628 protein-coding genes, 17 tRNA genes, 1 other RNA gene, 3 pseudogenes, 3 riboswitches and 2 other annotated features (1 of these 654 cut by a window edge) are annotated in these 679,040 nt (G+C 57.0%); of the genes and pseudogenes, 251 read left to right on the top strand and 398 right to left on the bottom strand.

What is annotated here, in order from left to right; genetic code table 11:
* The first annotated feature begins 188 nt into the window (after positions 1-188).
* The 3 genes from H8695_RS03510 to rplL all read left to right on the top strand — a co-directional run bounded on the left by H8695_RS03510 (position 189) and on the right by rplL (position 2,798).
* On the top strand, positions 189-1,607 hold the full coding sequence (locus H8695_RS03510) for an MATE family efflux transporter (protein ID WP_249299488.1): 1,419 nt from the start codon (positions 189-191) through the stop codon (positions 1,605-1,607).
* 22 nt (positions 1,608-1,629) lie between these two features.
* Positions 1,630-1,765: a sequence feature (ribosomal protein L10 leader region), on the top strand.
* 43 nt (positions 1,766-1,808) lie between these two features.
* The gene (gene rplJ / locus H8695_RS03505) at positions 1,809-2,387 is read left to right on the top strand and encodes a 50S ribosomal protein L10 (RefSeq protein WP_249299487.1); all 579 of its coding nucleotides are present in this window, start codon (positions 1,809-1,811) and stop codon (positions 2,385-2,387) included.
* A gap of 36 nt (positions 2,388-2,423) precedes the next feature.
* Entirely contained in the window at positions 2,424-2,798 is a 375-nt protein-coding gene (gene rplL, locus H8695_RS03500; RefSeq protein WP_249299486.1) for a 50S ribosomal protein L7/L12, read from the top strand.
* Positions 2,799-2,948: 150 nt separating this feature from the next.
* Here rplL and H8695_RS03495 read toward each other — a convergent pair whose 3' ends face one another.
* The 4 genes from H8695_RS03495 to H8695_RS03480 form a co-directional block, all read right to left on the bottom strand.
* The gene (locus tag H8695_RS03495; protein ID WP_249299485.1) at positions 2,949-3,461 is read right to left on the bottom strand and encodes a 4Fe-4S binding protein; all 513 of its coding nucleotides are present in this window, start codon (positions 3,459-3,461) and stop codon (positions 2,949-2,951) included.
* Entirely contained in the window at positions 3,458-4,102 is a 645-nt protein-coding gene (locus H8695_RS03490) for a rubredoxin-like domain-containing protein (RefSeq protein ID WP_249299484.1), read from the bottom strand. Before H8695_RS03490 ends, H8695_RS03495 begins: the two co-directional genes overlap by 4 nt.
* 66 nt (positions 4,103-4,168) lie before the next feature.
* Entirely contained in the window at positions 4,169-4,564 is a 396-nt protein-coding gene (locus tag H8695_RS03485) for a Fur family transcriptional regulator (protein WP_249299483.1), read from the bottom strand.
* Positions 4,565-4,736: 172 nt separating this feature from the next.
* Positions 4,737-6,089 (bottom strand): D-alanyl-D-alanine carboxypeptidase family protein, encoded by a 1,353-nt coding sequence (locus tag H8695_RS03480; RefSeq protein WP_249299482.1) that lies wholly within the window; start codon positions 6,087-6,089, stop codon positions 4,737-4,739.
* A gap of 127 nt (positions 6,090-6,216) precedes the next feature.
* Between H8695_RS03480 and H8695_RS03475 the strand changes: the two genes are divergently transcribed.
* The 4 genes from H8695_RS03475 to H8695_RS03460 all read left to right on the top strand — a co-directional run bounded on the left by H8695_RS03475 (position 6,217) and on the right by H8695_RS03460 (position 9,995).
* On the top strand, positions 6,217-7,089 hold the full coding sequence (locus H8695_RS03475) for a helix-hairpin-helix domain-containing protein (RefSeq protein WP_249299481.1): 873 nt from the start codon (positions 6,217-6,219) through the stop codon (positions 7,087-7,089).
* A 69-nt stretch (positions 7,090-7,158) separates the two neighbouring features.
* Complete coding sequence (locus H8695_RS03470) at positions 7,159-8,349, top strand: coenzyme F420-0:L-glutamate ligase (protein WP_249299480.1); 1,191 nt, start codon at positions 7,159-7,161, stop codon at positions 8,347-8,349.
* Positions 8,350-8,392: 43 nt separating this feature from the next.
* A complete protein-coding gene (locus H8695_RS03465) occupies positions 8,393-9,562 on the top strand; it encodes an iron-containing alcohol dehydrogenase (RefSeq protein ID WP_249299479.1) in 1,170 nt (389 codons plus the stop codon).
* A 49-nt stretch (positions 9,563-9,611) separates the two neighbouring features.
* Complete coding sequence (locus H8695_RS03460; protein ID WP_249299478.1) at positions 9,612-9,995, top strand: GNAT family N-acetyltransferase; 384 nt, start codon at positions 9,612-9,614, stop codon at positions 9,993-9,995.
* A gap of 46 nt (positions 9,996-10,041) precedes the next feature.
* Here H8695_RS03460 and ftsH read toward each other — a convergent pair whose 3' ends face one another.
* Both ftsH and murC read right to left on the bottom strand, forming a co-directional pair.
* Positions 10,042-11,877, bottom strand: a complete 1,836-nt coding sequence (ftsH, locus tag H8695_RS03455; protein ID WP_249299477.1) for an ATP-dependent zinc metalloprotease FtsH — start codon at positions 11,875-11,877, stop codon at positions 10,042-10,044.
* Positions 11,878-11,943: 66 nt separating this feature from the next.
* A complete protein-coding gene (gene murC / locus H8695_RS03450) occupies positions 11,944-13,314 on the bottom strand; it encodes a UDP-N-acetylmuramate--L-alanine ligase (RefSeq protein ID WP_249299476.1) in 1,371 nt (456 codons plus the stop codon).
* 289 nt (positions 13,315-13,603) lie between these two features.
* On the opposite strand from murC, the gene H8695_RS03445 reads away from it, so the two are divergent.
* The 19 genes from H8695_RS03445 (at position 13,604) to H8695_RS03355 (ending at position 40,450) form a co-directional block, all read left to right on the top strand.
* Positions 13,604-14,002, top strand: a complete 399-nt coding sequence (locus H8695_RS03445) for an RrF2 family transcriptional regulator (protein WP_249299475.1) — start codon at positions 13,604-13,606, stop codon at positions 14,000-14,002.
* 305 nt (positions 14,003-14,307) lie between these two features.
* Complete coding sequence (rpoB, locus tag H8695_RS03440; protein ID WP_249299474.1) at positions 14,308-18,018, top strand: DNA-directed RNA polymerase subunit beta; 3,711 nt, start codon at positions 14,308-14,310, stop codon at positions 18,016-18,018.
* A 17-nt stretch (positions 18,019-18,035) separates the two neighbouring features.
* Positions 18,036-21,575 (top strand): DNA-directed RNA polymerase subunit beta', encoded by a 3,540-nt coding sequence (gene rpoC, locus H8695_RS03435; RefSeq protein WP_249299473.1) that lies wholly within the window; start codon positions 18,036-18,038, stop codon positions 21,573-21,575.
* 45 nt (positions 21,576-21,620) lie between these two features.
* On the top strand, positions 21,621-21,866 hold the full coding sequence (locus H8695_RS03430; RefSeq protein WP_249299472.1) for a ribosomal L7Ae/L30e/S12e/Gadd45 family protein: 246 nt from the start codon (positions 21,621-21,623) through the stop codon (positions 21,864-21,866).
* A 63-nt stretch (positions 21,867-21,929) separates the two neighbouring features.
* Positions 21,930-22,352 (top strand): 30S ribosomal protein S12, encoded by a 423-nt coding sequence (gene rpsL, locus H8695_RS03425; RefSeq protein ID WP_249299471.1) that lies wholly within the window; start codon positions 21,930-21,932, stop codon positions 22,350-22,352.
* 161 nt (positions 22,353-22,513) lie between these two features.
* The gene (gene rpsG, locus H8695_RS03420) at positions 22,514-22,984 is read left to right on the top strand and encodes a 30S ribosomal protein S7 (RefSeq protein WP_249299470.1); all 471 of its coding nucleotides are present in this window, start codon (positions 22,514-22,516) and stop codon (positions 22,982-22,984) included.
* A gap of 21 nt (positions 22,985-23,005) precedes the next feature.
* The gene (gene fusA / locus H8695_RS03415; protein WP_249299469.1) at positions 23,006-25,087 is read left to right on the top strand and encodes an elongation factor G; all 2,082 of its coding nucleotides are present in this window, start codon (positions 23,006-23,008) and stop codon (positions 25,085-25,087) included.
* A 94-nt stretch (positions 25,088-25,181) separates the two neighbouring features.
* Positions 25,182-26,387: an elongation factor Tu gene (gene tuf, locus H8695_RS03410; protein WP_249299468.1), complete on the top strand. Its 1,206-nt coding sequence runs from the start codon at positions 25,182-25,184 to the stop codon at positions 26,385-26,387.
* A 95-nt stretch (positions 26,388-26,482) separates the two neighbouring features.
* Positions 26,483-27,460: an NAD(P)-dependent oxidoreductase gene (locus H8695_RS03405; protein WP_249299467.1), complete on the top strand. Its 978-nt coding sequence runs from the start codon at positions 26,483-26,485 to the stop codon at positions 27,458-27,460.
* Between the two features lie 17 nt (positions 27,461-27,477).
* Complete coding sequence (hflX, locus tag H8695_RS03400) at positions 27,478-28,737, top strand: GTPase HflX (protein ID WP_249299466.1); 1,260 nt, start codon at positions 27,478-27,480, stop codon at positions 28,735-28,737.
* Positions 28,738-29,352: a YigZ family protein gene (locus H8695_RS03395; RefSeq protein WP_249299465.1), complete on the top strand. Its 615-nt coding sequence runs from the start codon at positions 28,738-28,740 to the stop codon at positions 29,350-29,352.
* Between the two features lie 102 nt (positions 29,353-29,454).
* Positions 29,455-30,567 carry an ADP-ribosylglycohydrolase family protein gene (locus H8695_RS03390; RefSeq protein ID WP_249299464.1) on the top strand — a complete coding sequence of 371 codons (1,113 nt, stop codon included), beginning with the start codon at positions 29,455-29,457 and terminating at the stop codon, positions 30,565-30,567.
* Between the two features lie 382 nt (positions 30,568-30,949).
* Positions 30,950-32,488 carry a sodium:solute symporter family protein gene (locus H8695_RS03385; protein WP_249299463.1) on the top strand — a complete coding sequence of 513 codons (1,539 nt, stop codon included), beginning with the start codon at positions 30,950-30,952 and terminating at the stop codon, positions 32,486-32,488.
* Positions 32,489-32,636: 148 nt separating this feature from the next.
* A complete protein-coding gene (locus H8695_RS03380; protein WP_283243552.1) occupies positions 32,637-33,629 on the top strand; it encodes a deoxyguanosinetriphosphate triphosphohydrolase in 993 nt (330 codons plus the stop codon).
* Positions 33,630-33,651: 22 nt separating this feature from the next.
* Positions 33,652-35,421 carry a DNA primase gene (gene dnaG / locus H8695_RS03375; RefSeq protein ID WP_249299462.1) on the top strand — a complete coding sequence of 590 codons (1,770 nt, stop codon included), beginning with the start codon at positions 33,652-33,654 and terminating at the stop codon, positions 35,419-35,421.
* Between the two features lie 4 nt (positions 35,422-35,425).
* A complete protein-coding gene (gene rpoD / locus H8695_RS03370; protein ID WP_249299461.1) occupies positions 35,426-36,526 on the top strand; it encodes an RNA polymerase sigma factor RpoD in 1,101 nt (366 codons plus the stop codon).
* Positions 36,527-36,753: 227 nt separating this feature from the next.
* The gene (locus H8695_RS03365; RefSeq protein ID WP_249299460.1) at positions 36,754-37,320 is read left to right on the top strand and encodes a LemA family protein; all 567 of its coding nucleotides are present in this window, start codon (positions 36,754-36,756) and stop codon (positions 37,318-37,320) included.
* A 16-nt stretch (positions 37,321-37,336) separates the two neighbouring features.
* Positions 37,337-39,169: a DUF2207 domain-containing protein gene (locus H8695_RS03360; RefSeq protein WP_249299459.1), complete on the top strand. Its 1,833-nt coding sequence runs from the start codon at positions 37,337-37,339 to the stop codon at positions 39,167-39,169.
* 90 nt (positions 39,170-39,259) lie between these two features.
* Positions 39,260-40,450 carry a MalY/PatB family protein gene (locus H8695_RS03355; RefSeq protein ID WP_249299458.1) on the top strand — a complete coding sequence of 397 codons (1,191 nt, stop codon included), beginning with the start codon at positions 39,260-39,262 and terminating at the stop codon, positions 40,448-40,450.
* 87 nt (positions 40,451-40,537) lie between these two features.
* Here the strand turns inward: H8695_RS03355 and H8695_RS03350 are convergent, their stop codons facing one another.
* Positions 40,538-41,695 (bottom strand): iron-containing alcohol dehydrogenase, encoded by a 1,158-nt coding sequence (locus tag H8695_RS03350; protein WP_249299503.1) that lies wholly within the window; start codon positions 41,693-41,695, stop codon positions 40,538-40,540.
* A 154-nt stretch (positions 41,696-41,849) separates the two neighbouring features.
* Entirely contained in the window at positions 41,850-42,803 is a 954-nt protein-coding gene (locus H8695_RS03345) for a LysR family transcriptional regulator (RefSeq protein WP_249299457.1), read from the bottom strand.
* A 205-nt stretch (positions 42,804-43,008) separates the two neighbouring features.
* Between H8695_RS03345 and H8695_RS03340 the strand changes: the two genes are divergently transcribed.
* Genes H8695_RS03340 through H8695_RS03330 form a run of 3 tightly spaced genes read left to right on the top strand, consistent with a single transcriptional unit; the run spans position 43,009 to position 46,503 of the window.
* Positions 43,009-43,995 (top strand): uroporphyrinogen decarboxylase family protein, encoded by a 987-nt coding sequence (locus H8695_RS03340; RefSeq protein WP_249299456.1) that lies wholly within the window; start codon positions 43,009-43,011, stop codon positions 43,993-43,995.
* Positions 43,996-44,007: 12 nt separating this feature from the next.
* Complete coding sequence (locus H8695_RS03335) at positions 44,008-45,276, top strand: L-cysteine desulfidase family protein (RefSeq protein ID WP_249299455.1); 1,269 nt, start codon at positions 44,008-44,010, stop codon at positions 45,274-45,276.
* A 42-nt stretch (positions 45,277-45,318) separates the two neighbouring features.
* Positions 45,319-46,503: a hypothetical protein gene (locus H8695_RS03330; RefSeq protein ID WP_249299454.1), complete on the top strand. Its 1,185-nt coding sequence runs from the start codon at positions 45,319-45,321 to the stop codon at positions 46,501-46,503.
* Between the two features lie 176 nt (positions 46,504-46,679).
* Here H8695_RS03330 and H8695_RS03325 read toward each other — a convergent pair whose 3' ends face one another.
* The 4 genes from H8695_RS03325 to H8695_RS03310 form a co-directional block, all read right to left on the bottom strand.
* Positions 46,680-50,342, bottom strand: a complete 3,663-nt coding sequence (locus H8695_RS03325) for an S-layer homology domain-containing protein (protein ID WP_249299453.1) — start codon at positions 50,340-50,342, stop codon at positions 46,680-46,682.
* Between the two features lie 346 nt (positions 50,343-50,688).
* Positions 50,689-51,417: a DUF4358 domain-containing protein gene (locus tag H8695_RS03320; protein ID WP_249299452.1), complete on the bottom strand. Its 729-nt coding sequence runs from the start codon at positions 51,415-51,417 to the stop codon at positions 50,689-50,691.
* Between the two features lie 64 nt (positions 51,418-51,481).
* Complete coding sequence (locus H8695_RS03315; protein ID WP_249299450.1) at positions 51,482-51,988, bottom strand: AAA family ATPase; 507 nt, start codon at positions 51,986-51,988, stop codon at positions 51,482-51,484.
* Between the two features lie 53 nt (positions 51,989-52,041).
* Positions 52,042-54,399 carry a M13-type metalloendopeptidase gene (locus H8695_RS03310; RefSeq protein ID WP_249299449.1) on the bottom strand — a complete coding sequence of 786 codons (2,358 nt, stop codon included), beginning with the start codon at positions 54,397-54,399 and terminating at the stop codon, positions 52,042-52,044.
* A gap of 283 nt (positions 54,400-54,682) precedes the next feature.
* Between H8695_RS03310 and H8695_RS11690 the strand changes: the two genes are divergently transcribed.
* Together H8695_RS11690 and H8695_RS03300 are read left to right on the top strand one after the other, a co-directional pair.
* On the top strand, positions 54,683-54,943 hold the full coding sequence (locus H8695_RS11690) for a hypothetical protein (RefSeq protein ID WP_430413283.1): 261 nt from the start codon (positions 54,683-54,685) through the stop codon (positions 54,941-54,943).
* A 928-nt stretch (positions 54,944-55,871) separates the two neighbouring features.
* Positions 55,872-56,231: a hypothetical protein gene (locus tag H8695_RS03300; protein ID WP_249299505.1), complete on the top strand. Its 360-nt coding sequence runs from the start codon at positions 55,872-55,874 to the stop codon at positions 56,229-56,231.
* A gap of 169 nt (positions 56,232-56,400) precedes the next feature.
* On the opposite strand, the gene H8695_RS03295 is transcribed toward H8695_RS03300, so the two are convergent.
* Positions 56,401-56,477: transfer RNA gene (locus H8695_RS03295), tRNA-Pro, on the bottom strand.
* 182 nt (positions 56,478-56,659) lie between these two features.
* Here H8695_RS03295 and pyk point away from each other — a divergent pair.
* From pyk to H8695_RS03280, 3 genes are all read left to right on the top strand, one after another.
* On the top strand, positions 56,660-58,078 hold the full coding sequence (pyk, locus tag H8695_RS03290) for a pyruvate kinase (protein ID WP_346726790.1): 1,419 nt from the start codon (positions 56,660-56,662) through the stop codon (positions 58,076-58,078).
* A gap of 125 nt (positions 58,079-58,203) precedes the next feature.
* Positions 58,204-59,595, top strand: coding sequence for an oligosaccharide flippase family protein (locus H8695_RS03285; protein WP_249299448.1), 1,392 nt, complete (start codon positions 58,204-58,206; stop codon positions 59,593-59,595).
* A 13-nt stretch (positions 59,596-59,608) separates the two neighbouring features.
* The gene (locus H8695_RS03280) at positions 59,609-59,869 is read left to right on the top strand and encodes a TfoX/Sxy family protein (RefSeq protein WP_249299447.1); all 261 of its coding nucleotides are present in this window, start codon (positions 59,609-59,611) and stop codon (positions 59,867-59,869) included.
* A 36-nt stretch (positions 59,870-59,905) separates the two neighbouring features.
* Here the strand turns inward: H8695_RS03280 and H8695_RS03275 are convergent, their stop codons facing one another.
* The 3 genes from H8695_RS03275 to H8695_RS03265 form a co-directional block, all read right to left on the bottom strand.
* Entirely contained in the window at positions 59,906-60,496 is a 591-nt protein-coding gene (locus H8695_RS03275; protein WP_249299446.1) for a rubrerythrin family protein, read from the bottom strand.
* A 116-nt stretch (positions 60,497-60,612) separates the two neighbouring features.
* Positions 60,613-61,077, bottom strand: a complete 465-nt coding sequence (locus H8695_RS03270; RefSeq protein WP_249299444.1) for a peptidoglycan recognition protein family protein — start codon at positions 61,075-61,077, stop codon at positions 60,613-60,615.
* Positions 61,078-61,145: 68 nt separating this feature from the next.
* Entirely contained in the window at positions 61,146-61,322 is a 177-nt protein-coding gene (locus tag H8695_RS03265) for a hypothetical protein (protein WP_249299443.1), read from the bottom strand.
* A gap of 267 nt (positions 61,323-61,589) precedes the next feature.
* On the opposite strand from H8695_RS03265, the gene H8695_RS03260 reads away from it, so the two are divergent.
* From H8695_RS03260 to H8695_RS03080, 38 genes and pseudogenes are all read left to right on the top strand, one after another.
* Positions 61,590-62,489: a DMT family transporter gene (locus H8695_RS03260; RefSeq protein ID WP_249299442.1), complete on the top strand. Its 900-nt coding sequence runs from the start codon at positions 61,590-61,592 to the stop codon at positions 62,487-62,489.
* Positions 62,489-63,430, top strand: coding sequence for an AEC family transporter (locus H8695_RS03255; protein ID WP_249299441.1), 942 nt, complete (start codon positions 62,489-62,491; stop codon positions 63,428-63,430). Before H8695_RS03260 ends, H8695_RS03255 begins: the two co-directional genes overlap by 1 nt.
* 9 nt (positions 63,431-63,439) lie before the next feature.
* Positions 63,440-63,958 (top strand): DNA-deoxyinosine glycosylase, encoded by a 519-nt coding sequence (locus tag H8695_RS03250; protein WP_249299439.1) that lies wholly within the window; start codon positions 63,440-63,442, stop codon positions 63,956-63,958.
* A gap of 163 nt (positions 63,959-64,121) precedes the next feature.
* Positions 64,122-67,694 (top strand): chromosome segregation protein SMC, encoded by a 3,573-nt coding sequence (gene smc / locus H8695_RS03245; protein ID WP_249299438.1) that lies wholly within the window; start codon positions 64,122-64,124, stop codon positions 67,692-67,694.
* Positions 67,695-67,710: 16 nt separating this feature from the next.
* The gene (gene ftsY, locus H8695_RS03240; protein ID WP_249299437.1) at positions 67,711-68,565 is read left to right on the top strand and encodes a signal recognition particle-docking protein FtsY; all 855 of its coding nucleotides are present in this window, start codon (positions 67,711-67,713) and stop codon (positions 68,563-68,565) included.
* 11 nt (positions 68,566-68,576) lie between these two features.
* Positions 68,577-69,287: pseudogene (gene rph, locus H8695_RS11655) on the top strand (ribonuclease PH); the annotation flags it as partial.
* A 48-nt stretch (positions 69,288-69,335) separates the two neighbouring features.
* The gene (locus tag H8695_RS11650; RefSeq protein WP_346726793.1) at positions 69,336-69,938 is read left to right on the top strand and encodes an XTP/dITP diphosphatase; all 603 of its coding nucleotides are present in this window, start codon (positions 69,336-69,338) and stop codon (positions 69,936-69,938) included.
* Entirely contained in the window at positions 69,925-70,212 is a 288-nt protein-coding gene (yhbY, locus tag H8695_RS03230; RefSeq protein WP_249299435.1) for a ribosome assembly RNA-binding protein YhbY, read from the top strand. Before H8695_RS11650 ends, yhbY begins: the two co-directional genes overlap by 14 nt.
* A gap of 21 nt (positions 70,213-70,233) precedes the next feature.
* Positions 70,234-70,836: a nicotinate (nicotinamide) nucleotide adenylyltransferase gene (nadD, locus tag H8695_RS03225; RefSeq protein WP_249299434.1), complete on the top strand. Its 603-nt coding sequence runs from the start codon at positions 70,234-70,236 to the stop codon at positions 70,834-70,836.
* A complete protein-coding gene (gene yqeK, locus H8695_RS03220) occupies positions 70,833-71,408 on the top strand; it encodes a bis(5'-nucleosyl)-tetraphosphatase (symmetrical) YqeK (RefSeq protein WP_249299433.1) in 576 nt (191 codons plus the stop codon). Before nadD ends, yqeK begins: the two co-directional genes overlap by 4 nt.
* 42 nt (positions 71,409-71,450) lie before the next feature.
* A complete protein-coding gene (locus H8695_RS03215; RefSeq protein WP_249299432.1) occupies positions 71,451-72,800 on the top strand; it encodes an LCP family protein in 1,350 nt (449 codons plus the stop codon).
* A gap of 44 nt (positions 72,801-72,844) precedes the next feature.
* Entirely contained in the window at positions 72,845-73,186 is a 342-nt protein-coding gene (gene rsfS, locus H8695_RS03210) for a ribosome silencing factor (RefSeq protein WP_249299431.1), read from the top strand.
* Between the two features lie 24 nt (positions 73,187-73,210).
* Positions 73,211-75,619 (top strand): leucine--tRNA ligase, encoded by a 2,409-nt coding sequence (gene leuS / locus H8695_RS03205; protein ID WP_249299430.1) that lies wholly within the window; start codon positions 73,211-73,213, stop codon positions 75,617-75,619.
* A 90-nt stretch (positions 75,620-75,709) separates the two neighbouring features.
* The gene (gene rpsU, locus H8695_RS03200) at positions 75,710-75,886 is read left to right on the top strand and encodes a 30S ribosomal protein S21 (RefSeq protein ID WP_249299429.1); all 177 of its coding nucleotides are present in this window, start codon (positions 75,710-75,712) and stop codon (positions 75,884-75,886) included.
* Positions 75,887-76,006: 120 nt separating this feature from the next.
* Positions 76,007-76,507 (top strand): YqeG family HAD IIIA-type phosphatase, encoded by a 501-nt coding sequence (locus tag H8695_RS03195; RefSeq protein WP_249299428.1) that lies wholly within the window; start codon positions 76,007-76,009, stop codon positions 76,505-76,507.
* The gene (locus H8695_RS03190) at positions 76,507-77,373 is read left to right on the top strand and encodes a TIM barrel protein (RefSeq protein ID WP_249299427.1); all 867 of its coding nucleotides are present in this window, start codon (positions 76,507-76,509) and stop codon (positions 77,371-77,373) included. Before H8695_RS03195 ends, H8695_RS03190 begins: the two co-directional genes overlap by 1 nt.
* Positions 77,370-77,801 carry a type II 3-dehydroquinate dehydratase gene (gene aroQ, locus H8695_RS03185; RefSeq protein WP_249299426.1) on the top strand — a complete coding sequence of 144 codons (432 nt, stop codon included), beginning with the start codon at positions 77,370-77,372 and terminating at the stop codon, positions 77,799-77,801. Before H8695_RS03190 ends, aroQ begins: the two co-directional genes overlap by 4 nt.
* A gap of 1 nt (position 77,802) precedes the next feature.
* Positions 77,803-78,864, top strand: a complete 1,062-nt coding sequence (locus H8695_RS03180; protein ID WP_249299425.1) for a M24 family metallopeptidase — start codon at positions 77,803-77,805, stop codon at positions 78,862-78,864.
* Between the two features lie 92 nt (positions 78,865-78,956).
* Positions 78,957-79,514 (top strand): elongation factor P, encoded by a 558-nt coding sequence (gene efp, locus H8695_RS03175; RefSeq protein WP_249299424.1) that lies wholly within the window; start codon positions 78,957-78,959, stop codon positions 79,512-79,514.
* 240 nt (positions 79,515-79,754) lie between these two features.
* Positions 79,755-80,204 carry a CD1247 N-terminal domain-containing protein gene (locus tag H8695_RS03170; protein ID WP_249299423.1) on the top strand — a complete coding sequence of 150 codons (450 nt, stop codon included), beginning with the start codon at positions 79,755-79,757 and terminating at the stop codon, positions 80,202-80,204.
* A 62-nt stretch (positions 80,205-80,266) separates the two neighbouring features.
* The gene (locus H8695_RS03165; RefSeq protein WP_249299422.1) at positions 80,267-82,042 is read left to right on the top strand and encodes an ABC-F family ATP-binding cassette domain-containing protein; all 1,776 of its coding nucleotides are present in this window, start codon (positions 80,267-80,269) and stop codon (positions 82,040-82,042) included.
* Positions 82,043-82,125: 83 nt separating this feature from the next.
* Positions 82,126-83,547 (top strand): MocR-like pyridoxine biosynthesis transcription factor PdxR, encoded by a 1,422-nt coding sequence (gene pdxR / locus H8695_RS03160; RefSeq protein ID WP_249299421.1) that lies wholly within the window; start codon positions 82,126-82,128, stop codon positions 83,545-83,547.
* Between the two features lie 34 nt (positions 83,548-83,581).
* Positions 83,582-83,833, top strand: a binding site (T-box leader).
* A gap of 59 nt (positions 83,834-83,892) precedes the next feature.
* A complete protein-coding gene (locus H8695_RS03155) occupies positions 83,893-85,398 on the top strand; it encodes a 2-isopropylmalate synthase (RefSeq protein ID WP_249299420.1) in 1,506 nt (501 codons plus the stop codon).
* A gap of 12 nt (positions 85,399-85,410) precedes the next feature.
* Positions 85,411-86,685 carry a 3-isopropylmalate dehydratase large subunit gene (gene leuC / locus H8695_RS03150; RefSeq protein ID WP_249299419.1) on the top strand — a complete coding sequence of 425 codons (1,275 nt, stop codon included), beginning with the start codon at positions 85,411-85,413 and terminating at the stop codon, positions 86,683-86,685.
* Entirely contained in the window at positions 86,685-87,185 is a 501-nt protein-coding gene (gene leuD, locus H8695_RS03145) for a 3-isopropylmalate dehydratase small subunit (RefSeq protein ID WP_249299418.1), read from the top strand. Before leuC ends, leuD begins: the two co-directional genes overlap by 1 nt.
* Positions 87,182-88,255, top strand: a complete 1,074-nt coding sequence (gene leuB / locus H8695_RS03140; RefSeq protein ID WP_249299417.1) for a 3-isopropylmalate dehydrogenase — start codon at positions 87,182-87,184, stop codon at positions 88,253-88,255. The genes leuD and leuB overlap by 4 nt, the downstream gene beginning before the upstream one ends.
* A gap of 75 nt (positions 88,256-88,330) precedes the next feature.
* Positions 88,331-89,392, top strand: a complete 1,062-nt coding sequence (locus H8695_RS03135) for an aminopeptidase (protein WP_249299416.1) — start codon at positions 88,331-88,333, stop codon at positions 89,390-89,392.
* A 178-nt stretch (positions 89,393-89,570) separates the two neighbouring features.
* Positions 89,571-90,641, top strand: a complete 1,071-nt coding sequence (locus H8695_RS03130) for an aminopeptidase (protein ID WP_249299415.1) — start codon at positions 89,571-89,573, stop codon at positions 90,639-90,641.
* A 46-nt stretch (positions 90,642-90,687) separates the two neighbouring features.
* Complete coding sequence (locus tag H8695_RS03125) at positions 90,688-91,752, top strand: aminopeptidase (protein ID WP_249299414.1); 1,065 nt, start codon at positions 90,688-90,690, stop codon at positions 91,750-91,752.
* 139 nt (positions 91,753-91,891) lie between these two features.
* Positions 91,892-93,622 (top strand): RND family efflux transporter, encoded by a 1,731-nt coding sequence (locus H8695_RS03120; protein ID WP_249299413.1) that lies wholly within the window; start codon positions 91,892-91,894, stop codon positions 93,620-93,622.
* A complete protein-coding gene (locus H8695_RS03115) occupies positions 93,622-94,320 on the top strand; it encodes an ABC transporter ATP-binding protein (RefSeq protein ID WP_249299412.1) in 699 nt (232 codons plus the stop codon). Before H8695_RS03120 ends, H8695_RS03115 begins: the two co-directional genes overlap by 1 nt.
* Entirely contained in the window at positions 94,317-95,492 is a 1,176-nt protein-coding gene (locus tag H8695_RS03110) for an ABC transporter permease (RefSeq protein ID WP_249299411.1), read from the top strand. The genes H8695_RS03115 and H8695_RS03110 overlap by 4 nt, the downstream gene beginning before the upstream one ends.
* Positions 95,493-95,510: 18 nt before the next feature.
* Complete coding sequence (locus H8695_RS03105; protein ID WP_249299410.1) at positions 95,511-97,376, top strand: S-layer homology domain-containing protein; 1,866 nt, start codon at positions 95,511-95,513, stop codon at positions 97,374-97,376.
* A gap of 59 nt (positions 97,377-97,435) precedes the next feature.
* Entirely contained in the window at positions 97,436-98,122 is a 687-nt protein-coding gene (locus tag H8695_RS03100; RefSeq protein WP_249299409.1) for a response regulator transcription factor, read from the top strand.
* Positions 98,119-99,660 (top strand): sensor histidine kinase, encoded by a 1,542-nt coding sequence (locus H8695_RS03095; RefSeq protein WP_249299408.1) that lies wholly within the window; start codon positions 98,119-98,121, stop codon positions 99,658-99,660. Before H8695_RS03100 ends, H8695_RS03095 begins: the two co-directional genes overlap by 4 nt.
* 94 nt (positions 99,661-99,754) lie before the next feature.
* On the top strand, positions 99,755-100,657 hold the full coding sequence (gene metF / locus H8695_RS03090) for a methylenetetrahydrofolate reductase [NAD(P)H] (protein ID WP_249299407.1): 903 nt from the start codon (positions 99,755-99,757) through the stop codon (positions 100,655-100,657).
* Positions 100,654-101,310 carry a vitamin B12 dependent-methionine synthase activation domain-containing protein gene (locus H8695_RS03085; protein ID WP_249299406.1) on the top strand — a complete coding sequence of 219 codons (657 nt, stop codon included), beginning with the start codon at positions 100,654-100,656 and terminating at the stop codon, positions 101,308-101,310. Before metF ends, H8695_RS03085 begins: the two co-directional genes overlap by 4 nt.
* Positions 101,307-103,691 (top strand): homocysteine S-methyltransferase family protein, encoded by a 2,385-nt coding sequence (locus tag H8695_RS03080; RefSeq protein ID WP_249299405.1) that lies wholly within the window; start codon positions 101,307-101,309, stop codon positions 103,689-103,691. Before H8695_RS03085 ends, H8695_RS03080 begins: the two co-directional genes overlap by 4 nt.
* A gap of 42 nt (positions 103,692-103,733) precedes the next feature.
* Here H8695_RS03080 and H8695_RS03075 read toward each other — a convergent pair whose 3' ends face one another.
* The 4 genes from H8695_RS03075 to rnpB form a co-directional block, all read right to left on the bottom strand.
* Positions 103,734-104,816: a hypothetical protein gene (locus H8695_RS03075; protein ID WP_249299404.1), complete on the bottom strand. Its 1,083-nt coding sequence runs from the start codon at positions 104,814-104,816 to the stop codon at positions 103,734-103,736.
* 201 nt (positions 104,817-105,017) lie between these two features.
* Positions 105,018-106,013: a Gfo/Idh/MocA family protein gene (locus H8695_RS03070; RefSeq protein ID WP_249299403.1), complete on the bottom strand. Its 996-nt coding sequence runs from the start codon at positions 106,011-106,013 to the stop codon at positions 105,018-105,020.
* A gap of 4 nt (positions 106,014-106,017) precedes the next feature.
* The gene (locus H8695_RS03065; RefSeq protein ID WP_249299402.1) at positions 106,018-106,584 is read right to left on the bottom strand and encodes a uracil-DNA glycosylase; all 567 of its coding nucleotides are present in this window, start codon (positions 106,582-106,584) and stop codon (positions 106,018-106,020) included.
* 110 nt (positions 106,585-106,694) lie between these two features.
* An RNA gene (gene rnpB, locus H8695_RS03060) (RNase P RNA component class A) lies at positions 106,695-107,036 on the bottom strand.
* A 115-nt stretch (positions 107,037-107,151) separates the two neighbouring features.
* On the opposite strand from rnpB, the gene murD reads away from it, so the two are divergent.
* From murD to H8695_RS02985, 15 genes are all read left to right on the top strand, one after another.
* The gene (gene murD, locus H8695_RS03055) at positions 107,152-108,540 is read left to right on the top strand and encodes a UDP-N-acetylmuramoyl-L-alanine--D-glutamate ligase (RefSeq protein ID WP_249299401.1); all 1,389 of its coding nucleotides are present in this window, start codon (positions 107,152-107,154) and stop codon (positions 108,538-108,540) included.
* A 12-nt stretch (positions 108,541-108,552) separates the two neighbouring features.
* Positions 108,553-109,587, top strand: a complete 1,035-nt coding sequence (locus H8695_RS03050) for a M42 family metallopeptidase (protein WP_249299400.1) — start codon at positions 108,553-108,555, stop codon at positions 109,585-109,587.
* Positions 109,587-110,627, top strand: coding sequence for a M42 family metallopeptidase (locus tag H8695_RS03045; RefSeq protein WP_249299399.1), 1,041 nt, complete (start codon positions 109,587-109,589; stop codon positions 110,625-110,627). Before H8695_RS03050 ends, H8695_RS03045 begins: the two co-directional genes overlap by 1 nt.
* 1 nt (position 110,628) lies before the next feature.
* Positions 110,629-111,639 carry a M42 family metallopeptidase gene (locus H8695_RS03040; RefSeq protein ID WP_249299398.1) on the top strand — a complete coding sequence of 337 codons (1,011 nt, stop codon included), beginning with the start codon at positions 110,629-110,631 and terminating at the stop codon, positions 111,637-111,639.
* A 5-nt stretch (positions 111,640-111,644) separates the two neighbouring features.
* Positions 111,645-112,427, top strand: a complete 783-nt coding sequence (locus tag H8695_RS03035) for a GNAT family N-acetyltransferase (protein ID WP_249299397.1) — start codon at positions 111,645-111,647, stop codon at positions 112,425-112,427.
* 212 nt (positions 112,428-112,639) lie between these two features.
* Positions 112,640-113,938 carry a phenylacetate--CoA ligase family protein gene (locus H8695_RS03030; RefSeq protein WP_249299396.1) on the top strand — a complete coding sequence of 433 codons (1,299 nt, stop codon included), beginning with the start codon at positions 112,640-112,642 and terminating at the stop codon, positions 113,936-113,938.
* 33 nt (positions 113,939-113,971) lie between these two features.
* Positions 113,972-115,705, top strand: a complete 1,734-nt coding sequence (gene iorA, locus H8695_RS03025) for an indolepyruvate ferredoxin oxidoreductase subunit alpha (RefSeq protein ID WP_249299395.1) — start codon at positions 113,972-113,974, stop codon at positions 115,703-115,705.
* 1 nt (position 115,706) lies between these two features.
* Entirely contained in the window at positions 115,707-116,282 is a 576-nt protein-coding gene (locus tag H8695_RS03020) for an indolepyruvate oxidoreductase subunit beta (RefSeq protein ID WP_249299394.1), read from the top strand.
* Between the two features lie 72 nt (positions 116,283-116,354).
* A complete protein-coding gene (locus tag H8695_RS03015; RefSeq protein ID WP_249299393.1) occupies positions 116,355-116,771 on the top strand; it encodes an ACT domain-containing protein in 417 nt (138 codons plus the stop codon).
* 78 nt (positions 116,772-116,849) lie between these two features.
* Positions 116,850-118,127 (top strand): methionine gamma-lyase family protein, encoded by a 1,278-nt coding sequence (locus tag H8695_RS03010; RefSeq protein ID WP_249299392.1) that lies wholly within the window; start codon positions 116,850-116,852, stop codon positions 118,125-118,127.
* A 104-nt stretch (positions 118,128-118,231) separates the two neighbouring features.
* Positions 118,232-118,723 carry a crossover junction endodeoxyribonuclease RuvC gene (gene ruvC / locus H8695_RS03005; RefSeq protein WP_249299391.1) on the top strand — a complete coding sequence of 164 codons (492 nt, stop codon included), beginning with the start codon at positions 118,232-118,234 and terminating at the stop codon, positions 118,721-118,723.
* Between the two features lie 10 nt (positions 118,724-118,733).
* A complete protein-coding gene (gene ruvA, locus H8695_RS03000; protein WP_249299390.1) occupies positions 118,734-119,336 on the top strand; it encodes a Holliday junction branch migration protein RuvA in 603 nt (200 codons plus the stop codon).
* A gap of 10 nt (positions 119,337-119,346) precedes the next feature.
* Positions 119,347-120,381 (top strand): Holliday junction branch migration DNA helicase RuvB, encoded by a 1,035-nt coding sequence (gene ruvB / locus H8695_RS02995; RefSeq protein ID WP_249299389.1) that lies wholly within the window; start codon positions 119,347-119,349, stop codon positions 120,379-120,381.
* Between the two features lie 18 nt (positions 120,382-120,399).
* A complete protein-coding gene (gene glmM, locus H8695_RS02990) occupies positions 120,400-121,749 on the top strand; it encodes a phosphoglucosamine mutase (protein WP_249299388.1) in 1,350 nt (449 codons plus the stop codon).
* Positions 121,750-121,795: 46 nt separating this feature from the next.
* Positions 121,796-121,882 (top strand) — tRNA-Leu (locus H8695_RS02985).
* 227 nt (positions 121,883-122,109) lie between these two features.
* Here the strand turns inward: H8695_RS02985 and H8695_RS02980 are convergent.
* Complete coding sequence (locus H8695_RS02980; RefSeq protein ID WP_249299387.1) at positions 122,110-123,420, bottom strand: hemolysin family protein; 1,311 nt, start codon at positions 123,418-123,420, stop codon at positions 122,110-122,112.
* A gap of 222 nt (positions 123,421-123,642) precedes the next feature.
* Here H8695_RS02980 and H8695_RS02975 point away from each other — a divergent pair, with 222 nt between their 5' ends.
* The 4 genes from H8695_RS02975 (at position 123,643) to larAH6 (ending at position 128,596) form a co-directional block, all read left to right on the top strand.
* A complete protein-coding gene (locus H8695_RS02975; protein ID WP_249299502.1) occupies positions 123,643-124,842 on the top strand; it encodes a YibE/F family protein in 1,200 nt (399 codons plus the stop codon).
* A gap of 195 nt (positions 124,843-125,037) precedes the next feature.
* Entirely contained in the window at positions 125,038-126,057 is a 1,020-nt protein-coding gene (locus H8695_RS02970) for a type II glyceraldehyde-3-phosphate dehydrogenase (protein WP_249299386.1), read from the top strand.
* 11 nt (positions 126,058-126,068) lie between these two features.
* Entirely contained in the window at positions 126,069-127,349 is a 1,281-nt protein-coding gene (locus H8695_RS02965) for a phosphoglycerate kinase (protein ID WP_249299385.1), read from the top strand.
* Positions 127,346-128,596, top strand: a complete 1,251-nt coding sequence (gene larAH6 / locus H8695_RS02960; protein WP_249299384.1) for a nickel-dependent malate racemase, LarAH6 family — start codon at positions 127,346-127,348, stop codon at positions 128,594-128,596. Before H8695_RS02965 ends, larAH6 begins: the two co-directional genes overlap by 4 nt.
* 67 nt (positions 128,597-128,663) lie before the next feature.
* Here larAH6 and tsf read toward each other — a convergent pair whose 3' ends face one another.
* From tsf to H8695_RS02945, 3 genes are all read right to left on the bottom strand, one after another.
* Positions 128,664-129,578, bottom strand: coding sequence for a translation elongation factor Ts (tsf, locus tag H8695_RS02955; RefSeq protein ID WP_249299383.1), 915 nt, complete (start codon positions 129,576-129,578; stop codon positions 128,664-128,666).
* Between the two features lie 33 nt (positions 129,579-129,611).
* Entirely contained in the window at positions 129,612-130,346 is a 735-nt protein-coding gene (gene rpsB, locus H8695_RS02950) for a 30S ribosomal protein S2 (RefSeq protein WP_249299382.1), read from the bottom strand.
* A 209-nt stretch (positions 130,347-130,555) separates the two neighbouring features.
* Positions 130,556-131,425, bottom strand: coding sequence for a hypothetical protein (locus H8695_RS02945; protein WP_249299381.1), 870 nt, complete (start codon positions 131,423-131,425; stop codon positions 130,556-130,558).
* Positions 131,426-131,599: 174 nt separating this feature from the next.
* On the opposite strand from H8695_RS02945, the gene pyrH reads away from it, so the two are divergent.
* The 16 genes from pyrH to H8695_RS02865 all read left to right on the top strand — a co-directional run bounded on the left by pyrH (position 131,600) and on the right by H8695_RS02865 (position 149,582).
* Positions 131,600-132,307 (top strand): UMP kinase, encoded by a 708-nt coding sequence (gene pyrH, locus H8695_RS02940; protein WP_249299380.1) that lies wholly within the window; start codon positions 131,600-131,602, stop codon positions 132,305-132,307.
* A 13-nt stretch (positions 132,308-132,320) separates the two neighbouring features.
* Complete coding sequence (frr, locus tag H8695_RS02935; protein WP_249299379.1) at positions 132,321-132,875, top strand: ribosome recycling factor; 555 nt, start codon at positions 132,321-132,323, stop codon at positions 132,873-132,875.
* Between the two features lie 85 nt (positions 132,876-132,960).
* A complete protein-coding gene (gene uppS, locus H8695_RS02930; protein ID WP_249299378.1) occupies positions 132,961-133,698 on the top strand; it encodes an undecaprenyl pyrophosphate synthase in 738 nt (245 codons plus the stop codon).
* Entirely contained in the window at positions 133,699-134,505 is an 807-nt protein-coding gene (locus tag H8695_RS02925; protein WP_249299377.1) for a phosphatidate cytidylyltransferase, read from the top strand.
* A 9-nt stretch (positions 134,506-134,514) separates the two neighbouring features.
* Entirely contained in the window at positions 134,515-135,675 is a 1,161-nt protein-coding gene (locus tag H8695_RS02920) for a 1-deoxy-D-xylulose-5-phosphate reductoisomerase (RefSeq protein WP_249299376.1), read from the top strand.
* Between the two features lie 30 nt (positions 135,676-135,705).
* Positions 135,706-136,716: an RIP metalloprotease RseP gene (gene rseP / locus H8695_RS02915; protein ID WP_249299375.1), complete on the top strand. Its 1,011-nt coding sequence runs from the start codon at positions 135,706-135,708 to the stop codon at positions 136,714-136,716.
* Positions 136,717-136,726: 10 nt separating this feature from the next.
* Entirely contained in the window at positions 136,727-137,815 is a 1,089-nt protein-coding gene (gene ispG / locus H8695_RS02910; protein ID WP_249299374.1) for a flavodoxin-dependent (E)-4-hydroxy-3-methylbut-2-enyl-diphosphate synthase, read from the top strand.
* Positions 137,805-142,082, top strand: a complete 4,278-nt coding sequence (locus H8695_RS02905; protein ID WP_249299373.1) for a PolC-type DNA polymerase III — start codon at positions 137,805-137,807, stop codon at positions 142,080-142,082. The genes ispG and H8695_RS02905 overlap by 11 nt, the downstream gene beginning before the upstream one ends.
* A 93-nt stretch (positions 142,083-142,175) precedes the next feature.
* Positions 142,176-142,817 (top strand): sigma-70 family RNA polymerase sigma factor, encoded by a 642-nt coding sequence (locus H8695_RS02900; RefSeq protein WP_249299372.1) that lies wholly within the window; start codon positions 142,176-142,178, stop codon positions 142,815-142,817.
* 97 nt (positions 142,818-142,914) lie between these two features.
* A complete protein-coding gene (locus H8695_RS02895; RefSeq protein WP_249299371.1) occupies positions 142,915-143,199 on the top strand; it encodes a zinc-ribbon domain containing protein in 285 nt (94 codons plus the stop codon).
* Between the two features lie 192 nt (positions 143,200-143,391).
* Positions 143,392-143,595, top strand: coding sequence for a DUF1858 domain-containing protein (locus H8695_RS02890; protein ID WP_249299370.1), 204 nt, complete (start codon positions 143,392-143,394; stop codon positions 143,593-143,595).
* 107 nt (positions 143,596-143,702) lie between these two features.
* A complete protein-coding gene (locus tag H8695_RS02885) occupies positions 143,703-145,238 on the top strand; it encodes a DUF4435 domain-containing protein (RefSeq protein WP_249299369.1) in 1,536 nt (511 codons plus the stop codon).
* 11 nt (positions 145,239-145,249) lie between these two features.
* Positions 145,250-145,951 (top strand): class I SAM-dependent methyltransferase, encoded by a 702-nt coding sequence (locus H8695_RS02880; RefSeq protein ID WP_249299368.1) that lies wholly within the window; start codon positions 145,250-145,252, stop codon positions 145,949-145,951.
* On the top strand, positions 145,938-146,699 hold the full coding sequence (locus H8695_RS02875; RefSeq protein ID WP_249299367.1) for a Nif3-like dinuclear metal center hexameric protein: 762 nt from the start codon (positions 145,938-145,940) through the stop codon (positions 146,697-146,699). The genes H8695_RS02880 and H8695_RS02875 overlap by 14 nt, the downstream gene beginning before the upstream one ends.
* Positions 146,700-146,718: 19 nt before the next feature.
* Positions 146,719-148,503 (top strand): Rqc2 family fibronectin-binding protein, encoded by a 1,785-nt coding sequence (locus tag H8695_RS02870; RefSeq protein WP_249299366.1) that lies wholly within the window; start codon positions 146,719-146,721, stop codon positions 148,501-148,503.
* A complete protein-coding gene (locus H8695_RS02865; RefSeq protein ID WP_283243582.1) occupies positions 148,500-149,582 on the top strand; it encodes an FAD-binding protein in 1,083 nt (360 codons plus the stop codon). Before H8695_RS02870 ends, H8695_RS02865 begins: the two co-directional genes overlap by 4 nt.
* A gap of 44 nt (positions 149,583-149,626) precedes the next feature.
* On the opposite strand, the gene H8695_RS02860 is transcribed toward H8695_RS02865, so the two are convergent.
* Entirely contained in the window at positions 149,627-150,964 is a 1,338-nt protein-coding gene (locus tag H8695_RS02860) for an S-layer homology domain-containing protein (protein WP_249299364.1), read from the bottom strand.
* A 134-nt stretch (positions 150,965-151,098) separates the two neighbouring features.
* On the opposite strand from H8695_RS02860, the gene H8695_RS02855 reads away from it, so the two are divergent.
* Together H8695_RS02855 and guaA (H8695_RS02850) are read left to right on the top strand one after the other, a co-directional pair.
* On the top strand, positions 151,099-152,784 hold the full coding sequence (locus H8695_RS02855) for a B12-binding domain-containing radical SAM protein (protein ID WP_283243549.1): 1,686 nt from the start codon (positions 151,099-151,101) through the stop codon (positions 152,782-152,784).
* 20 nt (positions 152,785-152,804) lie between these two features.
* Complete coding sequence (gene guaA / locus H8695_RS02850) at positions 152,805-154,337, top strand: glutamine-hydrolyzing GMP synthase (RefSeq protein ID WP_249299362.1); 1,533 nt, start codon at positions 152,805-152,807, stop codon at positions 154,335-154,337.
* A gap of 171 nt (positions 154,338-154,508) precedes the next feature.
* Here guaA (H8695_RS02850) and H8695_RS02845 read toward each other — a convergent pair whose 3' ends face one another.
* A complete protein-coding gene (locus H8695_RS02845) occupies positions 154,509-155,066 on the bottom strand; it encodes a helix-turn-helix domain-containing protein (RefSeq protein ID WP_026385515.1) in 558 nt (185 codons plus the stop codon).
* Between the two features lie 164 nt (positions 155,067-155,230).
* Between H8695_RS02845 and H8695_RS02840 the strand changes: the two genes are divergently transcribed.
* From H8695_RS02840 to tet, 6 genes are all read left to right on the top strand, one after another.
* The gene (locus H8695_RS02840) at positions 155,231-155,419 is read left to right on the top strand and encodes a transcriptional regulator (protein ID WP_024724606.1); all 189 of its coding nucleotides are present in this window, start codon (positions 155,231-155,233) and stop codon (positions 155,417-155,419) included.
* A 12-nt stretch (positions 155,420-155,431) separates the two neighbouring features.
* Positions 155,432-156,508, top strand: coding sequence for a site-specific integrase (locus H8695_RS02835; RefSeq protein WP_024724607.1), 1,077 nt, complete (start codon positions 155,432-155,434; stop codon positions 156,506-156,508).
* A gap of 3 nt (positions 156,509-156,511) precedes the next feature.
* Complete coding sequence (locus H8695_RS02830) at positions 156,512-156,832, top strand: plasmid mobilization protein (RefSeq protein ID WP_024724608.1); 321 nt, start codon at positions 156,512-156,514, stop codon at positions 156,830-156,832.
* A gap of 7 nt (positions 156,833-156,839) precedes the next feature.
* Complete coding sequence (locus H8695_RS02825; protein WP_024724609.1) at positions 156,840-157,994, top strand: helicase RepA family protein; 1,155 nt, start codon at positions 156,840-156,842, stop codon at positions 157,992-157,994.
* Positions 157,995-158,450: 456 nt separating this feature from the next.
* A complete protein-coding gene (locus H8695_RS02820) occupies positions 158,451-159,617 on the top strand; it encodes a plasmid recombination protein (RefSeq protein ID WP_024724610.1) in 1,167 nt (388 codons plus the stop codon).
* A 372-nt stretch (positions 159,618-159,989) separates the two neighbouring features.
* Complete coding sequence (gene tet, locus H8695_RS02815; RefSeq protein WP_026385517.1) at positions 159,990-161,909, top strand: TetM/TetW/TetO/TetS family tetracycline resistance ribosomal protection protein; 1,920 nt, start codon at positions 159,990-159,992, stop codon at positions 161,907-161,909.
* A 427-nt stretch (positions 161,910-162,336) separates the two neighbouring features.
* Here the strand turns inward: tet and H8695_RS02810 are convergent.
* A pseudogene (locus tag H8695_RS02810) lies at positions 162,337-162,866 on the bottom strand (helix-turn-helix domain-containing protein).
* A gap of 66 nt (positions 162,867-162,932) precedes the next feature.
* Here H8695_RS02810 and H8695_RS02805 point away from each other — a divergent pair.
* The 5 genes from H8695_RS02805 to H8695_RS02785 all read left to right on the top strand — a co-directional run bounded on the left by H8695_RS02805 (position 162,933) and on the right by H8695_RS02785 (position 166,937).
* Entirely contained in the window at positions 162,933-163,469 is a 537-nt protein-coding gene (locus H8695_RS02805; RefSeq protein ID WP_249299361.1) for a BsuBI/PstI family type II restriction endonuclease, read from the top strand.
* 422 nt (positions 163,470-163,891) lie between these two features.
* Positions 163,892-164,278, top strand: a complete 387-nt coding sequence (locus H8695_RS02800) for a hypothetical protein (protein WP_249299360.1) — start codon at positions 163,892-163,894, stop codon at positions 164,276-164,278.
* A gap of 394 nt (positions 164,279-164,672) precedes the next feature.
* Complete coding sequence (locus H8695_RS02795) at positions 164,673-164,903, top strand: DUF2188 domain-containing protein (protein WP_249299359.1); 231 nt, start codon at positions 164,673-164,675, stop codon at positions 164,901-164,903.
* A 201-nt stretch (positions 164,904-165,104) separates the two neighbouring features.
* A complete protein-coding gene (locus tag H8695_RS02790) occupies positions 165,105-165,473 on the top strand; it encodes a hypothetical protein (RefSeq protein ID WP_249299358.1) in 369 nt (122 codons plus the stop codon).
* A gap of 273 nt (positions 165,474-165,746) precedes the next feature.
* Entirely contained in the window at positions 165,747-166,937 is a 1,191-nt protein-coding gene (locus tag H8695_RS02785) for a mandelate racemase/muconate lactonizing enzyme family protein (protein WP_249299357.1), read from the top strand.
* Between the two features lie 153 nt (positions 166,938-167,090).
* On the opposite strand, the gene H8695_RS02780 is transcribed toward H8695_RS02785, so the two are convergent.
* The gene (locus tag H8695_RS02780) at positions 167,091-167,333 is read right to left on the bottom strand and encodes a helix-turn-helix transcriptional regulator (RefSeq protein WP_249299356.1); all 243 of its coding nucleotides are present in this window, start codon (positions 167,331-167,333) and stop codon (positions 167,091-167,093) included.
* Positions 167,330-167,965 (bottom strand): cupin domain-containing protein, encoded by a 636-nt coding sequence (locus H8695_RS02775; protein ID WP_249299355.1) that lies wholly within the window; start codon positions 167,963-167,965, stop codon positions 167,330-167,332. Before H8695_RS02775 ends, H8695_RS02780 begins: the two co-directional genes overlap by 4 nt.
* 97 nt (positions 167,966-168,062) lie before the next feature.
* Here H8695_RS02775 and H8695_RS02770 point away from each other — a divergent pair, with 97 nt between their 5' ends.
* Positions 168,063-168,983 (top strand): DMT family transporter, encoded by a 921-nt coding sequence (locus H8695_RS02770; RefSeq protein WP_249299354.1) that lies wholly within the window; start codon positions 168,063-168,065, stop codon positions 168,981-168,983.
* A 107-nt stretch (positions 168,984-169,090) separates the two neighbouring features.
* Entirely contained in the window at positions 169,091-170,389 is a 1,299-nt protein-coding gene (gene guaA, locus H8695_RS02765; protein ID WP_249299353.1) for a glutamine-hydrolyzing GMP synthase, read from the top strand.
* Positions 170,390-170,778: 389 nt separating this feature from the next.
* On the opposite strand, the gene H8695_RS02760 is transcribed toward guaA (H8695_RS02765), so the two are convergent.
* From H8695_RS02760 to H8695_RS02745, 4 genes are read right to left on the bottom strand one after another with little or no spacing between them, the layout of a single operon-like run.
* Positions 170,779-171,858 carry a restriction endonuclease subunit S gene (locus H8695_RS02760; RefSeq protein WP_249299352.1) on the bottom strand — a complete coding sequence of 360 codons (1,080 nt, stop codon included), beginning with the start codon at positions 171,856-171,858 and terminating at the stop codon, positions 170,779-170,781.
* A gap of 1 nt (position 171,859) precedes the next feature.
* Positions 171,860-174,229: an N-6 DNA methylase gene (locus H8695_RS02755; RefSeq protein WP_249299351.1), complete on the bottom strand. Its 2,370-nt coding sequence runs from the start codon at positions 174,227-174,229 to the stop codon at positions 171,860-171,862.
* Positions 174,226-175,137, bottom strand: coding sequence for a nucleotidyl transferase AbiEii/AbiGii toxin family protein (locus H8695_RS02750; protein ID WP_249299350.1), 912 nt, complete (start codon positions 175,135-175,137; stop codon positions 174,226-174,228). Before H8695_RS02750 ends, H8695_RS02755 begins: the two co-directional genes overlap by 4 nt.
* Positions 175,130-175,735, bottom strand: coding sequence for a type IV toxin-antitoxin system AbiEi family antitoxin domain-containing protein (locus H8695_RS02745; protein WP_249299349.1), 606 nt, complete (start codon positions 175,733-175,735; stop codon positions 175,130-175,132). Before H8695_RS02745 ends, H8695_RS02750 begins: the two co-directional genes overlap by 8 nt.
* A gap of 652 nt (positions 175,736-176,387) precedes the next feature.
* Between H8695_RS02745 and H8695_RS02740 the strand changes: the two genes are divergently transcribed.
* Positions 176,388-177,761, top strand: coding sequence for an NCS2 family permease (locus H8695_RS02740; RefSeq protein WP_346726788.1), 1,374 nt, complete (start codon positions 176,388-176,390; stop codon positions 177,759-177,761).
* A gap of 41 nt (positions 177,762-177,802) precedes the next feature.
* On the opposite strand, the gene H8695_RS02735 is transcribed toward H8695_RS02740, so the two are convergent.
* Together H8695_RS02735 and H8695_RS02730 are read right to left on the bottom strand one after the other, a co-directional pair.
* Entirely contained in the window at positions 177,803-178,183 is a 381-nt protein-coding gene (locus H8695_RS02735) for a DUF4363 family protein (RefSeq protein WP_249299348.1), read from the bottom strand.
* Complete coding sequence (locus tag H8695_RS02730; RefSeq protein WP_249299347.1) at positions 178,180-178,842, bottom strand: DUF421 domain-containing protein; 663 nt, start codon at positions 178,840-178,842, stop codon at positions 178,180-178,182. Before H8695_RS02730 ends, H8695_RS02735 begins: the two co-directional genes overlap by 4 nt.
* 190 nt (positions 178,843-179,032) lie before the next feature.
* On the opposite strand from H8695_RS02730, the gene rplS reads away from it, so the two are divergent.
* The 7 genes from rplS (at position 179,033) to thrC (ending at position 184,324) form a co-directional block, all read left to right on the top strand.
* Positions 179,033-179,374: a 50S ribosomal protein L19 gene (gene rplS, locus H8695_RS02725; RefSeq protein ID WP_249299346.1), complete on the top strand. Its 342-nt coding sequence runs from the start codon at positions 179,033-179,035 to the stop codon at positions 179,372-179,374.
* Positions 179,375-179,440: 66 nt separating this feature from the next.
* Complete coding sequence (gene lepB / locus H8695_RS02720) at positions 179,441-179,989, top strand: signal peptidase I (RefSeq protein ID WP_249299344.1); 549 nt, start codon at positions 179,441-179,443, stop codon at positions 179,987-179,989.
* Complete coding sequence (gene ylqF, locus H8695_RS02715) at positions 179,989-180,882, top strand: ribosome biogenesis GTPase YlqF (RefSeq protein ID WP_249299341.1); 894 nt, start codon at positions 179,989-179,991, stop codon at positions 180,880-180,882. Before lepB ends, ylqF begins: the two co-directional genes overlap by 1 nt.
* Before the next feature lie 3 nt (positions 180,883-180,885).
* Complete coding sequence (rnhB, locus tag H8695_RS02710; RefSeq protein ID WP_249299339.1) at positions 180,886-181,491, top strand: ribonuclease HII; 606 nt, start codon at positions 180,886-180,888, stop codon at positions 181,489-181,491.
* Positions 181,491-181,853, top strand: a complete 363-nt coding sequence (locus H8695_RS02705) for a YraN family protein (RefSeq protein WP_249299338.1) — start codon at positions 181,491-181,493, stop codon at positions 181,851-181,853. The genes rnhB and H8695_RS02705 overlap by 1 nt, the downstream gene beginning before the upstream one ends.
* Positions 181,854-181,886: 33 nt before the next feature.
* On the top strand, positions 181,887-182,816 hold the full coding sequence (locus H8695_RS02700; RefSeq protein ID WP_249299337.1) for a dipeptidase: 930 nt from the start codon (positions 181,887-181,889) through the stop codon (positions 182,814-182,816).
* A gap of 14 nt (positions 182,817-182,830) precedes the next feature.
* Positions 182,831-184,324 carry a threonine synthase gene (gene thrC, locus H8695_RS02695; protein WP_249299335.1) on the top strand — a complete coding sequence of 498 codons (1,494 nt, stop codon included), beginning with the start codon at positions 182,831-182,833 and terminating at the stop codon, positions 184,322-184,324.
* A gap of 36 nt (positions 184,325-184,360) precedes the next feature.
* Here thrC and H8695_RS02690 read toward each other — a convergent pair whose 3' ends face one another.
* The gene (locus tag H8695_RS02690) at positions 184,361-184,513 is read right to left on the bottom strand and encodes a DUF1540 domain-containing protein (RefSeq protein ID WP_249299334.1); all 153 of its coding nucleotides are present in this window, start codon (positions 184,511-184,513) and stop codon (positions 184,361-184,363) included.
* Between the two features lie 65 nt (positions 184,514-184,578).
* Here H8695_RS02690 and H8695_RS02685 point away from each other — a divergent pair, with 65 nt between their 5' ends.
* From H8695_RS02685 to radA, 14 genes are all read left to right on the top strand, one after another.
* On the top strand, positions 184,579-185,283 hold the full coding sequence (locus H8695_RS02685; RefSeq protein WP_346726787.1) for a metallophosphoesterase: 705 nt from the start codon (positions 184,579-184,581) through the stop codon (positions 185,281-185,283).
* A gap of 90 nt (positions 185,284-185,373) precedes the next feature.
* Positions 185,374-186,876, top strand: coding sequence for a trigger factor (gene tig, locus H8695_RS02680; protein ID WP_249299332.1), 1,503 nt, complete (start codon positions 185,374-185,376; stop codon positions 186,874-186,876).
* Positions 186,877-186,905: 29 nt separating this feature from the next.
* Positions 186,906-187,493 carry an ATP-dependent Clp endopeptidase proteolytic subunit ClpP gene (gene clpP / locus H8695_RS02675; RefSeq protein WP_249299331.1) on the top strand — a complete coding sequence of 196 codons (588 nt, stop codon included), beginning with the start codon at positions 186,906-186,908 and terminating at the stop codon, positions 187,491-187,493.
* A gap of 27 nt (positions 187,494-187,520) precedes the next feature.
* Positions 187,521-188,828, top strand: a complete 1,308-nt coding sequence (clpX, locus tag H8695_RS02670; protein ID WP_249299329.1) for an ATP-dependent Clp protease ATP-binding subunit ClpX — start codon at positions 187,521-187,523, stop codon at positions 188,826-188,828.
* Positions 188,829-189,022: 194 nt separating this feature from the next.
* Positions 189,023-191,470: an endopeptidase La gene (lon, locus tag H8695_RS02665; protein WP_249299328.1), complete on the top strand. Its 2,448-nt coding sequence runs from the start codon at positions 189,023-189,025 to the stop codon at positions 191,468-191,470.
* 28 nt (positions 191,471-191,498) lie between these two features.
* Positions 191,499-192,800, top strand: coding sequence for a diaminopimelate decarboxylase (gene lysA / locus H8695_RS02660; RefSeq protein ID WP_249299326.1), 1,302 nt, complete (start codon positions 191,499-191,501; stop codon positions 192,798-192,800).
* 180 nt (positions 192,801-192,980) lie between these two features.
* Positions 192,981-194,132 carry a PucR family transcriptional regulator gene (locus tag H8695_RS02655; RefSeq protein WP_249299324.1) on the top strand — a complete coding sequence of 384 codons (1,152 nt, stop codon included), beginning with the start codon at positions 192,981-192,983 and terminating at the stop codon, positions 194,130-194,132.
* 29 nt (positions 194,133-194,161) lie between these two features.
* Complete coding sequence (gene ftsE / locus H8695_RS02650; RefSeq protein WP_249299500.1) at positions 194,162-194,839, top strand: cell division ATP-binding protein FtsE; 678 nt, start codon at positions 194,162-194,164, stop codon at positions 194,837-194,839.
* Entirely contained in the window at positions 194,836-195,732 is an 897-nt protein-coding gene (ftsX, locus tag H8695_RS02645; RefSeq protein ID WP_249299322.1) for a permease-like cell division protein FtsX, read from the top strand. Before ftsE ends, ftsX begins: the two co-directional genes overlap by 4 nt.
* A 55-nt stretch (positions 195,733-195,787) precedes the next feature.
* Complete coding sequence (locus tag H8695_RS02640; RefSeq protein ID WP_249299320.1) at positions 195,788-196,954, top strand: murein hydrolase activator EnvC family protein; 1,167 nt, start codon at positions 195,788-195,790, stop codon at positions 196,952-196,954.
* Positions 196,951-198,141, top strand: coding sequence for a S41 family peptidase (locus tag H8695_RS02635; protein ID WP_249299319.1), 1,191 nt, complete (start codon positions 196,951-196,953; stop codon positions 198,139-198,141). Before H8695_RS02640 ends, H8695_RS02635 begins: the two co-directional genes overlap by 4 nt.
* 135 nt (positions 198,142-198,276) lie before the next feature.
* A complete protein-coding gene (locus H8695_RS02630) occupies positions 198,277-199,143 on the top strand; it encodes a DegV family protein (RefSeq protein ID WP_249299318.1) in 867 nt (288 codons plus the stop codon).
* A gap of 122 nt (positions 199,144-199,265) precedes the next feature.
* Complete coding sequence (locus H8695_RS02625) at positions 199,266-200,003, top strand: N-acetylmuramoyl-L-alanine amidase (RefSeq protein WP_249299317.1); 738 nt, start codon at positions 199,266-199,268, stop codon at positions 200,001-200,003.
* Complete coding sequence (radA, locus tag H8695_RS02620; protein WP_346726785.1) at positions 199,978-201,366, top strand: DNA repair protein RadA; 1,389 nt, start codon at positions 199,978-199,980, stop codon at positions 201,364-201,366. Before H8695_RS02625 ends, radA begins: the two co-directional genes overlap by 26 nt.
* 49 nt (positions 201,367-201,415) lie before the next feature.
* Here radA and H8695_RS02615 read toward each other — a convergent pair whose 3' ends face one another.
* The gene (locus H8695_RS02615; protein ID WP_249299316.1) at positions 201,416-201,601 is read right to left on the bottom strand and encodes a hypothetical protein; all 186 of its coding nucleotides are present in this window, start codon (positions 201,599-201,601) and stop codon (positions 201,416-201,418) included.
* 148 nt (positions 201,602-201,749) lie between these two features.
* Here H8695_RS02615 and H8695_RS02610 point away from each other — a divergent pair, with 148 nt between their 5' ends.
* From H8695_RS02610 to H8695_RS02600, 3 genes are all read left to right on the top strand, one after another.
* Complete coding sequence (locus H8695_RS02610) at positions 201,750-202,835, top strand: efflux RND transporter periplasmic adaptor subunit (RefSeq protein WP_249299313.1); 1,086 nt, start codon at positions 201,750-201,752, stop codon at positions 202,833-202,835.
* A gap of 3 nt (positions 202,836-202,838) precedes the next feature.
* A complete protein-coding gene (locus H8695_RS02605) occupies positions 202,839-204,038 on the top strand; it encodes an ABC transporter permease (protein WP_249299312.1) in 1,200 nt (399 codons plus the stop codon).
* Positions 204,039-204,276: 238 nt separating this feature from the next.
* The gene (locus H8695_RS02600) at positions 204,277-205,290 is read left to right on the top strand and encodes a tyrosine recombinase XerC (protein WP_249299311.1); all 1,014 of its coding nucleotides are present in this window, start codon (positions 204,277-204,279) and stop codon (positions 205,288-205,290) included.
* Positions 205,291-205,362: 72 nt separating this feature from the next.
* On the opposite strand, the gene H8695_RS02595 is transcribed toward H8695_RS02600, so the two are convergent.
* From H8695_RS02595 to yajC, 8 genes are all read right to left on the bottom strand, one after another.
* Positions 205,363-205,881: a cob(I)yrinic acid a,c-diamide adenosyltransferase gene (locus H8695_RS02595; protein ID WP_249299309.1), complete on the bottom strand. Its 519-nt coding sequence runs from the start codon at positions 205,879-205,881 to the stop codon at positions 205,363-205,365.
* Positions 205,882-205,901: 20 nt separating this feature from the next.
* Positions 205,902-206,792 carry a site-specific tyrosine recombinase XerD gene (gene xerD / locus H8695_RS02590; RefSeq protein ID WP_249299308.1) on the bottom strand — a complete coding sequence of 297 codons (891 nt, stop codon included), beginning with the start codon at positions 206,790-206,792 and terminating at the stop codon, positions 205,902-205,904.
* 27 nt (positions 206,793-206,819) lie between these two features.
* A complete protein-coding gene (locus H8695_RS02585; protein ID WP_249299307.1) occupies positions 206,820-207,437 on the bottom strand; it encodes a stage II sporulation protein M in 618 nt (205 codons plus the stop codon).
* A gap of 94 nt (positions 207,438-207,531) precedes the next feature.
* Positions 207,532-208,329, bottom strand: a complete 798-nt coding sequence (proC, locus tag H8695_RS02580; RefSeq protein ID WP_283243546.1) for a pyrroline-5-carboxylate reductase — start codon at positions 208,327-208,329, stop codon at positions 207,532-207,534.
* A 320-nt stretch (positions 208,330-208,649) separates the two neighbouring features.
* Positions 208,650-210,020, bottom strand: coding sequence for a thioether cross-link-forming SCIFF peptide maturase (gene scfB, locus H8695_RS02575; protein WP_249299305.1), 1,371 nt, complete (start codon positions 210,018-210,020; stop codon positions 208,650-208,652).
* 82 nt (positions 210,021-210,102) lie between these two features.
* Positions 210,103-210,240: a six-cysteine ranthipeptide SCIFF gene (gene scfA / locus H8695_RS02570; protein WP_249299304.1), complete on the bottom strand. Its 138-nt coding sequence runs from the start codon at positions 210,238-210,240 to the stop codon at positions 210,103-210,105.
* 56 nt (positions 210,241-210,296) lie between these two features.
* The gene (locus H8695_RS02565; protein ID WP_249299303.1) at positions 210,297-210,716 is read right to left on the bottom strand and encodes a TIGR04086 family membrane protein; all 420 of its coding nucleotides are present in this window, start codon (positions 210,714-210,716) and stop codon (positions 210,297-210,299) included.
* 379 nt (positions 210,717-211,095) lie between these two features.
* On the bottom strand, positions 211,096-211,503 hold the full coding sequence (gene yajC / locus H8695_RS02560; RefSeq protein WP_249299302.1) for a preprotein translocase subunit YajC: 408 nt from the start codon (positions 211,501-211,503) through the stop codon (positions 211,096-211,098).
* 173 nt (positions 211,504-211,676) lie between these two features.
* Here yajC and H8695_RS02555 point away from each other — a divergent pair, with 173 nt between their 5' ends.
* From H8695_RS02555 to H8695_RS02545, 3 genes are read left to right on the top strand one after another with little or no spacing between them, the layout of a single operon-like run.
* Positions 211,677-212,543 (top strand): patatin-like phospholipase family protein, encoded by an 867-nt coding sequence (locus tag H8695_RS02555; RefSeq protein WP_249299301.1) that lies wholly within the window; start codon positions 211,677-211,679, stop codon positions 212,541-212,543.
* 38 nt (positions 212,544-212,581) lie between these two features.
* Complete coding sequence (locus H8695_RS02550; protein WP_249299300.1) at positions 212,582-213,037, top strand: hypothetical protein; 456 nt, start codon at positions 212,582-212,584, stop codon at positions 213,035-213,037.
* Positions 213,038-213,058: 21 nt separating this feature from the next.
* Complete coding sequence (locus tag H8695_RS02545) at positions 213,059-214,819, top strand: DUF6056 family protein (RefSeq protein ID WP_283243579.1); 1,761 nt, start codon at positions 213,059-213,061, stop codon at positions 214,817-214,819.
* An 18-nt stretch (positions 214,820-214,837) separates the two neighbouring features.
* On the opposite strand, the gene H8695_RS02540 is transcribed toward H8695_RS02545, so the two are convergent.
* Positions 214,838-215,272, bottom strand: coding sequence for a metal-dependent transcriptional regulator (locus tag H8695_RS02540; RefSeq protein ID WP_249299298.1), 435 nt, complete (start codon positions 215,270-215,272; stop codon positions 214,838-214,840).
* A 103-nt stretch (positions 215,273-215,375) separates the two neighbouring features.
* On the opposite strand from H8695_RS02540, the gene H8695_RS02535 reads away from it, so the two are divergent.
* Positions 215,376-215,603 (top strand): FeoA family protein, encoded by a 228-nt coding sequence (locus H8695_RS02535; protein ID WP_249299297.1) that lies wholly within the window; start codon positions 215,376-215,378, stop codon positions 215,601-215,603.
* Positions 215,604-215,628: 25 nt separating this feature from the next.
* Entirely contained in the window at positions 215,629-217,779 is a 2,151-nt protein-coding gene (gene feoB / locus H8695_RS02530) for a ferrous iron transport protein B (protein WP_249299296.1), read from the top strand.
* 45 nt (positions 217,780-217,824) lie between these two features.
* Here the strand turns inward: feoB and H8695_RS02525 are convergent.
* The 9 genes from H8695_RS02525 to tgt all read right to left on the bottom strand — a co-directional run bounded on the left by H8695_RS02525 (position 217,825) and on the right by tgt (position 221,526).
* Positions 217,825-217,898, bottom strand: a tRNA-Cys gene (locus H8695_RS02525).
* A 55-nt stretch (positions 217,899-217,953) separates the two neighbouring features.
* Positions 217,954-218,029, bottom strand: a tRNA-Gly gene (locus H8695_RS02520).
* Between the two features lie 3 nt (positions 218,030-218,032).
* Positions 218,033-218,108: transfer RNA gene (locus H8695_RS02515), tRNA-Phe, on the bottom strand.
* 39 nt (positions 218,109-218,147) lie between these two features.
* Positions 218,148-218,224 (bottom strand) — tRNA-Asp (locus H8695_RS02510).
* A gap of 7 nt (positions 218,225-218,231) precedes the next feature.
* Positions 218,232-218,307 (bottom strand) — tRNA-Val (locus H8695_RS02505).
* Positions 218,308-218,412: 105 nt separating this feature from the next.
* The gene (gene hslO, locus H8695_RS02500) at positions 218,413-219,288 is read right to left on the bottom strand and encodes an Hsp33 family molecular chaperone HslO (RefSeq protein ID WP_249299295.1); all 876 of its coding nucleotides are present in this window, start codon (positions 219,286-219,288) and stop codon (positions 218,413-218,415) included.
* Positions 219,281-220,045: a class I SAM-dependent DNA methyltransferase gene (locus H8695_RS02495; protein WP_249299294.1), complete on the bottom strand. Its 765-nt coding sequence runs from the start codon at positions 220,043-220,045 to the stop codon at positions 219,281-219,283. The genes hslO and H8695_RS02495 overlap by 8 nt, the downstream gene beginning before the upstream one ends.
* Complete coding sequence (locus H8695_RS02490) at positions 220,035-220,346, bottom strand: YerC/YecD family TrpR-related protein (protein WP_249299293.1); 312 nt, start codon at positions 220,344-220,346, stop codon at positions 220,035-220,037. The genes H8695_RS02495 and H8695_RS02490 overlap by 11 nt, the downstream gene beginning before the upstream one ends.
* Positions 220,347-220,395: 49 nt before the next feature.
* Positions 220,396-221,526: a tRNA guanosine(34) transglycosylase Tgt gene (tgt, locus tag H8695_RS02485; protein ID WP_249299292.1), complete on the bottom strand. Its 1,131-nt coding sequence runs from the start codon at positions 221,524-221,526 to the stop codon at positions 220,396-220,398.
* 160 nt (positions 221,527-221,686) lie between these two features.
* Here tgt and H8695_RS02480 point away from each other — a divergent pair, with 160 nt between their 5' ends.
* On the top strand, positions 221,687-222,223 hold the full coding sequence (locus H8695_RS02480; RefSeq protein ID WP_249299291.1) for an HdeD family acid-resistance protein: 537 nt from the start codon (positions 221,687-221,689) through the stop codon (positions 222,221-222,223).
* Positions 222,224-222,518: 295 nt separating this feature from the next.
* Here H8695_RS02480 and queA read toward each other — a convergent pair whose 3' ends face one another.
* Both queA and H8695_RS02470 read right to left on the bottom strand, forming a co-directional pair.
* Positions 222,519-223,541 carry a tRNA preQ1(34) S-adenosylmethionine ribosyltransferase-isomerase QueA gene (gene queA / locus H8695_RS02475; RefSeq protein WP_249299290.1) on the bottom strand — a complete coding sequence of 341 codons (1,023 nt, stop codon included), beginning with the start codon at positions 223,539-223,541 and terminating at the stop codon, positions 222,519-222,521.
* A 78-nt stretch (positions 223,542-223,619) separates the two neighbouring features.
* The gene (locus H8695_RS02470) at positions 223,620-225,275 is read right to left on the bottom strand and encodes a SpoIID/LytB domain-containing protein (protein WP_249299289.1); all 1,656 of its coding nucleotides are present in this window, start codon (positions 225,273-225,275) and stop codon (positions 223,620-223,622) included.
* A 69-nt stretch (positions 225,276-225,344) separates the two neighbouring features.
* Positions 225,345-225,529: riboswitch (Lysine riboswitch) on the top strand.
* Positions 225,530-225,702: 173 nt separating this feature from the next.
* On the opposite strand from H8695_RS02470, the gene asd reads away from it, so the two are divergent.
* From asd to H8695_RS02450, 4 genes are read left to right on the top strand one after another with little or no spacing between them, the layout of a single operon-like run.
* Positions 225,703-226,791 (top strand): aspartate-semialdehyde dehydrogenase, encoded by a 1,089-nt coding sequence (gene asd / locus H8695_RS02465; protein WP_249299288.1) that lies wholly within the window; start codon positions 225,703-225,705, stop codon positions 226,789-226,791.
* A gap of 39 nt (positions 226,792-226,830) precedes the next feature.
* Positions 226,831-227,709 carry a 4-hydroxy-tetrahydrodipicolinate synthase gene (dapA, locus tag H8695_RS02460; protein ID WP_249299498.1) on the top strand — a complete coding sequence of 293 codons (879 nt, stop codon included), beginning with the start codon at positions 226,831-226,833 and terminating at the stop codon, positions 227,707-227,709.
* Positions 227,710-227,719: 10 nt separating this feature from the next.
* Complete coding sequence (dapB, locus tag H8695_RS02455) at positions 227,720-228,478, top strand: 4-hydroxy-tetrahydrodipicolinate reductase (protein ID WP_249299287.1); 759 nt, start codon at positions 227,720-227,722, stop codon at positions 228,476-228,478.
* 2 nt (positions 228,479-228,480) lie between these two features.
* Positions 228,481-228,963, top strand: coding sequence for an ACT domain-containing protein (locus tag H8695_RS02450; protein WP_249299286.1), 483 nt, complete (start codon positions 228,481-228,483; stop codon positions 228,961-228,963).
* A 42-nt stretch (positions 228,964-229,005) separates the two neighbouring features.
* On the opposite strand, the gene H8695_RS02445 is transcribed toward H8695_RS02450, so the two are convergent.
* The 52 genes from H8695_RS02445 to pyrE all read right to left on the bottom strand — a co-directional run bounded on the left by H8695_RS02445 (position 229,006) and on the right by pyrE (position 277,014).
* The gene (locus tag H8695_RS02445) at positions 229,006-230,472 is read right to left on the bottom strand and encodes a M23/M56 family metallopeptidase (protein ID WP_249299285.1); all 1,467 of its coding nucleotides are present in this window, start codon (positions 230,470-230,472) and stop codon (positions 229,006-229,008) included.
* On the bottom strand, positions 230,469-230,840 hold the full coding sequence (locus tag H8695_RS02440) for a BlaI/MecI/CopY family transcriptional regulator (RefSeq protein ID WP_249299284.1): 372 nt from the start codon (positions 230,838-230,840) through the stop codon (positions 230,469-230,471). The genes H8695_RS02445 and H8695_RS02440 overlap by 4 nt, the downstream gene beginning before the upstream one ends.
* A 138-nt stretch (positions 230,841-230,978) precedes the next feature.
* The gene (gene tyrS, locus H8695_RS02435; RefSeq protein ID WP_249299283.1) at positions 230,979-232,205 is read right to left on the bottom strand and encodes a tyrosine--tRNA ligase; all 1,227 of its coding nucleotides are present in this window, start codon (positions 232,203-232,205) and stop codon (positions 230,979-230,981) included.
* Positions 232,206-232,209: 4 nt separating this feature from the next.
* The gene (recN, locus tag H8695_RS02430) at positions 232,210-233,907 is read right to left on the bottom strand and encodes a DNA repair protein RecN (RefSeq protein WP_249299282.1); all 1,698 of its coding nucleotides are present in this window, start codon (positions 233,905-233,907) and stop codon (positions 232,210-232,212) included.
* A 24-nt stretch (positions 233,908-233,931) separates the two neighbouring features.
* On the bottom strand, positions 233,932-234,384 hold the full coding sequence (gene argR / locus H8695_RS02425) for an arginine repressor (RefSeq protein ID WP_249299281.1): 453 nt from the start codon (positions 234,382-234,384) through the stop codon (positions 233,932-233,934).
* Complete coding sequence (locus H8695_RS02420) at positions 234,381-235,241, bottom strand: NAD(+)/NADH kinase (RefSeq protein WP_249299280.1); 861 nt, start codon at positions 235,239-235,241, stop codon at positions 234,381-234,383. The genes argR and H8695_RS02420 overlap by 4 nt, the downstream gene beginning before the upstream one ends.
* 1 nt (position 235,242) lies before the next feature.
* Positions 235,243-236,052: a TlyA family rRNA (cytidine-2'-O)-methyltransferase gene (locus H8695_RS02415; protein ID WP_249299279.1), complete on the bottom strand. Its 810-nt coding sequence runs from the start codon at positions 236,050-236,052 to the stop codon at positions 235,243-235,245.
* Complete coding sequence (gene dxs, locus H8695_RS02410) at positions 236,030-237,910, bottom strand: 1-deoxy-D-xylulose-5-phosphate synthase (RefSeq protein ID WP_249299278.1); 1,881 nt, start codon at positions 237,908-237,910, stop codon at positions 236,030-236,032. The genes H8695_RS02415 and dxs overlap by 23 nt, the downstream gene beginning before the upstream one ends.
* 5 nt (positions 237,911-237,915) lie before the next feature.
* Entirely contained in the window at positions 237,916-238,449 is a 534-nt protein-coding gene (locus tag H8695_RS02405) for a CNNM domain-containing protein (RefSeq protein WP_249299277.1), read from the bottom strand.
* Between the two features lie 817 nt (positions 238,450-239,266).
* On the bottom strand, positions 239,267-239,713 hold the full coding sequence (locus H8695_RS02400; RefSeq protein ID WP_249299276.1) for a divergent PAP2 family protein: 447 nt from the start codon (positions 239,711-239,713) through the stop codon (positions 239,267-239,269).
* A gap of 12 nt (positions 239,714-239,725) precedes the next feature.
* A complete protein-coding gene (locus H8695_RS02395; protein WP_249299275.1) occupies positions 239,726-240,613 on the bottom strand; it encodes a polyprenyl synthetase family protein in 888 nt (295 codons plus the stop codon).
* Positions 240,614-240,621: 8 nt separating this feature from the next.
* Positions 240,622-240,855 (bottom strand): exodeoxyribonuclease VII small subunit, encoded by a 234-nt coding sequence (gene xseB, locus H8695_RS02390; protein ID WP_249299274.1) that lies wholly within the window; start codon positions 240,853-240,855, stop codon positions 240,622-240,624.
* Positions 240,852-242,078, bottom strand: a complete 1,227-nt coding sequence (gene xseA, locus H8695_RS02385) for an exodeoxyribonuclease VII large subunit (RefSeq protein WP_249299273.1) — start codon at positions 242,076-242,078, stop codon at positions 240,852-240,854. The genes xseB and xseA overlap by 4 nt, the downstream gene beginning before the upstream one ends.
* The gene (locus tag H8695_RS02380; protein WP_249299272.1) at positions 242,054-243,016 is read right to left on the bottom strand and encodes a tRNA (adenosine(37)-N6)-threonylcarbamoyltransferase complex transferase subunit TsaD; all 963 of its coding nucleotides are present in this window, start codon (positions 243,014-243,016) and stop codon (positions 242,054-242,056) included. Before H8695_RS02380 ends, xseA begins: the two co-directional genes overlap by 25 nt.
* A complete protein-coding gene (gene nusB, locus H8695_RS02375) occupies positions 243,016-243,477 on the bottom strand; it encodes a transcription antitermination factor NusB (RefSeq protein WP_249299271.1) in 462 nt (153 codons plus the stop codon). Before nusB ends, H8695_RS02380 begins: the two co-directional genes overlap by 1 nt.
* A gap of 112 nt (positions 243,478-243,589) precedes the next feature.
* On the bottom strand, positions 243,590-243,973 hold the full coding sequence (locus tag H8695_RS02370; protein ID WP_249299270.1) for an Asp23/Gls24 family envelope stress response protein: 384 nt from the start codon (positions 243,971-243,973) through the stop codon (positions 243,590-243,592).
* Between the two features lie 110 nt (positions 243,974-244,083).
* Entirely contained in the window at positions 244,084-244,644 is a 561-nt protein-coding gene (locus H8695_RS02365) for a SpoIIIAH-like family protein (protein ID WP_249299269.1), read from the bottom strand.
* Between the two features lie 13 nt (positions 244,645-244,657).
* Positions 244,658-245,203: a hypothetical protein gene (locus H8695_RS02360; RefSeq protein WP_249299268.1), complete on the bottom strand. Its 546-nt coding sequence runs from the start codon at positions 245,201-245,203 to the stop codon at positions 244,658-244,660.
* Positions 245,204-245,214: 11 nt separating this feature from the next.
* Positions 245,215-245,697: a stage III sporulation protein AF gene (locus H8695_RS02355; protein WP_249299267.1), complete on the bottom strand. Its 483-nt coding sequence runs from the start codon at positions 245,695-245,697 to the stop codon at positions 245,215-245,217.
* Positions 245,697-246,830 (bottom strand): stage III sporulation protein AE, encoded by a 1,134-nt coding sequence (locus H8695_RS02350; protein ID WP_249299266.1) that lies wholly within the window; start codon positions 246,828-246,830, stop codon positions 245,697-245,699. Before H8695_RS02350 ends, H8695_RS02355 begins: the two co-directional genes overlap by 1 nt.
* 13 nt (positions 246,831-246,843) lie before the next feature.
* Positions 246,844-247,227, bottom strand: coding sequence for a SpoIIIAC/SpoIIIAD family protein (locus H8695_RS02345; RefSeq protein WP_249299265.1), 384 nt, complete (start codon positions 247,225-247,227; stop codon positions 246,844-246,846).
* Between the two features lie 9 nt (positions 247,228-247,236).
* Entirely contained in the window at positions 247,237-247,431 is a 195-nt protein-coding gene (gene spoIIIAC / locus H8695_RS02340) for a stage III sporulation protein AC (RefSeq protein WP_249299264.1), read from the bottom strand.
* Positions 247,432-247,456: 25 nt separating this feature from the next.
* Positions 247,457-247,951: a stage III sporulation protein AB gene (locus H8695_RS02335; RefSeq protein ID WP_249299263.1), complete on the bottom strand. Its 495-nt coding sequence runs from the start codon at positions 247,949-247,951 to the stop codon at positions 247,457-247,459.
* Positions 247,881-248,879: a stage III sporulation protein AA gene (locus tag H8695_RS02330; protein WP_249299262.1), complete on the bottom strand. Its 999-nt coding sequence runs from the start codon at positions 248,877-248,879 to the stop codon at positions 247,881-247,883. The genes H8695_RS02335 and H8695_RS02330 overlap by 71 nt, the downstream gene beginning before the upstream one ends.
* 143 nt (positions 248,880-249,022) lie before the next feature.
* On the bottom strand, positions 249,023-249,472 hold the full coding sequence (locus H8695_RS02325) for an HD domain-containing protein (protein WP_249299261.1): 450 nt from the start codon (positions 249,470-249,472) through the stop codon (positions 249,023-249,025).
* A 120-nt stretch (positions 249,473-249,592) separates the two neighbouring features.
* Positions 249,593-251,023 carry an Asp-tRNA(Asn)/Glu-tRNA(Gln) amidotransferase subunit GatB gene (gatB, locus tag H8695_RS02320; protein ID WP_249299260.1) on the bottom strand — a complete coding sequence of 477 codons (1,431 nt, stop codon included), beginning with the start codon at positions 251,021-251,023 and terminating at the stop codon, positions 249,593-249,595.
* Positions 251,024-251,036: 13 nt separating this feature from the next.
* Positions 251,037-252,488 carry an Asp-tRNA(Asn)/Glu-tRNA(Gln) amidotransferase subunit GatA gene (gene gatA, locus H8695_RS02315; RefSeq protein ID WP_249299259.1) on the bottom strand — a complete coding sequence of 484 codons (1,452 nt, stop codon included), beginning with the start codon at positions 252,486-252,488 and terminating at the stop codon, positions 251,037-251,039.
* 1 nt (position 252,489) lies between these two features.
* Positions 252,490-252,777: an Asp-tRNA(Asn)/Glu-tRNA(Gln) amidotransferase subunit GatC gene (gene gatC / locus H8695_RS02310; RefSeq protein WP_249299258.1), complete on the bottom strand. Its 288-nt coding sequence runs from the start codon at positions 252,775-252,777 to the stop codon at positions 252,490-252,492.
* Between the two features lie 2 nt (positions 252,778-252,779).
* Positions 252,780-254,768, bottom strand: a complete 1,989-nt coding sequence (gene ligA, locus H8695_RS02305; RefSeq protein WP_249299257.1) for an NAD-dependent DNA ligase LigA — start codon at positions 254,766-254,768, stop codon at positions 252,780-252,782.
* Positions 254,769-255,194: 426 nt separating this feature from the next.
* Positions 255,195-255,938: a sporulation protein YunB gene (gene yunB, locus H8695_RS02300; RefSeq protein ID WP_249299256.1), complete on the bottom strand. Its 744-nt coding sequence runs from the start codon at positions 255,936-255,938 to the stop codon at positions 255,195-255,197.
* A 195-nt stretch (positions 255,939-256,133) separates the two neighbouring features.
* Complete coding sequence (locus H8695_RS02295) at positions 256,134-258,131, bottom strand: bifunctional 4-hydroxy-3-methylbut-2-enyl diphosphate reductase/30S ribosomal protein S1 (protein WP_249299255.1); 1,998 nt, start codon at positions 258,129-258,131, stop codon at positions 256,134-256,136.
* Positions 258,109-258,726, bottom strand: coding sequence for a lysophospholipid acyltransferase family protein (locus tag H8695_RS02290; protein WP_249299254.1), 618 nt, complete (start codon positions 258,724-258,726; stop codon positions 258,109-258,111). The genes H8695_RS02295 and H8695_RS02290 overlap by 23 nt, the downstream gene beginning before the upstream one ends.
* Before the next feature lie 2 nt (positions 258,727-258,728).
* Positions 258,729-259,394, bottom strand: coding sequence for a (d)CMP kinase (cmk, locus tag H8695_RS02285; RefSeq protein ID WP_249299253.1), 666 nt, complete (start codon positions 259,392-259,394; stop codon positions 258,729-258,731).
* Between the two features lie 17 nt (positions 259,395-259,411).
* Positions 259,412-259,825, bottom strand: coding sequence for a HutP family protein (locus tag H8695_RS02280; RefSeq protein WP_249299252.1), 414 nt, complete (start codon positions 259,823-259,825; stop codon positions 259,412-259,414).
* Positions 259,818-261,056 carry a BaiN/RdsA family NAD(P)/FAD-dependent oxidoreductase gene (locus tag H8695_RS02275; protein WP_488154041.1) on the bottom strand — a complete coding sequence of 413 codons (1,239 nt, stop codon included), beginning with the start codon at positions 261,054-261,056 and terminating at the stop codon, positions 259,818-259,820. The genes H8695_RS02280 and H8695_RS02275 overlap by 8 nt, the downstream gene beginning before the upstream one ends.
* 20 nt (positions 261,057-261,076) lie before the next feature.
* Entirely contained in the window at positions 261,077-261,946 is an 870-nt protein-coding gene (locus H8695_RS02270; RefSeq protein ID WP_249299250.1) for a MurR/RpiR family transcriptional regulator, read from the bottom strand.
* A complete protein-coding gene (locus H8695_RS02265) occupies positions 261,936-262,289 on the bottom strand; it encodes a hypothetical protein (RefSeq protein WP_249299249.1) in 354 nt (117 codons plus the stop codon). The genes H8695_RS02270 and H8695_RS02265 overlap by 11 nt, the downstream gene beginning before the upstream one ends.
* Positions 262,290-262,303: 14 nt before the next feature.
* Positions 262,304-263,023: a pseudouridine synthase gene (locus tag H8695_RS02260; protein WP_249299248.1), complete on the bottom strand. Its 720-nt coding sequence runs from the start codon at positions 263,021-263,023 to the stop codon at positions 262,304-262,306.
* Between the two features lie 26 nt (positions 263,024-263,049).
* On the bottom strand, positions 263,050-264,192 hold the full coding sequence (locus tag H8695_RS02255; RefSeq protein WP_249299247.1) for a D-alanyl-D-alanine carboxypeptidase family protein: 1,143 nt from the start codon (positions 264,190-264,192) through the stop codon (positions 263,050-263,052).
* A gap of 109 nt (positions 264,193-264,301) precedes the next feature.
* Entirely contained in the window at positions 264,302-264,703 is a 402-nt protein-coding gene (ytfJ, locus tag H8695_RS02250) for a GerW family sporulation protein (protein ID WP_249299246.1), read from the bottom strand.
* Positions 264,704-264,706: 3 nt separating this feature from the next.
* Positions 264,707-265,315: a DUF2953 domain-containing protein gene (locus H8695_RS02245; protein WP_249299245.1), complete on the bottom strand. Its 609-nt coding sequence runs from the start codon at positions 265,313-265,315 to the stop codon at positions 264,707-264,709.
* 21 nt (positions 265,316-265,336) lie between these two features.
* Positions 265,337-265,999, bottom strand: coding sequence for an SMC-Scp complex subunit ScpB (gene scpB / locus H8695_RS02240; RefSeq protein WP_249299244.1), 663 nt, complete (start codon positions 265,997-265,999; stop codon positions 265,337-265,339).
* Complete coding sequence (locus H8695_RS02235) at positions 265,986-266,732, bottom strand: segregation and condensation protein A (protein ID WP_249299243.1); 747 nt, start codon at positions 266,730-266,732, stop codon at positions 265,986-265,988. Before H8695_RS02235 ends, scpB begins: the two co-directional genes overlap by 14 nt.
* Positions 266,733-266,736: 4 nt before the next feature.
* Positions 266,737-267,378 (bottom strand): site-2 protease family protein, encoded by a 642-nt coding sequence (locus H8695_RS02230; RefSeq protein WP_249299242.1) that lies wholly within the window; start codon positions 267,376-267,378, stop codon positions 266,737-266,739.
* A 23-nt stretch (positions 267,379-267,401) separates the two neighbouring features.
* The gene (locus H8695_RS02225; RefSeq protein WP_249299241.1) at positions 267,402-268,808 is read right to left on the bottom strand and encodes an aminopeptidase; all 1,407 of its coding nucleotides are present in this window, start codon (positions 268,806-268,808) and stop codon (positions 267,402-267,404) included.
* A gap of 11 nt (positions 268,809-268,819) precedes the next feature.
* On the bottom strand, positions 268,820-269,344 hold the full coding sequence (locus tag H8695_RS02220; protein WP_249299240.1) for a hypothetical protein: 525 nt from the start codon (positions 269,342-269,344) through the stop codon (positions 268,820-268,822).
* Positions 269,345-269,351: 7 nt separating this feature from the next.
* On the bottom strand, positions 269,352-269,999 hold the full coding sequence (locus H8695_RS02215; RefSeq protein WP_249299239.1) for a DnaJ domain-containing protein: 648 nt from the start codon (positions 269,997-269,999) through the stop codon (positions 269,352-269,354).
* The gene (locus H8695_RS02210; protein WP_249299238.1) at positions 269,996-270,877 is read right to left on the bottom strand and encodes a DUF5685 family protein; all 882 of its coding nucleotides are present in this window, start codon (positions 270,875-270,877) and stop codon (positions 269,996-269,998) included. The genes H8695_RS02215 and H8695_RS02210 overlap by 4 nt, the downstream gene beginning before the upstream one ends.
* Positions 270,878-270,900: 23 nt before the next feature.
* Positions 270,901-273,759 (bottom strand): excinuclease ABC subunit UvrA, encoded by a 2,859-nt coding sequence (gene uvrA, locus H8695_RS02205; protein ID WP_249299237.1) that lies wholly within the window; start codon positions 273,757-273,759, stop codon positions 270,901-270,903.
* Between the two features lies 1 nt (position 273,760).
* On the bottom strand, positions 273,761-275,737 hold the full coding sequence (gene uvrB, locus H8695_RS02200; RefSeq protein ID WP_249299236.1) for an excinuclease ABC subunit UvrB: 1,977 nt from the start codon (positions 275,735-275,737) through the stop codon (positions 273,761-273,763).
* Positions 275,738-275,750: 13 nt separating this feature from the next.
* On the bottom strand, positions 275,751-276,428 hold the full coding sequence (locus tag H8695_RS02195) for a JAB domain-containing protein (RefSeq protein ID WP_249299235.1): 678 nt from the start codon (positions 276,426-276,428) through the stop codon (positions 275,751-275,753).
* Position 276,429: 1 nt separating this feature from the next.
* Positions 276,430-277,014, bottom strand: coding sequence for an orotate phosphoribosyltransferase (pyrE, locus tag H8695_RS02190; protein WP_249299234.1), 585 nt, complete (start codon positions 277,012-277,014; stop codon positions 276,430-276,432).
* Positions 277,015-277,176: 162 nt separating this feature from the next.
* On the opposite strand from pyrE, the gene H8695_RS02185 reads away from it, so the two are divergent.
* From H8695_RS02185 to H8695_RS02160, 6 genes are all read left to right on the top strand, one after another.
* On the top strand, positions 277,177-278,127 hold the full coding sequence (locus H8695_RS02185; protein ID WP_249299233.1) for an RluA family pseudouridine synthase: 951 nt from the start codon (positions 277,177-277,179) through the stop codon (positions 278,125-278,127).
* Positions 278,128-278,226: 99 nt separating this feature from the next.
* Positions 278,227-279,279: a spermidine/putrescine ABC transporter ATP-binding protein gene (gene potA / locus H8695_RS02180; RefSeq protein ID WP_249299232.1), complete on the top strand. Its 1,053-nt coding sequence runs from the start codon at positions 278,227-278,229 to the stop codon at positions 279,277-279,279.
* On the top strand, positions 279,276-280,115 hold the full coding sequence (locus H8695_RS02175) for an ABC transporter permease (RefSeq protein WP_249299231.1): 840 nt from the start codon (positions 279,276-279,278) through the stop codon (positions 280,113-280,115). Before potA ends, H8695_RS02175 begins: the two co-directional genes overlap by 4 nt.
* Positions 280,112-280,921 (top strand): ABC transporter permease, encoded by an 810-nt coding sequence (locus tag H8695_RS02170; RefSeq protein WP_249299230.1) that lies wholly within the window; start codon positions 280,112-280,114, stop codon positions 280,919-280,921. Before H8695_RS02175 ends, H8695_RS02170 begins: the two co-directional genes overlap by 4 nt.
* A 33-nt stretch (positions 280,922-280,954) precedes the next feature.
* Positions 280,955-282,022 (top strand): ABC transporter substrate-binding protein, encoded by a 1,068-nt coding sequence (locus H8695_RS02165; protein WP_249299229.1) that lies wholly within the window; start codon positions 280,955-280,957, stop codon positions 282,020-282,022.
* A 99-nt stretch (positions 282,023-282,121) separates the two neighbouring features.
* Positions 282,122-282,646: a DUF4364 family protein gene (locus H8695_RS02160; RefSeq protein WP_249299228.1), complete on the top strand. Its 525-nt coding sequence runs from the start codon at positions 282,122-282,124 to the stop codon at positions 282,644-282,646.
* Between the two features lie 62 nt (positions 282,647-282,708).
* On the opposite strand, the gene H8695_RS02155 is transcribed toward H8695_RS02160, so the two are convergent.
* The 10 genes from H8695_RS02155 to H8695_RS02110 all read right to left on the bottom strand — a co-directional run bounded on the left by H8695_RS02155 (position 282,709) and on the right by H8695_RS02110 (position 291,871).
* Complete coding sequence (locus H8695_RS02155) at positions 282,709-283,128, bottom strand: DUF3021 family protein (protein ID WP_249299227.1); 420 nt, start codon at positions 283,126-283,128, stop codon at positions 282,709-282,711.
* Complete coding sequence (locus H8695_RS02150) at positions 283,125-283,577, bottom strand: LytTR family DNA-binding domain-containing protein (RefSeq protein ID WP_249299226.1); 453 nt, start codon at positions 283,575-283,577, stop codon at positions 283,125-283,127. Before H8695_RS02150 ends, H8695_RS02155 begins: the two co-directional genes overlap by 4 nt.
* Positions 283,578-283,715: 138 nt before the next feature.
* Positions 283,716-285,206, bottom strand: a complete 1,491-nt coding sequence (glpK, locus tag H8695_RS02145) for a glycerol kinase GlpK (protein ID WP_249299225.1) — start codon at positions 285,204-285,206, stop codon at positions 283,716-283,718.
* Between the two features lie 3 nt (positions 285,207-285,209).
* On the bottom strand, positions 285,210-285,569 hold the full coding sequence (locus tag H8695_RS02140; RefSeq protein ID WP_249299224.1) for a DUF1667 domain-containing protein: 360 nt from the start codon (positions 285,567-285,569) through the stop codon (positions 285,210-285,212).
* Positions 285,566-286,825, bottom strand: a complete 1,260-nt coding sequence (locus tag H8695_RS02135) for an NAD(P)/FAD-dependent oxidoreductase (protein WP_249299223.1) — start codon at positions 286,823-286,825, stop codon at positions 285,566-285,568. Before H8695_RS02135 ends, H8695_RS02140 begins: the two co-directional genes overlap by 4 nt.
* Positions 286,822-288,255, bottom strand: coding sequence for an NAD(P)/FAD-dependent oxidoreductase (locus H8695_RS02130; RefSeq protein WP_249299222.1), 1,434 nt, complete (start codon positions 288,253-288,255; stop codon positions 286,822-286,824). The genes H8695_RS02135 and H8695_RS02130 overlap by 4 nt, the downstream gene beginning before the upstream one ends.
* A 111-nt stretch (positions 288,256-288,366) precedes the next feature.
* Positions 288,367-288,933, bottom strand: coding sequence for a glycerol-3-phosphate responsive antiterminator (locus tag H8695_RS02125; protein WP_249299221.1), 567 nt, complete (start codon positions 288,931-288,933; stop codon positions 288,367-288,369).
* A gap of 121 nt (positions 288,934-289,054) precedes the next feature.
* Entirely contained in the window at positions 289,055-290,023 is a 969-nt protein-coding gene (locus tag H8695_RS02120) for a sugar phosphate isomerase/epimerase family protein (RefSeq protein ID WP_249299220.1), read from the bottom strand.
* 20 nt (positions 290,024-290,043) lie between these two features.
* Positions 290,044-291,411, bottom strand: a complete 1,368-nt coding sequence (locus tag H8695_RS02115; protein ID WP_249299219.1) for an MFS transporter — start codon at positions 291,409-291,411, stop codon at positions 290,044-290,046.
* Positions 291,412-291,658: 247 nt separating this feature from the next.
* Positions 291,659-291,871 carry a cold-shock protein gene (locus H8695_RS02110; RefSeq protein WP_249299218.1) on the bottom strand — a complete coding sequence of 71 codons (213 nt, stop codon included), beginning with the start codon at positions 291,869-291,871 and terminating at the stop codon, positions 291,659-291,661.
* Between the two features lie 277 nt (positions 291,872-292,148).
* On the opposite strand from H8695_RS02110, the gene H8695_RS02105 reads away from it, so the two are divergent.
* On the top strand, positions 292,149-292,901 hold the full coding sequence (locus H8695_RS02105) for a class I SAM-dependent methyltransferase (protein ID WP_249299217.1): 753 nt from the start codon (positions 292,149-292,151) through the stop codon (positions 292,899-292,901).
* A 32-nt stretch (positions 292,902-292,933) separates the two neighbouring features.
* Here H8695_RS02105 and H8695_RS02100 read toward each other — a convergent pair whose 3' ends face one another.
* The 11 genes from H8695_RS02100 to H8695_RS02050 all read right to left on the bottom strand — a co-directional run bounded on the left by H8695_RS02100 (position 292,934) and on the right by H8695_RS02050 (position 304,332).
* Positions 292,934-293,443, bottom strand: coding sequence for a helix-turn-helix domain-containing protein (locus H8695_RS02100; RefSeq protein WP_249299497.1), 510 nt, complete (start codon positions 293,441-293,443; stop codon positions 292,934-292,936).
* A 184-nt stretch (positions 293,444-293,627) separates the two neighbouring features.
* Positions 293,628-295,580, bottom strand: coding sequence for a lysine--tRNA ligase (lysS, locus tag H8695_RS02095; RefSeq protein ID WP_249299216.1), 1,953 nt, complete (start codon positions 295,578-295,580; stop codon positions 293,628-293,630).
* Between the two features lie 65 nt (positions 295,581-295,645).
* A complete protein-coding gene (gene greA, locus H8695_RS02090) occupies positions 295,646-296,119 on the bottom strand; it encodes a transcription elongation factor GreA (RefSeq protein ID WP_249299215.1) in 474 nt (157 codons plus the stop codon).
* A gap of 105 nt (positions 296,120-296,224) precedes the next feature.
* The gene (locus H8695_RS02085; protein WP_249299214.1) at positions 296,225-297,067 is read right to left on the bottom strand and encodes a hypothetical protein; all 843 of its coding nucleotides are present in this window, start codon (positions 297,065-297,067) and stop codon (positions 296,225-296,227) included.
* A gap of 94 nt (positions 297,068-297,161) precedes the next feature.
* Positions 297,162-299,594 (bottom strand): endonuclease MutS2, encoded by a 2,433-nt coding sequence (locus H8695_RS02080; RefSeq protein ID WP_283243542.1) that lies wholly within the window; start codon positions 299,592-299,594, stop codon positions 297,162-297,164.
* A 15-nt stretch (positions 299,595-299,609) separates the two neighbouring features.
* A complete protein-coding gene (recO, locus tag H8695_RS02075) occupies positions 299,610-300,380 on the bottom strand; it encodes a DNA repair protein RecO (protein WP_249299213.1) in 771 nt (256 codons plus the stop codon).
* Entirely contained in the window at positions 300,358-301,260 is a 903-nt protein-coding gene (gene era / locus H8695_RS02070; RefSeq protein WP_249299212.1) for a GTPase Era, read from the bottom strand. The genes recO and era overlap by 23 nt, the downstream gene beginning before the upstream one ends.
* Positions 301,250-301,756: an rRNA maturation RNase YbeY gene (gene ybeY / locus H8695_RS02065; protein WP_249299211.1), complete on the bottom strand. Its 507-nt coding sequence runs from the start codon at positions 301,754-301,756 to the stop codon at positions 301,250-301,252. Before ybeY ends, era begins: the two co-directional genes overlap by 11 nt.
* A complete protein-coding gene (locus H8695_RS02060; RefSeq protein ID WP_249299210.1) occupies positions 301,734-302,720 on the bottom strand; it encodes a PhoH family protein in 987 nt (328 codons plus the stop codon). The genes ybeY and H8695_RS02060 overlap by 23 nt, the downstream gene beginning before the upstream one ends.
* A gap of 68 nt (positions 302,721-302,788) precedes the next feature.
* The gene (gene yqfD, locus H8695_RS02055) at positions 302,789-304,003 is read right to left on the bottom strand and encodes a sporulation protein YqfD (protein ID WP_249299209.1); all 1,215 of its coding nucleotides are present in this window, start codon (positions 304,001-304,003) and stop codon (positions 302,789-302,791) included.
* Between the two features lie 26 nt (positions 304,004-304,029).
* On the bottom strand, positions 304,030-304,332 hold the full coding sequence (locus tag H8695_RS02050) for a YabP/YqfC family sporulation protein (protein WP_249299208.1): 303 nt from the start codon (positions 304,330-304,332) through the stop codon (positions 304,030-304,032).
* A gap of 127 nt (positions 304,333-304,459) precedes the next feature.
* On the opposite strand from H8695_RS02050, the gene H8695_RS02045 reads away from it, so the two are divergent.
* The 4 genes from H8695_RS02045 (at position 304,460) to H8695_RS02030 (ending at position 308,090) form a co-directional block, all read left to right on the top strand.
* Positions 304,460-305,680, top strand: coding sequence for a nucleoside recognition domain-containing protein (locus H8695_RS02045; RefSeq protein ID WP_249299207.1), 1,221 nt, complete (start codon positions 304,460-304,462; stop codon positions 305,678-305,680).
* Complete coding sequence (locus H8695_RS02040; protein WP_249299206.1) at positions 305,677-305,886, top strand: hypothetical protein; 210 nt, start codon at positions 305,677-305,679, stop codon at positions 305,884-305,886. Before H8695_RS02045 ends, H8695_RS02040 begins: the two co-directional genes overlap by 4 nt.
* A 102-nt stretch (positions 305,887-305,988) precedes the next feature.
* Positions 305,989-306,957, top strand: a complete 969-nt coding sequence (locus tag H8695_RS02035) for an L-lactate dehydrogenase (protein ID WP_249299205.1) — start codon at positions 305,989-305,991, stop codon at positions 306,955-306,957.
* The gene (locus H8695_RS02030; protein WP_249299204.1) at positions 306,954-308,090 is read left to right on the top strand and encodes a glycerate kinase family protein; all 1,137 of its coding nucleotides are present in this window, start codon (positions 306,954-306,956) and stop codon (positions 308,088-308,090) included. Before H8695_RS02035 ends, H8695_RS02030 begins: the two co-directional genes overlap by 4 nt.
* 51 nt (positions 308,091-308,141) lie before the next feature.
* Here H8695_RS02030 and H8695_RS02025 read toward each other — a convergent pair whose 3' ends face one another.
* Entirely contained in the window at positions 308,142-309,542 is a 1,401-nt protein-coding gene (locus H8695_RS02025; RefSeq protein ID WP_346726782.1) for an MATE family efflux transporter, read from the bottom strand.
* Positions 309,543-309,722: 180 nt separating this feature from the next.
* Between H8695_RS02025 and H8695_RS02020 the strand changes: the two genes are divergently transcribed.
* Positions 309,723-310,526, top strand: a complete 804-nt coding sequence (locus tag H8695_RS02020; RefSeq protein ID WP_249299202.1) for a Cof-type HAD-IIB family hydrolase — start codon at positions 309,723-309,725, stop codon at positions 310,524-310,526.
* Positions 310,527-310,596: 70 nt separating this feature from the next.
* On the opposite strand, the gene H8695_RS02015 is transcribed toward H8695_RS02020, so the two are convergent.
* From H8695_RS02015 to H8695_RS01975, 9 genes are all read right to left on the bottom strand, one after another.
* Complete coding sequence (locus H8695_RS02015) at positions 310,597-313,089, bottom strand: excinuclease ABC subunit UvrA (protein WP_249299201.1); 2,493 nt, start codon at positions 313,087-313,089, stop codon at positions 310,597-310,599.
* Between the two features lie 112 nt (positions 313,090-313,201).
* The gene (locus H8695_RS02010; protein WP_249299200.1) at positions 313,202-313,714 is read right to left on the bottom strand and encodes a GNAT family N-acetyltransferase; all 513 of its coding nucleotides are present in this window, start codon (positions 313,712-313,714) and stop codon (positions 313,202-313,204) included.
* Between the two features lie 139 nt (positions 313,715-313,853).
* Positions 313,854-315,362, bottom strand: a complete 1,509-nt coding sequence (locus tag H8695_RS02005) for an IMP dehydrogenase (RefSeq protein WP_249299199.1) — start codon at positions 315,360-315,362, stop codon at positions 313,854-313,856.
* Positions 315,363-315,522: 160 nt separating this feature from the next.
* Positions 315,523-316,545, bottom strand: coding sequence for a rod shape-determining protein (mreB, locus tag H8695_RS02000; RefSeq protein ID WP_249299198.1), 1,023 nt, complete (start codon positions 316,543-316,545; stop codon positions 315,523-315,525).
* 74 nt (positions 316,546-316,619) lie between these two features.
* Positions 316,620-317,375, bottom strand: coding sequence for a ComFC family protein (locus H8695_RS01995; protein ID WP_249299197.1), 756 nt, complete (start codon positions 317,373-317,375; stop codon positions 316,620-316,622).
* 33 nt (positions 317,376-317,408) lie between these two features.
* The gene (locus H8695_RS01990) at positions 317,409-317,747 is read right to left on the bottom strand and encodes a hypothetical protein (protein ID WP_249299196.1); all 339 of its coding nucleotides are present in this window, start codon (positions 317,745-317,747) and stop codon (positions 317,409-317,411) included.
* 66 nt (positions 317,748-317,813) lie between these two features.
* Positions 317,814-319,004 carry a methionine adenosyltransferase gene (metK, locus tag H8695_RS01985; protein ID WP_249299195.1) on the bottom strand — a complete coding sequence of 397 codons (1,191 nt, stop codon included), beginning with the start codon at positions 319,002-319,004 and terminating at the stop codon, positions 317,814-317,816.
* Positions 319,005-319,062: 58 nt separating this feature from the next.
* Positions 319,063-319,158: riboswitch (SAM riboswitch) on the bottom strand.
* A 44-nt stretch (positions 319,159-319,202) separates the two neighbouring features.
* The gene (locus tag H8695_RS01980) at positions 319,203-319,682 is read right to left on the bottom strand and encodes a COG2426 family protein (RefSeq protein ID WP_249299194.1); all 480 of its coding nucleotides are present in this window, start codon (positions 319,680-319,682) and stop codon (positions 319,203-319,205) included.
* 109 nt (positions 319,683-319,791) lie between these two features.
* On the bottom strand, positions 319,792-320,328 hold the full coding sequence (locus H8695_RS01975; RefSeq protein WP_249299193.1) for an ECF transporter S component: 537 nt from the start codon (positions 320,326-320,328) through the stop codon (positions 319,792-319,794).
* A 67-nt stretch (positions 320,329-320,395) separates the two neighbouring features.
* Positions 320,396-320,525: riboswitch (FMN riboswitch) on the bottom strand.
* Between the two features lie 148 nt (positions 320,526-320,673).
* On the opposite strand from H8695_RS01975, the gene H8695_RS01970 reads away from it, so the two are divergent.
* A complete protein-coding gene (locus H8695_RS01970) occupies positions 320,674-321,498 on the top strand; it encodes a sugar phosphate isomerase/epimerase family protein (RefSeq protein WP_249299192.1) in 825 nt (274 codons plus the stop codon).
* Positions 321,499-321,918: 420 nt separating this feature from the next.
* Here H8695_RS01970 and H8695_RS01965 read toward each other — a convergent pair.
* From H8695_RS01965 to H8695_RS01870, 20 genes are all read right to left on the bottom strand, one after another.
* A tRNA-Gln gene (locus tag H8695_RS01965) sits at positions 321,919-321,995 on the bottom strand.
* 14 nt (positions 321,996-322,009) lie between these two features.
* Positions 322,010-322,086, bottom strand: a tRNA-His gene (locus H8695_RS01960).
* Between the two features lie 8 nt (positions 322,087-322,094).
* Positions 322,095-322,171 (bottom strand) — tRNA-Arg (locus tag H8695_RS01955).
* A gap of 6 nt (positions 322,172-322,177) precedes the next feature.
* Positions 322,178-322,251 (bottom strand) — tRNA-Gly (locus tag H8695_RS01950).
* Positions 322,252-322,335: 84 nt separating this feature from the next.
* Positions 322,336-324,606 carry an ATP-dependent Clp protease ATP-binding subunit gene (locus H8695_RS01945; protein ID WP_430413282.1) on the bottom strand — a complete coding sequence of 757 codons (2,271 nt, stop codon included), beginning with the start codon at positions 324,604-324,606 and terminating at the stop codon, positions 322,336-322,338.
* A gap of 55 nt (positions 324,607-324,661) precedes the next feature.
* Positions 324,662-325,237 carry a CDP-diacylglycerol--glycerol-3-phosphate 3-phosphatidyltransferase gene (gene pgsA, locus H8695_RS01940; RefSeq protein ID WP_249299190.1) on the bottom strand — a complete coding sequence of 192 codons (576 nt, stop codon included), beginning with the start codon at positions 325,235-325,237 and terminating at the stop codon, positions 324,662-324,664.
* A 25-nt stretch (positions 325,238-325,262) separates the two neighbouring features.
* Positions 325,263-325,982, bottom strand: a complete 720-nt coding sequence (locus H8695_RS01935; protein ID WP_249299189.1) for a CvpA family protein — start codon at positions 325,980-325,982, stop codon at positions 325,263-325,265.
* A gap of 32 nt (positions 325,983-326,014) precedes the next feature.
* Positions 326,015-327,364: a DUF5711 family protein gene (locus H8695_RS01930; protein WP_249299188.1), complete on the bottom strand. Its 1,350-nt coding sequence runs from the start codon at positions 327,362-327,364 to the stop codon at positions 326,015-326,017.
* The gene (gene truA / locus H8695_RS01925; protein WP_249299187.1) at positions 327,361-328,113 is read right to left on the bottom strand and encodes a tRNA pseudouridine(38-40) synthase TruA; all 753 of its coding nucleotides are present in this window, start codon (positions 328,111-328,113) and stop codon (positions 327,361-327,363) included. Before truA ends, H8695_RS01930 begins: the two co-directional genes overlap by 4 nt.
* A 17-nt stretch (positions 328,114-328,130) precedes the next feature.
* On the bottom strand, positions 328,131-328,934 hold the full coding sequence (locus H8695_RS01920) for a CbiQ family ECF transporter T component (RefSeq protein ID WP_249299186.1): 804 nt from the start codon (positions 328,932-328,934) through the stop codon (positions 328,131-328,133).
* The gene (locus tag H8695_RS01915; protein WP_249299185.1) at positions 328,928-329,794 is read right to left on the bottom strand and encodes an energy-coupling factor transporter ATPase; all 867 of its coding nucleotides are present in this window, start codon (positions 329,792-329,794) and stop codon (positions 328,928-328,930) included. Before H8695_RS01915 ends, H8695_RS01920 begins: the two co-directional genes overlap by 7 nt.
* Entirely contained in the window at positions 329,791-330,654 is an 864-nt protein-coding gene (locus H8695_RS01910; protein WP_249299184.1) for an energy-coupling factor transporter ATPase, read from the bottom strand. The genes H8695_RS01915 and H8695_RS01910 overlap by 4 nt, the downstream gene beginning before the upstream one ends.
* 2 nt (positions 330,655-330,656) lie before the next feature.
* Positions 330,657-331,520, bottom strand: a complete 864-nt coding sequence (locus tag H8695_RS01905; protein WP_249299183.1) for a class I SAM-dependent methyltransferase — start codon at positions 331,518-331,520, stop codon at positions 330,657-330,659.
* A 58-nt stretch (positions 331,521-331,578) separates the two neighbouring features.
* Entirely contained in the window at positions 331,579-333,972 is a 2,394-nt protein-coding gene (locus tag H8695_RS01900; protein ID WP_249299182.1) for an ATP-dependent helicase, read from the bottom strand.
* Between the two features lie 132 nt (positions 333,973-334,104).
* On the bottom strand, positions 334,105-334,908 hold the full coding sequence (locus H8695_RS01895) for a hypothetical protein (protein WP_249299181.1): 804 nt from the start codon (positions 334,906-334,908) through the stop codon (positions 334,105-334,107).
* Positions 334,909-335,002: 94 nt separating this feature from the next.
* Positions 335,003-335,737, bottom strand: a complete 735-nt coding sequence (locus H8695_RS01890; protein ID WP_249299180.1) for a SigB/SigF/SigG family RNA polymerase sigma factor — start codon at positions 335,735-335,737, stop codon at positions 335,003-335,005.
* A 1-nt stretch (position 335,738) separates the two neighbouring features.
* Positions 335,739-336,176: an anti-sigma F factor gene (spoIIAB, locus tag H8695_RS01885; RefSeq protein ID WP_249299179.1), complete on the bottom strand. Its 438-nt coding sequence runs from the start codon at positions 336,174-336,176 to the stop codon at positions 335,739-335,741.
* 14 nt (positions 336,177-336,190) lie between these two features.
* A complete protein-coding gene (locus tag H8695_RS01880) occupies positions 336,191-336,496 on the bottom strand; it encodes an STAS domain-containing protein (protein WP_249299178.1) in 306 nt (101 codons plus the stop codon).
* Between the two features lie 130 nt (positions 336,497-336,626).
* The gene (locus H8695_RS01875) at positions 336,627-337,937 is read right to left on the bottom strand and encodes a bifunctional folylpolyglutamate synthase/dihydrofolate synthase (protein WP_249299177.1); all 1,311 of its coding nucleotides are present in this window, start codon (positions 337,935-337,937) and stop codon (positions 336,627-336,629) included.
* 53 nt (positions 337,938-337,990) lie between these two features.
* Complete coding sequence (locus tag H8695_RS01870) at positions 337,991-340,621, bottom strand: valine--tRNA ligase (protein WP_249299176.1); 2,631 nt, start codon at positions 340,619-340,621, stop codon at positions 337,991-337,993.
* A 246-nt stretch (positions 340,622-340,867) separates the two neighbouring features.
* Between H8695_RS01870 and H8695_RS01865 the strand changes: the two genes are divergently transcribed.
* Together H8695_RS01865 and H8695_RS01860 are read left to right on the top strand one after the other, a co-directional pair.
* On the top strand, positions 340,868-343,555 hold the full coding sequence (locus H8695_RS01865) for a sensor histidine kinase (RefSeq protein WP_249299175.1): 2,688 nt from the start codon (positions 340,868-340,870) through the stop codon (positions 343,553-343,555).
* Positions 343,548-344,264: a response regulator gene (locus H8695_RS01860; protein WP_249299174.1), complete on the top strand. Its 717-nt coding sequence runs from the start codon at positions 343,548-343,550 to the stop codon at positions 344,262-344,264. The genes H8695_RS01865 and H8695_RS01860 overlap by 8 nt, the downstream gene beginning before the upstream one ends.
* 106 nt (positions 344,265-344,370) lie before the next feature.
* On the opposite strand, the gene H8695_RS01855 is transcribed toward H8695_RS01860, so the two are convergent.
* The 5 genes from H8695_RS01855 to H8695_RS01835 form a co-directional block, all read right to left on the bottom strand.
* Positions 344,371-344,964 carry a manganese catalase family protein gene (locus tag H8695_RS01855; protein WP_249299495.1) on the bottom strand — a complete coding sequence of 198 codons (594 nt, stop codon included), beginning with the start codon at positions 344,962-344,964 and terminating at the stop codon, positions 344,371-344,373.
* A 2-nt stretch (positions 344,965-344,966) separates the two neighbouring features.
* The gene (locus tag H8695_RS01850; RefSeq protein WP_249299173.1) at positions 344,967-345,212 is read right to left on the bottom strand and encodes a spore coat protein CotJB; all 246 of its coding nucleotides are present in this window, start codon (positions 345,210-345,212) and stop codon (positions 344,967-344,969) included.
* Entirely contained in the window at positions 345,209-345,397 is a 189-nt protein-coding gene (locus tag H8695_RS01845; protein WP_249299172.1) for a spore coat associated protein CotJA, read from the bottom strand. Before H8695_RS01845 ends, H8695_RS01850 begins: the two co-directional genes overlap by 4 nt.
* A gap of 347 nt (positions 345,398-345,744) precedes the next feature.
* Positions 345,745-349,407 carry an S-layer homology domain-containing protein gene (locus tag H8695_RS01840; protein WP_249299171.1) on the bottom strand — a complete coding sequence of 1,221 codons (3,663 nt, stop codon included), beginning with the start codon at positions 349,405-349,407 and terminating at the stop codon, positions 345,745-345,747.
* A gap of 458 nt (positions 349,408-349,865) precedes the next feature.
* Entirely contained in the window at positions 349,866-350,711 is an 846-nt protein-coding gene (locus H8695_RS01835; RefSeq protein ID WP_249299170.1) for a tyrosine-type recombinase/integrase, read from the bottom strand.
* 245 nt (positions 350,712-350,956) lie between these two features.
* On the opposite strand from H8695_RS01835, the gene H8695_RS01830 reads away from it, so the two are divergent.
* Complete coding sequence (locus H8695_RS01830) at positions 350,957-351,544, top strand: TVP38/TMEM64 family protein (protein WP_249299169.1); 588 nt, start codon at positions 350,957-350,959, stop codon at positions 351,542-351,544.
* A gap of 172 nt (positions 351,545-351,716) precedes the next feature.
* A complete protein-coding gene (locus tag H8695_RS01825; protein ID WP_249299168.1) occupies positions 351,717-352,505 on the top strand; it encodes an HAD-IIB family hydrolase in 789 nt (262 codons plus the stop codon).
* A gap of 43 nt (positions 352,506-352,548) precedes the next feature.
* Here the strand turns inward: H8695_RS01825 and H8695_RS01820 are convergent, their stop codons facing one another.
* The 5 genes from H8695_RS01820 to H8695_RS01800 all read right to left on the bottom strand — a co-directional run bounded on the left by H8695_RS01820 (position 352,549) and on the right by H8695_RS01800 (position 356,001).
* Positions 352,549-353,262 carry a hypothetical protein gene (locus tag H8695_RS01820; RefSeq protein WP_249299167.1) on the bottom strand — a complete coding sequence of 238 codons (714 nt, stop codon included), beginning with the start codon at positions 353,260-353,262 and terminating at the stop codon, positions 352,549-352,551.
* On the bottom strand, positions 353,259-354,125 hold the full coding sequence (locus H8695_RS01815) for an ABC transporter ATP-binding protein (protein ID WP_249299166.1): 867 nt from the start codon (positions 354,123-354,125) through the stop codon (positions 353,259-353,261). Before H8695_RS01815 ends, H8695_RS01820 begins: the two co-directional genes overlap by 4 nt.
* Complete coding sequence (locus H8695_RS01810) at positions 354,112-354,489, bottom strand: GntR family transcriptional regulator (RefSeq protein WP_249299165.1); 378 nt, start codon at positions 354,487-354,489, stop codon at positions 354,112-354,114. Before H8695_RS01810 ends, H8695_RS01815 begins: the two co-directional genes overlap by 14 nt.
* Positions 354,490-354,614: 125 nt before the next feature.
* Entirely contained in the window at positions 354,615-355,088 is a 474-nt protein-coding gene (locus H8695_RS01805) for a pyridoxamine 5'-phosphate oxidase family protein (RefSeq protein ID WP_249299164.1), read from the bottom strand.
* Between the two features lies 1 nt (position 355,089).
* Complete coding sequence (locus H8695_RS01800; RefSeq protein WP_249299163.1) at positions 355,090-356,001, bottom strand: LysR family transcriptional regulator; 912 nt, start codon at positions 355,999-356,001, stop codon at positions 355,090-355,092.
* 169 nt (positions 356,002-356,170) lie between these two features.
* Between H8695_RS01800 and H8695_RS01795 the strand changes: the two genes are divergently transcribed.
* Positions 356,171-357,478 carry a cation:proton antiporter gene (locus H8695_RS01795; protein ID WP_249299162.1) on the top strand — a complete coding sequence of 436 codons (1,308 nt, stop codon included), beginning with the start codon at positions 356,171-356,173 and terminating at the stop codon, positions 357,476-357,478.
* 86 nt (positions 357,479-357,564) lie between these two features.
* Here the strand turns inward: H8695_RS01795 and H8695_RS01790 are convergent, their stop codons facing one another.
* From H8695_RS01790 to H8695_RS01730, 13 genes are all read right to left on the bottom strand, one after another.
* Positions 357,565-360,024, bottom strand: a complete 2,460-nt coding sequence (locus H8695_RS01790) for an excinuclease ABC subunit UvrA (RefSeq protein ID WP_249299161.1) — start codon at positions 360,022-360,024, stop codon at positions 357,565-357,567.
* A gap of 128 nt (positions 360,025-360,152) precedes the next feature.
* On the bottom strand, positions 360,153-361,850 hold the full coding sequence (gene ptsP, locus H8695_RS01785; protein ID WP_249299160.1) for a phosphoenolpyruvate--protein phosphotransferase: 1,698 nt from the start codon (positions 361,848-361,850) through the stop codon (positions 360,153-360,155).
* A gap of 26 nt (positions 361,851-361,876) precedes the next feature.
* Positions 361,877-362,146, bottom strand: coding sequence for an HPr family phosphocarrier protein (locus H8695_RS01780; RefSeq protein WP_249299159.1), 270 nt, complete (start codon positions 362,144-362,146; stop codon positions 361,877-361,879).
* Positions 362,147-362,413: 267 nt separating this feature from the next.
* The gene (mutM, locus tag H8695_RS01775; RefSeq protein WP_249299158.1) at positions 362,414-363,244 is read right to left on the bottom strand and encodes a bifunctional DNA-formamidopyrimidine glycosylase/DNA-(apurinic or apyrimidinic site) lyase; all 831 of its coding nucleotides are present in this window, start codon (positions 363,242-363,244) and stop codon (positions 362,414-362,416) included.
* On the bottom strand, positions 363,237-364,127 hold the full coding sequence (locus tag H8695_RS01770; RefSeq protein WP_249299157.1) for a radical SAM mobile pair protein B: 891 nt from the start codon (positions 364,125-364,127) through the stop codon (positions 363,237-363,239). The genes mutM and H8695_RS01770 overlap by 8 nt, the downstream gene beginning before the upstream one ends.
* Entirely contained in the window at positions 364,124-365,050 is a 927-nt protein-coding gene (locus tag H8695_RS01765; protein WP_249299156.1) for a DUF1848 domain-containing protein, read from the bottom strand. Before H8695_RS01765 ends, H8695_RS01770 begins: the two co-directional genes overlap by 4 nt.
* Positions 365,047-365,508: a MarR family winged helix-turn-helix transcriptional regulator gene (locus tag H8695_RS01760; RefSeq protein ID WP_249299155.1), complete on the bottom strand. Its 462-nt coding sequence runs from the start codon at positions 365,506-365,508 to the stop codon at positions 365,047-365,049. The genes H8695_RS01765 and H8695_RS01760 overlap by 4 nt, the downstream gene beginning before the upstream one ends.
* A 224-nt stretch (positions 365,509-365,732) precedes the next feature.
* Entirely contained in the window at positions 365,733-366,389 is a 657-nt protein-coding gene (gene rpe / locus H8695_RS01755; RefSeq protein WP_249299154.1) for a ribulose-phosphate 3-epimerase, read from the bottom strand.
* A gap of 293 nt (positions 366,390-366,682) precedes the next feature.
* On the bottom strand, positions 366,683-367,453 hold the full coding sequence (locus tag H8695_RS01750; protein ID WP_249299153.1) for a YlmH family RNA-binding protein: 771 nt from the start codon (positions 367,451-367,453) through the stop codon (positions 366,683-366,685).
* A gap of 102 nt (positions 367,454-367,555) precedes the next feature.
* The gene (locus tag H8695_RS01745; RefSeq protein WP_249299152.1) at positions 367,556-368,875 is read right to left on the bottom strand and encodes an MFS transporter; all 1,320 of its coding nucleotides are present in this window, start codon (positions 368,873-368,875) and stop codon (positions 367,556-367,558) included.
* Between the two features lie 114 nt (positions 368,876-368,989).
* Complete coding sequence (locus H8695_RS01740) at positions 368,990-369,682, bottom strand: SanA/YdcF family protein (RefSeq protein WP_249299151.1); 693 nt, start codon at positions 369,680-369,682, stop codon at positions 368,990-368,992.
* A gap of 71 nt (positions 369,683-369,753) precedes the next feature.
* Positions 369,754-369,999, bottom strand: a complete 246-nt coding sequence (locus H8695_RS01735; protein WP_430413281.1) for a hypothetical protein — start codon at positions 369,997-369,999, stop codon at positions 369,754-369,756.
* Positions 369,996-371,240, bottom strand: a complete 1,245-nt coding sequence (locus tag H8695_RS01730; protein ID WP_249299149.1) for a DNA polymerase Y family protein — start codon at positions 371,238-371,240, stop codon at positions 369,996-369,998. The genes H8695_RS01735 and H8695_RS01730 overlap by 4 nt, the downstream gene beginning before the upstream one ends.
* Before the next feature lie 213 nt (positions 371,241-371,453).
* On the opposite strand from H8695_RS01730, the gene aroF reads away from it, so the two are divergent.
* From aroF to H8695_RS01695, 7 genes are read left to right on the top strand one after another with little or no spacing between them, the layout of a single operon-like run.
* Positions 371,454-372,473 carry a 3-deoxy-7-phosphoheptulonate synthase gene (aroF, locus tag H8695_RS01725; protein ID WP_249299148.1) on the top strand — a complete coding sequence of 340 codons (1,020 nt, stop codon included), beginning with the start codon at positions 371,454-371,456 and terminating at the stop codon, positions 372,471-372,473.
* Between the two features lie 11 nt (positions 372,474-372,484).
* Complete coding sequence (gene aroB, locus H8695_RS01720) at positions 372,485-373,543, top strand: 3-dehydroquinate synthase (protein WP_249299144.1); 1,059 nt, start codon at positions 372,485-372,487, stop codon at positions 373,541-373,543.
* A 27-nt stretch (positions 373,544-373,570) separates the two neighbouring features.
* Positions 373,571-374,677, top strand: coding sequence for a chorismate synthase (gene aroC / locus H8695_RS01715; protein ID WP_249299143.1), 1,107 nt, complete (start codon positions 373,571-373,573; stop codon positions 374,675-374,677).
* Positions 374,670-375,788, top strand: coding sequence for a bifunctional chorismate mutase/prephenate dehydratase (locus H8695_RS01710; protein ID WP_249299141.1), 1,119 nt, complete (start codon positions 374,670-374,672; stop codon positions 375,786-375,788). Before aroC ends, H8695_RS01710 begins: the two co-directional genes overlap by 8 nt.
* A gap of 42 nt (positions 375,789-375,830) precedes the next feature.
* Positions 375,831-377,108: a 3-phosphoshikimate 1-carboxyvinyltransferase gene (gene aroA, locus H8695_RS01705; protein ID WP_249299136.1), complete on the top strand. Its 1,278-nt coding sequence runs from the start codon at positions 375,831-375,833 to the stop codon at positions 377,106-377,108.
* On the top strand, positions 377,105-378,460 hold the full coding sequence (gene aroE, locus H8695_RS01700; RefSeq protein WP_249299134.1) for a shikimate dehydrogenase: 1,356 nt from the start codon (positions 377,105-377,107) through the stop codon (positions 378,458-378,460). Before aroA ends, aroE begins: the two co-directional genes overlap by 4 nt.
* A gap of 55 nt (positions 378,461-378,515) precedes the next feature.
* Positions 378,516-379,907 (top strand): alanine/glycine:cation symporter family protein, encoded by a 1,392-nt coding sequence (locus H8695_RS01695; RefSeq protein ID WP_488154040.1) that lies wholly within the window; start codon positions 378,516-378,518, stop codon positions 379,905-379,907.
* Between the two features lie 104 nt (positions 379,908-380,011).
* Here H8695_RS01695 and H8695_RS01690 read toward each other — a convergent pair whose 3' ends face one another.
* From H8695_RS01690 to H8695_RS01665, 6 genes are all read right to left on the bottom strand, one after another.
* Positions 380,012-380,779 (bottom strand): DUF5131 family protein, encoded by a 768-nt coding sequence (locus H8695_RS01690; protein WP_249299130.1) that lies wholly within the window; start codon positions 380,777-380,779, stop codon positions 380,012-380,014.
* A 3-nt stretch (positions 380,780-380,782) separates the two neighbouring features.
* On the bottom strand, positions 380,783-381,523 hold the full coding sequence (locus tag H8695_RS01685) for a YaaA family protein (protein ID WP_249299129.1): 741 nt from the start codon (positions 381,521-381,523) through the stop codon (positions 380,783-380,785).
* Positions 381,524-381,537: 14 nt separating this feature from the next.
* Positions 381,538-382,428 carry a tocopherol cyclase family protein gene (locus H8695_RS01680; protein ID WP_249299128.1) on the bottom strand — a complete coding sequence of 297 codons (891 nt, stop codon included), beginning with the start codon at positions 382,426-382,428 and terminating at the stop codon, positions 381,538-381,540.
* Between the two features lie 96 nt (positions 382,429-382,524).
* Positions 382,525-382,845 carry a rhodanese-like domain-containing protein gene (locus H8695_RS01675; RefSeq protein WP_249299127.1) on the bottom strand — a complete coding sequence of 107 codons (321 nt, stop codon included), beginning with the start codon at positions 382,843-382,845 and terminating at the stop codon, positions 382,525-382,527.
* 12 nt (positions 382,846-382,857) lie between these two features.
* Positions 382,858-383,337, bottom strand: coding sequence for a YbaK/EbsC family protein (locus H8695_RS01670; RefSeq protein WP_249299125.1), 480 nt, complete (start codon positions 383,335-383,337; stop codon positions 382,858-382,860).
* Positions 383,338-383,407: 70 nt separating this feature from the next.
* Complete coding sequence (locus H8695_RS01665) at positions 383,408-384,325, bottom strand: AEC family transporter (RefSeq protein ID WP_249299123.1); 918 nt, start codon at positions 384,323-384,325, stop codon at positions 383,408-383,410.
* A 267-nt stretch (positions 384,326-384,592) separates the two neighbouring features.
* Here H8695_RS01665 and H8695_RS01660 point away from each other — a divergent pair, with 267 nt between their 5' ends.
* From H8695_RS01660 to H8695_RS01650, 3 genes are read left to right on the top strand one after another with little or no spacing between them, the layout of a single operon-like run.
* Complete coding sequence (locus tag H8695_RS01660; protein WP_249299121.1) at positions 384,593-386,095, top strand: spore germination protein; 1,503 nt, start codon at positions 384,593-384,595, stop codon at positions 386,093-386,095.
* Positions 386,088-387,284 (top strand): Ger(x)C family spore germination protein, encoded by a 1,197-nt coding sequence (locus H8695_RS01655; RefSeq protein ID WP_249299118.1) that lies wholly within the window; start codon positions 386,088-386,090, stop codon positions 387,282-387,284. The genes H8695_RS01660 and H8695_RS01655 overlap by 8 nt, the downstream gene beginning before the upstream one ends.
* Positions 387,281-388,366 carry a GerAB/ArcD/ProY family transporter gene (locus H8695_RS01650; RefSeq protein WP_249299116.1) on the top strand — a complete coding sequence of 362 codons (1,086 nt, stop codon included), beginning with the start codon at positions 387,281-387,283 and terminating at the stop codon, positions 388,364-388,366. Before H8695_RS01655 ends, H8695_RS01650 begins: the two co-directional genes overlap by 4 nt.
* Positions 388,367-388,419: 53 nt before the next feature.
* Here H8695_RS01650 and H8695_RS01645 read toward each other — a convergent pair whose 3' ends face one another.
* From H8695_RS01645 to H8695_RS01625, 5 genes are all read right to left on the bottom strand, one after another.
* Positions 388,420-389,331, bottom strand: coding sequence for a glycine betaine ABC transporter substrate-binding protein (locus H8695_RS01645; protein ID WP_249299114.1), 912 nt, complete (start codon positions 389,329-389,331; stop codon positions 388,420-388,422).
* Positions 389,332-389,347: 16 nt separating this feature from the next.
* On the bottom strand, positions 389,348-389,941 hold the full coding sequence (locus H8695_RS01640) for an ABC transporter permease (protein WP_249299112.1): 594 nt from the start codon (positions 389,939-389,941) through the stop codon (positions 389,348-389,350).
* Positions 389,941-390,588, bottom strand: coding sequence for an ABC transporter permease (locus H8695_RS01635; RefSeq protein WP_249299110.1), 648 nt, complete (start codon positions 390,586-390,588; stop codon positions 389,941-389,943). Before H8695_RS01635 ends, H8695_RS01640 begins: the two co-directional genes overlap by 1 nt.
* Complete coding sequence (locus H8695_RS01630) at positions 390,585-391,709, bottom strand: ABC transporter ATP-binding protein (RefSeq protein WP_249299107.1); 1,125 nt, start codon at positions 391,707-391,709, stop codon at positions 390,585-390,587. Before H8695_RS01630 ends, H8695_RS01635 begins: the two co-directional genes overlap by 4 nt.
* Positions 391,710-391,934: 225 nt before the next feature.
* The gene (locus H8695_RS01625; protein WP_249299105.1) at positions 391,935-392,600 is read right to left on the bottom strand and encodes a DUF4097 family beta strand repeat-containing protein; all 666 of its coding nucleotides are present in this window, start codon (positions 392,598-392,600) and stop codon (positions 391,935-391,937) included.
* Between the two features lie 106 nt (positions 392,601-392,706).
* Between H8695_RS01625 and H8695_RS01620 the strand changes: the two genes are divergently transcribed.
* Complete coding sequence (locus H8695_RS01620; RefSeq protein ID WP_249299103.1) at positions 392,707-393,531, top strand: MerR family transcriptional regulator; 825 nt, start codon at positions 392,707-392,709, stop codon at positions 393,529-393,531.
* Positions 393,532-393,559: 28 nt separating this feature from the next.
* Here the strand turns inward: H8695_RS01620 and H8695_RS01615 are convergent, their stop codons facing one another.
* Entirely contained in the window at positions 393,560-395,866 is a 2,307-nt protein-coding gene (locus H8695_RS01615; protein WP_249299101.1) for a vitamin B12-dependent ribonucleotide reductase, read from the bottom strand.
* Positions 395,867-396,109: 243 nt separating this feature from the next.
* Between H8695_RS01615 and H8695_RS11570 the strand changes: the two genes are divergently transcribed.
* Entirely contained in the window at positions 396,110-396,235 is a 126-nt protein-coding gene (locus H8695_RS11570) for a hypothetical protein (RefSeq protein WP_283243540.1), read from the top strand.
* Between the two features lie 122 nt (positions 396,236-396,357).
* Here H8695_RS11570 and H8695_RS01610 read toward each other — a convergent pair whose 3' ends face one another.
* From H8695_RS01610 to H8695_RS01600, 3 genes are all read right to left on the bottom strand, one after another.
* Positions 396,358-397,530, bottom strand: a complete 1,173-nt coding sequence (locus H8695_RS01610; protein WP_249299099.1) for a cation diffusion facilitator family transporter — start codon at positions 397,528-397,530, stop codon at positions 396,358-396,360.
* A 109-nt stretch (positions 397,531-397,639) separates the two neighbouring features.
* Positions 397,640-397,891, bottom strand: coding sequence for a TIGR03905 family TSCPD domain-containing protein (locus H8695_RS01605; RefSeq protein WP_249299097.1), 252 nt, complete (start codon positions 397,889-397,891; stop codon positions 397,640-397,642).
* A gap of 14 nt (positions 397,892-397,905) precedes the next feature.
* Positions 397,906-399,624: a class I adenylate-forming enzyme family protein gene (locus tag H8695_RS01600; RefSeq protein ID WP_249299095.1), complete on the bottom strand. Its 1,719-nt coding sequence runs from the start codon at positions 399,622-399,624 to the stop codon at positions 397,906-397,908.
* A 311-nt stretch (positions 399,625-399,935) separates the two neighbouring features.
* Here H8695_RS01600 and H8695_RS01595 point away from each other — a divergent pair, with 311 nt between their 5' ends.
* Entirely contained in the window at positions 399,936-400,778 is an 843-nt protein-coding gene (locus H8695_RS01595) for a pyridoxamine kinase (protein ID WP_249299094.1), read from the top strand.
* A 46-nt stretch (positions 400,779-400,824) separates the two neighbouring features.
* On the opposite strand, the gene H8695_RS01590 is transcribed toward H8695_RS01595, so the two are convergent.
* From H8695_RS01590 to H8695_RS01520, 15 genes are all read right to left on the bottom strand, one after another.
* The gene (locus H8695_RS01590) at positions 400,825-401,439 is read right to left on the bottom strand and encodes a DUF2812 domain-containing protein (protein WP_249299093.1); all 615 of its coding nucleotides are present in this window, start codon (positions 401,437-401,439) and stop codon (positions 400,825-400,827) included.
* A complete protein-coding gene (locus H8695_RS01585) occupies positions 401,436-401,762 on the bottom strand; it encodes a helix-turn-helix transcriptional regulator (RefSeq protein WP_249299092.1) in 327 nt (108 codons plus the stop codon). The genes H8695_RS01590 and H8695_RS01585 overlap by 4 nt, the downstream gene beginning before the upstream one ends.
* Before the next feature lie 90 nt (positions 401,763-401,852).
* The gene (locus H8695_RS01580) at positions 401,853-403,061 is read right to left on the bottom strand and encodes a DHHW family protein (protein ID WP_249299091.1); all 1,209 of its coding nucleotides are present in this window, start codon (positions 403,059-403,061) and stop codon (positions 401,853-401,855) included.
* A gap of 9 nt (positions 403,062-403,070) precedes the next feature.
* Entirely contained in the window at positions 403,071-404,483 is a 1,413-nt protein-coding gene (locus H8695_RS01575) for an MBOAT family O-acyltransferase (protein ID WP_249299090.1), read from the bottom strand.
* A 139-nt stretch (positions 404,484-404,622) separates the two neighbouring features.
* Entirely contained in the window at positions 404,623-405,456 is an 834-nt protein-coding gene (locus tag H8695_RS01570) for a class II fructose-bisphosphate aldolase (RefSeq protein ID WP_249299088.1), read from the bottom strand.
* Positions 405,457-405,459: 3 nt separating this feature from the next.
* Positions 405,460-406,200, bottom strand: a complete 741-nt coding sequence (gene fabG, locus H8695_RS01565) for a 3-oxoacyl-ACP reductase FabG (protein WP_430413280.1) — start codon at positions 406,198-406,200, stop codon at positions 405,460-405,462.
* Positions 406,201-406,202: 2 nt separating this feature from the next.
* Positions 406,203-407,654 carry a four-carbon acid sugar kinase family protein gene (locus H8695_RS01560; RefSeq protein WP_249299084.1) on the bottom strand — a complete coding sequence of 484 codons (1,452 nt, stop codon included), beginning with the start codon at positions 407,652-407,654 and terminating at the stop codon, positions 406,203-406,205.
* A 12-nt stretch (positions 407,655-407,666) separates the two neighbouring features.
* Complete coding sequence (locus tag H8695_RS01555) at positions 407,667-408,842, bottom strand: thiolase family protein (RefSeq protein WP_249299082.1); 1,176 nt, start codon at positions 408,840-408,842, stop codon at positions 407,667-407,669.
* 12 nt (positions 408,843-408,854) lie between these two features.
* A complete protein-coding gene (locus H8695_RS01550) occupies positions 408,855-409,703 on the bottom strand; it encodes an MBL fold metallo-hydrolase (RefSeq protein WP_249299080.1) in 849 nt (282 codons plus the stop codon).
* Between the two features lie 12 nt (positions 409,704-409,715).
* Entirely contained in the window at positions 409,716-410,717 is a 1,002-nt protein-coding gene (locus tag H8695_RS01545; RefSeq protein ID WP_249299079.1) for an ABC transporter permease, read from the bottom strand.
* A 14-nt stretch (positions 410,718-410,731) separates the two neighbouring features.
* Complete coding sequence (locus H8695_RS01540; RefSeq protein ID WP_249299077.1) at positions 410,732-412,261, bottom strand: sugar ABC transporter ATP-binding protein; 1,530 nt, start codon at positions 412,259-412,261, stop codon at positions 410,732-410,734.
* Positions 412,262-412,272: 11 nt separating this feature from the next.
* Entirely contained in the window at positions 412,273-413,289 is a 1,017-nt protein-coding gene (locus H8695_RS01535; protein WP_249299075.1) for an ABC transporter permease, read from the bottom strand.
* A 91-nt stretch (positions 413,290-413,380) separates the two neighbouring features.
* Entirely contained in the window at positions 413,381-414,460 is a 1,080-nt protein-coding gene (locus H8695_RS01530; RefSeq protein WP_249299073.1) for a sugar ABC transporter substrate-binding protein, read from the bottom strand.
* Positions 414,461-414,564: 104 nt separating this feature from the next.
* On the bottom strand, positions 414,565-415,506 hold the full coding sequence (locus H8695_RS01525; RefSeq protein WP_249299071.1) for a 3-keto-5-aminohexanoate cleavage protein: 942 nt from the start codon (positions 415,504-415,506) through the stop codon (positions 414,565-414,567).
* 15 nt (positions 415,507-415,521) lie between these two features.
* Positions 415,522-416,589 (bottom strand): MBL fold metallo-hydrolase, encoded by a 1,068-nt coding sequence (locus H8695_RS01520; RefSeq protein WP_249299069.1) that lies wholly within the window; start codon positions 416,587-416,589, stop codon positions 415,522-415,524.
* A gap of 375 nt (positions 416,590-416,964) precedes the next feature.
* Here H8695_RS01520 and H8695_RS01515 point away from each other — a divergent pair, with 375 nt between their 5' ends.
* Entirely contained in the window at positions 416,965-417,717 is a 753-nt protein-coding gene (locus H8695_RS01515; RefSeq protein WP_249299067.1) for a FadR/GntR family transcriptional regulator, read from the top strand.
* Between the two features lie 242 nt (positions 417,718-417,959).
* Here H8695_RS01515 and H8695_RS01510 read toward each other — a convergent pair.
* The 6 genes from H8695_RS01510 to H8695_RS01485 form a co-directional block, all read right to left on the bottom strand.
* Positions 417,960-418,035 (bottom strand) — tRNA-Gly (locus tag H8695_RS01510).
* Positions 418,036-418,202: 167 nt separating this feature from the next.
* On the bottom strand, positions 418,203-418,877 hold the full coding sequence (gene trmB / locus H8695_RS01505) for a tRNA (guanosine(46)-N7)-methyltransferase TrmB (RefSeq protein ID WP_249299066.1): 675 nt from the start codon (positions 418,875-418,877) through the stop codon (positions 418,203-418,205).
* Positions 418,878-418,987: 110 nt separating this feature from the next.
* Positions 418,988-419,260 carry a PTS sugar transporter subunit IIB gene (locus H8695_RS01500; protein WP_249299064.1) on the bottom strand — a complete coding sequence of 91 codons (273 nt, stop codon included), beginning with the start codon at positions 419,258-419,260 and terminating at the stop codon, positions 418,988-418,990.
* A gap of 276 nt (positions 419,261-419,536) precedes the next feature.
* Complete coding sequence (locus tag H8695_RS01495) at positions 419,537-419,992, bottom strand: PTS sugar transporter subunit IIA (RefSeq protein WP_249299062.1); 456 nt, start codon at positions 419,990-419,992, stop codon at positions 419,537-419,539.
* Positions 419,993-420,317: 325 nt separating this feature from the next.
* Positions 420,318-420,533, bottom strand: coding sequence for a helix-turn-helix domain-containing protein (locus H8695_RS01490; protein ID WP_249299061.1), 216 nt, complete (start codon positions 420,531-420,533; stop codon positions 420,318-420,320).
* A 143-nt stretch (positions 420,534-420,676) separates the two neighbouring features.
* Positions 420,677-420,907, bottom strand: coding sequence for a helix-turn-helix domain-containing protein (locus H8695_RS01485; RefSeq protein WP_249299060.1), 231 nt, complete (start codon positions 420,905-420,907; stop codon positions 420,677-420,679).
* 255 nt (positions 420,908-421,162) lie between these two features.
* On the opposite strand from H8695_RS01485, the gene H8695_RS01480 reads away from it, so the two are divergent.
* Positions 421,163-421,238 (top strand) — tRNA-Ala (locus H8695_RS01480).
* A 193-nt stretch (positions 421,239-421,431) separates the two neighbouring features.
* Here the strand turns inward: H8695_RS01480 and H8695_RS01475 are convergent.
* Positions 421,432-421,662: a helix-turn-helix domain-containing protein gene (locus H8695_RS01475; protein WP_249299059.1), complete on the bottom strand. Its 231-nt coding sequence runs from the start codon at positions 421,660-421,662 to the stop codon at positions 421,432-421,434.
* A 317-nt stretch (positions 421,663-421,979) separates the two neighbouring features.
* The gene (locus H8695_RS01470; RefSeq protein ID WP_249299058.1) at positions 421,980-423,350 is read right to left on the bottom strand and encodes an S-layer homology domain-containing protein; all 1,371 of its coding nucleotides are present in this window, start codon (positions 423,348-423,350) and stop codon (positions 421,980-421,982) included.
* 209 nt (positions 423,351-423,559) lie between these two features.
* Between H8695_RS01470 and H8695_RS01465 the strand changes: the two genes are divergently transcribed.
* Together H8695_RS01465 and H8695_RS01460 are read left to right on the top strand one after the other, a co-directional pair.
* Positions 423,560-424,006 (top strand): 8-oxo-dGTP diphosphatase, encoded by a 447-nt coding sequence (locus tag H8695_RS01465; protein ID WP_249299056.1) that lies wholly within the window; start codon positions 423,560-423,562, stop codon positions 424,004-424,006.
* Positions 424,007-424,017: 11 nt separating this feature from the next.
* Positions 424,018-424,449 (top strand): DUF1893 domain-containing protein, encoded by a 432-nt coding sequence (locus H8695_RS01460; protein WP_249299054.1) that lies wholly within the window; start codon positions 424,018-424,020, stop codon positions 424,447-424,449.
* Positions 424,450-424,551: 102 nt separating this feature from the next.
* On the opposite strand, the gene H8695_RS01455 is transcribed toward H8695_RS01460, so the two are convergent.
* From H8695_RS01455 to H8695_RS01435, 5 genes are all read right to left on the bottom strand, one after another.
* Positions 424,552-425,454, bottom strand: a complete 903-nt coding sequence (locus H8695_RS01455; protein WP_249299052.1) for a shikimate dehydrogenase family protein — start codon at positions 425,452-425,454, stop codon at positions 424,552-424,554.
* A gap of 108 nt (positions 425,455-425,562) precedes the next feature.
* Entirely contained in the window at positions 425,563-425,979 is a 417-nt protein-coding gene (locus tag H8695_RS01450; RefSeq protein WP_249299050.1) for a secondary thiamine-phosphate synthase enzyme YjbQ, read from the bottom strand.
* 151 nt (positions 425,980-426,130) lie between these two features.
* Positions 426,131-427,132 (bottom strand): ABC transporter permease, encoded by a 1,002-nt coding sequence (locus tag H8695_RS01445; RefSeq protein WP_249299048.1) that lies wholly within the window; start codon positions 427,130-427,132, stop codon positions 426,131-426,133.
* Positions 427,129-428,670, bottom strand: coding sequence for a sugar ABC transporter ATP-binding protein (locus H8695_RS01440; RefSeq protein ID WP_249299046.1), 1,542 nt, complete (start codon positions 428,668-428,670; stop codon positions 427,129-427,131). Before H8695_RS01440 ends, H8695_RS01445 begins: the two co-directional genes overlap by 4 nt.
* Before the next feature lie 118 nt (positions 428,671-428,788).
* Positions 428,789-429,913: a substrate-binding domain-containing protein gene (locus H8695_RS01435; protein ID WP_249299044.1), complete on the bottom strand. Its 1,125-nt coding sequence runs from the start codon at positions 429,911-429,913 to the stop codon at positions 428,789-428,791.
* Positions 429,914-430,300: 387 nt separating this feature from the next.
* Between H8695_RS01435 and H8695_RS01430 the strand changes: the two genes are divergently transcribed.
* Positions 430,301-431,206 carry a dihydrodipicolinate synthase family protein gene (locus H8695_RS01430; RefSeq protein ID WP_249299043.1) on the top strand — a complete coding sequence of 302 codons (906 nt, stop codon included), beginning with the start codon at positions 430,301-430,303 and terminating at the stop codon, positions 431,204-431,206.
* Positions 431,207-431,210: 4 nt separating this feature from the next.
* Positions 431,211-432,146, top strand: a complete 936-nt coding sequence (locus H8695_RS01425) for a PfkB family carbohydrate kinase (RefSeq protein WP_249299042.1) — start codon at positions 431,211-431,213, stop codon at positions 432,144-432,146.
* Between the two features lie 312 nt (positions 432,147-432,458).
* Here H8695_RS01425 and H8695_RS01420 read toward each other — a convergent pair whose 3' ends face one another.
* A complete protein-coding gene (locus H8695_RS01420; protein WP_249299041.1) occupies positions 432,459-433,238 on the bottom strand; it encodes a DeoR/GlpR family DNA-binding transcription regulator in 780 nt (259 codons plus the stop codon).
* 329 nt (positions 433,239-433,567) lie between these two features.
* On the opposite strand from H8695_RS01420, the gene deoC reads away from it, so the two are divergent.
* The 9 genes from deoC to H8695_RS01375 all read left to right on the top strand — a co-directional run bounded on the left by deoC (position 433,568) and on the right by H8695_RS01375 (position 444,105).
* Positions 433,568-434,230, top strand: coding sequence for a deoxyribose-phosphate aldolase (gene deoC, locus H8695_RS01415; protein ID WP_249299040.1), 663 nt, complete (start codon positions 433,568-433,570; stop codon positions 434,228-434,230).
* Between the two features lies 1 nt (position 434,231).
* On the top strand, positions 434,232-435,125 hold the full coding sequence (locus tag H8695_RS01410) for a dihydrodipicolinate synthase family protein (RefSeq protein ID WP_249299038.1): 894 nt from the start codon (positions 434,232-434,234) through the stop codon (positions 435,123-435,125).
* Positions 435,126-435,350: 225 nt separating this feature from the next.
* Entirely contained in the window at positions 435,351-435,935 is a 585-nt protein-coding gene (locus H8695_RS01405) for a HutD/Ves family protein (protein ID WP_249299036.1), read from the top strand.
* Positions 435,936-436,016: 81 nt separating this feature from the next.
* Positions 436,017-437,552: a histidine ammonia-lyase gene (hutH, locus tag H8695_RS01400; RefSeq protein ID WP_249299034.1), complete on the top strand. Its 1,536-nt coding sequence runs from the start codon at positions 436,017-436,019 to the stop codon at positions 437,550-437,552.
* Positions 437,553-437,580: 28 nt separating this feature from the next.
* Positions 437,581-439,605: a urocanate hydratase gene (gene hutU / locus H8695_RS01395; RefSeq protein WP_249299032.1), complete on the top strand. Its 2,025-nt coding sequence runs from the start codon at positions 437,581-437,583 to the stop codon at positions 439,603-439,605.
* A 14-nt stretch (positions 439,606-439,619) separates the two neighbouring features.
* The gene (gene ftcD, locus H8695_RS01390) at positions 439,620-440,516 is read left to right on the top strand and encodes a glutamate formimidoyltransferase (RefSeq protein ID WP_249299026.1); all 897 of its coding nucleotides are present in this window, start codon (positions 439,620-439,622) and stop codon (positions 440,514-440,516) included.
* A 13-nt stretch (positions 440,517-440,529) separates the two neighbouring features.
* Entirely contained in the window at positions 440,530-441,786 is a 1,257-nt protein-coding gene (hutI, locus tag H8695_RS01385; protein WP_249299024.1) for an imidazolonepropionase, read from the top strand.
* 6 nt (positions 441,787-441,792) lie between these two features.
* Entirely contained in the window at positions 441,793-443,463 is a 1,671-nt protein-coding gene (locus H8695_RS01380; RefSeq protein WP_249299022.1) for a formate--tetrahydrofolate ligase, read from the top strand.
* 15 nt (positions 443,464-443,478) lie between these two features.
* Complete coding sequence (locus tag H8695_RS01375; RefSeq protein WP_249299020.1) at positions 443,479-444,105, top strand: cyclodeaminase/cyclohydrolase family protein; 627 nt, start codon at positions 443,479-443,481, stop codon at positions 444,103-444,105.
* 55 nt (positions 444,106-444,160) lie between these two features.
* Here H8695_RS01375 and H8695_RS01370 read toward each other — a convergent pair whose 3' ends face one another.
* From H8695_RS01370 to H8695_RS01360, 3 genes are read right to left on the bottom strand one after another with little or no spacing between them, the layout of a single operon-like run.
* Complete coding sequence (locus tag H8695_RS01370; RefSeq protein WP_249299018.1) at positions 444,161-444,754, bottom strand: ECF transporter S component; 594 nt, start codon at positions 444,752-444,754, stop codon at positions 444,161-444,163.
* 26 nt (positions 444,755-444,780) lie between these two features.
* A complete protein-coding gene (locus tag H8695_RS01365; RefSeq protein WP_249299016.1) occupies positions 444,781-446,646 on the bottom strand; it encodes an ABC transporter ATP-binding protein in 1,866 nt (621 codons plus the stop codon).
* On the bottom strand, positions 446,643-448,472 hold the full coding sequence (locus H8695_RS01360) for an ABC transporter ATP-binding protein (RefSeq protein ID WP_249299015.1): 1,830 nt from the start codon (positions 448,470-448,472) through the stop codon (positions 446,643-446,645). The genes H8695_RS01365 and H8695_RS01360 overlap by 4 nt, the downstream gene beginning before the upstream one ends.
* A gap of 199 nt (positions 448,473-448,671) precedes the next feature.
* On the opposite strand from H8695_RS01360, the gene H8695_RS01355 reads away from it, so the two are divergent.
* The gene (locus H8695_RS01355) at positions 448,672-451,311 is read left to right on the top strand and encodes a calcium-translocating P-type ATPase, PMCA-type (RefSeq protein ID WP_249299014.1); all 2,640 of its coding nucleotides are present in this window, start codon (positions 448,672-448,674) and stop codon (positions 451,309-451,311) included.
* A 91-nt stretch (positions 451,312-451,402) separates the two neighbouring features.
* On the opposite strand, the gene H8695_RS01350 is transcribed toward H8695_RS01355, so the two are convergent.
* Entirely contained in the window at positions 451,403-454,045 is a 2,643-nt protein-coding gene (locus H8695_RS01350; protein ID WP_249299013.1) for a transglycosylase domain-containing protein, read from the bottom strand.
* Positions 454,046-454,359: 314 nt separating this feature from the next.
* On the opposite strand from H8695_RS01350, the gene sigK reads away from it, so the two are divergent.
* The 4 genes from sigK to H8695_RS01330 all read left to right on the top strand — a co-directional run bounded on the left by sigK (position 454,360) and on the right by H8695_RS01330 (position 459,353).
* Positions 454,360-455,043 (top strand): RNA polymerase sporulation sigma factor SigK, encoded by a 684-nt coding sequence (gene sigK / locus H8695_RS01345; protein WP_249299012.1) that lies wholly within the window; start codon positions 454,360-454,362, stop codon positions 455,041-455,043.
* 179 nt (positions 455,044-455,222) lie between these two features.
* A complete protein-coding gene (locus H8695_RS01340) occupies positions 455,223-456,161 on the top strand; it encodes an AAA family ATPase (RefSeq protein ID WP_249299011.1) in 939 nt (312 codons plus the stop codon).
* 1 nt (position 456,162) lies between these two features.
* Complete coding sequence (locus tag H8695_RS01335) at positions 456,163-457,149, top strand: DUF58 domain-containing protein (RefSeq protein ID WP_249299010.1); 987 nt, start codon at positions 456,163-456,165, stop codon at positions 457,147-457,149.
* The gene (locus H8695_RS01330; RefSeq protein WP_249299009.1) at positions 457,146-459,353 is read left to right on the top strand and encodes a transglutaminase-like domain-containing protein; all 2,208 of its coding nucleotides are present in this window, start codon (positions 457,146-457,148) and stop codon (positions 459,351-459,353) included. Before H8695_RS01335 ends, H8695_RS01330 begins: the two co-directional genes overlap by 4 nt.
* A gap of 144 nt (positions 459,354-459,497) precedes the next feature.
* Here H8695_RS01330 and H8695_RS01325 read toward each other — a convergent pair.
* The 6 genes and pseudogenes from H8695_RS01325 to H8695_RS01305 all read right to left on the bottom strand — a co-directional run.
* Positions 459,498-460,115 (bottom strand): annotated as a pseudogene (locus H8695_RS01325) (collagen-like triple helix repeat-containing protein); the annotation flags it as partial.
* Between the two features lie 255 nt (positions 460,116-460,370).
* On the bottom strand, positions 460,371-461,690 hold the full coding sequence (locus H8695_RS11565) for a 2-hydroxyacyl-CoA dehydratase (protein WP_283243538.1): 1,320 nt from the start codon (positions 461,688-461,690) through the stop codon (positions 460,371-460,373).
* The gene (locus H8695_RS01320; protein ID WP_283243537.1) at positions 461,687-464,641 is read right to left on the bottom strand and encodes an acyl-CoA dehydratase activase; all 2,955 of its coding nucleotides are present in this window, start codon (positions 464,639-464,641) and stop codon (positions 461,687-461,689) included. Before H8695_RS01320 ends, H8695_RS11565 begins: the two co-directional genes overlap by 4 nt.
* Before the next feature lie 165 nt (positions 464,642-464,806).
* Complete coding sequence (locus tag H8695_RS01315; RefSeq protein ID WP_249299007.1) at positions 464,807-465,358, bottom strand: Fe-S-containing hydro-lyase; 552 nt, start codon at positions 465,356-465,358, stop codon at positions 464,807-464,809.
* Between the two features lie 20 nt (positions 465,359-465,378).
* Positions 465,379-466,071, bottom strand: coding sequence for a hypothetical protein (locus tag H8695_RS01310; RefSeq protein ID WP_249299006.1), 693 nt, complete (start codon positions 466,069-466,071; stop codon positions 465,379-465,381).
* Positions 466,072-466,110: 39 nt separating this feature from the next.
* Complete coding sequence (locus H8695_RS01305) at positions 466,111-466,728, bottom strand: NUDIX hydrolase (RefSeq protein ID WP_249299004.1); 618 nt, start codon at positions 466,726-466,728, stop codon at positions 466,111-466,113.
* A gap of 123 nt (positions 466,729-466,851) precedes the next feature.
* Between H8695_RS01305 and H8695_RS01300 the strand changes: the two genes are divergently transcribed.
* Positions 466,852-466,928: transfer RNA gene (locus H8695_RS01300), tRNA-Arg, on the top strand.
* Positions 466,929-467,418: 490 nt separating this feature from the next.
* On the opposite strand, the gene H8695_RS01295 is transcribed toward H8695_RS01300, so the two are convergent.
* The 19 genes from H8695_RS01295 to H8695_RS01205 all read right to left on the bottom strand — a co-directional run bounded on the left by H8695_RS01295 (position 467,419) and on the right by H8695_RS01205 (position 485,773).
* The gene (locus H8695_RS01295; protein WP_249299002.1) at positions 467,419-468,258 is read right to left on the bottom strand and encodes a phosphoenolpyruvate hydrolase family protein; all 840 of its coding nucleotides are present in this window, start codon (positions 468,256-468,258) and stop codon (positions 467,419-467,421) included.
* A gap of 5 nt (positions 468,259-468,263) precedes the next feature.
* A complete protein-coding gene (locus H8695_RS01290; RefSeq protein ID WP_249299000.1) occupies positions 468,264-469,103 on the bottom strand; it encodes a phosphoenolpyruvate hydrolase family protein in 840 nt (279 codons plus the stop codon).
* A 20-nt stretch (positions 469,104-469,123) separates the two neighbouring features.
* Positions 469,124-470,338, bottom strand: coding sequence for a Tm-1-like ATP-binding domain-containing protein (locus H8695_RS01285; RefSeq protein ID WP_249298998.1), 1,215 nt, complete (start codon positions 470,336-470,338; stop codon positions 469,124-469,126).
* Complete coding sequence (locus H8695_RS01280) at positions 470,335-471,327, bottom strand: branched-chain amino acid ABC transporter permease (protein WP_249298996.1); 993 nt, start codon at positions 471,325-471,327, stop codon at positions 470,335-470,337. Before H8695_RS01280 ends, H8695_RS01285 begins: the two co-directional genes overlap by 4 nt.
* The gene (locus tag H8695_RS01275) at positions 471,324-472,193 is read right to left on the bottom strand and encodes a branched-chain amino acid ABC transporter permease (protein ID WP_249298993.1); all 870 of its coding nucleotides are present in this window, start codon (positions 472,191-472,193) and stop codon (positions 471,324-471,326) included. The genes H8695_RS01280 and H8695_RS01275 overlap by 4 nt, the downstream gene beginning before the upstream one ends.
* 18 nt (positions 472,194-472,211) lie before the next feature.
* Positions 472,212-472,919: an ABC transporter ATP-binding protein gene (locus tag H8695_RS01270; protein WP_249298991.1), complete on the bottom strand. Its 708-nt coding sequence runs from the start codon at positions 472,917-472,919 to the stop codon at positions 472,212-472,214.
* Positions 472,916-473,680, bottom strand: a complete 765-nt coding sequence (locus H8695_RS01265; RefSeq protein WP_249298989.1) for an ABC transporter ATP-binding protein — start codon at positions 473,678-473,680, stop codon at positions 472,916-472,918. Before H8695_RS01265 ends, H8695_RS01270 begins: the two co-directional genes overlap by 4 nt.
* A 34-nt stretch (positions 473,681-473,714) precedes the next feature.
* Positions 473,715-475,016: an ABC transporter substrate-binding protein gene (locus tag H8695_RS01260; protein ID WP_249298987.1), complete on the bottom strand. Its 1,302-nt coding sequence runs from the start codon at positions 475,014-475,016 to the stop codon at positions 473,715-473,717.
* A 59-nt stretch (positions 475,017-475,075) separates the two neighbouring features.
* Positions 475,076-476,002: an AEC family transporter gene (locus H8695_RS01255; RefSeq protein WP_249298985.1), complete on the bottom strand. Its 927-nt coding sequence runs from the start codon at positions 476,000-476,002 to the stop codon at positions 475,076-475,078.
* A 318-nt stretch (positions 476,003-476,320) separates the two neighbouring features.
* On the bottom strand, positions 476,321-477,208 hold the full coding sequence (locus tag H8695_RS01250; RefSeq protein WP_249298984.1) for a LysR family transcriptional regulator: 888 nt from the start codon (positions 477,206-477,208) through the stop codon (positions 476,321-476,323).
* Positions 477,209-477,221: 13 nt separating this feature from the next.
* A complete protein-coding gene (locus H8695_RS01245; protein ID WP_249298983.1) occupies positions 477,222-478,556 on the bottom strand; it encodes an immunity protein Imm33 domain-containing protein in 1,335 nt (444 codons plus the stop codon).
* 23 nt (positions 478,557-478,579) lie between these two features.
* Positions 478,580-479,113, bottom strand: coding sequence for a DUF5662 family protein (locus H8695_RS01240; protein WP_249298981.1), 534 nt, complete (start codon positions 479,111-479,113; stop codon positions 478,580-478,582).
* Positions 479,114-479,197: 84 nt separating this feature from the next.
* Positions 479,198-479,464, bottom strand: a complete 267-nt coding sequence (locus tag H8695_RS01235; protein ID WP_249298979.1) for a permease of phosphate ABC transporter — start codon at positions 479,462-479,464, stop codon at positions 479,198-479,200.
* Positions 479,465-479,599: 135 nt separating this feature from the next.
* Positions 479,600-480,508 carry an SPL family radical SAM protein gene (locus H8695_RS01230; protein ID WP_249298977.1) on the bottom strand — a complete coding sequence of 303 codons (909 nt, stop codon included), beginning with the start codon at positions 480,506-480,508 and terminating at the stop codon, positions 479,600-479,602.
* A complete protein-coding gene (locus H8695_RS01225; RefSeq protein ID WP_249298975.1) occupies positions 480,505-481,149 on the bottom strand; it encodes a GyrI-like domain-containing protein in 645 nt (214 codons plus the stop codon). The genes H8695_RS01230 and H8695_RS01225 overlap by 4 nt, the downstream gene beginning before the upstream one ends.
* Complete coding sequence (locus tag H8695_RS01220; protein ID WP_249298973.1) at positions 481,136-482,071, bottom strand: helix-turn-helix transcriptional regulator; 936 nt, start codon at positions 482,069-482,071, stop codon at positions 481,136-481,138. The genes H8695_RS01225 and H8695_RS01220 overlap by 14 nt, the downstream gene beginning before the upstream one ends.
* Positions 482,072-482,199: 128 nt before the next feature.
* Entirely contained in the window at positions 482,200-483,600 is a 1,401-nt protein-coding gene (gltA, locus tag H8695_RS01215; RefSeq protein ID WP_249298971.1) for an NADPH-dependent glutamate synthase, read from the bottom strand.
* 1 nt (position 483,601) lies between these two features.
* Positions 483,602-484,444 (bottom strand): sulfide/dihydroorotate dehydrogenase-like FAD/NAD-binding protein, encoded by an 843-nt coding sequence (locus H8695_RS01210; protein ID WP_249298969.1) that lies wholly within the window; start codon positions 484,442-484,444, stop codon positions 483,602-483,604.
* 138 nt (positions 484,445-484,582) lie between these two features.
* On the bottom strand, positions 484,583-485,773 hold the full coding sequence (locus H8695_RS01205) for an iron-containing alcohol dehydrogenase (RefSeq protein WP_249298968.1): 1,191 nt from the start codon (positions 485,771-485,773) through the stop codon (positions 484,583-484,585).
* A gap of 314 nt (positions 485,774-486,087) precedes the next feature.
* Between H8695_RS01205 and H8695_RS01200 the strand changes: the two genes are divergently transcribed.
* Positions 486,088-486,163, top strand: a tRNA-Lys gene (locus H8695_RS01200).
* 421 nt (positions 486,164-486,584) lie between these two features.
* On the opposite strand, the gene H8695_RS01195 is transcribed toward H8695_RS01200, so the two are convergent.
* Positions 486,585-487,448, bottom strand: a complete 864-nt coding sequence (locus H8695_RS01195; RefSeq protein WP_249298966.1) for a peptidoglycan recognition protein family protein — start codon at positions 487,446-487,448, stop codon at positions 486,585-486,587.
* A gap of 91 nt (positions 487,449-487,539) precedes the next feature.
* Between H8695_RS01195 and H8695_RS01190 the strand changes: the two genes are divergently transcribed.
* The 4 genes from H8695_RS01190 (at position 487,540) to H8695_RS01175 (ending at position 492,736) form a co-directional block, all read left to right on the top strand.
* Positions 487,540-488,940 carry an MATE family efflux transporter gene (locus tag H8695_RS01190; RefSeq protein WP_249298965.1) on the top strand — a complete coding sequence of 467 codons (1,401 nt, stop codon included), beginning with the start codon at positions 487,540-487,542 and terminating at the stop codon, positions 488,938-488,940.
* A 149-nt stretch (positions 488,941-489,089) separates the two neighbouring features.
* Positions 489,090-490,814, top strand: a complete 1,725-nt coding sequence (locus H8695_RS01185) for a phospho-sugar mutase (RefSeq protein WP_249298963.1) — start codon at positions 489,090-489,092, stop codon at positions 490,812-490,814.
* A gap of 14 nt (positions 490,815-490,828) precedes the next feature.
* Positions 490,829-492,172 (top strand): glucose-6-phosphate isomerase, encoded by a 1,344-nt coding sequence (locus H8695_RS01180; protein ID WP_249298961.1) that lies wholly within the window; start codon positions 490,829-490,831, stop codon positions 492,170-492,172.
* A 21-nt stretch (positions 492,173-492,193) separates the two neighbouring features.
* The gene (locus H8695_RS01175; protein ID WP_249298959.1) at positions 492,194-492,736 is read left to right on the top strand and encodes a hypothetical protein; all 543 of its coding nucleotides are present in this window, start codon (positions 492,194-492,196) and stop codon (positions 492,734-492,736) included.
* Between the two features lie 113 nt (positions 492,737-492,849).
* Here the strand turns inward: H8695_RS01175 and H8695_RS01170 are convergent, their stop codons facing one another.
* The 10 genes from H8695_RS01170 to H8695_RS01125 all read right to left on the bottom strand — a co-directional run bounded on the left by H8695_RS01170 (position 492,850) and on the right by H8695_RS01125 (position 505,645).
* Positions 492,850-493,452, bottom strand: coding sequence for a GNAT family N-acetyltransferase (locus H8695_RS01170; RefSeq protein ID WP_249298957.1), 603 nt, complete (start codon positions 493,450-493,452; stop codon positions 492,850-492,852).
* 44 nt (positions 493,453-493,496) lie between these two features.
* Entirely contained in the window at positions 493,497-494,315 is an 819-nt protein-coding gene (locus tag H8695_RS01165) for a VanW family protein (protein WP_249298955.1), read from the bottom strand.
* Positions 494,316-494,330: 15 nt separating this feature from the next.
* Positions 494,331-494,720: a DUF5655 domain-containing protein gene (locus tag H8695_RS01160; protein ID WP_249298953.1), complete on the bottom strand. Its 390-nt coding sequence runs from the start codon at positions 494,718-494,720 to the stop codon at positions 494,331-494,333.
* A 59-nt stretch (positions 494,721-494,779) separates the two neighbouring features.
* The gene (gene rpmE, locus H8695_RS01155) at positions 494,780-494,983 is read right to left on the bottom strand and encodes a 50S ribosomal protein L31 (protein WP_249298952.1); all 204 of its coding nucleotides are present in this window, start codon (positions 494,981-494,983) and stop codon (positions 494,780-494,782) included.
* Positions 494,984-495,090: 107 nt separating this feature from the next.
* Positions 495,091-498,606 (bottom strand): helicase-exonuclease AddAB subunit AddA, encoded by a 3,516-nt coding sequence (gene addA / locus H8695_RS01150; protein WP_249298950.1) that lies wholly within the window; start codon positions 498,604-498,606, stop codon positions 495,091-495,093.
* The gene (locus tag H8695_RS01145) at positions 498,603-502,007 is read right to left on the bottom strand and encodes a PD-(D/E)XK nuclease family protein (RefSeq protein WP_249298948.1); all 3,405 of its coding nucleotides are present in this window, start codon (positions 502,005-502,007) and stop codon (positions 498,603-498,605) included. The genes addA and H8695_RS01145 overlap by 4 nt, the downstream gene beginning before the upstream one ends.
* A gap of 126 nt (positions 502,008-502,133) precedes the next feature.
* Positions 502,134-502,763, bottom strand: a complete 630-nt coding sequence (gene spoIIR / locus H8695_RS01140; protein ID WP_249298947.1) for a stage II sporulation protein R — start codon at positions 502,761-502,763, stop codon at positions 502,134-502,136.
* A 59-nt stretch (positions 502,764-502,822) separates the two neighbouring features.
* The gene (gene ispE, locus H8695_RS01135; RefSeq protein WP_249298946.1) at positions 502,823-503,719 is read right to left on the bottom strand and encodes a 4-(cytidine 5'-diphospho)-2-C-methyl-D-erythritol kinase; all 897 of its coding nucleotides are present in this window, start codon (positions 503,717-503,719) and stop codon (positions 502,823-502,825) included.
* On the bottom strand, positions 503,716-504,858 hold the full coding sequence (locus H8695_RS01130) for a DUF362 domain-containing protein (RefSeq protein WP_249298945.1): 1,143 nt from the start codon (positions 504,856-504,858) through the stop codon (positions 503,716-503,718). Before H8695_RS01130 ends, ispE begins: the two co-directional genes overlap by 4 nt.
* A 1-nt stretch (position 504,859) precedes the next feature.
* Positions 504,860-505,645 (bottom strand): histidinol-phosphatase HisJ family protein, encoded by a 786-nt coding sequence (locus H8695_RS01125; protein ID WP_249298944.1) that lies wholly within the window; start codon positions 505,643-505,645, stop codon positions 504,860-504,862.
* A gap of 131 nt (positions 505,646-505,776) precedes the next feature.
* Here H8695_RS01125 and H8695_RS01120 point away from each other — a divergent pair, with 131 nt between their 5' ends.
* The 7 genes from H8695_RS01120 (at position 505,777) to H8695_RS01090 (ending at position 511,035) form a co-directional block, all read left to right on the top strand.
* The gene (locus tag H8695_RS01120) at positions 505,777-506,046 is read left to right on the top strand and encodes an ACT domain-containing protein (RefSeq protein ID WP_249298943.1); all 270 of its coding nucleotides are present in this window, start codon (positions 505,777-505,779) and stop codon (positions 506,044-506,046) included.
* Between the two features lie 15 nt (positions 506,047-506,061).
* A complete protein-coding gene (locus H8695_RS01115) occupies positions 506,062-507,420 on the top strand; it encodes a PFL family protein (protein WP_249298941.1) in 1,359 nt (452 codons plus the stop codon).
* Between the two features lie 16 nt (positions 507,421-507,436).
* Positions 507,437-508,324, top strand: coding sequence for a VIT1/CCC1 transporter family protein (locus tag H8695_RS01110; protein ID WP_249298939.1), 888 nt, complete (start codon positions 507,437-507,439; stop codon positions 508,322-508,324).
* Between the two features lie 64 nt (positions 508,325-508,388).
* Positions 508,389-509,462 (top strand): branched-chain amino acid aminotransferase, encoded by a 1,074-nt coding sequence (locus H8695_RS01105; protein ID WP_249298938.1) that lies wholly within the window; start codon positions 508,389-508,391, stop codon positions 509,460-509,462.
* A 225-nt stretch (positions 509,463-509,687) separates the two neighbouring features.
* Positions 509,688-509,909, top strand: a complete 222-nt coding sequence (locus H8695_RS01100) for a DUF378 domain-containing protein (protein ID WP_249298936.1) — start codon at positions 509,688-509,690, stop codon at positions 509,907-509,909.
* A 127-nt stretch (positions 509,910-510,036) separates the two neighbouring features.
* The gene (locus tag H8695_RS01095) at positions 510,037-510,420 is read left to right on the top strand and encodes a Fur family transcriptional regulator (RefSeq protein ID WP_249298934.1); all 384 of its coding nucleotides are present in this window, start codon (positions 510,037-510,039) and stop codon (positions 510,418-510,420) included.
* Positions 510,421-510,468: 48 nt separating this feature from the next.
* On the top strand, positions 510,469-511,035 hold the full coding sequence (locus H8695_RS01090; RefSeq protein ID WP_249298932.1) for a 6-carboxytetrahydropterin synthase: 567 nt from the start codon (positions 510,469-510,471) through the stop codon (positions 511,033-511,035).
* A gap of 108 nt (positions 511,036-511,143) precedes the next feature.
* Here H8695_RS01090 and H8695_RS01085 read toward each other — a convergent pair whose 3' ends face one another.
* The 6 genes from H8695_RS01085 to H8695_RS01060 form a co-directional block, all read right to left on the bottom strand.
* Positions 511,144-512,112 (bottom strand): D-2-hydroxyacid dehydrogenase, encoded by a 969-nt coding sequence (locus H8695_RS01085; RefSeq protein ID WP_249298931.1) that lies wholly within the window; start codon positions 512,110-512,112, stop codon positions 511,144-511,146.
* Position 512,113: 1 nt separating this feature from the next.
* Positions 512,114-512,509: a DUF4430 domain-containing protein gene (locus tag H8695_RS01080; RefSeq protein ID WP_249298929.1), complete on the bottom strand. Its 396-nt coding sequence runs from the start codon at positions 512,507-512,509 to the stop codon at positions 512,114-512,116.
* Complete coding sequence (locus H8695_RS01075; protein WP_249298928.1) at positions 512,496-513,365, bottom strand: prenyltransferase/squalene oxidase repeat-containing protein; 870 nt, start codon at positions 513,363-513,365, stop codon at positions 512,496-512,498. Before H8695_RS01075 ends, H8695_RS01080 begins: the two co-directional genes overlap by 14 nt.
* Positions 513,366-513,417: 52 nt before the next feature.
* Complete coding sequence (locus H8695_RS01070; RefSeq protein WP_249298926.1) at positions 513,418-514,044, bottom strand: KpsF/GutQ family sugar-phosphate isomerase; 627 nt, start codon at positions 514,042-514,044, stop codon at positions 513,418-513,420.
* Positions 514,045-514,054: 10 nt separating this feature from the next.
* Complete coding sequence (locus H8695_RS01065; protein ID WP_249298924.1) at positions 514,055-515,740, bottom strand: ribulokinase; 1,686 nt, start codon at positions 515,738-515,740, stop codon at positions 514,055-514,057.
* Between the two features lie 75 nt (positions 515,741-515,815).
* Positions 515,816-517,009 carry an acetate/propionate family kinase gene (locus tag H8695_RS01060; RefSeq protein WP_249298922.1) on the bottom strand — a complete coding sequence of 398 codons (1,194 nt, stop codon included), beginning with the start codon at positions 517,007-517,009 and terminating at the stop codon, positions 515,816-515,818.
* A gap of 286 nt (positions 517,010-517,295) precedes the next feature.
* Between H8695_RS01060 and H8695_RS01055 the strand changes: the two genes are divergently transcribed.
* Together H8695_RS01055 and H8695_RS01050 are read left to right on the top strand one after the other, a co-directional pair.
* On the top strand, positions 517,296-518,489 hold the full coding sequence (locus H8695_RS01055) for a tRNA(Met) cytidine acetate ligase (protein ID WP_249298921.1): 1,194 nt from the start codon (positions 517,296-517,298) through the stop codon (positions 518,487-518,489).
* 9 nt (positions 518,490-518,498) lie between these two features.
* Positions 518,499-520,226 (top strand): hypothetical protein, encoded by a 1,728-nt coding sequence (locus H8695_RS01050; RefSeq protein WP_249298920.1) that lies wholly within the window; start codon positions 518,499-518,501, stop codon positions 520,224-520,226.
* Between the two features lie 88 nt (positions 520,227-520,314).
* Here the strand turns inward: H8695_RS01050 and H8695_RS01045 are convergent, their stop codons facing one another.
* Both H8695_RS01045 and H8695_RS01040 read right to left on the bottom strand, forming a co-directional pair.
* A complete protein-coding gene (locus tag H8695_RS01045; RefSeq protein WP_249298919.1) occupies positions 520,315-521,304 on the bottom strand; it encodes a diaminopimelate dehydrogenase in 990 nt (329 codons plus the stop codon).
* 120 nt (positions 521,305-521,424) lie between these two features.
* Positions 521,425-522,051 carry a flavin reductase gene (locus H8695_RS01040; protein WP_249298918.1) on the bottom strand — a complete coding sequence of 209 codons (627 nt, stop codon included), beginning with the start codon at positions 522,049-522,051 and terminating at the stop codon, positions 521,425-521,427.
* Positions 522,052-522,208: 157 nt separating this feature from the next.
* On the opposite strand from H8695_RS01040, the gene H8695_RS01035 reads away from it, so the two are divergent.
* Together H8695_RS01035 and H8695_RS01030 are read left to right on the top strand one after the other, a co-directional pair.
* A complete protein-coding gene (locus H8695_RS01035; protein ID WP_249298917.1) occupies positions 522,209-522,664 on the top strand; it encodes a GtrA family protein in 456 nt (151 codons plus the stop codon).
* Positions 522,665-522,793: 129 nt separating this feature from the next.
* Positions 522,794-523,351: a DUF6512 family protein gene (locus H8695_RS01030; protein ID WP_249298916.1), complete on the top strand. Its 558-nt coding sequence runs from the start codon at positions 522,794-522,796 to the stop codon at positions 523,349-523,351.
* 30 nt (positions 523,352-523,381) lie between these two features.
* Here H8695_RS01030 and H8695_RS01025 read toward each other — a convergent pair whose 3' ends face one another.
* From H8695_RS01025 to H8695_RS00980, 10 genes are all read right to left on the bottom strand, one after another.
* Complete coding sequence (locus H8695_RS01025; protein ID WP_249298915.1) at positions 523,382-523,861, bottom strand: DUF6530 family protein; 480 nt, start codon at positions 523,859-523,861, stop codon at positions 523,382-523,384.
* 131 nt (positions 523,862-523,992) lie between these two features.
* On the bottom strand, positions 523,993-525,171 hold the full coding sequence (locus H8695_RS01020; RefSeq protein ID WP_249298914.1) for an alginate O-acetyltransferase AlgX-related protein: 1,179 nt from the start codon (positions 525,169-525,171) through the stop codon (positions 523,993-523,995).
* An 11-nt stretch (positions 525,172-525,182) separates the two neighbouring features.
* Positions 525,183-526,607 carry an MBOAT family O-acyltransferase gene (locus tag H8695_RS01015; RefSeq protein ID WP_249298913.1) on the bottom strand — a complete coding sequence of 475 codons (1,425 nt, stop codon included), beginning with the start codon at positions 526,605-526,607 and terminating at the stop codon, positions 525,183-525,185.
* 43 nt (positions 526,608-526,650) lie between these two features.
* Positions 526,651-527,799 (bottom strand): AI-2E family transporter, encoded by a 1,149-nt coding sequence (locus H8695_RS01010; RefSeq protein WP_249298912.1) that lies wholly within the window; start codon positions 527,797-527,799, stop codon positions 526,651-526,653.
* 56 nt (positions 527,800-527,855) lie between these two features.
* Positions 527,856-528,995 carry an MGDG synthase family glycosyltransferase gene (locus H8695_RS01005; protein WP_249298911.1) on the bottom strand — a complete coding sequence of 380 codons (1,140 nt, stop codon included), beginning with the start codon at positions 528,993-528,995 and terminating at the stop codon, positions 527,856-527,858.
* Positions 528,996-529,144: 149 nt separating this feature from the next.
* Positions 529,145-529,432 (bottom strand): septation regulator SpoVG, encoded by a 288-nt coding sequence (spoVG, locus tag H8695_RS01000; protein WP_249298910.1) that lies wholly within the window; start codon positions 529,430-529,432, stop codon positions 529,145-529,147.
* A gap of 113 nt (positions 529,433-529,545) precedes the next feature.
* Positions 529,546-530,913, bottom strand: coding sequence for a TrpB-like pyridoxal phosphate-dependent enzyme (locus H8695_RS00995; RefSeq protein WP_249298909.1), 1,368 nt, complete (start codon positions 530,911-530,913; stop codon positions 529,546-529,548).
* 356 nt (positions 530,914-531,269) lie between these two features.
* On the bottom strand, positions 531,270-531,869 hold the full coding sequence (locus H8695_RS00990) for a hypothetical protein (RefSeq protein WP_249298908.1): 600 nt from the start codon (positions 531,867-531,869) through the stop codon (positions 531,270-531,272).
* On the bottom strand, positions 531,856-532,341 hold the full coding sequence (locus H8695_RS00985) for a sigma-70 family RNA polymerase sigma factor (RefSeq protein ID WP_249298907.1): 486 nt from the start codon (positions 532,339-532,341) through the stop codon (positions 531,856-531,858). Before H8695_RS00985 ends, H8695_RS00990 begins: the two co-directional genes overlap by 14 nt.
* A 46-nt stretch (positions 532,342-532,387) precedes the next feature.
* On the bottom strand, positions 532,388-533,257 hold the full coding sequence (locus H8695_RS00980; RefSeq protein WP_249298906.1) for a copper amine oxidase N-terminal domain-containing protein: 870 nt from the start codon (positions 533,255-533,257) through the stop codon (positions 532,388-532,390).
* Positions 533,258-533,428: 171 nt separating this feature from the next.
* Here H8695_RS00980 and H8695_RS00975 point away from each other — a divergent pair, with 171 nt between their 5' ends.
* Positions 533,429-534,391, top strand: a complete 963-nt coding sequence (locus H8695_RS00975; RefSeq protein ID WP_249298905.1) for an aldo/keto reductase — start codon at positions 533,429-533,431, stop codon at positions 534,389-534,391.
* Positions 534,392-534,699: 308 nt separating this feature from the next.
* Here H8695_RS00975 and H8695_RS00970 read toward each other — a convergent pair whose 3' ends face one another.
* Positions 534,700-535,095, bottom strand: coding sequence for an Rrf2 family transcriptional regulator (locus tag H8695_RS00970; RefSeq protein WP_249298904.1), 396 nt, complete (start codon positions 535,093-535,095; stop codon positions 534,700-534,702).
* A gap of 414 nt (positions 535,096-535,509) precedes the next feature.
* Between H8695_RS00970 and H8695_RS00965 the strand changes: the two genes are divergently transcribed.
* Together H8695_RS00965 and cysK are read left to right on the top strand one after the other, a co-directional pair.
* Positions 535,510-536,793, top strand: a complete 1,284-nt coding sequence (locus H8695_RS00965) for an O-acetylhomoserine aminocarboxypropyltransferase/cysteine synthase family protein (protein WP_249298903.1) — start codon at positions 535,510-535,512, stop codon at positions 536,791-536,793.
* Between the two features lie 13 nt (positions 536,794-536,806).
* Positions 536,807-537,739 carry a cysteine synthase A gene (cysK, locus tag H8695_RS00960; protein WP_249298902.1) on the top strand — a complete coding sequence of 311 codons (933 nt, stop codon included), beginning with the start codon at positions 536,807-536,809 and terminating at the stop codon, positions 537,737-537,739.
* Between the two features lie 302 nt (positions 537,740-538,041).
* Here cysK and H8695_RS00955 read toward each other — a convergent pair.
* The 4 genes from H8695_RS00955 to H8695_RS00940 all read right to left on the bottom strand — a co-directional run bounded on the left by H8695_RS00955 (position 538,042) and on the right by H8695_RS00940 (position 541,035).
* A tRNA-Leu gene (locus tag H8695_RS00955) sits at positions 538,042-538,128 on the bottom strand.
* Between the two features lie 3 nt (positions 538,129-538,131).
* A tRNA-Leu gene (locus tag H8695_RS00950) sits at positions 538,132-538,216 on the bottom strand.
* Positions 538,217-538,318: 102 nt separating this feature from the next.
* Positions 538,319-539,896: an ABC transporter permease/substrate-binding protein gene (locus H8695_RS00945; RefSeq protein WP_249298901.1), complete on the bottom strand. Its 1,578-nt coding sequence runs from the start codon at positions 539,894-539,896 to the stop codon at positions 538,319-538,321.
* Positions 539,893-541,035, bottom strand: coding sequence for an ABC transporter ATP-binding protein (locus H8695_RS00940; protein WP_249298900.1), 1,143 nt, complete (start codon positions 541,033-541,035; stop codon positions 539,893-539,895). The genes H8695_RS00945 and H8695_RS00940 overlap by 4 nt, the downstream gene beginning before the upstream one ends.
* 157 nt (positions 541,036-541,192) lie before the next feature.
* On the opposite strand from H8695_RS00940, the gene H8695_RS00935 reads away from it, so the two are divergent.
* The 3 genes from H8695_RS00935 to H8695_RS00925 all read left to right on the top strand — a co-directional run bounded on the left by H8695_RS00935 (position 541,193) and on the right by H8695_RS00925 (position 543,574).
* A complete protein-coding gene (locus H8695_RS00935; protein WP_249298899.1) occupies positions 541,193-542,206 on the top strand; it encodes a GH25 family lysozyme in 1,014 nt (337 codons plus the stop codon).
* Positions 542,207-542,346: 140 nt separating this feature from the next.
* Entirely contained in the window at positions 542,347-543,297 is a 951-nt protein-coding gene (locus H8695_RS00930; protein ID WP_249298898.1) for an alpha/beta hydrolase, read from the top strand.
* A complete protein-coding gene (locus H8695_RS00925; protein WP_249298897.1) occupies positions 543,284-543,574 on the top strand; it encodes an MGMT family protein in 291 nt (96 codons plus the stop codon). The genes H8695_RS00930 and H8695_RS00925 overlap by 14 nt, the downstream gene beginning before the upstream one ends.
* A 34-nt stretch (positions 543,575-543,608) precedes the next feature.
* Here H8695_RS00925 and H8695_RS00920 read toward each other — a convergent pair whose 3' ends face one another.
* Positions 543,609-544,184 (bottom strand): N-acetylmuramoyl-L-alanine amidase, encoded by a 576-nt coding sequence (locus H8695_RS00920; protein ID WP_249298896.1) that lies wholly within the window; start codon positions 544,182-544,184, stop codon positions 543,609-543,611.
* A 133-nt stretch (positions 544,185-544,317) separates the two neighbouring features.
* On the opposite strand from H8695_RS00920, the gene H8695_RS00915 reads away from it, so the two are divergent.
* From H8695_RS00915 to H8695_RS00900, 4 genes are all read left to right on the top strand, one after another.
* Positions 544,318-544,638 (top strand): PadR family transcriptional regulator, encoded by a 321-nt coding sequence (locus H8695_RS00915; RefSeq protein ID WP_249298895.1) that lies wholly within the window; start codon positions 544,318-544,320, stop codon positions 544,636-544,638.
* Positions 544,631-545,221, top strand: coding sequence for a DUF1700 domain-containing protein (locus H8695_RS00910; protein WP_249298894.1), 591 nt, complete (start codon positions 544,631-544,633; stop codon positions 545,219-545,221). Before H8695_RS00915 ends, H8695_RS00910 begins: the two co-directional genes overlap by 8 nt.
* Positions 545,218-546,228, top strand: coding sequence for a DUF4097 family beta strand repeat-containing protein (locus H8695_RS00905; protein WP_249298893.1), 1,011 nt, complete (start codon positions 545,218-545,220; stop codon positions 546,226-546,228). The genes H8695_RS00910 and H8695_RS00905 overlap by 4 nt, the downstream gene beginning before the upstream one ends.
* Before the next feature lie 61 nt (positions 546,229-546,289).
* Entirely contained in the window at positions 546,290-547,237 is a 948-nt protein-coding gene (locus tag H8695_RS00900; RefSeq protein ID WP_249298892.1) for an L-lactate dehydrogenase, read from the top strand.
* 38 nt (positions 547,238-547,275) lie between these two features.
* Here the strand turns inward: H8695_RS00900 and H8695_RS00895 are convergent, their stop codons facing one another.
* The 6 genes from H8695_RS00895 to H8695_RS00870 all read right to left on the bottom strand — a co-directional run bounded on the left by H8695_RS00895 (position 547,276) and on the right by H8695_RS00870 (position 560,538).
* Complete coding sequence (locus tag H8695_RS00895; RefSeq protein ID WP_249298891.1) at positions 547,276-551,895, bottom strand: hybrid sensor histidine kinase/response regulator; 4,620 nt, start codon at positions 551,893-551,895, stop codon at positions 547,276-547,278.
* Positions 551,885-552,259 carry an Hpt domain-containing protein gene (locus tag H8695_RS00890; protein WP_249298890.1) on the bottom strand — a complete coding sequence of 125 codons (375 nt, stop codon included), beginning with the start codon at positions 552,257-552,259 and terminating at the stop codon, positions 551,885-551,887. Before H8695_RS00890 ends, H8695_RS00895 begins: the two co-directional genes overlap by 11 nt.
* Positions 552,260-552,262: 3 nt before the next feature.
* Positions 552,263-555,868: a response regulator gene (locus H8695_RS00885; protein ID WP_430413279.1), complete on the bottom strand. Its 3,606-nt coding sequence runs from the start codon at positions 555,866-555,868 to the stop codon at positions 552,263-552,265.
* A complete protein-coding gene (locus tag H8695_RS00880) occupies positions 555,856-558,444 on the bottom strand; it encodes an EAL domain-containing protein (protein WP_249298889.1) in 2,589 nt (862 codons plus the stop codon). The genes H8695_RS00885 and H8695_RS00880 overlap by 13 nt, the downstream gene beginning before the upstream one ends.
* Positions 558,445-558,624: 180 nt before the next feature.
* Positions 558,625-559,452 carry an undecaprenyl-diphosphate phosphatase gene (locus H8695_RS00875; RefSeq protein ID WP_249298888.1) on the bottom strand — a complete coding sequence of 276 codons (828 nt, stop codon included), beginning with the start codon at positions 559,450-559,452 and terminating at the stop codon, positions 558,625-558,627.
* Positions 559,453-559,596: 144 nt separating this feature from the next.
* Complete coding sequence (locus tag H8695_RS00870; protein WP_249298887.1) at positions 559,597-560,538, bottom strand: AEC family transporter; 942 nt, start codon at positions 560,536-560,538, stop codon at positions 559,597-559,599.
* Positions 560,539-560,839: 301 nt separating this feature from the next.
* Here H8695_RS00870 and H8695_RS00865 point away from each other — a divergent pair, with 301 nt between their 5' ends.
* The gene (locus H8695_RS00865; protein ID WP_249298886.1) at positions 560,840-561,370 is read left to right on the top strand and encodes a DUF2383 domain-containing protein; all 531 of its coding nucleotides are present in this window, start codon (positions 560,840-560,842) and stop codon (positions 561,368-561,370) included.
* A 12-nt stretch (positions 561,371-561,382) separates the two neighbouring features.
* Here H8695_RS00865 and H8695_RS00860 read toward each other — a convergent pair whose 3' ends face one another.
* The 11 genes from H8695_RS00860 to H8695_RS00810 form a co-directional block, all read right to left on the bottom strand.
* Positions 561,383-562,621 carry a peptidase U32 family protein gene (locus tag H8695_RS00860; RefSeq protein WP_249298885.1) on the bottom strand — a complete coding sequence of 413 codons (1,239 nt, stop codon included), beginning with the start codon at positions 562,619-562,621 and terminating at the stop codon, positions 561,383-561,385.
* Entirely contained in the window at positions 562,621-563,757 is a 1,137-nt protein-coding gene (gene mltG, locus H8695_RS00855; RefSeq protein ID WP_249298884.1) for an endolytic transglycosylase MltG, read from the bottom strand. Before mltG ends, H8695_RS00860 begins: the two co-directional genes overlap by 1 nt.
* On the bottom strand, positions 563,741-564,328 hold the full coding sequence (locus tag H8695_RS00850) for a 5-formyltetrahydrofolate cyclo-ligase (protein ID WP_249298883.1): 588 nt from the start codon (positions 564,326-564,328) through the stop codon (positions 563,741-563,743). The genes mltG and H8695_RS00850 overlap by 17 nt, the downstream gene beginning before the upstream one ends.
* Positions 564,325-564,855 (bottom strand): DJ-1 family glyoxalase III, encoded by a 531-nt coding sequence (locus H8695_RS00845; RefSeq protein ID WP_249298882.1) that lies wholly within the window; start codon positions 564,853-564,855, stop codon positions 564,325-564,327. Before H8695_RS00845 ends, H8695_RS00850 begins: the two co-directional genes overlap by 4 nt.
* A gap of 15 nt (positions 564,856-564,870) precedes the next feature.
* On the bottom strand, positions 564,871-565,668 hold the full coding sequence (locus H8695_RS00840; protein ID WP_249298881.1) for a GNAT family N-acetyltransferase: 798 nt from the start codon (positions 565,666-565,668) through the stop codon (positions 564,871-564,873).
* Positions 565,658-566,548: a DUF2156 domain-containing protein gene (locus tag H8695_RS00835; RefSeq protein ID WP_249298880.1), complete on the bottom strand. Its 891-nt coding sequence runs from the start codon at positions 566,546-566,548 to the stop codon at positions 565,658-565,660. Before H8695_RS00835 ends, H8695_RS00840 begins: the two co-directional genes overlap by 11 nt.
* Positions 566,545-567,219 carry a dTMP kinase gene (locus tag H8695_RS00830; protein ID WP_249298879.1) on the bottom strand — a complete coding sequence of 225 codons (675 nt, stop codon included), beginning with the start codon at positions 567,217-567,219 and terminating at the stop codon, positions 566,545-566,547. Before H8695_RS00830 ends, H8695_RS00835 begins: the two co-directional genes overlap by 4 nt.
* Positions 567,220-567,224: 5 nt before the next feature.
* A complete protein-coding gene (gene thyX, locus H8695_RS00825; RefSeq protein WP_249298878.1) occupies positions 567,225-567,983 on the bottom strand; it encodes an FAD-dependent thymidylate synthase in 759 nt (252 codons plus the stop codon).
* Positions 567,980-568,729: a WecB/TagA/CpsF family glycosyltransferase gene (locus H8695_RS00820; RefSeq protein WP_346726776.1), complete on the bottom strand. Its 750-nt coding sequence runs from the start codon at positions 568,727-568,729 to the stop codon at positions 567,980-567,982. Before H8695_RS00820 ends, thyX begins: the two co-directional genes overlap by 4 nt.
* A 96-nt stretch (positions 568,730-568,825) precedes the next feature.
* Positions 568,826-570,025, bottom strand: coding sequence for a deoxyguanosinetriphosphate triphosphohydrolase family protein (locus tag H8695_RS00815; protein WP_249298877.1), 1,200 nt, complete (start codon positions 570,023-570,025; stop codon positions 568,826-568,828).
* 50 nt (positions 570,026-570,075) lie between these two features.
* The gene (locus tag H8695_RS00810) at positions 570,076-570,594 is read right to left on the bottom strand and encodes a peptidylprolyl isomerase (protein WP_249298876.1); all 519 of its coding nucleotides are present in this window, start codon (positions 570,592-570,594) and stop codon (positions 570,076-570,078) included.
* 121 nt (positions 570,595-570,715) lie between these two features.
* Between H8695_RS00810 and mscL the strand changes: the two genes are divergently transcribed.
* Complete coding sequence (gene mscL, locus H8695_RS00805; protein WP_346726775.1) at positions 570,716-571,138, top strand: large-conductance mechanosensitive channel protein MscL; 423 nt, start codon at positions 570,716-570,718, stop codon at positions 571,136-571,138.
* 34 nt (positions 571,139-571,172) lie between these two features.
* On the opposite strand, the gene H8695_RS00800 is transcribed toward mscL, so the two are convergent.
* Positions 571,173-572,615, bottom strand: a complete 1,443-nt coding sequence (locus H8695_RS00800; protein ID WP_249298874.1) for a TrkH family potassium uptake protein — start codon at positions 572,613-572,615, stop codon at positions 571,173-571,175.
* An 18-nt stretch (positions 572,616-572,633) separates the two neighbouring features.
* Positions 572,634-573,989, bottom strand: coding sequence for a Trk system potassium transporter TrkA (gene trkA, locus H8695_RS00795; RefSeq protein WP_249298873.1), 1,356 nt, complete (start codon positions 573,987-573,989; stop codon positions 572,634-572,636).
* 376 nt (positions 573,990-574,365) lie between these two features.
* Between trkA and H8695_RS00790 the strand changes: the two genes are divergently transcribed.
* Positions 574,366-575,139, top strand: a complete 774-nt coding sequence (locus H8695_RS00790) for a hypothetical protein (RefSeq protein WP_249298872.1) — start codon at positions 574,366-574,368, stop codon at positions 575,137-575,139.
* A 95-nt stretch (positions 575,140-575,234) separates the two neighbouring features.
* Positions 575,235-575,927 (top strand): YjjG family noncanonical pyrimidine nucleotidase, encoded by a 693-nt coding sequence (locus tag H8695_RS00785; protein ID WP_249298871.1) that lies wholly within the window; start codon positions 575,235-575,237, stop codon positions 575,925-575,927.
* 117 nt (positions 575,928-576,044) lie between these two features.
* Here H8695_RS00785 and upp read toward each other — a convergent pair whose 3' ends face one another.
* Genes upp through tsaE form a run of 4 tightly spaced genes read right to left on the bottom strand, consistent with a single transcriptional unit; the run spans position 576,045 to position 578,277 of the window.
* Entirely contained in the window at positions 576,045-576,674 is a 630-nt protein-coding gene (gene upp / locus H8695_RS00780; protein WP_249298870.1) for a uracil phosphoribosyltransferase, read from the bottom strand.
* 27 nt (positions 576,675-576,701) lie between these two features.
* Positions 576,702-577,139, bottom strand: a complete 438-nt coding sequence (gene rpiB, locus H8695_RS00775) for a ribose 5-phosphate isomerase B (protein WP_249298869.1) — start codon at positions 577,137-577,139, stop codon at positions 576,702-576,704.
* A complete protein-coding gene (gene tsaB, locus H8695_RS00770; protein ID WP_249298868.1) occupies positions 577,136-577,849 on the bottom strand; it encodes a tRNA (adenosine(37)-N6)-threonylcarbamoyltransferase complex dimerization subunit type 1 TsaB in 714 nt (237 codons plus the stop codon). Before tsaB ends, rpiB begins: the two co-directional genes overlap by 4 nt.
* Positions 577,846-578,277, bottom strand: a complete 432-nt coding sequence (gene tsaE / locus H8695_RS00765; protein ID WP_249298867.1) for a tRNA (adenosine(37)-N6)-threonylcarbamoyltransferase complex ATPase subunit type 1 TsaE — start codon at positions 578,275-578,277, stop codon at positions 577,846-577,848. The genes tsaB and tsaE overlap by 4 nt, the downstream gene beginning before the upstream one ends.
* Before the next feature lie 225 nt (positions 578,278-578,502).
* On the opposite strand from tsaE, the gene H8695_RS00760 reads away from it, so the two are divergent.
* Positions 578,503-579,630 carry an FtsW/RodA/SpoVE family cell cycle protein gene (locus H8695_RS00760; RefSeq protein WP_249298866.1) on the top strand — a complete coding sequence of 376 codons (1,128 nt, stop codon included), beginning with the start codon at positions 578,503-578,505 and terminating at the stop codon, positions 579,628-579,630.
* A 36-nt stretch (positions 579,631-579,666) separates the two neighbouring features.
* Here H8695_RS00760 and nrdR read toward each other — a convergent pair whose 3' ends face one another.
* Together nrdR and H8695_RS00750 are read right to left on the bottom strand one after the other, a co-directional pair.
* Positions 579,667-580,122, bottom strand: a complete 456-nt coding sequence (gene nrdR, locus H8695_RS00755; RefSeq protein WP_249298865.1) for a transcriptional regulator NrdR — start codon at positions 580,120-580,122, stop codon at positions 579,667-579,669.
* 92 nt (positions 580,123-580,214) lie between these two features.
* Positions 580,215-580,526, bottom strand: coding sequence for a DUF6514 family protein (locus tag H8695_RS00750; RefSeq protein WP_249298864.1), 312 nt, complete (start codon positions 580,524-580,526; stop codon positions 580,215-580,217).
* Positions 580,527-580,813: 287 nt separating this feature from the next.
* Between H8695_RS00750 and H8695_RS00745 the strand changes: the two genes are divergently transcribed.
* Positions 580,814-581,089, top strand: coding sequence for a hypothetical protein (locus H8695_RS00745; protein ID WP_249298863.1), 276 nt, complete (start codon positions 580,814-580,816; stop codon positions 581,087-581,089).
* A 60-nt stretch (positions 581,090-581,149) separates the two neighbouring features.
* Here the strand turns inward: H8695_RS00745 and secF are convergent, their stop codons facing one another.
* From secF to H8695_RS00385, 72 genes are all read right to left on the bottom strand, one after another.
* Positions 581,150-582,049: a protein translocase subunit SecF gene (gene secF / locus H8695_RS00740; RefSeq protein ID WP_249298862.1), complete on the bottom strand. Its 900-nt coding sequence runs from the start codon at positions 582,047-582,049 to the stop codon at positions 581,150-581,152.
* A 14-nt stretch (positions 582,050-582,063) separates the two neighbouring features.
* On the bottom strand, positions 582,064-583,341 hold the full coding sequence (secD, locus tag H8695_RS00735; RefSeq protein ID WP_249298861.1) for a protein translocase subunit SecD: 1,278 nt from the start codon (positions 583,339-583,341) through the stop codon (positions 582,064-582,066).
* A gap of 130 nt (positions 583,342-583,471) precedes the next feature.
* Complete coding sequence (gene purB, locus H8695_RS00730; RefSeq protein ID WP_249298860.1) at positions 583,472-584,908, bottom strand: adenylosuccinate lyase; 1,437 nt, start codon at positions 584,906-584,908, stop codon at positions 583,472-583,474.
* Positions 584,909-584,911: 3 nt separating this feature from the next.
* Positions 584,912-586,195, bottom strand: coding sequence for an aspartate aminotransferase type Ic (locus H8695_RS00725; protein ID WP_249298859.1), 1,284 nt, complete (start codon positions 586,193-586,195; stop codon positions 584,912-584,914).
* A gap of 35 nt (positions 586,196-586,230) precedes the next feature.
* The gene (coaW, locus tag H8695_RS00720) at positions 586,231-587,073 is read right to left on the bottom strand and encodes a type II pantothenate kinase (RefSeq protein ID WP_249298858.1); all 843 of its coding nucleotides are present in this window, start codon (positions 587,071-587,073) and stop codon (positions 586,231-586,233) included.
* 19 nt (positions 587,074-587,092) lie between these two features.
* Complete coding sequence (asnS, locus tag H8695_RS00715; RefSeq protein ID WP_249298857.1) at positions 587,093-588,487, bottom strand: asparagine--tRNA ligase; 1,395 nt, start codon at positions 588,485-588,487, stop codon at positions 587,093-587,095.
* A gap of 41 nt (positions 588,488-588,528) precedes the next feature.
* Positions 588,529-589,542 carry an aspartate--ammonia ligase gene (asnA, locus tag H8695_RS00710; RefSeq protein ID WP_249298856.1) on the bottom strand — a complete coding sequence of 338 codons (1,014 nt, stop codon included), beginning with the start codon at positions 589,540-589,542 and terminating at the stop codon, positions 588,529-588,531.
* A gap of 282 nt (positions 589,543-589,824) precedes the next feature.
* A complete protein-coding gene (locus H8695_RS00705) occupies positions 589,825-591,495 on the bottom strand; it encodes a ribulokinase (RefSeq protein ID WP_249298855.1) in 1,671 nt (556 codons plus the stop codon).
* A 135-nt stretch (positions 591,496-591,630) separates the two neighbouring features.
* Positions 591,631-592,314 (bottom strand): ribonuclease III, encoded by a 684-nt coding sequence (rnc, locus tag H8695_RS00700; RefSeq protein ID WP_249298854.1) that lies wholly within the window; start codon positions 592,312-592,314, stop codon positions 591,631-591,633.
* Between the two features lie 65 nt (positions 592,315-592,379).
* The gene (gene acpP, locus H8695_RS00695) at positions 592,380-592,604 is read right to left on the bottom strand and encodes an acyl carrier protein (RefSeq protein ID WP_249298853.1); all 225 of its coding nucleotides are present in this window, start codon (positions 592,602-592,604) and stop codon (positions 592,380-592,382) included.
* Positions 592,605-592,729: 125 nt separating this feature from the next.
* A complete protein-coding gene (gene plsX, locus H8695_RS00690; protein WP_249298852.1) occupies positions 592,730-593,731 on the bottom strand; it encodes a phosphate acyltransferase PlsX in 1,002 nt (333 codons plus the stop codon).
* Positions 593,728-595,047 (bottom strand): methylenetetrahydrofolate--tRNA-(uracil(54)-C(5))-methyltransferase (FADH(2)-oxidizing) TrmFO, encoded by a 1,320-nt coding sequence (gene trmFO, locus H8695_RS00685; protein ID WP_249298851.1) that lies wholly within the window; start codon positions 595,045-595,047, stop codon positions 593,728-593,730. The genes plsX and trmFO overlap by 4 nt, the downstream gene beginning before the upstream one ends.
* Positions 595,040-597,196 (bottom strand): type I DNA topoisomerase, encoded by a 2,157-nt coding sequence (gene topA, locus H8695_RS00680; protein ID WP_249298850.1) that lies wholly within the window; start codon positions 597,194-597,196, stop codon positions 595,040-595,042. Before topA ends, trmFO begins: the two co-directional genes overlap by 8 nt.
* 54 nt (positions 597,197-597,250) lie before the next feature.
* Entirely contained in the window at positions 597,251-598,435 is a 1,185-nt protein-coding gene (gene dprA / locus H8695_RS00675; protein ID WP_249298849.1) for a DNA-processing protein DprA, read from the bottom strand.
* The gene (locus tag H8695_RS00670; protein ID WP_249298848.1) at positions 598,432-599,223 is read right to left on the bottom strand and encodes a TrmH family RNA methyltransferase; all 792 of its coding nucleotides are present in this window, start codon (positions 599,221-599,223) and stop codon (positions 598,432-598,434) included. The genes dprA and H8695_RS00670 overlap by 4 nt, the downstream gene beginning before the upstream one ends.
* Entirely contained in the window at positions 599,223-599,876 is a 654-nt protein-coding gene (locus H8695_RS00665) for a potassium channel family protein (RefSeq protein WP_249298847.1), read from the bottom strand. The genes H8695_RS00670 and H8695_RS00665 overlap by 1 nt, the downstream gene beginning before the upstream one ends.
* A 15-nt stretch (positions 599,877-599,891) precedes the next feature.
* Positions 599,892-601,202: a TrkH family potassium uptake protein gene (locus H8695_RS00660; RefSeq protein WP_249298846.1), complete on the bottom strand. Its 1,311-nt coding sequence runs from the start codon at positions 601,200-601,202 to the stop codon at positions 599,892-599,894.
* A gap of 184 nt (positions 601,203-601,386) precedes the next feature.
* Positions 601,387-601,746 (bottom strand): 50S ribosomal protein L20, encoded by a 360-nt coding sequence (gene rplT / locus H8695_RS00655; RefSeq protein WP_249298845.1) that lies wholly within the window; start codon positions 601,744-601,746, stop codon positions 601,387-601,389.
* A 32-nt stretch (positions 601,747-601,778) separates the two neighbouring features.
* On the bottom strand, positions 601,779-601,976 hold the full coding sequence (gene rpmI, locus H8695_RS00650; RefSeq protein ID WP_249298844.1) for a 50S ribosomal protein L35: 198 nt from the start codon (positions 601,974-601,976) through the stop codon (positions 601,779-601,781).
* A gap of 25 nt (positions 601,977-602,001) precedes the next feature.
* Positions 602,002-602,505, bottom strand: a complete 504-nt coding sequence (infC, locus tag H8695_RS00645; protein WP_249298843.1) for a translation initiation factor IF-3 — start codon at positions 602,503-602,505, stop codon at positions 602,002-602,004.
* 358 nt (positions 602,506-602,863) lie between these two features.
* Positions 602,864-604,135 (bottom strand): GTPase ObgE, encoded by a 1,272-nt coding sequence (gene obgE, locus H8695_RS00640; RefSeq protein ID WP_249298842.1) that lies wholly within the window; start codon positions 604,133-604,135, stop codon positions 602,864-602,866.
* A gap of 90 nt (positions 604,136-604,225) precedes the next feature.
* Positions 604,226-604,513, bottom strand: coding sequence for a 50S ribosomal protein L27 (gene rpmA / locus H8695_RS00635; RefSeq protein ID WP_249298841.1), 288 nt, complete (start codon positions 604,511-604,513; stop codon positions 604,226-604,228).
* 5 nt (positions 604,514-604,518) lie between these two features.
* Positions 604,519-604,854 (bottom strand): ribosomal-processing cysteine protease Prp, encoded by a 336-nt coding sequence (locus H8695_RS00630; protein WP_249298840.1) that lies wholly within the window; start codon positions 604,852-604,854, stop codon positions 604,519-604,521.
* Positions 604,855-604,860: 6 nt separating this feature from the next.
* Positions 604,861-605,172, bottom strand: coding sequence for a 50S ribosomal protein L21 (gene rplU / locus H8695_RS00625; protein WP_249298839.1), 312 nt, complete (start codon positions 605,170-605,172; stop codon positions 604,861-604,863).
* 117 nt (positions 605,173-605,289) lie between these two features.
* Positions 605,290-606,159, bottom strand: coding sequence for a bifunctional 5,10-methylenetetrahydrofolate dehydrogenase/5,10-methenyltetrahydrofolate cyclohydrolase (locus H8695_RS00620; protein ID WP_249298838.1), 870 nt, complete (start codon positions 606,157-606,159; stop codon positions 605,290-605,292).
* The gene (gene lgt, locus H8695_RS00615) at positions 606,140-607,093 is read right to left on the bottom strand and encodes a prolipoprotein diacylglyceryl transferase (protein ID WP_249298837.1); all 954 of its coding nucleotides are present in this window, start codon (positions 607,091-607,093) and stop codon (positions 606,140-606,142) included. Before lgt ends, H8695_RS00620 begins: the two co-directional genes overlap by 20 nt.
* A gap of 89 nt (positions 607,094-607,182) precedes the next feature.
* Positions 607,183-608,460: an EF-P 5-aminopentanol modification-associated protein YfmH gene (yfmH, locus tag H8695_RS00610; RefSeq protein ID WP_249298836.1), complete on the bottom strand. Its 1,278-nt coding sequence runs from the start codon at positions 608,458-608,460 to the stop codon at positions 607,183-607,185.
* A complete protein-coding gene (yfmF, locus tag H8695_RS00605) occupies positions 608,460-609,740 on the bottom strand; it encodes an EF-P 5-aminopentanol modification-associated protein YfmF (RefSeq protein ID WP_249298835.1) in 1,281 nt (426 codons plus the stop codon). The genes yfmH and yfmF overlap by 1 nt, the downstream gene beginning before the upstream one ends.
* A 100-nt stretch (positions 609,741-609,840) precedes the next feature.
* Positions 609,841-617,289, bottom strand: coding sequence for a GH36-type glycosyl hydrolase domain-containing protein (locus tag H8695_RS11645; RefSeq protein WP_249298834.1), 7,449 nt, complete (start codon positions 617,287-617,289; stop codon positions 609,841-609,843).
* A 45-nt stretch (positions 617,290-617,334) separates the two neighbouring features.
* Positions 617,335-618,480, bottom strand: a complete 1,146-nt coding sequence (locus H8695_RS00595; protein WP_249298833.1) for a lysylphosphatidylglycerol synthase transmembrane domain-containing protein — start codon at positions 618,478-618,480, stop codon at positions 617,335-617,337.
* Positions 618,464-619,597: an MGDG synthase family glycosyltransferase gene (locus H8695_RS00590; protein WP_249298832.1), complete on the bottom strand. Its 1,134-nt coding sequence runs from the start codon at positions 619,595-619,597 to the stop codon at positions 618,464-618,466. Before H8695_RS00590 ends, H8695_RS00595 begins: the two co-directional genes overlap by 17 nt.
* Before the next feature lie 148 nt (positions 619,598-619,745).
* Entirely contained in the window at positions 619,746-621,332 is a 1,587-nt protein-coding gene (locus H8695_RS00585) for a peptide chain release factor 3 (RefSeq protein WP_249298831.1), read from the bottom strand.
* Between the two features lie 104 nt (positions 621,333-621,436).
* A complete protein-coding gene (locus tag H8695_RS00580; protein ID WP_249298830.1) occupies positions 621,437-622,360 on the bottom strand; it encodes a magnesium transporter CorA family protein in 924 nt (307 codons plus the stop codon).
* 205 nt (positions 622,361-622,565) lie between these two features.
* Positions 622,566-623,822 carry a cell division protein FtsZ gene (gene ftsZ, locus H8695_RS00575; RefSeq protein WP_249298829.1) on the bottom strand — a complete coding sequence of 419 codons (1,257 nt, stop codon included), beginning with the start codon at positions 623,820-623,822 and terminating at the stop codon, positions 622,566-622,568.
* A gap of 97 nt (positions 623,823-623,919) precedes the next feature.
* Positions 623,920-624,261, bottom strand: coding sequence for a small basic family protein (locus H8695_RS00570; RefSeq protein ID WP_249298828.1), 342 nt, complete (start codon positions 624,259-624,261; stop codon positions 623,920-623,922).
* Positions 624,262-624,288: 27 nt separating this feature from the next.
* The gene (locus H8695_RS00565; RefSeq protein WP_249298827.1) at positions 624,289-625,029 is read right to left on the bottom strand and encodes a DUF881 domain-containing protein; all 741 of its coding nucleotides are present in this window, start codon (positions 625,027-625,029) and stop codon (positions 624,289-624,291) included.
* A gap of 26 nt (positions 625,030-625,055) precedes the next feature.
* On the bottom strand, positions 625,056-625,847 hold the full coding sequence (locus H8695_RS00560; RefSeq protein WP_249298826.1) for a cell division protein FtsQ/DivIB: 792 nt from the start codon (positions 625,845-625,847) through the stop codon (positions 625,056-625,058).
* 2 nt (positions 625,848-625,849) lie between these two features.
* On the bottom strand, positions 625,850-627,100 hold the full coding sequence (gene murA, locus H8695_RS00555; protein WP_249298825.1) for a UDP-N-acetylglucosamine 1-carboxyvinyltransferase: 1,251 nt from the start codon (positions 627,098-627,100) through the stop codon (positions 625,850-625,852).
* Positions 627,101-627,173: 73 nt separating this feature from the next.
* Positions 627,174-628,289, bottom strand: a complete 1,116-nt coding sequence (gene murG / locus H8695_RS00550; RefSeq protein ID WP_249298824.1) for an undecaprenyldiphospho-muramoylpentapeptide beta-N-acetylglucosaminyltransferase — start codon at positions 628,287-628,289, stop codon at positions 627,174-627,176.
* Positions 628,290-628,443: 154 nt separating this feature from the next.
* The gene (gene ftsW, locus H8695_RS00545) at positions 628,444-629,595 is read right to left on the bottom strand and encodes a putative lipid II flippase FtsW (protein ID WP_249298823.1); all 1,152 of its coding nucleotides are present in this window, start codon (positions 629,593-629,595) and stop codon (positions 628,444-628,446) included.
* 27 nt (positions 629,596-629,622) lie between these two features.
* Complete coding sequence (gene mraY, locus H8695_RS00540) at positions 629,623-630,555, bottom strand: phospho-N-acetylmuramoyl-pentapeptide-transferase (protein WP_249299492.1); 933 nt, start codon at positions 630,553-630,555, stop codon at positions 629,623-629,625.
* A gap of 81 nt (positions 630,556-630,636) precedes the next feature.
* On the bottom strand, positions 630,637-632,094 hold the full coding sequence (locus H8695_RS00535; protein ID WP_249298822.1) for a UDP-N-acetylmuramoyl-L-alanyl-D-glutamate--2,6-diaminopimelate ligase: 1,458 nt from the start codon (positions 632,092-632,094) through the stop codon (positions 630,637-630,639).
* A 22-nt stretch (positions 632,095-632,116) separates the two neighbouring features.
* Positions 632,117-634,336 (bottom strand): penicillin-binding transpeptidase domain-containing protein, encoded by a 2,220-nt coding sequence (locus H8695_RS00530; protein ID WP_249298821.1) that lies wholly within the window; start codon positions 634,334-634,336, stop codon positions 632,117-632,119.
* 123 nt (positions 634,337-634,459) lie between these two features.
* Positions 634,460-634,969 (bottom strand): hypothetical protein, encoded by a 510-nt coding sequence (locus tag H8695_RS00525; RefSeq protein ID WP_249298820.1) that lies wholly within the window; start codon positions 634,967-634,969, stop codon positions 634,460-634,462.
* A complete protein-coding gene (rsmH, locus tag H8695_RS00520; RefSeq protein WP_249298819.1) occupies positions 634,957-635,919 on the bottom strand; it encodes a 16S rRNA (cytosine(1402)-N(4))-methyltransferase RsmH in 963 nt (320 codons plus the stop codon). The genes H8695_RS00525 and rsmH overlap by 13 nt, the downstream gene beginning before the upstream one ends.
* Positions 635,920-635,931: 12 nt before the next feature.
* Entirely contained in the window at positions 635,932-636,351 is a 420-nt protein-coding gene (gene mraZ / locus H8695_RS00515) for a division/cell wall cluster transcriptional repressor MraZ (RefSeq protein WP_249298818.1), read from the bottom strand.
* Between the two features lie 267 nt (positions 636,352-636,618).
* Positions 636,619-637,170: an ATP synthase subunit B family protein gene (locus tag H8695_RS00510; RefSeq protein ID WP_249298817.1), complete on the bottom strand. Its 552-nt coding sequence runs from the start codon at positions 637,168-637,170 to the stop codon at positions 636,619-636,621.
* Positions 637,167-637,664, bottom strand: a complete 498-nt coding sequence (coaD, locus tag H8695_RS00505; protein ID WP_249298816.1) for a pantetheine-phosphate adenylyltransferase — start codon at positions 637,662-637,664, stop codon at positions 637,167-637,169. Before coaD ends, H8695_RS00510 begins: the two co-directional genes overlap by 4 nt.
* 4 nt (positions 637,665-637,668) lie before the next feature.
* Complete coding sequence (gene rsmD, locus H8695_RS00500) at positions 637,669-638,223, bottom strand: 16S rRNA (guanine(966)-N(2))-methyltransferase RsmD (protein ID WP_249298815.1); 555 nt, start codon at positions 638,221-638,223, stop codon at positions 637,669-637,671.
* Positions 638,224-638,279: 56 nt separating this feature from the next.
* Positions 638,280-640,109: an excinuclease ABC subunit UvrC gene (gene uvrC, locus H8695_RS00495; RefSeq protein WP_249298814.1), complete on the bottom strand. Its 1,830-nt coding sequence runs from the start codon at positions 640,107-640,109 to the stop codon at positions 638,280-638,282.
* A 73-nt stretch (positions 640,110-640,182) separates the two neighbouring features.
* A complete protein-coding gene (locus tag H8695_RS00490; RefSeq protein ID WP_249298813.1) occupies positions 640,183-640,446 on the bottom strand; it encodes an HPr family phosphocarrier protein in 264 nt (87 codons plus the stop codon).
* Positions 640,447-640,529: 83 nt separating this feature from the next.
* A complete protein-coding gene (locus H8695_RS00485) occupies positions 640,530-641,021 on the bottom strand; it encodes a DUF4330 domain-containing protein (protein WP_249298812.1) in 492 nt (163 codons plus the stop codon).
* A 12-nt stretch (positions 641,022-641,033) separates the two neighbouring features.
* The gene (locus H8695_RS00480) at positions 641,034-641,522 is read right to left on the bottom strand and encodes a DUF4330 family protein (protein WP_249298811.1); all 489 of its coding nucleotides are present in this window, start codon (positions 641,520-641,522) and stop codon (positions 641,034-641,036) included.
* Positions 641,522-642,622, bottom strand: coding sequence for a glycosyltransferase (locus H8695_RS00475; protein WP_249298810.1), 1,101 nt, complete (start codon positions 642,620-642,622; stop codon positions 641,522-641,524). Before H8695_RS00475 ends, H8695_RS00480 begins: the two co-directional genes overlap by 1 nt.
* Positions 642,619-644,526 (bottom strand): O-antigen ligase family protein, encoded by a 1,908-nt coding sequence (locus H8695_RS00470; protein WP_249298809.1) that lies wholly within the window; start codon positions 644,524-644,526, stop codon positions 642,619-642,621. Before H8695_RS00470 ends, H8695_RS00475 begins: the two co-directional genes overlap by 4 nt.
* Positions 644,527-644,591: 65 nt before the next feature.
* Positions 644,592-645,362, bottom strand: a complete 771-nt coding sequence (gene trmD / locus H8695_RS00465; protein WP_249298808.1) for a tRNA (guanosine(37)-N1)-methyltransferase TrmD — start codon at positions 645,360-645,362, stop codon at positions 644,592-644,594.
* Complete coding sequence (gene rimM, locus H8695_RS00460) at positions 645,359-645,862, bottom strand: ribosome maturation factor RimM (RefSeq protein ID WP_249298807.1); 504 nt, start codon at positions 645,860-645,862, stop codon at positions 645,359-645,361. Before rimM ends, trmD begins: the two co-directional genes overlap by 4 nt.
* Positions 645,863-645,932: 70 nt before the next feature.
* Positions 645,933-646,169, bottom strand: a complete 237-nt coding sequence (locus H8695_RS00455) for a KH domain-containing protein (RefSeq protein WP_249298806.1) — start codon at positions 646,167-646,169, stop codon at positions 645,933-645,935.
* 17 nt (positions 646,170-646,186) lie between these two features.
* A complete protein-coding gene (rpsP, locus tag H8695_RS00450) occupies positions 646,187-646,429 on the bottom strand; it encodes a 30S ribosomal protein S16 (protein ID WP_249298805.1) in 243 nt (80 codons plus the stop codon).
* A 56-nt stretch (positions 646,430-646,485) separates the two neighbouring features.
* Positions 646,486-647,823 (bottom strand): signal recognition particle protein, encoded by a 1,338-nt coding sequence (ffh, locus tag H8695_RS00445; protein ID WP_249298804.1) that lies wholly within the window; start codon positions 647,821-647,823, stop codon positions 646,486-646,488.
* A 12-nt stretch (positions 647,824-647,835) separates the two neighbouring features.
* Positions 647,836-648,159 (bottom strand): sigma factor-like helix-turn-helix DNA-binding protein, encoded by a 324-nt coding sequence (locus tag H8695_RS00440; protein WP_249299491.1) that lies wholly within the window; start codon positions 648,157-648,159, stop codon positions 647,836-647,838.
* 194 nt (positions 648,160-648,353) lie between these two features.
* Entirely contained in the window at positions 648,354-649,730 is a 1,377-nt protein-coding gene (locus H8695_RS00435; RefSeq protein WP_249298803.1) for an NAD(P)/FAD-dependent oxidoreductase, read from the bottom strand.
* 11 nt (positions 649,731-649,741) lie between these two features.
* Positions 649,742-650,395 (bottom strand): cysteine hydrolase family protein, encoded by a 654-nt coding sequence (locus H8695_RS00430; RefSeq protein ID WP_249298802.1) that lies wholly within the window; start codon positions 650,393-650,395, stop codon positions 649,742-649,744.
* Positions 650,396-650,400: 5 nt separating this feature from the next.
* Positions 650,401-650,808: a SoxR reducing system RseC family protein gene (locus tag H8695_RS00425; RefSeq protein ID WP_249298801.1), complete on the bottom strand. Its 408-nt coding sequence runs from the start codon at positions 650,806-650,808 to the stop codon at positions 650,401-650,403.
* Positions 650,808-651,680, bottom strand: coding sequence for a patatin-like phospholipase family protein (locus tag H8695_RS00420; protein WP_249298800.1), 873 nt, complete (start codon positions 651,678-651,680; stop codon positions 650,808-650,810). Before H8695_RS00420 ends, H8695_RS00425 begins: the two co-directional genes overlap by 1 nt.
* Positions 651,681-651,732: 52 nt before the next feature.
* Positions 651,733-652,962 (bottom strand): CdaR family protein, encoded by a 1,230-nt coding sequence (locus H8695_RS00415; protein WP_249298799.1) that lies wholly within the window; start codon positions 652,960-652,962, stop codon positions 651,733-651,735.
* A complete protein-coding gene (cdaA, locus tag H8695_RS00410) occupies positions 652,959-653,846 on the bottom strand; it encodes a diadenylate cyclase CdaA (RefSeq protein WP_249298798.1) in 888 nt (295 codons plus the stop codon). Before cdaA ends, H8695_RS00415 begins: the two co-directional genes overlap by 4 nt.
* 170 nt (positions 653,847-654,016) lie before the next feature.
* Positions 654,017-654,937: an SPFH domain-containing protein gene (locus tag H8695_RS00405; protein WP_249298797.1), complete on the bottom strand. Its 921-nt coding sequence runs from the start codon at positions 654,935-654,937 to the stop codon at positions 654,017-654,019.
* Between the two features lie 37 nt (positions 654,938-654,974).
* Positions 654,975-655,406 (bottom strand): NfeD family protein, encoded by a 432-nt coding sequence (locus H8695_RS00400; protein WP_249298796.1) that lies wholly within the window; start codon positions 655,404-655,406, stop codon positions 654,975-654,977.
* Positions 655,407-655,656: 250 nt separating this feature from the next.
* A complete protein-coding gene (gene ispF, locus H8695_RS00395) occupies positions 655,657-656,148 on the bottom strand; it encodes a 2-C-methyl-D-erythritol 2,4-cyclodiphosphate synthase (protein WP_249298795.1) in 492 nt (163 codons plus the stop codon).
* Positions 656,126-656,941, bottom strand: a complete 816-nt coding sequence (ispD, locus tag H8695_RS00390; RefSeq protein ID WP_249298794.1) for a 2-C-methyl-D-erythritol 4-phosphate cytidylyltransferase — start codon at positions 656,939-656,941, stop codon at positions 656,126-656,128. The genes ispF and ispD overlap by 23 nt, the downstream gene beginning before the upstream one ends.
* A gap of 135 nt (positions 656,942-657,076) precedes the next feature.
* Positions 657,077-657,562, bottom strand: a complete 486-nt coding sequence (locus H8695_RS00385; RefSeq protein WP_249298793.1) for a CarD family transcriptional regulator — start codon at positions 657,560-657,562, stop codon at positions 657,077-657,079.
* Between the two features lie 188 nt (positions 657,563-657,750).
* On the opposite strand from H8695_RS00385, the gene H8695_RS00380 reads away from it, so the two are divergent.
* The 3 genes from H8695_RS00380 (at position 657,751) to H8695_RS11640 (ending at position 660,366) form a co-directional block, all read left to right on the top strand.
* Positions 657,751-659,010, top strand: a complete 1,260-nt coding sequence (locus H8695_RS00380; RefSeq protein ID WP_249298792.1) for an ATP-binding protein — start codon at positions 657,751-657,753, stop codon at positions 659,008-659,010.
* A gap of 190 nt (positions 659,011-659,200) precedes the next feature.
* Positions 659,201-659,857: a hypothetical protein gene (locus tag H8695_RS00375; protein ID WP_249298791.1), complete on the top strand. Its 657-nt coding sequence runs from the start codon at positions 659,201-659,203 to the stop codon at positions 659,855-659,857.
* A 35-nt stretch (positions 659,858-659,892) separates the two neighbouring features.
* The gene (locus H8695_RS11640) at positions 659,893-660,366 is read left to right on the top strand and encodes an S-layer homology domain-containing protein (RefSeq protein ID WP_249298790.1); all 474 of its coding nucleotides are present in this window, start codon (positions 659,893-659,895) and stop codon (positions 660,364-660,366) included.
* A 149-nt stretch (positions 660,367-660,515) separates the two neighbouring features.
* Here the strand turns inward: H8695_RS11640 and spo0A are convergent, their stop codons facing one another.
* Both spo0A and spoIVB read right to left on the bottom strand, forming a co-directional pair.
* Positions 660,516-661,301 carry a sporulation transcription factor Spo0A gene (spo0A, locus tag H8695_RS00365; RefSeq protein ID WP_249298789.1) on the bottom strand — a complete coding sequence of 262 codons (786 nt, stop codon included), beginning with the start codon at positions 661,299-661,301 and terminating at the stop codon, positions 660,516-660,518.
* A gap of 142 nt (positions 661,302-661,443) precedes the next feature.
* On the bottom strand, positions 661,444-662,655 hold the full coding sequence (gene spoIVB / locus H8695_RS00360) for a SpoIVB peptidase (protein ID WP_249298788.1): 1,212 nt from the start codon (positions 662,653-662,655) through the stop codon (positions 661,444-661,446).
* Between the two features lie 179 nt (positions 662,656-662,834).
* On the opposite strand from spoIVB, the gene H8695_RS00355 reads away from it, so the two are divergent.
* From H8695_RS00355 to H8695_RS00335, 5 genes are all read left to right on the top strand, one after another.
* Positions 662,835-663,173 (top strand): DNA-processing protein DprA, encoded by a 339-nt coding sequence (locus H8695_RS00355; protein ID WP_249298787.1) that lies wholly within the window; start codon positions 662,835-662,837, stop codon positions 663,171-663,173.
* Positions 663,174-663,314: 141 nt separating this feature from the next.
* A complete protein-coding gene (locus H8695_RS00350) occupies positions 663,315-664,703 on the top strand; it encodes a Sapep family Mn(2+)-dependent dipeptidase (RefSeq protein WP_249298786.1) in 1,389 nt (462 codons plus the stop codon).
* Between the two features lie 293 nt (positions 664,704-664,996).
* Positions 664,997-666,043 (top strand): zinc-dependent alcohol dehydrogenase, encoded by a 1,047-nt coding sequence (locus tag H8695_RS00345; RefSeq protein ID WP_249298785.1) that lies wholly within the window; start codon positions 664,997-664,999, stop codon positions 666,041-666,043.
* A 26-nt stretch (positions 666,044-666,069) separates the two neighbouring features.
* Entirely contained in the window at positions 666,070-667,116 is a 1,047-nt protein-coding gene (locus H8695_RS00340; protein ID WP_249298784.1) for a zinc-dependent alcohol dehydrogenase, read from the top strand.
* Between the two features lie 185 nt (positions 667,117-667,301).
* Positions 667,302-668,174: a helix-turn-helix domain-containing protein gene (locus tag H8695_RS00335; RefSeq protein ID WP_249298783.1), complete on the top strand. Its 873-nt coding sequence runs from the start codon at positions 667,302-667,304 to the stop codon at positions 668,172-668,174.
* A 60-nt stretch (positions 668,175-668,234) separates the two neighbouring features.
* On the opposite strand, the gene H8695_RS00330 is transcribed toward H8695_RS00335, so the two are convergent.
* The 5 genes from H8695_RS00330 to H8695_RS00310 form a co-directional block, all read right to left on the bottom strand.
* Positions 668,235-668,978, bottom strand: a complete 744-nt coding sequence (locus H8695_RS00330; protein WP_249298782.1) for an ABC transporter ATP-binding protein — start codon at positions 668,976-668,978, stop codon at positions 668,235-668,237.
* Complete coding sequence (locus H8695_RS00325) at positions 668,965-669,741, bottom strand: ABC transporter ATP-binding protein (RefSeq protein WP_249298781.1); 777 nt, start codon at positions 669,739-669,741, stop codon at positions 668,965-668,967. The genes H8695_RS00330 and H8695_RS00325 overlap by 14 nt, the downstream gene beginning before the upstream one ends.
* Positions 669,704-670,729 (bottom strand): branched-chain amino acid ABC transporter permease, encoded by a 1,026-nt coding sequence (locus tag H8695_RS00320; protein ID WP_249298780.1) that lies wholly within the window; start codon positions 670,727-670,729, stop codon positions 669,704-669,706. The genes H8695_RS00325 and H8695_RS00320 overlap by 38 nt, the downstream gene beginning before the upstream one ends.
* Before the next feature lie 10 nt (positions 670,730-670,739).
* Positions 670,740-671,612, bottom strand: coding sequence for a branched-chain amino acid ABC transporter permease (locus H8695_RS00315; protein WP_249298779.1), 873 nt, complete (start codon positions 671,610-671,612; stop codon positions 670,740-670,742).
* Between the two features lie 96 nt (positions 671,613-671,708).
* Positions 671,709-672,923, bottom strand: a complete 1,215-nt coding sequence (locus H8695_RS00310; RefSeq protein WP_249298778.1) for an ABC transporter substrate-binding protein — start codon at positions 672,921-672,923, stop codon at positions 671,709-671,711.
* Between the two features lie 523 nt (positions 672,924-673,446).
* On the opposite strand from H8695_RS00310, the gene H8695_RS00305 reads away from it, so the two are divergent.
* Together H8695_RS00305 and H8695_RS00300 are read left to right on the top strand one after the other, a co-directional pair.
* Positions 673,447-674,631, top strand: coding sequence for a Gfo/Idh/MocA family protein (locus H8695_RS00305; protein ID WP_249298777.1), 1,185 nt, complete (start codon positions 673,447-673,449; stop codon positions 674,629-674,631).
* Between the two features lie 77 nt (positions 674,632-674,708).
* Entirely contained in the window at positions 674,709-675,758 is a 1,050-nt protein-coding gene (locus H8695_RS00300) for a zinc-dependent alcohol dehydrogenase (RefSeq protein WP_249298776.1), read from the top strand.
* A 95-nt stretch (positions 675,759-675,853) separates the two neighbouring features.
* Here the strand turns inward: H8695_RS00300 and H8695_RS00295 are convergent, their stop codons facing one another.
* The 3 genes in view from H8695_RS00295 to H8695_RS00285 are tightly spaced (at most 16 nt apart) and all read right to left on the bottom strand, a layout consistent with a single transcriptional unit that may run on beyond the window.
* A complete protein-coding gene (locus H8695_RS00295) occupies positions 675,854-677,137 on the bottom strand; it encodes a nickel-dependent putative hexonate epimerase (RefSeq protein WP_249298775.1) in 1,284 nt (427 codons plus the stop codon).
* A 16-nt stretch (positions 677,138-677,153) separates the two neighbouring features.
* Positions 677,154-678,611, bottom strand: a complete 1,458-nt coding sequence (gene gnd / locus H8695_RS00290) for a decarboxylating NADP(+)-dependent phosphogluconate dehydrogenase (protein ID WP_249298774.1) — start codon at positions 678,609-678,611, stop codon at positions 677,154-677,156.
* Positions 678,612-678,616: 5 nt separating this feature from the next.
* Positions 678,617-679,040: the final stretch of a PfkB family carbohydrate kinase gene (locus H8695_RS00285; RefSeq protein ID WP_249298773.1), read on the bottom strand. The gene runs 662 nt beyond the window's last position; 424 of the gene's 1,086 nt are visible here — the last part of the coding sequence; the start codon falls outside the window, past its right edge; the stop codon is at positions 678,617-678,619.

Here is a 679,040-nt window from a genome sequence, read left to right as displayed (position 1 = left end):
GTATTAATGTCAGTGCGATTTTTAAAGTGCTTTCTTCCTTAGAAAAACAAGGGTTTTTGTGAAGCGGAGGGTAGACTCTGACTCTGCTTGTGAGGGTTCGAATCCTTCTCTCGCAACCAAAAAGCCCACAAACGCTGATTGTTCAAGCTTTGTGGGTTTTTTATTTGAAGTGAACAGGATCGTGACATATGAAATTCAAACGAAAGACCATGGATACCGGAATGGGAGTCGACATCACACAGGGCGTCATCTGGCGCCAGCTACTGTCGCTCTTTTTTCCGGTTTTGTTTGGTACGTTCTTTCAACAGCTCTACAACACAGCCGACGCCATGATCGTCGGCCGCTTTGTCGGAAAGCAGGCGCTCGGCGCGGTCGGCGGAGCGACGGGTGTGCTGGTGAGCATCATCACCAATCTATTCGTCGGGCTCTCCTCGGGGACAACAGTGGTTGTCGCGCAGATCTACGGCGCAGGGAAGCATGAGGAGGTCGACTCCGCCGTGCATACCTCTATGCTTTTGGCGCTCATCGGTGGTGCCGGTCTGAGCGTGGTGGGGCTGCTCTGTGCCCCTGCAGCGCTGCGGGCTATGGATACGCCGGCAGATGTGCTGCCCTATGCGCTGACTTATATTCGGGTAATTTTACTTGGAATGGTGCCGTCTTTCATCTACAATATGGGGGCGGGCGTTCTGCGGGCCGTGGGGGATACCAGACGGCCGGTCAACTTCCTCATTGCGGCGTGCCTGACCAATGTGGTGTTGGACATTCTCTTTGTGGCGGGTTTTCACATGGGTGTGTTTGGAGCGGCACTGGCCACCATCATCTCTCAGACACTCAGCGCCGTATTGATCGTCCTGTCACTTTGCAACACAAATGCCTGTTACCGCCTCGTGCCGAAAAAGCTCCGAATGGTTCGCGGCATGCTCTGGCGCGTTGTCCGCGTGGGACTTCCGGCGGGCCTGCAGTCAAATATGTATGCCATTTCAAACGTACTCATCCAGTCCCGTATCAACTCCTTTGGAACAGACACCGTTGCGGCGTGGACGGCGCACGGAAAGATAGACGGCTTCTTCTGGATGATTCTGAGCGCCTATGGAATTGCCATGACAACCTTTGTCGGACAGAATTTCGGAGCCCGGAAATACGACCGGATGAAAGAGAGTGTAAAAATCGGTCTCGGTCTCGCTGCGGGAACGGCGGTGGTCACAAGCCTGTTCTACTGCACCCTGTCAGGGCCGCTGCTCGGCATTTTTACCGATGATGCGACTGTCATTGAAATCGGCCGGCAGATTGTCTTTGGGATGGTGCCATATTACGTCACCTACGTCTGCATTGAGATTTTGGCCAGCACCATACGCGGCTGCGGAGATGCGCTGATGCCCATGCTCATGACGGGAGGCGGTGTGTGCGTGTTGAGAATTGTGTGGATTTTCACACTGCTGCCCATCCGACCCGAGCTCTCCACCGTCCTTGCGAGTTACCCGATCAGCTGGGTTGTGACAAGCGTACTGTTTTGTCTCTACTACCGGTTTGGCGGCTGGCTGCGGCGCTGTGTAGGCCGGGCGGGCTTACCGGCCCATGGGGAACAGGAACTTTGCAAAAAGAATTGACAAATGATGTGGATATGGTATACTAATAAAGTCATTTGATCCATAGACAGTAGGTGCGTAAGCTGAAAAGATTTTTCTGCCTGCCGAGGAGAGATGCTGAAAACAAGATTGTTTGGCGCTCTTTTGCTGTCTGCAGAGGAGCGCTTCTCTTTTGTCTCGTTATGGCGAATGACAGATTCATTCGCAATGGAGGTGAAATGTATGCCAAGCGCAAAAATTCTGGAACAGAAGAAACAGGCTGTTGTTGAACTGACCGAGAAGATGAAAAAGGCCGCTTCCGGCGTCTTTGTTGATTACAAGGGCATTACGGTAGAAGCGGATACCAAACTTCGCGCTGAGTTCAGAAAAGCCGGCGTCGAGTATGCGGTCGTCAAGAACACACTGACCCGCTTTGCAACCAAGGAGCTCGGCTATGAACTCGATGAGGTTCTCAACGGTACGACGGCTCTTGCTCTCTGCGAGGAGGATCCGATCGCTCCGGCCAAGATCATCCATGAGTTCTCTTCCAAAAATGGTGACTGCCTGAAAGTGAAGGCGGGCTTCGTTGACGGCAAGGTGGTCTCCGTGGAGGAGATCGATCGTCTCGCAAAACTGCCCTCGAGAGAGACTCTGGTTGCACAGGTTCTGTATGGATTCAATTCTCCGATCGTTGGTCTTGCCGTTGTGCTCAACGCGATCAAAGAGAAGCTGGAGGCGGGCGAGCCCGTCGCAGCGAGCGCCGAGGCGCCTGAGGCTGCCGCGGTGAATGCCGAAGCAGAGGCACCTGCCGAGGCTGAATAGTAAGTATAGTAGAAAGAGTAAATAGGAGGTACTACCATGTCTAAAGTTACTGAGATTATGGAAGCCGTCAAAGAACTGAAAGTTCTTGAGCTGGCTGAGCTTGTCAAAGCCCTGGAAGAAGAATTCGGCGTCTCCGCTGCCCCGGTTGCGGTTGCTGCCGCTCCTGCCGCTGGCGGCGCTGCCCCGGCTGCTGAGGAGAAGAGCGATTTCGACGTCGTGCTTGCGGAAGCCGGCGCCAGCAAGATCAATGTCATCAAGATCGTGCGCGAGATCACCGGCCTTGGCCTGAAAGAGGCGAAAGAGCTGGTCGACGGCGCTCCGAAGACCGTCAAAGAGGGTGTCGGCAAGGACGATGCCGAGGCCATGAAGAAGAAGCTCGAGGAAGCCGGCGCGAAAGTCGAGCTGAAATAAGAGTTGCTTTGCCTTTGTCTTCAGTCGGAACCGGCGCTTTGCGAGTTTGGCTGAAGATATTGCGATTCATAGATATAGAGAACCCGGGGCTGCTTTCGCTGCCCCGGGTTCTTTTGTTTCGTAAAATGGCTTCCTACACGACAGCCTGTGTTATTTCACCAGCGCTTCTTCGTTGCAGGCAAGCTGTTCCAAAAGCTTTTTCGCCGCGTCGGCCGGAAAATCGGGCGAGGGGGGATTGGCAACCCATTCGCGCAGCAGCGTATGTGTGTTCTGACTCTGAGGCAGCATGTATCCGGCCTCGCGCAGGAGGTCCTCATTGACCAGGCGCACCGATTTCGCAATCGCACTCATGAGACGATAGAGGCTGTCGCTGTGCGCGTGCTGCGCCAGCTGCAGAGCGATCTTCTCCTGCTGCGCTTTGCTGTGGGCGAGACGGTTGGCGTGCGCGACCACACCGTCAGCTTTTTTCTGCTGCGGGGGATACTCCACCGGAACCATCGAGATCGCCCCGCTGGGACAGGCGTCGGCACAGACTCCACAGCCCAGACATTTGTCGGTGTCAATGATGCTGTTCTCCGTGTCGGTCGCGCCGGTGGGGCAGACGTACAGGCACAGACAATCCTTGGTGCATAGACGCAGATTTCTCACGGCAAGCTTTTTCATGCGGTTGCCCTCCTCTCAATTTTTTCAAATTTCCAATCGGGCACTTTGCACACCGGGCAGAGCTCCGGCGGAACATCGCCCACATAGACAAAACCGCACACCGAACAGACCCAGACCTCAGTGTCTTCGAGAAGCGCGTCGCCCTCAGAGCGATAGCGCGCCAGGAGGGAATGGAGGATGTTGGTGACCTTTTCGCCCCAGACACAGATGCGCTGTGTGCCGCGGTCACCGTTTTCGACGGCGGCGGAACGAAGCGCCGGATAGCCCTCGCTCAGATCGCTTTGCAGTTTTTCCGCCAAAAGCGCCATGTCGGCATTGTCAACGGCAGGCGTTGCCGCGGCAAAGTAATCGGCAAGCTGCCGAAACAGCTGCGACTGCTCCGGCTTGTACTGCTTCTCACAGCCGCGCGCAAGGTTGGAGCAAAGGGCGGAGAGCTCCCCGGCGGAGAGCTTTCTCATATCCTCGTCAAAGGGGAGAGAGACGACCGGGGCTTTCACAGACTCCTCTTTCTTTTCGGGAGCGAACATGGATTTGGGGGCACCGCACAGCGGGCATTTCCATGACTCGGCAAGGGCGGAAAAGGGCGCGCTCTCTTTTGCCTCATCGTAGACATATCCGCAGATGGAACAGACGTACTTCATAAAGCAAACTCCTCTCTAAGATATTTTTATGCCGTATTCGGCTACGGCAGGGTGATCCGGTTGGCATCAGATCTTGTCGCCCGGCGTTTTGGAGGCGCCGGACTCCTGCGCCCGGCACTGCGGACACAGATAGTACACCCGCAGATCATAGGACAAAAGCGCACCGTCCATCTGCTTTTGCAAATGAGCGGTCAAATCGTCAAAACAGATGTCGGCGAGCTTGCCGCAGCGTTTGCAGACGAGGTGGTCGTGTTTGCTGATGCGGTCGTATCGGTCCGGCTCGCCGTCGGTGGCAATACGACGGATCAGCCCGGCATCGCAAAGTTTGTTGAGGTTGTTGTACACCGTGGCGAGCACGACGCGCGGACAGCTCTTTTTCAATTCGTGAAAAACCTGTTCGGCCCGCATGTGGTTGCGGCTGTTGTTGACGATCTCATAGATTTTCTGCGCGTATCCGGTCATAAGGCTCATCCCTAAATTTAGAATCATTCTAATTTTATACTCTTTTCTGAAATTGTCAAGAGTGGCGCCGCAGGAGGAGCAGAGCTCGTACAATGGCGCCCGGAAAACGACGATAAAAAGGCCCTGTGAGACTGGTCTCACAGGGCCTTTCTGCTGCTCTTCGGGGAAATCGCTAATTGCGCGGCCGGCGGTAGCGCTGGCGACTGCGCCGCTTGGCCGCCCGAATGCGGCGTGTGCGCCGCCGGCGATTGATGTAAATGGTCAGCACAAAATACAAAACGACGAGAAGTACCAGCGCAATGATTCCAACGCGAAACCATGTGCTGGTCAGAAAGCGTCCGATGCCGTCTATGATGTAGAGGACGGTGCTGCGTTCCACCGACTTCTGGGCGACAAGAGCCATGCGCCCATATTCGACGCCGTCGTAGCGAAACACCACTTCGCCGAGCTGTGTGTCCTTTTCAATGGGAGCGACCAGGTCCTGCTCATGGGTGACCACTCTCTCGAGATCGGAGGGCTCTATTTCCGAGGGAATGAGAGAGTAGAGATTTTCCTTTGCCGTCAGGACAATGGTGTCGGTGGTGCTGGCGAGTTCGACCGGCGCCTCGGCGACCGACTCTTTTTCCTTGATGATACACTCGTAGCTGTAATTATCATAGGCGTACTCCAAAAGGGCCTTTGCATCAATGAAAGAGTAGCGCTGTTTGGTCTCTGCGTCCCGCTCGGAGTTCATCACGATACAGACATAGCCGACCTCGTTTTTCTGGGCGCTTGCGATGACACAATAGCCGGAGTTCGGCGTGCTGCCCGAAAGGATGCCGTTGGCGTAGCGGTAGTAGTATTCGTCGACCTTGGCGGCACTTGAGGAGACGATCATATAGTTGTTGTGATAGTAGTAGCGCGTGCCGGTCAGATTGGTCTTGGGAATCTGCTTGTACTGAGTGTCGGCGATCTCCATAAAACCGGGAGTCTTCATCGCGTAACGGGCGATTTTGTAGAGATCCTCGGCCGTGGTGTACTGCTGGTCGTCGTCGAGACCGTGGGTGTTGGTGTACTGGGTGTTTGTACAGCCGATCTGCGCGGCTTTCTGATTCATGAGCTTGACAAATTCCTCTGTGGAGCCGGAGACTTGTTCGGCCAAAACATTACAGGCGTCTGCCCCCGAGCGCAGGAGCATGCAGTAGAGCAGATTGCGAATGCTGATGACCTCGCCCTTTTTCAGGCCCGCCGTGGTAAGACCGCTGATGCCCTGCAGGGCGCTGTCGTAGACCGTGATCTCGAGATCCAAATCCGGGATGTTTTCCAACACCAGGATGGCAGTCATGATTTTGACCATTCCACCGGGGTAGATCTTCTCATCGGCATTTTTCGAGTAGACGACCCGGTCGGTATTGGTGTTGACAAGAAGAATGTTTTCCCCACGCACCGACGGAACAGCCTCAAGTGCCGTCGCCTCTGTGGAAAAGCAGGAGAGCAGAAGAAGCGCAACAAGGAAAAAAACGGTCAACCGTCTGCCATTGTGCATGGAAAATCACCTCGCTTTGTGCTATACTGTGGATGGAAAAATCTGTCGAATTATCTGCACGGCTGGATAATCATCTATATTATAGCATAGAGTGCGGCTTAGAAAAAGGAAGGAGTGGAGCAATCGCGTGAAAAAATTTACCGTTTTTGTTGTTTTGGTCACGCTGCTCTTCGCGGCGGCAATTCTGTTTGTCAACGAACTTCCCAATCCGGCGCCCACTGCAGCTGTCGGGGCAACGCAGTCGCTGACCGAAGAGGCTGGAACGGTTCTCATCGACACGAATGCAGAGCCCAAGGACGGCCGCATTGATCTCAACACCGCAACGAAAGAGGAACTGATGACTCTGCCGGGAGTTGGAGAGACCACGGCGCTGCGGATTATCGAGTATCGTGAAGCCACGCCCTTTACCAGCGTCGACGACCTGCTGCAGGTCAAGGGCATCGGGGAGAAGACACTGGAAAAATTCCGCTCTCTTATCAAAGTTCAGCTTCCGCATGAAGACGCGCCGGCGCAGTCGACCGCAACAGAGGCATCGGTGCAGCCGACAGGGCAGCAGGGACCTGTAAAGCTCGATCCCAATACAGCCTCAAAGAGCCAGCTGATGCTGCTGCCGGGCGTTGGCGAAACCATTGCGCAGCGGATTGTGGAGAGCCGGGAGGGGCAGTCCTTTCGCTATGCCGACGATTTGATGCGGGTCAAGGGCATCGGCGAGAAGACCATGGAGAAGCTGCGCCCCTGGATTTTGCTGGACGATCGACCGGTTGACGCAGACAGAACGGCGCCCACGCAGAGCGTCGGGCAGACAGCCGGGGTGGTCAACGTCAACACGGCGACAGTGGAGCAGTTGATGTCGGTGCCGGGGATTGGCGAGGTTCTCGCCTCGCGCATTGTGGAGTACCGGGCAGCCGCGCCCTTTACCGATCTTTCGCAGCTTGTAAAAGTCAGGGGCATCGGCGAGAAGACGCTTGAAAAGATGCGCCCCTATCTCTCGGTCTCATAGTTTACAAGAGAGAAAAAATCGTTTACAATAAGAGCTGTTGATTAAATTTCGATAAAGGCGGTATGTCTGATGGCAAGAACGGTAGGCACAGTTTCCAGGGGAATTCGCGCCCCCATCATCCGCGAGGGCGACGACCTCGCGGCCATTGTTGTAGATTCCGTACTCGAAGCTTCCCGAGAGGAGCATTTTGATATTCAGGACCGTGACGTCATCGGCGTCACAGAGGCGGTCGTTGCGCGAGCCCAGGGAAACTACGCGACGGTCGACCAGATCGCGGGTGACGTCAGGGCGAAATTCGGCGGCGGCACGCTCGGCGTTGTGTTTCCCATACTCAGCCGCAACCGGTTTGCAATCTGCCTGAGGGGAATCGCACGCGGCGCGAGCAAAATCGTTCTGATGCTGAGCTTTCCGTCGGATGAGGTGGGCAATCACCTCATTGATCTCGACGCTCTCGACGAGAAAGGGGTCAATCCCTGGACGGATGTTCTGACCGAGAGCCGCTACCGCGAGCTCTTCGGCGAGAACCGGCACCCGTTTACCGGGGTCGACTATGTCTCCTACTACAGTGATCTGATTCGTGAGGAGGGGGCGGAGGTCGAAATCGTGCTGGCGAACGACGCGCGCGTCATACTCGACTACACAAAGAACGTGCTCAACTGTGACATTCACACCCGCGAGCGGACAAAGCGTCTGCTCCGGTCGGCGGGGGCTGAGAAAGTGTTTGGCCTCGATGAGATTCTGCGCGCTCCCTTTGAGGGAAGCGGCTACAATGCAAACTACGGTCTGCTCGGCTCCAACAAGGCAACCGAGCACACAGTCAAGCTCTTTCCGCGTGACAGTGAGGCGTTTGCCCACAAAGTGGCCGATATGATGTTGGAAAAGACCGGCAAACATGTTGAAGTGCTCGTCTATGGCGACGGCGCATTCAAGGATCCGGTCGGCAAGATCTGGGAGCTGGCGGATCCGGTGGTGTCGCCCGGCCACACCGAGGGTCTGGTCGGAACGCCCAATGAGCTCAAGCTCAAGTACCTGGCGGACAATCAGTTTGCCGATCTCAAGGGCGAGGAGCTCAGAAGCGCGATTTCGCACTACATTGAGAAAAAGAGCAGCGATCTCAAAGGCTCGATGGAATCACAGGGTACGACACCGCGCCGGCTGACCGATCTGATCGGCTCACTGTGCGATCTGACCTCGGGCAGCGGAGACAAGGGGACGCCCATCATCTACATTCAGGGCTATTTTGACAACTACGCAGACTGATTTTTGGGGCGGGAGCAAATCCCGCCCCTTTTTGGGAGGACATATGGACAATTTTACTTTTTGCAGCCCGACGCTGTTTGCGTTTGGCCGGGGAGAAGAGCGGCGCACCGGCGAGCTGGTGCGAAAGTCCGGAGGCTCGCGGGTGCTACTGCATTACGGCGGCGGCAGCATCAAGCGCAGCGGTCTCTACGACCGCGTCATGGCCGCACTTCACGAGCAGGGCCTTTCGGTCTGCGAGCTCGGCGGCGTGCGGCCGAATCCGCGCAGCGGCCTTGTCTATGAGGGGATTGCGCTGGCGCGGCGCGAACGGGTGGACTTTGTTCTGGCGGTCGGCGGCGGCTCGGTGATCGACTCGGCCAAGGCCATTGCGGCAGGGGCTGTCTACGAGGGTGACTTTCTCGATTTTTACAAGGGCAAGATTGTCACAAGCAGCCTGCCGGTCGGCGTGGTGCTGACCATTCCGGCGGCAGGCAGCGAGGGGTCGCCGAACACCGTCATCACCAACGAGAAGACTGGCGTCAAAAAGGGGGGCAGAGGTGAGGTGCTGCGCCCACGCTTTGCGGTTCTCAACCCGGAGCTCTGCTTCACGCTGCCACCCTACCAGAGCGCGAGCGGCGCGACCGATATGATGGCGCATGTGCTCGAGCGCTATTTTACCACAACGCAAAATGTCGAGCTGACCGACCGGCTCTGCGAGGCGGTGCTGCTCACGGTGATGAGCGAGCTGCCGAAAGTGCTGCGGGACCCGACCGACTACGACGCGCAGGCAAACCTGATGTGGGCGGGAACCGTGGCGCACAACAACTCCTGCGGCGTCGGCCGAACGCAGGACTGGGGTTCTCACGCGCTGGAACATCAACTCTCGGCGCTCTATGATGTGGCGCACGGAGCGGGACTCGCGGTGATGTTCCCGGCGTGGATGCGCTATGTTTGCCACCGGGATACGGCGCGCTTTGTCAAGCTCGCGACGCGGGTGTTCGGCTGCGAGGAGAACACTGCCGACCCGATGAGCACCGCGCTCGAGGGAATCGACCGGTTCGTCGCCTTTCTGCGCAGCGTCGGTATGCCGACAACCTTTGGCGAGATCGGCGCAAGGGAGCAGGACATCCCGCGCATGGTGGAGCTCATGGGCGTGAGCGAGGAGAAAAAAGTGGGCGTGTTCTTCCCGATGGGGCCGAGAGACGTTGAGGCGATCTATCGCCTGGCGCTGTAGGGATTACGCCGTGATTCGGGATTTTTTGCCGCGGGACCTGGAGAATGTCATGCAAATCTGGCTCGAAGCCAATCAGCAGGCGCACGATTTTGTCCCGCCGGACTACTGGCGCAATCACTATGCCGAGGTGTCGCGGCTGCTGCCGCAGGCAGAGGTGCATGTCCTGGAAGAGGGAGGCGAGATCCTCGGTTTTATCGGCCTTGACGGCGAGTATGTTGCGGGGCTCTTTGTACGCCGTGACGCGCGCGGCAGGGGAGTCGGCCGCGCGCTTCTCGCCCACGCCCGGCGCACGCACCGCTGCCTGACGCTTCAGGTGTACCGGGAAAACAGCCGGGCGGTTGCCTTTTATGAGCGCGAGGGCTTTCACATCCAATCGGAGCAGACGGACGAGAGCACGGGCTGCACGGAGCTTCTCATGGAGTGGAGAGCATAGAAGAGGAGCACCCAAAGGGGTGCTCCTCTTTCTGTTTGGTATCGGGCTATTTGCCCGCGTTTAAAATGCCCATAAACTCCTCGCCGGTGATGGTCTCTTTCTCGAGAAGATACGAGGCGAGCTCGTGCATTTTATCGAGATTGGCCTCGATGATCTGCGTCGCTTTTTTGTGGGCTTCCTTGATCAGGGCGAGCACTTCGGCGTCCACTTTTGCCGCCGTCTGCTCGGAACAGGCGAGCGTACTGTCACCGCCGAGATAGGCGTTTTGCTGGGTTTCGAGAGCCATCATGTCAAAGGTCTCGGACATGCCGAGCCGTGCCACCATGGCGCGTGCGAGCTTGGTCGCCTGTTCGATGTCGTTTGACGCCCCGGAGGTGTAGCTGCCGAAGATGATCTCTTCGGCGGCGCGGCCGCCGGTGAGCGTGGCGATTTTGTCAAAAGCCTCCTGCCGGCTCATGAGCAGACGCTCGGTCTCATCGACCTGCATGGTGTAGCCGAGCGCACCCGAGGTGCGCGGTACGATGGTGATTTTGTGCACGGGCGCCGAGTGCTTCTGCATGGCGGCGACCATTGCATGGCCGATTTCGTGGTAGGCGACAATTTTCTTCTCCCTGGGAGAGATGACCGCGCTCTTTCTCTGGTAGCCCGCGATGACAGTCTCGACCGCCTCCTCCAGATCGCGCTGGAGGACCTTGGACCGCCCGGCTTTGACTGCGGCGAGCGCAGCTTCGTTGATGATGTTTGCAAGTTCTGCGCCGGACGCGCCGGAGGTGGCGCGGGCGATGGCGTTATAGTCGATGCTCTCATCCATGCTCACGCGCTTTGCATGAACTTTCAAAATGGCCTCGCGGCCCGCGAGATCCGGCAGCTCCACGGGGACGCGCCGGTCAAACCGACCGGGGCGCAGCAGAGCGGGGTCGAGCGATTCCGGGCGGTTGGTGGCGGCGAGGATGACAACACCCTTTCCGGCGTCGAAGCCGTCCATCTCGGTGAGGAGCTGATTTAAGGTCTGCTCGCGCTCGTCGTTTCCGCCTACGCCAGCGCCGTCGCGCTTTTTGCCGATGGTGTCGATCTCATCAATGAAGACGATGCAGGGGGCCTTTTCAGAGGCCTGCTTGAACAGGTCGCGCACACGCGCAGCGCCCATGCCGACGAACATCTCGACAAACTCGGAGCCGGAGATTGAGAAGAAAGGAACCTGCGCCTCGCCGGCCACGGCTTGCGCGAGAAGCGTTTTGCCGGTTCCGGGAGGACCTACGAGAAGCGCGCCCTTTGGCAGCTTCGCGCCAATGGCGCGAAACTTTTCGGGATTGTGTAAAAACTCGACGATTTCTCTGAGAGCTTCCTTGGCCTCATCCTGTCCGGCGACATCCTGAAAGGTCTTGCCGGTCTGAGCGGCAACGTAAACCTTGGCGTTGCTCTTGCCAAACTGCATGGCGCCGGTCCCGCCGCCCATCTTGTTCATCAGGGATTTTGAGAGCATCCGCCCGAGGAACCCGAAAATGACAAGCGGCAGCACCCAGCTCAGCAGAAAGCTTGCAAGCGGCGACATCTCTGTCGGATAGATCTTGTTGAACTCCACATCGGCGTCAATCAGGCGGTCGACAATCTGCCAGTCCTGCATGATGGCGCTCGTTATGTAGATGTTCTTGTCGTTTTCATCCTTGGGCAGAAAGACGATCTGCTGCTCCTGCAGTTCCACCGTCTTGACCTCGCCGGCTTCAATCATTTTGACAAACTTTCCATAGTCAACTTCCACCGTCTGAGGATGCACCAGAAGAGGGTAGATAAAGGCATTGAACAGAAGAATGACAATCAGAACGATGACGTAGTAGTATATCAGGGAGCGCTTGGGAGATTTTACTTCTTTCAATTTACTCATTCCTTTCCTTGAAATGGGGAGCCTGTCCCATTTTATCCACCGACAAGGGGCGCGCGGTGGCCCCCGTTAGTCCAAAAACAGATGACCGACCCTGTAAACGTCGCCCGCGCCCATGGTGAGAATCAGATCTCCTGGGCAGGCGATGCGCCGCAGATTGGCAGCGGCGGTCTCAAAGTCACCGCAGTAGACCGCGCCGGGAATGTCTCGGGCGAGGTCCTGCGAGGAGATGTTGTAGGTGTTCTTCTCGCGTGCGGCGTAGATGTCGCACAGAAATGTGACATCGGGTATGCGCAGAGCGGCGGCAAAGTCGTCGAAGAGCGCGCGGGTGCGCGAGTAGGTATGCGGCTGAAAGACGCAGATGATGCGGTTAAAGTGAAGATTCTTTGCCGCGAGCAGCGTTGCGCGGATTTCGGAGGGGTGGTGGGCATAGTCGTCCACCACCACGATCTCATTGCGCTTGCCGATGAGCTGAAAGCGGCGATTTGCACCGGTGAATTTCTCAAGCTGCTGCCGGATGACAGAAAAGTCGAGCTTCAGCAGCCGGGCGGCGGCGATGGAGGCAAGGGCATTGAGCACATTGTGCCGCCCCGGTACAGACAAAATGACTTCGCCCAGGGGCTCGCCGTGCTCGGTGACATGGAACTCGGGAAAGCCGCGTTTGAGGCCGTCATAGTGGGCGTAGTAATCGCAGGACGGATCGGTGGTGGAAAAGGTGATGACACGGCCACAGTAGCCCTTTGTCGTCTCAAGCGCGTTGGGGTCGTCGGCATTGACAATAACGGTTCCATCGGGCCCACAGAGCGACTCAAATTTGGCAAACGACGTCTTGATCGCCTCAAGATCCTTGAAGTAGTCGAGGTGGTCGGCCTCAACATTGAGAACGATTGCCACCTTGGGACAGAAGTTGAGAAAGCTGTCGACATACTCGCAGGCCTCAAAGACCATCAGCTCATGGGAGCCGATGTGGTAGTTGCCGCCGATGAGCGGAAGCGTCCCGCCGACGAGAACGGTGGGGTCGAGCCCTGCACCGAGCAGAATCTGAGAGAGCATGGAAGTGGTGGTCGTCTTGCCATGGGTACCCGCGACGCCGATGGGGCAGGCATAGTCGCGCATGATCGCGCCGAGAAAGACCGCGCGCTCCATAATGGGAATGCCGTGCTCCTCGGCGTAGACATACTCCGGATTTTCCTTTTTGATGGCTGCGGTATAGACAAAGAGATCTGCGCCGGCAACATTTTCGGCCCGGTGGCCGATGGCGACCTTGGCGCCCCTCTCGCGCAGATGGGCCACCGTCTCGCTGTCGTTTATATCGCTGCCGGTGACGGTGTAGCCGCGGTGGAGCATGATCTCCGCCAGCGCACTCATGCTGACGCCGCCGATGCCGGCAAAGTGGATGCTATGTATTTTTGTAAAGTCACAGTCTGTGTGATTGCTCATGAAAAACACTCCCAATAAAGTGATGCCGCGCGTTGGCGCCGCATTTGTCTACTATTATATGAGATTTTGCGCCAGATATAAATAGGGTTTTAAAAAATAGCGACACAATGGCCGCAAAAAGCTCCCTCATTCCAGATCATTTTCTGTGAAAAAAGCCGTACAGAAATGCCGGGCCACCGTATCCGGGGCCGATTTTTCAACCGAATGGAGAGGGCAAAATCGGATTTGACAGACGGGTGCAATCCGCTTATACTATAAAAGCAAACAGTCGAAATTCGGAGGCGAAAAAATGAGGATTACACAGGAAGCCGATTATGCGGTGCGCATCATCTACTTTCTGTCGCGCGACGGAAAGAAGAGCGACGCGAAGAGCATTTCGGAGGCGATTGGCGTCACGACGCGGTTTTCTCTGAAAATCCTGAGAAAGCTCACCCAGGCAGGGTACATCAAATCGTTTAAGGGGGCAAGCGGCGGCTATATGCTGCAGAAGCCGGCCAATGAGATAACGCTTCACGATGTGATCACACTGATTGACGGCCCGATTGAAATCAACAAGTGCCTGCGCGCTGATTTCGACTGCACCCGTATGGACGATAAGAACTGCTGCCCGTTTCACATTTTCTTTGAGCAGCTCTCCGCCGACATAGCGGGGCGCCTGTCCGAAGTCACCTTTGCCGACGTCGACTGAGAAACTCACTGTGAAAAATAGAAACCATGGAAAAAGAGAAGCGATTCTCTTTTTTTCTTTTGCCGAAATGTTGACATGCCTGGTGCTATATGGTATCATATTACACTAGTCATAATGGATACCTTTGCGCCTTTTTTTAGGAATGCACGGTGTCAAGATGCAAAGTTTATAAATTTTTCATGAGATTGTTGTACAATAACGCCAAGGACATTCTATTCTTGGAACCTATTGAACAACTTCGTTTCGCCGCCTGAGGGCGGCAGGCTCTGCGGGAGCAAAAAAAATGAAGATGGAGTGATTGTTTAATGGTGAAGCCCGTAAGACTTGGCAATAACACCCGGATGAGTTTTTCAAAGATCGACGAGATTTTGGAGATGCCGAATCTGCTCGAGGTCCAGAAGAAGTCCTACCGGTGGTTTTTGGAGGAGGGGCTCCGGGAAGTTTTCAACGACGTATCGTCCATCACCGATTACACGGGCAATCTGGTACTCGATTTTATTGACTACAATCTCGAAGAGAAGAGCAAATACAACGTCGAGGAGTGCAAGGAGCGCGACGCCACTTATGCGGCGCCGCTGAAAGTGCGTGTGCGCCTGGTCAACAAGGAGACGGGCGAGGTCAAAGAGCAGGAGATCTTCATGGGCGATTTCCCGCTGATGACCGACAGCGGCACCTTTGTGATCAACGGCGCGGAGCGCGTCATCGTCTCGCAGCTCGTGCGCTCGCCCGGCATCTACTACGGCATTAAAATGGATAAGACGGGAACGCGGCTGTTTGACACCACGGTTATCCCGAATCGCGGCGCCTGGCTCGAGTACGAGACCGACGCCAACAACGTCTTCTATGTGCGCATCGACAAAAACCGCAAAACGCCTGTGACCACTCTTATCCGCGCGCTCGGCGCGGGCAGCGACGAGGAGATTCTCGAGATCTTCGGCGAAGATGAGCGCATCGGCGCCACCATTGAAAAAGATCCGACCAAGAACACGGAGGACGCGCTCATCGAGATCTACAAAAAGCTGCGTCCGGGCGAGCCGCCAACACTCGACAGCGCGCAGACGCTGTTCCACAACATGTTCTTCGATGTGCGCCGCTATGACCTCTCAAAGGTCGGCCGCTACAAATACAACAAGAAGCTCGCGCTCGGCTCGCGCATCATGGGCAAGCAGCTTGCCCAGCCGGTTGTCAGTCCCATGACCGGTGAGATTCTCGCCGAGGAGGGCGAGGTGCTCAGCAAGCAGAAAGCTTTTGCCATTCAGGACTCCGGCGTGTCGACCGTGTATCTCAAAGTGGAAGATCGAATTGTCAAGGTCTTCTCCAACGGCATGGTAGACGCGGCAAAGTTCCTGCCCTTTGACCCGCATGAGGCGGGTATCCGTGAGAGAGTCAAATTCGACGTTCTGCGCGAGATCATGGAGAGCGCGAAAGATGAGCAGGAGCTCAAGAAGACCCTGCGTGAGAGAAACGACGATCTGATTCCCAAGCACATCACCGTCGACGACATCTATGCGTCGATCAACTATCTCAACTGTCTCGCTTCCGACATTGGTACCGACGACGACATCGACCATCTCGGCAACCGCCGCATCCGCTCGGTCGGCGAGCTGCTGCAGAACCAGTTCCGCATCGGCCTTGCCCGTATGGAGCGCGTCATCCGCGAGAGAATGACCATTCAGGATCTCGACATTGTGACGCCGCAGGCGCTGATCAACATCCGCCCGGTCGTCGCAGCCATCAAGGAGTTTTTCGGCTCCTCGCCGCTTTCGCAGTTCATGGATCAGACGAACCCCCTCGCGGAGCTGACCCACAAGAGAAGACTCTCGGCGCTCGGTCCCGGCGGCCTCTCGCGTGACCGTGCCGGATTTGAGGTTCGCGACGTGCACCACAGCCACTACGGCAGAATGTGCCCGATTGAGACTCCTGAGGGACCGAACATCGGCCTGATTTCCTATCTGTCCTCCTTTGCGCGCATCAACGAGTACGGCTTCATTGAGGCCCCCTACCGTCGCGTGGACAAGGAGACCGGCGTCGTGACAAACGAGATCACCTACATGACCGCCGATATGGAGGACGATTTCATCGTCGCGCAGGCATCCGAGCCGCTCGACGAGAACAACAAATTCAAAAACAGAAAGGTCGCCGCGCGTTACCGCGATGAGATCCTCGAAATCGAGCGTGAGCAGATCGACTATATGGACGTGTCGCCGAAGATGGTCGTCTCGGTCGCGACCGCGATGATTCCCTTCCTTGAGAACGACGACGCGAACCGCGCGCTGATGGGCTCGAACATGCAGCGCCAGGCTGTGCCGCTGCTGCGCACCGAGTCGCCGATTGTCGGCACCGGTATGGAGTACAAGGCGGCCGTCGACTCGGGAGTTGTCACGGTGGCAAAGCAGGCGGGTATCGTGGAGAGTGTCGCGGCGAATGAGATTGTCATCCGCGGCGACAACGGCGAGACCGACCGCTACCACCTGATCAAATTCCTGCGCTCCAACCAGGGTACCTGTATCAACCAGCGTGCCATTGTCAACAATGGTCAGAGAGTGGAAAAAGGCGAGGTCATCGCCGATGGCCCCTCGACGGACAACGGTGAAATTGCCCTTGGGCGCAACATGCTCATCGGCTTTATGACCTGGGAGGGCTACAACTACGAGGACGCCGTTTTGATCAACGAGCGTCTTGTGCGCGACGATCTGTTCACCTCGATTCACATTGAGGAGTATGAGACCGAGGCCCGCGACACCAAGCTCGGACCGGAGGAGATCACAAGAGAGATTCCAAACGTCGGCGAGGACGCGCTCAAGGACCTTGACGAGCGCGGCATCATCCGCGTCGGCGCCGAGGTTCGCTCGGGCGACATTCTCGTCGGCAAGGTCACCCCGAAAGGCGAGACCGAGCTGACCGCCGAGGAGCGCCTGCTGCGCGCCATCTTCGGCGAAAAGGCCCGTGAGGTGCGCGACACCTCGCTGCGCGTTCCGCACGGTGAGAGCGGCATCATTGTCGACGTCAAGGTCTTCACCCGCCAGAACGGCGATGAGATGTCGCCGGGCATCAACATGGTGGTGCGCTGCTACATCGCGCAGAAGAGAAAGATCTCCGTCGGCGACAAAATGGCCGGCCGCCACGGCAACAAGGGCGTCGTCTCGCGGATTCTCCCGCAGGAGGATATGCCTTTCATGCCCGACGGAACTCCGCTTGACATTGTGCTCAACCCCCTCGGCGTCCCGTCCCGAATGAACATCGGGCAGGTGCTGGAGGTCCACCTCGGCATGGCCGCAAAGAAGCTGGGCTGGAAGATCATGACCCAGGTCTTCGACGGCGCGAACGACGACGACATCGCCGAGTGCATTGAAAAGGCCGGCATGAGAGCCGACGGCAAGACCATTCTCTACGATGGACGCACCGGCGAGGAGTTTGACAATCCCGTCACCGTCGGTTATATGTACTATCTCAAGCTCCACCATCTGGTTGACGACAAGATTCACGCCCGCTCGACCGGTCCCTACTCGCTGGTTACACAGCAGCCGCTCGGTGGCAAGGCGCAGTTCGGCGGCCAGCGCTTCGGCGAGATGGAGGTCTGGGCCCTTGAGGCTTACGGCGCTGCCTACACGCTGCAGGAGATTCTCACCGTCAAGTCGGACGACGTGGTCGGCCGCGTGAAGACGTATGAGGCGATTGTGAAAGGGCAGAACGTACCGAAGCCCGGCATTCCGGAGTCTTTCAAGGTGCTCATCAAGGAGCTGCAGTCCCTGGGTCTTGACATGAAAGTGCTCGACAGCGACAACAACGAGATCGAACTCAAGGAGTCGATTGACGACGACATGGAGGAGATCGGATTTGCCGTCGCGCCGACGGAGGACATCGGAGAGGATGTCGTTGTCAGCTCTGAGATCGAAGACGGCTTTGACATCGCGGAGGCGGAGGACACCGAGGAGTCCGACTTCGCGCAGGATCTTCTCTTTGAAGAGGAGGAGTCCGCCGCGGAGGTCTACGAGCAAGAAGAGGATTTTGAATAAGAAGGGGGATTGCAGAGATGGAATTTAACACATTTGAGAGCATTAAGATCGGTTTGGCATCACCCGAAAAAATACTCGAATGGTCCCACGGCGAGGTCAAAAAGCCTGAGACCATCAACTATAGAACCTTAAAACCGGAGCGCGACGGCCTGTTCTGCGAGCGCATCTTTGGACCGACCAAGGACTGGGAGTGCCACTGCGGCAAGTACAAGAGAATCCGCTATAAGGGCAAGATCTGCGACCGCTGCGGCGTCGAGGTCACCCGCGCGAAAGTGCGCCGCGAGCGTATGGGCCATATCGAGCTCGCGGCTCCGGTGAGCCACATCTGGTACTTCAAGGGAATTCCCTCGCGCATGGGCCTGATTCTCGACATCTCGCCGAGAGTTCTCGAAAAGGTGCTCTACTTTGCGTCCTACATTGTGCTCGACCCGGGCCCCACGCCCCTGACAAAGAAGCAGGTGCTCACCGAGCGTGAGTACCGCGATTTCTATGAGAAATATGAGGATGAGTTCCGCGCCGAGATGGGCGCCGAGGCCATCAAGGAGCTGCTCGCCGAGATTGATCTCGACAAGCTCTCCCAGGAGCTCAAGGACGAACTGGACGACGCGACCGGCCAGAAGCGCGCGCGCATCATCAAGCGCCTCGAGGTGGTGGAGAGCTTCCGCCTCTCGCACAACCGGCCAGAGTGGATGATTCTTGATGTGATCCCGGTCATTCCGCCGGAGATCCGCCCGATGGTCCAGCTCGACGGCGGCCGCTTCGCGACCTCCGACTTAAATGACCTGTACCGCCGGGTCATCAACCGCAACAACCGCTTAAAGCGTCTTCTCGAGCTCGGCGCGCCCGACATCATCGTGCGCAACGAGAAGAGAATGCTCCAGGAGGCGGTCGACGCCCTGATTGACAACGGCCGCCGCGGCCGCCCGGTCACGGGCCCGAACAACCGCCCGCTCAAGTCCCTGTCCGACATGCTCAAGGGCAAGCAGGGCCGCTTCCGTCAGAACCTGCTCGGCAAGCGCGTCGACTACTCGGGCCGTTCGGTCATCGTGGTCGGGCCGGAGCTCAAGATCTACCAGTGCGGTCTGCCGAAGGAGATGGCCATCGAGCTGTTCAAGCCCTTTGTCATGAAGAAGCTTGTCGAGGACGGCCTCGCCTCCAACATCAAGTCCGCAAAGAAGATGGTCGAGCGCCTGCGCGAAGAGGTGTGGGATGCGCTCGAGGTCGTCATCAAGGAGCACCCGGTGCTTCTCAACCGCGCTCCGACGCTGCACCGCCTCGGCATTCAGGCCTTTGAGCCGGTGCTGGTCGACGGCCGCGCCATCAAGCTGCATCCGCTCGTGTGCACCGCCTACAACGCCGACTTCGACGGCGACCAGATGGCAGTTCACGTTCCGCTCTCCGCCGAGGCGCAGGCCGAGGCGAGATTCCTCATGTTGTCCGCGAACAATCTCTTAAAGCCGCAGGACGGCCACCCGGTCACAGTGCCGACGCAGGATATGATCCTCGGCTCCTACTATCTGACCATCATCCGTCCGGGGGAAAAGGGCGAGGGCATGATCTTCTCGAGTCCCGCCGAGGCGCGGCTCGCATACGACAACGGCGAAGTGGGTCTCCACGCGCCGGTCAAGGTTCGCATGACCAAGGAGATTGACGGCAGACCGGTGCGCAAGATCATTGACTGCACCGTCGGCCAGCTGATTTTCAACGAGCCGATTCCGCAGGATCTCGGCTTTGTGGACCGCACAAATCCCGACAACCTGTTTGATCTCGAGGTCACCTTTACCACGGACAAGAAAGCGCTTGGCAAGATCATTGACCGCTCCATCCGCGTACACGGTTTCAACGAGACGGCGACGCTTCTCGACCAGATCAAGGCGATGGGCTTCAAGTACTCAACCAAGGGCGCCATCACCATCTCGGTGTCCGACATGGTCATCCCGCCGCAGAAAGCGCAGCTGATTGCCGAGGCAGAGCAGCAGGTCGATGAGATCACCAAGCAGTTCAAGCGCGGCATCATCAGCGAGGACGAGCGCTATCATCTCGTCATCGACACCTGGAATGAGACCACCAAGAAAGTCACCGATGCGCTGACCGAGAACTTTGACCGCTTCAACCCGATTTTCATGATGGCCAACTCCGGCGCCCGCGGAAGCATCAGCCAGATCCGCCAGCTCACCGGCATGCGCGGCCTGATGGCGAACACTTCCGGGCGCACCATTGAGATTCCGATCCGCGCGAACTTCCGCGAGGGCCTGTCGGTGCTCGAGTACTTCATCTCCTCGAGAGGTGCGAGAAAGGGCCTTGCCGACACGGCGCTGCGTACCGCAGACTCGGGCTATCTGACCCGCCGCCTTGTTGACGTCGCGCAGGACGTCATCATCCGCTCGGAGGACTGCGGCACCGAGGAGGGCATCTGGGTCACCGACATCAAGGACGGCAACGAGCTCATCGAGCCGCTGTCCGACCGTCTGCTGGGACGGTTCCCGGCTGTGCCGATCGTCCATCCTGAGACGGGCGAGGTCATTGTCGACACCGACAAGCTCATGGATGAGCAGGATGCGAAAAACGTCATTGCGGCGGGTATCAAAAAGGTGCTCATCCGCTCGGTGCTCACCTGTAAGGCCAAACACGGCGTCTGCGCCAAGTGCTACGGCAGCAACCTCGCGCACGGCGTGCTTGTCAATGTCGGCGAAGCGGTCGGCATCATTGCCGCCCAGTCCATCGGCGAGCCCGGCACCCAGCTCACCATGAGAACGTTCCACACCGGCGGCGTCGCCGGCGACGATATCACACAGGGTCTTCCCCGCGTCGAGGAGCTCTTCGAGGCGAGAAAGCCGAAGCACCAGGCCATCATCTCTCAGATCGGCGGCAAGATTGAGCTCGCCGAGGAGAAAAAGATGCGCAAGGTCATTGTCACCGACGATCAGGCCGGCGACCGCAAGGAGTATGTCATTCCCTACGGCGCACGTCTGAAAGTTGCCGAGGGTGATGTCATCGAGGCGGGCGATCCGATCACAGAGGGAGCCATCAACCCGCACGACATCATGGCCGTCAAGGGCAGCCTCGCCGTGCAGAACTACCTGATTCAGGAGGTTCAGCGCGTCTACCGCATTCAGGGTGTTGACATCAACGACCGCCACATCGAGGTCATTGTCCGCCAGATGATGAGAAAGGTCCGCATCGAGGACTACGGCAGCACAGATCTGCTGCTCAACACGCTGTGCGACAAGATCGAGTTTGAGGAGATCAACGCCGACATCCGCCGCCGCATGGAGGCAGGCGAGGAGGGTCTGCGTGAGGCCGTTGCGACCGATGTGCTGCAGGGCATCACAAAGGCGTCGCTCGCCACCGATTCGTTCCTGTCGGCTGCGTCTTTCCAGGAGACGACGCGCGTGCTGACCGACGCTGCAATCAAGGGCAAGGTCGATCCGCTGCTCGGTCTCAAGGAGAACGTCATCATCGGCAAGCTGGTTCCGGCCGGAACGGGAATGCAGCGCTACCGCGACGTCGACATCGAAGTCGCCGGCTCCCAGTACGCTTATCTTGACAACAAATAATCACTGGTGATATACTATTCAAGTCTGTGAATGCAGGAGAAATCCATGTTATCTGAAGTACAGTCGTCTGATAAAGTAGTTGGCATTAAGCAGACGAAAAGAGCCATAAAAGAGAATACGGCCCGGCTTGTGATTGTGGCGAAAGACGCTGATGAGCACATGACGGGACCGATCATTGAAGCCTGCGGCTCGGCCGGGATTCCGGTCGAGTTCGCAGATTCCATGCGCGATTTGGGCCACGCCTGCGGCATTGAGGTCGGGGCGGCCGTCGTCGCGCTGCTCAAGGGCTGATTAGAAAGGTGCAAACCGCTTTGCGGTAGCATAGAAAACAAACAATAAGAGAGGAGGAAAAAAATGACACTCAATCAGTTGGTCAGCAAAGGCAGAGAGACCCATGCGAAAAAGTCCACTGCGCCTGCGCTTCAGAAAGGGCTCAACACCCTGAAGAAACAGCAGACCGATCGCTCCGCCCCCCAGAAGAGAGGCGTGTGCACGGTTGTCAAGACCATGACCCCGAAAAAGCCGAACTCCGCGCTTCGTAAAGTGGCCCGTGTTCGTCTGTCAAATGGAATCGAGGTCTCGGCCTACATTCCGGGCGTCGGTCACAATCTGCAGGAGCACAGTGTGGTTCTCATCCGCGGCGGAAGAGTCAAGGATCTGCCTGGTGTGCGTTACCACATCATCCGCGGCACTCTGGATACCCAGGGCGTGAGCGGCAGAATGCAGGCCCGCTCCAAGTACGGCGCGAAGCGCCCGAAAGCCGGCGCGGCGAAGTAAGACTGCGAAACATTTGATTTGCTGATACTTGTTCGGCAAAGCAACGCGCTTTGCTGAGGAGTTTCCGATAGATTCGGAAGAGCCTCGTGCAAAGGGCAAAACGGAAGCGTACAGGCTTTCGAGTACCTATGAGTTCAGACTTTATGAAGGAGGGAAGAGACATGCCTAGAAGAGGTTCTGTTCCGAGAAGAGACGTGCTGCCGGATCCGCTGTACGGGTCGAAGCTTGTGACACGGCTCATCAACAACATCATGCTCGACGGCAAGAAGGGCGTCGCTCAGAAGATTGTCTATGAGGCGTTCGACATTGTCAAAGAGAAAACCGGCAAAGATCCGCTGGAGGTCTTTGAGCAGGCGATGGAAGCCATTATGCCTGTTCTCGAAGTCAAAGCCCGCCGTGTTGGCGGCGCCACCTACCAGGTGCCGATGGAGGTCAGACCGGAGAGAAGACAGACTTTGGGTCTTCGCTGGATGACCACCTATTCCCGCGCAAGAGGCGAGCGCACGATGTCCGAGAGACTGGCCGGCGAGATTCTGGATGCCATCAATGGAGCGGGCGGCGCTTTCAAGAAGAAAGAAGACACCCACAAGATGGCCGAGTCGAACAAGGCTTTTGCGCATTACAGATGGTAAACGGGCCAAAAGGAGTTAGAAATGGGAAGAGATTGTCCGCTTGAACTGACAAGAAACATTGGAATAATGGCGCACATCGACGCCGGTAAAACGACGACGACTGAGCGTATCTTATTCTACACCGGCATCAATCACAAAATGGGCGAGACCCATGAGGGTGCCGCGACAATGGACTGGATGGCTCAAGAACAGGAGAGAGGTATCACCATCACTTCGGCCGCTACCACCTGCCATTGGAAAAACCACAGAATCAACATCATCGACACCCCCGGACACGTGGACTTCACGGTTGAGGTTGAGCGTTCGCTGCGCGTGCTCGACGGCTCGGTGACCGTATTCTGCGCCAAGGGCGGCGTTGAGCCCCAGTCTGAGACCGTCTGGAGACAGGCCGACAAATACGGCGTGCCGAGAATGGCCTATGTCAACAAGATGGACATCATGGGCGCCGATTTCTACCGTGTGGTCCAGATGATGAAAGACCGTCTCAAGTGCAACGCTGTTCCGATCCAGCTGCCGATTGGCGCGGAGGACAGCTTTGTGGGTCTGATTGACCTCGTTGAGATGAAAGCCTATTACTACACCGATGCGCTCGGCAAGGAGCCGGAGGTCAAGGATATTCCCGACGACATGCTCGAGAAAGCGAAAGAGTATCACACCGCTCTCGTGGAGGCGGCCGCCGACGTCGACGAGGACCTTATGATGAAGTACCTCGAGGGCGAGGAGATCACCATTCCCGAGATTAAAAAGGCGCTGCGCGTGGGCACAATTGCAAACCAGATTGTCCCGGTTGTCTGCGGGACTTCCTACCGCAACAAGGGCGTGCAGAAAGTCCTCGATGCGGTCATCGACTACATGCCGTCGCCGCTTGACATCCCGCACATCAAGGGTGTCAACCCCGAGACGGGCGAGGAGTGCGAGCGCATCACCGGCGATGACCAGCCTTTCGCGGCGCTGGCGTTCAAGATTGCGACCGACCCGTTCGTCGGAAAGCTCTGCTTCTTCCGCGTGTATTCCGGCGTGCTCGAAAAGGGCAGTTCGGTCTACAACTCGGTCAAGAGCAACCGCGAGAGAATCGGACGTATTCTGCAGATGCACGCAAACCACCGCCAGGATATTGAACAGGTCTATGCGGGCGACATCGCCGCGGCGGTAGGACTTAAGAACACCACGACCGGCGACACGCTCTGCGATGAGAACAACCCGGTCATCCTCGAGTCGATGGAGTTCCCGGAGCCGGTTATCCGCGTCGCCATCGAGCCCAAGACCAAGGCCGGTCAGGAGAAGATGGGCATTGCCCTGTCGAAGCTGGCTGAGGAGGACCCGACGTTCCGCACCTACACCGACGACGAGACGGGTCAGACCATCATCGCCGGTATGGGCGAGCTCCACCTGGAGATCATCGTCGACCGTCTGCTGCGCGAGTTCAAGGTCGAGGCGAATGTCGGCAAGCCGCAGGTCGCCTACAAGGAGGCCATCCGCAAGAAAGCCGACGTCGACCACAAGTATGCCCGTCAGTCCGGTGGTAAGGGCCAGTATGGTCACGTCAAGATCATCATTGAGCCCAACGAGCCCGGCAAGGGTTACGAGTTCCAGAACAAGATTGTCGGCGGCGCGATTCCGAAAGAGTACATTCCTGCAGTTGACGCCGGTATCCAGGGCGCAATGCAGTCCGGTGTGCTCGCAGGCTACCCGGTCGTCGACGTCATCGCGACACTGTATGACGGCTCGTTCCACGAGGTAGACTCCTCTGAGATGGCCTTTAAGATTGCGGCCTCCATGGCCTTTAAAGAGGCGGAGAAGAAAGCCGATCCGGTCATTATGGAGCCGATCATGAAAGTCGTGTGCATCGTGCCGGAGGACTACATGGGCGATGTCATGGGCGACCTCAACTCCCGCCGTGGCCAGATCCAGGGCATGGAGGCCGAAAACGGCGCCCAGCACATCACGGCGATGGTGCCGCTCTCCGAGATGTTCGGCTACGCGACTGACCTGCGTTCGAAGACCCAGGGCCGCGGCCAGTATGTCATGGAGCCGAGTCACTACGCCGAGGTGCCGAAATCCATTTCGGAGGGCATCATGGCGGGCCGCGCCAAGAGCGAGTAAGAGGCCAAAAAAACACTTGAATTCCATAGGGAATCAAGATAGAATATCATTAATTCAGTAATTCATTCCTGAATATGAAGGAGGAACAATAAAAATGGCAAAAGCGAAGTTTGAGAGAACCAAACCTCATGTAAACATTGGCACCATTGGTCACGTTGACCATGGCAAGACCACCCTTACCGCTGCGATCACCAAGGTCCTCGCCATCCAGGGCGACGCCGAGTTCATGGCATATGACATGATCGACAAGGCTCCTGAGGAGAGAGAGCGCGGCATTACCATCAACACCGCTCACGTTGAGTATGAGACCGTGAACCGCCACTATGCCCACGTTGACTGCCCCGGACATGCTGACTACGTCAAGAACATGATCACCGGTGCTGCTCAGATGGACGGCGGTATCCTCGTCGTGTCCGCGGCTGACGGCCCGATGCCCCAGACCCGTGAGCACATCCTGCTCGCCCGTCAGGTTGGCGTGCCGGCGCTGGTTGTCTTCATGAACAAAGTCGACCAGGTCGACGACGAAGAGCTGCTTGAGCTCGTCGAGATGGAGATCCGTGAGCTGCTGTCCACCTACGAGTTCCCGGGCGACGATATTCCGATCATCAAGGGTTCCGCTCTGAAAGCTCTCGAGTGCGACTCCAAGGACGTCAACGCTCCCGAGTACAAGTGCATCCTCGATCTGATGGATGCGGTTGACAGCTACATCCCGACTCCGGACCGTAAGGCCGATCAGCCTTTCCTGATGCCTGTTGAGGACGTCTTCACCATCACCGGCCGCGGCACCGTCGCCACCGGTAGAGTGGAGAGAGGCCAGCTGAAGCTCTCCGAGGAGATCGAGATCGTCGGTCTGATGGACGCTCCGAGAAAGACTGTCGTCACCGGTATCGAGATGTTCCGCAAGCTGCTTGACTACGCTGAGGCCGGCGACAACATCGGCGCCCTGCTCCGCGGCATCCAGAGAAACGAGGTCGAGCGCGGCCAGGTTCTTGCGAAACCCGGCTCGATTCATCCGCACACCAAATTTAAGGGTCAGGTCTATGTTCTGACCAAAGATGAGGGCGGCCGTCATACTCCGTTCTTCAACAACTACCGTCCGCAGTTCTATTTCAGAACCACCGACGTTACCGGCGTCATCTCCCTGCCCGAGGGCACCGAGATGTGCATGCCTGGCGACAACGTCGTCATGGACGTCGAGCTGATCACCCCCATCGCCATCGAGCCCGGCCTGCGCTTCGCTATCCGTGAGGGCGGCAGAACCGTCGGTTCCGGCGTTGTCACCGAGATCAACGAGAAATAAGAGACGAACCTCTGAAGAGGACACGGAATCATCCGTGTCCTCTTTTATTTGATGCGTTTTTTTGGTATCCTATAGAGTGAAACGGAGTGACGCCAATGAGAGTGATTTCTTTTTCCGTCAAGCAGGGTACCGAGGCCTGGCTTGAGCAATATGCTGCGCAGTATGGCTTTGAGGGCAGAATCGAGCATGCGCCGCTCAGCACGGACAATGTGGAGCTCTGCAAGGGCTACGAGGCGGTGACGGTGAGCGGAACAAGCATACTCGACCGTGAGGTGCTCGCCGGGCTGAGCCGGTTCGGTGTGCGCTATGTCGTCGAGCGCTCCATTGGATACGACAACATTGATGTCGCGGCGGCGCGGCAGCTCGGTTTGCGGGTTTGCAACGCGGTCTATGACACGACGGGCGTGGCGGATTACACGGTGCTGCTGCTTATGATGTGCGTGCGCAATATGGGCGAGACCCTGCGCCGCATGCAGCGCGGTGACTTTCGCATCGGGGGACTTGGCGGACGCGCGCTTCGGGAGCTGCGCGTGGGTATCGTCGGTACCGGACGCATCGGTGCAGCGGTCGCGCGGACGCTGCACGGCTTTGGCTGCGAGCTTATGCTCTACGACCGCCGGCCGGCACAGCAGCTGTTGAAGATAGGGACATACGCAGAGCTCGACGCCCTGTATCAGAGCTGCGACGCGCTGTGTCTTCACATGCCCTGGACGCGGGAGAACACCCATCTCATCTGTGACGAGAGCATCGCGAAGATGAGAGAGGGAATGATTCTTGTCAACACGGCCCGCGGCGAGCTTGTCGACAGCGAGGCGCTTCTGCGCGGCCTTGACAGTGGCAAAATTGCCGCCGCCGGCCTCGATGTCTACGAGGGAGAAAAGCAGGTTATCCGCCGGGAGGGCGGGGCGGAAATCCCCGGGACGCTGCGCCGGCTGATGGAGCACCCCCATGTCATCGTGACGCCGCACGTGGCGTTTTTCACGGAGCATGTTGAGCGGGATGTGATTGCGAGCAGCATGCAGAGCCTTGCGCTCTTTGAACGGGGTGAACACAACCCGCTGGAGCTCAAGTAGAGAAGAGGAGACTGAATTTGGAAGAACAACAGACCACAGCGCAGCGCGCCGTACTGGTGGGGCTCAACTGCTCGGCCCACAGCGCGCAGGAATACAACGCAACCGACGCGACGCTCGCGGAGCTTCGCTCTCTCGCCGAAACGGCGGGGGCCGAAGTGGTCGGCATTGTGACGCAGAATCGCGTCACGCCGGACCCAAAGACCCTCGTGGGGGAGGGAAAGGCGCAGGAGATCGGCGAGTTTGTAAAAAATACACAGGCGCAGCTTGTAATTTTCGACAATGAGCTCACGCCCTCCCAAATCAAAAATCTGGAGGCGGCGGTCGGCGTGCAGGTGATTGACCGAAGCATGCTGATTCTCGACATCTTTGCGCTGCACGCAACCTCCCGGGAGGGGAAATTACAGGTGGAGATGGCCCAGCTCAAATACACGCTGCCGCGGCTGATGGGCCGCGGAACGGAGCTCTCCCGTCTCGGCGGCGGTATCGGCACAAGGGGCCCCGGCGAGAGCAAGCTCGAGCAGGATCGCCGCCACATCAAGACGAGAGTGAGCCTTTTGCGGGCGCAGCTCGAGGAGAACCGCAAAAACCGAGCGCAGCAGCGAAAGAGCAGAGACGTCTCCGGAATGCCCAAAATTGCGGTCATCGGCTATACAAACGCCGGAAAATCGACGCTTCTGAATGCGCTGACCGGGGCGGGTGTACTGGTGGAGGATAAGCTCTTTGCCACACTTGACCCCACCACCCGCAAGCTCAAGCTCGCAAATAACTATGAGGCGCTTCTCACCGACACGGTCGGCTTTATCCGCAATCTGCCGCACCACCTCATCGAGGCATTTTCCTCGACGCTGGACGAAGTGCGCTTTGCCGATCTGCTGCTGCATGTGGTGGATGTGTCAAACCCCGATCTCTACGACCAGATGGAGGTCTCGCAGAAGCTCATCGAGCAGCTCGGCGCGGCGCATGTGCCGGTGATTGTGGTCTTCAACAAGGCCGATCTGGCAGCGCCGCAGGAGATCCCAAATATGCGAGACAGCATTGCCGTCTCGGCCGCCACGGGAGCGGGCCTTGACGAACTTTTGGAGCGGATTTACCGCAAGCTCAGCGAGAGGGAGCGGGAGATTCAGGTTCTCATCCCGTATGACCAGGGCGCGCTTCTCGAGGGGATTTTCCGAGAGGGAAAGGTGAGCGCCCAGGAGCACAGGGAAAACGGCACCTACATCAAGCTGCGCGCCGACGAAGCGCTCGCGGGCAGACTACAGGATTTTAGGATTGATTGAATGGAGTACAGAACAGTAAAAAGAGAGGCCGAGGCCGAGCATGTGGAGAAAAAGTCCCGCTTCATCGGCCAGATCAGACCCGTTGAGACACAGGAGCAGGCGCTCGCCTTTCTGGAAGAGGTCAGAAAGCGCCACCGCGAGGCGCGCCACAATGTCTTCGCCTATCTTCTGCGCAGTGGGGCGGAGCGGTGCAGCGACGACGGCGAGCCGCAGGGGACGGGCGGCGTTCCGGTTCTCGAAGTGCTGCGGCGCGAGGGGCTCTGCGACGTCTGCTGTGTGGTGACACGCTATTTCGGTGGCATCCTGCTCGGCACGGGCGGACTGACGCGCGCTTATTCCAAGGGGGCAAAACTGGCCCTTGACGCGGCGGGTATTGCGCTGATGAAAGAGGGCGCCATGCTGCGGTTGAGCGCGCCCTACACCTTTTTGACGCCCCTCGAGAGGGAAATTGGGGCCAGAGGCGGAAAAGTCGCGCAGAGCGAATATGCGGAGAATGTGACGCTCACCGTCTTTCTGCCCGAGGGACAGGCCGAGAGCTTTGCGGCGTTTGTCACGGAGCTGACAGCGGGCGCTGTCAGTGCGGAGATTGTCGCAACGCAGTTTTATGAGGCGTAAGCAGCGCGCCTTTTACAGGAGTATGAAAAAAGGCAGCCGCCATATCTGGCGACTAAAAGTACTGGGAGCTTTCCGCAGAAGATGAAGGTTTAGGAGGCCCAAATGAAAGACCTTGAGAAATACCGTGGATGCTTGATTGGCGGTGCGGTTGGTGATGCTCTCGGCTTTCCGGTGGAGTTTGTTAAAGATAGCCATATTTTTCAGAAATACGGAGAGCGTGGAATAACTGAGTATTCGCTTGTCAACGGTGTTGCGTCTATTTCAGACGATACACAGATGACTCTGTTCACGGCCAACGGGCTTTTGCTCGGTACGACACGAGCAATGACCAGAGGTATCATGGGCTCATATCCATCGTATGTTGCTTTGTGTTACAAGGATTGGTTAAGGACACAAACTGCTGATGAGTTTGGTTTTGAGCCTCCTGAGTACGCATGGCTGAACAATGTGCCGGAAATGAATCACAGTCGTGAGCCGGGACGAACCTGCATTCGTTGTCTTATGCACGACAATTTAGGCTCTATTGCTTCTCCCTCCAATAACAGCAAAGGGTGTGGAGGCGTTATGCGCGTTGCACCTATCGGTTTATATTTTGAGGGAAAATGTTATACAAGCGATGAAATAGATATGATCGGTGCAGAAACAGCAGCATTAACGCACGGACACGAATTGGGATATATCCCGGCCGCTATGCTTGTTCATATCATTCATCTCTTGGCTCATAAACCAGAGGTAACCGTTTTAGAGGCAGTAGTAGATGCAAAAAAAGCGGTTTCCCGTCTGTTCCCTCATGCAGAGCATTTGGGCGAAATGTTGGATTTGACAGACAATGCAATCAGGCTTGCCGGTGAAAACGAAGTGGATGAACTTGTCGCAATTAGTGGGCTTGGCGAAGGTTGGGTTGCCGAAGAGACATTGGCAATCGCGATATATTGTTCTATAAAATTCGAAAATGACTTTGAAAAAGCGATAATCGCATCGGTCAACCACAGCGGTGACAGCGATTCAACCGGAGCTTTAACTGGCAATATACTCGGAGCGCGTTTGGGGATGAAGGCAATACCAGAGAAATTTCTGCGCAATTTGGAGCTTAGAGACACGATTCTTGAGATTGCTGACGACTTGTTCCACGATTGTAAAATCACAGAGCACGGTGATTACCGCGATGAAGTATGGGAGCAAAAGTACATCTATCATACATACCCGAATCACTAAAAAAGAGCTTCGGCCGATACCTGCAACAGGCATCGGCTGAGGCTTTTGTAAAGCAGAAGAGAATTTGTCAAATCAAAACTCCTACTTTGTTTTAAAGGTCAAACGGTTCACAGGAGAGACTGCGGCGGCCCTGGCGATGCGCTTTTGAGGATTGACAGGGCGACAAAAAATCTGGTATGATATCCGCGTAGCGCGGGGCGTTCCCGCAGCAGTTTGGCAGAATGAAATTTGAGTGATCCTGTAGAGCGGTAGAATGGTAGAATGGCACCCGAACAGAGAGTGTTTATGCCGCTGTGTGTCCCGGTATTCCGATACCGGGCCCGGCGGCGTTTTTTGTCCGGCGGCCTCTCGCTCTGCACAATCAGATGGGGAGGCGTTTTTCATGACTGTTAAAATTCTCTTGCTTGTTGTCTTTTTTGCGACCATGGTGGCGGTGGGAATCGTCTCACGCAGCCGCGCGCGAAGCGTGTCAGATTTTGTACTGGGAGGGCGTACCGTGGGGCCGTGGCTGACGGCCTTTGCCTATGGGACCTCCTACTTCTCGGCAGTGGTCTTTGTCGGCTATGCGGGTCAGTTCGGCTGGAAGTACGGCCTTGCCTCGACCTGGATTGGCATCGGAAATGCCGTCATCGGCAGTCTGCTCGCCTGGGTGGTACTCGGCCGCCGCACAAGAGTGATGACCCACCATCTTGGGGCTTCCACCATGCCGGAGTTCTTCGGGCGGCGCTACGACAGCCGGGCGCTGAAGATCGTCTCCTCGGCAATTATTTTTCTGTTTCTCGTGCCCTACACCGCGTCGATCTACAACGGCCTGTCGCGCCTGTTTGAAATGGCGTTTCACATCCCCTATGCCGTCTGCGTTCTCGCGATGGCAGTGCTCACGGGTGTCTATGTCATTCTCGGGGGCTATATGGCGACAGCCATCAACGACTTTATCCAGGGCATCATCATGCTCGGCGGTATTGTGGCGGTGGTCGCGGCGGTGCTGAGCGGGCAGGGCGGTTTTCTCGCCGCTGTCGGCAAGCTCGCGGAGTTTCCGAGCGACGCGGCGCCAACGCTTGGACAGCCGGGGGCGTTTGCCTCCTTTTTCGGGCCGGATCCGCTCAATCTGCTCGGCGTTGTGATCCTGACCTCGCTTGGAACTTGGGGGCTTCCCCAGATGGTTCACAAATTCTACGCGATCAAAAACGAAAAGGCGATCAAGACGGGCACCGTGGTCTCCACGCTGTTTGCGGTTGTCATCTCGGGCGGCTGTTATTTTCTGGGAGGCTTTGGCCGTCTCTTTGACGGGCCGGAACTCTACGCGCCAAACGGCGCCATCGTCTACGACAGCATCATCCCCACCATGCTCTCAAGGCTGCCGGATGTTCTCATTGGCATTGTCATCATGCTGGTGCTCTCGGCGTCCATGTCGACGCTCTCCTCGCTGGTTTTGACATCGAGCTCCACGCTGACGCTCGATTTCCTCAAGGGGAATTTCATCAAAAAAATGAGTGAAAAAACCCAGCTGATTCTCATGCGGGTGCTGATCGTCTTTTTTATCGCGGTGTCGGTGGTATTGGCGCTTGACCCACCGACTTTTATCGCCCAGCTCATGGGCATCTCGTGGGGGGCGCTCGCGGGATCGTTTCTCGCGCCGTTTCTCTATGGTCTCTACGGCAGATGGGTCACACGCGCGTCGGTCTGGGCGAGCTTTGCCGTCGGCGTCGGCATCACCGTGAGCAACCTGTTTTTCAAATTCATCGCCTCGCCCATAAATGCCGGCGCCATCGCCATGGCGGCAGGGCTCGTGGTGGTGCCGGTGGTGAGTCTTTTCACGCCGAAGCTCAAGGCGGATCACGTCGAGGCGAGCTTTGCCTGCTACGATGAACCGGTCACCGTGGAGATGCGGCAGTACCTTGTGGAGGAAACGGAGAAATAGAGAGAGGGGAGGCAAGTGCCTCCCCTCTGTGATTTGGTGGTCACAGAGAAGTTTTTCGGCAAAAAAGAGAAAAATCGCAGATTGCGGCGAATATATAGAGTGGGTAAACAGATGGGAGGAACGGACTATCGAACAGACAGAACGCAATTTGAGACAACAGAGAGAGGACCTTGAGGCGCAGATTTTGTCGCCCATGGCAACTCTTGCGAAAAATTCCAGAGGCCGTCTTGTGGAGGAGCCCGAGTGTGAGATTCGCACCGCGTTTATCCGCGACCGGGATCGCATCATCCACAGCAAGGCCTTTCGCAGACTCAAACACAAAACGCAGGTCTTTCTCGCCCCCGAGGGCGATCACTACCGCACGCGGCTGACCCACACGCTGGAGGTATCGCAGATTGCCCGCACCATTGCGCGGGCGCTCTCGCTCAACGAAGACCTCACGGAGGCCGCGGCTCTCGGCCACGACCTCGGCCATACGCCGTTTGGCCATGCGGGCGAGCAGGTGCTCAATGAGCTGACAGCGGACGGCTTTTCGCACTGCGAGCAGAGTCTTCGCATTGTGGACAGGCTCGAAAAAGACCGCCGCGGGCTCAATCTGACTTTTGAAGTCAGAGACGCCATCTTAAACCACGCCGGCAGCGGCCGCGCCGAGACACCCGAGGGGCAGATCCTGAAGTTTGCCGACCGCATCGCCTACATCAACCACGATTTGGACGATGCGCTGCGCGCGGGTGTTCTGACGGAGGACGACATCCCCTTTGACGTGAAGTACACGCTCGGGCGCACCCACAGCAAGCGCATCAACACGCTCATCCGCGCCGTGATCGAAGAGAGCGTCAAAACCGGAAAAATTGAGATGACTCCCGAGATCAAGCGGGTGATGGACGATTTTCGCAGTTTCATGTTTGAAAATCTGTACCGCAACAGCGCGCCGAAGCGCGAGGAGGGAAAGGCGAAGCAGGTGGTGGAAAAGCTGTACCTGCACTTTGTCGCCGACCCGAAATCGCTGCCGGAGGAGTACTTGCAGTACATCGAGGAGGATTCGATCGAGCGTGTTGTCTGCGATTACATCGCAGGCATGAGCGACCGCTATGCGATCTCGCTGTTCGAGGACATCTTTGTGCCGAAGACCTGGCGATGAGAGGCAAAGGAGGTGAGCTGCCGTGGCCATCAGTGAAAAATTTCTCGGCGAACTGAAAAACAAAACCGATGTGGAAGAGGTCATCGGCAGCTATGTGGCGCTCAAGCGGCGCGGCACCAAAGCGGTCGGCCTGTGTCCGTTCCACAGTGAAAAGACCCCCTCCTTTACCGTCTTTCCGGACACCCAGAGTTACTACTGTTTCGGCTGCGGCGCGGGGGGCGATGTGATCACCTTTCTGATGACGATGGAGAATCTGACCTACCCCGAGGCGGTGGAGCAGCTCGCGAAGCGTGCGGGCATGGCGATGCCCGAGCCGGAGCGCGGCGGGGGCGAGGATCTGAAAAAGAAGCGTCTTCGGCTGTTTGATCTCAACCGTGACGCGGCGCGCTTTTTTCACCAGACACTGCTCGAGCCGCAGGCGAAACCTGCGCTTGACTATCTGCTCGGGCGCGCGCTCACCATGCGCACCATCAAGCATTTCGGCCTCGGCTTTGCGAGCGACGACTGGGACTCCCTTTTAAAGCACCTCACCGCAAAGGGCTACACCAGAGAGGAGCTTCGGGAGGCTGGACTCTGCTCGCGCAGCAAGAGCGGCTCGTTTTACGACTACTTCCGAAACCGCGTCATCTTTCCGATTATCGATGTGCGCGGCGGGGTGATCGGCTTTGGCGGCCGTGTGATGGATCAGAGTCTGCCAAAGTATCTCAATTCGCCCGACACGCTGGTGTTTAAGAAGAGCTCAAATCTCTACGGGCTCAACTTCGCCAAGGCGAACGCAAAGCAGCGGCTCATTCTGACCGAGGGATATATGGACACCATCGCGCTGCACCAGGCCGGCTTTGAGAATGCGCTGGCCACGCTCGGCACTGCGATCACCCAGGAGCACGCGCGGCTCATGGCCCGCTATACCAAAGAGGTGCTCATCGCCTACGACAGCGACGCCGCAGGGCAGAAAGCGACTGACAAGGCCATTGAGTATCTCGGCGAGGTCGGCATCAAGGTCAAGGTCATTCGCATGACCGGCGGAAAGGACCCGGACGAGTACATCAAAACCTTTGGGCGGGACAAATTCAATCAGCTCATTGAGGGCTCGGGCAGCCATATCGAGTACAAACTTGCGAAAGTTTCGTCAAAATATGACATACATATTGATGAGCAGCGGGTGGAATATCTAAAGGAAACCGTCCAGATTCTGAGCGCGATCGAGAGCCCCATCGAGCGCGAGGTTTATGCCGCACGCATCGCGCGGGAGACCGGCGTCGACAAGGCGGCGGTGAACGCCGAGGTCGCGCGTGCCAGAAAGGCATTTGCCAAAAAGACGGCGAAGAATATGGAACGTCGGGAGCAGGAAAAGCTCTTTTCCAGACGCGACAAAATCAACCCCGAAAAAGAGGGGGCGCTCAAGGCCGCAAAGTCGGAGGAGGGGCTGCTGTGTATCCTCTTTTTCCACCCGGACTACGCTGAGGAGATCCGCGAAGCCATTTTGCCGCAGGACTTTGTCACCAGCTTCAACCGGCGGGTCTTCGAGAGCATCTGCGGTATCATTGACCGTGCGGGCGTGCCCGACACCACTCTGCTCGGCCAGGAGTTCTCACCCGAGGAGATGGGGGCGATCGGCGGAATTCTCGCGCTGCATGAGACCATTGCCGGAACGCGGCAGGAGGCCGCACAGTACATACAGAATATCCTCGCGGAGAAGAGCCGGCGCTCGCTCAAGGCAGCCGATCTCAAGGCGGAGGAACTGACCGAATACATCAGACGAAAAGCAGAGAAACAGGAGAGGAAGGAATAGGTATATGGCGGAAGCGGATAAGAAACAGATGATAAAGGACTTTGTCGAGGCGAACAAGGCAAAGGGCATGCTCACCAACAAGGAGATCATGGACTTCATTGAGGAACATGAGCTGGACATCGACCAGATTGAAAAGCTCTACGACCTGATGGAGACGTTCAATTTGAAGATTGAGGGCGACGACGATGAGCCCGACATATCGGGTCTCGAGTTTGAGGACACCGCCGAGGAGGATGTCCCCGAGGAGATCGACAAGGTGCTCACCACAGAGGGACTCGCGATTGACGACCCGGTGCGCATGTACTTAAAGGAGATCGGCAAGGTGCCGCTGCTCTCCTCCGACGAGGAGATTGAGCTTGCCAAACGCATGGCTGAGGGCGACGAGAGAGCGAAAAAGCGCCTGGCCGAGGCGAACCTGCGCCTGGTGGTCAGCATCGCCAAGCGCTATGTCGGGCGCGGCATGCTCTTTCTCGACCTGATTCAGGAGGGCAACCTGGGCCTGATCAAGGCGGTGGAGAAATTCGACTACACCAAGGGATACAAATTTTCCACCTATGCCACCTGGTGGATTCGGCAGGCCATTACCAGAGCCATTGCCGACCAGGCGCGCACCATCCGCATCCCGGTTCACATGGTGGAGACCATCAACCGCGTCATGCGCGTCTCGCGCCAGCTTCTTCAGGAGCTCGGCCACGATCCGTCGGCCGACGAGATCGCCGAGGAGATGGGCATGAGCGTCGACAAGGTGCGTGAAATTCTCAAGATCGCGCAGGAGCCGGTTTCACTTGAGACCCCGATTGGCGAGGAGGAGGACAGCCACCTCGGCGACTTCATTCCGGATGACGACGCGCCCGCTCCGGCGGAGGCTGCGAGCTACATGCTGCTCAAGGAGCAGCTGGTAAATGTCCTCTCGACGCTGACTCCGCGGGAGGAGAAAGTGCTGCGTCTGCGCTTTGGCCTGGAGGACGGCCGCGCCCGCACACTCGAGGAGGTTGGCAAGGAGTTCAACGTCACCCGCGAGCGCATTCGCCAGATCGAAGCAAAGGCCCTGCGCAAGCTGCGCCACCCGAGCCGGAGCAAAAAACTCAAGGATTTTCTCGAGTAGAACCGTCGGCGCCACGCGGCGGACTGCGGGCGTCCCCGGCTGCAAGGCGTGGGGGACACGACTGTAAAACGGAGAAAAACCGCCGAAGAGACGTTCTTTTGGCGGTTTTTTCGATTTGTGTCCCATCGGAAAGTCCGATATAATATTGTCAGAACAATCACAAATGGATTGTCATTACGGCTGACCGCCCGCCGAAAGAGGCGGTGCCGCAAGGCAGAGGAGGAACTATGGACGCAACCACGATCGTACTCATCGTCGTCGCCGCTGTGATACTGCTTATCGCCATTTGGCTGATCTCGTTTTACAACAGGATGGTCAAGACCCGCGAGCAGATTGAAAACAGCTGGGGCCAGATCAACGTGCAGCTCAAAATGCGCGCCGATCTCATTCCCAATCTGGTTGAGACGGTGTCGGGCTATGCCGCTCATGAGAGCAAGACGCTCGAACAGATCACCGATGCGCGTACCCGCTATCTGAGCGCGAAGACTCCGGCGGACGCCATGAACGCGTCGGGCGAACTCACGGGGCTTGTCTCGAGGCTGTTCGCCGTCGCTGAGCAGTATCCCGATCTCAAGGCAAACCAGAATTTTCTGCAGCTGCAGTCGGAGCTGACTGACCTCGAGAAGAAGATTGCCACCTACCGCCAGTTCTACAACGATGTGGTGCTGCGCTTCAACCGCCTGATCATCACATTCCCGAACAACATCGCCGCCTCACTCTTCCACGCGCAGCAGATGCCGTATTTTGAAGTGACCGAAGAGGAGAAAGCGGTTCCGAAAGTCAGCTTCCAGTAAGACTGGGGAGAATGCGATGCGACAGAAAAAGTGGATTCTTGCGCTCGTACTTGCGCTGCTGTTTGTGTTTCCGCTCACAGCGCAGGCAAAGTCTGCAAACGCGCTTGAGCTGACGGTTGACGTCACGCTTCAGCCGGACGGCAGCGCCCTGGTGGTGGAGTACCTCACGATGGACTTTCGCGGCGGTGTGTTCCGCCAGGGCAGCCGCAGCATTCCCGAGCAGGGCGGCCCCACCATCACGGACGTTGTGGTCTCGGAGAACGGTGCAGCCTACGAGAGGCTGGAGACGGCCGTTGATGCAGGCCCGCAGGGGAGTTATTCCGTGGAGAGAACCTCCGATGGATTACAGGTGCTCTGGCACTTTCGCGCCGAGGATGAGGCGCGGACCTTTGCCATCAGCTACCGAATCAACGACATCATGACCGTCTACAGCGATGTGGCGGAATTTTACTACAAAGTTGTGGGTGACGAGTGGGACTTTCCCTTTGAGAGGGTGAGTGCCGTCATTCATCCTCCCGAGGCGCTTTCGGCTGACCAGGTGCGCGCCTGGGCCCACGGCCCGCTCAGCGGTACGGTGAGCATTCTCGACAACGGGGATGTGAGCCTGTCGGTGCGCGATCTGCCGAGCAACACCTATGTGGAGGCTCGCGTCACTCTTCCGGCCGGACTGTTTGGCGGGGCGTCGATACGCGTGGAAGAGGATGGGCTGCCTACTATTCTGGAGCAGGAGCAGCGCCTGGCCGACGAGGCGAATGCGGCGCGCGCCCACGATAGGATTCTGGCACGAATCAACCTGTTCGGCGCCATTTTTATCCTAGTTGCCGGCATCGGGATACTCGTATTCATGCGTTCGCGCTTTCGCCGGCGTCGGCCCGCTCTGGAGCCTGACTATCTGCGGGATCTGCCGAGTGATGCGCCGCCCGCCGAGCTCTATGAGCTCTTCTACTTCTACGGCGGCGCAGGCAGCAAGGAGCGTGGCTATAAATTTACGGCGACCATTCTGGATCTGGTGCTCAAGCGCGCCATCGGGCTTCGCGATGAGAGCACAGGTAAGAAGCCCGATCTGGTGTTGACCAATCTCGGCTATGAGACCATGGATCTGAAGCCCTATGAGCGCACGCTTCTCGACTACTTTTTCGTCGATGTGGCGCGCGGCGCGCAGGAGTTTCGTCTGCGGGAACTCAAGCGCTACAGCGGCAAACACAATCAGAAGACCATGGAGGTCTTTGGCGCCTTTGACACCCAGGCGAAAGTGGCAGCGGGTGACCGCGGCTACTTTGATTCCGAGGCGGGCAAAAAGCGCGTGCCAATGATACTTATGGCAGTTGGCATGATGTTTCTGGGCGTTATCTGCGCGCTGTTCGATCTGTTTTTCATCACCATCGCCTGCGTTGTCATCTTTCTGGTTGCCTTTGTGCTTACGTTTACCATGCGCCGTCTGGCGCAGGCGGGCGAGGACGAGCTTGCGCTCTGGAAAGCATTTGACCGCTTTGTCAAGGACTTCTCCCTGCTCGATGAAAAGCAGCTGCCGGAGCTTATCGTCTGGGAGAAATACCTGGTCTATGCCATGTTCATGGGGCGCGCCGACGAGCTTGCAAAGCAGCTTCCGCTGCGCTATCCGCAGTTCGCCGACGACGCTTACATGCAAAATCACTTTGTCTACTTCTATGTGTTCAGCCACCATGGCAGCGGGTTGGACGGCTTTTCGAGGAGTTTTGAGAGTATCTCGGGCGCCATTTCCGGTACCATCTCAAACGCCTTTGTCTCCTCGAGCGGCTCGGGATCCGGCGGCGGCTTCTCAGGCGGCGGGGGCGGAGGCTTCGGCGGCGGAGGCGGCGGCTTCAAATAGAGTTGACTGGTGAGCAGAGACTCTGCTATGATGAAAGAGGCGCGGCGTTGTGCCGCGCCTCTACGACGTAAAAAGAAGAGGGATGACGTGATGAGAACATACGATTTTGACCAGGTTGTGGATCGCATCGGCACCAACAGCGTAAAGTGGGAGTTTTTCCGCAAGAATTTTCCCGACGCGCCGGAGGACACCGTCGCGCTCTGGGTAGCGGATATGGATTTTCCCTGCGCGCAGGAAATTGTCGAGGCCATTCACAAGCGGGCCGACCGGCTGATTTTCGGTTACAGCGATCAGGGAACGGACGAGTTTTACGACGATGTGACCGCCTGGTACCGCCGCCGCTTCGGCTGGCAGATCGACAGGGAGTCCATCTTTTTCAGCCCGGGGGTCGTTCCGGCAATCGCCGTTCTCATCCGGGCGCTGACTGAGCCGGGAGACGGCATTCTCATTCAAAGGCCGGTCTACTACCCCTTTACACAGAAAATCGAAGCAAACGGCCGCCGGGTGGTCAACAGTCCTCTGATCTATCGAAACGGGACCTATCAGATGGATTTTGACGACCTTGAGCGCAAGCTCGCCGACCCGGGTACGAAGGGCATGGTGCTCTGCAGCCCTCACAACCCGGTGGGCAGGGTGTGGAGCACGGGCGAGCTCAAGCAGCTCGTCGGCATCTGCGAGCGCCACCACAAGTGGATCATCTCGGATGAAATCCACGGCGATCTTGTGCGGGACGGTGTGAACCACCACCCGCTTGAGATGGTCTGCCCGGGTTACCGCAACGAGATCATCACCTGTACCGCCCCGAGCAAAACATTCAATATTGCGGGGCTTCACTTCTCAAACATCATCATCAACAATCCGGTCTATCGCGAGGCGTGGAATCTCGAGGCCAACAGCAAAATCTCCCTCGGCCGGCCCAACCCGCTGTCCATCGCGGCGGTGAGCGCTGCCTATCGCCACGGCGAGTCGTGGCTTGAGCAGGTGAACGCTTACATCTCGGCGAACATTGAGTATGTCAGCGACTATGTCCGGGAAAATCTGCCGCTGGCGACTGTGGTACCCACAGAGGGAACCTACCTGATGTGGATTGATTTTCGCGCCTACTGCGCTGATGCGAAGCTCCTCGAGGAGCGCATGCTCAAGGTGGGGCATGTCGCGCTCGACGAGGGCTACATCTTCGGTGAGGAGGGCGCGGGCTTTGAGCGCATCAATGTCGCCTGCCCGCGCAGTATCCTTGAAAAGTGCATGGAGGGCATCAACCGGGCGATTCGCTCTCTGTAGAAACTTTGCGGCACATACAACAGCGAAAAGAGAGGGCCGCCGTACGACACACTGGTGTCGCACGGCGGCCCTTTTGCAATGTCCGGTTTAGAGAGCGGCTTTGAAAATGGCGAGCACATCCTGCTTGGAGAGGGGAACATAGGTGTTCGCGCAGGCGGCGGAAGCTTTCTGTGCCATGATGTCAAAGTGCGTCTCGTCGATGCCGACATCACGCAGAGTAGCCGGCAGTCCCATGCGGCCGAAGAAGTCCCTGGTGAGAGCGATGGCCTGTTTCGCAATGTCCATGGCGTCCGCGTCGGCGTCCAGTCCCCAGACATTGACGCCGTACTCAGCAAATTTACCGGCGGTTTTCTCACTGAGTACAAAGTCCATCCAGTGGGGCGTCAAAATTGCCAGTCCATCGCCGTGGGTGATGTCATAGAATGCGCTGAGCTCATGCTCCATCGGGTGGACGCACCACGCAACTTCAGCGCCGCCCGAGAGCAGACCGTTGATGGCCATGCTGGAAGCCCACATGAGATTTGCCCGGGCATCGTAGTTGTCGGGCTGCTCGAGCGCGACGGGCGCATATTTGATACAGGTTTTCAAAAGTCCCTCGCAGAAGCGGGCCTGAACATCCGCATTCTCGACGTTGGTGAAATAGGTCTCAAAGATGTGGCTCATGATGTCGGCGGTACCCGCAGCGGTCTGTCTGCGCGACACAGAGAACGTATAGGTGGGGTCCAGCACAGACATGGTGGGCTTCATGTGCTCGGAGGCAGTGCCCCACTTCTCGTGCCGGCTCATATCGGAGATGACAGCAAATTTGTCCATCTCAGAGCCGGTGGCCGACAGAGTCAGCACCGAAAAGATGGGCAGAGCTGCCTGAATCCGCTCCGGGTGAATGACGAGATCCCAGGCGTCGCCGTCGTAGCGGGCGGCCGCCGCGATGACCTTGGCGCAGTCGATGACGCTGCCGCCGCCGACTGCCAGAACCATTTCGACCTGCTCGCTCTTGCAGATCTCTGCGCCGCGGCGCACCGTCTCGATCTTCGGGTTGGGCTCCACTCCGCTGCACTCAAAAACGGTCATGCCGGAGCCGGAAAGCAGCTTGAGGGTCTCGTCGTAGATGCCCTGCTTTTTGATGCTGCCGCCGCCGTAGACAAGAAGTACTTTTGAGCCGTAGGACGCAAGCTCCGTGAGATGGGAAATCTGCCCCTTGCCAAAGTAGATCTTAGTGGGGATGGAGTAGGTGAAGTTGTTCATCATAGGATGCTCTTCCTTTCTGTCGTTTGTTTTCCGGCTGAGAGAGAACTCACAGCTTCCATTTCAAAGTATCACACATTTTCAATGTGGTCCAATAGATTAAAGCCTGGAATATATGTAAAAAAGCTATAGCTGGCATTCACAGCGCGGCGGCTTATTCCGAGTCGCCGAATTCAGAGAGAAACTGCTGCGCGGCGCTGCCGATGGCCTCGACCAGCTCCTGAATAACCGGGTGCCTTTGAAATGCCCGTTCGGAATAAAAGAGGCAGAGACTCATCTTTGTGGCCTGAAACCCGAAAGGCACGGCAACCAGTTCATGCCGGGCGACTTCCTCATAGCGCTTGAGTGCGGGATAGTAGGAGAGGGCATAGGTCTCCGGATCCTGTCGGACCAGAGCAATCACATTGGACACGGATTCCACGCTGATCATACGCTGGCGCGAAGTGGAACCGAAAATTTTCTGAACACTCTCTGAGAGAACAAAACTGTTCCCCGAAATGTCAAGTTCGTTGTCGGGTAAGACGAGAAAGCAGTTTTTCAGATCCTCCAACGAGACCGACGGTTTTTGGGCCAGTGGGCTCTGAGGACTCACCAGGCAGCGATATTCTCCTCTCAAGAGTTCCAGGGGGGCGTTGCCCTGCTCCTGGGCAAATACCTGCGATTTGTTCTCATCGCAGACAAAAAGGGTGAGAACGGGCTTTGAGGCACTGCGGGAGATGTATGTACTCGGGCGCAGACAGATGGTGTAGTTGATGGCAAGGTCCGGATATTTCTTCTTGAAGCGCAGGATGATGGCCGGCAGGAGAAAATCGGGAAAGGAACAGTGGCTGTAGATGTCGATCTGCTGTAGAGAGGGCTGCTTCGCCAGAGCTTTCCATCCATTTTGGTACTCCAGAATCTGCTTTGCCTCGGGGAGAATCTTTTTGCCGGCATCCGTCAGAACAATGCCGGACTTTGTGCGGTAAAAGAGCTGTACGCCAATCTCTTTTTCAAACAGCTGCAGAGACTTTGTCAGACTCGGCTGGGAGAGGTACAACTTTTGCGCCGCCTCGTTGATGGACTGGGATTCCGCCAGGACCACAAAGTACTCCAAAGCTTTCAGCTTCATACTGCCCCCACCTTTCTCCTTTCTTCCTGTCGTAAACATCGGACAACGTTCAAAGCCAAGCAAATAGGCCCTATTATAGCTTTTTTTCATAATGGCAGATTTTTTAAATATTAGACAAAAATCTATCTCCATGATAACCTGTATTTGACACTTTTGTCAAATACATTGAAAAGAGGGGTATCGTATGACCAAGCGCGAAAGATTCATGAACTTTTTGGCAAACAAACCGGTTGACCGTGTTCCTGTCGCATTTTTCCACCATTTCTGCAGTGAAAACGAATGGTTCAAGGGTCTGGAAAACGAGGCGATCTTTGAGAAGAACATCGAGGGCCATCGCAAAGCCAGAGAGATTTTCGATCCCGATGTCATCAAAATTATGAATGACTCTCTGATGATTATGCCCCTTGATACGTCCTTTGTGAAGACGCCGGCGGATCTGCGCAAAATTCAGCCGCCTGCTATGGATTCTGCCTTTGTGAAAAAGACCAGAGAGCTCACGCTCAGAGCAATGGAGTTCTATGCTGGCTCCGACGCACCGGTCTACGTCACTGGCTTTTCTCCCATCATGGTTCTACGTGCCAGCATGGGCGGCATCGCTCCTGTCGAGGGCGAGAAGCCGAGGCTGGTTTCATTCCTGGAGGAAGATCCGGATTCCGTTGTCGCCGCGCTTGATATTCTCGCCGAGTCCATTATGGCAATCGATGAAATGCTCATCAAGGAGTGTAAGGCAGAGGGGCTCTATTTCAGCGTGAACAACCAGTCGCACATTATCCCGGACGAACTCTACAGCAAATATGTGACTCCGTCGGATATGAAAGTTATGGATCATGCCAATACGCTCAGCGACATCAACCTGCTCCATATCTGCGGCTATCATGGCAGAGCGAACAATCTGGAACTGTTTAAGAACTACAAGGCCGCCGCGTACAACTGGGCGGTCCACGCGGAGGGCGTCACTCTGTCTGAGGGCAAGAAGCTCTTCGGCGGAAAACCCGTTTTCGGCGGCTTTGAGCAGGCAACCGTAATCTACACGGGCACCCGCGAAGAGGTTGAAGCGGCCACCTATGCGATTCTCGACGAGGCCGGACAAATCGGCGTCATGCTGGGCGCTGACTGCACCGTTCCCACCGATATCGACGACAACCGTCTGGAGTGGGTACGCCAGGCCGCCATCAAATACGCTGCCAAATAAGGAGCTTGGATCATGCTGACACCTGAGATTCAAAACGCGTACATAGACATTCTGCGCCGGGAGCTCGTACCGGCAACCGGCTGCACCGAGCCCATAGCTGTCGCGTATGCAGCGGCAAAGCTGCGGGAGGTGCTGGGTGCCGTACCGGAGAGAATACTGGCGCAGGTGTCCGGCAACATTTTGAAAAATGTCAAGAGTGTGGTCGTCCCCAACACCGGCGGCGGGAAAGGCGTCGAAACTGCCATTGCGGCGGGCATCGTTGCGGGACGGGCGGACAGGGAGCTGGAGGTCATCTCCGATGTGCCTGAGAGTCTCCAGGCGGATATTGCGCGTTACCGGGAGCAAACCCCCATTGAGGTGACCTGCCCGGAGGGAGCGCACCTGCTTGATATCCGTCTGACCGGTTGGTCCGGCGGACATGAGGCTGTCGTACGCATTGCTGACACCCACACAAACATCATCTATCTGGAAAAGGATGGTGAGGTGCTTCTGGAGCGGTCTGCATCGGGCGGCCACGAGGATGAGCAGGGCAGTGACACTCTGAATCTGCGCAACATTCTCGCTTTTGCGAATGAGGTTGATCTCACCCTGGTCTCAGATTTGCTGGAGCGGCAGATCGAGTGCAACAGCGCCGTGGCGGAAGAGGGCCTGAAAAACGACTGGGGCGCCAAAATTGGCTCGACTCTGCTCGAAGAGTACGGCAACGACATCAAAATTGAGGCAAGAGCCTGGGCCGCCGCGGGCAGCGATGCACGTATGAGCGGCTGTGAGATGCCGGTTGTCATAGTCTCGGGCTCGGGAAATCAGGGGATGACCGCCTCGCTGCCGGTTATCCGCTATGCCAAACACTTAAACGCCACAAAGGAGCAGATGTACCGCGCACTGCTGGTCAGTGATCTGGTGACCATCTACCAGAAAGCGGGTATCGGCCGTCTGTCCGCCTACTGCGGTGCTGTCAGCGCCGGAGTGGGGGCCGGCGCCGGCATCGCCTATCTTCACGGCGCCGGTTACGAGGCCATTGCCCACACCATTGTCAATGCCGTCGCCATCATCTCCGGAACCATCTGTGACGGGGCAAAGCCCTCCTGTGCGGCGAAGATCTCCGCCGGCGTGGACGCCGGCATCCTCGGCTATCAAATGTACCTGAACGGCCACAATTTCCACAGCGGCGACGGAATCGTCGGTGAGGACGTCGATGAGACTGTCGCAAACATCGGCGTGCTGGCCAGTCAGGGAATGCAAAGCACGGATCGCACCATTCTCAAAATCATGACGCAATGACTCCGACCTTGGGATTAAACCGTCTAAAAGGAGAATAGGGAAATGGAAAAAAAGAGTTTCTGGGAATCCTTTAAGATCTGTTTTGGTATTGGAGCGCTGGTCTTCGGTACCTACTGCGGCGCAAACATGGCCTCTGGCGCCTATGCGGCCGGCTACATTGTGACCGTCGGCGGCGGCTGGGCGCTGGTGTGGCTTGCTATGTTCCTCGCCTTTATGTCTTTCTTCTGCGTAATCGGTCTCAACTTTGTCAGAAGCTATAAGATCAAGAACTACAGCCAGTACTACACGACTCTCTGGGGTGTGCACAGACCCGGCACCAATCCTGTGCTCAAAGGCGTCGTGACGGTCTTCTTTGATATCTACTCGCTGTTCAGCGGGTTGATTACCGTTGCGGCAACCGTCGCACTCTTTGCAACGCTTATGAACTCACTGTTCAACATTCCTGTGTTTGTCGCAAGTCTCGGCGGCGTGATCCTCTTTGCGATTCTGACCGTCAACGGCGCCGGATTCCTGCGCAAGTTCAACACACTGATGACCGTCTCGCTGCTGGTCTGTCTGGCCGCGCTGCTGTTTGCCGTCATTGCCAACCGCGGCGATGTGCTGGCAGAGCGCCTGGGCAACTTCCAGATTGGCACGGATTGGACCGGAACCACGGTCATGGCACACTTCGGCATGTTCCTGTCCTACTGCTGGAGCACCTCGAGCTGGGGCTCTTCCATGTGCAACTACGCCGAAAAAATCACGACAAAGAAGTTGGCAATTGGTTCTGGTATCATGGTTGGTATTTTGGTTACCTCCCTGTTTGCCATCACGAGTCTAATTGTGCTGCCCTACATGCCGGAGGCCATGAGCGACGCCCCCATCCTCAAGATTTGCCAGCAGTACCTGCCCGGCTTCCTCACGGCGGTCTACTGGGTGGTCGTGGTGTTCTCGGTCGTCTCCACCGCTCCTACATTTACGTTCAACATGGCCAACCGCTGGGTTGGTGTCTGGAAAACGGATAAGGTGAGCCGGAAAGTCAAATTCTTTGTTCTCTCCAGTGTCTATCTGATCGCGGCCTGGTTGCTCTCGGGTCTGGGACTTATGACCATCGTGCAGAAAGGCTATGTGATCATGGGCAATTTGGCACTGCCGGCCGTCGTTCTCCCGCTGTTGTTCTCCATCTACCGCGTGTGGAAGCACGATCGCGCGGAGGAGAAGCTGGAGAGTGCACAGAGTAAGAGCTGACAAAAGATCTACCTGATATTCTGATGCCGTGCATCATGAATCCCCCTTGCGTGCCCCGTCCGTCAGCCAATTGCGGCTGGCGGGCGGGGTTTGCTTTTAACTGGCACATATAGAGGCGCTGCTCCAATCGAAGTGGAGCAGCGCCTCTAACATGATTTTAGAAAGTTTTAAATCTGCTATTGCCCCAGTGTCGCAAAGCGCTGGAGGATAACTGCAATCTCGCCGCGGGTGGCACTTGCTGCAGGCTGAAGCTCATTTTGAGAGCGCCCTTGCAGCAGTCCCGTGTCGTAGGCCCATTGTACTGCCTCGAGAGCATAGTCGCTGATGTTATCGGCGTCTTGATACGAGAGAATATCGCCGGCTTCATCTGCAGAGACATCTAGGCCTTTCCAGCATGCGTAGCGGTAGAGGACAGTAGCAAGCTGTTCGCGGGTAATGTTGTCATCCGGCCCAAAACGGCCATCTCCATAGCCGTTGACGATACCGTTTTCACAAGCCCAGGCTACAGCACTGTAGCAATACTGACTATCTGCCACATCGGCAAACGAGCTTTTAAGAGATGTGGGACTGTTCTCGAGCCGGTGGAGTATGGTTACAATCATGCCGCGGGTTGTGGGGGACTCGGGGCTGAACAGTGTGTTATCCGTCCCATTCATCATGCCACGCTCATAAACGTATTTGATGGCGCCGTAATACCAACTGTCAGTGGGAACATCGCTGAAAGGAAAGGGGGTGACAATGGTTCCACCCGAGGATTCGCGGCGGGTAAAGGAGTATTTTCCGCCGTCTCCGTTTGTACTTGACGCGGTGGTGAGAGAACCGGATACAATCTCACCGCTGAATGAGAACCCTGCGCTGTTCAGCGTAAAGCTCACCGTACGAGAGACAGTAGCTGACTCGCTGTTGTCGGCGAGAAGTTTGATGGTTTCTCCATCTCTGACAGCGTCCACCGCAGCCTGAAGCGTGGGATATCCAATTGAGCCAATCTCTGCCACGGCCTCGTTTACCAGGGAAAAAGCAAAGGGACTAAACCCATGGAACGATGTGAACGAAATGATGTTGTCACTCTCCATGACAGCCGTGTAAAAATAGATATTGCCATCGGAAGCCTCGTGCTGGATGTAGACGGTTTCTCCCTCACTGGCAAAACCAGCTGGCAACTGCAGCGTAATGACGGTAGGGGAGGTGATGGTTAGATCTCTCGGCTTGCCGTAAGATACTGCATTTGAGTCGGTTATTTCGCCCGCTGTCGCTGCAGTGGAGACCACAAGCTGCATTTTTGGCGAAATATCCATGACAAGTTTTTTCTTGGTCTCACTGTAGGCACTCGGTCTGATTTCCAGATAGGCCTGGGTATAGATAATCATATCTTCGCTGGTGCCAAGTTCCTGCTGTGCCTTGGAAACAGCCGCATCCTTATCGGCATCGGTGATGTTGGTTTTTCCAGCCGCGTCCACAATGGAGGGGGCGTCTACGGTACTGGCCACTGCTTCGGCAACCGCTTTTTCGTCGGGATCTTCTATCGTTGATTCCACAACGGGATCTTTGGCGGCAGGCTTTACAATAACTTCATCGTCGGCCTTTTCCTGCACAGTGTAGGCGTAGCCCGTTTCGCTGCCAGCGATGACGACGTAGCCGGGCGCCACATATGCAGTGGGATCCGAGGTAAAGTGACCGCCCTTGAGAAAACCGGTCTTGTTTTCGCTGTATACGACATTGCTTCCGCCGTTGACACAGCTGAATCGTCCGTCTGTAACGGAGATTTTCACTTTATTGACGCTCTCATCGTCATTGGCCTGGGGATTGCTCTGATAGAGCGCGGTATAACCGCTGATGGTGCCGCCGCTGATGTCGACTTCAAGCGGGAGTTTTGTGGTATGCTGGGCAATGCCAATACCGGCGCCGTCGGTTGTGGTACCGCTGCCATTGGGGAGAACAGAGGTTGGAACAGCAGTACCCGTAATGACGGCACTGCCCGAAACACTAAGTTTTCCTCCGCGGATTTCCACACCAGTGCTGCCGCTGACGCTGCCGCCAGTCAGAGACCACTCACCATAACCGGCGGCATAGATACCAAAATCCGCTTCGAGGCGCGCTGTATCGCGAACGGTGATTTGAGGTACATAGCCGGTTACTGACGTAATGTTGCCGTGGAGATACATGGCCAGAGCCACATCGGTAATTTCCCCAGCGATGTCTATGACGACACCGGAGGCAGGCTGAACACTGTTTCCACCTGATTCATTGAAGATGTTGACAGCATAGACGCCGGTAGCGCCGTCTGCAGCTTGTACGACGACACCCTTGTCGATCGTCAACACACTGAAACGCTGCGCATTCGTATCGGAATCGCCGAACAGATCGATGATGGTGGTATCATGTCCTCTCTGCGTAAAGGTACCTTTCTGAAGGACGAGTTCTCCGCCGTAGAGCTGAAAGATTCGATTGTGGGAAGTGGTTACGCCTCCGGGAAGCGTGGTACTGTTAGTGACAGTCAGCTTCCCGCTGCCGGCTGTACCGTTGCCAATGCGAAAGAGACTGTTTTCACTGCCTGTTATAGTGTGTCCGTTCAGATCGAGCAGAAGCTCTTTCCCAACGACGGAGACGCTAGCGGTGGACACGTTTTCCAAAAGGGTCACGGTATCCTTATCCTGTGCGGTGGCGAAAGCAGCCGACAAAGTGGAGTAGCCGGTGGAACGTACCTTTGCTACAGGAATGAGGTTAGGATTGCCTGACGAGGAGACGTCAAGGGTCAATCCATTCACGGTGATTTGGTTTTCGATGTCGTCCATGCTGTAGACGGGCGGCAGTGCACCGCCGCCGAGATCCGCGTGGAGAACGCCAGAGACCTCAAACTGACAGTTATTAAAATTGACGAGGTTTTTGGTAGCTAGATAGGAGCTGCCAAGAATGTTCTGATAGCGTCCGCCAGTAGTCGAAGCCTTGATCGTGCTGTCGGATATGGTCAGAGTATTGCCGCAGCCAGCACGCCCTGCCTCAAGACCGTTTAAACCACCCCCGTCCACCGCAATGGTGGAGAAATCATTTTTCTGATTTTCAACATAGGGCTGGCGGTTGACGCCAATGAGGGTACTATTGTTGATGTTGATTGTGGAGTTGAGAGAGAACGTATAGAAAGCCGCCCAACCCTCAAGAAGAGAGGATGTGATCTGAACAGTTGCAACGGTATCCTGCTGGAGATAGACAGCATACATATTTGCGAGGAAATCACAGTTATCCATCTGCAGATCAATGCCGGTCGAATTCTGGAAATAGAGTCCTGTCAGAGCATTATCCGCACGGTAGGTGACGTCGTCGAGCGTTATGACAAGGCCCTCTCGGGTCGGTTGCGCTGTATTTTTCCAGGAACCATTGGTGTAAATGCCGACATTTCCACTGCTTCCTGCCGGTGTCGCCAGAGTAACACGCGAGGCAGCAAAGGACATGTTATTTCCATCCACCAGACGAATGACACGCGCCGAGGTGGCGGTGGAGCTGACAGTGAGATCTCTGAGCGTGAGCGAAGCACCGTCTCCTGCCAGGTGAAAGGCACAGACGTTGGAGGTGGTGATGGTGGTAGACGCTTCACCGGCGCCGACGATGGTTATTTTTTTGCCGTCGGCAATTTCATAGCCGTCAAATGAGTGCTCGCCTTCTGAGAGTGAGATGGTGGCCTCTGCGCCATCTTCCACTGCCGCCAAAGCCTGAGCGAGACTGTCGTAGGGCGTTCCATCTAGAGTGACGCCGCAGCCTTGTGCCGACACGTGCATGGGACAGAGCCCGAGTGCAAGAACAAGGGCCAAAAATATGGCTGCTGCTTTTTTCAGTCGGTGCTTCATAATAAAACCTCCGCGTTGTTTTTTCGGAAAAAACAGGACGGCTCCCAAAGGAGCCGTCCTTTAAAACCACTGTCTGCCATTGTGTTTGCGGCTGTGTACGCAGCCTGCAACTCTTCCTACAGTGGAAAGAAAGCCCTTTGCGTCAGCCGGCAGTTTTGTCCGGGTTTCCCATATTTTCAACTGTATTCTCAATACAATAAAAAGGTAACACCACAGTTACTGGTAATCCACTGAAATAAGCGTAAAAAATACACCGATTTGGTAAATCTACTGCGAATGGATGCTTTATACCTAATGTGGATAAAAAAGAGACCGCGATCATCGCGGTCTCTTTTCTGAGGGTAGATTATTTAATACAGCCGGAAATGATTTTGCCGATTTCTTCGGCATTTTCATCAATGACAAAATAGACATATCGGCCGGAGGATTTGATGACAGGGTTTGAGGCGATATCAAACTGGTCTGGCAGATAGTCCTCAAAGGTCTTTTGAATGGCCTCGGCACGGGTCTTGCAGGCCTCCATGACGGCTTTGGAGTCGGCGCTGTCCTTGAGTAGGAAGACCGCAATCTCATGGGCATTGATGTTCATGGTCGGGATCTCGACGCAGTAGCTCTCCAGAAGAGAGGGGTCAATACCGTAAAAGGTCTTCAGCTCGGAGTCCGAGAGGGACATGGTGCCGGAGGACGGATAGGTCAGCTTTACTTTATCGACAATCTCCTCGGGTGTTGTGGACTCGGGCACAGGTTCCGGCTCAGGGGTGGGGTCAGGATCGGGAGTGGGGTCTGGCTTGGTATCCGGCTTGGGATCTGGTGTGGTATCCGGCTTGTCATCCGGGGTGGGATTTTCATCGGGGGCAGGATCCTTGCCGCCGTCAGGCTCGGGGTCTGCGCTGCCGTCCTGACTGCCGTCGGAGGGCGTGTTGGTGTTCTCATCGCCGGGCGCCGCCGGTTCGCCTGTTCCATCGGACGGAGGCGGGTCGCTGTCCGGCTTCTGCGTGGAACAGCCGGCGAGTGTGCCGAGCAGTATCACAACTGCGAGCAGCGCTGCAAGTATGGTCAATCTCTTCTGTTTCATGTGGGTATTCCTCCTGAAAGCATTTACGATGCCTTAGACGCAGGCAGGGAAAAAAGGTTGCAGTTTATTCTGTTTTGACTAGAGCGGCAATTTGGCAGGCGGCATCGGCGGCGCTCCGGTCGCTGACATCGAGATGAAACGTGTCCATCGACGCATAGAGTGGCAGTCGCGCAAGGCTGCGCGCGACGATGCCCTCATCGCGCAGCCCGGCGCTCACATCCCGTAAAAGACGGGCCTGAAGCGCTTCGGGCGACGCACTCAGGGTGATGACCGACAGGGAGTAGTCCAAATCGCCAAGCTGGGCGAGAAGTCCGTCGAGTATGGCTTTCTCATGGATGACCCAGCAGAAGATGACATACTCAAAATGGGAGTTTTGAAGAAAGCCGCGCAGCAGATGACAGATGTTGTCGGTTACCATCGCAATGTTCTCGTCATCCACCGCAAAGGGGTTCATCATCCAGCACCAGTCCCCGTCGAGCCAGGCGCAGGGAGTGAGAAGTTTCGTAAGCTCCCGGCAGACCGTGCTCTTACCGACACCCATGGTACCGTTTATGACAATGAGCTTTTTCAAACGATCACCTCATGAAAAAGGGCCGGCCGAATGGCGGCCGGCCCTCAGCAATATCACCAGATTTTCACACGGTCCTCCGGAGCGACATACATACCGTCACCCGGTTCTATGGAATAGGTGGTGTAAAACTCTTCGAAGCAGGCGAGTGTCTGGTTCGTGCGGACCTTGTTGGCGCTGTGCACGTCGAGCACGGAGAGCAGCTGCAGATAACTGCGGGTTGCCGTCATCTCCCAGATGGCCGCCCAGTTCCTGAACAGAGCGTCGTAGTCGGGATTCTCAAGCTCGCCTGCGGCCTGGATGGCGCAGCCGAGGCCGCCGAGGTCCGCCACGTTTTCACTGAGCGTCAGGATGCCGCTGTTCACAATTCCGGGCGCAGATTCCCAGCCGTTGTAGTAGGCTGCTGCCTTTTCGCACAGAGCGGAGAACGCAGCGTAGTCCTCTTCGGTCCACCAGTCGGCGGCATTGCCCTTTTCGTCGAATTTCGCGCCGTTGTTGTCAAAGGCGTGGGTGATCTCATGGGCGATGACCGCGCCGATGCCGCCAAGGTTGGCCTCGTGTTTGGCATTGACGTCATAGAACGGCGCCTGCAGGATGCCGGCAGGGAACCAGATGGAGTTGCTCGTGGCGCTGTACATGGCGTTGACTGTGTAGGCGGTCATGATCCAGCTGTCGCGGTCGACCTCCTTGCCGCCCAGCGCGGCATTCTCTGCGTAGGAGGCTCTTGAGAGCGTACAGTAGTTTTGAAAGAAGCTGCCGCCGTCCTGCGGAGCGAGAATGGTTAGATCATCCATGTAGCTGTCCCACTCATCGGGATAGCCGATGTGCACCGCCATGGTGTCAAGTTTTTTAAGGGCCATGGCCTTTGTCGACTCGCTCATCCAGTCGAGCGCGGTGATGCGCTGTTTGTAAATTTCAATGAAGTCGGCGATCATGGATTCGACATCCTTTTTGGCCTCTTCGGAGAAATATCTCTCGCAGAAGAGCTCGCCGAGATAGTCGGTCATGACATTTTGCACCATGGTCATCGCGGTCTCTTCGGGTGTCTTGCTGCCCTCTATGCCATAGTACTGCTGCGAGAAGAGATTGGAGGCGTCGGTGAAATCCTGCGAGAGGGTCACACCATAGCTCGAGAGAAGCGAGAGCTTGAGAACCGTTTTGAGCAGATCGATCTGTTCATCGCAATAGTAGGGTGCAAAGGCCTCAAAGAGCCCTTTGTCCATCACCATGGCGGAACCGTTGAACTGATAGCCCGCTGCGCTGAGCAGAGATTCCAAATCGAGGGCAGGGTAGAGGGCTTTGACCTGATCGAGCGTGTAGAGATTGTAGATCTTGTCGACATTTCCCTGGTCCTGCGGGTCGAGTGCACTTGGGGAGAGAGCTTTCTCGAGTGTGTAGTAGTCCAGAGCGTGTTGTGCAGCGTCCTGCTCGGATTCGCCTGACAGACGAAGCAGGGTCGCCAGATAGTTCAAATAGGCCTCTTTTTGAGCGCCCTCATCCGCAGCGTAGACATCTTTGGTCAGGGCGGGGCTCATCGTGCCCAGGTAGAGAATGTAGCGGCTGCTGTCCTTGAGGTCGGCTGTGTACGCAAAGCCGATCAGACCGCTCATCCCGAGCTCGGCAAAGAGAGTCTTCTCGACCTGCTCGAGGTCGTTGACTGACTCAATTTCGTCGATCATGGTGAGATAGGGGGCGATGGGATCGATACCGGCCGCGTTGCGGGCCTCCATATCGGAGACCGAACGGTAAAAGTCGGCGATTTTCTGCTCTTTGGTGCCGGCGGCGTAGCTGCCGTCCTTGATTTCGTTGATGATCTCGGTCAGACGCGCGCTGTTGAGCGCGGCGAGTGCGGTAAAGGCGTTGGTCGTCATCTCACCTGCCGCGATGGTGCTCTCATCAAGAGCTTCCTTGTTTACGGCAGCATAAAAATCATCCTTGAGATTGGTGCCGTAGAGCGACCAGATACGGCGCAGAAGCGTTTCCAGTTCATCGGCAGTGAGTGTCTCTGAGGCGCCGAGCGAGCCGTCGGCCTTAGGGACGAGGAGCCCTGCGCTGCGCAGATTGCCCACATCCTGCAGTGCCCAGGCGGGAACGTCGGAAAATGCATCGACAAAGACGCCGGTTCTCAGATTGTCACCCACCGGCGTGGGGAGAGTGCCGAAAGCGCGGCTGAGCATGGTAGCGGCTTCTACAAGTGTGACGGGCGCACTCTCGCGCAGCTCACCGTCTTCATATCCCTTGATGATGTCGCCGAGGGTGAGCCCGGCGCGGTAGTCGTCTGCAGCGTCGAGAATGAGCTGCGCCGCGTCACCGCGGGCCAGGGGCTCATTCTGCGCAGCAAAAGCGGGAAGAAATGCACTTAGAATGAGCAGCATGCTCAGCAGAACAGCGGTCAGTTTTTGAAGTTGTTTCATCTGTTTTCCACCTTTCTCAATCGGATCAGCAATCATGCAGCCATGTTCTCAGCCGGCCCACAGGGACTTGCCCGGCAAGGGGCGAGAGCACAGCCTGCGTTTCATAATAACAGCTACTCTGTTATTATACCGCGAAGACGCTTTCCTGTCTATGAGAGACCGGCCGCTTTCAATACGGCGTGCAAACAGCTTCTTCCCGATGAGGGCGGCGCACATATACTGTATGGAGACCTTTATTTGCAACTGGAGGGAATACTATGAATAATTGTCAAGGTCGGGGGACATGCCCGACACCTTGCCCGATACCGTGCTCGCCCTCGTGTCCCTGTCCGTCGGGCATCACCGGGCCCACGGGCGCAACCGGCGCGACAGGTGCCACCGGCACCATCGGCTCACAGGGCCCCATCGGTCCTGCCGGAACGACGGGTGCAACCGGTGCCACAGGGACAAGAGGTGCGACTGGCGCAACAGGCACAACCGGCGCCACTGGTGTGAGTGTTACCGGCGCGACCGGAGCTACCGGTGCGACCGGAGCTTTCGGTGAAATCGGCCCGACCGGCGCGACGGGCGTAACCGGTGCCACTGGCGCGAGTGTAACGGGTGCGACAGGCGCCACCGGAGCGACAGGAGCTGTCGGTGGAACCGGTGCGACTGGGGTTACAGGTGCAACCGGTGCCACTGGCGCGAGTATGACAGGTGCGACAGGCGCAACGGGAGCGGATGGAGCCGCCGGTGAAATTGGCCCGACAGGTCCCACAGGTGCAACCGGTGCTACCGGCGCGAGTATAACGGGTGCGACGGGCGCAACGGGAGCAGATGGAGCTGATGGTGAGACCGGCGCGACCGGGCCTACCGGTGCAACCGGGGCAACTGGCGCAACCGGAGCCACCGGAGGCGATGGAGTTGCCGGTGAGATCGGTCCGACCGGTGCAGCGGGTGCGACCGGAGTGACTGGCGCTACGGGAGCAACCGGGGCCACTGGAGCCGACGGAGTTGTCGGTGAGATCGGTCCGACCGGTGCAGCAGGTGCAACCGGAGTGACTGGCGCTACGGGCGCAACCGGAGCTACAGGAGCCGATGGAGTTGTCGGGGAGATCGGACCGACCGGTGCCACGGGAGCAACCGGGGCGACGGGCGCCGCCGGTGCGGTCGGCGCAACAGGTGAAGCGGGTGCCACTGGAGCCGACGGTGCAACAGGGGCGAGCATAACGGGTGCCGATGGTGCAGTTGGTGAGACCGGGCCGACGGGCACAACTGGCGAAACGGGCCCGACCGGTGCCGCCGCAACAATACAGATTGGAACTGTTACAACCAGTCCGCCCGGATCGCAAGCCGAGGTCACCAATGTCGGCACTGACGAAAATGCCATTTTTGACTTTGTCATTCCAAGAGGTGAATCGGGAGGAGGAGAAGCCCCGGATGTTCTCGCTACAGTGGATGAGATTCCCCAGTCAAGTGCGAGTGTAGGCGCTTTGATTTTCAGCGATAATCCGTTGATCAGTGGGACCTCCATCACACATGCGGCTGGGACGGCAGATATTCAAATCAACCGGCCGGGCATCTATGAGGTGATATTCCATGGCGTGGCTGGACTTGGAGTGGGAACTTCGATTCCGGCGACATTGTCTCTTCGCCTCTATCAGAACGGCGTACCCGTGACAGGGGCTATAACGGCGCATACCTTTACGGCTACGGCGGAGACCGCCACAGTCATGTTTGCTGTGCCGTTGCGTGCAGACGGCCCGGCAACCCTTCAAATTCGCACCAGCGCGGCAGGCTTTACACTCCGTGAAATTTCTGCGAGTGTCATGCGTCTGGGCGATGCGACTTAGCACAACATCATATGATCCAAAGAGGCCCGCTCGATATGAGCGGGCCTCGGCTTGCAAGGGATGAGCGCTGACAGCTTGGTTCCACAAGGTGTGTGGCCGGTGATATTTGCGATGGAAATCGCATGAAAGATCACAAAAAAGCCGCCGCAAGTAAAAACTTACGGCGGCATGGTCGGAGTGCCGGGATTCGAACCCGGGGCCTCTTGGTCCCGAACCAAGCGCGCTACCAAACTGCGCTACACCCCGATGACGGGCACTTACATATTATAGGGGAAAGGGCCTCGCAATGTCAAGCGAAATTGTAATATGTTGTAAAAGATTTGTTAAAAAGGCAAGGTTTTGATAGCACACGAACCGATTTTGGGTATAATAAATACTGGCCCAATTTTGTTTGTTTAACCATTTACATACATATTGAGGAGAACACAATGAGAAAGACAAAGATCATCTGCACAATGGGACCTTCCACCGACAATGTTGAAACGATCAAGGAGCTCATGCGCCTTGGCATGAATGTTGCCCGCTTCAATTTTTCCCACCAGGATCACGCGGCGCAGAAACGGCGCTTTGACATGGTGGTTCGCGCCCGTGAAGAGCTGGGACTTCCCATTGCAACTATGCTCGATACCAAGGGACCGGAAGTGCGGCTGGGGCTCTTCAAAGAGGGCAGTGCGCAGCTTTGCGCGGGACAGGAGTTTGTCCTGACCACGCAGCAGATAGAGGGAGACGCCGAGCGCGCAAGCATCACCTACACGGGACTTACGCGGGACGTACACACCGGCACGAAAATCCTCATTGACGACGGCCTGATTGAACTTGAGGTTCTGGAAGTCACAGGGAGGGAGATCCGCTGCCGCGTCATAAACGGCGGAGAGGTCTCCAATTCAAAGGGCGTCAACGTGCCGGACGTCAAGCTCTCCATGCCGTTTATCAGCGAGCGGGACCGCAGCGACATCCTCTTCGGCATTGAGACCGGTTTCGATTTTATCGCCGCCTCTTTCACCCAGAGTGCAAACGATGTGCGCGAGATTCGGAAACTGCTCGATGAAAACGGCGGCAAACACATCAACATCATTGCCAAGATCGAGAACAGCGAGGGCGTTGCAAACATTGACGAGATTTTACAGATTGTCGACGGCATCATGGTGGCGCGCGGCGACATGGGTGTTGAGATTGCCTTTGAGAATCTACCCGCCATTCAGAAAATGCTCATCAAGAAAGCTTACAACGAGGGAAAACAGGTTATCACCGCCACCCAGATGCTTGAGTCTATGATCAAAAATCCACGCCCGACAAGAGCCGAGACCACCGACGTTGCAAACGCCATCTACGATGGGACAAGCGCAATCATGCTCTCGGGCGAGACGGCGGCCGGCGCCTATCCGCTGGAGGCGGTGCGCACCATGGCGCGCATTGCCGAGCGCACGGAGGCGAACATTGACTATTTCAAGCGCTTTCGCCTGCGTGACAACCCGTCTGACCCGGACATCACAAACGCCATCTCCCACGCGACCTGCACCACGGCGCACGACCTCGGCGCAGCGGCGATTGTCACAGTGTCAAACCACGGCAAGACGGCAAAGATGATTTCCAAATACCGTCCGTGCTGCCCGATTATCGCGTGCTCGCCGCACAACCGCACCGTGCGTCAGCTCAATTTGTCATGGGGTGTGACGCCGGTTTACATCCGCGAAGTCGACTCGACCGACGCGCTCTTTGAAAGCTCGCTTGAAGGTGCGAAACAGACGGGTATTGTTGCGCCGGGCGACCTTGTGGTGACGACAGCGGGCATTCCGCTTCGCACTTCGGGCACGACAAATCTGATGCGCGTCGACATTGTCAAATAGACTCAAAATTAGAAATTCTTGCTTTTAGCAACGCCTTGTTTTACAATAAAGAGAGTTTGAGAGGTTTTCTCTCAAACTCTTTTGAATTTTGTCAAATTTTCACCTGTGCGGGGTAAGATAACGGCATGAACAAATATGGACGCCTGATGAAAAATACGGTTCTCTTCGCCATTGGCACTTTCAGCTCCAAGGTGCTGGTGTTTTTGATGATGCCGCTTTACACCCGCGTTTTGAGTGATGCCGACTATGGAAAGGTTGACCTGATCGTTCAGACGGGAAATCTGCTGCTGCCCATTGTCTCGCTCGGCATCACAAACGCCGTCATTCGCTTTGGCCTCGACCGCAGTTACCGCAAGAAAGATGTCTTCTCGACCGGCGTCATTACCATTTTTACCGGTTTTGCGCTGCTTCTGCTGACAACGCCTTTTCTTCTGCGCTTTCCGTACATTGCCAACAACACCGTGCTGCTCTACGCCTTTGTGCTGATGTCGCTTCTGCGCTCACTGTGCTCGCAGATGGTGCGCTCGATGGGGATGGTACGCCTGTACACCTTTGACGGCATCATGAGCACAGCGACGACCATCTTCTTCAACATTCTCTATCTTGTCGGCTTCAAATGGGGCATCACGGGCTATGTGCTTGCCATTGCAAGTTCCGACTGCCTGTCGGCGCTTCTGCTCTTCTCGCTTGCAAAGCTCGGGCGGTTTGTACGTTTTCGAAACATCAACAGGGCGACTTCCCGCGCAATGCTCAAATACTCCATTCCGCTGATTCCCACAACCATGCTCTGGTGGATTACCAACGTCTCAGACCGCTATCTCGTCACGGGGATGATCGACTCGGCTGCAAACGGTCTCTATGCCGTGGCCTATAAGATTCCGACCATTGTCATCCTTGTCTCGGGTATTTTCATGGACGCCTGGCAGATGTCGGCGGTCACGGAGAATCCGCTCGAGAGAAAGCAGTTTTTCTCCAATGTATTCGGCTCGTTTAAGGCGCTCATCTTCACCGCAGCGTCGGGGCTGATTCTCTTTGCCAAACTCGGTACGAAAATCCTGGTCTCTGAGGCCTTTTACCCCTCCTGGAAGTATATCCCGTTTTTGATCATGTCCACAACCTACTCCTGCCTTGTGACCTTTATGGGCAGTGTCTACATGGTGGAGAAGAAGAGCGTTTTGTCCCTTGTCACTTCGGCAGTGGGTGCGGGGACAAACATCGTGCTCAATTTGATTTTGATCCCCAAATACGGCGTTAACGGCGCGGCTTTTGCGACTTTTGTCAGCTACCTTGTGGCCTTTGTGCTGCGGGCCATCAGCGCCCGGCGTATGATCCGCATGGAGTGGAATGTGCCAAAGCTCATCTTCGATACGCTCGTACTCTTTGCACAGAGCATCATCCTCATCAAAGAAGTACCGTACTGGCTGCTCTATGAGATCGCGCTGACGCTTCTGATGGTGGTCACCAATGTCAAGAGCCTGCTGCTGAGTGCAAAAAAGATTTTGAGAGTTAAAAACTGAAAAGAGAGATTTTATGTGTGAGATGTCATCTCTTCCCAACATAGGACCACAGGTCGCAAGACAACTGAGGGAGGCCGGAATCACAACCGCCGGTGAGTTGCGCGCTGCAGGAAGCCGGCAGGCGTGGCTTCGTATCCGGGCAATGGATCCCTCCGCCTGCATCCACCGGCTCTACGCGCTCGAGGGAGCGGTACGCGGGGTCAAAAAAAGTGAGCTGCCGCCCGATGTCAAGGCGGAGCTCAAGGCATTTTATAACGCGGAAAAGGAAAAATAGAAGCAGCGCGGCCGGACCGCGCTGCTTCTATTTTTATCAGTGCAGAAATTCGATCTGCGGGATGACGAAGCCCTGTGGTTTTTTGCAGACCGGGCAGACCATGAAAGCGTCCTTGGAGGTTGTCTCATAGCCGCAGTAGTCGCACTTCCACACGACGGGTGCGTCGCCTTTATAGAGCGAGCCGTTTGCAAGTTTGTCATGCAGCGTGCCGAAGATTTTGGCGTGCTCACCCTCGATGGCCGCAATCATGTTGAAGCTGGCCGCGATGGCGGGGAATCCCTCGTCGGCTGCGATCTTGCCGAAGTTCGGGTAGATGGTCTCATACTCGGAGGTCTCGCCGGCCTTGGCGTAGAGCATGTTGTTGATGGTGTCCTTGAGCTCAAAGGGATAGCCCGCGTCGATGTTGAGATTGTTGACATCGTTTGGCATGCCGTTGACGATGTGGTCAAAGAAGACTTTTGCGTGGGCGGTTTCGTTTTGTGCGATGTAGCGGCAGATCTTCTCGATGTAGGCGTAGCCGTCCTGCTTGGCCTTTTCCGCGTAGAAGAGATAGCGGTTTTTGGCCTGGGACTCGCCGGCAAAGGCACGTCCGAGATTGATGAGAGTTTCGGTTCCGGTCAGATTCATACTTCCTCCATATCACTGCGTGATGTCGCCCTTGCGGCCGGCGACAGGCCAAAAATGGTAGATTCACCTCTATTCTTCCTGTTGCGCCTGAAGTTTATACACAAAAACGAAGTCTGTTAAGACTTCGTTTTTGTGGTCGAATCCGCAATCATCTCGCCAAGAGGAAAGTATCGCCCGGGACAGTCAGTGCCCGCCCAATGGCTATGTCCGTCCACCATCGTGATGGTTGGAATGTGGTTCATTAAGTATTGAATGAGACGTACGCCGGAGCGGTACTGTGCAGCCGGCATGGACAGTGAATGAGTAAAATTGCCCTGAAAGGCAACCGAGAGAACGTGGCCGTCATGGTATTTGACCGCATCACCGGTGTTGAGCCCGCGGCCCTCGATGACGGTGCCGTCGGAATGGATAAAGTAATTGTAGCCGATTCCGGAGTAGCCGCGCCGCTTGAACCACTGATCGACATCGTAGACATCACCCTCGGCCTGTTCGGAATCGTGCAGCGCAATGGAGTCGACCATTTCGAGCCGGAGCGGGACGAGCTCGCCGTCAAAGGCGATCTCGGGATAGACAATGTTCAAAGTTACCTACCTCCAAGGAAAGCAGAGCTAAAAAGCTCTGCTTTCGATTGTCATGTACAGTTTGATGCTCAGCCGTTGCAGCTGCAGTTGTTGTTGCACCCACAATTGTTGTTGCACCCGCAGTTGTTGTTACAGCCGCAGTTTTTGCAGCAGCAGTTGTTGTTGTCATTGTGGCAGCAGCACAGCGAGGCGGAGGTATTGGTGTTGCAGACGCAGTGAGTTTTCATCGTGATGTTATCAGCCATGGATTGGTTTCACCTCTTTTTCGTTGATCTACTATAGTATATGGAGCAGAGGCTTTTCGGTTATTGGCCGCGCAGAAGAAAGCGGTAAAAATAGATGAGATTGTTGAGAAAGAGGCGAAAAAACGGCGCTCTTTTGCACCGCAGGACGCCAAAAAATTTTTACAAAAGATCAAGAGCTTACCCTGAGGGGATTGTCTCTTTGTACCATTGTACATGGCCGTGTGAACCGCTATAATGAAGATACCTTTTACAGTGAGGAGAGAGCCGATGCAGACGCTTTTCAAAAAGGTAGGCAGGGGGCCTGCCTTTATTCTCGCGGCCGCCGTTCTGTGGAGCCTTGGCGGTATTTTCATCAAGTTTATCGACTGGCACCCCATGGCGATTGCCTGCGTGCGCTGCTTCTTTGCGGCGCTGACCTTTCTGCTTTTAACGGGGGGAAAGGTACTCGGCGGCATCCGGTTAAACCGGTACAATGTCATAGCGACGCTTGCGCTCAGTTACACGCTGATTGGCTTTGTCGCCGCGAACAAGATGACAACGGCAGCAAACGCCATTGTTCTGCAGTATATGTCGCCGATCTGCATTGTTGTTCTCTCGGCGGTGTTCTTTCACCAGAGACCCAAGAAGATTGACCTGATTGCCCTTGGCGGCGCGCTGCTGGGAATGGTGCTCTTCTTTGTGGACAGCCTCGGCCGCGGCGGGCTTTCGGGCGATTTGCTGGCTCTCACGACTGCCGTGTCCTACGCGCTGGTGTGCATGATCAACCACCGGCCGGACTGCGACAGCAGTCAGACTCTCTTTCTGGGCATGGTGCTCACATGCCTTGTCAGTCTTCCTTTTCTGTTCGTACCTGGGGCGGTGACCCGAAACGCCGGGACATGGTTTGTCGCCGCGGTGGCTGGAATTTTGCAAATCGGCCTTGCCTATTTCTGCTTTTCCATTGGCATCAAGACAACCGACCCGCTGGAGGCCAATTTGATCGGCATGCTTGAGCCGCTGCTCAATCCGGTCTGGGTCATGCTGTTCTACGGCGAGGTGCCGGGCCCCATGGCGCTGGTCGGTGCAGCGGTCGTCGTCGGCTGCGTGACATGGCTCAACGCCAAGAAATCAAAGCTGGCAAAGCAGACGCCTGCCGAAGAAATCCTGCAGGGGGAAGAGGGGATTTGATGTTTTCCAACGCGCTCAACGCCGTGCTGACGCTGCTGCTCATCGGAGTAGTGGGCTTTTTGATGCACCGTGCGGGCTGGATCGATGATCGTGTGGAGGACTTTCTTACCAAAGCGGTTCTCAAAGTCTTTGTGCCGATCTCGCTGTTCAACAATGCTCTGAAGTATGTCACGGCAGACTTCTTTCGCAGCGCCAGTCTTGCAGTGCCGGCAGTGATCATATTTGCCTGCTTCGGCGCAGGCATCCTCGCGATGAAGTTGACCGGCGTGCAAAAGGGAACAAGAGGGATTTTTCTGACGCTTTTTTCCTGCTCCAATACGCTCTTTGTGGGTCTGCCGGTCTGTTCATATTTCTTCGGTGAGATTGCAGTTCCGTATATCAGCATGTACTACATGTGCAATACGATTCTCTTCTGGGTGATTGGCGTGACGCTGATTGCGGCGGATGGAGGGGAACCCCTGCGCCCAAACCTGCAGGTTGTAATCCGCCTTGTCAAATCGCCGATCACCGCATTTTTGATCGGCTGTGTGGTGAAGCTTATGGGGCTTTCGCTTCCGACGTTTCTCAGTGACGCGCTCTCGAGTCTCGGCTCGCTCGGCACGCCACTGTCCACCATTCTCATTGGGGCGATTGTCGGCGGCGTCGGGCTGGGGGAGCTGACGAAACTCAGCCGCCAGTCGGCAGCGGCCCTGCTCGGACGCTTCGTCGTCTGCCCAGCGATTGCACTTTTATGCTGTCGGCTGTTTCAACTGCCTGCTCTCGTCTCAGGCGTCTTTGTCATGATGACTGCAATGCCCATGATGAACCAAGCTCTCATTATGGCCCGACAGTACCGCTCCGACGTCCGTTTCGCCAGCCAGTGCCACCCGGTGAGCATGCTGCTCACACCAGTTGTGATTCCGGTTGTGGCGGTGGTGATCGGCCTGGTTTTTCCGCTGTGAGGTGTGAGAATGGAGCAACTGATTTTTCACCCACTCGCTCCCATCTCGGATGAGCGGTCACGGGTGCTGATTCTCGGCTCATTTCCGTCGGTTCAGTCGAGGGGCGACGGCTTCTACTACGCAAACCCGCAAAATCGCTTCTGGAGAGTGCTCAGCGAGGTGTTTGACAGGCCGCTGCCGCCGCAGTTTTCGCGGGGGCTCGCCGACCCGCATGCTCAAAAGGCGGCCGCTCTGTGGCTGCGTTCGCTGCGTGTGGCGCTGTGGGATGTGATCAAAAGCTGCCGGATCACCGGGTCAAAGGATGACAGCATCACCGACGTCACGCCGAACGAGCTCGGCCGGCTGCTCGACAGCTGCCCATCCATCGAGAGAATTTTTCTCAACGGCCGTGCGGCCCAGCGGCTGTATCAGGAGCACTTTTCGTCTCTGTCGCTCCCCGCCGTCTACCTGCCGTCGACGAGTCCGCTCAACGCGTCCTACTCCCTGAAGCGGCTCTGCGAGAGCTGGCAGGTGATTCGTGGGGAATAAAAGCGCGGCGCAGCCGCGCTCTTTTGCTGTTTCGCGGTGGCAATACGACCTTGCACGTCGAAGTTCCCTTTTCGATCAGCCGTTTTCTCTATTTTTAACATTTCAGTTGAAATAACCACCGCCGGCTGATAAAATAAATTAGTTAACAACACAGAGGGTTGAGGTGGCTTGGTTGCGGCTGAAGAATCTTGAAATACAGGGCTTTAAGTCCTTTCCGGACAAGATTGTCGTCACGTTCGGCGACGGCATCACGGCCATCGTCGGCCCAAACGGCAGCGGAAAGAGCAACATTGTCGATGCCATCCGGTGGGTCATGGGGGAACAGTCCTCCAAGACGCTGCGCGGGGCGAAGATGGAGGACGTCATTTTCAACGGCACTTCGGAGCGCAAGCCGACCGGTTACGCCGAGGTCACGCTGGTGCTCGACAACAGCGACGGCGAGCTGCAGGTCGAGTTCGCGGAGGTTGCGATTACCCGCCGGCTCTACCGCTCGGGCGAGAGCGAGTACTACATCAACCGCTCCACCGTGCGCCTGCGCGATATCCACGAGCTGCTGATGAACACCGGTCTCGGCCGGGACGGCTACTCGGTCATCGGGCAGGGTAAGATTTCGGAGATTCTCTCGCAGAAGAGCGACGAGCGCCGCCAGATTTTCGAGGAGGCGGCAGGCATCTCCAAGTACCGTTACCGCAAAACCGAGTCGGAGCGAAAGCTCGCAAACACCGAGGAGAACCTCGTTCGCATCCGCGACATTTTAAGCGAGCTGACCGACCGGGTTGAACCGCTTCGCATCCAGTCGGAGAAAGCGAGAAAATACCTCGATCTGCGCGAGGAGAAAAAGCAGCTGGAAATCAACGTGTGGCTGCAGAATCTGGACAATACCAAGGACCAGCTCTCCAAGGTCATGAGCGACTACCAGACAGTGGAGGGAGAGCTTCACGAGCTCGAGGAGCGCCTCGCCGGAACGGATGGGGAGATCGCCGCACTCATGGAGGAGGCAGCGCAGGCAAACGTACAGATTGAGACCATTCAGGCGGAGATCCGCGCCACACAGGAGCAGATCGCCGAGAAGCAAAGCGAGATCGCCGTGCGCAAAAACGACGTCGAGCACAGCCGTGAGCGCATCGCCCGCCTGCACGATACGCTTGAGCAGCGCGGCCGCCACCTGAGTGAATACGACGAGCAGATCGCCCAGAGGCAGGCCTCTGTCAGAGAGAATGAGAAAAAGTGCGCCGAGATTGCCGGAGAGCTCGAGGCGATGCTCGCCGAGAGCGGCCGCTACACAGAGGATGTCGAGGGGCTCTCGGGGGAGATTGAGCGGGCGCAGGCGCAGCTTGTGCGGCTCGGCGACGAGCTCACCGCCGCAAAGGTGGAACACTCGTCTCTGCTCGCGCAGGGCGAGAGCGCCGCGGCGCGCGCGCAAACCATTGAAGAGGAGCTTGTCAAGCGCGAGGAGCTGCTGCAGAGCAGGGACGCCGAGCGCAAGCAGAGCCGCGCGGCTCTGCGCGAGCTTGAGGAGCAAATTCTCTCAAACGAAAACATCATCTCGGGCTACAACCGCAAATTTGAGGTGCGCGCCGAGCGCCTGGGTCAGATGCAAAAGGACTTTGAGCGCCGCGAGAGCGAGATCCGTGCCAAGCAGCAGCGCGTGGAGCTGCTCAGCGAGATGGACCGTCAGCTGGAGGGCTTCACCCACAGCGTGCGCCGCGTGATGCAGGAGGCAGAGCGCGGCCGGCTTAAAAATGTGCATGGTACGATCGCCTCGCTCATCGAGGTGGACGACTCCTGCGCCGTGGCAGTGGAGACCGCGCTCGGCGCGGCCATGCAGAACATCGTCGTGGACAGCGAGCAGGACGCGAAAGCCGCCATTGGCTTTTTGAAAGCCGAGAAAGCGGGCCGCGCCACGTTTCTGCCCCTGCGCTCCGTTCGCCCGGCAAAGCTGCAGGAGCAGGGCGTGGAGCGGGAAGCGGGCTTTGTCGGCATTGCGGACAAGCTCGCGCGGTACGACGCGAAGTATCAGAGCATCTTTTCCAATCTTCTCTCGCGCACCGTGGTCATGGAGAACATCGACGCCGCCATCGCCGCGGCGAAGAAATACCAGTACCGTTTTCGCATCGTGACCCTCGACGGACAGCTGCTCAACGTGGGCGGCTCGCTGACTGGCGGCTCGCAGGCGAAGAATGTGGGCGTGCTGTCGAGAAAAAATGAGATTGCGCGCCTCGGCGAGCAGATCGCTCTCGAGCAGGAGAAGTGCAAGGGCGCGAGGGAGGAACTCAAGGCTCTCGAGGCGGAGACCGCCGCGCTCAAGGCCGGTCTTGACGGCGCGCTCGCCGAGCAGAACGTCGCGCGCGAGAACAAGCTGCGCGCCGAGGGCGAGTACAACCAGTTTGCCGCGCTCGTCGCCTCCATGCGCGAGGAGATTGAGAGCCTTGAGCAGGAGAGCGAGCGCCTCGAATCGGAGAAAAAGGAGCGCGCCGCGCGCATTCAGACCTGCGAGACTGCAGCCGCGGAGCTTGCAAACCGCCGTGAGCAGGCTGAGCTCGAGCTTGAGCGAATGCTCGGCAACAAGCAGGAGGCCATTGAAAAGAAAGACGCATTCTTCAAGGCGGTCTCGGACAAAAAGGTCGAGATCTCCTATCTTGAGAAAGACCGACAGGCGGCACAGGAGAGCATTGAGGACATCACGCGCCAGCGTGAGCTCTTTGCAGCCGAGATTGACAGCGGCGCCGCCGAAATCGAGGAATTTGAAGCGCAGATTCTCACTCTTGAACAGGCGGTTCGCGCCGCCGAGACGGCAATCGACACGCTGCACGAGTCCATTGAGAAGCGCCAGCAGAGCATAGAGGACTGCAAGCGCCACCGCGAGGCCTGCGAGCAGAAGACAACCCGTATCCACCAGCAGACCCGGGAGGAGAACGAGCGCCGCGGCCGGTTGATCAAGGAGATGACCCGCCTCGAGGGCAAAAAGGACGCCATCGAGGCCGAAAATGACAATGTTGTAGCGCGCCTGTGGGACGAGTATGAGCTGACCTACACCGACGCGTGTCTGCTGCGAACCGAAATCGAGAGCATGTCGAAAGCCACGCGGCGCATTTCCGAGATCAAGAGCGCCATCAAGGCGCTCGGCAACATCAACGTCGACGCTATTGAGGAGTATGCCGCCGTCAAGGAGCGCTACGAGTTCTACACGGCACAGACCGAGGATCTCGAGAAGGCAAAAGCGGAGCTGACCAAGATCATCGAGGAGCTCACTGGCGAGATGAAACGGATGTTTGCCGAACAGTTCAAGCTCATCAACGCGAAGTTTGACGAGGTGTTTCGCGAGCTCTTCGGCGGCGGCCGGGCCGAGCTCATTCTCAGCGACCCGAGCGACGTGCTCGAGTCGGGCATTGAGATCAAGGTCAACCCGCCGGGCAAGATCATCAAAAACCTCTCGGCCCTCTCGGGCGGCGAGCAGGCCTTTGTCGCCATTGCGCTGTACTTTGCCATTTTGGCGGTCAAGCCGGCCTCTTTCTGCATCCTCGATGAGATTGAATCGGCGCTCGACGACGTCAATGTCGTTCGGTACGCCAATTACATGAGAAACTTCACCGACCGCACGCAGTTCATTGTCATCACCCACCGCCGCGGCACCATGGAGGAGGCGGACGTCCTCTACGGCGTGACCATGCAGGAGAGCGGCGTTTCCAAGATGCTGACAATCAACGTCAGTGACGTCGGCAGAGAATACCAGTAACAGACAGGAGAGTACCATGGGATTTTTCGATAAGATCAAATCGGTTCTATCTGGCTTCAAGAAGATCGACGAGGACCTCTATGAGGAGCTGGAGGAGACTCTGATCCTCGCGGACATCGGGGTAGAGTCTACCGAACAAATCATGCAGAGTCTGCGTCAAACCGTCAAGGAACAGCGTACCGACGACCCGCAGAGCATACGGGACTTTTTAAAGCAGATCATCTTCGAGCTTCTCGATGGGGAGCATATGGAAGAGACCTATCCGCGGGTCATTCTCGTGATGGGGGTAAACGGCGTCGGCAAGACGACTACCATCGGCAAGCTCGCCCACTACTATCAGAAGCTCGGCAAAAAGGTCATCCTCGGCGCGGCGGATACGTTTCGCGCCGCCGCCATCGACCAGCTCGAGGTCTGGGCCGAGCGCACCGGCAGCGGCTTTGTGCGCCACCAGGAGGGGAGCGATCCCGCCGCCGTGGTCTTTGACACGCTGGCCGCCGGCAAGAGCCGCGGCTCAGACGTCATCATCTGCGACACGGCGGGGAGGCTGCACAACAAGAAGAACCTCATGGACGAGCTCGCCAAAATCGCGCGGATCATTTCCCGCGAGTACCCCGATGCCGAGAGCGAGTGTCTGCTGGTGCTCGATGCGACGACAGGGCAAAACGGCGTCAACCAGGCACGGGAGTTCAAAAGTGCCGGCGACGTCACTGGCATCGTGCTCACCAAGATGGACGGCACGGCCAAGGGGGGAATTGTCATCGCCATCAAAAATGAGCTTGAGATTCCCGTGCGCTATGTCGGCTTTGGCGAGGGAATTGACGACTTGAAACCGTTTGACGCGCGGGAGTTTACCGACGCGCTCTTTGAATAAGGAGGCCCGACTTGAACCGAATTGACAGCAGGCGGCTGGACGAATTGCGCCCGGTGACAATCACGACAAACTTTACCAAATACGCTGCCGGAAGTGTTCTCATTGAAACCGGCGACACCAAGGTCATCTGCACCGCGAGCGTGGAGGACCGCGTGCCTCCCCATGTCCGGGGAACCGGCGCCGGTTGGGTCACGGCCGAGTACTCAATGCTGCCCGGCGCCACCAAAGAGAGAAACCAGCGTGACATTGCAAAGCTCAAAAAGGCGCCGCGCTCTTCGGAGATTCAACGGCTGATCGGGCGCAGTCTGCGCGCCGCGGTCGATATGGAGCGTCTCGGCGAGATCAGCATTGTCGTCGACTGCGACGTGATACAGGCCGACGGCGGAACCCGCACGGCCTCCATCACCGGCGGCTTTGTGGCACTGGTGCTGGCGCTCAAAAAGCTCTACGATGAGGGGCGGATTTCCTCGCTGCCGCTGCGCCACTTTGTGGCGGCCACCAGTGTCGGCATTGTCGGCGGCGAACCGCTGCTCGATCTGTGTTACGCGGAGGACAGCGGGGCCGATGTGGATATGAATGTGATCATGGACGACAGCCAGAATTTCATTGAGATACAGGGTACCGGCGAGCGAAGCGGCTTTACCCGCGGTCAGCTCGACGAGCTGCTCGGCCTGGCCCAGAGCGGAATCGAGCAGCTGCTCGCCGAGCAGCGCCGGGCGATCGGGGATCTGTCCCGCTACAAGCCGCGTGAGAGCGCCATTCGCAAAATCGTGGTTGCCACCGGCAACATGGGCAAGCTCAAGGAGATTCGGGATATGCTGGCCCCGCTCCAAATTGAGGTGCTCTCCATGGCGGACGCGGGCATTCATGCGGAAATTGAGGAGACCGGCACGACCTTTGAAGAGAACGCCATGCTCAAGGCAAAAGGTGTGATGGAGCTTTCCGGTCTGCCGGCCATTGCGGATGATTCGGGACTCGCGGTGGAGGCGCTCGACGGCGCACCAGGCATCTACTCGGCCCGCTACGGCGGCGAGGGAGCAAGTGATCTCGACCGGATTCAAAAGCTTCTGCACAACATGGAGGGCAAGGATGACCGGCGGGCAAAGTTTGTCTCGGCGCTCGCGTTTGCGGCGCCCGACGGACGGGAGTTTGTGGTGCGCGGCGAGTGTCACGGGGTTCTGCTCCATGAGCCGCGCGGCGAGCTCGGCTTTGGCTACGATCCGATCTTCTACGATGAGACCTACCGTCAGACGTTCGGCGAGATGGACCCAGGGCTCAAAAACAGCATCAGTCACCGCGCAAACGCCATGAAGCTGTTCTTTGAGGAAATGAAAAAAATTCACGCGACGGGAGAACAGAATGTTAACCAGTAAACAGCGCGCAAAGCTGCGTGCGCTCGCAAACGACCAGCAGCCCATCTTTCAGATTGGCAAAAACGGCATTTCTGACGTGTTCTGCGACGAGATCGGCGAGGCGCTCGAGAAGCGCGAACTGATCAAGTGCACGGTTCTTGAGACGGCCATGCTCACCGCAAGGCAGGCGGCAGAGGCCGTCGCCGAGGCGACGGGCGCCGATGTGGTGCAGTGTATCGGCAGCCGGTTTGTGCTCTACCGCGAGTCGAAGAAGAACAAGCTCATCGAACTCTGACGGGGGAGGCGGCTTCCAGCCATGAAGATCGGAATATTCGGGGGAACATTCAACCCGCCGCACTTCGGACATATCAACATGGCCCGCACGGCGCTGTGTGCGCTTCCGCTTGAGCGGCTCTTCGTCGTTCCGACTGCAGTGCCGCCCCACAAGCAGATGACGGACGCCGTCGACGGCGAGCTGCGCCTTGAAATGGCGAGAATCGCGTTTGGCGCTCTGCCGCGCTGTGAGGTGAGTGATGTGGAGCTGCGCCGCCGCGGAAAGAGCTACACGGTGGACACGTTACGCCACTTTGCCGCGGTCTTTCCGCAGGGGGAGCTCTGCTTTCTGCTCGGTGGGGATATGCTGCGCACCATGGAGCAGTGGCGCGAATTTGAGGAGATTTTGCGCCTTGCGACACTGGTCGCCTTTCGCCGCGAGACCGATGAGCCTCTCGAGCAGGCGGCAGATCATCTGGCGGGGCGCTATGGTGCGCGCATTCGCCTGATAGAGGCGCCGGTGATCGAGGTATCCTCCACACAGCTGCGCGAGAAAATCCGAAACGGCGAGCGGCCGACTGAGTTTGTGCCGCAGGGCGTTTTGGATTTTGTCATACAAAATAACTTATATGGAGGCGTGAGATGATTGCACAGTGCGACGGAATCAAGCTGCTCGAGCAGATGCTCAGCGAAAAGCGCTTTCGCCACAGCCTGTCAGTGCGCGATGAGGCGGTCAGACTTGCCAGACGCTACGGCGCGGATGAGCAGAAAGCCGAAATTGCCGGGCTCTACCACGATGTGACCAAAGATATGGGCCCCGCCGAACAGTTGAAGATGTGTGACGAGTTTGGTATAATGTTAAACGCTGTTGAGCGCAGTTCCTACAAGCTGCTGCACGCTCTCACGGGGGCCTGCTATACCAGGGAGCGGCTGGGGGTGGACGATGAGGAGATCTTCGGCGCCATCTACTACCACACCACCGGCAGAGCCGACATGACGCTGCTGGAGAAGATCATCTACATGGCGGACTATGTGGAGCCGCTTCGCGACTTTGACGGCGTGGAGCCGGTGCGCGCCATCGTCTACGAGGATCTTGACAGGGCGCTGCTGCTGGCGCTGGACAACTCGTTTTTCGAGCTGCTCGGCAAGCACGCGCAGATACACCCCAACACGCTCGAGGCGAGAAATTTCCTGCTGGAAAAAAGACAGAAAAAATAGACAGAGGTAATGAATGGGGCTCGGCCCACTGGGGAGACAAGCATGTTTATCAAACTGAAAAAGAAAAAGCCCTTTGGCATCATCTCGACCGTTGCCATACTCCTTTTGGCGGTTGTGCTGTCGCTGGCGATCTATCTGCCGATGAGCGCCGCCATTCTCATGGCGGAGGACGACAAGCCCTTTGATCTGACCGATGATCCCGAACTCGGCGGACACGACCCGCTGACCAGCGACGACTTCGACGACCCGAATACCGACGAGGGGCTTCAGAAGGAAGAGGGCGTCACAACTTTTATCGTAGGCGGAACCGACAAAGACGGCACGCGCACCGACACCATTCTGCTGGTGCGCTATGACACGACAGATCAGTCGGTAAACATCCTCCAAATTCCGCGCGACACCTATCTCAATACCACAAAGAAGAGCAAGAAAGCAAACGCCCTGTATGCCTACGGCAAGGGTCCGCTGATGAAAGACGGCTTTTCCAATATGTTTGGCTTTGAGATCGACCACTATGTTGTCATCAACTTCACGGCCTTTAACAAGATCATTGACAAGATCGGCGGCGTTGAAGTCGATGTGCCGATGGACATGGATTACGAGGATCCGGCACAGGATCTCTACATCCACATCAAAAAGGGCAAGCAGGTGCTCAAGGGCGACGATGCGATCGGGTTTGTGCGCTTCCGCAAGGGCTATGCGGACGCTGACATCGGGCGGATGAAAGCGCAGAAGATGTTCATCACCGCGGCGATCAAAAAGGTGCTCTCGCCGGGCACGATCGTCAAGATTCCGAGTATCATCACCGATGTCTTCGCCAATGTCAAGACTGATATGCAGCTGACCGACATGCTCGGGCTCGCGGCAAACGCTGTCAACCTCGATATGGACAAAATCCGCTTCTTCACCCTGCCGGGCGAGGCGGCATACAGCGGCGGAGTCTCGTATTTCTCGGTCTATCTGCCGGAGACGCTCGAGCTGATCAACCAGAGTTTCAACCCGTATACGACTGAGATCACCGAACACAATATGGTTGAGCTTGCCCGCAAGGAAAACAACAAGACCGACCTCGAGGGCAGCACGGCCACCGAGATCGACGAGAAACGCCCGACGTTCTACCCGATTAAGAAGAGCTCTTCTTCGAGTTCATCGGGCAGCTCGAGTAGCTCGGATAGCTCGGGCAGCACAGATAAGACAACTGATAACAAGACGACCGATCAGGCTCAGACGACGACCACCGAAACCAATGCCGGCAAGACCGATGGCGACAAGACGCCGTCGGGCGGCGAAAGCGGCGATGCCGGTGGAACCACTGCGGGGGGACCTGTCACAGTAGAACCGGAAGAGCCCCCGTCGACGGGCGAAGTGCCGGCAGAAAAGCCCGTCAGTTGACCGAATTTGAGAGGAGCACACCTATGGAATTGACCCCATTGGAAATGGCAAAAAAAATTGCGAAAGTACTCGACGCGAAAAAGGCAGAGGAGCTGCAGGTGATCGGCATTGGAGACATCACGGTTCTCGCCGACTACTTCGTCATCTGCACGGCAAACAGCACGACACAGGTCAAGGCGCTCGCCGACGAAGTGGAATTTCAGATGACCGCACTCGGTCTTGAGCCCCACCACACAGAGGGCTACCGCTCCTCGCAGTGGGTGCTGCTCGACTACAGCAGCGTTGTGGTGCACATCTTTGTACGCGAGGCGCGGGAGTTTTACAAGCTGGAGCGGCTCTGGGCCGACGGGGAAAAGGTTGACCTTCAAGATATTGTCACCGAGTAATAACCTGGAAGGAAGTTATTTTAGATGAGATACGATTTCGCCAAGATCGAGAAAAAGTGGCAGCAGGAGTGGGAGCGCACCGGCGTCTTCCACGCGGACAATCACAGCGACAAGCCGAAGTACTATGCGCTTGTTGAGTTTCCCTATCCCTCGGGGCAGGGTCTGCACGTGGGGCATCCGCGCTCTTACACCGCGATCGACATCGTCGCGCGCAAGCGCAGACTGCAGGGCTACAATGTGCTCTATCCCATGGGGTGGGACGCGTTTGGCCTGCCGGCGGAGAACTACGCCATCAAAAACCACGTTCACCCGAAGATCGTCACCGAGAAGAACATCGCCCGCTTTAAGAGCCAGCTGCAGGCGCTCGGTCTGTCGTTTGACTGGTCGCGCGAGATCAACACCACCGACCCGAGCTACTACAAGTGGACCCAGTGGATCTTTTTGCAGCTCTATAAACACGGGCTTGCCTACAAAAAGGAGATGGCCGTAAACTGGTGCACCTCCTGCAAGTGCGTACTCTCCAATGAGGAAGTAGTCGGCGGTGTCTGCGAGCGCTGCGGCGCCGAGGTGGTACGCAAAGTCAAAAGCCAGTGGATGCTGGCAATCACCAAGTATGCCGAGCGGCTGATCAACGATCTGGATGAGCTCGACTTCGTTGAGAGAGTCAAGATTCAGCAGCGCAACTGGATCGGCCGCAGCACGGGCGCGGAGGTCGATTTCGCCACGACGGTCGGACACAATCTCACCGTCTACACCACCCGTCCCGACACGCTCTTCGGCGCGACTTACATGGTCATTGCCCCTGAGCACCCGATGATTGACCAGTACCGCGATCAAATCGAGAATCTCGACGAAGTTCTCGCCTACCGCGATGCGGCGAGCCGCAAGTCCGATTTTGAACGCACCGAGCTTGCCAAGGACAAGACCGGTGTCTGTCTCAAGGGCATTCGCGCTGTCAATCCGGTGACGGGCGGGGAAATTCCGATCTACGTCTCCGACTATGTGCTCATCTCCTATGGCACCGGCGCGATTATGGCGGTGCCGGGCCACGACCAGAGAGACTACGACTTCGCAAAGAAATTTGATCTGCCCATCATCGAAGTGGTCGGCGGCGGGGACATCTCGGAGCACGCCTTTGAGGACATTGAGACAGGGCACATGGTAAACTCCGACTTTTTGAATGGCCTTACGGTTGAGCAGGCGAAAGAGAAGATCATCGCCTACCTCGAGGAGAAAGGGGTCGGCCACCCGAAAGTCAATTACAAATTGCGCGACTGGGTCTTCTCGCGCCAGCGCTACTGGGGCGAACCGATCCCGATGGTCTACTGTGACAAGTGCGGCTGGGTGCCGCTGCCCGAGAGTGAGCTGCCGCTCGTGCTGCCGGAGGTTGAAAGCTATGAGCCGGCGGAAAACGGCGACTCGCCGCTCTCGAAGATGACCGACTGGATCAATACGACCTGCCCGCACTGCGGCGGCCCTGCGAAACGCGAGACCGACACCATGCCCCAGTGGGCGGGTTCCTCCTGGTACTTTTTGCGCTATATGGATCCGCACAACGACAAAGAACTGGCAAGCAAAGAAGCTTTACAGTATTGGAGCCCGGTCGACTGGTACAACGGCGGCATGGAGCACACCACGCTGCATCTGCTCTACTCGCGCTTCTGGCACAAGTTCCTCTATGACATCGGCGTGGTTCCCACAAAAGAACCCTATCAGAAGAGAACTTCACACGGCATGATACTCGGCGAGAACGGGGAGAAGATGTCGAAGTCGCGCGGAAACGTCATCAACCCCGACGACATCATCCGCGACTACGGCGCGGACACGATGCGCCTCTACGAGATGTTTGTCGGCGATTTTGAGAAAGCGGCGCCCTGGTCCTCGACGAGCATCAAGGGCTGCAAGCGCTTTGTCGAGCGCGTCTGGGGACTTCAGGAGCTGGTGACGCAGGGCGACGGCTACTCCGCGGCGCTCTGCTCTTCGACCCACAAGCTGATCAAAAAGGTCAGCGACGACATTGAGAATCTGAAAATGAACACAGCCATTGCTGCGATGATGGCCTATCTCAACGAGGTCTATGATGCGGGCAGCATCACGGCGGGTGAACTCAAAACGCTTCTCATCCTGCTCAACCCCTTTGCGCCCCATGTCACGGAGGAGCTGTGGGAAGTGCTGAAGTTCGGCGGGCGTGTGACCGATCAGGCCTGGCCGCAGTTTGACCCGGACAAAGTTGTGGACGACACAATCGAAATTGTGCTTCAGATCAACGGCAAGGTGAAAAACACCGTGACGGTTCCCGCCGACAGCGACAGAGAGGCTGTTTTGGCGCTTGCGCGAGAGGACGAACGCATCCGCGCGCTGACCGAGGGCAAGCAGATTGTCAAGGAGATCTGCGTTCCCGGCAAGCTCGTCAATTTCGTGGTCAAGGGTTAAGTTCTTATTGACACAGCCGGAGGGCGTGCTGTATAATCTAATTTGCATATAGATCAAAATACCCTGTGCACAGCGGAGGGAGGGATACAGATGTCGGAAATCAGAGTCAAAGAGAACGAAACACTGGACAGCGCACTCAGACGCTTCAAAAGACAGTGTGCGAAATCTGGTGTGCTCTCAGAACTCCGCAAGAGAGAGCATTATGAGAAGCCCAGCGTAAAGCGCAAAAAGAAATCAGAGGCCGCTAGAAAGCGCAAGTACAAATAAGTTTTGCGACATGAGGGCGAGGTAGAAATACCTCGCCTTTTTTGTTGTGCGCGCAGCGTTCCTATAGTATAATGTTCCATAGAGAAGTGCATGAAATCCTGCGAAATTGAGGTGAATTGCTTGCTGAAACTGCGCCCGACCATCCGCATCGACAACGTATACGAAATAGACGAGGCCTTTCTGCGCGCCCATCAAATTAAGGGAATCGTGCTCGATGTGGACAACACGCTTGTTCGCAACAAGGTCGGCGTGCCGGACGAGAAGCTCTACCGGCTGATTGACCGCTGGAAGAGCGCCGGGATGAAGCTCGTGATCTTGACCAATGCCCGCCGCTCACGCATGGCGCTCTTCGGCGACGAGGCGGGAATCAAGATTATTCCGATGGCGAATAAGCCTTTCAAAAAGGGCTATGTGCAGGCAGTCGAATATCTCGGCCTGCCAAAGGATAAAATAGTGGCGCTCGGCGACCAGCTTTTCACAGACATCTGGGGTGGCAACCGCGCGGGTCTTCGCACCGTGCTGGTCACGCCGATCGACCTGTCGAACGAGTGCCTCTGGCTGCGCATGAAGCGGGCTCTCGAGAGGCCGCTCTTACGGAAAATACAGCGGGAGGATCACTGATGCAACCAAAATTCGGCCCGGCCGGGAGCAGCGACAGCTTCTTTGCGGCCGGCTACAAGGCCTCGGTACAGATGCCGGGCTGGCTTGAGAAAATAGGGCTTGACGCCTTTGAATACCAGTGCAGCAAGGGCGTGAACGTCTCGGAGAAGACCGCCGTGCAGATTGGGCAGAAAGCACGGGAACACCATATTTCTCTGTCCATCCACGCGCCCTATTACATCAGTCTGTCGAGCAAGGACCCCGAGAAGCGCGACAACAGCATCGGCTACATTCTAAAGAGCGCCCGATGCGCCCGCTTCATGGGCGCGGGGCGCATCGTCGTACACAGCGGCTCCTGCTCGGGTATGACGCGCGAGCATGCTCTGGAGCTCGCAAAGGACACCATTCGCCGCGCGCTCGCGGCGCTCGATGCGGAGGGCCTCGGCGATATCACCGTCTGTCCGGAGACAATGGGCAAGATCAATCAGCTCGGCACGCTCGAGGAGGTCTGTGAGCTCTGCCGGCTCGATGAGAGGCTCATTCCGACCATTGATTTCGGCCATCTCAACGCGCGCACGCTCGGTGGTGTGAGAGGCATCGCAGACTATGAGAAGCTGCTGAACCTCGTGGAGGATCGCCTCGGAGCCGACCGGCTTCGGGTGTTCCACAGCCATTTTTCCAAGATCGCCTACACGGCGGGAGGTGAGAAAGTGCACCTGACCTTTGCCGACGGCGGCGAGTACGGCCCGGAGTTTGAGCCGCTGGCCGAGCTGATCGCAAGAAAAAATCTGGCGCCCACCATCATCTGCGAGTCGGCGGGAACCCAGGCGGAGGACGCACTCGCAATGAAGCGGATGGTGCTGCACGCAAAGGGGGAAGACCTGTGAAAAAAATACTCATTTTAAACGGCCCTAACATCAATTTGACAGGCGAGAGAGAGCCCGGTCAGTACGGCAGCGAGTCTCTTGAGGCAATCAACGGCGAGCTCTCATCACTCGGGGAGACTCTGGGGCTTGTCTGCGAGTTCTATCAGTCCAACAGCGAAGGCGCGCTCATCGACAAGCTCCAGCAGATACGCGGCACCCACGCGGGCGTGGTGCTCAACGCGGGCGCCTACACCCACTACAGCATAGCCCTGCGCGATGCGATTGCCTCCGTTCGTCTGCCGGTGATTGAAGTTCACATGTCGAATGTCGCCGCGCGTGAGGAATTTCGTCACCGCTCCGTGATCGGGCCGGTCTGCGCAGGCAGCATCGCCGGATTTGGCAAGAACAGCTACAAACTCGCACTCTATGCGTTAAAGGAGATGGTTTGAGATGATGAAAAGACTTCAGAACCTCCGGGAGCAGACGGGAGACGTTGACGCCGTACTGCTCACGGCCGACACGAGCCTGTTTTATTTCACCGGTCTGCCGCACAGCGAGGGCGCGCTGCTCGTAACGCCTGACAGGGCGTGGTTTCTTATCGACTCGCGAAACAGCGAAGCCGCACGCGAGACCGTGAGCTTTATGGAGGTCGTCGAGGAGAATCGCGGCTATCTTGCGCCGCTTGGTCGACTGATGAGTGAGAACGGCATCCGCACGCTCGCCTATGAGGACCGGGAGGTCAGCGTACATACAAAGTCGCGCTTTGAAAGTGAGTTTGCGGGCGTGACGCTGCAGCCGCTGGGCGATGTGGTGGAAAAGCTGCGCGCAGTCAAGGATGAGAGCGAGCTGTCGGCGATGCGCCGCGCACAGAATCTGGCCGACCGCGCGTTTGAGTATGTGCTCGACTATATCCGGCCGGGGCGCACTGAGCTTGAAATCGCCATGGAGCTCGAGTTTTTCATGCGCCGCGGCGGGGCGAAAAAGACCTCGTTCGACACGATTTGCGTCTCGGGCAAAAACAGCTCGAAGCCCCACGGCGTGCCAACCGAAAAAACCGTTGAAAGCGGCGATTTTGTGACGATGGACTTTGGCTGCGTGGTCGACGGCTACTGCAGCGACATGACAAGAACCGTCGCCGTGGGCTATGCCAGCGACGAGATGAGAAAGGTCTATGACATTGTGCTGACGGCCCACAACCGGGTCATCGACCAGGTGCATGCGGGCATGACCGGCGCCGAGGTGGACCGGATTGCACGCGAGTATATCACGCAGATGGGCTACGGGCAGAACTTTGGCCACGGGCTCGGCCACGGCATCGGCATTGAGGTGCACGAGTCGCCGCGCTTTTCGATGCTCTGCCACGACGTGATTGCGCCGAATACCGTCATGAGCAACGAGCCGGGAATCTATCTCGAGGGGAAATTCGGCGTGAGAATCGAAGATCTGATTCTTGTCACGCAGCAGGGCTGCGAGGTGCTCAATCACACGGAGAAAAAACTGTTGATTTTGTAGGGCGCGCGAGTAAAAATTTTCTATTGCGCCCTTGCATAATAGGGCAAATTATTATAAACTAAACAAAGGAATTCGATTTTGGAGGATACTATATGATTTCTGCAGGTGAGTTTAGAAACGGCGTCACGTTTGAAATGGATGGGAACGTATTTCAGATTGTGGAATTTCAGCATGTCAAACCCGGCAAGGGTGCGGCCTTTGTGCGCACCAAAGTGAAAAATGCGATCACGGGCGCTGTGCTCGATAAGACTTTCAACCCGACGGAAAAATTCCCCACTGCGTTCATTGAGAGAAAGGAGATGCAGTATCTCTACAATGACGGCAGTCTCTACTATTTTATGGATCTTGAGACCTACGAGCAGCTGCCGATCAATGAGAGCGTTCTCTCGGACAACTTCAAGTTTGTCAAAGAGAATGAGATGTGCAAGATCCTCTCCTACAAGGGCAATGTGTTTGGCGTAGAGCCGCCGAACTTTGTCGAGCTTGTCATCACCGAGACCGAGCCCGGCTTCAAGGGCGACACCGCAACCGGCGCTTCCAAGCCGGCTACTCTCGAGACCGGCGCGGTGGTCAAGGTTCCGCTCTTCATTGACGAGGGCGAGAAAATCCGCATCGACACCAGAACGGGCGAGTACATGGAGCGCGCCTGAGCAACATAACGCAGCGCAATTCGACAGCAGGCCGGCCGGTCTGCTGTCCGGCGTCTCTTGCGGATATGTGCAATCGGCATAATTCGCAGCCGTACTGTGTTACCATATCACAGGGCGGCAGACGACTCGCGATGAAGTCGGCAGCCACGCCGGTGACACTTGTGTGTTCCCGGGAAACAATGCGACATATTCCCGCCTTTTGCGGGCATATTACAACGAATGTAAAAGGAGGCAGGAACCATGACTTTAACAGAGAAAGTTTCCTATCTGAAAGGCCTGATGGACGGACTCGATATCGACACCACCAAGAAAGAGGGCAAGCTGCTCAAGGCGATTGTGGACATTCTCGACGATGCTGCGCTCACGGTGAGCGATCTCGAGGACGAAATGGCGCAGGTCTCTGGTCAAGTTGACGAAATAGATGAAGATCTCGCCGCGCTCGAGGAGGATTTCTACGAGCTCGACGACGAGGAGGACGAGGACTTCGACGAGGACGATTACTTTGAAGTCGAGTGCCCGAACTGCGGCCAGGAGATCTATTTCGACGAGGACATCGCGCTGGACGGCCAGGTGGAGTGCCCGGAGTGCGGCGAGGTGTTCGACTTTGAGATTGAGGATGAAGAAGACGACTGCTGCTGTGGCGACGAAGCCTGCGAGTGCGGCTGCGACCACGAGCACGAGCAAGAGTAAAGACACCGGAACGGGAGGTCTGTCGCAAGACAGACCTCTTTTCTTTTGGCGGAGGTGATTGTTTGATCTGTCTGACGGCCGAGGGGCTGACAAAGAGCTACCTCGAAAGACCCATACTGAAAAACTGCTCGCTCTCTCTGGAACAGGGTGACAAGGTCGGAATTGTCGGCGTCAACGGCACCGGCAAGACGACGCTTTTGAATCTGCTCGCCGGTGTGGAGCAGCCGGACGACGGCTGTGTGACACTCGCGGCGGGAACGCGCATTTCCTATCTGACGCAGAATCCATTGTTTCACCCGCAGGACACCGTGCTTGAGCATGTCTGTGCGGCGCTGCCGCAGGAGAGACGCGAAGAGCTCACCTACGAGGCGAAGCGCATTTTGAACACGCTCGGCGTCACGGAGCACGGCGCAAAGCTCTCAGAGCTCTCCGGCGGGCAGAGAAAACGCGCTGCTATCGCCGCGGCGCTGGTAACGCCCTGCGATCTTCTGATTCTGGATGAGCCGACAAACCACCTCGACAGCGAGATGACGGAATTTCTGGAGGGATGGCTCGCCCGCTTCACGGGAACGCTTGTCATGGTGACGCACGACCGCTATTTTCTCGACCGGGTGACAAACCGGCTCTGGGAGATTGACCACGCGCGGATCTATCGCTATGATGCCAACTACTCGGGCTATCTTGCGCTGCGCGAGCAGCGCCTCGAAATGGCCGAGGGGACCGAGCGAAAGAGACAGAGTCTCATCCGCCGGGAGCTGCAGTGGATTCAGCGCGGCGCCCGTGCCAGAGGCACGAAGAGCCGCGAGCGCATCGAGCGCTTTGAGGAGCTTGTGAACCGGGAGGGACCGCCGCAGCGCCAGGAACTGACACTCGGCTCCGCCGCGGCGCGTCTCGGCAAAAAGACCATTGAGCTCAGAGATGTCTCCAAGTCCTACGATGGCCGGCCGGTGATTCGAAGCTTCCGCTATCTTCTCGCGCGGCGCGCACGCATCGGTGTTGTCGGGCGCAATGGCGCGGGAAAGACGACGCTCTTGAGACTGATCGCAGGGCAGCTTGAACCGGATGCCGGCGAGGTCATACACGGCGCGACGGTGAAAATCGGCTATTTCTCACAGGAGTCGCAGGAGATGGACCCTGCCATGCGGGTGATCGACTTTGTGCGTCAGACCGGCGAATACGTCGACACGGGGGAGGGCAAGCTGTCAGCCTCGCAGATGCTCGAAAAATTTCTCTTTTCGGATGAGATGCAGTACAACACCATCGGCCGCCTCTCGGGAGGAGAGCGGCGGCGCCTGCTGCTGCTCCACGTGCTGATGCAGGCGCCGAACGTACTTTTGCTCGACGAGCCGACAAACGACCTCGACATTCAAACGCTGACGATTTTGGAGGACTATCTCGAGCGGTTTGAGGGGGCGGTGGTGGCAGTGTCCCACGACCGCTATTTTCTCGACAAGCTGGCGGACTTTGTGCTGGAGGTCGGCGACGACGGCGAAGTGCGCGAGTATCTTGGCGGCTACAGCGACTATCGCGCAAGGTGCAAAGACGCGGCCGCCGGGACGGTGAGAGAGAAGAAAGAGAGGCCGCGCGGGCAGGTGCAGCCTCGCGAGAGAAAAAAGTTCACCTACGCCGAGCAGCGTGAGTATGAGACCATAGACAGTGTAATCGCACGGCTTGAGGCCGACCTCGCGCAGATCAGCGGCGAGATGGAGCAGAGTGCAGCCGACTACGGCGCGCTGTCGGAGCTGATGGAGCGAAGAGAACGCTGTGAGCGGGAGCTTGAACAAAAGATGGAGCGGTGGGTGTATTTGCAGGAGCTCGCCGAGCGGTTTGAACCGTAGAGCTTGAAACAGCCGGGGCGAGGGTATAGAATGGAACTGAACTCATAGAAAACAGCTATTTCTGAAAAAAAAGGAGGTCAGTTATGAACGCGCTGACCATGAAGCTCGAACGCAGCTCCCGCTCGCCGCTCTATCTTCAGATCTATCAGAACATCGTCGGGGAGATTCGCCGCGGAAACCTTGCCGAGGGGGAAAAGCTCCCCTCGAAGCGGGAGCTGTCGGCCCACCTGGGAGTCAGTCTCAATACCATTGAGACCGCCTACGAGATGCTCAGCGTCGAGGGATACGTCGAGCCGAAGCCAAAGAGCGGCTTCTACGTGCGCCGGGTCGACCGGCTGCCCGAGACGGGTGAGGCGCCGTCTGGCGCCGTATGGCAAAAGAGAGAGCCCGAGCGCACCTACCGGTACAGCCTGGCGACAAACAGGGTTGACACCAGCGCTTTTCCCTATGCGACCTGGGCAAAGCTCGTCAAGGAGATCGTCTATCACAACGAAGAGCTGCTCAACCACGGCGACCGCAGGGGCGACGAACCTCTGCGCGCCGCCATTGCAAAGTATCTTCACGAGTACCGGGGCGTGCGGTGTACCCCCGATCAGGTTGTGGTCGGCGCGGGTATGGAATACCTGCTCGGGCTCGTCTGCGGCCTGTTTGGCGAGCGCCCTGTTTTCGCCTTTGAAAATCCGTGCTACGACAAGTTCTGCCGGGTGATAGAGAACAGCGGCGGCATCTGCCGCTTCGCCGACGTCGACCGGGAGGGCATGTCGCCCCGCAGTCTCGCGCAGACAGGGGCGAGCGTCGCCTATCTGACGCCCTCGCACCAGTTTCCGCTCGGCGTGACCATGCCCATCGGGCGGCGCATGGAGCTTCTCGCCTGGGCGAACAGCGCCCTGCAGCGCTATCTCATTGAGGACGACTACGACAGTGAATTCCGCTATGGAAGCAGACCCATTCCGGCCATGCAGGGGCTCGACCACAGCGGCAGAGTCCTCTATATCAGCACCTTTTCACGAAGTCTTGCGCCCTCGATGCGCATCGCCTACATGGTGCTGCCGCCGGAGCTTCTGCGCCGCTATGAGCAGCGCTACCGCCCCTACTCGGCGACGGTGTCACGCTTTGAACAGCACACGCTCTGCCGCTTTATGGAGGATGGGCACCTCGGGCGGCATCTTGGGCGCATGCGAAATCGCTACCGTGTGCGGCTCGAGCGCATTCTGGCACAGCTCGAGCAAGCGCCCTTTCGCGGTGTCTGCAGCGTCAGCGGTGAGAGCGCGGGGCTGCACTTTCTTCTGAGAGTGAAAAACGGCATGACCGAGCGGGAGCTCATTGACAGTGCGGCGCAGCAGGGAGTTCTGGTCCGGGGACTTGGTGAATACTACCTCGATTCGGGCGCTACGAACCGCGAGCCGACGCTGGTCATCGGCTATGCGGGCCTTGCGGATGGGGATGTCCCGCAGGCGTTTGCCTGCCTGGCACGGGCGTGGTTTACGAGAGAAAAAAGTACTTGACAAAGAGATTTTCCTGCCGTAATATAATCACATAACAAAAGCGATGATGGGGAAACGGTCATGGCACCGTGCTTTCAGAGAGCCGCCGGCTGGTGCGAGGCGGCAGCGCGACTGCGATCACTCACCCCAGAGCTGTCGACTGAACGCCCGCCGGGTCAGTAGGAAGAACGGGTTTCTCACCGTTACCAATGAGACGTCATTCGCCGAAAGGCCGATGGCAGTGAGTGGGCAATTTGTTGCCAATGAGAGTGGTACCGCGGAAGCTGATAAAGCCTTCGTCTCTTGCGAAAGCAGGAGGCGGGGCTTTTTTTCGTTCTCCTGCAGAACTTCAAAGGAGGAATCGACATGAGAAAAATTCAGATCTTCGACACGACCCTGCGCGATGGCGAGCAGTCGCCGGGGTGCAGCATGAATCTCACAGAGAAGCTTGAGATGGCGCGCCAGCTCGACGCGCTGGGCGTGAGCGTCATTGAGGCGGGTTTTGCCATCGCCTCGCCCGACGACTTCAAAGCCGTGCAGGCCATTGCGCGCACAGTGAAAAACTGCCGGGTAGCCAGCCTCTCCCGCGCGCTCAAGGGGGACATTGACCGGGCCTGGGAGGCGGTGCAGGATGCAGTGCACCCGGTCATTCACACCTTTCTCGCGACAAGCGACATCCACATGAAATACAAGCTCAAAAAGGAGCCGGAAGAGGTCATCGCCCAGATCGATGAGATGGTCCGCTACGCAAAAAGTCTCTGCCCCGATGTGGAGTTTTCCGCCGAGGATGCTTCGCGCAGCGACCGGGCATTTCTCGCGCGGGCCATTTCGACCGCCATCCGCGCGGGCGCCAATGTCGTCAACATCCCCGACACAGTGGGCTATGCGACGCCGGAGGAGATGTATGGGCTGATCGACTACCTGAAAAAGAACGTGCCCGGCATCGACGACGTCGTGATCTCGGTGCACTGCCACAACGACCTGGGCCTTGCGACGGCCAATACCCTCGCCGCCATCCGCGCGGGCGCGACGCAGGCCGAGTGTACGGTCAGCGGCATCGGCGAGCGCGCAGGCAACGCAAGCCTTGAGGAGATCGTCATGAATCTCAAGACCCGCCGCGACGTCTACGATGCGGACTGCGATGTGAACACAAAGCAGATCTACCGCTCCTGCAAGCTGCTCTCGTCCATCACCGGTGTGCCCATCGCGCCGAACAAGGCCATCGTGGGCGAGAATGCCTTCGCACACGAGTCCGGCATCCACCAGCACGGCGTTCTCGCCAACAAGGCGACCTACGAGATCATGTCGCCGGAGAGCATCGGCATCCCGGAGAAAGCAATGGTGCTCGGCAAGCACTCCGGTAAGCATGCCTTTGTCGATCGGATCCGCTCGCTCGGCCACGACATTCCCGACAGCGAGGTCGAGACGGCGTTCGAGCGCTTCAAGGAGCTGGCCGACAAGAAGAAGACCATCACCGACCGGGATATCGAGGCGCTGATCTCCTCGCAGAAGGCACTGGTGGTGCCGGTTTACAGTCTCAAGAGTTTTGTCATCAACACCGGCACGCAGATCTCCGCGACTGCGACCGTCAAGCTGGAGCGTGACGGCGAGAGCATCGAGAAAGTGGCCGGCGGCGCGGGGCCCATCGACGCGGCGTTCCACGCCATTGACAAGATCACCAAGACCGGTGCCACGCTCGACAACTACACCATCCAGTCGGTGACCGACGGTGAGGATGCACTCGGCGAAGTGGTGGTCCGCCTGAGCCACGACGGGCGGCAGATCACCGGCCGGGGACTCTCGACCGACATTCTCGAGGCGAGCATCAAAGCGTATATCAATGGCGTCAACAAGATCGCCACAGCAGAATAGGAGGGTTTGAAAATGGGAATGACCATGACGCAAAAAATCATCGCCGCGCACGCGGGCAAAAGCGAGGTCCACGCGGGCGAGCTTGTCAACGCAAAGCTCGATCTGGTACTGGGCAACGACATCACGACTCCGGTCGCCATCAACGAATTTGAAAAAGCGGGCTTTGACGGCATCTTCAACCGCAGCAAGATTGCGATTGTACTCGACCACTTTGTCCCGAACAAGGACATCAAATCCGCCGAGCAGTGCAAGCAGTGCCGCACCTTTGCAAAGTCGATGAATGTGGAGAATTTCTTCGACGTCGGCCAGATGGGCATTGAGCACGCCCTGCTTCCGGAAAAGGGGCTTGTGGGTCCCGGCGAGCTTGTGATCGGCGCCGATTCTCACACCTGTACCTACGGAGCGCTTGGCGCCTTTTCCACCGGCGTCGGCAGCACCGATATGGCCGCCGGCATGGCGACGGGCGAGCTGTGGTTCAAAGTGCCGGCAGCCATCCGCTTTGTTCTGACCGGCAAGCCGGGCAGATGGGTCAGCGGTAAGGACGTCATCCTGCACATCATCGGAAAGATCGGCGTCGATGGCGCGCTCTACCGTTCCATGGAGTTTACGGGCCCCGGCTGCGCACACCTGACCATGGACGACCGGCTCTGCATCTGCAACATGGCGATTGAGGCCGGCGGCAAAAACGGCATCTTTGAGGTGGACGATGTGACGGTCGACTACATCACCGGGCGGGTCAAACGGCCCTATCAGGTCTACCGGGCCGACCCGGACGCCGAGTATGAGCAGACCATCGAAATCGACCTTGGCGAGATCAAGCCGACCGTATCTTTTCCGCACCAGCCCGACAATACCCGCACCATTGACAAGGTGGGAGATGTCAAAATTGACCAGGTCGTGATCGGCTCCTGCACAAACGGAAGACTTTCCGACCTTGCGGCGGCGGCGGAGATTTTCAAGGGCAGAAAAGTCGCCGACGGCGTGCGGGCCATCATCATTCCCGCTACCCAGCATATCTACAAGGAAGCCATGAAGAGAGGCTATCTTGAGACGTTTATCGACGCGGGCTGCGTCGTCTCGACGCCGACCTGCGGACCCTGCCTCGGCGGCTACATGGGAATTCTTGCCGACGGCGAGCGCGCGGTCACCACGACAAACCGAAACTTCGTCGGCCGTATGGGCCATCCGGGCAGTGAAGTTTACCTCGCGTCCCCGGCGGTTGCGGCGGCTTCGGCCGTCGCGGGCAAAATTGCGGGCCCTGACAGCATTTGTAAGGAGGCAGTCTGATGAAAACAAAAGGATTCGTCCACAAATATGAGGACAATGTCAACACCGACGTCATCATCCCGGCGCGCTATCTGAACACGCCGAATCACGCGGAGCTCGCGGCCCACTGCATGGAGGACATCGACAGGGACTTCATCAAGAGAGTCAAGCAGGACGACATCATCGTCGCAGGCTGGAATTTCGGCTGCGGCTCCTCTCGCGAGCACGCGCCCATCGCCATCAAGGCGGCCGGCGTGTCGTGCGTCATTGCGAAGTCCTTTGCACGCATCTTCTACCGCAATTCCATCAACATCGGCCTTGCCATTCTCGAGTGCGAGCCGGCGAGTGACCGCATCCAAAACGGCGACGAGGTCTCGGTGGACTTTGACACGGGCGTCATCACCAATCTCACCCGGAAAGAGACCTATCAAGCCGAGCCGTTTCCGCCTTTCATCCGTGAGATCATCGAGGCGAACGGCCTGATGAACGCCATCCGCAAAAAACAGGGGGCGGCGAAGTGAAAAAGAACATCACCGTCATCAAGGGCGACGGCATCGGCCCTGAAATTGTCACCGAGGCGATGAAAGTGCTCGATAAAGTCGGCGCGAAGTACGGCCACGAGTTCTCGTTTCACGAGATTCTCGCGGGCGGCTGCGCCATTGACGCCTGCGGAAAATGCCTGCCCGAGCAGAGTCTCGACGCCTGCCTGACGGGCGACAGCGTGCTGCTCGGCGCCGTCGGCGGCCCGAAGTGGGACGGCGTCGACAAGAACAACCGCCCGGAGCGGGCGCTGCTCGGCATTCGCAGCGCCATGGGACTCTATGCGAATCTGCGCCCGGCAAAACTCTTTTCGCAGCTGCGGGCCGCCTCGCCCCTGAACCCCGAGATTGTCGCGCGGGGCATTGACTTTGTCGTCGTGCGTGAACTGATCGGCGGCGTCTACTTCGGCGCACATGATACCGTGGAGGAAAACGGAGAGAAACGGGCGACCGATATCATGGTCTACAGCGAGCACGAGATCGAGCGCATTGCGCGCACGGCTTTTGAGACGGCGAGAAAGCGCCGCGGCAAAGTGACCTCGGTCGACAAGGCGAATGTGCTCGACACCTCGCGGCTCTGGCGCGAGGTCGTCACCCGGGTCAGCCGCGAGTACCCCGATGTCGCCTACAGCGACATGCTCGTCGACAACACGGCGATGCAGATTGTCAAGGATCCGTCCCAGTTTGATGTGATCGTCACCGAGAACATGTTCGGTGACATTCTCTCGGATGAGGCGAGTATGATCACGGGGTCGATTGGCATGATTCCCTCGTCGAGTCTCGGCGAGACGAAAAACGGCATGTACGAGCCGATTCACGGCTCGGCCCCCGATATTGCCGGACAGAATCTCGCGAACCCCATCGGCACAATTCTGTCGGGCGCCATGATGCTCAAATATTCCTTTGATCTGGATGAGGAGAGCGCTGAAATCGAGCGCGCCGTCTCGGCGGTGCTCGATGCGGGCTATCGAACAGCCGATATCATGGACGAGGGCGGCAGGCGGGTGTCCTGCTCCGAGATGGGCGATCTGATCTGCAGCGAAATCGGGTAGACGGGAAGCCGGCGCTTTACTGCGCCGGCTTCTTGTGATACAATCGAGATACAATATATCTGGGAGGGAATTGCAATGCCTGATAAACGCTGGGACGAACTGGGTAAATTTCTGGTCAGTCACTCGCTGGAAGTGAAAAAGGGCGAAAAGCTGATGATTGCCATGTATGAGGTGGAAACCTATCCGCTGGCTCTTGCGGTCTACAAACACTGTGTTATCGCAGGTGGCTTTCCGCAGATTCAGTTTATGTCGGAGGCGATCAAGCACCAGGTTCTCAAATACGGCACCGAGGAGCAGAAAGGCTGGGTGCCCGAGATTGAGAAATACGGCATGGAGTGGGCCGACTGCTACATCGCGCTGCGCGGCGCGTTCAATCTCAACGAATGCTACGATGTTTCCAATGCCGACATCGCGCTCTACCAGAAGGCGATGGGCATCATCTCGCGCCACCGCTGGGAGAATACCCGCTGGGCACTTGTGCGTGTGCCGAACGAACGCTTTGCCCAGCAGGCCGGCGTGGACTACGAGCACATCATGGATATGTTCTTCGACGCCTGCTTCCAGGATTGGGACACGCTCGTGCCCGAGTGGAAGCGCATCTGCGGCGAGCTCGCCAAGGGCGATGAGGTGCATGTGATCGCCCCGGGAACAGACCTGCGCTTCTCCGCAAAGGGAAAAGAGTGGCGCGCGAGCGAGAGCACGCGAAACATCCCGGGTGGGGAGATCAACACCGCGCCCCACGCCCACACAGTGGATGGAACCATCTGGTTTGACTTCCCGGCGACATTCGGCGGCCGTGTCATCCACAATCTCAAGCTGACCTTTGAGACCGGAAAACTGGTCAAGATTGAGGCGGACGACAATCTCGACTTTGTCGAGACCGTGCTCTCGACCGACGACGGCGCGTCCAAGATCGGCGAGTTCGCCTTTGGCACAAACGACGCCATCGACGTCTATACGACGGACATTCTCATCGACGAGAAGATGGGCGGCACCATGCACATCGCGATGGGCCGCCCCTATGACAGCGTGTACACCTCGGCCATCCATTGGGATATGGTCAAGAATATGAAGCACGACAGCAAGGTGCTGCTCGACGGGAAGCTCATCTATGAAAACGGTAAGTTTCTCATCTAAATGGTATAACTGAGGAATAGGACCAATCGGGAATTTCTATACCACAAATGGGCCGGTTTTTTTGTAAAATCGGCCCGTTTTTTCTGTTTACCAGCCGGACGCCTTGTATTCTCACGGCGGGAACAATATAATGGAACTGTAGTGAAAATTCACAGCAGAAAGAGAGGATTTTGCCACGATGATTACGCTGTCTGACAAACGCTGGGACCGGCTCGGCGAGCTGTTGGTCAACCACTCGCTCGAGGTTCAAAAGGGCCAGAAGCTGATGATCGCCATGTACGAGGTAGAGACCTATCCGCTGGCGCTTGCCGTCTACAAGCACTGCATCAAGGCGGGTGGTTTTCCGCAGATTCAGTTTATGAGTGAAGCGCTCAAACACCAGGTTCTCAAATACGGCACCGAAGAGCAGAAGGGCTGGGTACCCGAGATCGAGAAGTACGGCATGGAGTGGGCTGACTGTTACATCGCGCTGCGCGGCGCGTTTAACATGAGCGAGTGCTACGACATCGACGCAAAAGACATCGCGCTCTACCAGAAAGCGATGGGCATCATCTCGCGCCACCGCTGGGAGAACACCCGCTGGGCGCTCATCCGCGTGCCAAACGAGCGCTTTGCTCAGACGGCGGGCGTGGATTACGAGAAAATCATGGATATGTTCTTCGAGGCCTGCTTTGTTGACTGGTCGAAAGAGATGCCCGAGATGAGCCGCATCGCAAAGCTTCTTGAGCAGGGCGACCAGATGCGCATCGTGGGTGAGAACACCGATCTCTCGTTTTCGGTCAAGGGTAAAATCTGGCATCCGAGCGAGGCGCTCGGCAACATTCCGGGCGGCGAAATCTACTCGGCTCCCTGTTACGAGACGGTGGATGGAACCATCTGGTTTGATGTGCCCGCGACCTTCGGCGGCAGAGTCATCCACAATCTCAAGCTGACCTTTACCAAGGGCGAGCTCACCGGCATTGAGGCGGACGACAACCTCGACTTTGTCAAAACCGTTCTTGCGACCGATGAGGGCGCCTCCCGTATTGGCGAGATCGCCTTTGGAACCAACGACAAGGTAGATGTCTTTACAACCGACATTCTCTTTGACGAGAAGATCGGCGGCACCATGCACATCGCGATGGGCCGCCCCTACGATGAGATTTACACCTCGGCCATCCACTGGGACATCATCAAGGATCTGCGCCGGGTGGGCGAAGTCTATCTCGATGGTAAGCTGATCTATGAAAAGGGCAAATTCCTGATCTGATCGGCTCCAAAATAGAAGTGAACAAACAGAAAGTGAGGAAAAACAGATGCCTGACAAGAGATGGGACCGCCTGGGCGAGTCCCTGGTCAATTATTCTTTGGAGATCAAACCCGGCCAGAAGCTGATGATTGCCATGTACGAGGTGGAGACCTACCCGTTGGCGCTCGCAGTCTACAAGCACTGCATCAAGGCGGGGGGCTTCCCGCAGATTCAGTTCATGAGCGAGGCGCTCAAACACCAGGTTCTCAAATACGGCAATGAGGAGCAGAAGAGCTGGGTGCCCGAGATCGAGGCCTACGGTATGGAGTGGGCCGACTGCTACATCGCGCTGCGCGGGGCGTTCAATCTCAATGAGTGCTATGACATTCCGAATGCCGACATTGCCAAGTATCAGAAGGCGATGGGGATCATCTCGTCTCTGCGCTGGCAGAAGACCCGCTGGGCGCTTGTGCGCGTGCCGAACGAGCGCTTTGCCCAGCAGGCCGGCGTCGACTATGAGAAGATCATGGATATGTTCTTTGACGCCTGCTTCATCGACTGGCCGAAGAAGTACGAAGAGGAGATGAAGATCGCCAAGGTTCTTGAGAAAGGCGAATGGATTCGCATCACCGGCAACAAGACCGATCTGAAGTTCTGCGTCAAGGGCAACGAGTGGCACCCGAGCAAGAACACCGGCAACATTCCGGACGGTGAGATCGAGGTTTCCCCGTATGCCGACACGGTCGACGGGACCATCTTCTTTGAGTTCCCGGCCACACTCGGCGGCCGCGTCATCCACAATCTGCAGCTGACCTTTGAGACCGGAAAGCTCGTCAAGGTTGAGGCGGACGACAACCTCGACTATGTCAAGACCGTTCTCGCGACCGACGAGGGCGCCTCCAAGATCGGCGAGTTTGCCTTTGGAACCAACCCGTTCATCGATGTGTGCACGACGGACATTCTCATCGACGAGAAGATGGGCGGCACCATCCACATCGCCATGGGCCGTCCCTATGACCGCAAATACACCTCGGCCATCCACTGGGACATCATCAAGGACACTCGCACCAACAGCAAGATTTACCTCGACGACAAGCTGATCTTCGAGAACGGCAAATTCCTCATTCCCTAAAACATAAAATCGAAGAGGACAGGGCAAAAGCCCTGTCCTCTTTCTTTTCGGATTGTTTCACCCGATCGACACGCAATCTTCACACAGCCTGCCTAGACTATAGACGCCAAGAATATATGCAGAGAGGAATGAGCCACCATTGAAACTGTTTACAAAGCCGTCGAACGATCCGGGCAACAAAACCGATAAGCCCCGTAAAAAGCGGCGTTTTTTGACTCTCAAAACGCTGCTCGCGGCAGCCGCGATTCTCACGGCGGCCGCCTTTGCCGTCAACCACTTCTTCTTTTCCGCACAGGGCGGCGCGAACATCTCCTATCAGGATGTGACGGTACAGCGGCGCGACATTTCGGTGACGCTCAGTGGTACGGGCACGGTGGAGCCGGTCAACCAGTATGAGGTCGTGTCTCTGGCCAAGGGCGAGGTGCTCGAATGCGGCTTTGAGGAGGGCGACGAGGTCGAGGCGGGCGACCTGCTCTACCGAATCGACACAACCGATGTGGAAAACAGCATTGAGAAGTCGGAGCTCTCTCTGGAAAAGAGTCAGATGAGCTACGATGAGACGCTCAAGAGCCGGGAGAATTTAAACGTGAGCTCCGACACGTCGGGAATCGTGCAGCAGCTCTATGTCAGCGTGGGCGACAGCGTGCAGACAGGCGCCAAGATCGCCGATCTGATCGACAGCAGCTCCATGACAATTACGGCGGCATTCAACAGCGCTGACGCCGAGCAGTTCTACGTCGGCCAGAGCGCCGAAGTGACGGTGGACAACAGCTTTGAAACTCTCACTGGAACGGTGACGAAGATCTCCGCCGTGGCTACAGTCTCCAATGGCTACATGATGACAAGGGACGTCACAGTGGAAGTGGAAAATCCAGGGGCGCTGACCACCTCGACGAGCGCCTCGGTGAGCATTGCGGGCGCAGCCTGCAACACGGGAGGGACTTTTGCCTACAAGTCTCAGACAACGGTCACGGCAAAGACTTCTGGCGAGGTGGCCGCCATTCTGGCACAGGAGGGAGACCGGGTTCTCGCGGGTGAGACCATCGTCCGCCTCGAGAGCAGCAGCATCGACACCCAGATCAAATCAAGCGAGCTCTCTCTTCGTGATGCGGAGCTGTCGCTTGAGAACTCCATCAGTCAGATGGACAACTACAACATCACGTCGCCCATCTCAGGAACGGTCATTGAGAAGAACTTCAAGGTGGGCGACACTGTCGAGTCGAGCAACACCGCAATGGTGGTCATCTACGATCTGTCTAGCCTTGTGTTTGAGATGAAAATCGACGAGCTCGACATCGGCTCCATCCAGGTGGGGCAGAGTGTCAACATTACGGCCGATGCCCTCACAGGCGTGCAGTTTTCCGGAACGGTCGATAAGATTAACATCAGAGGAACCACGCAGAACGGCGTCACCACCTATCCGGTCACGGTTGTCATCGACGATCCGCAGGATCTGCTGCCGGGTATGAATGTCACGGCGGAGATTGTCGTCGAGTCGAGTGAAAATGTTCTCAGCGTGCCGGTTTCCGCTGTGTCCCGGGGCAATAGGGTTCTGGTGAAAGGCGATGCGCCCGCGTCGGAGGACAGCGCGCAGGGCAGCGACCGGAAAAATACTGGAAACGATGCGCCGGACGGCTACTACTACGCCACCGTGGAGCTCGGTATCAACGACGACGACTACATTGAAATCAAGAGTGGATTGGAAGAGGGAGACACGGTGGGAGTTGCCGTTGTCGAGACCACCAACTCCAAAACCGACAGCAGTACCACCGGTATGGGTGGAATGGGCGGCGGTATGCCATCCGGCGGAGGCATGCCGTCCGGCGGCGGAGGCATGCCGGGCGGAGGCGGCCCGGGAGGTGGCTTCTGATGATTGAGCTTCACGACATCAGAAAGATCTATCGCATGGGCGACACCGAAGTGCATGCGGTGGACGGCATCAATCTGACCATCCGCGACGGAGAGTTTGTCGCGATCGTCGGACAGTCCGGTTCGGGCAAGTCGACTTGTATGAACATCATCGGCTGCCTCGATGTGCCGACGGAGGGCACCTATCTTCTGGACGGACGGGAGGTCAGCACGCTGTCGGAGGATGAGCTGGCGGAAATACGAAACAAAAAACTCGGTTTTGTCTTTCAACAGTACAACTTGATTGCAAAGCTGAACGTTCTTCAGAATGTCGAGCTGCCGCTGCTCTACAGCGGCATGGGGGAGCATGAGCGCGCCGAGAGAGCGCGGCAGGCACTTCATCGTGTTGGGCTCGAGAGCAAGATGAAAAACTTTCCCTCACAGCTCTCGGGTGGTCAGCAGCAGCGCGTCTCCATTGCCAGGGCCCTTGCGGGCAACCCATCGGTGATTCTTGCCGACGAGCCGACAGGCGCGCTCGACTCCAGAACCGGGCGGGAGGTTCTCGACTTCATGCGTGAGCTGAACGCCGAGGGCAACACCATTGTGCTCATCACCCACGACAACTCCATCGCCCAGGAGGCAAAGCGCATTGTGCGCATTCACGATGGAAAAATCGTCTACGACGGCCCGTCGGACGGCAACAGGAGGGATGTCTCGTGAATTTCAAGCAGTCTTTCCTGCTGGCGCTTGGAAGCATACGCACAAGCAAGATGCGGTCCTTTCTGACCATGCTCGGCATCATCATCGGCGTCGCATCTGTCATTGTCATTGTAAGTCTCGGCCAGGGAATGGCGCAGGATGTGACCGACACCTTTGAGAGCATGGGGACGAATCTCATTACAGTCAACCTGGTTGGCCGGGGTTCCACTCGCAGCATCGGCGTCGATGAGATATACACATTTACCGAGGAAAATCAGCAGCTTCTCTCCTATGTGACGCCGACGGTCAGCGTCAGCGCCACAATGAAAGTGGATAATGAGACACTGTCGACCACGTCCGTCACGGGAGTCGGCGAGGACTTCTGCCAGATACGAAATTACGCGGTCTCGGACGGCCGGTTTTTGCAGTATGTCGACATACTGCGCCGTCAGAAAGTCTGTGTAATCGGCTCCTATGTTGCGCAGACCTACTTTGGCGGCGACCCACTCGGCCAAACGGTCAAAATCAACGGAAACCACTACACCGTTATCGGTGTTCTCGAGGAGAAGAGCGGGTCGGAGGAGAGCAGTGACGACGATGCCATTTTCATTCCCTACAGCAACGCAACAAAGCTCTCCCGTATGTCCACCATCAGCAACTACTATTTCAGCGCCAGCTCAAAAGACCATGTGAGTGAGGCGAAGACCGCCGTGGAACAGCTTCTCTACAAGGCTTATGGCGACGAGGACTCCTACCGTGTCTCCACGCAGGCCGAGTCCATTGAGCAGCTCAACGAGCTGACCGGAACGATCATCAGCGTGCTCATTGCCATTGCTGCGATCTCGCTGTTTGTCGGAGGAATCGGCATTATGAACATCATGCTGGTATCGGTCACCGAGCGCACGCGGGAGATCGGCGTGAGAAAGTCCCTTGGCGCCAAGCGGCGCGACATCATGCGTCAGTTTGTCATCGAGGCGGGAACGACAAGCTCGGTCGGCGGCATTCTCGGCATTGTGTGCGGCATCGGTCTGTCCTATGTCGCGGGGGGCCTGTTTGATATGAGAAGCGAGCCCTCTTTCTATGCTGTTGCCGTTGCTTTCGGCGTATCGCTCGCCATCGGCGTCGCCTTTGGCTTTCTGCCGGCGAACAAAGCGGCCAAACTCAACCCCATAGACGCGCTGCGCCATGACTGAAAAAAGGAGGATTTGATTTTGAAACGTCTGTGTTCGATTTTGCTTGTGCTGTCTGTCTCGCTTTCTCTGCTGCTGCCGTCGAGCGCGGCAGAGAACATCGCACTCTCGACTGTAAAAACACTCGGCATTCTCGTCGGAGATGAAAACGGGGAGCTAAACCTGAGCGGCAGTGTCACTCGCGCCCAGTTCGCCAAAATGGCCGTTATGGCCTCAAACAGACGCGACAGCGTCGGCGCTGCGGCGAATAGTTCGCCGTTTCCCGACGTGCCCTATACTCACTGGGCCGCAAGTTACGTGAAGACGGCCGTGACCAACCAGTGGATGACAGGCTATCTCGATGGAACATTCCGACCGGACAACACCATCACCTATGAGGAGGCGGTGAGTACGGTGCTCAAGCTGCTGGGGTATGGTGCTGAGGACTACACCGGTTCCTACCCGTCGGCGCAGCTTGCGCTTGCATCCTCTCTCGGGCTTGACGTCGGTGTCACGGCCAGCCGGGGAAGCGTGATGACGAGAAACGACTGTGTGACCCTGTTTTACAATGTGCTGCGGGCAAAGCCGAAGAGTGGAAATTCCTCCTATCTGGCGAGCCTCGGCTTTCAGACTGCGGCAAACGGCGACATCGATCTGACGGCGCTTGTGAGCGAGACGCTGACCGGTCCCGTCGTGTTGGAGCAGTCACTCACCGCAAGCTCCCTGTGGAGTACGCTCAAGGGCTCGGTCTGCTACCGCAACGGCGCGCTGAGCTCGGCGGAGAACATTGTGGCGGGCGACGTGATCTACTACTCACCCTATCTCAAGACCGTCTGGGCCTACCATGTCAGAGTCAGCGGAATCGTTGAGAAAGTGAGCCCTGCATCAAGTCCTACTGCCGTGACCATCGGCGGCAAGAGCTACTCCATCGAATCCAGCGAAGCCTCTTTTGCGCTGTCTGAATTCGGCAGCTATCACGCGGGGGACGCTGTCACACTGCTGCTCGGCATGGACGGCACGGTTGTGGGAATTCAGGATATCTCGTCGGCCGCGAGCACTGTCATCGGTGTTGTGACGGAAACCGCTGTGACCAACTACACCGATTTGCTCGGCAACTCCTACCAGCAGAAGGTGGTACGCCTGACGGCGACCGACGGCAACAGCTACGAATATCCCTACACGAGCGGAAGCTTTACGGCGGGCGGTCTTGTCAAAGTTGTAGCGGGCGAGGGGAGTTCACAGGTCAGCACCCTCTCCGGACGTACGCTCTCCGGCAAGGTCAATGCATCTGAGCTCACCATCGGTTCGTACGAGCTCGCGCAAGATATCCGTATTCTGGAGACGGACGGCTCCACGTGCGGTGTGACCTATCTCAGCCGCCTCGACGGCGTCACGCTGTCGCAGAGCCAGGTGCTCAGTTACGAGACAAATGCGCAGGGAGAGATAACCGACCTGATTCTCGGCGACGTGACGGGCGATCTTCACACCTATGGCATCGTGCTCAGCGTCAGTGAACAGGATCGGGAGGGCGGAGGCTTCCAGTGCAGCTATTCATTCAACATTGGCGGCGAGACTCAGAGCTATTCGACCACCACATATAAGTTCAACGCCTCGACGGGGCCTGCGAAGATTGTGCGCGACGGCAATACCATCACATCAATCAAATCGCTCAAATCCGTTCGGGCCGCCGCACTGACAAGTTCGACGCTGACTGCGGAGGATGGAACACAGTATCCGCTCTCCGATACAGCGGTCGTCTATCTGGAGAAATCGGGTTCAGGCTATCTGCTGACCAGTCTGCCGCTGATCAGCGATCTTGAGGCCTACCGCGTCTACGGCTACTATGATACACTGCCGTCACAGGGCGGCAGAATCCGCATTCTGATTGCGGTGGAGTCGCAGTCATGATAAAATTGCTGTGACAATATCGGTCACCCGGTATCAGCGAAAGGGGAGGAGGAGTGACAATGGCAACCATCTTGATCGCAGATGACGAGGAGCGTATCCGCCGACTGGTCTCGGACTTTCTCAAAAAGGACGGTTACGAGGTTCTTCAGGCCGAGGATGGCAGACAGGCCATGGAACTCATCGAAAAAAAGGGCAGTCAGATTGACCTGACCATTCTCGATATTATGATGCCCTACTACGACGGCTGGAGCGTGTTGCGCTACATTCGGGGCCTCAAAAACGACATGCCGGTGGTGATGCTCACCGCGCGCAACGAGGAGGTCGACGAGGTGCTCGGCTTTGAGCTCGGGGCGGACGACTACGTCGGAAAGCCTTTCAGCCCCATGGTGCTGCTCGCGCGAATCCGCGCCATATTGAAGCGCCGCGCTGAACAGGCGCCGCCGCGCATGAGCGCCTACGGCAACCTCGAGATCGACGAGAGCAAGCGGGAGGTCCGCATCTCCGGGCGGCCCGTTGCCCTCACGCCGAAAGAGTATGAGCTGCTGCTCTATCTGAGCAGCAACCGCAATGTTGCAATCTCGCGGGAGAACATCCTCTCCTCCGTCTGGGGGTACGACTACTTCGGCGATCTTCGCACCGTTGATACCCACGTCAAAAACCTGCGCGCAAAGCTGCAGGACAATGGAACGCTCATCACGACGGTGCGCGGTTATGGCTACCGCTTTGAGCCGGAGGCGCGCTCATGAGTGGATGCCGCCGGCCGAAGTGGTCCATCAAATATAAGTTCTTTCTTGCCATCGGCGTGATCGCAGTGATCTTCGTGGGGCTTTTGAGCGCGCTCAACCTGGCCTTTTACGACGACTATTACCTCTTTCAAAAGCAGCATGTACTCATCGACATCTACGAGCAGGTACGCGATGCATATACCGGCGACGTCGAGCAGATCAGCGACCTGCTCTCGGAGATGGAAAACCACTACGGCGTACGAATGACCATTGACCGCCCGGTGGAGGACGGATGGGAGCCGGTTTACAACAGCATTTTTACAACCGGAAAGGGCAAGGATACGACCGCTGCGCCGCCTCCCGATGCGCCGGAGGTGTTTCACGACTTTCTTCGGATGATGCCGAACCGCGGTGACCGTTTCGATTACGACGAGACGGAGCTCGAGCAGAAAGGCTACACATTCGGCAAGATGCAGGACACAATCAAAAACAATGAGTTCATCAGCATCATCGGCAACCTGGAAAACGGCGACCGCATGGTGGTGCGCATCCCGGTTGCCTATCTGGAGGAGAACTCCGCCTTTACGACTGTCTTTCTGCTGCTGACGAGTCTTGTGACACTCGTGGTGTGCATCGTTGTGGCGTTTTTCATCTCGCGCCAATTCTCAAAGCCGCTCATTGAAATTACGGGCGTTGCCAACTCCATGGCGGCGTTCGACTTCACCAAAAAGTATGAGGTGAGAAGCCGCGACGAGATCGGTCAGCTCGGCGAGAGCATCAACCTGCTCTCGGAGCATCTGCAGCAGGCCATCGGAGAGCTGCGCCAGACCAATGAAAAGCTCAGCGAAGAAGTGGAAAAGGAGCGCCGTATCGACGAGATGCGCCGCGAGTTTATCATCAATGTCTCCCACGAGCTCAAGACTCCCATTGCGCTGGTTCAGGGCTATGCCGAGGGCCTCAAAGTCAACATCAACTCCAGCGAAGAGGACAAAAACTACTACTGTGATATCATCATGGACGAGGCTGCCCGTATGAACCGGCTGGTGATGCAGCTGCTCTCCCTGTCCAGAATCGAGTGCGGAAACATTCAGCCCGAGCTCTGTGACTTTGAGCTGACGCCCTTTGTCGAGGAGGTGGTGCAGAAGACCAGGCTGCTCGCCGACGAGAAGAACCTGACTGTGTTGATTGCCGCCGGCGACATACTCTGCTTCGCAGACTACGACATGATGGAGCGCGTGCTCATAAACTATCTGACAAACGCCATCGCCCACACACCGCGCGGCGGTGTGATCCGAATTGTCTGTGCCGACGAGGGTGCGCGTGTGAGAGTGTCGGTGGAAAATGAAGGTGAGCAGATCGCGCCGGAGGAGCTGACGAAGATCTGGGAGAAATTTTACAAGATTGACAAATCGAGAAACCGCGCCGATGGCGGCACGGGAATCGGTCTGTCCATTGTCAGGGCAATCATGGAGACACATGGCGGCGACTACGGCGTCGAGAATACCGATGCGGGTGTACGCTTCTATTTTACCATTGACAAAAAGGACTGCGTCGGCTGACGCGGTCCTTTTTCCATGCGGTTTTCTTGACAGAAAAGCCAGGGCGGCCGTATAATGAACAACAAAATTACCGCGAGAGAAATGAAGTGAAGCAATGAAAATCAGCGAGATTTTAAACAGCAGACCACTGACCGCCTCCTGCGAGATATTCCCCCCGAAAAAGGATGCGGACTTTGCCGGTGTTCAGCATGCCGCCGAGGAGATTGCGGCGATTGGCCCGGACTTTATCAGCGTGACCTACGGCGCGGGGGGCGGAACGTCGAGAAATACCGTTAAGATCGCCTCTCATATCGAGAGGTGGACAGGCGTGACCGCGCTTGCACATTTGAGCTGCCTGTCCTCAACCCGCGAGGAGATCGCCGCTATTTTGCAGGAGCTGCGCGAGAGGGAAATTGAGAATATCCTTGCACTGCGCGGCGACCGGCCGACGGACGGCGCGCCGGTGGGCAACCACTACGAGTACGCCTACGAGCTGGTGCGGGAGATCCGCTCTGCGGGTGACTTCTGCATCGGCGCCGCCTGCTATCCGGAGGGGCATATCGAATGCCCCAGCAAGGAGGAGGATCTTGTCCATCTCAAGCAGAAAGTTGACTGCGGGTGCGACTTTCTGACGACGCAGGTGTTCTTTGACAACAGCGTGCTCTACAGCTTTCTCTACCGGGCGCTTGCAAAAAACATCGATGTGCCGGTACTGGCGGGGGTCATGCCGGTGACCAATGCCAAACAGATCAAGCGCATCTGCGCGCTCTCGGGAACTTCGCTGCCGCCGCGTTTTCGCTCCATCATTGACCGCTTCGGCGACAAACCGGCCGCGATGAAGCAGGCGGGCATCGCCTACGCGACCGAGCAGATCATCGACCTGATCGCAAACGGCGTCAAGGGAATCCATCTGTACACCATGAACAAGCCGGATGTCGCGCGGGCCATCTTTGACAATCTGTCCCACATTCTCCGGGAGATTGACGGACTGCCCGCATCTGTCAGGGAACAGCTGTGAAACGAAACCGTGATGAGATACTGCGCTATCTGGGCGTGCGCGGTGCCGAGCCCGGAGAGCAGCTTGACCGGCTGATTGACGACGCCTGTGCCGAGCTCGAACAGGAGGCGACGCCCCGCCTGCTCACGCGCGAGGCCCCGCTTGCGGTATTTCCCGAAGAGGATACCGTGTGCTTTCTTGGGATGATGGTACAGAGCCGCGGCCTCATCCGCCATCTGGCGGGCTGCGACGAGATCATTCTGTTCGCGGCGACGCTGGGAGCGGGCGTCGATCGGCTGATTCAGCGTGCAAGCGTGGCCGATATGGGCCGGGCGGTGGTTCTTCAGGCCTGCGCCGCGTCGATGATCGAGAGCTACTGCGACGAGCGGCAGGCACAGCTGCTGGAGAACTACCTTGTACAGGGAAGGCACTTCAAGCCCCGTTTCAGCCCGGGCTATGCCGACTTCTCTCTGACGTACCAACGCGATATTCTACAGCTGCTGGACGCGCCGAAACGCATGGGGCTCACTGCGACAGAGAGCTGTATGCTCGCGCCGACGAAGTCGGTGACGGCGATCATCGGCGTGACGCAGGGCAAAGCGGAGGCCGCGGCGGACAAATGCGAAAGCTGCCCGGCGGTCGACTGCCCATACAGAAAGGGGAACGACAGATGAATCCGATCTCTCTGCTCAAGTCGCGGCCGCTGATCTTTGACGGCGGCATGGGAACCATGCTCCAGGCGGCAGGCCTGCCTGCGGGTGCGCTGCCCGAGAGCTGGAATCTGGAGCGCCCGGAGGTGGTTGAGCAAATCCACCTTGCCTATCTGCAGGCGGGCTGCGACATCATAACGACCAATACCTTTGGCGCAAATGCGCTGAAAATGGAGCTGTGCGGCCTTGCGGTGGATCAGGTCGCATCGGCTGCCGTGGCCGCTGCGAAGCGGGCCATCGAACGGTATGGACAGCCCGACCGCCTGATCGCCTTTGACATCGGGCCGACGGGAAAGCTTTTAAAGCCCCTTGGCGACCTGGAATTTGAGCGGGCGGTCGAACTCTTTGGGGAGATGGCGCGCGCCGGTGAGCGCGCCGGGGCCGACTTCATCCACATTGAGACGATGAGCGACACGCTCGAGCTAAAGGCAGCCGTTCTCGCGGCAAAAGAGTGCACGCAGCTGCCGGTGACGGCGACGGTGATTTTCGATGAGAGCGGAAAGCTCCTCACCGGCGGCGACGCGGCCGGTGTGGTCGCCATGCTGGAGGGGCTGGGCGTCGCTGCGCTCGGCATGAACTGCGGGCTCGGCCCCGTGCAGATGACGAAGCTTCTTCCCGAGCTGCTTGCCCGCGCGAGCGTACCGGTGATTGTCAACCCCAACGCGGGCATGCCGGTCATCCGCGAGGGAAAAACCTGTTTCGAGGTCGGACCGGAGGAGTTTGCCGCCACCATGGAGGAGCTCGCCGAGCTGGGCGCTGCTTTCATCGGCGGCTGCTGCGGCACGACGCCGGAGCATATCCGCGCAGTTGCACAGAGATGCTCTGGTATCAAGTTAAAGCCCTTTACAGCAAAAAATGAGACCGTCATCTCCTCCTACGGACGCAGCGTCAGTTTTGACAACGGGCCCATTGTGATCGGTGAGCGAATCAATCCTACCGGCAAGCCCCGCCTGAAGCAGGCGCTCAGGGAAGGCGATCTGGAGTACATCCTCACGGCCGGGATTTCGCAGCAGCAGGCGGGCGCGCAGGTGCTTGATGTGAACGTCGGCCTGCCGGGTATTGACGAGAGGCAGGCGATGGTGCGCGTCGTGACGGAGCTCCAGGGCGTCGTCGACGCGCCGCTGCAGATTGACACGGCGTCGAGCGCTGTGATGGAGGCGGCGCTGCGCGTCTACAACGGCAAGGCGCTCGTCAACTCGGTCAACGGCAAGCGGGAGTCGATGGAGGCCGTTTTTCCGCTTGTCGCGAAGTACGGCGGGGTTGTGGTCGGCCTGACGCTCGACGAGGCGGGCATTCCCGAGACAGCCGAGGGGCGCCTCGCCGTGGCGAAAAAGATTGTCGACACTGCGCGGCAGTACGGCATTGACAAAAAGGATATTATGATTGACACGCTGACCATGACGATCAGCTCCATTCCCGACGCCGCGAGAGTGACGCTCGACGCGCTCGAGCTTGTCCGGCGCGAACTCGGAGTTAAGACCGTTCTCGGGGTTTCCAATGTGTCGTTCGGGCTGCCCTGCCGCGAGTTTGTAAATGCCGCGTTCTATACGATGGCCCTCGAGCGGGGGCTTGGCGCCGCTATTTTGAACCCCAATGCCGAGGCGATGATGAACGCCTACCACGCCTTTCGCGCGCTTTGGGGCTATGACGAAAAATGTGCCGATTACATCGGGCGGTACTCGGGCGTCGTACCCGAGACAAGAGCGGCGGCCGGCGACTGCTCGCTGCGCGATGCGATTTTGCGCGGCCTGCGCGAGCGCTCCCGCGCGGCGGCGGGCGAACTGCTCTCACAGGGACAGGAGCCGCTTGCTATCATTTCACAGGAGCTTGTGCCCGCGCTCGACGAGGTCGGCCGAGGCTTTGAGAACAAGACGGTCTTTCTGCCGCAGCTGCTCATGAGTGCGGATGCCGCCCGGGAGGCCTTTGAGGCGCTCAAGGCAAGCCTTGCGGCGAGCGGTGAGAAGCAGCCGGCCGGGGAGAAGATTGTTCTTGCCACGGTCAAGGGCGACATCCATGACATCGGTAAAAACATCGTCAAGGTGCTGCTGGAAAACTACGGCTTTCAGGTCATTGACCTCGGCCGGGATGTGGCGCCGGAGCGTGTGGTGGACGCCGCTCTCGAAAACGGTGTGAGGCTCGTCGGCCTCTCGGCGCTGATGACTACAACCGTTGAGAGCATGGCTCAGACGATCCATCTTCTGCGCGAGCGCGCGCCGGGAGTCCGCGTCATGGTTGGCGGCGCAGTTTTAACCGCCGACTATGCCGGGCAGATCGGCGCCGACTTTTACGGAAGAGATGCCATGAGCTCGGTTCGGTATGCTGAGGAGCTCTTTGAGAAGAAATAGAATGCAAAAAACCGTTTGCCGGGGCAAACGGTTTTGCTATATTCAGAGGAGATCGCGCAGATGGGTCTGTGTGAGCCGATCGAGTTCGCCGAAGTCCACACAGCCGCGGTAGAGCTCCTCGAGGGTCCGGTGGTGCGCCCTTGCGTTGGACAGGGTGCCGATGGCCTCCTCCAGCAGTGCGAGAGCCGCCTTTTTGTTGAAGTGGATGCGCGTCTTGTGGGCGGCGAGCTGGTCGCGGTCGAGAAAGCGCAGCATGTTGACCTTTCTGAAATAGTCGCCTGAGTAGGGGTGGTAGGGGTTGCTGGTGAGAAAGCCGATGTGCAGCTCGCGCAGATACAGGTGCTCGATTTTGCACAGCGGGTCCATCGAGCAGTAGTAGACCTCGGTCGAGAGACCGGCGCGCAGGGCGTGCTCGTTGATCAGCCCGAGCAGAATCCCCGACAGACCGTACTGATCGTCGACCACATAGAGATACTCCGACTTTCTGGCAAAGTCGTCGAAGTAGTCGATGATGCCGTCCGGGGAGATGGCGCTGAGAAAGCGGTTGGTCTGCCGGCCGGTGTCATAGGGCACTTTCGGAAAGTTGTTCTTTGCAAACTTGGCAGCGTACGACTCGACCTTGTCGGGAATCAGGGCCGCCGCTGCGGCGGAGTAGGTGTCGTCGAGCAGCGCGCGCGCTGCCCGTATGTAGCGAAAGGCCTTGTGGTAGAGGTTTTGAATGGCCGTGGTCTCGCCGAGAATGGTCTCCCGGTGACCGGCGATGCGCTGCGCATCGATCAGGGCCCCGAAGTCGATGAGGCTGTCGATGGCGGCGGGGTACCTGGCCTCGATGATGTGCGGTGCGGTGCCGTCGACAAAGGCGACGGCAAGCTCGGGAAAGGCAATGCCGTCGAGCGAGTCGGGATCGCTGCAGCAGTGGATGAAATCCGCCTGTCGGCCCGAATCAACCAGAGCGCCGGCCACGCGCTTCATAAAGGTCGACTTTCCGGTGCCGGGACCGCCCTTGATGATGTAGAGGTGGCGGGCGTTCGGCAGGTCTACCACATGGTCAAAATAGGAGAAAAAGCCATAGGGGGTATTCGCGCCGAGAAAATAGTTTTGGGTCTGCGGTCTATTATCAGTCATATGTTGCTCCATTCGCCCCGTGGTGGAGATGCCTCCATGCGGGCGCCGCCGTTGCGGCAAGCGGCATGCCGAATTTGCCTCTTTGATTTGACCTTACAGTACTATAGTATCGGCTTTCGGAAAAAATGTTACGCGAAAAACCAGCCTGTAAAAAGAAAAAAGGTGCGCCGTCGGCGCACCTTTTTTTCACAATGGGGGCTGTCAGTCAATATCGCAGGGAAACTTGATTCCCGCCGCGCGGCGCAGGGTACGCAGCGCCTGGCAGACGTCGACGCTGAGCGTGCAGAGCTCCTGATACTCCCCGGCGGACTGGTCGGGCTGCGTGATGAAGCGGTGAAAGTCGCTTGCAATGTAGCGCATCTGATCGCTCTTTTCACGCGGGGAGACGATCTCCTCCTGCGTGCCGTCGAGCAGCTTGAGCGTCACTTGAGACATGGTGCCGATCGATTTGATGAGAATGGTGCCGAGGTCACCTTGAATTTCCGAAATATCGCAGCCCTGCGTCGTCTTGGAGTAGGTGAGCACCGCGATCAGATCGTCATATTCCAAAATGGAGGCGCCCGAGGCATCGGCGCCGGAGTCGATGAAGGTTGCGCTTGCCGAGACAGCCTTCGGCTTGCCGAAGAGATACAGAGCAGGGTAGACGCAGTAGACGCCGATGTCCATCAGCGTGCCGGTGGCAAAAGCGGGGTTGAAGATGTTGGGGTTGCGCCCCTCAACATAGTCGCGGTACTTCGAGGAGACGCGCGAGAAGTCGAAGTGGGCGAGCTTGACTTTGCCGATGCGCCCGAGCGCCGCGCGGAAGTCGGCGAGCTCCGGGATGTGCAGCAGGGTGATGCCCTCCATGAGAATGCAGCCGCGTTTGGCGGCAAGCGCAAAGAGCTCCTGCGCGTAGGCGCTGTTGATGGTCAGCGGCTTCTCGCAGAGAACATGCTTCTGGTTGTCGAGCAGCAGCTTTGCCTGCTCATAGTGTAGGGAATTGGGGCTTGCGATGTAGACGGCGTCCACATCGGGGCTCGCGGCGAGTTCCGCAAGGTCTGTAAAGACCTTCGGCGCTCCGTGCTTGAGCGCGAATGCGGCGCCGCGCTCGGCATCGCGCGAGTAGACAGCCGTGAGAGTGAATTTGCCGGAGAGTTTGGCGCCGTCGATGAAAGCGCCGGTGATCCAGCTGGTTCCGATGGTGGCGAGACGAAGCATGGTGTCAGTCCTCCTTGCCGGGCAGGGCGTCGAGCGCCGCCCGGATGATCTTGTAGTCGTTGTAGGCGTCCTCTTTTTTGCGGGGATCGCGCAGCAGCGCCGCCGGGTGCAGCGTAGCTGTGATCGGCACCCCGTTGTAGGTGAACCACCGTCCGTGTTCCTGGGTGATTTTAAAGTCCGGCTTGATCAGGCGCATGGCCGCAATGCGGCCGAGGCAGACGATCATCTCCGGCTTGATCAACTCAATCTGCGTGTGCAGATAGGGGATGCAGGCGTCCTCCTCCTCGGGGAGGGGATCGCGGTTCTGCGGCGGACGGCACTTTGCGATGTTGGTGATGTAGATCTCGTCGCGCCGAAGACCGACGGCGTCGAGAAAGAGATCCAAAAGCTTGCCGGCTCTGCCCACAAAGGGAATGCCGGTCTCATCCTCAGAGGCGCCGGGTGCCTCGCCGACAAAGAGAATACGGGCGCTGCGGTCACCGGCGCCGAGCACCACATTGAGCCGGGTTTTACAGAGCGCGCACCTGGTGCAGCTTGCGCACTCGTTCTCCAATTCCTGCCAGGTTGCCATAGTGGTCTCCTTTGCTGTTTGATTGAGACCAGTATACATCACAGCGCGGGGGAAACTCAAGTGAATTTGACTTCCATGGAAAAGGCCCCCGCCTGGTGGCGGGGGCCTTTGGTGCGACTAAGTCTATAAGCCGAGTTCTGTATTTGACAGTCATCTATCTAGGCCGCATGTTGCCATACGGCTCGTGCCACCTTCCCGGGACGCGCCGGGCAAGCGCAGATCGTCCCCTATCGGTGTTGCTCCAGATTAGGTTTACATGGCCGCACGGTCACCCTGTGCGCCGGTGAGCTCTTACCTCGCCTTTCCACCCTTACCGCTCAAAGAGCGGCGGTATCTCTCTGTTGCACTGTCTCTAAAGTCGCCTTTGGTGGGCGTTACCCACAATCCTGCCCTGTGGAGCTCGGACTTTCCTCATGGAGAATGAATCCCCACGCGACTGTCTGGCTTACTCGCACCCCCAGTTTAATATAAATCAAAAATGTTGTCAACGAGAGCTCTAAAAGTTGCCATTCCACACATAATATAGTAAACTGAAAATGTTGGTATTACCTGTATGGAGGAGTTCACATGAATCAGAAATGCGCCGCTTTTTTTGAGTGGATTCGGGGCAGGAAGATTGCCGTGATCGGCATCGGCGTGAGCAATACGCCTCTGATCCGGCTGCTTGCTGCAAAGGGTGCCAGGGTGACGGCCTGCGACAGAAAGTCGCTCACGGAGCTCGGAGATCTGGTGGAGGAGCTGATGAGTCTCGGTGTGACGCTCAAACTCGGCGAGCACTACCTCGATGAGCTTGACGCTGAGCTTCTCTTCCGTACGCCCGGTATGCGCCCGGATATTGCGCCGCTCTGTCAGGCGCGTGAACGCGGCGTCACAGTGACCAGTGAAATGGAGGTCTTCTTTGCGCTGTGTCCCTGTAAAATCATCGCTGTGACCGGCAGCGACGGCAAGTCGACCACGACCTCTCTGATTGCGGCGCTGCTCAAGGCGCAGGGGAAGCGCTGTCACCTGGGCGGCAACATCGGGCGGCCGCTTCTGCCCGACATAGAGAAGATTGAGCAGGGGGACGTCGCGGTGCTGGAGCTCTCGAGCTTTCAGCTGATGACCATGCGCCGCAGCCCGGATGTTGCGGTTATCACAAACGTGGCGCCGAATCACCTCGACTGGCACACCTCGATGGAGGAGTACGCCGGATCCAAGGAAAATATTTTTCTGCACCAGGACGAAAACGGACTTCTGGTGCTCAACGCCGACAACGACTACACCCGCTCCTATGCGGCGCGGGCAAAGGGCCGTGTGCTGCTCTTCTCGCGGCGGGAGAAGGTTGACGACGGCTGCTACTATGCCGATGGATGGATACGCCGGGTGAGAAATGGGGCCGACGCGCCGTTTCTGCGCCGCGATGAGCTGCATCTGCCTGGCGACCACAATGTGGAGAACTTCATGGCGGCGCTCTGCGCCGTTCGGGGACTGGTCTCGGACGATACGGTGCGCCGCGTGGCGGCCGACTTTGCGGGGCTGCCCCACCGGCTGGAGCTTGTGCGCGAGCTCGACGGCGTCCGCTATTACAACGACTCCATCGCATCGAGTCCGACGAGAACAAGGGCCTGTTTTGCCAGCTTCAAACAGAAGATCATCGTCATTCTCGGCGGTTACGACAAGAAGATCGCCTTTGACGATTTCGGGGCGGATGTGGTGAGAAACGCAAAGGCTGCGGTTCTTATCGGCGTCACGGCGCCGAAGATCGAACAGGCGATCCGAAGTGCCGCCGGCTACCGCACCGACACGCCGATTCTGCGACAGGCTACCTCACTGGAAGAGGCGGTGCGCGAGGCGCGCGCTCTGGCTGCGCCGGGCGACGTGGTGGTTCTCAGCCCGGCCTGTGCGAGCTTTGATATGTTTCGCAACTTTATGGAGCGCGGCGACAGGTTCCGTGAGCTTGTGAGCGCTTTGAATTGAGAGGTGTCCCAATTGGATTGCAAGGAAGTACTGTTTGAACTCTCCGCCTGCTACGGGGTCTCAGGCCGCGAGAATGAGGCGGGAGAGTATATCCGGGAAAAGCTGTCGTTTTATCTCGACGAGGTCACGCTTGACCGCTCGGGCAACGTGGTGGGCTTTCGCCGCTGCGGACGGGAGAACGCCAAATGCCTGATGCTCGACGCGCATCTCGACGAAATCGGCATGATGGTGACCGAGATCACCGAGGATGGCTTTCTCCACTTTGAGAACATCGCGGGCGTCGACAGCCGCATTCTGCTTGCAAACGAGGTTGTGGTGCACGGGCGGGAGCGTCTCTACGGCATTGTCAGCTGCAAGCCTCCCCACATGAATACCCCCGAGGAGCGTAAGAAGACCGTGCAGGTCGCCGATCTGGTGGTGGACATTGGACTGCCGGTCGAACGGGTGCGCGAGCTCGTATCAGTGGGCGACGTGATCTCCCTGCGCCGCACGAGCGTCGAGCTGAGAAACGGCCGCGTCGCCGGCAAGAGCTTTGACGACCGTGCGGGGACTGCGGCGATTCTCTACTGCCTTGACAAGCTCCGGGAGACGCAGCTGCCCTTCGATCTCGCCGTGCTCATCAGCACGCAGGAGGAGACCGGCATGCGTGGAGCGAAGACGGGGACCTACCTGATTGACCCGGACGAGGCGATTGCCATCGACGTGTCGCACGCCTACACGCCCGACGCCAAAAAGGAGGAGACTGCCCGTCTCGGTGAGGGCCCCATGGTCGGGATTGCCCCCATTTTGGACAGGGCCATTTCCAAAAAGCTCATTTCGCTCGCCGAAAAAGAGGACATCCCCTACCAGGTTGAAGTCATGGGTGGCAGTACGGGAACAAACGCCTACGCCATTCAGATCTCCCGCAGCGGTGTGCGCACGGGACTGCTCTCCATCCCGATGACGTATATGCACACCTGCATCGAGACCATTGTGCTCGACGATCTGAAAAACACGGGCGAGCTTCTGTGCGCGTATGTGCGCGCCAAGAGAAAGGAGTGGGAGTGATGGAGTGGATTGTGACGCTCATTTCCGAGCTCTCACAGCTCGGCGGCGTCTCGGGGGACGAGTCCCGCGTGGCCGACTACATTGAGGAGAAGATCCGTGATTTTGCGGACGACTGCCGCCGCGACAGACTCGGCAATCTCATCGCGTTTCGCAAGGGGACAGATTCCTCGAAAAAGCTGATGCTCTGCGCGCATATGGACGAGGTGGGGCTGCTCGTGTCCTACATCACCGACGAGGGACTGCTGCGCTTTCAGCCGGTGGGAGGCATCGATCCCCGCGTCATCACCGGGCGGCGCGTACTGGTCGGTGAGAAACAGGTGCCGGGCGTGATCGGCACCAAGGCCATTCACATCCAGACGCCGGAGGAGCGCAAGCAGGCGCCCGGCTTCGACCGGCTCTATATCGACATCGGCGCCACCTCGCGGGAGGATGCGCAGAAAGCGGTGTCGCTCGGCGACTGCGCCGTCTTCGACTCAGACTTTGTCACATTCGGCGACGGCTGCATCAAAGCAAAGGCGCTGGACAACCGCGTGGGCTGCGCGGTGCTCATGGAGAGCATGCGCATGCGTCCGCACTACGACACCTACTATGTCTTCTCGGTGGGGGAGGAGGTCGGCCTGCGCGGGGCATACACGTCGTCATATGACATCGAGCCGGACTTTGCTGTGGCGATCGACTCCACGACGACTGCGGACTATGCCGGTGTCGACGAGCGCGACCAGGGGCTCAAGCTCGGCGGCGGCTGCGCGCTCTTTCTGATGGAGAGCACCACCTACTACTTCAAGGACACCCTCAAAAAAGTACGCCGCATCGCGCAGGAGAACGGCGTGCGCTACCAGATGAAACAGATCATGGTCGGGGGGCTCGACGCGGGCGGCATTCAACGCACCGCGAGCGGGGTGGAGACGGCGAGCGTCGCGACGCCCTGCCGGTATCTCCACTCGCCGTCGTGCATGATGAAGATCAGCGACATTCTCGAGACGGAAAAGCTGGTCGCAGCGCTTTGCCAGAGCGCTGATTTGATGAAACGGAGGTCTTAAAATGGACTTTTTATACGAGCTGCTCTCGACGCCGTCGGTCAGCGGAAACGAGGAGAAGATTGCCCGGAAAATACGCGAGAAAATCGCGCCCCATGTCGATGAAATCCGAACTGACGCCATGGGAAACCTGATTGCCGTGCGCCGCTGCGGCAGGGCGGATGCCGAGACCTTTATGCTCTGCGCCCATATGGACGAGATCGGCGTCATGGTAAACTTTGTTGAGGAAAACGGCTATCTGCGCTTTGTGCCAATGGGCGGTCTGACAGTGTTTTCCCTCGCCAACATGCAGATGGAGTTCACAAACGGCGTACGCGGCGTCGTCTGCATCGAGGAGGAGGTCAAACTCGCGGACTTGAAGCTCAAAAATCTCTATCTGGACATCGGCGCCTCGTCGCGCGAGCAGGCGCTCGAGCGCATCGACATCGGCGATGTGGCGTGTGTTGTCAACGAGCCGCTGAAGATGGGTGACAGGCTGGTCTCAAAGGCGCTCGACAACAAGATTGGCTGCGCGATTCTCTGCGGGGTCATCGAGAAACTCAAAGACCCGCTCTACGACTGTGTCTTCGTCTTCTCCACGCAGGAGGAGCTCGGGCTGCGCGGTGCACGCACGGCGGCCTATTCGGTGGAACCCGACTATGCCATCGCCGTTGACGTCACGGATTCGGGCGATATGATCGGCTCGAAAAACTGCCCGCTCAAACTCGGCGAGGGGGCGGCGATCAAAGTCAAGGACAGCAGCGTGATCTGCCACAAATCCATGATAAACCATTTGACATACAGCGCAAAAGAGAATAAGATTAAATATCAAATGGAGGTTCTCAAAAGCGGCGGAACCGATGCAGGCGCGATCAGCGCCAGCCGCGCTGGTGTTGTCACGGGCGGGGTCTCCATTCCGACGAGAAACATTCACACACCCACAGAAACAATCGATCTAAAGGACGTTGACGCCTGCGTGAGGCTTCTGTGCCATGCGCTCACGACAGAGTTTGACAAGTATCAGACGGAGAATTGATTTTTATGATCAAGCGTTATTCCATTGAAGACATCGACACCATCGCCCGCTTTCTGGAACCGTCGCCCGAGATTTACATGCGCTACCGCGCGGGACTGACGACTCTCGAACAGGTCTATTTTGACGTGTGGATTCAGCAGAGCGACGAGACCGTCACGGCGGTCATTCTGAAGACGAACCGGCACTACTATCTCAAAGCCGAGCCGGGCGCAGATACGGCCGAACTTGCGGCTTTTTTGAACTTTACGGCCGGCAAGGAGGAACTCATCGGCGAGCGCGCCTCCATCATGCGAGTGCTCGACGGACTCGCCGACGTTGCAAAGGTCGACGCCTACCACTTCGCAAGCATGCAGTCCGTTCTCTCGCTCTCTGACTCGTCAGATGGCGTAACGCGGGCGCGTGACATCATTGCCTATCGAAAAGTCTATGCGCTGCTCAGCGAGGTGGCGGTCTTTGACGCCATCACCTTTGAGGAGTTCTATATGGAGCGCCGCGGCGCCGATCACAAAGCGACGGGACGCACCTACTGCTATGAAGTCGACGGCGAGGTGATCAGCACTGCATCCGCCGTCTGCGAGACCGAGCGGATGGCCATGCTCTCGGGCGTTGCGACACGCGAGGAATTTCGCGGGAGGGGGCTTGCGAGACAAACCGTCAGCAAGCTCTGCCGGGATTTGCTCAACGAGGGAAAGACGCCCTTTATCGCTTACAACAACCCCATAGCAGAGCAGCTCTACCAGAGCATCGGCTTTACCAAGGTGGGAGAAAAGCTCGTCGTACGGTTCTGAGAGCAAGATTTTGTAGAATGGAAGACCGGTAGTTGCGTGCAGCAGACAGGTAGTATGGGAGGACGGAAAATGAAACAGCGTACCACCGCTGTGCCGCCAGCGGCACAGTCGTCGGCCTGACTGCCAAAACGGGCGGCACATTGCTTTCGTGCCGCCGCTTTTTGCAGTCTTTTTCTTTTGCGACAGACAGAAAACGAGAGGAGCAAACGCCGATGTTTTGGCAGAGAGAAATCGAGACCATGCCCCGCGACGAAATCAGAAAGATGCAGCTGACCCGCCTGCAGGCTGCGGTGAAGCGCTGTTATGAGAGAGTTCCGCTCTACCGGGCTAAATTTGAGGCGGCCGGCATTGTACCGCAGGACATTCGGACTCTCTCCGATTTACATAAGATTCCCTTTACGGTAAAAGACGATTTTCGTGAGAACTATCCGTTTGGAATGTTCGCCGCGCCGATGGAGGAGATCGTGAGAATTCACGCCTCCTCCGGCACCACGGGAAAGCCGACGGTTGTCGGCTACACCCGGCAGGATCTGGATATCTGGAGCGATCTGGTCGCACGCCTTGCGACAGCGGCCGGCGCCTCTTCCAAAGATATTGTGCAGATTGCGTTCGGCTACGGGCTCTTTACGGGGGCATTCGGGCTGCACTACGGCCTTGAAAAAATCGGGGCGACCATTGTGCCGATGTCGAGCGGCAACACCGAAAAACAGCTCATGCTGATGCAGGACTTCGGCACCACACTGCTTGTGGCGACCCCCTCCTATGCGCTCTACCTCTCGGAGGTGGCAAAGGAGATGGGAATCCGCGACAAGCTCAAGCTGCGCATTGGGCTCTTTGGCGCCGAGGGATGCACCGACGAGATGCGCGCCCAGATTGAGGAGAATTTCGGCATTCTGGCGACTGACAACTACGGTATGAGCGAGCTCATCGGTCCCGGCGTTGCGGGTGAATGTGAGCTTCGCTGCGGGCTGCACCTGGCGGAGGATCACTTCATCGCCGAGATCATCGACCCCGAGACGGGCGAAGTCCTGCCGGAGGGGGAGACGGGGGAGCTTGTCATCACCGCGATGACAAAGCAGGCCCTGCCGGTTCTGCGCTACCGCACGCGGGACATCACGAGGCTCATCACCGAGCCCTGCGCCTGCGGCAGAACCCATGCACGCATCGACAAGGTGCGCGGGCGCAGTGACGACATGCTCATCATCAAGGGAGTCAACGTCTTCCCGTCGCAGATTGAAACCGTCATCATGGGCACTGAGCACATTGCCCCGCACTACCTGCTCGTCATCCGCCGCAAGGACTTCAAAGATACGCTGGAGGTGCAGGTGGAGCTCAAGGATGGGACGCTCCTCGAGCGCTACGGCGAGCTTCTTGAACTCGAGAAGACCGTGCATCACAGGTTGCAGAGCGTACTGGGGCTGGACGCGAAAGTGACGCTGGTCGGGCCCAACACCATCGAGCGCTCACAGGGAAAGGCAAAGCGGATTCTGGATTTGAGAAATGAAAAATAGAAGTCGGGGCGTCGCCCCCAGAGGGAGGATTCTATGAAAAGACTGATGCTTGGCAACGAGGCGGTCGCACGCGGTCTCTATGAGGCGGGAGTGCGCTTTGTCTCGAGCTATCCGGGAACTCCGAGCACGGAGATCACCGAGTTTATCAGCAAGTATGATGAGATTTACAGCGAGTGGGCGCCCAATGAAAAGGTGGCGGCCGAGGCAGCGTTCGGCGCCTCGATCGCCGGGGCACGTTCTTTCTCCGCCATGAAGCATGTCGGCCTCAACGTCGCGGCGGATCTCGTCTTCACAAGTTCCTATACGGGCGTCGGCGGCGGCTTTGTCATCTGTGTGGCTGACGACCAGGGAATGCACTCCTCTCAGAACGAGCAGGACAGCCGCCACTACGCGCGCGCGGCGAAGCTCCCCATGGTAGAGCCGGCCGATTCAATGGAGTGTATCGACTTTGTCAAGGAGGCCTACCGGATCAGTGAGGAATACGACACTCCCGTACTGCTTCGCATGTCGACGAGAACCTCCCACTCCCAGAGCATCGTGACACTCGGCGAGCGGGAGCAGCGCGAGCTTCACCCCTATGAGAAGAACCCGCAGAAGTACGTCATGATGCCCGGAAATGCCCGGCCGCGCCACCTGGCCGTGGAGCGGCGTCTCGAGGCGCTGCGGCAGTACGCTGACACGTCCAAAATCAACGAAATTACATACTATGACAGAAAAATCGGCGTCATCGCCTCGGGAATCGCCTATCAGTATGCGCGCGAGGCGCTCGGCGAGAATGCCTCGTATCTCAAACTCGGCATGACGTTCCCGCTGCCGGAGAAGATGATTCGGGAATTTGCGGCGGCAGTTGATGAACTCTACGTCATCGAGGAGCTTGACAGCATTGTCGAAACCGAAGTGCGTGCACTGGGTATCAACTGTAAAGGCAAAGAACAATTCAGCTATTGCGGCGAGTACTCGGCAAACGACATCCGTGAGAAGCTGCTCGGCGAAAAAACTGAGGTCAAACGGATCGAGGGATCGGTGCCGGGCCGGCCGCCGGTGCTCTGTCCAGGCTGCCCGCACCGGGGCACTTTCTATGTGCTGCACCGACTTGGCGTCATGGTCAGTGGCGACATCGGCTGCTACACACTGGGCGCGACACCACCTCTGGGCGCGATGGACACCACCATCTGCATGGGCGCATCCATTTCAGGGCTGCACGGTTTCACCAAGGTGCGCCCCGAGTACGCGGCGAAGAGCGTGGCGGTCATCGGCGACTCGACCTTTGCCCACTCGGGCATTACGGGCCTGATTGACACCATCTACAACAAGGGCATCACAACGGTGATCGTTCTTGACAACAGCATCACCGGCATGACCGGCCATCAGCAGAACCCGACGACCGGCAGGACCATCAAGGGAGAGCCGACGGTGGCTCTGTCCATTGAGCGTCTGTGTGAGACGGTCGGCGTGAAGAGTGTGCGCGTGTGCGATCCCTATGATCTCGATGCGTTTGAGAGAGTCGTCAAAGAGGAGCTTGAAAGGGCAGAGCCCTCGGTCATCATTGCACGACGGCCCTGTGTTCTGCTCAAGGAAGTCAAGAAATACCCGCCTCTTCAAATCGAGGAAACCAAGTGCAAAAACTGCAAAATGTGCCTGAAGATCGGGTGCCCTGCAATCTATCAGGACGGCGGCGTCATGAAAATCGACCACACGCTCTGTGTGGGCTGCGATCTCTGTCAGAACATCTGTAAATTCGGCGCGATCGAAAAGGGGGACAAGTGAGATGACAAAGAGTGTGATGATTGTCGGTGTCGGCGGCCAGGGTTCGCTTCTTGCGAGCAAGCTGCTCGGCACGCTGCTTGTCGACTGCGGTTATGACGTCAAGGTGAGCGAGGTTCACGGCATGTCGCAGCGCGGCGGATCGGTTGTGACCTATGTGCGGTATGGGGAGCAGGTCGCGTCTCCCCTGATCGAGAAGGCCGGCGCGGATGTTGTACTGTCCTTTGAAAAGCTCGAGGCGTTGCGCTATGCGGACTATCTCAAGCCGGACGGGGTTCTGCTCTACAGCACGCAGCAGATTCTCCCCATGCCGGTCATCACGGGTGCGGCGGAGTATCCCGGCGACATCGATGAGCGGCTGCGGTCGATCACATCGAATTTGATCGCGGTCGACGCGGTGGAGCTTGCCGAGAGAGCGGGCGGCGCAAAGGCGGCAAATGTTGTGCTGCTCGGCGTGCTCGCGCGACAGCTCGGCATTGAAAAGGAGCGCTGGATTGAGACCATTCAAAAGGTGGTGCCGGCGAAATTCCTCGAGATGAATCTCAAGGCTTTCGGCTACGGCTATCAGAAAGAGAGCTGAAAAAAGAGCTTTTCGCCGAGGGGAGAGCTGTGCTATACTGAAGACAGTGAAACGATGTTGGGAGGAGAGGCCATGCAATTCAAACAGGTATCCATCTTTGTGGAAAACACACCCGGCAGGCTTTCTGAAATCACATCTCTGATTGCCGACAGCGGCATCAACATCCGCGCGCACACCATTGCCGATACCACCAACTATGGAATTCTTCGCATCATTGTCGACGATCCGCAGCGCTGCGAGCAGATTCTCAAACAGGCGGGGCTTGCGGTCTCCATCACAAGTGTTTTGGCCATCGGGCTTGAAGACACGCCCGGTGCGTTCTCAAAGGCGCTCAGTCTGCTCGGCAGGAGCGGTGTGAGTGTGGAGTACGCCTATGTGTCTCTGATGAAACGCGGGGACAAAATCTGCGTCATTCTCAAGGTGGACGACAATGAGAAAGCGGCAGCAGCCCTTGCCGAGGGAGGCATTGAGACCTATTCGGCGCAATAAAACAAAAACCCACGAAATGGGGCGGAGCAATCCGCCCCGCTTTTCGCGATGGGGACAAAGCAAAAACGGGGGACTACTATGACTCAGCTCTTCAGGCCGTTTTCCTTTTCGCAGGAGCTCATCGAACGCGCACAGCTCGCCGAACAGCGCGCGCAGCAGGCTCTTTGCGGCATTGGGCAGACAGCGGCGTACAACAGCCGCAAGGTGCTTCACGCTTTCATGCAGCAGGGCGTCTCGGAGCGCCACTTTCTCGGGACCACCGGCTACGGCTACGACGACAGCGGGCGCGACACGCTCGACCGGGTTTACGCCCAGGTTTTCGGCGCCGAGGACGCGATGGTACGCCACTTCATGCTGTCGGGAACCCATGCGCTGACCGTCGCGCTCTTTGGCGTTCTGCGCCCGGGCGACGTCATGGTCTCGGTTGCGGGCAAGCCCTATGACACGCTCGACGGCGTCATTGGCCTTAACGGTGTCAAAAACGGCTCGCTTGCCGATTTCGGCGTGCACTATGAGCAGGTGGATCTGCTCGAGGATGGGACACTTGATTTCGACGGCATCACCGAGGCCGCAAGGCGCGCGCCGAGGATGATCTATCTGCAGCGCTCGCGCGGCTATGAGCGCCGACCCTCCATCTCGGTTGCCGAAATTGAGACTGTCTGTAAAATCGTACACCGCCTGAGTGACAGGACGATTGTGATGGTGGACAACTGCTACGGGGAGTTTGTCGAGACGCGCGAACCGACCGAGGTGGGCGCAGATCTCATGGCGGGCTCGCTGATTAAGAATCCGGGCGGCTCCATGGCTGAGAGCGGGGGATACATCGCGGGCCGCGCAGACCTTGTGGAGCTGTGCGCCTACCGGCTGACTTCGCCCGGCCTCGGCAAAGAGGTCGGCGCCTCTCTCAACCAGAACCGGAATCTCTACCGCGGCTTTTTCTTCGCCCCTCACATTACGGGTGAGGCGCTCAAGACGGCGGTCTTTGCCGCCGCGCTCTTTGAGGAACTCGGCTTTGCCTGCAGCCCGCGCTACTGCGAGCCGCGCACGGATATCGTTGAGCAGATTGTGCTCGGCTCACCCGCGGGACTCAAGGCGTTCTGCGAGGGCATTCAGGCGGGGAGCCCCATCGACAGCTTCGTCGTGCCGCAGGAGTGGGATATGCCCGGCTATCAGGACCAGGTGATCATGGCGGCGGGAGCCTTTGTGCAGGGTTCCTCCATTGAGCTCTCGGCTGACGGCCCCATGCGCGCGCCCTACATTGCGTTTATGCAGGGGGGCATCGTCTATGACACCGCGCAGATCGGTGTGCTCATGGCCGCCCAGAGACTGGCGGACGAGGGGCTTGTCACCCTCTGATTTCGGTTGATGGGGCAGATGATCTGTGATACAATAGTCTGTGTTTTACAAGTCGGATTTCGGCTCTGTGAGTCAAAATCCATCGGATTGCGGCGGTATTGACAATGAGAATTTTGGGGATTGACCCGGGGATCGCCTCGGTGGGATATGCGGTGGTGGACTATGCAGGCAGCCGCTTTACACCCGTGACCTATGACACTTTTCACACGCCTGCGGGCCTGACGCTCGAGGTTCGGCTGCTTCAGATCTACGAGTTTTTGTGTGGGCTGATTGCGCAGCACCGGCCCGACGCCATGTCGGTGGAGGAGCTCTTTTTCAACACCAATGTCACAACGGCCATCATGGTCGGCCACGGCAGAGGCGTGATTCTGCTCGCGGCGGCAAAACACGGCGTGCCGGTCTTTGAATACACGCCGTCACAGGTCAAACAGGCGGTTGTGGGATACGGCAAGGCGGAGAAAAAACAGGTGCAGCAGATGGTCAAAATGCTTCTGCATCTCAAAGAGATTCCAAAGCCCGACGACACGGCGGACGCTGTGGCGCTCGCCGTCTGTCACGCCCACTCGGCAAAATCAAAGCTCTTGCAGCTCAGATAGGAGAAAACCGATGTTTGCTTATCTCAGAGGAACTCTCGCCGAAAAGGAGCTCGGCGCCGTCGTGGTGGAGTGCGGCGGAGTCGGCTTTCGGCTTGCGACTACCATGAATACCATCAAAAAGCTGCCGGAGGCCGGCGCGGAGGTCAAGCTCCACACCCATTTCAGCGTTCGGGAGGACGCAATGGAGCTCTTTGGCTTCTACAGCCCGGATGAGCTGAGCTGTTTTCGTATGCTCATTTCAGTTTCGGGCGTCGGACCGAAAGCGGCGCTGTCCATTCTGTCGGAGAACTCCTATGAACAGCTTGCGCTCGCCATTGTCACGGGCGATACCAAGGCTCTGACCAGAGCGCCGGGCATCGGGCCGAAGATTGCAAATCGCATTGTGCTCGAGCTCAAGGACAAGATCAAAAACGAGCAGTTCATGCCCTCCTCCGCCAATGCGGCACCGGGCGAGGTGGTCATGGGAGAGGTCAGCCAGATTGAGGCGGTCAATGCCCTGATGGTTCTCGGCTACAGCCAGAGTGAAGCCTCGCGCGCCGTGCAGGCGGTCTACGCCGAGGGCGAGCCGGTGGAGAGGACCATCAAACAGGCTCTGAAATTTTTGATGCGCTAGGGAGAATGGTATGGAACACGATCGCGATTTTGACATGGACTTGGAAAACCGAATCGTAACGTCGTCCCTGCGCAGTGAGGACGGGGAAATCGAGACGTCTCTGCGCCCGCGCTATATGGACGAGTACATCGGCCAGGCCAAGGTGAAAGAGAATCTGAAGATATTCATCGAGGCGGCGCGTGGGCGGCGGGAATCGCTCGACCATGTGCTGCTCTACGGCCCGCCGGGACTCGGCAAGACGACGCTCGCGGGCATCATCGCAAACGAGATGGGGGTCAACATCCGCGTGACCTCGGGTCCGGCAATTGAGAAGCCAGGGGATCTTGCGTCTCTGCTGACCAATCTCGAGGAGAACGACATTCTCTTCATTGACGAAATACACCGTCTTTCGCGCTCGGTGGAGGAGGTCCTCTACCCGGCGATGGAGGACTATGCGCTCGACATCATCATCGGAAAAGGGCCGAATGCCCGCTCCATCCGGCTCGATCTGAACAAATTCACGCTGATCGGGGCGACGACCCGCGCCGGTCAGATGACGGCGCCCCTGCGCGACCGCTTCGGCGTGGTGCTGCGTCTTGAGATGTACAGCGCTGAGGAACTCTGCGAGATCGTCACGCGCAGCGCCAGCATTCTCAAAATAGAGATTGAGCCCGGCGGCGCCCTGGAAATTGCCTCCCGCTCACGCGGCACGCCGCGTATCGCGAACCGTATGCTCAAACGCGTGAGGGACTTTGCGCAGGTTGTCGGAGACGGCATCATCACGAAGTCTGTGGCGGACCAGGCGCTCAGCCGTCTGGAGGTCGACGGACTCGGATTGGATGCAATTGATCGCAAAATGCTCCATGCGATCATACAATATTTTGGAGGCGGGCCGGTTGGTGTGGACACGCTCGCCGCGACCATCGGGGAGGAGACTGTCACCATTGAGGATGTCTACGAACCGTTTTTGCTGCAGCTCGGTTTTATCAACCGTACCCCTAGAGGCCGCTGCGCGACAAAGCTTGCGTATGAGCACCTGGGGCTCCCGTTTTCCGGGGAATCATGATTGTTTGGAGGACAAAACGTGGCTAGATTGTTTGGTACAGACGGCGTCCGCGGGATTGCCAATGAGGAACTCAAACCGGAATTTGCTCTGAAGCTCGGCCAGGCAGCGGCGGTCGTTCTCGCCCGCTCGAGCCATCACCGGCCCAAAATTCTGATCGGCAAGGACACCCGCATCTCCTCCGATATGCTGGAGGCGGCGCTCAGCGCGGGCCTGTGCTCGGTGGGTGCGGATGTTGTGCTGCTGGGTGTCATTCCGACGCCGGCGGTCGCGTATCTCGTGCAGAAGTACGGCGCCGACGCGGGCGTGGTCATCTCGGCGTCTCACAACCCCTATGACAGCAACGGAATCAAATTTTTCAACGGCGACGGCTTTAAGCTCTCGGATGCGCTGGAGGATGAGATCGAGGCGGCCATCAAATCGGGCTGTGAGCGCTTTTTGAAGTCCGGCGGGGAAATTGGGAAAATCCAGTATGACACCCGTGCTGCCGACCACTACATAAGCTATCTCAAATCGACCTGCGACATTGACCTCGGCGGCATCAAAGCGGTCTTTGACTGCGCCAACGGCGCGGCATCTACCACAGCGGGCAAGCTCTTTTCGGCGCTCGGTGTGCGCGCCACCCTCATCCACGACGACCCGAACGGCACAAACATCAACGACCAGTGCGGCTCGACTCATATGGAGTCGCTCGCGCAGGCCGTCACCGCCGCCAAGGCCAACATCGGCATCGCCTTTGACGGCGACGCGGACCGGATGCTCGCGGTGACTGAGCAGGGTGATCTGATCGACGGCGATAAGATTCTCGCCCTGTTTGCCAGACAGATGAAAGAGGACGGCTGTCTGAAAAACAACACGCTTGTGGTGACCACCATGTCCAACATGGGGCTGTTTGAAATGGCAAGAGAGGCGGGCATCGACGTGGCTACGACAGGCGTCGGCGACCGCTATGTGCTCGAGGAGATGGAGCGCTGCGGCCACTGCATTGGCGGCGAGCAGTCGGGTCACATCATCCTGCGCGACTACTCCACGACAGGTGACGGCCAGCTTGCGGCGGTGCAGTTGCTCAAGCTGATGGCACGCAGTCACAAAAAAGCGTCGGCCCTTGCGGCGGTGATGGAGCGCTTCCCGCAGGTCATCATCAATGTCAGAGTGACAAACAGCTACAAGGAGACCTATCTCTCAGACAGTGAGCTGCTCGACAAAATCCGCGAGCACGAGGCGCTGCTCGGCGAGAATGGCCGGATTGTGGTGCGCGCATCCGGAACGGAGCCGCTGATTCGCGTTATGGCCGAGGGAAAGCTCTTTGATCAGATCAGCCACGCCGCACAGGAGATTGCAGCGATCATCGAAGCACATTCCAGGGCCTGATTTGCTTGCAATTTTGCCGATGATCGGTTATACTATTTTGGTACTCGCCGCTGTGGTGGAATTGGCAGACGCGCTGGACTCAAAATCCTGTGGTAGTGATACCGTGTCGGTTCGACCCCGACCAGCGGCACCACGTCGGAGCAAAGTCCGCTTTGCTCCGACGTTTTTATTTTAGGAACCCGCAATGTCTATTGCCCGACACGCTTTTTTCGCAGAGCGTGCGGCGCAGAGACTTCCCGCTGACAGGGGAAACGGCTTTTCAAAATAGTACAGGCAACATTGGGGCACGTTAAGGTCTGCCTGCTCCGCAGAAAATCAAGGCGGCCCCGTGAGGGGCCGCCTTTTTCCTCCGCAACGCCGTCAGCTCTTGGTCTTGCAGACGACAGCGCGTTCGACGAGATGATCTCGAACCTCAATTACCTTGATGGCAAGGCCGTCTGCCTCCAGCTCAAACTGGGCGCCGTCGTCAGGCACCGTGCCGAGCACGCCGAATACATACCCGCCAAATGTCTCATATTCGTCGAGCGGCAGCTCAACATCAAGTTTGTCGCAGACATCCTCCAGCGGGGTGCTGCCAAGTATTTTGTAGGTCTGAGAGTCGATCTGCTCGATTTCGGGAACCTGCTCGTCGGGGCTGTCTTCCTCGAAATCCCCGACGAGCTGCGCGACGAGATCGCTCATGGTGACGATGCCGGTCATGCCGCCGTACTCGTCGAGTACCACGGCAAAGTAGTTGCCGCTCTTTTTCATATTGCGAAACAGCACATCTGCTTTCACATTTTCCGGCACAAAAAACGGGGCAGAAACAGCTTGCCTCATCACGCTGTCACGCGACTTATCCGCCAGGCGAAAATAGTCCTTGGCATTTAAAATGCCGACAATGTGATCAACGCTCTCGTCGCAGACGGGATAGAGTGTGTGGCGACTGTTGCAGATGGTCTGGTCCCACTGCTCCATGCTCTCGTCGAGCCACAGAAGCGTGACCTCCTTGCGGTGGGTACAGATCTCCTCAGCGGATAGGTCGTCAAACTCAAAGACATTTTCAATGATGTCCCGTTCCTCGCTGTCGATGGCGCCCTTTTCGCTGCCCGCGTCGACCATCATACGGATCTCCTCCTCGGTAACCTCCTCATCCTCGGCGTTTGGATCGATGCCGAGTAGACGCAAAAGTCCGTTTGTCGAGGCGGTGAGCAGCCACACAATGGGGGCGAAGAGCTTGGAGATAAAGCTGATCAGAGAGGACATGCCAAGCGCCAGCTTCTCGGCCTTTTTCATTGCGACCCGCTTGGGAACAAGCTCGCCGAATACCAGAGTGAAGTAGGACAGAATGAGTGTGATCACCACAACGGCGATTGAGTCGAGCGTCTTCTCGGCGATCGGCACACCGAGACCAACCAGCCAGCTGACCAGTCGGTCCGAGAAGTTTTCGGCCGCAAAGGCGCTGCCGAGAAAACCCGAGAGGGTGATGGCAACCTGAATGGTCGCGAGAAAACGGGCCGGCTGCTGAGTCAGCGCCGCCAGGCGGACGGCGCGCTTATCGCCCTGCTGGGCGAGTTTTGCAAGCTTTGCGTCGTTTACGGATATCACCGCGATTTCCGCGCAGGCGAACACCGCGTTGAGTGCGATGAGAACGATTTGCAGAACGATTTGCCATAGAAAAGAATCAGACAAGGGAAGTACCTCCTAAAATTTGTTTGGCGTCATAAAAACACAAAAAGGCATAGCCCGCATCAAAACATGCAGGCCACGCCTATTCTCCTGGAAAGCATTTGTTATGACAAGGTCCGTCGCCGTCGTCCATTGTGGTTTTATGTCACCGCCTTTGATAAAGATTGAGATTATTATACTGGGCAGCAAGAGTCCTGTCAAGAACCGGAGGTGTTAAGATTGACAGTGAGAAAGAGAAAGGACGTTTTCGTCTACCTGTCGACCGTTGTGTTTTCCATTCTTTTTATTCTGGTGGGAAATCGCATTGCCATGCGGCACGTTGTGGACCGGTCGGACAGCGACGATGTCATTGAGCAGGCCAAGGTAACCAAAATTGTCGAGCGGGTCTCCGACGACGAGATGCTCTCCGATGGAGAGATCGGCGAGAATACCGTGGTCACCTTTGTCGCTGAGATCACGAAAGGCGAGCGCAAGGGCATGAGCATTGTCGCAACCCAGGCCATCGAGTCCTATGAGTCGATGACCACGCGCGAGGTGCAGCAGGGAGACCGGATTCTGCTCTATGAGAGAACCATTGTAGAGGGGGAGGACCCTACATGGGTCTTCGGCGAATACCTGCGCACTCCGACGCTCTACAAACTGCTCGCCATATTTTTTGTTGCGATACTGCTCTTCGGCCGGTTCAAGGGCTTTAACACCATTGTCTCACTCGCGTTTACCTGCCTTGCGGTCTTTGCGGTATTCATCCCGTCGATTCTGTCGGGCTACAACATCTATTTCTGGTCCATTCTGGTCTCGGTCTTTATCACCGCTATGACGCTGCTGCTGATCTACGGCGCGAGTCAGAAGAGTCTCGCCGCTGCGCTCGGCTGCATCGGTGGGGTTCTGGTTGCGGGGGCGCTGACGCTCATCATGGACAGAGGACTGATGCTCACCGGTATTACCAGTGAGGACTCGGTCTTTCTTCTCTATCTCGATACACCGAACCCCATCAGCCTCAAGGCGATTATTTTTGCCGCAATCATCATCGGCGCCATTGGCGCGATTATGGACGTGTCCATCTCCATCTCATCGGCGCTCTCGGAACTGCGCGACAACGCGCAAAACCCGACTTTTGGACTTCTGCTGCGCTCCGGTCTCTCCATCGGCCGCGATATGATGGGCACCATGGCGAACACTCTGATTCTGGCTTACATCGGAAGCTCACTGTCCACTGTCGTGTTACTGGTGGCCTACAACAGTTCGCTTCTGGAACTGTTCAATCGTGAGATGATTGTAGTCGAGATTCTACAATCGCTTGTCGGCAGTCTCGGTATGCTGCTGACCATTCCGCTGACGTCTCTGATTTCGGCGTCTCTCTATACGGGCAGGTGGTGGGCCCGCCGGCGTTCACCGCAGCCTGTGCACGAGGATGAGGAGATCTGAAGAAAGGCGCCGCTTTTGCGGCGCTTTTTTCATGAGCTCATACAATGTGTGCTTCTGCGCAAAAAATTGTATGAAAGCAGCAGATTTTTTTTGAAAAAACCGGGCCAAAATCATTGAACTTTTTGCGGGCAGATGGTAGACTTGAGCTAACAATTAATACATTCTTAATACAATATTTTACGGGAGGAAATCACAATGGCCAAAGTGAAAGTTGGAGTCGCCGGATACGGCGTCATCGGTCTGCGCCTTGCGACAGGCGTTGCTCTGCAGGAGGACATGGAACTTGTGGGCGTTGCGGATGTTGCGCCGACGCTCTCGGTCAGAGGCCTTGTGGAGGCGGGGATGCCCTACCGCTTCTACAATGCCATGCCGGAAAACGAGGAGAAACTCAAGGCAGCGGGCGTACCGATTTCCGGCTCGCTTGAGGATCTGGTGGAGCAGTGCGACGTCATGCTCGACGCCACAAATGCCGGTGTCGGCGCAAAAAACAAGGAGCTCTACGCCCGCATGGGCAAAAAGGCCGTCTTCCAGGGCGGTGAAAAGAACAGTGTGGCCGACGTCTTTTTCCACGGTTATGCAAACTATGAAAAAGGGCTTGGGCAGCAATTTCTCAAACTGACCAGCTGCAACACCACGGGACTCATCCGCGCGGTGGATGCGCTCGACCGGGCCGTCGGCGTCGAGAAAGTTGCAATCACCATCATTCGCCGTGTGGCTGACCCCGGCGACTACCACCGGGGCCTGACGAATGCGCTGCAAATGGACAAGGCGCCGAGCCACCAGGCGGTGGATCTGATGACCATCATGCCGCACGTGGACGCCACCGGTATTCTGGTTCACACCCCTGTGACCCACGGACATATCATCACCGTCGTGGCCTCCACTCGGAAAAAGATCGACAAGGCAAATACCCTGGAAATTCTCGGCGCACATCCGCGCATTCGCACTGTTAAGATCGAAGACGGTTTCCTCGGCAACGCTTCGCTCTTCCGCTATGCGCGTGACATGGGTAAACTGCGCGGCGACCTCTATGAGATTGCGCTGTGGGACGAGTCGATTGTCAATTCCGGCAACGACATCATGTTTGCAATCAATATTCCGCAGGAGTCGGTCGTCATCCCGGAAAATATGGACGCCATTCGTGCAGCCATGCAGATGCAGCTGACCCGCGATGAGGGCACGGCCATGACCAACCGCTATCTCGGCATCAAATAGGGGAGCGCCGTATGAGATTTGGAATCAACACCATTGACGAGTTTGACGTCAAAGGCAAGACTGTTCTGCTGCGCGTCGATATCAACCAGCCGGTTGACAGGGCCACGGGCACCCTGCGGGACACGACCCGCATTCAAGCCTGCGTGCCAACCATCCGGGAACTGTCGGATCGGGGGGCAAAGCTTGTGCTTCTCGCCCATCAGGGAAGCGATATCGAATATAAGAATTTCTACACGACCGAACCGCATGCGGCGGTGCTGCGGGAGCTCCTGGAGAGACCGGTGCGCTTTCTCGACGACGTCTGCGGACCGGCAGCGCGCGAGGCGATCCGGGGACTGGAGGACGGCGAGATTTTGCTGCTTGACAATGTGCGCTTTGTCTCTGAGGAGCAGACGCTCTTTGAACTGAAGCTGAAGCTCACCCATGAGCAGCAGGCTCAGACGCTGCTTGTGCGCAAACTGGCGCCGCTCGCTGATTTGTATGTGATGGACGCCTTTGCGGCGGCACACCGCGACCAGCCGTCTCTGTGCGGTTTTGAGCAGGTGCTTCCCTCGGCGATGGGGCGGCTCTTTGAAGAGGAGTACTGCGTCATTTCGGGCCTGATGCAGGCGCCGGAACGCCCCTGTGTTTTCGTGCTGGGCGGCGCAAAAATTGCGGATGCCTTTCTGATGATGGATACGGTTCTCGAGCGCGGCATCGCCGACAGGGTTCTGACGGGCGGTCTCGCGGGCCAGATCTTGCTCGCCGCCGCGGGGGAGGACATCGGCGCTGCGACCATGGACTATATTGTCAAGTCAAATTACGCTGACTATATCGGTGAGGGCAAAAAACTGCTCTCGGCGCATGCGGACAAACTCGTAATGCCAAGCGACCTCGCATATATCAGCGGGGGAGAGCGCCATGAAATTGAACTGCGTGACACAGGCAGCTGTGAGGCGCTCAAAACCTGCGCTGCTGTGGACATCGGACCGAAGACCATCGAGCAGTACTGTGAGATCATCCGCGGGGCAAAGACTGTGTTTTGCAACGGTCCCGTGGGCGTCTTTGAACAGTCTTTGAGCGAGGATGGCACCAGAGCGCTCTTTGAGGCGCTGGGTGAGACCGCCGCCTACACGGTGGTGGGAGGCGGCGACAGTATCACGGCGGCAAAGAAGTACCATGTTGACAGCAAGCTTGACTACATCTGTACCGGCGGCGGCGCGCTCATCCGCTTTTTGAGCGGGGAGGAGCTTCCGGTTGTGAGAGCTCTGCGCCACGCGGCGCAGGCGTTTCCGGCGGGAGGAAGATCATGAGACTGGAGCTTGGATTTGGAACGGGAACACAGCCGCTGACAGTACCGGATGAGAATATTCTGGCGGTTTTAAAACCGAATCAGGTTGAAATCGGGCTCACCGGCGCCGATGAAGTGCGCCGGGCGCTGCGCGAACCCATTGGCAGCAGAAGACTCAGTGAGATTGCAAAACCGGGTGAAAAGATCGCTATTGTCACCAGCGATATCACGCGGCCCATGCCGTCGGCACTCGTGCTGCCGCCGCTGTTGGACGAATTGGCACAGGCGGGCTGCCGCAGAGAGGATATCACCGTTGTCTTTGCCCTGGGCAGCCATCGCCCTCACACCGAAGCGGAGATGCGCCGCCTCGTTGGAGACGCCATATACGAGCGCTATCGTTGCGTGGACAGTGACCCGGCCGACTGTGTACACATGGGCGTTACAGACCGGGGAACCCCGGTTGATGTGACGCGGGCCGTCGCCGAGGCTGACCGGCGCATCTGCCTTGGCAACATTGAGTACCACTACTTTGCGGGCTACAGCGGCGGCGCCAAGGCAATTATGCCGGGTGTGTCAACGCGGGATGCCATCCAGTCAAATCACAGCCGTATGGTGGAGCGTGAGGCGGCCGCCGGCAGTCTCGACGGCAACCCCGTCCGGGAGGACATTGAGCAGGCAGTGAGCTGCTGCCCGGTCGACTTTATTTTGAATGTGGTGCTCGACGAGCACAAGAAGGTCATCCGGGCCGTCGCCGGCGACGTGGTGAGAGCACATCGGGCGGGATGCCGCTTTCTCGACACCCTCTATCTCAAGGAGATTGACAGCCGGGCCGATATCGTCGTGGTCTCGCAGGGCGGAGCGCCAAAGGATCTGAACCTCTACCAGACGCAGAAAGCACTCGACAACGCAAAGCACGCGGTGAAAAGCGGGGGAACGGTGATTCTCGTCGGCTCCTGCCGCGAGGGCTTTGGAGAGAAGACCTTTGAGCAGTGGATGACCACAGCGCCGACCTCCCACTCAATGGTCGAACGCATTGCCGAGGATTTTCAGCTTGGCGGCCACAAGGCGGCGGCCATTGCCATGGTGCTTGAGGATGCAGAGATCTGCCTGGTGTCGGAGCTTGATGAGAAACTGGTCTCTGAGATCTTTCTGAGACCTTTCGGGGCGGTACAGACGGCGTTTGACTATGCGTTCGAGAAGCATGGGACCGATGCCAAGGTCATTGTCATGCCCTATGGCGGCTCGACACTGCCGCGGGTGAGAGGATAATCCACAGAGAAGTTCCAATACCGACAAAAAAGTCCCCCGCATATGCGGGGGACTTTTGCGTAAGAACTTATTTCTGCATCGCGGCGACTTCGGCGGCGAAGTCATCCTCTCGCTTCTGCAGACCTTCGCCCTTTTCAAAGCGGGCAAAGGAGACGATTTCGATCGCAGAGCCGAACTCTTTGGCCTTGGACTCGGTGTACTGTGTGACAGACATGTTCGGGTCTTTGACGAATGCCTGATCGACCAGGCAGTTCTCAGCGTAGTACTTCTTGATTCTGCCGGCGACCATCTTCTCGGCAATTGCAGCGGGCTTGCCCTCGTTGATTGCCTGAGCGGTGAGGATCTCTTTCTCCTTGTCGAGAACCTCGGCGGGAACTTCGCTCGACTTGGTGTAGGAGGGATTTGCCGCAGCGACCTGCATGGCAACGTCCTTGCCGTAGGCCTTGAACGCATCGGTGGCAAAGACCGCGTCGTCGACATGGAACTTCACAATGACGCCAATTTTGCCGCCGCCGTGGATGTAGCTGACAAGATTGCCATCAAAGATCTGGAAGCGGCGGATTTTGAGATTTTCTCCAATGACGAGAACTTTCTCGCGCAGCACGTCGGCAACCGTCAGATCGGAGCCGTCAAACTTGACGGCGAGAAGCGCGTCGACATCGGCTGGTCTGTTCTTCGCGATGGTGACGGCGCAGCCCTCAACAAACGCCTTGAAATCCGCGTTTTTCGCGACAAAGTCGGTCTCGGAATTGACTTCGACCAGAACGCCGATTTTCGCGGCGTCGTCGATATAGGCGCAGACAAGACCCTCCGCGGCGATTCTGCTGGCCTTTTTTGCAGCCGCGGCAAGTCCCTTTTCACGCAGGAACTCAACCGCCTTTTCCATATCGCCGTTGGTCTCGGTGAGAGCCTTTTTGCAGTCCATCATGCCGCAGCCGGTCTTCTCGCGCAGCGCCTGGACATCTTTTGCTGTAAATGCCATATTTGGTACCTCCCAATAGTAAAAGAATGGTGATTAAGCTTCCTGTGCAGCGGCGGCCGGCGCGTCGTCCGACACCTCAAACTGCTCGCCCTGTTTGGCCTCGAGTACGGCGTTTGCCACAGTGGAAGAGATCAGCTTGACGGCACGGATGGCGTCGTCGTTGCCGGGGATGACATAGTCGATCTCGTCAGGGTCGCAGTTCGTATCGACAATCGCGACAATCGGAATACCCAGGTTGCGCGCCTCGCTGACGGCAATTCTCTCTTTTCTCGGGTCAACGATGAACAGGCAGGAGGGAAGACGCTTCATGTCCTTGATGCCGCCGAGGAATTTCTCAAGCTTTTCAATTTCGCCGTTGAGCTTGCCGACCTCTTTTTTGGGCAGAAGCTCAAAGGTGCCGTCGGCCTCCATCTTGCGAAGCTGATTGAGACGGTCGATTCTCTTACGAATGGTCTTAAAGTTGGTGAGCATGCCGCCGAGCCATCTGGCATTGACGTAGTACATTCCGCACCGGGTGGCCTCGTCGCGAATGGAATCCATCGCCTGCTTCTTGGTGCCGACGAAGAGAATGTCGCCGCCCTCGGCTACAGTGTCGCGCACAAAGTTGTAGGCCTCATCGACTTTTTTTACGGTCTTCTGCAGGTCGATGATGTAGATGCCGTTTCTCTCGGTGAAGATGTAGGGTGCCATTTTGGGGTTCCATCTTCTGGTCTGGTGACCGAAGTGGACACCGGCTTCGAGCAGCTGTTTCATAGAAATGACTGACATAGTAAGTTCCTCCTTTAGTTTACCCTCCACTGCGTTCATTTTCGCTGAGGACCTTTCGGCACTGTTCAGAAAATCACACAGTGTGCGTATTATGACCACGATACTATATCATACCGGGCTTTAAAATGCAACCCCCAACGCACAGTTTGTCCCGTTTTTTGAAAAGAAAACAGGGCGTCAAAGACGCCCTGTTTTCCCGGGAGGAATTTCTAGCGGCAGCCGCAGCCACAGTTGGCGTTGGTGGTGCAGGAACCGCAGGTGTTGGTGTCGGAAGAAGAGAGGGTTTTGAAAGCCTCGGGCGGGAAGAATTCGTCGGTCGGGAAGTTGATTCTGGCGAACAGGCTGCAGGGCTCGTTGTCGTTGGACGAATCCACGCACTCCTTGGTCGGCACGCAGAAGTCATAGGCCGGAACCAGAATCTGGACTTTGCGCTCAAGGCGCACGATCGAGAAGATGCCGATGGAGACGTAGACGCCCTTGTCAGCGACGGCCTCGCCAATCGGGTTGTCAAAGCAGTTTTGCACGCAGCAGGGCACCATGAGATCGGCGTCCTGCGGGCAGCCGCAGTCACACTTCTCAACGACTTTGACGCCGAGGACGACGGGCTCTACCACTTCGACCGAAGCGCAGGGCAGATTGGTCGAGCAGTTTGTCGGGCTCTCCGTGTCGTTCGGGGTGTAGCAGGAGGTGAAGGATTTCGCCGTGCCCTCGCTGCCGAAGAGAATGACTTTCTTGGTGAATGTCGAAAGGCCGCAGATCTCGGTGGGTTTGGTTCCGCCTAAGTACACTTCCAGAGTGATTCTAAAATAGTATGTGATGTTGACTGTGTAGAAGCCTCTGTTGAAGGGAACCGCATCCACATCGATGAAGGCCCAGATAACCTCTGCCTTTTTGACTTTCACGTTGGCCGCGCGCTCCACGAGACCCTGGCTGCACGCATCGAGATACACGCGCATATCCTCCAGGCAATCTTTGTCACGGCAGGTGTCGTACACCTTGTTGGTGCTGATGCAGACCGCTTCCTTAACGGCGGGATTGCTCCCGGTGAGAGGGCCAGCCACAAGTTTATTGTCAGCCATAATAATCCTCCTAAAACAGTAATTAGTGTGAAGAGCTGAACTTCATTAATATAGTATGCGCTGGGTTCAAATGTGTGTTACATGGCGCGCAGTACCCGGAAAAAAAGACGAAACAAATTGATATGTATTTACAAAAGCGGGGAAGATATTGTAAAATGGGTGAGAGGTGAAACTATGTCATCCATATATAAGAGAGTTCTGCTCAAAGTCAGCGGCGAGGCCCTGGCGGGCCCGAGTCATTTCGGACTTGATACCGCTGTCGTAAAAGAGATCTGTGAGAATATCAAAATCTGTGTGGATATGGGCGTTGAGGTCGCCATCGTTGTCGGCGGCGGCAACTTCTGGCGCGGCACCCGCGCCGGCAAGGATATGGAGCGCACCCGCGCCGACCATATGGGAATGCTGGCAACGGTGATGAACGCTCTCGCTCTGCAGGATGCGCTGCAGAGCCTGAATGTGGAATCCCGCGTACAGACAGCCATTGAAATGAGGCAGATTGCCGAACCCTACATCAGAAATCGAGCGGTGCGCCATCTGGAAAAGGGCCGCGTGGTCATCTTCGGCTGTGGTACCGGAAACCCGTTCTTTTCCACTGACACCACCGCGGCGCTGCGGGCGGCCGAGATCAATGCCGATGTCATCCTGCTTGCCAAGAGAATCGACGGTGTCTACACCGGCGACCCGGAGGTCGATCCCACCGCCACCAAGATTGACAACATCACGTACATCGACATTCTCAACCGCGGGCTCGGCGTGATGGATTCCACGGCGACGAGCCTTTGTATGGACAACAAGATTCCGATTATGGTCTTCGGTCTGGACGACCCAAAAAACATTGTCCGAGTCATCGAGGGTGAAAAGATAGGAACCATCATCACATAGGAGGGCGTAGCTCATGAAAAACAACTACCCGAACGAACAGCAGAAATTTGACAAGACCCTGGCTGCACTCAATCGTGAATTTGCTTCTATCCGCGCGGGCCGCGCCAATGCCGCTGTGCTCGATCGCATCATGGTGGACTACTATGGGGTGCCCACACCGATCAATCAGATGGCTGCCATCTCGGTGGCTGAGGCGCGCATTCTGGTCATCTCCCCGTGGGATGTCTCAACGCTCAAGAGCATTGACAAGGCGATTCAGAGCTCCGACATCGGTATCAACCCGCAGAATGACGGCAAGACCATCCGCCTGAACTTCCCGCCGCTGACGGAGGAGCGCAGAAAGGAGCTCGCCAAGCAGATTCGCAAATTCGGCGAAGAGGCCAAGATCTCGGTGCGCAATGTGCGCCGTGACGCGATGGAGAGCTTTAAGAATCAGAAGAAGAAGTCAGAGATCACCGAGGACGATTTTAAAATTGCTGAGAAAGATCTGCAGGAGCTGACCGACAAGTACTGCAAGGACATCGACAAGGCGGTTGAGTCCAAGGAAAAGGAGATCATGGAGGTCTGACCCCGCGGCGGACTGATAACATATCATATGAATGGGAGCACAACATGTGCTCCCATCCCATTATGCCGCAGGGAATGGAGAGATTATGCTGTTTGGCAGAAAGAGACAAAACGACGAGCTTGATTGGAATAATCTGCCCGAGCACATCGGCATCATCATGGACGGAAACGGCCGCTGGGCAAAACGGCGGGGGCTGCCGCGTACGGCCGGCCACCGGGTGGGGGCCGAGACCTTTCGCAAAATCGCCCGCCATGCCCAGAGCATTGGCATCGGGTATCTCACGGTCTACGCTTTTTCCACCGAAAACTGGAAGCGGCCGCCCGAAGAGATTGAGACCATCATGAATCTTCTGCACGACTATCTTCTCGAAGCGCGAGAGAGCCTCGGGCGCGAGAACATCGTTTTGCGCTGCATCGGCGACCCCGGGCGGCTGCGCGAGGATTTGCAGCAGATGATCCGCGAGATCAGCGCCATGAGCGAGAGCAACACCGGCCTGATTGTCAACATTGCGCTCAACTACGGCGGGCAGGACGAGATTGTCCACGCGGTGAACGCCGCTCTTGCAAAGCGGGCGCAGGCGGGTCTGCCGGCTCAGCTGACAAAGCAGGAGATTGAGGACAATCTCTACACTGCCGGTCAGCCGATGCCGGATCTGATCATCCGGCCGAGTGGTGAGATGCGCCTGTCCAATTTCCTGACGTGGCAGAGCGCCTATTCCGAATTTTATGTCACAGAGAAACTCTGGCCCGACTTCAACGAGCAGGATCTGGAGCGGGCCATTGCAGCTTATCAAAAGAGAAATCGCAGATTTGGGGGAGTATAAGTGATTGTACGAATCATATCCGGAATCGGCGTTGTGGTGGTCGTGGTCGGTGTGCTGCTGTTTTCCAACACGATTGTTCTTAACATCGCCGTCGCCGCCCTGTCGGTTGCCTGCGTCTACGAGGCGCTGATTGCAACCAAGTATGTCGAGAGCCATGCGCTGATGTTTGCCTCCCTCGGGATCGCCGCGCTGACGCCCTTTGTCATGGGCTTTTCCAAGAGTACGGTGATGCTTTTGATGTTCGTCTATGTGGTGATCATGTTTTTGCTGGTCTTTAAGAATTTTGAGACCTTTAAGCTCGAGCATATCGGCGTTGTCTTTCTCATATCAGTGATTATCCCGTATTTTTTCGGCAACATCATCTTTCTCAATCACATGGACCACGGGATTTACTATCTCTATTTGATTTTTATCGGCTCATGGTGCTCCGACTCCATCGCGCTGTGTGCGGGCAAGCTCTTCGGCCGTCACAAGCTCATTCCCAAAGTGAGCCCCAAAAAGACAGTGGAGGGCGCCATCGGCGGCATCGTCGGCACCATGGCGGGCTATGCCGTCACCGGCGTCGTTGTGGAGCGCTGCTTTGAGCTTCAGGTGAACTTTCTGGCGCTGCTGCTGCTCGCCGTGGGCGTCTCCATCATCGGCCAGGTGGGAGACCTTGCGGCGTCCACGATCAAGCGCTCGTTTCAAATCAAGGATTTCGGCAACGTCATTCCCGGACATGGCGGCGTGTTTGACCGGTTTGACAGCGTTCTGTTCATTGCGCCGTTTATTGCGCTGTTTGCGCAGTTCTTTACCATATTTCTGTGAGGGCTTTTCATGAGAGATCACAATTTGTCAGTCCTGGGTTCCACCGGCTCCATCGGCACGCAGACGCTCGACGTTGCGCGGCGGCTGCAGGTACCGGTCTGCGGGCTGGCCGCCCACTCCAACATTGAGCTGCTCGAGCGCCAGATTCGCGAATTTCGCCCCGTCTGCGCTGCGGTGCTGCAGGAGGAAAAGGCGGCCGAGCTCAAGGAGCGCGTGCGCGATCTGCCGACTAAAATTCTAAGTGGCATCGACGGTGTCTGTGCGGTGGCGACGCTGCCGCAGGCCACTCTGGTTTTTACCGCCATCGTCGGCATCGCCGGTCTCATCCCAACGCTGGAGGCCATTCGAGAGAACAAATCGCTCGCACTGGCGAACAAGGAGACGCTGGTTGCGGGCGGTTCTCTTGTCATCCCCGAGGTACAAAGGCGGGGGCTTGAGCTGATTCCGGTGGACAGCGAGCACTCGGCCATCTTCCAGTCTCTGCTCGGCGCAAAACGGCCGCGGGAGGAACTGAGAAAAATTCTTCTCACCGCCTCCGGCGGCCCATTCTATGGAAAGACACGCCAGGAGTTGTCAGCCGTGCGGCGGGAGGATGCGCTGCGCCACCCGAACTGGTCCATGGGCGCGAAGATCACCGTCGACTCGGCCACTTTGATGAACAAGGGCCTCGAGATGATTGAGGCCATGTGGCTCTTCGGTGTGGGAATGGATCAGATCGAAGTGGTCGTCCACCGCGAGAGCATCATCCACTCGATGGTGGAATTCTGCGATCACGCGATCATCGCCCAACTGGGGCTGCCCGATATGCGTGTGCCGATTCAATTTGCCATCACCTGTCCCGAACGGGAGCAGACACCGGGACCCGGCGTGGACTTCGCGGCGCTCGGCTCGCTGAGCTTCGGCCGACCCGATCTTGAGACGTTTCGCTGCCTGTCGCACTGCATCAGGGCGGCGCGCATGGGCGGCACCATGCCGGCGGCAGTCAACGGAGCAAATGAAATGGCAGTGTCTCTCTTTCTGCGCGGCAAAATTGACTTTCTGCAGATTGATGAGCTGGTGGGCGCAGTTTTGGACGCTCACAGTCCCATCGAGACGCCTACGCTTCGCCAGATTCTGGATGCGGATGAGTGGGCGCGCGAGTATGTTTTGACACAGTATCAAGTGAGGTGATTTTCCATCAGCAGTTTTCTGAGTATCGTTGTGGCACTTCTTCTGTTCGGTATCATGATTCTCGTGCACGAATTCGGCCACTTCATCACAGCGAAGAAAGCCGGTATCCGTGTCGACGAGTTTGCCATAGGCTTTGGCCCTTCTATTATAAAGTGGAAGCGCCGGGAGACGCAGTATTCTCTCAAGCTGCTCCCGGTCGGCGGGTATGTCAAGCTCGGCGGGGAGGATGAGGATACTTTCGATGGCACCGGCTTCAACGAAAAGCCGATTTGGAAGCGGATGCTGGTGCTCTTTGCGGGAGCTTTCATGAATTTGCTCTCAGCGTTTGTCGTCGCCGTTCTTCTCGTCTGTCTGACGCCGGCGCTCGCCTCAAACACGGTCGCACAGTTCGATATGGAACAGAGTCTGCCCGAGGAGAGCGGACTTCGTGTGGGCGACGAAATTGTAAAGGTAAATGGACAGACCATTCACATCGCGTCCGATCTGCCGGTGGCGCTGCTTGCAGACGATGACGGAGTGGTCGACATGCAGGTGCGCCGAAATGGGCAGGTGGTTCTGCTCGAGGGCGTGAGTTTTCGCACACAGGGCGAGGGAGTCGAGCGCGAGGTCTTTCTCGATTTGAAATTTCAAAGGGCGGCAAAGACGCCGATCACAGTGCTTCGCCACTCCTTTTTCCGCTGTGTCTCCATCACAAAATCCATCTGGAATTCGCTTTTGGATCTCGCCCAGGGTAAAATTGGCGTTGAGGCTCTCTCGGGCGTTGTGGGGACAACTCAGGCGATGGGGCAGATCATCCGCGCGGGCCTGGAACCCATGCTCATGATTTTTATCTTTATCAGCATCAACCTCGGCATTTTCAATCTGCTGCCGATTCCGGCTCTCGACGGAGGGCGAATCGTCTTTTTGATTGTAGAGGCAATTCGCGGAAAGCCGGTCAAACGTGAGATCGAGGGGATTGTCAACGCCATCGGATTTGTTCTTTTGATCGCGTTGATGGTCTTTGTAACCTACCACGACGTGCTGCGCATCTTTGCAAAGTAGGGGAGAGAGAATGGGAATTCAGAGGCGGCAAACCAGAACTGTGAGAGTGGGCGAGGTGTCCATCGGCGGGGGGAATCCGATCGTGGTTCAATCCATGACCAACACTCCCACAGCGGATGTGGATAAAACCGTCGCCCAGATCCGTCAGCTTGTCAATTCAGGCTGTAAAGTGGTAAGACTTGCCATGCCGGATGAGGAGGCAGCCCGCGCGGTTGAAAAGATTCGTGCTCAGGTGGACATACCGCTTGTGGCTGATATTCACTTCGACTATCGGTTGGCGCTTCGCTGTGTGGAAGCCGGCATTGACAAAATTCGCATCAATCCCGGAAACATCGGCGCAAAAGAGCGCGTGAGGGCCGTTGCCGTTGCCTGCCGGTCGCGCGGCGTCGCCATTCGCATTGGGGTCAACAGCGGTTCGCTGGAGCGAGAGATTCTCGCAAAGTACGGTGCTCCGACAGCGCAGGCGCTTGTGGAGAGTGCGCAGTACCACATCGGGCTGCTAGAGCAATTTGATTTTACAGATATCGTGGTATCGCTCAAATCGTCGGACGTCGCGACCATGATCGAAGCCTACGAACTCTTCAGCGAGAGATTCGACTATCCGCTCCACCTCGGGGTGACCGAGGCTGGCGGTGAGCGCATGGGGCTGATCAAATCCTCCATTGGCATCGGGTCGCTTCTCGCGCACGGCATCGGAGACACCATACGCGTATCGCTGACGGCGGATCCGGTCCTCGAGGGCCCGGCGGCCTACGACATTCTGCGTGCACTGGGTCTCGCCGGAGGGGCGACGGTGGTATCCTGCCCGACCTGCGGGCGTACGAGAATAGACTTGATCGGCCTTGCCAACCGTGTGGAGCAGGCGCTGCGCGCCGAACCGATGACGCTCAAGGTCGCGGTGATGGGCTGTGCGGTCAACGGTCCGGGCGAGGCGCGCGAGGCGGACATCGGCATCGCCGGCGGCGTTGGGGAGGGTCTTCTTTTCAAGCGGGGAAAAATTCTGCGAAAGGTGCCCCAGGAGGCGCTCTTTGACGAGCTGATGGCGGAGATTGAACAGATGAGAAGAGAACGATTCAGTGAGGAAAAAGATGAACGCTAAATTTCTGGAAGTGTTTTGTGAATATCATCCTGAGGGCAGCAAGAGAGAGCTTCTCGAGAGCGCTGTCCTGACCGACGTCAAAATGGATATTGACAATAAGACCATGAGCTTTTCCCTTGAGGGGGACAGGCTCTTTGCGCGCAGTCTGCTCGACGAAATTGCCGAAGACCTCAAATCGCTCTATGGTCTTCGTGAGAGCCGGCTTGCCATTCACTACCCCGCAGAACTCTTCAGCGAGCAGTACTATGGCGAGCTTTGCAGCTACTGTGTGAAGCATGTTGGAGCCTGCAACGGCTTTCTCACCGGTTCGACCGCACGGTATGAAAAGGGACTTCTCACCATCTCGCTGACCCACGGCGGAGAGGCCATTTTGAAGAGCGCAAAACTTGCCGACACGATTGCCCAGCTTGTGCGCGACGAGTTTTCTCTGTCCATCCGCGTTACATTCGACGGAGTTCTTGAAACCGATACCGACAGCGGCGTCTACCGGGAGATCCGCGAGCAGGAGCAGCGCGCGGATGAGCAGATCTCCAAGACCTTTGCCGCGCAGAGGCGCGCGGCGCCCGCGCCCGCGGGTGCACGCCGCGCGGGCGCGCAGGGGGGAGCGCTGCTCGGCCGCCCCATCAATACCGAGCCCATGCGAATGGCGGACATTCGCATCGACACGGGCACAGCGACGATTCAGGGTGATGTCTTCGCCATTGAGACAAAGGACACGCGCGACGGCAAGAAGAAAATTTTCACCATCTCCATAACGGATTACACCTCGTCAATCAATCTCAAGTCGGTACTTCCGATGGACAAGGCGGAGGCTCTGCTGGAGGTGCTGCACAAAAATGACACGGTCAAAGTGCGCGGCAGCGTCTCTTTCGACTCCTTTGACGACGATCTGGTCATCTGGGTCAATGACATCGAGCCGGCCTACAAGCGCACCCGCACCGACGATGCCGAAGAGAAGCGCATCGAGCTGCACCTGCATACCAACATGAGCTCGATGGATGCGCTGACCTCGGTTTCGCGCTACATCGAGCGGGCAAAGCAGTGGGGGCATGAGGCGGTGGTCATCACGGACCACGGTGTCGCGCAGGCGTTTCCTGAGGCGATGAAAGCGCAGAAAGCCACCGGCTATGAGGGTAAGATCATCTATGGCATGGAGGCCTATTTTGTCAACGACATTGAGCCCGCTGTGCACGGGGACGCAGACACGCCTTTCGACGGGACCTTTGTCGTCTTCGATGTGGAGACGACCGGCCTGAATCCCACGACCGAGGCGCTCACCGAGATCGGCGCCGTGCGCTTGAAAGGCGGCGAGATCGTGGAGCAGTTCAACACCTTTGTCAATCCCCAAAAGCCGATACCGGCAAAGATCACCCAACTGACCGGCATCACCGACGCAATGGTAGCCGACGCACCGCCGGAGGGGGAGGCGCTCAAAAGCTTTCTGGAATTCGCGGGGGACAGCCCGCTCGTCGCCCACAATGCGGGGTTTGACATGTCGTTTCTGCGCGCGGCGGCCGAGCGCACCGGCCAGACGGTTGCGAACACCTACATTGACACGCTTGTCATCTCGCGCAGCATTTTCCGCGAGCTGAAAAAGCACAAGCTCGACACCATTGTCGAGTATTTGAAGCTCGGCAGCTTCAATCACCACCGGGCCTGTGACGACGCGCTGATTCTCGCCAAGGTCTTTTTGAAAATGATGGAGAGAATCCGGGAGGACAGCGGAGCCGACCGCACTGACCAGATCAATCAGGCGATCGCGGGAAACATCGACGTCAAAAAGGCAAGGCCTTACCACCAGATTCTCCTCGTGAAAAATTACACAGGCCTGAAAAATCTCTATCAGCTCATCTCCGATTCCAATCTCAAGTACTTTGGCGGCAAGACGCCGCGCATTCCGAAGTCGGAGCTGATCAAACACCGCGAGGGGCTGATTGTGGGCAGTGCCTGCGAGGCGGGCGAGCTCTTTCGTGCCATTGTGGATAAGCGCGAGTGGGGGGAGCTTCTGAGCATTGCAGACTTCTACGACTACCTCGAAATCCAGCCGATCTGCAACAACATGTTTCTCATTGCAAGCGGAAAGGCAGAGAATGTCGAGCAGCTGCGTGAGTTCAACCGCACCGTCATCCGCATTGCCGATAAGCTAAATAAGCCCGTTGTCGCAACGGGAGACGTGCACTACATCGATCCAGGCGACGAGATATTCCGAAGAATTCTGCTCAATGCTCAGGGCTTTTCCGATGCCGACAAGGAGCTTCCGCTCTACTACCGCACCACCAATGAGATGCTGCGGGAATTCGACTATCTCGGCGAGGAACTCGCACGCAAGGTGGTCATTGAAAACCCAAAGCAGATTGCGGCCCTCTGCGAGCAGATTCGCCCTGTTCCCAAAGAGTCCTTTCCGCCGGAGATTGAGGGCGCCGAGCAGGAACTTGTCGAGATCACACTCAAGCGCGCGCGGGAGATCTACGGAGACCCGCTGCCGCCCATTGTGCAGGAGCGCCTCGACAAAGAGCTCAATTCCATTACCAAAAACGGCTTCTCCGTTCTCTATATGATTGCGCAGAAGCTGGTCTCTCAGTCGCTTGCCGACGGCTTTCTCGTCGGCTCGCGAGGATCGGTCGGCTCGTCGCTCGTCGCCTATCTCTCGGGCATCACCGAGGTCAATTCTCTCTGCCCGCACTATGTCTGCCCGAATTGCAAAAAGAGTGAGTTCATCACCGACGCAAGCTATGAGACCGGCGCTGATATGCCGCCCAAAGACTGCCCCGACTGCGGCACACCCTACATCAAGCAGGGCTTTGACATCCCCTTTGAAACCTTTCTCGGCTTCGACGGCGACAAGGCGCCCGATATCGATCTCAACTTCTCCGGCGACTACCAGGCGACGGCGCACCGCAACACGGAAAAACTCTTCGGCAAGGACTATGTTTTCCGCGCGGGCACCATCGGCACACTTGCGGAAAAGACGGCCTACGGCTATGTTCTCAAGTATGTCGAGGAGAGAGGCCTCAACATCACAAAGGCGGAAAAGGCCCGCCTCGCGGCCGGCTGCATGGGTGTCAAGCGCACGACCGGACAGCACCCCGGCGGCCTGATCGTCATGCCGAAATACAAGGAAATCACCGATTTCTGCCCCATTCAGCACCCGGCGGACGACCCGAACAGTACCATCATCACCACGCATTTTGACTACCACTCCATCGACCAGAATCTGCTCAAGCTCGATCTGCTCGCGCACGACGATCCGACGGCGATTCGCATGCTTGAGGATATCACGGGGATCGACGCAAAGAAGATTCCACTCGACGACCCCGAGACGCAGAGCCTGTTTTACAGCAACGAGAGCCTCGGCATCGAGGGAGACGAGATCACCTCCTCGGTCGGCGCGCTGGGGCTTCCGGAATTCGGCACAAAGTTCGTCCGGCAGATGCTCGAGGACACAAGACCCCATACATTCGGCGAACTCATTCGTATTTCCGGTCTCTCCCACGGCACCGATGTCTGGGTGAACAACGCCCAGGACCTTGTCACGTCTCAAACGGCCACTCTCAAAGACTGCATCTGTACGCGCGACGACATCATGCTCTATCTCATTCACATGGGAATGGACAAGAAAGAGTCCTTTACCATCATGGAGGCCGTCCGAAAGGGAAAGGGACTCAAGCCCGAGTGGGAGCAGGATATGAGGGCGGCAAATGTGCCCGAGTGGTACATCGACTCCTGTAAGAAGATCAAGTACATGTTTCCGAAAGCCCACGCCGCCGCCTATGTCACAATGGCCTTTCGCATCGCCTGGTTCAAGGTACACCGGCCGGCCGCTTTCTATGCGACCTATTTTACGGTTCGCGCCGACGACTTTGACTCGGAGTACATGATTCACGGGCTGGAAAAGGTCAAGAGCCGTCTGCTCGAGATCAAGGCGAATCCCAAGGCATCCAACAAGGAAAAGGATCAGATTCCCATTTTGGAGGCCTGCTACGAGATGTACCGCCGGGGCATCAACTTCCGCCCGATTGATCTCTACGGGTCTCACGCGACCAAATTTCTGATTGTGGACGGGGATCTGCTGCCGCCGCTGAATTCTCTGGCGGGTGTCGCCTCCAATGCCGCCATGGCGATTATGGAGGAGCGTGAGCGTGGTACATTTATGTCGATTGAAGAGCTTCTCAACCGCACCAAAGTGACAAAAACCGTCATTGAAGCATTGCAGGCGAATCGAATTTTGGAGGGTATGCCCGAAAGTGCACAAATGACACTGTTTTAACAGGCAAAATCCTTGTGGAAAGTTAATAAATGGCTTGACTTCTGGGTGGTCGGCGCTTATAATAGCGGTATGTGATTGCAGGAGGAACATCCCATGCCCCAGGTGGAACGAAACATCGTCTACGAATCGGAACCGGACGATGCGCTCATTCGGCTTGCACAGAGCGGCGACACTCAGGCCGCGGGGCAGCTCCTCTCACGCTATGCGCCGCTGGTCAAAACCGCGTCGCGCAAGTTTTACATCATAGGCGCCGAGAGCGACGATGTCGTGCAAGAGGGCATGATTGGCCTCTACAAGGCTATTACCGACTATGATTTTTCAAGAGGATTTACGTTTTCCGCGTTTGCCCAGGTCTGTATTGACCGCCAGATTCTCACGGCGATCAGAGCCGCCGGGCGCCAGAAACACATTCCGCTCAACTCGTACATTTCACTTTTCCAGCAGTCTGATCAGAGCGACAGGGATTTGAATTTGACGGGTCAGGCAGGGTTTCCGAGTCAGGAGGACCCGTCAGAGGAAGTAATCACCAGAGAGTTTTTGCTGCATCTTCGAGAGTTTGTGGCAAGAGAACTATCCCATTTTGAGCAAGAGGCACTGCAGCTCTATCTCGAGGGCCAGAGTTATCAGCAGATAGCTGACCATTTTGCAAAGCCCGTCAAGTCGATTTACAACGCGATATGGCGGATCCGGCGAAAGGTCATGGCCGAGTTTGATGAGAGCGCGGTTCTCCAATAATCCCTGATAGCTCAATGTCAGAGCATTGGTGTTCCAAGGGTGTTGGTTTAAGTCCAACTCGGGGGAAAAAATTTTTAGATCTAAGCGAGGGAAAGAAATGTACGAGGACAAAACATTAGTGTGCAAAGAGTGTGGCAGTGAGTTCGTCTTCACCGCCGGCGAGCAGGAGTTCTATGCTCAGAGAGGCTTCCAGAACGAGCCCCAGAGATGCAAAGCCTGCCGCGACGCGAGAAAGAACGCTGCCAGACAGTCCAGAGAGCTGTACACCGCCACCTGTGCCGCCTGCGGCGCCGAGGCAAAGGTACCGTTCCAGCCGAGAAATGACAGACCTGTGTACTGCAGCGACTGTTTCGCAAGAATGAAAGAGTCTGAGCAGGGCTAATCGTTTTTGTATCTTTCGGAGAGTTCTTTCTCCATAAGAGAATTCGGCAAATGAGCACACTCCCATATGGGAGTGTGCTTTTTGTTTGCCACTTGCAAGTCCACCAAATGAGTAGTATAATGAAGCGAAAAAGAAATCTCATGTTTTTGCCACGTCGTGGCAAACTATTGTAGAACAAAGGAGGATATAAAAGTGAAGCAGATTACCAAAGAGATGACCATTGGCCAGGCGCTCGAGCTCGACTCCGGCATCGCGCCGTTTTTCATGGAGATGGGCATGCACTGCCTTGGCTGCCCGTCGGCCCGCGGCGAGTCCGTCGCAGACGCCTGCGCCGTTCACGGTGTGGATGCGGATGAGATGATCAAGAAGATCAACCAGTATCTTGCGAACCAGTAGGCAACAGGCAAAGGGGCACGCCGAGGCGTGCCCCTTTTCATTTACGCTGAGTCGGTTCTGTGATAAAATAAAGTCATAGGGACCTCAGTGAACGGAGGAATGCCACTTTGCAGATCACACTGCCAGCCAGAAACAATGCCACATCGCAAAAGCCGACGACCGTTTCGTTTGAGCGCTCGCTTGTGCTGCTCGGCCCGAACGGCGCCGGCAAGACAAAATTTGCTTTGGAGCTGCTTGCGGGCCTTTCGGGCGTCTGCTGCCGGATGATTTCAACAGCAGCTCAGAGCCGCGAGGATGACACGGAGAATGCCGAACCGGCCGTTTTTGAGCACTGCCGCGACTGCCGCCCGGCGCTTCCGTGCGAGTATGACCCGCGGCGGTTTGCGCGCTTTTTAAAGCCGCTTCTGCAATATCAGCTCGACGAGCAGCAGCAGGGGCGCACCGGCGTTTTGACTCAGGCAAGTGAAGTTTTTTGCAAGCTGTTTGCGGGCAGCAAATTGGTATGGAACAACGAACGCATCGACGTGCAGCCAAAGAGTGGCGCGCGCTACTCCGCGCTGCACCTGAGCGACGGCGAGAAAGCGGTGCTCTTCGTGATCGGTCACGTGCTCACGGCCGAGCGGGACAGCGTTGTCGCCGTCGACGAGCCGGAAAACTATTTAAACCAGGATTCGCTCAAGCTGCTCTGGGATACATTGGAACAGCTGCGCGTCGATCTGCGCTTTGTCTATGTGACGCACGATTTCGGCTTTGCGGTCTCGCGCGACGACAGTGAGATCGTCTTTATTCGCTCCTACGCGCTTGAGGGCGGCCGACCGGTCTTTTCCTACTACCTCAGCGAGGACGTGACAAAGCTTCTCGACGGCGGCTCGCTCGCCGACGAGGTTCTGTTTCGAGTGTTGGGAAACCGTCAGAAGCTGCTCTTCATTGAGGGCACACAGAACAGCCATGACTACAAGATTTATAAAACGCTGTTTCCGGACTGGAATGTCACGCCGGTAGGCGGCTGCGGCGACGTGAAAAAATACACGAATCTCGTCAACTCCATGCGTGGCGGCGATGAGCCGGCAGCACGGGGCCTAGTTGACCGTGACCGCATGGCACAGGAGAGAATTGAGCTTCTCAAGGGCGAGGAAATCTACACGCTCAAGGTCGCCGAAATTGAAAATGTCTATTTGATTGAGGGTGTGGTCAAGGCGGTCGCCGCACATCTGAAACGAAACCCAAAGGCGGCTTTCTCCGATGTCAAAAACAATGTCTTTGCCTGCGTGAGACGCCGGTTTAACGCCATTACAAACGACTTTATCCGGGAGGATATTCTCGCCCTCGTGGCGCACAAGCTGAAGACGGCAGGCGAGACCATTGAGCTCAATGAAGTCAATCTCTCGGTGGAGGAGCTCTATAACATCAAAAAGAAATATGTCAGCCGTTTCAACTCCATCATCGAGCGGCGGGACTACGGAGAGCTTCTCAAATATCTCAACTACAAAAAGCTGATCTATGAAATTGAGATCGACCGGATCTTTGATCTGTCGCCCAAGGCGTACCGGGAACTTGTGGTCAAATTGCTGCGGCGTGAGAACGACGAGGGGCTGCGGCTGCGCCGAATCATCCGCGACTATAATTTCTCCGATCTGAACTAGGGGGGACAAACTTGATCAAACTGACCGAACGGCTGATGGCTGCAGCGTCCCAGGTTCGACCCGGCGCGGTTCTCGCGGATGTCGGCACGGATCACGCCTATCTTCCGGTCTATCTGCTCGAGCAGGGCATCTGCCGGCGTGCTGTGGCATCCGATCTGCGTGAGGGACCGCTTGCCCACGCCCGCCGCACAGTCGAAAACAGCGGCTTTGCAGAGCGGGTGAAACTTGTTCTCTGTGACGGGCTCGAGGCGGTACCACACGATGTGACGGATATTGTCATCGCGGGGATGGGAGGGGAGACCATCCTCTCCATCCTGAAGGCGGCGCCCTTTGTCAAGCAGGGGGACAAGAGGCTGATTTTGCAGCCGATGACCGATTTGCCGCTGGTGCGCCGCAGTTTGGCGGATGACGGCTTTGCAATTGTTCGCGAGACGCTGGCGGTTGAGCAGGGGCGCTTCTACGTGGTCATGACGTTGCACTATGCAGGGCAGCCGCAGAATCTGGGCTTTCGTGAGCAGTATCTCATCGGGCCGTGTGAGGCGCCCGCAGAGATTGTGAGACGCTATCTTGCAAAGCTGCGCAGAAAATATGCCATTCAGGCTGAGGGTCTGCGCCGTTCTGCGACAGAGCAGAGCGATCGGCTGCGCCTCCTGGACGAAATTTTGGCGGAAATCACAAAAATGGAGGGAGAACTCGAAGATGAAAGTGCGTGATCTTCTTGCTTTATATGAAAAGGAATTTGACTTTACACTTGCGGAGGAATGGGACAATGTCGGTTTGCTGGTCGGTGACAGGGATGCTGAGGTCAGCCGGGTGCTTGTTGCCATCGACATCAGCGAGGGAGTCATTGATGAGGCGGTACGCCTTGGCTGTGAGCTGATTGTCAGCCACCACCCGCTCTTTTTTGAGCCGCCCAAAAAGATTGTTGCCGACGATCCGGCGGGCCGTAGAATTGTGCGGCTGCTTCAAAATCGTATCAGCGCCATCTGTCTGCACACCAACGCCGACAAGGCCGCGGGCGGTGTCAACGACATTCTGGCACAACTCGCCGGGCTGCGGGAGTACACGGTGTCCGCCGACGGTTTTGCCCGCGTGGGAACTCTGCGCGAAGCCATGCCTCTGAGTGATTTTCTGGAGAATCTAAAGGACTCGCTCGGGCTTGGCGCTGTGCGGTTTCATGACGCAGGCCGACCGGTTTGCAAGCTCGCCGTTCTCGGCGGAGCGGGCGGCTCGTATCTGGAAGAGCTCGCGGCCCTTGGCATCGATACCTTCGTCACCTCCGACATCAAGCACCACCTGTTTGTCGCGGCCGCCGACCGCGGGCTCAACCTGGTTGACGCGGGCCACTTTGAGACAGAAAACCCGATCTGTGAGAGGCTCGCACAGATTCTGACTGAGCATTTTCCGGAGCTTTCCGTGACACGTTCCACAGTGTTTGAGGATTTGATTTGCTATCTATGATTGAGAGGGAGCGCTTACCATGCCGCTTGACGCTGCATTTTTACACGGCCTGACCGCCGAGCTGAACGAGACGCTCGCGGGGGCCAGAATCGACAAAATCACCATGCCCGGCCGCGAGGAGATCGTGCTCTCCGGCAGGGGGGCGGAGGGAAATTTCCGACTTCTGCTCTCGGCGAGCCGGACCACGCCACGCCTCGGTCTTCTCCGCGAGAACCGGGAGAATCCGCCCGCGCCGCCGATGTTCTGTATGCTGCTGAGAAAGCATCTGCAAAACGGCAGAATCACGCAGCTTCGTCAGCTTGGCTTTGAGCGGGCCGTGAGGCTCACCGTCGAGAGTCGAAACGAGCTCGGCGACCCGACACAGTACGCGCTGATTCTTGAGATCATCGGTGTACAGAGCAACCTGATTTTTCTCGACGGACAGGGGCGCATTGTGGATGCGCTCAAGCGCAGCGAATTCTCCGAGTCGCTGCGGCGCACCGTCATGCCCGGCGCCCGCTACGAGCTGCCGCCGGCACAGAACAAGCGCGATCCTCTGACGCAGCTCGATGAAATTCTCAGCGCACTGCGCGGGTGCCGCGAGAAAAAACCAGCCGACCGTGTGGTGCTCGACGCCGCCATTGGGTTTTCGCCGCTGATTTCCCGGGAAATTGTCTGCCGTGCGCTCGGCTCCTGCGATATGCTCTACAGCGAGCTTCACGAAGCGCAGCGGCAGAGAGTCGCACAGGAGTTTGCGCGCACTGTTGACGCCGTGTTGAGCGGCGACACAACGCCGGTCATCCTGTATGATGAGGACCAGAGGCCGGTGGATTTCTCCTTTTTGCTGCTGACGCAGTACGGTCAGCTCTACCGGCAGGTGCAGCCGGGCAGCTACTGCGACACGCTTGAGGACTTCTACGGCGCGCGCGAGCGAAACGAGCGCCTGCGTCAGCGGACGTCGGCTCTCGACAAAATGCTCCGCTCGGCCGTCACGCGCACGGCAAAAAAACTTCAAAAGCAGCGCGCGGATCTCGCGGCCTGCACAGATCGCGATACCTACCGCATCTACGGCGAGCTGCTCACGGCGGCGCTCGCCTCAGTGGAGCGCGGCGCGCCGCATGCGCTGGTGCCAAACTACTACGAGGAGGGTTCGCCCCTTGTGAAAATTCCCCTCGATGTCACAAAGAGCCCGGCGCAAAACGCCCAGCGCTATTTCAAGCAGTATCAGAAAGCAAAGACGGCTGAGACCATGCTCACCGCCCAGATTGAAAAGGGAGAGCGGGAACTTGAGTATCTTGAATCGGTGCTGGTCAGTCTGTCAAGCGTTGAGAGTGAGCGGGATATTGCCGAGATTCGCCGCGAGCTCACGACAGCCGGCTATCTGCGGCCGGAAAAGGGGGCGGCCAAGCGCAGACAGCGCGAGCCGGAGATCTCAAAACCTATGGAATTTCGCTCCACGTCGGGCTTTCGCATTCTGATTGGACGAAACAACTCACAAAACGACTATTTGACCCTGACGCTCGCTTCCAAACAGGACATCTGGCTGCATGCGCAGGGGCTGCCCGGCTCCCATGTCATTGTGGTAACAGGGGGCGAGACGCCGGACGATGAGACGCTCGAGCAGGCGGCCGTGCTCGCCGCGACCTACAGCAAGTCACAGCAGTCTCAGAATGTGCCGGTCAGCTACACCGAGGTGCGCAACGTCAAGAAACCGGCGGGCAGCAGACCGGGAAAAGTCATCTTTGTCCACTACAAGACAGCCTATGTCACCCCCTCGCCGGAGCTAGCGCAGCGCCTACGGGTGGATGGAAATGGGGTGAGCTGATGGAGCACTACGACGTGGCAATCGTCGGTCTCGGCCCGGCCGGCGCGACGCTCGCGCGTCTGCTCGACAGCCGTTTTCGTGTGATTGCGCTTGACAAAAAGCGGGAAAACGGCGGGTTCCGCAAGGCCTGCGGCGGGCTTTTGGCGGGCGACGCACAGAAAGCGCTCGCGCAATTTGATCTGACGCTGCCCAAAGATGTTCTGGTTGACCCGCAGATTTTCGCAGTCAAGACCATTGATCTGAAAACGGGGCTGATCCGCCACTATCAGCGCTTTTACGTCAATCTGGATCGGGACAAATTTGACCGCTGGCTGCTCGGTCTTCTGCCGTCACACATTGAGACACACCCCGGCTGCGTCTGCACCGACGTGAGGAGAAGCGGCAGCCGTTTTATTCTGACCTATCGGGAGAACGGCCGGGATGTGAGCGTCACGGCGGACCGTGTCGTCGGCGCGGATGGGGCGAACTCCATTGTGCGCCGCACATTCTATCCGCGTCGTGACATACGAAGCTATCTCTCCATTCAGCAGTGGTTTCCCGAGTCACACGGCACTCCCTTTTACTCCTGTATTTTTGACCCCGAGACGAGCGACTGCTGCTCGTGGTCCATCTCAAAGGACAGCCAGTTTATCTTTGGCGGCGCCTTTCCAAAGGATCGAGCGCGCGAGCGCTTTGAAAGGCAGAAAGAAAAGCTCGCCGAGCGCTTTGGCTTTCAGTTCGGCGAGCCTCTCAAGACAGAGGCCTGTCTTGTGCTGCGCCCGAAAAAGCCGGGTGATTTCTGCTGCGGTCAGGATGGGCTCTTTCTGATTGGCGAGGCAGCCGGTTTTATCAGCCCGAGTTCCCTCGAGGGCATCAGCTCGGCGATTCGCAGCGCGAGCGCCCTCGCCTCGGTTTTAAACAGCGGCGTCCCACGGGAGAACCGCGCCTACCGCGCAAAGACGCGCAAGCTCCGGGCAAAGCTCCTGCTCAAGGTGCTCAAGTGCCCGTTCATGTATCAGCCGGTACTGCGCCGGCTGGTCATGGGCAGCGGCCTTGCCAGCATTCCGATCATTGCGAGCAAAAAAGAGGGCAGTGCATAGCACTGCCCTGAAGACGGGGGGATGGAAAACAGGCGGCTTTTGAATCAAAACCAGAGAATCCCGCTCAAAAATCCTCCGGAGTCCTTGGTGTTAGACTGGTACTCCATCATCTGCCAGATCACCTGTGCGGCCTCGGCGCGGGTCATGGGGCGATCGGCCCCGATGGTCTCGTCCTCATAGCCGTTTAAAATGTTGAGCTGACCGAGGTTGGAGACTGCCGCAGTGGCCCAGGTCGGAATGGTATCGGCATCGGCAAAAGTCGGTGTGAAGACCGTGTCGTCAGGAAGCTGCAGGATGTTGTTGATCATCACCGCGGCCTCAGCGCGGGTCACTGTGTCCTGCGCGCAGAAAGTCTTGACGTCGCCGGCCGTGCCCGAGACGATGCCGCTTGCAAAGGCGGCTTTGACATAGGGCTTGACAAAGGGAGACATCTGCTCCTCATCGGCGAGCGATACGGTGGCGGAGGTCTTCATATCGAACTCACTGTCAGAGGCTTTCATCAGCATGACCAGAAAGTCGCCGCGGCTAACTTCCTCATCAGGATAGAAGAAGTTGCTGCCAGCAAGGGTTTCGCCGCGGATGATGTCTTTTTCCGCCAGTTTGATCGCGGCGTAGTGAGCGTAGCTTCCCGCCATATCCTCGTATTCAAGCTCCGAGGAGGGTTTGTTGATTTTGATGGTGACTTTCGCGGGCTCTGAGACATTGCCGAAGACGTCCTTTGCCTCATAGGTGAAGCTGTCGGTACCTGTTGCGTTCTCGTGGGGGATATACTCATAGGAGCTCGAGAAAGAATTGTAGTAGAGCTCGCCCTTTTTCGGCTCCTTGGTGACAGTGAAGATCATCTCATCGTTGTCGGGATCCGAGGCGCTCATACGCCCGGTGATCTTCAGATTTTTCTGTGTGGAGGTCTTGACGTCCTTTGTTTCGGGAGCCTTGTTGACAGTGGCTGAGAAATTGATGCAGACTTTGACCGGCGCCGAGAGGTTTTCGCCGTCGGACGCCCGATACACAAAGTAGGTGACACCCTCAAAGTCCTTGGCGGGAACAAATTTCAGTCTGCCGAGATTGGACTTTTTGATGGTCTGAAAGACGACGACGTCTTTCTCGCCCAACTTCAGCGTGCCATGCTCAATCTTCGGCAGCTCAGTGATGACGACGGAAGCGACATCATCGCCGTCCATCGTGCCGTACTCAATGGAAAAATCATCGGCGCTCCACTGTACGGCGGTGTTGTAGAGCGCGTTTTTGTAGACGATCATATTGTCCGTGATGACACTGTTTCCGTCGGTGAGCTGGTAGCTCGCCACGGCGGAGAGAGAAATTGTCATCAGCAGGACGCACAGCAGTGCCACAAATCGGCACCACAATTTGCGAGTGAACATTTTTACTCCTCCTGTTTGTTTCAATTCATGTATATTCAGGGTTGCTTTCCTTGGTTGTACTGCTATTTTTTTCAACTTGACGGCAATTATGAAATGAGGAATCTGGTAAAAGATCAAAATTAAGGGGAACCGCTTTGAAAACGCTTTTCGTTTCCATCAATTCAAAATATTGTCATATGAATCCGGCCGTTCGCCAGCTCAGCCAGATTGCTTGCGCGGCGGGCTTTGACGCGTCGTTTTGCGAGATGACGGTAAACGATCTCTACGCGGAAAATTTTGCAAGGCTGGTCGATGCCCATGCGGATGTCTACTGCTTTTCCTGTTACCTTTGGAATATCGAACAGGTGAGTCTGCTCTGCACCGACCTCAAGCAGCTGAGAAAATCGGTGACAACAGTACTTGGCGGGCCGCAGGTTTCCTACAGCGCAAAGGAGCTTATCGCACAGCCGCAGTTCGACTGCGTACTCTGCGGCGAGGGAGAGGAGCTCATCGAGCCGCTGCTGCGGCGAGTGGAGAGTGAAAGCCGAGAGCGAACCCCGGGGATTGTCTGGGATGAGCAGGATGACGACACTTTTCGCCTGACGGGGGATCTCGCATGTCTGCCGTTTGCCTACACCGAGCAGGAGATCGCAAGCGGCCGACTGCTCTATTACGAGACCTCGCGCGGCTGCCCGTTTGGCTGCGCCTACTGCGTCTCGGCGACAACCAGCGGCGTTCGAGCCGCGCCGCTCCCCAAAGTCATATGTGAAGTAAAGCACCTTGTCAGTAGTGGAGCGAAAGTCATCAAGTTTCTCGACCGCACGTTCAACGCCGACCGCGAGAGGTGCCGGTGTCTCTTCGAGGAATTTGCGGCGCTTGAGACCGACTGTGTCTTCCACTTTGAAATCTGCGCGGATCTCTTTGACGAACAGACTCTGGAACTTCTCAGCCGTGTGCCGAAAGGCCGGTTCCAGTTTGAAATCGGCATTCAGAGCATCCATCCCGAGACACTGCGCGCGGTGCACAGGGCAAACCCCATTGAGCGGGAGCTTGAGAACATCGCGCGGCTCAAGAGCGCCGGCAACATCCATCTGCATCTCGATCTCATCGCGGGCCTGCCCCATGAGGACTATCGTCGCTTCGGTCAGTCGTTTGATGCGGTCTATCCGCTCGCGGATCACTTTCAGCTCGGCTTTCTCAAAATGCTGCCCGGCACGCCGCTTACCCGTGAGGCACAGCGCTACGGCTATGTCTCGAGCGCCCGGCCGCCCTTTGAGGTCTACCGAAACGACGCGATTGGCTTTGAAGAGCTGCGCCGTCTCAAGGATGTGGAGTTTGCGCTTGAGAAAATCAAATGCAGCGGCTTTTTTGAGCATTCCATCTCTTATTTGGAGCGCTTTTTTTCGTCGCCTTTTTCGCTGATGGAGCGATTGGGCGACGCACTGCACGAGCGGCGCCTCACAGGGGCAATCGGCATCCGGGAACTCTATGAGCTCTTTGCCGCTGCCGTGTCTGCCATGCTTTCACGGCGTGACTATGGCACCTTTCTCGAGTATCTGCGTCTCGATCATATCCGGCGGTTACCCGATCCGCCGGGCGGACTGCTTGCGGAGGAGTACGATGCGGAATTTATCAGGGCCGCCAAGGCTTTTTTGTCTGATTTTGAGCGCATGGGAGAGCTGATTGATGACTACGGTCCGCAGACCAGAAAGGCAGCCGGGAGAAAGCTCGCCATTCACCGCTTCGCTCTCCGGCCGGATGAGCCTGCAAGGATCTTGCTTTTTGACAAAAGATATGACAAAATGATGGATATTACCGATCAATTTGATATGGATTCGTAAGAAGAAAAGGGGAGAAGTCGATGACAAACCAGTATGTTCTGATCTTGGATTTTGGAGGCCAGTACAATCAGCTGATTGCGCGCCGTGTGCGTGAGTGCAGCGTTTTTTGCGAGGTAAAGCCTCACACTATGGGCGTGGAGCAGATCAGAGAACGACACCCGATCGGCATTATCCTCACAGGCGGCCCTGCAAGCGTATACGGCGAGGGGGCGCCGAGTTGCCCGAGAGAGATCTTCGAGCTCGGTGTGCCGGTGCTTGGAATTTGCTACGGCGCGCAGCTGATGAGCCACCTGCTCGGCGGTGAGGTCGGCGGCGTACAGAATCGGGAATACGGCAAGGCGGAAATCCAATATTTGAACAGCCCTCTCTTTGAGGGCATTGAGAAGCAGGGTGTCTGCTGGATGAGTCATACGGACCAGATTTTAAAGCTTCCGCAGGGCTTTCAGGCGACGGCATCCACCGCAACCTGTCCCTACGCTGCGATGGAGAACGCCGAACGTCAGCTCTACGGTGTTCAGTTTCATCCGGAGGTGCTCCATACACAGCAGGGCACCGAGATACTGAAGAACTTTCTCTACCGTGTCTGCGGCGCCAAAGGCGACTGGCAGATGCGGGACTACGCGCAGCGCTCCATTGCTGAAATTCGGGAGAAAGTCGGCGATGGTAAGGTGCTCTGCGCGCTGTCAGGCGGCGTCGATTCGTCGGTGGCTGCGGCGCTGCTGCACCGGGCTGTGGGCAGACAGCTCACCTGCATCTTTGTCGACCATGGCCTGATGCGCAAAAACGAGGGCGACGAAGTGGAGGAGATCTTTCAGAATCAGTTTGGCAGCAACTTCATTCGCGTGGACGCGCAGGATCGCTTTTTGAGCAGACTTGCGGGCGTCGCAGACCCTGAGACAAAGAGAAAGATCATCGGTGAGGAGTTCATCCGCGTCTTCGAGCAGGAGGGCAAAAAAATCGGCCGGGTCGACTATCTCGTGCAGGGCACGATCTACCCCGACGTCATCGAGTCGGGCGCGGGGGAGGCGGCCGTTATCAAGAGCCACCACAATGTCGGCGGGCTGCCGGACTATGTGGATTTCAAAGAGATTATTGAGCCGCTTCGCATGCTCTTCAAAGATGAGGTTCGAGCACTCGGCACCGAGCTGGGGCTACCCGATTCGCTCGTCTGGCGCCAGCCGTTTCCAGGCCCTGGCCTCGGTGTGCGGGTCATCGGCGCTGTCACCCGTGAGAAGCTCGACATTCTGCGCGAGGCGGACGCTATTTTCCGCGACGAAATTCTGCGCGCGGGGCTCCAGCGAGAGATCAACCAGTACTTTGCCGTAATGACCGATATGCGCAGTGTCGGCGTCATGGGGGATGAGCGAACCTATGACTACACGCTCGCGCTGCGGGCTGTGACCACCACCGATTTTATGACTGCACAGTGGGCGAGAATTCCCTACGATATTCTCGAGCGGGTGTCAAATCGAATTGTCAACGAGGTCAAACATGTCAACCGCATTGTCTATGACATCACATCAAAACCGCCGGCGACGATCGAATGGGAATAACCGTCAAAACGGCTCAAACCCGCATGAATACAGGGTTTTTGACCTGTCACTTTGCCTTGTGATACTGGATTGATACTATTCGTTTCAACCCGGCCACACAAGAGAATGATTGCAAAGGGCAAGCAAGCCGCCCTGCTGAACGACAAATTCAGCAGGGCGGCTTTGCTTGTCCTATTTTTCTTTTCTCCAAGGAACATAGTAGTCAAACCGTTTGCTGTCATCGCAGGTACACGGCCAGTTGATTTTCCATTCAAAGTATTCCTCCCTGGTGATCTCCCCGGCGTGAAGTTCCTGCTGGCGCAAGAGCCATTCCCGCATGAACTCGTCTACCAGCCCATAGTTGAAGTAAATGCCCACGGGAGGTTGAGCGGGCCAGTCGTCCGTGTCGTTGTATCGGACGGCGGTATCATCGGAGGCCCCCGTCTTGCCGGGATTGCGGACAAGCTGAAACAGGCGGATGGAGCCGGGGCTGTCCTCGTCCAGCCAGAAGAATGTCCGCATGAAGTCCTCGGCGCAGCCAGGGCGAAGCGTGTAGAAGTTCTGGCTCTCTACCCGAAGTGCCTGGGCAATCTTGTCCAGCAGTTCCCTTTTCGGAACACGGTAGTTTGTTTCATACTGGGCGATACGATTGTCCGCTCCCTTTTCCTCAAAACCGACAGCCAGCCCCAATTCCTTTTGCGTCATGCCTCGAAAAGTTCGGATTTTCTTGATTTTTTCTCCTACTGTCATATGTTCCACCGCCTTTGAACATAGTATAGCGCAAATAAGCGAAATATGCAAGAGAAAAATTAACAAAATTGCGAAATTTCCTCTTGACATTAACAACCATGCGAATGTATAATAAGAACGTGGGCATTAACAATTTTGCGAACCAGAAGCAAGGAGGTGAAAACATGAGCAAGGAACTGTTTGTACGGGCCGAGGAAGTGGCCGGGGTGCTGGGTATCTCCAAGCCCTACGCCTACAAGCTGGTGCGGGAGATGAACGAGGAACTGAAGCAGAAAGGTTTCCTCACCATCCCCGGACGGGTGAGCAGGAACTACTTCGAGGAAAAGTTCTATGGACTGCGGGAAAATCAGTAAGGAGGGAACAAAATGCCAGCATACAAAGACAAGGCCAAAGGCACATGGTATGCGTCCTTTTACTTTGAGAACTGGACGGGGAAAAAGGAAAAGAAGATGAAACGGGGCTTCAAGACCAAGCGGGAGGCGCTGGAGTGGGAACGGACATTCCTGCAACAGCAGACCGCCGACCTGGACATGACCTTTGAGAGTTTCGTGGCCCTCTACGCTGCGGACGTGAAAGGCCGTATCAAGGAGAACACCTGGGGGACGAAAGAGCATATCCTCTACAAGAAGCTGGTGCCTTATTTCGGCAAGCGGAAAATGAGCGAGATTGGCTCGAAAGAGGTCATGGCATGGCAAAGCGAAATGCTCAACTACCGGGACAAGAACGGCAAGCCCTACTCGCCTGTCTACTTGAAAACGCTCCACAATCAGTTGAGCGCCGTTTTCAACCATGCAGTCAGGCACTACAAGCTGAAAACCAACCCCGCCGCCCAGGTAGGCAATATGGGCAAGGCCAAGGGCCGGGAAATGCTGTTCTGGACGAAAGCGGAGTATCTGAAATTTGCTGACGCTATGATGGACAAGCCCCTATCCTACTATGCCTTTGAAATGCTCTACTGGTGCGGTATCCGGGAGGGGGAATTGCTGGCCCTCACCCCTGGGGACTTCGACTTTGAGAAGCAGACGGTTTCCATCTCAAAATCCTATCAGCGTATCAAGGGCCAGGATGTAGTCACCGACCCCAAGACCGCCAAGAGCAACAGGATCATTCAAATGCCCGCTTTCCTCTGTGAAGAAATGGAGGACTACATCAAGAGCCTGTATGCCGCAGAGCCGACAGACCGTATTTTCCCGGTGACGAAATCCTATCTTCACCGGGAGATGGACAGAGGAGCGAAAGCGGCGGGGGTCAAACGTATCAGGATTCACGACCTCCGACACAGCCACATTTCCCTGCTGATTGACATGGGCTTTACGGCTCTGGCAATCGCTGACCGGGTGGGGCATGAAAGTATCGACATCACCTACCGCTACGCTCACCTGTTCCCCACCCGGCAGGCGGAGATGGCGGACAAGCTGGACATGGAGCGAAAGGGGGCTTAAATCATGTCTGTAAAGAACCTCGACAACCACAACCGATGGAGAAGCAAGACCATAGCGTTCCGGGTGTCCCCGGAGGAAAATGAACAGATTGAGATTGCCGTCCGCCTCTCCGGGCTGACCAAGCAGGACTACATCACCCGACGGCTCTTAGACCGGGCCGTGGTGGTGCAGGGCAATCCCAGGGTCTACAAGGCCCTGCGTGACCAACTCGCCGCCGTCCTGGAGGAACTGCGGCTCATTGAGGCCGGGGGCGGCGTGGGGGATGAACTTCTCTCCACCATTGACCTTATCTCGGTGACGCTGGGCGGCATGAAGGAGGATTGATAGATTGATGGATTCCAGAGAGACGAAAAGGACTGTCCCGATTCCGTCTGCGCCAACAGACGGGGAACAGCCCAATTCTCAAACAACTACCCAAAGTATAGCAGAGGGAACGGCTGAAAACAACCCCCAAGAGGAAAGTTTGGAGGAAATGCTCCGGGATATGCGGCGCAAGAGCGACCCAGCCTATCTCCATACGGTTTCCATGAATGACCTTTACCAGAATGTGTATCTGAGCAGACCGCCTATTATTGACGGTCTGCTCTATCCGGGGACGTACCTCTTTGCGGGAGCGCCCAAGGTGGGCAAGTCGTTCCTGATGGCCCAGCTTGCCTACCATGTCAGCATGGGCCTCCCCCTGTGGGGCTACCCTGTCCACAAGGGGACTGTCCTCTATCTGGCGTTGGAGGACGACCACCGCCGCTTGCAGGGGCGGCTGTACCGAATGTTCGGCACAGAGGGCACCGACAATCTGCTCTTTGCGGTCTACGCAAAGCAGCTTGGCGTTGGCCTGGAAGAACAGCTAAAGAAGTTCGTCCGGGAACACCCGGACACCAAGCTGATTATCATTGACACCCTCCAGAAGATACGGGAGGCTGGCGGTGAGAAGTATAGCTACGCCAACGATTACGAGGTAGTGGGCAAGCTGAAACGCCTTGCCGATGATTGCGGCGTCTGCCTCCTGCTGGTACACCACACTCGAAAGCAACAGGCAGATGACAAATTCGATATGATCTCCGGCACCAACGGTCTGCTGGGAGCGGCGGACGGGGCCTTTCTTCTTCAAAAGGAGAAGCGGACAGATGGCAGTGCCGTTCTGGACGTGGCCGGGCGTGACCAGCAAGACCAGCGATTCTATCTTACCAAGGACAAGGAACGGCTGATATGGACGCTGGAGCGTACGGAAACGGAGGCATGGACAGAGCCGCCCGACCCGGTGCTGGAGGCCGTAGCCGCCCTTGTGACGGCGGAAAGCCCCTCCTGGGGAGGGACGGCCACGGAACTGGCGGCGGCGCTCCAGACCGACATGAAGCCCAACGCCTTGGCAATGCGGCTGAATGTCCGGGCCGGGAAGCTGCTGACAGACTACCACATCCGCTATGAGAACAGCAGGAGCCACGCCGGGAGAAGTATCAGCCTGACGCTGGAACCGTCCCAGGCGTGACGACCGTGACGGCTGTGACGGCTTTTTGAGGGCGGGGGCGGTGTCTGAAACATTGTCACGGTCGTCACGGCCGTCACGGGGAGCGGGGTCAAAAGTCAAGGGGGCATACCTGCGGGTGGAGATTGCCGCAAGGCAATACAACCCGTACCCCTTGACTTTTGGCCCACGGAGAACACTTGCCGGGTGGTGGGAAAGGCCGTGCCTTTCCCACCTGCCCAACGGCGAGTGGCAAAGTTTAGGCGGGGTGCAGGGTGACCTTTTCAAAGGGCGGCCCTGCTGGGGGAGCCGTCCGCAGACGGCGGGGGCAAAGCCCCCATTCCACCCCGTAGGGCGCAAATGCGCTTTTGATGGCCGACAGGCTGTCAAAAGTGCTTTTGCGTTACTTTCGCAGAAAGTAACAAAGGCCGCCGCTGGCGCGGCGAAAGGAGTGTTGATTTGAAAAGGACGATTAGTGCGATGGTGGGGCAAGGCTCGGTGAACCACAACAGCAGGAAGTTCAACGCCAAGAACACCGACCCGGAACGCTCCCATTTGAATATAACCTACTGCCAGGAAAATATCAAGGCAGTTTTTCATGAGATGTTTGACGAGGCCCTCAAGCGGTACAACGACAAGCAGACCAGGGCAGACCGCAGGATTGAGAACTACTATGAGAAGATACGCTCCAGTAAGCAGGAAAAGCCGTTCCACGAAATCATCCTGCAAGTGGGCAACAAGGACGACATGAGTGCTGGCAGCGAGGACGGCCAGCTTGCGGCGGCGGTGCTGGACGAGTACATGAGGGGCTTTCAAGAGCGCAACCCCCAGCTTCGGGTGTTCTCGGCTCACCTCCACATGGACGAGGCCACACCCCATCTGCACATTGATTTTGTGCCGTTCACCACCGGCAGCAAGCGGGGTCTGGACACCAGGGTATCACTTAAACAGGCGTTAGCGGCCCAGGGTTTCAAGGGCGGCACCAGAGGGGACACAGAATGGAGCCAGTGGGTACGCTCTGAAAAGGAACAGCTTGCCGCCGTGATGGAGCGCCACGGGATAGAGTGGGAGGACAAGGGCACCCACGACCAGCACCTGTCTGTGCTGGACTACAAAAAGGAGCAGAGGGCCAAGGAGATCGCCCAACTGGATAAGTTCAAGGCCAAGAAGCAAAAAGAGGTGGCGGGGCAGGAACAGCGGTTGAAGGAGTTGGCCCCGGCAGTAAAGAACATGGAACGGCTGGCGGCGGAGTTTTCGGCAGACCCAGAGGAAGTCTTACCAGAGCCGGGGCCGCTGGAGAGCGCCAAGTCCTACCGGGAGAAAAAGGCCAAGCCTCTTTGGGCGAAGATCGTCAAGGTGCTGCGCTCGGTCTACCGGGCCTATCTCGACCTCAAATCCAAATTTGAGCGGCTACAAGCGGACTATGGCCGGGAGGTCAGCAAAAACAGTTCTTTGTCAGAAAGGATTTACGAGGTCTGCGCCGAGAGAGACAGTCTAAAGGGAAAGGTCAGGGACTACGAGCGGGTCAGGCGGGCCATTGGTCTGGAACAAGCGGACAGAATATTAGAGGCAGCTTACCAGCAGGAACAGGCCGAAAAGGAACGGAAACGGGCCGCAAGGCAAAAAACAAGGGTAGGCGCACGATAATCACCAAAACCGGAAGGTATTTCAGTGAATACCCTCCGATTTTATTTGTGGAATCGGGTAAAATAATTTCTTGCTTTTTAGAGCGTACTATGATATACTGTTATTATCCTGATTTGAGGAGTCTACCAAATATGCGGCAAGGTATTCTTAAATAAAATTTGATAATGGGCGCAAAAATGCTTGCCCCTTGCAGGGGCTTGGTTTTTGTACCCAATTTAAGAATACTTTTGCCTTTTAAGCAAATATCGTGACGGACAGCAGCTTATGTAAGCCGTGTGTGTTTTTGTGTGTCCGAAGTCATGATCCCCAGCGGTAAAAGTATTAGCCGCTGGGGATTTTTGCGCCCATTTGGGCCTTGCATGGAGGATAGACATGAACATTATCAATATTGGGATTCTTGCCCATGTAGACGCTGGAAAGACGACCTTGACAGAGAGCCTGCTATATGCCAGCGGAGCCATTTCAGAACCGGGGAGCGTCGAAAAAGGGACAACGAGGACGGACACCATGCTGCTGGAGCGGCAGCGTGGGATTACCATTCAAGCGGCAGTCACTTCCTTCCAGTGGCACAGATGTAAAGTCAACATAGTGGATACGCCCGGCCACATGGATTTTTTGGCGGAGGTGTACCGCTCTTTGGCTGTTTTAGATGGGGCTATCTTGGTGATCTCCGCTAAAGATGGTGTGCAGGCCCAGACCCGTATTCTGTTCTATGCCCTGCGGAAAATGAACATTCCCACCGTTATCTTTATCAACAAAATCGACCAGGCTGGCGTTGATTTGCAGGGCGTGTATCAGTCTGTTCGGGATAAGCTCTCCGCCGATATTATCATCAAGCAGACGGTATCGCTGTCCCCGGAAATAGTCCTGGAGGAAAATACCGGCATAGAAGCATGGGATGCGGTCATCGAAAATAACGATGGATTATTGGAAAAGTATATCGCAGGAGAGCCAATCAGTCAGGAAGAACTTGCGCAGGAGGAACAGCGGCGGGTTCAAGCCGCTTCCCTGTTCCCAGTCTATCATGGCAGCGCCAAAAAGGGCCTTGGCATTCAACCGTTGATGGATGCAGTGACAGGGCTGTTCCAACCGATTGGGGAACAGGGGAGCGCCGCCCTATGCGGCAGCGTTTTTAAGGTGGAGTATACAGATTGTGGCCAGCGGCTCATCTATCTGCGGCTATACAGCGGAACGCTGTGCCTGCGGGATACGGTGGCCCTGGCCGGGAGAGAAAAGCTGAAAATCACAGAGATGCGTATTCCATCCAAAGGGGAAATTGTTCGGACAGACACCGCCCATAAGGGCGAAATTGTCATCTTTCCCAGCGACAGCGTGGGATTAAACGATGTATTGGGGGACCAAACCCGGCTCCCTCGTGAAAGGTGGCGTGATGCCCCCCTCCCCATGCTGCGGACGACGATTGCGCCGAAAACGGCAGCGCAAAGAGAACGGTTGCTGGACGCTCTTACGCAAATTGCGGATACTGACCCGCTTTTGCGCTACGAGGTGGATTCCATCACCCATGAGATCATTCTTTCTTTTTTGGGCCGGGTGCAGTTGGAGGTTGTTTCCGCTTTGCTGGCGGAAAAGTACAAGATTGAAACAGCGGTGAAGGAACCCACCGTCATTTATTTAGAGCGGCCGCTCAAAGCAGCCAACCACACTATCCATATTGAGGTGCCACCCAACCCGTTTTGGGCATCCATCGGACTGTCTGTTACGCCGCTCCCGCTTGGCTCCGGTGTACAATACGAAAGCCGGGTTTCCCTGGGATACTTGAACCAGAGTTTTCAAAACGCTGTCATGGATGGTATCCGTTACGGGCTGGAGCAAGGCTTGTGCGGCTGGAACGTAACGGACTGTAAGATTTGCTTTGAATACGGGCTTTATTATAGCCCGGTCAGCACGCCGGCGGATTTTCGCTCATTGGCCCCGATTGTATTGGAACAGGCATTGAAGAAATCAGGAACGCAGTTGCTGGAACCTTATCTCTCCTTCACCCTCTATGCGCCCCAGGAATACCTTTCCAGGGCTTATCACGATGCGCCAAAATACTGTGCCACCATCGAAACGGCCCAGGTAAAAAAGGATGAAGTTGTCTTTACTGGCGAAATTCCCGCCCGCTATATACAGGCATACCGTACTGATCTGGCCTTTTACACCAACGGGCGGAGCGTATGTCTTACAGAACTGAAAGGGTATCAGGCCGCTGTCGGCGAGCCGGTCATCCAGCCCCGCCGTCCAAACAGCCGCCTGGACAAGGTGCGCCATATGTTCAGTAAGATTACTTGATACGCCACAGCAAAGAAGGTTACAGAATTATGTAGAGCTCCACATAATTCTGTTGCATTTTCCAGCCTCTTGTGATACTATTTTGATACTAAGAAAATTGACAGCCGAAAATAGCAGGTAAAATATTAACAAATTTGCGAATACTTTACCTGTAGATTCAAGAGAAATACTTCCTCATATACTTGAATTTGTCGAGTGGGAATGAGAAAAAGTGAACACAAGAGGCTGCAAAGCCTTGAAAACACTCACTTTTTGAAAATCTTATTTTCCGTTTGATAGCAAAATGATAGCAGATACCCAAACTGTTTTGTTTATTCTTGTTTCAAGGGACAAGCGGTTTGCGGGTTGAGCTATCCATTCCAATCCTATATTGAGAGCGAAAAGGCTCTGCCGACTTTCTGTGAAAGAAGGTCGGCAGAGCCTTTTGTTATTTTTCGGTGTGTTCTTTGAGATCGGCAACAAGCAGATCGCTAAACCCCTGCGACGGCGTAATCTTGTGCCACTGACCGGAAGTGTCGTACTCCGGATAGTAATAGCGCCAGCGGTCGTATTCCTCTTTGGTGATCTCGCCTGCTTTCAGCTTGACGGAAACCGCACCCCATGCGGCAAGCATCCTGTGAAGCTCCGCTGCATCGCGTCCTTTGTGAATATGGACGCGCAGATGAAATTCGTCCTCACACTCACAGACTTCAAGACCGTACCGGTCTTCCAGCGTGAACAGCGTATGCATCAGTCCGATATAGGAATCAATGTCTGGTACGTCCAGCGCCTTGGGGGAAACTCAAGCACCTTTGCCAACGCAGCGGTCACATCCGCTTTGGGCGTTCTGGAACCATTCTCATACTGCGCCAGCCGGACGTCTGCAGACTTTTCCGGAAAGCCCAGCGCAATACCAAGATATTTCTGCGTCATGCCCCGCAATGTGCGGAAAAAGTGGATGCGTTCACCAATCGCCATAATAGCCATCTCCTGTGTTGGCAGAGCTTTGGTACGGCAGACTGGGAGAGAAGTTTAGCGCGTTTTATGGAAAATCACGACTCACTTGTTGACCTCTATGCCTCCAAACGGACTATGAGAAAAATGCCTGTAAAAATCAATGGTGAAGACTTCACATTCTCGCCGGGCAAGCACAACCAACTGCAAAAGGCAATTATCGAGGAATTTGCGCCCCGTTTCGCGCCCAACTCCGAGTGTCTGTATGTTGGAGATACCACAGAGAAAGACTTGGTTAAGAACGTGGACAAGCTTTGTGCTTTTGGCTTTGAAATAACGCTGCACGATAAGATGCCTGATGTCGTTCTTTACTCTGAAGACAAGGATTGGCTGTATTTTATCGAGTCGGTTACGTCCGTTGGACCGATGGAGCCTAAGCGTATCAAGGAAATCGAGGAAATGACAACTGGCGTTACATCCGGGAAGATATATGTTACGGCATTTCTGGACTTTAAGACATTCAAGCAATTCTCGGAATCTCTTGCGTGGGAAACAGAGGTTTGGATCGCTGATATGCCAGATCACATGATTCATTTGAACGGAGATAAGTTTTTGGGACCAAGATGATAAAGAGGAGGCAAAGATGGGAAGATTGATTGAGCAAGGCTCGTTTCAAACGTATGCGGATGTTCCTCTAAATGAAGCAGAGTCAACTATTAACGAATATTCACTATACAGTAGAAAGACCACCGTAGTTATAGCTGGCTGATAAAGCATAAAATAATTGATTGCGTGGGAATGCGCAATTCGGCGCATGCAGAAAAACACAAGCGAAGAAAACCCCGTACTTGCAGTTATCGTTTTTTGCTTTGCCAGATGAGCGGAGCCGAGAAACAAAATAAGAAAGCACTGTGCGTTGAAAGCGAACACGCAGTGCTTTCTCGCTTAAGATTTTTTCGGAGAGAATTTGAGAAAGAAAACAAAACTTTGTTATTGTATAAGTAGAGGGTGTGTGATATAATATTTCAAGAACGAGAGGGGGGAAGAAAATGTCGCTTCTTGAGAATTTCAAAGCATTCAATTTCAACGAGGGTGTTCCGTACGTTTCAGTGACGAGTAATGGGATGACTTTTAACAAATCCGTGATCATGAAATTGGGTTATCCAGAGCATGTCCTTCTCCTTATTGATGAGGAAACAAAACGGATAGCAGTACAGCCATGTACACAAGAGACGCCCAATGCCGCGCCTTTCTATAATAAAGAGAAGAAGTCCAACGCACTGTCTGTACGTTGGAACGGGCGCGACCTTCTCAACACAATTCAAAACCTGATGAATTGGGATTTATCTCAATGCGGGTATCGAATTGACGGAGTATTGCTCAAGGAAGAGCAAGCAATAATATTTGATCTCACTCACGCAAGTGAGCTAAAGTGATCTGTTGTCTAACAGCTTCCGCTGTATGACATAAAAAAGAGCTTATTCGAGCGCCAACTCGAATAAGCTTCAGCTTGAAAAGTAAATACGGTTAAACCGTCTATACTCTTCTCCGAACAAGAAAAGTATAATAGCTGTGTTTGCCTTTTTCAAGTGATTTCAGAATTTGCTTCTGAAAAATCTTGCTTGAAGGAGGTGCTGCGTTTATGAGCAAAACTCATAACGATGCCGTAGAGTACATCTACACTGCGTTCATTACGCTTAAAAACGGCAAGCGTATTTACGCCAGTCAGTATGGCTTGAAGGCATTCTGCATTCCTGTGAAGAGCCGGAAGTAACAACTTTTAAAGGATGTTGGCGGTTTCATCCTTTTCTTTTTAGAAAGGGTGATTTTATGTCAAAAGGAAAGAATCAACATGTAACTCCGCACCCCAACGGTGGATGGCAAGTAAAAGGTGAAGGCAATTCCCGTGCTACAGCAAGAACCAAAACCCAGACACAGGCAATCAAGATTGCAAGAAGTATCTCTCGCAACCAAGAATCCGAACTTGTTATCCATCGATCGAATGGAGAAATTCGTGACAAGGATTCTCATGGTCATGATCCGTTCCCTCCACGAGGGTAATTTTAAGATGTATCTTTCCGCTATTGATAGCATCCCCTGATAGCTTTTTGATAGCAGAAAGTCGGATACCCCATAGGATTGGGATAATTGGTATCAAATCAAGCCAAATGGAATCAAACGATCTATACAAAAAAGTTTAGATTGCGTTTCTGCTTGGCGAATGGGAGTAACATACAAGGACGTAGGACCGCAGTCGGCCCGATGGCTCCGTGGTCCAAAGAGAAAAACAGATCAATAACAGCAAAGGGCACCGCTGCTGAAATTTGCAGCGGTGCCCTTGATTTGATGGACCTATTTCTTCATAAGTGGAACGCCGGTATTCCACGCCTGCCCAACCTTTTCGCCAATAGAATAATATCCATTTTGAAATGGGTCAAACAAAAAAGCGTTTCATTTGGCCGGGTCAACCTTACTGCTGTCATCGAGGACAGACTCGTCAGCAAGAACACGGGACGGTTTTTGGATGTCGCCGACAAGACCTGTTGGGCCTATTATGACATCATGGAGGCCGTAAATCCTCATAACTACACGAGGGGCGAGGACGGCGAGGAGTGGACAGGACTGAAATAAAACTTCCTGCTGTCGTGTGGGGAGAAGCCTTTTGGCTTCTCCCCACAGCTTTCAACAGATATCAGTTGGATCTTAGATCCCTTGCGTTTGGGAGTGCCGCAAAGAGAAGGAGAGACACTGGCGATCCAGAGCAGCAATCATGGCAGCAGTATTGCAGAGCACGGGCAGGAAACTAAGAAATTTATTTGTTACTTATAAATTAGTTGATATCTTCCGTTGGCCGAGTGGAGAGCTATAATGGAGTAATCAAGAGGCGAAACGGAGGTATTTTACTTGAAAATCACAAGGGTTGATGTGCTGCGAGTCAAAGCGCAAGTGCGCAATTGGACGCCCATTCTCTGCCGAATTTACACCGACGAGGGAATCTACGGTGACGGTGAAGCGGCGCTTGCCTTTGGCAATGCGAGGCGCGCCGCTTTTGGCATGGTTCAGGATTTTGCGAAGAGTGTCATCGGAATGAATCCGCTTGTCCATGAGATCATCTGGGATAAGCTGTATCGCCACTCCTACTGGGGCCAAAACGGAGGGCCGGTCATCTTTGCAGGAATCAGCGCCATAGACCTTGCCCTGTGGGACATCAAGGGCAAGGCGTACCATGCGCCGCTCTACGAGCTTCTCGGCGGCAGACGACGGGAGAGTCTCAGGGCTTACGCAAGCCAGCTTCAATTTGGCTACGGCGCGCCGGATATCCCCATTCGTACCCCCGAGGAATATGCCAGAGAGGCGAAAAAGGCTGTTGCTGACGGGTACGATTGCGTCAAGTATGACTTTTTTACCTACAAGCCGGAGGGGGACCCCGTCAAAATCGGAGATCGGTATTCGGATAATGATCGAATCGGCCTGCTCAGCCCTATCTATATGAATGTACTGGAAAGCCGTGTGAGAGCCGTTCGCGAGGCCGTCGGTCCCAATGTGGACATCGTCGTGGAAAACCATGCTTTTACAGATGCCCAGTCGGCGGTACAGATTGGAAATATGCTCAAGCAATATCGTATTTTTTACTATGAGGAGCCAACCACACCGACGCCGCAGCTCTCGAAATATGTACACGAGAAGACCGGCCTGCCGATTGCGAGCGGGGAGAGAATCTATTCTCGTTGGCAGTATGCGGACTATCTCACGCAGAATGCGCTGCAGATCATACAGCCCGACCTTGGTACCTGCGGTGGAATCACCGAGGTGAAAAAGATCTGCGATATGGCCTATGTGTATGATGTGGGCGTACAGATCCACACCTGCGGCAGTCAGATATCCACAACGGCTGCCCTGCATCTCGAGTGTGCCATTCCCAATTTTGTCATTCATGAGCACAATGTCTGGGCCCTGACACCGTCCAACAGGGAGCTTTGCATCTATGACTATCAGCCGTCCAACGGTAAATTTACCGTGCCGGATCTGCCCGGCATTGGCAACGAAATTGCGCAGGAAACTTTTGCAAAGAGCGAAGTTGTTACAATTGAATAGGCAACCAGGCCCGGCCGCATATGCGGCCGGGCCTGGTTTTGTTCTTTGGAATCCGAGGGAGGATCGGGAAAGAGCTAAAGAAACTCAGCCGGAGAGAAGTGAACAAATAGAAGAAGCGGGACTGAGTACACTTCTGACGCTTTGTGAGAGCGTCTACGGCCGCAATACGGAATTGTCCTGGCGAAACTGCAGAGGCGTTATACCGAGCTGCCTTTTAAAGCAATCGGTGAAATAACTCTGGCTGCCGAATCCTGTACCGGCGGCAATTTGTGCAATGCTTTGATCGGTGTGGGTGAGCGCTTCGATGCTCTTTCTGATGCGATAGGAGAGAAGATATTCAAAAAGAGTCTGTCCGGTTGCGTGTTTGAAAAAGCGGCAGCACTCGCTGCGGCTCAAATGGATTTGAGATGCGATATCAGACAGTGAATCGGGTGGTCATAGTGGTGATGCAGATAGGAAAAAATGGCGATCAGACGCTCATTTTGCCAGCCGAAGTCACGCGGTGATGTTTGAGAGTCTGTTGTCAATGTCAGAGTATTATGCCAGAGAAGAAACAGTTCGCTGTAAAGACGCAGCTCGTAGCCGAATCCGCGCTCGCCAAACAGGCGGAAAATCCGCTTAAGATCTTGAAGAATTTGGTTTTGGGACTCATCATGTGTCTGTAGCGCCAGCATGGAAAAGTCAAATTGCAGAAGATACTGCGGAAAGTTGGACAGAAAGTACATGTGAGGTACGACGCAGAAGTAGCTGGCGCTTTTTTCGCCGGTTGCTGTGGACATATGCGCCAATTTGGGGCGAATGATGACACCGCCTCCCTGCGACACGGTGAGGGATTGGTCGGCAGTGCGAAAGCAGACTTGCCCGCTGAGCACATGACAGTACTGCGGTTCACTGTGCCAGTGCCAGTCAATGCAGTCGTAGGTATCGCTCCCAAACGTGCTGACGTAGGCGGTAAGCGGCAGACCAGGGGAGAGAGGGGTGATCAGCTCCTCTCTGTTATGTGTAGTGGGAAATGGTTTGTTGATCATAGATACCTCAATATATTGATAAAAAATGAGAAAAATCTGATAGACAATATCAGTATACCACAATAAAATGAAATAACAAACTGTTGGAGGAATGTGTATGAAACGGTCAACAAGGGGCGTGCTCTGTGCTCTGAGCGGCGGCATTCTTTGGGGAGTGTCGGGCACGGTTGGACAGTATCTGTTCACCCACAGGGAACTCAGCAGCCAGTGGCTGACGACGGTGAGGATGATACTGGCAGGCATTATTTTGCTTTTGCTTGCGGCCGCAAAAAGCCCTGACAGTCTAAAACAGATATGGAAAGTGAGAGGCGATGCCCTCAGGATGATCCTGTTTGCAGTCTTTGGTCTGATGACCTGTCAATACACCTATATGACGGCAATTTCTCACTCCAACTCTGCCACAGCGACAGCGTTGCAATATCTCGGTCAGGCGCTGATATTGATCGTCACCTGTGTGCGGCTCAGACGGCTGCCATCCGGAAGAGAGGGGATCGCGCTGCTGCTGGCTCTCGGCGGCGTATTCCTGCTTGCCACCCATGGCCGCCTGGACAATTTGGCACTCTCCGCGCAGGCTCTGTTCTGGGGAATCGGGGCGGCGGTGTCGCTGATGCTATACACCCTGCTGCCCGGCGGCATCATTGAACGCTATGGCAGTGTCGCGGTGACCGGCTATGGAATGCTAATAGGCGGTATTGTCCTTGGTATTGCCACAGGAGCATACAAACAATTCGTCCGGCTGGACTGGACAATTCTTCTCGGGGTGGGAAGTATTGTTATTCTGGGAACTGCCGCAGCATTTACGCTCTATTTGCAAGGCGTAAGCGACATTGGGGGCGTTCGCGCAAGTCTCTTTGCCTGTGCAGAACCTGTCAGCGCGGCTCTCGCGACAACACTCTGGCTGAAAACGGAGTTTTCAGTTGCTGATTGGCTTGCGTTTGGGCTTATTTTTCTGATGGCGGTTTTACTCGTCTTGCCATCGCGAAAAGCAGAGGCAAAAAAGTCTGCTCCAGTAAGGTAAAATGGAGCCGCTGCGCTTGCGTTGAACGGCTGGTTTCGATATAATAATACCGTTTTCAGCTTTGGCTGACACATACCATACAAACGCAGCGCATTGGAGGAATGACCATGAAGCAGGATATGATCTTGATTTTGGACCTCGGCAGCGAGGAGAATGCACGCCTTGCGCGGGAGATACGCGCTATGGGTGTCTACACAGAGATTCACCCGCATGATATTACAGCGGTGGAACTTGCGGCGCTGCCGGGTGTAAAGGGCATTGTTTTAAATGGTGGTCCAAACCGTGTTGTTGACGGAGTGAGCATCGATGCGGGCGCCGCAGTCTATGAGAGTGGGCTTCCGGTTCTCGCTGTGAATCATCCCGGCCACGGAGGACTTGCAGCCTGGAGTGAAAATGCGGCCGAGCGTGAGGCGCAGATCAGAGAGTTTGTCTTTGACACCTGTCACGCTGAAAAGAACTGGAACATGGAAAATTTCATCGCCGATCAGATCGAGCTTGTACGCCGCCAGGTGGGTGATAGAAAAGTTCTTCTTGCGCTCTCGGGCGGTGTCGACTCCTCCGTGGTGGCGGCGCTTCTCATCAAGGCCATTGGAAAGCAGCTCACCTGTGTGCATGTCAACCACGGTCTGCTGCGCAAGGGAGAACCGGAGCAGGTAGTGCAGGTTTTCCGCGATGAGATGGACGCCAATCTCATCTATGTGGACGCGGTTGACCGCTTCCTCGATAAATTGGCGGGAGTGGCTGATCCCGAGCAAAAGCGCAAAATCATCGGTGCCGAGTTTATCCGCGTGTTTGAGGAGCAGGCGCGCAAACTCGAGGGAATCGAGTTTCTGGCGCAGGGGACCATTTATCCCGATATCATTGAAAGCGGTACCAAGACAGTCAAAGCGGTCAAGAGCCATCACAACGTCGGCGGTCTGCCGGAGGATTTGAATTTTGAACTTGTAGAGCCGCTGAAAATGCTCTTCAAGGATGAGGTGCGCGCCTGCGGCGTGGCGCTCGGTCTGCCGGACAGCATGGTCTACCGCCAGCCGTTCCCGGGCCCGGGCCTTGGCGTGCGCTGTCTCGGCGCCATCACAAGGGAGCGCCTCGAGGCTGTGCGCGAGTCGGACGCTATTTTGCGGGAGGAATTTGCAGCTGCGGGACTCGAAGGGAAAGTGTGGCAGTACTTTACCGTCGTGCCCTACTTTAAGTCGGTCGGTGTGCACGACAACGCCAGAACCTTTGACTGGCCGGTCATTCTCCGCGCAGTGAACACTGTGGACGCCATGACCGCTACGGTTGAGGATGTACCATTTGCTCTTTTGCAGAAGATCACAGCGCGCATCACCGCAGAGGTGAAAGGTGTCAATCGTGTTCTCTATGACCTGACCCCGAAGCCTACAGGGACGATTGAGTGGGAATAAATTGAAAAACTCTGAAAACCCAGTAATAATGCGGGTTTGCAGGATTTCAAAACCCTCGCTGATAAGATTTTGATAAGATTGCACTTGAACACCTTTATCGGGTGTATCAAGTGGTTTGTGAGTAAAGAGTAATATCTTGTGGCTCACAAAAACACCATATTAACACCTTAACACCAAACCCCGTACTGACGGAATAAAGTCAGTACGGGGTTTTTGTCGTTTTTGGAGAATCAATATATTTTTTATGATATATCTGGTTCATTGTGATGCTCATGGGGGATTTTCATTAGCATTGCTTGAGAATAAACCCTTGATTTGGTTTTTAATACACATGGTTTTGCGTAGTCTATTCCTTTAGCAGAAGTTTTTATTTCACTCATAGTTAAACCTCATATTTTGTTGCTGAACGGCAAAGATTTGATATAAGCTTCCATAAAATCATAATCAGGTTTATATTCTTCTGTGATTGGAAGATATAACTTTGTTTGTTTAATTAAATCTTTGGTAAATGCTCTGCCGAAAACCGGATATCTATACTTTTCCATATTCAATAGAGAAATAATAAAAGATGCTGTGTAAACATTTAACCAATCTGCTCTAATAACAATTATATGAGGACCGGTAATAAAATCGTGATCTTGAAAGAATATTGTTGCTGTTGTATCGCCAATAGTTATTGCATTTGCTTTTTCTAATCCATCATAATCTAATCTTTGTACATACATCGATACACCATTGTTTGCATCTGTTCTTGTAACATATGATATGTATTCGTCGTCGGCAGCAAGTGTTAAGTCAGATGCATTATATGATTTGCCATTTTGTATACTTGTCACGATTTTATCTAACTCAAAATAAGCCCATTTTCTATCGGTGAGCTTTATGTTGTTTTTTGTATGGCTTGCTGCATAATTCTCTTCAAAATCGTTTTGATTTATATTGTCTAAGTACCAACAAGCTTTGTTGTAACCCTCGTTTAAAAAATAATCTGGTATATCATTTACATCATAATCTAATGTGTCTATATATGATTCCATCCAAGAAAAATCAGGAATTTCATCAGTAATTGCAGGGAGTTTTATAATTGTTTGGTTCATATGCTCTAAGTTCCATTTTCTCGCATAAGACCACATTTGTTTCTCATGCCTCAATATGGTACAAAAAAACATCGCCAATTTTTCGTTTAAAACAAAGTTTTTTGCGTATAGTACATTTACATCGTCAGAGGCCCAAAAGGGCTCTCTTTGATAAAAAGCTTCTCCAACAGAGCCATTATAAGTTAATGATATAGTATTTCCTTCGTGGAGAGCTTCCTGCCCAATGTATGCTGTAATACCATTGTTTAGTGCAGTTGCTCCAATAAAAACAGTATCTCCAGGAATTTGGTCTTCTTTTGTCAAACGTTTCCCCTTTTTAATTTCAAACAAATCCGACAAAACAAACGGCTTCCATTTTGATGTATCTAACATCTTATCCCTCCAATAATCCATTCTCATCCATGTACTTAAACAAGGCATATTTTTTTAAAGTTATCTCAAAATCACTATCTGATATCATAGAGTAGTCTGTTTCTATATAAGCTTCTGCTAATGCTTCGTCAAAAATGGATATTCTTTTCTTTAGCCAAATATATTGATTTGAGTTGGCGGTACCATCTATTTGGTTAATCCATTCTTTTTTAACAGAATTCCATGTTCCACCATCTTTCCTACCGTTGTGTGGAATGACCTTAAAACCGTCATCTTTCCATCTTGCAAAAAATACTGATTTATTTTCGTCATGAGGTATATGTGCTTTATATACCATAATACAGGTCGCAGTACCAACATGACTGTCAAAAAACAGATTGTGAGGCATTGTCATACAAGCGAGTAACGTGTGATGTTTTAATAATTCGGTTCGTAATTTTGTTCCACTGCTTCCAGCACAAGACATAGGAACAATGGCGATACCTATTCCGCCAACTTTCAAATAATGCAGCATTGAGGCCACAAAGTCTAATTCATCTTGACCTTTTGAAAATACTACTTCATCCATTCGAGTATCTTCAAGTTCTTTATTTGTTTTTTCAATAAAAGAGCGTTGCTTTTCTATTTCGTTTTGAATCTTCTTTATTTCGAGTTCTTCTTTCGCTTTTTTGGCTTGCGAGAGTTTTTTCTTTAATACTTTAATCTTACCTTCGTATTCCTCTTTTCTTAAAATGATATTATAATTCTGTGAGGATGAATTCTCTTTTTTGTCAAGTGAGTACGGCGGGTTAATCATAGCTATATCTATATCTCCAAAGCTTGCTAACGCTTCGTGAAGTGGTATTTTCACATTATCGTTTAGATATGTTTTACCACTATCATCAACTGGGGCATAAGAATCTATCAGCAACGAAGAACAGTTAAATAAATTTGATTTGCCATCGCCATGGAATCGCATATTAGCATAAGCCAAAGCATACATAGATGGATCCCTCTCGACACCGATAAGGCTGTTGGTTTGTGCATTGCTGTATTTTTCTTTTTTCTTTGACTCACTAATTTTTTCATTCCAAATATTTTCTTTTATTCTTGCAAGTGAAGATATCAAGAAGGCTCCTGTGCCACAGCAAATATCAATTACTTTTGTTTTTTCTGTCATTTTTTCATCTGAATAATATTCAGCAATATCACAAAACAACTCTGTAATATGCTTTGGGGTCAACACGATACCTTTTTCTTTTGCGTTACCTTTGGTAAAGCGAAGAAAGGTCGTATAAAACTCACCCATTATATCTATGCCTTTATAATGGTCAAGCACTTCAATAACATTTTCATAAAGAGAATATATACAACGAGATAATACGGTATCTCCATCTAAAAAATCTCTATTTTCACCTTTTGGAGCACGCAGCAATTCATCTTTTGCTAAAAGATTATTGTAGAATTTTTTTAGTGCTGTTCTTTTACCTTTTGGTATATTGTCTATATCCCAAATACCTCTTACATAATCATCTTCAAGTTCATCGCCATCTCCGTATAGTGCAGCTTTTAGCATTTTTACAGAATTTTTTCCAATTGGGTCTGATAACATCTTCTTAGATTTTGTTGATCTTTTTGTATCAATAGCCGATTTTGCATCTTTATATAATTTTGATTCGTGATTGGTTAAACCTAAAATGATGGCCGAAACAAAGCCCGCTTTTGAGTTATCTTCAATACCGTTTGCCCTTAAAAAATTAGCACAGGAAAGCGTATATCTTCTTAATTCTTTCTTAACCTCCGCTTCTGTGGCGGCGAATCTTTCTAAAACAATCTCAATATCTTTTTCGTACTTATTAATTGATTGCATTTCGTTTTGTAGTAAACCATCAGATAATAATTCTATATCTAAAACATCACCATTTTTTGGCCAAACAAAAGATGTTATTCTGTTTTCCATCAAAGTTTGGCCCGAAACAGCAATTGCAATAACATCATATTTATCTGACAAAAATGAAGCATACCATAAAGCACCATCTATTGCATATTTAGCCGTGTCGTCTGATGTGCCAAATCCATTAACTTTGTAATCATCTAAATTCGAATACTTGCTGTGGTCAGAAGTTTTAGCTTTGCATTCAATAACTATGATAATATTAGACTTATCTTTAGTAACAATAAAATCGGGAGTACCCTTATTCTCCATGCTCTGCTTCTTGCTTGCTTTTTCAAAAATAGTAGAAAGCCAGTCATAATCTGTCCCTTTGTAACTGTCTTCCTTAAACCAAGTAATTCCATCAACTTTTATGTTTTGATTTGATGGATAGTCCATAATATCTCTTAAAACATCTGCGGTTAGACCCTTTGTTGTTTCCTCACTTGCTTTGCTCATTTTTGAATCTCCTTATTCCATTTATTTTCACTTGAGTACCATTGGTCAGTAAATTTTTCGCCTTTGACCGCCACTGTAAACGGCTTTGTCAAAAACACCTTAATCGTTCTAAGCACTGTGCTGAAATCATTAGTTTTCGTATCAATCTTTCGACAGAATGCTTTCCATTTTTTCTGCATAGCAGAATCGTCTGCAAAGCTCATAACCTGTTCAAACTGTTCAATCGTAAAGGCGTGTCCACGATTTTCAAAAGTTTTCTTCAATGCTTCGATGAGCACCTTGCCGTCAAAATCAAATTTATTGGCAAGATAGTAGATATCGTAGTAATCCTTCATTCGGCTGGAAAATTCCATCAGACTGAGGATTGCGTCTATTTTCTCAGCAATCGTCGTTTCAAGAGAATATGTATTTACTACCGGCGCAGTGAAATCGTCAAGTTGTGTCGGGATTTTTCGCTTTTCCTGTTTCGGCACGATAACATCGCCCACCCCGAAGTCTATACTAAACGGCGTTCGTGTGTTTTTAATTTGAGCCACAATAGAAGCTCCGATACCAGCGTATTTTTTGGCAACCGCAATGGGCGCAATATCTTTAATTTCAAAGGTAATAAAATCATTGCCGGTGGGCGTGGATATGATTTCTTCCAGTACAGGTTTTAGCTGTTCGGGAGTGTTTGGTATTTTCCGAAGAAGAAAATCAATATCTACCGTTACTCTGCTGTCAAAGTCGGTAACAGAGTAAATAAATAAACCACCTTTAAGGACGAGATTTTCCGCATATTTGGATTTTTCCAAACGGCGCAAAAATTCTTCCTGACAAAAGAGCTGCAAACAAAGCTGATAGCTTCTTCCGCTTTCGGCAGCTTTATTTTTCAGTCGTGCAAGCACGGATACGGCGATATCAGCCATTGAGCAGCACCTCCATTACATTCATAAGTTTTGTATAAACGCCCATATCCTTTGCGTATTTAGAAAGATTTGCGAGATTCTTCTTCGGATCTGCCACATAAGCGTTGATTGCTTTGTTGAATATTTCATTATCAAGCTTTGAACGATACTTAAAGCAATCACAGATTGTTCGATCTCGGTCATAAACTTTTAATTCAACACCATTAAAGTTACCTACAGTAGCACCATAATGGTAAAATTCGTTCTGGACATAATAAGCTTTGACAGGGACTTCCTGCATTGCTTTGATTGCTCTTGAAAAGGAACGGGGGACTGCAACTGTCCATTCACGAGGAGCAAAGTCACTGTACCCATAATAAAATAGAGCAGACTCCACACAAACAATTCCTTGCGGCAGGAGTTTAGAAATTAGAGCTTCTTCTTTTGGCTCTTCAGCGTTAGGCAGTTTGTAAAAGCCATTGCGAATACGCTCTATATAACCTTGATTGCAAAGGGAAACGACATCATAGTTTTTCAGTCCAACGGCAACAAAGTCTGCCGTCTTCGCAATGCTTCCAACTTTATTAAAAACATCAATTGCTATTTCGTGTTTATTCAATAGTTCACCGACTTTCTGCACGCATTATCTATTATTTGCGTGACTATAGTATAGCATTAATCGATAAAATTTACAACTATTACACGATCAACAAAAAATATGCGTGCAAAAAATCAAAATCCGGAGGCAATTATCGGTTTTATTGCACCTGATAAGGTATTGATAAATCCTCGTCATACAGGCAGTATAATATGGATTATCAGAATAATACGAAAACCACATCACACGGTTTATAAACAAAAAGCGTTAAGTTGTGGCTTTTGGCAACGAGTGGGAGTAAACATATACAAAGGGGGCTGCCGTTAGGCAGCCCCCTTTGTACTAGCTATTTTCTGGAAATGATCTCTTTTGCCTTTTTGGCAATATCTGAGGCGGTGAGCTGGAATCGTTTCATGAGATAGGGAAGATCGCCGACCTCGCTGTAGACGTCGCCGATTCCGATGCGGCCGAGGGGAACAGGGCGGTGAGCAGAACAGAAAAGACAAAGACGACAGATTGTCTCACGGCAATTCGTTGCAATTTGACAATCCTCATGATAAAATAACAGGGTATTTTCTCTTTTGACAAAGCTCCCATACAGAGCGACAACTTCTTGGCGGAAGAATTAAAAAGGGGAGACCCTTTTTAAAAAATAAAAGGGAGAGATGAAACCGTGGACAAGTTTTTTGGACTCAAGGCGCACGGGACTGACGCGAAGACTGAAGTCATTGCGGGTATCACAACTTTCTTCACAATGGCCTACATTCTCTTTGTCAACCCCACGACGCTGACGGATCCGCTGTACATCATGGGCGACCCGAACGCAGACCGCTACAAGGCAGCTGTCTTTGTGGCTACCTGTCTCTCGGCATTTATCGGCACCATGCTCATGGCGGTCTATGCCAAAATTCCGTTTGCTCAGGCGCCCGGAATGGGTCTTAACGCCTACTTTGCCTATACCGTAATGCTCGGCATGGGCTATACGTTCAGCCAGGCGCTGGCGGCCGTCTTTATTTCCGGCGTGCTCTTTATTCTGATTACGCTGTTCGGTCTTCGCGAGGCGATTGTCAAGGCAATTCCGAAGAATCTGAAAGTGGCAATTTCCGCCGGTATCGGCTTATTCATTGCCTTTATTGGCTTCCAGAATGCCGGAATCATTGTCAACAACGATTCTGTCCTTCTGGGACTGCAGAACTTCTCCGAGTGGACGCCGGCTGCTGCCACGGCACTGGTCGCGCTCATCGGTGTTCTGATCATCGGCGTGCTCTACAAGCTGAAAGTCAAGGGCGCCATCATCATCGGCATTATTGCGACGACCATTGTCGGCATTCCGTTTGGCGTCACCAACCTCTCCGGCTTCACCCTGAGTCTGCCGGACTTCGGCAGCTTCTTTGAGCTGACTTTCTTTAAGATGGACTTTGCGGGTCTTCTCAAGCCGGAAAACGGCTTTTGGGGCGCAGTGTTCAACCTTGTGATGGTCATCATCGCGTTTTCGATGGTCGACATGTTCGATACCATCGGAACTCTGATTGGTACCGCCAAGAAAAACAATATGCTCGATGAGGACGGTTCCATGCCCCGCATGAAAGAGGCGCTCATGTGCGATGCGATTGCGACGGCGGCCGGTGCATGCCTTGGAACCTCCACCGTTACGACGTTTGTCGAGTCCAGCTCCGGCATCGCTGAGGGCGGCAGAACAGGTCTGACGTCGTTCACCACAGCGATTCTGTTTTTGGCGGCTCTCTTCCTCGCTCCGGTGGTCGGTATCATTCCGTCGGCCGCTACGGCGCCCGCACTCATCATTGTCGGCGTGCTCATGCTCAGCTCTGTCAAGGAAATTGAGTTTGACGACATGACTGAGGCGATTCCGGCATTTCTGACGATTGCCATGATGCCCTTTGCCTACTCCATCGCGATCGGCATCGGCTTTGGCGTCATCTCCTATGTGCTGCTCAAGACATTCACCGGTAAATTCAAAGATTTCAGTTGGGTTACCGTTGTCATCGCTTTGATGTTTGTCATTCGTTTTATGTTTATTGCCGGGTAACCGGAGCAAAAGGCCCCCGACATGGTCGGGGGCCTTTTCATTTAAAATATGTTGCGCCAGTTTAGCATTTCCACCTCATGCATATGGTCGAGCTGCATTTTGATAACGGCGAGTTCCACCTGGAACTCATCGTATCGGCCCACTTTCATAAAGCCATTGGCGCGCTCTACATAGTTTTTGATCTGATCGACCTCTTCGTGGTTCATTACCATGGTAATAAAGTGCTCATAACTCTCAAACTGGCGGAGCATTTGCTCCATTTCCTCTCGCGCCTGCTGAGTGCTTCCGTCCTGCAGAGATTGCTCCACGCGTTCGACAGCGAGAATCATGTCGTGTGAGCGCTCCTGCAGCAGGTAATAGCAGAAGCCGGCGCCGCAGATGATAATGGCCAGACAGAGAATGGCAATGACGATTGATTTCATTTTGCTTTCTCTTCCTTTAATATGACGCGAATGGCGTTTGTGCCGTCGATGGTCATCAAAAAGACATCGGATACATCGTGCTTTTTTTTCTTGTCCAGATGGCCGCGAACAAAGCCCTCGTCAAGATTGAGATGTTGGAGCATGGTGCGGTTGACGACGCCGTCTTTGACCAGGATCTGTTCAAAGCCGCGGTCCTGCGTTTTTTTCTGATCGTAGTCGGCAACGGGGAAGACCGTCAGCTTTCCATTTGTCTCGAGAATTGCATAGCTGACATACTCCAGGTGTGTGATATCCTTGTTGTGCAGCTCCTCATAGAGATCGTCAATGGTGAAGCGCAGCCGGTGCATCATCTGCTGGTTGATCTGGCCGTTTGCGATCACAATACTCGGGTGTCCGGTGACAAGGGCGCGCAAGCGCGGGCTCTTGAGCGTGACAAATGAGACAATGATCTCACAGGAGACCAGTGTAAAGATGGGAATGATGCCGTAGAGCAGAGGGATGTTGGTCGACTGCATGGGAATTGCCGCAACCTCTGAAATCAAAATGGCAACCACAAGCTCTGATGGCTGCAACTCGCCGATCTGCTTTTTTCCCATGACGCGTACGGCAATGACGACGGCTGCATACAGAATGACCGTTCTGACAAATACGATACTCATTTTACTTAAATCACCCAGAACTAGTATTGCCGCCGAGGTGGAAAATATCACGGACCGATACATTCGCAAAAAATGCTGAGAAAAATACTTGCACAACAAGCAAAAACATGATAGAATATCCAAGCTATTGAATAAGACAGTCCGCTGCAAACTGCTCTGCATGAATGTCGAGATTAAGGAGGATCCACCAATGGATTTTGTAAAGATTTTAACGAGTGAGCAGCTGAGAACCGACCTGCCGCAGCTGAATGTGGGCGACAACGTCAAGGTTTACATCAAGGTCACCGAGGGTACCCGTGAGAGAACTCAGATGTTTGAGGGCACCATCATCTCCAAAAAGGGCGGCGGTATTTCTGAGAGCTTCACCGTGAGAAGAATTTCTTACGGCGTCGGCGTTGAGAAGACTTTCCCGGTCCATTCGCCGAACATCCAGAGAATTGAAGTTTCCAGAAAGGGTAAAGTCCGCAGAGCCAAACTCTACTACCTCAGAGACAGAGTCGGCAAGGCCGCCAAAGTCAAAGAGCGCATCTAACAGAATACGTGGAAAGTAAAGGGGGCAAATGCGTCCCCTTTTCATTCTATTTGGGCGGTGACAGGCATGGATCAAACGGCGCAACAGACGCAAAAATTCAGACGTGAAGTATTCGATTGGGTGGAGATTGTCGCCTTTTCCATTGTGGCGGTTGTGTTTCTTCTGACCTTTCTCTTCCGCATTGTCGGCATAGAGGGCGGCTCGATGGAGAACACGCTGCACGAGGGGGAGCGTGTGATGGTCTCGGGGCTCTTTTACACCCCCGACAACGGCGATATCATCGTCATCACCCAGCCCAACTTTTCCAACAAGCCGCTGATCAAGCGGGTCATCGCTGTGGGCAACCAGACCATTGACATCGACTATGAGACCGGCACCGTCTACCTCGACGGCCAGCCGATTGAGGAGCCCTATCTGGGCTCAGGCACTTTTCTGCAGGGCGACACGCCTCTGCCGCTCACCGTACCGGAGGGCAAGGTCTTCGTCATGGGAGATAACCGCATGCGTTCCACCGACAGCCGTGATTCCCTGGTGGGGCTGATTGATGAACGCTACATTCTCGGCAAGGTCATTTTCCGCATTTCGCCGCTGAACAAAATCGGAGTGGTTCACTGATGGATGAACAACAGAGAGAAAAACTCAATTTACAGTGGTATCCAGGTCACATGACCAAGACCCGCCGCCAGATGGAAGCAGATCTGAAGCTGGTCGACATGGTGGCGGAAATTGTTGATGCGCGCATCCCGCGCAGCTCGCGAAACCCTGCAATTGATGAAATTCTCGGCGGCAAGCCTCGGCTGATTCTGCTCAACAAGGCGGACCTCTCCGACCCGGCGGCGAATGCCAGGTGGTGCGACCACTATCAGAAGAGCGGTATTTCGGCGATTTTGATCGAGTGTACCACGGGCCGGGGAATCGGTGATTTCGTGGGCAGATCCAAGCAGCTGCTGCGCGAGAAAATCGAGCGTGACCGCAACCGTGGTATGAACAAGGCGATCCGCATCATGATTGTCGGCATTCCGAACGTGGGCAAGTCTTCGTTTATCAACCGCATGGCCCGGGACAAAAAGGCAAAGGTGGAGGATCGGCCCGGCGTCACACGCGGCAAGCAGTGGATCAAGGTCTCAGATTCAGTTGATCTGCTCGATACGCCGGGTATTCTCTGGCCGAAGTTTGAGGATGAGCAGACGGCGCTCAACCTGGCGTTCACCGGCGCGATCAAAGACGACATCATCGACACGGTGACGCTGTCCGGCATTTTGGCAAAGCATCTGCTGGAAATCGCAGGTGATGCATTCTGCACGCGCTATAAGCTCGATGAGCAGCATGCCCGCGCGCTTGCAAACGGCCTTGAGCTTGTGGAGCTGATCGGCCGCAAACGCGGGTTTCTCATCTCGGGCGGGGAAATCGACTGCGAGCGCACGGCGGCTATGATACTCGATGAATTCCGCGCGGGCAAAATTGGGCGAATTACTCTGGAACAACCGGAGGAGCCAAAGAGGGGATGACCCATGTCACTGTTTGACAACGAACAAAGCTTTCGAGAGAGCGGATGCGCCAATCTCTGCGGAGTGGACGAGGCGGGAAGAGGCCCTTTGGCCGGCCCTGTCTTTGCGGCCGCGGTGATTTTGCCATCCGCTTTTGTCATATCCGGCATCAACGACAGCAAAAAGCTCAGTGCCAAGCGGCGCGAGACGCTCTACGACGAGATCACGGCAAACGCTCTGAGTTACTGCATTGTCAGCAGCCCTCCCGAGGAGATTGACCGCATCAATATCCTGCAGGCGACGCTGCTGTGCATGCGCCGGGCGGTTGAGGGGCTCAAGGTGGCGCCCGACCTGGTGCTCATCGATGGCAACCGGATGCCGCAGGGGCTCACAAGACCGGCGCAGACAGTCGTCAAAGGCGACGCCACCTACGCGAGCATTGCTGCGGCGTCCATCCTGGCAAAAGTGGCGCGTGACCGCTTTATGGTGGAGCTTGCCAGAGAATACCCCGCCTATCGCTTTGAACAGCACAAAGGGTATCCGACAAAGCTGCACTATGAGATGATCAAACAGTACGGCATTTTGCCCTGTCACCGAAAGAGCTTTCTGCGCAATCTGGGGGAGAAGTGATGGACGCCAGACGACGTGGTCAGCTTGGAGAACTTGAGGCGATGCGCTATTTGGAGCGCAGGGGCTACCGGCTTGTCGAGCCAAATTTCCGCTGCCGTCTCGGCGAGATCGACCTGATTGTGCGCCGGGATGAGTTTCTGGTCTTTGTCGAGGTCAAGACGCGTGGCGAAGGAGCTCTGGCGCAGCCTGCCGAAGCTGTCACTGCGTCAAAGAGGCGCAGAATCCGCTCGGCAGCTCTCTTCTATCTGAGCTCTCATGATTGTTTTCTCCAGCCACGCTTTGATGTTGTGGAGGTGCTGCTCGGTGCAGGCGACCGCCCCGAGGTCTGTAAGATTCGGCATATTGAAAACGCGTTTGAATAAGATGAAGCATCTCGACAGAAGGGACGCGAAGATATGAATTTTCTGGATCTGCACTGTGATACGGTAACCGAGCTCTATGAGCGCGGCGAAAATCTTGCGGACAACACCTGCCACATCTCTCTGAGACAGGCTGACGCATTTGATCAATATCTGCAGACCTATGCCATTTGGATTGACCCGACTCTCTGCGCACAGGACGCCTACCGCCGATTTCATCAGCTCTATGGCTGTTACCGCGACCAGCTTGACCGAAACCCGTGCGTGAAAGAAATCCGATGCTGGCGCGACTATGCGTCCACACAGGGGAAAGCGCGCCGTTTTGCACTGCTGTCCATTGAGAATGCGAGCTGTTTTGCAGAGCCTGAGCGCTGCGTGGATGAGTTTTACCGGCTCGGTGTGCGTATGGTGTCGCTGACGCATACGGCGGACAATGCGTTCGCCTGCGGAAACGAGACCACAGACGACAGAGGGCTGACGCCCGCCGGGCGTAAACTGGTTGCGATGTGCGAGAAAAAAGGGTATATTTTAGATGTGTCACACCTCTCTTTTCGCAGCTTCTGGGATTTTGTAGAGTGCTCCGAGCGTCCCTTTGTTGCGTCGCACTCCAATTCCCACGCCATCTGCGCCCATCCGCGAAACTTGACCGACGAGATGTTTCGCGCGGTGGTTGAGCGGGGCGGAATCGTGGGGCTCAATCTCTACTCGCGATTTCTCCGGGGCGAGAGTGCCTCCATCGACTCGCTGCTGCTGCATCTGGAGCGCTTTCTGGAGCTCGGCGGAGAACACACGGTCGCTTTCGGCTGTGACTTTGACGGCATCGGACTCATGCCCAAAGAGATGCATGGCCTGCGTGACATTCCCAAAATTGCCGAGCGGATGCAGACGCTGCACTATCCGCAACAGCTCATTGACGACCTCTTTTGGAACAACGCCCTAAATTTTATCAGGGAGCAAATAAAGTAGACGGGGAGAAGACCATGGAATTTATCAGTACAAGGGATGTAACATTGCGCCTGAGCGCAAGCGAAGTGATCAAAAAGGGCCTCTCCGATGACGGTGGGCTCTTTGTGCCGGAGTGTTTTCCGACGCTTTCCAGTGAGCAGATGCGTGCGCTGTTGCCGATGAGCTATCAGCAGCGCGCAACCGCCATCATGGAGCTCTACCTGAGCGACTACACCCATGAGGAAGTGGAGCAGTGTGTCAATGCAGCCTATTCCACGCCGAAATTTGAGACGCCGGACATTGCTCACACTGTAAAGCTTGATAACATTACATCTGTTTGTGAGCTGTGGCACGGGCCGACTTCGGCATTTAAGGATATGGCGCTGCAGATGCTACCCCAGCTTCTGCCGTTGGCAATCCGAAAGACGGGAGAGGAGCGCACGGTCGTCATTCTCGTCGCGACATCGGGTGACACCGGCAAGGCGGCGCTTGAGGGCTTTCGCGACGTGGCGGGCACCCGCATGGTTGTCTTCTACCCGAAAGACGGCGTATCGGACATTCAGCGGCTTCAGATGGCGACCCAGCAGGGGGAGAATGTCGCAGTCGTTGCCATCGACGGCAACTTCGACAATGCGCAGAGCGGTGTGAAAGCCCTCTTTTCCGACAGGGAACTCGCGCAGCGTGTTGCGCGGGATGGGTATCTTTTCAGCAGCGCAAACTCCATCAACTTCGGCCGGCTTCTGCCTCAGATTGTCTACTATTTCTCCGCCTACTGCGACCTTGTCAACAGCGGGCGGCTCGCGTTCGGCGACAGAGTTAACTTTGCCGTACCGACCGGCAACTTCGGCAACATTCTCGCCGGCTACTACGCCATGCGCATGGGACTGCCGGTCAGCCGGCTGATCTGCGCATCAAACCGCAACAATGTGCTGACTGATTTCTTCGCGAGCGGCACCTACGACAGAAATCGTCCGTTCTATCTGACGGAGTCGCCGTCAATGGATATTTTGATCTCGAGCAATCTCGAGCGTCTGCTCTTTGAGCTGGCGGGGCGCGACGACGCGCTCGTGCGCGAGTGGATGTCGTCGCTTGCCGAGAGAGGCACCTATTCGGTGCCGGAGACGGTCGAGCGGGCGGCGCAGACGGTCTTCTACGGGGGATGCTGCGACTCGGCGGGTACGTCCAGGGCCATAGAGCGAGCATACAGCCAATACGGCTATACGCTTGACCCGCACACGGCCGTTGCCTTTGCCGTGGCGCAGGACTACCGCGAAGAGACGGGCGATTCGACGCAAACTGTCATCATGTCGACGGCGAGCCCGTTTAAATTCAGCGGATCGGTGCTCTCGGCGCTCGGCAGGAGAGTCGCTGCGGATGAGTTTGAAAATCTGGCGGCACTCAGCGAACTGACGGGGCTTCACATCCCGGAGCCCATGGCGCTGCTGCAAAAACTTCCCGTGCGCTTTTCCGACGTCTGCGATAAGGGTGATATGGAGCGGGCAGTGCTCGACATTCTGCAAAAAAAATGAGATGAGCGTTTCGCTCATCTCATTAAGACGGTGGGTTTATCTCTTTTTAAAGGTTGCGCATTCTGTCGCCTGGCAGCAGTCTGCATTGGTCGGGCCGACATGGATGACATCGGCGGTGCAGTGATCGTGCTGGTCGTGGTAGTGACAGTTTTTCACGTCGCAATGGACGCCCTGATTGATCTCGTGCATTATGATACACCTTCCTTTCGAGCTTAGTATTTGCAGTCTGACGCAGTTGATTCCAGAGATTTGAGGTGATTTTCATCATTTTTGCCATTTCAGACCTCCATCTGTCTGAGACAACCGAAAAACCAATGGATATTTTTGGTGAGGCATGGGCTGACCACACCGCGCGCCTGAAAAAAAACTGGTGTGCGCTTGTCGGAGAAGAAGACACCGTCATCATACCCGGAGATATTTCCTGGGGAATGAATCTGCGCGAGGCGCTCGCCGACTTTCTGCTGATTGACGCACTGCCGGGCAAAAAGATCATCGCCAAGGGCAACCACGACTACTGGTGGGAAACCGCGAGTAAGACCATGCGCTTTTTTGACGAGAACGGGATCTCGACCATTCGAGTGCTGCACAACAACGCCTACGAAATCGAGGGCAAGATCATCTGCGGTTCAAAGGGCTATTTTCCGGACCCTGGACAGAGCGCTTCTTACAACGAAAAAATCATGGCCCGCGAGACGGCGCGGCTCGAGTTTTCGCTGCGCTGCGGGGAGAAGCTCGGCGGGGGAGAGCGACTTGTGTTTTTACACTATCCGCCGGCTTTGAAAAGCTATGCAGCCGAGGGGCTCATGGATGTGATGAAACGCTATGGCGTCAGCCGCTGCTTCTATGGCCATCTGCACGGGCAGAGCCAGAGAAGCGCGCTGCTCGGCCTGTGCGACGGTATTGAGTTTTCGTTGATTTCGGCTGATTTTATTATTTTTGCCCCCATTCCGATAAAATAAATGTTTGAAAAACTTTTGTTCTATGGTAGAATATGATGTACGCCATGTGAAATGTAAACTATTTACATACATATTTTAGGAGGAAGTCCAATGAAGCTGTTAAACGTAAACAAACTCGGCAAGAACCAAGTCGAACTGGAGATTGAAGTCTCCAAGGAAACGTTCGAGGAGGGGATTAACAAAGCCTATAAAAAAAATGTCGGCAGAATGAATATCCCCGGGTTTCGGAAGGGCAAGGCTCCGAGAAAGTTTATCGAAAAGTATTACGGCTCCGGCGTCTTCTATGAAGAAGCGGTAAACATGACCTACCCCGAGGCCTATGAAGCGGCGCTCGACGAGGCGAAACTGGAAGTGGTCGGCAAGGCTGAAGTTGAGATTCTCGACATCGATGAAAACGGCTACAAATTCAAGGCCACCGTGGCGGTTATGCCGGAAGTGAAACTTCCCAAATACAAAGGTTTAAAAGCGGAGAAAAAGGTCCATGCTGTTCTTGACAGCGAAGTGGACGCGGAGCTCGCGCGCCTTCAGGAGCGTACCGCGCGCATGGTCAATGTGACCGACCGCGCCGCTGAGCTCGGCGACACTGTCACCATCGACTACTCCGGCTCTGTGGGCGGCGAGAAATTCGACGGTGGCACTGCTGAAAAGCAGCCCCTTGAGCTCGGTTCGGGCCAGTTTATCCCCGGTTTCGAGGAGCAGATTGTCGGCAAGAAGATCGACGAGGCGTTTGACGTCAACTTGACTTTCCCGGCGGAGTATCATGCCCCCGAGCTTGCCGGCAAAGAGGCGGTCTTTGCCGTAAAGCTCCACGAGATCAAGAAAAAGGAGATGCCCGAGCTCGACGATGAATTTGCCAAGGACATCTCGACCGAGGTTGAGACGCTCGAAGAGCTCAAGGCTGACATCAGAAAGCAGCTCAAGGCTGCCAAAGATCAGAGTGCCGAGGCGGAGGCAGAGGATGCCCTCGTCGGACAGATCATTGATAAGATGGAAGTGGAACTGCCCGACGTTATGGTGGAGAGCGAGATCGACAACATGGTTGCTGATTTTGACGCCCGCCTCAAACAGCAGGGACTCAACCTTGAGACCTATGTACAGCTGATCGGCAGCACCATGGAGGATTTCCGCGGCCAGAGCAAGCAGGAGGCCGAAAAGCGCATCAAGACCCGCCTTGCCCTCTCAGAGATCGCAAAGGCTGAGAACATTGAGGTGGCCGACGAAGACCTCGAGAAAGAGTATGAGAAGATCGCCGGCCAGTACGGCATTGAGCTCGCCACGGTTAAGAGCATTATCCCGGCTGGTGACCTGATTAAGAATCTCGCTATCGAGAAAGCGGTCGAGCTTGTCAAGTCGAGCGCGGAAATCAAAGAGGTCGAGGCGAAAGAGACCGAGGAAAAGCCCAAAAAGAAGACCACGAAAAAAGCCGCGTCCAAGGCGGATAAGACCGAGAAAGCCGAGAAAGCTGAAGCTCCCAAAGAGAAGAAGACAACCAAAACTGCGGCAGCGAAAAAAGAGCCCGCAGCCAAGAAAGAGCCGGCGAAGAAAGCCCCCGCGAAGAAGCAGTCGACCAAAAAAGCTGACAGCGCGGAGTAATTACACAAGATAAAGGAGATCATTTGAAGATGAGTTTAGTCCCAATGGTAGTGGAGCAGACCAATCGGGGAGAGCGCTCCTACGACATCTACTCCCGGCTTCTCAACGATCGGATCATCATCCTGTCCGAAGAGGTCAACGACACAACCGCGAGCCTTGTTGTGGCGCAGCTTCTCTATCTGGAGGCGCAGGATCCCGACAAGGATATTCAGTTCTACATCAACAGCCCCGGCGGTTCCATCACGGCCGGCATGGCGATCTACGATACCATGAACTACATCAAATGCGATGTGTCCACCATCTGTGTGGGACTCGCCGCAAGTATGGGTGCGTTCCTGCTTGCGGCCGGCGCCAAGGGCAAGCGCCTCGCTCTGCCGAACAGTGAAATCATGATTCACCAGCCGCTCGGCGGCACGAACCGCAGCACCCAGGCGACCGATCTCGAAATTCACACCAAGTGGATTCTCCGCATCAAGAAAAAGCTCAACCAGATTTTTGCCGATACGACCGGAAAGCCCATTGAGGTGATTGAGCAGGACACCGAGCGCGACAATTTCATGACTGCGCAGCAGGCGATGGAGTACGGTCTGATCGACAAGGTCATTACAACGAGATAACACCACGGCAAAACAAAGAGGTAAACTATGCCCAAAGAGTTCAACGAAAACGAAATTCGCTGTTCGTTCTGCGGAAAGCTCTCCTCCCAGGTGAAGAAGATTTTCGCGGGCCAGAACGCCTATGTCTGCGACGAGTGTATCGATCTGTGCTATGAGATTCTCGAGCGCGACGTCATCCCGGTGCGCAAGGGCGATGAGAAGACTTTTGATCTGCCCACACCGAGCTCAATCAAAGAGACACTCGACGAGTATGTCATCGGACAGGACGACGCAAAGATGGCAATCAGCGTCGCAGTATACAACCACTATAAGAGAATTTTTTACGGCGAGGGCATCGATGTAGATCTGCAGAAAAGCAACATCCTCATGCTCGGCCCGACCGGCGTCGGAAAGACGCTGATTGCACAGACTCTTGCGAAAAAGCTCAATGTTCCCTTTGCCATTGCCGATGCCACAACCCTTACCGAGGCGGGCTATGTCGGCGAGGATGTCGAGAACATTCTGCTGCGTCTGATTCAGGCAGCTGACTACGACATTGAGCTCGCTGAGAAAGGCATCATCTACGTTGACGAGATCGACAAGATTTCGAGAAAATCGGAAAATGCTTCGATCACGCGTGATGTCAGCGGCGAGGGTGTGCAGCAGGCGCTGCTGAAGATTCTAGAGGGCACGGTCTCCAATGTTCCGCCGCAGGGCGGCAGAAAACACCCGCAGCAGGAATTTATTCAGATTGACACCAAAAACATCCTGTTTATCTGCGGCGGGGCGTTTGACGGCATCGACCGGATTATTGAAAAACGCGTCGGAACAGCCCCCATCGGCTTTGGCGCCGACATCAAGACCAAAAAGGAAAAGAGCGAGACCGATCTTCTCAAGCGGATCATCCCGCAGGATCTGGTGCGCTATGGCCTGATACCGGAGCTCGTGGGCCGACTTCCGCTGTTGACGACGCTTGAGCCTCTGACAAAAGAGGCCTACATCACCATTCTGAAGAAGCCGAAAAATGCGCTTCTCAAACAGTATGAGGCGCTCTTCGGGATGGACGATGTGAAAATCAGCTTTGATGACGACGCCCTGTCGGCTGTGGCCGACCTCGCAATGGAGCGGAATATGGGCGCGCGTGGACTGCGTTCCATCATGGAGAATGCCCTGACACCCGTGATGTTTCAAGTACCGGATAACCTCTACATCAACGAGGTGGTCATCACAAAGGACACCATATTAAACGGAGCGCCGCCAAAACTCATAGAGGGCACGGAGAAGAAGCGCCGCAAGTATGTAAGGCCCGCTAAACCTGCCGCGGTGCGCAGCCCGAGAAAGAACTCGGTCTCCTGACGGAGTTGTGTACAAAGGGGTACAGCAAGAAGATTGCTGTACCCCTTTTTGTTTTCTCTTTGTTCACAAATTGGCGGTTGAAAACACTTGACATCAATTATATAATAATACATACTTTTTGTAGATATTACACAAATTTGGGCCAAATCTTTTGGGGACTTGGCCCGCAGGCAAAACACTGGAGTGAGAAAAGTATGAACAATCACATAGAACAACAGAACGTCCGCAGTACGGTTGATCTGCCGCTGCTTGCGCTGCGCGGCATCGTCGTGCTGCCAGGGATGAATATCCACTTTGACGTGGGCCGCAAAAAGTCAATGGCGGCGCTCGATGAGGCGATGAAGAGCAGTCAGGAAATTCTGCTCTTTGCCCAGCGGGATCTGCGTGTTGCTGACCCGTCAGCGGCCGACCTGTATGAGTTTGGCACCGTCGCACGCATCAAGCAGCTCTTGAAGCTGCCGGGCGATAATGTCAGGGTTATGGTTGAAGGCGTGGGGCGCGCCCGTCTCAACGGCTTTATCACGCAGCGCCAATTCATTTTGGCCTCGGCCGACCTGCTCGACGAGCCTGAGACGGATGGCGAATCGGCATTTGCCCAGGCGCTGATCCGCGAGCTGCGCATGGCCTTTGATGACTATATTGCCGTGGCACCGAAGATGTCGGGTGAGGTCATCATGAATATCATGACGCTTGAGGACGTCGGGACACTCGCCGACTATGTGGCCTCCAATATTCTGCTGAATCTTGAGGATCGCCAGGCGATTCTCAGTGAGATTGATCCCTGCCGTCGCCTGGAACAGATGGTAAAGCTGCTCCGCAGCGAAATTGAGATTCTGAGTCTGGAGCTTGACATCCGCTCCCAGGTCAAAGAGCAGATTGATAAAAATCAGCGCGACTACTATCTGCGTGAACAGATGAAGATCATTCAGCAGGAGCTCGGAGAGGGGGAGAACATCCAATCCGAGGTCGAGGAGTACCAGGCGAGCATTGCGAAACTCGAACTGACGGGCGAGACGCGTGAGGCGCTTCTCAAAGAAGTCGGCCGCCTTTCAAAAATGGTGCCGGGCTCCGCGGAGGCCACCGTCATCCGCACCTATCTTGACGCCTGCCTTGCGCTGCCCTGGAACACAGAAACGCGTGATAAACTCGATTTGCAGCGGGTAAAAAACCGTCTCGACCGAGACCACTACGGTCTTGAGAAAGTCAAAGAGCGAATTGTCGAATACCTTGCCGTCAAGAAGCTCACGCCGCAGCACAAGGGCCAGATTCTCTGCTTTGTAGGCCCTCCCGGCGTTGGCAAGACCTCAATTGCCATCTCAATTGCCAGAGCGCTCGGACGCAAATTCGCGCGTCTGTCTCTCGGCGGTATTCGCGACGAGGCTGAAATTCGCGGCCACCGCAAGACGTATATCGGCGCCATGCCGGGGCGCATCATGAACGCAATGAAGCAGGCGCAGAGCAAAAATCCGGTCATTTTGCTCGACGAGATTGACAAGATGTGCTCGGACTTTCGCGGTGATCCCGCGGCTGCTATGCTGGAGGTTCTCGACAGCGAGCAAAACTATGCTTTTCGCGACCACTTCATTGAAGTGCCTTTCGATTTGAGCAATGTCATGTTTATCACGACGGCCAATGTAACCGATACCATCCCCCAGCCGCTTCTTGACAGGATGGAGGTCATTGAACTCGGAAGCTACAACGAGGAGGAAAAGCTTCAGATTGCAAAGCGACATCTCGTGCCAAAGCAGATTCGCGAGCACGGCCTGAGTGGTCGAAGCCTGCGCTTTGACGAGGACGCGCTGCGTGAAATCATCAGCGGATACACCCGAGAGGCGGGCGTTCGCAATCTGGAGCGCAAAATCGCCCTGTGCTGCCGAAAGGCGGCGGCTGCCAGAGTGATGGGCAAACAGGGAATCACCCGCATCACAGTCGGGCAGCTCGAGAGCTATCTCGGTCCTGCCAAGTACAAATTTGACCATGCTTCCAAGGTGGATGAGATCGGCATCGTGACGGGTCTTGCCTGGACGTCGGTCGGAGGAGACACTTTAAAGATTGAGGTCAATGCCATGGAGGGGACCGGCAAGATAGAGCTCACCGGTAATCTCGGCGATGTGATGAAAGAGTCGGCCCATGCGGCTATCAGCTATATCCGCAGCCGCGCCGATTACCTCGGTGTGGATCATGACTTTTACAAAAACCGCGATCTGCACATCCACGTCCCGGAGGGAGCTATCCCGAAGGACGGGCCGTCGGCAGGTATCACCATGGCGACGGCGCTCATCTCGGAGCTGACACAGAGACCGGTCCGTCATGACGTGGCCATGACGGGTGAGATTACCATCCGCGGCCGCGTCCTTGAAATTGGAGGCCTGAGGGAGAAGAGTATGGCAGCCTACCGCGCGGGGATCAAGACCATCATCATCCCCGACGGAAACCGCAGCGATCTTACCGAGGTCGATCCTACAGTGCGCAAAAACGTCAGCTTTGTCCCGGTGACCTCTATGGAACAGGTGCTCAAAACAGCTCTTGTGCCGATGAAAAAGGCGAGTGCACAGTCGAGCGGCGAGAGGGAGAAGACGTTGGAAGCAACGCTTCTTGAGCAGCCCGATGGCAAGCGCAGAAGCGCGGCCATTCGCCAGTGACCTACATAGAAAGAGGGGAGTTTTGGCTTTGTTTGTCTCAAAAAATCTTGGTGTCAACGAGAAAAATCATCTGACCATCGGCGGTGTGGATGCGGTAGAGCTGGCTGAGCAGTATGGCACGCCGCTCTATGTCATGGATGAGGACCTCATCCGTGAGAACTGCAGGCTCTATCGCGATTCGGTCCAAGAGTTCTATGGCGGCCACGGCCGTGTTCTGTATGCGAGCAAAGCGTTCTGCTGCAAGGCGATCTGTAAGGTCGTCAGCGAAGAGGGGCTTGGTGTCGACGTTGTGTCAGCGGGCGAATTGCACACTGCGCTCTCGGCCGGTGTACCTGCGGAGCACATCTGCTTTCATGGAAACAACAAGCCGGCTGATGAGATCGAGTTCGGTATCCTCAGCGGTGTCGGCCGCTTTGTGGTGGACAACCCCGATGAGCTGGCGCTTCTTGACTCGCTCGCGGGAAAGGCGGGCAGACGGGTGAAAATCCTGCTGCGTATCACACCGGGTACCGACGCTCACACTCACGACTTTATCAAAACGGGCCAGATTGATTCCAAGTTTGGCATGGCCATTGAAAACGGCCTTGCAATGGAATTTACAAAGGCCGCGTACCGCATGAAGAATCTCGATGTCTGCGGCATCCACTGCCACATCGGCTCGCAGATCTTTGAGCTGGAGCCTTTCACCTACACGGCGCGCGTGATGCTCAGCTTTATGGCCGATGTGCGCCGCGAGTGCGGCGAGACCATGAGTGAGCTCAATCTCGGCGGCGGCTTCGGCATCAAGTACGTCGAGGGGGACCAGCCTGTTGCGTATCACCGCTATCTCGAGCAGGTGGCAAAGGAGATCGATGCGGTCTGCGCAGAGTTGGATTTTCCGCGCCCCTTTATCTATCTGGAGCCGGGGCGCTCCATCGTCGGATCCGCGGGGGTGACGCTGTACACAGTCGGTTCGGTGAAAGAGATACCGGGGATTCGCACCTATGTGTCTGTGGATGGGGGCATGACCGACAATCCCCGCTATGCACTCTATCAGGCGAAGTATGAGGTGCTGGTGGCAAACCGGGCGGGAGATGACGCAGACTGGCGTGTCACCGTGGCGGGACGCTGCTGTGAGAGCGGTGATCTGATCGGCGAAAACCTGCCCATTCAGCAGGTAAATTCTGGGGATTATCTGGCCGTTTTGGCAACAGGTGCGTACAATTATTCCATGTCTTCCAACTACAATCGTGTTCAAAAGCCTGCGGTTGTGTTTCTAAAGGGCGGAAAATCGCGTGTAGCAGTGCGGCGTGAATCACTTGACGACATTCTCAAAAACGACCTTATCTGACGAAGCAGGGCAAAATATGACGGCTGACGAAAAAGGGCGCACAGCGCCCTTTTTTGCTCTATCTGTCAAAATGTGACGGTGAAATTTAGTAACTATTAAATAAAATGTTGCAAAATTAACGATAGAATAGTAGAATATATATAAATATTTCACAACACGCGTTAGAGAAGGGGTAGCGGTATGGCAAATCGGTTGTTTCAGAGTTTGATACTCCAATTGAAAGACTCGGTTGACCGTATCATCGGTATCATCGATGAGAGCGGCACCATTATCGCGTGCAGCGAGCTCTCCCTGATTGGCGAGGAGCGTAAAAACGCGCGCAGTGAGCTCTCGTACTTCAACAAGGCGATTACCATGGATGGCTACACCTACAAGCCGCTCAACTTTCACTCCAAACTCGATTACGCCGTCTTTGTTGAGGGAACCGATATCATGGCCGACAGCTATGTCTCCATTCTGACCGTGTCGCTCAACAGCATCAAGCAGCTCTACGACGAGAAGTATGATGTGTCAAATTTCGTCAAAAACGTCATTTTGGACAACATTCTGCCCGGTGATATTTACTACAAGGCCAAGGAACTTCATTTCACGGGAGACATCTTGGACAACATTCTGCCCGGTGATATTTACTACAAGGCCAAGGAACTTCATTTCACGGGAGACATCCCGCGCATTGTCTATGTGATTCGCTGCGATTCGATCAGCGAAGTGTCGCTCTTTGACTCTGTGCAGGAGCTTTTCCCCGATAAGAATAAGGACTTTGTTGTAAGCATCAGCGAATATGACGTTGCCGTGGTCAAGGAACTTGTGAACATTCAGGACGTCAAAGAGATAGAGAAGTGTGCCAAGGCGACCATAGATTACCTGGCAGAGGAAAAGGGGAGAAAGTGCCAGATTGGCGTTGGGTCTCCGGTGACAAGCCTCAAAGATCTTGCGCGTTCATTCAAAGAGGCACAGACAGCCCTTGAGATCGGAAAGGTATTTGAGAAAGAGAAGAACATTGTCAGCTACAAAAACCTCGGGATTGGCAGGTTGATTTACCAGCTGCCGACAACACTGTGTGAAATGTTTCTCTCAGAGGTTTTCAAGCAGGGATCGATTGACTCGCTTGACCAGGAGACGCTTCTGACCATCAGCAAGTTCTTTGAAAACAACCTCAACGTCTCCGAGACAGCCCGTAAGCTCTTTGTGCACCGCAATACACTTGTCTACCGGCTTGAGAAGATCAAAAAGCTCACCGGTCTTGATATCCGCGAGTTTGACAATGCGATCATCTTCAAGGTGGCGCTTATGGTCAATCGCTATCTCTCATCCAACCCGAATCGTTTCTAGGAAAAAAGGAATACATAATAAAAATGAGTATTGTCGAACTGCGCAATGTCACAAAAAAATATGACAACGGCACGCTCGCGCTTGACGGGGTCAATCTGAAAATTGAAGAGGGCGAATTTGTCTTTATCGTCGGTCCATCCGGCGCGGGCAAATCCACCCTCTTAAAGCTTCTTATGAAAGAAGAGGAGCCGACTGACGGCATCATCCGCGTCAACAAATACAATCTCAACCGTATGAAACGCAGACAGGTACCCTATTTCAGGCGTACCATGGGAATCGTGTTTCAGGATTTTCGGTTGATTTCGGACATGACGGTTTTTGAAAATGTCGCCTTTGCCATGCGTGTCATCGGCTGTTCCAAAAAGAGCATCAACCGCCGTGTGCCCTACGTGCTCAAGCTCATGGGACTTGAACACAAGATGCAAAACTATCCCAATGAACTCGCAGGCGGCGAGCAGCAGCGTGTCGCGCTCGCGCGTGCTCTTGTCAACAACCCATCGCTGATCATTGCCGATGAGCCGACAGGTAACGTTGACCCGCGTATGTCGTGGGATATCATGGATTTGCTCAGTGAGATCAACAAGAGAAAAACAACGGTGTTGGTTGTCACACATGAGAAGAGTCTGGTGGACCGGCTTCGCAAACGCGTCGTCTCCATTGAGCATGGCAAGATTGTCAGCGACAGAATGGAGGGGATGTACCGATGAAGAGGGGAAATTCCTTTCACTATTACATCAAACAGGGCTGGCAGTACTTCTGGCACAACAAAATGATGAGCCTTGCATCCGTCGGCGTACTGGTTGCCTGCCTACTGATTATGGGCAGTTTTTGGCTGATTGTTCAAAACATGACTCGCAACATTGACATTGTCGAGGGAAAAAACGAAGTTGTTCTCTATGTGGATGAAAATGCCGATGTAGAGCGGTCGGTTGAAATTGGCACAAGTCTGCGGGCGATTGAGAACATTGCAACGGTGCGCTATCTGCCGAAAGACGAGGCCTTTGACGACTGGAAGAGCCGCTTTCCCGAGCAGGCCGACCTCTTCTCGGATCTTGAGGAAAAAGGGGACAACCCCCTGCGCAACTCCTATATCGTCACGATGAAAGATCTGGAGCTCTACGACGAGACGGTTTATACCATCGAAAACATTCCAGATGTTGCGAAAGTTGTAACACGAAAGGACCTGATTGATCAGCTGCTCGGCGTCGGTCATGTGATCAACGTCATCGGCTACACCATCATGGGGCTGCTCTTTCTGGCATCTCTGTTCATCATTGTGAATACAATCAAGTTGGCGCGGTTTGTCTACCGCAAGCAGATTAACATTATGAAGTGTGTGGGGGCCACCGACTGGTTCATCCGCTGGCCTTTCATCATAGAGGGTGCGCTGATCGGACTTCTGGCCGGGCTCATCGCATATGGCTTGCAGTACTATGTGTACAATTATCTGATTCTCTCAACGATCGAGAGTCTGAAGATTTTGTCTGCCATTCCATTTTCCGCCGTGTGGAGTGTGCTGTTCGGCGGCTTTGTTGGAGGCGGGCTGCTCGTCGGCGTGCTTGGCAGCGCAATCACCATTCGCAAATATCTGGAGGTGTAAAAGCACAGTGCAAACGCAGAAGACAAAACCAAAACGTGACCGCAGAAAGCTGCTGATGTCAATTGTGACACTTGCCATTGCCGTTATCATGGTAGTCGGTATTGTGGCACCGGTGCTGCTTGCGAGCGCGGCGTCCAGTAGTGATGTCAACAAGCTCGAGCAGGAGCTGGCAGACATTGAAAAGAAAAAGAAAGAGCTTCAGACCAACATCAAAAATGCAAACAGCCAGAAGAAGACCGAGATGCAGAAGAAGAATCAGCTCGACGACGAGATCTCTCTGATGCAGGATGAGATTGACGTACTCGACCGGATGATCGCGCAGCTCGACTCTGACATTGCGCAAAAAGAGGGAGAAGAAGTTCAGAAGCAGGCGGAGATCGACGAGCAGTATGAGCGTTATAAGCTGCGCATACGGGAATCCTACGAGTCCGGCAGCACCAGCTATTTGGAAGTTCTGCTCAGCTCTGACGACTTTGCGTCCTTTTTGACAAACCTTGATATTATGGAGATGATTGTCCAGTACGACGAGGATCTCATTGAAGAGCTCCGCCATTCCAAGGATGAAATCACCGAGATGAAAAACTCCATTGAAGAAAACAAGGCGAAGCAGGAGACGGCAAAGTCCTCACTGGTCTCCAAGCAGAAAGAACTCGAGAAAAAAGTTGCAGAGTCCGACAAACTGATCGAGGAGCTGGCCAACGATGCCGAGCGCTTTGAGGAGGCTTACAACGAGGCGCTCAAGGCTGAGCAAAAGCTCGATGCAGAGCTTGAAAAGCTGCTTCAGGAGCTGGCGAATTCGGACTATGTCGGCGGGGATTTGATCTGGCCGGTGCCTGGAAAATACGGCATCAGCTGCAAGTACGGTCCGCGGACCCACCCCATCACCAAAAAGCCTTCCAATCATACGGGCATTGATATTCCCGCGCCGAAAAACCACAAGATCGTCGCGGCAAACGCCGGTACAGTTGTCAAAGTGGCAACCAACTCGGCGTATGGTAAGTATGTTCTAGTCGATCACGGCGGCGGTCTTGCGACTTTCTATGCACACATGAATCAGCAAACCGTCAAAGAGGGGCAAAAAGTCAAGGCCGGCGAGCAGATTGGAAAGGTTGGAACGACCGGTCTCTCAACGGGCAACCACTGTCACTTTGAAGTTCGTGTCAACGGAAAGACTGTTGACCCCGTGACCTACTATAAAAACACGAAGTGGTACTATACATGAACAGACGCATCAGTCTCAAGAGTGTCCTGCTGATTGTTCTGGGGGTTGTCCTTGTAACTTTTCTGCTCACTGCGACCTATTTCCAGCTGCGAATTGCGGGAGATCTGCGGGAGATCAATGAGAAAAACGCCTATTTTTCCAAGCTCTACACGGTGGATCAGCTGGTACGAGATCACTATGTCGGGGACATCGATGCCGAAGAATTGATGGACGGTATCATCACTGGTTATATCTATGGAACCGGTGACAAATACGCCGCCTACCTCAACCGGGATGTCTATGCCGAGAGCGTAAAATCCTCCAGCGGACAGTTCGAGGGAATCGGCATCAACATCATGTATATGCCGGAGAGCGGGTACATCAAAATCACATCTCCCATGCAGAATTCACCGGCTGAAAAGGCGGGTATTCTGGCGGGGGACATCATCATTGAGGTGGACGGCGAAGACGTGGCGCAGCTTGGGTATTACAGCGCCGTGGCAAAATTGACGGACGTCGCCGGCACATCGGCTCATTTTACTGTTCTGCGCGGAGAGCAAACCATTCCTTTTTCCATTACACGTGAGAGTTTTGAGAAGCTCTCAGTGTTTAGCCGTGTGGTCGGTGACAACATTGGCTATATCCAAATCGAGGCATTCAACGAGACAACCTATCGGGAGTTTGAGCTGGCGATTGATGAACTCACAGGCAAAGGGGTCCGCGGTCTTATCTTTGATGTGAGAAACAACCCCGGCGGTGATGTCAACACGCTGTGCAACATGCTCGACCTGCTCTTGCCGGAGGGGCCCATTATGCACATGTATGACCACGACGGAAACGAAGAGCTGCCTGCTATCAGCTCTGATGCCTCGGAAATTGATCTGCCTATGGCGGTGCTGGTCAACGGAGACTCGGCGAGTGCATCTGAACTCTTTGCTGCTGCTCTTCGCGACTATGACAAGGCAAAGCTGGTCGGCACCAAGACCTATGGCAAGGCCACCATGCAGTCGGTGATTCCACTGAGTGACGGCAGCGCTGTGAGTATTTCCGTCTCGGCAATCAAGCCGCCCTATGGTGATTCCTATGAGGGAATTGGTATTACACCTGATTTTGTGGTCGATCTGCCGGATGAGGTCAAACAGAATTACGCTGTGATGACAGATGAGCAGGATGCCCAGCTGCAGCGGGCTCTCGAGCTTTTTTCGTGAACAAAAGAACGAAAGGGGACTGCCTTTACAATAGGGAGTTCCTTTTCTTTATTGACAAAATCTCGGTAAAACGGATATACTGTTCTTTACTGCATTGTGTGAAATTTGATGGATTTACTTTGAGGGAGTGACAGTTTGAACCCGCAAAAAATTGCTATCGTAACCGATTCCTGTGCCGATCTCAGCCCGAGCCTCATCAAAAATGATCCCATTTTTGTGTTGCCGCTTAAGATTGTCTATCACGACAGGGTTTATTCCGACGGCGTCGATATTTGGGCAAGAGACGTTTATAAGCGCTTTTCTCAGGAGATACCGAAGACATCGCTGCCCGATGGTGAGACAATACTCAAGCTCTTTGACCAAATTCATGAGATGGGCTATCAAAGGGTAATTGCCGTCAATTTTTCAAGCGGTTTGAGCGGTACACATCAGTTGGTGCGTCTTCTGGCGGAAGAGCAGGAAAATCTTGAAGTCGTGGCGTTTGACACGCGAACCGCCTGTCTTGGAACCGGCGCCATTGCGCTGCGCCTGGCACGGTATATCGAACAGGGCCGAGCGTGGGAGGAGATATTATCTCTTGTACCGCGTCTGATTGACAATACCCATGTCTTCTTTGGTGTCGATACGCTGGAGTATCTGCAAAAGGGAGGGCGCATCGGTAAAATCACATCGATCACCGGGACCATGCTGCAGATCAAACCCATCATCACGTTTGCGCCAACTGGGGAGCTGACCAACATCGCAAAGGTTCGAGGACGCCGTCAGTCAATGGCAAAGGTGGTCGAGCTTGCGGCCTCGCACTACCAGAGCGAAAAGCGATGTGTGCTTCTCTGCGCACACGGTGACGCGCCTGAGGACGGTAAGCTGGTCAAAAAGATGCTTATGCAGGCCGTGCCGAAGCATGAGTGCTGCTACGAGGGGATCATCGACGCGACGCTAGGCGTGCATGTGGGGCCAAATCTGATTGGCGCGGGCATCCAGATTCTGGATGACGATATGTAAACGGAGGGGTGAAACGGGAATGTTTCACCCCTTTCTTGTAAAAAGGCAGCCCGTGCGATAAAATGAAGAAGAAATCACATACTTTTTCTCCCTGAGGAATACTCTGGTCAGGGAGGGATGGTATGTTTATGGTATTTCACAGAAAGCCCATTTTGCTCAGCTGTGTGGCGGCGGTGTGTGTGATTGCGCTCGCGGCTTCTGTCTTTGTCCTGACTGGCCGGCAGGACGCAGCCCCGGCCTTTTCCGCAGAAGAGCCCCAAGAGGTGATTTTGGACGCGGGACACGGAGGTTTTGACGGTGGCGCCGTCTCGCCGGAGGGTATTATGGAAAAAGATCTCAATCTGGTGATCGCCAAAGAGACCCAGATTGCGCTGCTCAAAAAAGGCTTTTGCGTGATTATGACGCGTGAGGACGATGCGGCACTTGAAAGCGCCAAGCAGAACGGTGTCAGCAAAAAAGTCTCAGACATCCACCGGCGTGTAGAAATTATGAAAGAGCACCCCAATGCGATCTTTGTGAGCATTCACATGAACAAATTTGCCGAGTCTCAGTACAGCGGTGCACAGGTTTTTTACGCCACGGTACAGCCGGGCAGCGAGGAGCTTGCCGAGTCCATTCAGTCGACGATTATCGAAAAGCTCCAGCCGGAGAATACCAGAGTCATCAAACCGGCGCCGAAGAATGTGTACATTCTCGAGCATGCGGCTGTGCCCACTGTCATTGTGGAGTGCGGCTTTCTTTCCAATGTTGAAGAGACGAAAAAGCTGTCGGATCCAGATTATCAGACCGATATGGCCAACTGCATCGCCGAGGGAATCATCAAATATATGGAGAGTGAAACAGGTGACGGGAAAGAATAAGACCGTTTTTGTGTGTGGCAGCTGCGGCTTTGAATCGCTCAAATGGTATGGCAAATGTCCCGGCTGCAACGAGTGGAACACCATGGAAGAGCAGCTTGCGCCCGCGGGCGGTACGGCAGTGGCGCCAAAGGCGGTCAAACGGGCTTCAGCGCGTGAGGCCTCTGCAGATCCGGTTTCCATTCGGGATCTGACAGAGGCAGTTGAGCTGCGCTGCTCGAGCGGTTTGAGCGAGCTTGACCGCGTTCTCGGTGGAGGGATGGTCAAAGGCTCGGTGATTCTCTATGGCGGCGAGCCGGGAATCGGAAAGTCGACGATGATGCTGCAGGTCTGTGAGGAGCTTGGCCGCAGCATGAGGATTCTCTACATCTCGGGCGAGGAGTCGCTCAGCCAGATCAAGCTGCGCGCCCGGCGTCTCGGAGTCAATTCGGACAATCTGTATCTGCTTGCCGAGACGGAAATCGACCACATTACGGAAGTCATTGAAAAGCAGCAGCCGGGCCTTGTCATCATCGACTCGGTTCAAACACTCTACAGCCGTGCCATCAGCTCGATTCCCGGCAGCATCAGCCAGATCAAGGAGTGTACGCTGCGGCTTGTCGATCTCGCCAAGGCCCACAACATCTCCATGTTTCTCGTCGGTCATATCAACAAGGAGGGCGCCATTGCCGGGCCCAAGGTGCTTGAGCACATGGTTGACGCGGTAGTTTACTTTGAAGGGGACAAGAACCTCTCATTTCGCATCATACGCTCGTCAAAGAACCGCTATGGTTCTACCAATGAGATCGGCGTTTTTGAAATGGGTGACAAGGGGTTGATCGAAGTGCAAAACCCCTCAAAAATGCTCCTGTCCGGCCGTCCGCTCGATGTTCCGGGAACCTGCCCTGTCTGTGTCATGGAGGGAACCAGAGCCATTTTAGCCGAGGTGCAGGCGCTCGTCAGTCAGACGAGCTTCGGCAATCCGCGCCGCACGTCAAACGGCATTGACTACAACCGGTTCTGTATGCTGCTCGCGGTGCTGGAAAAGAGAGCAGGGCTGTCGCTTGCGACCTGCGACGCCTATATCAATGTGATCGGAGGACTGAAGCTGGACGAGCCCTCGTCCGATCTGGCGGTTGTCCTGGCGTGCGCCTCCGCGTTCAAGGAGCGATCGGTGGAGGAAAATCTCATTGCATTTGGCGAGGTGGGCCTTGTGGGTGAGGTTCGCTCCGTGAGAAATGTGGAGCAGCGCATTCTCGAGTCAAGGCGCCTCGGATTTGACAAGTTTGTGATTCCCTATCACAACAAGCCGGAAAAGCCCATCGAAGGGGTAGAGGTCTACCCGGTGCGCAGCATCTCCGAGGCCATTGCAGTGGCGCTGAAATAGAAATTATAACAGGAAAGGGCCATGGCTTTCAGCCATGGCCCTTTTTTATTCAATAGAAATTTTCCATTCTGGGCGGGAGATTTGGCTCGCGGTCCGCAGGTACGGTGGGCGCAGGGTCCACAGGCTTGAAGTAGATGCAATCGCTGTCACTCGACGCGGAGTTGACGGAGGTGATGGTATTGAGATTGCAGTAGCCGTCTTTCTGGTATTTACATTTTTTCGTACAGCATATCATAGGAAAACCTCTTTGTTCTCTTTTTTGGCGTACCTATAGTATGGAAAAAAAAACAACGGCTATTCAAGCAGAACACAGTAAATAAATAGTGGTCTTCGTGTCAAAATAAGAGTGCTGTTTTGAAAAAGGAAAGAGGAGGAAGCCGCCTGTGAAAAAATATCTTGCTGTCATCATCGTCTCCATCGCTGTTTTGGCTGCTGTCCTGTTTTCCACTCAGGCCATTATGAGCGCTGGCGCCAACGTGCATGTCGTCACACCATCGGTAGCCACAGTCTACCGCAGCGTCAATTGCCGCGGTCAAATTGAGGCAGGCAACACCCGCGATATTTTCGTCTCGGGTGGAACAGTGGAAAAAGTACATGTCGAAATCGGAGATAAGGTGAAAAAGGGGGATTTGCTGATTACCTTTGAGCAGACGGTTTCTCGCTACGATGCAGCGCCGGCTGCCAATGATTCTTCCGCTGCAATCGAAGATCTGCTCGGCGAGAATGCCGATGCTCTGAGCGGTCTGCTCGGACAGTACGGCTCGGATATCCAGTCGGTTATCAATCAGCTTGCACCCGCCCTCGGCGGTAGCTCGAGTTCCCCGCAGACATACGACGGTGCGGAGATGACGCAAAATATCACCGCTCCGTTCAGCGGAACCATCACAGCCCTCAATGCGAAAGCCGGCGATCGTGTCACATCTTCTAGAGCTGTTGTCAGCATTGCCGATTTGACAGATTTATATGTCAAAGCACAGGTATCCGAGAGCTATATCAGTGAAATAGAGACCGGCCAGAGAGTCAAAATCACAGGGGAGGGCTTTCGTGACATCACCTACGAGGGAACGGTGAGCAAGATCTATCCCACAGCGACAAAGAGCTCTCTTTCAACACAGAGCGAGATGGTCGTACCAGTGGAAATCAAGATAAAAAATGCAGATGAGGCCCTGAAACCCGGGTTTTCCGTCTCGGCGGAAATTCGCACTGTGCGAAAGGAAAACTCCATTCTGCTGCCCTACGAGGCTCTGCGACAGGACGAGGAAAATCGGGAGTATGTATACGTCGCAGTCTACGGGCGCGCCTATAAGAGATATGTGACATCGGGTATTGAGCTCGCCGACGAGGTCTCAATCGACGCAGGTATTCTGCCGGAGTACCGCATCATCGTCGGTGAGGACAGAGAGCTTGAGGACCGCGCCAGAGTCAACATACTTGCATCAGACCAAAGCGAACAGACTGCAGGGGAGTAGAGCATGCTTTTTGACTATGTACGCATCGCGCTTTTGAGCATTCGCCGCAAGAAAGCGCGATCTTTTCTGACCATTCTCGGTATCATCATTGGTATCTCGTCGGTACTCATCATCACGGCGTTTGGCAACGGGGGAAAGGTGCTCATTGCAAACGAGCTCAACCAACTGGGCATTGACGGACTGAGCGTACGGGCAAAATACGAGGAGGTCGGACTCGCCGATATGCTCCGCTCAGACGACGTCGAGTACCTGCAACAAAGCGTTTCGGCCATTGAAACGGCTATGCCCTATGCCATCACTTACAGCACCTGTATGGTCCACTCCACGGAATCGGAGACTGTCATCTGGGGAGCAGGTCAGAATGTGGACCGCATTGTTGACTTTGAGCTGCTCTACGGAAGACTCTTCAGTTTCAAGGATATTTCAACCTCTGCCCGCGTATGCCTTGTCACGGATGATTTCGCAAGAGATCACTATCACCGGACCAATATTGTGGGGAAAAACATCTATCTGAATATCAATGGAAAGTATGAAGACTTTACAGTGATTGGCGTCGTCAAAAATGGCGCAGCCATGCTCCAGTCGCTTGCGTCTGACCTGGTTCCCCAGTTTACCTATATTCCATACAGTACCATGGGTGAGAGTAAGGGGAATTCCTATATTGAGCAGATCGTTGTTCGTGTTCGGGAGGGGGAAGACCTGGAGGATGTCTCGCAGCAGATCGTCAAGCTGCTCAACCGAAGACATGGCATGAAAAGCGGTTATTATGTGGACAATATGAACGAACAGAAAGAGCGGCTCAATTCCGTGCTCGACATTGTCACCTTTATCATTGCGGTCATCGCGGCGATATCACTGCTGGTGGGAGGGCTGAGCGTGATGACACTGATGCTTGCCATTGTTGGGGAACGAACAAGGGATATTGGTATCAAAAAGGCGATTGGCGCCAAACGCAGAGACATTCTTTTTGAGTTTCTGGTGGAATCACTGGTTTTGACTCTGATTGGCGGCTTGATCGGCACAGCGTTCGGGCTGCTGATTTCATCCGTTGTCAGCGCGGCGCTGGGTATTCCGCTTGTGGTGCAGACGCAGGTGATTTTAATCACATTCGGCTTTACGAGCTTTATCGGCATTGTCTTTGGCGTCTATCCGGCCTACAAGGCATCGAAGCTCGATCCGATTGAAGCGCTGCGCTTTGATTAAAAATGACACGGCTGCCGACCAAGGCGCCGTGTCATTTTTTTCGATATCGAATGGTGCTGATCAGCACTGCTGCAAGAAAGAGCAGCCCGACAATAAGCTTTTCAATACCGGAACGCATCCGCTGATCACCTCAACAAACTTCATTCTTGACAGGGAACGGGGCTTTATGGTACTCTAGAAAAAAATACTTAATTATACAAAATAAAAATTTTGTATAATTAAGGGGAGGAGCTAGGCCATGTACAGCGATCTGCCGGTCATCGTGCGGGATTTTCTGGTGTACCTTGAGACCATTCGCGGCAAATCCGAAAAGACTGTTTCTGAATACGCGCTGGATCTTCGCATGTTCTTTCGCTTTATGAAACTGGAACGCGCCGCAGCGCCGGATCTGCCGTTTGAGGAAATTCCGGTTTCTGATATCGACCGGGACTTCATCGCCGGAATTACGCTCAGCGACATCTACGCATTTTTGTCCTACCTGGCCAAGGAGCGCGGCGACGCCGCAGCGACCCGCGCACGGAAAGTTGCCTGTCTGAGATCCTTTTTCAAATATCTGACGACCAAGGCAAACCTGATTGATCACAATCCGACCGAAACGCTCGACTCGCCGCATCTGCGTGCCTCGCTGCCGGTGTATCTGTCTCTCGAGGAATCTCTGCAGCTGCTCAGCGTCATTGACGGCCCGGACCGTGAGCGCGACTTTGCCATCATCACGCTGTTTTTAAACTGTGGCATGCGGCTGTCGGAGCTGGTCGCGATCAACCTGACCGACATCAAGGAAAACACAGTGCGTGTCATCGGCAAAGGAAACAAGGAACGCACCATCTATTTGAATGCAGCCTGCCTGAGCGCCATTGAGGACTATTTGGCTGTTCGACCGCACGATGCGGTCAAAGCAGCCGATAAAAACGCCCTGTTTTTGAGCAATCGCCGCCAAAGAATCAGCACTAAAACGGTTCAATATCTGGTAAAAAAGTACATATCACTTGCCGGGCTCGAGGGGAAAAAGTATTCCACCCACAAGCTGCGCCACACGGCGGCAACGCTGATGTTCCGAAACGGCGGCGTTGATGTGCGTACGCTCCAGGAAATTCTCGGCCATGCACAGCTGACGACAACCCAGATTTACACCCATGTCTCCGATGAACAAATGCGCCGCGCATCAGAGAAAAATCCGTTGGCCTCTGTGACAAAAAAACGCCTGTCACACAGCGCAAAACGCTCAGATGACACAGAGTCCCATCAAAAGTGAGCGCCTCTCCCCTCTCGATTTTACGGGGGAGGAGGCAATGCAAGAGCCGTCCCGATGGACGGCTCTTATTAATTAATACTCTATGGCTTTTCTCGCGGCCACGCCGGAGGTGTAGGGGTGTTTCTGCATGGCAAACAGGGTGTAATAGTCAGCGTATCGCTCAATGGCGGGATCCGGGTTGCGCCCGGTCATAACCACTTCCGTGTTGCTCCTGGCTGCCGCAGCGGCGATTGCGAGGCAATCCTCCACGGAGATCAGCTTGAGATTGACGGCGTCGATGATCTCATCGAGAACAACAAGGTCGTACTCCCCCTGCGATACCAACTCAAGCGCTTTGACGGTTTCGCTCGCAACCTCACACCGGAGTGCCGCCTTTTCATCGTCACTGAGAAGAAAATAAAAGTTGTGAGGGGTCTCCTGCGAGAAGAGTGCAAAGCGATCAAACTTTTTGAGCGCCTCGATTTCCCCGCTCTTGTTTCCCTTTAAAAACTGAATGGCGGCGACACGCTTGTCCCAGCCGAGCGCGCGCAAAGCGAGACCGAATGCAGCCGTGGTCTTTCCCTTTCCATCGCCTACATACAGGTGCATCATGAAAAATCACTCCTCCCGATTCATGCGCCGGCGCGCGGGTGATATTTGTTGTAGACATCCTTGAATTTGTTTTTGACAACCTGACTGTAAATCTGTGTTGATGAGATGTCAGAGTGGCCGAGCATCTCCTGAATGGACTTGAGGTCTGCTCCGTTTTCCAGCAAATGGGCCGCGAACGAGTGGCGAAATGAGTGGGGTGTAATGGGCTTTTCGATCTTGGCCTGTGCCTGATATTTCTTGATGATCTTCCAGAAGCCCTGTCGGGTCAGACGCTGGCCGTTGACATTGAGAAACAGCGCAGATTCCCCATCCGATTCTGCGAGTACACCCCGGACATGGAGCACATACTCCGTGAGATACTTGACCGCGATGGAATAGAGCGGAATGATTCGCTCCTTGCCCCCGTCGCCGCATGTCACAAATCCGAGGCTCAAATTGAGATCCGCCAGATCAAGTCCCACCAGTTCCGACACGCGAAGCCCTGTTGCATAGAGCAATTCCAGCATGGCGCGATCACGCCGACCGATCAGATCGCCGGTGTCCGGCTGAGAGAGAAAGAGCTCAATTTCCTCATTGGTCAAAATATTCGGCAGCTTCTTTTGAGCCTTTTCTACTTTGACACCCGAGAACGGCAGACTTTTCACCACGCCATTTTGCAGCAGATATTTGAAAAAAGTGCGAAGCGCCGCAAGGTTTCTCGTGACGGTGGACTTACCCTTTCCCTCCGCTTCGAGTTTGGCGATATAGGTGTTGATCAACTCGCCGTCCACCCCGGCGAAAGAGGCGAATCTCCGGCTGCGCAAATACCCGACAAACTCGTTGATATCCCTCCGGTAGGATTGCAGCGTATTTGCAGAGAGCTTTCGTACCTGCTCAAGATATTCAAAAAACGATGTGACCAGTTCATTCATATTGAAACCCTTACCCGATTCCTTTTTCTATCTTACCAAGAAGAGCATGGACAGTGCCGTCTCAACGAGAGCTGACAGCGCGCAAAATCCCAGCGCACAGGCCGCCACACAGAGCAGCAGAATGATGTTTGCCAAGAAGGGAGATTGACCCTTGGTATCCTTTGCGAAGAGCAGTTCGATCATCTTTTTGCCGAACACGACCGCTTCCCCGGTAAGCAGAATGATAGCCGGTGCCAGAAAGACCAATTTTGGCGCGAAACTCGCGAAAATGACGGCAAGATATCCGGTCTCTGAGCTCAGGTAGATCAGTGTGATGGCAAAGCTGATAGTAAAGCCGAAAAAGCCGGTAATCAGCGGCGTGGTGACAAGTCCAAAGAGTGTCACCGACGACAGGAGCAAAAGGAGCAGATAGCGCCCGTCGTTGACGAAAATCCGGCAGAAGAGGCTGAAAAAATCAGTGCCCTGTTTGACCAGATATGTAGTTGAGATCGTCTGGTTGAGCAGATCCCGCCGAACGGCATCGAGGTTGTAGTAGAGAATGGTCCCCGCAAAGAGACCTACCAGAAAAACCAGAAGCCCCAGCACCAAAACCGGCCAGCGCGACTGAATATAGCATGAGATTGTAGAAGAACCACTCTTTTTCAAAGTATCGACTCCCCGCAACAGATCAAGGTAAAGGTAATTGAGTTTGTCCTAACTCAAATCTATGCGGCGAGCAAAAAAACTATGCCGGTTTGTCCTACTTTCCGATCTCCTGCGCACGTCTGGTACAGGCGCGCATGGAATCGGCGATGGCTTCACTGAAGTGCGACTGCTCGAGAGAATCGAGTATGGCAAGCGTGGTACCTCCCGGAGAGGTCACCATGCGAATCAGCTCTTCAGGCGATTTGCCGGTCGACTGCAGCATCTCAACCGACCCAAGAACGCTCTGACAGAAGAGCCGAAAGGCGAGCTGCTCATCAATTCCCTGCTCTTTCGCCCCGTCGACAAAGGCCTTTACAAAGAGATAGACCACCGCGGGTGAGCTGCCATTGACAGCGATGATGGCATTCATCAGCTCCTCCTCGATGATCTCGCAGACGCCGAGCTGTGAAAAAATCTGCTGCACATAGCAAAGCTCCTGCGGCGTGACCTGTTCGTTTGCGCAGAGGGCCGTTGCGCCCATCGACACAAGAAGCGGAGTGTTCGGCATGGCGCGCACGATTTTGGCGCCACGGCCAAGCGAAGCGGCAAGGTATCCGGTTGAGATGCCGGCAGCTATGGAGACAAACAGTTTTTCGCCGGTTGGAAAGCCGTTCATCTGCGCGAGGAGCTCGTCAAAATTTTGAGGCTTTACGGCAAAAAAAACGGTGTCACAGGCTTCGAGAAGCTCTTCGAGCTTCCAACAGCTCGAGGAGCCGATCGATTCAAATCGGACATATTTTGCGCTGTCTCTGTCAAAGTGAAATAGCCTGCAGGGAAAGTTTTTTTCTACCAGTCCCGAGGCGATTGCGTAGGCCATATTTCCGGCTCCGATAAAGCCGATATTATTGTGCATATTCATGCAAATCACCCGCTTTTCTATTCATACATTGATTGACATAAAAAGTTATAATATGAATATACTCGAAACGAAGCCTGATTTCAACAGCTTTTTTCGCTCGGCTGTGAGCGGATAATGCCAGAGATATGTCAACAGCATTATGTCAACACCACAATTTGGATTCTCAACCGCTAGATGCTGTGTCCCCTGCCCTGTCAACCTACAACCGCCCCATATTTTTGCTGAAAATACGCCTGATTTTTCTATGAACTTTGTGGCGCAAAAAAGGCCCGCCCGGTTGAACCCGGGCGGGCCTTGTCTTCTAGAAAAATCCTCTATCGCAGCGCTGCCTCCGCTTTGAGGGCAATGGCGCACTCGAGGCGCTTTTTTTCCATTTCACAGCCGAGGCGGTAGGGTTTGTCAAGACCGCCGCCATACTGGTAATTGTTCGCGTTGCAGCCGCCGCTGCAGTAAAATTTTGCCCAGCACTGCGCGCACTCCTGTTTGGTGTAGACGTTGATCTTTGAGAACTTCTCTTTCATGGTGCGGTCAAATTCGCCGGTGTGGACGTTGCCCATGCGAAATTCCTCCATCCCCACAAACTGGTGACAGGGATAGATGTCGCCGGATGGCGCAATCGCCACATACTCGTTACCGCTGCCGCAGCCGCCCAGACGCTTGATGATGCAGGGCCCCTGCTCCAGATCAATCATGAAGTGAAAGAAGTTGAACCGGTCGCTGCGGCCGATACGGCACTTCATCTCCTGATAGAGCGCTTCATAGCTTGCAAAGATTTCAGGGAGATCTTCCTCGTCGATGGCATAGGGGGCGGTGGGCTCAGCGACAACCGGCTCGATGGAAATCTGCTCAAAGCCGTTTTCCGCCATGTGGAGAACGTCCCGGTGAAAGTCGAGATTGTATTTGGTGAATGTGCCGCGCACATAGTACTGATCCTGATTGCGAAGTTTGGCCATCTCTTTCATCTTGGGCATGATGGACTCATAACAGCCCCCGCCGCCCACGCGCTTTCTCACGCGGTCATTGACCTCGGGCCGCCCGTCGATGGAGAGCACGACGTTTGACATATTGTCGTTGATGAATTTCATCTTGTCCTCATCGAGAAGTACACCGTTGGTCGTGATGGTGAAACGAAAACTCTTGTTGTGTTCTTTTTCAAGCTCTCGGCCGTAGCGCACCAGCTCTTTGACCACATCGAAATTCATCAGCGGTTCGCCGCCGAAAAAGTCAACCTCGAGATTCCGCCTCCCCTTTGACTGCTCAATGAGAAAATCAAACGCCTTCTTGCCGGTCTCGAGACTCAAAAACTCACGTTTGCCGCGAAACTCACCCGTGTCGGCAAAGCAGTACTCGCAGCGCAGATTGCAATCGTGCGCCACATGCAGACACATGGCCTTAATCGGCGAGTATTTGAGCTGATACTGCTCAAGATCAATATACTCGTCGCTCGTGTAGAGCATGCCCTGCTGCCAGAGCTCGCGAAGCTCACCGTAGGCCTCCTCAATTTGCGAGCGGTCAAAACGGTCCTGCAGGCGCTGTGTGAGCTCTTCGGGGCATTCTTCCCCAAGCGGGACAAGCGCCTCGCACAGGGGCGCCATCTCATAGGCAAGCGGGTCCAGAAGATGCACGGCGCCGCTGTTGACATCAATGACAATGTTTTTTTCATCCAGGCTGTAGCAGTGTATCATGTAAAAAATCCCTCTCTTTTTCTCCGTCCGTACAAAAAAGTAACGGGACTATTCCAGTCCCGTTAGCTCGTCACAGGAAACCTTACTTCTCACACTTCTGGTTTGCAACCGTGCAGGAAGTTTTGCAGGCCGACTGACAGGAGGTTTGGCACTCGCCGCAGCCGCCTTTGGCAGCACTGTTTTTCAGGGTCGCAGTATTTAAAGTTTTGATGTGTTTCATCTTACATTCCTCCTATTTTTTTACCATTATAACACAGTTCCCGCCAATTTCAAATACTATTTTCGGCTCTTTTTGCGCCGACCTCCGGCCAGAAAGCCTCCAACTGCGGCGGGAAGCAGCATAGCAGGCAGAAAGGGCCAGCGCTCTGCAAACGCCATCATCTCAAATCCGGTGAGCGAAGACAGCCCCAGATACAGAGCAAAGAGGATACCGCCCGCGAGCAGTCCGCAGAGAAGTCCCCGGCTGCCCGCCTTTCCCGCTGCGGTATTGCCGCCGACCAGCGCGCCTATTGCTGCGGCAATCAGTCCCATATAGCGAACCATCCCGTCGGGGAGTGCAAACATCGAAAAGAGCGCTGCAAGAAGTATGACTGCGAGTATGCTCACAAGGCATCCCACCAGCGTGCCGATGATTTCAGCCTTGACCACCTGTGCCGCGGAGCTGCCCTGGGAGCCGCGGTTTTCCGAATATTTCATGTGCCACCTCACCTTTCAAGCTTGTTTACTCTAAAGATAGTTGAAAGGCGGGAAATTTATGACAGTTTAACGAGAATTCGGCCCCATTTTCATCCACTCAAGCCCTGCGCGAAGCGCGGCGTGTGGGCCGCTGAAATGGAGCTGTGCAAAGCTGCCATATCTGCTGCCGATATGGTGCCGTTTTTGGGCCGCAGCTCCTCTCTCACCTTCTTCGGTCTCGGACCCGTAGACGGGGCTTTTCAGGATGTTCTCATCCGCCGCTGCAAGGTGTGGGTTCCGTCGACGGCGTCAGTGCCGCCGCCTGGCAAGTTGTATGGGATACGCCCTTTCCTCAAAAAAAGAGATACAGGTTCTCACCTGTATCTCGAGGTTGTATTTCTCAGGACTCAGACTCTTCGCTGCCGCCGGCTTCGTTTGTAGTGTCATCGGTCTGCGGCTCGGTTTCCTCTTTTTTCGCCTTGAGTTTTTTTGTCTTCTCGGCCACTTCCTCTTCGAGCTCCTTGAGTTCGCGGTCATCGATGTTGCTCTCGCAGCTTTGAACCGCCCATCTCATGACCTGAATCTTGTTTTTGGCGGCGCCGCTCTCGATGGTGAGGATATCTTCCTTGGCGGAAATGATGCGACCGACAATACCGCCGATGGTCACGATGCTGTCGCCGGGTTCGAGCTTTCTTCTCATCTGGGCAACCTGTTTTTCCTTTTTCTTCTGGGGACGAATCAGAAGAAAGTAGAACACGGCCAGCGGTACCGCAATGATGAGAAGGCTTGTCAAAGTCTCATTTGGCATTTTGTCACCTCATATTAGATAAACTGTAAAAAATATGTTATCACAAATAGGAACCTTTGGGAAGACCTAACAAAAAATTTTTGCGGCGCAGTGACCGCTCAAGCCCCTTTCTTTTGGCGCACAATCAGAGTATAATGTTTTTGATTAACTGTAAAAAGGAGCGACCTCATTCCATGACCGGACTTGTTTTGGAGGGCGGCGCGCTGCGCGCATCTTTCACCTCCGGCGTAATGGACGCCTTTTGGGACAATGGCATTCTCTTTCCCTATGTCATCGGCGTCTCTGCCGGCATATCCAACGCCTACTCGTATGTCAACGGGCAGCGCGGGCGAAACGACGAGATCTTAAAGTGCTACCGTGCCGACCCGCGCTATCTGAGCTATGGCAATTTTTTGAAGCGCAAATGTGTGATGGATCTGCAGTTTGTCTTTGAGGAGATCCCGCAGAAGTTGCTGCCATACGACTACGAGGCGCTGGCGAACTACTCCGGGCGTATCATCGCCGCCATTACCGAGCGAGAGAGTGCGCGCGCCGAGTACTATGACCAGCGCGACTGCGATGCGGGCTTTCGGCTTCTGCAGGCCACCTGCGCGCTTCCGGTCGCCTTCCCCGCCATCGAATTTCAAGGCAAGTTCTATGTCGACGGCGGTGTGGCTGACCCCATTCCGATTCGCCGAGCCATTGCCGACGGCTGTACGAAAAACGTTGTGGTTATGACAAAGCGAGAGGGCTATCGCAAGCATCTCGGCAAGGGGGACAAACTTGCGGCCCGTCTCTATCAAAAGAGGTATCCGGCCCTTGCCCAGGCGGTTTTGACAAGGCCCGCGCGCTACAATGAGGAAGTTGAATTCTGTCTTGCGCAGGAGCGCGAGGGGCGCGCTATCGTACTATGGTCGGACTATGCCGACACCATTGGGCGGTTTGAAAAGAGCTATGAAAACATTCACAAACTCTATGAAAACGGCTACGAGAAAGCCATCGCGCGTATGGCGGATATCCGGGCGATGCTCGGAGAAGACAATCAATTCATCGGGAAATAGGAAAGGATCATAAGATGTTTCAATCGGCAAGAAGTAAAATGCTGCTCACCGCAACCGCGCTTGCCGCGGCTCTGCTGATCGCTTTTGGGCTCTACTCTTATATCTCCGGAACACGTCTGCAAAGAGAGAACGAATCCAAAAAAGCTCTGTGCACACCGGCTGACTATGCGGCAGCTGTGGCTGACGCGGACGGCTTCAAGGACACCTATGTCTATTTTACCGGCACCGTAATGGGCGTGCAGACGGAGAAGAGTACCTACAACGTTCGCGTCAGTCCCGATGGCGAGGATGCCCACTACTATTACGTCGCCTACACCTCCAACCAGATTCCAACCGAAGTGGAAATTGGCGATAAGGTCACCTATTGGGCAAAGTCGGGCGGACACTACACCTATGAGACGCTGACCGGTGACACGGTCACTGCCCCTCTCGCCTACGCCTTTGCCGTGGAAATTCTCGAAGAGGCGCCCGAATCTGAAAATAATACGCAGTGAGTGATTGCTTTGAGAAAAAATATGAGTCAATCGAATGAAATTAGAAAGGGGAGCCGGCCAATACCGCTCCCCTTTCTAATATTGGTTATCCTGGTTATTTGCGCGATTCTACTCCTTGTTGCGCTGCAGTTGATGACGACATTTACAACCGATGATTATTACTACGCCTGCTTTTGGCGTGACGGATTTGACGGCTTTGTTCGCCGAAATGTGGATCACTATCTGACAAGAAATGGCCGCGTGCTCGTTCATCTGATCGCCCAGACGCTTCTTGCGGGCGGAATGATTCCTTTCGCCATATTCAACACACTTTCACTGATTGCCATTTTTCTGTGTTTCATGGCCTTTCAAAGTATGCCGGGCAAAAAAACGCATGGCGGCGGCTTACTATCAGCCTTTCTCTTCTCCATTATGCTGCTTGGGCTCAATTACAATGTGCTCAAGCACAGTATTCTCTGCGTAAGCGATGCCTGCAACTATATTTTTCCTCAGTTGCTTCTTGCACTGTCGTGCATGCTTCTGGAAAAGTGTAGAACATCTCCTGGAATACCTCTTTGTTTTTTTACCGCTCTTGGTTGTTTTCTGTCGGGTGCCACAACGGAACAGGGCGGGATTATGACCCTGACTATTCTCTTTGTGAGCATATTATCTGAGCTCATTGTCCAAAAGCGTGTTGGCGTTTTTCGCGTTTTTTTGCTACTCTGTTCAGCTGCGGGTTATCTCACTATTTTTCTCTCTCCGGCCACACGCGCGAGAGCTGCGTCAGAGTTATCAATTCCTGGAATCCAAAATGGCCTTCGCCAGTTTGCCTGTAACTTTGCATCTCCAGGCAGATCTCTTTTTGTTATGATTCTTTTCTGCCTTGTTATCGGAACACTCAGTTTGCTCAACCGAAAACTTCCTCGCGTTCTCTTGCTGGGATTGCCTGTCTCTGCAACGCTGTCAATCGGCTATTTTTCGGCACAGAGTGTAGCACTCAACGTCATTTTGTTTTTGCTCTTTTGCGGTTTTATGCTGACAGCCGCTGTAATCTTCATCTTCAAAACACCCTATCAGAAGAGTGGTTCTCTCCTTCTGGCGGGTCTTGCCTCTGCTGGAATGATGATTTTTACCGTGAGCAGCAGCGTACGTGCAACCGTTCCGCTTTTGATTTGCCTCATGGTGTGCGGAGCATTTTTTGCCGGAGAGTGCTATGAAATACTGGGCATTCGTTTCGCCGGCAAAAAGTTTTTTCACAGAGCAACAGCCATACTCAGCGTCTGTGCCTTTTTCTGCTGCCTAAATCAAGCTATGCCGGTATTCCGTGGCGTTCGGAATAATTATAGAATCTTACAGCAAAACGAACTGGCTGCACAGACAGCCAGGCAGGAAGAGGTATTTCGTTATCGGGATTATCTGCCGCCTTACTATCTGGCCGATCTGTTCACAAGTTCTGTTTTTGATCGTCTATTTTTGCACTATTACCGTATCGATGATGTTCCGGTTGAGTACAATTACCGGGTCATGGAATTCGAAAAAACCGGAGAAACTACTCTTTTGAAAGATGGAAAGCGCTACCATCCGCTCTCCAAATTGGTAAAAAAGCATGGCGGCAAGTTGTTTTGGGCATCTAATGAGTATCTCTCCATCACGCTAAAACGCAGAGAGTTCATTTATAATGCCCCCTGCCTGTACTGGACTGACCAGGGCACCAGACATCGCGTTAACGTGGTACAGGATATCATTAATTATGAAAATTCTCTGTTTGTATCAGAGGACTTTGCAAAGATTTTGCTTGGTTGATGAAAAAGCTCTTCGCTGTTACGGCGGGGAGCTTTTTTCTCTGATATATTCCCCAAGCAGGCGCTCGATGTTTTGTACGCTCTGCGGCGTCATATAGTGCTCGACTTGCTCGACCTGCTCGAGCTCATCCTGTGTGCCGTTGAGCCAGCAGAAAAAACGGTGCAGCACATCATGGCGGTGCAACAGATAGCGGCCAAGTCGAAGCCCCTCGTCGGTCGGGCGCACTACGCCGTAACGTTCAAAGCTGACCAGTCCCGCCTGCTTGAGGATGCCCACCATTTTGGAGGAGGAGGAGGGCTTGACATTGAGCAGCTCTGCGAGTGTGTTGACGCGCACATAACCCTCCTGCAAAAAATAGCGGCAGATCATTTCCAGATAATCCTCCATGGATTCGGTGACGAGACGGTTGTTTTTTCGCCGATATCCCTCCAGTGTGTAATAATCCTGCGGCATGGATGGACTCCTTCCAGTGACCAAATCAGGTCATCTCAATATGATAGTAGTACGGGGCAACAAAGTTTCCCCAGACTAACAGTATGAAAAGGAGACCTCTTCTATGAGTTATTGCTCATTGAATACATTGCAGGAGGGCCAGAGAGCCCGCGTCATTGACATTCTCTCCTCCGGCAGTATGCGCCGCCGTCTTCAGGACATTGGCCTGATTGAGGGCACTGACGTGCAGTGCATGCAGAAGAGCCCGTCCGGCGATCCTGTCGCCTATCTCATCCGCGGAGCAGTCATTGCGCTGCGCTGCGAAGACTCTCGAAACATCCTTGTTCAATAAACTACAGAAAGTGAGTGACTGACCAATGGGGCTGACAAACACCTCAACGGGAAGCAGCGTGGCCGCGCAGAATCTCGTCATTGAGCGCGCTACGCCGCAGGATAAGGTCATCGCTCTTGCCGGCAACCCCAATGTCGGCAAGAGCACTGTTTTCAATGCCCTGACCGGGCTCAATCAGCACACCGGCAACTGGCCGGGCAAAACCGTAACCAATGCCCAGGGGAGCTGTACATACAAAGGCCAAAATTATGTCTTTGTGGACATTCCGGGCACCTATTCGCTCATGGCCCACTCGGCCGAGGAGGAGGTCGCGCGCGACTTCATCTGCTTCGGCGACGCCGATGCGGTAGTCGTCGTGTGTGACGCGACCTGCCTCGAGCGAAACCTAAACCTCGTGCTTCAGACCATTGAAATCACAAACCGTGTCGTGGTGTGTGTCAACCTCATGGACGAAGCCAGGAAAAAACAGATTCACATTGATCTTACAGCCCTGGAAAAGAAGCTCGGCGTTCCTGTTGTGGGAGCGGCGGCGCGCAGCGGAAAGGGGCTCCAAGAGCTGCTTGATCTGCTCAATCTTGTGACCCGACAGACCATACACGAGAGCCCCTATCGAGTCTGTTATGCCCCCGCCATCGAGCAGGCGGTCGAAGAGCTCGAGGCCGTGCTGCGTGCCAAGATGACAAAACCCATCAGCACACGCTTCATCTCCCTGCGACTGCTCGAGGGAGATCGCACTCTGCTGCACTCCCTGGGAGATTACATCGGCTTTGACATCAACGCCGACGAGGAGCTTCAGCAGGCACTTGCCAGCGCACGCGAAGATCTTGCCCGCGCCGGCATCAAGGGGGAGCGGATCACCGACCGCATTGTCTCGGGACTGGTGCTTGCCGCCGAGGATATCTGCGGCGGCGTCATCCGATACGAGCGCGCGGATTATCAGATGCGCGATCGTCGAATCGACAAGCTGCTCACCTCGCGCAAGACCGGTGTGCCGGTGATGCTGCTTCTTCTGGGTCTTGTGTTCTGGCTTACCATCACCGGAGCGAACTACCCCTCACAGCTGCTCTCCACGGCGCTCTTCTGGGTAGAGGACCGCTTCATGGATTTTTTCAACTGGCTCAGCGCGCCGGCATGGCTATCCGGCATCCTCGTTCAGGGCATCTATCGCACACTCGCCTGGGTTGTCGCAGTCATGCTGCCGCCGATGGCCATTTTCTTCCCTCTTTTTACTCTGCTTGAGGATCTCGGCTATCTGCCCCGCGTCGCGTTCAATCTGGACCATCACTTCAAAAAGGCCTGCGCATGTGGCAAACAGGCGCTGACTATGTGTATGGGCTTTGGCTGCAATGCTGCGGGGATTGTGGGCTGCCGCATCATCGACAGCCCTCGCGAGCGGCTGATCGCTATCATCACCAACAACTTTGTCCCCTGCAACGGCCGCTTTCCCACATTGATTTCTATCATCACCATGTTCTTTATCGGCTCGGTGATCTCCCCCTTTGACTCGCTGCTCTCAGCTCTGTTTCTGACCGCCGTCATTGTACTCGGCGTCGCAATGACCTTTCTTGTGTCCCGTCTGCTCTCAAAGACCATCCTCAAAGGGGTTCCCTCCTCTTTCACGCTGGAACTGCCTCCCTACCGAAAGCCACAAATCGGCAAGACGATTGTGCGCTCCATCTTTGATCGGACGCTCTTTGTTCTGGGGCGTGCGGTCACGGTGGCAGCGCCTGCGGGACTGATTATCTGGCTGCTCGCCAATGTCGTGGTGGGTGACGCCACACTGCTCGCACACTGTGCGCGTTTTCTCAATCCGATCGCGCAGCTGATGGGGCTCGACGGAGTCATTTTGCTGGCCTTTATTCTCGGCTTCCCGGCCAATGAGATCGTTATTCCCATCGTCATCATGGCCTATATGGCGACCGGTAGCTTGATTGATATGGGCAATCTTACGGAGCTTAAGGCGCTCTTTGTCGCAAACGGCTGGACCTGGGCTACTGCTGCGTCAACGATCCTCTTTTCCCTGATGCATTGGCCCTGCTCGACCACCTGCCTGACCATCAAAAAGGAGACGCAAAGTCTCAAGTGGACCGCTGTATCCTTTGCCGTGCCGACTGTGATTGGCTTTGTCGTCTGTGTCTGCTTCACTGCCATCGTAAGAATGCTCGGGCTCGCCTGAATATGTGACACAGAAAAAGCCCCCGACTCGAGTCGGGGGCTTTTTTGGAGGCGCCACCCAGACTTGAACTGGGGGTGAAGGTTTTGCAGACCTCTGCCTTACCACTTGGCTATGGCGCCGTATGATTCATGTTATGCGCGTGCGGCAGGATTTAATCCTGCCGCCGCACATTTTTGGAGCGGATGACGAGGCTCGAACTCGCTACCTCAACCTTGGCAAGGTTGCGCTCTACCAGATGAGCTACATCCGCAAATGGTGCCTCCGGGCGGAATCGAACCACCGACACGGGGATTTTCAGTCCCCTGCTCTACCAACTGAGCTACAGAGGCAAATGATCCCGCCCACAGTGTTCCATGGGAAAGATCAGTTGGCGACCGAGATGGGGCTCGAACCCACGACCTCTAGCGTGACAGGCTAGCGTTCTAACCAGCTGAACTACTCGGCCATTTTCATGGTGGGAACAACAGGGCTCGAACCTGTGACCCCCTGCTTGTAAGGCAGGTGCTCTCCCAGCTGAGCTATGCTCCCATGTTCCCGCAGCCGCCGTAATCACAAGCGGCGAAGTTTATTATACTCGATCGCCCCTACCCTGTCAAGACCAAATTTTACTTTTTTTGCGCACAACTCAGCCACTCAAAGGCCCGCAAAATGGCGCAGTTCGTCGGCCGGAACCTGGTATTTGCGCTCGCAGAACTGGCAGCTGACCTCAATGCTCTGCTGCTCCTGCGCAAGCTTCAAAAGCTCCTCTCTGCCGAGGGAGATCAGAGCCCGCTCAATGCGCTCCCGGCTGCAGTTGCAGCGGTACTCCTTGTAGGACTGCTCCAGGATTTCCACATCAAATTCACAGAGAAGTGCCCTGAGGATTTCAGCAGGCGTTTTTCCCTCGTCAATCAGCGTTGAGACGGGCTTTACCTTGGCCACGGCGCGCTCGAGCTTTTCTATGGCCGACTCATCGGCATTTGGCATCAGCTGAAGAATGTATCCGCCCGCTGCCTTGACGCTGTAGTCACGGTCAACCAGCACGCCGAGAGCCGTCACGGTCGGCACCTGCTCGCTGACGGCGAAGTAGTGGGTAATGTCCTCGGCAATCTCCCCCGAAACAATGGGAACCTGGCCCACATAGGGCTCCCTGAGCCCGAGATCTTTGATGATGTTGAGAAAGCCACTGCGGCCGACACCGCCCGCGACGTCGAGCTTTCCCAGACCGTTGAGCGGGAGATCAACCAGTGGATTTGCAGCATAGCCGCGCACATTGCCGCTGAAATCCGACACGCAGAGAATGCTGCCAATGGGTCCATCGCCTTTGATCTGCACCGTAATGGCACAGTTTTCGTCCTTGAGCATGGTTCCCATCATACTGGTTGCCGTGAGCGTGCGCCCGAGCGCCGCCGTCACGACGGGAGCGGTTGAGTGAATCTGCCGCGCCCGCTCGACAATCTCGGTGGAATTGAGAGCAAAGCCCCGTACAAAACCGTCGCCGGTGATGATTTTTACAAAGTTGTCAGTCACGCTGCTCTTCCTTTCTGGCCACAAAGTAGAGCCGCTGCTCCTGTGGCCCCGGCTGCGCATCACTTTGATCGCCGTAGACGGCAAGCACCTGCAGCCCGGCTTTCCTCAGGTATCCCTCGAGCTGCCGCCGCGAGTAGACGCGCTCGGTGATGATCTCATCGCTGCGCTCATAGTGTGCCCCGTTTTGTGTGAAATAGGTCATGAGAAAGCGGCACAGGCCGCTCTTTTCGTGAAACTCGTTTTGCCAGATACAGTAGACCTCGTCCGTATCGTAGACGAAGACGTTGTTTGCAAGAATCTCCCGGAACTTGTAGGGAGAATTCACATCGAAGACGAAGATGCCGCCAGGATTCAAAAAGAGCGATACCCGCGAAAACGCGGCGATCACATCGCCCGGCCTGCGCAGAGAATTGACGGAATCGAGCGTACAGAACGCGGCGTCAATGGTTCCGTAGAGGTCGAGCTCCCTCATATCCTGACAGAGCAAAAGCGGGCGCTGCTCAAGGGGCAGCGCTTCAAATTTACCAGCCGCCAAATCGAGCATTTCCGGTGACGCGTCAACGCCAATGAGCTCCATTCCCCGCCCGGCCAACTGGGACAAAAGGCTGCCGGTACCGCAGCAGAGATCGAGCAGAATCTGCGGCCGACAGCCAAAACGCTGTAGAATATTCATCAGGTATTCGGCAAGAGCCCCATAGTCCACCTCGCCGATGAGATGGTCATAGTAGGCTGGCAGCCGGATATAATCACTTCTCATTTGAGAGCTCTTTCATGCGGTCGAGCGCCATGCGGTAGCCGTCGCTGCCATAGAGCAGACACCGGTTGACGCGGCTGATGGTCGCTGTACTGGCGCCGGTGACGGACACAATTTCGCTGTACACCTTTTTTTCGTCGAGCATCCGGGCAACCTGAATGCGCTGCGACATGTCCTTGAGCTCGGAAATGGTGCAAAGATCGTCAAAGAACTGGTAGCACTCGTCGAGGTCTTTCAGCGACAGGATAATCTGAAACAGATAGTCGGTGTTCTCATTTCGTCTCTTGTCATTCACAGCGTTCACCTCTCTTAAAATCTATCATAGAAAAGGCGGAAAGTAAAGTCCATTTGTCTCAGATACGCCGGCCCAAAATGTCCATATAGTGCTGTTTGAACTGCGCAAAGCACCCCTCGTCGAGCGCTGCGCGGATGCGTTCGGTCAGAGTGTTGTAGAAGTAGAGATTGTGCATGACCGCAAGGCGCATACCGAGCATTTCTTTCGCCCGCAGCAGATGGCGGATGTAGGCGCGCGAATAATTGCGGCATACTTCGCAGTCGCAGCTCTCATCAATGGGCCGCCCGTCGCGTTCATACTTGTTGTTCTGCAGATTGATGATGCCCTGCCAGGTGAAGAGATGACCATGGCGCGCGTTTCGGCTCGGCATCACACAGTCGAAAAAGTCGACGCCGCGCGAAACGGCTTCCAAAATGTTGCAGGGGGTTCCCACCCCCATCAGATACCGTGGCCTGTCACGCGGCATGGCAGGCTCGACCACGTCAATGATATGGTACATGACTTCCGCCTCCTCGCCGACGGCAAGACCGCCGATCGCGTAGCCGTCAAGGTCCAGCTTTGCTATTTCCTCCATGTGCCACAGGCGGAGATCGTCGTAAGTTCCCCCCTGATTGATGCCGAAAAGCATCTGCCGAGGGTTGATCGTATCGTGTAAAGCATTTAGCCTTTCCATTTCATCTTTGCAGATGTGGAGCCACCTCAGCGTGCGCTCCACCGAGCGTTTGACATAGTCGTAAGGGGATGGATTCTCAATGCACTCATCAAAGGCCATTGCAATGGTCGAGGCGAGATTGGACTGGATGCGCATGCTCTCCCTGGGCCCCATAAAGATGCGTCTGCCGTCCACGTGGGATTGAAATACCACCCCCTGCTCAGAGATGTCGCGCAGCTGCGCAAGAGAAAAGACCTGAAAGCCGCCGCTGTCGGTCAGCACGGGCCGGTCCCAGTTAAAAAAGCGGTGGATGCCGCCGAGTTCACGCACAATCTCATCCCCGGGTCTGATGTGCAAATGGTAGGTGTTTGAAAGTTCAATCTGGCACTTGAGATTTTTCAAATCGAGCGTGGAAACACCGCCTTTGATGGCGGCGGCTGTTCCAACATTCATAAAGACCGGCGTCTCCACCGAGCCGTGTACGGTCTCAAAACGGCCGCGCCGGGCGCGGCCCTCGGTTTTCAGCAGTGTGAACATGGCAATCCTCCCGTATGTGAACAAGCATATGGGTTATTCTAACACAGTGTATCTGCAAAAGTAAAGTTGACCGAGTGCCCGTTTTGGCTTGTAAAGAAGCGGCTGTATTACTATAATAGAGACAGGCCGGCAAGGACCGGCCGAAAAAGGAGGCGCGGTTATGAAATCTTTTTTTGATTCTTTGAAAAAAAGCTGCTATCTGCAGGGCGTCATCACAGTGCTGCTCGGACTCGTTTTGATCATCTTTCCCAGCGGTTCTGTAAAATTCGTCTGCATCGCGCTCGGTGTTGGGCTTGTTGTCAGCGGTGCCGTTGACATCATCGGCTATTTCTCCAACGCCGATCGAACCTTTTTTCAGAGTGCTCTGTTCACCGGCATTCTCTATCTGGGTCTTGGCATATGGATGCTGGTAAATCCCGGCTTTTTCCTCTCACTGTTTCAAATTGTGCTCGGTGTGTTCATCGTCATCCACGGTGCCGCCGACTGTCAGCAGGCCTTTTCCCTCAAACGTGTCGGATATGACAGTTGGCAGCCGGCGCTTGTCATCGGCGTCTTGACGATCGGCCTCGGCGCTTTCATCGTCTTAAATCCCTTTGGAGCCACAGTCGCCATGACCGTCTTTTTCGGCGTGGTACTGCTGTTTGATGGGGTGTCAGATCTCTGGATTGCATCCCGCATTTCCAAATTGAGTAAGTGAGATAAAAGTGGGCCGGGCCTTTGCCCGGCCCACTCTATTTCCCCCGAATCCACTTTTTTATCAGGGCTTTTACAACGCAGCAAAGCGCAAGAATTGCGGCCACGAATAGCAACGCCGCTGCTCCACACAAAAACGATTTCATACCTGCTTCCAGCATGGCACACCCACTTTCCATCGAGTTAGTTTAAACTAACTCGATGTTTTTTGAAAGCGGATGCCTCTCAGAGACAAAGGGCATCCGCTGCAATCAGTTCACTTAATACGATAGTACAAGCGCAAGAGTTTGTCAAGCCGGTCACTTGATGAGCATGGCGTCGCCAAAGCTGAAAAAGCGGTACCGGCGCCGAATGGCCTGCTCGTATGCGGCAAAGATGTTTTCCTTACCCGCAAGCGCCGAGACCAGCATGATCAGCGTGCTCTCCGGCAGATGGAAGTTTGTGATCAGTGCGTCGATCATTTTAAACCGGTATCCAGGATAGATAAAGATGTTCGTATCATCTGATTTTGCCTGTAGTATGCCGCTGTCGTCAGTGGCCGACTCCAGAGTTCTGCAGCTTGTGGTGCCAACTGCAATCACACGTCCGCCGGCGGCCTTTGCGGCGTTGACCGCAGCTGCCGTCTCTTCACTGACCGTATACCACTCCGAATGCATGGTGTGCTCCTCCACGGTCTGCTCTTTGACGGGGCGGAATGTTCCAAGGCCGACGTGGAGTGTCACATACTCGACCAACACACCCATACCGGCAATTTGCTCGAGCAGTTCCGGCGTAAAATGAAGCCCCGCAGTGGGGGCCGCCGCCGAGCCCAGGTGCTTTGCATACACCGTCTGATAGCGGCTGTTGTCCTTAAGGCTCTCGGTGATATAGGGCGGCAGCGGCATGCTGCCAATCTCGTCGAGCAGAGCAAAGAAATTTCCCTCATGGGAGAATTCTACAATGCGGATCCCCTCCTCGATGATTTCAAGAATCTCGCCGTGGAGCAGCCCTCCGCCGAAAGTAAAATGGTCGCCCGGCTTTGCCCGCCTGCCCGGTCTGACCAGCGTCTCCCATCGGTTTTCGGGCAGCTGTTTGAGCAGTACAAATTCCACCACTGCGCCGGTGTCCCGCACACCGTACAGGCGCGCAGGGAGCACTTTGGAATCGTTGAGCACCAACACATCGCCCGGGCGCAGATACTCCGGCAAATCGTGAAAAATGCGGTGCTCCAGGGCCCCGGTTGTACGGTCAAGCACCAGTAGGCGCGACTCGTCGCGCTGCTCAATCGGCGTCTGGGCAATCAATTCCGGCGGCAGATCATAGTTGAATTCCGAGAGCTTCATCTGTTTTTCCTCGCTGAAAAAAGGTTCGGCGCCGCACCGCAGCGCCGAACCTTATTATCTTCTTTTTCGCCAATCTTGTCAACCGAGCTTGGTGACCTCGGTGCCCGTGTAGTAGTAGGTCAGAATGTCACGGTAGCTGTAGCCCTGATCGGCCATGCCGCGCGCGCCGAGCTGGCTCATGCCGACATTGTGCCCATAGCCGGAGCCGTCAAAGACAAAGGCATAGCTGTCACGCCCCGGTGTCGCCACGCCGCCTGCCGACTGAATGTGAAAATTGCTCACCTGGCCGACAGTCTGCTGCACGCCGTCTGCACCGATCGCGTAGGTCTGCTGAATGGGTTTTTCATACTTCTCACCGGCGTTTATGTAGACATTGGCAAGCGAGGTGTAGACATGAAAGCGCGCGCTCTTGAGATATTTGCTCAACTTGATGCGCACGGTGTCGCAGCGCCGGATGGTCTCGACTTTGCCCGATTCATCGACAATCGTCAGCTCGTAGACATTTCCCGCAGGCTCCGTGTACTGTGACACATAGCAGTCGACAATTTTTGTAAAATTGTAGTTCTTGCCGTTTAGATACTCGGTCAACTCATCCGGCGTAGCCGTGCTCGTCCACAGGCCCCAGTTTCCGGTGGTCAAATTCTCAAAGTTGTCGGGTACGGGCGAATAGTATGGCAGCGCAGTTCCGCCCCAGACGTTGGCGTTCGACTCGGAGTAGCCGCCGTTGCTTGAGTAGAAGTAGGTGGCAATCGGCTTGCCATTGTAAGTGACAACCTCCCCTGCTGTCTCATCGGAGGCCTTTCGCACTTTCTCGGTCTCATACCCCGTACCGCCGTAGACCTGGCAGTCGGTCGTGCTGCACACGGAAAAGCCGTAGCTCTTGTGCTTGGTGTAATTCATCATCGCATAGGTGCGCGCGCAGACCGCCTGGGCCTTGAGCGCATCAAGCGGGTATGAGGTCGACATCTCATACGGAATGACGCCTTTGACATAGTCCTCCATCGATACAACGTTGATGAATGTGATGTCATCGCCGGAGTTGCGTTTGAACTCAAAGGCTCCGCGGTAGTACTTCGACCCGTTTTTGAGCTTCTCGTCTCCCCCCTCGGTGCGGATGGGCTGCGCCGCAAGGTAGATGCCGTCTGCCTCAAACTCGAATACGATATATTTGTCGTTCATATCTATTACAGTGATGGTGTTTTTGTTCGCCCCCGCGACGCCGAGCGCGTATCCCCCGTTGGCGGGCAGCGTGTCAATGGCAGCCTGGGCATTCGCCGAGGTCGAAAAATGATCGATGCGAACCCGGTAGACGCCGTTGACATAGGCGACGAACATGGGCAGATTTACCCCGGCGTTCCATAGGGTGTCCATACAGCTCTGAGCGGCAGCCGCATCTGCAAAGTCCTGCTGCACTTCGATGTGATAGGCGTTGATTTTTGTCCCCGAACCACTCTCTGAGACCGTGTTGCCGTCTATGACAAGGTTTTTGTCCTTGGCAAAGGTGACAAAGCGATTTTCGATGGAGTAGACCGGGTGGAAGCCGAAGGCGTCGTCAAAATAACCGAGCTCATAGCCGAAATCCGTCAGAGCGTTTGCCGCAACCACCGCCTTGGAGCCGTATGCGAGCCCGACACGGATGTGCGTCATCTCGCTGAATTCGACCGCTGCGGCGGCTGGGGCGAGAAGCCCCGCCAATATCACTAAGATTAATAAGAAGATTGCTGCTTTTTTCATAAACTCCTCCGACGAATCCCGAGTTGACAAGGTTTTGGGTGGATGGTAAGATAAGAACACAAATAAATGAATAGAGATAGAGGTCGCAGTTTTAAAGAGTATCTCTTCGGGCTTACGGTTCCGCACCGCAGTATGCCGGAGAGCGAAAGGTGAAATTGCCGAAGGAGGATTTGGTTGCGGAACATCTCCCCCTGGTTAAACGGCTAAGAACCCTTTAACTGTCATCCTTTTTGTGATGGAGAGCTATCTGTTGTGTAATAGACGACTGAAATCTACATGATATGTCATTATATTACACTTACAGCCGGTTTTTCAACCGGTTTTTTTGTTATCTGGGGTCCTACGCCGACCGAGGACGGCAAAAGAACACGGTTTGTCACCTGTTTTCTATTTTTATTCGATCAATTATTGTCTGGAGGGCTTTCAAATGAAAAAGTACAACGTCGGTATTGTCGGCGCGACCGGCATGGTCGGCCAGCGCTTTGCGACACTGCTCGCAGAGCACCCATGGTTCCAGGTGACCGCGCTGGCAGCGAGCGCGCGTTCGGCCGGGAAAACCTATGAGCAGGCGGTCGGCGACCGCTGGGCCATGACTGCCCCCCTGCCCGAATCCCTGCGGGATATGCCGGTCTATGACGCGAGCGCAGACATCGAGAAGATCGTGCAACTCGTTGACTTCGTGTTCTGCGCCGTCGATATGAAAAAGGACGAGATTCGAGCGCTCGAGGAACTCTATGCCAAGCACGAGTGTCCGGTGATGTCCAACAACTCCGCCCATCGCGGCACGCCGGATGTTCCGATGATCATTCCGGAGATCAATGCCGACCACGCCCGTGTCATCGCGTATCAGAAAAAGCGCCTGGGCACCGAGCGCGGCTTTATTGCCGTCAAGTCGAACTGCTCGCTACAGAGCTATGTGCCCGCGCTGCATCCGCTGATGGCGGATTTTGGAGTGACCAAAGTTCTCGCCTGCACCTATCAGGCGATTTCCGGCGCCGGCAAGACCTTTGAGCGCTGGCCCGAAATGGTCGACAACGTCATTCCCTACATCGGCGGCGAAGAGGAAAAATCCGAGCAGGAGCCGCTGAAGATCTGGGGCAGCATCGTCGACGGTCAGATTGTGCCCGCCTCCTCTCCCGCAATTACCGCCCAGTGCCTGCGTGTCGCCGCCAGTGACGGCCATATGGCCGCCGTCTTTATGACGCTTGACAAAAAGGCGACCCGCGAGGAGATTCTGGACCGCTGGAAAAACTATCGCGGCCGTCCGCAGGAGCTCGCGCTCCCGTCAGCGCCGAAGCAGTTTTTGCACTATTTCGAGGAGAATGACCGCCCGCAAACCCGGCTCGACCGCAATCTTGAGGGTGGCATGGCCGTGTCGGTTGGCCGGCTGCGCCCCGATACACAATATGATTACAAATTTGTCTGTCTCTCACACAATACGCTGCGCGGCGCTGCCGGCGGCGCGGTGCTGATGGCCGAGCTCCTCTGTGCTGAGGGCTATCTCACCCATAAGTAAAAACCGCTGTCAAACTGGAGGAATACCATGAAAAAGCTCATTTTTGAAGGTTCTGCCGTCGCGATTGTCACCCCGTTTCATGAGGATGGATCGGTAAACTACGAGAAGCTCGCTGAGCTCATCGAGTTTCAGATCAGCTCGGGCACCGACGCGATTGTCATCTGCGGCACAACCGGCGAGTCTGCCACAATGACCGTCGAAGAGGATATGAAGAGCATTGAATTCACCGTGCGGCAGGTCGCCGGCCGGGTTCCGGTCATTGCGGGCGCCGGCAGCAACAACACCCAGACCGCCATTGAAACCTCCCGTCACGCTGAGTCGGTCGGCGCAGATGCACTGCTGCTTGTCACCCCCTACTACAACAAGACCACCCAGAGGGGTCTTGTGCGCCACTATACTGCGATTGCCGAGAGCGTCACAATTCCGATTATTCTCTACAATGTGCCAAGCCGCACGGGCTTGAATATCACACCCGAGACCTGTGAGCAGCTCGCAAAAATTCCGAATATTGTGGCCATCAAGGAGGCGAGCGGCAACCTCTCTCAGGTGGCTCAGATTGCAGCCCGCTGCGGTGATGAGCTCGCGATCTACTCCGGCAACGACGACCAGATTCTGCCGGTTCTCTCCCTCGGCGGCAAAGGCGTCATTTCGGTGCTTGCGAACATTCTGCCCCGCGAAACCCATGAGATCTGCGAGCTCTTCTTTGACGGAAAAGTCGCTGAAAGCACAAAAATGCAGCTTGACTACCTCGATTTGATCAATACGCTGTTCATTGAGGTCAATCCCATCCCTGTCAAAGAGGCGATGAACCTGATGGGGATGGGCGCCGGTCCCCTGCGCCTGCCGCTGTGTGAAATGAGCGAAGCAAACCATGCCGTGCTCAAGGCCTGCCTCGAGCGTCACGGCCTGCTCAAGTGAGGGCGCTGCCATGACGCATATCATTCTCAGCGGCGCAAACGGCGCCATGGGTCGCACCATTGCGCGACTCGCCGGCGAGACGCACGGTGTGAAAATTGTGGCGGGGCTCGACAAAAACACACAGGGAGCTGCCGATTTTCCCATCTACGCCTCCCCCGAGCAGCTGCCCGAGATCAAGGGTGTGCTCGTCGACTTTTCCCACCCCTCCGCCTTTGACGGCATTTTGCGCTACGCACTTGACACCGAAACGCCGCTTGTCATGTGTACCACCGGACTCGCACCCGAACAGCTCGATGCAATCAGGGCCGCAGCGAAACGGATTGCCGTCTTTCACAGCGCCAACATGTCCATCGGCATCAATCTGCTCGCGGACCTCGCCCGCAGAGCAGCTGCGCTCCTGCAGGATCAGTTTGACATTGAGATCATCGAGCGGCACCACAACAAAAAGATCGACGCACCCAGCGGCACAGCGCTCATGCTTGCCGATGCCATGCGCGAAGCGCTCAGTGAACAGCCGCGCTATGTCTATGACCGCCATGCCGTAAGGGAGCGGCGGCAAAAAAACGACATCGGCTTCTCCTCGGTGCGCGGCGGCACCATTGTCGGCGAGCACGAAATTCTCTTCGCCGGCACGGATGAGCTCATTGAGCTGCGCCACACCGCCACCTCCAAGGAGGTCTTTGCAGTGGGAGCTCTGAGGGCTGCTGTGTATCTGGAGAATAAGGGCCCGGGCCTTTACAACATGTCCAATCTGATTCAGGAGGTGTAACCGTGAACCAAGTCGTCACCGAAATTCTCTTGACCGAGGGTGTGACCCATGTGACCCTCAACCACTTCCCCTCCTCGCTGAAGGAGATTGCCGCTCTGCTGCAGGCCATTGCCGACGCCGGCGTCAACATTGATATGATCTCCCAGACGGCGCCGCTCGGCGGCGCGATTAACATCTCCTTTTCACTCCCCGACGAGCAGCTCGGCGCCGTTCTCGGCGTGGCGGGCTCCTACAAAAGCGATCACCCCGAGCTCTCGAGCGACATCTCATCTGGAAACCTCAAGATCGTCTTTCGCGGGGAGCAGATGCGCCATACGCCAGGCGCTGCGGCGGGTGTGTTTGAAAAGCTCGATGCGCTGGGTATCGACGCCATCATGATTACCACGGCAGAGACGGAAATCTCCGTTCTCTGCGACGCCCACAGCACCCATTCGGTGGAGGACGAACTCACTCAGACATTCGGCACCGCTCCCGTGAGATCATAACCACGACAAAAAGACTGCCGCCTTTTGGCGGCAGTCTTTTTTCTACTTCAAGCAGCTGAGCTTTTCGATGACGGAATCAGGCATCAGAGAAACAGGGTCGCAGGCGATGTCATCTTCATAGACGGCAAAGCCGAGACAGGGGCCGGTGGCGCTGCCTGAGCTGCCGATTGTGGCAATGGCATCTCCCGCCTTGACGGTATCGCCCTTTTTGACATCGATTTTGGCGCAGTGGGAGTATACGGTGCGCAGTCCGTTGATGTGGTCGATCACGATGCAGTTGCCGTTCGTTCCATCAAAGTCCGCAAAGCTGACTATACCGTCGGCAGCGGCCAAAACGGGAGCATGTCTGGCATTTTCTCCGCTGATGGTGATGTGGTCCATCTCACTGCCGTCCGGCCTTGAGAGCCCAAAGCTCGCTGTGACCAGATAGCAGTCCTCCGCAGGCCAGCAGAGCAGAGTTTTCCCACCTGTCAAAGGTGGGGAATCCCCGCTGCTGACCGGTTCAATCGGGGCGATCGGTACGGAGCCGTCTGCGGGCTCCTCCGACTGCTGGGGCATCAGGGCAAAAGCGGTCGTCATGGCGGCGGCCAAAAGTACCGCGAGAACCACCGCCAGAAGCGATGTCTTTTTGTATTTCATAATGGCAGTTATCCTTTCTTCAATGGGGTATTTCCCAAAGTGGCTGTAAAGTGTTGTGCGGCGATTTCTGCGTTCCTGCAGGGTCAGCAGCGTCAGCGCATAGGCCTGTCTTTGCTGCTCCCCTGCTGCGCGCAGCACCTGCTCGTCACAGGAGAGCTCCAAATCCCTGTTTGCGACAAGGGCCATCACCCAGACAAGCGGATTGCACCAGTGCAGGCAGAGCGCCGCGGTGAGAATGAGCTTATAGAGCGCGTCATATCGCCTGATGTGCACCCATTCATGGGTGAGCACAAAGTCGAGCTGCCGCTCGTCGGTCCAGTCTGTCTGCTTTGGCAGCAGAATGACGGGATGAAAAATGCCGTAGGTCAGCGGCGTTGCAATTTTGTCCGAGACACGCACTTCAATCTTTCTTGTGACGGCATGGCGGGAAATCCAGCAGTTGACCGCAGCACAGTCGGCGGGCAGAGAGGTCCGAAGTTCCGCTCTGCAGCGGCAATAGGTCACAGCGAAATAGAGGGTCGCCGCTGCGCAGCCGAAAAGCCAGAAGAGCATGCCTGCCGGTATTGCGGCTGTCGTACCATGTACCGCTGGGAGAACACTTTGAAGATTCTCCGGCAGCTTCGCTAGAAGCTCGCGCGTCAAGGTGTCGGAGCCGTGCGCCGACCCGGTGACAGGTGACGACAATATCGGATAAACCGGCAGTGAAACTCGAATGGCGGCCGGAATGAGCAGCCGCAGCGCCGCAAGAGCCCACAGGACACGAAAAAGTCCCGCGCCAAGGCGGCCTTTCAGCGCGGCACGCAAAAGCAGAATCACGGCAATCATCACGCCGCCGAGAACGGTTGTCTGAACAAAGCTCAGAAGCATCATACTGCGCCTCCGCTCGCCCGCTCCACCTCGTCTCGCAGGCGCTGCACCACATCCTGTGGTACACCCCGACGACTCAGCAGCGCCGCGAAGAGGCCCTCGGCCGAGCCGTCGAACAGCTTATCGATCAGCTCGTCCACCTCCTGCTGCTGCGCCTGCTGCCTGGTGATCAGCGCGTGGCAGAGAAAATCGGGCTCCCGGCGCTCTATAGCGCCCTTTTCCACACACTTCTTTATGACAGTATAGGTTGTGTTCTTATTCCAGCCCACACTCTCACCCAGCTTGAGCGAGAGCTGTTTGGCCGTGGTATCACCCTCTCTCCAGAGTATCTCCATGACTTTCAGCTCGGAGTCAAACAGTTTGATTCCCATATGGTTCTCTCCTTTTGGACTATTGCAATAGTTTATCATCATACTATCGCAATCGTCTGAGAATGTCAAGACTATTTTGATAGTCTATAAAAAATAACCGGCACAGCGATTTTTGCTGTGCCGGTCTCTCTTTTATCTTTATGCCAAAACGACTTTGGTAACCGACTTTTTGCCCTTTTTGACAATGATGAATCCGCCGTGGAAGTCTCCCTCGGTAAACAGCTGCGCCGCGTCGTCCACTTTCTTGTCGTTCACCGTGATGCCCCCCTGTGTGACAAGACGGCGTGCCTCGGACTTCGAGGGGGCAATTTTACTCTTGACGAGCAAATCGAGAATGCCAATACCCTCCCCGAGCTCAGATTTCGCAATTTCAGCGGTCGGCATATTCTCGTCGTGCGCCGAGCCGGAAAACACGTTTTTCGCCGCATTCAGGGCCTTTTTGGCCTCCTCCTCGCCGTGGATCTGTTTGGTCACCTCGTAGGCGAGCACTTCCTTGGCATGGTTGAGCTGCTGCCCCTCAAGATGGGCGTACTCCCTCTCGATTTCCTCGACCGGCAAAAACGTCAGCATCTTGAGAAAACGAACCACTTCACCGTCGTCGACATTTCTCCAGTACTGGAAGAAGTCGTAGGGCGAAAACTTGTCCGCATCGAGCCAGACGGCGCCTTTCTGAGTCTTGCCCATCTTCTTGCCGTCGGAGGTAGTCAGCAGGTTGAACGTCATGCCATAGGCCTCGCCGCCCTCGATGCGGCGGATCAGTTCAACGCCGCCTATGATGTTTGACCACTGGTCGTTTCCGCCGAGTTGCAGTCTGCAGCCATACTTGCGGTAGAGCGTCAAAAAGTCGTAGCTCTGCATGGGCATGTAGTTGAACTCCAAAAACGACAGACCCTTTTCAAACCGGCTCTTGAAGCACTCGTAGGTCAGCATCTTGTTGACCGAGAAGTGCACGCCGATCTCACGCAGAAAATCGATGTAGTTGAGTTTTAAAAGCCAGTCGCCGTTGTTGACCATCAGCGCTTTGCCCTCCGAGAAGTCCACAAGGCGCGACATCTGCTTTTTGAAGCACTCGCAGTTGTGCTCGATGGTCTCTACCGTCATCATCTGGCGCATGTCCGCCCGCCCGGTCGGATCGCCGATCATGCCGGTGCCGCCGCCGATGAGCGCGATCGGGCGATGCCCCGCGCGCTGCATGTGGCTCATGACGAGCAGCTGCAGATAGTGGCCGATGTGCAGACTGTCGGCAGTCGGGTCAAAGCCGACGTAAAAGGTCACATGCTCCTTTTCGAGAAGCTGTTCAATCTCCTGTTCATGTGTCGCCTGGGCGATGAGCCCGCGGCTTTTGAGTTCCTGAAAAACTCCCATCTTTCTATTCCTCCAATGATTTTTCAATCGTGTTGAGCATCTCCTGTGCATTTCGCAGCGCAAGCTCAGTGATGGTCGCGCCGCTGATCAGCCGCGCAAGTTCCCGCACACGCCCGTCCCTGTCGAGGTGCCTTACGTCTGTGTGGGTGCTCGTCTGATCGGATGTCTTCTCTATCAGGTACTGATGGTCGGCAAGGGCTGCGATCTGCGAGAGATGCGTCACGCAGATCACCTGCTTGTCCGCTGCGATTGCCCGCAGCTTTCGGCCGATTTTTTCTGCCGCACGGCCGCTCACACCCGTGTCAATCTCGTCGAAGATGAGCGTCGATGTATCGTCGCCCTTGGCGAGAATGCTCTTGAGCGCAAGCATGGTGCGTGACAGTTCGCCGCCCGAGGCAATTTTGGCGAGCGGACGCGCCTGCTGACCCAAGTTACTGGAAATCAAAAATTCAATTTTATCACACCCCAGCGGGGCGTAGTCGATGGCCTCGCCGGAGTATCGCATATCCTGCTGCACGACAAAGGTGACATTGGGCATATCGAGATAACTAAGCTCCTGCGCGATGGCGCTCTCAAGGCCTTTCGCCGCGGCGCGGCGGCTTTCGCAGAGCTCCTGTGCGAGGCGAATCATCTCACCGCGCGCAGACTCATATTGCGCCTTGAGCTTCGTGAGCTTCTCCTCGGAAAACGTGATCTCATCGAGTTCAGCCGAGATGGTATCGGCGTACTGCAAAATCTCCTCCACGCTGTCGCCGTATTTCTTTTTGAGTCTGTAGATCTGATCGAGCCGAAGCTCAATCCGGTCGAGTTCGCCGGGGTCGCACTCCGCGCCCGCCAGAAAGTCGGCGAGCTCGCCCGCAACATCCTGCGCCAGCACCGAGAGCTCGGTTGTCCTCTCGCTGAGCTCCGAAAGCTTCGGCGCATATCCGGCAATGGATGCGAGCGCCTTTGACGCCTGTCCGAGAAGCTGCTGAGCGGTCGTCTCCTCATCGCCCGCGAGCAGCTGGTAGGCGGCCCCCGCTCCCTCCATGATCCTCTGGGAATTTGCGAGCAAACTCTGCTTTTCGGCGAGCTCCTGTTCCTCACCCGGTTTCAAGTCTGCAGCTGCGATCTCGTCGAGCTGGTAGCGCAGAAGCTCAATGCGGCGGTTTTTCTCCTGGTCGTCCATGGTGAGCTTCGCGATCTCCCGCTCAAGTGAAACTGCACGGCGATAGGCTTCGCCGTACTGCGCCAGCAGCGCGGCATTGCCCGCGTAGCGATCGAGAAAGTGGATGTGCTGCTCAGGCTGCAGCAGCGCCTGGTTGTCGTGCTGGCCGTGGATGTTGACCAGATAGCCGCCCACCTCACGCAGCACTGCCACCGACGCGGGTCTGCCGCCAATGCGGCAGGTGTTCTTCCCGTCCGCAGTCATTTCCCGGGAAAGGAGGACTTTTCCCTCCTCGTCGGGAGCGTATCCGGCTTCGCTGAGTGTGTGAAGAGCCGCGACCGGCAGGTGTTCAAATTCGGCCATCACAAGAGCGGATCTTGCTCCCGAGCGAATCAGCTCGCGTGAAGAGCGCTCGCCGAGCACCATGTTGATCGCGTCGATCAATATGGATTTGCCGGCGCCGGTCTCACCGGTCAGCACGGAAAAACCGTCCTCAAAGTCGATGGTGACGGTTTCGATGATCGCAATATTCTCAATGTAAAGCTTTGTCAGCATTACACGTCCCTCATCTCATGGCTTTCAGCGGATGATTTTCGTAAGTTCCGCCGCAAATTTCACAGAGGCCTCCTCGCTTCGCATGACGAACATAATGGTATCGTCGCCCGCAATGGAGCCGACAACCGACGGCCAGTGCAGCGAATCGAGGATCGCCGCCGCGGCATTTCCCATACCGGTGTGGCATTTGACGACCACGATGTTGCCCGAATAGTCGACGCTGAGCACCGCCTCGAGAAGAATGGTGCGGTACTTCGGCGGCGTCTCCGGCTTGTTCTCGGATACGCCTGCGACATAGCGATAGGCGCCGTCCTCCCCCTGCACTTTCAAAAGACGAAGTTCCTTGATGTCGCGCGAGACCGTGGCCTGCGTCACGTTATAGCCGGCCTGCTTGAGACGCTCGGCAAGTGCCTCCTGGGTCTCAACGGACTCGTTTTGAATGATATCAAGAATCTTGGAATGGCGCTTCATCTTCATCGCTGTACACCTCTGTCCGCTAGTTTCCTATAAAGTGTATCATAAAAAGACGATTTTTTCACCCTGATTATTTTTGTTTTCTGCTCCGATTTTTGTATGCACACCCGGTCGCCCTGCCGGACAGCAAAGCCCTCGCTGCCGTCGACCGTCAGCAGAGCGTCCTTGCCGTGCAGCCGGGGCAGCACCACTTCGACCTTTGCCGTGTCGGGAAAGACGATCGCCCGTGAGTAGAGCGAGTGCGGACAGATGGGGATGACCGACAGACAGTTCATCACCGGATCGACGATCGGCCCGCCGGCCGCCATGGAATAGGCGGTGGAACCGGTCGGCGTGCTGATGATGATACCGTCGGCCCGATAGGCGTTCATGATGGTGCCGTCGGCGTAGAGGTCGATATCGAGAATGCGCGAGATCATACCGTTGTGAACCACCGCATCGTTGAGACCCAGCTTTTCATAGACGCGCTCGCCGCCGCGAAGCACCGATGCCGAGAGCATCATGCGCTCCTCTACCCGGTAGTCTCCCGCAAAGAGCTTTGCGATCTGGTCGAGCTCAGACGGCTCGAGCTCTGTCATATAACCGACACGCCCCATATTGATGCCGAGGATGGCCACATCGTGCTCGGCTGCAGCGCGCGCGATGCGCAGAAATGTCCCATCGCCGCCGATGGCGATTGCCGCGTCGGCCTCGCGGTAGAGTGTCTCACGCGGGCAGAAGCGAACGTCCCGTGAGACTCGACCGCGGAAATACTCCTCCATCAGGACCTCTGCGTCATAGGGCTGCAAAAAGGCGAGCAGTTTTTCTGTAAAGTTTAAATCCTTGTCACGGTCGATGTTCGGAATGACGGCGAGTTTCATCTCATTCAGCTCCCGTTTTAAAATGTTCGTGCGAGCGCCGCACGAGAGCCGGCAAATCAAGCTGCGGCTCCTCAAGCGGGGCGTTGCTCAAATAGAGCAGATATTCGATGTTTCCCTCCGGCCCACGGACCGGCGAAAAGTCCACACCCAAAACGGAAAATCCCATTTCCCGCGCAAAGTCACACACACGGCACACCACTTCCAAATGGACCGCCTCATCGCGTACCACACCCTTTTTTCCGACCTTGTCACGGCCGGCTTCAAACTGGGGCTTGATCAGGCAGACACCTCTGGCATCGTCCCGGAGCAGCGCCTTTGCCGCCGGCAGCACCAGCTTCAGCGAGATGAACGATACGTCGACGCTGAAGAAGTCGAGTGGCTGCGGTACCTGTTCGGCCGTCACATAGCGGATGTTTGTGCGCTCCAGATTGACCACACGCGGATCGGTCCGCAGCGCCCAAGCCAGCTGCCCGTATCCCACGTCAACAGCGTAGACCCTGGCGGCTCCGTTTTGCAGCATACAGTCGGTAAAGCCTCCGGTGGACGCACCGATGTCCATACAGATCTTTCCGTCCAGCTGAATGTCAAAAACGCTCATCGCCTTTTCCAGCTTCAGCCCGCCCCGGCTGACATAGCGCAGCGGCTGCCGGACCTCGATGGATACGGCCTCATCAAATTTGGTGCCGGCCTTTGTCTCTTTCTGCCCGTTTACATAGACGTCGCCCGCCATAATCACCGCCTGGGCGCGTTCGCGGCTCTTCTCGAGGCCACGCTCTACCAGCAGGCAGTCAAGTCTCTTCTTCTCGCTCACCGGCGTCCTCCTCCGCTATGGCGCGCACCACGTCCTGCGCGCTGATTCCATAAACTCTCAAAAGCTGCTGCGGCTTTCCCTGCTCGACGTAGGTGTCATTCAGGGCCAGAATGGTGTACCTGCCCGCAAAGCGGCGGCTGAGAAGTTCCGCCGCCAGCTGCTGCGCAATGCCGCCGATGCGCTCCGATTCCTCCAGAAATACCACTTTGCGGCAGTGCGCAAGCGCACAGAAGAGCGCGTCAAAATCAATGGGCTTGATTTTCAGCAGTGAGATAACTTTTGTGTGAATTCCACTCTTTTCGAGCTCTTCGCACGCGTCGAGCGCCTGCGCGGTCATACGCCCGTAAGTCACGACAGCCGCCGACGCGTCTTCGCGGCCGTATACGGCATAGTCACCGATCTCATAGCAGTCGGCAAAACGCCCCTCCATCCCGCCGCGCGGGATACGGATTGCTGTCGGGCCCTCACACCGCCCCATTTCACCGAGCAGCGCCTTGAGCTGCGTATAGGTGTAGGGAGAATAGACCGTCATATTGGGAATCGACGTGAGATAGGACACGTCGAAAATCCCCTGGTGGGTCTCCCCGTCCTCCCCGACGATGCCCGCGCGGTCCACCAGAAAGGTCACGGGTAGATTTTGCAGAGCCACATCGTGGACGATCTCGTCGTAGGCGCGCTGCAAGAAAGAGGAATAGACCGCAAAACAGGGCCGCATGCCTGCCTTGGCAAGCCCCGCCGCAAAGGTGACGGCATGCCCCTCCGCAATGCCCACATCGAAGAAACGCTGCGGCATCGCCGCGGCGAAGCGGCACAGAGAGACGCCCTCGGTCATGGCGGCCGTGATCGCGCAGATGCGTTCATCCTGCTGCGCCAGAGCATAGAGGCTGTCGCCAAAGACCTTTGAAAAGCTGTCCGTCAAGTTGGACGGATGTTCGCCGGTGTCCATATCAAAAGAGGCAATGCCGTGAAAGGCCGTCGGATCGTTTTCCGCGTAGACATACCCCTTGCCTTTGACGGTTTTGAGGTGAATCAGCGCGGGCTTACCGATGGTCATGGCGCGCCCGAGCACCTTTGACACCGCCTTGATGTCATGGCCGTCGATCGGACCGAAGTAGGTGATGCCGAGATCCTCAAAGAAGTTGCTGCCGACCAGGAGTGTCTTGAAAACACTCTTGGTGTCATGGATGACGCGGTAGAGCCCCCGGCCGATCAGCGGGATGTGCAGCACCACTTTTTTTGTCGCGTCTTTGATGCGAAAATAGGCGGGCTTGCTCGTCAGCTTTGCCAGATACTCCGCGAGCGACCCGACGTTTTTTGATATGGAGAGCTCATTGTCGTTGAGTACGATGATCAGATTGTCAAGCTCTTCCGTGATGTTGTTGAGTCCCTCGTAGGCAAGCCCTCCCGTCATGGCGCCGTCACCGATTACGGCGACGACATGGCCGGCCTCCCCCCTGAGCTTTTTTGCCGTGGCGAGCCCCACTGCCGCAGAGATGGAAGTGCTGCTGTGTCCGGTGCCAAAGGCGTCACAGTCGCTCTCATGGGGTTTTGGGAAGCCCGAGAGCCCCTGAAACTGGCGAAGCGTATCAAAGCGATCTCTTCGCCCGGTGAGAATTTTGTGGGTATAGGCCTGATGGCCCACATCAAAAACGACCTGATCCTGCGGGAAATTCAGCACATTGTGAAGCGCGATGGTCAGCTCGACCACACCGAGGTTTGAAGCGAGATGCCCCCCGGTCTTTGAGATGTGCTCAATGAGAAACGAGCGGATGTCGGCCGCGAGCATATCGAGTTCGGACAGACTCGCCGCTTTGATCTTATCCGCATTGTCAATCCTCTCAAGTGTGGGATGATTCAACGATCTTACCTCGATACTCTGAATATTTTTTTAAACAGCGAAATCACCCGCGCGACCGCGTAGATGATGGTGTTGGCATTGTTGATGGCGATGGTCTTGCCCACAGCCTTGCCGCCGACGGTCACCGCCGCGACGAGGGAGGTCAGAACCGTGCCGACCACGATGCTGTTGAGACCGGGATTGGACGCGATGAGAAAGGAGATGATGATCGCGCCGGTCGAACCGCTGATGATGCCGGAGATGTCCCCGATGACATCATTGCAGACGTTTGCAACTTTCTCGGCATTGCGAATCAGCGATACCGCCTCACGGGCCGCGTCGACTTTGCGCGCCGACATCGAGTGAAAGGGCCTCTCGTCCGCCGTCTGCACGGCGGTGCCGATCAAATCAAAAAAAATACCGATAAATATAAAAACAAGCAGGACAACAAACGAACTGACCACACTCAATAACGGCAGAACCGAATCGGAGATCAGATAGAACACCACCGAAAGGGTAAACGTGAGTGTAATCGTTGTGATGACCCACTTGATATTCATTTTCTTTTTCATTTGACCGGGTGTTTTGATCCGGTTGCTCTTGCTGGTAGATTCCTGTTTCTTCTGACTGTCGTCAGGCATATTCCTCACCCAAAATACAAATTCAGCTCACTGTAAGAAATAAAAAAAGTCGGTGGCGGCATGACAGGTAAATCTTGCGGCTTAAGGTCGAGTAGGATTTCCCTGCGTGAAATACCCCCTGTCGCCATGAGGGCGGTTCCCCTTTACATTCACGCCGGTATCGTCGCCGGTACCGGTACTCGATGACCACTGAGTCCGCACTGCAATCCCTGCAATGTCTCTCTCGAACAGTCTAGGAGTTTTCCTCTACAGTCACATCAGACCTTATCCTCTTTTGCAGACTTGGTTTCAAAGGGCAATAGCGGCCGGCACACGGCCATGCGCCGACGGCCTGATCCCCTATTCGCCAAACCCACTCAAGGCAGGCTACTCTGTCCACAACACCAAAGCATCGCAAAACAGGTTTCACCCTGGCCCGTAGACTGTCCCTTTTGGAAAAGTTCCCCGGGCAGCCCACGCAACCAGGTCTCACTGGTGAACGGGTCCGCATCCATATGCCATTACAGAGGGCCCGGCCACCTACCTTCCAGCACCCACCCTAAACTGGGCGTAAAAAGCAGGCACAAGAAGTTTCATCGAAGTGCCCTTTAGCGGATTTTTAGGCCCGCCCTGGAGTCTGATAGCACTGACTAGAATACTGCGCCACCGTTTTTGTCAAACAGCGTGCGCCGCGGCAAAACACCGCGACAGAAATTATTGTACCATATCCTGCGCCAATATTCAAATCGCGGTTTGTTCAGTAGAAAAAAGCCATGATGATGGCGAGCAGAAAGCCGCCGAAGACCTCAAACGGCGTGTGGCCGAGTAGCTCTTTGAGATTTTTGTCAATGGGCTTTTTCTTGGACTGTTCCCAGTTCTCCATGATGATATTGAGAACCCTTGCGTGTTCCCCCGCCTGACGGCGCACGCCGACCGCGTCCGAGATGATAACCATCAGAATGACAAACATGATGGCGAACGCCACGGAGTGTATTCCCTCAACACGGTAGACGGCGATGGTCGCGCTTGCGACAAAGGCCGTGTGGGAGCTCGGCATGCCGCCGGAGCCGAGCAGGCGGCTGAGCTTCAGTTCTTTCGTTACGAGTAGATAGGTAAAAACCTTTAAAATCTGTGCAATGGCCCAGGTGATGACCGCACAGTTCAAAATGTAGTTGCCTGTCAGTTCCTTGACAATATTGCTCACAATCGCCCTCCATTATCTTTGGCGTACCAACAGACGATCCGCAAACTCACAGAGAAAAGAGGCGTCGTCAAAAGGGGCGAGCGCCTGTTTTGCCTCGTCGGTCAGCTCTCTCGCGCGCTCCATTGCCCCCTGCTCCCCGAGCAGCGTGACAAACGTCGTCTTCCCGCTTCTGGCGTCGCTTCCGGTCTGCTTGCCGAGCTGCTGGGCGCTGCCGCTGCAGTCGAGCACGTCATCGACAATTTGAAACACGAGCCCGATTTTCTGTGCGTACTCGGTTGCCGCCTCGAGCAGCTCGTCGCTTGCGCCGGCGCAGATCACGCCGATTCGTGCCGCGGCGCAGATCAGAGCGCCGGTCTTGAGCCTGTGGGTCTCAAGTACCTGATCGAGCGACAGAGCTCTGTTTTCCCGTTCCATGTCAAGCACCTGACCGCCGATCATGCCATAGACCCCGGCCGCGCCGAAGAGCTCGCATACGGCGCGCAGCCGCAGCGCGGGGTCGAGATAGTCCGGCCCATCTGCGCCGAGTGCCGTCTCAGCGGCGTAGTTTAGCAGGGCGTCGCCCGCAAGCGTCGCCATGGCCTCTCCGAAAACACGGTGGCTGGTGGGCCGCCCGCGGCGCAGATCGTCGTTGTCCATGCAGGGCAGATCATCGTGAATCAGCGAGTAGGTGTGAATCATTTCAAGTGCCGCCGCCAGCGGCAGCACAAGCCGCTCCTCCCCGCCTGACACCCTGCAAAATTCCAGCATCAGCACGGGACGAACCCGCTTGCCGCCGGCGAGAAGCGAATACTCCATCGCCTCGACAATACGCTGCTGTGCAAGGCGCTCCTTGGGCAGATAGGCGCGAAGCGCATGTTCGGTTAGATCCAGATGTGCCTGCATTCTCCGATCAAAATTCATAGACTTCCTCAGGCTTTCATCGCGGGAAATTCGCTCTCGACAACTTCCCCGGTCTCATCTTTTGTCAGCTGTACCACTTTCTGCTCTGCCTCGTCGAGGGCCTTGTTGCAAAAATTCGTCAAGGTGACCCCCTCCTCAAACAGGGCGAGAGACTCGGCGAGCGGACTGTCGCCCGCCTCCAGCTTTTTTAAAATCTCCTCCAGGCGGTTGATGGCCGCCTCAAAGGTCAACTCCTTACTCATAGTGTGCTTCCTTTCTCTTTGACAACACCTGTCATGTGGTATCTCACCCGCCCGTCTGACACGATGGTGGTGACTTCTGCGTTCTCCTCAAAGTCCTCGACCGACCGCAGCACCCGACCGCCGCTTCGCACAATGGCATAGCCGCGGGTGAGAATGGCGAGCGGACTGAGTGCATCGAGCTTTGATGCGATGCCGACAAACTGCTTGGATTTCTCGCCGAGAATGACTCTCAACTCCGCAATCAGACTCTTGGTCAGATGCATCACATTCATGCGCCGGTCGTCAATGCCGGCGCGCGGCGAGCGAAAAGCTCTGCTCTGCATCACAGAGCGCACCCGCTGGCGCTTTCGCTCAATGGCGCGGCGCTCATAGAGCGCCATACGCTCGGCGAGTGTTTTGAACTTCTGCTTGAGCTCCTGCGTCTCGGGTACGCAGAGCTCCGCCGCCGCCGAGGGGGTCGGCGCCCTGCGATCCGCGACAAAGTCGCAGATGGTAAAGTCGGTCTCATGGCCGACGGCAGAGATCACGGGTATGTGAGACGCCGCCACCGCCCGGGCGACCTGCTCGTTGTTGAATGCCCACAGATCCTCAATGGAGCCGCCTCCGCGTCCCATGATGATCACATCCACCCGGTCGGTCCGGTTGAAGTATTCCAGCGCCTCAATGAGTTGAGGCGGCGCGCCGTCGCCCTGTACCAGGGTCGGATAGATGTACACCTCGGCGAGGGGATAGCGGCGTCTTAAAATGTTCAGAATATCCCGCACGGCCGCTCCTGTCGCCGCCGTGATGACACCGACACGAACCGGCAGTTTCGGCAGAGGCCGCTTGCGGCGCTCATCGAAGAGCCCCTCGGCCTCAAGCTTCGCCTTGAGCTGTTCAAATGCGACATGAAGCGATCCGACACCGTCGGGCTGCATCTCCGCGATGTAGAGCTGATACTGCCCGTCGCGCTCAAAGACCGCCACCCGGCCGCCCGCAATGACTTTCATCCCGTTTTCCGGTTTGAATTTGAGACGGGAGGCATTGCCGGCGAACATCACTGCGCGAATCAGGCTCTTTTCGTCTTTTAGCGTCAAATAGAGGTGACCGGTCTTATAGTGGTTGGTAAAATTGGAGATCTCCCCCTTGACGAGCACCACGCCCAGCGCCTCGTCGCGGTCTATTAAGTTTTTGATATAGGCGTTGAGCTGTGAGACACTCACAACCGCACTTTCGTTTTGCATAGCTCCTCCCTGTTGAGCGCGCCCCAGAGCGCCACTCCCATCGCATTGTCGGCGGCATAGGCGCTCGGTGTGAAAACAGCCGGTAAATCTCCGCCGAGCAGCGCCTTGATTCGCGCGTTCGACATGACGCCGCCCGCGAAGACGACTTTTTTGACCTCCATATCTGAGAGCGCCTGTTTTGTCAGAGCCCGGATACTCTCTCCTATGCTGTCGAAGAGAAATTGAATCACTGCTGTCCGCCCGGCGCCCCTCGCAAGATGTTCGTGCGCCTTGTTCTCGAGTCCCGAGAGATGAAAGCCACCGTCGCGCAATGTGACAAGCGGCCGGAGTGTCTGCCCGTCGGGATTCTCGATGGCGTACTGCTCCATCTGAGCACCGCAGGGAAAAGAAAAGCCCATGGAAACGCCCAGCCGGTCGATGACCTGTCCCGCCGGGAGATCGAGCGTCCCCCCGAGCAGACTGATTTTGATTCGTTCGTCACCATCCGGCGTGACATGCAGAAGCTCCGTGGTACCGCCCGAGACATGAAAGGCCAAAAAGGGCTCGCGCAGCAGCGCAAGCGAATCGGCGCCGTAGAGCGCCGCTAGCACATGCCCCTTCTGGTGGGACGTCTCAAAGAGCGGCACGCACAAGGCGGCCGCGAGTGCTCTCGCATAGCCGTGACCCACGGTAAAGCAGGGCATGTAGGAACCCTCACAGTCCCGTGGGGCGCGTGACACACTGACGGCGTCCGGTCGGGCGCCGTCGCAAAGCAGTTCTTCCAGCAGCTCGGGCAGCTGCCGGTTATGCAAAAAAACAGCCTCGTTTTGACGCAAGCCTGTCTTTTCTCCCTCGACCGGCAGCAGCTTTCGCCGGCCGGTCATCCGGCCGCTGTCACTGTCGTATCTCGCCACGGAAGTGGTGTAATTACTGGTGTCAATTCCGAGGTAGCAGGCCATTACTCCCCCGCCTCGCCGACTGACGGCTCCTCTTTTTTCTCGGCCGCAGGCTCAAGGTCGGTCTTCGGGTTCTTCTTGGAAACCGAGCCCAAAATACCGTTGATGAAAGAGGCTGCGTCCTTTCCCTCGTAGAGCTTGGCGATCTCCACCGCCTCGTTGATTGCAACGGCATGGGAAATATCGTGCGAATAGAGCATCTCGTAGATGGCAAGCCGCGTGACGGCCAGCGCCACATGGGAGATGCGGTTGATCTTCCAGCCGATGGCGTTTTCCTTGATGATCTCATCAATTTGGTCCATGTTTTTCACAACGCCGTCAAAGGTCTCTCTGATGTAGGTGTCGTCGCAGAGCTCTCTCTCGGTCACCGCCATCTCATAGATCTGCTGCGGTGTCTTCTCCCGGTGAAAATCATACTCGTAGACGAGCTTGAACGTCTCGATTCTCGCTTCGGTGCGTTTCATACTTCCTCCATTGGCCGACAGGCCCTGTACATGTGGAAACATTATAATACAAATGCGCCGAAAAAGAAAGAAAAGAGTGCGTCACACGCACTCTTTTTTCCAAACAGCCGCCTCAGACCGTAGGCTCCGCCGGCTCTTCATTCAAATTGACACCCTGCACATAGACCGACACGTTGGTGACGGTGTAGCCGGTCATCTCCTCGACGGAGTTCTTGACCGCCTCCTGTACGGCAGTGGCAACATCCTGAATCTTTACGCCGAATTTCAGAACAATGTACGCCTCGATCGAAACATTGCCGCCGTCCACCGTGACGCGAATTCCCCTGCCGGTGTTCTTCTTGCCGCCGATGATTCCCTTGATGTTGATCTCGGCCGGGGCCTTGGCCGACATGCCGGCAACGCCCTTGACCTCACCGGCTGCAACGCCGGCAATGGTCGCAATGACATCATCGGATATTTTTACAGTGCCAACAGTACCGTTGTAATTCTGCTCCACGTTATTCACTCCTTTGCGATATGCCCAAAACAGTGTGGGACTGCCTCTATTATAGCATAGTTTCGGAAAAAATAAACCATTTCTTTTGCGGTGCCGGCACAGCCGCCGGGCTATTTGATCTCGACGATTTTGATCTGCTCGCCCGTAAGTTCGGTCTGGCCGAGCACAATCTCCTTGATCTGGGCCACCTCGCTGTCCACAAGCCCCTTTGTCTTGACAATGACGTGAATGCTGTCGGTGGACAGAACGGTGACACAGTCGTCAAATCCCTTTGCCTTTACAAGATTCTCGATTTTGCCCTCGGTTTCAACCGACTTTGCAATCTGCGAAATGTCGCTTGCCGCCTGCTTGCGGATATCCTCGGGGTTGTTCTTGTCCGCGGTGACCTCCTCGAGCAGAGCAAGTGCCTCATCACGGGTCTTCTGGCGGTTGAGCCGCGCCTCGGTGAAATATTCGTCAGATTCGACCGGCGCACTCACCTCGACGTCGACGCCGCCCTCACCGTTGACCAGCTTCGCCTCACCCAAATTCTTTGCCGTGGACTCGCTGTCCTCTGTGTCGGGCAGACCGAGCGGGTTGTCGGTGGTGTTAAATTTCCAGTTCAGAAATGCCGCCACACAAATTACCGCCACCAGTGATAAGAGAATGAGCTGCCTCTTTTTGAATGCCATGATTCGTTCCTCCTCAACTGTTCTTTTTGATTACGCAGACTCTGTTGGATGAAATATCATAGATTGTCGTCACCATCTCGACGATGCTGCTTTTGACATACGGGCTGTCTGCCCCCTCGCAGATGACCGCGACGCCCTGCACCTTGGGCTCGATCTGTTTGATGAGAATGGGAGCCTCAGCCCCGCTGCTGTCGCGTACGACAATGACCGTGTCCTGGGTGTCGTTTTTGTTCTCCGTTCGCCCCAACACGCCGTTTGTACTGTCTGAGAGCACATTTTGATTGACCCGTTGTTCGGTCGCATAGACATTCTCAACGCCGGTCGCGAGTGTGATCATGACTTCCGCCTTGCCAACGCCTTCCACATTGGAAATGAGCTTGAGAAGATCGCGCTCCATATCAGCTGCTGTCACGGTGCTCTGATCGCTCTGTTTGGGCTTTGAGGCCGGCCAGAACTCCGAGAGCAGAATCAGGGCAATGCCGATGAGTCCCAGAATCAGAAACAGCGTCAGACGCTTTCCCTTGAAGAGACGTGTCAGTCGGTCTTTCCAGTCTTCCATTCTTTTGCACCTCACTTCACTGTGATCACAATGTCCTCGCCGAGCTCCGCGCGCAGCACGGATGTCAGCTTTTCCATATCCTTTTCAAGATCGTCATGCTGCGAAATGACAACCTCGCTTAAATATATGAGATCGTTGTCCGCGAAATTCATTGTCACATCAATTACATTGATATTTTTCCCCAGTCTGGCCGACGCCAGAGTTTCAATCTGGTGAATCAGCTCGGTCCTTGTCAACTCAAGCACCTGCTGCCTTGTCTGGTCGCTCACACTCTGGGGAAGCTGCTCATAGGCGCCGGTCTGAATCTCATTTTTATAGTAGAGAGGCAGCCCCTTGAGCTTGGCGAGCGGCGCGAAGAGAATTGCCAGAAGAAAGAGCGCCGTCACGGTCTTCATGGTCTTCTGCATGCTCTGCGCCGGCACAAGCGCCTCAAGAAAGCCGACAATGATGGCCGCTGCCGCAACGGTGATACACCAGTCTTTTAAAAACGCCATCATGTCCCACCTCCCGTTGAGATGACCACTGCCACCGAGACGATGGCAAAGACCCCCTCACTGACCAGAATTGCCGTCAGAATACTCCAGATGTTGGACACGGAGTCGAGAAAATTCGAGACACTGCTCTGGCCGCTGATCTGCGCAACGGACGAGGAGAGACGAAAGCCGACATTGTACAGAATGACTCTTGCCAGAATCGGCAGCATGGTGTAGATGATGACCACAATGCCGAACACACCGCAGGTCGCCTTGATCACTGAGACACAGCCTGCCACCGTATCAAAGGCGTCTTTGAGTACGCCGCCGATGATGGGTACAAAACTCGAGAGCGCAAACTTGGCCGCGCGGCCCGTGATGTTGTCCGACGCTCCGGTGATCATTTTCTGAAGCGACAGCAGCCCGACGAGAATCGTCGTCGCAATCCCCATGCCCCACATGAGCGCCTTTTTGATAAAATTCATCAGCTCTTTGAGATTGAGTCTCGGGTTGACAGCCGAGATGAAACTCAGCGCAAAGTAGAAGTTGAGCGTGGGCAGAAAGACGGAGGTATTCAGCCAGGAGAGCAGATTGATCGCCGTCAGGATTGCCGGCGGCAGGATTCCCACCGATACCACTTCCCCGCCGGCTGCCATGGTGGCGGCCATCACCGGCATGAGTGTGGAGATGAACGCCGTGATGTCCTTTGTGGCGGTAAATGCGGCGCTGTATGCGCCCGAAATGATGCCGTATACCACAAGCGAGATGGTCAACACCGCGACCAGATTGAACGTTGGCACAATGGCGCTGCTGTGAAATGAGTCGCGAAGTCCCGCCAGCAGCAAAAAGACCAGAACCGCCACGAGCAGCACCGCACAGCCCGACAGACACTCGCCCAGTACGCCAAAGAGACCGTTTGTCAGAAGATTTAATACATTGTTCATGGACAGCAGGTTGAGCAGCCCGCTCGGGCTCACCTGCTCGCCGGAGAGCGACCCACGCGCAGCGTCAGGCGCGGCGTCGATCAGCTCGCTCACCCCGAAGCGGTCGGCGACATCCGAGTAGATCTCGTTGACATCGACTGCATGGGCTGTTAGGGAACACAGAAGCATCAGCACAACGGCCGCCGCCAAAAATCGAAACGCCTGTTTCATAACATCCTCTCATTTACAAAAGTCCTTTGATGACATCGAGCACCTGCTGCGCGAGCGGCAGCGAGACAATGAGGATCGAGACTTTGCCGAGCAGCTCGATCTTGCCCGCCATGGACCGCTCGCCCGTGTCAATGCAGAGATTGGAGGCAATCTCCGTGACAAAGGCAATCCCCAGAGCTTTCAAAAGCGGCTCGAGCTTGCCGCCCATTCCGCTGACAGAGTTTGCCGTGTCACTGATAAAACGAAAGAGCTTGAGTATGTCGGGCAGCGCCGTGAGCACCGCGAAGATGCAGACGGCGAGTCCGATGAGCACCGCATACTCCTTTTTGTAGTCGCGCAGTGTCAGTGAAATCAGCGCTGCTACGATGATGAAGCCGCACAGGGCAAAGATGTTCATGGTCTCCCCCTAGAGCCCAAACGTGCTCTGTATCATATCGAAGAGATACTTGATCTCCCGGATCACCATGAGCAGCACAACGATCAGGCCAGTCAGCGTCGTCATCAGCGCCTGTTCCTCCCGGCCGGCCTTGGTCAAAAGTTGATTTAAAACACTGACAATGATGCCGACTGCCGCGATTTTGAAGATGAGATTGACATCCATACTGTTGAGGCTCCTTTCCGTTTCGCTAAACCATCAGAATCGAGAGAAACACGCCCGACAACACACCGAGCGAGCGGTAGAGCTTGGCCTGTTTTTCGATAGCCGGCTCGAGCTCTTCCACGCGGCGCGCCAGCTCCGCCTCATACTTACCGCAGCGCGCCAGCTCCCCCACTGCATCGCTCTTGCCAAAGTCGGCGAAGAATTCCAAAATCAGATCGTGGTCCTCGTTTTTCAGGCATAGAGAATCCCGATTTTTCTCATAGTGAAGACGAAATCTCTCACTGTCGAAGGGCTTCGAAAGCTGCAAAAACCGAAGCGGCGCATACTTTTTTTCCTGCGCGCATCTCCCCAGCACCTCCGTGATGGGGCAGCGGCTGTAGGAGATCTCACGGCCTATCTTTGCAATCAGATCGGCGCACAGGCGCAGATCACGAATTCTCCTCTTGAGATCAGCGGACAGCGCCGATCCGGCAAATGTGGTTGTCAATAGAATCAGACACATTCCCACCATTTTGAACATCGTCGCTCCTCCAGTCCCAGATGGCGTCAACGACACCGGTCTTTTTGTTGTTAAGCTTTATGACTTTACAGATCGCGCTGCTCCCCAATAGAGCTCTCAGCGGCGGCCTGCGCCAAAGCTCTTCCCAGGAGCCGGCGTGACAGGTGGTGAGTACCGGCACACCGGCATTGAGAGACTGCAAAACCGCCTCGACTTCCCCCATGGAGCCGATTTCGTCAAAGGCGATAACCTCCGGTGAGAGATTCCGTATGGCGTATTCGCACCCGATGGCTTTCGGAATCGCATCGAGCACATCGGTGCAGGGGCCGATATCACTGCAGGCAGCACCGCCTCGCATCGCCGCAAGCTCGCCGCGCTCGTCCACGACGGCGACGCGGAGTCCGCGGCAGCTCACCGTGCGAATGAGATCGCGCAGCAGCGTCGTCTTTCCCATCTTCGGCGGGGAGACAATGAGTGTGCCGACCACGGTACCATCCGGGTAGAGCCGCTCAAAGAGCTGCTCGCCCGCGCCGCGAATCTCACGCGCAAAGCGAAGGCACAGAGAGCTGATGTTGCGAAAGCCGACCACTCTGCCTGCCTCGACGACAGCACTGCCCGCAATGCCGACCCGGTTGCCGTTCTTGACAGTGACAAAGCCTCTGGCAATATCCTCCTGAAAGGTGTAAACCGAGTTTTCACAGGCGCGCAGATAGCACTGTTCAAGCTCCTGCGGCGTGAGACACACCGCGCGCGAGGCGTCGTAGGTGATCTCGGCGTCCTCACTGATAAAATAGTTGTGGCCCGCAAGAGTCAGTGACACAGGGCGCTGTGCCCGTAGGCGGATCTCCTCGAGCGCCTCGAGCGGCTCGCTTCCGATGTGTTCAATCAAAGCCGACACGCGCGGCGGCAGCAGAGAAAACAGCTCTCTTCTTCTCTCACGTCCCGTCATGTTTCCATCTCCTTTTTTCTGTATATCCTATTGGGCTTTGTCCACTTTTAGAACAAAAAAACCACCCGGCTTCTTGCCGGGTGGTCTGATGGATACCTGGGACAGCTACCGAAAAAGAGTAATCCATTTCATTACTCACTTCATTAGTCCGTGTCACTACCCTCCAAAATTGCTCTTACTTTGCTATACTTTTCCCGCCGTAGAATAAACTGCGCTTCTTCCACATCTTTACAGCCGGAAAACCGACTCTCGTCGGCGTTATGGGCCAGATCAGCCAGTTTTACTGCCTTTGCCACCGGATTTTTACAAATTGCTCGTACATAGTCAAAATAATCCATATCTACTGTATGCGTCAGCAGACGCAAGGCCTCTACAATCTCCTTTGGGAACTCCTGAGCCAGTTCCTGCAAGGTTACATCAGTATCCTCTGCTACATCGTGAAGCAGAGCCACGCAGATGGTCACTTCGTCTGTCATCTGCTCTGCCAGATGATAGGGATGGAAGATATAGGGCTGGCCACTTTTGTCAGTCTGGCCCTGATGAGCAGCATAGGCAATGCGCATTGCCTTATTCGTCAAAGGTGTATAAATCATCTCGTGGCCTCCAGGTTTAAACCATCAGCAATGAATTTCATATCTTTCAAGCAAACCAGGTCCCGGTTTGCACCAGGACCTGATTGACTCCAACGCCAAAGGCGCTCTCTTTTCTATTTGTCAGTCCAGCGCCTCGCGCAGGAGTTTGTTGAGAATCTGGGGATTACCCTGCCCTTTTGAGCGACGCATACACTGTCCGACAAGATAGCCCAGAGCATTCGATTTTCCGTTTTTGTAGTCGGCGACCGACTTCTCATTTTCCGCGATCACCTCGGCGACCAGTGCCTTGAGAGCCGACTCATCGTTGACCTGGCCAAGTCCCTCGGCTTCAACGATCTTCCCGGCGGCCTCTCCGGTCTCAAAAATGCGCGCGAGAACGGTTTTGGCCGCGGTATTTGAAATAGTGCCCGCATCAATCAAATGAATCATATCCACGAGATTTTGGGCCGTCAGTCGGGTCTCGCCGATCTCCCGGTCGTTTTCGTTGGTGTATTTGAGAATGTCGCCGAGCATCCAGTTGCACACGGACTTTGCCGCCGCCTTGTCGAGCGCCGTACACTCCTCAAAGAAGCGCGAGCGGGCAATGCTCGCCGAGAGCATATCCGCCTCGTATTTGGTCAGCCCGTATTCCGACTGGAAGCGCAGGCTCTTTGCAATGGGCAGCTCCGGAATCTCCGAGCGGATGCGCTCGATCTGCTCTTCGCTGACGACAATGCGCGGCAGATCCGGCTCCGGGAAATAGCGGTAGTCGTGAGCGTCCTCCTTGCTGCGAAGCGGCATACTCACGCCGCGCAGATCGTCCCAGCGCAGAGTCTCCTGATCGATTTTTCCGCCGTCGTCGAGGATGGCAGCCTGGCGCTTGATCTCGTATTCAATGCCGCGCGCCGCAGCGCGGAAGGAATTGACATTTTTCATCTCGCAGCGGGTGCCGAACTTCTCCTCTCCCTTTGGGCGCAGTGAGACGTTGACATCGCAGCGCAGCGAACCCTCCTGCATTTTGCAGTCGGACACGTCGATGTACTGGAGAATGGAGCGGATGGCCTCCATATAGGCCTTGGCCTCCTCAGCGCTGCGCATATCCGGCTCAGACACAATCTCGATCAGCGGTACACCGCAGCGGTTGTAGTCGACCAGCGACCCCGAAAAGACGTCGTCGTGCAGCAGCTTTCCGGCGTCCTCCTCAATGTGAATGCGCGTGATGCCAATGCGCTTGGTCTCCCCCTCGACCTGGATTTCAATGTAGCCGTTTTCGCACAGCGGGATATCATACTGGGAGATCTGATAGGCCTTTGGCAGATCGGGATAGAAGTAATTTTTGCGGTCCTGCTTGGTGAAGCGGTTGATGGTGCAGTTCGTCGCAAGGCCCATCTTTACCGCATACTCAATGACCTTTTCGTTGAGAATCGGCAGCGTCCCCGGCATACCCGTACAGACCGGGCAGCAGTGAGTGTTGACCTCCGCGCCGAATTTGGTGGAACAGCTGCAGTATATCTTGGACTCGGTCGAGAGTTCCGCGTGAATCTCAAGACCGATAACCGGTTCGTAAATCATCTTCGCTACCCCCTTACAGTTTCGGCTGCACAAAGCCGATGCCGGTGTTCTTCTCAAAGCCGTAGGCGGCGCTCAGCAGCGTGGGCTCGGAGAACTTGCTGCCAATGAGCTGAATGCCGACCGGCAGGCCGTTTTTGTCCATCCCGCCCGGAATGACCATGGCCGGAAGCTCCGCGATGTTGATTGAGATGGTGCAGATGTCGGCCATGTACATGGCGATGGGGTCGTCGGTCTTCTCTCCGAGTCGGAAAGCCGTGGTGGGGGTCGCCGGAGTGAGCAGCACGTCGAAGCGGTCAAAGGCGTTCTGATAGCTCTCAATGAGCTTGCGGCGCACTTTCTGCGCACGCTTGTAGTAGGCGTCGTAGTAACCGGAACTCAACACATACGTGCCAAGCATGATGCGACGCTTGACCTCATCGCCAAAACCCTGCGTACGGGTTTTGAAGTAGAGATCGACAAGATCCTCGTAGTGTTCTGCACGAAAGCCGTATTTGACACCGTCAAAGCGGGCAAGATTGCTGCTCGCCTCAGCGGATGAGATGATGTAGTAAGTCGGCAGCGCGTACTCACTCATGGGAATCGACACCTCGTCGACCTTTGCTCCGAGCTGTTCGTAGCGCTTGGCGGCGCCGAGCACCATGTCGCGCACCTCGGGATCAATGCCGTCGCCGAAGAAGTCCCGCGGCAGCCCGATGCGAAGTCCGCTGACGTCCTCATTGAGCCGCTCCACCTGCGCCGCGCCCTCGCTGGTCGCATCCATGGGGTCGGCGCCGATGATGGCGTTATAGAGCATTGCCACATCTTCAACCGAGCGCCCCATGGGGCCGATCTGATCGAGGGAGGAGGCAAAGGCGATCAGTCCATAGCGCGAGACCGCGCCGTAGGTCGGCTTGAGCCCCACGATACCGCACAGCGAAGCCGGCTGGCGGATGGAACCGCCGGTATCGGAGCCGAGCGCGAGCACAGCCTCGCAGGCCGCAACCGCCGCCGCGGAACCGCCGGAGGAGCCGCCCGGTACGCGAGTGAGATCATGGGGATTCTTCGTCTTCTTGAAGTGGGAGTTCTCGCAGGAGGAACCCATGGCAAACTCGTCCATATTTACCTTGCCGAGCGGAACCATATCCTGTGCTAAGACTTTCTGATAGGCCGTGGCGCTGTAGGGTGGTACAAAATTGTAGAGCATCTTGGAGGCGCAGGTCGTGAGTGTCCCCTCGGTGCAGATGTTGTCTTTGATTGCAATGGGAATTCCCGCGAGTTTTGAGAGCTTGTCCCCGGCCGCACGGCGCTCATCCACGCGGCGCGCCGCGGCAAGCGCCTGCTCCTCAGTGAGTGTGAGATAGGCCTCCACCCGGTCCTCCACGTCGTGAATGCGGGAGAATACGCTCTTGCAGAGCTCCTCGGCGGAGAGTTCTCTTTTTTCCAGCAGCACCGAGAGCTCGGCAGCCGTCAACTTAAATGCTTCCATGTCAGTCCTCCTCCACCACTTTCGGCACGACAAAGCAGCCTGCCTCTTTTTGGGGTGCGTTCTGAAGAATTTTCTCCCGCGGGAAAGAGGGCTTTACCTCATCGGCACGCGGCTGCATCACCCTGCCGGACAGAGAGAGGTCCACGTCGTCGAGATTCAGGTTCTGAAGCTGCCCGACCATCTCCACGATGCTGTCCATATCGCGGGAGAGCCGCTCAAACTGCGCCTCGTCTATTTCCAGACGCGCCAGCTTTGCGATGTGCATGATCTCGCTTGCACTGATTGCCATATTCATTCCTCCGTCATCTTTTTCAGCGCCGCTTCGTCGATTACCGGTATTCCAAGCTCATTGGCCTTTTTGAGCTTGCTGCCGGCATCCTCGCCCGCGAGCACATAGCTTGTCTTTTTGGAAACACTGCCGGCCGTCTTGCCGCCGAACGACTCGATGAGCTGTGTCGCCTGCGCGCGCGTCATGGTCGGCAGTGTGCCGGTGAGTACAAAGGTCTGTCCCGCAAAGCGGGTATCCAGAACCGTCTCGGTGCTCTCTAAGTTTACACCGGCCGCCGTCAGCTTTTCAATCATTTTTATTGTTTGCGGGTGCGAAAAGTAGGCGACAACGCTCTCGGCCATAATGGCGCCGATCTCGTCGACCGACTCGAGTTCTTCCGCCGTAGCGGCGCGTATGCCATCGAGCGTGCGAAAACGTGCGGCGAGAAGCTTGCCCGCTTTCTGCCCGATGTGGCGGATGCCGAAGCCGAAGAGCAGCCGCGACAGATCATTTTTCTTGCTGCGCTCCAGCGCGGCAAGCAGATTTTCAGCGGATTTTTTGCCCATGCGCTCGAGCGTGAGAAGTTCCTCGGCGTCAAGCGAATAGAGATCGGCGACGGATTTGACCAGTCCCCTGTCGACCAGCTGTTCCACAATCGCGGGGCCGAGGCCGTCTATGTCCATCGCGTCGCGCGACGCGAAGTGGACGACACTCCGCACAAGCTGGGCCGGGCAGGCGCCGTTGGTGCAGCGGACAGCCGCCTCCTCAGGATCGCTCCACACCGGCTCCCCGCAGGAGGGGCAGCGCTCCGGCATGACGAATGGCCGCTCTTCGCCGGTGCGCTTGGCAAGCTCCACCTCCAACACCTCGGGGATGATCTCGCCCGCCTTGCGCACAAGTACCGTATCGCCGATGCGAATGTCCTTGTCCGCGATAAAGTCGCGGTTGTGCAGCGTTGCCGCCGAGACGGTCGTACCCGCCAGCCGCACGGGCTCCAGGACGGCCTGCGGCGTCAGAACGCCGGTTCGCCCGACATTGACTGTGATATCCAAAATCCTTGTGGGCTTGACCTCTGGCGGGAACTTGAACGCGGTCGCCCATTTGGGGAACTTGGAGGTACTGCCAAGTTCCTCGCGCAGCGCAAACTCATTGACCTTGACCACCGCCCCGTCGATGTCGTAGGGCAGCGCAAAGCGCTGCTCGCCAATCTCGTGAATGCGGCGCAACACCGCCTCAATGTCTCCGGTCGGCTCCCACTCTGTGATGGTGCGAAACCCGAGCCGCTTGAGATAGCACAGCGCCTCATAGTGGGTGGAGAGAGCGACCCCTTCCAGCTGCTGAATGTTGAAGACAAAAATGCTCAGGTTGCGAGAGGCGGTCACGCGGGAGTCCAGCTGGCGCAGTGAGCCTGCCGCCGCATTGCGCGGATTGGCAAAGAGCGGCTCACCCGCCTCTTCACGGATCACGTTGAGCCTCTCAAAGGACTCGCGCGGCATAAAGACCTCGCCGCGGACTTCGAGATAGGATGGTTTCTCGGTGAGTACCAGCGGAATTGCCCGGATGGTCTTGAGATTCTGTGTGATGTCCTCGCCGACCTCTCCGTCGCCGCGGGTCGAGCCTCGCACAAACTGACCGTCCCGATATTCAAGCGATACCGACAGGCCGTCAATTTTATACTCCACGACATAGGTCGGCTCACCTGTTTTGCGCACGCTCTCGTCAAAGTCGCGGATCTCGTCGTCCGAGAAAGCGTTTTGCAGGCTCTCCATCTTAACTGTGTGCGTCACGGTCTCAAAGCCCTTTGAAACTGCGCCGCCGACCCGAACTGTCGGCGAGAGCGGACTCTGATACTCCGGATACTCCCGCTCGAGCTGCTCGAGAGAGCGCAGCATGGAGTCGTATTCGTAATCGCTGATTTCGGGGTTATCTTCGACATAGTACTTACGGCTGTGATAGAGCAGCGCCTCCCGCAGACGCTCAATTTCCTCTTTGACCCTCTGTTTATCGGTCACAAAACATCCTCCCTGTTTCAAGGCCCAAATTTAATACAATACTGCGGCTATCATACCACGGCTGCGAAGCGGTTATGGTATGATACGGCTATGTTTCTGCCGTCCCGCAGGGAATTGCCCCGCAAGGGGCGAGAAAAATGGCCTGAATTCCATATAATAGCCGCTCTGCGGTTATGATACCATGAGCGCAAAACGATCATGGTATCATGTGGCCATGTTTTTCGGTTGCCCCGTAAGGGGCGAGAAAAACGGCCTGAATTCTATATAATAGCCGCTCTGCGGTTATTATACCATGAGCGCAAAGCGATCATGGTATCATGTGGCCATGTTTTTCGGTTGCCCCGTAAGGGGCGAGAAAAACGGCCTGAATTCCATATAATAGCCGCTCTGCGGCTATTATACCACACTCTGTCAGCATTTAAAATGCTACTCGGCAATGTTCGCGTTCCAACCATAGTCGTTGATATCGCCTACCATATTCTCCTTAGATGTGTCAACATTGGTGTAGTATTCCGGTACGGTTCCGACAATGACGGTCTCGGCGATGCAGATCGAGGTTGTGACTTCCGATGTCACGGAGGATATCGGCATCAAAATGCCCACGCTTGCATGGACGTTGAGCATGATCTGGTGACGGGTCTGATTGATGCCCCCCGAGGAAAAGACGTTCTCGATATCGGTTGTCACGGTTCCAAAGGGCACCATCCTCAAATTGATTCTGGGGCCCCGCCCCGATAGCAGCTCACCGTTGATGATGTTTCCGAGCGGAATGGATATGACGGTCTCGTCAATCTGCAGCTTTTTCAAAATCGCTTCGGAGAGTGTCGCCTTGAGCTGGTTGATCTTGATGACGTTGGTCTTGAGCGCCGTGATGTCCCCATCCTTGTTGGTCTCCAAAGTCACAAGCTCCTCATATTCCACGCCGTTTGCAGCAAGCTCCTCGTTGACCGCCTCACTGATGGAGCGCACCGCAATGGCCTGTGCGCGGTTCCCCGCCACGTCAATGACCATGGGCCGCAGCTTCCGGTCAGTCAGATATAGGCCAAGGTAAAACACCGCAACCAGGATGCAGAGTGTCACCAGTATGTTTTTCAACACCGAAAGCGCGCTCTTTGGCGGCCGCGGGCGGCGCTGCTTTGCCGTATTTTTGAAAAAACGCTCCGTTGCCATCTGTTGTCACCCATTGCCCTTTCTATCGGCTTTTGCGGCCGCGTGATCCATTCGGCGTCTTTCGGCGCTCTCTTTTGTCGAATGGCGTCGCCCACGCAAAAAACCGCATCTACCCTATCCTATGGCATTGGAAGCAAAAAGGTGACCAAAAGAAAAAAGAGGAGTGCAAAAAACACTCCTCTTTGAATGAGCTATTTACTCCTGTACGGGCTCCTCGGTGGAGGCGACAACCTCAAGCGTCTCCTCAACGGGGGCCTCTGGCTCCATTGCCGCTGTGATGGAGAGATTGACCTTTTTGTTCTCGTGATCAATCGAGACGATCTTTACCTTGACGATCTGGCCAATCTCCAGAACGCTTGCGGGCTTGTCGATCTTCTGGCGGGCAATCTGCGAGATGTGAATCAGGCCGTCAATACCGGGAATGACTTCGGCGAATGCGCCGAAAGGCATGAATTTGACCACCTTGACGTCGATCACATCGCCCTCTTTGAATTCGCTTTCAAACTTCAGCCACGGATTGTCAGACTGCTTTTTGTAGCCGAGAGAAATCCGGTTTTTCTCCTGATCCAGATCGAGGATATAGACCTCAACCTCATCGCCGATCGCCAGTACGTCAGACGGATGTTTGACGCGGCTCCAGCTGAGCTCGGAAATGTGAACCATACCGTCGATTCCGCCGAGGTCGACGAAAGCGCCGTAGGAGGTCAGCGACTTAACAGTGCCCTGATAGACCTTACCCACTTCAGCCTCCGCCCAGAACTTGTCATAGGCGGCCTTTCTCTCCTCGCGGGTGACCGCGCGCACCGAGCCGATCACGCGGCGGCGGCGGCGATTGATCTCAAGAATCTTAAAGCGGACAGTCTTGCCGACGAGATCCTCGTGGGTGGACTCTCTCGAGCCCGGCAGCTGAGAGGCCGGAACGAACACACGAATGGAGTTGTACAGCACGATCGCGCCGCCCTTGATGACCTCGGTGAGTGTTCCCTCGAAGATGGTGCCCTTTTCCACGGCGTCCTCGATCTCATCCCAGCCTTTGATGGCGTCAATGCGCTTTTTCGAGAGCATGATGGTGCCCTCAACGTCGTTGACGCGCACGACAAAGACCTCGATCTCATCGCCGATCTTCACCAGATCGTGCGGGTCGGCGGAGGGATTGTCGCTGAGCTCCGACACCGGAATGTAGGCGGCCTGTTTGGTGCCCAAATCAACCTGTACCTCTGTCGGCGAAATGCCGCAGACGACGCCGTGTGCCCGATCCCCTGTATTTAAAGTAAAGAAAGATTCCTCCAGTGCCTGCTCAAAACTGATCTCCTCATTCGAGTTTTGCAGCATTTCTTTGTTTGTCTCCTCCATGGTTTGAATAGCCTCCTTTATTATGTATGCCGGAGTCGATGCACCGGCCGTGATGCCAATCATCTGATATGGTGCAAGCTCCTGCGCCGGAATCTCAGATATCTGCTCGCAAAAGTAGGTGTGCGAGCAGACCTCGCGGCAGAGCTCATAGAGTCGGTTTGAGTTGGAACTCTCGCTGCTTCCCAGCACAATCATGGCGTCACATTCACTCGCCAGGCGCACAGAATCAGCCTGTCTCAAATATGTCGCATTACATATTGTATCAGAAACAATTAAATTTGTATAGACTTTTTCGCCATATTCGGAACATTTCTGCCACACGTCGCCCTTGAGTGTCGTCTGGGCAACCATGAGTGCGGGAGCGGTGCAAAGCCCCGGTATATCGGCGCTCAGAGCCTGCAGCTGCTCCAGATCTTTTACCACAAAACTCCTGCCGCAGTGGCCGACGATTCCCTGCACCTCCGGATGGTCGGCATGACCCACAATGAGAACGGTTCTGCCCTCTTTCGAGGCCTGTGACACGAGACGGTGAATCTTCTGCACAAAGGGGCATGTCGTGTCAACCGTGCGCACACCGCGGCGCTCACACTCATCAAAAACATCTCTTGGTACCCCGTGCGCCCGTATGACCAGAACAGAGCCCGGAGCCGCCTGCTGCGGTGTGTCTACCACACGGACGCCGCGCTGCTCCAAATCCCGGATGACAGACTTGTTGTGAATGACGGGGCCGAGTGTGCAGATATCTCGCTCCCCCGTCTCCAGCAGCCCATAGACCATATCAACCGCCCGGCGTACACCGAAGCAGAAGCCCGCTGATTCAGCAAGTCTGACGCTTCTCATAGTTTTTCTCCGACAGATTTTTGATGATCTCCGAGAGCTTCTCGGTCGCCATGGTCAAATCCTGCTTGTTTCCGCTTGTCATCCCAAGCTCCTGAGTCGTAATCGGTCTGCCGAAGCGAATCTCGGTTCTGTGCCACGGCCGGATGCGGTAGTCTTCGGCATACATGCCAAACGGCACAATTACTGCCCTGGTCTTAAAAGCCAGATTGATCGCGCCGGTTTTAAACTCCAGCGCGTTGTCATTCTCATGGGTCCGGGTTCCCTCCGGAAAGATACCGAGCACTTCTCCGTTTTTCAATATGGAGATGGCCTTTTTGAGCGCGGTGATGTCCGCGCGGCCACGGTCGATGGGAAAGGCACCCATGTTGCGGATAAACCAGCCGACAATCGGGTTGCGGTAGAGTTCACTCTTGGCCATAAAGCGCACGTGGCGCTTGAGCGCAAGGATCACAAACGGGCCATCAAAGCCGGAGATGTGCTTGCCGCAGACGACCACCGGCCCCTCTTTCGGAAAGGGGTGCTCATAGAATGCTTTGATCCGGTAGACCAGGTAAAAATAGGGTTTCAGCAGTGCCTTGAAAAAGGAATAAAACATGATTACAGCCTGTCCTTGATGGTTTTTTTGATGATCGCCACTGATTTTTCCAGCTCGTTTCCGGTGGTATCGATGACGACTGCGTCCTCAGCCGCCCGCAGCGGAGCGACCGCACGGTGGGAATCGTTGTAGTCCCGCTCGGCAATGTCGCGCAGAATCTGATCAAAGTCCACGCTCTGGCCCCTCTGACGCAGCTCTTCAAAGCGGCGGCGTGCACGATCCTCCGTAGAGGCTGTCAGGAAGATCTTGATGTCGGCGTGCGGCAGCACCACGGTGCCGATGTCCCGCCCGTCCATGATGACGTCCTGCCGTGCCGCTATGTCCCGCTGCAGAGCGAGCAGAAATTGCCGCACCTCGGGGATGGCGGATACGCTTGAAGCGTACTTTGAAATCTCGTGCTCGCGAATCTCCTGCGAGACGTCTTCGCCGTTGAGATAGACCCGCTGCGCGCCATCCTCGTGGCGCAGGGCAATTTGAATACGCGGCAGCAGCGCCGTGACTTTCTCCCCGTCTGTCGGGTCCGCACCACAGCGTCGAGCGAACAGACCGATGGCCCGGTAGATCGCGCCCGTGTCAATATAAGTAAAGTGCAGATCCGCCGCCACCAGCTTTGCAATGGTGCTCTTGCCTGCGCCCGACGGTCCGTCAATGGCAATGTTAATGGGCATGTGATTTCCCTCCCTGTTCAGATGACCCGATGGCCGATTCCGATGGAGACCTCATTGAGATGAAGCAGGCCAATTCCGAAGAAGACAGCGACGCTGATGTGCTCCCCCGCGCGGGCAATGCCGATCTTGCCGCCCACATTGAGGCCAATGGCCTTGTTCATAATCTGGGCTACGGCCTCTCTCGCAGCGCCGGCCGCGGCGCCCTCCTCCATATGGGTCTCGGCGATGATGCCCTCACGCTTGGCCGCCACGACCGCGCGCTCAATGATTTTGTTGATCGACGGAATGAACTCGCCGCCGAAATCCGCTGCGGCCGCCCGAAAGCCGGCCGTCAGCGCCTGTTCCTTGATGGCGCGCTCCTCTTCGCGGGAGCTGCTGATCGCCATTTTGATCGCGATGCACGCGACATCTTTGCTGCCGATCTCACTCATCCTGTGTCCCCTCTCTGACGCTGCGGCCCGCGAGCCGTCCGGTCGAAAACGCAATCTGTAAATTGAAGCCGCCGGTGTAGCCGTCGACATCCAGAACCTCACCCGCGAAATAGAGCCCGCGCACCAGCTTAGACTCCATGGTGCTGGGGTTGAGTTCTCTGACGTCGATACCGCCCGATGTGACAATGGCCTCCTCAATCGGTCGAAACGAACTCACCGTGAGCGGAAAAGCTTTCATCAGCTCAACGAGCGCTCTGCGCTCAGCCCTGGTCACGGCATTTGCCTGTTTGTCCGGCGCGATACCCGAGAGTTTTACCACAACGGGAATCATACTGCTGGGCAGAAGTTTGACAAGACAGTTGCGAAATTCTCGGTTTTTAAACAGCTCAAAATCACGCAAAATTCGCCTGTCCAGTGTATCAGAATCGAGCGCGGGTTTCAAGTCGATCACAAGCCGGTAACGGCCGTTTTCCATCTCGCGCATATGAGAACTCGCACTGAGCGCAAGCGGACCCGATACGCCGAAATGGGTGAAGAGCAGCTCGCCGAGCTCCTCGAAGATCACCCTGTTCTTCCGGCCGTCGATCACCCGGAGCGTAACATTGCGCAGAGACAGCCCCATCATGTCGGCCGGGTAATGCTCGAGCGTATTCAGCGGCACAAGCGACGCCTTGGGCGGCACAATCGCATGGCCGGCCTCCCGGGCAAAGTCATAGCCGTCTCCGGTCGAGCCCGTCTCCCGATAGGAGAGACCGCCCGTCGCGACAATGACATCGTCGGCCGGGAGCTCTTCCCCTGTGCTGAGCACGACGCCCCGGATTCGGCCGTCGCGCACAATGAGATGCGCCGCCTGGGCCTTTTTTATGTCTGCCCCGGCCCACTCGACATAGGCGCGAAGCGCGTTTCGGATGTCTGCCGCGCGATCCGACTGCGGAAAAACACGCGCGCCCCGCTCGGTTTTGAGCGGGACGCCGAGCTCTTCAAAGAAAGCCATGGTATCGGCGGGCGAAAAGCGGCTCAGCGCACTGTAGAGAAAGCGCGCATTGACCGGAATGTTTTTGAGAAACGTATCCCGATCGCAGTTGTTTGTGACGTTGCAGCGGCCCTTGCCCGTGATGAGCAGCTTGCGCCCCACAACGTCGTTTTTCTCCAGCAGGCAGACTTCGTGACCCTGCTGTGCGGCGGCACCCGCCGCCATAAGACCGGCGGGGCCCCCGCCGATGACGATCACCTTATGCAAGCGAACACTCCCTAGTAGTTGTTGCCCATCTTCTCATAGACGTCATACTCGTCCCAGATGCGCTCGAGTTCATCAAAGGTGGCCTCAATCCGGCTGCGCTGGCGCTGGCTGACCGCCACGATGAGGGCATTGATCAGGCTCAGCGGCGCCACCAGCGAATCGACAAACGACACCATGTCGCTGCGGGCAATCAGCGTTTTGGTCGCGGATTTGACCAGCGGCGAGAAGATGCTGTCGGTGATGGCGACCACCTGCGCTCCCCGGTCGCTCGCAAACTGAAGCGCCTTAATCACACGCTTGGAATAGCGAGGGAAGCTGATGCCGATCACCACATCTCCCTCCCCGACGCCCAGCATCTGCTCAAAGGTCTCACTGACACTGTTGGTCTGAATCAGGCGGCTGTTGTCAAAGAGCAAATTGAAGTAAAATCCCAGAAAGCCGGCCAGTGCCGATGCGCTGCGCACGCCGAGAATGTAAATCTTGCGTGCGCCTGTGATCAGATCGACTACTTCCTCAAAGTCCTTGACGTTGATCTCCTCGCGGGTGATGCGGATTTTATCGATGTCAGCGCTGAGCACCTTGGAGAGCACATCCGCGCTTCCGAGTTTCAGATCCGTGACCTCCATGCGCTGGGTGAGCGTGAGTTTCGAGCGCAGATACTCCTGCAGCACGCTCTGCAGCTGCGGGTAGCCCGTATAGCCCAGAAAGGCCGCAAAGCGAACAACGGTCGACTCGCTGACCCCTACGGTCATGCCGAGCTTCGCCGCCGTCATAAACGCCGCCTTGTCGAAGTTATCGATGATGTACTTGGCGATGATCTTCTGATTTTTTGAGAGCTTGGGCATCATGCTCTCCAGGCGTTTGATCAGATCATTTCCCATGGTGCTCCTCCTTTGCGTGACAGCCGTGTGAGAAGAGCGCCTCCATATCGGGCAACTCCGTCCTTGCGCCGCGCCGGACAAAGCCGAGGACGCCGAGCTCATCAAACAGCTCTTCGTTTTCGCTGTAGGCGCTGCGAAATCCCGCGTTCAGCGCAAAGCTGCACACGGCGCGCGTGAGTGCGTCACAGGTGCCGAGTCCCGCCACGGGCTCGTGCTCCGTGATGCCAAGAAGCCTCACCGCATCGCCGTCAAATTGAAATTCCATTTTGGCTTTCAGCTCGCCGCCGTCATAAATTCCGTAGGCGGGCGGATAGCCATCCTCCATTTTTTTCACTGTCAGCATAGCCTGTCCACCTCTCAGAGTGCCTTGAGCAGATTGATTTCCCCGTTTTCCAGATAGCGCCACTTGCCCGCCTTGAGCCCGGCGAGCTTGAGCGGGCCGATCGCGATTCTCTTCAGACGCATCACCTCAAGGCCCGCCTGTTCACACATTTTGCGAATCTGGCGATTTCTCCCCTCCTTGAGCACAAAGAGCAGCACCGTCCTGTCGGAGCGCTTTTCCAACTTCTCAATCTCTGAGCTGTCCGAAATTCGCCCATCGAGAAGTATGGGCGAATTGAGCGTCTCAAGCTGAGCGCCGCTCACCTCGCCGCGCACCGTGACAAGATAGCGTTTTTCAATGTCATGGCTCGGATGGGTCAGCTTGTAGATGAGCTGACCATCGTCGGTCAAAAGGAGCATGCCCTCCGACTCCTTGTCGAGTCTGCCGACCGGCAGCACGCGAGCGCCCACATCGCGCAGCAGCTCCACTACGCACTTGCGGTCGTACTCATCCGACATGGTGGTAATATAGCCGCGGGGCTTGTTGAGCATCACATAGGTGTACCCCTTTTTCTCAGGCAAAACCTCGTGGCCGTCGATGGTCACAAAGTCCTTGCGCGGCACAATTTTGTCCCCCAGCACGGCGATCTGGTTGTTGATCCTGACCCGGCGCTCCACAATGAGCTGCTCAGCCGCGCGGCGGGAACAGACGCCGCAGGATGCAATATATTTCTGGACTCTTTCAAATTTCTCCAATTCGCTACTTCCTTTTACGTTTACTCTTATCCTAGTATATTAAACAACAAATCCCTTATTTTATCAATAAATTTTTGAAAGCCGCTTTTCGGAATTTCGCAGGACTGCGCTGCCACACATTCAAATTCGCGCACGATCTGCTGCCCGTTGTAAAGGACAACCCTCCCCACGCAGTCACCTGCGGCCACCGGTGCGTACAGAAAGCGCGGCAGCTCGACCACCGCGCGGTAGTTCTGCGCCTCTCCCTTTTTGACGACGGTGATGTACTCCTGCGGCACACGCGCCTCGATGCTCTCTCTCACCCCGCCGGTCACGCGCACGGTATAGCTTGCGTCGACCTGTTCCAGAAGATCGACACGCTCCACCTGTGTGAAGCCGTAGTCAAAGAGCTTTTTGTGGTCGTTCCAGTCGTCGGGCGCCGAGAGCGTCACGGCGATGAGTGTGATGCCGTCGCGCTCGGCCGCGCTCACAAGGCACCGCCCCGACTTTTTGGTAAAGCCGGTCTTGACGCCGATACACCCCTCATAGGTACTCAGAAGTCGGTTGTGATTTTTGAGATAGCGGGTCATCTCCCCGGTGACAACCTTGATGCTCTGTGTACCGACGATTTCACAGAACTCCGGGTTTTCCAATGCATAGGCGGTGAGCTTTGCAAAGTCCGCCGCCGTCGTGTAGTGGTTTTCACCGTCCAGACCGGACGGTGTCTCAAAGGAGGTATCTCGAAGACCGAGCGCGCGCGCCTTGTCGTTCATCATTTTGACAAATCCGTCCACGTCGCCGCCCACATGCTCCGCGAGGACAAGCGCCGCGTCGTTGCCAGAGGCCAGCATCAGCCCATAGAGTAAATTCTGCACCGTGATCTTCTCGCCGACCTTGAGATACATGGCAGACCCCTCGCTGGTGCGGACAATGTCCGAGACCGTCACCTCGTCGACGAGTTTTGCATTTTCAAGCGTCAGCACCGCCGTCATGATCTTGGTCGTGCTCGCCATCGGCATGCGGCGCTGCGCGTCTTTCTCATAGAGCACAAGCCCTCCCGACGGCTCAATCAAAATGGCCGATTTGGCCGAAAGAGACGGCGGCTCCTGCTGTCCGGCATTGGCCGGCACCGACATCAGACCAATTGTCAACACGGCGCACAGCAGCATCGCCGCCCACTTTTTTCTCATTTTCAACCACCTCACAAGCCAGTATATGAGATGGCCGGGCCTTTTATTTGCCCGTTTGGGTGACAAAAAGACACCGGCTCCCTGTCACGGGACCGGTGTCTTTTGCAACTTATTCTTCCACGGGGGATTTCTTTTCCTTTTTGACCATGCCCGACACCTTGTCGACCATCTCGGGAACCAGGGAGATGATGCTGTCGACCGCCGAGGTGTTGGAGTTGATCTGGAGCAGTTTGACACAGCCGTTGTTGATCACCAGAAATGCAATCGGGTTGATCGAGATGCCCGCGCCGCTGCCGCCGCCAAACGCCTTCTCGCCCGCCGCCTCTGCCGGAGATTTCGGGGGCCAGTCGGAGCCGCCGGTACCAAAGCCGAAGCTGACCTTGGAAACCGGGATAATGGTGGTACCGTCGGCCGCAATAATCGGCTCGCCGATGATGGTGTTGACGTCCACCATCTCTTTGATGTTGCTCATTGCCGTGGACATCAGGCCCTGAATGGGATGCTCAGACATAAATTACACCGCCTTTACTCTTTGTCTTTTTTGTCTTCTTCTCAGTGCTAAGTATTTCACCAGCATAACCAGCGCTGTGACTAGTATGCGCCAGATACGCAGATAAAATTCGGTTTCAAAATATACCCGGTAATGTGAAGCTGTAAAATCAACGCTCAGGCGCAGATCCCTTTCGCGCAGCGTGAACGTTTCGCCGAGCAGCGCCACCAGGGGGTAGAGCAGGGCGTTCAGCCCTCCAAACTGGATTGCCGCCTGTGCGGCGTCACCCGCCGCCACTTTGATATAGAGGCGAAAAACGGGAAAGACAATCTTCTTGACAAGCCCGCGCCAGGCCACCGGCACCAAGGTACGCATAAGTTCAAGCACCTCACGCGCGCTTAAGGCTCCCTTTTCCACCGCCTGAAGCTCTCGCTCGGCATCATGCTGCACCTCGTTTTCGGCCTGCTGCTCCTGCTTCGGCGCCTGCTCTGCCGGAAGTATCGGTATGCGAAACCGGAGAATCTGCACGCCGACAAAGAGAGTGCCGTCATAGCGGATGCGAACCCGAATGCGCAGACTGAGCAGCGCCGCAAACAGCAGCGCAATCACTGCGATGACAATCAGCGCCGTCAACCGCGCTCACCTCCCCGTCTCTCAGTCAAGCCCCGCCTGTGCCATGGGGCGAGTCAGGCTATTCTCCCCGCCCTCCTGTGCTTCGGAAGCCGCCGCAAGAGTGTGCTTGTACTGCTCGAGCTCCTGCTCGCTTGCGGCATCGGAGGGCAGAAGCAAATCCATCTGCTCGAGATCCTGCTGCTCAAATTCGGGCATATCCCGCAGCGATGACAGCGCAAACACCCGAAGAAACTCCGGCGTTGTGCCAAAGACACGAGGTCTGCCCGGAACATCGAGCCGCCCGACCTCCCGCAGCAGTCCCTTGTCGATGAGGTTATTGATGACCACATCGCTTGACACGCCGCGTACCTGTTCGATATAGCCGCGCGTCACGGGCTGGTTGTAGGCCGCAATCGCGAGCACCTCAAGCGCCGCCTTGGAGAGCGACGCATCGCGCCGCGTGTCGAGCGCCGTGCGGATATAGTCGATGTACTCGGGGCGGGTCGCCATCTGATAGGCCGTCTCAAGCTTTAAAATCTTGATGCCCCGCCGGTCGAAGTTGTAGGTGTCCGTCAGCTCTCCAATGAGCTTGTCCACCTCTTTTTTATCCATCTCAAGGGCGTTTGCAATGCGCTCGAGCTCAATCGGCTCGCCGGAGGCGAACAGGATCCCCTCGATGATGCACTTTGCCTCATACTTGTCCATTTGTTTCCCCACCCTGCGTCAGTATCACTTCCAACTTTTCCTCTTCGCCCTCCACACAGATGCGCTTGGACTTGATCAGCTCGAGCAGAGCCAGAAAAGTTGCAACCCGCTCCGAGCGGGAATCGTCGCTTGCAAAGAGACTTCGATAGGCGACGCGAGACTTTTTCTTGAGTGTGCGCAGCACATAGAGCACACGTGAAAAGACCGATACCACATGGGTGCTGACAATTCCGGAGAAAGACCGAATGGTCGGCGGAATTCGCCGCGCGCTCTTGCGTGCCACATTTTTGTAGGCCGCGAGCAGCTCGCCTATGTCGTGGTGCTTGTGGTATGTATTGTCAAACGTGATCGGCGTCGGTTCGCGCACCAGGGTCCGAAGCCCGATTTTCTCGCGGCTCTCAGCGAGCTGCAGCGAGATTTCCTTGTACTTTTTGTAGTCGAGAAGCAGGTTGACCAGTGACTCGCGCGGGTCCTCCTCCATCTCCTCTTCGCTCTTCGGCAGAAGCATCTTCGATTTGATGTAGAGCAGATCGGAGGCTATGACCATAAACTCGCTGACGTTGTCAAGGTCCATCTGCTGATAGGCGTTGACATACTCCATATACTGCTCGAGCAGATCGGCGATTGGAATGTCACAGATATTCAATTTGTTTTTGTCAATCAGGTGCAGCAGCAGGTCAAGCGGCCCCTCAAACACCTCGAACTTATAGCTGATCTTTTCCAAGCGCCACATTCCTTTACGGCATGATTTTCAGAATCAGATTTTCCATTCCCGAGATCACAAATCCTCTCGCCACACTCAGCGGTCTTGAGAGCCAGCCGAAATACAGGGCGATGAACAGAAAAATCTGCCCGTAGACCTCGTAGTTCAGTACTTTGTAGTAGATCTTGTCCGGCAGGATGATGCCGAGTATCTTCGAGCCGTCCAGCGGCGGGAACGGAATCAAATTGAACACCGCAAGACCCACATTCAAAATGGCGAAGATCTGAAAAAAGTTGATGACATAGTCGATGCGCGCCAAAAACGGCACCCGGATGCAGATGTGAAACATCAAAATACCAAAGAAGCCGAGTATCAGGTTTATCGCCGGTCCCGCGATGGAGACCAGCGCAATATCCCGTTTTCGGTGCTTGAAGTAGTATGGATTGATGGGCACAGGCTTCGCCCAGCCAAACCGGAAGAGGATCATGCTGATGGTCCCGATGGGATCGAGATGGCGCATGGGGTTGAGAGTCAGACGGCCCTGATTCTTTGCCGTCGGATCGCCGAGCCTGTAGGCCACAAAGCCGTGCGCCACCTCGTGAAAGGTCAACGATATCAAAACGATCGGCACCGTGTAGATCATCGCGTCGATGATTTGAAGCAGTAAATTACGCAAGCTGTCCCATCCTAACTGTCAGTTTATTTCTGTCCAAAAAAAGCACGGCAGGCCTGCTTGAGCATATAGACGTCGGTCTTGGACACCACCTCAAACGGAGCGTGCATCGAGAGCACCGGCACACCGATATCAATGGTCTCAATGCCAAGGTTTGCAAGGTACATTGCGACCGTCCCGCCGCCGCCGGCGTCGATTTTGCCGAGTTCCCCGACCTGCCAGAGAACCCGGTTCTCATCGAGCAGCGACGCCACTTTGGCAAAAAACTCGGCGTTCGCGTCCGATGTGCCGCTCTTGCCGCGCGAGCCGACATACTTTGCAACACCGACACCGCGGTTGACGAATACGGAGTTCTGCTTCTCGTACACCTCGGGATAATTGGAATCATAGGCCGCCGTCACGTCGGCCGAGAAGCACTCGCTGTTCTCATAGGCAGCGGTAAGCGACACGCCCTGCATCGCCGCAATGTCCGAAAAGAGGTACTGAAGCGTGTGCGACTGCATGCCCGTGAGCCCCTCGCTGCCCGTCTCCTCCTTGTCAACCAGAGCGCACATGGTGCAGAAAGTCGGACGCTCCACCTCGAGCAGCCCCATTGCCGCCCCGTAGGCGCACACCCGGTCATCCTGGCCATAGGCGCCGACAAAGCTGCGGTCGAGCCCCACATCGCGCGCGGCAAAGGCCGGCACAATCTCGAGTTCCGCGCTGAGAAAATCGCGCTCGGTCACGCCGTAGCGCTCGTTTAGAATCTTCAGAATGTTCAGCTTAACCCGGTTCGAGGCCTTGTCGTCGAGGAAAGGACGGCTGCCGATGAGTACGTTGAGTGCCTCGCCGGAGATGCCCTCGGCCATGTTCTTTGTCATCTGATCCTTTGCCAGATGCGGCAGCAGATCGGTCACAGTGAACACGGGATCTGTCTCGTTCTCCCCGATCACCACATCGACACAGGTGCCGTCGCGGCGGACCACCACACCGTGAAGCGCCAGAGGAATGGCCGTCCACTGATATTTTTTGATGCCGCCGTAGTAGTGGCTCTTGGCAAAGGCGACTCCCTCCTCCTCAAAGAACGGGCGGGGCTTTAAATCGAGCCGCGGCGCGTCGATGTGCGCCGCCGCCAGTTTGACGCCGTGGTCAATCGTACGTTCGCCGAAGACAAACAGGTAAATCGCCTTTTTTGCCACCGTTTTGTAGACCTTATCACCTGCGTGGTAGGTAGCGCGGCGGTCAAACTCTGTAAAGCCTTTTTCCTTTGCAGCTTTTTCAAACCAGACAACAGCCTCGCGCTCTGTCTTGCAGGCGTTTAAAAAAGCGCGGTAGCCCTCGCTGAATGCGTATACGGTGTCAATCTCCTGCTCCGAAAGCGCCTCATAAGCATTTTCCGGAGTGTCAAACAGTGTCTTTGCGAGCTGCTCGCCCGCCGTTTTCTTTTCGGTCATAAAAACCCCTCCTATTTAAAAAGAGCTCTGTATTTGGTTACGGTAAAATGAATCAGGCCGCTCAGCGCCAGATCGTAGACAATAAAGAGCGCGGCGCAGGCTCCGTAGAGTACCGCCGTATTCTCCAGCAGGCGCTCGGGCAGCGGCAATACCGCCTTTACTCCAAAGAGAAGTATGGACAGCATCGCGCAAAAAAATGCAAGCTTTGCCGCCCAGCAGGCAATGGGATTGTGAAGCCACTTCTCAAAGACCGCCTTGACCGGAGTGTACAGCCCCAGAAAGAGGCTGTAGAGAAATGTCACAGAGAGATCCGGCAGCAGCAGAAAACCGAGTACCGCCGTTGCCGCATAAGTCAGAAACGATGCGGGCAGCCCCGCCTTGATGGCCGTGAAAAAGGGCAAAACGCCCGCAACAGCACAAAGCGCCAACTTGCCGGTGGGCAGGATTGACGCAAAATAGAGAACTGTTACGCCGAGCGCGACAGTGAGTCCGCCGAGCGCCACAGTCTGTACCCTTTTCTTCTGTCTGTCTCTCATACCCATCTCAGCACCGCATGCAGTCGCAGCAGAGGTTCGCCAACATCATGCTCGCGCAGCAGTCACAGCTCGACATACCGCCCGTGGCATAGGGCCCGTATACGCCGCCGCCCTGGCTCGAATAGCGCCCGGCATTGTAGTTGAGCATGTTGAGCGCCTGCGCGTAGGCGGGATTGGAGGGGTCCATGGAGCAGGCCTGGTTCAGCTCGTTTCTGGCCTGTTCGATCCACCCCTTGCCAGCCATGACATTGCCCATGAGAAAATGCCATTCGGCGTCTCTTGGCGCGGGCATATTGTTGAGTTCCACCTCGGCCTGCTGGTAGGCCTGCCGCTGCAGCAGGTTGAAGACGCTTCGATAGCGCGGACTCGGCTGATATTCAACCGCCTGGTAGCCGCCGGAGCCATAGCCGCCGCTGCTGTAACCGCCGTAGCCGCCGCTCTGATAGGTCTGCTGACGGCCTGCGCCGCTGCGCTCTTTCTGGATGGTATCATAGGCCTCGTTGATCTCTTTCATCTTGGTCTCGGCGAGGTCAGCCAGCGGATTGTCTTTGTAATTGTCAGGGTGGTACTTGCGCGCCAGTTCCCGGTAGGCCTTTTTGATCTCTTCATCGGAGGCCGTTGGGGAGACACCGAGCACTTTGTAAGGATCATTCATCTTGTCGATTCAACTTTCTTTGTCAATATAGATTTTTGTCTCTCAGGTAAGCCACGGTACAGTATATTATCAAGGATTCCCTTGTACCACTTGAGATTCAGAAGCTCGTAGGCGCTGCTGGCAAAGGCCAGGCTGTCGGTCAGCGCCACAGTTATATTAGACATGATTCTCTGTTTAAAGTCAATGATATTTTCCCCCTTAACAAAATCGTAATACCGGAGCAGGGGGTTGAACGCCCCGGTCTGCACATCCTGTTCCAAATCGTCAAACGCGTCGATCAAATAGATCCAGCGGCCCATGTGATAGCCGAGTTGGGCGAGAGCGCGCCGGTCGCCGTCATCCTCCGAGAGAGGGACAAAGCAGTCGCGCAGCACCTTTGCGAAGCTGTCGGCATACTGGTCAAGTGGCGCACCAGGTGTCGCGATGGCCTCGTCGAGTTCCCGCAGATCTGCCGCAATTCGAGCGTCAATGTCCCCGTATTCCCGCAGCGCCTTTTTTCGCGCGCGGCCCATGAAAACGAGATAGAGCCGCGCGAGCAGCCGCTTGACTCCCCTTTCGTCCAGTTTATCATCAACCAGCTTGTGGTATGTTAATAAAACATGAATATTGGCGGCGTAGTGCACCGCAGGCGTCTCAACGACACAGGCTTTCTTCTTCAGGGGATTCGCCTTGCACCGTCTGACGCACAGCGGCTTTTCCGCTTCGTCCAGCGCCGCGCCGAGCACCGCGAGAAAGACCGTGTCATAGCTCAGCGAAAAATTGGAAAAGTAGCCGAACTCCTTTCCGAGCTGCTTACAGATTCCGCAGTAATGACTCTGGTAGACGTCGTATTCGCACATGCGAAGCTCGCTTTTCTGGGCCACAACATAGCCGAACACGGCGTCTCCTCCTCTCTCTGCCGCTAACTGCGGCTTTGCCGCTCGCTGCGCTCACGCTCGAGAACGGCGTTCAAATACTGTCCGGTGTAGGAACCCTCAGCGCACGCCACTTCCTCCGGCGTGCCGGCGGCAACCACGGTGCCGCCACGGTCTCCGCCCTCGGGTCCGATGTCGATGATGTAGTCGGCCGTCTTGATGATGTCGAGATTGTGCTCAATGACCACAACCGTGTTGCCGCTGTCAACAAATTTCTGCAGCACATCGATGAGCCGGTGGACGTCTGCGATGTGCAGACCGGTGGTCGGCTCGTCGAGAATGTAGATGGTCTTTCCTGTCGAACGGCGCGAGAGCTCGGTTGCGAGCTTGACGCGCTGCGCCTCTCCGCCCGAGAGTGTGGTGGAGGACTGGCCGATCTTAATATAGGACAGACCCACATCGTAGAGTGTCTGGAGCTTTCGGCTGATCTTGGGCACGTTTTCGAAGAACTTGAGCCCCTCCTCCACCGTCATCTCCAGTACATCGGCAATGCTCTTCCCCTTGTACTTGACTTCGAGCGTCTCCCGGTTGTAGCGCTTGCCCTTACAGACCTCGCACTGCACATAGACGTCGGGCAGAAAGTGCATCTCAATTTTTTTGATGCCGTCGCCCTCGCAGGCCTCGCAGCGGCCGCCCGCAATATTGAAAGAAAAGCGTCCCTGTTTGTAGCCGCGCATCTTGGCTTCGGCAGTCGACGCGAAGATGTCGCGGATGTCGGTGAACACACCGGTGTAGGTTGCGGGATTCGAGCGCGGCGTACGCCCGATGGGCGACTGGTCGATGCTGATGACCTTGTCGAGGTTCTCAATCCCCTCCATGCTGTCGAATTTCCCCGGCCGGCCCTTGGCGCCGTTGAGCTCGGCGGCGAGATGCTTGTAGAGCACCTCGTTGATCAGCGAGCTCTTGCCCGAGCCGGAAACGCCGGTGATACAGGTGAATGTGCCGAGCGGAATGCTCACGTCGATGTGCTTTAAATTGTTTTCCGCCGCGCCGCGAACCGTGAGCAGCTTTCCGGTGCCCTCACGGCGGTGCTCCGGCACTTCGATGTGCTTTTTGTGGGTCAGATACTGGCCCGTGATGGAATTTTCATTTTGCATGATCTCATCGACCGTGCCGCAGGCGACGATCTCGCCGCCGTGGATGCCCGCTCCCGGCCCGACGTCGACGATGTAATCCGATTCAAACATGGTCTCCTCATCGTGTTCGACGACAATCAGAGAATTTCCGAGATCCCTCAGGCGCTTGAGCGTCGCGAGCAGCTTCTGATTGTCGCGCTGATGCAGACCGATCGACGGCTCGTCGAGAATGTAGAGCACCCCCATCAGCGACGAGCCGATCTGGGTCGCGAGACGGATGCGCTGGCTCTCGCCGCCTGACAGCGTACCGGCGCTGCGCGAGAGCGTCAGATACTCAAGGCCCACATTCTGCAGAAAGGTCAGCCGCGAGCGGATCTCCTTGAGAATCTGTTTGGCGATGAACTGCTCGCGCTCGGTGAGTTTGAGGCTGTCAAAAAAAGCGATTTCATCGGTGATGGAGAGATCGGTGAGCTCAATGATATTCTTTCCTCCAACTGTCACGGCAAGGCTGATATCGCGCAGCCGCTTGCCCTTACAGTCCGGGCAGGGGTTGTTGCTCATACAGGTCTCGATCTCGGCGCGCGCATAGTCGCTGCTCGTCTCGCGATGGCGGCGTTCGAGATTGTTGACGATGCCCTCAAAGTCGGTAAAGTAGTTGCCGCTGCCGTATTCGTTGACACGGTTCATCTTGATCTTTTCGCCCTTTGTGCCGTACAGAATCACATCGACCGCCTGCTTCGGCAGCTCGGAAAACGGCACATCCAGCGAGAAGTTGTAGTGCGCGGCGAGCGCATCAAAATACATCTGGGCGATGGTGCCGCCCGTCGCATAGGTCCAGCCGCTGGCCCGAATGGCCCCCTGCCGGATGGAGAGCGACTTGTTCGGTACGATCAGATCGGGGTCGACTTTCAACAGAGTGCCAAGGCCTGTGCAGGTCGGGCAGGCCCCAAAGGGATTGTTGAAAGAGAACATGCGCGGCGACAGCTCCTCAATGCTGACGCCGTGCTCCTCACAGGCATAGTTCTGTGAGAACATCAGCTGCTCCCCGTCGATCACATCGACCAGAACGATTCCGCTCGCGAGTCCCGACGCCACCTCAATGGAGTCGGCCAGACGCTGATGGATGCCCTGCTTGATGACAAGTCTGTCCACGACGATCTCGATGGTGTGCTTCTGGTTTTTGTTGAGCTTGATCTCCTCGCTGAGATCGTAGTTGTAACCGTCCACCCGCACACGGGCAAAGCCGTTTTTGCGCGCGTCGGCAAAGACTTTCTCATGCTCGCCTTTCTTGCCCTTGACAACCGGGGCAAGAATCTGAATTTTTGTGCGCTCCGGCAGCTCCAGCACGCGGTCAACAATCTGGTCGACCGTCTGCTCGGTGATCTCCCTGCCGCAGACCGGGCAGTGCGGAATGCCGATGCGCGCGAAGAGAAGCCGATAGTAATCGTAGATCTCGGTGACGGTTCCCACGGTTGAACGCGGGTTTTTGGAGGTGGTCTTCTGGTCGATGGAAATCGCCGGGGAAAGGCCCTCAATGTAGTCGAGATCGGGCTTGTCCATCTGGCCGATAAACTGCCGCGCGTAGGACGACAGACTCTCGGCGTAGCGCCGCTGTCCCTCGGCGTAAATGGTGTCAAACGCAAGCGACGATTTGCCCGAGCCCGACAGTCCCGTGATGACCACGAGCTTGTCGCGCGGTATGGTCACGTCTACGTTTTTGAGGTTGTGCTCACGCGCCCCCCGAATTTTGATACTGGTTACTGGTGCCAAGTTATTTGCCTCCCTTGAGCGTCGGCGTCCCCCGAAGCTCTTCGATCTTATCCCGCAGATAGGCCGCGTGCTCGAATTCCAGAAGTTTTGCGGCGTTCTTCATCTCTTTTGTCAGCTTCTCAATCAGCTCGAGCTTTTCTTTCTTGTTCAGGCGGCGGTTCGCAAAGCTCTCGGTGTCCTCCCGGGAGCTGATCTCAATCACGTCGCGCACACCCTTGACGACCGTCTTCGGGGTGATGTTGTGTTCGATGTTGTATTCATTTTGAATCGCGCGGCGGCGCTCGGTCTCCCCGATCGCCCAGCGCATGGAGTCGGTAATTTTGTCGCCGTACATGATGACCTTGCCGTGGTCGTTTCGAGCCGCGCGGCCAATGGTCTGAATCAGTGAAGTCTCCGAGCGCAGAAAGCCCTCTTTATCGGCGTCCAGAATGGCGACGAGCGACACCTCGGGCAGATCAAGGCCCTCGCGCAGCAGATTGATGCCGACGAGAACGTCAAACTTTCCAAGCCGCAGATCCCGGATGATCTCCATGCGCTCAATGGTCTCGACGTCATGGTGCATGTAGCGCACTTTGACGCCGACATTCTCAAGATACGTAGTCAGATCCTCTGCCATCTTCTTGGTGAGAGTGGTCACAAGCACCCGCTCGCCCGCCTCATGGCGGGCATTGATCTCGCCGAGCAGATCGTCAATCTGCCCCTCGGTCGGGCGCACCTCCACCTCGGGATCCAAAAGCCCGGTGGGTCGGATGACCTGCTCGACAATCTGCGCCGAGCGCTCACGCTCGAACTGGCCGGGCGTCGCCGAGACATAGACCACCTGGCCCATTCGCTCAACAAACTCGTCAAAGCGCAAAGGACGGTTGTCAAAGGCCGACGGCAGACGGAAGCCATACTCCACCAGCGACTCTTTTCGGGAACGGTCGCCGCCATACATGCCGCGTACCTGCGGAAGCGTGACATGAGACTCGTCGATGAACATCAGATAGTCTTTCGGCAAGTAGTCGAGCAGTGTGTAGGGTGTCGAGCCCGGTGCGCGTCCGCTCAGAATGCGCGAGTAGTTCTCGATGCCGCTGCAAAAGCCAATTTCGCGCAGCATCTCCATGTCGTACTTGGTACGCTCGGCAATGCGCTGCGCCTCGATGAGTTTGTGGCGCTCCTCAAAGAACTTCACACGCTCTTCCATCTCCTGCTCGATCTCGGTGATGGCGGCCTCAATTTTCTCCTTGTCGACAACGTAGTGCGACGCCGGGAAAACCTCAGCAAATTTGACAAAGCCCTGTATTTCCCCGGTAATGACATTGACCTCGGCAATGCGTTCGATCTCGTCGCCGAAAAATTCCACACGCAGAATGATGTCCGTCGCATCCGCCGGGAAAATCTCGAGCACATCGCCGCGCACGCGGAACTTGTTTCGTGTGAAGTTGATGTCGTTTCTCTCATACTGGATGTCGACAAGCCTTTTGATGACGTCGTCCCGGTCTTTTCTCATGCCGACTTTGAGTACGATGACCATTTTGTTATACTCGAGCGGGTCACCCAGCGAGTAGATGCAGGAGACGGATGAGACGATGATGACGTCGCGCCGCTCAAAGAGCGCGGAGGTCGCGCTGTGACGCAGCTTGTCGATCTCGTCGTTGATCGACGAGTCCTTTTCGATGTAGGTGTCGGTCGTCGGCAGATAGGACTCCGGCTGGTAATAGTCGTAGTAGCTGACAAAATACTCCACGGCGTTGTTCGGAAAAAACTCGCGAAACTCGCTGCACAGCTGGGCTGCAAGCGTCTTGTTGTGGGCGAGTACCAGCGTGGGCTTTCCCACGTTCTGAATGATGTTTGCCATGGTGAAAGTCTTGCCCGAGCCGGTGACACCGAGAAGCGTCTGCTCCCGGTTGCCCTTGATGATTCCCTCTGAGAGCCGCTCGATCGCCTGGGGCTGATCGCCCGACGGCTGATAGGGTGACTGAAGATCAAATTCCATGCTTCCTCCGTAATCAGTCCGGCCGCCTGATAAAGCCGCTGTCCATAAAGCTGATGCTGTCATAGTCTGCGACGACAATGTGGTCGAGCAGATCGATGTTCAGCGCGGCGAGCGCCTGATTGATGCGCTCGGTGGTGCGCACATCCTCCTCGCTGGGCAGCGCGAGGCCGCCGGGATGATTGTGGGCCAGAATGACACCGCTCGCGTTGTATTTGAGTACAGTTTCTACAATTTTTCTCACATTAATCTGCGCAGAGTTCACGCTGCCGTGGTAGATGATCTGGCAGTTGAGAATTTTTCGCTTGTTGTCCAGACACACGAGATAGACTACCTCCTCCTTGCGACCGATGAACTTCGGCGTGAGAAAGTTGCAGGCTTTCTCCGTGGTGTCGATTGTGTCGAGGTTCTCGTATTTGCTGTCAAGGTAAAAACGCGAGAGCTCGGGAATCAGCTTGATCAGTGTCGCTGCGCTCTCCCCCACGTTCGGCACACGCAGAAGCTCTTCGTACGGAGCCTCGAAGACATTGGCCACCGTGCCGAATGTTGCGATCAGCTCATGTGCAATCGAGTTTGTATCACGCCGGGGAATGGCATAGTACAGGAGCAGTTCAAGGGCCTCATGGCTGTAAAAGCCATCGAGGCCCTCCGAGAGAAACCGTCTTTTGACCCGATCTCTGTGTCCGTCGTGCATCTTACGCCTTCTTGATGTTGCGGCTGCCGGGTTTGACCAGCGGCGCGCCGGTCTTGCAAATGGGGCAGTTCTCCGGCTCGTAGGAGGCGACCTCCATCGAGATGACCGAGGCGAGTTTTGTGCCGAAGTCGATTTTGCCGCCCGTACGGTCGACGATCAGACCAACACCCGCGACAACGCCTCCGGCCTCTTTGACAATCTCCATGACCTCTTTGACCGAACCGCCTGTGGTCACCACATCCTCCACGCAGAGAACGCGGGTGCCGGGCTCAATGTGAAAGCCGCGGCGAAGCGTCATCTTGCCGTCGACGCGCTCGGTGAAGAAATTCTCCACCCCCAGGTGGCGCGAGACCTCATAGGCCATCTGCACAGCCCCCATGGCCGGCCCGATGACGAGTTGAATATTGTCATCCTTGAACTGCTCGGCGAGAGCGGCGCAGAGCTCTTCGCTGTACCGGGTATTTTGAAAAATCTTTGCGCACTGCAGATACCGGTCGCTGTGGCGCCCCGAAGTCAACAGAAAATGGCCCTCCTGCAGGACGCCGGCCTCCTTTAAAATCTCCAGCACTCTCTCTTTTGTCAGCATGTTCATTCTCCTCTGTCGTTTTTATCACAATTATACACGATCAGCGCACTTTTTGGAAGTTCCAGAACAAAAGTTTTGTCATGAATTTTGACCAAAAGCGTACCCTTTTTCTCCGTGTCATGATAGAATCAGGATAATTCACCACACGGGGGAGTAAAAAGCATGCGTTCCTTTACCATTGCGCCCAATGACGCTGGCCAGCGTCTCGATAAATTTCTTCACAAGGCGGTAAAAAAGCTCCCCGCCTCCCTGCTCTACAAATCCATACGTACCAAGCGCATCAAGGTAAACGGTGCGCGCGCTGCCCTCGACTACCGGCTGCGCGAGGGGGATCTCGTCGAGCTCTATTTGAAAGACGCTTTCTTCGACGACACGACCGAGCAGGACGCGTTCTGCCGAGTCCGGCCAAATTTTAAAATCGTCTACGAGGATGAGAACATCCTGCTTGTCGACAAGCAGCCCGGTCTCATCTCCCAGAGCGATGCGCGCGAGCAGTTCAACACACTCGCCCAGCAGGTCAAGGCCTACCTCTATCAAAAAGGGGAGTTCGATCCTGTAAAGGAAAATTCCTTTTCACCTGCTCTCTGCAACCGTCTTGACCGAAACACAGGCGGTATCGTCATCGCTGCCAAGAACGCCGAGACCCTGCGCATCATGAATGAAAAGATCAAGCGCCGCGAGCTGCACAAATACTATCTCTGTGCTGTGGTCGGCCGCCCGGAACCCGCGCAGGCGACGCTCACGGACTACCTTGTCAAAAACGAGGCCCAAAATCGCGTCTACATCCACCACGAACCGGTACCGGGCGGCAAGAAAATCATCACGCGCTACCGGGTGCTGCGCTCGACCGGTGACGCCTCGCTCTGTGAAGTTGAGCTCATCACAGGCCGCACACATCAGATTCGCGCCCATATGGCCTCCATCGGCCATCCCCTCATCGGTGACGGCAAGTATGGAAAAAACGAGATCAATCGCCGTTTTGGCCAGAAAACTCAGCTGCTCTATGCCTATAAATTGACGTTTGATTTCGAGGATGACGCAGGAATTTTAAGTTATTTGGACAAAAAAACGTTTCAGATTGAAAAAATCGCGATTTTTGATAAAATTTCATAGAAAATCGTGAAATTCATTGACTTTTCCCTGTATTGCCCTTATTCTTGTAATTGTTGTCTACACGACACTGTGCAACATGATGGGAGGAAGGATAAGGTAATGAAAGAAAACGCTGTCATTGAGCTTTCCGGAGTCTCGATGATCTATGATGGCGAAACAGTACTCAACAACATCAATTTATATATTAGAAACAAGGAGTTTCTGACTCTGCTCGGCCCGTCGGGCTGCGGCAAGACGACGACGCTCCGTATCATCGGCGGATTTGCTTATCCCACTTCCGGTGATGTTTTTTTTGATGGGCGTAAGATCACCAGTCTTCCCCCCTATGAGCGGGCGGTCAACACGGTGTTTCAGAAATATGCCCTTTTTCCATTTTACAACGTCTATGAGAACATCGCCTTTGGCCTGCGCATCAAGAAGCTGCCTGAAAGCGAGATCAAACAGCGGGTCACCGAGATGCTGGCGCTCGTCAATCTCAGGGGCTTTGAAAAGCGCGATGTGACTTCCCTGTCCGGCGGCCAGCAGCAGCGCGTCGCCATTGCGCGCGCCCTTGTCAACCGCCCGCGTGTCCTGCTGCTCGACGAGCCGCTCGGCGCTCTCGATCTCAAGCTGCGAAAGGACATGCAGCTCGAGCTCAAAAAAATGCAGCAGGCGCTCGGTATCACCTTTATCTATGTCACGCACGACCAGGAGGAAGCCCTGACCATGTCGGATACCATCGTCGTCATGAATGACGGTGTCATCCAGCAGATCGGCACCCCGGTTGACATCTACAACGAGCCGAAAAACGCCTTTGTCGCCGATTTCATCGGCGAGAGCAACATCGTTGACGGCATTATGCACGAGGACTTCTTTGTCTCTTTCTCGGGTGCAAACTTTGAGTGCCTTGACAAGGGATTTGAAAAGGATGAGCCGGTCGACGTCGTCATCCGTCCCGAGGACTTTGAAGTCGTCACCCCCGAACAGGGGCAGCTCACCGGCGTTGTCGAGTCCATTCTCTTCAAGGGTGTCCACTATGAGATCGGCGTTCGTCAGGGCGAACAGCTGTGGATCATTCACTCGATCTATTCGGCTAAGGTCGGTCAGACCGTTGGGCTGCTGCTCACACCCGATGACATCCACATCATGAAAAAGGCGGCGGTGGCACCATGAAGCGTTCCTCGTTTGCCTACCCCTACACGCTGATTGCGCTGATTCTGTTTCTCGCGCCTCTGGTGCTGATTGTCTTTTACAGCTTTACTACAGCCGGCCCCGATGGCGGCGTGAGCGCGACGCTCGAAAATTTCAAGCGCTTTTTCGACTTTGACAATCCCCAGTACATGCTGGTGTTGCTCAAGTCGTTCAAGGTTGCTCTCATCAGCACGGTCATCTGTCTGCTGGTTGGATTTCCCATGGCCTATATTCTCTCAAAGATGAAGCCGCGGATGCGCAACTTCGTGTCCGTACTCTTCATTTTGCCCATGTGGATGAACTTTCTGCTTCGCATCTATGCGTGGATGACGCTGCTTGAGAAAAACGGGCTGATCAACAATCTTCTGCGCAGCATCGGTCTACCCGGGCTCAACATCATGTACACCGAGGGCGCCGTTGTTCTGGGGACGGTCTACAATTTTCTCCCCTTTATGATTCTGCCCATCTACAACGTTCTCACCAAGCTCGACAACAGTCTCATTGAGGCGAGCCATGACCTGGGCGCCGGCCGGGCGCGCACCTTTTTTAAAGTGGTGGTTCCCCTGTCTCTTCCCGGTGTCTTCTCGGGCATCAATATGGTATTCATGCCCGCTGTGACCACTTTCGCCATCTCCCGGCTGCTCGGCGGCACTGACTCGGTGCTCATAGGCGATCTGATCGAAAAGCAGTTTAAACTCGTCGACGACTGGGGCTTTGGCTCGGCCATGTCGGTGATCATCATGCTGTTGGTGCTGTTGGTCATGTTCATCTCCTCGAAGTTTGAAAACGACAAGGAGGAAGGGGGCATGCTGTTTTGAAACGGTCCTTTCTCGGGCGGCTTTGCTCACGAACCTACACGGCCGTTGTGTTTCTCTTTCTGTATCTGCCCATTGCGGTGTCCATCGTGCTCTCTTTTAACAACTCCCGCTCCCGCAACGCCTGGGCCGGCTTCTCACTTCGTTGGTATGAGTCGCTCTTTCAAAACGATACGCTGATGAAGGCGCTTTTGAACACGCTTGTCATCGCCTTTCTCTCAGCGGCTATTGCAACGCTCATCGGCACCTTTGCCGCCATTGGCATCTACTACATGAAAAAGGGCTTTTTAAAGTCCACTCTGATGAATCTTTCCTATCTTCCAATGCTCAACCCCGATATTGTCACTGGCGTCTCTCTGCTGATTCTCTTTACGGCAGTTGGGGTTACACTCGGATTTCAGAGTCTGCTGATCGCACACATCGCCTTTAATATTCCCTATGTCATCCTGTCGGTGATGCCCAAGCTCAAGCAGATGAATGAGAGTATGTATGAGGCGGCACTCGATCTCGGCATGCGGCCGATGAACGCTATTTTCAAGGTCATTCTCCCCGAAGTTCGCCCGGGTATCACAAGCGGTTTTCTTCTGGCGCTGACGCTGTCCATCGACGACTTCGTCATCAGCTTTTTTACCACCGGCCCGGGAGTTTCCACTCTGTCCATCGAGATCTATTCCATGGCGCGCCGCGGTGTCAACCCCGAGATCAACGCCCTGTCGGCCATCATGTTCGTTGCGGTATTCATTATTTTGCTGATATCCAACTTCGCGCCGGGTCTGCGCAAATCCGAAAAGAAAGAGCGGCGCATTTAAACAAGTCATTTTATAATGAAAGGTTGATGATAAATGAAAAAAAACATGGTCAAAATGTTGGCCGCACTGCTGCTTGTCGTGGTGGTTCTCTCCCCTTTTTCCGGCTGCAGTTCCAACAAGAACGTAGTCAAGGTCTACAACTGGGGTGACTACATCGATGAGTCCGTCCTCGAGCAGTTTGAGGAAGAGACTGGCATCAAGGTGATCTACGACACGTTTGAGACCAATGAGGATATGTATCTCAAGGTCAAAAACAGCGGTAAAAACTCCTATGATGTCTGCATCCCCTCTGACTATATGATCACCAAAATGATCGAAGAGGATATGCTGGCTGAAATCAATTTTGACAATGTTCCAAACGTCAAAGGCATTGATCCGAAATTGCTCTCTCAGGCGTATGACCCGGAGAATAAATACTCTGTCCCCTACTGCTGGGGCACGGTCTGCATCGCCTATAATCCAGATATGGTCACAGAGCCTGTCACCAGCTGGGACATCCTCTGGGATGAGAAGTATGAAAAGCAGATTTTTATGATGAACAGCGAGCGCGACTCCATCGGTGTGGCACTGCTGTCGCTGGGCTACTCGCTCAACACGAAAGACCCCGCTGAGCTTGCAGCGGCCAAGCAGAAGCTGCTCGATCAGAAGCCTCTTGTCATCACTTACACCGGTGATGATGTCAAGGACAAGATGATCGGCAAGGAGGGTGCACTCTCCGTCATCTGGAGCTGTGATATTGGTCTGATCCAGCAGATGGAGGAAGACATTCAGGCCGAAACCCGTATTGAGTATGCCATACCTGAGGAGGGCACCAACATCTGGTATGATTCGGCTGTCATTCTCAAGAACGCCGAGAACAAGGAGAATGCCGAGGCTTTCATCAACTTCCTTTGCCGCCCTGATATTGCGCAGAAAAACGCCGACTATCTCGGCGGTATCAGTCCGGTTATGGAAGCCGCCGAGCAGGCGCCCGAACATACAAAGAACAACCCCTGTGTCAATCCATCGGCTGAGGAGATCGCAAAGTATGAGGTCTTCGTCTCCATGTCGGATGTTGCGTCCGAATATGAGAAGATCTGGTCGGATGTCCTGGCAAGCTGAATATTACAACGAGAGCGCAGTCCTTTGGGCTGCGCTCTTCTGTTGAAATTACAACTCTTTGGCAGTATAATAAAGGCATCTCTTCAAAGGGAGGTCCCCATGCCCGATCACGGCGTTTTATATGACAAAAAGGATGTCAAACTCCTCATACTCTATGTGCTCAAATGTCTTGACCGGCCGGTGCCATTTGAGAGCCTCAACAATGTCATCATGGCAGGCGGCAACGCGTTCTACTTTGACTTTGCCGATTCGCTCAATGCCCTGATGGAGTCTGGTCACGTCGTGACCGTCTCGCGCGACGGTGAGCTGCGCTACCTCAACAGCCCCCTCGGCAACGAGACCATCACGCTGCTCGAGCAGGAACTCCCCTTTTCTGCCCGGCAGAATGCGGCCTCCAACACGCTCATTGAGCTCTCGCGTCTCAAGCTGGAGTCCGAGATCAAAACCCAGGTCACTGAAGCAAAAAACGGCTTTCGCGTCAACTGCAAGATGTTTGACATGTCCGACGAAATCTTCGACTTCACCCTGCTCGTACCGACCAAAAAGCAGGCAGATCTGCTCGTCGATTCCTTTCGCAGGGATCCTGTTCGGCTCTATCAAACTGTGCTCGACACTCTTGTATGACGGCCTTTATTCCACATGAAAAAGCGCTCCGCATGCTGCGGAGCGCTTTTCTGTCTGTCTGGCTATTTACTTGACAGACGACTGTTGATCTGCCGCGCCTCACGGCGGCTGTACAGATAGAATCCCAGCCAGATCAGACTGCTTGTAAGCACTGCGCAGCCAATGGCCGCAGCGGCAGCGCCGGGGCCGTATTCCGTAGGAATCCAACCGATTGGCAGACCAACGGCGAAGTAGATGGCAAAGCCGCTCCCCATGTGAATGAGCGCTTTCAGCGGCAAGGTTATCTTTTCGCTCTCATAGATCATGGCCGGTATGCTAAAACCCATGCCCACCGCCATGGCCGAAAGGGCATGGCAGATAAACCGGCTGCCTGTCAATACGCCCCCATCTCCCAGCACCGCCGCAAAGATCATACCCAGCAAAACGAATACTGTGCAGCCGAGCATCAGGCCGGTCAGCGCCAGTTTACATAGTTTCTTCACTTTGACTCCCCCTTTCCCAGCCCGAGCGTTCTCTTGAACGCCGGCAGATATTTGCGTGAGATGTATTCACCCAAGCCGTTTTTCAACCAAATTCTCATCAGGCCGTTGAACGACGGTTCCACGCGCTCCAGTTGGTTTGTGTTAATCCAGGCAGATTTTGAGATCTGCACAAAATCGTTGAGCGGTGCGACAAATTCATAGAGCCGCTTTTTTGTGTGGTAGCGGCCCTCGCGGCAGTAGACCACGGTCTTCGCCTGCTCAACGCGGACCATATAGAGCTCCTCCTGCTTCAAAATAATGATGTTTTCCCGCTCGTCGAGCGCTGTAACTACGCTCTCCTGCTGCTGGAGAACAGACACCGTCCTCTTAATCTCCGGTGTGAGCGCATTCGCATAGACCACGGCGTAAGGCTCGGTGACACTCTGCGAAATTTGAAGCTCCACTCTCATACCTATCCTCCTCTCGGTATCCTCTTTCCCTTACATCCTACCCGCAGCAGGGTCCTTTGTCTATGAATGCGGAGCAAGTGGTCGAAAATTCCCCGCAACATGCAAAAGACCGGCTCCCAAAGCGGAGCCGGTCTTCTCTCAATCTTTTTCCGTCCAGTGGAGACTGCGCCCCACAGCCTTGTGCCAGCCGGAAAGCAGTCTCTCCCGCCGCTCGGCGTCCATATCGGGCTCATAGATGCGATCACAGCTCCAGAGCGCCTTGATCTCGTCGAGATCGCGCCACACGCCCGTGGCAAGCCCTGCGAGATAGGCAGCGCCGAGAGCTGTCGTCTCGCGAATCATCGGCCGGCGCACCGTCTTATTGGCGATGTCGGCTTGAAATTGCATGAGAAAGGCGTCCCGCGAGGCGCCGCCGTCGACTTTGAGTTCCTTGAGCGCCACACCCGTATCGCGCTCCATTGCGGTGAGCAGATCGAGAGTCTGATAGGCAATCGACTCCTGCGCGGCGCGGATGAGATGCTCTCTCTTTGTCCCGCGGGTGATTCCCAGAATGCTGCCGCGCGCGTACATATCCCAGTAGGGCGCCCCGAGCCCGGTGAACGCAGGCACGATATAGACCCCGCCGGTGTCATCGACTTTCTGCGCGTAGTACTCGGCGTCTCTCGCCTCGGTGATAAAGCGCATCTCATCGCGAATCCACTGAATGACGGCGCCGCCGACAAAGACACTCCCCTCCAGCGCATACTGCACCTTGCCGCCAAGTCCGATTGCAATTGTGGTCAGAAGTCCATTTTCACTGCGGCAGATGGAGTCCCCCGTGTTCATCAGCAAAAAGCAGCCGGTGCCGTAGGTGTTTTTGGCCTCACCGCGGGAAAAGCAGGTCTGGCCGAAGAGGGCCGCCTGCTGGTCGCCGGCAATGCCCGCGATGGGTACCTCCACCCCCTCGACCGGCACAGTTCCATACACCATGCTCGAATCGCAGACGCGCGGCAGCATCTCCCGCGGAATGTCGAGCGCGTCGAGCAGCTTCTGATCCCAGTCGAGGGTATTGATGTTGTAAATCATGGTGCGCGAGGCGTTTGTATAGTCGGTCACGTGCACTTTGCCGCCCGTCAGCTTCCAGATCAGCCAGGTGTCGACTGTGCCGAAGAGAATTTCCCCGCGCCGGGCGCGCTCACGCGCGCCCTCGACATGGTCGAGAATCCACTTGATTTTTGTGCCGGAAAAATAGGCGTCTGGAATCAGGCCTGTGGCCTCGCGGATGTAGTCGCCATACCCCTTTTCCACCAGCTCGTCGACGAGCTGCGCCGTGCGGCGGCACTGCCAGACAATGGCGTTGTGAATGGGCCGGCCGGTCTCCCGGTCCCAGAGAATGGTGGTCTCTCTCTGGTTTGTAATGCCGATTGCCGCAATGTCCGAGACATTGACGCCGCTCTGGGCCACCACCTCCACCATCACGGCGTACTGGGAGGAGTAGATCTCCATCGGGTCGTGCTCCACCCAGCCCTCGCGGGGATAGATCTGTGTAAATTCTTTCTGCGAGAGCGCAATGATGTTCTGCTCCTGATCAAAGAGTATCGCGCGGGAGCTCGTTGTCCCCTGGTCGAGCGCCAGTACATACTTGGCCATTCTCTAATTCCCCACTTTCCTCATTTCGCGGGAGGTGACAAAGCGCACCCCCGTGCCCGCTATGTTGTCCACCACAACCTGCCCCCGTTTCACGGGCGCCTCGAGAGTGACCGTGTCAAGAAGCTCCATCGCCTCGCGAATGAGTCCTTTTGGAATCACGCCGTCGGTGCGCACCGGACAGCGGCGGTAGAGCGCTCCCTCGATGCGTACCGTCGAGGTGAGCGCCCGTGTCGGGCTGGTGAGCTCGGCTCTCGCGTACTCCTCGCCCCGCGGGCAGGAGTTGCCGCTCACGCGCAGGTTCTGTGTTTCGTCCACTTTCAGTCTACAACCTTTTGGGCAGACAATGCAAGTGAGTTCTCTCATTGCGCCACCTCCTCAGCGGAAATTGTGACCGGCGCGTCCTGCGCGCGCTCAAGAATCACTTTGGGCAGGGTGATCTTCTCCATCTCGCCCGGTGCCATGTGCTCCCGGCGAAAGGCAGCGATCTCCCGGCCATCCGCCGTGACGCGGATTTTACTCTCACCATAGACCCGGTTGACCCGAAAAAGAACCTCGGCCGCGCGGTCGACACAGTCCATGCGGATGCACTGCGGCACTGTGTAGCTTACCCCCTCACCGTTTTGTAGCGTCAGTGATTCGCCCTGCGACTGTCCGCGCAGGACATAGGCCGCAGCCGCCCGGCCTGCCCGCTCGCTCTCGGCCGTGACAAAGTCGACCAGATCGTGCACATGCACCACGTTGCCGCAGGCGAAGATGCCGGGGATGGAAGTCTCCATATTCTCGCGCACCACGGCGCCGCGGGTGCGCGGGTCGATGTCAATTCCCGCGTTGCGGGTCAGCTCATTTTCGGGGATAAGGCCGACCGAGAGCAGAATGGTATCGCAGTCGAAAGTCATCTCTGTACCCGCAATGGGGCGGCGCTCCTCGTTGACCTGTGCCACAATGGCCCGTTCCACCCGGTCGCGTCCCTCAATGCCGATGATGGTATGAGAGAGATACAGCGGGATGTCGTAGTCATCCAGACACTGCACGATGTTGCGGTTGAGACCGTTCGAGTAGGGCATGAGCTCCACACAGGCAAGCACTTTCGCACCCTCGAGCGTCATGCGCCGCGCCATGATCAGGCCGATGTCGCCTGAGCCCAGAATGAGCACTCGCCGCCCGGGAAGATAACCCTCCATATTGACATAGCGCTGCGCCGCCCCAGCCGTAAAGACGCCGGCCGGCCGTGTGCCGGGAATGCCGATTGCCCCTCTGGTGCGCTCGCGGCAGCCCATTGCCAGCACAATAGAGCGCGCCCGCAGCACCTGGTAGCCGTCTTTCCCGCTGAGAAGGTGTACCTCCCGCTGCGGCGTGACGGCGAGCACCATGGTGTCGAGCTTTACCTCTGCCCGGTCGCCGAGCTGTTCTATGAAGCGGCCGGCATACTCGGGGCCCGTGAGCTCCTCTTTGAAGTGATGCAGACCAAAACCGTTGTGGATGCACTGGTTTAAAATGCCTCCAAGCTCTCGGTCGCGCTCAACGACCAACACATGCTCAAGCCCCTCATCGAGCGCCGCGCAGGCCGCGGCAAGTCCGGCGGGGCCGCCACCGATGACAATGAGATCATAGGTTGTCATTTCGCACCTCCGCCTTTGGTCTCGCCGACGAGAATTTCACTGTGGTCACGGTCCTGCAGCACTTCGGTCGGCTCGAGCCCGAGCTCCCTTGTGAGAATCTCCAGTACGCGTGGTCCGCAGAAGCCACCCTGGCAGCGCCCCATCCCGGTATTCACCCGCCGTTTGACCCCATCAACCGAACAGGGCGGAATCGGCGCGTGAAGCGCGTCGACAATCTCCCCCTCCGTTACTGTCTCACACCGGCAGATCACCCGCCCATAGAGCGGATTTTGGGCAATCAGACGGTTCTTCTCCTCGGTGGGCAACTCTGAAATCCGGGTGCGCCGCCGTCTGTCACAGAAATCGGGCTTTGGCTCCAGCGTCTCGCCCGCCTCCCGCAAAAACTGTGTAGCCCGCTCGGCAATGGCCGGCGCCGCTGACAGCCCCGGTGACTTGATGCCGGCAAGGTCGTAAAATCCGGGCGCCGCCTGCTCGATGATAAAGTCATCCCGGTCGGCCACTGCGCGCACACCGGCGAAATTTCGGATGCTCTCGCGCAGATTTACCGACGGCACCGAGCGGCGCGCACGATCGGCCACCCTCTCGAGCCCGGCCGCGGTGTTTGCCACATCCTCATTCGCAACCCGCTCGCTGTTCGGCCCGACGATGAGATTGCCGTGCGCCGTGGGGGCGACAAGCACACCCTTTCCGTCTTTATCAGGGCACTGGAAGATCACACGGCCCACACGCTCCCCCTCGGATTTGTCAAGCAGATAGTATTCGCCTCTATTCGGCAGAATGGAAAAGGTTGGCGGCGCCGCCATGTTGTGAATTCGGTCGGCCTGTACGCCGGCGGCGTTGAAGACATATCTGGTCTCCACTGTCCCGCCTGCTGTCTCAATGCGCCAGCCGCCGTCTGTCTTTTCCATGCCGAGCACCTCGCTGCGCAGGCGCAGCTCCACACCGTTAGCAACGGCTGTCTGCGCCATGGCAAGTGCGTACTCCCACGGGCTCACCACAGCCGCTGTCGGCGCGTAGAGCGCCCCCAAAACCCGCTCGCTGAGCTGTGGCTCCATCTCCTTGACCTGCCCGGCATCAAGCAGCCTGAGCTCCGGCACGCCGTTTGCGATTCCCCTCTCATAGAGTTGCTCTATCACCTGCAGCTCCTTTGGCGATAGCGCTATCACAAGCGACCCCACACGGCGGTAGGGCACATCGAGCTTCTCGCAGATTTCCCCCGCCAGCTCTGCCCCGCGAACATTGTATCGGGCCATCAGAGTACCGGGAGCCGGATCATATCCGGCGTGAATAATGCCGCTGTTCGCCTTGGTCGTGGCGTTAGCCACATCGTTGTCACGCTCCAACACCAGTGTTTGGAACCGGTAGTGCGAAAGCTCATAGGCGGTCGCGGCGCCTATGACGCCGCAGCCGATGATCACTGCATCATACATTGTCATGACCTCTCTGTGTTTTTTTCAAAAAGAGAGCAGAACAAGTTACCCCTCCGGGGGGTCGTTGCTCTGCTCTCTCACTCACTGCAAGCTATTCACTTTGTCTGTATGCTATGCGGACCAGACGCCCGCATTTGTGGAGGAAATGGCGCTCGCACCCGCTGAGAGCGCTCCCACCACATCTTCTTTGTCGCAGATCAGCCCGCCAGCAATGACCGGTACACCCGCGATCGCGACCACCCGCCGAATGATCTTGGGCATGACGCCGGGCAGCACTTCGATCATATCCACCGAGTCCTGCAGCGACTTCTTTCCAATGTTGGTAAAGGAGAGCGAGTCGAGCAGAAAAAAGCGTTGAATGGTGAACAGACCCCTGTTTTTTGCGTATTTGATGAGATTTGCCTTGGTGGAGATGATTCCATCCGCCCTCGTGTTTGCCATCAGAAAATCGACGGCAATTTCACGCGAGCCGAGTCCCTCAACCAGGTCGATGTGGACTATGGCATGCTTGTTGCGATTTTTGATCCGGTCCACAATTCCCGCGATATTTAAAATATCTCCAAAGAGGATGAAGATGACCGCGCTGTCGCTTTCCAGCGCGCGCGTCAATCCCTCGGAATCCTTGACCGCCGCAATGATCGGATTCTCCATCAGGCTCTGATAGAGCTCTCTGCTCATGGCATTATTCCCCCGCAACCTGTTGTCATAGAAAAAGAATACTGAAAAAAAGAAGCAAAGTCAATTGCAGCTTCAGAAAGGGGGTGGGCGACGGGGCAGCGTGCCCCGCCGCCCAAGGGAATCAGCTGCCCCGATGGGCAAGAACCATTTCTGTGAGTTTCTCGCCGACGGCCTTTGCGCGGGCGAGGCCCGCCATCTCCTCCTCCACCGTGGCGTGCGGCACCACAATTTCGAGAGTGAGCGGCAATTCGTAGGGAGAACCGGCGATCAGCTCGCAGATCTTCTCCCAGTTGCACACGCCCTCAAAAGGCAGTGCGTGCTTATCGGACTTCTGAATCGCGCCGTCACGATCCGACGACAGACTCAGATCCACCGAGAAGTTGTCATCGAGATGCATGGCGATCAGACGATCCTGGTATTTCTCGAGGAAGACATAAGTGTCGTCAACGCTCGCAAGCGCTGAGTGACCGGAGTCGAAACAGATCCCCATATACTCTTTCGGATAGCGGGCAAAGAGGCGGTCAAACTTGTCAAACTGGTACTCTTTCGGCGTGCAGATCATGTTTTCAATCGCGATGCGCACTCCCTTTGCCATGCAGTAGGACTGCATCTCATCAAAGGACTTGTAGGCCTGCTCCCAATATTTCTCGCGGAAACCGGGAATGTTCTCAAAGTCCTCATAGGGCAGCACCATGTGAAGCACAATTTCGCTGGCGCCGAGCAGATGCGCCAGATCCACGCGGTTGAGTACCAGCTCCACCCCCGAGAGGCGGTTGTACTCATAGGGTGAGGTAAAATCTTTGCGGCAGTCTCTCATGCGATTGCGGTTGAGAAAGCGGGGCTGGCCGTCGATCACGCGGCAGCGCGTGTTGCCCTCGGTCGCGTGCACAGCCTTGCATTTGAGACCATATTTGTCAAGCAGCTCTTTGATCTGAAGCATCTCCCACTGGGAATAGAGATACTCAAAGTCCCAGTCGTGCGCCCAGTGGACATGCGTAATGCCGGCGTCGGCGAGCTTTTTCATCTGGCAGTCCATCGACTCGGGCGAGAGCTCATAGATTCCAAAATCTGAGGCCAATGCCAATTCCATATGAATACTCCTCTCCCATTTTATACCTGTGAAGCGGGTTCCTCCGCCTCATCCATGTTGACTTTGAGGCCTTTTCTCTTGATGATTCCAAGCAGAATGCAGGAGGCAATGAAGCCGACCGCATAGAGGCCCAACATAATGCCGAACATCATCATGTAACCCTTGGAGCCGGGATACCGGTCAATGAGCCAGCCGTAAAAAGCAAACGCCCAGAGCATCGGCGACTGAATCAACAGGATGGCTACTGCCATGGCGGAACCGGAAACCTCTTTCGGAATACCCGATTCGCCGATGGGTGCGTAGTACACGCCGCGCAGCATGTATACGAACACCTGTAGTACAATCAGCAGAATCGTAATTGGCCAGACCATGTTTGTCTCTTTGGGCACTGCAATAATGACACCGAGAATGATCATTCCGCCCAGGAAGAGAATTCTCATCAGCGAAGCGGAGGATTTGAAAAGCTTGTTGCCGATCAGGCCGCTGATGGGGCCCGAAGCCATGCGCACCCAGTTGGAGGAGGCGATTCCAAACACCGCCACGAGGCTGACGGGTACTGCCATGACATTCTGTAAAAACGGCAGAAACAGCGAACAGCCCAGATAGACCGCGTAGACTCCCATACCCATCAGTCCGACCAGCCAAAGCTGCGGAATCTTCAGGCACTTTACAACACCCTTAAAAGACTCTTTGTTTTTGCCCGCCGCCGTATCGGCTTTCAGGAAATCCTCCTCCGGCAGGAATGCAAAGGTCAAAATGCCCATGAGAATCAGAAAACCTGCGGCAAGTCCGAGCGCAAGCTGGATTCCCCCAACGGTTTCGCCCATGCCGATGAAGATGGCCGTTGCCACGGCACTGAGGACCATGTTGACACAGCCGCGCGTGAATTCCATCGTGCCAAAGGCAATTCCCTGCGCGTCGTCGGGGGCCATACAGCGGATGCTCTTGGTAACGGCGCCCCAATAAAAGGCCTCCATGGAGAATCCCCAAATTACACCGACAATCAGCATGCCAACGTAGGTCACATGCCCCGAAATGAGGTAAAAGCCTGTCAAACCGGTCACAACCAGATTAATCGATTGTAATTTGCGAGCAGAAAAGCGGTTGAGAACCCAGGCGCTCGGTATGCCACCAAAAAAGGCGATCATTCCCATCATGGAAAGAACAAAACCAATTTGTGTGTGAGATAGCCCCAGCATCTCGCGGTACGGTTCATACAGCACATTCCGAATTGCGTACATAAAGTAAATCGCCTCGGAGCCGATGCACACAATCAGAAACTGGCGAATAATCTTGCCGTCTAGTTTGAGTTTTTTAAACATTGCCTTTCCTCCTTCAATTTGATTTGCTGCCTGCCAAGATTCGTGCTGAAATCCTCCTTTTGTCAATTTTGAGTTTTTTGATAAAATAAAAATAGCATAACAAACAAGAGACTGTCTGTTATGCTATTCACTCTCACACTCTGAAAATAGCAACTGAATTTGCTAACAGCTTAGCATAGTGCTGCAATATTGTCAACTACGTCCATCAAAATTAAGCAAGATATACAAAACAACAGCTTGTCTTGTGTGCAAGAAGCAGAATATGGCAGACAAAAGGATCCTCTCTGCAGAGGGTCCTTTTGTTTGTCACTGCTCAGGCAACGCAGACATTTGTCGCGCGCATTTTGCTGCTGTTTTTGGGGTCTCTCTCGGTGTCAAACGTGACTTTTTGCCCCTCGGTAAGCGTCTTGTAGCCCTCGGAGACAATGGCAGAAAAATGCACGAAGACATCGTCGCCGCCTGCGTCGTTTGTGATAAAGCCGAAGCCTTTCTCAGAGTTGAACCATTTCACAGTACCGTTATTCATAATCAGTACCTCCATCAATAAATTATATCCCGCACACTCGAAATAAAAAAATCACATATTTTGTAAATCATTCGATTGCAAATGACTTACAAAATATGTGAGTTCCATTTGAATATCTAGAATACTTTTATAGTATAGCCCAAACTTCCTATCTTGTCAAGTAAAAATCAAAATATCACTGTTTTATAAAAACTTGATCCTGCTATGTAAGCGGCTCTGCCGTCTTGAATCAGAGCGGGATCTGTAGTATGCTTTTCACTGAGAAAGGTGGAAATACATGGAAACAGCAAAGAAAAACTACTACGGCAGCCTGTGCACGCAGATGTATGAAATACTGCATGAGCAGGCTCCGTCGGATGAATTGGACTTCTATCTATCCTATGCCGAAAAAGACATGTCCATTTTGGAGCCGTTGTGCGGCAGCGGACGATTTCTGGTTGAATTTCTAAAAAGAGGGTTTCGGATCAAAGGCGTTGACAACTCGCAAGAAATGCTCGAAAAACTGCTGGAAAAGGCGCCCGACGCGGTTGTCACCGCGAGTGACATCGAGACATTTGAGTCGGCGGAACAATTTGATTACATTTTTATTTCCTCAGGCTCGGTGTCACTGTTTACCGACATGTCCTGCTGCAAAAGAATCCTGTCTAACATGAAAGCGCTTTTAAAAGAGGGTGGAAAGTTTGTTTTTGCCGTCGACAGCGCTGCGCTGCGCTGTCCCGAGAGCGATGCGTATCAGACACAGGTCACAGTGACGCCCAGAGAAAACTGCCGGTTGATTCTGCGCTCCAAAAGCCATTATGACGAGGTAACGCATACGCAATTTAACCCCGCTCTCTATGAATTGTATGAGAACGACAAACTGGTACAGCAGGAGGAAATGGACTTTCAGACTCATTTGTATGAGCTCGGCGAGATGGAAGAGATCCTGACGGAAATCGGCTTTTCCAATATCAGAGTTTACTCATCGTTTTCAAAGGAAATCGCCAAAACAGATGACTCTGAAATCTTTTTGTACGAGTGCAGCTATTAGCAGTCTGTCGTGAAGCAAGAATATCAATGCGTTTATGCTTGCTTCCGTGTCAAAAGAGCTCCCACAACAGCAACCACCAGGGCAGCAGGCGCTATTCTGACAAAGAGCCACTCCAATGCGTGAAAACCTACTCCGATAACCGCTGTTTCAGGAGCGCTGTAATCCCAGCCAAGGTAGGGGCTGTCTAATACGGTTAAGACTGCAAAAACAATTGCTATCACCGCACACATTGCGACGGAAGTCCAATGCAGTATTCTCCGTCTCGTTGTTTTCCTCTGTGCAAGGTGCAGATTAATCACCTCCAGCTTTTCGGAAATACCTTTCAGGTCATCCATCTTTGGCTCGGCAATCGGTTCTCCAAGCAAAGTGCTCACGGGTGTTTCCAACACTTTCGATAGGGAAATCAGCATATCAGAATCAGGAACGGACAGGCCCTTTTCCCACTTGGAAATGGTCTGCCGAACCACATTCAGTTTTACCGCCAGGTCCTCCTGCGAAAGCCCTTTTGATTTTCTTATGGATTTGATGTTTTCATTCAACACGATGGCCAATCACCTTTCTTTCGGTTGTTGCCATTATGGTATGTCAAACAGGCCGTTGCCGCAAGCAACGCATTATAACATGCAGCCTGTCAGTCCCAATTTGCTGCTATGTCTTCAGGAAAAAGGGCGATGTCTGTCGACTCAGACATCGCCCTTACCACTCTTCTGATGAAAACGGAATATCTTAATAGAGCTTTGCGCCCGCCGGAATGTGATCATCTACCATCAGAAGATGGAGCTTTTCTTCCCCCTCCTCGCTGTGAACCGCACTGATCAGCATGCCGCAGGAATCAATGCCCATCATCGGTCTCGGCGGTAGATTGGTGATGGCGATGCAGGTCTTGCCGACAAGTTCTTCCGGCTCGTAATAAGCGTGAATACCGCTTAAAATCGTCCTGGCTTCGCCGCTTCCATCGTCCAGGGTGAATTTCAGGAGCTTCTTTGACTTTGGAACCGCCTCACAGGCGAGAACCTTAACCGCTCTGAAGTCGGACTTGCTGAAAGTCTCAAAGTCCACAAAATCCTGAAACAAAGGCTCAATTTCCACTTTGGAAAAATCAATTTTCTCTGGTTTGAGCGCCGCTGCTTCAGGCGCCTTTGTCTGCTCGGCGCTTACGCCGTTTTCTCTCCTGGCGCTGTCAAGGGGCTTCATTGTCGGAAACAGCAGCACGTCGCGGATGGAATAACTGTCCGTCAGCAGCATCACAAGACGGTCGATGCCAATGCCGATACCGCCGGTCGGAGGCATGCCATACTCAAGGGCGGTGACAAAGTCATCGTCCATCATGTTTGCCTCCTCATCCCCCGCCTCGCGCAGCTTCACCTGGCGCTCAAAGCGCTCTTTCTGGTCAATGGGGTCGTTGAGCTCAGAGAAAGCGTTCGCAAATTCACGGCCTGTCATAAAGAGCTCAAAGCGCTCGGTCAGGCGCGGGTCGGAGGGTTTGCGCTTGGCAAGCGGCGAGATCTCAACCGGGTAGTCGGTGATGAAAGTAGGCTGTACGAGCTTGTCCTCCACCCGCTCGTCAAAGGCGAGCGCGAGCACATCGCCGCGGGACATCTTGTCTGTTACCTCAAGTCCGGCGGCCTTGCCCGCCTGTCGCGCCTGCTCATCGGTCTCGATGGCGTTGAAATCAAGCCCCGAGAACTGTTTGACCGCGTCGATCATCGACAGGCGCGCAAAGGGCGGCTTGAGCGAGACAGCCTCGCCCTGATAGGTGATCTCGGTCGTACCGAGCACCTTTTCCGCGACCGTGGCGAGAAGCTGCTCGCACAGCTCCATCATCCCCTCAAAATCAGTATAGGCCTGATAGAACTCAATGGTGGTAAACTCGGGGTTGTGCTTGATGTCCATGCCCTCGTTGCGGAACAGACGCCCGATCTCATAGACTTTCTCAAGCCCGCCGACAATCAGGCGCTTGAGATAGAGCTCGGTTGCAATGCGCAGATACATGTCGATGTCAAGCGTGTTGTGATGGGTGATGAACGGCCGCGCCGCGGCGCCGCCCGCAATGGTATTCAGAACGGGAGTTTCCACCTCAATGTAGCCGCGCTCGTCGAGAAAGGCGCGAATTTCGCGGATGACCTTGCTGCGCTTGATAAAGGTCTCCTTGACCTCTGGGTTGACAATCAGATCGACGTACCGCTGGCGGTAGCGAAGATCGGTATCCTTGAGACCGTGGAACTTCTCCGGCAGCGGCAGAAGCGATTTTGAAAGCAGTGTAATCGCCGTCGCATGAATCGAGATCTCTCCGCGCCGTGTGCGGAACACCATTCCCTCCACACCGACGATGTCGCCGATGTCGAACTTCTTGAACTCCGTATAGGAGTCCTCGCCGATGTCGTCAATTTTGGCGTAGACCTGAATGCGGCCGTCGCGATCCTGCACGTCGCAGAAAGAGGCCTTACCCATGTCGCGCTTGGACATCATGCGCCCCGCGATGCGGACGCTCTTTCCCTCCATCTCATCGAAGTGGTCCTTGATCTGCATGGAGCTCGAGTCGCGCTCAAATTTGGTGATCTGGTAGGGGTCGCGGCCGCTGCGCTGAAGGTCGCTGAGCTTCTCTCTGCGAATGCGGAGAATTTCATTTAAATCGAGCTCCTCCGCCGGTGCGTTTGCGTTGCTTGGTTCCTGCGCCATTTTGCATCCTCCTCCGGGCAAAAAATAGACGGGCTGTCGCCCGGCTATTTTCCCTCTTTTCCGTCTTAAAGCAGTATCTCCAGAATTTTGAGTTTATTCTCGCCGCCGGGGGTGACAACGTCGACCGTCTCACCCACCTCGTGGCCCATGAGCGCCTTGCCGACAGGCGACTCATATGTGATCTTGTTCTTGCGCGGATCAGCTTCGGTACTGCCTACGAGCTCATAGGTGATCTCCTCATCGAACTCCTCGTCGTAGACCTTGACCTTGGCGCCGATGTTGACTTTCTCCGTGTTGAGTTCGGCCTTGTCTACCAGCTTGACATTTTTGAGCATCTGCTCAATCTGAGCAATACGGGCCTCCACAACGGCCTGCTGGTTTTTCGCCTCATCGTATTCACTGTTTTCAGACAGATCGCCATAGTCGCGCGCCTGTTTGATCTGTTCAGCAATCTCCTTGCGTTTTACAACGATCAGCTCGTTGAGCTCATCCTCGAGCTTTTTCAATCCCTCGTCCGTAATGACAATCGGTTTGGACATGTCCGGTATACCCTCCTCAAGCTTTCCCTATAATTAAACTATTATTGTTCACTAGTCTTCATTTTCCAATATACCAATCTATTATAGTTACCGCCGCAACCCCTGTCAAGCCCAATGCAGCAACTTTGAAGCGAGCGCGCGGTCCAACTCACCCTCTCTGCCTTTCAGGGCGACCGTGACCGCATCTGATCCCAGATTCTCCGTGAGAAGCAGCAGCAAATCCTCCCTCGACAGCAGGCTCGCCGCATAGTCAACTGGTGCGCGCCGCGGTTCAAACACCGGTGAGATCAACTTCTGCGGGTCGTCGTGGCGTGGCTCATACTCCCCATCAAGATTGAGCACGATGCCCTGGCGGCGGATCAGGCGGTTTCGCACAATGCCCTCCGCTCCAGAGAGCACAACGAGTACATCCGCCTCAAAATCGAGCTCAAAGGGCCTTGAAAGCGTCACTCCCGCACCCCGCTCGGTGAGCGCCCACTCACAGAAGCCCTCGTAGCGCTCAGGCTCTGCGCAGATCACGCTCACCCGCGAGGCGCGAAAGACGAGCTCCCGCAGCCAGGGCTCATCCGCGTATGCCGCGTCGCGGTCGTAGACAACAAGCGTAAGCTCACTGACCGGCTTTGGCAGAATCTCAAAAAAACGATTGGCGAGAGCGAGCTTTGTCTGAGCGAACGTCTGCTCGAAGTCGAGCTGGCGCAGCCCCCAGCGCGTCAACGGCGCGCCAAAGGAGTACTCGGTCTCATTGTGCACAATCAGGGTGTCAACACCCATGCGCGCAAAGCGCCGTGCGAGCTTGCGGAGCCACCTCTCGTGCCGGCGCCTGGTATAGTTTGCCGAAAGTGTCAGCGACACATTCCAGAAGAGAAAATCAGAGAGCTCATACTGGCGCTCGCGCAGGCGACAAAATCGTCGCCTGTCACTCTGACTGATCTGCAGAACTGCCGTCATGGTCTTTCCCTCCTACCCTGCTCATTCACTCTCCCACTATACGTGGACAGGGCAGAAAAAATGCGTGCCGGGCGGCACGCATTTGACAATTCGACTATTTGAGTTCCACAATGGTGACCCCCGTCTCCCCCTCGCCGTACACACCCAGCCGAAAGGATTTGACGTGCGGGTTTCCCCTGAGAAACGCATGGACTGCCGCGCGGAGCGCACCCGTCCCCTTGCCGTGAATCAGCGAGACCTGATTGATTCCGGCAACGGCACAGTCGTCGAGAAACTTGTCGATCTCAAGCGACGCCTCATCGCCGTTCATTCCGCGCAAGTCGAGCTCCGGGTTATAGCTGCGCACCGATTTCGGTCCATCGGCCCTTGCTGCGTTTTTCTCACGGTTAGCCATGAGGTCACGGTATTTGCTCTTTGAGACGTTGATGGTCACCTTGTCGGTCTCTACCAGGCGCACATCCCTGACGTTCACCTTGGTTTTGATGATGCCCGCCTGCAGCTCCATATTGCCGTTCTGATCGGGCAGACTCAGAACCGAGGCGAGCTTGTCGATGTTTTTGATCTGCACGCTGTCGCCGATCTTCAGCGGCCGCGGCAGAACATAGCCGTCGTCACTGTCGTTCACAGGGTTGACCAGGTTGTCGAGGTTTGACAGATGACTTTTGGTCTTTGATTTGAGCTCCTGCAGGCTGCGCTGGTAGTCTGCGCTCTCACGGATTCGGCGCACCTGGTCAATCTGCTTTTGCAGTTCGGCATACTCGTGCTTCGCCGCGGCTAGAATCCGCCTGGCCTCCTGACGCGCTCGGTCCGCCTCGCGGTCGCGCATACGCTCAAACTGCTCGCGCTGTTCGGCGAGACGCCCGCGCTCACCCTCAAGCTCCCGGCGCAGAAGAGCCGCCTGCTCGTGTTCGCGCTCAAGCTGCTGGCGCTTGTCGTCGAGCTGGTGGAGCACCTCCTCAAACTGGATGGAGTCCTCCTCAATCAGGCTCTTTGCGCGGTCGATCACCGCCGCATCAAGCCCGAGCTTAGCCGAGATGGCAAAGGCGTTAGAGCGGCCCGGTGTGCCAATGAGCAGCTTATAGGTCGGCTTGAGACTCTGCACATCGAATTCACAGGAGGCGTTTTCCACCCCGGGCGTCTTGAGCGCAAAGAGCTTGAGCTCGGCGTAATGAGTGGTCGCCGCGATGCGCGCGCCGAGAAGACGCCCGCGCTCCAGTATGGCAATGGCAAGCGCCGCGCCCTCGGTTGGGTCAGTACCCGCGCCGAGCTCGTCAAAAAGCAGAAGCGTACGCTCATCCGCCACCGCCATGATGCTGACGATGTTTGTCATGTGGGAGGAAAACGTCGACAGCGACTGCTCGATGGACTGCTCGTCGCCGATGTCGGAGAGCAGATTGTCAAAGGTCGACACGCGGCTGCCGTCCCACGCGGGGATGTGGAGCCCCGCCTGCGCCATGAGTGTCAGAAGTCCGAGCGTCTTGAGTGTCACCGTCTTGCCGCCCGTGTTGGGGCCGGTGATGACCAGCGTATCGAAGTCACCGCCCAGACGGATGTCGATCGGCACCACCCGCCCGGCGGGAATCAGCGGGTGGCGTGCATGGCTTAGCTCCACCACGCCGTCATCGCCGACCAGCGGCCGCGTCGCTTTCATCTGGTAGGAGAGCTTGCCCTTGGCAAAGATCACATCGAGCGCCACGATCAGATCGTAGTCGGTTTTGATGCTCTCGCCGCTCTCGGCCACCTGGGCGGAGAGCTCGGCGATGATGCGTTCGATCTCGTCCTGCTCTTTCGAGAGCAGCACTCGCAGCTCGTTGTTGGCCTCAACGACTGACATGGGCTCGATAAAATAGGTCGCGCCGCTGCCCGATGTATCGTGGACAAGGCCCGGAATGTCGTTTTTGTGCTCAGCCTTGACCGGGATGACATAGCGGTCGCCGCGCATGGTGATAATCGGCTCCTGCAGATACTTCTGCATGGTGGTGGAACGGATGATTCGCTGGAGAATCTCACGGGCCTTGGCGGTCTGCGCGCCGATGGCACGGCGGATGCGTGCGAGCTCTGCGCTCGCCGCGTCTGCGATCTCCTCCTCAGAGAGAATGGAGTTTGTGATGAGCTCCTCAAGATACTTGTTCGGCACAAGCCCCGAAAAGAGATGCCCGATGGAGAGCTCCACCTCCGATGCATCGTCGTGGTAAGCGCGAAGCGTGCGCGCCGTGCGCAGCACGCCTGCGACGTCGAGCAGCTCCCGCAGCGAGAGGCGCGCCCCCTTGTCGGCGCGCTGTACGGCTGAAACGACATTTTTCACAGCCGCAAAGCGGGGCCCTCCCCGCAGCCCGATGAGCGTCTTCGCGTCGTCGGTCTCCCGCAGACGACGCTCGACCTCCTCCCGGTTGCCCGACGGCGTGAGCGCACGGATGCGCTCCTTGGCATCGTCAGTCGCAGCACACTCGGCGAGCATGGCCACAACTTTGTCGTACTCGAGCGTGCGGCGGGTCTTGGCGTTTAATGATTCCCGATTCTGTTTCAAGTGTTCACCTGCTTTTCAAACAATACTGTGATAGAAGCCGAGCGTCTTGAACCGGCGCTCGAGCATGACTCTTGCAAATCCCTCGGCTACCTCTGCAAGCTGGTCCAGCGAGGCCGGCGAAAGTGTAAAGGAAAAGAGCTTTTCAGGACGGCAGGACACAATATAGCGCATGGCGTCCACGCTTCCAGCCGAAACAGGGTAGATTGTTTCAGCCGGTGCATCGCTTTCACAGCTGCCGCAGAGCAGGCCCCCCGCGACACAGTCAAAGCGGGTCAGCCCGCTCTCCCTGCCGCAGCTGACACAGCTGTGAAGCTCCGGCAGATAGCCCGAGAGCGACAGGATACGAAGCTCGAACACCGCCTTGACAAACTTTGGCGGCAAATCGCGCTTTGTCAGCACATGCAGCGTGTTGAGCAGCAGCCGCAGAATCTCGTCCTCGGCGGCATTTTCCTCCACCGATGCGCCTGCGAGCTCGAGCAGATAGTTGCCAAGCGCGAGCTTGACAATGTCGGTGCGCAGATCGAAAAAGGTCTCAATGACCTCGCCACCGGTGATGATTCCCGTGTCCTTTCGCTTGACAATGGAGTATTTGGCATAGGTGAACAGAGAGCTCACCGCGAGGAGCTTGCCCGACACTTTGCGCGAGCCGCGCGCCCAGGCCTGCACCTTGCCGTACCCCTCGAGAAACAGGGTGAGAATCTTATCGTTCTCACCCACTGCGGTCTCCTTGATGACAATACCCCTGGCCATGAGTTCCATACCGTCAGCCATCTCTCCTGTCGTCATAGCCGAAGTTCCGAATCAGATAGTCGCTGTCGCGCCAGTTCTCCTTGACCTTGACAAAGGTCTCAAGATACACTCTCGTGTCAAGCAGCCGCTCGATGTCGGCGCGCGCGCGCGAACTGATGGCCTTGAGGGTCTTTCCTCCTCTGCCGATGATGATGCCCTTGTGGGACTCCCTCTCGCAGTAGATGGTCGCGCTGATGCTCACAAGGCCGTCCTCACGCTCGCGAAATTGGACGATTTCCACCGCAATGCCGTGGGGCACCTCCTGGTCGAGCAGGCCAAGCGCCTTTTCGCGGATGATCTCGGCGACCATTTGCCGCTCAGGCTGATCGGTCAGCTCGTCCTCCGGGAAGTACTGCGGCCCCTGCGGCATGAGCGCGAGAATCTCGTCGCGGACAATATCCACCCCATCGTTTTTGAGCGCCGAGATGGGTACAACCGCCCGAAAATCGCAGCAGTCCCGATAGAGCATGATGGTCTTGGCAATGAGCTCCGGCGTACTGCGGTCCACCTTGTTGATGACGAGAACCGCAGGCAGCTTGTCCGAGACAAGCCGCGCCAGAATCTGCTGCTCAATCTCGGCAATCTTCCCGTTCGGCTCCACCACAAAGAGCACGGCGTCGACATCGCGCAGAGAGCTCTCAGCCGAGCGCACCATGTAGTTGCCGAGCCTGGTGCGCGGGCGGTGCATTCCGGGCGTGTCCACAAAGACTACCTGGGTGTCGTCGGTGGTCAAAATGGCAAGAATGCGGTTTCTGGTCGTCTGGGGCTTCGGCGAGACGATTGCCACCTTTTCGCCGACCAGGGCGTTGACCAGTGTGGATTTTCCCACATTCGGCCGGCCGACCAGCGACACAAAGCCCGATTTCTTAATCTCCATGTTCCCTCCTCAGGCCGAGCGTCTGCAATACAGCCTCAGCCCTCTGTCTCATCACCTGTTCTTCATCGGGCTCGACATGGTCGTAGCCGAGCAGATGCAGCATGCTATGTACGCACAGAAAACCCGTCTCGCGCTCAAAGCTGTGGCCATACTCCTGCGCCTGAGCCGCCGCTCTCTCGAGCGAGAGCACGATGTCACCGAGCATCACCGCGCCCGTGGCGCGGTTTCTCACGGCCTCGAAGTCCGGCTCGCCATCCCACTCCAACAGAGGAAAGCTCAGCACATCCGTCGGCCGGTCAACTCCGCGCGCCTGCAGATTCAACTCGTGGATGGCCTCGTCGTCGACGAAAGTCACGCTGATCTCCGCCGGCTCCGGGAACCCCTCAGCGCGAAGAGTCTCATCGACGCAGCGCAAAAGCAGCGCCTCGAGTCCGTCGGTTTTCAGCTTGTCCTGTTCGTTGGCAAAGAGAACGCTATTTTGACTCTTTTCTGACACGGCGGCGCCCCTTTTCTTCCTCGTATTTCTCATAGGCCATGATGATCTTCTGTACCAGCTTGTGGCGCACCACATCGCGGTTGGTCAGGTTGACAATCGCAATATCGTCGATGTTGCGCAGGATCTTGATCGCCTCGACGAGCCCCGATTTTTTCCCATAGGGCAGGTCGGTCTGGGTCGTGTCGCCCGTGATGACTGCCTTGGAATTGAAGCCGAGGCGGGTGAGAAACATCTTCATCTGCTCGGGCGTGGTGTTCTGGGCCTCGTCGAGAATGATAAAGCTGTCGTCAAGCGTGCGCCCACGCATATAGGCGAGCGGCGCAACTTCGATGTTGCCGCGCTCGAGGTACTTGTGATAGGTCTCCACGCCGAGCATGTCGAACAGCGCATCGTGCAGCGGCCGCAGATAGGGATCGACTTTGTTCTGCAAATCGCCGGGCAGAAAGCCGAGCTTCTCTCCCGCTTCGACTGCCGGTCGGGTGATGATAATGCGGTTGATGTTCTTGTCGCGAAAGGCTGAGACGGCCATTGCTACGGCGAGATAGGTCTTGCCCGTTCCGGCAGGGCCGCCCGCCAGGGTGATGGTATTCTTTTCAATGGCCTCCACATACTTCTGCTGGCCGAGCGTCTTCGCCTTGATGGGTTTTCCCTTGGCCGTGACGCAGACACAGTCCCCCGCGAGGGCATTGATTTTGTCCTGCTCGCCCTCCTCCACAAGAGAGATCACATATTCGACATTCTGGTCGCCGATGAGCTCTCCCTTTGAGGCGAGCAGCAGCAGGCCCTCCACAACCTTGATGCCCCGGTCGACATCCTCCGCGCCGCCGGAGAATTTGAGTTCCCCGTCCCGGAAGAGAATGCTGATGTGATAGCGCTGCTCGATGGCCGCAATGTTCTCGTCAAAGTTGCCGAAAACATTGACGACCTCCTCCATTCGGTCGATGTTGATGGTGCGTTCCGTCATATCCTCCTGCGCGGCGGCCATCCCGCCGCTTCCTTTCCACTGCCGGATTCTCCGTCCTCTTGCCGCACTCACGCGGCGGGCTGCTGCTCGGGCATGTCGGCCGGATAGATGCGCACGCGCTCGCCGATGTCCTCCACGCAGTCGTACGTGATTCGCACGGTGATGGAGTCGCCGTTGTCAACCACGCTCTCATGGCTGTCGAGTACCTCCATCCCCCGGAGCTTCTGCTCGGCGAAACGGCCGATTTTGCCGCGCGCCTCAAGAAGCTGCTCCTCACGGGTGAGTGTCCGCTCAAAGACCTCTTTTTCCTTGTAGGTGACGACTTCCATCTGAATGGGCAGATAGAGCTGCCCGCCGATGGACACGTCGTATTCATTCGTAATTTTATCATATTCGGCGGCAGAAATACCACTGTTTAGAAACAATTTTATCGGCAGCCCGAAAATGCGCAGGGTGCGCTTTTTCTCCACCTCGCCGGTGTAGTACTCCTCCTGTTTGATTTGGGGTACGGTGGTCTTGAAACTTCGTGCGGTCTGCGCGAGAATCTTTGCCTCGCTCGCGTGCAGCGTCATCTCTCCAAACTGGTTGGTGCGCGTACCCGCGACAAGAAGCTGCCCCTTGGTCACGGCGTCGCCGACTTTCACCATGGGCTCGCCCTCGTAGACCTCAAGGGCCGTAATCACCCCGTCGCTTCGCGCAAAGATGTCATAGGGATTCTCGCGGTCGACAAACTCCGGCGCCATGACCCGCTCCTTGACCTCGACAAAGGCCTTGCTGCCCTTGATGTTGATGGCGATCCACGCGAGGCGGTCGTTTTTGATGAGCATATTCTGATAGATGGTATCAAGGTCGAGATTGCCCGCGTAGATACCGGTGACAAAGCCCTCTTCCGCGAGCTGGGCGAGAATCTCCTCGTCACTTACCTCCACGTTGCCGCTGACGTCGATGGACCAGATAAAACAGGACATGAACGCCAGCGCCGCCAGAAAGAGCAGCACCCCCGCCGCCAGCGCGTAGCGTTTGCGGTAGCGCCGCACCAGAAAGGGGAAGCCCCGCTTTTCCGTAATGCGCAGCCTGGTTTTGGTCCTGTGTGCAATCGGCCGCAGTTTTTTGAATTGCCGCGCGGGTACGGTGAAGTCCATCTCCTCGCGGCTGTGGCGTTCCACACGGTAAATTTTGATGCCCGCATGAGTACAGAGATTCAAAAAGCGCTCCAGAAACGAGCTTCTGGCAAAGACGGTGACGCTCCCCCAGAAAAACCGGAGCAGACGAAAGATGATCATAGTTTACTCCTTATCCGGCGCACGAGTCAGGCCGTAAAGTCAATTCCGACAATAAATCCCGTGATCTCGGCATACTCTGCGGTGAGATTTTTCAAATTGAGGTTCTTGCCCCGCACCACGATGACCACATTGCCGCCCGACAGGCGGATGCAGTCGTCGTTGTATTCCAAAATGCCCTTGTGCGACTCGACGGTGAGCGCGCGGTTGCCCAGCAGCTCGATACGGCTGCCCCCGGTGAGCGCGTCACTCGGGATATCGAGCGCCTGGCTGATGTCGGCGATCCGCTCGCGGATTCCCCGGTGATCGCTGTCCTTTGTTCTTCTGGCCATGGCTCCTCCTGTATGCTGTTCTAACAAAAATTTATGCCGGCGGCGATGGTAAAATGACTTCGCCGGTAATATATTAGCCTATACGGAAAACGGCGGGGCTCTCCCGTCATGGAAAGGAGCGGCCTGCTTGGGATTTCTGATCAAAAAGTGTTTTCGCTTTCTTCTGCCTGCCGCGATACTCGCCTGTATCGCGGCGCTCATCCGCTATCCGGGCGAGGTCTCGGCCGCCGTCATCGAGAGCCTCGGCGTCTGTTTTCGGGTTATCATCCCCGCGCTCTTCCCCTTTTTTGTCTTTGCGTCGCTGCTCATTGAGACCGGCGGCGCACGCCAGCTTGGCACCGTGTTCGGCTTTCTCATGCGACCGGTTTTCAACGTGCCCAAAAGCTGCTGCCTTGCGTTCTTTCTCGGCATTCTCAGCGGCTATCCGGTCGGCGCAAACACCGCGATCTCACTCTATCAGAGCGGCTACTGCACCAAGACCGAAGCCGAGCGGCTGCTCTCTTTCTGCAACAACTCAGGTCCCGCATTTGTCCTCGGTTCGGTCGGCATCGGCATCTGGAAGGACTTTCGCCTGGGGGTGCTGCTCTATGTGTGCCACATCGCCGCCTGTGTCTGCACCGGCTTTCTGTTTCGCTTCTACAAGTACGGTGACCGCAGCCGGGTTCCCGCCTCCCGCGGGAGCGGCAGCACGGCCCGCGGACTCTCCGGCGCACTGACCAAATCGGTGCGCTCCTCAACCGACAACCTCATCTATGTCATTGCGTTTATCGTCTTCTTTGCCGTCGTGACAAAGCTGCTCACCTTAAGTGGCGTCATCCCGGCTGTCGCCGCCTTTTTCGCCCGCGTGTTCTCCCCCGCCGGACTCGACGCCGCTTTCTTTGAGAATCTGCTCGGCGGACTGCTCGAGGTCACGGCGGGTGTGCGGGGCGCAGGAGCGCTCACCGCAAGCGCCGCTTCCCGCCTCGCGCTCACAGCCGGCATCCTGGGCTGGGCCGGCATATCGGTACACTGTCAGGTTCTCTCGTTTCTCTCAGAGTCGGATCTGAGCTCTCTGCCCTACATCGGCGGCAAGGCGGTGCAGTCGGTTCTGGCGTCTGTTTTCACCTACGTGGCGCTCTTTTTCTATCCATTTGAAATCTCGGTCGGCAAAACGCTTCAAAGCGGTGTAGAGTCCATTTTGAGCGTCGGCTTCTCCGATATCCTGCTGCTCTCCTGCGCGCTGCTCATTCCGGCGGGTATCGCCTGGGGCATCGCGGCGATTGTCCCGCGCAGGCAAAAATCGGGGCTTTCCAAGCGGGCTGTGTTGCGCTATACTAAACAGGAAGAACACCTTGGGAGGACGCCATGATCTTTGGAAAGAAAATCGAACCACGCTGTGAGCTCTGTGAGCACGCCGTCACCGTGGTGGGCGGCGGACAGCTGCTCTGCCGCAAACGGGGCATGGTGGAGTGCGGAGCCCGCTGCCGCCGGTTCCGCTACGACCCGCTCAAGCGCATTCCCAAGCGCCCCGCCGCCCTGCCGGAGTACCGGCAGGAGGACTTCTCCATCGAATAGAAAATCCCCGCCGCCCTCAGAGGGTGGCGGGGATTTTTGTTGACGCTCTCCGGCGGCGCTTTTATAATGGAGTCAACAAACAGAGAGGGATGTGATTCATCCATGACAGTCAACCGCAGCAAAGTCGTCATAGTGGGCGCCGGAAACGTCGGGTCCACCATCGCGTTCAATCTTGTCATCGCAGGGGTCTGCGACGAGGTGATGCTCCTTGATGTCAACGCTGAAAAGGCTCGCGGCGAAGTGCTCGACCTGCGCCACTGCGTTGAATATGCCAGCCGCAACATCCGCGTCAAGACCGGCTCCTACGCCGACTGCTCCGACGCCGACATTGTGGTCATCACTGCCTCGGCGCCGCGCGGCGGAACAATCGACCGGCTCGAGATGCTCGGCGCCACGGCCAAAATCGTCGGTGACATCGTCACGCCCATTATGGCCAGCGGCTTCAACGGTCATTTTATTGTGATTTCCAACCCGGTCGACGTCATGGCCTACTATGTCTGGCGCCTCTCGGGTCTGCCGAAAAACCAGGTCATCGGCACCGGCACGGCGCTCGATTCGGCCCGCCTGAAGACGCTCATCGGCGAGCTGATGAACATTGACCCGCGCAGCGTTCAGGGCTACACCATGGGCGAACACGGCGACAGTCAGATGATCCCCTGGAGCCATGTCACCGTCGGCGGCAAGAGCTTTCTTGAAATCGTCGCCGACGACCGCGCGCGCTTCGGCGAGGTCGACCTCGAGGGTCTCCTCTCGCGGACGGTCCGCTCGGGCTTTGAGGTACTCAGCCGTAAGGGCAACACCCAGTTCGGAATCGCAGGTGCCACAGTCGGTATCATCAAGGCCATTCTCTTTGATGAAAACCGTATGATTCCGGTCTCCACGCTGCTCGACGGCGAGTACGGCGAAAGTGATGTCTTCTGCGGCGTGCCCGCCATCTTGAACCGTACCGGCGTCAAGGAGATCGGCGAATTCCACCTCACGCCTGAGGAACTGCGGCGCTTTCACGCCTCGGCGGATATCATCCGTCAGGCCATTGCGAGCCTGCCCCCTGAGGGAGGTGCGTCGCTTTGAAAAAGTTTCTGCTCATCCCCGACTCGTTCAAGGGCACCATGTCCTCCCAGGAGATCTGCGACATCATGCAGCGCGCCATCACTCACAACATCCCCGGCGCCGAAATCATCAAAATTCCCGTGGCCGACGGCGGCGAGGGCAGCGTGGACGCCTTTCTCAGTGCCCTGTCCGGCGAGCGCCGCAGCGTCACGGTCAGCGGCCCGTTCGGCGAGTCGGTGGCCGCCTGCTACGGTGTCGTCGACGGCGGGAGCACCGCCGTCATCGAAATGGCGGCCTGCGCCGGTCTTCCTCTGGTGGGGGATCACCCCGATCCTCTGCGCGCCACCACATACGGCGTCGGCGAGCTGATCGCCCACGCCGCCAAAAGCGGCTGCAAAAAAATCATCGTCGGCCTCGGCGGCAGCGCCACCAACGACGCCGGCGCCGGTGCCGCCTCGGCTCTTGGAGTATGCTTTTCCAATGCAGCCGGCGAGACTTTTGTGCCCACGGGCGGTACGCTCGAGCGGGTTGCGCACATTGATCTCTCCGGTCTCATGACAGAGCTTTCGTCCGTCGAAATTCTCACCATGTGCGACATCGACAACCCGCTCTTCGGCGAGACGGGCGCCGCCCATGTCTTCGCGCCGCAGAAAGGGGCCGATGAGGAAATGGTTCGTCAGCTCGACCGCGGTCTGCGTCACATGGACGAGGTCGTCCGCCGGGATCTCGGCAGAGACCTTGCCGGCACTCCCGGCGCGGGCGCCGCGGGCGGTATGGGCTTCGGGATGCTCGCTTTTCTCTCGTCGAAGCTCCAGATGGGCATCGAGACCGTCCTTGACACCGTGCGCTTCGACGAGCTGCTCGACGGGGTCGATCTCGTGCTCACCGGCGAGGGCAAGATCGACTCCCAGTCCATTCGGGGCAAGGTCGTCATCGGCGTCGCCGCGCGCACGCAGCGCGCGGGCGTTCCACTCATCGCCATTGTCGGCGATATCGGAGACGGCGCCGAAGCCGCCTACGACCGGGGAGTCAGCGGCATTTTCAGCATCAACCGCGTCGCCGTGCCCTACCGGGAGGCAAAGCTGCGCGCGCACGACGACCTCTATCTCACAGTCGACAATCTGTTCCATTTCCTCGGAGTCGTCCACCGCTGAATCACAGCAAAAAGGAGTCTCAACCGCAGTTGAGACTCCTTTTTTATTCTTTCACGCCTGCGCGCCTTGCACTTGGGCGACGCCCTTCATCAGCTTTCGCACCTTGCGCCGGTAGGCGGCAACGGTGAGGACCGCTGCGATCGTCCAGGAGATGACAAGAGACGCAAACAGCGACTCCGGCCGGCCGTTCGGGTACTCTGCATCCCGACTGAGCCATGCAAACAGATACGCGAGCGGCAGCCGCAAAACGACCTGCGTGATGATCGCAATCCACATCGGTGTTCTCGTATCTCCAATCCCTCTCATAAAGCCGCTGAGCGCCTGGCTCACACCGAAGACCAGATAGCCCACCGCGAGAATGCGCAGCATCTGTACACTCATGCCGATGAGGGCCTGCGTGTCGGTAAAAATCCAGGCGAGCTGCTCGCCGAAGAGCAGGATTCCCCCTGTCAGAACCGCCGACATAACGAGCGCCACCAGGATTCCCTGCCGTGCACCGTCGCGCAGACGTCTCGTCTGTCCCGCGCCGTAATTCTGGCCGGCGTAGGTCGTCATTGCCACCCCGATGGAAAACGCGGGCATCATGGCAAAGCCGTCGATGCGCATCACGACGACGTTGCAGGCCATCACGATTTCCCCGAGGCTGTTTGTCAGCGACTGCACCAGCAGCGCCGAGATGGAGAACACACCCTGCGAGACGCCGCTCGGCAGACCGAGTCCGATGATTCCCCGCACGCACGAGGCGTCAAGACGCAGATCGCTCTTTTTCAGGTGGAAGTGCTTACGCATGCGAAACAGCTTCCATGTGCAGAGCACCGCCGAAATCCCCTGCGCGATCACGGTCGCCAGCGCCACGCCCGCAACACCCATGCCGAACCCGGCCACAAACCAGAGATCGAGCACGATGTTGATCGCCGTTGACACGAGCAAAAACAGAAGCGCCGACACATTGTCTCCCAGGCCGCGCAGAATACCCGAGAGGATGTTGTAATAGACAAAGCCGGCAATGCCCAAAAAGAAGATGGTCAGATAGTCTGCACACCACTCGTAGACAGCCGGCGGCGTATGCATGAGCCGAAGCAGCGGCCGCGCCGCAAGTACGCCGATTGCCATGCTGATCACCGTCGCAATCGCGGTGACGGTGATGCAGTTTCCAATCACTCTCGCAAGCCCCTCGCGGTCGTGTGCGCCAAAGCGCTGCGAGACCAGAATCCCCGCGCCCGTCGAGATGCCAATGAACAGCACCAGCAGCAAATTGAGAATCGGAGACGCCCCGCCGACCGCAGCCAGCGCGTTGTCACCCACATAGCGGCCGACGACAATGGTGTCGACCGTGTTGTAGAGCTGCTGGGCAATGTTGCCCAGCAGCATCGGCACAGTCAGCTGTGTGATACGCAGCCACGGCGTTCCGGTCGTGACATCCTGTGCCTCAAACAGTTTTGCAATTTTCAAGCCCCTCGTCCTTCCCATTCCCTAAACTTTGTTCTCTGCAAGCTCAGTTGTTCCAGTATATCTGATTTTTCAAAGCCGCGCAATACCTGTCGCTGCCGCTGTCAAATTCGTTGACGGCGCGCCGACCAACGTAGTAAAATGGCCTTACTGTCCGAAATTCACTGTCAGAGGAGTCGCTTTATGAACCCCTATCAAATTGTCTTTTCCGACATCGACGGAACCCTGCTCGACAGCACCTTTCGCGTCCGGGAGGCCACCGCTGCCAAAATCCGCGAACTCGATCGGCGGGGCATTCCCTTTATCCTGGTGTCGGCGCGCATGCCGCGGGCCATCTATCTGATTCAGGACGCCATCGGCGTGCGTTACCCCATTGTCTGCCACAGCGGCGCGCTGACACTCGATGAAGAACGCCGCCCCGTGCGCAGCATCGGCTTCGACAAGGCGCTCGCACTCGAGCTGCTCAGCCGAATCGGTCCCGCCTGGCCCGGAACTTCTCTCAATCTCTACGCGGACGACCGCTGGCTTGTCGACGACGCGCAGGACCCGCGCATCGTCTTTGAGAGTGAGGTCATCGAAGTTCCCGCCGAGCAGGGCGACTTCGGTGAGCTGCTCAGCGGGGTCGATCAGGTTCACAAAATTCTGCTCATCTGCCAGCCGGAGACAACCGACCAGATCGCCCGGGAAATCACCGAGGCCTATCCCATGCTCGCCGCTCACCGGTCCAGCACCACCTACCTCGAAATCACCGACCGCAGCGCCGTCAAATCGGGGGCGGTGCGCGCCATCTGCGAACACTATGGCATTCCGCTTGAGAAAGCCGTCTCGTTCGGCGACAACTTCAACGATGTGGACATGCTGCGCGCCACCGGCCTCGGCGTCGCCATGGCAAACGCCCCCGAACCGGTGCGCCGCAGCGCTGACCGCATTACGCTCGACAACAACCATGAGGGCGTCTTGCACATGCTCGAACAGCTCGGGCTGTAGCCCGCTTTTTCCACATACGCAGAGCGGGACACAGGGCTGCCGCCCCGTGTCCCGCTCTTTTTCTGTTCTTCTATTCCAGAATCTCTTTGAGATAGCCTGCGGTGAGACTGTCCGGATTTTGCGCGAGCTGCTGAGGTGTGCCGGCCGCCACGATTCGGCCGCCCAGTTCACCGCCGCCCGGCCCCATGTCCACCACGTAGTCGGCATTTGCAATCATATCCAGATCATGCTCGATGACAATGACCGTCGCCCCCGCGTCAAGAAGCCTTTGAAATACGCCGATGAGCACCCGCACATCCAGCGGATGCAGCCCGATGGTCGGCTCGTCGAAGACAAAGACCGTGTCGCTCTGCTGCCTGCCCATCTCGGCGGCCAGCTTCAGCCGCTGGGCCTCACCGCCGGAGAGTGTCGGGGTGGCCTCGCCCAGCGTCAGATAGCCAAGACCCAGACTCTCCAGCACCTGGAGTCTGCCCTGCACGGTCTTCAAATCCTCACAGGCGGCCATGGCCCGTCTGACATCCATCGCCATCAGCTCCGGCAGAGAGCGGCACTCTCCGCCTCTGCTCCGGCGTAAGATCTGCCAGGCCTCTCTGCGGTATCTCGTCCCCCTGCAGTCGGGGCACGGGATCTCCACATCGGGCAGAAACTGAACATCCAGGCTGATTGTCCCCGTGCCGTCGCAGGTGGGGCAGCGCAGCGCACCCGTGTTGTAGGAGAAGTCCCCCGCCCGGTATCCGCCGGCTTTGGCGTCGGCTGTTTTTGCGTAGGCCTTTCTCAGCTCGTCGTGAACATTGGCATAAGTCGCCACAGTGGAACGCACATTGATGCCGATCGGCGACGCGTCGATCAGCTTGACCCGCCGGATACCGTCGGCACTCACCCCCCTGATGTGGCCGGGCAGCTTTTTCCCCTCTATGGCCGCCTCCAAAGCCGGAATCAGGCTCTCGAGAATCAGCGTCGTCTTTCCCGAGCCCGACACGCCGGTCACGGCTGTCAACCGTCCTTTGGGGATACTCACCTCGAGCGGTTTTACGGTGTGAATCGCTTCGGTTTGAAGCTCAATGATGCCGTTTTCAAACATCCTGTCCACTGCTGCACAGTGCCGCACCCGCGGCTTTTCCCGCCCCGTCAGAAAGGGGGCGATCTGCGAGGCGGCGCCCGCTCCAAGCGTCTCAAGCGAGCCCTGCGCAATCACAGTCCCCCCGTCCGCTCCGGCCTGCGGCCCCATTTCAATAAACCAGTCCGCCTCGCGGAGAACCTGCGTGTCGTGGTCGACCAGAATCACGGAGTTCCCATCTGCAATCAGATCCCGCATGACGCCCGTGAGGCCCACCATGTTGGCGGGGTGCAGACCGATCGACGGCTCGTCCAGCACATACAGCACGCCCGTGGTGCGGTTTCTCACAGCTCTCGCAAGCTGCATACGCTGGCGCTCGCCGGTGGACAGTGTGGAGCTTGCGCGCTCCAGGCAGAGGTAGCCGAGGCCGAGATCCAACAGCCGCTTCGCCCCCAGAAGAAACGAATTGCAGATGGTCTCAGCCATGGGCCGCATCTCCTCCGGCAGAGCGTGCGGCACCTCGGCCACCCACTCCGCAAGCTGCGCAAGAGGCCTTGCACAGGCCTCGTCGAGGGAGAGGCCGCACAGTCTCGGCGCTCTCGCAGCGGCACACAGGCGCGTGCCTGCGCAGTCGGGACAGGGGTCCTCTCTGAGAAACTTTTCGACCCGCTTCATGCCCTTTTCGTCCTTTACCTTGGCGAGGGCGTTTTCAACGGTGTAGACCGCATTGTAGTAAGTAAAATTTAGCTCGCCCGCCTGGTTGCTGTTCTTGGCCTGATAGAGAATGTGCTTCTTCTCCGCCGGGCCGTGAAAGACGATTTCCCGCTCTTGTGCGGTGAGCTCGGAAAACGGCACATCTGTGCGTACCCCCATCGCCCGGCACACATCGGTCATCAGCGACCACATCAGCGTGTTCCAGGGTGCGACCGCTCCCTCGTCAATGGAAAGGGACTCATCGGGTACCAGTGTGGATTCGTCCACGGTGCGCACGGTCCCCGTGCCGCCGCAGGCTGGACATGCCCCCTGGCTGTTGAACGCCAACTCCTCGGCGGAGGGCGCGTAAAAGTGCGCGTCGCACTCCGGGCAGACAAGCTCTCTGCCCGCCGCCACGTCGATCGACGGTCTGAGATAGTGTCCGTTCGGGCAGCGGTGACTCGCAAGCCTCGAGAACATCAGCCGCAGACTGCTCAAAAGCTCCGTACCGGTGCCGAACGTGCTGCGGATTCCGGGTACGCCGGGCCTCTGGTGCAGCGCGAGCGACGCGGGCACATAGAGCACCTCGTCGACATCCGCCGCCGCAGCTCCCGTCATGCGCCGTCTGGTATAGGTGGAGAGAGATTCCAGATACCGTCTGGAGCCCTCGGCATAGAGAACGCCAAGCGCAAGCGAGGATTTGCCAGAGCCCGAAACGCCGGCAATCCCCACGATGCGATTCAGCGGAACGTCAATGTCTATGTTTTTCAGGTTGTGGACACGGGCGCCCCGTATCTCAATGTGATCCGGCATTTTCTTCGCTCCTCGATAACCGGGAGAGCTCTCCCGTATTGCAAAAGGTTTCCCGTAATATGATAACACAAAAAGCCGGCGCATCAAAACGCCGGCTTTTACGCCCGCCGCCCTACTCCTCTTCGCGCAGTCGTGCGTAGACGCAGGAGTCAAGCAGTTCGCCGCCTTTGAATACGCTTCGGCGCAGCGTGCCCTCGAGCACAAAACCCGCCTTTTCCAGCACCCGCCGCGAACCGGCGTTTCGCGCATAGGGCTCGGCGTAAACACGCACAATGTCAAAGCGCTCAAAGGCCATGCAGGTCATCTGCCGCACCGCCGCGCTCATGATTCCTCTGCCCCAGTAGGGTTTCGCGAGCCAGTATCCGAGCTCGGCGCTTTTTCGGTAGACGTCTTTTCCGACAAACACGCCGATGCTCCCGACCGCCTCTCCATCCGCCTCAATGGCGCGGCAAAGCCGGTCTTCTTCCCCCTGTGAAAGGCAGCTTGCAATGTAATCCCGGGCATCCGCGAGTGCATAGGGATGTGGAAAGACATCGCGCAGATTCCGTGCCACCTCCCAGTCAGCGGCGTAGCGCGCAATGCTCTCGGCGTCACTCTCCCGCCAGGGTCTCAGATAAAATTCCACAGTGCCTCCCCCTTGGAAGAGAGCGGATGCGCCGGGCGCATCCGCTCTTCTCAATCAGAACTTTACAATGTGGCCATGTTTTCGGCCGTCCCACAGGGACCTATCTCGCAATGCGTTCCATGAAACAGCCGCTTTGCAGCTATTTTACCACGCTCACGGTCTTGTCTTTGAGCAGCACATCGTGCGCGCCGCCCTCGACAATGCTGGTCGCCGAGACCAGTGTGATCTTCGCTTTCTGCTGGAGCTCCGCAATGGTGAGCGCCCCGCAGTTGCACATGGTCGATTTGACCTTGCCGAGCGTCAGCGACACATTGTCCTTGAGGGGCCCCGCATAGGGCACATAGGAGTCGACCCCCTCCTCAAAGGAGAGCTTCTTGTCGCCGCCGAGATCATAGCGCTGCCAGTTTCTCGCGCGGTTGCTGCCCTCGCCCCAGTACTCTTTCATGTAGTTGCCGTTGATGTTGACCTTGTTTGTGGGGCTCTCGTCAAAGCGGGAGAAATAGCGCCCGAGCATGATGAAGTCGGCGCCCATCGCAAGGGCGAGCGTCACATGGTAATCGTGGACAATGCCGCCGTCGGAGCAGACTGGCACATAGATACCGGTTCTCTCATAGTACTCGTCGCGGGCCTTGCAGACCTCGATGAGCGCCGTGGCCTGGCCACGGCCGATGCCTTTGGTCTCGCGCGTGATGCAGATGGAGCCGCCGCCGATGCCGACTTTGACAAAGTCGGCGCCTGCCTCGGCGAGGAAGAGAAAGCCCTCCCGGTCGACCACGTTTCCGGCGCCCACTTTGACGGTATCGCCGTACTTCTCACGGATGAAGTCGAGCGTGCGCTTCTGCCACTCGCTGAAGCCCTCGGAGGAGTCGATGCACAGCACGTCGGCGCCCGCCTCAACCAGTGCCGGAACGCGCTCGGCATAGTCGCGGGTATTGATGCCCGCACCGACGACATAGCGCTTGAGTGAGTCAAGCAGCTCGAGCGGATTCTCCTTGTGGGCGGAGTAATCTTTCCGGAAGACAAAATAGGTCAGGCGCTGATTCTTGTCCACAATCGGAAGAGAGTTGAGCTTGTGATCCCAGATGATGTCGTTTGCCTCTTTGAGGGTGGTGCCGTCCTCGGCCCAGATGAGTTTTTCGAAAGGCGTCATAAACTCACTGACCTTTGTCGACAGGTCCATGCGGCTGACGCGGTAGTCGCGGCTCGTGACAATGCCGAGCAGTTTGCCGTCGGCCGTGCCGTCGTCGGTGACCGCCACGGTGGAGTGGCCGTTTTTCTCCTTGAGCGCGAGAATGTCGGCCAGCGTCTGATCCGGACGGATGTTCGAGTCGCTGCGCACAAAGCCCGCCTTGTAGCTCTTGACACGCGCGACCATCTCGGCCTCGCTCTCAATGCTCTGTGAGCCATAGATAAACGAGATGCCGCCCTCCTTGGCGAGGGCAATGGCCATTCTGTCGTCGGAGACCGCCTGCATGATTGCAGAGACCAGCGGAATGTTCATGGTCAGAGAGGGTTGCTCCCCCTTTTTGAATTTCACAACCGGCGTCTTGAGCGACACATTGGCAGGTACGCACTCAGACGAGGAGTAACCCGGCACCAGAAGATATTCACTAAAAGTATGGGAGGGCTCATCATAATAAAATGCCATAACCAGTCTCCTTCTCTATTTATTTCGCGCTGTTTTTTATGAAGTAATTTCATTCATTATAGTTAGGAAAAAGACAGAAGTCAACCGCCCGGCCGAGAATTGTCAAAAGCACAGAGAAACAAAACAGTCCGCGCAGAGCGGACTGTTGAAAATGGCCAAATCAGTATTGCATCTCGCGGTTGCGCGCCAGATTGAGCGTGCCGTCGGGGATGTTTGCGAGCATCGAAAGGCACTCGCCCGTTCCCTTTGCCACGCAGGAGATCGCATCATCCGCCACCACCGTTTTGATGCCGGTCTTAAACTGGATGAGCTTGTCGAAGCCGTGAATCAGGCTGCCGCCGCCGGTCATGATGATGCCGTTTGCGACGATGTCGCCTGCGAGCTCCGGCGGGGTGCGCTCGAGAACCGCATGAACCGCCTCGAGAATGGAGGAGGCGCACTCCTCGAGCGCCTCGAGAATCTCGTCGGAGGTGATGGTCACAATCTTCGGGAAACCTGTGAGCATGCAGCGGCCCTTGACGTCGACCGACATCTTCTCCTCCATGGGGAACAGGCAGCCGATTTCCATTTTGATCTTCTCGGCGCTGCGCTCACCGATGAGCACATTGTGCTTTCTGCGGCAGAATTTGATGATGGCTTCGTCAAACTTGTCGCCTGCAATTTTGATCGATTCGCTGACGACCACGCCGCCGAGCGAGATGACGGCGATGTCGGTGGTACCGCCGCCGACGTCGATGACCATGCTGCCGTTTGCGCGGTTGATGTCAATGCCCGCGCCGATGGCGGCCGCGACGGGCTCCTCGACGAGGTAGGCCTTTTTCGCGCCCGACTGAATGGCAGCGTCAATGACGGCGCGCTCTTCAACCTCGGTGATGCCGCTTGGAACGCAAATCATCACGCGGGGTTTGAACAGCGAGAAGCCGAGCACTTTCTTGAGAAAGTACTTGATCATCTTCTCGGTCATCTCATAGTCCGATATGACGCCGTCGCGCAGCGGTCGGATGGCGACGATGTTGCCGGGGGTGCGCCCGAGCATCTTCTGTGCCTCTGTACCTACCGCAAGCACCTTGTTGGAGAGCCGGTCGATCGCCACGACCGACGGCTCGCGAAGAACAATACCCTTATTTTTGATGAACACCAGTACACTCGAGGTACCAAGGTCCATTCCGATCTCTTTGTACATCCGACACACCTCACAAAGCTTCTCTGTTCTGTAACAGTAATATGTTAGCAGGAATGCAATGAAAAATACAAATACTATTTTGTCACAGTTTGGCGCATTTGGCAACTACTTGTTTGGTTTTCTGCGCTGTTTCTGCGCCGTTTCAGGCCTGTGACTGCCAGCGTCACGCAAAACACGGATTTTGCCCCGGCTATTTTCAGCATTTTTGCGCACTCGGAGAGTGTGGCGCCTGTTGTTTTGACATCGTCGACCAGCAAAATGTTCTTTCCCTCGACCTGCGCTTTGGGCGAGACGGCAAAGACGCCGTACACATTACTAACCCGTTCTCTTCTCTTCACGCGGTGCTGCGGCGGGTTGTCTTTGAGCTTTACCAAAACGCCCTCGGCAAAGGGCAGACCAATTCGCCGGCAGAGTCCGCGCGCGAGCTGCTGCGCCTGGTTGTAGCCGCGAAGACGCCGGCCGCGCTTTGTCAGAGGGACCGCCACGGCAAAGTCGAGCCCCAGCCCTGCGAACTCGCGCTCATAGCAGTCGGCCATGTAAGCCGAAAACGGCTCCGCCGCGCGTTTTGCCCCGCGAAATTTCAGCCGGTAAATTCCCCTCTTGACAGCATTTTCATAGTAAAACGGGGCCACCACGGCATTGTATTCGGGTCGCGGCGGCTCGCAGGAACACTCGTCAGCCGCGCAGCCGCACAGGTGACAGCGCGGCAGAGCGATGAGCGTCAGCTCCCGCTCACAGTTTTCGCACGGTCCCTCCCGCCCTGTCAGAGTCCCGCAAAACGGACAGCGCCTGGGATACAGCGCGTCGAGCAATCCCGCGAGCAGTCCCATTTTATCATCCCCATTTCCGTCGGCGATACCACTTCACAGCGGATAGGAATCGCCCTTTCCATAGCATTCCACATTCTCGTACTCACGCTGAAGTTTCTCAACGATGCGCCGGCTCTCCTCGCCGATTCCGCAGTCGATCACCGTCACATTCACATCCGCCGCATAGCGCTCGGCCATATCCTGCGCGGCCGCCTCGGCGCTGCGCACCGTGTACTCTGTCGTGTCGGCCGCATCGAGCAGCGGTACGATCACCATGATTTTACCATGAATCCGGTAATTGCTGTAGATTGTTTTTTTCATATCATTGAGAAAATAGAACATGCCGAGGGCCGCGAAAAAGATGACAATCGTCAGAAAAACAAATTTTAACATAGTAAAACCACCTCACACTATCCTATGAGGTGGTTTTGTTTTTGACAGTGATTTCCCTCGACAGACTCAGAGTTTTTGCGCGGCGAGGCGAAGCTCATCTGCCCGATCGGTTCTCTCCCACGGCACATCGAGCTCCTCGCGTCCGAAGTGGCCGTAAGCCGAGAGCGGGCTGTAGATGGGGCGGCGCAGATCAAACGTCTCGATGATGGCCGCCGGCCTCAGATCGAAGTGGTCTGCGACGAGCTTTGAAATCGCCTCGTCGGTGAGGGTACTGGTGCCATATGTATCCACCCGGATGGATACGGGCTTCGCCACGCCGATGGCATATGCGAGCTGTACTTCACACTTTCTAGCAAGGCCCGCCGCGACGACATTCTTCGCGATGTGCCGCGCCGCATAGCAGGCGCTGCGGTCCACTTTTGTCGGGTCCTTGCCCGAGAAAGCGCCGCCGCCGTGGCGGGCATAGCCGCCATAGGTGTCGACGATGATCTTGCGCCCTGTCAGCCCAGCGTCTCCCTCCGGTCCGCCCACGACAAAGCGGCCGGTCGGATTGATGAAAACCTTTGTGTTCTCATCCATCATGTTCTCGGGAACAATCGGCCGGATGACAAAATTCAGAATGTCGCGGCGCAGCTTCTCAATATCGGCGTCCACTGTGTGCTGCGAGGAGACGACCACCGTGTCCACACGCACCGGCCGGTCGTCCTCATACTCAATGGTCACCTGGGTCTTGCCGTCCGGTCCGAGATAGGGCAATATCCCCTCGCGGCGCACCTCGGTCAGGCGGCGCGCCATCCGGTGTGCCAGCGCAATCGGCATTGGCATCAGCTCCGGCGTCTCGTCGCAGGCAAAGCCGAACATCAGTCCCTGATCCCCCGCACCGGTCGACTTTCCATCCTGAATCTCGCCGTTTTTCTCCTCGAGTGCGCGGTCAACGCCCATGGCGATGTCGCCGGACTGCTCGTCGATTGAGGTGAGCACCGCGCAGCTGTCACAGTCAAAGCCAAACCGGCCGCCGCTGTAGCCGATGTCGCGCAGTGTGGAGCGCACCAGCTTCGGAATGTCCACATAGGTACTGGTGCTGATCTCACCCATGACGAGTACCATACCGGTCGTGCAGGCCGTCTCACAGGCCACGCGTGCCTGCGGGTCGTCAGCGAGAATCGCGTCGAGCACGGCGTCGGAAATCCGGTCACACACCTTGTCGGGATGGCCCTCAGTCACCGACTCGGAGGTAAATAGTGTTCTCTGTTTCATTGTCTCTCTCCCCTGTTCTGGTCATAAAAAGCTCCCCGCCAAAAGACAGGGAGCTCTAACCTCATCTTTCGGCATTCACCGCAGGATTTGACACCTTGCTTTCGCAGGTTGTCGGGCTTCATCGGGCCTGTCCCTCAGCCGCTCTTGATAAGGAGCTATTCACTTGTGTTTCTATCGTATCATCGGCCGTACCGGCTGTCAAGCCAAAAAGCTCAAAAACCCCAGAAAGCCATAGGCGACGCCGGAGACGATAAAGCCCGCGGCAAGAACGCCGATGAAAATGGCGGGCAGCGCGTAGTTGAGCCGCAAGCGCAGCAGACATGCAATCAGCGCGCCCGTCCATGCTCCGGTACCGGGCAGCGGAATCCCTACAAACAGTACAAGACCCCAAAAGGAGTATTTTCGGATCTTGTCGCTCTTGGCAAGAGCCTTCTCCTCGAGCCACACGCCGAGCTTCATGGTCAGTGGTATCTTTTTGAGCAGCTTTAAAATCTGCCGGCCGAGCAGAATGATAAACGGCACCGGAATCATGTTGCCGATCACCGCGGCGACAAAGGTCTCCACCCACGGCAAGCCGAGCCCGGCGCCCAGAAAGATGGAGCCGCGCAGCTCGATGACGGGCACCATGGAGAGGCCCATCACATAGAGAACATGGTGAAGCTGAGAAAAAAACGGCAAACCAACACCCCATTCGATCGTTTTCCTGACACAGGTATTAGTATACCAGATTCCTCACCCGCGCTCAAACAGAACGCAAACTTTGTAAGAAAAATGTATGACTTTTGCCTCACCGGGCTTTGATTACGCGGCTTACTCCACCGTAGACGAGCCAGGCAACCACGCAGTTGATTCCAGCCTTGACAAGGTTAAACGGCAGAATCGCCGGCAAAAGCAGTTCCACAACCGCCTCGGACGGCACCTGCATATACAGCGGGGTGAGCAGCAGATTCGCCGGCACCATCACGGCAGCCATGGAGAGCGTGCCGATGACAAGGGCCCAGGCCATCCGGTTTTTCATTCCGCCGCGGCGCAGTACAAAGCTCGTTACGAGAACCAGTGTCCCGGTCGCGATGACATGCATCACAAAGCCGTACCACTGCGACGCGGCGCTCACCGTCAGAGCCTGAATGGCGGACACCACAACCGTGAGGGCAAGCCCCGCGACCGGGCCATAGAAAAAGGTGCCGATCATGATGGATACGTCGGCCGGGTCGTACTCCAGAAAGGGGGCTGCGGGCCACGGAATGCGCACAAGATACATCAGCACCACCGAAACGGCGGCGAGAAGCGCAAGGCGGACAAGGCGGTTGATTTTCTGATCCATGACAATCACTCCTGCAATAAAAAAATCCCGATGCACACATCGGGATCAGCGCACGACAACGTGCGGCTGTTCACTTCATTTCATCCAGACTCTACTGTCGGTGACAGGATCCAACCGTCTCTGCTCTCGCTCTCGGACTCGTCGGCCATGGCCGCTTTACCGCCGGTGGGGACTTTCACCCCGCCCCGAAGTGGCTATTCGTTTGTTTGAGTATAGCGCGTTTGAACAGTTGTGTCAAGAGCAGACAAACAGGCGCCGTTTTGCCGTCTGTGTCCCTTGACGGGATGGGGGCATTATGGTACTTTAGAGATAACAATTTCAATACAATCATAAGGAGGTACTTCCATGAAATTCGCCTATCAGATCGCGACCGAAGAACTCCCCTACGACCCCACAATGACCTGCTACCAGGGCAAACTTGAAAAGAGCCTTGCCGACATCGCCTCATTTGGCTACAACGCGGTTGAACTGATGACAACAGACCCCTCGACCTATGACTGGGCCACGGTCAAAAAACTGGTTGAGAAAAACGGCCTGTCGGTCTCGCTGATCTGTACGGGCGAGGTCGGCCGGCTCGGCTACACGTTTACCTCCCCCGACGAGAACGTCCGCCGCGAGACCATGCGCCGCACCAAAGAGCTCATCGATCTCGCGGCCTACATGGGCGCAAACATCAACGCGGGACTTCTTCGCGGTAAGCGCTGGCCCGGCAACACCGAGGAACAGACCGAGCGCTATGAGATCGAGGGATTTCGCGAAGTGTGTGACTACGCGGCGCAAAAGGGCGTCAGCTTCGCGCTTGAGACGGGCGCCTTTGTCTTTACCAACTATCTCAACACCCTCGGCGAGGCTCTTGACATCGTCAAAAAGGTGGATCGGCCGAATCTGATGCTCATGCTCGATCTGTTCCACCTCTATGTCGAAGAGCCGGATTACATCGAAGCGATCAAGACCTACGCCCCCTATAATCTCCACGTTCATCTCGCCGACAACAACCGCATGTACCCCGGCGCCTGCGGCATTGACTTTGAAAAGGTCATCCGCACGTTTCACGACACCGGCTTTGACGGCACCTACACCGTCGAAGTCCGCCAGGAGCCCGATCAGCACACCGCCGCCTCCAAAGCGGCCGAGCACCTGCTGCCCATTTTGAAAAAAATCTATGGCTGAGTCAGAGAGTTTCGTTTGACTTACTCCGACTGGCAGAAAAAACCCCGAAAAGACTGATAAATCAGGCTTTTCGGGGTTTTTCTTTCCAGTGTGGCTCCGTGCGCCTCTGCGCATAAAGAGAGCACACTCCTATGCGGTTGGGATGACCGGACTCGAGGTTCGTTATGTATTTTGACGACAATTTGACGACAAAAAGGTACGTTTTAACGGAATTTATCGGCATTGGGCAGAATATTGCAACCCAGATAAAGGAAAAAAGAAAAACCCCGGAAGCCTTGATTTATCAAGGTTTCCGGGGAGTCTTTTTCAACGGGGTCCCCGTGCGCCTTCGCGCATGGGGAAAGGAGGAGCAAGGGAGTGCAGCGCATGCTTTCCTTTTTGCGAAAAGGAAAGCGGAGCAAAGCGGACTTTGCTCCGACGTGGTTGGGATGGCTGGACTCGAACCAGCGAAATGCAGGAGTCAAAGTCCTGTGCCTTACCGACTTGGCTACATCCCACTAAAGGGGAAATTTGGGGTGGATAGTCGGATTCGAACCGACGGCCTCTAGAGCCACAATCTAGCGCTCTAACCAACTGAGCTATACCCACCATATGAATGGCGCGCCTGAAGGGACTCGAACCCCTGGCCCACTGCTTAGAAGGCAGTTGCTCTATCCAGCTGAGCTACAGGCGCAAATCTTGGAGCAGGTGATGGGAATCGAACCCACGTGTTCAGCTTGGAAGGCTGACATTCTACCATTGAACTACACCTGCGGTTAGGAAAGGCAACGGAACGCTCGGCAGCTCCGTTGCCTTAAATACTATACACGATTCAGGACTTGTTGTCAACCGGACATTTTAGAAATCTTTGACTGTGATCTCACCTGCCTCGACCCCGACCACCAGCACGTCGATCTGCCGACCGGCGTTCTCAACAAAGATGGTCGCGATGCGATCCTCAATCTTTTTCTCAATGGTGCGCCGCAGGTTGCGAGCGCCGTATTTGTTGGAGTATGCCTTCTCCACAATGTAGTCGAGCACGGCGTCGTCATAGCGCAGCTCCACTGCCTTTGCGCTCAGAGACCCCTTAAGATCCTCCATCATGATCCGGGCGATCTGACGGCAGTTCTCGGGTGTGAGCGGATGAAATGCGATGACCTCGTCGACGCGGTTTAAAAACTCGGGCCGCAAAAACTGCTCGAGCGCGCGCATGGCTTTCTCGCCCGACCGGTCGTCATCGCTCTTGTTGAAGCCGACCACGCCCTCTTTCCTCTCGCTGCCGGCGTTGGAGGTCATGACGATGATGGTGTTCTCAAAGTTCACAGTCTTGCCGTGGGCGTCGGTGATGCGTCCATCGTCGAGAATCTGAAGCAGAATGTTCAGCACATCCGGGTGTGCCTTTTCAATCTCATCAAAGAGCACCACCGAGTAGGGCTTGCGGCGGATTTTCTCCGTGAGCTGTCCCGCGTCGTCATAGCCGACATAGCCGGGCGGCGAGCCGATGATGCGCGAGACCGAGTGCTTCTCCATAAACTCCGACATGTCGAGGCGGATCATGGTCTCCGGCGAATCAAAAAGCTCGGCTGAGAGGGTTTTTACAAGCTCGGTCTTCCCCACTCCCGTCGGACCCGTGAAAATGAACGAGACCGGCTTTTTCTTGGGGCTGATGCCCACGCGGTTGCGGCGGATCGCGGCGCAGACGGCGTCGATCGCCTCGTCCTGTCCGACGATGCGCCGGCGCAGGCGTTCCCCGAGATTCTGAAGCTGCTGCAGCTCCTCCTCCTTGATCTTAGAAGCGGGAATCCCCGTCCAGAGCTCGATCACGCGCGCGAGGTCCTCCTCGGTGACCTCGATGAGCTTGTGCACATCGCGCAGCGATGCAATCTCCTTTTGCAGGCGAAGCTCCTCCGATTTGAGACGCGCGTTCTCAGCGTAGAACTCCTCGCTGTCGCTCGGCTCAAGCGCCGCCTGAGCGCGCATCACATCGCAGAGCTGGCGCTTGAGCGCCCCGAGGCGATTGGCGTCGGTATCCTCCATGTTGGCAGTGCTCGCCGCCTCATCGATCAGGTCAATCGCCTTATCGGGCAGATAGCGGTCGGTGATGTAGCGCTCCGAGAGAGCGACCGCCCGGCGCACGATGCTGTCCGAGAGCACCACGCCGTGATACTGCTCGTAGTACTGCTTGATGCCCTCGAGCATCTGCACGGCCGACTCAACCGACGGCTCCTCCACCGTGACCGGTTGAAAGCGCCGCTCGAGCGCCGCGTCCTTTTCGATGTACTTGCGATACTCGGTAAATGTTGTCGCACCGATGACCTGTACCTCGCCGCGCGACAGGGCGGGCTTGAGAATATTCGCCGCGCTCATAGAGCCCTCGGCGTCGCCCGCGCCGACAAGATTGTGCACTTCGTCGATCACCAGAATGACGTTTCCCTTGTTCTTGATCTCCTCGATGAGGTTTTTGATGCGGCTCTCAAACTGACCGCGAAACTGCGTGCCCGCGACAAGCGCCGTCAAATCGAGCAGATAGACCTCCCGATCAAAGAGCTTTGCCGGCACCTCGCCCGCCGCAATGCGCTGGGCGAGGCCCTCGGCGATGGCGGTCTTGCCGACACCCGGCTCGCCGATCAGGCAGGGGTTGTTCTTGGTTCTGCGGTTGAGAATCTGTATGACCCGGTAGATCTCCTTTTCGCGCCCAACCACCCGGTCGAGTTCGCCGCTCCTGGCACGGGCGGTCAGATTGATGCAATAGCTGTCGAGATACTTCGACTTCTTGCTCTTGCGCTTCTCACGCCCCTCATCCTCCGTCTGCTGCCGCTCGCCGCTCTGGCCCTCCTGCCCTTCCTGCTGCGGAGTCAGAGCATTGCCCAGAAAATTCTGCATAAACGGAAATGTGTGCGCGCCGCCCTCCTCAAAGTCCTCATCGCCGCTGTCTTCATTCTGCTGCTGCATCATGTTCATCAGCGATGTCATCTCCTGCTCTACGTTTTCCAGATCTTCGGGCTTGATGCCCATCTGGTTCATCATGTCGCCCACCGGCTTGATGCCGAGTTCGACCGCGCACTGGAGGCAGATGCCCTCGTTGATGGTCTTGTCCCCCTCCATCCTTGTGATAAACACCACTGCCATTCGTTTTTTACAGCGCGAACATAACATATTTCAATAATCTCCTTACTAGAGCCCGTCAATCTTTCTGCTCTTTTTGTTGTCTGTTCTTTCCCCGCATGCGGTCGAACTCCGCTTTGAGTACGCCGCGGTAGGCCACGCCGTACATCACAAAGGCGAAGACCGCCCAGCCGAGGGCGAAGAACACCAGTAACAGATTCCACTGCGGCGGCAAATCGAGTACCAAAATCAAAAAGACGACAAGGTAGAACACACCGGTCGCGACCTTGCCATACCAATTAGATTGCACCACGACATTCTCTTTATTATAGAGTTTTGAGCTGAGCAGAATCTGGATGACCTCTTTGCCAAGAAAGATCAGAAAAACCCACAGTGGGACAATATCGGCGCTCCACAGGCAGAAGAACACCGTTGTCTGCATCATCTTGTCAGCCAGCGGGTCGAGCAACTTTCCAAGGTCGGTGATCTGGCCGTACTTGCGCGCGATATAGCCGTCCATATAATCGGTGATGCCTGAGAGAATAAAAACAAAACAGGCCACCAGATAGTTATTTTCAATCGGCATGAAAAATGCGAGCAGGAAGACCGGAACCAGAATCAATCGAAAAATGGAGAGCGCATTCGGTAAATTCATCTTGTTTTACACCCCAGCATCGAAGTTATTTGAGAAGCCCCGTGAACGGATTCATCACATAGATGTACTTGAACACCAGCGTCTTTGAGATGCTGTCGATCCCCGATTCCACGCCGAAGTAATTCTGAATAAACGGCATGAAATACGTGAGCAGCGAGCACAGTACAAAGAGAACCAAAAGCGCGTTGACCGCGCCGAGCGCAAGCCCGAGCAGCTTGTTGACCGAGTGAAGAATCGGCAGATGACAGACCAGGTCGAGCGCCCGTGTGAGAAGATTGATCAGCAGAAGCGAGCCGAGAAACAAGATCACGAAGGCAATGAGATTGCTCACCGCAGTCGCCATGGGATCCGCCACGGCGCTTACCACAGTCTGGCGCACTTCACTCTCGGGCGCGCCGAGGACTGATTGCTTGAGCGCTTCGGCGTTGACGCTGAACTTGTTCAGAAAATTCTGAAAGACCTCGGGCATCTGCTCAAACAGAGACGCCACCGGATCGCCCACCGTCCCCTGCGTCGCAGCCGGCGCGAGGTGGGTCAGATAGTCGTCCACTTTGTTCTGAAAAATCGGGGCGATAAACGCCCTGCTGATCAGTGCGCCGAGTTTGCCGCTGAAAAAGAACGCGATACCGAGCGAGATCAGTGTTCCCACCATGTTGGCAAGCGAACGCACAAACCCGCGCCGGTAACACAGTACAAGGCTCAGGCAGACGATACCAACCGTTGCCAGATCTAAAATTGCAGTCATAGATTCTCCTTTGTTCGCATGGTTTGAGAGGGCTACTGCACCACCGTCACTTCGTTCAGCTCGAGAATGAGCGCCTGCTGACGTGACGTGACCGCCACCTTGCGCACATCGTCGCTGACCGAGATGGTATTTTGCAGCTCGCCACTAGAATTATATAACAAAGCCCGGTTGTTTACCAGTAGCAATATCGCCTTGTCGCTGACCGCAAGGTCCTCGACATAGCTGTCGAGCGCAATCTCAAACATCACCTTGCCAAAGGTGTCCACCCCCACCATCGACAGACTCGTGCCCGCTACGTGATGGCTGAGAATCAAAAGCGCTCCGTTTTCAAGCTCGGCGGATGCCGCCGAGAGCGTGCTGTCGCCAAAGTGGTAGACGCCGCGCTGCGCCCCATCCGGCCCGAGTACATAGAGCGCGTCATCTGTCACCGCGAACAGGCCGCCGTCGGCGTTGTAGTCGAGAGCTGCGACAAGGCCGTCAATGGGTTCTCCCGCCGCCACAATCTCGCCGCTGCGGTAGTCGATGATGGTCACGGTTGTGCTCAGCTCCGCCGCGCCGGTGTTGAACCCGGCGATGGCAAGGCGGTGGCTGTCCTCGTCGAGGCTGATGTCGCTGATGTAGCTGCTCGCGGAATTCCAGCGGTAGACCGCCTCATTGGAGCTGTTGTAGACCATGGCCTGCGCCTTGTAATTCTTTGAGGTGGTCAAAATGGCAAAGCTGCCCTTGTCATCCATTTTTGCCGACAGGATGGGATACTCCGTCGTCAGCTCGAAGTCGAGGCCAAAGCCGTTTGCGGTCTTGAGTGACTTCGCTCCCCTGTCATAGGTGAGAATTTTGCTGTCGCGCACCTGCAAAACAGGGTTGCTGTAGTGAAAGGTCTCGCTGTACTGTGGGGCGCCTGTAAGTCTTGTCAGCTCAAGCCCCGAGTTTGACAGGACAACCAGGGAATCCCTGTAGCAGTCAAAGAGGTTGGTCTGCGAAAGATCCAGTTCCAGTTCAAAACTCGAGACCTGCGACTCGCCAAACCAGGTGATTCCGATGCTGTTGAGAAAGCTGCGAAGTGTGTAAAGGTTTAAAACTTCACGGTTGGCAAAGAGGAACAATCCGAGCAGCACCACAATCAGCGCCACGACAACCCGGCGGGCCCGCCGGGCTTTTTTGACGCGCCTTTTACGCTCAGGAGACTGCTCGCCCTCGACAGGCTTCGGTCCCTCGTAGCGCAGCTGCTGCGCTGCGGAATCATCGGTCTGCGTCAGAGTGTAGTCGCTCGGTACAGCCTCGTCCGTCTCGTCCTCCTGCGGGTCACCGGAGACCGTCTCAAAGACAACCTGCTGCTCACGCGGCTCTTCAACGGGCTTTTTCCTGCGTCTCTTCGGTTTCACGGTACAAAGCCCTCCTTGTAGGTAACTGCGGTCATGGCGAGGCCATGCGCCGGCAGGGTCGGCCCCATCTGCGCGCGCTCGCCGCCTGCGAGAATAGTCGCGACAGCCGCGGGGTCCATTCTGCCGAGGCCTGCCTCCAGAACGGTTCCCGCTATGATGCGCACCATGTTGTAGAGAAAGCCGCTGCCCCGGATACGGAGCTCGAGAAGATCTCCCCGCTCAGTGAGCTCACACTCATAGATGGTGCGTACGGTGTCCTCCTGGTCGGAGCCTGCCGACTGGCAGCAGCGAAAGTCATGCGTGCCCAGAAAGCCCCGTGCCGCAAGGCGCATCGCCTCACGGTTGACTGCCCGCGGCACATGGTAGGCGTAGCGCAGCAGAAAGGGATTTCTTGTGCGGCGATTCCAGATGCGGTAGGTGTACTCCTTGGACTGCATGCTGTAGCGGGGATGAAAATCGGCGGGCATTTCGCTCGCGCGGTACACCGTGATGTCGTCGGGGAGATTCGCCGTGAGTGCCAGCGGGATTTTGCGCAGCGGCATCTCACTCTGTGTGACCACGCGCACATAGTAGACCTGCGCGTGCACACCCGCATCGGTGCGCCCGCAGCCGGTCACCGAGACCGTGCCGGGCAGCACGAGGCGCACGGCCTGCTGAAGCGTCCCCTGAACGGTCCTCTTGCCGCGCTGAATCTGGTAGCCGTGGTATTCGGTGCCGTCAAAACCGATCGTCAGACAGATGGTTCTCAAGATTTCCTCCCAAAAATTCAGCCGATCATATTGAGTGCGATGACACCCGCGTAGCACAGCGCGATGAACAGAATGGACAGATAGTCGACCCTGCCCACCCGCAGAACTTTCATACGGGTGCGTCCGATGTCGCCGCGGTAGCAGCGGCTCTCCATGGCGATGGCGAGCTCATCGGCGCGGCGAAAAGCCGAGATGAACAGCGGCACGAGAAGCGGTACCAGCGCCTTTGCCCGGTGCAGCAGATTACCCGACTCAAAATCGGCGCCGCGCGCTTTCTGCGCATCCATGATTTTCTCGGTCTCCTCGATGAGCGTCGGGATGAAGCGCAGCGCAATGGTCATCATCATCGCGAGTTCGTGCACCGGCACCCTGATTTTCTTGAGCGGCTTTAAGAGCCGCTCGATGGCGTCGGTGAGCATAATCGGCGATGTGGTATAGGTCAGAAGCGATGTTCCCATGATGAGAAACACCATGCGAAACGACATAAAAGCGGCCGTCTGTACGCCGCCGGTCGTCACACGGATGATCCAGAAGTGCAGCAGTTCCCGCCCGTCCTGGTTGTAAAAGATGTTGAGAATGGAGGCAAACACCACCAGAAACAAAATGGGCTTGACCCCTTTGAGCACCACTTTGAGCGGTATTTTCGAGATGGCAAGCACCGCCGCAAAGATGGCGAAGACCACGGCGTAGCCGAGCGGATTTTTCACCACAAACAAAAGCACAATGTAGGCGATGGTCAGCACGATTTTCACCCGCGGGTCCATGCGGTGAACGGCGGTCTTTCCCGGGAAATACTGGCCGAGCGTGATGTCTTTCAGCACAGGCGCTCACCTCCCTGCAACAGCCGGCGCAGCTCCCGCTCGGCGGCGTCTACTGTATAGATGCCGGTGTCGACCGGGATGCCGCGCGCGCGCAGACCGATCATGACATCGGTGATCTGCGGCGCTCCAAGGCCGATTTCGGCGAGGTGCTCACTGTGGGAGAAAATTTCGTCGACCGTGCCGTACATGGCGATTTTGGCGTCCCTCATGCACAGCACGCGCGTGGCGTACCGCGTGACGTCCTCCATGCTGTGGCTGACGAGAACGACCGTCGATTTCTTCTGCTGGTGATACTCGCGTACCCGGGCCAGTATCTCGTCGCGTCCGCGCGGGTCGAGCCCTGCGGCCGGTTCGTCGAGAATCAGAATCCGCGGCCGCATGGCGAGCACCCCCGCAATGGCCACGCGCCGCTTCTGCCCGCCCGAGAGCTCAAAGGGCGACTTCTCCAGCAAATCGGGCGTCAGTCCCACCATCTCGGCCGCCTCCCGTACGCTCTCGTCAATCTCCTGTTCGCTGTAGCCGATGTTCTTCGGGCCGAACGCGATGTCCTTGTAGACCGTCTCCTCAAAGAGCTGATACTCGGGATACTGAAAGACCAGCCCCACCTTAAATCGGATTTTCTTGCGGTCGGCCCCCTCGGCCCAGATGTCCTCTCCGTCGATGAAGACCCGCCCCTCGGTGGGCTTCATCAGACCGTTGAAGTGCTTGATCAGCGTACTCTTCCCGCTGCCCGTGTGCCCGATCAGGCCGACAAATTCCCCCTCGGCAATCTCCAGATCAACGTGGTCGATCGCCGTCTTGACAAAGGGAGTGCCCACGCCGTAGGTGTATGTCAGATTTTCTGTCTTGATGCTGTTCAATGCTCTGCGCTCCCCTTGAGAAGTTTTGCCAGCGCCTCGACGCACTCCTGCGTCGTGATGGCCTCGCCGACGGGATAGCCGTCGGCGCGAAGCCGGTGGACAAGATCAGTCGCCTGCGGCACCTCCAGGCCGATGGAGCGCAGATACTCCACCTGCGAGAAGACCTCGCGCGGCGCGGCGTCGCGCACAACGCGCCCCTCGTCCATGATGATGACGCGCCCCGCCTGTACGGCCTCGGCCATGTAGTGGGTGATGAGCACAACGGTGATTCCCTCGTCGCGGTTGAGGTGTAAAATGGTCTTCATCACCTCGGCACGCCCCACGGGGTCGAGCATGGCAGTCGGCTCGTCGAGTACGATGCAGTCCGGCCGCATGGCGATGACGCCCGCGATGGCGATGCGCTGCTTCTGGCCGCCCGAGAGGTGATGCGGCGCCTGCTCGCGGTACTCGAGCATGTCCACTGCCGTGAGCGCTTCGGTCACACGCTCGCGGATCTTCTCCGGAGGCAGCCCCAGATTCTCAGGGCCAAAGGCGATATCCTCTTCGACAATGGTCGCCACAAGCTGGTTGTCGGGGTTTTGAAAGACCACGCCCACCCGCTGGCGGATATCAAAGAGGCGCTTCTCATCGCGCGTGTCCATCCCTTCGACGAGCACCGTACCCTCGCAAGGCGCGAGGATGCCGTTTAAGTGCTTGGCAAGCGTCGATTTGCCGCAGCCGTTGTGGCCGAGCACGGCCACAAACTCACCCTTTCGTATGGTGAGATTGATGTCGCGCAGCACCTTTCTCGGCTCAGCTTCGTCGGGGTCCTGATACCAGAACGAGAGGGCTCTTGTCTCAATCAGTGTCTGTTCTTCCAAAGTCAACGCTCCCATATCACAGTTGCCCCGCAGGGCAGAATCTTTCCGGTCTTTGTCACGGGCAGTCCCAGCTCACCGGCGCGGCAGCGCCCGCCAAAGCGTTCCTCAAAGCTCACGCCGCACAGATACTCCATCACCTTGGGCGACAGCCCCGTGGTGTAGGAGTTGAGCAGCACAAAAAGCGGCTCGTCGCACAGCACCTGCGTACACAGGCGCAAAAAGCCGCAGAGACTCTCCTCGAGCTTCCAGATCTCACCCGATGGCCCGCGCCCGTAGGACGGCGGGTCCATGATGATGGCGTCGTAGCGGCGGCCGCGGCGGATCTCCCGCTCGACAAATTTCTTGCAGTCGTCGACGATATAGCGTATCGGCGCGTCTGAAAGTCCGTTTGCGCGGGCGTTTTCTTTCGCCCAGTCGACCATGCCGCGCGAGGCGTCGACGTGGCAGACCGAGGCGCCCGCCTTTGCGCAGGCCACGCTCGCGGCGCCCGTGTAGGCAAAGAGATTCAAGACACTCACCGGCCGGCCTGCGGACTCAATGCGCCCGCGGCAGTAGTCCCAGTTGACGGCCTGCTCGGGAAAGATACCGGTGTGCTTGAAATTCATTGGTTTGAGTTGAAAGACCAAATCCCGGTAGCCGATCTGCCAGCTCTTCGGCAGATGATTGATCTCCCAGTGGCCGCCGCCCGAAGAGGAGCGCTCGTAGCGCGCGGCAATCTCCCGATTCCAGAGCGCCGGGTCGCGCTGCGTGTCCCAGATGATCTGGGGATCGGGCCGGATGAGCCGGTACGCGCCGAAGCGCTCGAGCTTTTCGCCCGAGCTGGTGTCAAGTATCTCATAGTCTTTCCACTGGTCTGATACGAACATGGCTCCTCCGTCTGGTTGGTCTCTAACCCATTAATTTTATCATTATCGTGTCTCTGCGTCAATTCGCCTGCGGCTTTGTGAGCTTGGCGTAATTGGCCATGAGCTTCTTGGTACCCGTCTTCTCAAAGGCAATCTCGAGCATCCAGTCGCCGCCCATCTTTTTGGCCATGAGAACGACGCCCTGCCCGAACGCAGCGTGCTGCACCGTGTCGCCGACGCGGTACTCCTCCCCTGTCGGCTCAGGCGCCTTTTTGCCGCTCAAGAGCGAACTGCCCGCCCGGTAGTTGTAAATGGGGTTCTTCGGCGCCTTAGCGGCTGTACCCGCCGCAGCGTAGGTGTGTACGGGCTCCGGTTGATTGAGAATGTCGAGATACTCCGTCGGCATCTCCTTGAGAAAGCGCGATGGGAAGTGCATGCGAAGCCCCTGGTAGGTACGTCGGTTCGCCGCATAAGAGAGATAGAGCCTCTGTTTTGCGCGGGTGATCGCCACGTAGCAGAGCCTGCGCTCCTCCTCAATCTCATCGGGGTTCTGCATGGCCATGGAGGACGGGAAGACCTCTTCCTCCATCCCCGCGAGAAACACAACCGGGAACTCCAGTCCCTTTGCGCTGTGTATGGTCAGAAGCGACACATACTGCCCATCCTCGCTCTGGGTCTCCCAGTCGGTCGCGAGAGACGCCTCCTCCATGAAGCCGGTCAGCGACGGCGCCTCGGCGTTCTCCTCGTAGTTTTGGATGTTGGCGAGCAGCGTCTCGATGTTCTGTGCGCGCTCGCGGCCGTCGGCCTTGTCCTGCGCGATGATGAATTCCATATAGCCCGTGCGGGAGAGCACCTCGCTTGCAAAGAGAGAGGGCGCCATCAGGTCGCGCTTGGCGCGCAGCTCCTCCATCATACTGTAGAACGCCGTGAGCTTCTCGCGGCTGCGCGCGAGCTGCTCATACTCGCCGCACTCGGCGAGCACGTCGTACATGCACCGCGAGCTCGAGACCGCCAGCGCCTCGACGACATCCACCGTCGTGTCGCCGATGCCGCGCTTTGGCTCGTTGATGATGCGCTTGAGCCGCAGGTCGTCCTGCCTGTTGCACAGCACTCCGAGGTAGGAGATCACGTCCTTGACCTCCTTGCGCTCGTAGAACTTGTAGCCGCCGAAGAGCTTGTAGGCGATGCCCGAGCGCTGCAGCGCCGTTTCAATGGCGCTCGACTGGGCGTTTGCGCGGTAGAGAACGGCAAAATCGCGGTAGTTTTTGCCGTAGCGTACCACCTCGTCGAGTATCTTCTCGGCGATGAAGACACCCTCGGCGTACTCGTCCTTTGCCTTGAAGACCTTGATCTTCTCCCCGCCCGGATTCTCGGTCCAGAGAGTCTTGCCCTTTCGGCCGACGTTGTGCTTGATGGTCTGGTTCGCCGCGTCGAGTATCACCTGCGTGGAGCGGTAGTTCTGCTCAAGGCGGATGGTCTTCGCCTCTTTGTACTGCTCTTCAAAACTCAAAATATTCTCAATGGTCGCGCCGCGAAACTTGTAGATACTCTGGTCGTCGTCACCCACCACAGTGAGATTTCGATGCTGCTCCGCGAGCAGCGACACCAGCGCATACTGGGCATAGTTCGTGTCCTGATACTCGTCGCACAGAATGTACTGAAACTTTTTCTGGTAGTACTCGCGCACGTCGTCACACTCCGCCAGGAGCTTGACGGTCAGGCGAATCATATCGTCAAAGTCGAGGGCGTTTGCCGCCTCGAGGCGCTGCTGGTAGAGCTTGTAAATCGAAGCGATCTTCGACAGACGGTAGTCGCTTTTGGCGCTCTCTGCAAACTCGCCCGGCGAGAGCAGCTTGTCCTTTGCCCGGCCGATCACCGACAAAACCTGATAGACCGGATAGTTCTTCTCGTTGAGGTTTAACATCTTGGTGCACTCTTTGATCAGGCGCTTCTGGTCGTCGGTGTCGTAGACCGTGAAGTCGCGCGTGTACCCGAGGCGCTCAATGTCGCGGCGCAGCATCTTCGCGCAGGCCCCGTGAAAGGTGTTTGCCCAGATGTCGTTCGCGCTCTCGCCGACGGTGCCGATCAGGCGCTCCTTGAGCTCGTTTGCGGCCTTGTTGGTAAAGGTGATCGCAAGAATGCTCCACGGTGAGACGGGGCGGTTTGCAATCAGCTCGCTCACCCGCTCGGCAAAGGCCGGATTCGGGTTTTGCAGATACTCCTCGAGCAGATCGACGTCAAATTCGGTCAGCCCGAACGGCAGCTCCTCGCAGTGGTAGGTGTCGCCGTATTTGAGCAGATAGGCAATCCGGTTGACGATGACCGTCGTCTTGCCGGAGCCGGCGCCGGCAAGAATCAAAAGCGGACCTCTGCCGCTGAAAATGGCCTCGCGCTGGCGCGCGTTCATACGGGAAAACTCCTGGTCTAAGATTCTCTTTTTTACGCGCAGATAGCGCTCTTTTAATTCTTCCATGCTCTTCCTCTCAAAGCCTTGCGGTTTTACAATCAAAGTTTATTATACAGGAAATCGCTCCAAATGCAAACAGGCGCACACCGGAATTTACACCGGTAAAAAAGCCCCGCGGCACGAGCCGCGGGGCCACCGTCAGTCCCCGAGGAACTCACAGCCGCCCCCGAAGAGGCGCTGGGCGTTGTTCTCCCGGATGCGCTCCTGCAAAGACAGCGCAGTGCGCCTTTTTCGCATACGCTCCGTGAAGCGGCGCGAGTAGGCCAGAAAGAGAAAGTAGACATAGGGCATGCCGAGGTTGGTCTCGAGCAGAGAGTTTACCACAAGCGTTGCGAACTTGTCCGCCGGCGACGCGAAGCCCGCGCTGCGCACACCGCCGATGAGAAGCCCCGCCTCCCAGCCGAACTGCACCAGAATGCCGATGGCGAGCAGCCAGAGGATGTTGACCCGGCTCTCGCGGTCGGCCCTTGTGAGATTCCAGATGACGAGCCCCAGATACCCCACAAAGAGCATGGCCGCCATCGCCCCGTGATAGGCTCCGGTCGTGCGCTCGATGACAATGGGCGCCGCCGCGCGGCCAAAGCTGCCGCTGATCAGCGGGCAGCAGACCCACCAGCTCAAAATCAGCACCGACCACTCGACGAGATGCGTATCCCGCGAGAGCCACAGCCAGATGAAGACAAAGTTTGTAAAGCCGAAGCTCATCGACATCCAGAGCAGCACCCAGAACATGCTGTAGCCGTTTTGGATGCTGCGCGTGTGCAGCATCAGATGGAAGATACCATAGTCCACAGCCATGTAGACAAGCCCGAAGAAGACGCCGACCGCCACGGTCATGTATTTTTTCCGGTAGAGCAAAAGCGCCAGCAAAACCGCGAGAAAAATGAGATCCAGCCAGATGTAGAGCGGGTCAAACTGGCGCCGCGCGATGATTTCAGGCACAAAAATCCCCCCTGTGTCATTCCCTGCCCTATATTGTACCATACCGGCGCCTGTTTGAAAATCAGGGCGGGCGGCATTTGCCGCCCGCCCTGCTCTAACTCTCCGACAGAATCGACTCGCGTATTTTGGCGAGCACCGCCTTTTCGATTCGCGACACCTGAACCTGCGAAATGCCGAGTACCGACGCGACCTGCATCTGGGTCATGTTGCGGTAAAAGCGCATCTCCACCACCCGCCGCTCGCGCTCCTTGAGCTCGCGCACCGCCTCGCGCACTGCGATGGCGTCAATCACCTCGTCAGTGTGGTCGTCGCCGCAGAGATCGAGCAGGTTCATCTCGCCGTCGCCCTCCCCCATGCTCTGGCTCAGCGAGAGCACGGGCCTTGTCGCGTCAAGCGCCAGAACGAGCTCGTCAACCGCCATTTCGGTCTCCTGCGCGAGCTCCTGCACCGTCGGCTCACGCAGCAGGCTCGCACAGAGCCGTTCGCGTGCGCGGGCGATTTTGCCGGCGCTGTCCTTGATGCTGCGCGAGAGCTTGATCGGCCCGTTGTCGCGAAAGTAGCGCTTGAGTTCGCCGAGAATGACCGGCACCGCATAGGTGGAGAACATGACGCCCTGCTCGAGATCGAAGTTTGACAGGGCCTTGTAGAGCCCCATGCACCCGATTTGGAAGAGATCGTCATACTCGACGCCGCGGCCGGTAAATCGCTTGACCGCCATGTGTACCAGGCCGAAGTTCTCCCTGACAAATTCCTCTACCGCCGCCCGGTCACCGCCCTTGGCACGGCGCAGCAGCTCACGCCCATACGTGCCCTGGGTCGTCGCCGCCATGTCAATTCTCCCTTTTGCCTATGTACTTCTCCATGACCACCCGTGTGCCCCACCCGGGCTTTGATGTGACCCGAAGCTTGTCCATAAAGGTCTGCATGATGGTGAAGCCCATGCCCGAGCGCTCCTCCTCGGGAGCCGTGGTGTAGCAGGGCTCCATGGCCTTGTGGACGTCGGCAATGCCGCAGCCGCGGTCGCGGATGGTGAGCTGAATGCGCCGGTCTTCATAGAGGCGCGCCGTGATCGTGATAATGCCGCTCTCGCGGCGGTAGCCGTGTACAATGGCGTTTGTGACACCCTCGGACACAGCGGTCTTGATATCGGCCAGCTCGTCGATGGTCGGGTCGAGCTGGGCCGCAAAAGACGAGACAACGGCGCGCGCAAATCCCTCGTTTACGGATTTTGACGGGAACTGTACTTTGATCTCATTGATCGCTTTCATCGTTTCGCACCTCTCTATAATATGGTCACATACCGGGCCAGGCCCGCCATTTCCAGAATGGTTCTGGTCTTTTTACCGGTCCCTGCGACAACGACCCGGCCGCCGTATTCGCGCGCGAGCTTGTAGCGGCCCATGATAAAGCCGATGCCCGAGCTGTCCATAAACGTGACGCCGGAAAAGTCGAGCCGGATGGTCTGCGGGCGCGACTGCAAAATCTGCCCGTCCACACTGTCGCGAAGCTCTGTGACGCTGTGGTGGTCGATTTCGCCGTGGATGACGACATTGAGCTTGTCCGCCTCTGTTGTGATGGTAACCTGCATGGATGATCTTTCCCCCCTGCGCAAATTTCATAAACAAAAAACGCTATGATGGAATCAAGTTCCATCATAGCGTTTCCCTGCTGATTATTTTGTTTCATTGCGTCGAACAGGTTCGTCTAATAATGTCAAATCAGATGAGCTTTTTGACGCCCGAGAGCTCCCGGATATGCCGGCGCACCCCGCCGAGCAGATACAGCGACCCGCACACGACGATGGCGTCGTCCGCTGTCGCCTTTTTGAGCACGCTGTCGAGCGCCTGCGGCGCATATTTGCAGCTTCGCACATCGTCACAGTAGACCCCGGCGATCTTCGCACCGATCTTCGGGTCGAGCATGCGCGCGCTGTCCGGCGCAACCGCTACAAAGCTGTCGCAGAGCTTCGCGACCGACGAAATGCACTTTTTGTACTCCTTGTCGCGCAGAATGCCCATGATGACATAGAGGCGGCCCTTGATGCTCGGGCGGATGTAGTTTTTGATCGATTTGGTGAGTGTCTTGATACCCGAGACATTGTGCCCGCCGTCCAATACAATCAGCGGCTCTCGCGCGCAGATTTCAAAGCGCCCCATAAAGCGCACCTTTCGGATACCCTCAAGGAGCTGCTCCTTCGACACTGGAAAGCCCTTTTCCTTTACAATGCGCAGCGCCTCCAGCGCCGTGACGGTGTTGTAGATCTGATGCTCCCCGAGCATGCCGAGCGTGACGTGCAGTCCGGTGTAGTCAAACTCCACGCCGTCGAGGCTGTCTTTGGTGATGTTGATCTTGGTGGTGTCGGGTACGACGAGGGTGTTGTGCATCTCGGCGGCCCTGTCCTGAACGACGCGGTAGGTATCGGCGAGCTGAATCGGGTAGAGAACGGTGTGGCCGCCCTCTTTGATGATGCCGGCTTTCTCGCAGGCGATCTTGTCTATGGTGTCGCCGAGATACTCCGTATGATCGAGAGAGATCGACATGATGACCGAGCACAGCGGCGTGTCGATGACGTTTGTCGCATCAAAGCGCCCGCCGAGACCCGTCTCCAATACCACGATGTCGCAGTGTTCGCGCAGATAGTAGAGCATGGCAACGGCCGTCACAAGCTCGAACTCCGAGCACTCCATGCCATCCTCGCGCTTCATGGCCTGATCCTCCAGATGGACGCGCTCGAAGAGGTCGGCGAGATCCTGCTCGGGAATCATCTCCCCGTTGATGGAGATGCGCTCGCGAAATTCCTCAATAAACGGTGATATGTACATGCCGGTGCGGTAGCCCGCCTCACGCAGAACGCCCGCAATGGTCGCCGTGACCGAGCCCTTGCCGTTGGTGCCGGCGATGTGGATGAATTTGAGCTGCCGGTGCGGACTTCCGAGGCGCTCCAGCAGCCGCTCGATGCGCGCAAGGCCCGGCTTGATGCCGAAGCGCTCGGTACCGTGAATGATCTCCAAAGCCTCTTCATACGTCATAGTACAAACCCTCTTCTCCCCTGTTTGAGCGCCGCGGTGTGCGCCCTATCTGTTTAGCGGTCAAAGGCCCGGATGCTCTGCTCGAGCTTTTCGAGCATATCCTGCACCTTGTTCTGTTTTTCCCGCTCGGCATCGACGAGCGCCGCCGGCGCCTTTTTCAAAAAGCCCTCGTTTTGCAGCTTCGCCTGAATGCGCGCAAGCTCGCCCTCGAGTTCCTTTTTCTCTTTCGCCAGGCGCGCAAGCTCTTTCTCCCTGTCGACGAGCTCATCGAGCGGAATGAAGATGCGCGCACCGTCCGTGACGATGGACACCGCGCCCTCCAGCTCAAAGTGGCTGCCGATCTCAATTTCAGAGGCCGACGCCAGGCGCTCAAAGAATGCCGCCCCGCGCCGAAACGTCTCGGCGTCCTCGGTCTCAATGTAGACTTTCGCCTTTTTCGACGGCGGCACGTTCATCTCGCTGCGGCGGTTGCGGATGGCCTTGATGGCCTCCATCACCCGCTCCATGCGCGTCTGCTCCTGCGCAAAGTGGAGCGATTCGCTGTAGCGCGGCCACTGCTCGAGCATGATCGACTCACACGCATGCGGCAGCGTCAGGTAGATCTCCTCCGTGATAAAGGGCATAACCGGGTGCAGGAGCTTCAGCGTGTTCGAGAGCACATAGCACAGCACCTGCTGGGCGCTCCGTCGGGTCGCCTCATTCGGGTTGCTCTCAAACAGACGCAGCTTTGCAAGCTCGATGTACCAGTCGCAGAAGTCGTCCCACAGGAAGTCGTAGAGCTTGGAGACGGCAACGCCGATCTCGTAGTGGTCGAGGTTGTCGGTGACTTCGCGCACGACGTCGTTGTACCGGGAGAGAATCCAGCGGTCCTCAAGCTCCAGCTCATCGGGCAGCTCGCAGCGGGTGATCGTCAGATTCATCAGCACAAAGCGCGAGGCATTCCAGAGCTTGTTGGCAAAGTTGCGCGCGCTCTCCACTTTCTCTTTCGAGAAGCGCGTGTCGTTGCCGGGCGAATTGCCCGTGACCAGCGCGAAGCGCAGGGCGTCCGCGCCGTACTGCTCAATGACCTCGAGCGGGTCGATGCCATTGCCGAGGGACTTCGACATCTTGCGGCCCTGCGCGTCGCGGATCAGGCCGTGAATGAACACATCGGAAAACGGCTTTTCGCCCATGTGCTCGAGACCCGAGAAGATCATGCGCGCCACCCAGAAGAAAATGATGTCATAGGCGGTCACAAGTACCGATGTGGGATAAAACTTCGCAAGGTCCTCGGTCCGGTCGGGCCAGCCGAGCGTCGAAAAGGGCCACAGCGCCGAGGAGAACCAGGTATCGAGCACATCCTCCTCCTGCCTGACATGGTGCGAGCCGCACTTCGGGCAGACCGTTACATCCTCTTTTGCAACCGTCATCTCCCCGCAGTCGTCGCAGTAGAAAGCCGGGATGCGGTGCCCCCACCAGAGCTGGCGGGAGATGCACCAGTCGCGCACATTCTCCATCCAGTTGAGATAGATTTTCTCAAAGCGCTCAGGGACAAAGTTGACCTCTTTGCTCTTGACCACGTCAATGGCAGGCTCCGCAAGGGGCTTCATCTTGACAAACCACTGCCGCGATGCGAGCGGCTCCACCGTGGTGCCGCAGCGGTAGCACTGGCCGACGTTGTGGACATGCTTCTCGATTTTGACAAGGTAGCCCTGCTCCTCAAGGTCGGCGACAATTCTCCTGCGCGCCTCATAGCGCTCAAGTCCCTCATAGACGCCGCCGTTTTCGTTGATCTTACCGTAGTCGTCGATCACGAGAATCTGCTCGAGATCGTGGCGCAGACCCATCTCATAGTCGTTCGGGTCGTGGCAAGGCGTCACCTTGACGCAGCCCGTGCCAAAGGACTTGTCGACGTACTCGTCGGCAAAGATCGGAATCTCGCGGCCCACCAGCGGCAAAACGGCGCTCTTGCCGATCAGATGGGCGTAGCGCTCATCCTCCGGGCTCACCGCAATGCCGGAGTCGCCCAGCATGGTCTCGGGGCGCGTCGTCGCAACAACCACGTCGCCGCTTCCATCCGCGAGCGGGTAGCGGATGTGCCAGAGGTTCCCCTCCTGCTCCTCGTACTCCACCTCGGCGTCTGAAAGGGCGGTGATGCAGTGCGGGCACCAGTTGATGATGCGGTAGCCGCGGTAGATCAGCCCCTTGTTGTAGAGGTTGACAAAGACCTCGCGCACCGCCCGCGAGCACCCCTCGTCCATGGTGAAGCGCTCACGCTGCCAGTCGCAGGCCGCGCCGAGTCGGCGCAGCTGTCTGACAATACGCCCGCCGTACTGCTCTTTCCACTCCCACACGCGGCGCAGAAACTCCTCGCGGCCGAGATCGTAGCGCGTCTTTCCCTCTTCGACGCGCAGCATCTCCTCCACCTTGATCTGCGTCGCAATGCCCGCGTGGTCCATACCCGGCACCCACAGCGCCTCAAAGCCCTGCAGCTTCTTGTAGCGGATCAGAATGTCCTGAATGGTGTCGTCGATGGCGTGGCCCATGTGGAGCTGCCCGGTGACATTGGGCGGCGGGATGACAATAGAAAAAGGCGGTTTCTCACTGTGTACATCCGCGTGAAAATACCCCTTTTGCTCCCAGTTTTTATAGTGCTTGTCCTCGACCTGTGACGGGTCGTAGGTCTTTGCCAGTTCTTTGGCCATACTCTTCCCCTGCCTTTGGCTGTTTCGTGATAATAATATAACATAGTCCCCGTCACAACGTCAACAACGCCGCAGGATTCCTTTCATAATAAAAAGGCCGGTTCGCCCCCGCCGCCAGGCAGCGTAATTCTTGTATTCTCAAGTCGGTCTTTATATAATCTTAATACATCGGGGGACAATCATAACACAGTCATCATCTGAAGCGTTGTATACTGAATGAAGTAACAGAGTTGGAGGACCGGCAATATGGATGAAAAACGCCCGAGTCCCGGGTCGCTTCTACGTCAGATCCACAGAGGCAACGACGCAGAAAAGCGCGGCAGGCTCAAAATCTTTTTCGGCTATGCCGCCGGCGTCGGCAAAACATTTGCCATGCTTGAGGCCGCCCGTGCTGCCAAAGCCGCCGGGATTGACGTTGTCGCCGGCTATATTGAGCCGCACACACGCCCTGAGACCCTCGCTCTCCTTGAGGGGCTCGAACAGCTTCCCCCTCAGGAGATTCACTACCGCGGCCTGGATCTCAGGGAGTTTGATCTTGATGCAGCGCTCGCGAGGCACCCCTCGTTAATCCTGGTGGATGAATTGGCCCATACAAACGCCGAGACCTGCCGCCACACCAAGCGCTATCAGGATATTGAGGAGCTTTTGCGCGCCGGGATTGATGTCTTTACTACCGTCAACGTGCAGCACATTGAAAGTCTCAATGACATCATTGCCTCCATCACAGGCATCACTGTTCGTGAGCGGATACCGGACAGTGTTTTTGACAGCGCTGACCAAGTGGAACTGGTGGATATTGAGCCGGATGATCTGATCAAACGACTCAGCGAGGGGAAAATCTACCGCCCCACACAGGCCAGACAGGCACTGGGACACTTTTTTACAAGGGGAAATTTGGCCGCTCTGCGTGAAATTGCTCTGCGGCGCACCGCCGACCGTCTCACCCGAACAAAGCAGCATGGCGAGGGAGAAGCCGGATTTGCCGATGAGCATATTATGATCTGTCTTTCCAGCTCTCCCTCCAATGCCAAGGTCATCCGAACTGCCGCCCGGCTTGCCGACGCGTTTCACGGCAGTTTTACCGCGCTCTTCGTTGAGACGCCCGGAACACATGAGCTCAGCAGCGCAAACCGGGAAAATCTGCGGCGCAACCTCAAGCTGGCCGAACAGCTCGGCGCGCGCATTGCAACGGTTTACGGCGATGATGTGCCCAGTCAGATTTCAGAGTATACCAGAGCCAGCGGTGTTTCCAAAATTGTCATCGGTCGTTCAAACAACAGGCGTTCCCTGCTGGCTCCCAAAAACAACTTCATCGATCGTTTGACCGCCCTCAATCCCAATATAGATATTTATATCATACCCGATACCCAGCCCCCCTTTCACGGAAAGCTCCAGAAGCCTCTGGGGCATCTGAAGCTCAGCGCCGGAGATTTGCTGAAAACTCTCGCTCTTCTGGCAGGCTGCTCGCTCATCGGCCTCTGGTTTTATCAGCTGGGCATTCGCGATGCCAACATTATTATCACCTATCTGCTCGGCGTGCTCTTTACTGCTATTGTGACACAGGGCCGCTTTTACAGCGTGCTGTTCTCCCTGGTGAGCGTCTCTGTCTTCAATTATTTTTTCACCGCTCCCCGCTTTTCTTTTGAAGCCTATGACGCCAGTTATCTTGTGACTTTTCTCATCATGTTTGTCGCCGCTCTGACTGTCAGCTCGCTGACGACTCGTGTCAAACGGCAAGCCCGACAGGCTGCGCTGAAAGCCCACCGCACGGAAGTTCTCCTTGAGACCAGTCAAATGCTCCAGCGTGCAGGAAGCCGGGATGAAATTTTCATGCGCTGTGCGCGCCAGGTGCAGAAACTCCTCGATCGCAGTATTTTACTCTACCCGGTAGTGCAAGGGGCTCTTGCATCCGCACTTTCGTTCCCACTTGAAAAAGAGCAGACACTTCAGGCCTATCTCGGGCAAGATGAACGTGCCGTCGCGCAGTGGGTGCTTCAAAACAACAAGCACGCCGGCGCCACTACCGGCACTCTGCCGGGAGCCAAATGTCTCTATCTCGCAGTCAGAGGGCATGATCGGGTCTTTGCCGTCATCGGAATCGTCATGGATGAGGGGCGCGATATCGATACGTTTGAGCGCAGCCTGCTGCTCGCCATGCTTGCCGAATGCGGTCTTGCCCTCGAAAAAGAGCAGGAGCGTGAAACAAAAAATGAAATTGCCCTGCAGGCACAGAGAGAGCAGCTTCGCGCCAATCTTCTGCGCGCCATCTCCCACGATCTGCGCACGCCCTTAACGAGTATATCCGGTAACGCCGGCGTGCTCATGCAAAATTCACAAGTACTTGACGAGACGCACAGGCAGCGTCTTTACGCCGACATCTACGACGACGCCATGTGGCTGATCAATCTCGTGGAAAATCTGCTTGCCGTCACCCGCATGGAAGATGGTTCAATCAGTCTACAGCTCAAGCCGGAGTTGCTCGACGAGGTTATCCAGGAGGCGCTTCGACACATTGACCGCCGCGCACATGAACACCACATCAGTGTTCGCCTGTCCGATGACCTGCTTATGGCGAAAATCGACGCGAGGCTCATTGTTCAGGTTATCATCAACATTGTCAACAACGCCGTCAAATACACGCCGCCAGAGTCTCACATCGAGCTCAGCGCCCGCCGCGAGGGCAGCGAGGTTGTCGTTGAAATTGCCGACGATGGCCCCGGTGTGCCGGACAGCGACAAGAGCAAGCTCTTCGATATGTTTTACACTGCTGAGAACCCGCAGGCAGACGGCCGCCGGGGACTCGGTCTTGGGCTCTCCCTGTGCCGCTCCATCGTCCAGGCCCACGGCGGCGATATCATCGTGCGGGACAACAGCCCGCATGGTGCTGTCTTTTCCTTTACCCTACAAGCTGAGGAGGTCATCTGCAATGAATAAGCCGCTGATTCTTGTCGTAGAAGACGACAGAGCAATCCGCAATCTCATCACCACAACGCTTGAGATGCAGGGCTACCAGTACCACACTGCCGGCACTGGCGGCGCCTCGATACTCGAGGCCGTCTCCCACAAGCCGGACATCATCATCCTCGACCTCGGTCTGCCCGATATGGATGGCGTCGAGATCATAAAAAAAATTCGCTCCTGGTCCAATGTGCCCATTATCGTAGTCAGTGCCCGCAGCGAGGACAGTGACAAAATCAGCGCGCTTGACGCAGGGGCCGACGACTATCTGACAAAGCCTTTCAGCGTGGACGAGCTGCTCGCGCGCCTGCGCGTGGCACTGCGCCGCCTGCGCTATGACAGTGCGCCGAACGATGCGGACAGTGTGTTTCAAAATGGCGGCCTGAAAATTGACTATGCCGCCGGATGTGCCTATGTCGACGGAAGAGAAGTGCATCTGACACCGATTGAGTACAAACTTCTGTGTCTGCTCTCAAAAAACGTCGGCAAGGTTCTAACGCACAATTTTATTTTAAAGGAAATTTGGGGCAATGCTCTGCCGGACGATACCCCGTCGCTGCGCGTCTTTATGGCCACACTGCGCAAAAAAATCGAGCCCGTTCCCTCCCAGCCGAAATACATCCAAACCCATATTGGTGTCGGCTATCGTATGTTGCGCTTCTCCGATGACACCGGTGAGATGTAACAATCTGGTGATTTGGAACAAGAGTTCCTCGTGAGGCATGGCACATTTTCTCCTTGTTGAGTATAAAAAAGAGCCGCCCCGAGGGGCGGCTCTTTTCTTGTGTCGGTCAGTCAAATTCGGGATTGGTGAGATAGAAGTTGCGTGAATCCAGTTTGTCCTGCACAATGCGCAGTCCCTCGCCAAAGCGCTGATGGTGAACGATTTCCCGCTGGCGCAGGAACTTGATCACGTCTGCAACATCCGGGTCATCAGTCAGGCGCAGAATGTTGTCATAGGTGGTACGCGCTTTCTGCTCGGCTGCCATATCCTCAGTCAAATCAGTGATGGCATCGCCCTTTGAAGCGTAGGTCAAAGCATTATGGGGAATTCCTGCCGCTGCAGTCGGCCAGAGACCGACAGTGTGGTCAACATAGTAGTCGTCAAAACCCTGCTGCTTAATCTGTTCTGGTGTCAGATTTTTGGTCAACTGGTGAACAATAGCACACACAATCTCCATATGGGCAAGTTCTTCCGTACCAATATCTGTAAGAAGTCCCTTTACTTCGTTGTATGGCATAGAATAGCGCTGCGAGAGATAGCGCATCGACGCGGACAGCTCACCGTCCGGACCACCAAACTGAGAGATGATCGCCTTTGCAAGGCGTGGATTCGGCCGGAGAATCCGAACCGGATACTGAAGTCTCTTCTCATAAGTCCATATGGTTACACCTCCCAGGGCCAGGGCCCATCAATCCAGCTCCAACAGCTATTTGGCTGCACACCATTTGCGCGCAGCGGGCCGTAGAGATTCTCATAGGTTGCAATTGCCTGTGTACGCACAGTGCGGCAGGCCTGGTATTTTGTCAGAGCACCGGGATCATTCGGGTGAGTGTCGAGAAACAGCCGTACCTCGTCAAGCACAAAGCTGACTTCATCAATTTGCCGCAAAAGAGTGTTCTTGTCAGTCATGACGGCAGAACCCCCTTTCCGGCAAACGGCAGATCGAGCTCAAAAAAGAGTGTACCTCGCTTGAGCGCTACAGCTGGATCGTAGATGTCCCGCCACTTCTGATACGGAGCGTATGCAATTCCCAGCGGCAGGCAGTCAAGATCGGTCTGGCCCGCCGGGGGAAATACAGTTGTTTTGGCCGTCAAATACCCCGTCTCCTTTCTACAGTGAGATCACTGCAATATCAGCGTACGCGCAGACGGCGATTGCTGTGTGGCGCAAAGTGCATGCCCTTTTTGCTTCTAAATCCGTAAAGCTTTAATCATGAGAAAAAACAGAACTATTTTACAAAATAGAAATCCATTTTTCATTCTGTATTTTTTGTGCCAGTTTATATTAAGGCACTGTCGTTAAAGTGTTGCCTTTCAGATTGCTTTTTGTGTCTACGATACAAAAGAGAAGTCCCGCGGGCTCTCAGCCGCTGCGGGACTTCTCTTTGTCTCTGTTCCGATAGCGCTTTCAGACGTTGTTCACGCGCTTTCGCTTCAAGGGCTTATTTCGTGGCAACCCAGACTTCCCCATCGTCACCTCTTGTATAGTCGTGTGTGTTTGTGGCCTCTACAATCTGGTAATAGCCCCAGTGACCCTGGGAAAGATCCACAAACGGACGCAGCTCTTTTGAGTGGCGATCTACAAATATTTTGTCAGCGCTGCGGTTCAGCATCCGGTTGACTACTGCGGTTGCCTCCGCACGGGTAATGGTGTTGTCAGGGCGAAAAGTGCCATCGGAATAACCGGTGATCCAGCCATACTGAGTCGAGCCGATCACATGTCTGTAAAACCAGTCATCCAAACTGACGTCAGAGAAAACATTTTCCCCTCCAGTCACACCATCGGCAAAGCGCATGGCAATCACAGTGAATTCAGCGCGAGTAATGGGGCGGTCTGGTTCAAATTGATTGTTTCCTGTTCCATTGACAATCCCCAGAGACGCCAATGCATTGACCGCCGTAGTGTACCAAGTGCCGGCCGTGACGTCGGAAAAGGAAGCTGTAAGGGGAATATCCCTGTCCAACAGCAGATTGTAGAACATCTGTGCAGCCTCAGCGCGGGTCATATTGCCGTTTGGGCGAAATGTGCCGTTTCCGTATCCGTTGAGATACGAATTGTGGTCCTCGGTGTTCAACCAGCTGGATACACCATTGTTGTCCGGATCTCCCATATTTTTACTCCACCCGGCGTAAAGGGTGACCGTGGCGCGGTTGACCTTGACATCCTCCCGTACCAGATTGGTCAGCTTGCTATCCAGATACCACCCCTCGAAAGTGTGACCGTTGCGGACGGGAACAGGCAACTGCTCATATTCTTTTGTCCATGAGTAGCGCTTCGTTTCGGCCTTGAGGATTTGACCGCCGTTTGTGTCGTAGCGGAGGGTATAATGGGGGTCCGTCTCACCGCTGCCACCGGATTTTTTCCCATAGACCAGCACAAAGGGAGAGAAAGACTCCGTTTCAAACTTGATGTACTTCGTTGCGCCCACGGTCGCGAGTTCAGCGGAAATTATTTTTGGCGGAGCAGCAGACAGTTCCTGGTCCAAGTGACTATAATTCCGATCCAGCGCCTCAAAATGGACCATATAGAACGGTCTGGCGTCATCAAAATCATTGGGGATTGGCCAGTAAATCGTCAGTACCTGGTCAGCGCCTATGGTCAGGTAGGTATTTCCGTTTCTGGTATCCACCAGGTCAAAATACTTCTGTTCGTAGGCGTAATCCCCAGTCGGGATATGTTCAGTCATGTTCTGTTCGATGTAGTCGGTCAGTACGCTGTCGTCCAGCACCTCGTCAATCAGCAATTTGACACCGGAGGGGTCGGCCACCTCCACATTGCTTCCGTTTACATAGTAGGCGATGTCATCAGGTGCCACTGCGGTTATCCCCCTGGCGGAAAGACCGCTCTCATCGCCGACAATTTCTACTGTGACGTTATCATCCGTCAGGCCGCGCACCACCAGTTTGCCAGTGCTGGAGACAATGTCACTGAAAACAGTCTGCCCGCCGCCAAGATCAATCTCGGCAGTAATTCTTCCCGTCTCCAGATCTCCTGGGTAAATGCCCATGTCGTATTCCCGGTACTGCTCTTCTACGTTTGGAGAAAATACATCGCTGACAATGACATTGCCCTCATAATCAGCAAACTGCAGCCGGAGCGGAATCTCTTGCCCGGTCTCGTCTATACCCGGCAACACCCGGTAGATGTAGCGCTGTCGATCAGTGCCCTCCACATTGCTGCTGTGAGCGTCTGTGCCATAGAGTTCCAGCTTCCATTCTCTTTCTCTGCCCTGCCCATCCTGATAGGTAAATTTTAAAATTTTAGACAGATCTGCCGCATTGGCGTCGCCGCCCAACTGCTCGTTGATACGCTTTGGCAGCGTGATATAGTAGCCGGGCTCCGGCAGGCCGTTTGACGATGGGACCTGCTGGCCGGCATCGTTGACCACACCAGTGTAACCCTCTCCGCCAGTGTAGATGGTGATATCAGCCGGGGTGACAGTGACGGGCTCCGCTATGGTAACATCGAACAGATAGGCCGTATTGACCGTCCGCCCCGGGTCGGAACCGATCACCGTATTGGCGGATTGATAAAATCGTTCCCACTGGCCGCCAGTTTTTGGTACGGCATAGCCGTAGATCACCACAAGATAGTACCCGTCTCCGTAGTCCTGGTCCGTGTAATTGCCGGCAGAAGTCCTCTCATCCTCAGATCCGTTAATCCGAATCGTATTTGTAACGTCTGGCTTATCCCACAAATTATACCTGCCGAAACCGTCCTCCTCCATGCGTGGTCCCTCTCTGCCGCCCTGCCACACATCGATCCACTGGTATTCAAATTTGACTTTCACATCGGCGTCCGGGTCGCTCTGGATCGCATGAGAGACCTTGACACCGATCTCTGCTCCAGGGGATACTCTCAATTTCGGATACGTATCCGAAGCCGGGATGGTCTCTCCATTTACAATGAACTCCACTGTGGGGGCTTGCAGAATGTTGCGAATGTCCAGATAGAGATCGTCACCGTCAGGTTTCAATACGGTTTTTGATGTCAATAGGGCATTGTTATAGACCCAACCGCCGACATATCCGACGGGGATGTCGTCTCCCTTTGCATCCGGGATAGTATACTCTTCATCCACGAACCAGTCTCCGTCTGGCGCTTTGCAGACATTTACTGCCTGCCCGTGCAGTTTCGGCTCTGTTTTAGCGTCGGGTCCCGTTCCATAGTGCAGGGTGAATTCATATGTGCAGGCGTTTCGATACGAACTGAGACCACTTGGCGAAAAAGTGCTTCGGGCGGCCGAATTTTGAAACACGATCAGTCGTTTCCCCAGGCCATGATCGGTGCTTTTAAATGCCCCGCCATCATAGGCATTGGCATCGTCGGTTTTCACCACGATCGTCGTGACCGGCGTCGTGTAGTGAAACACTTCGCTTCCCACATAGTTCACCGAAGCAGGGATCTCCACCGTGGTATTCGCGGGCAGGCCGCTGCACTGGTAAAAGCTCTGTCTGCCAATTACCAGCAAATGATCCGGCAGCTCAAACACCGCATCAGAGTCGCTGTCGGCGGTGCGCACATATTGCAGACCGGTACAGCCGTAAAACACGGAGCCGCTGTCTTTGCTTCCAATATTCTGCAAAGTAGCAGGCAAAATCACCCCGGTCAGATTGACGCATGATTTGAATGCGTTCTTCTCCAGGTCAGTCACCCTGGTCTGGGACAGATCCAGCACACCGGAAATGGGGGAAGACATGGCGGCCTGGCTCTTGATTGTCGTCAGGTTTGTAGCTTGAGAAAAATCAATGGCAGCCACATGGTATCTGCCCAGATCATCATTATAAGTAACGGCGCCGTATCGATCCTTTTCATTGCTGTATGCATCGGTAAAGCCGTTGGCCGCAATGGTCTTCACTGTGTTTGGTATCTGGATAGAAAAATAGCGGATATCCGCCTTGTCGAGATTTAAGCTGGCGAACCATGTCTTTGAAATACCATAATAGGTATCGTTTCTGATTACCAAATTCTCCTGCTCCACCGCTATGGGATCGTCGGCTGTGAGGCCGGTGCCTGCCCTCTGCGGTGCGGCAAAAGCTGCTGTGGCCAGCAGCCCCAAAAGCAGGCAAATACCGAACAGCCCGGCAAACAATTTCTTTCTCATGATGTCATCTCCTCTTCCCTATGCTCAACTTCTGGCAGCCTCTCTCCGGCGCTTTGTTCGGTCAATCACAGCTCCGCGGAATGGAAATCGGATCCGACAGAGATTGCTTCGTTATCACTTGCGCATCACCCCTATCTCAAAATCAACATTTTGTCCTTTGTTCACATGGCATTGTGCTTTCAACGAACGTCCAAAACAGAAAAAAGCTCTGCCACTGGCTGAACACAGCGTGACAGAGCGCACAAAAGACGACCGCAAAATATGCAATCTTTGCGGGAGGATATTTTATGCCCAAAATCAGGAATCCACATTGCGTTTTGGGCAATATCATGATATACTTTTTAATCATTATGTAGCCGAGGGATTGTTCTCCGTCTGTTTTTGTGACAAAATGTTGATTTTGTGTTTCGCCGGGTTCTCCCGGCGTTTGTGCTACTTTTGCAAAATGTTGATTTTGTCTATGATACCAATCCCAACCGCTCCAGTTGGCGCTGGTGTTCAACACCGGAGGTCACAAGGTAAATACGGGTGGTCTCGATGCTGGAATGCCCCAGCACATCGGCCAGCCGCACAATATCCTTGCAGGCCCTGTAAAAGATTGTGGCAAACAGATGCCGCAGGTTATGCGGGAATACTTTTGTGGGGATCACTCCCGCATGTTTGCAAAGCCCTTTCAGCTCCGCCCAGATTTGGCGGCGGCTGATCTCCTTTCCGCTTTTGGTGCGAAAGATTGCGCCAGAGGCGATTTTTTGTTTCTGGGCATACTTCAGAAGTTTGCGGCACAGTTTGCTCGAGAGCAGAATGGCCCGAATTTTACCTTTCAACGAGATCTCCGCTCTACCTTGCCGGGCGGCTTCAACCGTGATATACCGCACCTCGGAAACCCGGATACCCGTGGCGCAGATGGCTTCCATGAGCAGTGTCAACCGTTCCCGGCCCAATTCTTTAGCGCTGGCAATCAGGCGGTCATACTCCACTCTGGTCAATTCCCGGCTCGAGTCTCGAAACAGACTGCGCTGTATTTTCAAGAATTTCACTCTGAACGCATCCCAGCCAAGAAATCCGAATAAGCCGTTCAGGGCCGAGAGCATGGCATTGATGGTGACAGGCGCATAGCCCTGTTCCAACAGATACGCCTTCCAGCCTGCCGCCAGCTCCTTTGTGATGTCCCTGTCACCCAGCCACCGGGCAAAGGCATTTACATCTCGCTGATATTTTTCGATTGTGCCCGGACTGCGTTCCTCCCTGTGCAGATACTGACCGTAAGAGGCGATTTTCTCAGCCGTCAATTGTAATTTCTTCAATGCAATTTACCTCCGTTTGCAAGTAATGTTCCTATTTTACCTTGCAAGCAAGGTTCTATCCGCAGGACTGGATATTCCCGCGAAATATGGGGACAGAGCATCTGAAATTCCATTTTGGCGGAGCCTGTAACAGGTTGTTTTTCATTTTCGGTAGGCTCACTCTTCAGAAATTATTAAGAATGATCCCCCTTGCTTTTTTAGAATTCTCCTGTAGACTGTACTTGTCGGCGCAAAGGGGGATCATTTTGGAGAAGACACGCAAAAACAAGTGGATCAATCTCTGTACCATTGCCGGATTTATCGTTGTCATCGCTTTCTGCATCTATGCCGTAAAGATGGGGCTGTTCACCTCTGAGGCAGCTCTCGAACAGTTTGTGGCCAGGTGCGGCATCTGGGGACCGGTAATCTTTATTCTCATCCAGCTCGTGCAGGTCGTGGTTCCGATCATCCCCGGCGGAATCACTCTCGCGGCCGGTGTGTTCATCTTCGGTGGGCTGCAGGGCTTTCTCTACAACTATGCCGGTATTCTCATCGGCTCTACACTGAGCTTTCTTCTCGCCAGGCGCTATGGCTCGGCTTTTATTCAAAGTATTGTCAGCCACCAGACCTACGAAAAATACATTGGCTGGCTCGACCGCAAAAAGACCTTTACGCGCCTTTTCACCGTTGCCATTCTCCTGCCCGGCGCGCCGGACGATCTGCTGTGTATGATCGCCGGCCTCTCCAAGATGACCTTTCGAAAATTCATGCTGATACTGACGCTCGCAAAGCCCCCCTCCATTCTTCTTTACAGCGTTGGTGTCTCCACCATCAGCGAGTGGATTCTGCGCTGACATTCTTTTCTTCTCCCCCACCAAAAGAGCCCGCGCTGTGCGCGGGCTCTTTTGGATAAGATACCGGTTTTGGTTGTCATGGGCTGTGCAACTTGCTGCAGGTTTACCAGTATCGCCGCACCGCCGCCCTGTGATAAACTGTCTAAAGAGAAAATCAGACGAGGAGGCCGACATGTACCAGGGCGCAGTATTTTTGGATGCCGACGGCACCATGCTCGATGAGACCTGCGGAATCTGTTCCCCCACAGCCAAGACGCTCGAGGCGATCGCAGCGCTTCGCGCGCGCGGCTATCTGGTGGCGCTTGCCACCGGGCGGGCCAAGTGTTATATCCCTGAGGGGCTGCTTTGCTTTGAGAGCTACATCACCACCAACGGCGCGCACGCCGAGGTGGCGGGCGTCTCCATCTGGGATGACACCATCGCCCCCGATGCCCTTGATCGGCTTCTCGCCTTTCTTGAGGGCGCCGGCATCAACTACATCATCGAAAGCCAGCAGATCTGCTTTGTCAAGGACCCGAACGAAACCTATTACCGTCGTATGGCGCAGCTTTTTCGGCTTGATACATCGAAGTTTTTGCCGCTTGAAGACCCCCACGCCATCGCTGTAAACAAACTGATGATCACCTATGACAGCCCTCAAAAGCTCGAACGCTTTCACCGGGAATTCGACGATCTCTATGAGATCACCGACCAGCCGGGAAACTACTCCTGCGACGTGGGAAAGCGCGGAATCAACAAGGGTGTTGCCATCGAAAAACTGCTCGCCCACTACGGCATCGACAGGCGCTGCACCTACGCTTTCGGCGACGCCGACAACGACTATGACATGCTTCGTACCGTCGGCACGGGAGTGATGATGGCGCGCCACTCCAAGCGTCTTGAGCAGGTCTGCTCCCTTGTCACCGACTCGGTGCGTGATGAGGGGGTCTGGCGCGGTCTCGTGCGCCTGGGGCTCATCTGAAGAAAGCAAAAGGCCGAGCAAGTTTGCCCGGCCTTTTCTGTCTTCAGTCCTTAATTGGCGCTCGGCGCACCAGCAGAAAGCTAAGTCCCGCAAACACGGCGCTGAGTGTGAGAAAGAAGAGCACTGCCAAAAACGGGTATGGCCCCGCTGACAGACCCATCACAGCGAGCAGAAACTTCTCCAGTGCCGCCGCGATACGCCCACTCAAAAGACTGTAGTCCACCAACGGCAGCACCACCGCCAGCAATGCGGGAACCGCAATGGAGACAACGGTCTTCTGTCCCCGGTTCATGCGGTAGTAGAGCACCGTGATCAAAAAGCCAAGAGTCACCGCCATGAAAAACAGGCAGAAATTCCAGAGGGTGGAAAGCAGGGCATTGCCCGCGCCGCCGTAGATCATTTCATAGAGCGGCGTATAGTGGATCAGCGCATCGCCGATCCATGCGACGGCCAGATTGCCTACCGCCATCATCAGCGCTACCAGCGCGCCTGAGCAGAAAAAGCCCCGAAAAAGTGTGCGCCGCGACACACCATTTTGCAGCAGCATGCGAAGCGTTGGTTTGAAAGAGTTCATTCCCATCACCAGCATGAAGACACAGGCCGATACATCGAAACCATTGATCTGTCCCCCCTTTTCGACCATGTGCTCGAGTAGAACACTCAAGAGCAGCAGAGCCACAATTACGAGATAGAACATCGCGACCGCAAATCGATAATCCGCGCAGTAATAGCGTACGGTTGTCTTCCACTTATTCATTTCTTTGCCCCCTGTTCGTTGGTCAGCTCAATGAAGAGCTTCTGTAGATCAATCCGTGAGAGTTCAATTCCCTGTGGTACCTCGTCCCTGTTCGGTCGCCCCAGCAGATAGGCAGTCTTAAGGCCCCCAAGTGTATCGGTGCCGATGACGTTCTTTCCCTCAATGAAACGGTCGACGTCACCGGCCTTTCCCGCTACGGTATAGCCGGATGCGAGCAGACTTTCACAGGATTCGTCCCGGATGATTCGCCCGTTCTTGATGACAACGATCTGTTCGATGAGCGCTGCGATCTCCTCAATGAGGTGGGTTGAGAGAACAAAAGTTCTCGGCTCGGCTGCATACTGCTCAATAAGCAGTTTGTAGAAGAGCTCCCGGTGGTTGGCGTCCAACCCGAGCACCGGTTCATCAAGCAGCACATACGGCACATCGACGCATAGCGCAGTTATTATTTTGTAGATTGAGCGGTAGCCGGTGGAGAGCTGCTGAATTTTCTTCGTCTGATCCAGACCGAAGAGCTCGCAGAACTCGCCTGCACGCTCCAGATCAAAACCGCCGTAAAAGTTTCCCGTCCAGCGAAAGACATCCCGTACGCGCATGGCATCGGGATAGTAGTCTTTCTCCCCCATCAGATAGACAAGGCTCTGGGCGCGATCGTTTTCCGCAGCCGGCTCGCCGTTGATGAAAATTTCGCCCTCATCTGGGAAAAGACGGTTTGTAATGAGATTAAGCAGAGTGGATTTTCCCGCGCCGTTGCGGCCGAGCAGACCGTAGATCATCCCCTCCCCAAGTGTCAGCGTGATATCATCGAGCGCCCGTAAACCGGCGAAGCTCTTGCTAACGCCTCTGATTTCAATTCCGTTCATTCCGGTATCCCCTTTCAATCAATGTGAGCAGCTCCTCCCGGGTCATCCCGAGCTTTCTCGCCTCGTCAAGCATGCTCTCCACATAGTTTTCGTAAAACGAATCGTGTCGCTTGCGGCGCACTCTCTCGAGCGCCCCCTCGGCAACAAACATCCCAAGCCCCCTTTTTTTATAGAGAATCCCATCCGCCACCAGCAAATTCATCCCCTTGAGCACGGTTGCAGGATTGATCTGAAACTGTGCGGAGATCTCCGTTGTGGACGGAATCTGCGTCTGCTCGGCAAATGCGCCGGTAAAGACCGCGTCCTCGATCTGTTCGGCAATCTGCAAAAAAATGGGTTTCTCGCTCTGCAGGTTCAGTTTCATTCTCTCACCACCCAATCAGTTAATTAGTTGTGTAACTAACTATATATCATTTCTTTTGTTCTGTCAATTCCTTTTATTAAAAAAAGAGAGGCCCCAATATCAGGGCCTCTCTTTTTTTGCCATATTCAGTGTGCGCGGTGTCCTTTGGCGCTGAGCGACTGCACATCGAGACGCAGCACCGTGACGGTAGCCGCCTGCCGCACATCAATCTCGTGGGGTCTGCCCGGTTCGAGCTGATGCAGAATGCTTTTGAGACCGCGCACCTTTTCGGCGGGGTCGTCCACCTCCGAAAGCCGGCCTATTCCCATGATACTGTCATAGTACATGGTGTACTGGCAGGGAAGCTGCGCGGTCTCAAGTCTGTGGCGGGTGTCCATCTCGAAGCAGACGACGCCGCCCTCCCTCATGCGCTCGAGCTTGCGCCCTTCATGTGCGCAGTGAAAGTAAAGCGTGAGCCGGCTGTCGCGCTCCTCCCAGCCAAAGTTCATTGGCACGATGTAGGGAATCTCTCCCCCGAAGCCGATGCGGCACACATCGCAGGCCGCCAGAATTTCTCTGATTTCGCTTGTGTTGGTGATCTCTCTGTCTGCTCTTCTCATATCATGTCTCCTCTGCTGATTTTCTGCTTCTTCCCCTGTTGTAAATGCCCCGAATCTCCTCAAAGATCTCGGCGTGGTTGAATTCCGGGCGGTAGACCAGGTTGATCTGCCGCGGCATATTGAAGTTCTCTACCGGCACAACTTTCAACCGTCCCGAACTCTCCTCCTCCGCCACAGCACTGTGCGCCATGATGGTCACCCCGAGGTTGGAGGCGACCAGTTCCTTGATGGTGGTGATGTTGTCGATTTCAATGACGATATTGAAGTCACGGATGGTCTCGTTGTGGCTCATGAGGTGGTTTTCAAAGAGTGAGCGGGTTCCGGCACTCGGGGGACGCAGAATGAATCGCTGGGCCTTGAGTTCGGCCAGCGGCACGCTTGCCCGATCGGCAAACGGATGCTGCGGTGATACAACCAGACAAAGGTAATCCATGTCGAGCAGCAGCGTCACATAGTCCGGATTGGGAGCTGACACGTCTACAATGGCCCAGTCAAGCTCATAATTTTGCAGCTTTTTATAAATTTTCTTTATCGTATCAGTCAAAATGTTGATGTGTACGCCCGGATGTTCCCGGCAGTAGGCGACAAAAACCTGCGAGACCAGATTCTGCCCGACCGTCGGTGTGATGCCCACGTTGAACCGGTGAATGGAGTGCTGACAGTCCTCCAGTGCCTGACGCGCGCTATCGGAGAGCGCCACAATACGACGGGCATATTTGATCAAAATCTCGCCCTCTGGCGTTGGAATCAGCTTATTTTTGGCCCTGCGAAAGATTTTGACGCCGTATTCCTGTTCGAGCTGGCGGATGTGATGGCTGACCGCCGGCTGCGTCAGTGACAGCACTTTTGCCGTCTTGGTGTAGCTGCCGATGTTGGCCAGTGTGATCAGCGTCCTGATTTTGCTGTCAATCATCACGACACCCCTCCCTCTCACATAGAATTATTCAAAAAATTTATAACAGGTCAAAATAAGATAATTTGATTTTATCACCGACGCCGCATAGAATCAAGGTTGTAAGCTCCCCTGGCTGTGAGACCTCTTGCGCCGGGGCGCCAAATGAATCATAAGAGGGTGGGAATCCATGCTGCAGAACATACAGGCATTTTTCGCCGATACTTTCACCTTTCAAACCAATACTCTTGTCATTTTGAGCATCGCGGCGATTTTGGCGGCCGGCTTTCTTCTCACAAGGTTTACAAAGCCGCTTCACCTGCCCAATGTGACGGGCTATATTCTCGCGGGCATTGTCATCGGCCCCTATGTTCTTCACCTGATTCCGGTGCAGATCATATCCGGCATGGAATTCGTCACCGATATGGCGCTCTCTTTCATCGCCTTTGGTGTGGGAAAGTATCTCAAGCTCTCCTCGTTGCGAAAAAACGGCTCGACGGTCTTTGTTCTCACACTCTGCGAGGCGCTGGTCGCCGCTGTTGTGGTCACACTCACCATGCTCTTTGTGTTTCACCTGCCGCTCTCATTCTCTCTGCTGCTCGGCGCCATCGGATCGGCTACGGCGCCTGCTTCCACCATCATGACCATTCGCCAGTACAAAGCCAAGGGCAACTTTGTCAATCTCATTTTGCAGGTGGTCGCCCTCGATGACGCGGTTGCGCTGATCGCTTTTTCCATCTGTGCCGCAGTGGCTCAGGCCGTCAGCAGCAGAGGGGCTTTTGACGCCTACGTCGTCATCATCCCGATTGTACTCAACATGGCGGCCGTGGGCATCGGCATTCTTCTCGGCTTTTTGCTCACAAAGCTCATCAACGACCACCGTTCCAAGGATCACTGTCTGGTCGTCACCATCGCTCTTTTGATGCTGATGAGCGGCCTCTGCTCGGCGGCGGGCATCTCGCCGCTGCTCTCCTGCATGGCGCTCGGCACGGCCTACAGCAACTTGAGCGGAAACAAGAACCTCTTCAAACAGGTCAACAAATTCACTCCGCCCATTCTGACGACTTTCTTTGTCCTATCGGGCATGCGTCTGGACATCAACGCCCTCGTCTCGGCCGGGGTCATTGGCATCACCTACTTCGCCGTGCGTATCGTCGGCAAGTATCTCGGATCTTTTCTCGGGGCGAGCATCACAGGGGCCGACCGGGCAGTGCGCAACTACTTCGGTTTGACGCTGATTCCGCAGGCCGGCGTCTCCATCGGCCTTGCCATTCTGGGTGCGCGCCTGTTGCCGCCCGACATGGGCGCCCTCCTCTCAACCATCATTCTTTCGTCCTCGGTTCTCTATGAGATGATCGGCCCGATCAGCGCCAAGACGGGGCTCTATCTCGCCGGTGTCATCAACTGGGACGGCCCCAAAAAGCCCCAGAGCCCCGCGATCTCCAGACAGGAGCAGCAACCTGTAGAAACCGCCAACCACGCTGGCACGTCGGTGTAAGGGGGAGTTTTGCCCCACTTCTCTCCTCGGCCGGCATCGGCTCCTCCACACAAAAGGCGCTCCGCTTTTGAAGCGGAGCGCCTTTTTTAATGATTCCCAAAGAAAACGCGTGCCGTATCGCCGACGGCCTCTTGCATCTGAGCCGGCGTGCCGGTGAACATCAGCTCCCCGCCCCTCTCGCCGCCTCCTGGGCCGAGATCCACAACGCAGTCGCAGTGGCGGATGAGCTGCTCGTTGTGCTCCACTACGACCACCGTAGAGCCCGCGTCGACCAACTTGTCAAGAAGCCTTAGAAAGTGCTCCACATCGACCGGGTGCAGTCCCGTCGTCGGCTCGTCGAGCAGATAGAGATTTCTTTTGCGGCCCCTGCTGCCAATCAGCTCGCGCGCGAGCTTTAGCCGCTGCCCCTCCCCGCCGGAGAGCGTGGGAAGCGTCTGGCCGAGTTCCAGGTAGCCGAGCCCCACTTCCATGAGCAGATTTAAAATCTCCGCGATGGGCCGCCGGTCCGCAAAGAGCTCAGCCGCCGCCTCCACCGATAACTTCATCACATCGTGGATGGAGTGGCCGCGGTACTTCACATCGAGCACCTCGTCCGAAAATTGGCGGCCGCCGCAGGCCGGACAAACCACCTCGACATCTTGAAAGAAGAGCAGATTGCTTGTTACCACGCCGAGCCCCTGGCAGGTCTCGCAGCGTCCCCCCGTGGTGTTGAACGAAAAGTGCCTTGCGCCGAGCCCCCGGCTGACCGCCTGCGGCGTCCCAGCAAAGAGTGTACGGATGGGGGCGTATGCACCGCAGTAAGTCGCGACATTTGAGCGCTTCATGCGGGCAAGCGGCGCCTGCCCGATCTCCACTAAGGCGTCAAACTGGCCACAGCCCGACACGGCGCCGTCAGGGCCCCGGTGGTCGCCCTTTGCAATCAGCTCAAACACGAGCGTCGACTTGCCCGAACCGGAGGGGCCGGTCACTGCGCTCAGGCACCCCGCCGGAATTGCAACGTCAAACCCCTTTAAGTTGAATTTATGCGCGCCGCTCACCCGTACCGCTGTGCCCGACGGCTGACGAAAGACAGTCTTACCCGGATGAGTGGCGCCAAGATAGCACCCTGTTGCCGACTCCGGGCTGCGGCAGATCTCCTCGGGCGTTCCAGTCGTGACCACCCGGCCGCCGCGGAGGCCGGATCCCGGTCCGATGTCCACAATCCAGTCGGCCTGCCGCATCACATCGGGGTCGTGCTCGATGACCAGAACCGTGTTTCCCTTATCCCTGAGTCTCTTGAGCACGGCCACGAGCCCCGCCGTATCTTTTGGGTGCAGCCCCACGGTCGGCTCATCCAAAATGTAGATTACCCCGCTCAGATCGGAGTCCAGCACAGCCGCAAGCCGCATTCTCTGCAGCTCCCCGCCAGACAGAGTGGTTGTCTGTCGATCAAGGGTCAGATAGCCGAGCCCCACCTGTAAAAAACGATCGAGCTTCGTTCTGAGATCGAGCAGATAGTCCCCCACCATATCGCTGCGCTTGCCGTCGAGTTTTTCCGCGAGTGCATCGACCCACTGTCGAAGCTCCTCGAGCGAGCGCACCGAAAGCTCCGGCAGCCTGGTCTGCTCCACCGTGACGGACCGGCTCAGCTCACAGAGCTGCTCGCCGCCGCAGTCGGAGCAGACAACACTGTGAAAGTAGGCGCCGAGCCGCGCAAGATCGCCGCCGTGGTCTCGAAGCCGCTTCCAAAGCATGGGCACAACGCCCTCGAAGCGGCCCGCAGCCGCCGTCTTGGGCGGCGCCGCATCGGGAAAGGTCTCGCGCACCGCGTCACATGTGACGCCCTCCATGAGAATGGCCCTTTGAAGCTTATCAAACTGCGAAACGGCTATATCCCGCGGCTCGGGGATACCGAAGTGGCGCAGAGCCCGGTAGTACACGCCGGTCTGGTATTCGCCGAATTTTGCCTCCCAAAATGCCACGGCTCCCTGCTCGAGCGACAGCTCCTCGCGCAGCACACTCTCAAGCCTGACGCTCAGCGTACTGCCCAGACCCTGACAGGTTGGGCAGGCGCCCTGCCTGGTGTTAAAGGAAAACTCGCTCCGGGTCAGCTTGCGCATGCGGTGCCCGCAGAGATGGCAGATCATAAAGACGCGGAACTCATCTCCCTCCCGCTCGGTCTGCTCTTCACAGTCGGCGCTGGAAATGGGTCTGCCGCAGCCCGGACAGGTGCGTACGCTCAGCTTCTCGTAGACCATGCGCAGGTCGGTGTAGAGATCGCTCACCGTGCCGACGGTCGAGCGGGGGTTTTTGTTCTGGTCGCTCTGTGTGATGAGAACAGCGGGCGACGCCCCGCGTACCCGGTCGACCTGCGGCTTGCGGATTCCCTGCATGCCCATCGCCTCGAGATACTGGCGCTGACACTCCTGAAACAGCACATCGATGAGAAGCGTGGATTTTCCAGAGCCGGAGAGTCCGGTGAAGACCACCAGCTTCTCCTTTGGAATGGCGAGTGTGACGCCTCTGAGATTGCCCTGTGTTGCATTTTGAATGACAAGTTCCGACATACAAGTCCCCTCTCCGGCAAAAAAAGGCCCCGGCGCACTGAAAGCCGGGGCCGCTGTTTTGATCTCTTTTTAAACGTGAGTCGTTCACACGGTCGAAACACGCCGTGCCCGGCTGCCAAACGGCGCGCTCACCACTTGTTCGACAGATACTCGCGCACCTCGGTGGGATCGGTCATCTTCAGCGCCGCCGAGAGCAGATCGCCGTTGACCTTGATGTGGCGCACCTTGTTTTTGATCTCGAGAATGGAACTCGCGTTCATCGACAACTCGTCGATGCCGATGGCGACAAGCAGCTCGGTCGCATCAATGTCACCCGCCATCTCGCCGCACATGCCGACCCAGATTCCCGCGTCGTGCGCGGCGTCCGCCACCATTTTGATCGCTCGCAGAACCGCCGGGTTGAAATAGTCATAGAGATAGCTGATCTTGGCATTGCCTCGATCGGCCGCCATGATGTACTGCACAAGATCGTTTGTCCCGATGCTGAAAAAGTCACACTCGCGCGCCAGTGCCGGTGCCATGAGAACGGCGGCCGGCGTCTCCACCATGATGCCGATCTGGATGTCGCCGTACTCCATCCCCGCCTCCTCGAGCTGTCGGCGGGCGGTCTCGACATACTGTTTTGCCGTCTTGACCTCAGAGACAGAGGTCACCATCGGCAGCATGACTCCGGCTCTGCCGAATTTTGCTGCGCGCAAAATGGCCTTGAGCTGTATGATGAACACATCCGGGTTTGCAAGGCACATGCGGATAGCCCGCCAGCCGAGAAACGGATTGTCCTCCTTGCCGAAGTCGAAGTAGGACAGCGGCTTGTCTCCGCCGATGTCGATTGTGCGGATCACACACAGCTCGCCGCCGCACTTTTCAATGACTTTCTTGTAAATGGAGAACTGCTCTTCCTCACCGGGGAAGCTCTTGGCCTCCATAAAGACAAACTCCGTACGGAAAAGGCCAACACCTTTACAGCCCTTAGCCAGGGCATTGTCCATATCCGCCACCGAGCCGACATTGGCGGCAATGGTGACTTCGCGGTGGTCAAGCGTCTCAGCAGGCAGATCGATGAGTGTCTCAAAGAGCTGCTGCCGCTCACGCTCCTCACGGAGTTTTTCCTCATAAATTGCCCTTGTTTTTTCATTGGGGCGCACAATGAGCACACCCTCGTAGGAGTCGAGAATGCACTCATCGCCGTCTCTCATGCCGTCGCAGCAGTCGCCGACGCCGACGACGGTCAAAAAGTCACGGGCCTTTGCGATGATGACCGCGTGGGAGGTCAGACTCGCATTCCCCATGACGATACCCTTGACCTTGTCGCTTGGAAACGACGCAATCAGCGACGGCTCCACCTCCTCCGAATAGACAATGAGATTGTCCTCGTCAAACTTCGGGTCGCCGATGCCGAGCACCGCCTTGGTGAGCATGTTGCCCACATAGCCGATGTCGGTCGCGCGCTCTTTGAGATAGGGGTCGTCAATCCCCTCGAACATCGCCGAGACCTCAACGGCGGCGAGGCGAATGGCGTCGACGGCGGAATTTTCCGCCTCGATGTTCTGGATGATCTTGTCGCGCATGAACTCGTCTTTGACAATACTGTCATGCGCGTTGATGATCTCAACCTGGGTATCTCTGCCCTCGTTTTGAAAGCGCTCGAGCAGGCTCGAAAGATCGCTCAGCACATGCTCACAGGCCGCTTCGTAGCGCTGCCGCTCCACCTGCGGCGTCCCGCGGACATAGGCACGCTTGGCCTCCTCAAAATCGGTCTTGATGATTTTGAGCTTGCCCACTGCGATGCCCTTGACTACGCCGAGTCCCTTTACCACTTTCTCCATTCTCTCACCTCGAAAGCCGAACGGCCTTACTCTTTTTCAAAGAAGTTGTTGTCGACCAGATTCTTGATGGCCTCCATGCACTCGGTCTCGTCCTCACCCTCGACGGCAATTTTGCAGTCCGTTCCCTCGCCGAAGCCAAGGGTCATCAGCAGAATGACGCTCTTGGTATTGACCGTCTTTCCCTTGCCTTCGATGGTAACTGTACTCTTGAATTTGCTGCTTGTCTGCGCGAGCAGAGATGCGGGCCTCGCATGAAGCCCCAGCTTGTTTGTGAGTGTAAAACGAATTTCCTGCATCGTCACACCGCCTCTTTCCAGTATGATGAGCCGGGACTCCTCCCGGCGGTACAACTGTGGTAATTACCACTATTATAATACAAAAACACCTCTTTGGATATAGCTAATTTTGTGAAACTTTCGCAAAACCATCCGGGCGGGTTCCCAGTTCACTCCTGCTTTCACCCCACTGCAATAAATTTACTGTAAAAGCTCATCTACCGACAAACCACAAAAAACGGAGCGGCTATCGAGCCGCCCCAAAATACATGCCCCACTACTGCAAGGTTAAATTTTCCTCTGGCAGCGCGGACAAAAACAACTGTTTCTGCCACCGATTAACACTCTCTCAATTGCTGTCTTACAGCTAACACAGGGCTGTCCCGCGCGTCCATATACTCTCAGATGTGCGGCGTTGCGGTACTCTCTGCCCTCTCCCTGTAAATACTCCTGTGGTGTTATGTCATCGGCATCGATTCCCCATCGAATAATTTTCGCAATAGATCTTGCCAGCTGTTCCCAATCAGCGGCCATGAGAGTGTCACATTGCGCCCGAGGATGTATGCCCGCATCAAATAGAATCTCATCAGAATAGAGGTTGCCAATTCCGGCTACTACGGACTGATCGAGAAGCATTGTTTTAATCGCCGCTTTCCTGTGTGCGAGCTTTGATTTCAAATAATCTGCGCTCAGCGCGGCATCTGTAGGTTCCATGCCCAGTTTGGACTGGCCGGTATATGTATCCTCCTCTGCGCTTCGCAAAAACCAAAAGCGTCCGAAGCGCCTTGTGTCAAGATATCGAATTTGATTGCCATCCGACAGAGATGCAATCAGATGCGTGTGTCTTTGCACCGGTTCCTCTTCGGGTATGACCAGCAGCCTTCCGGTCATCCGAAGATGTAGACAGAGCCTGTCATGGCTTTTAAAATGAATGGTGAGAAATTTTCCCCGACGACTGATTTTGGTTACGGTCTGCCCCTGCAGCATTGCCGTAAACTGCTCTACCTGCGGATGTGCAATGATCTGCGTGTTGCGCACTTCCACTGTTTCAATCGTTTTACCCTTGAGTTGTGGCTCCAGTATACGTCTGGCGGTCTCCACCTCTGGCAACTCAGGCATTTTTATTCGCCCCCCTCTTTGCCGACTTTTTAATCTGCTCATGAAAAAAGTAATTGACCACAAGCGGCGGCTCCTCAAAGGGACGATTTACCGAGTCGTCACTTCGGAGATAGATCAGCCCCTCAGCGTTCGTCATATTCCGTATCTCCTCATCCAGCACGGCCCAGTAGGTACGGTCGTTTCGCTGGTAAATCGCCTGGTAGAGCGGCAGCAGATCGGGGTGTGTGTTCTCTATGTATTTAAAAATAACCGACTTATAGTTTCCGCGCAGATTCAGGTTCTCCAACCATACAAGATTGCACAGATGCCTGACTCTTCGTATGATTGCGGGCACGTCAGTGATACCGGGGAAAATCGGCGAAATGAAGCAGGTTGTACGCACTCCTGCATCGTGAAAAGCTCTCATGGCTGCCAGACGGCGCTCGATGCTCACTGCTTCGTCCATCTCTTGCCGGAAGCTCTCATCCAATGTGTTCACCGACCAGGATACACGGGCATTGGGAAAGGTTTTGATGAGGTCAAGATCCCGTAAAACAAGATCGGACTTGGTGGCGATGCTGATTTTGCAGCCACTCCCCTGCAATTGCTCGAGAAGCGCCCTGGTCCGCCTCCATGTCTTCTCCAGCGGCTGATAGGGGTCAGTCACGGAGCCGATAAACAGCTCCTTTCCCGCATACCGCTCTGGATGGCGAATAGTCGGCCAGCATTTGATGTCAACGAATTCGCCCCACGGTTCAGAATGGCCCGTAAAGCGCTTCATGAAGCTGGCATAGCAGTACTTGCAGGCGTGAGCACAGCCCACGTATGGATTGACCGAATAATCACTGACCGGCAGATTTGACTTGGACAGGACACTCTTAGTCTCAATTTCTTGAACCGTCATAGCTGCACATCCTTTGAGAGAAAGCTCTTTTGCGCGCCCTGTTGTACGACATCGGTCTCTGTCAAATGACCCAGCAGCAGCGGTGAGTCGGGGTCATGCTGCCGAAAATTTTGAGTCGCTTTGTCAGGGCTCTTGTTGGCGTAGCAGTACCGGCACCCATTCAGGCAGGTATCATAGGCACCAATGTCTCGGCTCTCGATGCAGTGGCAGCCCTGCCGCATTCCCCTGTGCTTCAGATTTTTAAACACAACTCCATTGGCCCGCCCAATCATCTCAAGAGTCATGCACCCGGAGGCCTGAATGCCGTAACGAGTGTAGTCTCCATTTGTCCCACAGGTCTGCAGTTTCAGGCCGTACTTTGCTGCAATTTCGCCCAGTGTTCGAGCCAGTGCACTCTTGTCTGCTTCCGTCAACACTTGCAGTTCCGGCATATTGGTTGTGAGCTTTTTGTACATCTCAACAAAGCTGAATATACAGCGATCCACATAGGGGGTAAGTTCGCTTGCCATCTGCTCAAACGTTTTCCTGTGAACCTCAAGCGTATACTTTGAAGTGAGCAGAACGGGATCATACCGCCACGCCACACGCTGTCTGCCTACCAGGTTGGACAGCTTTTTCAATGTTTTCACACTCTGCTCAATGGACGGTACCCCGGGCTCTACATCCCTGCCGTAGGCAGTAATCGTATAGTGAAAATAGGTGTGAAACCTGTCTGTGATTTGGGGCAAATCGGCAAGGATGGGTTCATAATTTTTGGAGCAGAATACCACGCAGTCCACCACGTCGGGTGATAGCTCATAGCGAGTCACCCTGTTGGGAAACAGTGGATTTCGGGAGTAGACATAGCCTTGCTCAAACCGTTTCAGAAGCCATTTTGTGTAGTATTGTACGGTATCCGTACGGCCGCCGGTATTGATGATCATCTGCGCACCTCCTGTATGGCTTCAAACTTCTCTATCATGCTGCGGGAAAAAAGTGTTGTAAGTCGCACCAACTCTGCAATATCCTCCCCAGCCAATTCGCCCATGGCCTCACGTTCCGCGCGGGCCGCCGGTGGAATGATTTTCCTGGTGTAGGCAACGCCAGCATCCGTAAAACGGACAATTTTGTTTCGGCGGTCTGTCTCAGATTCTGTCAGAGTAACATATCCCTGTCTCAAAAACTTTTTTACGATTGCACTCACTGTCTGCTTTGTAGCGGACAGCCGTTCGCAAATCTCAGACTGTAGACAGCCATCCGGCGCAAACCAGATGATATCCAACACAAACAGTTCTTTCGCTGTTAAACTGTGTCGTCTTGCATAGCGCTCGTACACGGAATATTGAACATCTCGCAACTTGCCGTATTGATTGACATATCCCCTGATTTCTTCCTGCGTCATAAAGCCCTCCGTACATAATTTGATAGTCTATTATTTGACTATATGATAGCACGATCCTCTGCCATTGTCAATCGGATCCGATGCGAGCGGATATTCCCAAGACGCAGCGAGAGCGTAACACGCATGTTACGCTCTCGCTGTTATCTTCCACTTTTGACCGGGTGTCATTTTCCCACAAACCAACGGGGCCATGACACCACCCCCACAGCTCTCTATTCTGTGTCTCACTTGCCGGCCGCCGCACGCAGGGCACGGATGTTCTCGACGTAGTCGCCGCCGTTGTAGACCGCCGAGCCGACAACTGCGACATTTGCGCCCGCCTCGGCAACAAGACCAATGTTGTGACTCTTGATGCCGCCGTCGATTTCAAGGTCGATTTCGCGGCCGGTTTTTTCAATCAGCGCACGGGCCTGGCGCAGCTTTTCAAGGCTCTCCGGCATGAAAGACTGCCCGCCGAAGCCGGGTTCAACTGACATGATCAAAATCAGGTCGAGTTTCTCTGCAAACCGCTCCAAAACGCTCACCGGGGTCTTGGGTTTAATGACCATACCGGCCCGGACGCCCGCCGCATGAATGCGGTCGATGATCTCATCGTGGCGCTCGGTGCTCTCGTAGTGGAAAGTCAAAATGTCTGCCCCGGCCTTGAGGTACTCGTCGATGTAGCGCTCTGGCTCGACAATCATCAGGTGTACATCGAATGTGATGTCGGTCAGCGGACGCAGACACTTGATGATGTCCTGCCCAAAGGACATGTTTGGTACAAACACACCGTCCATCACATCGAGGTGCATATAGTCTGCGCCGGCCTTCGCCGCGGCGACGACCTCGTCTCCGAGACGCGCAAAGTCGGCAGTCAGCACGGAAGGAGCTATTTTCATCATCTTAAAAAATCCCTCACTTTTTTGATTTGGCTGATTTTATTGTATGAGCTTTGCCAGGTGAAGTCAACCGAAAAAAGAACGGCGTTTTTTCAAAATAGCCGCCCGGCAACGGGCCCGCGCACAATCACAAACCGCCGCCCGTCTCATACTCTATTAAAAGGGCGGCAACAGGCGGGCCGTTGGCACGGCGTTTGAACCCTTGAGGATGCCGCCAAAGAAACCGTGCCGAACGTTCGCTTTATATATTTTGGCGCCATGGGCGGCGGGAACATTCCCGCCGCCCAAAGCGCCTTTCAGCGCAAAAAGCAGGTAAGCTCCACAAAGGTGCGCCCCTTTTTCGAGTTCCCCCCGACGTGGGTGAGCACTACGCGCCCCCTGCCGCGCACTGAGAAAACATCTCCCTCGCCGACCTCCCGCGAGGGGCTCTCGCACGGTCTGAAATTGAGCTGAAGCCCGCCCGCGGCGATGAGTGCGGCCATGCGCGTGCGCGAGAGGCCAAAGCCCTCGGCCGCCACGCTGTCGAGGCGAAGAGAGGCAACTGTCGCTCTTTTCAGAATGCCGTCCGGCTCGGGCACGACAATCTCCTCCAGGCGCGCCGGGCGCGCTGTGACGGGAGTGCGGCCAATTTCGCGCAGCTCCTCATAGAGCACACCACAGACTGCGTCCGCCGCAAAGACAATGCCGGGCGACTGCGGACAGGCCAGGATGTCGCCGATGGTCTCACGCTTGAGATTGAGCCCCATGAGGCTGCCGAGATAGTCCCTGTGGGCCGGTACCGCCGCGCGGGCTGGGAACTCGATTGCCACTGCTGTCAGCGGCGGCTCGGGTCTTATCTCCCCCTGCTCATAGAGCAGCAGCATGCGCCGCTCCGCTCCCTCATAGCCCCCGTCAAACTCCAGAGTGAGCGGTGTTCGGCCTCTGAAAGCGCCCGCGATCAACTCCTGCTCCGCCGGGGTGTAGAAGTGGCGGGACACCGCCCGGCCGCTGCGTTCGGCGCGCTCGACGAGTTCCTCCGCGCGCCGCAGCAGCAGCCGCTGCTCCCCGTCGACGCCGACACGTCCCATTCTGTCTGAAAAATCCATATCTCCTCCGTGAGCGGGCCGCCCTGCAGGCGGCCCTGTTGTTGGTTTATGATAGCCCGGGGCTGCCCGCACTCCTCGTGCGAATCAGTCGGCCGTCACAGCGTCCTCCCGCAGCACACATTTGACATAGAGCGCGGTGGCGAGCAGGCCGAAGCCCGACACGAGAAAGATCACGTTTTCCCCGGTGAGCAGAAGCGGCCCGAGGCGCAGACTTTTTCCGATGAGCGCTCTCCCAATCGCCGAGCCCACGAGGGAGGCCAAAAAGCCCGTCACAAGGCCGGTGCAGGCGTTGAGCGCAAAGTAGACCGTGCGCGACTTGCGCGGGGCAAACAGAAAGTTCACCGTCAGCAGACTCACCGCAACTCCCGCCCACGCGAACCCACCGCCGATGTGAACCACAGGCAGCAAAAACGGGGCCGTTGCCGGACACATGACGATCCACAGGCAGTGGATCACCGCGAGAATCACAATGGCGCGCAGCAGCACCTGCGGCAGACTGCGGCGGCTCGGCTGCCGGCCCCAGTAGCGCGACGCGAACACCCGCGCGAGATTCTCCGCGAGCGACAGAAGTGAGATGACCGTATAGGGCAGCCCGAGGTTTCTCACCTGGTAGATGCTGTAGTAGGCAAACGCCACATAGACGCTGAAGTTGTAGATGATGTGAAAGAGGATGAACTTCCGGTAGCCCGGGTTTGACAGCGGGATGCGAAAGACATCCGCAAGGCGAAGTCTGACACGACCTGTTCGCACCGGCGGCTCACAAAAGCGGCTCATACAGATGAAGTTCACTACAATGACAACTGCCGCCACGGCGAAGAGCACCGTGTAGCCGAGCCCTGCTCTGTCCGCGCCGCGAAAGCGGTCGAGCACCTGCCCCATCACGATACTCGAGACGGCGCCGCCCGCGATCATACAGGCGTCGCGCCGGGACATGAAGCGCCCGCGCAGCTTTGCCGGAACAACGTTTGTCAAAAATTCGTTGAAAGCCGGCTCTCCGAAGTAGTTGCACGAGTACCCCGAGAGAATCAGCGCACAGAAGCCCGCCGCGCGCAGCGCGGCACTGCCCCGCACCAGAGCGAGCAGACCGATTCCCGCCACCAGCATGCGATAGGCGACAAAGAGCCCGATGAAATACTTCATGCGGTGGCTCCTGCTCTCATAGAACAGCGGCGCGATCAGCTGCACCGCCGCCGCGAGATAGGGCAGCTGCATGAGCACCGCCGAGGTGTTCGCGTCAAGGCCCAGATACTCGAGATAGCCCGCGAGAAAGGAGCCCGTCATCAGCACATAGAACATCTGTGCAGAGAAGGCCTCCCGCAGGATGTATTTTCGCGTTTTGCGATAGGTCAGATTGCGAAAGCGCCGGGTTTTGCCGTCTGTCTTGATGAGCTCTACTTCCTGCATAAGCCACCCCTGCTTTTGCATTTTTTCACCGGCATCCTCCGGTGTGGTAACGCCATTCCGGCGCCAGACAAAGCTCCTGTCAGCGGCTCTTACCGTTGATGAAACACTCTTTTATCAGGTCTTTCCGTCATCGGTGATTGCCCCGTCTCCCCAGACCGGAATCTCCTCTCCGAGATAGGTCGGCTTCGGCCGGAGAATCTCGGCCTGCCAGAATGCCTTGACACGCGCGCCGATCTCGCGGATCTCGTTTTTCACAATTCCCGCGTACTCGCGCGGGTCGCTGTTGACACCGGCCGCGTCGAGGCCGAGGCGGTCGGCGATGTAGAGCGCCCGCACCACATGAAAGCGCTGGGACACGATGATGACACGCTCGGCCAGAAATACATCCCGCGCACGGTAGATCGACTCGTAGGTGGAAAAACCTGCGTGGTCCATGAAGATGTCTCCGCGCGGCACACCGCGCTGCTGCAGGTACTCGCGCATGGCGTTGACCTCGTCGTACGACTCTCTTCCGTGGTCTCCTGAGACGATGATCTTCGGCGCCAGGCCCGCCTCATAGAGCGCGAGAGCGTAATCGAGGCGGTCCTGCAGCATGGTTGAGACGCTGCCGTCCGGGCGCACATAGGCCCCCAGCACCAGAATGGCGTCGGCGGCGACAATCTGATCGCTCTGCCCGATGTCATAGAGCTCCCGGCTGCCGATGCGCTCCACCCGCAGGTAGATCAACCCCGTCACAAGGATAATCGCGAGCAGCGCAATACCTGCCGCAAGCAGAACTCTTCGAATGATCTTTGCGCTTTTGTTCATCGTCTCTCCACCTCATACGCCTATCATACCGGAAAAGGCGCGCCGCTTCAAGCGGCAAAAAAAGAGGCCCGCTACTGCTTGGCCTCCACAAACCACTTTCCCTCCTCGTAGAACAGATAGCTCTCCATGCGCCCGATGCGGCAGCGGTAGCGCAGCCCGTGGCCGCCGACCTTGAGACTTGCCGCCGGCCGGCACTCGGTCACGCGATCGACGCTGTAACGTCTGCCGTCCTCCCAGGTGATGACCCGGGGAATGATGTTTCCGGCGCTGTCGAAGTCGGCGTTGACCTTGACATAGACCTTTCTCAAGACACTCACCTCTTTCGAAATGCCACCGGGTGGACGATGTTGTCATCCGCCGGGGAGATCGTCCCCGTCACCGACCCGTCGAGCAGGCAGCCGCGCGTGATGGCCCGCACGCCGAAGCGGCGGCGGATCTCATCCATGCTGCGCTCAATCTTCTCCTGTCTGAGCTGGCTGCGGGCATACTGCTCCAAATCGAGCTGCACGGGAGTGTCCTCGTCGAGCAGTTCCACCGCGCGAAGCCCCATCGCGCGCACCGGCCTCTCCCATTGGTAGCGCGCGCCAAAGAGTCCGGCCGCGCAGGCTGTGAGCGCCGCAGCCGAGGCCGACGGCTCGGGCAGCAGGCTCTCATATTCGCGCGAGAAGAGCTCATTGTCCTTGACCGAGACCTGGATGATCCGCGCCACCTTGCGCGCGCGGCGCAGCCGCTTTGCCACACTGTCGGCGAGCAGCGTCAGCGTCACCTCCGCCTCGCGCCGGCTCGTGATATCCCGCGGGAGCGTCATGCTGTTGCCCACACTCTTCGGCTCATCGACATAATCGCTCGGCATAACGGCGCTCTCATCGCGGCCGTTTGAAAAGAGCCAGAGCATATAGCCGTTTTTTCCCAGGCGGTGCATCAGGTACGCCGGGTCACACCCCGCAAGCTGGCCAATGGTGTAGAGCCCCATCGTGTGGAGCTTGCTCTCGGTCGCCCGCCCGACGAAGAGCAGCTCGCGCACCGGCAGCGGCCAGAGAAGCTCGCGGTAGTTCTGGCGCGTGATGACCGTCACCGCATCCGGCTTTTTGTAGTCGCTGCCCATCTTGGCAAAAATCTTATTATAGGACACGCCAACCGAGACCGTGATGCCGAGCTCCTCGCGGATCTCCCGGCGGATGCGCTCGGCAATCTGTTCCCCGCCGCCGGGCTCGGGCGAGCCTGTGACGTCGAGCCAACACTCGTCGATGCCGAACGATTCGACAAAGCCGCTGTGGCGCTCGTAGATCGCGCGCGCCGACGCGCTCATACTCAGATAGCGCTCACGGTTCGGCGGCACCACCACAAGATTGGCACACTTGCGCTTCGCCGCCCAGACCGGCTCGCCCGTCTTGACACCGCAGGCCTTGGCCGCCATGTTCTTGGCCAGTACAATGCCGTGGCGCAGCTCCACGCTGCCGCAGACCGCGACCGGAAGCTCCCGGATGCGCGGGTTGTAGAGACATTCCACCGAGGCGTAAAAATTGTTCAGATCACAGTGCAGAATCTCACGCTGCATGCCGGTTCCTCCTCTCTGAAGATCATTATAAAACCAAACATTTGTTCTGTAAAGCTCCTTTTTCTTCCTTTTTGACGGCTATTTACCCAGAATGGAGCGCATCAATTTCCAAATATTCTTCACATCAATCAATTGAAAAAAACAAGTTCTTTCGATATTATTTTAATAAGACGAAGACGCGCGTCCACGCGCGTTTAAAGGAGAGAACGTAACATGATTGTTGTGTTAAAGACCGGCGCTCCCAGAGAGGGCGTCACAGAGCTGACAAAATATCTGGAGCATTTTCACGTAAATGTCTCTCCCATCGAGGGCACCGGCACCACCATTCTTGGCCTTGTGGGCGACACCTCCTCCATCAACCCGGAGAATATCCTGATGTATGACGTCGTCGAGCGGGTCATGAAAGTGCAGGAGCCCTACAAGCGCGCAAACCGCCGCTTTCACCCCCACGACACACAGATCACTCTGCCGGGCACCGACATTGTCATCGGTGGCAAAAAGATCGTTGTAATGGCGGGCCCCTGCTCAGTCGAAAGCCATGAGCAGATCGATACGGTTGCAGGTGCGGTACACGCCTCGGGCGCTGAGATTCTGCGCGGCGGCACCTATAAGCCCCGCAGCTCCCCCTACTCTTTCCAGGGGCTCAAGGACGAGGGCGTCGCCATGCTCCACGCCGCGCGCGACAAGTACCACATGCCCATCATCTCCGAGATCACGGGTGCGGATCATCTGCCCATCTACGAGCGCGACGTCGACATCATTCAGGTCGGCGCGCGCAACATGCAGAACTTTGAGCTTCTGCGGGCGCTCGGCCGGTCGAAAAAGCCCATTCTGCTCAAGCGGGGCTTTGCAAACTCCATCGAGGAGCTGCTCATGGCCGCCGAGTACATCATGAGCGAGGGAAACGAGCAGGTCATGCTCTGCGAGCGCGGCATTCGCACCTTTGAGACCGCCACGCGCAACACGCTCGACATTTCGGCTGTCCCCGTACTCAAGATGCACAGCCACCTGCCTGTCATCGTCGATCCTTCCCACGCGGCAGGCGCCTACCAGCTCGTGCCCGCGCTCGCCAAGGCGGCGGTTGCCGCAGGGGCCGACGGCCTGATCATCGAAGTTCACCCGAATCCGCGCGAGGCGCTCAGTGACGGCGCCCAGTCGCTCACCCCTCATGCGTTTGACAAGCTGATGGGCGAACTGCGCCCCATCGCCCATGCGGTCGGCCGCGAATTGTAAAGGGACATGCCATGACAACCATATCCTGCGCGGGGTTTGACCACCCCTATGAAATTATCATTGAGAGCGGCTGCTTTGCCCGTGTCGCGCACACCGCCCTGCCGCTTGTGAGCGGCCGGCGCGTGGCGGTGGTCACCGATTCCAATGTCGCCGGGCTCTATGCGGGCGGACTGTTGGCGGGTCTTGAAGCCGCGGGTTTTCAGACTCACCTGTTTGTCTTTCCCGCCGGGGAGCAGTCGAAGACGCTCGACACCATCGGGCAGCTCTACCGGTTTCTCAGCGAGAACGGTCTCACCCGGTCGGATCTGCTCTGCGCGCTCGGCGGCGGCGTCACCGGCGACATGACCGGCTTTGCCAGTGCCACCTATCTGCGCGGCATACCCTATGTTCAGATTCCGACGACGCTTCTCTCCCAGGTCGACTCCTCCGTGGGGGGCAAAACCGGCGTCGACACGCCGTTCGGCAAAAATCTCGTCGGGGCGTTTCACAACCCGGTCGCAGTTCTCATCGACCCGGAGCTTCTCACGACACTCCCCCGCGTCTTTTTTGAGGACGGGCTCGGCGAGGTCATCAAGTACGCCGCCATCCGCGACGCCGCGATGGAGCAGCTTCTTCTTGAGCGGCCCCACGGTGAGGCCCTCGAGGCCCTCATCGCCCGCTGTGTCGCCATCAAGCGCGACGTTGTCGAGGCGGACCCGCTCGACACGGGACTTCGCGGTATTCTGAACTTCGGTCACACCCTCGGCCACGCCGAGGAAAAGCTCTCAAATTTCTCCGGCTACACCCACGGGCAGGCGGTGGCGGCCGGCATGGTCGCCGCGGCCGCCATCGGCGAGAGGCTCGGTGTCACCGAGGCCGGTACTCGGGCGCAGCTTGTACGCCTACTCGAGCGCCACAATCTGCCGACCGCGCTCACCCACTCGGCCGATGAACTATTCGAAGCGGCGCTGCACGACAAGAAAAATCTCTCCGGCAGCCTCTCGCTGATTCTTCTGCGCCGCTTTGGGGAGGCGGTCATCCACCCCATTCCCGTGGAGGATTTTCACTCACTACTGCGACAGTGCCTTTGAGCGCTGTCTGAACAGGAGGGCCTTTGCATGTCATCCATCTATGGTAATCAGCTTCGCATATCCATTTTCGGCGAGTCGCACGGCGAGGCCATCGGCACGGTTGTCGATGGGTTTCCCGCCGGCGTTGCGGTGGATTTTGACTTCATCCGTGCGCAGATGGCACGCCGGCGTCCGTCGGGCGGCGCCTTTTCCACTAAGCGTCACGAGACCGACGACTTTCGTATTCTCTCCGGCATTCGCGACGGGCGCACCACGGGCGCGCCCATCTGCGCCGTCATGGAGAATGGCGACACCCACTCGCAGGACTATGACAATCTGACCGACATGCCGCGGCCCTCCCACGCCGACTATCCCGCGATGGTCCGTTACAAGGGGGCAAACGACCCGCGCGGAGGCGGCCACTTTTCCGCCCGGCTGACTGCTCCTCTGGTCTTCGCGGGGAGCCTGTGCCGCTCCTTTCTGCGCACACGCGGCATCGAGCTGATCGCCCACATCGCGAGCATCGCCGACGTCGCGGACGAGGTGTTCGACCTCTGCCGAATCGGCGGCGGTGAGGCCGAGCGCATCGCGCAAAACGAGCTGCCCGTTCTCTCGGCTGAGGCGGGCGAACGCATGCTCGCGCTCATACGCGCTGCCCGCTCGGCTGGTGATACGCTCGGCGGTGTCGTCGAGTGCGCCGTGACGGGAATGAAGCCCGGCTGCGGCTCGCCGATGTTTGGCAGCGTGGAATCGGCCCTCTCGTCGCTTCTCTTCTCCATTCCCGCCGTCAAGGGCGTGGAGTTCGGTTCGGGCTTCGGCATTGCCGCTCTTCGCGGCAGCGAGGCAAACGACCCCTACTACAGCGAAAACGACCAGATCAAAACCCGCTTCAACCACAACGGCGGCATTCTCGGCGGCATCACCACCGGCATGCCAATTGTCTTTCGCGCAGCGTTCAAGCCCATCTCCTCCATTGCGCAGCCCCAGCGCACACTCAATCTCAAAAGCGGCAACGAGGAGACGCTTGTCGTCCGCGGCCGGCACGACATCTGCGTTGTGCCCCGCGCCGTGCCGGTGGTGGAGAATGCCGCAGCCATCGCCGTGTGTGATCTGCTGCTCGAGGAGTACGGCTATGAGGGACTTGCCAATGTCTGATTTGAATGCCATCCGGCAGACCATCAACCGCATCGACGGAGAACTCACCCGTCTCTTCGCCGAGCGCATGGGCTGCGCGCTCGACGTCGCGCGCAGTAAGCTTGAAAACGGCGGCGCCATTTTAAACCGCGAGCGCGAGGCCGCCATCCACGAGAGTCTGCGTACCCGGTTCCCACAGGAGCTTCAGGGCGCCGGCGACTCCTTTTTCACCACGCTCATTCTCCTCTCGCGCGAGCGGCAGTACCGCGCGTTTGTCGACGCGGGGCGGCTCCCCGCCTGCATGTCGGCGCTCACACAGGCTCAGCCCAAAGACAGCTGCGCCTACTACGGCTCTTTCGGCTCCTGGTCCCACCAGGCGGCCTGCAAACTTCTGCCGCAGGCGGCTCTTCAAAGCGCTGTCGACTTTGAGCAGGTCTTTCGTCTTGTCGGTTCGGGCGAAGTCGACTGCGGCGTCGTGCCCATTGAAAATTCCACTGCCGGTACGGTGCGCGAGGTCTACGATCTGCTGCTGAGGCACCGGCTCTCCATTGTCGAGGCGACCACGCTCGACATCGAGTACTGCCTCGTCTCCACCGGTTCCGACGACACTGTCCGCGAGGTCTACTCTCATCCGCAGGCGCTCTCCCAGTGTGCCGCATGGCTCAAGGAGCGCGCTCTGACGCCTCGCTCCTGCTCGGATACGGCCGGAGCCGCTGCGCTGGTGCAGGAGCGCGGCGACCCCGGTATTGCGGCGCTGTGCAACCGCTTTACAGCCGAACATCTCGCCCTGCCCGTTCTGCACAGCGGCATCCGCGATGCCGCCTCGAATACCACGCGCTTCATCCGCGTTGCCCGCTCGCCGGTCTGCGGGCCCGATGCCGACACGGTCAGCGTCGTTTTGCACACTCCCCACGAGCGCGGCGCGCTCGCCTTTGTGCTCGACGTCTTTCGCGACTACGGCGTGAACCTGCTCAAGATCGAGTCGCGCCCCATGCCGGAGAGCCCTTTTACCTACTCCTTTTATCTTGACTTTTCGGGCAGCCTGCGCGACAAGAACATCCAGGCAATCCTGCTGCAGCTCGAGTGTGAGCTGCCTTTCTTCAAGCTCCTGGGCAATTACCGGGAGCTGTAAATTCACACATTTGCGGGACAACCCGCTACCGAGGTGACTGTCATGCTCATTACTCCCAAGCGCCCGCTCTTCGGGTGCGTCGCCGTGCCGGGCGACAAGTCGATTTCTCACCGCGCGCTGCTCTTCTCGGCTCTCGCCGAGGGGGACAGCCACATTCAAAATTTTCTGAGCACCGGCGACTGCCTGTCGACCATGGCCTGCCTGCGCCGCCTGGGAATCGACATCGACCACCACGGCACCGAGGTCACGGTACACGGACGGGGACTTCACGGTCTCAAAGCGCCCACGGCGCTTCTCGACTGCGGAAACTCCGGTACGACCACCCGCCTGCTCGCGGGTATTCTGTGCGGCTGTGAATTTGAGAGCACGCTCGACGGCGACGCCTCTCTGCGCCGCCGCCCGATGGAGCGCATCATCACCCCGCTCTCTCAGATGGGGGCCACCGTCTCGGGCATGGGCGGCTGCTGTCCGCTGACCGTGCGCGGGGGGAACCTGCGCCCAATTCACTACCAGTCCCCCGTGGCTTCGGCCCAGCTCAAGAGCGCCGTTCTTCTCGCCGGGCTCTTCGCCGACGGGGAGACCTCGGTCACCGAGCCCGCGCTCTCGCGCAACCACACGGAGCTTATGCTTCGTGAAATGGGCGCTGAGGTGCGCATCGACGGCTGCACAGCCGCCGTCCGCGGACTTCCCACACTGCACGCCTGCGACATCACGGTGCCGGGCGACATCTCCTCGGCCGCCTTTCTGATCGTCGCGACTCTCATTCTCGCCGAGTCGGAGATTGTGCTGACCAACGTCGGTGTCAATGAGACCCGCACCGGACTTCTTGACGTGCTTCGCGAGATGGGCGCCGACATTGAGATCTTCAATCGCCGCGGCGGCTGTGAACCGGTGGCCGATCTGCTCGTGCGCGCCTCCACGCTGCATGGCGTCAAGGTCGGCGGAGACATCATCCCGCGCATGATCGACGAGATTCCCATTCTCGCCGTGGCTGCCCTGTTTGCAAGCGGCACGACAGTCATCCGCGATGCTGAGGAGCTCAAGGTCAAGGAGACCAACCGCCTGAGTGCCATCGCTGAGGAGCTGAAAAAGTGCGGCGCGCACATTGAGACGACCGCCGACGGGCTTGTCATTGAGGGCGGCCACCCGCTGCACGCGGCCGCTTTCTCCTCTCACGGAGACCACCGCATGGCCATGAGTGAAGCGGTTCTGGCTCTGCGCCTTGACGAGCCCTCGGCCATTGACGACTTTGCCTGCGCCGAGATCTCCTACCCCGACTTTCTCGGCACCATTGCAAGGCTGACGGAGGAGAGCCTATGACCTTTGAACAGTTCCTGCAATACCGGCCGACGCGGCGCACTTTTGCACTCTTCGGCCACCCCGTGGAGCACTCGGTTTCCCCCGAGCTCCACACTTTTTTATTGGGGCGCGCCGGCATCGATGCCGACTACATAGCCATCGACGTGCCGCCGGAGTCCCTCGGCGCCGCGGTGGCGCGCGCGCGGGAGATTCTCTCAGGCTTCAACGTCACCATCCCCCACAAACAGGCCATCCTCCCCCTGCTCGATGGCTGCGACGACCGTGTGCGCGCGCTCGGCGCGTGCAACACCGTCCGGGTCGAAGCGGGGCGGCTCACTGGATACAACACCGATTTTGACGGTTTTGCGCGGGCACTCGAGCGCGACTATGACCCGGCGGGAAAATCCGCTCTGCTGCTCGGCGCCGGCGGCGTGGCGCAGGTGATCGCGCGTGTTCTGCACGCGCAGGGCGCCCGGCTCTGTGTGGCGGCGCGCCGACCGGAGCAGGCACACGCTCTCGCCGAGGCCTGCGGCGCGCACAGCACCGGGTTCGACTCGCTGCCAAGCGCTTCTTTCTCCCTTGTCGTCAACGCGACGCCGGTGGGAATGTCGCCGGCTGAAAACGGCTTGCCGGCTGCGCTGCCCGACGGCGTGCAGTATGTGTTCGACACCATCTACAACCCGCCGCTGACCCGGCTTCTGCGCGAGGCCCGCTCGTGCGGCGCACGCGGGCAAAACGGCCTTGCGATGCTCGTGATTCAGGGCGCGGCCGCCGAGGACATCTGGCTTGACACCCACACGCCCGAGCCGATTCTTCTCGACGCCGAGCGTCTCCTGCTCGCCCGGCTTGCACAAAAGCGGCTTTTGCAGATTCACGGCCGCCGGAACATCGCCCTGTCCGGCTTCATGGGCTGCGGCAAGTCCACGGTGGGCCGCGCGCTCGCCGACGCTCTGGGCTTTGACTTTGTGGATGCGGACGTCGAAATTGAGCGGGTACATGGCCCAATCAGCGAAATCTTCCGCACACAGGGAGAACCCGCTTTTCGCAGGCTGGAATCGGCCTGTCTTACGCAGCTCGCCGGTCGCGAGCGCACCGTAATTGCACTCGGCGGGGGGGCCATGGTCTTCCCGCAGAACTTTGAGCTTTTACGGGAGCGCTGTCTCGTGTGCTGGCTCGACGTCCCCGTGGAATTCTGCCACCGGAATCTGATCGGCGATACGACGCGTCCACTTTTGCGGCATGAAGACCTGCTCGGCGGCATAAGTATGTTATACCGGCAGCGCCGGACGCACTATGAGCGAAACTGCCACCTCGCGCTGCGCGCGGATGCTCCGGTGGAGCAGGTGGTGCGCGCCCTGCTCAGCGAAATATAGCCCCGCAGGAAGGTGGAATACACGCTTGGAAGCACTCACAAATTTTTTCACAACCATCGGCGAGCGTCTCGCACCGGTCGCCCGCGGCTTTGAGAATGTCGTCAATACGGTCAACGCCTTTGTCTGGGGGCCGTTTATGCTGGTGCTGCTCGTGGGCACCGGTATTTTCTTTACGGTTCGGTGTAACTTTTTACAGATCAAACGGTTCTTTTTCATCTGCAAGAACACCATCGGCTCCCTCTTCGGCGGCAGCGGCCGCCGCTCGGGCAAGCGGGGCATCTCCCCCTTTCAGGCGCTGACGACAGCGCTCGCGGGAACCATCGGTACGGGCAACATCGTCGGCGTCGCCACCGCGATCATTGCCGGCGGGCCGGGCGCGCTGTTCTGGATGTGGGTATCGGCGTTCTTCGGCATGGCCACCAAATACGCCGAGATTGTGCTCGCCATCAAATTCCGTACGGTCAATGAACGCGGCGAGTATGTGGGCGGGCCCATGTACTACATTGAAAAGGGGTTGCATCTCAAGCCCCTCGCCGTCGTGTTCGCGCTGTTTGCCGCGCTCGCCTCTTTCGGCATCGGCAACATGACCCAGGTCAATTCCATCTCGGCGAATCTCAGGGCCACTTTCCACATCCCTCCCCTTGTCACAGGGCTTGTGGCTGCGCTCATCGTAGGGCTTGTCATTCTCGGGGGGATCCGCCGCATCGGCAGCGTCACCGAGAAGATGGTACCCTTTATGGCCATTCCCTATCTGCTTGGCGGTGTCGCCATTCTGGTGGTCAACCGCGCGGCTCTGCCCGACGCGCTCTCACTTGTGTTTCGTGAGGCGTTCAGCTTTCGCGCCGTCGGCGGTGGTGTTGCGGGCTATGTGATCTTCAATGCCATGAAATACGGCGTCGCGCGCGGCGTCTTCTCCAATGAGGCCGGTCTCGGCTCGGCCCCCATCGTACACGCTGCGGCGGATGTGGATCACCCGGTCAAGCAGGGCGTCTGGGGCGTGTTCGAGGTCTTCTTTGACACCATACTCGGCTGCTCGGTCACGGCGTTTGCCATTCTGACTTCGGGGCTGCTCGGCAGCGGAATCGGCGACGCGGAGATCAGTTCGGCCGCGTTTGAACTTGCTTTTCCGGGCTTTGGCAGCATCTTTGTCACCGTGGCGATGGTCTTTTTCGCGTTTTCAACCATTCTCGGCTGGTCCTACTACGGCGAGCGCTGCGTTGAGTATCTCTTCGGCGGTGGTGCGACCGTGGTCTACAAGATCATCTATCTCGCCGCCATTGTGGTGGGCGCGACGCTCAATCTCTCACTGGTGTGGAAGATCGCCGATACGCTCAACGGCCTCATGGCGATTCCAAACCTCATCGCGCTTCTGGGGCTGTCCGGCGTTGTCATCAAGACCACGCGCGACTACTTTCGCCGCCCGCTGGGACAGACCAAATTAAAATAGAGGCTTTTACCTGTCAATTGAAAGGGTCCCGTAAGCTTTGCTTACCGGACCCTTTTTTCATACTCTTCGATTGCGCAAAAGCACCCTGTATCGCTGCTGAAAAATCATTCTTCGCTGTCCCGCCCATAGGGAGCGGGAACCGGCTTCTGACCGGGCGGAATGTAGTTGATGCCCGCGCGGCGCGCCTGGCTGTGCTGCAGCCGGCGCGGCACACGGTAGAGCCGCCCATCCTTGATGAAACGCGCGCCGGTCTGCTTGAACCAGAAGCGGATTCCCTGCTCCATGCACTGGCGGCGCAGATCGAGAATCCACTCGTAGTCACAGGGGCGCGCGGTGCTGCCCGACTCCCCGCCGGCGACGAGTTCGTCGACCCATGCTCCAAGTCCGGCGCGCAGGTCGATCGGCCCGAGCAGCGGCTCACAGATGATCCCCTTGTATTTGATCGGGGCCGCCTTGAGCAGAGGCAGACGATAGTCTGCCCGATCCTGGTTTTCCATGGTACAGCAGATGCGCACGTTGTCATAGCCGTCGCCCCAGTCGGGCGGCACACAGTCCATGAGCCGCTCGATGCGCTTGGTGATGAACAGAAAGGTCAAATCGCTTCTCTCACGCATCATCCGCCAGGCATCGGGGCGCCAGATGTCAGCGTCCTCCACCAGAAAGTCCGATGTGAAACAGGTGTAGACCATCTCCCCCGGCGCGACCCGGTATTCTCCGCTTCGTGTACGCTGCACGGGCAGATTGAAATCTGCGGTCTTTGTGACAATATTCGGCGTTCTGCCGTGGCGCTCATCCGAGCGATAGACATAGCAGTTGAGACACCCCGCACTCTTGCGGTGGCACCCGTGCCAGAGATTCCAGGTAACCGACATGTCTCACCTCTCCTGCAAAAAGGTCATAATCCGCCCGTCCGACAGCGCAGGCGCGTAGCGGTAGCCATTCCAGTCAAATTCCATGACGCCGCCGAGATCGTCGATGCGGTTTTGAATCACGTGGCGCGCCATTTCCCCGCGCGCCATCTTCGCCTCGGTCGGCAAGACCACCCACCGCCCGCGCCGTGAGACGAGAAAACGCGCGCTCACCATACGGTCACGCGGGCGCAAATAGGGCGATACCGCTCTCTCGTACTCGCCCGACGCGAGACTGAGCACCGGCTCGCCCCGCTCAAACAGATCTCGGTACAGCCGGTCACCCCAGAAGCCGTATAAGTCGCGCCCCTCCACCCGAAGCCGGGTCTGCATCTCGAGACGATGGGGAGAAATGCCGTCCGACGGGCGCAGAGAACCGTACAGTGCGCTCAAAATACGCAGATGACCGTCGGCATAGGCATAGTCCTGCGCGGTGAATGAGGCTGCGTTCAAATGGGTGTAGGCGATGCCGTAATAGCCGGCGGCCGCCGGTGTGCCCGCTGCGTCCATATCAAAGTCACGGTAAGCTGCAAAGGCCCGAAGCGCAATCTCGGAATTGCAGCGCAGAAGACTCTCAAGCTGCCACGGGCTGCGTCTGCGAAGTTCGTCCACCAGCTGCCGCGTCTCAGGCAGAAAGCGCGGCTGTCTCGCCTCAACCGGCGCCTGGGCCGCGCGCATATTCAGTGCGGGTGAGAGAAAAATGAGCATATAGTCGCCTCCTGTCACCCATTATACCGGCTTGCGGTCAGGCTGTCCACCCGCTCAAAGGCTGCACTGTCACAGGTGTTCTCCCAAAGTACGCGTTCCCCCCGCAGCAGGCGCAGGCGCACCGTGCAGCGCGCCGCCTCGTGGATGACGCAGCTCATCGCGCCGCCGAGCGGCGCACGCAGCGGCTGGGTCTGCCCCGCAAGGCGCTGCGCCTCAAAGAGCAGATTGCCCTGCCGGATTCGGATGCAGTCTTCCCGTGTCTTTTGAACCCGCGCGCCGAGATAGCTCGCAAGCCGCGTCTCCCGGCCGCCCAGCGTGAGTGCGCAAAGGCACCCGGTAAAGCGCACCGGTCCCATCGGAATCGTGGCAACGGCCGCCATGACGCTGTCACGGGGACCTGCAAAGCCGTTGCACTGCACCCAGGCATAGCTCTGGGGAAAGGAGCGCCCGCGGTCGGTTTCAATATAGCCCGCGTCCCGCTCAAAGAGATAGCGCTCCCCGTCGAGTTCCACCTCGCCGTCGACGGTGTGGCCCATGCTCACCACGCCGTGGCGGCACTCCATGAAAGGCACCGCGCAAAAGGGGCCCATGATGTCATAGCGCAGCGGCGTAAAGGGTCCGTAGGCGAGTTCTCCACGGCAGCGAAAGTCCGGCCGGTCAATGTCGATACGAGCCCCCGCCGGACCGAAGAGACAATCGCCGACCCGCAGGCGAAAGTGCCTGCGGTCCGCTGAAAAACTCTCATAGGGGTAGTCCGCCTGGTAGACGCCCCTGTGTGTGATCACCTGAACAAACGCCGTGCGCCGCCCCCGCGCATCGGCGCTCACGCCGGGAATCAGTGCGAGCGTCCCGTCCGCGTTTTGATGCTTGATGTACCACCCCTCAAAATAGCGCCTGCCGTACATGCAGTCCCCTCCATATCAAAATCCATCGGATTATTATGGGGCCGCAGAGGCGTCAATATCCAAAAGAGGACGGCATTTGCCGTCCTCTCTTTTGTTCTAGGGCAGGTTGCGCCCATAGGGCCAGTTTTCGATGCCCCCGAGATCGTAGACTCTACGGTAGCCGAGGCCCGTCAGCAGCAGCGCGGCGCGTCTGCTGCGGCTGCCGCTTGCGCAGTAGACCAGTACCGGCTCGCCGCGATCGGGCAGCAGTTCGCCGGCATGGTCGAGAAGCTCATCCTCCGGAATTAGAATCGCGTTGCCGATGCGCCCGGTGTAATACTCGCTCTCGGTGCGCACATCGACCACGGTGCAAGATTCACTTTGCATCATCGCAAGAGCCTCCTGCGGCGTGATGCGGCAATCTGTGGGTTTTTGCATGGCACTCCCCTCTCAGTCGGCCGGCTGCCACCCCTTGCAGACATCGACGTCCCCGCGGCTGCCCGACAGGACAAAGAGTTCATCCGGAGTCAGCCGTACGGCGGAGTTGTCGCTGCCGCAGGCGGGGTACACCGTGTCGAAGCGTCGAAGCGATATGTCGGTGTAGCAGACGGCGGCCGCCGGATTGTCAAACGGGCAGACGCCGCCGACTGCATACCCGGTCAGGCGCTCCACTTCATCGGGCGGCAGCATTTTCGCCTTGCGGCCAAACTGCGCTTTGAATTTTGCGTTGTCGATCTTACTGTCCCCCGCGGTCACAAGCAATATGCACTGCTCCCCGCACTCAAAGGAGAGTGTCTTTGCAATGCGCGCAGGTTCGACCCCCACCGCCTGCGCTGCGAGCTCCACCGTTGCGCTCGACACGTCGAACATCATGACACGCTCGGCCATGCCGCGCGCTGTGAGATACTGCTTTGCTTTTTCGAGTGACATTTGATATTCCTCCCAGGCTGTTGTATTTTGCATCTTTTTCCGGCAGAGCCGGCGGCAATCCTGCGCAGGCCTAGCCAATGCCCATGGCGAGCAGCAGACCCGTGATGATGGCGACACTCAGCAGAATCGCCACCGAGTTTGTAAAGCTGGCAAGCGCTCCGTCGCCACCGCACTGCTCCGTGTAGACCGGTGTGACGGAGGTGATCGGCGCAAAAACCACAATTGCAAGCACCTGACGCACAACGAGCGGGAAAGGCGTCGCAAAGTAGAACAGTGCCGCGAGCACCGCCGCGAACCCGTAGCGGACACCAAGTGTGACGGCGGCCTGCTTGAAATAGGCTTTTTCAAAGTGAATTTCAAACATCATGCCGATCATGAGCATGGCCAGCACTCCGTTTGCCCCGCCGATGAGCGAGGTCAGCGTGACTACCGCATTGGGAACCGGGACTTTCGCAAGGCTCACCAGCAGCATGATGACATAGGTGTCAAGCGGCACCGAGGAAACGCATTTTTTGAGAAAGCCCTTTGCCGTGCCCCGCTCGCCCACTCCCAGAATGGTGGAAGTCAGCGCGTAGGAGCCGCCCATGCACATCATGGAGTTGCCGGTATCAAACATGCAGGTGGCAATGACGCCGAGCGGGCCAAGAAAGCTCTGCACAAAGGGCAGCGTAAAGCAGCCAATGTTGTAGCCCGGGTAATTGAGCATACGAAAGGCGCGCTCACCGGCAGGTTTTCCCCGGCTTGTGATGTAACCCACACCGAACATCAGTAGATTGCAGGCAAAGCCGATGACCACCAGTATCAAGAGAGAGGGCGGACTGTCGTAGGTGGCAAAGCTCGTGATGACCGCAGCGGGCAATGTGATGTTGAGCACCACTTTGGAGATGACCCGGTACTCACCCTGTTTGAACAGCCCCACCCGCTTGAGAATAAAGCCAAGAAAAATGAGAAACACAAAGCAGAATGCCCGCAGCAAAACGTCGCCCATGACAGAAAATCCCCCATCTGATTCAAAAAAATAACCTTGCATGCCATGCCTGACCATGTCTTTCGTTGTCCGCGGGGATAGAACTGCCCGCGTTCGATAGAGTGGCCATGGCTTCAGCCGTCCCGCAGGGACGAGAGCGGCCTGAAATCGATGACCATAGCCGCTCTGCGGCTTATTATATCACAAAGTTTCCGTTCGCGCCGCATTTTTGAGCGGCAAAATCGGCATACTAAGTCAAACTGCATTATCGTATGAGGAGCTGCCCGCATGAAACAGAACATCGACGGGATGAATCCCAAGGACATCAAAATACCGAAGAAACTCGATGACGCCATCGACATCATCCACTCGCTCTTCCAAAACGACCAGACCATCCGCTACCGCTTTGTCCAGAACCGGCACAACCCAAATGTACGGTTCTGCCTTGTGGTGGTGGACGCGATGGTCAATTCCCGTATCATCAATGAAAACATCATCCGCCCGCTTGCCGAGAGCGAAATTCTCACCCCCGGCGCGGGTCTTTTTGACGCCGTCTACACCCAGACACTCACCACCATTGAGCTCGCCGAGGCTGAGAATTTCGGCGATGCGCTGCCAAGTCTGCTCATGGGGGATACGCTGCTGTTCATCGACGGCTGCCCGCGCTGTGTCGGCATTGACACCAAGGGTTACTCCGCCCGCTCGGTGAGCGAGCCGCCCGGCGAAGAGATTCTCAAGGGTCCGCGAGAGGGATTCACCGAGACCATTCTCCCAAACTGTTCACTGATTCGCCGTAAGATACAGACCCACCATCTCAAATTTGAGTTCAGCCGCTGCGGCAAGAGCACCGAAACCCAGGTCTGCCTGTGCTACATCGACAACATTGCCGACCCAAAGCTCGTCGAGCGCATGCGCAGGAAAATCGACGAATATGACCTCGGCTCCATGCTCGACTCAAACTATCTTGCGGAAGTCAGCCATCTGGGCGCCCTGTCGCCGTTTAAAACCGTAGCCACCACCGAGCGGCCTGACGTGGTCGCGGCAAAGCTGCTCGAGGGGCGCGTTGCTGTTCTGGTGGACGGCACCCCGGTCGTCATCACTGCTCCCACTCTCTTCATCGAGCTCTTTCAAACCAGCGAGGACTACTACGTCAACTACATCTACGCCTCGTTTTCGAGGCTGCTGCGTCTTGTCGGCTTCTTTCTGTGCATCACCGTACCGGCGCTCTATGTGTCCATGGTTACGTTCTCCCAGGAGATGCTGCCGACCAAACTCATAGTCAGCATCTCGAATGCCCGCCAGGGCGTCCCCTTTCCCACGGTACTCGAGGCCTTTGCACTGCTGATCATCTTCGACATTCTCAAGGAGACGGGACTGCGCGGCACAACGGGCATCGGCTCGGCACTTGGCATCGTAGGCTCTCTTGTACTCGGTCAGGCCGCTGTCGAGGCGAAGTTCATCAGCGCCCCCATTGTGATTGTCATCGCATTTTCCGGCGTCACCAGTATTTTGGTGCCAAAACTCTCGGGCGCGATTCTCTTTTGCAAGTACACCATTCTCACAGCGACTGCTCTTCTCGGCATCTACGGGTTCTCTCTGGCGCTGCTCGCCATCTTTCTTCATCTGTTCTCCCTGGAGTCTTTCGGCGTGCCCTACCTCGCCTACTCCTCCGTCTCCGCACACCGCACTCTCAAGGACAGCCCGGTACGAAGCCCGTGGACTGTCATGAGGCGGCGGCCGTTCTTCGCAAGCCGCAGCAATCAAATCAGAAAGGGGCGCCGCCATGAGTAAGAGAAAACTCCTCTGCGCGGCGCTCGCGCTCAGTCTGTCGCTCGGCGGCTGTGCAGGCAACTACCGTGAAATAGAAAACATGGCCATCATCACCGGGGCAGCGCTCGACATCGGCAAGCGAGAGACCTATTCGCTCACCTATGAGCTCGTCGAGTTCGGCGGCGTCGACCCAGACTCGGCCGGAAAACCCCAGTATATCACCGTCGAGGGAGACACCCTTGCCGAGTGCGCACAGAATTTCGGGCTCATCACGGGAAAGTTCGGCTTCTGGGGCCACGCAGTCATTCTTCTGATCTCGGAACCCCTCGCGCGCGAGGGACTCACCGAACCGCTCGACTGGTTTTTAAAGCAGTCGCAGACACGGCTGAATCTCTACATCGCCGTAACATCCGGCAGTGCCAGAGCACTGCTCGAAGCGCCGCCGGTCGGCACTCAGCTCAGCGCAGGCCAGCTTGCCGATATGTTGAGTCCCCAGGTCGGCTCATCCGAGAAACACCACTTTAAGCTGTTTGAGGTCTTCAATACACTGCGCACTGGAGGGACTGCACTTTCGCTGCCCTGGTTCACGCTGCAGAACCCCGAGGACGGCTCGCAGGGCAAGCCCCTCGACGAGCAGGCCCTTGAGACTCTGCCGGAGGGCAGCGACCCGTTGATTGTCTACAGCGGTCTTGCGGTATTCGACGACGACCGTCTTGCAGGACTTCTCAACTTTGACGATGCCTTTGTCGTCCATCTGCTCAAAAACGAGCAGTCGCTTGGCGTCATCTCACATGACGGTGTCAGCATGCGCATCCAGACGTCGCACTGCTCCATCAAAAGTGAGGTCCGTGCAGGCGAGCCTTCTTTCCATGCGGAGCTGCGCCTTGGCTGCGACATCTCCCAGGCGCCCGACATCGCGCCGCTCGATGAGCGCCGCAGCGTTGAACGCATCACCTCGCAGATGGAGCTCTATCTCGAAGAGCACATCTCAAGCTCCGTTCGCCGCGTGCTGCGCGACACCCACTGCGACGTCTATGGCTTCGGCAATCTGCTTCGCATGTACCACCCGCAGGATTGGCGGGAGCTCGAGCCCCGTTTCGGCGAAGTGCTCGAACAGATTCCGCTCACGGTCACGGTGAGCATTTCCCTGACGGGCGATCCGCGCTTTACCGAACCCATTGCCCCGGCCGGAGAGGAGGATGTCACTTGAAACGAAGCCATTTTGCCCTCACCCCCCTGCAGCTTTACATTGTCGGCTTTACCCTTGTCATCTCGGGCACGGTCATTCTGACCAATGCCCTCAAGATCACGCTCTTTCCCTTTTTCGCCATCCTCATCGGCACGGTGTTTGCGCTGCCAGTCGGGTTTCTCCTCGGTGCGGCGGGTAGCATCACCGGGGGCAGGCCGCTGCGCGAGGCGCTCACCCTGGCGGTCGGAAAGCCCATTGCCGTCACGATAAGCGTTTTTGTGAGCCTGTTCTCCCTTGTTGCCGCGGCGGGGCTTCTGCAATTTATGACGGGGCTTGTCAATCTCCTGTCCGTGGTCAGCTTCCCCTCTTTCATCACCATTGCGTCGGTTCTCCTCGTTGCGGGTTACGGCGTTCACTGCGGATTTGACGCGCTCGGACGTTTTTCTCTCTTCGGCGTGCCGCTGCTGCTCGCCGGGCTTGTCCTGCTCAACATTCTCTCGTCGTCTCAGTTTGACTTCCGCTATCTGCTGCCAATGGTCCCCGACTGGAGCAGCCTCTTTGACGGTGCGGCCGTCACGCTGCTGATTCCCTTTACGCTGCCCATCCTGCTCATCAATCTCACAGGCAGCTTTCCCAAAGGTAAGAAATCCACAAAGCCCCTTGTACTCTCCTTTGCCACAGGCGGCGTCTTTCTTGCTCTTGTGGCGCTGCGCGATGTCCTGGTTCTCGGCTCGCCGACTGTTTCGGCGGCCGCCTATCCCACCATAGCGGCGCTGAGTGTGCTGCGCATCGACTCGGTGCTCGAGCGCATTGACGCGATTATCTGCGCAGCCTATTTCATTTTTATGATGGTTGCACTGATTGCCTGTCTGTGCTCGGCTGTTGAGGGGTTTGCCTCTCTCACGCCGCGCATCCGGCGCCCGGTGTGGACGTGGGGGCTCTGCGCTGTACTCTTTGTGCTTCTCTTCTGGGTAAGGCCGGCGCCGCTGCTGAACCTCTCCGTGATTCTCCATCTGCGCTATTTGCTGCTCGCCGTGTTTCTCCTGATCCCTGCCGCCTGCTTTGGCTGTCTGTTCTACGGGCGCAGGAAAGGAAGACTGTAACATCTGAAAGAAAAAAGGAGCTGTCGCTGACAGCTCCTTTTGTTTTGTGTATGTTAGCTCTCGATCAGGCCCTTTTCGACCAGAAATTCCCTTGCGACCTCCTCGGGGCTGCGGCCGTTGACATCCACCTCGTAGCTGAGCTGTGCCATGCTCTCATCGGTGAACTGACCGCCGAGCATGTTGAGAACCTCCTCGAGGTTGGGTGCCTTATCCCGGTAGTCGTCAAAGAGATCTTTGCGCACGAGGATTGCGCCGTTGTAATCCGGGAAAAACCCCTTGTCATCCTTGAGAATTTTCAAGTTTGCCTTGGCGTTGAGCCCGTCGGTCGCATACACCACGGTGACATCAATATTGCCGCTCTCCATCGCGGAGTACTTGAGATTGAGATCGACCGATTTGCCCTCTTTGAAATTGAGGTTGTAGAACTTGCACAGGGGCTTGTAGCGGATGCTGCTCTCCTCGTCGAAGAATTTGTGCTCTGCACCGAATACGAGCTCATCCGCCACGGCGACGAGATCGCTTACTGTCTCCAGGTTGTATTTGTCAGCTGTCTCCTGCCGCACGGCTACCTGATAGGTGTTGTTAAGACCGAGCTTGTCGAGCAGATAGACGTTGGTCTGCTGCTTTGCAACCTCGTTTGCATAGTCGTAGGTCGTCATACCCTCGGGGACATCGCTGTCGTCTTTCTTCATGAACGTGACAAGCAGACTGCCATCGTAGCTGAGCATCAGATCAATTTTGCCCGCGTTCATTTCATTGTAGCCGTAGATGGGGCTCATAGCGTCCTTGATTTCGGCCTTGAGATCGGTGTGCTCCTCAATGAGCAGCTTTGCCATTTCGGCGACGAGCTCCGGCTCTGCAAACTCCCCGTCCAAAATGATGATTTTGTCGCCCTTGCTGCCACAGCCGGCAAGCACACCGGCGAGCAGTAACACGCACAGCAAAAGAGAAATTGTCTTTTTCATACGATCACCTGTCCTCTCACATTTGGTGTTTGTAAAGTCTCTTTTCCATCAGGCTCATCAGCCCGTCAATGGCAACCGCCATGACCATCAGCGAAACAGTGCCAAAGAGTATCATTCCCATATTCTGCGTATGAATTCCACGGTAGATCACCTGGCCGAGCCCGCCGCCGCCGACAAAGGTGCCGAATACGGCAACGCCGATGGCCGTCACAGTCGAAATGCGAATGCCCGTGAAAATGACCGGGAACGCAATGGGCAGCTCCACACGGAACAGCCGGTAGGTGCGGCTCATACCCATGCCAAGCGCCGCCTCACGGACAGCCGGGCTCACGCCGCTGAGGCCCACATAGGTGTTTCGCACCACCGGAAGCAGCGAGTAGAGCACAAGGCCAATGATGACGGTGGTCTTGCTGCCGCCGAATACCGTCATGATGACGCCCAGCATGGCCAGGGCCGGGACAGTCTGTAAAATGTCGACCGACCAGAGAATGATTCTTCGCGCAACGCCGTTCCAGTAGGACACAAAACCGAGCAGCAGCCCAACAATGACTGTGAATCCTGTGGCGACGAGAACAATGTAGAGATGCTCCCAGATCCGATACCACTCCATCATTTCACCCCTCCCTGCTGAAGCCCGCGCGGGGTAACTTTCTTCTGAATCCAGTCGATGAGCAGCCCAATGCCGATTGCCATCAGGGCCGCCGGCAGCGCACCGATGAGGATCAGCTCATTGTTGTTGGTGTTGATGCCCCGGTAGATGAATTCGCCCAGACCGCCAAGGCCGATCATCGTACTCAGCACGGCCCAGCTCACAGTGTAGATCGCCGACATGCGAACGCCCGCAATGATGGTCGGCATCGCAAGCGGCAGCTCCACACGGGTGAGAATCGCCCACTTGCCCATGCCGCAGCCCCGGGCCGCCTCCTTGTACTTGTCCTCCACGCTCAAAATTCCCACATAGGTGTTCTTCAAAATGGGGAAAACCGCATAGACGCCGAGGGCGATAAAAACCGTCAGCGGAACCATGCCGATCCACAGAAACAGCACGCCGATGAAGACGATGCCGGGAATGGTCTGAAAAATGGAGATCACCGGCAAAATCACCTTGGACAGCCGCGGCACCCGCGAGAGCAGAACGCCGAGAACCAAAGCTACCACAAAGCCTGCGCTCACCGAGACCACGACGTACATCAAATGGGTCCCAATGGCCTTGAGCAGCATGAGGCCATATGTGTCAAAAAAGCGCTCCAGTGTCATGACTTACCTCCCCAGACCACGCTTGCCAGAGCCTTGGACATGCTTGTTCGAGTGATGATCCCCGCGACGCGGCGCTGTTCGTCGAGCACCACAAGATAGCTCGACTTTCGCTCGAGAAGCTGCTCAAACGCCTCTTTGGCGGGTGTTGTCGTCTGGACCGTCGGCACATCGCGAGTGAGAATTTTCGTCACCGACTCGCCCGGTGCGCCGTGCTCGTTGATGGCCTCAATGGTCACAATGCCCTCAAAGCGCTCTTCGTCATCCACTACAATCAGCGAGTCGATTTCAAGGCGGCTCATCATCTCGACGCACTCGAGAGTGCGCCATTTGTTCGAGACCTTGGCAATCTTTTTTCTCATGACATCCGCGCTGAGCAGATCCGTCTCGTGCCCGACGGACGCCACGTGCTTGCCCATGAATTCGCGCACGGTGTCGTTTGCCGGTGCGCGCAACATCTCCTCCGGCGGCGCGATCTGCTGAATCACACCCCGGTCCATAAAGACGATGGTATCGGCCATTTTGATGGCCTCGTTCATGTCGTGGGTGACAAAGATAATGGTCTTTCGAAGCCGCTTCTGCAGAGCCTTGACCTCATCCTGCAGTGTATCACGCGTGATGGGATCGAGCGCGCCAAAGGGTTCATCCATCAGAATAATCGGTGGTTCGGCCGCAAGCGCACGCAGAACGCCGATGCGCTGCTGCTGTCCGCCGGAGAGCTCGTTGGGGTACTTTTTTGCATACTCCTCATAGGGCATGTTTACAAGCGCCAAAAGCTCAAGCACCCGCTCGTGACAGCGCTTTTTATCCCATTTGAGAAGTTTTGGCACCACGCAGATGTTCTCTTCCACCGTCATGTTCGGAAACAGGCCGATCTGCTGAATGACATAGCCGATGCTGGTGCGCAGTCGCTCAGGGTTCATCTGTTTGACATTTTGGCCGTCGATGAGAATTTCGCCGGAATTCGGTTCAATCAACCGGTTGAGCATTTTGAGTGTCGTTGTCTTGCCGCAGCCGGACGGCCCGATGAGAACCACAAATTCCCCATCGCGGATGGTCAGATCGATTCCTCTGACCACTTCGACGTCGTTGTAGCTTTTGACTACTTTCCTGTACTCTATCATGTAAATTCCTCCCAGAACGAAATTGCAATGTGCTTGGCTTCCAGCTGACAACTCATATTTTACATCAAATTGTCACTTCTGTCAAAGTCTGGTCTCTCTGCTATTTTTGACGGATCCCCACAGAATAAACCACAGCCATTTCCCTCAATTCGTCCCTCAAAAAAGCCAGCCGGGTCTTTCGACCCGGCTGGCTTGCACGTCAGCGTCCCGTCCCACTTTGGGAAATTACTGCGCTTTTTCAAAACGAATCTGTGCATCCCCGTTGTTCACTGATACAGCGAGCGACTTTTCCCCCTCTGGCTTACTCTTCGGCAGATTGGTCTCCCCTTTTTTGACTTGAGTTGTAATGGAAAAATCGTCGTAGCCGCCGACCACCGTCCCGGTGATGTCCCCATTTTTCGCCTCAAGGCGAATGGCGCCGCCAACATCCAGCGGCTCAAATACAATGTCAGCGTTGTTGGTTTTGCAGGTCATCTGATCTGTCAGAGTGAGCGCAGTGGAAATATTCAGCTCTTCACCCGAAGTGGAAAGACTCACCGACGACAGCCCGTCGGTTGGAATTTGAAGACGGATGGTGCGCTTTTCAAGCGGAGCGCTCGTGCCAAAAGTCATCTGATTGCTGCCGCTTTGCACCGTCATCACGAGTTTTCCGTCCTCTTCGGTGATGTGGTAAGTCTCTCTGTCGCTCTCGCAATAGTTCAGATGAATCTGCCCGTCAGGCGAGGGTTCCACTTCGATTTTTCTGTCTCTCACATCAATTTCCAGTTGTGAAATTTCTCCGGCGTCCGCCTGGTAGCTCTTCTCCTCCCAATTCTCCGCCGTTGTGGAGCACCCTGTCAGAAGTGTTGTCCAAAGCAGCAGCGCGGCCGCAGCAGCCAAAACTTTTCTCATTTTATTCTCCTCCGTTTGTCTTAAAATTGGCATTGCTTTTTTCAATAGTCAATGGTACAGTGATTACTGTAAACCTTTGTGTTACACAAATGTCAAGAGGTAACTTATGAAAAAATTTTTTACTGTCGGCGAGGCGGCAAAGCTGGCGGGCACAACCTGCGAAACGCTTCGCCACTACGATCGCATCGGACTGGTCTGCCCCCACAAAAAAGATCCGTGGACCGGATATCGCTACTACTCCGAGGCAGAGCTTGTGCGGCTGAATGCGGTACAGGCTCTGCAGCTGATGGATTTGAGTTTGCGTGAGATCCGCGAAGTGCTGGAATACGAAAATCTCGAGGGCGTTTTGTCACTTCTGGAACGGGCGGACAAGAGCGCCGACGATAAGATTCGCCGGCTGAAGCAGGCAAAGGCGAAAATCAGGCGCGCCCAGATGAGTTACAAAAACAATCTGCAGGGCTTTGTGCAAACCGACATCCCCTTTACAAGGCAGCTGCCGCAGCGTGTGATTCTCCTGTCCAATACCCTGAGCGAGCCAAGATTAGAGTTACTGACCGATTATCTACGCCACTTCTACGAGCAAATCGGCGATGCGCACCGAAGCACCTATTCCTTTGAAGATCTCGCCGGAATCTACACCCGCGACGGCAATTCGCGCCTCTTCGCCGTCTGCACACGCTATCCCCCGGCGCAGGATTTGACTGTTCTGCCCGGTGGGCTCTACCTCTGCTCAAACTGTACGCAGGAAAACAGACAGACCGCTCTGGAACAGCTGGTGCGCACGGCGCGCGAGCAGTATGCAGTGAATCCTGCTTTCACCGTACAGATTGTCGTTGTCACCGGTATTTTGAACTGGAGCTACCAAATTCAAATTCCCCTGGAATGCGACAGCGACCCACTCCCCTCGGCTGCAGAAAAAGACCCCGCCTGAATCAGGCGGGGTCTTTGCTCTCTTTTTATCAGCCGCACTTGGAGTAGCCGCAGTTGTGACAGATCACACAGCCGCCCTCGTGCTCCATCTTGGTGCCGCACTCCGGGCAGTATTTCGCATGCTTGCCGAGATCCTTGAAATCGCGCTTGGCCTCCTCGGGAATCGCCTTGCTGATCGCCGCCTCCGCCGGGGTCTTGGGGGCGGCAGGCTCTCCGTTTTGGAACTTGAGAACCTTTGTGATGACCCGCGCGATGGCGTCCGGGCAGGACATGGCTTTCATACCCGACTGACGGATGGTCGACGGGCAGCGAATTCCCTTGAGCTGCTCGATGACGCTCTCGGGGCTGATACCCGAGCGCAGCGCCAGCGAAACAAGCCGGCTTGTCGCCTCGCTCTGCGACGGGCAGCCACCGTGGCGGCCGGTGTTGGTAAAGACCTCACACAGGCCGTTGTCGTCGTAATTGACCGTGACATACAGATTGCCGCAGCCGATGGTCATCTTCTCGGTAAAGCCGGTGGTCACATCGGGGCGCAGCCGGGGCTTGAGCATATTGGACAGCTCCAGGCTCTGGCGCTTGTACTGGCAGGCCTCACAGGCGCTCTCGTCGGGCTCGCCCTCCTTTTTGACCTTGCCGATATTGAGAACCTGTTCGCTGCGGCTGCCGTCGCGGTAGATGGTCACACCCTTACAGCCGAGCTCATAGGCCAGATGGTAGACGTCTGAGACATCCTCACGGGTCGCGGAATTGCCGAAGTTGACGGTCTTGGAAACCGCGTTGTCGGTATGCTCCTGAAAGGCCGCCTGCATGCGGATGTGGTACTCGGGGCTCACCTCGTGGGCCGAGACGAAAATGCGCTTGATGTCGTCGGGAATCTCCTCGACGTGGGACAGGCAGCCCTCGCTCGCGATTTTTTTCATCAGCTCATCCGAGTAGAGCCCGCGGGCGATGAGGACCTCCTTGAGGATGGGGTTGACCTCAATGAGCTCGGTGCCGTCCATGACGTTGCGGATGAAAACATACGCGAAGACCGGCTCGACGCCGCTCGAGCAGCCCGCAATGATGGAGAGCGTGCCGGTCGGCGCGATGGTGGTGACGGTGGCGTTTCTCATCTTGCCTTTCTTCTCATAGACGCTGCCGCGAAATACCGGGAACGTGCCGCGGGTCTCGGCGAGCTCACGGCTCATCTCATGGCCCTTTTCTTCAATAAAGCCCATGATCTTACCCGCGAGCTCGATGCCCTGTTCGCTGTTGTAGGGAATGCCCAGCATCAGCAGCAGATCCGCAAAGCCCATTACGCCGAGGCCGATCTTACGGGTGGCCTTGGTGGTCTCGTCGATCTTTTCAAGGGGATAGCGGTTGGCGTCTATGACATTGTCGAGAAAGTGTACCGCATCGCGCGTGACCCGCTCGAGTTTCTTGTAGTCGACAGCGTAGCTGCCGTCGCGGTTCTTTTTGGTCATATTGACCAGATTGATCGACCCGAGATTGCACGACTCATAGGGCAGCAGCGGCTGCTCGCCGCAGGGGTTGGTCGACTCGATCTCACCCATGTGGGGCACGGGATTGTCCCGGTTGAGCCGGTCAAGGAAGATGATGCCGGGCTCGCCATTTCTCCAGGCGGAGTCGACGATCTTGTTGAAGACGTCGCGGGCGTTGAGCGTTCCCGTGACAAGGTTCGTCGCGGGATCGACGAGCTCATAGTCCTCTCCCGCCTCCACCGCGCGCATGAACTTCTCGGTCATGCCCACGCTGATGTTGAAGTTTGTGATCTCCGTTGCGTTGTGCTTGCAGTCGATAAACTCCAGAATATCCGGGTGATCGACCCGCAGAATGCCCATATTGGCCCCGCGGCGGGTACCTCCCTGCTTGACGGCCTCGGTGGCCATATTGAAGACTTTCATAAAGCTGATCGGGCCCGAGGCGACGCCGCCGGTCGAGTTGACCGTCGACCCTTTCGGGCGCAGGCGCGAGAAAGAAAAGCCCGTACCGCCGCCGCTCTTATGGATGAGCGCCGCCATTTTGATGGTCTCAAAAATATCCTCCATCGAATCGGCAATGGGCAGCACAAAGCACGCCGAGAGCTGACCGAGCGGACGGCCCGCGTTCATCAGTGTCGGGGAGTTTGGCAAAAACTCCAGATTGGTCATCATATCGTAAAACTTTTTTGCGACGGTTTTGACGTCGGCCTGCTTGTCATAGAGGCGGTCGCTCTCGGCTATCGCATTCGCAACGCGCTCAAAGAGCTGCTCGACTGTCTCGGTCGGCTTTCCCTCAGAATCTTTCGCAAGATAGCGTTTTTGCAGAACAACACGGCTGTTTTCAGTCAATTTCATACCATCCACCATACTTCCTGTCTTTTCCTTTATTTTACAATATATTGTGTGCAACAACAGTTCTATTGTAAACTTGCCCATAGATCTTGTCAATGAGCCGCGGCGTTTTTCTGGCAAAGTCGAGCATAATTGTAAATTTTGTATGAAATCGCTTGTCATTCTTAGGTCACTTGGTGCATAATATGGTTGTATGGTTGGATGCCGATATGCCATACGATTTCAATTGGAAAGGAGGAATGAAACATGAACACGCAGAAAAAGACGAGTCAATACGTCATTGAAATCAAACAGACGCCGCGCAAGAAATCACAGGATATCGACGATTTCATCTTCAGTGACTACAACAACATCGTCATTAAAGAGAAATAAAGAAGAGCGGCTTTGGTAATCCACTGATCAAGCTGCTCTTTTTTATTACCCTTTTTAAGAGACAAAGCGGTTTTACCGCTTTACATAAGCGAGGGGAGCGCGCGCGGCGCTCCCCTCTTTTGTCAGGACAGACCCGTGTAGCAGCGGTCAATGGTGACCACGGTGTAACAGTTTGGGTCCTCCTGTTTGACGGCGGCATCGATGCGCGCGAGCAGTTCCTGGTCGCGCAGAGAACAATCAGTCGGCACTACCACATCAAAAATCAAATTGGTGTGGTAAACGCCCTTGACCACGCGGAAGTCGTGAATCGAAAAATGTTCCCCGAGTGTCGAGACAGCCCGCACCGTCATCCGCCGCAGATCCGTGATCTGTTCGTCGTCGGTGACAATGGGGTCGAGGTGCACGACAAGGTTGATGCCCTCCTGGGCAAACTCCCGCTCGATGCGGTCGGTGATGTCGTGGCTCTCCATTACGTCGCGGTTGCGGTCCATCTCGACATGCACCGAGGCAAAGCGCCGCCCCGGGCCGTAGTCGTGCACCATCAGATCGTGAATGCCGAGCACACCGTCGTAGGCGCGGATGCGCCGGTAAATTCTCTGAACCAGATCCGGGTCAGGTGCCTCACCGAGCAGCGGGCTTAACGTCTCGCCGATGAGCTTGATTCCCGAGTAGAGAATAAACACCGCCACACCGAGACCCACCCAGCCGTCGAGGCGCAGCCCCGTAAAGCGGGCCACCAGCGTGCACACGAGCACCGCCGCAGTGGAATAGACATCGTTCATGCTGTCCGCCCCGGCGGCTTCAATGGCGCTCGAGTGAATTGCGCGGCCCGCGCGGCGGTAGAACATGCCCATCCAGAGCTTGACGAGGATGGAAACCGCAAGCACCGCCACCGACAGCAGACTGAACGTGACTTCGTCCGGCGAAACGATTTTGCCGAACGCGCTCTTGCACAGATCAAACCCAATGAGCAAAATGAAAAACGAGACCACAAGTCCCGCGAGGTATTCGATGCGGGCATGGCCATAGGGATGCTGCTTGTCGGCCGGCTTTGACGCCAGCTTGAAGCCGACCAGTGTCACCACCGACGAACCCGCATCCGAGAGGTTGTTGATGCCGTCGGCCGTGATGGCGACGCTGCCGAAGACGGCGCCCACGATGAGCTTTGCCGCACACAGCAGCAAATTGCAGAGAATGCCGACGATTCCCGTCAATCTTCCATATGCGCTGCGCACTTTGGGATCGTCGGTTTTGTCACTGTCACGGATAAATGTGCGAATCAGAAAATTTGTCATATTCTCTCCCGCTCAAAACAATATCGGTATTTAGTGTATGCGCAAAAGTTGTTTCAGGATTCAAAAAAGAAGGCGGATTTTCATCCGCCTTCCTGCGTGGATTCTGATGTCATTCGCCCCTGAGCGCCTCGCGGATGGCGATGGAGAGCTGGTCGGGGCAGGAGGTGTTTTTAAAGCCGCAGCGGATGCCCTCGAGCCGCTGCGCCGCCTGCTCGGCATCCATACCGGTGACAAGCGCGCAGACTCCTTTGAGATTGCCGTCGCAGCCGCCGACAAACTGCGCGCTCTTGATGACGCCGTCGCTGATTTCAACCGTGACGCTCTTCGAGCAGGTCCCCTTGCACTTGTGTGTCTTGATCATGCCGCTTCCTCCGGTTACTGGTTCTTCTTTGCGAGCTCCTCCTGGAGCAGAGCGGGGATGCTGATTTTGCCGACCTTGGTCAGAGGCAGCTCGCTGCGGTACTCGAACAGGCGCGGCACGCTCCACTTGTTGAGCTGTGAGCGGCAGTACTCGATGATGGCGTTCTGGTTTTCCTCGGTCTCCATCGAGGGATCCTCCATGACGACATACGCCTTGACGCGCTCGCCGCTCTTCTCGTCGGGCAGGCCCAGCACAGCCGCCGTCTTGACGCCCTTGCACTGGCGGATGGTGTCCTCGATGACCGACGGATAGACCGGGAAGCCGCGCACCTTGATGATTCTCTTGATTCTCTGCTTGAAGTAGGAATAGCCGTTTTCGTCCATATAGCACATGTCACCCGAGTGCATCCAGGTGCGGCCGTCGGCGTGGACCTGCAGAGTCTTCGCGTTCTCCTCCGGGGAGTCGAGATAACCGACCATCACCGTGTCGCTCGAGATGCACAGCTCGCCCTCCTGACCGAGGGGAACTTCATTCTGCGTGCCGGGCTCAACCACCTTGACGAGCACGCCCGGCAGCGGCAGACCCATGGAGTTGAAAGGTTCGCCGTTTCTCGGCGCGAGCATGCAGCAGGTAACGCACTCGGTCAGGCCATAGCCCTCGCGCAGACAGACCGAGGAGTTGTGCGCCTTGAGATAGGCGTTAAAGCGCTTTTTGAGTTCCGGCGGCACCGTGTCGCCGCCGCAGAACGCGCCCTTGACAAAGCTGTAGTCGAGCTTGTCGGCTTTCGGTTCATTCATCAGCGCATCGAACATCGACGGCACACCCGCGAGGAACTGCGGTTTCTTCTTGCGGATGGTCTTGACAAACTCGGCCGCCGAGAACTGGGGCACGAGAATGCAGCACAGGCCGTTTGAGAGCATGGTATGTACGCAGATGCCAAGGCCGAAGCCGTGAAACAGCGGCAAAATGGTCAGGATCCGGTCGCCGGCGTCCGCCTCGGGAATGAATTGCAGCAGGCGCACCGACAGGACGTTGAAGTTGTCGCTCGACAGCTCGATGCCCTTGGGGTTGCCCGACGATGTACCGCCCGAAAAGAGAATGGCGGCGGTTTCATTTGGCTCCACCAGGCGCTCGTAGGGCTTCGCCGGGGCGGTGGAGTTCAGCAGCGTGCGAAAACGAACCACTTTCGACTCGTCGATGTTCTGGCGCTTGAGCACCTTGCGGATTTTCAATTTGAAAGCCGCCCCCACGACGGGGCTCAAAAACTCGGCAATGGACGCGAGAAACAGCTTTTCAAGGCCCGTCTCCCCCGCAATGTCCGCCACTGCCCGGTAGAAGAGATCTGTAAAGAAAATAGCCTTTGCACCTGTGCTGTTGACAAAGTCCCGTATCTCCTTGGAGGAGGACATCGGGTGGATCATACAGCTCTTTGCGCCCAGACGGTTTACCGCATAAAATGCGATGGCCGTCTGTGGGATATTCGGCATGCAAATGGCGACCACATCGCCCTTTTTGATGCCGTGGGCTGCCAGAGAGGCAGCACATTTGTCGACCATTTCCATGAAGCTGCGATAGGAGATGTCCCTGCCCATGAACTCAAGCGCCGCATAGTCGGGATAGTCCCGGCTCACCTGCTCGACGCGCTCATAGAGAGTAACAGACGGGACCGGCATTGGCTCTCCCAGACCGAGCTTTTCATACTCGCTCATCCAGGGCCATGTGTTGTCACTCATTTTCATTCCTCGCTTTATCAATTTTCCCTGTTCACTCAGGGTTGTATCCGGAGTTTACCACATAAACGTTATTATAACATCCGGCAAAAAAGCTGTCAATTCTCGCCAAATTGTCAGGGAAACCGGCATGTGGTATAATAGCCGCAAAACGGCTATTATATTAAATTCAGGCCGTTTTTCTCGCCCCTTGCGGGGCAACCGAAAAACATGGCCGCATTATACCATAATCGCTTCGCGATTATGGTATAATAAGCCGCAAAGCAGTCATTATATGGAATTCAGGCATCGTCTTCGATGCGGGGAGGCATACCATGAACGAGATCCGTCCTGTGCCGCGTGTTGCGGCCATTCACGATCTGTCGGGCGTCGGGCGCTGTTCACTGTCGGTCATTCTGCCGGTTCTCTCGGCAATGGGCGTGCAGGTCTGCCCGCTGACAACGGCGCTGCTCAGCACACACACCGGCGGTTTCGGCGAGGTTGACTTTGTCGATCTCACCGACCACATCGAGCCCTTTTATGCCCACTGGCAGCGTGAGGGACTGCACTTCGACTGTCTCTACAGCGGGTTTCTGGGCTCTGAACGCCAGATCGGCATGGTCGAACAGATGCTCGCGGCGGCACCGGCGGGCACTCTCAGACTGGTCGATCCGGTGATGGGCGACGGCGGCAAGCCCTACCGCACCTATACCGGCGCCATGTGCGCGGGGATGCGGCGTCTCGTCATGCGCGCCGATGTCATCACTCCCAATCTCACAGAGGCCTGCCTGCTGCTCGAGCGCCCCTATCCGCAAGCGCCTCTCACCCGCCGAGACGCCGAGGAAATGCTGCTTGAGCTCTGCGCCTTGGGCCCTACAAAGGCGGTCATCACGGGACTCTGTCTCCATGAGGGACAGCTTACGAATCTCGGCCTTGACCAATTCAGCCAGACATTCTTTGAGAGCTCCTGCGAACAGCTCCCCGCTCATTACCCCGGTACGGGCGATCTGTTCACCGCGCTTTTGACCGGCGCCCTTGTAACAGGCTCCGGCTTTCAGGCGGCGCTCGACCTCGCGACAGGCTACGTCCACCGCGCCATCCGTTTGACGGCGCAGGCGGACACACCGCCGCGCGAGGGCGTGCTCTTTGAAAAGCTGCTCACCCTGCGCCCTCTGTAGTCAAGAAGCCGCGTACACACCGTACGCGGCCTCTTTTGCATCAACTTTATTCCTCAACGCTCTCCCGGGAATACCTGTATGTCTTTGCCGCATAGGGCAGCACGGGAATGCCGAAGAGCACGGCGAGCGCCGCAAACACATAGACTCCCCAGACAGGGCTCTCGTCGATGCGTACGTACCAGCCGGTAAATGCGGCCGCAGCGGCAAAGGCAAGCGCGCAGGTCATGTGCATGTTTCGCAGCCGGCGGTAGTAGGCCGCTCGATCGGCGTTTGTGGTGTGCAGCGCAAAGGGCTCGCCGTCGGCTCTCTTCTCCACAATGAGAATCTCGCGGTTGAAAGCGCCCGGCGATGTCGCAACTTTACCGGCGCCTTTCGCCCAGGGCCGCACACGCACTTTTCCCACCGAGTAATTGAGATTGATGGACTTGTCAAAGCAGCGGTAGCCGAACTCCTCGAGAAACTGCCGGTATGCGAGTCGGTCGGCATTTGACTTCTCACCCACAAATTCAACGGCATAGCGGTACTCCCCCGCCTGACAGGGCTCAAAGGTGAAGCTCAGTCTCGTCACACCCGTGAGCCGCCAACCTCTGTCCGCCATGCGGTTAAGCCACCGCTGCTGGCTCTCCAGAAATCCGCCGAAAAAACGATAGACTTTTTTCATAGCAGTGTCTCCCCCTCCATAATACCGCGCGCCGTCTGTACCAGTTTCCGAAGACGTGCAAGCTCAGCGCGCGCCGCTTCGCGGCCGGCTTCGGTGATTCGATAGGTCCTGCGGCGGCCTGTCTCCCCGCAGGGCGCAAGCCACCCCTTTCTGACAAGCGTATCGATCGCGCCGTAGAGCGTGCCCGCGCCAAGGTGCAGCCGCCCGCCTGTCGCCCGCTCCACAAACCGCATCATGCCGTAGCCGTGATTCGGCTCCCAGGCTGCAAGCAGGATGAAAAATGTGGTCTCGGTAAGCGCCCCGCCTTTCAAGTGGTCGTGCACACTCTCACCCCCTATATCGTTTACCGTAATAATATATCATTAACCGTAATAGTTGTCAAGAAGAGAACCGCCCCCACGGGGGCGGTTCTCTCAGTCAAGGCCATAGTGGAACATCACATCGTCGCGCAGGACGCCGGGATTGTAGAGCACCAGCACCAGATCGGGGTCAGTGCGCTCAATGCAGTCGGTGAGCTTCTCGTCGTTGTAGCGCAGATCAAAGGTGATGACCTCACCCACCGCGAGCGACAAAAAGGGCGCCACCGCACAGGAGTAAGAATCCCGCACGAGAAGAATTCGCTTGCCCTCGGGCAGCTTGAGATTCTGAAAGCTGCTCAGCGGGTAGTCACCGCCCGAGTAGACGTAGTAGGGGCTCATCTCATAGAGATCGACGGTGTTGACGTGGTTGTAATCCATCACCGATTCGGCAAAGGGGCCCTGCTTTTCAAAGCCGTGAACGGGCACCGTATAGCGAATTTCAGTCTCAAACTCCGGCAACAGCACATCCACGTCATCCACCCCGGCGTAGAGCGACCCCACGCGCTTACCCTGACTGCCGAGGAAAATGCCCTCATAGGTCGTCAGAGCGAAATTCTCACGCCGGGTCACCTGCTCATCGATGACAAAGCCGTAGTCGGTCGAGAGCTTTTCACAGAGAGTTTGATAGGCCCAGAATGCAGCTTCGGTTGTCCAGTGGGAATCCGTCCGGTAGAACAGGTCGGCGTGGTCGAGGCCGTCCCGTTTGATCTCGGCGCGCAGATCGAGTGTCGCGACGCCGCGCTCCCGCAGCCCCGCGAGCAGGTTGTCTGCGTTTTCGTTGGTGTAATCTTCTATGCCCGTCGGCAGCTGCGGATCCTGTGGGTCGATTTTAAAAGGCGCCTGCACATAGAGAAGCGGGGTGTCTCTATCGGCGCACCAGTCCGACAGCGCGGCGAGGTTTTCCGCTTTCCAGTCGGTCTCGGTTTGCCCGACGGTAAACACCAGCCGACCGTCGTCGAGCCGTACCACGCGAAGCTGGGGATTCGCATCCTCGATGACTCGCTTTCCCATGAGCCGCTGCCAGTAGCCGTTGATTTCAATAAAGGCGTTTCGCATCGGGTTTGAGCTGTCAACCTGCTGGCCTACGCTGTCGATGATCGCGCCCATGGTGTCTGCCATAGTGGGATTCTCGGGCAGCTTTTGTCGGTATCCCTGCGTGGCGGCCCATTTGAGATCGTCGAAGCGGCTCAGCAGCAGCACGAACATGGCGGCGATCAGACCCAGAAAGAGCAGCGCCGTGATTTTCTGTCTGAGATTCTTCATGGCGTCCTCCTAAAAATTAAAGTAGATAAAGGGGTTGTAGACGCCCTTGACGAGGTAACTGACCGCGATGAGAAACATCGCGGTCATGGCGATCGGGTACCCGATCGCCGCGAGTCTGCTGCGCGCCGTCCTCTCGGAGAGCCACCGCGCGAGCGGAGCTGAGAGCAGTATGCCTAAAACGAGACACCACGCGCTCTCCGAGAGCCAGAGAATGGCTGTGGCGTCGACAGCAGGTCCGCCCGCAAGACCGAGCATTGCAAGCACATACTCCCCCGCCGCGCGCACACCCGGCGCGCGGAAGAGAACCCAGCCGAAGACAACCGCAAGAAGCGTGCTCACATGGCCGAGCACACGGCTTTTCGCGAGCAGCCTGTCAAGCCCCGTGAGCTTTTCGAGCGTGATCAGCGCGAAGTAGTAGAGCCCCCACAGCACAAAGGTCCAGGCCGCGCCGTGCCACAGCCCCGTCAGCGACCACACCACAAAGAGGTTGAACACCAGCCGCCCGCGGCTCTTGACTCGGCTGCCGCCGAGCGGAAAATAGACGTAGTCGCGAAAGTAGGTCCCAAGCGAAATGTGCCAGCGCCGCCAGAACTCCGAGACCGACTTTGAGATGTAGGGATAGTCGAAATTCTCCAGAAAGTGAAAGCCGAACATCTTTCCGAGGCCGATGGCCATATCGGAGTAGCCCGAAAAGTCAAAGTAGATTTGAAGCGTGTACGCCGCCGCACCGAGCCACGCCATGGCCGTTGAGAGCTCGCCCGACCCCGCGGCAAAGGCGGCGTCGGCGCACAGGGCGAGGTTGTTCGAGAGCAGCACTTTCTTTGAGAGGCCCACGATAAAGCGGCAGACGCCCGCTGAGAAGTCCGAAAAGGTCTCACGGCGGTTTTTGATCTGCTCGGCCACGGTCTCGTAGCGCACAATCGGCCCCGCGATCAGCTGGGGGAAAAAGGCGATATAGAGCCCCACGTTGAGCGGGTTCTTCTGTACCGCACCGTCACCGCGGTAGACGTCAATCACATAGGATACGGCCTGAAAAGTGAAAAAGGAGATGCCGATGGGCAGCAGAATGGTCGGTACCGCAAGCGACGCGCCGAAGAGCCGGTTGACGGCCGACAGCGTGAACATCAGGTACTTGAAGACAAAGAGTACGCTGAGGTTGCACACGAGCATCACCGTAAGCACTGCCCGCGCCGCTGCGCGGCGCTCACGCAGCCGGTCGACAAGCAGCGCAAACGTCCAGTTCACCAGAATGGAACCGATCATCACCAGCACAAACCACGGCTCGCCCCAGGCATAGAAAAACAGGCTTGCGACAAGAAGCCAGACATTCTGCGCCCCGCGCCAAAAGCGCAGCGGCCCATAGTATACGGCGAGTACCACCGGCAAAAACACAAACAGAAAAACGGAACTGGAAAACAGCATGTCCTACTCCTTTGGGTCTCGATTCAGTCAAATAAGATTATATCCAACCGCGCAAAAAAAGTACAGCCGAAAGCTGTACTTTTTTCGCTCTTTCGGGACCCGCCGCTGTTCCCCGGCGGCGGGTCCGCTCGATGGGGGCTCAGGCGCCAGGAGCGGGGCGTCCGGCCAGAAGCCGCAGTTTCTGCGCGGCGCAGCGGGCAATTTCTCGGCGGATACCGCGCGAGAGAGCCGAATATTTCTCCCCCACGCCCGCCGCGACAGCACGCATCGCCGCCTGACAGAGCTCGGTGTGAATGTTGAGTTTGCGAATCCCTCCGGCGACACACCGCCGGATGTCCCCGTCGCCGATTCCCGAGCCTCCGTGCAGCACCAGAGGCGTGGGCACCGCGGACGAGACGGCGGCAAGGGCGGTGAAATCCAGCTTCGGCTGCGTGCGGTACACGCCGTGCGCGTTGCCGATGGCCACTGCGAGCGCGTCGACACCCGTCCGGCTGACGTAGTCGAGCGCGGTCACAGCGTCGGTGCTCCGACAGATCGGAGCGCCGTCCGACGTCTCCTCCCCGAGATAGCCGAGCTCCCCCTCGAGGGAGATGCCGCTGCCCGCAAGCCGCCGTTTCGCCTCGCAGGTCAGCGCAATGTTTTCCTCGAGCGGCAGCGCCGAGCCGTCGATCATAAAGGAAGTGAAGCCGAGCTCCCCTGCGAGCTCCAGCTCCTGCATGGTTCTTGCGTGGTCGAAGTGAACTGCGATTTTTTGCCCGCTGCCCGCGGCGGCGCGCAGCATCATGGGCGCGAAGAGCCGAATCTCCTCCGGCGGGAGAAAGGCCGAGCCGGTGGCGAGCACGGCGCCGGTCTTCTCCCTTTCGATCGCATCCATCACCCCAAAGAGCATCTCGCAGTTCCACACGTTGAACTGCGCCACAGCAGTGCCATCACCGGCGGCCGAGCGCAGAAGATCCGAGAGCGGGCAGAGCATCCCCTATGTGTACGAGCCGCCCGAGACGACGATGCACTCGCCGTTGACGAAGCTCGAATCATCCCCGCAGAGAAAGGAGACCACCGCCGCGATCTCCGAGGGCTGTGCGAGCCGGTGAGCCGGGATTGCATCGAGAAAGCGCTGCATGGTCTGCTCCGGCACGGCGCGCAGCATTTCGGTGTCGACGTAGCTCGGCGCCACGGCGTTTACCGTGATGTTCTTCGCGGCGCTCTCGCGCGCGAGACACTTGGTAAAGCCGATCACCGCTGCCTTTGAGGCCCCGTAGTTCGTCTGGCCGACATTGCCGAAAGCCGACACCGAGGCGAGATTGACGATCTTGCCGTACCCGCGCGCTCTCATACCGGCGATCACCGCCCGGCAGGTGTTGCAGACTCCGTCAAGGTTGACCGCCATGACGCTGTCCCACTGCGCGTTATCCATTTTGTGAAACATGCCGTCGCGGGTAATTCCCGCATTGTTGACGAGCACGCTGACCGGCCCAAGCTCCCGCTCGATTGCCGCAAAGACCTCGTCCACCTGGTCGCGATCAGCCACGTTGCAGGCATAGGCCCGCACCGCACAATCCCCGCCGCCAAAGCGCTCAGCCGTGCGCCGCGCGGCGGCAATATCCATATCAACAACGGCGATCCCGCCAAAGCCGTCGCGGTGCAGCCGCTCGACGATGGCCTCGCCGATTCCCCGCGCGCCGCCGGTGACAACAGCGCATCTGTCCGTGTTTTTCACTGTCATCCCTCCTCTTCTCCATTCGGGTCCATCTTGTACACCGCCTCGCGCAGCGCATCGGTCCCGCCCACATTGCCCGGGAAAATCACATAGGGCATATGGGGAAACTTGCTCTCGTCGCCGGTCTCCCAGACAGGTACGCCGGGCAAAATCTGGCCCATGACCCGCGCCCGGCGGCACCTAAGCGCCCTCGTGCCGATGTCGCTCGAGGTGATGCCCCCCTTGGCGATGACAAAGTTCGGCCGCACAGTGAGCCGCGCGACAATCGAGGTCACGGCGTCCGAGATTTTCACAGCCAGCCGCAGCTCATCCTCGGGGTTTCCGGTGTTTCGGTCAAAGCGCTCGCGGCGGGTGTAGACAACGGTGCTCTGCCCCTGCCCGATCGACTGCTGCGCCTCGTTCACCACGCGCGAAAGCTCCTGCTCAAAGGCAGCGTCGTCGAGCGCCAGGTGCTGATTGAACTCGATGAAGTGAAGTCCCTCTGCCTCCCGCAGAGCTGCCAGCTGCTGCGTCGTGCGGTTGACGTGGGAGCCGATGACGACGATTCCGCCGTTTCGGTTTTTGGTGTTGCAGAGTTCCGCGCGCGTCAGCGGCGGTTTGTCGCTGATGCCTCCCATCACTTTGACAAGAGTTGCCGCTGAACGGAAGAGAAAATGCCTGCCCTCGCCCATGACGCGGCAGAGAGCCGTGACAAAGACGCGAATGTCGTCATCCGACAGGGCGTTTACTATGAGCTTGGAAAAGCCCTTGAGTGCGCGCAGCTTCTGCTCAATTGCCCCGTAGTCGCACCGGCGCAGCTCATCGAGCGTGACGCTTAAAACGCCCGCGGCGGGATACTCGCCGCCGGTCTTCTCCTCGACCCACTCGCGCAGATCGGAGCTGCGATACCCAAAGGTACGATCGCCTGCAAACTCGGTCTGTCCGGCGGGCACGAGCGTGTCGCCCGAGGCGACGTAGTGCACATCGTCCGCGGTGTAGCGTCCTCCCTCGCGGAAGAACGGGACGATGATCTCCCCGTTTGCCTCGATTCCGCTGTACTGCGCCATCGTTTGGCGCAGTACAGCAGTCTCCAGGGGATAGTGGCCGCGCAGTGTGGAGTCTGAGCGGCTGATGATGGCATAGGGAACACCTCTCTCACCGGCAGCCGCGGCGACCGCCCTGCCGATGTCAAGGTGCATGCGCCGCGACTCCTCCGCCGTGACGCCCCGGCTGTTGGTGAGGAAAAAAGAGACCTTATTTCCATCGTCAAAGGCCTCGGCGACGGTCTCCGGCTGCCAGTCGGTGTAGACGTATACGTCGTGGACCGTCTGCGTTCCGGTCGGGTCGTCGTCGAGTACGATGAGCTTGTGGCGGTCACTGTCGACTGCCTGCGCGCACTCCTGCCGGACACGCGCGCTGTCATAGTCGGGCACGCTGCGAAGCAGCTCGCTGAGGCTGCGGCTTGTTTCTCTCATGGTGCCGCCCCCTCAGAGGTTCTCGTAGAGAACCGAGAGCCCCTGCCCGCCGCCGATGCAGAGCGTCGCGATGCCGTAGCGCACATCCCGGCGTTTCATCTCGTTGATGAGTTTGATCGAGATGATCGCGCCCGTCGCCCCGATGGGGTGGCCGAGCGAAATGCCGCTTCCGTTGACGTTGACTCTCTCCATGTCGAGCCCGAGCTCGCGAATGCAGACGAGCGCCTGCGCGGCAAAGGCCTCGTTGAGCTCATAGAGACCGATTTCCTCTCTTTTGAGACCGGTTTTCTCAAGCAGCTTTTCGGTCGCGCCGACCGGCCCCATGCCCATGTAGTTCGGGTCTACGCCCGCCAGCGCGTAGTCGACGACCCGCGCCAGGGGGCTGCATCCGCTTGCCGCGGCAGTCTTTGCGCTCATGAGCACAACGGCCGCCGCCGCATCGTTCACGCCGGAGGCGTTGCCCGCCGTGACGACGCCGTCCTTTTTAAACAGCGGTCGAAGTGCGGCCAGCTTTTCAAGCGACGTCTCACGGGGGTGCTCGTCGGTGTCAAAGATCACGCTGCCCTTCTTTGTGTCAATCTCCACAGGGACAATCTCCTCTGTAAAGTACCCCGCCTTGATAGCGGCGGCAGCGCGCTGCTGACTCATGAGAGCATACTCGTCGAGCTCCTGTCTGGTCAGCCCGTACTTGACGGCAATGTTCTCCGCCGTGATGGCAATGTGCGTGCCGGTGAAAGGCTCGGCAAGCGCAGTTGTCAGCGCATCCTTGAGTACCGTGTCGCCCATTCGGGCGCCGAAGCGCGTCTTGTAGGAGCAAAACGGAAAATTGCTCATGCTCTCGGCGCCGCCCGCGACGGCCACCGACAGATCGCCGTGGTCAATGGCCGTCGCAGCCGTCACAATGGCCTGAAGTCCCGAGGCGCACAGGCGATTGACAGTCTGGGCCGTGCTCGTTTCGGCGCAGCCGGCATTCAGCGAGGCGATGCGCGCGAGAAAGCCGTTGAGACCATACTGCCCCACGCAGCCGAGCACGGTCTCCTCCACCTGCCCGGCCGGAATGCCCGCGCGCGCAATCGCCTCGCGGATGACAATTTCGGCGAGCTTTGTCGTCTCAAGCTCCCGCAGGGAGCCGCCAAAGCTCCCCACGGCCGTTCTCGCGGCCGAGACGACGACTACATCTTCAAACATATCAAGTTCCCCCTATTCGCATTCCACGACGAGGCCCACGCCCGCCTCCATCGCCGGGCAGGCGTTGGCAAGCTGCAGCACACAGGGCAGATCCGTGTCGTGACAGATATAAAAGCGGTCGATTTTCTCGTTTCTCACATACTCGCAGGTTTTGTCCATCTGGTGCTGCGTCACCTCATCCGAGCGCAGATGCGACCCGCCGAGATAGGTGTGAACATGGCTCGCACCCGTGAGCTTTTTGGCGTACTCCATGATGTTGGCGATGCCGTAGTGCGCGCAAGCGGCGAGCACGCTGCAATTTTTGCCGTCCGCATGGCGGTAGCAGAGCTGGGTGTCCTCGTCGACAAAGTCGTCGCACCACTTGCCGTCGCGCAGAATCTTCGGGCTCTGGGGCACTTCGCGCTCAAAGTCGTTTGTGATCTCACACTTGCCCATGTAGCAGAGGTTTTTGGTCAGCCACAGCGGCCCCGGCACAAACTGCACATCAAAGAACTTGTGCAGCACTTCCATGCTTACGTCCATGCCGAGCGAACAGTTCCAGGTGAACTGGTAGCGCGGCGTCATGATCTCGGGGTCGCTCATCAGCAGAACAGGCTTGCGGTACATGGCGTTTTTTTCATAGTACTGAATGAGGTATTTCAGCCCCCCGCTGTGATCGTAGTGGTTGTGCGAGATGATCACATAGTCCGCCGTGCGCAGGTCGATGCCCATCGCCTCGGCGTTGTGGATGAATTTATCCGAGTAGGCCGTGTCATAGAGGATCTTCTTGTCCTCGTCCTCGACCCAGGCGGAGAAACCGTGTTCCGCGTTGTAAAACTTGTTGAAGAGACTGTGGTTTTCCACGAGCAGAGTTATTTTCATATCTGTTTCCTCCTATTTCACCATCAAATTCTTTGTGGAGCGGTCGCTTGTCAGCGCCATGGCGACAATGATAAGCCCGCCGAAGACAATCTGGCTCCAAAAGGCGTCGACGCCGATGATGGTCATCCCGTTCTCAATCACCGTCACCATCATGACGCCGGTCAGCGTCATCAGCACGCTGCCCTTGCCTCCCGTCATGGATGTGCCGCCGAGCAGCACCGCCGCCACCGCCAGAAGCGTAAAGGGCGAACCCACCGTGGGGGCTGAGCTCTGCAGCTTGATCGCAAGCAGCACTCCTGCGAGCGCACTGCCCGCGCCGCAGACCGTAAAGGCAAAAATCTTGGTGCGGTCCACCCGGATGCCCGAGATGCGCGCCGCGCGCTCATTGGCTCCGATGAGGCTCAGGCTCTTGCCGAGCACGCTCTTCTTCTGCACAAAGTACGCGATGACCATGATGAGCACCGAGACGATGGTCATCATGTTGATCACGCCAAATGAGGTCTTGCCCCAGTTGATCAGGCTGCGGTACTCCGCGGGGATGGTCATGGGCATCGGCGTGATGAGCAGAGCCACGCTGTTGTAGACGTTCATCATGCCGAGCGAGGCGATGAACGACGGGATTTTCAGCTTCGTGTGGATGAGTCCGAGAATCACGCCCGTCAGCATGCCGAAGAGAATCGCCACCACATAGGCCCCCGCCCCAAGGCTCGGGAAGAGCCGGATGAGCATGACGTTTGCGCAGGAGCAGACCGCGCCCATTGACAGATCGAGCGAGCCGAGCAGCCGCACATAGGTCGCGCCGCAGGCCATGACAAGAAGCGGCGCCATATTGGTCAGAAGATTCTTCGTATTGAACCGGTTGAGAAAACTCGGATTGATGATCAGAAAGACCACGACAATGGCGATCAGCGCAAACACGCTCGCGTAGGTCCCCGCGAGAGCTCTGAGCGACTGGAGGGTCCGCTTTCCGCCCTGCTTTTCGGCAGCCGGCGTCTTTTCCTTTGTTGTGTTCATGTTGTCGCCTCCCATCACATCATGCACTGGATGATATCCAGATGCTCGGGCTTGTGTTCGGCCGGGGCGTCGAATTCCCCGGTGATCAGCCCGTCTTTCATCACCAGAACGCGGTTGCTCAACCCGATGCACTCGTCGAGCGTGTCGCCGAGCAGAATCACCGAGCACCCGCGCTGCGCCATCTCGCGGATGATGCCGTAGATCTCCACTTTTGCGCCGACGTCGACCCCGCGGGTCGGGTGGTTGAGCAGGACCACGTCACTGTCGCTCGAGAGCATCTTGGCGAAGACCACTTTTTGGGCGTTTCCACCCGATAGGCTGCTCACCGGCGTTTTGGGCCCCGGTGTGCGGATGCGAAGCCGCTCGATCCATTCCCTTGCGAGCGCCACGAGCTTCTTCCCCGAGAGAAAACCTGCCCGCGCCCGTTTTTCAAGGCTGGAGGCGGCGATGTTATCCGTGATGTCGAGCATGCCGAAGACCCCCTCGGCGTTTCGCTCCTGGGGAATCATGGTGATGCCGTCCGAGAGCGCCGAGGCGGGTTGACGGTAGCGAACCACTCTCCCCTTGACGCTCATGCGCCCGTCGGTCGCGCACTCGTCGCCGCAGAGAACGGAGCAGAGCTCCTCCTTACCGGAGCCGACCACGCCGCAGATGCCCAGTATCTCCCCCCTGTGAAGCTGAAAGGAGACATCCTTGAATACCCCGAACAGGTGCAGATTCTCCGCCTCGAGCACCACATCGTCCTCGGGCGCGCGCTGGTGCTCGAGATCGTAGTACTCGCTGGTGGTGGCCCGCCCCACCATGGCCTCGTAGAGCATCTCCTCCCGGCACTCGGCGGTGACAAACTCACCCGCGTTCTCCGCGTCGCGAAAGACATAGATGCGATCGGTGAGCGTGAGCACCTCGTCGAGCCGGTGGGAGACAAAGATGACCGAGTGTCCCCGTGACGCGAGGTTTCTCACCTGGCTGTAGAGCAGCTCCACCTCCTGCTCATTGAGAACGGATGTGGGCTCGTCGAGCAGAATCAGCGCATGCTCGACGTTTGCGGAGTTTGCCTTGTTGATGACTTTGGCGATCTCAACCATCTGGCGGGTGGCAAAGTTGAGCTCGCGCACATACTTCTCCGGGCGCACCGAGTCGAGCCCGACCTCCGCGAGGGATTTCGCCGCCTGCTCATACATTTTTCTGTAGTTGATCATGCCGAGAGTCGAGAACATCTTTTCGTCGCCGAAGAACATGTTCTGACCCACGGTCAGATTGGTGATCAGAGACTGTTCCTGAAACACCATACCGACGCCGCGCTCATTCGCCTCGCGCGGATTTCTCGGCGCATAGGGCGCCCCCGCGAGTATCATCTCGCCGCTGCTGGGCGGCTGCACGCCCATGAGAATCTTCAAAAGCGTACTCTTACCTGCCCCGTTCTCTCCGACAAGGCCGATGATCTCGCCGCTGTGCACAGTCATATTCACACTCTTGAGAGCGGGGTTGCCGCTGAAATTCTTACTGATTTGCCGTACCTGCAAAAGAATGTCGCCGCTTTTCATCTCACCCCTCCTCACTTGCAGATGGCGCGGCCGTTTTTCATAACAGTCAGCGCCACGGCCGCCACGATGATCAGGCCCTGGATGCCGGTGCGGATGTAGGTGTTGACTCCCATGAGCAGCAGCCCGACATTGAGCACCGTTACGACCAGCGACCCGACGAGGGTGTTGACAACGCCCCCGCGCCCGCCGGACAGCGACGTGCCGCCAATCACCACAGCCGCCTGAGCGGGAAAGAACTGGTCGAGTCCGATGTCGACAAGGCCGCTGCCGAGCCGCAGCGCCGCCAGCACACCGGCAATGGCCATACAGCCGCCCGCCCACATGAAGACCCTTATTTTTACGCTGTTGACATTGACTCCCGTCATGCGCGGGATGGCCTCATTGGTCCCCACCGCGTACATGTGACGTCCAAACGGCGTTCGGCGCTGAATGACCAGCGCCACGGCAAATACCGCGAACGCAATCCAGGTGATCAGCGGAATACCGAGCAGCGACAGCGACGGAATCGACAGCAGAACGGGATCGTGAATGGAGGCAAAGAGACCGCCGTATGACATGATGGCAAGCCCCTTGGCCACCGCCGACATCGCATAGGTCACCATAAACGAGCTGATTTTGAGTTTCACATGCAGAAGTCCCGACGCGAAACCGCAGGCAACGCCGACGGCGACCGCGATCAGCACGCCCCAGAAGCCAAGGTTGTTTGCGTTTTTACTGTTGAGCACGATGACGGACAGCAGCGAGCCCGCAAGCCCCACAACGCCGTCTACCGACAAATCGACAGAGCCCGTCAGAATTACGAATGTGATGCCGACGGCAATAATCAGAGTGCCCGACAGCTGGTTGAGAATGGTGCGCAGATTGTAGAGTGTCAGAAAGCTGCCCGGACAGGCGACGGAAAAAAACAGCACCAGCGCCGCCAGCACAATCACGGGCATGATCTGCACAAGCCGGGCGGTTCGCTGCTCCTGCGCGGCTTTGATCACAAACTCCTCTCCAATTGTCGAGGCTTTCAGTTTAGGGTTCATCTCGACTTTCTCCTTTTTTATCGGAATGTGGCCGGCTCAACCTGACCTCTCAAGTCAAACCGGCCACATTCAGTTCTGGTTCAATGTCTTATCACACAGGGTAATCGCCGATGCGGAATTCCTCCCAATACTTCGTGAAATCCATTTTGACGCCCTCTTCGTAGAACTCTTTTTCAAACTCGTCGACATTGCTCTTATCGACCATGGTGTATCCGGTTCCAAAGAGCCGGTGGTCGTGGTCAAGCTCCGCCACGTTGATCTTGCCAAGCCATGCATCATAGCAGATGGCGAGGCTGTAGCCGCCCTGCTGCCAGCCCTGGCAGTCGACGGACGCGGTCAGATTTCCCTTTCTGATGTCGTCGAGCACGGTGTTGATCGCATTGACGCCGCAGACTTTCACCTTGCCGGCAAGGCCCTTTGCCTCAAGCGCCTTGATGACGCCCATGGCCATTGCGTCGTTTGCGCACCAGATGCCTGCGATGTCATCGTGAGCGGCGAGCAGCGTCTCGGTGACTTCGAGAGCCGTGTCAGCGCTCCAGTTGGCCGTCTCGTCCGCCACCAGCGTGACGCCCTTGAACTCGTCGAGCGCTTTCTGAAGACCCTCTCTGCGGTTTACGGCGGTGGTGTTGCCGAGCAGTCCCTGGATGCAGATGATCTTGCCCTCGTTCGGGGTTTCAAACTCGGCAAACATGGCCTTGGCAACCTGGTATCCCATGTCGACGTCGTTTGGCGAATGGTGGGCCACCCAGCCGTCATAGTCCCAGACATTGATGTCGTCGGGCTTGTTCCAGGTGGTGCACATGTAGGCGCCGGCGTCGGTTACCATTTCGGCAATGGTGCCGCAGACAGCAGCCTCATTCGGGTCGCAGAAGAGAATGGCATTGCCGTTGGACTTTGCGAGAAACGCGCTGATCTGGTTGATCTGGGTGTCGCTCGAGCCCTCATTGAGCATGGTCTCAAAGACATACTTCTGGCCGATGGAATCGAGATACTCGCAGAACATCTCACATCCCTCGTTGATGGTCACCATATAGGGATTGGAGAAAGAGCGCACCGAGCAGCCGACATAGAGTGTGGTGTTGAGCTTTTCCTTGTCGCTCTTGCCACCGCATCCCGCCATCAGGGTGAGTACCATCAGGGTTGCCAATAGGATCGCCACTAACTTTTTCATACTTTTCCCTCCATATTCTCATGATGTCTTTTTTTATTGTGAATCACAGCGGGCGCCCCTGTCCCGCGCCCCCGCAAGCGGCGCGGGGCCCGCCGTGACAGCGCCTAGAATTCGACCTTGTCCGCTCCCTTGAGTGAGAAGGTCTCGCGGACCTCGTCGGGCGTCGCAATCTCGAAGTCGAGATCGTGAAGAATTTTGATGATCTTCTCCACCTGAGCGGCGTTGTTGACGGCCAGCTCCCCGTTCGGCTTGATGTAGATGCCATCCTCGAGGCCCACTCGCACATTGCCGCCGGTGACGGCGCAGACCGTCTCAAAGCGGAACATTCTGCGCCCGCCCGCGACCATGGAGTACATCACATCCTCGCCGAGCAGCTTTTTGGCCTGATCGATGACAAAGAGCAGACACTCGAGACTCATGGGCATGCCGCCCATGACGCCGGTGATAAACTGCAGATAGATCTGCTTCGGCAGAATGCCCATCTTTTTAAAATACTGGAGATTTGCAAGCTGGCCGTAATCAAACACCTCAAATTCCGGGAACGTGCCGCAGGCATTCATGGTGCGAATGCAGTACTCCATATCCGCAAAGGTATTTTTGAACACGTTGTCGTAGGTCCGCTTGAGAAACGGCACTTCCCAGTCGTGAAGCGGGGCGTCCATTCCCGGTCCGTCCGCCAGACGCGACAGGCAGAAATTGATCGACCCGCCGTTTGCCGAGGCCATCTCAGGCTTGAAACGCTCGATGACCGCAAAGCGCTCCTGGGTCGTCATGCCCTGCGCGCCGCCGGTTGTAATGCCGATGACGACGTCGCTCTTCTTTTTGACCCCGCTGAGAATTTTCTCAAAGGTGTCAAAGTCCGCCGTGGGCTGGCCGTTGTCCAGTCTCGCGTGGATGTGTACGATGGAGGCGCCCGCCGCCGCTGCGTCAAGGGCGTTCTGCATCACCTCGTCCGGCCCTTTCGGCAGGTAGGGCGTCATGGTCGGGGTGTGGATGCCTCCTGTCACCGCGGCCGTCACAATGACCTTTCTCTGTTGTTTTGCCACAATAATCTCCTCCTTTTACTCTTCACGGTCTCCAAAGACGGATTTGTTGACATCGTAGTGCTCGCTGCCATCGGGGTAGCGATAGCGCCGGATGTTCTGATCCTGTGGATAGGTAAAGCGCCCGGCGCAGCGCATAATCACGGTTTTGATCTCGGGGGTGTTCTCCGCGACAATCCGCTCGAACTGATTGATGATCAGATCGGGGTCGCCGGCGCAGTTGACCCAGTTGTCATAGTGGTCGGGAATGAGCACTTTGGCGCGCAGCGCCTGGCCGAGTCTTGCGCCGTCGTAGGGCGTCATCTTGTCGGTGGCCCCCGGTGCGTTGAAGCCGAGGTCGAAAATCGCCACATCAATGTCGTAATCGAGGCCGACCTTGACGTAGCCGTCATGGTACCAGGTGTCCCCCAGGAAGAGAATGTTGCCCCCCGATGTCTCAAACAGAAACGAGCAGCAGCACTCCTCAAAGGGCAGCAGTTTTTTCGTGCCGGTGCGGATTGCTGTCTCATCGTAGCAGCGCAGAATGTGGACTCTCGCCCCCGGCACCTCAAACACATCGCCGAGATGGGCAATTTTCAGCCGGTCTTCCGGCACATGGAACTCCCGCAGCCGCTCAGCCGTTACCGGCGGCGCGTAGAACTTTGCCTCACTGGTCTGCAGGGCTGCGTTTACCGTAAAGATATCGCAGTGATCTGCATGGGTGTGGGTGCAGAAAACGCCGTCAATCTTCTCAAATTCCCACGGATCGATCACCTGGGGATTGAGGCGCAGCCAGTTGATGCTCTCAGCGCCCGCCTGGCGGCAGACACCACAGTAGTCATAGGTCGTATAGTGGGAGGGCGCACAGTTTTGATCAATCAGAAAAATGCCGCCCTCATCCGTCTTGAGAACCCAGGAGGGGCCGCCGCACCACCACAGGCTCACCTGCCCTTTCGGCACCTGTGTGCGTTCAATTTCCCTGTTGAGAAAGGAACCCCACTCCGGGAAAGCCTCGTGAAGCCAAACATCCTTCGTGATGGGATGATCGTTATTGAGATAGCCGCCCCACAGAATCCCTCTGCCGTCCGTCTTCTTTGCCTCGCTCATCGTCAAACCCCCATATCAATATTTGATGTCTGACAACATACATAGATAGTTCATTTTCATGTTTTTGTTATCATACAATCATTGGCTGTCTCTATTATATCGGAGCTTTTTTGCTTTTACTATTCCGCAAATTTGCCAATATTATGGCGTTATTATTGGCGCTTTTTCACAAGAATGGAGTTTTTTAGCTAAAAATCTTGTTGTCAGACATCATATAAGAATATAGAGTATTTCAGGCGCAATTATCATCATATTTCAATAAATTTAAAATTATGTAATACAATAGTGATTGTAAAAATACACCAGTCGTGTTATACTGGTTTCAACAGAAAAGCGGCGCTGCGGCAAGCTGCGCGCACAATGCGAGGTGATTGTTTGGACCAGAACATTCTGCAGAGTTACAACGAAAAAATGACTCAGGACATGTACACAAATCTTGACAGTGTCACAAAAAAGAGCATCACGTCCACCCTGCTCGACAAGCTGACCGATCTAATTATGGATGAGACACTCAAGCCCGGCTATGTCTTTCCCAACGAAAACGAGATGTGCAAGCAACTCGGAATCGGGCGCAGCACTCTGCGCGAGACACAGAGCGCCCTCGCCGCAATGGGATTCATCACCCGGACAAAGGCCGGAACTACAGTCAACGACCGGCTGCGCATCATCTCTTCCATCCCGCTGCGCTACATTTTCAAAAACTCGGATCTCGACGAGATCATGGAGTACCGCATCATGCTCGAGAGTCAAAATGCCTATCTGGCCGCAAAGTTTGCCGATGACCGGGCGATTGAGGACATGGAGGGCATCATCGCCGAAATGCGCGAGAACGCCGGCAGCGATGTCACGCGGCTGTCACAGCTCGACTTCAACTTTCATTTCGCCATTGCGACTGCGACCAACAATTCGCTTCTCAAAAATACGCTGGCCGCCGTCGCGGGCGAGTTGGAGCGTAGCTCCTATTCCGGCTACTACATCAACCCGACGAAGACCATATCCACCTCCATCGACTTTCACGAACAGATTCTAAGCGCCATCAGGGCGCACGATCAAACCCGCGCAAAGCACGCCATGCGCAACCACATTAAGGACATCTACACGAATCTGCGAAAAGTGATGTACGAATAAGCAAAAAAAGAGAGACGAATTTCCAGGGAAATTCGTCTCTCTTTTTATTTAGAAAGATACCCCCACGGGAACCATAGTTCCCGCGAGTGAGCGCGCAGCGCGAACTGGCGCGATAGCGCCCAGGAAGCCCGAATTCATTTCGGGCTTCCGCACATCAATTGTAAGGGGCCCCCACGGGAACCATAGTTCCCGTGGGGAAACCAAAAAAAGCCGTCGCAAGCGATATGGCGCTTGCGACGACTTGGAGCGGATGACGAGGCTCGAACTCGCTACCTCAACCTTGGCAAGGTTGCGCTCTACCAGATGAGCTACATCCGCATTTTGTGACTGCCTTATCATTATACTGGCTTTGCCCGAGCTTGTCAATCGCTTTTTCTCGCAAAATGCGACAGGCCGCTCGATACGCTTTCAAAGCTCTGACAGGCGGCCTGTAAATGTTGCGCCCGCAATAAAACAAAGGCCGCGGGAGCTTCCCGCGGCCTGCTCTATTCGGCGGCTTCATCCTGTTCGAGTGTCTTGGGATTGACCGCCTCAAGGCGGTTGATGGCAAACCCCTTCTCGGAGAATGTCTTTTCGTACTCCGTGACAATGTTTTCGGCAAAGTCGCTGTTGTGCAGATCATAGCAGACGTTTTTGAGCTGATACCCCTCGTTTTGAAACGACTCCACCGAAAAGTCAAACAGAGGCCGGTTATCGGTCTTAAAGTGGATTTCACCGCCCGGCTCCAGCACGCGTCGATAGCTCGCAAGGAAGCCCTTCGAGGTCAGACGGCGCTTGGCGTGGCGCGCTTTCGGCCAGGGGTCGCAAAAGTTGATGTAGATGCGCTGGCATTCGTTTTGCTCAAAGATCTCCTCAAGCATAGCGGCATCTCCCAGAATCAACTTGACGTTTTTCAACTCGAGAGCCGCGATCTTCTCATTCGCCATGACGATCACATCCGGCACTTTTTCAATTGCGACAAAGTTGATCTCCGGATGGCGCGACGCCATCTCGCAGATGAACTGCCCTTTTCCACAGCCGATCTCCACCATAATCTTCTGCCCGCTCGGGCGTTCAAAGGCCTGCTGCCAGCGTCCGCGGTACTCCTGTGGGTTTTCCATTCGATAATCGGCGACCCGCTCCAGACGCGCCGCCAGATTCTTCTTTTTTCTCGGTCTCATAGTCTCCCCCGTTTTCCTGTTTGTCTCTATCATACCGAAAGCAGCGTCCGGTTTCAAGACCGGGCAGTAAAAAGCCCCCGGCCTTTGCCGGGGGCTCTTAGCTGTCAAATTCAGATGAGAACTTTCTGCAGCGCAGCGCGCATGTTCTCCTTGTCCACGAAGTTCGTCACGGTGACGACTTTCACAGACTCTTTCGGGCCGATTTTCTCGGCATACTCCGGAGAGGTGACGATCACATCGGGGCTGTAGTTCGCAATTCCTTTGACATCCGTTGATTCGACGACAGCATCAATACCCATTTCCTTGAGGACCGCTTCGACTGTGAGCTTGAGGATCACGCTGGTACCCACGCCGTTTAAGCAAACTGTGTTGACTTTTAACATTGACACATAACCCCTTTCTCTGCAAAAGCACTGCCCCACACTCTGTGAAGCAGAGACATTTTTTCGTTGTTAGTTTACCACATTCGTGAAAAATATGCAATCATTTCTTCTCGGCCGCACCGACATTTGTAAAACCTCGCCAAGCGATGCCGAGAGGTACAGCTCCAAACCCGCCTCCTATTCCAATGAGAAAGCGGCATCTACTGCGCACTTCCGTTTTGGCAATATCAGATTCGGTCCTCTGCACTTGCTCGCTTTCGGCAAAAGGGCTGTTTTCTACTGCAATTTTTCCTCTAGCCCGACGACAAACTCCATTAGTTCCTCATCGGTGTTGTATTCGCCCACGCCGCTCAAAAAGCCGTCCGCGAGCATCAACTGGCCCACCTGTTGCATGTTTTCAAGATGGGTCGTCTCGTCATACGAGGTAAAACAGATCATAGTGCTTACCGGGTCGTTGTCGGGATGGTTAAATTTGACCGGCTCGTCGAGCGTGATGAGCATCATGGAATTTTTGTGGACCCCGTAGCCCGCACGCGCATGCAGCAGCACCATCCCCGGCACAATCACCATGTAGGCGTGAGATTCCTCGAGCTGCTGTTTGATCAGCTCGACATATTTCGGCTCGCAGCAACCGCTGTTGAACCAGAATTCCGCCGCCAGGTCTACCGCCTGCTTCCAGTCACTGGCATGACGTTTGGCATAGACCATTTCTTTGAAAATCCTGCTTGTCATCTAATCGCTCCTCCTTGTGTTACACCGTCTGCTATTATCTCATTTAAACACGCCAAAGTGAATACGTCAATACGTCGCTCATTTCAAAGTACCGCAGAACCTCCGTTCGTCCCGCCCTGAAAAAAGACAGGCCCGATTGCTCGGGTCTGTCTTTTCTCAAACAGATATCTTTTTTGCTGCTCCGGCATGAGCCACCGGAAACTGTCAGGCGTATTGGCGGCGCGAGTCCCCCCGTTACCAGATTGGGGGATCTTATAGCGGATATCATCAGAGTTTCTACACAGATACTACCCTGCTGAATATCTCTGTATTCCCACTGAGGCAGCTAAGCTTCGCCATCGTTGAGGCTTTCCCCCAGAGCCATATTTAGATAGGAGGTGATTTTCTGCACCATGTTCACACTGGGGTTCGCAAGACCATGCTCAATCTGCCGCAGATAGGATTGGCTGATAAAAAGATCGTTTGCCACTTTTTCCTGCGTGTAACCACACTGTTTGCGTTTCTGCCTGATCTCGATTCCGATTCTTTCGCCTTCGGTCATAAACTATCCCTCCTCAAAAAATTATAAGGGATAATTTATCTTTCACTCCAGCCGATATAATGGCGGTTTTGAAAAAATTTCCACTTTTTTAGGGGGTTTTTCTGGTATCAGCGCAAAGGGAAAGATAAATTTCCCCATAAAACTCACCTTTCATTCGCGCCGCCTACCTCGTCTTCCTCGAATAGTGCTTCCAAACTCACCTGCAACCCCAAAGAGATCTTTTCCAGAGTGTCAACCGAGGGCGTCGCTTCGCAGCGCTCCAGTTTTCCCCAGAATCTGGGGCTCAGATCGCAGAGTTCGGCCGCCGTCTCCTGTGTTAAATTCATGGACGAGCGCAGTTTTCTCAAATTTCTGGACAATTTCTCTTTGAGCATAATCGTTCCCTCCATATAGTTTCATGGTATCGGAACCGGCTTTTTCAGTACAGGAACGATAGTGCCTGAACACAGATACTTTGAAGTCAATTTCCCGCTTATTGTAACGTATTGGATCCGCCCGCCCCCTGGGTTAGTGGAATCTACTCTAAAGGGAATGAGAAAAAAAGTGAAGATTTTTAAAAAAAGTACTTGCAAAAGACAGCGATATTTCTTATAATGTACAAGACGTCTCAATCGAGGCGTCATCCATTTGGGGGTATAGCTCAGCTGGGAGAGCGCTTGAATGGCATTCAAGAGGTCAGCGGTTCGATCCCGCTTATCTCCACCAGAGAAAAAGCCTGTAAACGCTAGTGTTTACAGGCTTTTTTCTATTTCAATCTCATTTTCCTTTTTTGAAAAAGAAGCAATACGGGTCAGACGCTACAGGCTCCCTTTCGGCTGTCAAATGGCACCAAGATCGATCAAAGCGTTCCAAGCAAAAAACAGGCAGGACCACTGGGCCCTGCCTGTTTTTGTGAAAGTCAATCATCCAGAAAGAGCTTGTATGCCGGAATCTCCAGCGCCTCTGCAAGCATAAAGATTGTCTCAAGCGACGCGCCCACTACTTTCGTTGGTCTCTCAAGTTGAGCGATGAACGACCAGCTCTTTCCGATTTTATCGGCGAGCGTTTCCTGGGTGTAACCTTTCTTCTTTCGGTAGTAGGCCACTTTCAGACCAAGCGTTATATATTTGTCTTCAAAATTTGTGTGCAAAATGATACTCCTTATTTGTTTCTATCGTTAGTGTATCATTTTCAGCAAATCTTATTTAGAGAATTTTGTTGCTATTATAGATAATTTGATTATATAATTAGAAAGGATTCTTTCATTTTACGAGTTGAAGCGTGACTTTGACGCTTTAACAGAGGCGCAGTTGCGCCAAATCCCCTTTCCACGCCGGATGGTTGCGAATTTCTCATCCGGCTACTCCCATGCCGGGCACCCTCCATCCATGCCCGGCAAAAAGGCCTCTGGAGCTTGCTCCAGAGGCCTTTCCTTTCCTCACCAATAAGCACCCGCGGGCTCTATGTCTATTCCCATTCGGTTAGACAAATATTCAAATCCACTCTCCCACTGATTCCATCCACAGCACCGCTGCTGGTGTACTGCCACATGTGGTAGTGGTAGGGAAAGCTCGTAGGTCTCCACCCGGTTGTGTAGTGGGCCAGCCAGAGCGGGTACTCCGAAAGCTGTGAAAGGTCAATTTCGGTGTTGATTTTCGATGGGCTGCCATAGACCATCGGGGTGTAGCCGGCGTCGGCAATCACCTCGCAAAAAGCTCTCGCGCAGGCGGTGATGGTCGGGCCATCGGTTTCGTTTGTGCGCGAGTTGCCCTGTTCCACACGCTCCCAGTCAAACACGACCGGATATGTAATATCATACTGTTCGATCCACTCGAGCAGCTGCTGCGCCTCCTCCCTCGCCTCCTGAGGTGTGACCGCCTGAGAGAAGAAGTAGACACCCACATCGAGCCCCACTCTCAGAGCGTTGTCAATGTTGTATCTGAAGTAGCGGTCCTCGTGAATCTCTCCGACAGTATAACCGCGGTAGCCGGCGCGAATCATGGCGAAGTCAACGCCTGCCGCCGCCACTCGATCCCATTCGATCCACTCCTGATGGGCGGAGACATCCACCCCAACATAGCTGGGCGCATCGCCAAGGTAGCTCAAAAAACCGCCGTCAATCACAAAGGCGCTGCTGTCGTACTGATTGGGGGTGAGAATTCCCGGTTCCGACTCCGGCGGTTCGGTTTCATCCTGAGGCGGCGGCTGCGGCTCATCTGGGTCGCGTTGCCCGAGATAGCGCGTCAGGACAACGGCCGCCTCCGCCCGCGTCGTGTCGCCCTGCGGGTCAAAACAGTTGTCCTCTTTTCCCGCTATGATGCCGGCGGCTCTCGCCCAATCCACCGCCTGTCCCGCAAAGGCTGAGATGCTCTGCTCGTCGTCAAAATCCTGCCCGCTCTCGGCTGACGGGCTCCCCTCATATCTCCAGAGAGTCACGGCAATCTGTTCGCGGGTCACGGGGTCTTCGGGGCCGAACAGTCCGTCTCCATAGCCGGACATATAGCCGGTTGCAGCAGCCCAGTTCACAGCGTCACTGTACCAGGAGTCTGCCGGGATATCGAAAAAGCCGGCATTCACCGTCACCTCAGGAGTGCCGGATACCCGGTAGAGCGCCGTTGCCAGCATGGCGCGCGACATTTTTGTTTCAGGTTCAAACTGGCCGTCTGCAGTGCCGCTGATGACACTGTTGTCGCGGCACCAGACAACAGCGTCAAGGTACCATGCATCGGCGGGAATATCCGCAAAGACTGCGGCTGACACAACCCGCAGAGAAAGAGTTCCAAAAAGGACCAGCAGCATTGCCAAAAGGCGGCGAAACGACAATTTTCTCTTCTTCATCTTCAGCTCCCTTATTATGTCCGGCGGTTTTGCAGCGTCGCATTCTGTCGACAGCACAATATATTTGATGAAAAACAGTATAACACGCCGATCGCCTGGCCGTAAATACCCTGGCCTCACATCTAATTTTTCCATTATTTCACAGTTTCTTGCAACAGTTTTTTCTTTCTATTATAATAGCCGTATATTCTCAAAAGGGAGGCGGACGAGTGGAGCAGGCGATCTTCACCACGCTGTGCATGGTCTGCGACCGCGAGGGGCGCGTTCTGATGCAGCGCCGCACAGGGACAAACTGGGCCGGTGTTGCCTTCCCCGGCGGACATGTGGAACCCGGCGAATCCTTCGTGGAATCGGTGATACGGGAAGTCCGTGAGGAGACGGGCTACACCATCCACGCCCCCACTCTCTGCGGCGTCAAGCAGTTTCCGACGGACGACGGCGCACGATATGTCATCTTCCTCTACCGGGCCGACCGCTTCAGCGGATCGCTGTGCTCTTCGGCCGAGGGCGAGGTCTTCTGGGTCAAGCGTGATGAAATGGGGCGCTACCCCCTCGCCGCCGACATGCTGGAAATTCTGCCCGTATTCGACGACTGCTCCAAATCGGAGTTTTACTATTATCAGGACCGCGGACAGTGGAAATACAAAGTATTGTAGGAGAGACAACTATGACGGATTTGATACGTGCAAAGGAGCTTCTCGCAGCCGGAGAGCACACCTGCGTTCTCTGCCGGGGCGAGCAGACGCTGACAAGTGACCTGCGCGGAGTCGCGCCTCTTGTCGAGTGGCTGACGGCCGGAGTGGATCTTTCCGGATACAGCGCTGCCGACAAGGTCGTGGGAAAGGCCACTGCCTTTCTCTATGTACTCGCGGGGGTCGTGGCTGTCCATGCTCCAGTTGTGAGCGATGCGGCGGCGCAGGTTCTCGAGCAGCATGGCGTTGCACTCACTTTCGGACAGCGGGTCGGGGCAATCCGCAACCGCGCCGGAACGGGCCGCTGCCCGATGGAGTCGGCCGTACAGAACATCACTGACCCGAACGAAGCGCTCGGCACTATCAGAGAAACACTGCATGCTCTTCGGTCAGCAGGCTCCAAATAGAACCTGTCCTCTATTGTGATGTTTGCTTTTATATTGGGCACATTTTCGCCGCGTATAAAAAGGGTCCCGCAAATGCGGGACCCTTTTTATACGAAAGCAGAGTTAGAGCTGATCGGGTGTGATGCCAAAGTGGTTGCACCAGACTCTGGTACAGACCTCGAGGTCCTCCGCATCCGGGTGGACATCAAAGCAGAACTCAAAGATCTCTGCAATCTGCGCCATGGTCATGGCAACGCCGCCGATGGTCTTCAGACCGAGCTGTCTGGCCTTTTTTACAACCGTGGTCATCGGCGGATTGACGATCGCCTCCATCACCACCGCATGCGCCGGTAGTTTCTCCATAAAGCCGAGATAGGGATGATCCGCGCCAAAGCCAAACATGCCGAGCGGCGAGCACTGAATGAAGACGTCGGCATCCCGTGCGGCGCGGTCGAGTTCCGCCGGAGTGGACTCTCTCGCCTCAACCGCAAGACCGGTGTTGTCGCGCAGGCGGCGCGCAACCTCCTCGGCATTTGAAAGAGTCCGGTTGAGCAGCGTCAGGCTGCCGATGCCGCTGCGGTAGAGCTCATAGCCCACAACGCCGCTGATGCTCCCAGTGCCGAGCAGCATGACATTCGCTCCCTCGAGCTTCGTTCCCGCCTCGCGAAGCGCGCCCACGCAACCCTTGCCGTCCATGCCCGCGCCGACGGTCTTCCCGTCAACCGTCTTGACAATGTTGACGGAGTTGAAGAGCCGTGAGCTCTGCTCCACCTCGTCGAGCAGCGGGATAATATCCGCCTTGTGGGGCATGGTGAGGGCGAACACGTCAATTTGGAGCGTCCGCGCGGCCTGCATAAAGGACGCGAGCTCTCCCTTTTTGATCTCAACCGGCCACATGATGCGGTTGATGTCAAAGCGCTCGAGCAGACAGTCGTAGACAAGCGACGCGCTCGACTGGGCCATCGGGTAGCCGATCATTGGCATGAGGCGGGTCTGCGTGTTGATTTTCAGATTGTCAAATGTCATGGCACATGCCTCCTTTTCTTTTATCGTATCCGAGATCGCCCGGTGTGTCAACAAACGGCAGAACCGCCGGTACAGGCGAAAAAGGAGCTCTGCCTCACCTGTGCCGGCCTATTCTCCGATGATTTTGACAAGAATCCGCTTGTCGCGCCTGCCGTCAAATTCGTAGTAGAAAATCTGCTCCCATGTACCGAAGTCGAGCCGTCCGTCTGTGACGGCAATCACCGACTCTCTCCCCATGACGCTGCGCTTGATGTGCGCGTCGGCGTTGTCCTCATATCCGTTGTGACGGTATTGGTCATAGGGTTTTTCGGGGGCGAGGCGCTCAAGCCAGACCTCAAAGTCGTGGTGCAGTCCCGGCTCGTCGTCGTTGATGAAGACGCTCGCGGTGATGTGCATGGCGTTGACAAGGACGAGCCCCTGCTGAATACCCGAGTCGCGTACTGCCTGCTCGACCTGCTGGGTGATGTTGACAAGTCCCCGCCGCCCGGGCACATTGATGTGAATTTCTCTGCGGTATGATTTCATAAACTCACGCTCCTTTTTTCCATTTTACCAAAAAAAGAGCCGTTTGAAACGGCTCTTTTTCTATGATCTCTATTACACCAAGCAAAGCGAAACATCGTAACATGCAGCCTTTGGCGGGAAAGCGTTCTTACCCGTTTTATCCAAAGTATCCTTATGATTTGACTTTCGCCGCGCTCCTCTCACGAAAGCCGTTGAAACAGACCGCCACGATGACCATCAGACCGCTGACCGACTCCATGATAAAGGGATCTATGCCAAGCTGGATACCGCCGTTTTGAATCAGCATAATCAAAAACGTACCGAGTGCGGCGCCAAACGGTGTACCGGTCGCGCCCGACATGGACACGCCGCCGATGACAGCCGACGCGATGGCGTTCATTTCAAAGCCCGTACCGCCGGTCGGCACGGCGCAGTTGAGGCGCGAGGTCATGAGAATACCTGCGACCGCCGAGAGAAAGGCGCTGATGATGTAGGCCATATACACGTGGCGGCGGGTGTTGATGCCTGAGAGGTTCGCCACTTCGTCGCTGCTGCCGAGCACATAGAGATTGCGCCCGAATTTGGTGAACTTCATCACAAAGAACGCAATCGCCACAATGACAAACCAGAAGTAGATCAGCGAGGATACGCCGAGAAATTTCGTCAGCGCAAACTGGTTGAAGCCCGGGTCGAGATTGCCGATGGTCATGGCGTTACTCATGTATTTGATCAAGCCGCGCACCACGCCCGAGGTTCCCATGGTTGCAATGAAAGGCACGACCTTGAGGTCGTAGATGATGATGCCGTTGAACAGGCCGCAGAGCGTCGACAGCCCCACCGCAATGATGATTGCGAGCCACGGGTTCATGCCGAGCTTGCTCATCAGCAGAGCGACAATCATGGCACTCAGGCCCGCCGTGGTGCCGACCGACAGATCGGTTCTGCCCGTGACAAACACAAAGGACAGCGCAATGGAAATGATGCCGATGACCACAGACTGTTTGAACAGATTGTGAATGTTATACCAGGAGAAAAAGTTCTTGGTGAAGAAAGAAAACAGCACAAACAGCAGAACAATCAGCAGGAAAATGGACAGCTCTGTGTTCGAGCGTTTGAAAAAGCTCTTGGCTGCGCCCTTTTTGGGCTGCTGCGCGGTCATCTCTGGTTTACTCATTGAAACTCCGCTCCTCCCATATTCTGCGAAGCCATCTTGAGAATGAGTTCCTCGGCCGCTTCGCTTCCGATTTCATTGATTTTGTTCTTGGTGATCTCCCCCGAGACCCGGCCCTCGCACATGACGACCATCCGGTCGCACAGCCCCATGACCTCAGGCAGGTAGGAGGAGACGAGGATGATGGATTTTCCCTGTTGGATCAGCTCCTCGATCAGCAGGTAGATCTCCTTTTTCGCGCCGACGTCGACGCCGATGGTCGGCTCGTCAAAAATCAGAATCTCTCCGCCCTTTGCGAGGATCTTGGAGATGACGACTTTCTGCTGATTGCCGCCGGAGAGATTGCGCACAATCTGTTTTCCCGAGTAGGCCTTGATGTTCAGCCGGTCAATGTACTCCCGGCTGCGCTGCTCCTCCTGTTTGCGGTTGACGATGCCAAGTGTGGAAATCGAGTCGTAGTCTGCCATGTTGATGTTGGCCGTCACCGACAGAGGGAGTGCCAGGCCGTGGTTGCGCCGGTCCTCCGGCACAAGACCCAGTTTTGCGTTCGTCGCATCTTTGACACAGCTGATTTTCGCCTTTTTCCCATATATGTAGATGTCCCCGGCGGTTCGCCTGTCCGCGCCGAAAATGCAGCGCATGATCTCGGTTCTGCCCGAGCCGACAAGCCCGAAGAAACCCAAAATTTCACCTTTTCTCAGCGAGAAGCTCACATTTTCAAACACATCTCCCCGCGCCAGATTCTCCACTCTGAGAACCTCTTCGCCCGGAGTAACATGCTCGATGCTGTAAATCTCCTCTATGGTTCTGCCGACCATCATGGACACCATCTTGTCGACGTCCAGCGTTGAAGCGGGTACCGTGTCCACCACGGCGCCGTCCTTGAGCACGGTGACCGTGTCGCAGATGGCCATGACCTCCTCCAGTCTGTGGGAGATGTAGATAATCGATGTGCCGCGGGCCACCATGGCGCGGATGACTTCAAAGAGCTTGTCGACATCCTCGTTCGGCAGCAGCGCCGTCGGCTCGTCAAAAATGACGACGTTGGCGTTCTCATTGGAGATCTTCGCAATGGTCGCCATCGCCTGCTGACTGACCGTCAGACTCTTGATGGGCTTTTTGGGGTCAACACCCACAATGTGGCACTCCTCGAGCACTTCGCTCGCCTTTTGATACATGGTATTCCAGTCGACAAAGCCCAGTTTGTTTCTGGGAACTTTGCCCAGAAAGAAATTCTCACCGACCGAGAGTTCCTTTGCGACCGTCAGGTCCTGGTAGGCTGCGCTGATTCCATACTGTCTCGCCTGAAGCGGGTTTTGAATGTGGAGTACACGGTCCTGATACGCGTAATCGACCACACCGCTGTCCAGGGAGTAAACCCCGGTCAGAATCTTGATGAGCGTCGACTTTCCGGCCCCGTTTTCGCCGACCAGCCCGTGCACCTTGCCCCGTTCAAAATTGATGGAGACATGTTTGAGCGCTTTCACACCAGGGAAGCTCTTGCTGACGTCCTTTACCTCAATGATGTTGTTTGGGTTCATATCCGCTTCCCTCTCTTCCGTTGTGGATAGAACGGACGCGGATACGCCATGAAGGATTCACGGCGTATCCGCGCTACCTGATCCTTCCGTATTGTGATACGCTATACCGAAAAGGAAACTATCTCTTCATTTTCTCCGGCCAGAGATCGCCGATGTACATCTGCGGGAAATCCGGATCGGTCAGATCCGCCTTGCGGAAGATGACAGGATCTGTACGGATGTACTTCGGCTGCTCTTTGCCGCCGATGAGCGCGTCGATCGTGAGCTCGGTGAGCTCATAGACCGCGCTGTAGGAACGGCTGACGGCCAGCGCGTCCATGTCGCCTTTCTCAAGGGAGTTGAGCTGCTCGACGTCAGCGTCGACCGACACGGTCGCCATCTTGCCGGAGAGATTGCTCTCGGCGAGCACGCGCGCGATGGCGTTTCCACTGATGTTGTTGCCGCCGTAGAGGCCGACGATCTTGTCGCCGTGGGTGGAGAGAACAGTCTCAACCTGCGCTATTGCCTTGGTGACATCGCCCTCGTTGTACTGCACATCGAGAATGGTCAGCTCCGGTCCAAGCTCCTGGAGTCTGTCGCGGAAGCCGTTGAGCATCAGCTCGATGGTGGAGTTGACAACGCCGTTGAACATGCCGACGACGCCGTCCTCCGGCAGATTCTTCTCCTGAATGGTCTCCCACATGGCCTCGGCGGCCTTAGCGCCCACTTTGGCCTGATCGGTACGGATGATGGTTCCCCAGTTCTCATCGGCCGTTGTGACCGGGAAGCCGTAGAGATTGACAAGGATGCCCTTCTCTTTTGCCTCGGCGACAACCGGTCCCGCAGGGTCAGCCACCAGCGTCGAGAGAATCATGCCGTCGAGATCCTCGGAGGCAATGACATTTTCCATAATATTGATGAATTTGTCCGTCTCTGCCTCGTTGGTCGGACCTTGAACGATGACGTCCACGACCCAATCCGGATATTTCTCAGCCGCATCGAGAGCCGCATTCTGAACGCCATAGGCAACGTTCGCATTCCAGAACTGCGAGTCGAGACCCGGGAGCATACAGGCAATCTTCAGATGCTTTTTGCCGTCAGCTTCGGGCTCTCTGTCTTTTGCCTTAAAGGTATAGGTTGAATCGTTGTCCACGCCCTGGGTTTCGCCGCCCTGCTGTTGTCCGCCGCCTCCACCGGAGCATCCGCTGAGAACCGGAAGTACCAGAAGCATGAGCGCCAAAAGGATCGAAAGTGCCTTTTTCATAAATCTTACCTCTCCTTTGCCATTGTTAATATTGAATCTTCCACAAAATCGCATTGCTGCGAATTTTTCAACGCGCCAGAGAAATACATAATTCTGTAAAACTTTTATTGGATTATAACATTTTGTGTGATAATTTACAATCGTTTTTTCGGATATTATCATTTTTTGTTAATAATGTTCAATTTTTGATGTGAAATATCCACATACAGATCAATTGACAGAACAAATAATCCTCTGTATATCCTTTTCTATTGATAATTTTGTTATGATATTCACATTTTTTGTGTATTTTTTATCAAAAGTATTGATTTGCTTTCGGGAACCCCATATAATGAAGACAAATCGCAGCCATGGTTTTCACTATTATGAGATATGGAGGTTTTCAGCATGAAAAAGTACCCGTCGTTTCACGGCGCAATGACCGAGGTCACAGTTACATACCGGCCGGACGGCAGCATCGACCACGAACAGATGGCCCGCATCATCGACTGGCAGATCGGTGAGGGCATTACCGCCATTTTTACCAATGGCTTTTCCAGCGAGTGCTTTATGATGACCATGCAGGAACAGGTCGCGCTCACTGAGACCATTGTCAAGACGGCCGCCGGTCGTGTGCCCGTGATGGCAAATGTCATTGAGACCGCCTACGGCGACGCCATACGTCTCATTCATGAGTTTGAGCGCGTCGGTGTGGACGCCATCAGCCTCACTCAGCCCACCTTCACCACCTATCCCACGCTGGCGCTCCGTCAATACTATGAGTCGCTGATCACCTGCACCGAGCTGCCCGTTTACATCTACAACGCCTCTCAGCCCCACACGCCGATGTCGCCGGAATTCATCGCAGACCTTGCCAACCGCTATGAAAATGTGCGCGGCTACAAGGACAGCACGCAGGACGTCGTACATCTGCAGTCGCTCATGGAGCTGGTCAAGACCGAGGGGTTTGAGTACATCGCCGGCAGTGATTCCACCATCTACACCACGCTGATGCTCGGTGGCTGCGGTATCATTTCATTCATTTCCATCGCTTTCCCCAAGCCCATCATCGAGCTCTGCGAGGCCTTTGACGCCGGCGACTACGCCCGTGCGCGCGAGGCGCAGTCCTATATCATGAAGATCCGCACGCTGCTGCGCAAGGGCGGCAACAGCGCGGGGTACAAGTACGCAAGCGAGCTTGTGGGCTTTCCCATCCGCGGCACCCGCTATCCTGCTGCTCTGATCGATCTGCCGGAACAGACCAAGGCCGAGCTCAAACAGGGCATGATCGATCTCGGCCTGATCAAGGGGTGAGACCGTGAGTGAGCGCGTCTTTGTACTGAACAGCTACGTCTGGCTCTACACCTTTTACAGCCGCAAGCTGCCCGCCGTGGGCGAGACGGTCCCCGGTCACCGGCTCTACGAGTCGGGCGGCGGCAAGGGCGTCAATCAGGCCTATGCCGCCCAATACGAGGGGGCCGAGGTTGAAATCGTCGGCCGCGTCGGTGACGACCCCGCAGGACGTATGTGCTTTACCGAGTGCGAACGCGTCGGCGTGGGCTGCCGCTATGTGCAGATCGATCCTGAGACTCCCACCGGCGCCGGTGCCATTCTCAGCGACGACGCTGGAAACAATGAGATCGTCATTGTGCCCGGCGCCAGCGACAAGTTCTGCCCGCAGGACTTCGAGGCGGCGCGCGCGTACATCGAGACCTGTAAAATCGGCGGTTTCCAGTTCGAGGTCAATCCTGAGACGGTCGCCTACGCCATTCGCGAGACCCACCGGATGGGAATTGAGACCTTTCTCGACCCGTCGCCAGTAGTCCCTTTCGATGAGGAGCTCTACCGGAGCCTGACCTACATCAAACCCAACGAACACGAGGCCTCGCTGCTGACCGGCATACCGGTCAGCGACGTGGCGAGCGCTGCACAGGCGGGCAGATGGTTTCTCGACCGGGGCGTGAACCGCGCCGCTATCATCACGCTCGGCGCGCAGGGCTGTGTTCTCGTCACACGCGACGGCCACCGCCACTACCCCGCTCCCGAAGTTCCGGTGCTCGACACCGGCTGCGCGGGTGACACCTTCGCCGGCAGTTTCATCGCCGCCGTCGCGGGAGGATGCAGTCTGGAAGAGGCCGTGCGCCGCGCGAGCTGTCTGTCGGCGCTGATCGTTTCGCGGCCGGGGGCAATGCTCACCAATTTCTTCAACAGTGACAACGATCTCGCGGCAATACGCGCAAACTACCATCCATAGCAAAAGCCCCCGCCAATGGCGGGGGCTTTTCTTTAAGTAAATAGGTCCACTCTGCTGACAGAGCGGACCTATTTTATAACGAGCGAAGTGAGTTTCATAAAACACAACCGCTAACGGAGGGAGCGTCCTGTGCGACCGACCGTTTCATCTGTAGCTGTTTTTTATAACGAGCGAAGTGAGTTTCATAAAACACAACCACTAATGGAGGGAGCGTCCTGTGCGACCGACCGTTTCATCTGTAGCTGTTTTTTATAACGAGCGAAGCGTGTTTCATAAAACACAGCCTTAAACTAGAGCACCACGGCTGTTTTTTTATACGATTTGCAGTTCGATGCTCATACGGTGAATTTTATCCACCCACTCCTCCGAGACGCCGCTGTCAGTGATGATCGCGTCTATTTTCGAAAGCGGCGCGAAAAAGGCGGGACGGATTTTGTCAAACTTACTTGAGTCAACCAGGAGGATATGCTTGAGACCAGACTCGATGATCGCGCGCTTTGTCTCTACCTCATAGAGGTTCGCACAGGTGATTCCAAGGTTCTCGCTGACGCCCGCCGCCGAAATGAAGACCTTGGTTGCGCGGGTGCGGCGGATGAGGTTGATGCCCTCCGGGCTCTCAAACATCTGGGTATTGGCGTGGTAGACGCCGCCCGCGAAGAGAATGTTGCTGCTCTTTTTCTTGAGCATTTCGAACATTGTGTTGGCGTTGTAGCACAACACCGTAATCGCAAGGTCATCGTCAATGTAACGAACCAGTTTTTCCGTTGTGGTGCCAGTGTCAATGATGATGATATCACCGGGCTCGATCATAGCGGCAGCCGCCTTGCCGATGCGGATTTTCTTCTCCTCGTTGACCAGCTTCTCGTCCGACAGCTCATAGTTCCTTTTGTCGACGACGTCCGCATTCTCGGGGTTGTAGATGGCAACGCCGGAAATGTAGTTGATCACATTCTGCTCACGCAGCTCGTAGAGGTCGCGGCGGACCGTCATCTCGGATACCCCCAGCATGTCTGCAATCTCTTTGATGGAGGCCCCGTTATTCACTTTCAAGTAGCCGATGATCTGCTCGATTCTCTGTGTCTTCTTGCTCATATGGCACACTCCCATTCGTCGCGGCTCGCGTAAGCGGCCTGTCGCCGATGCAACACAGACCTCTTATCTATAATTTAACACAAATATCATACAATGTAAATAAGTTTGCGCCTGTTTTTGTTACCTTTATTAGCGTGAAAAAATCAAATATGAAAATATTCACAAAAACGTTTCTGATTTTTCGGCATTTTGATATTTTTTACTGATATTTGCTAAAATAGTTGACATTTATAGAACTGTAAACTATATTAATGTTAATAAATGATAATTTTATTAACATTTTTATTTTGCTCACATTTTATTTTTTACTTTCTAAGGAGGACTGTATCATGACCCACAGCGAGATTCTGAGCCACATTGACCACACTCTCTTAAGGCCCACATCCACCTGGGAGGAAATCAAGGTCATCTGTGAGGACGCGCTCAAGTACCGGACCGCCTCCGTCTGCATCCCCCCCTGCTATGTCAAGCGTGCGAAAGAGGCCTATCCGCAGCTGAACGTCTGCACCGTCATCGGTTTTCCGCTTGGCTACTGCGTCACCGAGGTCAAAGTGTGTGAGGCCAAACAGGCCATTGCCGAAGGCGCGAGTGAGATCGACATGGTCATCAACGTCTGCGACGTGAAAAACGGCGACTTTGACAGAGTGTCCGCCGAGATCGGCGCGCTGCGCCGCGCCACCGAGGGCTCTGTGCTCAAGGTCATCATCGAGACCTGCTATCTCACCGAGCAGGAGAAGATTCGCCTGTGCGAAATCATCACCGAACAGAAAGCCGACTTCATCAAGACCTCGACCGGCTTCGGCACCGCCGGCGCCAAGCTCGAGGACATTCAGCTCTTCAAACGCCACATCGGTCCGGACGTCAAGATGAAAGCCGCGGGCGGCGTCAAGACGGCCGCTGACCTTGAGGCATTCCTCGGCGAGGGCTGTGAGCGCATCGGCACAAGTTCAGCCGTCAAAATTCTCGCCGGCGAGGCGGCTCAGGGGTACTGATATGGGCGCGCTCAATCTGCGCGGCGTATCAACTGAGATGTTCACTCCCCTGCGGGAGGACGGCTCCATCGACTGGTCCGCTCTCGAGAGGCTCGTCTCATTTCAGATTTCCGCCGGGGTCCGTGCGCTCTTTCTGCACGGCGTGGGAACCGAGACCATTTTCATGACAGCCGATGAACAGGTGGAGCTCGTTCGCCGTACGGCGGCTTTCGCCGGCGGCAGACTCCCTGTCATCGCAAACGTCATCCACCCCTCACTGGAGCATTCTCTGCAGCTGCTCGAATGCTTTGAGCAGGCCGGCGCCGACGCCGTCTCCCTCTGTCCGCCGGGGCTTCTCGCCTACAGCGAGGCGGGGCTTTCGGACTACTTTGAGACGCTCATGGCTCACGCCGGTGTCCCGGTCTGTCTGTACAACATGCCGCAGTCGCAGAACACCCTCTCCCCCAGCCTTACAGCGCGGCTAATTAACGAAAATAAGAATGTCTTCGCCTACAAGGACAGCACGCAGAACATCATCCATCTGCAGTCCGTCGCAGGGCAGCTCACCCGACAGGATGTCTGTCTGCTCGCTGGGAGCGACGCGACCATCTTCCCCACTCTGGCTCTCGGCGGCGAGGGCGTGGTCTCGTTTCTGTCCACGGTTTTCCCCGCTCCCGTAAAGCGGATCTGTGAGCGCTATTTTGCCGGCGATCTCGCCGGAGCAAGATGCGCACAGTATGAGCTTCTGCGGCTGCGCGACGCGCTCAAGGCCGCGCCGAACACAGCGGGCTACAAATATGCCGGCGTTTTGACGGGGCTGATGGAAAACGACGTGGTACGCCCTCCCCTGACGCGCACGGACGCGGCTGCCGCACAGCGTCTTCGCGGGTCTCTGCAGGCACTCGGGCTTCTGTGAATCCACCAAAAACAGCTTCTCATATTTTCCCCCTTGCAGACAGACCTGCCGACCCGATTGGCAGGTCTGTTTTTTCGCTTTATCATGCTACTTTGCGGGGCTTTTGTCGCTTTACATGACTACTAAGCTGACTACTTTTTCAAAACGATGGAAATTTGCCGGACAGTTCGCTATGATGGACTCAAAGGACTTTTCCTACAACTAATACAAAGCTAAGGAGGCAGTATGAAGACACAGCTTCTGCACCCCGCCGACTACCGCACCACCGACTGGTCGGGCGGGTCCACAACCGAGCTCTTTCTCTATCCTCCCGGCGCCGACTATGCGGCACGAAACTTCCTGTTTCGCATCAGCTCCGCCACGGTGAACGAATCGCCGTCCGACTTTACGCTGCTGCCCGGCTTTGAGCGCTATCTGATGATTCTCGGGGGGGAACTCTCGCTGAAATTCGATGCGCTCGCGCCCGTAAAACTCGCCGCCTTTGACTCGGTGAGCTTTCCCGGCGGCATCCGCACGGTGAGCGCCGGTACGGGGCGCGACTTCAATCTCATGGTGGCCGAGGGGCACGGCGGCTCTCTTCTCGCCATACAGCCGGGCGAGACCCACGCGCTCAGCGGCGAGAGTTCGCCCGATTTTGTACTTCTCCATGCACCGCTCGGCGCGGCCGAGCTCGCCATCGGCGGGGTGCACCATACGCTCGGCGAGGGCGACAGTTTGCTTCTGAGCGAACTGCCCGCGAGGCTTCAAGTCACAAACAAAAGTGAACAACCGGTGATCTGTTGCAGCACAACGCTGAAAAAAACGCTTTAAATTCTGTTGTATTTCATACACCAGACCTGAATACAGAAAACTCAAAACATGATATTATGTAAAAAATAAGGAGGAACCAGTATGTCAACCATCTATCTTGACGGCGAGACTCTCTCCATCGACCAGGTGGTCGAGGTCGCGCGCCACGGCGCAAAAGTGGAGCTCACGAAAGAGTCCATCAAAAAAATCGAGGACTCCCGCAAGCTCGTGGAGCGTTTTGTCGAGGAAAAGCGCGTCATCTACGGCATCAACACCGGCTTCGGCCGCTTCTCAGATGTCGCCATCTCCGACGAGGAACTCGACGAGCTGCAGCGCCGGCTGATCTATTCGGATGTCTGCGGCATCGGTGAGCCCTTTGACACCGAAATTGTGCGTGCTATGATGGTGCTGCGTGTCAACGCCCTCGCAAAGGGCTTTTCAGGCATCCGCCTGGTGACGGTGCAGACTCTCCTTGACATGATCAACAAGGGCGTCCACCCGATTGTCCGCGAAAAGGGCTCGGTCGGCTCGAGCGGCGATCTCTGCCCGCTGTCCCACATGGTGCTCCCGCTCATGGGCGAGGGCGAGGCTGAGTATCAGGGCGTTGTCATGCCGGGCGGCGAGGCCATGAAGAAAGCCGGTATCACCCCCGTGACTCTCAAGGCCAAGGAGGGCCTTGCGCTGATCAACGGCACCTGCGCCATGATGGGCGTCGCGGTGCTCGCGGTCCACGATGCGCTCATCCTCTCGAAGTCGGCCGACATCACCGCGGCTCTCTCCCTCGAGGCGCTCGAGGGCATCACCGACGCCTACGATCCGCGTGTGCACCACGCCCGCCCGCACGAGGGGCAGATCCATGTCGCCGAGAATCTGCTGCGCATCGTTGAGGGCAGCAGGCTCACCACCCACCAGGGCGAAAAGCGCGTACAGGATGCCTACACCCTGCGCTGCGTCCCGCAGATTCACGGCGCGAGCCGCCCGGCGCTCGAGTATGTCAAGGGCGTCATTGAGACCGAGATCAACTCCGCCACCGACAACCCGCTGATCTTCCCCGACGACAAGGGCGGCGCGGTCTTCTCCGGCGGCAACTTCCACGGCCAGCCGGTCGCGATTGCCATGGATACGCTCGCCATTGCCATGAGCGAGTACGCCAACGTCTCCGAGCGGCGCATTGAGCGGCTTTTGAACCCCGCTCTCTCCAATGGTCTGCCGGCTTTCCTGTGCAACAACGGCGGCCTCAACTGCGGCTTTATGATCCCGCAGTACGCGGCGGCTGCCGTCGTCAGCGAGAACAAGGTGCTCGCCCATCCGGCGAGCGTCGACTCCATCCCGACCTCCGCCAACCAGGAGGACCATGTCAGCATGGGCACCATCGCCGCGCGCAAGGCCCGCACTGTCATCAGCCACGTCGCGTCGGTCCTCGGCATTGAGCTGATGTGCGCCGCTCAGGGCGCCGATTTCCGCGGGGCCGACAAGCTCGGCCGGGGCACAAAGGCCGCCTACGATCTCTTCCGCAAACACGTGGAATTTATGGAAGATGACCGGATTTTCTGCTATGATATGGATAAGGCCGCAAAGCTCATCCAGAGCGGCGAGATCCTCAGTACGGTGGAGCACGCGATCGGTGCTCTGAAATAAGACGACATTTGAGTGAGGAGGCAGTACCATGATTGACAATAAGACGATGGCCCAGGCCATGACCGTGAAGCTCGACGGGGAGCTTCCCCCCTATCCGAAATTTGTCGAAGGCATCCGCCGCGCGCCCGACCGCGGCTTTCGCCTGACGCAGGCGCAGGCCGAACTTGCACTGAAAAATGCGCTGCGCTACGTCCCCGAACAGTGGCACGAGACCCTCGCGCCCGAATTCATGGAGGAGCTTGTGACCTATGGGCGCATCTACGCCTATCGCTTCCGCCCCGAGGGCAGAATCTACGGCAAGCCCATCGACGAGTACAAGGGCAACTGCATCGAGGGCAAGGCCTTTCAGGTCATGATTGACAACAACCTCGACTTTGAGGTCGCGCTCTACCCCTATGAGCTGGTCACCTACGGCGAGACCGGCAGCGTCTGCCACGACTGGCTGCAGTACCGCCTGATCAAAAAATATCTCGAGGTTCTCACACAGGATCAGACCCTTGTCATGGCCTCCGGCCATCCGGTCGGCCTGTTCCCCTCCAAACCCACGGCGCCGCGTGTCATCATCACCAACGGCCTGATGGTCGGCATGTTCGACAATCTTCAGGACTGGGAGATTGCCGAGGAGATGGGGGTCGCCAACTACGGTCAGATGACCGCCGGCGGCTGGATGTACATCGGCCCCCAGGGCATCGTCCACGGCACATTCAACACCATTTTGAACGCCGGCCGCCAGAGGCTCGGCATCCCCGCCGACGGCGATCTGCGCGGATACACGTTCGTCTCCTCCGGTCTCGGCGGCATGAGCGGCGCGCAGCCGAAAGCGGCTGAGATCGCCAACGCCGTCGGCATCTTCGCCGAAGTCGACGCCTCGCGCATCAAGACCCGCCACGACCAGGGCTGGGTTTCAGTTGTGACAGAGAGCCTCGAAGAGACTTTCCGCATCGCCGAGGAGTACCTCGCGAAAAAAGAGACCATCTCCATCGCCTACCACGGCAACATCGTCGATCTGCTCGAATACGCCGTCAAAAACAACAAGAAGATCGATCTGCTCTCGGATCAGACCTCCTGCCACAACGCCTATGAGGGCGGCTACTGCCCGCAGGGGCTGACCTTTGCCGAGCGCACCGAGATGCTCGCGCACGACCGCAAAAAATTCCATGAGCTCGTCGACCAGTCGCTGCGCCGCCACTACGAACTCATCAAGACCCTCACCGAGCGCGGCACCTACTTCTTCGACTACGGCAACTCGTTCCTCAAAGCCATCTACGATGCCGGCGTCAAGGAGATCAGCAAAAACGGCGTCGACGAGAAAGACGGCTTCATCTTCCCGTCCTACGTCGAGGACATCATGGGACCGGAGCTCTTCGACTACGGCTACGGCCCGTTCCGCTGGGTATGCCTGTCCGGTGATCCCGCAGATCTGCACGCCACGGACGAGGCGGCGATGAGCTGCATCGACCCGAGCCGCCGCGCGCAGGACCGCGACAACTGGGTGTGGATTCGCGACGCCGAGAAAAACAAACTCGTCGTCGGCACGCAGGCGCGCATTCTCTACAGCGACGCCGAGGGCCGCACGCGCATCGCCCTGAAATTCAACGAGCTTGTGCGCGAGGGCAAAATCGGCCCTGTGATGCTCGGGCGCGACCACCACGATGTCAGCGGTACCGACTCCCCGTTCCGTGAGACCTCAAACATCAAGGACGGCTCGAACGTCATGGCCGACATGGCCACCCAGTGCTACGCGGGCAATGCCGCGCGCGGCATGAGCCTTGTCGCGCTGCACAACGGCGGCGGCGTCGGCATCGGCAAGTGCATCAACGGCGGCTTCGGCATGGTGCTCGACGGCAGCGAGCGCGTCGACGAAATTCTCAAATCCGCCATGATGTGGGACGTCATGGGCGGCGTCGCGCGGCGCAGCTGGGCGAGAAATCCCCACGCCATGGAGGTCGCAAAGGCCTACAACGAGAACTATGCGGGCAAGGGTCACATCACCCTGCCGTTCATCCCGGACGACGAGCTGGTCAAAAAGACCGTCGCCGCCAAAGTCAAATAAAGAGGAGAAAAATTATGGCTAAACTCATTGAGTGCATCCCGAACTTCAGCGAGGGCCGCCGCAGCGAGGTCATCGAGGCCCTCGTCAGCGAGGCGCAGTCCGTACCGGGCGTGATTCTGCTCGACCACTCGTCGGACGAGAGCCACAACCGCAGCGTGTTCACCATGGTCGGCTCCCCTGAGGGCATTGGGGAAGCGGCGTTCCGCCTGGCAAAAAAGGCCGCCGAGACCATTGATCTGACCAAGCATACCGGCGAGCATCCGCGCATGGGCGCCGTCGACGTCGTGCCTTTCGTGCCGATTCAGGACGTGACGATGGAGGACTGCATCACCCTGTCGAAGCAGGTCGCCGAGCGTGTCAACAGCGAACTCGGCATTCCGGTCTTCCTCTATGAGGAGTCGGCAAGCGCCCCAGAGAGAAAGAATCTCGCCGCCATTCGTAAGGGCCAGTTTGAGGGTATGCCCGAAAAGCTCAAAGACCCGAAGTGGCAGCCCGACTACGGCAAGGCGGAAATTCACCCGACAGCGGGCGTTGTCGCCATCGGCGCGCGCGCTCCCCTGGTGGCGTTCAACATCAACCTCTCCACCTCGGATATCCAGATCGCCAACAACATCGCCAAGATCATCCGCGAGTCCTCCGGTGGGCTTAAATATGTCAAATCCATCGGCGTCATGCTCGAGGACCGCAACATCGCCCAGGTCTCGATCAACATGTGCAACTACGTCAAGACCCCGCTCTACCGGGTGTTTGAGCTCGTGCGCGCCGAAGCGGCGCGCTACGGCGTGCAGATCATTGGCAGCGAGATCATCGGCCTGACGCCGATGAACGCTCTGGTCGACAGCGCCGAGTACTATCTCAAGCTCGAAAACTTCGACTCCAAGGTCCAGGTGCTCGAAAACCACCTGCTCTGATCGGGGGTACGGGATGAACAGTCATGCCGATCTGCTGATCAAAAACATCGGTCTGCTCGCAACGCCCACCGGCAGCGTCCCCAAAGCGGGCGCTGCCCAGGGCCAGATCGAGACACATGAGAACGTCTGTGTCGCGATGGGCGGCGGCGTCTTTCTCGGTGTGGGCAGCGAAGAGCAGCTGCGCTCTTTCGTTGACGCCGACACCGCCGTGCTCGATGCGGGCGGCTGCCTTGCGACGCCCGGCCTCGTCGATGCGCACACCCACCTCGTCTTCGGCGGCTGGCGGCAGCATGAGCTCGGGCTCAAGCTGCACGGTGTTCCCTATCTCGACATTCTCAAAAGCGGCGGCGGCATCCTCTCGACGGTACGCGCGACCCGTGCGGCCTCGCTCGATGAGCTCGTCGGCAAGGGCGTGGGGCTGCTGCACACCATGCTGGAGCACGGCACCACCACCTGCGAGGCCAAGAGCGGCTACGGCCTGTCGACCGAGGAGGAGAAAAAGCAGCTGCTGGCCATTCGCAAGCTTGACGACATTCAGCCGGTCGATCTCGTGGCGACCTTTATGGGAGCTCACGCATTGCCCGAGGAGTACAGTGACGACCGAGAGGGCTATGTGCGCCTGCTCATCGAGCAGATGATCCCCCTCGTCGCGAAAGAGCGTCTGGCAGAATTCTGCGACATCTTCTGCGAGACCGGCGTCTTCTCCGCGGAGGAGTCCCGCCGGATTCTCACCGCCGCGCGCGAGCACGGTCTCAAAACCAAGATCCACGCCGACGAGATCGACGCCATCGGCGGCGCCGTCCTCGCAGGCGAACTGCCGACCCACTCGGCCGAGCATCTGATTGCGGCCGACGACGAGGGCCTCGCCGCCATGGCCAGAGGCGGCACCATCGCCGTCGTGCTCCCTGCGACCTCTTTCTACCTCGGCAAGCCCTTTGCTCGGGTGCAGGATATGATGTCTCTCGGCATTCCAGTTGCGGTGGCCAGCGACTTCAATCCGGGCTCGAGCCCGAATCTGTCGCTTCAGCTGCCGATGAATCTCGCCTGCTACCAGTACAAAATGACGCCGGAGCAGGTGCTCACAGCGGTCACGCTCAATGCGGCGGCGGCCATCGGCCGCGCCGAAACCGTCGGCACGGTCGAACCGGGCAAAAAGGCCGATCTCGTGCTCTGGGACGCGCCGGATCTCGACTTTATCTTCTACCGCTACGGCAACAACCAAGTCAGAACCGTCGTCAAAAACGGTACTGTCATGATAGAAAGGGGATAACGACCAATGAAAACCGACATCGAAATCGCACAGGCCGCAAAGCTTGAACCCATCGGCCAGATCGCAGCAAAGCTGGGGCTTCATGAGGACCAGATCTCCTGCTACGGCAAGTACAAGGCCAAGATCGATCACCGTCTGGTCGCCCAGTATGAGGGCAAACCTGACGCCAAGGTGATTCTTGTCACCGCGATCACCCCCACCCCTGCGGGCGAGGGCAAGACCACGACGACCGTCGGCCTCGGCGACGCGTTCACCAAGCTCGGCAAGCGCGCCGTGGTGTGTCTGCGCGAGCCGTCTCTCGGCCCGGTCTTCGGCGTCAAGGGCGGCGCCGCCGGCGGCGGCTATGCCCAGGTTGTTCCGATGGAGGACATCAACCTGCACTTCACGGGCGATCTGCACGCCATCGGTGCGGCAAACAACCTCTGCGCCGCCATGATTGACAACCACATCTACCAGGGCAACGCCCTCGGCATCGACCCGCGCCGCGTCACCTGGCGGCGCGTAGTGGACATGAACGACCGCCAGCTGCGCTGCGTCGTCGACGGCCTCGGCGCGAAGACCAACGGCATGCCCCGTGAGGACGGCTTCGACATCACCGTGGCGAGCGAGGTCATGGCGGTGTTCTGCCTGGCAAGCGACCTCGAGGATCTCAAGGCGCGCCTTGCGAAAATGGTCGTCGCCTACACCTTTGCGGGCGAGCCGGTCACCGTCGCCGATCTGCATGCCGAGGGGGCCATGGCTGCTCTGCTCAAGGACGCTTTCGACCCGAATCTCGTACAGACTCTCGGCGGCACGCCCGCCATCATCCACGGCGGACCGTTCGCGAACATCGCCCACGGCTGCAACAGCGTGATTGCGACCAGACTCGGCATGAAGCTCGCCGACTACACCATCACAGAGGCCGGCTTCGGCGCGGACCTCGGCGCGGAGAAATTCATCGACATCAAGTGCCGCAAGAGCGGCATCCGCCCGTCGGCGGTGGTGCTCGTCGCCACCGTGCGCGCGCTCAAGCACCATGGGGGCGTCGCCAAGGCCGAGCTCAACAGCGAGAATCTCGACGCGCTCAAAAGCGGCTTTGAGAATCTCGAGCGCCACATCAAAAACGTCACCGAGGTGTTCGGTCTCCCCTGTGTGGTCGCCATCAACCGCTTCCCCTCCGACACCGAGGCGGAGCTCCAGTTCGTCAACGACGCCTGCGCGAAGCTCGGTGTGCCGGTCTCTCTGTCCGAGGTCTTCTCCAAGGGAGGCGACGGCGCCGTGGATCTCGCCGAAAAGGTCATGGCCCTTGCCGACGGGGAAAACCACTTCCAGTTTGTCTACGACGAGAACGACTCCATCAAGGCCAAAATTGACGCTGTGGCGAAAAAAGTCTATGGTGCGGCTTCGGTTACCTTTGACCGCGGCGCGGCCAAAACAATCGCCGATATCGAGGCCATGGGCTATGGCAATCTGCCCATCTGTGTGGCAAAAACCCAGTACTCTTTCTCGGACAATGCAAAGCTTCTGCGTGCGCCGAGCGGTTTTGTGATGAATGTGCGCCAGGTCCGCCTGTCCGCCGGCGCGGGCTTTGCCGTCGTCATCATGGGCGACGTCATGACCATGCCGGGTCTGCCGAAAGCCCCGGCGGCCGAGAAAATCGACATTGACAGAGACGGTGTGATCACCGGCCTGTTCTGATCGAAAGGAGCGCATATGAATCTGTCTGAATACCGGGTAAACGACTTTATCCACGAGCTCGCAAGCGACTCCCCCGCTCCCGGCGGCGGCTCGGCTTCGGCGCTGGCGGGCTCCATCGGCTCGGCACTCTGCTCCATGGTCGCATCGCTGACCGCCGGCAAGGAGAAATATCGCGAGCATGAGGCGCTCATGCAGGAGCTCATCGAGCAGACGGCGGTGCTCACCGACGGCTTTCTCGACAGCATCGACAAGGACACCGAGGCATTCAACGGCGTGAGCGCCGTCTTCGCAATGCCCAAGGGCACCGACGAGGAGAAAGCCGCCCGCCGCGCCGCCATGCAGGACGCGCTCAAAGCGGCGACCAGGGTGCCCTACTCCATGATGGAGCTCTCGCTTGCCGCGCTCGAGCTTGTCGAAAAGGCAGTCGGCCGTTCCAACACCAATGCCGCATCCGATCTCGGGGTAGCGGCTCTGAATCTCAAGGCTGCCGTGCAGGGCGCATGGCTCAACGTGCGCATCAACCTCGCCGGTATCAAGGATGAGGCCTTTGTCATGAAGTACCGCAGCAGAGGCGAGGGAATCCTCGTCAAGGCCCTCCCTCTCGCCGACCGCATCTATGCAGATATTCTCAATTCCCTGTAACAGCCCCATAAAAAGAGCCCCCGTCCAAAGCGGACGGGGGCTCTTTTCTCTCCATTTAGTCGTAGGACTGCTTTCGCCGCATCAGCGCCGAGCAGACCGGCACCGCAATCAGCGGCGCGGCAGCGAGCTCGATGAGGCCGTTTACCGTCAAAAAGGTCGCAAAAATCGCCTTGAACGCAATGCCGTCGAAGAACAGCCACAGGCACCCGAGCACCATGACCGTGTGCAGCACGGAGGCGAGCGCGGCCGCAACTCCCACACTCACAGGCGTGTTGTGGATACACCGGCGAAACGTCCGGTAGAGAAGCGCTGCGAAGACGCCGAGCAGAATGCGCGGCAAAAAGCACATCACAATACTCTTGAGCGCATCGAGCGGCGACGCGGCAAAAAACGGCGAGAAGAGCATATCAACCGGAGATGCCGCCGCATAGGAAGCCTTGATCATACTGAACAGGCCAAACGAAAAACCGAGCACACCGCCGTAGACCGGCCCCATGAGCACCGCCCCGATGATCACCGGAATGTGCATGATGGTGATGGACACCGGCGGCACCATGATGAAGCCGAGTGGTGTAAAGGTGAGAATCGCCAAAAGGGCGATCAGAAGAGCAAGCTTCGTGAGATTTTGAATTCGCTGCTGCTGTTTCATGGGAACCCCCTCCTTCTGTGGTCGCATTATACTCCGTATTCTGCCGTGTCGTCAAGAGTTCTTTCCCCGCGAAAGAGCGTGCTCGCGCTCTCCTGTTCAAACTGGTGGACATAGAGATTGTAGTAGTAGCCCCGCCTGCCGAGAAGCTCCTCATGGGTGCCCCGTTCGATGATCTTTCCGCCGTTGACCACGAGGATCACGTCGGCGTAACGCACAGTTGAGAGCCGGTGGGCAATCAAAAAGGAGGTTCGCCCCTTGAGCACGCGGCTGATGGCGTTTTGAATGAGGGCCTCAGTGCGCGTGTCGATGGAGCTTGTCGCCTCGTCGAGCACAAAGATCGGCGGGTCGGCGAGTACCGCGCGTGCAAAGCTCACCAGCTGCTTCTCACCGGTCGACAGGCGGTCTCCCCCCTCGCCGACGTCGGTATCGTAACCCTGCTCAAGCCGCGCGACCACCGTGTCGAGCGACACGAGCTTTGCCGCGGCCTCGATTTCGGCGTCGGTCGCGTCGAGCTTGCCGTAGCGGATGTTCTCGCGGATGGTGCCCGAGAACAGATGCGGCGACTGCAGCACATAGCCGATATTGCCGTGCAGCCAGCCGACGGAGCGCTCCTTGTAATTTTTGCCGTCAATGCGGATTTCGCCCCGTGTGGGCTCAAAAAAGCGGCACACGAGATTTACAAGCGTGCTCTTGCCCGCGCCCGTGTCACCGACAATCGCCACCGTCTGTCCCGCTTCCACCTTGAGATTGAAGTGCTCGAGGATGTTCTCCTCGGCGTCGCTGTAGTGAAAGCTCACGTCGCAAAATTCAATCTCTCCGCGAACGGGCTCGAAGTTCTCGCGCTTCGGATGAAAGACGTCGCCATAGCGCTCGACAACCTCCGGCGTATCCTGAATGTCGGGCTCGCGCTCGAGCAGAGCCGACACTCTCTCGATGTTGACCTGGGTCGCCACAAAGTCGGAAAAGATGCGCGCGAGCATCTCGATGGGCTCAAAGATGCCAATGGAATAGGTGATGAAGACCGAGAGCGTGCCGAAAGGGATCGCACCGTCCATGACGAGCCGGCCGCCGCGCGCGAGAATCAGAGCCGTCGACACCGCGCCGAAGAAGATGATGATCGGCATGTAAATCGAATTGTAGCGCGCAAAGCGCAGACTCTCCCGCTTCATCTCCCCTGTGGTCTCGCGAAACTGCGCGGCGCTTGTGTCCTGCAGAACCAGCGTCTTCGTGGTCACGGCGCCGCCGATGCCCTCGTTAAACTCCCCCGTGATGCGCGAATTGATGTGGCGCACCTTGCGGTTCTGGCGCAGCATGCGCCGCTGAAACCAGACGGTGGTCAGTGCGATGGGCGGCACCACGGCAATGACCAGAAGCGCGAGCTTCCAGTTGAGAATGACCATGGCGATGACCACGCCGATCACATAGACCGCCGACCACATCAGATCGACCAATCCCCACGCGACCATGGAGCCGATCTTGTTGGTGTCGCTCATCACGCGGGCGACAAGATAGCCCACCGGCGTGACGTTGTAAAAGGAGAAGCTCTGCTCCTGCAGCTTTTGGAAAGCCTCATTTTTGAGATCGCGTCCAAAGCACATCTCCACGCGCATCGCAAGGCGGGTGAAGAGCACCACGAGCAGCGCCTGCGAGAGCACGGTGAGAAAGTAGACGGCAGTAAACGGCCAGATACCGCGGGTCGTCTGACCCTCGATAAAATGGTTGATGGCATAGCGCTGAAACAGCGGCAGAATGATGTCGATCACCGATACGACCAGCATCACCGACATACAGCCGGCAATCTGGCGCGAATAGGCCCGAAAGAAGCGCCCGAGCTTCGCCCACACCCGCAGATCGAAGTTGCGCTTGCCCTCGATGGTTTCAAATGAATTCAAAGCGCACCCTCCTCTCCCTCGGCCGCGGACGACTCCACGCTGCGCTGCATATCATAGATTTTTCGGTAGATGCCGCAGGCTTCGACAAGCTCCCCATGAGTGCCCTGCTCGCTCACGCGCCCGTCCTGCAGCACGAGAATGTGATCGGCGTGCATGAGCGTCGTGATCCGGTGCGAGATGATGAACACCGTCTTTTTTCCGGTGCTCGCGAAGAGCGCCGAGCGGATTTTCTGATCGGTGCCGGCATCCACCGCCGAGAGTGAGTCGTCAAAGACCATCACCGGGCTGTCCTGCATGAGAGTTCGCGCAATGGCGACACGCTGGCGCTGGCCGCCCGAGAGTGTGACCCCCCTCTCGCCGACAACCGTGTCATACCCGTCGGCGAAGCTTAGAATCTCCTCGTCCACACTCGCGATGCGCGCCGTGGCACGCACCGCTTCCATCGACTCGCCCGGCCTTGTGGCCGCAATGTTCTCGCGGATGGTCCGCGAGAAGAGAAAGGGCTCCTGAAGCACAAGGCCGATGTTGCGGCGCAGTGTGTCCCGGTCGATATCCCGGATGTCCACCCCGCCGATGGTGATGCGCCCGCAGTCGGGCCGGATGTCGTAGAGACGGGTCAGAAGATGCATCAGTGTGCTCTTGCCGCTGCCTGTGCCGCCGAGAATGCCGAGCGTCCCCCCGCCGGGGATGGAGAAGCTCACGTCTTTTAAAACGGGGGTTTCCCCGTCGTAGGCGAATGTGACATGTTCAAAGCGGATCTCGCCGCCAAAGTCCACCTCACGCGGGGGCTGCGGGCTCTCCTCACGCGCGTCCATGATCTCCTTGAGGCGGCCGAGCGACACGCCGGACTTGCTCATCTCGGAGAGGATTCGCCCGAGGTTTCTCACCGGCCAGATGAGCATGGAATTGTAGGTGGCAAAGGTCAGCGCGGCACCGAGCGTCAGCCCGCCGCCGACCACCACCCAGACCGACGCGACCAGAATCACCATGGTCTGAAAGGCTGTGATAAAGTCGCCGAGGCCCCAGAAGACGCTCAGCAGATTGCCGAGCTTGAGCCAGAGATTTGTGAAGACGTCGTTCTGACGCCGGAACTTGTCGAGCTCGTAGCTCTCGCGCCCAAAGGCCTTGACCACCCGCACACCGGTCAAATTCTCCTGTGCGACTGAGGTGAGCTTGCCCTCCGCCTCGTCGGCCACGAGAAAGCGGTTGCCGAACTTCTGATAAAATGTGATGGTGTACAGCGCGATAAAGGGCATAAAGGCAAGCGCCAGAAGCGAGAGCCCCAGGTGTATTTTCACCATCAGCACAAACGCGAGTACCACCAGCAGCACCGTGCGCACAAGCTCCATCATCTGCGATGCGAGAAAGACGCGCACCGTCTCCACATCGGAGGTGCAGCGCTGGATGATGTCGCCTGTCTGATTTTTCATGTGCCAGTCGAAAGGCAGGCGCTGTATGTGAGCGAAGAGGCTGTCGCGCATGCGTTTGGCAACCGACTCGGCAGCCTTATAGGTGTTGTAGCGCCGCGCAAAATTGAACAGGCCCGCAAAGGCTGCACAACCCATTGAGAGCAGCGCCAGAACCCACAGGTTGCGCCGCAGCGCCTCCCGTCCGCCGCAGGCCTCGAGCAGCCGCACCAGAAAGCCGGGCAGCGCAAAGGGCTCGCTGTCGATGACCGAGTCGACGGTGACGCGCACGATCTGCGGCGTCAGAAACGAGAAGAGAATCGCCCCGACCGTCGCCGCCAACGCGAAGACAAAATATTTTCCAAAACCGGCCGAGCACTCGTAGAGAAAGCGCCAACGGCCGCCTTGTTTCCCACGCATTTTTTCATTCCTCTCCCTGTTTTCCAAAGCGGCCGGCAGCGTCGCCGGCGGCCGCGTACGGTTATTGTACCACAATCCCTCGCCATTTGAAACAGGAGAGCTTGTCATAAGCGTGTCCCATTTTTCATAGGATGGAGTAGTCAGCGGCGGGTGTTCCCTTCCGCCGGCTGCGAACCACAAAAGCAAAGGAGTGAAAAATGTGCGTCAGCCCTCCCATTCCAGACACGGTCTCTCCCCCGAGGAGGTGGAGCGTTCCCGACGTGAAAATGGCTCGAACCAGCTGAGCCATAAAAAGAGAAATTCCTTTTTCCACCAGTATCTGGAGAGCTTTGGCGACCCCATTATCAAAATTCTGCTCGCGGCGCTGGCCATCAACCTGATCTTTCTGTTTCGCCACGCCAACTGGTTTGAGTCGGCCGGAATCGCTGTGGCGCTGTTTCTCGCCACCTTTGTCTCCACCCTCTCCGAGTACGGCAGCGAATCAGCCTTTATCAAACTGCAGGAGGACGCCGCGCGCATCAGCTGCCGTCTGCGCCGCACCGACGGGGTCAAAAGCCACCCCATTGGCGAAATTGTCGTGGGCGATCTGGTGCTGCTCCAGGCGGGTGAGCGCGTACCGGCCGACGGACTTCTGATCTCGGGCAGGCTCACCGTCGATCAGTCCGCCCTCAACGGCGAGAGCAAAGAGGTCACAAAGCACCCCGGACCGGGTGACTTTTCCTCGCCCGACCTGCGCGAGAAAAACCAGCTCTTTCGCGGCAGCGTCGTCACAGCCGGTGACGGCGTGCTGCTTGTGCAGGCGGTCGGCGACAGAACTTTTTACGGCGCGCTCTCACTTGAGATGCAGGAGGACACGCGCGAGAGCCCTCTCAAGGCGAAACTCGCCCACCTCGCCCGTGTCATCAGCCGCTTCGGCTATGTTGCAGCCGCCCTGACCGGCATCGCCGATCTGCTCAACTCCGTCGTTCTCAACTACGGCGGTCACCCCGAGCTCATGCTCGCAGAGCTCCAGAATCCCGGGGCCATGCTCTCAAATATTCTGCACGCGGTCACACTGGCCGTCACCGTTCTCGTCGTCGCCGTGCCCGAGGGGCTGCCGATGATGATTACAGTGGTGCTCTCGCGCAACATGTTCCGTATGCAGAAAGACCATGTCATGGTGCGAAAGCTCGTCGGCATTGAGACGGCCGGCGGCATCAATCTGCTCTTCACCGACAAGACAGGCACACTGACCCGCGGCAAGCTTGCAGCCACCTGCCTCATCACGGGCGACGCAGTCTGCTACGACGACACCCGACCTCTGCCCCGGGGTACCCGGCTCTTTGATCTGCTCGCGCTGTCGAGCGTACACAACAGCGAGAGCATGCTCTCCGACGGTGAGCCGCTCGGCGGCAACGCGACCGACCGGGCTCTGCTGGGCTTTGTCCTCCCTCTTCCGACAGGGCTTCCCGTCTGCCAGAAGCGCGGGGGAATTCCCTTTGACAGCGCGCGCAAATTCTCAACTGCCGCCGTCACGGGCGCTTTTCAACACACCTTTGTCAAGGGGGCACCCGAGAAGCTTCTCGCCCACTGCCGGCGCTATTACACCGAGAGCGGTGATATTCGGCCGCTGACGCGCGTGTATCCGCTCAATCAGAAGTGGCAGGAACTCACCCGCGACGCCGTGCGGGTTCTGGTTCTCGCTGTGAGCGAATCACCCGTCACCGAACAGGGCGACTTTGACGACCTCATTCTCATCGGCCTTGTCGGTATCCGCGACGAGATTCGCCCCGAGGCGCGCCGGGCCGTACAGCAGGTACAGGGCGCAGGCGTTCAGGTGGTGATGATCACCGGCGACAACCGCGACACGGCCGCCGCCATCGCACGTGAAGCGGGGCTGCTCACCGGCAGCCGCAGAGAGAGAATTCTCGACAGCGCCGAGCTGCGCCGCCTCTCGGACGGCGAGCTCGCCCGGCTTCTGCCCGACATCCGGGTTGTTGCGCGGGCGCTGCCCACCGACAAGAGCCGCCTTGTGCGCATCGCCCAGGAGCAGGGTCTCGTCGTCGGAATGACCGGCGACGGCATCAACGATGCGCCCGCCCTCAAAAAGGCCGACGTGGGCTTCGCCATGGGCAGCGGCACCGAAGTCGCCAAAGAGGCGGGCGACATCATCATTCTCGACAACAACTTCGCCTCCATCGGCAAGGCCATTCTCTATGGCCGCACCATCTTCAAGAGCATTCAAAAGTTCATTGTCTTTCAGCTGACCATGAATCTCTGTGCCGTCGGCGTGTCCATCATCGGTCCATTCATTGGCATTGACGCGCCTGTGACCGTCATTCAGATGCTGTGGATCAACATCATCATGGACACTCTCGCAGGGCTTGCTTTCGCCGGGGAAGCGCCGCTTGCGGAGTACATGCAGGAACCGCCGAAAAACCGGCTCGACCCCGTTATGACAGGCCCGATGTTCGGCCAGGTATTCTGCATGGGCTGTTTCACCGTCGCGCTGTGCATCTTCTTTTTGAAGACCGACTGGATACGCCCCCTCTTCCGCTTTGATGAAAATCCGATCTACTTCATGACGGCATTCTTCGCTCTGTTTATCTTCACCGGCATATTAAACTCGTTCAACGCGCGTACCAACCGTTTGAATCTTTTGGCCCACCTGCGGGAAAATCACTCGTTTATCACCATCATGGCGCTGGTCACCGCCGTTCAGCTCGCGCTGATCTACTTCGGCGGCTCACTCTTTCGCACAGCCGGCCTGCGGCTTTCGGAGCTGCTCTTTGTGCTCGCACTCTCTCTTCTCGTCGTGCCGGTGGACCTGCTTCGAAAATGCTATCGAAAACTCAAATAGAGAACAGAGCGAAAGCGCCGTGCTCTTTCGCTCTGCTTTTTTCAATCGTACCAACTCGTCAAAAAGCCCGCCTCTCGGCGGGCTTTTTACACTAGTGAATGGGCTGATCCGGCTGCGTGGGATCCACGGGCGGATCGGTCGGATGCGTCGGTGTTGTGGGATCATCCGGCGTATTCGGGTCTGGTGGATTTTCGGGATCCGTCGGATGATTCGGATCGGTCGGGTTGTTGGGATCCACCGGGTTATTGGGATCATTGGGGTCAACCGGCTCTGTCACAGTCGGGGCCGTATGGTAGGTGCACAGGCAGTTTGTCGGGTACTGAACCGACGACGAGAGACCCGTATAGGAACCGGCTGTGAGCATATTGGTGTAAACCGGTACCAGTCCCGTCGGGTAGGTGTAGCCGTCGGGCAGAGGCAAATAGGTGTACTGGGCATCCGCAATCGTCAGATTGTACTGGTATTCGCGCTTGATGTTGAGCAGACCCACCGTTCGATTGGTCGCCACCGGGCAGTAGGGCCCCGCAATCATCAGCGTATCCGCGCAGATGGTCGCCGGCACATGCACGTCGCAGTACTCCGTCGGCTCCGTGCCCTTGATATAGCTTGCAGTCGCGATGCGCCCGCCGCGCTTGTCGATCTTACAGTACTCAGTGGGAATCTTGCCGCTGTCGAGGCAGTACTCCGCCTGCACGATTCCCGTGGTGGAGAAGAACTGCTTGTTCGGCAGGCCCTCGTGAATCTCGCTCATCACCGCTTTCCAGAGCTTGAGCGCGGGATTTGTGCCGCTGTACTTGATCTCCTTGGGCTTTTCATAGCCAAACCATACCGTTCCGACATAGTAGGGCGAATACCCAACAAACCAGCGGTCCTTGTCGTCGCTCGTGGTACCGGTCTTGCCGGCGATGGTCATGCCCGAAATTTTTGCCGGGGTACCGGTTCCGCTCTGTACGACATTGACGAGAAGTTGGTTGATCAGATAGGCGGTCTGCTCGCGCATGGCGATGGTGGTCTCCGGCACTTTCTCCAGAATGACCTTGCCGTTGGAGTCGGTCACCTTGGTGTAGGTGTAGGGTTCGGTGTAAATGCCCTTGTTGACAAAGGCGCAGTAGGCCGCCGTCCAGTCAAGAACCGAGACGCCCTTGGTCAGACCGCCGAGAGACAGCGGCGCAAGGTCGATATCCGAATAGGTCTTTCCGTTGATGACCTGCTTTTCAACCAGTGAGTCGACACCGAGGTTGTCGTGCAGGAAGTGGAACGAGCGGTCGGTGCCGAGATCCATCAGCACGCGCATGGCGACAGTGTTCGTGGACTTGGCAACCGCTGTCTTGATGCTCATCATACCGGTAAAGCCCTTGGAGTTGCTGTCGTAGTTCTTCGGGTAGAGCTTGTCGGTGCGAACCGGTGCATCGTCGTAGACGCTGCCCGGGGTGATGACGCCGTACTCAATGGCCGGGGCGTAGACCGCCAGCGGCTTGATGGTCGATCCGGGGCCACGATAGGTCTGAGTCGCATAGTTGAGTCCGCGTGCTGTGGTCTTCTCTCCCCTGCCGCCGACAATGCCGAGCACCGCGCCGGTGTAGGGATCCATGACCACCATCGAGGCGGTCGGCTGCACGTCTCCCGCGAGGGTCGGGAAATTCTCCTCGTTTTGGAAGACGCTGTCCATGGTCTTCTGGATGTCCTTGTCCATGGCGCTGTAGATGTGCAGTCCTCCGGCGTAGACCATGCGCTCTGCGTAATCGTAGGTGTATCCCTTGGTCTCCATCAGATCGGCGATGACATCCTCAATGACCTGGTCGACATAGTAGCTCTGCACACCGGAGAAGTCGTCGTCGCTGTTGTCGGACTTCTTGCGGAAGACGAGCTCCTCGGCAACCGCGTTGTCGTACTCCTGCTGGGTGATCATTTCGAGCTCGAGCATTTTGCCCAGTACGAGCTCCTGTTTCTGCTTGTTGTTGTCCGGGTGTACCAGTGGGTCGTACTTGCCCGGGTACTGGGTGATGCCGATGATGGAGGCGCACTCGGCGAGGCTGAGCTCGCTGACGTTTTTACCAAAGTAGGTCTGCGCCGCCGCCTGAACGCCGTTGCAGTTCTGGCTGAGAAAGATCGTGTTGAGATAGTACTCGAGAATCTGATCCTTGCTGTACTGCTTCTCGAGCTCCAGTGCGCGCATGATCTCCTGAATCTTGCGCTTGATGCTCACATCGTCCTCGCCGGTGAGGTTCTTGATGAGCTGCTGGGTGATGGTCGAGCCGCCGTAGCGGCTGCCGCCAGTGACCAGCTGAACGACCGCGCCGGCAGTGCGCTTCCAGTCCACGCCGTGGTGGCTCTCAAAGCGCTGATCTTCAATGGCGATGGCAGCATCCTGCATGTACTTCGGTATCTGGGAGAGATCGACCCAGACTCGCTTGGAGCCGGAGTAGAGCTTTTCAAGCTCCACCGGTTCGCCGGTCTCCTTGTCGGTGTAGTAGATGTAGCTGGTGTAGTTGAGCTTGAAATTTTCAAGCCCCGCGTCAAGTGTCGGATCCACGATGCGGAACACATAGTACGCAAACGCGCCGAGCACGATGACGCCCGCGATACAGCAGATGAGAAAGATGGTCAAAAGTACCTTTCCCACCGTGACGCCGCGGCGTTTTTTCTTCGTTCTGGGCGCGTCTGCCCGCGAGCCGCTGCGGCTCGGCGCGCTGTGCGCTCCCCGTCGATTCACATGCTGATTGTCCTGTTCCATGAGTATCCCTCCCAAAAGGCCATGCAAGCATGGGATTTGGAATCTATTCCAGCGAATGTTGGTTTTGTTTTACATTTCAGTGTCAAAACCATGATACTGTTTTGACTCGAATTTGTCAAATTGCCCTCTCGGTACACATCACCTCGCAGTATTCCCGATTTGGGCCGATTTTAACACAGAAGAGCTTTCGTGTCGCGGTTCTTCATAGAAATTTCATATTTTCTTCATTCGGCATTAATTTTATCGGACTTGCAGATTTCGGCGGCTTCTCTCATAAAATGAGACTACTACGGGGAATTCGGGAGGTCACAATCATGTTTTTATCGCTCTCATTTGCGTCGCTCAATCTGCTGTTTCTCATTCTCTACATCACGGGCTCCAGCTCCTTTCCAAAGCCCCTCTCGGCCGAGGAGGAGCGAAAGTACCTGCTGCTCGCCAGAGACGGCGACCGCGAGGCGCGCAATCTGCTCGTCGAGCGAAATCTGCGGCTTGTCGCACACATCATCAAAAAGTACTACTCCCACTCCCGCGACCAGGAGGATCTCATCTCCATTGGCACCATCGGCCTGATCAAGGCCATCAATACCTTTGATGTCGACAAGGGAATCCGCCTTGCGACCTATGCGGCAAAGTGCATTGAAAACGAGATTCTCATGTATTTTCGCAACATCAAGAAAAAGCAGACCGACGTGAGCATCAACGACACCATTGAGACCGATAAGGACGGCAACAACTTAACGCTTCTCGAGGTACTCAGCTGCGAGGACTCCATTCTCGAGGACGTGGAGCTCAAGATGAAAGTGCGTGCGCTCTACCAGGCGGTCGACACCATGCTGACCGACCGGGAGAAAAACATCGTCGTGCGCCGCTACGGCCTCTATGATACGACCCCGCGCACCCAGCGGGAAGTCGCAAAACAGCTCGGCATCTCCCGCTCCTATGTCTCCCGCATTGAGAAGAAAGCCCTGCTCAAGCTCAGGCGGGCCTTTCACGAATAGATCCGGCGCCGGTCACCCGGCGCCGGATCTGCGCCCGGGCGTATTCTATGCGGCAATTCTGTCAAGATTCAGAGAAAGCCCCTTGACTTGGAGTATGCTCCAGATGTTACAATGAAGATCACAGTATCACGACCGGCCGTATGGCCGTATTCATCCCGCAGAAAGGGCTTGCTGATATCATGAGTGAAATGCAACAGATCGCCGATGTGGTCGCCGAGGTCAAAAAGGCCGTCGTCGGCAAAGATACGGTTTTGGAAAAGGTGCTACTCGCAGTTCTCGCGGGCGGCCATGTGCTTCTTGAAGACATTCCGGGTGTGGGAAAAACCACCATGGCTCTCGCTTTCTCAAGAGCTCTCGGGCTGCGCTACAGCCGGGTGCAGTTCACCCCCGACGTCATGCCGTCGGACATCACGGGCTTCTCTGTCTTCAACAGAGAGACCGGGCATATGGACTACCAGCCCGGCGCCGTATTCTGCAATCTCTTTCTGGCCGACGAGCTCAACCGGGCCACCAGCCGCACCCAGTCCGCACTGCTTGAGGCCATGGAGGAGGGCCAGGTCACAGTGGACGGCAAAACACACCCGATTCCCCAGCCTTTTCTGGTGATTGCAACCCAGAATCCCACCGGAGCCTCGGGGACTCAGCTGCTGCCCGACTCGCAGATGGACCGCTTTATGCTGCGCCTGTCCATCGGCTACCCCGCGCCGGAAGACGAGCTCGAACTGCTTCGCCGCAGTGGGACAAGCCGCCCGCTCGACCAGGTAAAACAGGTGCTCGGCGAGTCACAGCTCTGCGCTCTCAAGCAGGCTGTCGGCCGGGTGCACATCTGCGACGAGGTGCTCGCCTATGTGATTCGGCTCGTCTGCGCGACAAGAAGCCACCCCCTCATTCTGCAGGGGGCAAGCCCCCGCGCTACCCTCGCACTCGCGACAGTCAGCCGCGCCCGTGCGCTGAGCTGCGGGCGTGACTATGTGATTCCTGAGGACGTGGCCTCCCTCTTTGAGGATGCGGTCGCCCACCGTCTGCTTCTCTCCCCTGAACCGGGACAGGCCCGCGCCGACAGCAGCGCGCCGGTTCGGGAGATTCTGCGTTCGGTCAAGCCGCCGCGGATCCGCTGATATGCTGCGCCGGCGGCTGCTGTACGGGGGCGCGCTGCTCGTTGCGACCCTGTTTCAAATTTTCAATACCACCTATCTTGCCCACTTTCTTTGGGTGCTTGTCCTCTGTGTGCCTGTACTGTCTCTTCTGATCAGCCTTCCCGCCATGCTCAGCTGCCGCGTGACGGTCTCAGCGGGCGACGCAGAGGTCCCGCGCGGAGGCGACGCCCACTGGCGCATCGAGATCGCAAACGGCATGGGGCTGCCTCTCGCTGGTATGAGCTTCACGCTCCGCACCGAAAACCGTCTGACCGGCGAGATGCAGTCGCTGCCCGCGGCTCTCCGCCCGGTCTCCTCCCACAGAATTCTCTCCCATCCCGCCGCTACAGACCACTGCGGCGAGCTCGTCTGTCAAATCACACGCGTTCGGGTGTGCGACTGTCTGGGGCTTGTCGCATTTCGCCGCCCCAGTACATCGGCTTCCATGCTGATTTTGCCCCACTGTAACCCCGTATCGGTCCCTGCATCCGCACCGCTTCTCACTACCGCAGAACAGAGCCCGCAGGCGGCCGGGCGCCGGGGAGAGGAATACGAACTGCGCGCTTACCGCCCCGGCGATCCGCTTCGCTCCATCCACTGGAAATTGACGGCGAAGTTTGATGAGCCTGTTGTCCGCGAACCGACCGGCCAGCAGCGTCCCCCCTGGCTTCTGAGCTTCGACCATGCCGGGACGCCGCAGGAGCTCGACGGTGTGCTCGATCAGGTCTGCTCGCTGTGCCGGGCTCTGCTCGACTCTGGTGAAGTCTGCTATGTGCAGTGGGCCGGCCAGGACGACGCGCTGCGCCGTCATCCGGTTCGCTGTGATGCTGAACTGTCCGCCGCTCTGGCAGCCGTGCTCGGCGATCGGGCCGCGCCGCAGAGGCCTGTCCCGGCGCCCGTCGTCCTCGACGGTCTGGCGGGACCCGTATACCATTTGCACATTCCGCCCACCGAGGAGGTGACGCCATGAGTACGGGTAAGACTACCCATCGTCTGTGGTGCATCCTCGGCCGGCTCAACGAGGCTCTCGTGCTTCTGCTTGCTCTCTCAGGGCTTCTCTTCGGGCTTGCCACCGCCTATGGAATCCAAACTGACACGGTTGTTCTGGCCGTCTGCTGTCTTGGTTTTACCGCCTACTCGTATGCCGTCCTCTCCCTGCCGCGATACCGCTGGGCGGCGCTTCTGCTCACCGCTCTCGGCTACGTCCTTGCACTGAAGCACTATTGGCAGGCGCTCCTGGAAAGCGATCTCTATCTCTACGGGGCTGTGGTAAACACACTTGCCGATGGGCTCGGTCTCTTTGATCCCATTGAACTCCCGGCCGGCTACATCGCCGAGCAGGGGACACGCGCGGGCACCCTCTGGCTGGGTCTTCTGGCAGTGGGATTTGCGCTGCTGCTCGGCTGGACAATCCTCTGCCGGCGCTCCACCCTGCTCACGGCCCTCGCCGCTCTGCCCCCACTGATTCCCGCGCTTCTCGCGGAGTCCTTTCCCGCCTGGGGCGCCGTCATGGCGCTCACGGCAAGTCTGCTTGTGCTTGCTCTGGGTTCTCTCGTGCGCCACAGCAGTGCGGCGGATCGCAGCCGCTTCACCGCAGTGAGTCTGCCCACTGTTGCGCTGCTGCTCTTCTTTCTCACCGCCGCGCTCCCAGAGGACTCCTATCGGTTTCCCCGCTGGGCGGCGCAGGCGCAGAACACGCTCATCAATCTCGGCAGCAAACTGACTCGCACCGTGCTGACAGCCGGCTCCGACGAGCGAGTTCCTCTGTCCGGCGGGCCGCTGCGCTACACGGGCCGAACGCTGCTGCACGTGACGGCCGATCAGCCGGGGAGCCTCTATCTGCGCGGCTACTCCAGCGCCGTCTACACCGGTGTGAGCTGGGAACCTCTCGACGAGAGTGCTTACCAACACCTCACTTCGCTGTCCGGCCTGGAAAACCCATTTTACTTCCCCGCTCTCGTAAATTTACAGAAAGATTTTCACACCATCACGGTTGAAAACCTCGGCGCGCCGAACGGCTGCGTTTACATTCCCTACCAGCTCGCCCCTGTCTCGGGTGGTGTGGAGAACGCCGGTTTTGTCGGCGACACGCATCTCGCGCCGCTGGCAGGCAGTCACATTCACACCATGGTTTACAGCTGCGCTCCTCTGCGTGAGGATACGTTCGATCCGCTCACGGGAGTGGCCGCTGACGCTGAGGCCGCCTATCGTGAATTTGTCTACCGCAATTACCTCACACTTCCCGAGGGGTTCTATGAGGGAATTCGTCCCTGGCGGGAACTTGCACAGACGCTCCCGCCCCCCGATACCGGCGATCTGTCAGAGCTTCCCGCTCTGTACCGCGAGCCGATTCGGCAGGCTTTGACCGTGGCGGCACTTCTCGACATGACAACCGAGTATGACGCGCAGACCCCCGCCGCACCGGGCGAGGACTTTGTGCTTCACTTTCTCACAGCAAGCCGGCGCGGATACTGCATGCACTATGCAAGTGCGGCCACACTTCTGCTGCGCGCGCAGGGAATTCCCGCACGCTATGTCGGTGGTTTTGCCGCGCTTCTGCCCGAGGCCGGCGGCTTCGACATCCCCGATTCTGCGGCCCATGCCTGGGTCGAAATCTACCTTGACGGCTACGGCTGGTATCCTGTCGAAGTGACACCCGGCGGCGGCGAGATGGCCGAGCCGCCCATCACGCCGGCCGAGCCCAATGATGTGCCCACAACAGACGACCCGCAGCCCGAGCCCCCTGTACCGGATGAGCCCGACGAACCGGAGAGTTTGGATACCCCCGAGCCGGAAGAGGAAGCTCCGCGGCCGGGCGGCTCCGGCGCAGACGCCATACGCATCGCAGTGGGAGCCACGCTTCTCATGCTCTGTCTGCTGGCGGCGCGCCGGGCGCTTCTGTGCCGCCGGCGCCGGCGCAGGCTGAACGACCCGAATCCCAACCGTGCCGCCATCCACGCCTACAGCTGTCTTCAGCGGCTTCTCCCGTGGGGGGCGCACTGTGACGAGCAGATGGAGTCTCTCGCCCGCAAAGCCATGTTCAGCCAGCACACTCTGACAGCCGATGAACGGACCGCCATGCTGGAGTATCTCAACCGCGAGACTGCGCGTCTTGACCGGGAGCTCCCCCGGCTGAAGCGTCTCTGGATTCGTTACCTGCTTGTACTCTATTAGCGCAAAGGAGGGCGGACAGCCAAAGCTGTCCGCCCTTTTTCTCTGGGAAAATCATCAGGTTTCAAGAAGACCTGCCGTACGCATGTTCGCAAGCAACTCGTTGAACTGCGTCACGACGTCTGTCGTACTTGTCGCATCCGCGACGGGGGCGGCAGGCGTGACGGTACCCGTCGGACCGGTGGGACCCGTCGGGCCAGTCGGGCCGGTGGGACCCTCTGCACCCGCGGCGCCGGCGGCACCTGCATCACCGGTGGCGCCAGTTGGGCCAGTCGGACCGGTAGGACCGGTCGGGCCCTCTGCGCCGACAGCGCCTGCGTCACCGGTTGCACCGGTCGGGCCAGTCGGACCCGTCGGACCGGTCGGACCTGCTGCGCCGACAGCTCCCGCGTCGCCGGTGGCGCCGGTCGGACCCGTCGGACCGGTGGGACCAGTTGCACCCGCATCACCGGTTGCGCCAGTCGCGCCCGTCGGACCAGTGGGACCAGTCGGGCCGGTTGCGCCCGTGGGACCCTGCGGACCCGTGGCACCGGTCGCGCCGGTACCGGAGAGACCGGTGGCGCCAGTCGCGCCGGTCGCACCCTGAATGCCCTGAATGCCCTGGGCACCGGTAGCGCCGGTCGCACCCGTTACGCCTGTGGCTCCGGTCGGGCCCGTCGGGCCCTGTGCGCCGACGGCGCCGGCGGGACCCTGCGGACCTGCAATGCCCTGCGGACCCTGCGGGCCCACCTGGCCGGGCAGACCCTGGGGCCCTCTCGGGCCGATGAGGCCCTGCGGTCCCTGCGGCCCCGTCGGACCGGTCAGGCAGCAGGTCGGGCGGCAGTTGTTCTGGCAATTGCAGCTCTGATTTGTGCCGCAGTTCGCTCTATTTTGAAAATCGTAGTAGTTCACAGATATGTTCCTCCTAAACTAGGTATTTGGACTCCTCTTTATCATATGTGACTTTCAAAAAGTTGTGTATCGAACTCGACAGCAAAAACGGCCCGCGAACAAATCTGTTCACGGGCCGCTGTCTTTTTCCTAACGCATGGACGGTTCCGGTTTCTCCATACGAAAATTCTGTGCGCCGCCTGCCTGCTGCTTTTCACGGCGGGCATTGGCGAGCATCATTTTGATTCTGTTCTGCTGGTTGACCTCGCTGGCGCCAGGGTCGTAGTCGATTGCCACGATGTTTGCTCCCTCGTTTCGGCGCTTGAGCTCGTTGACGACTCCCTTACCCGCAATGTGGTTCGGCAGACAGCCGAACGGCTGGGTGCAGACAATGTTGTTCACCCCGCTCTCAAGCAGCTCCGCCATCTCGCCGGGCAGCAACCACCCCTCGCCCATTTTGACGCCGAGATTGACATACTCCGACGCGAGGCGGACCGTCTTGGAGAAGTCCCCCGGTGCGGTGAAGACACCATGACGCCGAATGGCATCGGCCATCTCCCTGTTTCGTCTGTCAAAAAAGCGATAGGCAACATTGGAACCCAGCACACGCAGCAGCCCGCCCCCATAGAGTTTGCGGTCGACACGCGCATTGTAGGCACAGTACATACAGAAGCCGACAAGCCCCGGCACGACGGGCTCTGCCCCCTCGGCGAGCAGAAATTCCTCGAGGTGGTTGTTGCCAAGCGGTGAATACTTGACATAGATCTCGCCCACAATTCCCACCCGTACCTTTTTTTCGCCGTGTCTTGGAATTGATGCGAAATCCTGCAGAATTTCCGGGTAGAGTTTTTTGAGCCCGGCGTAGCGCAGCACGCTGCGGCCGCTCATCTCGCGGATGATTCGTTCGGTCCATCTGCTGACCATCCGGTCGGTATCGCCCGGCGTCTTCTCATAGGGCCGGCACTGGTTTTGCAGCAGCATCAACAGATCGCCGATGACCACTGCATACACCAGCTGCATGCAGAAAGTCGGCGTCAATTGAAAACCCGGGCTCGACTCGAGCCCCGCAAGATTCATGGAGATGACGGGAATATCGCCATAGCCGTTTTTCTCCAGCGCCTTGCGAAGCAGCGCAATATAGTTTGACGCCCGGCAGCCGCCGCCCGTCTGGGTGATCATGAAAGCGATTCGCTTGGGATCGTATTTCCCGCTGCGGATGGCATCGAGCATCTGACCGATGACCAGGAGCGCCGGGTAGCAGGTGTCGTTGTGCACCGACTCAACACCGGCCTCCACCACACTTCTGCTGTCGTTTGTCATGACCTCAGACTTGTAGCCGTGCTCATGCATCAGATGGTTGATCAGTGCAAAGTGCGTCGGCAGCATCATGGGCAGCAGAATTGTGTGGGTCTTTTTCATCTCTTTGGTAAAAACGGCGTACTCAGATGCGCCGTCATGTCGTTTTTTCATGCCTGTTCTTCCTCGTTTTCTCGTCTGGTGTTGCGCTCCTCCATTGCGCCGAGCAGACTACGGATGCGAATGCGGGCTGCGCCGAGGTTGCTGATCTCATCAATTTTCAGCGCCGTATAGAATTTACCGCCCCGCTCGAGAATGTCGCGCACCTCATCGGTCGTGATGGCATCAAGTCCGCAGCCGAATGAGACCAGCTGTACCAGTTCGGTGTCGTTTTGCAGCGTGCAGTACTTTGCGGCGTTGTAGAGACGCGCATGATATGTCCACTGGTTGAGTACCCTGACTCTCTGCGGGTCGACCAGATCCGCCACACTGTCCTCGGTGAGAACCGCGATGCCGAACGAAGAAATCAGCTTATCGATGCCGTGGTTGATCTCAGGGTCTACATGGTAGGGGCGCCCCGCAAGTACGATCATCGGCCTGCCGGCCTCGCGCGCCGCCGCAATGGCACGGCTCCCCTCGGCGCAGAGCTCCTCATGCCAGCGCGCATACTCGGCGTAGCCAAGATCCGCCGCTCTTCGTACCTGCGGCAGTGAGATGGTGGGGTCGAGCTCTCGAAAATATCTCGTGGCGCGCTTGACAAAGTCCCTGGGGCGGTGAAGGCCGAAGTACGGGTAGAGAAAGCGCACCTGCGCGAGCCGGTCAATGTTGCCGCGCAGCAGCTCCGGGTAGTAGGCGACGACGGGACAATTGTAGTGATTGTCGCCCTTTCCCTCGTCAAAATTGTAGCTCATACAGGGGTAAAAGATGGTGTCGATCCCCTTGTCAAGCAGGTTCTCAATGTGGCCGTGCATCAACTTTGCCGGGTAGCAGGCCGTGTCGGACGGAATGGTCCGGCGGCCGCTGTTGTAGAGTGCCGGCGACGAGAGATCCGACAGCACCACCTCGTAGCCGAGCTCAGTGAGAAAGGTGTGCCAAAACGGAAGATTTTCAAACATGTTGAGCCCGAGCGGCACACCGATCTTCCCCCGCGGTCCGGGGCGGCCCCGCAGAGCCTTGATGCGTTCGAGCTTGTACTCGTAGAGATTCGGCAGCTTCTTCTCGTGCCGGTGGCCGAGCGGGCGCTCACAGCGGTTTCCCGATATGTAGTGAGAGCCGTCCGAAAAGGTGTTTACCGTCAAATTGCAGTGGTTGGTACACAGACCGCATGTGGTCGCTTTCGCCGTGTGGGCAAAGCCTTTGAGCTCTTCGAGGCCGAGGGTTGTCGAATAGCGAAGCGGCAGCTCTTTCGCGTAGAGCGCCGCGCCGAACGCACCCATCAGCCCCGCAATGGCGGGGCGCGTGACCTCGAGGCCGAGCTCCCGTTCAAAGCTCCGCAGCACAGCGTCGTTGTAGAACGTGCCGCCCTGCACCACCACGCGGGAGCCGAGTTCCTCTGCGCTGCGCGCGCGGATGACCTTGTAAATGGCGTTTTTGACTACGCTGATGGAGAGGCCCGCCGAGATGTCGGCAACGGTCGCACCCTCTTTCTGGGCCTGCTTGACGGAGGAGTTCATAAACACCGTGCACCGCGAACCGAGGTCGACCGGGTGCTCGGCGAGCAGGCCGAGCTTCGCAAATTCCTCAATGTCGTAGCCCATGGTGCTCGCAAAGGTTTCGACAAAGGAGCCGCAGCCCGACGAACAGGCCTCATTGAGCATGATGCTGTCAATGGAGTTGTTTCGGATTTTAAAGCACTTGATGTCCTGGCCGCCGATGTCGAGGATAAAGTCCACATCCGGGCAGAAGTGGCGCGCCGCCTTGAAGTGGGCCATGGTCTCAACCACGCCCGCATCAAAGTGGAACGCACTCTTGACCAGGTCCTCGCCGTATCCCGTTGCCACGCTGCCCGCAATGGTGATCCGCTCGCCGCAGAGCTCTCGAATCTGCATCAACTGACCGCGGATCACCGAGACGGGGTTGCCTCTGTTGGAGCTGTAATACTGGTAGAGAATACGGTCGTCCTCGGTGAGCAGCACAACCTTGGTCGTCGTGCTGCCGCAGTCGACGCCGAGATAGGCCCTGCCCTCGTATGTCGACGCATCGGCCGTCGCAACGCCCGCAGCACTGTGCCGCGTGAGGAAAGCCTCATACTCCGCCTCATCGGCAAAGAGTGCGGGCAGCGTATTTCTGTGGGTGATTTGACCGGTCGATGCGCGCAGTTTGTCGAGCAGCGGATCGCAGGCAAAGCTCTCGCCCTGTTCCTGCGCATAGAGCGCCGTGCCGATTGCGACGGCATAGATGCCCCAGTCGGGAAAGAGCGCCTGCTCCTGCGCAAGTCCCAGCGTCTCGACAAAGCGCCGTCGCAGTCCCTCGAAAAAGTAGAGCGGCCCGCCGAGAAATGCAATGCGCCCTTTGAGCTCACGCCCCTGGGCAAGACCTGTGATCGTCTGATCGACCACAGCCTGAAAGATGCTCGCCGCGACATCCGCCTTGTTTGCACCCTGGTTGAGAAGCGGCTGTATATCCGATTTGGCAAACACACCACAGCGCGACGCGATGGGATAGATTTTCTCGTGCTCGAGCGAGAGACGGTCGAGCTCGTCCGCCGTGACATTCAAAAGCGTCGCCATCTGGTCGATAAAAGCTCCGGTGCCGCCGGCACAGGAGCCGTTCATACGCTCATCGAGCCCACCGGACAAAAAGATGATTTTCGCATCCTCTCCGCCGAGCTCAATGACAATGTCGACCGATTCACCGCTGTGTTCCACCGCCTGGGCGGTTGCAAAGACCTCCTGAATAAAAGGCAGGCCCGCAGCCTTAGCCATGCCGAGGCCAGCCGAGCCCGATACCGCGACGGAAAACTCTCTGCCCTCCAGCAGTTCACGTGCCTCGCCGAGCAGCTCCACCGTCTTTTGCCGCACCTGTGACAAATGGCGCTCATAGCGCCAAAAACGGACGATGCCATCATCCAGCACCACCACTTTGACTGTGGTGGAACCGACGTCGATCCCTACACTCAGACCCATGACAGTACCTTCTTTACCATACAATGTACAAATATTGATTACTATTTTAGTGAAAATACGACAAATTGTAAACCAAAGGCCCCAATATTAACAGAAAATTAACATATTTGACAGAAAAAAGCCAGATTCCCGCCGACGCGGAAATCTGGCCTGAAGTCCCTCATCTCACAGGGTGCGGTACTGCTGCGCCCCCGTCTCAAAAATGTTGCCGCCCACACAGTCTATGGCGACCGTCACGGGAAACTCCTCCACCTCAAGGCGCTTTGCCGACTCGCAGCCAAGCTCGGGGAAGGCGATGACATCGAGCTTTTTGATCTTTTTCGCCGCGAGCGCGCCCGCCCCGCCGATGGCGCAAAAGTAAACCGCCCGGTTGCGCCGGATGGCCTCGATCACCTCGGCGCTTCTCTTCCCCTTGCCGATCATGCCAATCAGACCGCAGTCGAGCAGCGTGGGTGCAAAGGGATCCATTCGGCTCGAGGTCGTCGGCCCGCAGGAGCCGATGACATCTCCCGGCTTTGTCGGCGTAGGGCCGGCGTAGTAGATGACAGCCCCTTTCATTTCAAACGGAAATGGCTCGCCCTTTTCGTGCATGGCCATGAGCCGCTTGTGCGCCGCATCACGCGAGGTGTAGATCGTCCCGCTCAGGTAGACCATGTCGCCCGCACGCAGCGCGGGCGCCCTCTCGGGCAGCTGCTCCACTCGGATATGGTATTCCATCTGTCAACCCTTCTTCTCGCTTAGATTTCTTTGTCCGGCAGATCCTGCTTTGTGAGCGCTATGGTGCCGGGATCCCGGCAGAGCAGGCTGTCCACCGCGATCTTGTCCAGAAAGCCGTCCATCTGGAGCATGGCGCAGCGCGCGGCTTCAATGTTCTTGAGGGTCTCCCGGCGCGCATAATTGACCTGCTGCTTGACGTTTTCAAAGACGTCCTGGCAATCCCGAATTTCGTTAATCAGTTTTGTCTTGATTTCGTTTGCGCTGGTAATGGCCGTATCGACAATGTCGTCGGCCTCCTTTTTTGCCTTGAGTAAAATATCCTCCGCCGTGGTTCTGGCGCGGTCAAACTGATCGAGCTTCTCCCGCAGCGCGGCGCAGGTGCGTTCTCTCTCGGAAATTTTAGCCGTGTACTCGCCGTTGACCCGGCGCACGGCGTCAAAGCTCTCGGACAGGCGGGTCTTCTCCGCCGTCACCGTTTGCAGCTGCTGCTCAAGTTCCGCAATGCGGCGCTCAAACTGCGCGCGCTCGGCTGTGATATCCGCCTCGCGGCGCTCGAGCTCCTCGGCGCGCTTCCTGGCCTCCATTAGCGTCTTTTCACCGGCCTTGGCTTCGTTTTGAAGTGTGCGCAGTCTTCCGTTGAGCTCCTCAATACAGTCGTGGACATCCTTTTTGTTGTATCCGCCCACAGAAGTGCGAAACAGTTTCCCCTCCAAAGCGCAGCCCCCCTGATTTTCTTTCTTTTTAGTAGTATATCATAACAGTCTCTGTTTGAAAATAGGAAACTGGTACCGCTTGAGCGCGGGCAATACAACCCGCTCAAGCTCTCCCGGGTGGCTGCACCACTGTTCCGCGGCGAGGGTCAAAGCCTCTCCCGTCATGCGGTAGGCCGTGACGGCAGACGCCCCCTCCAGCTCCCGGCGGCAGCACTCCTCGAGCTTGACACGCACCATCTGCGCGACCTCTTCCCCGGGTGCAAACGGCTCGGCCGGTTTTTCCAAAAGATAGATCTGCGCATATTCACGGTCGTAAAATGGCCCCTTTTGTATCGTCTCAAGCGTGGAGCCGATCTCGATCAAATCACTCTTTTGTATGTGCAGTCCCGCCTCCTCTTCAATCTCGCGACACATCGCGTCGAGAGGTTCCTCTCCGGCCGAGACATGACCGGCGACTGCAAGATCATAGTAGTCGGGAAAATCATTTTTCGTGTGGGCGCGTTGCTGAAAGTAGAGCCATATGCCGTCCGGCGTGTGCTCGCAGATCCAGCAGTGCACCACCAGGTGCAAAAGGCCCCTGCGGTGCGCCTCGCTGCGTGGTGCGCTGCCGCAGGGGCGCAGCTTTTCATCCAAAAGAAAGAGCTGTTCTTCGCTCATGTTCCATTCCTCCTGTCTCACTGTCGTCTATTATAGCACAGCAGACAAACGCGTGACAGAATTTCTCTCTGTCCGCTTGACGGCGGCGGCGGTTGATGTTACTATAATTGAGCAACCCCATATGCGCCCGTAGCTCAGCTGGATAGAGCGTTGGACTCCGACTCCAAAGGTCGCAGATTCGAATTCTGTCGGGCGTACCACGTCAGAAGAACCCCTTATGGCACGAATCCCCGCCTTGCGGCGAGGCTTCTTAGCCGAACGGGGTTCTTCTTCCTTTTCCCGACGAAACTTCTGTTTCGTCGGGAGACAAAAGCACGTATAAGAACTCCCTCATGGCACGAATCCCCGCCTTGCGGCGAGGCTTCTTAGCCGAACGGATTTCTTCCTTTTCCCGACGAAACTTCGGTTTCGTCGGGAGGATAAGAGCACGTAAAAGAACTCCCTTATGGCACGAATCCCCGCCTTGCGGCGAGGCTTCTTAGCCGAACGGATTTCTTCCTTTTCCCGACGAAACTTCGGTTTCGTCGGGAGGGCAAAAGCGCACGTACAAGAACTCCCTTATGTCACGAATCCCCGCCTTGCGGAGGATTCTCAGCTAAAAGTGTTTCCTTTTATCAAACGGTCCAAATTATGGCATTCAAAAGGCAGGGCGATTGCCAACAGGCAAATCGCCCCGCCTCTCTCTGTGCTTTAAAAACCGTAAAGTCTGGTCTGTTTAAATCCCTGCGCAACTGAGATGATGCCCTGCTCCATGGGGATAGAGTCCGTGGCTGAGCCTCCATAGAAGCCGTCAAGGCCCGCAATGCTGTTGAGCAATAGCTCAACTTCCCGCGGGGCGGCCAGCGGACCGCCTGTACAGAGAACCGTGACAGATTCGTTTTCCCCGCGCGCTGCCCGAACGATGGACTCGGTGAGTTTGCGAATTTCATCATGATCGAGTGTCGTTTTGACGCCCGAAAGGCCACCCGCCGTAGGTCCGAGATCTGCGACGATAAAGTCGGCGCCGGCACGGGCCATCTCTCCTGCCTGCCACGCATCATAGCAGCGGGCAAGCGTAATCAGATTTTCTCCGTGTGCAACTGCAATCAGCTCTATCTCACGGTCGTAGCCCAACCCGACTCTGGTGAGATTCTTGGCATTGAAGCTGTCGTTCCAGCCGACTGACGGTGAGTTGAACACACCGCTGTAACCGCACTCGCTGCACTCACGAATCGTCTGTCTGATATCAGCAAACGGCTCGGTCGCAGCGACTCCTGCAAGAACCGGCGTGTGCTCTACTATGGGCAAAATTTCCGGCGCGAGCTCCGCAATCAGACTGTTGGCCCGTTTGACGGCAAAATTTGCACTCATGGCGCCAAAGCCCGCCATCCGCATCCGTGCAGCCATATCGACCAGAATCAAATCACTTCCTGCAACTTCCTGGCAGCGTGCCGTAATTCCGATTCCCGCACCCGTTGCGATGATCGCACGGTTCTCGGCCTTGAGCTTTGCCACACGGTGAAGCAGAACCTCTCTGCTGACCTTTCCCATTTCACTCACCTCCTGATTGTAATGGCCTTGAATGCCCTTACCGCGGGGATGAGAGCATTCTCAGTCGGAATTCGCTCGGCGGAAGAAGCCCCGTAAAAGCCGACCGTCTCAGGGACTCTCTCGTAGATGTACTGCGCATCCTGCGGCTCTGAGACCGAGCCGCCGTGGCTGATGACAAGGACGTCCGGATTGACCTCTTTCGCGGCGCGCGCGATCAGCCCGATCTTCTCCACACAGGCGTCCAGATCGTTGGCCTCGGCAGCACCTATGAGCCCTTTTGTCGTCAGTCCCATGTGGGCAACGACGATATCGGTTCCAGTGTCAGCCATGCGCCTGGCCTGTTCCGTCGTAAAGCAGTAGGGCGTTGTGAGCAGGCCGAGCCGGTTTGCAAGGCGGATCATTTCAACCTCACGCTCATAGTCATAGCCGGACTCTTCAAGATTCTTTAAAAACAAGGGCATATTGATGTTGCCGACTGTCGGAAAGTTCTGTACACCGGAGAAGCCAAGCTGTGCGAGCTCGTCTAAAAACCGCTCCATATCCCGGTAGGGATCGAGTGCGAGCACCCCTGCAATGACCGGCGTATGATGGACACAGGAGAGAATTTCCCCTGCAAGATCCAGTACGACCTGATTTGCGTCGCTGTATGCGAACCGCCCGCAGGATGAGCCCCGTCCCGCCATGCGAAAGCGCCCGGAATTGTAGATGATAATCAGATCAGCGCCACCGGCCTCGGCGCACTTTGCCGAGATACCGACTCCCGCTCCCGATCCCGTGATGGGAATGCCTTTGCTGATCTGTTCGTGAAAGCGCCTGAGAATTTCCTCTTTTGGAATGCGTGCCATGTTTGCCCTTCTTTCTACCTTTATTCCGACGCGCAGCGCCGTGTCATCATCTCATCGAGCCTCTGCGCCATTTCAAGTGCAAAACTCTCGTCGTTGATGTTGCGCGGCGACTCATGCAGCTCCACGCGCCGGTCGAGATTGCTTTTGATCGCCTCAAACAGGCTCTCATCGGCCTCCGGGTCATAGGTCGCCCCGCCGGGCACGTCAACCAGCGAGAGGCCACCGCACGGCAGGTACACCGCACAGTCCGCATGAGATTTGTTGAGCTGCTGCGCGAGATAGACGCCCGATCGTTCCATATCACGCGCGTTTGGTCTGAAGTGGGACGGAGTCGTATTGTGGCAGTAGACTCTGCGGTCCTCAAAGCCCGTGAAATCCGTGGTGGAACACATATCCATCCCACCCGGGCAGACAACCTGAGGAATGTCTTTCCGCGCTGCGCCCGCGCAGCGCTCCGGTCCCGCCGTACTCGACGGCACGCCGAGCACATGGGCATGGATTTCCGGCAGAGTCATGTCGAGGACACCGTCGAAAAAGCCCTCTCGGATGAGCTGCTCCATGGCCCTGCCGCCGGAACCGGTTGCGTGAAAGGTGATGACCTCATATCCTCTGCTCTCCAGGTATCTCTTTGCAAAGGTCACACCGGGAGTGGTGACGCCGTACATGGACGCGGCGATGCGCAGACGATGCCCGGAGGGCTCCCTGTATTCGCCGTTCACCGCGCCGGCAATGACTCCGGCGGCTCTTGAAAAGATCATCTTCGTAATGGAGTTGAGCCCCGAAATATCAACGATCGACCCCATGACAATGATGTCCGTACCGCCGACATAGTCGGCCATACGTGCCGTTCCGGCCAGCGTCGAGACCAGAAGCTTCGGCACGCCCAAGGGCAGTGTCCGCATGGCGGCCGAGGCGAGCGTGGTGCCGCCGCTGCCACCCATGCCAAAGATGCCCTGTATCTCCCCTCTGCCATGGAGCTCTTTGACGCACTGCTGTGCGCCTTTGAGCATGGCGGAAAAAGCATCCTGACGGGAGAGCCCGTGCAGCCGTTCGATCTGAGTGCCCGCGAGTGCCGCCACCTCGGCGCTTGTGATATCGACCGCTGACGGGGCAGCGTTATGTGTGCCAACGTCAATGGCAAGGGGCCTTACACCATGCTCCCGCATACGGTCCATGACAAAGCCGTACTCCTGTGCCTTTGTGTCAAAGGTTCCAATGACGGCAATCGTCTTCATGCTCCGCCTCCCGCCCGCTTGCCGCGCAGGCCTCTCCAAAACTTCTTTTTGAAGACGGGCAAACCCAATATTCCATTTGGCATCACAAAAACCGCCACAATAAACAGCACGCCGAGGATGGCGTCATCATAGACCGTGAACTGGCTCAGATAGTTTTCCAGCACCAGAAACAGACCCGTTCCCACCAGAGCTCCGGTGATGCTGTGGCTCCCGCCGAGCACGCCCATGAACAGGCACATCATCGACATATTCACACTCACGTTGTCGGGGCCCATGGTCGCGTAGAAATTCGCCATGAGAATACCGGCGATTCCGGCAAACAGGCTGCTGATCACGGTGAGAGTCACCCGCAGCAGACGCACGTTGAAGCCCAGGGAACTCATTTTTACTTTGTTGTCTCTCATGCCCTGAATCGCCATGCCGTAGGGGGAACTTGTCAGGCGTTTGAGCAGAAAGAAACAGATGGGAACCACCAGTGCGATGAGATAAAAAGTCATGCGTGTGCTGCTGTAGCTCACACCGAAGAGCTCGGGGCCACGGATGCCGACAATGCCGTTGTAGCCCCGTGTGAGATCGGTCCACTGCAGCGAACACAGATGCACCAAGTTTGCCAGCGCCAGCGTCATCATCATGTACGCCGTGCCGTTGCAGCGCATGGAAAAGAGGCCGAAGAAGCCGGCTACCAGCGCCACCAGCAGCAGCGCAAGCAGCACGCACTGTGCATAGTTCCAGTGGTAGACCACCCGGCAGATGGCGAGAGTGTATCCCGCGATCCCGGCAAAGGCCCCCTGCGCAAGCGAGGCAAGCCCTCCGAATCCGAGCAGCAGATTCAAACTCATTGCCATCAGACCCATAAAGAGGATGCGGCTGATCAGATACACGGAGTATTTGTTGAAAAACCTCGGGGCCTGCCACAGCAGAACAATCGCAATTGCCGTTGCCGCAAGCTGGAGCACAAGCTGAACCGCTCTGTTTGCGCCAGTTTTCATCTCGAGCGCGCCTCCTTTCCAAACAGGCCGCCGGGCTTCAAAATCAGTACGAGCATCACGGCCATAAAGACAATCACAGACGAGAAATTCGGCACAAAGGCCATGGTAAAGCTGTCGAGCAGCCCGATGATCAGCGAAGCCACGGCAGTGCCCACAAAGTTGCTGTGGCCGCCGACGATGATCACCATCAGCGCATACATCTGCATGGTGGAGGCAGTCGCAACATCGAAACCGCCCATGGTGCCGCCGAGCACGCCGCCGATACCCACGAGCAGCCCCGCGACTGTGAACACGCCGAGAAACACCCTCTGGATGTTGATGCCGAGCGCCGACACGATCTCCCGATCGTCCACGCCTGCGCGAATGATCTGGCCGATTCTGGTCTTCTTCAGCACAATCATCAGAATCACGCACTCGACCAGTGCGCAGAACAGCACGAACATACGCGACATGGGATAGGTCAGTTCCCCAATGGTGAACGTCGAGCGAAAAAATCCATCGGGTGAGAAGGTCTTGGTCTCCCCTCTTGTCAGCTCAAGGCAGATGTCGATGATGATCCAGCTGATACCAAGCGATATGAGGATACCCGCAGTGGCGTTGTTAAACGCCCGGCTGAAAACCGTGAGCTCGAGCAGAAAGCAGATCACCGCCATGGCGATACCCGCCGAGACAATGCCCAGCATCCAGTTGTTGCCGTTTGCCTTGTAGACCAGATAGCCGATCATCGCACCGAGAATATACATGCTGCCGTGAGCCATATTGACCACACGCATCAGCCCGTAGATGAGCATCAGTCCGCTCGACACGACAAACAGAAGTCCCGCGTAAGTGAGGCCGTTGAAAAGAAGCGTCAGATAGTAACTCATGTTTCAATCCTCCTTCGGCTAACCGACGCCGAGCAGCCGGCGGCTCTTCTCCGGATCACGGAGCAGCTCGCTCAGGGATCCCGTGTAGGCGATGCTGCCGAGGCTCATGACATTGGTTTGATCTGTGACCCGGCCGCAGAAGCCGAGGTCCTGTTCCACAAGCAGAACATTGATCTTTCCCTCAATGCGCCGGAAGAAGTCGACAAGCACGTCGATGACCGCGGGAGCGAGTCCTTCGGAGGGCTCGTCCATCACCAGCAGCTTCGGCGCGAGAACAAGTGCCCTGCCGATGGCGAGCATCTGCTGTTCTCCCCCCGAGAGGGCAGTTCCGGAGAGGGTTCTCCTCTCATAGAGTCTTGGAAAGAGCTCATAGACGCGCTCTTTATTCCACACATCCCCACCCGTCGGCGCTTTTCTCGCACAGAAGCTCAAGTGCTCCTCAACGGTCAGCGAGGGAAAATTGCGTCTGCCCTGAGGCACATACCCAATGCCCTTTTGCGCGATCTGGTAGGGCTTGAGCGTCCCGATCTCCTCGCCGCAGAACCGGATGGATCCGCTTCGCCTGACAAGACCCATGAGGGCTTTCATCAGCGTCGTTTTGCCCATTCCGTTTCGACCGATGACCGAGGTGATTCCTCCCGTAAGCGTAAGACAGGAGTCCTGTACGATACGCAGGTCGCCGTAAAAGGCGTTGACATGGTCCATCTCCAGAACGGCGGTATTCATGCCCGACCACCTCCCAGATAAATTTTCTGGACATACTCGTCGCCTCTGATGGCCTGTGGTGAGCCCTCGCAGACAATTTCTCCGTTTTGCATCACAGTGACATCGGTTGCCACTGCAAAGGCCAGTTCCATGTTGTGCTCGACGAGGAGCAGCGTAATCTGCGGGTCGAGATTTTGTAAAATGGCCTGAATTTTCTGGCGTTCACTCGCCGAGAGGCCGGAGGACGGCTCATCGAGCAGCAGCAGCTTTGGCTGTGAGATCAGTGCGAGCCCCAGTTCCAGCTGGCGGCGCTCGCCGTGGGAGATGTTGTCAATTACTTCGTCGAGTTTTTCCTGAATGTCGACAAGGGCTGCCGTCTGCTCAATTTTCTCGTTGTAACTGCCGGAATTTTTGTAGTTGGTAAACAGGTTGAAATGGTGGCGCGTTGACCGCTCCCCGAGCAGGGCCAGATAGAAATTCTGGCGGACCGTCAGCTTATTGAACAGGGCCGTGGCCTGATAGGTGCGCCTCATACCCATCAGCGCGCGGCGGCGCAGGTCCAGATGGGTGACGTCTCTCTCGAACAGACGCACCGTACCGGACGTAAGGGGAATATCGCCGCAGATGAGATTGAACAGCGTCGACTTCCCCGCCCCATTCGTGCCGATTATCAGACGGCGCTCACCGTGCGCGACGTCCATCGAGACGTCGCGCACGGCGACCACGCCGCCGAAGCTCTTGGTCACGCCGCTCAGAGAGAGGATCTGCGAATTCTGTGCCATGGTATTTCCTCCCGTTGAACAGCTCTGCGGGCTGTCACTTTGTGTACTCTGCGTTTTTGATGCTCTCCACTGTCGGATTCGTCCGATCCGGGTCAGGCTGAGCCGCATACCAGTCAGGGTCAAAGTCGCCATACTGGCTGACGTCTTTGTACTCTCGAATCACCTTGTTGCGGTAGACACCGGCTTCGTTCTTTGTCACTTCAGTGATAAAGATGGTGCAGATCGCCTGATGATCCTCATCGAGCTTGAACTCTCCCCTGGGAGACTGGTAGTTGACATTGGCAAGAGCGGCGCGGAAAGCCTCGCGGTCTTCGATGTTCCCGTCTACTTCCTCCAGTGCCTTTGCCGCAATTTCACAGGCCATATAGAAATCACAGGCAAAGCTGCTGGGGTCCTGTCCATAGTAGTCCGCATAAGCCTTGACAAAGCTCTCATACTCTTCTGTGCCGAGATCATCGGCGTAGTAGCTCGATGTCAGAATGCCGTCGTAGTAGTCCGCAATATCGCTCGTGATGCAGGAGACGTCGGTGAAATTGGAGCCGCCCATCAGCGGAATTTTCATACCGTACTCGACATACTGGCGAACAAAGTACATGGAGTCGGACGCGCCAATGCCGCAGAAGATGGCGTCGACATCCTTGTACTGGGAGATGGCCGCCAGCGTGGAGCTGTAGTCGGTTGTGCCCTTGGTAAACCAGATGCGGTCAACCACCTCGCCGCCTGCCGCTACAAATCCATAGAGAAAGCCCGCGACCTGGGAGAAGGTAAAATCGTAGTCCGAGGCAACGGTGAGAATCTTCCGGTAGCCGAGCTCCTCATAGGCGTAGTGTCCGAGGGAAAAGCCCGACTGCGCACCTGTGGCACAGACGCGGAAGAGATTTTCCGGTGTGTCAAACGTGATCTGTGTCGAGCCGGACGAGCCGACAATGATGGTAGTGTCATCCAGATAGAATTCCGCGTACTCCTTGACCGCGGTTCCCTCTGAACCCGAGAGCGGCCCAATGATGAGCTGGCAGCCATATTCGTCGACGCATTTGACCAGTTTCTCAATGGCGATGTTGGGATCGCTGGTGGTGTTTTCAAAGTAGACCTTGACCGGTCTGCCTGCGAGTTTCTGGGCGTTTTGCTCAAAGTAGAGCTCCACCGCCGCCTTGGCGCCAAGACCGGTTGCACCATCCAGCGTACAGAGTACGCCGATGTTGATCGGCTCGGTGCTGGCCCCGTCTCCGGACGAGGTCGGGCCTTCGGGATTTTGCGCACCGGGGCTCTGATCCGAGCAGGCGGCAAACGACACCGCCATCACCAGTGCCAGAACAAACGCGAATAATCTTTTCACTTTCTTTCCCTCCATTTTTTTATTTTTCGGGCGGCCTCCTGCCGCCAGACCAATCCGAATCATAAAACGTGCAGACTCTGGAACAGTACGATCCAGCCGAACAGACTCACCGCTGAAAAGGCGGAGCTCAAAACAACGGCGTTGCCTGCGAGAACCTCGTCGCCTCCCTTGCTCTGTGCCATGGTAAAGCAGGAGGTTGCGTTGGGCGCTGCGAACAGCGCAAGCAAAACGGCAAACTCCTCACCGCGAAAGCCCATCAGAAAAGCCACGCCCAGAGCCGCTGCCGGTACCAGCAGGAGCTTTCCGACGATGCAGAAGACCAGTTCCCGCGAAAAACGAAGCCGAAACCGGAAAAAGGCGCCCAGCCAAAACAGCAGATAGGGCGATGCCACCTGTGCAAGACTCGCTGCGGCGGACTCCACAAAAGCCGGCAGTCGAATTTCTGCGGCAAGAAACACCGCACCGAGCAGCGACGCAATCACCAACGGATTTTTCATCACATCCCCTGCAATTTGCAGAGGTTTGATCCGCTCACCGCCGTAGAGCTCAAGCACCGTCACCGACAGCAGATTCATCATGGGAACGGCTACGGCGAGTGCGATCGAGACCAGATCTGCCGCGTCGTAGAGGGCACATACAATCGGCATTCCGACCAGGACGAAATTTCCCCGGAAAACCGCCTGTATGGCCGTGCCCAGCTGGGAGCGCTCTCTTACAAGCGCAAAGGCCAAAAGGGTGGCGAGCAGAGCGGTCACAGGCAGCGCAACCAGAATGAAAACTACCAACTCCGTTCTCACGGCGCAGTGGAGGTCTGCACGGTAGATGTTGCAAAAGAGCAGAGCCGGCAAAAAGACCTGAAAGCCAATGTGGTTCATTCTCGGCTGTTCCCGCTCGTCGACCACCCCCAGCCGCTTGCAGAGATACCCGGTCATGATGACGGCAAACATGGGGGCCAACGCCTGAAAGGCCGATGCAAAAGCTCCCATAGTCACTCCCCCGCTGTTGTGATCAACTCATGCGTCTTTTTCTATAACTTTCCATATTTTTCTATTTATTTTGCAATGCAAAAAACATACAATATTGAAAAAAAGATCTATTTAAATCAGACTGTTTTAGTGATTTTGTACAACTTTATTGATAATTTCACTTAGATTATATCCTTTTAGTGCAATAGCGCCAAATACTTTCTTTTTTCACAAAATATAATGTAATACTTATAACTAACATCAGAATCACCAAGATATTTCCCTGTATTCCGGCAAATTTGCATAAAAAAGGGAGCGTTTGAAACGCTCCCTTTTTTATCAATAGTCCAGATAGGACTTGATGCCTTCAATTTGACTCACTTCAATATTGAGATAGTGTAGAAATCGATCAATAATATCCGCCTTGCGCTCATTGCCTCGCACATAGTAGACAATGCGGTCCGGCGGGCCGTTGACGACTCTGCGGAGATAGAGCCTCTCCTGACAGCTGACTTTCTGTGCAACGGAGTACGGCATCAGCGCCCAGCTGTCCCCCGTGAGAAAGTCCTTCCAAAACGCCATGGTGTCAAGCGTAGCCCGCGGATAGATGGTCGAGTCAAACCATCGGTCGTGCCAGTCGCTGAACTCGTTATTCCAGTTGATCTTGATCTCCTTGCGAACATCGAGATTTTCCACCCGGATCGTTTCCGGATACTCCCAGGGAGAGGCAAAGACCATTGGCTCGCTGTATGCCGGGATCGCCTCGCCATACTTCAGGAACCTCGGCTTGCCTATGATGGCAAAGTCAAGCTGGCCGCTCTCGATCATCCGGCAGGCCTCGGCCGAGTGGTAGTTCATAAACGATATCTGATACTCGAGGTTGTCCCGCAAAAATGCGCGAAACACCGGGGAGAGGATAAACGTGCTGATGCTGTTAATGGAGGAGAGATTGAGCACTTTGTTGTGGCGCAGCATGGAAATGGCGCCCGCCTCCTGCCAGAGATGCTGCCACTTCTGTGCAACCGAGATAAACGCGGCGCCCTCATCGGTGAGCTCCACACCCCGAAAGCCCCGCTGGCGGCTGAAGAGCCGGTAGCCGAGCTCCTGCTCGAGCACCTTGATTCTGCGGCTCAATGCCGGCTGTGACACATACAGCTTTTCCGCGGCCGACGAGATGCTCCCATATTTGACAATACTCAAAAAGGCGTCGATCTCCAGCCGTGTCATAAACATCCCTCCTCTAAGCGTCAATTTCCTCGTCCGGGTCAAATTCCTCACACTGGAACTCACCGTCCTCGTCGCGCCAGTAGGCTGTGCCGTAGGGTGAATCCAGCAGCGGAATGATGTCCGGGTCGTAGTTGCAGATGGTGTTGAGTTGATAGACCTCCGAGTTCGCGGGGTCGTCCATATACTCGTCGCTCTCGTCGCCCGCCGTGAAACGCCAGCCGCTGTCGGGTCGGTCCTCATCGGGCCGCTCACGGTACATGTAGCCCACTTCGCAGCCGTCGACGAGAATCCGGTCGGTGGCAATGCAGCCGGTCGGCCCCTCCCAGTCGGTCAACAATTCGCGGATCTGGTCCGGCGCGATGGCCCACTGCTTGCCGCCCTCTCCCTCGCAGACATTGGGCCGGCCAATCTCGACCACCACGGGCAGCGGCTCAAGCCGCTCCAGAAGCTCATCGGCACTGTGGGAAATTTTAAAGCCCATCTCCTGCTCATAGAGTGGAATAATCTGATAGAAATTCACGAGCTCCCCATTCGGCAGCTCACAGACATCGGCATTCTCCCCGCCAACCAGAGGCTGCGTCAGAAGCGAGCCCCAGAGCATGGTGTTGTCGGCAAAGGGACCGTCGTTGGTCACCGTGTGTCCCCAGCCGAGCCAGGTATCATTCTCTCCCGGCAGCCGCGCGAGCGCCTTGAGCCAGCGAATCGGCCAGTACCAGCGCTCATCGCTGCTCTGGAGCTGCCAGTCGGCCGGCAGACAGATCAGAAGCTCCGCCCGGTCGATTCCCTCGGTCTTGAGATCCTCGGGCACCGCCATACGGTGGGCTCCCATTCCCATGGTGACCAGCGTGTAAAAATCGCGCCCGGCGCCGGGGGGAATCACGGCAATATCCACATGCAGATCGGGCGACACAATCTCGTGGAAAACGCTCTCAAACGCGCCGAACTGTGAGGCAATATGCGCCTGTACCGCATCGGCCTGCGCCTCGGTATAGAGTTCCGGGGCCAGTGACTCAAGCGCCTGCAAAAAGAGCGGGGCGTCTTCATTCTCCGGGTCGAGCGCAAGCGTGAGCTCAAATTGACGGCGCGCCTCGTCGGCGCTGCCCAGATGGTAGAGAGCATACCCGAGCCGCGCGTGCCACATGGGGTCCTCCGCTCCCTGCTGCTCGACAGCGAGCAGCTCATTTGCCGCCGCTTCGTATTTTCCCAAATTGTTCAGCGCCCGGGCAAGCAGATTCTGAGCCTGATAGTCACGCCCGGCGCGCGGTGTTTTCTCAAGGTAGTTGACAATGGTCTGATGATCCCCCTCTTCATGCCATTTGCAGAGGGTCTCAAAGGCAGCCTGATCCATAAATCCTCCCAAGCTCTCCCGCTTCAGCGCCTGCCCAACACTTCATGGCGAATGTAGGCAAAGGTCTGCTCCTCGCCGCGCTCCATCAGCATGCTCAGCAGCTGCTCGAGCAATGCCTGTGTGTTCGGGTGGAGCAGATAGTGATCGCGGGACTTCATATAGTAATCGTAGGCGTCGCGGTCCTGATAGGCCTCTTTTTTGTAGGTCTTACACGCCGCAATCCGGTCACAGAACATCTCTGCGACATAGCGCACCGGCATCTCCATGCCGGCGAGCGCGTGGTCCCCCTCCGGGCTGTAGTCGATCCAGTACTCGAGATGGTGCTTGTTGCGCCCCTTGTGGTGAAGCCAGGCGCTGCTGCAGCCGGTCGCGGCCCGCTCGGCGTCGTTGGGGCTGCGGTTCCCCTGAAAATATCGCGCGCCCACGCGGAACTCGCAGGGCGAGTATTTTGACAGGTCGTGCAGCAGTCCCTGGCGGTAGAGGCCGATTTTGAAACAGTACTTCATGACAAGAGCCTTGTGGTGGTTGATGGTCTTCAGATGGGAAAGCCACTTCATGTTCTCACTCAATTCTATGAAAAGATATGCCCTACGTCCCACGCGGGGACGTAGGGCATGTTGGCACCGGTTTCCAAGCAAGTGTCAGTTCTCGCTCTGCGGGACGGGTGACGGCTCCTGAGAGACACGCGTCTCGCACGCACAGTCGCCGCTCTCACTCAGGAAAGGCAGAAAACGCCGCATCGAGGCGGCCAACGTGCCAAAAAACACGCCAAGCGAGAAAATCGCCAGCGGCTTTTTGTGTTTTTTCACACCCAGGCCAAGCAGCAGTCCTGCCGCGCAGACACAGACTTTAATCAGTGCGAGATCCGTCCAGTCCGCCTGTTTGAGATAGCGGTTTGTTGATTCCAAAAGACACTTTTTCATGCTATCGCCGCCTTTCTGTCATCAGTATAGCACAAAAACAGAGCCCGTCAAAGAGGCTCTGCAGCAAATATTTAATCATGAGTGAACTGTGGCGCTTTTTTATCCCTGTCAAAATGGGAATCACCGGTCAAAGAGGCTCAGCTGTATCTCACCGTAGCCCAGGCGCGACAGAGCAACGATATCCCTCATGCGGTAGGCGATCCCAAGTCGGTCACACTCCCCGGCGAATGCCGCATAGAGTTCCCTTGCGCGCGGGCTTGTACAGCGGTACCGTCCCCCATAGCGGCGCTCATAGCGCTCTCTGAGCCCCTGCCCCGGAAATTGCTCCTCGAGCTTGCAATAGTACCACTCGCGCTGGTTTTGGCGCAGAGTCATGCCGAAAGCGGGATAGATAAACCGCGCGCCGCACTGCGCGGCACGGCGCACGAGAGCGAGCACATTTTCCTCGCTGTCCTCGAGAAACGGCAGCACCGGCATCAGCAGAATTCCGCAGAATAACCCCTCTGCGCTCAGGCGCTCTACCGCCTTGAAGCGGCCGGTGGAGTTGGTCACACGCGGCTCGATTTTAGCGCACAGCGCATCGTCAGCCGTTGTAATGGTAAACTTGCACAGCACCGGCGAGTGGCGCGCGATCTCCCGCAAAACGTCGGCGTCGCGCACAATCAAATCACTCTTGGTTGCAATGGCAGCGCCGAAGCCATAGGCGTCGATCAACTCCAGTGCGTGCCGGGTGAGCAGCAGCTCCCTCTCAAAGGGATTGTAGGGGTCGCTCATGGCCCCCGTCGCAACGACGCCCGGGCGCAGCTTGCGGCTGAGATCGTCGCGGATGATGCGCAGCGCGTCACGCTTGGCGCGAACGCGGTCAAAATCCTCAATCCCGTAGCAGTCGCTGCGGCTGTCGCAGTAGATGCAGCCGTGGCAGCAGCCGCGGTAGATGTTCATGTTGTAGTCACAGCCAAACCAGTCGGCGCCGCCTTTGTTTCGCGTGACAATGCTCCTTGCCGCAACCAGCTCTATTTCGGCGCTCATTCCCGGCCGTCCTCTGCTCCGCTCGCCCTCACCGGGTGGCGCAGCACCGTGCGCAGCTTCTCCGGCGCGACACGGCGCGGGTCGCTCAGGTAGATTTCGTGATGGCGTCTCCCTGCGCCGACATCATCACGGAGCCCATGCTGCGCGAGATATTCCTGCATGAGGCGAAGACTCTCCGGCTCAGCCGCATAGGGGCCGATGTGGAGCATCTGTACGCAGAGCCCCTCCCGGTAGACCTCGCGGCGAACCCGGGCATAGTCGAGCCCCGGCTTCTTTCCATGTGCCTCGGCGAGCGCCCAGGCAAAAACTTCGTCCGTGACATAGTCCGGCAGGCGGATCATGGCCGTCCAGCTCCACCGGTCGCGCTCGCCCAGGCCGCCGGCCGGGCTGTCCCACAGGCCCTCGAGAGGCGGCAGCACATAGTCGACGTATCCCTGCGGCTGGTGCGGCCCGAATTTGCTCATCTTGACGGTGAAACTCAGCGTGTACAAGAGACCGATCGCCGACTGATAGCTCTCGCTCTCCGGCGCCCCCTCCCCGTCGACCATCAAAAAGGGCATGGGCGGCACTTCAATGAGTACCGGACGGGACTTCGGAAGATAGAGATCCCGGTACTCTTTTTTAAAATCAAGCTTGTCCATGGCAATCCTCCTGTGTCCGATCTTCCCGGTAACGGTCGGCGGCACGGCTCAGCCGCTCGGCAAGCTGCTCGCGCACACTGTGCGGCTCGAGCAGTTCGGCCTGTGGGCCAAATGACATGATGTAGCTGTAGAGCCACTCCCCCACGGGGAACTCCGCCGTCGCAAGAAAGCTCCCGTCGGGCTGGCGCTCTGTCTGGCCCGGCGAAAACTCGTCGCAGACGCGAAACGCAAGCTCCGGCTCGAAGCGCAGAACCACCCTCACCGTCGGGCCGTCAAAAGACTGCTGCGTTGAGATTTGGTCCGGGCATGTGCGGGTGAAGCACTCGCCGGTGCTCTCCACCGCCTCCATGCGGCAGAGCTTGAAAAAGCGGTAGTCCCCTCTGATGCGGCAGTAGCCGTAGAGATACCACCCGGCGCCCTTGAAGAGAATTTTCAGCGGCTCCACAGTGCGCACGGCGCGCTCCCCACGGGCGCTGTAGTAGACAAAGCGGAGAACCCGCTTTTCCATGACGGCATTGCGCAGCGCCGCAAATTGCTCGCGGACGAGCCGCCCTGCCCCCCAGTGGGTAAAATCGACGTCAAGCCAGGTCTCCGCACGCTCCTGAAAGAGGGCGCCGAGTTTTTGCAGTACGGACTTCGCCTCCGGCAATTCCAGCGCGCTCATACTCTGCAGTCCCGCCAGAAGCGAACGGCGCTCCGGCTTTGAGAGAAGCGAGCGGTCAATGATAAAGTCTGGCAGCAATCGCACACCGCCTCCGCGGCCCTTGCTCGCATAGACGGGGATGCCTGCCCCCGAGAGCACATCCAGATCCCGGTAGATGGTTCGCGGCGACACTTCAAAGTAGTCCGCCAGTTCCCGCGCGGTCATGCTGCCGCGCTCAAGCAGCAGATAGGTCATGGTAAAAAGCCGGTCGATCTGCATGCGCTCTTCCTCCTCTCTGCTCTGTAGTATACCACAGAAAATATGACACCCGCTGTCAGATTTCAAAATGTTTTACCCACAGACAGCAAGAGGGCGGCACCAACGTGCCGCCCTCTTTGGCAGAGGCTTTATTTTTTGTTTTTGATGTACTCGTTAATGGCGGCAGCGGCGCTCTTTCCCGCGCCCATGGCGAGAATGACGGTCGCCGCGCCCGTGACCGCGTCACCGCCGGCAAAGACGCCCTCGCGGCTGGTCGCGCCGTCCTCTCCCTTGGTGATGATGCAGCCGTGCTTGTTCGCATCGAGACCGGGAGTCGTGGAACGAATCAGCGGATTCGGGCTTGTACCGATGGACATGATCATGGTGTCGATGTCGAGCACAAACTCGCTGCCCTCTTTGACAACCGGGCGGCGGCGGCCCGACTCGTCAGGCTCGCCGAGCTCCATCTCGACGCAGCGCATGCCGCAGACCATACCGTTCTCGTCGCCGAGAACCTCAACGGGATTTGAGAGGGTCTTGAAGATGATTCCCTCCTCCTCGGCATGCTCCACTTCCTCTTTTCGGGCCGGAAGCTCATTCATGCTGCGGCGGTAGACAATGTAGACATTCTCCGCCCCGAGGCGCTTGGCGCAGCGGGCAGCGTCCATCGCGACGTTTCCGCCGCCGACCACCGCAACGCTTCTGCTCTTTTTGATCGGGGTCTTGCTGTCGGGCCGGTAGGCTTTCATCAGGTTGATGCGGGTGAGGTACTCGTTGGCCGAGTACACGCCGTTTAAGCTCTCGCCCGGAATGCCCATAAAGCGGGGCAGACCTGCGCCGGAGCCAATGAAGATGGCCTCATTGCCCATCTCAAACAAATCGTCGATGGTGAGCACCTTGCCGATGACCATGTTGCACTCGATGTCCACGCCGAGCTCTTTTAAATTGTCGATTTCTTTCTGGACGATGGACTTCGGCAGACGGAACTCCGGAATGCCGTAGACCAGAACGCCGCCCGGCAGATGCAGCGCCTCATAGACGGTCACCTTATAGCCCATCTTGGCGAGATCACCCGCCGCGGTCAGACCGCTTGGGCCGGCGCCGATGACGGCGACCCTGTGGCCGTTTTGCTCGGGCACACGGGGTTTCTCATTCGAGTGCTCGCGGTGCCAGTCGGCGACAAAGCGCTCGAGGCGGCCAATGCCGACCGGCTCGCCCTTGATGCCGCGCACGCATTTGCCCTCACACTGGTTCTCCTGCGGGCAGACGCGCCCGCAGACAGCGGGCAGAGCACTGGAAGCGGAGAGGATCTCAAAGGCCCCCTCCATATCCTCCTGCGCGACTTTTTCAATAAAGGCCGGAATGTCGATGCGAACCGGGCAGGCGCCCACACAGGGCTTATTGACGCAGTGCAAGCAGCGCTTTGCCTCGTTGACCGCCATCTCGTATGTATAGCCGAGGGCGACCTCGTCGAAGTTTTTGTTTCTGACATTCGGGTCCTGGCTGGGCATGGGGCACTTTTTGGGGTCCATATTGCGCTGGATTGCCATATCAGCGCACCTCCTTTTTGAGCAGCTCGCACTCAGCCTCGCGGGCATGCTGTTCAAATTCGCGGTACATGCTGCCGCGGTGCAGCGCCTCGTCAAAATCAACGAGATGGCCGTCAAAGTCCGGCCCGTCGACACAGGCAAATTTGGTCTCACCGCCGACCGTCAGGCGGCAGCCGCCGCACATGCCGGTTCCGTCGATCATGATCGGGTTCATCGAGACAATGGTCTTGATGTCATACTCCTTGGTGAGCTTGCAGACAAACTTCATCATCACCAGCGGCCCGATTGCAATGACCTCGTCATACTGGTTTCCCTCTTTGATAAGCTGCTCGAGCGCGTTTGTCACAAGGCCTTTCTCGCCGTAGCTGCCATCGTCGGTCATCATTTTCATTCTGTTGCTGACGGCCTTGAACTCATCCTCCAAAATGACAAGATCCCTGTTGCGAAAGCCGACGATTGCGTGCACCTCGGCGCCGAGTTCGTGGAGCTTTTTCGCGATCGGATACGCGATGGCGCAGCCGACGCCGCCGCCCACGACAGCGACTTTTTTGAGGCCCTCAACGTGGCTCGGTGTGCCGAGCGGGCCGACGAAATCGTGCAGACAGTCGCCCTCATTCAGGCGGTTGAGCTCCATGGTCGCGCCGCCGACAATCTGATAGATGATCGTGACGGTTCCGGCCTCGCGGTCGTAGTCGGCAATGGTCAGCGGCACGCGCTCGCCATCCTCCGTGGCGCGAAAGATGATAAACTGGCCGGGCTCGGCCTTTCGGGCAATCAGGGGCGCCTCAATGACCATCTTGGTGACGGTCGGGTTGAGTTCCTGCTTTTTTACAATGCGAAACATGTATCTCTCTCCTTCCAAGAGTTCATACTCATCATAACATTATAATAGATGTTTGAGCGCTGTGCAATCACAGTTTTTGACATCCATCGAAAAAACAAAGCCGCTGGCGCGGCTTTGTTTTCATCGTGAAGAGAGATCTTAGAAATCGATCTCGAGATCGTAGTAGCAGGCTTTGAGGAGTTTCTCCATCTCCTCCTGGGTCGGGATACGCGGGTTGGAACCGGTGCAGGCGTCGCCGATGGCGAGCGTGGCAACAGTCGGCAGTTTCTCAAGGAACTCTTTCTCGTCGATGATGCCGCCCTCGTAGTCCTTGATGCACATCGGGATGTTGAGCGAGACGTTCATCGCGCGCAGCTCGGCGATCAGGGCGTCGACAAGCTCAGCGGTGGTGTTGCCTTTCAGGCCGATGAAGCGGGCGATATCGGCATAGCGCTCCGCCGCGACAGCGTTCTTGGAGTTGAATTTGATGACTTTCGGCAGGTACATCGCGTTTGCGCAGCCGTGGACAATGTGACCGCCGGAATAAGCAGCGCCGGTCTTGTGAGCCATGGAGTGCACGATGCCGAGCAGCGCGTTCGAGAACGCCATACCGGCGAGGCACTGGGCGTTGTGCATGTGGTCACGAGCGTCCATATCGCCGTCGTAGGATTTCTTGAGCAGCTCGTGGATCATCTTGATCGCATGCAGCGCAAGCGGATCGGTGTAGTCGCAGTTCAGGGTGGACACATAGGCCTCAATGGCATGAGTCATCGCATCCATACCGGTGTGAGCGGTGAGCTTCTGGGGCATTTTCTCCGCGAGCTCCGGGTCGACAATCGCAACATCCGGGGTGATGTTAAAGTCAGCCAGCGGGTATTTGATGCCCTTCTGGTAGTCGGTGATGACCGAGAACGCAGTCACCTCAGTCGCCGTGCCCGAAGTGGACGGGATGGCGCAGAAGCGGGCTTTCTGACGAAGTGTCGGGAAGTTGAAAGGCTTGCAGAGGTCCTCAAAGGTCACATCCGGATACTCATAGAATGCCCACATCGCTTTCGCGGCGTCAATCGGGGAGCCGCCGCCCATGGCGACGATCCAGTCGGGCTGAAATTTGCGCATGGCCTCGGCGCCTTTCATGACAGTCTCAACACTCGGATCGGGCTCGACATTCTCAAAGAGTTCCACTTCCATGCCAGCCTCTTTGAGGTAGCCGACCGCTTTGTCGAGAAAGCCGAAACGCTTCATCGAACCGCCGCCGACAACAACAATCGCCTTGCTGCCCTTGAGGTTTTTCAGCTCTTCCAAAGAGCCCTTGCCGTGGTACAGATCTCTCGGTAATGTAAAACGTGCCATAATGGTTCCCTCCATAAATTATATTACATGATTAATTTGATATTTTTTTCACAGTCTTTTCCGATAAAAGACAGCCTCAAAGTCGGCTGTTTGTGAAACATTTATCAATTTCAACTGTATTGTAGCACCACTTAACCCGTTTGTCAATTATTTAACGAGTAAAAAATTTGTAAAAGTGTGCCGGAAAATCGGTCATATTTTCAGCAAAACGGGAGATGCTTTCTACTGTGCGGCGGCATTAAATATTTTCCAATATCCCTTGACACTCATTTGACTTGTATGCTACAATGTTCGAGCACCCTGAGGGGTTTTGCGATCCACTAGCTCAGTTGGCAGAGCATTTGACTTTTAATCAAAGGGTCCGGGGTTCGAATCCCCGGTGGATCACCACGTCGCCGCGGACGTCATATCGTTCGCGGCGACTTTTTTCAAAAGTCACCTCTCACTCATTTTGTCGCGGCTCCTCTCCAAATCGAACCCGCTGCGCTGGGCTTCGATTTGGTTTTGGGCGTAAAAGCTGGCATCTATACTATTTCGATGTTCCATAAAAATACCCACACCTGAAAAGGTGTGGGTATTTTTATGGATACCGCAAAGATTAAAATGCTCGGGCAAAATAAATTCGCCCTACGCAATTCTCCGCCGCGTTGCTGCTCCGAATTAACGCGGCAAAAGCCGCGCCCCGCTGTGCGGGGTCCCGATTCTGCTGGCATCTAAAGCGACCAGTAGCGCCAAAAAGAAAGACACGCAGTGTATGTCTTTCTTTATTTCTATTATTATAGAGACGGGGGCCGGTATTCCGGCCCCCGCTTCAGGCTCTTTCTTCGAGTTTTGCGTCGGTGTAGCGCTTGGCGATGATTGCGGCTTTGAGCTCGCTTCGGGTGACGCCCAGAGGCGACACGCCGTCCCCGCCGATGGCTCCCGCATCAACAAGCTGCTGTGTCTCCGCCTGCCAATATGCAGGTACCTGCTCTACCGTGTTGTAGGTCGGGTTGTTGCGGGCGTTGTAGTCCTGCATCATCCTGTCAAAGTCCTGCTGTGTCATGGGTTCCTCCTGTTCCATCCGGGTTTTGACCGCCGAGCGGAAGCGATCCATGCTCAAGCCGAGCTCCGGGTACCTGCTCCAGAGAGCGTCCGGGTCGTCGTGGTCGCTCGCGATGCCCATTCTGTGGCCCTCGGCGTGGCTGATGATGTCGCGCATGGGGTCAAGGGAGTACTTTTTGCAGAGCTGGGCAAAGAGCTCGACGGCAACATGAAACACCTCATTCAAAAAGGTGCGCGTCGCCGCGGGGTCACTGTCGGTGAAGCTGCTGCCCGAGCCCGTGTAGTGTAAGCTGGCGGGTTCGGTCATCTCCACGCCGACATAGCCGCAGCGCACCCCTGCGGAGTAATAGCTGTTAGCAAGCCCGCCCGCATGCCATGCCTTGTAGTCCCACGGCAGTGTCTGATAGACCTTGCCGTCGGCCTGGGCGAAAGCGTGTACGCAGACCGATACCTCAGGGTTGTTCCAGCGGTTGATGAAGACCTCTGCCCGCGGCTGGCCGACCCCCACCGAGTGGAGCATCAGCCCCGTGACCTTGATCCCGATCGCATTGGTGTAGCATCTGTTTTTGGTCAGGAATCGTTCGATCAGTTCCATATAGCCCTCCTTGTAAAAGCGCCGGGTCACTCCCATTCTATTCCGCAGCGCGCCGGGTTGACACCCGCCAAAAATGAGGATATGCTGATGATTGCGCCGACCAGGGCGCTGATAGGGGGAATTTGAAATGCGTCACAGGGAACCGCCGGCCTTTCTGACCGGCCAGCCTCTGTTCTCTCAACTTGATCTCAAGCGTCTGATCTTTCCGCTTGTGGTGGAGCAGGTGCTCGCCATAACCGTCGGCATGATCGACACCGTGATGATTTCCAACGTCGGCGAGGCCGCTGTCTCAGGCGTTTCACTGGTCGACATGGTATCCAACGTCATCATCAGCATCTTTGCAGCCCTCGCAACCGGCGGCGCGGTGGTTGCGGCCCAGTTCATCGGCAGCCGCAACTACGACGAGGCCCGCGAGAGCGCAAACCAGCTCGTCATGGTCATGGGGCTCATCTCCGTGGTCATCACTGCTCTGGCCCTCGCGTTCAAACGGCCCCTGATGGAGCTCTTGTTCGGCCATATCGAGCCCGACGTCATGGCAAGTTCGGTCACCTATCTGACCATCACAGGTCTCTCCTACCCGTTTCTCGCCGTCTACAACGGGTGTGCGGCCCTCTTTCGCTCCAACGGCAACTCGCGCATCTCGATGAAAATCTCCATCATTATGAACCTGATCAATCTCGTCGGCAATTCCATTCTGATCTTCGGCTTCCGAATGGGCGTCACCGGCGCGGCGCTGGCCACCCTCGCCGCGCGCGTGACGGCGGCCGTCGTCATCTTCTGTCTGCTGCGCCACCCGGACAATGTGATTCGCATCTCCTTTTCCCGGCGCACACGCTTTCGCCCCCATCTTGTGCGGCGCATTCTCGGCATCGGTATTCCAAACGGGCTAGAAAACAGCTTTTTCCAATTCGGGCGCGTGCTGGTGCTCGGCATCATCTCCTCGTTCGGCACCGTGCAGATTGCGGCAAACGCCGTGGCAAACAATCTCAGCGGCCTCGGCTGCATACCCGGGCAGGCAATGAATCTCGCCATGATCACGGTGGTCGGTCAGTGTGTCGGCGCGCGGGACTATCCGCAGGCCGACTGGTTCGCCAAAAAGCTCATGCGCATCACCTACCTTGTGACGGCGGCGCTCAATTTCGTCATACTGTGTGCTCTGCCGCTGCTGCTGAACATCTACAACCTCGCCGGCACTCTCTCGGCCGACACGCTTGATCTCGCCTACCGGCTCGTCTTCATCCACAACGGCATGGCCATTCTGATCTGGCCGCTCGCCTTTACTCTGCCAAATGCCCTGCGCGCGGCAAATGACGTGCGCTTTACCATGGGGATTTCCATCTTCTCCATGCTCGCCTTTCGCCTTGTGTCGAGCTATGTAATGGGGATTCAGCTTCAGATGGGGGCTATTGGCGTCTGGGTCGCCATGATTCTCGACTGGCTCTTCCGCTCCGTCTGCTTTGCGGCGCGCTTTCTCTCCGGCAAGTGGAAAGTGACCGCCGAGCGGGTCCAGCATCAAAGCGTTTCATGACTCCGGGAGGAGACCGCTTTTGCGGTCTCTTTTTCTGTATGAAAACGAAAAAAAGCGGCAATGTTGTCAGCGGAAGCATTTGCATTGAAAGGGCAACTATGGTACATTGGACATAGTGCTTTTTTGACCAAAGACATGGAGGATTGTCAATGGATTACAGGCAGCAATATCAGGCCTTTCAGTCGGCTCTCGAGGGCACGGTGTACGCGGCGGAACTGCGCGCGCTCGCCCTGGATGAAAAAGCCCTTGAGGACGCCTTTTACAAGGATCTCGAATTTGGAACCGCCGGAATGCGCGGCATCATCGGCCTTGGTACCAATCGTATGAACATCTTCACTGTGCGGCGCAGCACGCAGGGCCTCGCCGACTATCTCAAGCAGCTCGGGCGTGAGAGCGACGGCGTCGCGATCGCCTATGACTCGCGGCTCATGAGCGAGACTTTTGCCCGGGAGACGGCGCTCGTCCTCTGCCAAAACGGCGTTCGGGTATACCTTTATCGCACGCTTCACAGTGTGCCGCAGCTCTCCTACGCCGTGCTCAAGCTCCACACAGCGGCCGGCGTTGTCATCACGGCGAGCCACAACCCGCCCCAGTACAACGGCTATAAGGTCTACGGCGACGACGGCGGCCAGCTCGCTGTGGAGGATGCCGCCATCGTCACGCAATACATCGCTGCGGCCGACCTCTTCTCGGTGCGTCCCATGGAGGAGACCGAGGCTCTTCGCCGGGGTCTTCTCACCTACATCGGCGACGAGCTCGACGAGCAGTACTACGCCGATGTGGAGAGCCTTGTTTTAAACCCCGGGGCGGTCGAGCAGGCGGGCGGTTCCCTGTCGGTCGTCTACACGCCGCTCCACGGGACGGGCAACATCCCCGTGCGGCGGGTTCTCACGGACATCGGCATTCGCAAGCTCCATGTGGTGCGCGAGCAGGAGCTTCCCGATCCCGAGTTTCCCACCGTCAAAGCGCCCAATCCCGAGGAGCCTGACGCCTTTGTCCTCGCGCGCCGCCTTGCCGACAGAGTGGACGCCGACCTCATCCTCGGCACCGACCCAGACTGCGACCGGCTTGGCGTCTGCGTGCGCGGCCGCGGCGGCGACTTTCATGTTCTCACTGGCAACCAGATCGGCTGTCTGCTGCTCGACTACATCCTCTCACAGAACGAGGGGCGCCTGCGCGGCGACGAATTTGTGGTAAAGTCCCTCGTCTCCACCCGCATGGCGGACGTCATCGCCGCACACTACGGCGTGGAACTGCGAGAGGTTCTCACCGGCTTCAAGTTCATCGCCGAGCAGATTAAGCTCAGCGAGCGCAGCGCAAAGGGACGCTTCCTCTTCGGCTTTGAGGAGAGCTACGGCTATCTCGCCGGCACCTTTGTCCACGACAAGGACGCCTGCATCGCCTCCATGCTGGTCACGGAGATGGCCTGCTTCTACTCCCTGCGGGGTATGACGCTCTGGGATGCTCTCGAGTCGCTCTATGAGCGCTACGGCATGTTCTGCGAGAAGGTGCTCTCCTGGACTCTCACCGGCATCGAGGGACTCGGCAGGATCAAGGGGGCCGTGGCGTCGCTTCGCAGCGCTCCGCCGGAGACCATCGGCGCGCACCGCGTGCTCGCATTGCGCGACTACGAGCGCCGGGTGCGCGTGGATTTCGTGCACGGCGGCGAGAGCGCCATCTCTCTGCCTCAGTCGGATGTGCTCTACTTTGAGCTGTCGGATGATGCGAGCTTCATCGTTCGCCCCTCCGGCACCGAGCCGAAGCTAAAAGCCTACCTCTGCGCGAGCGCGGCATCGCGCGATGAGGCCCAGAGAAAGTTCAACGCTCTCTTCGAGAGCGTCACAAAACTGCTTGACAAGCTCACACAGGAATAAAGGAGGAACCACCATTGGGAATCCAATTAAAGCAAAACGGACTTGCGGGCTTTTTAGAGCCTGAGGATCTCGCGGGGATGGCCCCGCTTGTCGAGGCCTGCGCCGGACAGCTTGCGCGCGGCGACGGTCTCGGTGCGGACGCACTCGGCTGGATCGAGCTGCCCCGTCGCTACGACAAGGCGGAATTCGAGCGCATTCAGGCCGCGGCGAAAAAAATCCAGGCCGACAGCGAGGTGCTTGTTGTCATCGGCATCGGCGGCTCCTATCTCGGTGCGCGCGCGGCGCTCGAATTTGTGCACTCCCCTCTCTACAACAGCCGCGCGGGCAAGAGCACGCCCGACATCTACTTTGTCGGCAACAACCTGAGCTCCACCTACATCAACGAGGTGATCGAGCTGATCGGTGAGCGCGACTTCTCGGTGAACGTCATCTCGAAGTCCGGCACGACCACTGAGCCCGCCATCGCCTTTCGCGTCTTCAAAAAACTCCTCGAGCAGAAGTACGGCAAGCCGGGCGCGGCGCGGCGCATCTACGCGACGACCGACCGCGAAAAGGGCGCGCTCAAGTCTCTGGCGGACGCCGAGGGCTACGAGACCTTTGTTGTACCCGACGACATCGGCGGGCGCTACTCGGTGCTCACGGCGGTGGGCTTACTGCCTATGGCGGCGAGCGGCATCGACCTTGGCGCCGTCATGCGCGGTGCAGACGACGCGCGCGCGGCCTGCGCCGAGAGCGACTTTTCCAAAAACCAGTGCCGTCAGTATGCGGCGCTTCGTCACTGCCTGTTCAACCGCGGCAAGGTCATTGAAATTCTTGTCAACTACGAGCCGCGCCTGACCCAGTTCGGCGAGTGGTACAAGCAGCTCTTCGCCGAGAGCGAGGGCAAAAACAAAAAGGGCATCTTTCCGACGAGCGCCAACTTCTCGACTGATCTGCACTCAATCGGCCAGTTCATTCAGGACGGCAGCCGCAACCTCTTCGAGACGGTTCTCTGGTGCCCCAAGGCCGAGCGGCCGCTTGTGATTGAGGCCGACGAGGCCAATATTGACGGGCTGAACTTTCTCGCAGGCCGGAGCATGCAGTTTGTTAACAGCAAGGCCTACGCCGGAACGCTTCTCGCCCACATGGACGGCGGTGTGCCGAACATCGTGCTGGAACTCGACGACATCGACGCCTACCACTTCGGCTACACGGTCTATTTCTTCGAGATGGCCTGTGCGCTCAGCGGCTATCTGTTCGGCCTGAATCCGTTCAACCAGCCCGGCGTCGAGAGTTACAAGACCAATATGTTCACGCTGCTTCACAAGCCCGGCTACGAGCAGGGAGCAGCGCAGCTCGAGCAGCGTCTGTCGCAGTAGCCGAACCGGGAGGGTACGCTCATGAAAAACAAGTGGATGACAGGCGCGCTGAGCCTCTTTCTTCTCATCGGCGCGGTGGTGTTTCTGTGCTTTGGCTATGTGACGGTCTTCGTGCTGCTTCTCGCCCTGTGGTATCTGCTCTATGGCTTCACGTCGCCCGCCTACGCCGCCTGCCGGAAAAAGCAGACCAAACAGGCGATATTCTGGCTCTCGGTCACCGTTCCCTACTTTCTGCTGCCCCCTTACCGCACCATATACTACTGGACACGGGCCATGGTCGCCATCGACCTCAACCGGCAGGACGCCGCAAAGGCGCTGTCCTACATGGACCGGGCAAAGCCGCAGAGTCTTCTGCGCGAGGAGGACAGGAGCCTGTTCTATTTCTACAAGGCCTGTCTCTGTGTCGACGTCAGGAACCTCGACGAGGCGCTGCGCTGCTACAAGGCCGCCGTCGGGCTTCCCCATTCGCGCGAGCTTGCAAAACAGTACAAAAAAATCCTGCCGCTGCTGCGCGCGCTGCAGCAGGAGCAGGGTGTCGCCGGTGAGATCCCGGCGGAGGTTTAAAACATTTCCCGTCTGTCAAAGCAAGACGAATAGAGCCGCCGGCGGTGCGCATGGAGCAGAACAGTCCATTCGCACGCCGGCGGCTCTTCTTGTCAGAGTGGCCGCGGGATGGGTCACTCAATGTGGTACTTCTCCCGTATGATGCCGCGCACCTCTTCAAAGGTCTTTGGCGCAGGCTGGGCACTTTGGTGCTCGCCGATGTGTTTCTCCATCCAGACCATGTTGTACCAGCGGTCGAATTTATAGCCGCACTTGCGAAACTCTCCCACCCAGCGATAGCCCAGATGTTCGTGAAACCCCACGCTGTTTCTGGTCAGATACTCGTCCTCGACCTCCGGATAGGCAATGCAGGCGTTGACATTCAAAATCCCCTGCTCTCTCAGCGTTGCCTCAAGCGCCCGGTAGAGCATGGAGCCGATGCCCGTTCTCTTTTTGTCACGGTCCACATAGATGGAGACCTCCACCGCCCAGTCATAGGCCGGGCGCGCATGAAAGCTGCCGGCATAGGCGTATCCCAAAATCTCGTCTCCCCGCTGCGCCACAAGATAGGGGTATTTCTTCAAAACGCTTTCGATGCGGCCGGCAAACTCCTCCACAGACGGCACGTCATACTCAAACGTTATGGCAGTCTCTCTGACATAGGGAGCATAGATTTTCAAAAGATTTTCGGCATCGGCCGCAGTCGCGGCCCTGAGCACTGCAGTCTGACTTTCCACTGCTACGTCACCCTTTCTTTTCCTATGGTTTTTTATTCTGGCGGTCACAGGACCGCAGAGCGTTCGCTGACATCGTACATCACCCGGGCGTGGTTGCGTTTGATAAGCTGTCTTGCAATCGTCTCCCCTGTGGCCTTGTCGATCTGGGTGCGGTACACTTCGCCGGTCCGGTAAACCTGGCCGCCCTCGCGGACAAAGCGCTCGTTCTGCGTGACAATATGGTACTTCACCGGCAGGGCCGCCGTTGTCCGAATTTCACCGCAGAGATACTCCTCCGTGGTGTAGACAATGAGCTGGTATGCCTGATCGGTGTTGTTTTGAAACCGGTAATCCAGATAGTTGTACATGATGGACGTGCCCGTTCCAAACGGAATCTGCCGCCCATAATCCGGGAAGAGATCCATGCCGTCGTGGTGGTGGTGCTCGACGATGGTAAGCGGCGTGTGGAGCACCAGCCAGTGAATCAGATTGGTGAACTGACACATGCCTCCGCCGATTCCGCGGCCCGTCCGGCCGCGGGTGATGACCAGCCCCTCCCGGTAGCCTCTGCGCGCGCTGCAGGGCCCGACGAGCTTCCAAAACGAAAAGGTCTCGCCGGGCTTTATTATAATTCCCGACACCCTCGGCGCGGCAATGTTCAGATTCACAACCTTATTCTCCTGCAAAAGCATGTCCACGTTGCCGAGTCTGCGGCGCATCAGGGATTTCTGCTCATAGACGACAACCGGCAGCCGGGTCTCGCTCTTCTGTCGGGCACAGTTTTTCAGCCGCCACAGATTTTGAATGTGCCGCATGGCTCTGCATCTGCAGACCGAGATCCGGTAGGTCAGCGGCGAAATTTCACAGAACAGCCTGCGTCCCATTGCGTCTCCCCCCCTCTATTTCTTGCTCATCGAGAACTCATAGGCCTCTCTGAGCCAGCCCATCAGTTCGGCGTCAATCTCCTGCGTGTCTGAGACCGTCACGTGGTGAGTCCACCGATTGGGATACGGCTCAGTCGCTACGGCAATGCGCGCAGACAGGAGGCGCCTCCCCAGACCGAATGTGACAATGATGCAGACCTCCGGCCAGCCTTTCACTCTGCGCACAGGCAGCGAGATGCAGGCAAAGTTATACCGGTTTTTATAGGTGATCTGCGTTCGCTGAACCTTGCGTGTCGACGCGCCGAGCTCACTGGCGATGCGCTCGTCGAGCGCCTCAAAGAGCGGCAGTGCCGCCGGCAGTTTGTCAAAGAACAGAAAAAGGTCCTCACTCGGCTCTCTGAGCATGGTGTACCTCCCTGATTTAAAAATCCCCGGACAGCTTGTCCGGGGATTTTTGCTTGCTCTTACTTGTTCAGGCCAAATCTCTTGTTGAACTTGTCAACACGGCCGCCCGAATCGACCAGCTTCTGTTTGCCGGTATAGAAAGGATGGCACTTGGAGCAGATTTCAACCTTGATGTCGCTCTTCGTCGAGCCGGTTTCGATCACCTCGCCGCACGCGCAGCGGATGGTCGTCTTCTCGTACTTCGGATGGATACCCTCTTTCATGAAACTCACCTCACTCTTATCAAGACCACGCGGCATTCGCCACGTTCCCATTGTCAATGCTCGTTAAATCATAACACAGGATATCGAAAAATGCAAGTTATTTTTCATCAGACAGGGATCTCCCGCCCGAGTTCAAACGAGTAGAGATAACGCTCTGTCACAGGCATTCCGGTAATTTCACGAAGCGCCTGCTCATAGAGCTCAAGCTGCGGCCGGTAGCATGCGGCGAGGGCGCTGCCGTCGTCGGTCACACGGTCGGTTTTGAAGTCGAAAAGCACATAGCCGTCCCCCTCCAGAAAGGCACAGTCGAGCACGCCCTGCACGACGATGACGGCGCCCGGGTCGCCGGCGGCGTCGGCAGCGTACTGCTCTATCTCACCCGCCGGGCGGGCAATGTTAAAGCGCATCTCCCGCAGAACCCGCGGCGAGACTGCAAGGCGGCGGCCGAGGGAGCTTTCAAGAAACCGCTCGACTCTCTGCGTCTCAACGGCGCCCGCCTCGGCAGCAGTGAGAAACTCACATCCTACAAGCCGCTCGAGCTCGCCCGCCACGTCGCGGCTGCGCACGAGATTCTCAAGATCGGCAAATTGCATGAATTTGTGCATGGCGGTGCCGCGCTCGGCCGGAGTGAGGGCGGTGGTCTGCGTGAGAAATTTCGGCCGAGCAAAATCGAGAGTCCGCTCACCCGTCTGGGCAAGAGAGCGCAAGTCGCTCACCGAGATCTTCGACGGCACCCGCCGAAGCTCTGCCGCCGGGTAGATAAAGTCGAGCCTCTCGCGGATCTCCTCGAGCAGTGCCCAGTCGAGCGGGGCGTCCGGCGGCGCGGGAGAGTGTTCGGGCACCGGCTCATCCTGCGGGCGGATGAGCCGCACCGCAAAGCGCCCCTGTTCGTCCAGGGCGGCGGGTGTAAAGCCCGTCAGCTCACGCAGGGGCTGCCCGTCCCGGTGCAGGGAGAGCGCCGCGAGAATCCACTCGGCGTAGCTGCCGCGCGAGCGCAGATAAAACGGCAGGATGCGCCCGTTCTCCTGCGGGATGAATGCGCAGCGCATCAGCTCTCTCTCGTCGGCGCAGGAGACGACGAGCACCAGCTTCTCCTGCGCGCGGGTGAGCGCGACATAGAGCGTGCGCAGCTCCTCAGACAGACTCTCGGCCTCGCGGCGCAGCTTCACGGCGGCGCGGGGCAGCGTGTCAAACTCAATGAGATCTTCCGTGTCACGCAGCTTCGCCCCCGCGCCGAGCTTTCGGTGGAGCATGAAGTTTTCGCGCAGGTCCATTTTGTTGAAGCGTTTTGTCAGGCCGCACAGCACCACAACCGGGAACTCGAGCCCCTTGGACTTGTGTACGGTCATCAGCCGCACGACGTCGCTGTTCTCGGAGAAAGCGCGCGCCGACTCGTACTCCCCGCCAGTCTGCAAAATGCGGTCGATGTAGTGAATGAACTGAAACAGTCCCTTGAAGCTCGTCTGCTCAAAGGCGCAGGCATAGTGGTAGAGCAGCTGCAGGTTCGCCCGGCGCAGCGCGCCGTTTCGCATGGCCCCCGCGACGCTCAGATACCCCGTATCCTCATAGATGTAGGCGAGAAGCTGGTCGATCGGAAGACTTGCCGCGAGCAGCCGGTAGTCGCCGAGCTTCCTGAGAAAGGCGGCGCTCTTTTCGTCACCGGCGGCGCAGAGCGCGTCGTAGAACGGCCCCTCGCGGTGCGCGGCCCGAATCAGCGCGAGCTCGTCCTCCGTCATGGCAAAGAGCGCCGAGCGCAGCGTCGCGATCAGGTGGACGTCCTGCAGAGGGTTGTCGATGGTGCGAAGCAGTGAGAGGATGGTCGAAATCTCCTCGCGCTCGAAGAAGACGCTCGGCACATCGGAGTAATAGGGGATCTCCTCCTCCCGCAGAATATCCTCAAAGAGAGCGGCTGTGTTCTTCAGGTTCCGCGAGAGAATGACGATGTCACGGTAGCGCACCGGCCTCATGCGGCCGCTGACGCGGTCGCGTACCAGCTCGCCCGTCTCCACCATGTGCCGGATGCGCCGTGCGGCAAAGCGGAATTCCCGCTCGGCGCGCTCGCTGTCCTCCCCGTCCGGCAGCAGCACATCCACCTCGACCGGCGTGTCCTGCGCCGGGTCGTAGTCCGCGAGAAAGCGCAGCTTCTCCCCCTCGTCGTAGTTGACGTCGCCAAGCTCGGGGGACATGAGGCGCTCAAAGAGAAAGTTGACCGCGTCGACCACCGAGCGCCTGCTTCTGAAGTTGCCGGTCAGGCGCAGCACCCGCCTCGCCTGCCGGCGCAGAAAGAGCTCCGGCTCGGCCTGGCGAAAGCGGTAGATGCTCTGCTTGACGTCGCCGACAAAAAAGAGACTCTCCCCGCCGCGTGAGAGCGCGCGGAAAATCGCATCCTGCAGCTCGTTGGTATCCTGGTACTCGTCGATGAAGACCGCATCGTAGCGCTGCGCGGTCTGCCGGGCATCCTGCGTCGGCGTGAGAGAGCCGCTGTGTGCGTCGTAGTCCTCGACCAGCAGCCGGTAGGCATAGCGTTCGACATCGGCGAAATCGAGAATGCCGCGCTCGTTTTTGCGGCTCTCAAAGCGCCGCTCAAAGTCGACCGCCATGGCAAAGACAATCTCAAACACCCGGCGCAGCGCAAGACAGTCCCCGGCAAACTGCTCCGCCGTCGGCGAGAAGAGCTCACGGAGCTTACCGAGCTCCTTTTTCACACCGGCGCGCGACTCCTTGAGGCGGTCGGCGAGCGCGGTGTCCTCATAGCCGCGAAGCGCGCGCAGCGAGACGGCCTTGAAGCCCGCAAGCCGGTCGTGTACGCCGTCGTAGTCCCCGCATTCGAGCAGTGAGCGCAGCTCGAGAATGGCGCGCTCGTCGTCCTCAAAGGCGGGCAGATAGGCTCGCTCGAGCCTGTCGTCCCCGCGAATCTCGCAGATGCCGTGGCGGCACAGCGCGAGCAGATAGTCGAGAACTTCCCCCGCGTGGCGCGCAAGCTCGCGCCCATAGGGCGTCTCAAGAACCGGCATTTCGGCGCAGCCGGCGAGGGTGTCGAGCGTCCACCTGAGAAAGCCCTCACGGTCGGGAAAGGTCAAAATCCCCTCGCGCACGGCCTTGACAACCTCCAGAAAGGCGTCGTCGTTTCTCGTGCGGGCAAAGAACTCCACCGCATGTGAAAACGGCTCGCAGGCAGAAAAGTTCTCATACCAGTCATCCAGCAGCTCTCCGTAGAGCTCCTCCTTGAGGATACCGGTCTCGTTCGGGTCGCCGATGCGAAATTCCGGCGACAGGCCGAGCTTTTGAAAATTGGCGCGCAGCAGCTTCAGGCAGAAGCCGTCGATGGTGTCAATCGGCGCGCGGGAGAGCAGAATGAGCTGCCGGCGCAGGTGGGCGTTCGGCGACTTCGCGAGTTTCCCGCGCAGCGCCCGCCCGATTTTTGCGCGCACGTCATCGGCCGCGGCATTGGTGAATGTGACGATGAGAAACCGGTCGATGTCGCCGCCCGCCTCGATTTTTTCAATCACCCGCTCAACGAGCACCGCCGTCTTGCCGGAGCCCGCGGCGGCGCTCACCTTGACGCTGTCGGAGGGCTCCGAAATGGCGCGGCGCTGCTCGTCGGTAAAACGCAGTTCGCTCATGATCCGCCCTCCTTTTCCACGCTGTCCCAAAATTCCTGCGCGCTCATGCGCGCAAGCGAGCGCACATGCGCGCCCCGCTCCGGCGAAAAGCGGCAGACCGGTCTCATCTCGCAGAAAGCGCAGGAATCGAGCCCGCGCCCCGGCGCGTCCTTGTAGGGGTTGATGTCAATGCTGCCGCGCTTGAGCTGGCGCGCGATGGACAGCAGCTTCTTTTCCGCGAAGCGCTCGAGCTGGGCAAAGCGCGCGCCGCTTGCCACCTTGGAGCGCCGGGGATTCAGCTCGATTTCCTGCTGCTCCCCTCTCATCGCGCTCACGGGCAGCGTCTCAAAGGTTCCGCTTGTGTCCATGGCGAGCAGAATGTCGGTGTCCTCGGTGAGCAGACCGTCTGCTCTCACCCGCCCGCGGCGCAGCTTCGCGAGCTCGTCGGGCGTGACGTCGCGGTGGTCGGCTGCGACCACCTCCAGGCGCACCGGCGCATAGAGCATGCCTGCCGGTACGATCTCGCGGCCGAAGTACTCCCTACCCCCCGCGCACAGCGAGAAGAGGTAGAGCATCATCTGCATGCCCATGCCCTCGTGAATGGCGGCGTAGTCGAATTCCTTGCGGCCGGTCTTGTAATCGACAATTCGGATGTAGAGCTTTCCGTCTCTCTCATAGCCGTCCACCCGGTCGACGTAGCCGCGTATGGCCACCGAGCTCTGCTCATCCGAGAGGATCAGCGGGCGGATGGGCTGCCCCTCCCCGATCGGCAGCTCAAACGCCAGCGGCTCAAAGTGGCTGCGGCGCAGGTCGGCCGTCATGTCCTCCAAAAAGGCGTAGAGAATGCGCGACAGGCGCGAGAAGAGATAGCGAAAGCGCGCGCCTCTCTCATCAAAATCGGGCAGGTAGACCGCGATGTACTCGCGCACCAGCTCGTCGGTCACCCGGCGCACGGCCGCCGCGTCAAAGCGGCGGATCTCATCGGGCCGGTAGCGCCGGCCAAACTGCTCGAGGATATAGTGCATGAACGTGCCGGTCTGCATGGCGTCAAATTCCACCTGGCGGCGCGGCTCGATGCGCAGCCCATACTCGCAGAAGTAGGCAAAGTTGCACAGCTGAAAGCGCTCGAGGCTCGTCGCCGACAGCATGGGCCGCTCGCCGTAGAGAAGCCGCGGCGTATCGGCGCCGTCGAGCGCAAGGCGGCCCTTTGCAAAGCGAATGGCGCCGTCGATCTCCCGCCGGCGCGCGGCATAGTCCGCAAGGCCGTCAAAGTAGCGCTCCAGCGCCGTTTTGAGCGGGTCGTCGGGCGGCAGGGTCAGCAGATAGTCAAAGGACGGCTGACGGCCCTCGATGCGCTCAAGGCGCGCCGCGGGATCCGTCAGCTCGCGCTCGTCGAGATAGAGCATCTCAAGGCGCGGCAGCAGCGCGAGAATCTGCGTGAGCAGATAGGAGGGCCTCTTCTCTCTGCCTGAGGCGCCGCTCTTGGGATAGCTTATGTAGAGGCGCTCCCCCGCCGAGGTCAGCGCACAGTAGACATAGAAGAGCTCCTCAAAGGCGAGGCGCTCGGTGGTCGGCGAGAGGAGAATATCGTGCTGCTGCAGTTCGAGGCGGTCCCGGTCGTTGAGCAGGCCCTCCTCAAAGTCACTGCGCGGAAAGTCCCCCTCGCCGAAGCCCACGACAAAGCAGCAGCGAACGCCGTGGGTGCGGGTGCGCTCGGCCGAGGCGACCGCGACCTCGTCGAGCGAGGTCGGAATTTTGCCGATGTCAGCCTGGGCGAGCACGAGCTTGAGCACCTCGCAGTAGGTCTTCGCCGTGATCTCATCGTCGAGCAGCAGCACCATCTGGTCGAGCGCATGCATGAGAATGTTCCAGATCTGTTCGTACTCGGCGGCAAGGCCCGGGCGGCCCGTCTCGGTGAGCTCGGCGACTTTCTGCTCGATCATGCCGGGTACGCCAAGCGCGAGCAGAAGCTCGTAGACCGCGGTCGAAATGGCGCGTGCGCCGCACTCTCGAAGCGCAGCGCGAAAGGTCTCAAGCGGCCCGATGACGGCGGCGCGGGTCTTATTGATACGCCACAGAAGCTCCTGCGAGCGCTCGTCGGGCTCGCGGTTGAAGCCGAATGGGTTCGCCGTCCACGGCACAGTCCACTTCGAGCCGGATATTTTTTGGGTGTAGACATAGTTTTCCAGAACGTCGATCTCCTCGGCCGCCACGCCGACAAGGCCGGTCTTCAAATAGGCGAAAACCGACTCGTAGCGGTAGCCCGAGAGCACCGCCTCAAACGCCGAGAAGAGAAGCATCACCAGCGGCTTTGTCAGCGTGTCGGTTCGCGTGTCGAGAAAGTAGGGAATCCCATAGCGGTGAAAGACGACCTCGATGACATTCTGATAGCTCTCCATGCTGCGCGACAGAACCAGAAAATCGCTGTAGCGATACCCCTCGGTCCGCACAAGGCGCACAATGGTGCGCGCGACATAGTCGGTCTCCTCGTAAATGTCGGCGGCGCAGAGCGCTGTCAGCGCCCCGCAGGGGATGTCACGCGGCTTACCCGCACTCTCGAAGAGCGACGCCTCCAGATGGGCGATCTCCGGCGGGAAAGCGTTTTTCCCGTTCAGGTGCACCGGCCTTGCGACCGGTACGCCGTTTGCCCTCGCGAGAGCAAACAGCGAGCAGGCCGTGCGCTGCAGCGGAGCGAAGACACCGCTGTCGTCAATCTCGTCCGCATCGGGGTCAAAGGCGTCGGTGCAGAGAGTGACAGTGACCGACTTTGCCTGCCGCATCAGCGGGCCGAGAAGGCTCATCTCCGCCGGCGAAAAGCCGGTGAACGCGTCGCAGAAGATGTCATAGGGCTCAAACACCCGCTCTTTTACAAGCTTGCTCCCCGCGCGCTCGAAATCGTCCTCCATGTCGCTGTAGTGCTCGTGGAGCAGGGCGTTGTAGGTCTCATAGATGGCTGCAAGATCCGTGAGCTTGTCGGCAAGCTCCGGCTGCGCCACGGCGCCCGCACTCCCGCGCAGATCGGCCGGGGCGATGCGGTAGGTCTTAAACTCCGACACAGTCAAAAGCAGCTTGCGGATAAACTCCGGCCGCAGCGCCGCCCTGCCGTAATAGCGAAGCCCGCCGCGCAGCTCGGTGAGCGCGCGCTGCATGACAATGGACTTGCCGCCCGCGTCGATGTAGTCGGCCGTGACGCCGCCGGTCTCACGGAATACGAAGTCGCAAAGCCGTGAGAAGTTCAAAATCTCGGCCGAGGCGCACAGACGGTTGCCGAGCTCCAGCAAAAGCTCGCGCTCCTTGCGCACAGTGTACTGCTCCGGCACAAGGACGATGACCCGGTCGCCCGCCTCGCAGTGCGCGCGCACACGGCGGTTGAGCTCGCGGCTCTTGCCGCTGCCCGCCCGGCCCGTTATCAGCGTCAGCAAAGTCATCGCCCCCTTTCGACAATATATTCTATTCTAGCACAGATTGACGGCAAAAAACAGACACGCCCCTGGCGTGTCTGTTAAAATGAGAGCCGCCCGGCGGGCGGCTCTCTCATTCGGTCTGTCTTAAAACAGCTGTTCTTTCAAATCGTTCAGCCATTCGATCAGCTTGAATTTGTAGGTGGTCTTCACCTCGGCGTCCCCTGCGACCAGGTCGAATTCCTCTTCGCTTAATGTCTCGCGCAGATAGTCAAGCGAGCCGTCGTCGGCCGTGACAAGGTCCTGCGTGTAGCAGAGCGTCGGGAACATCACGCACCACCAGTTCTGGCCCTCGGCGCTGCCGAGTTCGACGACGAGCGCCTCATACCGCCCGGCGGGCAGCGTCAGCTCGCCGTATTGACGGGTGGGAAAATACTCCGTATCGAAGACCGCGCGGGCCCGGTAGGGCATGTTGTGCTCGGCGAGCGTCTCGTTTGCCGTCTGCTCAAAGAGTGCGAGATTCTCCCTTAGAATTTCAGCCGCCTCATCGCGGTCGGTGACGCCGTCGAGAAGACCGCCCGTGCGCTTGAGAACCTCGTCGCGCACCATGAGCTTTACCGCCTGATCGGCGCTGCTGTCGCTGTCCGCACGCACATGCAGCCGGAGCACGCTCTCGGAGATGTGAGTAAAGCAGCTCTGGGCATTCGCCACCATCACGAGAACCGAGACGAGCACCGCCGCCAAAAGAGACCATTCAAAAAATTTGCCGCGTTTCATAGCAAAACAAAACTCCCTGCTGTCGATGATGTCATCATTATTGACAGGAAGTTTTTCTTTTAACCCATAGGCGAAAATTTTTGTACCGGCCGCTCGAGAAAGCAGAGCGTGCGCCGCATTCGTCTTTTCACTTCGTCGCGCGCGCGCGCCGCCGCCTCAAAGTCGGTGAAGATGCCAAATACGCTCGGACCGCTGCCGCTCATCACGGCGCAAAGCGCCCCGTGGCGCAGAAAGGTCCTCTCGAGCTCCAAAATCTCGGGGACACGCGCGCTTGTGACCTCCTCCATCACGTTGCAGCACTGCTGCGCCACCTGCGCCGCATCGCTGCTTTTGAGCGCGGCAAGCATAGCCGCCGTATCGGGGCGGCGAACGATCTCGCACCGGTCGATGGCTTCATAGATCTCCCGTGTCTTCACGCTCTTCGGCGGCTTTGCAATCAGAATGTGGCAGCGCGGCATGGGCGGCGCCGGGGTGAGCCGCTCCCCGATGCCCGAGGCGACACAGGTGCCCCCCGTGAGGCAGAACGGCACGTCGGCGCCAACCCGCAGCGCAAGCTCCGCAAGCTCCCGCCGCCCGAGCGGGCGCCCGCAGAGACGGTTGAGACAGTGCAGCACGCCCGCGGCGTTGGCGCTGCCCCCCGCGAGGCCCGCCGCCACCGGCACCCGTTTGACAATGTCGATGAAGAGCCCGGTGTTCTCGATGCCCGTCTGCTCAAAGAAGAGCAGCGCCGCCTTGTAGGCGGTGTTGCGCTCATCGCGCGGCACATAGGGCAGATTGCAGCGAATGCGAATGGAGTCCGCGCACCGGCCCCTGGTGTCGAGACGCACCGTCAGATCGTCGTGCAGGCTGACCGACTGCATCACCATCTCCACCTCGTGGTAGCCGTCATCGTTTTTGCCCCGCACGTCGAGCGTCAGGTTGATTTTGGCGTAGGTCTTGCAGGATACGGTCCTCATAGGGCAAACAGCTTCCTTTTCTTGATGGCGATCGCCCGCACCGGACACATCTCCTGGCAGCAGAAACACCGGATGCAGTTTTTGTAGTTGATGAACGCCTTTTTCTCTCGGATGGCAATGGTCTTGGCCGGGCAGCTCTCCGCACAGGCGCCGCAGCCGATGCATACCGCCCGGCTGATGACCGGACGCGGAGCGCCGTAGCGGCGAAGCGGCTCGTTTAAAAACTTTGGCAGACGGCCAAAGCGCGTGATGTCGTCATGGCTCTTCGGCAGCTGAAATCCCTCGACGCGCACCGAGGAAATCGGCTCGCCGAGTATGGTCAGTTCCCCCGCATCCGCGGGCGCGAAGCCCCGCTGCGCGGCCCTTTCCAGCGTGGGTACCTGGTCCGGCCCGAGCCCTACAACCGCGGCTGCGGCAAGGTCGAGCGCAAAGGGGCTCTCGCTCGCGAGGGTCAACCCCACCCCGCGCGGCGTACCGCCTGAGGGGCCGTCGCCCTCCATGGCCACAACGGCATCCATAAAGGCGAGCGCAGGCCGCGCGGCGTCGCACAGATCGACGAGCATGTCGCAGTAGTTTTTCCGCTCGGGGAAGCGGAAGTGAAACTCCGGCTTCTCGAGCCCCGGCACGAGGCCGAACATGTTTTTCACCGCGCCCGTGTAAGTGGTCATGGCGTGTGTCTTGAGCTTGCACACCGAGATGACAAGGTCGGCGTCGAAGTAGGGCTGAATGAAGTGGAAGTTCCGGCAGAGCTTACCCTCTTCGTGGCGCTTGAAGTCGGCGCCCGTGTCAAAGTTGAGCCGGGCGCCGGCGTTTGCCGCGGCCTGCTCCATGCCGGTCACCCGGTAGATCTTGCGCAGCGCCGCCTCTGTGTAGAGGCCGCCCGGGCTGTCGGCGATGGTGACGGCGGCGCCGGCCTCGACAAGCGTTTTCGCCAGCGCCTCGACGAGGGCCGGATGGGTTGTCGTGGCCGCATCTGGCTTTCTCGCCATGAGCAGATTCACCTTCAGCAGAACTCTCGTCCCCGGTTTTACAAACCGGCTGACGCCGCCGAGGTGTTCAAAATGAAGCGCAATGTTCTCGCGAAGAAGCGCCGCGTCATACTCCTGCGCGCGCGCAACGGACACTGTTGTGCTGTACATGTCAGTCCTCCGTAATGGGTACAAATTGCGGCTTTCGGCCGCGGTACAGAGCGATGTGGGAAAAGCCAGCCTCCCGCGCGAGCGCGGCGCCGCGGCGGATACCGGAGCCCACATGGGCGGGCTCGTGGGCGTCGGAGCCGATCGTCACGATCTCGCCGCCGAGCTCACGGTAGAGGCGAACCAGTGGCAGATCGGGCATGGTCACGCCCATGCTCATGCGCAGACCCGAGGTGTTGATCTCAATGCCCCGGCCGGTCTCAATCAGCCGCCGATAGATCAGGCGAATCTGCTCCTCATAGTTCTCCCACGGCTGCTTCATCCCCGCCTCGCTCAGATAGCGCCAGGGGTAGCTCAGATGGCCCAACACGTCAAAGTCCTGTTCCACCATCTCAATGAGCTCATCAAAGTAGCGCGACAGCAGCGCCGGCACATCGAGGCTGTGGTAGTCGAGAAAATAAAAATCCCGCTCACCCCTGAGATTGTGAAGCGAGCCGATCACAAAGTCAAACTCGGTTTCACGCAGAATCTGCTCCGCTTTCTCCGGCTGCTGATTCGGCTGGCCGAGCTCGAGACCGAAGCGCACGTCGAGCCTGTCCGCAAAGAGCGGCGCCACGGCGTCGTACTTGCGCCGCTGCCGTTTCACATCGATGTCAAAGGGGTCGTAGAACGCGGGACTGCCGAGATCGCAGTGGTCGGTCAGGGCAACGGCTCTCATTCCCGCCGTGACAGCCGCCCGCAGCATATCGTCGGCCTTGTAGCTTCCGTCAAAAGATTCCTCTGTGTGCATGTGATAATCGGCCAAAAGCACGGCGGGTTCCCCCTTTTATTGCCACCTGTTTTATGATAACATATATGTTATCAATTTGCCGGGCAAATGGCAAGGAAAATTGGCGCCGGCAGAGAACCGGAGGGAAAAGTATGCGAGCAGTCATCACAGTAATCGGCAAGGATATGGTCGGCATCATCTCGAAAGTGAGCGGCATCTGCGCCGAGGAGGGAATCAACATCCTCGACATCACCCAGAGTATTTTGAAAGAATTTTTCTGTATGATCATGATCGTCGACATCTCCAAGAGCAAACTCCCCTTTGCAGAGCTTGTAGACAGGCTCGACAAACTCGGCAGCGATCTCGGCCTCTCCGTACACACCATGCACGAGGACATCTTCAATTCCATGCATCGAATCTGATAAAGGAGCAAGCCGATGATCAACACCAACGACATTCTGGAAACCATCAACATGATCCAGGACGAGCACCTGGACATCCGCACGATCACCATGGGCATCTCTCTGCTCGACTGCTGCGACGAGAACATCGACCGCGCCTGCGAGAAAGTCTATGACAAGATTGTCACGCGCGCCGAACATCTCGTCAGAACCGGCGAGGACATTGAAAAGGAGTACGGCATCCCGATCATCAACAAGCGCATCTCGGTCACGCCCATCTCCATTGTCGGCAACGCCTGTCACAGCGGCGATTTCGTCAAATTTGCAAAGGCCCTCGACCGGGCCGCCGAGACCACAGGGGTCAACTTCATCGGCGGCTTTTCCGCGCTCGTTCACAAGGGGTACACCCGCGGCGACCGCAATCTGATCGCGTCAATCCCCGAGGCTCTGGCGGTGACGAATCTCGTCTGCTCGTCGGTCAACGTCGCCACCACAAAAGCCGGCATCAACATGGACGCGGTGCGCGAGATGGGCGAGGTCATCAAGCAGGCTGCCTATCTCACCCGTGACCGCGACTGCATCGGCTGCGCCAAGCTCGTCGTCTTCGCCAACGCCCCCGAGGACAACCCCTTTATGGCCGGGGCCTTTCACGGTGTCGGCGAACCGGAGTGCGTGATCAACGTCGGCGTCTCGGGGCCCGGCGTCGTGCGCGCGGCGCTCGCAAAGGCCGGTGACTGCGATATCACCGCCATTTCCGACATCATCAAAAAGACCGCTTTCAAAATCACCCGCATGGGTCAGCTCGTCGCCCACGAGGCCTCGCGGAGGCTCGACGTGCCGTTCGGCATCGTCGATCTGTCTCTTGCTCCGACACCGGCTGTCGGCGACTCTGTCGCACATATCCTCGAGGAAATCGGCCTTGAAAAGTGCGGCTGCCCCGGCACCACTGCGACGCTCGCCATGCTCAACGACGCGGTCAAAAAGGGCGGCGTCATGGCCTCGTCCCACGTCGGCGGTCTCTCGGGCGCTTTCATCCCCGTCTCGGAGGATGCGGGGATGATCGACGCCGCGCGCTGCGGCTCACTGACCATTGAAAAGCTTGAGGCCATGACTGCGGTCTGTTCGGTGGGCCTCGATATGATTGTCATCCCCGGCGACACGACCGCCGAGACCATTGCGGCCATCATTGCCGACGAGATCGCCATCGGTGTGGTCAATACCAAGACGACCGCCGTGCGCGTCATCCCCGCGCTCGGCAAGCGCGTCGGCGACGAACTCAGCTTCGGCGGGCTTCTCGGCTCAGGGCCTGTCATGCCGGTCAACAACTACTCGCCGGCGAAGTTCATCCGCCGCGGCGGGCGCATTCCGGCGCCGATTCAGAGCCTGAAAAACTGATAAGGAAGTGGCACACATGCCGAGAGAACTCAGCGCAAAGGTCCACGCGACTCTCTTGAAGATGCAGCGCGGCGAGATCACAGAGTATCACATCTACAAAAAGATCGCCTCGCGAATTGAGAAAAAGGATCCCCACAACCACGATGTGCTCGAGCGCACCGCAAACGAGGAGCGGGCGCACTATGAAATCTGGAAGGGCTACACCGGTGAAGAGCCCCGACCCAACCGCCTGAAGATTTTCTGGTACAGCTTTCTGAGCGTTGTGTTTGGCATTACGTTTGCTCTCAAGCTCATGGAAAACGGCGAGGACAATGCCAACACCGTCTACACGGAGATCATCGCCGAGGTGCCCGAGGCGCAGCGCATCTCGGAGGACGAGCAGCGCCACGAAAACGAGCTGCTCTCGCTGCTCGACGAGGAGCGGCTGCGCTATGTCGGCTCCATGGTGCTCGGGCTCAACGATGCGCTCGTGGAACTCACCGGCACGCTGGCGGGTCTCACCTTTGCCCTGCAGAGCAACCGTCTCGTGGCCCTGTCCGGGCTCATCACCGGCATTTCGGCAACTCTCTCCATGGCCTCGTCGGAATTTCTCTCCGCCAGAAGCGAGGGGCGAAAGGACGCTTTCAAATCCTGCACCTATACCGGCATCGCCTATCTGATCACGGTGACACTGCTGGTGCTGCCCTATCTGCTGCTGCCGGCGCACGCCTACGCGCTCGCGCTCGGCATCATGGTGGCGACGGTGGTGCTGATTATTTTCGTGTTCAACTTCTACATCTCGGTCGCCCAGGGGCTCAACTTCAAACGGCGTTTTCTCGAGATGGCCGGCATCAGCCTCGGCGTCGCCGCGCTGTCGTTTGTCGTGGGTCTGCTCGTCAAGCATTTTCTCGGCATCGATGTGTAAAAAAGATTGAAATAGCCGCCTGATCGCGGTATACTAACTCAAAAGAAAAACAGGAGGAATCCGCATGGAACTGTCCGTCACTCTGACAAAACAACCCAAACAGAAGCCCGCCGATGAGAGCAAACTCGGTTTCGGCAAGATTTTTACCGATCACATGTTCGTGATGGACTATGATCCCGAGCACGGCTGGCACAACGCCCAGATTGTCCCCTACGGGCCGCTTGAAATTCTTCCGGCCTGCACGAGCCTGCACTACTCGCAGAGCGTCTTTGAGGGGCTCAAGGCCTATCGTACCAAGACCGGCGAGATCCGCCTGTTCCGCCCGACGGAGAACTTCAAGCGCCTCAACAACTCGAATCGCCGCCTCTGTATTCCCGAAATTGACGAGGCTTTCGCTCTCGAGGCGCTTAAAAAGCTGCTTGAAATCGACCGGGAGTGGGTTCCGAAGAGCCCAGGCACGTCTCTGTATGTGCGCCCCTTTGTCTTCGCGACAGAGGAATTTCTGGGGGTCCACCCCTCGTCTCACTACAAGTTTATCATCATTCTCTCACCCTCCGGCGCCTACTATGCCAGCGGCCTGAATCCGGTCGGCATCTATGTGGAGCGCCACTATGTGCGCGCGGTTCGCGGCGGCACGGGCGAGGTCAAGGCCGGCGCGAACTATGCCATTTCACTCAAGGCGCAGGACGAGGCGGAGAAAGAGGGCTATTCCCAGGTGCTCTGGCTCGACGGCGTCGAACAGAAGTACATCGAGGAAGTCGGCGCGATGAACGTCTTTTTCGTCATCGGCGACGAAATCGTCACGCCCGCGCTGCGCGGCAGCATCCTGCCCGGTATCACCCGCAAATCGGCAATCGAGCTTCTGCAGCACTGGGGCTATCAGGTTGTCGAGCGCCCGCTCGCGGTTGATGAGTTGACCGAGGCCTACCGTGACGGCCGGCTCAGAGAGGCTTTCGGCACCGGAACGGCTGCCGTCATCTCCCCCATCGGCAAACTCAAAATTGACGACCTGGTCATGGAGCTCGGCGGCGGAAAGATTGGCGAGATTTCTCAGAAACTCTACGACAACCTCACCGGCATCCAGTGGGGCGAGCTCGCCGATCCGTTCGGCTGGAGCGTCAAGGTCTGCGACGTTTAAACCAACCGGCGAGACGGCGCCAGGAGACAAACATATTACTTCATAAGAATGATCTCTTACCAAAATTCAAAAAGTGCCAGGGCAGCCGTCCCGGCACTTTTTTTGATTCGGAAAAATTAACCAGTCTCTGCGTTGAAATAATGTCTTCTTTGTGGGTAAAATACCGAAAGAGAACCATTCTCTAATCATGTATTTCGATACTTTACAGAAGGAGGAGACACATCCATGCAATTTTTGGACAGACTCGCGCTGATTCTCGTCGTCATTGGAGCGCTCAACTGGGGCAGCATCGGGATCTTCGGCTTTGACGTCGTTGCCTGGATTTTCGGCGGACAGCTCGCCGCTATCAGCAGAATCATCTACACCATTGTCGGTCTTGCCGGCATCTGGTGCATCTCTCTGCTCTTTCGCGAGCACTCACTCGTCGAGGACCGAATCGACCACTGACATTCCATAAAAAGCAGCCGCCTGTGGCGGCTGCTTTTTATTTTCCTAAATAAACATTAGGTAATTGACAACCAGATTTATTTGTGATAATATTCTAATTAGTAATTAATATCATTAAGGTGATCTTATGACAATCAAGCGCAATACCATTCAACGTACTCTGGTTCTGGAGGCAGTAAACAGGCTGAAATGTCACGCAACGGCCGACGAAATCTATGAGCAGATTGTCGCAAAGCATCCCCACATCAGCAGAGCGACCGTTTACCGAAATCTAAATCAACTCTCCGATGCCGGTGAAATTCGAAAGTTGGAGGTACCGGGCGGCGCTGACCGGTTCGACCACCGGTGCCACGACCACTACCACGTCAGATGTCTCAAATGTGGCCGGGTCTTCGATGTGGAGATGGCCCATCTCGACGGATTGGAACAGCAGATTACCGACACCCACGGCTTTGAATTCAGCGGTCACGACCTCATGTTTCGCGGTATCTGCCCGGAATGTAGAAAGTGAACAATGCGGGCACAAGCCCGTAAATAAATATTATAGGAGGCTTTTGTTATGAGAAGTATCACGACCTTGGACCTGCAATACGCGCACAGATTCTACGGTTTTAAGGGTGAAGCCCAGTATTTACATGGACATACAGGCGTTCTGACCATTGAAGTTGAGGATTCTGTAGAACCCGGTGTCAATATGGTCTTCCCCTGCAACGAGATTCAGAAAACCGCCTGGTCTGTGCTGAAAAATTTTGACCATGCGCTTGTTCTCCGGCAGGACGATCCCCTGCTGCCCGCGATTCTCAAAGTCTACGAGGAGCAGGGCATCCGCGACGGCGCGCCGAACAACCAGATGAAAGGGCCCGCTTTCAAGACAGAGCTCGCCACTGCGTATCCGGACTGTCGACTGGTCGTCACAAAAGAGACCATGACCGTCGAGGGGATGATCAAGATTGTCTACGATCTGCTCAAGGACAAACTGAACATCGCCAAGATCACTTTCACCAGCGGCGTCAACGCGGCCTCTCAGGAGTACGAACCTGCCAACAAGATCGACCGCTGCCCGCTGTGCGGCATTGCGCTCAACGAAAACGGCGTCTGCCCCAAGTGCGGCTACAAGAAGCAGTAAATCCCTGTCTGTGATAAAGTACATACCGAAACCGGTTGAAACAAAAAGCACCGGGGCCTGCAAAATATTTTGCAGGCCCCGGTATCTTTTTTGGTGTAAATCACGGTTTTACAGCGTCACACCGTTCACCGAATTGCGCGCGACGCCTCGGGCGAAGCTCAGCGCGTTTTCAATGGTCTCGTCAATGAGCCTGCGGCGCGCCTCAAGCGTTGCCCAGGCGATGTGTGCCGTAATAAAGCAGTTGCGCGCACTCAGCAGCGGGTTGTCTTTGGCCGGCGGCTCGGTCGAGAGCACATCGACGCCGGCGCCTGCAATACGGCCCTCGTTCAGGGCGTCGGCGACATCCTGCTCGTTGAGCACGGGGCCGCGCGATGTGTTGATCAAAAAGGCGCTCGGTTTCATGAGGGCGAGATGCGCCCGGTCGATCAGTCCCGTTGTCTCGGGAAACAGCGGGCAGTGGATGGTGATGACATCCGCCTCACGGCAGAGCGTCTCGAGATCGACCCAGCGAAAGCGCGGATCGTCAGGTGTGTCGCGCTGCGTGCGGCTGTTCGCGATGACGTTCATACCAAAGGCGAACGCAATCTGCGTCACTTTGCGCCCGATTGAGCCAAAGCCGATGATGCCGATGGTCTTGCCCGCGAGCTCATGCAGAGGGAAATCCCAGAAGCAGTAGTCCCGGGCGTTTACCCAGCGGCCCTCATGTACGGCGCGGCTGTGGTGCCCAACCTGCATGCAGTGTTCGAGCAGCAGCGCGAACACATGCTGCGCCACCGAGTCGGTGCTGTACGCCGGCACATTGGTGACCAGAATTCCACGACGCCGCGCCGCCTCAATGTCGACGACATTGTAGCCGGTTGAGGCACAGCCGATATAACGGAGCTTTGGCAGAGCCTCCATGCGCGCCTCGTCGAAGATCACCTTATTTGTGATGATGAGCTCTGCGTCCCGGCAGCGCTCCAGCACAAGCTCGGGCGGCGTGCGGTCGTAAACCTCATACTCCCCGATCTGACCGAGCGGTTCCCAGGAAAAATCGCCGGGGTTTAAAGCATATCCGTCAGTAACTACCGTTTTCATATTAGTCCTCCCTCTCGCCGGTGTAGCGCCAGACGATCTCATCGCCGTCACCCACCGTCTTTTTTGCCGCGCTCTGGAACACTGCCTCGCCGTTGATCTCATACACCCAGCCGGACGATGCGCCGTGCTCCTTTTCCGCAAGTCCCGCAAGCGAGCTGATGTAGCCGCCGCTGTTTACATAGTCGATTCCCGCCCTGTCGCAGTAGGCTGTGAGAATGTCGAGCACCGTCTGCTCCCCCGTGACGTCAATGGTCTCCCCGTCACAGAATTTCTCATCGTCCCACTCGATGCTGAGCGTAATCTGCCCGGGCTGCGCGGTACTCTCTTTCGGCGCACAGCCCGCGAACAGCATCAAAATGACAAGGGCGAAAATTGCAAAACTCCTACTTCTTCTCATTCTGCTCTGCCGGTACCGCACCGCGTACAAAAAAGCTCTTTTCCGCCGTGACCGCGTCAAGCGCGGTGAGCGCCTGATAGGTTGTCATGCGGTTCGCCTGCTTGTCCTGCGGCTCGTTTTTGAAGCCTCCATCCTCCAGCTGATACGAAATCAGCTCGTCTACAATTTTGTTCCAGCGCTTCTCACTCAGATCGACACCGCAGTCCTGAAGCCCGGTGATCACCGTCGCGAGCGTCGTCGCATTTTCGAGTCCCATCTCGGCGAAGCCTCCGTCTTCGAGCTGCACTTCGTCGAGATAGGCGACTGCCTCCTCCACAGCCTGCCGAGCCCGGTCGTCGTCGTAAAGCGAGAGAGCAGACAGGGCCATTCCCGTCACGTCGACGCTCTCCCCCCACTCGGGCGAAAAGCAGAAAGCGCCGCTGTCAAGCTGTTTTTCCAGAATGGCGTCGAGCGCCGCCGTACGGTTGTAACTCTGCGAAAAGTGCTCGAGCGCAAGCACCGCGTACACAGTCTCGTTGAGGTAGCCAAAGCCGCCGTCCGCCTGCTGGGCATTCGCAATTTCCTGCGGCAGATCGACGCCGAGGGCTGTATGGGGGTCTTCTCCGATGGCCTCGAGCGCGTAAGCGGCGCCGACAAGGTTTGAAACGCCCTCATCGAGTTTGATTTTCCGAATGATCGTCAAAGCGGCGTCATGGTCCACCTCGCCGCCGGACGCGGTGATTGCCGCGATCTCCCACCAGTGGTCGGGAGGATTCTGCTTATAGAAGTCGAGCACCCCTTTCTTACTCGCACAGCCGGAAAGGGCCGCCACAATCAGTATCACCACGCAAAAAAGTGCTGTTGTTCTCTTTTTCATCGTCTCACTCCATATGCAAGGGGCGGGTCATCACCCGCCCCGCGTCCTTTCACTATTTTCCAAGCTGCTCCATCAGCAGATGTCCCACTGCGCCGTTCGGGTGATTGCACAGAAACGCCTCTTTGGAAAACTGCGGATACTGCTCCATGGCAATCGCCATGGCGTCAAAGGCTGCAATGACTGCGAGCGTACTTGAAGTTGCAAGCATTCCGAGCGGGCAGGCCTCCTGTTCCACCGTGGCCGACACAATGACGTCAGAGAGCTTTCCGAGCGCCGACTCCGGCTTTTCCGTCACCCCGATGAGCTTTGCGCCTTTCTCCTTGATCGACGGCAGAATCCGCACGAGCTCCTCGGAGGAACCGCCCTTTGAAATGGCGATTACCACGTCGTCTCTCTCAATGACGCCGAGTCCGCCGTGGGCCGCTTTTCCCCCGTCGAGCATAACTGCCGGCACATTGACCACGTTGAACGAGTGGGCGATTTTCTCCGCCGCACAGGCCGAGGTGCCGAGGCCAAAGGTGACAATTTTTCGTCCGGCCGCCACACAGTCGGCCACCATTTCAAGGGCCACACAGAAACTGTGGCGGTCAATGCGTTCGCAGAGCGCCGCAATGCTGCGGCTCTCATTGTCCCAGACCCGGTTGGCCTCCTGCCACATCTGATCGTAGGTCATACTCATATTCTCCTCCTCAAGCGCGGTCGCGCTGCTGCTGACGCAGCGCTTTCATGCGCTTCATCACATCGTTGACGCCGGTGCCGAAATAGTCGTGAAGCAGCTGATACTCTGCAAAGATCCTCTCGTAGACTCTGCTGTTTTCCGGATTTGGATGGTATCCTTTCGGCGAGAGTTTGCACAGTGCGCGCGAGGCCTGCTGGATGCTGTCGTAGCCGCCGAGCGCGCTCCCCGCCGCGACGGCGCCGTACATGGCCGCGCCGCAGGCCGAGGACTGTTTGGAGGTCGAGACCTTGATCTCCCGCCCCGTGACGTCGGCATAGATCTGCATCATCATCTCATTTTTTCTCGCGATGCCGCCGCAGGCCCGAATCTCACGAATCGGCACGCCGTTCTTCTCAAAGTTGTCGACAATGATTTTGGTGCCGAACGCGGTGGCCTCAATCAGCGCGCGATAGATCTCCTCCGGCTTCGTCAGAAGCGTAAGCCCCAGAATGAGGCCGGTCAAATCCGAGTCGATCAGCTTTGTGCGGTTGCCGTTTAGCCAGTCGAGCGCGATCAGGCCGCTCTCACCCGGGCGCAGCGCCTGTGCCTTTTCCGTGAGCAGCGTGTGGATGTTGATCCCGCGCTCACGCGCCTGTCGCTCATAGTCCTCGGGCACACAGTTCGACACAAACCAGTCGAGCAGATCACCTGTCGCCGGCTGGCCTGCCTCATAGCCGAAGTAGCCCGGGATGAGCGCGTCTTCGACAACGCCGCAGATGCCCGGCACTTTCTGCTCGCTCTCGCTTAGCACCATATGGCAGCTCGAGGTGCCCATGATGATCATCAGAAGCCCCGCCTCGACTGCGCCGACCGTCGGCATGGAGGCCGGCGCGTCCGCGATGGCAACTGCGACCGGCGTGCCCTCACACAGCCCCAGGCAGCCCGCCCACTCCGCATTCAAGAGGCCCGCGCGCGAGCCCACCGGGCAGATGTTGTCGGGCTGAAACTTGTCTTCGATGAGGTTTTCCACTCTGGGGTTGAGGCGTTTGAAAAACGCCTTGCTCGGAAAGCCCAGCCGCTTGTTCCACGCGGTTTTAAAGCCCGCGGAGTAATTGCTCCAGGTGCGCTTGCCCGTGAGGGTCGCCACCATGAAGTCCCCCGCCTCCATAAAGAGGTCGGCGGCGTCATAGATCTCGGGGGCCTCGTCTGCAATCTGCAGGGATTTCGCGAGCATCCACTCCGCCGAGAGCTTGCCGCCGTAAAAGTCGAGAAACGGCTCGCCCATCTCCCGGCCAATGCGGTTGATCTCGTCGGCCTCGGGCTGCGCGGCGTGGTGTTTCCAGAGCTTCATATAGGCGTGCGGGTTCTCACGATACTCCGGCAGAAAGCACAGCGGCGTGTTGTCTCTGTCCACCGGCAGCATGGAGCAGGAGGTGAAATCAATGCCGATGCCGATGACGTCCTGCGCCGCGACGCCGGAATCCTTAAGGACTTTCGGCACGCAGACCCGCAGCACCTCGAGATGATCCGCCGGGTGTTGAAGCGCCCAGTCGATGTCGAGGGTCACTTCACTGTCGGGCAGACGTTCGTCGATCACGCCGTGGGGATATTCGAGCACCGCCTCGGCGACCTCCTCGCCCGTGCGCACATTCATCAGCAGTGCGCGGCCGGATTTTGTTCCATAGTCGACGCCAAGGGCGTATTTGTTCTCTCCCATAAGAGCCTCCTGTTCAAAGGGGGCGCGGGCCGCCGGCTCATGCCCGGCGGCCGCTCCCCCATGTGTTCTGATTGATTACAGAGCCTCGACGATCTCTCTTGTATCGCGCGCGATCATCAATTCCTCGTTGGTGGGAATGACAAACAGCTTGACTTTCGAGGAATCTTTCGAGATGAGCGCCTCGCACCGACGGGTGTCGTTGCGCTTCTCATCGAGCTCGATGCCCAGATGCTCAAGGCCGCTGACAATATCTCGGCGAAGCTCAATGCCGTTTTCGCCGACGCCCGCGGTAAATGTGATGGCGTCCACCCGTCCGAGCACTGCGAGGTAGGAGCCGATGTACTTTTTGACCTGGTAGACCAGCATGTCGCGCGCGAGCTTGGCGCGGGTGTTGCCCTCAGCGATCGCAGCGTCGATGTCGCGCATGTCGCTCGACACACCCGAGAGTCCCAGAAAGCCCGACTTCTTGTTGAGCAGATCGTTCGCCTGTGCAGGTGTCAAATTCTCCCGCTCCATGATCTCAAAGATGGCCGCCGGATCAAGGTTGCCCGAGCGGGTGCCCATAATCAGGCCCTCAAGAGGAGTAAAGCCCATGGTGGTGTCAACGCACTTGCCGTTTTGCACCGCGCAGATGGAGGAGCCGTTGCCGAGGTGGCAGGAGATCAGATTGACCTCGCCGCTGCTCTTGCCGAGCATCTCCGCCGTGCGGCGGGTGATGTACTTGTGCGATGTGCCGTGGAAGCCGTACTTGCGAATGTGATTCTCTTCGTAATATTTATAGGGCAGCGCATACATGAACGCGACCGGATCCATGGTCTGGTGGAAACTGGTGTCAAAGACCGCAACCTGAGGCACGCCCGGCATGGCCTTTTCGCAGGCGCGGATGCCCATGAGATTTCCAGGCATGTGCAGCGGGCCGAAGGGCACGAGTTCCTCCATGCCGGCCATCGTCTCCGGCGTGACGAGAACCGACTCCTTAAATGTCTCGGCGCCGTGGAGCACACGGTGTCCAACCGCCGTGATCTCCGACAGGTCGGCGATGCAACCGTTCTCACTGTCCGTGATGGCAGAGATGACCTGCGCGATCGCCTCGGCGTGCGAGGGCATGGCGACATCCATTTTGATCTCCCGGTCGCCGGCTGTCTGGCTGAACTTGCCGTCGATGCCGATTCGCTCGCAGAGACCCTTTGCCATGACCTCGGAGGAGTCCATGTCGATGAGCTGATACTTCAGCGATGAACTTCCCGCGTTGATTACCAGAATTTTCATTACAACCACCCATCCGCCGCAATCGCGGCAAAATTAATTCGTCTCCCGAAGAGCCGCAAAAACCTGCCACTTGATTCAGCGGCAAATTTCAAATAAAATGAGTTCGGATTCTTTTTCCAGCGAACTCACGGAATTATTATAATATAAATTGTCCGCCGCCACAATAGTTTTGCCGGATTCCTGCGGTAAAAAACGCGTTCTCACCGCGGTTTCGGCTCCTTTTTTCCACTTTTCCGTCTAAACCGGGTGTAAAGCTCCCATATTCTCTGTAAGGGGGATCTCAGACATGAAGACAGCCGCCGTCATTGCCGAGTACAATCCATTTCACAGCGGACACGCCCACCAGCTCAGGGCGACCCGCGAGCGGGGCGCGACCCATATTATCTGTGTCATGTCCGGCAACTTCGTGCAGCGCGGCGAGTGTGCCGTGTTCGACAAGTGGACGCGTGCCGAGGCCGCACTGGCGGGCGGCGCCGATCTGGTCCTCGAGCTGCCGACGCCGGTTGCCACCGCCTCGGCGGAACAATTCGCCGCGGGTGCCGTCGAACTCATACAGGCCTGCGGCTGCGTCGATTTCCTCTGTTTTGGCAGCGAAGCCGGAGAGCTCTCACTGCTCGAGGAAATTGCCGGCGCCCTGCTGGAGCCCTCCTTTCACCCCGACATGCGCGAGCTGCTCAAAACCGGTGTCTCCTACCCCGCGGCCCGGGAAATCTGGCTCTCCCGCCGGCTCGGCGAAGCCGCGGCGGACGCCATCCGACAGCCAAACAACATCCTCGCAGTCGAGTATCTCAAGGCTCTGCGTAAGCAGCGCTCGCCGATTGTCCCCATCACGGTGCTGCGCCGGGGTGCCGGCTACCATGACCACGCCGCAACAGCGGTGTACGCATCGGCCGCCGGAATTCGCGCGGGCCTTCTCGGCGGCGACCGCTCCATGCTCGACACTTTCACCCCTGCCGAGTGTCTTATCCCCTATGAGCAGGCTCTGCGCGAGGGCCGCGCACCGGCCTCTCTCAGGCCGCTGGAGTCCGCCATTCTCACGCGGCTTCGCACACTCTCTCTGGACGAATTCGCCGCTCTGCCCGACGTCAGCGAGGGGCTGCAAAACCGGCTGTACGAGAGCGCCCGGGCCGCCTGCTCCCTCGAGGAATTCTACCGGCTCGCCCACGCGCGGCGCTATCCCGACGCCAGGCTGCGGCGTATCGTGCTCGCAGCGCTGCTCGGTACGCCCTGCGGACCTTTTTCCCCGCCCTATCTCAAGCCCCTTGCGGCCAATGGGCGCGGTGTGGAACTTCTCGGGCGCATCCGCCGCGAGGGCACGCTTCCCCTGGCGGCAAAACCCGCCGACATCCCCTCGCTCGGGCCCGCTGCGGCCGAGCTCTTCGCCTTTGAAAACCGGGCCACTGACCTCTACCATCTCTGCACACCGAGGCCGCGCCCCTGCGCAATGGAGTACCGTTTCTCCCCCATTATCAAACAGTGAGGTAATATCATGAAACATCGGTCGATTCTCCGAGCACTCGCCCTTGTGTTGGTCATGGCCGCTCTTCTGGGCGGCTGCTCCAAAGAGCAGCCTGATCCCTCCGACCCCATACTGCCCGACGGCCTTCCTCTCCCGTGGGAGGAGCATGAGGTCCTTGCCACCATCACCGATTCTGCCACGCTCGCCGAGGCCTGGGACCCGCTGCTCTTCAACGCCAGCTACTCCTTTCAGGACGGCTTTGCCGACTACGATGAGCTCACGACCATCGAAGTTCTGACCTTTCTTCGCTACTGTGCGCTGCACGAGGGCGACTGGGTCAGCGACGGCCCCTTTGACGACGCTTTCTATGAGAATATGGAAAACCAGCTCTCCAAAGAGCGAGCCCTCGCTCTGGCCGGGCGCTATTTCGGCCGCGATGTCATCAACGACGAAAACTACCCCGACCTCTACACCGACGCCGCGACCGGCATGGAGTACTATCTCGGATTTCAAAAGGGGCCGGACTACGACACACCCGCATACGACGCCGGCGAGCCGTTCCGTCTGACCAAAATCGAACAGGTCACAGAGCGCGACTACATCGCCTTTGTCGAGCGCATCGAGTCACGCGACGGCGAGACCGTGGTCGTGCGCAATCAGTACTACTATCTCGGCCGGCATGACGACGGCACTTTCTACCTCACCGGCGGCGTCTCGCGGTGGGATGAGTACTACGATGCCGAGCTCTCGGGTGAGCTGACACACTTTGATACGGTCCTCGGCCGCAGCGCTCAGCGCTACTACTCACTCGAGCTGCTCGGCGAGCCGATGGCAGTCGGCGAAAGACTGCTCTTCGTCGGCCTGCAGAACAACAACTACGCCGCCGAATACAAGAGTTCTGCAACTGGGGAATCTCTTCTGACGCGCGAACTCACGGTGGACGGGCAGAATCTCGCGTTCGCTTCACTCGGCGAGACCATCCACGGCGCGCTGTATCGAAACGACTGCCTGGTCATCACCAGTTCCCGCGCACTGTATCTCTTTGACGGAGATCTCGAATTCATCAACCGCGTACCCCTGCCCGTTGTCATCGGCGAAGCCTATGACGTCAGCGACGATCTCACACAGGTTGTCGCCTGCAACGACAGCGGCGTCAGCCTCATCAACCTGGCGGAAAACAGCAGCGAGCTGCTGCTCGCCCACCCGAATGCAGACGGCGACGAGGAGCAGCAGGTGCGCTATGTGACAGCCGGCTTTGTACAGGGTGACAGCAAGATCTTTGCCATGGCAAACGGCTACGAGTGGACCGACAGCTTCGCGCTCTACGACCTTGCGCAGCGCAGTGTCATCACCTACCCCGCACCCTACAGCAGGCTCCTGTACTCCAGCGACGACGGCGGCGCCGTGATTCTCAGTGCGGACGAGGATTCGATCGCTCCCGCGCTTCTGATCGACTTTGCAACCGGCGATCTGCGCCAGGCTGATTTTGATCACAACGTCTCTCTCATGCCGAGCCGTCTCGCCGGGGACGATCTCTACTTTGTCGAACAGAGCGAGCGTGAGGACGGAAAACAGGTCTATGCGCTCAAAATACACTCCTTTGAGACCGCCGAGGACTCGCCGGCCCTCTTTACCGCTGTGACCGAACCGCATGGCTACATCGGGGAATTTGATCTGCTCGCCATTCTGCCCGACGGCCGGGCGCTGATTCGCTACTACTTCCTCGGGACATTTGGCTACGGTATCACAGCCGGCTGATCAAACGGCAGAGGTTCTCTCCACCTCTTTTCGTGCGCAGCCCAAATAAAAAGACCGGCGGTCGAAATCGGCCGCCGGTCTTTTATCTTTATAACAGATTTTTGATCAGTTCATCGCGTCCGAGAGGCGACAGCGCTGTGAGCGGAATGTCGAACACGGTCTTTCCCCCGCTGACGCCCTCGCGAGAGAGACGCACTGCCGCGCGCGCATAGGCCGCGAGAATGCTGCCCGTAAACTCCGGATTCGAGTCGAGCTTGAGCGCGTACTCAATCACATGGCGGTTCTCCTCGCCGGTGAAGCCGGTTTTGCCGGTGCGGAACACAAAGCCGCCGTGCGGCATACGGCTGTGTTTCTCGTGCAGCTCCTGCTCGGTGATGAAGTGCACGGTTGTGTCATAGTCGGCAAAGTAGTTCGGCATGGTGACAATATCGTGCTCAATGCGCGCCCGGTCGGCGCCCTCCTGCGCGACCACATAGCACTCGCGTACATGCTTTTGACGCGTGGTCAGCGCGGGATTCTCCCCCGCGCGCACCCGTTCGCAGGCCTGCTCGATCGGTACGGTATACTGGATGGCATTTTTGACCCCCTCGACGCGGCGGATGGCATCCGAGTGGCCCTGGCTGACGCCGCGGCCCCAGAACGTGTAGTCGTTGCCGTCAGGCAGAACACTGCCGCCGATAGCCCGCATGATGGAGAACAGGCCCGGATCCCAGCCGACGGAGACAATGCTCAGCGTGCCCGCCTGTCTTGCAGCCGCATCGACCGACTGCAGATATTCCGGGATCTTCGCGTGGGTATCGAAGCTGTCGACCGTGTTGAACAGCGCCGCGATCTGCGGCCCCTGCACCGGCAGATCGGTCGCCGAACCGCCGCAGAGCACCATCACGTCGACGGCGCCGCGATAGGAGGCAATCTCATCCATGTGCACCAGCTTTGCGCCGCTGCGGGTTGTCACGCTCTTCGGGTCGCGCCGGGTGAAAACGGCGACCAGCTCCATATCCTCGGCCGCCGAGATGGCCGCCTCCACGCCGCGGCCAATGTTGCCGTAGCCCACAATACCAACTCTGATTTTCTGCATGTTTCATCGCTCCTGACCTGAAAAATTTCTGTACAAAGTATAACACAGATCAAAAAAGTCGCACAGCACTTTTCAAAAAAATCCGCCCAAAATGGGCGGATTTTTGCAGATCATTTCCTCTCAGATCTTCTCAAAGACTCTCTTCGGCGCATGGCAGACGGGGCACTCGTAGTCTTCGGGCAGCTCGTCAAATTTTTTGCCCTCGGCCTGCTCGTCATAGATGTAGCCGCAAATGGCGCATTTGTAGCGGCCGCCGGTCGCTTTCTGCTCGCGGATGGCACGGGCCTTGCGCTCGCGGTATTCGTTGTAGCTGATCGGCGCCTTGTCGCTGAACAGTTTCGCTTCAACCGGACGCACAACAAAGATGGTGTGGGTGTAGACGTCGATCACGTCAATGACTTCGCCCTCAAAGTAGCCGAGACTGTTGTCTTTCAAAATCGGGGCGCCGGTCACACCGGTCTCATAGTCCACCGTCGCAAACTTATCCACCGCTCTGCCCGACTGCATGCCAAAGTGGTTCACCACCGACATGTCGAGATCCTCCGGCAGGATGTTGACCGAGATCTTCTTCGATTTCTTGACAAATTCGTTGGTGAGATTTTCCCGGTTCAGGCTCACGGCAATCGTGACAGGGTCGTTTGAAATCTGCATGATGGCGTCCGCAATCTGTGCGTTGACTCTACCCTCGTGGACGCTGCCCACCACATAGAGGCCGTAAGTCATTTTAAAGAACGTTTGAATGTCCATTTTTTCTCTCCTCACTTTATACGGATACTGTCTCTAATATATACCAATTTGCTCTGTCCTTACAATCCCTCTGGCAAATTTCTCATTTTTTCTGCACAGCGGACTTTTGTTTGTCCGCAAAAAGAGGTACAATAGTCAGGTCAAAGGAAGTGAAATCATGTGTCAAAAAAGAGAGTTCAAGCTCTTTGGAAAGACCGTCAGCGCTGAATTTCTACGTCAATTTGTGCGCTATCTCATCATCGGTGTCTCGGCGGTTGTTGTGGAATATCTGCTCTTTCTCGGGATGCTCACCTTTTTAAAGGGTGTCACGATCAACCTGGGCTTTGCAGCGTTTGACGGGGAGTTTCTGGCCAATTCCATCGCCATGATTCTCGGCGCAGTCTACTCCTTTCTGCTCAACCGGTTCTGGTCGTTTCAGTCCAAAGCGCCAGTCGGAATGCAGATGGTCAAGTATGCCATTCTCTTTGTGTTCAATCTCTTCGCCTCCAACTTTCTGCTCTACTGTCTGAGTGGTCTGCTGGTGCATCTTCCGGTGGAGCTTGCAAAAGTTCCCGTAATGGGTATTATCGCCCTGTGGAACTTTTTCATGTACCGGGTCTTTGTCTACCGCTGAGCAAAACGGCGCCGAGAATTCGGCGCCGTTTTCATAATCGATCTTCTGCCTTCATAGAGTGTATCACAGGCGTGCGCACGCCCCGCAGGGGGAGCGCGGCCATTCTCTTTGTCAAAGGAGACGGTGCGCTTGACGAAAGCCGATCAAAAAACTCTGTGGACGCTCGAGTGCGTCGGCATCGGGTTTGGGGTGCTCAGCGCCTTTTTGCTGCACTTTCTCTACGGATGGTGCGGCTTTTCTCCCGTTGTCGGTTTTTTCTCTCCGGTCAACGAGAGTGTATTCGAGCACACAAAGCTTGTCTTTTTCCCGTATCTGCTCTTTGCGCTTTTCGAGTATCTGCTGCTCAGACGGCGCGGCGTAGTTCCCTGCGGCTTCTTTGAGACAAAGTCGGCGGGGGCGATGCTCGCGGTCGTCCTCACCGTCTCAATCTACTATCTCTACAGCGGCATCCTCGGCACAAATCTGCTCGTTTTCGATATTCTGATCGCCCTCGGTGCAGTCTTTTGCAGCTACCGGTTCTCCTGCCGTCGGCTGCATGACGGCGCGCCCGCCTGCGGCAGAGCTGCGGCCTTTATTGCCGTCTCGCTGACGCTTCTGTGCTACTTCGTCTTCACCTACCGCCCGCCCGAAATCGGGCTCTTTTTCGACCCTATGCACTTTGCCTATGGTCCCTACCCCTATGTGTGAAAAGCGGCGTGCCTGATGCACGCCGCTTTTTCAGTAGCCCATCTCTTTGAGAATGCGCGAGAGAGTGCGAAAGCGCTCACCGAGCATCTCATCGTCCGCTGAGAGAGTAGAGGCGAAGAGCTTGATGTCCTCGTCGAGCATGGGATTGTCCCGGCAGACTGCCACCGTCATGGCGTCGCCCTGCAGGCCCACCCGGTCGATGATCTCGTTTGACTCATCGTAGAGCTTCGGGAAGCGGTAGGCCTCGCGGAAATACTGTTCGGCGCGGCACACAAGAATGGCAAGATCCAGCACCCGGTGCAACGGCAGCTCCTCCGACTGGCGCGACCACTTCTCACCCGTGTGACGCCAGACCTTGGCCGAGATGTCGACTTTGCCACGGTCGTTCCACTGCGCAAGCCCCAGAGACAGGCCCTTTGTGTCGGAGCAGTAAGCATTGCGTCCGTCGATGTTCTCGTAGTTTTCCGATACGATGACCGGTTTGTGTTTGAGCGTTGTCGGGATTTTCATGGCATTGCTCCTTACTAATTTAGTAAATTACTATTTTACTATATATAGTATAACTCTTTTTTGCTCCAAAAGCAAATAAAAAAGCCGTCAGAAACGACGGCTTTTCGGTAAAAACAGGTCCTTTATCAAATTCAGCGGTATTTTCCGTTGCCCTCGAGCGAGACATAGCTCGTATCGTCCCGAATGGAGATGACAATGTCAGGCTGGTACTGCTCAATGTACTCGTAGAGAGTCTTTTCCTCATAGTAGCGCAGATCGAGAATGCGAGTCTCATCGAAATGGTAGTAGATCAGCGTCTCCACGGGGTTTGAAAATGAATCGCCAAACAACAGCAGCTTCGGCAGATCAGGCCGATCCGTGGTGATGATCGTCTCGGCGTTGTCGCCGCCCATATAGACCCCGTAATTCGATGGTTCACCCTCACCGGGTATAAAAAAGATTTTGTCGCCGAGCTCGACGTCGCCATCGCGCCGTGAGAGGGGAACTTTCACCTTTGGCTCGGCAATGACCGCGTGTTCCTCGCAGGGATAGAGGTTGTACAGCTTTCGATTTCGCGAGCCGTAGTAGTCGTTTGGCAGCGTCTCAAAGACCAGATCCTGCTCTTCGAGAGGCGCAATCTGCCACTCGCCCGAGGCATTGATGGCGTCGACAATCTTTCGGTAGGTCTCATAGGCGCCGTAAAAATTGAAGTGGTGGTCCACCGCCGAGTAGTACTGCCGGGCATTGTCCGGGGTAAACGTGTCCGCCATGTCGACACAGGGCACTCCCCCGGCGCGCAGAGACGAAAACAGGCGCTCGGAAACGGCGTCAAGTTCGTCCTCTCTGCTGTTGAGATAGCCTGGGAAATACCCGCGCAGCGCCGACGACTGCTCGGGAATGCCGACGTAGTAGAACTCTCCGCCGTTTTCTCTGACCCACTCGCGCAGCGCCACAACCTCCTGCGCCGCGGCGTCGGCAGCCGCGACAAGTGCCTGTTCGTCGGCACGTTGAAAGCTGTTGAGCGGCAGCAGCACCTCGGGCGTTACGACCACGTCGTTTACCACCGGCAGGCGCAGCAGCTTCATATTGAGCTCCACATAGGCCGTGAGCAGTTTGTCACGCCCGTAAATATGGTCGGAAAAGTAGGTCTCAAGGTCTTTCATGTACTGGCCGGAGAGAACCGTTTGGGCCGAAAGCTGCGGCGCCGCGGCAAGGCTGCGGTTTTCGTAAGGTGAGAAATCCTGTTTGGGCTCGAGTTTGGTAAGCACCGGCACGGAGAAGATGGCGAGCAAAAACAGGATGACAAGGCAGATCTGACCACTCTTTTTCATCGCGTCTCCTCCTAAAAGCGAAAGTAGATAAAGGGGTTGAACGTCGAGCTGACGAGATACACCACCGAGAGTGCGAAGAGCCCCGCCAGACACAGATTTCTCGCATGGTAGCGCACAAACAGCGCCGCACGGCACGCCGAACGGCGATCAAGCAGGCGCTGTACCGCCGGAACCACGGGGAGCGACGCGACAAGCGCTACGGCAAAGAATGCCCCGTATTCGAGCAGGACGTAGAGAGCCTGTCCCGAGAGGAACCCTCCCGCCCCGAAGCCGAACATGGCGCGCAGATAGGCGCCCGCCGCCGGCAGATCATTTGCGCGGAAGAGCACCCAGCCCACAAGGATGAGCACCAGCGCGTAGAGGTGCTGCACCGCGCCCGGCAGCCTTTTGAGCAGGGCGCCCCAGAGATATTTCTCACCGATCAGCAGCACGCCGAAATAGAGGCCCCAGACGAGAAAGTTCCACGCAGCGCCGTGCCAGAAGCCGGTCAGGCACCACACGACCAGAATGTTGCGCAGATGGCGCGCCGTGCCGCCGCGGTTGCCGCCGAGCGGTATGTAGACGTAATCGCGAAACCAGGTGCCCAGTGAAATGTGCCACCGGCGCCAGAATTCGGTGATCGACTTCGAGAGATAGGGGTAGTCGAAATTCTCCAGAAAATGAAAGCCGAACATCTTCCCGAGACCGATTGCCATATCAGAGTAACCCGAGAAATCAAAGTAGACCTGAAAGGCATAGGCTGCGGCGCCGAGCCAGGCGAGCGCCGCCGAGAGCTCTCCTGCCGGCACCGCAAACGCCGCGTCGGTCGCCTGGCCGATGGTGTTTGCGAGCAGCACCTTTTTGGCAAGCCCCACGACAAAGCGCGAGATACCGTCGGCGAAGTCGTCGAGGGTCTCACGGCGGTTTCTGATCTCATCGGCCACCGTCTCATAGCGCACGATCGGACCCGCGATCAACTGGGGAAACAGCGACACATAGAGCGCCACATTGAGCGGGTTCCTTTGAGCCGCCGCGCCGCCCCGGTACACGTCGAGCACATAGCTCAGGCCCTGAAAGGTGAAAAACGAGATGCCAATCGGCATGACGATGTTCCAAAGCTCCACCGACAGACCGAAGAGCCGGTTCAGATTCCCAACGAAAAAGGTCGTGTACTTGAAATAGGCGAGAATGCCGATGTTGCAGACGACAGCCCCCGCCACCCACCATTTTCCCGCCCGGCCGTCAAAGCGTGAGACGGCCAGACCGAACAGATAGTTGAGCAGAATGGAGCCGAGCATCACCAGCACATACTTTGGCTCGCCGTAGGCGTAAAAGCCGAGGCTTGCAATCAACAGCAGCAGATTGCGCAGCCACCGCAGGCGCCCTGGCACGGCAAAGTAGACCGCAAGCAGCGCCGGCAGAAACAGAAAGATAAAATTGACACTTGAAAAGAGCATAATACCCCCAAGAGAAAGGCTGTGCCGAAACACAGCCCTTTGATCAGTCGGCCGCCTCTGCCTCTTCCTGCGGCGGGGTCGCCTCAACCTTGTCGGGCGGCACCTCGCGATTCTTCAGCCTCCGGTTGACATATCGGCCGAAGAGCGTGTAGAACACCGAGAAAGTCGGAATGCCGAGCAGAATGCCCGTAAAGCCCATCAGCGCGCTGCCGCAGAGCATTGCAAACATGACCCAAAGTCCCGGCAGACCGATGGAGCTGCCCATGACCCGCGGGTAGATGAGATTTCCCTCCACCTGCTGCAGCACGATGATGAAGACGAGAAACCAGATCGCTTTCATCGGGTCGACAAGCAGAATGATAAACGCCCCGAACGCCGCGCCGATAAATGCACCGAAAATTGGGATAAGCGCTGTGATGCCCACAAAGGCACTCACCAAAAGCGCGTAGGGCATGCGCAGAATGCTCATACCCGTAAAGCAGAGCACCGCGATGATAAAGGCCTCGGTGAGCTGGCCCGAGACGAACTCGCTGAACGTCCGGTTGGAGATCTTCCCGACCTCCAGAATCTTGTCGGCGGTTTTTTCCTGCAAAAAGGCATAGAGCAGTTTTTTGCTCTGGCGCGCGAGCTTCTCCTTGTTCGCGAGCATATAAATGCCCATGATGATGCCCATAAAGACCGATACCACCGACGAGGTCAGGCTCTTGGTAAAGTTGAACAGGTGCGGCAGAAAGTTCTTCAGGGCGTTGACCGCCATGCTCAGAAAGTCGTTCCACCAGGCGGTCATCTGCTCCCAGATCTCCTCGGGAATGACGATGTTTTCACCGATGTCGGCGACAAACTTCTGAAGCGTGTCCGCATAGACGTAGATGTTGTTTGAAAACGTCACAACGCTCTGACTGAGCCCCGGAATGATAAAGGAGAACAGCGCCACAATCAGGGCGATGGCGAGCACAAACACAATCAAAATGCACACCGGGCGGTGAATCTTCTGCCAGAGCCTGCTCTTTCGCTCGAGAGAGGCGAACACTCTCGTCTCAAAAAAGCGCAGGGGAATGTTGAGCACAAAGGCCACAAAGATGCCGTAGACCACGGGCATGAGCACGCTCAGAAAGCCGTCAAAGTAGCCCTTTACCCACTTGAAGTTGGTCAGCAGCACAAACAGGACCACCGCGTAAGTGATCAAAAACATCGGCCGCCGCAAACCGCGGCGCTTCATTTTTTCATTGAGTCCTTCCATCCTGTCCCTCACAGATCATAGTATCCGGGGGCGAGCTCCCCCAGGTCGCGGACGAATTCACAGAGCGTTCTGGTCGACTCCGGTTTGCCGATGAGCTTCATGTTTTCCATCATGCCCGCCCGGTGCTCCGTGTAGCGGAAGAATTGAAAGATCACATCGCCGATCGGCGCAGTCTTGGAGGCATACATTGCGACGCCGTTGTTGAGCAGAAATTCGAGGTTGCGGTCCTCCTGCCCCGGAATCGGCGTCATGGCAATCATGGGCAATCCCTTGGCGAGCGCCTCCGACGTCGTCAGCCCACCCGGCTTTGTGATGATGCAGTCGGCGGCGTCCATGAGGATGTTGACCTCGGTGGTAAAGCCGAAGTTGAAGAGCTTCTTTTTGAGCTTGAGTCCGTCGATCTTCTCTTTGGCCGATTTGTTGTTGCCGCAGACCGACACAATCTGAAAGTCGAGCGGCACCTCATCGAGCTGTTCGATCATCTCCTCCATGTGGCCGTAGCCCATGCTTCCGCTCATGATGAGCACCGTGAACTTGTCCAAATCAAAGCCGAAGTGCGCACGGGCCTCCCCTTTCTCATGGTGAACGGAGAACTTGGGATTGATCGGAATGCCGAACGGGAGCATCTTTTTGACGTCCATCCCCTTGCGGCGCATCTCGGCTTCCATCAGGTCGCTCGCGACTACAATGTACTCGATCTGTGCCACATCCGGCCAGAACGGGTGGATGTTGAAGTCGGTGACAATGCCGATGGTCGGCAGCTCCCGGTAGACACCCTTGAGCTTGAGGGCGTTGAGAATCTGTGCGGCAAAGACATGGGTGCAGACCACGGCGTCCGGCTTGTAGGCGTCAATAAAATGGCGCAGCTTCGAGGAGAGCACACTGTTTGCAAGATTGGAAACCGAGTAGCGCGAGGTGTTTCGCTGCTTGTTCTCGGCGATGCGGTAAACTCTGCGATAGGCGCCCTTGGTGTATTTTGACGTGATGAGATAGCCCTTTGAAATGGTATGGCAGAGAAGCGGGCTTATGTACTCAAAGGTGTCGAGCACCGTGCTCTCGATTCCCATGCCGGTGAAGTAATTGGATATTGCCTTGGCAGTCGAATTGTGTCCCTCCCCCGCGGTGATGGACAGAATCAATACTCTCATAAGGCCTCCATACGATTTGTTCTTGATTTCCCACGGAACCATTCTATTCTATTTTGGCAGGTTTTTCAACCGACAGATTTCTTAACATTTTCCCATTTTGCGCGGCGGCGAACATGAATAAAGCGGCATCCGACCGGATGCCGCCGTCTCTACTCACCCGGCGCCTGCTGCTGGCTTCGCCGGTCGAGTTCTTCGTGGTAGGCCTTGAGCACTGACTCCTCGAGAAACGTGCGAAAGGCGCTGTTGATCGGGTGGACAATGTCGATGAACGTCCCGTCGCTCGTGCGGCGGCTCGGTGTGGCGATAAATTCCCGCTGCTCCCCCGCAATTACGCGGATGTCATGGCAGACAAGACTGTCGTCAAAGGTCACTGAGACCACCGCGCGCACCTTTCCCTCATCGATGAGCTTTCTGATTTTGATGTCTGTGATTGTCACTGCAAAGCCGCTCCTTTCGTGGTGTCACTTGCACTAGTATCGGCCTTGCGAAGACAGAATATTCCTTTTTCCTCTGTAAAAAAGCGGGCGGAGAAATCCGCCCGCTCGTCTTTCTATTCCACTTTTGGCAGCTGCGCAAAGCTCGCCTCGAGCTCTTCGTCGCTGGGGATGGTATCGGTCATCCTGCCGTCGTTGTACTTCTCGTAGGCGGTCATGTCAAAATAGCCCGTGCCGGTCAACCCGAAGACAATGGTCTTCTCCTCACCGGTCTCTTTGCACTTGAGCGCCTCGTCGATGGCCGCACGGATGGCATGGCTCGACTCGGGCGCGGGCAGCGTGCCCTCGACCCGGGCGAAGAGCACCGCCGCGTCGAAGACCGAGGTCTGCTCAACCGCTCTGGCCTCCATCAGCCCGTCGGCGTAGAGCTGAGAGAGCACCGAGCTCATGCCGTGGTACCGCAGGCCGCCGGCGTGATTCGCGCTGGGAATGAAGCTCGAACCGAGTGTGTACATCTTCGCAAGCGGACAGACCATGCCGGTGTCGCAGTAGTCGTAGGCATAGCGGCCGCGGGTGAGCGACGGACAGGACGCAGGTTCCACCGCGATAAAGCGATAGTTGGCCTCGCCGCGCAACTTCTCACCCATAAAGGGAGAGATGAGACCGCCGAGATTCGAGCCGCCGCCCGCACAGCCAATGATGATGTCGGGCTTGATTTCGTACTTGTCGAGCGCCGCCTTGGTCTCAAGCCCGATGATCGACTGGTGCAGCAGCACCTGCGTGAGCACCGAACCGAGCACATACCGGTATCCCGGCAGGGAGAGCGCCGTCTCAACCGCCTCCGAAATGGCACAGCCAAGGCTGCCGGTCGTACCAGGGTGGTCCCTGAGAATCTGGCGTCCCACTTCGGTGCTCTCGGAGGGCGAGGGGGTCACACTCGCACCGTAGGTGCGCATCACCTCGCGGCGGTGCGGCTTCTGTTCATAGGACACTTTGACCATAAAGACCTTGCAGTCCAGTCCGAAGTGGGAACAGGCCATGGACAGCGCCGTACCCCACTGGCCGGCACCGGTCTCAGTGGTGACACCCTTGAGGCCCTGCTTTTTGGCGTAATAGGCCTGGGCGATGGCCGAGTTGAGCTTGTGGGAGCCGGAGGTGTTGTTCCCCTCAAACTTATAGTAGATTTTGGCTGGCGTGTCGAGCGCTTTCTCCAAAAAATACGCGCGCACCAGCGGAGACGGGCGATACATCTTATAAAAATCGCGGATCTCGGGAGGAATCTCGAAGAAAGGCGTATCGCAGTCGAGTTCCTGACGTACCAGATCGTCGCAGAATACGGGTGTCAGCTCCTCAAAGGTCATGGGCTTGTGCGTCGCGGGATTGAGAAGCGGTGCAGGCTTGTTTTTCATATCCGCCCGCAGATTGTACCAGGCTTTTGGCATCTCGCTCTCTTCAAGATAAATTTTGTAAGGTATTTTTGCCATGGGGACCATCCTCTCTTTTTGATTGCTCAAGCTCCCATGAAAAAACGCACCTGTCCTCTCATTTAGGACAGGTGCGTCATGCATCTGCGGTGCCACCTAATTTCGCCCAAGACGGGCGCGCCTTGTTCGCGTACCAACATACGCTAGCTGATATAACGTCCAGCAGCCGTCTTCCCTAACGCTCTGCGCTCGGTTCGCCCTCACGGGTCCATTCCCTCTTCGCCGCGCTGCCGTGATCTCACCATTCACGGCTCTCTTGAAGCGCGGGGAGTGAAAAGGTACTACTCCCGCTCATCGGTTTCATGGTCTCTTGATGAGTGAATGATAGCACCCCGCCGGCACTTTGTCAAGCAAATTTATCTCACGCTTTTGACGATTGCCAGCGCCGTTTGCTCGTCAATACCCTCGGAAAACGAGAGAGAAAAACTGTACCCGTCACCGCTCCAGGTCGCGAGACGAACCAGGTCCTGCGAGCTCTTGAGTGTGAGTGTCACATCTCCGGCGCGCTGCTCATAGGTCCTCTCGTACTGGTTGTAGTCCCCGCTGATATCCTGCTCGCCCTCGGCCATCCGATAGCAGATCTCCGCCGTGCCGTCGCCGAAGACAAGCTGTGCGAGTGTGCCGGCGACGACCGAGCACCGGTCGAGTACATAGCCCGCCGGCAATTCACCCGGCAGCTGCAGAACAAAGGGCAGCTCCTTTTGGAGCTCTTCGAGATCAGCCATATCGGCGTAGGGGTTGACCAGCTGCACACCCGGCTCACGGCTCGCCGAGAGCAGCGCTCCCATAGCTGTGAGGCCCACCGCGAGCAGCAGGCAGGCGGCAACCAGTACCGATGTAAAGCGGCGGTGCGGCTGCGAAGCGGTGCGGGGCGTCCTCTCTGCGCGCGCCAGAATACGCGCGGCCATGTCGTCGGGTACTTCAATGGGATCGAATGCCTCTCTATAGCGCTTCATCGAATCGCCCCCTCTCTTGAAACTGTTTGCGCAGCATCGCCCGCGCGCGGGAGAGCCGCTTTCTCACGGCGGATTCCCCCGCACCGAGATAGGCGGCGATCTGCGCAGTGGATGCGTCTTCATAGTAAAACAGGTGTACGACCTCACGGTATTTGACCGGGAGAGAACCCACTGCCTGGAGCAGCGCCAGGCTCTCTTCGGATTTCCCGTCTGCCGGGTAGTCCTCAGGCAGCTGCTCGTAGCGCCGCCACGGAGTTCTGAGTCTGTTTTTGCACAGGTTTGCCGCCACGCGCAGAAGCCACGCTTTCTCGTGCTCATCACTTTCAAACTCGGGCGCCTTGCGTAGCAGCTGCACCATGGTATCCTGCAGCACATCCTCCGCGTCGGCGCGGTTTCTCAGATAGGAATACGCCAGATGCAGAATGCTTTTCCCGTAATCGGCCAGCGCCCGCTGTACCTGCTGCTGGTTCACAGATCTCACCTCCCGAAGACCAGAATACCCTCAAGGGCCCGCCGTGTCAAATGTCGCGGATGATCTCCAGTACGGTCTGCGCGCTGAGCCCTTTCTCGCTAGAAAGGCTGTAGCTGACGCCGTCTTCGCACCACTTTGCGAGATTCACAACGCCGCCGTCACCCTTGAGCTCTACTTTCACGCCGTTCACCTCGACAGCTTTGAGCTCAGAGTAAACATTGTAGTCTCCGCTGATGTCCTCATCGCCGAGAGCCGCACGGAATGTGACGGCGTCGTCCCCACTGCGATAGGCAACCTGGAAGAGCGTACCGCCGATGACACTTGCCGCCTCCATTTTGTAGTCCTGAGGCAGCTTGGGCAGCTCGATGTCAAGTCCCGCAGCAGCCATCGCCGGCTCCACAGTGTCAAAACCCTCAATGGGATTCGGAATCTGTGTACTCTGATTCGGAATTTCAAAGCAAACATTCCTCTCGCCGGAGGTAATCGTCGCAGCCCCGTCAGACGTCACAACCGTGTCGCCGAGCAGCGCAAACAGATCAATCGGTACGAAGCTTGAGCCGTCAATCGAGACCGGCGCCGCGCCGAAAGACTGCGGCGCCGACATGCCGATGGCTGTGCTGCTGATTTTACAATAGCTGTCCACGCCGAGCGTCACATAGGTGTGGCTGACGCCGTTGTCCAAGTCAACGCGGCTCTGCTCGCCGTCCCAGGTCACGGTGTAGCCAAGGGCCTCGGCAACCATGCGAAGCGGCACCATCACACGGCCGTTTTCCAGGTAGGCCTCTCTGCCCGTGAGATCGAGCTTTTGTGTGTCCTGCGAAATGAGCGGTGCAATCAGAGCATCCCCCGCAAGGGCAGGTACGGCGGCAGTCGCGAGAAGCGCGGCGCCAAGTAAGAGAGCAATCGTCTTTTTCATTGTCGTTCATCCTTTCTGTTTCGAGCCGCTTTGCTGCGGTTCTACTCCGTATACAACCGGCCGCGCCGCTTTGTGACAAAAATTTGAAAATCATATTGACTTGGAGTCAGCTCCAGGTCTTATGCTGAAAGCAGATGTGTTGCCACATAGGGCAAAGAGAGGAGTTCTGTCATGGAATATGTTAAACTGGGGCACTCGGACATTGAGGTTTCCCGCTTTTGCATTGGCTGTATGAGTTTCGGTGACCCCGCGAGCAAGATGCACGCCTGGACACTGGACCCCCGCCAGAGCGAAGCCATTATCCGGCATGCGCTGTCACTCGGCATCAATTTTTTTGACACCGCGAACACCTACTCCGCCGGCACAAGCGAAGAGTATCTGGGGCGGGCCATTAAAAACAGCGTCGCCAGGGACCGGGTGGTTCTGGCATCTAAGGTCTACTTCAACGAGGGGCATCTCTCGAAGCAGGCCATCGCGCGCGAGATTGACGGCACACTCCAGCGCCTCGGTACCGACTATCTCGATTTGTATCTCATTCACCGGTTCGACTATGACACCCCCGTGGAGGAGACCATGCTGGCGCTCGACGGCCTTGTCAAGTCGGGAAAGGTTCGGGCAATTGGTGCGTCCGCCATGTACGGCTATCAATTTTACAATATGCAGCTCGCCGCTCGCGACAACGGCCTGACGCCGTTTGTCTGTATGCAGAATCACTACAATCTGCTGTACCGCGAGGACGAGCGGGAACTCATTCCCCTCTGCGAGCAGATGGGCGTGGCACGCACTCCCTACAGTCCGCTCGCCGCAGGGCGGCTCTCTCGCCTCGGTTGGAAAACGGATACTCTGCGCAGCAGAACCGATCAGACCGCCATGTCAAAATACGACGCGACACAGGATACCGACTACGGCATTGTGCTGCGCGTGCACGAGCTCGCCGGCCAATACGGCTGCACCATGTCTCAAATTGCGCTGGCGTGGCAATTTAAAAGAGGAGTCACGGCTCCGATCATCGGCGCGACAAAGCCCGAGTACCTTGATGATGCGGCAGGTGCGCTCGGCGTAACGCTGACGGATGAGGATGCCGCCTACCTCGAGGAGCTCTATGTGCCCCACAAAATTGTAGGGGCGCTGTAGGCTGTTCAGCGCAAGCTGTCCCGACTTCAAATGCGCACAAAAAAACGGAGCAGACGAGAAATCGTCTGCTCCGTTTTTCGTATGGTTACCAAGTGAAACGGTACGCATCAAAGCTCGCTGCGACGTGAAAGCAGAGACTTCATTCAATACCAAAAGGAACGTCTCGCAGACATCGCAGTCGCACACTCGAATTCTTAGACCCAATATGATGATTGAAATCTCGGCGTTTACTCAACGAATTTCATAGCACCATTTTTGTATCAGAATAAAAAATGGGCGGTAAATCAGCGATACAAAGGAACCCGTACTCACAAAAGGTCTGTCAGTCGTTTGTGATAGAAAAAATCGTGAACCAGCTGGTCATACTCTTTCCAGAGAGGAAGCGTTTTGCAATGTTCGGCTCTTTCGCAGGGAGCAGCACCTTCGACCAGACAACTTACCGTTGCAAGCGAGCCCTCCATCCATTCCAGGATTTCGCCCACCACGTATTCCTCCGGCTCACGACAGAGCACATAGCCTCCGCCGTGTCCTCCCTGCCCGGAAACCATTTTACCCTTTACCAGTTCTTTTACAATGATCTCCAGATATTTTTTGGAAATTTCCTGCCGGGCAGCAATGTCTTTTAACGGAATATAGCCTTTTCCGCTATGTTCCGCCAAGTCTAACATAACTCTCAGCGCATAGCGTCCCTTTGTAGAAATCACTACTTTCACCTCGTTTGACCTATTGTACCACAAGGTCAATAGGCAAATCAATTGAAAATGAATGTAAATTTTATTAAAACATATTGACATAGTAGGTCGATAGTAATACAATTCGTCTATAGAACGGTTTGCGCAGGCAAGTTGCAAAAGGAGGCGAACGTAATGACCGGATACAACAATTACCATGTAAATATCATCGCGTGTTGTCGAATGTTTAACTCCCGGGCATATGATATGGCTGGGGTTGAATTGTGCGCATTATGCAGCTGTTCGCCTCGAGATTGTGCTTGACTTATCAGCACAGTGTCAGCCATTTGCCCGGGAGCTTATTGGGAGCTTCCGGTTTTTGTTTTTTATGGACCGGTCTGTTTGATTGCGCTTAAACCGACAATATTGACAAAGGAGAACGCCATTATGAGTGAGTATAAATTTGAAACTCTGCAGCTTCATGTTGGGCAGGAACAGGCTGACCCTACCACCGATTCCAGAGCTGTTCCGATCTATCAGACCACTTCCTACGTGTTCCATAATTCAGCCCACGCCGCCGCCCGTTTTGGCCTGGCGGATGCCGGCAATATCTACGGGCGTCTGACCAATTCCACGCAGGATGTTCTGGAAAAAAGAATTGCCGCCTTGGAGGGCGGTGTCGCAGCACTGGCGGTTGCCTCCGGTGCCGCAGCGATTGCCTACGCCATAGAAGCACTTGCCCGGAAAGGCGATCACATTGTTTCGCAGAAGACAATTTACGGCGGCAGTTACAATCTGTTGGCGCACACGCTGCCTGCCTATGGCATTGAAACGACCTTTGTGAATGTACATGATCTTGCCGAGGTGGAAGCGGCGATTCAATCCAACACAAAGGCAATCTATCTGGAAACACTGGGCAATCCGAACTCGGATATTCCGGATATTGATGCTGTTGCAACCATTGCACACAAATACGGCCTACCTCTCGTCATTGACAATACTTTCGGCACTCCCTATCTGATCCGTCCCATCGAGCACGGTGCTGACATTGTGGTGCACTCAGCTACCAAGTTCATCGGCGGTCACGGAACATCTCTGGGGGGCATAATCGTGGACTCCGGCAAGTTTGACTGGAAAGCCAGCGGCAAATTTGCTCCCATCGCAGAGGCCAATCCCAGCTATCACGGCATATCCTTTGCGGACGCTGCAGGCCCGGCAGCGTTTGTCACTTATATCCGTGCCATTTTGCTTCGAGACACCGGGGCCGCGATTTCTCCGTTCAACGCTTTCCTGCTGCTTCAGGGTGTGGAAACGCTTTCTCTGCGGTTGGAGCGCCATGCCGAAAATACCAAAAAGGTCGTGGAGTTCCTCTCCGGGCATCCGCAGGTTTCCAAGGTCAATCATCCCTCCCTGCCGGATCATCCTGACCATGCACTGTATGAGAAGTATTTTCCCAACGGTGGTGCATCCATCTTCACTTTTGAAGTGAAAGGCGGTCAGGAAGCTGCATGGAAGTTCATTGACCATCTGAAGATATTCTCGCTGCTGGCAAATGTGGCAGACGTAAAGTCGCTGGTGATCCATCCGGCCACAACCACCCACAGTCAGTTAAACAGGACAGAACTGGCAGATCAGGGCATCACCCCCGGCACCATTCGTCTGTCCATCGGCACGGAACATATCGATGATATTATTGCAGATCTGAAAAACGGATTTGCCGCAATTGGTTAAGGAGGAAAACATCATGGCAAATATCTATAGAGGAACTCTTGGTTTGATCGGCAACACGCCTCTGGTGGAGGCAATCAATCTGGAGGCCAGCGAACGGCTGGAAGCAACGGTGCTGGTCAAGCTGGAGTATTTTAATCCGGCTGGCAGCGTGAAAGACCGCATTGCCAAGGCGATGATTGAGGACGCTGAGGAAAAAGGGCTGCTGAACCCCGATTCAGTCATCATCGAGCCGACTTCCGGCAACACCGGTATTGGTCTGGCGGCAATCGCTGCGGCCAAGGGCTATCGCCTGATCATCACCATGCCGGAAACCATGAGCGTCGAGCGCAGAAATATGATGAAAGCCTATGGAGCGCAACTGGTTCTGACGGAGGGCTCCAAGGGCATGAAAGGCGCCATTGCCAAGGCAGAAGAACTTTCCAGAGAAATCCCGAACAGCTTCATTCCAGGACAGTTTGTGAATCCCGCTAACCCTGCCGTTCACAGGGCGACCACCGGCCCGGAAATCTGGAAAGATACCGACGGCACAGTCGATATTTTTGTAGCCGGCGTTGGCACGGGCGGCACGATCACCGGCGTCGGTGAATATCTCAAGCAGCAGAAGCCGGACATCCAGATCGTTGCAGTAGAGCCCGCGGATTCTCCGGTGCTTTCCGAGGGCAGAAGCGGTCCTCATAAGATCCAGGGTATCGGCGCCGGATTTGTACCGGATGTGCTGAATACCGAGGTGTATGACGAGGTTCTCCCGGTGAAAAACGAGGAAGCCATTGACGCAGCAAAGCAGCTGGCAAAGAAAGAAGGCATTTCCGTCGGCATTTCTTCCGGTGCAGCTCTTCATGCAGCGGTTACGCTGGCAAAGCGGCCGGAGAATAAGGGCAAGGTCATTGTTGCATTGCTGCCTGATTCCGGCGATCGCTACTATTCCACGGCGCTGTTTATGGCATAGGGCATTGTGCAACTACCCAAAATCGGAAAAAAACTTTTACTCTGCCACAAAGTCTGCCGTCATTAAATCGTGCTCCTGTCAACCGGGGCCTGGATAAAAAAACAGGACACCAGTTTTGATACCCATGTATCAAAACTGGTGTTCTGTTATGGTACGAGTGGCGATACAGAACTTATACTTTCGTCAAAGAATACCAAACCGAAGCCCCGCGCAGCGGGTTTGGTTTGGTAAGGAGAAGCAGCGGTGAGCGCGCTCTGACTTTAAAAAAAGTCGGAGCAAGCGATACAAAGCTTGCTCCGACGTGGTGCGGATAAGAGGACTTGAACCTCCACGAAGTTGCCCCCACTAGAACCTGAATCTAGCGCGTCTGCCAATTCCGCCATATCCGCATATGGTGCGATCGATGGGACTTGAACCCATATGATATACATCACACGCCCCTCAAACGTGCGCGTCTGCCAGTTCCGCCACGATCGCATATGCCTTAGAGTGCAAGAGAGATTATAGCAAATTCCCATTTTGTTGTCAAGCAGATTTCTCGAATAAAATAAAGGGGGCGCTTACGAGCGCCCCCCTTTGTCAGTCAATCAGGCCCTTGCTCTTGAGATACTCGCGCGCCACGTTGCGGGGGTTCTCACCGTCGACATCGACAGCATAGTTCATCTGGGCCATTTCCCGTGTGGTGATTGCTCCCTCAAGCTTGGCTAAAAGCTCTCGCAGCTGTGGGTACTGCTCAAACACATCCTCGCGCACCAGATTCACTGCCTGATAGGGCGGAAAGAACGACAGATCGTCTCGCAGCGGCACCAGATCCACCTTGACGGTCATAGCGTCAGTCGAGAAAGCATCGGTGACATCCACCTCGCCTGATGAGATGGCCTGGTAGCGGATGTTGCCCTCGAGTCCCGTAACCGACTTGAACTCGATGCCGAAATCCTCCTCCATCTTGGGCAGCAGATCCTCACGCTGGGTGAACGCCGTCGTGCAGCCGAAGCGCAGCTGTCCCGCAGCCTCAATTAGGTCGGAGAGCGTCTCAAGGCCATACTTTTCAGCGGCCTCGGGGCTTGCGCTGATGACGTACTCGTTGCTGAAGCCCAGAGGCTTTGAGACCTCAATATCGTGTTCATCTGCCATCAGTCGAACCACCGTGTCATAGACTTTCTGTGTGTCGGTTTCCATCGGCTGCTTGAGCAAGATGGGAGAAATGACGCCTGTGTAGTCGGTGAACATGTCTATGTCACCGCGCTCGATGGCGGCAAAGGCAAGCGGCGAACCGTTGAGGTTGAACTTCTCCTCCACGGCGATATCAGTGTTCTCGCTGATCAGCTCGCTGTAGAGATAGCCGAGTATGATCGCCTCGGTAAAATTCGTGCTGCCCACCACAATCGTATGCTCCTCACGGTGGAGTGTCTTCGCAAAGGAAGCTCCCACCGGCACGACAAACATCAAAAGCGCCAGGGCAAGGGCGGTTGCCGAGCGGCCTACACGCCTGGCCCGGCTGAGTTGCACAATCCGGTCCGGAGGTTTGAGCCCCTCGGGTGTGATGGCCCTCTCCAACTTTGAGAGTACAAAGTCCACCAGTAGTGCCAGAATGGATGCCGGTATTGCACCGAGCAGCACCAGGTTTGGGTCGTTGGCATTGAGACCGAGGTTGATAAACCAGCCCAGGCCCCGCGCGCCGGCAAATGCCGCAATGGTCACAGTACCCACCGCTGTCACAGCCGAGATGCGCACACCCGCCATGATAAAGGGCGCCGCCATGGGCAGTTGGACACGAAAGAGTTGCTGCATTCTGGTCAGGCCGATGCCTGCCGCTGACTCCATGACTTTTGGGTCAATACTGGTGATGCCGGTATAAGTGTTTTTGATGATCGGCAGCAGCGCATAGAGAACCACCATGATGATTGCCGGCTTTTGCCCAATGCCGATAAATGGCACCAGAAATGCGAGCAATGCGATGCTCGGAATGGACTGCATGACGTTGGCCACACCGATGACTGCGCTTGCCACTGGCCGGCTTTTGGTGATGAGTAGCCCGAGCGGCACACCGATTGCCAGTGACAGCAGCACCGCCAGAGACGTCATATTCAAGTGCTCGAGCAGCAGCTCCAAGAGCTCCTGCCAGCGGTCGAGAAACATCTGCCAGAACCCACTCATAGTACCGCGCTCCTCTCCTGTGTGGCGTCGGGGCTCTCATAGCGCTTGCTCAGCGTTGCAAGCAGGCTGCTCTTGGTCAGGTAGCCCGTCACGTGGTTGTCCTCATCCACCACTGGTATGATGCCGGAGGCGTTGTAGTCGATGGTGTCGATGATCTTCTGGAGCGTCGTGTCCTCATGCACGGTGACAAAGTCGTTCGAGAGGAACTCTGACACCGGCGCCCGATAGTCCTGAAATTCCCGGAGATCTTCCAGCCACACAACACCCTCGAGCTTTTTGTTCTCGGTGACCAGAACGCTGTCGATGACATAGTGATTCATGGTCTGCAGCGCCTGGAGCACCGAGCGGGTGCGTGAGATGCAAACGGGATTCTTCTTCATGATATCGCGTGCTTTGATATACTCGGGGTTTCCCCAGATGCGATTCTTACCGACAAACTCCTCGACGTAGCTGTTGGCAGGCTGTTTGAGCACCATCTCCGGGCTGTCACACTGTACGATGCGCCCGTTTTGAATGATGCAGATACGGTTTGCAAGCTTGACCGCCTCATCCATATCGTGAGTGACAAAGACAATGGTCTTCTTAAACTGTTTTTGAAGCCCGGCCACTTCGTCCTGAAGTTCGGCCCGCGTCACGGGATCGAGAGCCGAAAACGGTTCGTCCATGAGAATGATGTCGGGGTTTGCCGCAAAGGCCCGCGCCACACCCACACGCTGGCGCTGCCCGCCCGAGAGCTGGCACGGAAAGAGACCACGGTACTCCTCGGGGTTCAAATTGACCATTTCGAGCAGCTCACTCACCCGCGCGGCGTGATCGGCTTTTGGCACGCCCGTAATCTTGAGCACCAGACTGATGTTCTCCTCAACAGTCAGATGGGCAAAGAGTCCCCCCTCCTGTACGACATAGCCAATCTGACGGCGCAGTCTGGTGTCGCTGATTTTTTTGACCGACACGCCGTCGATGAGAATGTCTCCGCTGTCGATGGCGTTGAGCTTGTTGATCATCTTGAGCAGCGTTGTCTTGCCGCAGCCACTCGACCCGATGAGAACCATCAGCTCCCCTGTATGAATGAGCAAATCGATGCCGCTGAGCACCTGCTTGCCCTTGTAGGCCTTTGATACATGCTGTAATTCTATCATGGAACCACCTCTCTGTGTGCCCAGTATAGCAGAGAGGGTATTAAATTCGTCTTAAGTATGAAGTCGGCATGTTAAAGGCGCATTAAGATCACAGGAACCCAGCGCTGGAAAACGGCATATCCTGATACTGTATCCGCGCTGATACAGGAGGCTTTCCATGCACAAATCGCATCGCAGGGCTCTGGCCCTGCTCACCATGCTCTGTCTTACCCTCTCTCTGGCGCTCTGCGCCCAGGCGCTGGAGCCGTCCGGGGAGCCCGCCCGCCGTGGAATAGACGTAAGCGAATGGCAGGGGTCGATCGACTTTGCCCGCGTCCGGGATGCCGGAATTGAGATCGTCTACATCCGCGCGGGGGCCGGCGGCGACTACGCCGATCCCGATTTTCGCACAAATTACGAAAACGCAAAAGCCGCCGGTCTCAAGATTGGCTTTTACCACTATGTCACAGCCCGTTCCAGCGCCGAGGCCGAGCAGCAGGCGCGCTATTTCGTCTCTCTCATCGGCGGCACTGTGCCGGACTGCCGCCTCGCGATGGACTTTGAGACCTTTGGCAGTCTCTCGCGCGAGCAGACCAATGAGATCGCACTTGTCTTTCTCGAGACGGTAGAGCAGCTCACCGGCAAGTCCACCGTCGTATACACCGATGCCTACAACGCCCGCGCCGTCTGGAACGATGCCGTCGCCGAACGCCCGCTCTGGGTTGCGCAGTACGGTGTCGATACCCCGGAGGACAACGGCAAGTGGGACAGCTGGGTTGGCTTTCAGTACTCCGATCGCGGCCGGGTCGACGGCATTCGCGGCAACGTGGATCTCGACTGGTTCACCGACGGGATACTACTCGGGGAGCAAGATGAAATTCCTCACACGCAGCACCACATTCTCTACCGCGTCCGCCGCGGCGATACCCTGTGGCGTATCGCGAGACGCTATGGTACCACGGTGGAAAAGCTCGCCGAACTCAACCACATCGCAGATCCCAACCGAATCTTTGTCGGCCAGATGCTGGAGATCCCCTCCAAGAGCATTGTCCCCGTAACCTATACAGTAAAGCGCGGAGACACCCTGTGGGGCATTGCCCGAAGATACCATACCACGGTCTCTCAGCTCGCCGGAATCAACCACATCAAAAATCCCAATCTGATCTACGTCGGCCAGACAATCAAGATATAACAGTTCTTTCAGACGGGCTGCAGCCCGTCTTTTTTTCAACGCTTACGGGCCTTTTATCTAAATATTTACAAATGGTTCAAAACTGCCGCGCCAGGCAATGATACAATACAAATAAGATACACATTCAGGAGCTGTTGGCTATGATCGGATTTCTGTGCGCCGTGGGGGCGCTTTTTGTCGTGTGGGCAGCTATTGTGCTCATCAGCTCACACCGCATTCTCCGCTCGCGGCACCAGTCGGTGGGGCGCACTTTTGCCAAGATGGAAAAGCGCAGCGACTTTCGCCGGGAGGATGAGAGCTCCTACCGGCAGGAAAAAGTGTCGATTGTCAGTGACGACGGTTTGAAACTTACGGGCTGGCTGCTTCCCTGCAACTACTTCACGGAAAAGGTCGTGCTCTTTGTACACGGGTTTACCGCCAACCACAGGCTCGCTCTGCCCTTTGTCAATTTCTTTCACAACCTCGACTACGACGTACTGGCCATCGATCTGCGCGCCCACGGTGAGAGCGAGGGGCGCTATTCCACCTACGGTCTGCTCGAGAGCCGTGATCTTGCCAACTGGGTTCGGTTTCTGCGCGCCCGTTACGGGGAGCATGCCGCCATCGGCCTGATGGGCCAATCCATGGGAGGCGCTGCTGTGCTTCAGTATGCAGGCGGTGACGAAGAACTTCTCTTCTGCATCGCCGACTGCACCTTTACAAGCGCAGAGGATGCTGTTCACTACCATCTGCGCCGCTCACATCTTGACTTTTCCCTCTTCTACAGGCCCATCGTGGCAGTTTTGCGGGCGGTGGGCAAATTTGACATCGCCGACGCGGACTCTCTTGCCGCTGTGAAAGACATCCGCTGCCCGCTTCTCTTCGTGCATGGCACCGCCGACCGGATGCTCCCCTGTGAGATGTCACAGAAGCTCTACGACGCGGCGAGCGGCGACCGGGAGCTCTTACTCGTCGAGGGTGCGCGTCATGTTCAAAACCTGTCGCTCGGACGCGCGGCATACTTCGACGCCATTACCCGCCTCACCCGCCGTGCCGAGCGCCGGCGCGCGGAAGCGGACAGCGAGGATGTGAAACCCGATGAATCGCGCTGAATTTGACCGGCTTGTATACGATGTCGTCGCCGGCATACCTGCCGGACGGGTCATCACCTACGGGCGCATTGCCGTGCTCATCGGCGCTCCCCGGTGCCCGCGGCATGTCGGCCGCGCCATGTACCATGCCCCGCAGGGGCTTCCCTGCCACCGTGTGGTAGGCGGCCGTGGCAATCTTGTCGAGGGTTGGCCTGAGCAGCGCACGCTACTCGAACGGGAGGGCGTCGTCTTCAAGCCCAATGGCTGTGTTGATTTAAAGCAGTGTCTCTGGATATAAAAAGGGACCCGCACTGGCGGGTCCCTTTTTATATCTATGAGATCGGCTCGTAGCCAAAGTAGTTTAAAATCCCCATATAAATTGCATAGGCAAACGCGACCTGATCGTTTGCAAGCCGCTCGGCATCGGCGGCGTTGGTCAGATACCCGAGCTCTACCAGTACCGCCGGCATGGTCGTGCGGCGCAGGACGTAGAGCGACGGGTTGACGCGCAGGCCGTTGTTCTTCATGCCCACAATGTCAACAATGGCATTGAGTATGCTCTCACCGAAGTAGTAGGCGGTGCTCCCCTCGCTGTAGACATAGACCTCGCTGCCGTTGATGGCTGGATTCACATTGGCATTGCTGTGTATGCTGATGAAGTAGTCCGCAGGCCAGCTGTTTGCAAGCTCCACTCTCGCCGCAAGGCTTGTGGCGTTGCTCGTGCCGAGGCTCTCGGTTGGCGTGTTGCGCGATACGCGCACCTCGAAGCGCGGGTCGGTTCTGAGCAGCTCCGCGAGATAGGTTCCCACATTGAAGTTGACATCCTGCTCGCGCAGGCCGTTCGCCTCAGCCCCGGCGTTGGGCCCGCTCGGGTTATGCCCCTGATCGATAAAAATCCGTATGGCCACAGTACCACCTCTTCTTCCCGTTTGATTACGGTTCTATTCTATTCGGCAGTTGCCGAATTCGTGCATCATTGTTGACAAATAATATTATACAATATATAATATCATTCGACATGCAACAGAAAGAGGTGGTTTCATGACCTTTCAGCTCGGGGCTGCTCTGCTCGATGCCTGTGTGCTGGCAACGCTGTCCCAGGGCGACACCTACGGCTATGTTCTCACACAGAATATCCGCAGGGCCATCGAGGTATCCGAATCAACTCTCTACCCTGTCTTGCGGCGGCTTCAAAAAGAGGGGTGTCTGACAACCTACGACCAGCCCTACCAGGGACGAAACCGGCGCTACTACGCCATCACGGACTACGGCAGGGCAAAATACGACTACTATCTTCGCGAATGGCAAAAATATAAGGCCTGTGTCGACAGTGCCTTGAAAGGCGGGATCTCTCATGACTAGAGCGGAATACTTCATCGCGCTCGAGCGCGAGCTGCGCGCGCTCCCCGAGGAGGAGCAGCGCTCGGCTCTTCTCTACTATGCTGAATACTTTGACGACGCCGGGCCTGAGCGCGAACAGGAAGTGATGGCGGAGCTCGGCGCCCCCGAACAGGTGGCGGCCCAGATCATGACCGACTTTGCCGTAAAGAGCGCTGCCGAGGCGCCCGCCCCTCCGGTCAAAAAGGGGCTGTCCACTGTCTGGATGGTGATTCTCGCGATCTTCGCCGCGCCCATTGCGCTGCCCCTTGCCCTTGCGGGAGCCATCGTGGTGCTCGCGCTGCTGCTTGTGGTCTTTGTGCTCATCGTCGCATTTTTCGCCGTGTGTCTCGCCCTGTTTGCAGCGAGCATCGCCGCTGCCATTTTGGGCCTGACGGCGCTTCCCGCCCATCCGCCCACGGCGATTGCTCTGATCGGCGCCGGCCTTGTGGTCTTCGCCGTCGGCATACTGCTGACCATGCCGACGATCTGGTTTGCGCGTCTGAGTGTCAGCGGCGTCGCGCGCCTCGGCTCCAAGCTCCTGGTGCGCAGGAGGGTAAAAGCATGAAAAAGCTGACCAGAAGAGCGCTTCTTGTTGCCGGCATCTGCTGCGCGCTCGGCATTGTGATGCTCCTTACCGGCCTCTCACTCGGCGCGCGCCACAGCTTCTATATTCTCAACAACCGCGTCTATTTCTATGAGGACAGCAGCTATGTCGCCGTCGAAGAGACCGTGGCCGCTTTTCGGGAACTCTCGGTCGATATCTCCTTTGCGGATGTGAGCGTTGAGCTCTCTGACCACTACGGGTATGAGTACGGGTTCCTTGACGAGCGCGTCACTCCCGAGGTGACATTGGACGGCGACAGGCTCACCGTGCGCCAGAAGCACGGAAGCGCGCCGCTGCACATCGGCTTTTCAGCAAAGAGCAACTATTTGGAGCTCTATCTGCCAAAAGAAGCGGCGCTCACGCTTGCCGACATCCGGCTTGCCAGCGGCAAGCTCATCTGTTCGGGTCTCACGGCCGACGAGCTGAAGCTCAAACTGGACTTTGGCAATATGACTCTGTCGTCTCTCACAGCGAAAGCCGCCGACATCGATCTTGCCAGCGGCAGTCTGAAGCTCTCCGACAGCGCGATGGATTCTCTGCGCTACGACGTCGACTTCGGTTCAAGCGAATTTCGCGGCTTTTCAGGGGGTGCGGTGGTCATAAACTCCGCGTCTTCGGGCATCCGGCTTGTCGACAGCTCCTTTGACAGTCTCTCCATCGGTCAGGATTTCGGCGACATCACTGCAACAGGTCTCACAACCGGGGCGCTGCGTCTCTCACAGAGCTCCGGCAGTTCGGAACTGACCGGAAGCATCCGCGGACAGACCGATATCAAAGTCGACTTTGGCAGCTGTAAAATCATTACAGACCTCGCCGAGAGCGCGTACAACTTTGATTTGAACGCCGATTTCGGCTCGGTAAAAGTGAATGGCAAAAAGCAGAGCGACCGGTTTTTGACCGAAAATAGCGCTGAAAATGCGATTCGGGCTGCCATCAGCAGCGGAAGCGTCACTGTCACAACCAACTGACGCTCATAATTCACCCGATCGGAACCAAACTACCACCAGAAACAAAAAGTGGGAGGTTCCTATGGTCAATCTGCAAAAATGCGCCATCATCGGCTGCGGCCAGGTCGGCGCGACAACTGCATTTACTCTGATGAAGAGCGGCCTCTTCTCGGAGCTCATTCTCATCGATCTCGACCCGGAAAAGGCCGACGGGGAGGCAATGGATCTCAACCACTGCCTCCCCTTTCTAAAGCCCGCCCAGATCCGCGCCGGCGGCTATGACGATCTTGCCGACGCCGCCCTTGTCATCATCACAGCCGGCGCAAACCAGAAGCCCGACGAGAGCCGCACCGATCTCGTCGGACGAAATGTCGCGATCATGCGCCAGATCGTACCCGAGATCGTCTCGCGAAACCGCGAGTGTATTCTGCTCGTTGTGTCAAATCCGGTTGACATTCTGACGCAGGCTGTGCTCAAGCTCTCGGGCTTTCCTGCGCAGAGAGTCATCGGCTCGGGCACGGTACTTGACACCGCGCGTCTCAAATACCTGCTCGGCCGGCGTCTGCATGTGGACAGCCGCAATGTGCACGCCTTTGTCATCGGCGAGCACGGCGACAGCGAACTCGCCGTGTGGAGCTCGGCGAATATCTCCGGCGTCGACATCGGCGACTACTGCCGCGTGTGCTGCGCGAGCGAGAGCGCGAAGACCCTCCACCCCATTTTTGATGAGGTTAAAAACAGCGCCTATGCGATCATCGAAAAAAAGGGCGCGACCTACTACGCGATATCCCTTGCGGTCCTGCGCATCTGCGAGGCCATCATCCGCGATGAGGAGTCCATTTTGACGGTCAGCACCCACTGTCAGGGGCACTACGGCCTCGATGGGCTCTGCATCGGTCTGCCCTGCGTCGTGGGGCGTGAGGGGGTGCTTCAGATTCTCGACATCTCTCTCGACGGGCACGAGCGCCAGGGACTTGAGCGCTCCGCCGCGCTGCTGCGGGAGCTCATACGACAACAGCATCTCGACTGAAAGAGCGCCGCGGTCCTCTCGGACTGCGGCGCTCTTTTTTACACGCGCAGCACCTGGCGCAGCGTGCTCTCGAGAACCTGTGTGTCAATCGGCTTTGAGACGTGCGCGTTCATACCGGCGTTGAGAGACGCCTGTACATCCTCGGCGAAAGCATTGGCCGTCATCGCGACAATCGGAATTGTAGCGGCATCGGCACGATCCATTGCCCGAATTGCGCGGGTCGCCTCATACCCATTCATCTGCGGCATCTGAATGTCCATCAAGATGGCGTCATAGGTATCCTGCGGGGTCTGCGAAAAGGCGTGAACCGCCTGCAGACCATCCGTTTTCACAACACAGTGCGCCCCGTGCATGGCGAGCAGCTCACAGAGAATCTCCGCATTGATGGCATTGTCCTCGACGACGAGAAAATGCCGCCCGGCAAAGAGGCTCCCCCTCTGCCCGGAGGGCGCAGAGATCGCTCTTCCCGCGCAGGTGTCGTCCTGCGCGGGTTCAAATTCCAGCTCAACGCTGAAAGTCGAGCCCACGCCCTCGCTGCTCTTGACGGTGATCTTCCCTCCCATCAACTCCACAAGTCCCTTTACAATGCTCAGACCGAGCCCCGTTCCCTCGACGCGTTCGGTCGTTCCACTGCGCGTAAAGGGGGCAAACAGGTTGCCCTGAAAGTCCTCGCTCATGCCGATTCCCGTATCCGATACGACGAACCGGTAGCGCACGTGGCTCTCATCTGCAAGGGGGGCAATCTCCTCCACCGAAAAGTCGATGCTGCCGCCCTCGGGTGTGAATTTGACGGCGTTGCTCAGCAGATTGATCAAAATCTGATTCATCCGCAGAGAGTCCCCGTAGAAGCACTCATGGCGCAGATCAGTGCGAATGTGCAGCGCAAGCCCCGCCTCGCCGGCCTGCGGACCGATCATATCCGCAAGCTGCTGCGTCAACTCGGAAATTGACATCTCCCGGCAGCTGATCGAGAGCTTGTTGCTCTCGATTTTACTCATGTCCAGAATGTCATTGATCAGGCTGAGCAGATGCCTTGAGGAGACTGATATCTTCGCCAGACAGTCGGCCACCCGGTCGCGGTCGTCCATATGGGCCACCGCAAGCGCCGTCATTCCCATGATAGCATTCATTGGCGTTCGGATGTCGTGGCTCATGGTGGAGAGAAAATCGCTCTTGGCGCGGTTGGCCTCCTGCGCCTGGGCAAGCGCATTTCTAAGTTCTTTTTTGGTGCGTTGTTCCGCAGCCAGCATATCGGTCACATCCGCCCGGACGAGGCAGAGCGTGCGGTGGTTGGTATCACCCCACAGCACGTTGACCTGCTTGTACCGCTCCCGATCTGCGTCGCGGTGTACAAACAGGAAATCATACCCCGCCGGCCTCTCAGCGAGCCGCCCGAGCATGTCACCGATCTGGAATCGCGAGAGCACATCCTCCCTGTTTTCCTTGGCAATATACCGGCTCGCAAAGCGTACGATGGCATCCCCATAGTGTTCCACATAGTGCGGTGGTAGATTCTCCAGCACCGTCTCCCTGGTGTAGAGCGTGAGCTTCCCGCTGCTCAGGTCAATGAAGCCCGCAATTTCAAAAGTGTACGCGATCACGCGCAGCAGCGCCTGCTGTTCACGCACAGAATCGGTGATATCGGTGCGCGACAGGCAGATTCGCTTCAGGCGCAGGTCAATGGCGGAGACCGTCATGTTCTTTGTGAGAATACTCCCGTCGTCTTCTACGGAGTAGGCAAATGTGTATGGACCGCTGCTCTGAAGTCTCTCAAGTATCCGGTCCGGATTCAATCCGGTCAGATAGGCCTGCCTGTCTCTCGGGACAATTTTGGACGCCGCCATCGCGGCAATCCATTTCGAGTAGCAGCCATACTCGAGTGGAACATGGCTTGCCACCTCGTTTTGGGAGAGCAGCTTGTAGCTGTCCTGCGACAGATCGACGTCCATGACAAAGTCGTTTCCGGCGACCGAGAGCTGGTGCAGAACCCGCTCGGACATTGTGCGCTCTGTGATGTCTGTCACCATCAAAATGCCGGTGACATCGCCGCTGTCGGGCGTCGCGACCATATTCATCTTGACTTGCGCATACCTCCCGCACGGCTCATTGGGAAGATGAATAAAATACTCCTGGCATCGCTCGGTGATTCCCTGTGTAAAGGCACTCAGCGAGGGCTCACCAAGATAGGTCAATAAAAATTTTTCGCGCTGCTTCGCATCGACTACAAAGTGGGAGAGCCCGTTGAAAAAATCTTCGCGGACTGTCCCGAGTGTCTCCAGCAAATTCAGCCCCGTGTAGTCGTTGATCTCCAATATCTGATTGCGCGTGATGTTGCAGTGGCCGACAATCAGCGCGTCGGGGCCTGGCGTCCTGTAGTGCTGCATGAGCAGCTCGTTGTAGCGCTGACGGATGCTGCGCCGCTCCTCCCGTTCCCTTGTGATGTCATGATAGACCGCGTAGACGCGGCTCTCGCCACCCTCGTTTTGTATCAGCGAGAGTGTGTTTTTAACCCAGACATAGCCCGTCTTTCCACTTGCGATCCGGTAGACGATCTCACACTGACTGTCACCGCTTTCAATGTAGCGCTCCATCTGTTCCCGTACGCTACGCCGGTCGTCGGGATGAACGCCTGCCATCGCATCGTGCCGGTAGAGCTTCCACGCCTGTTCCAGCGTCATGCCGGTCATCGAGGCGAATCCGTCCGAGAGAAACTCCGGCTTCATGCTCCCGTCCTTTTCATAGTGGACCACGGCGACGCCGCTCGGCAGATTTTTGACCATCGTCTGAAAATACTTTTCGAGCCGCTCTTTGTCCCGGCGGATTTTGACCTCTTTCGTGACGTCGCGGATGTACTGAATGTAGGCCGGAACTCCATTCCAGTCCGTCATGCGGCAGCGGGCGGTATAAAAGCGGTCCGCCGCGCCCACTGCGATCTCATGCTCTCTGCCGTCCGGTACATGGGTCTTCAGCGTACAAAATTCACAGGGTTCACTCTTTCCATGAAGCGCCGCATAGCACTTCCGACCGAGAACGTTGCCCCCTTTTGCAAAGAGTTCCGTCTTCTCGTTTGCGTAGAGCAGATCGTAATTTTCACGGTCAATGACATAGATTCCATCTGCAGCCTCGTTGGCAATGTCCTGAAACAGCCGGGTCTCGGCAGACATACCGGTGAAAACCGCGTAAAACCAGGTGGTCTCGGCCAGCGGTCCCATGCGGCGGCCGTTGAGGTGAATCCAGATGAGCCTGCCGTCGCGGTGGTGCATCCGATAGGAGATGTTGAGCACTTCGCCGCTCTCAATGGCCGCTCTCGCCGCCGCAAGCACCCGCTTGCGGTCGAGCGCATAGATCATATCGCAGGCGTCCTTTCGGACGAGCTCATCAAATTCCTCGCGTGTTCGACCCGACAGCGCCGGAACCCCGTCGGAGTAAAAGCTCGGAGTGACATTTCCTCCCTCGATGCGGTAGCTTGCAATGCCTCCCGGAATGGAGTTGACCAGATGATCCATCTCCAGCTGCGCTTCCTTGAGATCGGTAATGTTGTGAAAGACGCACTGAATCAACGGAAAACCATCCTGCCGGCCAATCTGCCTTGCCTGAATGTGCACCCAGACGATGTGTCCATTGCGGTGAATTTTACGAAAGTCAAAATTTGCAACCGTCTGTTCCCGAATGGCGCGACGCAGATTTTCCACCACCATGCGAGAGTCCTCCGAATAGGTCAACTTTGCGGCATCCTCTCGAATGAGCTTTTGATACTCTTCGACGGTGTAGCCGGACAGCTCCGGCACCCCGTCTGAGAAATACACTGTCTCAAAAATATCGCTCACCTTGTAGATTGCCACGCCTCCCGGAATGGCATTGATGATGTCCTGCATCTTCTCATTGGTTTCGGTGAGCTCCCCCTCCAGCGACATCTGCTTGCTGACATCGCTGTACACGCCATAGAGCAGCTTGCTGCCGTCGCCCTGTGTCTTTACCGAGCCCTCCAGACGAATCCAGCAGTAGCTTTCTCTGCGGTCATTCCAGACTCGGTAGGTATGCTCAAAAACGTTACAGCTCTGGATTGCCCGCTGCACCTCACCTCTCAGGACATCCAAATCCTGTGGGTGAACATTCAGATAGTTGGTCTCTCTCTCCAATTGGCGCGCGTGCTCCTCGGAGTAGCCCATGATCTCGTAAAAGGCCAGGTTGTGGAACTCGGGTAAAATATGCTCACCCTTGCAGCGGTAGACCGCCAGTCCGCAGGGGATGCTGCTGAATGTGTCCTGCAGCGCCGCGCGAATACCGCTCTGCCGATCTATTTCGCGCTTTTTTTCCGTGATGTCCACAATGTATTCGATGTGTGCCGGTTTTCCGTCCCATTCGATTCGCTTGCCGCTGAGCTGATAGTATCGGTCGTTGGCCGGGTGGTGAAATTCCCGGACAAAGGGCTGTGTGCCGATCCTGTCTGCGCGGCAGAAAGAACAGGGTTCATCAAACCCGGCCGCACGGTAGCAGCTCGTCAGCTCCCCTTGAAACTCCTCCTCAAACAGCTCTTTCGCCGCCCTGTTTGCATAGAGCAGTTCGCGGGTATCAAGGGCACTTACAAAGATTGCAATCGGCGCTCCGTGAAGAGCCTCGACCATTTGATTCGACAACAGGGAGGCCTCAAGCTTCATGCCGTACCCCCTCACTGAGTTCCCTGTGCAAAATCTCCACCCGGTGAAATTCGTCTTGAATCACCCGGTAGAGCTGTGCATAGTCCCTCTTCTCCCCTGTGCGCAGAGGTTCCACAATGTCGCAGACTGCTTCGTAGAGAGGCGTGAGTCCCAGATTGCCCGCCACACCCTTGAGAGTGTGCGCCGCCTCAAAGGCTCCTTTGCCGTCTCCCTCCTGAAGCGCTGTGCCCAGTTTTCGGAAGCTTTCGTCGGCAAAGAACATATTCAAAAACTTTAAATAGGTCCTTTCATTTCCCATAAAGCGGCTCATGGTTGCCTGATAATCCGCGCCATAGGCCGTCATCACATCTTTAAACTCGCTCACGGTTCAGCCTCTCTTTCCGAATATGAAGTCGTAAAGTGTCTGATACAGCCTGTTTGGCTCAATGGGCTTGGCCAGATGGGCATTCATTCCGGCCGCCCGGCTGATCTCAATGTCATCGTCAAACGCATTTGCCGTCATGGCAATGATGGGAATGGTTCGCGCATCGGCGTTGCTCAGATGGCGGATGTTGGTTGTCGCTGCCAGTCCGTCCATCAGAGGCATGCGAATATCCATCAAAATGGCGTCGTAATACCCCCGCTCCGATTTGCTGAAGCGCTCGAGCGCCTGCAGCCCGTTTTCCACTGCATCCACGACAATACCCTTGCTTTCGAGCAGCAGCTTTGCCACTTCCGTGTTGATCTGGTTGTCCTCGGCGAGCAAAACGCGTTTTCCGGTAAAGTCATACTCCACAGTCCGCTCACTTGAGGCCTGCTCCTCCCTCTCTCCCATCACCTTGGAAAACGCCGAGATGAGAGAGGATTTGAACATGGGTTTACTCATGAGCAGGTTGACACCCGCAAGCTTAGCCTCGTGTTCAATGGCGATCCAGTCATACGCCGTCATGATGATGATGGTCACCTCCGGCCCGACAATCCCACGGATGCGCCGGGCCGTTTCAATACCGTCCATCTCGGGCATTTTCCAGTCGATGAGAATCATGTCGTAGTATTTGCCGTCGGCCCACAGTCCGCTCACTCGCTCGATCGCCTTTCTGCCGCTGTCCACCCACTCGGCTTTGACTCCCATCTCGCGCAGAGTGACAATCGCGCTCTCGCAGACCGCCACATCGTCGTCGACGACGAGAGTCTTCAGGTGGGCGAACTGATACTCCTGCACCTGTGTGTGGCGGCAGCGGCGCTCCTGCTCGCAGATGCCCAGTTTTACTTCCACCGTAAACTCCGTGCCGATCCCCTTGATGGAACGCACGGTGATCTGCCCGTCCATCATATCGACAATGTTCTTTGAAATGGCAAGTCCCAGCCCTGTGCCCCCATACAGGGCGGTCGTACCGGTCGACTCCTGCGAAAAGGGCTCGAAGATGTGCGGGATAAATTCCTCGCTCATGCCGACACCAGTATCGTTGATGACAAAGCGCAGCACCGCCGTATTTTTGAATCTTCTGCGCTGCTCGGCGGAAAAAGTGACTCTTCCGCCCTCGTTGGTGAACTTGATGGCGTTGCTGAGAATATTGATGAGCACCTGCTGCAGCTTCATGGCGTCACCGATGTAGCAGTCGTCGAGAACCGGGTCGGCAATGCACTCGTACTCCACACCCTTTGCCGCCGCCTGGTTGAAGCAGATGGCGTTGATGCCGTTTAGAAACTCCTCCGTTGGAATCTTCTCATTTTTGAGCAGCATTTTGCCACTCTCAATTCGGCTCATGTCGAGAATGTCGTTGATCAGCGACAGCAAAAAGCGGGAGGAAATGCCGATTTTGGCCAGGCAGTCCGCCACCTGCTCCCTGTCGCCGAGGGACTGTGCGGCAATCGTGCTCATCCCGATGATCGCGTTCATCGGAGTGCGGATCTCATGGCTCATGCGTGAGAGAAAATCACTCTTGGCCGCATTCGCCTGCTCAGCGGCCGACAGCGCGGCCGCAAGATCGTCTTTCTGCCGCTGCTCCTGACGCACAATGTCCGTCACATCCATGCGCATGATGCACACGCGTGCGAGCTCCCGGCTGATGTAGAACACCCGGTGGCGCATGATTCTGAGTTCTCCCTGGGGATTTCTCATCTCCACGAGGAATGTGTAAAAGTCCTGGCGGCTCAGCTGATCTTTCATATAGCGATAGCCGAGCTTCTCCAGATACTCCCGCCGCGACTGCTCGTCCATAAACTGATCGGCGATATTGCGAATTTCCCTCTGGAAGTTTCCCGGCCTGGGCACCATGCTCTCATGGCGGTCGTTAAACGAGATGATTCGGTGGGTGTCAGACTGCATGTCGACCTCGGTAATAACGTCATAGTCGAGCTGTGTGATCTGGTCGAGAAGCTGCTCTTGCAGCTTCTGCTCGGTGATGTCAAATGTGTAGAAAAAGACAATGATGTCGCCACTCTCGGGGTTTCGGTAGGAGCGAAAGTATGTGCTGCTCCAGAACGCGCTGCCGTCGTTGCGCCGGCGCAGAAAGGTAAAGTGGTAGTCCACCCGGCCCGCCGAATAGTCGGCGAGCACCTGCTCTCTGCTAAGGGCGCTTCGAATGGTATCCGCATAGCTCTCATCCACTGCCGACGCCGACAGATTTGCAATGGTCCCGTCATAGGTGTCACCCACCTGTGCGATCGCCACATCCGAGGTGGTGAGATAGTTCTCCATACGGTTCTGTGTGGCATTGAGGCGCCCCTGGATGCTGCCGCCCGACGAGGCAAGCTCGGCAAAGTACGCAAGCTCCTTTTCATAGAGATCCCGAATGCGTTCCTGCATCCGCTTTTCCTCGGTGATGTCGACAAAGACACAGTAAAAATGCTGCTGTTCGTCTTCTTCGCGAATCAGCTGCGCCTTGATGGAAATCCATTTCACCGACCCGTCCCTGCAGATCAGGCGGTTCTCGTTGCGAATGGTATTGCCGAATTTGAGTTGCTCTCTGAGCCTATCGGCCATAATAGCCAGATCCTCGTGGTGAATCACCGCAGACATTCTGTTGCCAAGAGCGGCAAACTCCTCTCTGGTGTACCCGAGAAAATCAAACAGCCCGTCATTGGCTTCGATCACAGAAAAATCGCGGTCGAACCGGCAGCGGAAGACTGCGCCGGGAATGTTGTTGTAGAGGTGCATGACCTCCTCCTGCGCCTGTCTGCGCTCTGTGATATCGATGCAGACAGACGCGATGGCAAACCGGCCGTCCTCCGCTGTCACTCTGCGGCCAATGTCATGGACCCAGATGTAGGAGCCGTCACGTTTTTTCATGCGGTATTCCACGACATACTCGCCCTTTTCCTCCAGCTGAGCTACCACAGCGCCATCGACAAGTTCTCGATCACCTGGATGTATGCAGTTTGAGATCAGACCGCCGATGTCGTGTACAAATTCCTCTTCGTTCTCATAGCCCAAATAATCCAGCATCCGGCGGTTGATGAAATAAAAGGGGAAACCCGGTTCCAGATAGCCCCCCAGCATTCCGCCGGCAATCGAGTCGTTTAAAAGCTCCTGTCTCTGGCGGATCGCGTTCTCCATGACCAGTGTATGTGGATAGTGTTCACTCTCGCGCTGGCTGCCGCCTGGCTCGGCGAAATACAGGCTGTCAAACAGCAGTTTTCCGTCCCGCTCCACCATGGTAAAAAAGCCCCTCAGGCGCCAGACATATGCGGAGTTTTTCAGTGTCAGCTCCGCTGCCAAGCTGCTGATGTCCGGCGCCATCTGCTGATGATGTATGGTTTTGAGCTCAAACGAAAACGGCTCGGGAATCTCGAGAATGTCCTCTCTGAGATAGTCCGCCATCTTCTCTTTTCCCCGCACAAACTCCTGCTCGCCGGTACCGATGAATGCGACATCATCTGTGAAAAATGAAAGGGCCGCCTGTGCGTCCCGTTCTTCAAACCATGCCTGGCAGAATTCATACAGCATCTGCTCCCATACTGTAACCCCGTCCATCTGCGTCAGTCTTCCCACAGCCAACACCCGCCTTTTCTCTTCTTCTTCGCCTCATACAGAGCCCGATCCGCCCGTTCAATCATCTCACTGAGCGGCAGACCTGTGTCACAGAGCGCCACTCCTGCCGTACACGCAGCGGGAAACTCTTCTGTAAAAGGAGTGTTGCGGACAGCCTGGCAAATGCTCTCCCCTTTTTTCAGCGCGGTTTCCCGTGTGCTCATCTGGCGGATGACGGCGACGAACTCGTCGCCGCCGTAGCGGGCCAAAATGTCTGTCTCTCTCGTCAGTGAGCGCAGTACCGAACTGAAGCACTCAATCATCTCATCGCCTTTCACATGGCCATAGTTGTCGTTGATGTGCTTGAGATCGTCCAGGTCAAAGAGATAGACCGCCATCGGCGCGTCCTCCCTGCCCAGGCTCTCAACCGCAGCGGCAAGGCCGCGCCGGTTGAGAAGCCCTGTCATGGAATCCCGGTAGGCCTCGTCTTTGAGCACATGCTCACGCTCGCGCAGCGTATTGATTTCCACCGCACGCAAAACGCGCTGGTACAGACTCGCCTGTGAATGGGGCTTGCCGGCAAAATCGTCCGCTCCCTGCTCCCATGCGCTGCACTCCCTGCGCATATCCGACGGCGCTGTTACAATGACTGGGATATTCCAGACCGCTTTCTCCCTTTTCATCATCGTGAGAGCCGATTCCCCATCTGTCTGGGGCAGAGTCATACTCAGGATGATCGCCGCAAGCTGGGTGGCGCAGTTTGCTATACAAGCCAGCGCCTCATCTCCGTTCGCCGCCTGAAAAACCTGATATTTCCCTGCGAATGTTGCACTCACCTGTTTGCGGTACTCGGCGTCCTCATCCGCCACAAGAATGGCCTGCGGCAGCTGTCCTGCCCAGTGGTCACCCGGCCTGTGGGCATCGCCCTGCATATGGACTTTCCGCTGTGAAAAGAGCTCTTCAAATTCAGCGAGGGGCATGGGCTTTGCAAAATAGTAACCCTGCGCATAGTCGCAGCCGATTTCGCGAAGGCGTCTGAGCTGTTCGCCGGTCTCGACTCCCTCTGCCACCACGCTTAAATTCATCCATCTTGCAAGGCTCATGATAAACCGCAGAATACCCTGACTGATCGGTTTGACAGTCTCGCTCTGAATGAATTTCATGTCGAGCTTCAAGATGTCGAGCGGCATCCGATTGAGCATGTTCAGCGACGAGTAGCCGCTTCCAAAGTCGTCCATCTCTATGACAAATCCGAGTCTGCGAAGCTCTTCCACCGTCTCAATAATCTGGCTCGGATTTTCGGTGTAGGCGCTCTCCGTAATCTCCAGGTGAAGTCGGGAGGGCGGCAGCTCGTATCTCTCAACAATTTCTTTGAGAACATCCGCCAAATCCGCATGGTAGATATCGGCCCGTGACACATTGACCGACACCGGTATGGGGGGATATCCCTTTTGGTCCCACTCGCGAAGCACCGCGCACGTCCGGTCCCAGATATACTGATCGAGCTTGGCGATAAAACCGCTTTTTTCAAACAGGGGAATAAACTCGCTCGGCGGCTGAACCCCCCACTGCGGATGGTTCCATCGCACCAGGGCCTCCGCCCCGGCAAGAGAACAGTCGCAAAGCCGATATTTCGGCTGAAAATACACGACAAACTGATTTTGTGCCAGTGCAGACTCCATGCTGTCGGTGATGTCCCTCTCGCGCAGAAGTTTTCCGCGCAGCTTGTCGTCATAGGCCGCGAAATGTCTGCCGTACAGCCCCTTAATGCTGCGCGCCGCGAGCAGAGCCCGATCGCACATCTGCTCAACAGTGAGGGACCGGTCCTCTACGGCGTATATTCCCCATTTCATCACGACATTTTTGGCGTTTGACAGGGCTTTGATCTGCTCACCGACCCGCACAAACAGCTCATCGGTGTACTTCCACCGCCGCTCCAGCAGGCAGGCGAACTGATCGGCGTTGAAGTGCCCGCAGATTCCGAGGTCTCCCACCTGTTCGGCGTAAATTTTCGCCACGCCGCGAAGCAGATGGTCGCCTGCCGGCACGCCGAATATGTCGTTGATGAGCTTGAAGTTCTCTATGTCGGAGCAGATGATATCGTACTCCCGGTCCGGATTTTGAGTGATCAGTTCTTTTGCACGCTGGTAGAAAAACTCTTTGCTGTAGAGCCCGGTCAGACGGTCATATTGAAACTGATTGATCATGGCTGCAGTTTCACGCAGGTTGATGATGCTTGCCACGCGGTGTAAAATCACCTGGGGCTTGTATGGCTTGGCAACAAAATCAGTCGCGCCGTGAGACAGTGCCGTGACCTCATCGGACTCATCGTCGTTCTGTGTGGTCACAATAATCGGAATTGACGAATAGCGAGGGTCAGATTTGACCCTCGCCAGAAAAGTGTATCCATCCATGACCGGCATGATGATGTCGAGAAGAATCAGAGAAATCTGCTCGCCCAGTTCTCGGAGCACCTCAAGAGCTACCAGACCGTTTTCCGCCTCCAAAACCTGGTACTGTGAGCACAATATCTCACGGAGCATTGCCCGGTTTATCCCGTTGTCTTCCACAACCAGAATCTTTTTCTGTGTATTCATTGCTCACAATCCCTCTATTACGCGGCCGCCCACCATACTATTTTTGTTCACCCGGACTACCAATCTTTTCTATTCTAGCATACATCGCGCAGCAAGGCAATTTTTCGACAAATAACACAGCGTCAAAACAAAAAGCGGAGAGAGGCAGCCTCTCTCCGCTTGATATTCTGTTTGACCCTTTTATTTTGCAAAAATCAAAAAGTATGACAGCACCACCACGCCGAGGATGATCCGGTACCAGCCAAAAGCCTTGAAATCGTGCCGGCGGATGTAGCTCATCAAAAACTTGATCGCCAGCACCGACACCACAAAAGCGACAATGGTTCCCGTGAGCAGTATCATGATCTCCGTGCTGGTGTAAGAAAAGCCGAATTTGAGCAGCTTGATGGCACTCGCACCAAACATGGCGGGAATCGCCAGAAAGAAAGAGAATTCTGCCGCCACCCCGCGTGAGAGCCCGATGAGCATCGCACCGAGTATGGTGGAACCGGAGCGCGAGGTCCCCGGAATCAGCGAGAGCACCTGAAACATACCGATGGCAAAAGCCGTCTTGTAGCTGAGTTCCTCAAGGGAGCGCACGCGCGGCGCGCGCTTTGCATTTCGGTTTTCCAGCACAATGAAGAGAATGCCGTAGACGATGAGCGCTGCCGTGACAACCTGGTAGCCGCCAAAGAGCTCCTCAATCTTGTCGTTGAGAGGAATGCCAACGACCGCCGCTGGAACCGAGGCCACAATCACTTTGCTCCACAGCGACAGCGTCTCGCGCTTTTGTACCGCACTTTTTCGAGGGGAAAAGGGATTTAGCTTGTGAAAGTAAAGTACGACTACTGCGAGAATCGATCCGAGCTGGATGACCACGAAAAACATGCCCCGAAATGCGGGCGTCATGTTGAGATGGATGAATTCATTTGCCAGTATCATGTGGCCTGTACTCGACACTGGGAGCCATTCGGTGATGCCCTGGATGATGCCGATGATAACTGCCTTAAAAAATTCAATGAGCTGCATGGCGCTACCCCTCTGATTGATTTGAAATGTACAACGATATTATCATAACCTCGGCGTCGTCATTTGTCAAAAAGGAACCGCCATTTGACGGAGAATTGTAAGAATTGAAAAAAGCGAGTGGAATCTCTCCACTCGCTTTTGTGTTCAAAAGAGCGTGATCAGATACATGACAAGCGGCATCGTCACCATAAACAGAATGGTCGTTACAAAGATCGCCGTTGAGGCGTATTCGTGATCCGACCCCTCCACCCGCGCGAGCACGGCGGTGTTGTTCATCACCGGAATCGCCGAGAGAATGACCAGCGACATCACAACACTCGGATCGAACCATCCAGTCGCGTTCAACACCAGATACACAAGCAGCGGGAATGCGATGAGCTTGACCGCGACAATCGACAGAACACTCGGTCTCTTGAAAATTCCCTTGACACCCATATAGTAGAGGCTTCCACCGAGGTAGACCATTGCGACATACTTTGCCGTACCGCCGAGCGATGTGATGGAGTTGAAAAAGACCCCCTCCATCTTCACGTTGAAAAACAGCAGAATAAATCCCGCGATGACAGCGAAGAGTGTGGGATTGAGCATGTTTTTGAGATTGAACTTGTACTGGCCCTCTTTGCGCTCTTTGTCGGTGAGAAGAAACATGCCGACCGTGTAGAGAAGTAGCTGGTCAATCAGCGAGTACATAGAAACCGTGAGTACGCCAAGCGGTCCGTAGAGTTCCTCAATGATGGGCAGACCGATGAAGCGCGCATTGCCAAAAGCCATATCAGCCGTGTGGACATCGAGCGTGTTTCCCTTGAGACGAAACAGAAGTCCCGTGAGCCGCCCGAGAAACAAAAGCACAAAGAGAATGGCAAAAGACGCGAGCAGAATGGGAATCGAGTCAAACAGAGTCTGGCGCGTGCCTGAGGAGGGAATCAATGTCAAAATCATAGCCGGAAGCAAAATTTTGGAAATGAGATTTGCTATGACCTTGAGATTGTCCGGTGTAAATACTTTCATTTTAGCCGCAACTGCGCCGATGGCGATCATGATCGCAAACATCAACATTTGATCGATGATAATACTGATCTGTTCCATATCTCTTCCCCATCCAAAAAACAAAATAAAACGGTGCGAATTCTCAAGGGCTGCAGCCGTTTGTTTGATTATTATATCATTGATACAATTTTGATACAAGTGACTTTTCGCCGAGGATTGGGTCAAAACCAATACCATTTTTAGTTGTTTTGCCCTTGTCTGCGATTTTCAGAATGTACATTGTTATGGGCAAAGAGCCCTTTGCGACCGTTGTCTGCATGTGCGGCTATTATTTTCATCTGGTAGGGTTTTGGCATTTGCAGATACTAAATCTGAAGTATTTTTGAAAGGAGGCTGCACCGTGAACGAATACAGCATTTCTGCCATGCGCCACCTGCTGCCCGATGTAGAGCTCGGCGCGGACCAGTATCTGAAATATGCCGACGCCACCCAGAATCCCGAGCTGCAACGCGTCTTCCAGCGCATTCAGGCCGACTGTTCAAACGACGCCGAGGCAATTCGCACGCGCGTCAGAGAACTCGGCGGCAAACCGAAGTCCGGCCCGAGCGCCCTGCGGGCGCTCGCAAAGTTCAGCGACGCCGTCAGCGCACTTGGCGGACGCGACGAAAAATCGCTTTTGGAGAGCGCCGTATCTAACGAATATATCCGCGCCATGTGCTTTGAGACAGCACTCGGCCGGGGGCTGGAATACAGGTGCCGTGAGATTGCCGAAAACGGCCTTGAACGCGCCAAACAAAACGCCGACCAACTCAGCGAGCTGCTCTGCCGCTATGAGGACCCCGAGGAAGTTCGCCGCTATCGCGAGGAGCTCGAGCGCATCAATCACCAGCCGCAAAACCGCAATGCCACCGAAATATTGCCCTTTCCATAAAAGAGGAAGGCGTCACTTGACGCCTTCCTCTTTCTTTCGACGTATCATGGAATAGGCCGGCACCTCAAACGGGACCGGTACATAGAGCAGCTCATCCGCATGCGGGGCCGATTCAACGGGCTGTCCGTCTGCGTTGAAAAGCTGATCTATGCGCAGAGCCATCGGTTCTCTGCCCGGCATCAGCAGCTCCACCTCATCGCCCCGACAGAATTTGTTTCGCTGGCGGCAGCGCATCATCTCACGGGCCGCATCCCAGCTCTCCACAAAGGCCGCGATCTCCCACTCGCGGATGTAACTGCCCGTGGACTGAATCTGGCCGTTTTGCGGCGGCCCGTCGACAAAGCCCTCGTAGTAGGCGCGGTGGCTCACCTTACAGAGCTCTTCGTAGAGACCCTCGTCGAACCGGTAACCGGCGGGATCCCTCTCATATTGGTCAAGTGCCCGGCGGTAGGCCGACACCACGCTCGCCACATAGAACTCCGATTTCATGCGCCCCTCAATTTTCAGGCTCACAACGCCCGCTTTCACAAGCTCGGGCAGCCGTCGAATCAGGCAGAGGTCCTTGGAGTTGAAGACAAAGCTGCCCTCTTCTCCCTCATAGACGGGAAAGTACTCGCCCGGTCTCTTCTCCTCGGTGAGCGCATATTTCCACCGACAGGGTTGGGCGCAGTCGCCGCGGTTTGCATCGCGGCCGGTCAGATAATTCGACATGACACAGCGCCCCGAATAGCTCATACACATCGCCCCGTGGACAAAGCACTCGAGCTCGAGCTCCGGTGGCGTGCTGCGGCGGATATCCGCGATCTCTGCAAGGGACAGCTCGCGCGCGAGCACCACGCGCGAGGCGCCCAGCCTGTGCCACATGGCGCAGGCGCCGAAATTCACCACGTTGCTCTGGGTCGAAATGTGAATGGCGAGGTCGGGTGCGCGCTCTCTGACGAGCGCAAACACCCCGAGATCGCTGACGATGACGGCGTCCGTCCCCGCCTGCGCGATCTGTTCAATGGTATCGCCCATGCGGCGCAGCTCATCGCTTCGCGCATAGGTGTTCAGCGCCACATAGACCCGCGCGCCGTGGGCGTGGGCAAACTCCACCCCCTCGTGCAGCTCGGGCAGCGTCAGATTCTGGCTTCCCGCGCGCAGCGAAAACTCCGTTGTGCCGCAGTACACGGCATCGGCGCCGTAGAGCACCGCCGTCCTGAGTTTTAGAAGCGACCCCGCCGGCGCCAGCAGTTCCACTTTTTTGCTCATCACTCGATGACCGTTCCCGTGCCCTGGGAGGAATTGGCCTTTTTGATGTTCGCCTCGTGCTCTTTGAGGGTCTTGGCAAACAGATGCTTTCCGTCGGCATTTACGACGAAATAGTAGTAGTCTGTGTCCTCCGGATAGAGAGCGGCCTTGATGGACGCAAGGCCCGGCGCCGCAATTGGCCCGGGGGGCAGCCCCTTGTAGAGATAGGTGTTGTAAGGGCTGTCAATCTTGGTGTCGGCGATGGAGAGCACGCTCTTTCGCTCCTGCAAAATGTACTGCACCGTGGCGCAGGACTGCAGGTAGGGCAGCTCCTTGCTGTCGAGGCGGTTGTGGAAGACCGACGAGACCTTGCCGCGGTCCTCGTCGCCCGCCGCCTCTCTCTCGATGATCGACGCGAGCGTGATAACCTCGTCGATGGTCATGCCAAGCTCCTCGGTGCGGGCTCTGAGCTCCTCGTCGTATTTCTTTTTGAAATTGTTCAAAAACTTCTTGATGACGACTTTCGGGTCCTCGTCCTTGTAGAACTGGTAGGTATCCGGGAAGAGATAGCCCTCCATGCGATTCTCGCGGTCGGGCAGCGCGTTGATGAAATCGTAGTCGAACTCGTCATTCTGACACGAGGTCAAAAAGCTCTCGGCCGAACAGACGCCGTTTTTCTCCATGATCTCGGCGATTTCGCGCAGCTCCTTGCCCTCGGTGATGGTGACGTCGACCGTCTCGCGTTTGGGCGTCTGCTTGAGCCGGGTCACCACCTCCAGATAGTCCATATCGGTGTTGAGCGTGTAGGTGCCCGATTTGAACTTGTCTTTGGACTTTGTAATGGTGGTAAACAGCTTGAACGCCCACTCGTACTTGACGATGCCCGCCTCGTGCAGCGTCGAGGAAATCTCGTCCACCGACGCGCCTTTCTCAATGTAGACTTCGACTTCGCTGCTGGGTTTGACAAAGCCCAGCGCGTCGTTTGCCGTTTTGATGACAAACACCGCCAGAAAGATCGCCAGAATCAACACCATCATGGCGTAGAGAAAGGTTCTGGTGAACGTGCGCGCCGCACGGCGCTTGGCCTTTCTCTCCCGGAGGTTCATCTTGCTGAGATCCTGGGTATTGGATTTGTCGTGGTTACTCGAATTTGGCATTGTATTCCTCCTCGCCGTCCTCGCAGATCACAAGATCCGCCGGAATGTCATAGCGGTCATGCGGCAGTGACGAAACCAGATTCTCCCTGTAGCAGAGACCGAGTTTCCTCCCGCCGAAGTTCGCCAGAAAGCGGTCGTAGTAGCCGCCGCCATAGCCAAGTCGATAGCCCCGCCCGTCAAAGCAGTATCCCGGTAGGATGCAGAGTGAAAAATCACTTCCCTGCGCGGACGGCAGACCCTCTCGCGGCTCCGGGATGCCGCGGTAGCCGCCGACCAGATCTTCGGGCTCCGCAAGCTCGTAAAACGCCATACTGTGAACGCGCGCGTCCACCCGGGGCGCTGCGACCCGCTTGCCGTCCCGGAGCGCCCGGCACAAAATGGCGCGGGTGTCAATTTCGCTCTGATAGGACACGTAGCAAAGAATTCCCCGCGCGCTGCGGTAGGCGCCGCTCTCAAAGAGCCGGCGCGCGATCGCCTCATCCCGCTGCGCTCTCAGAGCGGGGGCGATAGCCTCCCGCCTCGCGCGGAACTCGCCGCGCAGCGCTCGCTTTGCAAGATCAATATCGGTCATGCCATCATCTTGCGGCGCAGCGCGTTTGTCCGCCTGTCGCCGTAGTAGAGCTCCAGAAGCCGAAAGCCGAATTCCGCCGCGGCGCCCGGACCGTTTGCCGTCACAATCTGACCGTCGCGCACCACGGGTTCTTTCGCGTGAATCATGCCCTCACACTGCGACTCAAAGCCGGGGTAACAGGTCGCCCTGCGTCCCTTGAGCATTCCCCGCCGCCCGAGAATCGAGGGGGCGGCGCAGATGGCTCCAATGAAGCAGCCGCTCTCGTAGGCAAAGTCCAGAATCTGCATCACGCGCTCGTTCTTCTCGAGATTCTCATAGCCCGGGCCGCCCGGCAAAATGACCATTTTGAGTGTCTCGAGATCCACATGCTCCGGGCGCATGTCGCAGATGACCTCGAGCCCATGCGCACCCGTCACCTTGATGTCGGGCACGCCCACGAGCTTGAGCTGCATGCCCTCGCGGCGCAGGATGTCCATCGGGGCGACGGCCTCCATCTCCTCGAAGCCATCGGCCAAAAACAAGTACATCATTGTCTGTCCTCCTTATTCCAGCAGAAGATCCGCATAGGGTCTCCCGCCGCCGAACCCGGCCAGCAGCCGGGGCGTAAGCTCGCCGAGGGTGAGATTCTCTCCCCCGCACGGCAGGCGGAAGACGCCGTTGTTTTCCAAAATAATTTCATCGCCGCTCACTGCCGTCTGCGCCCCTGCGGCCTGCTCCTCGGGCAGCGCTCGCAGAAGACCGGCCACGTCGCAGATGCGCGCCATGCCGTACGGCTCGGGCTCATGCACCGCGCGGCAGCCGGGCGGTGAGAAGCCACCCCCTGCGGCGTAGGAGAAGTGGCGCTCCCCCCAGACAACGCAGTACGGCTCACGTTCCATCTGGCGGCGGTAGGCCTCATAGCCGGCCGGCCACGCAGCCGACGCGCCGCGCTCGCGGAAAAAGGCCGTCGCAAAGCCGAAACGGGCATAGTAACCGTAGAGCCCGGCGCTTGCCGGCAGTGTGAAGAGAAGCGGCGCGCCCATGTCTCTCACCTGCCGCACAGCAGCTGTGACAAGCTCGCCCATCAGGCCCCGGCCGCGTCCCTCGGGACGAGTCAGAGCGGCGTAAAGATACCAGGCGGGTACCGTCTTCTCCGCGAACCGGTAGACCGCCGGGAGCAGGGCAAGCTGAGAGACAATCTCCCCGCCGCTGCAGATGCAGAGGAAGACGCCCTCCTCCCAGAAAGCATCGTAGAACCGTCTGATCTCTTCGACGCTGTCACCGAACACGAGGTTCCAGTTCTCGATCAGCCGGGGCAGCTGTTCTCTGCCGGCGCGCATCACCCCACTCTCAGCCGACATGTGTGACGGTATACTTCGGTAGCAGAAGCACCGGGTTGTAGGAGAGCTTTGCCTTGCGTAGGCCCTCGAGGCCCATATCCTCCTCACGGTTGACAAAGGCAAAATCGCCGAGCGTGTTCTCGACAAAGAGCTGATTGATGGTGGCATAGACGCCGTTGTAGTCGGCAAGCGCCTTTTCAAAGTGGACGATGAACGTGTCGCTGCCCTCGTATTGGGGCGCTCCGGCGGTGAATGCGACCGGCTTTCCCTCCACACGCAGCAGACCGCCGCGGCCGCCCATCTGCTCAAAACCCTCGAAATAGGCCTTGACGGCGCACTTCTCATTTTGCACGTCGTGATCCTCGCAGACGCCGTTTCTCATGCACCACTCATGGCTGACCTCCAGACACTCGGGGATGTTCTCCCGGGTGACCGGCTCGTAACTCCAGCGGTAGGTCGCCTTGAAGCGGTTGACGTGATTTCGTTTGGCGTGAAACGCGCGCCCCGCCAGCGTCGCCAGGTCCTGCTGGGAGTAGATATAGTCGTCGCTGTCACGGCTGTGCTCATAGGTAAACGCGTCGCCGAACAGCGCGCGAATCTGCTCCATTCCCCGCTCATCCACGCAGGTGAAACGGGCCTCGCAGCCCTCCTGCTTTGCAAAATCGACCAGTCTCTCGACCGCCTTTTTCAGATCGCCCGGCCCGACTGGGGTAAAGAAGCTGCCGCGCTTTACGTTTTTGGCGAGCAGCATGTCGTCGACAAAGGCGATGGTGGTACCGTAGGTCCTCTGCCAGATATAGAGATTGGAAAAACTCAGCTCGCAGTTGCGCTGCGCCGAGGCGCGCAGCATCTCATCGATTCTGGGTTTGTCCGTAAGCTTGACTTCGTGGAAAATAATCATAAAATATCGCAGATCTCCTTCACTCTTCTCACAAGTTCCAAATGGATCTCCTGAACGCTCTTAATTTCGCCCTTTCCAGAGCATTCTATACGCTGCCAGCCGAGTTCGCGCGCCGCGAGCTGTGCAGTCTCATAGCACTGCTCGAGATACGCGAGATCCCGCTCGTGGACGTCCTTTTTCCGCTCGTCGCCGCTGTAGCGCCGTGCCATGAGCTCCTGCCCGAGCGCAGGCGGCAGATCGAGGAAAAACACCGCATCGGGCCGGGGCAGCTTCACCTTTTCATACTCAAAGTCGTCAAGCCATGCAAAAAAGGCCCGCTTCTGCTCGGTGGAGAGCTTGGCCGCCTGGTGAATGGCGTTCGATGTCGTGTAGCGGTCGGCGACAATCAGCGTACCCGCCTCGTAGTCGGCTCTCCAGTCGCCGAGGTAGGACGCCACCCGGTCGACCGTGAAAAACGTGGACGCCGCATAGGGGTTGACATCCCCCGCGCGGCCGCCGAACGCGCCTGAGAGGTAGAGCTCAATCAGCGCCGAGGATTTGCCGTAAGTCGGAAAGCTTATTTGGCGAACCGGTTGCCCCGTATGCGAAAGCGCTTCGAGCAGCAGCTTGGTCTGAGTCTGTTTCCCGCTGCCGTCAAGGCCGTCTATGACGATCAATTTACCCTTTCCCATCGCATTCAGAGAGCGGAGAACTTCGCTCTCATCTCCTCCATCCTCCCGCAGGACATCTTGCCCTCGGGGCATTTTCCCGTCATGCACTTCGGCCCCGCCTTGGCAAACAGCGTCGGCGCGACCCGTCGGACCTCACGCAGCATCTCGGTTGCGAGCTCCCGGATCTCCCACTGGGCGCGGTTGCAGCAGCGGTGGTGAAAGAAGTTCATCAGACTTCTCGCATTCATGGTCACAATCATCTTGGTGTCGCAGGCGTTGGGCAGCACAAAGCGGGCGTCCTCGTTTGCGAGCTTGCCGCCCGCGCGGGCCGCCTCTTTCTCCGGCTTTCCCCCGGCGATCAGCTCCTGCGTGCGCTGGTCGCTCAGAATGCGCACCAGTTCATCGTAGCTCTCCTGCGCCGCGCGCATGGCCTGCGTGAAGACCGCCATCGCCTCTGGGTTCTCTGCGATTGCCGGCGGTACGACATAGTCGAAGCTGCCCTCTCTGACATAGCGCTGGCTCTGCACGCTGAACGACGCGATGCGATGGCGGGTGATCTGCGCCAGCAGCGCCCTTGATACCCCCTCGATGCCAAAGGTAAAGCTCACATGTTCAATGGGGCTCTCGTGGCCGATCTGCGCGAGCATCTCGAGAAAGCTCTCGGTCTTCTCGTCGGTCAGCCCCTCCATGACGGTCTCAATGTCGCCCGACGCATAGCAGAGTTTGGCCGCCGCAGCGACAGTGCGCTCGGGGTCGGGCGTGTGGGCAAGCAGAGTTACTTTCATTTTGAATCCTCCGTTTTCACTCTCTTTAAGCGAAGTCTGATGAGCAGCATGTTACACACATAGGCCGGCAGCTTTCCGAGGCGCCGAAGGCGCTTTGGCTCCTTCACAGCGCGGTAGAGCCACTCCAGATGGTGCCGCTGATAGAATTCCGGTGCTCGCTCCACAGTGCCCGCCATGACGTCGAGCGAACCGCCGAGCCCGATCATGAGTCCCACGTCGAGCCGCTCGGCGTTGCGCGCCATCCAGTACTCCTGCTTCGGAGCCCCGAGGCACACAAACAGCACGTCGGGATGCGCCGCATTGATGGCGTCGACAATTTCGCCGTCGTCCTGAAAATAGCCGTTTTGGGTGCCGCAGATGTGAAGATTGGGGCTGCTCTCTTTGAGATTTTGTGCAGCGGCCTGCGCGACGCCCTCCTTGGAACCGAAGAGAAAGAGGCTGTGCCCCCGCTCGGCGAGAAGCGGCACGAGCCGCTCGGCGAAGTCGCAGCCCGCGACCTTGCCCTTGAGCGGCGTGCCCAGAATCTTCGAGCCGAGCACCACGCCGATGCCGTCGGGCAGCATGAGCGCCGCACCGTTGAGTACCCGGCGAAAGGCGGGATCCTTGAGCGCCATCTGGCCGATTTCGGCGTTCGGCGTCACTATATAGCTGTGCGCGTGCGCCTCGATGAGCTCGAGCGCGCGCTCGAGCGCCTGTTCCATTGTCACGTTGTCAAAATTGAGCCCGCCGACGGCAAGCTTGTCCATGCGCAGAACCCCTTTGCTGGTATCTATTACATACATTTGTTATTATAGCATACTCGGTTTTCACAGGCCACAGGAACTTGACTTTTTTCGACCGGTTTAAAAATAGGGCCGGTACGAGACGGTGGCCGGCCGGTCGGGAAAGAGGTGGGCGTAGAGGTCGACGAAATAGTCATCGGTCATGCTCGCCATATAGTCGACCACGATCTGGTTCGGCTCCTCCTCGCGGTAGGGCCTGCGCCGGGCGTATTTGGCCGGCTGGCTCTCGACAAAGTCGATGTGGTGGCAAAAGATGGGCGAGTCGGTTCTGCCGGCGGTCAAATCCTCAAGCAGTCTCTCATAGACCAGGTGGAACATGGGCCGCACACTCTCGTCGTAGACCGCAGCGACCAGAGGCGACTTGTAGATGATCTCGTAATTTTGCTGCTTGCAGCGGCGCAGGGCCTCAAAGTACTCCGGCGAGAGGCACAGGTGGTCTCGTCCGTAGCTGTTCTCCACCAGGTTGACGGTGAGGTTGTTGATGATCTCAGCGTTGTGGCTGCCGAGAGGGCCATCCTCAAACACGCTCTCGTCTTCAATCAGACGGGCCCGCACGGCATCCTGCCGGTCCTTGCCGAGATAGGCGATCATATCGCAGACGCGCACCACACATCCCTCGAGCGTCATGGGCGTCAAATGGGCGCTTCCCCGCTCGTCCCGGCTCGCCTCGTCGAGCATCCGGTCAAAGCAGGCGAAGTCCCCCACGCCGCGCGGGCGGTACTCGTCGAGCTCATACTCGCCGTTGTGGCAGGCGATGCCGTCGAGGACCTGCAGACTGATGTTATAGGGTACAATGCCGTCGAGGCAGCGCACGCTGTGCAGATTGTGCTGAAAGTAGCGCCCGGTGTGGGCGTGGTAGAGTTCCCCGAGGTGGCGTTCCCCCGCGTGGCCAAAGGGCGTGTGGCCGATGTCATGTCCGAGGGCGATCGCTTCAATCAAATCGAGGTTGAGCCCGAGCGCAGCGCCGATGTTGCGCGCAATGCGCGAGACGAGCTGCACATGCAGCGCCCGGCGGGTGATGTCGTCGTTTCGGTAGAAAGAAAACACCTGCGTCTTGTCCGCATAGCGGTTGTAGTAGGCGCTGTGCAAAATGGCCTCCACATCGCGCACATAGGCCGGGCGCAGGGGGTTCGGCCGGTCCTTTCCGGGCTCGCGCCGCAGCGCGTGCGCATCCGGCGCGGCATAGGGCGATCGGCACCCCGTCGCGCGGTCCTCGAGAATCTGCCGCTGAAGCGGCTCGCTCAGTTGATCGTATTTCATGCTGTCACCCTCTTTGTCAAAGGGAGAGAGCTTTCGCTCTCTCCCCGCTGCTATTTCTTCTCCGGCTCGTCGTACTGCTCACCGAACGTCTCGACTGAGGCTTTCTTGATCCTCTCGTCCGCAAGCGGCCGGTCCGACGGGTTGCGCCGTACCGACACAATGCGATCGGCCTCCTCCATGCCCTCGATCACCTTGCCGAAAGCGGCGTACTGGCCATCGAGGTGGGGCGCATTTTCCACCATGATGAAAAACTGCGAACCGGCGCTGTCCGGTGACATGGAGCGCGCCATCGAGATGACGCCCCGCGTGTGGCGCAGATCGTTTGCAAAGCCATTCGACGCAAACTCGCCCGCAATGCTGTAGCCGGGGCCTCCCATACCGGTGCCGGTCGGGTCGCCGCCCTGAATCATAAATCCCGGAATGACCCTGTGAAAAATCAGCCCATCGTAAAAGCCGCTGCGTACCAGCGAGACAAAATTTCGCACCGTGTTCGGCGCAATCTCCGGGTAGAGCTCCACTCTCATGGTGTTGCCGCTATCCATTTCAATCGTGACAATCGGATTTTTCATGATCATTCTCCTCTCGGTTCTCTGGTGATCAGTATAGCATAATTTCCCTTGCGGGTCTATGCCGACATTGACAGGAATCCATCTTTTTTCTATACTGAAAACAAAAAAGGAGTAAATGGGTATGAAAGAGAAAACTTCCGGCTTCTTTGGCGAATTCAAAGCGTTTATCTCGCGCGGCAACGTGCTCGATCTCGCGGTTGGCATCATCATCGGCGGCGCTTTCACCGCCATTGTCAACTCTCTGGTCAACGATATGATCATGCCTCTGGTCGGGCTCATCATCGGCGGCATCAATTTCAGCGATCTGAAAATTGTGCTCTCGCCCGCAGTGGGCGAGACCGCCGAGGTGGCCATCTGCTACGGAGCCTTTCTCCAGCAGGTGCTCAACTTCCTGATCATTGCCTTTGTGGTGTTTCTCCTGGTCAAGGGCGTCAACTCCCTGCACCGCAAAAAAGAGCAGGCGCCGCCTGCTCCCCCAGCCCCCTCGCAGGAGCTCACCGTGCTCACTGAGATTCGCGATCTGCTCAGAGAAAACAAGGCATAACCCCACAAAAAAGGCCCCCGACCGGGGGCCTTTTTCATTTCTTTTTCCAGACGAACGGCGAGAACAGAATGATCATGGGAAAGACCTCAAGGCGCCCGGCAAGCATGTCAAAACAGAGCACCAGCTTTGACAGCACGGAGAATTCCGAGAAGTTGCCGACCGGCCCGACCATGCCGAGTCCCGGGCCCACGTTCCCAATGCAGGTGAGCACCGACGTGGTGGTTGTCGCAAAGTCAAAGCCGTTGAGCGATACGAGCAAAATCGAGGCCAGAAAGATCACCGAGTAGGCGCAGAAGAACAGACCGACGCTCTCGACCGTGTTGTGGTCAACAAGGTGTCCCTCAAATTTGATGTGCTTGACCGCGCGCGGGTGGGTCAGCTTTCGCACCTCCTGCTTGATGGACTTGAGCAGGATGACAAAGCGCGAGACTTTGATACCGCCGCCGGTCGAACCGGCGCAGGCCCCCACAACCATGAGCAGCACCAGTATGATCTTGGAAAACTGCGGCCACAGCTCATAGTTCTCCGTGACAAAGCCGGTGGTCGTGATGACGGAGGAGACATTGAAAAAAGCCGCGCGCAGTGCATCGCCCACATGTTCAAACAGATGGGCAATGTTGGCGGTGATGGCGAGCGCTGAGACCGCCACAATCCCAAGGTACCAGCGGAGCTCCTCGCTTTTGAAAGCGTCTTTGAGCTTGCCGATGAGCACGAGATAAAACAGATTGAAGTTGATGCCGAACAGCAGCATGAACACGCCGATCACCCACTCAAAATAGGGGCTCTGATAGGCGCCGATGCTGGCGTTTTTCACCGAGAAGCCGCCGGTGCCCGCGGTGGCGAACGAATGCACGATGCTGTCGTAGAGATTCATGCCTCCACACAGGAGAAACACCACCTCGACCGCAGTCAAAAACAGGTAGATCCCATAGAGAATCATCGCCGTCGTGCGCATTTTCGGCACGAGCTTTCCGACCGTGGGACCCGGCACCTCGGCACGCAGAATGTGCATGGAACGTCCCTCGGCCATCGGCAGAATGGCAAGCGCAAACACGAGCACACCCATGCCGCCGATCCAGTGGGTGAAGCCGCGCCAGAAGAGAAGCCCCTTTGAGAGCGGCTCAACCGCAGTCAGAATGCTCGAGCCGGTGGTCGTAAAGCCCGATACCGTCTCAAAAAAACAGTTGACAAAGCCGTCGACTTCCCCGCTGAAATAGAACGGAAGCGCCCCAAACAGGGACAGGGCAATCCACGAGACCGCAACGATCAGAAAGCCCTCCTTGGCGAAGATCGTGCGGTTCTCCGGTCTCAGATACGTCAGCACCATACTTGCGAGCATGGTGACGCACGCCGTCACCAGAAAGATCATCACGGTGGATTCCCCGTAGAGCGCCGCCACCAGCGCCGGCAGCAGCATCAGGATCGCCTCGATGCGAAGAATGATCCCCACCGTATGGGCCACCATTTTGTAATTCATCTGACAGGCTCCCCCAACCTACTTCAAAATATCGTCGAGATCGCGCAGGCTGCTGTTCGTTGTCACAACAATGACGCTGTCGCCATGCTCGATCTGGTCGCTGCCACGCGGAATGATGATGCGCCCCTTGCGCACAATGCAGGCGATGAGCAGATTCTCTTTGAGTTCGAGCTGCGTGAGAGTCTTTCCGATCACCCGCGCGCGCTCACCCACCTTGAATTCAAGCGCCTCGGCCTTGTTGTTGACAATGCGGTAGAGCGTCTCCACCTTGCTGCCCAGCGAGTTTCTCAGTGCCCGCACATAGCGGATGATCTGATTTGCGGTGAGATACTTCGGCGAAATAACGCTCTCAATGCCGGAGTTCTCAATGATCTCCAGAAAGGAGATTCGGTTGATTTTGGCGACGATCTTTCCCTGGCTCTTGGAGGCGGCGTACATTGAGAGAATGATGTTCTCCTCGTCCATATCGGTCAGCGCCACAAAGGCGTCGGTGTTTTCGACGCCCTCTTCGAGCAGAAGCTCCTCACTGGTGCCGTCGCCGTGGATGATATCCGCGTCGGGCAGCATCTCGCAGAGTTTGTCGCAGCGCGCGCGGTCAATTTCAATGATCTTGACTTTCATGCCGAGCTCGAGAAGCTGGCGCGCCAGATAGTACGTGATGCGTCCGCCGCCCACGATCAGCACCGAGCGCACTTTGTGCGAGACGATGCCGATCGCCCGAAAGAAACTCTCGATCTCAGCGGGTGATGCTGTGATACTGATGCGGTCGCCGCTGCGCAGCACGAAATTGCCGTCGGGGATAAAGACGCGCTCACCGCGCTGCACCGCACAGACGAGCACCTTTACCTTGTACTTCTCATAGAGTGTGTGAAGCGGGTATCCGTCAAGGGGGCTGTTCTCGTTGATCTTGATTTCCACCAAATCCACGCGTCCCTTGGCAAAGGAGTCGATCTTGCTCGCCGACGGGAAGCGAAGAATGCGGGAAATTTCGAGCGCCGCCAGGAATTCGGGGTTGATGAACATCGACATCCCGAACTCCTCTTTCATCAGGACGAGCTGCTTGGTATACTCGGGGTTTCTCACCCGTGCGATGGTGTGGCGCGCGCCGATTTTTTTGGCGACGATGCAGCACAGCAGATTCAGCTCATCCGACGAGGTCACTGCAATGAGCAGATCAGCCCTGTTCACGCCCGCCTCCATCTGAACTTCAAGCGCCGCGCCGTTTCCCCGAATGCCGATGACGTCAAGTGAATTCATCGAGTTTTGCAGCGCCTGCTGGCTGCTGTCAATAACCACGATGTCGTGGCCCTCCTTGGCGAGCTGCTCCGTCAGTGTATAGCCGACCTTTCCATCCCCAACGATAACGATTTTCATGGATTATCCGGTACCCCTCCCACCGCCAAAAAGCGGCGTCTTAACATATTTTTAACTGCAAAAAGACTTTTTTAACGCAACATTATCACAATCTTAATACTTTCCAAACAAAAAGACAAGGACCATCTCTGTTTTTTAACAGGGCACTGTTTCACACGTTTTTTGCGCAAAACAGACAAATTCATACAAAATTCGGTTGTTGGTTCAAAAAAACGGTGATATAATAGCAGCGATTTCTCTTCTCAATATCAGGTCTGCGAAGTCATATAATGGATACGCAGCGCAAGATCAAGATACTGTTAAGTTGTTTTTTCGGCGGCAAAGTCAATGCGACTCTGCCACCTGAGAATAATGAAATAACGTGGAGGTATCTTCTATGGCAAAATTCTGTCAATACTGTGGCAAACCCCTTGAGGAGGGGACTCTCTGCAACTGCGAGGAGAGTGTGGCTGCACAGGCAGCGGCGGCTGACGCCTCATCCAATTCGGCGGCTCCCACCGGCGGCGGTTTTGGCGACAAACTCAAAATCGCCTTTCACAATCTGATTCCCTTTGTAAAGTCCTATTTCAAATCCCCGGTTGACAGCACCAAAAGCGCGCTTGACAACAACGATCTCCCGCTCGCCTCTCTGTTTGTGGCCATTCAGGCCATCCTCTCTGGCCTGTTGGTGTTTTTTGCGGTCAAGGGAATGTTGGGTTCCATGGGCGGCTATGTCAAAGTTCCGTTTTTCTCTCTGTTCTTCTACGGGCTGCTTGCCGTGCTTCTGTCCTTTTTCACCGCGGCGCTTGCCATCTTCCTCATCGGAAAGTTTATGAAAGTTTCCATCCGTTTCTCTTCGGCTGTCATTGCCTGCGGTGTCGGTGCGATTCTGCCCACCATCTGCGCAGTTGTTTTGACTCTGTGCGGTTTTCTGTCTGTGCAGCTGGCTGCGGCCCTGCTCACGATCTCGCTCTATGTCTCCATTACCACGAGATTGGTCGCCGCTAAAAGTGTGCTCGGCGCCGATCAGAGCGGAAAATTCTATTTCAGCTTTATCATCGGTCTGGGGGCTGCGGATCTTGTGACCTCCCTTATCATCACACGGTTTCTCTCCGGCATGCTCAGCAATTTCGCGATGGGCGCTCTCGGCGGTCTCGGCAATCTGTTTTAAATGATAGAAAAGCGGGGTGCATGGCACCCCGCTTTTTTTGACAAAGTCTCACTTCTCGGCTACAATGAGCCTATCTCACAAACGGAGGATTTGCGATGCGCTATCAGACCATCTTATTCGACATTGACGGAACGCTCTTCGACTGGTCCAAAGCCGAGGTGGAGGCTCTCAGAGCCACCTTTGATCGCTACGGTTTCCCCTTTGATGACGATACGCTCGCTCTGTACCGCACCATCAACCACGACCTCTGGCGGCGGCTGGAGCTCGGCGAGATCAAAAAGGCGGATCTCTTTGCGCGGCGGTTTGTCGATCTCTTCTCCCGGCTTGGACTCTCGGCCGACGCCGCAGCTTTCAACGACGACTATCTGCGCGGTGTCGCTGAGCGGCCCGTGCTCTATGACGGCGCGGTTGCGCTCTGCCGGGATCTCGCGCAGTTCTGCCAGCTGATCGTGGTGACAAACGGGGTGGCCCTCACTCAGTACGGGCGCATCGGCCGCACCGAGATCGGACAGTATTTCAGCGACATCATCGTCTCGCAGGACGCCGGGTACGAAAAGCCCGACCCGCGCTTCTTTGACTACGTCTTCTCTACCTGCGGTTTGGGCGACAGGTCGCATGTTCTCATTGTCGGCGATGGGCTGACCTCTGACATTCAGGGTGGTATCAACGCCGGCATCGACACCTGCTGGTACAACCCCGGCCGCGAGCCCGTGCCGGACGGTTATGTCATCACCCATGTCTCGCACGACTACAATGACATAAAGCGGTTTGTTCTTAAGGCGCAGTAGCTCTCCTTTTGACATGGGGCGGTGTCCTTTGCACAGAGGCCCCCTGGGCCTCGCGCCGCCAAACACATCCACGCATGAAAAAGCCCGCCATAATGGCGGGCTTTTGTCCTGTACTGATTACTTCGTTCCGAAGATGCGGTCGCCTGCATCGCCAAGACCCGGTACGATGTAGCCGTGGTCGTTGAGCTTTTCGTCGAGAGCAGCGATGTAGATATCGACGTCGGGGTGGGCTTGCGTGACTTTCTCCACGCCCTCGGGCGCGCCGATGATGTTCATCATTTTGACACTCTTGGGATGGTACTTTTTCACAAGGTCGATGGCGGCGACAGCCGAGCCGCCTGTCGCGAGCATCGGATCAAGCACAATGACCTCGCGCTCGTTGATGTCGCTTGGCATCTTGCAGTAGTACTCAACCGCCTCGAGCGTCTCCGGGTTGCGGTAGAGACCGACATGGCCGACTTTCGCCGCCGGCAGCAGATTGAACACGCCCTCCACCATGCCAAGTCCGGCGCGCAGAATCGGCACAATGGCGATCTTTTTGCCCGAGATCACCTTGGTCTTGGCAATGGCAACCGGCGTCTCAATTTCGACCTCTTTCAGCGGCAGATCGCGCGTCGCCTCGTAGCACAGCAGCGTTGCGATCTCACCGACTACCTCACGGAACTCCTTGACCCCCGTATTTTTGTCCCGCAGGAGGGAAAGCTTGTGTTGGATCAGCGGATGATCCATAATCAGTACTCTGCCCATAGTTCACTAACCCCTTTATATAAAAATTTATTCTTCCTCGAGCTTGGCAATCAAATCCACTCTGCGCTGGTGACGGCCGCCCTCGTACTCGGTCTCAAGAAAGACCTTGACGAGCTCAATGGCGAGACCCACACCGACAACCCGCTCGCCGAAGCAGAGCACATTCGCATCGTTGTGCAGCCGGGTGTATTTGGCGCTGAAGTAGTCCGAGCAGCAGGCCGCGCGCACACCCTTGATCTTGTTGGCGGCCATCGAGATGCCGACGCCGGTGCCGCAGATGGCGATGCCTTTTTCGCACTCGCCGGACGCCACGGCTCTTCCGACCGCCGCACCGTAGATGGGGTAGTCGGTCGACTGCTCCGAGTCGGTGCCGACGTCGCGGTAGGCGATGCCCGCCTCATCCAGATATTTTTTAATCTCCTCTTTCAGCCGGTACCCGGCATGATCCGATCCAATCGCAATCATGGTATCGATTCCTCTCTTTGTTCTTTTTTCAGGCGCTCCCGCTCAGCCTGGGGCAGACGCAGATACTCCGGCACAAGCCGGTCGCTCGACACGGTATCGCCCCGCGCCGCCATTCTCTGTCCGAGAATTCCCACTGAGGCCGCCCTCTGCAGACGCAGGTGCGCCGGCGCCAGCACAATTCCATTTTGGCGCCCGATGCTATTATAGCACAAATGCGCGCCGTCTCCAACAAGTAAAATCGGCTCGTCCGCCTTTTTGATCTCCTGCTCAAGCTGCTCGATTTTCACAGCCCGATCTTCACACACACGGGCGATTTCTCCCCTCTGCGCGCGAAAGAACGCCTGGTAGACCTGTCCGCAGCGCGCATCCATCGCACAGCAGACAAGACCGCCAAAATCCGCTACATTGCAGGCGAGCGCCTCAAGCGTCGAGACCGCGGCCACCGGCAGCTCTCTCGCAAAGCACAGCCCCTTGACGGTCGCAAGTCCGATGCGCAGCCCGGTAAACGAACCGGGCCCTCTCGTGACGGCAATCAACTCCAGGTCATCCACCCGGGTTCCCGTATCGCGCAAAACCCGGTCCACCATCGGCAGCAGCGTCTCGCTGTGGGTGTAGCCGGTCTGCAAATTGTACTCGCCGAGCAGCTTGTCCCCCTCGAGCACCGCGGCACTCGCAGCCTTGGCCGAGCTGTCTATTCCAAGAACTCTCACGGTGTCTCCCCCCGTTTTTCGGTGATGGTGATGCTCCGGCTGCCGGCCCCCGTCACGCGGATATCCACCGCGTAGTGGGGTTCGTCGAGAAGCTCCGGGATGTTTTCGCTCCACTCAATCAGGCAGACACCTCCGCGCTCAAGATAGTCGAAAAAGCCGATGTTGTAGAGCTCGTCAAAGCTGCCGATGCGGTATAAGTCAAAGTGGAAGATCGGAATGTTCCCCTCATATTCCTGTACGATGACGAAAGTAGGGCTCGACACCTCTGCTCCGGGGCAGAGCAGCGAGGCAATTCCCTCGCAGAAAGCGGTCTTGCCCGCGCCGAGATCTCCGGAAAAGGCCACGATGTCGCCGCGCCTCAATACGCGGGCGAAATCCCGCCCGGCGGCCACGGTCTGTTCTCTGCTCTCTGTCTGATAAACTCTCATACATCCATCCCGTATCTCAGGCGCCCGGCCCCTCTGACAAATTTGCGGCGGAGTCTGACAGGACACAGTCTGTCCACAGCGCCGCAGGCGTGATTATTCTATCACATTTTCATGCCGTTGCACAGGGGGTATGCTGCGGTGTGATAATTTGTCCAAAGACTTTACCGCCGGGGTTCTGATTGGTATAATAAATCCGATAGAACCCACTGACGACAAGGAGAGCCGATGAACCCGATTTTAAAAGCGACAAGAAAATACCTGCACGAGATCGACCTGTTTCTGGTGGGTCTTTGCCTGAGTTGTACGGCATACGGGCTGCTGCTGGTGGCCTCAGCTACCAGCACGTTTTCGACAAACCGCAACATCATGGTTCAATCGATCGGCGCCGGCATCGGCATTGTCATGATGATCGTCATCTCTCTGTTCGACTATGAGACCCTCTGTGACCTGTGGAAATTCTTTCTGGCCCTGTCGATCGCCGTAATGGCGTTCACTCTGGTCTTCGGCACCGGTCCCAAGGGCCAGACAAACAAGAACTGGATCGATCTGAAAGTGATTATGGTTCAGCCTGCGGAGTTCGTCAAGCTGTCCTTTATCGTCTCATTTGCCGCCTGCATCGAGCGGCTAAAGCAGAACCTCAATTCCGTCAAGGCGCTGCTGCTGCTTGGCATCCATGCGGCTGTGGTCATCGGCATGGTGCTTCTCACCGGCGACACGGGCACAGTCATCGTCTTTTGCTTTATTGCGTTTTTCATGCTCTTTGCGGCGGGGCTCTCCTGGAAAATTCAGGCAGCGGGGCTGCTTACCGCAGTGGTCGCCACCCCCTTTGTCTGGCAGTATGCGCTCAAGCCCTACATGCGAAACCGCATTCTCTTTGCCTTCAACCCGGAGGGGGACCCGAGCGGCATCGGCTTTCAGGCCGTACAGAGCAAAATCGCCATCGGCTCAGGTCAGATCACCGGCAAGGGGCTCTTTCAGGGAACCCAGGTCAACAACGTCCCCGAGAAACAGACCGACTTCATCTTTGCCGTCGCCGGCGAGGAGCTCGGCTTTGTTGGCAGTGTACTGGTCGTTTTGCTCCTCGCCGCTGTGATGCTTCGCATTCTACACCACGCGCGAACTGCCCGCACCGATGAGGGGTGCCTGATCTGCGTCGGCGTCTTCGCCATGTTCTTCATTCAGGTCTTTGAAAACATCGGCATGTGCATCGGGCTGCTGCCGGTCATCGGCATCACGCTTCCCTTTTTCAGCTATGGCGGCTCCTCCATTCTGAGCGTCTACTGCTCCATCGGCCTTGTGCTGTCGGTGGTGCGAAAGCGAAAGAGCTCCTCTCTGGACTATCTGGGCGACTAAAAGGCGCCGGGGTTACCCGGCGCCTTTTCTCTTGATTTACTTCTCCGAGAGGAGCTTTGACAGCTCTTCCATAAAGGTGTTGATGTCTTTGAACTGGCGGTAAACCGAGGCGAATCGGACGTAGGCAACCTCGTCGATGTCCTTGAGTTTTTCCATCACCAGTTCCCCGATCTTCGAGGAGGTGATCTCCCGGTCAAGTGAGTTGTGAAGCGAGGCTTCAATCTCATCGGTGATCTTCTCGATTTCCTGTATGGAGACGGGCCGCTTCTCACAGGCGCGCAGCATGCCGTTGACCAGTTTGTTGCGGTCAAATACCTCGCGCGACTTGTCCTTCTTCACCACGACGATCGGCAGAGTCTCAATGATCTCATAGGTGGTGAAGCGTTTGCCGCAGCGCAGACACTCTCTGCGCCGGCGGATGCTGCCCCCCTCGTCGGTGGGGCGGGAATCAATGACCTTACTCTCAAGATGCCCACAGTAACAGCACTTCATTTCTGTCCCTCACTTTGCTGCGCGCACGGCGCCGTGTACTTCTGCCTTTCATTATAGCGTCGGGAGAGTAAAAAATCAATTTCTTTTGCCGCTCAGACCAATACCGTCTGCCGCGCGGCGTAGTATTCCTCGAGCGTGTCCCTCAGTAGCATCGGCGTCACGGTTCCGTCAGCGAAGCTCTCGATCAAACCGGTTACCTCATCCCGGTCCGGTGAGACATCGCGAATGGACTCAATTTCGAGATAGTCATCCATGCTCTTGTACTTTGCGATCTGTATGCCGTAGTGCCGCTCACTCTTTTCCCCCTGATCCGTACCTGTGTCGACTAAGTAGTAGTCGAGGGTCACCGTTCCCTCAAAATCGGTGACGACCTCTCTTCGCCTTAGCAACCGAATCCCTGTCATAACTAAATCCCTCCATATTTAGTATGTCTGTTGCCATGTGAACTATTGTATTTGGTTTAAGGACACATTACAAATTTTTTCATCGCAATATTACCCATAATTCGACGATCACTACACCCTTTTGTTGTAGCTAACCACTATTTGTATGGATTTATTACCTTTTTTGTCGATTGTCATAGGCTAAAAAAATTATTTCTTACTATTTCTATACCATACAATTTTTTACATTGATTTTAATTTGTCTTGTATGGTATTATGAACTCAATCACCCCAAAGGAAGTATGCCCATGCAAAAAACACTACATATGCTGCGGCGCAGGCTGCGTGCGCTTGAGCCGCTTGCCCTGCTCTCGCTGTGGATCGGCGCGGCTCTGTGCACCGTTTTGACTCTTTTGTCGCTCTACTTCTTCTTTCTTGTCGATGGGCGCTATGTTGAGAATTACCAGACGCTGCTCTATTCACAGCACCTCTTTGAGACCGCGCTGTGCGCCATTACGGTATCTTTCTTCGGCGCTGTTGTCAGCGATGGGGCAATCAAATCGCAATGGCTTGAAAAAAAATAGACCGACACTTTAAAATCAAAAAAAGATGGCAGCGGGTTACACTGCCATCTTTTTTATTTCTCACTTCTTTTTGCCGACGCCCAGATTCTTGAACGTGACCCACATGGGGCCCGCCAGCAGCACCGAAGAGTAGAAGCCGCTGATGATTCCGACTATAATGGGAAGCGCAAAATTGCGCACAGCTGTAACGCCGAAGACAAACACCATAGTTATGGTTAAGAGTGTGGTGATGGTGGTGTTGAGCGAGCGGTTCATCGTCTGCCAGATGCTCTGGTTGACAATGCTCTCAAAGTCGTCTTTGTTGTTGACGCGCAGATTCTCGCGTACCCGGTCAAAGATGATGATGGTCGCGTTGATGGAGTAACCGACAATGGTCAGCATCGCGGCGATAAAAGTCGTATTCATCTGGATGCCAAACAGCGAGTAGAACGCCAGCATCACGCACACATCGTGCAGCAGCATGAGCACCGCCACAAGACCCGTGATCAGCTCAAAGCGAATCCAGATGTAGATGAGCATCAGCAGCGTTGCGATGCCAACGGCCAGAATGGCGTTGTTTCTCAGATCCTTTCCGACTGTCGCGCTGACGTTGTCGACCGCGAGCTGATCGGTGTCGGCAAGCCCGTATTTCTCCTTGACCGCCTCAAAGACCTCGGTGCGCTTCTCAGTTGTCAGCTCTTTGGTCTTGATGATGACCGAGTAGCCGTTGACTGCGTCCTCGGACTTCTGGACGCTTGGCTTCTCCCCGATCACACCCTCGACGATGCCCTCGATCTCATCGAGCCGTGCCCGATCGAGCTCATCGTACATGTTGATGTGGATGATGGTTCCGCCGCTGAAGTCGATTCCCAGATTGAAGCCCTGAATCATCACGGAAATCACGCCGGCGAGCAGGACCGCAACGGAGATGATATAAAATATCTTTCGGTTCTTGACAATGTCAATTTTCAGTTTGCTCATTTTCTCACCCCCGCTTACACGCCGTATGCCCTGGCATTTTTGATCTTCATGTCAACCAGGCGGTTGAGCAGGAACCGGGATACAAAAATGGCCGTAAACATGGAGGTGATGACGCCGATGAGCAGTGTGTCGGCAAACCCGACGATCGGGCCGGTGCCAAACGTGCGCAGCACAACCGCTGCGATCAGTGTCGTGATGTTGCTGTCGAGAATCGCGCTGAATGCGCGGCTGAAACCCGCCTTGATGGCAGCTCTCGTGCTCTTGCCGTTTCGCAGTTCCTCTTTGATTCTCTCAAAGATGATGACGTTTGCGTCTACCGCCATGCCGATTGACAGGATGATGCCCGCAATGCCCGGCAGGGACAGATTGACGCGCAGCACAGTCAGAATCACCGCCACAAGGGCCACATAGAACACCAGTGCAATATCGGCCACAAGGCCCGGCACGCGGTAGACCACCAGCATGAACACCATGACCAGCGCAATACCGACTGCGGCGGCAAAGAGGCTTGTCTCAAGCGATTTTTCGCCCAGTGTGGGGCCGACGGCTCTGAGCTCTACATCTTTGAGCGCAAACGGCATCTGGCCCGCTGAGATGAGATTTGCAAGCCAGGTGGCATCCTCCGCGGTGAAGTTGCCCTCGATGTAGATGTTCTCCCCCTCGAGGCGCTCGCTCACACGCGGCCAGGACTGGGGAGTGCCGTCCAGGGAGATCACCATCAGGTTCTCGTATTTTGTGGCGTCTCGCTTTGCAATTTCCTCGGTGGCCTCGGCAAACTTCTGCTTGCCCTCCTGCGTGAACTCAAGCATAACGACATACTGCTTGGCGCCTGAGCTTGTCGTCTCGTAGCCCACCTGAGCGGACTTGACGTCGCTGCCGGTCAGATAGACCTTTCCGTCAATATCCGTAAAGGTCAGCTCCGCCGTGGAACCGAGCTTTTCGACCGCCTCATTCGGGTCGGTGACGGACGGGATCTCGACGAGCAACCGCCGGTCTCCCGATATCTGAATGGTGGCTTCGGTGTAGCCGAGATCGGTCAGTCTGGTCTGCAAAATGGTCTTGGCCGACTCCATCCCTCTTTTGAGCTCGTCCGCGGACAGGTTGTCCACATCCTGCGCCTCGAAGGTGATGCTGGAGCCGCCCACAAGATCAAGGCCGAGACGAACGCCGTTGTCCTTGTCGGCGACACTCGGAATGTAGTAGTCGCCCAGATCAATTCCAAATGCGGCCGTCAGCGCCAGGCCCGCAATGATCGCCAGCACAAGCAGAAAAGAGAGCACACTCTTCCACATCTTGTATCCTCCTCAATGACATAAATTCGAGGCGTGTCGATACGAAACACGCCTCGTCAAAACAGTAATTATTATATCCTCCGGCTCCGGCGAAGTCAACCGAAAATTTCCCTCGGCGCCCGCCGCAGACTCAGACATCCAGCTGCGTGTGTTCCCCGAGCTGATCCGCCGCCGCTCGCAGAACCGGCTCGACCACCTCGTCGAGATACTCCGAGACCTGTGAGGGTGCCCGGCCGGTGAAATTCTCCGGCGAGAGGATTCCCGCCACCTGCTCCATCGTCAGGCCAAACGCCTCATCGGCGCAGATACGCTCCATGAGATCATTAGGCTTGCCCTCCTCCTTGACGGCGCGTGCCGCCGCCTGGGAGTGAACGCGGATGCGCTCATGGAGCTGTTGGCGGTCGCCGCCGCGCTTGACGGCGTCCATGAGAATGTTCTCCGTCGCCATGAAAGGCAGCTCTGCCATGACACGGCTGCGCACCACTTTCGGGTAGACCACAAGCCCGTCGGCGACATTCATGTAGATGCCGAGAATGGCATCCACCGCCAAAAAGGCCTCAGCCACTGCGATGCGCTTGTTCGCACTGTCGTCGAGCGTGCGCTCAAACCACTGAGTGGAGGCGGTGATCGCGGGGTTGAGCGCGTCCACCAGTACATAGCGGCAAAGCGAGCCCATTCGCTCGCTGCGCATGGGATTTCTCTTGTAGGCCATGGCGGAGGAGCCGATCTGGCTCTTCTCAAAGGGTTCCTCCATCTCCTTGAAACTCTGGAGGATGCGCAGGTCGTTGCTGAATTTGTAGGCGCTCTGCGCAACGCCCGAGAGCGTGCCGAGCACGAAGCTGTCCACCTTGCGCGAATAGGTCTGCCCCGACACCGGATAGACGCCGGAAAAGCCCATGAGCGCCGCTATTTTTTCGTCGAGCGCCTTGACTTTGCCCTCGTCGTTGTCAAAAAGCTCCATAAAGCTCGCCTGGGTACCTGTTGTGCCCTTGGAACCGAGGAACCGGATGGACTCGATGCGCCGGTCGATCTCCTCAAGGTCGAGCATCAAATCATTGATCCACAGCGTCGCACGCTTGCCGACCGTAGTCAGCTGCGCCGGCTGCAGATGGGTGTAGGCAAGACAGGGCATCTCCCGGTAGGCGCGCGCGAACTTCGCGAGTTTCTCCACAACGTTCAGCAGCTTGCGGCGCACAATTTTGAGCCCCTCGCGCATGAGAATCAGATCGGTGTTGTCCCCCACGTAGCAGGAGGTGGCCCCGAGGTGGATGATGCCCGCGGCCTTTGGGCACTGCTGTCCATAGGCGTAGACATGGCTCATGACATCGTGGCGCACGACACGCTCACGCTCGCGCGCCACGTCCAGATTGAGGTTGTCGCGGTTTTTCTCGAGCTCTGCGATCTGCTCCTCGGTGATGTCAAGCCCAAGCTCCCGCTCTGTTTTGGCGAGCGCAATCCACAGCGCGCGCCAGGTCTTGAACTTTCTCTCATCGGAGAAGAGCTGCTGCATCTCCACGCTCGCATAGCGGGTGTTCAGCGGGCTCTGGTAAATCGACGCATCGGCCATCAGTCAGTTCGCCTCCCCCAGCAGTTTCTCAAGCGCCGCATACTCGACGCAGACGCACAGAAGCTCCATCGCCAGGCGCAGCTCCTTGACCGGCGGATAGCTCGGCGCAATGCGGATGTTCGTATCGTTCGGGTCCTTTCCATAGGGGTAGCTCGCACCGGCCGGCGTCAGCGCAACGCCCGCCTCTCTGGCGAGCTGTACGGTGCGCCTGGCGCAGCCGGGCAGCGTGTCAAAGCTGATGAAATAGCCGCCGCGCGGATGAATCCAGCTCGCGATTCCCTTTCCGCCGAGATACTCCTCCATGGTCTCGAGAGTCATCTCAAACTTCGGGCGAAGAATCGCCGCGTGTTTTTTCATGTGGGCGCGGATGCCGTCCATGTTCTTAAAGTAGCGCACATGGCGCAGCTGGTTGATTTTGTCGGCCGAGATGGTCTGGTAGAACATCAGCTTTTTGATGTAGGCGATGTTCTCCTCGCTCGCGCCCATCGCCGCGACGCCCGCGCCCGCAAAGGACACTTTCGAGGTCGAACCGAAGAGAAACGGCAGATTGGGGTTGCCGGCCTCTTTGCACTCGTCGAGGATACTCAGCAGCCGGTCGCCCTCATCGTAGAGATCGTGGATGCCGTAGGCGTTGTCCCAAAAGATGCGGAAGTCCTCCGCCGCCGGCTTGAGCGCCGCAAAGCGGCGCACCACCTCGTCCGAGTAGGTCTTGCCCTCGGGATTCGAGTACTTCGGCACGCACCAGATGCCCTTGACTGCGGGGTCATGGTTGACATACTGCTCCACCATATCCATGTCCGGCCCGTCCTCGAGCATCGGTACGACGATCATCTCGATGCCGAAGCTCTCGGTGATACCGAAATGGCGGTCATAGCCCGGACTCGGACAGAGAAACTTGACCCGGTCGAGCTTCGACCAGGGTGTGCTGCCGAGATAGCCGTGGGTCATGCCCCACGACACACAGTCGTACATCAGGGAGAGACTCGCATTTCCGCCGACAATGACCTCTGCGGGCGTGACACCGAGAAACTCTGCAAACAGCTCTTTCGCCTCGGGGATACCATCCATCAGGCCGTAATTGCGGCAGTCGGTGCCGTCCTGCGTAAGACAGTCCCGCTCCGACTTGACCGCCGTGAGCAGATCAGTGGTCAAATCCAGCTGTTCCGCCGAGGGCTTTCCCCGCGACATGTCGAGATGCAGATTTGCCGAGAGAAAATCCTGGTACATACCCTTGATGACCTCAAAGCGCTGCTCCAGGCTTTTTTTGTCCATCTCAAGATAGTTCATAAAAGTCTCCCCCTTGTGCCGTATACGCGCGGCGATTAGTCGATTTCCCTGTATGTGACACCCTTTTGAAAGGCGAGCGCCGCCCCGATCGCCGTGGCGAATTCGGCGTGCTCCGGTATGATGAATTTCACCTGATAGAGCTTTTCCAGCAGCAGAAATAGCTCATGGCACTGCGGCATGGTCGTCAGATTTCCGGTGAGCACCACTTCGTTCCCCCCCGTGATCTTGGTGGCAAAAATGGCGATCATGCCGATGGTCTGAAAGACCAGATTGATGATGCCCAGCGCCAGATCCGCCTTGGTGGCGGTATCGCTGACCCGGCCAAAGTTGGAGGCGGTGGTGTCGGGCGTCAGATTTCCCGAGAAGTCGCTGCTGATGTCGCTGACATTGAGATCCACCCGGTCGAGCCGGCCGCCGCGCGCGAGGTCCACAATGGTGTCAAAATCACGCACATCGAGCAGCTTCCCCGAGAGACCCAGAAGAGTGCCGCCGCCGACCCCGGTGCCGCCCACATGGACGACTTCGCTCTCAGTCGCGTGGACATAGGCCGTGCCGGTGCCCATGCTGACGATGATGGCGTCGGTCTTGCCCGAGAGGTAGAGCCCGCCTCTGCCGATGGCGCCGAATTCCTGCGCAATGCCGGTCTTGATGCCATAGATGCGCTCTTTCACATAGGAGGAGCCGACACCGGTGATCATCACACGGTCGATTTCGGCGAGCGTGAGGGAATTTACGCTGACAAATTTGCCGAACGCGCCGTAGAGTGACGCGATCGGGTCGTTGGCCCGCACCTGCATCGGGCAGATCACCTCGCCGTCGCGATACCCGACGATCTTGGTGGTGCTGCCGCCGATGTCAATGCCGATGACATATCCCATCTCGGGTCCCCCTGTCAAATCAGAATTCCGCGTTCTTGACCGTGCGCGGGAACGGAATGACGTCGCGGATGTTGCCCATACCGGTGATATACATGATCAGGCGTTCAAAGCCGAGGCCAAAGCCCGCGTGCTTTGCCCCGCCGTATTTGCGAAGATCCAGATACCAGTGGTAGTCGGCCTCGTTGAGCCCGCACTCGCGCATGCGCGAGACGAGCACATCGTAGCGCTCCTCTCTCTGGCTTCCGCCGATGAGCTCGCCCACACCCGGCACGAGCAGGTCGGTTGCCGCGACGGTCTTCCCGTCGTCGTTGAGGCGCATGTAGAAAGCTTTGATCTCCTTGGGATAGTCGGTGACAAAAACCGGCTTTTGAAAGATCTTCTCGGTGAGGTAGCGCTCGTGCTCAGACTGCAGATCACAGCCCCAGTAAACCGGGTACTCAAACTCGTCTTTGTGCTCTTCAAGCAGCCGCACAGCCTCGGTGTAGCTCACCTGGCCGAAGTCGGAGTCAACGAGAAACCTGAGCCGCTCCAGAAGCCCCTTGTCGACAAACTCGTTGAAGAACTTCAAATCCTCCGGGCAGCGCTCCATCACCGAGCGGATGACATACTTGATCATGCGCTGCGCGAGGTCCATGTCGTCGGCGAGATCGGCAAACGCGATCTCCGGCTCGATCATCCAGAACTCGGCCGCGTGGCGCGCAGTGTTGCTGTTCTCCGCGCGGAAAGTCGGCCCAAAGGTGTAGACTTTCGAGAATGCGAGCGCATAGCACTCGGCGTTGAGCTGGCCGGAGACCGTGAGGTTGGCCGACTTGCCGAAAAAGTCCTGCGTGTAGTCTACTTCGCCCTTTTCATTGCGGGGCGGATTTTCCAGGTCGAGCGTCGTGACGCGGAACATCTCCCCCGCGCCCTCACAGTCACTGCCGGTGATCAGCGGTGTGTTCACATACACAAAGCCGTCCTTTTGAAAGAACTCGTGGATGGCCGCCGCCGCCGCGGAGCGCACGCGAAAAACCGCCGAATAGGTGTTGGTGCGCGGGCGCAGATGCGCGATCTCACGCAGAAACTCGAGCGAATGGCGCTTTTTCTGAAGCGGGTAATCCGGCGTCGAAGCGCCCTCGACCTCCACCGTCGCCGCCTTGATCTCAAAGGGCTGTTTGGCCTGCGGCGTCGCAACCAGCGTGCCCGTCACACAGACAGCGCTGCCCACGTTGAGCTTTGCAATTTCGTCGTAGTTTGCAAGGACTCCCTGCTCAATGACAATCTGGGCATTTTTGAAATAGCTGCCGTCGTTGAGCTCCAGAAAGCCGAAGTTTTTGGAGTTGCGGCTGGTTCTCACCCAGCCGCAGACGGTGACCTCCCGGCCGTCAAACGCGGCAATATCCGCAAAAATCTGAGAAAATTCCGTTCTCTTCATAACTGTCCTCCCTAGATATTTAAAACTCGGGACACCTGGTGTTACAGCAGTAAAATTCCATGCTCGCGGCAGGCCTCAACCATGTCGGCGGGCCAGACGGACGCCTGCACCTCGCCGATGTGTGCTTTCTGCAGCAGCTGCATGCACAGCCTCGACTGACCGATGCCGCCGCCGCAGGTAAGCGGCAACTCGCCATCGAGCAGCATCCGGTGAAACTTGAGCGCGCTGCGCTCCTCGGCGTGCGCCTTTTTGAGCTGTTCGGCGAGCGCATGCTCGTCGACCCGGATGCCCATGGAGGAGAGCTCCACCGCGCAGTCCAGGACTTTGTTGTAGACAATGATATCGCCGTTGAGCGACCAGTCGTCATAGTCGGGTGCGCGGCCGTCATGCCGCTCACCATTTTTCAGTTTGTCGCCGATGCGCATCAAAAATACGGCCTTGCGCTCTTTTGCTATGGCATTCTCCCGCTGCTTCGGGGTGAGCGTCGGAAAGCGGTCATAGAGCTCCTGCGTTGTGATGAAGCAGAGCTTCTCGGGCAGATAGGGCTTGTAGCGCGGAAACTCGGAACAGATGTAGGCCTCGGTCTGCCAGATGACATTCCAGATCCTCGAGACGATCTCCCGGAGCTTCTCATCGTTGCGCTCAAAGCGATCAATGACCAGCTCCCAGTCCCACTGGTCGACATAGACCGAGTGGAGATTGTCGAGCTCCTCGTCGCGGCGGATGGCGTTCATGTCGGTGTAGAGACCCGAACCCGGCTTGAAACCGTACTGCGCGAGGGCAAAGCGCTTCCACTTAGCCAGAGAATGAACGATCTGCACATCGGAGTGCAGATCTAAAATATCAAATGTGACCGGCCGCTCAACGCCGTTGAGATCGTCGTTGAGACCGCTCTCGGGTGTGACAAAGAGGGGAGCCGAAATCCGCTCGAGGTGCAGCGCCTTGGCAAGCTCGTATTGGAAGTGCTGCTTGATCAGCTTGATGGCCCGCTGGGTCTCGCGGATGTTGTATACGGCGTCGTAGTGCGGGGGAATCTGCAGTTTGTTCAGCGGCATGTGGCAATTCCTCTCCTACCTGATACAGAATAGTAGTATTATATATAATTCAGCTTTCAAATACAATCTTTCCCGGAGAAAAAAACTGATAAAAAACAGCCGATTTTGCAATCTCTTTTTGTGTTTGTTGCAAAATCGCCATATCATCATCGCGTAATCGGGCATTTTTGCAGGGAACCCGGCAATCATTTTGACTTTTTGCGTAATTTTAATGCAAAATCAACTTCTGCCCTTCGCGTACAAAGGCCCGCCCCGTGGGCGGGCCTTTGTAACGTGTCTCAGTCAGGACTGTCTCTTTTTGATCTCCTTGAGCCGCTTCATCACATCGTTGCCGCCGCGGCCGAAGTAGTCGTGCAGTCTCATGTACTCCGCAAAGAGTTCCTCGTAGACCGCGACATTCTCCGGGATGGGGCTGTAGGTCTTGGTGATGGGCAGCGCAAGTTTTTCGGACGCCTCAATGATGCTGTCGAAGCCTCCCCTGTCCGCCCCGGCCGCGACCGCGCCCCACATGGCGGCGCCTCGGGCCGGCGCCTGAGTGGAGTAGGACACGCCGATTTCCATGTTGATGACGTCGGCGTAGATCTGCATCATCATGGGGTCTTTCTGCGCGATGCCGCCGCAGGCGAGAACGCGCTTGATGGGAACCTCATTTTTCCGGTAGTTGTCGACCACGACGCGCGTGCCGTAGGCTGTCGCCTCAATCAGCGCGCGGTAGATCTCCTCGGGGCGGGTCAACAGCGTCATGCCGACGATCATGCCGGTCAGATCCGCATCGACCAGTATCGAGCGGTTTCCGTTCCACCAGTCGAGCGCCACAAGGCCGCTCTCGCCCGGCTTCTGAGCGCTCGCTTTCTCCCGCAGCAGCTTGTGGATATTGAGCCCGCGACTTTTGGCCTCCTCGTGGTAGGATGCCGGCACGCAGTTCTTGACAAACCAGTCGAAGTGATCGCCCACACAGGCCTGTCCCGTCTCATAGCCGTAGAAGCCGCGGATGATGCCGTCCTCCACGAGGCCGAGAATGCCCTCAAAGGTCTTGTCCTCTGTTGCCAGAAGCGTGTGGCAGGTGGAGGTGCCGATGTTCATCAGAAACGTCCCCGCCTCGACCACGCCGAGCGCGCAGGCCGACACGCAGGAGTCGATGATGGACACGCCCACCGCGACGCCCTCGGGCAGACCGACCCGGTCGGCATACTCCTTTTTCAGGCCGCCGACCCGGTCGCCGATCAGGCCGATGTCTCCGCGCAGCTTGGTGCTCGCAAGGTGCTCCATGCGCGGGTCAAGCGCCTTGAAAAACGCCTCCGACGGGAAGCCGGTGCGCTTGCTCCAGGAGGACTTGTAACCCGCCTGGGAACTCGACTTGAGGAGCTTTCCGGTCAGCTCCATCGTCAGATAGTCGCCGCACTCGATGAAGCGGTCGGCGGCGTTGTAGACCTCCTCGTCCTCGTCGAGCACCTGCATGACCTTCGGGATCATCCACTCGCTGTTCTGCTTGCCGCCGTAGTAGCGCATGAAGTCCTCCCCGCGCTCGGATGCAATCTCGTTGAGTCGGTTTGCCTCGGGCTGGGCCGCATGGTGCTTCCAGAGCTTCGGATAGGCGTGCGGATGGGTCTTGAACCGCTCGAGCTTGTAGAGCGGCGTGCCGTTTTCGTCGATCGGCAGAATCGAGCAGGAGGTAAAGTCCGTGCCGATGCCGATGACGTCGGCAGGATTCACGCCAGACGTGCGCATCACCTCGCTCACCGTCTCGACAAAGACCTCCAAAAAGTCGTCCGTGAGCTCCAGCGCCCAGTCGACCGGCAGCTTGATGTTCACGCCGGGGATGACCTCGTCAATCACACCGTGGGGATATTCCCGCTCGGCGACGGCGAGCTCCTCGCCGGTGTTCAGATTCAAAAGCAGCGCCCGCGCCGATTTGGTGCCGTAGTCGACGCCAATGGAGTATTTCTCTGACATGTCGAATGCCTCCTATCGCTGTAATGTTGTAAAAATCAACTTTTGAGTATTGATGTTATTTTATCATTCTTCCCGAAAAAAGGAAAGACCATCCTTTGGGGAAAACAAAGGGCGGCAGATTCTGCCGCCCCATTCTCAGGATTCCCCCATGAGCTCCAGCGCCTTTTTGGCCGCCTGCTGCTCGGCCTCTTTCTTGCTCTTGCCGACGCCGGTCGCAAAGCGGTTGCTGTTGAGATAGACCGCCACCTCGAAGACCTTGTCATGGTCGGGCCCGTGCGAGCTGACAAGCTCATAGTGCAGAGTCTCCTGTTTGTTCTTCTGCACGATCTCCTGAAGCTCGGTCTTGTAGTCGCTGAACACGCGCCCCTCGACCGCAGCCGCGACCGCCGGCACGATGAACGGCATGAGCACCCCGCGCACCGCCTCAAAGCCGCCGTCGAGATAGACCGCCGCGAGCATGGCCTCAAAGGCGTCCGCCAGAATGGAGTCGCGCTCGCGGCCATTTTGCTGCTCCTCTCCTCTGCCGAGAAGCAGAAAGCGGCCGAGGTCAATGCTGCGCGAGAACTCCGCGAGCGACTTCTCACAGACGACGCTCGCGCGCACCTTGGTCAAGTCCCCCTCGGGCAGCTTTTTGTAGTGGGTGTAAATATACTCCGACACAATGATCGACAGGACACTGTCCCCCAGAAACTCCAGGCGTTCGTTGCTGCTGCGGCCGCGGTTGCGCCCCTCGTTGACATAGGAGGAGTGGCTCAGCGCATTGTGCAGCAGCTGCTCGTCCTGAAACTGGTAGTGGATGCGTTCCATGAGCTCTCTCATTGCTTGTCCTCCGGTTTGGTACGTCCCGTATTCAAATGGGCGGGTTGACCACCCGCCCAATCACTTTAGACTCTCTGTGTGATATATTCAACAACATCTCCGACAGTCGTGATGCTCTCAACATCCTCATCTTCAATCTGAAGATCAAATTCCTCTTCAACAGCCATGATCAGTTCAACCACGTCAAGAGAATCGGCATTCAGATCTTCGAATTTGGTATCCATCGTAATGTCGTCCTCGTCCACGGTAAACTGCTCCGAAACCAGGGCTTTGACTTTTTCAAATACCACCTTGTATCACCTCGCAATCCGATGTTCGCTGCAGGCGGGCCGCCGGCGGCGGCCCATCCCTCTAAAGATCATATTCATATTGCATTGGCCTGTCAAGACAATTTCTCCAAAATTCAGTAAACCTGTTATTTTTTCTCAGAAGTAACACTATAGTATTCGGCAATCTGCTCAATCATTCCCGACTCGGCGTAAATTTTGGCCTGTCGGATGGCCGAGCAGAACGAGCGTGCGTCAGAGCTGCCGTGGGCCTTGATGACGGGCTTTGACACGCCGATAAAGGGCGCGCCGCCGGTCTCCTTGTAGTCCATGGTCTTTTTGAAGCGCGCAAGGCCTTTTTTGACACCGAGCGCCGAGAGCTTTGTCACAAGGCTCTCATAGAAGAGATCCTTGAGCGCAGACGTGAAGAATTTCGCCATGCCCTCGATGGTCTTGAGCACAACATTGCCCGTGAAACCGTCGGCCACTGCGACATCGCAGGCGCCCATCATGATCTCGCGCGGCTCGATGTTGCCGACAAAGTTCGCCTTGGATTCCCCGAGAAGTCGGTGGGCCTCACGCTGCAGATCACCGCCCTTGGTCGGCTCTGTGCCGATGTTGATCAGACCCACGCGCGGGTTTTTGACGCCGACGATCTTGTCCATATAGACCGAGCCCATCACGCCGAACTGCTCGAGATACTCCGGCTTACATTCGACATTTGCGCCGCAGTCGATGAGCAGCACGGGCCCCTTTTTGCCGGGCAGAAGCGGCGCGAGCGCCGCGCGCTTGACCCCCTTGATGCGCTTGACGATGAGCGTTGCTCCCGCGAGAGCGGCCCCCGTACTGCCGGCGGTGACAAAGGCGTCGCCCTCGCCCGCAGCGAGAGCCGTCAGCGCCATGACCATCGACGAATTTTTCTTCGAGCGGATGGAGATGCCCGGGTCATCCTCCATCTCGATGACGTCGGGCGCGTGGATAACCGTGATCCCCTCGCGTGAGAGGCCCGTGCCGTCAAAGATTCCGTCGAGCTTGTCTCTGTCCCCGTAGAGCAGAATCTCCACGCCGAGCTCTCCGACCGCGGCGGCACAGCCCTTGACAATTTCGAGCGGAGCGTTGTCCCCGCCCATGGCGTCTACAATTACTCTCATCTGTCATCCTCCTGTATCTGTGCTGCGATGCGGTCGATCTCACTGAGCGCGCGGGCGGCCAGCATCTCATTTTTGTTGCGCTTGCCCCGGAATTTGAAATTCGGCGGCGAAATGATGCCGAAATTGACGTTCATAGGCTGAAAATCCGTGACGGACCGATTGGCGATGTAGCAGCCGAGCGCACCGATGGCAGTATCTGCACTGAAGCAGAGCGGCTCTCTCCCCTCGAGCAGGCGCGCGGCGTGAATCCCCACCGCAAGCCCCGAGGCGGCCGACTCCACATAGCCCTCGACGCCGGTGATCTGTCCGGCAAAGAACAGCCCCGGCCGCCGTATGGCCTCATAGCGGCTGTTGAGAAGCCCCGGCGAGTGCAGATAGGTGTTGCGGTGCATCACGCCATAGCGCATGAATTCTGCGCTTTCAAGCCCTGGAATCATGCGGAAGACCCGCCGCTGCTCGGGAAACTTCAGATGGGTCTGAAAGCCCACCAGATTGTAGAGCGTTCCCTCGGCGTTGTCGCGGCGCAGCTGCACAATGGCGTAGGCTTCGCGCCCTGTCTTCGGGTTGACGATGCCGACCGGCTTGAGCGGTCCGAAGCGGATGGTGTCCTCCCCACGCTTTGCCATGACCTCGATGGGCATGCACCCCTCGAAGACCCGGCTGTTTTCAAAGCCGTGCAGCTCGGCCTGTTCGGCCGAGACAAGCGCCTCGTGAAAGGCGAGATACTGCTCGCGGTCCATCGGGCAGTTGATGTAATCATCGCTGCCCTTGCCGTAGCGCGAGGCGAAAAAGGCGGTGCCCATATCAATGCTCTCAAAGCTCACAATCGGCGCCGCGGCGTCAAAAAAGTAGAGCTTCTGCTCCCCCATGACCCGCGCGATGTCCTCATAGAGAGCCCCTGTGGTCAGCGGCCCCGTCGCGACGATCACCACTCCCTCGTCGGGGATGGCCGTGACCTCCCCGCTGACAAAGGCAATGAAAGGATCGTTTAAAATGCGGTCGGTGATAAACCGCGAGAACTTCTCACGGTCGACAGCAAGCGCGCCGCCCGCGGGCACGCGGGTGGCGTCGGCCGCCTGCATGATGAGCGACGAGAGCCTGCGCATCTCCTCCTTGAGCAGGCCCACGGCGTTTTCCACATTGGCCGCGCGCAGGGAATTTGAGCACACGAGCTCGGCGAGAGTGTCGCTTGCCTGCGCGGGAGTACGCCCCTCGGGTTTGAGATCGTGCAGCGTGACGCGGTGACCGCGGCGCGCGAGCTGCCAGGCGGCCTCGCAGCCCGCAAGGCCGGCTCCGATGATGGTCACATCACCCATTGCTCTTCTCCCCGGCGTCGGTCTTCTCGGCAGGCTTCGCGCTCTCCGGCTGGGGCTGGGTGTTGTAGGAACAGCCCTCTTTCGAGCAGAGCTTGATCTTCTTCCAGCCGGTCTTTTTCAGAAGCACGCTGCCGCAGATCGGACAGTTCTCCTTGGTCGGCTCATACCAGGTCATGAAATCACAGGTGGGGTTGTTCTCACAGCCGTAGTATTTGTTGTTGTTCTTGGAATATTTCTGCAAAATGCGCCCGCCGCACTTGGGACACTTCGCCCCGGTATCCACAACAATGGGCTTGGTGTTCTTGCACTCGGGATAGCCCGGACAGGCCATGAACTTGCCGTACTTGCCGGACTTGATAACCATGCGCCGCCCGCAGTACTCGCAGATTTCATCGGTCTCCTCGTCGGGAATCTTGATGTATTCGCCCGCGAGCTTCTCCTCGGCGTTTTTCATGGACGCCTCAAAGGGCTCGTAGAACTCGCGCACGGTTGTCACCCAGTCCTTTTTGCCCTCTTCGATCTCGTCGAGCTGGCGTTCCATCTTCGCGGTGAACTCGATGCTGACAATGTCGGAGAAGAGCTCTTTCATGAGCTTGGTCGTCACAATGCCAAGCTGGGTGGGCTTGAACGACTTGCCGTCCTTGATCACGTACTCGCGGTTTAAAATGGTCGCGATGGTAGGGGCATAGGTCGACGGCCGGCCGATGCCGTTCTCCTCGAGCGCCTTGATCAACGTCGCCTCGTTGAAGCGGGCGGGCGGCTGGGTAAAGTGCTGCTCGGGCTTGAGTTCAACCAGCTTGAGGGCATCCCCCTCGGCAAGCTCCGGCAGCGCTTTCGGCGCGGTCTCCTCGTCCTTCTCGTCGCGGCTCTCCTCATAGAGCGCGGTAAAGCCCGCAAAGCGCACTGTGTAGCCCGAGGTGCGGAAGATGTAGCCGTGGCCGCTCGAAGCATTCTTCGCGAGGATGTCGGCCGACACGGTGTCGAGCACCTGCGCCTCCATCTGACTTGCCACAAAGCGGTCCCAGATCAGCTTGTAGAGCCGCAGCTGATCGCGCGAAAGATTCTTCTTGATGGACTCGGGGTCGAATTCAATCGACGTCGGGCGGATGGCCTCGTGCGCATCCTGGGCGGAATTTTTGCTCTTGTAGACGCGGGGCTTTGCCGGGCAGTAGTTGTCGCCGTATTTCTGCCGGATGTAGCCGCGTACATCCTCGACTGCCTCGTTTGAAATGCGAAGCGAGTCGGTTCTCATGTAGGTGATCAGGCCGACCAGGCCGTGGCCCTGAATCTCGACGCCCTCATAGAGCTCCTGCGCAATCTGCATGGTGCGCTTGGAGGCATAGCCGAGCTTGCGCGACGCGTCCTGCTGCAGGGTGGAGGTGATAAAGGGCGGGAAAGGCTGACGCCGCTTGACGCCCTTTTTGACCGATTTGACACTGTAGTCGGCGCCCTTGAGCTGCGCCATGATCTCCTCGGTCTGCTCGCCGTTTTTCAGCTCGAGCTTCTTGTTCTCATCCCCGTAGAATTTCGAGAGAATGGGCGTTTTGACCCCCTGCTTTTCGGTGAGCGCGTCAATGCTCCAGTACTCCTGGGGCTTGAAAGCGCCGATCTCCTCCTCACGGTCGACGATCAGTCTCGTTGCCACCGACTGGACGCGTCCGGCCGAGATGCCCTTTTTGACCTTGCGCCAGAGAAAGGGACTGATCTCATAGCCGACCAGACGGTCGAGAATACGGCGCGCCTGCTGCGCGTCGACAAGATCCAGATCGATGACGCGCGGCTGCTTGACGCCCGCTTTGACGGCGGCCTTTGTGATCTCGTTGAAGGTCACGCGCACCGGATCGTGCTCGTCGATATTCAAAAGGTTCGCCAGATGCCACGATATGGCCTCTCCCTCACGGTCGGGGTCGGTCGCAAGATAGACTTTCTTGACGCCCTTTGCTTCCTTTTTTAAGTTTTTGATGACATCGCCCTTCCCGCGAATCGGGATATACTTCGGGGCAAAATCGTGCTCGACGTCAATGCCGATCTGGCTCTTCGGCAGATCGCGCACATGCCCCATGGAGGCCACGACCTTGTAGTCCTTTCCCAGGTACTTTTTGATGGTCTTGGCCTTGGCTGGTGACTCGACGATTAAAAGATAAGACATTCGCATCCTCCAACTAGTTTCTCGCCGCCGACGCGGCGCTGTTTGCGCTCTGCCTTACATCAGCCGGTAACGGCTGCCCGGCAGACTGCGGACATAGCCTTTCATATTCAAAAACAGCAGTGTGACCGACACTCTCTGTACCGGCAGACCGCTGCGCGTGGCAATCTGGTCAATGGTCAGCGGCTGCTCCGTCAGAACCGCCAGCACCGCCCTCTGCTCCCCAGTCAGCTCCAAATCCGCTGTGGGAGACGGTTTCTCATCATGATACACCAATTTCGGCGCGGCTGCAACCGGCACTTTCTGCTGCGTCCTGTCGCGCTTCGTATATGCCGCGCCGCTTTTCTGCCCCCGAATTCTATGTGGAAAGGCGGACCAATATTCCCGCAGCACGTCCATCGGCTCGGTCAGCGCAATGGCGCCGTCGCGCAGCAGCTGATTGCATCCCTCAAACTGAACGTCATCGATGCCGCCCGGCACTGCGAAGACATCGCGGCCCTGCTCGGCCGCGTGGCGCGCCGTGATCAGCGCTCCGCTCTTTCGCGGCGCCTGCACCACGGCTACGCCGAGCGAGAGGCCGCTGATGATGCGATTTCTCGCCGGGAAGCTGGAGCGGTCTGTCACCGCGCCCGGCGGGTACTCCGAGACCACGGCGCAGTTTTCGGCAATGCGCCGCTTGAGCTCAGCGTTCTCAGCCGGATATACTCTGTCAATCGCGCAGCCGAGTACCGCGATCGTGCGCCCGCCTCTCTTGAGCGCGGCGACATGGGCGAGCGTGTCGATGCCGGCGGCCATGCCGCTGACAATGATGACTCCGCACCGCGCAAGTCCCGGCACAAAGCGGTCAATCGACGCACTTCCACGCTGTGTCGCACCTCTTGTGCCCACGACGCCCAGACAGATCTCGTCGTCGATGTCGGGCAGCTCACCGAGGACATAGAGCGCGAGTGGCAGATCGCTCAGCGCAGCGAGCCTCTTCGGATAGGCGCTGTCCTCCGGCGTCAGGATGGACGCCCCGATGCTCTCACAGCGCCGCATGGTCTCCTGCGCCGGGCCCAGGTCCTTCTGCGCCAGGGTGCGGCACTCTGCCGGACTCAGAAAGGAGCAGCTGCGCAGCTTTTTCTCATCGGCACTGTAGACGCCGCGCACATTGCCGAATGCAGCAAAGAGCGCGGGCGCCTTGTTGCTGCCCGCTCTTATTTTGGACTGCAGCCAGATGTGGTATACCGTGTTGTCCGTCATACTTCCTCCCGCCGGGTCTCCCGGGACATCTCCCACATTATGATAGAAGCCGCCACGGCCGCGTTGAGCGACTCGGTTGCCGCGCCCATGGGGATTTTGAGTGTGCCGTCACACAGCGCGAGAAGTTCCTGCGTCAGCCCGCTGCCCTCATTGCCGACCGCAACGGCGGTTCCAGGGCCCAGACCGCAGGCCGTGATGCTGCGCGTATCCCCCCGAAGCGCCGCGCCGTAGAGGCGGATTCCCGCCTCGCTCAGGGCCTCTCTCAGCAGCTGCGCGCTCTCAAAGAAACGCACTCTCTGGCGAAAGAGCGAACCCATCGCGCTGCGCACGACCTTGGGGCCATAGAGGTCCGCAGTCGCCCCGAGCACCAGGACGGCGCTGACGCAAAAGGCCTCGGCTGTGCGCAGGATGGTGCCTACGTTGCCGGGGTCCTGTATGTTTTCCAAAACGAGATAGCACCCCTGCGTCTCAAGCGGCGCAGCGCCGCACGCGGGAATCGCGGCGACGCCCACGCAGCCCTGCGGCGACTCGGTGTCGCAGAGTTTTTGGAGAAGCCGCGCCGGCACTACAAAGATGTCCGGCGCGCCGAGGCGGCCGGCAATCTCAAGCGAGCGCTCCTCACAGAAGACCGCCCGCAGCGCGACGCCGCTTTTCACGGCCTCATGCAGCAGTTTCGGCCCCTCGATGAGAAACTCTCCCGCCTCACGGCGGCCCGAGCGGCGGTGCAGTTTCACCGCCTGCTTGAGCCGGGCGTTATCGGCGCTTGTGATATGCTGTACCCCCTGCATCAGAGCTTTGTGATCTGGGTGATGTCGTCGTTCGTGCCGATGATAATCAGCGCGTCGCCGGCAATCAGCTCTTCGTCGGGGTTTGGCGAAACGGAGATCTCCTTGGTCTGTTCGTGTCGGATGGCCATGATGTTGACGCCGTAGTTTGCACGCACATTCAAATCGCGCAGGGTCTTTCCTGCCCACCGCTCAGGCATGACAACCTCGACGATGGAGTACTCCTCCGACAGCTCGATGAAGTCGAGAATGTTGTTCATCGCCAGGCTCTGGGCCACTCTCATACCCATGTCTTTCTCTGGAAAGACGATCTGATCCGCGCCCACCTTGGTCAAAACGCGCGCATGCACCTCGCTCATGGCCTTGGAGAGGATGAATTTGACACCCATCTCCTTGAGAAGCAGCGTCACAAGGATGCTCGACTGCATATCTCCCGAGAGCGCGACCACCACGCAGTCCACATTGCGGATGCCGATGGATTTGAGAACCCCCTCGTCGCGCGCATCGCCGACCACCGCGTGGGTGACGTAGTCGCTGATTCTGGCGACGCGCTCCTCATCCTCATCGACCGCCATAACCTCATAGCCGAGGCTAAACAGGGTCTTTGCAAGATTGCTTCCGAACCGGCCGAGGCCGATGACTGCAAATGACTTCATACGATTTTCTCCTTATCAACCGATCATGAGTTTTGTCTCCGGGTAGCGCACGTCATCCCTGCGCTTTGCCAGTTTCATCGCTATGGTAAACGTGATGGTCAGAATGCCGAGCCGGCCGGCAAACATCAGAAAGATGAGAATCAGCTTGCTCAGCGCCGTCAACTGCGGTGTAATGCCCATGGAGATGCCGACCGTGGCAAAGGCCGAGACACACTCATAGGCGATGTCCCGCAGTGAAAACGGCTCAACCATGGAGATGACAAAGATGCTCGTCACCACGAGAACAATGGCGATGACCACCACCGCGACCGCGCGCAGCACGTCGTCGTAGCTGACTCGCCGGCCGAGCACCTCGATGTTGCGCCGGCCGCGGGCCACATAGAAGACCGCAAGCAGCACGACGCCCATTGTGACGGTTTTGACGCCGCCCGCCGTGGAGCCGGAGGAGCCGCCGATGAACATCAGAATCATGCTCAGCAGCACCGACGGCGACGTCATGGCCGACTGTTCGATGGTGTTGAAGCCCGCTGTTCTGGTCGTCACCGACTGAAAGAGAAACGCAAGTCCCTTTCCCTTGCCGTCGAGGCTGTCCATGATGGCGGGATTGTTCCACTCGAAGACAGCCAGCAGCAGAGCCCCGCCCACGACGAGCACCGCCGTGAAGACCAGCACCAGCTTGGAGTAGACGCGCAGCTTTTTAAAGCTGCGCTGATGGTAGACATCCTCCCAGACGATAAAGCCGAGCCCGCCTATGATGATCAGCAGCATAATGACCACATTGACCACGATGTCTCCCGAATAGGCGGTGAGACTGGAAAACGCGCTGCGCTGCCCCATCAGGTCAAACCCGGCGTTGCAGAAAGCGGATATGGAGTGAAATATCCCCTTGAATATCCCGTCTTTCCAGCCGAAGTCACTGGCGAAGCGGATGCTCAGAATGACCGCGCCCGTACCCTCAAAGATGAGCGTGCCGACGAGAATGTGTTTTGTCAGACGCACGACGCCCGCCATCTCGTCGACGCCGAGCGACTGCATCATCGTCAGGCGTTCGCTCAGCGAGATGGTCCGCCGGAAGAAAAAGGAGAACATGGTCGCCAGCGTCATGAAGCCGAGGCCGCCCGTCTGAATCAGCAGCAGAATGACAATCTGGCCGAATACGCTCCAGTGCAGGTAGGTGTCGACCACGATCAGACCGGTCACACAGGTGGCGCTGGTGGCGGTAAACAGCGCGTCAAGGGGATTGGTCCACTGGCCGCTGCGCGAGGAAATCGGCAGTGTGAGAAGCAGCGCCCCCAGCAGGATAACCAGAGCAAACCCGATCAGCATTTTCTCCGTCGGCCTTAAAACTTTGCGCTCTCTAACGCGAAAAATAGCACTCACCTCTTATGTTGATCAAACTTCTCTCATTATAATGACAGCGTTTTTATTCGTCAAGGCGACTCGCGGAATCTTAGCACCCCTTAACAACAAAGAGCAGATGGGGACAAACCCCATCTGCCTTGTGTCGTCTCTATTTTCCCAGCGCGGTGAGCGAAGTCTTGACAAGGCTCGCAAAGCCCGCCGGATCGCTGTGGGCAAGATCGGCGAGCACCTTTCTGTTGAGATCGATGCCGGCGACTTTCAGCCCGTGCATGAAAGTTGAGTAATTGGTGTTGTTCATTTTGCAGCCCGCGGAGATTCTGGTGATCCACAGGTTTCTAAACTCTCTCTTCTTCTGCTTTCTGCCGATGTAGGCATACTGCAGAGATTTCATAACGGCCTGGTTCGCCGTCTTAAACAGCCGGCTCTTGCCGCCGTAATAGCCCTTTGCGAGCTTGAGTACCTTTTTTCTTCTCTTGCGGGTCATCATCGCGCCTTTTACACGTGCCATCTATAAGTACCTCCTAGTAATGTTCAGTCAGTTTATTTGTACGGAATGAGCTTCTTGATTGCCGGCGCGTTGGTCTTGTCAGCATAGGCGGCGGCGCGAAGATTTCTCTTGACTTTGGTCGACTTCTTGGTGAGGATATGTCTTCTATACGCTTTTGCTCTCTTCACCTTTCCGGTGGCGGTGAGTTTGAATCTCTTTTTGGCACCAGTGTGCGTCTTGATCTTGGGCATTTTTCATTCTCCTTGTCTGTTTATATTATTTCGCCTGTTTTTGACTCATGAACAGTGACATGGTTCTGCCCTCGAGCTTCGGGGGCTTGTCGACGGTGCCAATATCAGTACAGCTCTCGGCAAAGCGGTTTAAAAGCTCGGTGCCGAGCGACGTGTGGCTCATCTCACGCCCGCGGAACCGAACTGACACCTTGACACGGTTGCCCTCGTTCAAAAACTTCTTGGCAGCCTTGACCTTGGTCTCAAAGTCGTGGGTATCAATGTTGACCGACATGCGGACTTCCTTGATTTCGACGACTTTCTGATTCCGGCGCGCCTCCTTATCCCTCTTGGCCTGTTCAAAGCGGAATTTGCCGTAGTCCATAATCTTGCAGACAGGGGGATTAGCGTTTGGTGAGATCTCAACCAGATCCAGATTGCGGGAATACGCCTGTGACAGCGCGTCGGACGACATCATGATGCCGAGCTGACTGCCGTCGGTGTCGATTACGCGCACCTGCTGATTGCGAATCTCCTCATTGATGAGCATTTCTTTGTTACTGATAGTGGAACACCTCCAAATTTCATTTTACAAAAAAGAAAACGGGCAATCAGCCCGTTTTTACCACATGCATAAAGCCGCCGAAGAGCGGTCTTACAATGAAGTATTGACCACGACAGCCAGCGCCGCCGGGTGAGCCGATTGAGAGCTGCTTTATTGTTCGATTTATTATAGCAGTCCGCCCCGTCATTGTCAAGGCTTTTTGCCCGAATCCGATCTCTTTTCCCTGTCGCAGACCGCCTTGCCTCTGCGCGGATGCCTGCTGTGATAATCCCGGCAGGCACCACAGTCGCCGCGGCGCTCACAGGCCGTGTTTACGCAGGGGCACTGCTCCCGGTGCTCCCCTCTATCGGACATACTCAAACTGCACCCCGTAGACCGACACAAGGTCGCCGTCCTGAATGCCCATTTCCTCAAGCTTTTTGTAGACGCCCGCGTTTGTGAGCACTTTCTGGAAGTAGGTCAGCGACTCGTAGTCGTCGAAGTTGACCGAGCCGAGCACCTGGAGAAGCCACTCGCCCTCAACCACGTAGAGCTCGCCCTCGCGGCGGATGTCGATACGGCGCTCGCCCTCGACGCTCTTTTGCACTGGCACATACTCGCTCTCGTAGATCTCAACAGGGGGCAGGTTCCCAAGCTCGGCCGCTATGAGATTGACGAGCTCGCCCGTCCCCTGCGCGGTTGCGGCCGACATGGTCACAAACCGATAGCCGAGCGACTCGACATGCGCACGAAAGCGTTCGATCTGCTGCGGGTCGCCGACGAGGTCGGTCTTGTTGCCGACAACAATCTGCGGCCGGGCGGCCAGCTCGCTGTTCCAGTTTTCGAGCTCACGGTTGATGGCCGTGAAGTCCTCAATCGGATCACGGCCCTCGCTGCCCGACACGTCGACGATGTGCACAAGCAGGCGGCAGCGGTCGACATGGCGCAGAAACTCGTGACCGAGTCCCTCGCCCTCGGCCGCGCCCTCGATGAGGCCGGGAATGTCGGCCATGACGAAAGACACGCCCTCGTCCACCCGCACGACGCCGAGCTGGGGTTTGAGCGTTGTGAAGTGGTAGTTTGCAATTTTGGGCTTTGCCGCCGACACCACGGACAGCAGCGTGGACTTTCCGACGTTCGGAAAGCCGACCAGCCCCACGTCCGCAAGCAGTTTGAGCTCGAGGATGAGCTCGAGCTCCTCCCCTCTGGTGCCGCTCTTGGCAAAGCGCGGGCACTGGCGGGTGGGGGTCGCGAAGTGGCTGTTGCCCCAGCCCCCCTTGCCGCCGCGGCAGACGACAAACCGCTCGTCACCGGACATGTCCTTGATGATCTGGCCGCTCTGGGCCTCCTTGATGACGGTGCCGCGCGGCACTTTGATCACAAGGTCCGCCGCGGATTTGCCCGTGCAGTTTTTTGTGGCGCCGTTGGCCCCGTTCTCGGCGATGTACTTTTTGCGGTATTTGAAGTCGATCAGGGTGTTGAGATGGTCGTCCACGACGAACACCACGTTGCCGCCGTTGCCGCCGTCGCCGCCGTCCGGCCCGCCGGCCGCCACATACTTCTCGCGGTGAAACGCGACGGCTCCGTTGCCGCCGTCTCCCGCTCTCACGCGGATTTTTGCAACATCAATAAACATGCGCTCACTCCCCTCCAACCGGCGAACCGGTTTTCACAACAAAAAATCTCAGATTATAAAAATCTGAGATTTTTCAAGCTCTGTTTGTCTTTACTGGGCAACGACGTCGTAGACGCTCACGCGCTTTCTGTCCTTGCCTACTCTCTCAAATTTCACTTTCCCGTCCACCTTGGCGAACAGGGTGTCGTCGCTGCCGCGGCCGACGTTGACGCCGGGATGGATCTTGGTTCCTCTCTGGCGAACCAGGATGTTGCCGGCCAGAACGAACTGACCGTCCGCTCTCTTGACGCCGAGGCGCTTGGACTCGCTGTCACGGCCGTTCTTAGTGGAACCGACGCCTTTTTTATGGGCAAAAAACTGCAATCCTAATCTGATCATCTTTTTCACACCTCCGAATGTATCACGTTCAAAAACTCCGGGCACTCCTCTTCGAGCAGCTCAAGCTGTAGAAGAAGCGCGCGAAGAGCGATTTGGCACTGCTGCATGCACTCATCGTCCATCTCCCCGGGCAGGGTGAGCGACACAAAAGCGTCCTCCCTGCGGGAGCGAACCTGCGCCGCGACGCCGATGATCTCGACGACCGCGTTGACAGTCAACTGAACCGCGCTCGAAACGCCCGCGCAGACGATGTCCTCGCCCGCCTCGGCGTATCCGCTGTGGCCCGAGATCTCAAAGCCCAGTATTCTCTGCGCTCTGGTTCGGAAAATCGCTCTGGTCATGAAACCTTACGCGTTGATCTTTTCGATCTGAACCTTGGTATAGAGCTGTCTGTGGCCCTGGCGTCTTCTGTAGTTCTTCTTGGCCTTGAACTTGAAGACTCTGATCTTCTTGCTCTTGCCCTGTTTGACAATCTTGCCGGTCACAGTGGCGCCCGAAACACTCGGCGTGCCAACGGTCAGGGTGTCGTCCTTGTTCAGCGCGAGCACATTGTCAAACGTGACCTCGCTGTCGGCTTCCCCAGCCAGTTTCTCGACGTAGATGACGTCGCCTTCCTGTACTTTGTACTGTTTGCCGCCGGTTACGATAACTGCGTACACACAAAGCACCTGCCTTTCTCAACAAGCTCGCTACTGTCAGGCAGGATGCTGTTGCAATCCGTTTGGGAGCCCACAATACGCGGCACTTTAGAGTATACCACAGCGAAATTCACCGTGTCAACCACATTCTTGTGTGTTTTTGACGGCCAGTTTTGCCGCCTTTATGGTGTTTTCAAGGAGCATGGTAATGGTCATGGGCCCCACGCCGCCGGGCACCGGCGTGATCAGCGACGCGATCTCGCTGACCGGTCCGAAATCGACGTCTCCGCATAGTTTTCCCTCGGCGTTTCGGTTCATACCGACGTCGATGACCACGGCTCCGGGCTTCACCATATCGGCTGTGACAAAGCCCGCTTCGCCCACCGCCGAGACGAGAATGTCCGCCCGGCGGGTCACCTCCGGCAGATTCCGTGTTCTGGAGTGGCAGAGCGTCACCGTGCCGTTCTCATGCATCAGCAGCATGCCGACCGGCTTGCCGACAATGTTGCTGCGGCCGATGACGACGCAGTCTCTGCCGCAGATCTCCACATTCTCCCGGCGCAGCAGCTCCATGACGCTCGCCGGCGTGCAGGGCAGAAAATCGTAGCTGCCGATCATGATGCGCCCGACGTTCTGCGGATGGGAGGCGTCGACGTCCTTGCGCGGGCTGACGGCCTCAATGGCGCGCTCAGGATTGATCTGCGGCGGCAGCGGCCGCTGGATGAGAATGCCGTGCACCCGATTGTCGGTATTGAGCTGCTCGATCTCGTCGAGCAGCTCCTCCTCGGTGATGTCAGCCGAGAGCTGCAGGACCGTGGAGCGGATGCCGACCGCCGCGCAGGCCCTGGCCTGGCTTCTGACATAGACCTGCGACGCCTGGTCGTCGCCGGCAATCACAACGGCGAGATGGGGCGTCACGCCCCGTTCGGCGAGCTCTCTCGCCTGAACGGCGACCGAGTCGCGCACCTGCTGTGCAATGCTCTTTCCGTCAATGATCTTCGCCGGCATCGGTCTCTCCCTCTTCCCCACTCTGCTCTTCAGCGGCTTCCCCGTGCTCCTCCTGGGGAGACGGGCTGTCCTCCGCCTGCTTGAGGTCTCCGATCTCACCTGCAAACTGCGGCACATAGTCGGACGGCTTTTCTGCCCGCAGGCGGCGCAGCTTGAGCGCGATTACGACAACCGCCGTGACAAAGCAGATGAGCCCCACCCACATGGAGGTGCGCAGGCCGAGAATCATCAGGCTGTCGGTGCGCAGACTCTCGATGAAAAAGCGTCCAATCCCGTACCAGCCCGTATAGCACCAGAAGATGTATCCCGGAAACTTGATGTGGTTGAACAACACCAGCAAAATGGCAAGGCCGATGAAATTCCACAGCGACTCGTAGAGGAATGTCGGGTGCACGCAGGTCCTGACCCCGCGGATGACGAGCTCCATGCGCCAGGGCAGATCGGTCACCTCGCCGTAGGCCTCCTGGTTGAAGAAATTGCCCCAGCGGCCGATCGCCTGGCCGAGCATCAGACAGGGCGCCAGCACGTCGAGCACTTTCCACATGTTCATCTTTCGGATTTTGCAGTAGACGATGACCGTCAGCACCGCGCCGATGATCGCCCCATAGATACCAAGGCCCCCGTTCCAGATGGCGATGACGTCGTAGAAGCTGTCGTAGAGCTCGGGCATCTGCAGCACATAGTAGAGCCGCGCGCCGATGATCGACACCGGCGTGCCGATGAGAATCATGTTGAGGTACTCGTCAAAGTTCTCCCCGTACTTTTTGCACAGGCGCATCGCCAGCAGCGCCGCGAGCACAAAGCCGGTCGCGATGATGATCGCGTACCAGTAGAAGTCCTTGCCGAAGAGCGTAAAGGCGACCCGGCTGACATTCAGGTCATGGATGCCGAGGCCCGGGAATGAGATCGGGCCGGTTCCGTTTGGCTGGAGCATCAAAATCACCATTTCTCCGCACGCAGTATTGGCTCGGCCATCACCGCGTGCGGGCAATGACGCCTCTATGTAGGGGGCCGTCCCCCTGTCTATTTTTCGTCGGACTCGATGACCGAGAGCGCAAGCTGCGACGGACGGATCTCTCTGAGCAGCGCGTTGATTTTTTCGCATGTGGCGCCGCGGTACGCCTCGATCATCTCAAAGACGGTCGTCTTTTTAAACTCGCACTCCATCAGGGACTGGGCCGCGTCGTCGGTGCTGTCGAGAACGGCCACCGCCCGGCCGTAGCCGACGCGGCGCGCGCGCTCAAAGGCGTCGGCGTCAAGGCCCTGTCCGGCGAGCGCGGCGAGCTTTTCGCTGAACTTTTCAAAGACCGCCCGCGGGTCACGGCTCTCGCCGCTGACAATAGCCGCGGCAAAGCTGCCGCCGGTGAGATACTCCCTGGCGAAACTGCCGCCGATCAGGCCGCTGTCGTAGAGCTCGCGGTAGAGCTCCGTCCCCCTGCCGCAGAGCGCCTCGAGCAGAATGTTCCAAAGAGCCTCGTGCTCGGCGCCGGCAGCGCCCGTGAGGCCGACGTCGTGGTCCTTGACGCCGATGCAGAACAGCGGCACTGGCACGGGCAGCGACTGGCGCACAAAGCTCTCGCGCACCTCGCGCGGCTCCTCCACCGGCGCGCGCTCAAAGGCAATGGGCTCGCGGTCCTCAAGCACCCGGTCGCAGACTTGAATCACCTCGTCGGCCGTGACCGGACCGCAGACCGTGATGACCATGTTGCGGGGATTGTAAAAGGTCTCGTAGCAGCGGTAGAGCACCTCGGGTGTGATCTCGGCGATGGACTCGACCGTGCCGGCGATGTCGATGCGCGCGGGGTGATTGTGGTAGAGCGCCGCGAGCAAATTGAACATGGCGCGCCAGTCCGGATCGTCGTCGTACATGCGGATCTCCTGGCCGATGATCCCCTGCTCCTTTTTCACGGTCTGCTCGGTGAAATAGGGGTGCTGCACAAAGTCGAGCAGAATCTCGAAAGACTCGGAAAACTGCTCCGTGCAGGAGAAGAGATAGGCCGTCTTGTCAAAGCTTGTAAACGCATTTGCCGAGGCGCCCGTGCGCGCATAGCGCACAAAGGCGTCCTCCCCCTCGCTCTCAAAGAGCTTGTGTTCGAGAAAGTGGGCCACACCGTCGGGCACACGGGAAAACTCGCTCTCGCCAGCGCGGCGAAAGCAGTTGTCAATCGACCCAAAATGGGTCGCAAACATCGCATAGGTATTTGAAAAGTCGGGCTTTTCATAGACCAGCACACGCAGGCCGTTCGGCCGTTTTATCAGGGTGATCTGCTCGCCCAGTTTTTCGTCGCGGATAATCTGCATCAGCCCACCTCCTTTGAAGTTCCCCTGAGGAAGTAAATCGTGTCGAGTGTGACGCTCTGCGCCACGCGGATGACGTCATCCCTTGTGACTCTTCCCAGCGCGGCAGCCGCGTCGTCAAGGCTCATCTCGCAGCCCGCCAGCACGCAGCCGAGATACCAGTCGGCAAGCGTGTGCGGGAAGTCGGCCGATGAGCGGTAGGTGTTCTCCATGGCCTTGCGGGCCGCGGCGAACTCCTCCTCGGTGAAGTCGCCCCGGCGCACGGCGTCGAGCTGGGCGAGAATCTCCTCGCGGGCACGGCCCGCATTCTCAACCTCGACGCCGGAGTTCACCAGCATCAGGCCCTTGTGTTTTTCCAGCAGCGAGGAGCAGTAGTAACACAGCGAGAGCTTCTCGCGCACATTCATAAAGAGCTTGGACACCGGCGTCGCGCCGTAGATGCCGCTGAACATCACGAGCGCCGGATAGTCCTCAGAGCCGAAGCTCACGCCGCCCGTTCGAAAGCCGAGGCAGAGCTTGCCCTGCGCGACCGCCATCTCGTCGGTCGTCTCGCGCGGCGACCCGGCCGCCGCCGTCACCCGGGTCGGCGGCAGCGCGCGCGGCGAGCGCTGCCGTCCGGCGAAAGCGCCGGCAAGCTTTTTCGCAATTGCCCCGCCGTTTTGTCCGATGACAAAGAACTCCAGATTTGCCGTCTGAAGCATGTCCCGGTAGTGACCGTAGAGCTCCGCGCCCGTGAGCTCCTCGATGCGCGAGCGCTCGCCGTACTCGTTGACCGCGAACGCCTCGCCCTGGCACATCACCTCGTAGGTGCGGCGCAGCGCATAGCGCCGCTTGTCGTTGATCTGGGCGTCGATGCGGTCGATGAGATTCTTCTTCTCCTTTGCGACAATCTGCTCATCAAAAGCGCCGTCTCGCATCAGGGGCCGGAAGATCAGCTCCAGCACAAAGTCCGCCGCGCTCTCGAGCAGAGGCTCCCCGCCGAGCGCGTACCGGTCGGCGAGCAGCGTCAGATAGAAGCCGGCAATCTGCCGGTCGCCGCGCTTTTGGATGTTGACCGAGAGGCTCGCGCCGTAGAGGCTCTCCAGATAGCGGTTGAGTTCGGTCATATCCGGGTAGCGCTCGCAGCCGCGCACCAGCACGTAGGGCACCAGGGCGTTTTTCGAGGCCTCCTGCTCGCTGAGGGTGCTCACAAACTGCACCCCGATGGTATTGGTCTTAAATTTGTCGGTCCCTATGACATTGCAGTGGACACCGGGCGCAATGGCCCTGCGTTCAAATTCCATATGCTACACCTCGTCTGTTCCTTTTCAAAGTGAGCGCCAAAGGCGGCGGAAAATTCTGTATACAGTATGGTATTATACACGATTTTTCGTGCAATTACCATCACAGGATGAGTTTGATTTTCGCCCCGTCGGAAAAGGCGAACGGGCCGTCCATACGCTGGCCGTCAAGATAGACACCGGCATCCTCCCCGCGGCGGCATTCGACCTCGGCCGTCTTGCTGCCGAGGCGCACGCGCAGACGAAAGCCCTCCCACCCGCGCGGCAGCGCGGGGGAAAACCAGATCTTCCCGCCGCTCATGCGAAGCCCCAGAAGAACTCTTGTCAGCAGCGTGTAGTACCAGCCCGCCGACCCTGTGTACCAGGTCCATCCTCCGCGGGCGTAGTGGTCGGGATTCGCGTAGACATCAGCCGCAATCACATAGGGCTCCACCCGGTAGTTGGCAAGGGAGATCTCCTTTTCCGCCCGGCGCAGAGGGTTGAGCGCCTGCACCATCTCAAAGCCGCGCTGCGCGTCGCCGAGCGCGTACACGCCCATCGCGCCCCAGACCGCGCCGTGGGTGTACTGCCCGCCGTTCTCACGCAGACCCGGCCCGTAGCCGCGGATGTAGCCCGGGTCATGCGGGCCGTCGGCAAAGGGCGGCCAGAGCAGCTTGATGATACCCGCCTCGCGGTCAAAGAGCCGCTCCCAGGCCTCGCCCATGGCGCTTTGGCACCGCTCGGGTCTCCCGTCCGAAGCGAGCACCGCAAACGCCTGCGTGATCAGATCGATTTCGCACTCGCCGGCGCCCGGCTCGCCGAGCGGCGTGCCGTCGGCATAGAAGCCGCGAAGATACCAGCTGCCGTTGTAGCCGCTGCTCTGTACGGCCGCGCACAGCTCCTGCGCCCGGGCGGTGTAGTAGCCCGCGTCGCCGCCCCGGCGTTCGGTGAGCGCCGCAAAGCGGCGCAGCACCATGCTGAGAAACCAGGTCAGCCAGACGCTCTCGCCCTCGGTCTCGGTTCCGACGCGGTTCATCCCGTCGTTCCAGTCGCCGCCGCGGATGAGCGTCATCCCGTGCGCGCCGCTTTTGTCGCAGGCCGCAATGGCCCGCACGCAGTGCTCGTAGAGGCTCTCGCGCAGTTCGCTGCGCCGCGGGGTAAAGTAGCGCTCCTGCTCGCCGGGCTTCAGAGGCGCCGCGTCAAGGTAGGGCACCCTGATGTCGAGAATGTCCCAGTCGGCGGTGTGGTCGAGATACTCGCACACCGCCCAGGGCAGCCAGAGCATGTCGTCGCTGCACCGCGTGCGCACGCCCGGGTGCCCCATGCCCGGCTGCTGGGGCAGCGGATGCCACCAGTGCTGCACATCGCCCTCGACAAACTGGTGGGCGGCACAGCGCAGAATGTGGACCTTGAGCTCCTGCGGCAGCTGCAGCGCCATGTTGGCACAGTCCTGCAGCTGGTCGCGAAAGCCGTATGCCCCGCCGCACTGGTAGAAGCCCGTACGCCCCCGGATGCGCGAGGCGATGGTCTGGTAGGGCAGCAGCGTGTTCACCAGCGCGTCGATGTCGGCGTCGGGCGTCGACACCTCGAGCGCGCCGAGCAGCTCCCGGCTCTCCCGGCGGGTGTGCGCCGCGACATCTTCGCGGCGCATAAGCTCCTCCACCGAGCGCAGCAGTTCCCGTTCGCTTCGCGCCACGCCGAGAACATAGCGGATTTTCTCGCTCTTTTTCCCGGGCAGCTTTCGGGTGACAACGGCGCTCACCCCGCTCTCAAAGCCCCGCTCAAAGTGCAGGCCGCCGCCCTTTGAACGGGCCGATAAAAAGCCCATCTCACCGGGATAGACCGAGTTGTACGGATTTTTCATAATCAGCGTCTCCCCTCTGCGCTCGCTGCTGACAAACATGGCGTGCCGGGCGTCCACTCCCAGCACCGGGCGGAAGTTGTACAGCAGGCGAACCGTGTGCTCGGCGTCGCTTGTCAGCTCCACGTCGCAGACCTTGGCGCAGCAGTCCTCCGGCACACATACGGTGATTTTGGCGGTGATGCCGCCGCATTTCGTCTCATATTGCGCGGCGCCCGGCGAGAATTCCGCCCGGCTGCTGCAGGCGAGCAGATCCCACCGCTCGCCATCCATCTCCAGCAGCAGATACTCCCCCGCCTCGCGCAGCGCGTCGCCGCTCCAGGGCGAGAGTTTGTTCTCGCGGGCGTTGTAGGCGAAGCTGTAGAGAATCGCCCGGTCGCTCACCATGGTGCCGAATGTCCGGTTTGCCAGCATCCATCCGTAGGGCGCATGGGGCACGCCGCTCGGGCGGATTTCCACTCGGTCGCCGTGCACCGTCACGGTGGGCTTGGCGGACTTTTTTCGATCGCGCCGCGCTGTCAGATGGGGCGGCGTCGCATCCTCAAGTTCCTCCGGCTGTGTCTCGTTTCCGGGAGCGTCAAGCTCGCGCGAGAGCGCAGCGGCCGCGTAAAAGAGTGTGCGGTACGCGTCCTCCATGCCCTCGGTGTTGATCAGATGCACCCCTGCGAAATCGCCGAGCGCGCCCGATTGGCCGGTCTTTCTGAGCAGTTCCTTGAGCGCATTGTAAAACGGCCTGTGGTAGTCTCCCGCCTCGGCGTAGAGCACGACGAGATCAAACGCAATGCCCATCGCGCCCGCGAGCGCATGCAGCCGAAAGTAGGGTTCGGCCCGCTCGAGCTGCTGCGGCTCGCCGAGTTCCAAAAGCAGAATCGGGTTGTCTCCCGAGACGCCGTACTTCCACAGCCCGCTCTGGGAGAGCGTGTTTTTTTCAATTGCCTCCACCCGGCGGCTGCTTGTGTGATCCTCCCAGATGAGCTTCGGCAGAAGCGCCGCCATGAGCTTCTCCTGCTCGCCCGTGGCCCCGCAGCGCCGGCGCAGCATGCGCGTATGCTCCGCGAGAACGCCGGCCGCCCCCGCAAAGCTCGCCTGGCGCGCGGCGCTGACCGCCTGCTCACACTGCTCGCGCGTCTCGCCCGCCGCCAGAATCAGCGCGGCCGAGCCGCGATCCTGCGCCGAGAGAGTCAGGCGGATCGCACAGGCTGCGTCGAGCGGAGTTCCCGTGTCACCGGAGAATTTTCGCTCAAAGAGAGCCGTCAGGTCCTCCCCCCGCGAGAGGCGCGGCAGCAGCCGCTCGCGCCGTGTCTCAAAGAGAAACTCCCGGCGGCTGTCGCGCAGCGCCGCCGCCATCCACAGCTCTCCCTCCCCCTCGGCGCGAGGCCGACGGCGGTAGTAGAGAATGCGCCGGCGCTCATCGTAGTGGGTCTCAATGCTGAGATTGGAGAATGCCGGGTGGGCGGCCTCGGCACTCTGGGCATTGAGCGTCGGCTCGGCGTAAAAGAGCAGCTCGCAGGACTCCGCCGCCCGGCCCTGCCGCCGCACGCCGATCTCATAGATCACCGCGGCGCTGTCGGCGAGCAGCGTGCTTTTGAGCTCCCCCGTCCATCCGCGGTGCTTCGCGCTGTGCGTGATGCTGCCGCAGGAGAAGGCGCTCGCATACTCCACCCGGTCCTGGTAGAGCGGGGCGGGCGTCAGCGAGAACACCGAGCCGCCCGCGCGCACGAGGAAAAAGGCGCCGAAGGGGTTGCTCTTCTCCTGCCGAAAGCGCAGCAGCATCCGCTCTCTGAAGCGAAGAAATCCGAGACCCGCGTCGGTGTCGACCAATGTCAGCGCGCCGTTTGAGAGCACCCCGCAGCGCAGCCGGTCCAGGTCATACCCCTCGCAGTGCAGCGCGTCGTCCTGCCGGCGGCGGACACGCGGAGCGCTCTCCTGCCGCGCCGGTCGGTCGGCGAGCTTCGCAGGACCCACCGGCAGCTTTTCCTCAAGCAGTTCTCTCGCCGCGGCCATCGCGGGGTCCGCCATGAAGCGCCGCTGCATGCGGTTGTCAAAAGCCGCATTGTCAACCGCCGCGAGGCTCATGCCGACGTGGTGGGCCATAAAGCTCTTGACCAGCTCCCGCCGGTCGGTCCGCTCGGGGGTGAAGTCGACCGCCTCAAAGAAACCGAATTCACCGCGCGCGCCGAGCGCCTCGAGCCGGTCCAGATTCTCATAGGCCCTCTTCGGCGTGAAAGGCAGGCTCAAAAAGGTCGCGTAGGGCGCGACCACGTTGTCTCGCTCCATGCCCCGCTTGAGCGCGAGCTTCGGCACGCCGAACGCGCGGTACTGAAAGTTGAACGCGTTGTCGAAGTCATAGTAGCCGCTCTCTGAGACGCCCCACGGCACCCTGCGGCGCGCGCCCAGCTTGCGCTGTTCATAGAGCGCGAAATCAATGGCCTCGTCCGTGAGCGAGTAGCGCACCACCGGCAGAAAAATCGCCGGCATCAGATACTCAAAGGCTGTGCCGGTCCAGGAGGCGAGGCCGAGGTAGCGGTCGTCCTCGACGAGGTTTCGCCCGAGTGCAAACCAGTGCTTCACCGGAACCTCCCGCCGGGCGACGGCGATGTAGCTCAGCGCACGCGCCTCACTCATCAAAAGGTCATAGCAATTGTCGCTCATGCTCTCGTTTTCGGCGTCGTAGCCGATGCGAAAGAGCTGTTCCCTCTCGTCATAGAAGACGTCGAAGCGGGTGTCGTCAATCATACGCCCGATGCGCTCAGCGCAGCCGGAGAGCTCTGCGCAATCGCGGACGTACTCCCCGAGTCCCTGCCGCAGGGCGATGAGCGCCGAGATGAAATTCCCGCTGTCCACCGCCGATACATAGGCCGGGTGCAGCACGGTGAGATCGCCGATGTCATACCAGTTGTAGAGATGGCCGCGCCACTTCGGCAGCCGGTCGATGGCGTCGAGCGAGCGCACCAGCCTGTGGTAGAGCTCACCGGCTGAAACAAAGCCGAAGTCGGCCGCCGCGAGCAGCGCCAGAAGCCCCATGCCGATGTTGGTCGGCGAGGTCCGCCGCGCGACCACCGGATGGGGCACCTGCTGAAAATTGTCCGGGGGGAGATAGTTGTTCTCCTCGGTCATAAAGCGGGCGAAGAACTCCCACATCTCCCTCGCGTAGGTCTCCAGCCGCTGCCGGTCGGGCTCGCCGCGGCGCTCGTCTTTCTCCACACGGCTGACCCGCCACGCGACAAACGGCGAGAGGGCCCACAGCACCCCGAGCAGGCGAAAGAGCGGGTAGGGCGACACCAGCGCCAGAAGCGCCCCGACAGCGAGCTCCGGCCACATTCGCCGCAGGACTGCGGCGAATGTCCCTGTGTTTTTTCTGTCGCTCTGGGCCGCCGTCACCCAACTGAGCAGGTTTTTCTTTGACACCCACAGCCGGTAGAGAGTGCGCACCACAGCGTCGAGCGAGACGCGCGCCTGGTAGGCCGACAGAACCAGCTGGAGCAGAACTCTCAAAGCGGTGGCGAGCGGGCCGTTTGTCACGCCGCTGCGGTAACGGCGGCGCAGCAGGCCGAATTCCCCCTCTACAAAGAGCTCTGACACGGTTGTGAAAAGCGGCAGCGCAAACGCGAGAAAATAGATCGTGAGCGCAAAATTGGCGTGATCTCCCCCGCCGAGACCCGCAAACAGCACCGCCAGAACCGCGGATACCACCGTCAGCGGACGGCGCAGGTTGTCGAGAATCTTGACTTTTGACAGGGGGTTGATGGGGTTTCTCACCCGCTCGCCACGCCCGTTGACAATGGTGCGGCGCAGGTAGGGCAGCAGCTGAAAGTCGCCGCGGATCCACCGGTGAAGCCGGTCGAAGTAGGAGGTCACTCTGGCGGGATGCCCGTCGTAGAGCGTCACGTCCGTGACCAGCCCGCAGCGCAGAAAACTGCCCTCAATCAGGTCGTGGCTGAGAATGCGCTGTTCGGGAAAGGCGTGGTTGAGAAGCGTGTAAAACGCGTCCACATCGAAGATACCCTTGCCGCAGAAGATGCCCTCGCCGAACAGGTCCTGGTAGACGTCGCTGACGGCGTTCGAGTAGATGTCCAGTCCTCCATGACCGGCCATGATGCGGGTGAAAGGGCTCTGGTTTGCCGCCTCGAGCAGTGTGCCGATGCGCGGCTGCAGCACGCCGTAGCCCCGCACGACGCGGCCGTCTTCTATCTCGGCGCGGTTGACCGGGTGCAGCAGGATGGACACGAGCTCACGCGCGGCGTCAATGCGCAGCTCGGTGTCGCTGTCGAGCGTCAATACGTATTTGATCCCGTCAAGGCGAAGCCTGTCGCCCGCCAGCACCCGCACGCCCGACGGCTCGCCGCGCAGCAGCCGCGCGAGCTCCACCAGAGCGCCGCGCTTGCGCTCCCACCCCATGTAGGCATTCTGCTCCGGCGAATAGGTCCGCCCGCGGTAGAGCAGCAAAAAGGGCTCGCCCTCGCTGTCGGCGTTGAGCGCCTCGATTTTTCCGCAGACATATGCGGCGAGCGCCGCATCCTCGTCGCTGTGCTCGGCCGCTGCGTCCTTGAGATCGACAAGCAGGCCAAAGCGAAGATTTCGATCGGGGTTTGAGCGCGCAAAGCGCGCAAGGCGTCCGAGCAACTCGTCAGCCGAGTCCCGGTCGGTGAGAAGCGCCGTCACGACGACGAGGGTTCTGCCCTCGTCCGGGATGCCGCGGTGCAAATCCATGCGAAGCAGGTAGGTGCCCGGTGTGAACTTTGTCAGTGCATACTCCACAAGCAGCTTGTTGAGCTCAAACAGCGGCAAAAACAGAAGTCCGCCCAACACCCAGCCGCAGAGCATAATCAGTACCGGTGTGAGAATCAAAGGAGCTGCCCAGAGCGCCGTCAGATAGCGCGAGAGTGTTCTGCGCGGGTCCTTTCGCTGTGTGAGATACCAGCCGACGTGCCGGTGCCGCTCGTCCGACCCCTGCTGCGCCTGCGCGAGAACGCGCTGCATCAGCTCCACCTCCGATATGCCCTCGCGCCTTGCGCGCTCTGCCACCCGGGCGCGCAGAGTCTGTCTGGAGCGGTCGTCCATTTTAGAGTAAATTCCGGCAGGATCCCGGCGCAGAAGCTGCTCGGTGCGGCTGATCTGCTCATAGACCACCACCATATCAAAGCTGCGCAGAGCGCGCAGCCCCTCGATGCAGTACTGCATCACGCTGCGCGCCACCGCAGGGGTATCGGGCTGCGCCGCGGGGTTTTTCAGCAGCGCGCAGTACTCGGCGATGCGCACTCCGAGCGCCACTTTCAAAAACACCGGAAAGGCCCAGAGCTCATCCCCCGCCAGCACACGCGCTGACTGGGCGCCGTCAAGATAGGCCGCGCTCCCGCGCTCCCCGATCGGCCCCTCCGCCCCGGCATAGAGCCGCGCAAGCACAAAGGCCGCCGGCTCGCGGCTATCGTGCTCCCCCGTGACGGCGGGCAGCCGCCCGATGCAGCGCAGCTCGTGCAGCGACCATTTGAGTTCATTTTCAATCAGATAGTAGTTGTCGACGATCCACTCCTGCGCGCCGGAGAGCGGCTTCGTCTCGGGCCGGTCCGCAATGGCGCGGTAGTACCGCCCGATACCCGCCAGTGCCTCCCTCGCTGCGGCCTTTGCCCGCTCGGGCCCCACGCTGCCGCTCTGTGTCAGCGAGAGAGCGCACCTCTCGCCGTATTCATAGTAAAAAGCCTCTTGTCTTGGCACTTTTGTCTCCTCCGGCGGGCCGTCTGGCCGCGTTCACATTTTTCACTATTTTTCCCAGAGAAGCGCCTTTTCATTCAGCCCGGGCAGAGACGAAAAAAGGGCCTTTCGATTTCTCGAAAGGCCCGCAGAGCCATGTTGCATTTTTACCGAACACGCCTTGCCCGGCGCAGCAGCAGAAGCTGGGCGGCGATGCACACCGCGCCGCTGACGGCGACGACGACATAGAAGCTGATCATGCGCGAGGCGAGCGCCCCCGCCGCCACATACTCCGCCGGAAAGAGCATTCCATAGAGCAGCAGTGCGCCCGCCTCGGCGGCGCCCACCGAGCCCGGCAGCGGCAGTGCCGAGACCCCCCATGGTCAGCACGGCCTGCACCACCACAAAGGCAAACAGACTTTTGCCCGAGAGGCCGAAAGCGCGAAACACAAAATAGGGCACGCTGTAGAGCGCGGCGAGCTGAATAAACGTGCGCACAAATACGCCGGCCACAACGCCGCCGTTTCGGCGCATGTGGACAAAGCCCTGGTGAAACTCGCCGATCTGGACGGCTGCCCTTGCGCGCAGTCCCGACGCATCGCGAACCAGTCTCAGCTTCGCAAGCAGGCCGATGGCGCCGCTGACAAGCCTCTGCGCCGCCCGTTCGGACACGGCACAGGTGAGCATGGCCGCGACGATTAAGACGTTGGTGCCGGCGCTGACAATCATGGGGTATTTGAGCAGCCCCACCTCTCCCCCGAGCACAAAGTGAAAGAGAACAAAGGAGCCGACACCGAAGCCGAGCAGCGACATCTGGTAGACTATCGACAGCGTCAGAAGACTCACCGCCGACCGGGAGACCCGAATGCCGTCGCGGTGCATGTAGTAGACCTGCGCCGGCTGGCCGCCCGTGGAGGATGGAGTGATGGCGCTGAAATAATAGCCGATAAATGAGTATTTGACACAGCGAAGCAGGCCCACCCGCTCGCCGAGAGTCGCAAGGACACTTCGGTTGCTCAGCGCCTCGCAGCAGAGATTGACTCCCATGGCGGCAAGGCCCAAAAGAAGAAAGCGGGGCCTTACCACCAGGCCGCGCAGATCTCCCGGCGAGGCGTCCCGAAAGAGCCACCAGAGCGTCAGCGCCACAAGCGCCAGCATCACTGTGAGCCAGCCGATTTGACGCGGGCGCTCCACACGCTCAGATTCTGCCTGCATTCCATACCCTCCCTATCGCCGCGCCCTCTTGAGGAGCGACCGGTGTAAAACAGATGATCGGTCTTGCCAGGAGCGCGTCAAACGCCGCGCCGTCAAGGCCGCTTGAAAAAGCTCTCATGTTCTCGCGCATGCCGCGAAGAGTCTCCCCCTCGCTGAGCACGGCGCCGATCTGCGCCGCAATCGCAGCGCCGCCGGCCGAGAGCACTCTGCCCATACGGCGGCTCTCGACAAAGGCGGCGTTTGCGCGCTCCTGCGACAGCTTTGCCGGCAGCAGAAGCAGCGGACAGTTGACACGGATCGCCTCAAATACGCTCACCCCGCCGGGCTTTGTCAAAATGGCGTCCGAGCGTCTCATATAATGCGCCACATCGTCGGTGTATTCCACCGCTTCGATCGTCGCAAAGCGCCCCTGAAGCTTTCGATAGAGGACGCGGTTGCCCCCCGTGAGCACGGTTGTGCGCACGCCGGGCAGCGCCGCGAGCTGCTGGTAAAAACCCATACCGCGCGGCAGACACCCATCGGCGCCGCCCATGACAAGCAGTCGGCTCTCCCCGTCCGATACCCGGTATGCCGCCGGAGAAAAGCCCCGGCGCACCGGAATCCCCGCGGGCAGAATATCCTGCGCGCGCACGCCCTTGCGCACCAGGGCCTCCCGCACCGATTCGCTGCCGACCAGGTAGCAGTCAGTGCCGGTGTTGATCCACTCGGCATTGTCGCTGATGTCGGTCACACAGCTGACGAGGGTGACGTCGCTCCCATAGCGCCGCTTCATCTGCGAGGCGATCTGCGAGCACAGCGGCAGCACCGACAGGAGAAAGTCGGGCCGCTTCTCGCAGCAGAGCTCATAGAGCCTGGCCGCGAAAAAGCCCGGCAGCGGCGCCGGCACATCGCGCAGATGCCGGTCGTTGAAACGGCTGTAAAGGCGGCACAGCGCGCTCATGTGGGCCGCCATGCGCGCATAGCCGCCATAGAGCAGCGCGCTTGCGTGCGGCAGGCTGTACTCGAGCAGATCGACGCTCTCCATCTCAATGCCCCGGTGTGCGAGCTCGTCCTCGAGCGCCCGACAGACCGAGCGGTGTCCGCCGCCGAAGCGACCGGTCAGAAGCAGTCCCCTCATGGTCATTTCCCCTTTGAGAATTTGTCCTATGAGGGTAGCTTACCACGCAAAACGCACAGACCCCTGACGGAATTCTGAAGCGTTTCTTAACACGAGCGCTCAAAAAGCGTACGGACGGCCGCCGGGCCGTCCGCACCTCATTACCTCATTACCACCGGCCGAATTCGGCCAGTCGGAGATTCTCATTTCTCTCAAGCGCCCAGCGGATGTTCCACTCGTTTGTGAAGAGCAGCAGGCGGTTTCCTTTGAAGTCCTGCACAAGTTTTGTGTCGGAGCTGAGCTTGAGCGACTCGGGGTCGATGTCGTCATTTTCAATCCAGCGCAGATACTGGTAGGGCAGCCCGGTCATGACGATGTCGACGTTGTACTCGCTCTTGAGCCGGTACTCGAGCACGTCGAACTGCAGCGTGCCGACGACGCCGACAATGACCTCCTCCATGCCGGTGTTCGGCTCCTGAAAGATCTGAATGGCGCCCTCCTGCGCAATCTGCGAGGTGCCCTTGATGAACTGCTTGCGTTTGAGCGTATCCTTCTGGCGGACCTTGGCAAAGTGCTCGGGCGCAAAGGTCGGAATGCCGCCGAATTCAAATTTTTTCGAGGGGTCGCAGATGGTGTCGCCGATGGAGAAGATGCCCGGATCAAAGACGCCGATGATATCGCCTGCAAAGGCCTCGTCGATGATCTCACGCTCCTCGGCCATCATCTGCTGCGGCTGGGAGAGCTTGAGCTTTCGGTTCCCCTGCACATGAAAGACCTCCATGCCCTTTTCAAACCGGCCCGAACAGATGCGCAGAAAGGCGATGCGGTCGCGGTGTGCGCGGTTCATATTCGCCTGAATCTTGAAGACAAACGCCGAAAATTCCGATGAAAACGGGTCGATCTCACCCGTGTCCGCAACACGCGGCAGGGGCGGCGTTGTCATGTTCAAAAACTCCTCAAGAAATGGTTCGACGCCGAAGTTGGTCAGCGCCGACCCAAAGAAGACCGGCGAGAGCTTTCCGTGGCGCACCCGCTGCATATCAAAGGCGCAGCTCGCGCCGTCGAGCAGGTCAATCTCGTCACAGAGTTTTCGGTGGGCCTCCTCCCCGATCAGGTCGACGAGGGCATCGTCCTGCAGCCCCAGCTCCCGCGTCTCAACCGCCCGCTGCCCGTTGTTGGCGGTAAAGGCGAGCATCTCGCCGCGCTGGCGGTCAAAGACGCCGCGAAACTCCTTTCCCGAGCCGATCGGCCAGTTGACCGGATAGGTCTCAATGCCGAGCTCCTGCTCGATCTCCTCGAGCAGATCGAGCGGATCGCGCGCCTCGCGGTCCATCTTGTTGATGAAAGTGAAAATCGGAATGTCCCGCAGCACACAGACCTTGAAGAGCTTTCTGGTCTGCGCCTCGACGCCCTTGGAGGCGTCGATGACCATCACCGCCGAGTCGGCGGCCATCAGCGTGCGGTAGGTGTCCTCGGAGAAGTCCTGATGTCCGGGGGTGTCAAGGATGTTGATGCAGTAGCCGTCGTAGTTGAACTGGAGCACCGAGCTCGTCACGGAGATGCCTCTCTGCTTCTCAATTTCCATCCAGTCGCTCACAGCGTGCCGGGCCGTCTTCTTCCCCTTGACCGAGCCTGCGAGGGCAATTGCTCCGCCGTAGAGAAGAAATTTCTCCGTCAGAGTTGTCTTGCCCGCGTCAGGGTGCGAGATGATGGCGAAAGTACGCCGCTTTTCAATTTCAGAACGAAAGTCTGCCAAGCCAATACCCCCAGAAGTAGAATAACTTATTTATATTACCATTTTTGCCACTTTCACGCAACCGAAAACCCCATGAAAAACCGGCCGATTCCGGCCGGTTTCCCTCAGAGCATATCCTTTTTGTGAAGTATGAATGCGGCGACTGCGATGGCAACCACCGACAGCAGCAGCGGAAACCCGAACTGCGGCAATGGCATATCGGACACATTCATGCCGTAGAAGCCCGAGATCATGGTCGGAATCGCCATGAGAATCGTAATCGAGGTGAGCACTTTCATGACGATGTTGAGGTTGTTTGAGATGACGGAGGCAAAGGCGTCCATTGTGCCGGTCAGAATGTTCGAGTAGATGTTTGACATTTCAATGGCCTGTTTGATCTCGATGAGAACATCCTCCAGCAGATCTTGATCCTCCTCATAGAGCTTGATGGTGCGCCCGCGGTAGATCTTCTCCATCGTGATCTCATCCGCCTTGAGCGAGGTGGAAAAGTAGACCAGCGACTTCTGCAGATCGAGCAGCTGAATGAGCTCTTTGTTCTTCATCGAGCGGTGAAGCTGCCGCTCGATGAAACCCGAAATCTTGTCGATCTGCTTGAGATACTGGTGAAAGCGCGTGGCCACGCGCAGCAATATGGTCAGCAGAAAGCGCGTCTTTTGCTGGGTCTTACAGTTTTTGACAAGGCCCTCAGAGAAGTCCTTTAAAACCGGCGCCTCCTCGCTGCAGATGGTGTAGATCTGTTCCTCGGTCAAAATGATACCGATTGGCAGCGTGGAGTAGATGATCCCCTCCTCCTCTCTGCGCATGCTCGGCGCGTCGATGATGATCAGGGTCTGATCGTCCTCCGTCTCGATGCGCGAGGTCTCCTCCTCGTCGAGCGACGAGCGCACAAAGCCCTCGTCAAGGTGGAGCGTATCGACCAGATACGCGACTTCGTCGGGCGTGGGATTGACTACGTCAACCCAGCAGCCTCTCTCCATGGCGTCCACCGCCGTCATTTTTCCCTCGATGGTCTTCCAGTAAGAAATCATTGCGCGTCCTTTCCCCACAGGCCGCGCAAGTCCAAAGGCCGCACTGCCCGCAGTCTACCTCATTATTCTTCGCAAAGGGTCGGGATTCATGCGGTCTCTCCTCTCCTGAGTGTTTTCTCAACTTTTATTATATCTGCGCCAAAGCCCCGGCGCAACAGCGACCAAGAAAAAAACCGGCCCATTTTGGGGCCGGTTTTCTCACGCCTTATTTGTTCTTCTTTTTAAAGAAAGTCAACACATCGTCGATGTCGTCGATGGTGGTCTCCTTGTTGCTGCCGAAGAGGCTGCTGGTGTCGCTGTCGTCGATCAGACCGCGATGGCGGCTTTCGGTCGGCTGGGAAGCGCTGCTTCTGGAGGAGCTCAGGTCCGTGACAAAGGGCGACGAGAACGTCGAGCGCGGCGGTTCCGGCTCAGGGACACTCGGCGCGGCAGGCTCGGCATTTGCGCTCTTATTCTGCGCACCGAACGCGCTGTTTGCGGCCCTTGTGAAATCGGTCGACGTCGTGACGCTCGCAAAGCCCGTGGCAATGACGGTGATTTTGATCTCATCTTCCATGTCGTTGTCGAAGGCGACGCCCCAGATGATGTTTGCGTCGGGATGAGCCGCGTCGGCAATCATGGAGGAGGCCGTCTCCACTTCCTCGAGGTTGACGTCGGGCGAGGCAATGATGCTGATGATAACGCCCTTGGCGCCGTTGATCGAGCTCTCGATCAGCGGGCTCTTGATGGCCATGTCGGCCGCGGCCCGGGCCATGTTCTCACCCTTGGCGTGACCCACGCCCATGTGGGCCAGGCCCGCGTCGCGCATGATGGTGGTGATATCGGCGAAGTCGAGGTTGACATGGCCGGGAATGTTGATCAGATCCGAGATGCTCGAGACACCCTGCTTGAGCACGTCGTCCGCGACGTCAAAGGCATTGAGCAGTGTGATGGGAGTCTCGGAGACGTATTTGAGATTTTCGTTGGGGATGACGACCAGCGAGTCGACGCGCTCTTTGAGATTCGCGATGCCCGCCTCGGCCTGCTCCATGCGCTTTCTGCCCTCGAATTTAAAGGGCTTTGTCACAATGCCGACAGTCAGAAGACCCATGTCCTTTGCGATCTCGGCGACCACCGGCGCGCCGCCGGTTCCCGTGCCGCCGCCCATGCCGGCCGTGATGAACACCATGTCGGCGCCCTTGAGCGCCGAGGCAATCTCCTCGCGGCTCTCCTCCGCCGCACGCTGGCCCTTTTCGGGGTTCGCACCGGCGCCCTGGCCCTTGGTCAGCTTTTCGCCGATTTGAATCTTCTGCGTCGCCTTGGAGGAGAAGAGGGCCTGCTTGTCCGTATTGACGGCGACAAATTCCACGCTCGTCACATCCGCGTTTATCATACGGTTGATGGCGTTGTTGCCGCCGCCGCCGATTCCTATTACTTTTATGGTTACTGGATTGCCAGTGTCGGTATCGAATTCAAAAGGCATCGCAAAGTACCTCCATCCAAAAATAATCTATAAAACGAGCGCCTCTCTCGTGATGTCACAACACAAAAGGTATGTACTATACCTTTCTAACATCATATCATTTCTCATGATCAAAATTCAAGAGTATTCTACGCATCTTGGCGAAATTGTTGAAGATTCGCGAACCGAACACCACGATGACCGCAATGCTCAAGTCGATGCCCAGCACCTTGCCGAAATAGATAAACACAGCCGCGAGCACCGCATTGATGCAGAAACCGCTGATGAAGATTCTGTCGTCATAGCTCTTCTCAAATTTGGCCACAAGGCCGCCCACAATGGAATCAAAGCAGGCGAGAATTGCAACGGCCACATAGACCGACAGTTCATTCGGCACAAAGCCGGGAAAATACGCTCCGACGAGCAGCCCGAGCGTCAGACCCACAAGACCAATTAGCATAAGTGAATTTCCTTTCCGCCTGGGCCGCTACTGAGCGGTCTCCGCTTTTTCGGGAACGGCATACTTGAACTGTGTGCCGCCGTTGTAGCCCTCGATGACAATTTTGTCCTTGCGCTCGACCGTCACCTCGATGCCCCACGGGTCGCGCAGGCTGTCGATGACGCCGTCGCGCATTTTCAGCGCCGACTCCATGGTCGCGGCGTCGCCGATTGCACGAATGACATAGGGCGCGGCATAGCGGTTGTTGTTGATGCTCACAATGGATCCGGCACAGCGGATCTCACTGGTCGAAACCAGGCGCTCGCCGTTGATGGAGATCGCCTCCGCCCCGGCGTCGCGCAGCTCGTTTACCACTTTCAGAATGTCCTCATCGTGGATGAGGTAGTAGCTCTCCTCAAATCCGGGAGCCGCCGTCATGCTGCTGTCTTTCATGGTGACGACAACGCCCTGGCCCGAGACCGTTGTGATGCCCGCGAGAATCTCGGCGTTCTCCAGCTGCTTTGCGAGCACTTTGGCATAGGTGCCGGAGTTCGACGCCTCCTCGCGGAATTTGTTGAGCTCGTCCTTATACGTCAGAAGCTCGTTTAAGAGCTTTTCGTTCTTCTCCTTTTCCTTGTTGAGCAGAGACTGCAGCTCACTGGCTCTGAGAATCTGGCTGTCCTGCGCGTCGGTGGCATTGTACTTGACGCTCTTCATCTGGAGCATCAGCAGAAAACCGAACATCACGCAGAGCACAAAGATGCCGATATAGCCCAGTGTTTTCTTCATTGATTTTCCATACTCCGTTTCCTGTTTTACGACGGTTCAAAAATGGCCTTCTCCGTGTCAGACACATCAATGATCCCCCGGTCATATTCGCCAAGCTCTGCAAGTATCCCCTGGGCAAACTGCAGCTTTTGCGCCAGATCCATATAGTCGCCAAGCTCCACCTCAAAGCGATTATCCACCATGAGCCGGATATCGATGTGGCGCTGCAGGTCAACCCACTGTACCCTGTCTATTTTATTATTATCGTATAGATAATTTATGATGTCAATGAGTATTTTCTCATCCTGTTGCGTCAAAAAAGGCAGTTTTTCGCCCACGGCGATCTCCTCGCCAAAGTTCGCGCGAACCAGTGGCAGCGCGCGGCCCTCGGGCGTTTCGAGCTTGTCGAGCACCTTGTAGCGGTCGCTGACAAGATAGTACCCGCTGTCGGTTTGCGCGATCAGACAGGCCTGCGCGTCAACCGCCTCAAAGTGCACGCCGCTCGGAATTTTGAGCTTCATGCTCACACTCTCGAGATAGGGCAGCTTCTTTGTAATGAGCTCATCCGCCCGCCAGGGCAGAAGCTTGAAGAGGTTGTCCCCCATTTGAAGGCCCGAGGCCTCAAGGATCTGCGCCTCGGTGTAGTGCTCGCTGCCCGCCGCCGTCATGGTGTCGATGACAAAGAAGTAGTTGACAGCGAACACACAGGCGGCCGTCAGCGCAATCAGCGGAATGAGAACCAGAAGAAAGATCTTCAGTCCCCGTCTTCTGGCACGTCTTCTCTTTTTTCTCGGGCGGCGGGGCGCGGCGGCCCCGCCGTCCGTCATTCTCTTTGGCATGTTTAACCCTCTCTGATTTTAACTCCCAAGCTGGAAAAATTGCGCACCATATGCTCGTAGCCGCGCTCTACGAGTGAGACCTCGGTGATCTCGGTCTCCCCCTCGGCGGCGATTCCCGCAATGAGAAGCGCCATGCCTCCGCGCAGATCGGTTGCAACAAGGCTCGCGCCCGTGAGCTTTTTGACACCCTCCACGATGGCAACGCGGCCCTCGACCTTGATGTTTGCTCCCATGCGCAGCAGCTCCTCGACGTGCTTGTAGCGGTTTTGGAATATGCTCTCATAGAAGATGCTCGTGCCCTGTGCCAGCGTCAGATAGGCCATAATCGGCGCGAGCGCATCGGTCGGGAAACCGGGGTAGGGCATGGTGCGAATCTGTTTGACCGCCTCGATGGGGCCGCGCCGGCGAAGCCGGATATCCTCCCCTGCCATCTCGATCTCACAGCCGCTCTCCTCGAGCAGCGAGGTCACCGAAATCACATGCGGCGGGCAGGCCTTGCGCACCAGAATCTCTCCGCCGGAGATGGCGGCCGCCGCGAGATAGGACACCGTGACGATGCGGTCGGGCATGATGCGGTACTCGGCCCCGTGGAGTTTTTCAACTCCCTCAATGGTGATGGTGGAGCCGCCGGCGCCGGTGATCTTCGCGCCCATGGCATTGAGAAAATTCTGCAGATCCTCGATCTCGGGCTCCTTTGCGGCGTTGAATATCCGCGTGGTGCCGGGGGTCACACAGGCGAGCAGCAGGATGTTCTCCGTTGCGCCCACGCTCGGCAGCGCCAGGTGGATGTCCGCCCCGTGCAGCTTTGCGGCGGTGCAGTCGAGAAAGCCGTGTTCCTCGAGGAATGTGACGCCGAGGCGCCGCAGCGAGGAGATATGTAAGTCAATGGGCCGCGGGCCGAGTTCACACCCGCCGGGGAAACCCAGCCGGGCCGTTCCCATTCGCCCCAGAATGGCGCCGAGCAGCATGATCGACGAGCGCATCTCGCGCATGAGCGCGTCGGGGATCTCGCTGCGGTTCATCCCTGCGGCGCAGATGACGGCGACGCCGTTGTCGTAGTCGACCGAGCAGCCGAGATATTTGAGTATCTGAAACGTCGCGCGCACATCGCGGATGTCGGGACAGTTGGTCAAAACGATCTGCTGGTCCGTCAACAGCGCGCCTGCCAGTATCGGCAGCACGCTGTTTTTCGCGCCCTGCACGTCGATCTCGCCGCTGACGGTGCACGGTCCCTCAAGGTAAAGTCGATCCATCATAAACCCTCCGCAAAAAGTAGTGATTGCAATCATATCCTATGCGAAGGGGGGATACTCTGTTACAGCAGCGTCAGGCGCGCGTGTCCATCAGAGCGTAGAGCTCGTCGTAGATCTTCTGGACCGAGTCGAGAATCGCCATGCTCTGAGCGCGCTTTCCCATGGTCTCAAGAGTCCTGGGGTCGGCGAGCAGATCGTCCACCGTCTGCCGCAGCAGCTGCGCGGTGAGATCCTTTTCCTCGATGAGCACAGCGGCGCCCGCGTCGCTGAGAGCCCGGGCGTTGTAGTACTGGTGGTTGTTGGTGACGTTGGGCGACGGGATGAGGATGCTCGGCTTGCCCATGACCTGAAGCTCCCCGAGCGTAATCGCCCCGGCACGGCAGATGATCAGATCCGCCGCCGCCATGACCTCGTTCATGTTGTAGATGTATTCGCGCATGTCGATCTGCGGGTAGGCTGCAAGGTCGATGCCGGCCTCTCTGAGGCGGTCGGGCATCCACTTCCAGCCGAACTTTCCCGTGGCGTGACAGTGTTGAATCTTTCCCTCTCTGCAGTGCATGGCGATGAAATCAGCGACGGTCTCATTGAGCTTGCGCGCGCCCATGCTGCCCCCAAAGGAGACGACATAGGGCCGCTCATCGAGGCCGAGCTTTCTGCGGCAGGTCTCGCGGTCGGCAAAGAGCATCTTTTCGTTGATGGGGTTGCCGACAAGCGCCATGCTCGTCTTCGTGTGAAAGTATTTGCGGCTCTCATCGAAGCTGATGAGCACCTTGTCCACCCGGCGGGAGAGCAGCTTGCTTGTCATGCCGGGGTATGCGTTCTGCTCGTGGATGGCTGTCCTGACGCCAAGTTTGGTCGCGGCATAGAGCACCGGCCCGCTGACGTAGCCGCCGGTACCGATGACAACATCGGGCTGAAATTCGCGGATGATCTTCTCGCACTCGCGCACGGCCCGCAGGAGAATGAAACTCTTTTTGATGTTTTTCAGCGAGAGCTCGCGCTTGAAGCCGTAGACCTCAATCTTGTAGAGCGGATAGCCGGCCTTGGGCACCAGCTTGTTCTCAATGCCCTTTTCGGTGCCGACGAAGCGGATGTCCGCGCCCGGCTTGCGCTCGCGAATGAAATCGGCGATGGCGAGCGCCGGGTTGATGTGCCCGGCGGTCCCGCCGCCGGCCAGCAGTATCTTCATGGTGTCAACCAATCCCTTTCCTCACTCTCAAACAGCTGTTCCCTATTATTATACATACTTTTCTCAAAATAGTGAATCCACAGGGGCTTTTTTCCTGATTTTGCGCCGCGCAAGAAAAATCGCCTGCGCCCCGAGGGCCCAGGCGACAGTATACTCAAGATCGTCGCAATCGCGAGTAGCGGGAGATGGCGAGCACCACTCCCATCTCGCAGAGCTGAATGAGAAGCGCCGTGCCGCCGTAGCTGAAAAAGGGCAGCGGGATGCCGGTGTTCGGCACGAGATTTGTGACAACCGCAATGTTGAGCACCGTCTGAATCGCCACCTTGGAGATGATGCCCACCACGACGAGCGCCGAGAAGCGGTCAGGCGCGCGAAAGGCGATGACAAACCCGCGCCAGATCAGCAGCGCAAAGAGGCTGATGATGATCAGCGCTCCGAGAAAGCCGAGCTCCTCACAGGCAATGGCAAAAATGAAATCGTTTTGCGGCTCGGGAATGTACATGTACTTCTGGCGGCTCTTGCCGAGGCCGAGGCCGAAGAACCCGCCGGAGCCGATGGCGTACAGCGACTGGATGTTCTGAAAGCCATCGCCGCGCGGGTCGATAAAGGGGTCGAGCCAGACCTTGACCCGCTGCATGGCGTAGGAGGAGTTCAGGATGATGCCCACGACTCCCGCGACGCCCGCCGCGCCAAAGGAGCACAGCCACACAAGATTGGAGCCGCCCGCCACCATCATGATGATGCCGACGGCAAAGGTGAGCACCGTCGCGGAGATGTGTTTCTCCACGGCAATGAGTCCGCATACCACAACCAGAATGATGCCATACGGCAGGATTCCGCCGCGAAATGTGTTCATCTTCTTCTGGTTGTTGCTCATGAGGTAGGCGAACGCCAGGATGACGGCCACCTTTGCAATCTCACTGGGCTGAAACGTCAAATCGCCCACGCCGAGCCAGCGCTTGGCGCCGTTTTTGGTCACGCCGATGATGGGCACGAGCGCCAGTAGCACAATCGAGATGCCGAGCGCCGGCAGCGCCATTTTCTTGAGAAAGGCGGGCGTACAGACATAGGTCGCCACAAACATGCCCACAAGCCCCAGAATCGCCCATTTCGCCTGCTGTTTGATGAAGTAGTAGCTGTCGCCGAAACGGTCAAAGGCGTTGGCGTGGCTCGCCGAAAAGAGCATGACAAGGCCCACCGACAAAAGCAAAATGACAAACACAAAAAAGGGCAGATCGAACCCCTCTTTGATTGTCGCCGGCGTATTCTGTTTTTGAGCTGCTCTGTTGCGGCGTTTTTCTCTCAAAGCAATCACTCCATCGCCCACGGCGCCTTAAAACGTGTAGTAATAGGTCAGGCCCACAAAGGCCAGAATGCACAGCAGCACCGTCACGGCGGAGAAGACATAGACGATCTTCACCTCGCTCCACCCCGACATTTCGAAGTGGTGGTGCAGCGGCGCCATCTTGAAGAGCCTCTTTCCCTTGGTGAGCTTGAAATAGGCCACCTGCAGGATGTCAGAGATGGTCTCCATCACATAGACAAAGCCGACGATGACCAGAATCACCGGCATGTTGAACGCAAACGCCATGGCGCAGACCGCACCGCCCAGAAACAGCGAGCCCGTATCTCCCATGAACACTTTGGCCGGGTGGAAGTTGTAGAGCAGAAAGCCCACGAGCGCGCCCACCGTTGCGGCGGCGAAGACCGCGTTGTCAAGCGCTCCGAGGCGAATGGCAATCACGCCGAAGAAAATCGCAATCGGAACCGTCACCGAGGTCGCAAGGCCGTCGAGGCCGTCGGTGAGGTTGACACTGTTGACCGTGCCCACAATCACAAAGACGGCGAAGAGGTAGTAAAACGGCCCGAAGTCCACACTCACATTGATAAATGGTATGTAGACGGCGGTCGTAATATACCCCATGCGGTACAGAGTGAACAGGTAGACCAGCGCCGCGAGCAGCTGAAGACTGAACTTCTGGTAGGCACGAAGCCCCAGATTGCGCTTTTTGACCACCTTGATGTAGTCGTCAAGAAAGCCGATTAGACCAAAGGAGAGCGCACAGAGCACCGAGATGAGAGCGCGCATTTTTCCCTCGCTGAGCTCCGGCCACGCAAAGATCAGCGTCACTGCGCTGATGGCGACCGCAAAGACGATGCCGCCCATGGTGGGCGTTCCGTTTTTGACCTCGTGCCACTTCGGCCCCTCTTCGCGGATACTCTGTGAAAATTTGATTTTTCTCAGCAGCGGAATGAACAGCGGCATCACCGCCGCCACCAGCACAAAAGACACGATCAGTGCCTGGATCACATTCGCCAGTTTCAAAGCCCCGTCCCCCTAAAGTGATTACTGTTTGCTTTCCTCCTGCTGCCCGAGCAGCTCGGCGACGATCTCCCTCTCGTCAAAGTGGATTTTGCCCTGCGCGAGAACCTGATAGGTCTCGTGCCCCTTGCCAGCGAGCAGAATCACGTCCTTTGTCTGCGCGTGCGCCAGAGCATAGCCGATCGCGTCGCGCCGGTTTTCCACCACGACATAGGGGGTTTTGGTCCCCTCGAGGCCGACTAAAATCTCCTCGATGATGGCGTGCGGGTCCTCCGTGCGCGGATTGTCCGACGTGACCACGGCGAAGTCGGACAGATCGGCTGCGATCTTTCCCATCTTCGGGCGTTTGGTCCGGTCGCGGTCACCGCCGCAGCCGAACACCGTCACAACCCGTCCCTCGGCAAAGCCGCGGATGGTCTGCAGAACATTGTAGAGACTGTCGGGCGTGTGGGAGTAGTCAATGAGCACCGTAAAGTCCCGACCCGTCGGCACGACTTCGACACGACCCTTGACGCCGGTGACCGATTTGAGCGAGCCGATGATGTCCGCAAGCGGCAGCCCCAGACACAGGCAGCAGCCGATGGATGCGAGCACATTGTAGGCGGTGAACTTCCCGGGAATGGCGACCTCGACGCGGCCGATCATACCCCTGGCGACCGCCTCAAATTCAATGCGGTCGTTTTTCAGAGAGATGTTCTTTGCCGTGATGTCGCCGTCGTTGGTGTCAACTGAATAAGTATAGCTTTTCACACCCGTGATTGCAAGAATCTCTTTCGTCGCAGGGTCATCGGCGTTGAGAACCCCGATCTTCGACATGGAAAACAGCATGGCCTTGGCCTTGAGATACTCCTGCATGGTGCCGTGGAAATCGAGGTGGTCCTGTGTGAGATTGGTGAAAATTCCCACTTCAAAGGTGAGTCCGTCGACACGGTGCTGTGCCAGCGAGTGGGACGACACCTCCATCACGACGTACTCGACGCCCGCGTCTGCCATCTCGGCGAACAGCGCCTGAAGCTCAATGGACTCCGGGGTGGTGTATTCGGTCTCAAGCACCCGCTCGCCGATCATGTTCTGTATGGTTCCGATGAGTCCGACCCGGTGGCCGGCCTGCTCGAGAATGTGCTTGACAATATAGGTGGTGGTTGTCTTACCGTTTGTGCCGGTGATGCCGATGAGTTTGAGTCGCTCGGCCGGGTGCGAGTAGAAATTCGCCGCAATCTGCGTCACGGCCTTTCGGCTGTCGCGCACGAGTATGCAGTTGCCCGCCGCAAATTCCGGCTTTTCCACCACCACGGCGGCGGCGCCTTTCTCCATGGCCTGCGGGATGTACTTGTGGCCGTCGCTGAGTACGCCGTCCACCGCCACAAACAGGCAGCCCGGTGTCGCCTTGCGGCTGTCCTGACAGACACCGGTAATCTCACAGTCCAAGCTGTTGGCGGTCCCGACGACGTCGACTCCGCGCAGAAGTTCCCGAAGCTTCATTTCCACTCACTCCTCACTTTTGTCACTCTGTTCCCGTGTCAAATTTATAGTCGACGGCCACGATGCTGCCCGCCTCAACCATGGTACCGGCCTCAACATACTGTTTGGTCACCGTTGCCTCGGCGCTGTCGGAATCCTTGCCCTGGGCGCTGATGTTCAGCCCCACGCCCGAGAGCGCCTTTCTCGCCGCCGGCATGCTCTTGCCCACAAGGTTTGGCACCTCCACGAGCTTGACGTCGGTCTCTTCAGTATACAGGATTACCCGTCCGCCTTTTGTCAGTTTCTGTCCCTCTTTCGGCATCTGGGAAATCACGGTTTCACCGCTTCCGTTGACGCTGACCGTACAGCCGATGTCGGTGACGGCAGTTTTGGCCTCCGCTACCGTGAGACCTGTCACATTCGGCACTTTCACCTCGAGTTTTGCAAGTTCCTCCTCGGTGTACTGCGGGGCGATGTTCATATAGGGCAGCACGTCGGCGAGAATTTTCGAGACCGTGGGCGCCGCAATCGCGCCGCCGCCCTGCATGTTGGTCGGCATATCCGGCTCGTCGAGCATGACGAACACCACAATCTGTGGGTCGTCCGCCGGGGCGATGGCGACAAAGGACGCGATTCTCTTGTCGACGATACCCTCCTCGTTTTTCTGGTCGATCTTCTCCGAGGTCGCGGTCTTGCCCGCAATCTGATAACCCGTCACGCGGGCGTTCTTGCCGGTGCCGATCGAGACGACTTTCTCCGCCATGGAAATGACGCGCTGCGAGGTCTCCTCCGAGATGACCTGGCGGCGCACTTCGGTCGGGAATGTGTCGAGCACATTGCCGTCGTCGTCGACGATCTCCTTCGCCACATGGGGCACCACGAGATTTCCGCCGTTGCCGATGGCGGCGACCGCCGTCACCATCTGGATGGGGGTGATTTTAAAGGTCTGGCCAAAGGAGGCGACAGCGAGGCTGACAATGCCGAAGTCACTGTCGCGAAACCATACGCCGGACTCCTCGCCGTAGAGGTCGATCCCGGTCTTCTCACGCAGTCCAAACGCCTTGATGTACTTCTGGAAAGTCTCGGCGCCGAGCTTCTCCCCCACCAGCATGAACACCGGGTTGCAGGAATTCTGAAGTCCCTTTTCAAAGGTCTCGGCCCCGTGTCCCGCACGCTTCCAGCAGCGGATGGTTCGCCCGCCGACCTTGTGGTAACCCGGGCAGTAAAACGTGTCCTGTTCGGACTGGGTGCCCTCCTCCAGCGCCATGGCGCTGGTGATGAGCTTGAACGCCGAGCCCGGCTCATAGTTGTCTGAGATGGCCTTGTTGCGCCAGATTCCCTGCCAGATCTCGCTCTGGCGCTTGGTATACTCCTCCCCCTCGAGCGCTTCGAGCTCAGCCTTGAGCGCCTCGTCGGTGATCTCACGCGGGTTGTTCGGATCGTAGTCCGGCATGGTCGCCATCGCGAGAATTTCACCGCTGTGAATGTCCATGATGATGCCGCAGGCCTTGTTCTGCACCTTGTAGTCGGCAACGGCCGTTGCAAGATGCTTCTCGAGGAAGTGCTGCATGACCTCGTCGATGGTCAGCACGAGATTCGCGCCATTTTGCGCGTCGATATACTTTTCATATTTAAAGGGCATATCGGTGTTTTTTGCGTTTTTTGCTGTGATGACGCGCCCGGGCGTCCCCTCCAGAATGTCGTTGTAATAGGCCTCGACCCCCTCGAGGCCGCGTCCGTCGGTGTCGGTAAAGCCGAGGATGTGGCTTGCGAAGTTGCCGTAGGGATAGTAGCGCTTGCTGTCCTCGGCGAGGGTGATGCACTTGATCTTGTTCTCGCTGAGAAAAGTCCGAACCTGGTCGGCGGTCTCCTTTTCCACTTTCTTCTTGATAATCTCATAGTAGTTGTTCGCCTGGGTCTGCTTGTAGACCTTCTCGCGGTCCACCCCGAGGATCTCGGCCATTCCGTCGGCGATGAGATTTGCCTGTTCGTCGTCTTTGACCGCCTTAGGATTCAAGAGCACCGTCTCGACCGACGCGCTCACGGCGAGTTTTTTCATGTTGCGATCATAGATCGTGCCGCGCTTCGGGCTGATCTCGGTGTCCCGCGTCTGCTGGTCAATCGCCTTTTTCTGGTAGAACTCGTTTTGAATGATCTGAATGTGAAAGAGCTTCGCCACAATTGGAATCAGCCCCAGGACGGCAAAACACACCACGATGAGCAGCATGCGCTGCACAATTTTTTTGGAAAGACCTTTGTTCATGTTGCCACCTCGCTCAAGCAGCGCTGTCTGCTGCGCAAATCTCCTTGGAATGGGAAAATTGAGAGCCGAGAATGCTGTCTGATCATTCCCCACTCTCAATTCTCATCAGTTCATTATAGTAATTCAACCGTTCAAATATGCGGCGATGCTGCTGATCTTTTGCAGCACATCGTCACGCAGCTTCTCGAAGAAATTACGGCTGTCACCGCCGATGATCTCGCCGTTGTCGACACTCGCCGTACTGATGTAGCTGATCTGATTCTTATCGGCTTTCTCCATGAAGAGAGTGTTCGTTGCAATCTCCTCGACCGAGGTGAGATCAATCTGCTTTTCGAGGTCGATGTTGAGCAGTTTCTCCTGCGCCTGCAGCTCATCGAGCGTCTTCTTCTGGCGGCTGATGTCGCTTGTCAGTTCATTGAGGGTTGTGTAGCTGTAAATCTGCGTCGAGAGCAGACCCACGAGGAGAACGCAGCAGAGGATGTTTAAAAATACCGCGCGCGCCTTTCTCTTCTTCTTGCGCTTGCTGATCAGATCGACAATGTTGTTCTGCTCGCGCCGGCGTTCAATCTCGCGGCTGCGCTCGTCAAACATGGAAAAGTCATAGGCCACGCTCTGTCGGTTTACGTTCTGCATACGGTCCCCTCCTCTCCTTTCATTTTTTCGGCAACGCGAAGCCGGGCCGAGTGGCTGCGGTTGTTCTCGCCGAGTTCCCTTTCGCCCGGCAGAATGGGCTTTTTGGTGATGATTCTGACAACCGGGCTCTTCCCGCACACACACACCGGAAAGTCCGGCGGGCAGGTACAGCCGGTGGCGAGTTTTTTGTAGGTTCCGCTGACGATTCGATCCTCCAGCGACTGAAACGTGATGATGCAGATGCGTCCGCCGGGATTGAGTACTTCCACAATGTCGCGGATGCTCTGTTCCAGAATGCCGAGCTCGTTGTTGACCTCCACGCGAAGCGCCTGAAAGCTGCGCTTGGCCGGGTGTCCGCCCTCGCGGCGCGCCGCCGCGGGGATGCCCGCCTTGATCAACTCCACGAGCTCAAAAGTCGTCTCAACCGGCTTTGTCTGACGGCTCTCACAGATTTTTCGGGCAATGCGCGGGGCAAATTTCTCCTCGCCATAGTCGCGCAGCACTCTGGTGAGCTCCTGCTGGGAATAGGTGTTTACCACGTCGTAAGCCGTGAGCGGATTCTCCTTCGACATGCGCATATCGAGGCGCGCATCGTGCTGGTAGGAAAAACCCCGCGCGCCGTCGTCAAATTGAAAGGAGGACACGCCGAGATCGAGAAGCACGCCGTCGACACCCCGGATGCCGAGGCGCGAGAGAATCGGTCTGATGTTTTTGAAGTTGTCGTGCACAATGTTCAACCGTTCACCAAAGCAGGCCAGTCTCTCACCTGCCCGCGCGACGGCGTAGTCGTCCTGGTCGATGCCGATCAGCCGACCGGTGGTCAGACGCCCGAGCACCTCCCGGGCATGTCCACCGCCGCCGAGCGTTCCGTCGACATAGATCCCGTCGGGGCGGATGTTCAGCGCGTTGATGCACTCGTCGAGCAGAACCGGACGATGGGTCAGTTCCACACTCTCAACCCCTTAAAATCCAAGTTCGATCATGGCCTCTTCCACAGCGCTACCGGTGAGATTCTCACAGGCGTTTTCCCAGCTCTGGCGGTCCCAGATCTCGACCCGGGTGAGCGAACCGATGACGACCGCCTCTTTTTTGAGCCCCGCATACTGGCGAAGATTTGCCGGAATCAGCATACGGCCCTGCGCGTCGGTCACCACCTCTTCGGCGTTGGCGAAGAAGAACCGCTGCAGCTCGCGCCCCTTGGCCATGGGCAGAGCCTTGATGCGCTCGGCGAGCACTTCCCACTCTTTCATGGGGTAGACGAACAGGCAGCTGTCGAGCCCCCGGGTGACGATGTATGTCTCCCCCAGGTCGTCGCGGAATTTCTGCGGCATGATGAGCCGGCCCTTGAGATCGACATTGTGCTTGTATTGACCGATCAGCACCGCAGCTTCCCCTCCTTCACAAACTTGTCCGTCTTTCGGGTGAAATTCACCACTTAATGTCACTTACTAACACTTTCCACCACTTTATTAACATTTTAAACGGTATTTCCTCCGTTGACAACTCCTTTTTGAAAAATCAGAGGTAGAAATTTAAGCCAATTGTGTCTCAAATCCACCCAGCCACTAGATATAGTAGTGTCTGAAAAAGCAAAAAAAACGGCGGACCTCAATGAGGTCCGCCGGGGCGGCAGTCGGTGCTGCCGTCGGTTACAGTCTGTTGTTTTTAAAGGTCTGATAGGTCTGACGCACGTCGGTCAGCGCGGCGCCCAGCACCTCGCTCATCTTGCGCATCATATCGTCGGCATAGTCGTTTGCCATCTGTTTCATCTCGCGGACTTTTTCGTTGGTCTCGCTCATCAGATCGCTCACATGGCGGTTGGTGTCGGCAACCAACGCGCTCGCCTGCTCGTTGGCGAGATTGACGATGTCGGCCGCCTGCTTCTTCGCCGAGGCGAGAAGCTCATTTCCCTGCTTGCGCGCCTCGAGCACGATCTCATCCCGGCTGACCAGAGCTCTCGCTTTCTCCTGCGCGTTTTTGACAATGACCTCGGCCTCATGGCGGGCCGTGGTGATGATGTCGTTTCGATCCTTGACGATCTTCATCGCCTGCTCAAGCTCGCCCGGCAGACTGTCGCGCACTTCGCGCACCAGCTCCCGGATGGTCTCGGCGTCCACCACGCACTTGCCGTTTGACAGCGGCAGATTCCAGGCCTCATCAATGACATCTTCCAAGCGTTCAATACAATCCTGTGTATTCATTTACTCTCCTCCGTTTCGGCAAGGCGTTTCTCTATTTCTACCCATATCTGCGGCGGGATATAATCTTTGATTTCACCGCCGGCGCGCGCAATCTGCCACACGGTGCTGGAGCTGACGTGGAGAAGCTCCGCCCGCGCGGGCAGCAGCAGAGTCTCAACCGGCTGCGCGCCGATTTTGCGGTTGATCTGCGCCATTCTCGTCTCCATGGCGTAGTCCATGAAGTCGCGCACTCCCTTGACCACGGCGGCCGCTCCGATTTTCTGCACATAGTCCGCGAGCAGTCCCTCGTAGACGTCGACCGACACGCCGGGGATCCCCGCCACGCACTTCTCGAGCATGGCGACGCGCTCTTCGAGCGAGAAGCGCGGCGTCTTTTCTCTGTTTACAAGCACCGTCACCACCACCCGGTCAAACAGACCGGCCGTGCGGCGGATCACATCCATGTGGCCGATGGTCACCGGGTCGTAACTGCCGGGACAGACAGCTGTTTTCATCGTCTCACCTTGTCTCTCTTCGATAGACTTCGATTCTGACCTTGCCGTAGCGCGCGCTCTTGCCCTTGACAAGGCAGCCGGCCGTCTCGGGCAGCTCTTTTTCAAGCCCGCACTCGCACACGACCACCGCGTCGTCGGTCAGAATGTCCCCGTTTGCCAGATGCTCAAGCGACCGCTCGAGATCATCCTGCTGATAGGGCGGATCGAGAAAGACGAGCCCGTAGCGCCTCGTCCGCTGTGCAAAGGAGAGCATACGCAGATAGTCGATGGCATAGATCTCGCCGCTCTGCTCCAGGTCGGTGCGCAGAAGGTTGTCCCGAATGCAGTCGCAGGCGCGCTGGTCCAGATCGCAGAAATCGCAGTGCCGCGCGCCGCGGCTGAGCGCCTCAATGCCCATCTGGCCGCTTCCGGCAAACAGATCGAGCACGTCGCGCCCCTCGATTTCAAATTGTATCTTGCTGAAGACCGCCTCCTTGACGCGGTCGATGGTGGGTCTTGTGTCAAGGCCGGGCGGTGTCGTCAGACGGATGCCCCGGGCCGTGCCGGTAATTACTCTCATGATTCACTCCCACTGTGCTTGTTCCTCTCCATCATACAACACCGCAATTCCCGCCGTCAAGAAAGTTCCCCGTAATGCCGCTTGATGTTCTCGGCGGCGCGGCGGGTCATTCCCTTGACACGGCACAGATCGTCGATGGATGCGCGGCGGATGTTCTCAATGGTCTTAAACTCCGTGAGCAGATTCTTCACCCGCGTCGGCCCGAGCCCCGGTACGGCCGAGAGCCCTGATCGCAGCATCTTCCTGCCGCGCGTGCTGCGGTGGTATTCGATGACAAAGCGGTGGACCTCCTCCTGAATCCGCCCGACAAGCACAAAAGCTGGACTCGCCGGTGAGATGGTGATCTCCTCACTGTCGGTGGTGAGGCCGCGCGTGCGGTGGCGGTCATCCTTGACCATGCCGAAGACCGGCACGGGAATCTCCATCTCCTCGAGCAGAGGCCTCACGGTTGCGACATGCCCCTTTCCGCCGTCGAGCAGCAGCAGGTCGGGCAGCGTGTCAAACCCCGCGTCCCCCTCCTGATAGCGCCGGAAGCGCCGGTAGAGCACTTCGCGCATGGCTGCGTAGTCATCCTGTCCGTCAAAGCTCTTGATCTTGTATTTTTTATAGCCGCTCTTCTTCGGCTCGCCGTTTTCAAAGACGATAATCGCGCCCACTACATCGCTGCCGGCGGTGTTGGAGATGTCAATCGCCTCAATGCGCACCGGCGGCTTTGGCAGGCCGAGCTTCTGCTGAAGCTCGGCGATGGTCTTTTTGACTTTCTCCTCGCGCGGCAGCATGCGCGCGAGCCTGTCCTGCGCGTTCTTGCAGACCATGTTGGTGAGCTTTTTGAGCTCCCCGCGCTGCGGTACGCGCAGCCTCACCCTGCGGCCGGCCCGCTGGGTGAGAAAGGCCTCGATGAGCTCGCGGTCCTCCACATCTCCGCTGAGCAGAATCTCGCCCGGGATGTCGCGGCGCACCTCATAGAACTGCTTGACAAATTCCCCGAGGGCCGCAGGCTCGTCGTCGTAGTCCTCCGGGGCAAAGACAAAGCTCTCCTCCTGGGCGAGCTTGCCCGAGCGGATGAGGAAAACCTCCACCACCGCCTGAAAGGCGTTTTTGTAAAAGCCGATCACGTCCCGGTTGACGCTCGGCGCAGCCACCACTTTCTGGTGGTCCGCAAGCTTGCGTATGGCGGTGAGCCGGTCACGGTAGAGCGCGGCTTTCTCAAAGCTGAGCGCCTCGGCAGCCTCGGTCATTTTCTGTGTGAGCTCCTCGGCGACCCGCTCATAGCGCCCCTCAAGAATCTCTACGGCCTGGTCAATGGCCTCGCGGTACTCCTGCTCGCTGATTTTTCCCGTACAGACTCCCATGCAGTTTTTGATGGAGTAGTTCAGGCAGGGGCGCTCTCTGTCAAAGTCGCGCGGAAAGCTCTTGTGGCAGGTGGGCAGCTTGAACATGCGGTTGATGGTGCGGATGATCTCCCCCACGCTGCCGCTGTAGGGCCCGAAGTAACGCGCTCTGTCATCGAGGCGGCGGCGCGTCATGCTCAGGCGCGGATAGGGGCTGTCCACATCCAGTTTGATGTAGGGGTAGTTCTTGTCATCCTTGAGCAGAATGTTGTACTTTGGCATGTAGTGCTTGATCTGCGAGCACTCGAGCACCAGCGCCTCCAGCTCGCTGTCGGTGATGATCACGTCGAAGTCGTCGACATTCTGCACCATCCTGTAGACCTTGGGCGTGTGGCGGTCAATGCCGTTGAAGTACTGTGATACCCGGTTTTTGAGCAGCTTCGCCTTGCCGACATAGATGATTTTGCCCGCCTTGTCGCGCATCATGTAAATGCCCGGCGTCATGGGCAGCTGTTTTACTTTTTCCTTGAGTCTTGCCAGAGTCTTCTGATCCAATGGTTTGCCCTCCGAAGCCGAAACCAAAAAAGACGAAAGCCCGCTTAAGCTTTCGTCTTTGGAAAGGCGTGGATTATTCGTCGAAGTTGGAATTGATCAGCTCTACCAGAGCGTTGACCGCAGTCTCCTCATCGGGGCCGTCAGCGATGATGGTGATGCGTGTATCTTTCGTGACGCCCAGGGACAGGACGCCGAGCAAACTCTTCGCATTGACCCGCCTCTCATCTTTTTCAACCCAGACGGAGGATTTGAACTCGTTTGCTTTCTGAATGAAAAACGTCGCCGGACGCGCATGTAATCCAACCTGATTCTGAACGGTAGCTTCTCTAGAGAACATATTGGAACGCCCCTTTAAAATCAATTTTACTACTTACGATTGTACAGGAATTTTCGCTGTTCGTCAATCCCCTATTTGCCCTGTTACTGGGCCTGAATCTGTCTGACGCTGACAAACTTGCCGTTGGAACACACGCGCGTGGTCGCCACCTTGATCGAGCCGTTCGGCGCGACGAGACGGTTGCCGTTGATCATGTAGCCGTCGTCGGTGACCTTTCCGTCCCCCTCGGCGGTGATGAGCAGTTTGTACCGCTCGGGCACGAGAGCGCTCACAACGGTGCCATCACTCTTTTCAATGATATCATAGTATGGCTTCATCTCAACCTTTGTGACAACGCCGATCTGCGCATCCGTCTCGTCGTCAAAGATCGGGTCGCCCACATAGATGGCGTTGTACGTGTATTCGCGAACGCTCTCAAGCATGACCACATACTCGATTTTCGCGTCGTTGGAGGTGACCTTCACCTTTTCAATGAAGTTCCCCTTGAGCATCACAAAGACGGCTGCCGCAACGACGAACAGCAGGATGACCAGATCGAGAACGTTGACACCGAATACTTTACCCTTTTTGTTCATGGTTCATCCCTCCTATTTCGTCTTCATGGTGATGCAGTACGAGGTGCCGGCAAAGTTCTTCGACTGCAGCGCGATCTCCGAGCCGACGCCGAAGACGTGTCCGTTTACCGATACCCGCCCGCCGGAGAGCTTGCCGTCCGCCTCGCAGGTGATCACAACCGTGTACCGGTCCGGCACAGGTGTGAGGTTGATCGTATCGTCGATGAGATTTCGCGTGAGCTTCTCATAGGGCTGCACATCCACACCGACAATCTTGCCCAGGCGCACCTTGCGCACGCCCTCCTTGACATAGTCGCCGATGCGCGGCGAATAGGCGACCTCCTGCGGCACGTTTGTGATTTCGAGCTGGTAGGTCACCTTGGTGCCCGCCGCCAGAATCGTACCGCCCTTATCGCGGTTGAAAAACCAGAAGACGGCTGCCGCAACCGCGATCACCAATACGATAATCAGCACGTCAAACAGGTTGAAGCGGTGTTTTTTCTTCATCTGTTTCTTTTCCATCAAACTCTCCTCGCTTCCTGATACAGTTGCTGCGTCCTGTCGACGCACCGTTCTATCGTAAACTTCTCCCGGTAAATGCGCTCACCCGCAGCGCCGAGTGTGCGGGCGAGCTCCGGCTCGTCCATGAGTCTTGCCATGCCGCGTGCGAGCGCCGCAGCGTCCGACCGTGCGGCCAGAAGACCGCTGATCCCGTCGCTCACCGCCTCGCGCACGCCTCCGACATCGGTTGAGAGAACCGGCAGCCCGGCCGACATGGCCTCGAGCACCGAGAGAGGCATGTTCTCGCTCTCACTTGAGAGGACAACCGCGTCCGCCGCCCGATAGACGTCCGCCGCACCGGCGATCTCTCCGGTGAAGACCGTCTGCCCGCCGATGCCGAGCTCCCGCGCGAAGCTCTCGAGCGCCCCGCGCAGGCTTCCGCCGCCCACAATTAAAAACCGGGCGTTCGGATGTTCCGCGGCGGCAAGAGCCGCCGCCCGCAGGAAAGTTCTGTGGTCCTTAATTGGTTCAAGGCGCGCGACGATGGCAAAGACAAAGGCATCCGGCTCAAGGCCGAAGCCTCGCCGCAGCTCCTCCCGGCGTCCGGGTGAGACCGGTTCAATGGGAACTGTTCCATTGTAGATGACAGTGATTCGACCGGGGTCGGCGCCGTTTGCAATCAGATTGCGCTTTGCGCACTCGCTGACCGCGATGATCCCATCGCTGTAGCGCCGGTCGAGAAAGCGCCAGACGGCGCGTTTGACGCCGCTTCGCTCGCCGTCGAGCGTGTGTTTGGTGTAGATGGCCGCGGCGTCTGTGTACCGGCGCGCCGCCACCCGGCCGGCAAAACTGCCGTGGGTGTGTACGACATCGGGGGCAAGGCGCCGCAGCGGCTCCCGCAGCGCCGTCACAATCTGCCTGTCATAGGAGCGGTCGGGCGCCATGGGAACTTCCACGACCTCGGCGCCTGTCTGCCTGAGAAGCGGCGTGATGGCGGCCCCCCGCGGCACGAGGACACTGAGCTCGATGAGCGCCGGATCGTAGTGGCCGGCAAATTTCAGCACCCAGGTTCCCGCGCCGCCGATGTTGCTGTCGGAGAGAATCTGCGTCACGCGGATCATAGCGTCTCGCCCCTCTCCTCAAAGTGGCTGCGGTAGGCGCTTGCCGTAATGCCGACAATCACCCAGAAGAACAGAAAAATCCGGTAGTTGAACCACACATTGTCGGTCAGGCCCTGCACCAGAATACCGAGCATGCCGCAGCCGAGCCCGAGCAGCATGACCCTGGTGAAACGGTCGGTGACCGTCGCATAGCCGCCGAAGACAGTCTTGAAGTAAAACAGCAGCACCAGCGCAAAGCTCACAATGCCGACAATGCCAAGCTCGATGAACAGATTGAGGTAGAGGTTGTGCGCGTGCAGCGCGTACCCCGCCCCGCTGAGCGCATAGGACGGGTAGACCAGCATGAACACCGCGCTCCCGGTCCCGATGCCGGTGCTCCAGAAGTCGCGCACCATCTTGAGGCCCGCTGTCCAGATCGAGACGCGGTAGGCCGTTGAGGTGTCGGCGAGATTGCCGATGCTCGCGAAGCGCTGGACGATGTTGGCCGGCAGAACCATCGGCAGAAAGGGCAGCGCCAGAACCAGCAGCAGCGCAAGTTTGGCAAACACTCTGTCGTAGAGCACCAGGAAGACGGCAAACGCCAGAATAAACGCCACCCACGCGCCGCGCGAGAACGTGAAGATCAGACTCAGTCCCATCACGCCGAATGCACCGAGGCAGAAGTATCTCGCTTTGCCTCTGGTCACGCAGAAGAGCGCTGCGGCAATGGGCACCATAATGACCAGATACTCGCCGAAGACATTGGGGTTGTCAAACGGGCCGAAGACACGGCTGCCGATGTTGGTGAACATCGTGGTGTCAACCCAGATCAGCGAGCGCTCCACACCCACGACGTACTGAAACAGTCCCAGCAGTCCCGCGACGGCGCCCGAACCCACCATGCCGAAGAGCGCCCGTCGCACAAGCTCGGTGCTGCGCAGCGTGTTGACAATGACAAAGTAACCGAGAATGAACACCGTGTATACCAGAACGTTTTTCAAGCTCTGCGCCGGAAGCGCCGACGTGATGCCGCCGAAGAGAATCAGCGCCGCCAAAAAGAAGAGGATCATCAGATCGAGAAACTCAAAGTGAATCGCGCGCTTGCCTCTGATGTACTTGCAGGCAAACGACACCAGCGTGATGCCCATCAGCCCCACCAGCGCCATGGTCGGCAAAAATGGCAGAAGCGTTGCGGTGAGTAGGACACCGAGCTCGGTCACTTTGAAAATCATCAGCACGAGCACAAGGCCAATCAGCAGGCCCGGCAGCAGATAGAACGGGAACAGATAGGTGGACAGCCCGCACGCAAGCCCCACTGCCAGCGGCACGATGGGCCGGGTTGCCGCAGGGCCGCTCTGCTCGAGCCACTCGCTGCGAAAGCCCGCCACGTCGACAATCAGCCAGTGGAAAAAGCGGCTCTGCAAAACTGCCTGCGCGATGGAGAGGTGGCTTGTCATAAACAGAAAACCGGCGATCACAGCAATGACGGCGATAAAGTCCTCGGTGTTGAACAGCGACGCCGAGCCGCCCATCAGATAGCGCAGCACCGACATGCCGACGATTCCCGCGCCGAACGCGATGAATCCAAGCCCCCACGAGATCAGATTGGTCGAGAGCAGGTAGGCCGAGAACTGCGAGACAATCCCCGAAAAAACACTCTCGTCATAGAGCTTAGTCAAATACTTTTTAATCGCCCTCGCCGGCTTGGCCGGCAGGTCGACAAAGATGCGGTAAAGAAAGCTGTCTTTCTTCTTCTCCGTGAAGCTCGGGTAGGTCGTGAGGACCCCTGCAAATTTGCTTTTTGCCCCCTGGCGGTAGAAAAAGTCCGTGATCTTACCCGCGATTCGATTGAAAAAACTGCCCTCGGCTACGTTGTGCAGCCACTCGCGCAGCCGCGCGCCGGGGCCTCGTCTGTCCTGTTCCATTGTTCTCTCCCATTTGTCAGGGTGTGGTGTTGCCGCCGGTGAAATGCGGCGGCCATATGACGTTATTATACCTGTTTTTTCTCAGAGTTGTCAAAATCTTCACGCTGCTCCCGGATGAGCTCTTCGAGCACTTCCCGGTCCCGCTGCGTGAGCTGCGCCTGCTCGAGCAGGTCGGGCCGTTTGCAGAGCGTCTGGCGCAGCGACTCGCGGCGCTTCCACTGTTCGATGTTTTTGTGGTGGCCCGACAGCAGCACCTCCGGCACGGCGAGGCCCTCATACTCGGGTGGGCGGGTGTACTGCGGGTACTCCAGAAGCCCTGTGTAGATGCTCTCGTTCTCAAAGCTCTCCCGCTCGCTGAGCACCCCCGGCACCATGCGCGCGACCGCGTCGACCACCATGAGCGCCGGCAGCTCGCCGCCGGTGAGCACATAGTCCCCCGCCGAGATCTCCTCGTCGACGAGCAGCTCGAGAATCCGCTCGTCGATTCCCTCATAGTGGCCGCAGAGCAAAATGAGATGCTCACAGCCGAGCAGTTCCCGCGCGCGCTGCTGGGTGAAGCGTCTTCCCTTTGGCGAGAGATAGATCACATGGCCCCTGCTCCCCGCCTCGGCGCGCACGGCATCCACCGCGCGGCGAACCGGGTCGACTTGCATCACCATACCCGGACCGCCGCTGTAGGGGTAATCGTCGACACGGCGGTGCCTGTCGAGCGAGTAATCGCGGATGTTGTGGGTGTGAATCTCGATGGTTCCCGCCGCCTGTGCCCGGCCGAGAATGCTCTCGTCCACCACGGCGCGGCACATGTCGGGAAACAGCGTCAGAATGTCAAATCTCATAGGTCAAACAGCCCCTCAAGCGGCCGGATTTTCATCACGCCGCCCGCAGGGTCGGTCTCGACGACCACCTGCGCTATGGCGGGGATGAGCACTTCGCGCCCCTCGTCGTTCTTTACGAAATACACGTCGTTCGCACCGGTCTGGCGAACCTCCGTGATGCGTCCGTAGTTCTCGCCGGTGTCGACGTCCACCACGGCAAGGCCCATCAGATCCTGCACGAAGTAGCTCCCCTCGGGGAGCTCGACGTCGTCTCTATCAAAGTAAACGACCTGCCGCAGCAGGCTCTGCGCCCGCTCGACCGTGTCGTAGCCCTCAAAGTGAAAGAGCACCTGCCCCTTGTGAACCCGCGCGCTCTTCACGCGCAGACAGGTGCCGTCGTGAAGATACAGGTTGTCAAAATCGAGAAGCACCTCGGGCGCGTCGCTCCACGCGTCGACCTTCAGCTCTCCCCGCACGCCGAATGTTGCGACAATCTTTCCGGTGTCAATATACTGTTTCATCCTGTTCCTCCTCTGTCAGGGCAGTGGAAAGGCGGCTTTCTGAAAAAAGCCGCCCGACATCCTGCGGACCTCAGTCCACAATATCCACTTGTACCTTGACGTTCTCCTTGGTGGCGGCCGCCTTGATGACGGCGCGGATGGCCTTGGCGATCTTGCCCTGCTTGCCGATCACGCGGCCCATATCGTCCGGCGCGACCCGCAGCTCGAGCACGACCGTGTCGTCCTGCGCCTCCCGCGTGGTCACACGGACCGCCTCGGGATCGTCCACGAGATTTCTTGCAATTGTTTCAAGCAATTCCTTGCACATGATACCCTCCGGTTCCCTTAGAGAACACCGTTTTTCTTGAGCAGGACCTTCACGGTATCGGTCGGCTGCGCACCATTGCTGATCCACTTCTTGACCTTCTCCGCGTCGACCTTGACCTCGGACGGCTCCGTCATGGGATTGTAGGTGCCGACCTCCTCAATGAATCTGCCGTCTCTGGGATAACGGGAATCCGCGACGACGATGCGGTAGAACGGGTTCTTTTTGGCGCCCATTCTCTTGAGTCTGATTTTAACTGCCATTTCATTTCACCCCTTTTATCTGTTATTCATGTATACTAAATTTTCAGTATAGCCTGTTAAAAGAACGGAAATCCCCGCCGCCCCGGGCGGCGTTTCGCCCCCATGGAGGAGAACTGCTTGAGCATCTTCTTCGACTGCTCAAACTGCTTGAGCATGCGGTTGATGTCCTCCACCCTGGTTCCGGAGCCCGCTGCGATGCGCTGTTTTCGGCTGCCGTTGATGATTTCGGGGTGCAGCCGCTCACGGTCGGTCATCGAGAGAATCATCGCCTCGGTCTTGGCGAGCGCGCCCTCGTCGATTTTGGCGTTTGAGAGCTGCGAGGCGTTTACGCCCGGCAGCATGGAGAGCACCTGGTCCATCGAGCCCATGGACTTGAACTGCCGCAGCTGATCGAGAAAGTCGGTCAGATCAAACGTCTCGCGGCGGATCTTCTGTTCGAGTTCGGCCGCCTTTTTCTCGTCGAAGCTCTCCTGCGCTTTCTCGATGAGGGTGAGCACATCGCCCATTCCCAGGATGCGCGAGGCCATACGGTCCGGGTGGAACTCCTCGATGTCGCTGAGCTTTTCGCCCACGCCGATGAATTTGATCGGTTTTCCCGTGACATGCTTGACCGAGAGCGCCGCGCCGCCACGGGTGTCACCGTCCATCTTGGTGAGCAGGATGCCGTCGATGCCGATGGCCTCGTTGAAAGCCGCGGCGGCGTTGACTGCATCCTGGCCGGTCATGGCGTCCACCACGAGCAGAATCTCAGTGGGGTTCACGGCCTGTTTGATGTTTTTGAGCTCCTCGATGAGCACTTCATCGATGTGGAGCCGGCCGGCGGTGTCGAGAAACACAAAGTCGTTGCCGTGGCGTTTCGCATGCTCCACCGCCCGCTTTGCAATGGAGACCGGGCTCTCGCCCTGCTCCCCCGCAAAGACCGGCACGCCGACCTGCTCGCCGACGACCTGCAGCTGTTTGATCGCGGCCGGGCGATAGACGTCGCAGGCCACGAGAAGCGGGCGCTTGTTCTGCTTTTTGTAGAGGCCGGCGAGCTTGCCCGTCTGGGTGGTCTTGCCGGCGCCCTGCAGGCCCGTCATCATCACAATGGTGGGCGGCGAGGACGAAACCTTGATCTTGGAGACACTGCCGCCCATCATCTGGCAGAGCTCCTCGTTGACAATCTTGATCACCTGCTGGGCCGGGGTGAGGCTCTCAAGCACCTCGATCCCCACCGCACGCTCGCTCACACGGGCGACAAACTCCTTGACGACCTTGATGTTGACGTCGGCGCCGAGCAGCGCGAGCTTGACCTCGCGCATGGCCTCCTTGATGTCGGCCGGGGTGAGCTTGCCCTTGTTTTTCAGTTTTTTAAAGGCGGCGGAGAGCTTCTCCGTCAGCGATTCAAACCCCATTGGTTTCCTCCGTCAGTCCTGGTCCGATTCCAGTTCGGCAAGCGCCGTCTCCATCTCGCGAAGCAGATCGCGCAGCGGCGTTGAAAAGAGATAGAGGGCGTTGAGCTCCTCCATTTTCGCCAGAATTTCGTGAAGCGATTCGGCGGCGTGCTCGGCGTGGAGCATCCGCTCGCCGAAGCGGAGCTTTGCCTCAAGTTCAAGCAGCAGCGCCTCGCCCCGCTTGATGCTGTCGCGCACACCCTGGCGGGTGATGTTGGTGTGCTCGGCAATCTCGGCGAGCGACAGGTCGTCGTTATAGTAGTAATCCATGACCTCGCGCTGCTTGTCGGTGAGCATGTTGCCGTAATAGTCGAGAAGAAGTGCGAATCTCAAATCCTTACCCTTTATGACGGCCGCCTCCCCCACAAAAAAGTCCCTTTACAACCAGCTGTAAAGAGAACAACTTTACAATATGTGTATAGTATAGCGCCTTTCCACCTCTGTGTCAACCGTCTGCGCAAAAAAAGAGGGCGAAAATTCGCCCTCTTTTTTCATTTCTCCCGAAGAATTTTATCGCCGACATAGAGCCCGTTCGCCGCCGCGTGAGAGAGCGAGCGGGTAAAGCCGGCGCCGTCTCCGACGGCGTAGATCCTCTCGCAGCCGACCAGCGCGAAATCCTCGCAGGCGGGCCGGGCGGAGTAGTACTTGCACTCGACGCCATAGAGCAGCGTATCGTGATTTGCGGTGCCGGGCGCCACTTTGTCGAGCGCGTGCAGCGTCTCGATGATGTTGTCGAGCTGGCGCATGGGCATACACAGCGACAGATCGCCCGGCACCGCGTCGAGCGTCGGCCGGGTGGTCGAATTTGCCAGGCGCGCGGCGTTGGTTCGCCGACCCGCCTCGAGGTCTCCCAGGCGCTGCACCAAAACACTGCCGCCGCTGATCAAATTTGACAGACTCGCGACATAGCGCGCATAGTTGATCGGCTCGCGAAAGGGCTCGGTAAAGCGCGTCGTCGAGAGCAGGGCGAAGTTTGAATTTTCGGTCTTTCGCTCGGCGCTCTTGTAGGCGTGGCCGTTGACGGTCAGCACGCCGTCGGTGTTCTCCGTGACGACACAGCCGCGCTCGTTGAAGCAGAACATCCGCGTGGTGTCGCCGTAGAGCTTGCTGCGGTACCAGATCTTCGGCTCGTAGATTCGCTTTGAGAAGTGGTCCCAGATGACGGCGGGCAGCTCCACGCGCACGCCGACGTCCACCTGGTTGTTGACAAGCTCAATGCCGTTGTTGCGGCACCACGCCGAAAGATAGCCGCTGCCGGCACGGCCCACGGCAAAGACGATGTGCCGCGCGCGCAGCGCGAGCTCCCCCTGCGCGCCCACAGCCCGAATCACATGGTCGTCTTTCCCGACATCCTCCACGCGGGTGTCAGTCATGATGTCGACCCGCTCGGCGATGTGCTCGATCAGCCGGCGCATGGTCTCATAGTTCGCGTCGGTGCCGAGGTGCTTGAGGCTCGCCTGCTGCATGTGCAGATCGTGCTGCAGGCAGAGCGTCTTGAGCTCGTTGTCGGGCAGAAAGCGGTCGGTGTTCGCCCCAAATCGTACGAGCACCGAGTCGGCTTTCTCGATCAGGCCGAGCACGGTCTCAGGCTCCAGAAACTCGGTCAGCCACCCGCCGTACTCGGTGGAGATGATGTACTTGCCGTCGCTGAACGCCCCGGCGCCGGCCATGCCCTCCATCACGGCACAGCTCTTGCAGCGGACGCACTTTCCGGTCTTTTTCTCGATGATCGGGCAGTGACGCCCCGGCAGGGCGCTGCCTTTCTCGAGAATCACAACCCGGCAGGCAGGGTCGTTCTCGCTGATTTCATAGGCGGTCATCAGCCCGCCGATTCCGCCGCCGATGATGGCGACATCATAGTCTCTCATGCCGGCCTCCCTCAGCAGTCGACGCCGCTGACGAGCTCGATGCCGTTGAGCTTCATGTTGTAGAGCGCAAACAGATTCATCAGATCTCCCTCGTGTTCGCCGAGATCGTAGGTCTGCACCATATCGATGGGCACGACGATGCGCCGGGATTCGTTTCGCCGGTTGAAGTGCGAGCGCAGTGTCAGCACAAACTGCAGCACGCACAGATCCGAGCAGACGCCGCCGACGACAAAGGTGTCAATCTGAGAGTGGGCGGCAAGCCACGCCTGAAATTCCTCTTCCAGAAAGCCGTTGACCGCGTATTTTTTGATGACTTTTGCCTGCCGAATGCCGCTGCAGAGCTCACACTCGGCAGTGTTCTCAACGCAGTGGGGCGGAAAGAAAGCAAACTCCGCCGCGCCTTGTGTATGGGTGTCCACAAAGGCCACCTGCTCGATAAAATTCTTTTGGCAGTATTCGCTGAAAGCCTCGACCGGCCCGATTGCCTCGGCGTTGCGCTCGCTTGCGAGAGCGCCCTCATGCACAAAGCCGCGAATCATGTCCACAATGACAAAGGCGGTGCGCTCCGGCTCGAGACTGTCCGCTGTAAGCACGGGCGCGGCGCGCAGCTCATCCTCAATGGCAAAGAGCGCGCGAAGACTGTTTTTTGCTGCAATTTCATTCATCTCTTTTACTCCTTTGACAGAACCGAGAGAACCCGGCCCGGTTTTTCACTCATGTTTCGACTGACCAGTACCGCCGGGACAAAGCCCAGCACCAGTGCCGCGAGCGCGGCGAGCGCTGACAGGCCCTCTCCCGCACCGAGCGCGGCCGCGAAAAAGTATCCCGCAAAACCCAGCGCCAGCGGCAGCAGATAGAGCAGCGCCGCGAGCGCCGCCACTGGCCGCCCGGCGAGCTCCACGAGCACCTCGTCGCCGGGTGCGGCCTGCGCGGTATTGTGAACCTCCATCGTCAGGTCCGGCGCCGCCGCGCACATGCCGCAGCCGCCCGCACAGCCGTCGCCGCAGGCACTCTGCTGATACACCACGACCCGGGCGATCTCCCCCTGAACGGACAGAACTCTTCCTCTTCGCTCCATCAGATCCCCCTCGGCAGAAAGGCCGCCTCAATGAGCTCGTCGAGCTTTTCACGGGCACACTGCTCGCCGATCTCACAGCAGCGCTCCCCCTTGCCGAAGTCAAAGACCTCTACGCCGTCGAGCCCCACATCGAGCGTGTAGTCGGCGTCCCGCGCCAGCGCGGCGTTGCCCGCGTCTCCCATGATGTCGATGGTTCTCACCGCAATGTCAAAGAGGCCCCTGGCCTCGCTCGGGCGGCTGCGGTTTACCAAATTGACAGCGATTACCTTGTCCGCCCCCATACGTCGAAGCGGCGCAACGGGAATGTTCATCAGCACCCCTCCGTCCACCAGGCGGTAGTTCTTATAACTTGTAGGATTGAGAACGACCGGGTAGGAGGAGGACGCCCGCACTGCGGTCTTGAGGTCAACGTCGTCGATGCAGATCACATCATCCCCCGCCGGAAAGAGCGATTTGTCTGAGACGAACAGCACGAGCCGGCCCGAGTTGATGTCCACCGCCGAGATGCACAGCGGAATCTTGACATCGCCTATCTTCTTGATGCTGACTCTTTCAAAGAGCTTATCGATCTCATACTCCAGCGCCCCGCCATCGACGAGGCCCTCGAGTTTGCGCTTCATGTACAGGGGAAAAATTTTGAATTTGGGGTTGGCAAAGATCTTCTTTTTGACAAAGCGCTGCTCGACCTCAAGCGCGGCTTCGCGAATCTCCTGCGCCGGGTAGCCCGCCGCAAACAGCGCCGCGAGTATGGAGCCCATGCTGGCCCCGCTGATGTAGCTAAGCGGGATGTGATTCTCCTCGAGAACTTTCAAGACCCCGATGTGCGCGTAGCCGCGGATTCCTCCGCCGGCGAGCGCCAGTCCCAGTTTCATACCATTCCTCCCATGAGATAAGCGGGCCGGCATCTCTGCCGGCCCGCTGCTTCTACGGCTGTGTGATGTTGATTTTGAGCTTTGGCAGCTCGCCGACAAGTGCCACATCCGCGCCCTCGGTGAGCCGCAGCGTCGGCGTCACCTCATAGGTGCCGGGTTGGAGCATCTTATTCTGCAGATCGACGACCAGCGTGACATCGTCGTCGGTGAGCAGCTCCAGATTTTCCGCAAGGCCGCGCAGCGACACGGTGACCGGGTCGCTCACCACCTCGGCGACATAGCTGTCAAGCAGGTTTTCCACCACGAACTGGTCGCTTGTAAACTCCCTGGTAATCATGCCGCTGACCGTTACGGTGACCCTGGCGCTCCTGATGCTGTCCACCGAGGTGACACCATTGGGATAGATGATGTCAAAGGCGAATTCCGCCGTTCCCTCCACCTTGGACAGGTCGATCTTGCCGACTACGATCTCACTGATGCTGTTGATTACGGACTCTTCACCCGCGATTTCAACTCGGTCGGGCTCGATGGTATGCGTGACGACCGACTGGTCCCAATCCTCGCTCATATTGGCAAATTCCACACGCAGAGGCACCGTCTTCTTTCGGAGCACCGGTACGCTCACGCGGATTTTCTGGGTCTCGCTTGTCACGCCCTCCGGCTCGATGGTGTTGCCGTCGGCGTCCACAAACCGGTAGGGATAATACTGTTTCTCGATGGAGACGTTGCCCTGAAGCTCCACGTCGACAACCGCCTTTGCAATCTTGCCAAGCTCCTGCTCGGGACCCGTCACCTCGATGGTCTTCAGATCGGTCGTCGTCTGGCCGCGCAGATAGTTGTTGTCGTCGATTTCGCCGCTCACACTCACCTGTACGGGGATTTCGCTCATGACGATGCGGTCAACGCGCACGAGTATCGACGAGGGCGTCTTTCTCTCAATGAGCAGATCGCCCACCGGCATGGTGATCTGGACCGGCAGCGAGTACTCGCCGGGCTCGGTGACGTCGTCGAGGTCAACCCACGCGATGATCTCGGCGCTCTGAATGTTGTCGAGAACGCTTCTTCTTCCGCGCACGGAGATCTCAATTTTCTGGTTCTTGCTGCTGATGATGGACAGCTCGTCGCGCGCGGGATTGTTCTGCGCAAACTCAATGCGAACCGGGATGTTTTTAAAAGCCTTTTCGGTCTCGGGATTCTGCATGCCGACAAAGATCCACAGCACAAAGGCGATCAGCACGGCCAGGACCTTGAGCATTCCATTGTTGGAGATGAATTTTTTCACTGCTGCTCGCCCCCTTTCTTCTTTAAAAAGCGGGGCAGGTTGAATTTCTTTTTGGGTGTCTTCGGCATGAGCTCGTTTTCCAACGTCTCGCGCAGCGAGTCGATGTGATACCCGCGGATGATGGTGCCGTTGTTGACGGTCGAAATCTTGCCCGTCTCCTCCGAGACCACAATGACAAAGGCGTCGGAGTTCTCACTGATGCCGATGCCGGCGCGGTGGCGTGTGCCGAGCTCCTTGCTCAGATCGAGGTTCTGCGTCAGCGGCAGAAAGCAGCCCGCCGCGCGGATGCGGTTGTCGCGGAAGATGACTGCCCCGTCGTGCAGGGGGTTGTTTGGAAAGAAGAGGCTGACGATCAGCTCCCCTGTCACCCCGGCGTCAATCACCGTACCGGATTTGATAAACTCGCCGATCATGGTCTTTCTCTCGAAGACCATCAGCGCGCCGATCTTGTTTCGCGAGAGATGTTCGCACGCCGTGCAGACCGCCTCAATGGTGTTTCTGGTCTTGACCTCCTCGCGGGCGTGGCCCACCTCGTCAAAGTTGAAAATCTTGGTGCTGATCTTGCTGCGGCCCACCTGTTCGAGCGCGCGGCGAAGCTCCGGCTGAAAGACAATCAATATGGCGAGCAGACCGAACTGCATGGAGTTTTTCATGATGAAATAGGTCGTGTTCATGTTGAGCAGCTCGCTGACCTGCATCAGGACGACAAGCAACAAAACTCCCTTGATCAGCTGCGCCGCGCGTGTCTCCCGCACCAGTTTGATCAACTGGTACGCCAGAAACGCAACGAGCACCAGATCCAGAAAGTCAAAGAAGCTGAACTCCGAGAGCTGCGACAGAAAGACGCTTTTTACATCGCTGAAGAAACCTGACAGATTATCCATGTCACTTACCGCCGAATCCTGTAGTTTGTCACGGCACCCGTTTGCGCGGCGCCGCTGTTCCCAATGAAATTATTCTATCACAGTTGTCCGGCGCAAAAAAGGGGTTTTTGTATGATTGCGCCGGCGTTTGAAAAAAAGGCAGGCGGGCAAGCCCGCCTGTCTGTACCGGTTCAATCCTTGAAGAGCTCCTTTGCCGAAGCTGCAAGCCCTGCGAGGGACTGAAGCTCGCTCGGGATGATGATCTTAGTCGCATTGCCATCGGCCACTTTCGCCAGCGCCTCGAGCGACTTGAGCGCGAGAACGCTCTGGTCGGCGCCTGCCTCCTTGAGCATGCGGATGCCGTCGGCCGTCGCCTTCTGGATCAGCTCAATGGCCTCGGCCTCACCGGTCGCCTCGCGGATCTTCTGCTCACGCACCGCGTCGGCGTGGAGGATGGCCGCCTCTTTCTCACCCTGCGCCTTGAGAATCTGAGACTCTTTCTGGCCCTCGGCGACAAGAATCTGGCTGTGCTTTTCGCCCTCGGCGCGCAGAATGGACTCGCGGCGCTGGCGCTCGGCTTTCATCTGCTTCTCCATCGCGTCCTGAATCTCGGCGGGCGGAATGATGTTCTTCAGCTCCACACGGTTGACCTTGATGCCCCACTTGTCAGTGGCGACGTCGAGAATGCTTGTAATCTTGGAATTGATGATATCGCGCGAGGTGAGAGTGTGGTCGAGCTCCATCTCACCGATGATGTTTCGCAGCGTTGTCGCCGTCAGATTCTCAATGGCCGACATGGGATTTTCCACGCCGTAGGCGAAGAGCTTCGGGTCGGTCACCTGGTAGAACACGACGTTGTCGATCTGCATGGTGACATTGTCCTTGGTGATGACCGGCTGGGGCGGAAAATCAACGACCATCTCCTTGAGATTGGTGCGCCGCGCGACCCGGTCAATGAACGGCACCAGAAAGTGCAGACCCGTCTCCCACGTGGCATAGTAGGCGCCCAGGCGCTCAATGACATAGGCCTTTGCCTGCGGGACAATGCGGATACGGGATACCAGAAGAATGAGAACGACCAGAATCAGGGCGATGATGATAAAAACTTCCATTGCGCAACTCCTTATACTTTTTTATGGGGTTCATACGCTATTTTCTGCGGACAATGAGCTTGACGCCCTCGATGCGCGCGACCTCTACCGTTGTGCCCGGCTCAATGGGCTCGCCGCTCTCGCTGCGAGCCGACCAGCTCAAGCCGTCCACAAGAACCCGCCCGGTTTCCAGACGGTTGTCAACCGCCGTCTCGACGACGCCGGTCTGGCCGACAGTCCGGTCGAGATTGGTGCGCGTCTTTTTGACGTCGAGCGTCTTTTTCACAAGCGGCCTCGTCACGGCGAGGGCCGCAGCCGATACCACGACAAAGACCACGAGCTGAGCGTAAAAGCTGATGTGCAGCAGCGACGCGAGCATGGCGACGACCGCGCCGAGCGCAAACCAGATGGAGACAAGCTGTACGCTCGCGAGCTCTGCGAGGGCCAGTATGATGGCTGCGATCAGCCACAGAATGGGATACCAGTTCATCTCGGGTCCTCCAATCTAACAGCTATGGATGTACATCATAACCTGTGCGAAAACGCGGCTTGCGTTTTCTGTTAACAGTATATCATTGGCCTCCTTTTTAGCGCAATATTCAAAAGAGAACGCCTGCGATCAAAAAAAGCCCGTTTGGGCCGTTTTTGAAAACCTGCTCCTCCCCCGTCACCGTGGAACACTCTCCCGCAGCCCCCAGCGGCAGGGCTTCTCTTTCGCCGGGACGCGACAACGTTTGCACTCAGAGAAATTGTGTCTTTTCCTGCTGCCCAATCAGACAGACCGCGTGACAGGCAATGCCCTCGAGCGCGCCGGTGAATCCCATGCGCTCCTCTGTCGTCGCCTTGACGTTGACCTGCTGCACCGGGATACCGCAGTCCGCAGCGATGTTCTCGCGCATGTGCTCTAAGAATTCCGCGAGCTTCGGCCGCTGCGCAACGACGGTCGCGTCGATGTTGCCGACCGTGTAGCCCTGTTCCCGGAGCATGCGCACCGTCTCGCGCAGCAGAATCCGGCTGTCGATGCCGCGGTAGCGCTCGTCGCTGTCCGGGAAGTGGCGCCCGATGTCGCCGAGCGCCGCCGCGCCGAGCAGCGCGTCTGCAACCGCGTGGAGCAGGCAGTCGGCATCCGAGTGCCCGTCAAGGCCACGGTCGTGCGGAATCTCCACACCGCCGAGAATGAGCTTTCTTCCCTCTGTCAGCCGGTGGGCGTCATACCCGTGTCCGATCCTCATCGCCCCAGGCCCTCCTCTCCAGAATTGCCTCGCCGACCGCCAGGTCGGCAGGCGTGGTGATTTTGATGTTGTCATAGTCGCCGGGCACGACACTGACGGGCCAGTTCATCTTCTCGAAGAGCTGGCAGTCGTCGGTGAAGTCGAGCTCCTCGCGCTGCGCCACTGCGAGCGCGGTCTTGAGCTCGTCAAAGCCGAATGCCTGCGGCGTCTGAATGGCGTAGAGCTCCGCGCGGTCCACCGTGGCTCTGATGCGGCCGTCGGCCCCGACACGCTTGAGCGTGTCCTTGACCGGTACGCCGAGCGCCGCCGCGCCCGTGCGCAGCGCCTGGGCGACCACTGCATCAATCTGTTCGGGCCGCACAAAGGGGCGCGCGCCGTCGTGGACCGCCACAAGCCGGCACCGCTCGTCCGCCTCACCGAGCCCGGCCTGCATGGACTGCTGGCGTGTCGCACCGCCGCAGACGATCTTCTTGGTCTTGACAAGTCCCCACTCCACCACGAGGTCGCTCACCGCGAGCAGATCCTGCTCACGGGCGGCCACGACGACCTCGTCGACCAGCCGCGCCCGCTCAAACGCCTCAAGCGTGTGAAACAGAATCGGCCGGCCCGCAAGCTCGATCATCAGCTTGCCCTCACCCGCTCCCATGCGCGTTCCGCTGCCGCCGGCGAGGACGACCGCTGTGACAAAGGCGCGCTCGGGCGTCTCGCCGCCGAACAGACGCCGGACTCTGCTGAACAGTGACATGTGCTGCAACTCCCTTACCGTACCGTCCGCGAGCGGGTGCTCTCCCATGACGCGCAGTCTCCCGTTTGCAGACGGCATATTCTCTCTATCTCTATGAGGCTTTGTTCTCGTGCATGACGAACAAAAAAGCCGTGATGACCATCACGGCTTCATTCTATCTTTTTTTCGGGCAAAAAGCAATTCTTACGACTCGCCGAAGAGCGCCGCGTCGAGCTCATGCTCCACCACGTCTTTCTCCCGGTCGGAGGCGAGCACCACTTCGCTTATGAGGATATTCTTCGCCGAGAGCAGCATCTTGCGCTCGCCGTTGGAGAGTCCGCGGTCCCGGTCACGCTCCATGAGCGTTTTGACCACGGCAGCCACGTCCTCGATGCCGCCCTTTTTTAGGCGGAGCATGTTCTCGCGGTAGCGCTTGTTCCAGTTGGAGCACTCGGGAGTGGTGAACTCGCTGAGATTGCGCATGACATAGTCTGCCCGGTCTTTCTTGACCACATAGCGAAGACCCACGTTTTCATTCGGCTTTACGGGAATCATCACTCTCATATCGCCGAGCGGCAGACGGAGAATGTAGTAGGCCTGTGTGGTGCCCAAAATCTCTTTTTCTTCGATGTTTTCAATGACTCCGGCCCCGTGCATCGGATACAGAACCTTATCCCCTACCTGAAACATTTCTTCCTCCTAAATCAACCCCAAGAAGCGAACCGTGCGAAACGGATTGATTACAGTATACTATGAACTCGCGCAAATCGCAAGCGACAGGCATACAATCTGATGACAATCCGGGCTCTGCAGGCTTTTCAAGCGGGCTTTCCTGTGATATTCTGAGAGTATTCCACACCCGCAACGGAGGGATTTTTATGAACCAGAATGACATCCTGCGCTTCTCGCTCAAGGGCGTCACCATCTACAGGGACCTCATGGAGGACCCGGTGCTTGCAAAGCTGCGCAAGCTCACCGGCAAGCAGTTCCAGTCGGCCGAACAGGTCGCCGAGATCTATGCCGAAATGTTCTGTGAGCTCGCGAGCAGCCCCTTTTGCGGCAATCTGACAGACTATGTCTACGACCTCGTGCTCCATGCGGAGAATCTCTTTACACTCAGCTGCGCGCGCGGTGGGTTTGAGAGTCTGCCGGCGCTCCTCACCGGCGCCGCACGAAGCGACCTGCAGGCCCTCTCGCTTCTCGCCCACACGCCCGCCGCCGAACTCAAGGCGCATCTCGCGGACTGCTTTCCCGACTACGCGGCGCTCATAGCAAAGCTGCCCGACTATGAGACCGGCCACAGCCGTTTCGCCTTTGACGGCTGGGACGATCTGCGCGCCCTCGCCGAATCTGTCACACAGCGGGGCTACGGCCGATTCGGGCGCTGGCGCAGCTTCACTTTCGAGTGCGAGTTGGGCGAAGCGGAGCTCATTCCCATCACCCACCCGGATGAGATCACTCTGGCCGATCTCAAGGGCTATGAGCGCGAGCGCGGCACGATTCTCGAGAACACCGAGGCGCTCATGCGCGGTGTGCGCGCGAACAACATCCTGCTCTACGGCGACCGTGGAACCGGAAAGTCCTCGACGGTCAAGGCCATTGTCAACGCCCTCGCCCCCCGCGGGCTGCGGCTTGTGGAGGTGGCAAAGCACAACCTGCGCCACCTCGGGCGGCTGATCGACCGGCTCGCCGGCGTTCCCATGAAGTTCATCGTCTTTGCGGACGATCTCTCTTTCTCGGAGTCGGACGACAGCTACACCGCGCTCAAGGCCGTGCTCGAGGGTTCCTCGAACAAGCTGCCCGACAATATGGTCATCTACGCGACTTCAAATCGCCGCCACCTGATTCAGGAGACTTTCTCCTCGCGCGGCGACGACGAGGTGCATCTCGGCGATACGCTCGATGAGACGGTCAGCCTGTCGGATCGCTTCGGCATCACCGTGACTTTCACAACGCCGAAAAAGGCGGAATTTATGGAGATTGTGCGCCAGCTCGCCGCCGATCACGGCCTGTCGCTGCCGGTAGACACGCTCGAATCGGGCGCCAACAGCTGGGCGACAAGGCGGGGCAGTTTCTCGCCGCGAACGGCAAAGCAGTATGTCAACTATCTGCTCGCCAGGGAGAACGGGCAGAGCTGAATCGCCGCGTGCAGCGGACCGGCCGGAATTTGCGGGTGATTTGTTGAAAGCGCACTCTTTTTGTGGTATAAATTTTATAATTCCTCTCTATTGTGAGCGTTGCAAGCCGAAAGCATCGCCGCTTTTGAAGAGACATTCGGGCAGCCCAAAACTCTGCCCGGTGAAATATCAAAGGAAAGGAAAGAGCATTATGAAAACAAAACGAACAGGCAAATTTCTCGCGCTTTTGCTGGCGCTTGTCCTGGTCGTCGGGCTGGTTCCGACGGCAGTGGCGGCCGAAGAGGATACCAGCTGGATGAGCGAGCCGGTAGACAGGCTCAATGAGATTCTTGGCAGCGATGTCTTTGTCGCCAGCACCGCGCCGATCACGTACGGAGAAATCGCCGCCGTTTTGCGTGCTGCCGGCTATGACGGCGGAAAATTCGCCCAGAACACCGCCGCCACCGCCACGCGGGCCGACGGCTGTGAGGCGATCGCCGTGCTGTTTCAGCTCCCCGTGGGCGACGGCTCCGCGATTCAGTATTTCTTCGACCATAAATACATAAACGGTACCGCAGAGGGCGAGCTGAATGAGAGCGGCGCTCTCAGTGCAGCGGAGTTCGCTGTGCTCACCGACAGACTCTACAGTGAGTTAGGCGGTTTTGCGACTCCCCCGACAACTCCCGGCGAGGGTGAGGGTGAGTCCACAACTCCCGGCGAGGGCGAGAGTGAGGGCGATCCGACGACTCCCGGCGGGGAAAGCGGAAGCTCCGACTTCGACGGGCTTGCCTCTGAATGGGCCAAAGAGGAGCTGAAAAAGGCCGATTCTCTCGGGCTGATCCCCGACTGTCTCGTGGACAGGATCTGACGGAGGATATCACAAGAGCCGAGTTTGCCGCCGTGGTGGTCAAGGTGTATGAGGCGCTCTCCGGCACTGCCGCCATTCCCGCTGTCAACGATCCTTTCACCGACTGCACCGATGTCGAAGTGCTGAAAGCCTACAACATCGGTGCGGTGGGCGGTGTCACCGAGAACACCTATGAGCCGGATTCGCTTTTGAGCCGCGAGCAGGCCTCCACCATGCTGACAAGAGTGTTCAAGAAAGTCTCCATTCCGGGCTGGACGCTCGCCACTGACGACCAATTCAGCCTGAACTACACAAAGCCCGCTCCTTTCGCTGACGACGCGCAGATCTCCGACTGGGCCAAAGACAGCGTCTACTTCATGGCTGCCAACGGCATCATGGGCGGCATGGACAACAACATGTTCGCGCCGAAGAATGTCACCACCAAGCAGCAGGCTGAGGGCTATGCCAACGCCACCCGCGAGCAGGCGCTTTTGATCGCCGTGAGAATGGTTCTCAATCTCGGCAACTGATACGCCCCTCCCCTGAAACAGGCGAACAGCGACGAGCCGGTACGCAGACTTTTCCGATGCGTACCGGCTCTTTTTTTGTAAATTTATCAAAAGCGCCGGGAAGAACACATCGGTTCCTCCCGGCGCCTCGCGTCCCGGTTGAGACTCACTCAGCTGCACTTGAGCTGGAGTATGAGCTTGTCGGCAATCATGGCGATGAACTCGCTGTTTGTCGGCTTGCCCTTGTTGGTATGTACCGTGTAGCCGAAATAGTGGTTGAGCGTATCGACGTTGCCTCTGTCCCACGCAACCTCAACTGCGTGGCGAATGGCGCGCTCGACTCTGGAAGATGTTGTCGAAAACTTTTTTGCAACAGCCGGGTACAATAACTTTGTAATGGAGTCGATGACCTTGATGTCGTTGATCACCATGATGATGGCCTCGCGCAGATACTGGTAGCCTTTGATGTGTGCCGGTACGCCGATCTCATGGAGAATTTCGGTGACGTACTTCTCGATGCTGACCTCTTTTCTGCGTTCGGCCATGCTGTTGTCGATGTGCGGCACCGCGCTTCTCGCCCCACTCCCGGCGAAGAGCCTGATGCGCTCGGCGAGCAGCTCATAGTCGTTGTCCTTGTAGAGATAATACGATGCGCCAAGATTGATTGCCTGCTCCGTCAGCTCCTCATTGCCGATGCAGGAATAGATGATGATCACCGGGCGCTTTTTGAGCTCCATACTCGAAAGCGCCTTGAGCACGCCGATGCCGTCGACTCTCGGCATGCACATGTCGAGAAGAAGAACGTCCGGCTGGTGCTCCTTGACCATTTGAATTGCCATTTCCCCACTTTTGGCAATCCCGGTCACCTCAAAACCGTAGGATTCCAAAATCCCCTTGGTAACAAGGCTCCCGTCATAGTTGTCATCCGCAATCAGGATTTTGCTTTTCTCTTCCATTGTCTCACACACTCCCAAAACAAAGATTATGACAATAGATTACCATTAAATGGAATACTATGCAAGCCTTTTTTTCCAAATTTTTCAAATTTATGTACACGATATTGTGGATAAAGGCAATTTATCCACAATATCGGCAAATTCAGGACTGATTTTGTGTTTTTATCTGGCGGATTTCTTCGATCATGTTTTCAATGAAGATTCCATAGCCCTTTGTGGGGTCGTTGACCAGAACATGCGTGACGGCGCCGATGAGTTTTCCATCCTGGAGTATCGGGCTGCCGCTCATGCCCTGCACGATTCCGCCGGTCTTTTTGAGCAGCTCTTCATCGGTCACTTTGATCATCATGTTTTTCGATGTTGTGCCGCTGCCTCTCATCACCTTGGTGATTTGAATTTCATACTCCTGCGGCTGATCGCCGTCGACCGTTGTCAAAATCGTTGCGGGCCCCTCGTGGATCTCGTCGCTTGACGCGGCCACCATGGCCTCGCCCTGCGCGTACTGTTCGTTTTCGATTATACCATAAATTCCTGTCTCACTGTTGCCCAGAAGCGAACCGATGACGACACTCTCGTCAAAGGTGCCGATCAGCTCGCCCGGGGCGCCTTTTTCTCCTCGGTTGACATCCATGATTTGCGCTTTTACCACACTTCCGGAATAGAGCGGCATGATATCCCCGGTATCCACATCACAGATTCCGTGGCCGAGACCGGCAAATACTCGGTTCTCCGGGTCTACAAAGGTCATCGTGCCGATGCCGGCCGTACTGTCCCTCACCCAGAGTCCCACTTTGTATTTTGAGTCGTCGGAACACAAAACGGGTACAAGCTCTGTTTCAAAGACGGTGTCCTGACGGGAGACCTTGAGCTTTACCGGCGTTCCCGCACCGTTTTCAAAGCAGCTTGCCACCTCTTCAATGGTCGATACTCTCACCCCATTCATTTCCAATATGATGTCTCTCACCCGGATTCCCGCGAGGTAGGCTGGATTCTTGTCGCCGTCGGCTGTGTGTATATCCGACATGCCGACCACCATCACGCCGTTTGTAAACAGCTTTACTCCGAACGTGCTGCCCGAGGGGATCAGCGTCGTGCGCTTGAGCACGCTGACCGAGACCTCCTTGATGGGCACCACCCCGAAGAGCTTCGCCTGCATGACCTGCTGGCCTACGGTGTCAAACGGATTTTCGCCCTCCGACGCCGTCTCCAGCACGACTGGTGCAATGGTTTCGTTGAGCCTGTTCCCCTGAAAAATCGCGATGCTGTCAGGAACGGAACTTCGCACAGACTGGTAGAGTAAAAGCGGAGTGATCACAGTGCAGAGCACGAGAAAAAATGCAAAGAACTTTGTCATTTTTTTCTTCAAATTGCATCCCTCCGTTCCCTCTTAATATGGATGGAACGAAGAGAATTATTTGTTACAATTTTTATGCTGATTGGCAGGGAAAACACGAGCTGCCTTTTTTGAGCGCCGAATTTGAATTTTGTAAAATTTTGATTTATAATTGAGAAAAAGCTTTGGGATGTGGATTTGTGAAAGTCGCTATCATCGGCTCGCGCAAGGCGCCCGAGTCAGTCTATGAGCTGCTCGCGCAGTATGTGCCGCTCAACGCCTCTGAGATCGTCAGCGGCGGCGCCGTTGGAATCGACCGGCTCGCCGAGCGCTACGCGCGGGAAAACGGCCTTGCGCTGAAGACCTTTCTGCCAAACTACCACAAATATGCCAAGAGTGCTCCGCTCGAGCGCAATCGCCAGATCGTCGCCTACAGCGATCTGGTGCTCGCCGTGTGGGATGGAAAATCGCCCGGCACAAAGTTTGTCATCAACTACTGTCTCGAACAGGGCCGCGCCGTCAAAGTTATTCTCTACTGAAAAGAGCCGCGTTACACAGCCGTAACGCGGCTCTTTTGCATGTCTGTTTTTGCGCGGGCAAGAATCTACTTATGACAATGTTGCACGAGCCGCTTTTGTGTTATAGTTGCCTTGAATCTTTTTCAGACAGGGAGTGATCGTATGGATATCAAAAAATTTGTCGCCGACAACGAAAGCAACATCAAGCGTGACATCAAACGGCTGGTGAACATCAAAAGCGTAAAGTCTGCCGCCATGCCCGGCGCTCCCTACGGGAAGGGCGTGCGCGACTGTCAGCTGGAAGCCATGAAGATCTGCTCCGAGCTCGGCATGAATGTGACGGACTGCGATGGGCATATCGCCTTTGGTCACTACGGCAGAGAAGACCGCTTTCTCGGCATCATCGGCCACATCGACGTCGTTCCCGAGGGCAGCGGGTGGGACAGCGAGCCCTACCGCTGCATCGAGCGGGACGGCTGTCTGGTCGGGCGCGGCGCCTCCGACAACAAGGGACCGTTTGTCATCACCGCCTACGCCGTAAAATACCTCATTGAAAACAACATCCCTCTCAACTACGGCATCCGGTTTCTGATCGGACTCGATGAAGAGAGCGGCATGAGCGACATCGCATACTACAAGCGCCGCTACCCGCAGCCGGTCTTTACGTTCACACCCGACTTCCACTTCCCCGTCGGCAACGGCGAAAAGGGAATTTATACGGCGGACCTTGTATCACAGCAGCTCGAAGACGGAGCCATTTTGGAGCTTACAGGCGGTGTGGTCACCAACGCCGTGGCCGACCGGGCGAGCGCCTTGCTGAAAAGAGAAACCTATGATTTGGTGCAAAGAGCGGCTCAGGGCCGCGAAGAAATTGCCGTTGAGCTGACCGAACGGGGCGTCTCGGTTCTTGCGACCGGCCGCGCCGCCCATGCCGCCATGCCCGAAAAAGGCGTGAATGCCAACCATCTGCTCATGCAGTTTCTCTGCGAAACAGGGGCGCTCCAGGGCGAAGAGGCCGCAGCCGCACAGTTTATCAAATTGGCCACCGAACACTTTGACGGCCGTGCGTTCGGCATCAATATACCGGACGGACGATTTGAGCCCACAACAATCATCGGCGGCATGCTCTCTCTGCGCGACAACCGGCTGGTGCTGAACGTCAACTGCCGCTACAACACGGCGCTCTCCCCCGAGGAGCTCGCGCTCCACATCGCCTCAACGGCTCGGGAAAACCGCTTTGAGGTCCAAAATGTATCGAACAGCCCCTACTTCTATCTGGAGCCGGATCATCCCGGCGTAAGAGCGCTCTGCTCCATTTACGGCGAGGCGGTCGGTGAACCCGACATACAGCCCATGCTCTTATCCGGCGGCACCTATGCGCGCTGCATGGACAATGCGGTCAGTTATGGGGCCACGTTCCACGACGCGGTAAAGCCCTCCTGGGCCGGAAACGGCCACATGAAAAACGAGGCCTACGATTTTACAAAGGCGCTGCGCGCCTGCGAAATATACATAGAGACCCTGTTGAGGCTGCAGGAAATCTCTCTGTGAAGAGAATACGCCGCCATAAAGCGGGCTCGTATCATGCGATACGAGCCCGTTTTTTCATGCTCATGCCCCTTGCGATTACGCACTTATTGCAATCTCGCAACCAACAATAACACTGTATCTGCTTTTTAAATTTCAGTATTATAAATTCAATGAAACAATCGCAATGCCTCAATACCGGGTTTTCCACACACGTCAGTATTTGCAAGGTTTTCGCAGGGCTCTCTACAATCTGCAATGCATCTCATTGGCTCGTTTCCCGGTATCGCGGCAACTCGAAATTGGGAGGTGCGCAAATGAAAGGTATGATGAAAGCGGCCGTCAAGGTCGACGAGCAGAAGAGGTATGTGGTAACCGAGGTACCCATTCCCGAACTCGGCCCGCTGGACGTACTGGTGAAAGTGCATACCATCGGGCTCTGCGGCACAGATGTCGCCATTCGCAACAACACGTTTATGGGGCGGCACGGCCCGGTAAAGCCGCCGCTGATTCCGGGGCACGAGTTTACCGGCGAGGTCGTGGATGTTGGCCCTGCCGTCTCCCGATTCAAGGTGGGCGACAAAGTATTTGAACGGCGCTCGCTGTACTGCGGCGTCTGCCGCGAGTGCATCGCGGGCAGAAAATGCACGCACTGGGTTCACTGGGGCATTGACAAAAACGGCGGTTTTGCGCAGTATGCGGCCATTCATGAGCAGTCGCTGTTTCCTCTTCCCGATTTTCTGCCCTACAGGCATGCGCCCCTGACTGAAAACGCCGCGATGGCGGTTCGCATCGCCACGCAAAACGGGATCGCCGCCGGCAGCACAGTCGCCATTTTCGGCCCCGGCTCCTGCGGTCAGCTGCTTGTGCAAACGGTGAGCATGGCATCCCCTCTTCGCCTGATTATGGTCGGCCTCGGGGATGATGAGCAGCGTCTCAAAAAGTCTCTTGAGCTCGGCGCAACCGACGCGATCAACGCCGACGCTGAGGACCCGGTCAAAAAGATCATGGAACTCACAGACGGCCACGGCGCCGATTTCGCGATCGAGGTCACGGGCAAATCCGCCGCTGTGGAAAATGCCATTCACTCTCTTGCCGTCAGCGGCACCTGCATCGTGGCCGGCAGCGGCTTTGAGGGGAAACCCGTTCACTTCAAGCCCTGGAATTTTGTCCGCAACGAAAACGTCATCAAGACCATCCAGGGCTACAATGGTCTGGCCTATGTCACCATGCTCGATCTGTACAAATCCGGGAAACTGGATTTTGACTCGGTGATTACCCGGTATATGCCGCTTGACCAAGTCAACGAAGCATGCGACCTGGTTGAAGCCAAGCAGGCCGTTAAAATTATGCTGAATCCCTGAGGTAACAATGAAAGGAGCTGTATCAAATGACCGGAACGATGAAAGCCGCCGTCAAGGTTGACGAAACCAAAAAGTACGTTGTAAAACAGGTTCCCATTCCGGAGCTCGGACCGCTCGATGTACTCATGAAAGTCGATACCATCGGACTCTGCGGCACCGACGTCGCGATTCGCAACAACACGTTTATGGGGCGTCATGGCCCTGTGATTCCCCCGCTGATTCCGGGGCACGAGTTCTGCGGCACCGTGGTGGAAGTTGGCTCTCAGGTATCCAAATTCAAGGTCGGCGAGCGCATTCGCGAGACGCACTCCCTGTATTGCGGTGTCTGCCGCGAATGCATTGCGGGCAGAAAGTGCACCCACTGGATTCACTGGGGCATCGACCGCAACGGCGGCTTTGCCGAATACGCCGCAATCCACCAGGAATCTCTCGGGCACGTGCCCGATTTCATGCCTTTTAAACATGTGCCGCTGATTGAAAACGCCGCTCTGGCCGTGACCGCGGTCTACGATACCAACATTCAGCCCGGCAGTATTGTTGCCATTTTCGGCCCGGGGTCCTGCGGTCAGCTCTGCGTGCAGACCGTCAAAATGACCTCGCCGCGGAAGATCATCATGGTCGGCTTGAGCGACGACGAGGAGCGTCTGGAGGCCTCCAAGCGGCTCGGCGCAACCGATGTGATCATGGCTGACAAGGAGGATGCTGTCGCAAAAATCCTTGAATTGACCGACGGACACGGCGCCGATTATACCATTGAAGTCACCGGCAAGGTGGGCGGCGTTGAGAACGCCATTCACTCTCTCGCGGTCAGCGGTACCTGCATCATCGCCGGCAGCGGCTTTGAGGGCAAAACGGTCAGCTTCCGCCCCTGGAACTTCGTGCGCAACGAGAACGTCATCAAGACCATTCAGGGGTATTCCATGCCCGCCTACGTGACGATGCTGGATCTGTATCAGGATGGCAAGCTCGACTTTGACGCGGTCATTTCCCACTACATGAAACTCGACGAGGTCAACGAGGCCTGCGACATGGTCGAACAGAAAAAGGCCCTCAAAATCATGATGACGCCGTGATCTGTTTTCCCGTCGCAATAAATTGAAAAACATAATATCGAAAGAGTAACCGTATCCCAACCACAGAAAGGATTGTTGTCTGTATATGCAGTCAGCAATCCTTTCTTAAATATATATAAGCTCGGTTTTTATTGCATCATTACGTATTCACTATCTAAATCAAGCTAAAAGGGACGAGGTTATCAATGCGTTTACAAAAATCGGAATTGATAAAATACAACGAATCTCTTCTGGAAAAGTTCTCGATTCGGTATCTCTCAGGAAAAAACGAACAGAATCTGCATCTGCACTGCCATGATTTTCATGAGCTGGTTTTCATTGTAGACGGCAGCGTCGCCTATCAGATTCCGTCCGGTGTTTTTAAACTCAAGCCGGGAGATATGGTATTTATACGTGCCTATGAAAAGCATGGCCCCCATCTGCTCAATCCCAACACACTCTATGAGCGCATCACTCTGCAGATCAAGCAGAAGACACTGGACGATCTTTCACGGGGAGGCATAGACTTCTCTGTGTGCTTTAAACAGAGCACCCTGGAAATTTACCGATTTCCCTACTATGTCCAAAGCCAGATCCGCATGCTTCTGGGCAAGATTCTCACCGTCTACCAGGAGCATCCGTTCGGGTACGAGGTGCTGTCGGACATCTATCTCTCAGAGCTCTTTGTAAAAATAGCAGAGCTGTTCTACGACGAGAATTCGACCGCGCCTACCGCCAGGCTCCAGCCAATTCAGCTGCTCAACATGATCGAACAATATATCATTGAAAACATTGACTCCCCCATTTCCATCAACGATATTGCAAATTATGTCTGTATGAACAAATACAGCGTCATGCGCTTTTTCAAGGATCTTACCGGCAGTACAGCTTATCAGTATATCATCAATAAGCGCTTGGAAATTGCGGAAAATCTCATCCGCTCCGGTGTTACTTTCAGCAGCGCAGCAGAGCAATGCGGCTTTAGCGACTACTCCTGTTTTTACCGTTGTTTTCTAAAAAAGTATCACGTTTCCCCCCAAAAATATTTTGCAGATCTCAAGGACAAGCAATATCGGTGATGCCATTGGCGAACAGAAAGCGGGCGACAAATGTCGCCCGCTTTCTGTACTCTGAGTGGATCAATTTCCCACGTGCACACTCTCATTGGCGTGGGCGCCGAGGTACGCTCTCGTAACCTGAGGATCTGTGCGCAATTCGTCGGCCGGGCCGTGAACCGCGATCTTCCCCTGATCGAGCACATAGGCATAATCGGATATTTCAAGCGCAAGATTTGCATTCTGCTCTATGAGAAGAATGGGAATGTGGTGCGTCCGATTGATCTCAACTATCTTTTTAAACATCTCGTCGACCAGCTTCGGCGCCAGGCCCATTGAGGGCTCGTCGAGCATGAGAAGCTTTGGACGCGCCATCATACCACGCCCGATGGCCAGCATCTGCTGCTCGCCGCCCGAGAGGCTCCACGCCTTTTGATCCTTTCTCTCCAGGAGTCTCGGAAAGAGCTCATAGACTTTTTCCAAGTCCTCATCGTAGGGCTTTCTCCCGAAAAAGCCATGCCAGTTGATGGTGCCCATCTCGAGATTTTCTCGAACCGACAGGCCGGGAAATACGAGGCGGCCCTCCGGCACATGCACGATTCCCTTTCGCACGGTCTGCAGGCTGTTGCACTTTGAGATATCCTCTTCGTCCCATGTGATAAGCCCTGTGCGATTGACAATTCCGGATATCGACTTGAGCAGCGTGGTCTTGCCGGCTCCGTTCGCTCCGATGATCGTGCAGATCTGCCCATCCCGGATTTCGAGATCAACGCCTCTGAGCGCCTCAATCGTCCCATAGTAGGCGTGAAGATTACTAATTTTGAGCATGACTCTTCCTCCCCAAATAGGCTTCTATGACCGCCGGGTTCGACGCGATCTCTTTCGGGGTCCCCTCGGCAATCAGCTTGCCGAAATTGAGCACGATGATCCTGTCGCAGACATTCATGACAAGATCCATCTGATGCTCGATGAGAACAACGCCAATTCCCTTGCTCACCGCGTATCGCAGGAGATTTTCTGCATACTGGAGCTCCTTTGTGTTCAACCCGGCCGCCGGCTCGTCGACAAGCAGCACTTTCGGATGCGCAAGCAGCGAGCGCACAATCTCAAGGCGCTTTCTCTGGCCAAAGGGAAGCGCGTTGATGTCGCTGTGCCAATCGATTGCAAAGCCCGCATACTCCATGAGCTCTTCGACCTCCTGCTCAAATTCGAGGTTCTGCTTGCCCATGAAAGATTTGAAAAAGCCGATTTGGCTGCCGAGGTCTGTGCCGAGCATCAGGTTGTCACGAATGGAGGAGCGGTGCAGGAAACGGGGCGTTTGAAATGTTCTGCCAAGGCCCATTCTGGCCCGGTTGTGAGAGGGTACCTTTGTCACGTCCCGGCCATCCAGGTACACCTTGCCCGAGTCGCACTGATAAATGCCGCTGATGAGATTCAGCAGTGTGGTTTTGCCGGCGCCGTTCGGGCCAATCAGGCCCATGATCTCACCCGAAGCCACATGGAAAGAGACGTGGTCAGCCGCTGTGAGTCCGCCAAATGTAATGGTCAGTTCCTCAGCTCTTAAAAGCTCCTGTGCGTTCTTCGCTTTCAACGCGGCTCACCTCCTTTTTCACCATGATCTTACCTTTCAGTTTTTCATATGCTGTTTTGATCAATCCGTGAATGCCCATCGGCATGAATATCATCAGCAAAATCAGCATGATGCCCTGAATCAGGCGCATATACTCCTGAATCGGCCGCAGCATTTCCGGCATAAACTGAATGAGAAATGCGCCGCCGAGCGCACCCACCGTGCTGTTGATGCCGCCGAGCATCACCATCATGAGCAGATTCTGCTGCACGTTAAACGTGAAGAGCGATGCGCTCACAACGCCGTTGTGGTACGCCACCAGCATTCCGGCAATCGCCGAAAACATCGAGCCGATCGTAAAGGCAATTCTCTTGGTCCTGCGGATGTTGACTCCCAGTGTTTCCGCCGCCACCGCATTGTCCCGAATGGACATCAGGCTTCTTCCGAGAGAGCTCTTGCGAATTCGGGACACAATAAACATAATGATCAGCGCAATGCCTGAGAGAAGCAGGCACCAGTCGCTCAGCGAGCGGAACTGGAACCCGAAAAGCTCGAGCTTGGGTATGCCGTTGATGCCGTCCGCGCCGTTTGTAAGCGGTTTGTAATTCTGAAAAACCGTTGCCATCATGTTGCACAGGCCAATGGTACCAAACACAAAATAATAGCTGGAAAGGCGCACAAGCATGATGGAGAGGATGTAGGCGATCAGGGTTGCGCCCGCCACGGCGAGAAGCCCCGCCAGCGGCGTCGGCAGACCGAAGTTCTTCGAGAGCTGCGCCGTGAAAAACGCGCCGAAGCCCATAAACGTGACCGTCGCCATCGGCATCATGCCGCCCATTCCGAGCATGACCGTATAGCCCATTGCCGAGATAAAATAAATAATGGCGGAGTTTACAATCGTCAGCTGATAGTTGTTGCACTGTTTGGAGAGCAGCACGATGGCCGCTATGGCAACAAGGACCAAAAACAGCTTCAGCAGCGTGTTGGATTTTAAAATACTCTTCTTCATCTTTCCTCCCTCACGCTTTCTCTTTGAGTTGGATTTCACCGAAGATCCCCTGCGGTCTGATCAAAAGGGTCAAAAGCAACACGCCGAAGACAATGACATCCTTGTATACGGTTGTAAAATAGGTGCTGTAGGACTCGATCAGGCCAATCATCAGACTGCCGATCACAGCTCCTTTCACGCTGCCAAAGCCGCCGAGGACCATCGAGGCAAAGGCCTTGGACTGAAGGGAGTTGAGCGTTGTTCTCACAAGGAAAATCGGCGCCACCAGATAGCCCGCAAATCCCACGATCATCATGACGATGATGTATGTACCAAGCGTTGTCAAAATGGACGGAATGCCGATCAGATTGGCCGCATAGCTGTTCTGTGCCGCGGCGAGCATGGCGCGGCCCGCGTAGAGCTTGTCAAACAGAAGATACACCGCGACCATGACCAACAGACTTACAAAAAAGACAACAATATACTGCCACTGAAGAACAAAAGAACCTATGGTCAACGTGCCGGGAATGATCGGCTCCATCGGCTTGACCATGGAACCACAGACAAGCAGGCAGACCTCCTGGATAACCATGCCCGCGCCCAGAGTACACACCATGATTGCCTGGTTCCACTTTGTTTTTCGAAGAGGGTAGTAACAGGTGAACATGAACGTCGTTCCAAAACAGGCAAACAGGACAATCATCAGCAAAATCATCGGCAGCCCGTTTAAGTTCAGACGGTCCATCAAGAAGAACGCCGTAAAGGCGCCGAGTGCGAGCAGATCGCCCTGCGCATAGTTGGTGACGCCGACAGAGCGAATCAGCAGCAGCAAACCGACAGACAGCATGGCATATATCATTCCCATTGCAAGGCCGCTGCCGGTCAACGAAAGAAACATCCCCATAGCAACAAGCTACTCCTCTCTATTTTTGGTCTCTACATTATCGGGGCTTCAAAACATCCGTTCTGAAGCCCCGATTCTCTTCTTTTCAGATCCTGATTAGTCTCTGAATACCTGCTCTCCGAAGTTGATTTCGCCGCCTTTAATTTCGGCAATCCATCCGTAGTTCGCCAGAGAGTGGTCGTCGTGGTAGCTGTAGCTGGTCATCTTGCCCTGCTCATCGGAAAGCTGGCTGAGGCCCTCGTTGATCGACTCGGGATCGGCAGAGCCCGCTTTTTCGGCCGCAGCTGCGAGATAGTAAACCGCATCATAGTTCGCAGTTTCAGACCAGCTCGGGCGCCCAAGTTCCGCAGAACCTCTCGCCATTACGTCTGTGATGTAATCCTGCAGTCCGGGCGTGTCCGCATCGAGATTAAACTCCGAGATTCCAAACCATCCCTCGCCTGCGCCGTCGGTCAGAACATCGACAAAGGCATAGGAGAGGTTTCCGGAGGAGGTGGCAACTGGTTTGTCATAGCCGAAGTTCTTAACCGTCTCAGCAAGCAGAACGCCGTCCTGCTGGTTGGTGCAGAAAATGGCAAGGCCGTCGTTCTCCGTGGCCATGACCTGGGTCATGATCGGCGTAAAGTCGGACGTGGTCGTTCTGTCAAATCCGAAATCGCCCGCAATCTTGCCGCCGAGGCTCTCCATCGTCTTGACATAGGTATCGTGCTGGCTCTGGCCGGCAGCCTCGGTCATCCAGATGATGCAGGGGTTTTGGACGCCATAGGTTTCAAAGTGGATCTTCGCGAGAATTTCCGTTGTGATGGTGTCGGGCAGACGGCACTGCCAGAGGTAGGGATTCTCCAGCGCAATGATACCGGAGCTGTTGCCCAGTGTGATATTGGGGATTTCGGATTCCCGGATGATCTCCGAGCCCGCGACGGTCAGCGTACTGTTGGAGTAGCCGATGGTCGCGCTGATCCCCTCTGTGTTCACAGCCGCCTGCAGCGCATTGATGAAGCTCTGCTGGTCCGCGCCCACATCAAAGTAGACAAGCTCCACATCCTGACCCAGAACGCCGCCGTTTGCGTTGATCTCCTCAACAGCGAGTTCCGTCGCGCGTCTTGTGCGATCTCCCGTCTCTTTGCTTGCGCCGGTAAGGGCCGTGAGAATTCCGATCTTCAAAGGTTCGCCTGTGGTCGTCGTACCGGGATCGTTGTTGTCCCCTTCATTCCCCGTATTGCCCGGATCGTCGCTGGCCGGTGTTTTGTTACAGGCAGCCAAACTGAAGCAGAGAACAATTGCGAGGAGAAGTGCCAATAGTTTTTTCATGGTTTTGCTCCTTTCGTCCCTAAAAGATTCTAAGATGTTGTCTATTTTAAAAACATCAGCATTTCACCAATGTCCTTAAAACCGCGGTGGGCAGACTCACTGTAAAACTCCGAAACAACTCTCTCCATGTCAATTTTCACGCACCGTCAACTTGACCAGATTCTATATGGTTAATGGTAACATTATTGGCAGATGTAGCTACAGTGTTAATTTCCTCTCCATCATTGCAAATAATGATTTTTCTGTTCCAATTTAACAATTTCGTGTTCTTTTCAGTCCGCCGCCGGCAGCCATTTCGATAAAAAGCATGTGTTTTTTCCCTCTTTCGGCAGTTCCAGGCGGGGCAGATCACTCCCTCTCTATATCGGAAGAAAAAACTTGAGGCAGAAAATCAGAATTTGCAATGCTCTCCGTTCTATTTACATAGGCGCCCCGCTTTTTTGCATGTTAAGATAAATTAGACAGGAATCAGCTGTCAAAGTGTCTGGCTTTTGTGAATTTTGAAACATAGGAGGTCGCGTGCATGAAAACACTGAAAGTTGGCGTGGTGGGCGCCGGATTTGTTTCCAACATTCACCTCGACGCCTACCGGCGCGTGTCGGGGGACGTCAAAATGGAGGTTGTTGGCATTACCGCCAAGGACAATGCAGAAGAGTATGCAAAAAAATTCGGCATTGGGCGTGTCTACCGTGATTTTGAAGAGATGATCGCCGATCCGGAGATCGATGTTGTCGACATCTGTGTCCCCAATGTGCTCCACGCCGATTTCTGCGTGCAGGCGGCAAACGCCGGCAAACACATCATCTGTGAAAAGCCCCTGACCGGCGGATTCGGCGTTGACAGTCCGGACCGGCCGGCCGGTAAGACCCCGAAAAAAGAGCTCTATTTTGAAGCCATGAAAAACGCCGACCGAATTGTGGAGGCCGCAAGGAAGAACAACGTGAAAATCTGCTACGCGGAGGACTTTGTCTACGCGCCGGTTGTGGAAAAGGCCAAGCGGATTCTCAAAAAGAGCGGCGGCGCCATTCTTGAAATCCGTACTGAGGAGAGCCACAGCGGATCCCATGCGGACTACTCGCGTCACTGGCGTCTGGCCGGCGGCGGCTCTCTGCTTCGCATGGGTTCCCACCCCATCGGTCTCGCGCTTCATTTAAAGCGCTACGAGGGGCTGCTCAAATACGGCAAGCCCATCGAGGTCAAATCCGTGGTCGCCGACGTCGCCACACTCACTCACACCGAGGCATTCCAAAAGCATCATCAGGAGTGGATCGTGGACAAATGGCAGGATGTTGAGGACTGGTCGACTGTTGTCATCACGTTTGAAGACGATACCAAGGCTCTGATCTCTGCGAACGACACAACACTCGGTGGTATCGTAAATACACTGGACATCTTCACCACCAATACCGTGCTCCACTGCAATATGGCCTCAAACGACTCCGTGAAAGCATACACTCCGTCCGCCAGCACCTACGGCGACGAGTACATATCGGAAAAAATCGAAACGACGGCAGGATGGACGTTCCCCTCCCCCGATGAGGATTACATGCGCGGCTACCCCCAGGAGATGCAGGACTTTGCCGAGGCAATCGCCGGCGACCGCGATCCCATCTCTGACGGCGAGCTGGGTCGGCAGGTCGTCAAAGTGATCTACGCCGCCTACATCAGCGCCGAGACCGGCACCCGCGTTGAGCTGGCCGATCTCTGAGTGTCCACACGAAGCGAGAGCCGTATTTCATAAACTTCGCTCTGTCTGTTTAAAAAAATTTAGAAAGGGAGATCGAAATGAAAGATACTATGCGCGCCGCCGTAAAGCTGGATGAGAGAGAAGAGTTCTTTCTTCAGGATGTCCCCATGCCCAAGGTCGGCCCAAACGACGTATTGCTCAAAGTCACGGCGGCCGGTCTGTGCGGCACAGACGTCAACATTCGCAACAACACGTTTATGGGGCGTCACGGCCGGGTCAAGCCCCCTGTCATCCCCTGCCATGAGTTTGTCGGAAACGCCGTTGAGATCGGCTCGCAGGTGAGCAAGTTCAAAGTGGGCGACCGTCTGTTTACCACCTGCGCGGTCGGCTGCGGCGAGTGCCGCAACTGCATCTCTGGAAAAGCCGCCTGCCGCCACTGGATCCACTGGGGCATCGACGTTGACGGCGGCTTCGCCGAGTACGTCAGCGTGCATCAGAACGCGCTGATGAAAGTTCCGGATTTCATCCCCGACAAACACGCTGCCATCATGGAAATTGCCTCGGAAGCCGTCAAGGCCATCCGCACAAACCACATCCTCTCCGGCAGCAACATCGCCGTCTTCGGCCCCGGCTCTTTTGGGCTGTTTCTTCTTCAGACAATGAAGCTGACCTCGCCGGTCAATCTCATTATGGTCGGTCTGCCCGATGACACACAGCGCCTTGAAATTGCAAAACAGCTCGGAGCCACCCACATCATCGTCGACGGGCCGGAGGACCCCGTCGAAAAGATCATGGAAATCACAGACGGCGAGGGCGTTGATTTCGCCGTTGAGGCAACCGGTTATCCCGACGCGTTCACAAACGCCGTGGACTGTCTGGCCGGCAGCGGCGTCATGATTATGTGCGGCAGCGGATACGGCGGCAATGAAGTTCACTTCAAGCCCTGGAACTTCGTGCGCGATTCCAAGAGAATTCACACCGTTCAGGGATTCCGCGCCTCCGATTACCTGCAGATGCAGGATCTGTACAAGAGCGGGCTGCTCCAGTTTGACCCCATCATCTCCAAGGTCATGCCCCTGGAAGAGGTCAACGAGGCCTGCGAACTCGCCAAGGCAAAGAAAACCGTGAAAATTGTCTTGATCCCCTAACTCATTCATTCATATTCCTCCTGGATAACGAGAAGCGGAACTGCATCGCACAGCAGTTCCGCTTCTCGTTTGTTGTTTTGACAGCGACTCTTTCGTCACTGGAATTTTGACTTGTCTGCCCAGAGGCCCAGGGCGGGATTTGGAATGTAATAGAGTTCCTCCCCGTTTTCAAGATGGTTGCGCCCCGGTGTAAGACTTTTCGGGTTGTATCTTTCGGCCATCTCTTCATAGGGCGCGTAGCAGTACCCCACGCTTTCCACCTCCTGCCGGCTGAGGTGCCGGGTGCAGTAGGTGATACGAAATCTGCCGTCGGAACTGCCGTGTATCAGATGTGCCGCGGCCGACAGATTCGACTGCAAATCTGCATGTTGAGCATCCTTCAGCAGCCCGATGACATACTCGCGGCCCCGGTATCCGTACTTTCTTATGAGCCTGTCAATCTCCGGATCCTCCCCGAATTTTTCAACCCCGGGCGCAAGCACAACCAGCTCGCCTCCGTCGGCAATGGCCATTCTCGTTCGATACACCGCCTTATTGCCAAGCCAGGTGCTCTTAAACTCCTGCTCGTCGAGCAAAACCACTGCTTTTTTCAGCGGCTGCTCGACAAGCGTCATGTTTTTCTCCTGCGCCAGTTTTACCGCTTTTTCAAAGGGTCCCCGGTCGTCCCCGATGAAGAGACCGTGCATTTGAATCTCTCCCCCGGGCGCCGTTGTAACCGTCAAAACATATCGCAGCGGGAGCTTTGAGAGAAAGTTCTTCTCACAGTAATCGAAAATCCGGCGCACCGGAGAATGATCCCGACCCATGAGCTGCTCCAGGCCGTAAAACGCCCCTATCATATGGGAGGCGTTGATCATTGCGCTGCCGCCGACGCCGACCATCAGGTTTTTCGTGTAATTCGCCATTCCCACCACTTCGTGCGGCACCACCTGGCCGATGGAGAGGATCAGGTCGTAATCTTCCAGCAGCGCCCTATTGACCTGCGCCGGAATCTCGCCGCGGTATGTCCCCCGTGAGACCTCTTCCACAAACGGCGCGGGCACGACGCCGAGCTCAACAACGTCGTCGCGCCAATTGTGCACGCGAAAGCGCTCAAACGGGATGTCCCCATACATCTGCGCGCACTCCTGGCGCGTCATCGGCACATGGGTGCCAAGAGCCGGCATCAGATCCACATGGCAGCCGCGCGATGTGAGTATGTGATAATACAGATTGGCGATTTTGCCCGCATTGGAGTGGAGCCGTGTGAAGTCCGGCGGCAGCAAAAGCACTTTTTTAAGCGAGTCCGCCCTGTCTTCCAGCGACTTCACCAGCGCGTCTTTCAGCAGCGTCTCGTCAATCCCGGCGGCAGTATTTTCATAGAGATAGATGTTTTCCAAATCAGGTTCCCTCCCGTCAGATCGAATAAGTGGACGCCGAGGTCGTTCCGCCCTCACCCGTCCAGTTTGTGTGAAGAAATTCACCGCGCGGCCGGTCAAGCCGCTCGTATGTGTGCGCTCCGAAATAGTCGCGCTGTGCCTGCAGCAGATTCGCCGGAAGCCGCTCACACCGGTAGCCGTCATAGTAGTTGAGCGCCGCGCTCATCGCCGGCACCGGAATGCCCGCCAGCGCCGCGCCTGCGCAGACATTGCGCCAGCCTCTCTGCGCGTTCTCAAGCGCCCTTTTAAAATAGTCGTCCAACATGAGGTTGCTCAGGTCGGGGTTTTTGTCAAACGCCTTTTTGATCTCACCGAGAAACGCGCTTCGTATGATGCAGCCTCCGCGCCACATCAGCGCAATATCCCCATAGTTCAGCTTCCAGCCATACGTCTGCGCCGCCGACCTCATCAGGGAGTACCCCTGCGCATAAGAGACGATCTTCGACGCGTACAGAGCTGCGCGAATGTCCTCCAAAAAGGCCGCTCTGTCCCCCTGGAAGTTCCCGTGGGGACCGCTGAGAATTCTGCTTGCCTCAACGCGCTCCTGCTTGATTGCGCTCAAAAACCGGCTGAACACCGCCTCGGCAATCAGCGTCAGTGCGACGCCCTCGTCAAGCGCCGCCTCGCACGTCCACTTCCCGGTCCCCTTCTGGCCGGCGGCATCGAGAATCTTGTCGACGAGCGGCTCGCCATCGCTGTCTCGATAGGCGAAAATATCGCGGGTGATCTCGATCAGATAGCTGTCCAATTCGCTCTCATTCCAGGCTTTGAAAACCTCGTGCATCTCATCCGCGCCCATGCAGAGATAGTCGCGCATGAGGTGATATGCCTCGCAGATCAGCTGAATATCGCCGTACTCGATGCCGTTGTGTACCATTTTGACAAAGTGGCCCGCGCCGTTTTCCCCGACCCATTCACAGCAGGGGGAACCATCGTCCACTTTTGCACAGATCGACTGGAAAATGGGCCTGACGTGCTCCCAGGCCCCCTCGGAGCCGCCCGGCATCATCGAGGGGCCCTTGAGCGCCCCCTCTTCGCCGCCGGACACGCCCACGCCGACATAGAGCAGACCTCTGCTCTCCACATACTTCGTCCGGCGTATCGTATCGGGAAAGTGGCTGTTTCCGCCGTCGATGATAATATCCCCCTCATCCATCAGCGGAATCAGCGTGTCGATCATCCTGTCGACCGCCTCTCCCGCCTTGATCATCATCATGACCTTTCGCGGGCGCTTGAGCTGCGCGACAAGTTCCTCCAGGGAGTAGGCGCCGACGATGTTCTTGCCCTTCGCCCGGCCGTCGATAAACTTTGTCACCTTTCCCGTGCTGCGATTGTATACACTCACCGAGAATCCCCGGCTTTCCATGTTCATGGCAAGGTTCTCGCCCATAACGGCGAGCCCGATCAGCCCAATATCCGTCTTTTCCACAGTCATTTCTCCTATCGTTTTACTTTTGCATTGCCCTGATAAATGCTCCAGAGCTGCTCTTCGTCATCCGGTGTGGCGTAGTCGTCAAGCACAGTCACCGCCAGAGCCCCGCATGCCCAGCCAAACTGAAGCCACTTCTCGGGCTCCCACTGCCGGAGTATGCCATAGAGTAAGCCGCCCATAAAGCCGTCTCCGCCGCCGATGCGATCGAGCACTTCGATCTCCCGGAGCTGCTCCACATACCACTCGTTGTCAAAGAGCAGTATGGCGCCCCAGAGGTGGCGGTTGGCGCTGAGTTCCTCTCTCATGGTTGCCGTGAGCACACCCGCGTTTGGAAACTTTGCCCCCACTTTTTTCAGCATGCCCTTGACCGCTGCGATCCTGTGCTCCGTGCTGATCTCGTCCGGCGCGCCCTCTTCAAACAGCGGCTGGTAG

Origin of the sequence: Feifania hominis, assembly GCF_014384765.1 — a bacterium.
Classification (GTDB): Bacteria; Bacillota; Clostridia; order Oscillospirales; family Feifaniaceae; genus Feifania; species Feifania hominis.
Note: the sequence above shows the minus strand (reverse complement) of the source record. Positions and strands in the feature narration are given on the sequence as shown.

Bases quoted from the DNA above. Each gene is read 5' to 3' on its own strand.
- ispE (WP_249298946.1), bottom strand. From the start codon at position 503,719: ATGAGGACCGTATCCTGCAAGACCTACGCCAAAATCAACCTGACGCTC.
- lon (WP_249299328.1), top strand. From the start codon at position 189,023: ATGAACAATCACATAGAACAACAGAACGTCCGCAGTACGGTTGATCTG.
- aroA (WP_249299136.1), top strand. From the start codon at position 375,831: ATGCTCATTACTCCCAAGCGCCCGCTCTTCGGGTGCGTCGCCGTGCCG.
- H8695_RS00435 (WP_249298803.1), bottom strand. From the start codon at position 649,730: ATGAGAGACTATGATGTCGCCATCATCGGCGGCGGAATCGGCGGGCTG.
- trmD (WP_249298808.1), bottom strand. From the start codon at position 645,362: ATGAGATTTGACATTCTGACGCTGTTTCCCGACATGTGCCGCGCCGTG.
- thyX (WP_249298878.1), bottom strand. From the start codon at position 567,983: ATGAAAGTAACTCTGCTTGCCCACACGCCCGACCCCGAGCGCACTGTC.
- H8695_RS03345 (WP_249299457.1), bottom strand. From the start codon at position 42,803: ATGAAGCTGAAAGCTTTGGAGTACTTTGTGGTCCTGGCGGAATCCCAG.
- H8695_RS03080 (WP_249299405.1), top strand. From the start codon at position 101,307: ATGAATCCGATCTCTCTGCTCAAGTCGCGGCCGCTGATCTTTGACGGC.
- H8695_RS01410 (WP_249299038.1), top strand. From the start codon at position 434,232: ATGGGCGCGCTCAATCTGCGCGGCGTATCAACTGAGATGTTCACTCCC.
- H8695_RS02420 (WP_249299280.1), bottom strand. From the start codon at position 235,241: ATGAAACTCGCCGTCATTCCGAACATCGACCGTGACAAGGATTTAAAC.
- ispF (WP_249298795.1), bottom strand. From the start codon at position 656,148: ATGAGGATCGGACACGGGTATGACGCCCACCGGCTGACAGAGGGAAGA.
- rpsG (WP_249299470.1), top strand. From the start codon at position 22,514: ATGCCTAGAAGAGGTTCTGTTCCGAGAAGAGACGTGCTGCCGGATCCG.
- obgE (WP_249298842.1), bottom strand. From the start codon at position 604,135: ATGTTTATTGATGTTGCAAAAATCCGCGTGAGAGCGGGAGACGGCGGC.
- H8695_RS01195 (WP_249298966.1), bottom strand. From the start codon at position 487,448: ATGGGAGTGACCCGGCGCTTTTACAAGGAGGGCTATATGGAACTGATC.
- H8695_RS03470 (WP_249299480.1), top strand. From the start codon at position 7,159: ATGGCAAGAACGGTAGGCACAGTTTCCAGGGGAATTCGCGCCCCCATC.
- H8695_RS01605 (WP_249299097.1), bottom strand. From the start codon at position 397,891: ATGATCAAGACACACAAGTGCAAGGGGACCTGCTCGAAGAGCGTCACG.
- murD (WP_249299401.1), top strand. From the start codon at position 107,152: ATGAATCAGAAATGCGCCGCTTTTTTTGAGTGGATTCGGGGCAGGAAG.
- mltG (WP_249298884.1), bottom strand. From the start codon at position 563,757: ATGCCAAATTCGAGTAACCACGACAAATCCAATACCCAGGATCTCAGC.
- nadD (WP_249299434.1), top strand. From the start codon at position 70,234: ATGAAGATCGGAATATTCGGGGGAACATTCAACCCGCCGCACTTCGGA.
- H8695_RS00800 (WP_249298874.1), bottom strand. From the start codon at position 572,615: ATGAATTACAAAATGGTGGCCCATACGGTGGGGATCATTCTTCGCATC.
- H8695_RS01500 (WP_249299064.1), bottom strand. From the start codon at position 419,260: ATGTTAAAAGTCAACACAGTTTGCTTAAACGGCGTGGGTACCAGCGTG.
- H8695_RS01485 (WP_249299060.1), bottom strand. From the start codon at position 420,907: ATGCTCAAAGAGAAATTGTCCAGAAATTTGAGAAAACTGCGCTCGTCC.
- H8695_RS02615 (WP_249299316.1), bottom strand. From the start codon at position 201,601: ATGATATGCTGTACGAAAAAATGTAAATACCAGAAAGACGGCTACTGC.
- tet (WP_026385517.1), top strand. From the start codon at position 159,990: ATGAACATTATCAATATTGGGATTCTTGCCCATGTAGACGCTGGAAAG.
- rpsB (WP_249299382.1), bottom strand. From the start codon at position 130,346: ATGTCAGTCATTTCTATGAAACAGCTGCTCGAAGCCGGTGTCCACTTC.
- H8695_RS01990 (WP_249299196.1), bottom strand. From the start codon at position 317,747: ATGTTAAAATTTGTTTTTCTGACGATTGTCATCTTTTTCGCGGCCCTC.
- H8695_RS01455 (WP_249299052.1), bottom strand. From the start codon at position 425,454: ATGACATTTGACAATCTGAAAATCAACACGCAGACCCGCCTCATGCCA.
- yhbY (WP_249299435.1), top strand. From the start codon at position 69,925: ATGTTAACCAGTAAACAGCGCGCAAAGCTGCGTGCGCTCGCAAACGAC.
- H8695_RS02060 (WP_249299210.1), bottom strand. From the start codon at position 302,720: ATGACGGAACGCACCATCAACATCGACCGAATGGAGGAGGTCGTCAAT.
- H8695_RS01975 (WP_249299193.1), bottom strand. From the start codon at position 320,328: ATGGATCAGAAAATCAACCGCCTTGTCCGCCTTGCGCTTCTCGCCGCC.
- H8695_RS00565 (WP_249298827.1), bottom strand. From the start codon at position 625,029: ATGAAGAAAACACTGGGCTATATCGGCATCTTTGTGCTCTGCGTGATG.
- H8695_RS03360 (WP_249299459.1), top strand. From the start codon at position 37,337: ATGCGACAGAAAAAGTGGATTCTTGCGCTCGTACTTGCGCTGCTGTTT.
- H8695_RS03365 (WP_249299460.1), top strand. From the start codon at position 36,754: ATGGACGCAACCACGATCGTACTCATCGTCGTCGCCGCTGTGATACTG.
- H8695_RS01680 (WP_249299128.1), bottom strand. From the start codon at position 382,428: ATGTACGGCAGGCGCTATTTTGAGGGGTGGTACATCAAGCATCAAAAC.
- spoIIAB (WP_249299179.1), bottom strand. From the start codon at position 336,176: ATGAAAGCGATCAATGAGATCAAAGTACAGTTCCCGTCAAAATCCGTA.
- rnc (WP_249298854.1), bottom strand. From the start codon at position 592,314: ATGAGAGAGCTCATGGAACGCATCCACTACCAGTTTCAGGACGAGCAG.
- H8695_RS02770 (WP_249299354.1), top strand. From the start codon at position 168,063: ATGAAACGGTCAACAAGGGGCGTGCTCTGTGCTCTGAGCGGCGGCATT.
- H8695_RS00560 (WP_249298826.1), bottom strand. From the start codon at position 625,847: ATGCCAAAGAGAATGACGGACGGCGGGGCCGCCGCGCCCCGCCGCCCG.
- H8695_RS02690 (WP_249299334.1), bottom strand. From the start codon at position 184,513: ATGCACGAGATCAATCAGGGCGTCCATTGCGACGTGAAAAACTGTCAC.
- gltA (WP_249298971.1), bottom strand. From the start codon at position 483,600: ATGGCAATCCAGCGCAATATGGACCCCAAAAAGTGCCCCATGCCCAGC.
- H8695_RS01815 (WP_249299166.1), bottom strand. From the start codon at position 354,125: ATGAACGGAATTGAAATCAGAGGCGTTAGCAAGAGCTTCGCCGGTTTA.
- hutU (WP_249299032.1), top strand. From the start codon at position 437,581: ATGATTGACAATAAGACGATGGCCCAGGCCATGACCGTGAAGCTCGAC.
- asnS (WP_249298857.1), bottom strand. From the start codon at position 588,487: ATGAAGAGAACGGAATTTTCTCAGATTTTTGCGGATATTGCCGCGTTT.
- H8695_RS01800 (WP_249299163.1), bottom strand. From the start codon at position 356,001: ATGATTGACAGCAAAATCAGGACGCTGATCACACTGGCCAACATCGGC.
- era (WP_249299212.1), bottom strand. From the start codon at position 301,260: ATGGAGATTAAGAAATCGGGCTTTGTGTCGCTGGTCGGCCGGCCGAAT.
- potA (WP_249299232.1), top strand. From the start codon at position 278,227: ATGAAAGAAAACGCTGTCATTGAGCTTTCCGGAGTCTCGATGATCTAT.
- mraY (WP_249299492.1), bottom strand. From the start codon at position 630,555: ATGCCGCTGTTCATTCCGCTGCTGAGAAAAATCAAATTTTCACAGAGT.
- H8695_RS03020 (WP_249299394.1), top strand. From the start codon at position 115,707: ATGACAAAGAGTGTGATGATTGTCGGTGTCGGCGGCCAGGGTTCGCTT.
- uppS (WP_249299378.1), top strand. From the start codon at position 132,961: ATGCTGTTTGGCAGAAAGAGACAAAACGACGAGCTTGATTGGAATAAT.
- H8695_RS02295 (WP_249299255.1), bottom strand. From the start codon at position 258,131: ATGAGAAGCGTCAGACTTGCTGAATCAGCGGGCTTCTGCTTCGGTGTA.
- H8695_RS01560 (WP_249299084.1), bottom strand. From the start codon at position 407,654: ATGAGAGAAACAAGCCGCAGCCTCAGCGAGCTGCTTCGCAGCGTGCCC.
- H8695_RS01430 (WP_249299043.1), top strand. From the start codon at position 430,301: ATGAAAAAGTACCCGTCGTTTCACGGCGCAATGACCGAGGTCACAGTT.
- H8695_RS01615 (WP_249299101.1), bottom strand. From the start codon at position 395,866: ATGAAATTGACTGAAAACAGCCGTGTTGTTCTGCAAAAACGCTATCTT.
- H8695_RS02135 (WP_249299223.1), bottom strand. From the start codon at position 286,825: ATGACAACCTATGATCTCATTGTCATCGGTGGCGGCCCCGCCGGACTT.
- H8695_RS03490 (WP_249299484.1), bottom strand. From the start codon at position 4,102: ATGAAGTACGTCTGTTCCATCTGCGGATATGTCTACGATGAGGCAAAA.
- H8695_RS01820 (WP_249299167.1), bottom strand. From the start codon at position 353,262: ATGAATAAGTGGAAGACAACCGTACGCTATTACTGCGCGGATTATCGA.
- H8695_RS01280 (WP_249298996.1), bottom strand. From the start codon at position 471,327: ATGAAAACTGGCGCAAACAGAGCGGTTCAGCTTGTGCTCCAGCTTGCG.
- H8695_RS02625 (WP_249299317.1), top strand. From the start codon at position 199,266: ATGTTTATGGTATTTCACAGAAAGCCCATTTTGCTCAGCTGTGTGGCG.
- H8695_RS00405 (WP_249298797.1), bottom strand. From the start codon at position 654,937: ATGGAAGTTTTTATCATCATCGCCCTGATTCTGGTCGTTCTCATTCTT.
- H8695_RS02125 (WP_249299221.1), bottom strand. From the start codon at position 288,933: ATGAGCAGAGAGCTCTATCAGAGCCTGATGGAGAATCCGATCATTGCG.
- H8695_RS03155 (WP_249299420.1), top strand. From the start codon at position 83,893: ATGAGAAAAATTCAGATCTTCGACACGACCCTGCGCGATGGCGAGCAG.
- infC (WP_249298843.1), bottom strand. From the start codon at position 602,505: ATGCTCATCAATGAGGAGATTCGCAATCAGCAGGTGCGCGTAATCGAC.
- H8695_RS01765 (WP_249299156.1), bottom strand. From the start codon at position 365,050: ATGATCATCAATACCGGCGGCCGTACGGATACCGTACAATACTACACA.
- H8695_RS01825 (WP_249299168.1), top strand. From the start codon at position 351,717: ATGTACCAGGGCGCAGTATTTTTGGATGCCGACGGCACCATGCTCGAT.
- H8695_RS02020 (WP_249299202.1), top strand. From the start codon at position 309,723: ATGAACCCCTATCAAATTGTCTTTTCCGACATCGACGGAACCCTGCTC.
- H8695_RS02605 (WP_249299312.1), top strand. From the start codon at position 202,839: ATGCTTTTTGACTATGTACGCATCGCGCTTTTGAGCATTCGCCGCAAG.
- H8695_RS02005 (WP_249299199.1), bottom strand. From the start codon at position 315,362: ATGGCATTTTATTATGATGAGCCCTCCCATACTTTTAGTGAATATCTT.
- H8695_RS02140 (WP_249299224.1), bottom strand. From the start codon at position 285,569: ATGAGAGAACTCACTTGCATTGTCTGCCCAAAAGGTTGTAGACTGAAA.
- H8695_RS03250 (WP_249299439.1), top strand. From the start codon at position 63,440: ATGGAGCAACTGATTTTTCACCCACTCGCTCCCATCTCGGATGAGCGG.
- H8695_RS02325 (WP_249299261.1), bottom strand. From the start codon at position 249,472: ATGATTTATACACCTTTGACGAATAAGGCAATGCGCATTGCCTATGCT.
- metK (WP_249299195.1), bottom strand. From the start codon at position 319,004: ATGAAACAGAGAACACTATTTACCTCCGAGTCGGTGACTGAGGGCCAT.
- H8695_RS01670 (WP_249299125.1), bottom strand. From the start codon at position 383,337: ATGTCACTCGAAAAAGCAAAGCAGTATCTCACAGCGCGCGGCATGGCC.
- H8695_RS01010 (WP_249298912.1), bottom strand. From the start codon at position 527,799: ATGTTTTTGATCACTTACGCGGTGGTCCTGTTTGTGCTGCTGACCAAC.
- H8695_RS02795 (WP_249299359.1), top strand. From the start codon at position 164,673: ATGTCAAAAGGAAAGAATCAACATGTAACTCCGCACCCCAACGGTGGA.
- H8695_RS01165 (WP_249298955.1), bottom strand. From the start codon at position 494,315: ATGGGACGCAGGCTGTTCTGTGAAATTTCGCCGCTGACCTACCGGATC.
- H8695_RS03340 (WP_249299456.1), top strand. From the start codon at position 43,009: ATGAACTTTTTGGCAAACAAACCGGTTGACCGTGTTCCTGTCGCATTT.
- H8695_RS00790 (WP_249298872.1), top strand. From the start codon at position 574,366: ATGGCAAAATTCTGTCAATACTGTGGCAAACCCCTTGAGGAGGGGACT.
- H8695_RS01225 (WP_249298975.1), bottom strand. From the start codon at position 481,149: ATGGACAAGCTTGATTTTAAAAAAGAGTACCGGGATCTCTATCTTCCG.
- H8695_RS02600 (WP_249299311.1), top strand. From the start codon at position 204,277: ATGTACAGCGATCTGCCGGTCATCGTGCGGGATTTTCTGGTGTACCTT.
- H8695_RS00835 (WP_249298880.1), bottom strand. From the start codon at position 566,548: ATGATTATTTTCCACGAAGTCAAGCTTACGGACAAACCCAGAATCGAT.
- greA (WP_249299215.1), bottom strand. From the start codon at position 296,119: ATGTCCAAACCGATTGTCATTACGGACGAGGGATTGAAAAAGCTCGAG.
- feoB (WP_249299296.1), top strand. From the start codon at position 215,629: ATGGGGCTGACAAACACCTCAACGGGAAGCAGCGTGGCCGCGCAGAAT.
- ftsZ (WP_249298829.1), bottom strand. From the start codon at position 623,822: ATGCCTTTTGAATTCGATACCGACACTGGCAATCCAGTAACCATAAAA.
- H8695_RS01245 (WP_249298983.1), bottom strand. From the start codon at position 478,556: ATGGATCAGGCTGCCTTTGAGACCCTCTGCAAATGGCATGAAGAGGGG.
- H8695_RS02845 (WP_026385515.1), bottom strand. From the start codon at position 155,066: ATGACAGTAGGAGAAAAAATCAAGAAAATCCGAACTTTTCGAGGCATG.
- H8695_RS01805 (WP_249299164.1), bottom strand. From the start codon at position 355,088: ATGAGAAGAGCAGACAGAGAGATCACCAACACAAGCGAAATCAGAGAA.
- ftsH (WP_249299477.1), bottom strand. From the start codon at position 11,877: ATGAGTAAATTGAAAGAAGTAAAATCTCCCAAGCGCTCCCTGATATAC.
- H8695_RS01380 (WP_249299022.1), top strand. From the start codon at position 441,793: ATGAAAACCGACATCGAAATCGCACAGGCCGCAAAGCTTGAACCCATC.
- H8695_RS01905 (WP_249299183.1), bottom strand. From the start codon at position 331,520: ATGTTCGTATCAGACCAGTGGAAAGACTATGAGATACTTGACACCAGC.
- H8695_RS01125 (WP_249298944.1), bottom strand. From the start codon at position 505,645: ATGCACACAGAGGAATCTTTTGACGGAAGCTACAAGGCCGACGATATG.
- H8695_RS01370 (WP_249299018.1), bottom strand. From the start codon at position 444,754: ATGAAACAGCAGCAGCGAATTCAAAATCTCACGAAGCTTGCTCTTCTG.
- H8695_RS02595 (WP_249299309.1), bottom strand. From the start codon at position 205,881: ATGATGCACCTGTATGTAGGCGATGGAAAGGGAAAGACCACGGCTGCA.
- H8695_RS02405 (WP_249299277.1), bottom strand. From the start codon at position 238,449: ATGAATATCAAGTGGGTCATCACAACGATTACACTCACGTTTACCCTT.
- rpiB (WP_249298869.1), bottom strand. From the start codon at position 577,139: ATGATTGCGATTGGATCGGATCATGCCGGGTACCGGCTGAAAGAGGAG.
- H8695_RS00880 (WP_249298889.1), bottom strand. From the start codon at position 558,444: ATGAATACACAGAAAAAGATTCTGGTTGTGGAAGACAACGGGATAAAC.
- H8695_RS11570 (WP_283243540.1), top strand. From the start codon at position 396,110: ATGAACACGCAGAAAAAGACGAGTCAATACGTCATTGAAATCAAACAG.
- H8695_RS02035 (WP_249299205.1), top strand. From the start codon at position 305,989: ATGACAGTCAACCGCAGCAAAGTCGTCATAGTGGGCGCCGGAAACGTC.
- H8695_RS03390 (WP_249299464.1), top strand. From the start codon at position 29,455: ATGAAAGACCTTGAGAAATACCGTGGATGCTTGATTGGCGGTGCGGTT.
- larAH6 (WP_249299384.1), top strand. From the start codon at position 127,346: ATGAGACTGGAGCTTGGATTTGGAACGGGAACACAGCCGCTGACAGTA.
- H8695_RS01780 (WP_249299159.1), bottom strand. From the start codon at position 362,146: ATGCAGGAAATTCGTTTTACACTCACAAACAAGCTGGGGCTTCATGCG.
- H8695_RS00470 (WP_249298809.1), bottom strand. From the start codon at position 644,526: ATGGAACAGGACAGACGAGGCCCCGGCGCGCGGCTGCGCGAGTGGCTG.
- ruvB (WP_249299389.1), top strand. From the start codon at position 119,347: ATGGAACACGATCGCGATTTTGACATGGACTTGGAAAACCGAATCGTA.
- H8695_RS01275 (WP_249298993.1), bottom strand. From the start codon at position 472,193: ATGAGTTACTATCTGACGCTTCTTTTCAACGGCCTCACTTACGCGGGA.
- H8695_RS02805 (WP_249299361.1), top strand. From the start codon at position 162,933: ATGGAAAATCACGACTCACTTGTTGACCTCTATGCCTCCAAACGGACT.
- H8695_RS02470 (WP_249299289.1), bottom strand. From the start codon at position 225,275: ATGAAAAAAGCAGCAATCTTCTTATTAATCTTAGTGATATTGGCGGGG.
- purB (WP_249298860.1), bottom strand. From the start codon at position 584,908: ATGGCCGATGCGTCGATTTACCAGAGCCCGCTGAACACCCGCTATGCG.
- H8695_RS02330 (WP_249299262.1), bottom strand. From the start codon at position 248,879: ATGACGGGACGTGAGAGAAGAAGAGAGCTGTTTTCTCTGCTGCCGCCG.
- guaA (WP_249299353.1), top strand. From the start codon at position 169,091: ATGAAGCAGGATATGATCTTGATTTTGGACCTCGGCAGCGAGGAGAAT.
- H8695_RS00860 (WP_249298885.1), bottom strand. From the start codon at position 562,621: ATGAGCAAAAAAGTGGAACTGCTGGCGCCGGCGGGGTCGCTTCTAAAA.
- H8695_RS01995 (WP_249299197.1), bottom strand. From the start codon at position 317,375: ATGGGACTGCTCGCGGGATTGCTCGACGCGCTGTATCCCAGGCGCTGT.
- H8695_RS01570 (WP_249299088.1), bottom strand. From the start codon at position 405,456: ATGCTCTGCCCGCTCTCGGATCTTCTGCGCTCGGCCGCCGGTGATGGC.
- H8695_RS01320 (WP_283243537.1), bottom strand. From the start codon at position 464,641: ATGGGTCTGAGTGTAGGGATCGACGTCGGTTCCACCACAGTCAAAGTG.
- topA (WP_249298850.1), bottom strand. From the start codon at position 597,196: ATGTCTTATCTTTTAATCGTCGAGTCACCAGCCAAGGCCAAGACCATC.
- H8695_RS02870 (WP_249299366.1), top strand. From the start codon at position 146,719: ATGCCGCTTGACGCTGCATTTTTACACGGCCTGACCGCCGAGCTGAAC.
- H8695_RS01075 (WP_249298928.1), bottom strand. From the start codon at position 513,365: ATGAAAAAGAGAACAACAGCACTTTTTTGCGTGGTGATACTGATTGTG.
- H8695_RS01025 (WP_249298915.1), bottom strand. From the start codon at position 523,861: ATGAAAATCCCGACAACGCTCAAACACAAACCGGTCATCGTATCGGAA.
- pyrE (WP_249299234.1), bottom strand. From the start codon at position 277,014: ATGCTGACAAAAGAGAGAGTGCTGGAGATTTTAAAGGAGGCCGGCGTC.
- H8695_RS01270 (WP_249298991.1), bottom strand. From the start codon at position 472,919: ATGAATACCGCCGTTCTGGAGATGGACCATGTCAACGCCTTTTACGGC.
- H8695_RS00480 (WP_249298811.1), bottom strand. From the start codon at position 641,522: ATGGAAAAGAAACAGATGAAGAAAAAACACCGCTTCAACCTGTTTGAC.
- H8695_RS01935 (WP_249299189.1), bottom strand. From the start codon at position 325,982: ATGACTGCAATTTTAGATCTGGCAACGGTTGGTATCGTCTGCCTGAGC.
- H8695_RS02705 (WP_249299338.1), top strand. From the start codon at position 181,491: ATGGACGCCAGACGACGTGGTCAGCTTGGAGAACTTGAGGCGATGCGC.
- H8695_RS02635 (WP_249299319.1), top strand. From the start codon at position 196,951: ATGAACAGACGCATCAGTCTCAAGAGTGTCCTGCTGATTGTTCTGGGG.
- yajC (WP_249299302.1), bottom strand. From the start codon at position 211,503: ATGCCAAATGAGACTTTGACAAGCCTTCTCATCATTGCGGTACCGCTG.
- H8695_RS00965 (WP_249298903.1), top strand. From the start codon at position 535,510: ATGAGTGAGTATAAATTTGAAACTCTGCAGCTTCATGTTGGGCAGGAA.
- H8695_RS02270 (WP_249299250.1), bottom strand. From the start codon at position 261,946: ATGGGAAATGATCTGATCAAACGCCTGGAGAGCATGATGCCCAAGCTC.
- H8695_RS02105 (WP_249299217.1), top strand. From the start codon at position 292,149: ATGGAAACAGCAAAGAAAAACTACTACGGCAGCCTGTGCACGCAGATG.
- H8695_RS01575 (WP_249299090.1), bottom strand. From the start codon at position 404,483: ATGCTGTTTTCCAGTTCCGTTTTTCTGTTTGTGTTTTTGCCGGTGGTA.
- H8695_RS01770 (WP_249299157.1), bottom strand. From the start codon at position 364,127: ATGACGGTTCAAGAAATTGAGACTAAGAGTGTCCTGTCCAAGTCAAAT.
- clpP (WP_249299331.1), top strand. From the start codon at position 186,906: ATGAGTTTAGTCCCAATGGTAGTGGAGCAGACCAATCGGGGAGAGCGC.
- H8695_RS02535 (WP_249299297.1), top strand. From the start codon at position 215,376: ATGAGTTATTGCTCATTGAATACATTGCAGGAGGGCCAGAGAGCCCGC.
- H8695_RS02365 (WP_249299269.1), bottom strand. From the start codon at position 244,644: ATGGCATTCAAAAAGAGGCAGCTCATTCTCTTATCACTGGTGGCGGTA.
- ispD (WP_249298794.1), bottom strand. From the start codon at position 656,941: ATGGGAGAGCACCCGCTCGCGGACGGTACGGTAAGGGAGTTGCAGCAC.
- ptsP (WP_249299160.1), bottom strand. From the start codon at position 361,850: ATGGAGAAAGTGGTAAAGGGACTCGGCGTAGTCAAGGGCATCGCAGTG.
- H8695_RS00350 (WP_249298786.1), top strand. From the start codon at position 663,315: ATGGATATCAAAAAATTTGTCGCCGACAACGAAAGCAACATCAAGCGT.
- pyrH (WP_249299380.1), top strand. From the start codon at position 131,600: ATGTCATCCATATATAAGAGAGTTCTGCTCAAAGTCAGCGGCGAGGCC.
- H8695_RS03100 (WP_249299409.1), top strand. From the start codon at position 97,436: ATGGCAACCATCTTGATCGCAGATGACGAGGAGCGTATCCGCCGACTG.
- frr (WP_249299379.1), top strand. From the start codon at position 132,321: ATGAAAAACAACTACCCGAACGAACAGCAGAAATTTGACAAGACCCTG.
- H8695_RS00510 (WP_249298817.1), bottom strand. From the start codon at position 637,170: ATGAATACACAGGATTGTATTGAACGCTTGGAAGATGTCATTGATGAG.
- H8695_RS00850 (WP_249298883.1), bottom strand. From the start codon at position 564,328: ATGACCGATATTGATCTTGCAAAGCGAGCGCTGCGCGGCGAGTTCCGC.
- rpmE (WP_249298952.1), bottom strand. From the start codon at position 494,983: ATGAAAGAGGGTATCCATCCGAAGTACGAGAAGACGACCATCCGCTGC.
- H8695_RS01600 (WP_249299095.1), bottom strand. From the start codon at position 399,624: ATGAGTGACAACACATGGCCCTGGATGAGCGAGTATGAAAAGCTCGGT.
- H8695_RS01005 (WP_249298911.1), bottom strand. From the start codon at position 528,995: ATGAGAGTATTGATTCTGTCCATCACCGCGGGGGAGGGACACAATTCG.
- H8695_RS02255 (WP_249299247.1), bottom strand. From the start codon at position 264,192: ATGAGAAAAAAGTGGGCGGCGATGCTGCTGTGCGCCGTGTTGACAATT.
- cdaA (WP_249298798.1), bottom strand. From the start codon at position 653,846: ATGGATAATCTGTCAGGTTTCTTCAGCGATGTAAAAAGCGTCTTTCTG.
- gatB (WP_249299260.1), bottom strand. From the start codon at position 251,023: ATGATTTACGAACCGGTTATCGGTCTTGAGATTCACGCGGAACTCTCG.
- H8695_RS02015 (WP_249299201.1), bottom strand. From the start codon at position 313,089: ATGCCGGATCACATTGAGATACGGGGCGCCCGTGTCCACAACCTGAAA.
- H8695_RS00750 (WP_249298864.1), bottom strand. From the start codon at position 580,526: ATGACAGGGATTCGGTTGCTAAGGCGAAGAGAGGTCGTCACCGATTTT.
- mscL (WP_346726775.1), top strand. From the start codon at position 570,716: ATGAAAGAGAAAACTTCCGGCTTCTTTGGCGAATTCAAAGCGTTTATC.
- H8695_RS00815 (WP_249298877.1), bottom strand. From the start codon at position 570,025: ATGAAATACGATCAACTGAGCGAGCCGCTTCAGCGGCAGATTCTCGAG.
- H8695_RS00455 (WP_249298806.1), bottom strand. From the start codon at position 646,169: ATGTGCAAGGAATTGCTTGAAACAATTGCAAGAAATCTCGTGGACGAT.
- H8695_RS02165 (WP_249299229.1), top strand. From the start codon at position 280,955: ATGAAAAAAAACATGGTCAAAATGTTGGCCGCACTGCTGCTTGTCGTG.
- H8695_RS03485 (WP_249299483.1), bottom strand. From the start codon at position 4,564: ATGACCGGATACGCGCAGAAAATCTATGAGATCGTCAACAACAGCCGC.
- H8695_RS01790 (WP_249299161.1), bottom strand. From the start codon at position 360,024: ATGTCGGAACTTGTCATTCAAAATGCAACACAGGGCAATCTCAGAGGC.
- proC (WP_283243546.1), bottom strand. From the start codon at position 208,329: ATGCACAATAATATCGGCTTTATCGGAGCCGGAAATATGGCCTACGCA.
- H8695_RS01580 (WP_249299091.1), bottom strand. From the start codon at position 403,061: ATGAAGAATCTCAGACAGAAAATCACGGCGCTGCTCTTTCTGGGTCTG.
- H8695_RS03030 (WP_249299396.1), top strand. From the start codon at position 112,640: ATGTTTTGGCAGAGAGAAATCGAGACCATGCCCCGCGACGAAATCAGA.
- ftcD (WP_249299026.1), top strand. From the start codon at position 439,620: ATGGCTAAACTCATTGAGTGCATCCCGAACTTCAGCGAGGGCCGCCGC.
- rpmI (WP_249298844.1), bottom strand. From the start codon at position 601,976: ATGCCCAAGATCAAGACGCACACTGGTGCCAAAAAGAGATTCAAACTC.
- yqeK (WP_249299433.1), top strand. From the start codon at position 70,833: ATGATTGCACAGTGCGACGGAATCAAGCTGCTCGAGCAGATGCTCAGC.
- gnd (WP_249298774.1), bottom strand. From the start codon at position 678,611: ATGACTGTGGAAAAGACGGATATTGGGCTGATCGGGCTCGCCGTTATG.
- dapB (WP_249299287.1), top strand. From the start codon at position 227,720: ATGACGCATATCATTCTCAGCGGCGCAAACGGCGCCATGGGTCGCACC.
- H8695_RS03510 (WP_249299488.1), top strand. From the start codon at position 189: ATGAAATTCAAACGAAAGACCATGGATACCGGAATGGGAGTCGACATC.
- clpX (WP_249299329.1), top strand. From the start codon at position 187,521: ATGCCCAAAGAGTTCAACGAAAACGAAATTCGCTGTTCGTTCTGCGGA.
- H8695_RS00900 (WP_249298892.1), top strand. From the start codon at position 546,290: ATGGTCAATCTGCAAAAATGCGCCATCATCGGCTGCGGCCAGGTCGGC.
- H8695_RS02195 (WP_249299235.1), bottom strand. From the start codon at position 276,428: ATGCACGACGGACACAGAGATCGGGTCAAAAGACGGTTTCTCTCGGAG.
- H8695_RS01020 (WP_249298914.1), bottom strand. From the start codon at position 525,171: ATGAAAAAGAGTGGTCAGATCTGCCTTGTCATCCTGTTTTTGCTCGCC.
- H8695_RS01375 (WP_249299020.1), top strand. From the start codon at position 443,479: ATGAATCTGTCTGAATACCGGGTAAACGACTTTATCCACGAGCTCGCA.
- yunB (WP_249299256.1), bottom strand. From the start codon at position 255,938: ATGGCAACGGAGCGTTTTTTCAAAAATACGGCAAAGCAGCGCCGCCCG.
- H8695_RS01450 (WP_249299050.1), bottom strand. From the start codon at position 425,979: ATGAAATCATACCGCAGAGAAATTCACATCAATGTGCCCGGGCGGCGG.
- H8695_RS03095 (WP_249299408.1), top strand. From the start codon at position 98,119: ATGAGTGGATGCCGCCGGCCGAAGTGGTCCATCAAATATAAGTTCTTT.
- H8695_RS01285 (WP_249298998.1), bottom strand. From the start codon at position 470,338: ATGAAGACGATTGCCGTCATTGGAACCTTTGACACAAAGGCACAGGAG.
- H8695_RS00995 (WP_249298909.1), bottom strand. From the start codon at position 530,913: ATGGCAAAAATACCTTACAAAATTTATCTTGAAGAGAGCGAGATGCCA.
- leuS (WP_249299430.1), top strand. From the start codon at position 73,211: ATGAGATACGATTTCGCCAAGATCGAGAAAAAGTGGCAGCAGGAGTGG.
- H8695_RS00910 (WP_249298894.1), top strand. From the start codon at position 544,631: ATGACTAGAGCGGAATACTTCATCGCGCTCGAGCGCGAGCTGCGCGCG.
- H8695_RS02735 (WP_249299348.1), bottom strand. From the start codon at position 178,183: ATGAAATCAATCGTCATTGCCATTCTCTGTCTGGCCATTATCATCTGC.
- murA (WP_249298825.1), bottom strand. From the start codon at position 627,100: ATGGATCGACTTTACCTTGAGGGACCGTGCACCGTCAGCGGCGAGATC.
- H8695_RS00760 (WP_249298866.1), top strand. From the start codon at position 578,503: ATGAACCCGATTTTAAAAGCGACAAGAAAATACCTGCACGAGATCGAC.
- H8695_RS01055 (WP_249298921.1), top strand. From the start codon at position 517,296: ATGAAGACAGCCGCCGTCATTGCCGAGTACAATCCATTTCACAGCGGA.
- H8695_RS00595 (WP_249298833.1), bottom strand. From the start codon at position 618,480: ATGCAGGCAGAATCTGAGCGTGTGGAGCGCCCGCGTCAAATCGGCTGG.
- H8695_RS00630 (WP_249298840.1), bottom strand. From the start codon at position 604,854: ATGACCAGAGCGATTTTCCGAACCAGAGCGCAGAGAATACTGGGCTTT.
- H8695_RS03480 (WP_249299482.1), bottom strand. From the start codon at position 6,089: ATGCACAATGGCAGACGGTTGACCGTTTTTTTCCTTGTTGCGCTTCTT.
- rimM (WP_249298807.1), bottom strand. From the start codon at position 645,862: ATGAAACAGTATATTGACACCGGAAAGATTGTCGCAACATTCGGCGTG.
- H8695_RS00895 (WP_249298891.1), bottom strand. From the start codon at position 551,895: ATGAAGCTTGAGGCCTCCCTGTTGTCGAATCAAATGGTCGAGGCTCTT.
- H8695_RS03255 (WP_249299441.1), top strand. From the start codon at position 62,489: ATGTTTTCCAACGCGCTCAACGCCGTGCTGACGCTGCTGCTCATCGGA.
- dprA (WP_249298849.1), bottom strand. From the start codon at position 598,435: ATGACGGACAACACGGTATACCACATCTGGCTGCAGTCCAAAATAAGA.
- H8695_RS03395 (WP_249299465.1), top strand. From the start codon at position 28,738: ATGGAGTACAGAACAGTAAAAAGAGAGGCCGAGGCCGAGCATGTGGAG.
- H8695_RS00330 (WP_249298782.1), bottom strand. From the start codon at position 668,978: ATGCTCAAAATTAGTAATCTTCACGCCTACTATGGGACGATTGAGGCG.
- rpsU (WP_249299429.1), top strand. From the start codon at position 75,710: ATGTCGGAAATCAGAGTCAAAGAGAACGAAACACTGGACAGCGCACTC.
- ruvC (WP_249299391.1), top strand. From the start codon at position 118,232: ATGAGAATTTTGGGGATTGACCCGGGGATCGCCTCGGTGGGATATGCG.
- aroE (WP_249299134.1), top strand. From the start codon at position 377,105: ATGACCTTTGAACAGTTCCTGCAATACCGGCCGACGCGGCGCACTTTT.
- asd (WP_249299288.1), top strand. From the start codon at position 225,703: ATGAAAAAGTACAACGTCGGTATTGTCGGCGCGACCGGCATGGTCGGC.
- thrC (WP_249299335.1), top strand. From the start codon at position 182,831: ATGGAATTTATCAGTACAAGGGATGTAACATTGCGCCTGAGCGCAAGC.
- H8695_RS00340 (WP_249298784.1), top strand. From the start codon at position 666,070: ATGACCGGAACGATGAAAGCCGCCGTCAAGGTTGACGAAACCAAAAAG.
- deoC (WP_249299040.1), top strand. From the start codon at position 433,568: ATGACCCACAGCGAGATTCTGAGCCACATTGACCACACTCTCTTAAGG.
- H8695_RS01205 (WP_249298968.1), bottom strand. From the start codon at position 485,773: ATGGCACGTTTTACATTACCGAGAGATCTGTACCACGGCAAGGGCTCT.
- H8695_RS03430 (WP_249299472.1), top strand. From the start codon at position 21,621: ATGTTATCTGAAGTACAGTCGTCTGATAAAGTAGTTGGCATTAAGCAG.
- rsfS (WP_249299431.1), top strand. From the start codon at position 72,845: ATGGCAAAAAAAATTGCGAAAGTACTCGACGCGAAAAAGGCAGAGGAG.
- H8695_RS02835 (WP_024724607.1), top strand. From the start codon at position 155,432: ATGCCAGCATACAAAGACAAGGCCAAAGGCACATGGTATGCGTCCTTT.
- H8695_RS01730 (WP_249299149.1), bottom strand. From the start codon at position 371,240: ATGCAGCGTGAGATTCTGCACTGTGATCTGAACAATTTTTACGCCTCG.
- H8695_RS00345 (WP_249298785.1), top strand. From the start codon at position 664,997: ATGAAAGGTATGATGAAAGCGGCCGTCAAGGTCGACGAGCAGAAGAGG.
- H8695_RS01810 (WP_249299165.1), bottom strand. From the start codon at position 354,489: ATGAAACTGAACCTGCAGAGCGAGAAACCCATTTTTTTGCAGATTGCC.
- H8695_RS00620 (WP_249298838.1), bottom strand. From the start codon at position 606,159: ATGCCGGCGAAGATCATTGACGGAAAGAGCATTGCACAGCAGGTGCGC.
- H8695_RS01050 (WP_249298920.1), top strand. From the start codon at position 518,499: ATGAAACATCGGTCGATTCTCCGAGCACTCGCCCTTGTGTTGGTCATG.
- H8695_RS01015 (WP_249298913.1), bottom strand. From the start codon at position 526,607: ATGCTCTTTTCAAGTGTCAATTTTATCTTTCTGTTTCTGCCGGCGCTG.
- nusB (WP_249299271.1), bottom strand. From the start codon at position 243,477: ATGAAACGCACCGAAGCGAGAATCGAGACGTTCAAGCTCGTCTACGAG.
- H8695_RS01470 (WP_249299058.1), bottom strand. From the start codon at position 423,350: ATGAAGAAGAGAAAATTGTCGTTTCGCCGCCTTTTGGCAATGCTGCTG.
- H8695_RS01420 (WP_249299041.1), bottom strand. From the start codon at position 433,238: ATGAGCAAGAAGACACAGAGAATCGAGCAGATCATCGGCTACTTGAAA.
- murC (WP_249299476.1), bottom strand. From the start codon at position 13,314: ATGAGCAATCACACAGACTGTGACTTTACAAAAATACATAGCATCCAC.
- H8695_RS00570 (WP_249298828.1), bottom strand. From the start codon at position 624,261: ATGCTAATTGGTCTTGTGGGTCTGACGCTCGGGCTGCTCGTCGGAGCG.
- spoIIR (WP_249298947.1), bottom strand. From the start codon at position 502,763: ATGAAACGCGGCAAATTTTTTGAATGGTCTCTTTTGGCGGCGGTGCTC.
- H8695_RS02160 (WP_249299228.1), top strand. From the start codon at position 282,122: ATGCCCGATCACGGCGTTTTATATGACAAAAAGGATGTCAAACTCCTC.
- H8695_RS02800 (WP_249299360.1), top strand. From the start codon at position 163,892: ATGTCGCTTCTTGAGAATTTCAAAGCATTCAATTTCAACGAGGGTGTT.
- H8695_RS01865 (WP_249299175.1), top strand. From the start codon at position 340,868: ATGGATGAAAAACGCCCGAGTCCCGGGTCGCTTCTACGTCAGATCCAC.
- H8695_RS03035 (WP_249299397.1), top strand. From the start codon at position 111,645: ATGATCAAGCGTTATTCCATTGAAGACATCGACACCATCGCCCGCTTT.
- H8695_RS00475 (WP_249298810.1), bottom strand. From the start codon at position 642,622: ATGATCCGCGTGACGCAGATTCTCTCCGACAGCAACATCGGCGGCGCG.
- H8695_RS01550 (WP_249299080.1), bottom strand. From the start codon at position 409,703: ATGAAAATAACTCTGCTCGTGGAAAACCACAGTCTCTTCAACAAGTTT.
- H8695_RS01220 (WP_249298973.1), bottom strand. From the start codon at position 482,071: ATGCAGATCGACCGGCTTTTTACCATGACCTATCTGCTGCTTGAGCGC.
- H8695_RS02760 (WP_249299352.1), bottom strand. From the start codon at position 171,858: ATGTTAGATACATCAAAATGGAAGCCGTTTGTTTTGTCGGATTTGTTT.
- coaW (WP_249298858.1), bottom strand. From the start codon at position 587,073: ATGGGATATGTCATCGGCATTGACATCGGCGGCAGCACCACCAAGATC.
- H8695_RS01265 (WP_249298989.1), bottom strand. From the start codon at position 473,680: ATGGCACAGAATTCGCAGATCCTCTCTCTGAGCGGCGTGACCAAGAGC.
- H8695_RS00915 (WP_249298895.1), top strand. From the start codon at position 544,318: ATGACCTTTCAGCTCGGGGCTGCTCTGCTCGATGCCTGTGTGCTGGCA.
- H8695_RS01675 (WP_249299127.1), bottom strand. From the start codon at position 382,845: ATGCAAAAACCCACAGATTGCCGCATCACGCCGCAGGAGGCTCTTGCG.
- trmFO (WP_249298851.1), bottom strand. From the start codon at position 595,047: ATGGGTGATGTGACCATCATCGGAGCCGGCCTTGCGGGCTGCGAGGCC.
- asnA (WP_249298856.1), bottom strand. From the start codon at position 589,542: ATGCCGCTGAACAAACTGCAGATTCCCCCGCACTACGACGCCGTATAC.
- H8695_RS00425 (WP_249298801.1), bottom strand. From the start codon at position 650,808: ATGGAGCGAAGAGGAAGAGTTCTGTCCGTTCAGGGGGAGATCGCCCGG.
- H8695_RS00420 (WP_249298800.1), bottom strand. From the start codon at position 651,680: ATGAAACTGGGACTGGCGCTCGCCGGCGGAGGAATCCGCGGCTACGCG.
- H8695_RS03405 (WP_249299467.1), top strand. From the start codon at position 26,483: ATGAGAGTGATTTCTTTTTCCGTCAAGCAGGGTACCGAGGCCTGGCTT.
- H8695_RS01070 (WP_249298926.1), bottom strand. From the start codon at position 514,044: ATGAGTATGACCTACGATCAGATGTGGCAGGAGGCCAACCGGGTCTGG.
- H8695_RS01655 (WP_249299118.1), top strand. From the start codon at position 386,088: ATGAGTAAGAGAAAACTCCTCTGCGCGGCGCTCGCGCTCAGTCTGTCG.
- H8695_RS03320 (WP_249299452.1), bottom strand. From the start codon at position 51,417: ATGAAACAGAAGAGATTGACCATACTTGCAGCGCTGCTCGCAGTTGTG.
- H8695_RS02345 (WP_249299265.1), bottom strand. From the start codon at position 247,227: ATGAACATCTTTGCCCTGTGCGGCTTCATCATCGTAGCAGCGCTGATT.
- H8695_RS01250 (WP_249298984.1), bottom strand. From the start codon at position 477,208: ATGACACGGCTGGAGATCGACGCCTTTTTGAGTATTGTCAAATATGGG.
- H8695_RS02290 (WP_249299254.1), bottom strand. From the start codon at position 258,726: ATGTTTTATTCCTTTTTCAAGGCACTGCTGAAACCCTATTTTTACCTG.
- H8695_RS01435 (WP_249299044.1), bottom strand. From the start codon at position 429,913: ATGAAAAAGGCACTTTCGATCCTTTTGGCGCTCATGCTTCTGGTACTT.
- H8695_RS02555 (WP_249299301.1), top strand. From the start codon at position 211,677: ATGACCGGACTTGTTTTGGAGGGCGGCGCGCTGCGCGCATCTTTCACC.
- H8695_RS01665 (WP_249299123.1), bottom strand. From the start codon at position 384,325: ATGGGCGACGTTTTGCTGCGGGCATTCTGCTTTGTGTTTCTCATTTTT.
- H8695_RS01690 (WP_249299130.1), bottom strand. From the start codon at position 380,779: ATGTCGGTTACCTGGAATCTCTGGCACGGGTGCCACCGCAAGAGTGCG.
- H8695_RS02970 (WP_249299386.1), top strand. From the start codon at position 125,038: ATGGCCAAAGTGAAAGTTGGAGTCGCCGGATACGGCGTCATCGGTCTG.
- H8695_RS02215 (WP_249299239.1), bottom strand. From the start codon at position 269,999: ATGAATGATCCTTACAAAGTGCTCGGTGTCTCCCCAACGGCCTCCGAT.
- H8695_RS03495 (WP_249299485.1), bottom strand. From the start codon at position 3,461: ATGAAAAAGCTTGCCGTGAGAAATCTGCGTCTATGCACCAAGGATTGT.
- H8695_RS00305 (WP_249298777.1), top strand. From the start codon at position 673,447: ATGAAAACACTGAAAGTTGGCGTGGTGGGCGCCGGATTTGTTTCCAAC.
- fusA (WP_249299469.1), top strand. From the start codon at position 23,006: ATGGGAAGAGATTGTCCGCTTGAACTGACAAGAAACATTGGAATAATG.
- H8695_RS02920 (WP_249299376.1), top strand. From the start codon at position 134,515: ATGAGAGATCACAATTTGTCAGTCCTGGGTTCCACCGGCTCCATCGGC.
- H8695_RS03130 (WP_249299415.1), top strand. From the start codon at position 89,571: ATGATTACGCTGTCTGACAAACGCTGGGACCGGCTCGGCGAGCTGTTG.
- tgt (WP_249299292.1), bottom strand. From the start codon at position 221,526: ATGTTCACACTGCTGAAAACCGAGGGCCGCGCCCGGCGCGGCCGTTTT.
- H8695_RS01535 (WP_249299075.1), bottom strand. From the start codon at position 413,289: ATGAACCCTAAACTGAAAGCCTCGACAATTGGAGAGGAGTTTGTGATC.
- H8695_RS01175 (WP_249298959.1), top strand. From the start codon at position 492,194: ATGAAAAACAAGTGGATGACAGGCGCGCTGAGCCTCTTTCTTCTCATC.
- H8695_RS00485 (WP_249298812.1), bottom strand. From the start codon at position 641,021: ATGAACAAAAAGGGTAAAGTATTCGGTGTCAACGTTCTCGATCTGGTC.
- xseB (WP_249299274.1), bottom strand. From the start codon at position 240,855: ATGAGTAAGGAGTTGACCTTTGAGGCGGCCATCAACCGCCTGGAGGAG.
- H8695_RS00745 (WP_249298863.1), top strand. From the start codon at position 580,814: ATGCAAAAAACACTACATATGCTGCGGCGCAGGCTGCGTGCGCTTGAG.
- H8695_RS03010 (WP_249299392.1), top strand. From the start codon at position 116,850: ATGACTCAGCTCTTCAGGCCGTTTTCCTTTTCGCAGGAGCTCATCGAA.
- H8695_RS02265 (WP_249299249.1), bottom strand. From the start codon at position 262,289: ATGCTGACAGTGAAAAAAATGGAGGATGGCTATCCGCCCGCCTACGGA.
- ytfJ (WP_249299246.1), bottom strand. From the start codon at position 264,703: ATGTCTGAGCATCCCATTCAGGGCCTGATGTCCACGGCAATGAGCAAC.
- H8695_RS03275 (WP_249299446.1), bottom strand. From the start codon at position 60,496: ATGAATCTGACCGGAACCGAAACTCTCATCAATCTCGGACGTGCCTTT.
- H8695_RS01185 (WP_249298963.1), top strand. From the start codon at position 489,090: ATGGATTACAGGCAGCAATATCAGGCCTTTCAGTCGGCTCTCGAGGGC.
- H8695_RS03125 (WP_249299414.1), top strand. From the start codon at position 90,688: ATGCCTGACAAGAGATGGGACCGCCTGGGCGAGTCCCTGGTCAATTAT.
- H8695_RS02445 (WP_249299285.1), bottom strand. From the start codon at position 230,472: ATGATGCTTCTGAGCTTTGTTCAGACAACCGTTCTCGGCGGCGTGATG.
- yfmH (WP_249298836.1), bottom strand. From the start codon at position 608,460: ATGCAGATTATCCGCGACGAAAAACTGGGCGAGCAGATCACCCTGATA.
- H8695_RS02355 (WP_249299267.1), bottom strand. From the start codon at position 245,697: ATGGCGTTTTTAAAAGACTGGTGTATCACCGTTGCGGCAGCGGCCATC.
- H8695_RS01040 (WP_249298918.1), bottom strand. From the start codon at position 522,051: ATGGACATTCAAACGTTCTTTAAAATGACTTACGGCCTCTATGTGGTG.
- H8695_RS01495 (WP_249299062.1), bottom strand. From the start codon at position 419,992: ATGACAAGCAGGATTTTCAAAGAAATGGTCTATGCCAAACGTCATGCC.
- ispG (WP_249299374.1), top strand. From the start codon at position 136,727: ATGGGAATTCAGAGGCGGCAAACCAGAACTGTGAGAGTGGGCGAGGTG.
- H8695_RS00580 (WP_249298830.1), bottom strand. From the start codon at position 622,360: ATGATTTCTTACTGGAAGACCATCGAGGGAAAAATGACGGCGGTGGAC.
- xerD (WP_249299308.1), bottom strand. From the start codon at position 206,792: ATGAATGAACTGGTCACATCGTTTTTTGAATATCTTGAGCAGGTACGA.
- H8695_RS03065 (WP_249299402.1), bottom strand. From the start codon at position 106,584: ATGGCAACCTGGCAGGAATTGGAGAACGAGTGCGCAAGCTGCACCAGG.
- tsaE (WP_249298867.1), bottom strand. From the start codon at position 578,277: ATGAGAGTTTATCAGACAGAGAGCAGAGAACAGACCGTGGCCGCCGGG.
- H8695_RS03215 (WP_249299432.1), top strand. From the start codon at position 71,451: ATGTTTATCAAACTGAAAAAGAAAAAGCCCTTTGGCATCATCTCGACC.
- H8695_RS03170 (WP_249299423.1), top strand. From the start codon at position 79,755: ATGACTTTAACAGAGAAAGTTTCCTATCTGAAAGGCCTGATGGACGGA.
- H8695_RS01315 (WP_249299007.1), bottom strand. From the start codon at position 465,358: ATGGAATACCATATCCGAGTGGAGCAGCTGCCCGAGAGGGCGCCCGCG.
- aroC (WP_249299143.1), top strand. From the start codon at position 373,571: ATGTCATCCATCTATGGTAATCAGCTTCGCATATCCATTTTCGGCGAG.
- upp (WP_249298870.1), bottom strand. From the start codon at position 576,674: ATGGGCAGAGTACTGATTATGGATCATCCGCTGATCCAACACAAGCTT.
- lepB (WP_249299344.1), top strand. From the start codon at position 179,441: ATGGATCAAACGGCGCAACAGACGCAAAAATTCAGACGTGAAGTATTC.
- H8695_RS01305 (WP_249299004.1), bottom strand. From the start codon at position 466,728: ATGAGCGAAGAACAGCTCTTTCTTTTGGATGAAAAGCTGCGCCCCTGC.
- pyk (WP_346726790.1), top strand. From the start codon at position 56,660: ATGAGAAAGACAAAGATCATCTGCACAATGGGACCTTCCACCGACAAT.
- H8695_RS00335 (WP_249298783.1), top strand. From the start codon at position 667,302: ATGCGTTTACAAAAATCGGAATTGATAAAATACAACGAATCTCTTCTG.
- H8695_RS03330 (WP_249299454.1), top strand. From the start codon at position 45,319: ATGGAAAAAAAGAGTTTCTGGGAATCCTTTAAGATCTGTTTTGGTATT.
- hutH (WP_249299034.1), top strand. From the start codon at position 436,017: ATGTCAACCATCTATCTTGACGGCGAGACTCTCTCCATCGACCAGGTG.
- H8695_RS01635 (WP_249299110.1), bottom strand. From the start codon at position 390,588: ATGACACTGGAGCGCTTTTTTGACACATATGGCCTCATGCTGCTCAAG.
- rplS (WP_249299346.1), top strand. From the start codon at position 179,033: ATGGATTTTGTAAAGATTTTAACGAGTGAGCAGCTGAGAACCGACCTG.
- H8695_RS01230 (WP_249298977.1), bottom strand. From the start codon at position 480,508: ATGAGCGCCGAAATAGAGCTGGTTGCGGCAAGGAGCATTGTCACGCGA.
- H8695_RS01090 (WP_249298932.1), top strand. From the start codon at position 510,469: ATGAGAAGTATCACGACCTTGGACCTGCAATACGCGCACAGATTCTAC.
- spoIVB (WP_249298788.1), bottom strand. From the start codon at position 662,655: ATGACAAAGTTCTTTGCATTTTTTCTCGTGCTCTGCACTGTGATCACT.
- recO (WP_249299213.1), bottom strand. From the start codon at position 300,380: ATGACGACAGGAGAGATGGCTGACGGTATGGAACTCATGGCCAGGGGT.
- H8695_RS02730 (WP_249299347.1), bottom strand. From the start codon at position 178,842: ATGAGTATCGTATTTGTCAGAACGGTCATTCTGTATGCAGCCGTCGTC.
- H8695_RS03015 (WP_249299393.1), top strand. From the start codon at position 116,355: ATGCAATTCAAACAGGTATCCATCTTTGTGGAAAACACACCCGGCAGG.
- H8695_RS00535 (WP_249298822.1), bottom strand. From the start codon at position 632,094: ATGAAGCTTCGGGAACTTCTGCGCGGAGTCGACGTCGTCGGGACCGCC.
- H8695_RS02825 (WP_024724609.1), top strand. From the start codon at position 156,840: ATGGATTCCAGAGAGACGAAAAGGACTGTCCCGATTCCGTCTGCGCCA.
- rnhB (WP_249299339.1), top strand. From the start codon at position 180,886: ATGTCACTGTTTGACAACGAACAAAGCTTTCGAGAGAGCGGATGCGCC.
- aroB (WP_249299144.1), top strand. From the start codon at position 372,485: ATGACAACCATATCCTGCGCGGGGTTTGACCACCCCTATGAAATTATC.
- H8695_RS01520 (WP_249299069.1), bottom strand. From the start codon at position 416,589: ATGAGCGAGGCAAAGAAGACGGACGGCAGAGGGATTCTGTGGGGCGGC.
- H8695_RS01750 (WP_249299153.1), bottom strand. From the start codon at position 367,453: ATGGGACGTGTCGGCGTCGACGGGGAGCAGCGGCTGCTGCTGCGGCGC.
- H8695_RS01860 (WP_249299174.1), top strand. From the start codon at position 343,548: ATGAATAAGCCGCTGATTCTTGTCGTAGAAGACGACAGAGCAATCCGC.
- H8695_RS00840 (WP_249298881.1), bottom strand. From the start codon at position 565,668: ATGTCGGCTGAGAGTGGGGTGATGCGCGCCGGCAGAGAACAGCTGCCC.
- metF (WP_249299407.1), top strand. From the start codon at position 99,755: ATGAAAATCAGCGAGATTTTAAACAGCAGACCACTGACCGCCTCCTGC.
- H8695_RS02085 (WP_249299214.1), bottom strand. From the start codon at position 297,067: ATGACGGCAGTTCTGCAGATCAGTCAGAGTGACAGGCGACGATTTTGT.
- H8695_RS01595 (WP_249299094.1), top strand. From the start codon at position 399,936: ATGAACGAGATCCGTCCTGTGCCGCGTGTTGCGGCCATTCACGATCTG.
- H8695_RS00440 (WP_249299491.1), bottom strand. From the start codon at position 648,159: ATGCTCACCGACAAGCAGCGCGAGGTCATGGATTACTACTATAACGAC.
- H8695_RS00930 (WP_249298898.1), top strand. From the start codon at position 542,347: ATGATCGGATTTCTGTGCGCCGTGGGGGCGCTTTTTGTCGTGTGGGCA.
- rpsL (WP_249299471.1), top strand. From the start codon at position 21,930: ATGACACTCAATCAGTTGGTCAGCAAAGGCAGAGAGACCCATGCGAAA.
- H8695_RS03385 (WP_249299463.1), top strand. From the start codon at position 30,950: ATGACTGTTAAAATTCTCTTGCTTGTTGTCTTTTTTGCGACCATGGTG.
- H8695_RS02640 (WP_249299320.1), top strand. From the start codon at position 195,788: ATGTCAATTGTGACACTTGCCATTGCCGTTATCATGGTAGTCGGTATT.
- coaD (WP_249298816.1), bottom strand. From the start codon at position 637,664: ATGAAAACAGCTGTCTGTCCCGGCAGTTACGACCCGGTGACCATCGGC.
- H8695_RS02225 (WP_249299241.1), bottom strand. From the start codon at position 268,808: ATGACCGAAAAGAAAACGGCGGGCGAGCAGCTCGCAAAGACACTGTTT.
- H8695_RS02175 (WP_249299231.1), top strand. From the start codon at position 279,276: ATGAAGCGTTCCTCGTTTGCCTACCCCTACACGCTGATTGCGCTGATT.
- H8695_RS02440 (WP_249299284.1), bottom strand. From the start codon at position 230,840: ATGGGAATCAAACTGTTTGACTCCGAGCTGAAAGTCATGGAGATACTC.
- H8695_RS01610 (WP_249299099.1), bottom strand. From the start codon at position 397,530: ATGACAAATTTTCTGATTCGCACATTTATCCGTGACAGTGACAAAACC.
- H8695_RS02235 (WP_249299243.1), bottom strand. From the start codon at position 266,732: ATGTGGCGCTTGGAAAAGATCAGCTATAAGTTCGAGGTGTTTGAGGGG.
- rsmD (WP_249298815.1), bottom strand. From the start codon at position 638,223: ATGAGAGTAATTACCGGCACGGCCCGGGGCATCCGTCTGACGACACCG.
- H8695_RS00310 (WP_249298778.1), bottom strand. From the start codon at position 672,923: ATGAAAAAACTATTGGCACTTCTCCTCGCAATTGTTCTCTGCTTCAGT.
- H8695_RS00490 (WP_249298813.1), bottom strand. From the start codon at position 640,446: ATGTTCTCTAGAGAAGCTACCGTTCAGAATCAGGTTGGATTACATGCG.
- H8695_RS01210 (WP_249298969.1), bottom strand. From the start codon at position 484,444: ATGTTTCGCATTGTAAAAAAGCAGGAACTCAACCCGACCGTCACCAAG.
- H8695_RS01490 (WP_249299061.1), bottom strand. From the start codon at position 420,533: ATGACCGAAGGCGAAAGAATCGGAATCGAGATCAGGCAGAAACGCAAA.
- H8695_RS00530 (WP_249298821.1), bottom strand. From the start codon at position 634,336: ATGAACAAAGGTCTTTCCAAAAAAATTGTGCAGCGCATGCTGCTCATC.
- H8695_RS01110 (WP_249298939.1), top strand. From the start codon at position 507,437: ATGCCGAGAGAACTCAGCGCAAAGGTCCACGCGACTCTCTTGAAGATG.
- guaA (WP_249299362.1), top strand. From the start codon at position 152,805: ATGACAAACCAGTATGTTCTGATCTTGGATTTTGGAGGCCAGTACAAT.
- H8695_RS02350 (WP_249299266.1), bottom strand. From the start codon at position 246,830: ATGAAACAGGCGTTTCGATTTTTGGCGGCGGCCGTTGTGCTGATGCTT.
- H8695_RS01545 (WP_249299079.1), bottom strand. From the start codon at position 410,717: ATGAACACAACAAAGGAAAAGACGCCGGCTGCCGAAAAGCAGGGCGGA.
- rplJ (WP_249299487.1), top strand. From the start codon at position 1,809: ATGCCAAGCGCAAAAATTCTGGAACAGAAGAAACAGGCTGTTGTTGAA.
- xseA (WP_249299273.1), bottom strand. From the start codon at position 242,078: ATGCAAAACGAAAGTGCGGTTGTGAGTGTCTCACAGCTCAACGCCTAT.
- H8695_RS01445 (WP_249299048.1), bottom strand. From the start codon at position 427,132: ATGAGTAAACCAGAGATGACCGCGCAGCAGCCCAAAAAGGGCGCAGCC.
- H8695_RS00975 (WP_249298905.1), top strand. From the start codon at position 533,429: ATGGAATATGTTAAACTGGGGCACTCGGACATTGAGGTTTCCCGCTTT.
- rpe (WP_249299154.1), bottom strand. From the start codon at position 366,389: ATGATGAAAATAGCTCCTTCCGTGCTGACTGCCGACTTTGCGCGTCTC.
- secD (WP_249298861.1), bottom strand. From the start codon at position 583,341: ATGTGGAAGAGTGTGCTCTCTTTTCTGCTTGTGCTGGCGATCATTGCG.
- gatC (WP_249299258.1), bottom strand. From the start codon at position 252,777: ATGGCAATCAGTGCAAGCGAGATCATGCACATCGCAAAGCTGGCGCGT.
- H8695_RS03180 (WP_249299425.1), top strand. From the start codon at position 77,803: ATGATGAAAAGACTTCAGAACCTCCGGGAGCAGACGGGAGACGTTGAC.
- H8695_RS02540 (WP_249299298.1), bottom strand. From the start codon at position 215,272: ATGCCGCAGGATTATTACACACTGGAGGGATATCGGCGAAAAAACAAC.
- H8695_RS01440 (WP_249299046.1), bottom strand. From the start codon at position 428,670: ATGAACCCAAACAACATCATTGAGGTAAAGGACGTCAGCAAGAGCTTC.
- H8695_RS03355 (WP_249299458.1), top strand. From the start codon at position 39,260: ATGAGAACATACGATTTTGACCAGGTTGTGGATCGCATCGGCACCAAC.
- H8695_RS02550 (WP_249299300.1), top strand. From the start codon at position 212,582: ATGCTGCTCACCGCAACCGCGCTTGCCGCGGCTCTGCTGATCGCTTTT.
- murG (WP_249298824.1), bottom strand. From the start codon at position 628,289: ATGAAGATACTGCTGGCCGGCGGCGGGACCGCCGGGCACATCAACCCG.
- H8695_RS01620 (WP_249299103.1), top strand. From the start codon at position 392,707: ATGAAAAAATTTTTTACTGTCGGCGAGGCGGCAAAGCTGGCGGGCACA.
- plsX (WP_249298852.1), bottom strand. From the start codon at position 593,731: ATGAGAGTAATTGTAGACGCCATGGGCGGGGACAACGCTCCGCTCGAA.
- rplL (WP_249299486.1), top strand. From the start codon at position 2,424: ATGTCTAAAGTTACTGAGATTATGGAAGCCGTCAAAGAACTGAAAGTT.
- H8695_RS01850 (WP_249299173.1), bottom strand. From the start codon at position 345,212: ATGACTGACAAGAACACTCTTTTGCGGCAAATTGATGAAGTCAGCTTT.
- H8695_RS02380 (WP_249299272.1), bottom strand. From the start codon at position 243,016: ATGGCCTGCTACCTCGGAATTGACACCAGTAATTACACCACTTCCGTG.
- ftsX (WP_249299322.1), top strand. From the start codon at position 194,836: ATGAAGAGGGGAAATTCCTTTCACTATTACATCAAACAGGGCTGGCAG.
- rpsP (WP_249298805.1), bottom strand. From the start codon at position 646,429: ATGGCAGTTAAAATCAGACTCAAGAGAATGGGCGCCAAAAAGAACCCG.
- H8695_RS01530 (WP_249299073.1), bottom strand. From the start codon at position 414,460: ATGAAAAAGTTAGTGGCGATCCTATTGGCAACCCTGATGGTACTCACC.
- H8695_RS03445 (WP_249299475.1), top strand. From the start codon at position 13,604: ATGAGGATTACACAGGAAGCCGATTATGCGGTGCGCATCATCTACTTT.
- H8695_RS01105 (WP_249298938.1), top strand. From the start codon at position 508,389: ATGGAACTGTCCGTCACTCTGACAAAACAACCCAAACAGAAGCCCGCC.
- recN (WP_249299282.1), bottom strand. From the start codon at position 233,907: ATGCTGACAAAGCTTTACATTGAGAATATTGCGATCATCGAAACCGTC.
- H8695_RS02655 (WP_249299324.1), top strand. From the start codon at position 192,981: ATGGCAAATCGGTTGTTTCAGAGTTTGATACTCCAATTGAAAGACTCG.
- H8695_RS01625 (WP_249299105.1), bottom strand. From the start codon at position 392,600: ATGAGAAAAGTTTTGGCTGCTGCGGCCGCGCTGCTGCTTTGGACAACA.
- trmB (WP_249299066.1), bottom strand. From the start codon at position 418,877: ATGAGACCGAGAAAAAAGAAGAATCTGGCGGCGCGTCTGGAGCGGGTC.
- H8695_RS01100 (WP_249298936.1), top strand. From the start codon at position 509,688: ATGCAATTTTTGGACAGACTCGCGCTGATTCTCGTCGTCATTGGAGCG.
- mreB (WP_249299198.1), bottom strand. From the start codon at position 316,545: ATGTACAAAGAGATCGGAATGGACCTTGGTACCTCGAGTGTACTGGTG.
- H8695_RS02700 (WP_249299337.1), top strand. From the start codon at position 181,887: ATGAATTTTCTGGATCTGCACTGTGATACGGTAACCGAGCTCTATGAG.
- H8695_RS02905 (WP_249299373.1), top strand. From the start codon at position 137,805: ATGAACGCTAAATTTCTGGAAGTGTTTTGTGAATATCATCCTGAGGGC.
- H8695_RS02280 (WP_249299252.1), bottom strand. From the start codon at position 259,825: ATGAGTGAGATCGGCAGCAAAGATGTCGCGTGCATCGCGATCAAAATG.
- leuD (WP_249299418.1), top strand. From the start codon at position 86,685: ATGAAAACAAAAGGATTCGTCCACAAATATGAGGACAATGTCAACACC.
- H8695_RS03045 (WP_249299399.1), top strand. From the start codon at position 109,587: ATGGAGTGGATTGTGACGCTCATTTCCGAGCTCTCACAGCTCGGCGGC.
- H8695_RS02120 (WP_249299220.1), bottom strand. From the start codon at position 290,023: ATGGAATTGGCATTGGCCTCAGATTTTGGAATCTATGAGCTCTCGCCC.
- argR (WP_249299281.1), bottom strand. From the start codon at position 234,384: ATGAAGATGAAGCGCCATTCCAAGATTCTTGATATCATTCAAAACGAG.
- H8695_RS01350 (WP_249299013.1), bottom strand. From the start codon at position 454,045: ATGGAACAGGACAATCAGCATGTGAATCGACGGGGAGCGCACAGCGCG.
- H8695_RS03280 (WP_249299447.1), top strand. From the start codon at position 59,609: ATGTGTGAGATGTCATCTCTTCCCAACATAGGACCACAGGTCGCAAGA.
- H8695_RS01870 (WP_249299176.1), bottom strand. From the start codon at position 340,621: ATGGCCAAAGAACTGGCAAAGACCTACGACCCGTCACAGGTCGAGGAC.
- H8695_RS01045 (WP_249298919.1), bottom strand. From the start codon at position 521,304: ATGCAGAAAATCAGAGTTGGTATTGTGGGCTACGGCAACATTGGCCGC.
- H8695_RS02965 (WP_249299385.1), top strand. From the start codon at position 126,069: ATGAGATTTGGAATCAACACCATTGACGAGTTTGACGTCAAAGGCAAG.
- H8695_RS02335 (WP_249299263.1), bottom strand. From the start codon at position 247,951: ATGTTCAAAATGGTGGGAATGTGTCTGATTCTATTGACAACCACATTT.
- H8695_RS02830 (WP_024724608.1), top strand. From the start codon at position 156,512: ATGTCTGTAAAGAACCTCGACAACCACAACCGATGGAGAAGCAAGACC.
- H8695_RS11690 (WP_430413283.1), top strand. From the start codon at position 54,683: ATGCCCGACACCTTGCCCGATACCGTGCTCGCCCTCGTGTCCCTGTCC.
- H8695_RS02790 (WP_249299358.1), top strand. From the start codon at position 165,105: ATGGCTCCGTGGTCCAAAGAGAAAAACAGATCAATAACAGCAAAGGGC.
- ffh (WP_249298804.1), bottom strand. From the start codon at position 647,823: ATGGGGTTTGAATCGCTGACGGAGAAGCTCTCCGCCGCCTTTAAAAAA.
- H8695_RS01740 (WP_249299151.1), bottom strand. From the start codon at position 369,682: ATGAACAAAAGCGCAAAGATCATTCGAAGAGTTCTGCTTGCGGCAGGT.
- H8695_RS00940 (WP_249298900.1), bottom strand. From the start codon at position 541,035: ATGATAGAATTACAGCATGTATCAAAGGCCTACAAGGGCAAGCAGGTG.
- spo0A (WP_249298789.1), bottom strand. From the start codon at position 661,301: ATGGAAGAGAAAAGCAAAATCCTGATTGCGGATGACAACTATGACGGG.
- H8695_RS01065 (WP_249298924.1), bottom strand. From the start codon at position 515,740: ATGGGAGAGAACAAATACGCCCTTGGCGTCGACTATGGAACAAAATCC.
- H8695_RS02775 (WP_249299355.1), bottom strand. From the start codon at position 167,965: ATGATCAACAAACCATTTCCCACTACACATAACAGAGAGGAGCTGATC.
- H8695_RS01555 (WP_249299082.1), bottom strand. From the start codon at position 408,842: ATGTTTGAAGATGTAGTCGTCGTCTCGGCCGCGAGAACGGCCGTGGGG.
- H8695_RS00590 (WP_249298832.1), bottom strand. From the start codon at position 619,597: ATGAGGGGACTGCTTCTGACCGGTCGCTTCGGCGGCGGACACCGCTCG.
- tyrS (WP_249299283.1), bottom strand. From the start codon at position 232,205: ATGGGAGTTTTTCAGGAACTCAAAAGCCGCGGGCTCATCGCCCAGGCG.
- H8695_RS02755 (WP_249299351.1), bottom strand. From the start codon at position 174,229: ATGAGCAAAGCAAGTGAGGAAACAACAAAGGGTCTAACCGCAGATGTT.
- H8695_RS00905 (WP_249298893.1), top strand. From the start codon at position 545,218: ATGAAAAAGCTGACCAGAAGAGCGCTTCTTGTTGCCGGCATCTGCTGC.
- H8695_RS01330 (WP_249299009.1), top strand. From the start codon at position 457,146: ATGAGTACGGGTAAGACTACCCATCGTCTGTGGTGCATCCTCGGCCGG.
- H8695_RS01685 (WP_249299129.1), bottom strand. From the start codon at position 381,523: ATGCTCATTTTTCTCTCACCCGCACTGAATATGCGCGCGGCCCAGGCG.
- H8695_RS00990 (WP_249298908.1), bottom strand. From the start codon at position 531,869: ATGAAGCGCTATAGAGAGGCATTCGATCCCATTGAAGTACCCGACGAC.
- efp (WP_249299424.1), top strand. From the start codon at position 78,957: ATGATTTCTGCAGGTGAGTTTAGAAACGGCGTCACGTTTGAAATGGAT.
- sigK (WP_249299012.1), top strand. From the start codon at position 454,360: ATGTTTTTATCGCTCTCATTTGCGTCGCTCAATCTGCTGTTTCTCATT.
- tuf (WP_249299468.1), top strand. From the start codon at position 25,182: ATGGCAAAAGCGAAGTTTGAGAGAACCAAACCTCATGTAAACATTGGC.
- H8695_RS03325 (WP_249299453.1), bottom strand. From the start codon at position 50,342: ATGAAGCACCGACTGAAAAAAGCAGCAGCCATATTTTTGGCCCTTGTT.
- ftsY (WP_249299437.1), top strand. From the start codon at position 67,711: ATGGGATTTTTCGATAAGATCAAATCGGTTCTATCTGGCTTCAAGAAG.
- H8695_RS00375 (WP_249298791.1), top strand. From the start codon at position 659,201: ATGAAAACAAAACGAACAGGCAAATTTCTCGCGCTTTTGCTGGCGCTT.
- H8695_RS01060 (WP_249298922.1), bottom strand. From the start codon at position 517,009: ATGAAAATTCTGGTAATCAACGCGGGAAGTTCATCGCTGAAGTATCAG.
- H8695_RS02860 (WP_249299364.1), bottom strand. From the start codon at position 150,964: ATGTTCACTCGCAAATTGTGGTGCCGATTTGTGGCACTGCTGTGCGTC.
- uvrB (WP_249299236.1), bottom strand. From the start codon at position 275,737: ATGGAATTTGATCTTCAGTCACCCTATCAGCCGTCGGGCGATCAGCCC.
- H8695_RS01290 (WP_249299000.1), bottom strand. From the start codon at position 469,103: ATGGCACGCATTCCAAAAGAGGAAATTCTCAGGCGCTTTCACGAACAG.
- H8695_RS02900 (WP_249299372.1), top strand. From the start codon at position 142,176: ATGCCCCAGGTGGAACGAAACATCGTCTACGAATCGGAACCGGACGAT.
- H8695_RS02750 (WP_249299350.1), bottom strand. From the start codon at position 175,137: ATGGCTGATATCGCCGTATCCGTGCTTGCACGACTGAAAAATAAAGCT.
- H8695_RS03260 (WP_249299442.1), top strand. From the start codon at position 61,590: ATGCAGACGCTTTTCAAAAAGGTAGGCAGGGGGCCTGCCTTTATTCTC.
- H8695_RS01405 (WP_249299036.1), top strand. From the start codon at position 435,351: ATGAAGACACAGCTTCTGCACCCCGCCGACTACCGCACCACCGACTGG.
- H8695_RS00820 (WP_346726776.1), bottom strand. From the start codon at position 568,729: ATGGACAAGCTTGCCGTCGGCGGGCTCAATTTTGACAACGTGACAATG.
- H8695_RS01080 (WP_249298929.1), bottom strand. From the start codon at position 512,509: ATGAGAAGAAGTAGGAGTTTTGCAATTTTCGCCCTTGTCATTTTGATG.
- H8695_RS03075 (WP_249299404.1), bottom strand. From the start codon at position 104,816: ATGACTGATAATAGACCGCAGACCCAAAACTATTTTCTCGGCGCGAAT.
- scpB (WP_249299244.1), bottom strand. From the start codon at position 265,999: ATGGACAAGTATGAGGCAAAGTGCATCATCGAGGGGATCCTGTTCGCC.
- H8695_RS01335 (WP_249299010.1), top strand. From the start codon at position 456,163: ATGCTGCGCCGGCGGCTGCTGTACGGGGGCGCGCTGCTCGTTGCGACC.
- H8695_RS02130 (WP_249299222.1), bottom strand. From the start codon at position 288,255: ATGTATGATGCAGTGATCATCGGCTGCGGCGTCATAGGCGCCGCGACC.
- yfmF (WP_249298835.1), bottom strand. From the start codon at position 609,740: ATGGAATTTGAACGCAGGGCCATTGCGCCCGGTGTCCACTGCAATGTC.
- H8695_RS01295 (WP_249299002.1), bottom strand. From the start codon at position 468,258: ATGGGAAAGGTCAGCAGAGAGGTTCTGCTTCACCGTGTGGCAAAGCTC.
- H8695_RS00400 (WP_249298796.1), bottom strand. From the start codon at position 655,406: ATGAACTGGTATCCCATTCTGTGGCTGATCGCAGCCATCATACTGGCC.
- H8695_RS01255 (WP_249298985.1), bottom strand. From the start codon at position 476,002: ATGGGAGCTTTTGCATCGGCCTTTCAGGCGTTGGCCCCCATGTTTGCC.
- mutM (WP_249299158.1), bottom strand. From the start codon at position 363,244: ATGCCTGAGTTGCCAGAGGTGGAGACCGCCAGACGTATACTGGAGCCA.
- H8695_RS00525 (WP_249298820.1), bottom strand. From the start codon at position 634,969: ATGCAGAACGTAAACCGACAGAGCGTGGCCTATGACTTTTCCATGTTT.
- queA (WP_249299290.1), bottom strand. From the start codon at position 223,541: ATGAAGCTCTCGGAATTCAACTATGATCTGCCGCCGGAATTGATTGCC.
- H8695_RS02040 (WP_249299206.1), top strand. From the start codon at position 305,677: ATGATCTTTGGAAAGAAAATCGAACCACGCTGTGAGCTCTGTGAGCAC.
- cmk (WP_249299253.1), bottom strand. From the start codon at position 259,394: ATGCCCATTAACATTGCCATTGACGGACCGTCGGGCGCAGGCAAGAGC.
- glpK (WP_249299225.1), bottom strand. From the start codon at position 285,206: ATGGCCAAGTATGTACTGGCGCTCGACCAGGGGACAACGAGCTCCCGC.
- H8695_RS01085 (WP_249298931.1), bottom strand. From the start codon at position 512,112: ATGAAAACGGTAGTTACTGACGGATATGCTTTAAACCCCGGCGATTTT.
- addA (WP_249298950.1), bottom strand. From the start codon at position 498,606: ATGAGCGAACTGCGTTTTACCGACGAGCAGCGCCGCGCCATTTCGGAG.
- H8695_RS00725 (WP_249298859.1), bottom strand. From the start codon at position 586,195: ATGAACTATCTTGAGATGGACAAAAAAAGCCTGGAGCAGCGCTTTGAG.
- H8695_RS11565 (WP_283243538.1), bottom strand. From the start codon at position 461,690: ATGAAAAAACGACATGACGGCGCATCTGAGTACGCCGTTTTTACCAAA.
- secF (WP_249298862.1), bottom strand. From the start codon at position 582,049: ATGAGCAAACTGAAAATTGACATTGTCAAGAACCGAAAGATATTTTAT.
- H8695_RS01840 (WP_249299171.1), bottom strand. From the start codon at position 349,407: ATGAGAAAGAAATTGTTTGCCGGGCTGTTCGGTATTTGCCTGCTTTTG.
- cysK (WP_249298902.1), top strand. From the start codon at position 536,807: ATGGCAAATATCTATAGAGGAACTCTTGGTTTGATCGGCAACACGCCT.
- H8695_RS00935 (WP_249298899.1), top strand. From the start codon at position 541,193: ATGCACAAATCGCATCGCAGGGCTCTGGCCCTGCTCACCATGCTCTGT.
- H8695_RS01645 (WP_249299114.1), bottom strand. From the start codon at position 389,331: ATGAAAAAGACAATTTCTCTTTTGCTGTGCGTGTTACTGCTCGCCGGT.
- H8695_RS02545 (WP_283243579.1), top strand. From the start codon at position 213,059: ATGAGTCAATCGAATGAAATTAGAAAGGGGAGCCGGCCAATACCGCTC.
- lgt (WP_249298837.1), bottom strand. From the start codon at position 607,093: ATGCTCCAGCCAAACGGAACCGGCCCGATCTCATTCCCGGGCCTCGGC.
- H8695_RS01890 (WP_249299180.1), bottom strand. From the start codon at position 335,737: ATGGCGGCGACGACCCAGGGCACGTATGGGCGTGAGCTGCTGCGCCGT.
- H8695_RS00945 (WP_249298901.1), bottom strand. From the start codon at position 539,896: ATGAGTGGGTTCTGGCAGATGTTTCTCGACCGCTGGCAGGAGCTCTTG.
- H8695_RS02565 (WP_249299303.1), bottom strand. From the start codon at position 210,716: ATGAAATATTCGGAAAACCGCGGCTCCCAGGGCAGCTCCGCGGCACAG.
- aroF (WP_249299148.1), top strand. From the start codon at position 371,454: ATGATTGTTGTGTTAAAGACCGGCGCTCCCAGAGAGGGCGTCACAGAG.
- H8695_RS01640 (WP_249299112.1), bottom strand. From the start codon at position 389,941: ATGGAGTGGTATCGGATCTGGGAGCATCTCTACATTGTTCTCGTCGCC.
- H8695_RS02185 (WP_249299233.1), top strand. From the start codon at position 277,177: ATGCGTTCCTTTACCATTGCGCCCAATGACGCTGGCCAGCGTCTCGAT.
- rpoB (WP_249299474.1), top strand. From the start codon at position 14,308: ATGGTGAAGCCCGTAAGACTTGGCAATAACACCCGGATGAGTTTTTCA.
- H8695_RS00660 (WP_249298846.1), bottom strand. From the start codon at position 601,202: ATGCTGATCGGGTTTGCTCTGGTTATCCTGCTGGGGGCGCTGCTTCTC.
- H8695_RS01130 (WP_249298945.1), bottom strand. From the start codon at position 504,858: ATGTACAGCACAACAGTGTCCGTTGCGCGCGCGCAGGAGTATGACGCG.
- H8695_RS00870 (WP_249298887.1), bottom strand. From the start codon at position 560,538: ATGGAACAGATCAGTATTATCATCGATCAAATGTTGATGTTTGCGATC.
- H8695_RS03310 (WP_249299449.1), bottom strand. From the start codon at position 54,399: ATGAAACAACTTCAAAAACTGACCGCTGTTCTGCTGAGCATGCTGCTC.
- H8695_RS01945 (WP_430413282.1), bottom strand. From the start codon at position 324,606: ATGGCAGTGGTGTTTATCACAAGGATGGAGGGGGACAAGACCATCAAC.
- ruvA (WP_249299390.1), top strand. From the start codon at position 118,734: ATGTTTGCTTATCTCAGAGGAACTCTCGCCGAAAAGGAGCTCGGCGCC.
- H8695_RS01630 (WP_249299107.1), bottom strand. From the start codon at position 391,709: ATGATAGAGTACAGGAAAGTAGTCAAAAGCTACAACGACGTCGAAGTG.
- H8695_RS02360 (WP_249299268.1), bottom strand. From the start codon at position 245,203: ATGGAAGACTGGAAAGACCGACTGACACGTCTCTTCAAGGGAAAGCGT.
- H8695_RS02840 (WP_024724606.1), top strand. From the start codon at position 155,231: ATGAGCAAGGAACTGTTTGTACGGGCCGAGGAAGTGGCCGGGGTGCTG.
- H8695_RS03460 (WP_249299478.1), top strand. From the start codon at position 9,612: ATGCAAATCTGGCTCGAAGCCAATCAGCAGGCGCACGATTTTGTCCCG.
- nrdR (WP_249298865.1), bottom strand. From the start codon at position 580,122: ATGAAGTGCTGTTACTGTGGGCATCTTGAGAGTAAGGTCATTGATTCC.
- H8695_RS02050 (WP_249299208.1), bottom strand. From the start codon at position 304,332: ATGGCCAGAAGAACAAAGGACAGCGATCACCGGGGAATCCGCGAGCGG.
- H8695_RS00385 (WP_249298793.1), bottom strand. From the start codon at position 657,562: ATGTTTCAGGTAGGGGATAAGGTTCTGTATCCGATGCACGGGGCCGGA.
- H8695_RS01710 (WP_249299141.1), top strand. From the start codon at position 374,670: ATGTCTGATTTGAATGCCATCCGGCAGACCATCAACCGCATCGACGGA.
- H8695_RS02820 (WP_024724610.1), top strand. From the start codon at position 158,451: ATGGTGGGGCAAGGCTCGGTGAACCACAACAGCAGGAAGTTCAACGCC.
- H8695_RS01095 (WP_249298934.1), top strand. From the start codon at position 510,037: ATGACAATCAAGCGCAATACCATTCAACGTACTCTGGTTCTGGAGGCA.
- H8695_RS01120 (WP_249298943.1), top strand. From the start codon at position 505,777: ATGCGAGCAGTCATCACAGTAATCGGCAAGGATATGGTCGGCATCATC.
- H8695_RS00925 (WP_249298897.1), top strand. From the start codon at position 543,284: ATGAATCGCGCTGAATTTGACCGGCTTGTATACGATGTCGTCGCCGGC.
- H8695_RS01660 (WP_249299121.1), top strand. From the start codon at position 384,593: ATGAAACAGAACATCGACGGGATGAATCCCAAGGACATCAAAATACCG.
- yqfD (WP_249299209.1), bottom strand. From the start codon at position 304,003: ATGATCATCTTTCGTCTGCTCCGGTTTTTCTGGGGGAGCGTCACCGTC.
- rpmA (WP_249298841.1), bottom strand. From the start codon at position 604,513: ATGATCAGATTAGGATTGCAGTTTTTTGCCCATAAAAAAGGCGTCGGT.
- H8695_RS01035 (WP_249298917.1), top strand. From the start codon at position 522,209: ATGTGTCAAAAAAGAGAGTTCAAGCTCTTTGGAAAGACCGTCAGCGCT.
- iorA (WP_249299395.1), top strand. From the start codon at position 113,972: ATGAAAAGACTGATGCTTGGCAACGAGGCGGTCGCACGCGGTCTCTAT.
- H8695_RS01795 (WP_249299162.1), top strand. From the start codon at position 356,171: ATGCTGCAGAACATACAGGCATTTTTCGCCGATACTTTCACCTTTCAA.
- gatA (WP_249299259.1), bottom strand. From the start codon at position 252,488: ATGGAAGCATTTAAGTTGACGGCTGCCGAGCTCTCGGTGCTGCTGGAA.
- H8695_RS00875 (WP_249298888.1), bottom strand. From the start codon at position 559,452: ATGCAGCTCATTGAATTTTTTAAGGCAGTTATCATCGGCATCATCCAG.
- H8695_RS01460 (WP_249299054.1), top strand. From the start codon at position 424,018: ATGACGGATTTGATACGTGCAAAGGAGCTTCTCGCAGCCGGAGAGCAC.
- H8695_RS00845 (WP_249298882.1), bottom strand. From the start codon at position 564,855: ATGTACTTGTTTTTGGCCGATGGCTTCGAGGAGATGGAGGCCGTCGCC.
- H8695_RS02220 (WP_249299240.1), bottom strand. From the start codon at position 269,344: ATGAGAGACAGACAGAAGAAAAGGGTACAGACTGTGGCGCTCGGCGGA.
- H8695_RS02395 (WP_249299275.1), bottom strand. From the start codon at position 240,613: ATGAATTTTGATCGGAGAATGCAGGCACATCTGGATCTAACCGAACAT.
- H8695_RS03285 (WP_249299448.1), top strand. From the start codon at position 58,204: ATGAACAAATATGGACGCCTGATGAAAAATACGGTTCTCTTCGCCATT.
- H8695_RS03040 (WP_249299398.1), top strand. From the start codon at position 110,629: ATGGACTTTTTATACGAGCTGCTCTCGACGCCGTCGGTCAGCGGAAAC.
- H8695_RS03465 (WP_249299479.1), top strand. From the start codon at position 8,393: ATGGACAATTTTACTTTTTGCAGCCCGACGCTGTTTGCGTTTGGCCGG.
- rpoC (WP_249299473.1), top strand. From the start codon at position 18,036: ATGGAATTTAACACATTTGAGAGCATTAAGATCGGTTTGGCATCACCC.
- hutI (WP_249299024.1), top strand. From the start codon at position 440,530: ATGAACAGTCATGCCGATCTGCTGATCAAAAACATCGGTCTGCTCGCA.
- H8695_RS02495 (WP_249299294.1), bottom strand. From the start codon at position 220,045: ATGAGAAGTGATTATATCCGGCTGCCAGCCTACTATGACCATCTCATC.
- H8695_RS03190 (WP_249299427.1), top strand. From the start codon at position 76,507: ATGCAACCAAAATTCGGCCCGGCCGGGAGCAGCGACAGCTTCTTTGCG.
- ylqF (WP_249299341.1), top strand. From the start codon at position 179,989: ATGGATGAACAACAGAGAGAAAAACTCAATTTACAGTGGTATCCAGGT.
- H8695_RS01360 (WP_249299015.1), bottom strand. From the start codon at position 448,472: ATGCGTGGGAAACAAGGCGGCCGTTGGCGCTTTCTCTACGAGTGCTCG.
- scfA (WP_249299304.1), bottom strand. From the start codon at position 210,240: ATGAAACACATCAAAACTTTAAATACTGCGACCCTGAAAAACAGTGCT.
- tig (WP_249299332.1), top strand. From the start codon at position 185,374: ATGAAGCTGTTAAACGTAAACAAACTCGGCAAGAACCAAGTCGAACTG.
- spoIIIAC (WP_249299264.1), bottom strand. From the start codon at position 247,431: ATGGATGTCAATCTCATCTTCAAAATCGCGGCAGTCGGCATCATTGTC.
- H8695_RS03115 (WP_249299412.1), top strand. From the start codon at position 93,622: ATGATTGAGCTTCACGACATCAGAAAGATCTATCGCATGGGCGACACC.
- H8695_RS01880 (WP_249299178.1), bottom strand. From the start codon at position 336,496: ATGCAGGTTACCATCACAACAGAGGCGGACAAGCTCAATGTCGTCATC.
- H8695_RS01900 (WP_249299182.1), bottom strand. From the start codon at position 333,972: ATGGAAGAATTAAAAGAGCGCTATCTGCGCGTAAAAAAGAGAATCTTA.
- tsf (WP_249299383.1), bottom strand. From the start codon at position 129,578: ATGGCATTTACAGCAAAAGATGTCCAGGCGCTGCGCGAGAAGACCGGC.
- lysS (WP_249299216.1), bottom strand. From the start codon at position 295,580: ATGGCGCAGGAACCAAGCAACGCAAACGCACCGGCGGAGGAGCTCGAT.
- H8695_RS01540 (WP_249299077.1), bottom strand. From the start codon at position 412,261: ATGAAAAGCGGCGACATTCTTTTGCAGGTACGGCAAATCAGTAAGAAT.
- H8695_RS00830 (WP_249298879.1), bottom strand. From the start codon at position 567,219: ATGGGAAAGGGTAAATTGATCGTCATAGACGGCCTTGACGGCAGCGGG.
- H8695_RS01745 (WP_249299152.1), bottom strand. From the start codon at position 368,875: ATGCAGGAAGTAGAGCTCATCAAGACAGACGGCAAAACCCGGCGCTTT.
- H8695_RS02480 (WP_249299291.1), top strand. From the start codon at position 221,687: ATGAAATCTTTTTTTGATTCTTTGAAAAAAAGCTGCTATCTGCAGGGC.
- scfB (WP_249299305.1), bottom strand. From the start codon at position 210,020: ATGATACACTGCTACAGCCTGGATGAAAAAAACATTGTCATTGATGTC.
- H8695_RS00430 (WP_249298802.1), bottom strand. From the start codon at position 650,395: ATGAATGAAATTGCAGCAAAAAACAGTCTTCGCGCGCTCTTTGCCATT.
- H8695_RS01970 (WP_249299192.1), top strand. From the start codon at position 320,674: ATGAAATTCGCCTATCAGATCGCGACCGAAGAACTCCCCTACGACCCC.
- H8695_RS00315 (WP_249298779.1), bottom strand. From the start codon at position 671,612: ATGGGGATGTTTCTTTCGTTGACCGGCAGCGGCCTTGCAATGGGAATG.
- H8695_RS00665 (WP_249298847.1), bottom strand. From the start codon at position 599,876: ATGAAGTCATTTGCAGTCATCGGCCTCGGCCGGTTCGGAAGCAATCTT.
- H8695_RS01340 (WP_249299011.1), top strand. From the start codon at position 455,223: ATGAGTGAAATGCAACAGATCGCCGATGTGGTCGCCGAGGTCAAAAAG.
- H8695_RS02945 (WP_249299381.1), bottom strand. From the start codon at position 131,425: ATGGCTGACAATAAACTTGTGGCTGGCCCTCTCACCGGGAGCAATCCC.
- H8695_RS03070 (WP_249299403.1), bottom strand. From the start codon at position 106,013: ATGCTTCGTCTCGCCACCATCGGAACCAGCTGGATCACCGGCGCTTTC.
- H8695_RS00380 (WP_249298792.1), top strand. From the start codon at position 657,751: ATGAACCAGAATGACATCCTGCGCTTCTCGCTCAAGGGCGTCACCATC.
- H8695_RS01160 (WP_249298953.1), bottom strand. From the start codon at position 494,720: ATGCTCAGAGAGCCGAGTGAGGACCTTTTTCTGTTCTTTGACAAACTG.
- H8695_RS02895 (WP_249299371.1), top strand. From the start codon at position 142,915: ATGTACGAGGACAAAACATTAGTGTGCAAAGAGTGTGGCAGTGAGTTC.
- H8695_RS00300 (WP_249298776.1), top strand. From the start codon at position 674,709: ATGAAAGATACTATGCGCGCCGCCGTAAAGCTGGATGAGAGAGAAGAG.
- H8695_RS01590 (WP_249299093.1), bottom strand. From the start codon at position 401,439: ATGAAAAAAGTCTATCGTTTTTTCGGCGGATTTCTGGAGAGCCAGCAG.
- H8695_RS01240 (WP_249298981.1), bottom strand. From the start codon at position 479,113: ATGAAGTGGCTTTCCCATCTGAAGACCATCAACCACCACAAGGCTCTT.
- H8695_RS03265 (WP_249299443.1), bottom strand. From the start codon at position 61,322: ATGGCTGATAACATCACGATGAAAACTCACTGCGTCTGCAACACCAAT.
- H8695_RS01875 (WP_249299177.1), bottom strand. From the start codon at position 337,937: ATGACGTATGAAGAGGCTTTGGAGATCATTCACGGTACCGAGCGCTTC.
- pdxR (WP_249299421.1), top strand. From the start codon at position 82,126: ATGAACGCGCTGACCATGAAGCTCGAACGCAGCTCCCGCTCGCCGCTC.
- H8695_RS01760 (WP_249299155.1), bottom strand. From the start codon at position 365,508: ATGACGCAGGAAGAAATCAGGGGATATGTCAATCAATACGGCAAGTTG.
- H8695_RS03335 (WP_249299455.1), top strand. From the start codon at position 44,008: ATGCTGACACCTGAGATTCAAAACGCGTACATAGACATTCTGCGCCGG.
- rplT (WP_249298845.1), bottom strand. From the start codon at position 601,746: ATGGCACGTGTAAAAGGCGCGATGATGACCCGCAAGAGAAGAAAAAAG.
- H8695_RS01190 (WP_249298965.1), top strand. From the start codon at position 487,540: ATGCGTCACAGGGAACCGCCGGCCTTTCTGACCGGCCAGCCTCTGTTC.
- H8695_RS03135 (WP_249299416.1), top strand. From the start codon at position 88,331: ATGCCTGATAAACGCTGGGACGAACTGGGTAAATTTCTGGTCAGTCAC.
- H8695_RS01115 (WP_249298941.1), top strand. From the start codon at position 506,062: ATGATCAACACCAACGACATTCTGGAAACCATCAACATGATCCAGGAC.
- rpoD (WP_249299461.1), top strand. From the start codon at position 35,426: ATGGCGGAAGCGGATAAGAAACAGATGATAAAGGACTTTGTCGAGGCG.
- H8695_RS02150 (WP_249299226.1), bottom strand. From the start codon at position 283,577: ATGAGAGTGGAGCTTCAAATTTCGCAGAGTGTCACCGAGCCTTACGCC.
- H8695_RS02875 (WP_249299367.1), top strand. From the start codon at position 145,938: ATGAAAGTGCGTGATCTTCTTGCTTTATATGAAAAGGAATTTGACTTT.
- H8695_RS00320 (WP_249298780.1), bottom strand. From the start codon at position 670,729: ATGAAGAAGAGTATTTTAAAATCCAACACGCTGCTGAAGCTGTTTTTG.
- H8695_RS03350 (WP_249299503.1), bottom strand. From the start codon at position 41,695: ATGAACAACTTCACCTACTCCATCCCCACTAAGATCTACTTTGGCAAG.
- H8695_RS00810 (WP_249298876.1), bottom strand. From the start codon at position 570,594: ATGAAAAATCCGATTGTCACGATTGAAATGGATAGCGGCAACACCATG.
- trkA (WP_249298873.1), bottom strand. From the start codon at position 573,989: ATGAAAATCGTTATCGTTGGGGATGGAAAGGTCGGCTATACACTGACG.
- H8695_RS00980 (WP_249298906.1), bottom strand. From the start codon at position 533,257: ATGAAAAAGACGATTGCTCTCTTACTTGGCGCCGCGCTTCTCGCGACT.
- H8695_RS00785 (WP_249298871.1), top strand. From the start codon at position 575,235: ATGCGCTATCAGACCATCTTATTCGACATTGACGGAACGCTCTTCGAC.
- H8695_RS00705 (WP_249298855.1), bottom strand. From the start codon at position 591,495: ATGTCAGAGAAATACTCCATTGGCGTCGACTACGGCACCAAATCGGCG.
- leuC (WP_249299419.1), top strand. From the start codon at position 85,411: ATGGGAATGACCATGACGCAAAAAATCATCGCCGCGCACGCGGGCAAA.
- H8695_RS00670 (WP_249298848.1), bottom strand. From the start codon at position 599,223: ATGCAGGGGGTACAGCATATCACAAGCGCCGATAACGCCCGGCTCAAG.
- H8695_RS02110 (WP_249299218.1), bottom strand. From the start codon at position 291,871: ATGAATAACGGTACTGTGAAATGGTTCAACTCTGAGAAAGGCTTCGGC.
- pgsA (WP_249299190.1), bottom strand. From the start codon at position 325,237: ATGAATTTACCGAATGCGCTCTCCATTTTTCGATTGATTCTGGTTCCG.